The sequence below is a fragment of the Agrobacterium sp. DE0009 genome, from assembly GCF_007680755.1.
GTDB lineage: Bacteria > Pseudomonadota > Alphaproteobacteria > Rhizobiales > Rhizobiaceae > Agrobacterium > Agrobacterium tumefaciens_B.
This window is the reverse complement of the sequence record NZ_VEIU01000001.1, coordinates 167,129-1,074,293: the sequence shown is the minus strand read 5'-3', so window position 1 is coordinate 1,074,293 and position 907,165 is coordinate 167,129. Positions and strand designations below refer to the sequence as shown.

General features: G+C 59.6%; 882 protein-coding genes, 14 tRNA genes, 8 pseudogenes, 3 riboswitches and 1 other annotated feature (1 of these 908 only partly in view). Of the genes and pseudogenes, 492 read left to right on the top strand and 412 right to left on the bottom strand.

The window, feature by feature from the left end; genetic code table 11:
* Positions 1-1,966, top strand: a pseudogene (locus FS804_RS05490) (methyl-accepting chemotaxis protein); it begins 394 nt to the left of the window's first position.
* Positions 1,967-2,195: 229 nt separating this feature from the next.
* On the opposite strand, the gene FS804_RS05485 reads toward FS804_RS05490, so the two are convergent.
* Positions 2,196-3,083, bottom strand: coding sequence for a LysR family transcriptional regulator (locus tag FS804_RS05485; protein WP_144575385.1), 888 nt, complete (start codon positions 3,081-3,083; stop codon positions 2,196-2,198).
* Positions 3,084-3,179: 96 nt separating this feature from the next.
* Between FS804_RS05485 and FS804_RS05480 the strand changes: the two genes are divergently transcribed.
* Positions 3,180-3,722, top strand: a complete 543-nt coding sequence (locus tag FS804_RS05480) for a GNAT family N-acetyltransferase (RefSeq protein ID WP_063951098.1) — start codon at positions 3,180-3,182, stop codon at positions 3,720-3,722.
* 4 nt (positions 3,723-3,726) lie between these two features.
* Here FS804_RS05480 and FS804_RS05475 read toward each other — a convergent pair whose 3' ends face one another.
* The gene (locus tag FS804_RS05475) at positions 3,727-4,071 is read right to left on the bottom strand and encodes a hypothetical protein (RefSeq protein WP_186376662.1); all 345 of its coding nucleotides are present in this window, start codon (positions 4,069-4,071) and stop codon (positions 3,727-3,729) included.
* A gap of 220 nt (positions 4,072-4,291) precedes the next feature.
* Between FS804_RS05475 and FS804_RS05470 the strand changes: the two genes are divergently transcribed.
* From FS804_RS05470 to FS804_RS05440, 7 genes are all read left to right on the top strand, one after another.
* Positions 4,292-4,894 (top strand): superoxide dismutase, encoded by a 603-nt coding sequence (locus FS804_RS05470; protein ID WP_003494380.1) that lies wholly within the window; start codon positions 4,292-4,294, stop codon positions 4,892-4,894.
* Between the two features lie 112 nt (positions 4,895-5,006).
* On the top strand, positions 5,007-5,852 hold the full coding sequence (locus tag FS804_RS05465; RefSeq protein WP_144575380.1) for a metallophosphoesterase: 846 nt from the start codon (positions 5,007-5,009) through the stop codon (positions 5,850-5,852).
* Positions 5,853-6,111: 259 nt separating this feature from the next.
* Positions 6,112-6,546 (top strand): cytochrome c, encoded by a 435-nt coding sequence (locus FS804_RS05460; RefSeq protein WP_063950875.1) that lies wholly within the window; start codon positions 6,112-6,114, stop codon positions 6,544-6,546.
* A gap of 87 nt (positions 6,547-6,633) precedes the next feature.
* The gene (locus FS804_RS05455) at positions 6,634-7,554 is read left to right on the top strand and encodes a cytochrome c (RefSeq protein WP_144575377.1); all 921 of its coding nucleotides are present in this window, start codon (positions 6,634-6,636) and stop codon (positions 7,552-7,554) included.
* A gap of 185 nt (positions 7,555-7,739) precedes the next feature.
* Positions 7,740-7,956: riboswitch (cobalamin riboswitch) on the top strand.
* A 160-nt stretch (positions 7,957-8,116) separates the two neighbouring features.
* Positions 8,117-8,299: a CbtB-domain containing protein gene (locus FS804_RS05450; protein ID WP_063950877.1), complete on the top strand. Its 183-nt coding sequence runs from the start codon at positions 8,117-8,119 to the stop codon at positions 8,297-8,299.
* Between the two features lie 12 nt (positions 8,300-8,311).
* Complete coding sequence (locus FS804_RS05445) at positions 8,312-9,022, top strand: CbtA family protein (RefSeq protein WP_144575375.1); 711 nt, start codon at positions 8,312-8,314, stop codon at positions 9,020-9,022.
* A gap of 4 nt (positions 9,023-9,026) precedes the next feature.
* On the top strand, positions 9,027-9,341 hold the full coding sequence (locus FS804_RS05440; protein WP_144575373.1) for a hypothetical protein: 315 nt from the start codon (positions 9,027-9,029) through the stop codon (positions 9,339-9,341).
* A 177-nt stretch (positions 9,342-9,518) separates the two neighbouring features.
* Here the strand turns inward: FS804_RS05440 and FS804_RS05435 are convergent.
* From FS804_RS05435 to FS804_RS24900, 4 genes and pseudogenes are all read right to left on the bottom strand, one after another.
* Positions 9,519-10,081 (bottom strand): annotated as a pseudogene (locus FS804_RS05435) (type 1 glutamine amidotransferase family protein).
* Between the two features lie 19 nt (positions 10,082-10,100).
* Complete coding sequence (locus FS804_RS05430; RefSeq protein WP_144575370.1) at positions 10,101-10,589, bottom strand: GNAT family N-acetyltransferase; 489 nt, start codon at positions 10,587-10,589, stop codon at positions 10,101-10,103.
* Between the two features lie 203 nt (positions 10,590-10,792).
* The gene (locus tag FS804_RS05425; RefSeq protein ID WP_063950881.1) at positions 10,793-11,206 is read right to left on the bottom strand and encodes a helix-turn-helix domain-containing protein; all 414 of its coding nucleotides are present in this window, start codon (positions 11,204-11,206) and stop codon (positions 10,793-10,795) included.
* 60 nt (positions 11,207-11,266) lie between these two features.
* Positions 11,267-11,614 (bottom strand): hypothetical protein, encoded by a 348-nt coding sequence (locus FS804_RS24900; RefSeq protein WP_186376661.1) that lies wholly within the window; start codon positions 11,612-11,614, stop codon positions 11,267-11,269.
* Positions 11,615-11,743: 129 nt separating this feature from the next.
* Between FS804_RS24900 and dmeR the strand changes: the two genes are divergently transcribed.
* Both dmeR and dmeF read left to right on the top strand, forming a co-directional pair.
* Positions 11,744-12,016, top strand: coding sequence for a Ni(II)/Co(II)-sensing transcriptional repressor DmeR (dmeR, locus tag FS804_RS05415; protein ID WP_063950883.1), 273 nt, complete (start codon positions 11,744-11,746; stop codon positions 12,014-12,016).
* 62 nt (positions 12,017-12,078) lie between these two features.
* Complete coding sequence (gene dmeF / locus FS804_RS05410) at positions 12,079-13,113, top strand: CDF family Co(II)/Ni(II) efflux transporter DmeF (protein WP_144575367.1); 1,035 nt, start codon at positions 12,079-12,081, stop codon at positions 13,111-13,113.
* 10 nt (positions 13,114-13,123) lie between these two features.
* On the opposite strand, the gene FS804_RS05405 is transcribed toward dmeF, so the two are convergent.
* The 5 genes from FS804_RS05405 to FS804_RS05375 form a co-directional block, all read right to left on the bottom strand.
* Entirely contained in the window at positions 13,124-13,411 is a 288-nt protein-coding gene (locus FS804_RS05405; protein WP_144575364.1) for a hypothetical protein, read from the bottom strand.
* A 406-nt stretch (positions 13,412-13,817) separates the two neighbouring features.
* Entirely contained in the window at positions 13,818-14,924 is a 1,107-nt protein-coding gene (locus FS804_RS05395) for a glycine betaine/L-proline ABC transporter ATP-binding protein (protein ID WP_144575361.1), read from the bottom strand.
* Entirely contained in the window at positions 14,917-15,825 is a 909-nt protein-coding gene (locus FS804_RS05390) for a proline/glycine betaine ABC transporter permease (RefSeq protein WP_063950887.1), read from the bottom strand. Before FS804_RS05390 ends, FS804_RS05395 begins: the two co-directional genes overlap by 8 nt.
* 245 nt (positions 15,826-16,070) lie before the next feature.
* A complete protein-coding gene (locus FS804_RS05380; RefSeq protein WP_144575358.1) occupies positions 16,071-17,081 on the bottom strand; it encodes an ABC transporter substrate-binding protein in 1,011 nt (336 codons plus the stop codon).
* Positions 17,082-17,564: 483 nt separating this feature from the next.
* The gene (locus FS804_RS05375; protein ID WP_144575355.1) at positions 17,565-19,664 is read right to left on the bottom strand and encodes a S9 family peptidase; all 2,100 of its coding nucleotides are present in this window, start codon (positions 19,662-19,664) and stop codon (positions 17,565-17,567) included.
* Positions 19,665-19,887: 223 nt separating this feature from the next.
* Here FS804_RS05375 and FS804_RS05370 point away from each other — a divergent pair, with 223 nt between their 5' ends.
* The 3 genes from FS804_RS05370 (at position 19,888) to FS804_RS05360 (ending at position 22,091) form a co-directional block, all read left to right on the top strand.
* The gene (locus FS804_RS05370) at positions 19,888-20,289 is read left to right on the top strand and encodes a DUF930 domain-containing protein (RefSeq protein ID WP_063950891.1); all 402 of its coding nucleotides are present in this window, start codon (positions 19,888-19,890) and stop codon (positions 20,287-20,289) included.
* A gap of 105 nt (positions 20,290-20,394) precedes the next feature.
* Positions 20,395-21,303 (top strand): dihydrodipicolinate synthase family protein, encoded by a 909-nt coding sequence (locus tag FS804_RS05365; RefSeq protein ID WP_144575352.1) that lies wholly within the window; start codon positions 20,395-20,397, stop codon positions 21,301-21,303.
* A 62-nt stretch (positions 21,304-21,365) separates the two neighbouring features.
* On the top strand, positions 21,366-22,091 hold the full coding sequence (locus tag FS804_RS05360; protein ID WP_144575349.1) for a polysaccharide deacetylase family protein: 726 nt from the start codon (positions 21,366-21,368) through the stop codon (positions 22,089-22,091).
* 45 nt (positions 22,092-22,136) lie between these two features.
* Here the strand turns inward: FS804_RS05360 and FS804_RS05355 are convergent, their stop codons facing one another.
* A complete protein-coding gene (locus FS804_RS05355; protein ID WP_063951100.1) occupies positions 22,137-23,117 on the bottom strand; it encodes a sugar-binding transcriptional regulator in 981 nt (326 codons plus the stop codon).
* A 207-nt stretch (positions 23,118-23,324) separates the two neighbouring features.
* Between FS804_RS05355 and tal the strand changes: the two genes are divergently transcribed.
* Complete coding sequence (gene tal / locus FS804_RS05350; protein WP_144575346.1) at positions 23,325-24,290, top strand: transaldolase; 966 nt, start codon at positions 23,325-23,327, stop codon at positions 24,288-24,290.
* Between the two features lie 257 nt (positions 24,291-24,547).
* On the opposite strand, the gene FS804_RS05345 is transcribed toward tal, so the two are convergent.
* The gene (locus FS804_RS05345; RefSeq protein ID WP_144575343.1) at positions 24,548-25,315 is read right to left on the bottom strand and encodes an IclR family transcriptional regulator; all 768 of its coding nucleotides are present in this window, start codon (positions 25,313-25,315) and stop codon (positions 24,548-24,550) included.
* Between the two features lie 189 nt (positions 25,316-25,504).
* Here FS804_RS05345 and FS804_RS05340 point away from each other — a divergent pair, with 189 nt between their 5' ends.
* Positions 25,505-26,236 (top strand): SDR family oxidoreductase, encoded by a 732-nt coding sequence (locus FS804_RS05340; protein ID WP_144575340.1) that lies wholly within the window; start codon positions 25,505-25,507, stop codon positions 26,234-26,236.
* 58 nt (positions 26,237-26,294) lie between these two features.
* Here the strand turns inward: FS804_RS05340 and FS804_RS05335 are convergent, their stop codons facing one another.
* The 5 genes from FS804_RS05335 to FS804_RS05315 all read right to left on the bottom strand — a co-directional run bounded on the left by FS804_RS05335 (position 26,295) and on the right by FS804_RS05315 (position 30,065).
* Positions 26,295-26,468 carry a DUF1328 domain-containing protein gene (locus tag FS804_RS05335; protein ID WP_003499086.1) on the bottom strand — a complete coding sequence of 58 codons (174 nt, stop codon included), beginning with the start codon at positions 26,466-26,468 and terminating at the stop codon, positions 26,295-26,297.
* Between the two features lie 109 nt (positions 26,469-26,577).
* The gene (locus FS804_RS05330) at positions 26,578-27,432 is read right to left on the bottom strand and encodes a metal ABC transporter permease (RefSeq protein ID WP_144575337.1); all 855 of its coding nucleotides are present in this window, start codon (positions 27,430-27,432) and stop codon (positions 26,578-26,580) included.
* Positions 27,429-28,289 (bottom strand): metal ABC transporter permease, encoded by an 861-nt coding sequence (locus FS804_RS05325; protein ID WP_063950898.1) that lies wholly within the window; start codon positions 28,287-28,289, stop codon positions 27,429-27,431. The genes FS804_RS05330 and FS804_RS05325 overlap by 4 nt, the downstream gene beginning before the upstream one ends.
* On the bottom strand, positions 28,270-29,178 hold the full coding sequence (locus tag FS804_RS05320; protein WP_305765042.1) for a manganese/iron ABC transporter ATP-binding protein: 909 nt from the start codon (positions 29,176-29,178) through the stop codon (positions 28,270-28,272). Before FS804_RS05320 ends, FS804_RS05325 begins: the two co-directional genes overlap by 20 nt.
* On the bottom strand, positions 29,175-30,065 hold the full coding sequence (locus tag FS804_RS05315; RefSeq protein ID WP_063951101.1) for a metal ABC transporter substrate-binding protein: 891 nt from the start codon (positions 30,063-30,065) through the stop codon (positions 29,175-29,177). Before FS804_RS05315 ends, FS804_RS05320 begins: the two co-directional genes overlap by 4 nt.
* Positions 30,066-30,349: 284 nt before the next feature.
* On the opposite strand from FS804_RS05315, the gene FS804_RS05310 reads away from it, so the two are divergent.
* Positions 30,350-31,300 (top strand): hypothetical protein, encoded by a 951-nt coding sequence (locus FS804_RS05310; RefSeq protein ID WP_246665849.1) that lies wholly within the window; start codon positions 30,350-30,352, stop codon positions 31,298-31,300.
* 226 nt (positions 31,301-31,526) lie between these two features.
* Here the strand turns inward: FS804_RS05310 and lysS are convergent, their stop codons facing one another.
* The 6 genes from lysS to FS804_RS05270 all read right to left on the bottom strand — a co-directional run bounded on the left by lysS (position 31,527) and on the right by FS804_RS05270 (position 39,037).
* Entirely contained in the window at positions 31,527-33,026 is a 1,500-nt protein-coding gene (gene lysS, locus FS804_RS05300; protein ID WP_144575325.1) for a lysine--tRNA ligase, read from the bottom strand.
* A gap of 249 nt (positions 33,027-33,275) precedes the next feature.
* Positions 33,276-34,733: a glutamate--tRNA ligase gene (gene gltX, locus FS804_RS05290; protein WP_144575321.1), complete on the bottom strand. Its 1,458-nt coding sequence runs from the start codon at positions 34,731-34,733 to the stop codon at positions 33,276-33,278.
* A gap of 212 nt (positions 34,734-34,945) precedes the next feature.
* Positions 34,946-36,718, bottom strand: coding sequence for an SLC13 family permease (locus FS804_RS05285; RefSeq protein WP_063950904.1), 1,773 nt, complete (start codon positions 36,716-36,718; stop codon positions 34,946-34,948).
* A gap of 246 nt (positions 36,719-36,964) precedes the next feature.
* Complete coding sequence (locus FS804_RS05280) at positions 36,965-37,276, bottom strand: GIY-YIG nuclease family protein (protein WP_246665859.1); 312 nt, start codon at positions 37,274-37,276, stop codon at positions 36,965-36,967.
* Positions 37,277-37,429: 153 nt separating this feature from the next.
* Positions 37,430-38,188, bottom strand: coding sequence for a TerC family protein (locus FS804_RS05275; RefSeq protein WP_063950905.1), 759 nt, complete (start codon positions 38,186-38,188; stop codon positions 37,430-37,432).
* Positions 38,189-38,350: 162 nt separating this feature from the next.
* Positions 38,351-39,037 (bottom strand): TetR/AcrR family transcriptional regulator, encoded by a 687-nt coding sequence (locus tag FS804_RS05270; protein ID WP_144575318.1) that lies wholly within the window; start codon positions 39,035-39,037, stop codon positions 38,351-38,353.
* A gap of 159 nt (positions 39,038-39,196) precedes the next feature.
* On the opposite strand from FS804_RS05270, the gene FS804_RS05265 reads away from it, so the two are divergent.
* The 5 genes from FS804_RS05265 to xylA all read left to right on the top strand — a co-directional run bounded on the left by FS804_RS05265 (position 39,197) and on the right by xylA (position 46,356).
* Positions 39,197-40,411, top strand: coding sequence for an HlyD family secretion protein (locus tag FS804_RS05265; RefSeq protein ID WP_063950907.1), 1,215 nt, complete (start codon positions 39,197-39,199; stop codon positions 40,409-40,411).
* Between the two features lie 34 nt (positions 40,412-40,445).
* Entirely contained in the window at positions 40,446-42,029 is a 1,584-nt protein-coding gene (locus FS804_RS05260) for a DHA2 family efflux MFS transporter permease subunit (RefSeq protein ID WP_144575315.1), read from the top strand.
* A gap of 248 nt (positions 42,030-42,277) precedes the next feature.
* Positions 42,278-43,300 carry a LacI family DNA-binding transcriptional regulator gene (locus FS804_RS05255; RefSeq protein ID WP_144575312.1) on the top strand — a complete coding sequence of 341 codons (1,023 nt, stop codon included), beginning with the start codon at positions 42,278-42,280 and terminating at the stop codon, positions 43,298-43,300.
* 47 nt (positions 43,301-43,347) lie between these two features.
* The gene (gene xylB, locus FS804_RS05250) at positions 43,348-44,802 is read left to right on the top strand and encodes a xylulokinase (RefSeq protein WP_144576332.1); all 1,455 of its coding nucleotides are present in this window, start codon (positions 43,348-43,350) and stop codon (positions 44,800-44,802) included.
* 243 nt (positions 44,803-45,045) lie between these two features.
* Positions 45,046-46,356: a xylose isomerase gene (xylA, locus tag FS804_RS05240; protein ID WP_063950911.1), complete on the top strand. Its 1,311-nt coding sequence runs from the start codon at positions 45,046-45,048 to the stop codon at positions 46,354-46,356.
* Between the two features lie 72 nt (positions 46,357-46,428).
* Here the strand turns inward: xylA and FS804_RS05235 are convergent, their stop codons facing one another.
* Complete coding sequence (locus FS804_RS05235) at positions 46,429-46,737, bottom strand: hypothetical protein (RefSeq protein ID WP_144575309.1); 309 nt, start codon at positions 46,735-46,737, stop codon at positions 46,429-46,431.
* Between the two features lie 272 nt (positions 46,738-47,009).
* On the opposite strand from FS804_RS05235, the pseudogene FS804_RS05230 reads away from it, so the two are divergent.
* Both FS804_RS05230 and FS804_RS05225 read left to right on the top strand, forming a co-directional pair.
* Positions 47,010-47,287 (top strand): annotated as a pseudogene (locus FS804_RS05230) (xylose isomerase); the annotation flags it as partial.
* A 153-nt stretch (positions 47,288-47,440) separates the two neighbouring features.
* Entirely contained in the window at positions 47,441-48,526 is a 1,086-nt protein-coding gene (locus FS804_RS05225; protein WP_144575304.1) for a bifunctional transcriptional activator/DNA repair enzyme AdaA, read from the top strand.
* A gap of 87 nt (positions 48,527-48,613) precedes the next feature.
* Here the strand turns inward: FS804_RS05225 and FS804_RS05220 are convergent, their stop codons facing one another.
* The gene (locus FS804_RS05220) at positions 48,614-49,774 is read right to left on the bottom strand and encodes an AI-2E family transporter (RefSeq protein WP_144575301.1); all 1,161 of its coding nucleotides are present in this window, start codon (positions 49,772-49,774) and stop codon (positions 48,614-48,616) included.
* Between the two features lie 87 nt (positions 49,775-49,861).
* Positions 49,862-50,722 carry a VOC family protein gene (locus FS804_RS05215; protein WP_144575298.1) on the bottom strand — a complete coding sequence of 287 codons (861 nt, stop codon included), beginning with the start codon at positions 50,720-50,722 and terminating at the stop codon, positions 49,862-49,864.
* Positions 50,723-50,991: 269 nt separating this feature from the next.
* Here FS804_RS05215 and FS804_RS05205 point away from each other — a divergent pair, with 269 nt between their 5' ends.
* The 4 genes from FS804_RS05205 (at position 50,992) to FS804_RS05190 (ending at position 53,418) form a co-directional block, all read left to right on the top strand.
* Positions 50,992-51,402, top strand: coding sequence for a universal stress protein (locus FS804_RS05205; RefSeq protein ID WP_144575295.1), 411 nt, complete (start codon positions 50,992-50,994; stop codon positions 51,400-51,402).
* A 118-nt stretch (positions 51,403-51,520) separates the two neighbouring features.
* Positions 51,521-51,841 carry a TraR/DksA C4-type zinc finger protein gene (locus FS804_RS05200; RefSeq protein WP_144575292.1) on the top strand — a complete coding sequence of 107 codons (321 nt, stop codon included), beginning with the start codon at positions 51,521-51,523 and terminating at the stop codon, positions 51,839-51,841.
* 310 nt (positions 51,842-52,151) lie between these two features.
* Positions 52,152-52,820 (top strand): hemolysin III family protein, encoded by a 669-nt coding sequence (locus tag FS804_RS05195; protein WP_063950918.1) that lies wholly within the window; start codon positions 52,152-52,154, stop codon positions 52,818-52,820.
* Between the two features lie 100 nt (positions 52,821-52,920).
* A complete protein-coding gene (locus tag FS804_RS05190; RefSeq protein ID WP_144575290.1) occupies positions 52,921-53,418 on the top strand; it encodes a GNAT family N-acetyltransferase in 498 nt (165 codons plus the stop codon).
* 80 nt (positions 53,419-53,498) lie between these two features.
* Here the strand turns inward: FS804_RS05190 and msrB are convergent, their stop codons facing one another.
* The gene (gene msrB, locus FS804_RS05185) at positions 53,499-53,906 is read right to left on the bottom strand and encodes a peptide-methionine (R)-S-oxide reductase MsrB (protein WP_063950920.1); all 408 of its coding nucleotides are present in this window, start codon (positions 53,904-53,906) and stop codon (positions 53,499-53,501) included.
* A gap of 200 nt (positions 53,907-54,106) precedes the next feature.
* Between msrB and FS804_RS05180 the strand changes: the two genes are divergently transcribed.
* From FS804_RS05180 to FS804_RS05135, 10 genes are all read left to right on the top strand, one after another.
* Positions 54,107-56,476 (top strand): putative monovalent cation/H+ antiporter subunit A, encoded by a 2,370-nt coding sequence (locus FS804_RS05180; protein ID WP_144575287.1) that lies wholly within the window; start codon positions 54,107-54,109, stop codon positions 56,474-56,476.
* Positions 56,473-56,892, top strand: coding sequence for a Na(+)/H(+) antiporter subunit B (locus tag FS804_RS05175; protein ID WP_063950922.1), 420 nt, complete (start codon positions 56,473-56,475; stop codon positions 56,890-56,892). Before FS804_RS05180 ends, FS804_RS05175 begins: the two co-directional genes overlap by 4 nt.
* A complete protein-coding gene (locus FS804_RS05170; RefSeq protein WP_063950923.1) occupies positions 56,892-57,269 on the top strand; it encodes a Na+/H+ antiporter subunit C in 378 nt (125 codons plus the stop codon). The genes FS804_RS05175 and FS804_RS05170 overlap by 1 nt, the downstream gene beginning before the upstream one ends.
* Before the next feature lie 19 nt (positions 57,270-57,288).
* Complete coding sequence (locus FS804_RS05165; RefSeq protein ID WP_144575284.1) at positions 57,289-58,869, top strand: Na+/H+ antiporter subunit D; 1,581 nt, start codon at positions 57,289-57,291, stop codon at positions 58,867-58,869.
* The gene (locus tag FS804_RS05160; RefSeq protein ID WP_063950925.1) at positions 58,866-59,348 is read left to right on the top strand and encodes a Na+/H+ antiporter subunit E; all 483 of its coding nucleotides are present in this window, start codon (positions 58,866-58,868) and stop codon (positions 59,346-59,348) included. The genes FS804_RS05165 and FS804_RS05160 overlap by 4 nt, the downstream gene beginning before the upstream one ends.
* Complete coding sequence (locus tag FS804_RS05155) at positions 59,345-59,731, top strand: cation:proton antiporter (RefSeq protein ID WP_063950926.1); 387 nt, start codon at positions 59,345-59,347, stop codon at positions 59,729-59,731. The genes FS804_RS05160 and FS804_RS05155 overlap by 4 nt, the downstream gene beginning before the upstream one ends.
* Positions 59,728-60,060: a monovalent cation/H(+) antiporter subunit G gene (gene mnhG, locus FS804_RS05150; RefSeq protein ID WP_063950927.1), complete on the top strand. Its 333-nt coding sequence runs from the start codon at positions 59,728-59,730 to the stop codon at positions 60,058-60,060. The genes FS804_RS05155 and mnhG overlap by 4 nt, the downstream gene beginning before the upstream one ends.
* A 432-nt stretch (positions 60,061-60,492) precedes the next feature.
* The gene (ros, locus tag FS804_RS05145) at positions 60,493-60,921 is read left to right on the top strand and encodes a MucR family transcriptional regulator Ros (protein WP_063950928.1); all 429 of its coding nucleotides are present in this window, start codon (positions 60,493-60,495) and stop codon (positions 60,919-60,921) included.
* 359 nt (positions 60,922-61,280) lie between these two features.
* A complete protein-coding gene (locus FS804_RS05140; RefSeq protein WP_063950929.1) occupies positions 61,281-61,703 on the top strand; it encodes a helix-turn-helix domain-containing protein in 423 nt (140 codons plus the stop codon).
* Positions 61,696-62,523: a DUF6456 domain-containing protein gene (locus tag FS804_RS05135; protein ID WP_144575281.1), complete on the top strand. Its 828-nt coding sequence runs from the start codon at positions 61,696-61,698 to the stop codon at positions 62,521-62,523. Before FS804_RS05140 ends, FS804_RS05135 begins: the two co-directional genes overlap by 8 nt.
* Before the next feature lie 3 nt (positions 62,524-62,526).
* Here the strand turns inward: FS804_RS05135 and FS804_RS05130 are convergent, their stop codons facing one another.
* Both FS804_RS05130 and FS804_RS05125 read right to left on the bottom strand, forming a co-directional pair.
* A complete protein-coding gene (locus tag FS804_RS05130; RefSeq protein WP_063950931.1) occupies positions 62,527-62,943 on the bottom strand; it encodes a SufE family protein in 417 nt (138 codons plus the stop codon).
* A 187-nt stretch (positions 62,944-63,130) separates the two neighbouring features.
* Positions 63,131-63,556 (bottom strand): DUF5330 domain-containing protein, encoded by a 426-nt coding sequence (locus FS804_RS05125; RefSeq protein WP_144575278.1) that lies wholly within the window; start codon positions 63,554-63,556, stop codon positions 63,131-63,133.
* 487 nt (positions 63,557-64,043) lie between these two features.
* Between FS804_RS05125 and FS804_RS05120 the strand changes: the two genes are divergently transcribed.
* The 3 genes from FS804_RS05120 to FS804_RS05110 all read left to right on the top strand — a co-directional run bounded on the left by FS804_RS05120 (position 64,044) and on the right by FS804_RS05110 (position 66,868).
* Positions 64,044-65,576 (top strand): HAMP domain-containing sensor histidine kinase, encoded by a 1,533-nt coding sequence (locus FS804_RS05120; RefSeq protein WP_063950933.1) that lies wholly within the window; start codon positions 64,044-64,046, stop codon positions 65,574-65,576.
* Positions 65,548-66,450 carry a peptidoglycan-binding domain-containing protein gene (locus tag FS804_RS05115; RefSeq protein ID WP_144575275.1) on the top strand — a complete coding sequence of 301 codons (903 nt, stop codon included), beginning with the start codon at positions 65,548-65,550 and terminating at the stop codon, positions 66,448-66,450. The genes FS804_RS05120 and FS804_RS05115 overlap by 29 nt, the downstream gene beginning before the upstream one ends.
* 64 nt (positions 66,451-66,514) lie before the next feature.
* On the top strand, positions 66,515-66,868 hold the full coding sequence (locus FS804_RS05110; protein WP_144575271.1) for a DUF1491 family protein: 354 nt from the start codon (positions 66,515-66,517) through the stop codon (positions 66,866-66,868).
* 67 nt (positions 66,869-66,935) lie between these two features.
* Here the strand turns inward: FS804_RS05110 and FS804_RS05105 are convergent, their stop codons facing one another.
* On the bottom strand, positions 66,936-67,883 hold the full coding sequence (locus tag FS804_RS05105) for a DUF2336 domain-containing protein (protein WP_186376731.1): 948 nt from the start codon (positions 67,881-67,883) through the stop codon (positions 66,936-66,938).
* 561 nt (positions 67,884-68,444) lie between these two features.
* On the opposite strand from FS804_RS05105, the gene FS804_RS05100 reads away from it, so the two are divergent.
* A complete protein-coding gene (locus FS804_RS05100; RefSeq protein WP_144575265.1) occupies positions 68,445-68,633 on the top strand; it encodes a hypothetical protein in 189 nt (62 codons plus the stop codon).
* A 20-nt stretch (positions 68,634-68,653) separates the two neighbouring features.
* Here the strand turns inward: FS804_RS05100 and FS804_RS05095 are convergent, their stop codons facing one another.
* The 3 genes from FS804_RS05095 to FS804_RS05085 form a co-directional block, all read right to left on the bottom strand.
* A complete protein-coding gene (locus tag FS804_RS05095) occupies positions 68,654-69,202 on the bottom strand; it encodes a hypothetical protein (protein ID WP_063950937.1) in 549 nt (182 codons plus the stop codon).
* Complete coding sequence (locus FS804_RS05090) at positions 69,195-69,782, bottom strand: DUF1214 domain-containing protein (RefSeq protein WP_063950938.1); 588 nt, start codon at positions 69,780-69,782, stop codon at positions 69,195-69,197. Before FS804_RS05090 ends, FS804_RS05095 begins: the two co-directional genes overlap by 8 nt.
* Positions 69,783-69,893: 111 nt before the next feature.
* Positions 69,894-70,502, bottom strand: coding sequence for a LysE/ArgO family amino acid transporter (locus FS804_RS05085; protein WP_063951104.1), 609 nt, complete (start codon positions 70,500-70,502; stop codon positions 69,894-69,896).
* A gap of 131 nt (positions 70,503-70,633) precedes the next feature.
* Between FS804_RS05085 and FS804_RS05080 the strand changes: the two genes are divergently transcribed.
* Complete coding sequence (locus FS804_RS05080; protein ID WP_144575262.1) at positions 70,634-71,533, top strand: LysR family transcriptional regulator ArgP; 900 nt, start codon at positions 70,634-70,636, stop codon at positions 71,531-71,533.
* A gap of 67 nt (positions 71,534-71,600) precedes the next feature.
* On the opposite strand, the gene FS804_RS05075 is transcribed toward FS804_RS05080, so the two are convergent.
* A complete protein-coding gene (locus FS804_RS05075; protein ID WP_144575259.1) occupies positions 71,601-73,790 on the bottom strand; it encodes a transglycosylase domain-containing protein in 2,190 nt (729 codons plus the stop codon).
* 254 nt (positions 73,791-74,044) lie between these two features.
* Here FS804_RS05075 and FS804_RS05070 point away from each other — a divergent pair, with 254 nt between their 5' ends.
* From FS804_RS05070 to FS804_RS05040, 7 genes are all read left to right on the top strand, one after another.
* Complete coding sequence (locus FS804_RS05070) at positions 74,045-74,524, top strand: YcgN family cysteine cluster protein (RefSeq protein WP_144575256.1); 480 nt, start codon at positions 74,045-74,047, stop codon at positions 74,522-74,524.
* A 113-nt stretch (positions 74,525-74,637) separates the two neighbouring features.
* On the top strand, positions 74,638-75,462 hold the full coding sequence (gene blaOXA / locus FS804_RS05065; RefSeq protein WP_063950942.1) for a class D beta-lactamase: 825 nt from the start codon (positions 74,638-74,640) through the stop codon (positions 75,460-75,462).
* A gap of 30 nt (positions 75,463-75,492) precedes the next feature.
* On the top strand, positions 75,493-76,101 hold the full coding sequence (locus tag FS804_RS05060) for a class I SAM-dependent methyltransferase (protein WP_144575253.1): 609 nt from the start codon (positions 75,493-75,495) through the stop codon (positions 76,099-76,101).
* Positions 76,102-76,318: 217 nt separating this feature from the next.
* Positions 76,319-76,447: a hypothetical protein gene (locus FS804_RS25360; RefSeq protein WP_256366751.1), complete on the top strand. Its 129-nt coding sequence runs from the start codon at positions 76,319-76,321 to the stop codon at positions 76,445-76,447.
* Entirely contained in the window at positions 76,444-76,866 is a 423-nt protein-coding gene (gene cueR / locus FS804_RS05055; protein WP_063950944.1) for a Cu(I)-responsive transcriptional regulator, read from the top strand. The genes FS804_RS25360 and cueR (FS804_RS05055) overlap by 4 nt, the downstream gene beginning before the upstream one ends.
* A gap of 52 nt (positions 76,867-76,918) precedes the next feature.
* Positions 76,919-77,119 (top strand): heavy-metal-associated domain-containing protein, encoded by a 201-nt coding sequence (locus FS804_RS05050; RefSeq protein ID WP_063950945.1) that lies wholly within the window; start codon positions 76,919-76,921, stop codon positions 77,117-77,119.
* Between the two features lie 327 nt (positions 77,120-77,446).
* Positions 77,447-77,806, top strand: coding sequence for a type II toxin-antitoxin system RelE/ParE family toxin (locus FS804_RS05040; protein ID WP_144575249.1), 360 nt, complete (start codon positions 77,447-77,449; stop codon positions 77,804-77,806).
* Here the strand turns inward: FS804_RS05040 and FS804_RS05035 are convergent.
* Positions 77,803-78,051, bottom strand: a complete 249-nt coding sequence (locus FS804_RS05035) for a hypothetical protein (protein ID WP_144575246.1) — start codon at positions 78,049-78,051, stop codon at positions 77,803-77,805. The genes FS804_RS05040 and FS804_RS05035 overlap by 4 nt on opposite strands.
* A gap of 172 nt (positions 78,052-78,223) precedes the next feature.
* On the opposite strand from FS804_RS05035, the gene FS804_RS05030 reads away from it, so the two are divergent.
* Entirely contained in the window at positions 78,224-79,612 is a 1,389-nt protein-coding gene (locus FS804_RS05030; protein ID WP_246665858.1) for an MFS transporter, read from the top strand.
* A gap of 29 nt (positions 79,613-79,641) precedes the next feature.
* Here FS804_RS05030 and FS804_RS05025 read toward each other — a convergent pair whose 3' ends face one another.
* Both FS804_RS05025 and FS804_RS05020 read right to left on the bottom strand, forming a co-directional pair.
* Positions 79,642-79,815 (bottom strand): hypothetical protein, encoded by a 174-nt coding sequence (locus tag FS804_RS05025; protein WP_077225035.1) that lies wholly within the window; start codon positions 79,813-79,815, stop codon positions 79,642-79,644.
* Between the two features lie 67 nt (positions 79,816-79,882).
* Complete coding sequence (locus FS804_RS05020; protein WP_144575243.1) at positions 79,883-81,601, bottom strand: glycoside hydrolase family 32 protein; 1,719 nt, start codon at positions 81,599-81,601, stop codon at positions 79,883-79,885.
* Positions 81,602-81,770: 169 nt separating this feature from the next.
* Between FS804_RS05020 and FS804_RS05015 the strand changes: the two genes are divergently transcribed.
* Positions 81,771-83,231 (top strand): YdiU family protein, encoded by a 1,461-nt coding sequence (locus tag FS804_RS05015; RefSeq protein WP_144576330.1) that lies wholly within the window; start codon positions 81,771-81,773, stop codon positions 83,229-83,231.
* Positions 83,232-83,424: 193 nt separating this feature from the next.
* Here FS804_RS05015 and FS804_RS05010 read toward each other — a convergent pair whose 3' ends face one another.
* A complete protein-coding gene (locus FS804_RS05010) occupies positions 83,425-84,525 on the bottom strand; it encodes a saccharopine dehydrogenase family protein (RefSeq protein ID WP_144575240.1) in 1,101 nt (366 codons plus the stop codon).
* A 125-nt stretch (positions 84,526-84,650) separates the two neighbouring features.
* Between FS804_RS05010 and FS804_RS05005 the strand changes: the two genes are divergently transcribed.
* Entirely contained in the window at positions 84,651-85,082 is a 432-nt protein-coding gene (locus FS804_RS05005) for an Lrp/AsnC family transcriptional regulator (RefSeq protein WP_144575237.1), read from the top strand.
* A 128-nt stretch (positions 85,083-85,210) separates the two neighbouring features.
* On the opposite strand, the gene FS804_RS05000 is transcribed toward FS804_RS05005, so the two are convergent.
* Positions 85,211-85,579, bottom strand: a complete 369-nt coding sequence (locus FS804_RS05000; RefSeq protein ID WP_144575234.1) for a helix-turn-helix domain-containing protein — start codon at positions 85,577-85,579, stop codon at positions 85,211-85,213.
* Between the two features lie 140 nt (positions 85,580-85,719).
* Between FS804_RS05000 and FS804_RS04995 the strand changes: the two genes are divergently transcribed.
* A complete protein-coding gene (locus tag FS804_RS04995) occupies positions 85,720-86,559 on the top strand; it encodes an SDR family oxidoreductase (RefSeq protein ID WP_144575231.1) in 840 nt (279 codons plus the stop codon).
* 22 nt (positions 86,560-86,581) lie between these two features.
* On the opposite strand, the gene FS804_RS04990 is transcribed toward FS804_RS04995, so the two are convergent.
* Positions 86,582-88,222 (bottom strand): alpha/beta-hydrolase family protein, encoded by a 1,641-nt coding sequence (locus FS804_RS04990; protein ID WP_186376730.1) that lies wholly within the window; start codon positions 88,220-88,222, stop codon positions 86,582-86,584.
* A gap of 481 nt (positions 88,223-88,703) precedes the next feature.
* Between FS804_RS04990 and FS804_RS04985 the strand changes: the two genes are divergently transcribed.
* The 11 genes and pseudogenes from FS804_RS04985 (at position 88,704) to FS804_RS04935 (ending at position 97,325) form a co-directional block, all read left to right on the top strand.
* Positions 88,704-89,228 carry a hypothetical protein gene (locus tag FS804_RS04985; RefSeq protein ID WP_144575225.1) on the top strand — a complete coding sequence of 175 codons (525 nt, stop codon included), beginning with the start codon at positions 88,704-88,706 and terminating at the stop codon, positions 89,226-89,228.
* A 3-nt stretch (positions 89,229-89,231) separates the two neighbouring features.
* Positions 89,232-90,492, top strand: a pseudogene (locus FS804_RS04980) (DNA-packaging protein).
* A gap of 449 nt (positions 90,493-90,941) precedes the next feature.
* The gene (locus tag FS804_RS04975) at positions 90,942-91,580 is read left to right on the top strand and encodes a hypothetical protein (RefSeq protein ID WP_144575223.1); all 639 of its coding nucleotides are present in this window, start codon (positions 90,942-90,944) and stop codon (positions 91,578-91,580) included.
* A gap of 55 nt (positions 91,581-91,635) precedes the next feature.
* On the top strand, positions 91,636-91,944 hold the full coding sequence (locus tag FS804_RS04970) for a Dabb family protein (RefSeq protein ID WP_063951108.1): 309 nt from the start codon (positions 91,636-91,638) through the stop codon (positions 91,942-91,944).
* Between the two features lie 296 nt (positions 91,945-92,240).
* Positions 92,241-93,407 (top strand): phage portal protein, encoded by a 1,167-nt coding sequence (locus FS804_RS04965; protein ID WP_144575220.1) that lies wholly within the window; start codon positions 92,241-92,243, stop codon positions 93,405-93,407.
* Between the two features lie 197 nt (positions 93,408-93,604).
* Positions 93,605-93,925 (top strand): DUF6107 family protein, encoded by a 321-nt coding sequence (locus FS804_RS04960; protein ID WP_144575217.1) that lies wholly within the window; start codon positions 93,605-93,607, stop codon positions 93,923-93,925.
* A 29-nt stretch (positions 93,926-93,954) separates the two neighbouring features.
* On the top strand, positions 93,955-94,545 hold the full coding sequence (locus FS804_RS04955) for an HK97 family phage prohead protease (protein ID WP_063950957.1): 591 nt from the start codon (positions 93,955-93,957) through the stop codon (positions 94,543-94,545).
* Between the two features lie 31 nt (positions 94,546-94,576).
* Positions 94,577-95,845 (top strand): phage major capsid protein, encoded by a 1,269-nt coding sequence (locus tag FS804_RS04950; protein WP_144575214.1) that lies wholly within the window; start codon positions 94,577-94,579, stop codon positions 95,843-95,845.
* 179 nt (positions 95,846-96,024) lie between these two features.
* Complete coding sequence (locus FS804_RS04945) at positions 96,025-96,594, top strand: head-tail connector protein (RefSeq protein WP_144575211.1); 570 nt, start codon at positions 96,025-96,027, stop codon at positions 96,592-96,594.
* Positions 96,595-96,597: 3 nt separating this feature from the next.
* Entirely contained in the window at positions 96,598-96,933 is a 336-nt protein-coding gene (locus FS804_RS04940) for a phage head closure protein (RefSeq protein WP_144575208.1), read from the top strand.
* The gene (locus FS804_RS04935; protein ID WP_144575205.1) at positions 96,930-97,325 is read left to right on the top strand and encodes a DUF3168 domain-containing protein; all 396 of its coding nucleotides are present in this window, start codon (positions 96,930-96,932) and stop codon (positions 97,323-97,325) included. The genes FS804_RS04940 and FS804_RS04935 overlap by 4 nt, the downstream gene beginning before the upstream one ends.
* A 7-nt stretch (positions 97,326-97,332) precedes the next feature.
* Here FS804_RS04935 and FS804_RS04930 read toward each other — a convergent pair whose 3' ends face one another.
* Complete coding sequence (locus FS804_RS04930) at positions 97,333-98,532, bottom strand: MFS transporter (protein WP_186376660.1); 1,200 nt, start codon at positions 98,530-98,532, stop codon at positions 97,333-97,335.
* Between the two features lie 89 nt (positions 98,533-98,621).
* On the opposite strand from FS804_RS04930, the gene FS804_RS04925 reads away from it, so the two are divergent.
* The 21 genes from FS804_RS04925 (at position 98,622) to FS804_RS04825 (ending at position 121,032) form a co-directional block, all read left to right on the top strand.
* A complete protein-coding gene (locus tag FS804_RS04925) occupies positions 98,622-99,029 on the top strand; it encodes a phage major tail protein, TP901-1 family (RefSeq protein WP_144575202.1) in 408 nt (135 codons plus the stop codon).
* On the top strand, positions 99,029-99,388 hold the full coding sequence (locus FS804_RS04920; protein WP_063950962.1) for a gene transfer agent family protein: 360 nt from the start codon (positions 99,029-99,031) through the stop codon (positions 99,386-99,388). The genes FS804_RS04925 and FS804_RS04920 overlap by 1 nt, the downstream gene beginning before the upstream one ends.
* Positions 99,385-99,594: a rcc01693 family protein gene (locus tag FS804_RS04915; protein WP_063950963.1), complete on the top strand. Its 210-nt coding sequence runs from the start codon at positions 99,385-99,387 to the stop codon at positions 99,592-99,594. The genes FS804_RS04920 and FS804_RS04915 overlap by 4 nt, the downstream gene beginning before the upstream one ends.
* 108 nt (positions 99,595-99,702) lie before the next feature.
* On the top strand, positions 99,703-100,284 hold the full coding sequence (locus FS804_RS04910; protein WP_144575199.1) for a phage tail tape measure protein: 582 nt from the start codon (positions 99,703-99,705) through the stop codon (positions 100,282-100,284).
* Positions 100,285-100,356: 72 nt separating this feature from the next.
* Positions 100,357-100,995 carry a TIGR02217 family protein gene (locus FS804_RS04905; RefSeq protein WP_144575196.1) on the top strand — a complete coding sequence of 213 codons (639 nt, stop codon included), beginning with the start codon at positions 100,357-100,359 and terminating at the stop codon, positions 100,993-100,995.
* Entirely contained in the window at positions 100,992-101,876 is an 885-nt protein-coding gene (locus tag FS804_RS04900; protein ID WP_144575193.1) for a DUF2163 domain-containing protein, read from the top strand. The genes FS804_RS04905 and FS804_RS04900 overlap by 4 nt, the downstream gene beginning before the upstream one ends.
* On the top strand, positions 101,873-102,307 hold the full coding sequence (locus tag FS804_RS04895) for an NlpC/P60 family protein (RefSeq protein ID WP_144575190.1): 435 nt from the start codon (positions 101,873-101,875) through the stop codon (positions 102,305-102,307). The genes FS804_RS04900 and FS804_RS04895 overlap by 4 nt, the downstream gene beginning before the upstream one ends.
* 15 nt (positions 102,308-102,322) lie before the next feature.
* The gene (locus FS804_RS04890) at positions 102,323-106,126 is read left to right on the top strand and encodes a glycoside hydrolase/phage tail family protein (RefSeq protein WP_144575187.1); all 3,804 of its coding nucleotides are present in this window, start codon (positions 102,323-102,325) and stop codon (positions 106,124-106,126) included.
* Positions 106,127-106,160: 34 nt separating this feature from the next.
* Entirely contained in the window at positions 106,161-106,367 is a 207-nt protein-coding gene (locus FS804_RS04885) for a hypothetical protein (RefSeq protein ID WP_063951112.1), read from the top strand.
* A 136-nt stretch (positions 106,368-106,503) separates the two neighbouring features.
* Positions 106,504-106,758, top strand: coding sequence for a hypothetical protein (locus FS804_RS04880; protein ID WP_003497070.1), 255 nt, complete (start codon positions 106,504-106,506; stop codon positions 106,756-106,758).
* Positions 106,759-106,851: 93 nt separating this feature from the next.
* The gene (locus FS804_RS04875) at positions 106,852-107,523 is read left to right on the top strand and encodes a response regulator transcription factor (protein WP_003509815.1); all 672 of its coding nucleotides are present in this window, start codon (positions 106,852-106,854) and stop codon (positions 107,521-107,523) included.
* Complete coding sequence (locus FS804_RS04870; RefSeq protein ID WP_144575184.1) at positions 107,513-108,913, top strand: HAMP domain-containing sensor histidine kinase; 1,401 nt, start codon at positions 107,513-107,515, stop codon at positions 108,911-108,913. Before FS804_RS04875 ends, FS804_RS04870 begins: the two co-directional genes overlap by 11 nt.
* A gap of 104 nt (positions 108,914-109,017) precedes the next feature.
* Positions 109,018-109,446, top strand: coding sequence for a hypothetical protein (locus FS804_RS04865; protein ID WP_063951113.1), 429 nt, complete (start codon positions 109,018-109,020; stop codon positions 109,444-109,446).
* A 184-nt stretch (positions 109,447-109,630) separates the two neighbouring features.
* Positions 109,631-110,785 carry a c-type cytochrome biogenesis protein CcmI gene (ccmI, locus tag FS804_RS04860; RefSeq protein ID WP_186376659.1) on the top strand — a complete coding sequence of 385 codons (1,155 nt, stop codon included), beginning with the start codon at positions 109,631-109,633 and terminating at the stop codon, positions 110,783-110,785.
* Positions 110,782-111,291, top strand: coding sequence for a cytochrome c maturation protein CcmE (gene ccmE, locus FS804_RS04855; RefSeq protein WP_063950971.1), 510 nt, complete (start codon positions 110,782-110,784; stop codon positions 111,289-111,291). The genes ccmI and ccmE overlap by 4 nt, the downstream gene beginning before the upstream one ends.
* Complete coding sequence (locus FS804_RS04850; protein WP_144575178.1) at positions 111,288-113,279, top strand: heme lyase CcmF/NrfE family subunit; 1,992 nt, start codon at positions 111,288-111,290, stop codon at positions 113,277-113,279. Before ccmE ends, FS804_RS04850 begins: the two co-directional genes overlap by 4 nt.
* The gene (locus FS804_RS04845; protein ID WP_144575175.1) at positions 113,276-113,743 is read left to right on the top strand and encodes a cytochrome c-type biogenesis protein; all 468 of its coding nucleotides are present in this window, start codon (positions 113,276-113,278) and stop codon (positions 113,741-113,743) included. The genes FS804_RS04850 and FS804_RS04845 overlap by 4 nt, the downstream gene beginning before the upstream one ends.
* A 153-nt stretch (positions 113,744-113,896) precedes the next feature.
* On the top strand, positions 113,897-115,450 hold the full coding sequence (locus FS804_RS04840; protein ID WP_063950974.1) for a Do family serine endopeptidase: 1,554 nt from the start codon (positions 113,897-113,899) through the stop codon (positions 115,448-115,450).
* A gap of 312 nt (positions 115,451-115,762) precedes the next feature.
* On the top strand, positions 115,763-116,521 hold the full coding sequence (locus FS804_RS04835; RefSeq protein WP_077225043.1) for a response regulator transcription factor: 759 nt from the start codon (positions 115,763-115,765) through the stop codon (positions 116,519-116,521).
* A gap of 9 nt (positions 116,522-116,530) precedes the next feature.
* Positions 116,531-117,940 carry a HAMP domain-containing sensor histidine kinase gene (locus FS804_RS04830; RefSeq protein ID WP_144576328.1) on the top strand — a complete coding sequence of 470 codons (1,410 nt, stop codon included), beginning with the start codon at positions 116,531-116,533 and terminating at the stop codon, positions 117,938-117,940.
* Between the two features lie 122 nt (positions 117,941-118,062).
* A complete protein-coding gene (locus FS804_RS04825; RefSeq protein ID WP_144575172.1) occupies positions 118,063-121,032 on the top strand; it encodes a bifunctional [glutamine synthetase] adenylyltransferase/[glutamine synthetase]-adenylyl-L-tyrosine phosphorylase in 2,970 nt (989 codons plus the stop codon).
* A 191-nt stretch (positions 121,033-121,223) separates the two neighbouring features.
* Here FS804_RS04825 and FS804_RS04815 read toward each other — a convergent pair whose 3' ends face one another.
* From FS804_RS04815 to pepN, 3 genes are all read right to left on the bottom strand, one after another.
* Positions 121,224-123,560 (bottom strand): PAS domain-containing sensor histidine kinase, encoded by a 2,337-nt coding sequence (locus tag FS804_RS04815; RefSeq protein ID WP_144575169.1) that lies wholly within the window; start codon positions 123,558-123,560, stop codon positions 121,224-121,226.
* A gap of 236 nt (positions 123,561-123,796) precedes the next feature.
* Positions 123,797-124,117: a carboxymuconolactone decarboxylase family protein gene (locus FS804_RS04810; RefSeq protein WP_063950980.1), complete on the bottom strand. Its 321-nt coding sequence runs from the start codon at positions 124,115-124,117 to the stop codon at positions 123,797-123,799.
* A gap of 134 nt (positions 124,118-124,251) precedes the next feature.
* The gene (gene pepN / locus FS804_RS04805) at positions 124,252-126,900 is read right to left on the bottom strand and encodes an aminopeptidase N (RefSeq protein WP_144575166.1); all 2,649 of its coding nucleotides are present in this window, start codon (positions 126,898-126,900) and stop codon (positions 124,252-124,254) included.
* Positions 126,901-127,340: 440 nt separating this feature from the next.
* Between pepN and FS804_RS04800 the strand changes: the two genes are divergently transcribed.
* Entirely contained in the window at positions 127,341-128,276 is a 936-nt protein-coding gene (locus FS804_RS04800; protein ID WP_063950982.1) for a DMT family transporter, read from the top strand.
* A 375-nt stretch (positions 128,277-128,651) separates the two neighbouring features.
* Here the strand turns inward: FS804_RS04800 and FS804_RS04795 are convergent, their stop codons facing one another.
* The 3 genes from FS804_RS04795 to FS804_RS04780 all read right to left on the bottom strand — a co-directional run bounded on the left by FS804_RS04795 (position 128,652) and on the right by FS804_RS04780 (position 131,237).
* A complete protein-coding gene (locus FS804_RS04795; protein ID WP_063950983.1) occupies positions 128,652-128,843 on the bottom strand; it encodes a hypothetical protein in 192 nt (63 codons plus the stop codon).
* 152 nt (positions 128,844-128,995) lie between these two features.
* Positions 128,996-129,895 (bottom strand): uracil-DNA glycosylase family protein, encoded by a 900-nt coding sequence (locus FS804_RS04785; RefSeq protein ID WP_144575160.1) that lies wholly within the window; start codon positions 129,893-129,895, stop codon positions 128,996-128,998.
* A gap of 43 nt (positions 129,896-129,938) precedes the next feature.
* Positions 129,939-131,237, bottom strand: coding sequence for an Hsp70 family protein (locus FS804_RS04780; RefSeq protein WP_144575157.1), 1,299 nt, complete (start codon positions 131,235-131,237; stop codon positions 129,939-129,941).
* Positions 131,238-131,650: 413 nt separating this feature from the next.
* Here FS804_RS04780 and FS804_RS04775 point away from each other — a divergent pair, with 413 nt between their 5' ends.
* Positions 131,651-132,628: a GGDEF domain-containing protein gene (locus FS804_RS04775; protein WP_186376658.1), complete on the top strand. Its 978-nt coding sequence runs from the start codon at positions 131,651-131,653 to the stop codon at positions 132,626-132,628.
* 14 nt (positions 132,629-132,642) lie between these two features.
* Here the strand turns inward: FS804_RS04775 and FS804_RS04770 are convergent, their stop codons facing one another.
* Together FS804_RS04770 and FS804_RS04765 are read right to left on the bottom strand one after the other, a co-directional pair.
* A complete protein-coding gene (locus FS804_RS04770; RefSeq protein ID WP_144575153.1) occupies positions 132,643-133,437 on the bottom strand; it encodes an SDR family oxidoreductase in 795 nt (264 codons plus the stop codon).
* 198 nt (positions 133,438-133,635) lie between these two features.
* Complete coding sequence (locus tag FS804_RS04765) at positions 133,636-134,523, bottom strand: DMT family transporter (protein ID WP_144575150.1); 888 nt, start codon at positions 134,521-134,523, stop codon at positions 133,636-133,638.
* A gap of 85 nt (positions 134,524-134,608) precedes the next feature.
* Between FS804_RS04765 and FS804_RS04760 the strand changes: the two genes are divergently transcribed.
* On the top strand, positions 134,609-135,178 hold the full coding sequence (locus FS804_RS04760; RefSeq protein ID WP_246665848.1) for a TetR/AcrR family transcriptional regulator: 570 nt from the start codon (positions 134,609-134,611) through the stop codon (positions 135,176-135,178).
* Positions 135,179-135,253: 75 nt separating this feature from the next.
* Here FS804_RS04760 and FS804_RS04755 read toward each other — a convergent pair whose 3' ends face one another.
* On the bottom strand, positions 135,254-135,862 hold the full coding sequence (locus FS804_RS04755) for a histidine phosphatase family protein (protein ID WP_246665847.1): 609 nt from the start codon (positions 135,860-135,862) through the stop codon (positions 135,254-135,256).
* 396 nt (positions 135,863-136,258) lie between these two features.
* On the opposite strand from FS804_RS04755, the gene FS804_RS04750 reads away from it, so the two are divergent.
* Both FS804_RS04750 and FS804_RS04745 read left to right on the top strand, forming a co-directional pair.
* Positions 136,259-137,923 (top strand): electron transfer flavoprotein-ubiquinone oxidoreductase, encoded by a 1,665-nt coding sequence (locus FS804_RS04750; RefSeq protein ID WP_144575141.1) that lies wholly within the window; start codon positions 136,259-136,261, stop codon positions 137,921-137,923.
* 485 nt (positions 137,924-138,408) lie between these two features.
* Positions 138,409-139,149, top strand: coding sequence for a pentapeptide repeat-containing protein (locus FS804_RS04745; protein WP_063950991.1), 741 nt, complete (start codon positions 138,409-138,411; stop codon positions 139,147-139,149).
* 178 nt (positions 139,150-139,327) lie between these two features.
* Here FS804_RS04745 and FS804_RS04740 read toward each other — a convergent pair whose 3' ends face one another.
* A complete protein-coding gene (locus FS804_RS04740) occupies positions 139,328-140,344 on the bottom strand; it encodes a zinc-binding alcohol dehydrogenase family protein (RefSeq protein ID WP_063950992.1) in 1,017 nt (338 codons plus the stop codon).
* Between the two features lie 104 nt (positions 140,345-140,448).
* On the opposite strand from FS804_RS04740, the gene FS804_RS04735 reads away from it, so the two are divergent.
* Both FS804_RS04735 and FS804_RS04730 read left to right on the top strand, forming a co-directional pair.
* On the top strand, positions 140,449-140,838 hold the full coding sequence (locus tag FS804_RS04735) for a helix-turn-helix domain-containing protein (RefSeq protein ID WP_004440851.1): 390 nt from the start codon (positions 140,449-140,451) through the stop codon (positions 140,836-140,838).
* A 121-nt stretch (positions 140,839-140,959) separates the two neighbouring features.
* Positions 140,960-141,796: an undecaprenyl-diphosphate phosphatase gene (locus tag FS804_RS04730; RefSeq protein WP_063950993.1), complete on the top strand. Its 837-nt coding sequence runs from the start codon at positions 140,960-140,962 to the stop codon at positions 141,794-141,796.
* A 68-nt stretch (positions 141,797-141,864) separates the two neighbouring features.
* Here the strand turns inward: FS804_RS04730 and mgtE (FS804_RS04725) are convergent, their stop codons facing one another.
* Positions 141,865-143,238 carry a magnesium transporter gene (gene mgtE / locus FS804_RS04725; RefSeq protein WP_063950994.1) on the bottom strand — a complete coding sequence of 458 codons (1,374 nt, stop codon included), beginning with the start codon at positions 143,236-143,238 and terminating at the stop codon, positions 141,865-141,867.
* Positions 143,239-143,524: 286 nt separating this feature from the next.
* Positions 143,525-144,769, bottom strand: coding sequence for an MFS transporter (locus tag FS804_RS04720; protein WP_144575138.1), 1,245 nt, complete (start codon positions 144,767-144,769; stop codon positions 143,525-143,527).
* 233 nt (positions 144,770-145,002) lie between these two features.
* Between FS804_RS04720 and FS804_RS04715 the strand changes: the two genes are divergently transcribed.
* From FS804_RS04715 to FS804_RS04705, 3 genes are all read left to right on the top strand, one after another.
* On the top strand, positions 145,003-145,911 hold the full coding sequence (locus tag FS804_RS04715) for a diacylglycerol kinase family protein (protein WP_144575135.1): 909 nt from the start codon (positions 145,003-145,005) through the stop codon (positions 145,909-145,911).
* A 191-nt stretch (positions 145,912-146,102) separates the two neighbouring features.
* Positions 146,103-147,476: an aspartate aminotransferase family protein gene (locus tag FS804_RS04710; protein WP_186376657.1), complete on the top strand. Its 1,374-nt coding sequence runs from the start codon at positions 146,103-146,105 to the stop codon at positions 147,474-147,476.
* Between the two features lie 61 nt (positions 147,477-147,537).
* Entirely contained in the window at positions 147,538-148,008 is a 471-nt protein-coding gene (locus FS804_RS04705; protein ID WP_144575129.1) for an OsmC family protein, read from the top strand.
* Positions 148,009-148,011: 3 nt separating this feature from the next.
* Here the strand turns inward: FS804_RS04705 and FS804_RS04700 are convergent, their stop codons facing one another.
* The 7 genes from FS804_RS04700 to FS804_RS04675 form a co-directional block, all read right to left on the bottom strand.
* Positions 148,012-148,401 carry a PIN domain nuclease gene (locus FS804_RS04700; protein ID WP_144575126.1) on the bottom strand — a complete coding sequence of 130 codons (390 nt, stop codon included), beginning with the start codon at positions 148,399-148,401 and terminating at the stop codon, positions 148,012-148,014.
* Positions 148,398-148,628, bottom strand: coding sequence for a type II toxin-antitoxin system VapB family antitoxin (locus tag FS804_RS04695; protein WP_063950999.1), 231 nt, complete (start codon positions 148,626-148,628; stop codon positions 148,398-148,400). Before FS804_RS04695 ends, FS804_RS04700 begins: the two co-directional genes overlap by 4 nt.
* A 65-nt stretch (positions 148,629-148,693) precedes the next feature.
* Positions 148,694-150,199, bottom strand: coding sequence for an AMP nucleosidase (gene amn / locus FS804_RS04690; RefSeq protein WP_144575124.1), 1,506 nt, complete (start codon positions 150,197-150,199; stop codon positions 148,694-148,696).
* A gap of 100 nt (positions 150,200-150,299) precedes the next feature.
* On the bottom strand, positions 150,300-150,473 hold the full coding sequence (locus FS804_RS24895) for a hypothetical protein (protein ID WP_172801649.1): 174 nt from the start codon (positions 150,471-150,473) through the stop codon (positions 150,300-150,302).
* A gap of 10 nt (positions 150,474-150,483) precedes the next feature.
* Positions 150,484-150,666 (bottom strand): hypothetical protein, encoded by a 183-nt coding sequence (locus FS804_RS04685; RefSeq protein ID WP_063951001.1) that lies wholly within the window; start codon positions 150,664-150,666, stop codon positions 150,484-150,486.
* 153 nt (positions 150,667-150,819) lie between these two features.
* A complete protein-coding gene (locus tag FS804_RS04680) occupies positions 150,820-151,410 on the bottom strand; it encodes an AAA family ATPase (RefSeq protein ID WP_144575121.1) in 591 nt (196 codons plus the stop codon).
* A 155-nt stretch (positions 151,411-151,565) separates the two neighbouring features.
* Complete coding sequence (locus tag FS804_RS04675) at positions 151,566-151,904, bottom strand: DUF2147 domain-containing protein (RefSeq protein WP_063951003.1); 339 nt, start codon at positions 151,902-151,904, stop codon at positions 151,566-151,568.
* Positions 151,905-152,384: 480 nt separating this feature from the next.
* Between FS804_RS04675 and FS804_RS04670 the strand changes: the two genes are divergently transcribed.
* A complete protein-coding gene (locus FS804_RS04670; RefSeq protein WP_063951004.1) occupies positions 152,385-152,648 on the top strand; it encodes a sel1 repeat family protein in 264 nt (87 codons plus the stop codon).
* 437 nt (positions 152,649-153,085) lie between these two features.
* On the opposite strand, the gene FS804_RS04665 is transcribed toward FS804_RS04670, so the two are convergent.
* Together FS804_RS04665 and FS804_RS04660 are read right to left on the bottom strand one after the other, a co-directional pair.
* Positions 153,086-154,198, bottom strand: coding sequence for a pyridoxal phosphate-dependent aminotransferase (locus FS804_RS04665; RefSeq protein ID WP_144575118.1), 1,113 nt, complete (start codon positions 154,196-154,198; stop codon positions 153,086-153,088).
* Positions 154,199-154,353: 155 nt separating this feature from the next.
* The gene (locus tag FS804_RS04660; protein WP_144575115.1) at positions 154,354-154,701 is read right to left on the bottom strand and encodes a hypothetical protein; all 348 of its coding nucleotides are present in this window, start codon (positions 154,699-154,701) and stop codon (positions 154,354-154,356) included.
* A 318-nt stretch (positions 154,702-155,019) separates the two neighbouring features.
* Here FS804_RS04660 and FS804_RS04655 point away from each other — a divergent pair, with 318 nt between their 5' ends.
* Positions 155,020-156,237: an NAD(P)/FAD-dependent oxidoreductase gene (locus tag FS804_RS04655; protein WP_144575112.1), complete on the top strand. Its 1,218-nt coding sequence runs from the start codon at positions 155,020-155,022 to the stop codon at positions 156,235-156,237.
* Positions 156,238-156,244: 7 nt separating this feature from the next.
* Positions 156,245-157,045 (top strand): aldolase/citrate lyase family protein, encoded by an 801-nt coding sequence (locus tag FS804_RS04650; RefSeq protein WP_063951009.1) that lies wholly within the window; start codon positions 156,245-156,247, stop codon positions 157,043-157,045.
* A 1-nt stretch (position 157,046) separates the two neighbouring features.
* Here FS804_RS04650 and FS804_RS24890 read toward each other — a convergent pair whose 3' ends face one another.
* Positions 157,047-157,223, bottom strand: coding sequence for a hypothetical protein (locus FS804_RS24890; protein ID WP_186376656.1), 177 nt, complete (start codon positions 157,221-157,223; stop codon positions 157,047-157,049).
* Positions 157,224-157,313: 90 nt separating this feature from the next.
* Positions 157,314-157,652, bottom strand: a complete 339-nt coding sequence (locus FS804_RS04645) for a hypothetical protein (RefSeq protein ID WP_144575109.1) — start codon at positions 157,650-157,652, stop codon at positions 157,314-157,316.
* Positions 157,653-157,815: 163 nt separating this feature from the next.
* On the opposite strand from FS804_RS04645, the gene FS804_RS04640 reads away from it, so the two are divergent.
* From FS804_RS04640 to FS804_RS04625, 4 genes are all read left to right on the top strand, one after another.
* Positions 157,816-157,906 (top strand) — tRNA-Ser (locus FS804_RS04640).
* A gap of 99 nt (positions 157,907-158,005) precedes the next feature.
* Positions 158,006-158,128: a hypothetical protein gene (locus tag FS804_RS25355; protein ID WP_256366750.1), complete on the top strand. Its 123-nt coding sequence runs from the start codon at positions 158,006-158,008 to the stop codon at positions 158,126-158,128.
* A gap of 536 nt (positions 158,129-158,664) precedes the next feature.
* Positions 158,665-159,798, top strand: a complete 1,134-nt coding sequence (locus FS804_RS04630) for a porin (RefSeq protein WP_144575106.1) — start codon at positions 158,665-158,667, stop codon at positions 159,796-159,798.
* Positions 159,799-160,314: 516 nt separating this feature from the next.
* A complete protein-coding gene (locus FS804_RS04625) occupies positions 160,315-161,400 on the top strand; it encodes a porin (protein WP_144575103.1) in 1,086 nt (361 codons plus the stop codon).
* A 258-nt stretch (positions 161,401-161,658) separates the two neighbouring features.
* Here FS804_RS04625 and FS804_RS04620 read toward each other — a convergent pair whose 3' ends face one another.
* Entirely contained in the window at positions 161,659-163,731 is a 2,073-nt protein-coding gene (locus FS804_RS04620; RefSeq protein ID WP_063951117.1) for a lytic transglycosylase domain-containing protein, read from the bottom strand.
* A 361-nt stretch (positions 163,732-164,092) separates the two neighbouring features.
* Between FS804_RS04620 and dapA the strand changes: the two genes are divergently transcribed.
* Both dapA and smpB read left to right on the top strand, forming a co-directional pair.
* Positions 164,093-164,977, top strand: a complete 885-nt coding sequence (dapA, locus tag FS804_RS04610; RefSeq protein ID WP_144575099.1) for a 4-hydroxy-tetrahydrodipicolinate synthase — start codon at positions 164,093-164,095, stop codon at positions 164,975-164,977.
* A 223-nt stretch (positions 164,978-165,200) separates the two neighbouring features.
* Positions 165,201-165,683, top strand: a complete 483-nt coding sequence (smpB, locus tag FS804_RS04605; protein WP_063951014.1) for an SsrA-binding protein SmpB — start codon at positions 165,201-165,203, stop codon at positions 165,681-165,683.
* Between the two features lie 184 nt (positions 165,684-165,867).
* On the opposite strand, the gene FS804_RS04600 is transcribed toward smpB, so the two are convergent.
* Together FS804_RS04600 and FS804_RS04595 are read right to left on the bottom strand one after the other, a co-directional pair.
* A complete protein-coding gene (locus FS804_RS04600; RefSeq protein ID WP_144575096.1) occupies positions 165,868-167,367 on the bottom strand; it encodes a methyl-accepting chemotaxis protein in 1,500 nt (499 codons plus the stop codon).
* Positions 167,368-167,582: 215 nt separating this feature from the next.
* The gene (locus tag FS804_RS04595; RefSeq protein WP_063951016.1) at positions 167,583-168,152 is read right to left on the bottom strand and encodes an NYN domain-containing protein; all 570 of its coding nucleotides are present in this window, start codon (positions 168,150-168,152) and stop codon (positions 167,583-167,585) included.
* A gap of 393 nt (positions 168,153-168,545) precedes the next feature.
* On the opposite strand from FS804_RS04595, the gene rpoZ reads away from it, so the two are divergent.
* The 11 genes from rpoZ to recO all read left to right on the top strand — a co-directional run bounded on the left by rpoZ (position 168,546) and on the right by recO (position 178,038).
* A complete protein-coding gene (gene rpoZ, locus FS804_RS04590; protein ID WP_063951017.1) occupies positions 168,546-168,935 on the top strand; it encodes a DNA-directed RNA polymerase subunit omega in 390 nt (129 codons plus the stop codon).
* Positions 168,936-169,067: 132 nt separating this feature from the next.
* Positions 169,068-171,302, top strand: coding sequence for a bifunctional (p)ppGpp synthetase/guanosine-3',5'-bis(diphosphate) 3'-pyrophosphohydrolase (locus FS804_RS04585; protein ID WP_063951018.1), 2,235 nt, complete (start codon positions 169,068-169,070; stop codon positions 171,300-171,302).
* Positions 171,303-171,499: 197 nt separating this feature from the next.
* Complete coding sequence (locus FS804_RS04580) at positions 171,500-171,646, top strand: DUF3563 domain-containing protein (RefSeq protein WP_186376655.1); 147 nt, start codon at positions 171,500-171,502, stop codon at positions 171,644-171,646.
* A gap of 441 nt (positions 171,647-172,087) precedes the next feature.
* Entirely contained in the window at positions 172,088-172,666 is a 579-nt protein-coding gene (locus FS804_RS04575; protein WP_144575090.1) for a DUF2062 domain-containing protein, read from the top strand.
* The gene (gene acpS / locus FS804_RS04570) at positions 172,663-173,067 is read left to right on the top strand and encodes a holo-ACP synthase (protein WP_144575087.1); all 405 of its coding nucleotides are present in this window, start codon (positions 172,663-172,665) and stop codon (positions 173,065-173,067) included. Before FS804_RS04575 ends, acpS begins: the two co-directional genes overlap by 4 nt.
* A 206-nt stretch (positions 173,068-173,273) precedes the next feature.
* Positions 173,274-174,020 carry a signal peptidase I gene (gene lepB, locus FS804_RS04565; RefSeq protein WP_006311536.1) on the top strand — a complete coding sequence of 249 codons (747 nt, stop codon included), beginning with the start codon at positions 173,274-173,276 and terminating at the stop codon, positions 174,018-174,020.
* The gene (rnc, locus tag FS804_RS04560; RefSeq protein WP_063951022.1) at positions 174,017-174,730 is read left to right on the top strand and encodes a ribonuclease III; all 714 of its coding nucleotides are present in this window, start codon (positions 174,017-174,019) and stop codon (positions 174,728-174,730) included. The genes lepB and rnc overlap by 4 nt, the downstream gene beginning before the upstream one ends.
* A gap of 82 nt (positions 174,731-174,812) precedes the next feature.
* A complete protein-coding gene (gene era / locus FS804_RS04555; RefSeq protein WP_186376654.1) occupies positions 174,813-175,763 on the top strand; it encodes a GTPase Era in 951 nt (316 codons plus the stop codon).
* A 147-nt stretch (positions 175,764-175,910) separates the two neighbouring features.
* Positions 175,911-176,663, top strand: a complete 753-nt coding sequence (locus FS804_RS04550; protein ID WP_063951024.1) for a Crp/Fnr family transcriptional regulator — start codon at positions 175,911-175,913, stop codon at positions 176,661-176,663.
* A gap of 135 nt (positions 176,664-176,798) precedes the next feature.
* Entirely contained in the window at positions 176,799-177,176 is a 378-nt protein-coding gene (locus FS804_RS04545; RefSeq protein ID WP_144575079.1) for a response regulator, read from the top strand.
* Between the two features lie 67 nt (positions 177,177-177,243).
* Complete coding sequence (recO, locus tag FS804_RS04540) at positions 177,244-178,038, top strand: DNA repair protein RecO (RefSeq protein WP_144575076.1); 795 nt, start codon at positions 177,244-177,246, stop codon at positions 178,036-178,038.
* Positions 178,039-178,137: 99 nt separating this feature from the next.
* Here the strand turns inward: recO and FS804_RS04535 are convergent, their stop codons facing one another.
* Positions 178,138-179,352 carry an MFS transporter gene (locus FS804_RS04535; RefSeq protein ID WP_186376653.1) on the bottom strand — a complete coding sequence of 405 codons (1,215 nt, stop codon included), beginning with the start codon at positions 179,350-179,352 and terminating at the stop codon, positions 178,138-178,140.
* A 165-nt stretch (positions 179,353-179,517) separates the two neighbouring features.
* Between FS804_RS04535 and FS804_RS04530 the strand changes: the two genes are divergently transcribed.
* Positions 179,518-180,252, top strand: coding sequence for a class I SAM-dependent methyltransferase (locus FS804_RS04530; protein ID WP_144575073.1), 735 nt, complete (start codon positions 179,518-179,520; stop codon positions 180,250-180,252).
* A gap of 19 nt (positions 180,253-180,271) precedes the next feature.
* On the opposite strand, the gene FS804_RS04525 is transcribed toward FS804_RS04530, so the two are convergent.
* From FS804_RS04525 to FS804_RS04510, 4 genes are all read right to left on the bottom strand, one after another.
* On the bottom strand, positions 180,272-181,114 hold the full coding sequence (locus tag FS804_RS04525; protein ID WP_144575070.1) for an MOSC domain-containing protein: 843 nt from the start codon (positions 181,112-181,114) through the stop codon (positions 180,272-180,274).
* An 11-nt stretch (positions 181,115-181,125) separates the two neighbouring features.
* Positions 181,126-181,770: an HD domain-containing protein gene (locus tag FS804_RS04520; RefSeq protein ID WP_063951029.1), complete on the bottom strand. Its 645-nt coding sequence runs from the start codon at positions 181,768-181,770 to the stop codon at positions 181,126-181,128.
* Complete coding sequence (locus tag FS804_RS04515; protein WP_186376652.1) at positions 181,767-184,562, bottom strand: DUF2339 domain-containing protein; 2,796 nt, start codon at positions 184,560-184,562, stop codon at positions 181,767-181,769. Before FS804_RS04515 ends, FS804_RS04520 begins: the two co-directional genes overlap by 4 nt.
* Before the next feature lie 247 nt (positions 184,563-184,809).
* Positions 184,810-186,369 (bottom strand): VOC family protein, encoded by a 1,560-nt coding sequence (locus FS804_RS04510; protein ID WP_144575068.1) that lies wholly within the window; start codon positions 186,367-186,369, stop codon positions 184,810-184,812.
* Positions 186,370-186,659: 290 nt separating this feature from the next.
* On the opposite strand from FS804_RS04510, the gene FS804_RS04505 reads away from it, so the two are divergent.
* From FS804_RS04505 to FS804_RS04495, 3 genes are all read left to right on the top strand, one after another.
* Complete coding sequence (locus FS804_RS04505; protein WP_144575065.1) at positions 186,660-187,703, top strand: ABC transporter substrate-binding protein; 1,044 nt, start codon at positions 186,660-186,662, stop codon at positions 187,701-187,703.
* Between the two features lie 209 nt (positions 187,704-187,912).
* Positions 187,913-188,701, top strand: coding sequence for an ABC transporter ATP-binding protein (locus FS804_RS04500; RefSeq protein ID WP_186376651.1), 789 nt, complete (start codon positions 187,913-187,915; stop codon positions 188,699-188,701).
* Complete coding sequence (locus FS804_RS04495) at positions 188,698-189,516, top strand: ABC transporter permease (protein WP_144575062.1); 819 nt, start codon at positions 188,698-188,700, stop codon at positions 189,514-189,516. Before FS804_RS04500 ends, FS804_RS04495 begins: the two co-directional genes overlap by 4 nt.
* 183 nt (positions 189,517-189,699) lie before the next feature.
* Here the strand turns inward: FS804_RS04495 and FS804_RS04490 are convergent, their stop codons facing one another.
* The 9 genes from FS804_RS04490 to FS804_RS04450 form a co-directional block, all read right to left on the bottom strand.
* Positions 189,700-190,374: a metal-binding protein ZinT gene (locus tag FS804_RS04490; protein ID WP_063951035.1), complete on the bottom strand. Its 675-nt coding sequence runs from the start codon at positions 190,372-190,374 to the stop codon at positions 189,700-189,702.
* Between the two features lie 191 nt (positions 190,375-190,565).
* A complete protein-coding gene (locus FS804_RS04485; RefSeq protein ID WP_144575059.1) occupies positions 190,566-191,387 on the bottom strand; it encodes a mechanosensitive ion channel family protein in 822 nt (273 codons plus the stop codon).
* Positions 191,388-191,501: 114 nt separating this feature from the next.
* Positions 191,502-192,017, bottom strand: coding sequence for a tyrosine phosphatase family protein (locus tag FS804_RS04480; protein ID WP_144575056.1), 516 nt, complete (start codon positions 192,015-192,017; stop codon positions 191,502-191,504).
* Entirely contained in the window at positions 192,014-192,637 is a 624-nt protein-coding gene (locus FS804_RS04475; RefSeq protein ID WP_063951038.1) for an HD family hydrolase, read from the bottom strand. The genes FS804_RS04480 and FS804_RS04475 overlap by 4 nt, the downstream gene beginning before the upstream one ends.
* A gap of 2 nt (positions 192,638-192,639) precedes the next feature.
* A complete protein-coding gene (locus FS804_RS04470; RefSeq protein WP_144575054.1) occupies positions 192,640-193,488 on the bottom strand; it encodes a folate-binding protein YgfZ in 849 nt (282 codons plus the stop codon).
* 134 nt (positions 193,489-193,622) lie between these two features.
* Positions 193,623-194,393: a hypothetical protein gene (locus FS804_RS04465; RefSeq protein ID WP_144575051.1), complete on the bottom strand. Its 771-nt coding sequence runs from the start codon at positions 194,391-194,393 to the stop codon at positions 193,623-193,625.
* A gap of 14 nt (positions 194,394-194,407) precedes the next feature.
* On the bottom strand, positions 194,408-194,665 hold the full coding sequence (locus tag FS804_RS04460; protein WP_006314521.1) for a hypothetical protein: 258 nt from the start codon (positions 194,663-194,665) through the stop codon (positions 194,408-194,410).
* Between the two features lie 105 nt (positions 194,666-194,770).
* Complete coding sequence (locus tag FS804_RS04455) at positions 194,771-195,205, bottom strand: TIGR02301 family protein (RefSeq protein WP_144575048.1); 435 nt, start codon at positions 195,203-195,205, stop codon at positions 194,771-194,773.
* A 97-nt stretch (positions 195,206-195,302) separates the two neighbouring features.
* Complete coding sequence (locus FS804_RS04450) at positions 195,303-195,719, bottom strand: NUDIX hydrolase (protein ID WP_144575045.1); 417 nt, start codon at positions 195,717-195,719, stop codon at positions 195,303-195,305.
* A gap of 118 nt (positions 195,720-195,837) precedes the next feature.
* Between FS804_RS04450 and FS804_RS04445 the strand changes: the two genes are divergently transcribed.
* Together FS804_RS04445 and FS804_RS04440 are read left to right on the top strand one after the other, a co-directional pair.
* Positions 195,838-196,161 carry a YnfA family protein gene (locus FS804_RS04445; RefSeq protein ID WP_144575042.1) on the top strand — a complete coding sequence of 108 codons (324 nt, stop codon included), beginning with the start codon at positions 195,838-195,840 and terminating at the stop codon, positions 196,159-196,161.
* A 10-nt stretch (positions 196,162-196,171) separates the two neighbouring features.
* The gene (locus tag FS804_RS04440; RefSeq protein WP_144575040.1) at positions 196,172-196,933 is read left to right on the top strand and encodes an SOS response-associated peptidase; all 762 of its coding nucleotides are present in this window, start codon (positions 196,172-196,174) and stop codon (positions 196,931-196,933) included.
* 208 nt (positions 196,934-197,141) lie between these two features.
* On the opposite strand, the gene FS804_RS04435 is transcribed toward FS804_RS04440, so the two are convergent.
* The 6 genes and pseudogenes from FS804_RS04435 to FS804_RS04415 all read right to left on the bottom strand — a co-directional run bounded on the left by FS804_RS04435 (position 197,142) and on the right by FS804_RS04415 (position 204,906).
* Positions 197,142-198,434, bottom strand: coding sequence for a PleD family two-component system response regulator (locus tag FS804_RS04435; protein ID WP_144575037.1), 1,293 nt, complete (start codon positions 198,432-198,434; stop codon positions 197,142-197,144).
* Positions 198,435-198,807: 373 nt separating this feature from the next.
* Positions 198,808-198,939 (bottom strand): hypothetical protein, encoded by a 132-nt coding sequence (locus FS804_RS25350; protein ID WP_256366749.1) that lies wholly within the window; start codon positions 198,937-198,939, stop codon positions 198,808-198,810.
* A gap of 170 nt (positions 198,940-199,109) precedes the next feature.
* Positions 199,110-199,979 carry a CDP-diacylglycerol--serine O-phosphatidyltransferase gene (pssA, locus tag FS804_RS04430; RefSeq protein WP_063951120.1) on the bottom strand — a complete coding sequence of 290 codons (870 nt, stop codon included), beginning with the start codon at positions 199,977-199,979 and terminating at the stop codon, positions 199,110-199,112.
* A gap of 23 nt (positions 199,980-200,002) precedes the next feature.
* Positions 200,003-200,713, bottom strand: a pseudogene (locus tag FS804_RS04425) (phosphatidylserine decarboxylase); the annotation flags it as partial.
* A 151-nt stretch (positions 200,714-200,864) separates the two neighbouring features.
* The gene (locus FS804_RS04420; RefSeq protein WP_144575031.1) at positions 200,865-202,751 is read right to left on the bottom strand and encodes an ABC transporter ATP-binding protein/permease; all 1,887 of its coding nucleotides are present in this window, start codon (positions 202,749-202,751) and stop codon (positions 200,865-200,867) included.
* A 109-nt stretch (positions 202,752-202,860) separates the two neighbouring features.
* Entirely contained in the window at positions 202,861-204,906 is a 2,046-nt protein-coding gene (locus FS804_RS04415) for a LysM peptidoglycan-binding domain-containing protein (protein WP_144575028.1), read from the bottom strand.
* 156 nt (positions 204,907-205,062) lie between these two features.
* Between FS804_RS04415 and FS804_RS04410 the strand changes: the two genes are divergently transcribed.
* A complete protein-coding gene (locus FS804_RS04410) occupies positions 205,063-205,683 on the top strand; it encodes a TIGR00730 family Rossman fold protein (RefSeq protein ID WP_063951048.1) in 621 nt (206 codons plus the stop codon).
* Positions 205,684-205,870: 187 nt separating this feature from the next.
* A complete protein-coding gene (locus FS804_RS04405; protein ID WP_246665846.1) occupies positions 205,871-206,140 on the top strand; it encodes a hypothetical protein in 270 nt (89 codons plus the stop codon).
* 126 nt (positions 206,141-206,266) lie between these two features.
* On the opposite strand, the gene rarD is transcribed toward FS804_RS04405, so the two are convergent.
* From rarD to alr, 13 genes are all read right to left on the bottom strand, one after another.
* Positions 206,267-207,175, bottom strand: coding sequence for an EamA family transporter RarD (gene rarD, locus FS804_RS04400; protein WP_063951050.1), 909 nt, complete (start codon positions 207,173-207,175; stop codon positions 206,267-206,269).
* A 214-nt stretch (positions 207,176-207,389) separates the two neighbouring features.
* Positions 207,390-208,346, bottom strand: a complete 957-nt coding sequence (gene pip / locus FS804_RS04395) for a prolyl aminopeptidase (protein ID WP_144575025.1) — start codon at positions 208,344-208,346, stop codon at positions 207,390-207,392.
* A gap of 3 nt (positions 208,347-208,349) precedes the next feature.
* Positions 208,350-208,808: a GFA family protein gene (locus FS804_RS04390; RefSeq protein ID WP_144575023.1), complete on the bottom strand. Its 459-nt coding sequence runs from the start codon at positions 208,806-208,808 to the stop codon at positions 208,350-208,352.
* Positions 208,805-209,281: a GFA family protein gene (locus FS804_RS04385; RefSeq protein WP_144575020.1), complete on the bottom strand. Its 477-nt coding sequence runs from the start codon at positions 209,279-209,281 to the stop codon at positions 208,805-208,807. Before FS804_RS04385 ends, FS804_RS04390 begins: the two co-directional genes overlap by 4 nt.
* A complete protein-coding gene (locus FS804_RS04380; protein WP_144575017.1) occupies positions 209,278-209,646 on the bottom strand; it encodes an endonuclease domain-containing protein in 369 nt (122 codons plus the stop codon). Before FS804_RS04380 ends, FS804_RS04385 begins: the two co-directional genes overlap by 4 nt.
* A 259-nt stretch (positions 209,647-209,905) precedes the next feature.
* Positions 209,906-211,291, bottom strand: coding sequence for a cysteine--tRNA ligase (cysS, locus tag FS804_RS04370; protein ID WP_144575014.1), 1,386 nt, complete (start codon positions 211,289-211,291; stop codon positions 209,906-209,908).
* A 211-nt stretch (positions 211,292-211,502) separates the two neighbouring features.
* A complete protein-coding gene (locus FS804_RS04365) occupies positions 211,503-212,243 on the bottom strand; it encodes an SDR family NAD(P)-dependent oxidoreductase (protein WP_144575010.1) in 741 nt (246 codons plus the stop codon).
* Between the two features lie 146 nt (positions 212,244-212,389).
* Positions 212,390-213,898, bottom strand: a complete 1,509-nt coding sequence (gene purF / locus FS804_RS04360; protein WP_006700146.1) for an amidophosphoribosyltransferase — start codon at positions 213,896-213,898, stop codon at positions 212,390-212,392.
* Between the two features lie 138 nt (positions 213,899-214,036).
* Entirely contained in the window at positions 214,037-214,624 is a 588-nt protein-coding gene (locus FS804_RS04355) for a CvpA family protein (RefSeq protein WP_063951056.1), read from the bottom strand.
* Positions 214,625-214,713: 89 nt separating this feature from the next.
* On the bottom strand, positions 214,714-216,120 hold the full coding sequence (radA, locus tag FS804_RS04350; protein WP_063951057.1) for a DNA repair protein RadA: 1,407 nt from the start codon (positions 216,118-216,120) through the stop codon (positions 214,714-214,716).
* Positions 216,121-216,126: 6 nt separating this feature from the next.
* Positions 216,127-216,435: a type II toxin-antitoxin system RelE/ParE family toxin gene (locus FS804_RS04345; protein ID WP_246665845.1), complete on the bottom strand. Its 309-nt coding sequence runs from the start codon at positions 216,433-216,435 to the stop codon at positions 216,127-216,129.
* Positions 216,374-216,685, bottom strand: coding sequence for a type II toxin-antitoxin system ParD family antitoxin (locus tag FS804_RS04340; protein WP_144575003.1), 312 nt, complete (start codon positions 216,683-216,685; stop codon positions 216,374-216,376). Before FS804_RS04340 ends, FS804_RS04345 begins: the two co-directional genes overlap by 62 nt.
* 65 nt (positions 216,686-216,750) lie before the next feature.
* Positions 216,751-217,926 (bottom strand): alanine racemase, encoded by a 1,176-nt coding sequence (gene alr / locus FS804_RS04335; protein WP_144575000.1) that lies wholly within the window; start codon positions 217,924-217,926, stop codon positions 216,751-216,753.
* A gap of 158 nt (positions 217,927-218,084) precedes the next feature.
* Between alr and FS804_RS04330 the strand changes: the two genes are divergently transcribed.
* The 4 genes from FS804_RS04330 (at position 218,085) to FS804_RS04315 (ending at position 221,919) form a co-directional block, all read left to right on the top strand.
* Positions 218,085-218,942: an AraC family transcriptional regulator gene (locus FS804_RS04330; protein WP_186376650.1), complete on the top strand. Its 858-nt coding sequence runs from the start codon at positions 218,085-218,087 to the stop codon at positions 218,940-218,942.
* 95 nt (positions 218,943-219,037) lie between these two features.
* Positions 219,038-219,742 (top strand): AzlC family ABC transporter permease, encoded by a 705-nt coding sequence (locus FS804_RS04325; protein ID WP_144574998.1) that lies wholly within the window; start codon positions 219,038-219,040, stop codon positions 219,740-219,742.
* Entirely contained in the window at positions 219,739-220,041 is a 303-nt protein-coding gene (locus FS804_RS04320) for an AzlD family protein (RefSeq protein ID WP_144574995.1), read from the top strand. The genes FS804_RS04325 and FS804_RS04320 overlap by 4 nt, the downstream gene beginning before the upstream one ends.
* A 183-nt stretch (positions 220,042-220,224) precedes the next feature.
* Positions 220,225-221,919, top strand: coding sequence for an ABC transporter ATP-binding protein (locus FS804_RS04315; protein WP_371417811.1), 1,695 nt, complete (start codon positions 220,225-220,227; stop codon positions 221,917-221,919).
* A gap of 175 nt (positions 221,920-222,094) precedes the next feature.
* Here the strand turns inward: FS804_RS04315 and FS804_RS04310 are convergent, their stop codons facing one another.
* The gene (locus FS804_RS04310) at positions 222,095-223,591 is read right to left on the bottom strand and encodes a replicative DNA helicase (RefSeq protein ID WP_063951065.1); all 1,497 of its coding nucleotides are present in this window, start codon (positions 223,589-223,591) and stop codon (positions 222,095-222,097) included.
* Between the two features lie 311 nt (positions 223,592-223,902).
* On the opposite strand from FS804_RS04310, the gene FS804_RS04305 reads away from it, so the two are divergent.
* Genes FS804_RS04305 through FS804_RS04290 form a run of 3 tightly spaced genes read left to right on the top strand, consistent with a single transcriptional unit; the run spans position 223,903 to position 227,177 of the window.
* Positions 223,903-224,358: a MarR family winged helix-turn-helix transcriptional regulator gene (locus FS804_RS04305; RefSeq protein WP_063951066.1), complete on the top strand. Its 456-nt coding sequence runs from the start codon at positions 223,903-223,905 to the stop codon at positions 224,356-224,358.
* On the top strand, positions 224,355-226,091 hold the full coding sequence (locus tag FS804_RS04295) for an MFS transporter (protein ID WP_186376649.1): 1,737 nt from the start codon (positions 224,355-224,357) through the stop codon (positions 226,089-226,091). The genes FS804_RS04305 and FS804_RS04295 overlap by 4 nt, the downstream gene beginning before the upstream one ends.
* Before the next feature lie 18 nt (positions 226,092-226,109).
* Entirely contained in the window at positions 226,110-227,177 is a 1,068-nt protein-coding gene (locus FS804_RS04290; protein ID WP_063951068.1) for an HlyD family secretion protein, read from the top strand.
* Positions 227,178-227,278: 101 nt separating this feature from the next.
* On the opposite strand, the gene rplI is transcribed toward FS804_RS04290, so the two are convergent.
* From rplI to FS804_RS04260, 5 genes are all read right to left on the bottom strand, one after another.
* Complete coding sequence (gene rplI, locus FS804_RS04285) at positions 227,279-227,854, bottom strand: 50S ribosomal protein L9 (protein ID WP_063951069.1); 576 nt, start codon at positions 227,852-227,854, stop codon at positions 227,279-227,281.
* Positions 227,855-227,868: 14 nt separating this feature from the next.
* Positions 227,869-228,843, bottom strand: a complete 975-nt coding sequence (locus tag FS804_RS04280) for a DUF2232 domain-containing protein (RefSeq protein ID WP_144574989.1) — start codon at positions 228,841-228,843, stop codon at positions 227,869-227,871.
* Between the two features lie 146 nt (positions 228,844-228,989).
* Positions 228,990-229,238, bottom strand: coding sequence for a 30S ribosomal protein S18 (gene rpsR, locus FS804_RS04275; RefSeq protein ID WP_003502063.1), 249 nt, complete (start codon positions 229,236-229,238; stop codon positions 228,990-228,992).
* Positions 229,239-229,251: 13 nt separating this feature from the next.
* Positions 229,252-229,683: a 30S ribosomal protein S6 gene (rpsF, locus tag FS804_RS04270; RefSeq protein ID WP_004441041.1), complete on the bottom strand. Its 432-nt coding sequence runs from the start codon at positions 229,681-229,683 to the stop codon at positions 229,252-229,254.
* 288 nt (positions 229,684-229,971) lie between these two features.
* Complete coding sequence (locus tag FS804_RS04260; RefSeq protein WP_144574986.1) at positions 229,972-231,015, bottom strand: aldo/keto reductase; 1,044 nt, start codon at positions 231,013-231,015, stop codon at positions 229,972-229,974.
* A gap of 224 nt (positions 231,016-231,239) precedes the next feature.
* Between FS804_RS04260 and fabD the strand changes: the two genes are divergently transcribed.
* The 9 genes from fabD (at position 231,240) to FS804_RS04215 (ending at position 238,999) form a co-directional block, all read left to right on the top strand.
* Positions 231,240-232,184 carry an ACP S-malonyltransferase gene (gene fabD, locus FS804_RS04255; protein WP_144574983.1) on the top strand — a complete coding sequence of 315 codons (945 nt, stop codon included), beginning with the start codon at positions 231,240-231,242 and terminating at the stop codon, positions 232,182-232,184.
* Between the two features lie 84 nt (positions 232,185-232,268).
* Complete coding sequence (fabG, locus tag FS804_RS04250) at positions 232,269-233,006, top strand: 3-oxoacyl-[acyl-carrier-protein] reductase (RefSeq protein ID WP_063951072.1); 738 nt, start codon at positions 232,269-232,271, stop codon at positions 233,004-233,006.
* A 347-nt stretch (positions 233,007-233,353) separates the two neighbouring features.
* Positions 233,354-233,590: an acyl carrier protein gene (locus tag FS804_RS04245; RefSeq protein WP_003502080.1), complete on the top strand. Its 237-nt coding sequence runs from the start codon at positions 233,354-233,356 to the stop codon at positions 233,588-233,590.
* 223 nt (positions 233,591-233,813) lie between these two features.
* On the top strand, positions 233,814-235,076 hold the full coding sequence (fabF, locus tag FS804_RS04240) for a beta-ketoacyl-ACP synthase II (RefSeq protein ID WP_144574980.1): 1,263 nt from the start codon (positions 233,814-233,816) through the stop codon (positions 235,074-235,076).
* Positions 235,077-235,399: 323 nt separating this feature from the next.
* Positions 235,400-236,620: an endolytic transglycosylase MltG gene (gene mltG / locus FS804_RS04235; RefSeq protein ID WP_144574977.1), complete on the top strand. Its 1,221-nt coding sequence runs from the start codon at positions 235,400-235,402 to the stop codon at positions 236,618-236,620.
* 67 nt (positions 236,621-236,687) lie between these two features.
* Positions 236,688-237,575: a YicC/YloC family endoribonuclease gene (locus tag FS804_RS04230; RefSeq protein ID WP_063951075.1), complete on the top strand. Its 888-nt coding sequence runs from the start codon at positions 236,688-236,690 to the stop codon at positions 237,573-237,575.
* Positions 237,576-237,579: 4 nt separating this feature from the next.
* A complete protein-coding gene (gmk, locus tag FS804_RS04225; protein ID WP_144574973.1) occupies positions 237,580-238,242 on the top strand; it encodes a guanylate kinase in 663 nt (220 codons plus the stop codon).
* A gap of 125 nt (positions 238,243-238,367) precedes the next feature.
* Positions 238,368-238,601, top strand: a complete 234-nt coding sequence (gene vapB, locus FS804_RS04220) for a type II toxin-antitoxin system VapB family antitoxin (RefSeq protein WP_144574969.1) — start codon at positions 238,368-238,370, stop codon at positions 238,599-238,601.
* Positions 238,601-238,999: a type II toxin-antitoxin system VapC family toxin gene (locus FS804_RS04215; RefSeq protein WP_144574966.1), complete on the top strand. Its 399-nt coding sequence runs from the start codon at positions 238,601-238,603 to the stop codon at positions 238,997-238,999. Before vapB ends, FS804_RS04215 begins: the two co-directional genes overlap by 1 nt.
* Before the next feature lie 14 nt (positions 239,000-239,013).
* Here FS804_RS04215 and rsmA read toward each other — a convergent pair whose 3' ends face one another.
* The 6 genes from rsmA to FS804_RS04185 form a co-directional block, all read right to left on the bottom strand.
* Positions 239,014-239,844, bottom strand: coding sequence for a 16S rRNA (adenine(1518)-N(6)/adenine(1519)-N(6))-dimethyltransferase RsmA (gene rsmA, locus FS804_RS04210; protein ID WP_144574963.1), 831 nt, complete (start codon positions 239,842-239,844; stop codon positions 239,014-239,016).
* Complete coding sequence (gene pdxA / locus FS804_RS04205) at positions 239,844-240,866, bottom strand: 4-hydroxythreonine-4-phosphate dehydrogenase PdxA (RefSeq protein ID WP_144574960.1); 1,023 nt, start codon at positions 240,864-240,866, stop codon at positions 239,844-239,846. Before pdxA ends, rsmA begins: the two co-directional genes overlap by 1 nt.
* 26 nt (positions 240,867-240,892) lie before the next feature.
* The gene (locus FS804_RS04200; RefSeq protein ID WP_063951080.1) at positions 240,893-241,840 is read right to left on the bottom strand and encodes a SurA N-terminal domain-containing protein; all 948 of its coding nucleotides are present in this window, start codon (positions 241,838-241,840) and stop codon (positions 240,893-240,895) included.
* A gap of 293 nt (positions 241,841-242,133) precedes the next feature.
* Positions 242,134-244,515, bottom strand: a complete 2,382-nt coding sequence (locus tag FS804_RS04195) for an LPS-assembly protein LptD (RefSeq protein ID WP_063951081.1) — start codon at positions 244,513-244,515, stop codon at positions 242,134-242,136.
* Positions 244,515-245,603 (bottom strand): LPS export ABC transporter permease LptG, encoded by a 1,089-nt coding sequence (gene lptG / locus FS804_RS04190; protein WP_063951082.1) that lies wholly within the window; start codon positions 245,601-245,603, stop codon positions 244,515-244,517. Before lptG ends, FS804_RS04195 begins: the two co-directional genes overlap by 1 nt.
* Entirely contained in the window at positions 245,600-246,769 is a 1,170-nt protein-coding gene (locus FS804_RS04185) for an LptF/LptG family permease (RefSeq protein WP_063951083.1), read from the bottom strand. The genes lptG and FS804_RS04185 overlap by 4 nt, the downstream gene beginning before the upstream one ends.
* A 298-nt stretch (positions 246,770-247,067) precedes the next feature.
* Here FS804_RS04185 and FS804_RS04180 point away from each other — a divergent pair, with 298 nt between their 5' ends.
* From FS804_RS04180 to FS804_RS04170, 3 genes are all read left to right on the top strand, one after another.
* Positions 247,068-248,561, top strand: coding sequence for a leucyl aminopeptidase (locus FS804_RS04180; RefSeq protein WP_144576320.1), 1,494 nt, complete (start codon positions 247,068-247,070; stop codon positions 248,559-248,561).
* Positions 248,562-248,586: 25 nt separating this feature from the next.
* Complete coding sequence (locus FS804_RS04175) at positions 248,587-249,036, top strand: DNA polymerase III subunit chi (protein WP_144574957.1); 450 nt, start codon at positions 248,587-248,589, stop codon at positions 249,034-249,036.
* A gap of 196 nt (positions 249,037-249,232) precedes the next feature.
* Positions 249,233-250,261 carry a sensor domain-containing diguanylate cyclase gene (locus tag FS804_RS04170; RefSeq protein ID WP_063951125.1) on the top strand — a complete coding sequence of 343 codons (1,029 nt, stop codon included), beginning with the start codon at positions 249,233-249,235 and terminating at the stop codon, positions 250,259-250,261.
* A gap of 31 nt (positions 250,262-250,292) precedes the next feature.
* On the opposite strand, the gene FS804_RS04165 is transcribed toward FS804_RS04170, so the two are convergent.
* A complete protein-coding gene (locus FS804_RS04165) occupies positions 250,293-251,219 on the bottom strand; it encodes a Gfo/Idh/MocA family protein (protein WP_144574954.1) in 927 nt (308 codons plus the stop codon).
* A gap of 299 nt (positions 251,220-251,518) precedes the next feature.
* Here FS804_RS04165 and FS804_RS04160 point away from each other — a divergent pair, with 299 nt between their 5' ends.
* The 3 genes and pseudogenes from FS804_RS04160 to FS804_RS04150 form a co-directional block, all read left to right on the top strand.
* Positions 251,519-252,784: a diguanylate cyclase gene (locus tag FS804_RS04160; protein ID WP_246665843.1), complete on the top strand. Its 1,266-nt coding sequence runs from the start codon at positions 251,519-251,521 to the stop codon at positions 252,782-252,784.
* 52 nt (positions 252,785-252,836) lie between these two features.
* A complete protein-coding gene (locus tag FS804_RS04155; protein ID WP_144574951.1) occupies positions 252,837-254,777 on the top strand; it encodes a GGDEF domain-containing phosphodiesterase in 1,941 nt (646 codons plus the stop codon).
* A gap of 23 nt (positions 254,778-254,800) precedes the next feature.
* Positions 254,801-255,043, top strand: a pseudogene (locus FS804_RS04150) (heme-binding protein); the annotation flags it as partial.
* 270 nt (positions 255,044-255,313) lie between these two features.
* On the opposite strand, the gene FS804_RS04145 reads toward FS804_RS04150, so the two are convergent.
* Both FS804_RS04145 and FS804_RS04140 read right to left on the bottom strand, forming a co-directional pair.
* Positions 255,314-257,197 (bottom strand): ABC-F family ATP-binding cassette domain-containing protein, encoded by a 1,884-nt coding sequence (locus FS804_RS04145; protein WP_144574949.1) that lies wholly within the window; start codon positions 257,195-257,197, stop codon positions 255,314-255,316.
* 69 nt (positions 257,198-257,266) lie between these two features.
* Positions 257,267-258,310, bottom strand: coding sequence for a GGDEF domain-containing protein (locus FS804_RS04140; protein WP_186376648.1), 1,044 nt, complete (start codon positions 258,308-258,310; stop codon positions 257,267-257,269).
* Between the two features lie 258 nt (positions 258,311-258,568).
* Between FS804_RS04140 and FS804_RS04135 the strand changes: the two genes are divergently transcribed.
* On the top strand, positions 258,569-259,264 hold the full coding sequence (locus FS804_RS04135; protein WP_144574946.1) for a glutathione S-transferase family protein: 696 nt from the start codon (positions 258,569-258,571) through the stop codon (positions 259,262-259,264).
* Between the two features lie 103 nt (positions 259,265-259,367).
* Entirely contained in the window at positions 259,368-259,790 is a 423-nt protein-coding gene (gene ndk, locus FS804_RS04130; RefSeq protein WP_003496769.1) for a nucleoside-diphosphate kinase, read from the top strand.
* 122 nt (positions 259,791-259,912) lie between these two features.
* On the opposite strand, the gene FS804_RS04125 is transcribed toward ndk, so the two are convergent.
* Both FS804_RS04125 and FS804_RS04120 read right to left on the bottom strand, forming a co-directional pair.
* Positions 259,913-260,422 (bottom strand): hypothetical protein, encoded by a 510-nt coding sequence (locus FS804_RS04125; protein ID WP_144574943.1) that lies wholly within the window; start codon positions 260,420-260,422, stop codon positions 259,913-259,915.
* Complete coding sequence (locus FS804_RS04120) at positions 260,419-260,967, bottom strand: CGNR zinc finger domain-containing protein (RefSeq protein WP_144576317.1); 549 nt, start codon at positions 260,965-260,967, stop codon at positions 260,419-260,421. The genes FS804_RS04125 and FS804_RS04120 overlap by 4 nt, the downstream gene beginning before the upstream one ends.
* Before the next feature lie 62 nt (positions 260,968-261,029).
* Between FS804_RS04120 and FS804_RS04115 the strand changes: the two genes are divergently transcribed.
* Positions 261,030-261,926 (top strand): branched-chain amino acid ABC transporter permease, encoded by an 897-nt coding sequence (locus FS804_RS04115; protein WP_144574940.1) that lies wholly within the window; start codon positions 261,030-261,032, stop codon positions 261,924-261,926.
* 9 nt (positions 261,927-261,935) lie between these two features.
* Here the strand turns inward: FS804_RS04115 and FS804_RS04110 are convergent, their stop codons facing one another.
* From FS804_RS04110 to FS804_RS04090, 5 genes are all read right to left on the bottom strand, one after another.
* Complete coding sequence (locus FS804_RS04110; RefSeq protein ID WP_144574938.1) at positions 261,936-262,391, bottom strand: molybdenum cofactor biosynthesis protein MoaE; 456 nt, start codon at positions 262,389-262,391, stop codon at positions 261,936-261,938.
* A 4-nt stretch (positions 262,392-262,395) separates the two neighbouring features.
* A complete protein-coding gene (moaD, locus tag FS804_RS04105) occupies positions 262,396-262,650 on the bottom strand; it encodes a molybdopterin converting factor subunit 1 (protein WP_144574935.1) in 255 nt (84 codons plus the stop codon).
* Positions 262,650-263,237 carry a CDP-diacylglycerol--glycerol-3-phosphate 3-phosphatidyltransferase gene (pgsA, locus tag FS804_RS04100; RefSeq protein ID WP_063951399.1) on the bottom strand — a complete coding sequence of 196 codons (588 nt, stop codon included), beginning with the start codon at positions 263,235-263,237 and terminating at the stop codon, positions 262,650-262,652. The genes moaD and pgsA overlap by 1 nt, the downstream gene beginning before the upstream one ends.
* A gap of 104 nt (positions 263,238-263,341) precedes the next feature.
* Positions 263,342-265,387, bottom strand: coding sequence for an excinuclease ABC subunit UvrC (uvrC, locus tag FS804_RS04095; RefSeq protein ID WP_186376647.1), 2,046 nt, complete (start codon positions 265,385-265,387; stop codon positions 263,342-263,344).
* Positions 265,384-266,172, bottom strand: coding sequence for an SDR family oxidoreductase (locus FS804_RS04090; RefSeq protein ID WP_144574932.1), 789 nt, complete (start codon positions 266,170-266,172; stop codon positions 265,384-265,386). Before FS804_RS04090 ends, uvrC begins: the two co-directional genes overlap by 4 nt.
* A gap of 348 nt (positions 266,173-266,520) precedes the next feature.
* On the opposite strand from FS804_RS04090, the gene FS804_RS04085 reads away from it, so the two are divergent.
* A complete protein-coding gene (locus tag FS804_RS04085; RefSeq protein WP_063951381.1) occupies positions 266,521-267,177 on the top strand; it encodes an outer membrane protein in 657 nt (218 codons plus the stop codon).
* A gap of 120 nt (positions 267,178-267,297) precedes the next feature.
* On the opposite strand, the gene FS804_RS04080 is transcribed toward FS804_RS04085, so the two are convergent.
* Together FS804_RS04080 and FS804_RS04075 are read right to left on the bottom strand one after the other, a co-directional pair.
* Positions 267,298-267,894: a glutathione S-transferase gene (locus FS804_RS04080; RefSeq protein ID WP_144574929.1), complete on the bottom strand. Its 597-nt coding sequence runs from the start codon at positions 267,892-267,894 to the stop codon at positions 267,298-267,300.
* 29 nt (positions 267,895-267,923) lie between these two features.
* Positions 267,924-268,682: a ribonuclease gene (locus tag FS804_RS04075; RefSeq protein WP_144574927.1), complete on the bottom strand. Its 759-nt coding sequence runs from the start codon at positions 268,680-268,682 to the stop codon at positions 267,924-267,926.
* Between the two features lie 198 nt (positions 268,683-268,880).
* Here FS804_RS04075 and FS804_RS04070 point away from each other — a divergent pair, with 198 nt between their 5' ends.
* Positions 268,881-269,828 (top strand): lysylphosphatidylglycerol synthase domain-containing protein, encoded by a 948-nt coding sequence (locus FS804_RS04070; RefSeq protein ID WP_063951379.1) that lies wholly within the window; start codon positions 268,881-268,883, stop codon positions 269,826-269,828.
* Positions 269,829-269,832: 4 nt separating this feature from the next.
* Here FS804_RS04070 and FS804_RS04065 read toward each other — a convergent pair whose 3' ends face one another.
* Complete coding sequence (locus FS804_RS04065) at positions 269,833-270,696, bottom strand: 23S rRNA (adenine(2030)-N(6))-methyltransferase RlmJ (protein WP_063951378.1); 864 nt, start codon at positions 270,694-270,696, stop codon at positions 269,833-269,835.
* A 41-nt stretch (positions 270,697-270,737) separates the two neighbouring features.
* Between FS804_RS04065 and FS804_RS04060 the strand changes: the two genes are divergently transcribed.
* From FS804_RS04060 to FS804_RS04050, 3 genes are read left to right on the top strand one after another with little or no spacing between them, the layout of a single operon-like run.
* A complete protein-coding gene (locus FS804_RS04060; protein ID WP_186376646.1) occupies positions 270,738-272,942 on the top strand; it encodes a molybdopterin-dependent oxidoreductase in 2,205 nt (734 codons plus the stop codon).
* A 13-nt stretch (positions 272,943-272,955) separates the two neighbouring features.
* Positions 272,956-273,552 (top strand): NUDIX domain-containing protein, encoded by a 597-nt coding sequence (locus FS804_RS04055; RefSeq protein ID WP_144574924.1) that lies wholly within the window; start codon positions 272,956-272,958, stop codon positions 273,550-273,552.
* 26 nt (positions 273,553-273,578) lie between these two features.
* Positions 273,579-274,199 carry an NUDIX domain-containing protein gene (locus tag FS804_RS04050; protein ID WP_144574921.1) on the top strand — a complete coding sequence of 207 codons (621 nt, stop codon included), beginning with the start codon at positions 273,579-273,581 and terminating at the stop codon, positions 274,197-274,199.
* Here the strand turns inward: FS804_RS04050 and FS804_RS25120 are convergent.
* The 4 genes from FS804_RS25120 to purM form a co-directional block, all read right to left on the bottom strand.
* On the bottom strand, positions 274,196-274,336 hold the full coding sequence (locus tag FS804_RS25120) for a hypothetical protein (protein ID WP_246665842.1): 141 nt from the start codon (positions 274,334-274,336) through the stop codon (positions 274,196-274,198). The genes FS804_RS04050 and FS804_RS25120 overlap by 4 nt on opposite strands.
* A gap of 29 nt (positions 274,337-274,365) precedes the next feature.
* The gene (locus FS804_RS04040) at positions 274,366-275,301 is read right to left on the bottom strand and encodes an omptin family outer membrane protease (RefSeq protein WP_144574920.1); all 936 of its coding nucleotides are present in this window, start codon (positions 275,299-275,301) and stop codon (positions 274,366-274,368) included.
* A 121-nt stretch (positions 275,302-275,422) separates the two neighbouring features.
* The gene (gene purN, locus FS804_RS04035) at positions 275,423-276,097 is read right to left on the bottom strand and encodes a phosphoribosylglycinamide formyltransferase (RefSeq protein ID WP_144574918.1); all 675 of its coding nucleotides are present in this window, start codon (positions 276,095-276,097) and stop codon (positions 275,423-275,425) included.
* On the bottom strand, positions 276,094-277,167 hold the full coding sequence (gene purM / locus FS804_RS04030; RefSeq protein ID WP_063951372.1) for a phosphoribosylformylglycinamidine cyclo-ligase: 1,074 nt from the start codon (positions 277,165-277,167) through the stop codon (positions 276,094-276,096). The genes purN and purM overlap by 4 nt, the downstream gene beginning before the upstream one ends.
* 284 nt (positions 277,168-277,451) lie before the next feature.
* Between purM and FS804_RS04025 the strand changes: the two genes are divergently transcribed.
* The 5 genes from FS804_RS04025 (at position 277,452) to FS804_RS04005 (ending at position 283,742) form a co-directional block, all read left to right on the top strand.
* Positions 277,452-278,609 carry an AI-2E family transporter gene (locus FS804_RS04025; RefSeq protein ID WP_144574916.1) on the top strand — a complete coding sequence of 386 codons (1,158 nt, stop codon included), beginning with the start codon at positions 277,452-277,454 and terminating at the stop codon, positions 278,607-278,609.
* Positions 278,610-278,611: 2 nt separating this feature from the next.
* The gene (hdaA, locus tag FS804_RS04020) at positions 278,612-279,337 is read left to right on the top strand and encodes a DnaA regulatory inactivator HdaA (protein WP_144574913.1); all 726 of its coding nucleotides are present in this window, start codon (positions 278,612-278,614) and stop codon (positions 279,335-279,337) included.
* A 101-nt stretch (positions 279,338-279,438) separates the two neighbouring features.
* The gene (locus FS804_RS04015; RefSeq protein ID WP_063951369.1) at positions 279,439-281,634 is read left to right on the top strand and encodes an RNA degradosome polyphosphate kinase; all 2,196 of its coding nucleotides are present in this window, start codon (positions 279,439-279,441) and stop codon (positions 281,632-281,634) included.
* Positions 281,631-283,154, top strand: coding sequence for an exopolyphosphatase (gene ppx / locus FS804_RS04010; protein ID WP_144574911.1), 1,524 nt, complete (start codon positions 281,631-281,633; stop codon positions 283,152-283,154). Before FS804_RS04015 ends, ppx begins: the two co-directional genes overlap by 4 nt.
* Before the next feature lie 63 nt (positions 283,155-283,217).
* Positions 283,218-283,742 (top strand): hypothetical protein, encoded by a 525-nt coding sequence (locus FS804_RS04005; RefSeq protein ID WP_144574908.1) that lies wholly within the window; start codon positions 283,218-283,220, stop codon positions 283,740-283,742.
* A gap of 43 nt (positions 283,743-283,785) precedes the next feature.
* Here the strand turns inward: FS804_RS04005 and FS804_RS04000 are convergent, their stop codons facing one another.
* The 4 genes from FS804_RS04000 to FS804_RS03985 form a co-directional block, all read right to left on the bottom strand.
* A complete protein-coding gene (locus FS804_RS04000; RefSeq protein WP_144574906.1) occupies positions 283,786-285,144 on the bottom strand; it encodes an esterase-like activity of phytase family protein in 1,359 nt (452 codons plus the stop codon).
* 95 nt (positions 285,145-285,239) lie between these two features.
* Positions 285,240-286,268 (bottom strand): adenylate/guanylate cyclase domain-containing protein, encoded by a 1,029-nt coding sequence (locus tag FS804_RS03995; RefSeq protein WP_063951397.1) that lies wholly within the window; start codon positions 286,266-286,268, stop codon positions 285,240-285,242.
* Positions 286,269-286,560: 292 nt separating this feature from the next.
* Positions 286,561-287,721 (bottom strand): ribonuclease D, encoded by a 1,161-nt coding sequence (rnd, locus tag FS804_RS03990; RefSeq protein ID WP_144574903.1) that lies wholly within the window; start codon positions 287,719-287,721, stop codon positions 286,561-286,563.
* A gap of 82 nt (positions 287,722-287,803) precedes the next feature.
* Entirely contained in the window at positions 287,804-289,075 is a 1,272-nt protein-coding gene (locus FS804_RS03985; protein WP_144574901.1) for an MFS transporter, read from the bottom strand.
* A 191-nt stretch (positions 289,076-289,266) separates the two neighbouring features.
* Between FS804_RS03985 and aspS the strand changes: the two genes are divergently transcribed.
* The 3 genes from aspS (at position 289,267) to FS804_RS03970 (ending at position 293,246) form a co-directional block, all read left to right on the top strand.
* The gene (gene aspS, locus FS804_RS03980) at positions 289,267-291,054 is read left to right on the top strand and encodes an aspartate--tRNA ligase (RefSeq protein ID WP_004441151.1); all 1,788 of its coding nucleotides are present in this window, start codon (positions 289,267-289,269) and stop codon (positions 291,052-291,054) included.
* A gap of 2 nt (positions 291,055-291,056) precedes the next feature.
* On the top strand, positions 291,057-291,533 hold the full coding sequence (locus FS804_RS03975) for an aromatic acid exporter family protein (RefSeq protein WP_144574898.1): 477 nt from the start codon (positions 291,057-291,059) through the stop codon (positions 291,531-291,533).
* 101 nt (positions 291,534-291,634) lie between these two features.
* Positions 291,635-291,690, top strand: a sequence feature (sul1 is cis-regulatory element that is thought to sense ions involved in sulfur or methionine metabolism; They are found in Alphaproteobacteria).
* A 74-nt stretch (positions 291,691-291,764) separates the two neighbouring features.
* Positions 291,765-293,246 (top strand): SulP family inorganic anion transporter, encoded by a 1,482-nt coding sequence (locus tag FS804_RS03970; RefSeq protein ID WP_144574895.1) that lies wholly within the window; start codon positions 291,765-291,767, stop codon positions 293,244-293,246.
* 44 nt (positions 293,247-293,290) lie between these two features.
* Here FS804_RS03970 and FS804_RS03965 read toward each other — a convergent pair whose 3' ends face one another.
* Positions 293,291-294,481 (bottom strand): hypothetical protein, encoded by a 1,191-nt coding sequence (locus FS804_RS03965; protein WP_144574892.1) that lies wholly within the window; start codon positions 294,479-294,481, stop codon positions 293,291-293,293.
* A gap of 229 nt (positions 294,482-294,710) precedes the next feature.
* Between FS804_RS03965 and parC the strand changes: the two genes are divergently transcribed.
* On the top strand, positions 294,711-296,963 hold the full coding sequence (gene parC, locus FS804_RS03960; RefSeq protein ID WP_063951361.1) for a DNA topoisomerase IV subunit A: 2,253 nt from the start codon (positions 294,711-294,713) through the stop codon (positions 296,961-296,963).
* A 3-nt stretch (positions 296,964-296,966) separates the two neighbouring features.
* Here the strand turns inward: parC and FS804_RS03955 are convergent, their stop codons facing one another.
* The 5 genes from FS804_RS03955 to hemB form a co-directional block, all read right to left on the bottom strand.
* Positions 296,967-297,356: a type II toxin-antitoxin system death-on-curing family toxin gene (locus FS804_RS03955; protein ID WP_063951360.1), complete on the bottom strand. Its 390-nt coding sequence runs from the start codon at positions 297,354-297,356 to the stop codon at positions 296,967-296,969.
* The gene (locus FS804_RS03950; protein ID WP_063951359.1) at positions 297,353-297,574 is read right to left on the bottom strand and encodes an AbrB/MazE/SpoVT family DNA-binding domain-containing protein; all 222 of its coding nucleotides are present in this window, start codon (positions 297,572-297,574) and stop codon (positions 297,353-297,355) included. Before FS804_RS03950 ends, FS804_RS03955 begins: the two co-directional genes overlap by 4 nt.
* 75 nt (positions 297,575-297,649) lie before the next feature.
* Entirely contained in the window at positions 297,650-298,408 is a 759-nt protein-coding gene (locus tag FS804_RS03945; RefSeq protein WP_144574889.1) for an arginyltransferase, read from the bottom strand.
* Positions 298,409-298,585: 177 nt separating this feature from the next.
* A complete protein-coding gene (locus FS804_RS03940) occupies positions 298,586-299,044 on the bottom strand; it encodes an RDD family protein (protein WP_144574886.1) in 459 nt (152 codons plus the stop codon).
* A gap of 98 nt (positions 299,045-299,142) precedes the next feature.
* On the bottom strand, positions 299,143-300,156 hold the full coding sequence (gene hemB, locus FS804_RS03935) for a porphobilinogen synthase (protein ID WP_144574883.1): 1,014 nt from the start codon (positions 300,154-300,156) through the stop codon (positions 299,143-299,145).
* 174 nt (positions 300,157-300,330) lie between these two features.
* Between hemB and FS804_RS03930 the strand changes: the two genes are divergently transcribed.
* The 12 genes from FS804_RS03930 to FS804_RS03875 all read left to right on the top strand — a co-directional run bounded on the left by FS804_RS03930 (position 300,331) and on the right by FS804_RS03875 (position 312,891).
* Positions 300,331-300,768: a DUF6163 family protein gene (locus FS804_RS03930; protein WP_063951355.1), complete on the top strand. Its 438-nt coding sequence runs from the start codon at positions 300,331-300,333 to the stop codon at positions 300,766-300,768.
* Positions 300,769-301,002: 234 nt separating this feature from the next.
* Positions 301,003-301,512, top strand: a complete 510-nt coding sequence (gene ldtR, locus FS804_RS03925) for a transcriptional regulator LdtR (protein ID WP_026363448.1) — start codon at positions 301,003-301,005, stop codon at positions 301,510-301,512.
* Positions 301,513-301,888: 376 nt separating this feature from the next.
* Positions 301,889-303,220, top strand: coding sequence for a murein L,D-transpeptidase (locus FS804_RS03920; protein WP_063951299.1), 1,332 nt, complete (start codon positions 301,889-301,891; stop codon positions 303,218-303,220).
* A 390-nt stretch (positions 303,221-303,610) separates the two neighbouring features.
* Positions 303,611-304,900, top strand: a complete 1,290-nt coding sequence (gene glyA, locus FS804_RS03915) for a serine hydroxymethyltransferase (RefSeq protein ID WP_144574880.1) — start codon at positions 303,611-303,613, stop codon at positions 304,898-304,900.
* Positions 304,901-304,912: 12 nt separating this feature from the next.
* Positions 304,913-305,392 (top strand): transcriptional regulator NrdR, encoded by a 480-nt coding sequence (gene nrdR, locus FS804_RS03910; protein WP_063951297.1) that lies wholly within the window; start codon positions 304,913-304,915, stop codon positions 305,390-305,392.
* Positions 305,393-305,394: 2 nt separating this feature from the next.
* Positions 305,395-306,639 (top strand): bifunctional diaminohydroxyphosphoribosylaminopyrimidine deaminase/5-amino-6-(5-phosphoribosylamino)uracil reductase RibD, encoded by a 1,245-nt coding sequence (gene ribD / locus FS804_RS03905; protein WP_144574876.1) that lies wholly within the window; start codon positions 305,395-305,397, stop codon positions 306,637-306,639.
* Positions 306,639-307,250, top strand: a complete 612-nt coding sequence (locus tag FS804_RS03900; protein WP_144574874.1) for a riboflavin synthase — start codon at positions 306,639-306,641, stop codon at positions 307,248-307,250. The genes ribD and FS804_RS03900 overlap by 1 nt, the downstream gene beginning before the upstream one ends.
* A 293-nt stretch (positions 307,251-307,543) precedes the next feature.
* Positions 307,544-308,176: a LysE family translocator gene (locus FS804_RS03895; RefSeq protein ID WP_144574871.1), complete on the top strand. Its 633-nt coding sequence runs from the start codon at positions 307,544-307,546 to the stop codon at positions 308,174-308,176.
* Between the two features lie 130 nt (positions 308,177-308,306).
* The gene (locus FS804_RS03890) at positions 308,307-308,786 is read left to right on the top strand and encodes a 6,7-dimethyl-8-ribityllumazine synthase (protein ID WP_077225130.1); all 480 of its coding nucleotides are present in this window, start codon (positions 308,307-308,309) and stop codon (positions 308,784-308,786) included.
* A 4-nt stretch (positions 308,787-308,790) separates the two neighbouring features.
* Complete coding sequence (gene nusB, locus FS804_RS03885; RefSeq protein WP_013635887.1) at positions 308,791-309,288, top strand: transcription antitermination factor NusB; 498 nt, start codon at positions 308,791-308,793, stop codon at positions 309,286-309,288.
* 21 nt (positions 309,289-309,309) lie between these two features.
* Positions 309,310-310,533, top strand: coding sequence for an MFS transporter (locus FS804_RS03880; RefSeq protein WP_144574868.1), 1,224 nt, complete (start codon positions 309,310-309,312; stop codon positions 310,531-310,533).
* Positions 310,534-310,752: 219 nt separating this feature from the next.
* Positions 310,753-312,891 carry a sodium-translocating pyrophosphatase gene (locus tag FS804_RS03875; protein ID WP_144574866.1) on the top strand — a complete coding sequence of 713 codons (2,139 nt, stop codon included), beginning with the start codon at positions 310,753-310,755 and terminating at the stop codon, positions 312,889-312,891.
* A 74-nt stretch (positions 312,892-312,965) separates the two neighbouring features.
* Here the strand turns inward: FS804_RS03875 and FS804_RS03870 are convergent, their stop codons facing one another.
* Positions 312,966-313,496: an outer membrane protein assembly factor BamE gene (locus FS804_RS03870; RefSeq protein ID WP_063951289.1), complete on the bottom strand. Its 531-nt coding sequence runs from the start codon at positions 313,494-313,496 to the stop codon at positions 312,966-312,968.
* A gap of 271 nt (positions 313,497-313,767) precedes the next feature.
* Here FS804_RS03870 and FS804_RS03865 point away from each other — a divergent pair, with 271 nt between their 5' ends.
* From FS804_RS03865 to FS804_RS03830, 8 genes are all read left to right on the top strand, one after another.
* Entirely contained in the window at positions 313,768-314,307 is a 540-nt protein-coding gene (locus FS804_RS03865) for a ubiquinol-cytochrome C chaperone family protein (RefSeq protein ID WP_063951288.1), read from the top strand.
* Between the two features lie 8 nt (positions 314,308-314,315).
* On the top strand, positions 314,316-314,879 hold the full coding sequence (locus tag FS804_RS03860) for a DUF177 domain-containing protein (protein WP_063951393.1): 564 nt from the start codon (positions 314,316-314,318) through the stop codon (positions 314,877-314,879).
* A 101-nt stretch (positions 314,880-314,980) separates the two neighbouring features.
* Positions 314,981-316,042: a phosphate acyltransferase PlsX gene (gene plsX, locus FS804_RS03855; RefSeq protein WP_144574863.1), complete on the top strand. Its 1,062-nt coding sequence runs from the start codon at positions 314,981-314,983 to the stop codon at positions 316,040-316,042.
* 4 nt (positions 316,043-316,046) lie between these two features.
* Positions 316,047-317,018, top strand: a complete 972-nt coding sequence (locus FS804_RS03850; protein WP_063951286.1) for a beta-ketoacyl-ACP synthase III — start codon at positions 316,047-316,049, stop codon at positions 317,016-317,018.
* Positions 317,019-317,258: 240 nt separating this feature from the next.
* The gene (locus tag FS804_RS03845) at positions 317,259-317,597 is read left to right on the top strand and encodes an integration host factor subunit alpha (protein WP_063951285.1); all 339 of its coding nucleotides are present in this window, start codon (positions 317,259-317,261) and stop codon (positions 317,595-317,597) included.
* Between the two features lie 265 nt (positions 317,598-317,862).
* Positions 317,863-318,396, top strand: coding sequence for a MerR family transcriptional regulator (locus tag FS804_RS03840; RefSeq protein ID WP_003502237.1), 534 nt, complete (start codon positions 317,863-317,865; stop codon positions 318,394-318,396).
* A gap of 163 nt (positions 318,397-318,559) precedes the next feature.
* A complete protein-coding gene (locus FS804_RS03835) occupies positions 318,560-319,291 on the top strand; it encodes a nuclease (RefSeq protein WP_144574860.1) in 732 nt (243 codons plus the stop codon).
* Between the two features lie 133 nt (positions 319,292-319,424).
* Positions 319,425-319,510, top strand: a tRNA-Leu gene (locus FS804_RS03830).
* 71 nt (positions 319,511-319,581) lie between these two features.
* Here the strand turns inward: FS804_RS03830 and FS804_RS03825 are convergent.
* Positions 319,582-320,112, bottom strand: coding sequence for a DUF4142 domain-containing protein (locus FS804_RS03825; RefSeq protein WP_063951283.1), 531 nt, complete (start codon positions 320,110-320,112; stop codon positions 319,582-319,584).
* A gap of 254 nt (positions 320,113-320,366) precedes the next feature.
* Between FS804_RS03825 and FS804_RS03820 the strand changes: the two genes are divergently transcribed.
* The 8 genes and pseudogenes from FS804_RS03820 to FS804_RS03785 all read left to right on the top strand — a co-directional run bounded on the left by FS804_RS03820 (position 320,367) and on the right by FS804_RS03785 (position 329,587).
* Positions 320,367-322,871, top strand: a complete 2,505-nt coding sequence (locus tag FS804_RS03820; RefSeq protein WP_063951282.1) for a heavy metal translocating P-type ATPase — start codon at positions 320,367-320,369, stop codon at positions 322,869-322,871.
* An 11-nt stretch (positions 322,872-322,882) separates the two neighbouring features.
* A pseudogene (locus FS804_RS03815) lies at positions 322,883-323,170 on the top strand (2Fe-2S iron-sulfur cluster-binding protein); the annotation flags it as partial.
* 59 nt (positions 323,171-323,229) lie between these two features.
* Positions 323,230-323,718, top strand: a complete 489-nt coding sequence (gene cueR, locus FS804_RS03810) for a Cu(I)-responsive transcriptional regulator (RefSeq protein ID WP_063951280.1) — start codon at positions 323,230-323,232, stop codon at positions 323,716-323,718.
* A gap of 73 nt (positions 323,719-323,791) precedes the next feature.
* Complete coding sequence (locus FS804_RS03805) at positions 323,792-324,736, top strand: ABC transporter permease (protein WP_063951279.1); 945 nt, start codon at positions 323,792-323,794, stop codon at positions 324,734-324,736.
* Complete coding sequence (locus tag FS804_RS03800) at positions 324,726-325,631, top strand: ABC transporter permease (RefSeq protein WP_144574855.1); 906 nt, start codon at positions 324,726-324,728, stop codon at positions 325,629-325,631. Before FS804_RS03805 ends, FS804_RS03800 begins: the two co-directional genes overlap by 11 nt.
* A gap of 139 nt (positions 325,632-325,770) precedes the next feature.
* The gene (locus FS804_RS03795) at positions 325,771-326,853 is read left to right on the top strand and encodes an ABC transporter ATP-binding protein (RefSeq protein ID WP_144574852.1); all 1,083 of its coding nucleotides are present in this window, start codon (positions 325,771-325,773) and stop codon (positions 326,851-326,853) included.
* A 14-nt stretch (positions 326,854-326,867) separates the two neighbouring features.
* Positions 326,868-327,878: an ABC transporter ATP-binding protein gene (locus FS804_RS03790; protein ID WP_063951276.1), complete on the top strand. Its 1,011-nt coding sequence runs from the start codon at positions 326,868-326,870 to the stop codon at positions 327,876-327,878.
* Between the two features lie 215 nt (positions 327,879-328,093).
* Positions 328,094-329,587, top strand: coding sequence for an ABC transporter substrate-binding protein (locus FS804_RS03785; protein ID WP_144574849.1), 1,494 nt, complete (start codon positions 328,094-328,096; stop codon positions 329,585-329,587).
* Between the two features lie 425 nt (positions 329,588-330,012).
* Here the strand turns inward: FS804_RS03785 and FS804_RS03780 are convergent, their stop codons facing one another.
* Positions 330,013-330,267, bottom strand: a complete 255-nt coding sequence (locus FS804_RS03780; protein ID WP_144574846.1) for a heavy-metal-associated domain-containing protein — start codon at positions 330,265-330,267, stop codon at positions 330,013-330,015.
* Between the two features lie 106 nt (positions 330,268-330,373).
* Positions 330,374-331,831, bottom strand: coding sequence for a TrkH family potassium uptake protein (locus tag FS804_RS03775; protein ID WP_186376645.1), 1,458 nt, complete (start codon positions 331,829-331,831; stop codon positions 330,374-330,376).
* Between the two features lie 80 nt (positions 331,832-331,911).
* Here FS804_RS03775 and ilvA point away from each other — a divergent pair, with 80 nt between their 5' ends.
* The 3 genes from ilvA to FS804_RS03760 all read left to right on the top strand — a co-directional run bounded on the left by ilvA (position 331,912) and on the right by FS804_RS03760 (position 334,952).
* Positions 331,912-333,186, top strand: coding sequence for a threonine ammonia-lyase (gene ilvA, locus FS804_RS03770; protein WP_144574843.1), 1,275 nt, complete (start codon positions 331,912-331,914; stop codon positions 333,184-333,186).
* 74 nt (positions 333,187-333,260) lie between these two features.
* Positions 333,261-333,566, top strand: coding sequence for an HlyU family transcriptional regulator (locus FS804_RS03765; protein WP_144574840.1), 306 nt, complete (start codon positions 333,261-333,263; stop codon positions 333,564-333,566).
* Positions 333,567-333,686: 120 nt separating this feature from the next.
* Positions 333,687-334,952, top strand: coding sequence for a diguanylate cyclase (locus tag FS804_RS03760; protein ID WP_144574837.1), 1,266 nt, complete (start codon positions 333,687-333,689; stop codon positions 334,950-334,952).
* A gap of 27 nt (positions 334,953-334,979) precedes the next feature.
* Here FS804_RS03760 and FS804_RS03755 read toward each other — a convergent pair whose 3' ends face one another.
* Positions 334,980-335,597, bottom strand: coding sequence for an FMN-dependent NADH-azoreductase (locus tag FS804_RS03755; protein WP_144574834.1), 618 nt, complete (start codon positions 335,595-335,597; stop codon positions 334,980-334,982).
* A gap of 150 nt (positions 335,598-335,747) precedes the next feature.
* On the opposite strand from FS804_RS03755, the gene FS804_RS03750 reads away from it, so the two are divergent.
* Positions 335,748-336,716: a LysR family transcriptional regulator gene (locus FS804_RS03750; protein WP_144574832.1), complete on the top strand. Its 969-nt coding sequence runs from the start codon at positions 335,748-335,750 to the stop codon at positions 336,714-336,716.
* Between the two features lie 134 nt (positions 336,717-336,850).
* Here the strand turns inward: FS804_RS03750 and FS804_RS03745 are convergent, their stop codons facing one another.
* The 3 genes from FS804_RS03745 to FS804_RS03735 form a co-directional block, all read right to left on the bottom strand.
* The gene (locus FS804_RS03745) at positions 336,851-338,839 is read right to left on the bottom strand and encodes a bifunctional 2',3'-cyclic-nucleotide 2'-phosphodiesterase/3'-nucleotidase (protein WP_144574828.1); all 1,989 of its coding nucleotides are present in this window, start codon (positions 338,837-338,839) and stop codon (positions 336,851-336,853) included.
* 215 nt (positions 338,840-339,054) lie between these two features.
* Positions 339,055-339,390, bottom strand: a complete 336-nt coding sequence (locus FS804_RS03740; RefSeq protein ID WP_063951267.1) for a PilZ domain-containing protein — start codon at positions 339,388-339,390, stop codon at positions 339,055-339,057.
* Between the two features lie 99 nt (positions 339,391-339,489).
* Entirely contained in the window at positions 339,490-339,957 is a 468-nt protein-coding gene (locus tag FS804_RS03735; protein WP_144574825.1) for a DUF1203 domain-containing protein, read from the bottom strand.
* A gap of 163 nt (positions 339,958-340,120) precedes the next feature.
* Here FS804_RS03735 and FS804_RS03730 point away from each other — a divergent pair, with 163 nt between their 5' ends.
* Positions 340,121-340,999, top strand: a complete 879-nt coding sequence (locus FS804_RS03730; RefSeq protein WP_144574822.1) for a DUF4344 domain-containing metallopeptidase — start codon at positions 340,121-340,123, stop codon at positions 340,997-340,999.
* Between the two features lie 45 nt (positions 341,000-341,044).
* Positions 341,045-341,689: a dihydrofolate reductase family protein gene (locus FS804_RS03725; RefSeq protein ID WP_144574818.1), complete on the top strand. Its 645-nt coding sequence runs from the start codon at positions 341,045-341,047 to the stop codon at positions 341,687-341,689.
* Positions 341,690-341,750: 61 nt separating this feature from the next.
* On the opposite strand, the gene sseA is transcribed toward FS804_RS03725, so the two are convergent.
* From sseA to FS804_RS03705, 4 genes are all read right to left on the bottom strand, one after another.
* Positions 341,751-343,172 carry a 3-mercaptopyruvate sulfurtransferase gene (gene sseA, locus FS804_RS03720; protein ID WP_144574815.1) on the bottom strand — a complete coding sequence of 474 codons (1,422 nt, stop codon included), beginning with the start codon at positions 343,170-343,172 and terminating at the stop codon, positions 341,751-341,753.
* A gap of 16 nt (positions 343,173-343,188) precedes the next feature.
* The gene (locus FS804_RS03715) at positions 343,189-343,926 is read right to left on the bottom strand and encodes an alanyl-tRNA editing protein (protein ID WP_144574812.1); all 738 of its coding nucleotides are present in this window, start codon (positions 343,924-343,926) and stop codon (positions 343,189-343,191) included.
* Between the two features lie 12 nt (positions 343,927-343,938).
* Positions 343,939-344,976 (bottom strand): cysteine synthase A, encoded by a 1,038-nt coding sequence (locus FS804_RS03710; protein ID WP_144574809.1) that lies wholly within the window; start codon positions 344,974-344,976, stop codon positions 343,939-343,941.
* Positions 344,977-345,098: 122 nt separating this feature from the next.
* Positions 345,099-346,538 carry a deoxyribodipyrimidine photo-lyase gene (locus FS804_RS03705; RefSeq protein WP_144574806.1) on the bottom strand — a complete coding sequence of 480 codons (1,440 nt, stop codon included), beginning with the start codon at positions 346,536-346,538 and terminating at the stop codon, positions 345,099-345,101.
* Positions 346,539-346,726: 188 nt separating this feature from the next.
* Between FS804_RS03705 and FS804_RS03700 the strand changes: the two genes are divergently transcribed.
* The 3 genes from FS804_RS03700 (at position 346,727) to FS804_RS03690 (ending at position 348,241) form a co-directional block, all read left to right on the top strand.
* Positions 346,727-346,996, top strand: a complete 270-nt coding sequence (locus FS804_RS03700) for a DUF982 domain-containing protein (protein WP_186376729.1) — start codon at positions 346,727-346,729, stop codon at positions 346,994-346,996.
* Between the two features lie 130 nt (positions 346,997-347,126).
* Positions 347,127-347,684 carry a methylated-DNA--[protein]-cysteine S-methyltransferase gene (locus FS804_RS03695; protein WP_144574800.1) on the top strand — a complete coding sequence of 186 codons (558 nt, stop codon included), beginning with the start codon at positions 347,127-347,129 and terminating at the stop codon, positions 347,682-347,684.
* Between the two features lie 113 nt (positions 347,685-347,797).
* The gene (locus FS804_RS03690; RefSeq protein ID WP_077225126.1) at positions 347,798-348,241 is read left to right on the top strand and encodes a TIGR02594 family protein; all 444 of its coding nucleotides are present in this window, start codon (positions 347,798-347,800) and stop codon (positions 348,239-348,241) included.
* A 59-nt stretch (positions 348,242-348,300) separates the two neighbouring features.
* On the opposite strand, the gene FS804_RS03685 is transcribed toward FS804_RS03690, so the two are convergent.
* Positions 348,301-348,540, bottom strand: coding sequence for a hypothetical protein (locus FS804_RS03685; RefSeq protein ID WP_144574797.1), 240 nt, complete (start codon positions 348,538-348,540; stop codon positions 348,301-348,303).
* 168 nt (positions 348,541-348,708) lie between these two features.
* Between FS804_RS03685 and FS804_RS03680 the strand changes: the two genes are divergently transcribed.
* Positions 348,709-349,098, top strand: coding sequence for a DUF2934 domain-containing protein (locus tag FS804_RS03680; protein ID WP_063951256.1), 390 nt, complete (start codon positions 348,709-348,711; stop codon positions 349,096-349,098).
* Positions 349,099-349,707: 609 nt separating this feature from the next.
* On the opposite strand, the gene FS804_RS03675 is transcribed toward FS804_RS03680, so the two are convergent.
* Positions 349,708-349,782, bottom strand: a tRNA-Asn gene (locus FS804_RS03675).
* Positions 349,783-349,957: 175 nt separating this feature from the next.
* On the opposite strand from FS804_RS03675, the gene FS804_RS03670 reads away from it, so the two are divergent.
* Positions 349,958-350,236: a hypothetical protein gene (locus FS804_RS03670; protein ID WP_144574794.1), complete on the top strand. Its 279-nt coding sequence runs from the start codon at positions 349,958-349,960 to the stop codon at positions 350,234-350,236.
* A 3-nt stretch (positions 350,237-350,239) separates the two neighbouring features.
* Here the strand turns inward: FS804_RS03670 and FS804_RS03665 are convergent, their stop codons facing one another.
* Positions 350,240-350,884: an exopolysaccharide biosynthesis protein gene (locus FS804_RS03665; protein ID WP_144574791.1), complete on the bottom strand. Its 645-nt coding sequence runs from the start codon at positions 350,882-350,884 to the stop codon at positions 350,240-350,242.
* A gap of 516 nt (positions 350,885-351,400) precedes the next feature.
* Here FS804_RS03665 and FS804_RS03660 point away from each other — a divergent pair.
* From FS804_RS03660 to FS804_RS03630, 7 genes are all read left to right on the top strand, one after another.
* Positions 351,401-351,988, top strand: coding sequence for a YqaA family protein (locus FS804_RS03660; RefSeq protein WP_144574787.1), 588 nt, complete (start codon positions 351,401-351,403; stop codon positions 351,986-351,988).
* Between the two features lie 138 nt (positions 351,989-352,126).
* Entirely contained in the window at positions 352,127-352,681 is a 555-nt protein-coding gene (locus tag FS804_RS03655) for a dual specificity protein phosphatase family protein (RefSeq protein WP_186376728.1), read from the top strand.
* Between the two features lie 331 nt (positions 352,682-353,012).
* Positions 353,013-354,125 (top strand): ABC transporter substrate-binding protein, encoded by a 1,113-nt coding sequence (locus FS804_RS03650; RefSeq protein WP_144574781.1) that lies wholly within the window; start codon positions 353,013-353,015, stop codon positions 354,123-354,125.
* Positions 354,126-354,235: 110 nt separating this feature from the next.
* Positions 354,236-355,288 (top strand): iron ABC transporter permease, encoded by a 1,053-nt coding sequence (locus FS804_RS03645; protein WP_144574778.1) that lies wholly within the window; start codon positions 354,236-354,238, stop codon positions 355,286-355,288.
* Positions 355,285-356,106, top strand: a complete 822-nt coding sequence (locus FS804_RS03640) for an ABC transporter ATP-binding protein (protein WP_144574775.1) — start codon at positions 355,285-355,287, stop codon at positions 356,104-356,106. Before FS804_RS03645 ends, FS804_RS03640 begins: the two co-directional genes overlap by 4 nt.
* Positions 356,103-356,558 carry a pseudoazurin gene (locus FS804_RS03635; RefSeq protein WP_063951231.1) on the top strand — a complete coding sequence of 152 codons (456 nt, stop codon included), beginning with the start codon at positions 356,103-356,105 and terminating at the stop codon, positions 356,556-356,558. Before FS804_RS03640 ends, FS804_RS03635 begins: the two co-directional genes overlap by 4 nt.
* An 80-nt stretch (positions 356,559-356,638) precedes the next feature.
* Positions 356,639-357,136, top strand: coding sequence for a ferritin (locus tag FS804_RS03630; protein WP_063951230.1), 498 nt, complete (start codon positions 356,639-356,641; stop codon positions 357,134-357,136).
* Positions 357,137-357,204: 68 nt separating this feature from the next.
* Here the strand turns inward: FS804_RS03630 and FS804_RS03625 are convergent, their stop codons facing one another.
* The 3 genes from FS804_RS03625 to FS804_RS03615 all read right to left on the bottom strand — a co-directional run bounded on the left by FS804_RS03625 (position 357,205) and on the right by FS804_RS03615 (position 358,017).
* Positions 357,205-357,408, bottom strand: coding sequence for a hypothetical protein (locus tag FS804_RS03625; protein ID WP_144574772.1), 204 nt, complete (start codon positions 357,406-357,408; stop codon positions 357,205-357,207).
* A gap of 110 nt (positions 357,409-357,518) precedes the next feature.
* Positions 357,519-357,803: a hypothetical protein gene (locus tag FS804_RS03620; RefSeq protein ID WP_144574769.1), complete on the bottom strand. Its 285-nt coding sequence runs from the start codon at positions 357,801-357,803 to the stop codon at positions 357,519-357,521.
* Positions 357,804-357,940: 137 nt separating this feature from the next.
* Positions 357,941-358,017: transfer RNA gene (locus FS804_RS03615), tRNA-Pro, on the bottom strand.
* A 243-nt stretch (positions 358,018-358,260) separates the two neighbouring features.
* Here FS804_RS03615 and FS804_RS03610 point away from each other — a divergent pair.
* Entirely contained in the window at positions 358,261-358,806 is a 546-nt protein-coding gene (locus FS804_RS03610; RefSeq protein WP_144574766.1) for a DUF1269 domain-containing protein, read from the top strand.
* A 60-nt stretch (positions 358,807-358,866) separates the two neighbouring features.
* Here FS804_RS03610 and FS804_RS03605 read toward each other — a convergent pair whose 3' ends face one another.
* From FS804_RS03605 to uppC, 6 genes are all read right to left on the bottom strand, one after another.
* Positions 358,867-359,508 (bottom strand): hypothetical protein, encoded by a 642-nt coding sequence (locus FS804_RS03605; protein ID WP_144574763.1) that lies wholly within the window; start codon positions 359,506-359,508, stop codon positions 358,867-358,869.
* Positions 359,509-359,679: 171 nt separating this feature from the next.
* Entirely contained in the window at positions 359,680-359,829 is a 150-nt protein-coding gene (locus tag FS804_RS03600) for a hypothetical protein (RefSeq protein WP_003521552.1), read from the bottom strand.
* 79 nt (positions 359,830-359,908) lie between these two features.
* Positions 359,909-361,150 (bottom strand): polysaccharide biosynthesis O-antigen ligase family protein UppF, encoded by a 1,242-nt coding sequence (gene uppF, locus FS804_RS03595; protein ID WP_144574760.1) that lies wholly within the window; start codon positions 361,148-361,150, stop codon positions 359,909-359,911.
* On the bottom strand, positions 361,147-362,700 hold the full coding sequence (gene uppE, locus FS804_RS03590) for a polysaccharide biosynthesis glycosyltransferase UppE (protein ID WP_144574757.1): 1,554 nt from the start codon (positions 362,698-362,700) through the stop codon (positions 361,147-361,149). Before uppE ends, uppF begins: the two co-directional genes overlap by 4 nt.
* Before the next feature lie 213 nt (positions 362,701-362,913).
* Entirely contained in the window at positions 362,914-364,056 is a 1,143-nt protein-coding gene (uppD, locus tag FS804_RS03585) for a polysaccharide biosynthesis type 4 glycosyltransferase UppD (RefSeq protein ID WP_144574754.1), read from the bottom strand.
* Between the two features lie 17 nt (positions 364,057-364,073).
* On the bottom strand, positions 364,074-364,646 hold the full coding sequence (gene uppC, locus FS804_RS03580; protein WP_063951222.1) for a polysaccharide export protein UppC: 573 nt from the start codon (positions 364,644-364,646) through the stop codon (positions 364,074-364,076).
* A gap of 210 nt (positions 364,647-364,856) precedes the next feature.
* Between uppC and uppB the strand changes: the two genes are divergently transcribed.
* The gene (uppB, locus tag FS804_RS03575; RefSeq protein WP_063951221.1) at positions 364,857-367,130 is read left to right on the top strand and encodes a polysaccharide biosynthesis protein UppB; all 2,274 of its coding nucleotides are present in this window, start codon (positions 364,857-364,859) and stop codon (positions 367,128-367,130) included.
* A gap of 7 nt (positions 367,131-367,137) precedes the next feature.
* Here the strand turns inward: uppB and FS804_RS03570 are convergent, their stop codons facing one another.
* Positions 367,138-368,370, bottom strand: coding sequence for a GNAT family N-acetyltransferase (locus tag FS804_RS03570; protein ID WP_144574751.1), 1,233 nt, complete (start codon positions 368,368-368,370; stop codon positions 367,138-367,140).
* Between the two features lie 96 nt (positions 368,371-368,466).
* The gene (locus tag FS804_RS03565; protein ID WP_063951219.1) at positions 368,467-368,679 is read right to left on the bottom strand and encodes a DUF2842 domain-containing protein; all 213 of its coding nucleotides are present in this window, start codon (positions 368,677-368,679) and stop codon (positions 368,467-368,469) included.
* Positions 368,680-368,806: 127 nt separating this feature from the next.
* On the opposite strand from FS804_RS03565, the gene FS804_RS03560 reads away from it, so the two are divergent.
* Complete coding sequence (locus tag FS804_RS03560) at positions 368,807-369,925, top strand: COX15/CtaA family protein (RefSeq protein WP_144574748.1); 1,119 nt, start codon at positions 368,807-368,809, stop codon at positions 369,923-369,925.
* Between the two features lie 6 nt (positions 369,926-369,931).
* Here FS804_RS03560 and FS804_RS03555 read toward each other — a convergent pair whose 3' ends face one another.
* From FS804_RS03555 to FS804_RS03530, 6 genes are all read right to left on the bottom strand, one after another.
* The gene (locus FS804_RS03555; protein WP_144574745.1) at positions 369,932-370,777 is read right to left on the bottom strand and encodes an aminoglycoside phosphotransferase family protein; all 846 of its coding nucleotides are present in this window, start codon (positions 370,775-370,777) and stop codon (positions 369,932-369,934) included.
* A gap of 10 nt (positions 370,778-370,787) precedes the next feature.
* Complete coding sequence (argC, locus tag FS804_RS03550) at positions 370,788-371,720, bottom strand: N-acetyl-gamma-glutamyl-phosphate reductase (protein WP_063951216.1); 933 nt, start codon at positions 371,718-371,720, stop codon at positions 370,788-370,790.
* Positions 371,721-371,790: 70 nt separating this feature from the next.
* Positions 371,791-372,744, bottom strand: a complete 954-nt coding sequence (gene speB / locus FS804_RS03545; protein WP_144574742.1) for an agmatinase — start codon at positions 372,742-372,744, stop codon at positions 371,791-371,793.
* Positions 372,745-372,874: 130 nt separating this feature from the next.
* On the bottom strand, positions 372,875-373,342 hold the full coding sequence (rpsI, locus tag FS804_RS03540; protein ID WP_003521540.1) for a 30S ribosomal protein S9: 468 nt from the start codon (positions 373,340-373,342) through the stop codon (positions 372,875-372,877).
* Positions 373,343-373,344: 2 nt separating this feature from the next.
* On the bottom strand, positions 373,345-373,809 hold the full coding sequence (gene rplM / locus FS804_RS03535; protein ID WP_144574739.1) for a 50S ribosomal protein L13: 465 nt from the start codon (positions 373,807-373,809) through the stop codon (positions 373,345-373,347).
* 251 nt (positions 373,810-374,060) lie between these two features.
* Positions 374,061-374,897 carry an EamA family transporter gene (locus FS804_RS03530; RefSeq protein ID WP_144574736.1) on the bottom strand — a complete coding sequence of 279 codons (837 nt, stop codon included), beginning with the start codon at positions 374,895-374,897 and terminating at the stop codon, positions 374,061-374,063.
* Positions 374,898-375,738: 841 nt separating this feature from the next.
* Between FS804_RS03530 and FS804_RS03525 the strand changes: the two genes are divergently transcribed.
* The 3 genes from FS804_RS03525 (at position 375,739) to FS804_RS03515 (ending at position 377,887) form a co-directional block, all read left to right on the top strand.
* Entirely contained in the window at positions 375,739-376,173 is a 435-nt protein-coding gene (locus tag FS804_RS03525) for a CoA-binding protein (protein ID WP_063951212.1), read from the top strand.
* Between the two features lie 73 nt (positions 376,174-376,246).
* Positions 376,247-377,530, top strand: coding sequence for an O-acetylhomoserine aminocarboxypropyltransferase (locus tag FS804_RS03520; protein ID WP_144574733.1), 1,284 nt, complete (start codon positions 376,247-376,249; stop codon positions 377,528-377,530).
* A gap of 12 nt (positions 377,531-377,542) precedes the next feature.
* Positions 377,543-377,887 carry a cupin domain-containing protein gene (locus FS804_RS03515; RefSeq protein WP_144574730.1) on the top strand — a complete coding sequence of 115 codons (345 nt, stop codon included), beginning with the start codon at positions 377,543-377,545 and terminating at the stop codon, positions 377,885-377,887.
* Positions 377,888-377,894: 7 nt separating this feature from the next.
* On the opposite strand, the gene FS804_RS03510 is transcribed toward FS804_RS03515, so the two are convergent.
* From FS804_RS03510 to FS804_RS03495, 4 genes are all read right to left on the bottom strand, one after another.
* Positions 377,895-378,281 carry a type II toxin-antitoxin system VapC family toxin gene (locus FS804_RS03510; RefSeq protein WP_144574727.1) on the bottom strand — a complete coding sequence of 129 codons (387 nt, stop codon included), beginning with the start codon at positions 378,279-378,281 and terminating at the stop codon, positions 377,895-377,897.
* Positions 378,278-378,526 (bottom strand): hypothetical protein, encoded by a 249-nt coding sequence (locus FS804_RS03505; RefSeq protein WP_144574724.1) that lies wholly within the window; start codon positions 378,524-378,526, stop codon positions 378,278-378,280. Before FS804_RS03505 ends, FS804_RS03510 begins: the two co-directional genes overlap by 4 nt.
* 63 nt (positions 378,527-378,589) lie before the next feature.
* Positions 378,590-379,837 carry a cytochrome P450 gene (locus FS804_RS03500; protein ID WP_144574722.1) on the bottom strand — a complete coding sequence of 416 codons (1,248 nt, stop codon included), beginning with the start codon at positions 379,835-379,837 and terminating at the stop codon, positions 378,590-378,592.
* A 90-nt stretch (positions 379,838-379,927) separates the two neighbouring features.
* A complete protein-coding gene (locus FS804_RS03495; RefSeq protein WP_144574719.1) occupies positions 379,928-381,175 on the bottom strand; it encodes a diguanylate cyclase in 1,248 nt (415 codons plus the stop codon).
* 447 nt (positions 381,176-381,622) lie between these two features.
* Between FS804_RS03495 and clpP the strand changes: the two genes are divergently transcribed.
* The 5 genes from clpP (at position 381,623) to FS804_RS03465 (ending at position 389,685) form a co-directional block, all read left to right on the top strand.
* Positions 381,623-382,255 carry an ATP-dependent Clp endopeptidase proteolytic subunit ClpP gene (gene clpP, locus FS804_RS03490; RefSeq protein WP_003521529.1) on the top strand — a complete coding sequence of 211 codons (633 nt, stop codon included), beginning with the start codon at positions 381,623-381,625 and terminating at the stop codon, positions 382,253-382,255.
* 292 nt (positions 382,256-382,547) lie between these two features.
* Positions 382,548-383,825 (top strand): ATP-dependent Clp protease ATP-binding subunit ClpX, encoded by a 1,278-nt coding sequence (gene clpX / locus FS804_RS03485; protein WP_063951205.1) that lies wholly within the window; start codon positions 382,548-382,550, stop codon positions 383,823-383,825.
* Positions 383,826-384,235: 410 nt separating this feature from the next.
* Positions 384,236-386,653 carry an endopeptidase La gene (lon, locus tag FS804_RS03475; protein WP_004441301.1) on the top strand — a complete coding sequence of 806 codons (2,418 nt, stop codon included), beginning with the start codon at positions 384,236-384,238 and terminating at the stop codon, positions 386,651-386,653.
* Positions 386,654-386,943: 290 nt separating this feature from the next.
* Positions 386,944-387,219: a DNA-binding protein HupB gene (gene hupB, locus FS804_RS03470; RefSeq protein ID WP_003502360.1), complete on the top strand. Its 276-nt coding sequence runs from the start codon at positions 386,944-386,946 to the stop codon at positions 387,217-387,219.
* A gap of 267 nt (positions 387,220-387,486) precedes the next feature.
* Positions 387,487-389,685 (top strand): esterase-like activity of phytase family protein, encoded by a 2,199-nt coding sequence (locus tag FS804_RS03465; RefSeq protein ID WP_144574716.1) that lies wholly within the window; start codon positions 387,487-387,489, stop codon positions 389,683-389,685.
* A 630-nt stretch (positions 389,686-390,315) separates the two neighbouring features.
* Here the strand turns inward: FS804_RS03465 and FS804_RS03460 are convergent.
* Positions 390,316-390,391, bottom strand: a tRNA-Val gene (locus FS804_RS03460).
* Between the two features lie 212 nt (positions 390,392-390,603).
* On the opposite strand from FS804_RS03460, the gene FS804_RS24885 reads away from it, so the two are divergent.
* The 26 genes from FS804_RS24885 to dnaE all read left to right on the top strand — a co-directional run bounded on the left by FS804_RS24885 (position 390,604) and on the right by dnaE (position 418,281).
* On the top strand, positions 390,604-390,750 hold the full coding sequence (locus FS804_RS24885; RefSeq protein ID WP_186376746.1) for a hypothetical protein: 147 nt from the start codon (positions 390,604-390,606) through the stop codon (positions 390,748-390,750).
* Positions 390,751-390,837: 87 nt separating this feature from the next.
* Positions 390,838-390,914, top strand: a tRNA-Asp gene (locus FS804_RS03455).
* A 39-nt stretch (positions 390,915-390,953) separates the two neighbouring features.
* A tRNA-Asp gene (locus tag FS804_RS03450) sits at positions 390,954-391,030 on the top strand.
* A gap of 434 nt (positions 391,031-391,464) precedes the next feature.
* Complete coding sequence (locus FS804_RS03445) at positions 391,465-391,830, top strand: NADH-quinone oxidoreductase subunit A (RefSeq protein WP_144574714.1); 366 nt, start codon at positions 391,465-391,467, stop codon at positions 391,828-391,830.
* The gene (locus FS804_RS03440) at positions 391,821-392,405 is read left to right on the top strand and encodes an NADH-quinone oxidoreductase subunit B family protein (protein ID WP_003521524.1); all 585 of its coding nucleotides are present in this window, start codon (positions 391,821-391,823) and stop codon (positions 392,403-392,405) included. Before FS804_RS03445 ends, FS804_RS03440 begins: the two co-directional genes overlap by 10 nt.
* Before the next feature lie 20 nt (positions 392,406-392,425).
* The gene (locus tag FS804_RS03435) at positions 392,426-393,028 is read left to right on the top strand and encodes an NADH-quinone oxidoreductase subunit C (RefSeq protein WP_063951202.1); all 603 of its coding nucleotides are present in this window, start codon (positions 392,426-392,428) and stop codon (positions 393,026-393,028) included.
* Positions 393,025-393,453 (top strand): GFA family protein, encoded by a 429-nt coding sequence (locus FS804_RS03430; protein ID WP_063951201.1) that lies wholly within the window; start codon positions 393,025-393,027, stop codon positions 393,451-393,453. The genes FS804_RS03435 and FS804_RS03430 overlap by 4 nt, the downstream gene beginning before the upstream one ends.
* Before the next feature lies 1 nt (position 393,454).
* Entirely contained in the window at positions 393,455-394,645 is a 1,191-nt protein-coding gene (locus tag FS804_RS03425) for an NADH-quinone oxidoreductase subunit D (RefSeq protein WP_063951200.1), read from the top strand.
* The gene (locus FS804_RS03420; protein WP_006697991.1) at positions 394,645-394,905 is read left to right on the top strand and encodes a hypothetical protein; all 261 of its coding nucleotides are present in this window, start codon (positions 394,645-394,647) and stop codon (positions 394,903-394,905) included. The genes FS804_RS03425 and FS804_RS03420 overlap by 1 nt, the downstream gene beginning before the upstream one ends.
* 16 nt (positions 394,906-394,921) lie before the next feature.
* The gene (gene nuoE, locus FS804_RS03415) at positions 394,922-395,734 is read left to right on the top strand and encodes an NADH-quinone oxidoreductase subunit NuoE (RefSeq protein WP_063951198.1); all 813 of its coding nucleotides are present in this window, start codon (positions 394,922-394,924) and stop codon (positions 395,732-395,734) included.
* An 11-nt stretch (positions 395,735-395,745) separates the two neighbouring features.
* A complete protein-coding gene (gene nuoF / locus FS804_RS03410) occupies positions 395,746-397,050 on the top strand; it encodes an NADH-quinone oxidoreductase subunit NuoF (protein ID WP_004441321.1) in 1,305 nt (434 codons plus the stop codon).
* Positions 397,051-397,195: 145 nt separating this feature from the next.
* Positions 397,196-399,277, top strand: coding sequence for an NADH-quinone oxidoreductase subunit NuoG (gene nuoG, locus FS804_RS03405; protein WP_144574711.1), 2,082 nt, complete (start codon positions 397,196-397,198; stop codon positions 399,275-399,277).
* A gap of 12 nt (positions 399,278-399,289) precedes the next feature.
* Positions 399,290-400,336: an NADH-quinone oxidoreductase subunit NuoH gene (gene nuoH / locus FS804_RS03400; protein WP_063951196.1), complete on the top strand. Its 1,047-nt coding sequence runs from the start codon at positions 399,290-399,292 to the stop codon at positions 400,334-400,336.
* A 36-nt stretch (positions 400,337-400,372) separates the two neighbouring features.
* A complete protein-coding gene (gene nuoI / locus FS804_RS03395; protein WP_004441327.1) occupies positions 400,373-400,864 on the top strand; it encodes an NADH-quinone oxidoreductase subunit NuoI in 492 nt (163 codons plus the stop codon).
* 136 nt (positions 400,865-401,000) lie between these two features.
* Positions 401,001-401,615: an NADH-quinone oxidoreductase subunit J gene (locus FS804_RS03390; protein WP_063951195.1), complete on the top strand. Its 615-nt coding sequence runs from the start codon at positions 401,001-401,003 to the stop codon at positions 401,613-401,615.
* A 27-nt stretch (positions 401,616-401,642) separates the two neighbouring features.
* Complete coding sequence (gene nuoK, locus FS804_RS03385) at positions 401,643-401,951, top strand: NADH-quinone oxidoreductase subunit NuoK (protein ID WP_138795558.1); 309 nt, start codon at positions 401,643-401,645, stop codon at positions 401,949-401,951.
* Positions 401,952-401,958: 7 nt separating this feature from the next.
* Entirely contained in the window at positions 401,959-403,956 is a 1,998-nt protein-coding gene (nuoL, locus tag FS804_RS03380) for an NADH-quinone oxidoreductase subunit L (protein ID WP_144574708.1), read from the top strand.
* Positions 403,956-405,467: an NADH-quinone oxidoreductase subunit M gene (locus FS804_RS03375; protein ID WP_063951192.1), complete on the top strand. Its 1,512-nt coding sequence runs from the start codon at positions 403,956-403,958 to the stop codon at positions 405,465-405,467. Before nuoL ends, FS804_RS03375 begins: the two co-directional genes overlap by 1 nt.
* Before the next feature lie 18 nt (positions 405,468-405,485).
* Positions 405,486-406,928, top strand: coding sequence for an NADH-quinone oxidoreductase subunit NuoN (nuoN, locus tag FS804_RS03370; RefSeq protein ID WP_144574705.1), 1,443 nt, complete (start codon positions 405,486-405,488; stop codon positions 406,926-406,928).
* 26 nt (positions 406,929-406,954) lie between these two features.
* Positions 406,955-407,695: a biotin--[acetyl-CoA-carboxylase] ligase gene (locus FS804_RS03365; RefSeq protein ID WP_063951191.1), complete on the top strand. Its 741-nt coding sequence runs from the start codon at positions 406,955-406,957 to the stop codon at positions 407,693-407,695.
* Between the two features lie 203 nt (positions 407,696-407,898).
* Complete coding sequence (locus FS804_RS03360; protein ID WP_144574702.1) at positions 407,899-409,566, top strand: ribonuclease J; 1,668 nt, start codon at positions 407,899-407,901, stop codon at positions 409,564-409,566.
* Between the two features lie 310 nt (positions 409,567-409,876).
* The gene (locus FS804_RS03355) at positions 409,877-410,146 is read left to right on the top strand and encodes a DUF1467 family protein (protein ID WP_063951189.1); all 270 of its coding nucleotides are present in this window, start codon (positions 409,877-409,879) and stop codon (positions 410,144-410,146) included.
* Positions 410,147-410,798: 652 nt separating this feature from the next.
* Positions 410,799-412,121: a proline--tRNA ligase gene (gene proS, locus FS804_RS03350; RefSeq protein WP_144574699.1), complete on the top strand. Its 1,323-nt coding sequence runs from the start codon at positions 410,799-410,801 to the stop codon at positions 412,119-412,121.
* Between the two features lie 122 nt (positions 412,122-412,243).
* The gene (locus tag FS804_RS03345; protein WP_144574696.1) at positions 412,244-413,551 is read left to right on the top strand and encodes a lipoprotein-releasing ABC transporter permease subunit; all 1,308 of its coding nucleotides are present in this window, start codon (positions 412,244-412,246) and stop codon (positions 413,549-413,551) included.
* 15 nt (positions 413,552-413,566) lie between these two features.
* The gene (locus FS804_RS03340; RefSeq protein ID WP_063951187.1) at positions 413,567-414,250 is read left to right on the top strand and encodes an ABC transporter ATP-binding protein; all 684 of its coding nucleotides are present in this window, start codon (positions 413,567-413,569) and stop codon (positions 414,248-414,250) included.
* Between the two features lie 530 nt (positions 414,251-414,780).
* Positions 414,781-418,281 (top strand): DNA polymerase III subunit alpha, encoded by a 3,501-nt coding sequence (dnaE, locus tag FS804_RS03330; protein ID WP_144574694.1) that lies wholly within the window; start codon positions 414,781-414,783, stop codon positions 418,279-418,281.
* A gap of 21 nt (positions 418,282-418,302) precedes the next feature.
* Here the strand turns inward: dnaE and FS804_RS03325 are convergent, their stop codons facing one another.
* From FS804_RS03325 to FS804_RS03315, 3 genes are all read right to left on the bottom strand, one after another.
* A complete protein-coding gene (locus tag FS804_RS03325) occupies positions 418,303-419,541 on the bottom strand; it encodes a L,D-transpeptidase family protein (protein ID WP_144574691.1) in 1,239 nt (412 codons plus the stop codon).
* A 155-nt stretch (positions 419,542-419,696) separates the two neighbouring features.
* Positions 419,697-420,980, bottom strand: coding sequence for a DNA polymerase IV (locus FS804_RS03320; RefSeq protein WP_144574687.1), 1,284 nt, complete (start codon positions 420,978-420,980; stop codon positions 419,697-419,699).
* 70 nt (positions 420,981-421,050) lie between these two features.
* On the bottom strand, positions 421,051-421,359 hold the full coding sequence (locus FS804_RS03315) for a DUF3572 domain-containing protein (RefSeq protein WP_144576312.1): 309 nt from the start codon (positions 421,357-421,359) through the stop codon (positions 421,051-421,053).
* Between the two features lie 130 nt (positions 421,360-421,489).
* Here FS804_RS03315 and FS804_RS03310 point away from each other — a divergent pair, with 130 nt between their 5' ends.
* Together FS804_RS03310 and FS804_RS03305 are read left to right on the top strand one after the other, a co-directional pair.
* On the top strand, positions 421,490-421,861 hold the full coding sequence (locus tag FS804_RS03310) for a response regulator (protein ID WP_003496409.1): 372 nt from the start codon (positions 421,490-421,492) through the stop codon (positions 421,859-421,861).
* Positions 421,862-421,879: 18 nt separating this feature from the next.
* The gene (locus tag FS804_RS03305; protein ID WP_063951182.1) at positions 421,880-423,250 is read left to right on the top strand and encodes a PleD family two-component system response regulator; all 1,371 of its coding nucleotides are present in this window, start codon (positions 421,880-421,882) and stop codon (positions 423,248-423,250) included.
* 930 nt (positions 423,251-424,180) lie between these two features.
* On the opposite strand, the gene rpmG is transcribed toward FS804_RS03305, so the two are convergent.
* The 6 genes from rpmG to topA form a co-directional block, all read right to left on the bottom strand.
* Positions 424,181-424,348 carry a 50S ribosomal protein L33 gene (rpmG, locus tag FS804_RS03300; protein WP_003496403.1) on the bottom strand — a complete coding sequence of 56 codons (168 nt, stop codon included), beginning with the start codon at positions 424,346-424,348 and terminating at the stop codon, positions 424,181-424,183.
* Positions 424,349-424,437: 89 nt separating this feature from the next.
* Positions 424,438-425,604 carry an MFS transporter gene (locus tag FS804_RS03295; protein ID WP_172801657.1) on the bottom strand — a complete coding sequence of 389 codons (1,167 nt, stop codon included), beginning with the start codon at positions 425,602-425,604 and terminating at the stop codon, positions 424,438-424,440.
* 17 nt (positions 425,605-425,621) lie between these two features.
* Positions 425,622-426,290 (bottom strand): NUDIX domain-containing protein, encoded by a 669-nt coding sequence (locus tag FS804_RS03290; protein WP_371417808.1) that lies wholly within the window; start codon positions 426,288-426,290, stop codon positions 425,622-425,624.
* A 20-nt stretch (positions 426,291-426,310) separates the two neighbouring features.
* On the bottom strand, positions 426,311-426,754 hold the full coding sequence (locus FS804_RS03285) for a DUF983 domain-containing protein (RefSeq protein WP_063951179.1): 444 nt from the start codon (positions 426,752-426,754) through the stop codon (positions 426,311-426,313).
* Positions 426,755-426,796: 42 nt separating this feature from the next.
* Positions 426,797-429,151, bottom strand: a complete 2,355-nt coding sequence (rnr, locus tag FS804_RS03280; RefSeq protein WP_144574684.1) for a ribonuclease R — start codon at positions 429,149-429,151, stop codon at positions 426,797-426,799.
* Positions 429,148-431,832 carry a type I DNA topoisomerase gene (gene topA, locus FS804_RS03275; RefSeq protein ID WP_144574681.1) on the bottom strand — a complete coding sequence of 895 codons (2,685 nt, stop codon included), beginning with the start codon at positions 431,830-431,832 and terminating at the stop codon, positions 429,148-429,150. The genes rnr and topA overlap by 4 nt, the downstream gene beginning before the upstream one ends.
* 259 nt (positions 431,833-432,091) lie before the next feature.
* Between topA and FS804_RS03270 the strand changes: the two genes are divergently transcribed.
* Positions 432,092-432,325 carry a hypothetical protein gene (locus tag FS804_RS03270; RefSeq protein WP_077225113.1) on the top strand — a complete coding sequence of 78 codons (234 nt, stop codon included), beginning with the start codon at positions 432,092-432,094 and terminating at the stop codon, positions 432,323-432,325.
* Here FS804_RS03270 and dprA read toward each other — a convergent pair.
* The 4 genes from dprA to FS804_RS03250 are packed head-to-tail and all read right to left on the bottom strand — an operon-like array spanning position 432,278 to position 436,335.
* Positions 432,278-433,420 carry a DNA-processing protein DprA gene (gene dprA / locus FS804_RS03265; protein ID WP_063951176.1) on the bottom strand — a complete coding sequence of 381 codons (1,143 nt, stop codon included), beginning with the start codon at positions 433,418-433,420 and terminating at the stop codon, positions 432,278-432,280. The two genes, FS804_RS03270 and dprA, sit on opposite strands and share 48 nt — an antisense overlap.
* A 21-nt stretch (positions 433,421-433,441) precedes the next feature.
* A complete protein-coding gene (gene plsY / locus FS804_RS03260; protein ID WP_186376644.1) occupies positions 433,442-434,059 on the bottom strand; it encodes a glycerol-3-phosphate 1-O-acyltransferase PlsY in 618 nt (205 codons plus the stop codon).
* Between the two features lie 45 nt (positions 434,060-434,104).
* Positions 434,105-435,397: a dihydroorotase gene (locus FS804_RS03255; RefSeq protein ID WP_144574678.1), complete on the bottom strand. Its 1,293-nt coding sequence runs from the start codon at positions 435,395-435,397 to the stop codon at positions 434,105-434,107.
* Complete coding sequence (locus FS804_RS03250; RefSeq protein WP_003502441.1) at positions 435,394-436,335, bottom strand: aspartate carbamoyltransferase catalytic subunit; 942 nt, start codon at positions 436,333-436,335, stop codon at positions 435,394-435,396. The genes FS804_RS03255 and FS804_RS03250 overlap by 4 nt, the downstream gene beginning before the upstream one ends.
* Positions 436,336-436,464: 129 nt before the next feature.
* Here FS804_RS03250 and FS804_RS03245 point away from each other — a divergent pair, with 129 nt between their 5' ends.
* Positions 436,465-438,117 (top strand): acyl-CoA dehydrogenase family protein, encoded by a 1,653-nt coding sequence (locus tag FS804_RS03245; protein ID WP_063951173.1) that lies wholly within the window; start codon positions 436,465-436,467, stop codon positions 438,115-438,117.
* Positions 438,118-438,255: 138 nt separating this feature from the next.
* On the top strand, positions 438,256-438,867 hold the full coding sequence (locus FS804_RS03240; protein WP_144574675.1) for a GNAT family N-acetyltransferase: 612 nt from the start codon (positions 438,256-438,258) through the stop codon (positions 438,865-438,867).
* Position 438,868: 1 nt separating this feature from the next.
* Here FS804_RS03240 and FS804_RS03235 read toward each other — a convergent pair whose 3' ends face one another.
* Both FS804_RS03235 and FS804_RS03230 read right to left on the bottom strand, forming a co-directional pair.
* Positions 438,869-439,231 (bottom strand): hypothetical protein, encoded by a 363-nt coding sequence (locus tag FS804_RS03235; protein WP_246665841.1) that lies wholly within the window; start codon positions 439,229-439,231, stop codon positions 438,869-438,871.
* 59 nt (positions 439,232-439,290) lie between these two features.
* Positions 439,291-439,566: a type II toxin-antitoxin system Phd/YefM family antitoxin gene (locus tag FS804_RS03230; RefSeq protein ID WP_077225109.1), complete on the bottom strand. Its 276-nt coding sequence runs from the start codon at positions 439,564-439,566 to the stop codon at positions 439,291-439,293.
* 188 nt (positions 439,567-439,754) lie between these two features.
* Here FS804_RS03230 and FS804_RS03225 point away from each other — a divergent pair, with 188 nt between their 5' ends.
* The 3 genes from FS804_RS03225 to FS804_RS03220 all read left to right on the top strand — a co-directional run bounded on the left by FS804_RS03225 (position 439,755) and on the right by FS804_RS03220 (position 441,100).
* Complete coding sequence (locus FS804_RS03225; RefSeq protein ID WP_144574669.1) at positions 439,755-440,399, top strand: TetR/AcrR family transcriptional regulator; 645 nt, start codon at positions 439,755-439,757, stop codon at positions 440,397-440,399.
* 246 nt (positions 440,400-440,645) lie between these two features.
* The gene (locus tag FS804_RS24880) at positions 440,646-440,807 is read left to right on the top strand and encodes a hypothetical protein (protein WP_186376745.1); all 162 of its coding nucleotides are present in this window, start codon (positions 440,646-440,648) and stop codon (positions 440,805-440,807) included.
* Complete coding sequence (locus FS804_RS03220; protein WP_144574666.1) at positions 440,804-441,100, top strand: DUF6105 family protein; 297 nt, start codon at positions 440,804-440,806, stop codon at positions 441,098-441,100. The genes FS804_RS24880 and FS804_RS03220 overlap by 4 nt, the downstream gene beginning before the upstream one ends.
* Here FS804_RS03220 and ruvX read toward each other — a convergent pair.
* Positions 441,073-441,552 (bottom strand): Holliday junction resolvase RuvX, encoded by a 480-nt coding sequence (gene ruvX / locus FS804_RS03215; protein WP_144574663.1) that lies wholly within the window; start codon positions 441,550-441,552, stop codon positions 441,073-441,075. The genes FS804_RS03220 and ruvX overlap by 28 nt on opposite strands.
* A 14-nt stretch (positions 441,553-441,566) precedes the next feature.
* On the bottom strand, positions 441,567-441,869 hold the full coding sequence (locus FS804_RS03210) for an alkylphosphonate utilization protein (RefSeq protein WP_144574660.1): 303 nt from the start codon (positions 441,867-441,869) through the stop codon (positions 441,567-441,569).
* Between the two features lie 84 nt (positions 441,870-441,953).
* Between FS804_RS03210 and FS804_RS03205 the strand changes: the two genes are divergently transcribed.
* From FS804_RS03205 to FS804_RS03190, 4 genes are all read left to right on the top strand, one after another.
* On the top strand, positions 441,954-442,658 hold the full coding sequence (locus FS804_RS03205) for a metal-dependent hydrolase (protein WP_144574657.1): 705 nt from the start codon (positions 441,954-441,956) through the stop codon (positions 442,656-442,658).
* 125 nt (positions 442,659-442,783) lie between these two features.
* Positions 442,784-443,071, top strand: coding sequence for an Asp-tRNA(Asn)/Glu-tRNA(Gln) amidotransferase subunit GatC (gene gatC, locus FS804_RS03200; RefSeq protein ID WP_144574652.1), 288 nt, complete (start codon positions 442,784-442,786; stop codon positions 443,069-443,071).
* Positions 443,072-443,124: 53 nt separating this feature from the next.
* On the top strand, positions 443,125-444,606 hold the full coding sequence (gatA, locus tag FS804_RS03195; protein ID WP_144574648.1) for an Asp-tRNA(Asn)/Glu-tRNA(Gln) amidotransferase subunit GatA: 1,482 nt from the start codon (positions 443,125-443,127) through the stop codon (positions 444,604-444,606).
* The gene (locus tag FS804_RS03190; protein WP_371417807.1) at positions 444,597-445,094 is read left to right on the top strand and encodes a GNAT family N-acetyltransferase; all 498 of its coding nucleotides are present in this window, start codon (positions 444,597-444,599) and stop codon (positions 445,092-445,094) included. Before gatA ends, FS804_RS03190 begins: the two co-directional genes overlap by 10 nt.
* Positions 445,095-445,160: 66 nt before the next feature.
* On the opposite strand, the gene FS804_RS03185 is transcribed toward FS804_RS03190, so the two are convergent.
* On the bottom strand, positions 445,161-445,418 hold the full coding sequence (locus FS804_RS03185) for a YjhX family toxin (protein WP_063951161.1): 258 nt from the start codon (positions 445,416-445,418) through the stop codon (positions 445,161-445,163).
* A gap of 273 nt (positions 445,419-445,691) precedes the next feature.
* On the opposite strand from FS804_RS03185, the gene FS804_RS03180 reads away from it, so the two are divergent.
* Positions 445,692-446,201, top strand: a complete 510-nt coding sequence (locus FS804_RS03180) for a GNAT family N-acetyltransferase (protein WP_144574643.1) — start codon at positions 445,692-445,694, stop codon at positions 446,199-446,201.
* On the opposite strand, the gene FS804_RS03175 is transcribed toward FS804_RS03180, so the two are convergent.
* Positions 446,183-446,515 (bottom strand): DUF1294 domain-containing protein, encoded by a 333-nt coding sequence (locus FS804_RS03175; protein WP_144574640.1) that lies wholly within the window; start codon positions 446,513-446,515, stop codon positions 446,183-446,185. The genes FS804_RS03180 and FS804_RS03175 overlap by 19 nt on opposite strands.
* A gap of 151 nt (positions 446,516-446,666) precedes the next feature.
* Between FS804_RS03175 and gatB the strand changes: the two genes are divergently transcribed.
* The 5 genes from gatB to FS804_RS03150 all read left to right on the top strand — a co-directional run bounded on the left by gatB (position 446,667) and on the right by FS804_RS03150 (position 450,498).
* Positions 446,667-448,172: an Asp-tRNA(Asn)/Glu-tRNA(Gln) amidotransferase subunit GatB gene (gatB, locus tag FS804_RS03170; protein ID WP_006698017.1), complete on the top strand. Its 1,506-nt coding sequence runs from the start codon at positions 446,667-446,669 to the stop codon at positions 448,170-448,172.
* 281 nt (positions 448,173-448,453) lie between these two features.
* The gene (locus tag FS804_RS03165) at positions 448,454-448,951 is read left to right on the top strand and encodes a GNAT family N-acetyltransferase (protein ID WP_063951159.1); all 498 of its coding nucleotides are present in this window, start codon (positions 448,454-448,456) and stop codon (positions 448,949-448,951) included.
* On the top strand, positions 448,948-449,421 hold the full coding sequence (locus tag FS804_RS03160; RefSeq protein ID WP_144574637.1) for a GNAT family N-acetyltransferase: 474 nt from the start codon (positions 448,948-448,950) through the stop codon (positions 449,419-449,421). Before FS804_RS03165 ends, FS804_RS03160 begins: the two co-directional genes overlap by 4 nt.
* Positions 449,422-449,530: 109 nt before the next feature.
* Positions 449,531-449,929 carry an NADH:ubiquinone oxidoreductase subunit NDUFA12 gene (locus FS804_RS03155; protein ID WP_144574632.1) on the top strand — a complete coding sequence of 133 codons (399 nt, stop codon included), beginning with the start codon at positions 449,531-449,533 and terminating at the stop codon, positions 449,927-449,929.
* A gap of 131 nt (positions 449,930-450,060) precedes the next feature.
* Entirely contained in the window at positions 450,061-450,498 is a 438-nt protein-coding gene (locus tag FS804_RS03150; protein ID WP_063951157.1) for a DUF2155 domain-containing protein, read from the top strand.
* A 15-nt stretch (positions 450,499-450,513) separates the two neighbouring features.
* Here the strand turns inward: FS804_RS03150 and aat are convergent, their stop codons facing one another.
* The 5 genes from aat to FS804_RS03125 form a co-directional block, all read right to left on the bottom strand.
* Positions 450,514-451,128: a leucyl/phenylalanyl-tRNA--protein transferase gene (gene aat / locus FS804_RS03145; protein ID WP_144574629.1), complete on the bottom strand. Its 615-nt coding sequence runs from the start codon at positions 451,126-451,128 to the stop codon at positions 450,514-450,516.
* 6 nt (positions 451,129-451,134) lie between these two features.
* Positions 451,135-452,481: an acetyl-CoA carboxylase biotin carboxylase subunit gene (gene accC / locus FS804_RS03140; RefSeq protein ID WP_144574626.1), complete on the bottom strand. Its 1,347-nt coding sequence runs from the start codon at positions 452,479-452,481 to the stop codon at positions 451,135-451,137.
* Positions 452,482-452,493: 12 nt separating this feature from the next.
* Positions 452,494-452,982, bottom strand: a complete 489-nt coding sequence (accB, locus tag FS804_RS03135) for an acetyl-CoA carboxylase biotin carboxyl carrier protein (RefSeq protein WP_063951154.1) — start codon at positions 452,980-452,982, stop codon at positions 452,494-452,496.
* A gap of 25 nt (positions 452,983-453,007) precedes the next feature.
* Positions 453,008-453,445 (bottom strand): type II 3-dehydroquinate dehydratase, encoded by a 438-nt coding sequence (aroQ, locus tag FS804_RS03130; protein WP_144574624.1) that lies wholly within the window; start codon positions 453,443-453,445, stop codon positions 453,008-453,010.
* Between the two features lie 126 nt (positions 453,446-453,571).
* The gene (locus tag FS804_RS03125) at positions 453,572-454,339 is read right to left on the bottom strand and encodes a DsbA family protein (protein ID WP_144574621.1); all 768 of its coding nucleotides are present in this window, start codon (positions 454,337-454,339) and stop codon (positions 453,572-453,574) included.
* A 173-nt stretch (positions 454,340-454,512) separates the two neighbouring features.
* Between FS804_RS03125 and FS804_RS03120 the strand changes: the two genes are divergently transcribed.
* Complete coding sequence (locus FS804_RS03120) at positions 454,513-455,670, top strand: pyridoxal phosphate-dependent aminotransferase (RefSeq protein ID WP_063951387.1); 1,158 nt, start codon at positions 454,513-454,515, stop codon at positions 455,668-455,670.
* Between the two features lie 27 nt (positions 455,671-455,697).
* On the opposite strand, the gene FS804_RS03115 is transcribed toward FS804_RS03120, so the two are convergent.
* Positions 455,698-456,381, bottom strand: coding sequence for a helix-turn-helix transcriptional regulator (locus FS804_RS03115; RefSeq protein ID WP_063951151.1), 684 nt, complete (start codon positions 456,379-456,381; stop codon positions 455,698-455,700).
* A 74-nt stretch (positions 456,382-456,455) separates the two neighbouring features.
* Between FS804_RS03115 and FS804_RS03110 the strand changes: the two genes are divergently transcribed.
* The 3 genes from FS804_RS03110 (at position 456,456) to FS804_RS03100 (ending at position 457,970) form a co-directional block, all read left to right on the top strand.
* A complete protein-coding gene (locus FS804_RS03110; RefSeq protein WP_063951150.1) occupies positions 456,456-456,782 on the top strand; it encodes an NIPSNAP family protein in 327 nt (108 codons plus the stop codon).
* Positions 456,779-457,138, top strand: coding sequence for an antibiotic biosynthesis monooxygenase (locus FS804_RS03105; protein ID WP_144574619.1), 360 nt, complete (start codon positions 456,779-456,781; stop codon positions 457,136-457,138). Before FS804_RS03110 ends, FS804_RS03105 begins: the two co-directional genes overlap by 4 nt.
* A gap of 127 nt (positions 457,139-457,265) precedes the next feature.
* Positions 457,266-457,970: an SDR family oxidoreductase gene (locus FS804_RS03100; protein WP_144574617.1), complete on the top strand. Its 705-nt coding sequence runs from the start codon at positions 457,266-457,268 to the stop codon at positions 457,968-457,970.
* A gap of 192 nt (positions 457,971-458,162) precedes the next feature.
* Here FS804_RS03100 and FS804_RS03095 read toward each other — a convergent pair whose 3' ends face one another.
* The gene (locus tag FS804_RS03095; protein ID WP_144574614.1) at positions 458,163-461,057 is read right to left on the bottom strand and encodes a ribonuclease E/G; all 2,895 of its coding nucleotides are present in this window, start codon (positions 461,055-461,057) and stop codon (positions 458,163-458,165) included.
* A gap of 645 nt (positions 461,058-461,702) precedes the next feature.
* Here FS804_RS03095 and FS804_RS03085 point away from each other — a divergent pair.
* The 4 genes from FS804_RS03085 to FS804_RS03070 all read left to right on the top strand — a co-directional run bounded on the left by FS804_RS03085 (position 461,703) and on the right by FS804_RS03070 (position 467,511).
* Positions 461,703-462,962, top strand: coding sequence for an N-acetylmuramoyl-L-alanine amidase (locus FS804_RS03085; protein WP_144574611.1), 1,260 nt, complete (start codon positions 461,703-461,705; stop codon positions 462,960-462,962).
* 325 nt (positions 462,963-463,287) lie between these two features.
* Positions 463,288-465,735, top strand: coding sequence for a penicillin-binding protein 1A (locus tag FS804_RS03080; protein ID WP_144574608.1), 2,448 nt, complete (start codon positions 463,288-463,290; stop codon positions 465,733-465,735).
* Positions 465,736-465,834: 99 nt separating this feature from the next.
* Positions 465,835-466,966, top strand: a protein-coding gene (gene prfB / locus FS804_RS03075) for a peptide chain release factor 2 (protein ID WP_172801652.1) whose coding sequence is annotated in 2 segments (ribosomal slippage) — positions 465,835-465,903 and positions 465,905-466,966 — 1,131 coding nt in all. Because the reading frame shifts where the segments join, the coding sequence is not laid out codon by codon here.
* Positions 466,967-467,040: 74 nt separating this feature from the next.
* Complete coding sequence (locus FS804_RS03070) at positions 467,041-467,511, top strand: cysteine hydrolase family protein (RefSeq protein ID WP_144574602.1); 471 nt, start codon at positions 467,041-467,043, stop codon at positions 467,509-467,511.
* A 25-nt stretch (positions 467,512-467,536) separates the two neighbouring features.
* On the opposite strand, the gene FS804_RS03065 is transcribed toward FS804_RS03070, so the two are convergent.
* Together FS804_RS03065 and FS804_RS03060 are read right to left on the bottom strand one after the other, a co-directional pair.
* Positions 467,537-468,037 carry a hypothetical protein gene (locus tag FS804_RS03065; protein WP_144574599.1) on the bottom strand — a complete coding sequence of 167 codons (501 nt, stop codon included), beginning with the start codon at positions 468,035-468,037 and terminating at the stop codon, positions 467,537-467,539.
* 19 nt (positions 468,038-468,056) lie between these two features.
* Positions 468,057-468,830 (bottom strand): NAD kinase, encoded by a 774-nt coding sequence (locus tag FS804_RS03060; RefSeq protein WP_144574596.1) that lies wholly within the window; start codon positions 468,828-468,830, stop codon positions 468,057-468,059.
* 302 nt (positions 468,831-469,132) lie between these two features.
* Between FS804_RS03060 and FS804_RS03055 the strand changes: the two genes are divergently transcribed.
* Positions 469,133-470,050: a PhzF family phenazine biosynthesis protein gene (locus FS804_RS03055; protein WP_144574593.1), complete on the top strand. Its 918-nt coding sequence runs from the start codon at positions 469,133-469,135 to the stop codon at positions 470,048-470,050.
* 107 nt (positions 470,051-470,157) lie between these two features.
* Here the strand turns inward: FS804_RS03055 and FS804_RS03050 are convergent, their stop codons facing one another.
* Complete coding sequence (locus tag FS804_RS03050) at positions 470,158-476,721, bottom strand: hypothetical protein (protein WP_144574590.1); 6,564 nt, start codon at positions 476,719-476,721, stop codon at positions 470,158-470,160.
* 476 nt (positions 476,722-477,197) lie between these two features.
* Between FS804_RS03050 and FS804_RS03045 the strand changes: the two genes are divergently transcribed.
* Both FS804_RS03045 and FS804_RS03040 read left to right on the top strand, forming a co-directional pair.
* Positions 477,198-477,566 carry an Hpt domain-containing protein gene (locus tag FS804_RS03045; RefSeq protein WP_144574587.1) on the top strand — a complete coding sequence of 123 codons (369 nt, stop codon included), beginning with the start codon at positions 477,198-477,200 and terminating at the stop codon, positions 477,564-477,566.
* A gap of 129 nt (positions 477,567-477,695) precedes the next feature.
* Complete coding sequence (locus FS804_RS03040) at positions 477,696-478,016, top strand: 2Fe-2S iron-sulfur cluster-binding protein (RefSeq protein WP_144574584.1); 321 nt, start codon at positions 477,696-477,698, stop codon at positions 478,014-478,016.
* A gap of 301 nt (positions 478,017-478,317) precedes the next feature.
* Here FS804_RS03040 and FS804_RS03035 read toward each other — a convergent pair whose 3' ends face one another.
* Complete coding sequence (locus FS804_RS03035) at positions 478,318-478,944, bottom strand: DUF922 domain-containing Zn-dependent protease (RefSeq protein WP_144574581.1); 627 nt, start codon at positions 478,942-478,944, stop codon at positions 478,318-478,320.
* Positions 478,945-479,123: 179 nt separating this feature from the next.
* On the opposite strand from FS804_RS03035, the gene folP reads away from it, so the two are divergent.
* The 3 genes from folP to folK all read left to right on the top strand — a co-directional run bounded on the left by folP (position 479,124) and on the right by folK (position 480,873).
* The gene (gene folP, locus FS804_RS03030; RefSeq protein WP_144576309.1) at positions 479,124-479,909 is read left to right on the top strand and encodes a dihydropteroate synthase; all 786 of its coding nucleotides are present in this window, start codon (positions 479,124-479,126) and stop codon (positions 479,907-479,909) included.
* A gap of 78 nt (positions 479,910-479,987) precedes the next feature.
* Complete coding sequence (folB, locus tag FS804_RS03025) at positions 479,988-480,353, top strand: dihydroneopterin aldolase (protein WP_063951134.1); 366 nt, start codon at positions 479,988-479,990, stop codon at positions 480,351-480,353.
* Positions 480,354-480,357: 4 nt separating this feature from the next.
* On the top strand, positions 480,358-480,873 hold the full coding sequence (gene folK, locus FS804_RS03020; RefSeq protein WP_186376727.1) for a 2-amino-4-hydroxy-6-hydroxymethyldihydropteridine diphosphokinase: 516 nt from the start codon (positions 480,358-480,360) through the stop codon (positions 480,871-480,873).
* Between the two features lie 14 nt (positions 480,874-480,887).
* Here the strand turns inward: folK and FS804_RS03015 are convergent, their stop codons facing one another.
* From FS804_RS03015 to FS804_RS03000, 4 genes are all read right to left on the bottom strand, one after another.
* Positions 480,888-481,448: a hypothetical protein gene (locus tag FS804_RS03015; protein WP_063951132.1), complete on the bottom strand. Its 561-nt coding sequence runs from the start codon at positions 481,446-481,448 to the stop codon at positions 480,888-480,890.
* A gap of 129 nt (positions 481,449-481,577) precedes the next feature.
* Positions 481,578-482,657, bottom strand: coding sequence for a YcjF family protein (locus FS804_RS03010; protein WP_144574578.1), 1,080 nt, complete (start codon positions 482,655-482,657; stop codon positions 481,578-481,580).
* A complete protein-coding gene (locus FS804_RS03005; protein ID WP_144574575.1) occupies positions 482,654-484,132 on the bottom strand; it encodes a YcjX family protein in 1,479 nt (492 codons plus the stop codon). The genes FS804_RS03010 and FS804_RS03005 overlap by 4 nt, the downstream gene beginning before the upstream one ends.
* A 128-nt stretch (positions 484,133-484,260) precedes the next feature.
* Positions 484,261-484,770 (bottom strand): histidine phosphatase family protein, encoded by a 510-nt coding sequence (locus tag FS804_RS03000; RefSeq protein WP_144574572.1) that lies wholly within the window; start codon positions 484,768-484,770, stop codon positions 484,261-484,263.
* A gap of 268 nt (positions 484,771-485,038) precedes the next feature.
* Here FS804_RS03000 and dksA point away from each other — a divergent pair, with 268 nt between their 5' ends.
* Positions 485,039-485,458 (top strand): RNA polymerase-binding protein DksA, encoded by a 420-nt coding sequence (gene dksA / locus FS804_RS02995; RefSeq protein ID WP_063951129.1) that lies wholly within the window; start codon positions 485,039-485,041, stop codon positions 485,456-485,458.
* A 104-nt stretch (positions 485,459-485,562) separates the two neighbouring features.
* On the opposite strand, the gene FS804_RS02990 is transcribed toward dksA, so the two are convergent.
* Positions 485,563-486,825: a flagellar biosynthetic protein FliO gene (locus tag FS804_RS02990; RefSeq protein ID WP_144574569.1), complete on the bottom strand. Its 1,263-nt coding sequence runs from the start codon at positions 486,823-486,825 to the stop codon at positions 485,563-485,565.
* 655 nt (positions 486,826-487,480) lie between these two features.
* Between FS804_RS02990 and cckA the strand changes: the two genes are divergently transcribed.
* The 6 genes from cckA to FS804_RS02960 all read left to right on the top strand — a co-directional run bounded on the left by cckA (position 487,481) and on the right by FS804_RS02960 (position 495,507).
* Positions 487,481-490,069, top strand: coding sequence for a cell cycle histidine kinase CckA (gene cckA, locus FS804_RS02985; protein WP_144574566.1), 2,589 nt, complete (start codon positions 487,481-487,483; stop codon positions 490,067-490,069).
* A 281-nt stretch (positions 490,070-490,350) separates the two neighbouring features.
* On the top strand, positions 490,351-490,707 hold the full coding sequence (gene clpS, locus FS804_RS02980) for an ATP-dependent Clp protease adapter ClpS (protein WP_003502541.1): 357 nt from the start codon (positions 490,351-490,353) through the stop codon (positions 490,705-490,707).
* A 10-nt stretch (positions 490,708-490,717) separates the two neighbouring features.
* Entirely contained in the window at positions 490,718-493,225 is a 2,508-nt protein-coding gene (gene clpA, locus FS804_RS02975; protein WP_063949076.1) for an ATP-dependent Clp protease ATP-binding subunit ClpA, read from the top strand.
* A 164-nt stretch (positions 493,226-493,389) separates the two neighbouring features.
* Complete coding sequence (locus FS804_RS02970; RefSeq protein ID WP_063949075.1) at positions 493,390-494,148, top strand: AzlC family ABC transporter permease; 759 nt, start codon at positions 493,390-493,392, stop codon at positions 494,146-494,148.
* A complete protein-coding gene (locus FS804_RS02965) occupies positions 494,145-494,489 on the top strand; it encodes an AzlD domain-containing protein (protein ID WP_186376643.1) in 345 nt (114 codons plus the stop codon). The genes FS804_RS02970 and FS804_RS02965 overlap by 4 nt, the downstream gene beginning before the upstream one ends.
* Positions 494,490-494,556: 67 nt before the next feature.
* Positions 494,557-495,507, top strand: coding sequence for a phosphatase PAP2 family protein (locus FS804_RS02960; RefSeq protein WP_144574563.1), 951 nt, complete (start codon positions 494,557-494,559; stop codon positions 495,505-495,507).
* Here FS804_RS02960 and FS804_RS02955 read toward each other — a convergent pair whose 3' ends face one another.
* On the bottom strand, positions 495,508-496,371 hold the full coding sequence (locus FS804_RS02955) for a LysR substrate-binding domain-containing protein (RefSeq protein WP_144574560.1): 864 nt from the start codon (positions 496,369-496,371) through the stop codon (positions 495,508-495,510).
* A 110-nt stretch (positions 496,372-496,481) separates the two neighbouring features.
* Here FS804_RS02955 and FS804_RS02950 point away from each other — a divergent pair, with 110 nt between their 5' ends.
* On the top strand, positions 496,482-497,330 hold the full coding sequence (locus FS804_RS02950) for a DUF1989 domain-containing protein (RefSeq protein WP_144574557.1): 849 nt from the start codon (positions 496,482-496,484) through the stop codon (positions 497,328-497,330).
* Positions 497,331-497,422: 92 nt separating this feature from the next.
* Here the strand turns inward: FS804_RS02950 and FS804_RS02945 are convergent, their stop codons facing one another.
* The 4 genes from FS804_RS02945 to FS804_RS02930 are packed head-to-tail and all read right to left on the bottom strand — an operon-like array spanning position 497,423 to position 500,274.
* Positions 497,423-497,854 (bottom strand): HIT family protein, encoded by a 432-nt coding sequence (locus FS804_RS02945; protein WP_144574554.1) that lies wholly within the window; start codon positions 497,852-497,854, stop codon positions 497,423-497,425.
* A gap of 22 nt (positions 497,855-497,876) precedes the next feature.
* Positions 497,877-499,070, bottom strand: coding sequence for a GNAT family N-acetyltransferase (locus FS804_RS02940; RefSeq protein WP_144574551.1), 1,194 nt, complete (start codon positions 499,068-499,070; stop codon positions 497,877-497,879).
* Positions 499,067-499,807, bottom strand: coding sequence for a glycerophosphodiester phosphodiesterase (locus FS804_RS02935; protein ID WP_186376642.1), 741 nt, complete (start codon positions 499,805-499,807; stop codon positions 499,067-499,069). The genes FS804_RS02940 and FS804_RS02935 overlap by 4 nt, the downstream gene beginning before the upstream one ends.
* Positions 499,804-500,274: a RidA family protein gene (locus tag FS804_RS02930; protein ID WP_063949068.1), complete on the bottom strand. Its 471-nt coding sequence runs from the start codon at positions 500,272-500,274 to the stop codon at positions 499,804-499,806. The genes FS804_RS02935 and FS804_RS02930 overlap by 4 nt, the downstream gene beginning before the upstream one ends.
* 116 nt (positions 500,275-500,390) lie before the next feature.
* Here FS804_RS02930 and FS804_RS02925 point away from each other — a divergent pair, with 116 nt between their 5' ends.
* From FS804_RS02925 to FS804_RS02835, 19 genes are all read left to right on the top strand, one after another.
* A complete protein-coding gene (locus tag FS804_RS02925) occupies positions 500,391-501,233 on the top strand; it encodes a cell envelope integrity EipB family protein (RefSeq protein ID WP_144574548.1) in 843 nt (280 codons plus the stop codon).
* Positions 501,234-501,425: 192 nt separating this feature from the next.
* Positions 501,426-502,193: a 30S ribosomal protein S2 gene (gene rpsB, locus FS804_RS02920; protein ID WP_063949066.1), complete on the top strand. Its 768-nt coding sequence runs from the start codon at positions 501,426-501,428 to the stop codon at positions 502,191-502,193.
* A gap of 356 nt (positions 502,194-502,549) precedes the next feature.
* Positions 502,550-503,476: a translation elongation factor Ts gene (gene tsf, locus FS804_RS02915; RefSeq protein ID WP_004441554.1), complete on the top strand. Its 927-nt coding sequence runs from the start codon at positions 502,550-502,552 to the stop codon at positions 503,474-503,476.
* A gap of 97 nt (positions 503,477-503,573) precedes the next feature.
* Positions 503,574-504,296 carry a UMP kinase gene (gene pyrH / locus FS804_RS02910; RefSeq protein ID WP_003502561.1) on the top strand — a complete coding sequence of 241 codons (723 nt, stop codon included), beginning with the start codon at positions 503,574-503,576 and terminating at the stop codon, positions 504,294-504,296.
* Positions 504,297-504,358: 62 nt separating this feature from the next.
* Complete coding sequence (gene frr, locus FS804_RS02905; RefSeq protein WP_004441558.1) at positions 504,359-504,916, top strand: ribosome recycling factor; 558 nt, start codon at positions 504,359-504,361, stop codon at positions 504,914-504,916.
* Positions 504,917-504,981: 65 nt separating this feature from the next.
* Positions 504,982-505,725, top strand: a complete 744-nt coding sequence (locus FS804_RS02900) for an isoprenyl transferase (RefSeq protein ID WP_063949143.1) — start codon at positions 504,982-504,984, stop codon at positions 505,723-505,725.
* Positions 505,725-506,558 carry a phosphatidate cytidylyltransferase gene (locus tag FS804_RS02895; RefSeq protein WP_063949064.1) on the top strand — a complete coding sequence of 278 codons (834 nt, stop codon included), beginning with the start codon at positions 505,725-505,727 and terminating at the stop codon, positions 506,556-506,558. The genes FS804_RS02900 and FS804_RS02895 overlap by 1 nt, the downstream gene beginning before the upstream one ends.
* A gap of 49 nt (positions 506,559-506,607) precedes the next feature.
* Positions 506,608-507,729 (top strand): RIP metalloprotease RseP, encoded by a 1,122-nt coding sequence (gene rseP, locus FS804_RS02890; RefSeq protein WP_172801609.1) that lies wholly within the window; start codon positions 506,608-506,610, stop codon positions 507,727-507,729.
* Positions 507,730-507,928: 199 nt separating this feature from the next.
* Positions 507,929-510,253 carry an outer membrane protein assembly factor BamA gene (gene bamA, locus FS804_RS02885; protein WP_063949062.1) on the top strand — a complete coding sequence of 775 codons (2,325 nt, stop codon included), beginning with the start codon at positions 507,929-507,931 and terminating at the stop codon, positions 510,251-510,253.
* A 49-nt stretch (positions 510,254-510,302) separates the two neighbouring features.
* Positions 510,303-511,370, top strand: coding sequence for a UDP-3-O-(3-hydroxymyristoyl)glucosamine N-acyltransferase (lpxD, locus tag FS804_RS02880; RefSeq protein WP_144574545.1), 1,068 nt, complete (start codon positions 510,303-510,305; stop codon positions 511,368-511,370).
* On the top strand, positions 511,363-511,830 hold the full coding sequence (gene fabZ, locus FS804_RS02875; RefSeq protein WP_144574542.1) for a 3-hydroxyacyl-ACP dehydratase FabZ: 468 nt from the start codon (positions 511,363-511,365) through the stop codon (positions 511,828-511,830). Before lpxD ends, fabZ begins: the two co-directional genes overlap by 8 nt.
* Positions 511,827-512,642 (top strand): acyl-ACP--UDP-N-acetylglucosamine O-acyltransferase, encoded by an 816-nt coding sequence (lpxA, locus tag FS804_RS02870; protein WP_063949059.1) that lies wholly within the window; start codon positions 511,827-511,829, stop codon positions 512,640-512,642. Before fabZ ends, lpxA begins: the two co-directional genes overlap by 4 nt.
* A 3-nt stretch (positions 512,643-512,645) precedes the next feature.
* On the top strand, positions 512,646-513,518 hold the full coding sequence (locus tag FS804_RS02865) for an LpxI family protein (protein WP_186376641.1): 873 nt from the start codon (positions 512,646-512,648) through the stop codon (positions 513,516-513,518).
* A gap of 4 nt (positions 513,519-513,522) precedes the next feature.
* Positions 513,523-514,707, top strand: coding sequence for a lipid-A-disaccharide synthase (lpxB, locus tag FS804_RS02860; RefSeq protein ID WP_144574539.1), 1,185 nt, complete (start codon positions 513,523-513,525; stop codon positions 514,705-514,707).
* 176 nt (positions 514,708-514,883) lie between these two features.
* Positions 514,884-515,594, top strand: a complete 711-nt coding sequence (locus tag FS804_RS02855) for a GntR family transcriptional regulator (protein WP_144574536.1) — start codon at positions 514,884-514,886, stop codon at positions 515,592-515,594.
* 6 nt (positions 515,595-515,600) lie between these two features.
* Positions 515,601-516,386: a transporter substrate-binding domain-containing protein gene (locus FS804_RS02850; protein WP_144574533.1), complete on the top strand. Its 786-nt coding sequence runs from the start codon at positions 515,601-515,603 to the stop codon at positions 516,384-516,386.
* A 77-nt stretch (positions 516,387-516,463) separates the two neighbouring features.
* A complete protein-coding gene (locus tag FS804_RS02845; protein ID WP_063949054.1) occupies positions 516,464-517,135 on the top strand; it encodes an amino acid ABC transporter permease in 672 nt (223 codons plus the stop codon).
* Positions 517,132-517,791 carry an amino acid ABC transporter permease gene (locus FS804_RS02840; protein ID WP_144574530.1) on the top strand — a complete coding sequence of 220 codons (660 nt, stop codon included), beginning with the start codon at positions 517,132-517,134 and terminating at the stop codon, positions 517,789-517,791. Before FS804_RS02845 ends, FS804_RS02840 begins: the two co-directional genes overlap by 4 nt.
* Positions 517,769-518,503: an amino acid ABC transporter ATP-binding protein gene (locus FS804_RS02835; RefSeq protein ID WP_144574525.1), complete on the top strand. Its 735-nt coding sequence runs from the start codon at positions 517,769-517,771 to the stop codon at positions 518,501-518,503. Before FS804_RS02840 ends, FS804_RS02835 begins: the two co-directional genes overlap by 23 nt.
* 73 nt (positions 518,504-518,576) lie before the next feature.
* On the opposite strand, the gene gltA is transcribed toward FS804_RS02835, so the two are convergent.
* Complete coding sequence (gene gltA / locus FS804_RS02830; protein WP_063949051.1) at positions 518,577-519,866, bottom strand: citrate synthase; 1,290 nt, start codon at positions 519,864-519,866, stop codon at positions 518,577-518,579.
* Positions 519,867-520,128: 262 nt separating this feature from the next.
* Between gltA and FS804_RS02825 the strand changes: the two genes are divergently transcribed.
* On the top strand, positions 520,129-522,591 hold the full coding sequence (locus FS804_RS02825; protein WP_186376640.1) for a ComEC/Rec2 family competence protein: 2,463 nt from the start codon (positions 520,129-520,131) through the stop codon (positions 522,589-522,591).
* A 19-nt stretch (positions 522,592-522,610) separates the two neighbouring features.
* Here the strand turns inward: FS804_RS02825 and FS804_RS02820 are convergent, their stop codons facing one another.
* The 10 genes from FS804_RS02820 to FS804_RS02775 all read right to left on the bottom strand — a co-directional run bounded on the left by FS804_RS02820 (position 522,611) and on the right by FS804_RS02775 (position 534,537).
* Positions 522,611-523,288 (bottom strand): glutathione S-transferase family protein, encoded by a 678-nt coding sequence (locus FS804_RS02820; RefSeq protein WP_144574521.1) that lies wholly within the window; start codon positions 523,286-523,288, stop codon positions 522,611-522,613.
* Positions 523,289-523,552: 264 nt separating this feature from the next.
* Positions 523,553-524,275, bottom strand: a complete 723-nt coding sequence (gene lexA / locus FS804_RS02815) for a transcriptional repressor LexA (RefSeq protein WP_063949049.1) — start codon at positions 524,273-524,275, stop codon at positions 523,553-523,555.
* Positions 524,276-524,500: 225 nt separating this feature from the next.
* Positions 524,501-525,346, bottom strand: coding sequence for a formyltetrahydrofolate deformylase (purU, locus tag FS804_RS02810; RefSeq protein WP_144574518.1), 846 nt, complete (start codon positions 525,344-525,346; stop codon positions 524,501-524,503).
* A gap of 113 nt (positions 525,347-525,459) precedes the next feature.
* A complete protein-coding gene (locus tag FS804_RS02805) occupies positions 525,460-526,185 on the bottom strand; it encodes an ABC transporter ATP-binding protein (RefSeq protein WP_144574515.1) in 726 nt (241 codons plus the stop codon).
* Complete coding sequence (locus FS804_RS02800; protein ID WP_144574512.1) at positions 526,182-527,954, bottom strand: ATP-binding cassette domain-containing protein; 1,773 nt, start codon at positions 527,952-527,954, stop codon at positions 526,182-526,184. The genes FS804_RS02805 and FS804_RS02800 overlap by 4 nt, the downstream gene beginning before the upstream one ends.
* Before the next feature lies 1 nt (position 527,955).
* Positions 527,956-528,990 carry a branched-chain amino acid ABC transporter permease gene (locus tag FS804_RS02795; RefSeq protein WP_063949045.1) on the bottom strand — a complete coding sequence of 345 codons (1,035 nt, stop codon included), beginning with the start codon at positions 528,988-528,990 and terminating at the stop codon, positions 527,956-527,958.
* Between the two features lie 141 nt (positions 528,991-529,131).
* Positions 529,132-530,280 (bottom strand): ABC transporter substrate-binding protein, encoded by a 1,149-nt coding sequence (locus tag FS804_RS02790; RefSeq protein WP_144574509.1) that lies wholly within the window; start codon positions 530,278-530,280, stop codon positions 529,132-529,134.
* Between the two features lie 66 nt (positions 530,281-530,346).
* The gene (locus FS804_RS02785; RefSeq protein WP_144574506.1) at positions 530,347-531,939 is read right to left on the bottom strand and encodes an acyl-CoA dehydrogenase family protein; all 1,593 of its coding nucleotides are present in this window, start codon (positions 531,937-531,939) and stop codon (positions 530,347-530,349) included.
* Between the two features lie 4 nt (positions 531,940-531,943).
* The gene (locus FS804_RS02780; RefSeq protein WP_144574502.1) at positions 531,944-532,705 is read right to left on the bottom strand and encodes an SDR family oxidoreductase; all 762 of its coding nucleotides are present in this window, start codon (positions 532,703-532,705) and stop codon (positions 531,944-531,946) included.
* Positions 532,702-534,537 carry a feruloyl-CoA synthase gene (locus tag FS804_RS02775; RefSeq protein WP_144574499.1) on the bottom strand — a complete coding sequence of 612 codons (1,836 nt, stop codon included), beginning with the start codon at positions 534,535-534,537 and terminating at the stop codon, positions 532,702-532,704. The genes FS804_RS02780 and FS804_RS02775 overlap by 4 nt, the downstream gene beginning before the upstream one ends.
* A gap of 144 nt (positions 534,538-534,681) precedes the next feature.
* On the opposite strand from FS804_RS02775, the gene FS804_RS02770 reads away from it, so the two are divergent.
* Positions 534,682-535,479, top strand: a complete 798-nt coding sequence (locus FS804_RS02770; protein ID WP_063949040.1) for a crotonase/enoyl-CoA hydratase family protein — start codon at positions 534,682-534,684, stop codon at positions 535,477-535,479.
* Between the two features lie 58 nt (positions 535,480-535,537).
* Here FS804_RS02770 and FS804_RS02765 read toward each other — a convergent pair whose 3' ends face one another.
* Positions 535,538-536,458, bottom strand: coding sequence for a methylenetetrahydrofolate reductase (locus FS804_RS02765; protein ID WP_144574496.1), 921 nt, complete (start codon positions 536,456-536,458; stop codon positions 535,538-535,540).
* Between the two features lie 282 nt (positions 536,459-536,740).
* Between FS804_RS02765 and FS804_RS02760 the strand changes: the two genes are divergently transcribed.
* Together FS804_RS02760 and FS804_RS02755 are read left to right on the top strand one after the other, a co-directional pair.
* The gene (locus FS804_RS02760; RefSeq protein ID WP_144574494.1) at positions 536,741-537,472 is read left to right on the top strand and encodes a GntR family transcriptional regulator; all 732 of its coding nucleotides are present in this window, start codon (positions 536,741-536,743) and stop codon (positions 537,470-537,472) included.
* Positions 537,473-537,627: 155 nt separating this feature from the next.
* Positions 537,628-539,043, top strand: a complete 1,416-nt coding sequence (locus FS804_RS02755; protein ID WP_144574491.1) for an aminomethyltransferase family protein — start codon at positions 537,628-537,630, stop codon at positions 539,041-539,043.
* 310 nt (positions 539,044-539,353) lie between these two features.
* Here the strand turns inward: FS804_RS02755 and FS804_RS02750 are convergent, their stop codons facing one another.
* Together FS804_RS02750 and FS804_RS02745 are read right to left on the bottom strand one after the other, a co-directional pair.
* Positions 539,354-540,229: an amidohydrolase family protein gene (locus FS804_RS02750; RefSeq protein ID WP_144574489.1), complete on the bottom strand. Its 876-nt coding sequence runs from the start codon at positions 540,227-540,229 to the stop codon at positions 539,354-539,356.
* On the bottom strand, positions 540,219-540,698 hold the full coding sequence (locus FS804_RS02745; protein ID WP_063949036.1) for a MarR family winged helix-turn-helix transcriptional regulator: 480 nt from the start codon (positions 540,696-540,698) through the stop codon (positions 540,219-540,221). Before FS804_RS02745 ends, FS804_RS02750 begins: the two co-directional genes overlap by 11 nt.
* 272 nt (positions 540,699-540,970) lie before the next feature.
* Here FS804_RS02745 and FS804_RS02740 point away from each other — a divergent pair, with 272 nt between their 5' ends.
* The 11 genes from FS804_RS02740 to lipA all read left to right on the top strand — a co-directional run bounded on the left by FS804_RS02740 (position 540,971) and on the right by lipA (position 552,347).
* Positions 540,971-541,846 (top strand): VOC family protein, encoded by an 876-nt coding sequence (locus FS804_RS02740; RefSeq protein WP_144574486.1) that lies wholly within the window; start codon positions 540,971-540,973, stop codon positions 541,844-541,846.
* On the top strand, positions 541,846-542,691 hold the full coding sequence (kdsA, locus tag FS804_RS02735) for a 3-deoxy-8-phosphooctulonate synthase (RefSeq protein WP_144574483.1): 846 nt from the start codon (positions 541,846-541,848) through the stop codon (positions 542,689-542,691). The genes FS804_RS02740 and kdsA overlap by 1 nt, the downstream gene beginning before the upstream one ends.
* A gap of 135 nt (positions 542,692-542,826) precedes the next feature.
* A complete protein-coding gene (eno, locus tag FS804_RS02730) occupies positions 542,827-544,101 on the top strand; it encodes a phosphopyruvate hydratase (protein ID WP_004441599.1) in 1,275 nt (424 codons plus the stop codon).
* Positions 544,102-544,429: 328 nt separating this feature from the next.
* Complete coding sequence (locus FS804_RS02725) at positions 544,430-544,747, top strand: septum formation initiator family protein (protein ID WP_004441601.1); 318 nt, start codon at positions 544,430-544,432, stop codon at positions 544,745-544,747.
* Positions 544,748-544,900: 153 nt separating this feature from the next.
* Positions 544,901-545,944: a pyruvate dehydrogenase (acetyl-transferring) E1 component subunit alpha gene (pdhA, locus tag FS804_RS02720; RefSeq protein ID WP_004441604.1), complete on the top strand. Its 1,044-nt coding sequence runs from the start codon at positions 544,901-544,903 to the stop codon at positions 545,942-545,944.
* Between the two features lie 17 nt (positions 545,945-545,961).
* Entirely contained in the window at positions 545,962-547,383 is a 1,422-nt protein-coding gene (locus FS804_RS02715; RefSeq protein WP_144574480.1) for a pyruvate dehydrogenase complex E1 component subunit beta, read from the top strand.
* A gap of 14 nt (positions 547,384-547,397) precedes the next feature.
* Positions 547,398-548,768, top strand: a complete 1,371-nt coding sequence (locus FS804_RS02710) for a pyruvate dehydrogenase complex dihydrolipoamide acetyltransferase (protein WP_144574477.1) — start codon at positions 547,398-547,400, stop codon at positions 548,766-548,768.
* A 12-nt stretch (positions 548,769-548,780) separates the two neighbouring features.
* Positions 548,781-549,425, top strand: coding sequence for an SGNH/GDSL hydrolase family protein (locus FS804_RS02705; protein WP_144574473.1), 645 nt, complete (start codon positions 548,781-548,783; stop codon positions 549,423-549,425).
* A 57-nt stretch (positions 549,426-549,482) separates the two neighbouring features.
* Positions 549,483-550,928, top strand: a complete 1,446-nt coding sequence (gene lpdA, locus FS804_RS02700; protein WP_144574470.1) for a dihydrolipoyl dehydrogenase — start codon at positions 549,483-549,485, stop codon at positions 550,926-550,928.
* A 96-nt stretch (positions 550,929-551,024) separates the two neighbouring features.
* Positions 551,025-551,273, top strand: a complete 249-nt coding sequence (locus tag FS804_RS02695) for a GlsB/YeaQ/YmgE family stress response membrane protein (RefSeq protein WP_063949028.1) — start codon at positions 551,025-551,027, stop codon at positions 551,271-551,273.
* A 102-nt stretch (positions 551,274-551,375) separates the two neighbouring features.
* Positions 551,376-552,347 (top strand): lipoyl synthase, encoded by a 972-nt coding sequence (gene lipA, locus FS804_RS02690; protein WP_144574467.1) that lies wholly within the window; start codon positions 551,376-551,378, stop codon positions 552,345-552,347.
* Positions 552,348-552,529: 182 nt separating this feature from the next.
* Here the strand turns inward: lipA and FS804_RS02685 are convergent, their stop codons facing one another.
* From FS804_RS02685 to FS804_RS24875, 3 genes are all read right to left on the bottom strand, one after another.
* A complete protein-coding gene (locus tag FS804_RS02685; RefSeq protein WP_144574464.1) occupies positions 552,530-553,459 on the bottom strand; it encodes a DMT family transporter in 930 nt (309 codons plus the stop codon).
* A gap of 93 nt (positions 553,460-553,552) precedes the next feature.
* Positions 553,553-554,287, bottom strand: a complete 735-nt coding sequence (locus FS804_RS02680; RefSeq protein ID WP_144574461.1) for an AraC family transcriptional regulator — start codon at positions 554,285-554,287, stop codon at positions 553,553-553,555.
* Between the two features lie 125 nt (positions 554,288-554,412).
* Positions 554,413-554,589, bottom strand: a complete 177-nt coding sequence (locus tag FS804_RS24875; protein WP_172801604.1) for a hypothetical protein — start codon at positions 554,587-554,589, stop codon at positions 554,413-554,415.
* A gap of 238 nt (positions 554,590-554,827) precedes the next feature.
* On the opposite strand from FS804_RS24875, the gene FS804_RS02675 reads away from it, so the two are divergent.
* Both FS804_RS02675 and FS804_RS02670 read left to right on the top strand, forming a co-directional pair.
* The gene (locus FS804_RS02675) at positions 554,828-555,397 is read left to right on the top strand and encodes an AAA family ATPase (RefSeq protein WP_144574458.1); all 570 of its coding nucleotides are present in this window, start codon (positions 554,828-554,830) and stop codon (positions 555,395-555,397) included.
* A 9-nt stretch (positions 555,398-555,406) separates the two neighbouring features.
* A complete protein-coding gene (locus FS804_RS02670; RefSeq protein WP_063949025.1) occupies positions 555,407-555,859 on the top strand; it encodes a type II toxin-antitoxin system RatA family toxin in 453 nt (150 codons plus the stop codon).
* On the opposite strand, the gene FS804_RS02665 is transcribed toward FS804_RS02670, so the two are convergent.
* The gene (locus FS804_RS02665) at positions 555,841-556,350 is read right to left on the bottom strand and encodes a CinA family protein (protein ID WP_144574455.1); all 510 of its coding nucleotides are present in this window, start codon (positions 556,348-556,350) and stop codon (positions 555,841-555,843) included. The two genes, FS804_RS02670 and FS804_RS02665, sit on opposite strands and share 19 nt — an antisense overlap.
* Positions 556,347-557,534: a bifunctional 2-C-methyl-D-erythritol 4-phosphate cytidylyltransferase/2-C-methyl-D-erythritol 2,4-cyclodiphosphate synthase gene (locus FS804_RS02660; RefSeq protein ID WP_144576303.1), complete on the bottom strand. Its 1,188-nt coding sequence runs from the start codon at positions 557,532-557,534 to the stop codon at positions 556,347-556,349. The genes FS804_RS02665 and FS804_RS02660 overlap by 4 nt, the downstream gene beginning before the upstream one ends.
* 275 nt (positions 557,535-557,809) lie before the next feature.
* Between FS804_RS02660 and dusB the strand changes: the two genes are divergently transcribed.
* The 8 genes from dusB (at position 557,810) to hflX (ending at position 568,555) form a co-directional block, all read left to right on the top strand.
* The gene (gene dusB, locus FS804_RS02655; RefSeq protein ID WP_144574452.1) at positions 557,810-558,826 is read left to right on the top strand and encodes a tRNA dihydrouridine synthase DusB; all 1,017 of its coding nucleotides are present in this window, start codon (positions 557,810-557,812) and stop codon (positions 558,824-558,826) included.
* Positions 558,823-559,968: a nitrogen regulation protein NR(II) gene (locus tag FS804_RS02650; protein ID WP_063949021.1), complete on the top strand. Its 1,146-nt coding sequence runs from the start codon at positions 558,823-558,825 to the stop codon at positions 559,966-559,968. Before dusB ends, FS804_RS02650 begins: the two co-directional genes overlap by 4 nt.
* Positions 559,965-561,416, top strand: coding sequence for a nitrogen regulation protein NR(I) (gene ntrC / locus FS804_RS02645; RefSeq protein WP_063949020.1), 1,452 nt, complete (start codon positions 559,965-559,967; stop codon positions 561,414-561,416). The genes FS804_RS02650 and ntrC overlap by 4 nt, the downstream gene beginning before the upstream one ends.
* Positions 561,417-561,563: 147 nt before the next feature.
* The gene (locus FS804_RS02640) at positions 561,564-563,825 is read left to right on the top strand and encodes a PAS domain-containing sensor histidine kinase (protein ID WP_063949019.1); all 2,262 of its coding nucleotides are present in this window, start codon (positions 561,564-561,566) and stop codon (positions 563,823-563,825) included.
* The gene (locus FS804_RS02635) at positions 563,815-565,179 is read left to right on the top strand and encodes a sigma-54 dependent transcriptional regulator (RefSeq protein ID WP_063949018.1); all 1,365 of its coding nucleotides are present in this window, start codon (positions 563,815-563,817) and stop codon (positions 565,177-565,179) included. Before FS804_RS02640 ends, FS804_RS02635 begins: the two co-directional genes overlap by 11 nt.
* A gap of 21 nt (positions 565,180-565,200) precedes the next feature.
* Positions 565,201-566,604: a Trk system potassium transporter TrkA gene (gene trkA, locus FS804_RS02630; RefSeq protein ID WP_256366754.1), complete on the top strand. Its 1,404-nt coding sequence runs from the start codon at positions 565,201-565,203 to the stop codon at positions 566,602-566,604.
* Positions 566,605-566,788: 184 nt separating this feature from the next.
* Positions 566,789-567,031, top strand: a complete 243-nt coding sequence (gene hfq / locus FS804_RS02625) for an RNA chaperone Hfq (RefSeq protein ID WP_003496145.1) — start codon at positions 566,789-566,791, stop codon at positions 567,029-567,031.
* A 102-nt stretch (positions 567,032-567,133) separates the two neighbouring features.
* A complete protein-coding gene (gene hflX, locus FS804_RS02620; protein ID WP_233282472.1) occupies positions 567,134-568,555 on the top strand; it encodes a GTPase HflX in 1,422 nt (473 codons plus the stop codon).
* A gap of 97 nt (positions 568,556-568,652) precedes the next feature.
* Here the strand turns inward: hflX and mazG are convergent, their stop codons facing one another.
* From mazG to FS804_RS24870, 3 genes are read right to left on the bottom strand one after another with little or no spacing between them, the layout of a single operon-like run.
* A complete protein-coding gene (gene mazG, locus FS804_RS02615; RefSeq protein ID WP_144574447.1) occupies positions 568,653-569,498 on the bottom strand; it encodes a nucleoside triphosphate pyrophosphohydrolase in 846 nt (281 codons plus the stop codon).
* A gap of 22 nt (positions 569,499-569,520) precedes the next feature.
* Positions 569,521-570,135 (bottom strand): deaminase, encoded by a 615-nt coding sequence (locus tag FS804_RS02610; protein ID WP_371417804.1) that lies wholly within the window; start codon positions 570,133-570,135, stop codon positions 569,521-569,523.
* Positions 570,132-570,371, bottom strand: coding sequence for a hypothetical protein (locus tag FS804_RS24870; protein WP_186376637.1), 240 nt, complete (start codon positions 570,369-570,371; stop codon positions 570,132-570,134). Before FS804_RS24870 ends, FS804_RS02610 begins: the two co-directional genes overlap by 4 nt.
* Here FS804_RS24870 and cysG point away from each other — a divergent pair.
* The 5 genes from cysG to FS804_RS02585 all read left to right on the top strand — a co-directional run bounded on the left by cysG (position 570,371) and on the right by FS804_RS02585 (position 575,296).
* Positions 570,371-571,834 (top strand): siroheme synthase CysG, encoded by a 1,464-nt coding sequence (gene cysG, locus FS804_RS02605; RefSeq protein WP_144574442.1) that lies wholly within the window; start codon positions 570,371-570,373, stop codon positions 571,832-571,834. The genes FS804_RS24870 and cysG overlap by 1 nt on opposite strands.
* Positions 571,827-572,141 (top strand): DUF2849 domain-containing protein, encoded by a 315-nt coding sequence (locus FS804_RS02600; RefSeq protein WP_063949014.1) that lies wholly within the window; start codon positions 571,827-571,829, stop codon positions 572,139-572,141. The genes cysG and FS804_RS02600 overlap by 8 nt, the downstream gene beginning before the upstream one ends.
* 8 nt (positions 572,142-572,149) lie before the next feature.
* The gene (locus FS804_RS02595) at positions 572,150-573,820 is read left to right on the top strand and encodes a nitrite/sulfite reductase (RefSeq protein ID WP_144574439.1); all 1,671 of its coding nucleotides are present in this window, start codon (positions 572,150-572,152) and stop codon (positions 573,818-573,820) included.
* A gap of 10 nt (positions 573,821-573,830) precedes the next feature.
* Positions 573,831-574,337 (top strand): DUF934 domain-containing protein, encoded by a 507-nt coding sequence (locus tag FS804_RS02590; RefSeq protein WP_144574437.1) that lies wholly within the window; start codon positions 573,831-573,833, stop codon positions 574,335-574,337.
* 146 nt (positions 574,338-574,483) lie between these two features.
* Entirely contained in the window at positions 574,484-575,296 is an 813-nt protein-coding gene (locus FS804_RS02585) for a ferredoxin--NADP reductase (protein ID WP_144574433.1), read from the top strand.
* 51 nt (positions 575,297-575,347) lie between these two features.
* Here the strand turns inward: FS804_RS02585 and FS804_RS02580 are convergent, their stop codons facing one another.
* Positions 575,348-576,646 carry an MFS transporter gene (locus FS804_RS02580; protein WP_144574431.1) on the bottom strand — a complete coding sequence of 433 codons (1,299 nt, stop codon included), beginning with the start codon at positions 576,644-576,646 and terminating at the stop codon, positions 575,348-575,350.
* A 191-nt stretch (positions 576,647-576,837) separates the two neighbouring features.
* Here FS804_RS02580 and FS804_RS02575 point away from each other — a divergent pair, with 191 nt between their 5' ends.
* Positions 576,838-577,341 (top strand): hypothetical protein, encoded by a 504-nt coding sequence (locus FS804_RS02575; protein WP_063949135.1) that lies wholly within the window; start codon positions 576,838-576,840, stop codon positions 577,339-577,341.
* A gap of 24 nt (positions 577,342-577,365) precedes the next feature.
* Here FS804_RS02575 and FS804_RS02570 read toward each other — a convergent pair whose 3' ends face one another.
* The 5 genes from FS804_RS02570 to FS804_RS02550 all read right to left on the bottom strand — a co-directional run bounded on the left by FS804_RS02570 (position 577,366) and on the right by FS804_RS02550 (position 583,301).
* A complete protein-coding gene (locus FS804_RS02570) occupies positions 577,366-578,169 on the bottom strand; it encodes an endonuclease/exonuclease/phosphatase family protein (protein ID WP_144574428.1) in 804 nt (267 codons plus the stop codon).
* Between the two features lie 152 nt (positions 578,170-578,321).
* Positions 578,322-581,186: an aminomethyl-transferring glycine dehydrogenase gene (gene gcvP, locus FS804_RS02565; RefSeq protein WP_144574426.1), complete on the bottom strand. Its 2,865-nt coding sequence runs from the start codon at positions 581,184-581,186 to the stop codon at positions 578,322-578,324.
* Complete coding sequence (gene gcvH / locus FS804_RS02560) at positions 581,186-581,548, bottom strand: glycine cleavage system protein GcvH (protein ID WP_144574422.1); 363 nt, start codon at positions 581,546-581,548, stop codon at positions 581,186-581,188. Before gcvH ends, gcvP begins: the two co-directional genes overlap by 1 nt.
* Before the next feature lie 27 nt (positions 581,549-581,575).
* Positions 581,576-582,715, bottom strand: coding sequence for a glycine cleavage system aminomethyltransferase GcvT (gcvT, locus tag FS804_RS02555; protein ID WP_144574419.1), 1,140 nt, complete (start codon positions 582,713-582,715; stop codon positions 581,576-581,578).
* Between the two features lie 151 nt (positions 582,716-582,866).
* A riboswitch (glycine riboswitch) is annotated at positions 582,867-582,954 on the bottom strand.
* Positions 582,955-583,115: 161 nt separating this feature from the next.
* A complete protein-coding gene (locus tag FS804_RS02550) occupies positions 583,116-583,301 on the bottom strand; it encodes a DUF3008 family protein (RefSeq protein WP_063949006.1) in 186 nt (61 codons plus the stop codon).
* Between the two features lie 172 nt (positions 583,302-583,473).
* Here FS804_RS02550 and FS804_RS02545 point away from each other — a divergent pair, with 172 nt between their 5' ends.
* A complete protein-coding gene (locus tag FS804_RS02545; protein ID WP_077224756.1) occupies positions 583,474-583,851 on the top strand; it encodes a hypothetical protein in 378 nt (125 codons plus the stop codon).
* An 84-nt stretch (positions 583,852-583,935) separates the two neighbouring features.
* Positions 583,936-584,922 (top strand): copper chaperone PCu(A)C, encoded by a 987-nt coding sequence (locus FS804_RS02540; protein ID WP_144574416.1) that lies wholly within the window; start codon positions 583,936-583,938, stop codon positions 584,920-584,922.
* Positions 584,923-584,983: 61 nt separating this feature from the next.
* Here the strand turns inward: FS804_RS02540 and FS804_RS02535 are convergent, their stop codons facing one another.
* Positions 584,984-585,412: a plastocyanin/azurin family copper-binding protein gene (locus FS804_RS02535; RefSeq protein WP_144574412.1), complete on the bottom strand. Its 429-nt coding sequence runs from the start codon at positions 585,410-585,412 to the stop codon at positions 584,984-584,986.
* Between the two features lie 119 nt (positions 585,413-585,531).
* Positions 585,532-585,822 carry a hypothetical protein gene (locus FS804_RS02530; RefSeq protein ID WP_144574409.1) on the bottom strand — a complete coding sequence of 97 codons (291 nt, stop codon included), beginning with the start codon at positions 585,820-585,822 and terminating at the stop codon, positions 585,532-585,534.
* A 198-nt stretch (positions 585,823-586,020) separates the two neighbouring features.
* Between FS804_RS02530 and crcB the strand changes: the two genes are divergently transcribed.
* From crcB to FS804_RS02500, 6 genes are all read left to right on the top strand, one after another.
* Positions 586,021-586,398 carry a fluoride efflux transporter CrcB gene (gene crcB, locus FS804_RS02525; RefSeq protein ID WP_063949001.1) on the top strand — a complete coding sequence of 126 codons (378 nt, stop codon included), beginning with the start codon at positions 586,021-586,023 and terminating at the stop codon, positions 586,396-586,398.
* A 65-nt stretch (positions 586,399-586,463) separates the two neighbouring features.
* The gene (locus tag FS804_RS02520; protein ID WP_063949000.1) at positions 586,464-587,453 is read left to right on the top strand and encodes an RluA family pseudouridine synthase; all 990 of its coding nucleotides are present in this window, start codon (positions 586,464-586,466) and stop codon (positions 587,451-587,453) included.
* A gap of 6 nt (positions 587,454-587,459) precedes the next feature.
* On the top strand, positions 587,460-588,128 hold the full coding sequence (locus tag FS804_RS02515) for an HAD family hydrolase (protein WP_063948999.1): 669 nt from the start codon (positions 587,460-587,462) through the stop codon (positions 588,126-588,128).
* 30 nt (positions 588,129-588,158) lie between these two features.
* Positions 588,159-588,953 carry an ATP12 family chaperone protein gene (locus FS804_RS02510; protein ID WP_144574406.1) on the top strand — a complete coding sequence of 265 codons (795 nt, stop codon included), beginning with the start codon at positions 588,159-588,161 and terminating at the stop codon, positions 588,951-588,953.
* 163 nt (positions 588,954-589,116) lie between these two features.
* Positions 589,117-589,605, top strand: a complete 489-nt coding sequence (locus FS804_RS02505; protein WP_144574403.1) for a hypothetical protein — start codon at positions 589,117-589,119, stop codon at positions 589,603-589,605.
* A 151-nt stretch (positions 589,606-589,756) separates the two neighbouring features.
* Complete coding sequence (locus FS804_RS02500) at positions 589,757-590,146, top strand: RidA family protein (RefSeq protein ID WP_144576302.1); 390 nt, start codon at positions 589,757-589,759, stop codon at positions 590,144-590,146.
* A 56-nt stretch (positions 590,147-590,202) separates the two neighbouring features.
* Here the strand turns inward: FS804_RS02500 and fghA are convergent, their stop codons facing one another.
* Genes fghA through FS804_RS02485 form a run of 3 tightly spaced genes read right to left on the bottom strand, consistent with a single transcriptional unit; the run spans position 590,203 to position 592,207 of the window.
* Positions 590,203-591,036, bottom strand: a complete 834-nt coding sequence (gene fghA / locus FS804_RS02495; RefSeq protein WP_144574400.1) for an S-formylglutathione hydrolase — start codon at positions 591,034-591,036, stop codon at positions 590,203-590,205.
* Positions 591,037-591,066: 30 nt separating this feature from the next.
* Positions 591,067-591,726 carry a DUF1345 domain-containing protein gene (locus FS804_RS02490; RefSeq protein WP_144574396.1) on the bottom strand — a complete coding sequence of 220 codons (660 nt, stop codon included), beginning with the start codon at positions 591,724-591,726 and terminating at the stop codon, positions 591,067-591,069.
* Between the two features lie 25 nt (positions 591,727-591,751).
* Positions 591,752-592,207 carry a YaiI/YqxD family protein gene (locus FS804_RS02485; RefSeq protein WP_063948994.1) on the bottom strand — a complete coding sequence of 152 codons (456 nt, stop codon included), beginning with the start codon at positions 592,205-592,207 and terminating at the stop codon, positions 591,752-591,754.
* 165 nt (positions 592,208-592,372) lie between these two features.
* On the opposite strand from FS804_RS02485, the gene FS804_RS02480 reads away from it, so the two are divergent.
* Positions 592,373-592,825 (top strand): DUF5680 domain-containing protein, encoded by a 453-nt coding sequence (locus FS804_RS02480; protein ID WP_144574392.1) that lies wholly within the window; start codon positions 592,373-592,375, stop codon positions 592,823-592,825.
* Between the two features lie 51 nt (positions 592,826-592,876).
* On the opposite strand, the gene FS804_RS02475 is transcribed toward FS804_RS02480, so the two are convergent.
* The 12 genes and pseudogenes from FS804_RS02475 to FS804_RS02420 all read right to left on the bottom strand — a co-directional run bounded on the left by FS804_RS02475 (position 592,877) and on the right by FS804_RS02420 (position 605,673).
* Positions 592,877-593,533, bottom strand: coding sequence for a peroxiredoxin (locus FS804_RS02475; RefSeq protein ID WP_063948992.1), 657 nt, complete (start codon positions 593,531-593,533; stop codon positions 592,877-592,879).
* Between the two features lie 377 nt (positions 593,534-593,910).
* A complete protein-coding gene (locus FS804_RS02470) occupies positions 593,911-594,366 on the bottom strand; it encodes a Rid family hydrolase (protein ID WP_144574389.1) in 456 nt (151 codons plus the stop codon).
* A 199-nt stretch (positions 594,367-594,565) separates the two neighbouring features.
* Positions 594,566-594,850 (bottom strand): annotated as a pseudogene (locus tag FS804_RS02465) (helix-turn-helix domain-containing protein); the annotation flags it as partial.
* Between the two features lie 127 nt (positions 594,851-594,977).
* Positions 594,978-595,979 (bottom strand): IS30 family transposase, encoded by a 1,002-nt coding sequence (locus FS804_RS02460; protein ID WP_144574386.1) that lies wholly within the window; start codon positions 595,977-595,979, stop codon positions 594,978-594,980.
* Between the two features lie 263 nt (positions 595,980-596,242).
* Entirely contained in the window at positions 596,243-598,024 is a 1,782-nt protein-coding gene (locus FS804_RS02455) for a chloride channel protein (RefSeq protein WP_144574383.1), read from the bottom strand.
* A gap of 21 nt (positions 598,025-598,045) precedes the next feature.
* Positions 598,046-598,876, bottom strand: a complete 831-nt coding sequence (locus tag FS804_RS02450) for an MBL fold metallo-hydrolase (protein ID WP_144574380.1) — start codon at positions 598,874-598,876, stop codon at positions 598,046-598,048.
* Between the two features lie 2 nt (positions 598,877-598,878).
* Positions 598,879-599,661, bottom strand: a complete 783-nt coding sequence (locus FS804_RS02445) for a TatD family hydrolase (protein ID WP_144576301.1) — start codon at positions 599,659-599,661, stop codon at positions 598,879-598,881.
* A gap of 11 nt (positions 599,662-599,672) precedes the next feature.
* Complete coding sequence (metG, locus tag FS804_RS02440; RefSeq protein ID WP_144574376.1) at positions 599,673-601,223, bottom strand: methionine--tRNA ligase; 1,551 nt, start codon at positions 601,221-601,223, stop codon at positions 599,673-599,675.
* A 289-nt stretch (positions 601,224-601,512) separates the two neighbouring features.
* Positions 601,513-602,538: a DNA polymerase III subunit delta' gene (locus tag FS804_RS02435; RefSeq protein WP_144574374.1), complete on the bottom strand. Its 1,026-nt coding sequence runs from the start codon at positions 602,536-602,538 to the stop codon at positions 601,513-601,515.
* Positions 602,531-603,205 (bottom strand): dTMP kinase, encoded by a 675-nt coding sequence (gene tmk, locus FS804_RS02430; protein ID WP_063948987.1) that lies wholly within the window; start codon positions 603,203-603,205, stop codon positions 602,531-602,533. The genes FS804_RS02435 and tmk overlap by 8 nt, the downstream gene beginning before the upstream one ends.
* Before the next feature lie 135 nt (positions 603,206-603,340).
* The gene (locus FS804_RS02425; RefSeq protein ID WP_144574372.1) at positions 603,341-604,513 is read right to left on the bottom strand and encodes a D-alanyl-D-alanine carboxypeptidase family protein; all 1,173 of its coding nucleotides are present in this window, start codon (positions 604,511-604,513) and stop codon (positions 603,341-603,343) included.
* A 71-nt stretch (positions 604,514-604,584) separates the two neighbouring features.
* Complete coding sequence (locus FS804_RS02420) at positions 604,585-605,673, bottom strand: septal ring lytic transglycosylase RlpA family protein (protein WP_144574370.1); 1,089 nt, start codon at positions 605,671-605,673, stop codon at positions 604,585-604,587.
* A 311-nt stretch (positions 605,674-605,984) separates the two neighbouring features.
* On the opposite strand from FS804_RS02420, the gene FS804_RS02415 reads away from it, so the two are divergent.
* On the top strand, positions 605,985-606,323 hold the full coding sequence (locus tag FS804_RS02415) for a hypothetical protein (RefSeq protein ID WP_144574368.1): 339 nt from the start codon (positions 605,985-605,987) through the stop codon (positions 606,321-606,323).
* A 232-nt stretch (positions 606,324-606,555) separates the two neighbouring features.
* On the opposite strand, the gene FS804_RS25435 is transcribed toward FS804_RS02415, so the two are convergent.
* The 4 genes from FS804_RS25435 to FS804_RS02395 all read right to left on the bottom strand — a co-directional run bounded on the left by FS804_RS25435 (position 606,556) and on the right by FS804_RS02395 (position 608,596).
* Positions 606,556-606,786 carry an AlpA family transcriptional regulator gene (locus FS804_RS25435; protein ID WP_022556149.1) on the bottom strand — a complete coding sequence of 77 codons (231 nt, stop codon included), beginning with the start codon at positions 606,784-606,786 and terminating at the stop codon, positions 606,556-606,558.
* 204 nt (positions 606,787-606,990) lie between these two features.
* Complete coding sequence (locus tag FS804_RS02405; RefSeq protein WP_112355450.1) at positions 606,991-607,323, bottom strand: hypothetical protein; 333 nt, start codon at positions 607,321-607,323, stop codon at positions 606,991-606,993.
* A complete protein-coding gene (locus tag FS804_RS02400) occupies positions 607,323-607,847 on the bottom strand; it encodes a 3TM-type holin (protein ID WP_144574366.1) in 525 nt (174 codons plus the stop codon). Before FS804_RS02400 ends, FS804_RS02405 begins: the two co-directional genes overlap by 1 nt.
* Positions 607,844-608,596: a glycoside hydrolase family 108 protein gene (locus FS804_RS02395; protein WP_144574364.1), complete on the bottom strand. Its 753-nt coding sequence runs from the start codon at positions 608,594-608,596 to the stop codon at positions 607,844-607,846. Before FS804_RS02395 ends, FS804_RS02400 begins: the two co-directional genes overlap by 4 nt.
* A gap of 148 nt (positions 608,597-608,744) precedes the next feature.
* Between FS804_RS02395 and FS804_RS02390 the strand changes: the two genes are divergently transcribed.
* From FS804_RS02390 to FS804_RS02325, 14 genes are all read left to right on the top strand, one after another.
* Positions 608,745-609,842, top strand: coding sequence for a N4-gp56 family major capsid protein (locus tag FS804_RS02390; protein ID WP_144574356.1), 1,098 nt, complete (start codon positions 608,745-608,747; stop codon positions 609,840-609,842).
* A 72-nt stretch (positions 609,843-609,914) separates the two neighbouring features.
* The gene (locus FS804_RS02385; protein WP_144574354.1) at positions 609,915-610,376 is read left to right on the top strand and encodes a hypothetical protein; all 462 of its coding nucleotides are present in this window, start codon (positions 609,915-609,917) and stop codon (positions 610,374-610,376) included.
* Between the two features lie 62 nt (positions 610,377-610,438).
* Positions 610,439-610,801: a hypothetical protein gene (locus tag FS804_RS02380; RefSeq protein WP_144574352.1), complete on the top strand. Its 363-nt coding sequence runs from the start codon at positions 610,439-610,441 to the stop codon at positions 610,799-610,801.
* A gap of 3 nt (positions 610,802-610,804) precedes the next feature.
* The gene (locus FS804_RS02375; protein ID WP_144574350.1) at positions 610,805-611,506 is read left to right on the top strand and encodes a DUF6682 family protein; all 702 of its coding nucleotides are present in this window, start codon (positions 610,805-610,807) and stop codon (positions 611,504-611,506) included.
* Positions 611,506-612,132 carry a hypothetical protein gene (locus FS804_RS02370; RefSeq protein WP_144574348.1) on the top strand — a complete coding sequence of 209 codons (627 nt, stop codon included), beginning with the start codon at positions 611,506-611,508 and terminating at the stop codon, positions 612,130-612,132. The genes FS804_RS02375 and FS804_RS02370 overlap by 1 nt, the downstream gene beginning before the upstream one ends.
* Positions 612,132-612,548: a hypothetical protein gene (locus FS804_RS02365; protein WP_144574346.1), complete on the top strand. Its 417-nt coding sequence runs from the start codon at positions 612,132-612,134 to the stop codon at positions 612,546-612,548. The genes FS804_RS02370 and FS804_RS02365 overlap by 1 nt, the downstream gene beginning before the upstream one ends.
* Positions 612,549-613,056: 508 nt before the next feature.
* The gene (locus FS804_RS02360; RefSeq protein ID WP_210244446.1) at positions 613,057-613,335 is read left to right on the top strand and encodes a hypothetical protein; all 279 of its coding nucleotides are present in this window, start codon (positions 613,057-613,059) and stop codon (positions 613,333-613,335) included.
* Positions 613,335-614,408, top strand: coding sequence for a phage tail protein (locus FS804_RS02355; RefSeq protein ID WP_144574345.1), 1,074 nt, complete (start codon positions 613,335-613,337; stop codon positions 614,406-614,408). Before FS804_RS02360 ends, FS804_RS02355 begins: the two co-directional genes overlap by 1 nt.
* An 8-nt stretch (positions 614,409-614,416) precedes the next feature.
* Positions 614,417-615,019: a DUF4376 domain-containing protein gene (locus tag FS804_RS02350; RefSeq protein WP_144574343.1), complete on the top strand. Its 603-nt coding sequence runs from the start codon at positions 614,417-614,419 to the stop codon at positions 615,017-615,019.
* A 9-nt stretch (positions 615,020-615,028) separates the two neighbouring features.
* Complete coding sequence (locus tag FS804_RS02345; RefSeq protein ID WP_144574341.1) at positions 615,029-616,768, top strand: hypothetical protein; 1,740 nt, start codon at positions 615,029-615,031, stop codon at positions 616,766-616,768.
* Positions 616,765-617,010 (top strand): hypothetical protein, encoded by a 246-nt coding sequence (locus FS804_RS02340; RefSeq protein ID WP_144574339.1) that lies wholly within the window; start codon positions 616,765-616,767, stop codon positions 617,008-617,010. Before FS804_RS02345 ends, FS804_RS02340 begins: the two co-directional genes overlap by 4 nt.
* A complete protein-coding gene (locus FS804_RS02335) occupies positions 617,007-617,456 on the top strand; it encodes a GNAT family N-acetyltransferase (protein ID WP_144574337.1) in 450 nt (149 codons plus the stop codon). The genes FS804_RS02340 and FS804_RS02335 overlap by 4 nt, the downstream gene beginning before the upstream one ends.
* A 47-nt stretch (positions 617,457-617,503) precedes the next feature.
* Positions 617,504-618,661: a tail fiber domain-containing protein gene (locus tag FS804_RS02330; protein ID WP_144574335.1), complete on the top strand. Its 1,158-nt coding sequence runs from the start codon at positions 617,504-617,506 to the stop codon at positions 618,659-618,661.
* 4 nt (positions 618,662-618,665) lie between these two features.
* Complete coding sequence (locus tag FS804_RS02325; RefSeq protein ID WP_144574333.1) at positions 618,666-619,979, top strand: hypothetical protein; 1,314 nt, start codon at positions 618,666-618,668, stop codon at positions 619,977-619,979.
* A 3-nt stretch (positions 619,980-619,982) separates the two neighbouring features.
* Here FS804_RS02325 and FS804_RS25080 read toward each other — a convergent pair whose 3' ends face one another.
* Positions 619,983-634,616: a PLxRFG domain-containing protein gene (locus FS804_RS25080; RefSeq protein WP_144574331.1), complete on the bottom strand. Its 14,634-nt coding sequence runs from the start codon at positions 634,614-634,616 to the stop codon at positions 619,983-619,985.
* Positions 634,617-634,716: 100 nt separating this feature from the next.
* Between FS804_RS25080 and FS804_RS02315 the strand changes: the two genes are divergently transcribed.
* The 3 genes from FS804_RS02315 to FS804_RS02305 all read left to right on the top strand — a co-directional run bounded on the left by FS804_RS02315 (position 634,717) and on the right by FS804_RS02305 (position 636,400).
* Entirely contained in the window at positions 634,717-635,502 is a 786-nt protein-coding gene (locus FS804_RS02315) for a hypothetical protein (RefSeq protein ID WP_144574329.1), read from the top strand.
* Positions 635,503-635,633: 131 nt separating this feature from the next.
* Positions 635,634-636,110, top strand: a complete 477-nt coding sequence (locus FS804_RS02310; protein ID WP_144574327.1) for a DUF4145 domain-containing protein — start codon at positions 635,634-635,636, stop codon at positions 636,108-636,110.
* The gene (locus FS804_RS02305; RefSeq protein WP_144574325.1) at positions 636,107-636,400 is read left to right on the top strand and encodes a hypothetical protein; all 294 of its coding nucleotides are present in this window, start codon (positions 636,107-636,109) and stop codon (positions 636,398-636,400) included. The genes FS804_RS02310 and FS804_RS02305 overlap by 4 nt, the downstream gene beginning before the upstream one ends.
* A gap of 131 nt (positions 636,401-636,531) precedes the next feature.
* On the opposite strand, the gene FS804_RS02300 is transcribed toward FS804_RS02305, so the two are convergent.
* From FS804_RS02300 to FS804_RS25430, 19 genes are read right to left on the bottom strand one after another with little or no spacing between them, the layout of a single operon-like run.
* Positions 636,532-636,726 (bottom strand): hypothetical protein, encoded by a 195-nt coding sequence (locus tag FS804_RS02300; RefSeq protein ID WP_046205535.1) that lies wholly within the window; start codon positions 636,724-636,726, stop codon positions 636,532-636,534.
* Positions 636,727-636,734: 8 nt separating this feature from the next.
* Positions 636,735-637,730 carry a hypothetical protein gene (locus tag FS804_RS02295; RefSeq protein WP_144574323.1) on the bottom strand — a complete coding sequence of 332 codons (996 nt, stop codon included), beginning with the start codon at positions 637,728-637,730 and terminating at the stop codon, positions 636,735-636,737.
* Positions 637,731-637,745: 15 nt separating this feature from the next.
* Complete coding sequence (locus FS804_RS02290; RefSeq protein ID WP_144574320.1) at positions 637,746-639,977, bottom strand: hypothetical protein; 2,232 nt, start codon at positions 639,975-639,977, stop codon at positions 637,746-637,748.
* A gap of 1 nt (position 639,978) precedes the next feature.
* Positions 639,979-640,407, bottom strand: coding sequence for a hypothetical protein (locus FS804_RS02285; protein ID WP_144574318.1), 429 nt, complete (start codon positions 640,405-640,407; stop codon positions 639,979-639,981).
* Between the two features lie 18 nt (positions 640,408-640,425).
* A complete protein-coding gene (locus FS804_RS02280; RefSeq protein WP_186376636.1) occupies positions 640,426-641,961 on the bottom strand; it encodes a hypothetical protein in 1,536 nt (511 codons plus the stop codon).
* Between the two features lie 20 nt (positions 641,962-641,981).
* Positions 641,982-642,785: a hypothetical protein gene (locus FS804_RS02275; RefSeq protein WP_144574316.1), complete on the bottom strand. Its 804-nt coding sequence runs from the start codon at positions 642,783-642,785 to the stop codon at positions 641,982-641,984.
* Positions 642,782-643,408, bottom strand: a complete 627-nt coding sequence (locus FS804_RS02270; protein WP_144574314.1) for a DUF1376 domain-containing protein — start codon at positions 643,406-643,408, stop codon at positions 642,782-642,784. Before FS804_RS02270 ends, FS804_RS02275 begins: the two co-directional genes overlap by 4 nt.
* A complete protein-coding gene (locus FS804_RS02265) occupies positions 643,405-644,145 on the bottom strand; it encodes an NERD domain-containing protein (RefSeq protein WP_144574311.1) in 741 nt (246 codons plus the stop codon). Before FS804_RS02265 ends, FS804_RS02270 begins: the two co-directional genes overlap by 4 nt.
* Positions 644,142-644,357, bottom strand: coding sequence for a hypothetical protein (locus FS804_RS02260; RefSeq protein WP_144574309.1), 216 nt, complete (start codon positions 644,355-644,357; stop codon positions 644,142-644,144). Before FS804_RS02260 ends, FS804_RS02265 begins: the two co-directional genes overlap by 4 nt.
* On the bottom strand, positions 644,354-644,704 hold the full coding sequence (locus FS804_RS02255) for a hypothetical protein (RefSeq protein ID WP_246665840.1): 351 nt from the start codon (positions 644,702-644,704) through the stop codon (positions 644,354-644,356). Before FS804_RS02255 ends, FS804_RS02260 begins: the two co-directional genes overlap by 4 nt.
* Positions 644,701-646,566 carry a DNA cytosine methyltransferase gene (locus FS804_RS02250; protein ID WP_144574307.1) on the bottom strand — a complete coding sequence of 622 codons (1,866 nt, stop codon included), beginning with the start codon at positions 646,564-646,566 and terminating at the stop codon, positions 644,701-644,703. The genes FS804_RS02255 and FS804_RS02250 overlap by 4 nt, the downstream gene beginning before the upstream one ends.
* Positions 646,563-647,057, bottom strand: coding sequence for a hypothetical protein (locus FS804_RS02245; protein WP_144574305.1), 495 nt, complete (start codon positions 647,055-647,057; stop codon positions 646,563-646,565). Before FS804_RS02245 ends, FS804_RS02250 begins: the two co-directional genes overlap by 4 nt.
* Positions 647,054-647,641, bottom strand: a complete 588-nt coding sequence (locus tag FS804_RS02240; RefSeq protein ID WP_144574303.1) for a GcrA family cell cycle regulator — start codon at positions 647,639-647,641, stop codon at positions 647,054-647,056. The genes FS804_RS02245 and FS804_RS02240 overlap by 4 nt, the downstream gene beginning before the upstream one ends.
* A 3-nt stretch (positions 647,642-647,644) precedes the next feature.
* Entirely contained in the window at positions 647,645-647,992 is a 348-nt protein-coding gene (locus FS804_RS02235) for a DUF2312 domain-containing protein (protein WP_144576298.1), read from the bottom strand.
* Between the two features lie 29 nt (positions 647,993-648,021).
* Positions 648,022-648,438 (bottom strand): hypothetical protein, encoded by a 417-nt coding sequence (locus FS804_RS02230; RefSeq protein ID WP_144574301.1) that lies wholly within the window; start codon positions 648,436-648,438, stop codon positions 648,022-648,024.
* On the bottom strand, positions 648,416-648,712 hold the full coding sequence (locus FS804_RS02225; protein ID WP_144574299.1) for a hypothetical protein: 297 nt from the start codon (positions 648,710-648,712) through the stop codon (positions 648,416-648,418). Before FS804_RS02225 ends, FS804_RS02230 begins: the two co-directional genes overlap by 23 nt.
* Positions 648,712-649,350, bottom strand: coding sequence for a hypothetical protein (locus FS804_RS02220; protein ID WP_144574297.1), 639 nt, complete (start codon positions 649,348-649,350; stop codon positions 648,712-648,714). Before FS804_RS02220 ends, FS804_RS02225 begins: the two co-directional genes overlap by 1 nt.
* A complete protein-coding gene (locus tag FS804_RS02215) occupies positions 649,347-649,589 on the bottom strand; it encodes a hypothetical protein (protein ID WP_144574295.1) in 243 nt (80 codons plus the stop codon). Before FS804_RS02215 ends, FS804_RS02220 begins: the two co-directional genes overlap by 4 nt.
* Positions 649,586-649,816 carry a YdaS family helix-turn-helix protein gene (locus FS804_RS25430; RefSeq protein WP_144574293.1) on the bottom strand — a complete coding sequence of 77 codons (231 nt, stop codon included), beginning with the start codon at positions 649,814-649,816 and terminating at the stop codon, positions 649,586-649,588. Before FS804_RS25430 ends, FS804_RS02215 begins: the two co-directional genes overlap by 4 nt.
* 83 nt (positions 649,817-649,899) lie before the next feature.
* Between FS804_RS25430 and FS804_RS02205 the strand changes: the two genes are divergently transcribed.
* From FS804_RS02205 to FS804_RS02115, 19 genes are all read left to right on the top strand, one after another.
* Positions 649,900-650,493: an XRE family transcriptional regulator gene (locus FS804_RS02205; protein ID WP_112494166.1), complete on the top strand. Its 594-nt coding sequence runs from the start codon at positions 649,900-649,902 to the stop codon at positions 650,491-650,493.
* On the top strand, positions 650,493-651,230 hold the full coding sequence (locus tag FS804_RS02200; RefSeq protein WP_144574291.1) for a hypothetical protein: 738 nt from the start codon (positions 650,493-650,495) through the stop codon (positions 651,228-651,230). Before FS804_RS02205 ends, FS804_RS02200 begins: the two co-directional genes overlap by 1 nt.
* Before the next feature lie 271 nt (positions 651,231-651,501).
* Positions 651,502-651,810, top strand: a complete 309-nt coding sequence (locus tag FS804_RS02195; RefSeq protein ID WP_144574289.1) for a hypothetical protein — start codon at positions 651,502-651,504, stop codon at positions 651,808-651,810.
* Positions 651,807-652,094: a hypothetical protein gene (locus FS804_RS02190; protein WP_144574287.1), complete on the top strand. Its 288-nt coding sequence runs from the start codon at positions 651,807-651,809 to the stop codon at positions 652,092-652,094. Before FS804_RS02195 ends, FS804_RS02190 begins: the two co-directional genes overlap by 4 nt.
* Before the next feature lies 1 nt (position 652,095).
* Complete coding sequence (locus tag FS804_RS02185; protein ID WP_144574285.1) at positions 652,096-652,677, top strand: hypothetical protein; 582 nt, start codon at positions 652,096-652,098, stop codon at positions 652,675-652,677.
* The gene (locus tag FS804_RS02180; RefSeq protein ID WP_144574283.1) at positions 652,667-652,885 is read left to right on the top strand and encodes a hypothetical protein; all 219 of its coding nucleotides are present in this window, start codon (positions 652,667-652,669) and stop codon (positions 652,883-652,885) included. The genes FS804_RS02185 and FS804_RS02180 overlap by 11 nt, the downstream gene beginning before the upstream one ends.
* A 1-nt stretch (position 652,886) precedes the next feature.
* The gene (locus FS804_RS02175) at positions 652,887-653,303 is read left to right on the top strand and encodes a helix-turn-helix domain-containing protein (protein WP_144574281.1); all 417 of its coding nucleotides are present in this window, start codon (positions 652,887-652,889) and stop codon (positions 653,301-653,303) included.
* Positions 653,304-653,469: 166 nt separating this feature from the next.
* Entirely contained in the window at positions 653,470-654,336 is an 867-nt protein-coding gene (locus FS804_RS02170; protein ID WP_144574279.1) for an SPFH domain-containing protein, read from the top strand.
* Positions 654,337-654,397: 61 nt separating this feature from the next.
* Positions 654,398-654,919 (top strand): hypothetical protein, encoded by a 522-nt coding sequence (locus tag FS804_RS02165; protein WP_144574277.1) that lies wholly within the window; start codon positions 654,398-654,400, stop codon positions 654,917-654,919.
* On the top strand, positions 654,916-655,098 hold the full coding sequence (locus FS804_RS02160; RefSeq protein ID WP_144574274.1) for a hypothetical protein: 183 nt from the start codon (positions 654,916-654,918) through the stop codon (positions 655,096-655,098). Before FS804_RS02165 ends, FS804_RS02160 begins: the two co-directional genes overlap by 4 nt.
* Positions 655,095-655,493, top strand: coding sequence for a hypothetical protein (locus FS804_RS02155; protein WP_144574272.1), 399 nt, complete (start codon positions 655,095-655,097; stop codon positions 655,491-655,493). Before FS804_RS02160 ends, FS804_RS02155 begins: the two co-directional genes overlap by 4 nt.
* The gene (locus FS804_RS02150; protein ID WP_144574270.1) at positions 655,486-656,193 is read left to right on the top strand and encodes a hypothetical protein; all 708 of its coding nucleotides are present in this window, start codon (positions 655,486-655,488) and stop codon (positions 656,191-656,193) included. Before FS804_RS02155 ends, FS804_RS02150 begins: the two co-directional genes overlap by 8 nt.
* Positions 656,190-656,615, top strand: coding sequence for a hypothetical protein (locus FS804_RS02145; RefSeq protein ID WP_144574268.1), 426 nt, complete (start codon positions 656,190-656,192; stop codon positions 656,613-656,615). Before FS804_RS02150 ends, FS804_RS02145 begins: the two co-directional genes overlap by 4 nt.
* A complete protein-coding gene (locus FS804_RS02140; protein ID WP_144574266.1) occupies positions 656,608-657,294 on the top strand; it encodes a hypothetical protein in 687 nt (228 codons plus the stop codon). The genes FS804_RS02145 and FS804_RS02140 overlap by 8 nt, the downstream gene beginning before the upstream one ends.
* A 3-nt stretch (positions 657,295-657,297) precedes the next feature.
* Positions 657,298-657,882, top strand: a complete 585-nt coding sequence (locus FS804_RS02135; RefSeq protein ID WP_144574264.1) for a hypothetical protein — start codon at positions 657,298-657,300, stop codon at positions 657,880-657,882.
* The gene (locus tag FS804_RS02130) at positions 657,879-658,484 is read left to right on the top strand and encodes a hypothetical protein (RefSeq protein WP_144574262.1); all 606 of its coding nucleotides are present in this window, start codon (positions 657,879-657,881) and stop codon (positions 658,482-658,484) included. Before FS804_RS02135 ends, FS804_RS02130 begins: the two co-directional genes overlap by 4 nt.
* Complete coding sequence (locus tag FS804_RS02125) at positions 658,477-659,397, top strand: DUF5131 family protein (protein ID WP_144574260.1); 921 nt, start codon at positions 658,477-658,479, stop codon at positions 659,395-659,397. The genes FS804_RS02130 and FS804_RS02125 overlap by 8 nt, the downstream gene beginning before the upstream one ends.
* Positions 659,394-659,618, top strand: a complete 225-nt coding sequence (locus FS804_RS02120) for a hypothetical protein (protein ID WP_144574258.1) — start codon at positions 659,394-659,396, stop codon at positions 659,616-659,618. Before FS804_RS02125 ends, FS804_RS02120 begins: the two co-directional genes overlap by 4 nt.
* Complete coding sequence (locus FS804_RS02115; protein WP_144574256.1) at positions 659,615-659,938, top strand: hypothetical protein; 324 nt, start codon at positions 659,615-659,617, stop codon at positions 659,936-659,938. Before FS804_RS02120 ends, FS804_RS02115 begins: the two co-directional genes overlap by 4 nt.
* Before the next feature lie 177 nt (positions 659,939-660,115).
* Here FS804_RS02115 and FS804_RS02110 read toward each other — a convergent pair whose 3' ends face one another.
* Positions 660,116-662,296, bottom strand: a complete 2,181-nt coding sequence (locus tag FS804_RS02110; protein ID WP_144574254.1) for a UvrD-helicase domain-containing protein — start codon at positions 662,294-662,296, stop codon at positions 660,116-660,118.
* A gap of 101 nt (positions 662,297-662,397) precedes the next feature.
* A complete protein-coding gene (locus FS804_RS02105) occupies positions 662,398-663,240 on the bottom strand; it encodes a hypothetical protein (RefSeq protein WP_144574252.1) in 843 nt (280 codons plus the stop codon).
* A gap of 411 nt (positions 663,241-663,651) precedes the next feature.
* Between FS804_RS02105 and FS804_RS02100 the strand changes: the two genes are divergently transcribed.
* Positions 663,652-664,734, top strand: coding sequence for a DUF262 domain-containing protein (locus FS804_RS02100; protein WP_144574250.1), 1,083 nt, complete (start codon positions 663,652-663,654; stop codon positions 664,732-664,734).
* Positions 664,721-665,236, top strand: coding sequence for a HEPN domain-containing protein (locus FS804_RS02095; protein ID WP_144574248.1), 516 nt, complete (start codon positions 664,721-664,723; stop codon positions 665,234-665,236). The genes FS804_RS02100 and FS804_RS02095 overlap by 14 nt, the downstream gene beginning before the upstream one ends.
* Positions 665,237-665,267: 31 nt before the next feature.
* Here the strand turns inward: FS804_RS02095 and FS804_RS02090 are convergent, their stop codons facing one another.
* The 5 genes from FS804_RS02090 to FS804_RS25115 all read right to left on the bottom strand — a co-directional run bounded on the left by FS804_RS02090 (position 665,268) and on the right by FS804_RS25115 (position 667,904).
* On the bottom strand, positions 665,268-666,566 hold the full coding sequence (locus FS804_RS02090) for an integrase arm-type DNA-binding domain-containing protein (RefSeq protein ID WP_144574246.1): 1,299 nt from the start codon (positions 666,564-666,566) through the stop codon (positions 665,268-665,270).
* A gap of 167 nt (positions 666,567-666,733) precedes the next feature.
* Positions 666,734-666,823: transfer RNA gene (locus FS804_RS02085), tRNA-Ser, on the bottom strand.
* An 87-nt stretch (positions 666,824-666,910) separates the two neighbouring features.
* On the bottom strand, positions 666,911-667,063 hold the full coding sequence (locus tag FS804_RS02080; RefSeq protein ID WP_186376635.1) for a hypothetical protein: 153 nt from the start codon (positions 667,061-667,063) through the stop codon (positions 666,911-666,913).
* Positions 667,064-667,397: 334 nt separating this feature from the next.
* Positions 667,398-667,625, bottom strand: coding sequence for a hypothetical protein (locus tag FS804_RS02075; RefSeq protein WP_144574242.1), 228 nt, complete (start codon positions 667,623-667,625; stop codon positions 667,398-667,400).
* 15 nt (positions 667,626-667,640) lie between these two features.
* Entirely contained in the window at positions 667,641-667,904 is a 264-nt protein-coding gene (locus FS804_RS25115; protein WP_144574240.1) for a hypothetical protein, read from the bottom strand.
* 183 nt (positions 667,905-668,087) lie between these two features.
* Between FS804_RS25115 and FS804_RS02065 the strand changes: the two genes are divergently transcribed.
* From FS804_RS02065 to FS804_RS02055, 3 genes are all read left to right on the top strand, one after another.
* Positions 668,088-668,771: a hypothetical protein gene (locus FS804_RS02065; RefSeq protein ID WP_371417838.1), complete on the top strand. Its 684-nt coding sequence runs from the start codon at positions 668,088-668,090 to the stop codon at positions 668,769-668,771.
* 213 nt (positions 668,772-668,984) lie between these two features.
* The gene (locus FS804_RS02060; RefSeq protein WP_186376634.1) at positions 668,985-670,403 is read left to right on the top strand and encodes a D-alanyl-D-alanine carboxypeptidase family protein; all 1,419 of its coding nucleotides are present in this window, start codon (positions 668,985-668,987) and stop codon (positions 670,401-670,403) included.
* Positions 670,404-670,486: 83 nt separating this feature from the next.
* On the top strand, positions 670,487-670,747 hold the full coding sequence (locus FS804_RS02055) for a hypothetical protein (RefSeq protein ID WP_003502750.1): 261 nt from the start codon (positions 670,487-670,489) through the stop codon (positions 670,745-670,747).
* 93 nt (positions 670,748-670,840) lie between these two features.
* On the opposite strand, the gene gyrA is transcribed toward FS804_RS02055, so the two are convergent.
* A complete protein-coding gene (gene gyrA, locus FS804_RS02050; protein ID WP_063948980.1) occupies positions 670,841-673,633 on the bottom strand; it encodes a DNA gyrase subunit A in 2,793 nt (930 codons plus the stop codon).
* A gap of 215 nt (positions 673,634-673,848) precedes the next feature.
* Here gyrA and FS804_RS02045 point away from each other — a divergent pair, with 215 nt between their 5' ends.
* Together FS804_RS02045 and FS804_RS02040 are read left to right on the top strand one after the other, a co-directional pair.
* Positions 673,849-674,478, top strand: coding sequence for a MarC family protein (locus FS804_RS02045; RefSeq protein ID WP_063948979.1), 630 nt, complete (start codon positions 673,849-673,851; stop codon positions 674,476-674,478).
* A gap of 129 nt (positions 674,479-674,607) precedes the next feature.
* A complete protein-coding gene (locus FS804_RS02040; protein ID WP_144574234.1) occupies positions 674,608-675,756 on the top strand; it encodes an HPP family protein in 1,149 nt (382 codons plus the stop codon).
* Positions 675,757-675,807: 51 nt separating this feature from the next.
* Here FS804_RS02040 and FS804_RS02035 read toward each other — a convergent pair whose 3' ends face one another.
* Complete coding sequence (locus FS804_RS02035) at positions 675,808-676,065, bottom strand: hypothetical protein (RefSeq protein ID WP_144574232.1); 258 nt, start codon at positions 676,063-676,065, stop codon at positions 675,808-675,810.
* A gap of 39 nt (positions 676,066-676,104) precedes the next feature.
* Positions 676,105-676,683 (bottom strand): single-stranded DNA-binding protein, encoded by a 579-nt coding sequence (locus FS804_RS02030; protein WP_063948977.1) that lies wholly within the window; start codon positions 676,681-676,683, stop codon positions 676,105-676,107.
* A 262-nt stretch (positions 676,684-676,945) separates the two neighbouring features.
* Here FS804_RS02030 and uvrA point away from each other — a divergent pair, with 262 nt between their 5' ends.
* Complete coding sequence (uvrA, locus tag FS804_RS02025) at positions 676,946-679,867, top strand: excinuclease ABC subunit UvrA (protein ID WP_063948976.1); 2,922 nt, start codon at positions 676,946-676,948, stop codon at positions 679,865-679,867.
* A gap of 156 nt (positions 679,868-680,023) precedes the next feature.
* Entirely contained in the window at positions 680,024-680,824 is an 801-nt protein-coding gene (locus FS804_RS02020; protein WP_063948975.1) for a DUF72 domain-containing protein, read from the top strand.
* Positions 680,825-680,830: 6 nt separating this feature from the next.
* Here the strand turns inward: FS804_RS02020 and dusA are convergent, their stop codons facing one another.
* Positions 680,831-681,841, bottom strand: a complete 1,011-nt coding sequence (gene dusA, locus FS804_RS02015) for a tRNA dihydrouridine(20/20a) synthase DusA (protein ID WP_144574230.1) — start codon at positions 681,839-681,841, stop codon at positions 680,831-680,833.
* Positions 681,842-681,979: 138 nt separating this feature from the next.
* On the opposite strand from dusA, the gene FS804_RS02010 reads away from it, so the two are divergent.
* Together FS804_RS02010 and FS804_RS02005 are read left to right on the top strand one after the other, a co-directional pair.
* Positions 681,980-682,669 carry a fumarylacetoacetate hydrolase family protein gene (locus FS804_RS02010; protein ID WP_063948973.1) on the top strand — a complete coding sequence of 230 codons (690 nt, stop codon included), beginning with the start codon at positions 681,980-681,982 and terminating at the stop codon, positions 682,667-682,669.
* 31 nt (positions 682,670-682,700) lie between these two features.
* Positions 682,701-683,234 carry a gamma carbonic anhydrase family protein gene (locus FS804_RS02005; protein ID WP_144574228.1) on the top strand — a complete coding sequence of 178 codons (534 nt, stop codon included), beginning with the start codon at positions 682,701-682,703 and terminating at the stop codon, positions 683,232-683,234.
* A gap of 38 nt (positions 683,235-683,272) precedes the next feature.
* Here the strand turns inward: FS804_RS02005 and zur are convergent, their stop codons facing one another.
* From zur to znuC, 3 genes are read right to left on the bottom strand one after another with little or no spacing between them, the layout of a single operon-like run.
* Positions 683,273-683,686 (bottom strand): zinc uptake transcriptional repressor Zur, encoded by a 414-nt coding sequence (gene zur, locus FS804_RS02000; RefSeq protein WP_063948971.1) that lies wholly within the window; start codon positions 683,684-683,686, stop codon positions 683,273-683,275.
* Entirely contained in the window at positions 683,683-684,501 is an 819-nt protein-coding gene (znuB, locus tag FS804_RS01995; protein WP_144574226.1) for a zinc ABC transporter permease subunit ZnuB, read from the bottom strand. The genes zur and znuB overlap by 4 nt, the downstream gene beginning before the upstream one ends.
* Positions 684,494-685,441 carry a zinc ABC transporter ATP-binding protein ZnuC gene (gene znuC, locus FS804_RS01990; RefSeq protein ID WP_144574224.1) on the bottom strand — a complete coding sequence of 316 codons (948 nt, stop codon included), beginning with the start codon at positions 685,439-685,441 and terminating at the stop codon, positions 684,494-684,496. The genes znuB and znuC overlap by 8 nt, the downstream gene beginning before the upstream one ends.
* Before the next feature lie 104 nt (positions 685,442-685,545).
* Here znuC and znuA point away from each other — a divergent pair, with 104 nt between their 5' ends.
* A complete protein-coding gene (gene znuA / locus FS804_RS01985) occupies positions 685,546-686,538 on the top strand; it encodes a zinc ABC transporter substrate-binding protein ZnuA (RefSeq protein WP_144574222.1) in 993 nt (330 codons plus the stop codon).
* 52 nt (positions 686,539-686,590) lie between these two features.
* Here the strand turns inward: znuA and FS804_RS01980 are convergent, their stop codons facing one another.
* A complete protein-coding gene (locus FS804_RS01980) occupies positions 686,591-687,643 on the bottom strand; it encodes a LacI family transcriptional regulator (RefSeq protein ID WP_144574220.1) in 1,053 nt (350 codons plus the stop codon).
* A 484-nt stretch (positions 687,644-688,127) separates the two neighbouring features.
* Between FS804_RS01980 and FS804_RS01975 the strand changes: the two genes are divergently transcribed.
* The 3 genes from FS804_RS01975 to FS804_RS01965 all read left to right on the top strand — a co-directional run bounded on the left by FS804_RS01975 (position 688,128) and on the right by FS804_RS01965 (position 692,262).
* Positions 688,128-690,611 (top strand): glycoside hydrolase family 2 protein, encoded by a 2,484-nt coding sequence (locus tag FS804_RS01975; protein WP_144574219.1) that lies wholly within the window; start codon positions 688,128-688,130, stop codon positions 690,609-690,611.
* Between the two features lie 103 nt (positions 690,612-690,714).
* Positions 690,715-691,746, top strand: coding sequence for an L-glyceraldehyde 3-phosphate reductase (gene mgrA / locus FS804_RS01970; protein ID WP_063948965.1), 1,032 nt, complete (start codon positions 690,715-690,717; stop codon positions 691,744-691,746).
* A gap of 189 nt (positions 691,747-691,935) precedes the next feature.
* A complete protein-coding gene (locus FS804_RS01965) occupies positions 691,936-692,262 on the top strand; it encodes an RcnB family protein (protein ID WP_063948964.1) in 327 nt (108 codons plus the stop codon).
* A gap of 68 nt (positions 692,263-692,330) precedes the next feature.
* On the opposite strand, the gene gndA is transcribed toward FS804_RS01965, so the two are convergent.
* The 5 genes from gndA to ccoG form a co-directional block, all read right to left on the bottom strand.
* Positions 692,331-693,761 (bottom strand): NADP-dependent phosphogluconate dehydrogenase, encoded by a 1,431-nt coding sequence (gene gndA / locus FS804_RS01960; RefSeq protein WP_063948963.1) that lies wholly within the window; start codon positions 693,759-693,761, stop codon positions 692,331-692,333.
* A gap of 160 nt (positions 693,762-693,921) precedes the next feature.
* The gene (gene ccoS / locus FS804_RS01955; protein ID WP_144574217.1) at positions 693,922-694,083 is read right to left on the bottom strand and encodes a cbb3-type cytochrome oxidase assembly protein CcoS; all 162 of its coding nucleotides are present in this window, start codon (positions 694,081-694,083) and stop codon (positions 693,922-693,924) included.
* The gene (locus FS804_RS01950) at positions 694,080-696,371 is read right to left on the bottom strand and encodes a cation-translocating P-type ATPase (RefSeq protein ID WP_144574215.1); all 2,292 of its coding nucleotides are present in this window, start codon (positions 696,369-696,371) and stop codon (positions 694,080-694,082) included. Before FS804_RS01950 ends, ccoS begins: the two co-directional genes overlap by 4 nt.
* Positions 696,368-696,868 (bottom strand): FixH family protein, encoded by a 501-nt coding sequence (locus tag FS804_RS01945; RefSeq protein WP_063948961.1) that lies wholly within the window; start codon positions 696,866-696,868, stop codon positions 696,368-696,370. Before FS804_RS01945 ends, FS804_RS01950 begins: the two co-directional genes overlap by 4 nt.
* The gene (gene ccoG, locus FS804_RS01940) at positions 696,865-698,448 is read right to left on the bottom strand and encodes a cytochrome c oxidase accessory protein CcoG (RefSeq protein ID WP_144574214.1); all 1,584 of its coding nucleotides are present in this window, start codon (positions 698,446-698,448) and stop codon (positions 696,865-696,867) included. Before ccoG ends, FS804_RS01945 begins: the two co-directional genes overlap by 4 nt.
* Positions 698,449-698,570: 122 nt before the next feature.
* On the opposite strand from ccoG, the gene FS804_RS01935 reads away from it, so the two are divergent.
* From FS804_RS01935 to FS804_RS01925, 3 genes are read left to right on the top strand one after another with little or no spacing between them, the layout of a single operon-like run.
* Positions 698,571-698,975, top strand: coding sequence for a hypothetical protein (locus FS804_RS01935; protein ID WP_063948959.1), 405 nt, complete (start codon positions 698,571-698,573; stop codon positions 698,973-698,975).
* 11 nt (positions 698,976-698,986) lie between these two features.
* A complete protein-coding gene (locus FS804_RS01930) occupies positions 698,987-699,343 on the top strand; it encodes a VOC family protein (protein WP_144574212.1) in 357 nt (118 codons plus the stop codon).
* Positions 699,344-699,359: 16 nt separating this feature from the next.
* Positions 699,360-699,806 (top strand): VOC family protein, encoded by a 447-nt coding sequence (locus tag FS804_RS01925; RefSeq protein WP_063948957.1) that lies wholly within the window; start codon positions 699,360-699,362, stop codon positions 699,804-699,806.
* 53 nt (positions 699,807-699,859) lie between these two features.
* On the opposite strand, the gene ccoP is transcribed toward FS804_RS01925, so the two are convergent.
* The 5 genes from ccoP to cobU form a co-directional block, all read right to left on the bottom strand.
* Positions 699,860-700,723, bottom strand: a complete 864-nt coding sequence (gene ccoP / locus FS804_RS01920; RefSeq protein WP_144574209.1) for a cytochrome-c oxidase, cbb3-type subunit III — start codon at positions 700,721-700,723, stop codon at positions 699,860-699,862.
* Positions 700,724-700,725: 2 nt separating this feature from the next.
* On the bottom strand, positions 700,726-700,878 hold the full coding sequence (locus FS804_RS01915) for a CcoQ/FixQ family Cbb3-type cytochrome c oxidase assembly chaperone (protein WP_004441852.1): 153 nt from the start codon (positions 700,876-700,878) through the stop codon (positions 700,726-700,728).
* A 12-nt stretch (positions 700,879-700,890) separates the two neighbouring features.
* Positions 700,891-701,622 (bottom strand): cytochrome-c oxidase, cbb3-type subunit II, encoded by a 732-nt coding sequence (ccoO, locus tag FS804_RS01910; protein WP_144574207.1) that lies wholly within the window; start codon positions 701,620-701,622, stop codon positions 700,891-700,893.
* 9 nt (positions 701,623-701,631) lie between these two features.
* Positions 701,632-703,254: a cytochrome-c oxidase, cbb3-type subunit I gene (gene ccoN, locus FS804_RS01905; protein ID WP_144574206.1), complete on the bottom strand. Its 1,623-nt coding sequence runs from the start codon at positions 703,252-703,254 to the stop codon at positions 701,632-701,634.
* Positions 703,255-703,474: 220 nt separating this feature from the next.
* The gene (gene cobU / locus FS804_RS01900) at positions 703,475-703,996 is read right to left on the bottom strand and encodes a bifunctional adenosylcobinamide kinase/adenosylcobinamide-phosphate guanylyltransferase (RefSeq protein WP_144574204.1); all 522 of its coding nucleotides are present in this window, start codon (positions 703,994-703,996) and stop codon (positions 703,475-703,477) included.
* 496 nt (positions 703,997-704,492) lie between these two features.
* On the opposite strand from cobU, the gene FS804_RS01895 reads away from it, so the two are divergent.
* Together FS804_RS01895 and FS804_RS01890 are read left to right on the top strand one after the other, a co-directional pair.
* The gene (locus FS804_RS01895; RefSeq protein ID WP_063949128.1) at positions 704,493-705,185 is read left to right on the top strand and encodes a DUF599 domain-containing protein; all 693 of its coding nucleotides are present in this window, start codon (positions 704,493-704,495) and stop codon (positions 705,183-705,185) included.
* 68 nt (positions 705,186-705,253) lie between these two features.
* A complete protein-coding gene (locus FS804_RS01890; protein WP_144574202.1) occupies positions 705,254-706,219 on the top strand; it encodes a heparan-alpha-glucosaminide N-acetyltransferase in 966 nt (321 codons plus the stop codon).
* Positions 706,220-706,362: 143 nt separating this feature from the next.
* Here the strand turns inward: FS804_RS01890 and FS804_RS01885 are convergent, their stop codons facing one another.
* Both FS804_RS01885 and mgtE (FS804_RS01880) read right to left on the bottom strand, forming a co-directional pair.
* Entirely contained in the window at positions 706,363-706,749 is a 387-nt protein-coding gene (locus FS804_RS01885) for a MerR family DNA-binding transcriptional regulator (protein WP_003524989.1), read from the bottom strand.
* 69 nt (positions 706,750-706,818) lie between these two features.
* Positions 706,819-708,246, bottom strand: coding sequence for a magnesium transporter (gene mgtE, locus FS804_RS01880; RefSeq protein WP_144574200.1), 1,428 nt, complete (start codon positions 708,244-708,246; stop codon positions 706,819-706,821).
* Between the two features lie 391 nt (positions 708,247-708,637).
* Between mgtE (FS804_RS01880) and FS804_RS01875 the strand changes: the two genes are divergently transcribed.
* Genes FS804_RS01875 through FS804_RS01865 form a run of 3 tightly spaced genes read left to right on the top strand, consistent with a single transcriptional unit; the run spans position 708,638 to position 711,753 of the window.
* Positions 708,638-710,938 carry an FdhF/YdeP family oxidoreductase gene (locus FS804_RS01875; protein ID WP_144574198.1) on the top strand — a complete coding sequence of 767 codons (2,301 nt, stop codon included), beginning with the start codon at positions 708,638-708,640 and terminating at the stop codon, positions 710,936-710,938.
* Positions 710,938-711,240 carry a hypothetical protein gene (locus FS804_RS01870; RefSeq protein ID WP_144574196.1) on the top strand — a complete coding sequence of 101 codons (303 nt, stop codon included), beginning with the start codon at positions 710,938-710,940 and terminating at the stop codon, positions 711,238-711,240. Before FS804_RS01875 ends, FS804_RS01870 begins: the two co-directional genes overlap by 1 nt.
* 18 nt (positions 711,241-711,258) lie before the next feature.
* Complete coding sequence (locus tag FS804_RS01865) at positions 711,259-711,753, top strand: peptide deformylase (protein ID WP_144574194.1); 495 nt, start codon at positions 711,259-711,261, stop codon at positions 711,751-711,753.
* Between the two features lie 3 nt (positions 711,754-711,756).
* Here FS804_RS01865 and FS804_RS01860 read toward each other — a convergent pair whose 3' ends face one another.
* A complete protein-coding gene (locus tag FS804_RS01860) occupies positions 711,757-712,185 on the bottom strand; it encodes an OsmC family protein (RefSeq protein WP_144574192.1) in 429 nt (142 codons plus the stop codon).
* Between the two features lie 121 nt (positions 712,186-712,306).
* Here FS804_RS01860 and FS804_RS01855 point away from each other — a divergent pair, with 121 nt between their 5' ends.
* On the top strand, positions 712,307-712,474 hold the full coding sequence (locus FS804_RS01855; RefSeq protein ID WP_003502827.1) for a Thivi_2564 family membrane protein: 168 nt from the start codon (positions 712,307-712,309) through the stop codon (positions 712,472-712,474).
* 75 nt (positions 712,475-712,549) lie between these two features.
* Here FS804_RS01855 and FS804_RS01850 read toward each other — a convergent pair whose 3' ends face one another.
* Positions 712,550-712,936: a PAS domain-containing protein gene (locus tag FS804_RS01850; protein WP_063949127.1), complete on the bottom strand. Its 387-nt coding sequence runs from the start codon at positions 712,934-712,936 to the stop codon at positions 712,550-712,552.
* 226 nt (positions 712,937-713,162) lie between these two features.
* On the opposite strand from FS804_RS01850, the gene FS804_RS01845 reads away from it, so the two are divergent.
* A complete protein-coding gene (locus FS804_RS01845) occupies positions 713,163-713,354 on the top strand; it encodes a hypothetical protein (protein ID WP_063948946.1) in 192 nt (63 codons plus the stop codon).
* Between the two features lie 158 nt (positions 713,355-713,512).
* On the opposite strand, the gene FS804_RS01840 is transcribed toward FS804_RS01845, so the two are convergent.
* Positions 713,513-713,597 (bottom strand) — tRNA-Leu (locus tag FS804_RS01840).
* Between the two features lie 189 nt (positions 713,598-713,786).
* On the opposite strand from FS804_RS01840, the gene lipB reads away from it, so the two are divergent.
* Positions 713,787-714,530, top strand: coding sequence for a lipoyl(octanoyl) transferase LipB (gene lipB / locus FS804_RS01835; RefSeq protein WP_144574190.1), 744 nt, complete (start codon positions 713,787-713,789; stop codon positions 714,528-714,530).
* 189 nt (positions 714,531-714,719) lie between these two features.
* Positions 714,720-715,655, top strand: a complete 936-nt coding sequence (locus FS804_RS01830) for a DMT family transporter (RefSeq protein ID WP_186376633.1) — start codon at positions 714,720-714,722, stop codon at positions 715,653-715,655.
* 16 nt (positions 715,656-715,671) lie between these two features.
* Here the strand turns inward: FS804_RS01830 and FS804_RS01825 are convergent, their stop codons facing one another.
* The 5 genes from FS804_RS01825 to yajC all read right to left on the bottom strand — a co-directional run bounded on the left by FS804_RS01825 (position 715,672) and on the right by yajC (position 720,519).
* Complete coding sequence (locus FS804_RS01825) at positions 715,672-716,130, bottom strand: hypothetical protein (RefSeq protein WP_144574188.1); 459 nt, start codon at positions 716,128-716,130, stop codon at positions 715,672-715,674.
* 135 nt (positions 716,131-716,265) lie between these two features.
* Positions 716,266-717,111, bottom strand: a complete 846-nt coding sequence (locus FS804_RS01820; RefSeq protein WP_144574186.1) for a phytoene/squalene synthase family protein — start codon at positions 717,109-717,111, stop codon at positions 716,266-716,268.
* Between the two features lie 23 nt (positions 717,112-717,134).
* Positions 717,135-717,527 carry an Mth938-like domain-containing protein gene (locus FS804_RS01815; RefSeq protein ID WP_144574184.1) on the bottom strand — a complete coding sequence of 131 codons (393 nt, stop codon included), beginning with the start codon at positions 717,525-717,527 and terminating at the stop codon, positions 717,135-717,137.
* Positions 717,527-720,091 carry a protein translocase subunit SecDF gene (gene secDF, locus FS804_RS01810; RefSeq protein WP_144574182.1) on the bottom strand — a complete coding sequence of 855 codons (2,565 nt, stop codon included), beginning with the start codon at positions 720,089-720,091 and terminating at the stop codon, positions 717,527-717,529. Before secDF ends, FS804_RS01815 begins: the two co-directional genes overlap by 1 nt.
* Positions 720,092-720,171: 80 nt before the next feature.
* Complete coding sequence (gene yajC / locus FS804_RS01805; protein ID WP_063948941.1) at positions 720,172-720,519, bottom strand: preprotein translocase subunit YajC; 348 nt, start codon at positions 720,517-720,519, stop codon at positions 720,172-720,174.
* A gap of 207 nt (positions 720,520-720,726) precedes the next feature.
* On the opposite strand from yajC, the gene FS804_RS01800 reads away from it, so the two are divergent.
* Positions 720,727-721,599 (top strand): ATP-binding protein, encoded by an 873-nt coding sequence (locus FS804_RS01800; RefSeq protein WP_144574180.1) that lies wholly within the window; start codon positions 720,727-720,729, stop codon positions 721,597-721,599.
* A gap of 159 nt (positions 721,600-721,758) precedes the next feature.
* A complete protein-coding gene (gene fdhA / locus FS804_RS01795; RefSeq protein WP_063949124.1) occupies positions 721,759-722,949 on the top strand; it encodes a formaldehyde dehydrogenase, glutathione-independent in 1,191 nt (396 codons plus the stop codon).
* A 94-nt stretch (positions 722,950-723,043) separates the two neighbouring features.
* On the opposite strand, the gene FS804_RS01790 is transcribed toward fdhA, so the two are convergent.
* Positions 723,044-723,709, bottom strand: coding sequence for a TetR/AcrR family transcriptional regulator (locus tag FS804_RS01790; protein WP_371417799.1), 666 nt, complete (start codon positions 723,707-723,709; stop codon positions 723,044-723,046).
* 163 nt (positions 723,710-723,872) lie between these two features.
* Here FS804_RS01790 and FS804_RS01785 point away from each other — a divergent pair, with 163 nt between their 5' ends.
* The gene (locus FS804_RS01785) at positions 723,873-725,213 is read left to right on the top strand and encodes a cytochrome P450 (protein WP_063948939.1); all 1,341 of its coding nucleotides are present in this window, start codon (positions 723,873-723,875) and stop codon (positions 725,211-725,213) included.
* 56 nt (positions 725,214-725,269) lie between these two features.
* On the opposite strand, the gene FS804_RS01780 is transcribed toward FS804_RS01785, so the two are convergent.
* The 3 genes from FS804_RS01780 to FS804_RS01770 form a co-directional block, all read right to left on the bottom strand.
* Positions 725,270-725,473 (bottom strand): DUF3126 family protein, encoded by a 204-nt coding sequence (locus FS804_RS01780; RefSeq protein ID WP_063949122.1) that lies wholly within the window; start codon positions 725,471-725,473, stop codon positions 725,270-725,272.
* Positions 725,474-725,593: 120 nt separating this feature from the next.
* Positions 725,594-726,418 carry a serine O-acetyltransferase gene (cysE, locus tag FS804_RS01775; protein ID WP_063948938.1) on the bottom strand — a complete coding sequence of 275 codons (825 nt, stop codon included), beginning with the start codon at positions 726,416-726,418 and terminating at the stop codon, positions 725,594-725,596.
* 200 nt (positions 726,419-726,618) lie between these two features.
* Complete coding sequence (locus FS804_RS01770) at positions 726,619-727,395, bottom strand: alpha/beta fold hydrolase (protein ID WP_063949121.1); 777 nt, start codon at positions 727,393-727,395, stop codon at positions 726,619-726,621.
* A gap of 170 nt (positions 727,396-727,565) precedes the next feature.
* Between FS804_RS01770 and FS804_RS01765 the strand changes: the two genes are divergently transcribed.
* Positions 727,566-727,811 (top strand): zinc-finger domain-containing protein, encoded by a 246-nt coding sequence (locus FS804_RS01765; protein ID WP_035261222.1) that lies wholly within the window; start codon positions 727,566-727,568, stop codon positions 727,809-727,811.
* Positions 727,812-727,840: 29 nt separating this feature from the next.
* The gene (locus FS804_RS01760) at positions 727,841-729,022 is read left to right on the top strand and encodes an FAD-dependent monooxygenase (protein WP_144574178.1); all 1,182 of its coding nucleotides are present in this window, start codon (positions 727,841-727,843) and stop codon (positions 729,020-729,022) included.
* A gap of 15 nt (positions 729,023-729,037) precedes the next feature.
* Here the strand turns inward: FS804_RS01760 and FS804_RS01755 are convergent, their stop codons facing one another.
* On the bottom strand, positions 729,038-730,225 hold the full coding sequence (locus FS804_RS01755) for a cystathionine beta-lyase (protein ID WP_063948936.1): 1,188 nt from the start codon (positions 730,223-730,225) through the stop codon (positions 729,038-729,040).
* 373 nt (positions 730,226-730,598) lie between these two features.
* Here FS804_RS01755 and FS804_RS01750 point away from each other — a divergent pair, with 373 nt between their 5' ends.
* The 6 genes from FS804_RS01750 (at position 730,599) to FS804_RS01725 (ending at position 735,886) form a co-directional block, all read left to right on the top strand.
* On the top strand, positions 730,599-731,621 hold the full coding sequence (locus FS804_RS01750; RefSeq protein WP_063948935.1) for an amino acid ABC transporter substrate-binding protein: 1,023 nt from the start codon (positions 730,599-730,601) through the stop codon (positions 731,619-731,621).
* Between the two features lie 105 nt (positions 731,622-731,726).
* The gene (locus FS804_RS01745) at positions 731,727-732,923 is read left to right on the top strand and encodes an amino acid ABC transporter permease (protein WP_144574176.1); all 1,197 of its coding nucleotides are present in this window, start codon (positions 731,727-731,729) and stop codon (positions 732,921-732,923) included.
* A gap of 2 nt (positions 732,924-732,925) precedes the next feature.
* Positions 732,926-734,083: an amino acid ABC transporter permease gene (locus FS804_RS01740; protein ID WP_063948933.1), complete on the top strand. Its 1,158-nt coding sequence runs from the start codon at positions 732,926-732,928 to the stop codon at positions 734,081-734,083.
* 12 nt (positions 734,084-734,095) lie between these two features.
* On the top strand, positions 734,096-734,869 hold the full coding sequence (locus tag FS804_RS01735; protein ID WP_004441935.1) for an amino acid ABC transporter ATP-binding protein: 774 nt from the start codon (positions 734,096-734,098) through the stop codon (positions 734,867-734,869).
* Positions 734,870-735,299: 430 nt separating this feature from the next.
* Positions 735,300-735,374: transfer RNA gene (locus FS804_RS01730), tRNA-Glu, on the top strand.
* Positions 735,375-735,811: 437 nt separating this feature from the next.
* Positions 735,812-735,886: transfer RNA gene (locus FS804_RS01725), tRNA-Glu, on the top strand.
* A gap of 127 nt (positions 735,887-736,013) precedes the next feature.
* Here the strand turns inward: FS804_RS01725 and recJ are convergent.
* The 5 genes from recJ to FS804_RS01700 form a co-directional block, all read right to left on the bottom strand.
* A complete protein-coding gene (gene recJ, locus FS804_RS01720; protein ID WP_144574174.1) occupies positions 736,014-737,822 on the bottom strand; it encodes a single-stranded-DNA-specific exonuclease RecJ in 1,809 nt (602 codons plus the stop codon).
* 93 nt (positions 737,823-737,915) lie between these two features.
* Positions 737,916-738,137, bottom strand: a complete 222-nt coding sequence (locus FS804_RS01715; protein ID WP_063948931.1) for a hypothetical protein — start codon at positions 738,135-738,137, stop codon at positions 737,916-737,918.
* A 265-nt stretch (positions 738,138-738,402) separates the two neighbouring features.
* Complete coding sequence (locus tag FS804_RS01710) at positions 738,403-739,713, bottom strand: homoserine dehydrogenase (RefSeq protein ID WP_144574172.1); 1,311 nt, start codon at positions 739,711-739,713, stop codon at positions 738,403-738,405.
* 60 nt (positions 739,714-739,773) lie between these two features.
* On the bottom strand, positions 739,774-740,994 hold the full coding sequence (locus FS804_RS01705) for an LL-diaminopimelate aminotransferase (RefSeq protein WP_063948929.1): 1,221 nt from the start codon (positions 740,992-740,994) through the stop codon (positions 739,774-739,776).
* Between the two features lie 286 nt (positions 740,995-741,280).
* Positions 741,281-742,240: a nucleoside hydrolase gene (locus FS804_RS01700; RefSeq protein ID WP_144574170.1), complete on the bottom strand. Its 960-nt coding sequence runs from the start codon at positions 742,238-742,240 to the stop codon at positions 741,281-741,283.
* A gap of 181 nt (positions 742,241-742,421) precedes the next feature.
* On the opposite strand from FS804_RS01700, the gene FS804_RS01695 reads away from it, so the two are divergent.
* The gene (locus tag FS804_RS01695) at positions 742,422-743,225 is read left to right on the top strand and encodes a TSUP family transporter (protein WP_144574168.1); all 804 of its coding nucleotides are present in this window, start codon (positions 742,422-742,424) and stop codon (positions 743,223-743,225) included.
* 53 nt (positions 743,226-743,278) lie between these two features.
* On the opposite strand, the gene FS804_RS01690 is transcribed toward FS804_RS01695, so the two are convergent.
* The 8 genes from FS804_RS01690 to hemN all read right to left on the bottom strand — a co-directional run bounded on the left by FS804_RS01690 (position 743,279) and on the right by hemN (position 751,356).
* Entirely contained in the window at positions 743,279-743,974 is a 696-nt protein-coding gene (locus FS804_RS01690) for a hypothetical protein (protein WP_063948927.1), read from the bottom strand.
* 267 nt (positions 743,975-744,241) lie between these two features.
* Entirely contained in the window at positions 744,242-745,171 is a 930-nt protein-coding gene (locus FS804_RS01685; RefSeq protein ID WP_186376632.1) for a lipid A biosynthesis lauroyl acyltransferase, read from the bottom strand.
* Positions 745,172-745,176: 5 nt separating this feature from the next.
* Positions 745,177-746,205 (bottom strand): zinc-binding dehydrogenase, encoded by a 1,029-nt coding sequence (locus FS804_RS01680; RefSeq protein WP_144574164.1) that lies wholly within the window; start codon positions 746,203-746,205, stop codon positions 745,177-745,179.
* 140 nt (positions 746,206-746,345) lie between these two features.
* Complete coding sequence (locus FS804_RS01675) at positions 746,346-747,626, bottom strand: beta-ketoacyl-ACP synthase (RefSeq protein ID WP_063948924.1); 1,281 nt, start codon at positions 747,624-747,626, stop codon at positions 746,346-746,348.
* Positions 747,627-747,638: 12 nt separating this feature from the next.
* Positions 747,639-748,835 (bottom strand): beta-ketoacyl-ACP synthase, encoded by a 1,197-nt coding sequence (locus FS804_RS01670; protein WP_144574162.1) that lies wholly within the window; start codon positions 748,833-748,835, stop codon positions 747,639-747,641.
* 207 nt (positions 748,836-749,042) lie between these two features.
* Positions 749,043-749,522, bottom strand: a complete 480-nt coding sequence (locus tag FS804_RS01660) for a 3-hydroxyacyl-ACP dehydratase FabZ family protein (RefSeq protein WP_144574160.1) — start codon at positions 749,520-749,522, stop codon at positions 749,043-749,045.
* Between the two features lie 85 nt (positions 749,523-749,607).
* A complete protein-coding gene (locus FS804_RS01655) occupies positions 749,608-749,892 on the bottom strand; it encodes an acyl carrier protein (protein WP_003495848.1) in 285 nt (94 codons plus the stop codon).
* Positions 749,893-750,006: 114 nt separating this feature from the next.
* Positions 750,007-751,356 (bottom strand): oxygen-independent coproporphyrinogen III oxidase, encoded by a 1,350-nt coding sequence (hemN, locus tag FS804_RS01650; protein ID WP_144574158.1) that lies wholly within the window; start codon positions 751,354-751,356, stop codon positions 750,007-750,009.
* A gap of 212 nt (positions 751,357-751,568) precedes the next feature.
* Here hemN and fnrN point away from each other — a divergent pair, with 212 nt between their 5' ends.
* On the top strand, positions 751,569-752,294 hold the full coding sequence (gene fnrN, locus FS804_RS01645) for a transcriptional regulator FnrN (protein WP_063948920.1): 726 nt from the start codon (positions 751,569-751,571) through the stop codon (positions 752,292-752,294).
* Between the two features lie 511 nt (positions 752,295-752,805).
* Here the strand turns inward: fnrN and FS804_RS01640 are convergent.
* Positions 752,806-753,228 (bottom strand): hypothetical protein, encoded by a 423-nt coding sequence (locus tag FS804_RS01640; RefSeq protein WP_236734417.1) that lies wholly within the window; start codon positions 753,226-753,228, stop codon positions 752,806-752,808.
* Between the two features lie 138 nt (positions 753,229-753,366).
* Between FS804_RS01640 and FS804_RS01635 the strand changes: the two genes are divergently transcribed.
* The 6 genes from FS804_RS01635 to FS804_RS01610 all read left to right on the top strand — a co-directional run bounded on the left by FS804_RS01635 (position 753,367) and on the right by FS804_RS01610 (position 759,999).
* Entirely contained in the window at positions 753,367-755,226 is a 1,860-nt protein-coding gene (locus FS804_RS01635; protein ID WP_144574156.1) for an alpha/beta hydrolase, read from the top strand.
* Positions 755,227-755,257: 31 nt separating this feature from the next.
* Positions 755,258-755,977 (top strand): DNA/RNA nuclease SfsA, encoded by a 720-nt coding sequence (gene sfsA, locus FS804_RS01630; protein ID WP_144574154.1) that lies wholly within the window; start codon positions 755,258-755,260, stop codon positions 755,975-755,977.
* 31 nt (positions 755,978-756,008) lie between these two features.
* Positions 756,009-756,842, top strand: coding sequence for a type I methionyl aminopeptidase (gene map, locus FS804_RS01625; RefSeq protein WP_172801608.1), 834 nt, complete (start codon positions 756,009-756,011; stop codon positions 756,840-756,842).
* A 13-nt stretch (positions 756,843-756,855) separates the two neighbouring features.
* Entirely contained in the window at positions 756,856-757,698 is an 843-nt protein-coding gene (radC, locus tag FS804_RS01620; protein ID WP_144574152.1) for a DNA repair protein RadC, read from the top strand.
* A gap of 137 nt (positions 757,699-757,835) precedes the next feature.
* Positions 757,836-758,258 carry a TadE/TadG family type IV pilus assembly protein gene (locus FS804_RS01615; protein ID WP_063948914.1) on the top strand — a complete coding sequence of 141 codons (423 nt, stop codon included), beginning with the start codon at positions 757,836-757,838 and terminating at the stop codon, positions 758,256-758,258.
* 1 nt (position 758,259) lies between these two features.
* Positions 758,260-759,999, top strand: a complete 1,740-nt coding sequence (locus FS804_RS01610) for a TadG family pilus assembly protein (protein WP_144574150.1) — start codon at positions 758,260-758,262, stop codon at positions 759,997-759,999.
* 70 nt (positions 760,000-760,069) lie between these two features.
* On the opposite strand, the gene FS804_RS01605 is transcribed toward FS804_RS01610, so the two are convergent.
* The 4 genes from FS804_RS01605 to rpiA form a co-directional block, all read right to left on the bottom strand.
* Positions 760,070-761,446 carry a class II 3-deoxy-7-phosphoheptulonate synthase gene (locus FS804_RS01605; protein ID WP_063948912.1) on the bottom strand — a complete coding sequence of 459 codons (1,377 nt, stop codon included), beginning with the start codon at positions 761,444-761,446 and terminating at the stop codon, positions 760,070-760,072.
* A 249-nt stretch (positions 761,447-761,695) separates the two neighbouring features.
* A complete protein-coding gene (gene gor / locus FS804_RS01600) occupies positions 761,696-763,084 on the bottom strand; it encodes a glutathione-disulfide reductase (protein ID WP_144574148.1) in 1,389 nt (462 codons plus the stop codon).
* 144 nt (positions 763,085-763,228) lie between these two features.
* Positions 763,229-763,795: a DUF2059 domain-containing protein gene (locus tag FS804_RS01595; protein WP_063948910.1), complete on the bottom strand. Its 567-nt coding sequence runs from the start codon at positions 763,793-763,795 to the stop codon at positions 763,229-763,231.
* A gap of 16 nt (positions 763,796-763,811) precedes the next feature.
* Positions 763,812-764,507, bottom strand: coding sequence for a ribose-5-phosphate isomerase RpiA (gene rpiA / locus FS804_RS01590; RefSeq protein ID WP_144574146.1), 696 nt, complete (start codon positions 764,505-764,507; stop codon positions 763,812-763,814).
* Between the two features lie 188 nt (positions 764,508-764,695).
* On the opposite strand from rpiA, the gene FS804_RS01585 reads away from it, so the two are divergent.
* Entirely contained in the window at positions 764,696-765,397 is a 702-nt protein-coding gene (locus tag FS804_RS01585; RefSeq protein WP_144574144.1) for a phosphoglycolate phosphatase, read from the top strand.
* Between the two features lie 233 nt (positions 765,398-765,630).
* On the opposite strand, the gene FS804_RS01580 is transcribed toward FS804_RS01585, so the two are convergent.
* A complete protein-coding gene (locus FS804_RS01580; protein WP_186376722.1) occupies positions 765,631-767,499 on the bottom strand; it encodes a murein L,D-transpeptidase in 1,869 nt (622 codons plus the stop codon).
* Positions 767,500-768,001: 502 nt separating this feature from the next.
* Here FS804_RS01580 and fumC point away from each other — a divergent pair.
* Positions 768,002-769,393 carry a class II fumarate hydratase gene (fumC, locus tag FS804_RS01575; RefSeq protein ID WP_063948908.1) on the top strand — a complete coding sequence of 464 codons (1,392 nt, stop codon included), beginning with the start codon at positions 768,002-768,004 and terminating at the stop codon, positions 769,391-769,393.
* Between the two features lie 299 nt (positions 769,394-769,692).
* Here fumC and FS804_RS01570 read toward each other — a convergent pair whose 3' ends face one another.
* From FS804_RS01570 to FS804_RS01555, 4 genes are all read right to left on the bottom strand, one after another.
* Positions 769,693-771,321 carry a CTP synthase gene (locus FS804_RS01570; protein ID WP_063949116.1) on the bottom strand — a complete coding sequence of 543 codons (1,629 nt, stop codon included), beginning with the start codon at positions 771,319-771,321 and terminating at the stop codon, positions 769,693-769,695.
* A 259-nt stretch (positions 771,322-771,580) separates the two neighbouring features.
* A complete protein-coding gene (gene secG, locus FS804_RS01565) occupies positions 771,581-772,057 on the bottom strand; it encodes a preprotein translocase subunit SecG (RefSeq protein ID WP_144574141.1) in 477 nt (158 codons plus the stop codon).
* A gap of 115 nt (positions 772,058-772,172) precedes the next feature.
* Positions 772,173-772,943 (bottom strand): triose-phosphate isomerase, encoded by a 771-nt coding sequence (gene tpiA / locus FS804_RS01560; RefSeq protein WP_063948907.1) that lies wholly within the window; start codon positions 772,941-772,943, stop codon positions 772,173-772,175.
* Positions 772,944-773,154: 211 nt separating this feature from the next.
* Positions 773,155-774,036 (bottom strand): alpha/beta fold hydrolase, encoded by an 882-nt coding sequence (locus tag FS804_RS01555; protein ID WP_144574139.1) that lies wholly within the window; start codon positions 774,034-774,036, stop codon positions 773,155-773,157.
* Between the two features lie 224 nt (positions 774,037-774,260).
* On the opposite strand from FS804_RS01555, the gene parE reads away from it, so the two are divergent.
* The 3 genes from parE to FS804_RS01540 all read left to right on the top strand — a co-directional run bounded on the left by parE (position 774,261) and on the right by FS804_RS01540 (position 778,983).
* On the top strand, positions 774,261-776,381 hold the full coding sequence (gene parE / locus FS804_RS01550; RefSeq protein ID WP_144574137.1) for a DNA topoisomerase IV subunit B: 2,121 nt from the start codon (positions 774,261-774,263) through the stop codon (positions 776,379-776,381).
* 64 nt (positions 776,382-776,445) lie between these two features.
* The gene (locus FS804_RS01545) at positions 776,446-777,336 is read left to right on the top strand and encodes an NAD(P)-dependent oxidoreductase (RefSeq protein ID WP_144574135.1); all 891 of its coding nucleotides are present in this window, start codon (positions 776,446-776,448) and stop codon (positions 777,334-777,336) included.
* A 90-nt stretch (positions 777,337-777,426) separates the two neighbouring features.
* Positions 777,427-778,983 (top strand): phospholipase D family protein, encoded by a 1,557-nt coding sequence (locus FS804_RS01540; RefSeq protein WP_144574133.1) that lies wholly within the window; start codon positions 777,427-777,429, stop codon positions 778,981-778,983.
* A 15-nt stretch (positions 778,984-778,998) separates the two neighbouring features.
* Here FS804_RS01540 and FS804_RS01535 read toward each other — a convergent pair whose 3' ends face one another.
* From FS804_RS01535 to FS804_RS01525, 3 genes are all read right to left on the bottom strand, one after another.
* Positions 778,999-779,832, bottom strand: coding sequence for a response regulator (locus FS804_RS01535; RefSeq protein ID WP_063949114.1), 834 nt, complete (start codon positions 779,830-779,832; stop codon positions 778,999-779,001).
* 160 nt (positions 779,833-779,992) lie between these two features.
* Positions 779,993-782,506: an FAD-dependent oxidoreductase gene (locus FS804_RS01530; protein WP_144574131.1), complete on the bottom strand. Its 2,514-nt coding sequence runs from the start codon at positions 782,504-782,506 to the stop codon at positions 779,993-779,995.
* A 162-nt stretch (positions 782,507-782,668) separates the two neighbouring features.
* Complete coding sequence (locus FS804_RS01525) at positions 782,669-785,296, bottom strand: mechanosensitive ion channel family protein (RefSeq protein ID WP_246665839.1); 2,628 nt, start codon at positions 785,294-785,296, stop codon at positions 782,669-782,671.
* Between the two features lie 161 nt (positions 785,297-785,457).
* Between FS804_RS01525 and FS804_RS01520 the strand changes: the two genes are divergently transcribed.
* A complete protein-coding gene (locus FS804_RS01520; protein WP_144574129.1) occupies positions 785,458-785,712 on the top strand; it encodes a GlsB/YeaQ/YmgE family stress response membrane protein in 255 nt (84 codons plus the stop codon).
* 153 nt (positions 785,713-785,865) lie between these two features.
* Positions 785,866-785,941 (top strand) — tRNA-Lys (locus tag FS804_RS01515).
* Positions 785,942-786,071: 130 nt separating this feature from the next.
* Here FS804_RS01515 and FS804_RS01510 read toward each other — a convergent pair.
* Positions 786,072-786,536 carry an energy transducer TonB gene (locus FS804_RS01510; RefSeq protein WP_233282468.1) on the bottom strand — a complete coding sequence of 155 codons (465 nt, stop codon included), beginning with the start codon at positions 786,534-786,536 and terminating at the stop codon, positions 786,072-786,074.
* A 257-nt stretch (positions 786,537-786,793) separates the two neighbouring features.
* On the opposite strand from FS804_RS01510, the gene FS804_RS01505 reads away from it, so the two are divergent.
* The 3 genes from FS804_RS01505 (at position 786,794) to FS804_RS01495 (ending at position 787,945) form a co-directional block, all read left to right on the top strand.
* Positions 786,794-787,045, top strand: coding sequence for a hypothetical protein (locus FS804_RS01505; RefSeq protein WP_063948899.1), 252 nt, complete (start codon positions 786,794-786,796; stop codon positions 787,043-787,045).
* A gap of 218 nt (positions 787,046-787,263) precedes the next feature.
* Positions 787,264-787,494, top strand: coding sequence for a hypothetical protein (locus FS804_RS01500; RefSeq protein WP_063948898.1), 231 nt, complete (start codon positions 787,264-787,266; stop codon positions 787,492-787,494).
* Between the two features lie 262 nt (positions 787,495-787,756).
* Positions 787,757-787,945 carry a hypothetical protein gene (locus FS804_RS01495; RefSeq protein ID WP_063948897.1) on the top strand — a complete coding sequence of 63 codons (189 nt, stop codon included), beginning with the start codon at positions 787,757-787,759 and terminating at the stop codon, positions 787,943-787,945.
* A gap of 119 nt (positions 787,946-788,064) precedes the next feature.
* Here FS804_RS01495 and FS804_RS01490 read toward each other — a convergent pair whose 3' ends face one another.
* On the bottom strand, positions 788,065-788,313 hold the full coding sequence (locus FS804_RS01490; RefSeq protein ID WP_063948896.1) for a hypothetical protein: 249 nt from the start codon (positions 788,311-788,313) through the stop codon (positions 788,065-788,067).
* 151 nt (positions 788,314-788,464) lie between these two features.
* A complete protein-coding gene (locus tag FS804_RS24845; RefSeq protein WP_186376630.1) occupies positions 788,465-788,623 on the bottom strand; it encodes a hypothetical protein in 159 nt (52 codons plus the stop codon).
* 251 nt (positions 788,624-788,874) lie between these two features.
* On the opposite strand from FS804_RS24845, the gene FS804_RS01485 reads away from it, so the two are divergent.
* The gene (locus tag FS804_RS01485; protein ID WP_144574127.1) at positions 788,875-789,312 is read left to right on the top strand and encodes a PACE efflux transporter; all 438 of its coding nucleotides are present in this window, start codon (positions 788,875-788,877) and stop codon (positions 789,310-789,312) included.
* Positions 789,313-789,368: 56 nt separating this feature from the next.
* Here FS804_RS01485 and FS804_RS01480 read toward each other — a convergent pair whose 3' ends face one another.
* From FS804_RS01480 to FS804_RS01465, 4 genes are read right to left on the bottom strand one after another with little or no spacing between them, the layout of a single operon-like run.
* Complete coding sequence (locus tag FS804_RS01480) at positions 789,369-789,974, bottom strand: ABC-type transport auxiliary lipoprotein family protein (protein WP_063948894.1); 606 nt, start codon at positions 789,972-789,974, stop codon at positions 789,369-789,371.
* Positions 789,975-789,989: 15 nt separating this feature from the next.
* Positions 789,990-791,360 (bottom strand): MlaD family protein, encoded by a 1,371-nt coding sequence (locus tag FS804_RS01475; RefSeq protein WP_063948893.1) that lies wholly within the window; start codon positions 791,358-791,360, stop codon positions 789,990-789,992.
* Positions 791,361-791,368: 8 nt separating this feature from the next.
* Complete coding sequence (locus FS804_RS01470) at positions 791,369-792,205, bottom strand: ABC transporter ATP-binding protein (RefSeq protein WP_063948892.1); 837 nt, start codon at positions 792,203-792,205, stop codon at positions 791,369-791,371.
* A 10-nt stretch (positions 792,206-792,215) separates the two neighbouring features.
* The gene (locus tag FS804_RS01465; protein ID WP_063948891.1) at positions 792,216-793,376 is read right to left on the bottom strand and encodes an ABC transporter permease; all 1,161 of its coding nucleotides are present in this window, start codon (positions 793,374-793,376) and stop codon (positions 792,216-792,218) included.
* Between the two features lie 143 nt (positions 793,377-793,519).
* Between FS804_RS01465 and dgcA the strand changes: the two genes are divergently transcribed.
* Complete coding sequence (gene dgcA / locus FS804_RS01460) at positions 793,520-794,503, top strand: N-acetyl-D-Glu racemase DgcA (RefSeq protein WP_144574125.1); 984 nt, start codon at positions 793,520-793,522, stop codon at positions 794,501-794,503.
* A gap of 257 nt (positions 794,504-794,760) precedes the next feature.
* Here the strand turns inward: dgcA and FS804_RS01455 are convergent, their stop codons facing one another.
* Complete coding sequence (locus FS804_RS01455; protein ID WP_186376629.1) at positions 794,761-795,600, bottom strand: UDP-2,3-diacylglucosamine diphosphatase; 840 nt, start codon at positions 795,598-795,600, stop codon at positions 794,761-794,763.
* A gap of 229 nt (positions 795,601-795,829) precedes the next feature.
* Between FS804_RS01455 and FS804_RS01450 the strand changes: the two genes are divergently transcribed.
* Both FS804_RS01450 and FS804_RS01445 read left to right on the top strand, forming a co-directional pair.
* Positions 795,830-798,145, top strand: a complete 2,316-nt coding sequence (locus tag FS804_RS01450) for an NADP-dependent malic enzyme (protein ID WP_144574121.1) — start codon at positions 795,830-795,832, stop codon at positions 798,143-798,145.
* Between the two features lie 135 nt (positions 798,146-798,280).
* Entirely contained in the window at positions 798,281-799,396 is a 1,116-nt protein-coding gene (locus FS804_RS01445) for a DUF2865 domain-containing protein (RefSeq protein WP_186376628.1), read from the top strand.
* Positions 799,397-799,601: 205 nt separating this feature from the next.
* Here FS804_RS01445 and bluB read toward each other — a convergent pair whose 3' ends face one another.
* Together bluB and FS804_RS01435 are read right to left on the bottom strand one after the other, a co-directional pair.
* Positions 799,602-800,318, bottom strand: a complete 717-nt coding sequence (gene bluB, locus FS804_RS01440; RefSeq protein ID WP_144574119.1) for a 5,6-dimethylbenzimidazole synthase — start codon at positions 800,316-800,318, stop codon at positions 799,602-799,604.
* Positions 800,319-800,412: 94 nt separating this feature from the next.
* Positions 800,413-800,596, bottom strand: a riboswitch (cobalamin riboswitch).
* Between the two features lie 126 nt (positions 800,597-800,722).
* Positions 800,723-801,553, bottom strand: a complete 831-nt coding sequence (locus FS804_RS01435) for a TolB family protein (protein ID WP_144574117.1) — start codon at positions 801,551-801,553, stop codon at positions 800,723-800,725.
* 184 nt (positions 801,554-801,737) lie between these two features.
* On the opposite strand from FS804_RS01435, the gene FS804_RS01430 reads away from it, so the two are divergent.
* Positions 801,738-802,115 (top strand): glyoxalase superfamily protein, encoded by a 378-nt coding sequence (locus FS804_RS01430; RefSeq protein WP_063948884.1) that lies wholly within the window; start codon positions 801,738-801,740, stop codon positions 802,113-802,115.
* A 282-nt stretch (positions 802,116-802,397) separates the two neighbouring features.
* On the opposite strand, the gene FS804_RS01425 is transcribed toward FS804_RS01430, so the two are convergent.
* Positions 802,398-804,077 carry an NAD+ synthase gene (locus tag FS804_RS01425; RefSeq protein WP_144574115.1) on the bottom strand — a complete coding sequence of 560 codons (1,680 nt, stop codon included), beginning with the start codon at positions 804,075-804,077 and terminating at the stop codon, positions 802,398-802,400.
* 226 nt (positions 804,078-804,303) lie between these two features.
* Here FS804_RS01425 and FS804_RS01420 point away from each other — a divergent pair, with 226 nt between their 5' ends.
* The 3 genes from FS804_RS01420 to sthA all read left to right on the top strand — a co-directional run bounded on the left by FS804_RS01420 (position 804,304) and on the right by sthA (position 808,914).
* The gene (locus FS804_RS01420; protein WP_186376627.1) at positions 804,304-806,244 is read left to right on the top strand and encodes an LTA synthase family protein; all 1,941 of its coding nucleotides are present in this window, start codon (positions 804,304-804,306) and stop codon (positions 806,242-806,244) included.
* A 110-nt stretch (positions 806,245-806,354) separates the two neighbouring features.
* On the top strand, positions 806,355-806,888 hold the full coding sequence (locus FS804_RS01415; protein ID WP_186376626.1) for a DUF1003 domain-containing protein: 534 nt from the start codon (positions 806,355-806,357) through the stop codon (positions 806,886-806,888).
* 622 nt (positions 806,889-807,510) lie between these two features.
* Positions 807,511-808,914, top strand: a complete 1,404-nt coding sequence (gene sthA / locus FS804_RS01405) for a Si-specific NAD(P)(+) transhydrogenase (protein ID WP_144576290.1) — start codon at positions 807,511-807,513, stop codon at positions 808,912-808,914.
* A gap of 246 nt (positions 808,915-809,160) precedes the next feature.
* Here sthA and FS804_RS01400 read toward each other — a convergent pair whose 3' ends face one another.
* Positions 809,161-809,811, bottom strand: a complete 651-nt coding sequence (locus FS804_RS01400) for a hypothetical protein (RefSeq protein ID WP_144574113.1) — start codon at positions 809,809-809,811, stop codon at positions 809,161-809,163.
* A gap of 436 nt (positions 809,812-810,247) precedes the next feature.
* Here FS804_RS01400 and FS804_RS01395 point away from each other — a divergent pair, with 436 nt between their 5' ends.
* Entirely contained in the window at positions 810,248-811,237 is a 990-nt protein-coding gene (locus FS804_RS01395) for a carbon-nitrogen hydrolase family protein (protein ID WP_144574111.1), read from the top strand.
* Between the two features lie 134 nt (positions 811,238-811,371).
* Here FS804_RS01395 and tig read toward each other — a convergent pair whose 3' ends face one another.
* Positions 811,372-812,850, bottom strand: coding sequence for a trigger factor (tig, locus tag FS804_RS01390; RefSeq protein ID WP_063948879.1), 1,479 nt, complete (start codon positions 812,848-812,850; stop codon positions 811,372-811,374).
* A gap of 227 nt (positions 812,851-813,077) precedes the next feature.
* Positions 813,078-813,160 (bottom strand) — tRNA-Leu (locus FS804_RS01385).
* 606 nt (positions 813,161-813,766) lie between these two features.
* On the opposite strand from FS804_RS01385, the gene FS804_RS01375 reads away from it, so the two are divergent.
* The 9 genes from FS804_RS01375 to FS804_RS01335 all read left to right on the top strand — a co-directional run bounded on the left by FS804_RS01375 (position 813,767) and on the right by FS804_RS01335 (position 823,384).
* Positions 813,767-813,913 (top strand): DUF1127 domain-containing protein, encoded by a 147-nt coding sequence (locus FS804_RS01375; RefSeq protein WP_144574109.1) that lies wholly within the window; start codon positions 813,767-813,769, stop codon positions 813,911-813,913.
* 449 nt (positions 813,914-814,362) lie between these two features.
* Complete coding sequence (locus FS804_RS25425; protein ID WP_003515516.1) at positions 814,363-814,506, top strand: DUF1127 domain-containing protein; 144 nt, start codon at positions 814,363-814,365, stop codon at positions 814,504-814,506.
* Positions 814,507-815,019: 513 nt separating this feature from the next.
* On the top strand, positions 815,020-816,489 hold the full coding sequence (gene trmFO, locus FS804_RS01365; RefSeq protein WP_186376625.1) for a methylenetetrahydrofolate--tRNA-(uracil(54)-C(5))-methyltransferase (FADH(2)-oxidizing) TrmFO: 1,470 nt from the start codon (positions 815,020-815,022) through the stop codon (positions 816,487-816,489).
* A gap of 150 nt (positions 816,490-816,639) precedes the next feature.
* Positions 816,640-817,767, top strand: coding sequence for an S-(hydroxymethyl)glutathione dehydrogenase/class III alcohol dehydrogenase (locus FS804_RS01360; protein WP_144574106.1), 1,128 nt, complete (start codon positions 816,640-816,642; stop codon positions 817,765-817,767).
* A 306-nt stretch (positions 817,768-818,073) separates the two neighbouring features.
* Entirely contained in the window at positions 818,074-818,811 is a 738-nt protein-coding gene (locus FS804_RS01355; protein ID WP_144576289.1) for a hypothetical protein, read from the top strand.
* Positions 818,812-818,909: 98 nt separating this feature from the next.
* A complete protein-coding gene (locus FS804_RS01350) occupies positions 818,910-819,173 on the top strand; it encodes an acyl carrier protein (RefSeq protein WP_063948876.1) in 264 nt (87 codons plus the stop codon).
* Positions 819,170-820,702, top strand: a complete 1,533-nt coding sequence (locus FS804_RS01345; RefSeq protein WP_144574104.1) for an AMP-binding protein — start codon at positions 819,170-819,172, stop codon at positions 820,700-820,702. Before FS804_RS01350 ends, FS804_RS01345 begins: the two co-directional genes overlap by 4 nt.
* Complete coding sequence (locus FS804_RS01340) at positions 820,686-821,969, top strand: type III PLP-dependent enzyme (protein WP_144574102.1); 1,284 nt, start codon at positions 820,686-820,688, stop codon at positions 821,967-821,969. The genes FS804_RS01345 and FS804_RS01340 overlap by 17 nt, the downstream gene beginning before the upstream one ends.
* A gap of 908 nt (positions 821,970-822,877) precedes the next feature.
* Complete coding sequence (locus tag FS804_RS01335) at positions 822,878-823,384, top strand: helix-turn-helix domain-containing protein (RefSeq protein ID WP_186376624.1); 507 nt, start codon at positions 822,878-822,880, stop codon at positions 823,382-823,384.
* A gap of 241 nt (positions 823,385-823,625) precedes the next feature.
* Here the strand turns inward: FS804_RS01335 and FS804_RS01330 are convergent, their stop codons facing one another.
* From FS804_RS01330 to coaD, 6 genes are all read right to left on the bottom strand, one after another.
* Positions 823,626-824,783, bottom strand: coding sequence for an aminodeoxychorismate synthase component I (locus tag FS804_RS01330; protein ID WP_144574098.1), 1,158 nt, complete (start codon positions 824,781-824,783; stop codon positions 823,626-823,628).
* A gap of 36 nt (positions 824,784-824,819) precedes the next feature.
* Entirely contained in the window at positions 824,820-825,950 is a 1,131-nt protein-coding gene (gene tgt, locus FS804_RS01325; RefSeq protein ID WP_144574096.1) for a tRNA guanosine(34) transglycosylase Tgt, read from the bottom strand.
* Complete coding sequence (queA, locus tag FS804_RS01320) at positions 825,950-827,050, bottom strand: tRNA preQ1(34) S-adenosylmethionine ribosyltransferase-isomerase QueA (protein ID WP_144574095.1); 1,101 nt, start codon at positions 827,048-827,050, stop codon at positions 825,950-825,952. The genes tgt and queA overlap by 1 nt, the downstream gene beginning before the upstream one ends.
* Positions 827,051-827,293: 243 nt before the next feature.
* Positions 827,294-827,803: a peptidylprolyl isomerase gene (locus FS804_RS01315; protein WP_063948869.1), complete on the bottom strand. Its 510-nt coding sequence runs from the start codon at positions 827,801-827,803 to the stop codon at positions 827,294-827,296.
* A 36-nt stretch (positions 827,804-827,839) separates the two neighbouring features.
* Positions 827,840-828,409, bottom strand: a complete 570-nt coding sequence (locus FS804_RS01310) for a peptidylprolyl isomerase (protein WP_144574093.1) — start codon at positions 828,407-828,409, stop codon at positions 827,840-827,842.
* 28 nt (positions 828,410-828,437) lie between these two features.
* Complete coding sequence (gene coaD / locus FS804_RS01305) at positions 828,438-828,932, bottom strand: pantetheine-phosphate adenylyltransferase (protein ID WP_144576288.1); 495 nt, start codon at positions 828,930-828,932, stop codon at positions 828,438-828,440.
* Between the two features lie 437 nt (positions 828,933-829,369).
* Here coaD and FS804_RS01295 point away from each other — a divergent pair, with 437 nt between their 5' ends.
* The 8 genes from FS804_RS01295 (at position 829,370) to FS804_RS01260 (ending at position 837,164) form a co-directional block, all read left to right on the top strand.
* Positions 829,370-829,549: a hypothetical protein gene (locus tag FS804_RS01295; RefSeq protein WP_003503030.1), complete on the top strand. Its 180-nt coding sequence runs from the start codon at positions 829,370-829,372 to the stop codon at positions 829,547-829,549.
* Positions 829,550-829,587: 38 nt separating this feature from the next.
* The gene (locus FS804_RS25345) at positions 829,588-829,722 is read left to right on the top strand and encodes a hypothetical protein (RefSeq protein ID WP_256366746.1); all 135 of its coding nucleotides are present in this window, start codon (positions 829,588-829,590) and stop codon (positions 829,720-829,722) included.
* Positions 829,723-830,170: 448 nt separating this feature from the next.
* Positions 830,171-832,063: a peptidylprolyl isomerase gene (locus FS804_RS01285; protein WP_144574091.1), complete on the top strand. Its 1,893-nt coding sequence runs from the start codon at positions 830,171-830,173 to the stop codon at positions 832,061-832,063.
* 15 nt (positions 832,064-832,078) lie between these two features.
* Entirely contained in the window at positions 832,079-833,107 is a 1,029-nt protein-coding gene (trpD, locus tag FS804_RS01280) for an anthranilate phosphoribosyltransferase (protein WP_144574089.1), read from the top strand.
* A gap of 10 nt (positions 833,108-833,117) precedes the next feature.
* The gene (gene trpC, locus FS804_RS01275) at positions 833,118-833,933 is read left to right on the top strand and encodes an indole-3-glycerol phosphate synthase TrpC (RefSeq protein ID WP_144574087.1); all 816 of its coding nucleotides are present in this window, start codon (positions 833,118-833,120) and stop codon (positions 833,931-833,933) included.
* A gap of 5 nt (positions 833,934-833,938) precedes the next feature.
* A complete protein-coding gene (moaC, locus tag FS804_RS01270) occupies positions 833,939-834,430 on the top strand; it encodes a cyclic pyranopterin monophosphate synthase MoaC (RefSeq protein WP_144574085.1) in 492 nt (163 codons plus the stop codon).
* Entirely contained in the window at positions 834,431-835,648 is a 1,218-nt protein-coding gene (gene glp, locus FS804_RS01265) for a gephyrin-like molybdotransferase Glp (RefSeq protein WP_144574083.1), read from the top strand.
* Between the two features lie 445 nt (positions 835,649-836,093).
* Complete coding sequence (locus tag FS804_RS01260; RefSeq protein ID WP_063948861.1) at positions 836,094-837,164, top strand: GGDEF domain-containing protein; 1,071 nt, start codon at positions 836,094-836,096, stop codon at positions 837,162-837,164.
* A 225-nt stretch (positions 837,165-837,389) separates the two neighbouring features.
* On the opposite strand, the gene FS804_RS01255 is transcribed toward FS804_RS01260, so the two are convergent.
* From FS804_RS01255 to FS804_RS01245, 3 genes are all read right to left on the bottom strand, one after another.
* Entirely contained in the window at positions 837,390-837,998 is a 609-nt protein-coding gene (locus FS804_RS01255; RefSeq protein ID WP_144574081.1) for a pyridoxamine 5'-phosphate oxidase family protein, read from the bottom strand.
* 50 nt (positions 837,999-838,048) lie between these two features.
* On the bottom strand, positions 838,049-839,860 hold the full coding sequence (locus FS804_RS01250) for a monovalent cation:proton antiporter-2 (CPA2) family protein (RefSeq protein WP_063948859.1): 1,812 nt from the start codon (positions 839,858-839,860) through the stop codon (positions 838,049-838,051).
* 273 nt (positions 839,861-840,133) lie between these two features.
* Entirely contained in the window at positions 840,134-840,502 is a 369-nt protein-coding gene (locus tag FS804_RS01245; RefSeq protein ID WP_144574079.1) for a gamma-butyrobetaine hydroxylase-like domain-containing protein, read from the bottom strand.
* Positions 840,503-840,631: 129 nt separating this feature from the next.
* Here FS804_RS01245 and moaA point away from each other — a divergent pair, with 129 nt between their 5' ends.
* The 5 genes from moaA (at position 840,632) to mobB (ending at position 845,171) form a co-directional block, all read left to right on the top strand.
* On the top strand, positions 840,632-841,681 hold the full coding sequence (moaA, locus tag FS804_RS01240; protein WP_144574078.1) for a GTP 3',8-cyclase MoaA: 1,050 nt from the start codon (positions 840,632-840,634) through the stop codon (positions 841,679-841,681).
* A 170-nt stretch (positions 841,682-841,851) separates the two neighbouring features.
* Positions 841,852-842,820: a DMT family transporter gene (locus FS804_RS01235; protein WP_063949110.1), complete on the top strand. Its 969-nt coding sequence runs from the start codon at positions 841,852-841,854 to the stop codon at positions 842,818-842,820.
* A gap of 1 nt (position 842,821) precedes the next feature.
* Entirely contained in the window at positions 842,822-844,021 is a 1,200-nt protein-coding gene (locus FS804_RS01230) for a multidrug effflux MFS transporter (RefSeq protein ID WP_144574076.1), read from the top strand.
* Positions 844,018-844,659 (top strand): molybdenum cofactor guanylyltransferase MobA, encoded by a 642-nt coding sequence (gene mobA / locus FS804_RS01225; protein WP_144574074.1) that lies wholly within the window; start codon positions 844,018-844,020, stop codon positions 844,657-844,659. The genes FS804_RS01230 and mobA overlap by 4 nt, the downstream gene beginning before the upstream one ends.
* On the top strand, positions 844,656-845,171 hold the full coding sequence (gene mobB, locus FS804_RS01220; protein ID WP_144574072.1) for a molybdopterin-guanine dinucleotide biosynthesis protein B: 516 nt from the start codon (positions 844,656-844,658) through the stop codon (positions 845,169-845,171). The genes mobA and mobB overlap by 4 nt, the downstream gene beginning before the upstream one ends.
* Before the next feature lie 303 nt (positions 845,172-845,474).
* On the opposite strand, the gene FS804_RS01215 is transcribed toward mobB, so the two are convergent.
* The 13 genes from FS804_RS01215 to FS804_RS01155 form a co-directional block, all read right to left on the bottom strand.
* On the bottom strand, positions 845,475-847,046 hold the full coding sequence (locus FS804_RS01215; protein WP_186376623.1) for a peptidoglycan DD-metalloendopeptidase family protein: 1,572 nt from the start codon (positions 847,044-847,046) through the stop codon (positions 845,475-845,477).
* A 345-nt stretch (positions 847,047-847,391) separates the two neighbouring features.
* Positions 847,392-848,045 (bottom strand): protein-L-isoaspartate(D-aspartate) O-methyltransferase, encoded by a 654-nt coding sequence (locus FS804_RS01210; protein WP_063948852.1) that lies wholly within the window; start codon positions 848,043-848,045, stop codon positions 847,392-847,394.
* Positions 848,042-848,812, bottom strand: coding sequence for a 5'/3'-nucleotidase SurE (surE, locus tag FS804_RS01205; RefSeq protein ID WP_144574068.1), 771 nt, complete (start codon positions 848,810-848,812; stop codon positions 848,042-848,044). The genes FS804_RS01210 and surE overlap by 4 nt, the downstream gene beginning before the upstream one ends.
* A 184-nt stretch (positions 848,813-848,996) precedes the next feature.
* A complete protein-coding gene (serS, locus tag FS804_RS01200) occupies positions 848,997-850,280 on the bottom strand; it encodes a serine--tRNA ligase (RefSeq protein WP_144574066.1) in 1,284 nt (427 codons plus the stop codon).
* A 101-nt stretch (positions 850,281-850,381) separates the two neighbouring features.
* Positions 850,382-851,185 (bottom strand): twin-arginine translocase subunit TatC, encoded by an 804-nt coding sequence (gene tatC / locus FS804_RS01195; RefSeq protein WP_063948849.1) that lies wholly within the window; start codon positions 851,183-851,185, stop codon positions 850,382-850,384.
* Positions 851,182-851,925: a Sec-independent protein translocase protein TatB gene (gene tatB, locus FS804_RS01190; protein ID WP_144574064.1), complete on the bottom strand. Its 744-nt coding sequence runs from the start codon at positions 851,923-851,925 to the stop codon at positions 851,182-851,184. Before tatB ends, tatC begins: the two co-directional genes overlap by 4 nt.
* Positions 851,926-851,981: 56 nt before the next feature.
* Positions 851,982-852,188: a twin-arginine translocase TatA/TatE family subunit gene (locus FS804_RS01185; RefSeq protein ID WP_003515599.1), complete on the bottom strand. Its 207-nt coding sequence runs from the start codon at positions 852,186-852,188 to the stop codon at positions 851,982-851,984.
* Positions 852,189-852,318: 130 nt separating this feature from the next.
* The gene (gene scpB, locus FS804_RS01180; RefSeq protein WP_144574062.1) at positions 852,319-853,053 is read right to left on the bottom strand and encodes an SMC-Scp complex subunit ScpB; all 735 of its coding nucleotides are present in this window, start codon (positions 853,051-853,053) and stop codon (positions 852,319-852,321) included.
* Positions 853,046-853,891 (bottom strand): ScpA family protein, encoded by an 846-nt coding sequence (locus FS804_RS01175; RefSeq protein ID WP_144574060.1) that lies wholly within the window; start codon positions 853,889-853,891, stop codon positions 853,046-853,048. The genes scpB and FS804_RS01175 overlap by 8 nt, the downstream gene beginning before the upstream one ends.
* Positions 853,892-853,946: 55 nt before the next feature.
* On the bottom strand, positions 853,947-854,963 hold the full coding sequence (nagZ, locus tag FS804_RS01170) for a beta-N-acetylhexosaminidase (protein ID WP_144574058.1): 1,017 nt from the start codon (positions 854,961-854,963) through the stop codon (positions 853,947-853,949).
* A gap of 254 nt (positions 854,964-855,217) precedes the next feature.
* Positions 855,218-858,220: an SPOR domain-containing protein gene (locus FS804_RS01165; RefSeq protein ID WP_144574056.1), complete on the bottom strand. Its 3,003-nt coding sequence runs from the start codon at positions 858,218-858,220 to the stop codon at positions 855,218-855,220.
* Positions 858,221-858,286: 66 nt separating this feature from the next.
* The gene (argS, locus tag FS804_RS01160) at positions 858,287-860,044 is read right to left on the bottom strand and encodes an arginine--tRNA ligase (RefSeq protein WP_144574054.1); all 1,758 of its coding nucleotides are present in this window, start codon (positions 860,042-860,044) and stop codon (positions 858,287-858,289) included.
* A 75-nt stretch (positions 860,045-860,119) separates the two neighbouring features.
* Positions 860,120-861,337 (bottom strand): deoxyguanosinetriphosphate triphosphohydrolase, encoded by a 1,218-nt coding sequence (locus tag FS804_RS01155; protein WP_144574052.1) that lies wholly within the window; start codon positions 861,335-861,337, stop codon positions 860,120-860,122.
* Positions 861,338-861,552: 215 nt separating this feature from the next.
* Here FS804_RS01155 and erpA point away from each other — a divergent pair, with 215 nt between their 5' ends.
* Both erpA and xth read left to right on the top strand, forming a co-directional pair.
* On the top strand, positions 861,553-861,885 hold the full coding sequence (gene erpA / locus FS804_RS01150; protein WP_022556278.1) for an iron-sulfur cluster insertion protein ErpA: 333 nt from the start codon (positions 861,553-861,555) through the stop codon (positions 861,883-861,885).
* Positions 861,886-861,981: 96 nt separating this feature from the next.
* Complete coding sequence (gene xth, locus FS804_RS01145; protein ID WP_144574050.1) at positions 861,982-862,779, top strand: exodeoxyribonuclease III; 798 nt, start codon at positions 861,982-861,984, stop codon at positions 862,777-862,779.
* A gap of 41 nt (positions 862,780-862,820) precedes the next feature.
* Here xth and exoR read toward each other — a convergent pair whose 3' ends face one another.
* From exoR to FS804_RS01100, 8 genes are all read right to left on the bottom strand, one after another.
* Positions 862,821-863,615 (bottom strand): exopolysaccharide production regulator ExoR, encoded by a 795-nt coding sequence (gene exoR, locus FS804_RS01140; protein WP_063948840.1) that lies wholly within the window; start codon positions 863,613-863,615, stop codon positions 862,821-862,823.
* Between the two features lie 555 nt (positions 863,616-864,170).
* Positions 864,171-865,463, bottom strand: a complete 1,293-nt coding sequence (locus FS804_RS01130) for an outer membrane protein transport protein (RefSeq protein WP_063948839.1) — start codon at positions 865,461-865,463, stop codon at positions 864,171-864,173.
* Positions 865,464-865,915: 452 nt separating this feature from the next.
* The gene (locus FS804_RS01125; protein WP_144574048.1) at positions 865,916-868,759 is read right to left on the bottom strand and encodes a valine--tRNA ligase; all 2,844 of its coding nucleotides are present in this window, start codon (positions 868,757-868,759) and stop codon (positions 865,916-865,918) included.
* Positions 868,760-868,975: 216 nt separating this feature from the next.
* Positions 868,976-869,965, bottom strand: coding sequence for a cell division protein PopZ (popZ, locus tag FS804_RS01120; RefSeq protein ID WP_144574047.1), 990 nt, complete (start codon positions 869,963-869,965; stop codon positions 868,976-868,978).
* A 384-nt stretch (positions 869,966-870,349) separates the two neighbouring features.
* Positions 870,350-871,021, bottom strand: coding sequence for a protein-L-isoaspartate O-methyltransferase (locus tag FS804_RS01115; protein ID WP_063948836.1), 672 nt, complete (start codon positions 871,019-871,021; stop codon positions 870,350-870,352).
* Between the two features lie 183 nt (positions 871,022-871,204).
* Positions 871,205-871,435, bottom strand: coding sequence for a hypothetical protein (locus FS804_RS01110; RefSeq protein ID WP_246665837.1), 231 nt, complete (start codon positions 871,433-871,435; stop codon positions 871,205-871,207).
* A gap of 57 nt (positions 871,436-871,492) precedes the next feature.
* Positions 871,493-871,566: transfer RNA gene (locus FS804_RS01105), tRNA-Cys, on the bottom strand.
* 241 nt (positions 871,567-871,807) lie between these two features.
* Positions 871,808-871,960, bottom strand: coding sequence for a DUF3309 family protein (locus tag FS804_RS01100; RefSeq protein ID WP_003495626.1), 153 nt, complete (start codon positions 871,958-871,960; stop codon positions 871,808-871,810).
* Positions 871,961-872,606: 646 nt separating this feature from the next.
* Here FS804_RS01100 and FS804_RS01090 point away from each other — a divergent pair.
* Positions 872,607-872,912, top strand: coding sequence for a hypothetical protein (locus FS804_RS01090; RefSeq protein WP_144574044.1), 306 nt, complete (start codon positions 872,607-872,609; stop codon positions 872,910-872,912).
* Positions 872,913-873,006: 94 nt separating this feature from the next.
* On the top strand, positions 873,007-873,252 hold the full coding sequence (locus tag FS804_RS01085) for a DUF982 domain-containing protein (protein WP_144574042.1): 246 nt from the start codon (positions 873,007-873,009) through the stop codon (positions 873,250-873,252).
* Between the two features lie 485 nt (positions 873,253-873,737).
* Here FS804_RS01085 and wrbA read toward each other — a convergent pair whose 3' ends face one another.
* The gene (gene wrbA, locus FS804_RS01075; protein ID WP_063949109.1) at positions 873,738-874,337 is read right to left on the bottom strand and encodes an NAD(P)H:quinone oxidoreductase type IV; all 600 of its coding nucleotides are present in this window, start codon (positions 874,335-874,337) and stop codon (positions 873,738-873,740) included.
* Between the two features lie 279 nt (positions 874,338-874,616).
* Here wrbA and FS804_RS01070 point away from each other — a divergent pair, with 279 nt between their 5' ends.
* The 6 genes from FS804_RS01070 to FS804_RS01040 all read left to right on the top strand — a co-directional run bounded on the left by FS804_RS01070 (position 874,617) and on the right by FS804_RS01040 (position 882,498).
* Positions 874,617-875,408, top strand: coding sequence for a competence/damage-inducible protein A (locus tag FS804_RS01070; protein WP_063948832.1), 792 nt, complete (start codon positions 874,617-874,619; stop codon positions 875,406-875,408).
* Positions 875,409-875,502: 94 nt separating this feature from the next.
* The gene (locus FS804_RS01065; protein WP_144574040.1) at positions 875,503-876,348 is read left to right on the top strand and encodes a universal stress protein; all 846 of its coding nucleotides are present in this window, start codon (positions 875,503-875,505) and stop codon (positions 876,346-876,348) included.
* Positions 876,349-876,638: 290 nt separating this feature from the next.
* Positions 876,639-877,136: a xanthine phosphoribosyltransferase gene (gene gpt / locus FS804_RS01060; RefSeq protein WP_063949108.1), complete on the top strand. Its 498-nt coding sequence runs from the start codon at positions 876,639-876,641 to the stop codon at positions 877,134-877,136.
* Positions 877,137-877,963: 827 nt separating this feature from the next.
* The gene (locus tag FS804_RS01050) at positions 877,964-881,782 is read left to right on the top strand and encodes a vitamin B12-dependent ribonucleotide reductase (protein WP_144574038.1); all 3,819 of its coding nucleotides are present in this window, start codon (positions 877,964-877,966) and stop codon (positions 881,780-881,782) included.
* Between the two features lie 115 nt (positions 881,783-881,897).
* On the top strand, positions 881,898-882,176 hold the full coding sequence (locus tag FS804_RS01045; protein ID WP_144574036.1) for a BrnT family toxin: 279 nt from the start codon (positions 881,898-881,900) through the stop codon (positions 882,174-882,176).
* Positions 882,166-882,498 carry a DNA-binding transcriptional regulator gene (locus FS804_RS01040; protein ID WP_186376622.1) on the top strand — a complete coding sequence of 111 codons (333 nt, stop codon included), beginning with the start codon at positions 882,166-882,168 and terminating at the stop codon, positions 882,496-882,498. Before FS804_RS01045 ends, FS804_RS01040 begins: the two co-directional genes overlap by 11 nt.
* 6 nt (positions 882,499-882,504) lie before the next feature.
* On the opposite strand, the gene FS804_RS01035 is transcribed toward FS804_RS01040, so the two are convergent.
* Positions 882,505-883,830, bottom strand: a complete 1,326-nt coding sequence (locus tag FS804_RS01035) for an Nramp family divalent metal transporter (RefSeq protein ID WP_186376621.1) — start codon at positions 883,828-883,830, stop codon at positions 882,505-882,507.
* Between the two features lie 263 nt (positions 883,831-884,093).
* On the opposite strand from FS804_RS01035, the gene FS804_RS01030 reads away from it, so the two are divergent.
* The gene (locus tag FS804_RS01030) at positions 884,094-884,459 is read left to right on the top strand and encodes a VOC family protein (RefSeq protein WP_144574035.1); all 366 of its coding nucleotides are present in this window, start codon (positions 884,094-884,096) and stop codon (positions 884,457-884,459) included.
* Between the two features lie 126 nt (positions 884,460-884,585).
* Positions 884,586-884,807 (top strand): hypothetical protein, encoded by a 222-nt coding sequence (locus FS804_RS01025; protein WP_063948826.1) that lies wholly within the window; start codon positions 884,586-884,588, stop codon positions 884,805-884,807.
* A gap of 15 nt (positions 884,808-884,822) precedes the next feature.
* Here FS804_RS01025 and FS804_RS01020 read toward each other — a convergent pair whose 3' ends face one another.
* Positions 884,823-886,556 carry an ABC transporter ATP-binding protein gene (locus FS804_RS01020; RefSeq protein WP_144574033.1) on the bottom strand — a complete coding sequence of 578 codons (1,734 nt, stop codon included), beginning with the start codon at positions 886,554-886,556 and terminating at the stop codon, positions 884,823-884,825.
* Between the two features lie 228 nt (positions 886,557-886,784).
* Here FS804_RS01020 and FS804_RS01015 point away from each other — a divergent pair, with 228 nt between their 5' ends.
* Positions 886,785-888,020 (top strand): AI-2E family transporter, encoded by a 1,236-nt coding sequence (locus FS804_RS01015; RefSeq protein ID WP_144574031.1) that lies wholly within the window; start codon positions 886,785-886,787, stop codon positions 888,018-888,020.
* Positions 888,021-888,188: 168 nt separating this feature from the next.
* Here the strand turns inward: FS804_RS01015 and FS804_RS01010 are convergent, their stop codons facing one another.
* A complete protein-coding gene (locus tag FS804_RS01010; protein WP_144574029.1) occupies positions 888,189-888,644 on the bottom strand; it encodes a GNAT family N-acetyltransferase in 456 nt (151 codons plus the stop codon).
* Positions 888,645-888,751: 107 nt separating this feature from the next.
* On the opposite strand from FS804_RS01010, the gene FS804_RS01005 reads away from it, so the two are divergent.
* Positions 888,752-889,159, top strand: coding sequence for a hypothetical protein (locus tag FS804_RS01005; protein WP_063948823.1), 408 nt, complete (start codon positions 888,752-888,754; stop codon positions 889,157-889,159).
* 57 nt (positions 889,160-889,216) lie between these two features.
* Here the strand turns inward: FS804_RS01005 and FS804_RS01000 are convergent, their stop codons facing one another.
* From FS804_RS01000 to FS804_RS00990, 3 genes are all read right to left on the bottom strand, one after another.
* Positions 889,217-890,371: a DUF2336 domain-containing protein gene (locus tag FS804_RS01000; RefSeq protein ID WP_144574027.1), complete on the bottom strand. Its 1,155-nt coding sequence runs from the start codon at positions 890,369-890,371 to the stop codon at positions 889,217-889,219.
* A gap of 109 nt (positions 890,372-890,480) precedes the next feature.
* Positions 890,481-891,092 (bottom strand): flavin reductase family protein, encoded by a 612-nt coding sequence (locus FS804_RS00995; protein WP_144574025.1) that lies wholly within the window; start codon positions 891,090-891,092, stop codon positions 890,481-890,483.
* Entirely contained in the window at positions 891,092-891,673 is a 582-nt protein-coding gene (locus FS804_RS00990) for a nitroreductase (RefSeq protein WP_144574024.1), read from the bottom strand. The genes FS804_RS00995 and FS804_RS00990 overlap by 1 nt, the downstream gene beginning before the upstream one ends.
* A 110-nt stretch (positions 891,674-891,783) precedes the next feature.
* Between FS804_RS00990 and FS804_RS00985 the strand changes: the two genes are divergently transcribed.
* Complete coding sequence (locus FS804_RS00985; RefSeq protein WP_144574022.1) at positions 891,784-892,764, top strand: hypothetical protein; 981 nt, start codon at positions 891,784-891,786, stop codon at positions 892,762-892,764.
* Between the two features lie 253 nt (positions 892,765-893,017).
* Here the strand turns inward: FS804_RS00985 and thrS are convergent, their stop codons facing one another.
* The 4 genes from thrS to FS804_RS00965 all read right to left on the bottom strand — a co-directional run bounded on the left by thrS (position 893,018) and on the right by FS804_RS00965 (position 896,477).
* Positions 893,018-895,021, bottom strand: coding sequence for a threonine--tRNA ligase (thrS, locus tag FS804_RS00980; protein WP_063948818.1), 2,004 nt, complete (start codon positions 895,019-895,021; stop codon positions 893,018-893,020).
* A 125-nt stretch (positions 895,022-895,146) separates the two neighbouring features.
* The gene (locus FS804_RS00975) at positions 895,147-895,671 is read right to left on the bottom strand and encodes a DUF1697 domain-containing protein (RefSeq protein WP_144574020.1); all 525 of its coding nucleotides are present in this window, start codon (positions 895,669-895,671) and stop codon (positions 895,147-895,149) included.
* Positions 895,668-896,027 carry a membrane protein insertion efficiency factor YidD gene (gene yidD, locus FS804_RS00970; RefSeq protein ID WP_144574018.1) on the bottom strand — a complete coding sequence of 120 codons (360 nt, stop codon included), beginning with the start codon at positions 896,025-896,027 and terminating at the stop codon, positions 895,668-895,670. The genes FS804_RS00975 and yidD overlap by 4 nt, the downstream gene beginning before the upstream one ends.
* A gap of 3 nt (positions 896,028-896,030) precedes the next feature.
* Entirely contained in the window at positions 896,031-896,477 is a 447-nt protein-coding gene (locus FS804_RS00965; protein WP_144574016.1) for an iron-sulfur cluster assembly scaffold protein, read from the bottom strand.
* A 282-nt stretch (positions 896,478-896,759) separates the two neighbouring features.
* Here FS804_RS00965 and folE point away from each other — a divergent pair, with 282 nt between their 5' ends.
* The 3 genes from folE (at position 896,760) to FS804_RS00950 (ending at position 898,901) form a co-directional block, all read left to right on the top strand.
* On the top strand, positions 896,760-897,386 hold the full coding sequence (gene folE, locus FS804_RS00960) for a GTP cyclohydrolase I FolE (protein ID WP_063948815.1): 627 nt from the start codon (positions 896,760-896,762) through the stop codon (positions 897,384-897,386).
* A gap of 27 nt (positions 897,387-897,413) precedes the next feature.
* A complete protein-coding gene (gene hisI, locus FS804_RS00955) occupies positions 897,414-897,866 on the top strand; it encodes a phosphoribosyl-AMP cyclohydrolase (protein ID WP_063948814.1) in 453 nt (150 codons plus the stop codon).
* 96 nt (positions 897,867-897,962) lie between these two features.
* A complete protein-coding gene (locus FS804_RS00950; RefSeq protein ID WP_063948813.1) occupies positions 897,963-898,901 on the top strand; it encodes a patatin-like phospholipase family protein in 939 nt (312 codons plus the stop codon).
* A 190-nt stretch (positions 898,902-899,091) separates the two neighbouring features.
* Here FS804_RS00950 and FS804_RS00945 read toward each other — a convergent pair whose 3' ends face one another.
* Both FS804_RS00945 and FS804_RS00940 read right to left on the bottom strand, forming a co-directional pair.
* Positions 899,092-899,526 (bottom strand): CBS domain-containing protein, encoded by a 435-nt coding sequence (locus FS804_RS00945; protein WP_144574015.1) that lies wholly within the window; start codon positions 899,524-899,526, stop codon positions 899,092-899,094.
* A gap of 154 nt (positions 899,527-899,680) precedes the next feature.
* A complete protein-coding gene (locus FS804_RS00940; protein WP_144574013.1) occupies positions 899,681-900,418 on the bottom strand; it encodes a rhomboid family intramembrane serine protease in 738 nt (245 codons plus the stop codon).
* Between the two features lie 354 nt (positions 900,419-900,772).
* On the opposite strand from FS804_RS00940, the gene FS804_RS00935 reads away from it, so the two are divergent.
* The 3 genes from FS804_RS00935 to FS804_RS00925 all read left to right on the top strand — a co-directional run bounded on the left by FS804_RS00935 (position 900,773) and on the right by FS804_RS00925 (position 903,397).
* A complete protein-coding gene (locus FS804_RS00935; RefSeq protein ID WP_063948810.1) occupies positions 900,773-901,330 on the top strand; it encodes a PAS domain-containing protein in 558 nt (185 codons plus the stop codon).
* A 176-nt stretch (positions 901,331-901,506) separates the two neighbouring features.
* On the top strand, positions 901,507-902,124 hold the full coding sequence (locus FS804_RS00930) for a PilZ domain-containing protein (RefSeq protein WP_063948809.1): 618 nt from the start codon (positions 901,507-901,509) through the stop codon (positions 902,122-902,124).
* Between the two features lie 664 nt (positions 902,125-902,788).
* Positions 902,789-903,397 (top strand): transglutaminase-like cysteine peptidase, encoded by a 609-nt coding sequence (locus FS804_RS00925; RefSeq protein ID WP_063948808.1) that lies wholly within the window; start codon positions 902,789-902,791, stop codon positions 903,395-903,397.
* Between the two features lie 81 nt (positions 903,398-903,478).
* Here FS804_RS00925 and FS804_RS00920 read toward each other — a convergent pair whose 3' ends face one another.
* Positions 903,479-903,913: a DUF1489 family protein gene (locus tag FS804_RS00920; protein ID WP_144574011.1), complete on the bottom strand. Its 435-nt coding sequence runs from the start codon at positions 903,911-903,913 to the stop codon at positions 903,479-903,481.
* A 65-nt stretch (positions 903,914-903,978) separates the two neighbouring features.
* Positions 903,979-905,382: an L-serine ammonia-lyase gene (locus tag FS804_RS00915; RefSeq protein WP_063948806.1), complete on the bottom strand. Its 1,404-nt coding sequence runs from the start codon at positions 905,380-905,382 to the stop codon at positions 903,979-903,981.
* Between the two features lie 93 nt (positions 905,383-905,475).
* Between FS804_RS00915 and FS804_RS00910 the strand changes: the two genes are divergently transcribed.
* Together FS804_RS00910 and FS804_RS00905 are read left to right on the top strand one after the other, a co-directional pair.
* Complete coding sequence (locus FS804_RS00910) at positions 905,476-905,766, top strand: hypothetical protein (RefSeq protein WP_172801598.1); 291 nt, start codon at positions 905,476-905,478, stop codon at positions 905,764-905,766.
* Positions 905,767-906,037: 271 nt separating this feature from the next.
* On the top strand, positions 906,038-906,388 hold the full coding sequence (locus tag FS804_RS00905) for a hypothetical protein (RefSeq protein WP_063948805.1): 351 nt from the start codon (positions 906,038-906,040) through the stop codon (positions 906,386-906,388).
* 9 nt (positions 906,389-906,397) lie between these two features.
* On the opposite strand, the gene FS804_RS00900 is transcribed toward FS804_RS00905, so the two are convergent.
* Positions 906,398-907,162, bottom strand: coding sequence for a phosphodiester glycosidase family protein (locus tag FS804_RS00900; protein WP_063948804.1), 765 nt, complete (start codon positions 907,160-907,162; stop codon positions 906,398-906,400).
* Between the last annotated feature and the right edge of the window lie 3 nt (positions 907,163-907,165).

Genomic DNA, 907,165 nt, shown 5'->3' with positions numbered 1-907,165 from the left:
CCAATCTGACCCTGCCGCTCGATCGTCGCGAGAAGGGCATTGACAAGACAGTCCTCGCGCTCGGCACGGAATTGCTCACCGCGAAAGAGCAGGAATCGACGGACCTCGAAGGGCATACCCGGTCTCTCGACGAGACGCTGACCGGCATTATCCAGCTGCGGGCCAATGCCTGGGCAGCCCGCGCGGTTGCAGGCAGCGCCACCGTGATGCTGAACACTGTCGTCGCGGATCAACGATCCCTCACGTCACAGGAAATCCAGCAGCTCGGCAACCTGGATGCCACGGCGCTGTTTGCCTGGAAAATCACCGGCGACCTCATCGCCCATGAATCGACCCCGGCATCGCTCAAGACCGCTTATGCGGCTGCCGAAATGCCTATTTCAAGGGCGATTTCGCCGCTCGCCGGGCCCGCTTCGTCGACGATCTCTCAAACGGACGCACGCCGGCCTTCACCGTCGATACTTGGCGCACCACCGTCACCGAGAATATCGACGTCGTCGCGAAAGTCGCGTCCGACGCCATTGCTCTTCTGGATGCCAATGCCCAGGCAAGAAAGGCCGAAGCCTTTACGAATGCACTCGTTTATCTCGCGGTCTTCTTGGCGACATTTCTGGCCTGCATCGGCGGCCTGATCGTGATCTCCAAGCGGGTCACCCGTCCGATTTCTCGCCTGAGTGAAACGATGATGGGCCTTGCCAGCGGCAATCTCTCCATCGACGTGTCGGGGGCAGGTCGCGGTGACGAAATCGGCGAAATGGCGCGTGCCGTGGAAATCTTCCGCGAGGCCGCGCTGCGTAAACGCGAACTGGAAATGCAGGCCGATGCCAACCGGGAACAGAGCGACCGCGACCGCGTCGCGTTACAGCAACGGGCAGAGGCCGAGGCCGAAGAGCGCCTCAACCAGGCGATCCGCTTGCTGGCAGAAGGCCTGCGCCGCCTGGCGTCCGGCGACATGCTGGCGGAAATCACAACGCCTCTTGCCCCGCAATTCGAGGCGCTGCGGCATGATTTCAATAGCGCCGTGGTTCAGCTGCGGGATGCGCTCACAAGCGTCGGCCACTCCGTCCAGACGGTAAATGGCGGCGCACACGAGGTCTCGTCCGCTTCCGACGATCTTTCCCGTCGCACCGAGCAGCAGGCTGCGTCGCTCGAAGAAACCGCCGCGGCGCTGGAGCAGATCACCGCCAATGTCTCCGCAACCTCCAAACGCGCCAACGAGGCGCGCGAAACCGTGCGAGATGCCCGGGCAAGAGCCGATCTGTCCGGCAGGGTGGTGCGTGACGCGGTCGCGGCCATGGAACGGATCGAGCATTCCTCGAGCCAGATCGGCCAGATCATCGGGGTGATCGATGAAATTGCGTTCCAGACCAACCTTCTGGCGCTGAATGCCGGGGTGGAGGCGGCACGGGCGGGCGATGCAGGCAAGGGCTTTGCGGTCGTTGCACAAGAGGTGCGCGAATTGGCCCAGCGATCCGCCAATGCGGCAAAGGAAATCAAACAGCTCATCCATACATCGGCTGTTGCGGTGGGCGAGGGGGTGAAGCTGGTCGCCGATACCGGCGTCGGCCTCTCCGAAATCGAGCAGCTGGTGCTGTCAGTCAACAGCCATATGGATGCCATCGCGACCGCAGCGCAGGAACAATCCGCGGGCCTTTCCGAGGTCAACACCGCCGTCAACCATATGGATCAGGCCACGCAGCAGAATGCCGCCATGGTTGAGGAAATGAACGCCGCCGGTGCGGGCCTTGCGCAGGAGTGCGCCAATCTCCAGGCACTCTTGGCGCAGTTCCAGCTCGGCCAGCAGGCCTCTGTGTTGCGGGAGACGGCGCGACAGATGCAGCGCGCAGCAAAGCCAGCGCAGGCGCCTGCCACCCAAACCTCCCCGGCTGCGAAGGCCCGCCCGGTTTCCGCTTCGCGCGGTAACGCGGCGCTGGCCGTGAAGGGGGATGACTGGACGGAGTTTTGAGAACGAACCTCGTGGGACTGAATGTGTGGGTGGAGGCTTGGTTATGGGCTCCGTCACCCCCGGACTGGATCCGGGGTCCAGCGCGATCAAGTCCCTGATCGCGAAAGACTCTCTTCACGGCGCAGACGCGCCGTGGCTGGATGCCGGATCAAGTCCGGCATGACGCAGGAGAGAGTACGGGGCCTTCTCGTCAACAAGTCGAGGCCTGCCCTCGCAGCCGGCACGGGCCTCATCCTTTCCGCACATCGGGCAGCGCAGCGGCAAGCGCCCGCAGCGGCGCGGTCATATGTTTGTCGCGGCGCATCGCCAGCGCGATCCGCCGTTCAAGCGGCGGTTCGAGCGAGCGCCATTCGAGCCCGGATGCCGCCTCTTCATGCTCCATCGCCATGCGCGGCACGATGGCAAGGCCAAGGCCCGCACCTGCGAGCTTTTTGATCGCTTCGACGCTGCCCAGTTCCATGGCGGGCTGCACGGTGCGGCCGCTTGCCGAAAACCATTGATCCACCAGCCGGCGCGTATTGCCGCCCTCGTAAAGCAGCAGCGGCCGCGCCGAAAGCGTCTCGGCGTTGAGCGCCGTTGCATCAGAGACGGAGCCTTGCGGGAAAACCGCGACCATCTCATCGAGACGAATCTCGCTGATATCGAGGCTGCGACCGCTCGCGGGCAGGGCCACCACGGCGGCGTCGATCATATTGGCCTCCAGGAGCCGCAGGATATCGTGGGTATTGCCAGTCTGCACCACGATCTCGATACCCGGCATGGCACGCCGGATATCGCCCAGCACCGGCGGCAGCAGATAAATGCAGGCGGTGGCGCCCGTGCCGATGCGCAGGCGCCCGGTGATGCCGCTCCGGTGCGGCGCGACGGTGTCGATGGCATGCGCCACTTCCTCAGCAATCCGCCTTGCATGGATGAGGAAGTCGCGGCCCGCAGCCGTCGGCTGGGCGCGTCTGCCGACCCTTTCGATCAACCGCACGCCCAGCTGTTTCTCGAGCAGCCTGATGTGCAGGCTCACGGCCGGCTGCGTCAGCCCGGCCTTGTCGGCGGCGGCGGAAAAGCTGCCGAGATCGGCCACATCCATGAAACTGCGCAGCTGCCGCAGATCGAGGTCCATCATCAAAGAAAACCTTATCGTTTGTATAAGTCAGATAATCTTTATTTTGACCGCGCCGCAATGCACAATGCCGGCGTAAATGATCCGCAGGACAAGAGAATGACCCCTCCCACCACTTCCAGCCTTCTGATCCGCCCCTGTGAAGAGGCGGATATCCCAGCCATCACTGAAATCTACCGGGATGCAGTCTTGCATGGCCGCGCCAGTTTCGAGATCGATCCGCCAACGGCGGAAACAATGGCGGAGCGCCGCCGTCTTCTGGTCGAGGGCAATTTTCCCTATCTCATCGCCGAGGCGGAAGGCAAAGTGGCTGGATACGCCTATGCCGGCGCTTACCGCGCCCGCCCGGCCTATGGCGCAACAGTCGAGGACTCGGTCTATATCGACCCCTCGATGAAAGGCATGGGTATTGGCCGGAAGCTGCTGGACGCCCTGATCAGCGAGGCAACCGCGCGTGGCTTCCGGCAGATGATCGCCGTCATCGGCGACAGCGCCAATGCGGCATCGGTCGGCGTGCATCGCGCCGCCGGTTTCGAGCTTGTCGGCACGTTCAAATCCATTGGCTGGAAACATGGCCAATGGCTGGACACGGTGCTGATGCAACGTGCGCTGGGCGAAGGCGATACGACGCCGCGCTTCTAAGCAATCAGGGTTTCGTGGAGCCAGGAATCTCCACCTTCAGCGTATCGCCCGCAAGTTCGCTGCCCAGTTCCACGGCCTTGGTTTTCTTGTCATAGACGCAAATATGGCTGACGGTCGCATCCGCTCCCTTCGCCTTGCCGGTGAGAATGGCGAGGCCGTAGTTTTCGCTGCCGAAGGGATCGACCACCGCCTTCGCATCCTCGATCATATCCTTGGCGCCAGCGAGGCAGGCCGTCTGGACCTGCGCTGCGAATTCTTTCCATGCATCGTCAGACGAGGCGGCGGCCGGAAGCGCGAGTGCGCAGAGCGTGGCAACGAGGATAAGGGGGCGGATCAAAGGGCGGGTCATGGAATTTCCTTCCTGCATTGTCGGCAAAACAGAACCGATAGGGTGTAAAACGGTACGCTGCGGTTGTGAAACAAATGTGGTGGCGCCGGTGGCGAGATGAATTTTCTCCTTTGGCGGAACATTTTGATAATTCACCGGTTGCCCAAACAGAGCTTCGCTCCTATGGTCCGCTCACACGGTTTCTAGGAGCGGTAACCCGCTGCAAAAAGGAGTAAAAACCATGGCCTTCGAACTTCCCGAACTCCCCTACGACTACGACGCGCTTGCACCTTACATGTCGCGCGAGACGCTCGAGTTCCACCACGACAAGCACCACAAGGCTTATGTCGACAACGGTAACAAGCTGGCTGCCGAGGCCGGTCTTTCCGACCTGTCGCTCGAAGAAGTCGTGAAGAAGTCCTTTGGCACCAATGCCGGTCTCTTCAACAACGCCGCGCAGCACTACAACCACGTCCATTTCTGGAAGTGGATGAAGAAGGACGGCGGCGGCAACAAGCTTCCGGGCAAGCTCGAGCAGGCGATCGCATCCGATCTCGGCGGTTACGACAAGTTCAAGGCGGATTTCATCGCTGCCGGCACCACGCAGTTCGGCTCCGGCTGGGCATGGCTCTCCGTCAAGAACGGCAAACTCGAAATCTCCAAGACCCCGAACGGCGAAAACCCGCTGGTGCACGGTGCAGAGCCGATCCTCGGCGTCGACGTCTGGGAACACTCCTACTACATCGACTACCGCAACCTGCGTCCGAAGTACCTCGAAGCCTTCGTCGATAACCTCATCAACTGGGACTACGTCCTGGAGCGTTACGAAGCCGCTGCCAAGTAAGGCTTTAACAACGGAATTCCTGAGCACCCGGCCATCGCGCCGGGTGTTCTGCTTTCTGGCCGACCGTGCACTGTCACAAGCCTGTCATCCGCCGGGTTTATCGCGGCGCATCATGACTGAAAAAAGCACGCCTCTCTTCTCCTTCGGCATTGTCGCCGATCCCCAATATGCCGATGTCGATCCGCGTCCCGATATGGGCCGCTATTATCGCGAGAGCCCTGCAAAACTTGCCGCCGCCATCGATGTCTTCAATGCCGAGGACCTCGCCTTCGTGGTGACGCTCGGCGATATCATCGATCGCGACTTTGCGAGTTTTGATGTCATTCTCAGCGTCTATGACAGGCTTCGGCACCCGTCGGTGATGCTACCCGGCAACCACGATTTTTCGGTCGCGCCCGAGCATCTCGGCGCTATCCATGCCCGCCTTGGCATGTCTGCCCCCTGGCATGATTTCGCCATTGGTAATGTCCGCTTCGTGGTTCTCGATGGTAATGAGGTCAGCCTTTTTGCGCCCCCGCCAGGTGATGTACGCCGTGTGCTTGCCGAAGAACGGCTGAAGCGTCTCACGGACGCAGGCGCAATCAATGCGCAGGACTGGAATGCCTCGCTGGGTGACGCGCAGTTCGAATGGCTTCGGTCGGTTCTGCAAAAGGCGGATGCTACAGGCGAAAAGGTCGTCCTTTTCTGCCACTACCCGGTTTTTCCGGAAAACGCCCACAATATGTGGGATGCGCAACGCATTCTCGAGATTCTCGGTGCGCACCCGTCGGCCGTCGCATGGTTCAACGGCCATAATCACGAGGGCAATTACGGCGTGCTCGGCAAGACCCATTTCGTCAATTTCAAGGGCATGGTCGATACACCCGACCGCAATACCTTTGCCATCGCCGATGTGTTTGCCGACCGGATCGCGATTCGCGGATTTGGCCGTGAGGAAGACCGCGTTTTGGCGCTCTGATCGGGGCATCGGCTGTTTGCGTCGCCGGCTTCGGTGACGTTTATCGGCCGCGCCGCCTGCTTCCAGGCGGTTATTCCCATTCAGTCTGCCGTCGGCGTCAGGCCATAGGACCCGGGGTGATGTGCGTCGTCATCCTGCCTAGACTTCTGTTTTCTTGGAAGAATTCACCGCAATGTGACTTCTTTTCGCCATGGGGACAGGGCATCCTCCCGGCGTTGCGTTCAAAGCCCGGCATTCGCCGGCATCAAGGAGAGAGTGTATGAAACTGAAAACCATCACGGCGGCCATGCTGTTCGGCTGTCTTTGCGCCGGAGCGGTCTACGCTGCCGGCGAAGTCGAAAAGCGCGAAGGCATGATGAAGCAGATCGGTGGCGCCATGGGTTCGCTTGCCGCGATCTCCAAGGGCGAGAAGCCCTTTGATGCGGACACCGTCAAGACTGCCGTGACAACCATCAGCACCAATGCCAAGGCTTTCCCTGACCAGTTTCCCGCCGGCACCGAGACCGGCAGCGCGGCAGCGCCCGCCATCTGGGAAAATTTCGATGATTTCAAGGCCAAGGCCGTCAAGCTCGGAACGGACGCCGATGCGGTTCTCGCCAATATGCCCACCGACCAGGCCGGCGTTGCCACGGCCATGAAGACGCTCGGCGCCGATTGCGGCACCTGCCACCAGACCTACCGTCTGAAGAAATAAGCGACGTATCTGGAAACGCCGCTCACAGGCGGCGTTTTCCGGCAGGCAAGGCACCTGGCCAGGTCAGGTGAGATTGGGGAGAGGGGCATGTCCTCCATCTGGACGAAACTCGTCGGTGGTGCCGTGATTGCGGCGATTGCGGGCTACGGCATATTTACCTGGGTTACAGCGCCTGAACGGCAGGCGCCGAGCCATTGGGTTAGCCTGGGCGACCCCGATCTCGCCAACGGCGAAACGCTGTTCTGGGCCGGCGGCTGCGCCAGCTGTCACGCCGCATCCGATGCGAAGGGAGAGGCGCAACTGACGCTTTCGGGCGGACAAGCGCTGCCAAGTCCCTTCGGAACCTTCCATGTTCCAAATATCTCCTCCGATCCGCAGCACGGCATCGGCGCCTGGACGCTGGCGGAGTTCGGCGATGCCATGACGCGCGGCGTCGGCAAGAATGGCGAGCATCTCTATCCGTCCTTCCCCTACGCGTCCTATGCCCGCATGACGCAGAAGGACATCAACGATCTCTTCGGTTACCTGAAAACCCTGCCGGCCAGCCAGAACGATGCGCCGGATCACGAGTTACCGTTCCCCTTCAACATGCGCATCGTGCTGGGCGGCTGGAAGTTCCTTTATTTCGACCCCGCCGCCCCGCCGCGCGTCGAGCTTGCCAACGCCAATGCCGAGCTGCTGCGTGGCCAATATCTGGTGGAAGGACCCGGCCATTGCGGCGAATGCCACACGCCACGCAATGCGCTTGGCGGCTTCCTGGCGGACAAATGGCTGGCGGGCGGCCCCAATCCCGAAGGCGAGGGCCGCATTCCAGACATTACCCCCGGTTCGCAGAGCATCGGCAGTTGGACAAAGGCCGATATTGCCAGCTATCTCGAAACCGGCTTCACCCCGGAATTCGACAGCGTCGGCGGCTCCATGGTCAAGGTCCAGCAGAACATGGCGCATCTGACCGCCGAAGATCGCGATGCGATTGCCGCCTATCTGAAGGCGATCCCGGCGCGGTAATCCTCAGCCGTCATGCCGGGCCAGATCCGGCATCCAGCCACGGCGCGTCTGCACCGTGAGAAGAGTCTCTTGCGATCAAGGACTTGATCGCGCTGGACCCCTGATCTAGTCCGGGGTGACGGAGGTGGAGGCGACGGCGTGCAGTTCGAAATCAGGCCCACCATTGACTCCCGCTCTCGCCCGGCGGATAACAACCTTGTGATGGTTCCTTCCGGGCATTCCGGAAGGTGAAAAGGGAACACGATAGGGAGACATCCTCATTCGTGGCTGCCCCCGCAACTGTGAGCGGAGAGCCTGAAACGAAATGCCACTGGCAAGCCACCTGAGAGGAGGGCGCGCCGGGAAGGTGTTTCAGGTTTTGACCCGTAAGCCAGGAGACCTGCCATTACGGAAATATCCATGCCGGCGGGGTGTCCGGAAGAGCGGAATGTCAGGGTGGCGGGATCAATGCCGCCCTGTGTCAGTCTCGTATCCCCGTGGTGAAGTATATCGCATGCGGTCTTGCGGCTTCTGCCGCCCGGCCGCGTCCAAAGGCGCGGGGTCGCGCCGGAGAGGGGTCACCATGTCCATCAATCAGAATACGGCCAATGCCGCCGCGTCTGCAAAAACAGCGAGCTTCGCGCAATCGCTCACCGCGATCGTGCTTGGCCTGTTCATCGTCGGTTTTGTCGGTTTTTCCCATGTGGAAGCCGTCCACAATGCCGCGCACGACACGCGCCATGCCAACGCCTTCCCCTGCCACTGAGGGGGGAGCGGCATGTCTTTCTTCCGTAACATCGTCTTTACCGCCATTCTCGTCGGCATTGTCGGCGGCTTCGCTGTCTCCGCCATGCAGGCTGTCGGCACCACGCCGCTCATCCTTCAGGCGGAAACCTTTGAAAGCGCTGGTGAAGCGCCGCATAGCCATGATGCGCCTGCACCGGGCGCTGCGGCTCCCGCCCATGAGCACAACGACGAGGCATGGGCTCCGGCCGATGGTTTCGAGCGTAACGCCTACACCGTCGCGGCCAATGTGCTCACCGCCATCGGTTACGCGCTGGTGCTGACCGGCCTGATGTCGCTGCGTGGTACCAATGCCGGTTGGCGCGAAGGCCTTCTCTGGGGCGTTGCCGGCTTTGCCGCCGTCATGCTTGCTCCTATGATCGGCCTGCCGCCGGAATTGCCGGGCAGCCCGGCCGCAGCCCTTGAAGCACGGCAGATCTGGTGGCTTGCAACCGTTGCCGCAACCGCGGGCGGCATTGCGCTGATCGCATTCCGTCGCGAGCCCTGGGCGATTGTTCTGGCGCTGGTGATGATTGTCGCGCCGCATGTGGTGGGTGCGCCGCTGCCGCCGGAAGGCGAGCATGCGCTGGCGCCGCTGCCGCTCGAGCGTCAGTTCATCGTTGCCGCCACCGTCACCAGCTTCGTCTTCTGGGCGCTTCTCGGCACGTTGAGCGCGTTTTTCCTGAAGCGCTTCCAGCAGGCTTGAAACCATGCAGGACGCAGCGGAGTGGAGTGAGGAACTCGATGCGCTGCGTTTTGCCGTTCCCGGTCACGGCGCGCCATGCGCCGTACACCGCCTTGCCTTCAAGGCGGTGCTGGGGCCGAGCCCCGATCGTTATGCGGCGCTTGCCTATTTTCAAGACCACGAAGCTGCTTTTGCCGCTGCGGCAATCTTCAAGATCAAACGCTCAAACTTGCCCGCCGGCCGCAGCCTGCATTTGAACAGCCGCGATATCCGCCGCGCGATTGCCGGCAAGGGACCGGAGTTTGCGGCGCGTGTGTGCCGGGTGCTTGATCGAGAATAGCGCAGGATGATTTGCGAGAGACATCTTCTTCTCGACCGTCATGCCGGACTTGATCCGGCATCCAGCCGACGCGCGTCTGCGCGGCGGGAGAAGTCTTTTCAGCCCAAGGACTTGGGCTGGTTGGATACCGGCTCAGGGCCGGTATGACGGAGGGAGGGCGGAATAACGCTCTGCGGCTCACCCATGCTCCGCCGCAAAAACCTGAAGTTCTGCCTCGGCTTCCGGACCAAAGAGTCCGAGGCTTTTCAGAATTTCCACGGCGAAACTCACCGGCGCGCTGCCGGCGTGATAATGCCGCCGTCACTGACCGCTTTTGGCTGATCGCGATAAAGCGCTTCGCCACGATACGTCGGATAGGCCTTGTGCGATGCCAGCGCATTGCCGGTATGGGCGACATCATCAAGAACGCCCGTGCCGCCGAGCGCACTTGCCGCCGCGCAGATGCCGGCGACCAGCCGGTGCCTGTCGCGAAACCGGTATACCAGCCCGCCAAGATCGGCAGCCGTGCCCTTTTCCCAACTGAGACCGCCGGGGATGACGAGCGCATCGATGTCAACGGGATCGAGCGCGTCATAGGATGTATCCGGCGTCACCTTCAGCCCGCCCATGGACGTTACCGGCCGGCCATCGGGCGTGGCATAAACGATCTCGACGCCGAGATAGCTGCGTGCAGCCGCCGCCAGCAGCGCCGGCTCCCAGTCCGCAAAATCCTCAGCCAACGCAATGGCAATCCGTGTCATGGCCGTCTCCGTGGGTCAATCAGGCGATGGACTGCATGTAACGCATGCCGGTGACCGGCCGCGGCGCGAAATCCATGTTTTGGTAGAAACGATGCGCCGCCACATTGCCTGTTGTGGCGCTGACGGAAAGATAGTCGCAGCCGAGCCGCTTGGCGATATCCCGCGCTCGGGACACCAGATGCTGGCCGGTGCCATGGCCGCGATGGCCATCACGGACGAAGAGGTGATGCAGCTCCAGCCCGCGCCGGCCTTCTTGCGCTCGGTAGAGCGGCAGAAGCAGCGCGTAACCGATCAGCGCACCGTCCGCCTCGGCCACCAGCCCGTGCACCCATGGCAGCGGGCCGAACAGGTCGCGTTCCAGTTTCGCCGGCGTGATCGCCGCCGCATCGCCGTGGTAGGAGGCAAGCAGCGTGATCATCTCGTTGAGCTCGGGCAGATCGGTCTTGCGCGCGCCGCGAATGATGACGACGGGCGGTCTTTCCAGTGTCAGGGAGCTATCTTCGGTCATTTCTCGGTCCTTTGGTCTTATCTGTGCCGTCAGGACGCTTGAAAAACAACAAAGCCGCCTGACGGCGGCTTGTTGACAATATGATCTGTCGAGCCGCCCTTAAAGGAAGGCCCAAAAATACGAGCAGGAGATGGGTGCGCGTTCGTTGATCATGAGACATCAAATGCGCCCGAATCCGTAAACTGTCAAGTCCGGTTTTTCACTCAGTGCTCGCCCTCGCACATGTCGTGGTTGGACAGCGCCCGGATGACGTAGCAATCCTCGATCGAATGGCCGTGGCAATGGGAGACGATGCGTTCCAGTTCGTGTTCCAGCTTCTTCAGGCTGGCGATCTTCTCGCGCACATCCGCAAGATGTTCGGCGGCGATGCGATCCGCGCCGTCGCAGGGCATCTGCCGGTGCTGGCTGAGCGCGATGAGTTCTCGAATGGCATCGATGTTGAGGCCGAGATCGCGCGCGTGGCGGATGAAGGTCAACCTTTCGAGGTCGGATTTCTCGTAGCGGCGCTGGTTGCCCTCCGAGCGATCCGCCTCGCGGATGAGGCCCATCTGCTCGTAATAGCGGATCGTCGGAACCTTGACGCCGGTACGTTTCGACAGTTCACCGATGGACAGCATGATCTTCTCCAAATCTCCAGTCTCTAGAGATATGGCTTTTCCGCCGCCGGTTCAATGGCCTCAAGCGGCTCCTTCGACGCCGAGAGCATGGGCGAGCGCCTTCAGGATCTGCGATTCGAGGCTTGCCATATCCGGCTGGGCGGAAGCGGTCACATCAGCATTGGCGCCAGTTGCGGCGGCAGCGCCGCTGTCCATGTTCCAGAGAGCGGCAGCGAGGCTCGCGGAGGCGCCGGCCAGCGGAGCGACAGCGGTGGCGACATTGCCTGCCACCGAAATGGCGCGATGGGCCGCCCGCGTCAGCTCCTGCAAAGCCTCGGTGGTGGACTGGCTCTCCCGGTTGTGCGCAGGCGCGATGCCGCGGACGGGGGAGGCGAAATTGATGCTGCTGGTTGCTGCGATAGTCGTCATGACTGTGAGTCCCCTAGTTCTGATGGGGCATTTTTAAGCGTCGAAACATTCGCGAAGATTGCGTCCTACGCGTCTTGTGCAAAAAATAATGCCGATATACTATACCCCCCTATAGTATATGAGGTCACCATGTCCCATACCATCCGCAACAAGGACAAGCTGCTTGCCCGCATCCGCCGCCTGAAGGGGCAGATGGAAGCGGTGGAGCGTGCGCTTGATGACGCCAAGCCCTGTGGCGAGGTGCTGCAATTGCTCGCTTCGGTGCGCGGCGCGCTCTCCGGTCTGACAGGGGAGGTGATGCAGGAGCACCTGCATGAGCATGTGGTGCATGCCGAGACCGAAGACGAACGGGCGCGGGCGGCAGAAGAGCTGGCCCAGGTGCTGAAGACCTACATCCGGTAAATCGGCCGACAGCAAATCGAACCGAACATTTAATCGACATCATAGATGCGGGATAAAGCGACATGACGACGACGACATCCGAACACCGTGCCGCGACTGGCCACGACCACGTTTTCCTCGGCCAGAACCACGAGCGCAATGAAAAGCGCGTGTGGATGGTCATCGCGCTGACCACCGCCATGATGGTGGCCGAAATCGTCGCCGGCCACTGGTACGGTTCCATGGCGCTGACGGCCGATGGGTGGCACATGTCGACCCATGCCGGCGCGATGCTGATTTCGGCGCTCGCTTATCTTTATGCCCGGCGCGAAGCGCGTAACCCGCGCTTCACCTTCGGCACCGGCAAGTTCGGCGATCTCGCCGGCTTTGCCAGCGCCATCGTACTGGCGGTCGTGGCGTTGCTGATTGCGGTGGAAAGCGGGATGCGCCTCGTTAATCCGATCGAGATCGATTTCAACCAGGCCATTCTCGTCGCCGCCATCGGCCTTGCCGTCAATCTTTTGAGCGCCGTGCTTTTGAAGGATGATCACCACCACGATCATGGCCATGGTCACGGCCATTCACATGGCTCGCATGCCCATCACGGGCACGGCAGCCACGCCCATCACGATCACGGTTCCCATGCCGGTCACCATGCCGGCCACCATGCCGAGCACGGCGCAAAGGGCGGTCGGGACAACAATCTGCGCGCCGCCTATCTGCATGTGCTGGCAGACGCGCTGACCTCGGTTCTCGCCATCGTCGCGCTGCTTCTTGGCAAGTGGAACGGCTGGTCGTTCCTCGATCCTTTGATGGGTATCGTTGGCGGCTTGGTGATTGCCCGCTGGTCCTGGGGCCTGATCCGCTCGACGGCGACGACGCTGCTCGACGCGCTGCCGGATGCCGAGGATCTGCCGCAGGAAATCCGTGAAACTGTGGAAACGGAAGAAGATCGCATCACGGACCTGCATGTCTGGCAGGTGGGGCCGGGGCATCACGCCGCCATCGTGGCGATCCATTCGCAGGCGCCGAAAGCGCCGGCGTTTTATAAGCAGAAACTTGCCGCCATACATGAACTGTCGCATGTGACGGTGGAAGTGAGCCCGGCAAGGGCCTGATCAGACTCGCTTATTCGGTATATTCCGAGTAAGCGCTACGCACCCATTCGACCTGCGCTTTCGCCTTGTCTTCCGGAGAGGCGGTGGCCGTTTCCTGGAGGGCGGGCGCATTGCCGCTGCCGACCGCCCAGAGCACATTGGCCAGCGACTGCGAGAGAATGGTGCTGGAAACCGTAGGGTTGCCAGGACCGCGATTTACGGCCTGCTCCTCCGGCGCATTCTGCGCGCCGCCGGCTTTTTCGATGTCACGAATGCGACCTTTGTAGTTGTATCCGCCAATACTGCTTTCGATCTGCATGTCAGTGATTCCGCGTTCAAAAGTTAACGAAAAGTTAACGAAAAGTTAACGGTGCGGACTTGCGTGAGCCTTGCGTCTGCTGCGCTGCAGCGACAGGGAAGGGTTGACAGGCGGCGAAGTGGCGCTTCGTTTTTGCCTAATGGAGACGGGCAGGGACCTAATGAAGACGGGCAAGGAGGAGGTTGCCAGCTTTGTCCCTCGCGGCATTGCAGCCCGGTTTAAATTTCTGCCGCCATAAACACCTCGCTCCCGTCATTCCGGCCTGGAGCCAGATTCCAGCCGGCGCGCATCTGCGCGGCAAGAGAGTCCTTTCAGTCCAAGGACTTGGCCTGGCTGGATAACGGCTCAAGGCCGGTATGACGGAAAGAGGAAATCTCGCGGACGCGCCAATCCGTCTGGTGTCGGATTATGCCGTTTCCTTCTCCATCGGCACAACCGTTTCCTGGAGCTTCTCCGGTTCCTCCGCCGTTTCCGCCTTCACCTCCACCTCCTGCGGCGCCGGCGTCACCATGGCGGCCACCAGCGTGTCGAGCCCGATGCTGCCGACCGGTTTGCCGTCCTCGTCCACCACATGAGCCTGCGTCTCGTTGGCTTCAGAGAGATCGCGGGCGATGGTTTCGAGCGTTGCGTTCTCGGGGACCGGCATGCCCTCTGGCTTGCTCTCCAGCGGCTCCATGACCGTGTTTGCCTGCAGCACGCGGCCGCGATTGACGTCGCGCACGAAGTCGGTGACGTAACCATCGGCCGGTGAAAGGATGATGCTCTGGCCGTCGCCCTGCTGCACCACTTCGCCGTCTTTCAGGATGGCAATGTGGTCGCCGAGCCTGAGCGCCTCATCCAGATCATGGGTGATGAACACGACGGTCTTCTTCAACTCCTGTTGCAGATCGAGCAGCATCGTCTGCATATCCACGCGGATCAGCGGGTCGAGAGCCGAATAGGCCTCGTCCATCAGGAGAATATCGGCATCGTTGGCAAGCGCCCGCGCAAGGCCTACACGCTGCTGCATGCCGCCGGAAAGCTGGTTCGGATAATAGTCTTCGTAACCGGCAAGGCCGACACGCTCCAGCCAGTAGCGGCCCTTTTCCTCGCTCTTGCTGCGCGGCACGCTCTGGATATCGAGGCCGTAGACGCTGTTTTCAAGCACGGTGCGATGCGGCAGAAGGCCAAACTTCTGAAACACCATCGCCGTTTTGTGGCGGCGGAATTGCCTGAGCGCCGAGGTGCTCATGCCGCAGATATCCTCGCCGTCATAGAGAACTTCGCCGGCGGTCGGGTCGATCAGCCGGTTGATGTGGCGGATCAGAGTCGACTTGCCGGAGCCTGACAGGCCCATGACGACGGTGATCTTGCCGCCCGGCATGGTGATGTTGATGTTGTTGAGGCCAAGCACGTGATTGTGCCTGTCGTTCAGCTCCACCTTGTCCATGCCTTTACGCACCGCTTCGAGATATTTCTCGGGATGCTTGCCGAAGATCTTGTAAAGATTCCTGATTTCGATGCTTTTAGCCATGGGAGACCTCGCGGTATTTCTGCAGGCGCTTGCCGAAAGCCTGGCTCGCCCGGTCGAACATGATGGCGATGGCGACCAGAGCGAAACCGTTCAGGAAGCCCACCGTGAAGAACTGGTTGTTGATGGCCTGCAGCACGTTCTTGCCGAGCCCGCCGACACCGACCATGGAGGCGACGACGACCATGGCGAGCGCCATCATGATGGTCTGGTTGATGCCGGTCATGATGGTCGGCAGTGCCAGCGGCAGCTGTACGTTGAACAGCTTCTGACCGTTGGAGGAGCCGAAGGCGTCTGCCGCCTCAAGCACTTCCCGGTCCACCAGGCGGATGCCGAGGCTGGTGAGGCGGATGACCGGCGGAATGGCATAGATCACCACTGCGATCAGGCCCGGAACCTTGCCGATGCCAAAAATCACCACCACGGGGATGAGATAAACGAAGCTGGGCAGGGTCTGCATCACGTCGAGCACGGGATTGATGAGACGTTGCAGGCGTTCCGAACGACCCATCAGGATGCCGAGCGGCAGGCCGATGACGATGGCGATCAGGGTGGCGATGGCCACGATGGAGAGCGTCGTCATGGCATCGCGCCAGAGGCCGACGGCGCCGATCATCAGCAGGGAAAGGGCGGTTCCGGCCGTGATCTTGAAGCTGCGCCCGGCCAGATGCACGATGGCGAGAATGACCAGCATGGTGATGATCCACGGGGTCTGGATGAACAGCCGCTCCGAGGAATTGAGGAAGAGCTGCAGCGGATGCACGACGACATCGATCGCATCGCCGTAATTGCGCACGATATCGCGAAAGCCGTCATCGATCGTCTTGCGCGCCACGCGCATGGTGGAGTTGTCGATCGCCGGGAACTTGCAGAGCAGGTCCGGCAGGTAGGTGCAGAGGGCCATTATTGTTGTTTTCCCTTTGGGTTTTGGGGGAGGTGCGTTGGGCGACGGAGGCTGGGCATGCCCCCCTCTGTCCTGCCGGACATCTCCCCCACAAGGGGGGAGATCGACCAGCGGTGAGAGATACGCCCATCACGCACGTCGCGGATTTGTGAGGAGGGTGCGCCCAGCCGATCTCCTCCTTGTGGGGGAGATGCCCGGCAGGGCAGAGGGGGTAAGCGGCTTGCGCCGACTCCCCCATCAATCCATCACATCGAAGCCTTGATCTTCTCCGCTACCTCGGGCGAAACCCACTTCGTCCAGATGTCCTCGTTGTTCTCGAGGAAATACTCGGCCCCATCTTCGTTGGTGCCTTGATTCTCATCCATCCACGCCAGAACCTTGGCAACGGTGTCGTTGTCCCACTGCCGCTTGCGGATGTAGTCGATGGACGGACCGGCCTTTTCGGCAAAATCCTTGGTCACGACCGTGAACACCTCGGCCACCGGATAGGCATTGGGCTTCGGGTCAGCGCAATCGGGCTTGGCGATGCAGTTGTCGTAGGCCTCGCGGTCCAGCGCCACGCCGTCGTCCAGCTTCACCATATCGTATTTGCCGAGAATGGCCGTAGGAGCCCAATAATAGCCGAGCCAACCCTGCTTTTTTTCATAGGCATTGGAAATCGAGCCATCCAGACCGGCCGCGGAGCCCGTATCAACAAGTGCAAAGCCCTTTTCATCAGCCTTGCGGGCCTTGAACAGGTTGGCGGTGGTTGGCTGGCAGCCCCAGCCCGGCGGGCAGCCGAAGACGGCGCCCTTGCTGGCGTCTTCAGGGGCAGGGAACAGGTCGGGATGCTTCAGCGCGTCTTCCACCGTCTTGATGTCAGGATGGTCGTCGGCGAGATATTTCGGGATCCACCAGCCTTCAACGCCGCCATCGCTCAGGATTTTGACTTCCTGAATGAGGTTGCCGTTTTTCACCGCTTCCTCATAGGGAGCGCCCAGCGTGTTCACCCACATTTCGGGCGCCATGTCCGGCTGGCCCTTTTCGTTCATGGAGGTGAAAGTGGGGGTGGTGTCGCCGCTGACGACGTTGACCGTGCAGTCATAGCCGTTCTCCATGATGAACTTGTCGACGTAAGCCGCGACACCGGCGGATGCCCAGTTCATTTCGGCGATGGAGATGTTGCCACAGGTCTCTGCGGCGTTGGCGGAAGATGCTGCACCGGCAGCGATGGTAAAGCCCGTTACGAGAATGGTCGAGGCCAGGAGTTTCTTCATGAGGAGACCTCCAAGTCTGATGCAGTGTTTTCAATTGGCAAAGCGGGAGCACTGCAAAGCCCGGATTGCCAAGGGCGAACTGACATGGCGCGTGGAAATGCCGAAAAATCCGGCGAGAGACTATCCGCAGAACAAGCCGCGAACTTGCCGCAGAAACAGCGGCGGGAAGGCGCATGAATATGTCAACGGCGTGCATAATACGGCGAAAAAGTGATATTGCAACGCGATATGACGCAAGGCAGCCATGCAGGTGATTTACGGAACGATCTTTCGGATTCAATAATACATGCGGTATATTTTATTACTCAGTAAAAGATCGCAATTATTCACCGAAACAAAATAAAAATTCATTCGATATGTGAGTTTTATTTAAATAAGAAACTGATGGGTAATTTTGTGGAAAAAATAATCTGAAATCGTTTTCTATAGGGTATTTTTATGCAAAACGAGGCGGGCGGCAACGCGTGCCGCCCGGAGTGGAGGTCACACGGCGTCCTTGCCGGCCACTTTCAGCGCGAAGGCATATTCGAAGGCGATTTCCTCCAGGCGCTGGAAGCGCCCCGACTTGCCGCCATGGCCGGCCGCCATGTTGGTTTTCAGCAGAATCGGCGCTTCACCCGTTGTTTTTTCGCGCAGCTTCGCCACCCATTTGGTCGGCTCCCAATAGGTGACACGCGGATCGGTGAGGCCGGAAAGCGCCAGGATCGGCGGATAAGGCTTGGCGGCGACATTGTCATAGGGGCTGTAGGCGGCGATCCAGCCATATTCTTCCGCCGATTCCAGCGGATTGCCCCATTCCGGCCATTCCGGCGGCGTCAGCGGCAGCGTGTCGTCCAGCATGGTCGTCAGCACGTCCACGAAGGGAACGGCGGCGATAATGCCGGCGAATTTCTCCGGCGCCATATTGGCGACAGCGCCCATCAGCATGCCGCCGGCAGAACCACCCTCGGCGATGATGCGCTCGTAAGACGTGAAGCCTTCCTGAACGAGATGATCGGCAGCAGCAATGAAGTCTTTAAAGGTGTTCTGCTTGTGCTCCATCTTGCCGGTTTCATACCATTCGAAACCCTTGTCCTTGCCGCCGCGGATATGGGCGATGGCATAGATGAAACCGCGGTCCGCCAGAGACAGCGTCGTGGTGGAGAAGGAAGCGGGAATGGTGATGCCGTAAGCGCCGTAGCCATAGAGCAGGCAGGGAGCGGAACCGTCGAGCGGCACGTCCTTGCGGTAAAGCAGGGAGACCGGCACCAACTCACCGTCATGGGTAGGGGCCATGATGCGGCGGGTGATATAATCATCAGGGTTGTGGCCTGAGGGCACTTCCTGCGTTTTCAAAAGCGTGCGTTCGCGCGTCACCATGTCGTAGTCGAATAGCTGGCTCGGCGTCGTCATCGAGGAATAGGAGAAACGGATGACGTCGGTGTCATATTCCGCCGCGCCATGCAGGCCAAGCGAATAGGCTTCCTCGGCAAAGGCGATGGAATGTTCCTCGCCCGTGCGGCGGTCACGGATGACGATGCGCGGCAGGCCGTCACGGCGCTCCAGCCAGATCAGATGGCGGGCATAGGCATCGACGGAGAGGATCAGCCGGCCCGGCTCATGCGGCACCACCTCTTTCCAGTTTTCCTTGCCCGGCGCGGTGACCGGGGCTTCCACAATGCGGAAATCCTTGGCATCGCCGTCATTGGTCAGGATGAAAAAAACGTCGCCGCCTTCGCACATCGAATATTCGATGCCTTCCTCACGCTCCGCTACGATAGCCGGTTCGGCGGTCAGGTCTTTCGTGGAGAGAATGCGATATTCGCTGGTCTCGTGGTCGTGAATGTCGATGAAGATGAAATCGTCGAGAACGGACGCACCGACGCCCATGAAGAAACCGGGATCCTTTTCCTCATAGACCAGCCGGTCGGCCGATTGCGGCTCACCGATAATATGGTGGAAGACCTTGGACGGGCGGTGGTTCTCGTCCTGCAGCGTATAGAAGAAGCTCTTGCCATCGGGCGCCCACGCGCCGCCGCCGCCGGTATTTTCGACGATATCGGCAAGGTCTTCGCCGCTTTCGAGGTTGCGGATGCGCAGGGTGAAATATTCGGAGCCCTTGTCGTCGTAACCCCAGATGCCATGGCTGTGATCGGACGACTGGTCGAGGCCGGACAGGCGGAAATAATCCTTGCCCTCGGCCTCCTTGTCGCCATTCAGCAGTACATGTTTTTCGCCGCCGCCGCGCGGGGTGCGGAAATAATGTGGCTGTTCGCCGCCGGTCACGAAAAGGGTGCCATAGGCATAGGGTCCGTCATTGACGGGCACCGAGGAATCGTCCTGCTTGATGCGGCCCTTCATCTCCTCGAACAGCTTTTCCTGAAGCGCCTTGGTGTCGCCCATCGCCGCTTCCATATAGGCGTTTTCCGCCTCCAGATGGGCGCGGATGGCCGGGTCGAGAATGGAGGTGTCCTTGAACATGGCCTGCCAGTTATCGGCCCGGAACCAGGCGTAATCGTCGGTGCGGGTGATGCCGTGATGCGTATCCTGAACCGGCCGTTTTTCGGCGGTCGGGGCGGCGGGCAGGTTCTTGAAAATCGGCAAGGGAAACTCGCTTTCCTGTAAATTTCTTGAGCGGTACCAAGATGTAGAGTGCGGTGTGCGGCCGATCAAGTTTCAAAATCTCCACAGGGGAAATGAGGCATTGGCACAATTTCGTCGGCTTTCGATCACATTTTGGCAATATCCCGCAAATCAGCGATGATGGATACAGGCCAGCCAGCCTGCCGCCCACCACAAGAACAAACGAAAAAACTGACAGGACCCCATGCGAAAGCTTCTTCCCGCTGCCCTTTCTGCCTTTTTCCTTGGCTTGCACGCCTTCAACCCCGCGTTTGCGATCGATGCCAGCGTCATGCGCCAGCTGAATGCGCTGGCCCCCGAAGAGCGTCTGGAACAGCGCTGTGATATCGAGGCGATGGAGCGTATCGCGACGGAGCAGAAGGGCATGAAACCCGACAAGGTCATCGCCTACACCTATGGCGATCCCGAGGTCGGCAAGAACTCCATCAAGGCGCCGGGCGCGGCCTTTAGAAGTGCCGGGGAATGGTACAGGTTGAAATACAAGTGCCAGCTGAAAAGCGACAGCCTCTCCATTCAGTCCTTTGATTACCGTGTGGGCGACAAGATCCCCGAAGAACAGTGGAAGAAGTTGTATCTTTATGACTGATCGCGGAATTTTTCGATTTCAGGTCAGCCTTTAACCGGCGCTTTGGTTGCCGCCGTGCCGCCGCCTCTGTAACCCTGACTTCTGATCGAGGTGAGGGACGTAAACATGGTGACGCGATTTAAAGGATTGTCGGCTTTTCCGATCACGCCGGCTGACGAGGCCGGACGGGTCGATGTCGAGGCCTTTTCTGCCCTGATCGAGCGGCTGGATGGGGCAGCGGTCGATTCCGTCGGCATTCTCGGCAGCACCGGCATCTATATGTATCTCACCCGCGAGGAGAGGCGCCGTGCCATCGAAGCGGCCGCCGCCATCCTCAAGGGCAGGCGCACACTGATGGCCGGCGTTGGGGCGTTGCGCACTGATGAAGCCGTAGCGCTGGCAAAGGATGCGCAGGCCGCCGGCGCGGATGCGCTGCTGCTCGCGCCCGTTTCCTACACGCCGCTGACGCAGGAAGAGGCCTATCACCATTTCGCCGCTGTGGCCGGCGCGACGGCCCTGCCGCTTGTCATCTACAACAACCCGACGACCACCCGCTTCACTTTCAGCGACGAACTTCTGGTGCGGCTCGCCTATATTCCGAATATCCGCGCCATCAAGATGCCCCTGCCGGCCGATTCCGATTATGCCGGCGAACTTGCGCGACTGAGGCCCAAACTGTCGGACGATTTCGCCATCGGCTATAGCGGTGACTGGGGCTGCACTGACGCCACGCTCGCCGGAGGTGACACCTGGTACAGTGTTGTAGCCGGCCTGCTGCCGGTTCCGGCCCTGCAATTGATGCGGGCGGCGCAGGCTGGCGATACGGAGGAGGCAAAAAGGCTCGATGCGGCCTTCCAGCCGCTCTGGGCACTGTTCAGGGAATTCGGCAGCATCCGCGTGGTCTATGCAGCCGCCAATATTCTGTCGCTGACGGTGAGCGAACCGCCCCGGCCGATCCTGCCGCTCACGAGCGCGGAACGGCAGCGGGTGGAAGAGGCGCTGGAAGCCCTGTCGGTGCTCGAAACCGCGCCATAATTCGGGCGCTTTGCGGGCGGATTGCCACGGGAATACACTCTGCCACATTGCGGAAGATGAAAATGCTGCGTCGTCTCATTATTGCTGCCCTGTTTGCCTCTGCCGCGCCCGCTGCCTTTGCGGCAAACGGCCTTGTCGAGCCATCGCTGAAAATGTCGCCGCAGCATGATGGCAAGGTGCGGGTGGCGATGACGCTCGATGCCTGCATGGGCAAGACCGATCATCGCATTCTCGATACGCTGGTGCGCGAGCGCATTCCCGCGACGATCTTCGTGACCGCTCGCTGGCTGAAACACAACAGCGAGGCACTCGCGGTGCTGATGGCAAATCCCGACTTGTTCGAGATCGAAAACCACGGCGAAAACCATGTGCCGGCGGTGGATAAACCCGTGTCCATCTATGGCATTGCCGCCGCCGGCTCTGAGGCTGCGGTGATGCAGGAAGTGGAAGGCGGCCGTCAGGCGATCGTCGCCGCCACCGGCATCCAGCCGCAATGGTTCCGGGGTGCGACGGCGAAATATACGGCGTCCTCCATGACAACCATCAACAGGCTTGGCATGCGGGTGGCGGGTTACTCCGTCAATGGCGATGGCGGCTCGCTGCTCGGTGCCGCTGCGACGGCCAAACATATCGCTGCGGCCAAGAATGGCGATGTCATCATCTCCCACATCAACCAGCCCACCCACGAAGCGGGCGAGGGCGTGGTGAAGGGCCTGTTGGCGCTCAAGGCACGCGGTGTGGTTTTCACGCGGCTGGACGACCCGTCCTTCGCGCCGCCGGGAAACTAGGACGGAGCGTCGCGTCCGTATTGTCATCGAACGTGGCGGATGAGCCTATGCAAGCTCCATCAAAGCCCGTGCTGCGGCTTCATCCGTAATCAGCGTATTGCATCCGATGCGCTTGATCGTGGCGCGGATGGCGATGGCACGATGTGCGCCTCCAGAGGCGAGCACAATGTGTTTGGCCTTGCGCAATGTGTCGAGGTCGATCGCCATGGCGTGCTGATTGATCGGGTGATCGACTGAGCGCCCTTCGGCATCGATGAAGTTGAACATGGTGTCACAGACGCAGCCGGCCTCGACAAGCTCACGCAGTGTCTCCTTCGAAATGAAGCCTTCCGACAGGGAGGTGGAGTGCGGGCCGATATCGCCGCAGGAGACGATGGCCAGATCGAGCGTTTCGGCAAGGTTGTAAAGCGTGGCAAGCCCGCATTTTTCGATCAGCGCCCGTTTTGTCTCGACCGAGTCCACCAGCAGCGGTGCAAGGAACATGTAACATTCCGCGCCGAGCGCGCTCGCCAGCCTCCAGGTATAATCGAGCGGGTTGGTCTGGTGCACGGCGACGATGCCGCCCAGTAGCGAGACGACCTTGCAGTTCTCCCGGCGCGGCGGCCGAAAACTGGAGAGCGAAGCTGTCATGGTGCGGCCCCAGCCGACACCGATGGTGGCGTCGTTCGGCACTGTCTCGGACAGGAACTGACCGAGCGCAAGGCCAACCGCTTTCGCGGTGCCCTCGGCGGTCGTTCTGTCAGCGGAAGGAGAGGGGATGATGACAGCCTCGTCCAGCCCGTAGGCCGCCTCGAGCTGACCTGCCAGCGACACGAAATCCTCGATCCCCTCGTTGATCCAGATCTGCACTTCCGAGCGCTTCATGGCCTCGTCCAGAAGCCGGATCACGGTGGAGCGGCTGATGCCGAGCTTTTCGGCGACATCCTTCTGCGTCATGCCCTGATTATAATAAAGCCACGCCGCCCGCAGCCTCAGCGAAGCCGCTTCGGAATAGGTCGTATGGGTGTCTCTTCTCAGTTTCGCCACGGTTTCCGCCAATTTTTACAGGACCTCGAGTATCGCAGGCGTGAAACTTATGTCAATTGCGATGCGCAAATGTCTTGACTTTCGCGCCTGCGGCTTGCGATAGTTGGAGCCGACGAAACCGCGATTTCGGCCTTGGGCGCACCTTCCGGTGCGGGAACGAAATGACGGCTGAGCAAGTTTTCAAGAGATCATGAAGGATCATCAGATATGACATCCAAACTCGAACAACTTCGCGCCATCACTACAGTCGTTGCCGACACCGGCGATATCGAGGCGGTTGCGCGCCTGAAGCCGGTGGATTGCACCACCAACCCGACAATCGTTCTGAAGGCACTCGGCACGCCAGCGTTCGCCGACGCTGTGAAGGAAGCCGTCGCCTGGGGCAAGAAGCAGGGCGGCCAGTCCGACGCCGTTGTTGCCGCCGTGGCAGACCGTCTCGCCATTTCGGTCGGCGCTGCGCTGGCCGGCCTCGTTCCCGGCCGCGTCTCGACGGAAGTCGATGCGGACCTTTCTTTCGATACCAAAGCCTCCATCGCCAAGGCGCACCAGATCATCGCCTCCTACAAGGAGCGCGGTATCGAGCGCGAACGCATCCTCATCAAGCTTGCCTCCACCTGGGAAGGCATCAAGGCCGCTGAGGTTCTGCAGTCCGAAGGCATCGACTGCAACTTGACGCTCCTTTTCTCGCAGGCCCAGGCAATTGCCTGCGCTGAAGCCAAGGTCTTCCTCATTTCGCCCTTCGTCGGCCGTATCCTTGACTGGTACAAGAAATCGACCGGAGAAAACTACACCGCCGAGACCGATCCGGGCGTTGTTTCCGTGCGCAGCATCTACAATTATTACAAGGCGAACGGCATCAGCACCGTCGTCATGGGCGCGTCCTTCCGCAATGTCGGCGAGATCGAAGCCCTTGCCGGTTGCGACCGCCTGACGATCAGCCCGGCGCTGCTGGAAGAACTGGACAAGGACACCGGCAAGCTGGAGCGCAAGCTTTCGGCTGACAACGTCAAGGCCGAGCCACTGCAGTCCCTGGACGAAAAGGCATTCCGCTGGGCGCTGAACGAAGATGCGATGGCTACCGAGAAGCTTTCGGAAGGCATCCGCCTGTTTGCCAAGGACCTGGTAACGCTGCGCGAAATGGTCCGCAAGGAACTGACGGCCGCCGCGGCTTAAGGGGTGGAGCTAAGGCTTCCGGTGGCCCTGCCACACACGTAACGTCATCCTCGGGCTTGTCCCGAGGGTCAATCCATGCTGCGTGAAATCAATCGGTTGCAGATCCTCGGGACAGGCCCGAGGATGACGAAAACGGGAGATCGCCTCCTCGTCTTTGACCTCGGCGGAACATTTTATGCTCCCACCGCGTTTACGAAGCATAAATCTCCAGTCAATTGAAACGCGATCGGATCCCTGCCGGTCGCGTTTTTTTGGGCTCAGGCGCCGCCCGTGACGATTTCCGAAATGCGCGTCGCGGCCTCCCGGATCAGCCCCTCGCAGGCATCGCGTGTCGGTGCCTTGCCGCCGAGCGGGGTGATGTAAGGGCAGGTGATGACGGCAAGGGCGGTACCGTCGAGCGTCAGCACCGGCGCGGAAATGTTGCGCACGCCGGCAGTCTGAAGGCTGTCCATGGATTCTATGCCGTTTCTGCGCACGGTCGCCAGGCGCTCTGCGAGGCCGGCAGGAACGGTGTCGCCGCTGCCGCGCACCTGCTCGGCGATCATGATCTCGCGCTGTGCGTCCGTCTGGAAGGCCAGAAGCACATGGCCGGAGCCGGTGTGGAACAGGCTCATCTGCGCGCCGACGCGCATGGACATGGCCCAATAGGTCGCAGATTCCTGCTGTGCAATGACGACAACACTGCCCCGGTCGTAAACGGCGAGATGACACGCCTGCTCGGCGCTTGCGGAGAAATCGCGCATGACGGGCGCGGCAAATGAAACCAGCCGCCGGATCGGCGCATGGAAATGCGCCAGTCCGAACATTTTGAGCGTCAGCGAAAACCGGTCGCCGTCCAGCCGGTGGACATAGCCCCGGCGCACCAGCCGATCCAGCATGCGATATAGCTCGTTCGGACTCTTGCCGATCGATTTGGCAATTTCGATCTGCGTCAGCCCACCATCGGTGCGGGCCAGAAGTTCGAGAATGTCCAACCCCTTGTCGAGGGCTGGGGCGCGATATCGGTCGCTGTCGTCTTCAGTCATCTGGCCTCGGTGGTGTTTCGCTGTGCGGCAGGAGCACAAATTGGGTTGCCCGATTGGCGCCATACGCGCAAGTTTGCTTGACGCCATATGAATACCGCGTTTACATATGAATTGTCGATCCATATTTGAGATCAATCGAATTCAGCGGTCCATCGTGAAAGGTGGGCGCGCCTTAGCGGGAGGCTATCCATGGTGCAGGATTTTAACGGCCGGACAGTGGTGATCACCGCCGCCGGTCAGGGTATCGGGCGGGCGACGGCGGAGCGCTTCATCTCGCTCGGTGCGCGCGTCATCGCTACCGATATCAATGAGCAGACGCTTTCGACCCTGGAAGGTGCGGAAACCCGGGTTCTGAACGTGCTTGACGGCGACGGCGTCAAGGATTTCGCGGCCGATATCGGCCATGCGGATGTGCTGTTCAACTGCGCGGGCTTCGTTCATGCCGGCACCATCCTTGAATGCGAGGAGAAGGACTGGGATTTCTCCTTCGACCTGAACGCCAAGGCCATGTACCGCACGTGCCGCGCCTTCCTGCCCGGCATGCTGGAAAAGGGCAAAGGCGCCATCGTCAACATGTCCTCGGTCGCTTCAAGCGTGAAGGGCGTGCCGAACCGTTTCGCCTATACGGCTTCCAAGGCTGCCGTCGTGGGTCTCACCAAGGCGATTGCGGCCGATTTCGTCACCAAGGGCATCCGTTGCAACGCGATCTGCCCCGGCACTGTCGATAGCCCTTCGCTGCACGACCGTCTGCGCGCCACCGGCAATTACGAACAGGCGCTGGCCGACTTCATCGCGCGCCAGCCGATGGGCCGCATTGCAACGCCGGAAGAAATCGCAGCGCTCGTCACCTACCTTGCGTCCGACGAGGCAGGTTTCACCACCGGCCAGATCCACGTGATCGATGGCGGCTGGACGGGCTGATAAAGTTATATGGAAGAAAAGCGAGGCGACCGGGGTGAAAACCGGTCGCCTTTTTCATTCACACGACAGCGCTGCCGGCCATCAGTGCAAGCACGAGGAAGACCAGGAAGATCACCACGGCGATGAAGAACAGGATGCGGGCAACGCCCGCCGCCGCAGCGGAAATTCCGGTGAACCCGAACACGCCTGCGATCAAAGAAATGACGAAGAAAATAAGAGCCCATTTCAACATGGCGCTTCCCCTTTTGCAGAATTTTCCCGAGCCAGCCGCCCCGCGACAGGCTCGGTAAAATGACGCGCAAAAGGCGAAAATGTTCCACACGCCCGCAAAAATCGTTCCTTTAGAAGCCCGCCTCGCTGGCCGCGGATGTGCGGCGCGCTTTCAAGGTGGTGCGGATGAAGGTCGCGACGAAGGTGATGCTCATGAAGAGCACGATTGTCGGGGCAGGGGCGCTGTCGATCAGGAAACTCAGCCAGATGCCTGCAAGCGACGAGGCGGCCGCAACGGTAATGGCCACCAGCAGCATGGCGGAAAAACGCCGGGTCAGCAGGAAGGCGATGGCCCCCGGCGCAACGAGCATCGCCACCGATAGAATGATGCCCACCGCCTTCAGCGCGCCGACCACGGTGAGCGACAGAACCATCAGGAGGCCGTAATGGAGCAGGCGCACCGGCAGACCGATGGCTTTGGCATGCTGCGCATCGAAAGCGTTGACCAGCAGATCCTTGCGCAGCACGCCGAGGAACAGCGTCGCAAGCAGCGCGATGACGCCCGTCTCCAGCATGTCCAAGGCCGCAATGCCAAGCATATCGCCGAAGAGGATGTGGTCGAGATGCACATCGCTCTGCACCTTCACATAGAGCACGAGCCCCAGCCCGAACATGCCGGAAAAGACGATGCCAAGCACCGTGTCTTCCTTGATGCGGCTGTTTTCCTTGATGAAACCTGTTCCAAGTGCGCAGATCATGCCAGCAATGAAGGCGCCGATGGAAAGCGGTAGGCCAACGATATAGGCCACCACCACGCCGGGCAGCACGGCGTGGGAAACCGCATCCCCCATCAACGACCAGCCCTTCAGCACCAGAAAGCAGGAAAGCATTGCCATCGGCACCGCGATCATCAGCGTGATGGCGAAGGCATATTGCATGAAGGGCAGCTGGAACGGCAGAATGGCCAGTTCGAGATATTCACTCATGGCGCTTCCTCCAGCGCCTTGCGGGCCTTGGCTTTGGACGCAAGCAGGCCGTGTTTCGGCGCGAAGATGAAGGCGGCGAGGAAGATCGCCGTCTGCAGCACGACAATGACGCCGCCCGTCGCGCCATCGAGGAAATAGCTGAGATAAGCGCCGACGAAGCTGGTGGCCGCGCCGATGACAAGGCTCATCAAGATCAGCCGCTCGAAACGGTCGGTCAGGAGATAGGCCGTCGCGCCCGGCGTCACCACCATGGCGACGACCAGGAAGGCCCCGACCGTCTGCAATGCGGCGACCGTCGAGGCGGCAAGCAGGGTGAAGAAGATTACCTTCAGCACTTCGGGTTTCAGGCCCACGGTGCGGGCATGGTTCTCATCGAAGAAGACCACCATGAAGTCGCGCCATTTCAACGAGAGGACGAGGAGGCTGATGCCGCCGATCAACGCCAGCTGGATGGTGTCTTCGGTGGTGATTGCGAGAATATTGCCGAGCACGATCGTCTGGATATTCACCGAGGTGGGAGACAGCGACACCATGAAGAGGCCAAGTCCGAAGAAGGAGGTGAAGATCAGCCCGATGATCGCGTCTTCCTTCAGCCGCGTTTTCTGGTTCAGAAACAGCATCGACCCGGCCGCAAGCCCACCGGAGAGAAAAGCGCCGAGCGAAAAGGGCAGGCCCAGCATATAGGCGCCCGCGACGCCGGGAACGATGGCGTGGGACAGCGCATCGCCGATCAGCGACCAGCCCTTCAGCATCAGATAGGCGGAGAGAAAACCGCAGACGCCGCCCACCAGCGCGCTGACCCAGATGGCGTTCAGCATGTATCCATAGGTGAAGGGCTCAAGAAGACTGTTTATCATCAGCCTTGTCCTTCGATGCGCGTCGGAATGTTTCCTTCTGGCCGTTCCGGCCATAGATCACGAAGGGCCGCTCGTCATCGGTGATGACTTTGAGACGGCGCGGATCGGCATCGTCATGCAGCTCCGCGCCGCCGAGAATGAAATGTCTCAGGCTGCCGCCGAAGGCATTTTGCAGGTTTTCTTCGGTAAACGTATCCTCCGTCGGGCCGGAAGCAAGGACCGTCCCCTTGACGAAGACGGCGCGGTCGCAGAATTCAGGCACGCTGCCGAGATTATGGGTGGAGACCAGCATGACGCGGCCTTCGTCGCGCAGTGCCTTCAAAAGGGCAACGATCTGCTCTTCCGTCGTCACGTCGACACCGGTGAAGGGCTCATCCAGAAGGATGACCTGGCCTTCCTGCGCCAGCGCGCGGGCGAGAAACACCCGCTTCTTCTGGCCGCCGGAGAGTTCTCCGATCTGTCGTTTTCGATAATCGAGCATGTTGACGCGTTTTAGCGCGTCCTCGACCATCCGGTGGTCGCGTTTCGAGGGGATGCGGAGGAAATTCATGTGGCCGTAACGGCCCATCATCACCACATCCTCGACCAGCACCGGGAAGCTCCAGTCCACCTCTTCCGCCTGCGGCACGTAGGCGACAAGGTTCTTCTTCAGCGCCTCCTTCACCGGCAGGTCGAAAATGGAAACGGATCCGGCCGCCAACGGCACGAAACCCATGATCGCCTTGAAAATCGTGGACTTGCCGGCGCCATTGACGCCGACAAGTGCAGTGATGGTTCCGCGGGGGATGGAGAAACTGGCGTTGCGCAAAGCGGTGTGGCCGTTGCGATAGGTGACTGTCGCATTTTGAACCGTCAGGCCGCCGCCTGTTTTCTTACTGCTCATTCTCATGAAGACAGGCCTTTGGCGATGGTTTCGCTCGTCACGCGCAGCAGGTCGAGATAGGTCGGCACCGGACCATCGGCCTCGCTCAGCGAGTCGACATAGAGGATGCCGCCATAGGCCGCGCCGGTCTCCTTGGCCACCTGCTGGGCGGGATCGGGCGAAACCGTGCTCTCGCTGAATATGACCCTGATATTGTGCGCACGCATGGCGTCGATCACGCCGCGCACCTGTTGTGGTGTGCCCTGACTGTCGGCATTGACCGGCCAGAGGAAGAGTTCCTTCAGACCAAAATCCCGGGCGAGATAGGAGAATGCCCCCTCGCTTGTGACCAACCAGCGCTTGTCTTCAGGCAGGGACGACAGCGCATCGCGGATTGGCTGCACGGTCGCCTTGATCTTGTCCGAATAGGCCTTGGCATTGGCGGCGTAGATATCGGCATGGGCAGGGTCGACTTGTGCAAGACCCTTGCGGATATTCTCTACGTAGATCAGGGCGTTATCGGGCGACATCCAGGCATGGGGATTGGGTTTTCCCTGGTAGGCCCCGCCGCTGATCGCCATCGGTTCCACGCCGTCGCTCACCGTCACATCGGGAACGCCGGAGAGGTTGGCCAGGAACTTCTCAAACCACAATTCCAGATTGAGCCCATTGCGCAGGACCAGGTTCGCCTTGCGGGCCTTGAGAATATCGCGCGGCGTGGGTTGGTAGTTGTGAATTTCGGCGCCCGGCTTGGTGATGCTCTCCACGTCCGCCGCCTCGCCCGCCACATTGCGCGCCATATCGGCGATGATGGTGAAGGTCGTCACGACCACGGGTTTTTCTTCGGCAAGCGCCACGCCCGGGATGAAAAGAGAAAGGGCGAAAACGGCATGCCGGATTTTATGGAAGTTCAAGGAGCTCTCCAGATTTTGTTGCAACTAATTCGCAATACCATCGGCCATAAAGTCATTCTTGTCAACGCTATTGCAAATCATTCGCAATTCAGGAGATTTTGGAAATGTCCGAAAATGACGCGTTTTTGCGCGGGCTGGGCATCGAGGATTAAACTTTTTTCAATGAGAAAGCGGCACTATCGCAAGGCTCGGACAGCGTGGTCCGAAGCTTGTCCTGCGCGTGTTCCTCATCCATCGAGCCACGTTGTGGGGCGAGGGCGCAAAACGGGGTACTTGATGTCAGGATGTTGCGGGTGAAAGCTGTATTCGGACGAATGCGGTTTTCGCGCAAGCTCGTTATGATCGGAGGCGGGATCCTGCTTTTGGCAGGTGCGACCGGTTCTGCTGCCGTTTTCATCGGCAGCGAGCGGCTGCTCGGCCCATCCTATGCCGCCACCAACGGGCTTTCCTGCGACGCGGTCCAGACGGTCAACATCCGCAAGAACGGCGCCCTGTGGGTGCGCAAATTTGTCCGCACCAGCGGTGGAGACGGCAAGGAGCGGTTGAAAACCGCCTTGCGCGTCGCAAAAGCCGTCTATGACAAGCAGAAACCCGATCTCGTTCAGGTATCCGTCCTCGACGCCAACGGGCCGCAATTACGGTCAGAAATGCGCGGCCGGGCGATTGCCGCCCAAGTGGTTTTCATTCCCGATCTGGCGAAAATTCCGGAAGGCGCGGATGCACACCGCTATTCTGCCTATTATTACGATGGTGCGGCCAACGCCAGCGGGCAGTTCTACGGATTGCGCATCGATCTTCCGCTCGAAGACACCGAAGCCATGGCGGCGGGCCTCAGCGATTTCACCGACTGTGCATCGCCCGTCACCGACACTGAAGGCGGCGGTCACGACGGCAAGTCCTCCAAGGGACACGGTGAAGGCAAGGGCCACGGCGAAACCAAGGGCGAGGCGGCTGCCGAACATGGCGCGACCCCAGCCGAGACCGGCCACGGAGAAGCAAGCCCCGAAACCGATCGCGACACGCCATCTCCCGAAGCGCACGGCGAAACCGGCACCGACGAACTCCTGACCTCAACGCCGGAAGCCGATGGCGGCAGCATCTTCAGCCTGAGTTACCTCAAGTCCCTGATCTTCGGCAAAGGCTCGACCACCGCACAGGCGGCGGAGGAGAAGCAGGCGGGCGAGGCGGCGGTGGCAGAGGAAGCTGATGGCGAAAAGGCCAAGACGGGGCATTGACAGGGCTTCGGTTGCGGCGCAGGCGTTCCTGTTTCATGCCGGCGGCATGCTCAGCCGACACTGCCTTGTCATGCTTGCGTCTGTGCAAAGTTTGTCCGGTCTGTATTTCCGGATACGCCGCATGGCATTGAAATCTATGGTGAAGGGTGAATATTCACCCTTCACCACCAACTTCAAGTGATTGCAGCTTGCCCGGAATTCTCAACCGGGCAGCGCTCTTAGTTCCTCAATCCGCCTTGTTGCGGCGGGCCGGGAAGAGGATGACGTCGCGGATCGACGGGGCGTTGGTGAGCAGCATGATCAGGCGGTCGACGCCGATGCCGAGGCCGCCGGCGGGCGGCATGCCCTGGTCGATAGCGTCGAGGAACTCGTCGTCCAGCTGCTTGTCCTTTTCGCCGCGGGCGTGGGCCTGTTCCAGCTGCTTCACCATGCGGCGGCGCTGTTCTTCCGGATCGTTGAGTTCGGAGAAGGCGTTGCCCACTTCCCAGGCGTTGCAATAGCTTTCGAAACGCTCGACGAGGCGCGGTTCGCCCGGCACTTCCTTGGCAAACGGCGAGATGTCCTTCGGAAAATGCGTAACGTGGCTTGGCTGGATCAGCGTGCCTTCCACCTTCTCTTCGAAGATGAAGGCAAGGCATTCGCCCCAGGTCCAGTCCTTCTCGACGGCAAAACCGGCGGCCTTGGCGGCAGCGCGCGCTTCTTCGTCGGTCTTGATGGCGAGGAAGTCGATACCGGTTGCTCCCTTCACCGCATCGGGCATCGGCACGCGCTTGAACGGACCCTTGAAGGAAATCGTCTGGCCTTGGAATTCCACCTCGGTGGTGCCATGCAGCGAGATCGCCAGCGTCTCGAACAGCCGCTCCACGAGACCCATGATGTCCTCGTAATCGGCATAGGCCCAATAGCACTCCATCATGGTGAATTCAGGATTGTGCCGTGTGGAAACGCCTTCGTTGCGGAAGTTGCGGTTGATTTCGAAGACCTTGTCGGAAAGGCCTGATACCAGCGTGCGCTTCAGGAACAGTTCCGGCGCGATGCGCAGATACATGTCCATCTTCAGCGTGTTGTGGAAGGTCTTGAACGGGTCGGCCGTCGCGCCGCCATAGACGGTCTGCAGCATCGGCGTTTCGACTTCGAGGAAACCTTCGGCCTCCATGAAGCGGCGAATGCCGGAGAGGATCTTCGAGCGTTGCAGGAAGCGCAGCTTGGATTCCTCGTTGGAGAGAATGTCGAGGTGACGCTTGCGGTAACGCAGCTCGATGTCGGAGACGCCGTGCCACTTTTCGGGCATTGGCAGCAGCGACTTCGTCAGCATGGTGATTTCTTCGGCATTGATCGTCAACTCGCCGCGCTTGGTGCGGCGCACCTTGCCGGTCACGCCGATGATGTCGCCGATATCGATCATCGGCAGCAGGTTGCGCGCCGCTTCCGGCGTCGTATCCTTGTGCGAGAAAATCTGCACCTTGCCCGAGGCGTCATGGATGTCCATGAACATGCCGGAATTGCGCGAGGAATAAACGCGGCCCGCCACGGTCACCGTATCACCGGTTTCGACGTCGGCTTCGATGTCAGCGTATTTTTCCGCGAGTTCCGCATTGCTCATCGTGCGGTGGAAATGCGCCGGATAGACGTCGCCGATCTGCTCGCGCAGCAGCGCAAGTTTCTGGCGGCGCACTTCTGTCGCGTCGGAGGAAAGGGCGGTGGTTTCGGTCTTGGTGTCGGTCATCGTGTTCGCCTTTAGCGGGCTTGTTCGTTGCGGTTACCCGTGGCGCTCTGGATCACCCCCCTCTGTCCTGCCGGACATCTCCCCCACAAGGGGGGAGATCGACAAGCGGCTGGCACCTTGCCCATGGATCGAGCGGGTTCAGCATCCGATCTCCCCCCTTGAGGGGGAGATGCCCGGCAGGGCAGAGGGGGGTACCCCAAGCATAGGGGTATATTTCAGTGTGCTGCCGTCACCGCCAGCACGTCATCATCAGCTTCCGCTGCCAACCATCGTGGACACGACGGTAATCGCAGCCTTCAGGCGCTGCCGCACGACGGAGCGGCCAAGCAGCGCCATCGAGTCAAACAGCGGCAGCGAGCGCGACGACCCGGACATGGCGACAAAAAGCGGCGGCGTGACGACGCGCAGCTTCTTGCCGGTCCGTTCCGCCACATCGCGCAGCTCGGCCTCGATGGCTTCCACATTCCAGTCAGGCATCTTTTCGAGGTCTGCGGCAACGGTGGTGAGGATCTCGTGGATTTCCTCCGGCTTGCTCTTCAGCCCGGCAAAGGAAGCGGGTGTGAGACCAGCGTCGCTTGCGAGCAGGAAACCGGCAAGGTTCGGCAGCTCACCGAGCTTGGAGACGCGGCTCTGCGCAAGCTTCAGGCCCTCGGTCAGGCGGGAATTCTCCATCGCCCATTCCAGTGTGCGGGCAATGAACTCTTCCGGCGAAAGCTTTTCGCGCAGCCAGCGGCCGTTCAGCCAATCCAGCTTCTGGATATCGAAGATGGCGCCGGCCTTGGAGAGCGCTTCCGGGTCGAACTTTGCGGCGAGCTCGTCCATGGTCAGAAGCTCTTCGCCTTCGGCGATCTGGATGAAGAACAGGCCAAGGAAGTTCATCAGCGCTTCCGGCAGGTAGCCGAGCGCGGAGTAATAAGAGATCGAGGTCGGGTTCTTGCGCTTGGAAAGCTTGGACTTGTCGGCGTTGCGCATCAGCGAAAGATGCATGAACACCGGCTCCTGCCAGCCAAAATAACGGTAAAGCAGGATGTGCTTGGGCACGGACGCCAGCCATTCTTCGCCGCGCGCCACATGGGTGATCTTCATCAGATGGTCGTCGATGACGTTGGCCATGTGATAGGTCGGCATGCCGTCGGCCTTGATCAGCACCTGCATGTCGACGGAATCCCACGGGATCGACACATCGCCATAAACACCGTCATGGAAATCGCACGAGCCTTCGGTCGGGATTTTCATGCGCACGACGTTCGCTTCACCGGCGGCAACCCGGGCGGTCACTTCTTCGGCCTTCAGGTTGAGGCAGTGGCCGTCATATTTCGGCGGCTTGCCGGCGGCGCGCTGGGCTTCACGCATCTGCTCCAGCCGCTCGGGCGTGCAGAAACAGCGGAAGGCATGGCCTTTTTCGAGAAGCTCTTCGGCATAGGGCCAGTACATCGCCTTGCGCTCTGACTGGCGGTAAGGACCGTAAGGACCGCCGACATCGGGGCCTTCCGACCAGGTAAGGCCGGTCCAGCGCAGCGCTTCCAGCACCTTCTGCTCATATTCGAGGGTCGAGCGGGTGGCGTCGGTATCCTCGATGCGCAGGATGAACTCGCCGCCGTGTTTCTTGGCGAAGAGATAGTTGAACAGCGCGATATAGGCGGTGCCGACATGCGGCTCGCCGGTGGGGGAAGGTGCAATGCGGACGCGAACGCCGGAAGTGGTCATGAAATTCACTCGTCGTGGACGTGGCAGTGACATCGGAGCGTTTTACCCAGATATCACGGAGTTTTCGTTTGGATGCGGCAGGACATCATGTCGAAAGGCGAAAAGAAAGCGCCTTTTTCATATTCCCGTTCGGCTTCGGCTTAGGCCATATTCTGCCGCAGGCGTCAAGGAAATATGGAATCTGAGGCCCCGCCGGGCACTAGCGACCGGCCTTAATTGACCGGCCAGACATAGAGCAGCATCGGGATGCTGACGATGACGATCATGATCGACAATGGCAGGCCAAGGCGCGGGTAGTCGCTGAAACGATATCCGCCCGGGCCCATGACCAGCGTATTGCACTGGTGGCCGATGGGGGTGAGGAAATCGCAGCCAGCGCCGATCGCCACCGCCATCAGAAAGGCCTCCGGCCGGAAGCCGAGCGTGGTGGCGAAACCGGCAGCGATGGGGGCCATGACCAGAACCGTGGCGGCATTGTTGAGAAAAGGCGTTACCGCCATGGCGGTGAGCAGGATCATGCCGAGCGCGGCAAAGGGCGGCAGACCCTGCGCCGCATGCCCGAGCCAGCCTGCGATCAACTCGCTGGCGCCGCTGGTGCGTAGACTGTCGCTGACGGGAATGAGGGCGGCGAGCATCACAAGGATCGGCCCATCGACGGATTTATAGACCTCGGTGAGCGGAATGGCGCCGACCACGATCATCAGGAAAGCAGCCGCGAAAAAGGCGACGGAGACCGGGACCAGCCCGCTGCCGGCGGCCAACATGGCGGCGGCAAGCACGATGACCGGCAGAAATGCGCGGCGCTGAACGCCAAGCAGGATTTCCCGTTGCGCCAGCGGCAGCAGCGAAAATTCCTGCAAGACCTGAGGCAGGTTCTTGCGGCCGCCCTGTAGAAGGATGACATCACCGGCCTGCAATGTCAGTTCCGACAGCCGCTGGCTGACGCGCTGGCCGCGCCGGCTGACCGCGATGAGATTGACGCCGCGGGTATAGGAGAGTGCGAGTTCGCGCGCCGAAATGCCGTTCAGAACCGATTCATTGCTGATGACGGCTTCCATCGAAATGAGGTCAGGCGCTTTCTGGCCGTTCTCCATCAGCGGCTTGCCCGAGAGAAGTAGCTTTGCCTGCGATACGATGCGATCGAGCCCCTCCGGGCTGCCTTCGAGCATAACCGTATCGCCCGCCTTCAGCTTCACGTCGGGGAAGGGCGAGATCCGCCTCGGTCCGCGCAGGATGGTGCTGGCAATGACATCGCCATCCGCCTGCTTGAGAAGCTCGCGCAGCGGCCTTTCCGAAAAGGTGCTATCTGCGGGCAGCGTCGCTTCGGCTGTGTAGGCGGATTGGTCGAGAATATCCTCCACCGATGCCTTTTCCCGGTTGCGTACCGGCAGCAACCGGTAACCGAACGTCAGGAAGATGATGCCGATGACGGTCAGGCCGGCCCCGACAGGCGTGAAGTCGAACATTGAGAAGCTTTGCCCCGTCATCTCTTCTCGCAGGCGGGAGACGACGATGTTTGGCGAGGTGCCGATCTGCGTCATCAGCCCGCCGAGAAGCGCGGCAAATGCCATGGGCATCAGATAATAGGAAACGGGGCTGCCGGACTTGCGGGCGAACTGAAAGGCAACCGGCATCATGATGGCGAGGGCGCCGATATTCTTGATGAAGGCCGACATGACGGCAACGACGATCATCAGAAAGGCAAGCTGCAGGCCTTTGGAGTGCATTTCGGGGAAATATTTCTTGATCGTCATGTCGACGATGCCTGAACGCGCCACCGCCGAACTGACCACCAGCGCGCTGCCGACGATGATGACGATATCATCGGAAAAACCTGAAAACGCCTTGTCGAAGGGCACGACGCCGAGTGCAATCGCCACCAGGAGCGCACTGCACGCGACGACGTCGTAACGGAACCTGTCCCAGATGAACGCCACCATCATGCCGGCGATGACGGTAAAGGCGAGAATCTGGTCTGTCGTCATGTTGGCTCATGCTTTCGAAGGTGAGGCGGCGGGGAGAGGCTATATCGGTGAAGATACCGGAGAACGCAACGTAGAGTGATGCGGTTCCTTTGCTGGAACTGAGGGTTCATGCATCCTCCGTCATGCCGGACTCGATCCGGCATCCAGCCGTCGCGCGTCTGCGCGGCGAGAGGAGTTTTTTCAGCCCAAGGACTTGGGCTGACTGGATGCCGGATCAGGTCCGGCATGACGGAGAGGAGGGCGGCGTTAGAGAAGATAATGAGCGATATCGTCCCATTCCGGATTGAGATCTTCAATCAACTTGATCTTCCATGCCCGCGGCCAGTTTTTTATATTCTTTTCTCTAGCAATCGCGTCGGTGACGAGATCGTATGTCTCGAACCAAACGAGAGTCTTAACCCCATAACGGGTTGTGAATCCGGGCGTCAGGTTGTTCTGATGTTCATATAAACGGTGAGAAAGGTCGCTTGTTACGCCAGTATAGAGCGTACCGTTTCTTTTGGATGCAAGAATATAAACATAACCTTGGCGCATGATGAAAGCATGCGCAACGCCCATTGTTTTGACAAGGGGCCAATTTATCTCCGTCATACCGGCCCTGAGCCGGTATCCAGCCGACGCGCGTCTGCGCGGCGTGAAGGGTCTTTCCAGCCCAAGGACTTGGGCTGGCTGGATGCCGGATCAAGTCCGGCATGACGGAGGAGCGTGCGATCAATGCACCGTTTTCGTCCCCGCCTTCTTGCGGCTTCTTGCATTGCGGGCCAGCATATTGAGCAGTTCCACCAACGCCGAAAACGCCATGGCAGCATAGACGTAGCCCTTGGGAACATGGAAGCCCATGCCTTCGGCGATCAGCGTCGTGCCGATCATCATCAGGAAGGCGAGCGCCAGCATGACGATGGTGGGATTGCGCTCGATGAAGTTGGCCAGCGGGGTTGCGGCCAGCAGCATCACTGTCACGGCGACGATGACGGCGACGATCATGATCGGCAGATGCGGTGTCATGCCAACGGCGGTGATGATGCTGTCGACAGAGAAAACGAGGTCGAGCAGCAGAATCTGGCCGATGGCGGCGCCGAAATTCATCGCGGCCGGACCACCCACCATGTCTTCCTTGTGGTCTTCAGGGTCGACATTGTGGTGAATTTCCTTGGTCGCCTTCCAGACGAGGAAGAGACCACCGGCAATCAGGATCATGTCCTTCCAGGAGAAGGGATGGCCAAAGGCTTCGAAGACCGGTGTTGTGAGCTGCACGATCCAGGCGACGGTGCCGAGCAGGCCAAGGCGCATGATGAGCGCGAGACCGATGCCGATCTTGCGGGCTTTTTCGCGCTGTTCGGGCGGCAGCTTGTTGGTGAGGATGGAGATGAAGATCAGGTTGTCGATGCCAAGCACGACCTCCATGACGATCAGCGTGACGAGCGCCACCCAGGCGGCGGGGTCGGACAGGAGAGGGAGAACGGACTCCATCAGGGAAATTTTCCTTTCAGCAACAAGGCCAACCGAATATTCGGTGGGTGGAATTTATAGCGCAATACGCGAGAAACAAGGAGATCGCGTCTCCGATGCGCATAATTTCATCGAAATTTCGCGCAGTCCGCGTATCGGCGCTTGCGCCGTTGCTGAATGATCTCAGGCCTTGTCGGTTCCGTAGGCGGCCATGAATACCCTGATGGCGCTGGCGATCACCCGGTCAAGCTCCTCTTCCGGAACCGGGCCGTCGATTTCGCCGAAGAGGCGCAGCTTGAAAAACGTGCCGGTGGAAAGCTCGATATATTGCCGCGCAGCCAGCTCCACATCATCCACTTTCAGGTGGCCAAGCGCGATGTGGTGCTCGATGAAATCCTGAAGCACGGTACGGACATTGTTGGGCGCGGCGATGAAAAAACGCTGCGCGAGCTTGGGCATGCGGTCGATGACGCCGATAACCGAGCGCATGGCCGGGACCATGTCGGAACAGATCATCTTGTTCGCGAAGGCCTTGCCGAACTGTTTAAGGCCTTCGCGCACCTCCTCGGTGCCGGCCAGGATGTTGCGCATGGACGTTGCGAATTCCTGGCGATGCTGGTCGACGAGGGCCGCGAACAAATCCTCCTTGTTGGAGAAATAGACATAGATCGTGCCCTTGGAAACGCCGGCTTCCCGCGTGATGTCGTTCATGCTGGCCGCATCGAAGCCCTTGAGCTTGAACACGCGCCACGCGCCCGCCAGAATCTGGTCGCGTTTGGCCGGGTCTTCGCCTGCTGCAAAACGCCCGGCGGTGTTGCCCGGACAGACCGTTTCCGTTTGCGTGTCCATATCCCTGTCTTCGCCTGCCATCCCTGCCGCCTCATAGCACCACAACGGCGTAAAAAAATTAACCGAACGTCGAACCAATCGGTTCGATAACACTTGATATGTGTCAGGAAAGAGATTAAGTCAATCGAACCGAACGGTTCAGTTCGAAAAACTTTCTTTAATCTATCACGGTACATTCTCATGTCGGCCCAGAAGAATAGCGCGGTTCGCGCCGTCAACGATGCGGAAGAGGCGGATATCTCCGCCAAGACCGAGACCTCTCCCGCAAAGCCGGCTGAGGCACCGGCTGCGCCACCTGCTCAGACGACGGCTGCGCCGAAGCAGAAGAAGCGCTCGAAGCTTCTTCCCGTCATTGCGATCGCCTTGCTGGCTGGCGCCGGCTGGTACGGTTACAACTGGTGGGTCGATGGCCGCTTTCTGGTCTCGACGGATGATGCCTATATCGAAGGCGATATCGCCGTCATCGCGCCGAAGGTTTCGGGCTATGTCGCCAAGGTGAACGTCATCGAAAACCAGGAAGTCAAGGCGGGTGATCCGCTGGTGACGCTCGATGATGGCGACTATCGCATTGCTCTTGAGCAGGCCGAAGCGCAGATCCGCACCGAGGAACTGTCGCTGAAGCGTATCGACGCCCAGATCATTGGCGGCGAAGCGGCGCTCGAGCAGGCCGTCGCCCAGAAGGGCGCACTGGATGCCGCACTGCGTGGTGCGGAAATCACCCAGAAGCGCGCGAGCGAGCTGCAGGCGAAAGATGTCGGCACGGTCGCCGCGTCCGACAATGCGCAGGTCGCGCTCGATCAGGCGAAGGCGAATGTCGTCGCCGGCGATGCCGCCATCTCCTCCGCCAAGGCCAATGTCGAACTATTGCGCGCCCAGCGTGAGGAAGCCGAGAGCACGATCCGTTCGCTGCAGCTTTCCCGTGACAAGGCCGCCCGTGACCTGTCCTTTACGGTTCTGAAGGCGCCCTATGACGGCGTCATCGGCAATCTGGCGGTGCAGAACGGCGATCTTGTTTCTGTCGGCAAGCGCCTGGCTTCGCTGGTGCCGATGAACGAGCTTTATATCGACGCCAATTTCAAGGAAACGCAGCTTGCCCGCGTCGTGCCCGGTTCGAAGGTGCGCGTGCATGTCGACGCCTTTGACGATGCGACGATTGAAGGCACGGTGCAGTCGATCTCGCCCGGCTCGGGCTCGGTCTTCTCCATGCTGCCGCCGGAAAATGCGACAGGCAACTTCACCAAGGTCATCCAGCGCGTGCCGGTTCGTATCGTCTTCTCCAAGGAAGACCTTGCAAAGCATAATCTGCGCGCCGGCCTCAGCGTCGTTGTCGATGTCGATACCCGCACGGCGCCGGAAGGCACCAGAACGGCGCAAGTTAACCCGGAAGCCAAGTAAGGCGCGTCTCTGACGCACCGTTGAGGGCAAGATCATGGCGGCTACGGTTGTCGGTACGGGCGGGGCGTCCATCCCCGCCGATCCCCCAATGGACAGGCGCAGGCTCATCGCGTTCTTCGCGATGGTCTTCGGCATGTTCATGTCCATTCTCGACATTCAGATCGTCTCCGCCTCGCTTGCGGAAATCCAGGCCGGCCTCGGCGCCGGCTCGGATGAGATCGCCTGGGTGCAGACCTCCTATCTGATCGCCGAAGTGATCATGATCCCGCTGTCGGGCACGCTGGCGCGCATCCTGTCCACGCGCGTGCTGTTCGCCACCTGTGCGGCTGGATTCACCATATCGAGCGCGCTCTGCGCCACCGCCACCAATATCGACCAGATGATCGTGTATCGTGCGATCCAGGGCTTTATCGGCGGCGGCATGATCCCGTCGGTCTTTGCGGCTGCCTTCACCATCTTCCCGCCATCGAAGCGTTCGGTCGTCTCACCAATCATCGGTCTGGTCGCTACGCTTGCACCCACCATCGGCCCGACGGTCGGCGGTTATCTTTCCAATGCCTTTTCCTGGCACTGGCTGTTCCTCGTCAACATCATTCCCGGCATCATCGTCACCATCCTGACCTGGAGCCTGATCGATTTCGACAAGCCGGAAAAGTCGCTCTGGAAGAAGTTCGACTGGTGGGGGCTGATCTCCATGGCGGTCTTCCTCGGCTCGCTGGAATATGTGCTGGAAGAGGGCAACAACAAGGACTGGTTCAACGACGAACACATCGTGCTGGGCTCGGTGGCCATGGCCATCGGTGCTGTCGTGTTTTTCTGGCGCGCCTTCAAGGTGGAATTCCCCGTGGTTGACATCCGCGCCTTTGCGGACCGCAACTTCTCGATCGGCTCGCTCTTCTCCTTCGTCATGGGCATAGGCCTTTATGGCCTGACCTATCTCTACCCGCTCTATCTCGGCCGGGTGAGGGGATATGATGCGCTGATGATCGGCGAGACCATGTTCGTGTCCGGTCTTGCCATGTTCTTCACCGCGCCGATTGCCGGCAAAGTTTCCACAAAGCTCGATCCCCGCGTCATGATGGCCATCGGCTTCATCAGCTTCGGTTGCGGCACCTGGATCATGACGCATGTGACGACGGACTGGGATTTCTATGAGCTGCTGATCCCGCAGATCCTGCGCGGTTTCGGGCTGATGATGTGCATGGTGCCGATCAACAACATCGCGCTCGGCACGCTGCCGCCCGCGCGTATCCGCAATGCGTCCGGCCTGTTCAACCTTACCCGTAACCTCGGCGGCGCCGTCGGCCTTGCCGTCATCAACACCATGCTGTCGCAGCGCACGGATGACCATTATGTGCGGCTGGCCGAACATATCAGCTATTCCAACCCGAAGGCGCTTGAATGGCTGAACAGTGTCGGCGCCAACTATGATTCCTATGGGCTGGATGGTGCCTCCGTCGCGGTCAAGAAAATGGTCGGGATGGTCTCGCAGCAGGCTTGGATATTGGCGTTCGCCGATGTTTTCTTCGCGCTGACGATTTTGTTCGGCAGCCTGATCTTCATGACGATCCTGATCCAGAAACCCAAGGCAGCGCCGCCACCAGACGCGGCGCACTGATAAAATCCCCTCCCATCCACCGCAGAGCTGGGGCCGTTGGAAACAACGGCCCCTTTTTTCTGCCTGTTGGCTTAATGGGGCGAGCGGTTGCCGCGTGTTTCTTCTCCCCCTGGGGGAGAAGAAACACGCGGCAACGCGGGCGAGAGAAAACCGACGGATCGCCGTCTTGCATCGAAATATGAGGTACGTACATCATTTTTCGATTTACGACGGCGGCAAAGCTGGATATGCAAGGGGAGGGAGGAGCCATGAAGCCGACAGTTCACGATATCGCCGAACGGGCGGGCGTCAGCCTTGCCACGATCGATCGGGTGCTGAACATGCGCCCGGGCGTGCATGCGGCCACCCGGGCGAGGGTGGAAGCCGCCATTGCCGAACTGGGTTACGTGCGCGATATCGCAGCCGCCAACCTGGCAAAGAGCCGTAATTATTCGATGGTCTTCATCCTGCCCGGCAATGATAACTCCTTCATGGCGACGCTGCGCGCCGAGGTGCGGGCGGCCGCGAGCCGTTCGCATCTGGAGCGCACGGCAATACGCGTCATAGAGGTCCCGCCATTCAATGCATCGGCGCTGACGGAGGCGCTTGAGGTGGCCCGGCGGGAGAAGCCGTCGGGTGTGGCTTTCGTCGCCACCGATTCTGAAGATGTGGCCGAGGCTGCGGACCGGCTCGCCGATGATGGCATTGCCACGGTGACGCTGGTGTCGGACCTGTCGGGGTCGCGCCGCGACCATTATGCCGGTGTCGATAACGTCGCGGCCGGGCGCACGGCGGCAAGCCTGATGGGGCGTTTCCTTTCAGGGCGCGTCGGCGATGTCGCCGTTGTCGCCGGCTCCATGCTGGTGCGTGACCACCGCGAGCGTCTGGAAGGGTTTCGCACCGTCATCGAAAACGAATTTCCGCAGGTGCGGCTGCTGCCGGTTCTTGAGGGTAGGGATGATCCGCTCACCGTCGAGACGCTGGTGCGCGAGGCGCTTGGCAATGCAACCCTTGCCGGCATTTACAGCCTCGGTGCCGGTAATCGAGGCCTCATCAAGGCGCTTGGCGCCGCCGATGGTGAAAGACCACTTTCCGTCATCGCCCATGAACTCACGGAAAACACTGCCAGTGCGCTGCGGCAGGGGCTGCTGGATGCCGTTCTCAACCAGGATGCCGGCCACGAGGTGCGTAGCGCCATCCGCGTCCTGAAGGCGCGCGCCGATGGCCTGCCCGTTATCGCCGCGCAGGAACGTATCCGTATCGACATCTTCCTCAGGGACAATCTTCCCTGAATAAAACTGCTGAAAGTGGCGCATGGCGCGCCGGAATGGAGAAATATATGTATCTCGGTCTCGATCTTGGCACTTCAGGCGTCAAAGCCCTGCTGATGGACGGCGATCAGAAAATCATCGGCTCGGCCAACGGCTCGCTCGATGTTTCGCGCCCGCATCACGGCTGGTCGGAACAGGACCCTGCCGACTGGATTGCCGCGACAAAAACCGCCGTTGCCGGCCTGAAGCAGAAGTTTCCAAAAGAGCTTGCCGCGGTGAAGGGCATCGGCCTTTCCGGCCAGATGCACGGCGCAACACTTGTCGATGCCGATGGCAAGGTGCTGCGCCCCTGCATCCTGTGGAACGACACGCGTTCCCACGCTGAAGCTGCCGCACTCGACGCCGATCCGCGTTTCCGAAAGATAACCGGCAATATCGTCTTCCCCGGCTTTACCGCGCCGAAGCTTGCCTGGGTGGCGAAGAACGAACCCGAGATCTTCGCGAAAGTGGCCAAGGTGCTGCTGCCGAAGGATTATCTGCGTCTCTGGCTGACCGGCGAATATATCTCGGAAATGTCCGATTCCGCTGGCACCTCCTGGCTTGATACCGGTGCACGCAAATGGTCTTCCGAGCTGCTTGCCGCGACGGGACTCGATGAAAAGCATATGCCGTCTCTGGTGGAAGGCACGGATGAGGCGGGCGTTCTGCGCGCGGAGCTGGCTTCCGAATGGGGGATTTCCGGCCGCGCCGTCGTTGCCGGTGGGGCGGGCGACAATGCGGCCTCCGCCTGCGGCATGGGCACGGTGAAGGAAGGCCACGCCTTCGTCTCGCTCGGCACATCCGGCGTGCTTTTCGCCGCCAATGCCTCCTATCTGCCGAAGCCGGAAAGCGCCGTGCATGCTTTCTGCCACGCGCTGCCAAACACCTGGCACCAGATGGGAGTCATCCTTTCCGCCACCGATGCGCTGAACTGGTACTCGCGCCTCACAGGCCAATCCGCCGCCGATCTGACCGGCGAACTGGGCGAAACGCTGCTTGCCCCGACCGGCGTCACCTTCGCGCCCTATCTTTCCGGCGAGCGCACACCGCACAACGACGCCGCCATCCGCGGCTCCTTCATCGGCCTATCGCATGAAAGCGACCGCAAGGCGCTGACCCAGGCCGTGCTTGAGGGTGTGACCTTCGCGATCAGGGACAATCTCGAAGCACTGAAATCGGCCGGCACCTCAATTTCCCGCGTCACCGCCATCGGCGGCGGCTCGCGCTCGGCCTATTGGCTGGCGTCTATCGCCACCTCCCTCGGCGTGCCCGTCGATATTCCGGCGGAAGGCGATTTCGGCGCCGCCTTCGGTGCTGCCCGCCTTGGCCTGATTGCCGCAACCGGGGCTGATCCGGTGGCGGTGTGCTCGCAGCCGGAAACGGCGCGGACGATTGAGCCTGTGGCTGATCTGGCCGGTGCCTATGAGCAGGCTTACCGGCGGTACCATGCGCTTTATCCGGCTATTCGGGCGCTTTCGCAGTGAGGTGTCGAGGGTGCGGTTTACCCCCCTCTGTCCTGCCGGACATCTCCCCCACAAGGGGGGAGATCGAATTGCTGCGCCGTCCCGGCCATCTCTAACATTGCTGAGGATGCGCCGAAGTTATCGTCTTGCCGATCTCCCTCCTTGTAGGGGAGATGTCCGGCAGGACAGAGGGGGGTAAGCGGCAAACGCTGACCTTAATTTTCAAACACCATTCAAACCCACCCCAAGAGGAGGAACCACCCAATGAGCACAGGCTTCTTCGGCGATATCGCCAAGATCAAATATGAAGGCCCCGATAGCACCAATCCGCTGGCCTTCCGCCATTACAACCCTGACGAAATCGTCGCCGGCAAGCGCATGGAAGATCACTTGCGTTTTGCGGTTGCCTATTGGCACACCTTCACCTGGCCGGGTGGTGACCCCTTCGGTGGCCAGACTTTCGAGCGCCCGTGGTTCGAAGACAGCATGCAGGCCGCGAAACTGAAAGCGGACGTGGCCTTCGAATTTTTCTCGCTGCTCGGTTCGCCGTTCTATTGCTTCCATGATGCCGACGTACGGCCGGAAGGCAAAAACTTCGCCGAAAACACCAGGAACCTCAACGAGATCGTTGATTATTTCGCGCAGAAGCAGGCCGATACCGGCGTGAAGCTGCTATGGGGCACGGCCAACCTCTTCTCCAACCGCCGCTTTATGTCGGGTGCTGCGACCAATCCGGATCCTGACGTCTTCGCCTTCTCCGCCGCAACGGTGAAGACCTGCATGGACGCCACCAAGAAACTCGGCGGCGCGAACTACGTTCTGTGGGGCGGCCGCGAAGGCTACGAAACCCTGCTCAACACCGATCTTTCCCGCGAGCTCGACCAGCTTGGCCGCTTCCTCAATCTGGTGGTGGAATATAAATACAAGATCGGTTTCGAAGGTACGATCCTGATCGAGCCGAAGCCGCAGGAGCCGACCAAGCACCAGTACGACTATGACGTCGCCACCGTTTATGCCTTCCTGCAGAAGAACGGACTCGACAAGGAAGTGAAGGTCAATATCGAGCAGGGCCATGCCATCCTCGCCGGCCATTCCTTTGAGCACGAACTGGCCATGGCCAATGCCTTCGGCATCTTCGGCTCCATCGACATGAACCGCAACGACTACCAGTCCGGTTGGGATACCGACCAGTTCCCCAACAACGTGCCGGAAATGGCGCTCGCCTATTATCATGTTCTTGCTGGCGGCGGCTTCAAGAATGGCGGCACCAACTTCGATTCAAAGCTGCGCCGCCAGTCGCTCGATCCGCAGGACCTGCTGATCGGCCATATCGGCGGCATGGATTGCTGCGCTCGTGGCCTGAAGGCAGCGGCGAAGATGATCGAGGACGGCGCATTGTCGAAGCCGCTCAAGGAGCGCTACGCTAAGTGGGATTCGCCGGAAGCCCAGAAGATGCTGCGCGGCGAGCTGAAGCTCGACGAGATCGCGGCACTGGTCGAGCGCGAGGATATCAATCCCGAGCCGAAATCGGGTCGTCAGGAATATCTCGAAAACGTCGTCAACCGTTACGTTTAAGCATAACGTTCCAAGCTAGTGTGGGGCGGCGGATCTGGCCGCCGCTCCCGTTTTTTCCGTCGCGAAATGTTTCTACCATTTGCAGGTTTTGAGCTTGATCGCGAAGTCCTTTACTTCCTGTACGAAATCTCCTCCGCCTGAGACAATCTCCAGTTCGAAATCGGCGAGTTCTTCTCCGGCGGTTGCCTGTTTCACCACAGCACCCAGATCCGCGAGACCGGCTTTGATCTGATCCGGCGTCAGCGAAAAACCACGCGCGGCCGCATCGGCCCCGATCGCCTCGGCAAGTTCGGCCTCGTTGGTGATATTGGCGAAGCGGGCAAGTGTTGCCGTATCTTTACGGATCTGTGCGTAATAGGCGGCGGCCTGTGTGGTCGTCATGTCTCTGCTCCCGTTGCGATAGAGCGTTTGCGGTGAAGGAAGGTTCAGCGGAAACGCTCTCATTCCATGTTTTCATGAATGCCAGGCGCAAGAGCGTGATGCGCTCCTGCGCCTGGGTTCAGGCAGTCTGCGGCACTGGAGGTTCCGCTGGCCAACTCCATATTCGGCGACAAAAACACTTTGTGACAGGCTGATGAGCTATGCTGGAGCCTCCAGGCGCTATGCATTCAAAGTCATCGTCGTCGGCACCGATGCGGTGGAGACCGTTCTGCCAGTTTTTCGATCCGCAGGACCTGCCCATCGGCATATCGGCGGCATGGATTGTGCGCGCGCTCTCAAGGCAGCGGCGAAGATGATCGAGGACGGCGCGTTGTCGAAGCCGCTCAAGGAGCGCTCCGCCAAGTGGGATTCGCCGGAAGCCCAGAAGATGCTGCGCGGGGAGCTGTAGCTCGATGAGATCGCGGCACTGGTCGAGCGCGAGGATATCAATCCCGAGCCAAAATCCGGTCGCCGGGAATATCTGGAAAACGTCGTCAATCTTCACGTTTGACATCGACAAGAGGGCAGCGTCAGCGCTGCCCTCTTGCGCATCGGCGAAGGGTTACCCGCAGGCGGGCCCTTTACCGGGGGAATGGTTCGACATGTCCACATCCGCGCCCGTTTTTCGGCGGCATGGCGCCAGGATTTGCGCTAGCATTCTTCCATGATGCTGTTCAAACGCCCCAACACCGAAACGCTTTACGCCGCCCTCGTGGCCAAGGACCCCGCCTATGAAGGCGTGGCTTATGTCTGCGTGACGTCCACCAAAATCTTCTGCCGCTTCACCTGCACGGCGCGCAAACCGAAAATCGAGAATTGCCGCTTTCGGGAAACCATCGCCGAATGCCTTGAAGCGGGTTTCCGGCCCTGCAAGCGGTGCAAGCCGATGTTGTCCTACGGCGCGGCCGACGAGACGGTCGCCTCGCTGCTGGCGGCGCTCGAGGAAGACCCGGCGCGGCGTTGGAGAGAGGATGATATCGTGGCGCTCGGCCATGATCCATCGACGGTCCGGCGCGCGTTCAAGCGCCGTTTCGGCATGAGCTTTCTGGAAATCGCCCGCTTGAGGCGGCTTGGCGATGCGGCTGAGAGCATTGCCTCCGGCGAAGCGGTGATTGGTGCGCAGATCGATGCCGGATACGAGTCCGGCAGCGGTTTTCGCGCGGCCATCAACCAGTTCTTCGGGACCTCGCCAGCTGCCATGAAAGGCAAGGGCTTCCTTAAGGGCGCCTGGATCGACACGCCTGTTGGCCCGATGCTCGCCGTTGCCGACGATCACGCCCTGCATCTGCTTGAATTTGCCGACCGGCCGGCACTGCCCGCCGAACTGAAACGGCTGAAGACGCGCACCGGCGCGGATATGGTGCTTGGCCGCACGGCCGTGACCGAAACGATCGAAGCAGAACTTGAGGCATATTTCGCGGGCCGCGCTGCGAATTTCGAAACCCGGCTTGCCGGCCACGGCACGGCTTTCGAGCGCGATGTCTGGCGGAACCTGCGGGCCATTCCAGTGGGCAGGATCGTCAGCTACTCCTCGCTCGCAACATCCATGGAAAGGCCGTCGGCCGTGCGTGCCGTCGCCCGCGCCAACGGCGCAAACCAGATCGCCATCGTCATTCCCTGCCACCGCGTGATCGGCGCCGATGGCAGCCTGACCGGCTATGGCGGCGGGCTGTGGCGCAAGAGGTGGCTGATCGAGCATGAGCGACGCATGGGCGAGCGGCTGGCGCGGGAAATGCCGCTTGCTTCGTGAGCGGGCTGGGTGTTGGCCAAGGGCCGCCCTTTAATACCTGGCGAGGGGGTAAACCACTCGCCAGCGCCGGTAATCGAAAACCAGCATTCAATCCGGCAGGTTCGGCACCACCTTGCGCGACGGGAACAGCTCGCGCGTCACCGTCATGGCAATGAGCGATAGCGGCAGGGCAAGCATTGCGCCGGCTGCGCCCCACATCCACGTCCAGAAGATGATCATGACGAAGACGAGGAAGGGATTGATCTCCATGTTGCGGCCAACGACCGCCGGGAAGGCAAGATTCTCCATCAACAGGTGAACGGTGAAAAAGACGCCCGCTGGCAGCAGTGCAAGGATCATGTTGTCATGGGTGATGATGCCCGCGACGGTGAGCGATATGGTCATCAATGTAATGCCGAGAAAAGGGATAAAGCTCGAAAGAAAGGCAAACAGCCCCCAGAGAAGCGGCATGGCGAGGCCGCCGAAATAGGCGATGACGATCATCGTGACGCCCAGTGCCGCGTAGATGAGGCTAGCCGTCGCAAAATAGGTGCCCAGCACCTTTTCCACCGAGCCGATGATGCGAATGGTTCTCAGCCTTTGATGGCGTGCCGGAAAGGCCATGATGAGAGCCTTGCGCAGGCGCAGGCGGCTGTAGAGAAACATCAGCAGCGCCGCAAGGAAGATGAGGCCCTGAACAATCGCAGGTGTCACGTTTGCGCCAAGCAGGGAGATGATTTCACCGCTCCGCGACAGCAGAGATTCCATCGACATCGAGCCCATGCTGAATGTGGCGGCGGATATATTCAACCAACGAAAATTTTCGACGTAGGGCAGGAAGCGGTCGATGCTGCGCTCGATCAGGGCCGGGCCCTCCGTTGCCAGTTGCGAGATCGGATCGATCAGCGAATTCACTACGAAGAAGATGACGGCCGCGACAAGGCTGGACAGGATGATGGCAACGCCTGCGCCGGGAATGCCGTAGGAGGCCAGTTTTTCGGCCGAGATGCCGAGGATCATGCCAACGACAACAGCCATGACGACGGGCATAAGGATCATCGACAATTCATGAATGACCGCCATGGACATGATCAGGAAAATACCGATGACCGACCAGGCAACAAAAACGTCGAGCGCCTCGCGGCCCAGCGGCTGCTGGCTGCGCGCATCGTCCCGTTGCGACACCGATGCGGGTGTCGCGAGAGGATCAGCGTGGTCTGCGATCAAGGTCGCAGGGCCGGCGTGATCCGGTTTGGCATTCTCATTCATCGGACTATCCCCCAATAAGGCGATTAACGTCCGAGAAATCCGGCGGTTCCGGGGCTGCGCAAATTTCAGCGGCCCCGCTGTCTAGCCTTATGCAGATAGCTTCAGGCCGATGCCCCAGGGGTCTTTCACGACGATCCCGTCGCTTTGCCTTTCCGTGGCAATTTCAAGTCGGTCGAGCGCGGAAATTGCCTGCTCGAGCGCGGCCGGTTCGTTGAATTTCAGCGAGTAGCCGGAAAGGCCGGTCATGTTGTCCTTGCGGGCCACGGCCCCGCGGCTGTTCCAGATATTGGCGGCAACGTGGTGGTGGTAGGCGCCCGACCCGAAGAAACTCGCGCCCGGATAACGCGCCATGATCTTCAGCCCCAGCACATCCTGATAAAACTCATCCGCCTGCGGAATATTGCCGACCTGCAGATGGATGTGGCCGATGGCGGTTCCATCCGCAGCACCCGTGAAGGCCGTCTTCGGCGCGCTGTCGTAAAGTGCCTGAAGGTTGAGGCCGAGTGTCGCCATCTCCACGGTGCCGTCGGGCTGGTAGGTCCATTCGTCAGGGGACCGATCGCGATAGACCTCGATGCCGTTGCCTTCGGGGTCGGCGAGATAGATCGCCTCGCTGACCAGATGATCGGAGGCGCCCTGAAACTGGATATTGTTATGGGCGGCATGCGCCAGCCAGTTGGCGAGATCACTCCGGCTCGGCATCAGGAAGGCGGTGTGGAACAGCCCCGCAGCGTTGCGCGGCGCGCGTTCCGCCGAGGTAGAGGTGGAGAGGGTCAGCAGCGGCTGGCCGCCGACACCAAGCACTTCGCCGCTCGCATTCTTTTCCAGGACCGAGAGTCCGATGATCTTCTGGTAGAAGTCCGAAACACGCGGCAGATCGTGAACGACGAGGTGCGCCTGACCGACATAAGCTGGCCGCGTCAGGGCGAATTGTTTGATTTCACTCATCTTGATCTCCATATTGAATCCGACGCCCCGTCGGGGCGGATCGGTCGCCGAAGGATCGGCCGACGCCGCTTTGCGGCGTTTGTCGAAGGTGAATATGGGCTGCTTTCGTCGTTCAGAAAAGATCGCCTGCAGACGATTGACTGTCCACTATTTGTTGACAATGAAGCTCGTCGGCCTCTTGCGGCTTTGACTTCGATCAAGGCAAAGGCCGCGCTGGCGGGGAATGATGAGCGAGACGGAAATAACGGATCAAGCCACAGGAGACAGCCATGTACAAGAAGATCATCGTACCGGTAGACCTCAGCGCCACTGACAAGGGAGAAAAAATTCTCGAAAAGGCCAAGGCGTTGCTGGACCCGGACGGCGAGATCGTTCTCATCAATGTTGTCGAGGAACTGCCGGGTTACATGGCGATCGATCTGCCTGTGGACCTCATCGAAAATGCCATTAAGGACGCCAAGGCGAAACTCGCCGATCTCAAGGCTAGAAGCGGTTTCAAGGGTAGCCATGAAATCAGAAGCGGTGCGCCCGCGCGCGAAATCATCGCCGCTGCCGAGGAGCACAAGGCTGACCTGATCATCATCGCCTCGCACACGCCTGACTTTACCAACTACTTCATCGGTGCAACGGCCGACCGCGTGGTGCGTCACGCCAAATGCTCGGTGCTGGTGGATCGATAGGCCTGACGATCCAGAGGGGGCGGGCAGGGTTACAGCCCCCAGGCATTTCCAGGAAAAGTAAAATCCGGTTTTCCGTCCGGAAATGCGACAAGCGAGAAGATGGGCTGGAGGAAAGATCATGAATGTCGACAGTTACGAGAAAATCCTGCGGGATCGTCAGCGCGAGCTTTACCGCCGCCTGCATAAGATCGAGGCGGACTTCGAAGAGCCGCGCAATCCCGACGATGACGATCGCGCAACCGAACGCAGCAATGACGAGGTGCTGGACGAGATGGGACAAGCGGGTCAGGACGAGCTGCGCGCCATTGACGCAGCCCTAGACCGCATTGCGAACGGTACCTTCGGCATCTGCGTCAAATGCGGAAGGGAGATTTCGCCGGAACGGCTGAAGGCTGTGCCTTATACGCCGTTCTGCCGGGGATGTGCTGCGGCGCTGTGAGGGGTGAACGACCTTTCCTCCGTCATGCCGGACCTGATCCGGCATCAAGCCGACGCGCGTCTGCGCGGCGAGAAGTTCTTTCAGCCCAAGGACTTGGGCTGGCTGGATACCGGCTCAGGGCCGGTATGACGGTGTGTAGGTACGACAACCTGAAAAACTCATCCTTATCGCTAGGGAACGTCGCCTGCCCCCAACCTCTCCTTTCGCAACAGCCTCGAACGCAATTTGATCGGCGTTAACCGCACGCTGTCTTGTTCCTGTCTAATATTGCCGTCATGCTTCCCTCAAAGCACGCAGACAGGAATGAGAAATGAGCGAGATGTGGCGGTTTGGGCGCCAGTATGATTTTCACGAGATTGTCGCCGATGGCATCGTCCATGGGGTCGGCATCGTCTTTGCGCTGATCGGCGCGACCGCGCTGATCTTCTATGCGATGACATGGGGCAGCATCAGTGCGATTGCCGCCGCGTGGATCTATGGTCTCGGTCTCGTTGCCTGCCTCTCCGTGTCCTTCACCTACAATATCTGGCCTCACTCCAACGTAAAATGGTTCCTGCGCCGCCTCGACCATTCGGCCATCTTCATCCTCATCGCGGCAACCTATACGCCGTTTTTGATGCGCGGCATCCACGATCCCCTGATTGCCGTCATGCTGGGGCTGATCTGGCTTGCCGCCATCTGCGGCATCCTGCTCAAATGCGTATTTCCCGGCCGCTATGACCGTGTCGCGATTGGCCTTTATCTCGCCATGGGCTGGAGCGGCGTCATGGTTGTCGGCCCTCTGTCGTCGCATCTCTCCCCGCTCACGCTGTGGCTGATCGTCGCCGGCGGCGTTATCTATTCGCTCGGTGTCATCTTCCATGTGTGGGAGAAGCTGCGTTTCCAGAACGCCATCTGGCACGCCTTCGTGGTCGCGGCCGCTGCGGTTCATTATGTTGCTGTCGTCACCGCCTTCAGCCTCGTTCCGCTCGCATCCTGACGCGGCGCACTGGACATCGCTCCGTTTCATCGCTTAAGGCTCGTCGCAGGAGCTGCCGCCTTTCCGCGTCCGCTCGTTCAGAACGATGAGGCAAAGCACTATGACCGTGGAACTGCGCGATGCGACCGTTGATGACCTCTGCGGGATCATGGAGATTTACAACGACGCCGTGGTGAATACGACGGCGATCTGGAACGAGGTCGTGGTGGATCTGGACAACCGCAAGGAATGGTTTTCCGCCCGCAGATCACGCGGATTTCCCGTCATCGTCGCCATTCTCGAGGGCAAGGTTGCCGGCTATGCTTCCTATGGCGACTGGCGCGCCTTTGACGGTTATCGCCACACCCGCGAACATTCGGTCTATGTGCATAAGGATGCGCGTGGCCATGGCATTGGCATGCGGCTGATGCGGGCGTTGATCGATCATGCCGCCGGTAACGACGTGCATGTCCTGATCGCCGCCATCGAATCGGAAAACACCGCCTCGATCCGCCTGCATGAAAGTCTGGGCTTCACCGTTGCAGGCCGGTTTTCAGAGGTGGGCACCAAGTTTGGCCGCTGGCTGGATTTGACATGCATGGAACTGAAGCTGGGGTGAACGCCATCTGTGGAACGGGCGATGGCCGCTTGTTTCTTCTCCCCGCCGGTGAGAAGAAACTCGCGGCACGGTCCTGCCACTCAAACCGGCTCGAACACCATCGAATGGCCGTTGATGCAGTAGCGAAGACCTGTGGGTGGCGGGCCGTCGGGGAAGACGTGGCCGAGGTGGCCGCCGCAATTGGCGCAGCGGATTTCCGTGCGCACCATGCCATGGCTCGCATCGCGATGTTCGGTCACGGCACCCGGCTTCACCGGCTCGAAATAGCTCGGCCAGCCGCAACCGGCGTCGAATTTCGTATCGGAGAGGAAAAGCGGCTCGTCGCATGCGGCGCAGCGATAGAGGCCCTTCTGGAATGTATCCCAATAGGGACCGGTGAAGGCGCGCTCCGTGCCGTGTTCGCGCAGGATGCGATATTGTTCCGGCGTCAGCTGCTCACGCCATTCGGCATCGGTCTTGTTCACTTTGGGGGATGTCAGATCGCTCATGGAATGATCCTTTCTGTTCCCGCCTCAAATAATCATCGCTGAGGCGGATTGAAAGGGGAGGCGGGTCATAACGCTTTCGTTATGAAGCGGACGGACCGATTTCGGTTGAGATGCCCGTATCTATGCCTTAACTGAAAAACGAATTTAAGTAGACTGCCGCTTGAGTGGCGCGAGGATGGGGGACATCCCGGGAGATGTGAATGACACCAGATGTCACGCCGCTGACATTCCTGTCGCTGTTTCTGCCGTTCCTGGCAGCGCTTGCCGCGCCTGCACTGGTGAAACGGTTTGGTCATAACGCGGCCTGGATCATCGCCATCGCGCCGGCTTTGGCGTTCCTCCATTTTGCGCGGATGCTGCCGGAGGTCGCAGCTGGTGGCGTGGTGACGGGCGGTTATGCCTGGGTGCCGAGTTTCAATCTCAGCTTCTCCTGGTTCATCGACGGCCTGTCGCTCACCTTTGCGTTGCTGATCACGGGCATCGGCATGCTGGTCGTCCTTTATGCGGGCGGTTACATGAAAGGCCACCCGCAGCAGGGCCGTTTCCTGTCCTTCCTGTTGCTCTTCATGGGGGCAATGCTCGGCGTCGTCGTCTCAGACAGCCTGCTGATGCTCTTCGTTTTCTGGGAGCTCACCTCCATCACATCCTTCCTGCTGATCGGGTTCGATCATGAGCGGGCCGCCTCGCGCCGCGCCGCGCTACAGGCGCTGGTGGTGACCGGCGGCGGTGGTCTGCTGCTGCTTGCCGGGCTGATCTTCATCTGGGACATCAGCGGTATCACGCAATTGTCGATGCTGGTACGCGGCGGCGATGTGCTGCGCGACAGCCCGTTTTATCTGGCGGCTCTGCTTCTGGTTCTCGGCGGCGCCTTTACCAAATCTGCGCAGTTTCCCTTCCATTTCTGGCTGCCCAACGCCATGGAAGCGCCAACGCCTGTCTCGGCCTATCTGCATTCGGCGACCATGGTGAAGGCCGGCGTTTATCTGCTGATGCGCCTCAACCCGGTTCTCGGCGATACGGCCGCCTGGCAGATCCTGCTGCCCTTTTTCGGCGGGCTGACGATGCTCACAGGCGCGCTGCTCGCCGTGCGCCAGACAGACCTGAAGCTGATGCTTGCCTATACCACGGTGTCGTCGCTCGGCCTCCTGGTCATGCTCACGGGCTTCGGGTCTGCTCACGCCATAGAGGCGGCGGTGCTTTATCTTGTCGCGCATTCCCTGTTCAAGGGCGCGCTGTTCATGGTTGCCGGCATTATCGATCACGAGACCGGCACGCGTGACGTGACGAAGCTCGGTGGCCTGCGAAAAGCCATGCCGATCACCTTTGCGGCAGCGCTGGCGGCGGCGATTTCCATGGCTGGCCTGCCCCCTTTCTTCGGCTTCCTCGCCAAGGAGGAGATTTATTATGCGCTGGCTCATGCCAATCCGCGCGCCGTGCTGTTTACCGGGATTGCTCTCATCGGCAACGCGCTGATGTTCGCCGTCGCCTTTGCCGTCGCGCTGAAACCCTTCCTTGGCAAGCCGGTCAAAACCCCGAAACACGCCCATGAAGGCCCGGTTCTGCTGTGGCTCGGCCCGGCGCTCCTGGCGCTGAAGGGGCTGACGATCGCACTGTTTTCCGCCGTTGCGCATTTTTACATCTCCACCCCCATGGCGAGCGCCATTGCGGGCGAGGCGCGGCCGGTGGAAATCTCACTGATCCCGCATATCGGCGTGCCGCTTGGCCTGTCGCTGCTGACCATCGCGCTCGGCATCGTCTTTTATAACAAGCTTTCCACCCTGCGCAGCCTGATGGACCGCAGCTTCAAGGCATTGGGGGCGGGGCCGGACAGAGGCTTTGACGTCTTCATCGAAATGCTGGTGCGGATGTCCTTCCACATCACGCGGCTCATCCAGCCGGGCAGGCTGGAATTTTACGTCACCGCCACCTTCGCCGTTATCGCTGCCGTGCTGCTGGTGCCGCTGTTCCTTTATGACGAACTACCGTCCATGCCAGCCTGGCCGGGTGACATGCAAATCCATGAGCTGACATTCATCGTCATTGCGGTCGCCGGTCTCGTTGCGGTGCTGACGGCGTCGAGCCGGCTCACGGCCATCATCGCGCTCGGCATCCAGGGCTTTGCGGTCGCCGTCATCTTCCTGCTGTTCGGCGCGCCTGATCTGTCATTCACGCAGTTCATGGTCGAGACGTTGTCGGTGGTCATCCTCACGCTGGTGATGACGCGGCTTCGCCTGTCACCGTCAGACCACCGCGGCCTTGGCCAGAAGCTGCTCGATAGCACCATCGCCATTGCCTGCGGAATAGGCTTTGCCCTGTTCCTGATGCGGGCGACGCAGGCGAGCTTCGACAACCGCCTGACGGACTTCTACAACACCTATTCCAAGGTCATTGCCCACGGGGCGAATGTGGTCAACGTCATCATCGTCGACTTCCGCGGCACGGATACGCTCGGTGAAATCGCGGTCGTGATGATAACCGGCCTCGCCATCCTTGCGCTCATCCGCATTCGGCCGACCGCCGCTATCAAAGGTCCAGCGAAATCCGCGAAGAAAAAGGGAGCACGCGCATGAATACGCTTATCCTGCGCACCATTGCCCCCGTTGTTACCAGTCTGATGGTGCTTTTTTCCATCTTTGTGCTGCTGCGCGGCCACAACGAGCCCGGCGGCGGCTTTATCGGCGGTTTGATCGCTGTGTCGGCACTGGCGATTTATGGCATCGCTTACGGCGTTTCGGCGGTTCGCCGGGCGATTGTGTTTCATCCGCTGGCCATTGCCGGGGCAGGGCTGCTGGCTTCGATGCTTTCGGGCCTGGTGTCGATGGCGGCTGGCGTTCCCTTCATGACAGGGCTCTGGATCTATCCGAACCTGTTGGGGGTGGAGATTCCCCTCTCCACCGTCATGTCCTTCGATATTGGCGTCTATCTTGTCGTGGTCGGCGCCATCACATCCATTGCACTTGCGCTGGAAGAAAGGGATAGCGACTGATGGAAGCGGTCTTCTCGATTCTCGTCGGCATCTTCTTTTCGGTGGCGATCTATCTCATGCTGTCGCGTCACAGCATCCGTGTGCTGCTCGGCATCGCCATTCTCGGCAATGCGGTGAACCTGCTGCTGTTCACCGCAGGCCGGTTGACGCGCGAGGTGCCGCCGATCATTCCACCGGGCCTGGACACGCTGCCCGCAGGTGCGGCCAATCCGCTGCCGCAGGCGCTTATCCTCACGGCTATCGTGATTTCCTTTTCCTTCTTCTGTTTTCTCCTGGTGCTGACCTGGCGTGCATTTCAGGAACTGCAGACCGACGATACGGATGAAATGCGCACCGCAGAACCGGCAGGCGAGCCCCTGCCGCCGCTCGGTTATTGAGCGGCGAGGCTGAGACACCATGGCATCCTCCACCACATCGGCAGTTACCGATCTCTCCGCAGCGCTCGTCACGGCACCCGTGCCGCTCGCAGACTGGCTGATCATCCTTCCCATCGCGCTTTGCATCGGTGCGGGCGCGGTGCTGATGATGATGCGCCACGCGATCCGCCATCACGCCACGGTTGCCATCGCGGCGCTCGTCCTGCTGGTCGTGCTCGATGCCGCACTCTTGTGGAAGGTCGCGACTGGAGGCCCCTTTACCATGGTCATGGGTCGGTGGCTGCCACCCTTCGGCATTGCCTTTACCGCTGATCTCACGGGCGCACTTTTGTCGCTTGCCGCCGCCATCGTGGCGCTGGCAGGGGCGATCCATGCCGGTGCGGATATCGACGCCAGCGGCCGGCGCTATGGTTTTTATCCCTTCCTGATGCTGTTGATGGCCGGCGTGACAGGCGCTTTCCTGACCGGCGACATCTTCAACCTCTATGTCTGGTTCGAGGTGCTGCTGATCTCGTCCTTCGGCCTCATCGTGCTCGGTTCGACCCGCGAGCAGATCGACGGCGCGCTGAAATACGCCATTCTGAACCTTATCGGCACCACCTTGTTCCTGATCACGGTCGGTTATCTCTATGCCATCTTCGGCACGCTCAACATGGCCGATATCGCCCAGAAAGCGACACAGCTGCGTGGCGCCGCGCCGCTGATGACGCTTGCGAGCCTCTTCGCGCTCGCCTTTGCCATGAAAGCGGCCGCCTTCCCGGTGAATTTCTGGTTGCCGGCGTCTTACCACACGCCGCGGATTGTCGTTTCCGCGCTTTTCGGCGGCCTGCTCACCAAGGTCGGTATCTATGCCCTGCTGCGGGTCATGGTCATGCTGTTTCCGGTCGAGCGGGAAGAACTCAGCATCGTCATCGCCATCTCCGCCGCACTTACCATGGTGCTCGGCGCGATGGGCGCGCTTGCCCAGAACGATATCCGCCGCATGCTCGGCTATATCGTCATCTCGGGCATCGGCTACATGATGGCCGGCATTGCTATCGGCACGCCATCAGGCGTGTCAGGCGCGATCTTCTACGCGCTGCATTCCATGGTGCTGATGACGGCGCTTTATCTTGCCGCAGGCCACGCCGCCCGGCTTGGCGGCAGCTTTACCCTGACCAATCTCGGCGGCCTCTACCGGCAAGCCCCCTGGTTTTCGGCCTTGGTGCTGGCCCTGTTCTTTGCCGGCTCCGGCCTGCCGCCCTTTACCGGCTTCTGGCCGAAGGCCATCCTGGTCAAGTCCGCCATCGACATCGGCGCATGGTGGCTCGCCGCCGCCATCCTTGTGTCCGGCTTCATCGCGACAATCGCCTTCGGGCGGGTCTTCCTTCTGTGTTTCTGGCGTCCGGCTCCGGCCATTGCCGGCAAGACCTCCGGCCAGCCGCCGGCAGCATCGTCACCGGCCCCTTCTGTCGCGCCGCTGGTGGGGCTAACGCTGCTTGTCGTCATCTTCGGGCTGTTCCCGGAAAGCCTGCTGAATCTCAGCCAGCAGGCGGCCGCAGGCCTCGGTAACCCACAGGCCTATATCCAGTCGGTCTTTTCAGAAGGAGGCAGACCATGAGCCTCTATGTCTCGCTGATGGTGATGTTTGTCGGCGTATGGCTTGCGGTCACCGGCAGCTTCACGCTCGCAAACGCAGCCTTTGCCGTCATCGTTTCGGCCCTGGCGCTTGGCCTCATCCGGCACCAGCTCCCGACGGGGCGTCGCCGGCCGCCGAGGGTGTGGCGGATCTTGTCGCTGACGCTGCTATTCTTCAAGGAACTGGCGCTTTCGGCCTGGAAGGTCGCGGTGCTCGTCACCCGTCCGAAGCTTGACGTGCAGCCCGGAATCTTCGCCTATCCGCTGACGGTGCAGACGGATTTCGAAATCACGCTGCTGGCCAACCTTATCACGCTCACGCCAGGGACGCTCTCCGTTGACGTTTCGCCGGACAGAAAGACGCTTTACGTGCACGCGATCGACTGCAGCGATATCGAAGCGACGAGAAAAGATATTCGCGACGGTTTTGAAAGAAAGATCATGGAGGCGTTTCAGTCATGACGCCGGAACAGCTGGTTTCATTTTCAACTATACTCGCATCGATTGTTCTCTCGGTCGCCTTTTTGCTGACGGTCTACCGTGTCGTCGTCGGGCCGACCTTGCCGGATCGCATCGTTGCGCTCGACATGCTGGTGGGTATCGCCATCGGGTTCATCGCCGTTATCGCCATCCGGACCGGTTTTAACCTCTACGTGGATATTGCCATTGCGCTTGGGCTGGTCGGCTTTCTGGCAACGGTCGCCTTTGCCCGCTTCGTGCTGTCACGCGGGCCGGACGGGCCGCGGCGGCCGAAGGCGGTTCTTGACGGTGAGAGGGCATCCGAAGCTCTTGAGAAGGCGATGGAATCAGGTTCCGGCACAAAAAAAGGAAAGGGCAGACGATGATGGCTTGGATCGTGGCTGGGCTCGTTGTGGCGCTGACGATTACGGGCGCCATCTTCTCGCTGATTGCGGCCATCGGGCTCAATCGCCTGCCGGATGTCTATACGCGCATGCATGCGGCCTCCAAGGCGGGAACGGTCGGGTCGGGCCTGCTGCTTCTGGCCGTCGGCATCCATTCCATGGAAATAGCGACATTGGCGCGGGCGCTCGCGGGCTTCTTTTTCTTCATTCTGACGGCCCCGGTTTCGGCCCACCTTCTCGCAATGGCTGCTCACAAGGCAGGTTATCCGCTCGCGGTAAAATCTGTAGTTGATGACCTCAAGCAGATTTGAAGTTGAAATCCCCCTAAATAAATGGGGGTGCGGATTTTGGATTAATACTTGTGATAGTATTTTATAACCCGTGATTTTTTGTATTGAGATTAGACTGTTTTGAACTGAAAAATTCGTAATAGGAATTTGACTTTTGCTGTTTTGCTGGTATCCAAATTAAGTGTAAAGTTGCTTATCGCGATTTGCATTTTGCCTCGTCATGAACGGCATAGGTATTTTATTAATGCCTAATCTATGGATATCAGGTCCATTGCTGCCCATGTCGCGGGCCATAAGTTGAATCTCGGTTCAATTCGTTTCCGGTTTCGCTCGAAATCTAGGGGTAGGTTTCATGTTGGTATCAACAGGGCGAGGGTGGGGCGCCGGGTAACTTCACATCGCTCGATGCAGCGCTTGCGCGCTTCAGGGGATATATAAACAGGAGATACTTAAATGACGGAAACTGCATACGGTAACGCCCAGGATCTGCTGGTCGAACTGACGGCGGATATTGTGGCTGCCTATGTTAGCAACCACGTCGTTCCGGTAACTGAGCTTCCCGGCCTTATTTCGGATGTTCACACGGCACTCAGCGGAACATCGGCACCGGCATCGGTGGCGGTCAATGTCGAAAAGCAGAAGCCAGCCGTCTCTGTTCGCAAGTCGGTTCAGGACGATCACATCGTCTGTCTGGAATGCGGCGGCTCGTTCAAGTCACTCAAGCGCCATCTGACGACGCATCACAGCATGACGCCGGAAGAATATCGCGAAAAATGGGATCTGGCGACCGACTATCCGATGGTTGCGCCCGCTTACGCGGAAGCCCGCTCGCGGCTCGCCAAGGAAATGGGTCTCGGCCAGCGCCGCAAGGCCAGCCGTTGATTTTACTTCGGGGTCGGCGAGGCTGGTTTTATCCTCGCCGCGGAGTTGGTGGGTAAAAGGCTACCCCCAGCCCGCTGCCGCCACCTTCTCCCCGCGGGGAGAGGGCGGCAAGGCGGATTTGCCCGCTCCAGATGTTTCGTTTGGAAACGTCTTTCCATCCCATGGATAGTCAGCCGGTCGTCAGACCGGCTTTTTTGTTGGTGCGCACGAATTTTTAGAGGAAAAAAATCCTCATTTTCTGCCATCAATCTTTCGAAAATTCAGGCGTTTCAATGGCATAATCCTTCGATTAAAATTTGGACTTCCCCGTACTTGTTCGCAGGTGTATGAATTAATTCCTATTCGTAGAGGAGTTGCATATGCCGTCGGATTCTCACGTTCTGTCTGCCGCCGCGCGGCCTTGCCGGCGGCTTGGTCACCCGCCCTTCCATCCCCGGCCACCGGCGGTCGGCAGGGAGGAGGTTACCCGTCTTTGCCGTCTGGTGCGGCAACTCACCGTCGAGATGGTGCAACTGACGGGCGACCGGACCCTGCCGCGCCGTGACATGAGACGCATGGATTGTCACATCCGCCAGATCGCCATGTATGTCTGCCATGTGCAGCTCGGCATCGCCATGTCCGATATCGGGCCCTGCTTCGGCCGGGACCGGACGACGGTCGGTCATGCCTGCCAGGTGGTCGAGGACCGCCGTGACGAGCCGGCATTCGATGCCTTCGTCGCTACGCTTGAGCGGCTTGCCGCCGGCATTCTCAATGTGTTGAGGGGTGTGCGGGATGAGTGAGCAAAAGCGCATTCACGCGTCGTCTCCCAATCCCCAGGTGCTGCGGCTGCTGCGTTCAATCGCGGCCGGGCCGGCCGAGCTCCTGGAAGAGGGCGGCGAGATCATCCTGCGCCGGGCGCGGGGAGGGCAGGTCAGGGTGCGGTTTGCAGCGGAGGTGGTCCGGCTTGCGGTGTCTTCCGGGCTGGTCGAGCAGCGCGGGAACACGCTCTACGCGGCGCCGCCGCTGACCTCTTATCTGAAGCGGGCGATTGCGAAAGACCGCGACGAGATATTCCAGGAACAGCATCGGGACATGCAGACCGTTGTCGTGGAGGTTGACGATGCGAGACAGAGCGCGCGCCGTAATCTCAACAGCTCGCCGCTCAGCAGCCTTGCCAGGCTGAAAGAGCGGTGCGGCGGCGCCTTTTTCCCGGCGGAGGCGCTGGAGGCCGGCGAGCGACTTGCCGGCGATTTCCACCGGGGGCACCTGAACCCGAAGGTGACGGCGACGTGGGAGCCGAGGGTTGCCAGCCGCACGAAAGGTGAGGCGGGAGGCATCCTCGATATTACCGAGGCGGCAATGGCGGCGAGGGATCGCTTTTCCCGCGCGGCGGATGCGATGGGACCGGAACTGGCGGGCGTCGCCATCGATGTCTGCTGTTTCGAAAAGGGCCTCGAGACGGTGGAACGGGAGCGGCAGTGGCCGGCCCGCTCGGCAAAACTGCTGTTGCGGGCAGCACTTCTGGCGCTCGCCCGCCACTACGCGCCACCCGAGCGTAAAACACGCAGCGGGAGCCACCATTGGGGCGACACGGATTATCGCCCATCGATAACGCGATGAAGCTCAGGCGGCAAGCAGGCGAGCTTCCTCGCGAATACGCTTGATCATGGAGCGAAGGCCATTGGCGCGCTGCGCGGAGAGATGCTCCACAAGTCCGATCTTGTCGAAGACCTCAATGGCATCGAGATTGACGATCTCGGAGGCTTTTTTGCCGGAATAGACGGCGAGCACGATGGCGACGAGCCCGCGCACGATATGTGCATCCGAATCGCCCTCGAAGGTCAGAAGAGGATCCTCCGCGCCGTCACTGTGGCTGACGAGCCAGACCTGGCTTGCACAGCCCTGCACCTTGTTTTCAGCGCTGCGCTTGTCCTCGGGCAGATCGGGGAGCGCTTTTCCCAGTTCGATGACATAACGGTAGCGGTCCTCCCAGTCATCGAGGAAAGCGAAGTCGTCGAGGATCGTTTCAAGAGAGGCCATGGGCACGCCGTATCATCCGTTTTTCAATGTCTTGCCCAGCATATAGGCGAAGTGTCCGCGATTTTGAACCATGAGCGAAAAAAAGCCCACGGAAAACAGGTTTCCGTGGGCAAGTCAGGCAGGCAGTGGACGGACGGATATCTCCGTCTGCCAAAAGGGAGGGGCAGAAAGGCTCAGGGCCGCAATATCAGGGAGCAGGGCGCTTCTGCGGCAGGGGAATGACGGTGCCGGTCTTCAGCGGATCGGGCTTGCCGGGGAATTCGACACTGACAATGGGTGCTGCCGCCAGCGTCTCGGCTTCCGCAGCAACGTCAGCGACGTCAGCAGGTTTGTTACCGGAGGCGAGTTGCTTGTCCAGCAGCTCATAGGCAACCTTGGCGCCTTCCTTTGCGCGCTCGCCGAGCGCGTGGAAGGTTTCGGCGCCCTTGACGCAAACGTCGGGCTTTTCGATGCAGATGGCGCTGACATAACGATAGGCTTCACCGGCTGCCGACACGGCGCTGGGAAGATCAAATGCCGAAGGTTCCTTGGTTGGGTCGTTGTAGCTGCCGAAATAGGACAGCGCCACCAGCACCAGCGAAAACCAGAATGTTCCTTTGATCAGAAACCACATTGTCAGACACCCTGCCAGATGATCTTTGTTTTCTAAAGCCCCGCCCGGTTCCGGGTCATTGGCCTTTGTCCCGTTTGTCGGGCTTGTGAAGACGCTACAGCCGACCGGCGAACAGCCGATTGCAAAAAGCGGCGCAATTTAATTCAAATTGTATCTATTCTCCGCACGCCGGGACACCTGCAACGAATTCATTCGCATTTTAACGGTCCATGTTAAGCATAATTGCGACAGAGGCCGGGCGTTCCAGGGCAAAGCTGGCGCCTGCCCTGCCACAAAAGTTAACATGATGGCAAAAATGAAGCGAAATCCGTCGCTTACCCGTCATTAACCATGATTGGCAAAGCCTCGAATAAATGCTCCGTATTGGGACTGCGGCGCCTTTGAGGGTGCTTTGAGGTCATTCTTTTTATCCATTCCTTAAGCCGCCGCCTTCTATTGTCGGAGCCATTGGAACCGCCTTTTGGATTCGGGTTTGGTATTGCGTAATATGAGAGAAAAAGCGGTCGCACTGGTTGACCATGCAGCGGGCAGGTGGCTTGCGCGTATGGAAGAGGACGCCGAAAGGCGGACTGAGACCGTTGCGCGCCTGCGCTGGCTGATTGCCTTCAGCGCCGTCGGCCTTCTGGTTGTACCAGCCCTTTTCAGCCTGATCGTCAGCCCCGCCATCGCACTGCCGATTGGCGCCGCTCTGGTGCTGGCATTATTTTTGGCCGCTGCTGCAGTGCTCATCGCCTTTTCCCACCAGTCGCGCGGTGCATCCGCCAATGCGACCGCGTCGGCGAACGAGGATCTGATCGCGGCCTCGCAGGTGCCGGGGCTGATGCTGGTCATCGGGGAGACCGGCTTTGTCGAACACGTTTCCGGCCGCGATGTCTCAACCTTCCCGGCCGATCTTCAGGCCAGCAAGGGGCATATCCTCGTCGAATATGTCTATGTCTCTGACCGTATCGACCTGATGCAGGCTTTCGACGCGCTGAGGCAGGGCGAGGACACGGCAACGGCCGAACTCCGCTTCGAGACCGGTGCGAAATCGCGCCAGGCGCAGTTCATGCACGCACGGATCGAGATGACGGCCATTCGCGGCGCGACCGGACGCCTGCGCCGTATCGTCGCCCAGCTGACCGATATCACCGAGATGGAGCGCCTGCGCCGCGATGTCGCCCGCAAGGCGGCCGAGGCGGAATCCGCCAACGACGCCAAGTCGCGTTTCCTAGCCGCCGTCAGCCATGAGCTGCGCACACCGCTCAACGCCGTCCTCGGTTTTTCCGACATCCTCGCCGGCGAATATTTCGGCCGGCTGGAAAACGACCGCCAGCGGGAATATGTCGGACTCATCCGTCAGTCGGGCGCGCATCTTCTCTCCGTCGTCAACACCATGCTCGACATGAGCAAACTGGAAGCCGGCCGCTACGAGCTGATGATGGAAAGCTTCCCGATTGCCGAAACCATCTCCTCCTGCGAAGCCATGCTCGGCCTCCAGGCCAAGGAAAAGGGCCTGACGCTGACGAGCCGCATCCAGCGCGGCATTGGCGAAATCGCTGCCGATCAGCGCGCCATCCGGCAGGTTCTCATCAATCTCGCCGGCAATGCCATAAAATTTACCGATGCGGGTGGTGTTGTGTCGATCGACGCCGCGCGTGAGGGCACGATGCTGAAGCTGACAGTGAGCGACACCGGTATCGGCATTGCCGAAGACAAGATCGAGCTCCTGGGCCAGCCTTTCATGCAGGTTCAGAATGAATATACCCGTCGCTATGAGGGCACGGGTCTGGGATTGTCCCTGGTCAAGGGGCTTGTGGCTCTGCATGGCGGCACGTTCGCCATCGCCAGCAAGCCCGGCGAGGGGACGGTCGTAACGATCACCCTGCCTGCCGACGGTTCAGGCATGGCGGGTGGCGGTGAAAGCGCTGAAGCCGAAAGCATGGTGGAGTTTCCACCCCGCATCCGGCAGCTCGGCGAGATGGCCGCAAGAATGAGAAAGGACGGTGACGATGGCCCCGCGAAAGCGAAAATCGCCTAAGAAAACAGCGGCCCAGCTTGGTGTCGGCATTGTTTCCTTGGTGGTTTCGGCCATCGGGCGCGAAATCCTGCGCCATCCGAAACTGGTCGGCGGCTGCGGTGCCTTTGCGGTCGTTTTCGGCTTTGTCGCCGCCAATGCGCTCTGGTATCAGCCGGGTGTTCATCCGACGCCATTCCTTCGCACGCGCGACGCTGAGAACCCGAACGGCATCGCCGGTTATCGCCCGGCCGAACCGCTCGGCACCCACGGCAATGTCACCACTTTCCGCATTGAGCGGCCAGCGGAGCCTGAGACGGCACCGCAACAGACGGCTGCAGCGACCCCAGCACAACCTGCCGCCGATGCTGCAAAACCGCAGCAGATCGTCGCCGATATCCAGGCCGAGCTGAAGAAGCGCGGGCTTTACGAGGGCGAGGCAGACGGTCGCATGGGCCCAAAGACGGCCGCCGCTATCATGTTCTTCGAAGAAACGCTCGGCATGGAACAGACCGGCGAACCGACGACACGGGTGCTGGCGGCGCTCAGGATCGACGGTGCAACGGTTGCCGCCATCCCGAAGGACCGCCCGGCCGATACCAGCGGCGGCGTCGAAATCGACCCCGTCGCCGCTGCCATCCGCAAGGCGGAAGCGCCGCATCCAAAGGCGGAGCCGATTTCCCTCACCAGCGCGTCCAAGCCTGCAAGCCGTGATCTCATCGCAAAGATCCAGCAGGGCCTGATCAATATCGCCTATGCCGATGTGAAGGTGGACGGCGTGGCCGGCCAGCAGACCCGCAATGCCATCAGGGCGTTTGAGAAGCATTACCGTCTGCCGGAAACCGGTGAGCCCAGCGAGGCCGTGCTGAAGAAGCTGAAGTCGATCGGGGCGCTTTGAAGTTTTGAAGCCAGCCGGGGTGAGCTCCACCCACCTGGCCAGCGCAAAAATCGAAAGCAAACCCATGCGCCTCAAATCCGAAATGTTCGTCTCAGCCCTCATCCGCCGCGTCTTCACGGCCGGTGGATTTGCAGCTGTCGAAAAGAAGGGTGCGGAGGAGGCGGGCGCTATTTTCGTTCGCCAGCGGCTGCGCGATGGCCGCGAGAACCTCTATGGCCCCGCACCGCAGAGTTTCGCCGATGACGAGGAAATCCGTGCCGAGCGGCGTTTCGAAACGCGTCTTTCCGGCGTGGAGGCCGACGAAAGCGCTGCGCTGCTGGAAAAGGAGCGTCGCTTCGACAGCGATCTGTGGGTTGTCGAAATAGAGACCGACGAGATCGGGACGCTGTTGACGCTGGTTGATCAGCCCAGGTCTTAGAGGCAGGCCACGGCCTCGCTTCTGCGGCCACGAAGCCTGTTGTGGCTCCCGCCGCAGGGCAGGCGCATTATCCCCGTGTGCCGGTCTTCTGCGCCGCGGGCGCGTGGGCGTTACGCTCGCGTCCATGCGTATAGCTGTCGGCCCGGCGCCAGCTTTCCAGCCGCTCTTCGCTTTCAATGATGTTCAGGCGGTCAAGCAGCGCTTCGGCACGGCTCATGTCGCCTTCGGCGGCGGAGAGATGCGGATAGAAGCATTGCAGCACGAAGGCCGCCTCGGAAAACTCCATGCCAAGCCCAGTCAGCGTCGTTGCGAGTTGCGCACCGGAAATGTCGAGCATGATGCGCTCAGACAGCCAGTAGCTGGAGGAGAGTGAGTCTGCCAGCGCCACCGCGAATTGCCGGGCGTTGCGCTCGCGCGCGAAGCGCACCAGCAACGCCTCCTGCACCTCGGTCAGGCGGCGCAGGCCGAGCGTGTCGGTCTCCGGGCGGTGGAGGTGGCGGGCCATCTGCTTGATCCGCTGGCGCATGTCTTCCTCGAGCGCGGAAGCGGCGGCAAGCTTGTCCGTTTCGACTTCGGCCGGCGGCTCGGTGGGACCTGTGGCAGCTGCCTGCGTCTCCGTCTCTATCTCCGTCTTTGGCGTCGGCTCTTCTGGCCGCTTCAGATCTTCCGCGTGGCGAAGGCCGACAAGCGCGTCGATAACGGTGGGGGAGAGGTCCTCGCGCCGGACGATGGCGCGCGCATGGGCTGCCCCTTGCGTGCGGGCAACAGTTATCAGCGTATCGTCATCAAGGCATTTGGAGGAAATGAGGAAGGGCGCCGCAAGCGAAATAGGCTGGCAGGCGATGAAGAAAGCGACGGCGGAAGGCACGGCTGGATGCTGGGAAAGCGCGGCGATTGCCTCCCGCTTGGCTTCATCCGTGGAGGCATTGAAAAGCGGCATGAAGAGTTCTGCGAACTGCCGAAGGTCCGTTTTTGACGGATGGGAAATAGTCTCGAAATTCGTCACCGTGGCCATAAGCACCACATCTTTCTTCCTCACGGCTCTTGGCCTCTCAAGTTCTCGAAACCGGTCGGTCAACGCACTACCCAACAAACGCAAACACAATATCGGCTCAAATTAGAGCAAATGCGTTGACGTCCTGTTAACTATGGGGGTCGGCAAGGGGGAATCCGACACTTTCAACAAGGAAATTTTAAATCCTTGATGATGCCGGAAAAGCGATGGAACTTTGCCGCATCGCCCTAGTTTTCAACGGGTGTAGCCCAACGAGAAAGAAATGAGGCTGCAGCAATTAGGGTTAACGAAACATTAACCTCTGTCTGTTTGTAATTTCATGGGCAGTATTAGGATTCCATGTTATTCTAACGGACAGAATAAATACAAAAATGGCATGCGAAGCCTGAATCTGCGCACGATCCCGTTCTAAGACGCTCTCGTAATTTTGGATCGTGCACATACCAGTCTGTGGGCTGGCCTATGCGCAATGTGATGGTGATGACATTCCCGACGCAGGATGAGGCCTGCGCGGTTCCCATGGGCAACATTGACACTCATGTCCCGAAGAGGAGATGAAGCATGGCAGAGATTATTCCAATAGCCGCGGCAAAGCGGAATCTGCGTCCGACAGAGCTTGCGGAGCGGATGATTGGCCCGGCGAAGGTCGTGCTGTTCACCGGCGTTCGATATGAAAAACGCGATACCGAGCCGGCAGGCAAGGTCGTGCGCAACGGCAACGCCACGACGGATACCGCCCTCACGTCGTGATTATCAGCAATGACGCGGGGCTATTTCCACGGTGTCGGCTGGCACTTTGCCTCGCTTAAGAACCGCTCGGCCTCTTCGCCGAAACTCGGCTGCGGCACCATGGTCCGCAACACCACATATCCTTCCGTCTGATCCGATTCCGCCAGAATGGCCTGCGCAAGCGCGGGCGGCTGCGCCTTGCGGATCGCCGCGATCTGAACCGCATCGGCGACAAGAATATCCATTTCGCCACCCGCAGACGTGCGGTCGTTCATGCTGAAGACCTCGTTCGACGCCTTGTCGTAAACCGCAACCGACCAGAAGGGCACCGCACCGATGGCCGTCAGGCGGATCGGCTGTTCTTCGATATTGAAGGTGCAGACCGCGACGCGCATGAAGGGATCGCCGCTGCCAAGGGTCTTTTTCTCCGTCGTCTCCTCCAGCAGGTGAAAGACATGCGGCTTTCCTTCCGCCACGGCGCGCGTATAGGCGTCACGGTTACTGAAATGCGGTATCGCCAGAAGAATGATGACATGCAGCACAGCCGCGCCGACGAGACCGGTGACGATGGCGAGCAGGACCCTAAGCATTGCCACACCCCAGCTTGCGAATTTGCGGCATGGTGATGTCGATCAGTCCGGAACTGCCGGCAATCGGCGTGTCGAGCAGGGTCATCACGAGCTTGAAGGTCTGACCCTGCGGCACCGCCAGCCAATTATAGGTTTGAGCGTCCGCAGCGATGGTGATGTCGATGCCGCCATCGGCGCTGCGCAGCAGCGTGCGGGAGTTCAGCGCGAAGGGCCGCCCGGCATCTTCAGCCAGAACGTTACCCTGCTGATCGGCCGTGTAAATCGTCCAGAAACGCGCGGGCGGCACGGTGCCCGCCAGCCGGTAGCGGCATTCGCCGGTCAGGCGCTGGCCGTCGCTATCCACCGCGGCTGTAAAAGACAAGCCTTCGGCGGTTCCATAAAGCAGCCGGCCGGCATCGGCCCGGTGCGATTTGGCATAAGGATCGGCCTCAATCGTCTGCGCTTCGGGAAACGCATCCCAGGAGCCGATGCGGATCGATCCAAAGCCGGACGTGGCTTCAAGCGCCGCCATCGTCGCGGCAATGCCGCCGCCAAAGGCGATCAGAAGGGCAATGCCAACAAGGAATGGAACTCGAAACACGCTGCTTTCCCATTTTCGAACAGGTCGAGGACTATCACTGATTCCCCGTTTGGAAAATGGCGCCGCTTGTTTAGTCCTCTTGAAAGTGCGGGGCGTCTCCCATTCCGGGCTTCAGGCACCCATGACGAGCTTGAAGGCGATGGCCCACATGGTGACGGCGATCACGCCTTCGAGCGTGCGCCAGGCCGATGGCTTCTCGAAGATCGGCCGCAGCCAGCGCGCGCCGTAACCCAGCGAAAAGAAGAACAGCAGCGAACCGGTGGCGGCACCTGCCGCAAAAGTCTTTTCGAAACCGGGAAACTGCGTGGAAATGGTGCCGAGCAGCACGACGGTATCCAGATAGACATGTGGATTGAGGAAGGTGAGTGCGAGACAAATGGCGAGCGTCTGCCACAGGCTCGTCTCCTGCCGCTCCCTGATGGAAAGCACCTCGGATGAACGTAGCGCCGAATGCAGGCTTTTAGCGCCGTACCAGAGGAGGAAGGCGGCTCCTGCATAGCGCATGACGGGATCGAGCGCCGGCATGATCGCGCTGATCCGCTGAAAACCGAACACACCGACGGTAATCAGCAGTGCATCTGCGATCGCGCAGGTGGCGCAGACGGCAAAGACATGCGAGCGGGCGAGCCCCTGTTTCAGCACGAAGGCATTCTGCGCGCCGATGGCAACGATCAGACTGAGACCCATGGTGAGCCCGGTGAAGAAGATCTGCATGTTCATGCGCATTGCTGCCTTTCGTTGTCACGGCTGAAGCAAGCCATCGCCGCATCCTTCGCTCGCCTGAGACCTTGGATATTCGCGCGGGATGGATTATTCAAATTAAACTATCTCAATCAGGATAAGCAGCGCTAATGTTGGACTATTCTTCCCTGCGCGCCGTTGCGCTTGTCGCCCGGACCGGCAGCTTCGAGAAGGCGGCGCAAGCCATGCACGTCACGCCTTCCGCCGTTTCCCAGCGCATCAAGCAGCTGGAGGAGCGGATGGGCGTGGTGCTGATCGTGCGTGGCAACCCCTGTGTGGCGACGGAAAAGGGCGAATGGCTGTGTCGCCACATGGACCATGTCGGCATGCTGGAGAGCGAGTTGTTCCAACGGCTTCCGGCGCTTGCCGATTCCGGCGTGGCACGCGAGCCCGTCACGCTCAACATTGCCACCAACGCAGACAGCCTCGGTACGTGGTTTCTCGATGCGGTATCGAAATTCACCGGCGGGAGCGACTATCTCGTGAACATTGCGGTGGATGATCAGGATCATACGGTGGAGTGGCTGCGCGCGGGCAGGGTGCTCGCCGCCGTCACCGCCCATGACAAGCCCGTGCAGGGCTGCCGCGTGACGCCGCTCGGCGTTCTGCGCTACCACGCGACAGCCAGCCCCGATTTCATGGCCCGCCATTTCGCCGAGGGCGTGAATTCAGCATCGCTTTCCCGCGCGCCGGGGCTCACTTTCAACCAGAAGGACCGTCTACAGGCGAACTGGATCAGAAAGGTGTTGGGCAAGGACGTCTCTTATCCCACCCATTGGCTGCCTTCGACAGACGGTTTCGTCAAGGCAAGCCTTGCCGGCATGGGCTGGGGCCTCAATCCCGTGCAGCTTGTCGCAGAGCATTTAACGGCGGAGCGGCTGGTCGAGGTCGTCCCCGGCACGCCACTTGATACGCCTCTCTACTGGCAGGTCAACCGGCTTGCGGCCGAGCGGCTGAAAGGACTGACGGATGCGGTCGTGGGGACGGCGAGGGCGGTGTTGGTGGTGTGAGGCGTCGTCCGGCAGGGCAGAGGGGGTGAGCCACAGGCTCCCCCAACGTCTTTACGGCGCCATAACCTCACCGCCGCGTGGCATCGCAGCCTTCATGCGATGAAGCATCCGCCACCTTCTGCGTCGTCACGCTCAGCGCTGTCGCCTCCTTCATCTTCCGTCCGATGGAGCGAATGACGCGCGTGGCTTCGGCTGAAAGCGAGCGAGGGCGCGTGAGCGCCGGCATGGTAGGCGTATTCGTTGAGGCGGCCGCCACTTCGGCAGAGGGCTGCGGGCGGGCGCCCGTCGGCAGCGGGTTCTGGATACCGGGGATGGGGCGCAGCTCCATGCCCTGATGGGCGTAATCCATCAGCCGCTTGAAGGTCATGGCGGGCAGGGCGCCACCGGTCATGTTATTCATCGGGGTGAACTCGTCGTTGCCGAACCAGACGGCGGTCGTGTAATTGCCCGTAAAGCCCACGTACCAGGCATCGCGATAGGCCTGCGAGGTGCCGGTCTTGCCGCCGGAGACGATGCCGTTCTCAAGCGCGCCCCGCCGGGCCGTGCCCATGACCGGGATGGTTACCAGCATCTGGTTCATCTTCGCATTGGCATCTTCTGACAGCACGCGCTTGGCGGGCGGCTCGTTATGGCTGAAATCGTAAAGGACGTTGCCCTCGTAATCCAGGACCTGCTCGATGCCGTGGCGGCGCGACTGCATGCCACCGGCCGGGAACACGGCATAGGCGGTAGCCTGATCGAGAACCGTCACTTCGGACGTGCCGAGCGGAATGGTCTTGTCGCTGCGCAGCGGCGTAGCGACGCCCATTGCTTTTGCGGTATCGACGATGACCTGCGTGCCGAGCACGTCCTTGGCGAGCCGCACCGGCACGGTATTATAGGACTTGGCAAGCGCCATCTGCAGCGTGACCTTGCCGGCATAGGAGCGGCCGTAATTCTGCGGCGACCAGCCACGCCACGTCACCGGCGCATCCGAGATCAGCGTTTCCGGCTTCATGCCCTTTTCCATGGCGGCCGAATAGGTATAGACCTTGAACGAAGAACCCGGCTGGCGCAGCGCCGCCGTGGCGCGGTTGAACTGGCTTTCGCCATAGTCCCGCCCACCGACCATGGCGCGAATGCCGCCGCCATTTTCGATCATCACGATCGCGCCCTGCTTGACGCGGTAACCCTCGCCATATTCGCGGAGCTCCATTTCCATCGCCTGTTCCGCCGCCTGCTGCAGGCCGGTATCGATGGTGGTGCGCACAACGACGGTGTGATCCCTGAACTTTCCCTCGGCGGCCAGACGCTGCACCTCGTCGAAAGCCCAGTCGAGGAAATAATCGGGCGCCTTGACGTCTTCGCGGTCGATGACGGTAGCGGGATTGCGCCGTGCGCCGACCACTTGGCCCTCAGTCATCAGCCCGCTCTGCACGAGGTTGGAAAGAACGGTATTCGCGCGGGCGCGCGCTGCCGGCAGGTTGACGTGCGGCGCATATTTGGCCGGCGCCTTGAACAGGCCCGCAAGGATGGCGGATTCGGCCAGCGTCACGTCGGTCAGGTTCTTGCCAAAGTAAAACTGCGCCGCCGCAGCAGCACCGAAGGTGCCGCCGCCCATGTAGGCGCGGTCGAGATAGAGGGAGAGGATTTCCTTCTTCGACATGTTGGTCTCGAGCCACAGCGCGAGGAAGGCTTCCTTGATCTTGCGCTCCAGCGAGCGCTCATTGGTCAAAAACAGGTTCTTGGCGAGCTGCTGCGTGAGCGTCGAGCCGCCCTGCACCACGCCGCCGGCACGGGCGTTTTCGCTCATGGCGCGGGCAAGGCCGATGAAATCGATACCGAAATGGTCGAAGAAGCGCCGGTCCTCGGTCGCCAGCACCGCCTTGATGAAATGATCCGGCATCTGGTCGATCGGTACGGAATCTTCATGGATGATCCCGCGATGGCCGATGGTGTTGCCATAACGGTCGAGGAAGGTGACGGCGAAATCACCCCTATAACGCCAGTCCTTCTTGGTTTCCTCAAAGGCTGGCATGGCCAGAGCCAGCAGCACGACGGAGCCAGCGGTTCCGAAAGTCAGCGCGTCGCAGGTGAGATTGACAAGGAGCTTCTTCCAGCCGCGGACATGCAGCTTGCGCGAAGCGATGGTGACATCTTCCCAGAAATCAACCAGCCGCGCGCCAGCCGTCCACAGGCCGCTATCGATGAAGCTATCGATCCGGAGCAGGATGTGCCGTTTTTTCCGGCCTTTTTTATCGTCTTTTTCGTCCTGCACCTGGCGATGTTTTCCTGTTCAAGGCAATGCGGCCGTCGGTATTTCTGCGCTTCAACCCATTCCCGACGCAAAACCGTGGCATGGTTATGTCGGAATTGCTTGACGTAGCGGTAGTTCGCGGGCCAATGACCCCTTCGCCGCCTGCCAAAATGCTAAAATATCGTACAAACCAGCCTTTGGCGATACGATATAATGGATTAGGGACTGGTTAAACACACCGGTCCAGCGATCAAAATGAAACGGAAATGTTAACGATGAATGACGGGCCGTTCTGGAAAACCAAAACACTCACGGAGATGACCGGCGAGGAATGGGAAAGCCTGTGCGACGGCTGCGGGCTTTGCTGTCTCAACAAGCTGGAAGACTGGGACACCGGCGAAGTCGTATTCACCTCGGTGCGCTGCGTGCTGCTCGACGGTGAGAGCTGTCGTTGCTCCGATTACGAAAACCGCCGCGCCACCGTGCCTGACTGTATCCAGCTCGACCTGAAGAAGGTTCACGAGATCGGCTGGCTGCCACCCACCTGCGCCTATGCACTGGTGCGCGATGGCAAGGATTTGTACTGGTGGCACTATCTCGTTTCCGGCGACACGGAAACGGTGCATCAGGCGGGCATTTCCGCGCGCGGACGCACCGTCAGCGAGGCCGATGTGGATGTTGACGACTTCGAGGATTATGTGGTCGACTGGCCGCTGACAGTTGGCGAGAAGGCGGCGGAAAAAGAGCGGACGTGATCAAAAACGGCAAATTTCGTCTTGGTCCTATTCCTGCCCCATCGTTTTCCTAAACCGCTTTTCACCATTCCGGCAAATGATCCGCAAAATGCGGACGAGGGACATCAAAACGCATGCGATACCGGCTGCCCGCCATCCTTCTTTCATGCCTTGCCCTTCCGGGCCTTCTCCCGCTCTCCGCTTCCGCCCAGCAGCCGCCGCAGGCGTTCGAGTGCACGCTGGTCACGTCAATCGAGACGGGCGCCATCATCAATCAGCAGGGCGCCTGCGACCAGCGTGTCGCGCCGGCCTCGACCTTTAAGGTGCCGCTGGCGCTGATCGGTTACGATGCCGGCATTCTTCAGGATGAAAAGACGCCCGCCTGGGACTGGAAACCGGGCGTGGAAGCGCGTGCTTCTGACCGTAAGACCGTCGATCCGACGATCTGGGAGCAGGATTCGGTCCTGTGGTATTCCCGCGAAATCACCCGCCGCCTCGGCCCGGAAAAATTCGCCGCCTATGTGAAGCGCCTCGGTTACGGCAATGCCGATGTCTCAGGGGAACCGGGAAAGAATAACGGGCTGACCCATTCCTGGCTCGGCGCATCGCTCACCATTTCTCCGGTTGAACAGGTTGGGTTCCTGCGTCGGCTGCTCGCCGGCAACCTGCCTTTTTCCCGCGATGCGCAGGCAAAGACGCGCGCCATCGTCCCCGTCTTCGACGCGCCGGAGAGCTGGAGCGTGCATGGCAAGACAGGCACCGGATATATCCGCGACGAAAAGGGCAATCCCGACCGCAACCGTCCCTTCGGCTGGTTCGTCGGCTGGGCGGAGCGTGAGGGCCAGCACATCGTCTTTGCAAGACTTCGCGTTTCCGACAAGCCCTCGAACGAGCCGCTCGGCCCCGCAGTGCGTGACGCTTTCCTGCGCGATATTCCGCGGCTGGCGGTGCATCGGTAGCGGAAAAATCATAAAGGGAGGGATGGGGCCGTGTGTGACGCCTCTCGGAACGTCATCAGGCTCTATACCGAACACGGCGCTGATTTCGATAAACAGCGCGATCGCTCTCTTGTCGAAAAAACCTGGCTCGACAGGTTTACCTCGCTTTTGCCCGATGGCGGTTCGATCCTCGACATAGGTTGCGGCTCCGGAGAGCCAATCGCGGGCTACCTCATTTCTAAGGGCTATGATGTCAGCGGGATCGATGCGTCGATGCCGCTGATCGAACTTTGCCGCGGCCGGTTTCCCGCAAATTTCTGGGCGGTGGCCGATATGCGCGAATTGGGCCTCGGGCGGCGGTTCGATGGTCTGATTGCCTGGCACAGCTTTTTCCATCTGAAACCCGACGATCAACGGCGAATGTTTGACGTCTTCCATCTTCACGCCAATGAGCGTACGGCGTTGATGTTTACTGCGGGTCCCGAACATGGCGAAGCATTAGGCACCCTTCGCGGGGAGCCCCTTTATCACGCGAGCCTTTCGCGTGAAGAGTATGAAGGTTTGCTGCGCGCGCATGGTTTCCGCCTTCTCGATCAGGTCAGCAGCGATCCGCAATGCGGCGGGACAACGATTTATCTGGCCAGACGCGTGGTGTCTTAGAGATCATTGCATAGCCGTGACAGATCAAGCATAGGGTCTGCAGACACTCTTTTTGAGGACAGTCCCCATGCGTCCCGTCAGCCGCGCGGCGGCTGCCGTATTCATCGGCCTTTGGTTGGTAGCGGCGCTCGCGATTTTGTTCGCAGCAAAAAAATCCTTCTTCTCTTGACCTTCCCATCATGGGAATCCCTACATAGGGGTTGAAAGGGGATTTCCCATGACCGAGACAGACAATCGTCCTGCCATCGGCAACATCAGTGACAGTATCTTGCCGGGTTTCAACATCAGGCCCGGCGTGCCGACGTGGAAGCGGGAACAGGTTGAGACGAGAGAGGTGACGACATGAATATCGGCCAGGCATCGGAGGCATCGGGCGTTTCCGCCAAGATGATCCGCTACTACGAACAGATCGGGCTGATCACGCCCGCGGCGCGCACCGGCAATAATTACCGCGTCTATGGCACCCAGGATGTGCATAATCTGCGCTTCATCAAGCGGGCGCGAACGCTCGGTTTTTCGCTGGAAGAAACCGAAACGCTGTTGAAACTCTGGCAGGACAAGAGCCGCGAGAGTTCAGCGGTCAAGGATATCGCACTCGGCCATATCGCGGATCTCGAGCAGAAAATCGCCGAGATGAAAAGCATGGTGAAAACGCTCTCCCATCTCGCCCATTGCTGCGGCGGCGATCACCGCCCCGATTGCCCCATCCTTGATGATCTCGCAGGCGCCGACAAGACAGACGGCAAGCTCACCAGTACCCATTGACCGTGAAAAAAGAGCCGGCGCGAAAACTCGACGCCGGTCAAAGGAGAAGATCATGACTGCAACCACCTTCCTCATCCCCGACATGACCTGCGGCCATTGCGAAAAGACCCTGCGTGGCGCGCTTGCCGAAGTGCTTCCCGGCGCGTCGGTTAGCATCGACCTCAACGCTCATAAACTCACCGTAACGGGCGACGCCGCGACCGCGGAAGCGGCTATCCGCGAAGCGGGTTATTCGCCGGAGCGGGAGTTTTGAAGGGGTAGATGTTGGTTGAATCAGCAGAAATGTGCTGCGGAGTAGCATCCACAGCGAAGGGAGTTCGCAATGTCCATCAAGGCCTCCGCGCCTATTTCTAACCAACAGGACATCTTCGCCCGTAAGCTTGTGGAAGAAGGACGATATGCCAGCCTTAGCGCAGCGGTGCAGCGGGACTGGAGTTGGTCCGACAGGAAACAGAACTCAAAGAGGCGGAGCTTGCGGTTCTCCAAGATCTGCTTAATAACCGTAGACAAGGCGGTTTTGTAGCGGTGGAAGAGGGCGAAAAGCGAACCGGTGCGATGATGGCTGACCGAAAGTCGGCTTATGGCCTTTAAGGTCTGGCGCTCAACACAGACCGATGAGGACCTAGGCCTCATTCTCGATCATCTCGTCCAGTCCTACCTCGACCTTGGCGATGAACTGGCGGACGCCTTCGAAAGGGCAATCCAGCGTATCACCGCGATTAAGGGCGACATGAAGCCGCTCGGTACCGCGGCCTTCCAGGGGACGTTGTTGCCCAACGGGTCGCCCGGCATTCGCCGGGTAACAAAACATCAGGCGATATTCTATCTGGATGTTGATGAGCCGAAAGAAATGGTGCGTATTCTGGCTGTGTTCTTCGGCGGACAGGACCATCGACGTTACATGTTGAAACGTCTCGCAGCCCGCCCGCCAGACGCTTAAACCTCGTCGAACGCTCCGCCTTCACGGGACGGATTGCGGTTGATCACCCGTTCCTCGTCATCGTCAGGGAGTGCTTCGTCGCTTTCCTGATAGGCGTCGTCCTCGCTCTCGGCTTCCGCTTCCTCGATGTCGTGTTCGATGGACTGTGGAATTTCGCCCTTGGCGGGCAGGGCGTCGATGTCGAGATCGATCAGATCCTCATTCATCGCATCTTCGGTGCCGGGCAGGATTTTCTTGGGGTCCATGACGGTTTCCTTTCGTCTGTTCAGTGGTCAAACGACTGGCCGGGCGGCAGGTTCCTGCTGCCCGACGATTACTTTCACCTGAGCTGCAAAAGGCGTCTTGACCTCAATCACGCTTGAGGTTCTAGTTTCCCCGCCGTGTCACGGAAGTGGAAAGGATACGGCTTTGTCGAGTGTGGAAATGGCGGAGAAAAACGGCTGGAGTGAATTGCTGAGTGGGGCGAATCTCTCGCTTCTGACCGTCATCTCCTCCGGAATTGGCCTGCACGCCTTTAATCAGTTCGCGGTGGTGACGGCCCTGCCGGTCGCCGTCAAGGAGATTGGTGGCGCCGCCTTCTATAGCTGGGCCTACAGTCTTTATTTCGTCGGATCGGTTGCTGGCGGGGTCACTGCCGTGCTGTTTCGCGAAAGGTTCGGCGCGCGTGGGGTGCTGCTTCTCTGCTGCCTGCTGTTTTCGCTCGGGTCGATTCTCTCGGCCATTGCGTGGGAATTTCTGTGGGTTGTCGTCGGCCGCGCGTTGCAGGGTCTGGCTGATGGATTGATCGTCGCCGTCTGCTACAGCCTCATACCCGCAGGCTTCCGCTCGGGCCTTCTGCCGAAAGTCTTCGCCATCGAGGCGGGAATCTGGGCGGTCGCCTCCTTCGTCGGCCCGCTCACCGGCGGCTATGCCACCGAACATGTCTCGTGGCGCGCGACCTTTCTGCTGTCGGCGCCGCTGATCGTGCTGCTGGTGGCCTATACCACCATCGCGGTTTCGGCCGAGCGCCCGGTTGTGGCGCCGCGTAAACCGCTGGTGCCACTGTTGCTTTGCCTCGCCGGGGCGCTGGCCTTCTCCGCGCCATCCGCGTTTGAGGGTGCAGGCTTGCGGGCGGCCGCGTTGCTCGCCGGGGCGGCACTGCTCTGGGCATCGCTGCGCGCTGGAATTCAACCCTCCGTCGGTCTGTTCCCGAAGGATTCCTTCCGGTTGAAGACGGTGCTCGGCAGCGGCTTCTGGGTGCTGTTCCTGATGTCCTATGCGCATGCACTCGGCAGCGTCTATCTCGCTTACGTCGCCATCAATCTGTGGAATCATGAGCCAACTTTTGCAGGCTTCATCGTGGTGACGATGCCGCTTGCCTGGAGTTTCGTCGCAATGCTGATCGGCAGTCTGCGATCCGCCCGCCTGCGGGAAATCTGCCTGCATTATGGCCCTTATCAGATGGTGCCGGGCTGCATCCTGTTGGGATTGGGGCTTGCATCCGGAAACTGGGGCGAAATGTTGCTTGGCCAGATTTTGATCGGCTCCGCCTTCGGCATGTCGTGGGCGGGCATCAGCCAAGCGGCCATGGAGGCTGCGCCAGAGGAAGAGCGCAAGATGACCGGCGCGCTGCTGCCGACAGTCGCGACCCTCGGTTCGGCAGCCGGCGCCGGCGCAAGTGGCACGGTCGCGGCTGCAAGCAGCCTTGTTGAGAACATCGAGCTGGGCGATGTGACGATTCCGATGATCTATCTTTACGGGATCGGGGTTGTTGTGTCCGTGCTCGCGGTTATGGCCACAAGCGGGCTCAGGGGCGAGCGGCCCTAGGCCGCCGCGCGCCCCTCTGCTTAAGTCTTTTAAGACTGAGTGGTAGCGATGGTAATGGCCACCAGATAGACGACAAATGCCATGATGGCGATCGCGCCAATGATGATGACGATGCCCTTGCCTGCTCGTTTTTTCTCGGTCTTGTTTTCATTGGCTTCGGTGGGAAACAGGATCGGGTCGCTGGTATCGCGAATTTTGGTCATGCCTTCTCTCCTTTCGGCGGAACGGGCGGTTTCAGTCTATCAACCGCCCAGTCCGCCAAAAAGTTCCTCACGGCTTCAGCGCCCAGCTGGTCGCATGCGCGACCGTATCGGGAGCAGCCTTCAGCAATGCCGAACGCACGGGCTCGAATCCCTCGATCCGCTTGGTGCCGACATAGCGCCCGCGATTGGCAAAAACCTCGATGGAGCCGTAATCAAGGAAGATGCGGACGCGGGAAGCCTTGGCGCCCCTGGCGATGTAATGCGGAGAGGGGCCGTTGCGCCCATCCTCATGGCGAATCCACAGCCCGGTTTCATCGGACACGACGCCGAGCTTGACGGTGGGATGGTCCAGTTCCAGTTCGAAGGGCGCACCGGGGGAGGTGAGCTCGAACAGGATTTCCACCGCACCGGTCGTGAAGGGAACGCGTTCGCCATTGGCCAGGCGTGTGCGGTCGAGGATGTGGCTGCGCAGGCTTTCCGCCGCGCCGATGGGCGGGGTCAGAAGCTCGCCATTCGCGTAATGAATCCGGCGCGGCAGCGTCATCGAGGTCGGGAAATCAATCTCGGGATTGGCGTCGGCCCAGTTGGCCAGCCAGCCGATGCCGATGATGCTGTCACCATCCAGAAACGCCTGGAAGGCATAGTTATCCGTGCCGAAGTCAAGTTCCTGGCCGAATTCCTTGGTGAATGTCTTGCCGTCGAACCAGCCCACATCGGCCATGGTCAGGTTCTTGCGGCCGGTTTCCGGATCTTCGGAATGCATCAGACCGTAGACAAGCATCCATCGCGTGGAGCGCGCATTGGCCGGGCCGTCGAGCGGCAACAGGCAGGGGCACTCGATGGCCGTGGTCTTGTAGCGGGTTTCCACCCACAGCTTGCCGACATAGGTCCAGCCGGAAGCGGCGGTGGGATCGAGCGTTTCGTAAAGCAGGATGACGCCGCCGCCGTCGCTCTGGCTGCCAAGCACCATCTTCCAAAGGCCATCCGGACCACGGAACACGTAAGGATCGCGAAAATCCGGCGTCAGCCCCTGTCCGTCCGGGCGGTGGCCCAGGATGACCTCGGCCTGGCCCGCCATGATGAGATCGGAAGATGTCGCCGTCAGCTGGATTTGCTGTTCGGGAACGCGGTCCTGCACCTGCTCGGTGAAAAACACCCGGATGCCTGTCCCTTCGACCAGCGGAATGGTGGAGCCGGAATAGGCGCCGCCGCGCTTGTCCGGCCGCGTTGTCAGATCCTCTGACGGAAACAGGAAGATCGGCAGATGCCGCCAGCGCAGGTAGTCGGACGAGACGGCGTGACCCCAATGCATCGTGTTCCAGCGCAGGCCATGCGAATAATGCTGATAGAAAAGATGCGGTCGTCCCTCGAACCGGCCAAAGCCGTTGGGATCGTTCATCCAGCCGAAGGGTGGGCGGAAATGATAGCTGCCGGGTAGTTCGGGCGCTGCATTATCAGGCTTGGTATGAACCACCGTAATACCCGTCTCCAGCACATCGGACGCGGTGAACCAGTAGATGACCGACACGGCCGTCGTGACGGTATCATAGCTTAGTTCAACGTGGCCGCCGCCGAAGATCTGGTAGATTCGAAATCCGTACTCTTCCGTGTTGACGCTTGAAACTTCAGCAAATTTTCCATTCTGGTTGGAAAAGGAAACCGCCCCCGGCTCGGCCGCTTTTTTCGCCTTCAGCCAGACATGGAAGGTGGCATTGACGGGCAGATCCATGTGAATGGTGCGGATGGCGCTTTCCGGTTCGGCGGTCACGGCTTCAACAACGGTCATTGCTTTTCCTTTCCTTTCGGCATTCTGCGGGTCAAGCATAGCAACGATGATGGCGCGGGAAAGTTCATTGCGCAAAATTCAATGCGGCTATTGGAACGACAGGGCATTTATCGCTCGCATCCAAGGTCTCCCCGCCCCATATAGGGGCAAAGCAGGGAGTTTAACCGTGATGAAATTCGACAATTCCTATGCGCGCCTGCCGGAGCGCTTCAGCGCCGCCGTGCTGCCGACGCCGGTCAAGGCGCCGCGTCTCATCGCCTTCAATCGCGCGCTGGCAGACGAGCTTGATCTTGATGTTGAAGGCCTCGATGACGACAGGCTGGCGGCGATCTTTTCGGGCAATGTCGTGCCGCAGGGGGCTGAGCCGCTGGCGATGGCCTATGCCGGCCACCAGTTCGGCGGTTTCGTGCCGCAACTCGGTGACGGGCGTGCCATCCTGCTCGGCGAGGTGGTCGACAGGAACGGCAAGCGTCGCGACATTCAGCTCAAGGGCTCCGGCCCGACACCATTTTCGCGAAGGGGCGACGGGCGCGCGGCGCTCGGTCCTGTGCTGCGCGAATATATCGTGTCAGAGGCGATGTTTGCGCTGGGCATTCCCGCCACGCGGGCACTGGCGGCAGTCGTGACGGGCGAGAGAGTGCAGCGAGAGGTCGGCCTGCCGGGTGGCGTGTTTACCCGCGTTGCGGCAAGCCACATCCGTGTCGGCACGTTCCAGTTCTTTGCCGCGCGGGAAGACAACGAGGCGATCGGACACCTCGCGGATTACGTCATCGATCGGCATTATCCCGAGGCAAGACTGGCGGATAATCCCTATCTCGCCTTGCTGCAGGGCATTGCGCAGCGGCAATGCGACCTCATCGCCCGCTGGATGATGGTGGGCTTCATCCACGGCGTGATGAACACCGACAATATGGCGGTGTCGGGCGAAACCATCGATTTCGGCCCCTGCGCTTTCCTGGATGAATATCACCCCAACAAGGTCTTTTCCTCCATCGATGCGCAGGGACGTTACGCCTACAACAATCAGCCCGGCATCGCCCAATGGAACATTGCAAGGCTGGCGGAATGCCTGCTGCCGCTGCTCGATCAGGAGGTCGAAAAAGCCGCCGAACTCGCCAATACCGTTCTTGCCGATTTCGCCGCCGCCTTTCCCAAACGCTGGCTTTCCGGCATGCGCGAGAAGCTCGGCCTGACCACCGAGGAAGAGGGCGACATGGATCTGGTGCAGGCTCTGCTTGGGCTGATGCAGGCGTCGGAGGCGGATTATACGCTCACCTTCCGGCGTCTTTCCCATGCGGCTGAAGGCGACGTGGAACCGTTCCGCGGCATGCTCATCGACCTTGCCGGAGCGGACGCGTTCCTCGCGCGCTGGCGCGAAAGAGCTGGCCGTGAGGGGCTTTCGGATCGAGACAGATCGGCGGCAATGCTCTCGGTTAATCCCGCGATCATCCCACGCAACCACCGTATCGAGGAGCTGATCGAGGCTGCGGTGGAAGAGGATGATTTCGAGCCCTTCCACGCCATGCTGAAGGCGATCGCGACACCCTTTGACGAGCGGCCGGACAATACCGTCTACATGCAGCCGCCGATGAGCCACGAGCGGGTGTTCAGGACGTTTTGCGGGACGTAAGCGTAGCGCTGATCCCCCGCGCCGGAGCGAGCGGGTGCCTGTTTCGCCTTCTCCCCGAGGGGGAGAAGGTCGCAGCAGCGGGATGAGAGGCGGACGTTAGCGATAGATCGAGAGGTTGCCCGCTCATCCGACCCTTCGGGCCACCTTCTCCCCGGCGGGGAAAAGAAACCGGCGTCAATGCTGTGCCTTTAAATCACCCAACCTTTGCCAGCGGCTCATGCGCGCCATAATACCGGCCGAACCGGTTGTCGAGGAACTTCGGCAATGCCACTTCCTCCTGTCGCACGAAGCCCTTCTGCGGCAGCGCGCCCTCGGTAAGCAGATCGAGAACCGTGCAGATGCCTGACGCCGTGGTGATCTGGATGGCGCTCATCATCCGGCCGGAAACCGGGCCGGCATAGACCTTGTTGGCATAGGTTTCCTGGAGGAAGCGGCCGTTGCGGGTGCCGCAGACCGTGACGAAGACGATGACCACATCCTGCATGGTGCCGGGCAGCGCGTTCTCGAACAGGTCCTTCAGCACGTCGCGGCGGTTGCGCAGGTTGAGGTCGTTCAAAAGCGCCTTCATGATCGCCACGTGGCCGGGGTAACGGATGGTGCGGTAATTCATCGTCCGCACTTTGCCCTCCAGCGTGGCGCAGAGCGTGCCAAGGCCGCCCGAGGTGTTGAAGGCCTCATAGGTAACGCCATCGAGCGAAAACTCCTCGCGCTCCTCCAGGGCCGGAACGGCGGTGAGGCGACCTTCGACGATGGCTTCGCACGGCTCGATATATTCGTTGATCAGCCCGTCTGTGCTCCAGGTGAGGTTGTAGTTGAGCGCATTGGACGGATATTGCGGCAGGGCGCCGACGCGCATCCTGACGCTATCGAGCTTGTCGAACTTGCCGGCAAGATCGGCAGCGACGATGGAGATGAAGCCGGGGGCGAGGCCGCACTGTGGAATGAGGGCCGTCGCGGAGGTTTCCGCCAACGCCTTGACCTTGCGGGTGGATTCGACGTCCTCGGTCAGATCGAGGTAGTGCGTGCCGACGGCGACGGCCGCCTCGGCGATACCTGTCGTCAGATGAAACGGCGCGGCGGAGAGCACGGCAAACTTGCCTTTCAGCAGCGCTTCAAGCGCGGGCCGGTCCGTGATGTCGACGATCTCCGTATCGACGCGTTCATGAGCAGGCACATTGGCCAGCTGATCGGCCGAGCGATCGGCGACTGTAATGCGATAGTCGCCTGATGCCGCCAGCATCCAGGCGATGGCCGAGCCGATATTACCCGCGCCGATGACGACAATGTTTTTCATGTTTTTGTTCCCCGCAGAAAAAATTCATAGGGCACAATCATATTGCGGCTTCGCTGCGATTCAGAGCTTCAATTTGTGCAGAACGCCCGATATTATTAAGCAGTTAGACGACAGGATTGGTCATTATGGCAATAACGGATAAAGATCGGGCGCTGCTTGCGCTGCTGTCTGAAAACGCCCGCATGCCGGTGGCGGAACTGGCGCGCCGGCTCGGCCTTTCCCGCACCACGGTGCAGGCCCGCATCGAGCGGCTGGAGGCGGAGGGGGTGATCGCGGGTTATGGCCTGCGGCTGTCGGAGACCTATCTCTCCGGGCTGGTGCGCGCCCATGTGTTGATTACCATCGGCCCGAAGGCCCTGCCGTCGGTCACCGCCGCACTTGCCGCGATCAAGGAGGTCATCACGCTGCATTCGGTCAGCGGCACCTTCGACCTGATTGCCATTCTGTCCGCGCCGTCGATCCTGGAGCTCGACCGGCTGATCGACCGCATCGGCGCGCTCGATGGCGTGGAGCGCACGCTGTCTTCGATTATTCTGTCGACGCGGATTTCGCGGTAAGAGCGTTTGAAAGTGTGGAAGATGCGCGAAACCCACTTCCGTCATGACGGATGCGACGGTCTGCAAAACGAAACAATAAAGGAGCTTGCCGCTCCCATGCTTCCGTTGCTACCCGAAAGCGACGCCATCTAGACCACCGCCCTCTCGTCATAAGCCCGCTGCGCCGCCATCACCGCGTCCATATTGCCTTCCGCCCAATGGGCAAGCGCCGCCACGGTATCAGTCAGCGTGCGTCCCAGCGGCGTAAGTGAATATTCGACCGTGACAGGAACCGTCGGAAAGGCCTGCCGGGAAATCAGCCCGTCACGCTCGAGCTTCTTCAGCGTCTGCGACAGGACCTTCTGCGAAATGCCCTTGATCTCGCGTCGTAGCAGGTTGAAGCGAACGGCATCACGCCGCAGCTTGTCGAGGATCAACAGCGCCCACTTGTCGGCGATCCGATCCAGCACCATGCGCGTTGGGCAGCGATCCTCATAGACGTCATAGGTATGTTCCATCTCTACGCTCCGTCGTTCAGGCCAGGAGGGTTTCCGCGAGGAAACCAGCTAACCGAAAAGTGCTCTCTTTTCATGATTTCTCCAACGCAGTATCTGTGTTTTCGAAACATGGTTTCAATTAGATACTAAGGAGATTTGAGATGGCAGGCAAGATACTTGTGATCGGTTCCACCGGCACCATCGGCACACCGCTGGTCAAGGCGCTGGTTGCAAAGGGCGAAAGCGTGAAGGCGGCGTCGCGCAGCGGCAAGCCGGCGGACGGCGCGGAAGGGGTGCGTTTCGATTATACCGACGCATCGACCTATGGGGAGGCATTTGACGGCGTTGACCGCCTGTTCCTGCTTCTTTCCGGCGGGCGTCTGGACGCCATCGATGCGCTGACGCCTGTTGTCGAAGAGGCCGCGCGCCGCAAGGTCAAGATCGTTTTCCTCAGCGTCCTCGGCGTCGACGCGGATGATTCCATTCCCTATCGTCAGATCGAATTGAAAATCATCGCGTCAGGCACGCCTTACGTCATCCTGCGCCCGAACTGGTTCGCCGATAATTTCCACAGCTACTGGAAGGCTGGCATCGACCACGGCCAGATCGCCGTGCCGGCGGGTGAGGGCAAGTCCAGCTTCATCGACGTGCGCGATATCGCCGATAGCGCAGCCGCTGCGCTGACGTCCAATGCCTTTGACGGCAGGGCCTTTAACCTGACCGGGCCAAAAGCCCTGGGCTATGGCGAGGCAGCCGCGCTGATTTCCCAGGCGATCGGCAAACCGGTCTCCTACAGCGCGGTTTCGGATGATGTCTTCATCGGCATTCTCACCGGTGCGGGCGTACCGCAAGATTACGCCGCCTTTCTCGCATCGATCTTCCATCCCGTGCGCGAAGGCTGGACAGCCGTGGTGACCGGCGACGTCGAAACGCTGACCGGCCATCCGCCGCGTTCGCTGGAGACCTACATCGCCGACAATCTGGACCGGCTGAAGGGCTGAGTCGTCACGATGCCCGCCGCGATCAAGCCGGATCGGTGGAGCCGCGGCGGGCCTTGAAGAACATTTTCAGCCGCTGAATGTCCTCGGCGCTCCAGCCTTGCGGCGCCGTCACCTCCGTCCACGCATCGATGTAATGCTCCGGCGCGTAGACATGGCCGTAACCGATCGGTGCCGTCGTCGCCGCCGCGACATCAAGGCCGAGCTGCAGCAGGGTGACGACCGGAAACCAGCGGAACGAGGTGGAGACGTCGGGTCCGTGATGCGCCATCCATTGCGGCCGCCGGTAAAGCGAGGCGGCCTCGAAGAAAGTGATCGGGTCACTCGCATATTGCAGATAGACGATCCGCATCGGCCCCCATGCCGCATCGGGCATATGCGCCGTTGTATATTGATTGGCGAAGCGGATGACGGAGGAATCGCGGAAGCGCGGCAGCCATTCCGGCGTGCCCTTCACCCGGCCGTTTGTGGCCATGCGCCATGTGGGGCTGGAAAACGGCGGACCGCTCCACAAGGCACCCTGGAAGGGATCGGCCAGCACATCATAGAGATCGGAGGACTTCTGCGAGTTGAGCGAACCGAGGCTCAGGCCATGCAGGTACAGTTTCGGTCGCGTTTCCTTGGGCAGGGTCGTCCAGTAACCATAGATGGCTTCGAACAGGGCGCGGGCCGTCTCAACACCGTAATCCGGCTCCGTCAGCAACGCGATCCAGCTGGAGAGATAGGAATATTGCACCGCGACGCTGGCGATATCGCCATCATGCAGATACTCGACCGTGTCGAGCGCTTCCGGATCGATCCACCCGGTGCCGGTCGGAATGACGACGAGAAGCACCTTGCGTTCAAAGCCGCCGACACGCTTCAGTTCCGAAAGCGCAAGAGCCGCCCGTTCCTCGGGCGTCGCGGCCGAGTTCAGCCCCGCATAAACCCTGAGCGGTTCCTTGGCGGCGCGGCCGGTGAAGGCTGCTATGGTCTCGCCCCGAGGACCTTCCGCGACAAACTCGCGGCCACGCCGGCCGAGCGATTCCCACGTCATCAGCGAGGCGTCGCTGCCGGTCTTCAACGGATCGGAAGGGCGCGGCACATCCGGCTCGATCAAGGCGTCGACCTGTTTCAGTGACGAATCCGCAAAGCGCAGCCCGATATCGAAGATCAGCCCATTGAGCAGCATCCATGATACGATGACGGCGGCTGCGATGCCGAGAACATTGGCTAGGCGACGCGGCAGGAAATGCCGGCTGCGTGTGGCAAAGAACCGCCGGATCAGCTGGAACAGCCGGCCCGCGCCGATCAGAACCGCCGCAACCAGTACGGCAAGGCCCCCCGTCCTGGTGGGATGGGCGCTCGGGAGCGGATCAAGCTCCATCACCACGCGGATCGAGTTTTGCCAGTCCTTTGCCTGCCATAAAAACGCAATCGCCGTGATCGCCGCAGCAAGTCCGATCAGAAAGCGAATGCCACGCATATTGTGACGCGAGGGTTCTGGCAGCTCCAGATAAGCCCAGACGGCATGGAGTGCGACCCCGATCAGGTAGCCGATTGCGAAGGAAAAGCCGCAAAGCACGCCCTGCATCACCCAGGTGCGCGGCAGAAGCGACGGGGTGAGAGAGGCGCAGAATAGCAGGGTGCCAAAGACGATGCCGGTTGCCGAAAGGCCTGCAAACAACCGCTTAACCCATTGTTTCACCAACTCAGCATGCCCCTTATGCACCGCGTCCGTGCGCAGTGTAGTATGCGATGGGCATGGGTGCAAATCCCATGCTGAAGGGAAAAAAATCAAAGAAATAGGAAAATAATCCTTTACACCGTAACGGTGGTTTGGTAGTGTTTGGTTACAGTCGGAGATTTGCGGCTGACGGACGGGAGACGATCCAAGAGGTTTTTCCGGTTTGTTGGTGAGGTTCCTTCGCACACCGCGCCATATTGTTGCCTATCCAGCCGCCGTTCGGTTTTGTCCTCCGGGGCCAGAACCCTTCACCTAATTATTCCGGGCTTGACCTGCGATCCAGCCGTCGCGGGGTCTGCCGCGAAAAGACTTTTCGGTCCGATGACTCGGGCTGGCTGAATTCCGGCTCACGGTCGGAATGACGGAAGATGTTCCGTCACACAACCGTCATCACTGCCATTTCCATCTCAGGCTCGATCCCATGACGAATTCTGACACTTGCGACCCGGCTCTCCACCGCGCGTGGCCGGAACGGCCCACCGGTACGGGCGAGGGCATTCCGGACACCGCGCTGGAAACGAAGTCGCGGGCCGATAAGCTGATTGCCGAAGATGCGGCGCGCAACGGTCGTCTGCGAGAGCTGCTGAACGAGCTGACGGACGAGATGCGCGACGAGGTCGGGCTCTACCGCAATCTCCGGCAGGCGGGTGAGGCGGCCTTGCTGGGTGCGCCGGAGGACACGTCGGCCAAGTTAGCGCGGGCCGATGTCAAAGCCGCGACCGACCAGTTGTCGCTCATTGTGCGCACGCTGGAGCGGATCGACGCCTTGCAGCGGGTGCTGGCTGAAGAGCGTGAGGCGCTCGTCATCGAGGACGATGCGGAGGCTGAAGCTTACGAAACGGCGGTCGCGCATTTTCTCAACCGTATCGATGAACTGGCGGAGCAGAAGTGCCGCGCTTGGCAGGAGGCGCTTGTCGCATCGAACGGTCCGGCGGCTGGTGAGTGACGGATGCAGGACCTTTGCGATGAACTCCATCTGCAGACGCAGCTTCGCGCTCTCCAGCGAGACTGGCGTTTTGTCGGTAACCTGCCGCAGCAGCCGCCAAAAGGGGATTGGCGCACATGGCTGCTGATCGGCGGACGTGGTTCCGGCAAGACCCGGGCGGGAGCCGAATGGATACACGCAGTCGCTTCCTCCGGCAGGCAGTCGGAGCTGCGCATCGCGCTTGTGGCGGAAACGCTGGGTGATGCCCGCGAGGTGATGATCGACGGTATCTCCGGCATATGCCGCATCGCCCGCAGGCGTCGTCCGCTTTTTCGAAGTGTCGCGGCGTCGCCTTCTCTGGCCGAATGGCGCGGTGGCGCAGGTGTTTTCCTCGGAAGACCCGGAAAGCCTGCGCGGGCCGCAGTTTCATATGGCCTGGGCGGATGAGCTCGGCAAATGGAAATATCCGCAGGAAACCTGGGACATGCTGCAATTCGGTCTGAGGCTGGGGGAGGCGCCGCGGCAACTCGTCACCACGACCCCCCGGCCCATTCCGCTGCTGAAGGCCCTACTTGCCGATCCGACGGCGCGCGTGGCGAGGATGCCGACCGCGATGAACGCACGCAATCTGTCTCCGGACTTCCTGAAAGCTATCGAGGACCGCTACGGCGGCACCCGGCTGGGGCGGCAGGAAATCGGCGGCGAACTGATCGATGATCGCGAGGGGGCGCTCTGGAAACGGGCCGACCTGGAGGCAATCACCGACGCCGACCACGAGCCTCTCTCGCGTGTGGTGGTCGCGGTCGATCCGCCCTCGGGCGCCGGTGAACATTCCTGCTGCGGCATCGTTGTGGCAGGGCAGGGCATGTCCGGTCGTCTTGTGGTGCTCTCCGACTCCTCCGTGGAAGCCGAAACGCCGGCAGGCTGGGCCCGCGCGGTTGTGGCCGCTTTTCGCCGGCACGAGGCCGACCGGGTGGTGGCGGAAATCAATCAGGGCGGCGAGATGGTGCGCGCCATGCTGCAGAGCATCGATGCACACCTGCCGCTGACGCTGGTGCGCGCAAGCCGGGGCAAATTCGCCCGCGCCGAGCCCGTGGCGGCCCTCTACGAACAGGGCCGCGTGCGTCACGCCGCCCGATTTGAAAAACTGGAAGACCAGATGACCGATTTTACAGCCGATGGCCTCTCGTCGGGTCGCTCCCCAGACCGGCTGGATGCGCTTGTCTGGGCGATGACGGCGCTGACGACGCTGGTAATGAGTGAACCGAAGGTGCGGGGAATGTAACGCTTTCGCTGATGAGCTTATGCGGGCGCAGGCTGAACGAGGTCTGGCGCAGGCTGCCAGTTTCTTCTCCCCGCGAGGGAGAAGAAACGAGGCATCGTCAGTGGCCGAAAATCAGGCGGCTGACGGCTATCACTTCTTGGGCGACTGGGATGGTTTCGGCTGGGAGCCGGTTTCACGCATCTGGCGCCACTCGTTTTCGAGACGGTCATAAACGGTCTGGGGGATTGTCGCTGTCATGGTGGCATTCCTCCTTAGAATAGTTAACGCTGCAGGGCTGCGCGATGAACGGAGTAAGCGCCGTAAGGTTCCGAAATTCAAGGAAATTTTTACCCCTAAACCAGCGCGTGCGGATTAAAATCGATTAAGATTTTTTCAAATCGATTTAGTCCGGACGGTCGTCATCTTGATAATTCCGGCCGCCACGATGCCTCTCATTTTCAGGAGCCTATATGCCATATCACGAGGCACGATTCGTCGCGTCGATACGCCTGTCGGTCTTCGACGGTCGTCTGCTCGGGGAGCAGCTCGCTGGCACGAAAGCGATCGTTTCCGGTTTCGAAAAGCAACTCCCTCAGGGTGACACGCGCTGGCTCGCTTACATGCTGGCGACGGCTTTCCACGAAACGGCGGCGACCATGCAGCCGGTGCGCGAGACCATGGCGGCGAGCGATGCCGAAGCGATTGCGCGGCTCGACCGGGCTTTTGCGGCCGGACGGTTGCCCATGGTACGCAAACCCTATTGGCGCCCGGATGCCGAAGGAAAAAGCTGGCTCGGCCGGGGTTTCGTGCAACTCACCCATCGCCGCAACTATGAGACCATGTCGGCGATAACAGGCGTCGACCTTCTCGACCGGCCGGAACGCGCCATGGCGCTTGACGTGGCGACGGCGATCCTGATCCTGGGCATGGTGCGTGGCAGCTTCACCGGCCGCCGGCTTTCGCATTTCCTGAGCGGGGCCAGCGAAGATTGGGAAGGTGCGCGGGCAATCATCAATGGCAGCGACAGGGCGCGGCTGGTCGCGGGCTATGGCCGTGCATTTCATGCGGCCCTTGTCGCGGCGCGGATTGAACCCGCGCCAGCCAGATGATAACCCCTACCACCGCCAACCGGCCATCGTTGAACTTTGCATGACAGGTGACACCGTGATCCGCCATATCGTCTTCTTCACCGTTCCCGAGGAAAACCGCGATGCCGTGCGCAAGGGCCTCTCCGGCCTCACCGCCATCCCGCATGCGCTGAAGCTGGAAATCGGCGAGAACGTCAAGAAGGACCAATGGGGCAACTCGGTCGATTTCATCGTCTATGGCGAGTTCGAAAACGAGGCGGCGCTTGCGGCGTACAAGGCCGATCCCGCTTACGATCTTTCGACCCGCACGGTAAAGCCGCTGCGCGACACCCGCATTGCCGCCGATTTCGACAGCGACAGGGCGGTGAAAGCGCCGATCCGGTAGGCCGTTACCGCCGCGACGACCGCAAGGCCTGGCGAACGGACTGCGGACAACACCCGAACCCCTTTATTCCGTCATGCCGGACCCGATCCGGCATCCAGCCTGCCCGAGTCTTTGGGCTGAAAGAGGTTCTTCGCCGTGCAGACTCACGTCGGCTCTATTCCGGCTCGAGGCCGGAATGACGGGATCTATGTGTCTTGCGCTGCCGGTCGCTATCTCAATTTGAACCGGACAGTCGTGGATCTGGTCCCGGGTGACGACATAGGCGCACCGTAAGCCATCAACACAAGGACAACCCAATGCGATTTCCCTTCTCCCTGCCGTGGCTGCGCCCGGCGGACGGCAGAGCCGTGCCTGAAAACCGGAAAATGGCTGATGGCTTCATGGCGGTGGCAGTGCAGGGCGGACAGGCTTTCTGGTCCGGCCGGTCTTATGCCGCGCTGTCCCGCGAAGGCTTTATGAAGAACCCGGTCGCCCACCGCGCGGCGCGCATGGTTGCGGAAGCGTCTGCCGCCGTCAGCTGGCTGCTCTATGATGGCGACGACGAACTGGCCGACCATCCACTGCTGGCATTGCTTGCAAAGCCGAGCGGCCATATGAGCGGCCCTGATTTTTTCGAGGCGCTTTACGGTCATCTGCTGCTTGCCGGGAACGCCTATGTCGAACCGCTCGTTATCGGCGGGCGGTTGCGCGAACTGCATCTGCTGCGGCCCGACCGGGTCAGCATCGTCGAGGGGGCGGATGGCTGGCCGGTCGCTTACGAGTACAGGGCCGAGGGACGCACGACCCGGCGTATCGCGGCCGAGCGCGATGGGCTGGGGCTGCTGCATCTCAAGCTGTTTCACCCGCTGGATGACCGGACCGGGTTTGCGCCGCTTGCATCCGCGGGCGCCGCACTCGATCTGCACAATGCCGCAAGCCAGTGGAACAAGCGCCTGCTCGACAACTCCGCCCGGCCCTCGGGTGCGCTGGTCTACCAGCCGAAGGAAGGCGGCAATCTTTCGATGGAGCAATATGACCGGCTGAAGCGGGAGCTGGAGGAGGGTTATCAGGGCGCGATGAATGCCGGCCGGCCGTTGCTTCTGGAAGGCGGGCTGGATTGGAAGGCCATGGGCCTTTCGCCGCGCGACATGGATTTTCTAGAGGCGCGCAACGGTGCTGCGCGCGATATCGCGCTCTCGCTCGGCGTGCCGCCCATGCTGATCGGCATCCCCGGCGACAACACCTACGCCAACTATCAGGAGGCAAACCGCGCCTTTTACCGCTTGACCGTGTTGCCGCTGGTGAACCGTACGGCGGCAAGGCTATGCGGCTGGCTCGCTCCGGTCTTCGGGGCGGGGCTGCGGCTCGAACCGGATCTCGACAAAATTGCCGGACTGGCGGGCGAGCGGGACGCGCTCTGGTCCCGCATCGGAGCCGCATCTTTCCTCAGTGACGAGGAAAAACGCGAAGCGGTCGGCTACTGAAGAGGCAGGGCGCGCTCGCGGAGCGCGTGGCGTCCGCCTTAAAGCGATCTCTGAAGTCGCGGACTCTCTTTATGAGGTTCTCCGCCCAAGCGATTCCGAAGATTCGAAAAATGTCCCGTCGCAGGCGCGCGAACGCCACCTGCGGGCGTCGCCATGCGTGCGCCCGATTTCAACATCCTAGAACGGAATGATTACCCATGTCTGAATTCGCCAACGAGGCCGGCATCTGGGCCGCCCGCATTACCGGCGCCGTCGCGGGTGCCGGCGTATCGCTTGTTTACCTGCTGCCGAAAAGCAGGCGGGAAGCCGCGAGCCGTTTCATTACCGGCGTTTCCTGCGGCATGATCTTCGGCGGGCCGATCGGCCTGTGGATCGTGCAGCAGCTCGACATTGCCGGTGCCCTTACGGGGCGGGAAATCATGGTGGCGGGCTCGGCGGCCGCCAGCATGGGCGCGTGGTGGGGACTTGGCGTCCTGGTGCGTATCGCCGAACGCTACAGCGCCCGTCCGCGCGTCTGACATCAGCGTCCACATCGCAGGAGTTTCCCATGCACGTCTATCGCGGGCCACGCCCCGCCACGCGCAAATTCGCCAGTCTGGAGCTGCGCGGCATCACCAGTGACGGCACCTTTTCCGGTTACGCCAGCGTCTTCGGGGAGGTCGATCTCGGTCAGGACATGATCGAGCGCGGCGCTTTCCGCCGATCCATCGAGGAGCGGGGTGCTGGCGGTATCCGCATGCTTTACCAGCATGATCCGGCCGAGCCCATCGGCGCCTGGCGTACCATCCGCGAGGATGAGCGCGGACTTTATGTCGAGGGCATGCTGGCGCCCGGTGTTGCCCGTGCCCGCGAGGTGCATTCGCTGATGAAGGCCGGCGCGCTGGACGGGCTGTCGATCGGCTTCCGCACAGTCCGTTCCAGTAAAGAGGCGCGCGCTGGCAAGGCGACCAAAGCCGGTGTCCGGCGCATTCTGGAAGCCGATCTCTGGGAAATCTCGGTCGTTACCTTTCCGATGCTGCCGTCTGCGCGCGTCTCCGACGTCAAGCACGCCCGCTTCTTCCGCGACCGTGAGACCGAACTGGTGCGCACCATGCGTCGCGCCGCCCGCTCACTGTTCGACACAAGCTTCAAACGCTGAACCTTCAGGCACCAACCAACAAGGAAACGACATGACAGACCAGACGACGAAACCGGCTCCGATGACCGTCGCGCCGCAGGTGAAGGCCGTGCCCGATACGGTGACCGCGGCATTCGACGACTTCATGGAGGCCTTCGAGGCGTTCCGGGAAACCAATGACCAGCGGCTTGCCGATATCGAGCGCAAGATGGGCGCCGATGTCGTCACCCGTGATAAGCTCGACCGCATCGACAAGGCGCTCGACGATAACCGCAGGATCATGGACGATCTGGCGCTCAAGAAGGCACGCCCCGCGCTTGGACGCAAGGACGTCTTGTCTCACGATGCCGAAGAGCATAAGGCCGCCTTCGAAGCCTATATCAGGCGCGGGGAAGACGGGGGACTGCGCGATCTCGAGGCCAAGGCCTTTTCCGGTTCGGCGGGAGCTGATGGCGGTTTCCTGTTGCCGACTGAAACGGATGGCGAGATCGGCCGGCGCATGACGGCGATTTCGCCGATCCGGGCGCTGGCAACCGTCCGGCAGGTTTCCACCGCCGTTCTGAAAAAACCTTTCTCCGCCAGCGGCCTGGCCAGCGGTTGGGTCGCGGAAACGGCGGCTCGCCCCGAAACGACGACGCCGAAGCTGTCAGAGCTGACCTTTCCGACCATGGAGCTTTACGCCATGCCCGCCGCCACCCAGGCCCTGCTGGACGATGCTGCGGTTGATATCGAGACGTGGATCGCCTCGGAAGTCGATATAGCCTTCGCCGAGCAGGAGGCCTCCGCCTTCATCGCCGGCGATGGCGTCAACAAGCCGAAGGGTTTTCTCTCCTACACGGCCGTTGTCAATGACAGCTGGAGCTGGGGCAATATCGGCTATGTCGCGACCGGCGTTTCCGCCGGCTTTGCGTCGGGAGGACCGATGGATGTGCTCCTCGACGCGGTTTACGGGCTGAAGGCGGGGCACCGCCAGAACGGAAACTTCCTGATGAACCGCAAAACCCAGTCCGCACTGCGCCGCTTCAAGGACACGACAGGCGCGTATCTCTGGCATCCGCCAGCCGCAGCCGGCCAGCCCGCCTCGCTGATGGGCTTTCCGGTCACCGAAGCGGAAGACATGCCGAACGTGGCGGCCAACAGCTTTGCCATCGCCTTCGGTGATTTCCGCGCAGGTTATCTCGTGGTCGACCGCACCGGCGTCCGCATCCTGCGCGATCCCTATTCGGCCAAGCCCTACGTGCTGTTTTACACCACCAAGCGCGTGGGCGGCGGCGTTCAGAATTTCGAGGCGATCAAGCTGGTGAAATTCGGCGTGAACTGAGCCTCGACGGTGCCGCTCGTTTCTTCTCCCCGTGAGGAGAAAATGGCCCGAAGGGCCGGATGAGGGGACAAGCTCTCGGTCTATCACTGCCCTTGCCCTCTCAGCCCGCTGCCGCGACCTTCTCCCCCTCGGGGAGAAGGCGAAAGACGCACCCGCTTGCCCTCTTCATCGGAGACGCCATGACCTATGCCCTCATTCATCCGCCGCAGGCGGAGCCGCTGACGCTTGCCGAAGTAAAGGCGCATCTGCGCCTCGACAGCGGCGAAGAAGATCTGCTGCTTGCCGCGCTGATCCGCACCGCGCGCGAGCATCTGGAGCGGACCACCGGCCTTTGCCTCCTCGCCCAGACATGGCGGCTTTATCTCGATGGCTGGCCGCAAACGGGTGTGATTCTGCTTGGCAAGACACCGGTGCAAACCATCGAAAAGATTCTGGTTTTTGATGGCGCGGGCCAGGCAGAGAACCTGCGTGGCGTCGAGAGATTGCTCGACGGCGCGGCACGTCCGGCACGGCTTTGGCTGCGCGATCCGCCGTCCCCCGGGCGGGTGATGAACGGCATCGAGATCGATTTCATCGCCGGTTACGGCGAGGCGGGGACGGATGTGCCTGACACGCTGAAGCGCGCCATGCTCTCGCATGTTGCACAGATGTTTGCCTTCCGCGGCGCTGTCACGCCGGAAAATCAGCCTGCGGCGGTTCCTGCCGGTTACGAGCGGCTGGTGGCCCCCTTCTGCCGCCTGGGACTTTGAGCCATGAACCTCGTTTTTCTCGACCCCGGCAAGCTGACGGCACGGCTGGAACTGGACGTGCGGACCGAAACGCCGGACGGGCAGGGTGGTGCTGCGGAAAGCTGGAATTTCCTCCTGTCGCTCTGGGCCGCAATCGAACCGGTGTCGGAGACATCGCATGAGCGGGCGTCGGCCGAAGGCGTGACGATCACCCACCGCGTGTGGCTGGTGTATCGTGAAGACATTGCGGCCGGCATGCGTTTTCGCAAGGGCCGTCGCATTCTCGCCATCCGCGCTGTGATGGACCCGGACGAAACGCGCCGCTTCATCGTCTGCCGCTGCGAAGAGGAAAACCGATGAGCGCCGCAAACCCGCTTCTGAGGGCCATCGTCAAGAAGCTCGCGGGCGATGTCGCGCTGACGACCCTCATCCCCGGGGGCATCGTCGACCGGCTTCTGCCGCGTGCAAATCTGCCTTGCATTGTCTTCGACGAACTCGACACCCGCGATTATTCGACCGCGACGGAGAAAGCCGAGGAGCATTTCCTGACGCTGCACATCTGGGGCGATGCCAACGGCCGCAGGGCGTCGGGTGAGATCGCTTCCAGGCTGAAAACCTTGCTGGATGACGCCGCGCTGCCGCTCGTCGGCTTCTCGCTCGTCAATCTCCGGCTGCTGTCCAGCCGCTCGCGCCGGGAGCCGAAGTCACGGAACTTCGTCCTCGAAATGCGCTTCAGGGCGGTAACGGAATGAGCCGCTTTCAAGCCTTTTGTGCCGCCACGGTTTTCCACAGCAGGATCAGCAGCAGCAGGGAACAGATGATCAGGATGGAAGCGATGCCGAGCATTACGGCCACACCGCCGCGGTCCAGCGCCATGGTGAAGATGACAGGCGCAAAGGCGATGGCGAGATTTTGCGGGAGCGAGATCCGCGCAGCCTGAAGTCCGTATTGCTGCGGAGAGAACACCGCAAGCGGCAGTACGGCGCGGCTGACCGTGAGCACACCCGCGCCGAAACCGAACAGGCAGATGAAGCCGGCAAAGGCGGGTATGGCCGGCGAAAAGACGAGCAGGACCAGGAAGGATATCAGGAGAAGACAGAGCCCGATGAGGCAGGTGATGAAGGGATTACCCCTTTTTCCCAGCAGAAAATCGAGCCCGCGCGCAGTAATCGCAAGCACGCTGCGCACCGAGGCCAGCTGGATCGCCAGCGCTTGCGATGCGCCTGAATGCACCAGAAGCAAAGGCAGAAGCGGCGAGAAGCCGAAGGCGGTGAAGGAGCTGAGCGTGATCATCGCCGCCAGAAGCAGGAAGGCGCGCCGCGTATCGACAGGCGAGGCCGGGATTTCGCCAGGATGGAGGCTCTGGCCTGGAGCCGCGCCCTGTCTTTGCGGAAGAACGAAGATGTAAAGCGGCAGCAGCAGGAACAGCTGAAGACAGCCGTAAAAAATCAGCGTGCCCCGCCAGCCGAGATGCTGGTCCGCGAATGCTGTAACGGGCAGGAACACGGCCGCCGAAAGGCCGGTAAAGACCATCAGCAGCGTCAGGGATCGGCTGCTCTCTGCGCCGACGCGCTCGACCACGGCAGTGTGTGCCGCCGTCGTCAGCCCGCAGGTGCCAGCAAGGCCCATCACCGCCCAGCCCAGCAGATAGCTGGTGACGCCGCCTGCAAAAGCAAGCAGTGCAAAGCCGCAGGCAAAAAGAAGCGTGCCGCTGATCAGCACGGGCGCGGCGCCATGGCGCACGAGCATTCGCCCGAGCAGCGGCCCGCAAAGCGCGCTGATGGTCATCATGACTGTCAGTCCGGCAAAGACGACTTCGTTGGGAATGGCGAGTTCGCGTCCTATTCGCGGGCCGAGAATGGCCAGCATGTCGAAGCCGGAACCCCAGCTGACGACCTGCCCGAGCGCCAGCACGCCGATAAGGCGTGTGCGGAACGTCATGGAGGCAAGATCGGACATGGCAGGACCGCACAATGCAAGGGCAAGGAACATTCTTGGTGGCAGGCCCGCAACACCCTGCAACCGCAATCGAAACGGAAGGAAAAAGCATGGTGGCGCAGAAGGGCAAGGATTTTCTGCTGAAATTCAGCAATGCCGGAACATATGTCACTGTTGCCGGGCTGAGAACCCAGCGTCTGGCCTTTAACGCCCAGGCGGTGGACATAACCGATGGGGAAAGCGCCGGGCGCTGGCGCGAGTTGCTGGCGGGTGCCGGGGTGCAGAGAGCTGCGCTGACAGCGTCGGGCATCTTCAAGGATGCGGCGAGCGATGCGCTGGTTCGGGGCGCCTTTTTTACGGGCGCCATTCCCGGCTGGCAGATCCTCATTCCCGATTTCGGCACGATTACCGGGCCGTTCCAGATCGTCGCGCTCGAATATTCCGGGCGTCACGATGGCGAAGTGCAATTCGAGATCGCGCTGGAATCGGCGGGTCTTTTGACATTTGGAGCAGTGTGATGGCTGAGCGTTTGCGTTACGGGCGGGCAAACCGCCACCGCGGCGAGATCGAAGCGCTGATCGACGGCGAAAGGCGCATTTTATGCCTGACGCTCGGGGCGCTTGCCGAGCTTGAAACCGCCTTTGAGGCCGACGACCTGACCGCGCTCGCGCAGCGTTTCGCAAGCGGGCGCATGAAGGCGGCGGATATGATCAGGGTGATCGGCGCAGGCCTTCGTGGTGCAGGCAATGTCTTCTCGGATGAGGACGTCGCCGCCGCCACCGTGGAAGGCGGCGTTTCCGGCCATGCCGCGATCGTCGCCGATCTCCTGACAGCCACATTCGCATACCCGAAAGGTCACCCGTCACCGGACCCTTGATAGCCGCAGCAGGCGAGGCGACACCGCCGCCCTTCCCATGGCAGGCCGTGCTTCATACGGGCTTCCACCTGCTGCGGCTTTCCTCCGAAACCTTTTGGCGCATGACGCCGAGGGAGTTCTTCGCGATGACCGGGGGAAACATGACCCAACGCTGCCCGGACCGCCCGACAATGGAGGCATTGATGCGGCAGTTTCCGGATGGGTGACGGCCCCAGGGCATCTTTCCGGCCGGGTTTTGAAGAACTGAAATAACGGATTTTTGAAAGATGTTTCAGCACCCTGGATTCGTCAGTTGAATCAGAAAGGCAAGCGTCATGACAGGAGAAAGATCGATTGCCGAGAACCGCGACGAGGCCGAGGCTTTGGCTGAGGTCATGGGCGATCTCGAACGGCGGTCCGAGCGGTTCGGGGCGGCCCTGACGACGGCCCTTCAGGCGGCAACGACGGGCGGCAAGGGGCTGGATGATGTGCTGCGCGGCCTTGGCCAGAGGCTTTCCGGAATGGCGCTTTCAGCCGGGCTGAAGCCACTGGAAAGCATGATCGGCAACGCCGTGAGCGGACTGCTGAACGGCGGCGGTTCGTTGTTTGCCTTTGCCGGCGGGGGCGCGCCGGGGCGCAGTATCACGCCCTTTGCCGAGGGTGGCGTGGTCTCCAGTCCAGCGTTCTTTCCGATGGGCGGCGGGCTTGGCCTGATGGGCGAGGCGGGGGCGGAAGCAATCCTGCCGCTGAAGCGTGGCTCCGATGGCGCGCTTGGTGTCGCCGCACCCGCAGGCGGTGGCGGCGCGCAGATCGTCTTCAACGTTACCGCGACGGATGCGGCGAGCTTCCGCAAAAGCGAAGGCCAGATCGCCGCGATGCTGGCGCGCAGCGTCGGACGGGGCCAGCGCGGCCTGTGAGCCGAGCTTCAGCCCATGCCTTCGGCAGCGCCTGATTCCGCAGACGATCAAAAAGAATCCAGGATCAATCACATGGCGGCATTTCATGAAGTGCGGTTTCCGCTGCGGCTTGCGCTCGGTGTGAGCGGTGGGCCGGTGCGGCGGACGGATATCGTCAACCTCTCGAACGGCAGGGAGAACCGTAACCAGCGCTGGAGAAACGCACGGCGCTCCTATGACGCGGGCTCGGGCATTCGCTCCGTCGCCGATCTCTACGACGTCATCGCCTTCTTCGAGGCACGGCGTGGCGAGCTTTACGGTTTTCGCTTCCGCGATCCCGTCGATTTCAAATCCTGCCCGCCCGGCCAGAAACCTGCTGCAACCGACCAGATAATCGGGACAGGCGATGGGGCGACGGCCGGATTTCAGCTGCTGAAGACCTATGCCGATGCGGGCGGTTCCTTCACCCGCAGGATTGAAAAACCGGCAGAAGGTTCCGTGACCGTTTCTGTCGATGGGGTAAAGGCGGGCTCTGACGATGCCGATGTCGACTACACGACGGGTATCGTAACATTTCGGGCGGGGCGGTTGCCGCGCCCCGGCGCAATCATTCGCGCCGGTTTCGAATTCGACGTTCCAGTCCGTTTCGCGATCGATCGCATCGAGGTGAACCTCACCGCTTTCGAGGCAGGTCGCATCCCCTCGATCCCCCTCTTGGAAATCTTGCCATGAAAACCATTCCCGCAGTCCTCGCCGGGCATCTCGGCGCCGATGCGACAACCATTTGCCATTGCTGGAAGGTGACATTGAGAGACGGCGCAGTGATCGGCTTCACCGACCATGATGAGCCGGTCTCCTTTGGCGGCACGGTCTACCTGGCTGCCAGTGGCTTTTCGGCGAGCGACAGCGACAGCGAAACCGGGCTTGGCGCAAGCGCCGGCGAAGTGGCGGGAGGCTTTTCGAGCGACGCCATTGCGCAGGACGATCTCGCCGCCGGCCGCTTCGATGGCGCGACGGTGGAGCTTTTCCTCGTCAACTGGCAGGCGCCGGACCAGCACGTGCTGCTTCATGCGCGCGAGATCGGCGAGGTGACGCGGGCGGGTGGGTCGTTTCGCGCGGAGCTTCGCAGCATCGCCCATCGCCTCGGCCAGCCGCAGGGCAGGGTCTATGGTCGCCGCTGCGATGCCGCGTTGGGAGACAGGCGTTGTCGCGTTGATCTCTCCCGTTTCACCGGCCACGGCAGCGTGGCGGCGGTGCAAACCTCGGGCGCGCTTCTGGCGTCCGGCCTCGACGCCTTTGCGGACGGTTTCTTTGCGCGGGGAAAGCTGCATTTCGCAAGCGGCAGGCTCGCCGGCAAAGCCTTCGATATCGAAGGTCATGAGCGACTCACCGGCGGTGCGCTCCTCTCTTTCTGGCTGCCGCCGGAAACGCTTCCTTTGCCCGGGGATACGTTTTCAATCATCGCAGGCTGCGACAAGAGTTTTGCCGCGTGCCGGGCGAAATTTGCCAATCAACTGAATTTTCGCGGTTTTCCGCACATGCCGGGTGCCGATTTCGCCTATTCCTATGCAAGCGGCGGCCAAATCCATGATGGTGGAGCGCTGATTCCATGAGCGACACAGCCGAGAAAGTGCTGGCGCTGGCCGAAAGCTGGATCGGTACGCCTTACAGGCATCAGGCGTCCCTGAAGGGTGTCGGCTGCGATTGCCTCGGCCTCATCCGCGGCCTCTGGCGCGAGCTCTATGGCGAAGAGCCCGAGTCGCCGCCGCCCTATGCGCCTGACTGGGCCGAACGCGGCGGCGAGGATCGGCTGATGGCGGCGGCGACGCGCCATTTTGGCGCGGTTTCCAGCCTGGACGAGGCAAGGCCCGGGGATGTGCTGCTGTTTCGCTGGCGGGCGGATGCCGCGGCCAAACATCTGGGCATTCTCGCCGACCCGGATCATTTCATCCACACCTACGAACAGGCGGCGGTGGTGCGCTCGGCGCTGGTGCCGGGCTGGCGACGGCGCATCGCCGGAGTTTTCCGTTTTCCCGATTCCTGATTTCGTGAGGCAGGCATGGCGACGATCGTTTTTCAGGCAGCTGGTGCTGCCCTCGGCGGCGTTTTTGGTCCGCTCGGTGCGGTGATTGGCCGTGCGGCCGGGGCGCTCGCCGGCAATGCGGTCGATCGCGCCCTTCTCTCGAACGGCAGGACGGTGACAGGCCCGCGCCTTTCGACGGCGCGCCTTCCCGGTGCGGATGAGGGTGCTGCAGTCAACCGGCTCTACGGCACGGCGCGGATCGGCGGCACGCTGATCTGGGCCACGCGTTTCGAGGAGCAGACGGAGGTTCAAAGGCGCGGCGGCAAGGCGGGCCGCGGCCCGAAAACGGAAACATTCCGCTACTTCGCCAATGTCGCCATCGGTCTTTGCGAAGGCGAAGCGGCAATGGTGCGGCGCGTATGGGCCGATGGTCGGGAACTCGATCTCAGCGCTGTCGAGATGCGTTTCTACCCCGGCAGCGAGACGCAATTGCCCGATCCGCTCATCGAGGCGAAGCAGGGCGCGGGCAACACGCCCGCTTTTCGCGGGCTGGCTTATGTGGTGTTTGAGCGCCTGCCGCTCGACGCCTACGGCAATCGCATTCCGCTGATGCAGTTCGAGGTGGTGCGGCCGGTCGGCAAGCTCGAAAAATCCGTCCGCGCCATCACGGTCATTCCCGGTGCAACGGAGCACGGCTACGCCACGGCGCAGGTCAGCGAGCGCACGGGCGTCGGCCAAAGCCGCATCATGAACCGCAATGGTTTGACCGCAGCGACCGACTGGCAGGCGGCGATCGATGAATTGCAGGCGCTCTGCCCCAATCTCGAAAGCGTGGCGCTGGTAGTCAGCTGGTTTGGCACGGATATGCGCGCGGGCGATTGCCGCATTCTGCCCGGCGTGGAGGTGGCCGCACGCGACGGGGAAACGAACCCATGGTCCGTCGCCGGCGTTTCGCGCGGGGAGGCGCACGTCATCAGCCGCCACGCCGGTGGTCCTGCCTATGGCGGCACCCCGAATGACCAAAGCGTGCTGCAGGCGATCGCCGATCTCAAGGCCCGTGGGCTGCGCGTGTGCCTTTACCCCTTCGTGATGATGGATGTGCCCGCGGGCAACGGATTGCCCGATCCCTACGGCAGGCCTGAACAGGATCCCTACGCCTGGCGCGGGCGCATCACCTGCTTTCCCGCACCGGGACGGCCCGGCTCGCCGGATGGCAGCGCAGCGGCCCGGGCGACGATTACCGCCTTCTGCAATCGCAGCGACGGATATCGCCGCATGATCCTGCATTATGCGGCGCTTGTCGCCCGCGCGGGCGGGGTGGACGCCTTCCTCATCGGCTCGGAGTTGCGCGGACTGACATCGCTTCGGGATGAAAACAACGCCTTTCCCTTCGTCGAGGAACTGGTGCGGCTCGCCGCTGATGCAAGGGCCGTGATGGGCCCAAAGGTGAAGCTCACCTACGCGGCGGACTGGAGCGAATATTTCGGCCACCAGCCGGCGGATGGCTCGGGCGACGTCTTTTTTCATCTCGATGCACTCTGGGCGAGCCCGGATATCGACGCCATCGGCATCGACAATTACATGCCGCTCTCCGACTGGCGTGATGAGGATGCTGCAAGCGGCAATCCCGATGGCATGACCGGCCCGGACGACGCCGCCGCATTCCGGCGCGCCATCACGGCCGGCGAGGGTTATGACTGGTATTATGCCAGCGACGCCGATCGTGCTGCCCGCAGGCGGACGCCGATTTCCGACGGGCTTAAGGGCAAGGCATGGGTATATCGATATAAGGACATCGGCACTTGGTGGCGCAGCCGCCATTTCGAACGGGTGAAGGGTATCGAAAAGCCGACGCCCACGGCATGGGTCCCGGGCTCGAAGCCCATTTGGTTTACCGAGCTCGGTTGCCCGGCAGTGGACAAGAGCGCGACGCGCCCCAATGTCTTTCCTGATCCCAAATCGGCGGAAAACGCTTTTCCCCATTTCTCCCGTAAAAACCGTGCCGACAGCCAGCAGCGGCGGTTTCTGGAAGCCCATCTCGATCACTGGCAAGTGGCCGGCGGGACCATGGTGGACCCCCGCCGCATCTATCTATGGACCTGGGATGCACGACCGTTTCCGGCCTTTCCGCAAAACGGCGCGGCCTGGAGCGATGGGGCAAACTGGCGCACCGGCCACTGGCTGAACGGAAGGTTGGGGACGGCGACGCTGGCCGATACCATCGCCGCGATCCTCACCGATCACGGCTTTTCTGCCTTCGACGTTTCCGCCGTCACCGGAGATCTCACCGGGTACGTGCAGGGCGACGTGACCTCCGCCCGCAACCTGCTTGAGCCTTTGATGGCAGCGTTTCAGGTGGATGCGGCGGAAGAGGGCGCCTTCCTCCGCTTTCGCTCGCGCAACACTGCAGTCATGCCCGTGCGGGAGATCGCCGTTCTCGCGGATGGAGAGGACGAACCGCTCTGGTCGGAAAACCGCGGTCACGACAGCGATTTTGCCGCCGAGGTGGTGCTGACCTCATTCAATCCCACGCTCAATTATGAACAGGCTAGTGTTCGGTCCCGCCGCATCGACAATGCCGGCAGCCGGGTGATGCGGCTCGATCTCGCTGCCGCCTTGCCTGCGGAAACCGCGCAGGCGGCGGCAGAAACCCTGCTGCGAGACAACAGACAGGCGCGCCGCAGCCTGCGTTTTGCCGTGCCGCCCACGGAGATCGGCCTTGAGCCGGGCGATTGCATCCGCCTGCCGGGCGGTGCATTTCCACAAGCGCCTGCCGGGCGCTTTCTCGTCAGCCGCATCGAGGACGGCGCGGTGAGGCAGGTGGAGGCGCGGGCGTTTTCTCCCGCCTTTTCGGTCTTCAGCGGCGGCCCGGAGGAGGAGCGGGGCGGCAATGCGTCGAGCGGCGCGCAAGGTTTCGCGCCGGAAGTGTTGTTCCTCGATCTACCCTATCATGACGGCAGTCTGCCGGAAGATTCAGCGAGGATCGCGGCATTCGCAAAGCCGTGGCGCCCCATCATCGTCTCGGCTTCGCCGGCGACTGAAGGCTATCGGCAGCGCGTCCTGCTTTCGCAACCGGCGACGATCGGCACCCTGTCACAGCCCTTGGCGAGCGGTCCCTCCGGCCGCTTCGACCGGCAGAACAGCATCATCGTGGATTTGTCCTCTGGTGAACTTGCCTCCGTGCCGGAGCTTTCGGTTCTGAACGGCGAGAACCGCCTTGCCATTCGTGCCGCCAATGGCATGTGGGAAATCGTCGCCTTCGCGCGCGCCGATGAAATCGCGCCATCGCGCTGGCGGCTCTCCTCGCTGCTGCGTGGGCTCGGTGGCACGGAAGACGCGATGGTCACCGGGGCTCCAAAAGGCGCGCCGGTGGTGGTTCTGGATGGGGCTGTGCAGCCGCTCGGCCTTGCTGCCGGCGAGCGCGGGAGACGTCTGAACTGGATCGCGGAGGCCGCAGGCATGGCGGGCGCGCCGAGTGGGCCCTTCGCCTTCGAGGGCGGCCTGCGGGCGCTGACGCCGCTTTCGCCGGTCCATCTTGTTGCTGAGAGGCGCCGGGAAGGCGTGCTTGTGCGGTGGAAACGGCGCGGGCGGGTGGAGGCCGATGGTTGGGATGCGAGCGAAATTCCACTGGACGAACCTTCGGAAACCTACCGCATCGAGGTGCTTGACGGAGCAACTGTCCGGCGGGTGGCGGAAGTTTCAGAACCGCTCTGGCTCTACGCCACCGCCGCCGAACTCACAGATTTCCCGGCATTGCGGGATCACATTTCCGTGCGTGTCCGCCAGCTTGGCCGCGCGGTGCCCTGGGGCATGGCGGCGCAGGCCGTCCTGCCGACCTGACATGTGCCTGAAAAACAACGAAAAGGACAAGATTATGGACAGTACCAAAGCATGGTATCAATCCCGCACCATCTGGGGCGCGCTGGTCGCGGTTTTCGCACCGCTCTTCGGCATCGCCGGACTGCATCTGCCAGCGGGGCTGGAAGGCGAGCTTGCCGACGGACTGGTGACGGTCGCGGGCGGAATTGGCGGGCTGATCGCCCTTTACGGCCGGCTTTCGGCAACCAGAACCATCCGCTGACGTTGTCATCCGAAACGCCGTCTCCACCACCTGCCTTGGCGGCGGGGGCGGCATTCATTTGCCATTCAGACGCTTTGCGCTACATATTCGCTCACAATAAGGTTCGAGACGCACCCGGTTTTTGGAAGTTTGTAGAATGGCATCACCTCTCATCATCGCGACGCTTGCAGCCGGGCTTTCCGGTTTCACGGCGCCCGAGGCTGATCTGCAGGGCCATTACATTCTCGCAGCCAGCGACTGTGGCGCAGCCGTTGCCCGCGTCGTGCGCGAAACCGGCGGTCAGCTTCTTTCTGTCTATCCTTCCGGCGATGGTCAGTCCTGTGTCGTCACCGTTCTTGTGCAGGGCAACGGAGAGCGCCCGCGCAAGGTGACGATGCGCGTGCCGATGTAGCTTGCCCGCATCGCCGAAATATCGGAGAACAAGCGAACACACGCAGCATGACCGGCCGCACATCCAGGCCGGGACGGAAGGAAAGGGCGGATAATGCGCATTCTCGTTGTTGAGGACGATGCCAATCTCAATCGTCAACTGACCGATGCCTTGAAAGAGGCCGGTTACGTGGTCGATCAGGCATTCGACGGCGAGGAAGGTCATTATCTGGGCGATACCGAACCCTATGACGCCATCGTTCTCGATATCGGCCTGCCGCAGCTGGATGGCATTACCGTCGTTGAAAAATGGCGGGCGGCCGGCAAAGCCATGCCGGTGCTCATCCTGACTGCCCGCGATCGCTGGAGCGACAAGGTGGCGGGCATCGACGCCGGCGCCGATGACTATGTGACCAAACCGTTCCATGTCGAAGAAGTGCTGGCCCGCGTGCGTGCGCTCATCCGTCGCGCTGCCGGCCATGCCTCCTCGGAGCTGGTCTGCGGCCCGGTGCGGCTCGACACCAAATCCTCCAAGGCGACCGTCAACGGCACGACGCTGAAGCTCACCTCGCACGAGTTCCGTCTGCTGTCCTATCTCATGCATCACATGGGCGAGGTCGTCTCGCGCACGGAGCTGGTGGAGCATATGTACGATCAGGATTTCGACCGCGATTCCAATACGATCGAGGTGTTTGTCGGACGTCTGCGCAAGAAGCTTGGGGTTGATCTGATCGAGACGATCCGTGGTCTCGGTTACCGGATGCAAGCGCCGGCAGATGCGAAGTAATTCTCTCACCGCCCGCGTTCTGCTGCTCGCCTCGCTTTGGTCGGTGCTGGCGCTGGTGGTGATCGCCGTCGTGATCTCGACGCTATATCGGCAGGGGGTGGAGCGCAGCTTTACCGATCTGCTGCGGGCGCAGCTCTACAATGTCATCAATTCCGTCACGATCTCCAACGAGAACACGCTCGCCGGCAGCCCGCAGCTTGGCGATCTTCGTTTTTCGCAGCCTGATACGGGCTGGTACTGGGTCGTGGAGCCGCTTGGCAATTTCCAGACCGCACCGCTGGTGTCTTCGTCGCTCGGCGTTTCCACCCTGCCGGTGCCGAGCATTCTCGATGCACCCTTCGACAACAGGTACGAGCGCTTTTATACCGTGACCGATGAAGCCGGTAATCAGGTGCGGGTGGGGGAAACCGAGGTCGTTCTGGACGGCGAGGGCCGTGCCGCGCGGTTCCGCGTCTCGGGCAATTTTAATGTCGTGGAAGACGATGTTCGCGACTTTTCCAACAGCCTTTATCTGGCGCTGGCCGTCTTTGGTGTCGGCAGCCTCGTCGTGAATGGCCTTGCCATTCTCTACAGTCTGCGGCCGCTCGATCAGGCCCGCGTCGCGCTTGGCAAGATCCGGGGCGGTGAGGCGGAAAGCCTCGAGGGCGAGTTCCCGCGTGAAATCCAGCCGCTTGCCAATGAGGTCAATGCGCTGATCGACAGCAATCGAAGGCTCGTGGAGCGCGCGCGCATGCAGGTCGGCAATCTCGCCCATTCGCTGAAGACGCCGATTGCCGTTCTCCTGAACGAAGCCCGCACGCTCGATCCGCAGCATGGCGATCTCGTGCGCGCTCAGGCGGATGCCATGCAGGCCCAGGTGCAATCCTACCTCTCGCGTGCCCGCATTGCCGCCCAGCGCGGCTCCATTCTTGCCCGCGTGGAGGCCGAACCGGCGCTGGAGAGACTGGTGCGGGTGATGCGCCGCCTCAACCCGGACAAGCAGTTCATTTTGAACATAGACCAGGCCGGTGCGGTGCTCGGCATGGAGCAGCAGGATCTGGAGGAGGTCGTCGGCAATCTTCTGGAGAATGCCGCGCGCTTTGCGCAGACGCGGGTGGTGATCACGCTTGGCGCCGGGACACACCCGTCTTCCGATGCCGAAATCGCCCGTCGCGCCTGGGTGGAACTGACGGTGGAAGACGATGGGCCAGGGCTGGAGCCGGAGCAGATCAGCGAGGCCATGAAGCGCGGCCGCCGCCTTGACGAGAGCCGGCCGGGAACTGGTCTCGGATTGTCGATCGTTTCCGAGGTGGTGTCAGAGTACCATGGCCGCTTCTCGCTGTCGCGGAGCAACATCGGCGGCCTGAAGGCCGACCTGATTTTGCCCGGGCTTTCGAAAGAGCTTGCGTGAGCCGCGAAAAAAGGCAAGAGATTCAATGCCGATATATTGGGTGCGATGCAGTAGAAAGAGGACAGGGTTTGGTTGACGTTTACGATGGCTGCCGTTCCGTGACGATGCGTTCACTGGTCTCACGCCCGGCACTTCTCTCCATCCTGTGTGTCTCGATGCTGAGCGCCTGCACCACCACCGGCACCCGCCCATCCGGCGGTGGCCTGTTCGGTCGGTCAGCGCAACCGTCAACCCCCATTCTTGCCAATCTGCAGGGCGGCATCGTCGGACGAAGCGGCGTTGAGCTTGACCGTGGCGACCAGACGAAAGCGCTTGAAGCGGAGTATAAGGCGCTGGAAACCGCACCGGTCGGCACGCCGGTCTCATGGTCTGGCGATGACGTCAAAGGACAGGTGGTTGCCAATGCGCCCTATCAGGTCGGCAACCAGAACTGCCGCCAATATTCCCACACCTTGACGGTCGATGGACGCGAAATCAAGGCGCGCGGCGCTGCCTGCCGCAATGCCGACGGAAGCTGGTCGCCTCTCACCTAGAGCATTTCCAGCCGAAGCGTGTCGTCAAGTTTGACGTAAATCAAGGTCGCGGGCCTTCGACGGTGAGAAAAAGGGCGCGGCGCGACAGCCGAAACAGCATCTGCGGTGCGGCGTGATGTCTCAAATTCGCGTCATCCTCGCGCTTCATGTTTCCATGTCACGCGCATTCGAGTAATTGAGCCTAATGTTCTGGATTGTCGTTGCGATATTGACGGCGGCTGTTGCCCTCGTCCTGATGTATCCGCTGATGCGGAAAACCGAAGTGTCGCAGACGCGCCGCGACGGTGAGGTTGCCGTTTATCGCGACCAGCTGGCCGAACTCGATCGCGAACGCAAGGCGGGCCTGATCGGCGAAACCGAGGCCGAATACGCCCGCGCCGAAATCGGCCGTCGCCTGTTGGCCGCCGCCGAAGCCGAGGAGAGGCCGGCAAAAGAGGACCGGCCGCGTCGATACAATCTCGCCGCAGGCTTCATCACCGCCCTCCTGCCGGCACTCGGTCTCTGTCTTTACATCTGGAACGGCAGTCCGGAGACGCCGGACATGCCGCTCGAGGCACGTCTCGCAAACCCCGGCAACGACATGAACCTTCTGGTTGCCCGCGCGGAACGGCATCTGGCGCAGAACCCCGAGGATGCCGCCGGATGGGACGTTCTGGCGCCGATCTATTTCAAGATGCAGCGCCTTGGCGACGCCGAGCTTGCTTATCGCAATGCGTTGCGTATTGCCGGACCAAGTGCCGAGCGATTGACGGGCCTTGGCGAAACGCTGGTGGCGGGCAATGACGGTGTCGTCACTGACGCTGCAAGGGACGCCTTTGCAGAGGCCGACCGGCTGAGCCCCGGTAATCCGCGCACCCGTTTTTATCTGGCGCTGGCGCTAGAACAATCGGGCAAGTCTGAGGAGGCTCAGTCGGCCTTTAGGGAACTTGCCGCCGCTGCACCCGCCGGTGCTCCGTGGCTGCCATTGGTGCAGGAACATATCGCCCGTACTGGCGGAAAAGCCGGGACAGGGCCAACTGCCGCCGATGTGGCTGCTGCTAATGACATGGCGCCAGCCGACCGCCAGGCGATGATCGAGGGCATGGTTGCGAGCCTCGATGCCAAGCTGAAGGAGAACCCTGATGATGTTGAAGGGTGGATGCGGCTCATGCGCGCTTATTCCGTGCTGAAGAACCAAGCCAAGGCTGGTGAAGCCTTGCGGGACGGCCTGCAGGCTTTCCCACCGGAGGGCGAAGAGGGCAGGCAGCTTCTGGCGCTGGCAAAGCAACTCGGTGTTTCCGCCGGACCGATCCGCCCCACCGGACAACAGGATGCCGCGCCGCAGGGAGTGACGCAATGACCCGCAAACAGAAACGGCTGGCGATCATCGGCGGCGGCATGAGTTTCATCGTGGCGGCCGTTCTGCTGGTCATGTTCGCTTTCGGGCAGTCCATCGCCTATTTCTACATGCCTGCCGATCTGGAAAAGACGCCAGTCAATCCCGGCACGCGTATTCGTCTTGGCGGTCTGGTGGCCGAAGGCTCCATCAAGCGCGGCGAGGGACGCACGGTCAGTTTCACCGTCACCGATGGCGAGGCGACCGTGCCGGTGAGCTATACCGGCATCCTGCCGGATCTCTTCCGTGAGGGGCAGGGCGTGGTGACGGAGGGCATGTTCGATGCCACCACGCACGGTTTTGTAGCCGACAGCGTTCTGGCCAAGCACGACGAGAATTACATGCCAAAGGAAGTGGCGGACAGGCTGAAGGACAAGGGCCTCTGGCAGCAAGAGGAGGGCGGAAAGCAGCCCGCCGACGCGGTCTCAGGCGCAGCCTCTTCCGCCGACAAGACCGGAGCGACCCGATGATCAACGAGATCGGCCATTACGTCCTTGTTCTGGCGCTTGGCGTCGGGATGATCGTCTCGATCCTGCCCGTCATTGGGGCGCGCCGCAATGATCGTGCCTTGATGGACGTTGCGTCCATCGGCTCCCTCCTGATGTTCCTTTTGGTCGGTCTGTCTTTTGCAGCGCTAACGCGAGCTTATGCGGTCTCGGATTTTTCCGTGCGCAATGTCTGGGAAAATTCGCATTCTCTGATGCCGATGCTCTACAAGTTGACCGGCGTGTGGGGCAACCATGAAGGATCGATGCTGCTGTGGCTGCTCATCCTCGTGTTTTTCAGCGCGCTCGTCGCCACCTTCGGCCGCAACCTGCCGGAAACGCTCAAAGCCAATGTACTTGCGGTGCAGGCCTGGATTTCCGTCGCCTTCCTGTTGTTCATCCTGCTCACCTCCAACCCCTTCCTGCGGCTGGCCCGGGTGCCGGCCGAGGGGCAGGACCTGAACCCGATCCTGCAGGATTTCGGTCTCGCCATCCATCCGCCATTGCTTTATCTCGGTTATGTCGGCTTTTCCGTCTGTTTCTCCTTTGCAGTTGCCGCCCTTCTGGAAGGGCGCATCGATGCGGCCTGGGCTCGCTGGGTGCGGCCTTGGACGCTTGCTGCCTGGACCTTCCTGACGGCCGGTATCTCCATGGGCTCCTACTGGGCTTATTATGAGCTCGGCTGGGGTGGCTGGTGGTTCTGGGATCCGGTAGAAAACGCCTCCTTCATGCCGTGGCTTGCCGGCACGGCGCTCTTGCATTCGGCGCTCGTCATGGAAAAGCGAGAGGCGCTGAAGATCTGGACCGTGCTTCTGGCGATCATGACCTTTTCGCTGTCGCTGCTCGGCACCTTCCTCGTGCGATCCGGCGTGCTGACCTCGGTCCATGCTTTCGCCACCGATCCGAGCCGCGGCATTTTCATTCTCGGCATCCTCACCGTTTTCATCGGCGGCGCGTTCGCGCTTTTTGCCTGGCGGGCGCCGACGCTGAAGGCCGGCGGCCTCTTCGCGCCGATCTCGCGTGAAGGTGCACTTGTCCTCAACAACCTTATCCTGACGGTTTCGACCGCGACTGTGCTGATCGGCACCCTTTATCCACTCATCCTCGAAACCCTGACGGGCGAAAAAATCTCGGTCGGTGCGCCTTTCTTTAACCTGACCTTCGGCTTGCTGATGATCCCGATCCTGATCGTGACGCCATTCGGCCCGATGCTGGCCTGGAAGCGCGGCGATCTTCTCGGCGCTTTCCAGCGGCTTTATGTGGCCGCTGCTATTGCGGCTCTGGCCGGGCTGACGCTGTGGTATATCGAAAATGGCGGTCCGGTGCTTGCAGCCCTCGGTATCGCCGCCGGTTTCTGGCTGATTCTCGGCGCGCTTGCCGATCTGTGGTATCGCGCCAATTTCGGAAAACTCGCTTTCGGGATCGCGTTTCGCCGCCTGAAAGGCCTGCCACGGTCGGCCTTCGGCACGGCGCTGGCGCATATGGGTCTCGGCATCACGGTGCTCGGCATCGTCATCGTCACCACCTATGAGACCGAAACGGTGCTGGAGATGAAACAGGGCATGGTGGCGGAAGCGGGCGGCTACAGCCTGACCTTCGACGGCATCCGCCACGCCGTCGGCCCGAACTTTACCGAAGATCGCGGCCATTTCACCGTGCGCAGGGCGGGTGTCGAGGTGGCCGATGTCTGGTCCTCGAAGCGACTCTATACCGCGCGGCGCATGCCGACGACGGAGGCAGGCATTCTGACCTTCGGCCTCAGCCAGCTCTATGTGTCGCTGGGCGACCCCATGGCGGATGGCGGCATGGTGGTGCGTATCTGGTGGAAGCCCTTCATTCTCTGCATCTGGGGCGGCACGCTTTTCATGATGGCGGGCGGCGTCATCTCGCTCTCCGACCGGCGCTTGAGGGTTGGCGCGCCGACCCGCAAGGCAAAGCCAGTGCCGGCGGCGATGCCGGGAGCGGCGGAATGAGCAGGCTCGTCGTCAGGCTGACTTTTCTTCTGACCGTCCTGTTCGCGGCCGTTTCGCCCGCCAGCGCCTTCAACCCCGACGAGGTCCTGAAGGATCCGGTTCTCGAACAGCGCGCCCGTCATCTTACCTCCCAGCTGCGCTGCATGGTCTGCCAGAACCAGTCCATCGACGACAGCAATGCGGAGCTTGCCAGAGACTTGCGGGTGCTGGTGCGCGAGCGGATCGTCGAAGGTGACAGCGACGAGGCGGTCATCGATTACGTTGTGTCGCGCTACGGCGAGTTCGTGCTTCTGAAGCCGCGCCTCAGCCTGCGCACGATCCTCCTGTGGGGCGCGCCGATCGGCCTCACACTTGCGGGCGTTCTTGCGGTCTTCATCTTTTCCCGCCGCCGGGTCACGCTGGAGCAACCGAAAAAACTCAGCGCTGACGAAGAGGCGAAAATCAGAGATCTCCTTGAAAAATAACCGTTTTTCTTTTTTCAGATCGGTTCTTTTTCAACATTACAGATTTTTCATTCCTCAGACACTTCGCTGTAAGGTGCCGCCTCCTATATCTTCATCATCCACCGCTTCCCCGGTCATACGGGTTCCAGTCTGAATGAAGAAAGAAGGTACACCATGTCTCATTCGCAAAACGGCCATTCCTCGCTGAAGACGGCCCTGAAGGCCACGACCGTTGGCGGTCTTGCTGCGCTGATGCTCTCGACCGGTCTTGCCGCGCCTATCCTGCATTCCTTCGCCGCCCCTGTCGAAGTCACGGCGCCGCAGGTTCCAAGCTTTGCCAATGTGGTCGATGCCGTATCGCCCGCCGTCGTATCGGTTCGCGTGCAGTCGAACGTGCAGCCTGCTTCCGATGACTCCAGCAACTTCTCCTTCAACTTCGGCGGCCGTGGCCTCGACCAGCTGCCGGACGACCATCCGCTGAAGCGCTTCTTCAAGGAATTCGGCGGCCCGAACCAGGATCGCTCGGACCGTGGTCCGAACCGCCACCGTGACGGCAAGGGCCCGCTGCGCCCCGTCGCTCAGGGCTCCGGCTTCTTCATCTCCGAAGACGGTTACGTCGTCACCAACAACCACGTCGTGGATGATGGCTCGGCTTACACCATCGTCATGAATGACGGCACCGAACTCGATGCCAAGCTGGTCGGCCGCGACCCGCGCACCGATCTGGCGCTGCTGAAGGTCGATGTGAACCGCAAGTTCACCTATGTGAAGTTTGCCGATGACAGCAAGATCCGCGTCGGCGACTGGGTCGTCGCCGTCGGCAACCCGTTCGGTCTCGGCGGCACGGTCACCTCGGGCATCATTTCGGCCCGTGGCCGCGATATCGGCTCCGGCCCCTATGACGACTACCTGCAGATCGACGCTGCCGTGAACCGCGGTAACTCGGGTGGCCCGGCCTTCAATCTCAATGGTGAGGTTGTCGGCATCAACACGGCGATCTTCTCGCCGTCGGGTGGCAGCGTCGGCATTGCCTTCGCCATTCCATCGTCCGTCGCCAAGGAAGTGATCGCCGACCTGCAGAAGGACGGCAAGGTCGAGCGTGGTTGGCTCGGCGTGCAGATCCAGCCTGTGAGCAAGGACATTGCCGAATCGCTTGGCCTTTCCGAAGCCAAGGGAGCGCTCGTCGTTTCGCCGCAGTCCGGCTCTCCGGGCGACAAGGCCGGTATCAAGCAGGGCGACATCATCACCGCCGTCAATGGTGAGACGATCAAGGACGCCCGTGACCTCTCGCGCCGCATCGGTGCCATGGCGCCGAACAGCAAGGTCGAGATTTCGCTGTGGCGCAATGGCAAGTCGCAGTCCGTCAACGTTACGCTCGGTGATCTGGCCAGCGATGAAGCCTCCAAGTCTGCACCGAGCCAGGGTGACGACAAGGGCGGCCAGTCCTCCAGCGATAAGGTTCTCTCGAGCCTCGGCCTGACGGTCGCACCCGCTGAAGATGGAAATGGCCTTGCCATCACCGATGTCGATCCCGACAGCGATGCCGCTGCCCGTGGTCTGAAGACGGGTGAGAAGATCACCTCGATCAACAACCAGCAGGTAACCTCCGCCGCCGATATCGAGAAAATCCTCGAGCAGGCCAAGAAGGACGGACGTTCCAAGGCGCTGTTCCAGATCCAGACAGATGACGGCAGCCGCTTCATCGCTCTGGACATCGACCAGGGTTGATAGGCTGAAACTCGATGCCGGTTCTTTCGGGAGCCGGCGTCGCTACGGATCATGTCTCGCTATAGGAACGAGACAAGGAATGTGGAGCGAATGCGCACAGCTTGTTTCTTCTCCCCGCCGGGGAGAAGTCCGCGGTAGCGGGATGAGGGGGCAAGGGTAGAGATATTCGGCAACGTTACCCCCTCATCCGACCCTTCGGGCCACCTTCTCCCCGGCGGGGAGAAGAAACCCAGCCGCACCCGCCCAATCCATAGACGATTGCCCGTCTTGAAGCGCAATGGTGCCAGAAACCAGGTCTTCGGAGGAAACCTCATGGAAAACAAAGTTCAGGAAGTTACTCCCGCATCTGTTTCCGGTTGTACGGAAATGGGCGAGGGCGCTATTGTCCCGCACATGAAGATTCTTGTCATTGAAGACGACCTCGAGGCTGCGGCCTATATGACCAAGGCGTTCCGCGAAGTCGGGATCGTTGCCGATCATGCCAGCGACGGTGAGAGCGGCCTTTTCATGGGCTGCGAGAATGCCTATGACGTGATGGTAATCGACCGCATGTTGCCGCGCCGCGACGGACTTTCCGTCATCAGCGAGCTGCGCCGCCGCGGCATCGAGACGCCGGTGCTGATCCTGTCGGCGCTGGGTCAGGTCGATGACCGCGTGACCGGCCTGCGTGCCGGCGGCGACGATTATCTGCCAAAACCCTATGCCTTTTCCGAACTGCTCGCCCGCATCGAGGTGCTTGGCCGCCGCAAGGGCAAGCCTGAGCAGGACATGATTTATCGCGTTGGCGATCTTGAGCTTGACCGACTGTCCCACGATGTGCGGCGTGGCGGCAAGGAAATCCTGTTGCAGCCGCGCGAGTTCCGCCTGCTCGAATATCTGATGAAGAATGCCGGGCAGGTCGTGACCCGCACCATGCTTCTGGAAAACGTCTGGGATTACCATTTCGACCCGCAGACCAACGTCATCGACGTGCATGTCTCGCGTCTGCGCTCGAAGATCGAAAAAGATTTCGAGAAGCCGCTGCTGAAGACAATTCGCGGTGCGGGTTACATGATGAAGGACGAGGGCTGATTGGCGAAAATGGCCCGCCTCAGAATTTTGTTCAGATCGACGGCAGTGCGCCTTTCGGCGCTCTATATCCTGCTTTTCGCGCTCTGTGCCGCATTTCTGGTCTTTTACGTCACAGCGCTTTCCGAACGCCTGTTGAACCAGCAGACGCGGGATGCCGTGCTGCAGGAAGTCTCCGATGTCCAGCGCGTCTATAATCGTGGCGGCATCAATCCGCTGCTGCGGATGATGGAGCGCCGCGCCCGCCAGCCGGGGGCGAGCCTTTATATCATCGCCGGGCCGAACGGCGAAATCCTCGCTGGCAACGTCGCGTCCGTGCAGCCGGGCGTTTTCGACAAGGAGGGCTGGACGGGTTTCCCCTTCCGCTACGAGCGCTATTCCGAAAGCGGCGACAGCGTGCAGCACCTCGCCACCGCAAATGTCTTCGTGCTTGATAACGGCCTGCGTATCCTGATCGGCCGCGATCTGGGTGAACCGACGAAGTTCCGGGCGCTGGTGCGCAACGCCCTGATGGTGGCTCTTGCGATCATGAGTGGCGGTGCTTTGCTCATCTGGTTCGGCATTGGCCGCAATGCCTTGAAGCGTATCGACCGCATGTCGGCGGCGACGAAGAAGATCATGGCGGGTGATCTATCCCAGCGCCTGCCGGAAGGCCGCTCGGGCGATGAATTCGACCGGCTGTCTGGCTCGCTCAACGCCATGCTCGGCCGCATCGAAAAGCTGAATGAGGGCCTGCGACAGGTCTCCGACAACATCGCCCATGACCTGAAGACCCCGCTGACCCGACTGCGCAACAAGGCGGCGGCAGCCCTGGATGACGCCGACGAGACCAAGCGGCGGGCCGCGCTGGAAGGCATTATCGCTGAATCAGACCAGCTCATCCGCACCTTCAACGCGCTGTTGATGATCTCCCGCGTCGAGGCCGGTTCGATTGCCGCCGAAATGACCGATGTCGACGTGTCAGCGATTGCCGCCGACAGCGCCGAACTTTATGAGCCTGTTGCCGAGGATGCCGGTCTCGTATTGGAAACCCAGATCGAGCACGGGCTCTCCGTAAAAGGAAATCGTGAGCTGATCGGCCAGGCGCTCTCCAACCTCATCGACAACGCCATGAAATATGCCTGCGAGGCCGAGGGCGACAAAAAACTCGTCGTTCGTCTGGCAAGAGAGCCGGAGGCGATCGTGCTTTCCGTTGCCGATAACGGTCCCGGCATCCCCGCCGACAAGCGCGGCGAAGTGCTGAAACGGTTCGTCAGGCTGGATGAAAGCCGCTCCAAGCCGGGCACCGGGCTTGGCCTCTCGCTGGTGGAAGCCGTGATGGAGCTGCACGGCGGATCATTGCTGCTCTCGGACACGGATGCCACCAACACGGCCTGTCCTGGGCTTACTGTCTCCATGAAATTTCCCGTTACGACAGGCTAAAAACACGCCCTGACTTCGGGCATGTTTTTCTGGTCGCAATCCGTGCATCATTTGTTACAACCGTCTGCATGATGGCGGGTTCGGGCACGGATCGCTGCCAGAATGCGGGATGGGAGACTTGCGTGACAAAAGACGAAAGCATTGCCAGAAGTCTGAGCGAGGTTCTGCCGGGCGCGATCCGCCCCTATACGCAGACGGAACTGAAATCCGTTCTTTCGACGCTAAAGGATATCGGCAAGGCAGAGCCGGCGGTCGCCGCGCTGATGGCCGAAGAAGGCCCGTTGAAGGACTTCATTGCCAATGCATTTACTCTTTCTCCCTACTTGCGCGACATGGCAGCGGCGGATGAAGGCCTGCTGTCGCTGGCAACGTCGAAACCGCTTGAGCCGCTGCTGACCGATCTGGTTCGCGAGGCGCGCGACTGCTGGAAGCCGCGGGAAGACGGTGGCACACCGAGCGAAGCCGAGGTGATGTCGCGGTTACGGATCGCCAAGAGGCGCCTGTCTTTTATCGCCGCCCTTGCCGATCTCGCCCGCATCTTCACCGCCCGCGATACGACACGCTGGCTGAGCGACATGGCGGATGCCTCGCTCTCGGCGACCATCGACCACCTGCTGCTGTCGGCTCATGAGAGCGGCAAGCTCAAGCTGAAAAATGTCGCAGCGCCCAGCGAGGGTTCCGGGCTGATCGTGCTCGGCATGGGCAAGCTCGGCGCGCGGGAACTCAACTATTCCTCTGATATCGATGCCGTCGTGTTCTTCGAGCCTTCGGCCGGCATCATGGACGATCCCTATGATGCCACGGAGAATTTCGGCCGCATGATGCGCCGGCTCGTGCGCATCATGCAGGAACGCACCGCCGATGGTTATGTCTTCCGCACCGATCTCAGGCTGCGGCCAGACCCTGGCTCGACGCCGCTCGCCATTCCCGTGGAGGCGGCGCTGCTTTATTACGAGGGCAGGGGCCAGAACTGGGAACGGGCCGCCTATATCAAGGCACGGCCGGTGGCAGGCGATATCAAGGCGGGCGAAAATTTCCTGCGCGAGTTGACTCCCTTCATCTTCCGCAAATATCTCGATTATGCGGCAATTGCCGATATCCACTCCATCAAGCGCCAGATCCACGCCCATAAGGGCCATGGCGCGATTGCGGTGAAGGGCCATAATGTCAAGCTCGGGCGCGGCGGCATCCGTGAGATCGAGTTCTTCGCCCAGACCCAGCAGCTGATCGCCGGCGGCCGCATGCCGCCGCTACGCGTACGCGCGACCGAAGAGGCGCTGGCGGCACTGACCGAGGCAAAATGGATCGACGCCGAAACCCGCGACAGCCTGACGGAAGCCTATTGGTTCCTGCGCGAGGTGGAACACCGCATCCAGATGGTGCGCGACGAGCAGACCCATGTGCTGCCGGACACCGAAGCCGAATTGAAGCGCATCGCCTTCATGCTCGGTTTCGAGGACACCAAGGCTTTTTCGGAGAAGCTTGAAGAGGTGCTGCGGCTGGTGGAGCGGCGTTATTCAGCACTGTTCGAGCAGGAGGTGAAACTGTCTGGCGAGGCTGGCAATCTCGTTTTCACCGGCCAGAAAGATGATCCCGATACGCTGAAAACGCTCTCCACGCTCGGCTTTCAGCGGCCGGAGGATATCTCCCGCGTCATCCGCACCTGGCACAATGGCCGTTACCGGGCGACGCAATCGGTCGAGGCGCGCGAGCGGCTGACGGAGCTGACGCCTGACCTGCTGCGCGCCTTCGGCGAAAGCAAGCGGGCCGACGAGGCGCTGCTGCGCTTCGATAACTTCCTCTCCGGCTTGCCGGCGGGCATTCAGCTCTTCTCGTTGCTCGGCAACAATCCCGCACTCCTGTCGCTGCTGGTGACGATCATGTCGTCGGCCCCGCGTCTGGCCGAAATCATCGCAGCCCGCCCGCATGTCTTCGACGGCATGCTCGACCCGGCTTTGATGAGCGACGTGCCGACACGCGATTATCTCGCCCACCGCATGGGCAATTTCCTCTCCAACGCCCGCCATTACGAGGATATTCTCGACCGGCTGCGCATTTTCGCCGCCGAACAGCGTTTTCTCATCGGCGTCAGGCTGCTGACCGGCGCGATCCGCGGCGAGGTCGCCGCCCGCGCCTTCACCCACCTTGCCGATCTGGTCATCGAGGCGGCGCTGAATGCGGTGCTTTCGGAAATGGAGGCGGCGCATGGGCCTTATCCCGGCGGGCGCGTTGCCGTCATGGGCATGGGCAAGCTCGGCTCCTTCGAGCTGACAGCCGGTTCGGACGTCGATCTCATTCTGCTTTACGATTATGACGACACCGCCCATGAATCGACCGGCGCAAAGCCGCTCGATGTGGTGCGTTATTTCACCCGCGTCACCCAGCGGCTGATTGCCGCCCTGTCAGCGCCGACGGCCGAAGGCGTGCTCTACGAGGTCGACATGCGGCTGCGCCCCTCCGGCAACAAGGGACCAGTGGCGACCCGCATTTCCGCCTTCGAGAAATACCAGCGTGAGGAGGCCTGGACCTGGGAGCATATGGCGCTGTCGCGCGCCCGCCTCGTCTGCGGCGAAGACACACTGATGGAGGATGCACGCCGCATCATTGCCTCCATTCTATCGCGGAAGCGCGATCTGGCGAAGGTTTCCGCCGATGTGCTGGAGATGCGAAACCTCATCGAGCAGGAGAAACCGCCGGAGAACATCTGGGACTTCAAACTCATCAATGGCGGGTTGATCGACCTCGAATTCATCGCCCAATATCTGACGCTTGTGGGCCCGATGAAGGGCCTTGCCGCGCACGAACCCGGCCGCAACACGGCTGAGGCGCTTCAGATGCTCGCCGCGCCCGTCATGGAACCGCAGGCCTTCGAAGACTGCATGGCGGCGATTTCGCTCTACACCGAAATTTCGCAGATCGTGCGGCTGTGTATCGATGGTGCCTTCAACCCAAAGGAAGCACCGGCTGGATTGATCGATCTTGTATGCCGGGCGGGGGATTGCCCTGACATTGCGACGCTCGAGGGCGAGGTGAAGCGGCTGTCGAAGGCGGTGCGGAAGGCGTTTGTGGCGGCGGTGAAGAATGGCGGGTAGGGTTGGTGGGTGCTACACCCCCCTCTGCCCTGCCGGGCATTTCCCCCACAAGGGGGGAGATCGACCAGCGGCAATCGCTCGATAATCTCAAACGTTGTGAATTTCTCGGGGAGCATCCTTCTAGCTGATCTCCCCACCTGTGGGGGAGATGCCCGGCAGGGCAGAGGGGGGTAAACCACACCCACCAAGCTTCAATGCACCGTCCCGCATCGCCCCGCCGCATGCGGAATAATGATCGTCACCACCGTACCCCGCCCCTCACACGAGCGTATCTTCATCGTCCCGCCATGCAGCTTCACCAGCGAACGGGAAATCGCAAGACCAAGCCCCGAGCCTCCCTGGCTCTTGGCATATTGGCTCTGCACCTGTTCAAAGGGCTGGCCGATCTTTTCCAGCGCCTGTGTGGGAATGCCGATGCCGGTATCGGCGATGGTGAGGATCATTGCGGCCTCATGCACGTGGGTGCGCAGCGCAATGCTGCCGCCATTGCCCGTAAATTTCACGGCGTTGGAAAGCAGGTTGAGCATGATCTGCTTCATGGCGCGGCGGTCGCCCTGCATGGTGAGGCCAGCGCAGACCTTCTGCTGCACGGTGATGTTCTTCTGTTCGGCCTGGATGGCCGTCAGCCGCAGGGTTTCCTCGATCAGCGGCGCGAGATCGATTGTCTCGCGGTTGATCCGCATGTGGCCCGCCTCGATCTTCGACATGTCGAGAATATCGTTGATGACATTGAGCAGATGCTTGCCGCTGTCATGGATATCGCGCGCATATTCAGAATATTTCGGAGAACCGACCGGGCCGAACATCTCGTTCAGCAAGATTTCCGAGAAACCGAGGATGGCGTTGAGCGGCGTGCGCAACTCGTGGCTCATATTGGCCAGGAACTCCGATTTCGCCCGGTTTGCTGCCTGGGCGCGCTCTTTTTCGGCAAGGTAGTTGGCGTTGGCGTCGGAAAGCTCGGTTTTCTGGCGCTCCAATTTGTGCTGCGAGGCCGAGAGATCGCCAATGGTAGCCATCAGCCGGCGCTCGGAATCGCGCAGTCGTTCCTGATGGCGCTTGAGAAGCGTGATATCGGTGCCGACAGAGACGAGGCCACCGTCGCGGGTGCGGCGTTCGTTGATCTGCAGCCAGCGATTATCGGCGAGCTGCACTTCCGTTGTGCGGGACAGGCCGGACTGGTCCGCATCGGCAACGCGGCGTTCGACGACAGGGCGGGCGGCGGCGGCATGGACCGTGCTTTTTTCGGTCCCGGCCACAAGCACGCTGTCCGGCAGGCCATAGGCCTTCTGGTAGTGGGTGTTGCACATCACGAGGCGATCGTTCTTGTCCCATAGAACGAAGGCTTCCGAGGTGGATTCGATCGCGTCTGCGAGGCGCTGGTCGGCCTCTGCATAACGCTGGGCGAGACGGTGCTGTTCGGTGACGTCCATGGCGATACCGATGACACGCGGACCGTTATTCGTGCGGATGACCTGCGCACGGGCCCGCAGCCAGACATAATGACCCTTGGAATGGCGCATGCGGAAAATCTGGTCGATCTGGCGCAGGTTGCCGCAGCCGACGGCGCGGGCAAGTTCATAAAGATTGCCGTCTTCGGAATGCATCATGCGGGCTGCGTCTGAAAAGGAGAGCGGCGCTGCCTTTGGCGGCATGCCCAAAATTTCATAAAGCGAACCGGACCAGAACATGCGGCGGCTGGAAAGATCGAAATCCCACAGGCCGCAGCGGCCGCGCGACAGCGCCGTTTCCACCCGCAAGTTGGATTCCGCAAAGATGTCGTCCGCGTCGCGGGCGCGTTTCACCTGCATGTAATAGGCATAAAGCACGACAAGCAGGATCGATGAAATGCCGGCAAAGAGCGTCACGTTCATGGCGATTTCGCTGCGCCAGAAGGAGCGGATCGGCTGCAGCGAGCGCGCCGCGATCACCATCGCGCCGTCATCGCCAAACGGGATCATCGTCGCATAATGCTGCTGGCCATCGATATTGGTCTCGATGGTGCCGGGCGCACCGGGAAAACGCTGTACGATAGCGATCTCCGGCAGCAGGGCAGGCAGCGAGGTGCCGACATACAGCATCGCTTCCTCGCCCGCACCGGCGAAGATGCGGCCGTTGCTGCCCGATAGCAGCACCATCGTGCCATCAGCCAGGCTGCCGGACGGAAGGGCAGCGACAAGGCTCGCTTCGGCACCGGCGCGATCCTGTGCGGCAAAGACCGCGCCCTTGTTGAGAAGCGCTGCCTTGGCGGTGAGTGCCGTCAGCGCCGTGGAGTGGCGAGCGGCCTCTTCCATACGGCCGTATTCTGCCGCAATGCCGAGCATGCGCGAGGCCGCAACGACCACGAGGAAGGCAAGGATAAGAATAGGAATGAGACGCTTCAACAGGGTCTCGACCTGCGGCGCCGGACGGTCGGCGCCATTCATCAAACCGATGAGGTCACTGGAAAGCCTTTCGCCCCAGGCCGCAAGATCAGAAAATTTGGCATACGGCCGCTCATCGCCCGCAGTCGCCCGCCGCACGTTCGTCATTGTCCCGCCTTTAGATATCCCCACTGATTCGAAGCGCCGCCGCTCGAATATGCCTAATGAATCAAATGCGATTCGCCCTGTCCAGAGGCAAAAGTTAAAAGAATTTTAACCCCTTGAACCGACTCCGTATTTTTTCGGGACAATTGGATACCGTTTCTCGCAAGCCGGGTTTCGCGAAGAAAATCAGTGGGCCGGCACCCTGCTATCCGCTGTTGAGGGACAGGATTTGGGCACCGTCAGATCCCATCGAAGGCATCGAGGGCAGGGCCGAGTGCTGCGATGACGCCGTTTCCTGCGGCGGGAAGGCCGGTCAATATGGCGCTGACAATGTCGTCGCGCGTCGCACCGTGGGCCTTGGCCTCCATCACATGAAAACCAATGCCGCTTTCCAGTCGGAGCGCTGCCAGAATGCCAATGTAGATCAGGCTTTGCGTTTTTTCGTCCAGCGTCGACGCAGCGCCCAGAGCCTGCACTGCCTGAAACCAGGCCGCCTTGTGGGCTGGCGCATCGGTCATGAAGCGCTGAAACGAAGCGCTGGTTCTGGACATGTCGGTCATTTCTTTTCCTCTTCATTCAAAGGGTCGACTGCAGCCCCACTGCCTCTGATGATGTCGCTGAACGCAGGACGCCGCCTTGATGGAAATCAAGACGGCGTCATGGAGGAGGTCGCGATAGTGGCTATTCGCGGCAATCAGCCTTGCAGGATACGCCCGACGATGTCGCTTACATCGGTCGAGAGCCCTTTTGCCGCAGCGATGCTCGAAAGTGCGGCTTTCGCATGCTCTGCACGGCCGGGCTCCAGCGAGCGCCAGGAGCGCATGGAGGTGAGGATGCGGGCGGCGAGCTGCGGGTTGCGCTTGTCGATCGCGATGATCTGGTCGGCGAGGAACCGATAGGCTGCGCCATCGGCACGGTGGAAGCCGGTCGGGTTCGAGAAGGCGAGCGTGCCCACCAGCGAACGTACCCGGTTCGGATTGGTCGCAATGAAATGTTTCGACTTCATCAGCGTCTTGATCCGTTCCAGCGCGCCTTCCCCGGGAATGGCAGCCTGCAGCGAGAACCACTTGTCGAGCACCAGCGCATTGTCGGCAAAACGTTTCTCGAAAGCGGCAAGAGCTTCCTGCGTTTCGGCGCTGTCGGGGAAGCGCTGCGTCAGGACACTCAGCGCATAGGCGAGATCGGTCATGTTGCCGGCGCTCGCATAGGCCTTGGCGGCCCGCTCCGGCGTTGCCTCGGCGAAGGCGAGGAAGCTCAAGGCGCCGTTGCGCAGCGACCGGCGGCCCGCGCTCTCGGCGTCTGGGCTGTAGGCTGCATTATCGGCATCACCCTCAGCGAGTCGGCGAAGCGTTTCAAGTCCGGCGGTCGCGATCGCTTTTATCGTTTCGTTGCGCGCCTTGTGGATCGCGTCTGGATCGGTGTTGCCACCAAGTTCGCGGGCAATATCGGTTTCACTTGGCAAGGCAAGCGCCTGTGCCCGGAAGGCGGGTTCCAGCGTGTCGTCGCCGATGATTTCGATGAGCGTCGCAGAGAGAGCCGAATCCGCGCGGACCTCTTCGCCTTTTTGCACGGCCTTCGTGGCAGCAGTGAGCGCCGGCAGGGCAAGGTCGGTCAGCGCCTGGAAACGAGCGAACATGTCCGTCTCATGCCGGGCGATCTGCACCAGATCAGCCGCATTCTGCTCGAAATGCAGATTGATCGGCGCGGAGAAGCTGCGGTTGATCGACAGCACTGGGCGCGAGGAAATACCGGAGAAGGAGAAGGTCTGGTTGCGCTCCGTCAGGTGCAGCACGCCATCGCGATACTCACCGCCTTCCACGGCCTGCGGTTCGGCGATCTGGCCATTGTCGAGGATCAGCGCCAGAGACAGCGGAATGTGGCGCGGCTGCTTCACCGGCTGGCCGGGTGTCGGTGCGGTGGTTTGCTCGAGCGTGAGTTTGAACGTCGATTTGCCAGCGTCATACGCCGAGGAAACCGAGACAAGCGGCGTTCCGGCTTGCGTGTACCACAGCGAAAACTGCGACAGATCGCGGCCGCTGGCGTCAGAAAAGCTCCTGACGAAATCCTCGACCGTGGCCGCTTCACCGTCATGACGCTCGAAATAGAGGTCCATACCCTTCTTGAAGTCGTCAGCGCCGAGGATCGTGGCGATCATGCGGGTGACTTCGGCACCTTTTTCATACACGGTCGTCGTGTAGAAGTTGTTGATTTCGCGGTATGTATCCGGGCGCGGCGGATGCGCCAGCGGGCCGGAATCCTCCGGAAACTGCTCGGATTTCAGGTGGCGCACATCGGCGATGCGCTTGACCGGACGCGAGCGCATGTCGGCGGAAAATTCCTGATCGCGATAGACCGTCAGGCCCTCCTTCAGGCAAAGCTGGAACCAGTCGCGGCAGGTGATGCGGTTGCCCGTCCAGTTGTGGAAATATTCATGCGCGATGATGCGCTCGATATTGGCGTAATCCGCGTCGGAGGCGGTTTCCGGGTCGGCCAGAACGAATTTGTCGTTGAAGACGTTGAGACCCTTGTTTTCCATCGCGCCCATGTTGAAATCCGACACGGCGACGATCATGAAGATATCGAGGTCATATTCGCGGCCGAAGCGGTCTTCGTCCCATTTCATCGAACGCTTCAGCGCGTCCATGGCATAGGCCGCGCGCGGCTCCTTGCCATGCTCGACGTAAATCTTCAGCGCCACATCGCGGCCGGACATGGTGGTGAATGTGTCTTCGACCACGCCGAGATCGCCGGCGACGAGTGCGAAAAGATAGCTGGGCTTCGGATGCGGATCGAACCAGGCCGCGAAGTGACGGCCTTCATCGTAATTGCCGCCGCCGAGGAAATTGCCGTTCGAAAGCAGCAGGGGATTGCCTTCCTTCGCCGCGATGATCGTCACAGTGTAGGGCGCAAGCACATCGGGACGGTCGGGGAAATAGGTGATACGGCGGAAACCTTCCGCCTCGCACTGCGTGCAATAAACGCCATTGGTGCGGTAAAGCCCCATCAGCTGCGTATTGACCTGCGGATTGATGTAATTGGTGACGCAAATCTCGAAGGGGGATTCGGCCGGGAGGTCGCGGATGGTCAGGCTGTCGGGCGTGGCGTCATATAGATCGGCGGGAAGCTCCACCTGATCGAGCAGCAGGCCGGAAAGCGTCAACTCGTCGCCATCGAGAACCAGGGGCGCCTGCCGGTCAGCGCCTTCGCGGCGGTGGAAAATCAGACGGGCTTCGACCTTCGTGTTCTTGGGGTCGAGTTCGAAGGTGAGATCCACCCGCTCCAGAACGAAATCGGTGGGGCGGTAATCTGCCAGGTGAACGATCTGGCCCGTGTCTGTTCGCATGACTATCCCTGAATAACTTGGCGTGGTCTTCCCGGCATCATGTCGTCATAAAGCCCGGATGTAAAATCGGTAGAGTATTCGTCACGTTCATGTGCGCGTCGGAGGACATTCTGTCCCGCCCTGGAAGGCTTTGCCGGCCATGCAGACGATCCTCCCGCCGCCGGACCATGGGACCATCGCAGCAAATGTTGAACGATTGCTGAAATTATATTTTATTTTCTTCAAATTTTAGCGCCCGCGACTTTTGGTCTGTGGCCATCCCGTCAGCCGGGCAAACGAAGCCTCCCCAGATCAACCGAATTCATGGGTAAATAACATTTTTTGCTGTAAAGCCTCGGAAGAATGCTCTAGCCTTGGCGCATCCACTTCTCCTGCGTCGTCCTTTCCCGCATGAAAATTCCCCGATGGCGTGTCTGTGCAGCCGATATGAGTAACTGCCAATGAACGCCGAACCGATGAATCCCTTTCGTGGGATTAGCATGAAGCTGATTTCGGTCGGCTTCTTTCTCGTCATGCAGACCTGTATCAAGGCCGCAGGCGATGTGCCGGCCGGCCAGATCACCTTCTTCCGCTCCGCCTTCGCCATTCTGCCCATCGTCGTTTATCTCGCATGGCTGCACGCGCTGGCAAGCGCGCTGCACACCAACAATCTTCTCGGCCATTTCAAGCGCGGTTTTCTCGGCATTCTTTCCATGGTCTGCGGCTTTTACGGGCTGACCATGTTGCCGCTGCCGGAATTCATCGCCATTGGTTATGCCTCGCCGCTGCTCGCGGTCGTTTTTGCCGCCTTCATCCTGCGCGAAAAAGTGCGCGTTTATCGCTGGAGCGCGGTCTTCGTTGGCATGATGGGCGTGCTGGTCATTCTATGGCCGAAGATGACGCTTTTGAAGGAAGGCGGCTTTGCCGCGGGCGAGGGGCTGGGCGCCATCGCCGTGCTGTGCGGTGCGGCGCTGGGCGGACTGGCGATGATCCAGGTGCGACAGTTGGTGGAAACGGAGAAAACGCCGACCATCGTGCTCTATTTCTCGCTGACTGCCACCCTGCTGTCACTGCTGAGCGTGCCCCTTGGCTGGAGCGCGCTGACGATGACACAGGCCGTGCTGTTGATCACCAGCGGCATCTGCGGCGGCGTTGCGCAAATCTTCCTGACGGAAAGTTACCGCCACGCGGAAGTCTCCGTCATCGCGCCCTTCGAATATAGCTCCATCGTCTTCGGGATCGCCGTCTCCTACATCCTGTTCGGCGACATCCCCACGGCGACCATGCTGATCGGCACCGCGATCGTGATCCTCGCTGGCATCTTCATCATTTTCCGCGAGCATCAACTGGGCCTGGCGAGGCGGGCGGCCCGCAAAGCGTCGACGCCGCAGGGGTGAGGAGCGCTATTGTCGGTGTTTCAGTGCAACCGCTTCCGTCATCCCGGCCTTGAGCCGGGATCCAGCCGACGCGCGTCCGCGCGGCGACAAGAGTTCTTTCAGCCCAAGGACTTGGGCTGGCTGGATGCCGGATCAGGTCCGGCATGACGGATTGGATGACGCGTGGTCGAAGACAAGATCGAGAGTGCCGTTTTTCGTCTCAACCGGCGTTAACGGAGCAAGGACGGCTGGGCGCGCACTACAGCCTTGTGACTCGGTTCAAGACTTCGTCGCAGCCTTTCGAAAAAACCACAAAAGCAAAAGGCGCCTTCCCGAAGAAAGACGCCAGCGCGCAATCATATCTATCGACCGAGCCTAAGCTGGCTTGAGTGCTTCTCAGCGCTCGCGGAAATCCGCAAAGACGGCCGAGGGACGCGTCACGCGGACCTGCTGCATGGCAGCGCGTGCGGTCATCTGTTCGTTTGCGGCAGCGCCGAAACGGTGGTAGCCCTGACTGGAGCGGGCACCGAGGCCTGCCAGGCGGAGCGTTTCAAAGCCGGAATGTACCGGACGGAAGCGAGTGGTCATTGCCTTGGTTCCTTTAACCGAATTCCTCCCAAGACATGGTCGCTATATCGCAGCGCAGCATGGATTCGGCAAGCTGGCCAAATGCGCCGCTGTTATGCGTAATCCGCATGGCTTTCTTCATAAATCATTTACATTGAACAGTAATGAGGCAGTCAGCCTTTGGCCACTTTCGCTTGAAATGCCAATAAATCCTGCCATGCCAATGACTTACTGGCTGGCGCGTTCAGCAGTTCCTGCGGATGCAGGCTGGCGAGCGCCGGCAGAATCAGGTGGCCGGCTGCGACATCACGCCACTGTCCGCGCATGGTATGGATGGTGCCGGTGCCGCCGAAGAAGAAACGTGCGGTGAAGTTGCCGAGAAGCAACAGGTGTTTCGGCTCCGCAAGCGCAATCTGACGCTCGATGAAGGGGCGGCAGATATCCATTTCGGCCTGGGTCGGCGGGCGGTTGCCAGGCGGCCGCCAGGGAACGACGTTGCCGAGCATGATGCTGCTGCGCTCGAAACCGATGGCTGCGAGCATGCGATCCAGCAGCAGGCCGGCCTTGCCGGCGAAAGGCAGGCCCTCGCGGTCGTCATCGGCGTCAGGCATCGGGCCGAGCACCATGATACCGGAGGCGGGATCGCCTTGACTGAAAATCGTATTGCGCGCGCTGTTCTTGAGATTGCAGCCGCTGAAACCCTCGAGCGCGGTTTTTAGCTCCCCAAGCGATCGAGCGCTTTCCGCCGCAAAACGTGCGGCCGCCACGGCCTGCTCGTCCGGCATGGCGACATTCTGCTGAATGGCGGGGGCTGCCGGTGCGCCGCGCGCAGGAGCGCTTCGGCCTGGCGGCTGGCGGTTAGGCGCATCAGCACGGCGATCGGCCGGGCTTTCCACTTGCCGCGCCGATGCGGCCGTATCCTGCCCCGGCATCGACCGGGCAGGGCGGGCGGCGGCAAATTCTGCGAAACGGTCGACCGGGGTCTCTTCCAGCAACCAGTCGACCCCTGCATCTGCATGGAAATGCAGAAGGGCGGCAAGTTCGGCCGGGGAGAGGTCTTGGGCGGCGATCATGGGCGGAAACTACCGCATGTTCCCCGCCCGGGGAACCCGCAAATCACGCTGTCCAGCGCTGAATATCGCCGCTTTCGCCGATCATGGCGAGACCATGGGCAATCGAAAGCAACTCGCCGCGGCTTTCGATCCGGTCGGCATCGAAACGGCGGGTGAAGAGCTCCCGCACCGCCGGCACGAAGGAGGTGCCGCCAGTCAGGAAAACCTTGTCGATCGCATCAGGCGCAACCTGCGTCTTTTCCAGAACCTCGTCGAGCGCTTCTTCGATCTTGCCGAGATCCTCGGCGATCCAGCTGTTGAAATCGCTGCGTTTCACCATCTTGCGTCCGGCCTTGCCGAGTGGTGCAAAGTTGAATTCCGCTTCTTCCGCTGACGACAGCGCCATCTTGGTGGCGGAAATAGCCTGATAGAGCGGGTAGCCCTCGTCATGTTCGACGAGATCGATGAACATTTCCAGCTTTTCCGGTTCCAGCGCCGAGCGCACCAGCGATTTCAGGTCGGTGAACTCCTTCGAGGTCTTGAAGATCGACAGCTGGTTCCAGCGGCCGAAATTCACGTAATAGCCGGAGGGCACGTCCAGCACCTTGTCGAAGCTCTTGAACTTGCTGCCCTTGCCGATCTCAGGCGAGACCAGATTGTCGATCATGCGGAAGTCGAAATGGTCGCCCGCCACACCGACGCCGGAATGGCCGATGGGGGTGGCAGAAAGCTTGCCGGCATGGGTCTCGAAACGGATCAGTGAATAGTCTGTGGTGCCGCCGCCAAAATCCGCCACCAGCACGTTGGCGTCTTTCTTCAGGCTTTGGGCGAAATAATAGGCGGCCGCCACCGGCTCGTAGACATAGTGGATTTCCGGGAAGCCGGCGCGGGTGAGCGCTTCATTGTAACGGGCAAGAGCGAGCGGCTCGTCGGGGTTGCTGCCGGCGAATCGCACCGGCCGGCCGGCGATGACGGTCGACACATTTTCGGGCCATTCGGCCCCGGCATAGGTCTTCAACTTGCGCAGGAAAACCTCCATCAGATCTTCGAAGCTCTGGCGCTTGGCGAAAATCAGCGTGCCCTGAAACAGCGGCGAGGCCGCGAATGTCTTGATCGACTGCAGGAAACGACAGTCGCCGGCGTTGTCGATGAACTGGCGGATGGCGGCATGGCCCGCCTCCACATGCAGGGCGGCCGCACCGAGGCCGGCATCCTTCATGAAGGACAGCGCGGTGCGCATGCTGTCATCCGTGCCCGCGCTGCTGGTGAAGCGCATGGAGTGGCTTGCGCCGCCGTGGTCGGAAAGAGCCATGACCGTGTTGGTCGTGCCGAAATCGAGGCCGAGAGCCCGCTTTTGCGTCATCGCCATATCCTTGTGTCGATAGAAGAACCCGCCCGGCCCTTGGGCGGCCCGGCGTGAAAATAAGGGATGCTCTTGGCATCCCGATGTCAGAGGAGGGCGGTTGATTGCACAGGGCGAACGGAATGACAAGCGTCGGCGGTCTTTTTTCGATCTACACCGCCTCTGTGCGCGGCGGCCGCAAAGTTACGGCAACCCAAGGATCATATGGTAAATGGGTTCACAACTCTATTGTGAAAGTGCAAAGTAGTTGCTTGCTATTGCATTAGGGAAGTTCTGTTATAGCGAGTTCTGTAAAAAGAACAGGCAGCGGGATGAAGCCGTTCTCTATTGGATAGAATATTAATTTACCTTTGGCATGTCCCGCCGGGCATGCTGTCTTTGATTGTCAGTTGTTCGTAGTTTTTGGAAGTTTGATGCCCCACAGGATCGGTCAAAACACCGCGGAGGACGAAGCGGCGGACCATGCCCCTGCCGTTCAGGGCGACATGGGCGTTTTCTTCCGGCAGTTCATGGCCCTCATGGAGGCCTCCCAGCAGGGTTATGCGCTGTTTGACGGCAGTGATGCGTTGCGGTTCGCCAACAGCGCGTTTCGCGTTGCGCTCGGTATCGGGCCGCAGGATTTTCCAAGCTGGGTTGAGCTTATGCGCGCCGGGTTTCGAAACGCGACCGGCACAACCATCGAAACATCGGATTTCGAGCTCTGGCTGCGCTCCGCCAAGACGCGGCGCGGCAAGTTGCCGTTTCGCACCATCGAGACCAGTCTCAAGGATGGGCGCTGGACCTTGACGACCGAAACCACGCTGCCGGGCGGCTGGATGCTGTGCGTGGTCACCGATGTGTCCGAACTCGGCGTCGAGTTGCGCGACCTGCGTCAGGAACGGGACCGGGCCCTGAAATCCGCCTTGAGTGATGAGCTGACCGGCCTCGGCAACCGCCGTTACGCCATGGACACTCTCAACCACCTGCTCGGCCCAAACAAGGCCCAGGCGCTTGCCGTCATCATCATGGACATCGATCACTTCAAGAGTGTCAACGACCGCTTCGGCCATGCCTACGGCGACATGGTGCTGCAAGATTTCGCGGCACGGCTGTCTTCCACCGCCGGCCGGGACGACCTTCTCGGGAGAATCGGTGGCGAAGAGTTTTTGCTGGTACTCAGCGGCTCACGCATGCACAGCGCCGAAACACTGATGCGCCAGCTTCAACTGTCTCTGGCCGATGCCGCGCCGCTGCGCGACATGCCCGATTTTCGCTATAGTTGTTCAGCCGGCATTGCCTATGCCAATCCCGGTGAGCGCGCCAGCGACGTTTTGCGACATGCCGATACGGCACTTTATGAAGCGAAGAACACTGGGCGGAACCGCTACGTGATCTACGGAGCGGCCCGGTGACCGGCCATTGCGGCTCAGCCCCAGTTCGATTTCGCCGCGCCGCCATCCACCCGCAGCATCGTGCCGGTAATGTAGCTCGCGGGAACAGAGCAAAGGAAAGCGCCAGCAGCAGCGAATTCGTCCACCGTGCCCAGACGGCCGGCCGGAATGCTCTTGACGGATGCTTCGCGAATGTCCTCCAGGGTCTTGCCCAAGCGCTTGGCGTTGGCGCCATCCAGCTCATCAATGCGGTCGGTGTGGATGCGGCCGGGCAGCAGGAGGTTGGAGGTGATGCCGAAGCCCGCCACTTCGGAAGACAGCGTCTTGCTCCAGCCGACGAGCGCGCCGCGCAGCGTGTTGGAAAGGGCCAGATTCGGGATCGGCTCGAACACGCCTGAAGAGGCGACGGTGAGGATGCGGCCGAACCCCTGTTCCTTCATCTGCGGCAGCAGCGCGTTGGTGAGCGTGATGACGCGCAGCACCATCGACTGGAAGAAGGTATCGAGCTTGTCCGCCGTCATCTCCTGGGCAAGGCCCGGTGTCGGTCCGCCGGTATTATTGACGAGAATATCGATGCCGCCGAGCTTGTCCTTGACGGCTTGCACCATGGCCTCGACAAAATTGTCATCGCCTAGGTCGCCCCACACCCAGTCGGCCTTGCCCTTGCCGAGCGCATTGATCGCCTTGCAATTTTCCGCCAGCTTTTCACCGCTTCGGCCAACCAGAAGAACGTTGACGCCTTCTTTCGCTAACGCGGTGGCAATGCCAAGCCCAAGGCCGCGAGAGGAAGCGAGAACGAGGGCCCGTTTGCCGGAAATGCCGAGATCCATGGATTTTGTCCTGTCTTGAGAGTGCTGTATCCGCTGGTTATAGAGCATTTCCGCGAAATGTGGACCATCGTCGCCACCTTACTCAGCTTCGCCGTTTCGCTTTCCGTGGCATGGTTCGTCAGGCGGCAGAACCGCCGGCTGACGATCGTGTTCACCACGGATGAGGAGTGGGCGGTTCGAGTGTCCTCACCCGTCAGGCTAAGCGGGAGGGAATTTCAAAGGAGCTGTGGCGGTTCTACGACCTTCTGCCAAATACCAAAAGACAGACATGATCACGATGCCGCCCCCCGTCAGAACCAGCGGCGATATGGCTTCGTTGTAAAAGAGCCAGACCCAAACCGGTCCGAGGATGACATCCAGCATGGAAATTAATCCGGCTTCGCCGGCGTTTATTCGCCGGGACCCTTGCAGCAGGAGTATATAGCCGAGGGCCGTGGTGAAAACGCCGTAAAGCGCACACGCAACGACCTGCGTCGGAGCGGGAAGCTCAAACCGCATCAGCGGCAGCGCGACGCAAAGGCAGATCAGCGCGGCGAGAGCGGTCATCAGAGCGGTATCCATGTCGGGGAAGCGCTTCGCGATGACGATTTGGGTGGCGCATCCTGTGGTCATTACGAAGGCAGCAAAGATGCCTAGCATATCCTGCTGAGATACCGCCGCGCCGACCGAAATCAATACGCCGACGAAAGCCGCGCAGCCGGCAATGGCGAAACGGTAGCTTACCCGATCCCGCAAGGACATAAATGCGATGACGGCCACAATAAAAGGAAGCGTTGCATAGATCGTCATCACGTTGGCGACGGTGGTCCAGCGCAACGACGCGACATAGGTGATCGCAGCGATCGCAGACACCATGCATCCGGCAAGGCCGGGCAAGCCGAATGACGTCAGCGACCGCTGTCTGGTAAGTCTATTCCTAAGCAGAAGAAACGCCCCGAGAGCCAAAAAGGTGAAAGCTGAGCGCCACGCCACCATCGACCACACATCCATATCGGCCATGCGCACGAAAAGCCCTGCTGTGCTCCATAAAACTGCGGAGGCTGCAACAAGATATATGCCACTGGAACGCTCATGTGCTAGACTCATGTCGGCACCACCCCGAGGAGGTAAGTATGTATATCCAGTACTGTAGACGATCGGTCTAGTGATGGGTGTTCAATCTGCGACACGCATGCGTCTCATTTCGGAGGGAATGCGCCAGCTGCTTGCTCATGGTTATGAGGGCGTCGGGATCGGCCCGATCCTGAAGGAAGTGGATGTGCCAAAAGGGTCCTTCTACTACTTCTTTGCAAGCAAGGACGACTTCGTGGTGGCGGTCATCGAGGCCTACGAGCGAAAATACGCGCAGATCAGGGAAAGCCTTTTTGCGGATGCCTCGTTGCGCGCCTTGCAGCGACTAGCGGTATATTTCGAGACGCTGGAACTCGAGCTAAAGCAGGAAGGACCTTATGCAGGCTGCCTCTACGGCGTGATTGCCCAGACGGCTGCCGGCCGCAGCGCTCTGGTCCGGGACGCGCTCGCTATTTCATTCAGTCGGTGGGAGACGAGCATCCGCGACCTGCTTGCGCATGCTCAATATGAAGGCGATATTGCCGACGATGAGGATGTTTCGGACCTCTGCGCTTGTATCATCGAGGCCTATGAAGGCGCGCTCATCCGTGTGAAAGCCACGGGCGATACAGCCGCTTTCACCCGGTTCCGCACTAAGGGCTTACAAAGGCTGATGGCGAACATGCATTAGAGTGGCGGCATCTTGTCTTGAAATAGATGACTGGCCCGCCCTAGCTGAATTCGTGGCAAACTGCACGGCGCTGTCTCACATCGCGTTCGGCACGGCGTCCCGGCATATGCCATCGATGAAGCGAATGGCGCCATCGCCGAGACGATAAATTCCGTCTTGCGGAACGGGGAGCTCCAGCATTTCCCGTTGCGACAGCCCCGCATAGACCCCGCGGATGAGTCGGCCAAACAATCCGTGCGATATGGCTATCGTGGGCCGGTCGATATCGGCAAGCCATGTTCTTGCGCGCCGGCAGGCGTCATCGAAACTCTCGCCGTCAGGCGATCTAAAATACCAATCGAAAGCATCCGAGCCCTCGAGATGGCCGGGATATTCTGCGTCTATTTCGAATTTTGTCATCCCGTCCCAGCAGCCGGTGGTCACCTCCATCAGCAGTGAGTCCTCGATGCCATGGAGCGGCAGCAACCGCTGAACCCTGCTTGCCGTTTCGCGCGTTCTGCCTAGCGGACTTACCCGCAGCCCAAACAAGCGAGTGCCGCTGGAAAGCTCGTCACGAAGAATGCAAGCCACCCGGTCAGCCTGTTCAATCCCATGCCGCGTCAGGGGCGAGTCTTTCTGACCCTGGAATCGACCCAGTGTATTCCAGACGGTCTCGCCATGCCGCAACAGGTAAATAGTCGACACGCGATTCCCCTTTGCGTTGCCACCCGGCCGTGGACAGTCACATGTTTGCTTGCACGGCGCAATCGCCATATCGAGGGTGTGAGCGGCTCCCCTGGCAATTGCGGTGGTTGAATACGCCCCGGACTTCCAAACCCTTGACGATGCAGCGTCTCGTTAATATGCTGGAATGACGTGAACGTAAAAGTAAAATGTATTCGTCAGGTTGTCTGACAATATGGTGGCGCGCGTCCTGATTCGCCGTTATAGACGCTCGACAAAGGCATTTTGCTTTGCGAAGACAGGTGCTGGCTGGTGCAGCGTCGCAGATGGGCTTTCAGTCTGGCGCAGGCGGTGCGGTGCGGCAACGGAAAAGACGATAACAACAGCCGGATGGGACCGGCGATCTGAGAGGACACGATGACGGAAGCGATGGAACTGCCCGAACGCGAAGCGATGGAATTCGACGTAGTGATCGTCGGTGCGGGTCCGGCCGGTCTTGCCGCGGCCATCCGGCTGAAGCAGGTGGAGCCGGAGCTTTCGGTCGTCGTGCTGGAAAAGGGCGCGGAAGTCGGCGCGCACATCCTTTCCGGCGCCGTGGTCGATCCCATCGGCATCGACAGGCTGCTGCCAGGCTGGCGCGAAGAGGCGGGGCACCCCTTCAAGACCGAGGTCAAGGACGACCAGTTCCTGTTTCTCGGACCCGCAGGCTCCATCCGCCTGCCGAACTTCATGATGCCGCCGCTTATGAACAATCACGGCAATTACATCGTCTCGCTCGGCCTCGTCTGTCGATGGCTGGCGGAAAAGGCGGAAGGACTCGGCGTCGAGATCTATCCGGGCTTTGCCGCCACTGAAGTGCTTTATAATGACGAAGGTGCCGTCATCGGTGTCGCCACGGGTGATATGGGCATGGAAAAGAATGGCGAGCCGGGCCCGAACTTCACCCGCGGCATGGAGCTGCATGGCAAATATGTGCTGATCGGCGAGGGCGTGCGCGGTTCGCTCGCCAAGCAGCTGATTTCCAAATTCGACCTGTCCCGGGATCGCGAGCCGCAGAAATTCGGCATCGGCATCAAGGAACTCTGGCAGGTGAAGCCGGAAAAGCACAGACAGGGTCTCGTGCAGCATTCCTTCGGCTGGCCGCTCGGTTTCAAGACCGGCGGCGGTTCCTTCCTCTATCATCTGGAAGATAACCTCGTCGCTGTCGGCTTCGTGGTGCATCTCAATTACAAGAACCCCTATCTTTATCCTTTCGAGGAATTCCAGCGCTTTAAGACGCATCCGGCTATCCGCGATACGTTCGAGGGCGGCAAGCGCATCTCCTATGGCGCGCGCGCCATCACCGAGGGCGGCTATCAGTCGGTGCCCAAGCTCACCTTCCCGGGTGGCGCGCTGATCGGCTGTTCCGCCGGTTTCGTCAACGTTCCGCGCATCAAGGGCAGCCATAATGCGGTTCTGTCGGGCATGCTGGCGGCGGAAAAGATCGCCGCAGCGATTTCCGCCGGCCGCGCCCACGACGAGGTTGCCGAGATCGAGGCCGAATGGCGCGACGGCGACATCGGCAAGGACCTGAAGCGGGTGAGGAACGTCAAGCCGCTCTGGTCGAAGTTCGGCACGGCCATTGGCGTGGCGCTCGGCGGTCTCGATATGTGGACGAACCAGCTTCTCGGCTTCTCCTTCTTCGGCACGCTGAAGCACGGCAAGACGGATGCCCAGAGCCTCGAGCCCGCGTCCAAGCACAAGCCGATCGCCTATCCGAAGCCGGATGGCGTTCTGACCTTCGACCGCCTGTCCTCCGTCTTCCTCTCCTCCACCAACCATGAGGAAGACCAGCCGGTGCATCTTCAGGTGAAGGACATGGAGTTGCAGAAGCGTTCCGAACACGACGTCTATGCCGGCCCCTCGACGCGCTACTGTCCCGCCGGCGTCTATGAGTGGGTGGAGAAGGATGGCGAGGAAGTTTACGTCATCAACGCCCAGAACTGCGTGCACTGCAAGACCTGCGATATCAAGGATCCCAACCAGAACATCAACTGGGTGCCGCCGCAGGGCGGCGAGGGGCCGGTTTACGCCAATATGTGATGGTGTGAACGAGCGAAAAATCGCGCAACGACTGTTTCGGTGATGTCGTTGCGAGGGTGCAGTCGTCATCGAACCGGGCTGTCGCGTCGGCGCTCGACTCTTATCTGGCTTAGGTCGTTTCCGTCATGCCAGCCTTGAGCCGGTATCCAGCCGAAGCGCGTCTGCGCGGCGAGATTTGTCTTTTCAGCCCAAGGACTTGGGCTGGCTGGATGCCGGCTCGGGGCCGGCATGACGGAGGTGGTGGAGCGCGCCACGACTGTCGAGACCTCGATGTCACCCGTGACGCAGCAGCAGCCTCCGCAGCCCTTATCCCCGTCAGTATTTGTGGATTGCTCTTCGATTTCTTACATATAGGATGTTGGGGTGTTGTAGCATCGCCTTGCCCGCGGGTTGCGGGTGGTGAATGCAGGAACGCCTGGAATCTGCGTTTGGTCCTTGGGCAGGCTCGGAAGTGTCTGCGCCGCCCGACGACGGGGAGTGAGAGAATGTCCGGCTTTCAAAGGCTGAAGATCGTGCGAAAGACAGGTTTGGTTGGCAGCGTGGCGGTGCTTGCGCTGGTTGCCTTCACCTTCAGTGGCAGCCCGCTGGCGGCGGCAAGCTGCCGCTCCGATGCGATGGCGGGCATAGACTGGCGTGAGTGCAACAAGCGCCTGCTGATGCTGGGCGGCAGCAATCTCGACTCGGCGATGCTCTACGGCACGGATTTTACCTATACCGATCTGCGCGGTTCATCGCTCAAAGGCACCAATCTGGAAAAGGCCAAGCTGATCCGCACATCCCTTGCCGAAGCGAACCTTCAGGGCGCCAATCTGACCAAGGTTGAAGCCTATCGCAGCGACTTTTCCGCCGCCGATGCCACCAACGCCAAATTCATCAACGCCGAGATGCAGCGTACCAAGTTCGAGAATACCAAGCTCGATGGCACGGATTTCACCAAGGCCGAACTTGGCCGCGCGGATTTCGAAGGGGCCTCACTGAACGGCTCGAAATTCTCCCTGACCAACCTCTCGCGTGCCCGTTTCGAGGGTGCGAAAGTGGGCGGGCCGGTCGATTTTACCAACGCATTCCTGCTGCTGACCCGGATCGAAGGCGTCGATCTCTCCACGGCAACGGGTCTCGAACAAAAGCAGATTGATATCGCCTGCGGTGACGCGAAGACAAAATTGCCGAGCGGGCTGACTGCGCCTGCCTCCTGGCCCTGCGCGGAAGACCCTGACGACGATTGACGCAGTTCGTCTTATCGATTGCAGTTGAACTGCGCCGGCGGTAGGGATGTGATGCCCTTGGCCCGGCCAGGAGGGTATGACCTGGCAAGGGAATCGGCTGGGGCTTCGAAAGAAGCAGAAGGGTTTCTGCCGCCCTCCCAGCACCGAGCCGTTCCGCCCTGATAGGTGCACGGAAAGCCTAAAAGCCCGACAAAACGATCTTGCCCTTTGCCTTGTTGCTTTCGATCAGCGCATGCGCCCTGATCAGATTTTCCGCATTGATGGTTCCGAAAACCTCGGTCAGCGTCGTCTTGATCTTGCCGGCATCGACCAGTTCGGCAACGTGGTTGAGCAGCTTGTGCTGTTCGATCATGTCGGGCGTTTCAAATACGGCGCGGGCGAACATCATTTCCCAGTGGATCGAGATGCATTTGCGCTTGAAGGCCATCACGTCGAAGCCGCCGGCCGGATCGTCGATCAGGGCAAAGCGGCCCTGCGGCGCAATGGTCGCCACGCTGTCGGCCGCATGGATGTCGCTATGCGTCGTGGAGAAAACGAAGCCCGGCGCGCCGAGGCCCAGCGCCTCCACCTGCGGCGCTATCGGTTTGCTGTGGTCGACGACGTGATGCGCGCCTAGCTCCTTGACCCACGCGATCGTTTCCGGTCGCGACGCGGTGGCGATGACGGTGAGGTCCGTCAGCGCCCGGAGAAGCTGGACGGCAATCGAACCGACGCCGCCGGCGCCGCCGATGACCAGAACGGCATTGGCCGCACCTGGAACAGGCTCCTTCACCTGCAGTCGGTCGAACAGGGTTTCATAAGCCGTGATGGCAGTGAGGGGCAGGGCGGCAGCTTCTTCGAAGGTCAGTGATTTCGGCTTTGCACCGACAATGCGCTCGTCGACCAGATGAAATTCGCTGTTGGAGCCGGGACGGTTGATGACACCGGCGTAAAACACTTCGTCACCCGGTTTGAACAGCGAGACCTTGTCGCCAACGGCCTTCACCACGCCGGCCGCATCGAAGCCAAGCACGCGGGTGGCGCCGTTTTCCGGCGACTGGTTGCGACGGACCTTGGTATCGACGGGGTTCACCGAAACCGCTTTCACTTCAACCAGAATATCGTGTCCTTTCGCGTCCGGCTGGGGCAGCTCGATGTCGATCAGAGCATCGCTGGCGGTGATAGGCTGGCTCGTCTTGTAACCGATGGCGCGCATGAACAGTCTCCTTTGCTTGTTTGCGTGCCTCTTACTTGATACATATGAACATCGATCGCAAGAATGCACATTTTGTTATGATACACACAAAAAGGATACTGTAGATGTCGCGACCGCGCGCCAAACTGACGGGCAATTTTCCCGGCTGCCCGGTGGAATCGGCCTTGAGTTTTCTCGATGGCAAATGGAAGGGCGTGATCCTCTATCACCTCATCAATGAGGGCACCCTGCGTTTCAACGAGCTGCGCCGCCATATTCCGAGCGTCACCCAGCGCATGCTGACCAAGCAGCTGCGCGAGCTGGAAGAGGCCGGCCTGATTTCCCGCACCGTTTTCCCCGTCGTGCCGCCGCGCGTGGATTATGCGCTGACGCCGCTTGGCGAGACGATGCGGCCGGTGATTTCGGCGCTGAAAAGCTGGGGCGATGCACACGTCGTCTGTAAAAACGGCGCGAAATACACCCAGCTTCCGCAGGTGGCAGAGAAGGCGGCCTGAAAGAAGTCACGGGTAAAAGCAAGTGCCTGGACGTCATTTTTCATGGTGCGATGCAACACGGATTTGCCCCGATTGATGCATAATGCTGCGATCTCGATTCGCAGCAGGGACATCAAAGCACATGAGCATGGGTTGGATGGAGGCCGGATTTCTCGGTCTTTTGCAAGGACTTACGGAATTTCTTCCGATTTCTTCAAGCGCGCATCTGAGGATCGCCGGGGAGTTCTTGCCCTCCGGCGCCGATCCCGGAGCCGCCTTCACCGCCATTACCCAGATCGGCACGGAAATGGCCGTGCTGGTTTATTTCTGGTCAGACATCATGCGGATCGCCGCCGCCTGGCTGCGGCAGAACCTGCGCCTCGGTCCTTATGACAAGGCTGATGCCCGGCTAGGCTGGCTGATCATCGTCGGTTCTGTACCGATCGTGTTTCTGGGGCTGTTCTTCAAGGATGCGATCGAACATTCGCTGCGCAACCTTTATATCACCGCGGTGATGCTGATCGTCTTCGGTATCGTCCTTGGCGTGGCCGACAGGATCGGGGAGAAGCGTTATAAATTGAACCAGCTGATCTGGCGCGATGGCATCCTCTTCGGATTCGCGCAGGCCATGGCACTTATCCCGGGCGTCTCCCGCTCGGGCGGCACCATCAGCGCCGGCCTGCTTCTGGGCTACACCCGCGAGGCGGCAGCCCGATATTCCTTCCTGCTCGCCGTTCCCGCCGTTTTCGGCTCCGGCTTCTACCAGCTGTTCAAGAGCATCGGCGAGGACAATCCGGTCGGCTGGGGCCAGACCGGGCTTGCGACCCTCATCGCCTTCATCGTCGGTTACGCCGTCATCGTCGTGTTCCTCAAACTGGTCTCGACCAAGAGCTACATGCCCTTCGTCTGGTACCGCGTGGTCATCGGCTTTATCCTGCTCGCGCTATTGGGAACCGGCGTCATCAGCGCCGGCGGCTGAGGGCAGGGGCTTCTCGCATTTCCTCATCGCAAATGAAAAGGCCCGCTGTTTCGAGCGGGCCTTTGTCTTTAGAGCAACGTACCGCTGAGGATAACCAGCGCCACCGAGAAGTAGATGACCAGCCCGCTGACATCCACCAGCGTGGCGACGAAGGGGGCCGAGGCGCTGGCCGGATCGAGCCGCAGGCGCTGCAGGATGAAGGGCAGCATGGAACCGGCGAGCGAACCGAAGGTGACGATGCCGACAAGCGCCGCAAAGACGGTGGCGCCGACGAGCAGCCAGTGTTCGCCGTAGTCGTAGAAACCGGCCTGCTGCCAGATCGTCAGGCGCAGGAAGCCGATGGCGCCGAGGATGCAACCGAGCGTGAGGCCGGTCGGTATTTCCCGCAGCAGCACCCGCCACCAGTCGGAAAGCTTCAATTCGCCAAGCGCCAGCGCCCGGATGATGAGCGAGGTGGCCTGCGAACCGGAGTTGCCGCCCGACGACATGATGAGCGGAATGAACAGCGTCAGCACCACGGCCTTTTCCAGCTCGCCCTCGAAATGCTGCATGGCGCTCGCCGTCAGCATTTCCCCGAGGAACAGGGCTGCGAGCCAGCCGGCGCGCTTGCGGATCATGTCCGGAAAGCCGATCGTCATATAGGGCTTGCCGAGCGCTTCCATACCGCCGAACTTGTGAGCATCTTCCGTGGTGTCGGCGATCATCGTGTCGATCACGTCGTCAACGGTGACGATGCCGAGAATATGCGAGTGGTCGTCAACGACGGGGAGCGCCAGAAGGTCGTGCTTGCGGATGAGCCGGGCCACATCCTCCTGCGACATCAGGGGGCTTGCATAGGCAATGCCTTCCTTCGAGGCGACGGAGAGGATGGAAGCGCCGGGCTCGCCGGTCAGCAGGCGGCGCAGCGTCACGACCGTGGAAAGCGTTCCGTCTTCAGCCAGCACATAGATGGCATAGACCGTTTCACGCGACCGCTCGACGACGCGGATGTGCGAAAGGGTCTGTTCCACCGTCCAGCTGTCGGGAACGCTGACGAATTCCGTGGTCATGATGGAGCCGGCCGTGCGCGGCGGGTAGCCCATCAGGTGCTGGATGGAAAGCGCGGTCGTGCGGTCAAGCCGGGCAAACAGCTTGGCGCGGGGCTCGTCTTCCATGTCCGCCATGACGTCGGCGACGCGGTCGTCGGACATCAGGTTGACGAAACGGGCAGCCTGTTCAAGGGGAATGCCGGCAATGATGGCGGCTGCGTCATGCAGCTCCGGCCGGTCGAGAATGGCGACAGCCTTTGCCTGCGGCATGGCAAGCAGTGCAGCGACGGCTGCATCGGTATCAAGCGTGTTGAGGTGCTCGACACGTTCTGCGATGGTGGTGGAACCGGCATTTCCGCTGCGGAGAAGACGTGCGGCCTTGCTGGCTCTCTGGGAGAGAGTGTGGAAGTTCATGATTGCTCACCTTTCCGTCGATTCGCCGATTACGGCGAACGCGGTGGTGAGCCGACAGGTGTCGGATCAGTTCCCGTTCGCCGCTTTCGGCAAAGGCAATCGACTACTACTGTCGCTAGACATCCAATGATGCTCCGTTGAAATCCGCACGGTTCCGGCTTGCGGTCTGTGCGTAACGCCGTGTTGCGCCTGAAACGAAAAAGAGTCAAGCGAGCCGATTGTGAAATTTCCGTAAGGTTTCGAGCGGGCGTCGGAACGGGGATTTCGACCGGTGAAAAACCGGCCTTCAGCCGGCTTTCGCGCGCCGTTCGACGGTGACCGAAACAAGGAAAACGCCAAGCCCGAGAAGGGAGAGGACCGCACCGACATAACCGGTCGAGGCGTAACCGAAGCCCATGGCGATGACGAGGCCGCCGAGCCAGGCGCCGAGCGCATTGGCAATGTTGAAGGCGGAATGGTTGGAAGCGGCAGCCAGTGTCTGCGCATCCTGCGCCACATCCATCAGTCGCGTCTGCACGGCCGGGCAGGCGGCAAAACCACAGCCGATCAGGAAGACGCAGAGGCAGAGCATGAATGGATTATCCGCCGTCATGCCGAACACGGTCATGACAAGCACGTTGAAGGCGAGCATCCCGCCGATCGTGCCGTTGAGCGAGATATCGGCCAGCCGCGAGCCGACCACATTGCCGACATTCATGCCGATGCCGAACAGCGCCAGCACCATGGAGACGGTGGAAACCGGCATCATCGCGACGTCGGTGGTGGTCTTGGCGATATAGCTGAACACCGAGAACATGCCGCCGAACCCGACGGCAGCGATGGCGAGTGTCAGCCAGACCTGAACACGGCGGAAAGCGCCGAGTTCGCGCCAGACGCTTGCGCCTTCCTCCACTTTGTCGCGCGGCTGGAACAGCCAGAGAAGGGCGACTGTCAGCAGCCCGATGCCGCCGACCAGCATGAAGGCTGCGCGCCAGGACAGGAGCTGGCCAAAGAAGGTTGCAAGCGGGGTGCCCAGCAGCGTGGCAATGGTCAGCCCAAGCATGACGCGGCCAACGGCACGGGCTCGTTTGTGGATCGGCGCCATGGAGGCTGCCACCAGCGCCGCAACGCCGAAATAAGCGCCGTGCGGCAACCCGGTGATGAAGCGCAGGAGGGTGAAGCTCAGGAAATCCGGCGCGACGGCGCTGAGAATATTGCCTGCCGCAAACAGCCCCATCAGACCCAGAAGCAATGCCCGACGCGTCATGCGCGCGGCCAGAACCGCAATGATGGGCGCGCCGATGACGACGCCCAGCGCATAGGCGGTGATAACGTAACCCGCCTGCGGCACCGTCACGCCATAGGTGGTGGCGACGTCAGGAAGTAAGCCCATGATGGCGAATTCGCCCGTGCCGATGCCGAAACCGCCGGCGGCAAGTGCCAGTTCGATGAGCGCGATGGCGAGAGGCGAAAGCGCGACAGCTGGCTCGGTCGCGTAAGCGGCTTCGGTTTCCGCGCCAGGGCGGGCTTCGGACATTGTCGACTGGCTCATGCTGACCTGAGATGGGAGGACCCAACAGAAAAAAGGGCAAGACCGCATGGGAGCGGTCTGCCCTGACTGGAGATGTGCGGTCATGAAAATGACCTTAAGTGACCCCTAACATGAAATGATGCGTTGCGGTAGAGCGATTCTCGGCAAAAGAACATCTTCACGCGATGGTGTTTGGAACCCTATATGATGAGAGACATTTACGCGCGGCTGCATTCCTCAATCGGATTGGAAACATGAAGCTCATTGCAATTTTCAATCGTGACGGCGGCACCTTTCGAACCACTGACATGGATGCCTATTGCAACGACGCGCGCGAGGTCTTTACCCGCGCCGGCCACGAGATCGATTGCCGACTGGTTTCCGGAAAGGATATCGTTGAGGAGATGGAGCGCGCCGCCGAGGAGCCGGGCATAGAGGGCATCATTGCCGGCGGTGGCGACGGCACGATTTCCGCCGCCGCGGCCATCGCCTGGAAAAACGGCATCGCGCTGGGCATCGTGCCCGCCGGCACCATGAACCTTTTCGCCCGCTCGCTGAAGCTGCCGCTCGACATTCGCCAGGTGCTGGACACGCTGGCGCATGGCGAAATTGCCAATGTCGACATCGCCAGCGCCAATGGCCGGCTCTTCGTCCACCAGTTTTCAGCGGGCCTGCACTCACGCATGGTGCGGTATCGCAACAACCTCGCCTTCGCCTCCCGTCTCGGCAAGATCAAGGCAAGCATCCGTGCGGCCGTCAACGTCATTCTCAATCCACCCGTCTTTGAGGTGCAATATACGGTGAACGGCGAAACGCAGCATCGCAAGGTCTCGGCTATTTCTGTTTCCAACAACGAGTTCGGTCAGAATTCGCTCTTGGTGGCGGATAATGTCTCCGGCGGTCACCTCGGTTTCTATCTCACGGACCCGCTTCGCCCCTCCGGCGTCGCAAAACTCGCCTTCGATATCCTGCGCGGCAAGCTTAAGGACAACGCCGCGGTGACCGCCATGACCGTGACGGACGTGGAGCTTCATTTCCCTAAAAAACGCCACGACGTGCGTTGCGTGATCGATGGCGAATTATTGCCGATGGAACGGGATGTGGCGCTGGAGGTCCATGCGGGTGAGCTGAAGGTGCTGGTGGGGCGGGCGTTTTTCGCATAACGCAACCGCCTGTGAATTGGGCGATCGCCGCATGTTTCTTCTCCCCGCCGGGGAGAAGAAGTTCGCCGCAACGTCCAGCCAGGCAACTTGCCCCCTAAAAACCTCCGGCCTTGCCAAATCGGAGCCGCGCGGCCATGTTCGGCGAGCGTGACGGCGCAAGCGCCGTTGCCTTTATGGGAGTGCGATCTGTCATGAATGAAATCTCCACGTCTCTCTCCAACCTCGCCGCCATCGATGCCGCCCATCATCTTCATCCCTTCTCCGACATGGGCAAGCTGAATGCGGCCGGCACTCGCATCATCGAGCGGGCCGAAGGGGTCTTCATCTATGACAGCACCGGCAAGAAATATCTCGACGCCTTTGCCGGCCTGTGGTGCGTGAATATCGGTTACGGACGCCGCGAGATCGCCGATGTCGTGCAGCGTCAGATGAACGAGTTGCCCTATTATAACGCCTTTTTCGGCACCACTACGCCGCCCGCGGCACTCCTGGCGCAGAAGATCGCCTCGCGCGCCGGGCCCCACATAAACCATGTGTTCTTTACCAATTCCGGCTCGGAAGCCACCGACACCTGGTTCCGCATGGCGCGGGTCTACTGGAAGGCGCTTGGCCATCCCGCGAAAACGAAGGTTATCGCAAGACGCAACGGCTATCACGGCTCGACGGTGGCGGGCGCGTCTCTCGGCGGCATGACATGGATGCATGAGCAGGGCAACCTGCCGATCGAAGGCATTGCCCATATCGGCCAGCCCTACTGGTATGCCGAGGGTGGGGATCTCTCCCCGGCCGAATTCGGCCTGAAGGTCGCGCGCGAACTGAACGCCAAAATCGATGAGCTGGGCGAGGAGAATGTTGCGGCTTTTGTGGCTGAGCCCATTCAGGGTGCCGGCGGTGTGATCGTGCCGCCGGAGACCTACTGGCCGGAAATCGCCCGCATCTGCAAGGCACGCAACATCCTCCTCGTCTCCGACGAGGTGATATGCGGCTTCGGGCGTCTCGGCTCATGGTTCGGTTATCAGCATTTTGGCGTCGAGCCGGATCTCGCTCCGGTCGCCAAGGGCCTGTCATCAGGTTATCTGCCGATCGGGGGCGTGATCGTGTCGGACCGGGTCGCGCAGGTGATGTTATCAGAGGTCGGTGACTTCAACCACGGCTTCACCTATTCCGGCCATCCCGTCTGCGCCGCCGCGGCGCTGGAAAATCTCCGCATCATCGAGGCTGAGGGACTGGTGGAGCGGGTGCGTGACGATATCGGCCCCTATTTCTCGCAGGGCTGGAAAAGCCTTGAAGACCACGAAGTGGTGGGCGAGGCTGTCAACGTCGGCCTGATGGGCGGCTTGCAGCTAACGACCGACAAGACGACGCGCACGCGTTTCGCCAAGCCGGACGATATTGGAACCGCCGTGCGCAATCATTGTCTGGCAAATGGCCTCGTCATGCGCGCGACCGGTGACCGCATGCTGGCCTCGCCAGCGCTGACGATCAGCCGTTCAGAAGTCGATCAAATCATCGAAACGCTGCGCAAGGCGCTCGACCATCTGCGCGATACGCGAGAGCATTTCTAGGAAAAGTGGGCAACGGTTTTCCGTTAAAGAATGCGAAAAATGAATCCAAGGGAGGACTAAAATGGCAGGACAGGAACATCATTACACCGTTCAGTTGAAGTGGACCGGCAATCGTGGCAAGGGCACGTCCGGCTATCGCGATTATGAACGCGACTACACCATTTCCGCGTCGGGAAAAGCCGATATTGCGGGCTCCTCCGACCCGGCCTTCCGCGGGGACGCCGCCCGCTGGAACCCCGAAGACCTGCTGGTCGCCTCGCTCTCGGCCTGCCACAAGCTATGGTACCTGCATTTCTGCTCGGTCAACGGCATCATCGTTGAAGACTACGTCGACCATGCCGAAGGCACGCTGATCATGGAAAAGGATGGCGCCGGGCAGTTCAGCGAAGTGGTGCTGAAACCGGTCATCACCATTTCGAAGGGCGATCCCGCCCGGGCGGATGAGTTGCACCATGATGCGCATGACAAATGCTTCATCGCGCGCTCTGTGAATTTTCCGGTGCGGGTGGAGGGCGCGGTGAAGGTGGTTTGAGGCTCAGGCCAGTTGCAGACCGAGATGATCGGCCATCGGCTGAAAGTCTCGGTCGTTTTGCAGCAATTTATGTCCGTGCTCGATACAGTAGGTGCCGATGATGAGGTCAGCCGTTTTACGCACGGTTTTCCCAAGGCCGCGAAGTTTTCGGTAATTGGCCGCAGCTTTAACGGCAAGTTCGGGTGTCAGCATCGGCACGAATCCGAAGCGCTTCAGCCGACTATGTATAGCCGCCGCCAGCTTGTCATTCCGCTCTCCCTGCAAGATTTCGAGAAGAATAATGTCGCCGATAATCACGTCGGTAAGATCGCCTATATCGTCGAGCGTTGTGACTTGAGGCGTGGATTTATTCTGAAACCAGTCGATCCAGACAGATGTATCGACAACGATCATTCTGCGGCATCTTGCGATTTGATATCTTCTGCGCTCCAGCCATTGCGCACGTCTTCCAGATCGCCACTCCAGCCGATGCCTCTCAGTTCCTGCAACGCTTTACGCCGCCCGAGATTTTCCACAAGATCGCGCAGAGCCTTCTCAACCGTCGCCTTTTTCGTCGAGAGACCTGTGATTTCCATCGCCTCGGCGATCAAGGCGTCATCAAGTTCGATGTTGGTACGCATGTTGAAACCCTTGGTGTATCGCTTTTCGAAATAATACACCAAAGGCGCTGCGTTCGATACAGATTTTACTGGAACGCCGTTTCGTAAAAGCTTCTGAGCTTTCGCGAATGCAGCGTTTCCGTCGGCATGGCGGCGAGCTTTTGCACCGCGCGGATGCCGATCTGGAGATGCTGGGCAACCTGCGTGCGGTAGAACTCCGTAGCCATGCCGGGCAGCTTCAATTCGCCATGCAGCGGCTTGTCGGAGACGCAGAGCAGGGTGCCGTAGGGCACGCGGAAGCGGAAGCCGTTGGCGGCGATCGTGGCGGATTCCATATCGAGCGCAATGGCGCGCGACTGCGACAGGCGCTTGACCGGGCCGGCCTGATCGCGAAGCTCCCAGTTGCGGTTGTCGATGGTGGCGACGGTGCCGGTGCGCATGATCCGCTTCAGCTCAAAACCCTCGTAACCCGTCACTTCCGCCACAGCGCCTTCCAGCGCCAGCTGCACTTCGGCGAGAGCCGGGATGGGCACCCAGACCGGCAGGTCGTCGTCGAGAACGTGGTCCTCTCGCACATAGGCATGCGCCAGTACATAATCGCCCAGCCGCTGGCTGTTGCGAAGGCCGGCGCAATGGCCGACCATCAGCCAGGCATGCGGGCGCAGAACGGCGATGTGGTCAGTGATCGTCTTGGCGTTGGAGGGGCCGACCCCGATATTGACGAGCGTAATGCCGGCATGGCCCTTTTTCTTTAGGTGATAGGCGGGCATCTGCGGCAGGCGGGCGAGCACCGCATCCGTCTCCGGTTTGTCGGAGCCGGCATGGGTAATGATGTTGCCCGGCTCCACAAAGGCCGTGTAACCCTCGCCACCGTTCTTCATCATCTGCCGGGCCCAAGCGGCGAATTCGTCGATATAGAACTGGTAGTTGGTGAACAGCACGAAGTTCTGGAAATGGCTGGCGCTGGTGGCCGTATAATGGCTGAGGCGGGCGAGTGAATAATCGATGCGCTGCGCGGTGAAGGGCGCGAGCGGCGCGGGTTCGCCGGGCACCTGATCATATTCGCCATTGGCAATGAGATCGTCGGTATTGTTGAGGTCGGGCGTATCGAAGAGATCGCGCAGCGGCACATCCGACAACGACGATGCCGCCGCCGCCTCGACGTACGCACCTTCGCCAAACGCGAAATGCAATGGAATGGGCGTGGCCGATTCCGACACCGTGACCGGAACGCCGTGGTTCTTGATCAAAAGCCCCAACTGCTCCTTGAGATAATGGCGGAACAGTTCCGGTCGGGTGACGGTCGTCGTGTAGACGCCCGGCGCTGTCACATGACCATAGGACAGGCGCGAATCGACATGCCCAAATGTCGCGGTTTCGATGCTGACTTGCGGATAGCAGGCGCGATATCGGCCGGTGATCGGCGCACCCTTGGCAAGCGCCGTGAATGAATCGATCAGAAACTTCGTATTGCGCTCATAAAGCGCTGCCAAAGCAGCGACGGCCTCTTTCGGATCCGTGAATGTCTTCGGCGCGAAAGGCTCGGGGCTGATGAAGGTGAGGGGCGGAATCGTGGGTTTTTCTATTGTCATGGCCCATTATAGGAGGCCAATTTCGACAGGCAAGCGACAGAAATACGAAGAAACCGAAAAGAAACGGAATATGCAGGCGGCGCAGGCGCCGGCGGAAAATTCAGCCGAGCGCGCCGCGCTGCAGGCTCATCAGCAGAACGAAACCGGCGCCTTTTGAAGCGGGACGGGGATCGGCCTTGTAAGCGGCAAGTCCAGCCACGGGACCCAGAAAGAGCGAGGCCACCAGCGCCAGTCTCAGCGCGGAAAAAAGGCCGTTGGAAAAGTTCTTTGTCATTGGCCGTTCCTCACAGGACGACGGGGCAATTTGCCCCCTGAACCGGGTTTTGCTGGCAGGCAATGGCGGCCCCGGCATTGACCCGCTGGAAACTGCGGTTCGGATTGACGACGAGCGAGGCGAAGGACATGGCGAAGATCGCCATGAGAAACGCAAAGATTGCCAGTCGGCTGATAAGCTTTGTCATGTCCATTCCCCTTCATTCGAGTTCATGGACAAAGTTTTGCCATATCGGGACTGAACGAACCCTGAGGCCGCGGTTCATATGGGGTTCAGGGATGTTAACGGCCGATGGCTGGACAAATTGGTGCCATCATCGAGCGCTGAGCGCGGCAAGCTGCGTCTCTCAGCCCGGAAAAACCAGCGCGGCAAGATGAGCCACGAGGGTCTCGATCGCCTGAGGTTTGCTGACATCGAAAACCGGTACATGCTGGTCCAGCGCCGAGGAAAGCATTTCGGTGTTTTCCCTGATCGATCGCTCCATGAACGCTTTCATGATCTGCCGGTCTCTGGGAGCGGCCTCGTCGTATCGCGCTTCAGCACGCATTCGCTGAAGGAGAAACTCAGTGCCGGCATGAAGGAAAACGCCGGTAACCGGGCCCCCGAGCAGGGGCGCGATGAACTCAGGGCGAAGTGCCGCACCTTCGAGGATCGTCGGTGTGCCCGCGTCTAACCTGCTGTCGATCAACGTGCGGATCATCGGCCAGATGTTCTGGTGATGAACCTTGAGAAACCAGTGAATCGAGTCTGCCGATAGCTGACGGTAAAACTCGTCAACCGCGCTCGGAATGCCGGGCCACGGTCGCCCCGGATGCCGCGCCAGGCTGTCCGTGGAGATTGCCTCCCAACCCAGCCTCTCGCTCAATTGTCCAGCGAGCGTGCTTTTCCCGACATGGGAAGTGCCGGCGATCAGAATGGTCGAAAGTGCAGGGGGCATGCGTCGCTCTCATTGGTGGGGGGCGCCACTATGAAAGAGCACATATATGGCTTCGATGCGGCCGAATGCGGGGGCCTGGGGATCGTTCACCGCATGTCACCGGCGGGTGACGCGGTCCGCGGCGGGAGGACAGGAGCCCGCCCGCCGCCGTGTTATTACAGCCGCGTCCAAGTCTGCGATTTGCAAAGAACCTTCAGCACGCAGCCCTTCATGCTCAGCGAGCTGCCGGAAACGGTGGCGGAGCCGCTATAAGTCTTGTCGTTGGCGGGATCGGTGATTTCACCCGAATAGCTGTTCCCCTTGCCGGAAAGCTTGCCGATCTGCTTGCCGGCATGTTTGCCGGTCTTCACCGTCACGCAAAAGGCGCTGCCGCATGGCCCTATCGCCGCCGTCTCACCGCTGGCCGTTTTCCAGTTGCCTTCGATGGCTTCTGCAGCCGAGGCAAGATTGCTTCCCATCAGCAGGGCAGCGGCAATGATCATCACACGCTTCATAAAGACTCCTCCCGTCACGTCGCGCTGTTCCTTGCCCGCCTCATCCTCCGCGGGCTGGGCGGATAGTATTTGACGTTCACGTAAAAGGAAACAGGAATCTGTCGCTTCGTCCCGGCGTTCGCAGCGGTTTTCGGCAAATGGAAGAGGGCAATTGGATTTCGTTGTTTTGATCGTGGTGAAGAAAAGGTTTAAATCCAATCGTAAATCTTTCGTAAAAATCGCCGCAAAGTCCTTAATTTCCGCAGCCTGTGATATTTAACAAAACCCCAATTTTACCAATCGTTTGCAGTTTGTTTGCGGCCCATTAATCATGCCTTTTAAGCGGCCGTTGAAGGGCTGGTGGCATAGTGAACTCATCAAAAGCGCAGGGAAAACCTGCCGGCCGCAACGACCGAAAAACCGCAAAAGACGGAAGGTCGAAACGGCAGCCTCAACAAGAAGGCATTTGGCGAAACAGGCGAGAAGACAGGGATTAAAACAATGGCACGCTTTGACATCAGCGATATCGAAATGGCTGCCGGTGGCGAAACCCGCGCCGACACTCTTTGCAATCTTGGCCTGGTCTATGCGACCGGCCGAGGCTGCAAGGTCGATCTGGTCGCAGCGCATAAGTGGCTCAACATCGCCGCGATCCGCGGATCGGAAAGAGCCGCTTCCCTGCGTGCGGACCTTGCCCGCAACATGACGAAGGCGGAACTGGCCGAAGCGCTGCGTGCCGCCCGCGACTGGATGACGATGCACTGACTTATCCCTGACACGATTTTCAGATTTCCGGCCGGGTTGCCTCCAGTCCCTGCGGCCGGTGCAAACGAAAGTAAACCCGAAGGGGAACGCGGCGAGGGCTTTGAAAAGAGGCTTTTGCGCTGACACATCAAACCGCGACCGGCAGGAACAAGGCCGGCGCGGTTTTCTTATGTCCGGCTGTCTCCGATGCCGAAAAATGATTCGCGGGCAGGGATTTGCGGGAGGATGTTGAATCGCATTCGCATCCCCCTGTGTTGAGGATGAAACCGCTACGGCAGGCATGACGGGTGCGGTTTTCGAATCGCTTCCTTCTTCCGTCATGCCGGACCTGATCCGGCATCCAGCCACGCCGCGTCTGCGGCGTAAAAGGGACTTTCGCGATCAAGGACTTGATCGCGATGGATTCCGGATCAAGGCCGGAATGACGGCACTCAATATCAGTCCAGCGCCTTCAGAACCTTCGGTAGCGCCTGTTCGAACAGGTCGAGCTTGTCGTCCGGGCCGACGCTGACGCGGATGCAGCGGTTGAGCGGGGCGACGCCCGGCATGCGGATGAAGACGCCGTGGTCCATCAGTCCGTCCACGATGGCGCGGGCAAAGGTGCCGTCGCGGTGGCAATCGATCGTGACGAAATTGGTGGCCGATGGAAGCGGGGAGAGGCCATTATGACGAGCGATCGCGGAAATGCGCTCACGAGCTGCGGCGATTCTGCCAACCACCTCGTGCAGATAGGCCTGATCCTTCAAGGCGGCGAGTGCCCCGGCGACCGAGATACGGGCCATGCCGAAGTGATTGCGGATCTTGTCGAAGGCTTCCACATTGCCGAGCGTACCGATGGCGTAACCGACGCGCGCGCCGGCAAGACCGTAGGCTTTCGAGAAAGTCCGCATGCGCAAAATGTTCGGCTGGCCGATCAGTGCATCGATGGCGGGCACCGCGCTCGCGGGCGCCGTCTCGCAATAGGCCTCATCCAGAATGAGAAGGCAGGTTTCCGGCAGCGCTCGCGCAAAAGCAATCACGTCGCTTGCATCCCACCAGCTGCCCATGGGGTTATCTGGATTGGCGAAATAGACGAGCGGGGCATCTTCCTTATGAACCAGATCGAGAAGCCCGTCGAGGTTCTCGTGATCATCCACATAGGGCGTGGTGACGAGCTTTCCGCCAAAGCCGTTCACGTGATAATTGAAGGTCGGATAGCCGCCGAGTGAGGTTACAACAGGCGTGCCCGGACCGACGATCAAACGGGCGATTTCCCCGAGCAAGCCATCGACCCCGCCGCCGATGGCAATGTTGCCGCGGGCGACGCCGTGGTGAATGGCAAGCGCTTCCTTCAACTCAAAATTTTCAGGATCGCTGTACATCCAGGTGTCGGCTGCGGCATCCCGCATGGCCAACAGCACGGAAGGGGCAGGACCAAAGCCGCTTTCATTGGCGCCGATCCGCGCCTCCACCTTCAAACCCCGGTTCCGCTCGATGGCCTCGGGACCAACGAAAGGGACGGTGGAGGGAAGCGAGGTGGCAAGTGGCGTGAGGCGAGAAAAGGCTGACATTGGCTTCAGAGTTCCGGTACCTGTGTTAAAACCCGGCTCACAATAGGTGCAAAAAAACCGGACGCAAGGCGCGGCCGGTTCCTGAATGGCTGTTTTGGAACAGTTTTTCCCTCCCTGACCCGTGAGAGAAAAATCATTGGAGGCGCATCAGGCGCTCACGCGCTGGTCTCGAAGCTGAGCCGGCGGACGTGGTGGAGAAACTCGGCATCGATCAGCATGTTGAAGCCGATCGTGACCTTTTCCTCCTCACGCCGGATCAATGTGCAGCCGATCTCGTCGCGGATACCGAGGATCTCCAAATAGAAGTTGGTAGGCATCTCCAGATGCGGGCTGACTTCGATTTCCGCGCCGTAGAGGGAGATGGTCCGCACCAGGCAGCGAAGCGTTTCGCTGGCGCTGAGGTGATGCCCGATGAAGGTAATCTTGCCGGGACGGTCAATCTGAAATTTCTCGTACATCTCGTCCTGAGGGACGTTCTGACTGATATCCATATGCAAAGCCATGACAACCTCCCGGATTGCCTCTCTCGTGACAATTTTAACGCCGCTTCCTTGCCAGGGCATGAAGAAAACAGGCGCAATTCTCTTCAGTCTGTCCCGAACTCGACCAGCCTCATCCAGCAAGCCAACTTGGAGATATTAAAAATGCGCCGGGGCCCATCCGGTTGCAGCACGTGTTGATAATGCGCCACGCTTGCACCGGGCTGATCTCGGTCGTGCGCGGTTGACTGTAGCCGTACTTGGCGTTACGCCTCATCCTGCAATATGGCTTCGCGACGGCTCCTTGAAGCGGGTGGTTCGTGATTGTTCGAGGAGTGGACTGTGACGGGAAGGCTGGTAATCGTCGGGGCGGGGCAGGCCGCTTTCGCGCTGGCGTCGAAGCTTCGGGCGCTGAAGGATGAGCGACCGATCACCATCATCGGCTCCGAGGACGCCTATCCCTATCAGCGGCCGCCGCTTTCCAAAAAATACCTTCTGGGCGAGATGAGCTTTGACCGGCTGATGTTCCGGCCGGAAGGATGGTATGCCGAAAATAACGTCGAAATCCGGCTGTCCACGTGGGTGGAAGAGATCGACCGCGCCGGCAGGACAGTGCGCATGCAGGATGGCAGCACGCTTTCCTACGACAGGTTGGTGCTGGCAACCGGCGCATCGCCCCGTCTCTTGCCTGCCAGCATTGGCGGTGATCTGGAAGGCGTCTTGACCGTCCGCGACAAGCGCGATGCCGACCGGCTGATGGAAGAGATGAAGCCGGGCCGCCGGCTGCTGGTGATCGGCGGCGGTTATATCGGTCTCGAAGCGGCTGCCGTCGCCCGCAAACTCGGCCTTGAGGTAACGCTGATCGAGATGGCTGACCGTATTCTCCAGCGCGTCGCGGCCGAGGAGACTGCCGATATCATGCGCGGCATTCACCAGGCGCAGGGCGTATCGATCCGCGAAAAGACCGGCCTCGTGCGCCTTGTCGGCATGGATGGCCGCGTGGCCGCTGCCGAGCTTTCCGACGGTTCGGTGCTTGATGTGGATTTCGTCATCGTCGGCATCGGTGTGACGCCGAACGATCGCCTTGCCCGCGAATCGGGTCTGGATGTCGGCAATGGCATTGTCGTGGACGATTACACCCGCACCTCCGATAGCGCCATCCACGCGGTCGGCGATTGCGCTCTGCTGCCCTGGCGTGGCCAGAACGTGCGTCTCGAATCGGTGCAGAATGCCGTCGACCAGGCCGAGGCCGCCGCCGCTGTTCTGGCCGGCACTGATGCGGCCTATGATCCCAAGCCCTGGTTCTGGTCCGATCAATATGACACGAAGCTGCAAATTGCCGGTTTCAATCTCGGTTACGACGAAACGGTGCTGAGGCAGGGTGCCCGCGAGGGCAGCTGGTCCGTCTGGTACTTCCGCGATGGCCGGTTCGTCGCTGTCGATGCCGTCAACGACGCCAAGGCCTATGTTGCCGGCAAAAAGCTTCTCGATACCGGCGCGGAGCCGGATCGTGCCATCCTGGCGGACCCGTCCGCCGATCTGAAATTGCTGCTCTCCTGAGGAAATCATGCCCGCTGCCGAAAACCGTTTTAAAACCGCGATCCATGCGGGCAAGCCGCAAATCGGCCTCTGGCTCGACATGGGCGAGGCTATTACGGCGGAAATCGCTGGAACGGCGGGGTTCGACTGGCTGGTGATCGATGGTGAACATGGACCGAATGACCTGCGCAGCATCATCGAGCAGTTGCGGGCGCTTGCGACGTCTCCTGCCGAGCCTGTCGTGCGGGTGCCTGTAGGCGAAAGCTGGATGATCAAGCAGCTGCTGGATGCCGGCGCCCGCACGCTCCTCGTGCCGATGGTCGATTCGGCGGAGCAGGCGAGGGGCCTTGTCAGCGCCATGCATTACCCGCCGCGGGGCATTCGCGGCATGGGTGCTGCTGTCGCCCGCGCCTCGGCGTTCAACACCATCACCGATTACGCCGAAACCGCTTCCGACAGCGTGTGCCTGCTGGTGCAGGCCGAAACGCGGGCTGCGATCGACGATCTCGATCATATTCTGGCTGTAGAGGGTGTGGACGGCGTCTTCATCGGTCCGGCTGATCTGGCGGCCGATATGGGCTATCTTGGCCGCTTTGACGAGCCGGAAGTGCAGGAGGTTATCGAGGCGGCGATCACCAAGATCGTCAAGGCAGGCAAGGCCGCCGGCATCCTCACCTTCAATGAGGCCTATAATCGCCGTTACCTCGAGCTTGGCGCATCCTTCGTGGCGGTCGGCGCGGATGTGACGGCGTTTTCAAACACCCTTCGGGCTCTATCGGCCCGCTACAAGGGCGGAGCGACGCCCGCACCCTCCCGATCCGGTTACTGATCTAGTCGTCGTTGCTGGCGTTCAGCTTTTCCGGCGGGATGCCCTGCTCGCCGGAAGCAAGGTAACCACCATTGATCAGAGCGGCACGAATGATGCGCTGGATGGCCTCGTCCCTGTCGATGCCGTGATCCCTGGCATAATCCGACAAGGCGGATTCAATATCGTCTCTGAAATGCATGTTTGCCCCCTAGTTCTCAATCGAAGGTGTCTGAAATGACAAAGGCAAGGCGGGTTGACCGCCTTGCCTTGTCTTTTGTGTTATCAATAATCAGCGCCAGCGATAAAGGCTGCTGGACGTATTCTGCTGCGTGCTTGTGCCGACCGCATAACCGATGGCAAAACCGAGTGCGCCGACGATCGTCAGCAGCGAGGTCGCCGTGCCGGGGTTTTCCTTGACGGCTTCCACGACGTTCTGGCCCTGGGCCTTCACGTTGGATGCCGCCTTGCGAACGCGACCGCGGGCTTCATCCAGAAATTCCGACGCGTCTTCGCTCACGCCTTCGGCGCGGGCGGAAACGGATTTGGAGAGTGAAGCGATCTGCGAGCGGAGCTCGGCAATCTGGTTTTCGATCGTGTCTTCGACAACATTCAGTTTGGTCTGAGCCATTTGAACACCTCTTTTGTTACCGTGGCGAAAACGTATCGGCCTTAAAGAAGTTCCCGAATTGTGCGCAAAGTTTTGCACACGTCGCGGCCGGCTCAAAGGTTTTTCGGGTTCTTGGCGAAAAAGCCTTGCAATCATTTTTTTTACGCAATAATCAGGCCGCACCGGAGAGGTGGCCGAGTGGTCGAAGGCGCTCCCCTGCTAAGGGAGTATACGTCAAAAGCGTATCGTGGGTTCGAATCCCATCCTCTCCGCCATCCTGCATCGCGATCGTTCCGTTTTATCCCATTATATACGGCCGCGAACTTTAGACCGCGAGCTTTGTTTGGCTGCCTTCCAGCGGAAGGAAATACGCCATGCGCATCGTCTTATCCCTGCTCGCCGCCGCCATCCTCATCGCTGTCATTGCCTATACCATGACCGGTAATGGCACAGTCGAGCAGCAGCCATCGCCGCACGCGATCGATCAGGGCGGATAACCCCTTCATGCCTCTCCGGTGCGGGCGCGCGATTCGGACCGAAAGGCTTTTCAAGGCAGACCTGCGGGAATCGCTGCTCAAAATAGTCATACGAATCATCGCGCTGAGATTCGTGCCGCGCTTGAGCGCCCGACGCGGGCCCATCAGATCGCGCCCCTCCTGAGGAGAAAAACGGTACAGGATCCTTGCCTAACCCCGACGCCGCCGGGTGTCTGCTGTTGCCCCGGATATCCGTCAACTTGCCGTTAACCTCGCTAACTAACGGATTCTCAAGCAATTTCTTAACGTATCGTAAACGTGATGACCGCCCTGGTGGCCGTTGTGTGTTGTTTCCGCAACAAGCCGAAATGAAGCATATACGTAAATGCGCTTTATCGGATGTTGGCGATTGCAAGCGGCGAAACGTTTTGTATTTTCACCACCAGAAGCGAGGCGGTGGATCGTTTGGCTTCTAAGAACACGGGAATGGGGCAGGGAATGCTGTCCTTCGGCGAAAGTACCCAGACCCATTTAAAAACTTTGACTGGAGGTCAACCATGAACATCAAGAGCCTTCTCATCGGCTCCGCTGCGGCTCTCGCAGCAGTTTCCGGCGCTCACGCTGCCGACGCTATCGTCGCTGCTGAGCCTGAGCCCCTGGAATACGTTCGCGTTTGCGACGCTTTCGGCACCGGCTTCTTCTACATCCCCGGCACCGAAACCTGCCTGAAGTTCGGCGGTTACGTTCGTTTCCAGACCGACATCAACCGCGGCACGGGCTTTGGCGTTAACACCAACAACCGTACGTCTGACTGGAACTCGTTCACGCGCGCCCAGTTCGAAATCGACACCCGCACGGACACCGAACTCGGCGCTCTGCGTGGCTTCATCGGCTTCCGCGGCAACGCTGACTCGGGTTCTTCCTCGCAGTCTTCCGTATTCGTTGACCAGGCTTTCATCGAACTCGGCGGCCTGAAGGTCGGTAAGTTCTACAGCTGGTGGGACGATGGTCTTTCTGGTGAAGCTGACGTTCTCTCCACGAACGCTCTCTTCAACTCCATCCGTTACACCTACGACGCTGGCTCGTTCTGGGCAGGCGTTTCGGTTGACGAACTGCAGGGCACTGACGGCCAGTTCCGTCGTCTCGTTACTCCGGCAGTTGGTCCTGCCTTCACTGTTCAGGACGAAGTTGACAACAACGTTGGCGTAACCCTCGGCATGGGCGCTAAGCTCGGCGCAGCTTCGCTGCAGCTGATCGGTTCCTACGACACCGACATGGAAGAGGGCGCTGTTCGCCTGATCGCAACTGCTGACCTCGGCCCGGGCACGCTCGGCCTGGCTGGTGTTTGGGCTTCCGGCGCAAACGCTTACTACGCAGAATCTGAGTGGGCAGTTGCTGCTGAATACGCAATCAAGGCAACTGACAAGCTGACCATCACCCCCGGCGGTCAGTACTTCGGTAACGTTGCTGAGCGCGCCGTTATCGGCACGACCACTGCTGGCGTATTCGCTCCGACCGGCATTGCAATCCTCACCAACGACTGGTCCAACCGTGACGCTTGGCAGGCTGGCCTGACCGTTGACTACAAGATCACGCAGGGTCTCTCCACGAAGGTCGCAGTTAACTACTACGACGAAGACGAGCGTTCCTCTTCCTGGAACGGCTTCGTTCGCCTTCAGCGTTCGTTCTAATCTGATCTGACATTGTCAGTGATGGAAAGCCCCGGCAGCAATGCCGGGGTTTTTTTATGAAAATTGTGACGACCGAAAGAGCGCGGTATCTTTGGGGGGAGGAGCGGCGCTCATCCGGCGCCCTGAAACTTCAGTCGTCATTATCCGCGCGGCAGGTCGAAAACATGTCGATTCGATGCCCGCTGGCCATGACCGTCCGGCTTCGCGCCAACAGAAAAGTTTCCGACACCCACCAAAAGCAAAGGGAGCAATTTATCTACATTTTTAAACGGAGCAGCTAAGCCTTTGTAGAATCTATCGAATTAACGAAGTTTTAGGAAATAGCCTTCCTATTTTCGAATTGTATCAATTTCGCAACAAACAAAAACTAAGGACACCTTACTGTCTTCCTTTTGTCACGATTGAGATTGCCCTGAAGTGGCGTTTTGGGTCTAATCGAATCCATAGGCAGCACGCATTGAACATGCGCTTCCCACCCGCTGCTTACGCAATTTGGCGTTTGACTGGAGGTCAATCATGAACATCAAGAGCCTTCTTATCGGCTCCGCTGCAGCTCTCGCAGCAGTATCTGGCGCTCACGCTGCCGACGCTATCGTCGCTGCTGAGCCTGAGCCCCTGGAATATGTTCGCGTTTGCGACGCGTTCGGCACGGGCTTCTTCTACATCCCTGGCACCGAAACCTGCCTGAAGTTCAGCGGTTACGTCCGTTTCCAGACGAGCTTCGGCCGTGATCAGATGGGGACGTCTGACTGGAACTCGTTCACGCGCGCCCAGTTCAACGTTGATACCCGCACCGACACCGAACTCGGCGCTCTGCGTGGTTTCATCGAATTCCGCGCTGATGCAGAAAGCGGCTCTTCGTCTTCTTCCGGCGTTGAAGCTCGTCAGGCATTCATCGAGCTCGGCGGCCTTCGCGTTGGTAAGTTCTACAGCTGGTGGGACGACGATCTCTCTGGCGAGACGGACCTGCTCTCCTCGAACACCCTCTTCAACTCCATTCGTTATACCTACGACACCGGTTCTTTCTGGGCAGGTATCTCGGTTGACGAGCTTCAGGGCACCGACTCGCAGTTCGCGACTGTCACTGGTCCCGCTGTTGGAGGCGTTTTCCCAGTTTCGCAGGAAGTTGACAACAATGTCGGCATCACCGCTGGCATCGGTGGAAAGTTCGGCGCTGCTACGCTTCAGTTGATCGGTTCTTACGATGTCGATCAGGAAGAAGGCGCCATCCGTGCAATGGTATTTGCGGACCTCGGACCTGGCACCCTCGGCCTTGCTGGCGTCTGGGCATCTGGCCCCAACGCCTACTACGCTCTTTCCGAGTGGACGGTTGCTGCAGAATACGCGATTAAGGCAACGGATCGCCTGACCATCACCCCTGCAGTGCAGTACCTCGGCAATGTCGGCGACAAGGTCGCTCTCGGTAGCTCTACCGTCATCGTTTCCAACGACTGGTCTAACCGTGATGCCTGGACCGCTGGCGCAACGATCGACTACAAGATCACCGAAGGTCTGAGCACCAAGATCACCGCGAACTACTACGACGAAGATGGCCAGGACGATCAGGTCACCGGTTTCGTCCGTCTTCAGCGCGACTTCTAATCTAATCTGACTTTGTCAGTGATGGAAACCCCGGCAGAAATGCCGGGGTTTTTCGTTTGATGCCCTTCAGCGATGAGAAGCGCTTTGCACGCAAAAGCCCAAGCTGCGTCGAGCCGATGCTTGACCGTCTCCGGAGATGAGCGTTAGGCGACTAAAGAGCGCTTTCCGATAGAAGTGCGTCGTGTTTTTTGTGGCTTGAGACTGTGTCAACACAGGGAGATCAAGCGGGTCTGCTGATCCGTCTAAATGGGACGTGCTTTATCCCGCCCGCCCATGGCGCAGGTCATCGACGATGTCGGATTGCTGGCCAAGCCTTGTCTTATAGACCTGGTAATTCTCCATCACACGCTGCACATAGTTGCGCGTTTCGGGGAAGGGGATGCGCTCGATCCAGTCGACCACGTCGTCGATCGGCTTCCCGCGCGGGTCGCCGTAGCGGGCGATCCATTCCGGCACGCGCTTCGGACCTGCATTATAGGCTATGAAGGTGAGGATGTAGGATCCGCCGAAGCTGTCGATCTGTTCGCCGAGATAATGGGCGCCGAGCGTGGCGTTGTAGCCGGCATCGCTCGTCAACATGGCGGGGGTGTAGGGCAAGCCGTGGCGGCCGGCCACGCCCTTGGCGGTGCCGGGCAGCAGTTGCAGCAGGCCGCGCGCATTTGCCGGGGAGACGGCAGCAGGGTTGAAGGCGCTTTCCTGGCGCGCAATGGCATAGGCAAGCGCCTTGCCGGAGGCGGCAATATTGGCGCTGGCAGGAATGACGCCCAGCGGATAGGCAAGGGCGGCCGCATCGATGCCGCGGCTGAAGGCGGTCTTGCCGATTTGTAGCGAAACCTGATGATTGCCGTTGCCTTCCGCCCGCGCTGCCAGAATGGCAAGTTCGCCGGGGCTGTCTAGCTGCTCGGCAAGCGAGCGATACAGGCTGTCAGCCCGCCAGGCGTAGCCGGCGGCCTCAAGGCGGTCGATGGCGCGCACGGCTTCGCGGCCGGCAAAGCGTTCCCGGTCGCCGTTGCTTGGGCTTGGATAGGTGACGTTGAGCGTCTTCGTGCCTATCCGCGCCGCAGCCAGCTGGCCATAAAATGTGCCGGGATGAGCCGCCGCTTTGGTGAAGAAGTCCCGCGCATTGCCGGGTCCGCCCGCTTCCGCCGTGCGTCCGAGCCAATAATAGGCGCGTGATGCGGAGAGCGGCCGGTTCGAGGTCTGCAGCAGCGCATTGAAGTGGCGCGAGGCCGCCGCCGGATCGCGCAACGCTCTCAGCGCATACCAACCGGCATGGAACTCCGCATCGGCAATATCGACAGGGGAGGTGGCGGAATGGTTGGCGACAATGCGGTACGCTTCAGCAAAATCACCGAGATCGGCGACGCCACGCGCAATGATACGTCGCTCGTTCCACCATTCACCGGGATTGACGAGTTTTGCCGTGTCCTTCGGTGCCTGGCGTAAAAGCACGGCAGCTTCAGGGTATTTCTGCTGGTTGCGCAGGTTCTCGATGCGCGCGAAGAGATAGGTAGGGTCATTGCGCCAGGAGGTGTCGACTTTGCCCAGCAAGGCCGTGGCATTGGCGGATCGCTGCAGGACGGCGGCCCAGGCGTTGTAGAGCGACTGCGCCTTGCCGAGGTCGCCGAAACGCTTCGCCTGGCTGATCCGGCTGCGATACATCAGATAGTCCATGCGCGCCTTGTGGTCGGCGGGCGTCAGATAGGTCGGAAACGTGGCAAGCACACGGTCTTCCATGTCCTTGTCCATGCCCTCGGTCACCCAAAGCTGGCGGATGAGAGCCTGAGATTCGGAGATTTTGCCAGTCGCAGCAAGCGCCTTGGCAAGCGCCACGCTCCCCTCGGCAGTTTCCGGCCGGCTGTTGCCGAAGGCCGCAAGCACCTGAGAGGCGGGCGGGTCTTCACGGTAGAGCGCTTTTTCGGAATTGGCGCGCAGGGTCGCAGCACCGGGCCAGCCAATAAGGTCTCGCTGGGCCGTGGCAATCTCGGCGGAGGATACATCCCGCTGGCCGGAAACGGCAATTGCCCAGGTCAGGATATGGCGATCAAGACTGCCCAACGGCATGGCGTTCCGGAGCGCAATCGCGCGCGCAGCATCCCGGCTGGAAAGCGCGTCGAGGCCGGCCTTCAACTGGCTGGTGTCATCCGGGCGGTTCAGCCGGGGTATCGCGCCGGTGACCTCGGGGGAGGCGGGCATGAAGGCCGGCACGGTCGGCGCATTCGGCTTGACATAGGGAAGCGGCGCCGTACCTTCCGGCAGCGGTCCGGCCAGTGCGTTCCACACGGTTGCGGCAAGCCCCGCCGCCATCAATCCCCAGACTGTCTTCTTCATGCCGCTCTTCATCGTGTGACGGATCTGTCGACTTTTCTGTGCTATTGCCTCATTGCAGCGGAATTGCCGAATACGGCTGATGTCCCGCATGGGAATCTTGGGATTTCAGGCTTAATGAAATCTTAATTTCCGCCTTGCAATTCAATCAACTTTTATTCACCGGCCCGCGAGCGGCGTCCCTTTTTAGCCGCAGCTATTCGCATGCGCCGGTCGGGGTCGAAAGCCTGTCACACTTCCGACATTTTAGGGCAAAATACGCTGCCTTAGCGCTTGTCGGCGTCAAGGGCTGGCTCTAATGTGAGCCGGTTTTAACCATCGAATGCGGCCGAAGCATGAACCGGCTCGGCGCCAGGAGCTTTGCATGTTCAAGGGATCAATTCCCGCCCTCATTACCCCGTTCACGGACAATGGCGCTGTGGACGAACAGGCATTTGCCGCCCATGTGGAATGGCAGATCGCCGAAGGCAGCAACGGACTTGTGCCTGTTGGCACAACGGGGGAATCTCCAACCCTCTCCCACGACGAGCACAAACGTGTTGTTGAGCTGTGCATTGAGGTAGCGGCGAAACGGGTTCCGGTTATTGCGGGCGCTGGCTCCAACAATACGGACGAGGCAATCGAGCTTGCCCTGCATGCGCAGGAAGCTGGCGCGGATGCGCTGCTGGTGGTGACGCCCTATTACAACAAGCCGACCCAGAAGGGCCTGTTTGCGCATTTCTCGGCCGTCGCCGAAGCGGTGAAGCTGCCGATCGTGATTTACAACATCCCGCCGCGTTCCGTGGTCGATATGTCGCCGGAAACGATGGGCGCGCTGGTCAAGGCGCATAAGAACATCGTCGGCGTGAAGGACGCGACCGGCAAGCTCGACCGCGTCTCCGAGCAGCGCATTTCCTGCGGCAAGGAATTCATCCAGCTTTCTGGCGAGGATGGCACTGCGCTCGGATTTAACGCCCACGGCGGCGTCGGTTGCATTTCGGTCACGGCCAATGTCGCGCCGCGTCTGTGTTCGGAATTCCAGGCGGCGATGCTGGCAGGGGACTATGCCAAGGCGCTTGATTACCAGGATCGCCTGATGCCCCTGCACAAGGCCATCTTCATGGAACCGGGCGTCTGCGGCACGAAATACGCGCTTTCGAAGACCCGCGGCGGCAATCGCCGGGTGCGTTCGCCTCTGATGAGCACGCTGGAACCGGTGACGGAAGCGGCGATCGACGCGGCGCTGAAGCATGCCGGCCTGATGAACTGAGCCGGGTCTGAAAAGCCTGAGGGTGCGCCATGGTCCGCTTCGCAGCAGAAGCCGTCCGGCGCGCCTTTTCTTTTTGCGGCAGGGATACTAGATAGTGCATGTCTCCGAAACGTGGCCACCGGTTTTGGGACAAAGATAGGCTCGAAAACAACAACGACATCTCGAGAACCGCGCCCGGCATTCCGCCCCGGGCGCAATAAGAAAAACAAGGGATTGAAACATCATGGCCCCCAGAGGCAGCCAGCGCGTGGTGAACAAGATCGTTGCGGAAAACCGCAAGGCCCGGTTCAACTACGAAATCGTCGACACCTATGAGGCAGGACTGGTGCTGACCGGCACCGAGGTCAAGTCGCTGCGCGAAGGCAAGGCGAATATTGCCGAATCCTATGCCTCGGACGAGGGCGATGAAATCTGGCTCATCAATTCCCATCTGCCGGAATATCTGCAGGCCAACCGCTTCAACCATGAGCCGCGCCGCCGCCGGAAATTGCTGCTGAACAAGCGCGAGATCAACCGCCTGCGCGCCGGCATCAATCGCGAAGGCATGACGCTGGTGCCCTTGAAGATCTACTTCAACGACAAGGGCCGCGCAAAGCTGGAACTGGCGCTCGCCAAGGGCAAGAAGTTGCACGACAAGCGCGAGACCGAGAAGGAACGCGACTGGAACCGGCAGAAATCGCGGTTGCTGAAGGGTGGGGCGGCCTAAGTCTCGGCCAGTTTGGCAAGGCGTGCCGCCTCTCGCAGCATGCTCCTGCGTCACGCCGGACTTGATCCGGCGTCCAGTTACAGCGCGTCAGCGCTGTGAGAAGAGCCCCTTCAGCCCAAGGACTTGGGCTGGATGGATCCCGGCTCAGGCCGGGATGACCGGGTGAATCCAGTCTTGCACTCGCTCAAGCGGCCCGATAGGCCCGCTCCACATGTGCGCGCGTTGCCGAAACGCTGAACCGGCTGACGAGCGCCGCCAGATTGGCGCTGACATCGCTGAGATTATGCGTCGCCGCATTGGTCTCTTCCACCATGGCGGCATTTTTCTGGGTCAGATTGTCCATGCTGTTGATGGCGGCGTTGATTTCCTGGATGCCGACGGACTGTTCCTGCGCCGCTTTTGTCAGCGACACGATATGTTCCTGAATATGGTCAACCTTGTTGCCGATCGTGTTGAGCGACTCGCCTGTCTTGTTGACGAGCGACACGCCCTGCATCACATCGTCGGAGGATTTGGCGATGAGGGTCTTGATTTCTTTGGCGGCGGTGGCTGAGCGTTGCGCGAGTTCGCGCACCTCCTGTGCAACCACGGCAAATCCCTTGCCGGCCTCACCTGCGCGGGCCGCTTCCACGCCTGCGTTCAACGCCAGGAGGTTGGTCTGGAACGAGATTTCGTCGATCACCGAAATAATCTGGGTAATCTTCTGCGAGGATTCCTCGATCGCGCCCATGGCCTTGACGGCATCGGTTACCACATCTCGCGAGCGTGCAGCCTCAATGGCCGAGCTTTCGACGATGGCCTTTGCTTCTTCGGAGCGCTGCGCGGAAAGCTTGGAGATGGTGGTGATCTGCTCAACGGCTGCGGCGGTTTCCTCCAGTGCGGCCGCCTGCTGCTCCGTGCGCCGTGCCATGTCGTCGGTGGCCGAGGTCAGCTCGCGGGTATTGCCGGAAATCTTGTTGGCCTCGTCGACGATCTGCGAAAACGCCTCGGAAAGATTGCCGGCTGCCGCGTTGAAATTGGCGATCAGCCCTTCAAATTGCGGGGCTGTATTTTCGCTGATATTCGCGGTGAGATCGCCATTGGCCAGCTTGTCGAGGGCGTTGTTCAGCAGTGCCAAGACATGCTCCTGCTCCTTCTTCATCTGCGCCTGCTCAGCCTCGACCTTCTGGCGTTCGGCCGCCAGCACGTCAAGGTAAACGGAGATGGAGTAATCCATGTCGAGCAATGCGGCCTTGATGGTGGCGGACAGGGCATCCTTGACCTTTCGGGCCTTCTTCTCCACGAAAAAGCCTTTGAGCTCGGAGTCGATCACCGCCTTGACGATGCCGTCGAGCATCAGCGCATAACCGCCGATATACCAGCGCGGCTCCAGTCCCAGTCTCGCATGGGTGCGACCAATGGCGGTAACGGCATTGGTGTAATCGTCGTTGAAGGTGCCGGATGCAATTCTTTCCCAGTGCTTCAGCTGCATGCCCTTGGCGTGCTGTACATGCGCGTCGCTGGAAAAGAACTTCGCCGTGTCAGGGACGGAACGAGCTTTCACGTAAAAGCGATCGAGAGAGGCATCAAGCGAGCCGGTGATGACGGCCTTCATGTCGGAGAGGTTTTGCCGCTCGACATGGCCAAGCCCCAGGAAATTCAGTCTTTCATCAAGTTGTCTGTCAACTTTTGCTTGGCCTGTCATGTCTCGTCATCCTGCTGTGGCACCCCAAATCATGTGTTTGGTGCCTTTGCGTGATTTAGACACGTCTAAAATTAACCAAGATATAATTTCAACTGTCGGTAATTGATCTTTGTTAATTCTGAAGGGATTTTTTACCTTGCCGGTCGCGGCTCAAACAAAAACGCGCCCGTTTCTCAACGGACGCGTTTTTATGAAAAGCAGCTTTGAAGCCGGCGTCAGACCGTTTCCGGGCCTTCGGCGTGACGGACCGGGCGCTCGGCCGGGTCGCGGCCGATTTCTGCCTTCAGCGTCATCAGATCGATAAAGTGGTCAGCCTGGCGACGCAGATCGTCGGCTATCATGGCTGGCTGCGTGGCCATGGTCGAAACCACGGATACCTTTCGGCCCTTGCGCTGCAGCGCGTCCACCAGCGTGGTGAAATCGCCGTCGCCGGAGAACAGGACCAGATGGTCGACGGTTTCGGACTGTTCCATCGCATCGACTGCCAATTCGATGTCCATGTTGCCCTTGATCTTGCGGCGACCCAGCGCGTCGGTGAATTCCTTCGCCGGCTTCGTCACGACCTTGTAACCATTATAGTCTAGCCAGTCGATCAGCGGGCGGATCGAGGAATACTCCTGATCCTCGATCAAGGCAGTGTAATAATAGGCGCGCAGAAGATATCCACGCTTTTGAAACGCCTTCAGAAGCTTGCGGTAGTCGATATCGAATCCCAGGCTTTTCGATGCAGCATAAAGATTGGCTCCATCTATAAAGAGCGCAATTTTTTCCCGTGGATCGAACATTCCATTCAATTCCTTTTTTTGGAAAGGCCATTATCTGGCTTTTATATCCGGTCGGTAACGCCAAAAAACATGTCGCATCAACGCGCTTTGCGTGCCGCCGTTGCGTTTTAAGTAAGCTACCTTCCCCCTTATTCCAAGACAATTCTTCTGGACATTCTGTCCAACAGGCGCCAAACATGGGGGATAAGGTGCCAGCAGACGCCAAATACAGGAAAAACTTGAATTCCGCGGCCAATGGCTGTATCGGAGGCTGGAAAGCGTCGTCACAAAAAACCATCGGTGTTTTTTGAACAGGCAGGAGGCGCAGATTCAATAGGTTAGGGCATAGCCGGTGCATCGCTCCATCTGCACGGCGCTCTGATCCACGACATTACGACCCATAAAGGACAGGCAATGGCCCGCGTCACAGTTGAAGATTGCATTGATAAAGTAGACAACCGTTTCGAACTGGTGCTTCTGGCCAGCCATCGTGCACGCCAGATTTCGCAGGGCTCCTCGATCACGATCGACCGCGACAACGACAAGAACCCCGTCGTCGCCCTGCGCGAAATCGCTGACGAGACTTTGTCTCCTGACGATCTGAAGGAAGATCTCATCCACTCGCTGCAGAAGCATGTGGAAGTGGACGAGCCCGAGCCCGATCCGGTCACGCTTGCAGCCGCATCTGCCGACAGCGAAGACGACGACCAGCCGGAAACCGTTACGTTCGACCAGATGTCGGAAGAAGAACTGCTGGCCGGTATCGAAGGCCTTGTGCCGCCGGAAAAAAATGACGATTATTGATCCGGTTTTATGATGCCTTTGGCAGGCGGTGGTTACCGTCTGTCAATAGTTGCCGTCATAATCTGATCCCTATTGATGCAGCATTGTGCGCCGACCCCTAGGTTGGCGCGCTTTCTTTTTGTGGAATATTGCATGATGCGGCAATACGAACTCGTTGAACGGGTTCAAAAATATAAACCGGATGCGAATGAGGCCCTGCTGAACAAGGCCTATGTTTACGCGATGCAGAAACATGGTCAGCAAAAGCGGGCCAATGGCGACCCCTACATCTCGCATCCGCTGGAAGTTGCCGCGATCCTCACTGAGATGCACCTTGACGAGTCCACGATTGCAGTTGCCCTGCTGCACGACACGATCGAGGATACGACCGCCACCCGCGCCGAAATCGACGAGCTTTTCGGTGAGGATATTGGGAGGCTGGTCGAAGGCCTGACCAAGCTCAAGAAGCTCGATCTCGTCACCCGCAAGGCCAAGCAGGCAGAGAACCTGCGCAAGCTGCTGCTTGCCATTTCCGATGACGTTCGTGTTCTCCTGGTCAAGCTGGCCGACCGCCTGCACAATATGCGCACCATGGAATACATGCCGGCGGACAAGCGCAGCCGCATTTCCGAAGAGACGATGGAAATCTATGCGCCGCTCGCCGGCCGCATGGGCATGCAGGACATGCGCGACGAGCTTGAGGACCTGTCCTTTCGCTATCTGAACCCGGAAGCCTACGGGACGGTGACGAAACGGCTGCAGGAACTGGAAACGCGCAACGAAGGCCTGATCAAGAAAATCGAGGACGAGCTGCGCGAACTTCTTGTAGCCAATGGGCTGATCGGTGCTGGCGTCAAGGGCCGGCAGAAGAAGCCGTACTCGGTGTTTCGAAAGATGCAGTCGAAGTCGCTTTCCTTCGAGCAACTGTCCGATGTTTACGGGTTCCGCATCCTCGTTGACGATATACCCTCGTGTTACCGGGCGCTGGGCGTCGTTCACACCCGCTGGCGCGTGGTGCCCGGCCGGTTCAAGGACTACATCTCGACACCGAAGCAGAACGACTATCGCTCTATCCACACCACGATCGTTGGTCCCTCGCGTCAGCGTATCGAGCTGCAGATCCGCACCAAGCGCATGCATGAGATTGCCGAATTCGGCATCGCCGCCCATGCGCTTTACAAGGATGGCGAGAGCGGAGAGGGCGATCTTCTCTCCAAGGAATCGAACGCCTATTCCTGGCTGCGCCACACCATCGAATCGCTGGCCGAAGGCGATAGCCCGGAAGAATTCCTGGAGCACACCAAGCTCGAACTTTTCCAGGATCAGGTCTTCTGCTTTACGCCCAAGGGCAAGCTGATCGCGCTGCCGCGCGGCGCGACCCCGATCGATTTCGCCTATGCGGTTCACACCAATATCGGCGACACCACTGTCGGCGCCAAGATCAACGGCCGGATCATGCCGCTTGTCACCCGGCTCAACAATGGTGACGAAGTCGAAATCATCCGCTCGGGCGTGCAGGTGCCGCCCGCCGCTTGGGAAGAGGTGGTGGTGACGGGCAAGGCCCGTTCGGCCATCCGCCGCGCCACCCGCATGGCGATCCGCAAGCAGTACTCCGGCCTCGGCTATCGTATTCTGGAGCGCACCTTCGAGCGTGCCGGCAAGACCTTCTCGCGCGACGCCCTGAAGCCGGTGCTGCATCGTCTGGCGCAGAAGGATGTCGAAGACGCCATCGCAGCCGTCGGCCGCGGCGAAGTCTCCTCGCTCGATGTGCTGCGTGCGGTCTTCCCGGATTATCAGGATGAGCGCGTGACCGTGAAGATGACCGGCGACGATGGCTGGTTCAACATGCGCAGCGCCTCCGGCATGGTCTTCAAGATTCCCGGCAAGTCGCGCTCGGTGCTGGAAGATGACGGTGCGGCTGAAATGCTGGATGGACCCGATCCATTGCCGATCCGCGGCCTCTCCGGCAATCTCGACGTGCACTTCAGTGCTGCCGGCGCCGTTCCGGGGGACCGCATCGTCGGTATCATGGAAAAAGGCAAGGGCATCACCATCTATCCGATCCAGGCGCCGGCGCTGCAACGCTTCGATGACGAGCCGGAACGCTGGATCGATGTGCGTTGGGACCTTGATGAGGCGAACAAGTCGCGCTTCATGGCGCGGGTGATGATCAATGCGCTCAACGAACCAGGCACGCTCGCCTCGGTCGCGCAGTCGATCGCGACGCTCGACGTCAACATCCGCGGGCTAAACATGGTCCGCATCGGTACTGACTTCTCCGAGCTGGCGCTGGATGTGGAGGTCTGGGATCTCCGGCAGCTGAACCAGCTTCTGTCGCAGTTAAAAGATCTAGACTGCGTGTCAACCGTGACGCGTGCCTTCGATTGAGGCATTTTTGATCCTTCGCAAGAGGCAAAAGGCCGTTGCTATGCGTTAAATGCATGGCAGCGGCCTTTTCCTGTCTCTGGTGGTTAACGCGGGTTTCAACTATCTTCTCCTCAGAAATTGAAGAGACGGAAACGCGGCGAGCCGGTGGATTTACACCGATGAGAAACGCCAGTTCCAAACCGAAAGGACCGAAAATCATGTTTACTCCGCTTCGCAGGATCGCCCGCGCCGTTCGCGGCAAGACCACGCAGGAACGCGAATTCGAATATCTGAGCGCCTCGGTATCGAATGTAGACCTCGAGTTCCGCCAGCGCGAAATCGACCGCGGCCTGTTCCGCCGGTAATGCACTCAGCGCATGGCAGCTACTTGCCATGCGTATAAGACTCGGAGGGGCATGGCAGTTCGCACGCTCGCCCCTGTAATCCTGCAAAACTCTGTGAATGCGCGCTACAGGCGGTTGTCCCACACTGGTTGACCAATACGCCGCAAAAAATCCCGGTTCAGTTCCCCGTCGCAATAGACGAGACTAAATGGGGACTGATATCGAAGGCTCGATATTCACGGTATTCGTGACATTCCGCGTCCCGTCATGCCAGACTTGATCCGGCATCCAGCCAGCCCAAGTCCTTGGGCTGAAAAGAGTATTCTCGCCGCGCAGACGCACGTCGGCTGGATACCGGCTCAAGGCCGGAATGACGGACGCAGAGGATATACCTGCAAAAGAAATCCCTGCGTCGTCTACGATGCTCTTGGCGCGGCCGGGGCGATGAAATAGACTGCCCTGATGCCGTTTCGCCGCCGTGAACCCGTTGGTTTTTCAGAGAAGATTCGCGACCTGTTCTGGCCGCGAACGGGCTTTTCCCGTTCCCTGCGCTATATGAAGCTGCGCCTGCTGAGGCTTTCCGCTTCACCGCATTCGATTGCCGCCGGCGTCGCCATCGGCATTGCCGTTGCCTGGACACCGTTTCTCGGCGTACACATCATCATCGCCATGGCGCTCGGCTTCCTCCTGCGCGTCAACCTCGTGGCCGCCGCGCTCGGCACGACGTTCGCCAATCCACTGACATTTCCGTTCATCTGGGCATCCACCTGGGAGCTCGGTCATGTCATTCTCGGGCGAAAGTCGGCAGAGAGCGCCGGGCATGTGGATTTTGTCGCGCTGTTCAGCCACCTCGAATTCCGGCAGATCTGGACGCCGGTGCTGGAACCCATGACAGTCGGCGCGATACTTCCCGCCGCCATCAGCGCCATTGTGGCCTACGTCGCCGTCCATGGCCTCGTCAGCGGTTTCCAGCGGCGCAAAGTGGAAAATCTCGCGCTGCGCGCCGCCAATAAAAATGCTTCCCTGGAGATGTTGAAATGATCATTGGATTAGGCAGCGACCTGATCGATATCCGCCGCGTCGAAAAATCGATCGAGCGCTTCGGCGAGCGTTTCACCCATCGCTGTTTCACTGATATCGAGCGTGCAAAATCCGATGGCCGGAAGAACCGCGCGGCCTCCTACGCCAAGCGTTTTGCCGCCAAGGAAGCCTGCTCCAAGGCGCTCGGGACCGGGCTTGCCAACGGCGTCTTCTGGAGGGACATGGGCGTTGTCAACCTGCCGGGCGGCAAGCCGACGATGATCCTGACCAACGGGGCAGGGGAAAGGCTGGCCGCGATGCTGCCTGCCGGCCACCGCGCCAGCATCCATCTGACCATCACGGACGACTTTCCTTACGCTCAGGCTTTCGTGATTATCGAGGCGCTTCCCGTGAACGACTGAGGCGTTCCCCCGCCATAACGGCGCTCTATTTGCGGGCGTGTGACAGAACCGCTTCCCTTCGGGCTGGAAAGGTTCTAGAGAAGTCGCAGAAATATGAAAGCGTTGGCGGCCGCGTGACACAGCATCACCCGCCCAAGGCGCGATAAGCAACGGCCCGGGAGCTTCTGAGATCGAAGGAGCCGGGAAACAATCAGGCAGGTCTATAAGTGTCGGAAAAAGCTGAAAAGAAGCAGAACGCCCTCTGGGAGAACGTCAAGGTCATCATTCAGGCGCTGCTGCTGGCCATGGTCATCCGCACCGTGCTGTTTCAGCCCTTCACGATCCCCTCGGGTTCGATGATGCCGACGCTGCTGGTGGGGGACTATCTGTTCGTCAACAAGTTCTCCTACGGCTATTCGAAATATTCGCTGCCTTTTTCGCCCAATCTTTTCTCCGGCCGCATCCTCGAATTCAGCAAGCCGAAGCGCGGCGATGTCGTGGTCTTCCGCCTGCCACCCAATCCTGAAGTGGACTACATCAAGCGCCTGGTCGGCTTACCCGGTGACCGCGTGCAGGTGACGAACGGCGTGCTGTTCATCAATGGCCAGCCGGTGCCGAAGCAGCCCGATGGCACCTTCACGTCCGATTACCGCGCCGATCCCGGCACCAACGTCCCTGTGTTCCGCGAAACGCTCGACAACGGCGTCACCTACGACACGCTTGACCAGTCTCCCGATTCCCGCGGTGACAACACCCGCGAATTCGTGGTCCCTGAAGGCCATTATTTCATGATGGGCGACAACCGCGACAATTCGCTCGACAGCCGTTTCGACGTCGGTTTCGTACCGGAAGAAAACCTGATCGGCCGCGCCAGTGTCATCTTCTTCTCGCTGGGCAACGACACGCCATTCAGCCGCATTTGGGAATGGCCGGCCAACATGCGTTGGGACCGCCTGTTCAAGGTTGTGGGATGAGCAAGACCAAGCCGCTTTCCACGGACGAGATTTCCCGTCTGGAAGCGTTGATCGGATATGAATTTAAGGAAAAGGCCCGGCTGGACCGGGCCCTGACCCATGCCAGTGCCCGCTCTGCCTCTGCCGGGAATTATGAGCGGCTGGAGTTTCTGGGCGATCGCGTTCTCGGTCTCTGTGTTGCCGAACTGCTGTTCTCTCTTTTCCGCAACGCCACCGAGGGCGAATTGTCGGTGCGGCTGAACCAGTTGGTCAGTGCCGAATCCTGCGCGTCGATCGCGGACGAGATGGGCCTTCATAATTTCATCCGCACCGGATCCGATGTCAAAAAACTCACCGGCAAGGCAATGCTCAACGTCCGCGCCGATGTCGTGGAAAGCCTGATCGCGACCATCTATCTGGATGGCGGGCTGGATGCGTCGCGCAAGTTTATCCTGAAATACTGGCAGGGCCGCGCCACAAGCGTGGATGCCGGGCGGCGTGATGCCAAGACCGAACTGCAGGAATGGGCGCACGCAAAGTTTGCGGTTACACCCTCCTACCGGGTTGACGATCGCTCCGGACCGGATCACGATCCCCGCTTTACGGTGACTGTTGAAATTCCCGGCGTGAAGCCGGAAACTGGCGTCGAGCGCTCCAAGCGCGCGGCCGAGCAGGTGGCGGCAACCAGATTGCTGGAACGCGAAGGCGTCTGGCAGAAAAGCCTCACCTGAAACTGAGCGGGCCGGCGACGGCAGCTGACTATCAAGCGCATGGCGAGCCGTCTGGCCGCATGTTGAATACCTCTGACCTTGAATGGATACCATGACCGATCACGAAAACCCCGCCCCGACGGGCGAAGACAATGCCCTTCCGACCCGCTCCGGCTTCGTTGCCCTCATCGGTCCAACCAATGCCGGCAAGTCGACGCTGGTCAACCGGCTGGTGGGCGCTAAGGTCTCGATCGTCAGCCACAAGGTGCAGACGACGCGTGCGGTCATGCGCGGCATCGCCATTCACGACAACGCCCAGATCGTGTTCATGGACACGCCCGGTATCTTCAAACCGCGCCGCCGGCTGGACCGCGCCATGGTCACCTCCGCCTGGGGCGGCGCGAAGGACGCCGATCTCATCCTGCTGCTGATCGACAGCGAACGCGGGCTGAAGGGCGATGCGGAGACCATTCTCGAGGGCTTGAAGGATGTCCCGCAGAAGAAGATCCTCTGTCTCAACAAGATCGATCAGGTGAAGCGCGAAGATCTTCTTAAGCTTGCTGCCGCGGCCAACGAGACGGTTGCCTTCGACCGCACCTTCATGATCTCGGCGACCAACGGCTCGGGCTGTGAAGACCTGATGAACTATCTCGCCACCGAGTTGCCGGAAGGGCCATGGTATTATCCGGAAGATCAGATTTCCGACCTGCCGATGCGCCAGCTCGCCGCCGAAATCACCCGCGAAAAGCTCTTTCTGCGCCTGCATCAGGAGCTGCCCTACGCTTCGCATGTCGAGACGGAGAAGTGGGAAGAGCGCAAGGACGGCTCGGTGCGCATCGAGCAGGTGATCTATGTCGAGCGCGACAGCCAGAAGAAGATCGCGCTTGGCAAGAACGGCGACGCGATCAAGGCTATCTCCACCGCCTCGCGCAAGGAGCTGTCTGAAATTCTCGAGCAGCCGGTTCACCTCTTCCTGTTCGTGAAAGTGCGCGAGAACTGGGGCGACGATCCCGAGCGTTTCCGCGAGATGGGCCTGGAATTCCCGCGCGGCTGATCCGCGTTGCTGCCTCGTTTCGGTCATTGGTGCCGAAGCGGGGCGGAAAGCTTTGAGAATATCTTCATTCCCTGGTGGGAACTGAATATCCCTGGAACGGGTTGTTCCAAAAACAATTGGGCGCAACCTTTTTCATGATGGATATTCATGTCGCCAAAGAGACCGAACGGCATTTCGACCACGCCCTGTCAGCAATGTCCGCTGCGCGACTTGCCGCATTTCCGGGATTTTTCCCCACCGGAGCTCGATTTCGTCTCCCGTTTCAAGACCGGGGAGCTCGCCGTGGAAAGTGGCTCCGTCATCCTGATGGAAGGCTCCCACAGCGCCCATCTTTATACGGTCCTTGAAGGCTGGGCCTTCCGCTACAAGACCCTGGAAGACGGGCGCAGGCAGATCCTCAATTACGTCATGCCGGGTGATCTCGTCGGTCTGCAGGGAACGGTGATGGGCGAGATGGAGCACTCCGTCGAAGCGCTGTCGCCGGTCACGCTTTGCGTCTTCGAGCGTTCGCGGCTCAACAATCTCTTCACCGATCACCCGACACTTGCCTTTGACCTCACATGGATTGCGGCGAGCGAAGAACGCATGCTCGACAACCACCTGCTGAGCATCGGGCGTCGCACCGCCATTGAGCGCGCCGCCTATCTCATCGCCTTCCTGTATCGAAAGGCAAAGGCCGCAAACCTGCTTCCGGGTGAGACCCCCATTCCCGTCACGCAGCAGCATGTCGCCGATACGCTCGGCCTTTCGATCGTGCACACCAACAAGACGCTGAGAAAGCTGGTTGATCGCGATCTCATCCGCTGGACGGACAAAGGCTGCTTGGTGCTGGACGATGCGGGGTTGAGCCACGTTGCCGGCTGGGAAAACGACGAAAAGCGGCCACGCCCCTTCATCTGATTGTTGTACGACATGTCTTTTTTAAATGACGGTCAGGTCGCAATTTGCGACTGCTGAGGCGATCTCTCACGGGAGAATCATTGCTGGAGACTGCGGCGCACGGCCAGGCGGTCTCGTCATTAGGATGAAGAAACTATGGTGCCACAACGGGTTATCATCGTTGAGGATGAATATCTGGTGGCGCTCGATGTTGAAGCGGTTCTCCAGTCCATGGGCGTGGAAACTGTCGTCATCGCGACCACGCTTGCTCAGGCCAAACAGGCAGTCGAAGACATTGGCGCCGATTGCGTGTTGCTCGACGTCAGCCTTTCAGACGGCAAGAGCTATGATTTCGCCCGCAGGCTTGGCAGTCAGGGCATTCCCTTCGGTTTTGTCAGTGGTTACGGCGACACGACCGGTTTTCCGGATGATCTCGTTGAGGCCCCCTTGCTCGGCAAGCCCTTTGGCGAAAACGACGTGATCGATTTTGTCCTCGACCTCGTCAGCGCGCGGGAGAAGGCCGTAAAAGAATAACGTTTCGACGCCAGATCGGGTATGATTGGCTTGAATCAAACCCTTGATCGAAATTCGGACGCGTTTCATGCAGTGGCAGGAAGAGGCAATCATTCTCGGCGTCAAGCGCCATGGCGAGACGAGTGTCATCGCCGAGGTGATGACACCCTCGCGCGGCCGCCATCTGGGCCTCGTCCGCTCCGGCCGCTCCCGTAGCATGCAGCCGGTGCTCCAGGCCGGCAACAGGGTTGATGTGCTCTGGCGCGCCCGCCTTCACGACCATCTGGGTGAATTCCGCATTGAGCCGCTGCAATTGCGCGCAGCACAGCTGATGGAGACGGCAACCGCGGTGTATGGCGTGCAGGCCATGGGGGCGCTCCTGCGGCTTCTGCCCGAGCGCGATCCTCATCCGCATCTTTATCAGGCGCTCGATATCATCCTCGACAATCTGCACGACCCCGTCGATGCCGGCGAACTCTTCGTGCGTTTCGAACTGGCGGTATTGAACGATCTGGGTTTCGGACTTGATCTGACGGAGTGTGCGGCAACGGGCCTGCGGACCGACCTCATCTATGTATCGCCGAAAACCGGCCGGGCTGTTTGCCGCACGGCGGGTGCTCCCTATGCGGAGCGGATGTTGTCGCTTCCGGCTTTCCTGAGCGAAGGCCAGTCAAAGGCTGCCGATCCTGAAAGCCTGGTAGCGGCTTTCCGATTGACGGCGCATTTCCTCAATCGCCATGTCTATGATCCGCGTGGTCTCAACGAAAACGCCGCCCGCGACGGTTTCGTGCAGGCGGCGTTGAAGGCCCTGGAGGGCCGGGCGACGCCAGGTAAGGGCGCTGAGGGCAGGGGTATTACGAGCGCCCTCGATAAGGCTCTCTGACGAGAGCATTTCCAGCCATCCCGTGGTCATCGGGATTCTATCTCTTTGTCTGACGCCCTCCCGATGCAAAACCGTTGACACAGTTTTGCTTCAGGTACTTCAGGCGATTGCTGGCCGGGGGGCCGGGCGCTCCTGGATGGGCCAGTGAACGATGGCGGCAAACACACCCATGCCGACGCCCAGCCACCAGACGATATCGTAGCTTCCGAACCGGTCGTAAAGAAAGCCGCCCAGCCAGACGCCGAGGAATGAGCCGAGTTGATGGGTCAGGAAAACGACGCCGCCCAGCATACCGAGATGACGGGTGCCGAACATGATTGCGACCAGCGCATTCGTCGGTGGCACGGTCGAGAGCCAAAGAATACCCATGAGGGATGCGAACAGAATGACCGAAAGCGGCGATTGCGGCAGCAACAGGAACGCCGTGACCACGACGGAGCGCGCAATATAGATATAGGCCAGCAGATAGGGTTTCGAATATCGCTGGGCGATGACGCCAGCGGCGAGCGAGCCGATGATGTTGAAGAAACCGATCAGCGCCATCGCGATGACGGCATAGCGCGGTTCGATACCGATATCGCCGAGATAGGCAGGAAAGTGGGCGGTGATGAAAGCCACCTGAAAACCGCAGACGAAGAAACCGGTGATGAGCAGCAGATAGCTCTTATGGCCCAGGGCCTCCTTCAGCGCTTCGCCCGCCGTCTGTTGGAACTGCGCCTGCGACTGGCTGCCCGAGGAGGAATTGCCGCGCATGAAAAAGGCGAGCAACGGCACGAGCATCATCATGGCTGCGAGCCAGACGAGACTGTCCGACCAGCCATAGGTGGAGATCAGCCCCTGGCTGATGGGCGCGAACAGAAACATGCCGGCGGATCCGGCTGCCGTGCCGATACCAAAGGCGAAGGAACGTTGCTGCGGCGTGACGTGACGCGCAAAGGCGGAAAGAATGACGCTGAAAGAGCCAGCGGCAATGCCGAGCCCGACCAGCACGCCGCCGCCAAAATGCAACCAGAAGGGTGAGGTGCCGAAGGACATGCAGATGAGGCCCGCCGCATAGAGCACGCCGGAAAGCACGAGCACGCGACCGGTGCCGTATTTGTCGGCGATCGCGCCGAAAAAGGGCTGGCCAAGGCCCCAGAAGAGGTTCTGCAGCGCCATGGCGAGACCGAAGGTGGAGCGATCCCAACCTGTATCGGCAAGCATCGGGAGCTGGAAGAAACCCATGGCCGAACGCGGTCCGAAGGTCATGACGGCGATCAGCGATCCGGCAGTGATAATGAGCCAGGGCATGGTCTGGCGTGTGGCTGGCGACATGAATATTCCCCCAATCGCAGCGCTCAACCCCGAAGAGGCGCATAGCTTGCCGCGGATTCCCTTATGATGGGCCGAATATTATCCTTTGTCAGCCTGCCTCACTAGCAACTTTTCTTGACGGCCATTATTCAGGATATTGATGGGCACGCGGCAGGAGAGGGGACGATGAAGCAGAATATCTATGACGATCCCGTATTTTTCGAGCGCTACAGCGCCATGCCGCGTTCCGTCGAAGGCCTGCGTCAGGCGGGCGAATGGCACGAACTTCGCGCCATGCTGCCTGAGCTGAAAGGCAAATCCGTCCTCGATCTCGGTTGCGGTTTCGGCTGGCATTGCCGCTTTGCCGCAGAGCAGGGCGCCCGTCACGTCGTGGGCGTCGATCTTTCCGAAAACATGCTGCGCCGCGCCGCCGAGATCAATGGCGGCCCCGGTATCGAATACCGCCGCGCCGCGATTGAAGACATCGATTTTCCGCGGGACAGTTTCGATGTCGTGTTGAGCTCGCTCGCCCTCCATTACGTTCGCGATCTCGACCTTGTATTCGCGAAGGTGTTTGCGGTTCTGAAATCCGGCGGGAGTTTCATATTTTCCATCGAACATCCCGTCTTTACGGCGCTGGAAAAGCAGGACTGGTTCTATGACGACAATGGCGAAATCCTGCACTGGCCGCTCGACCACTATCAGGACGTAGGCGTGCGCCACTCCAACTGGATGGCAGATGGCGTCGTCAAATATCATCGCACGGTGTCAGGGATATTGAACGAGCTTTTGGCCGCCGGTTTCGCTTTGAAGCGGCTGGCTGAACCAAAACCTGATCCGGCGCTGATCGCGCAGCGAGAGGAACTGAAGCACGAAGACCGGCGTCCGATCTTCTTGGTCGCCAGCGCGCAGAAGCCTTAGGGCCACGGCGCGCTTCTGCCTAACGCCGCTTGAGCGCCCACCCTTCGGGGCGCTCTTCGATGACCCTGGCGACATTGCCAACAGACAGCCGACCTTCGCCGCGCGGCGTGACGTTCCAGCCGAAGAGCGGGCCGGGCACCCGCCGGTCGGCGGACATGCGGATGCGGCCCATAGCCTTCATGGGCGAGGGCACATCGCGGGAGCCGGTCATCTGGTCCTGCGTGGTCATGATGCAGCGGGCGCAGGGCTTGACGAGATCGAAGCGAATGCCGCCGATCTCGATGGCCGCCCAGCGATCCTCGGCCCATGCTTCGTCCGTCTCGAGCACGATATTGGGCCGGAAACGCTCCATGCCCACGGCCTCCTCGCCATTGCCGCGCATATTGTCGTTCAGCGCGGCAAGCGAGGCGGTGGTGGTCACGAGGATCTGGTAACCATCCGCAAAGGTGACGGGCGTTTCATTGCCCGTCCATTCCAGGCTCGCAATGCGTTTCGAGGCATCATCGAAGAACGCCAGCTTCACCTCGCGTCCGAGCCAGGCCGAAAGCCTATCGTTGGTCTCGTCATCGGCAATATTGGCGCTGACGATCGATTTCCACACCGCCACATCCATGCGCAGGCCGGAGGGTCGCGCGAAAATCTCGCCATCCTTCTCGCGCGCAAGGACCATGCCGTCGTCCTCATGCCGCGCCACCACCGTGGCGATGGCGGGCAATTCACGCTGGGTAATGAAATGGCCCGATGGGTCCACAAGCATGGCCCGACGGTCGCCTGGCAGGCCCTCGGCCGACACGGTGCTGTCCGAGAGGGAAATGCCGCGCGCGCTTTTCAGCGGATAGATGTTGAGTTCGGTCACACGCATCTCGGGTCTCCTCAAATCTCGTCTAGAAACAGGTCCAGCACCTGCTTCAGCCGCTCGTGACGGGCCTTGGCCATTTCGCGGCCGGTCTCTGTGCGAAAACCATCCGCCAGCTTGAATAGCTTGGTCTCGAAGTGGTCGATGGCAAAGGCGCGGTCGTCAAGCGGCCGTTCCTTCGCCAGCGGATCAACTGGATCGTAAAGCGCCGATCCCATGCGCCCGGCAATGTAAAAGCAGCGCGCGGCACCGATCATGCCAATGGCATCCAGCCGGTCGGCATCCTGAAGGATTTTTGCCTCCAGTGTCTGCGGCTCGATATTGGCGGAAAAGCTGTGGGTGATGATGGCGTGCGCGGCGGCGTCGATATCTTTCTGCTGCCAGCCGAGGCCGGCCAGAATGCCTGCCGCTTTTTCGGCCGCCAGCCGCGATGCCTGCGCCCGCAACGGCGAGTTCTTCTCCACCGCCACGCAATCATGCAGCAGCACGCTTGCCGCCAGCACGGTGCCGTCCCCGCCTTCACCGGCATGAATGCGCATGGCGTTGCGGAAGACGCGGTGAATATGGGCAAGATCATGCGAGCCGTCGCCCGCATCGGCGGCATGCGGTATCAGGTCCTGCGCGAGCGCCGCATGGGGCGCGAAAGCCTCCGCCGCGATCATGCCTGCGGCTTCCGGGTGAGGATTTTCTGGTAGAACAGACCGATGCCGATGAGCACCGCGCCGAGCCCGATGAAGGAGAGCGCCCGCAGCACACCTTCGAGGTTGCTCATATCGATCAGGAACGCCTTCGCGACCGAGATCAGCACGAAGGCGGCCGATGCCAGACGCAGGCTGCGCGCATTAAAGCGCGAGCCGAGCACCAGCAGCAGCACCCCGATCAGCAGCCAGACAACCGAATAGCTGTAGGTCTCGCCCTGCATAAAACCCTTCCAGTCGGCAATGTTCTCGCCCTGCCAGAAGCGGCGAACCGAAAGCGTTGCCCAGGCGAAGCCGAGCGCAGCGCCCGCCACCGCCAGCATGCTGACATAGGGCGGCGGACGTTTTCCGCGCGCATAATAGGCAAGGCCGCCATAGGCGAGCGCCGGCAGAAGGTAACCGATCAACAGCAGGTTGAGGAACGGGATGCGGCCGGTATTCTCGCCGGTGAAATAGGGGTTGAGCGTGAAGAAGTGCATGGTCAGCACATTGATGACGGCAATCACGCCGGCAATCATCGAGCCGTAACGGAAGACCGGGCTGGGGCTTTTCAGATCCAGCGTCATCAGCACGCCCGAGAAGCCGATGGTCAGCAGCGTGTAGATCGACTGTTCGCCGAGCGTCGGCACGCTGTTATCGAGCGTCCCGCCATTCATGGCGTGGCGGATAAGGATGGCGACGGCCAGAAGCCCCATGACGCTCGCAATTGCCTGCAGGAAATTCTTGGCACGAACCCCCGGCCAGTCGCGCAGCAGCCATGCCGAGGCGACGGCGAGCAGAGCGGGAATGCCGTAACCCGGCAGCAACGCGTTGAAGACCGGCGTGGTGCCGAGGTTCTGCGGCCCGACGATGGTGGGTTCCCAGGCAATGCGGCCGAGAACGGCAACACTTGCGAGAGCCATGACCCAGGGCAGCACATCCCAGTTGCGGTAGCGGCTTGCCAGCACATAGAGGAAGCCGATGACGGACAGCAGCACGGTCGTCGCGAGCCCTTCGGTCAGCGTGTGCAGGCAAAGCGTAAAAGCGGCGAAGGAGCCGAGCACGAGGATGTTCAGCGGCTTGCGATAGGCCTCGTTGTTCTGCCGGTGCAGCCACTCGGCGCCTGCAAGCAACACCAGTCCAAGGCCGAGGCCATAGGCTGCGTGCAGCCAGTCACGGCCGAGATTGCCATATTCGACGAAGCTCGTCGTGGCGAGCCAGACGGGGAAAAGGGCTGCGATACCGGCCCACAGCTGGGCGAAGTCCGAATCTTCTGCGCCCTTGCGCTTCAGGAAAGAGAAGGCGCACAGGACCAGGACGGCGCCGAGGCCGAGTGCCATGGCGATGTTGGCCGTGTAGGCCACCGACACGGGCGGAAGCGAGATCGCCGTGCCATTGACGAGACCGATAAAATCAAGGCCCTGTCGCGACATCAGCGATACCGCCGTCTGCGCGCCGAGTGCGGCGACGAGTGCAGGCCAGACCGCATAGTGGCGGGCGGCCCCTAGGGCGGCAAGGGCTGCAATGAGGGCGGAAACGACGAAGGCCGGATGGGTGTCGAGGCTGCCCCCGGCAAAGATGAAACTGACAGCCGGCAGGATCACGGCCATGGATATTGTGAGATTGAGGGCGAGCGACGGGCGCAGCAAAAGCCTGATGATACGAACCGCGCGCCTTTCGGGAACTGCCGTTTCGGAGGTTTGCACGGGCGGGTTGTCGAGCAACCTTCCGGGCCAAAGGAAGATCGTCCCGGCCAGCATGGCCAGCAGGGCAAGCGTCGGTGGTTCGGCATTGATCGTGCTGGAAAAGCCGATATAGCCGAGCGCCCAGAGGCCAAGGCCGGCATTGGCAAGCGAGGGAACCACGGTCCAGCGCTGCCGGCGTGCGGCCGCGGCGGTTGCCAGCCATGAGATCGTCAGGAACACGAACAGCGCCCAGATATTGGGTGTTTCGCTGGAGACCAGCGCAGGCGTCAGCATTGAGCCGAGAAGGCCGAGGCCTGCCAGTGCCTGCCCATGCAGCAGCGAAAGGCCGATGGTGGCGAAAGCGACGAGCCCGAGCAGGATGAAGGCCGTTCCCGACCCGATGTAGCCATAAATGCCATAGGCCGCGTAAACCACGCCGAACAGCGTCAAGGCTCCCGCTGCGGTAAGAACGCCGGGGATCATGGCGTTGGAATAGGTGGTGGCAATGCCGGGCATCGCCTTGCGGCGGATGGCCTCACCGGCAAGGCCGAGGAAGAGGCCGAAGATGGCGGCAAGGCTCAGCCGCACGGCGGGGCTGAGCAGCCCTGCCTCGATGGAATATTTCACAAGGAAGATACCGCCGAGCGCCAGCGCCAGCCCGCCGGCCCAGACCGCCCAGCGTGCACCGAGCAGGCTTTCGAAGCTTTCCTTCGCCGCAGGGGTTGAGGCATCTTCCGCAACCGGCAGGGAAACGGTATTGGCGATCGGCTCAGCCTGAGCATCATCGCGCGCCACCTCCTGATCCGCCGCAGCCGCGCTGGCGTCTGAGCGCTCGAAAGTGTCTTCGTCCCGGATGGCTGTCGCTTCCGGCGGCATTTCGCCTTCCGACTGCGCCGTTGGCGCGGCGTTTTCGGTGATTTCCGCGGTCTTCGCCTGCGCCACATCAGCGGACGCCACGCCCGCAGCCATCATCCTCTTGAGGCTGTGAACCTCGCGCTCCAGTGACTTGATGCGGCTTGAATTGCGGATGCTCGCGACCAGCGTGTAGATGAAGGCCGCGATGAGGGCGAGGATAAACAGCGGGATTTCCAAACGGACTCTCCAATTACGAAGCTGTTTTTAAAGCCGTTTTGGGAAATTTATGCAAGGCCCGGTTGATTGAGGCACAAGCGAGCCGCTTGTTTCTTCTCCCCACCGGGGAGAAGATCTCCCGAAGGGGCAGATGAGGGGGTAAGCTCTCGGTCCATCGCTGACCTCGCCCCCTCCCGCTGCCGCGACCTTCTCCCCCGCGGGGAGAGTAACGCAAGGCACAGCCGCTCGGTCCTATGCGCCGCTCAAATCAGGAAGCATCCACCAGCCAGCGCCGCGTCACTTCGATATCGGTGAGCCCGAGGTCGTGCCCGTCCTCGAGCGTCTTCACCTCAACCGTTGCGCCACTTGCCGCAAGTCTGCCCTGCAGCACGTTCGCCCCGTCGCGGTATTTGTCGCGTTCTCCCGCTACAAGCAGGAAGCTGCGACCGGAAAGATCGCTCTGTGGCCATGTTTCGAGAACCGGCATCGGGCGGAAGAGCAGGGCGTCGCCGGCAAATTCGGGATAAAGCGCCGCAAAGGCCGCGTAAAAATTGGCGCCGTTGGAGTGGCCGATAAAGCGCAGTTTGGAGCGGTCGAGTCCGTAGGATTGGATAGCACCCTCGACGAAGGCCGCAAAGGCCTCCGCTTCCGATACGATGTCTTTCTGGTCGAAGCTGAAATCCGGGAAGCGTCGGAACCAGCGGGCGATGTCTTCCTCCGTGCTGCGACCGCGGACGCCTAGAAGTGTCGCCCCCGGTGCCGCGCGGTGCGCAAGCGGCATCAGGCTTGTTTCGCTGCCGCCCGAGCCGTGGAGCAGGATGATCGTGCTGCCATCGGCCTCGTCGGGTGTGTAGAACCGATGGACAAAGGGCAGGTCGCGATAGATGACACGCTCTTCGCCCGGCATTGCGAATTGCGGCAGGGCAACGCGCACATCCGCCTCGTCCTTCATGAAGAGCGGCGGGATGAACAGCTTTTCACCCAGCGTTTCCAGCGGTTCATCCACCGTCATGCCGGGGCCGTCCGTCGCCATCTCAATGAGCGCGCCACCGGGCTCACGGACATAAAGCGAGTGAAAATACTTCCGGTCATGGGCATTGGTGGTGCTGGAATTCAGCGATTTCAGGCCGGTAAGAACCGTATTGAGGTCATCCATGTCTTTCGCGCGGAAAGCAATGTGATCGACCGTGCCAGTGCCCGGTGCGCTGGACCAGAAGCCGGTCGCATCCCGCACATCGATGATGTCGCCGCTGTCGGAGACGAGCCGCCGGATTGCGCCTGCCTGACCCTGCTGCCGGTAACCGAAGTGTTTCTCGAGGAAGGCGACGGTCTCCTCGGGTACTTCGCTAAGCACTGTCGCACCATAAATGCGACGAATGGCGTCCTCGGCGGCGATGTCTTTCGTCACATGCGGCGTTGCGTCGGCGAAGGCATGGGTGCCGACCAGCTTGACGATAATCCCGTCCGGGTCTTTCAGCCGGATGACGGGCGCGCCAAACTCGTCCGCAGGACCTTCCGTGCGAATGCCGAATTTCAGCGCCCGGGTCAGCCAGAACCCGATTGCAGCCGGATCGATCGCCACGGAAATTTCCAGTGTCTGGCCATAACCGACACGTCCCTGGCCGCCATCTTCCCAGACGAGGAATGTCAGGAGGGAGCCCGGCGAGGCAATCTCGTCGCCATAAAGCAGATGAAGCTGCATGGCATCTTCAAAGCCTGCCGTACGCTTGGCGAGCCGAAGACCGAGGAAGCCTGCGTAAAAGTCCACATTTGCCTGCACTTTGCGGGTAATCATGGTGATGTGGTGTATGCCCAGTGCCGAAGTCATATTGCGGTCCCGCCGTTTCGCCTGCTGTTTCTGGCCCTATTTGTCGCAACCTGCCCCTGATCCGCAACCCCGGCAAATGAGAACGCTGTGTTCGCGGTGTGAACGATGTTGTTCTTCCTTCGTTGCATGCGCGATAGGCAGGGTGCTGCGTTTTTAGGTCTGGCCTGCCTGTTTATGCATATAAAATAAGCAGAATAAATTGTGTCTATTTTGTATGCAATTTTGTCTTGCCTTGCCCGTTGGAATTGGGTCTTATGCAACCAACTCAACAAAACCATCAGGGGGAACAAATGAATTTATCGCGCAGGTTGCTGACCAAGGCGTTGGCCATGACCGCGATCGGTGTCACCGCCGGTCTTGCGTTGCCGGTTGCCAAGGCGCGCGCGGAAACACCGGTCAAATTCACGCTCGACTGGAAATTCGAGGGCCCGGCCGCCGGTTTTCTGCTCGCGCTCGACAAGGGCTACTTCAAGGCCGAAGGCCTCGATGTCACCATCGACAGCGGCAATGGCTCGGTAGAGGCCATTCCGCGTGTTGCGACCGGCGCTTATCAGATGGGTTTTGGGGATATCAACTCGGTGATCAAGTTCCTCGACGAGGACCCGAGCCAAAAGGTCAAGGCCGTCTATATGGTCTATGAGCGGCCCACTTTCGCCGTTGTCGGCCGCAAGTCGCTCGGCGTCACCGGCGATCCGAAATCGCTGGAAGGCAAAAAGCTCGGCGCGCCGCCGCCGGATGGCGCCTTTGCGCAATGGCCGGCTTTCAAGCAGGTCGCCGGTCTCGATGACAGCAAGATCAAGATCGAATCGATTGGGTTTCCCGTGCGTGAGCCGATGCTCGCCAAAGGCGACGTCGATGCCGTCTTTGGTTTCGCCTTTTCCGTTATCCTCAATCTCAAGAAGCAGGGCATCGGTGACGATGATATCTCGACCATACTGATGGCCGAGCACGGCTTGAATCTTTATGGCAATGCGGTGCTGGTAAACACTGATTTCGCTGAGAAAAACCCTGAGGCCGTCAAGGGGTTCCTGAAGGCGCTGGCCAAAGGTTTCGCCGATTCCGTCAAGACCCCGGAAGAGGGCGTGGCGGCGGTGTTGAAGCGCAACGAAACGCTCGACAGCGCCATCGAACTCGAACGCCTGAACATGGCCAACAGCATGAACATCAAGACGCCCTACGTTGTGGAAAATGGCATGGGTGGTGTCGATCCGGCGCGCCTTGCCGCCTCGCTGGAGACGCTGAAGGTCTCGATGGGCCTGAAGGGCAACGTCAAGGCGGAACAGGTGTTTGACGCGACCTATCTGCCGGCCAAGGAAGCACGCATGCTGCCCTGATGGACAAAATGAGCGGGTGCCGCAGGTTTCGTCTCCCCGCCGGGGAGAAGTCCGCGGCAGGGGGATGAGGGGGCAAGTTCTCCGTATATCTCTGCGTTTGCCCCCTCATCCGACCCTTCGGGCCACCTTCTCCCCGGCGGGGAGAAGAAACAAACGGCGACGCTTCGGGCGGCCATGGCCCATCATCTAAACTGAAAACGGGAACAGCAATGTCACATCTCGTGGAAATAGACGGCGTTGACATGCGCTATGGCGGGTCGGGCGGAACGCTTGCCGTCTCCGGCTTGAACCTGAAGGTCGCCAAGGGGGAATTTGCCGCCGTGGTTGGCCCGTCCGGGTGCGGCAAGTCGACCCTGATGAAACTAGTAACGGGGCTGCATATTCCGCAGAAGGGCAATGTCGTCGTCGCCGGGCGGCAAGTCACGGAGCCGGTGTCGATCGTCGGCATGGCGTTCCAGAACCCGACCATGCTGCCCTGGCGCACGACGCTTGAGAATATCCTGCTGCCGCTGGAGATCGTGGAAAAACATCGCCATCGCCTGCGCGCCCATAAAGCGGACTATGTCGCGAAGGCCGAGCGCCTGCTCGAAATCGTCGGCCTGAAAGGCTTCGGATCGAAATATCCTTGGCAGCTTTCCGGCGGTATGCAACAGCGCGCCAACCTCTGCCGTGCGCTGATCCACGAACCTGAACTGCTGATGCTGGATGAACCTTTCGGGGCGCTCGATGCCTTCACCCGTGAAGAGCTGTGGTGCGTGATCCGCGATCTGCACGCCGCGCAGCGGGTCACGATCATCCTGGTGACCCATGATCTTCGAGAGGCGACCTTCCTGGCGGACAAGATTTTCGTGATGAGCGCAAGACCCGGTCGCGTGCTTGCCGAACACCGCGTGCCGTTTGCCCGGCCGCGCCAGCTCGATATCATGTACGACAAGGGTTTTAACGACATGGTGCAGGAACTGCATGGTGAAATCGCGCAGGCGAGGGTGGCGGCATGAGCGTGATCGTGGAAAGCCCCGTCGCGGCCGAGCCGCCAAAGCCGCTGATCGCCCGGGTCAACTGGGTGAAGGCGGCGCCCTGGCTTTATACGCTGGCGCTTTTCGTCGTATGGGAACTGCTCGTGCATGCGGTGAAGATGCCGCCCACCATTCTGCCCTCGCCGGTAAGGGTGGGGCAGGCGATCGTGCAATATTGGTCGCCGATCTGGAAGAACTCGCTTCAGACGCTCTATACGACCACGCTGGGCTTTGCCATTGCGGTTGCCGCCGGTCTTGCCATCGGCCTGTTCATCGGCTGGTCAAAAACCATCTATGCCGGGCTTTATCCGCTGATGATCGGCTTCAATGCCATCCCCAAGGTGGCACTGGTTCCCATCCTCGTCATCTGGTTCGGCATCGGCACCGTGCCAGCGGTTCTGACCGCTTTCCTGATCTCCTTCTTCCCGATCGTCGTCAACGTCGCGACCGGCCTTGCCACCATCGAACCCGAAACGGAAGACGTGCTGCGCGCGCTTGGCGCAAAGAAGATGGACATCATGCTGAAAGTGGGCATTCCCCGGTCGATGCCTTACTTTTTCGGCTCGCTGAAAATTGCGATCACGCTTGCCTTCGTTGGGTCGGTCGTGTCGGAAACCGTCGCTTCGAATTACGGCCTCGGCAACATGATGAGTTCGGCGCAAAGCCAGTTCAACGTGCCGCTCGTCTTCGCCGGCCTGCTCATGCTCGCGGTCGAAGGCATCGCCATGTATGCGGTCATGGCCTGGCTGGAGAAGCGCATGACCGGCTGGGCCCATCGCTCGACCATGGGGCAGTGAGCCCTTCTTTTCTCCGCCCGGGAGCAGAGGCCCCGAAGGACTAGATGGGGTTAAAGCCCGCGACAGGGCGAGAGCTCGCACCCCTCAACCCGCTGCCGCGACCTTCTCCCCGTCGGGGAGAAGGCGACAAGCCATAACCGTTTGCGCCATTCACTACGCTGCGGAAACGGAATTTCGCGACGCTTAATGCGCCGCCATTTCTTTCACGATATCCGCACCATCCATCATGAACGGGTAGTAAGTTGGCCAATTGGTGACTTCGTCCAGAAGCGCCTTGCGGTCGTTGCCCCAATAGAGATGGTAATGGCCAGCCTTCGTCGGCTCGATCGTGTGGTCGCTAAACTGAATAAACTGCGGTGCGGCCTCATCGCCGGCGGTTTTCTTGAAGATATAACGAACACCGCGATTGCCCTTCTTGTAGGTCAAAATCTCCTGGCCATCGCTGACATACGTGCCCTTGGTCGGTTTTCCTTCCTTATAGAAAGTAACGCTATCGGGCGTGATGACGATTCGGTTCACATCGGTCTTGTAGCCGATTTCGTAATAGGCGCGGTATTCTGCGGCGGTTTTGTCGCCGTGAGCAGCCTTTTCGGCCATGACGCCGTCCAGCGAGCCGTTGAGCAGATAAGGATAAACCGACTGCCAGTCACCTTCCCAGTCCGTCAGTGGACGGGGCTTGACCTGTGCATCCTCGAAATAGCCCTGGTAAATCTTTTTTTCCGCTTCTGTCATCTGGTGCCCGTGGTCGTGTCCATGGTTGTGGGCTGCGGATTTGTCGCCACCGGCGGCCATCGCGGTTGCTGCCATCAACATGGAAGCCAGTGCGGCGGCGCTGACGCGGGTGAGTGTTTTCTGCATTGTTTGCGGCCCTCTCTATCGGTCATGCAAGTTACGTAATAACATTACATATCGGTCTATAGAGGCGACGCGGAAGGGATGCAAGCCCGAGTTGGTGATGACGGGCGTGAAAAAGCGCGGTGGCCAATTTCGGCTACCGCGCTTTTTGATGTCGAAGGTGCTGTGTCAACCCGGCTTTTACCGGAGGTGCTCTAGGCGGGCTGGGCGCTCACCTCGGCCTTGCGTTCGTCAAATGCCAGCTTCATCGCCTTCGTCACATCGCGCGTCGTTGCGAAGTAGCTGTCACTGCGAACCCAGTAGCGCAATTTCACGGTGGCGCTGTCGGCGCTTACCGAATCAACGAAGGTGACGGGGGCAGGGTCCAGCAGGACGCGGCTTTCCGACCGCACGACATTCATCAGCATATCCTGTGCTTCCGCCAGATCCTGATCGTTCTTCACCGTCAGGCTCAGTTCGTGTCGGCGCGATGGGAAGCGGCTGTAATTGGTGATCGGCACGTTCCAGAGCGTGGAGTTCGGCGCGAGGCGATAGAGCCCGTCGCTTGTCTTGAGCTCTGTCGCAAACAGTCCGATTTCAATGATTGTGCCCGTTACGGTGCTGGTCTCGATATATTCGCCCACCCGAAAGGGGCGTAGCACGAGCAGCATGATGCCAGCCGCGATGTTTTGCAGCGTGCCCTGAAGCGCCAGACCGATCGCCAGACCGGCAGCACCAAGAGCGGCAAGGATGGACGCCGTCTGCACGCCAAATTGGCCGAGCACCATGACGATGACCAGAATGAGCACGACGTAACGAATGGCACCCGCAAAGAAGCCGGCAAGCGTGGCATCGAAACCGCGAATGCGCGACAGACCCTGAAACGCCCAGCGCTGAAGAAAGGTGGCGGCCAGCCAACCGATGATCAAAAGCAGCAACGCGCCGATGACCGAGAAGGAATATTGCACCGCGAGTGCGCTCGCCTGTCGGACGGCCGCCTGCGATGCGACGAAAATATCCGTTGCCTGTTGTTCCATAAAATATCCCGTTATTTTCCGCTGTTCATGTTTGGTAACGACTGGCTCGCGGGTGGGTTCCGCCATAAATGTCTGGATCCCGCCGAAGCCTGGCCTCTTGATTGCCGGAAAACTCTAGCTGAGCGGCAGCACGAAGGGTACGTTACCATCGGCATCCGCGCCACGGCCGATTTTCTTGATGGCCGCCACCAGTCGACCTTCCCGCTGAAGCAGCCGGTCGCCGATGGCGACGATGCGGGCGTTCGGCGTCGCATAAGGCGAGACGGCGCGCAAACGTAGCGCAAGGTCCATGTCGTCCTGATCGGGGTAAAGACTGAGGGCGGCGACAACGGCAGCGGCGGGCGAGCGCGAAACGCCCATCCAGCAATGAATAAGCAGCGGTGCCGACTGGTCCCATTGACGGGCAAAATCGATCAGTTGCAGGACATGAGCGTCATCAGGCGCGATCAGATCAGCAGTGCCCTTGAAGGCGATGTCGTTCATGGCAAGTGTCAGGTGCCGTTCTGCCGCAATGACGGCCGGCCGGTGAAAGCTTTGTTCCTTGGCAATCAGCGTCACCATTTCGCGCGCCTTATGCCTGACCGCCATTTCGGCAATACGTCCGAGTGGGGATACGATTATGGCTGTCATTTGGAACCGTTTGTCTTTGCCGATCGCAGCGCCTCGATCGCTTCGAACCGTTCGACGAACAGCCTTTGCGCTTCGGTCGAGGGAAGTGGCGTGATGTCAAACATATCGCGGGTGATGCCGCGCGGCAGGCCGAAGAATTTTTGCGCCTCGGCGACGGAAAAACCGGCAAGCTCGGTCGCCTCGAAGAAAGCTGCGACTGTATCGGCCTTCTTGATGCGGTCCTTCAGTTCGCGCGGAGCATGCGGCGGCAGGCCGAAACGCAGATGCACCGCCGCTTCCAGCCGTTTTTCCACAGTCTTGTATCCGCCGCCGACCACGGATTTGAACGGCGAGATCATATCACCGATGACGTATTCCGGCGCGTCATGGAGGAGGGCCATCTGCATCTCATCGGGTGTCGCGCCGATGCACATCTTGCAGAAAATCGTCTCGACGATAAGGCAATGCTGGGCGACGGAGAAAGCATGGTCACCACGCGTCTGCCCGTTCCAGCGGGCAACGCGCGCCAGGCCGTGGGCGATATCGGTGATTTCGACATCGAGCGGCGAGGGATCGAGCAGATCGAGCCGGCGACCGGACAGCATCCGCTGCCAGGCGCGTGGGCTTTTGATGGGCGGCACGCTCAGTCCTCCGCCCGCGCCGCCGGATCGACCGCTGGAAAGGAGAGGCCGCTCCACGCCGGCAGCGCCACGTTGACCGGCGTTGTCTCTGCCAAAAGCGGGGTTCCGGATGCTTGCGCATCGGCCACGCGGTCAATCCGCACGATGGCCAGCGCCTTGTTGCCACAGACGGTCCCAAGCGCGCCGACAGGCTTTCCGTCCGCGATAATTTCCGTTCCGGTGGCGGGAAGCGCGTCGGCGGCGGAAACGGTGACGACGCGGCGTCGTGCCGTGCCCCGGTGCTTCATGCGGGAGACGACCTCCTGGCCGACAAAGCAGCCCTTCTTGAAGGAAACGCCGTCATTCACATCCATCAGCACATCATGAGGGAAAGCATCCTGCAGGCTGTAGTCAGCACCGGATTCGGCGATGCCATGGTCAACGCGCAATGCATCGTAAGCCGCAACGTCGCCGGATGCCGATGCACCCGGTACGCGGTGAAGATTGATACCCGCCTTGGCAAAACGACCATCCGCGACACCGGCCTCCGGGGTGGGCTCACCCCAGAAAACGCTCACGCCTTCGGTTGTCTCAGCCTTCAGATCGACCGCTGCGCGCAACTTGTACATGGTGAGGCGGCGCAGCAAAGCGTCCTGCTGGGCAGATTCCGTTTCGAGCAGAAAATCGGGTCCGTCGCGCCAGATCAGGAAATCGAAAAGGATTTTGCCCTGCGGTGTCAGAAGCGCTGCTGCACGGGCCTCGCCTTGTGGCAGCGATTCGACATCGGCCGTGATGAGGTTATTCAAAAATTCCTCGGAGCCAGTGCCGGAAACCCGGATCAGGCGGCGGTCGGCAAGAAAGGCGGAAGGCATGGCGTCACCCTGGTTCGTCGAGACAATGCGTCCTTTGCAAGAGCACATGTGCCCAAGAGCACAGATGCCGATGCCGGACGCTCATTCCGCACAGTTAGGATTTTTGGCCGATAACGGCAAGCACTGCGATGCGATCAATCACCCGCGGTGAAAAACTTCCACTTGCCGTCAGGCGAAATGCCGATGCGATAGAAGCTGTAGTTGCCATATTCCTGCATGTCAGCGAGATCGCCAGCCGTGATGATGCGCAGAAGCTCGACTTTCTCAGGCGCCGTCAGCGTATTCAGCGCTTTCCCGGCAAAATAAGGGAAAACATAGGCTTCGTCGGGCGTACCCGCATCCACATGCGCATAACCGGTCGACAACAGGTCGATGATGATCGCCAGCACCTCCAGGCCATCGGGATCGCCGGAATAGCTCTTCAACGCCGCAATCGGGTCTTCGGCGTCATTGCCGTCGATGCGGAATTCCTTCTGACCGGCGGCGATAAAAGGCCGAAGCTTTTCGATGTCGCCCGAAGACGCCGCATCGATAATCTGCTGGCGCAGCTTGCGAACCGCCTCGGGCGCCTTGGAAATGTCGTGCTCGATCACAACGGACATTTCAGGGCTGTTATCGGCGGGCTTGGAGGTTTGCGGGTTTGTTTGCCCAGCGGATCGGTCGACCAACGGGTCGGGCAGGGGAATGCCGTCCGAATCGCCCTCAACTTCGTCAGGCTCGGCAGGCTGTGTCTGCTGCGGCTGTTCACCACCCTGCTTTTGAGGTTCGCTTTCGTTCTTCTGCGCCGGCTTCAGCTCCGAGAGGGCGTAGGCACTGCGCGGCAGGCCAAGTGGCCCGGCGGTCAGGGAAAGCACGATGAACAGCAGGGCGGAAGAGCGCAACAGGCTCCTGCTCAGGCAAGACATGATAGACCCCGGCTTTACTGTATGATCCGCTGCGGCGAAAATTCGCCCTGGAGCATGCGCTGGCGCAGCGATTCCAGCATTGCCTCAGCGCCCGCCTCACCGTGAATCCGGATGGTTTCACGCATGGCCAGAGCAATCGCGGCATCGGCGATAATCTCCGGCTCGATGCCGTCAGCCATGCCGTCGGCCCATGCCTCGTTCTGGTGTTCCAGAGCGACCTGCATCTTTTCATGCACGATCATATCGTCGATTTCGTTACGGCTTGTCTGCATTTTTCATCCTCGACAGGGCGGGCAAGTCCTTACCACCCTGTTAACAACACTAGCAGCCTTTTATCAAAACGGCACGGGCTGCGGCGAAAAGAGGTTAATAAACCTTTAATTTCCGAACCTGGACGCGATTTCCTGCGCGAGTGTTGCCCCTTCGTTACGGTAGCTCTCTTCTGCCATGATGGCGGCGCGGGTGCAACTGGTGTGGATGGCCGCAAAAGAGCGATATCCACGGTTGAATGCGGCCGTCATACGTTGGCGTCGTTCGGGTTCGCTGGCCGTATCCGCAGCCAGCAGGTCGCTCATCGACTTGCGCCAGTCCTCCGGTCCTGAGGAAGGGCACAGGGTTCGCAAATATTGCACCGCTCCCAATATTTCAGACAGCCGTGCCAGCTTGTCGTCATAGGGCGCAGGCTTGGGCGGCGCTGCCTCCACCGCGGGTGGCGGAGAAACGGCCTTGGAGGGCTGCGCCTGCGCAACCTCTCCTTGCCCGATAACAAGCATGGTCAAGAAAAGGGACAGGAAAATGGTTGGCCGCATCAAAATTCTATTCTGCCCCACACATACTCGTGAACTGTTGGCTCGCGACCATCCGGCGTGCCGATACGCCTAGATAATCGCGATTCTGGTTGGCTGGCAATCACGCAAGCAGCCGCTCCGCACATTCGACGACGCTTTCCGGCGCCGGCAGGAGGCGGATTTCGCCGAGCGTATACCATCCGGCATCGGCCGCGTCATCGCCGACCGTGACCAGCGGATCGGCATCCGTTTCCACGGTAAAGACGGACAGAAAAAAATGGCTCGTCAGCCTGCCTTCACCATCACGCGATGGAAGGTCATAGGTCGCGAAAAGCTGCGGCCGGCGCGCCACGATGCCGGTCTCCTCGTGCAGTTCGCGCAGGGCCGTCTCCGCCGGGGTTTCCCCCTCTTCGGCCCGCCCACCCGGGAAGGCGAACATGTCTTTCGAGGGCGGATTGATGCGCCGCACCAGAAGCAGCCGGTCTCCATTCCTGACAATGGCGGAGGAGGCGGCGCGGGGCTTGATACGAAAGGTCATGAATGGTTTCGCTTGTTTTGGCCGTTTCCGGCCTGTCTATAGTGGCATCATGGCTCGAAAAATCGATTCCGGTATTCGCGCCAATCGTTATAGTCTTGTGCATGCAAAAGACGGTCGAATGAAGGTCTATCTTATCTACGTTCTGGCGGCTCTTGCCGAAATCGCCGGCTGCTTTTCCGTCTGGGTCTGGCTGAAACTCGGCAAGACCGGTTGGATAGTGTTGCCCGGCATGGTGGCGCTGGCCGCTTTCGCTTGGCTTCTGACGCTGGTGCCGACCGAGGCGGCCGGCAGGGCCTATGCCGCCTATGGCGGGATCTACATTGCCGCCTCGCTTTTGTGGTTGTGGGGCGTGGAAGGGCATGCGCCGGACAGGTGGGATATTGCCGGCGGGGCTGTTTGCCTTGCTGGCACCGCCATCATCCTGTTTGGACCAAGAGGCTGAGGACAAAACCATGTGCGGACGTTTTGTACTGGAAGCAACGCCTGAGGAGATCGCCGACTTTCTCGATCTCATCAGCGTCGAAGAATTTCCCGCCCGTTACAACATCGCGCCGACGCAGCCTATCCTGATCGTCATGGAAGGCGAGCGGCAGGAGCGCGGCAGCAACCTGCCCAACCGTCGCGCCGTGCTGGTGCGCTGGGGTTTTCTGCCGGGCTGGGTCAAGGACCCCAAGGATTTTCCGCTGCTGATCAACGCCCGTTCGGAAACGGCGATCGACAAGGCGTCTTTTCGTGCCGCCATGCGCCATCGCCGCGTTCTCGTGCCGGCCACAGGCTTTTACGAATGGCGACGCCCGCTGAAGGAGGAGGGCGGCAAACCCCAGCCCTATTTCATCCGCCCGAAGAAAGGCGGCATCGTCGCCTTCGCCGGCCTCATGGAAACCTGGTCCTCCGCCGATGGTTCGGAGGTCGATACAGGCGCCATCCTAACCACCGCCGCCAATGTGACGATCGGCCGTATTCACGATCGGATGCCCGTGGTCATAGCGCCTGAGGATTTCAGCCGCTGGCTGGACTGCAAGACCCAGGAGCCACGCGACGTCGCGGACCTGATGCGGCCGGTGCAGGAGGATTTTTTCGAGATGATTCCCGTGTCGGACAAGGTCAACAAGGTCGCGAATATCGGGGCGGACCTCCTGCTGCCAGTACCGGAAAGCGTGCCGCTGCCAAAGATCAAGCCGGCAAAGGACGAGGGCCAGATGTCGCTGTTTTGAGGTGTCTCGCGAGGCCAATGACGAGGGCTGAGCGAGCCGCCTCTTTCTTCTCCCCACCGGGGAGAAGATGGCCCGAAGGGTCAGTGAGGGGGCTACGGTAGAGATATGCGGAGAGCTTGCCCCCTGATCCCGCTGCCGAGGACTTCTCCCCGGCGGGGAAAAGAAACAAGTGGCACTTGCTCGGTCCCATAGAAGACTTCAGAGACAATCAGCCGTTCCGCCCGATCTTCTGCAGTCCCTCGGTGATCATCATGTCGGAATAGACGCGGTTGCGGCCATTTGCCTTGGCGAGGTAGAGCAACTGGTCGGCGGCGTTGAGCTGGTTGTCGAAGGGTTCGCCCTTTTCGATCTCCACCACGCCGAGGGAGATGGTCAGCGCCAGGCTGCTGCCGCTCAGTTGCCGGCCGTTCTTTTCCACCTGTTCCCGCAGCTCCTCGCAGAACTGATAAGCGGCATGCGCATCCAGCCCGCGCAGGAACACGGCAAATTCCTCGCCGCCAAGGCGGGCGGGGATGTGCTGTTGCTCGTCGCACATGGTATGCAGAAGTTCGGCCAGCTTTTTCAACGCCCTGTCGCCGGCATCGTGTCCCAGCGTGTCGTTGATCTTCTTGAAGTGGTCGATATCGAGAATGGCGACGGCGCCACATTCGTGAGTTTCATTGATGACCTCCATCAACGCCCGCGTCCGCTCAAAGAAGGAGCGACGGTTTGGCAGCCCGGTGAGGTGGTCGCGTTCTGCCAGCTCGCGCAGCCGCTTCAGCTGCTTCAAGGTCTCGATATTGTTATCGATGCGACATTGCAGTTCTTCGGGCACGAAGGGGCGGTAGACGAAATCAGATGCGCCCGCCTTGAGGAAGCTCGCCGAAAGCAGGCGGTCCGTGGAGGAAGAGATACCGATCACCCGCAAATCCTCGGACGAGCGGCTGTCGCAGATGCGGCGCGTCAGTTCGTAGCCGTCCATGTCGGGCATATGATAATCGGTGATGACGAGCTGGATCGTCGGATCCTGCGCCAGGATTTCCAGCGCCTGCTTGCCCGAGTGGGCCTCGCTGACCCTGAAATTCTGCCGCTCGAGAATTTCGACGAGACCGGAGCGTGCCGCACGCACATCATCGACGACGAGAACCGAAAAGAGCTTGTTGTTCAAAATACGCTGGACGGTTCGCACGACCGCATCGACGGTGCGATGACCGTCCTTGACAATATAATCGATGATTTTCTTTTCGGCGTAGCGCTTGCGCGCCTCGTCGTCCACGGTGGCGGTGAAAACGATCGCCGGCACCTTGCGCCCGGATAGAAGTGCCAGAATTTCCCCCTTGGGCGCGTCGGGCAGATTGAGACCCGTCAGCGCCAGCGTGAAATCATGGGCCTGCATCAGCGCATCGGCCGCCGCCATGCTGTCGCAATGGAAAATCGCGGCTTCCGTTTCCTCCGAAAGCCGCGTCTTCAGCAGCATGGAAAGAGCAACGGAATCTTCAATCAGAAGGATTTTGTCCTGCATGGCCGTCCCCAAGCCCCCCTGGCCTGTCCCCCGGCTTTCCCATCGCCGAATTTCCCTCATCCGCGTCTCCGCGAATTCGAGGCTCGACTTATGTTTATTTGGGAAAATTCGGAATGGAAAAGTTTTTGTATCCCTAATCTACACGCCTGTGCGCGTATAGCCTTCTTGTCGAAGGCGGGTTTTGTACTGCATTTTCCTTGCGTCTTCGTTACAAAATCTGGCCAATTCTATGAATGGCGGTTATCTTCACTACTTTGGAGCGCGAAAAATAAAACGGCGCCCTAAAGGCGCCGCGTCACTGCTGATGATGCGTCAGGATTTATTCGCCGCTGAAAAATCCCGCTGCCTGCCGGCTTCAAAAAAGCAGGTTTTTTCAGGCGGTTTTAGCGGCAGGCTTGCGCTTCAGCATCAGGGCGGCGGCCGCAACGGCCTTCAGCCCGAGCGGGCGGTAGTGGCTTTTGAGGTCCGGCTTCACCTGCGGCTGTGCCTTCGTCTCGTTCGTCATGTCTCTCTCCACGGTTCACGCCAAACGCCTCTGCGATGCGTGTGAGCCATTTCTTTCGCGGCTAATCTTGACGGATTCGAGGCGAAGAAAAACGAAGCCGGCTTTCAAGTCTGCGACATTTTGCGTCACACCCTCCGCCGGCTTGGCTGGAGAGAAATCAACCTTCGGTTTTAAATGCTGCGGTCGAGACCGTTACCACCGTTGGAATCATCATGGCCGTCTTCCTCGATCGTCAGGGTGCCGTAGCGGCGGTGCCAGAGGCGGGCACTGATGGGGATGAAGACCAGGTAGGCAGCAACCGTCAGCACCAGAACCTCCCATGTGAAGCTCATGAGCATCGCGACATAGAGAACGACGACGAGGATCATCGGCAGCACCAGGTCGCGACGGATGCGGCTGGTGCCGGACTTGCCAGACCAGACCGGAAGTCGGCTGATGAGAAGGTAGCCGATCAGCACCGTATAGGCGGCGGCGACGTAAGCGAAAGGCTTGTCCGGCTCGACGCCGAGAAAGCCAAGATAGACCGGGAGAAGCACCAGCATTGCGCCCATAGGCGCCGGCACGCCGACAAAGAACTCATTTTGCCAGGGGGCTTTCACCGGGCGCTCGATCATGACGTTGAAACGTGCCAGGCGCAGGCCGGCGGCAATGACATAGATGAGCGCGGCGATCCAGCCGATGGAACGCGCCTGATCAAGCAGATAAGCGTAAACGACGAGGGCAGGGGCGACGCCGAAATTCACGATATCGGCAAGCGAATCCATCTGCTCGCCGAATTTGGATGTCGCCTTCATCATGCGGGCGACACGGCCGTCGACGCCATCGAGGAAAGCCGCGAGCAGCACCATGCCGACGGCGAGTTCGAAACGCCCCTCGAAAGCAAGGCGCACGCCGCTCAGGCCCGCACAGATCGCCAGAACGGTGATGAGATTGGGAACCAGAAGACGAAAGGGAATTTCGCGCAGTCGCGGGCCACGGCCGCTGTCGCTGCGGCCATCGGCTTTTCCGTTCTGCTGCGTCTCCGAAATCGACGTTTCCATGCGCATGCCCTTCCTGTTTACCCTCAGCCGCGGCGGCTGAGAACCGGACCCTTGGCCGAGCCGAATTCGGCAAGCACGGTTTCACCGGCAATTGCCGTCTGGCCGACCGATACGCGCGGCTCGAAACCAGCGGGAAGGAAGATGTCGAGGCGCGAACCGAAGCGGATAAGGCCGAAACGCTCTCCGGCATCAACTGGTTCATTCGGCTTCACCCAGCACACGATACGGCGGGCGACCATGCCGGCAATCTGCACCACGCCGACCTTGCCATGCGAGGTCTCGATGACCAGACCGTTGCGCTCATTGTCCTCGGACGCCTTGTCGACTTCAGCGTTGAGGAAAAGGCCAGGACGGTAAGCAATATTGACGATGCGACCGCGCACCGGCGAACGGTTCACATGGCAGTTGAACACGTTCATGAACACCGAGATGCGCACCAGCGGTTCCTTGCCGAGTTCCAGTTCCAGCGGCGGAACGACGCTCTGCACGGCAGATACCCGGCCATCGGCAGGGCTGATGACGAGATCGTCATCCTGCGGCGTCACGCGCTCGGGGTCACGGAAGAAGTACGCGCACCAGGCCGTCAGAACGAGGCCGACCCAGAAAAGCGGTTCGGCGATCCAGCCGAGCACCAGCGAAGCGACGAAGAAGGCCGCCACGAAGACATAACCTTCCTTGTGGATCGGTACGATGGTGTTGCGAATGGTGTCGAACAGATTCATGAGATTCCTTGCTCCGGTTTTCCTCTGTCGCCTTTATATGTGATCGTGATACGACACGATCCACACGGCATTGCGACAAATTTTGCCTAGCTGGTTACAGCCAAAAGGGCCGCCCGGCAATGGGCCGGGGGCCATGAGCCCCGGTTACCAGGGGTTATGCGCCTCAATGCGCGTGCTCGCCACGATCGATGACGCCGAGATCGTCGGTTTCGCGCACATGGCGCAGCATCTCCTCCGCCCGGATTGCCTCGCGCTGGCGGCTCCACATCGAGGCATAGAGACCGTTCTGAGCCATCAGTGAGGCGTGTGTGCCCCGTTCGGCGATCAGACCGTCCTTCAGCACGATGATTTCGTCTGCGTGGATGACCGTGGAAAGGCGGTGGGCGATGACGAGCGTCGTCCGGTTCTTCGAGACGATGTCGAGGGCGCTCTGGATTTCCTGCTCGGTATGCGTATCGAGGGCCGACGTCGCCTCATCGAGAATGAGGATCGGCGGCGCTTTGAGGATCGTTCGTGCAATTGCCACGCGCTGCTTTTCGCCGCCGGATAGCTTCAGGCCGCGTTCGCCGACCATCGTCGCGTAACCCTCCGGCAGCTTGCCGATGAAGGCGCTGATCTGCGCCGCATCCGCTGCCGCTTTCAGATCTTCGTCGGTTGCGGAGGGGCGGCCATAGCGGATATTGTAGGCCAGCGTGTCGTTGAACAGCACCGTGTCCTGCGGCACCATGCCGATAACGGAGCGCAGGCTCTTTTGCGTCACGTCGCGAATGTCCTGCCCGTCGACGGTAATGGAGCCTTCCTGAATGTCGTAGAAGCGATAGAGCAGCCGCGAGATCGTGGATTTTCCCGCACCCGAAGGGCCGACGATCGCCACCGTCTTGCCCGCTGGCACGTCGAAAGAGATGCCCTTCAGGATCGGACGCTCCGGGTCATAGGCGAAATGCACGTCACGGAAGGAGATGGCGCCCGGGCCAGCCGCAAGCGGTTTTGCATCCGGACTGTCGGTCACTTCCGCTTCCACCTCCAGGAGATCGAACATCTGCTCGATATCGGTCAGCCCCTGGCGGATTTCGCGGTAGACGAAGCCGATGAAATTGAGCGGCACCGAAAGCTGCAGAAGCAACGCATTGACGAAGACGAAATCGCCGATGGTCTGTTCGCCCCGCTGGACGGCCAGCGCCGACATGACCATCATGATCGTGGAGCCGATGCCGAAGATCACGCCCTGGCCGAAGTTCAGCCAGCCGAGCGACGTCCAGATGGAGATCGCTGATTTTTCGTATCGCTCCATGGCGACATCGAAACGTCGCGCCTCCATCTCCTCATTGCCGAAATATTTGACCGTTTCGAAATTCAGAAGCGAGTCGATCGCCTTGGTATTGGCGTCGGTATCGCTGTCGTTCATGGCGCGGCGGATGCCGATACGCCAGTTGCTGGCCCGCACGGTGAACCAGATATAGGCCCACACCGTGACGACGGTGACGAGCACATAGGAGAAGCCGTAGGAGGCCCAGAAAATGATGGCCGTCAGCAGGAATTCGATGAAGGTCGGCGCGGTGTTGAGGATGGTGAAACGGACGATGGTCTCGATGCCCTTGGTGCCACGCTCGATAATCCGCGACAGCCCGCCGGTCTTGCGTTCCAGATGGAAACGCAGCGAAAGCCGGTGCATGTGAACGAATGTTCTGTAGGCGAGTTGACGCACGGCATGCTGGCCGACGCTGGCAAAAAGCGAATCGCGTAGCTGGTTCAGGCCAATCTGGATCAGCCGCGTCAGATTATAGGCAATGACGAGCGCCACAGCGCCGAGCAGGAAGGCCGGAACCAGTCCCGCCATATCGAGCTTGCCATTCAGTGCATCGGTCGCCCATTTGAAAAAATAGGGAACGGCGATCAGCACCAGCTTGGCAACGACCAGAAATATCGTTGCCCAGATGACCCGCATCTTCAGGTCCCACCGACCCTCGGGCCACATATAGGGCCAAAGATTGATAAGGGTCTGGGTCGGATTGCTGGAATCCGCTGAAATCGTTTTTTTGGTCTTGGCCATCATTCTCTCCGGTCACTGCCGGAAGCCGACAGCAGGACGGCGGCTTTGCTCAAGCCGCCGCGCGTGTCACAGATAGGGTCGTTGCGGGCTTACTGCAACGCGTCAATGGTCAGGAGCCGCTCTTCAGCCGCTTGCGGTGGAGTTCTTCCGCATTCGGCAGCGCCTCTTTCGGCACGCCGAAAATCTGGCCGGGCTCGATCAGGTCAGGGTTTTTGATCTGGTCCTCGTTAGCGAGGTAGATCGTCGTGTAACGCACGCCCTGTCCGTAAACGCGACGGGAAATCTGCCACAGCGTGTCGCCCCGGCGGATGATGACACTGTTCTGGCTCTCGGCGAGCGGTGCCTGTTCGAAGGTCTGCGGGCCGGCAGGTGCCTGCGGAGCAGGAGCAGCGGGCGCGGTAATGTGCAGTTCGGCAAGGCGGCTTGCGAGCGCGGCGATGCCCTTGCCGATGGCTGCGACATCGTTCGGCCATGCCTCGACCGTCGCTTGCACCTGACGCGCCTTGGCCGCGATATCGCCAACAAAGGCCGTGAAGGCAGGCTCGGTTGCAGCGGCCGTGCGGAACTCGGAGAGCGATTTCAGCGCGATCACGACTGCCGAGCGGCCTGCGATCGCCTGATCAAGCGCGGGCGTCGCCTGATCCCGGTATAGATTGGAGAGAATGCCAAAAGCCTTGGCAACATCGTCGCGCAGCTTTTCAAAAGCGGCGCGGTCGCTCGCCGTGCTCTGGTTTTCCGATGGTGCCGCTGATGTCGTGGCCGCTGGCGAGGCGGAGGGAGCCTGCATCGCAACGGTCGCCTGGTCGGTCTGCGGCCGCTCGAAAGGAACGCGCACGCGCACCTTGGCGGTGCCATCCGCATTCAGCTCTTCGACGGTGACGATATGGCTGCCGACAGCCAGCTCCACATTGCCTTCGATCACGAAATGCCCCGACGTTTCTGTCGCGGTCTTGCCGATTTCCGTCTCATCGACGAGCGCGCGGACCGTCGAACCGGCTGGCGCGGAGCCGGCCACGAAAATTTTCGATCCTTCGAATTCGACGGCGGTGACCTGGACGCTCGAGGTCAGCGGTGCAGCAGCAGAAGGTGCACTGCCCGCGACCGGGGCGGTGGCGGCATTTGCGCTGTTCCCGGTCGTCGCTGCCGGCTGCTGTGCGGCCGTCGCCTGTGGCTGGAGTGCCGCCGGGGCAGCGTCCGGCATGGCCAGCACCCGGCTTGCCTCGCCGGGTTTTGAAACCATGGCCAGCAGTTCGCCGGATTTGTTCTGCGGCACGGAGACCGTCGCCACTTCTTCGGACTGCGTGGCCTTGCCGTTTGCGTCCGTGGAGCGCAGCACCAGTTCGTGGTCGCCGGGCGGCAGGGGATTGTCGAAGACGGCAGCGAAATCGCCGCTTCCATCGATCTTCGTCTCGGCGATGACCTTGCCGTTGCTCAAAATCTCGAGTTTACCGCCGGGCTGTGCCTTGCCTGCAATCACGGCCGAGCCATCAGGCTCCACACGCAAGACGTCGAACGTCGGCGCGCCGGTGGTCGCCTGCGCGGCGCTGCTGCCAGCCGGGGTCTGCGCCGGAGCCTGTGTTTGCGTCGGTGCTGAAGGCGCAACCGGCTGAACGGGCCTTGGCGCACCATCGTCTGTGCCCGCGAACACACCGGCCAGGCGGCGCACCTGTGCCGCCGCCGCTGCTGCACTGTCGGGCAGGCCGCGCAGGAACGCCGTTGTGCGTTCGGCCGCAGCGCGGGCGGTGGTAATGAGCCGCGATGTCGTTTCATCCAGCGACTCGGGGATGTCGATATTCGTGAGTTCCTTCAGAGAGGCCTCGACCTTCTTGCGGGCGGCAGCGAAATCAGCATCGGAAGGAACCTTGTTGTCGGCGAAAAGGCCCGAGAGATCCTTGATGGACTGTGTAGCGGAGGCGGCGCGACGACCGACCTTGTCGGCGATGTTGGCCGTTTCCTCTGCTGCGTCGGAGAGGATGTCGCCCGCTTTGTCAGCGCCCATTTCAACGCTGTTCTTTACGGCGTTGCCGGCCTCGTTGATGGCGTCACCGATGGGTTTGCCGTCGTTCGAAATCCGCGGCAGGACGAAAAAGATCATGAGCAGGGAGGCAATTCCCAGCACGATCAGCGCCAGCAAACCGGCTTTGTTACTTTTCATCCTGTGCGCTCCGGCTATTCCAAGCTTTGAACATGAGTTGAGATTGCTAGCGTCTTACCTTGCGACAGACAAGCGGCGTGTGGCCAAAAGGCCATATTTGCAAGGGATTTCCCAAATTTTCTTGACGTGCCGCAGCGCGCATAGTTCCTTCCCTGCATGACGGACAAAAATACAACGATTCGATCCATCTGCGTTTATTGCGGCTCCCAGCCCGGACGTGATCCCGCCCATATGGAAGCAGGCCGCGCGCTTGGGAAAGCCATTGCCGAAAACGGCATTCGCCTCGTCTATGGCGGCGGTACCAAGGGGATCATGGGCGCGGTTGCCAGCGGCGTCCTTTCCAATGGCGGCGAAGTGACCGGCATCATACCGGAATTTCTGGTCGACATGGAGGCAACACGCCATTCTCTCGGACAATTGAACGAGCTTGTCATCACCAAGGACATGCATGAGCGCAAACATATGATGTTCGAGCGCTCGGATGCTTTCGTAACCTTGCCGGGCGGCGTCGGCACGCTGGAAGAGATCGTGGAGATCATGACCTGGGCACAGCTCGGCCGTCACGCCAAGCCAATGGTCTTTGCCAATATCAACGGTTTCTGGAACCCGATGCTGGAACTCGTGCAGCATATGCGCGACCAGGGCTTCATCCATCGCGCGCACCTTCTCAACCCGCTCATCGTCGATGAGGTGAAGGACATCGTGCCCGCCATCATCGACAGGGCGCTGGCGCAGCAGAACCCCGATGGCGATCCTTCGGTGATTTCCCGCCTCTAGAGCGAGCAATCGTTAACGGCCATTTGGGCGGAACGTTACAACTTTAAATGTATATTAATATAGATTTAACGGCGGCCTTTTGCCGCCGGTCGTTTTCGTGGCCCAGCGACTGATCCTGTGTCACCGTCTCCGAGGCGTTGGTTATCGCGGAATTTTGCTCCGCCGCCTCGGGTGGGTGTCATCGGCAATGATTGCTTTTGTAATGCGGCTGAAGAGCCGGACGCATTTCATTATCAAGAGAAACCCGCTGCGGGGTAGGGTGGTCGTGTTCGGTTCGGTCGCCCGCCGCCGGGCGGAGGCTAAGACGCGGCTTGCGCTCGTGATCGCTGTCTTCGTTGCGATTTACGCCGTCGCCGCGGCGCGCCTCGTTCAATATGGGCACCATGATCGATGCGCCGAGGACTGGGGTGAACGGTGGACGCACGGCGGCATCGACAGCCGCCCCGATGACGCGTGAGATCATCGCTCAGACAGCCGGCCTGCTTGGTGTCAAACCCCACTTTGGAGAAGTGGGCGCGCAGCAGCTGCTGGTGGATTACTGAATTAGTCCCCCCGTTATGACGGGGGAAGAGGTCTGAACAGCTTACTTCTTGAGCCGCATCAGGCTTGAGGCGGTGTAGATCGCAAGCGCTGCCCAGATCATCGCAAAGGCGGCCATGCGCACCGTATCAAAGGGTTCCTTGAAGATGAAAATTGCGATGAGGAAGATCATCGTCGGCGCGATATATTGCATGATGCCGATGGTCGATAGCCGCAGCAATTTTGCGCCGTTGCCATAGAGGATAAGCGGGACAGCGGTGATCACGCCGCTCGCCGCCAGAAGCCATGTATCGGCGGAATTGCCGCCCATGAAATGGGCTTGTCCGCTAAAGGCCAGCCAGATCATGACCAGCACGGCCGGGATGGACAGCAGCATGACTTCCAGCAGGAAGCCCTGCGTGGCGCCGATCGGCAAGGTCTTGCGGAAGAAGGCGTAAAAGCCCCATGAAACGGTGAGCGCGATGGAGACCCAGGGCAGGCTGCCCGCATGCCAGGTGAGGATGGCCACGGCTACGGCGACGAGGCCGATGGCGGCGATCTGCGCCGGATAGAGCTTCTCCTTCAGCAGCACTGCGCCGAGGAAGATACTGAACAGCGGATTGATGAAATACCCAAGTGCGGCATCGAGCGCCCGTCCTGCGCCGATTGCCCAGATATAAATGCCCCAGTTCACGCTGATGAGGGCGGCCGTCAGGCTCGCCATGGCCAGCATTTTCGGGTTTCTCAGCGCACTCCGGATCTCCGATGTACGCCCGATTGCGATAAGCACCGCTGCGGCGATCGGCACCGACCAGACGACACGATGAACGATCACCTCGATCGGCGAGATATGCGCAACCGCCTTCATATAGATGGGCAGGAAGCCCCATAGGAGATAGGCTGAAAGCGCGAAAGCAAAACCGCGCGCGCTATCGCCGCCCTCTTGGGCCGGGAGCGTTTTGTCGAGTGCCATGGGAGTACCACCACTTGTTGGGATGCTCCGTTATATCGGATCAAATTGGCGTGAGCCAATTCATTTCCGTGAAGCATTCATGAGAATAACTGCACGAATAAAGGGCGCCTTGCCACGGAAATGAGCTGGATAATGGCTGAGGTCGTGATTCCCGCAGCAGATCCCGAGTGAATCATTCTCTAACCTTTTCGCGCCAAGGCGCTGAAAGGACTGCCTATTTTCCGGCGAACCGGTCATTGGCGCGGATCAGCTGGTCAAGAATGCCCGGCTCGGTCATGGCGTGTCCGGCGGCTTCGATGATATGGAAGTCCGCTTTCGGCCATGCCTTGGCGAGCTGCCAGGCATATTTCAGCGGGCAGGGCATGTCATAACGCCCATGCACGATGACGCCGGGAATATCTTTCAGCCTGCCGGCGTTCCGCAGCAATTGTTCGTCTTCCAGCCAGCCGCCATTGACGAAGAAGTGGTTCTCGATGCGCGCGAAAGCAATCGCATATTTGTCCTCACCGAAATCCGCGACACGGTCTGGATCGGTGACAAGCGCAATGGTCGCACCCTCCCACTGGCTCCAGGCCCTGGCGCATTCGAGCTTCTTCACCTCGTCGGTGCCGGTAAGATAACGGTTATAGGCCTGCATCATCTGGCCGTGTTCGGACTCTGGGATAGGCGCGATGAATTTTTCCCATTGATCCGGGTACATCTCGGAAACGCCGAACTGGTAATACCAGTCCAGCTCAGGCCTAGTGACGGTGTAGATGCCGCGCAGAACGAGTTCGCTGACGCGGTCGGGATGGGTTTCCGCATAGGCAAGCGCCAGCGTCGAGCCCCAGGAGCCGCCGAATACCAGCCATTTCTCGAACCCGCAGAGTTCACGCAGCCGTTCAATATCGGCAACCAGATGCCATGTGGTGTTGGCTTCAAGTTCCGCATGCGGCGTGGAGCGGCCGCAACCGCGCTGGTCGAACAGGATGACATCGTATAGATCCGGATCGAACACCCGGCGATGCGTCGGGTTCACGCCGCCGCCGGGGCCGCCATGCAGAAAAACCGCTGGCTTCGCACCTCGCGTCCCCACTCTTTCCCAATAGATGGTATGGCCGTCGCCGACATCGAGCATGCCGGTTTCGAAAGGTTCGATCTGGGGATAGAGGCCGCGCAGTTCTTCAGTCATGTTTTATCGTTCCTCAGGCGGCCACTCGGCCGTGTCATGATCCGGGTGTTGGTAGGAGGTGATTTCGGCCTCGTCAACGCCCTGTTCGACTGCCAGTTTGGAGAAGAGTTGCTCGATCCACGGCATCCGCTTGTGGACATTGACCTGCACCTGCGGTTCGATCTTTTCAGGATGATCGAAAGCGCCGATGGCGATCTCGACACCGCCAGGATAGTGATAGGTCAGAGGTGTGCCGCACTTGTTGCAGAAACCGCGATGGATTTTCTGCGACGAGCGAAAAAGGGACGGTTGGCCGCGCGTCCAAGTCAGATGTGCCTGATCGGCAGTCACAAGGGCGCCAAAGAAATTTCCGAAATGTTTCTGGCACATGCGGCAGTGGCAGATGGAGGGCCTGCCGAGCTTACCCGCATGGAACCGCACGGCGCCGCACTGGCAGCCCCCGGAAAAACCCGTTTCGCTCATTGTCTGTTCTCCGGTGGCCAGTTTTCGGTGTCGTGGTCGGGGTGCTGATAGGAGACGAGGTTGGCAAGGTAGTCGACTGAGGTCAGGTCGTCTTCCGTCGGAACGGCGGGCAGGGTGTGGATGTCATCCACGAAGGCGACCTTCCGCTCTACGCCCCACTGAATGGTGGGCGGAAATGCCGACGGATCGTCAAAGGCACCGGCCGCAATCGCCATGCCATCCGGCGCTTCATAGGTGAGGGGCGTTCCGCATTCGGAGCAAAATCCGCGCTTGATGACGCTCGAAGACTGAAACCGCTTCGGCTCTCCCCGCGTCCACTCGAATTCCACCTCGCGAACGGAAACCAGCGGCGCATAATAGGCTCCGAACGCCTTCTGGCACATGCGGCAATGGCAGACGGAGCTGTCTTTGAGATCGCCCACGGCACGAAATCGAACCGCGCCGCACTGGCATCCACCCGTATATGTCGTCATATTCGGTCCTCCCTGATTGTCCTGATAATGTGCAGACAGACATTATCTAAGTCGGTGAGGACTTCGTGGTTCCAGAAGCGGAAGATGTTCCAGCCGTCTTTTTCAAGCCGCGCAGTTCTTTCCTGATCGTAGCGTAGTGCTGCATCAGATGTATGTTGAGAACCGTCCACTTCGACGACGAGGCGATGATCCGAACAGGCGAAATCGACGATAAAACCGGCAATCGGCATTTGCCTGCGGAAACTCAAGCCTTCAAGGCGATGGGCTCGAATAGCATTCCAGAGCTTTAGCTCGGCATCCGTCATTACTTTACGCGTTTGCTTCGCATATTTGCGATGCACCGGGTCTACGTCTGCATGCGGCATGATTTGGCTCGCCGTTTAGCTGCTTTGCCTCAGATTGGTTGAGGTAATTCAAAACCGCAAGCGGATTGTGGTGAGCGTCTGGCCCCCCTCTGCCTTGCCGGGCATCTCCCCCACAGGTGGGGAGATCGGCAAGAAGCACGTTCCTTGCCTCATCCGCAACGTTAAAGATGGGCGTGCGATAACCGCGATTGATTTCCCCACCTGTGGGGGAGATGCCCGGCAGGGCAGAGGGGGGTAAACCCCGGCCACCAATGCAAGCCTAGCGCTTCAACTCCCACGTCGTCGTCCGCTCACCCGTTTCCTTATCCTTGCCGTCCTTCAGCTGAACACCCTTTTCCGCAAGCTCATCGCGAACGCGATCAGCTTCCGCAAAGTTCTTCGCCTTCAGCATTTCCAGACGCAATTCCACCAGAGCATTGACCGCCGAAACAATGGCCTCATCCATTTCCGCCTTCTTCGGGAGGACGCCGAGCAGAGCGGCGCTGGCCGCGAAGGCGGGCAGTCTGGATGCATCGGTGTTGGCGGCGTGGGCGAGAGCATGGAGCGCCTGAACAGCGGCGACCGTGTTGAGATCGTCTGCGAGCGCCTCCAGCACGGTTTCATCCGGCGCGGCATCTGACGCTTCTGCCACCGGCCATTTGGCGAGCAGGCGTTCGGCCTCTTCCAGACGCTTCACCGAGAAATCGATCGGCTCGCGATAATGGGTCATCAGCATCGCAAGGCGCAGAACCTCGCCCGGCCATCGTCGTCCGCCAAATTTGTCCGTGTGGAGCAATTCATAGATTGTCACAAAGTTGCCTTCGGACTTCGACATCTTGCGGCCTTCCACCTGCACAAAGCCGTTATGCATCCAAACATTGGCCATGACATGCGTGCCGTGCGCGCAGCGGGACTGGGCGATTTCGTTCTCGTGATGCGGAAAGATGAGGTCGAGCCCGCCGCCGTGAATGTCGAAAACGTCACCGAGGTAGCGGCCGGACATGGCCGAGCATTCGATGTGCCAGCCCGGGCGGCCGCGGCCCCAGGGGCTTTCCCAGCCGGGTTCGTTGTCGGAGGAAAGCTTCCACAGCACGAAATCGCCGGGGTTCTTCTTGTGGGCGTCCACCGCCACGCGCGCGCCCGCCTGCTGCTCGTCCAGCGGACGCTTCGAAAGCTGCCCGTAATCCGCCATGGAGCGAGTGTCGAACAAGACCTCGCCACCGGCCGCATAGGCATGGCCGCGTGCGATCAGCTTCTCGATGATATCGATCATCTGTGCAATATTGTCGGTCGCGCGCGGTTCGACACTTGGTTGAAGGCAGCCCAGCGCCGCGACGTCCTGATGGAACTGGTCGGCCGTCTTTTCCGTCACGGCGTGGATGGCATCGTTGAGCGGCAGATGCGGATAGTCCCGCAGCGCCCGCGCATTGATCTTGTCATCGACGTCGGTGATGTTGCGGGCGTAGGTAACGCGGTTTTCGCCGTAGGCATGGCGCAGCAGCCGGAAGAGAACATCGAACACGATCACGGGGCGCGCATTGCCGATATGGGCAAAGTCATAAACGGTCGGGCCGCAGACATACATGCGCACATTTTCAGGATCGATGGGCGCAAATTCCGCCTTTTCGCGGGTCAGCGTGTTGTGAAGTTTCAGGCGCAAGGACATGCGGCGATTCCCTAAAGGCAGTCAGTTGTGCGGACCGGGCCGTTTGTCTGTAAGACCTTGCGGGAGACGAAAACGAGCCGGCCGGTGGCGAACCAGCAAAATTATTTCAGCAGCAGGTGCAGATCGTCGTTTTCATGACTTGCGTTATGGCGCGGCGGTCATGCGCGGTCAAGCGTTTCTCTCGTCACTTTGGCTGATCCGCTGACCGGCATCACTCCGGCGGACGGTAATCCACGAACCGGTTTTCCCGGACCAGGAAGAGCTTGCCGGTCTCTTTGAGATCGGGCGAAGCAAGCGGCAGGATGGCCGCTGCCACCTCGGAAGGATGCGGCACGGTGGCGGGATCTTCGCCGGGCATGGCCTGGGCGCGCATCGCCGTGCGCGTCGCGCCCGGATTGATGCTGTTGACGCGCAACGCACTCTTTTCCGTTTCCGCGGCCCAGGTGCGGGCGAGCGCTTCAACGGCGGCCTTCGACGTGGAATAGACGCCCCAGAAGGGACGACAGCTATGGGCCACTCCTGAAGACAGGATCAATGCCCTGCCGGCATCCGATTTCATCAGCAGCGGCTCGACCGAGCGGATCAGCCGCCAGGTGGCCGTGACGTTGATGTTCATCACTCTTTCGAAGACCTTCGCCTCGATATGGCCAACCGGCGAGATGACGCCGAGGACACCGGCATTGGCAACGAGGATATCCAGCTTGCCCCAGCGCTCGTAGATATTCGCGCCCAGCGCGTCGATGGCTTTCATGTCGGAGAGATCGAAGGGAACCAGCGTCGCGGTGCCGCCGGCAGCCTTGATGGCGTCGTCCAGCTCCTCAAGGCCGCCCACCGTGCGGGCGCAGGCGATGACATGGGCGCCGGCCTTGGCCAGCTCCAGCGCCGTGAAATAGCCGATGCCGCGTGACGCGCCGGTGACAAGAGCGATGCGCCCCTTGAGATCGATAGTCATGGTCTCCCCCGAAATGATTGCGCCTTCTTCTACGAAGCCGCAGCCGCCCGCTGCAAGCAATTAAATTGTCGCAGCTGGCGTGCCAAATGAAAGGCAAGAAAAAAGCGGCCGCCGGAGACCGGTGGCCGCTTCTTGTATCGCGCTTATCAGCCGTTGCTGGCCAGCATGGAAATCTTGCTGCCCATCGCCTCGCCATTCTTGTCGAGGAGGCGGGTCGGATAATCGCCGGTGAAATAGTGGTCGGTGAACTGCGGCCGCGCCGGATTGCGGTTCTCACCGCCAACGGCCCGGTAAAGTCCGTCGATCGAGAGGAACGCCAGCGAATCGGCGCCGATATATTTCGCCATCGCCTCGACGTCGGCATACTGGTTGGCGAGCAGCTTATCGGCATCAGGCGTGTCGATGCCGTAAAAATCGGGGTGGAAGATCATCGGGCTGGCGACGCGGATATGAACTTCCTTCGCGCCAGCCTCGCGGATCATCTGGACGATCTTGACCGAGGTCGTGCCACGCACGATAGAATCATCCACCAGCACCACGCGCTTGCCTTCGATCATCGCCCGGTTGGCGGAATGCTTGAGCTTGACGCCGAAAGCACGGATCTGCTGGGTGGGCTCGATGAAGGTGCGGCCCACATAATGGTTGCGGATGATGCCGTATTCGAAGGGAATACCGCTTTCCTGCGCAAAACCAAGCGCTGCCGGCGTGCCGCCATCGGGAACCGGGACAACGACGTCGGCTTCGAGCGGGGCTTCCTTGGCAAGGTTCATGCCCATGTTCTTGCGCGTCGTGTAGACGTTGCGTCCGCCAACGACGGAATCGGGGCGGGCGAAATAGACATATTCGAACAGGCAGAGACGCTCCGGCTGCGGTTTCGACGGCTTGCGCGCATCGATGGTGATCGAACCGTCAGGCTGGATCTCGCAGATGATGACTTCGCCGTTTTCAACGTCGCGGACGAATTTCGCGCCGATAATATCGAGAGCGCAGGTCTCCGAGCAGAAGATCGGCTTGCCGTCCAGCTCGCCCATGACCAGCGGGCGGATGCCGATCGGGTCACGCGCGGCAATGAGTTTGGTGCGGGTCATCGCCAGCATCGAATAACCGCCTTCCATCTGCCTGATGGCATCGATGAAACGATCGGCGGTGGATGAGTGGCGGGAGCGCGCGATGAGGTGCAGCACGACTTCGGTATCGGACGTCGACTGACAGATCGCGCCGGTGGCGATGATCTGGCGGCGAAGCGTCAGGCCGTTGGTGAAGTTGCCGTTATGGGCTATGGAAATGCCGCCTTCTTCCAGCTCGGCAAACAGCGGCTGCACGTTGCGCATCGCCACTTCGCCTGTCGTGGAATAACGCGTGTGGCCAATCGCGATGGAGCCGGGCAGACGGGCAAGGGTTGCGGGATCGGTATAATGATCGCCGACGAGGCCCATATGGCGTTCCTGGTGGAAACGCTTGCCGTCGAAGGAGACGATGCCGGCTGCTTCCTGGCCGCGATGCTGCAGCGCATGCAGGCCAAGCGCGGTCAGCGCCGAAGCATCGGCATGGCCAAGAATGCCGAAAACGCCGCATTCTTCATGCAGCGTATCGCCGTCGATCTCTTCCTTGAAAGTGGCCTCAGGAAACTTGGAATGCGAAAGCGGCTCAATCATGCGGCTTGCCCTTGCTCTCTACCGAGAAAAAAGAAAGACCTCGCCGGCGAGTATCTCTCCCGGTCAGTCCGTCTGTGTCGTGCTTGATATTTAGCACAAATAGCGCGCCTTGCATGCATTGCAAGACGCGACACTGTGTCAATTATTCGTTGCCGGTTGATTTGTTGCCGGCACATCTTCCGCAGGCGTCTGCGCTGTCGTCGGCTCCGGCGGCTTGCCAAGGATTCGCGAGCGGATCTGCGGTTCGATATCGTCAGGCAAAACCGCTTCCAGCTTGCCCACCAGCCCGTCGAGGAAAGGCTTGGACTTGGCCTGGGTCACCCATTCCGGCTGCGTCTTCACGTCCACCAGCCAGTTCCAGAAAGCGACCGCGACGACCAGCAGCAAAATCCCGCGCGCTGCGCCGAACAGGAAACCGAGCGTACGGTCCAGTGCGCCGATGCGGCTGTCGATGATGAAATCCGCAATACGCGAGGTAATGAAGGAAATGACGATCAGCGAGACGAGGAAAACCACACCGGCAGAACCGGCAATGGCGATCTTGTCGTCATCGGTATAGTTGCGCGCATAAGGCAGCAGGACCGGATAAAGATAATAGGCAGCGGCGACCGAGCCGCCCCAGCTCGCAATCGACAGGATTTCGCGTGAAAAACCGCGCACCATCGCAAGAAGGGCGGAGAAAAGAACAACGGCGATGACGATGCCGTCGAAAATTGTAATGGGCATATACCAACTCCGGAGGTGCGACGCCTTGTCAGACGCTGCCTTGCCAATTTTGCGATCCTCTTACACCACTGTTTCCCTTGGCGAAAGGATCAATATTCGTCGTCCTCAACCTGTTTGAACCGGTTGCCGGAGCCGGCGATGCGGGCCACGAGGTCCGGAAGGCTTTCAATTTCCGTCCAGCGCCCTTTGCCGCCTTTCGGCAATTCAGCCGAAGCAGAAGGCAGAAGTGCGGCGGAGAAGCCGAGTTTTTCCGCTTCTTTCAAACGCTGGCCCGTATGCGAGACCGGGCGCACCGCACCCGACAGGCTGATTTCGCCGAAATAGACGCAATCGGCGGGCAGGGCAAGACCGGCAAGCGAGGAAACCAGCGCAGACGCAATCGCCATATCGGCGGCCGGTTCGGAAATCCGGTAGCCGCCGGCGACGTTGAGATAGACATCGTGCTGGCCAAGCTTCACCCCGCAATGCGCCTCCAGTACGGCAAGAATCATCGCGAGGCGGGAACTGTCCCAACCGACCACGGCGCGGCGCGGCGTGCCGAGCGAGGTCGCCGCGACCAGCGCCTGGACCTCGACCAGTATGGGGCGGGTGCCTTCGATGCCGGCAAAAACCGCAGCGCCTGGCGATTTTTCGTTGCGTTCCCCTAGAAACAGTTCCGATGGATTGGACACTTCCCTGAGGCCGCGATCCGACATTTCGAAGACGCCGATCTCGTCGGTCGGCCCGAAGCGGTTCTTGACGGTGCGAAGGATACGGTAATGGTGGCCGCGGTCTCCCTCGAAATAAAGCACGGCATCGACCATATGCTCCACCACGCGCGGCCCCGCGATCTGCCCTTCCTTGGTGACGTGGCCGACAAGCACCATGGTCGCACCCGTCTGCTTGGCGAAGCGGATCATCGCCTGCACGCCGGTGCGCACCTGCGTCACCGTGCCGGGAGCGGAATCGGCCGTATCGCTCCACAGGGTCTGGATTGAATCGATGATGACGAGATCGGGCCGCTTGCCCTCGGAGATCGTGGCCAGAATGTCCTCGACATTCGTTTCCGCCGCCAGCAGCACATCGGTGTCAGCAGCGCCGAGACGTTGCGCCCGCAAGCGCACCTGCGCCACCGCCTCTTCGCCCGAGACATAGATGATGCGATGGCCGCGCCGCGAAAGGGCGGCCGCCGCCTGCATGAGGAGCGTCGATTTGCCGATGCCCGGGTCGCCGCCGATCAGAACCGCCGAGCCTCGCACGAAACCGCCGCCGGTCGCCCGGTCGAGCTCGCTGATGCCGGTCGGGATGCGCGGCGCCTCCTCGATTTCACCTGAAAGTGAGGTGAGCGTGACAGGCCGGCCCTTCTTGGGCGCCTTGCCCGGCCCGGAACCGATGCCGCCCATCGGGTCCTCTTCGACGATGGTATTCCATTCGCCGCAGCCTTCGCATTTTCCCGCCCAGCGGTTATGCACCGTGCCACAGTTCTGGCACACGAATTGAGTCTTGGCTTTGGCCATGTTTTGTCAGTTTTCTTCTTGTTTGAAATCGTCGGCGGAAACGTCTTGATGGCCATGCAGCACGCGCAGCACACACATCTTCTTGTCGTCGACGATGAAATAGATGCATCGATCACGATAGGGGAAAGCCCGCAAATTCGGCGCGAAGCTCCGAGGCACACCTGTTATCCCGTATCGCGCGAGCGAGATCATTTTGACGTTGATGTCTTCCAGAAAGCGCCTAGCAGCAACGGGATTGAATCGCGCGATATAATTATGATCGGCGAGAAGATCGTCCAGTGCCCGTGCGGTGACCACCAGACGCCTTCGCTTCATTCTGTTCCCCCGCGAGCTTTATGATATGTGCGGTTAAATCATCCGCCGTGGAAAATTCCATCACCCGGCCGGCTTCCACATCGTCCAGCCCTTCCTGGATCAGTCGCTGAAGCTCTACGAGCTTGCCTTCATTACTGCCGAGCAGGCGCAAACCGGCGGATACCACCGCGTCCGCATCCTTGAAGATACCAGCCGCCACCTGCTCTTCGATGAACTTCTCGTCCTGCTCGCTCAAATGGATTTCGGGCATTTCGATCTCCTTTTGTTCTCTTTTAGCACAGGTCGCGTCGGCTTTCCAAGAGCTAAAGGCGTCTCTCAGTCATCCGCCATCAGATATTGCCGCTCATACCGAAGGCCGAGTCCTGTCAGCATCTCGTAGCCGATCGTTCCCGCCGCGCGAGCGACCTCGTCTACGGGCACGTTTGGACCGAAAAGCTCGATGTAATCGCCAGCGCGAATGGCATTATGGGGCACATCGGTGACGTCGAAAATGGTGAGATCCATCGTCACGCGGCCGGCCACCGGCACCCTGTAGCCGTTGACGACGCCGTAAGCGCCGCCATGGCCCATGTCGCGTAGCGGGATGCCCGAACCGGACAGCGAGCGCTGATAACCATCGGCATAACCGACGGAAGCAATGGCAAGTCTGCTTGCGCGTTTCAGCAGGAAAGTCCCGCCATAACTGACGGTCTGGCCTTCGCCCGCCTCACGAATCTGGATGATGCGTGCCTCGGCCTTGGCGACGGCACGCATGGGATTGGCGACGTCGTTCACCGCTTCGCCGCCATAAAGTGCGATGCCGGGGCGGGTGAGGTCAAAATGATAATCGGGACCGAGAAAGATACCAGCGGAAGCCGAAAGGCTTGATTCAATACCTTCGAAAGCGGCGCTAACCTTTCGGAATGATTCAAGCTGTGCCCTGTTCATCGGCGCCGACGGCGTATCGCCGCAGGCGAGGTGGGACAGCACGAGAACCGGATCGAAGCTTGCCGGACGTGTCACGTCGTCGGCAAGGAAAAGTGCGTCCTCAAGCGGCAGGCCGAGCCGGTTGAAACCGGTGTCCACATGGAGCGCGCAGGGGTGATCGCCACGCTCGGCGACCGTCGCCATCCAGAAGGAGAGCTGCTCCTCGGAGGCGAGAACCGGCACCAGATCATTGTCGAAGACCTGCCGTTCCTGCCCCTGCCAGATGCCCGACAGCACTAAGATGCGTGCCTCCGGCGCATAGGAGCGCAGGGTCGCGCCCTCGGCGACCGTCGCCACGAAGAAATCGCGCGCGCCCGCATGATAAAGGGTCGCACCGCAATCCTCGATGCCAAGCCCGTAAGCATCGGCCTTGACGACAGCCGCGGTCCGCGCCCTGCCGGAGCGCCTTTTCATGTCTCGCCAATTATCGGCGAGAGCACCGAGATCGACGGTGAGCCGCAGTGGCGCGTGCTCGAAGGCGTCTGTTTCGTGTTCGGGGAAGCTGTCTTCGAAGTCGTCTGTCATGCCATGCGTCCGGTTGATCTTGAACGGGTCGGGACCCTACAGCATCGCCGGACAAACCGTTACCGATTTTTGCAAGGCACCAGGCTTTGACCCAAGCTGTGATTAGGTCGATCACTTTTGTTCAAGACGGTCAGCGCTGAATGGTCTAAAATTTGCTCATGCATCATGTTTCGCAGGAACAGGCCCTTGATTTCATGCCCGTCGCCACGACAGAGACCACCCGGTTCTGGCGTGACAGACGTTTTGGCGGCATGGAGTGCCTGAGCGCTACATTTCTAACACACGAATATTCGCCGCACGCGCACGACACGTTTTCGATCGGCGCGATCGAAAGCGGCTCGCAGATTTCCACGATTCAGGGAACCACCGAACACACGGGGCCGGGAAACCTCTACCTCATCAACCCGGATGAGATTCACGACGGTGCCCCGGGTGGGGGCGGTTATCGCTACCGGATGATCTACCCGGATATAGAACTCTTGCGCGACATCATCGAGGATGTGACCGGGAGGACCTTTCACGGTACGCCCTCCTTTCCGAAATTTCTTCCCTATGATCCGCATATGGCAGCGGCCTTTCAGATGGCGCATCGTCGACTGGAAGCCATAACCGGGGCGCTGGAGGCGGACGAGGGCATGTTCTCCGTCCTTGCCGCCATTTTCGGCAGGCATGGCAGCGCCATTATCCTGCCGGTCGAGACGCGTGAGAAAACGGCGGTTTACACCGCGCGCGACTATCTTTCCGACAATTACGAAACCGATATCGGCCTGGAGGAACTCGCTGCCATTGCAGGCCTCAGTCGCGCTCATCTCATCCGCGCCTTTCGCAAGGAATTCCATATCACCCCGCACGCTTTTCTGACGGATATCCGCATCCGACGTGCGCGCCGGCTTTTACGCGCAGGCGAGATGCCAGCGGAGGTGGCAGCAATGTGTGGTTTTGCCGATCAGGCGCACTTTACCCGCCATTTCAAGGCTCGCACCGGCGTAACACCGGGGCAGTTCAGGATGGGATGATATTTTTTCGGGACGCTTCCTCTTGTGACATCACTTTTGTTCAAGACCGAACACCAGCCTCGGCGTAATCCCCTTCGCCTGAAAGGGAGAATGCCATGTCGAAACCGCAAAAACGCGCCGAATTTATCGAAGGGTTGAGGGCCGCCGCACCATTGCTGGTCGCCATGGTGCCGATCGGCGTGGTTTTTGGCGCCGCCGCCATCGGCAAGGGCCTGTCGCCGCTTGAGGCGTCCCTGATGTCGCTTCTTGTCTTTGCCGGCGGCTCACAGTTCGTCGCCATGGATCTGTGGACACATCCGGCAAGCTGGAGTGGACTCGGATTTGCAGCATTGCTGGTCAACCTTCGCCACGCACTGATGAGTGCTTCGATTGCGGGCAAGCTGGATGACTTCAAAGGCTGGAGAAAATACGCGGCCATGCTGGTGCTAACGGATGAATCCTGGGCTCTTGCAGAATTTCGCGTTATCACTGGCAAACTGAGCGCTGCCTTTTTTGCTGGCGCCGCCTTGTCCATCTATCTCGTGTGGAACCTCGCGACAGTGACGGGTGCGTTGCTCGGCTCCGTTGTCGGCGACATGTCGGTCATAGGCCTGGACTTTGCTTTTCCAGCAGTCTTCATCGTGTTGCTGATGGGCTTCTGGAAGGGCAGGGAGACCAGCCTTGTTCTGCTGGCCAGCGCCTCAGCCGCCTACCTCATCCATGCGTTGCTGCCCGGCGCCTGGTATATCGCGGCTGGTGCCGTCGCCGGGCTCGCCGTGGCCGCCTTTGCCCATGGGCAAGAGATGGAACAGCCCGCATGACGCTCGATCCAAACACGTTCATCACCATCCTCGCAATGACGGCGGCAACCGTCGCGACACGCCTCGGCGGTCTGTTGCTGGTCAACCATTTCAAACTGACGCCGCGCCTGAAAAAGGCGCTTGGCGTAGTGCCCCCAGCGGTCCTGATGGCCGTCGTCACGCCCACCGCATTCGCCAGCGGTCCTGCCGAAACCATGGCCTGCGCCATCACCGCTGTCGCCGCTCTACGCCTCAGCCTGCTGCCGGCGGCAGGATTGGGCATCCTCTCGGTGGCGCTGCTGCGCGGAATCGGTTTGTGAGGGAAATGGCGAAAGATGTTGAAAAGATTCGAGGTCCTCAATCGCGCAGACTTCGCGACGACCGCAAGATCTATTATGCCTGAAATACAATCTACAAATCGACCGCCTCAAAGCCCTTGAGGTGTCGATTTTGTATCGCTATGCACCTGCTTGATAGCTTTCAGTCGGCTCAGGCAGGGGAGAGTGACAGTGGGCAAGCAGCATATTGTGATTGGTCCGCTCTCCAGCATTTATGCTGAGGACCTTAGAACCTCGTGGCCATCGATATGTTTGCTGCTTGTTTCGATTCTCATCGGCGCGTCATTGAGTGCAGCTGCGCCCTATATCTTTTCACGCCTCATCGATGATCTCCCTGACGATCCGAAGCAGTGGATGCTGGGCTTTGCGCTTTACGCCATTTTGACAGCGCTGGCTTCGGGCCTCGAGCGCTCGACACAATATCTCACTGTCATCCACGCGGAACGTCTTGAGTTTGTTGCTTCAACCAGCTTCTTTGATCGCATCGTCCACAAACTCCCGTCTTTTTTCAACGATCACAATCCGGTGGAGATACAATCCGCACAGGCGCGCGGCGCTTCGTCAGCCTCCACGCTCATGCAGATCGGTTTGATTTCTTTCATTCCCGGCATGGCGACATTTTTGCTGAGTATCCTACTGATGGGGGCCGTGCTGAGCGCCGATCTGGTGCTGATCGTCGTCGCCTATGGAGTGATATTCGTTGCCCTGACACTCGCATCCAATCGCCTGACAACGCCTTATCTCGAGCAAGCCATGGACGCCGGACAGGATAATGCCGGCTTCGTCGGCAACGCCATTTCCATGATCGAGCCTTTGCGACACACCGGCAGCAACGTCTGGATGAAACGTCGTTTTGCAGAGAGCGCCGGGCTGATCTACCGGAACTGGCGGCTTTATTCGCTCCGTCGGATCGGGTTCGTCTTGACTATTTCCCTCGCGCTGGGAATCCAGATTATCGTCGGTTTCTATCTTCTGCTGCCGCGATCCCAGGCGGGCGCGCTGTCGATCGGCGACATCGTTCTTTTCAACACTCTGTTGTTGCAGCTCAACGTACCATTCGAACTCATCGGACATTCGATCTCCGAGACCGCCCGGGCGCTCGCTCAATTTGGGCCTTATGCGCAGATGTGGCACGCGCCCGACGAAGAGGTGTCGTCCGGGTCAAGCGCGCCTAGGGGTACGATGCGCACACTCAGGCTTGAAGGGGTCGGTTATCGTTACGCCAACGGTCGTGGTGTTGATGGCGTCTCTTTTACCGCCGCACCCGGTCGCTTGACCTTCATCACCGGTGAAACCGGATCGGGCAAATCGACCCTGTTCAAACTGCTGCAGAAGACGATGGCACCGCAGCAAGGCCGCATCACCGTCGACGACGCAGATCTTTCCACCATTTCTCGCGAAGACTGGTTCGCCGCCGCCGGCATCGTGCCCCAGGAGGTTCAGTTACTCAATGATACGCTGCGCAGTAATATTATTCTGGGTCGGGTGCCGGACGAAGAGAGATTGCGCCGCGCGGCCCAGCGCGCTGCCATTCTCACCCGCATCGAAGAAATGCCGGATGGATTCGACACCATCGTTGGTGAGAGAGGCTTGAAACTATCGGGCGGCGAACGCCAGCGTGTGGCGATTGCGCGCGCGCTCTATGCGGAGCCGACGATCCTGCTTCTCGATGAGGCCAGTTCCGCGCTTGACGAGGAGACCGAACGCGAGATCATGGATCAGCTGCGCGTCGTCGACAGCGACGTGACGATAATTGCCATTACGCATCGCCAAAGCAGTATCCGCGAGGCGGATCAGGTGATCGTGTTGCCGGCCGGCCGCGATCCATATACATCCGAGCCCCGCGCCGCGGGCGTTTGAAAAGATTCCAAGCCGCTGCGGCGCGGTTGCCTGACGGTAAAAATGCTTGGCGCACATCCGGAAGGGGCGCGTCGCACACCCTCAATCTGTCTGTTTTATCGAATGCCGCCCGCAAGTCGCCTGGCGACTTCAGTACAAAGACTTACGGCCGGGTCAACCTGAGCCCCATCCCCGTTCAATGCTCTTCATACTGGCTGAAGCTCGGATCGGCGAGGTCGGTGAAGCGGGTGAACTCGGACTGGAAGGCGAGTTTCACCGTGCCGGTCGGTCCGTGGCGCTGCTTGGCGATGATGACGTCGGCTGTGCCTTTGACCTTGTCGAACAGGGCCTCCCATTCGGCATATTTCGGGTCGGAGACATCGCGCGGCTCCATGTTCTTGACGTAATATTCCTCGCGGAACACAAAGAGCACCACGTCGGCGTCCTGCTCGATCGAGCCTGATTCACGCAGGTCGGAGAGCTGCGGGCGCTTGTCTTCGCGGCTTTCCACCGCGCGGGAGAGCTGTGAGAGCGCGATGATCGGAACGTTGAGTTCCTTGCCCAGCGCCTTCAGGCCGGTGGTGATCTGGGTGATTTCCTGCACGCGGTTTTCACCGCTCTTGCCGGAGCCGGTCATCAGCTGAACGTAGTCGACCACGAGAACATCGAGGCCGCGCTGGCGCTTCAGGCGGCGGGCACGGGCGGAAAGCTGGGCAATCGAGATACCACCGGTCTGGTCGATGTAAAGCGGCACCTTCTGCATCATCTGGGAGCAGGCGACGAGCTTTTCGAAGTCGGCCTCGGTAATGTCGCCGCGGCGGATTTTCGAGGATGACACTTCCGTCTGCTCGGAAATGATACGGGTCGCCAGCTGTTCGGACGACATTTCGAGCGAGTAGAAGCCGACAACGCCGCCGTTCTTGGCCTTGTACGAGCCGTCGGGCTGCACTTCCTGCTCGTAAGATGCAGCGATGTTATAGGCGATGTTGGTCGCGAGCGAGGTCTTGCCCATACCGGGACGACCCGCAAGAACGATAAGGTCGGAACGCTGCAACCCGCCCATCCGGGCATCGAGCGAGTGGATGCCGGTGGAGATGCCGGAGAGATTGCCGTCGCGTTCAAAGGCGGCGCCCGCCATATCGATCGCCAGGGCAACGGCGTCGTTGAAGGACTGGAAGCCGCCGTCATAACGGCCGGTTTCCGCCAGCTCGAACAGGCGGCGTTCCGTGTCTTCGATCTGCGCCTGCGGTGGCATGTCGAGCGGCGCGTCATAGGCGATGTTGACGACGTCTTCGCCGATCTGGATCAACGCACGGCGCAACGCGAGATCGTAGATAGCCCGGCCGTAATCTTCCGCGTTGATGATGGAAACGGCTTCCGCTGCAAGACGGGCGAGGTACTGCGCCACCGTCAGGTCGCCGATCTTATCGTCGGCGGGAAGGAAAGTCTTGATGGTTACCGGATTGGCGGTCTTGCCCATGCGGATGATGTCGCCGGCCACCTCGAAGATCTTGCGATGCAGCGGCTCATAGAGGTGCACGGGCTTCAGGAAGTCCGACACGCGGTAATAGGCGTCGTTGTTGACCAGGATGGCGCCCAGCAGCGCCTGCTCCGCTTCAATGTTGTTGGGCGCTTCGCGGTAATGCGGTTCGGCCGGTTGCGCGGGGGTGATCTTTCTCACAGCGTCGTTCATGGTTTGCGCGATCTCCCTTTGCCTTTTCTTACACCTCAGGCTTTGGCTTCCTGGGGCACGGCAGTCAATGATATTGTTGCAACACTCTATGGCAGGCTGACGTCTGCCCCATGGCGCTCGATCACATCTTCACTTGTCCCCAGCAATCCACAGGAGGACGGGACAGGGGGCGGGAAAAATTCCCGGCAACGTGATTCGCTGCCATGAGTTTACCGCATGGCAGACCCGGCATGAAAGAAACTTGAAATTCATCAGGCCTACGAATAAATAGGCAGAAAATAAGTAGTGTGCTAATTATAAGGCTTGCTGAAATGTCCCGCGAGACCGACAAGGAACAGCTTCTGGATGAAGTCTCCGCTTTCACCCGCAAACTGCGTGCGTTCTTCGACGCGCGGGTGGCGGAGAGCGGGCTGACGCTGGCACGGGCGCGCGCGCTCTTTGCGCTCTCGCGGCGCGGACCGCTGACACAGACGGAATTGGCCGAAGAAATGGAAATCGAAACACCGACGCTGGTGCGGGTGCTTGATGGAATGGAGAAGCAGAATCTGATCGAGCGTCGCTCGGACGAAAACGACCGCCGGGCAAAACGCATTCATATGACGGCCGAAGGTGAAAAGACCTCCGAGACTGTACAGGCGATGGCGAAATCGCTGCGTTCGGAAATCGCTGCCGACATTTCATCGCAGGATCTGGCGATGGCACTGGATGTCATGCGCCGCCTGTCGGCAAACCTGCACCAGCTTGCAACGGGGAGGGCGCAGCCATGAGCACCATCGTGTCGCAGAATGATGATGATGATGCGAGGCTCGAAAAAGCGCCCGATCCCGTGATCACGCAGGCTGACCCGGCCGCCATGCGGCAGGAAGACGTTGCGGCTGCGCAGGCCCCACAGCCCGCCCCGGCAGCGCCTGTCCAGCCGGAGCGGCCGCTGTGGCTGCGTCTCTGCTTCATCTTCGCCGGCCTGTGCTTTTTCATCACGCAGGGCCTCGGCATGAACCTCGTCATGGCCAATATCTATCAGCTGCAGGGAGAGTTTTCCGCTACAGTGGCAGAGGTTGCCTGGCTCTCCGCCGCCTATATGGCGCCCTATGCGACCTTTTCCATCGCGCTGTTCAAGGTCAGGGCGCAATATGGCCTGCGGCCCTTTGCGGAACTGTCCATCGTCGCCTTTGTGATCGCCAACTGCCTCAACCTTTTCGTCACGGATTTGCATTCGGCAATCGTCATCCGCTTCATCAGCGGCATGGCCGCGGCACCGATTTCCTCGCTCGGCTTCCTTTATATTCTGGAGGCTTTTCCGCCCGCCCGGAAATTCTCGCTCGGTTTCAGCATCGCGCTGACGGGCACGCTGTTGTCGGCGCCGATCGCGCGCATGGTGTCGCCCTCGCTTCTGGCCATCGACGGCTGGAATGCCCTTTATTCGATGGAAGTAGGTTTTGCGCTGATATCGCTTGCGATGATCTATGTCCTCAAGGTCACGCCGCCGCCCCGCGCGAAGGTTATCGAGCGCATGGATATTCTGAGCTACCTGCTGTTCGCCGGCGGTCTCGGTTGCCTCGCGGTCATGCTGACGCTCGGCCGGTTTTATTGGTGGTTCGAAACCTGGTGGCTTGGCGCATTGCTTGCGACCTCGATTGCGCTTTTGACGCTGATGGCTTTCATCGAACTCCCGCGCAAGAACCCGCTGCTCGACCTGCGCTGGATATTCTCCAGAACCAATCTGCATGCCATTGCAGTTCTGCTGGTCTACAGGGGAATATCGTCGGAACAGTCGTCAACGGCTGTCAGCTTTTACCAGCAGCTCGGCCTTCTCAATGATCAGACAATCACGCTCTACGCGCTGGTGCTGCTGGCCACTGTTCTGGGCGGTGCGGCCTGCGCCTGGCTGATGTTGACGAAATATGTCGATACCGCGCACGTCATCGCGCTGACGTTGATCGCGGCAGGCTCCTTCATGGACAGCCAGTCGAGCAATCTGACCCGCCCGGAGCAGATGTATCTCAGCCAGATGATGATTGCGTTCGGCGCCGCCATGTTCCTGCCGCCTGTCATGGCCAAGGGATTTGGCGCGGCCCTCGCCAGGGGCGCACCCTATCTGGTGAACTTCATCACCATCTTTCTGTTCACGCAAATCACCGGCTCGATGCTGATGACGGGTCTGCTGGGCAGCTTCGTGACGCTGCGGGAGAAATTCCACTCCAACGTCCTGGTGGAGAATATTCTTCTGACCAACCCACTCGTTGCCCAGCGTGTCTCGCAGCTGTCTGGGGCTTACAGCCACGTGATCACTGATCCCGCCCTGCTGAGGGCGGAAGGTCTTGCGCTGCTTGGTCAACAGGTCAGCAGGGAAGCCTATGTGCTTGCCTACAACGATACATTCCTGCTGATATCGGTTGTCTCTGCGCTGGCGCTTGCCTTCCTTTTAATCCATCTTGCCTGGCGACGCATCTGGCCTCTTCTTTCTGGAAATGCCGATGCCGCACCAGCGGCCCAGTCTTGAACATCCAAGAGTGACATCATGCTGAAGAAGTTTTTTACCCCCGTTTCCATCCTTGTGTTGCTCGGCGGCATCGCCGGCGTGGCGCTTGTGCTCTATGCCTGGCGGCTGCCGCCGTTCCTCTCCACCGTCGAAATGACCGACAACGCCTTCGTGCGTGGTTATGTCACCACCATGAGCCCGCAGGTCAGCGGTTATGTCGTGGATGTGCCGGTCAAGGATTATCAGGAAGTCAAGCAGGGCGCACTGCTCGCCAAGATCGACGACCGTATCTACCGCCAGAAGCAGGCGCAGGCGGAAGCAACGCTCGATACGCACAAGGCGGCGCTCGATAATTCCCGTCAGCAGGAAAATGCCGCCAACGCCAATATCCGCTCCAGTGAAGCGGCCGTCGACAGTGCAGAGGCGTCGCTGAAACAGGCGCAGCTTGCTTCCGACCGGCAGGACAACTTGATCAAGAGCGGTGTCGGAACCTCCAGCCTCCAGGAAGAGGCCCATGCCGCGCTGGAAAAGGCGAGGGCCTCGCTATCGCAGGCAAAGGCGGCGCTGGAAGTGTCCCGGCAGGACCTGCAGACGATCATCGTCAACCGTAGCTCGCTGCAGGCCGCTGTCGCGAACGCCGAAGCCGCGGTCGAACTCGCGCGCATCGATCTTGCCAATACCGAAATCCACGCGCCAGTGGACGGCAGGCTGGGCGAAGTTGGAGTCCGCACCGGGCAATATGTCACCGCCGGAACGCAGCTCGTGGCCGTCGTGCCGCATGATGTCTGGGTCATCGCCAATTTCAAGGAAACCCAGCTCGCAGGCATGCAGGTCGGCCAGCCGGTGACGATCTCCGTCGATGCGCTGCATCGCCGTAAGCTGACCGGTCACGTCGAGCGCTTTTCCCCCGCAACGGGTTCGGAATTCGCCGTCATCAAGCCTGACAATGCGACCGGCAATTTCGTCAAGATCGCCCAGCGCCTCGGTGTCCGCATCGCCATAGACGCGGATCAGCCGCTGGCCGCGGAGCTTTCGCCGGGCATGTCCGTGGTGGTGCATGTGGACAAGGCCAAGGCGCCTGATGGGGCGGAGACGGCGGCGAGGTAATCTCGCTCCAGAGTGCCTCTCCGCATACTCTCCACGACCCGACAAACAAAAAACCCCGGATGTCGCCATCCGGGGTTTTCCTTTGACCGTTAGGCCAGATCTTATTCGTCGTCGCCGTCGTTGTCGGCTTCCGGATCGAAGAAGTCTTCCGGACGCAGCGCGTCTTCGTCAACGCCGTAGATGGCGTCAGCGGAGGTGAGGCTTTCGCCCTTGGCCTGACGCTCAGCTTCTTCAGCCGAACGGGCAACGTTCAGCTCGACCTGCAGTTCGACTTCGGCGTGCAGGTGAAGGGTAACGTTGTGCAGACCGATGGTCTTGATCGGCGTGTTCAGCTCAACCTGGTTGCGGCCGATGTTGAAGCCTTCGGCAGCCAGGATTTCAACGACGTCGCGGGCAGCAACGGAACCGTACAGCTGACCGGTTTCGCCAGCCGAACGGACAACGATGAAGGACTTGCCTTCGAGGGCTTCGGCAACCTTCTGGGCTTCCGACTTGCGCTCAAGGTTACGAGCTTCGAGCGTTGCGCGCTCGGTTTCGAAACGGGTCTTGTTGGCAGCGTTGGCGCGCAGCGCCTTGCCCTGCGGCAGCAGGAAGTTACGGGCATAGCCGTCGCGAACCTTGACGGTTTCGCCCATCTGGCCGAGCTTGTTGATGCGTTCGAGAAGAATAACGTCCATCTTCTTGATCCTTTCTAGTTGTTGGTTTCGTTCGTAGTGTCTGTTTTCCGTGCCGGCGTCAGGGAGATCGTGCTGCGCACGTCGCTGAGGCCGAACACGAGAATGATGAACAGCGGAAAGACAAAGACCGCCGAGAGATAAGCGAGGATGAGAACTGGCAGGCGCCAGTCCTTTCCGCGCGCTTTTTTATGCAGCGAGGCGTAACCCGCCATCAGGAAGCCCGCGCCGAAAGTGCCGCAGACGACTGCGCCGACCATGGCCGCGACACCGCCGAAAAACATTGCAAGAATGCCTGCGAGGAAAATGAAGATCGCGTTGCGATGCATGCGCAATGCGGCCGGAATATCCTCGCGCGGGCGCAGACCCTTGCCGAAGGCGCCGACCAGCCGGGTCGCGAAATAATAGGCCGCAAACAGAAGGATGACCCAGAGAGCACCCTGAACGATCGGCAGCGTCAGCACCAGCAGCGATTTCGTCTGGGCGAGCGCCTCGGCATTGGGTTCGAACAGGGGTTCGCGGTTCTGCACCGAAGTCATCATGATATCGACCATGCGGGCGACGAGATCTGGCCCGTAGCCGATCATCCAGCCGAGAATGACAACGGCGACCGAAATCAGAATGCACAGGTGCAGCACGATGCCGGACAGGGGATACCAGGCGAGCAGGTCATCCGGTCCGCCAAGTTCGGAGGCCGGGCGCGCCAGATTGGCCAGATGCGACAGCCAGCCCGCCGGGATCAGCGTAAAGATCGCGATCGTCAGGGCAAAAAGCGGCGACATCACCAGCGCGCCGATAATGGCGGCGGTGAGGATGGCAACGATAGCTGCGCGATTGCCCCAGCCCATGCCCGCAACGAGGATCGGCATGGCGGAACCGGCATAAAGCAGGAAGGAAAAAGACGACTGTGCGGTGGCGCCAAGCGTCAGAAACGCGGCGCATATGCCGGCGAGAACGCCTGCTATCAGCACTGTCTGGTTGAACTTTTGCACTTCGCTGTCCTGCTGAAACTTAAGCAGTTAGAGGATCGCTCCTGAGAGCCTCATCCCCAACATGGGTTTTATGGTATCGATCCGCGCCCAACGCGGAAGGATCTGGAAAAGCGAGGCCGCGCCGAACGCAGCCTCGCTTCAATTCATTACGCTACGACGTAGGGCAGCAGGCCGAGGAAACGGGCGCGCTTGATCGCCTGGGCGAGTTCGCGCTGCTTCTTCTGGGAAACGGCCGTGATGCGGGAAGGAACGATCTTGCCGCGCTCGGAAATGTAGCGCTGCAGGAGACGTACGTCCTTGTAATCGATCTTCGGAGCGTTTGCGCCGGAGAAGGGGCACGTCTTGCGACGGCGGTGGAACGGGCGGCGTGCCTGGGAAGAGGATGCGTCAGCCATTGGTCAATTCTCCTTATGCACGGTCTTCGCGCGGACGGCGCGGACGGTCTTCGCGGGGACCGCGATCTTCACGCGGGCCACGGTCCGGACGGTCGCCATCGCGGCGCGGACGGTCGTCACGATCGCGCTTCTGCATCATAGCGGACGGGCCTTCTTCGTGGGCTTCGACGGCGATGGTCATGTAGCGAAGAACGTCTTCGTTGATGCGCATCTGGCGCTCGACTTCATGGATGGCGGCCGCCGGAGCGTCGATGTCCATGAGAGCGTAGTGAGCCTTGCGGTTCTTCTTGATGCGGTAGGTGAGGGACTTCAGACCCCAGTTCTCGATGCGTCCGACTTTGCCGCCGAACGATTCGATAACGCCCTTGTACTGCTCGACAAGTGCGTCGACCTGCTGGGCAGAAATATCCTGCCGGGCAAGGAAGATGTGTTCGTAAAGAGCCATTTAAGCTTTGCCTTTCTTGCGTTTCGTCCTTCACCCGGCAACGGCGCTAAGCCTCAACGACTGCTCCTGAAAAGGCGTAAGCCTTAAAGCAAGAAAAGCGTTGTTCGAGACGGTCGAGAGCGGAGACACGGGAGGCCGGAAAAACCTTATGGTTCCTGCTGTTCCGTCACCGGAACCAGCCCTCCGTTCAGCCACCAGCCAATTGGACCGGGTGTTGTGAACAGCGCGCTTATACGGATTTTTGCCCGGAATGCAAGGGCGGAGGCGAATAAGCGCGCCGTTTCATCGTCAGATCGGCATCGGATACTGCCGGTGGATCGCTGCGATGGCCTTTAGCACCTCATCCGAAAGCGTCACATCCGCAGCCGCAATATCGGTCTTCAGCTGCTCCATGGTGGTGGCGCCGATGATGACGGAGGCCATGAAGGGGCGCGTCAGGCAGAAGGAGATGGCGAGTTTTGCCGGATCGATGCCATGCTGGGCGGCAAGCTCCAGATAGGCCTTGACCGGGGCTTCCTGATGCGGCTGTAAGCGGCCGCCGAGGTCCTGGTTGATGGTGCCGCGTGAGCCGGCGGGGCGGGCGCCATTCTGGTATTTGCCGGTCAGCAGCCCTGCCGCCAGCGGCGAATAGGCGAGCAGCCCGACATTTTCGTGGTGGGCGACTTCAGCCATGTCGAGATCGAAGCTGCGATAGAGCAGGTTATACTCGTTCTGGATGGTGGCGACGCGCGGCAGGCCCCTGGCGTCTGCGATGTCGATATATTTCTGCGTCCCCCACGCGCTTTCGTTGGAAAGGCCGATGGCGCGGATTTTACCGGCCTTTACCAGTTCGCCGAGCGTTTCGAGTTTCTCGGTGACTTCGGCGATCGTGCGCTTGGTATCCTGACCGGACGCGTCAAAGCTCCATGCGCCACGGAAATGATAGGTGCCGCGATTCGGCCAGTGGATTTGGTAGAGGTCGATATAGTCGGTCTTCAGGCGCTGGAGGCTGGTGTCGACAGCCTCGCGGATCGCGGCGGCATCGATATCGCGACCGCCACGAATGTAATCGCGTCCTGAGCCGGCAACCTTGGTGGCGAGCACGACCTGATCGCGCTTGCCGCTCTTTTCAAACCATGTCCCGATATACTCTTCGGTCCGACCCTGCGTTTCGGCGGAAACGGGCGTGGTGGGGTATAGCTCTGCCGTATCGAAGAAGTTGACGCCGTTTTCGATGGCGTAATCCATCTGCGCATGCGCTTCGGCTTCGGTGTTCTGCGTGCCCCACGTCATGGTGCCGAGGCAGATTTCGGACACGGAAATACCCGTGCGGCCCAATAGTCTCTGTTTCATGGAAATGTCCCGGTGCTTGGCCAGATAGTTTGGAAGGTGGGGTGAAAGTAATGGGGATTTGCCGCAGTGCAAGAAAAAATATGATGAAAAGAAAGGGGAAAACAGCACGACAAAACCCCTGACACCAGGCCGGCAGACAGCCTCAAGCCTTGACTTCGCTGGCGGGAATGTGAATGGAAGTCGACAAGAATAGAGGCAAGGCCAGACAAGAAGGACGACATCCCATGGGTATTGCATTCACATTTCCCGGTCAGGGCAGCCAGGCTGTTGGCATGGGCAAGGAGCTTGCGGATAGCTATCCGGAAGCACGCGCCGTGTTTCAGGAAGTCGACGACGCGCTCGACCAGAAGCTTTCCGACATCATGTGGAACGGCCCGGAAGAGACCCTGACGCTGACGGCCAACGCCCAGCCGGCGCTCATGGCCGTCTCCATGGCGGTCATGCGCGTTCTTGAGGCGCGCGGATTAAAACTGTCCGATACGGTCTCCTATGTCGCGGGCCACTCCCTCGGCGAATATTCGGCGCTCTGCGCCGCCGGCACCTTCTCGGTTGCCGATACCGCCCGTCTGCTTCGCATCCGCGGCAATGCCATGCAGGCTGCCGTTCCGGTGGGTGAGGGCGCAATGGCTGCGATTATCGGGCTTGAGCACGATGCCGTTTCCGCCATTTGCGACGAGGCCGGCATTCTCGGCGTGTGCCAGATCGCCAACGACAATGGCGGCGGCCAGCTGGTTATTTCCGGCAGCAAGGCCGCCGTCGAAAAGGCAGCGGCAATCGCATCCGAGAAGGGCGCCAAACGCGCCATCATGCTGCCGGTTTCCGCGCCCTTCCATTCCGCGCTGATGGCGCCGGCGGCAGACGCGATGCGCGAGGCGCTGGCGAAAGTTGAAAAGCACGATCCTGTCGTGCCTGTCATCGCCAATGTGCGCGCCGCTCCCGTTTCCGATGCCAACGAGATCGCCGGCCTGCTGGTCGAGCAGGTAACGGGCCAGGTGCGCTGGCGCGAGACGGTGGAATGGTTTGCCGCCAACAACGTCACACAGCTTTATGAGATCGGTTCCGGCAAGGTGCTGACGGGCCTTGCCCGCCGCATCGACAAGACGGTGACTGGCGTCGCCGTCAACGGTGCTGCCGATATCGACCAGCTTCTCGCCACGCTTATCAGCTGAGGCGGAACTCCTCCGCGGCAATACTTCTCGGGGCGCAACAACGCTCACCAATTTCAGTCCGAAGCTCTAAAGAAGGAATAGGACATGTTAGATCTCACAGGCCGCAAGGCTCTCGTAACCGGCGCGACCGGCGGCATCGGCGAAGAAATCGCCCGCCTTTTGCACAAACAGGGCGCAACCGTCGGCCTGCACGGCACGCGCGTTGAAAAGCTCGAGGCGCTGGCGGCTGAACTTGGCGATCGCGTCAAGATTTTCCCGGCCAACCTTGCCGATCGCGCTGAAGTCAAGGCGCTCGGCGAAAAGGCCGAAGCCGAGCTGGAAGGCGTCGACATCCTCGTCAACAATGCCGGCATCACCAAGGATGGCCTTTTCGTGCGTATGAGCGACGAGGACTGGGACAATGTCATCGAAGTGAACCTGACGGCGATGTTCCGCCTGACGCGCGAACTGACGCATCCGATGATGCGCCGCCGTTTCGGTCGCATCATCAACATCACTTCCATCGTCGGTGTTACCGGCAATCCCGGCCAGGCGAACTATTGCGCCTCCAAGGCCGGCATGATCGGTTTTTCCAAGTCGCTGGCGCAGGAAATCGCCACCCGCAACGTCACCGTCAACTGCGTGGCGCCGGGCTTCATCGAAAGCGCGATGACCGGCAAGCTGAACGACAAGCAGAAAGACGCGATCATGGGCGCCATTCCCATGAAGCGCATGGGCACCGGCGCCGAAGTTGCATCGGCCGTCCTTTACCTTGCTTCCAACGAGGCGGGCTACATGACCGGCCAGACACTGCACGTCAACGGCGGCATGGCGATGATCTGACGCCCTTGCGGCCGTCATAAATGGATTGCGGCGCTCTTTAAGCACCTTCTATGGTGGCTTGCGCCGCAAGGCCCCGCTGCTGGTTTTCGGGGAAATTGCCTGTCATACGCTGTGCTTAGCGCGTTTTCAGGCTTTTCGACCGATTGAAACCATGTTAAGCGGGCCAAGACTGTGAACAGTCGTCCCGGAGAGACAGGAAGCCGTTGCGGTTTTGCGTGACGATGTCTAGCTTGGACCGGGTTGAACGGGTTTGCCAGCGGTGCCGGATTTGAACGGCGCACGAGGGCTTCTAACAGGGCAGGGTGCCGAGAGGCATTCCCTTCAAAATAAAGGTCGAGGAAACCGACATGAGCGATATCGCAGAACGCGTAAAGAAAATTGTAATTGATCATCTTGGCGTTGACGCCGACAAGGTTGTTGAAGGCGCCAGCTTCATTGACGATCTGGGCGCTGATTCGCTCGACACCGTTGAACTGGTCATGGCTTTCGAAGAAGAATTCGGCGTTGAGATCCCCGACGACGCAGCTGACTCGATCCTGACTGTCGGCGACGCCGTCAAGTTCATCGAAAAGGCCCAGGCCTGATCGACCTTCATCGGGAAGGTGAACTATCTTCCCGTCTTGGCCCGGCATGTCCGGGCCAATGCTTTATGTGCGGGCGAAACACGCCGTTGCGGCGTTGATTTCAGACGCGTGAACCGGCGGGCTTTGATGCCTGCGTTTTCTACGGTTGTTCCGGGGTCTGCGGCCATGGCCTGGCCGGATCGCTGCGGCGACCGATGATTTGGATAAGGGCGGAGCATTGGCGATGAGGCGTGTCGTTATCACCGGTACCGGCATGGTATCTCCTCTTGGATGTGGGACGGAAGTGACCTGGGAGCGGCTTCTTGCCGGCCAGAATGGCGCCCGTCTCGTGACTGAATTCGAAGTTGAAGACCTTCCTGCAAAGATTGCCTGCCGCATTCCGGTGGGCGATGGTTCCAACGGCACCTTCAATGCCGATGACTGGATGGAGCCGAAGGAACAGCGCAAGATCGATCCCTTCATCCTCTACGGCATGGCTGCCGCCGACATGGCGCTTGCCGATGCGGACTGGCATCCTGAAACCGACGAGGACCAGATAGCGACCGGCGTTCTGATCGGCTCCGGCATCGGTGGTCTGGAAGGCATTGTCGAGGCGGGCTATACGCTTCGCGACAAGGGCCCGCGCCGCATTTCACCCTTTTTCATTCCCGGCCGTCTAATCAATCTTGTATCCGGCCAGGTATCCATCCGCCACAAGCTGCGCGGACCGAACCACGCTGTCGTGACGGCCTGCTCGACTGGCGCTCATGCCATTGGCGACGCTGCCCGGCTGATCGCGCTTGGCGATGCCGACGTCATGGTCGCCGGCGGCGCCGAATCGCCGGTTTGCCGTATCGCGCTTGCCGGTTTTGCCGCCTGCAAGGCACTTTCCACCCAGCATAACGACAATCCGGAAAAGGCCTCGCGCCCCTATGACCGCGACCGCGATGGTTTCGTCATGGGTGAGGGTGCTGGCATCGTCGTTCTGGAGGAGCTGGAGCACGCCAAGGCGCGCGGCGCGAAGATTTATGCGGAAGTGGTCGGTTACGGCCTTTCCGGTGACGCCTATCACATCACGGCGCCATCCGAAGACGGCGAAGGCGCCTATCGCTGCATGTCGATGGCGCTGAAGCGGGCGGGCCTGACGCCTGATGATATCGACTACATCAACGCCCACGGCACCTCGACCATGGCTGATACGATCGAGCTTGGTGCGGTCGAGCGCCTTGTCGGCGAATCGGCATCGAAGATCTCCATGTCGTCAACCAAGTCGGCCACCGGCCATCTGCTCGGCGCCGCCGGTGCAATCGAGGCGATCTTCGCAACGCTTGCAATTCGCGACAACGTCGTTCCGCCGACGCTCAACCTCGACAATCCCGATGTTGAGACCAAGATCGACCTGGTGCCGCACAAGGCGCGCAAGCGACAGGTCAATGTGGCGCTCTCGAACTCCTTCGGCTTTGGCGGCACCAACGCCTCCCTCGTGCTGCGCCGTTACGAAGCCTGATTATCGCGGCGGCTGCGCCGCCGCTTTCGCGCCCTCCCACCGGGTGCTGACAGGACCGTTCCTTCCGTTGGAGGAACCTTTTGCGGCCTGCAAAAGCCGTTCCGGTTTTCGGGCCGATATTGTAGTCGTTTACAGGAGGCGGATGGCGGTTATCTCCAACCGCATGCTGCCTCCTCAACAGGCTTTGTCCGAAACGATGATCGCGAAGCCGAGCGATTGGCTTCACGATTTCTACATGTGGTGCAGGAAGACATTCCGAACCTGTTTTTGCCGCATTACCTGCGCAAAAAGCGCTGACAACGCCGAACTGAAAAGGACCGACGGTGAGCGACACGAACCAGAACAGCCAGGGACCATACGGACAGAACGGTTCGGCCGAAGGCAATCGCGGCCCGATCATCCCGAAATCCCCGACGGAAGCCTTGCGGCCGGAAAAAGTGCCCGCGCCGCCCAAGCGCTCGCGCAAGGCCCACGGCCAGCTTGTGATCTTCCTGAACTTCCTGATGACGCTTGCCGTCGCCGTCTGTGTGCTGGCTGTCGTGGCCTTCTATTACATGATCAATGCGTTTCAGGAGCCTGGTCCGCTCGAGACCAACACCCATTTCACCGTGCGCAATGGCGCGGGCCTCATCGAGATCGCCAACAATCTGGAGCGTAACGACATCATCTCCAACGCGCGCGTTTTCCGTCTGATGGCCGGCAGCTATCTGCAGAAGGACCAGACGCTGAAAACCGGCGAATATGAGATCAAGGCCGGCGCATCGATGAAGGATATTCTCCTCCTTCTCGAATCCGGCAAATCGATCCTTTATTCCGTGTCGCTGCCCGAGGGATTGACGGTCAAGCAGATGTTTGCCCGCCTTGCCGCGGACGAGGTTCTGGATGGTGAACTTCCTGCCACCTTGCCGCCGGAAGGCAGCCTGCGCCCGGATACCTACCGCTTCACCCGCGGCACCAAGCGCGAGGAAATCATCAATCAGATGAGTGCTGCGCAGGACAAGCTGATCGACATGATCTGGGATCGGCGCGATCCCGATTTGCCGATCAAGACCGTTGAGGAATTTGTGACGCTTGCCTCGATCGTCGAAAAGGAAACCGGCAAGGATGACGAGCGCGCCCATGTCGCGTCCGTATTCTACAACCGGCTGAAGAAGGGCATGCGCCTGCAATCGGATCCGACCATCATCTACGGCCTGTTCGGTGGTGACGGCAAGCCGGCCGACCGCCCGATCTACCAGTCGGATTTGCAGAAGCAGACGCCGTTCAACACCTATGTTATCAAGGGCCTGCCGCCGTCTCCGATCGCCAATCCGGGCCGGGCAGCGCTTGAGGCGGTCGCCAATCCATGGCGCACCGACGATCTCTATTTCGTTGCCGATGGCACGGGCGGTCACGTGTTTGCCAAGACGCTTGAAGAGCACAACGCCAATGTGCGCCGCTGGCGCAAGATCGAGGCTGAGAAAGCCGCGTCCGGCGCCAGTCCCGATGTTGTCGTTGATGGCCAGCCAGGCGGCGCCGAAGCGGAGAAACCCGCAAACAACTGATAATCATCACCCGGGCCTTGTCACAAACAGGGCCCGGTTTCGTATGGCATGACGGGGGTTAGCAGATATGACATTGCAATCGATGACCGGCTTTGCACGTAGCGAGGGGACGTCTGGCCGTCACCGCTGGGCGTGGGAATTGCGCTCGGTGAATGGCAAGGGACTGGATGTGCGCCTGCGCCTGCCAACCGGTCTTGAAGCACTGGAAACGGCCTTGCGTGAAATCGCAAGCGAGCATCTTTCGCGCGGCAATATTCAGGCAGGGCTGACGCTCGCGATTGCCGAGAACCGGCTGGAGGCCGTGATCAACCGGGATGCGCTCGCCGCCGTTCTGGCGCTCAAGCAGGAGCTTGGCGGTGTCGTTGACGACAAGCCGATGAGTTTCGATACGTTGCTGACGATAAGAGGCCTGGTCGATTTCCGCGAGGCGGAAGACGATGCGGACGCGCAGGCAGCGCGCAATGTGGATGTAGTCAACGGCTTTGCCCTGGCCGTCGAAAAGCTGAAGGAGATGCGGGAGCGGGAAGGCGCTTCGCTGTTCTCAATCCTGTCCGGCCATATCGACCGCATCGAGCAGCTTGCGGACATCATCGAACACGATCCTTCCCGTCAGCCCGAGCAGATCGCAGCACGACTTGCACAGCAGATCGCGCTGATCGGCGACGGCATGCATGGCCTCGACCGTGACCGCCTCCATGCCGAGGCAGCGCTGATCGCCACGAAGGCCGACCTGCGCGAAGAGATCGACCGGCTGCGCTCCCACGTGCAGGCTTCCCGCGAGCTGCTGGAGATCGGCGGCCCCGTCGGCCGCAAGCTCGATTTTCTTGCACAGGAATTTAACCGTGAGTCGAATACAATCTGTTCCAAATCGAACGCCAGTGCGGTAACCGCAGCAGGCATAGAACTGAAAGTGGTCATCGACCAGTTCCGCGAGCAGGTCCAAAATCTGGAGTAAACCCATGGCCCCGGCGAATATTTCTCCCGTTACGATTGCCCGCAGGGGGCTGATGCTGGTGATCTCTTCGCCGTCGGGCGCGGGCAAATCCACGATTGCGCGCAACCTGCTCGAAAAGGACAAAAACATCAGCCTTTCCGTCAGTGTCACGACGCGCGCGCGCCGGCAGAGTGAAATCGAAGGCATCCACTACAATTTCATCTCCAAGCGCGATTTCGAGCGTATGCGCGACAATGAGGAGTTGCTGGAGTGGGCCGAGGTTCACGGCAATTTTTACGGCACGCCGCGCGAGCCGGTGGAAGATGCCATGGCCGCCGGCCGCGACATGCTGTTCGATATCGACTGGCAGGGCGCCGAGCAGTTGCAGGACAAGATGAAGGCAGACGTCGTCTCGATCTTCATCCTGCCGCCGACCATGACCGAACTTCAGTCCCGCCTGCACCGCCGCGCCGAAGACACAGAAGACGTCATCAAGACCCGGCTTCTCAATTCCCGCGCGGAAATCGAGCATTGGCGAGACTATGACTACGTCATCCTCAACGACGATCTGCAGGCGGCTTTCGAGGCCGTCGAAGCCATCGTGAAAGCCGAACGCGTCCGCCGCGACCGCCGCCACGGCATGTTCGATTTCGTACGGTCATTGCTTGAGGAAGAGCCGAAGCTCTGAGAGAAGAATGAGGTTAGACTCTTGGGTTTATCGTCCCCGTGAAGACGATAATCATGACCGAAATCCTTGAACGATAGACAAAATGGGGCTACGTATATCCCATTGGGATATACGAGGGTCGAGGCATGGCCACGTCTACTGTATTTACAAGTAATCGCAGTCAGGCTGTCAGGCTGCCGAAGAACGTCGCTTTTCCAGACGACGTTCATAAGGTGGAAATCCTGAAAGTCGGCCTGACACGTATCATCGTACCCTATGGCAAGCGCTGGGACGACCTTTTTCTGACTGGTCCGCGTGTCACCGAGGATTTTCTGCCCAGTCGTGAAGAGCCGCCGTCGGAAGAGCGAGAAGCCTTCTGATGCTCCGATATATGTTGGACACGAACATCTGTATCTATGTGATGAAGACATACCCGCCTGATCTCCGGGACAAATTCAACAGTTTGGCGGACGAGTTATGTATTTCGAGCATCACGCTTGGCGAACTTTATTATGGTGCGGAGAAGTCGGCCCGGCGGCATGATAATCTGAACGCTGTCGAGAACTTTTGTGCTCGGCTTGAGGTCCTGCCTTTTGCAGAAAAAGCCGCCTCGCATTACGGTCAGATCAGGGCAGAGCTTGCCAGAGCGGGCACCCCCTGTGGGGCTCACGATATGCAGATTGGCGGTCATGCCCGTAGCGAAGGCTTGATTGTGGTGACCAACAACATGCGCAAGTTCGTGCGCATGCCCGGTTTACGGGTTGAAAACTGGGTCTAGTTCGAAGACCTGAATTACAGCGCGTTCGCCAGCGTCACGAATTCCTCCACCGACAGCGTTTCCGCCCGGCGTGTGGGATCAATTCCGGCCTTCTCCAGCAGCGCCTCGCCGCCGAGGCTCTTGACACTCTGGCGCAGCATCTTGCGGCGCTGGCCGAAGGCTGCCTCTGTCACCCTTTCAAGCTTGGCGACGTCGCAGGGCAGGGGCTTTTCTTTCGGTAACAGATGCACAACGGTCGACGTGACCTTGGGTGGGGGGCTGAAGGCCTGTGGCGGGACGTCGAAGGCCATTTCGGCGACGGTGCGCCAGCCGGCGAGGACGCCAAGGCGGCCATAGTGATTGTCGCCTTCTTCAGCGACGATACGCTGGCCCACTTCCTTCTGGAACATCAACGTCATGGATAGCCAGAAGGGTGGCCAATGCTTCGGCAGCAACCAGTTGACCAGCAACTGCGTGCCGACATTATAGGGCAGGTTTGCGATGATGCGCACCGGCTCGCCCGTGGGGAGAAGTCTCTCGAAATCTGTCTTCAGTGCATCACCCTCGATGACCTCGAGACGCCCGGGATAATGGGCTTCGATTTCGGCGAGGGCAGGCAGACAGCGGCTATCGCGCTCGATGGCAATCACCTTCTTTGCACCGAGTGAGAGAATGGCGCGCGTCAGACCGCCAGGGCCGGGACCGACCTCGATGACTGTCACACCGTCGAGTGGACCGGCTGTGCGGGCGATCTTCTGGGTGAGGTTGAGATCGAACAGGAAGTTCTGACCGAGTGACTTCTTCGCGTCGAGGCCATGGCGCTGAATGACATCGCGCAGCGGCGGCAGTCCGTCGATGGCCGCCATTATGCGCCGACCCGGCTGCGGGAAGCGATTTCACCGGCCATCCTCAGTGCCGCGACGAGGCTCGCCTCGCTCGCAATCCCCTGTCCGGCAATGCCGAAGGCAGTGCCATGGTCGGGCGAGGTGCGAATGAACGGCAGGCCGAGCGTGACATTGACCGAATCGTCAAAGCCGAGCGCCTTGGCGGGGATGAGCGCCTGATCGTGATACATGCAGACCGCCACGTCATAACGCTTGCGGGCGGCGTCGTGGAACATGGTGTCGGCGGGCAGGGGGCCGAAGGCGTCGATGCCGTCCTTTCGCAGCCTGATGGTCGCGGGGTGGATGATATCGCGGTCCTCAGTGCCGAGGGCGCCATCTTCGCCCGCATGCGGATTAAGACCGGCGACGGCCAGACGTGGCGCGGCGATCCCGAATTTTTCCCGAAGGTCGGTATCGATAATGCGGCAGGTGGTTACGATCAGTTCCTCCGTCAGCGCTGTCGGCACATCCTTGAGTGGGATATGGATTGTGACAGGCACGACGCGAACCTTGGGCCCCGCGATCATCATGACCGGCGTCACCGCTTTCCCCGTCTGGCGCAGTGCCAGATCGGCCAGAAACTCCGTATGGCCGGGAAATCCGAAACCTGCCTCGTAAAGCACGGATTTCGCAATCGGATTGGTGACGACGGCGGCTGTCCTGCCTTCAATCGTCAGCGAGACGGCGGTTTCGATGGCCTTGATCGTCGCATGGGCTGCACCGACATGCGGCTGCCCTGCCTGTACCTCGAAGCCCACCGGAAGGGGAAGAACGGGGAAGGCGCGCTCAAACACCTCGATGGCATTGTCCGCCTCACAGGTCTCGATATTGATCTCAACGCCGATGAGCGCCGCGCGGCTTGCCACCACATCGGGATCACCGATGAAGACGAAGGGGGGCACGCCGTTCTGCTGCCGTCTCGCCCAGGCGGTAATGGCGATATCGGGACCGATACCGGCTGGATCGCCCTGTGTCAGGGCAAGCGGCAGGGATGCATGTGTCACGGAAAGACCCGGATTTCGTATCAATATCAGGTATTGACGATCTGCGCCTTCTTGCGCAGCTCATCCATATATTTCTTTTCGTTCGGGTTTTCGCCGTCCTTGGCCTTCATCAGGTCTTCGGCCTTGAAGACCATTTCAGCCGCATAATCGTCGGAGACCTGACGCTGCTTGCAGATGGCGAGATATTCGACGCCTTTTTCGGTCACGCGCGTGCCGGTGGTGCCGCCTTCCTTGGCCTTCTCGACCAGCGCCTTCCATTCTTCCGGAAGTTCCGGAGCAAGGATGCGGCCCAGGTCCTTGATGGCGACATCGCGCATCGTTGCGGCAAAGCTTATTGCCTGGTCACAACCGGGATAGCGCTTACGCGATGCTTCAGCTTCGGCCTTACGTTTGCCGGTAATGGCGTTGCGTTTGGCTTCCGGGATGACAAAGATAACCTGCTGCAGGAAGTATTCCGTCGTGACGGGCTTTTCGCCGCGTTCCTTCAGGCGGGTCACCAGATCCTGGTTCGACATCTTGCCGCGTGCGCCATATCGGGCATTCACGAGGCGCGGCCAGCTCATCTGAACGGCGATGAAAGACTTGAAGTGGTCGGCGCCCACACCGGCCTTCGCCAGGATCTGGGTCAGCTGGTCCGGCTTCATCTTGTTGTTGGCGGCAAACCGCGCGAAGGCGGCATCGACATCCTGCGTGCTGACAGACATTTTGACGCGGGCGATTTCTTCGCGCTTCAGCGCTTCGTCAACGAGTTGATCGCGCGCTTTTTCGTTGAGATTGCCGGACTGGCGCTGCAACTTCAGGAAGGCGACGCGCCTTGCAATGTCATCATTGGTGATGGGGGTCTTGTTGACGACGATCTTGACGGTGCTGTCGGCGAAGGCCTGGCCGGCAGAGGGCACAATGGCCATGGGAACGGCGAAAATCGCAAAGGCAAACGCAGCGCCACGCAAAGCCGACTTTCCGAAATTCATCATCTGTTTCTCCCTTGTGTCGGAGAGGGTCCTTGCCCTCTTCCGCCAGTCTGTTCCGTCCGAAGCGGGAGCCGCAGCATCCCGGCATTTCAGAGTTGCACCTGTGCACCCGCACCGCGAATTCGCGACGTATATATCACCGCGATCCGCACCACGGCAATGTCTTGGTACGTTGAAAGAAAAACCTTGAAGGTTTCAAGTTTTGGCGGACAATGGCCTGTTGTTGCGGCGAAACCGTGACTTTACTGGTAAAATGAAAACGGCGGGTCACGATACTGCCTGACCCGCCGTCAATTTCAGTAATTGTTCGGCTTCCAGCCAATATCCATCTCATTCCAGTCCTCGTTGGCCGAGCCGACACTGATGTCGCCCAGCGTGCGGAAGGCCAGACGGGCATTGATCGACCAGTCATTGGCGGCCTGTCGGCTGGAATTGATGTTGCCTTCGTCTGAATAGCTGACGGTCAGGATCGTGCACTCATCCTGATAGGCAATGCCGATCCGGCGCTCAGCGGCAAATTTGCCGTTGATATCATAGTTGATGGCGCCGAACAGAGACCAGTTGTCGTCCATCCGCAGGGAGCCGGATGCCTGAATGATATCGCGGTCTTCGTTATAGCCGTATTTTGGCTGTGCCTTGACCTGCGTATAGCTCAGCCTGCCGTTGATACGGCGATCCGAATAGCTGATGCCCGTTTCCGACCGGTTGATTTCGAAATTGTCCTTGTCGAGCCGCAGGCTTGAGGACAGTGACAGCCCGATCGGTGCGTCGAAAGCGGCCATGGCGACGTAATCCGAACGATCGGATTCGAGGCCGGAATCGGCGCCGACGTTCAACAGATCGTAGGAAGCGAAGGAATTTTCGCCCGCCAGATGGAAGGATTGGCCGGCAATGGCGCGAACACCGTAACCATTGTTGAATGTGCCGTTGTAACGGAAGCCGAGATTGGCGCGCGTGCCGCCTTCGATCCGGTCGAAACCGGAGAACTTGTCGCGTTCAAACAGGTTGGTAGCGTCAAACACGAAGGCCTGCGAATCTTCGTTCGGAAGACGGCCGGCATATTGTTCGTTCGGACGCACGAAAATCTGCGCGATCGGCTCGATCACGTGGCTGCTGTTGAGCGCCGTGAACAGCCAGGGATAACGCACTTCGAGACCACCGGTGACCATGCCGCGCAACGCCGCATCATCATGGATCGTGCCTTCATAGGCGTAGGAGGTGCCACCAGAGGTAAAGCTTGCCGCCGTCATGTCAGTCCACAGCGCATCGCCGCGCGCCGCGAAGATCGGCGTGATCTGCAGGCCGCTATCCATGGTGATGGTGCGCTTCCACTCTGCTTCAGTGGTCCAGCGCGTGTAGGAACCTTCCAGGCCGTTGAAGCGCGGGTAGCCGCCCATCGCGTAGGAATCCTGCGTCGACCGGCTGATGCTCGTGAAGTTGGTCGTCAGCGACAGTTCGCCGCCATAGACCGGATCCGGCAGGAAGTAACGATAATCGACAGCCGGGTGAACGATCGCCTGCTTGCGCTCCTTCAACTCGGAATTATCGGTGTCCTGAACGTTGAAATAGTAACCGCGTGCGTCGAAACTGTTACGCTCGCTGGTTCCACTCAGATAAATCTGGTTGGTCTGGACGTCGTTCTTGTAGCCCTTCAGGCTGTATGTCCGCGAGAAGTTGTTATCGGACTGGACCATCGCGTCCCAGCCGAAGGCCCAGCGCGGATTGATGCTGAAGTCGGCCTTGCTCGCAACCATGCCACGCTGATCGTTCAGCGCGTCGCTGGTGCCGGCGATGAAGGTTTCCGAAGACTGCTGGCTGATGCCGGCAATCGTCAGCGTGTGCATGCCGGTCTCGAAGCGCTGGCGCAGCTCGGCCTGCAGCAGCAGTCCCTGCTTGGTATAGTAGGTCGGCGTGATCGTCACGTCGGAGGTGTCGGAGAGAACCTGGAAATAGGGCACGCCGAAACCGAAGCCGAGCTTGTTCGTCATGCTCATCTGCGGAAACAGGAAACCGGACTTCCGCTTCACCGTGTTGTCCGGAACGGTCAGGAACGGCACATAGGCAATCGAATGGCCGAAGAGCTGCAGGCGGGCCTTTTCCAGCCGCACCGTGTGGGTCTTGCCGTCCTGAATGACGCGCTCGGCCTTCACCTGCCACAGCGGCGCCTTTTCGGGGCGCTGCGCGCAGGGCAGACAGGCGGTGTAGACGCCATTGTTCAGCACCATGACATCGCCTTCGAGACGCTCGGCGCTCTCACCGGCAATGCGGGTGTTGTCCGTGGTCTCGACGCGCAACGCATTGACGAAGCCCTGACCGAAGTCGTCGGTCACGTCCATCTCGTCGGCATAGATCTTGTTGCCGCCCGGCTCGACCAGCTCGATGTTGCCATGGGCAATCACGCGGCCTGTCTGCTGGTTATACTCGACCTGCTGGGCAACCATGCGGTAGCCCGAATATTTCATCTGCACGACGCCCTTCGCGATGACGCGCTGGGAATCACGATTATAGGTCAGTTCATTTGCTGTAAGCAGGAGTTTCGAATCGTCTTGGCTTGCCGACGCGAGCAATCCATCCTGGCCGAAAGCGACCGGGCTGGATGCCAAATACGCGCACACAGCGGCACCTGTCAGAAGGGCCGTCCAAAGCCGCCTGATATTCCCGCGGTCAATTACCGCCACTAGCCGTCCTCCTGATGAAGCAGAATAGTTGCCCCCAATGCCAACGCCACGACGACTGGAACCCAGACCGCGACGGTGGGAGGGACAACGCCACCACTCCCGAATGCCCTTACGAGCACGGTTACTACATAAAGCACGAAGCCGGAAACGATTCCACCCAGAATCACGGAGCGCGACTGGGCGAAGCGGCTGAACTTTAATGAAACGGTCGCGGCGATCAAGGTCATCGCAACCAGAAGCAGGGGCGTCGATAGCAGGAAATGATACTGCGTCTCAAGCGCCTTTGAAGATAGTCCAAAGGACTTTGCGACTTCGATCTTGTGAGAAAGATCAAAGAAAGCAACGGTTTCCGTCTGCGTCATGCGCTCCTGGACGAATTCCTGTCTCAGATTGGTACTGATCTGCATGCTGTCTTGCCGAACTGGCACATGTCCCGCGCGGGTTTCCGAAACCCCGTTAAGAAGCCAGTAACCATCTTCTAATTTAGCGGACTTCGCATCCTTCCGTGAGACGATGTTGCCGTCCTTGTCGAGGTCGATAAGAACCACGTCGAGAAGCAGCGTTCCGTTGTCCTCGAAGCTCTTGGCGCCGATGATCGTATCCTTGCCGCCGCTCGACTGACGCATCCAGGGAATGATCTGCTGTTGTCGCCCGCCGCCCTGCTCGTTGCGCAGCCCGGCTTCCATTGCCAGCGACTTGTTCTGGCCCCAGGCGGCGATCGGGTTAAGAACGAGCACCGAGAGAATGCCGATGAATATGGCGCCAAGCACGAAGGGCAGGATGAATTGCCAGGCGGAAATGCCAGCGGCGCGCGTCACCACCAGTTCGTAACGCCGGTTGAGCGAGATGAGCGTCGTCATGCCGACGAAAAGCGCAATGAAGGGTATCGTCTGCTGCAGGATCAATGGCAGCCGAAGCGCAGTCAGGCCGAGGGCGGCGGGAACGGAATAGCCGGGCAGGCCGGACATGCGACGTGCGGTCTCGCTAAAATCGGCAAGGTAGATGATTGAGGACACGCCAATCACGAACCAGATGGCGGTCACGAGATATCGTTTCAGGAAATACCTGGCGAGCGTATTGAAGATCATGCGTTGCCGCTCCCCGAATTGCGCGCCAGACGGCTGGAGAAGAGGCGGCGCAGACGACCCGTCACGTCGGTTACCACCTTCGGCATTTTCGGTTTGCGGCCGGTAATCAGCACGAAGGCAGCCGCAGCACCGCTAAGGCCGGGGACGGCATAAACCAATGGAATAAACGCCACGCTCTGCTTCACCTGATTGGTAACGTAAAACCCGAGCCAGCGCAGCACGAAGGCCGTCACCAGGGCCGCGACCATCGGATGCATGCGCGCCTCGCGGTGCGAGCGGGCATCGGCGGCAATGACGAGGGAAATCAGCGCGAAGGAAAAGGCGAACATCCAGTCCGACAGGCGTTTGTGCAATTCGCTTCGGAAGGTTTCCGGCGACCGCTTGTAGCTGGCATTATTCTCGTCTGGCGACAGCAGGAAGCCGAGGCTGGCATCGCCAGGGGACAGTGAGGGCTCCGAATCCTGCTTTTCCGACATGGTGGACAGATCGAACGCATAGGACAGGAACTTGACGATCGATACCTTGCCGTCGGGCGTCTTTTGCTGCACTTCGCCGTCGCGCATTGTCAGCGACGTGCCGCTTTCATCGATCATGCCTTCCTTGGCATAATAGATGAGATCGAAATTCGGATCGCGGCGGTCAGCGACGAACAGGCCCTTGAGAATACGACCCTGGCGCTGCGCAATCTGCACGTACAGACCGTCCTGAATGGTGCGGAAGGTCTTCTCCTCGATCACCGAGGAAAGGAGGTCGGCATAAGCGGCTGCGACCATCTGGCGGGCCGAATTGCGGGCAGGCGGCTCGATGAAATTGGTGATGGTGAAGGACAGTGCGCTCAGTACGGCGGCGAGAATGAGAACGGGGCGATACATCACCGAGCGCGGCGCACCGGCCGCATCGATGATCGCCAGCTCGGAATCATTATTCATCGTCGTGAAGATCTGGGTAATGCCGATGACCAGCGCAAAAGGAAGCACCACGGGAATGAGCGTGGGCAGGATCATCGTCGCGAGCGCCATGAAGGAGCCCATCGACTGACCCGTATCGGTCACGAGATTGATTCTCTGGAGAACCTGGATGGTCCAGATGATGGCCAGCACCGGCAACAGCGCGACCAGAAACATCTGCGTTGTCCGCCGCAGGATATAGTTCTCGAGAAGCTTCATTCGGCCCTGTTCGACATTGTTTTTTCGCGCGATCGCTCGCCGAGTTTCCGCTTATCTAATCGCATCGTTTGCAATTGGCTATTCCGGCAGGCTCACAAATATGTCTTGCACGATTATTTTTCCTTCGCCTGTGTCTTTTTGTGGAACAAGCTGTCGGTTTCATGACGTGAATTCCCATTCCACAAAAATGCCTTTCCTTTAACGACTGTGGGGCTTTAAAGAATGCAAGGCTTGCGCCCCCGGCCGAAAAGGCCATGATCGGCGCACCATGAAAATTGACCAGGAAGAGCAGAAAACCATGTCCGCCAAATTCGATATTTCTTTCGCCAACGCCGCCTCACTGGAAAATGCATTGGCCATCGCGTTGCAGGCCTCGGGTGAGGGGCAGGCCGTTGCCGGTGCTTCGCAGGCTGACCCGGCCAGCGTGATCGAAAGGGCAGCGAAGATCGCCGGTTTTTCCGCAAAGGCCATGACGACGCTCGATATTATCGCGCCGCAGGGCTCGAGCGCCGACCGTTTGCTTGTCATCGGTCTTGGCAAACCGGCAAAGCTTGCTGCGCACGACTGGCTGCGCGCTGGCGGCACTGCGGCTGCCCATTTCAAGAAGGCGGAGAAGGTCGTCATCTACCTGGATGCGCCGGGCGTCGAGGTTGGCGGACAGGCGGCTGGCGATTTCGCGCTTGGCCTGATGCTGCGCGCCTATAGCTTCGATGCCTACAAGACCAAGAAGAAGTCGGACGACGAGAAGGCACCGAAAAAGGTCGACGTCATCATCGTCACCGCCGCTCATAAGGAGGCCGAGAAGGCCTCCGCCGCGGCGGAAGCTGTCGCCGGAGGCGTTATTCTCGCGCGCGATCTCGTCAATCTGCCGCCGAACGTTCTCGGACCTGTCGAATTTGCCGAGAAGGCTGAAGAGCTGCGCAAGCTTGGAGTCGAGGTTGAAGTCCTCGGGGAAAAGGAACTGAAAAAGCTTGGTATGAACGCGCTTCTTGGCGTGGCGCAGGGGTCTGCCCGTCCGCCGCGGCTGGCAGTGATGCAGTGGAACGGCGGCTCCAAGAAGGATGAGCCCATCGCCTTCGTCGGCAAGGGCGTCGTTTTCGACACCGGTGGGATTTCGCTGAAGCCCGGCCTCAATATGGAAGATATGAAGGGCGACATGGGTGGTGCTGCGGCCGTTACCGGACTGATGCACACGCTGGCTGCCCGCAAGGCCAAGGCAAACGTGATCGGCGTCATCGGCCTTGTCGAGAACATGCCCGACGGCAACGCCCAGCGCCCCGGCGATATCGTCACCTCCATGTCCGGCCAGACCATCGAGATCATCAATACGGATGCGGAGGGTCGGCTGGTTCTGGCAGACGCGCTCTGGTACACCAAGGAGCGCTTCAACCCGAAATTCATGATCAATCTCGCGACGCTCACGGGCGCCATCACCGTGGCGCTCGGCAACCTGCAGGCCGGCCTGTTCTCCAATGATGACGAATTGGCCAGCCGGCTCGCGCAGGCAGGCGAGGTGACGGCGGAAAAACTGTGGCGCATGCCGCTGCACAAGGATTACGACAAGATCATCGATTCCAAATTCGCCGACATGAAGAACAGCTCGGGCCGCCTGGCGGGCTCCGTCACGGCCGCGCAGTTCCTCAAGCGCTTCGTGGGCGACACGCCATGGGCGCATCTCGACATCGCCGGCACGGCCATGGGCTCACCGCTGACCGAGATCAACCAGTCATGGGGCTCGGGTTACGGTGTACGTCTTTTGAACGAACTCGTTCGCGCCCATTACGAAGATTGAAACGAGCGGAGCGGCACGCCGGGGCATGACGGAAATCCTGTTCTATCACCTGACGGAATCGAAGCTGGAGGACGCGCTGCCGTCTTTGCTCGAGAAATCGCTGGAGCGCGGCTGGAAGGTCGCGGTCCAGACGGTGGATGAGGACCGGCGGGATTTTCTAGACACGCATCTGTGGACCTTTCGGGACGACAGCTTCCTGCCGCACGCCACCGATTCGGCCCCCGGACCGGAGAGCCAGCCGATTCTCCTAACGGCATCAGACGAAAACGCCAATGCAGCGGGCGTCCGCTTTCTCGTCGATGGTGCGGAGCCGCCTACGGTGGAGGCCTATGAGCGCGTCGTCTTCATGTTTGACGGCTATGACGCCTACCAGCTGGAAATGGCGCGAAATCACTGGAAGAGGCTGAAAGCGGAGGGACACGCACTGACCTACTGGCAGCAGTCGCCGGAAGGCCGCTGGCAAAAAAAAGCGTGATCGAATGGCAGGTTGCGGATTTGTAGTTATTGGTTTTATACGCAAATAGACCGGCAACAATTTGCACGTGGCGCCGACCGGCGGTTTTTGCATTATGCCCCGCTGGGAAACCCGCAAGCAGACGGTCATTTCGGATGCGGATCTGTTGATTCTGCTCAAGGCAGGTTCGGCGGATAAACAGCAGAGGACACGAAGTATGGGACAGGCAATTTCACGGCCAGACGGCGAAATGGAGCGTCTGGTTGCTGTGCGGTCGATCATGCCTTTCAAGAATGCCGAAATGCCGGAATTGAAGGTGCTGTCGCAATTGGGGCAGGGGATCTTCGGGGTGTCCCGTGCGGCGATCCATATTGTTGACGAGGACTGGCTTCATATTGCCGAACAGGCGGGAATGGAGCTGTCGGAATGCCCGCGCGACCTGTCGATCTGCACCCGCGTCGTCAGCAGGAAAGATGTGGTGGTTATCGCTGACCTGACGAAGCATCCGGATTTTCGTTTCATGCCCTATGTGAAGGGCGGCCCTGAACTGCGTTCCTATGCCGGTGCGCCGATCGAGCTGGAGCCGGGTCTTGTGGTCGGCTCCTTTTGCCTGGTCGATACCGAGACGCGGGAATTTTCGCAGGCGGAAATCGATAGTCTGAGAGGCTTTGCCCTGCTGGCCGCTGCGCTTCTGCGGCTCCAGAAAGCCAATTTCACGATGAGCCTCGCTGAACGGGAACTGCGTGACGCGGCGATGACCGATCCGCTGACGGGATTTTATAATCGCAAGGCTCTGGATGCGGTTGTCGACAGCCAGCTGGGCCTCGCCCTGCTTGCAAACCAGGCCTTCGGCGTCCTCTATCTTGATCTCGATGGTTTCAAGACCATCAACGACACGCTGGGCCACCCGGCGGGTGATCGTGTGCTGACGGAGGCCGCGGCGCGCATCCGTGACGTGATCCGGGACGAAGATATCGTGGTGCGAATGGGCGGTGATGAATTCGCGATTTTCATACCCCCACCGAGCAGCGCCGCGATGTTGAATGGAGTGGCGGAGCGGCTGCTGGCCGCTTTCCGCAATCCTTTCGATATTGACGGGCAAGAGGTCAGCGCGCGTCTCAGCATCGGCGGTGCACTGGCCCCGCAGGCAGGCACGGACCGCGCCACGCTTCTGCGCAGTGTCGACGAAGCGCTGTATCAGGCCAAAAAATCCGGGCGCGACCGCTTCGTCAGCCGCGCCCTGTGATGCCTGGCATTTCGAGAGACGTTTTCTTTTCTCAGTCGTAGAAAGAATCTACGAATTTGTGACGGCCGAGCAGGAAAGCGTCGGCCACATGAGTCAGCGGCGCAAGATCGACGTCGGAGCGGCCCGCTTTGATGATTTCCGAGAAGCGCTCGTAAAGGGCGGGATATTCCCGCTCCGGCTGCGACAGCTTTTCTTCCCCGTCGATCGAGAGCTTCGCGCCGCCTTCAGACAACACCATCTGCCCGGCTGCGGTTTCCGCGACGATATCCCAGCTCTGCTTGCCGGTCTGGCGCCAGTCGAACTCGGCATGGACGGGGGTTTTCAGGACGTCGGAGAAGTGCAGGTCAGCTGCGATCGGGGCGTCGCGGTTCTCCGGGAATTCGAGCGTTGCCTTGGTGAGGAACAGCGCATGCGGCAGGATGTGCGTGATGATGGAAAGCGCATTGATGCCGGGGTCGAACACGCCGAGACCGCCTGCCTGCCAGATCCATTCCTGGTTCGGGTGCCAGTGGCGAACATCTTCTTTCCAGATGACGTGAACGCTATTGATCTTCGTAGACCCCAGAAACGCCTTTGCGGCCTCGACTGCCGGCGCATAGCGCGAGTGCCAGCTGGCAAATAGCGACAGGCCCTTGGTATCGGCAAGCCGAACGAGGTCCTGTACTTCCGATAAAGTGGCGCCAGGCGGCTTTTCGAGGAAGACGTGCTTGCCGGCATTCAGAGCGGCATGAGCGGCCTCATAGCGATATTGCGGCGGCATGCACAGGGACACGGCTTCGATATCAGCCACAGCCTCGAGCATCGCTTCGATCGTGCCGAAGGAAGCAACCCCCTCGACTGTGCCGTGGCGGCTTGCGGTGCAAATCAATTCGAAATCGGGATTGCCGGAAATGGCCGGAAGGTGCTGGTCGCGAACGATTTTGCCGACGCCGACGATGGCAAGCTTTGTGGCTGACATGGAATGAACCTGTTGCAATGCTGTCTGGGATAAAGTGTGACTTTTTACCGATTTCTAGCAGAAACGATTAAAGGAGCAAGGCGGTCGTCTCACCAGCGCAATCTTTTTCAGTCCTGTAACTTCATAACAAATCTGGTGTGTTGGATTACTGTCCGAATTCGGTATTGGAAAAATAAAGTAGAAAATAAAAATATTGAAGTTATAAGTTGAATTCTTAAGTCAGATTCCAAGATAAAAACCAGCGAATATTAGAAGTTGAGACGTTATTTTAGAATATAATAGAATGTCGTGGAGGGCAGGTGATTTCCGGTTTGTTTAGAGGTGACCGTTCGCCGGGCTTTGCTCAGAAAGTCAACGAAAGCAGCCATCAGTTCAATACATGGGGGCTGATTTTCGGTGCCGTTCTCTATGATCTGTACATTTTCGTCGACATGACACTCGTGCCCGAGATCATCTGGCTTGATTTGATCGTCCGTCTGGTGGTCATCACGCCGGTGTTGTTCCTTTATTTCCCCATTCGGCATTATGCGCTTCAGGCGCGACCGGATGCGGTGGTGCATGAGGTTCTTCATGCCATCGGCTGCATGGTCGTTGTCGGATCCATCATGTTCATCTACGCCAACGCCCGGACCTCGTCGGCGAGCGAATATTACATGGGCATCGTCACCGTCGTCCTCTACATGAACACGATACACCGGCAGCCCTTTCCAGTGGCTTTGCTTGGCACCGCTGGCTGCATGACGGTTTTCATCATTGGCATGGACTATGTCACGGTCACGAGTGAAGTGGCCAAGGTTCCGGCAATCATGTGCTCCATCGGTATCAGCGCCGTCTCGCTGTTTGCGGCCTATCGCATCGAGAAGGTGGAGCGAAGGGATTATCTGGCGTCGCTGCGTGAAAAGACATTGCTGCAGCAGATTCAAACCGCAAACCACGAACTTCAGCGAATCTCCAATACCGACCAGCTGACCGGCATCCGCAACCGGCGCAGCTTCGACGAGGCCGTGCGTGAAATCTCGGGCAGCGACGGGCCGCGCGCACTCATCCTTCTCGATGTCGATTATTTCAAGAATTACAACGATTCGGAGGGGCATGTGGCAGGAGACGACTGTCTGCGCAGGGTCGCCGGAAGGCTGCGCGGCACGCTGCGCAAAGAAGACGGCGACAGACGTTTCATCGCCCGCTACGGCGGCGAGGAATTCGTGGTTCTTCTCGACGATTGCGTCGTCGCAGCTGCAATCAGGATCGCCGAAAGACTGAGACTGGCCGTCATTGATGAGGCCATTCCCCATCCGAGCCGCCCCGACGGCCGCAATGTCGTCACCGTCAGCCTAGGTGTTGCGGTCTCCGAAAGCAGCACGGAACTCATCGACGAGACGCTCAGGCGGGCAGATATGGCGCTCTACGAGGCAAAACGTCGAGGCCGTGACCGCCTGGTGCTTGACCCCGGGCGGAAAGCCGCGATGGCCGGGCCGCCGGAACTGGGCTGCATGAAGCCCCGTGACTCGTCATCGAATGGCAGAGATGTGGGGACGGAATGTGACGTTGGGCGGAGCGGCATTTGACAAGGTTTCGCGATGGAACGCGGTGGCGGGGACAATCAAGGAGGAAGTGCAGATGATGGAAACGATTGTTGCTCAGGCCGCGGCATCCGTTGCGGAATTGCCGTTTCTCCTGCTTCAGGCGGCCGCCGTCGTTGGCATGATTTCGATGCTGATCCTGCTGCGCCGAAACATCGCTCTCGAAGACCCGCGTTATAAAATTTATTACGGCATTGTTTTTGGCGTTGCCGGTTTTCTGCTGACCCTCCTGGTCTCCGAATTCATCAAGTTGCCCTCCAAACCGTACATCCGCTCGGACCTGCTGTTCCTCGCCGGCGTTTTGGGCTCCTGGCAGGGCGGGTTGATCACACTGGTACTGGTTGCGGCCGGCCGTCTCATCATCGGCGGCCCGGTTCTGTTTTTCTCCGCCCTGCAGGATATGGCTGTCGTCTCGACTTGCGGAATTCTGATGTACGGCTGGATGCGCCGCCGCCGCCTGACGGATCTGAAAGCAGGCGATGTCGTCACGGTTTTTGCGGCGCGATTCGTCTGCGTCCTGTTTGCCATCTACCTTTCTTATCTTCTTGGGCTCGTGGATCAGGCGCTGTTCTTCAGTGCGGTCGGCCGTCGCACGCTTGGGGCCGTGGCGGTCGGCCTGCCGATGATTGCATGCCTCTTCATCCTCCTGCGGAGCGAGGCGGGGGCGCGGGAAGAGCAGAAAAAGCGGGAGGCGGCGGCGCGAACCGATCCTCTGACAGGCCTGCCCAACCGGCGCGCCCTGAAAGACCATATTGAAACCATCATGCTGCAGGCGCCGGCGGTTCCGCATGCTCTCGTCCTGATCGAAATCGTCAACATCGCCGATGTCGCCGCCTACGAAGGGGAGGATTGGGGCGATCACTTCTGGCCGCGGCTGGCGCAGGAAATCTGCGGCGGCAACGATGGTCTGCTTTCCAGTGCCGATATGCCCGCCTGTTTCATGTTCGGGGATACGACGCTCGCGATCGTGATGCAGGGCGTTTCGCTGGAGAAATCGGAAAACGCGCGGCTGATAATGCGCCTGCACGACGGGCTGAGTGCGTATTCCCGTGCAGCGGCGGCGGGTCCGGTTCCGCATCTCAAGATCGGTGGGGCCAATCTCGATGTGCTTTCCCAGCGCAACGTCGCCTCCTTCCTCCGCCACTTGAGCCTTGCTCTGGCAGGCAGCGATCATCCCATTCAGATATTTCCTTTTTCGCTGGCTGAAAAAGCGACGCGGGACGAGGATGTGCGGCGGATGTTGGTCGACTGGATCGAAACCGGAAGGCCACCGATTCTCTACCAGCCGAAGTTTGAAATGTGTAATCGCCGCATGATTGGCGCGGAAGCGCTGTTACGCGCCACCGACGGTCGAGGGCAGGCGCTTTCGCCCTATTACGTTCTGGAGATCGCGCAGCGGCACAGGCTGCTTGCGGATTTTGAGTGGGCGACGGTCGAAGCCGTGGTTAGAGACCTCTGCAATCTGCGCGGGCTCGACGAGGATTTTCACCTGTCGGTGAACATTTCCGCTTCATCCTTTGCCTCGGATCGTTTCGCGGATCGTGTCGTGACGCTGTTGAACCGCATGGCGGTGCCGACGCACCGCCTGTCGATCGAAGTGACGGAGATGAGCAAGATACCGACCAATGACGTCGTGCAGCGCAATTTCGACACGCTGGTGGCCGCGGGGGTACGGCTGGCACTGGATGATTTCGGCACGGGTTATGCGGCGCTCACGCTCCTTGCACGGTTTCCCTTCGAAGAGGTCAAGATCGACCACTGGATGACCTCGCGCATGGACCAGGCGCGGTTCAGGGAGGCGATTGCGCTCGCCTTCGAAAGTGCCGAACGCTATGGCGCGAAGCTGGTGACCGAAGGCATCGAAACGGAGGAGCAGAGCAAGCTCTTGATGCAGATGGGTATTCGCTTCGGTCAGGGCTATCTTTATTCTCACGCCGTTCCGTTTGACCGGTTGAAGCCGCTCAGCCAAGTCGCCTAGCACCGTGCTCCGAAATGGCCATGTTCGTTGTGTACAAGCCGGCCAATGAGGGCCTGCTGACCATGGATGACCGGCTCGTCGTCCAGACTGGCGGTCTACCTGTCAAGATCGGCGGTCCTCGTTGGCGGCATCGGCGTCGGCGGTGCACCATCGGGCGCCATCGACACCGAAGCGCCCGCGAAGGTCTGAACGCCATCGGCGCGAAGTCAGCAACGTCGATGGCGCGGCGGCTTCCAGCAAGGCCGCTGGCCGCGCGAGCGATCTGAGACCTTTGTGGTGGGGATCGGCCATCGGTGGCGGGAGAAGTCTTACGGCGACCGGCAGCGCGAAAGCCTGCTTCCCTTTCTTCCGGCCTGAGCCGGAATTCAGGCGGTGCTCGCCTGCGTGGCGGAAAAATTCCTCCAGCCAAAGGATTTATGCTGTCTGGGTGCCGGACTAAACCAGCCATGACGGACGTAAAAATCTGCGTACGACTTCACCGTCGGAATGCTGCAGCCGGGCCAAGTGCGGTCCGGCTCGAAGCTCGGACCCCAGCGTCAGCCCGCCATGGCTTCCTCATATTCGCTGGAAAGCAGCAGCCATTGCTCCTCCGCATCGGAAAGCTTGGCAGCGGCTTCCCCGCGTTCCTTCACTTTCTGCGCGGCCTTCGCAGGCGCCTTTTCGTAAAGGGCAGGGTCCGCCAACTCCTTGTCGAGCGACTGAATCAGTTTCTCAAGCTTTGACGTCAGGGATTCGATTTCGTTGATCTTTTTCTTCAGCGGGGCAAGCTGGGCGCGCTTTTCGGCACTGGCCTTGCGTTGATCTGCCTTCGATGCCTGATCGGCAGCAGCCTCTGTCTTGTCTTCCTTCTTCCTGCCGGAGGAAACCACGAGATCGCGATATTCCTCCATGTCGCCTTCGAAAGTCTTGACCGTACCATCGGCGACCAGCCACAGCCGGTCCACCGTCGCCTCGATCAGGTGGCGGTCGTGCGAGATGAGGATGACGGCGCCGCTATAGTCATTCAGTGCCTCGATCAGCGCGCGGCGGCTGTCGATGTCGAGGTGGTTGGTCGGCTCGTCAAGTATCAGCAGGTTCGGCGCATGAAAGGCCGCAAGCCCCATCAGCAGGCGAGCTTTTTCGCCACCGGACAAGTCCTTTGCCGCCGTCGCCATTTTTTCCGTCGCAAGGCCCATCTGGGCGACACGGGCGCGCACCTGCGCTTCCGGTGCCAGCGGCATCAGCTTGCGCACATGCTCCACCGGCGTTTCATCTGGCACGAGATCGTCCAGCTGATGTTGCGCGAAGAAGCCGATCTTCAGGCCGGGCGCAACGCGAAGGTCGCCCGCCTGCGGGGCGAGCCGGCCGGAAATGAATTTTGCGAAGGTGGATTTACCATTGCCGTTGGAGCCAAGCAGCGCGATGCGGTCGTCATTGTCGATCCTGAGATTGAGCTGCTTCAGGATGGACTTGCCGGGCTCATAACCGACAGCGCCGCCATTGATGGCGACGATGGGAGAGGCGGGCTGCTTTTCGGGTTCGGGAAAGGTGATCGGCTGAACATGATCTTCGATCACGGCGGCCACCGTGCCCATGCGCTCCAGCGCCTTGATGCGGCTCTGCGCCTGCCGGGCCTTGGTGGCCTTGGCGCGAAAACGGTCGATGAAGCTTTGCAGGTGCTTGCGCGCGGCGTCGTTTTTCGCCTTCGCTTTCATCTGCAATTCGTCAGCCTCGGCCTTCTGCCGCTCGAACTGGTCGTAGCCGCCGCGATAGAAGGTCAGCTTCTTCTGGTCCAGATGCACGATCGAATTGACCGCGTTGTTGAGGAGATCGCGATCATGGCTGATGATGATGACGGTGTGCGGATAGCGCCTGATGTAATCTTCCAGCCAGAGCGTGCCTTCGAGATCGAGATAGTTGGTCGGTTCGTCAAGCAGCAAAAGGTCGGGTTCGGCAAACAGCACCGAGGCGAGCGCCACGCGCATGCGCCAGCCGCCGGAAAAGGAGGAAGCCGGGCGAAGCTGCGCCTCATGGTCGAAACCGAGGCCGGCAAGGATACTGGAGGCGCGCGCTTCTGCCGAATGGGCATCGATGTCGACAAGCCGCATCTGAATTTCCGCGATACGGTGCGGATCGGTCGCGGTTTCCGCTTCGGCCAGCAATCTGCTGCGTTCCTTGTCGGCAGAAAGCACGATGGAAATCAGCGATTCCTCCGTTCCCGGTGCTTCCTGCGCCACCTGGCCGATACGCGCCTGTTTGGGGATCGTCACCGAACCGCTTTCCGCCGAAAAGTCGCCGGTAATCACCCGGAACAGGGTGGATTTGCCGGCCCCGTTGCGGCCGACAAGGCCAGCCTTCACACCGGCGGGAAGCGTCACGCTGGCGTGGTCCAGAAGCAGACGCCCGGCAATGCGGGCGGAAAGATCGGTAATCGTAATCATGGCGCCGTTTTGGCCGAACTGACCGGCCAAGGCAAGAGCGCCCGCGCCACATCGCGCGAGATTACGCGATCAATCGCCGAGTTGTTCGAGATAGCTGCGGCGGCTGTGCTGCGCGACGTCGCGGGAGTAGCCGACGACGCAATTTCGTGTGCCGCTGCGGGCCGAAAGCAGCGCCAGTTCCGCATGGCCGAAAAATTCGGCCGGCGTCGTCGTGCCGTCCACGGCGGCCACGCCGATCGAAACCGTCAGATGCTCGCCATCCCCGCCGCTCGTGACGAAGCGTAAGTCCTCCACGCTCTGCCGCAGTCGCTCCGCAATGGCCTCGGCCGTGTTCTGCGGGACGCCGGCAAACAGAAAGGCGAACTCGTCCGCGCCGATGCGGGCAACGAAATCGTCCTTCTTGATGGTCTTGCGGAACAGCGCGGCGAGGCGTCTCAGTGCCTTGTTGCCGGCGGCCGGGCCATATTTGCCGTTGATTTCACGGAAATGATCGATATCCAGCAGAACCAGTGAGGTGGCGGAGGCAGCCTTGTCTTCCGCAAACAGGCCGCGAAGCTTTTCAAGAAAAGCGGCCCGGTTCGGCAGCGCTGTCAGCGCATCGCGCAGGGAGGCCGTCTGCAACTCGGCCCGATGCCTTTCGACGTCGCGGATTTTCACGAGGCCCATGGCGATGAAATGCCGAAGGCTTGTCTGCTCCTCGTGAATATCGCCGAGCAATTCCGCGACACGTTCCGGCACCGGCTGCTTGCCGCCCTGGTCACTGATGCCATGCATGAATGTCTCCGTTCGCTTCAGGCTCGCATCCAGTCGCGCGGAGATTTGTGTCAGCGTATCGAGCGCCTCGCTCGCCATCTGTTCGGCCTCGATCCTTGAAAAGCCAGGCAGATTGTGCCGCTGGCCAATCAGGTCGATCTCATGCTGTTGCGGTGCATTTCCGAGCGCAAGAACGTCCCGGCCCATGGAAGGGTTGTGTCCCGACAAGATCTCATAGATCAGCTCGTAGTTACGCGGCAAAGGCGCGATGTTCATCTTGGTGATGAACTGCGTGATCTTTGTAACGACAAGTGCGCTTCTTGTCTGCTCGCGTTTCTTATCGCCCGCCGATGACGTCACTGACTGCCTCAATACCACTTGATTATTATAAATGGCCGGTAATAACCGATTGTTGAATGGCACGAAGCCTACAAGTGACGGTTTAAAATTGACTGAATCCGAGAAGAACTTTCGATCTCGCGTCATGCATTTTTCACGCTTCGGCGCGGAAGCTTGAGCAAAACGTGTCTTGATCAATCGTATGACAAATCCTGATTTGATTTCGCGCTGCCGCGGTCCTTAATATCGGCGCATCCAGATTCATGAAAAGGGTTGCCCATGACCACGTCCAGAACGCTTTATTCCCTGTGCGGAAGCGATGCATCGCGCCCGTTCTCGCCCCACTGCTGGAAAACGGTGCTATCGCTGGCGCACAAGGGGCTGGATTTCGAGGAGCGTCCTTTGCCCTTCACTGTCATTCCGACTGTCGAGGAGGGGTTTTCCAAAACGGTGCCGATCCTTCGGGACGGTGATCAGCTGGTGAGCGACAGTTTCGAGATCGCCCTCTACCTCGATGAAGCCTATCCGGAACGGCCCTCACTATTTGACGGAGAAGGCGGCAAGGCGATGGCCCGGTTCGTCGAAAGCTGGTCGCAGACGGTGCTGCACCCAGCCATCACCCGTATTGCGGTCCTCGATATCCACAATATGCTGGATGAGCCTGACCGTCATTATTTCCGGGATAGCCGCACCAAGGCGCTCGGCCGTCCGCTCGAAGATGTGGTGGCAAACCGCGAGGCGGAAATTGCCGCCTTTCCCGGTTTGCTGGCGCCGATCCGGCGGATGCTGAGCTTCCAGCCCTTCATCGGTGGCACGTCACCGCTCTTTGCCGATTACATCGTCTTCGGGGCGCTGCAATGGGCGAGGATCACCACCGGCGCCGATCTGTTCGCCGAGAATGACCCGGTGAGGGACTGGTTCGAAGGCTGTCTCGACCTGTATGATGCGAGGGGTCGCAGTGTGACAGCGGCGTGAAATGTCTGGCGTCATCGCCGCAATCTCGTTGATCCCCCTTGTTTTCGGGCCTTTGGGCGGGTAAAGACCGCCCACTTTCTCTGAAGGAAAAGGAAACGGACACATGGCGATTGAACGCACATTTTCGATGATCAAGCCGGACGCAACCAAGCGTAACCTGACGGGCGCGATCACCAAGGTATTTGAAGACAACGGCCTGCGCGTCGTCGCCTCCAAGCGCGTCTGGATGAGCAAGCGCGAAGCCGAAGGCTTCTACGCCGTTCACAAGGAACGCCCCTTCTTCGGCGAACTCGTTGAAGGCATGACCTCCGGCCCGACCATCGTTCAGGTTCTGGAAGGCGAAAACGCCATCCTGAAGAACCGCGAAATCATGGGCGCCACCAACCCGGCCCAGGCCGCTGAAGGCACCATCCGCAAGACCTTCGCGCTCTCCATCGGCGAAAACTCCGTTCACGGCTCCGACGCGCCGGAAACCGCCGCACAGGAAATCGCCTACTGGTTCGCCGAAACCGAAATCGTCGGCTGATTCAAAACCTCAACAGCTTGAATCGCCCTCTCAGGCGATTGGGTGAAGCTGCTGAAAAGACTCAAGGAAACGGGGCCGAAAGGCTCCGTTTTTTTTGAGAGGCGGGAAGGTCACGCCGCTCTCTACGACGCCGGGCACCCCTGAACCGGTCGCATATCCGTCGAACCGTCAGCCTTGAACACCTCCGGATTGGGCGTATAGAGCGGGCCGACCACCAGCGGCTTCGCCGGTAGAGCCGACTGGTCCGTATCGGAGCGGATTGTGGTCTGGATCGTCTGGAGAATGTCACCTTCCGGTGCTTTGATGCGGATGGAGACCTTGTAGGGCCGATCCTGCTTCACGCATTCGACCGGCGGGCTCTGAACGGTGATCCTGTCGTCTGTCGGAAAAATCTTATCGTTTATGATGAGGTCCGGACCGCCACGCGGGTTCTCGAAAGACGCTTCAACCGTGCTGCCATCGCGGATGGGGGCGATGCGCTGCAGCGTTACCAGATAGGTGGCGACAGCCACGCGGTAGTTGAAGACGAACATGCGCCCGGAAAGCTTCGCCACCTCGCGAGGTTCGTCGCGTTGGCAACCCGTAAGGGATAGCAAGGCGACGATCGCCAGCAGGGGCAGGGCAATTTTCATGGCTGCGCCTCTTTCCTGCGATGATAATGCCGGCTGGCCTTCTGCCGGTTGCCGCATACCGCCATGTCACACCAGATCCGGCTTCTGTTCCTGCTGCGGTCCAGAAACAACCAGCCGCAATTGGCGCAGATGCGGAGCCTCTCCCTGATATCGCCGGAAAGCAGCGACAGGGAGGAATGGACGGTAGCGTTGGCAAGACTCTCCTGGGTCGGGAATACTCTCAGTGCCAAGGCGCCGGCGGAGAGAAACCGGGCCAGCTTACCGTCATCGGCCACGCCGGCGACAGACGACCGGAAATGATCGTCGATCGCTTCGCGCAACTCCAGAAAAAGCGGTCGCTCGGTCGCCCCTGGTGAGACGAGGGCGGGAAACCTGTCACGCTCCCCGCCAAGCCGCGTTGCCGCTTCGGCAAAGGCAGCGATCTGCTCCGGCTCAGCAAAGCGGTCTAGCCTCCTTGCCGGGTCGGCACGCAGGATGACGCTGTTGGCGACATCGAGCGCCAGTGCTCCCCCTGCAAAACGATGTTCCGTCCAACTGAATGTCATGACCATAATATAACTACCAAAACAGATTTTAACAGTTATAATCGCCGTTGGGGAGGACGGGCTTGGCTTATTTCCTGCAACAATTGCTGAATGCCGTGCCGATCGCATCCTTGTATGCGGTTCTGGCCTTCGGTTACGCCATTGCCTTTTCCGTCACCAAACGCGCCGACGTCACCTACGGCGCTATCTTTGCCTTCGCCGGGCAGACTTGCCTGCTGTTTGCCGACTTCGGCTGGAACCGTCTGTGGCTGGTTCTGCCGGCAACCTTGGCGCTGGGGGCGGGGGCAGGTCTTTTTGGAGGCTTGTGGGCGGCGGGCTTCATTGGGCGGGCGGTCATGCGACCGCTGGCGAAGGCCTCTCCCAACACGGTAACTGTCGCCTCCGTCGGCGTGCTGATCGCGCTCACGGAAAGTGCTAGACTTGCCGCCGATACAAAACAGTTGTGGCTGCCGCCTTTCTTGTCGCAGCCGGTGCGTTTTTGGAGCGAGGGCGGCTTTGCCGTCACCCTGACACCGATTCAGATGCTGAATACGGCGGTCTTCTGCCTGCTCATTCTCGCTGGCTCGCTTTACCTCAACCGCTCCGCCTTTGGCAGACGATGGAGGGCGATATCGGACGATAGCTTGGCCGCATCGCTCCTCGGGGTGAATGCCGGCAGGGTTTTTCTGCTGTCCTACTGCGCGGCGGGCCTCGTTGCGGCCACAGCCGGTGTGCTCGCGACCTTTTATTACGGCACCATGGATTTCGGAGCGGGCCTCGTCTTCGGTCTGAAAGTCGTGCTGATTTCGGCAGCGGGCGGATATGCGAGCCCGCTCATCTGCGGCCTGGGGGCAGCCGCGGTCGGCTTTGCCGAGACATTCTGGGTCGGTTATGGGCCTGCCGCCTGGCGGGATGCGGCGGTTCTGGCCTTGCTGGTCGGCTGGCTGATCGTCATGCGCAGCAGGGTCGAAGCGCCCTGAGGCTGTCCGTTATCGCCACCTGTCCTTGGCCGTATCGTCTGCAACCTTCGCGGCCACCCAGTCGCCCGCCATACCATCCTTGCCATGTTTCTTTTTCCAGAACGGGGCGGATGTTTTGAGATAGTCCATCACGAAATTCGCGCCGTCGAAGGCGGCCTGTCGATGCGATGAGGCGGCAATGACGAGAACGATGTTTTCACCCGTCGCGATCTTGCCGTGGCGATGGATGGCGGTGAGGCCGAGAAGATCGAAACGCTCCATGGCAAGCATTGCGATGCGGGTGATTTCCGCTTCCGCCATGCCCGGGTAATGTTCGAGTTCCAGCGCCGCGAGCGTGCCGCCATCGTCGCGGCAGAGCCCGGTGAAGGCGACGACCGCGCCGATGCTTCTGTCACGCTCGGTTATCAGGCGGGTTTCCGCCGCAGCGTCGAAATCATCTGTCTGGACGCGGACTGTCGGCTGCATTCCCTCATCCCCCTGTCATGGGCGGAAAAATGCCGATTTCGCGCGCGTCGACGATGCTTTCGTCGTGCTCGACATGTTCCTGATTGACCGCAACGCGGATCACGTTCGGAAACTCGAAAGCGGTCTCATAATTTTCGCCACGCGACGCAAGCCAGGCGATCAGCTCTCCAGCGGTGGTGACGGAAGAGGGAATGTCCAGCTCCTCTTCATCGGTGCCGATCTTCTCGCGAACCCAGGCGAAATAAACGATCCGTGTCATTAGTCTTCGTCCACGATGTGTTTCAGGCCGGCCTTGAAGTAATCATAGCCGGTATACATGGTAAGGGCCGCAGCAAGCCAGAGCAGCGTGATGCCCATTTCCGTCGTGTAGGGCAGCACCTTGTCGCCGGCGGGGCCTGCGAGCAGAAAGGCGATGGCGACCATCTGAATGGTCGTCTTCCACTTGGCGATACGGGTGACGGGTACGCTGACCTTCAGCGCCGCCAGATATTCGCGCAGGCCGGACACGAGAATTTCACGGCAGAGAATGGTAATCGCAGCCCACAACGACCAGCCGGCAATCGTGCCATCCGCCGCCATCAGAAGCAGCACGGAAGCGACCAGCAGCTTGTCGGCGATCGGGTCCAGCATGCGGCCGATATTCGACGTCTGGTTCCAGATACGCGCCAGATAGCCATCGAGAAAATCGGTAAGCGAGGCGATGATGAACAGCCACAGCGCCGTCCAGCGGGCAAAATCCGAGCTCTCCAGTTTTCCTTCGACATAAAAGCAAAGGACGATGACCGGAACGGCGAGAATCCGGCCGTAGGTCAGGAGGTTGGGAATGCTGTATGCGCGCGAAGCCATGGGGAAACCTGTCAGTCTGAGATCAGCTGCCTTGATGCCGCCGCTAGGGCATAGCGTCAACACGTGTTTATGTTTTTTTAGCAGGTCTGCCCCGCCGTTCTGCGTCAATCGCTGCCGCTCTCGTGGAAGTGATTGTAGATTTGCCGCGCCACCGTCTCGGAAATGCCGGTGACAGCCATCAGGTCGTTAAGGCCGGCGCGGGATACCGCCTTTGCCGTGCCGAAATGCTGCAGCAGGGAGCGCTTCCGTCCCGGACCGATTCCCGAAATCTCATCCAGCGGGTTGCGCACCATTTCCTTCTTGCGCCGCGCCCGGTGCGAGCCGATGGCGAAGCGATGGGCCTCGTCACGCATACGCTGGATGAAATAAAGCACGGGGTCACGCGGTGGCAGCGAGAAATCGGCGCGCCCATCCGCAAAGAACCGCTCGCGGCCCGCCTCTCGGTCCACGCCCTTTGCGACGCCGATCGCAGTCACGCAGTCGCGAATGCCGAGTTCGTCGAGAATGGCGCGCACCGCGGTCATCTGGCCTTGACCGCCGTCGATCAGGATCACGTCCGGCCAGGCGGGGAAGGGCATGTCGGCTGCTTCCTCCGGTGTCGGTACGCGTTCGCGATCCGGCCTGCCTTCTTCTTTCAAGAGGCGAGAGAAGCGACGGGTCATCACCTCGCGCATCATGCCGAAGTCGTCACCCGGCGTGATGTCGGTCGATTTGATGTTGAATTTCCGATACTGGTTCTTCACAAAACCTTCCGGCCCCGCCACCACCATGCCGCCCACGGCATTGGTGCCCATGATGTGAGAGTTATCGTAAATCTCGATGCGGCGCGGCACATAGGGAAGGTTGAACGTCTCCGCCATGCCTTTCAGCAGCCGCGCCTGAGACGAGGTTTCCGCCAGCTTGCGGCCGTGCGCCTCGCGCGCATTGGCCAGAACATGGTCGGTAATGTCCTTTTTCTCGCCGCGCTGGGGGACATTGATCGTCACCTTGTGCCCGGCCTTTTCGCCGAGGGCAGCCGCCAGGAGTTCCTGTTCTTCGACCGCCTCCGACAGCAGGATCTGCTTCGGCACCGGTTTGTCATCGTAGAACTGCACCAGAAACGCGTTGAGGATTTCCGAGCCGGGCAGGGAGGGATCGGCCTTCGGAAAATAGGCGCGGTTGCCCCAGTTCTGGCCGGTGCGGAAAAAGAACACCTGAATGCAGGAAATGCCGCCTTCGTGATGAATGGCGAAGACATCCGCTTCTTCGATACCAGCGGGATTGATGCCCTGATGGCTTTGCACGTGCGAAAGGGCAGCCAGGCGGTCGCGATAGATGGCGGCACGCTCGAAATCGAGGTCTTCGGAGGCCTCGTTCATCTGCCGCGCAATCGCGGTCTTGACGCTCTGACTCTTGCCGGACAGGAAATCCTTGGCTTCCTTCACGAGTTCTGCGTAGCCCTCGTCGCTGATCTCATGCGTGCAGGGCCCGGAACAGCGCTTGATCTGGTAGAGAAGACAGGGGCGCGTGCGGGTCTCGAACACGCTGTCCGTACAGGTTCGGATCAGGAAGGCGCGCTGCAGCGAATTGATCGTGCGGCCGACAGCACCGGCCGATGCGAAGGGGCCGAAATAGTCGCCCTTGCGCGCCCGCGCGCCGCGATGCTTGAAGATGGCCGGCGCGCGATTATCCGCGGTGATGAGGATATAGGGAAAGGATTTGTCGTCCCGCAAAAGCACGTTAAAGCGCGGCCGCAAGCGCTTGATCAGATTCGCTTCCAAGAGAAGCGCTTCGGTTTCCGTGCGGGTGGTGACGAATTCCATGTGCGTGGTGAGACGCACCATCTGGGCGATGCGGTTGGAGTGCACGCGGCCCTGCGCATAATTGCCGACGCGCTTCTTCAGTGAACGGGCCTTGCCGACGTAAAGAACGTCGCCCGCATCGTTGAACATGCGATAAACGCCCGGCGAATTCGGCAGGTGTTTGACGAACTCGGCGATGAGGTCCATGCCCTTCAGGCCGGACTCGTTCTTCCAGCCCGCATTCCAGTCCATGCCCACGACGTCGCGCGAAGCCTCCGTCGCGTCAGTCGCGAGAAGGCCTGCATCGTCATCGTCGTCGTCGGTGTCATCGAAGAGAATACCGCCGTCAGGCAGCTTCTTTCCGTTCATTCATTTATCTCCGCCACGTCAGGGGTTTCCCAGCCAAGGTGCTGGCCGCCGTCGAGCGCGATCATTTGTCCGGTGACCGACGGCGTGTCGTAAAGAAAGCGAATCGTCCGGCCGAACTCATCCGGCGCAGGACCACGCTTTAATATAAGGCCGTCGATCTGCGCCTGAAAGTCCTCGGGCGCCTGTCTTTCGTTTTTGAAGGTCGGTCCGGGGCCGATGGCGTTGACCCGCACCCGCGGCGCGAAGCTCTGCGCCATGGTCTGCGTCGCGGTCCAGAGAGCCGATTTCGAAAGCGTATAGGAATAGAATCGCGGGTTGAGCGCAAGCACGCGCTGGTCGATGATATTGACGATCAGCCCGGATTTGTCAGAGGGCAGCTGTTTGACAAAGGCGGCGGCGATGAGGGAAGGGGCCCGCACATGCACCGCAAAATGTGCATCGAAAATTTCGGGATCGGGTGTTTCCGCCGAATCCTTCAGAAAAACCGAGGCATTGTTGACGACGACTCCAATCGGCCCGAGCGCTGAAGCGGCTTTTTCGACAAGCGCCATTGTTGACGCAGATTGTGTCAGGTCTGCCTGAACGGCTGCGGCCCTGCCACCTTTCTGCCTTATTTCGTTAGCGAATTCCTCCGCTTGTGCCATGGACCGGTTGGCATGCACTGCAATCGCGAAGCCATGTGCGGCAAGATCGCTTGCGATTGCACGGCCGAGCCGGCGGGCGGCTCCTGTTATCAAGACTGTCTTTTGTATATTCTCTCTCACGGCCAACCTGCATTTGCTCATATAACCCCTATGTGCGGGATATAGAGCCAAATCGCAAGCTGTTGCGCAGCCTCAAAAGAATTGGGTGATTTTCTATTTGAAATCTAATTTTGGTTTAATTTGAATATAACCAAGTTTAAAGGCGATATATTGTTGATTAGGCTTCTGTTAGGGTTAATAAAACCCTTGTGACATTTAGGCAACGTCTAATTCTAGTCACGTCTCTGCCCCAAACAATTCACATTTTGGCTCTTTGATCTCCGCATTCTCCCATCAAATTCTGTCTCCAGAGGGGCGATTAACCCGACGAATTATGCCGCGTCTGAAAACAATGTTTTGAGTGCAGAGCGGCCCTGAAAGGAGAATAACATGCGCATTTTCGTAGCAACCCTTATGGCCTCGACCATTGCAGCCGCCGGCTTTTCGGCTGCTCACGCCGCTGACGCCGTAAATGAAGTGCCGCAGGCACCGGTTTCCTACGACCAGCCTGCACCGGTCAAGGACTGGTCCGGCGCCTACCTCGGTGGTACCGTCAACTATGACTGGGGCCGTTTCAGCTCCAGCGACAACGGTCGCGATGCCAAGGGCTTCGGCGGCGGTCTGTACGGCGGTTACAACATGCAGAACGGCCAGATCGTTTACGGTGGTGAAGCAGACATCAATCTCGGCGACGAAAAGGGCTCTGCCGGTACGGTTGCTGGCCGCGCCGTCGAAGGCAAGCAGGGCGTCAACGGCTCGGTACGTGCCCGCGTCGGTTACGACATGAACCCGTTCCTGCTCTACGGCACGGCTGGTCTCGCAGTCTCCGACAACAAGGTGCGTGACGCGACCTCGAAGGACAGCGCCACCGCTCTCGGTTATACCGTTGGTGCGGGTGTAGAAGCCATGGTGACCGACAACATCACCGCTCGTCTGGAATATCGTTACAGCGACTACCAGAAGAAGGACTACAGCCTCGACTCCGGCGCGTTCTCGCGTGGTTACGACGATCATTCCGTCAAGGCCGGTATCGGCGTCAAGTTCTGATCCATTTCGGATCGATGAAAGAAAAGCCGGGGTCATGCCCCGGCTTTTTTGTGTCTGTGACTTGCCTCGGTGATCTGCATGGTACGCCCGGCCAAAAACCGGGCGTCCGGCGCGCTCCGATCAGGCAGCGGCCTTCATTTCCGCATAGGCGTCAAAGCGCTTGCCGAAGATTTCCGGCCATGCCGCCAGCGCATCGCGTCCCTCGGCCCACTCGCCGGCAAAACGCAGGTCGAGATAACCGATCATCGCGGCAAGGGCAAAATGGCCGCCATGCAGTTTCTTGCCGGTTTTCGGCAGGTTGGCGTTGAGATGGTCGAGCCCGCGGACGACCTTGCTCCACTGCTTGTCGATCCACGGCTGGTGGATTTTGTCTTCCGGGCGAAAGCGGCGCTCATAGACGATGGCGAGCAGGCAATCCATGATGCCGTCGCACAGCGCCTCCAGAATCTCGGCTTCGGTGCGCTTCTCGTTCTTCTTGGGGTAAAGCTTGCCGCCGGAAAGACGGTCGAGATAATGCATGATCGCGACACTGTCATAGACCGAACCTCCATTGTCCAGCAGCAGAACCGGGATTTTGCCGAGCGGATTATTGTCCATCAGCGTGGCCGGCTCGGCATTGGTGTCGACGCGGACCGTAGTGATGTCGATGTCGAGATGGCGCGCGGCCATGCGCACTTTGGCGGAATAGGGGGAAGCGGGCGAATAAAGCAGTTCCATGGTCGGGTCCTGTGGTTGATATTTGCTCATCAGCGGATGGGGATGATTTCGGTGGTGTTGGCGCGGCATCCCTTGCGGTCAAGCTCCGGGCAATCGCGGAATGTCAAATCCTTGTTGAGGCAGATGCGCACCTCCTCCAGCCGCCCGCCGCCGCAGCTGATCGAGATGCCGCGCTTCGACAGGCCGGGATTGGCGTCCGTGAAGGCGGTTTCGATCGCATCGGCGGAGAGCGTGGCGGCCTCGGCACCGGAGGCGATTCTTTGCGGTAACCGGACGGCGTCGAAGGCCGCTCGCGTTGCCGAGAAATAATCTCGCTGCGACAGGCCGGAGCAGGAGCCATGCTTGCGCCATTGATGGCCGATCAGACCCATGGACGGCATGATATCGAACAGGGTGCGGCCGAGCGCGTCCGGAACCCGGTCCGGTTCGCTGCTTCGGCAGAATTCGGGGTAGCCGTCATCGTTCTGCGGCCAGAGCCCGTGCACGACGAATCCATAACGTCTGTCGCCACCGCACTGCTGCCGATTGCCCGCTCCTTCTGGACTGGCGCAGAATGCAGGAGACCAAGACAACGACAGCACATAAAAATCAAAACCCGTTCCCTGCGGAGCTGGGTTCCTGTCCGGATTTTGCTGGTTTCTATTCTGTTGGGGACCGTCGGCGGGCGGGGGATGAGCCGTCGTTTGCCGGTCGGTCGCGGGTCCCTTTGAGGCGGGTTTTTCCTGCGCGAGCCATAGCGCTGCAAGCGACAGAAGACCCAGGGCGATGAAACCCGCGTAACGTTTCATTCCGTGCATGTTCCCCGGAAAATGGACCAGCTTCCATCGCCCTTGGGCGACGCTCCGGTGTTACATAAATTTGTGAACGAGGCAAACGGGCAAAAAGGTTGAAAGCTTCGCCGCATAACGAATAGAGTCGAGCGAATCTTCCGCTGAAGACGGAGGAGGGGATAAGGCCAGGCTGGAGGAAATAGGCGGCATGACCGCATGAAATTCAAAAAATACATCTGGCCCATTGTTGGTTTCGCGACGATCGGTTTTTCCGCCTGGTTGCTTTTCCACGAGCTGCGTGGCCTGTCGCTGGATGATCTCTGGGACAGCCTGAAAGCCATTCGCATCCGGGATTGGTTTTGCTCGGGCCTTGCAACCCTGCTGGCCTATGCGGCACTTGCCGGTTACGACCGGATCGCGCTGCAGCATCTCGGCCGCAAGGTGAACTGGTTGTTCATTACGCTCACCTCCTTCACCACCTACGCGCTGTCCCACAATGTCGGCGCGTCGGTCTTTTCAGGCGCTGTGGTGCGGTACCGCGCTTATACGTCCAAGGGGCTGAGTGTCGCGGAAGTGGGCGTCCTTGTCGGCCTCTGCTCCTTCACCTTCCTCATCGGCACGATCATGCTGATAGGCCTTGTGCTGCTGTATGAGCCCGACATCACCGAACGCTTCACCGGCATTCTTCCCGTCGAAGCCTCCACGACAACCGGTGTGCTGCTGCTTCTCATCGTCGGCCTTTATGTCCTCGGAAGCCTGCTTCGGCTGAAGCCGCTGAAAATCGGCTCCTTCGTGCTGCCATACCCCGCGCCGACGCTTGTTGCGCAGCAACTGGTCATCGGCCCCATTGAGCTGATCGGCGCGGCGGGCATCATCTATTTCGCCCTGCCGGAGGCAGGAAATCCCGGTTATATGGTCATTCTCGGCATATTTCTGGTGTCGTTCTCGGCGGCGCTCATCTCGCACGCGCCGGGCGGCCTGGGGGTGCTGGAACTGGTCTTCGTCACCGGTCTGCCGGATATGAATCCGGCGGATGTCATCGCCGCACTTCTGGTCTTCCGGCTGTTCTACCTCATCATTCCCTTCATCATGGCCCTGTTCGTGATCCTGTTCTTCGAACGGTCACAGCTTGCGCAGGCGCAGAGGCGGGAAGGGCTGAGATAGATTCTCAATCCTCTGCCGGCTTTTCCTCGCCGCGTAGCCAGAACGCGCGCTGCGATGCGAACCTGTCCTGCGCCAGCGCCGTCTTCAGGTAGGGCAGCAGCACATGCAGCTCTTCCTTCAGCGTATAGGGCGGGTTGACGATGATGAGGCCGGAGCCGCTCAGGCCGTCCAGCCTGTCGCTTCTGACGGAGAGTTCCGCACACAGCATCTTCGGAATCTCGAAGGATTGCAGCCGCTCGTGAAAATCCTTGATCGGCGCGCCTTTCTTCAGCGGATACCACAGGCAATAGGTGCCGGTGGAAAAGCGGCGATAGGCCCTGTTCAAACCATCGGCCAGCCGCTGATATTCGTTCTCCAACTCAAACGGCGGATCAACGAGAACGAGGCCGCGCTTTTCCTTGGGCGGCAGATGCGCGCCGAGCGACAGCCAGCCATCCAACTCGGTGACGCGCACCTGATAATCGCCCTCGAACAGCCGTGCCAGGGCGCGGCTGTCATCCGGGTGCAGTTCCATGGCCGAAAGTCGGTCCTGCGGGCGAAACAGCATGCGTGCAAGTTTCGGCGAGCCGGGATAGAATTTTACGCCGCCTTCGGGATTGAGTTCCTTCACCGCGGCAAGATATGGCTCCAGCAATTCGGCGATAGGCGCGGGCAGATCACCCTCCATCAGCTTGCCGATGCCGGTCTGCCATTCGCCCGTCTTCTGCGCCTCTTCGGAGGTGAGGTCATAGAGGCCAATGCCAGCATGGGTATCCAGCACCCGAAACGCTTTGTCCTTGTTCTGGAGATAACGCACGAGGCGAGCCAAAACGGCATGTTTGAGGACATCCGCGAAATTGCCGGCGTGATAGATGTGGCGGTAGTTCATGGATATGTCTCGCTTGCCGTTTCCCCGGGCGAATGGCCAGGATGAATATTCTTGATGGACGTCACTTCGGCCTTTTTGCCGCATCCTTGATGCAATATACAAAAGACATGAACGTTGCGACCCCGATTTCCGCTGAAAAAGCCGCCCTGAAGACCGAAGTCCGCATCGGACACACGGTCTGCCCGCATGACTGTCCGAGCGCCTGCGCGCTGGAGGTCGATATCAATGCCGATGGCCGCATCAGCCGTGTACGTGGCGCCAATGCCAACACCTACACCGCCGGCGTCATCTGCGCCAAGGTGGCGCGGTATTCCGAGCGCATCTACCACCCCGGCCGTTTGCTGACGCCGAAGCGCCGCAAGGGCGCAAAGGGCGCGGGCGACTGGCAGGAAATTTCCTGGGAAGCGGCGCTGGACGAGGTGGCAGAGGCTTTCGTCAAGGCAGAAGCCCGGCACGGTGCGGAGGCCATCTGGCCCTATTTTTACGCCGGCACGATGGGGCAGGTGCAGCGCGATTCCATCGAGCGCCTGCGCCACGCCAAGAAATATTCCGGGTTTTTCGGCTCGATCTGCACCAACATGGCCTGGACCGGTTATGTGATGGGCACCGGCGCCCTGCGCGGCCCCGATCCGCGCGAGATCGCCAAGGCCGATGTCGTCGTTATCTGGGGCACCAATGCCGTAGCGACCCAGGTCAATGTCATGACCCATGCGGTCAAGGCCCGCAAGGAACGCGGCGCGAAGATCGTCGTTATCGATATCTACGACAATCCGACCATGAAACAGGCGGATATGCGCCTCGTCGTCCGTCCCGGCACGGATGCCGCACTGGCCTGCGCCGTCATGCACATCGCCTTCCGCGACGGTTATGCCGACCGCGATTACATGGCGCGCTTCGCCGACGACCCGGCGGGGCTTGAAGCACATCTGAAGTCGAAGACGCCGCAATGGGCATCTGAGATCACCGGTCTTTCCGTTGATGAGATCGAGGCTTTCGCGCGGCTTGTCGGCACGACGAAGAAGACCTTCTTCCGGCTTGGATATGGTTTCGCACGTCAACGCAACGGCGCGGTCGCCATGCATGCAGCGCTTTCGATCGCCACTGTCCTGGGCTCCTGGCAATATGAAGGCGGCGGCGCATTCCACAACAATGGTGATATCTTCCGGCTCAACAAGGCGGAGCTGATGGGGACAGCCTATGCCGACCCCGAGGTGCGCCAGCTCGACCAGTCGCAGATCGGCCGCGTGCTGACGGGGGACGCCGACGCGCTGCGCCACGGCGGCCCGGTGACGGCGCTTCTCATCCAGAATACCAATCCCGTCAATGTCGCGCCCGAACAGCGGCTGGTGAAGCAGGGTTTCCTGCGCGATGATCTTTTCGTCGCCGTGCATGAGCAGTTCATGACGGAAACGGCCGAGCTTGCCGACATCGTGCTGCCGGCCACCATGTTCCTCGAACATGACGACCTCTACCGCGCCGGCGGCCAGAACCACATTCTGCTGGGGCCCAAACTGGTGGAGCCGCCAAAAACGGTGCGAACCAATCTCTTCGTCATCGAGGAGCTGGCCAAGCGTCTTGGTGTCGATCATATGCCCGGTTTCGGCCTCTCCGCCCGCGAACATGTCGACCGAATGCTTAAAGCCAGCGGCTGGGGCGACTTCGACACGCTGGCCGAAGAGAAATGGATCGATGCGCAGCCGCCCTTCGAGGTGGCGCATTATCTCGAGGGTTTCGGTTACAGCGATGGCAAATTCCGTTTCAGTCCGGATTGGGCAACCGGGCCTTCTCCCAACAAGCCACCGAAGAACATCGGCGTGATGGGGCCGGTGTCGGAGTTTCCGAAATTTCCGGATCAGGTCGACGTCATCGAGGTTGCGGATGCGGACCATCCCTTCCGGCTGGCGACATCGCCGGCGCGCAATTTCCTGAATTCCACCTTCGCGGAAACCAAAACCTCCGTGCAGAAGGAAGGCCGACCGGAATTGATGATTTGTCCTGAAGATGCGGCCATCAACGGCATTTCTGATGGCGATATTGTCAGCATCGGCAACGGGCGCGGCGAGGTCCGGCTTCACGCGAAGATTGTTGAGGGCGCAAGGCCGGGCGTTTTGATTGCCGAGGGACTTTGGCCGAACAGGGCGCATCTGGACGGCGAGGGCATCAATGTGCTGACCGGTGCCGACGCCGTCGCCCCCTATGGCGGCGCGGCTTTTCACGACAACAAGGTGTGGCTGCGCAAGAGCTGACGGAAGATTTTGAATGACGAAGTTCGACAAGGTTAAAATTGAAATTCTGAAAGACGAAACGCTTTCAAAAAACTGGTATCACCTGCGCAACATCACCTACAATTACACCAATTCGCGTGGTGAAACGAAAGTCATCAGGCGCGAAGCCTATGACCGTGGCAATGGTGCGACGATTCTGCTTTTTGATCCTAGACGCCAGACGGTTGTCCTGGTGCGGCAGTTTCGCATGCCGGCCCATGTGAACGGTCATGACGGCTGGCTCCTTGAGGCGCCGGCTGGCCTGCTGGACGACGATAACCCGGCCGAGGCCATCCGCCGCGAGGTGACAGAGGAAACGGGCTATGTCGTGAGGGACGTGCGGTTCCTGTTCAAGTCGTTCATGTCGCCCGGCTCCGTGACCGAGATCATTCATTTCTTCGCCGCGATTGTCGAATCCTCGGATCGTGTCGAAGAGGGTGGCGGTGCGGCCCATGAGGACGAGGATATCGAGGTCGTCGAAATTCCGCTGGACGACGCCATGAAGATGGTCGAGACGGGCGAAATCTGCGACGGCAAGACGATCATGCTGCTGCAATGGGCGGCGTTGAACCGTGCCTCCCTGACAGCCTGAGATTTCATCATCTTTCGGAGACTCCCATGAACGTGTCGCTTTTAAAGTCGCCAGCTGCCGAGACTGACCGAATCCGGCTGGTAGAAAAGGAAACCGTCTGGAAGGGCTTCGTGCATCTGCAGAAGCTCGTTTTCGACCAGCGCATGCCTGACGGCAAGACGATCCGTATCATGAGGGAGGTCCATGATCACGGCATCGCCGCCGCCATTCTCCTTTATGACCAGAAACGCGACAGCGTGGTCATGGTGCGCCAGTTTCGCCCCGCCGCTTTCGTCAATGGTGACCCGAATTTCATGATCGAAGTTCCGGCAGGGCTTCTCGATGGTGATGATGCCGCCGATGCAATCCGCCGTGAGGCAATGGAGGAATCCGGTTACGCCGTCGAAAAAGTTGAATACCTCTTCGACATGTATGCCAGCCCCGGCACGCTGACGGAAAAGGTCAGCCTCTTCGTCGCCCGCATCGATCTCGACATGCAAGCCGGCAGCGGCGGCGGGCTGGAGGATGAAGGCGAGGATATCGAGGTTCTGACCTACGGTCTCGACGAAGCCTTCGGAATGATCGCTTCAGGGGAGATCACGGATTCCAAGACGATCATTCTGCTGCAATGGGCGATGTTGAACCGTCCGGCTTTGAGCAAGCTTTAGACGAAGACCATGTTCTCCAGCTTCGCTGCCGCCGCGAGCGTCTTGTCAAGAGTTGCGAGAGGCGCGTTATGCGTGATCGCAAGCGGGGTGCGGAAGTAAACTTGGTCAAGACGTTGGCCAAGCAGCAAGAAACTCATACTGACTTCATGCAGCTCTCTCTCTCTTGTCAGAACCGTCCCTTCACGCCAGCGCTGACAAAAAGCGACTGCATGTCGCCGCCGCCCGCATTGTCGTAAACCGTACTGCTGCCGCCTCCGAAGGATGTCGCGGTTTTGTCACCCCGACCGAAGCTCGTATATTCGTAAGCGCCGTCCAGATAGATGGAGGCATTTTCTGTCAGGTCATAGGCGATACCTGCCTTTGCTCCGAACATGCCGCCAATATCGAATTTATCGGCGAAGCGGATGGACCGCATCCAATGGTCGTCGGTTGCCTTGGCATACACCATCGCGCCGCCTTCCACTCCGGCGTTCAGCGACCAGTTGCCAAATTTGCGTCCGCCGGTCAGGTTGCCGTAAAATACCGGGATTTGCTGCCGGTAGGTAATCGCCTTTTCACCGTTGCCAAAATCCCCGACGTAATTTCGAAAGCCGCGCCAGCTATAAATGTAACTCCCGCCGTAGGACGACCATTGTACGTCAGTGTAACGAAAACCTATGCCCGCGCTGAGATGTTGCAGCGGGTCTTCCAGGAGAGTGCGGTTGAGTTCGATACTGCCGGTCAGGTAATGATCAAGCCGCGTGTCACCATGCTGTGAACGGTCGCTCCACCCTTCCTTGGATGTGTCTCTGTAATAGGGATAAAGCCAGTCATAGTCGGTCATGTAGCCGTCACCGGAAAAGCCGATGCGCCCTTCGGTCTTGACCCGCCAATCGGGCGCAAGCTCCAGACCGAGCGATCCGCGCAGGGCCATGGCATTCGTTGTTTTCCAATCGAGTTGACTGTTTTTATGACTGCCGTTGTAAAAGGTTTCCGTTGCCTTGATGTTGAGAACGCCTGCATCCAGTGACGCAGTAACATTGCCCGGTTCCGCCAGTGCTGGAGCAACTATGCTGACGGCCAAAGCGACCGAGAGCGGCAGTGAAAATCTTGAAAATGGCATAATCGCTCCTGAATGACCGGAGGGCCTGAAATGGGGGCCTTTGACGCCATTAAAGATGATTATGGTAAATGATCAGTTTATACTGAAAAAATTCGAAGTTTTATCTTTAGAAAAACCGAAATTATGAAAAGGATATCAGGCTGTTATTTGCGGCTTTGATGTCGTTGACCGAATAAATAGTCTTGGCGCCATCCATCCGCAGCTTGCCCTCGGCAAGCAACTTCAAAGTCAGCGGATAAAGCTGGTGCTCCACGGTCAGGATGCGGGCGGCGAGCGTTTCGGCCGTGTCATCGGAAAGCACCGGCACCGCGCCTTGCGCGATGGTTGGGCCTTCATCCATGCCTTCGGTGACGAAGTGCACCGTGCAGCCGGAAATCTTCATGCCGCTGTCGATGGCGCGCTGATGGGTGTGGAGGCCGGGAAAAAGCGGCAGCAGGGAAGGGTGGATATTGATGATGCGGCCCTCATAGGGGGCAATGAAATCCCCTGAGATCAGCCGCATGTAACCCGCGAGACAGATGATATCAGGGGCAATCTCACCAAGCGCCGCGAGAATGGCCGCCTCATGCTCCACCTTGCTGGCATAGGTTCCGCGTTCAAAGACCAGCGTCGGGATACCCATATCCCGTGCCTTCTCCAGGCCGCCGGCAGATGCCTTGTCGGAGATCACGCAGGCGATTTCAGCCGGAAAATCTGCCGCCTGGCAGGCTTTGGCCAGCGACACCATATTGGAGCCGCCGCCGGAGATGAAAACGACGACACGCTTGCGGCTGGATGACAAGGCAGGGCTTATCATAGGCCAAGAGTGCCCTTGTAGATCGTGCCGTGCGCCCCTTCTTCGCGGGCGACCATGCGGCCGAGCGGGAAGACGGTTTCGCCTTCGGCGGTGAGCGCGTTTGTAACCTTTTCCGCATTTTCAGCAGAAACCACGACGATCATGCCGACGCCGCAGTTGAAGGTGCGCAGCATTTCATTGGCTTCGACACCGCCGGTTTTCGCAAGCCAGGAGAAGACGGCCGGAACCTTGATTGCGCCAAGATCGATCTCGGCAGCGAGATGCTTCGGCAGAACGCGTGGAATATTCTCCGGGAAACCGCCGCCGGTAATATGCGCCAGCGCCTTCAGCGCGCCGGTCTCGCGGATCGCCTTCAAAAGCGGCTTTACATAGATGCGGGTCGGTGTGAGCAGGGCTTCGCCCAGCTTCTTGCCATCGGCGAAGGGGGCGGGGGCGTCCCAGTCGAGCCCGGAGATCGATACGATCTTGCGCACCAGCGAGAAGCCGTTGGAGTGGACGCCGGAAGAGGAGAGGCCGAGAATGACATCGCCCTCGGAAATATCGCCGGCTGGCAGCAGCTGACCACGTTCGGCCGCACCCACGGCAAACCCGGCAAGATCGTAATCGCCATCCGAATACATGCCCGGCATCTCAGCGGTCTCACCGCCGATCAGCGCACAACCGGATTCGCGGCAGCCCGCGGCAATCCCGGAAACGATGGCGGCGCCCTGATCGGGGTCGAGCTTGCCGGTCGCGAAGTAATCGAGGAAGAACAGCGGCTCGGCACCCTGCACCACGAGATCGTTCACGCACATGGCGACGAGATCGATACCGACGGTATCGTGATAGTTGGCGTCGATGGCGATCTTCAGCTTGGTGCCCACGCCGTCATTCGCGGCCACCAGAACCGGGTCGGTGAAGCCTGCGGCTTTCAGGTCGAACAGGCCGCCGAAGCCGCCGATTTCGCCGTCTGCACCGGGACGTCGCGTGGAGCGCACCGCCGGTTTGATCTTTTCGACCATCAGGTTGCCGGCGTCGATATCCACACCCGCATCACTATAGGTCAGACCGTTCTTGCCCGACTGGCTCATGGCTCTCGTCTCCGCTGGTTCCTTTGGCGTCGCCATTCGCACGGGACGGGGCCCGATGCAAGGGTTTGAGTGCCAAAAGCTCCTGATTTTAACGGCTTTGGCGTTTGAAAACCCCGGCGTTCAACCGCATTTGCCGCGGTGAGGCAAAGACGGGGCCAGGCATGCGGCATCGGCAGGCTTTGCGGCGCGGTCCACACCTTTGCCGCCGCAGTCTTGACCATATGCCCACGCCCATCCTATCTCCATGATGCTGGATGACGATGCGGCGACAGAAGGATGAATGAATGCAACCCCATGTGAGCGGTACCAATCTTCGCCGACAGGTGTTTTTCTGGATCGGCGTGCTTGTCGTCTTTATCCTTTTTCTCATGGTCTTCAGCTCCATCCTTCTGCCTTTTGTGGCGGGCATGGCGCTTGCCTATTTTCTTGATCCGGTTGCCGACTGGCTGGAGCGGCGCGGCCTCAGCCGATTGATGGCGACCGTTGTTATCCTCGTCTCCTTCGTGCTTTTGTTTGCCCTGTCGCTCATCATCATCATTCCGCTGATTGCCGCCCAGGCGTCGGAATTCATCACGCGCATTCCGCAATATATTTCTTCGCTCCAGCAACTGATCGCCGGTGCCGACACCAATCTTCTGCCGGATTGGGTGAGCAGCCAGATCGACGCGGTAAAGGAGAATTTCTCAAAGCTGCTGACCGAAGGCGCGGGTTTCATCGGAACGCTTCTGACCCAGATCTGGAATTCCGGCAAATCGCTTGTCGATGTGGTGTCCCTGCTGGTCGTGACACCGGTGGTCGCCTTTTATCTGCTGCTCGACTGGGACCGCATGATCGACAAGGTCGACAGCTGGATCCCGCGTGATTATGTGCACACCGTGCGCCAGATCGCCCGCGACATGGACAAGACCATTGCCGGCTTCGTGCGGGGGCAGGGGTCGCTCTGCCTGATCCTTGGCGTCTATTACGCGGTTAGCCTGTCGCTGGTCGGCCTGAATTTTGGCCTGCTGATCGGCCTTTTCTCCGGCCTCATCAGCTTCATTCCCTATATCGGCTCCATGGTCGGCCTCATTCTGGCCGTTGGCGTCGCGCTGGTGCAGTTCTGGCCGGATTATATCTACGTCATCCTGACACTCGCCGTGTTCTTTTCCGGCCAGTTCATCGAGGGCAACATCCTTCAGCCGAAGCTGGTCGGCAGCAGCGTGGGCCTGCATCCGGTCTGGCTCATGTTTGCCCTCTTCGCCTTTGGTGCGCTCTTCGGTTTTGTCGGGCTTCTGGTCGCCGTGCCGGCCGCGGCAGCAGTTGGTGTGCTTGTTCGCTTCGCTCTGTCACGGTATCTTGAGAGCGACCTTTACCACGGGCACGCCGCCAATCTTCCATGGGACGCAAATCCGGCGCTGGAAGAGGCGGAGAAGCCCTCCGGCAAAGCTGACTCTCAGAGCTGACGATGACTGACCCGATCAAAACCGACAACGCCCGGTCGAAGGCCGAGCAGCTGCCGCTCGCATTCTCGCACCAGTCCGCTTCCGGCCGGGATGATCTCCTGGTCTCGGCTTCGCTGGAGGCTGCCGTCAGCCTTGTCGATGAATGGCCCAACTGGCCGTCACCGGTGGTGGTGCTGGCCGGGCCGCCGGGCTCGGGAAAATCGCATCTCGCCAATATCTGGAAAAACATCAGCGAGGCCCGCGACATCCATCCGACAGCCGGAGGCGATGCGGCGCGTGCGGCCGAAACCGGGCCGGTTCTATTCGAGGATGCCGACCGGCGCGGTTTTGACGACACCGAACTGTTTCATGTCATCAACAGCGTGCGCCAGAACGGAACGACGCTTCTGATGACCAGCCGGCAATGGCCCTCCGCGTGGCCGGTGACGCTGCCAGACCTTCGCTCGCGCCTGAAGGCCGTCACGATTGTGGAGACCGGAGAGCCGGATGAGGGGCTTCTGGCGCAGGTGCTGGTAAAACTCTTCGCCGACCGGCAGCTTTACATGGATGACAAACTCATAGGCTACATCGTCAACAGAATGGAGCGTTCGCTCGACACGGCGCAGACGATCGTTGACAGAATAGACCGGCTCGCCCTGGCGCGCGCAACGAGAATTACCCGGCCGCTGGTGGCGGAAGTTCTCAACGCGATGGACAATGCGGCCCCCGGCGAGTTCGACGTCGATTGACTGTCACAGTTCCGTCGTCAAACTGTTATACGGGCAAGAAGGACGATCGCGCGATGCAGCAGGATCACGGGACGGAAATTGGTCAGGGGACGGAACACGGAATGGACGCTATCGCGCAGGAAGACTTCAACAGGGTTCAGCCGACGGAAGGCGAAAGCCTCTGGGACAGCCCGGCGCGTTTCATTAACCGCGAGTTTTCCTGGCTCCAGTTCAACCGGCGCGTCCTCGAAGAAACGCTGAACACCGATCATCCTCTTCTGGAGCGGCTGCGTTTCCTGTCCATCTCTGCGGCCAATCTCGATGAGTTCTTCATGGTCCGCGTCGCCGGTCTTGAAGGCCAGGTGCGCCAGAAAATCACCGTCAAGACGCCTGACGGCAAGACCCCAGCCGAGCAGCTGGAAGACATCCTGAAGGAAATCGACAATCTGCAGATGGAGCAGCAGGCATCGCTTGCCGTTCTGCAGCAATATCTCGCCAAGGAAGAAATCTTCATCGTGCGGCCTGCCGCTTTGTCGGATGCCGACCGCACGTGGCTGGAAACGGAGTTCGAAGACCGGATCTTTCCGGTCCTGACGCCGCTGTCCATAGACCCCGCGCATCCGTTCCCCTTCATTCCCAATCTCGGCTTCTCTATGGGGCTGCAGCTCGATAGCGTAAACGGCCGCGAGCCTATGACCGCGCTTCTGCGCCTGCCGCCTGCGCTGGATCGCTTCGTGCGGCTGCCGGACGACAAGAACGCCATCCGCTACATCACGCTTGAAGATGTGGTCGGCCTGTTCATCCATCGGCTTTATCCGGGCTATACCGTTCGTGGCTTCGGCACCTTCCGCATCATCAGAGACAGCGATATCGAAGTTGAGGAAGAGGCCGAAGATCTGGTCCGCTTTTTCGAGAGCGCGCTGAAGCGGCGTCGCCGCGGCTCGGTGATCCGCATCGAAACTGATAGCGAGATGCCGCAGTCGCTGCGCCAGTTCGTGGTGCATGAGCTTGGCGTGCCGGACAATCGCGTCGCGGTTCTGCCTGGGCTTCTGGCGCTCAACACCATCTCGGAAATCGTGCGCGCTCCCCGCGACGACCTGAAATTCGAGCCCTACAATGCCCGTTTTCCTGAGCGCGTGCGCGAACATGCGGGCGATTGCCTTGCCGCCATCCGCGAAAAGGACATGGTGGTTCACCATCCGTATGAAAGCTTCGACGTGGTGGTGCAGTTCCTCCTGCAGGCGGCGCGCGATCCCGAAGTGCTCGCCATCAAGCAGACGCTTTACCGCACCTCCAATGACAGCCCGATCGTTCGTGCGCTGATCGATGCGGCGGAAGCTGGCAAGTCGGTGACGGCGCTGGTCGAACTCAAGGCGCGTTTCGACGAGGAAGCAAATATCCGTTGGGCGCGCGATCTGGAGCGTGCCGGTGTGCAGGTGGTTTTCGGCTTCATCGAACTCAAGACACACGCCAAGATGTCGATGGTGGTGCGCCGCGAAGACGGCAAGCTCAGAACCTATTGCCACCTCGGTACGGGCAACTACCACCCGATCACGGCCAAGATTTACACCGACCTTTCCTTCTTTACCTGCAATCCGAAGATCGCCCACGACATGGCGAATATCTTCAATTTCATCACGGGTTATGGTGAGCCGGAAGAGGGAATGAAGCTGGCGGTTTCGCCCTACACCCTGCGCCCCCGCATCCTCAAGCATATCCATGAAGAGATCGCGCATGCCAAGAATGGCGCGCCGGCGGCGATCTGGATGAAGATGAATTCGCTGGTCGACCCTGAAATCATCGACGCGCTTTACCTTGCAAGCGCTGCCGGCGTTGAGATCGATCTCGTTGTGCGCGGCATCTGCTGCCTGCGCCCGCAGGTGCCGGGACTGTCGGATAATATCCGCGTCAAATCCATTGTCGGCCGCTTCCTGGAGCACAGCCGCATCTTCTGCTTCGGCAACGGTTTCGGCCTGCCGTCTGACAAGGCGCTGGTCTATATCGGCTCGGCAGACATGATGCCGCGCAACCTGGATCGGCGCGTGGAAACGCTGGTTCCGCTGACCAATCCCACGGTGCATGAGCAGGTTCTTTCACAGATTATGCTGGGCAATCTCATTGACAACCAGCAAAGCTACGAGATACTTGCGGACGGAACGTCGAGGCGCATCGAGGTGCGTAAAGGCGAAGAACCGTTCAACGCGCAGCACTATTTCATGACCAATCCCAGCCTTTCCGGACGTGGTGAAGCCCTGAAATCCAGTGCGCCCAAATTGATTGCCGGGTTGATTTCGTCCCGCAAGAAACAGGCTGAATGACTCGATCAGAAGCACAGGGGCGGCTGACCGGCCTTGCCCCCGTTTCCGTCATAGATATTGGTTCGAACTCCGTTCGTCTCGTCGTATATGAAGGTCTGTCCCGCGCGCCAGCGGTGCTGTTCAACGAAAAGGTCCTGTGCGGCCTCGGCAAGGGGCTGGCGCTGACGGGGCGCATGCATGAGGAAGGCGTCGAGCGCGCGCTGAAGGCGCTGAAACGCTTCCATGCGCTTTCCGAGCAGGCTCAGGCGCAGCAGCTTTATGTGCTGGCGACTGCCGCCGCGCGTGAGGCGGAGAACGGTCCTGATTTCATCCGTGAGGCTGAAGCCATCCTCGGTTGCGAGATCGAGGTCCTGTCGGGTGAGAAGGAAGCGCTTTATTCGGCCTACGGCGTAATCAGCGGTTTTCATGATCCCGATGGCATCGCCGGCGACCTCGGCGGTGGCTCGCTGGAACTCATCGACATCAAGGGCAAGAGCTGCGGCGAGGGCATCACCCTGCCGCTCGGTGGCCTGCGGCTGTCGGAACAGTCTGACGGGTCGCTCGAAAAAGCGGCTGCGATTGCCCGCAAGCATGTGAAGAATTTCACCAAGCTTCTGGCAGCAGGCGAGGGGCGCACCTTTTACGCCGTCGGCGGCACCTGGCGGAACATGGCCAAGCTGCACATGGAAATTTCCGGTTACCCGCTGCATATGATGCAGGGTTACGAGTTGCCGCTGGAAGAGATGCTGAATTTCCTCGAGGAGGTCATCGTCTCCCGCGACAGCAAGGATCCCGCATGGCAGGCGGTGTCCAAGAACCGTCGCTCGCTTCTGCCGTTCGGCGCCATCGCCATGCGCGAAGTCCTAAGGGCGATGAAACCGGCGAAAATCGCTTTTTCCGCACAGGGCGTGCGCGAAGGCTATCTTTATTCGCTGCTCTCCGAAACCGATCAAAATGCGGACCCGCTTCTGGTCGCTGCCGATGAGCTTGCCATTCTGCGCGCCCGTTCGCCCGAACATGCGCGCGAACTGGCGGACTGGAGCGGACGAACCTTCCCGGTCTTCGGGGTCGAGGAGACGGAAGAAGAAAGCCGCTACCGTCAGGCAGCCTGCCTGCTCGCCGATATCAGCTGGCGCGCGCATCCGGACTATCGCGGATTGCAGGCGCTCAATATCATCGCCCATTCATCATTCGTGGCGATCACCCATCCTGGCCGCGCCTACATAGCGCTCGCCAATTATTACCGCTTTGAAGGCCTCAACGACAATGGCGTGACGGAACCGCTGGCCGTGATGGCCGGCGAACGTCTTCAGGAACTTGGCAAGTTGCTGGGCGGCCTGCTGCGGGTGGTTTATCTTTTCTCCGCATCGATGCCGGGTGTCGTCGATCACCTGAAATTCCGCAAGTCCGACAATCCCGATCTCGATCTGGAATTTGTGGTTCCGCATGAATATTGCGATTTCGCCGGCGAGCGGCTGGACGGGCGTTTACAACAACTGGCGAAGCTGACGGGGAAGAGACTGGCCTTCGTGTTCGAGTAAGCCGACACAATACAGCCGTAAATTTATCCGTACTCATCTCAATTTTTGAGGTGATGTATATTTATGAAAATTATCAGGTGGACCGTGCCGATCGTCATCGGCGTGATTGCTCTCTCGGCTTTTTCGGGAACGCGCATGAATAGCATGTCCGAGCGTTGCCAGCGCGGTGATTCTCCGCTGGCCGACATTTCCACATTTGAAACGAATGACATTAAGATAACACTCGAACGCTATAACAGTCACCCACTATTGGCAGAATACAAACGGTTCGTGACGGTGGAGCGCCACAATGGCGAGTCGCTTAGAACCGAAATCGGCTCCGACCCAGGCGGCGGCGAACGGGTGGACGTGTGCGAAACGTCGGATGGCAACATCCTGTTTGAAGATCGATTCATGTCGCATATTTTGTCAGGTGCAGGTGAGGTACGCGAAATCAGCTCTGCATCGGCTTTTCGCATAAACCCGGACGGTTCGCTTGATCAACTGATCAAACCGGACGCCACGCCTCTCTGTGTCCGAACGCTCGGCCGGTTCGATTTCGGTAAAGACGGAGGATATGGCTTTCAAAGAAATGAAGGGCGCATCTAAAGTCGTGGCGGCTGAAAAAGATCCGCCGCCACGACTGTCTGTGTTACATCGCGTCAAGTAGATCCTTGACCTCAAGCAGGACGAATTCGTTGTCGTCAGCCTTGTCCAGGGCGCGGCCGGCCGAGAAGGGCAGGTTGTTGTCATTGCCGACGAGGATATGCGTGGCATCGACGCGGTCGACATTCTCGATGGTGACGAAAGGCATGTCGTAATAACCATTGCCGCCGCCCTGACGCTTCTTGTTGTCAGGGTCGGAGATTTTCAAGAGATCGATGTAGCCGATCTTGCGCGCTGCCTTGCCGACATTGGCGTCATTGAACTCGATCTTGTAGATGCGCTTCACCTTGGAGGGCACGGCAAAGCAGTTTGCTTCCGGCTTCTTCGGGTCGGCGCAGGCCTTGTCGGCGGTGCCGGCGCCATTGTTGCGTTCGATCACGAGTGCGGTGCTGTCATCAAGCATGTTGAAGTCGCCAATGGCTTCGCCACCCTGCGCCAGCGGATAAAGCCAGGTGCGGCCGGTCCATTCCTTCCTGGCGGTGTCGAGTTCGATGATGCGCAGGGCGGTTGCGCCATCTTCGGTCTTCTCCACCTTGCCGTCGGCCATGTAAAGCGGGCCTTCGAGAAGGCCGTAGAGCTTGGAGCCATCCTTGGAGAGCGCCATGCCTTCATAACCGCCAGAGCGTTTCAGGTTGAAGGCCGGCATTTTCTGCGCGGGGTTGCCGGGGAGGGCAAGCGTCGGATGATCCGGAGACTTCACCTCGATGTCGCCTGCCTTGGTGGAGATCACGTCGGTCAGCTTGCCGTCGCGGGTGAATTTCAGGATGTAGGGGCCAAATTCCTCGCCCACCCAGAAACCATCGGCAACCGGCTGAATGGATTCGACGTCGAAATCCGCACCTGTCAGGTAACGCGTGCTGGAGCCTTCGAGAACGATGGGGAAGGGCGCCTTCATGTCAGGGTCTGAGAGGAACACGGTCTCGAGCGCGTCGACCTTGCCGGCGTCCCAGTCGAACTTCAGATGGTGTAGCATCAGCATGGCGTCGCTGGAGTTAAGCTTGGAACCGAAACCGTTGTCGGAAAGGCTCCAGAAGCTGCCGTCGGGCATCGCCTTGATGCCAGAGAAACCCTGCATCGGCTGGCCGTTGAACGGCATGGAAAGGCCGGTCAGACGCACGCCATCCTTGCCCGGCACGGTGCCGAGGCCTTCCGCACGCTTGCGGTCGGCGGTGGTGAACTTGGCAGAGGTCTTGAGATGGTCGGGTGCGTCAGCAGGCGCTGGAATGACGGTGTCTGCCGGCAGGATGGCGTGGGAGACCAGCTTTGCCGGAAATTCCTGTTCGGCGGCATGGGATGCACAAGCGAATGCCAAGATGGCGCAGGACGCAAAAAGAACGTGCTTCATGATGAGACCCCTCTCAATACCTGTTGAAGACAGGCTTGAGGCGATAGGGGTGTCGCATGACAGGCAGGTGATTGGCGTTTGAAGCTTTGATGAAATTATGCGGTGGGAGCCTGATATTGACTGAGCGTGCAGACGCCGAGCGTCTGGCCGCGGCCCTTCACCGCATGTTCGCCGAGATATTCGCTGCGCACGCCCTTGGGAAGGACCAGCTGGTGGGCGAGATCGGCGGAAATCAGCACCGGATGGCCGAGCATCTTGCTCAGCGATTCGAGCCTTGAGGTCGTGTTCACCGTGTCGCCGAAATAGGTGATCTTGTGGTGGTCGACGCCGATTTCCGCCGTGATGACAGGACCGCCATGGATCGCAAAACGCAGGCGCGGCACTTCCCCGAAGCGGGACAGCCACATGTCGCGCTTTTCTTCGATTGTCGCCTGGATATCGAACACGCAGCGCACACAGGCCGCGCGCCTTATCGCCATGTGATAGGGCCAGGTGATGATGGCGGCATCGCCAATGTAATCATCGATAACCCCGCCATGCCTCCTCACCGGTGCGGCATAGCTTGCGAAGATTTCGCCCAGGAATTCCTGCGCTTTCAGGTCCCCGTGGGTCTCTGCAAAGGAGGTGGAGCCGACGAGATCGATGAAGATGAAGACGCGGTCTTCGCTGACCGGGCGGCGATAGCGACCGAGAATGAGATCGATGAAGATATCGCGGCCCAGAAGCTCGCGCACGCGCATGATGAAGACGATGATGCCGCAGACGATGAGCGTGAAGACGAGCGTCTGTACTTCGGCATGCACCGCGCGTTTCCAGGTGCCGGGAAAGATGCCGCTGAGCCAAAGGATGGTGCCGCCAAGTCCAAAGCCGCAAAAGACGAGAATGGCGTAGATGAGAAGCCCGACGGCGATATAGGCGGGCGTGGGTAACGCGCTGACCTGCCGCGACAGGCCGGGCATGATGTAGCCGCGCTCAAAAGCGAGAATCGGGGCGCAGGCGAAGAGTGCATAGGTCGCGCCGATCAAGGCGCCGCCGCCATACTCCAGAAATGCGTAGGCCACGCCGCTGCCCGCCACGGCAACGAACAGCACCACGTAATCCAGAATTGGCAGCAATTTTCTCATGGCGATTCCGATCTCGGAAAGGAAGGTTTGCGCCCTCTCGGGCACAGCTTCTGTTCAGGCCATATGCGACATTAGTGTGGAAAATGCGCCGCAAAAAGTGAGTAATCGGTAAGGTTGCACGCAGGATTGGTGGCGCTGTTGCCCCCTTGCCGCAACGGCATCGAACCCCGCACATGAGAGGCCTCATCGACGGCTCAAGGTCTGCAACAGGCGCGGTTCGGCAAGACGGCTACCGAAGCAATGCGCCGGAGAAAACAGCGCGATGGAGGGCAGGTGGGTCAGGGACGGGCGATTAGGCCCCGTTCGCCGCCACTTCCACTGCCTCGACCTTCTTGCCAGCAAAACGCAGCGCGACTTCGCCGTTGATGAGCTTGAGCGCCACATCGCCGAACAGCTCACGCCGCCAACCGGAAAGCGCCGCAACCGTCGCCTTTTCGCCTTCGGAGGCGATCTTGTCCAGATCGTCGCTATTGGCGATGACCTTTGCAGCGACGCCGTGCTTGTCTGCCGTCAGCTTCAGGAGAACCTTCAACAGCTCCACGGCAGCGCCGGTGCCTTCCGGTGCATGGCTGTGACGCGGCGCCTTGGGCATCTCTTCCTTCGGAAGTGCCAGCGCCGCATTCACTGTCTCGATGATGGCCGTGCCGGAGGCGGAGCGTTCCCAGCCCTTGGGGATGGTGCGAAGCCGCGACAGCGCCTCGGCATCCTTCGGCTGCTGCTGTGCGATTTCGAAGATCGCATCGTCCTTCAGCACGCGCGAACGCGGGACGTTGCGGGAGCGCGCCTCCCGCTCGCGCCAGGCGGCGACAAATTTGAGAATGGCGAGTTCCGTCGGTTTGCGAAGGCGCGATTTCAACCGCAGCCATGCATCGTCAGGGTGCATGTCATAGGTGTCGCGCGATTCCAGAATGTCCATCTCTTCGGTCAGCCACAGCGAGCGGCCTTCACGCTCCAGCTGCGCCTTCAGCGCCAGATAGACGTCGCGCAGATGGGTGACGTCGGCCAATGCATAATCCAGCTGCTTTTCGGTCAGCGGACGACGGCTCCAGTCGGTAAAGCGCGAGGATTTGTCGATCTGCACATTCTTGATCTTCTGCACCAGCTGGTCGTAGGAGATCGAATCGCCGAAACCGCAGACCATGGCGGCGACCTGCGTATCGAAGATCGGATGCGGAATGAGGCCGCCGAGATGGTAGATGATCTCGATATCCTGCCTCGCGGCATGGAAAACCTTCACGACATTTGGATTGGCCATCAGTTCGAACATCGGGGTCAGATCGATGCCCTTGGCCAGCGGATCGACCAGCACCTCGAGCGTCGGGCTCGCCATCTGCACGAGGCAGAGTTCCGGCCAGAAGGTGGTTTCCCGCAAAAATTCGGTGTCGATGGTAATGAATTCCGATTTCGCCAGTTCCGTGCAGGCTTCGGCGAGGGCGGCAGTCGTTTCAATCATTGCAAATGGCCACTCGTGAAAATTATCCGTCTTACTTTCCCTTTGCCGGGCGCATGTCAATACAAAGCCAGCTTTTCAAGGCTCATGGATCGTTTTTCTCGGGCGGATCAGGCTCCAATCCATTTTTTTTGGGTGGCGCGGGTGCTGCGAGCTTCTGGAAATAGGCCGAGGTGCGCAACAGCGAACTGAACCGCCAGTTCCTCTCCTCTACGGGAACGCCTTCACGCACCTGTAGCCGGTATATGGTATAGGCGATGAAAACGATTTGGATCGCCGCGGTATAGCCGAACAGCGCCTTCGGGCCGAAATGATCGATCAGGACGGAGGCGAGAAGCGGTCCGACCGTCGCCCCGACTGACCAGAAGAACAGCAGCCCGGCCGACATCATCGCGTGTTCGCCTTCCCTGGCGTGGTCGTTGCCATGCGCCGAACTCAGCGAATAAAGCGGCAGGGCAAACGCGCCGAAGATGAAGACGCCGATGATGTTGCTCCATTCGTCCGTGCCGGCGAAGAAGGCGAGAAACAGCCCGACGATGACAGAGGCCGCCGTGGTGGCGAGAATGATGATGCGCCGGTCGTAACGGTCGGAATAAACGCCGAGCGGATATTGCAGAACCACACCGCCGATAATGCCCGCACTCATGAAAGTGGCGATGGCAGTGACCGAAAAGCCAATCTGCTCGGCGTAGATCGGCCCGATATTGCGGAAGGCCGCCATGCTGAGACCGACCGCCACGCAACCGACGACGGCAAGCGGGGAAATGCGCCACACGGCAAAAAGGTCGAAGGGGATCTGCTTCGGCGGGGCAGGGTTGGACTTGTCGGCAAGCGAGATCGGCACCAGCGACAGCACGAGTGCTATCGCGATCAGCGAAAACACAACCGGCCCCTCAACACCCATCACGGCTATGACATATTGCGCCAGCGTCACGGAGCCGAGATCGACGAAACGATAGATGGAAAGCGTGCGCGCGCGATTGGAATTCGTCACCTGGGCATTGATCCAGCTTTCGATGGCCGCAAAAAGACAGGCGACGGCGATGCCGACGACGAAACGCATCAACATCCAGAACAGCGGGTGGATGATGAGCGGCATGGCAATCGAAGCGGCCGAGGCGACCGCCGCCATGGTCGCGAATGTTCTGATATGGCCGATCTTGCGCAGTAGTCGCGTCACCGAAATGCAGCCGAGTGCGAATCCGATGCTGTAGGCGGCGCTGATGACGCCGATGGTGCTGGCGGAAAAACCTTCGGAGATGCCGCGCAGGGCAATATAGGTTCCCTGCAGGCCGTTGCCGCCGATCAGGATGCCGGCGGTGATGAGAAGCGGGATGAGAGGTCTGATCTGGCTCATTGCGGGCCGACTCGGTTTGGCGGGCTGAATAAGCACTATCTAAAGCCAAGGCGGGGGAAAGGACAGGCTGAAGGCGACATTGTTGCGCTTTGCCTTGACAAATCGGGCTGGCCATGCGCTTTTCCGGCAAATTTCGACAGTGCCGCCCATCTGGCCTCCAACGGGCCCACGACACGTTCCAGGATAAAAAAATGCATCGTTACCGCAGCCACACCTGTGCCGCTCTCCGCAAGTCCGACGTCGGCGAAACCGTTCGCCTTTCCGGTTGGGTTCACCGCGTGCGAGATCATGGCGGCGTTCTCTTCATCGACCTTCGCGACCATTACGGCATCACCCAGGTGGTTGCCGATCCTGACAGCCCGGCGTTCAAGGTTGCGGAAACCGTGCGCGGCGAATGGGTCATCCGCATCGACGGCCTCGTCAAGGCGCGTTCGGAAGACACCGTCAACAAGGGCATGGCGACCGGCGAGATCGAACTTTACGCCCAGGAGATCGAGGTTCTCGGCGTCGCCAAGGAACTGCCGCTGCCGGTCTTCGGCGAGCCTGACTATCCTGAAGACGTCCGCCTGAAGTACCGCTTCCTCGACCTGCGCCGCGAAACGCTGCACAAGAACATCGTCAAGCGCACGCAGATCATCTCCGCCATGCGCACCGGCATGGCCGATGCCGGCTTTGCCGAATATACGACGCCAATCCTCACGGCCTCCTCGCCGGAAGGCGCGCGCGACTTCCTCGTGCCGTCGCGTATTCATGAGGGCAAGTTCTTCGCGCTGCCGCAGGCGCCGCAGCAGTACAAGCAGCTTCTGATGGTGGCGGGTTTCGACCGCTACTTCCAGATCGCGCCGTGCTTCCGTGATGAAGACCCGCGCGCCGACCGCCTGCCGGGCGAATTCTACCAGCTCGACGTCGAAATGAGCTTCGTGACCCAGGAAGATGTCTGGACCACGATGGAGCCGATGATGACGGCCGTCTTCGAAAAGTTTGCCGAAGGTAAGCCTGTCACCAAAGAGTGGCCGCGCATCCCCTACGACGAGGCGATCCGCAAATACGGCTCCGACAAGCCGGACCTGCGCAATCCGATCGTCATGCAGGCCGTGACCGAGCACTTCGACGGCTCGGGCTTCAAGGTCTTCGCGAATATGATCGCCTCCAACCCCAAGGTTCAGGTCTGGGCAATCCCGGCCAAGACCGGCGGTTCGCGTGCGTTCTGTGACCGCATGAACGCCTGGGCCCAGTCTCAGGGCCAGCCCGGCCTCGGTTACATCTTCTGGAAGGAAGAGGACGGCAAGGTCGGCGGTTCAGGCCCGCTCGCCAAGAACATTGGCGAGGAACGCACCGAGGCGCTGCGCCAGCAGCTCGGCCTCGAGGCAGGGGATGCCTGCTTCTTCGTCGCCGGTGATCCCGCCAAGTTCTACAAGTTTGCAGGTGAGGCACGCACCCGCGCTGCCGACGAGCTGAACCTGATCGACCGCGACCGTTTCGAAATGTGCTGGATCGTCGACTTCCCCTTCTTCGAATACAACGAAGAAGAAAAGAAGATCGATTTCGCCCACAACCCCTTCTCCATGCCGCAGGGTGGTCTGGAAGCGCTGGAAGGGCAGGATCCGCTCTCCATCAAGGCCTTCCAGTATGACGCCGTCTGTAACGGCTTCGAAATCGCCTCCGGTTCGATCCGTAACCAGTCGCCCGAGTTGATGGTCAAGGCTTTCGAGAAGGTTGGGCTGTCGCAGACCGACGTTGAAGAGCGCTTCGGCGGTCTCTACCGTGCCTTCCAGTACGGCGCGCCTCCGCATGGCGGCTGCGCTTTCGGTATCGACCGCGTGGTCATGCTGCTGGTCGGTGCGAAGAACCTGCGCGAAATCACGCTGTTCCCGATGAACCAGCAGGCGCAGGACCTTCTGATGAACGCGCCGTCGCCGGCAACGCCGACGCAGCTCCGCGAACTGGCGCTGCGCGTCGTTCCGTCGAAGAAAGACTGATCGTGTTGAAGACGCTGCTCGACCGTGTTCGCGCAGCCTTCACCCGTGCATTGGCGGCCGCACTTGCGGCCGCTTTTGCGTTCTGGATTGCACGTGAATGGCTTGGCCACAGCCAGCCGGTCTTCGCCGCGATCAGCGCGCTGATCTGTCTCTCTCCCGGCATTCCAAGCCACGTCCGTCAGGGACTAGGGCTGATGGTTGGCGTCACCATCGGTATCCTCGTGGGGGAGGTGGCACTTCTCGTCCCGCACGATTTCGCCGAAATCAGGCTCGCCTCGGCGACCTTCATCGCCATGATCCTCGCCACCACCTTCGGTCTGCCGGCAGTCGTGCCGATCCAGGCGGGGGCCTCGGCCATGCTGGTCCTCCTCATGGGGCCGCAGGTTGCCGGCTTGGTCCGTTTTGTCGACGTGATCGTGGGTGTCGCGACCGGTGTAGCCGTAGCGCTCGTCTTCTTTCGCGAGCGGCTGAAGCTCTAGCGGTCTTGCGCACAGCGGCATGAGGCATACGATCGCAGACATCGAAAGCGGGAACGCAACTTGCGGCCCGCTTTTTTGCTGTTTATAGGTGAATTACTCACCACGGACCCGGTGAAATCCCGGGTGGCTCTTCTGGCCGCCGATCCGCCAGACAACGCAAAGCACCGACATTTCATTTCAATCTACCGGACATGGCTCCGGCCGGTGCGTCATTCTTTGCGAAAAAATCAGATGAACAAATTTCAGACTTACAGACGTGAGTGGTTTTCCAATATTCGCGGCGATCTCCTTTCCGGCATCGTCGTGGCACTCGCCCTCATTCCCGAAGCCATCGGCTTTTCCGTCATCGCCGGGGTCGATCCGAAGGTGGGGTTGTTCGCCTCCTTTGCGATCGCCTGCGTTTCCGCCTTCACCGGCGGCAGACCGGGCATGATCTCGGCGGCAACCGCCGCCACGGCCGTCCTGATGGTCACGCTCGTCAAGGAACACGGGCTGCAATATCTCTTCGCCGCCACCATCCTCATGGGCGTGCTGCAAATTCTGGCGGGCCTTGTAAAACTCGGCCGGGTGATGCGCTTCGTATCGCGTTCGGTCATGACCGGCTTCGTCAATGCGCTGGCGATCCTGATCTTCATGGCGCAATTGCCGGAACTGATCGGCGTCCCGGTCGAAACCTATGTCATGATCGCGGCCGGTCTTGCGATCATCTATCTCTTCCCGCTGGTCACCAAAATCGTGCCTTCGCCGCTGGTCGCCATCATCGTTCTCACCTGTGTCGCCGTCTTCTCCGGCATGGATATCCGCACGGTCGGCGATCTCGGTGAATTGCCCTCCACGCTGCCGATATTCGCCCTGCCACAGGTACCACTGACCTTCGAGACGCTGCACATCATCTTTCCCTATTCCGTGGCGCTCGCCGCCGTCGGTCTGTTGGAATCGCTGCTGACGGCGCAGATCGTCGACGACATGACGGATACGGGCAGCAACAAGAGCCGGGAATGCATCGGGCAGGGAACGAGCAATATCGCCTCCGCCCTCATCGGCGGCATGGGCGGCTGCGCCATGATCGGCCAGTCCGTCATCAATGTCAGTTCGGGCGGTCGTGGCCGCTTGTCTACCTTCGTCGCGGGCGCGTTCCTGCTGTTCCTCATACTGGTGCTGGATGATCTCGTGCGTATCATTCCCATGGCCGCGCTGGTGGCGGTGATGATCATGGTCTCCATCGGCACATTCTCGTGGCGCTCCATCCTCGATCTGCGCCGCAACCCGCCATCCTCCAGCATCGTCATGCTGGTCACGGTCGGCACGGTGCTTGCGACCCACGATCTCGCAAAGGGCGTGCTGGCCGGCGTCCTTCTCTCCGGCGTGTTTTTCGCGGGCAAGGTGTCGAAACTCTTCCATGTCCGGGCGGAGCTTTCGGCCGATGGCCGGGAGCGGATCTATCGCGTCGATGGTCAGATTTTCTTCGCCTCGACGGAAAGCTTCATTGCCGCTTTCGATTTCTCCGAAGAGGTTGAGGCGGTGACAATCGATGTCACGCAGGCGCATCTGTGGGACATTTCCGCGGTCGGCGCTCTGGACAAGGTGGTGCTGAAATTTCGCAAGGCCGGCAGGCGGGTCGAGGTGATCGGCGTCAACGAGGCAAGCGCCCACATGATCGACCGCTTCGCCCTGCACGATAAACAGGATGGCGCCGCCGCGCCGCTGCACTGAGCGCAAAAGAAAAGCCCCGGTGCAATGACCGGGGCTTCCTTGTCTTATTCGTTTGCCGTCACCGTCACGCCGAGCATTTTCGGCAGGGTGTTCGGCGCGCCCATGGCGGCGCCCATGATCATGGGGAACGGCACCGGCTTTTCCGGCGCTGCCGTGATCGAGAAGTTCTTCGGATCGTCGATATAGGTGTTGATCGCCGCCGACACCATGTTCTGCAATTCGGGAACGTTGAGCGAGGCCATCATGATCGGCGCCATGCCCTTGATCGTCTGGGCGAGCTGGTCGCTGGTCATGCCCTGCTGGCTTGCCGCATAGTCAATCGCGCGCTTGGTGATGCTGGCATCTTCAAAGCTGATCTCGGCGTTGACGAAAGAGAGCTGCTGCATCAGGCCGAGCATGGCAAGGCTCGCGGCCTGGTCTGCCTGTTCCTTGTTAGGATTGGCAGCCTGCGCCTTCACCGTTTCCTGCATCGACTTGATGAAGGCGAGCGTATAGCCGGAGAAACCGAATGACATGTTGAGACGGCCGACATCATCGAGGTCGATGGCATATTCCTCGACATCAACAGTGCCGGAAGCCACTTCCCAGCTGCCGCTCATGGTCATGTCGCCGGAAAGCGCCTGCAGCTTCAGCTTCTCGATGGCATCCTTGGTGGCGGGATCGGTGACGTCGCTGAGGTCGGCCTTGAAGCCGGAGGCGTCGAGGTCGAAGCCGATCGAATTCTTGTCGTCGCTGACCGACATCGTCGCGCTGGTTTCCTCGAGCGAGAAGGCCTGCTTGCCGTCGACGGACACGGAAATCGGGCCGCTATGGGCTTCGTCGTAGAACATCAGCGCATCGAGCGTGCCGGTGGTGGCATCAGCGGGGATGACGAGGCCGGACATGTAGATGTCGCTGGCCTTGATCTCGACCTTGTCCTGCTTGTAGTCGATGTTGTCGAAACGGGCGTTCTTGATCTTGTAACCGCCGTTGTTTTCCTCGACGCCATCAAGCGTGATATTGCCAACCGGGATTTTCTTGGCCGGGTCGGCAACGGCGCTGAGGGTCACGTCGTTCAGCGTTACCGTCGAGCCGTTGACGGCAACGGTACCGGCCGCGATCTGACCGCCCTGGGCAGCGTAAGCGGCGTTGATCTTCTTCAGCACGTCGCCACCATCCAGCGCGAAGGCCGGCGCGGATAGGGCGAGAAGCGCGGCGCTCGCAAAAAGAACCTGCCGGGTGGATTTCAATCTCATGATGTTTCTTCCCTCAACGTACGGCTGCAAGCCGTGCCTCAATGCTTATGGTGATACTTATATTCGCTGATATTCAAAGGTCTAGGGTATTTAGATCGATTCCCATGACGGCGGCATTGCGGCATTTGGAGCGCGGTTAACAAAAAACCGAAGGGCAGGGGTGATTTCATCCACAGCCGCGACCCCTGTGTTTCTTGCCCGGAATCGCCATTTCCGCTAGTCAAGCACCATGGGAAAAAATCTTGTACCTCCGTCCGGCGGAGACGATAATATTCATCCGGTCGATTTGAAGGCAGCGCTGGAAGAGCGCTACCTCGCTTACGCCTTGTCCACGATCATGCATCGTGCGCTGCCGGATGTTCGCGACGGCCTGAAGCCGGTCCACCGCCGTATTGTCTATGCCATGAGCGAAATGGGCCTGAGGCCCAATTCCGCCTTCCGCAAATGCGCGAAGATCGTCGGTGAGGTGATGGGTAACTACCACCCCCACGGCGACCAGGCGATCTATGATGCGCTGGCGCGTCTGGCGCAGGATTTCTCTCTGCGTTATCCGCTGGTCGACGGGCAGGGCAACTTCGGTAACATCGACGGTGACAGTCCTGCCGCCATGCGTTACACCGAAAGCAAGATGACGGCGGTGGCCGAGCTTCTGCTCGAGGGTATCGGTGAGGATGCGGTCGATTTCCGCGACACCTACGACGAATCCAATTCCGAGCCGGTTGTTCTGCCCGGCGCGTTTCCGAACCTGCTGGCGAATGGCGCTTCCGGCATCGCTGTCGGCATGGCGACGTCGATCCCGCCGCACAACGCACACGAGCTATGTGACGCGGCGCTGTACCTCATCAAGCATCCCGATGCGCCGGTTGAAAAGCTGGTCGAGTTCATTCCCGGTCCCGACCTGCCGACCGGCGGCGTGATCGTCGAAAGCCGCGAGAATATTCTCGATGCCTACAAGACCGGCCGCGGTGGGTTCCGCGTGCGCGCCAAATGGGAAACGGAAGATCTGGGCCGCGGCGGTTATCAGATCGTCATCACCGAAATTCCGTTCCAGGTGCAGAAATCGCGGTTGATCGAGAAGATCGCCGAATTGCTGATCGCGCGCAAGCTGCCGCTGCTTGAAGATGTCAGAGACGAATCCGCCGAAGATGTGCGTATCGTGCTTGTTCCGAAGAGCCGCACCGTCGATGCGACGTTGTTGATGGAATCGCTCTTCCGTCTCTCCGACCTCGAAAGCCGCCTGCCGCTCAACATGAACGTGCTGTCGCTCGGCAAGGTGCCGAAGGTGATGGCGCTGAACGAGGTGCTGACCGAGTGGCTGGCGCATCGCAAGGACGTGCTGGTCCGCCGTTCCCGCCATCGCCTTGCCGCCATCGACCGCAGGCTGGAGATTCTGGGCGGTCTCCTCATCGCCTATCTCAATCTCGACGAGGTGATCCGCATCATCCGCGAGGAGGATGAGCCGAAACAGGTGATGATGGCGAAATGGTCGCTGACGGACCTGCAGGCTGAATCCATCCTCAATATGCGGCTGCGCAATCTGCGCAAGCTCGAGGAATTCGAAATCCGCAAGGAATTCGACGAACTGACGAATGAGAAGGCCGAGATCGAAGCGCTGATCGCTTCTGATGACAAGCAGTGGCAGACCATCGCCTGGGAAATCGGCGAGGTCAAAAAGAAATACGCGAAGGCAACCGAACTCGGTCGCCGCCGCACGCAGTTTGCGGATGCGCCGGATGCCGATATCGAGGCCATACAGCAGGCGATGATCGAGAAGGAACCGGTCACCATCGTCATTTCGCAGAAGGGCTGGATCCGGGCGCTGAAGGGACATATGTCCGACACCTCATCGCTCACCTTCAAGGAAGGAGACGGCCCGAAACTGGCTTTCCCGGCACAGACCACGGACAAGCTCTTGTTGCTGACGACTGGCGGCAAGGCCTATACGCTCGGCGCAGACAAGCTGCCGGGTGGTCGTGGTCATGGCGAGCCGATCCGCATCATGGTCGATATGGAAAACGATCAGGATATCCTGACCGCCTTCGTGCATGATCCCTCACGCAAGCTGCTGTTGGTCTCCACCGCCGGCAACGGTTTCATCGTCGCAGAAAGCGAAATGGTCGCGAATACCCGCAAGGGCAAGCAGATCATGAACGTATCCATGCCTGACGAAGCCAAGCTCGCGGTTCCCGTTAGCGGCGACCACGTCGCTGTGGTCGGAGAAAACCGCAAGCTCCTTGCATTCCCGCTGGCGCAGGTCCCGGAAATGTCGCGCGGCAAGGGCGTGCGCCTGCAGCGCTACAAGGACGGTGGCGTTGTGGATGTGAAATGTTTCGCGCTCGCCGACGGCCTCAGCTGGTCCGACACGGCCGGGCGTATTTTCACCAAGGTTGGCGAAGAACTGCGCGAATGGCTCGCCGACCGCGCAACAGCGGGCCGCACCGTGCCGAAGGGCTTTCCGCGAAGCGGGAAATTTGGTGGGTAAGAGTTACGGGTATGGGACGATATGATCTTTGAGGAACCGGCTCACGCCATCCTCATCGATCTCTCCAGAAGCTACGGCCATAACGAATTGATAAAGTCGTGCTTCTTCGCTTTGGATCATGAAACCGTTTTCCATCAGGAAGATACCGGCGGTTACAATAGCGATCCGTTTATTGCCGTCGAGAAACGCATGATTTCTCGCCAATCTAAAAAGATAAGCGGCGGCGAGATCACAGATGTCGCCGCTACCATAACCAGACTTATTAATGGGCCTGTTTAAGGCCGAATCCAGCATTCCTTCATCGCGCAGCCCATGCGTGCCACCGAAATTTTCGATCTGCATCTTGTGAAGCTGCTTGACGGTCCTGGCATCAAGGAAAATGACCTCAGTCATTCAGCAAGTTTCTTCAGGGCGACTTTGTATTTGTCCATGAAAACGCGCGCATGTTCCAGCTGCCGTGTGAAGGCCTCGTCTGCAACACGCACCCGCAACTCACCATTAGTTTCATTGAGATCAAGGGTGTCGCCGGCCTTAACGCCCATGCGATCCAAAACTTCCTTTGGGATAATGATGCCTTCGGAGTTACCAATCCGGCGGACCGTCACGTTCATAGCTCGACACTCCATGTTATAACGGCGTTATAACATTGTTGTAACGCCGTTGCAACGGAGTTGCAACACTTGCACTCAAATTGGATCGGGCACATAAATCTCCCACCCGCGCGGCGTCAGATGCTCCTGCGGGTGGTAGCGGGTCTTGTAGCCCATCTTCTCCGAGCCATCGACCCAATAGCCGAGATAGACGTGAGGCAGGCCGAGCGCGCGGGTGCGGGTGATGTGATCGATGATCATGTAGGTCCCAAGCGAGCGCTTTTCGAGTTCCGGGTTGAAGAACGAATAGACCATCGACAGGCCGTCGCTCATCACGTCACTGAGCGCCACGGCCAGCAACTCACCGCGCTTGCTGGAATCGATGCCGGAGCCGGGTTCGCGCACGCGATATTCGATGATGCGGGTGTTCACATGCGTGTCTTCCACCATGATCGCATAATCAAGCGCCGACATGTCGGACATGCCGCCAGACTGGTGCCGATGGTCGAGGTAGCGGCGAAACAGGGCGAACTGTTCGGTGGAGGGTTCGGCCGCATGAACGGTGGCGACGACATCCTTGTTGGCGGCGAGAACGCGTCGCATCGATTTCGTCGGCTGGAACTGCTCGGTGAGGATGCGAACGGAGACGCAGGCGCGGCAGGTCTCACAGGCGGGTCGATAGGCGATGTTCTGCGAGCGCCTGAAACCGCCCTGGGTCAGCAAGTCGTTCATTTCAGCGGCGCGCGGGCCAACAAGATGGGTGAAGACCTTCCGCTCCATCTGGTTCGGCAGATAGGGGCATGTGGCCGGCGCCGTAAGATAGAATTGGGGAGAGGGCGTCGCCTGCGTGTTCATCGAACCGTGATCGCCTCCTGCGTCTGTTATAAAGCGCCCCCGTGACTTCACGGAGATGGCGGCGGCGCTTCAAGCGACATGCATAATGTCACAGAATGGCAAAATGACGGAAAACGTCAACTGCGGGATGAGCTATTCGGCACACGGAAAGCCGGGTTTGCGCGGCTTTCCGCTAAATTAGCGCGTTCTGACGATAACGGTGCCGAGCAGGAAGTCGTGAACAAGGCGTGAGCGCTCCGTAAACAGGCCTGCCAGCAGGATGAACGGCGTCAAAACCGAGTTGATGATCCAGAAAAGCACAATGTGCACCGTGGACATCAGAAAATCGATTCGCTGAGCATCTATGCGCGCCATCGCAATTCCCACGGCGCGCATGCCTGGGGTGGCCTGCGAGGGGCCGCCAAGCGTCATGCCGAAATAAAGCACCGCGACAATGACGAACAGCGCCGGGTAGAGAAAGAAGCCAAGCCCAAGCGTGATGATGCCGAGAAAAAAGACGATCACGGCAGCCGGGATGCACAAGAGGAGAACGATCGCGTAATCGATCAGGAATGCGAAGACCCGCCGGCTCAGGACGCCGCTATAGGCGCGCCAGTCATCCGGTGCGGCATAGGTGGGGTTCTGGTCGAGGCTCATCGGTCGTTTTCTCCTGAGACGGCATGACAGCGCGGCATGAGTGCCGTGTCAGCAGACAATATGGGAAGAAAACGACCGAATACAATAAGCCTCGGCCTTCACCCCTTCGCCAGTTTCCGTGCGGCTTCGATGGCGAAATAGGTAAGAATGCCATCACAGCCCGCACGCTTGAAACAGAGAAGCGTTTCCATCATCACGCGTTCGCCGTCGATCCAGCCATTCATGGCGGCGGCCTTGATCTGGGTATATTCGCCGGAGACCTGATAGGCGAAAGTGGGCAGGCCAAAATTTTCCTTCAGCCGCCAACAGATATCGAGATAGGGCAGGCCGGGTTTGACCATCAGCATATCGGCGCCTTCCTCCACGTCGAGCGCTGCGTCGCGGATCGCCTCCATGCCATTGGCAGGGCTGATGTAATAGCTGTTCTTGTCACCCTTCAGCAGGCCAGCGGTGGAGATCGCCTCGCGATAGGGGCCGTAATAGCCCGACGAGAATTTCGTCGCATAGGCCATGATGCCGACATTCTGGTGCCCGGCCGCATCAAGACCGCGACGAATGGCGCCGATGCGGCCATCCATCATCTCCGATGGGGAGATAATGTCCGAACCGGCTTCCGCCTGAAGGATCGCCGCCCTGACGACCTGATCCACGGTCTCGTCGTTGACGATCTCGTCGCCGCGCAGGATGCCGTCATGGCCATGGCTGGTGAAGGGGTCGAGCGCGACATCGGTGATCATGCCGATATTGGGGACGGCTTTTTTGACCGCAAGCGTCGCCTGATTGATCAGATTGTTTGCTTCGAGCGCGTTGGAGCCGGTCTCGTCGCGCAGCTCCATCTCGATATTCGGGAAGGTGGCGATGGCGGGAATGCCAAGGTCGGCCGCTTCCTTCGCTGCTTCCACCAGCTTATCGACGCTCATGCGGTTGACGCCTGGCATGGCCGGGATCGGCTCAAGAATATTGTTGCCCGGCACGACGAACACCGGCCAGATGAGATCGTCAACGGTCAGGCGGTTTTCCTGCACCAGACGGCGCGTCCAATCCGCTTTGCGATTGCGCCGCATGCGGCGATGGCCGGTGATCTCGTCGACCAGATGCGTTTTGTCCTGCATGTGAGAATGTCCTTCGATCAGATTTCGAAAGCTGCATAGCATGAAGCGCCCGCCATGCGAATGCGACAATCTACCCTGTCTAAACTACCGCTCCGGCGCGGCGGCTTTGACAAGCGTCGCGGCGGGTTTCAATATGGACTGGTCGCACGCCCATCGAGACCGTATCTTCCGGCCATGGAACCTGATTCTCAACCTCTGCCGAAGCGCCCGCTTTCCGAAATCCTGTTTCTGGTCTTCATGAGACTGGTCGCAGTGTCCTGTTTCTGGTTCGGCCTGCAATATTGGGCGATGCTGACAGGCTATTCGCTGGGCGGCCATGGACGTTTCGATATGTTGAATCTTCCCTGGCGTGTGGCGGGCAGTGCGCTCGCGGTCATTTTCCCGGTTGCCGCCCTCGGTCTCTGGCTCGGCGCCTCCTGGGGCGCCGTCATGTGGGTCATGGGGGCAGGGACACAGATCGCCATGTATAAGGTGTGGCCGCATATCTTCGGCGCCAACACGCTGGTGCCTGTGATGCATGGTCTTGTGGCAACCATTTATATACTATTCCTGGTCGCTTTCTGGCTTGATCAGCGCCAGAATGAAGAGCGCGCAAGAATTGATTTACCATAAGAATAAAGCAATTCGGCCGGGTTTCAGGTAGATTTTTTTCTGTAAGTCGTTGATTTATATGAGGCGATATCTACCCGGTCCCGCTTCGCCACAAGTTGGGGCCTGCGGACAAAATGCCGGTAACCATTTGTTAATCGTAGCTTTTAAGTAGAATTTTATGCGCATTGATTAGGTTCTCACTCAAGGCGGGAGACAAACAAACACACCGCCAAACAAAACAGTGAGGCAGTCATGATCAATAGCAAAGTTAAGCCCCAGGCCGTTGTTGCCGATGCACATGAAGATACCATCCGCTCGCTCTACATGGAGTCGCTGCATCTGGTGGAACGCCTCCACCGCCGTCTCCTCGATGTCATCAAGGATGAGTTCGACCGTCAGGGTCGCGATGACGTCAACGCCGTTCAGGCTCTGCTGCTGTTCAACATCGGCAATTCGGAACTGACCGCCGGCGAGCTTCGTTCGCGTGGTTACTACCTCGGCTCGAACGTTTCCTATAACGTCAAGAAGCTGGTCGACCTCGGTCTCATCAACCACCAGCGTTCTCGCGTCGACCGCCGCTCGGTCCGCATCAGCCTGACCGAAAAGGGCCAGGAAATCGCCGAAACGGTCGCCCGCCTTTATGAACGCCACGTTGGCTCCATCGAAAAGGTCGGCGGCATCGGCACCGGCGAGTTCTCTGAAATGAACAAGTTGCTGCAGCGCCTCGATCGCTTCTGGAACGACTCGATCGCTTACCGTCTCTAATTCGCGACGATCCACTCTTCAGGCCGGGGGCATTCGCATGCTCCCGGCTTTCAGGATTCCGGCGGCTGACGTCGTCCGATCGGGGCTGTCAAGCAAGAGCCCGAATCTCTCTCATCGCCCTGTATTTCAGGCGAACACAGCTTCGTGAGAACGGCCCCGTGACACGAATCGGCCATATTGATATGGGAGGCGCAAAGGCATAGGAGCCGGCTGTTTCTCCTGTTGTTGCGGCAAGTGTTCGACTGTAATGCCAGACACCAGCGCCCTGATCATGGCGTATCGAGTATTACCGGCCGGCAGGCGCGTTATACGTGTTTGTTAATCATATTGGTTTAGGCATTGTTCAGAATGCCTGAGAGAGTGGCTGGTAGGTAGAATGACAAAAAAACCCGTTTCCGAATCCGTATCGCGCCGCACGCTGCTGCGTTCGGCCGTTTCCGTTGGTGTTGCTGCACTTGCTGCGCCGGCTCTTGCGCAGAACGCGCTGAACGATCTCATGGGCTCGTCGCGCCGTGGCAACTGGGATGACCAGTTTGATGCCAATACCTCGCGTTCAGCCGTTGGTGTCGTCTCCAACAATCCGGTCCTCGGCCGCGAGGCCCCTGTCTACATGCAGCAGGCGATCATGCAATATCAGCAGATCGTGCAGAATGGCGGTTGGCCGGAAGTGCCGGTATCCCAGCAGCGTCTGCAGATCGGCGTTTCCGATCCCTCCGTTCAGGCGCTGCGCCAGCGTCTGATGGTATCGGGCGACCTGCCGCGCGAAGCCGGCATTTCCAGTGCCTTCGACTCCTATGTCGACGGCGCGCTGAAGCGTTTCCAGGCCCGTCACGGCCTTCCGGCTGATGGCGTCAGCGGCGAATACACCACCAAGGCGCTCAATGTCTCCGCGCAGATCCGCCTGGCGCAGCTGCAGACCAACCTTGTGCGCATCCAGTCGATGTCCGGCGATCTCGGTCAGCGTCATCTGATGGTGAATATTCCGGCCGCCGCCATCGAAGCCGTTGAAAACGAACGCGTCGTGCTGCGCAATACTGCCGTTGTCGGCCGCGCCAGCCGTCCCACGCACGTTATCAATTCCAAGATCTACGAGGTCATTCTCAATCCTTACTGGACCGCGCCGCGCTCGATTGTCGAAAAGGACATTGTGCCGTTGATGCAGAAGGACCCGACCTATCTGGAGCGGAACAACATCCGCCTCATCGACGGCAAGGGACAGGAAGTCTCGCCGACCACGGTCGACTGGTTCGCACCGAAGGCGCCGAACCTGATGTTCCGCCAGGACCCCGGCAAGATCAACGCCATGTCCTCGACGAAGATCAACTTCCACAACCCGAACAACGAATACATGCACGACACGCCGCAGCAGGGCCTGTTCAACAAGCTGATGCGTTTCGAGTCCTCCGGTTGCGTTCGCGTGCAGAACGTGCGCGACCTGACGTCGTGGCTGCTGCGCGACACGCCCGGCTGGTCGCGCCAGGAAATGGAACGCGTCATCGCCTCGCGCGTCAACACGCCGATCAAGCTCGCACAGGAAGTGCCCGTCTACTTCGTCTATATCACCGCATGGTCGGCGAAGGACGGCGTGGTTCAGTTCCGCGACGATATCTACGGCAAGGACGGCAATGCCGAACTGGCGCTGAACACGACGGCGGGCATGGAACAGCCGGCTGGTGCCGTGGACGACGATCTGCTGCCGCGCAACTGATCGGGCTTTGCTGTTAGTTTCTTACCGCGAATGAAGGCCGCGCTTCGCCGGGTGCGGCGTAGCCCTCATACGCCGTCACCCGGACCTGATCCGGGGGGCAGTGCGATCAAGTCCTTGATCGCGAGAGAGCCCTTTCACGGCGCAGACGCGCCGTGGCTGGATGCCGGATCCAGTCCGGCATGACGGGAGGAAAGCTTGTCGTCTTTCCTCACAAGTCTGATCCTCTCCGCTACGTGCGGCTTTTTCTCCTCTCGCCGCTACTTTAAAAAAAACAACTGCCACTTTTCGTCGCGACGTCGCAGTTTGACGGGCAAATCTCGCTGCTCGTATTGCTCTTGTCGGGGCAGGGCGCTAAGACCCCATCGCATTACTGTTTCAGGAGCCTTCATCATGTCGAACACAGATGCTTTCTTCTCCCGCCCGCTTGCCGAAGCCGATCCGGATATTTTCGGCGCGATCGAGAAGGAACTGGGTCGCCAGCGCCACGAGATCGAACTGATTGCCTCGGAAAACATCGTGTCCCGCGCCGTGCTTGAAGCGCAGGGTTCGATCATGACCAACAAATATGCCGAGGGTTATCCGGGCAAGCGTTATTACGGCGGCTGCCAGTTCGTCGACATCGCTGAAGAGCTCGCGATCGAGCGCGCAAAGAAGCTGTTCGGCGTCAACTTCGCCAACGTTCAGCCAAACTCCGGTTCGCAGATGAACCAGGCCGTGTTTCTCGCGCTGCTCCAGCCTGGCGACACCTTCATGGGCCTCGACCTCAACTCGGGCGGTCACCTGACGCATGGTTCCCCGGTCAACATGTCCGGCAAGTGGTTCAACGTCGTGTCCTACGGCGTGCGCGAAGGCGACAACCTGCTCGACATGGACGAAGTGGAACGCAAGGCCAAGGAACATAAGCCGAAGCTCATCCTTGCTGGCGGCACCGCCTATTCCCGTGTCTGGGACTGGAAGCGCTTCCGCGAAATCGCTGATGAAGTCGGCGCTTACCTGATGGTCGATATGGCGCACATCGCCGGTCTCGTCGCCGGTGGCCAGCATCCTTCGCCGTTCCCGCATTGCCATGTTGCGACCACCACCACGCACAAGTCTCTGCGCGGCCCGCGCGGCGGCATGATCCTCACCAACGACGAGGATCTGGCAAAGAAGTTCAACTCCGCCGTTTTCCCCGGCCTGCAGGGCGGCCCGCTGATGCATGTCATCGCCGCCAAGGCCGTCGCCTTCGGTGAGGCCCTTCAGCCTGAATTCAAGGACTATGCCGCACAGGTCGTCAAGAACGCCAAGGCGCTGGCTGAAACCCTGATCGAAGGCGGTCTCGATGTCGTCTCTGGCGGCACCGACAACCACCTGATGCTGGTTGACCTTCGCAAGAAGAACGCGACAGGCAAGCGCGCGGAAGCCGCACTCGGCCGCGCCTACATAACCTGCAACAAGAACGGCATTCCTTTCGACCCGGAAAAGCCCTTCGTTACCTCGGGTGTCCGTCTCGGCACGCCGGCCGGGACGACGCGCGGTTTCAAGGAAGCGGAATTCCGCGAAATCGGCAAGCTGATCGTCGAGGTTCTCGATGGTCTGAAGGTTGCCAATTCGGATGAAGGCAATGCCTCCGTCGAGGCTGCGGTGCGTGAAAAGGTCGTCGGCCTGACGGACCGTTTCCCGATGTATCCCTACATGTAAGGACAGAAGACGATGCGCTGCCCATTCTGCGGTTCCGAAGACACACAGGTCAAGGACTCGCGTCCGGCGGAGGACAACACCTCCATCCGCCGGCGGCGCATCTGCCCGGATTGCGGCGGCCGCTTTACGACCTATGAGCGCGTGCAGCTGCGCGAGCTGATGGTCATCAAGAAAAGCGGCCGCAAGCTTCCCTTCGACCGCGAAAAACTGGTGCGCTCCTTCGAGATCGCGCTGCGCAAGCGACCGGTCGATCGTGACCGGATCGAGCGGGCCGTGTCGGGCATTGCCCGCCGGCTGGAAAGCTCCGGCGAGACGGAAATCCCCTCGGAAGAAATCGGCCTGCAGGTTCTGGAGGCGCTGAAGAGCCTCGATGACGTAGCCTTCGTGCGTTACGCCTCGGTCTATCGCGATTTCAGCCATGCCGAGGATTTCGAGAACGTGATTGCCGAAATCAACGCCAAGATCGCCCGTGATACGGATGGTGGAGTCTAGCCGTGACGAGCCGTGCCGATGACGAAAGGTTCATGGCCCGCGCCATCGAGGTTTCGCTTCGCCACCAGGGCCAGACGCTGACCAACCCCTCAGTCGGTTGTGTTCTCGTCAAGGATGGAAAAATCATCGCCGAAGCCGTGACCGCCATCGGCGGCCGGCCCCATGCCGAACGCCAGGCGCTGGAGCTGGCCGGCGAGGCGGCGCGGGGCGCAACCGCCTATGTCACGCTCGAACCCTGTTCCCACTGGGGCAAAACCCCGCCCTGCGCGAACGCGCTGGTGGAATATGGGGTTGCCCGTGTCGTGGTGGCGGTAGACGATCCGGATGAGCGCGTTTCCGGCCGCGGTTATCAGATATTGCGCGATGCCGGCATTGTCGTGGAAACCGGGCTGCTGCGTGGCGAAGCGCAAAGGGCGCTCGCCGGTTACCTCACAAGACAGCTGAAAAAACGCCCGCATGTGATTCTGAAGCTTGCGGTTTCTGCTGACGGCATGATCGGCAGGCGAGGCGAGGGGCAGGTGGCGATCACCGGTCCCGAGTCTCGCCATGCCGTGCATGAGCTGCGGGCGCGCTGCGACTGCATTCTCGTTGGTATCCGGACGGCGATTGCGGATGATCCGGAACTGACGGTGCGCATTGCCGGTATGGAGAGCCGCTCGCCGGTGCGGATCGTGCTGGATCGGCAGTTTGAGTTGCCGCTGACGTCGAAGCTGGTGCGAAGTGCGCGTGAAGTTCCGGTAGTGGTTGCCGCTTTACCCCCCTCTGCCCTGCCGGGCATCTCCCCCACAAGGGGGGAGATCGATGGAGCGCTGCTCCGCCCTGCATCGACGGCTGAAGAGGTTGCGCCTGAGACGCAATTTGAACGAGCGGACAGCCCCTTGCCGATCTCCCCCCTTGTGGGGGAGATGCCCGGCAGGGCAGTGGGGGGTAACCCCGACCAACGCCGCCAGCTCCTGACCGACGCCGGCGTCCAGATTCTCGAAGCCCCGTCGCTCGAACACCTCCTCCAAACCCTCGCCGAACGCGGCATGTCGGAACTTCTGGTCGAAGGCGGCGCCTTTGCCGCAAAATCATTCCTTGAAGCTGGATTGGTGGATCGTATCATGCTGTTCGAAAGCCCTGTCGTCATCGGCAAGGGCGGCATTGAAACGCCGCTCAGCCGTGCCGATATCACGGGCGACTATGCTCTGATCAGCGAAACCGCTTACGGGCCGGACCGCTGCTTCTGTTATGAAAGGCCGATTTGATGTTTACCGGAATTGTCACCGACGTTGGAACCGTTTCCGAGCTGGAAGCGCTGCCGGAGGGTGTTCGCCTGCGCGTGGCGACCAATTACGATCCGAAGACCATCGATATGGGCGCATCCATTTCCCACGGCGGCGTTTGTCTGACGGTAACGAAGCTGCCGGAAGACGGAAGCAACGAGCGCTGGTACGAGGTTGAGGCCTGGGAAGAAGCGCTGCGCCTCACCACGATTGCGAGTTGGCAGAAGGGCACGCATGTCAATCTCGAGCGCGCGCTCAAGATCGGCGACGAACTCGGCGGCCACATCGTTTCCGGCCATGTGGACGGCAAGGCGGAAATCCTGTCGGTTGAGCCGGAAGGCGAGGCGGTGCGCATCCGCCTGCGCGCGCCGGAACATCTGGCGAAATTCGTGGCGCCCAAGGGCTCCATCGCACTCGATGGCACCTCGCTCACCGTCAACGCCGTCGATGGCACCGATTTCGACGTTCTCCTGATCCGCCACACGCTTACCGTCACCACCTGGGGTGAACGCCAGCCGGGCGATTTCGTCAATTTCGAAGTCGACACCATGGCGCGCTACGCGGCAAGGCTCGCAGAGTTTCCTTCGGCGTGAGCTGAGGAGGCTCGGCGTTTTATTGTGTTCGCGGACTCTTCCTTCTCCCGTCATTCCGGCCTTGAGCCGGAATCCAGCCAGCCCAAGTCCTTGGGCTGAAAGAACACTTCTCGCCGCGCAGACGCGCGTCGGCTGGATGCCGGATCAAGTCCGGCATGACGGAGGAGGAGCCGCGGGTTTGATCCTATTCGGTGTCGGTCGCCGCCACACTTCCGGTCGAACGTGGAAGGTTTTACAGATATCGCTCGGTCGCCTGAAATCGACTGCTGGCCAAATGAGGTAGCGGAACCATCATGCCGTCCTATGAGCTGCTCATAGCCTTTTTCATCACCACTGCCCTGTTTGCCTATATTCCCGGCCCGGCCATGCTTTACGCGGCCGCGCAAACCATGGCGCGTGGCCGGTTTGCCGGGCTGATGGCTGTGCTCGGCATCCATGTTGGCTGCTATTTCCACATCTTCGCGGCTGCCGCCGGCCTTTCCGTGCTGTTTCAGGCGGTGCCGTGGCTTTACCTCGCGGTGAAGCTGTGCGGCGCGCTATATCTGGTCTGGCTCGGTTTCTCGATGGTGCGTAGCAAAATGGAAGGGGAGGCGGTCAATCTGACCGTTGAACCGAAATCGGCACGTCGGGCCTTCGTCGACAGCATCATCGTGGATGTGCTCAACCCGAAGACCGCGCTGTTTTTTCTTGCCTTTCTGCCGCAATTTGTCGATCCGTCGGCCGCTTTTCCCGTCTGGCTGCAGTTCCTGATCCTCGGCATCGCCGTCAATTTCATTTTCTCCTCCGCCGATCTCGTCGGCGTGCTTCTTGCAGGCGCGATGGTCGGGCGTCTGAAACGATCGAGCACCACGCAGGCTCTGGCCCGCCGCGCCGCCGGAACGGTGCTGATGGGGCTCGGCGTCCATCTCGCCTTCCAGAAAACCTGATTCCCGGGGAGCCGCGTCGGGGGCGCAAACCCGGGCCAAATGCCCGGCAGACGCGGCCTCTTGCGCCGCCGACACATGAAATTGCTTGCCAAAAACAGCCAGCCGTGGTTTGACCGCCGCAAAAGCCGGTATGATCCGGCATCAAGCTTTTCAGGAAAATATCATGTCCAAACCCCATCTTCTTATCGTGGAAGCACGTTTTTATGACGATATGGCCGATGCCCTTCTCGAAGGCGCGAAGTTCGCGCTCGATGAAGCCGGCGCCACCTATGACGTCATCACCGTTCCCGGCGCACTCGAAATCCCGGCCGCCATCGCCATGGCGCTTGACGGCGCCGACAATGACGGCACGGAATATGACGGTTTTGTTGCGCTGGGCATGGTCATTCGTGGTGAGACCTATCACTTCGATATCGTCGCCAACGAATCTTCCCGCGCCCTGATGGATCTCGCCGTCAGCGAATCGCTGCCGATCGGCAACGGCATTCTCACCGTCGAGAACGACGAGCAGGCCTGGGCGCGCGTGCGCCGCACCGACAAGGACAAGGGCGGTTTCGCCGCCCGTGCGGCGCTGACCATGATCGAGCTGAAAAAGAAACTGGGTGGCTGAACGCATGTCGGATGTTGAAAACGGCGGTGAACCGCGCCAGCCTTCGGTAAAGCCCGCCAACCAGCGCGGCGCGGCCCGCCTTGCGGCCGTGCAGGCGCTGTACCAGATGGATGTCGGCGGAACCGGCGTTATGGAAGTGGTTGCCGAATATGAGGCACACCGTCTCGGCCAGGAAGTCGATGGCGATACCTATCTTAAGGCAGATCCGTCGTGGTTCCGTTCGATCGTCTCGGGCGTCGTGCGCGACCAGACGAAGATCGACCCGCTGGTGCGCTCCGCCCTTCTGGAAGACTGGCCGCTGTCGCGTCTCGATGCTACCGTGCGCGCCATTCTGCGTGCCGGCGCCTTTGAAATTCTCGAGCGCAAGGACGTACCGGTCGCCGTCATCGTGACCGAATATGTCGAAATCGCCCGTGCTTTCTTCGAGCACGACGAGCCGAAGCTGGTGAATGCGGTTCTGGACCGCATCGCCAAGCAGGTGCGCGGCGAGGCAAAACGCTAAAATACGTGAGATGAGGAAGACATGAGCGCCGTTTCCGTCCCCGGACTTGAAGTTCAACTGGGCGAGGCGAAGCGCAACGTCTTCCTTCTCACCATGGCGCAGGCGATCATGGGATCGGCCGCGCCGATGAGCTTTTCGGTCGGCGCGCTTGCCGGCTATCAGCTGCTTGGCGCTGACAAGTCACTGGCGACTGCGCCCTTGACAGGCTTCAACATCGGCGTCGCGCTCGGCGCGATCTGCGTGGCGGCCGCATCCCGCTTCCTCGGTCGCAAGGCGGGCTTCATGGTCGGTGCGCTGATGTGCTCCATCGGCGGCGGCATTGCCGCGGTCGCTCTCTTTCGCTCCGATTTCTGGCTGTTTGCGCTTGGCCTGCTGTTGATCGGCATTTCCGGCGGCTTTACCCAGAAAATCCGATTTGCCGCCGCCGATGCTTCGCCCTCCTTCTACAAGCCGAAGGCGATCTCCTGGATCCTGGCAGGCGGCATCATCTCCGCCATTGTCGGGCCGCAGCTGGCCATCGTCGGCAAGGACCTTCTGGCTCCGGTCACCTTCGCCGGTGCTTTCATCGCCCTTGTGCCGCTTGGTCTGGTTGCGATCGCCATTCTGGCCTTTCTGAAATTACCCGACCCAAAAACCGCCGCGACGCATGCCGAAGCGGCAAGGCCGCTGTCGGAAATCGTGCGCACCCAGCGTTTCATCACCGGCATGATCTGCGGCATCGGCTCTTACGCGCTGATGACCTTCATGATGACCGGCGCACCGCTCGCCATGGTCGTCGGCTGCGGTTTCCCCACCGAACTCGCCACGCTCGGCATCCAGTGGCATGTGCTTGCCATGTTCGGCCCAAGCTTCTTCACGGGCATGCTGATCTCCAGGTTCGGCGCTGAAAAGATCGTCGCGTCCGGCCTCATCATTCTGATGGCCTGCGCCATCGTCGCGCATATGGGCATCGAATTGTGGAACTTCTGGGCGGCGCTCATCCTGCTTGGCCTTGGCTGGAACTTCGGCTTCATCGGCGCGACCGCCATCATTACGTCCAGCTACCGCCCGCAGGAGGCGGACAAGGTGCAGGGCTTCCACGATATCGTGCTGTTCGGCACGGTAGCGCTGTCGTCCTTTTCATCGGGCAAGGTTTTCACGGCCTGGGGCTGGTCGGTGATGAACCTCGTTATCTGGCCGGTTGCCGGCCTTTGCCTCCTGCTCGTCCTCTCACTTATCCTCACCAAGCAGAAAAAAGCCGCCTGAGTCGCGCGCCGCGCGCTACCCCTTTCAAGTTTCAGGCAAATTTGTGGGCTTGACGCGACACCTTTCGCCAACGCAATCTCGGCACTGAGGACATTTTTCCTTGGGAGGGGAACAAATGCCCAATCGGGGGACTTCGGACACGCCGTCCATCCCCCTCTGCACAAGGTTTCGCCGCGCCGGGGAGGGAGTGAGACCCGGCCTTTTGGGAGGTAAGTGCGCATGACCGTAATACCGATAGTAATTTTATGCGGTGTCCTGTCCGTGGTTTACGCGGCATGGGCCACCAAGAGCGTTCTCGATGCCGATCAGGGCAACGAGCGCATGCGTGAAATAGCAGGTTATATCCGTGAAGGTGCGCAGGCTTATCTCACCCGTCAGTATCTCACCATCGCCATCGTCGGCCTGATCGTCGCCGTTCTGGCGTGGTATCTTCTCTCATCCATGGCCGCCATCGGCTTCATCATTGGCGCGGTTCTGTCCGGGGTTGCCGGTTTTGTCGGCATGCATGTGTCCGTGCGCGCCAATCTTCGCACCGCGCAGGCTGCATCCCACAGCCTTTCCGCTGGTCTCGATATCGCCTTCAAATCGGGCGCCATCACCGGCATGCTGGTGGCTGGCCTGGCGCTGCTGGGCGTCTCCATCTATTATTTCGTCCTGACGTCGGTGATGGGCCACGCGCCCGGCTCGCGAGAAGTGATCGATGCGCTGGTGTCGCTTGGCTTCGGCGCGTCGCTGATCTCCATCTTCGCCCGTCTCGGCGGCGGCATCTTTACCAAGGGCGCCGATGTCGGCGGTGATCTCGTCGGCAAGGTGGAAGCAGGCATTCCCGAGGACGACCCGCGCAACCCCGCGACCATTGCCGACAATGTCGGTGACAACGTCGGGGATTGCGCTGGCATGGCGGCCGATCTTTTCGAGACGTATGCCGTCTCCGTCGTTGCGACCATGGTTCTCGCGGCCATTTTCTTTGCCGGGACGCCGGTGCTTGATAGCGCCATGGTCTATCCGCTGGCGATCTGCGGCGCCTGCATCCTGACGTCGATTGCCGGCACCTTCTTCGTCAAGCTCGGCACTAATAATTCCATCATGGGCGCGCTTTACAAGGGGCTCATCGCCACCGGCGTCTTCTCGGTCGTCGGTCTTGCGGTCGCCACCCATGCGACGATCGGCTGGGGCACGGTCGGGACTGTGGCCGGCATGGAGATAACAGGCACCAACCTCTTCTTCTGCGGGTTGGTGGGCCTCGTCGTGACGGCTCTGATCGTCGTCATTACCGAATATTACACCGGTACCAACAAGCGTCCGGTCAATTCCATCGCACAGGCCTCGGTTACCGGCCACGGCACCAATGTCATCCAGGGCCTTGCCGTCTCTCTGGAGTCGACAGCACTGCCCGCCATCGTCATCGTCGGCGGCATCATCGGCACCTATCAGCTCGGTGGCCTCTTCGGTACCGGCATCGCGGTGACGGCCATGCTCGGCCTCGCCGGTATGATCGTCGCCCTCGACGCCTTCGGCCCCGTCACCGACAACGCGGGCGGTATCGCCGAGATGGCAGGCCTCGATCCCGATGTGCGCAAGGCGACTGATGCGCTGGATGCGGTCGGTAACACCACCAAGGCCGTGACCAAGGGTTATGCCATCGGCTCGGCCGGTCTCGGCGCGCTGGTTCTATTTGCCGCTTATGCCAACGACCTTTCCTTTTTCGCGGCCAATGGCGATACCTATCCCTACTTCAAGGATGTCGGCGAGATTTCCTTCAGCCTCGCCAATCCTTACGTGGTTGCCGGCCTGCTGTTCGGCGGTCTCATTCCCTATCTCTTTGGCGGCATTGCCATGACGGCTGTCGGCAAGGCCGCGGGTTCGATTGTCGAGGAAGTGCGCCGGCAGTTCCGCGAAAAGCCCGGTATCATGGCCGGCACGGAAAAGCCGGACTATGGCAAGGCCGTAGACCTGCTGACGCGTGCGGCAATCAAGGAGATGGTCATCCCTTCGCTGCTGCCGGTTCTGGCGCCCATCGTCGTCTATTTCGGCGTGCTCGCCATTTCCGGTTCCAAGGCATCGGCCTTCGCAGCATTGGGCGCGTCACTGCTTGGTGTCATCATCAACGGCCTGTTCGTGGCGATCTCCATGACCTCGGGCGGCGGCGCCTGGGACAATGCCAAGAAAAGCTTCGAAGATGGCTTCGTCGACAAGGATGGCGTGCGCCACGTTAAGGGATCGGACGCACACAAGGCGTCGGTAACGGGTGATACGGTCGGCGATCCCTACAAGGATACGGCTGGTCCGGCCGTCAATCCTGCAATCAAGATAACGAACATCGTTGCCTTGCTGCTGCTCGCCGTTCTCGCCCACTAAGGCTTGTTAATCCGCCAAATGAAAAGGCCCGGGGAGCGATCCCCGGGCCTTTGAATGTCTCACTCCCGCCACCGTCAGGGAGCGTTGCCGCTTTGGCCGAGAATGCTCTTGGCGATGTTGGCGCCCGACGTGCCGCCCGAGAGCAGCTGCTGGAGGAAGGTGAGGTCCTTGCCGCCCGTCGGCGTGGTGCGCGAAATCGTATCGAAGACCTTGCCGTCCTGCAGCGTGTAGTTGGCCTTGCGCTCGATCACGCCATCCTTGTTGAAATAGATCGCGAGAATGTTCTGCTCGACCAGAGACGGCTTCATGAAGGCGGCACGGCGCACGCGCTTCTGCGAGATGTAATAGAACACCTCGTTGCCGAACGTCGCGGTCGTGGAAGGCGTGCCCATAGTCAGCAGCACCTGCTCGCGGCTCGAACCCTCGGGGATCAGCTGGAGCGACTGCTCGTCCATGACGTAGCCGTTGTGGAAAACATCTGTCGTGCTGGTGCAGGCGGAAAGCAGACCGGATGCGAGCACGATTGCAATGGCGGTCTTGCTCAGAATTTTGCCGTGACTTGCGGATTTCTGCTTGCTCAACTGCTTTTCCCCGACTGCGATCATGAATGGCACCTTCCGGCATTGCGTGGTGCACAGTGTCTGTGCACATGATTGTGTCAATCCGGGGACGGAAAATCCCGATCACCCCCCAAATTCAATGCTTTCCCGGACGTTTGGAGCCCCTCCGGTTCTCTTCGACTGTTTCAGCCCAAAGACGAACGTGACCGCGACAGCATTGCAATTCGTGGATGCTTCGGTAAACCAGCTTTGACGATCATGCAACAAGTGCGATGGGCGGTTAGCGCATTCACCCGTCCCGTTCGGAAAAAAAACGATGATATTCGGGCTTTTCAGACAGAAAAACAACAATCGGGCCATCGTCGACAGGCAATATGCCACGCTGACGGCGGCGGCCCGCACGCCTGGGTTTTACCTCGATCTGGGTGTGCCGGATACGGTCATGGGCCGTTTCGAGATGCTCTCGGCCGTCATGATTCTCTATTTCCGTCGCACCAAATCCTCTGGCGTCAGCGGCCAGGAAATCGCCCAGGAAATCGTCGACGCTTTTTTTCAGGACCTCGATCATTCGATCAGGGAACTTGGGATCGGTGACCAGGGCGTGCCGAAACGCATGAAAAAATTTGCCGGGATGTTTTATGGACGGCTCGAATCCTACGCTTCGGCGCTGGATGCCTCCGACCGCGCTGCTCTTGCCGCAGCGCTCCGGCGCAATATATATCCGCAGGCAGATGACAAGGCGCCGGACATGGAAGGGCTGGCGGGCTGGATGATGCAAGCATCCGATGCCATTGCCGCCCAGTCCGAAGAAACGATAGCAACCGGAAGCCTGACGCTGCCCCTGCCTGGACAATGAGGTTCACGATGAACGCGCGACACCCCGCAAATGACGACCTGCCGTTTTCCTACCCCGTCAAGGTAGGCCATATTTCCGCCAATCCGGTGAGGATTGGTCTGGAAGCCAGCGCCGATGAACTCAAGGCCCTGGCGAAATTCTGGGATGTGGTTTCCGTCGAATATCTGAAGGCAGAGCTGCAGGTATCCCGCTGGAAGAAGGATGGTGTGAAGGTAAAAGGCGAGGTGCACGCGGCGGTCACGCAGTCCTGTGTCGTGACGCTGGAGCCGGTTTCGAGCAAGATCGATGAGACCATCGAGCAGATTTTCGTGCCGGAAGGCTCGAAACTGGCCCGCATGGTCACCAACGAGGAAGGCGAAATCGTGCTCGATCCGGATGGCCCTGATATTCCCGATCAGTTCACAGGCGACAGCATCGATGTCGGCGCCGTCGTTGCCGAATTTGCCGCCCTTGCCATCGATCCCTATCCGCGCAAACCGGATGCGGCGTTTCCCGAAACGGCCGAAAAAGAACCTGAAGAAGAGAAGCGGCCATCGCCCTTTGCCGTGCTGAAAGACTGGAAAAAAGACTGAATGGCCCAGCCGGGCGGAAATAATTTTATTGTAACGAAGGCCGGAAAAGGTATTTTCGCGCAAAATCCGCTTGATTGGCGGCAGTTAAGGATAAGGGACGCGTGATCAGAATTGCAATTGACGTCATGGGTGGCGATTTCGGCCCAGATGTTGCCATCCCCGGCGCTGCCAAGGCGCTGGAGCGGCACAACGATGTAACTTTTCTGCTCTACGGGCAGAAGAGCAAATGCGAGCCCATTCTGGCACAATATCCCGCACTCCGGGAGAAATCGGTCTTCCATGATTGCGAAGTCTCGGTCAGCATGGATGAAAAGCCGAGCCAGGCTTTGCGCCGTGGCCGCTACGTCTCCAGCATGTGGCGCGCGATCGAGGCAGTGAAACTCAATGAAGCCGACGTGGCCGTTTCTGCCGGAAACACAGGTGCGCTGATGGCCATGGCGAAATTCTGTTTGCGCACCATGGCGCGGGTGGAGCGCCCGGCAATCGCCGGCATCTGGCCGACGCTGAAGGGCGAAAGCATCGTGCTCGACATCGGTGCAACGATAGGCGCCGATTCCCAGCAACTTCTCGATTTCGCCCTGATGGGCGGGGCCATGGCCCGCGCGCTGTTCGATATCGACCGTCCGACCGTGGGCCTGCTCAATGTCGGTGTTGAAGAGGTCAAGGGCCAGGAAGAGGTTCGCGAGGCAGGCCGGCTGATCCGCGAGGCCGATCTTGGCACCATCGACTATCGCGGCTTCGTTGAAGGTGACGATATCGGCAAGGGCACGGTGGATGTGGTGGTGACGGAAGGCTTTACCGGCAACATCGCGCTGAAAGCCGCCGAAGGGACCGCACGCCAGATTACCACGCTTCTGCGTGAGGCGATCTCCCGCAGCTTCTTTGCGAAGATCGGGTATATACTGGCAAAAAGCGCCTTCGATGTGCTGAGAGAAAAAATGGACCCGCGAAAGGTCAATGGTGGCGTGTTTCTGGGCCTCAACGGCATCGTCATCAAGAGCCATGGCGGGACGGATGCCGTTGGTTTTGCGTCGGCCGTCGATGTCGGCTACGACATGGTTCATAACGGCCTCACGGCCAAGATTGAGAATGATCTGAAAATTTACCACGCAAGACGGCTTCCGCCCCCGGCGCCCGAAGCTCTCGTGGCTGACGAGGAATAAGGGAATGATCCGCTCTATAGTTCGTGGTTTCGGGGCAGCGCTTCCGAAGCGTGTCATGACCAACAGCGAAATCGAAGGTGTCGTGGAGACATCCGACGAATGGATCGTGCAGCGCACCGGCATCAAGCAGCGCTATATCGCTGGCGATGACGAAACCACGGCGTCGCTCGGCGAGGCAGCAGCGCGTGCGGCGCTCGACAATGCCGGACTCACGCCCGACGATATCGATCTCATCATTTTGGCTACCTCGACGCCGGACAATACGTTTCCGGCGACGGCTGTAAACATCCAGAACCGTCTTGGCATGACCCATGGCTTCGCCTTCGACATGCAGGCCGTCTGCTCAGGCTTTGTCTATGCGGTGTCGACCGCCGATCTCTATATCCGCGGCGGGATGGCCAAGCGCGTCCTGGTGATCGGTTCTGAAACCTTCTCGCGGATCCTCGACTGGAAGGACCGCACCACCTGCGTTCTCTTCGGCGACGGCGCCGGCGCGCTGGTTCTGGAAGCGGGCGAAGGCGAGGGCACCTCTGCCGATCGCGGTATTCTGACGGCGCAGCTGCGGTCCGACGGCTCGCACAAGGAAAAGCTCTATGTCGACGGCGGACCGTCCACGACCGGCACGGTCGGCCATCTGCGCATGGAGGGCCGGGAGGTCTTCAAGCATGCCGTTGGCATGATCACCGACGTCATCGAGCAGGCTTTCGAAGCGACGGGCACGACATCGGATGACCTCGACTGGCTGGTCCCCCACCAGGCCAACAAGCGCATCATCGACGGCTCCGCCAAGAAGCTCAACATCGACCCGGAAAAGGTCGTCATAACCGTCGATCAGCACGGCAATACCTCGGCTGCCTCCATTCCCCTGGCGCTTGCGGTTGCGGCGGGCGACGGACGCATCAAGAAGGGTGATCTCGTCATGCTGGAGGCTATGGGCGGTGGCTTCACCTGGGGCGCCGTCCTGCTGCGCTGGTAGGGCATTTTTCTTCGTTTGAGAGCGCGGCGGCGCGAATTCCGCCGTGTTTTTTGCCCCCGCGCCCCTCACGAAGCGCCAAAGCGGCCCCGCCCTGTTGCAAAACCGTACCGGTCACCTAAGCCCTTGCAGTGATTGCCGAAAGCCTCCAATGAATCTGGAACAATCCCTTGACCGGTCGCCACAAGGGAAATAATCTCGGCGGCTCCTAGAGAAAAATTCAGACACGGTTTGTGGGGAAAAATGGCCGGGAAGACAGTGACACGCGCAGATCTTGCAGAATCTGTGTTTCGTAAAGTCGGGCTGTCCCGCACCGAATCCGCCGAACTGGTCGAAACGATCATCGACGAAATATGCAACGCGATCACCCGTGGCGAGGTTGTAAAGCTATCGTCGTTCGCAACCTTCCAGATCCGGGAAAAGAATGAGCGTATCGGACGCAACCCGAAGACGGGTGAGGAAGTTCCGATTTCGCCGCGTCGGGTGATGACCTTCAAGGCATCGAACGTGCTGAAACAGCGTATTCTGAAGGCTCACACGGCCCGCAAGGCCAAGCAGAAGGGCCAGAAGACCGGGGCTTGAGCAGCCCGGCAGTCCGTCAGGACCTCGTCTTCGGGCGACATTGCAACACAGTTTTACCATTCTTCCTGTGAACACACTTGAAATTCAACGGGCAAGCCGTTGAAATCTGGTCGACTCACATCATAATCAATTTTAGTGATTTGTATTTACCGCAACGGTGTCTGCGCGGGTCTTGGTAGACAGCAATGGTTCCCAGCGGTGACAGGCGTTCTCGTTCAGTGTCCGGCCAGGTGCATGGCGCTCCGGTTTGGATAGGAGTGGAAATTTGGACAAAAGCCCCGACGCGTTCCGGACGATCAGTGAAGTGGCGGACGAGCTGAACCTGCCGCAGCATGTGTTGCGGTTCTGGGAGACGCGCTTTCCGCAGATCAAGCCGATGAAACGGGGTGGGGGCCGCCGTTATTATCGTCCCGACGATATCGATCTGCTCAAGGGCATTCGACACCTTCTTTATGACCATGGCTACACCATCAAGGGTGTACAAAAACTTCTGAAAGCCAACGGCAACCGTTTCGTGGCAGCCATTGCCTCCGGTGATCTCGCGACCATGGAAGCCATCATGGCTGCAAGCGGTGAGAAGGAAGTCGCCGAGCCACGCGTGATCGATACCGATGGTGACGAGGTTGTCGGTCGCCCGAAAGCCAAGCCGAGCGGCCGCTTTTTCGGCTTCGGTGGCGGCAATAGTGATGCTGAAATTTCGGTGGGCAAATCAAGCATCGGCAAGGACGATCAGGCCCTGTTGCAGGAAGCGCTGTTTGATCTCCTCGAATGCAAACGCCTGCTCGATCAGGTGCGTTAACGGTTTTTCCACAGCTGTTTTAATCGTTCCCGCACATCGTCCCTGAAAAAACAAAGAGTTAGGTATTTTCGCGGATAGAGCGAAATGCGAAGCACCGGCTGCTCGCCAACCTTTCGGAAACTCCTTTGGCCGATAATGCGGCTCCGTTGAAAGGAGTCCGATCGTGAGCAACCGAAAATCGACAGCGCGACGCCGCACGGCGAAGAAATCGAGCGGCGGCAGCGTTTGGCCCTGGGTGCTGATGCTGGGCGTGGTCGCCGGCGGCATCCAGGCCTATGAACATCGCGATAGCCTTATGCCGCAACGTCACGTCGCGAAGGCCACGTCATCGTCATCCGCCAGCGCTCCGAAGGTCGCGACCGTGCCCAAGCGCGAGGCGGTCACGCCAGAGAAGGTCGCTTCTATCCGTCCTTCATCGCCCGCCTTACCCGGCAGCGGTCCCGTGCCGCCGCGCGCCATCGCCATGCCATCCGTCTCGCAGCCCACCCAGGTTGCCGCTATCCAGCCTGAACCTCGCCCAGCAATCGAGAAAGTATCGCTTGGCGAAAAGGCGGGCGCCTTCGCATTTTGCGGCCGCTCTGGCCTCAACAACTGCGTCGCGGACGGCAATACCTTCTGGATGAAGGGCGTGAAGATGCAGCTTGCCGGCATTGAGGTGCCGCAGATCGACCGTGCGCGCTGCATGGAAGAGCGTCAGCGCGGCTTCATCGCAAAGGTCAGGCTTCGCGACATGCTGAATGCCGGCGCTTTCGACGTCTCCGCTTCAGGTGATGCGGGCGGGCAGGCGGCAGACCGTAAACGGCTCTCCCGTTCCGGCGTCTCCTTTGCCGATCAACTCGTGCGCGAAGGCCTCGCCCACCCGGCATCTGCAAAAAATCAGTCGTGGTGTGGCTGAGGCCCCGTTGACCGGGACATGCCAGCCTGTGTAGATGAGGCACCATTCACTTGGGTTTAACGCCATATGGTTGCTGCCCGAGTGGAAAATAGTCGCAGCGCCCCTGCATCTAAACGACAGGGGACGCCGCGATGCGGACGTGGCGAAATCGGTAGACGCAGCAGACTTAAAATCTGCCGACCATTGGTCTTGCGGGTTCAAGTCCCGCCGTCCGCACCAGCTCCATTCCTTTGTCAATGCGGGGTGATGGGGCCGGCCAGCGCTATGATGCGGCTGGCCGGGGGTGATGGTCACTTCTTGTCGAGACCCTGAGCCATTTCAAGGTGATGTTGCAGCGCCGGCAGGGTTTTTGCTGCCCAGGCCTTCAGCTCCGCATTGTCCCCGCCTTCAGCATAGCGCTTGAAAAGGTCGACCGCATCCTCATGAGCGTCGACCTGGTCGTCGATATATTCTTCGTTGAATTCGGCGCCATCGAGTTTGGCGAGATCGTCGATTTCTTCCTTGTGATCATCGGTAAGCGCAGTAGCGGGCGTCCCCTTCACCTTGCCTCCAGAAAGAAGAGCTTTCAGTTCCGAGCTGGTTTTTTCGTGTTCCGTAACCATCTGCTGGGCGAAGGCCTTGGTCGCCTCGTCGCCCTTGGTCAGCGCGAGCTTGCTCGATTCGATTTCGAAGAGGTCACTGGCAGAAACCTGCATCACGAAGTCTTCGGTTTTTGGCGCAACGCCGAGCGCGGAATTAATGCCCGTCGTTTCCGTTGCAGATTGCGCCATGGCGGTGCTGGCGGCGAGCGCGAGCGCGAGTGTTAGAATGGTCTTCTTCATCAATCTGCCTCCTGATTGTTAGAGCCAATCCAACCGAGGTGCAGGTGGATTGTTCCTGAAGCGACCCAAAGAAACCGTACATCGAAGCTGTTTTTCCTTTGGATTACCATCATTTGTGTCGGTGAGGGGGGCGGGGAGATACTGCCAAACACGGCATTTGTGCGAAGGCGAAACTTATCGAAAAGAACCTATTGACCTTGCCACGATGGGAAGCCCTATCTTTTTTCCAGTACAGGAAGAAAGGGGTCATACGCATGTCACAAATGGAGATCCGTGCCAGTCACCAGATCGCGATCGACGGCATGACCTGCGCCTCCTGTGTCGGTCGCGTTGAAAAGGCGATTGCCAAGGTGCCCGGCGTTGTGAAGGCCTCGGTCAATCTGGCAACGGAACGGGCCGACATCGCCTTTTCCGGGCCGCCGGATGTGCCCGCCGTTATCGAGGCGGTGCGGCAGGCCGGTTACGGCGTCGATGAAAAAACGATCGAGCTCAATATTGAAGGCATGACCTGCGCCTCCTGCGTGGGACGCGTCGAGAAGGCGTTGAAGGCCGTATCCGGTGTCTCGAGCGCCAGCGTCAACCTCGCGACCGAGCGCGCAACCGTTCGCGTTGCCGGCAACGCCGCATCGCCTGCCCAGCTTGCTGACGCCATCAAAAAGGCCGGTTACAGCGCAAGCGAGATCGTTGCCGACAAGGCGCCCGGTGAGGAGCAGGACAAGCGCGAAGCGGAGCTCCGTCACCTCAAAATCAGCCTTGCCCTAGCGGCGGTTCTCACGCTCCCGGTCTTCGTGCTGGAAATGGGCTCTCATCTGATACCCGTCATCCATGATGTCGTGATGGAAACGATCGGCATGCGGGAAAGCTGGTATCTGCAATTTGTCCTGACGACGCTGGTTCTCTTTGGTCCCGGTCTGCGCTTCTTCAAAAAGGGCATCCCAGCGCTTTTGCGGCTTGCGCCGGATATGAATTCGCTCGTCGTGCTCGGCACGGCCGCCGCCTGGGGATTTTCGGTTGTGGCCACCTTCCTGCCACGAATCCTGCCGAGCGGCACGGCCAATGTCTATTATGAAGCCGCAGCGGTCATCGTTACGCTGATCCTGCTCGGGCGCTTTCTGGAGGCGCGGGCCAAAGGCCGCACCAGCGAAGCAATTAAGCGGCTGGTCGGCCTGCAGGCCAAGTCAGCACGGGTGCTGCGCGATGGCGAAACCGTCGATGTGCCGCTGCAGGACGTGCGCGTGGACGATGTCATCGTCGTTCGCCCAGGCGAAAAGGTGCCGGTCGATGGGTTGGTCCTCAGCGGCTCTTCTTATGTCGATGAGTCGATGATCACGGGCGAGCCGGTCCCTGTCACCAAGACGGCGGGTTCGGAGGTTGTCGGGGGTACGGTCAACCGCAATGGTTCCCTGACCTTGCGCGCCACCAAGGTGGGTGCCGATACGCTGATTGCCCAGATCATCCGCATGGTTGAGGAGGCTCAGGCCGACAAGCTGCCTATCCAGGCGCTGGTGGACAAGGTGACCAGCTGGTTCGTGCCGGCCGTCATGCTTGCCGCACTCGCCACCTTTGCCGTCTGGTTCATCTTCGGCCCCGATCCGGCTTTGACCTTCGCGCTCGTCAACGCGGTTGCGGTTCTCATCATTGCTTGCCCCTGCGCCATGGGTCTTGCCACGCCGACCTCCATCATGGTCGGTACCGGCCGCGCCGCCGAAATGGGCGTGCTGTTTCGCCGTGGCGATGCGCTTCAGACGCTGCGCGACGCCGATGTGATCGCGGTCGACAAGACGGGCACGCTGACGCTCGGCAAGCCGAAACTGGTGCATTTTGCGACGACGCAGGGGTTCGACACGGATGAAGTGCTGCGCCTTGTCGCCTCGCTGGAAAATCACTCCGAACATCCGATTGCGGAAGCGATCGTCGAGGCCGCGAAACATGGCGGGATGGTGCTCGCCAATGCTGAAGCCTTCGAGGCCACGCCAGGTTTCGGTGTCGCGGCGCAGGTGGATGGCCGCAAGGTGGAGGCGGGTGCGGACCGGTTCATGACGAAGCTCGGTTACGATGTCGGCAGTTTCGCAGATGTTGCCGAACGCCTGGGCAGGGAAGGGCAATCGCCTCTTTATGCTGCCGTCGATGGCAGGCTGGCCGCAATTATCGCCGTTGCCGATCCGGTCAAGCAATCGACACCGGAAGCGATTGCAGCGCTGCATGCGCTGGGTCTCAAGGTCGTTATGATCACCGGGGATAACCGCCGCACCGCGGAAGCAATCGCCCGTCGCCTTGGCATTGACGAGGTGGTTGCGGAAGTGCTGCCCGATGGCAAGGTGGAGGCGGTCAAGAAGCTTTCTGCCGGTGGACGACGTGTCGCTTTTGTCGGCGATGGCATCAACGATGCGCCGGCGCTTGCCGCCGCCGATGTTGGTCTGGCCATCGGCACCGGCACGGATGTCGCGATCGAAAGCGCCGATGTGGTGCTGATGTCCGGCGACTTGCGCGGCGTGGCCAATGCAATTGCGCTCTCGAAGGCGACCATCCGCAATATCGGTCAGAATCTCTTCTGGGCCTTCGCTTATAACGCGGCTCTCGTTCCCGTCGCGGCTGGAATATTGTATCCTGTCAACGGCGTTCTGCTGTCGCCTGTCCTTGCCGCCGGAGCCATGGCGCTTTCCAGCGTCTTCGTGCTGACGAATGCCTTGCGCCTGAAAACGTTCCGGGCGCCGCTCACGGACACACCTGCGGGCCTGAAGCTCGCGGCGGCGGAATAGGGAGCAGGCAGATGGCTTTTCCCCATACCATTCACCTGCCGCAGATCGACCGCAGCATTACGGTGGCACAGGGCGAGACCGTACTTCAGGCCGCCCTGGCGGCGGGCGTTGCTTATCCGCACAGCTGTCGCATGGGCCGCTGCGGCGCCTGCAAGTCGAGGCTGATTTCGGGCGAGGTCGAACTTCTCAAGCACACGCCTTTTTCGCTGACGGAGGAAGACAAGGCAAATGGCCTGACGCTTGCATGCCGGGCGATACCATCGAGTGACGTGGTGATCGGCTGGATCGACGGCGCCGACGCGCTCTCCGTCAGTCATGCTGACATCGTTTTAACCTCGGAAAGATAGGAGCAGGATCGATGAATATTGGCACCGCCGCCGCCGCCTCCGGTGTTTCTGCGAAAATGATCAGGCACTATGAGACCATCGGCCTGATCAAATCCGCAAACCGCACGGATTCCGGATACAGGGTCTACACGACCAACGATCTGGAAACGCTGCGCTTCATCCGACGCGGCCGCGATCTCGGCTTTTCCATCGAAAAAATCAGGCAGCTCATGACCCTTTGGCGCGATCCCGGCGGCGCTTCCTGCGACGTCAAACGCATCGTCATGGAGCATGTGGTCGATCTGGAGGCAAAGATGCACACGCTCCGGGAAATGGCCGATACGCTTCGAAACCTCGCCACCTATTGCCCTGATAACGGAGAACCGGAATGCCCGATCATTCAGGATCTGGCCCATTCCGACGACGTTGATTTTGCCCCGGTTGCCGTCGTGCCGAAAAGGTCCGGCATGCTCAAGGGGACCTCCGGTCCGATTATGGAGCTACAGCGCCTCGCGAAATAAGCGGCCGTTTTCCCGGTGAAAAGCCGGTTTGAAGTGCAGTGCAGACACCAATGACGGTGAAGGAGACCAAGCTATGTGGATACGGATATTACAGCGCTTTCTCATTCTGTGCCTGATGCTGGCGATCGTGTCCGTTATCGCGTTTCTCCTGCCCTATATGGCGGGCGGTGATCCGGCCCGCACCATCCTCTTTTCGCGCATGCGGGATACGGCGCTCGATCCGCACGCGGTGGAGGCGCTGCGGGTCAGCCTCGGTCTCGACCGGCCTCTCTACGTGCAGTATTTCGCATGGTTGGGGAATGCATTGCGGGGCGATCTCGGATTTTCCTTCACCAGCAGCCAGCCGGTTGCCGCAGAGTTGATGCGATCGCTCTGGGTTTCGGTCACCCTGGCGTTGACAGCCCTTGCCATTGCGGTTGCGGTTGCGCTCCCGCTCGGCACGCTGGCCGCCATGCGCCCCGGCGGGCGGCTCGACAATTTCGCGACGCTGATGATCCAGACGTTCGTCGCGACGCCGGAATACTGGTTCGCGCCCATGTCGGCGCTGGTCTTTGCGCTCTATCTCGGCTGGTTGCCTTCAGCCGGATGGGACAGCTGGCGCTCGCTGGTGCTGCCGGCGTTGACGCTCACGCTCAGACCGCTCGCCTATTTCACCCAGGTGACGCGTGCCGCCATGGCCGAGGTTCTGCGTGCCCCCTACATCACGGCGGCCCGCAGCCGTGGCCTTGGCATGCATGGCACCGTCATGCGTCACGGCATCCGCAACGGCTCGCTGCCGGTCGTCACCTTTTTTGCATTGTGGCTGGCGGGCCTGCTCGGCGGATCGGTGGTCGTGGAGGTAATCTTCGCCATTCCCGGTATGGGCCGGCTGCTCTACGACGCCGTGGTCAATCGCGACATTCCGATGTTGCAGGGCGGTTTCGTCTGCATCGTGGCGCTTTCCATTCTCATCAACACCCTCGCGGACAGCTTTTATGTCCTGATCAATCCAGCGATACGAGGTCACCATGACCACTAGTCATTTTCCAGCTGCGGCGTCCGCCGCCATGCCGTTGGCCCTGCCCAAACGCTCCTCCAGCCTGTCGCGCTTTACGGATTTCATTCGCCGGCGGCACTGGACCTTTTACGCGGGGGCGGCGATTTTCCTCGCCATCATCGTGCTGCTCATCATCGCGCCGTGGATTTCGCCCTACGATCCCGCAAAGCAGAACCTTCGCCTGCGGTTGAATGCGCCCAGCAGTCTTTACTGGCTCGGAACCGACCATCTCGGCCGCGATGTGCTCAGCCGGCTTTTGATCGGTGGCCGCTTTACGGTGACCATCGCCGCCATCACCGTCATTCTCTCCGTGGCCATCGGCACCTTCGTCGGCATCATCAGTGGCCGCAGCCGCGGTATCGTCGACGAGGTGCTGATGCGCATAGTGGATCTGCTCATCGCGATCCCGGACGTCGTGATCGCGATTTTCCTCGTGGCCATCTTCGGACCCGGCTATGGTACCTTGATCGCCTCGCTGACGATCGTCGGCTGGACGCCTTTTGCGCGGCTGGCGCGGGGGCTGACGCTGTCGATCAATTCCCGCGAATATATCCGCGCGGCGGAGGTGCTTGGCTGCACACGGCGCTTCATCATCTTCCGGCACATCATTCCCAACACCATCTGGCCGATTGCGGCCGTGGCCTTTCTACGCTTCGGCCACAAGCTGATCACGGTGGGTGGCTTGTCATTCCTTGGGCTTGGAGTCCAGCCACCGGCCGCCGACTGGGCGCTGATGCTGGCAGATGCGCAGGCCTATGCCGAGCGGATGCCGGTTCTGGTCATCGCACCGGGTCTTGCCATCTTCCTTGCCGCACTCAGCGTGACCTGGATCGGCCACGGGCTCAATCTGGAAACGAAGAAATCTGACGGTCAATGAAAGCCGCAAACCGGCGACGATCGATTTGATATTCGTCAAGTATGAATGACGCAACAGAACCAAAAGGAGAGTACTATCGCCTGAAGCCGCATGAAATTACGCAAATGCCTCCGATTCAATAAAAATAAGGGGAACTCTTATGAATATCGAAGGACAAACGCTTGCCAACACGGCCATGTCTCCCGAGCGCGCACCGCTTCTGGAGATAGAAGACCTGCACGTTTCCGTGCCGACGCAGAATGGTCGCAAGTTTGTTATTTCGGGCCTGACGCTGACCGTCAACGCCGGCGAAGTCGTCGCGCTTGTCGGCGAATCCGGCTCGGGAAAGAGCATGACGGCACTGTCGCTGATGCGGCTTTTGCCGCAGGGCGCGGAAATCGATTCCGGCCGCATTTCCTTTGCCGGACGCGACATTCTCGCTCTTTCATCTTCTGAACTCGATGCGCTGCGCGGTGCCGATATCAGCATGCTGTTCCAGCAGCCGCAGGCGATGCTGGATCCCACCAGCCGCGTGAGGACGCAGGTGGCCGAGCCACTGTGGGTCCACCGCAAGATGAGCCGGAATGCTGCGCTCAACCGGGTCGTCAGCCTGCTGTCAGACGTCGGCATTCCCGATCCCTCGGCGCGGGCGCAGTGCTTCGCTCACGAGCTTTCCGGCGGTATGGCGCAGCGCGTGATGATTGCGGCCGCATTGTCGGGCAATCCGCAGCTTCTGATCGCCGATGAGCCGACGACGGCGCTTGATGTCACCGTCCAGGCACAAATCCTGCGTCTGCTCGATGACGAGCGGCGCAAGCGCCGGCTGGCAACGTTGCTGATCACCCATGATCTCTCCGTTGTCGCCGCTTTTGCGGATAGGATCGCGGTCATGTATGCCGGCCGCATCGTCGAGGAGGGGCCGACCCAGGCGATCCTCAAGGCGCCACAGCACCCTTACACCAAGGCGCTGATTAGCTGCTCACTGCTGACCACCGACAGCGAGGGGCAACTGCTGACAATCCCGGGTTCCAGCGCGCAGGCGCACGACATGTCCTGCGGTTGCCGGTTTCATCCGCGCTGTGCAATCGCGAACTCGACGGGCATGGGTGGGCGTTGCATGGCGACAGAGCCGGATTTGAATACTCTGCCGGAGGGGCGCAAGGCGCGATGCTGGGCGGTGGGTCACGACCCCGCGGGGCATGATCATTCCGGTCACGACCATCAGAACCACGCAATCTGCTGAGGAGGGCGACGACAATGCTATCGACAGCAATGACACAGACCGCCCCATCGGCGGAAACCATGCCCAAGCCCTTCGTGGTCGCGAAGAACCTTTGCAAATACTACCCGATATCCGGCCTTGGTCACCGGGTGGTGAAATCCGTCGACGATGTCTCCCTGACAATCGGAGAGGGGGAGGTTCTGGGCCTCGTGGGCGAATCCGGATGCGGCAAGAGCACCGTTGCCGGGCTGATCACGCGGCTGACCCACGCGACCAGGGGCGAGGTCAGCATCGGGCAGAACGATATGCTGCACATGAACGGTGAGGCGCTGCGGCGCATGCGTCGGGTCGTGCAACTGGTTTTCCAGGACCCTTATTCCGCGCTCGATCCGCGCATGCGCATCGGCCAGAGTATGGAAGCGCCGCTTGCCCAACATGGCCTCGGCACGCGTGAGGAACGTACGAACCGGGTTTTCCGCATGCTGGAGGAGGTCGGGCTCGACGGCTCCTTTTACGATCGGTATCCGAGCCAATGTTCCGGCGGGCAGCTGCAGCGCGTCGTCATCGGCCGGGCGCTGCTTCTCAATCCGAGCTTCCTTGTCTGCGACGAGCCGACATCGGCACTCGACGCCTCGATGCGGACGCAGATCCTGAACCTTCTGATGGACATGAAGCGTCGTCACGGGCTGACGGTTCTGATGATTTCGCACGATCTGCGTGTGGTGCGATATCTCTGCGATCGTATCGCAGTGATGTATCTCGGCCGCGTCGTTGAAATCGCCGACCGCGAGGAGCTTTTCCGGGCGCCGAAGCACCCCTATACCAAGGCGCTGATTGCGTCGTCCATGCTGGACGAGACAGGGCTTTATGCTCCGGAAATGCTTCTGGACGGCGATCTGCCGAGCCCTCTCAATCCTCCCGACGGCTGCAAATTCCACACCCGCTGTAAATACGCGACAGGGATATGCAGTCAGGCGGAGCCTGTTTTGGAAGGCGTTTCCGGCGAGCATTTCGCCCGCTGTCATCGCTGGCAGGAGCTGGGTTGACGGAAGGCGCAGGTGCAGTTTTCTGGTGATGTAAAAACAGATGAATTGTGCGTTTGCAGATTAATATCGGAATAAAATTCCGAGTATAAAACATAAAATAGAAGTTAATCTGATGGATATTCGCGATGTATCCACAGGATATTTTGCTGTCATGTTATTTTTACTGAAGATGCACGCATTGTGAGCGTTATCACCAAAATAAAAGGGGATCTTCCATGATGAAGTACGCAATTTTGGCGACATGCGCCACTGTGGCCTCGTTCGGGGCACAGACGGCAATGGCCCAAACGATCACCTATGACGATTACACCGGCGTCAAGACCGGCTGGCAGATGGCGTCTGACGATGCCTATCTCGGTTCGCGTGCGGGTTGTTTCGAAAGTCTGGTTCGTGTCGGTTATGACACGACGCTGGAACCTGGCCTTGCGGAATCCTGGACGCAGACCTCGCCCAAAGTCTGGGAATTCAAACTTCGCAAGGGCGTGAAATTCCAGAATGGCGAGCCGCTCAATGCCGCCGCCGCTGTCAATGCGCTCACCAATCTCCTGAAGGCGCCCGTTCCGGCCCGGGCATTTTCGCCCAAACTCATTGCCGCGGTCGAGGCGGGTGGCGACGATATCGTAAAGATTACCACCATCGAGCCGTCTGTGCTGGTCCCGGCGCAGATGGCAAGCCCCGCAACCACTATCCTCGCACCAGCGGCTTACAAGGATGGAAAGGTCGATCCCATTGGAACCTGCACCGGGCCTTTCAAGATCACAAAGGTCGATGCAAACCAATATATGGAGCTGACCGCGAACCATGAGTACTGGAACGGCATGCCGAAGCTTTCAGGCGGCCGTGTGAACTTCATTCCGGATGCCGATACGCGCGCCACCCAGATAAGAAGCGGTGAGGTGCAGATTTCACGCGTGATCCCACCCTGGGCGGTAAAGACCGTTGAAGCGGCGAAGGGCGTCAAGGTCGCACCGATCACGGTGCCCCGGATTACGGAGATGCTGCTCAATAATTCCAAGGCGCCGTTCAAGGATATCAAGGTCCGGCAGGCGATCCGGGCCGCCATCGACACCGCCGGTATTGCCGACAGCATCTATGAGGGTGCGGTAAAACCCGCGACGATGCCCTTCGCGCCGGGAGAGCCTTGGGCGCCCCAGGACGTCAAGCCTGCTTATGACCTGGAACAGGCAAAAGCTCTGTTGAAAGAGGCGGGAATTGCTCCCGGCAGCCTGAAACTGACGCTGTTGGCTTACACTGAAAGAACCGAACTCAAGGACGTTGCTGCCGTCATCCAGGCGCAGCTGCAGGAAATCGGGATCAAGGTCGATGTTCGCGTTGCAGATTACACGGCGATCGAGCCCGATCTTCTGTCCGGCAATTTCGACATGGTGCTTCTGTCGCGCGGTTACGCCACCGATGTTGCCGAACCGATCGGCTTTCTCAATGCTGACTACACCTGCACAGGCGGTTACAATATCTCGCACTATTGCAGCGAGCAAACGGACAAGCTGATCAAATCGGCCTATGCGGTGGCCGAGCCGGAAAAGCGCTACGCCATTTATGCCGAGGCGGCGAATAGGATCTATGACGAAGCGGTCACCGTCTATCTGATCCACGAGACAGCGTTCGACGCTTATTCGGACAAGGTCGAGAACTTCAAACCGCATCCGATCAACTTCTTCATCATGACCAAGGACCTGGCGACGAAGTAAGCCAATCCAGCGGTTCTGACGAAACAGGGCCCGGCTCGCAAGAGCCGGGTTTCGGCTGTTATGGTGACGTCCGCGCCGCAGCTGGGACGCCGGATCAGGTCCGCTGCCGAAGGGTTAATTTCCTGGGCAAGGGTCATAATCGATTTGGAATGACGAGTTGCGCCAAACGCTCCGGCGTCATCCTCGGGCTTGTCCCGAGGATCTGCAACCGATTGATTTTATTCGACGTGATTAGATGCTCGGCACAGGGCCGAGGATGACGCCCAGAGGAATGAATTCTTCATCACCGACGTGGGCAGAGGCATTTGCTGCGGGAGGGGACGACCTCGATGTCGTCCAATGGCCGTCAGCCAACGTACAGCGTTAGGCGGGGCAGGCAGTGTGATCCGGCGGCGGCAGTGGAGCGCCGCCGGAATCTTTTCTGTTCAGGCGCGCGCTTCCGGCGTGTATCCAGCCGCAGTAATGATTTCGGCAATGTGCGCAGCATCGGATGCACCGCCGACGACGACCGTGCGGCTTGCCGGATCGGCATGCACGGCGGCACCGGGAACGGTCTTTTCGATCGCACCCTTGATGACACCGGCGCAATGGCCGCAGGTCATGTCTTCAACGTGAAAGGAAAGGCCTGCGTTGACAGGGGCGGCGGTGGTTTCGTGATTGTGCTGATGGCCATTGCACATAGGCGGTCTCCGTGGTTTGGAAGTCTAACACAACAGAGCCTGGACTATTCCAACGTGGGAAGGTCAAGCGCTTTATTCATGTCATCGCATCATGTGCGTGAACACCTTAACTGCGCCAGAAAATCGGCATCATCAGCACCAGAACCGTCAGGATTTCCAGACGTCCGAGCAGCATCAGCACGGACAGGAGATAAAGCGCGGGATCGCTGATGGTGGAGAAATTGCCTGCCGGACCGATGATCGGACCGATACCGGGGCCGACATTGGCGAGCGAGGTCGCAACCGCCGAGGTGGCAGTCAGAAAATCATAACCCATCAGGCTCATGGCAAGGCTGCCGGCGATCCACAGGGCAATAAAGCAGCTGACAAAGAGGAAGATCGTCCGGATCGTATCCGGATCGACCACCTGCTGGCCGTAACGTACGGAATAGACAGCGTTGGGATAGATCAGTTTTTTGAGGCCGGCCCGCACGACATTGAACATGATGAGGAAACGATAGGCCTTGATGCCGCCCGCGGTCGAACCGGAACAGCCGCCCATGAAGGTTGCGAAAAAGGCAACGACAACAACGAAGGGCCCCCAGAGCGTATAATCGTCGCTGGCAAAACCGCCCGTCGAAAGGATCGAGGTCATGTTGAAAAAGGAATGGCTCAGCGCGTCATCCAGTGGCACGCCATTCCTGAAATGGTGGTAGACACCGACGGCAATCGAGATCGCACAGAGATAACCGAGGAAAACAGCGATCTGCGGGTCGCGCAGCGTTTCCAGCCGACGGCGCACGGCGAGCAGGATCATGACCGAGAAGGGCAGGCTGCCGAAGATCAGGAAGATGGTGGCGATCCAAAGCAGCGCGGTATTGTTGAAATAGGCGAAAGAGGCATCATGGGTGGAAAAGCCACCGGTCGCCACTGTCGACATGGCGTGGTTCAGCGCATCGAAATGCGACATGCCGGCAAAATCGAAGGCTACCGTGCAGGCGATGGTCATGACGATGTAGATCGCCACAAAAGCGCGGGTGAAGCTTGCCAGCCGCGCGAAAGGCCGGTCGTTGCCCGTATCGGACGATTCCATGCGGAAGAAGGTCATGCCGCCGACACGCAGGAGCGGCAGGATGAAGAGGCCGAGCGCCACGATACCGATACCGCCGAGCCAGCAGAGTAGGGATCGCCAGAGAAGAATGCCCTGCGGCGCGTTATCGAGGCCGGATATGGCCGTTGATCCGGTCGTGGTGATGGCGGAGACGGATTCGAACAGCGCCTGGCCGGGGGACAGATCGAGCTGTGACAGGTAAAGCGGAACGGCGCCGACAATCGAAAATACCAGCCAGAGCACGTTGACGAGCAGGAAGCCGAAACGCTTGTTGAAGGAGGCGATCGGCCCACGCGTCGCAAGCGCGCAGGCAAGTGCGAAGCCGCCGCACATGAAACCTGAAAGCGCAAACACCATCCAGTCGTCATTGCCGTAATAAAGATCGGTCAGCGCGGGCAAGAACATGGCCGTCGCAAGGTAAAGCCCGAAGATGGACGCGACATAAATGACGGAGCGCAGGAGATTGCTGTTCAAGAAATGAAACCCAGGGTTCGTGGCCGCGCTGAAATGAATCTTTGTCTCTGACGCCGTCCTATGGCATAGCGGGTGCCATTATGAATTTCAATGGATTGACTATCGTGGACAAGCAGCTTGTGGAAGCAGCGCGGCGGGAAGTGCGGGAAATATTCCCCGAAACCCCGCTGCAGTTGAATGAACATCTCAGCCGTCGGTATGGCGCGTCGATTTGGCTGAAGCGTGAGGATCTGTCCCCGGTTCGTTCCTACAAGATTAGAGGCGCGTTCAACTTTCTGCGCAAGGCCGTCGCAAAAGCCGGAAAAGACAAGATTTTCGTTTGCGCTTCGGCCGGCAACCATGCCCAGGGCTTTGCGTTCGCCTGCCGCCATTTCGGCGTTCACGGCGTTGTTTTCATGCCGGTAACAACACCGCAGCAAAAGATCGAAAAAACCCGCATCTTCGGCGGTGAATTCATCTCGATTCGTCTGGTGGGCGACATTTTTGACCAGTGTTATGCGGCTGCCCGCCAGCACGTGCAGGATAATGACGGCTACATGGTGCCGCCCTTCGACCATGAGGACATCATCGAGGGACAGGCGACTGTCGCGGCCGAAATCATGGATCAGCTGCCCGACGGCACGAAGCCCGATATCGTCGTCATGCCGGTCGGTGGCGGCGGTCTTTCAGCCGGCCTCACCGGTTTCCTGGCCGGGACCGTGGCGAAGGAAAACTTCGTGTTCTGCGAGCCCGAGGGTGCGCCGAGCCTGAAGAAGAGCCTGGAGCGCGGCGAGCCGGTGACGCTGAACAAGGTCGACAACTTTGTTGATGGCGCAGCCGTCGCCCGCATTGGTGACCTGAATTTCAAGGCGCTCAAGGATTTTCCGGCCGATCAGGTCCAGCTCATCCCGGAAAACGCCATCTGTGTGACGATCATCGAGATGCTGAACCTGGAAGGCGTGGTGCTGGAGCCTGCCGGCGCGCTTTCCATCGCCGCGCTGGAAAAGCTTGGCCGCGAGAGGCTGGAAGGCAAGACCGTGATTGCGGTGGTCTCCGGTGGCAATTTCGATTTCGAACGCCTGCCGGATGTGAAGGAACGCGCCATGCGTTACACCGGCGTCAAGAAATACTTCATTCTGCGCCTGCCGCAACGCCCGGGCGCGCTGCGCGACTTCCTCAACCTGCTCGGTCCGGACGATGATATCGCCCGTTTCGAATATCTGAAGAAATCGGCTCGCAACTTCGGCTCGATCCTGATCGGGATCGAAACCAACGCGCAGGAAAACTTCGCCGGGTTGCTGGAGCGCTTTGAAGCGGCCGGTCTCGGTTATGAAGACATCACCGAAAATGACATCCTGTCGAACTTGATCATCTGATCCGGACAGGATGACAGCGAGGGGCGGGCCAATGCCGCCCTTCGCATGTTAGACGAATTGAGGGAGTGAAAGCCATGGCATCGTTTTTTTCAAAAATCCTCTCGGCCTTCGGCTCCGGCCAGCCGTCCTCTGACGGGCCGCAGAAAGTAGCGCAGGCCGAGCCGCATGCCCATGGCGATTACCTGATCTATGCGACGCCGATCAAGGAAGGCGGCCAGTTTCGCTTGGCGGGCCGCATCGAGAAAAAGGCGGGTGATGAGGTGCTGGTGCACGAGTTCGTCCGCGCGGATGTCTTCACCAGCATGGATGACGCGGTGGAGTTCACGATTCGCAAGGCAAAGCTCATCATTGATCAGAATGGCGCTTCGCTCTTCCCCTGAGAATGATGACCTTTTCTCGCTGCGGACATTAAGATTCCGTTGGTTGCTTCAGCCTATCCTAAAACAATGAAGCCGCGTGCCAAGGGCGCCACGCGGCGTTAACAGGTAAGGCATGAGCCGATGCATTGGGCAAATCTCGCCCTCTTTCTAACGGAAGCCGTCGTCTATTTCTCGGTCATGACGGCTTTCCTGCATTATCGGCATATCCTGGGCATCGGTGTCTTTCTCACCGCCCTGGGTGTCATGCATTTCATGGAAACCTATCTGGCGGCCGTCTTTTACGTACAGCTGCCTTTCGGCGTGGCATCTCCCGGCTCCTCCATCCTTTTTGCCGGCAAGCTGATGATGATCCTCATGCTTTACATGCGCGAGGATGCGGCGGTGGTGCGACAGCCGATCTACGGCCTGTTTCTCGGCAACATCCTGACGGTCATCATGGCCCAGCTCATCCGTTTTCACGAGACGGTGGCGATCGTGCCCGGACAGGCCGCCAGCACCGCCTTTCTGGATGAGATGGGCGTGCTGATGGTGTGGGGCACCAGCCTGCTCTATATTGATGCCATCGCCATCATCCTGTTTTACGAAAAGCTGGGCCGGTATCTGCAGCGCCATATCGTCCTGCGTTTCGGCATCTGTGGTGTCGTTATCCTCAGCCTCGATCAGGCGGGCTTTTATGGCGCATTGCGTTTGCTGTTCGACGCGCCGATCGACGTGTTCTATGATGGCTGGAAGGCAAAGATGGCGGCGGTCGCCGTCTATTCCCTGCTTTTTGCGGTCTACCTGTGGCTGACCTCCGCCAAGGGCCGTTTTTTGATACGCCGCAACATCGCGGATGTTTTCAACGATCTCACTTTCCGGGAGCGTTACGAAGAGCTGTTATCCCGCTCCGGACGCGACGTTTTGACGGGCGTTTCAGATCGCGCCCGCATGGAGCTTGATGCGCCCTCCATCGTTCTCGACTGCACGGAGAAGCGCCGACCCGTCAGCGTGATGATTGTTGACATCGACCACTTCAAGACGGTCAACGACAGTTTTGGTCACCTTCAGGGCGACGACATGCTGCGAAACTTCGCGGCTGTGCTGAAGCAGCTGGTTCAGCCCCATGGCCACCTCTATCGTTTTGGCGGCGAAGAATTTGTCGCTCTGCTTCCAGCCATGACACATGAAACGGCCCTCGGCTTTGCCGAAGAGTTGCGCAACGCTGTCCTTGCGGGTCTGCGAAGGCCGGACGGTACGCTCCTGACCGTCAGTATCGGTGTGGCGACGGGCCTCGAAGATGGCCGGCTGTTTCTCGAACTTCTCTCCGAGGCAGATGCGCGTCTGTATGCGGCAAAAAATAACGGCCGGGACCAGGTCCACGGCCGTTACGGAATGTGGGTCGGCTGATATCTTTCGATATCAGCTCCAATTGCCTCAGGCGGCCTGCGCCAGTTCTTCAACCTTGGCTTCAGCGGCGGCAACAGCCTTTTCGACGGCTTCCGGACCGAATGCCAGGCCCTCGACATAGATGACTTCCACATCGGTCATGCCCATGAAGCCGAGAACGGTCTTCAGGTAGGGCACGGCGTGGTTCATCGATACGGCCGGGCCTTCCGAATAAACGCCGGCAGCAGCGAGCACGATGTACACCTTCTTGTCAGTGGCGAGACCGACCGGGCCGGTTTCGGTGTATTTGAAGGTCTGGCCGGCGCGGGCGACGTTGTCGATCCACGACTTCAGGCCGGAATAGATGTTGAAGTTGATGAGGCCGGTGCCGATGACGACGGTGTCGGCCGAGAGAAGCTCGGCAACCAGCTTGTCGGAATAGTCGGCGGCAACCGCTTCTTCAGCCGTGCGCTGGTCCGGTGCCTTGCGGATGGCCGCAGTCTTGACGGTGTCGAGATGCGGGATTGGATCAGCCGCGAGATCGCGGTGGACGAGCGTGTTCGAAGGCGACTTGGCCTTCAGCTTGCCCGCCAGTTCACCGGCGAACTTGTTGGAAACCGACTCGTCGCCGCGTGGGCTGGAAGTGATGAGCAGAATGTTGGACATGGTCTTTTCCTTACTTATGCGGTGAATTCACGGGCGCCTTGGGAGGGCGGGAGAGCACGATGCCCTGCCTTTGCGCCTTATATGAAAAATTAGTGCCATCAAGAAAACTGTGATAATGTGGAAGCGATCTATCGATAAAATGGATGGGACATGGACGCGAACCCGACACTCGATCAATTGCAGGTGTTTTTAACGGTTGCCGAGACCGGTAGTTTTTCTGCGGCTTCGCGGGCGCTTAATCGTGCCCAGTCGGTGGTCAGCTATACGATCGCCAATCTCGAGGCACAGCTGGAGGTCACCCTGTTCGAGCGCAACGGTGTGCGCCAGCCCAAACTGACCGACGAAGGCCGCGCCATGCTGGAGGATGCAAGGCGCATCGTTGCGGGTCTGCAGGAAATGCGCGCCCGCGCCAAGGGGCTGAAACAGGGCCTGGAAGCGGAACTTTCCGTCGCTATCAGCACCATGGTGCCGGCGGAGGCCGTCGTTGCGGTGCTGCGCGATTTTCGCCAACAATTCCCAACCGTGACGCTCAGCCTCAACGTCGGCGAACTGGGCATGGTCATGGAGATGGTCTTATCCCGCAAGGCCGGTATCGGCATCGGTGGGGCGGTTTTGCGCCAGGATGATGAACTCGTGACGGAGAAGGTCGGCCATTCCTTCATGCTGCCGGTGGTTGCGGCCGATCACCAGCTGGCGCAGATCGAACGCCCGCTGGTTCTTGCCGACGTACGCGAGGAAGTTCAGCTCGTGGTCACCGATGCTTCAGGTCTGACCAAGGGGCGGGATTTTAATGTGCTGTCCTACAAGACATGGCGCGTCAGCGACATCGCCACCAAGTACCAGCTCATCAAGGGTGGCCTCGGCTGGGGCGGCCTGCCGGCCTCGCTCGTCCGCAATGACCTCACCAATGGAAGTCTGAAGGCGCTTGAACTTGAGGCCTATGAGCAGGGCGAATATCCACTCTTCACGTTGCGGCGGGTCGATTCGCCTGCCGGGCCCGCTGGCCAGTGGCTCTCCGAAGCGTTCCAGCAGCGCCTGTCGGCGTGCCCGAATCACAAGGATTTCAACGGGATGCTGGCGGCGAGCAAGCAGAGGACTCTGGCTGTCGCTGCGGAGTGATACTGGCTGTAACCACCACCGTTATATCTGGATCGAGAAGAAACAAGCGGCATGTCAGTTCTTTGCCCCAGCGTCCACTTCATGCCTGAAGAAACACTCTCCCGGCAATGTATCGCCGGGAGAGCCGTGTTTCTCTAGAGAACCAGCCGGAACTTCGCGAAACCTTCCGCACCGTCGCCTGCATCCTCGATTTTTGCACCTTTGATCTCCGCCGCATAGTGGCGGCCCTTGGGGCCAGTCTCGAAGATCGCTGTGGTATTGGCGACTGGGGCGAAGGACCAGTTGGCGTCCGCAGACGGGTTGATGGTTCCCTGATCGATAATATACCGCACGATCACGTCGCGGTTGGTATCGGGTGCCACGAAGATGACCTTGTCGGCGGCGATGTCGGGGAACTTGCCACCGCCACCGGCGCGGTAATTGTTGGTGGCTACCACGAATTTCTGTTCGGGATCGATCGGCTTGCCATTGAACTGCAAGTTTACGATGCGGTTGCTGTCGGGATTGACGGCCTTGCCGTCCTTGTCGAATTTCGCCGGTTTGGAAATGTCGATCTGGTAGGTAACACCGTCGATGACATCGAAATTGTAGGACGGGAAGTCGGCATTGAGGAGCGGCGCATCCTTGGCGCCGGCCTCCACCGTGTTGAACATGCCGGCAGACATTTCCAGCCAGTTCTTCACCTGCGCACCGTTGATCAGCACCGCCTGCACCGTGTTCGGATAGAGATAGAGATCGGCGACGTTCTTGATCGCAATGTCACCGGCGGGGACATCGGTGTAGTAATCCGCGCCGCCGCGACCGCCGGACTTGAAGGGGGCTGCTGCGGAAAGTACGGGCAGGTCCTTATATTGCCCTTCCTTCAGCATGTCCTTGATGTACCAGGTCTGGGCGTTGGAAACGATCTGCACGGACGGATCATCGGCCACCAGCGCGAAATAGGAATAGAGCGGTGCAGAGGTTTTACCGACGGGGCGGCGCACATAGGCGAGCGCCGCTTCGTGATCGGCCTTGGCGGCGGCGAGAACCTCCGGCTTGTCGGTATAGTCAGCAACGATCTTGCGGCTGTCGTCGCGATGGTAGATCGGGCGTGCCTCAGAGGTGAAGTCGATGATCTTCCAGCTCTTCCCATCCTTTTCGAGCAGCAGGTCAATGAGACCCATATGTGAGCCCCAGAAGCCGGCCATGACGGCCGGCTTGCCCATCAGCGTGCCCTTCACGGCATCCGCGCCCTCAATGCCGTCCCAGGTCTTCGGTCCGGGGAAAACGAGATGCTGGTGGCCGGTGAAGATGGCGTCGATGCCTTCGACGCCCGCCAGATAAAGCGAGGCGTTTTCCATGCGCTCGGTCTGGCCTTTGCCATCGATGCCGGAATGGGAAAGGGCGATGATGATGTCAGCCCCTTCCTCCTTCATCACGGGCACCCAGGCTTTCGCCGCCTCGACAATGTCACGCGTCTGGGCCTTGCCCTCTAGGTTCTTGGAATCCCACATCATGATCTGCGGCGGCACGAAGCCGATGATGCCGACCTTGACCGGGCTGGTCACGCCGCCGCCATCGCGGATCTGTTTTTCCAGAATGACGTAGGGCTTGAAGAAAAGCTCGTCATTCTTGGGGTCGGACGCCAGCTGGCCCTTGGTGAGGTTGGCGCAGACGTAAGGGAAACCAGCACCCGCCAGCGTGTTCGACATGTAGTCGAGGCCATAGTTGAATTCGTGGTTGCCGAGCGTACCGCAATCATAGCCCAGTACGTTCATGGCGTTGATGACAGGGTGCTTGTCGCCAGCCTTCATGCCCCGCTCATAGGCGATATAGTCGCCGAGCGGGTTGCCCTGCAGGAAGTCGCCATTATCGACCAGCATCGAATTACCGGCCTCGGCGCGGATCTTGTCGATGATCGAGGCGGTACGGGAAAGCCCCATCGTATCGTTCGGCTTGTCGGCGTAATAATCATAGGGAAAGACGTGAACGTGGATATCAGTCGTTTCCATGATGCGCAGATGCGCCTGATTGGACGCTGCACGCGCCGCAAAGGGGTGCAACATTACTAATGCCGACGAGGCTGCAATGCCGCCGAGAAGCGAACGCCGGGTAATGGGGTGGAGAGCGAGAAGCGACGACATGGGAACTCCTTGGGATGAAGCTTGCGCTGTCATGGAAAACGACAGGGTAGAAGCAATCGCCGAGGAGTCCATCACCAAAATGACAGGCTCGTGACAGACGGGGCTTTTTTCAACCTTTTGATAAATTTTTTATGGCCGACATGCGGCCCTGACGTCTCCGGGCCATGGAATGCGCGTTATCATTGCCGCGCATCCCTCTGCGGACGCAGGGCAGATCAGCGCGCCAGCGTCGGTTTCACTTCTTCATGGAAGAAGCGGAAGTATGAGGAAAGCTGCGCCAGCGTGTTGGTGGAAAGCTTAAGCTGAAGGCCAAGGCGGTTCATGTGCTGCCACTGGACGACCCCCTCGATGAAGCCGAGGTCGTCGCTCTGCACCTTGACCCGGCTTCCCTTTGCCGCGGCGAAAGGTCCGTCCAGTTCAAGCGCCATGCCGGTGGCGGAAAGATCAACCACACGGCCTCTTGTCGACTGGCTGAAGTAATGGACGGTGGCAAAAATTCTCGTCTTGCTGCGCGGTGCGCTGCGTGTCGCCATGTTGAGGTTGTTTGCCATGTTGACGCTCAAAATTTATTGTTTCTGACAGAGGCATCCTAGACTTGAAAAGTTTGAAACCGGTTTAGCCGTTAGGTTAAAACTTATCCAATGCTCGGTTTATGCTGTATCAATACGGCACTGATAGCAGTTGTTGCGGGCAGAACGCACATGCACATAGGCGATGTCTTCGCGCTCCAGAAGCTGTCCGGCGCGTGACGCGATCTCTTCGGTGGGGGTCACCGCGCCGGTGCCGTAGACGATGCGGTCGTCTGCCGAATATCCACGGACAATATAGTCAGGGCTGTCTAGCATCGTTGGCAATTCATCACTTTCAGGATAACGCTCGCAGGCTCTTTCATGCAGAAACACAGGTCCCGTCTCGGCATAGGGCTGAGGTGAAGGGAAGGGGCGATAGGCGAGGAGCAGCATGGGCTCGCCCTCATCAATTTGGCCAAGGCAATGGCGGCAGGGAATGCCGCCGGGCGAAATGACCTTCTCCGGCGTGTGGCCATAGGCGTCCGCCGCCCCGGCCCGGAAGGCCTCTGCTTCTTTAGCCGGCATTGCAGTAAAGACGATAGTTGTCATGGCAGGGTCTCCTGAGAGGTGATCGGCGTTGCTTCTTTGCAGCTATGATCCCGAAATGGAGCACTATCCACCCGATTCTTGACAGGTGATGCAACCAGCCCATTGCGTGACTCGTTAGCTTGGGGAATCAGTGGCGCTCCTCGTTCCCGGAAGGTCTGATTTTATGTTCCGTCGTTTTATGGCCGCTGTTCCGCTGGCTCTCATGTCATTGACGGTTCCGACGCAGGCCCAGATGGCGTCCGGGCTCGACGGCCTGTCGGATGATCAGCTACAGCAGGCAGTCAACTTCGTCATCGGCAACGCGATTTTCTCGCTTTACCATGAGGGATCGCGCATGCTGATCTCGGATTTCGGCACGGCGGAGACGGCAAGCGCCCAGGCGCCAGCCGATCAGCTGGCCGGCACGCTTATCCTTCAGGCCAATGAGGAATGGCTCGACACGGCGCTCGTCAACGCCACAGACAGCTGGTATCTCGCGCGTGAGGCGGAAACGCTACCGGAGCACGAAGCTCCGGTGTTTTCCGCGCTGGTGCCGGACCGAAGCCGCGACCGTAACATGGCCTGCCTGATGGTCGGCCGCGACAAGGACGGGTACGGCGATCTGGCCACGATGATGGGGCTTCCCAATACCGAATTCGACAAATGTGTTGCTGCCTATCCGGGTGTAGCCTCGGCCTGGGAGAAATTCCTAGCGTCTCACCGCAGCCAGACACCATCGAAATTTTCCGTCAGCTACGTGCCGCCGCGCGACCCTGACCTCGAGCCTTATGCCATCATGGTCAAGGAATCGAAGGTTCTCGATCTCATCAGCCGCAGTTTCAGCGGTTATGGCCTGAAGGGCGATGTGAAGCTGACGGCGAAGTCCTGCGGCCGCCCCGATGTTTATTGGTCGGCGGAAAAGCGCGAAATCACCTATTGCTACGAGCTTGGCAAATTCCAGGCGGAGCTGATCGCCGATCATCTCATGAACACCGTCACGCAGGACAAGGGCGCCGCCGGCGGACAAATCCCGACGGCGGTCAATCTGGAACGGGAAATCTGAGGCCGATCTGCTGGTAATCTGCCTCTTGAACGGGAGGAGAGTGCCATGCCGAACGTTGTCGTCCGCAATTTCGCCGTCTCACTTGATGGCTATGGCGCAGGACCAGACCAGAGCCTGGAGAATCCGCTGGGTGCGAAAGGCGAAGAGCTGCACCAATGGGCCTTCAAGACCCGTACCTTTCATCGCATGTTCGGCAAGGAGGGTGGATCGACCGGCCTCGACGAGGATTTTACCCAGAAGAGTTTCGCCAATATCGGAGCCTGGATTTTAGGCCGCAACATGTTCGGCCCTGTACGTGGTGCCTGGGCGGATGAAAAGTGGAAAGGCTGGTGGGGCGAGGAACCGCCTTATCATGTTCCGGTCTTCGTATTGACGCATCATGCGCGTCCGTCCTTCGAGATGAAGGGCGGTACGGTCTTTCATTTCGTGACGGAAGGCATCCAGGCAGCGCTCGACAGGGCGCTCACGGCTGCGAATGGAAAGGATGTCCGCATTGGTGGCGGTGTTTCTACCATCCGCCAGTACATGGCCGCAGGCCTCATCGATGAATTGCACCTGGCGCTGGCGCCGGTGTTCCTTGGTCGCGGCGAGTCACTTTTCGAAGGCATGGACTGGGCGTCGCTCGGTTACCGCTGTACCGGTACCGTGGCGGGTGAGGGCGCCACCCATCTGATTGTCGAAAAGGTGTAAGCTTAACGTCGCTCCCCATCCTTGACTGACGACGATGGGGAAGCGTGAAGTTGAAACAAGCTCAATGACGCAGAGAGATTTCCAAAAGCTCGGTATCGGCAAGCGGCTCCACCCATGCCTCATAGGTGCCGACTGGGGAAAAACCCATCATCTGGTAAAGCTGCAGCGCGCGCGGGTGGTCGAGCGTGTTGGTCGTGACCGTCACCCGCTGTGGATTGTCCTGCCAGGCGGCATAAAGCGCCTGTAACAGGAACCACTTGCCCACACCTGCGCCGATAGCCTCCTCGAGCAACCCAAAATAGGACAGCTCTGTCACCTCGTCGCTCGCCTTGTTCAATTCGAAGAAACCGGCCGGTGCGCCGTTCATGTAGAGAACCGTGACGCTGTTTTTCGGGTCGCGCAGGACCGCCGAGAGTTCCGCGTCGCTCATCCGCATGCGCTTTTGCCAGTGCCAACGCTTGCCCACCCGCCAATAGAGGTAGCGATAGAAGTGCAGGGGAATGTTGTTGACCCGCATCAGCGCTGTCTGGATATTGACCGGGATCGGCAGGCTGACCTTTGGCGGCGCCGTCATTTCCAGCTGAGTCACATGTGCCTTGAGCGGTCCGTGCGACAGGGTCGGGATAGCATCGGCCGGACCGGTAACAACCGGCGTATCCTGTAATCCGCCCCATTCCGACCACGAGCCGTCATAAAGCGAATTGTCCTGATGGCCGAGCGATTCCAGTGCGAGCGTTATGACGGCGGCGGTCACGCCCGAGCCGCAGCTGGTCACGACAGGTTTCGTCAGGTCGATCCCGGCATCGGCCACCATCTTGCGAATGGTGGTCAGGTCCTTGAAATGGCCGTTTTCGGAAAAGGCGGTCGCTGGCAGGTTGCGTGCGCCGGGCATATGGCCGGAACGCATGCCGGCGCGCGGCTCCGCCTCGTCGCCGGTAAAGCGTCCGGCACCGCGCGCATCGGCAATCTGCTTTTCGCCGCTATCGACGATGCCGCGCATGGCGCCGAGCGAGGTAACGCGCTTCTCATCGAAGTCCGGCGTAAAGGTTGCGGGCGTGATCTCCGGCGTCCCCGTTTCAAGCGGTCGGCCCTCACGCTTCCAGCCATCAAGACCGCCGTCCAGCACATAGACCTTGGCAACCCCCATCACCCGCAACATCCACCAGACGCGCGGCGCGGAGAAGAAACCGGGGCCATCATAAACGACGATCGTATCGGTGTCGCTCAAGCCCAGTGCGCCGACCTGTTCTGCGAAGAATGTGGGCGAGGGCAGGGAATGCGGCAGGCCGGTCGTGTGATCGGCAATCTTGTCCTGATCGAAAAAAACCGCGCCGGGCAGATGGCCGGCCGCGTATTCTTCCGCGCCGTTGCGCTTATGCGCCGGCAAATACCACGAGGCATCCACGACACGAAAGCCTGATGTGCCAAGCTGTTTTTCCACCCAGTCCGCCGAAACGACGAAACGGCTCTTATCCGTGCTCACGATGTCTCTCCCGATCTCAGGCAGCAGCTTCAGGGGCGCCGAAACGAATGCGGAACCGCCTGTTCTCCTTGCCCTTTTTCTCTATCTTGGCAATGTGGATATCGCCCACTTCCTGCGTTTCGGAAACATGGGTGCCGCCGCAGGGCTGGCTGTCGATGGTTGAATTTTCGCCGATGCAGACGAGGCTGACCCGGCCGAGGCCCATTGGCGGGCGTACATTCTTGGATTTGACGATGCCCGGATTGGCAGCAAGCTCCTCATCGGTGATCCATTGCAGGAAGACGCGATGGTTGGCTTTCACCAGCTCCATCAGCTTTGCAGTCACCTCGTCTTTGTCGATGGTTTCCGACATGTCGAAATCGACACGCGATTCGTCCTCGCCGACTGCTGCTCCCGTGATCGGCCACTGGCAGACGACGGACAGCAGATGGCAGGCCGTGTGCATGCGCATCAGCTTGTAGCGGCGCGGCCAGTCCACATGCAGGGTCAGCTTCTCGCCGATCTGCGGGCAGGGCTGGCCTTCCAGTGGTACATGGATGATGACGCTTTTGTCGGCGCCATGCCTGGTTATCCCAAGTTGGATGCGCGAGCCATCGGCCCGCTCCAGAAAGCCGCTATCGCCGGGCTGGCCGCCGGATGTCGCATAAAAGCAGGTCTGGTCGAGCTCGATGCCGCCATCCTCATGCACCGCCGTGACGATCGCTTCTGCGGTAGCAAGATAAAAATCGTCACGGAACAGGGCATTCACAGGCATTTCGGCATGTCCTCAGGCGGTTTCATAGGGAACCGGTATATCGCTTTTTGTTGCCAGCCACTGCGGAACGGGAAGGCCCTTGGAACGCAGGAATTCCGGGTTGAACAATTTTGACTGGTAGCGATTACCGTAGTCGCACAGTATCGTCACAATGGTATGCCCCGGACCGAGGTCGCGGGCAAGGCGGATTGCGCCGGCAATGTTGATGCCCGACGAACCGCCAAGGCACAGGCCTTCCTTGGTGACGAGATCAAAGAGGATGGGAAGCGCTTCCGCATCGGGAATGCGATAGGAAAAGTCGGGCGTAAAACCTTCCAGATTGGCGGTGATGCGGCCCTGGCCGATGCCTTCGGTGATGGAGGAGCCCTCGGACTTCAGCACGCCATGCTGATAGAATTCATAAAGTGCTGCCCCTTCAGGATCGGCAAGGCCGATCTTGATGTCGGGATTGAAGTCGCGCAGGCCATCCGCCACGCCCGCCAGCGTCCCGCCCGAGCCGACAGCGCAGATGAAGCCATCCACCTTGCCATCGGTCTGGTCCCAGATCTCGGGCGCCGTCGTTTCGATATGAGCCTGACGGTTGGCGATGTTGTCGAACTGGTTGGCCCAGATCGCGCCGTTCTCGTCGGCTGACGCGAGCTGCTTGGCGAGCCGGCCGGACACCTTCACGTAATTGTTCGCATTGGAATAGGGAGCAGCCGGAACTTCGACCAGCTTGGCGCCGAGAAGTTTCAGCGCATCCTTCTTTTCCTGGCTCTGCGTCTCCGGGATGACGATGACCGTCTTGTAGCCCAGCGCATTGGCGACGAGCGACAGGCCGATGCCGGTATTGCCCGCCGTTCCCTCGACGATGGTGCCGCCCGGCCGCAGATGCCCGCGCCTTTCGGCATCTCTTATAATGTAGAGTGCGGCCCGATCCTTGACGGACTGGCCCGGATTCAGGAACTCCGCCTTGCCGAGGATTTCACACCCCGTCGCTTCAGAGGCAGCCTTCAGGCGGATAAGGGGCGTGTTGCCGATAGCACTGAGCGCAGAGGGGTGAATGGTCATGATTGAGCCTTCTTGTCTGAGCGGAAATTAGGTGCCGTTATGTCCCGTTACAACCGCTTCAAGGCAAGAAATTATCTTCCCGGCTTCGCCTTAGCCACGCAAAATTTTCCCGATACCCAGTTTTATGCGCCCTTCTTGATGCGGGAATAGGCGGCGAGGGCTCTTTCCCGGCCTTTCGAGTGGTCGACAATCGGCAGCGGATAGGTCTTGCCAAGTTCAACGCCTGCTTTCTTAAGCACCTCTTTCGGCGCCTCGAACGGCTTATGGATATATTTCGACTCGAGCTTTTCGAGCTCCGGCACGAAGCGGCGGACATACTCCCCGTCGCCATCGAATTTTTCGCCTTGAAGGATGGGATTGAAGACACGGAAGAACGGCGAGGCGTCCGCGCCCGAGCCGGCCACCCATTGCCAGTTCGCGGCGTTGGAGGCGGGGTCGGCATCAACCAGCGTATCGCGAAACCACTTTTCGCCTTTCCGCCAGTCGATCAACAGATGCTTGATGAGAAAGGACGCCACGATCATCCGTACGCGATTGTGCATCACGCCGTGCTTCCACAGTTGCCGCATGCCGGCATCTACGATCGGGTAGCCGGTCATGCCGCGCGTCCAGGCTTTAAAGGACGTTTCATCATCGCGCCAGGCGAAAGCATCGAAACTGTCGTTCCAGTTCTTTTCGCCGAGCTCTGGGAAATGGAACAGCAGATGATAGCAAAATTCCCGCCAGACGATTTCCTTGCGGAAACGGCTGATATCGTTCGACGCGATGTGGCGGGAAAGCCCTTTCGTGGCATGCCAGACCGTGGCAGGGGAAATTTCCCCAAGCGCCAGATGCGGTGAGAGCAGCGACGTGGCATCCTTTGCCGGGAAGTCCCTGCCTTCTTCATAACCCTTCAAGGCGCCATCGACGAAATCATCGAGTTTTTTCCGCGCCGCCTTCTCCCCAGGTGTCCAGACGTCGCCGAAATGTCTGGCCCAGTCTGGTTTGGTCGGCAGAAGCTTCCAGTCGGAAAGCGTCTCCGATTTTGGCCATGCCTTGGGCGCTTTCAGGCTCTTCGGCGCATCCGCCGGCGCGTGCGGCTCATCCCCGCCCTCGATCGCGCGCCAGAAGGGTGTGTAGACGCGGTAAGGCCCGCCGGACTTTGTCTTCAGCCGGGAAGGCTCATGCAGGAGGTGGCCGGAAAAACTACGGACTGTCAGCCCTTCGTCCCGCAGCTTCTGCTTGAGCGCCTTATCCTCGGCGATACCATCCGGATCATATCGTCTGTTCCAGAAGACGGCATCAGCGTCGGTCATTGATATCAATTCGCGAAGCACCGTCTCCGCTTTGCCGCTGGCGAGAAGGAGGTGGCTGCCCTTTTTCTCGAGTGCGCCGCTCAGTTCCGTCAGCGAATGATGCAGCCACCATTCCTGAGCACCGCCGAGTGCTCCGCCTGTTTTTTCATGGATATACAGTGGGATGACGGGCCCGCCGTGCTCTAACGCGGCAAGGACGGCAAGATTGTCGGAAAGGCGCAGATCCTTACGGAACCAGATGATAGCGGCGGCGGTTTTGCTTGACATAGGAGGTCCCGGTTCACTTCCGCTTGAACGAGTGTTGAACCGCTTTGTTCCGCAAATCCGTTACAATGGGAAGATGGGGAACACGGTTTATGGGTGGTTATTTTTTTGACCTTGAAACCGCTTGTGAAGGGAACCAACTGGAGGAGCCGGCGTTTGTCGCGGGTTAATTGAGCATGGAAGTACAATCAATGTTGCTGAACGACGTTAAGTGGGAAAAGCCTGTCACGATCTCTCTTGAAAATGGCGCCCCCCGGATTTTCAATGGCGTTTACGAAGCCTTCGATTTTCTTCAGCACGAATGGCCTCAACGCGGTGACAAGACACATGAACAAGCGCTTCGCCTGTGCCGTGCCTCACTGATGGGCGACGTGGCAGGAGAAATCGCGCGCACCGCTTTTATCGCCGCCAGCAGACAGGCGCGATGCCTCGTCGAAGAGCCGGAGAAAATCGCTTCCTGAGCCGATTTTTAGGATGATAGCGACAGGCCACCCGCTAAATCGGGTGGCCTTTTTGTTGAGCACAGGAAACGGGTTGTTTCACATCCGTAATATGGCATCTTGCGGTCGATAAAGTGCGTAGGCAACGATCATGACCATTCATTGCGGATATATTGTTTTCCCAACTGCGCTTGGCCACTGCGGACTTGCGTGGACGGAACGTGGTATCGCGCGGCTGCAATTGCCCGGATCAAATGCTGATGAAACGGAAAAACGCCTGCAGGCACGTCTGACGTCTGCCTCGATTGCCGTCCCGGAACCGCATACGCGCGACGTCATCGGAATGATTACGCGTTATTTCACCGGCGATGAGGTCGATTTCAGACCGATCGAACTTGATCTGTCAGGACAGGAGCGGTTCTTCCTCGATGTTTACGAAGTCGCGCGGCAGATTGGCTGGGGCGATACGACGACCTATGGCGGCATCGCGAATACGCTTGGGTGCGGCATGGAAAGAGCGCGCGACGTCGGTCAGGCCATGGCGAAAAATCCGGTGCCGCTGATCATCCCCTGTCATCGGGTTCTCGCCGCCGGCGGCAGGCTTGGTGGCTTTTCCGCACCGGGAGGAACCGCTAGCAAATTGCGGATGCTCAATCTCGAAAAAGGCGGCCGCAGCCGCACGGATCAGGCGCAGGGGAACCTGTTTTGAAGCATTGACAGATCAGCACCGATGAATAGGTGTCTGATTCCTGCCCATTTCTCGTCAAATTGTCGCTAAATTATCACAATACACGAGCGCCCACCAACATAAGGGCGAGACGTTTGAGAGTATCCGCGTTAATTCTATCCGTTGCCTTGTCTTTTACAGTCGTGGCATCGGCCTCTGCTGGCATGCTGAACCAGGCAGAAAAATACACCGGACTGCATGAGTCCAAGAACAATAAGAGCCTCAAAAATATTCTGGGCGCAAATCCGCGCAGCACCCCATGGTGCGGACTTTTCCTTCATGCTGTCGCCAGCAAGGCAGGGCGGCAGTCACCCAAGTCCTACGGGTTCGCCAAATCATGGACATCCTTTGGTTATGCCGTTCCGGTCAATCAGGCGAAGCCTGGTGATGTGGTGGTCATCCGCAATGGCCGTGGCTACCACGCTGGAATTCTCAAGAGCATGAGCGGCAAGACAGCCCAGATCCTCGGCGGTAATCAGTCCGGCCGCGTGCAGGTATCGAACTTCAATCGCAAGGCGATCGTCTCAGTCCGCCGATAGGCGGGTGGGAAACTTCGTTGGATAAAGGCGGGCTTTGACCCGCCTTTTCCATTTCTGGCTTAGGGCTGTTCACGCGTGCCGGGAGCTGCCTCGCGCTGGTCATCGTCTTCCAGATCGGTCGCAACGATAAACGCGTCCTCGTGCTGACGTGCTGCCTGTCGGCGGGCCCGCAAATTCATGCTCTCATCCGGATCGATCTCCGTCTCCTTGTCTTTCAGCTCGCTGTCGGTCTCGAAGCGGGCGACCTCTTCATCGCTGATGTCCAGTGGCTCGGTTGCGGGCTTTTGCGGGTTGGTCATGGAGCAATCTCCTGTTGGTTCTGGCTCACAAACGATCCGCGGGGAGGGACGGTTCCCTTTTGCTCGCAAATGCTCGGTCACGACAGGTTGACGCGGAACCAACTCTGGCCTTTCTTGTTGTTGAAGTGGCACAATCAAATCCGGTGCAACGCAACGAGGAGGTCCGTTATGAGCCATGACCGCGAAGCCGCAATCCGTGAAAGAGCACGGGCAATCTGGGAGAGGGAAGGGCGACCGGACGGACACCATGAAAGACACTGGAGCGAAGCCGAACGTGAAGTTTCAGCCTCGGAAACCGGGAAGACGAAAAGCGCTGTGAAAAAGTCGGCGGCGCCAACCGAAAAAGCCGCAGCAAAAAAGGCGCCGGCAAAAAAATCAGCATCCGCTAAAGCCAAGTCCCCTGCGGTGAAGTCACTCGAGAACGAGCAGAAATCTGCGGCCAAGGGCAAAAACGAAGATGATCTGACCGAGAGTCTCGAAGAGACGTTTCCGGCGAGTGACCCGCCGGCGCTCACCAATGCGACCAACGCAACGAAACGGGCATCGAAGAAGAAGTGATCGTTTGACGGCCAGCTTGCGCTGGCCGCGGCGCCCTGACGTCATATTGCGCGAAGTGCAATTGCACTTCGCCTCTCCCACGGTGTTTTGCGAGGATTTGTCCGCCGGCGCGAATAACATCTGGGCTGCGCGACCACGTCTCAGCGGCCTGCTTCGGTCTCCTTCTTCATCCCCGTCTCAACGATTCCTGACGCTCACATAGGCGTGGCATAAAATCGATGCGAAAAATCCCACGAAGACCAGGGCCAAATACCAACGCTGATGTCTCTCCAGCCTCCAGCCTCCAGTTTGAACGGTTGTCGCAACGTCCATGCGGCGACGTTATGCGTTTCAGAATTGACTATAGCAAACCCCGCTTTGAATTTTCCAGCCATGCGCACGAGGCTGAGATAGGCGGAGCTTCATCTCGATGAATCGCGGCTATTGGCACGAAATTTGAAACATCTTCTGACTTCACTCGTTTATCCGCCAGTGGACAGAAACGTCCTCAAAGAAAATCCGGAATAGCAATATTGGAAGTGTTGCGCGAAGCGCCGGAAGCAGGAAAAATTGAGGGCAGATTATGCTAATTTGTTCAGCAGCACGTTACTTTTCTCTCCTTGAGAAAAGTGGCTCCCCGGGCCGGATTCGAACCGGCGACCTGTCGATTAACAGTCGAATGCTCTACCGCTGAGCTACCAGGGAACGTGCGCTGCTTGGCGCGGTGTGAGCGGGGTAATACAAATGCTTTTCCGATTTGCCAAGCGGTTTTTTCAAAAAAAACGCATCGCCCTTGTTTTATCTGTGCAGAGTCCCGATTTTCCGGGCTTCTGGACGACGAAAAAATTATCCACAGGCCAGATGAAAAGGGCAGAATGGAATGAAATTCGGTATCGACCACAAAACGGGTCGCCTCAATGTAGGAAAATGTAGCCTCGCCATGCCGAGGTCACGGGTCGGCAGGATCGTGACAGGTTCGGCTTTGATTGTCGGCGGGGCTTTGGGTTTCCTGCCCGTTCTTGGCTTCTGGATGATACCGCTTGGTCTCGTGGTGCTGTCCCACGATCTGCCGGCAGTTCGGCGGCGGCGTCGGCGTCTTGCGGTTTGGTGGGCCTACCGCCAGAACCGCCGCAGCAACCGCAAGGAGGGCCAGCAGTAGGCTTCAGGCGCCGATGGAGCTGCTGAGGCCCTGGCCGGCCCAGAACGCGGCATAGGCGAGGGCTGCGAAGTAAACGGTGGTCAAGCCGAGAAAAAGGTAACCGCCAAGCACCGTGACACCATCCCTTTGAATCATCCCGGCCGAAAAGAGCAGGATCGCAACGCCCGGCAGGGTGTTGGAGAACGGAATGAAGCCGAGTGGCATCATCAGGAGGACGCCAGCGGTCATCAGCGCAAGGCCGTTGATCCTGTTGGCGATCGCACCTGTCGTCAGCGCCGGAAGGCGCGGCCGGATGAAGCCATCGAGCTTGGAAACGATGCTGACGCCCTTCTGAAGGGCGGGGATAAGCTTTGCGGTTTCCATCTGCCGATCGAGGATCTTTTTCGGCAGCCATGGAAGGCGGTTCAGTGTGATTGCGAGGCTGACAAGGATGATCGCTGCGCCAAACACAGTGCTGACGCCGGGAATCGAAACCGGAATAAGAAAGGGCAGGGACGCGATGGCGCAGATCAGCAACAGGCCCTGTTCGCCGATCGCTTCCATCAGCTCGCGCAACGTGATCGTCTCACCCTTCAGTTTTCCGATCAATTTTTCCAGCGTCGTGCTGAGCTTTTCAGACGTATCAGAGAATGCGAATTCGTTCGTCATACGGCGTCCCGGAAGTTGTTTCAACTCCGGGCTTGATAACATTCATCGGGCCGAGTGCCTATCACCGATAGAAATCAGCCCTTTCACATTTGGTCGAGCGGTTCGGCGCTTTTCAGTGCGAAACCCAGTTGCTGTAGGCGCCCGCAAGCAGAACCACCAGCAAAATCACAAGAATGAACGGATTGATCGATGTAACGAAGTTGACATAGTCCATAATGACTTCCTCCTCTTCCTCCGCGTTTCATTCTACAGCAAAAAGGCGAACCAATCTACCGCAGGGTGAAATTTCGCAATGCAGCAACCAAAATCTGGTATCGTCTCGTAGGAGGCGTCTCCGCGACTTTTTGCGATGCAAAAATAAATCTTCCAACATTTGCCATTCTCCTGCGATGTCTCTAATTCTCTCGTTCGGGTCGGATATTTATCGCCGATGGCAAGCACCTCCGGACCCGGCAAATCACCAGGGCGTGCTTCACCTCCTGGATCAAATCCCAACACGCTTCCCGGGGACATGACATGCTGAAAAACATCTACGCCTGGACGATGGCGCTGGCCGCGCGCAAAACCGCAGTCTGGTGGCTGGCGATCGTCGCCTTCGTGGAAAGCTCCGTCTTCGTCGTCCCGGCAGATGTGCTTTTTCTGCCCATGGTGCTGGCGAAGCCCAGGAAGGCGATGTTTTACGCGCTGGTGGCCACAGTTGCATCCGTACTGGGCGGCATTGCCGGTTGGTTCCTGGGGCATTACGCCTTTGAGAGCCTCGCCCGCCCCATTCTTGAATTTTACGGCAAGCTCGACAGTTTCGAGCATCTGAAGAGCTCGGTGGATTACGAGACGATTGTTCTCCTGTTGGTGACATCGGGGCTCGCGCATCTGCCGCCGATCAAGGTCGTCACCATCCTTTCCGGCGCCGCCAATATCAGCCTTGGCCTGTTCATCCTGTCAGCCGTCGTCACCCGGGGGGCGCGCTTCTTCATCCTTGCCGGCCTGCTGCAACGATACGGGGAATCGGTCCGCCACTTCATCGAAAAACGTCTCGGCGTCATTACGGCGGCGGCCGCCGCCGCGCTCCTGGCTGTCTATGCCGTCTACGTTTTCGTGCGCTGATCCGTAATGCGGGCAATACTCTAACAGTACTGTCGCAGAACTTTCAGCCTGCTGTCAGAATCCATCGGTATCGGTTCCTTGTTCAATCAGGGAAACCGTTCAGTCATGCGGAAATTTTGGAAGTGCTCGTTTTGGGGCATGGGTTTTGTTGTCCTCGCGACAGGCGGTTACCTCTACGCCATCCAGCTCCTTGGCAATTTTCACGAGGTCGTTCCGGGTCAGTTTTTCCGCTCCAATCAGCCGACCGCCGAGCAACTCACGCGCTACACCGAAGATTATGGAATAAAGACCGTGATCAATCTGCGTGGCCCCAACGAAGGTGAAAGCTGGTATCGCGACGAACTGGAAACCTCGAAGAAGCTTGGCTTGAACCATATTGATTTTGGCATGTCGGCCAGCCGCGAGCTCACCATGAGCCAGGTCAATCAGCTCGTCGCAATCATGCGCGACGCGCCAAAACCCATTCTTATCCACTGCAAATCGGGTGCGGACAGAACCGGCCTGGCCACCGCGCTCTACCTCAGCCGGGTTGCCCGGCTGGGTGAAGAGGCGGCAGAAAGCCAGCTGTCCATTCGTTACGGGCATGTCGGCATCCCCTATCTCTCCGCGGCCTATGCCATGGACCGCACCTGGGAGAATGCCGAGGAAATGCCTCTTATCGACGACCTGACAATCGCCTCCAACGAGTTCTAGAGCGCTTTCTAAGGAAACCCCATTACCCGAAATTCCCCGTCATTGTTTTTACAAGGTCTAGACGAACAACGGCCAATTTACTTTTGCCGGGCGTGTCCGAGACCGGGATTCGTCCCGGCCTTGCTCGGAAGAAATATATCGCCGATCCGGCTAAAATGTCCCGGTAGTCTTTTTCCGCGTCCGCGTGTGCATATCTTGCGTCTCCCACGCGACGTGACGCTGCCGGTAGCAATTCACTTTTTATATTAGCGACTTACGCGATTCCGAATTGAAGTTGACTCTATATGTCATCTTTTATAGAGCATCTCTGTTTCAACATTCGGATCCCATCATGACCCACAAAATATTTCTTGCCGGCCTTGCCGCATCTCTATTTTCAGCCTTCTTGATCGTGCCTTCCGCCGAAGCGGCGGAAAAGACCATCACGGATGTCATCGGCCGTCAGGTCAAGGTTGATCTTCCTGCAAAACGTGTCGTTCTTGGCTTCTATTTCGAAGACTACATGGCTGTTGGCGGTGAGAAGGCCTATGATTCCGTCGTTGGGATTTCGCGCGAGGCCTGGGAGGGCTGGGTGCCCGCCAACTGGAAAATGCATCTCGCCCACCGCGCTTCCCTTGCCGATATTGCCGACGTAGGCGAGGTCGAGGCACAGACCTTCTCCGTCGAGAAAGTTCTCAGCCTTAATCCCGATCTCGTGATCCTGGCGGACTGGCAATACAAGGCGCTTGGCCTCGATGCCGACCGTCTGGAAGAAAAGGGCATTCCGGTCGTCGTGGTGGATTACAACGCGCAGACGGTCGAGCGGCATGTCGCCTCCACGCGGCTTTTTGGCGAGCTGACCGGGCAGGAACAGCGCGGCAACGAAATCGCGGAATTCTATTCCGGTTCGCTGAAGGACGTCGCCGATCGCGTTGCGAAGTCCGGCAAACCGAAGCCAAAGGTCTATGTCGAGTTCGGCAATAAGGGCCCGGCCGAATATTCCTTCACCTACGGCAAGAACATGTGGGGCGCCATGTCCACCGCCGCTGGCGGCGACAACATCGCGGCGCCATTCGTCGAATGGTGGGGACCGATCAATCCGGAGCAGGTTCTGGCTTCCAAACCGGACGCGATCTTTATTGCCGGTCGTGAGAACAACAAGAACCCGGCTGCCCTGCCGATGGGGCAGGCGGTGGAGGCCGTGGATGCCCGTGAGAAGCTGAAAGCCTTTGAGACCCGTCAGGGCTGGAGCGAATTGCCGGCCATCAAGAACAGCCATCTTTTCGGCGTCTATCAGGGCGCGTCGCGCACGCTCTCTGATTTCGCGATGGTCCAATACATCGCCAAGCAGCTTTATCCCGAGCAGTTCAAGGACATCGATCCGATCGCAAACTATCTCGGCTATTACAAGAAATACCTGCCTGTGACGCCCGAGGGTACCTTCGCCATCGCCGTCAAGGATTGATCGATCCTTACTGCTGCGTCGAGGGCGCCTGGTCTTCATGCGCAGCCCGGCTATTGCGGACGCCGCGTCGTGGCGTTCGCTCTATACGATCCGTTACAAGCAGGTTCTTCATGACAATTGCCGCCCGTTATGCCGAGGCGATCGGCGCCCATCGGCTGCGCGAACGTCGCCGCTGGCGCGTCGTATCCATTTTTTTCCTCATGGTGGTCGTCAGTCTTGTTCTCGATATCGCCACTGGTCCATCGTTGCTCTCCCCGGCCGAAGTGGTGCGCTCGCTGACGGGTCTTGGCGAAAGGGCTGCGATGACCGATTCCATCGTGCGGGGCCTGCGCCTTCCCATGGCGTTGATGGCGCTTGCCGTTGGAGCAGCACTCGGCGCGGGCGGCGCGCAGATGCAGACATTGCTGAATAACCCGATGGCCAGCCCCTATACGCTCGGAATGGCTGCGGCCGCCGGTTTCGGCGCGGCGCTTGTGCTGGCGCTCGGCGGGCTCGGACTGGATGCCATGATCGCCGTTCCCTTTGGCGCTTTCGTTTTTTCCATGCTGGCGGCGCTCTTCCTCTATCTGCTGGCATCCATGCGCCAGATGAGCGCTGAAACCATCATCCTGGGCGGCATTGCTCTTCTCTTCCTGTTTCAGTCGCTTCTCTCGCTTATCCAGTTCCTGTCGTCGCCGGAATTGTCGCAGCAGATTCTGTTCTGGCTTTTCGGCAGTCTCACCAAGGCGACCTGGCCGACGCTCGCGCTGACGGCATTCGTGACGGCGCTCTGCTGCGCGCTGTTGATGGCCGACTGCTGGAAATTGACGGCGTTGAGAATGGGGGAAATGCGGGCGACAAGCCTTGGCATCAACGTCCGACGGCTGCGCATGAAGGTTCTCGTCATCGTTGCTGTCATGACTGCGACGGCCACGAGTTTTGTCGGCGTCATCGGTTTTGTCGGGCTTGTGGCCCCGCACATTGCCCGCATGACGGTTGGAGAGGACCAGCGCTTCTTCCTGCCCATGTCAGTGCTCAGCGGCGCGCTGATGCTGTCGGCCGCGTCCATTCTCTCGAAGTCCATCATTCCGGGCGCGCTGTTTCCCGTCGGGATCGTCACGGCCATCGTCGGCGTGCCGTTTCTTCTGTGGCTCATCTTCAGTCCGAAGAGGCGTGACCGATGATGGTTCTGGACGGTATCTGCGTCGATCGTGGCGATGTTTCAATCGTGAAAGACCTCTCAGCCCGCCTTGATGCCGGGCGGATCCACGCCGTCATCGGCCCGAACGGAACAGGCAAGACGACCCTGTTGCGGGCGATCTTCGGAGATCTGCCGCTTGCCGCCGGCTCGATCAGCCTTGGAAGTCGTCAACGGATCGCCAGAGCGAGGGCAGGGCGAGGTGCAGGCAACTGGCAGGACAATTTTGCCTATATGCCGCAGGATACAGGGGCGGATATCGCCCTCAGTGTCCTGGAGGTCGTGGCGCTCGGCCGCTTTCAACGACTTTCCCTGCATATCGACGATGAGACACTCGACCTTGCCATGACCCGTCTGCATCAGGCCGGTATTGCTCACCTGGCGGACCGGGACATCGGGACATTAAGCGGCGGACAGCGGCAGATGGTGCTTTTCGCCCAGGTTCTCATGCGTCAGGCGCAGTCGGTGCTGCTGGATGAGCCGGTAAGTGCGCTTGATCTGAAACACCAGGTGGCTTTGCTCGATCTGGTCCGGCGGGAAACCCGAGCCAACGGCTGGGTAACGCTGGTGGTGCTGCACGATCTCAACCTTGCCTGCCAATATGCGGATAACCTCCTCGTCATCGCAAATGGCACGCTCAAGGCCGCAGGCGCACCACGTGACATCGTCACGCCGGCGCTGATTTCAGACACCTACGACGTTGCCGTTGAGGTGCTGCGGGACCGACACGGCAACCCCGTCATTCAGCCTGCGGGCGGTTCGCCGCCAGACCGTTTCGAAACTTCCGAAGGAGTAATTGCATGAGCAGATTTTTATTGACGCTTGCCACGATACTGGCTGTCACTCTTCCTGTTGCAACTGCCGTCGCTGCCGAGCACAGGGTCCTGATGCTCAACTATGGCAAGGAGGGTGGCATGGTTTTCGAGCCTTCCTATGTCAAGGCGGAGCCGGGCGATACGATCACATTCGTGCCTGAGAATTCGAGCCATTACGTCCAGTCCTATGCTGTTCCCGAAGGCGTGACGCCATGGAAAAGCAAGCTAGATGAAGCCTTCAGCGTGACCGTCGATCAGGAAGGCGTCTATCTCTATTATTGCCCGCCGCATTTGATGATGGCGATGATCGGCGTCATCCAGGTCGGCAAACCTGCCAATCTCGAAACGGTCAGGCAGAAAGCCGAGAAGCTCCGGCCCAAACTGGTCATGAAAGCCGAGAGGCTCGACGCGGCGCTCTCACAGGTAACGCCCGCCCAGTAATCCACAAAAATCCAAACGCCCACCCTCGCATGGCCGTCTCGACGGCACGCATTTTTGAACCCCAAACAAAGGAATAAGCCATGGCCAGCAAGCCCATCGAAGCGACGCTGAACGATCTCCTCAACGGCGAATTACGTGCCCACCACGCCTATCTTCAAACGGCCGCATGGGCGGCGGAACGCAACCTCGACGGTTGCTATAAATTTCTGATCGGCCACGCCGCCGAAGAACTCGAGCATATGCATCGCATCTTCACGTTCCTCAACGATCTCGGCGCAAAGGTCACGTTCGCGGAACTACCGGCACCGCAGGTGACTGCAAATGACATCAAGGGTCTTTTCACGATCGTCACCGAACATGAATCCCGCGTCACCGCAGCCATCAACGCTGCCGTCGATCTCGCCCGCGCGGAAAAAGACCACGCGACGACGTCATTCCTGCAATGGTTCGTCGATGAGCAGCATGAGGAAGACAGCCTATGCCGCACGATTCTTGGAAAGATCGAGCTGATCGGCAACGGCCCCAATGCCGACTACCTTATCGACCGGGAAATTGGACATCTGGCAGAGAAGGGCTGATTGCTACCACGGATTTGTCAGCACTTCCTGAGCCACAAGAATGCGGCTCGGGAAGTGCCGATTTAGTTTTACTCCCGCTCCATATCCGGCGTCCACCCGCGCGTATATCCCCTTCCCATCAGGGCGACGGCAAGCGAAAGCTGATCCTGCAGATGTTCGATTTCACCAAGAAGGGCTTCGACAGCCGCCTTTGCATTGCCGTCATGACACTGGATGACGTATCCCGCGATGTCGTCAGGCTGGATGGGGGTGATTTTTTCCGCGTCGGACATGGGTGGCGACCTCTCTTTTGTTCACTAAATGTTCTAATTTTAGCGGAGAGTCAATAAGCCAATATCGGCCATCCCAGGCCGGCGCCGTTGGCGGTAATGAAACAACGATTTCAGAAATCGGCCACGAGCGCGTCTAGTGAACCGGAGGGTTCCTCGCCATCGAGAAAGCTGCGGATGCCATCTTTCTCGCAGGTGGCCAGAAACTCCTCCCACGCGTCCTTGTCGGTCGCGAAGGGCTCGTCCCAGGTGGTGACATCGTCGTGCTCGCTGATCACCTCCAGCGTCCAGTCCTGCTGGGTGCCGGCGGGCCGGTAAATATCGACGAGAACGGTGACCCCATCATCCTCGAACTCGCCCGAGAACTCCGAGTGCTCAATTTTCGGTTTTTTGGCCATTTCCGCACACCTGCTTCTCAAGGCTTGGACAAAGATTAACCCCGGACGGGTCTTTTCACGCGGCGAGGAGCGATGTTGCAGACCGCTGAAACAAATATAGCCAGCTCTGGGGGAACTGGCTATCTATCTGATTTTAATGGTCGGAGCGGCGGGATTCGAACCCACGACCCCTTGACCCCCAGTCAAGTGCGCTACCGGGCTGCGCTACGCTCCGAACCTGAAAGCCGTTTATATAGAAGCCTCTTAGGGCGCAAGCGGAAAATGGCCTTTTCATAAAAAAACAAAAAGAAGGTGTGGACGCCAAGTGAACCCGCGGCAGGCGGGGGCGGACTGGACGAGCTTTGCGGCGAGGAGACAACCGTCAAACCCCGGACATATCCCCGTTCCATCATGGCCGGAACAAGCCGCTCCATCGGGCGTTGAATTGCAGCCGATTTAAAACTCAGGGAGACAAACTATGTCCGAACTCGTCGTTATTGGTTTTGATGGTACGGAAGTCGCCGATCAGGTGCTTCTGAAGCTTGCTGGCCTCAAAAAGGAATATCTGGTCGATCTCGAAGATGCCGTGGTTGTCGTTCGCGATGAGAATGGCAAGGTGCACCTGAAACAGAGCGTCAACCTCACCGCCATCGGAGCAAGTTCCGGCTTTCTGTCCGGCGGCCTCTGGGGCGGCCTCGTTGGGCTGCTCTTCCTCAACCCGCTCGCCGGCTTTGCTATTGGCGGCGCGATTGGCGCGGGCACGGGCGCGCTTGCGGGCTCGCTTACGGATTTCGGGATCGATGATGACTTCATCAAGTCGCTTGGCGAGACCATACCGAACAGTTCTTCCGCCCTGTTCGTGCTGATCCGTAAGGTGCAGGCGGAGAAGGTCCTTGCCGAGTTCGAGGGCCTCCGCGGCCGCGTTATCAAGACATCTCTGTCGCCAGCGCAGGAGGCGGAACTTCAAAAAGCGCTTTCCGGTAACGCGGCCTCGGCCGTCCCTGCCGCAACGCCCGCGATATGACGCTGGCGTAGATCGACGTGCTGCGGCACCTTATGCCGCAGCATCCCTCTTCCCGGCCGCTCAAACGGTCAGGGTGCCATTCTTTGCCTGCGGCCAGGTGAGATAATAATAGCGGCTGCCGACACTGCCGAAAAACGCATTGTCGCCGGAGGCGGCGTCGACATAGGCACCGCTTCCACTTTTGACGTAGGTCGAACCGTCGCGCTGCAGATGGTCCTTTAAAAACGTGCTCCAGCCTTCAGTCGGAATTTCAGTGGTGGGTTTGGACACGGTTTTCGGGTCAGCGCCGACGTCCCAAGCCGCGATTTTCGCGCCTGCGGCGGGATCGGATACCGTCAGCGTTCCCCCTTCCAGTGCCCCCAGCATCGCCTTGGCCTGCGTTGCTTTATCCGGGTCCTTGATAAGGCCTTCCAGCATCGTCTTCAGCGCTGTCATGAAGTCTGACTTGTTGATGTCGCCGGATACGGGTTGTGCCGTTGCGTCGTCGGTCTTGTCTCGGTCCGATGACTGCGCGTATTGCGCAAGCAGCTGGGTGAGGCGGGTATTGGTCGATGACGGGGACGTGTCCAGCCCATAGGAGCCGAGGAGCGTGGCCCGTGCCGGCGAAGTCGTGGCGGCGGCGCTGTCCTCCTGATCCTTGATGGCCTTGAGGGCGAGTCTGGTGGCGGTCAGGCGCGTGGAAAGGTCGACGGAGGAGACCATGGCGCGGATGTGTCCTTGATCGGGCGATACGGATCATGCGTATCGGGCCGGGTCTGCGGGCATCGATCCCGCCTTTCGTCTTCTCTCATAAGAAGACCGGGTGCATCCACGCCGACTTTGACGTGGATTGCACCCGGTCTTAATCGCCGGAGTTTGCGCGACGCTTGTGGCTTAGTTCTCCTGAACGGAGACGCCATTCGGGCCGATGTTCATCTCGATCCCCTTCGGCTTGCTTTCTTCATGCCAGACGTAAATGCCAAGGCCCGCGATGACCACAATAAGGGCGCCGATAATGAGATAGAGATTATTGGTCTGCGTCATAAGATGTCTCCCCGTTGGACATGTCACAATCGCGGGCTAAACGGTTGCAATAGCAGAAGGTTCCGTAAGGGCAGCTGTTTTACGCAGTGTGGGCGCGCCGGCGCAGGTTTTCGCGCTTTTCGAGCGCCATGCACCCCCACAGGATGCCGAGCAACAGGAAGAAATGCCGCCAGTGATCCGTGTCGATGACGGCGCCGATCAACACATGCCCGACGAAAGTAACCCATGAAATGATCAGGAACGGCTGCCAGGGGCGCGGTCTCAGAAGATGGCTGAAGCCGGCGGCAATCGTCCAGCAGATCAGGGTGAGATAAACGACAAAACCGAACCAGCCATGGGTGGTGAGGCTTTTCAGCCATATATTATGTTCGGCGGCGGGAAAGATATCGTCGAATACCATCGGCCCGATCCCGAGCGGATGTTCCATGGCGAGCAGAAAGCCGAGATAGTGGCGGGCGAAACGTCCGAGGTGACCGCCGTCGTAGGACTGCACCGCCGACGCACGGCTGGAGAACAGGTCCGCCACCTGCTTAAACTGCAGAGCAACGATAATAGCGGCAACCATGAGCCCGACGGCGACGAGGAACAGCACAAGTATTTTGAGCCGAAACGCTGCCGTGCGCTCCTTCAGCAGCATGACGAAGACAAGCAGAACGGTGGAAAAGAGAAACAGGCCCCAGGCTGCGCGCGAAAATGAGAGAAAGATGCCGAGCGACAGGATGAGCAGCCCGGCAGCCCGCAGCGGCGCATGCATCGCCTTGCCGGTTAAAAGGCCGTAGATCAGGTATAGCGACGGTGTCACCAGGAAGGGACCGAAGACATTTGGATCCTGAAATGCACCCTTGGCGCGATCATAGAGCGTAAAGACCTCAAAGCCCGGAATGGCATGGAAATATCCGATGATGCCGAGCAGCGACGTAATGAGCGCGGCGGCAAGCCAGGCCCGGAAAATCAGAAGCAGACGCTGGTGCCTGTCTTCCACGATCGCCGCATAAAACACCGAGGTCAGCGCCAGAAACGTCGAAACGGCGAGATAAAGCGGTCCCTCATCCAGATTGGCCATGGTGGTGAGAGACAGATAACCGCCAACGTTGAACGCAAGCAGCAGGCACAGAAGCAGGACGACCGTGCGCGACAGACGAAGGCCCAGCAGGAACCACAGCGCCACCTGTCCCACCATCATCAGCTCATAAGGTGCCGGTTCGGAGATGACGAAGCCGGAAAGGAACACGCCGAATGCGATAAAGAACGAACCGATGAGCCGCATGGTGGCCAACGGTGCGTCAAAATTCGCCGCGTGCTGGTAACCGGTGTGGGTCAATAGGCGTTTTCCGATTTGAGCAGCCTGATCGGCGTGAGAAACAGGATTTTCAGATCCAGAAACAAAGACCAGTTTTCAATGTAGTAGAGATCATACTCGGTGCGGAACTTGATCTTGTCGCCATGGTCGATTTCGCCGCGCCAGCCATTGATCTGCGCCCAGCCGGTCACGCCGGGCTTGACCTTGTGGCGGGCGAAATAGTGCTCCACCACCTCGGTATATTTCAGATCGCCCGTTTGGGCATGGACGGCATGGGGGCGCGGACCGACCAGTGAAAGATCGCCGTAGAGAACGTTGAACAGCTGCGGCAGCTCGTCTATCGATGACTTGCGCAGAAAACGGCCGACCGGCGTGACGCGGGGATCGTTTTTCGTGACGGCCTTTTTGGCGGTGGGATCGCTCAGTTCCGTATACATGGAACGGAACTTCCAGACATTGATCGTCTCGTTGTTGAAGCCGTGTCGTTTCTGTTTGAAAAGCACGGGGCCTTTCGACGTCGCTTTCACGGCAATGCCCGCCGCCAGCATCACCGGCCACAGAAGCGCGATGCCGATCAGGCTGAAAATGATGTCGAACACCCGCTTCGCCACGGAATCCCAATCCCGGATCGGCTTGTCGAACACGTCGAGCATCGGCACGCTGCCGACATGGGAATAGGCGCGCGGACGGAAACGCAGCTTGTTGGCATGGGCGGCAATGCGGATGTCGACCGGCAGCACCCAGAGTTTTCGCAGCAGCTGGAGAATGCGGGCTTCGGCACTCAGCGGCAGCGAGATGATCAGCATGTCCAGTTTGGTGAGGCGGGCAAATTCCACCAGTTCGGCAAAGGTGCCAAGCTTCGGATAACCGGCGACGACATCCGGTGATCTTTCGCTATTGCGGTCGTCGAAAATTCCGCAGATGCGGATATCGTTGTCGGATTGCTGCTCCAGTGAGCGGATGAGGTCTCGAGCAGAATCGCCGCCACCGACAATGACGGCGCGGCGCTCCATGACGCCGTTGCGGCTCCAGTGGCGAATGGCGAAACCGAGAAGCAGACGTCCGGCGAAGATCGCCAGCGCAGCCGTGGCATACCAGAGCGCAAAGGCTTGCCAGGAATGCAGCGAGCCAGGGAAAAACAGAAGGAGGAAACAGGCGACGCCCACGAAGGAGAAACAGACGGCTCCCTGGATGCGGGCGAACATGGACATCGGCGTACGCAGCGTTGGAAGCTGGTAGCAGTCCCCGGCCTGCAGAAGGATGACGCAGAGTGCGGCCCCCAGAACACCGCCGCCAAAGCTCGGCAGAAAGCTTTCAAGACCGCGATCGGCGGCGATGCCGTTGGCGATGGCCGCGATAACCACCAGCATGGTGAATTCCAGAAGACGAAGCTGGCCGATCACCATGTTGGGGGAGTGGCTGCCGCTCCGCAGCTGGTCGGCAATCTGGCGGGCAAGCGGATTGAGGACGACGGTTGCCGAAGCCGGAGACTCCTCGGCCTCCGATCCGGAGATTTTTTCGCGCAACGACGCCAGGTCGAATTGCAGCCTGTCCTTGTCACTCTTGGTCATCGCTTGATCCGCACCCTCCAGCGCATCGGCCTAACGTCGCATTTGATTTTCGACCGGGACGAAACGCAACTTCAAAGTGGCAAAGTACACGCAGACCCTCCGGCGCGGCGCCTTACCGGCAGAAAACTAGCCGAAACATGCTAAGAAACGTTTATGACGGATTTCTGCAATGTGGTGGGAATATACAATCGGAAATCGAGTTTTTTAACTGCTTCAGTTAACCAGCAGATCGCGATAGAGCTTCATCATCTCTTTGGCCATGACGGGGGTTGAGAATTTCGCCTTGAAGCTGTCCGCGTGGGGCATCACGCGTTGCGCCCAGCCGTCATCTTCGGCGTCCCTTGCCATGATCCGCGCCAGCGCGTCCGCATCGCCTGTCGGCACCAGTGCTTCGCTGTTTTCGCCAAGCACCTCGGGGATGCCGCCGACATGCGAGGCAATAACCGTTTTTCCCGCAGCGAGCGCTTCCAGCACAATGTAAGGCATGGCTTCGGCGCGAGAGGGTACGACCACTGTCCGTGCGAGCTCAAAGGCCTGCCGGGCGGGCATGGCGGCATGCATGGAAATCCGTTGCGAAAGCCCGGCCGCATCGATCATCGCGGCGTATTTGTCCCTGTCCGGCCCATCGCCGACAATGACGCCCTTCAGAGGCTTGCCGAGGCTGCGTTCCGTTTTGGCAAACGCCTTGATGAAGATGTCTGGTCCCTTGAGGTCGCGCAGCATGCCGATATAGAGGAAACGGGCAGCGCCTTCACGGGCGGGGACGGCCTCGAATTCGCTCTCCTGCACCCCATTATAGATCATTGCGGTGCGGGTGCGCGGCATGCCCACCTTGGCCTCGTAAGTCGCCTGCTCGAAATGGCATACGAAACAGAGCGCGTCGGTGAAACGCTCCTGAAAGCGCTCCAACCGCAGAAAGAGCTGCCCTTTCACGCTGTTTCGGGCGTAATGCAGGCTACCGCCATGCGGAGAATAAAGGCGGGCTACGCGATACCTGTTCACCCGCAGAAGTGAGCCGATCAGCCGGGCAAGAGCGCCACCCTTGGCGCTATGCCCATGCAGAATGTCCGGCCGCAAACTTTTAATGTGCTTGTAGGAAGTCCAGAGCGCCGGCAGGTCGCCGGGACTGATGGAGCGCCGGATGGGCAGGCGGGTAAGGCCAAGCTCCAGCATCGGCGTGATCTGTGCGAAAAGCCTTTCCTCGTGCGCGCCGCCGGTCGAACTGTCGCAGACGATGCCGACCTTGTGACCCTGCTTGACATGTTCTTCGATGAGATCGCGCACGTGCCGGAATACGCCCCCCACCGGCGAGCGGAAACAGTGAATGATGCGCAGGGGAGGGCCGTCATCCGACACGCTGATCGCTCCGCCCGTCAGAAGAAGCGTTCGCGAACATAGACGGTGTCACCAGCCAGAAGCGGGGCGGTGATACCGATCCGGCCGGTCAGTACCTCGGCATTGATCTTGCGGGTAACATCCACATCGGCCTGGTTGGCGCGGGGGCTGAAGCCGCCTGCAATGGCAATCGCGTTCTGAACCGTCATGCCCGGGACGTAGGAATACTGGCCCGGACGGCCGACTTCGCCCATGACGAAGACGGGGCGATAACGATCGATTTCAATGGTGACATCAGGGTCGCGCAGATAGCCCTGGCGAAGCTTGGCCGCGATGGCGGCTTCGAGTTGCGGGAGCGTCTTGCCGCGGGCGGGAACCTGACCCACGAGAGGAAAGGCGACGTAACCAGCCTGGTCGACCGTATAGGTGTTGGTCAGGCCCGTCTGTTCGAAGACGTTGATGCGCAGCCTGTCGCCGCTATCCATATGATATGGCTGCAGGGCGGCCTCATTGAAGGACCTCGGCGCGGGTTGATACGCCGCACAGCCGGAAAGGGCCGTCAGAACGGCAAGCGTCAGTGCGGTGACATGGCGTGATCCGGCGAGCGGCATCTCATCTGGCTCCGAGTCGATCTTTGACCATTCTTATCGTTCTGTTAGGGTTAATGCGCGGTAAACGCCTCCGGGCAAGTGATGCTAATATTAGCCTTTTGCTGTCTGATCCGCCGGGATTAACGGTTGTGTTACCGGCAGCACTTAAGCTTCGCAGAAATTGACCATCTATATTTAAGGGCCGCGATTTATGTCGGTTACGGAGCGCGCATGAACGGCGATCGCATGGATGACAGGGATGTGGATATCGATCTCGCGCAGCTTGTCGCGGCCATCTGGCGGCGCAAGGGACGGATCGCCGCGATTACGCTTCTGGCCGGCGGCTGCGCATTTGTGATCGCCAGCATGATGGCGCCTGCCTACAAGGGCGAGGCGCGTCTGCTTATCGAATCCCGTGCCGCCTCCTTCGGCGCATCGCAGCAGTCGAATGCCCCGGCTGAACCGGTTCTGGATGAGCTGACCGTTTCGAGCCAGGTGCAAATCCTCCAATCGGTCGATCTCATCAAGCAGGTCGCCAAGGACATGAAGCTTTATGAACTGGATGAGTTCGATCCGGACGCTCATCCGTCGCTGATCTCCCGGATGCTGATCGCCGTTGGCATCAAGAAGGACCCGCTTCAGGTCCTGCCCGAAGAACGGGTCCTGAAGGCGTTCCGTGAAAAACTGCAAGTCTATCAGGTTGAAAGTTCGCGCGTCATCACGGTCGAGTTCTCGTCGGAGGACCCGAAACTCGCCGCTGCAATCCCGAATGAAATGATGAAGGCCTATATCGCGTTGCAAAGCGGCGCGAAGCTTGGCACCAGCACGGAAGCGGCGCGTTGGCTTGAGCCTGAAATCGCCAGTCTCCGCGAAAAAGTGCGGGATGCCGACAGGAAAGTCGCGGATTATCGCGCGTCATCCGACCTCCTGTCGGCGGGGCAGGGCGAGACGCTCGCCACGCGGCAATTGAGTGATATATCAACCGAACTTGGCCGCATCCGCGGTGAGCGTGCCAATGCCGAGGCGCGGGCGGAAGGCGTGCGTAACGCCCTGGCCAGCGGTCGCCCGCTCGATACCTTTCCCGATGTGGTAGGATCTCCGACGATCCAGCGGCTAAAAGAAAACGAAACGACGATCCGCAGCCAGATTTCCGATCTCTCGTCCTCGCTTCTTGAGGGCCACCCGCGCATCCGGGCGCTACGCAACCAGCTTTCCGGCATCGAGCGCCAGATCCAGGAAGAAACCCGCAAGGTACTTGCGAGCCTGGAGAATGAAGCGAACGTATCGCGCCTGCGCGAGCGGCAGCTTGTGCAGCAATTGAATGTGCTGAAGTCGGAAAGCGTGCGCGCCGGCGAACAGCAGGTGGGCCTCAACGACCTGGAGCGCGAAGCGGCCGCACAGAGACAGCTTCTCGAAACCTATCTCGCCCGTTATCGCGAGGCGACGTCGCGCGCCGGTTCGGCAGAGTCGACGCCAGCAGATGCGCGCGTCATCTCGACGGCAGTGGAGCCGCGCGAACCCTATTTCCCGAAGACCGGCGCCATCACCATCGTCGTGACGCTGGCGGCCTTCCTCTTATCATGCATCGTCGTCATGCTGGTGGAGCTGTTTACGGGACGCGCCTTGAAGCCGGTTGGCAGAAGCCAGGTTCCACCCCTATCCGATCCGCCGCCCTCGCGCGCGAGGATTGATGAGGAATTGGCTGCCGATTTGCCCGAAAAGCCGGCTGCCGCAGCGCGGGAAACCACACCGCCGGCCGCGGTAGAGGTGGTCCCGGCTGCGGCGTATAAGTCCGCTATCGCAGAAGCGGCCTCCGCCCCGATGATGCCCGTGGCGGTCGCTCCGGCACCTCACAGGCAAGAACCGGCCGCTGCCACGCCGGCCGCCTCTGAAAACGCGCACGATGATGCCGAGACATCGGAGGATTTCACGATCGATGCCGTCGCGGCTTATCTTGCGACCCGCCTTGCCAAACCGGTTGCGGCCGTTGTGTCTCCGGCCGGTGATAGCGGTTCCACGACAACTGTCATGCTGGCGCGCGCGCTCTCGGAACTCGGTCGCTCGGTCGTTCTCGTCGATATGACGGCGTCTGCCTGTCCCACGCGGCTGATGGCGCCCGAAACCGGACTTCCCGGCGTCATGGACCTTCTCGCCGGCGCTGCCGCCTTCGGCGAAACCATTCATGGCGACCGTCTGTCCGACGCTCATATCGTGCCGCGCGGCAATGCGCAGCCGCGGGAGGCCATGCGCGCGATCGATCGCCTGACGATGATACTCGGCGCGCTCTCGGACGCTTACGATACGGTTCTCGTCGAGTGCGGCGCGGTGCAGATTTCGAGCCTCGGGAAAATGCTGCGCAACCTGCCAGCCGAAATCGTCGTTTCGGTTCCCGGCAAGGACAGCGATCTTCTCGAGCAGACACTGGGTGAACTGGATGCCGCAGGTTATGAAGAGGCACTGCCGATGACCGGCATGCGCAAGCCGGGCCATCGCAGCGCGGCCTGACGCATGCTCAGTCGGTGCCGGCGGCCGTGTCGGTCTTGCGCCATCCTGCGCGAAGACGCTGAATGAGCGTATAGAGGGCAGGGCTCGATTTGATCATGCTCTTCATGCGGGCAATGGCCACGTAACCGGAGGCAGCAACCCGACCTTTCAGCGTTAACGCCAGAAATATGTCGTGCTGCACGGTGAAAACCGGGCACCAGCTGCGCTTATAACGCTGGTCTCCGACACCGAAGTCGAAGAGGGCGGCTTTTTCTCGGCAGGCCCGCTCAATCATCAGCCAGAACAGCAACTCGCCGGGGCTGCACTCGGAGGCTGCCTCATCGATGGAACCGAACTGGCAGATGATGTGATCCTGCTTGCGCGAAAGCCCGGCAATCGCGGCGACGACACCTTCATTTGCGCCATGAAGGCGAATGGCGTGCAGTTCCAGCAGGGCGTTAGTTTCCGCTTCCGGCAAATTGGCCAGATCGTGGAAGAACGCTTTCACCGCCTGGTCGCGGAAAACGTCGGGTATGCCCTGCGAGGCGAAACGCGCCGCTTTTTGACGGAAAAAGGCCTGCAGGATTTCGCATTTTTCCTGCGGTGTTCGCGCGATGATGTGGCTGTAGCCACCCATTTCCTCGGCCCTGCGCCGCTGGATACGGAACTTCTTGCGCCGCCTCTTGGCATTGACCTGCCGAAGTGTAGCTTCGAAACTATCGAAAAGAGGAAGCTGGAAGGCGGGATTCTGGTTTTCGACGGAGGCAAGGTGTGACAGAGGGTTTTTCCTGCCACGCCATATCAGCGGTACATTCTGAAATGCCAGAACATCCGCCTGGCCATGCAGCAGCTTTGGCGCCTCCCGCGCAATGGCGGACGCGATGTCCTCTCCCTCCCGCTCCGCAAAAGAAGCCTCGAAAAGGCCGGTATTGATATTGTTGAAGCGGCCGCCGGGAAAGCCGGCCTTGCGAATGCCGCCTTCCGACACGATTTCGAGCGGCAGCAAAAAAACAGTCTCGCCGCCGCGCCGTCCGCGAAGCGTCAGTAACGGGGTGTTCTGCGTCCGCGCCCAGATGGAGCACCAGCCGAAACTCTGATGAAGCGAATTGAGCGGGTCGCTTTCCAGTCGCTCCCAATCGGAGCGAATGGTGGCGGCATCGCTCACGAGGTCGATCAACAGCCGATCGGAACCGCGCCGCCCATTTGGGACGGCGGTGGGCGCTTGCCTCTCGCTGATGAAGACAGGCCCCTCAGCCGCCATCACTCTCTCCGGTTGTTTCGGTGGGACTATAGCGTCGAGCGGCAAACAATCAGTTTATAATATTGCGACCTGTGGATGTTATGCAGACGCTGCCGCTCAGTCCTGTTTTTTAGGCCCGGCCATCCATTTGATGATGAGCATGGCCGGCAGTATCCACAAAACCCCAGTGAATACGAAATACGCAAGATGCACCCACCACGGCGATTGAGCGAGCGCTGCCGATGCAATGGCCGTCGCCACCACGGCGTAAGCGACGACGAGGCAGATGATGACGATGGTGCCGATAAGCGATCTGAGGCGAGGAGGCATACATTCTTCCGTGATTGAACTGGTCTTGCGACTATAGCGCCGCGACCCCATGCCGCAAACCCTGAGGCCTTGTTTTGTAGTGCCGGTTGGGGCTAATCAACATGACTGTATGATGGAGACCCGAAATATGCGTTCGAACAGCGTAACGTTGGCACATGGTTCTGCGGAAGTGGTGGTGGAGGCTGCCTTGCAGAAACAGGAGAAGGACCGTCGACTGCTGCGGATCTGGCTGCGGGTCGTGCTTTTCACGCTGTTCTGTCTAGTTCTCGTCGGCGGGGCGACGCGGCTCACCGAATCCGGCCTGTCCATCACCGAGTGGAAGCCGATCCACGGCGCCATTCCGCCGCTTTCCGTCGCCGAGTGGGAAGAGGACTTCCAGCTCTACAAGCGTATCCCCCAATATCAGGAAATCAACAAGGGCATGTCGCTTGACGAGTTCAAAACGATCTTCTGGTGGGAGTGGGCGCATCGCCTGCTCGCCCGCACGATCGGCATCATCTTCGCCCTGCCGCTTGCTTACTTCTGGCTGAGCGGCCGCATCGAAAAACGTCTGCGCCTGCCACTCGTCGGTCTTCTTGCCCTTGGCGGCTTTCAAGGTTTTATCGGCTGGTGGATGGTATCATCAGGCCTCGTCAACCGCACCGATGTCTCGCAATATCGTCTCGCCACGCATCTGACGATCGCCTGCCTTATCTTTGCGGGTTGCATGTGGATTCTGCGCGGACTGTCGCACCATTCGCCTGATGCCGCCAATGAAAAGACGGGCAGGGGCTTTGCGGCCTTGTTGACGGTTCTCTGTCTTTTCCAGATTTATCTCGGCGCGCTGGTGGCAGGGCTGAATGCCGGCCTTTCCTACAATACCTGGCCGTTGATGGATGGCTCGCTGGTGCCGGGCGATCTTTTCCTGCAGCAGCCTTGGTGGATCAACCTTTTCGAAAATCCGAAGACGGTTCAGTTCATCCATCGTCTGGGTGCTTACACACTGTTTGCCGCCACGCTGTGGCATATGGCATCAATGGCCCGCGCCTTGCCCGGCACGCCACACGCCCGACGCGCAGTGCTTTTCTTCGTGCTCGTCTCCATTCAGGCCGCGCTGGGCATCACCACGCTTTTGCTGCATGTGGATATCCATGTCGCGCTCGCCCATCAGGGCATGGCGCTGTTCGTGCTGGGCTTTGCGGTCGCCCATTGGCGCGGTTTCATCGGAGAATATCCGGCGCCGGTTTCGGTCGAAGTCAGGGACTGAGGCCGCTCAGAACTGTCGAAGTACGTTTTTGATGGCTGCCGCGACAGCAAGCTCGTTGTCGCGCTCTTCGGCATTGCCGTCTTCATCATGCCAGGCGGCCGAGAGGCAGCCATAAGCGAAGGCATATTGCAGCAACAGTCGTTCATCCCGTTGCAGCGCCTTCGCAAAGATCGCGGCCATGGAGGCGATGCGCGCTTCGCTGCGGGTGAGGTCGAAACGGTCGAGCGGATTGGAGAACATGTTGGCGACATCAAGCGCCGCGTCGCCGATCAGGCCTGCCGGGTCGATGATGACCCAGCCGCGTTTGCTTAGCATGATATTTTCATGGTGTAGATCGCCGTGCAGCGGCCTGATGTTCCGCTGTTTGCCGATAAGCTCCTGCGCAAGCGCGGCCGCCTCGATATAGGGGCTCTCCGCGCTGTCGGAACGATCTTGTTCGGCCTTGCGAAACAGGCTTTCGAAATAGAGCGGCAGCGTCAGTAGGCTGGACGGCGGCGGCTGCTCGGAAGGCTGGTGATATCGGAGCAGGACCTCGGCGGCGATTTCCGTTGCGGCATCGTCGTCGCCGTCCCGGAACAGCACGTCGCGAAGGGTTTCCGTGCCGGCATGTTCCATCAGCAGAATGTCATCGGAGCGGTCGAGCAGTTCGACGCAGCCGACACCGGCGCGCCATTCGATGAAATCCGCGCCGCGAAGGCTGTCCTTCAAGGCTTTTTTCTTCAGAACCTTGGCGACGGCAAGGGAGCCGTTGCTGCGCATAAGCTCGTACACCACCCCTGCCGGCGTATCGGCAATCTGTTTTGCGGCCTCGATATTCCACGAGGCGGGAAAAGATGGGGCGGCATCACTCATGAGAAACTTCTCATGCAGAGAGCATCAGTTCCATGTTCTGCACGGCAGCACCGGATGCGCCTTTGCCGAGATTGTCAAGCAGCGCCACGAGATTGATATGCTCACCGCCCTCGGTACCGAAGACGAAGAGCTTCATCGTGTCCTTACCAGCCAATTCCTCGGCATCGATGCGCGCGAGCCCCTTGCTTTCGGCAAGCGGCACGACGCTGACGATATCCTGTCCCGCATAGTGGGCGGTGAGTGCCGCATGGATCGTTTCGATATCAGTGCCTTCCGCCAAGTCGGCCGGGAACAGCGGCACCTGGACGATCATGCCTTGCGGGAAGCGACCGACAGAGGGCGAAAACAGCGGCGCGCGGTCGAGCTGGCCATGAATCGTCATTTCCGGCACATGCTTGTGCTTGAGCGTCAGGCCATACAGGAAATTGTTGGCGCTGATGGCGTCGTCTCGGCTCTGGTCTTCCATCTGTGCGATCATCTGCTTGCCGCCGCCAGTGTAACCGGAAACCGCGTTGACGCTGACAGGATAACCGTCGGGCAGGAGCCCAGCGGCGCGCAGGGGGCGCAGAAGTGCGATCGCGCCCGTCGGGTAGCAGCCAGGATTGGCGACGAGGCGAGCGGAACGAACCTTTTCGCCCTGATCCTTATCCATTTCGGCAAAGCCATAGGCCCAGTCCTGATGGACGCGATAGGCAGTCGAGGTATCGATGATGCGGACATTATTGTTGCCAGCGACCATAGAGACCGCTTCCCGCGACGCATCGTCGGGCAGGCACAGGATTGAAATGTCGGCATTGTTGAGCATATCCTCGCGCATCGCCGCATTGCGACGTTCGGCTTCCGGAATGGACAGCAGCTCGATATCGCGGCGACCGGCAAGGCGCGTGCGGATCTGCAGACCCGTGGTGCCGTGTTCGCCATCGATAAAGATCTTCGCTGTCATGTCCTTGTCCTGACTTTTCAAAGTGTTGCGAGGGTAATCGGAATCAGTTTGGCAAGCGCCGTTGTCTTTGTCAGCCAGCCTTGGCCAGCCGTTCGGCACGCAGGCCAAGCATATACATTGCAACGGTCGCTCCGGCAATGGCGGTAATATCCGCGTGGTCATAAGCGGGTGCGACCTCCACCACATCAGAGCCGCGAATATCGAGCTGGCCAAGCCCGCGCAAAACGGAGAGAATTTTCGCACTGGTCGGCCCACCAGCCACAGGCGTGCCTGTTCCCGGTGCAAAGGCGGGGTCGAGGCAATCGATATCGAAGGTCAGGTAGGCGGGCAGGCCAGCCGTGTGCTTGACGATAAGCGACGAGATATCGCTCGCCCGCATTTCTTCCACCTCGTAACCGTGGAGAATGCGGATGCCGAAATCTTCCGGGGCGTGAGTGCGGATGCCAATCTGGATGGATCGATCCGCGTCGATCAACCCATCCCGCACGGCGCGCGCCACGAAGGAACCATGATCGATGCGCTTGCCATCGTCAAACCAGGTATCCTGATGCGCGTCGAACTGCACCAACGCCAGGGGCCCGTGCTTGGCGACATGGGCCTTCAGCAACGGCCAGGTAATGAAATGATCGCCGCCGAGCGTCAGCAGATAATCCGTCTTGGAGATGATCCTGCGCGCTTCCTTTTCGATCGTATCGGGCGTTTTCCAGTGGTTGCCGTAGTCGAGCAGGCAGTCGCCATAATCGATGGTCGGCATATGGGCGAAAAGATCGCGCGCGAAGGGATATTGCGGATCATTGTCGAAGATCGCCGAGGCGCGGCGGATCGCTTGCGGCCCGAAACGCGCGCCGGGACGATTGGATGTCGCGGCATCAAACGGGATACCCCACACGGCCGTCGAAACCCCCTTGAGGTTTTTCGTATATCTCCGCCGCATGAAGGACAACACGCCCGCATGGGTGGGGTCGGTAGCGGCCGATGTAAGGCTTGTCGCGGTGAAGGCGTGGTCGATTGTTTTGGATGGCATTGTTCACCCCTTGCGTTTTGCGCCGAGGTTGCTGTCTTCGCGCTCAAAAAACAAGGGAGGAATGCCATGAAAAAAGGCGGAGCCGAAGCCCCGCCTTCCGAAGTTCTGAACGAACCGTTCCGGTAAGCGATTAGCGCTTGGAGAACTGGAACGAACGGCGGGCCTTGGCCTTACCGTACTTCTTACGCTCGACAACGCGGCTGTCGCGGGTCAGGAAGCCGCCCTTCTTCAGAACGGAGCGCAGGCCCGGTTCGAAGTAGGTGAGGGCCTTGGACAAGCCGTGACGAACGGCACCGGCCTGACCGGAGAGACCACCACCGGCAACGGTGGCGATGATGTCGAACTGACCCGTACGGGCAGCGGCGACGATCGGCTGCTGGAGGATCATCTGCAGAACCGGACGTGCGAAATACGTGGTGAAATCGCGGCCGTTGATGATGATCTTGCCAGAACCGGCCTTGACCCATACGCGGGCTACGGCGTTCTTGCGCTTGCCGGTCGCATAGGAGCGGCCGAGGGTGTCAACCTTGCGGACGTGCACGGGAGCCGAAGCTTCCGATGCCGGGGCGAGGTCTTTCAGAGAGGAAAGATCGGCCATTATCAGGCGCTCCTTACGTTCTTCTTGTTGAGCGCGGCAACGTCGAGAACGACCGGCTGCTGTGCTTCGTGCGGGTGGTTGGAACCAGCGTAAACGCGCAGGTTCTTCATCTGACGACGGCCGAGCGGACCGCGCGGGATCATGCGCTCGACGGCCTTTTCAACGACGCGCTCCGGGAAGCGGCCTTCGATGATCTGGCGAGCCGTACGCTCCTTGATGCCACCCGGGTGACCGGTGTGCCAGTAGTACTTCTTGTCGGAATACTTCTTGCCGGTGAGGGCAATCTTTTCCGCGTTGATAACGATAACGTTGTCGCCATCATCAACGTGGGGGGTGTAGGTAGCCTTGTGCTTGCCGCGCAGGCGGGTTGCAACGATGGTGGCGAGGCGACCAACAACGAGGCCTTCGGCGTCGATGATGACCCACTTCTTCTCCACCTCAGCGGGCTTCTGAACGAAAGTAGACATGAATTTCACTTTCTAACGTGGACCCGTCATCCTCTTCAGGAAGAGCATACGGGCGTTTCTTGTTGCTTGGTTTGGTTGCCGTTAAAGACAACCGCAAATGACCCTATTCCGGCTGGAATCCGGTCTGTCGCGCTTATACGGTGCGCGAGCCAAAGCGTCAATATGAACGAATTTGCGGGCCGTAAAAATAAGCAAATGAAATCATATAGTTATTTATGTGGTAATATTTTACCCCACTAAATTGACTTATTTTACCCTAGCCGCATCACCAGAACGCCCGCTGCAATGATGCCGCCTGCGAGATAACGCCAGATGCTCGCGCGCTCCTTGAGGATAACCACGGAGATCATCAGCGCAAAAAGAATGGAGGTCTCTCGGAGCGCCGCGACGACGGCGACGGGCGCCTTCGTCATAGCGTAAAGGGCGAGCCCATAAGAGAGAATGGATCCGAAGCCGCCGATCAGGCCGCGCCACCAGTTGCGTCCGACATGCCGCATGACCGGCCCGACGCCGCGCTGAAAAAAGGCGAAGCCGAACAAAAGTACCGGCGGCAGAAGCGACATCCACAGCGTATAGGAGATGGCGTTGCCAGAGAGCCTTGCGCCAACACCATCCACGAATGTGTAGGAGGCGATTACGAAGGCATTGAGGAGGGCGACGAGGATCGCCTTTCCACCGCCCCGCCGGGCTTCGAAAGCGAGCGTCAGGATGCCCGCGGAGATGATGGCAATGCCAGCGAGGGCGAGGGGACTTAAAACCTCGCTCAGGAACAGGCTGCTCGTCGCCGCAACGATCAAAGGCGCAACACCGCGCATGACGGGATAGACGAGCCCGATGTCACCGATCGTATAGGCGGCGGCCACAAGGCGGAAGTAAGCGAATTGCAGGACGGCGGACGCGACCAGAAAAGGAACGGCGACAGGCGAGGGCAACGGCAGGAACGGCAGAAAGGGCAGCGAACAGGCCGCAGCGCCCGCCGCGATCAGAGATGCATCCAGTGATTTGTCGGTTCCCGATTTAACCAGCGCATTCCATCCGGCATGCAGCATCGCGCCCAGAAGCACCAGAAGAAGAATATCGATTGTCACGGTAAAGACTCGCTTGCGGGCAACTTTTTGCAGCCTACAGCATCAGCCTGAAAACCGGAATCGATTTTAGACCTGGTCCGGACGCTTTGCGGCGCAACCTCAATCGTTGAAGGCAGTCGGCTAACTTCATGGCGACAAATCTTTACGCGCGCAAAAAATATCCTTTCTGCGCGTGATCTCTCCTTGGAATGATTTTGCGTTGGCGCCTTGGCCAATTCCATGGAGAAACTGGCCATCTAGGCGATGGTGAGGAAGCTTTTTCTGAGCCCTGATGACATCGCCGAAGCACGTCAAGCGCGAGAATCTGATTGTATTCCCTTGGAGCTGCCCAAGTCTTTCCGTTGATGTCAGAGTGAAAAGAAATTTCATAATGCGCCAGTTTTATGTCCTATATCGTTACAGGTTTTCGCCACGATCGATTTAGGTCATAACTTTGTGAAAATTAGATATCGCTAATTCAAGTGTGAACGGAATGAAAACAAACAGGAGACGAAGGGCGCTCCGTGTGCACGCTTATGTTGTTTTCGGCGGCCCTCGTCGGGGCTCGTCGTTATATTCAAAAGCTGAGGAATGCAGTCAATTTCATCCGCGTTTTCGCGTTTTATGAAATGGTTTTGCGTTTTGTGGTTCGTGCGCTTGTCCGCCAGAGTCGTGGTTCGAGGATGAATTTCTAAGGAGCAGGATTAAAGCTGCCCGCTAGCCTTTCTAGATGGAAGACGCGGACCTATATCGAAGAGACGTCTTCGACCATGCAGGCTGGCCTAACGCATCAAATAACCAGATGAAAGAGGTGAGCGCGTGCCTGTCAAACCGCGAGACACCTGGAAAGGGAGAAGTTGACATGCAGCATGATCATTACGAGCCCGACTACATCAGGAAAATTCTCACCGACGTCAAAACGATTGCGCTGCTCGGCGCGTCCCCTAACCCGGACCGGCCGAGCCACGGCGTGATGCGCTTTCTGCTGTCAAAGGGTTACCGCGTGTTTCCCGTCAACCCCGGTCAGGCTGGCAAGGAGATATTGGGCCAGAAGGTCTACGCACGGCTCGCCGATATTCCCGAGCCCGTGGATATGGTCGACGTCTTTCGTGCGCCGGAATATCTGTCGGCTATCGTTGAAGAGGCGATAGTACTGCCGGAGCGACCGTCGGTGATATGGGGCCAGCTTTCCGTTCGCGATGACAACGCCGCAGCCAAGGCGGAAGCCTACGGCATGGATGTCGTGATGGACCGGTGCCCCGCAATTGAGTATCCGCGTCTCAATATTACAAGATAGTTAGTACGGATCAGACTTATCATTTGGCGGCAAGGCATTATGATCCCTCCAAAATTCCAACGGAGGAAACATCATGTCGAGCAGCAATCCCGGATTTTCGACGCTGGCCGTCCATGCGGGCGCACAACCTGATCCGACAACCGGCGCACGCGCGACACCGATTTATCAGACCACGGCCTATGCCTTCCGCGATGCGGACCACGCCGCAGCCCTTTTCGGACTAAAAGAGTTCGGCAATATATATACCCGCATTATGAACCCCACACAGGCCGTGCTCGAAGAACGCGTGGCAGCGCTTGAAGGCGGGACGGCGGCGCTTGCCGTCGCTTCCGGTCATGCGGCGCAATTGCTCGTCTTCCACACGCTTCTGCAGCATGGCGACAATTTCGTCGCGGCGCGCCAGCTTTATGGCGGTTCGATCAACCAGTTCGGCCATGCCTTCAAGGGTTTTGACTGGCAGGTGCGCTGGGCAGACGCTGCTGATCCCGCGAGCTTCGAGGCGCAGATTGACGAGCGCACGCGCGCGGTCTTCATCGAGAGCCTTGCCAACCCCGGCGGCACCTTCGTGGATATCGCCGCCATTGCCGAGGTTGCCCACCGCCACGGCCTGCCGCTGATTGTCGATAACACCATGGCGAGCCCCTATCTGCTGCGACCGCTCGAACACGGTGCCGACATCGTGTTGCATTCGCTGACGAAATTCCTCGGCGGCCACGGCAATTCCATGGGCGGTATCATCGTTGACGGCGGCACCTTCGACTGGTCTGCAACGGACCGATATCCGGCGCTGTCGCAGCCGCGGCCGGAATATTCCGGCGTGGTGCTGCACCAGACATTTGGCAATTTCGCCTTCGCCATAGCCTGCCGCGTTCTCGGATTGCGCGACCTCGGCCCGGCCATCTCACCCTTCAATGCTTTCCTCATTCTGACCGGTATCGAAACCCTGCCGCTACGCGTTCAGCGCCACTCCGACAATGCGCTTGCCGTTGCCAAATGGTTGAAAGTACATCCCAAGGTGGGATGGGTGAATTATGCCGGTCTTGAAGATAGCGATAACCACGCTCTTCAGCAGCAATATTCCCCGAAAGGCGCGGGCTCCGTTTTCACCTTTGGTGTTAAGGGCGGCTACGCGGCCGGCAAGGCGCTGGTGGAAGGGCTACAACTCTTCTCCCATCTTGCGAATATCGGCGATACGCGCTCCCTCGTCATCCATCCTGCATCCACGACCCATGCGCAGCTGACGCCCGAACAGCAGACGGCGGCGGGTGCAGGACCGGATGTGGTTCGCCTTTCGATCGGCATTGAGGACGTCAAGGACATCATCGCAGACCTCGAACAGTCGCTGTCGAAAGTCTGAGGACCTGCGGCTATGACAAATCTCGTGCCTTTTGAAGACAGCAGCGTCGAGGTGGAGCACGGTGCGCCTGCGCCTGATAGGCTGCTTTCCGGCGACCCCAAATTCACCACATGGAATCTGGAGGAGGCGCCGGGCGGCATCTACGCCGGCATCTGGCAGTCCACGCCCGGCAAATGGCGGGTGGTCTACGATGAATGGGAGTATTTCAACATTCTCGAGGGCCACTCCATCCTGACCGAAGACGGTGGCACGCCGCGTGAGCTGAGGGCCGGCGACCGCGTCATTCTCCGTCCAGGCTTTACCGGAACCTGGGAGGTGGTGGAAACGACGCGGAAGGATTACGTCATCCGGCTGTGATCGCGATCTACCAGCGTGTCATAACGCCAAGCGACGGAATTTTTTCGTCGATGGATATCAGCGCCATGTTTTCCAAGATCGATTGAGCCGCAAGTATTCGATCGAAAGGGTCGCGGTGGTCGCCTGGCAACATGGCGCTGCGAACCATATGGGCGCTATTTATGGCTAGCTCAAGAAACTGTTCTTGTTCGATCACACCCTCGAAATCGGGAAGTATTACGGAAGCGGTCGGTAGACGACCACGCGCAAACTTTGTAGCAATTTCCCATGCGGATGCAGCGCTGACATAGATCTCATTTGCTGGGTCGCCTATTATTTCGCGGGCATTGGGCGAGAGTCTCTCGTGGTCGCTCAACCACCAAAGCAGAGTATGGGTATCGAGCAGATACTTCATTCCGGCCCAAATGCTTTGAGGTCTTCGTCCGTCAACGGCTCGAAGAATTCAGGGCCTACGACGAGCGCGCCCTTGTACCGACCCGGCAAGCGCGCGCTGTTCTTTGAAGCTACGTGCGCACTGTTTCCCGAAGTTGCCATCGTTTCCAGCTCACGTGACAATTTCTCAATCGCCACCTCCAGTTCCGTCAAAACCGGCTGAGAGGGCAGCGTAATCTCTGTGTTCTTTCTCGATTTCGCGGCCAAAGCATTGCCTCATCATTGTTGGACACAAATACAATAGCGCATCAGGAAGCATAAAAAAACAGTTTACCAGCTGAGATCGAGCCGCTCCAGGCCATGGAAGTGATAGACATCCTTGACCTTGGGCGGCTCTGCGATCTTCAAGCCGGGCAGACGTTTGAAAAGCAGCGGCAGGGCGAGATTGAGCTCCAGCCTCGCCAGCGGCGCGCCGATGCAGAAATGGATGCCGGCGCCGAAGGAGACATTGGCGCCTTCGTTCCGGTCCGGCCGGAACGTCAGCGGGTCGGAGAATTTCAATGGATCGAGATTGGCAGCAGCCAGGATGAGGCTCACCTTGTCGCCACGCTTGAATGTGACGCCGTCGATCTCGACCGGCTCCAGAACCCAGCGCTGGAAGATGTGCACCGGTGCGCAGATGCGCAGGGTTTCTTCCACCGTTCGTTCCGTGGCGACCTCGTCGTTGAACAAGGCCTGCGGCGATATCCCGCTTTCCAGAATGATACGCACGGAATTGCCGATCTGGTGCACGGTCGCTTCGTGGCCCGCGTTGAGCAGGACGATGGTTGTTGATACCAGCTCGTCATCCGTCAGGTACTGGCCCTTGTGCTCCGTATGGATCATGTGGCTCAGAAGGTCGTCCCTGGGTTCCGCCCTTCGCTCAGCAATCACACTGCGCACATAATCCGAAAATTCCTTTGCAGCCCTGTCAGCCAGAAGTTCGTCTTCGGGCGTGCGCTTGAACATGTACATGCCGACATAGGCATGTGACCATTTGAGAAGCTGCGGCCCCATCTCCTCGGGAATGCCGATCATGCGGGCGATCATCGTCACCGGGATGATATCGGCGTAGGAGGAGAGCAGTTCCGTCTCGCCCTTCTTTTCGAAAGCATTGATCAGCCGGTTGGCGAGTTCCTCGATTTCCGGCTTCATCCTGTCGACATGGCGGGAAACGAAGGCGCGGTTGATAAGGGTGCGCAGGCGCGTGTGTTCGGGCGGTTCGAGCTCCAGAAGCGAATGCTGCTCGGCAAGGTCGAAGTTCTTCACATGCTCGAATGGCTGCGGCAGGCCCAGTTCCTCGCGGCTTGCCACATGCAGAATCTGGCGACCGAAACGGCGGTCGCGCAGGAGGGCGCTGACATGGTCGTACCCGGTGAAAAACCATTGCCGCTGCTCTTCCCAGTAGAAGGTGGGACATTGTGCATGGAGCGCGGCATAAACCGGGTTCGGATCGTTGTAGAAGGCCGGATCGCGGGCATCAAGGGAAACGCGGCGGTTGGCGGGATCGATTTGGAGGAAAGGAAATGTCGCTGTCATGCTGATGGTTTAAGCTGACTGCCGGGTTTTGAAAAGGTCGGTCCGACAGCTCGTTGGCGTTCCATGAGGTGTCACCCAACGGTGATAGGGTTACCGGCTGGCAATTGCGGCTATACGGTTGAGCGCCGCGACCTGCCGATCCGCATTGTTATCCATCGGATCTTCGTCGCGATCCGCGGCCGGTACGACGACATTGGCTGAATTCACATGGATGACGGTGCGGTTGCGCCCCGCTTTCTTGGCCGCATAAAGCGCGCGGTCCGCCTCGGTCATCATCTTGTTGAGGTCGGCATCCCTGACGACCGCTTCGGATATGCCAACGCTGGTCGTGACTTCGATCGCCTGACCGCGCGCGGTGATGTTGGAGTGGCGCAGGTTGCTGCGAATGGATTCCGCCAGCGCCACGGTGCTGGAGGAGCTGTCCACCTCGGCGACCAGAGCAAATTCCTCGCCCCCCATTCGAACGAAGAGGCCTCGGTTGCCGATAACGCGCTGCGCAATGGAGCAGAAGTGAACGAGCACGGCGTCACCCGACTGGTGGCCATAGCGGTCGTTGATCTTCTTGAAATGATCGATGTCGAAAAGAGCGAGCGCCACGTAGCGGTCAGAGGCATGGGCGCCCTTTTTGATGCGATCGAATTCCTCAAGCAGGCCGCGCCGGTTGAGAACGCCCGTCAGGTGATCCGTCATGGCGAGACGCTGTAGACGAACCTCCGTGTCCTCCATGATAATCTTGGCGCTGATCATGATGATCGCGGTGAAGCCGAGCATGCCGGAAAACGCAAGCGCCGATGTCAGCGGAATGGCATTGGGGGCAGCAGCATTGGCCGGGATGACAATCGAGGCGACGATAGCGCCGGCGAAAGCCTGCAGGATCAGGATCGTGGCCAGGACCTTTCGGCTGCGCGAGCGGCGCTCACTGCTCGCGAGAAGAATCCCTGCGAGCATGAAATAGCCCGTGGCCGCACTGGCGTGATAAAGCAGAATGCGGGCCACCATATTGTCGCGCACAGCCGGCACGAACATTCCCGCGATCCACAGCAGGGCCGGGATCGCGATCCAGCCGGCGAGCTTGCGTCGCTCCAGCGTGAGGAGGCCGGCAAGCCAGAAACCGAACGCGGCCAGCGCCAACGTATTGCCGACCTGGATGGACAGGAAGCTTGAAATCTCCCCACGCAAAGCGACCATGACGGTGCCGACGCCGGTCACGAGAAAACCGGCCGCGAAATAGAGATTATGCCGACGGGCAGGGCGGTGCAGCCACAGGGTTCCCAAAAGCACGGCAAGGGTAAACGTTTCCGCCGCCCACAGTAGCGTGCTCGTCTTTGCATCCAGCATTGCAAAATCCTATCTGCGCCATCATGCGGCAATAGCGGGCAAGGTCGCACGACGTGCGTCATTCCCGCTGAATTGTTGAGCTGCCATTCCGCCCGGACGGGCCTATTCGCCAATGGGAACCGAAATTCGTTTTTCAGTATCAGCAGCAAATACTAACGAGTTCTTGCCGGTTAGAAGTTATATCTGTGCACGACGGAGAAATTTTTCGTCGTCGCCAGTCTTGGTAAAATTTTGATGGCGCGGAAACAAGTGGCTGCGGTTGGGGCGACCGGGTGCAAAAGCCTGCCGGTGCTGGCCCTCAAGCCCTGTAAACGCTGTTGAGCCGTTAAGGATATGCGGCTTCCTGTCTTGAAGTACGGGGCAGGGACACTCTATGTAGGGAGAACGAAGGTTAGAAGTGATTCCGGAGCGGTTTTCCGCGAAGGGCAGAGTTGACAAAGGACGGACATGAAAAATCCAGTTGATACCGCCATGGCTCTGGTGCCGATGGTCGTTGAGCAGACCAATCGCGGCGAACGCTCCTACGACATATTTTCCCGTCTTCTCAAGGAACGCATCATTTTCCTTACCGGCCCGGTGGAAGACCAGATGGCGTCGCTCGTCTGCGCCCAGCTGCTTTTCCTCGAGGCGGAAAACCCGAAAAAGGAAATTGCGCTCTACATCAATTCGCCAGGTGGCGTCGTGACCGCCGGCATGGCGATCTACGATACGATGCAGTTCATCCGTCCTGCGGTCTCGACGCTCTGCGTCGGCCAGGCCGCATCCATGGGCTCGCTGCTTCTGGCCGCCGGTGAAAAGGGAATGCGTTTCGCAACCCCGAACGCCCGCATCATGGTGCACCAGCCGTCTGGCGGCTTCCAGGGCCAGGCCTCGGATATCGAGCGCCATGCCCGCGACATCATCAAGATGAAGCGCCGTCTGAATGAAGTCTATGTGAAGCACACTGGCCGCACGCTCGAAGAGGTTGAAAAAACCCTTGATCGCGACCATTTCATGGATGCAGACGAGGCGAAGGACTGGGGCGTGATCGACAAGATCCTGACCTCGCGCCAGGAAATCGAAGGCGCCGCCGCGAATTGAGGCGCGCCGCTTTTTGACGTTTGTTTGAAGCCGCAAAAGTAATTTCGGGGCTTTCAACCGCAACAGAAAGCGATATTAGTATATATAAAGGCTATGTTGAGATTTTATGACGTAGCTTTGGTTTTGATGGGGAATTCGTTGCAGCCGGTTGTCAGGTCCTGTATCTGATACGGCTAGTACCCCGTTAAACGAGGCGGATACGGCAATGCACCCCAAGGGCGGTCGTATCTGCGGGCGGTAAGTTGACCGCGATCCGTTTGGCGGACCTGCGGCGTGCTGGAAGGAAAGTGATATGAGCAAAGTCAGCGGCAGCAACGGCGGCGACTCTAAGAATACACTCTATTGTTCATTCTGCGGCAAGAGCCAGCACGAAGTCCGGAAACTCATTGCCGGACCGACGGTGTTCATCTGCGATGAATGCGTCGAATTGTGCATGGACATCATCCGCGAGGAGAACAAGACGTCGATGGTGAAGTCGCGCGAGGGTGTGCCCACCCCGCAGGACATCATCAAGATCCTCGACGAATACGTCATCGGCCAGAAGCAGGCGAAGAAGATCCTGTCCGTGGCCGTTCACAACCACTACAAGCGCCTCGCGCACGCCTCCAAGAATGGCGATGTCGAGCTTGCGAAGTCGAACATCATGCTCGTCGGCCCGACGGGTTGCGGCAAGACCTATCTTGCCCAGACGCTCGCCCGCATCATCGACGTTCCCTTCACCATGGCGGACGCAACGACGCTGACCGAAGCCGGTTATGTCGGCGAGGACGTGGAAAACATCATCCTGAAGCTGTTGCAGGCAGCGGATTACAATGTCGAGCGCGCTCAGCGCGGCATCGTCTATATCGACGAAGTCGACAAGATTTCCCGCAAGTCGGACAACCCTTCCATCACGCGCGACGTGTCGGGCGAGGGCGTTCAGCAGGCGCTTCTGAAGATCATGGAAGGCACGGTCGCTTCCGTTCCGCCGCAGGGTGGACGCAAGCATCCGCAGCAGGAGTTCCTGCAGGTGGATACGACCAACATCCTGTTCATCTGCGGCGGCGCCTTTGCCGGCCTCGACAAGATCATCTCGGCCCGTGGCGAAAAGACCTCGATCGGCTTCGGTGCGACCGTCAAGGCGGAAGACGACCGGCGTGTGGGCGAAGTGCTGCGCGAGCTGGAGCCGGAAGATCTGGTGAAGTTCGGCCTCATTCCGGAATTCATCGGCCGTCTGCCCGTTCTGGCGACGCTGGAAGACCTGGATGAAGATGCGCTGATCCAGATCCTGTCCGAGCCGAAGAACGCTCTGGTCAAGCAGTATCAGCGCCTGTTCGAGATGGAAGATGTGGAACTGACCTTCCACGAGGACGCGCTGCGCGAAATCGCCCGCAAGGCGATCACCCGCAAGACCGGTGCCCGTGGCCTGCGCTCGATCATGGAAAAGATCCTGCTGGACACCATGTTCGAACTGCCGACGCTGGAAGGCGTACGCGAGGTCGTCATTTCCGACGAGGTCGTCAGCGGTGTCGCCCGTCCGCTCTACATCTATGCGGACCGTCAGGAAGAAAAGACCAACGTTTCGGCCTGATGGGCTGATGCAATGTTGGACGAATTTAAAGGCCCGCATCCGTGCGGGCCTTTTCTATTGGAGCGACTTTGCGAAACTTGCGTCTAACTTGATGAAGCCCGATTTTGCGTTTGGAGCGGATTGCGCTTTGCTGATAAAGTCTTACAACTGATTTGCAGCGCGATATGACGGAAATGTGAAATTCGTCGGCGACCCGGTTCCTGACCCTTGAGGATAACCGGAATGTCGGGAGTATGAGCCAGCGCTGAGTTTTGTTGAGTTTCTCGGTCTTGCCGCTGCGTAAGGCTGTCTGTTCCGACGACTTGAAATCGGTGTTTCGAAACTCCACTTTCAGTCTCGAGAAATGAATGTGCCGGATGCCCCAAGCTGTCCGGCAAAGTGTCCCGAAAGGGACCAGGAAAGGAAATGATATGACGAACATCACGTCTGCGGCATCTGGTGGTACCTATCCCGTACTTCCCCTGCGCGACATTGTCGTTTTCCCGCATATGATCGTTCCCCTGTTCGTCGGGCGGGAAAAATCCATCCGTGCGCTCGAGGAAGTCATGGGTTCGGACAAGCAGATCATGCTTGTCACCCAGATCAATGCCAGCGACGACGATCCGGCACCTGAAGCTATCCACAAGGTCGGCACTGTCGCCAATGTGCTTCAACTCCTGAAGCTTCCCGATGGCACCGTGAAGGTGCTGGTGGAAGGCAAGGGCCGCGCCCAGATCGACAGCTACACCGGCCGCGAGGATTTCTACGAAGCCTCGGCGACGCCGTTGCAGGAGCCTGCCGAAGACCCGGTCGAAATCGAGGCGCTCTCGCGTTCGGTCGTTTCGGAATTCGAGAGCTATGTGAAGCTCAACAAGAAGATTTCGCCCGAGGTTGTCGGCGCTGCCGGCCAGATCGACGATTATTCGAAGCTTGCCGACACGGTTGCTTCTCACCTGTCGATCAAGATCACCGAAAAGCAGGAAATGCTGGAAACCGTCAGCGTGAAGCAGCGGCTTGAAAAGGCGCTTGGCTTCATGGAAGGCGAAATTTCCGTGCTTCAGGTCGAAAAGCGCATCCGTTCGCGCGTCAAGCGTCAGATGGAGAAGACCCAGCGCGAATATTACCTGAACGAGCAGATGAAGGCGATCCAGAAGGAACTCGGCGACGGCGAGGACGGCCGTGACGAGATGGCCGAGCTGGAAGAGCGCATCGCCAAGACCAAGCTTTCCAAGGAGGCCAAGGAAAAGGCCGAAGCGGAAATGAAGAAGCTGCGCCAGATGAGCCCGATGTCCGCGGAAGCGACCGTCGTGCGCAACTATCTGGACTGGCTGCTTGGCCTGCCCTGGGGCAAGAAGTCCAAGATCAAGGCCGACCTCAACAACGCCGAGAAGATCCTGGATCAGGATCACTTCGGTCTGGACAAGGTCAAGGAGCGGATCGTCGAGTATCTGGCGGTGCAGGCCCGTGCGACGAAGATCCGTGGCCCGATCCTCTGCCTCGTCGGCCCGCCCGGCGTCGGCAAGACCTCGCTCGCCAAGTCGATCGCCAAGGCGACCGGCCGCGAATATGTGCGCATGGCGCTGGGTGGCGTTCGTGACGAAGCGGAAATCCGCGGTCACCGCCGCACCTATATCGGCTCCATGCCGGGCAAGATCGTTCAGTCGATGAAGAAGGCAAAGAAGGCGAACCCGCTCTTCCTGCTCGACGAAATCGACAAGATGGGCATGGATTTCCGTGGCGATCCGTCGTCGGCGCTGCTCGAGGTTCTCGATCCGGAACAGAACTCCACCTTCATGGATCACTACCTGGAAGTGGAATATGACCTGTCCGACGTGATGTTCGTCACCACGGCGAACACGCTGAACATCCCGGGCCCGCTGATGGACCGTATGGAAGTGATCCGCATCGCCGGTTACACGGAAGACGAAAAGCGCGAAATCGCCAAGCGTCACCTGCTGCCGAAGGCGATCAAGGAACATGCCCTGCGTCCGGAAGAATTCTCGGTCACCGATGATGCCCTGATGGTCGTCATCCAGCAGTACACCCGCGAGGCGGGCGTGCGCAGCTTCGAACGCGAGCTCATGAAGCTGGCGCGCAAGGCTGTCACCGAGATCATCAAGGGCAAGGTCAAGTCCGTGGAAGTCACCGCTGCCAATGTTCCGGATTATCTGGGCGTTCCGCGGTTCCGTCACGGCGAGGCCGAGCGCGAGGATCAGGTCGGTGTCGTCACGGGTCTGGCCTGGACGGAAGTCGGCGGTGAGCTGCTCACCATCGAAGGCGTGATGATGCCGGGCAAGGGCCGTATGACGGTCACCGGCAACCTCAAGGAAGTGATGAAGGAATCCATTTCGGCGGCGGCATCCTATGTCCGCTCGCGCGCTGTGGACTTCGGCATCGAACCGCCGCGTTTCGACAAGAGCGACATCCACGTGCACGTACCGGAAGGGGCAACCCCGAAGGACGGTCCATCGGCCGGTGTCGCCATGGCAACCGCCATCGTCTCCATCATGACCGGCATTCCGGTTTCGAAGGATGTGGCGATGACAGGCGAGATCACGCTTCGTGGTCGCGTTCTGCCGATCGGTGGCCTGAAGGAAAAGCTGCTTGCAGCGCTTCGCGGCGGCATCAAGAAGGTGCTGATTCCGGAAGAAAACGCCAAGGATCTGGCGGAGATTCCGGACAACGTAAAGAACGAGATGGAAATCATTCCGGTATCGCGCATGGGCGAGGTTATCAAGCACGCCCTCATCCGCCAGCCGGAACCCATCGAGTGGGACGGCAGCATCGAAACGCCCGTGATTGCAACGGTCGAAGGTGTTGATGACGGCAGCCAGACCATCGCACATTGAAGGCCCACAGGCACACGAAAGGCGGGAATCGCCTTTCGTGGCGTGTGTCGCATAGATTCAATGTGTTAGCCCTTCCAAGGGGAGTGCGGTGTTTAGCCCCGCGCAAGTGATGCGAATTTGGCACGAATATGTGGAAGGCCGGCAGAAATGTCGGCCTTTTTTGTGAAAAAAACTCCAGACCCCTTGTTTTTCAGGCGATTCCAGCGCTTTTGGGTTGCTGCGCGCGGATACAAACGTATTCTGCGCCGACTTAATTTGAGTCGTTTCAAACCATTGAAAGGGGTGGAAACATGAACAAGAACGAGCTCGTCTCTGCTGTTGCCGAAAAGGCTGGTCTCACGAAGGCAGATGCTGCTTCCGCTGTTGATGCCGTATTCGAAACCGTACAGAGCGAACTGAAGAACGGTGGCGACATCCGTCTCGCCGGCTTCGGCAGCTTCTCCGTCAGCCGTCGTGAAGCCTCCAAGGGCCGCAACCCTTCCACGGGTGCTGAAGTCGATATCCCGGCTCGCAACGTTCCGAAGTTCTCCGCAGGTAAGGGCCTGAAGGACGCCGTCAACTCGTAAGGTTTCCGGAGGGTCGCGACGCCCGCGGCGGGCGAGCGGCTTTTCAGGTCACGAGGATAGATGTTTTGACGCGTTAACGCCATTGTGGCGCGCTTGTGTGGCCTCCATCCGGCCACAAGGGCGCTCCGATAAGCGGAATGGACGCAGAAACAAAAAAAGCCCGGTCTCCAAGGCCGGGCTTTTTGATTCCCGGCGTCGGGTGTCATGCCACTGTCATGTCTTTGACGCAGAAGCCTTGGGGTGTTTCTGGATCCAAGGGGGATTACAATGGCGTTCCGATTTTCTCATATGGCTTTGAGCGCGGCGCTGCTTACGTCCGCTGCCTTCCCGGCGGCGGCCGAGCCGGTCTTTAACCGCATCGCATCGTTTCCCGTTGCGAAGAACCTGCCTGCTGACAAGGACACGAAGTCCGTCACCTCGGCTGAAATCATCACCGCCAGTGAAGACGGCAAGACGCTGATCTATTCGGACAGCCCGCTCGGAGGCATTGGTTTCATCGACATCACCGATGCGAAAGCCCCTAAGGCCGGCGGGGCATTATTGCTGGAAGGTGAGCCGACCTCCGTTGCCGTGGCCGGTCTCAAGGTTCTGGCCGGCGTGAATACCTCGGAAAACCGCGCCAACCCGTCGGGAAAGCTGGTGACGGTCGATATCGCCACCAAGAAGGTCGAAGTAAGCTGCGATCTCGGCGGCCAGCCCGATTCCGTCGCGGTTTCCCCGGACAGGACCTTCGCGGCGATTGCCATCGAAAACGAGCGCGACGAAGAGGTGAACGAGGGCGCGCTGCCGCAGATGCCGCCCGGTTACCTGGTAACGGTTGGCCTGAAAGACGGCGTGGCCGATTGCGCGAGCCTGAAGAAGATCGACGTTACCGGTCTCGCCGAAATTTCGCCTGAGGATCCGGAGCCTGAATTTGTCTCGATCAATGCCAATGGCGAGATTGCGCTGACGCTCCAGGAAAACAACCATATCGTCATTATCGACGGCAAGACAGGCGCGGTGAAGACGCATTTCTCTGCCGGCACCGTCGATCTGGAAGGCATCGACACCAAGACCGATGGTCAACTGAAATTCACGGACAAGCAGGAAGGCCGCAAGCGCGAGCCGGATGCGGTCAAGTGGCTGGACAATGACCGTATCGTCATAGCCAACGAGGGCGACTGGCAGGGCGGTGCACGCGGCTTCACCATTTTCGACAAGACTGGCAAGCTCCGTTACGAAGCCGGCGCTTCGCTCGAGCACGCGGTTGTCGCCATTGGCCACTATCCGGAAAAACGCTCCAAGGCCAAGGGCATTGAGCCGGAAGGCCTCGAAACGGCGACCCTTGATGGTCAGAAGTACTTTTTCGTGCTTGCCGAGCGCGCCTCCATCGCCGCTGTTTACAAGGATACCGGCGCAGAGCCGCAGTTGACGCAGCTCCTGCCTTCGGGCATTTCGCCGGAGGGTGCCGTCGCCATTCCCGCGCGCAACCTTTTCGTCACGGCCAACGAGGCTGATCTGGTCGAGGATGGCGGCGCCCGCTCGCATGTCATGATCTATGAACGTGCCGAAGGCGCGCCGGCCTATCCGCAGCTGGTATCCGCCACCGTCGATGGGGCGCCGATCGGTTGGGGTGCTCTTTCGGGTCTGGTTGGCGATGCCGAAAAGCCTGGCATTCTCTATGCCGTCTCCGACTCAGTCTATGGCAACCAGCCGTCGATCTACACCATCGACGCGACGAAGAAGCCTGCCACCATCAGCAGCGTGCTGCGTGTCAAGCGCGACGGCATTGCCGCGCAGAAACTCGATATCGAAGGCATCGCGCTGGATGGCAAGGGCGGATTCTGGCTGGCCTCGGAAGGCGACAGCGCCAAACTTGTTCCGCACGCGCTCTACAACGTCAACGCCAAGGGTGAGATCAAGGCCGAGATCGCCTTGCCGAAGGAACTGCTCATCGGCGATACCCGCTTCGGTTTCGAAGGCGTGACCATGGTCGGCAAGGGCGATGACGCCACGCTGTGGATGGCCGTGCAGCGCGAATGGGGCACGGACGAGAAGGGCTTCGTGAAGCTCGTCTCCTATAATCCGAAGTCCAAGGAGTGGGGCGCCGTGCGTTATCCGCTCGACAAGACCGAGGCAGGCTGGGTTGGCTTGTCTGAAATCACCGTGCAGGGTGAATATGTCTACATCATCGAGCGCGACAACCAGATCGGCGACAAGGCCAAGATCAAGAAGCTCTACCGCGTCGCGATCGCCGACCTGAAGCCTGGCAAAATCGGTGGCGAGCTGCCGCTTGTCGCCAAGCAGGAAGCCCACGACTTCCTGCCTGACCTCAAGGGCCAGACTAACGGCTATATCGTCGACAAGCTGGAAGGCTTCACCTTCGACAAGGCGGGAACGGCCTATGCCGTGACAGACAATGACGGTGTCGATGATTCCTCAGGCGAGACGCTTTTCTTCAAGGTGGAGATGAAGGCGATCAACTGATTGCCCAATCACCAAGTGCATAAAGAAAAGCCGGGCAGAGCCCGGCTTTTCCGTCTTGTGGGGAACAGCGTCAGAACGATCCGCCTGCCGATGCCGCGCCACGCGTGCCGACAATATCGGGGTGCAGTTTGGGAATCGGAATTTAGATGGTCGTCCGTCGGCGTCCAGCGAGGTGCTGCGGAAGGATCGTAACCGATCATCGCCCCATGGAATTTTTGCTCTTTATACTATCTGGTTTCTCTGAGTCCTGCTGGACCCAGCGGAAAAAAATATAAACAGGCAGCGCAATAAGCGCGAGTGTAACAAACGCGTCGATCGACATGGTTTCATCCATCAGTTCAACCGCTCATCATGAAACGGTGAGCCAAGCATGCCTGAAATCTATTTAAAAAGTCTAAATCTCGTTATTTTTCCGGGTGTTACGGAGTGATACAGAGATCCCGTGAGCCTGTCGGAATGTGGGGCAGGCGTATCACTCTGGGATAGATCACTCGTGCGGAAGCTTCCTCAGAGGCGCGAGGGCATCGAGTTAAGATCGTTGGAAAGCCGGATGGCCTGTGCGTGCAATCAACCGCCCAGCTAAAGCGAAGACGCCGCCACACATGCATATATCTGAACAGATCAGGAAAATGGTGGGCGATGAGAGACTCGAACTCCCGACATCCTCGGTGTAAACGAGGCGCTCTACCAACTGAGCTAATCGCCCTTCGCGTGTCTCGGATCGTGTCCGCCGCGTCGGTGGCCGTGATGTATTCGGATCGGAAAAAAACCGCAAGGGCTTTTGTGAAGTTTTTTCGTTTTTTTTCGCCACGGCTTTTTTCGTCATCGCAGGGCAGGGGAGAAAACCCGGCAACTGCGGGCTTTTTAGGGGAAACATGAAATCCGCGAGGTCCCCGTCGCACTCCGGAAGCCCGCTTGATGATATGGCTGACTGTGGACAAGTTTTTTGTTTTCGTTGGGAAAACCCGGGAAATCACGGCGTTAGCGGCCATCCTCCTTAATGGCGTCACGGTTTTTCCCGATCAAAATGAACAAGCTTATTCTTTTGTCGTGAAACCTGCTTGACACCCCCGCACGAACGCCGTAGTTAGCCGCTCATCGAACAGCCGAGGCTGGTTCGAGCGGCGGGACAAGCTCCTGTCGTCAGGAGTTGCGGGTGTAGCTCAGTCGGTTAGAGTGCCGGCCTGTCACGCCGGAGGTCGCGGGTTCGAGCCCCGTCACTCGCGCCATCCTGTTCCTCGGAAAACGCAGATGAATGTCTGTGGTGCGCGGGTGTAGCTCAGTCGGTTAGAGTGCCGGCCTGTCACGCCGGAGGTCGCGGGTTCGAGCCCCGTCACTCGCGCCATTTCTTTCCTGAAATGCTTCTCCAGATCATGTCGAGCGCGCTCGCCGAAAGCGCGTCAATCGCACCATCCGTTCCACTGGTTTCAGCCTTTTCGGCCATGATTTTTCCTGCGTTTTTAAGTCAAGTTTCGATTCTCGCAAACCGTCACTTCGCCGCTGTTTTGACGTAAAATTCGTGTGACTTTTTTGCGGCTGCGTCGTTCAATCGATTATTATTGTATTTGAGTGGCTTAGGCCGGAATTGTGGCCCAAAATTGCGTCAATTCCGGCAATATTGTTGCCAATGAATGCGGCAGGTGTCTTGAAAAGGTGCCTAAACTCTTGCAGAGAGGGCGCGGCTGCGCTAACCACTTTGGCGTTGCAACATATTGTCCGCTTTTTGAGACTCAAGGTCACAAAGGCAGGCCCGGCACCCGGCCGGGCAAGGAAGAGACCATGACTGAACTCCTCAGTTCCTACATTCCGATCGCAATCTTCATCGGTATCGCTCTCGTCATCGGCCTGGCGCTTCTGATTGCGCCATTTGCTGTTGCCTACAAGGCGCCGGACCCGGAAAAGCTGTCTGCTTTCGAGTGCGGTTTCAACGCCTTCGACGACGCCCGCATGAAGTTCGACATCCGCTTTTATCTGGTTTCGATTCTGTTCATCATCTTTGACCTGGAAGTCGCTTTCCTGTTCCCATGGGCGGTGTCTTTCGGTGAGATGGGCTGGTTCGGTTTCTGGTCGATGATGGTGTTCCTTCTCGTCCTGACCATCGGCTTTATCTATGAGTGGAAGAAGGGAGCGCTGGAATGGGTATGAGCCAGAACAACACCACGCTCGTTGCACCGCAGCCGAAGGGGATCATTGATCCCTCGACCGGCAAGCCGGTTGGCAGCAACGATGCCTACTTCACTGAGATCAATGACGAGCTCGCCGACAAGGGCTTTCTCGTTACCTCTACCGACGAACTGATCACCTGGGCCCGTACCGGTTCGCTGATGTGGATGCAGTTCGGTCTTGCCTGTTGCGCCGTTGAAGGCCTGATGCAGGCCTCAGGCCCGCGTTACGACATGGAGCGCTTTGGCGTTGCCCCGCGCGCCTCACCGCGCCAGTCGGACGTGATGATCGTGGCCGGTACCTTGACGAACAAGATGGCGCCCGCTCTGCGCAAGGTCTATGACCAGATGCCGGAGCCACGTTACGTCATCTCCATGGGTTCCTGCGCCAATGGCGGCGGATATTACCACTATTCCTACGCCGTTGTGCGTGGATGCGACCGCGTCGTCCCGGTGGATATTTACGTTCCGGGCTGTCCCCCCACGGCGGAAGCGCTGCTCTACGGCGTGCTTCTGCTGCAGAAGAAAATCCGCCGTACCGGTACGATCGAGCGCTAAGGGCAAAGGACGATTTTGGAATGAGCGAAGCTCTCAACGATCTTGCTGCTTACGTCAAGGAAGCGCGCGGTTCACTCGTCGTGTCGGCTGATATCGCCTATGGCGAACTGACGCTGAATACGACGCCTGATAACGTGATCGCGCTTTTGACCTTCCTGCGTGATGACGTTCAATGCGGGTTCGTCAATATCATTGATATCTGCGGCGTTGACTGGCCGCAGCGCGAAAAGCGCTTCGATGTCGTCTATCATCTGCTGTCGCCGCGCCAGAACCTGCGCGTGCGCGTCAAGCTGCAGGTGGAAGAAGACGAGGGCGTGCCGTCTGCCACATCCGTTTACATGGGTGCAGAGTGGTTCGAGCGTGAAGCCTGGGACATGTATGGCATTCCTTTCGAGGGCCATAAGGATCTGCGCCGCATCCTCACCGATTACGGCTTTGAAGGCCATCCGCTGCGCAAGGATTTTCCGGTTACCGGCTTTGTGGAAGTGCGTTACGATGACGTTCTGAAACGGGTTCTTTACGAACCGGTCGAACTGAAGCAGGAATTCCGTAACTTCGATTTCCTTTCCCCTTGGGAAGGGACCGAGTACGTTCTTCCCGGCGACGAAAAGGCCAAGCAATGAGCCAGGTCTCCGCGACAGAGCATGGGCAATGTCTTTGCGGCGCCGTCGGCTTTGAAGCCGAAGTGGGCGCCCGCGAATTCGGCGTTTGCCATTGCTCCATGTGCCGCCGCTGGTCGGGCGGTACGTTCATGGCTGTGGAATGCGCTGGCGTGTCCTTCCAGAACGACGAGCATCTCGGCGTCTTTTCGTCCTCGGAATGGGGCGAGCGTTGCTTCTGCACGAACTGCGGCAGCACGCTGATGTGGCGTTCGAAGGACGGCAAGCATTTCGCCGTGTCGCTGCAGGCTTTTGACAACCCGTCCAGTTTCACGTTCGCGTCGCAGATTTTCACGGATGAAAAGCCTTCGAACTATTCATTCGCCGAGACCACGCAGAACATGACCGGCCCCGAATTCATCGCCATGATCACCTCGGCGGAGCACTAGAATGACTGAGCATAACGTCCGCAACTTCACGATCAACTTCGGTCCGGAACATCCGTCCGCGCACGGCGTGCTGCGTCTGGTTCTCGAACTGGACGGTGAAATCGTCGAGCGCGTCGATCCCCATATCGGTCTGCTGCATCGCGGCACCGAAAAGCTGATCGAGACCAAGACCTACCTGCAGGCCGTACCCTATTTCGACCGCCTCGATTACGTCGCGCCGATGAACCAGGAACACGCTTTCGCGCTTGCCGTCGAAAAGCTGCTGGGCCTGGAAATCCCGATGCGCGGCCAGCTGATCCGCGTTCTCTATTCGGAAATCGGCCGCATCCTGTCGCACATCATGAACGTGACCACGCAGGCCATGGACGTGGGCGCGATGACGCCGCCGGTCTGGGGCTTTGAAGAGCGTGAAAAGCTGATGGTGTTTTATGAGCGGGCCTGTGGCGCGCGCATGCACTCGGCCTATTTCCGCCCGGGCGGTGTTCACCAGGACCTGCCGCCGGAACTGGTCGACGACATCGGCAAGTGGTGCGATCCCTTCATCACCGTCCTCGACAATATCGAGGGCCTCCTGACGGATAACCGTATCTACAAGCAGCGTAACGTCGATATCGGCGTCGTCTCGCTTGAGGACGCTTTTGCATGGGGCTTTACGGGCGTCATGGTTCGCGGCTCGGGCGCTGCCTGGGACCTGCGCCGGGCGCAGCCCTATGAGTGCTACTCCGATCTCGAATTCGACATTCCGGTCGGCAAAAACGGCGACTGCTACGATCGTTATCTGATCCGCATGCAGGAAATGCGCGAATCCGTGAAGATCATGAAGCAGTGCGTTGAGCTTCTGTCCGGCAAGCATCGCATCGGCCCGGTCTCCTCGCTCGATGGCAAGGTGGTTCCGCCCAAGCGTGGTGAGATGAAGCGTTCGATGGAAGCGCTGATCCACCACTTCAAGCTCTATACCGAAGGTTACCACGTTCCTGCCGGCGAAGTTTACGCCGCCGTCGAGGCGCCGAAGGGCGAGTTCGGCGTCTATGTGGTTGCCGATGGTTCCAACAAGCCCTACCGCTGCAAGATCCGCGCGCCGGGCTACGCCCATCTTCAGGCGATGGACTTCCTGTGCAAGGGCCATCAGCTTGCCGACGTTACAGCCGTGCTCGGCTCTCTCGACATCGTGTTCGGGGAGGTCGACCGCTGATGCGTTTGCCGCTGGCCATTCCGGCTTTTCTCGCAGCGATGACGGCACCCGTTCTTGCCCAGACGGCAACGGACGAGGGTGCTGTTGCGCTGTCGAGCGGCGGCTCTTCGACCATCAAGCAGCTTCTGTCGTCGGGATACGAGATCAAGGCCTCGGTTCCCAATGGCAGCAAGTTCATCGTGTTCATGCAAAAAGACAAGGCGGCTTATGCCTGCGAATTCGTCACGGTGGCGAGATCGCGGTGTGAGACGTTAAACTGAAAAGGCGTGAGGAAGTATGTCCGTTCGTCGACTAGCCGAAGATCAGTTCCAGCCCGTGGCATTTGCCTTCAATGCGGAAAACACCGCATGGGCTGAGAAGACGATCAAGAAATATCCCGAGGGACGTCAGCAATCTGCCGTTATCCCCCTGCTCATGCGTGCGCAGGAGCAGGACGGCTGGGTTACCCGCGCCGCCATCGAAAAAATCGCAGACATGCTTGATATGGCCTATATCCGTGTCCTGGAAGTGGCGACCTTCTATACGCAGTTCCAGCTGAAGCCTGTCGGCACGCGTGCTCACGTTCAGGTTTGCGGCACCACGCCCTGCATGCTGCGTGGCTCCGAAGCGCTGATGGATGTCTGCCGCAAGAAGATCCACCACGATCCGTTGCACACCAACGAAAGCGGCACGCTTTCCTGGGAAGAAGTGGAATGTCAGGGCGCCTGCGTCAACGCGCCGATGGTCATCATCTTCAAGGATGCCTATGAAGACCTGACGCCGGAGCGTCTGGAAGAGATCATCGACACGTTCGAGGCAGGCAAGGGCGACACCGTCAAGACCGGTCCGCAGATCGACCGTCATCAGTCCGTGCCCGTTGGCGGCCTGACGACGTTGACGGAAGAGATCAAGCCGGATCGTTCCAACCTCGATAAGCCCGCAGAGCCTGCAGCCGACGCCGCCCAGACGCCGCCGTCCAATGCTGCCAAGCCGAAGACCGACGCGCCGGAAACCGATCCGAAGCTGAAGACACCGGCAACGGCGCCGAAGGCTGCCGCTGAAAACGCCAAGGCTGCCGAGACCGAAGACGCCGGCAAGAAGTCGCAGTGAGAGGTTGAACCATGTTGAAAGATCAGGATCGCATCTTTACCAATCTCTACGGCCTCAAGGACAAGTCCCTGAAGGGCGTGCTGGCGCGCGGCCACTGGGATGGCACCAAGCAGATCATCGAAAAGGGCCGGGACTGGATCATCAATGAGATGAAAGCGTCCGGCCTTCGCGGTCGCGGCGGCGCTGGCTTCCCGACGGGTCTCAAGTGGTCGTTCATGCCGAAGGAAAACGACGGCCGCCCGCATTACCTCGTCGTCAATGCCGACGAATCCGAGCCCGGCACCTGCAAGGACCGCGAAATCCTGCGCAACGATCCGCACACTCTGATCGAAGGCTGCGTGATCGCTGGTTTCGCCATGGGTGCGCATACGGCTTACATCTATGTTCGTGGCGAATATATGCGCGAGCGCGAAGCGCTTCAGGCAGCCATCGATGAATGCTACGATGCAGGCCTGCTAGGCGGGAACAACAAGAACGGCTGGGATTTCGACATCTACGTCCATCACGGTGCAGGTGCCTATATCTGCGGCGAAGAGACGGCATTGCTTGAAAGCCTCGAAGGCAAGAAGGGCCAGCCGCGCCTCAAGCCGCCGTTCCCGGCTAATATGGGCCTTTATGGTTGCCCCACGACCGTCAACAACGTTGAGTCCATCGCCGTTGCGCCGACCATTCTGCGTCGCGGCGCGGCCTGGTTCTCGTCGATTGGCCGTCCGAACAACGTCGGCACCAAGCTGTTCATGGTCTCCGGCCATGTTGAGCGTCCCTGCACGTTCGAAGACGCGCTCGGTCTGTCCTTCCGCGAACTGATTGAACACCACTGCGGTGGCATCCGTGGCGGCTGGGACAATCTGCTTGGCGTCATCCCCGGCGGCGCATCCTGCCCCATCGTGCGCGGTGAGGACATGAAGGACGCGATCATGGACTTCGACGGCATGCGCGAAGTGAAGTCTTCCTTCGGCACCGGCGGCATGATCGTCATGGACAAGTCCACCGACGTCATCAAGGCGATTGCCCGCATCGCGGCCTTCTTCAAGCACGAAAGCTGCGGCCAGTGCACGCCATGCCGCGAAGGCACGGGCTGGATGTGGCGCGTGCTGGAGCGTATGGTCAAGGGCAATGCGCAGAAGCGCGAGATCGACATGCTGTTCGAAGTGACGAAACAGATCGAAGGCCACACCATCTGCGCGCTCGGCGATGCTGCCGCATGGCCGGTACAGGCGCTGATCCGCAATTTCCGTCCGGAAATCGAAAAGCGCATCGACCAATATACCTACAGGGCCATGGATGATGGCGCTGTTCTGGAAGCCGCTGAATAAGCGTTGAGGCTTCGGGCGAAGCCGGAGAATTTCCGGTCTCGCGACACCATGAAGCGCCTGGCTGTTAATTGCCGGGTGCGATTAAGGATTTGTTGCGGACCGTGTGAGACACGGGACGAACAGGCAACAGGACGTAAGTAGGACCATGGCAAAGCTCAAGGTTGACGGTAAAGAGATCGAGGTTCCGGATCATTTCACGCTGTTGCAGGCGTGTGAGGAGGCTGGCGCCGAAGTTCCGCGCTTTTGTTTTCATGAGCGCTTGTCGGTCGCGGGTAACTGCCGCATGTGTCTCATCGAGGTGAAGGGCGGACCGCCTAAGCCGGCCGCTTCCTGCGCCATGGGCGTGCGCGATGTTCGCGGCGGCCCGAACGGCGAATTGCCTGAGGTCTTCACCAACACGCCGATGGTCAAGAAGGCCCGCGAAGGCGTGATGGAATTCCTGCTCATCAACCACCCGCTGGATTGCCCGATCTGCGACCAGGGCGGCGAATGCGACCTGCAGGACCAGGCGATGGCCTTCGGTATCGCTGGTTCGCGTTACGCGGAAAACAAACGCGCGGTCGAAGACAAATATATCGGGCCGCTCGTCAAGACGGTCATGAACCGTTGCATCCACTGCACACGCTGCGTCCGTTTCACCACGGAAGTGGCCGGCATTGCCGAACTCGGCCTCATCGGCCGTGGCGAAGATGCCGAAATCACCACCTATCTCGAGCAGGCGATGACATCAGAGCTTCAGGGCAACGTCGTTGATCTCTGCCCGGTCGGCGCGCTCACCTCCAAGCCCTTCGCCTTCACCGCCCGCCCGTGGGAACTGAACAAGACCGAAACCATCGACGTGATGGACGCTCTCGGTTCGGCCATCCGCGTCGATACCCGCGGCCGCGAAGTCATGCGCGTCATGCCGCGTGTCAACGAGGCGATCAACGAAGAGTGGATCTCCGACAAGAGCCGCTTCATCTGGGACGGCCTGAAGACGCAGCGCCTTGACCGGCCTTACGTCCGCAAGGATGGTCGCCTTCAGCCCGCAACCTGGGGCGAAGCATTCGGCGCGATCAAGCAGGCTGTTGCCGCAACGTCCGGCAACAAGATCGGTGCGATCGCCGGCGATTTGTCGTCCGTCGAAGAAATGTTCGCGCTGAAGTCGCTTCTCGCTTCGCTCGGCTCGGCCAATGTGGATTGCCGCCAGGACGGTGCAGCGCTTGACCCGTCGCTCGGCCGCGCCAGCTATCTGTTCAATACCACCATCGAAGGTATCGAACAGGCCGACGCCTTGCTGATCGTTGGTTCCAACCCGCGTTACGAAGCGGCTGTCCTCAACGCCCGCATTCGCAAGCGCTGGCGTCGTGGCGGCTTCCCGATCGGTGTGATCGGCGAAGCCGGTGAGCTGCGTTACAATTACGAATATCTCGGTTCGGGTGCTGAAACGCTCTCCGATCTGGCCAATGGTTCGCACAGCTTCATCGAGAAGCTGAAGTCTGCCAAGAATCCGCTGATCATCGTTGGTCAGGGCGCTTTGTCCCGCGCTGATGGCGCTGCCGTTCTTGCGGCTGCTGCCAAGCTCGCGACCTCGGTCGGCGCTGTCACCGAAGAGTGGAACGGCTTCTCGGTGCTGCACACTGCCGCTGCCCGCGTTGGCGGTCTCGATATCGGCTTCGTGCCGGGCGAGGGCGGTGTTGCCGCAGCCGACATGGTCGCCTCAATGGATGTTCTCTTCCTGCTCGGCGCCGATGAACTCGACCTGTCGAACAAGGGCGCGAAGTTCACCGTCTATATCGGCAGCCATGGCGATCAAGGCGCGATGAATGCCGACGTTATCCTTCCGGGTGCGGCCTATACCGAAAAATCCGGTATATGGGTCAACACCGAAGGCCGTGTGCAGGTTGGCAACCGTGCCGGCTTCGCACCGGGCGAGGCCCGTGAAGACTGGGCGATCCTGCGTGCGCTGTCCGACGTCCTCGGCAAGAAACTGCCCTTCGATTCGCTGTCTGCACTGCGCGGCCAACTCTACGTCGCGCATCCGCATCTGGCGGAAACCGACGAGATCGTTGCCGGCAAGGCTTCCGATATCGAGGCTCTGGCTGCTAAATCCGGCTCGTTCGTGAAGTCGGCGTTTGCTTCGCCGGTAAAAGACTTTTATTTGACGAACCCGATTGCGCGCGCCTCTGCCGTCATGGCCGAGTGCTCCGCATTGGCCCGCAACAATTTCCAGGCTGCGGCAGAGTAAGGGTAGGGGATTATGGAATCGTTTTTCTGGAGCTACGTCTGGCCCGCGCTGATCATGGTCGGCCAGTCCCTGCTGCTTCTTGTCGTTCTTCTGGTGTCGATCGCGTTTCTGCTTCTTGCCGACCGTAAGGTCTGGGCGGCGGTTCAGCTGCGCCGTGGTCCGAACGTCGTTGGTCCGTTTGGTCTGTTCCAGTCCTTCGCCGACCTTCTGAAGTTCATCCTGAAAGAGCCCGTCATTCCAGCCGGCGCGAACAAGGCGGTCTTTCTTCTGGCGCCGCTTGTTGCCGTGACGCTGGCGCTTGCCACCTACGCGGTCATTCCTTTTGCGGATGGCTGGGTTGTCGCCAATATCAATGTCGGCATTCTCTACATCTTCGCGATCTCGTCGCTTGAAGTGTATGGCATCATCATGGGTGGCTGGGCTTCGAACTCGAAATATCCTTTCCTTGGCGCGTTGCGTTCTGCCGCGCAGATGGTGTCTTACGAAGTCTCGATCGGTCTCGTTATCGTCACCGTTCTGCTCTGCGTCGGCTCGCTGAATCTTACGGATATCGTTCTGGCGCAGCGTACCGGCCTCGGCACCATGCTCGGCCTGCCCGCCTCGTTCCTTGACTGGCACTGGCTGTCGCTGTTCCCGATGTTCATCGTGTTCTTCATCTCGGGCCTTGCCGAAACCAACCGTCCTCCCTTCGACCTTCCGGAAGCGGAATCGGAACTGGTTGCCGGTCACATGGTGGAATATGGCTCCACGCCCTACATGATGTTCATGCTCGGTGAATATGCCGCAATCGTGCTGATCTGCTGCCTCACCACCATTCTCTTCCTTGGCGGCTGGCTGCCGATCGTGGATGTATGGTTCCTGAACTGGGTGCCTGGTATCATCTGGTTCGCGCTGAAGGGTTGCATGGTCTTCTTCATGATCGCGCTCACCAAGGCCTTCGTTCCGCGTTACCGTTACGACCAGCTCATGCGCCTTGGCTGGAAGGTTTTCCTGCCGCTGTCGCTCGCCATGGTCGTTATCGTTGCATTCGTATTGAAGCTGACGGGGTGGGCCGGTTGATGTCCAAACTCCTCGCTCAAAGATCTGGAGACTGAGATGGCAAGCCTCTCCCAAGCCGTCAACTCGCTGTTCCTCAAGGAATTCGTCGGCGCGATCTTCCTGACGATGCGTCACTTCTTCAAGCAGAAGGCGACGATCAATTATCCTTTCGAAAAGGGTCCGGTCTCGCCGCGCTTCCGTGGCGAACATGCGCTGCGCCGTTATCCGAACGGGGAAGAACGCTGCATCGCCTGCAAGCTGTGTGAAGCGATCTGTCCTGCTCAGGCGATCACCATCGAAGCCGGCCCGCGTCGCAACGACGGCACGCGCCGCACGGTTCGTTACGATATCGACATGGTGAAGTGCATCTATTGCGGCTTCTGCCAGGAAGCCTGCCCGGTCGATGCCATCGTCGAGGGCCCGAACTTCGAATTCGCGACGGAAACCCGCGAAGAGCTTTATTTCGACAAGCAGAAGCTTCTCGACAATGGCGACCGCTGGGAGCGTGAAATCGCGCGCAACCTCGCACTGGATGCACCTTACCGTTAAGGTGCAACCGTCTTTCCGGGGGCAATCCCGGAGAGCGATGAAAAGTAAAATGCCTGCGCGGTTTTCGCCGGCGGGGACGAAACGGGCGAGGGGGCGTTAAGCCCTCTTCTCCCGATGAGGACAAGAAGGCACCAAGATGGGTCTGCACGCTGTATTCTTTTATATATTCGCTTTCGTCGCCGTGGCGTCTGCGTTCATGGTCATCGCCTCGAAGAACCCCGTTCATTCGGTGCTCTTCCTGATTTTGACCTTTTTCAACGCAGCCGCGCTGTTCCTGCTGACGGGGGCCGAGTTCCTCGCCATGATCCTGCTGGTGGTTTATGTCGGCGCGGTGGCGGTGCTGTTCCTCTTTGTCGTCATGATGCTGGACGTGGATTTCGCCGAACTGCGCTCCGGTGTGCTGCAATATGCTCCTGTTGGCGCACTGATCGGCGTCATCCTGGCGGCGGAACTGATCGTTGTGGTTGGTGGCAGCATGCTGAACCCGATCGCGGCAAAGTCCATCACCATGCCCATCCCGCCTGTGGCCGAACGCACCAATACGGCGGCACTCGGTGACGTGCTCTATACCAATTACGTCTACTTCTTCCAGCTCGCCGGTCTCGTGCTGCTGGTGGCCATGATCGGCGCCATCGTGCTGACGCTGCGTCATCGCACCGACATCAAGCGACAGGACATCTCCACGCAGGTTGGTCGCGACCCGAAGACCGCCGTTACCACGGTCAAGGTCAAGCCGGGCCAGGGCATCTGAAGGCGAACGGATCCAAGGAAAAAGAATATGGAAATCGGTCTTTCCCACTACCTGACGGTCAGCGCCATCCTCTTCACGATCGGCGTCTTCGGCATCTTCCTCAACCGGAAGAACGTCATCGTCATCCTCATGTCGATCGAGCTTATCCTGCTTGCGGTCAACCTTAACATGGTGGCGTTTTCGTCGTTCCTGAACGATATCGTCGGCCAGGTCTTCGCATTGTTCATCCTGACCGTTGCTGCTGCCGAAGCGGCCATTGGTCTTGCAATACTCGTTGTCTTCTACCGCAACCGCGGATCGATCGCCGTCGAAGACGTCAATATGATGAAGGGCTGATAAGGCTATGATCTACAAGGCTATCGTCTTTCTTCCACTGATCGGCTTCCTGATCGCCGGCCTGTTCGGCCGGTCCATCGGCGCCAAGGCTTCGGAATATGTCACCACCGGTCTGATGATCGTGGTCGCCATCCTGTCGTGGATCGTGTTCTTCAACGTCGCGCTTGCCCATGGCGAGCCGGGCGAGGTGATCAAGGTCACCGTGCTGCGCTGGATCCAGTCCGGCGGCATCGATGTCGAATGGGCGTTCCGCATCGATACGCTGACGGCCGTCATGTTCGTCGTCGTCAACACCGTCTCGACCCTCGTGCACCTGTATTCGATCGGATACATGCACCACGATCCGCATCGTCCGCGCTTCTTTGCCTATCTGTCGCTCTTCACCTTCGCCATGCTGATGCTGGTGACCTCGGACAACCTGCTGCAGATGTTCTTCGGCTGGGAAGGCGTGGGTCTGGCGTCCTATCTTCTGATCGGCTTCTGGTTCAAGAAGCCGTCCGCATCGGCTGCCGCCATGAAGGCCTTCATCGTCAACCGCGTCGGTGACTTCGGCTTCATTCTCGGCATTGGTGGCGTGTTCGTGCTGTTCGGCTCGATCAATTTCGAAACGATCTTCGCGGCTGCGGCAACCTATCTGCCGGCCGAAGGCGCTGCCTCGACGGAAACCGTCATCAACCTGTTCGGCATGCATCTGGATAAGGCCAATGCGATGACAGGCGTCTGCCTGCTGCTCTTCATGGGCGCCATGGGTAAGTCGGCGCAGTTCCTGCTGCACACCTGGCTGCCGGACGCGATGGAAGGCCCGACACCGGTGTCTGCCCTCATTCACGCCGCAACCATGGTCACCGCCGGCGTCTTCCTCGTCGCCCGCATGTCGCCGCTGTTCGAACTGTCGCATGATGCGCTCACCGTCGTAACGCTGATCGGCGCGATCACCGCTTTCTTCGCGGCAACCGTCGGCCTCGTACAGAACGACATCAAGCGCGTTATCGCCTATTCGACCTGCTCGCAGCTCGGTTACATGTTCGTGGCGCTTGGCGTCGGTGCTTATGGTGCCGCTGTGTTCCACCTCTTCACGCACGCCTTCTTCAAGGCTCTCCTGTTCTTGTGCGCCGGCTCGGTCATCCATGCCGTCGATGGCGAGCAGGACATGCGTTACATGGGCGGTCTGCGCAAGCATATCCCCATCACCTTCTGGACGATGACTGTCGGCACGCTGGCACTGACCGGCGTCGGTATTCCGGGCACGATGATCGGTTTTGCCGGCTTCTTCTCCAAGGACGTCATCATCGAATCCGCTTATGCCTCGCATTCGGTTCTGTCCGGTTTCGCCTTCACGCTGCTGGTTATCGCCGCGCTGTTCACCAGCTTCTACTCCTGGCGTCTGGCCTTCATGACCTTCTTCGGCAAGCCGCGCGCTTCCGCCGACGTCATGCACCATGTGCATGAATCGCCGATGGTCATGCTGATCCCGCTCTTCATCCTCACCGTTGGTGCGATCTTCGCCGGTGTCGCCTTCGAAGGTTATTTCTTCGGCCACGAATATGCCGAATTCTGGAAGGGCGCTCTCTTTACGCTCCCGGAAAACGAGATCCTCGAAGAGTTCCACCACGTTCCGCTGTGGGTGAAGTGGAGCCCGTTCGTCGCTATGGCGCTTGGTTTCGTGACCGCATGGTACATGTACATCAAGTCGCCGGAGACGCCGAAGCGTCTGGCCGAGACCCATCGTGGTCTCTACCAGTTCCTTCTCAACAAGTGGTATTTCGACGAACTCTATGACTTCCTCTTCGTTCGTTCCGCAAAGGCGCTCGGCCGCTTCCTGTGGAAGAAGGGCGACGTCGCCGTCATCGACCACTATGGACCGAACGGCATTGCAGCGCGTGTGGTTGACGTGACCAACCGCATGGTCCGTCTGCAATCCGGTTACCTCTATCACTATGCCTTTGCGATGCTGATCGGCATCGCGGCGCTTGTCACCTGGATGATGCTCGGGAGTGCCCTCTGATGACCGATTGGCCCATTCTTTCAACGGTCACCTTTCTGCCGCTCGTCGGCGTGGTGCTCCTGCTTCTGACGAATGAGAACGGCCCCTATGGTCGCCGCAACATTCTCAACGTCTCGCTGCTGACGACGGTCTTCACCTTCATCGTGTCGCTGTTCATCTGGATAGGTTTCGACAATTCGAACCCCGGCTTCCAGATGGTCGAGAAGCATCAGTGGTTCGGTAACATCGCCGCCTATCATCTTGGCGTCGACGGCATCTCCATGCTGTTCGTTATCCTCACCACTTTCCTCATGCCGTTCTGCGTGCTGGCAAGCTGGGATTCGATCGAAAAGCGCATCAAGGAATACATGATCGCCTTCCTGCTGCTGGAAGTCGTCATGATCGGCGTTTTCGTGGCGCTGGATACGGTTCTCTTCTACGTCTTCTTCGAAGCGACGCTGATTCCGATGTTCATCATCATCGGTGTCTGGGGCGGCAAGGATCGCGTTTACGCGTCCTACAAGTTCTTCCTCTACACGCTGCTCGGCTCGGTTCTGACCATGCTCGCCATCATGGCCATGTATTGGCAGGCCGGCACGACCGATATGACGGAACTGCTGAAATACGGCTTCCCGGCTGGCATGCAGACCTGGCTGTGGCTTGCTTGTTTCGCCGCCTTCTCGGTCAAAATGCCGATGTGGCCGGTGCACACCTGGCTGCCGGATGCCCACGTTCAGGCCCCGACCGCAGGTTCGGTCATTCTGGCTGGCGTCATGCTGAAGCTCGGCGGTTACGGTTTCATCCGCTTCTCGCTGTCGATGTTCCCCTTAGCGTCGGATTATTTCGCACCCTTCGTCTTCACGCTGTCGGTTCTCGCCATCATCTACACCTCGCTGGTGGCGATGATGCAGGACGACATCAAGAAGCTGATCGCCTATTCCTCCGTTGCTCACATGGGTTACGTCACCATGGGCATCTTCGCCGCCAACGTTCAGGGCGTGCAGGGCGCAATCTTCCAGATGCTGTCGCACGGTATCGTGTCGGGCGCGCTCTTCCTCTGCGTCGGCGTCGTTTACGACCGTCTCCATACCCGCGAAATCGCGGCCTATGGCGGCCTCGTCAACAACATGCCGAAATATGCCGTGGCCTTCATGATCTTCACCATGGCCAATGTCGGTCTGCCCGGCACCTCCGGCTTCATCGGTGAATTCCTCACGCTCATCGGTGTCTTCCGCGCCAACACGCTGGTCGCACTCTTTGCCGCCACCGGCGTCATCCTCTCGGCCGCCTATGCGCTGTGGCTTTACCGCCGCGTGATCTTCGGCGCGCTTGAGAAGGAAAGCCTGAAGAGCCTGCTCGATCTGTCGACCCGCGAGAAGGTCATCCTTTATCCGCTGGTCGTGCTGACGATCTTCTTCGGTGTCTATCCGGCACCGGTGTTCGATGCGACAGCCGCATCGGTCGATCTTCTGGTAAACAACTATTCGGCTGCACTGCAGGCGGCGCAAAATGTTGCGCTCTCTATGAATTGACGACAGGACCCGTTGGACATGACCGCTGAAATCCTTTTTGCCAGTCTGCACATTGCGACGCCCGAGCTGATCCTTGCGGTCGGCGCGCTGGCGCTGCTCATGATTGGCGTCTTCTCGGGCGACAAGTCGACAACGACGGTCACCGGCCTTGCCGTTGCCCTCCTGCTCGTCGTCGGTCTCTGGATCATCTTTACCCCCGCATCGGGCGTGGCTTTCGGCGGTGTCTACATCGCCGATGCCTTCGGTAACTTCATGAAGGTGCTGGCGCTGATCGGCTCCATCACCGCCATGATCCTTGCCGTCGGCCAAGGGCGCTTCGAGCCGATCGGCCGTTTCGAATATCCGGTGCTGCTGGTTCTCGCGACGCTTGGCATCCTGCTGATGATCTCGGCCAATAACCTGATCTCGCTCTACATGGCGCTGGAACTGCAGTCGTTGGCGCTCTACGTCGTCTGCGCCATCAACCGCGAAAGCCTGCGCTCCACGGAAGCCGGCCTGAAGTATTTCGTTCTCGGCGCACTGTCCTCGGGCATGCTGCTTTACGGCATGTCGTTGGTCTACGGTTTCACCGGGAATACCGGCTTTACCGAAATCGCCCAGGTACTGGCCTCGGAAACCCGTTCGCTCGGCCTCGTTTTCGGTCTGGTTTTCGTGCTGGCCGGTCTTGCGTTCAAGATTTCCGCCGTTCCGTTCCACATGTGGACGCCGGACGTTTATGAAGGCGCTCCGACCCCGGTCACGGCCTTCCTCTCGGCCGCGCCGAAGATCGGCGCCATGGCGATCCTCGTTCGCATTGTCATCGAAGCGTTCCAGCCCGTCTTCGCCGACTGGCAGCAGATCGTCGTCTTCATCTCCATCGCGTCCATGCTGCTTGGTTCGTTTGCCGCAATCGGCCAGAAGAACATCAAGCGCCTGATGGCCTATTCCTCCATCGGTCATATGGGTTATGCGCTGGTCGGCCTTGCTGCTGGCACGCAGGCGGGTGTTGCTGGCGTTATCCTGTACATGGCCGTCTACATGGTCATGACTCTTGGCACCTTCGCCTGCATCCTCGCCATGCGCCGCAAGGAAATCGGCAATGTCGAGAATGTCGAAGATCTCGCCGGTCTTTCGTCTTCCAATCCCTTCATGGCGGTTGTGCTGACGATTCTGATGTTCTCGCTCGCTGGCATTCCGCCGCTCGCCGGCTTCTTCGGCAAGTACTACGTGTTCCTCGCCGCCATCGAAGCGAAGCTTTATCCGCTCGCCATCATCGGTGTGATCGGCTCGGTTGTCGGCGCTTACTATTACATCCGCGTCGTCAAGGTCATGTGGTTCGATGAAGCCAAGGACAAGTTCGAGCGTCCGTCGGGCGAATTGAAGGTGGTTTACGCGCTTTCGGCTCTCTTTACCGTCGCCTTCATCGTCTTCGGCGGTGCGCTTGGCAACGCGGTTACTGCTGCGGCAAAGACCTTCTTTTGAGCAGTACACGAAGGCATACGGGCCGGATGTCCATCGATGATATCAGGCACGAGGCGATGTCGGAAACGCCATCGACCAATCTGGAATGTTTCGCCCGGGCACGGGCGGGGGATGGCGGCAACCTGTGGGTTACCGCCGTCCGCCAGACCGGCGGCCGGGGCCGCCGAGGCCGGCCCTGGGTCTCAGAGCCCGGCAATCTCTACGCTTCTCTTCTTCTGATCGATCCCGCGCCGATGGAGCGCATCGGCTCTCTGCCGCTCGCTTTTGCGCTGGCGGTTTATCGCGCCATTCGCGCGGTGCTGCCGCCGGGCGGCGAAGCGCTTGAAATCAAATGGCCGAACGATGTGCTGATCGGCCGCCGCAAGACCTGCGGCATTTTGATGGAAGCGGAGCTTTTGCCTGACGGGCGGCGCGCCATCGTCATCGGCATTGGTATCAATATCGCCCATAAGCCCGACAATCCGCTTTATCCCGTCACGATGCTATCGGAACATGGTGCATCCTGCTCGCCCGAGGAACTGTTCGCCCATCTCTTCCGTGAGACGACCGAGGTTCTGCGCGAATGGGACGAGGGCAGGGGCGTATCCGGCATCATCGCCAGCTGGCGGGCAGCGGCCTGCGGCATTGGCGAACATATCACCGTCAATTTCCCTGATCGTTCGATCGGTGGGCGTTTTGTCGGAATTGATGATAATGGTTATCTGCTGCTGGATGTGGACGAGGGCGCAAGACGCTCCATCGCCGCCGGCGACGTCTTTTTCGGATGAGGCGAACGGTGCGGGAAAAAAATCCGCGCCGAACCCTATCCCAGAGGTTGGAGCTTTCCTGCGGCTCATGAAATGCAGGGCGACAAACCGGCTCCGCATCGGCCCGGTCGATCAGATAGTTCAACAGGTCCGATGCTGATAGCAGCGGCATGGCGCGGCGTGATGCCGTCCGGCGCGCGTTTTGTGAATGGATAAGAAAAACAATGGCTCAACAGGACGAACTGGTTTTTGTGCCGCTTGGCGGCGTGGGTGAAATCGGGATGAATCTGGCGCTTTACGGCTACGGGCCGGCGAGCAAGCGCGAATGGATCATGGTCGATTGCGGGGTGACCTTCGCCGGCTTGGATTTGCCGGGCGTCGATCTGGTCCTGCCCGATATCAGCTATATCGAGGCGCAGAAGAAAAACCTCAAGGGCATCATCATCACCCACGCCCACGAGGACCACTATGGTGCGCTGAACGATCTCTGGCCCGGCCTTAATGTGCCGGTCTATGCCTCGGCCTTCACCGCCGGCATGCTGGAGGCGAAGCGCGCTTATGAAGGCACCCGCGCCGAAATTCCGATCACACCGTTCAAGGCGGGCGACCGCATCAATGTCGGCCCCTTCGAAATTGAAGCCGTTGGCGTCAACCACTCCATTCCCGAGCCGATGTCACTGGTCATCCGCACGCCGCTCGGCAATGTCATCCACACCGGTGACTGGAAGATCGACGAAGCGCCGTCACTTGGGCCGTTGACGGATGAAGCCCGGTTCCGCGCCATCGGTGAAGAGGGCGTTCTGGCACTGATGTGCGACAGCACCAACTCCGTGCGCGACGGCGTGTCGCCTTCCGAGCATGAGGTTTCGGAAGGCCTGCGCCAGATCATCGAAAATGCCGAGGGACGCGTGGCCGTTACCACCTTCTCCTCCAATGTCGGGCGCATCCGCTCGATCGCGCAGGCGGCTGAGGCTGCCGGTCGTGAAGTGCTGCTGCTCGGCTCGTCTCTGAAGCGTGTCGTCAACGTTTCGCAGGATCTCGGCATCATGGGAGGCATCAAGCCGTTCCTCGCTGAAGATGAATTCGGCTATATTCCGCGTGATCGCGTGGTGCTAATCCTGACCGGCTCGCAGGGCGAACCGCGTGCAGCGCTCGCCAAGCTTTCCCGGGATGAGATGCGCAATGTGGCGCTCGCGTCCGGTGATACGGTGGTGTTCTCGTCACGCGCCATCCCAGGCAACGAAAAGGCGATCATTGATATCAAGAACGGTTTGATCGAACAGGGCGTGCACATCGTCACCGACAATGAGGCGCTGGTACACGTCTCTGGCCATCCGCGCCGTAACGAGCTTCTGAAGATGTATGAATGGACAAAGCCGCAGATCGTCGTGCCCGTCCACGGCGAAGCGGCGCATCTGGTGGCGCAGAAGGAACTGGCCGAGCAGGCTGGCATTTCCCAGGTGCCGAAGGTGCGCAACGGCAACGTTCTGCGCCTCGCACCCGGTCCTGCCGAAGTGATCGATGACGTGCCACACGGCCGCGTCTTCAAGGACGGCAATCTCATCGGTGACATGGACGAGATGGGCATCAGCAACCGCCGCAAGCTCTCCTTTGCGGGCCATGTCTCGGTGAATGTCGTTCTGGACAGCCGCTATGACTTCCTCGGCGATCCCGATGTCGTGCCTTTCGGCCTGCCGGAATTCGATGACGAGGATGAGGCGATGGAGGACACGCTTTATGACGCTGTGCTCGGCGCCGTCGAAAGCATTCCGCGCGCCCGCCGCAAAGATCTGGAATTGCTGCGCGAAGCCGTGCGCCGCGCGGTGCGCGCCGCCGCCAACCAGAGTTGGGGCAAGAAGCCGATCGTGACGGTTTTTGTGACGAAGGTGTAAGCCGGGAAGCAGGAGCTTTCGGGCGATAGTATTATCCGCTCTCCGTCACCCCGGATTAGATCCGGGTCCAGCGCGATCAAGTCCTTGATCGCGTAAAGACTCGTCTCACGGCGCAGACGCGCCGTAGCTGGATGCCGGATCAAGTCCGGCATGACGGAGGAAAGGTCCTCCGCCTTCGTGAGCGACCTCACGGTACCTGCTCAAAGCGCGGTTCTGGTCGTCCTTCCGAGGCTTTTTGCGCTTCTTGCAGAGAAGTGATTCCGGTTTGCGGATGAATGCGATACAAGGGCGCATTGTGCAGGAGGATCACATGCCGCTTCTTTCGCTCTTCGCCGTTTATTTCATCGTCTGGTGGACGGTGCTTTTCATCGTCTTGCCGATTGGTCTGCGCACCCAGGACGATGACGGCGACGTGGCGCTGGGCACGGTTGCCAGCGCCCCATCCAGCTTCAGGGGCGGACGGATCGTCTTGTGGACGACCCTCATTTCGGCCGTGATCTGCGGGATCTGGTACGGTGGAAGCTGGTGGTTCGGCGTGAGCCTCGATGACCTGCCGAGAATTATCCCCGTTTTTGATTGAATGTCGCGGCCGCCACGCGGGTCATCTTGGTGCGTGACCTCTCTCTGCTAGCGAATGAGAGTGCCTGTTAAGGAGGCAACTCGGCGCGGATCTCTCGTGCAAAGCGTCACACGGATGTCACATGTATCGTGCACACACCATCCAAGGTGGTGCATCGACGGTCGGCATTCGCGCAAATGAATGAGCTCAAGAGCGAAACTGGGTTCGAAGCAAAAAAAAACAAGGCCTTTCAGCCTTGTTTTCCAGTTTTCGCGTGATCTGTAACCGTTACCGGGGCAGCGAACGAGCGCGCCTAAGATCTAATCCTCCCAAGACTGACCGCGAAATGACAAGAATTTAAACTTCCTGCCTCTTTTGTAAGCTAAAGCTAGCTCAAAGCCCCATGCTTGTCATCTTATTTTTTGCATATTTGTTACAGTCGGCAAAAAATTCCCTGTGGTGCATTATGTCGCACCCAAGCAAGAATAATATTCCGGCCAAAGCGTTTTGACGAGAATTAGCTATCGCGAAAATACCTTGAAATCGCCTTTATCGCTCTTTTCATGGCGGGTTTTCATCCGGGCCGGAAACGGCTATATCCGGCGCCAATATCCCTCTATTCGGGGCGATTCCCGCGCTTCACGCGCGGTCGTCCGCATCAATGGAAGCCGTCATGCGTCTTAGCCGTTATTTCCTGCCCATCCTGAAGGAAAACCCCAAGGAAGCCGAGATTGTGTCTCACCGCCTCATGCTGCGTGCCGGCATGATCCGGCAGCAATCGGCTGGCATCTATTCCTGGCTGCCACTCGGCAAACGCGTGCTCGATAAGGTCAACAAGATCATCCGCGAGGAGCAGAACCGCTCCGGCGCCATCGAGCTCTTGATGCCCACCCTGCAGTCGGCAGAGCTGTGGCAGGAAAGCGGCCGTTATGACGATTACGGCAAGGAAATGCTGCGCATCAAGGACCGCCAGGATCGCCAGATGCTCTATGGCCCCACCAACGAGGAGATGATCACCGACATCTTCCGTTCGTACGTGAAGTCCTACAAGAACCTGCCGCTGAACCTCTACCATATTCAGCTGAAGTTCCGCGACGAGGTGCGTCCTCGCTTCGGCACCATGCGCTCGCGCGAATTCCTGATGAAGGACGCTTATTCCTTCGACCTTACGAAGGAAGACGCGATCCATTCCTACAACAAGATGTTCGTGGCGTACCTGCGCACATTCGAACGGCTTGGTCTGCGCGCCATTCCCATGCGCGCCGATACCGGCCCGATCGGCGGCAATCACAGCCACGAGTTCATCATTCTGGCCGACACCGGCGAATCCGAGGTCTTCTGCCACAAGAGCTTCCTGGACCGCGCCATTCCCGCTGAAAGCACTGACTTCGACGATGTCGAAGCATTGCAGGGCGTGTTCGACGAATGGACGGCTGATTACGCCGCCACCTCTGAAATGCATGACGAAGCCGCCTATGACGCGATTCCTGAGGGCGAACGCCTTTCGGCACGCGGCATTGAGGTCGGCCACATCTTCTATTTTGGCACGAAATATTCCGAGCCGATGGGCGCAAAAGTGCAGGGCAAGGACGGAAAAGAACACCCTGTCCACATGGGTTCCTACGGCATCGGACCGACACGCCTTGTTCCCGCCATCATTGAAGCATCGCATGACGAGGACGGAATCATCTGGCCGGCTTCGGTCGCTCCTTTCGACGTCGTGATCATCAACATGAAGGCTGGAGACGCGGCCTGCGATGCAGCTTGCGAAAAGCTGTATTACCAGCTCTCCAACGCCGGCAAGGATGTTCTCTACGACGATACGGACGACCGTGCGGGCCAGAAATTCGCCACGGCCGATCTGATTGGCGTGCCGCTGCAGATCATCGTCGGCCCGCGTTCGGTCGCGAATGGCGAAGTCGAAGTGAAGGATCGCAAGACCGGCGAGCGGGAAACCGTCACCGTCGAGGCGGCAATGAACAGGGTGCTGGCCTGAGCGCAAGCGCTAGCCGGAGCGGACCAGTTGATGGTCGCTCCGCTTTTGCATCGCCGATGCCAAGGAAATACAGGGCGGGTTTTGGAAAAGCCGGCCTTGCAGTTTGAAATCAGGGAGACGACATGGCACAAGCCGAGGCTGAAAAGGGTGCGGCTGTTTCCGCCGGGGTAAAGACCGCCCGGCCGTTTTCCGCTTTTGAACGGATGGTGGCCTGGCGCTACCTGCGGTCACGGCGCAAGGAAGCCTTCATTTCCGTCATTGCCGGTTTCTCCTTTGTCGGCATTATGCTGGGCGTAGCGACGCTCATCATCGTCATGGCCGTCATGAACGGTTTCCGCACGGAGCTGATCTCCCGCATTCTCGGCATCAACGGCCACATGATCGTGCAGCCGATCGATCAGCCTTTCAATAATTATGACGAGTTGGCGAAGAAGTTCGCCGCCGTTCCCGGCGTCACCATGGCCTTGCCGCTGGTGGAGGGACAGACGCTCGCCTCCGGCCGCGGCGGTGCGGGCTCCGGCGCTCTGGTCCGCGGTGTGCGCCAGGAGGATATCGACAAGGTCAAGGAGGTCGCCACCAACATCAAGACCGGCGATCTCGTTGGCTTCATGGCAGGTGACGGCGTCCTCGTCGGTTCCAGGCTTGCATCGCAATTGGGTGTCACGGCTGGCGACGATATCACCCTCATATCACCGGAAGGTGACGTGACCCCGATGGGGGTTAATCCGCGCGTCAAATCCTACAAGATCTCCGGTGTCTTCGAGATCGGCATGTCCGAATACGACGCCTCGATGATCTATATGCCGCTCTCGGAGGCGCAGCTTTATTTCAACGCTGACGGAGTCGTGCAGTCCATCGAGCTCTATGTCAGCCGCCCGGATGACGTTGACGGCATCCGCCCGCTGGTGGAACAGGCGGCTGAAAGGCAGGTCTACATCACCGACTGGCGGCAGCGGAACCAGACCTTTTTCTCCGCCCTGCAGGTGGAGCGGAACGTGATGTTCATGATCCTGACGCTCATCGTCCTGGTCGCGGCGCTCAACATCATTTCCGGCCTGATCATGCTGGTAAAGGACAAGGGCAGTGATGTCGCCATTCTACGCACCATGGGCGCAAGCTCAGGTGCCGTGATGCGCATCTTTTTCATGACAGGAGCGGCGATCGGCACGGTCGGTACCTTCGCTGGCGTGGCGCTTGGTGTCCTCGTGTGTCTCAATGTCGAATCCATCCGGCAGTTCTTCTCCTGGATTTCGGGCACGGTGCTGTTTGATCCGCAGCTCTATTTCCTCAGCCAGCTTCCGGCCGAAATGGATATTAGTGAGACCATCACGGTCGTCATCATGGCTCTGACGCTCTCTTTCCTGGCAACGATCTTCCCGGCCTGGCGTGCTTCCAAGCTCGATCCGGTTCAGGCCCTGCGTTACGAATAAGGACCGCTTCGCAATATGGCAAAAAAAACAGTGCTGCGGCTTACCGGTGTCGAAAGAACCTATGGTCAGGGCGAGACATCGCTTTCCATCCTGCGCAAGGCGGATTTCCAGTTAAAGAGCGGTGAGATGGTGGCGTTGGTCGCCCCCTCCGGCACCGGAAAATCGACTTTGCTGCATCTCGCCGGGCTTCTCGAACATCCAGACGCCGGCGAAGTTTATATCAACGACGCGCCGTGTAACGGCCTGCCGGATGAGACGCGCACGGCGATCCGCCGCAGTGACATCGGCTTCGTTTATCAGTTCCACCATCTCCTGCCAGAGTTTTCAGCAGTTGAGAACGTGATGATGCCGCAGCTCATTGCTGGCCTCACGCAGGCAGAGGCCCGCAAGCGCGCGAGTGCGTTGCTGGATTACATGCGGGTAGGACACCGCGGAGAACACCGGCCGGCCGAGCTTTCCGGCGGTGAACAGCAGCGTGTCGCCATTGCCCGCGCGGTCGCCAACGCGCCCCTCCTGCTTCTGGCTGATGAACCGACCGGCAATCTCGATCCGGAAACGGCATCCTATGTCTTCGACGCGCTGGAGGCGCTGGTGCGACAGTCGGGCCTCGCCGCACTCATCGCCACCCATAATCACGAGCTTGCCGGCCGTATGGACCGGCGTGTGACGCTCGCCGAAGGAAAGATCGTCGACTTCTGACCCTGACCGGCAGGGCAGCATCTGTCTCTCAGCATTCCGAACGCAATGGCGGACCGTCATCTGGGCGCCGAGACAATGCCATAGCAAACCGCTGGGTTGCTGGCCTGGGTGATGTCGGCGTCGCGATGCAAGGATAAGCGTCCTTACTACATGATTTTTTTTGAACCCGGAGGTTTTGCCCCCTCCGGGTTTTTTGCTTTGGAGTCAGCGACTTGTTTGGCTGCTCGCGGGAACCCGCGGCGATTCTCCTGCATTGGCAAGAGGAACATCGACAGAACCCTGTTGACAAACGAACAGAATGAGAACAAAGTTAGAACATAACGAGTAAGGAGAGACCAATGACTGATTTCATCCGTGACGTTGCCGCTTTCACCTCCATCGCTGTCTTCGTTGCCAGCTTTTCGGTGATCCTCACCGCCCTGTGAAGAAGACACCGGCGCAGAAGCCTGTATGGACACCGCAAGGCGGTGGACATTGAGCGCCGGAAATCGGAAAATCGCCCCCGTGATTCAGAATGACAGGATGATGATATGGGCGATATGGTTGTGCATGGAGAGAGCTCTGGCGACACCGTGAACACTCCCGGTTTCGTCCACCTTCGGGTGCACTCCGCTTATTCCCTTCTTGAGGGGGCTTTGCCGCTCAAGAAAATAATGGCCAAGGCCGTCGCAGACGGTCAACCGGCCATTGCCATCACTGATACCAATAACCTTTTTGTGGCGCTGGAATTTTCCGAAAAGGCCCGCGACGAGGGATTGCAGCCGATCATTGGCTGCCAGCTGTCCATCGACATGCAGGATGCGGCGGATGACCGCCGCAGCCATAATAGCCATCTGCAGAAACTTCCCGCTATCGTCCTCCTCGCCGCCAATGCGGAAGGATACGAGCGTCTGGTCGATCTCGTCAGTCGCGCTTATCTCGACGGCGAGGGCAGTGGTCACGCCGTGCATATAACCCGCGCGTGGCTGGAAGGAGCTTCCAATGCGGGGCTCATTGCACTGACCGGCGCATCCGGCGGGCCAGTTGATATGGCACTGAAGGACGGCCACGCCGCGCAGGCCAGAGAGAGGCTTCTGGCGCTGAAGTCACTCTTCGGTGACGGCCTCTATATCGAGTTGCAGCGCCAGTCGGGTTACGATCGTTCGCACGAGCGGCGCATGATCGGCCTTGCCTATGAGCACGATATTCCGCTGGTTGCGACCAACGAAGCCTTCTTTCCGTCGAAGGCCGATTATGAGGCGCATGATGCGCTGATGGCCGTCGCGCACAATGCTATCGTCTCGGACGACAGCCGCTTCCGGCTGACGCCTGATCACTACCTCAAGAGCCGTGCGGAGATGACGGCGCTGTTTGCCGATCTCCCCGAGGCGCTCGACAACACCGTCGAGATCGCGCTGCGCTGCTCTTACGTACTGAAAAAACGTGGGCCCATCCTGCCGCGTTTCACCGGCGCCAGCGATGATCCGGAGGCGGCCGAGCGCGCCGAGACCGAGGAACTGCGCCGTCAGGCCGTGGAGGGGTTGAATCAGCGCCTTTCTGCCCTCGGCATGGCGCCCGGTTACACGGAACAGGAGTATCGCGACCGCCTCGATTTCGAACTCGGCGTCATCTCGCGCATGAAGTTCCCGGGTTACTTCCTCATCGTTGCAGACTTCATCAAATGGGCGAAACAGCACGATATTCCGGTTGGGCCGGGCCGTGGTTCGGGTGCGGGTTCGCTTGTCGCTTATGCGCTGACGATCACCGACGTCGACCCGTTGCGGTTCTCGCTACTCTTCGAGCGCTTCCTCAATCCCGAACGCGTATCGATGCCCGACTTTGATATCGACTTCTGTCAGGATCGCCGCGAAGAGGTCATACGCTACGTGCAGGCAAAATATGGCCGTGAGCAAGTGGCGCAGATCATCACGTTCGGTTCGCTGCAGGCTCGCGCTGCGCTACGCGATGTCGGCCGCGTGCTGGAAATGCCCTATGGGCAGGTGGACAAGATCTGCAAGCTCGTGCCCAACAATCCGGCCAACCCGACGCCGCTGTCCAAAGCGATTGAGGAAGAGCCACGCCTGCAGGAAGAGGCGGACAAGGAACCGGTGGTCGCCCGCTTGCTGGATATCGCCCAGAAGATCGAAGGGCTTTACCGGCACGCCTCCACCCATGCCGCCGGTATCGTCATTGGTGACCGCCCGCTGTCGAAGCTTGTACCAATGTATCGCGATCCGCGATCCGATATGCCGGTCACGCAGTTCAACATGAAGTGGGTGGAAAGCGCTGGCCTCGTCAAATTCGACTTTCTCGGCCTGAAGACGCTGACGGTCCTGAAAGTCGCCGTCGATTTCGTCGCCAAGCGCGGGATCAAGGTCGATCTTGCGGCAATCCCGCTTGAGGACGTCAAAACCTACGAGATGTTGTCGCGCGGCGAAACCATCGGCGTGTTCCAGGTGGAAAGCGCCGGCATGCGCAAGGCGCTGATCGGCATGCGGCCTGACTGCATCGAGGACATCATCGCGCTGGTGGCGCTCTATCGTCCGGGCCCGATGGAGAACATCCCGGTCTACAACGCGCGCAAGCACGGCGAGGAGGAGCTGGAATCAATCCACCCGACCATCGACCATCTGCTCAAGGAAACGCAGGGCGTTATCGTCTATCAGGAACAGGTGATGCAGATCGCCCAGGTTCTGTCGGGTTATTCGCTTGGGGAAGCCGATCTTCTGCGCCGCGCCATGGGCAAGAAGATCAAGGAGGAAATGGACAAGCAGCGCGAGCGCTTCGTGGACGGTGCGATCAAGAACGGCGTTTCGAAGCCGCAGGCCGACACGATCTTCGATCTTCTCGCGAAATTCGCCAATTACGGCTTCAACAAGAGCCATGCCGCGGCCTACGCCATCGTCTCCTACCAGACCGCCTACATGAAGGCGCATTACCCGGTGGAGTTCCTGGCGGCCTCTATGACGCTCGACATGGCCAACACGGAAAAGCTCAACGATTTCCGTCAGGACGCGGGGCGTCTCGGCATCGAGATCGTCGCACCGTCGGTGCAGACCTCTTTCCGTCAATTCGAGACGGGTGAGAACCGCATCTATTATTCGCTTGCGGCCATCAAGGGTGTGGGCGAGGGCGCGGTAGAGCACATCGTCCAGGTCCGCGGCGACAAGCCATTTACGAGCCTCGAGGATTTCTGCCTGCGCATCGATCCGAAGCAGATCAACCGGCGTGTACTGGAAAGCCTCATCAATGCCGGCGCTTTCGATTGTTTCGGCCGCGACCGTGCAGAATTGATCGGCGGGTTGGACCGGATCATCGGTTATGCGCAGATGGCGCAGAACAACCGCACCATTGGCCAGTCGGACATGTTCGGCTCCGGTGCCGGCAATGGGCCGGAAAAGCTGGTTCTGCCGGCTTTTCAGCCATGGCTCGCCTCGGAAAAGCTGCTGCGCGAATATCAGGTTCTCGGTTTTTACCTGACCGCCCATCCGCTCGATACTTACCGCCCGATTTTGGAGAAGTTGCGAGTGCAGAACTTCGCCGATTTTTCGGCCGCGGTAAAACAGGGCGCGACGGCCGGGCGCCTCGCCGGGACCGTCACCGGCAAGCAGGAGCGCAAAACCCGCACCGGCAACAAGATGGGTATCGTCACCTTCTCGGATGCTTCAGGACAATATGAGGCCGTGCTGTTTTCCGAGGGGCTCGGCCAGTTCCGCGATCTGCTTGAGGTCGGCAAGTCTCTTGTCATCACCGTGCAGGCGGAAGAGCGCCCGGAAGGCATTGGTCTGCGTATTCAGACGGCGCAGTCGCTGGAAGAAAAATCCGTGCAGATGCAGAAGGCGCTGCGTGTCTATGTCCGCGATTCCGGTCCGCTGAAAACGGTGGCGCGCCACCTCAACACCAAGGGTGACGGCTCCGTCTATTTCATCGTCATCAAGGATGAAGGGAGCCGGGAGATCGAGGTGGAGCTGACGGAGAAGTACCGCATCTCACCTGAGATCGCCGCGGCGCTCAGGTCTGCACCGGGAGTGGTCGATGTGGAGCTGGTGTGAGGCACACAGCTCACACAGTGCTCACACTGGCCCTTCTTTTGTGACGGTGATGAAGTCCGTACCGGTCCCTGTCTCCAGCTGGTGACTGATATCGGAGACGGTGATGGAGCTACCGCTCGAAAGCTCCTGCTCGATCCGATTGCGGACATCTGCGGGTATATCGACGCGGCTCAGCACGGCGCTTAACTGATCAAAACCACCGGGGGCTTCGGTCTTCGTGATCCCGAGCCGCTTTTGGGCGGCGGCGGGCAAGTGGTTTTCCAGCGTGACGCCATTCCATTCCGCAGTTCCGGCCGCTCGATCCACGGAGACGGCTTCGAAGAAATGGGTTCCGAGCGCGACTTCTGGGTCCTTGATGTCGATGGCGGCTTCGAATAGCGGCTTGAAATCCTGCCGCACCATGATCTGGCCAGTCGGCGGATGGTCTTCACCGGCGGAGGCGTATAGCGCCGTCACGAAGGCATCGGTCAAAAGCGGGCCGGTTGTTTTGAGACCCTTCCAGCGCTTGAAGCCGTTGATGGCGCTGATTGTCATCTCTCCCGCGTAACCATCCGCCGTGCCGGCGTCGAAGCCGAGACGCGTCAGCACTGTTTGAATATCCATCACCTTTTCCCGCTCCCCACGCCGGGTGATGAGAATGCGCAGCGGCGAGGGGTCTTTCACCTTCGCTGTTGGCTTGAGAGACTGGGTTTTTTCATTAACGGCCACTTCGACTGCGCCCAAGGCCGCATCGAAAGTCGCTGGACGCAACTCGACATCCGAGAGCAGCAGCTTCCCGTCATCGGTATCGTCACGCGGAACAAACAGAGCCGGATGCTGGACGAAGCGCAGCGACACCGGACGGTCGGTGATGATGACATGAACCCCGGTGCGTGTATCACCGAATAGTGACTTGGCGAACTTGGATGGCAACCGCACGCAGCCGTGCGAGGCGGCGTAGTTCGGCACTTTGCCTTCATGCAGTGCAATGCCGGACCAGGTCAGCCGTTGCATGAACGGCATGGGCGCAGCCGAGTAGATATTCGATTCGTGATATTTCCGCTTTTCCAGAATGGAGAAGATGCCGCTCGGCGTCTCATGCCCGGGCTTGCCGGTGGAGACTTTCGAGGTGGCGATGATCTCACCGTTTTCGTAGAGCGCCAGTGATTGATCGCTCTTGGAAACGAGGATCTGCAACGACCGGCTGTCGGCGGCAAGCGCCGGAAACGCAAGAATGCTGGCTGACAGCATGCCAGCCAAGAGACGAAGGCGAAAGGACATGACGCAATACACCACATGCACAAAACTTGCTTCATTCAACCACGGGAAGTTTAATGAAGCTTAAGGACCGGGAGTTTTGGACATCACTAATTTGTGTAAAATCTGAAATATCCACAGCAAGACGTGCGCGGCAGCGTGATGCAACGCTGCAACCGCTATTTGCGGTGTCCAAACGTATAGCCCGTCTCGACGCTGCCCTTGCCGAACTTGTCGCGCAGCTTGTCCATCGCCGCTTCTGCCGCAGCCCGGCGTTCCGCCTGTTTGTCGACGAGATCAGGCGGATCGGCAAGCGCTGCGTCGCGCAGGTCGCTGACGCCAATGCCGATCAGCCGGAATTTCGTGCCGTCGGTTTCTTTTTCGAGCAGCGAGAGACCGGTGCGGAAAATCCGGTCGGCAAGCTGCGTCGGGTCATCCAGTCGGCGATTGCGGGTGCGCAGCCTGAAGTCCGCCGTTTTCATCTTCAGCACCACCGTATGGCCGGAAATACCGCTCTTCTTCAGCCGCCAGGCAACCTTCTCCGAAAGCGAGCGCAGGATTGGGACGAGATCCTCGTGGCGCGAAATGTCGTTGAAAAAAGTGGTTTCCGATGACACGCTTTTGGCCGGATCATTGTCATGCACATGCCGTTCGTCGATGCCGCGGGAGAGCCGGAACAGGCGCTGCCCCATCCCGCCATAACGGCGCATCAGCTCGCTTTCCTCCATTTCCTGCAATTGCGAGATCATGCGAATGCCGTCTGCTTCCAGCGTCGCCGCAAAGGCCTTGCCCACGCCCCAGATCGTCGTGACGGGGCGCGTCGCCAGAAAAGTAAGCGCCTCGGCTTCGCCGATAACGGAAAAGCCGCGTGGCTTTTGCAGGTCGGACGCCACCTTGGCGAGAAATTTGCAATAGGAAAGCCCTGCCGAAACCGTGACCCCGACCTCCTTTTCGACCCTCCGGGCGAATTTCGCCAGAACACGTGCCGGGGGATCGTGATGCAGCTTCTCGGTGCCGGAAAGATCGAGAAAAGCCTCGTCGATGGAGATCGGCTGCACCAGCGGCGTCAACTCCTGCATCATCGCCCGGATTTGCCGCCCGACGCGGCTGTATTTTTCCATATCAGGCTTGATGACGACGGCGTCAGGACAGGCTTCCAGCGCCTTGAACATGGGCATCGCGGAACGTACGCCGTGTATTCGGGCAATATAGCAGGCGGTCGACACCACGCCGCGCTTGCCGCCGCCGATGATCAATGGTTTGTCTGCCAGCTCCGGATTGTCGCGTTTTTCGACGGATGCATAAAACGCGTCGCAGTCGATATGGGCGATACTCAGATCATACAGCTCGGAATGGTAGAGAAGGCGCGGGCTGCCGCATGCGCGGCAACGCCTGACCCCTTCTGGCTGGCCGGCCAGACAGTCACGGCAAAAACCGGGATCATAGTGCTGCGACGTGGACATGAACCGAAAACAAAACCAGAACGTCCCCGACCATACTCCGGCCGTGACAGCGGCTCAAGAGGCCGCCATCTTAATACACGCCTGAATCCAGTCCAGGCCCGGAAAAGTGATGCCAGGCGGCGGCCACCGTTTCGGGTGACGTATTGGTCGCCGCGCAGAATGCCATCAGGTCCGGTTCGTGGCTCATCAGGAAATCGGTGAGACCAGCCAGAAAGCCGGGATCGGTCACTGCCTGGCGCAGCATGTTGGCCTGCAGCCCGCTCAGCGCCAGAAAACGTCCCAGCATATCAGGCTCATTTGCCAGCCAGCCAAGTATGGCGGCGGCTGTTTCTTGCGGATCCTGGGCGGCAGTGCCCTTGTTTTTTGTATCGCGCAGCATTTCTTCCCCGAAGTTACCTTTTTTGAAACCAAATCCCTCTAGCTTTGCGCAACGAATGGACGATGGAATCGGCATCTTGGCAACTTATATGTCTGGATGAAGGTTTCAAAGGGAAACGGGGACTTCTCACATGCCCAAGCAGGTCATGATAGTCGAAGACAACGAGCTGAACATGAAGCTCTTTCGCGACCTGATCGAGGCGTCCGGTTACACGACGATCCAGACGCGTAACGGCATGGAAGCGCTCGATCTCGCCCGCAAGCATCGCCCTGACCTCATCCTCATGGATATTCAGCTTCCGGAAGTCTCCGGGCTGGAAGTGACAAAATGGCTGAAGGAGGACGACGAGCTGCACGTCATCCCGGTTATTGCCGTCACGGCCTTTGCCATGAAGGGTGATGAGGAGCGTATCCGCCAGGGCGGATGTGAGGCCTATGTATCGAAGCCGATTTCCGTTCCGAAATTCATCGAGATCATCAAGACCTATCTGGGCGACGCGTAAGGCGACTGGGGAACGGGAATGACAGCGAGAGTTCTGGTTGTTGACGATATTCCGGCCAATGTGAAGCTTCTGGAAGCCCGTCTTGTGGCGGAATATTTCGACGTTATCACGGCCGAGGATGGATTCAAGGCTCTGGCCATCTGTGACGACGAGCAGGTGGACATCATCCTCCTCGATATCATGATGCCGGGCATGGACGGATTCGAGGTTTGTGAGAAGCTGAAGAGCAATCCGAAGACGGCGCATATCCCCGTTGTGATGGTCACTGCGCTGGATCAGCCCTCGGACCGCGTGCGCGGTCTGAAAGCTGGAGCCGACGATTTCCTGACCAAGCCGGTCAATGACCTGCAGCTTATCGCCCGCGTCAAAAGCCTCGTGCGTCTGAAAGCCGTCAGTGACGAATTGCGGCTGCGCGCCGAGACCGCACGCCAGATCGGCATCGAGGAGATGCTGCGCAGCGATGGCTTGATGCAGACGCCGGGGCGCGTGCTGGTGGCGGATGGCCGCGCCAGCTCGCAGGAGCGGATCGTCCGGGCACTGAAGCCGATCGCCGACGTCGATGCCGTCACGGAGCCACAATCGGCGCTGCTGAAGGCCGCGAGCAATCCATTCGAGCTGGTCATCGTCAATTCCAATTTTGAGGATTACGATCCGCTGCGGCTGTGCTCGCAGCTACGTTCGCTGGAGCGCACCCGCTTCCTGCCATTGCTTCTGGTGGCGGAGCAGGGGGCGGATGACATGGTGGCGCGGGCGCTCGATCTTGGCGTCAATGATTACATCCTCCGGCCGATCGATCCGAATGAACTCGTCGCCCGCACGCTGACGCAGATCAGGCGCAAACGGTACAACGAGCATCTGCGGTTGAACCTTCAGCACACGATGGAGCTCGCCATCGTTGACGCGCTGACCGGGCTCAACAATCGTCGCTATCTCGACAATCACCTGAAGATCCTGTTCGATCGCGCCGCCGTTCGCGGCCGCCCCATCTCCATCTGCATGACGGATATAGACCGCTTCAAGCTGGTCAACGACACCTATGGCCATGATGTCGGTGACGAGGTCCTGCGAGAATTCGCCACCCGCATCCGCAGCACGGTGCGAGGTGCGGATCTCGCCTGCCGATACGGCGGAGAGGAATTCGTCGTCGTCATGCCCGATACGCCAATGGAGCTCGCTGCAAGTGTTGCAGAGCGCCTGCGGTCGATCGTGGAGGACAAGCCTTTTTACGTCCGTTCGATAGACCGGCAGCTGAGTATCACCGCGTCGCTCGGCATCGCGACGAGCAGTGGTGCCTTCGGCACGCCGGACGAAATACTGAAGCAGGCAGACAGGGCGCTTTACGAGGCAAAGCACACCGGACGCAACCGGGTTGTCGCAGCAGCTGCCTGAGCCGGCTACGCGCATGCCGTCATCACTCTTGCGCTATTCTTCGTCATGTCCGACGGAAGCGCGGGCCCGACGGGAGAATGCCGGGGTGTGATGCCGCAAGTCTTTGAGTTCGGATGTATTTTATCATTTCACAATGAAAAGATGTAATGAGTCGATGTAAATATAGTAAAAGTTGAGAAATGCGTTGAATTCTGCCGTTTCACGAACTATAGTGTACCAGATTTGTAAACTTAACCATGTCTACCTGGTCCCGTACTTTAGCCTAAGATTTTGTTGATTTTTATTTTACTTCTGCGCAAACTCATTGTTGAGAATAACAGTTCTTCCCAGCGGTTTATCCGTTTCATGATGATGAATGATGGCGGCTAACCGTCGCGATTTCGCTTGTCAGGGGCTGGTATTGCGTAGTTTGAATGCCCCATGATGCTCAGGTCCGCCGCATCTCCTGAATCGTGGGGTCGGTCGGCTGGCGATGTTCGAATCGGTTCCTCGTGCCGTAATCGCATCGTTGGTCGACCGCCTTGTTTCTGAAAATTGGCCTGTCGTAACGCTGCTCGCCCTCGGGTGCGAGCGGCGTTTTCTTTGCTTTGCTGCAACGCGGGTTTGAGCCTGTTGGCGAACGTGGTCTTCCTGCCCGTCGCGTCGCATTTACCGAACGTGACATCGTTAGCACGCGTCGCGGGAAGGCTGTGACGCCACTTCAGCCCTTGCCTGGTTGCCCGGCCGTGCCTGTTGCAGGCGGGGCCTCTGCATGACGATCGCTGCTTGCGATCGGGCGTCGCGTCCAGGGAGGTTCTGGAAGCGGCTTTTTGCACCTTCTTTCAAACGAGGGAAGGGCGGCGAAGCCGGCGACCTGATCGAATGCCGGGAAGCCACAAACAAAAAACGCGCCCGTGGGGCGCGCTATTTGCCGGAGAACCGATCAAGAAATTACTTGATCTTGGTTTCCTTGAATTCAACGTGCTTGCGTACAACCGGGTCGTACTTCGTCTTCGTCATCTTGTCCGTGAACGTACGGCTGTTCTTGGTGGTGACGTAGAAGGTACCGGTGTCGGCTGTCGACAGCAGCTTGATCTTGATTGTTGTAGCTTTCGCCATGGTCGTCCTGCCTTTAAACAAAAGAGAAGCCGCAGGCTCTTGTGACCTCGGCTAAATCTGGCGCGAAACTACGTATCGCGCCCGAAAAGTCAAGCCTGTTTTGCCCGGAAAACAAAACGGACGATATAAAGCACCACGTAAAGCCCGAAAAATGCGGCCAGAGACCAGGCGAAACCATCGGTGCCGGCGAGGTCCATCGAAATACCGACGGCCTGCGGTCCTGCAATCGTGCCGACGGCATAACAGAAGATGAAGGCAGCGTTGGCGGCAACGAGGTCGGCACCCGTCAGGCGCGAGCCGAGATGGGTCAGTCCAACCGTGTACATGCCGGACACGAGACCACCCCAGAACAGGAGAAGCGCAGCCACGAGCAGCCAGCTGTCAACAAGGAAAGGCAACGCCAGAGTGCCACAGACGCCCGCAAGGGCCATGAGCCCGAGCATGGTGCGCCTGTCCTTCATCCGGTCTGAAAGAAGGCCAATCGGGATCTGGAACACCATGTTGCCTATCCCCATCACGGTAAGCAGGAGTGCCGCCTGTGATTCGTTGAAGCCCTCTCGGGTGGCATAGATCGGAAAGAGCGACAGACCGCCCGCCTGTACCGACCCGAAGACAAAGGCCGCCGCGGATGCCATGGGCACCAGCCAGACATACCGCACGAAATGATGGTTCGGCCGCTCATCGAGCTCCGGGCTTTCGCCTCGGGCCATGAAGATCGGGATGGCTGCCAGAAGAATGATCGCCGCGCCAACGAGGAAGGGCAGGATGCCTTCGCTGCCAACCGCGGAAAACAGCAATGGACCCACCGCAAAACCGACGGCGAGGCCTGTGGCGTAGATGCCGAGAACCATGCCGCGTTTGCGCGGCGGCGCGGACATGTTGATCCAGTATTCCGACAGGATGAAGAGCGTCGTGGTCGCACCGTGGAACACGATTCGCAGTGGAAACCACATCCAGAAGGCGTCGGCGAAATAGAAGCCGAGAGCACTGAGTGCCGAAATGACGACGGCGAACAGCATGGTGCGCGCGACGCCGAAATCATGGGCGATCTTGGTGGTGACCGGCGCCGCCATCATTGCCGCGACGCCCGCCATGGCCGAGTTCACCCCGATCATGGTGGAGGAGATACCGCGCTTCTCAAGGATGATGGAGAGCAGCGGCAGGCCGAGACCAATGGCGACACCCACCGCACTGATGGCGGAGATGGCGGCAATCAATGAGGGCCAGTGAATGGCGTCCGCTTCTTCGCATTTCATATCTGACATGACGGCCTTTATACAAAGTCTCGAATGAAGCGGCCGTGGCGCGTGACATAGAGCCGCGCGGGGCTTTCAAATGGTAGTGAGGGATCACCTATCATGAGTTTTGTGACATCTTCGAGAACCGTGCGCGTAATTTGGGGCATGTTCAGACCGGAAAGGTCTGCCGTGTCAAGCCACTGCACGTTGGCGAGTTCATCGGAATCGCGGGCACCTCTCACATCGAGCTGCAATTTATCCGCGTAACAGCAGAAGAATCGCGTGTCATAGCGCCGCACATTGCCGGGCGGGGTGATGGCGCGGGCCACATATCGGAAATGGGAGAGATCGGGTCCGCCTGCAGCAAAACCCAGGTCCATACCGGTTTCCTCCAAAAGCTCACGCGCAGCCGCAAGTGCTAGCGCTCTGGCGCCGGCGGAGGTCAGAGGCCGGGACGCAGAGAGCGTCAGGCGCTGAAGAACGGCAGGGTGGAGATCGCCGGAAAAGGGAAGCGCATGGTCGCGAGTGTCGCGCTTACCGCCCGGAAAGACATAAGCCCCCGGCATGAAGACGTGAGCCTTGCTCCGTTGGCCCATGAGGACCCTCGGCCTTGGTCCGGCACGATCGAACAGGATGATGGACGCCGCATCGCGCGGCCGCATCGGAGGATGAGCGGCTTTTTTACCCACCGGATGCTGAAGCATCTGCAAGGTCTCTCGCTCGATCAGTGGGAAGAGCCGTCTATCTGCACTTTCGGCTTCCGTCGGTCGAATCCATGCATGCGCAGCGCCCATTGCAGGCCGATGACACCGCCCTTGATGGGTTGCAACGTCAGAAGTGCTGCCAGAATGGTGATCGGCACCCAGATGGCGAAATGCGCCCACATGGGTATATTGAGGACCAGGTCGGTCATCATGAAGCCGCCGACCGCGATGTGGCCGATGATGACGATGGAGATATAGGGTGGAAGGTCGTCCGAGCGGTGATGGTGCATTTCTTCGCCGCAGGACGCGCAGGCATCGACCGGCTTCAGCCATGCGCGAAACAGGCGGCCGCTGCCACAGGCCGGGCAACGGTTGGCCATGCCGCGCATGATGGATCGGCCAAGTGGCCGTTCGGCGCTATCGTCTCCGAAGGTAACGGTCTCCGAGCCCTGATGTGCACTCATCCTTAAGTCCTTCCCGTCCGTTCGGCCGTTGAGGCCGCCTTGTTATCGTCGCCTTCTCGGCGGCCGTGTTCCGGGTTTGGCGGCAGCCCGCGCTGTCCGCCGTCCGGCCTTGTGGAACGAGCGTACGCCCATCGGCATCTTGCGCCCAGGACTCAGCATATCGAATCTGAGCGCACCCGCCAGCGGCACCGCTTCCGCGAGCCTCACCTGCACCGTGTCACCAAGCTGATAACCGAGACCGGTCTTTTCCCCCGTAAGAGCCTGATGGGCTTCGTCGTACAGGAAATAATCGGTTCCGAGCGTAGATATAGGAACAAATCCATCAGCGCCAAACTGCGGAAGCGCGACAAATAGTCCCGCCTTGGTGACACCACCGACCCGACCCTCGAATTCCTCGCCAACCCGCTCGGAAAGATGATGCGCGATCAGCCGGTTGACTGTGTCGCGCTCGGCCGCCATGGCGCGGCGCTCGAAGGTAGAGATTTCCGCAGCGATATCGTCGAGAGTCGCTTCTTCCTGTGGGGTGATGCCGCCTTCACCCAACCCCAGAGAACCCACCAGCGCGCGATGCACGATGAGGTCGGCATAACGCCGGATCGGTGAGGTGAAATGGGCGTATTTCATCAGGTTGAGGCCGAAATGGCCGATATTTTCGGGGCTGTAGATCGCCTGGCTCTGGCTGCGCAGCACCATCTCGTTGACCATGATCTGGTGCGGCGTATCGAGCGCGCGCGCCAGAATGCCGTTGAAGGAATTGGCGCGCATGGCCGCACCCTTGGCCATGGTAATGCCAATCGTCCCGAGAAACTCGCGCAACACCTCCTGCTTGGAAAGCGTGGGCGCATCGTGGACACGGTAGACCAGCGGCTGCTTCTTCTTTTCCAGCGTCTCGGCGGCGGCGACATTCGCCTGGATCATCATTTCTTCGATCAGCTTGTGCGCATCGAGACGTTCGGGAATGACCACCGAGTCGACGGTACCATCGGGACGCAGCTTGATCTTGCGCTCGGGCATGTCGAGTTCCAGCGGCTGGCGCCGGTCACGGCCTCGCTTCATCACCTCATAAGCGTGCCACAGCGGCTTGAGGATCGGCTCCAGCAGCGGTCCGGTCTTGTCGTCGGGCTTGCCATCAATCGCCGCCTGGGCCTGCTGGTAGGAAAGCTTGGCGGCGCTCTTCATCATGATGCGGTGGAAGGTGTGCCCGGCCTTGCGGCCTTCCTTCGAGAAGGTCATTCGCACCGCAAGGGCAGGGCGGTCGACGCCTTCCTTCAGCGAGCAAAGATCGTTGGAGATGCGCTCCGGCAGCATCGGCACGACGCGATCCGGGAAATAGACGGAGTTGCCGCGTTTCAGCGCCTCGCGGTCCAGTGGCGAACCTGGCCGAACATACCAGGAGACATCGGCAATCGCGACGGTAACGATGACACCGTCAGGATTGTCGGGTGACGTGTCCGGCTCGGCATAGACCGCATCGTCATGGTCCTTGGCATCGGCCGGATCGATGGTAATGAGCGGCAGGTCGCGCCAGTCCTCGCGATGGGACATGGTCGCTGCCTTGGCCGCATCCGCTTCGGCAAGAACATTCTGCGGGAATATATGCGGGATGCCGTGGGCGTGGATTGCGATCATCGAGATCGCTTTTTCCGAAGCGACGGAGCCGACGACCGAGAGAACCTTGGCGCGCGTCAGACCGTAGCGGCCGCTGTTGCGCGAGGTTTCAACCTCGATCAGATCGCCATCCTTGGCATCGCCGACGCCATCGGGGTCAATGACCATTTCCTCGCCGCGCCGATCGATCGGCATCAGCCGTCCGCCGCCGCCGGGCGTTTCCTTGAACACGCCAAGCAATGCATTTTGGCGGCGGTCGATCAGCTTGACGACGCGGGCGGTGTAAGCAGGGCCAGTGCTTTCCTTCGAGGGAAAGATTTTCGCAAGAATGCGGTCGCCGAGACCGGCAGCTGGCGCTTTCTTGCCGCGGTCCTGCGAGGACTGGCGGATCAGCACCGCCGGTGCTGCGCCCAGATCCTCGGGCCATTCCGCCGGTCGGCCGATCAGCTCACCGTCCTTGTCGCGGGTCGTGATGTCGAGAACCGTCACGGGGGGCAGGCCACCCGGCCGCGTCAGCGACTTGCGGCTCTTGTGCACCATGCCGTCGATTTCGAGTTCCTTCAGCAGAGCCTTCAGGACAACACGGTTTTCGCCCTTCAGGCCGAAAGCCTTGGCGATTTCCCGCTTGGAGGCCTGTTGCGGATGATCCGCAATGAATTTCAGCAGCACTTCGCGGGAAGGCACCTCGCCGTGGATGATGCCTTCGCCTTCACTCACCCGTTTGCCGCGCCCGGTGCGTCCGAAACCGTCGCTGGCGGAACCCTGTCTCTGACGCGGCGCTTTGCTCACTCTGCTGCCTTCTTGGGTTTGGCCGCTGCCTTCGGCTTGGCGGCCGTCTTGCTCTTTGTTGCCGCCTTGGCCTTGGTCGCCTTCGGCTTGGCCGCGGCGTCACCATCGGCCTTCTTGGCGGTGGTTTTCTTGGCCTTGGCGGGCTTGCCGCCGGTGCCGGTTTTGGCAATGCGCTCGGCGATCAATACCAGCGCCTCGTCCAGCGTCACGGACGCCGGATCCTGCCCCTTGGGAATGGTGGCGTTGACCTTGCCCCAGTTCACATAGGCGCCGTACCGCCCGTCACGAACGGTGATAGCGCCACCATCGGGATGGTCGCCCAGCTCCTTGAGAGCAGCGGGCGTGCCGCTACGGCCGCGTCCCGGTCCCTTGCTCTGCTTTTCAGCAATGACGGTCACGGCGCGGTTGAGGCCGATCGAGAACACGTCCTCGATGCTTTCGAGGTTCGCATAGGAACCGTCATGCAGCAGGAAAGGTCCGTAGCGGCCGAGGCCCGCGGAAATCATCTTGCCGGTTTCCGGGTGCTTGCCGATATCGCGCGGCAGGTTGATGAGCGCCAGCGCCTTCTCGTGGTCGATATCCTCAGGCTTCCAGCCCTTGGGCAGGGAGGAGCGTTTCGCTTCCTTGCCATCGCCGCGCTGGATATAGGGTCCGAAGCGGCCGGAGCGAAGCGTCAGCTCCTCGCCGGTCATGGGATCGGCACCCAGCGCCTTCGGCTCGTTGAGAGCAGCGGCTTCGGCTTCCGCACCATCGGAGGTCAGCTGTCGGGTATAGTTGCACTCAGGGTAGTTCGAGCAACCGACAAAAGCGCCGTATTTGCCAAGCTTCAGTGACAGATTGCCGGTGCCGCAAACCTGACAAATGCGTGGATCGGAACCATCCTCGCGCTTTGGGAAGACCAGCGGTGCCAGAACCTCGTTCAGCGCGTCCAGCACGTTGGTGACGCGCAGTTCCTTGGTATCTTCGATCTGGGCGAAGAAATCCTTCCAGAAATCGCGCAGCACCTGCTTCCAGTCCAGTTCACCGGCGGAGATGCGGTCGAGCTTTTCTTCAAGGGCGGCGGTAAAGTCGTACTCGACGTATTTGGTGAAAAAGCTTTCGAGGAAAGCCGTCACCAGCCGGCCGCGCGAATGCGGCACCAGCTTGCGCTTGTCGATGACGATATATTCGCGGTCGCTCAGCGTCTTCAGCGTCGCCGCATAGGTGGAAGGACGGCCGATGCCGAGTTCTTCCATCTTCTTGATCAGCGACGCTTCCGAATAACGCGGCGGCGGCTCGGTGAAGTGCTGGCTGGCATTGATCTTCTGCTTGGCGAGGTTTTCGCGTTCATTGATCGGCGGCAGACGGCCTTCGTCGTCACCGTCGTCGCTCTGCTCGCCATCTTCCTTCTGGTCCGTATAGGCGGCAATGAAGCCATCGAAACGGATGACGGAGCCAACGGCGCGCAGGCCCGCCTTTTCGCCGCCGTTGCTGGCGAGAATCTCAACCGTCGTGCGCTCGATTTCGGCTGACGCCATCTGGCTCGCAATACCGCGTTTCCAGATCAGCTCGTAAAGACGCAGCTGGTCGGCATCGAGGTAACGCTTCACCTGATCCGGTGTGCGGTTGAAATCGGTCGGGCGGATAGCCTCGTGCGCTTCCTGGGCGTTTTTGGCCTTTGTCGAGTAGAAACGCGCCTTCTCCGGCACGTAACGGTCGCCGAACTGCTCGCCAATAGCCTTGCGGGCGGCATCGATCGCTTCCGGGGCCATCTGCACGCCGTCGGTACGCATATAGGTGATCAGACCGACGGTCTCGCCGCCGATATCGATACCTTCATAAAGCTTCTGCGCCACCTGCATGGTGCGCGAGGCGCCGAAGCCCATGCGCGACGAGGCCGCCTGCTGCAGCGTCGAGGTGGTGAAGGGCGGGCCGGGGTTGCGCTTGACCGGCTTGGCCTCGACGCTGTCGACCAGATACGTCGCGCCTTCGAGCAGCGACTTCAGCCGGTTGGCTTCGTCGCCGGTCTTGATCGCGCGGTTCTGCAATCGCTTGCCATCGGCCGAAACCAGCTTGGCTTCGAACTCGTCACCGCGCGGTGTCTTCAGCAGGGCACTGATATTCCAGTATTCTTCGGATACGAACCGCTCGATTTCGGATTCGCGGTCACAGACCAGGCGCAGCGCCACCGACTGCACACGGCCGGCGGAACGGGCGCCCGGCAGCTTGCGCCACAGAACCGGAGAGAGGTTGAAACCGACGAGATAATCGAGCGCACGGCGGGCGAGATAGGCGTCCACCAGCGGCACGTCGATGTCGCGCGGGTTTGCCATGGCGTCCAGAACCGCCTTTTTGGTGATGGCGTTGAAGACGACGCGCTTCACCGGCTTGTCGCCAAGCACACGCTTCTTCTTCAGGAGATCAAGAACATGCCAGGAAATGGCTTCTCCTTCGCGATCCGGGTCGGTTGCGAGAAAGAGGCCGTCGGAGGATTTTACCGCATCGGCAATATCTTTCATGCGCTTGGCGGACGCGCTATCGACCTCCCAGGACATTTCGAAATCCTGGTCGGGCAGCACCGAGCCGTCCTTGGCAGGAAGGTCTCTGACGTGGCCAAAGGATGCAAGAACCTTATAGCCCGAGCCAAGATACTTATTGATCGTCTTGGCTTTGGCAGGAGATTCTACGACGACGACATTCATATTGTTCTTCTCTGGAACTGGTCCGTTAACGTGGCCCCGGTTGCAGCCTATTGCCGCAATTGGCCTTCTTTATAATTCGACATGGACAGGTAATGCCCGCTGGTCAAGAGGCAAGCCCGATTTTCTCGTTTCGAGATGACTGCAACCTATGGATAATCTATTGTTGTATTGCAATCTTTGGTAAATTGGTTATGATGGGAAACATCATTTGAGAAGACGTATTGCTTCCCGTTTCAGGGTGAATTTTTAGGATAAATATATGGTCCCCAACGCAACAAACAATAATGCCGACAAGGATGGGACCAGAGAGAGCTTGGCTTACATCCGCCAGATGCTGGCTGAGCTACGGCAGGTAGCGCATCGGGAGGGTGCCGACATGCTGTGTTACCTGATCGAGATGGCCTATGTCGAAGTCGGTGATATCCAGAGCGGCCGGCGCAAACTCTCAATCCGCGATGATGAGCGACACGCGCCCCCCGGCATGCCGGTTTAGACGCCCGGCAATATCGAGCTCCAGCAGTACCAGATGAACGGTTGCGGCTGAGAAACCCGTATGTCTGATGATGTCATCCGTTTCAACGGGCGAGGGACCGAGAGCGGCGGCGATGATGCTGCGCTCGTCGTCTCCTGGCGGTGACATTTCCACATCCTGCTCCGGTTCCTCAATCTTGCGGTCATAGGGCAATTGCGGTTCCATCAATGGTCGCAGTGCATCAAGAATATCGGCCGCTCCCGTGGTCAGCATGGCGCCTTCCTTGATCAGCCGGTTCGTCCCTTCGCAGCGCGCGTCGAGCGGGGAGCCGGGAACGGCGAAAACAAGCCGCCCGGCTTCACCTGCAAGCCGCGCCGTAATCAATGAACCCGAACGTTCCGCGGCCTCAACGATGACGACGCCGAGCGAGACGCCCGCGATCAGCCGATTGCGGCGCGGGAAATCCCGCGCGCGAGGCTCCCAGCCAAAGGGCATTTCGCTGATCGTTGCGCCGCCCTGATCGTAGATGTCATCCAAAAGCCCGAAATTTTCCTGCGGGTAGGGGCGGTCGAGACCACCGGCCAGCATCGCCACCGTGCCGGTTGCAAGGCTTGCCCGGTGCGCTGCCGCATCGATACCGCGCGCCAACCCCGATGCGATCGTATAGCCGGCCCGACCACAATCGCGCGCCAGCATTGCCGCAAATTTCGCGCCATTGATGGAGGCGTTGCGTGAGCCGACAATGCCGATGCTGGGCCGGGTTGCTGCGTCTGCCGAGCCCTTCATGGCGATGAGCGGCGGCGCGCCATCCATTTGCCGCAGGGCTGGCGGGTAATCAGGCTCGCCGATGCCAACGAAACGCGCGCCGAAATTCTCGGCAGCCTCAAGCTCCCGTTCCGCCTCCGCCTGGGTGGCGATGCGCGGGCTGCGCGACGAACCGCCACGGCGCGACAGTTCGGGCAGCGCCTCCAGCGCTTTTTCAGCGCTGCCGAAATGATTGATGAGTTCGCGAAAAGTCACGGGACCGATATTGTCGCTGCGGATCAACCGCAACCATGCCACCCGCTGCCGCGCAGAAAGCTCTATGCCCTGCCGTGTCGGTTCCTTATTCGGCATGACATGTCCCCAAGACGAAGCTTAACCCTTCTGTCCGATCCTGCTTTCCGTGCCGGCCATCAGACGCCTGATATTTTCGTGGTGTTTCAGCCAGGAGATCACACTGAGCAGCGTCACAAGAAGCGCCGTCTTCTCAGGACCAAGCACCCAAAGCGCGACAGGGATGATCACCATCGCCACCAGCGCGGAGAGCGACGAATAGCGCGTGATAAAGGCGGTCGCGATCCAGACCAGTGCAAAGGCAAGCATCATCAGGGGGGCGGCGCCGAGAAGCACGCCAATATAGGTCGCCACACCCTTGCCGCCCTTGAAACCGAGCCACACGGGAAAGAGATGGCCGAGAAAGGCAAAAAAACCGGCGACCAGCGACGCTTCGTGACCCCAGAGCGCATTGGCGACCAGCACCGCCGCCGTGCCCTTCAGAGCGTCGAGCAGCAGGGTTGCGGCGGCGAGCTTCTTGTTGCCGGTGCGCAGCACGTTGGTCGCGCCGATATTGCCGGACCCGATCTTGCGCACGTCACCCAGCCCGGCCATGCGGGTCAGAAGGAGGCCGAAGGGAATGGAGCCCAACAGATAGCCGATCAGCGCCGAAAGCGCGAGAAGGGCAGGCGCAGTCTGCCAGTCAGTCAAAGCACTCATCCAATGTCCCCTCTGTCCCGCCTGCCGCGTGATCTCTTGATGATCTTATGCCAAGGAATGAACGGCTTTGCCAGCCACATAAGTGGCGATTGCGCGACCGCTGAATCGGGCATCCTCGAACGGCGTATTCTTGGATTTCGAGACCAGCTGCTCCTTCGCCACAAGCCATGGTTCGTCGAGATCGATCAGCGTGATATCGGCCTTGGCGCCGACTTTGAGTGTCCCTGCATCGAGACCGAAAATCTTGGCCGGGCGGGTGGAGAGCGCATCGATCAGCCGCATCAGCGGAACCTCGCCGCTATGGTGGAGGCGAAGCGCCGCCGCCAGCAGGGTTTCGAGCCCGACAGCGCCGCTCGCCGCATCCGAAAACGGCAGGCGCTTGGTATCGACATCCTGCGGGTCGTGCGAGGAGACGATGATATCGATGGTGCCGTCCTTCAGCGCCTCCACCATGGCCTTGCGGTCGTCTTCGGCGCGCAGCGGCGGGGAGAGCTTGAAGAAAGTGCGGTATTCGCCAATATCGTTTTCATTGAGCGTGAGATGATTGATCGAGATGCCGCAGGTGGCTTTCACACCCCGCTGCCGCGCAATCCGGATCGCCTCCGCCGATTCCGGTACGGAAATCTTGGCGGCGTGATAGATCGCCTGCGTCAGGCCTGCAATGCGCAGATCACGCTCCAGGGGAATGATCTCTGCTTCCTTCGGAACGCCTGACAGTCCGAGCCAGCTTGCGAAAAGCCCCTCATTCATGTCGCCGCCGCCGATATATTTGTCGCGGGTCTCGAGCGCGATGACAGCGCCGAGTTCACGCGCATAGGTCATGGCGCGGCGCAGCACCAGCGTATCGGAAAGCGCCTTGCGACCATTGGTGAAGGCCACCGCACCGGCTTCCTTCAGCATCCCGAATTCGGTCATCTCTTCGCCCCGCAGACCCTTGGTGAGGGCAGCGGCGGGATGCACGTTGACGATAGCCTTGTCACGCGCCGCCTTCTTGACATATTCGACCAGCGCAATGTCGTCGATGACGGGGTCGGTATCCGGCATCACGATAATGCTGGTGACGCCACCTGCCGCTGCAGCGCGGGCGGCGGATTCGATCGTCTCGCGGTGTTCCGCGCCGGGTTCGCCGACAAAAACGCGCGCATCCACCAAACCGGGAACGGCCACCACACCCTTGCAGTCGCGCACCGTCGCATCCTCGGGCGCACCCTGATTATGCGCATCCTTGCCGGCTGCGAGAATGGTGCCGTCCGCACCGATAACGATGCTACCGGTCTCATCCAGATTACGGGAGGGATCAACGATGCGGAGGTTCTTGAGAACGGTCGCGGCACTCATACGCGTTCACCCTGGTTTTGCGAGACAAGCAGGGTTTCCATCACCGCCATGCGCACGGCAACCCCCATTTCCACCTGGCTTTCGATGACACTCTGTGGACCGTCCGCGACTTCGGAAGCGATTTCCACGCCGCGGTTCATCGGGCCGGGGTGCATGACGAGCGCATCTTCCTTCGCCGCCTTCAGCTTTTCGGCGTCGAGACCGTAATAATGGAAATACTCGCGCACCGAAGGTACGAAGGAGCCGGACATGCGCTCACGCTGCAGGCGCAGCATCATCACCACATCGGCGTTCTTCAACCCTTCCTTCATGTCGTGGAAGACTTCCACGCTCATGTCCCGAATGCCGGAGGGAAGAAGTGTCGCAGGGGCGACGACGCGCACGCGCGCGCCCATCTGGTTGAGCAGGATGATGTTGGAGCGGGCAACGCGCGAGTGCAGCACATCACCGCAGATTGCCACCGTGATACCCGAAAGCTCGCCCTTGGCGCGACGAATGGTCAGTGCGTCAAGCAGCGCCTGTGTTGGGTGCTCATGCTGGCCGTCGCCGGCATTGACCACCGAGCAGGCGACCTTTTGCGCTAGAAGCGCTGCCGCACCGGCCGAGGAGTGACGCACGACAAGCACATCCGGGCGCATGGCATTCAGCGTCATCGCCGTATCGATCAGCGTTTCGCCCTTCTTCACCGAGGAATTGCCGACCGACATGTTCATCACGTCAGCTCCGAGGCGTTTTCCGGCAAGTTCGAAGGAAGATTGCGTCCGTGTCGAAGCTTCGAAGAACAGGTTGATCTGCGTCAGCCCTCGAAGCGTCGAGGTCTTTTTCTCGCGCTGGCGGCTGATTTTCACGGCCTCGTCCGCCTTGTCGAGAAGCAGGGTAATATCCTGATGGGAAAGCCCCTTGATGCCGAGAAGATGGCGATGGGGAAAAAAGACCATGGAAATTGTCCTCCGGGTCGCAATAGTCAACGGGTCTATAAAGACAGGTGGCGTTGCGGGCAAGCATGCGATAAGCCGGGTTTTGGCATATACACGCAATAAAGCACGAATCCCGATAGAAGGATGCGAATGACAGGCATGAATCGGACAGAAGAACAGCTCGCCGAACTGAACCAGCCCAGCCTCTGGTCAGGTATCAACGCCTATCGTTCCGATCCGCTGATCGTCGATCTGACCTCCGGCCTGTCGCGTAATCTGAGGGATGAGTACGATCAGCTCGGTCGCTACGTCACCTCGCATGAGGCGCAGGAACTGGCGCGCATGGCGAACCAGGGCGTGCCGCAGCTGCACACCCATGGCCCGCGCGGCGAGCGCTTGGACCAGGTGGAGTTTCACCCGGCCTGGCATGCCCTCATGCGCCGTTCCATGTCCTCAGGTCTGCATTCCAGCGTCTGGGAAAATTCTCCAGATACGCGCGGCAATGAGCACAAGGCCCGCGCCACGAAATTTTATCTGACCTCGCAGCTCGAAGCAGGCCATCTCTGCCCGCTGACCATGACCAGCGCCTCCGTTGCCGCCATCATGGCGTCGCCGCGCGTGCAGAAGGAATGGGCGCCGAAGATCCTGTCGCGCAAATATGATTCCGCGCAGAAGCCGGCCCTGCAGAAAACCGCCGTCACCATCGGCATGGGCATGACGGAAAAGCAGGGCGGCACGGATGTGCGCGCCAACCGCACCACCGCCGAGCGGGTGGGCGAGGGCATCTACCGTCTTTCCGGCCACAAATGGTTCCTTTCCGCGCCAATGAGCGACGGTTTCGTCATGCTTGCCCAGATGGGCGACGGGATGGGCTGTTTCCTCGTGCCACGTTACCTGGAGGACGGTTCGAAGAACGGCCTGCATTTCCAACGCCTGAAGGACAAGCTTGGCAACCGCTCCAACGCGTCAGCCGAAGTCGAGTTTACGGATGCCTTCGGTTATCTGCTTGGCGATCCCGGCAGCGGCATCCGCACCATTCTCGACATGGTGACACTGACGCGGCTCGACTGCGCGCTGGCGTCTGCGGGTATGATGCGCGCCTCGCTTGCCGAAGCCGTGCACTACGCCCGCGGGCGGTCGGTCTTCGGCAAGATGCTGGTCACGCAGCCGATCATGACGCGCGTGCTCGCCGATATGGCGCTCGATGTAGCGGCCGCGACCGCGCTTTCCTTCCGGCTTGCGAGTGCTTTCGATGCCGCCCGCAACAATCCGGCCGAAGCCGCCTATGCCCGGGTCATGACGCCCATCGTCAAATATTGGTGCTGCAAGATTGCGCCGGCGCTCATCTATGAGGCGATGGAGTGCCTTGGCGGCAACGGTTACGTGGAAGAGCGACCGATTGCCCGCCACTATCGCGAAGCGCCCGTTAATGCCATCTGGGAGGGCTCCGGCAACGTCATGGCGCTGGATGTGCTGCGGGTTCTCCAGCGTGGCAAGGACCTGTTCGATCTGGTCTTCCAGACGCTGGAGCGTGATCTCGGCCCTGCCGGCAAGAAGACCACCGACGTGCTGCGCGCCGCGATTGCGCTTGCGGAGCGAGACGAGGGTGCGGCTCGTCTTTTGGTCGAGCAATTTGCGCTTGCGGCCGCTGCCGCCGAGCTTTGCCGCCTCGGCGCCGGCAAGATCGCCGATGCATTCCTTGAAACCCGTCTTGCGGGCGGCTGGCGGCATACTTACGGCATGCTCGATTCCCGTTTTGATCCGACGTATATAATCGATTTATTGTATCCGCCTGCATCGTGATTTTGGGCATGCGGAAAATGATTTTGCAGTCCCGGTGGGAGGGGTCTTTATTTTGAAAATATTTACGGGTTTCCAAAGTGCTCGTTGCTGTCATGACGCCCTTGCGGGTTTGTCGACCACGCGGGAGGGTGGCTGCCAATGCTGACCTTCCGTTCCGCCCGCGCTGAGGATGAAGACGCGCTGTATGCCATAAGTCTTGCGACGGGCGACGCGGGGCAGGACGCGACGTCGCTTTACGCCGACGGGCGCATGGTCGGTCACATCTATTCTGTTCCGTATCTGCATTTGTGGCCCGATGCCGTCTTTGTTGCCGAGGATGAAGAGGGCGTCTGCGGCTACATCGCCGGCGCGCTCGACACGGCGGCCCACGAAGAACGTCTGGAACAGGAATGGTGGCCGCATTTGCGCGCGCTCTACCCCGATCCAGGTGGCGACCAGCAGACATGGGATGCAGATCAACGCCGCGCCCATTTCATCCACCATCCACGCCGCACGCCAGTCTGGCTTACCGATCCGTTCCCCGCTCATATTCACATGAACCTTCTGCCGCGCACGCAGGGCAAAGGCGGCGGCACCCGGCTCCTGTCGCGCTGGCTGGATATGGCCAGACAGAACGACGTCTACGGCATCCACCTCGGCGCCAGCGAGCGCAACCATGCGGGCATGCGCTTCTGGGAAACGCGTGGGTTCAAACGCCTGGACAGCCACGAAACTCCAGGCAGCGTCTGGTTTGGGATGGCTTTAGAGTGATTTAGGTTCTAATGATCCGCGCCGTCCCCGCTGCTAAAAACGGAGCAAACGCGGTGCGAATCTCTTCGAGAAATGTCTCGCTGAAACGGCCTATAGGCTGTTGCTGAGTGTTGAAATGATAAGATCGCTCGATTACGTCGTAGTTGCATTCGCTGACCGTAATCCAGCCACGATCATATGCAGTGAGTCTCGCCCGTCGAAGCTCGAGCTTTGGTATTTCTATTGCCTGCTGCATGGCGTCTTGCGGCGGCTTAGATGAAATGGGCAGCAATAATATATGGGAAAGACCATGCCTGTCCGTGACGGTCAAAATCATGCAGACCGGGCGATCTTTCTCGCCGTGGTCGCGCGTTGGATTTGACACAGACTGCCATCTCCACAAGTATGGGTACGAAACAATATCCCCGCGTGTGAACTTGGACATTATTTTCCCGGTTCGCTGCGGGACTCCCGATAGGCGTCGGAGTCTTCGTCCAACTGGGAGCTGAACATGGCAGCCAATTCGTCAGGCATTTCCCCGGCGGCATAAGATCTCCGAGGATCGTCTCTTCCCAGCATCTTTTCGAAAAGTTCGACGGGCATGACCACCACCGAAGGCCTTCCGTGTCTGGTCAACGTAATAGGCGACTTCTGCGCTTCATCATGGTAGCGACCGAAATGCCGCATGAACTCTGCTGTTGAAATTGATTTTCTTTTCATGAGAGACCTCGAAAATCCATGTTATCCTAGATAATACAGAAAATACAGAAAACTTAAAGAGCGCTGCCGCGGTCTCTTGGTGACTTCATCCACAGGAACCTTAGGCTCCATCCCACCTCCACATTGTCCTTCCCTTCACGCTTTGTTAACCCCTGCGGTCAGGCCTTCGAAACACGGGTAGGGGAATCATGCTGGCGACTGCAGAGGCGATTTCAGCCGACAGACCGGAAAAGCGGATCAAGGATCGCGCTCAGACCAAGAAGGCGATTTTTAATGCGGCGCGGTCGCTGCTTGCCGAAGAGGGGTTTCAGGGTTTCGGCATCAATGCCGTTGCCCGGCGGGCCGGCTGCGACAAGCAACTCATCTATCGCTATTTCGGCGGCCTCGACGGCTTGATCGAGTCAATCGGCGAGGATCTCGGCTCCTGGGTGAAGGATCGCATCCCCGAAGACACGGGCGGGATGTTCCTGCTGACCTATGGCGACCTCATGGAGAAGCTCGCGCTCTATTTCATCGACGCACTGCGCAGCGACCCGCTCGTTTGCAAGATCATCGCCTGGGAAGTGTCTGACGGCTCCCCGCAGGTGCGCCAACTCGCCGAAGCCCGCGCCAAATCGCTTGGGAAATGGCTGGAGCGCATGCGCGGCTCGCTCGCTGCACCGAAGGGCGTGGACACGGCCGCCGTCAACGCCGTGCTGTTTGCCGCCATTCAGCACCTTGTCATTTCCGCGGCCACCAGCGGCCAATTTGCCGGCGTGCCGTTGAAATCGGAGCGTGATTGGGAAAAGATCACGACCGCCGTCAAAAGGCTGGTGCGTGGCGTTTACGGCTGACCATCCTGTGCCGCAGACCGCGCGGATTTGATCAGGCATCATCTTAAGACCTTCTCAACCATGTTTCCATCGCCAGGCAACCGTCCGGCATTCTTTTCCGTTGCTCCATCGACAGCGTTTTCCACATGCCGACCGACCGCCATTAACCATAATGGCAGCTTTTGTTTGCGTCACTGAAGCTGGCGGTCCAGTGTGGGTTAATGAACTGTTAACCATGCGCAATGATTGCGCATAAGGGAGCCGCAAGTGAGCCGCTGGACAGCTTTGAGCGTCATGATGACGTTTTTTGTTATGCTGCCGTTGGATATCGACGTGCCAGCGCTAAACCTCTGCCTCATGGCATTGGCGCGCTGGGCGGTGCTTGCCGGCGTTCCCGATACGGTTGTTGTAAGGGGGCAGGCGGTATGAAGTGGTTTCTGATCCTCTGGGCCGGCCCGGTCGCGCTGTTAGGCAGCTGGTACTGGCTTTCCTATTACGACATGAGCTTCGGTTTCTTCATGCTGACGCGCCAGACCCATGATCTCGTCTTCGAGATTTACGGCAATATCCTCGGTCTTCCACCGGAAAGCCTGCCGCCGCTGGTGGCGCGTGCCATCGCGGTCGATAGCCTGATCGTGTTTGCGATTATCGGTTTCCGTAAGAGAAAGCAGATCGCCGCCTGGTGGCAGGCCCGTCAGTCCGCTGCGCGTGCGAGCGCGTGAAGCCTGTCCAAGGCACCCTGAAGAATGAAGCTAGCCGCCGCCGAATCGATGCGTTCGGCCCGCTTGGCGCGAGACACATCCATTTCCAGCAACGCACGCTCGGCCGCGACAGTCGACAGCCGCTCATCCCAATAAATGAAGGGCAGATCGGTTTTTTCGCTCATGCTGCGCACAAAGGCGCGGGTTGCCTGCACCCTTGGTCCGGATGAACCGTCCATGTTCATGGGAAGGCCGATGATGAAAGCCGCAACTTTTTCCTTTTCCGCAAAAGCCAGCAGGACCTGAGCATCCTGCGTGAATTTCACACGCTTTAATACCGGGCGCGGCGTCGCAAAACGTCGCGACAGATCAGACATGGCAAGCCCTATTGTCTTCGTGCCGAGGTCCAGGCCGGCAACAGCCTGACCGGGTTGAAGCACCTGCGCCAGTTCCTCGATGGTGAGTGTCGCCATATCCTGCGCCGTCCTTACCGCTTGCGGACGAATTCGGTGCGCAGCACCAGTCCCTTGACCGCATCGTGCCTGCAGTCGATCTCTTCGGGATTATCGGTAAGGCGGATCGACTTGATGACGGTTCCCTGTTTGATGACCGTGCTGGTTCCCTTGACCTTGAGATCCTTGATCAGCGTAACAGAATCGCCGTCGGCGAGGACGTTTCCAGCTGCATCGCGCACTTCATTCGCGCGCGCTGCCTCCGCAGCCAGTTCGGAAGCGGGCCGCCATTCGCCGGTCGCTTCGTCGTACACATAATCGTCATTGTCAGCGGCCATTGTCGCCTCTCTTAATTATCGGTAGTGCGGTTGTTCAGGCCGTCCTATGTCATACTATACCGGCAATACAAAGGAGAACTTCCCATGAAAATCACCTGGCTCGGCCATTCCGCCTTCCGCCTTGAAAACGGCAGCGCAAAGATCCTCATCGATCCGTTCTTCACCGGCAATCCCGGTTTCGCCGGGCAGGATGCAAAGTCGGCGGCCGAAGGCATCACCCATATTCTTCTCACCCACGGTCATGGCGACCATGTCGGCGATACCGTGCAGCTTGCCCGCGAAACGGGCGCAACGGTACTCGCCAATGCCGATCTCGCCGCCTGGCTCTCCGCCAAGGGTGTCGCAAAGGTCGACATGGGCAATACCGGCGGCACCGTGCATTTTGATGGCTTTTCCGTCACTTTCACTAACGCGCTGCATTCCTCCGCCCAGATTACCGAAGATGGCGTTTCCCATTCGCTCGGTAATGCCAATGGCCTGATGCTGCATTTCGAGGACGGCCCGGCCGTCTATCACATGGGTGATACCGACATCTTCTCCGACATGAAACTCATCAATGAACTGCACCAGCCGGATATCGGCCTCGTGCCGATCGGCGACCGCTTCACCATGGGTGGGGCCGTGGCGGCGCTTGCCTGCCAGCGCTTCTTCAAGTTCCAGAATGTCATTCCTTGCCATTACGGCTCCTTCCCGATCATCGATCAGACGCCGGACAAGTTTGTGGCCGGCATGGAAGGCGCGGAAGCGCGTGTCCACACGCCGAAGGCGGGCGATACCTTGTCCTTCTGAAGCTCCGTGAGAGCATGTCGTCGCCGCAAAACCGCTCCGCTGTGTGATGCGACATGCTTTCTACCGTTGCGAAGGACGGACATGGTGATTATAGCGGGTAGGAAAATTCTGACCGGAGTAAAACCATGTCCGTCGATCTCGCCACCGTAAAGCGCGTTGCGCGCCTTGCCCGTATCGCTGTCACCGAAGAAGAAGCACAGAATATGCTCGGCCAGCTGAACGGCATACTCGGTTTCGTGGAGCAGCTTTCGGAAGTGAATGTCGACGGCGTCGAGCCGATGACGTCCGTGACGCCGGTCGCGATGAAGAAGCGCGCCGACGAGGTAACCGATGGCAACAAGGCGGATGACATCGTCGCCAATGCGCCCGCGACCGATCGCAATTTCTTCATGGTGCCGAAAGTGGTCGAATAATCGATCCACCTTGCCTCCTGATTTTCCGAGATTTTCGAAAGCCGTTGCCGACCATGACCGACCTGACGAGCCTGACCATTGCCGAAGCCCGCGAGAAGCTGAAGGCGAAAGATTTTTCCGCCCTTGAGCTGACGGACGCCTATCTCTCCGCCATCGACGCCGCCAACGGCGCGCTGAACGCCTATGTCGCGACAACGCGTGAGAAGGCGCGCGAGATGGCGAAAGCCTCCGATGGTCGTATCGCTGCGGGTTCCGCGGGTGAGCTGGAAGGCATTCCGCTCGGCGTGAAGGACCTTTTCGCAACGCGTGATGTTCATACCCAGGCCTGCTCGCACATCCTTGATGGTTTCAAGCCGAAATACGAATCCACCGTTACCCAGAACCTCTGGGACCAAGGCGCCGTTATGCTCGGCAAGCTCAACATGGACGAATTCGCCATGGGCTCGTCCAATGAAAGCTCCTGGTACGGCCCGGCCATCAACCCGTGGCGCGCCAATGGTTCCGAACAGAAGCTGGTGCCCGGCGGCTCCTCGGGCGGTTCGGCCGCAGCCGTTGCCGCGCATCTCTGCGCCGGCGCCACCGCAACCGACACGGGCGGCTCCATCCGCCAGCCGGCAGCCTTCACAGGCACCGTCGGCATCAAGCCCACTTACGGCCGCTGCTCGCGCTTCGGCATCGTCGCTTACGCCTCGTCGCTCGATCAGGCTGGCCCGATTGCCCGCGACGTGCGCGATGCCGCCATCCTCTTGAAGACGATGGCAAGCGTTGACGCCAAGGACACAACTTCTGTCGATCTGCCGGTACCAGATTACGAAAAGGCCATCGGCCAGTCGCTGAAGGGCCTGAAAATTGGTATCCCCCGGGAATACCGCGTTGACGGCATGCCCGATGAAATCGAAAAGCTCTGGGCCAAGGGCGTCGAGTGGCTGCGCGATGCCGGTGCCGAGGTGGTCGACATCTCGCTGCCGCACACCAAATATGCGCTGCCCGCCTATTACATCGTCGCGCCGGCAGAAGCCTCGTCCAACCTTGCCCGTTATGACGGCGTCCGCTACGGCCTGCGTGTTGACGGCAAGGACATTGCCGACATGTATGAAAAGAGCCGCGCCGCCGGTTTCGGCAAGGAAGTGCAGCGTCGCATCATGGTCGGCACCTATGTGTTGTCGGCCGGTTACTACGACGCCTATTACCTGAAGGCGCAGAAGGTCCGCACGCTCATCAAGCGCGACTTCGAAAACGTCTTCCACGAAGGCGTTGACGCGATCCTGGCCCCGATCACCCCGTCTTCCGCCTTCGCTGTCGGCGACGAAGAGCTCGCTTCCGATCCCGTCAAGATGTACCTGCAGGACGTCTTCACCATCACCGTCAACATGGCCGGTCTCCCGGGCCTCTCGGTTCCCGCCGGTCTCGACGGCAAGGGCCTGCCGCTTGGCCTGCAGCTCATCGGCAAGCCTTTCGAGGAAGAAACGCTGTTCAAGACGGCTCATGCCATCGAGCAGGCAGCCGGCAAGTTCACGCCTGCCAAGTGGTGGTAAGCGGTCTCAAGCTTAGGCAAATGAATGAAGCCGATCGCGATGCGGTCGGCTTTGTCGGATTTGCCGCCTGGCGTGCCGGCGAAGCCTTCGACGCCGTCTATCTCGATTCCTGTGTCATCGAGCGGGTGAGGAGCGAATTCGAAAGCTTCGCCAAGTCTCCGACCGGTGACGTCGTTGTGGCCGAAATCGACGGTGATGTTGTCGGCTGGGGCGCTTGCGATGCCAAGCCTCATCACATTTCCGATCTGTGGGTGAACCCAGCCTGGCAGGGAAACGGGATTGGCAAAGCGCTAATCTCCCATTTTCTTGACAGCATGCGGGCCGAAGGCTTGCCGCTCGCCACCATCGATACCCATGCAAACAATCGCAATGCCATTGGTCTATACGAGCGTTGCGGCTTTCAGATCGTCTGGCGCGGCATGGAATGGTCCGACATCATGAAACTCGAACTCGAGAAGGTGAAGCTCGAGCAAAAACTTTTGCCGTAACGTGTTGGCACCTTCGATGCTGCGTGGCGAAATGGCGGGCGACGGCATTGCCGCCGCCCGGTCGGTTTATCGGTTGTCCAGCTCACCCCGTACGAGTTCCAGCCCACGGGACGTGATCCGGTAGGGCTTGCCGCCGCAGGAGGCGATGGCTCTCTTGCGTTTCAGCTTACGGAAGGTGAGGAGATCGAGGCCGCTGAAAATCCAGCCCTCGCGCGTAAAAAGCGAGAGTTTTTCGATTTTGCGGGCATCGTCTCGAACGAGTTCAATTCTGCCGCCCTGGGCGAGCAGGTGAAGAATGCGCTGTTCTGCGCGGGAAATGTCCATTTTTTGGAAGTCCGGTCGGCGTTACGAAGACGCGTGAAAACAAACCCGGGTGCCTAGAGGCAGCCGGCTCGGTTTCATATGGCCCGGCGCGCAAGAAACTTGCGGGCAGGGCCTTTACCGGGACTCCGATTGAGCGAACATAAAAACTCCGTTCTTACCGGTTCTGGATAGCGGGCAGGCCCCATGCGGTCAAGTCAGATGAAAGCAAGCGAAAGCGTGCTGGTCGAATCACACGCGCAATGGTTTAATTTTCTCGGCCAAGGAGGGCGCGGCTTGATCGTCATTCGCAACGCGCATGAGCAGGAAGCGGACGTGCTGGCGGCCATCGGCATCAGGGCATGGCGGCAGGCGACCGCGGCTCTTGGCATCACGCCCACGCTTTACGACAATGCGGCCAGCGCCTTTTCCAACTTCACCCGCTCGTCGTGGCTTGCCATCCGCGTGGCAGAGCTGGGCGGCTCGGTCGCGGGGTGGGCCGCGCGGGAGCATTTTGACGATGCTATTTCCGATTTCTGGATCGATCCGGATTTTCAGCGAAGAGGCGTCGGCAGCCGTCTGCTCGCAGATGTCGAACGACTGATAGAAGACAGGGGCTTCGAGACAATCCGGCTTGAGACACACGCCCAGAATGAACCGGCCGTCGCCTTTTTTCGTCACCACGGATATAGCGTTCGCTGGCTATCTGTTTCCTATGCGCCGAAGCTGGACCGTGAGGTGCAATCGGTGGGTCTTCAGAAACAATTGGCCGAGGTCGAGAGCGGGCTTTACGGACCGGCGTTCTGAGACATGGTTCGTAGAGTGGCGATCAGCCGCATCGGCCAGTCCGGCGTGATGAGGAGCGACGCGACGAGGCCCGCCTGCAATATGACGATCGATGTCAGCTTGCTACGAAATGGCTCCTTGCGTGTTTTATGCCGCAGCAAGCTTTGCGCCGAGATAGCGCCCGCACTGCCGCCTACGAGCGCGAGCAAAAGCAGCGTGCTTTCCCGGATACGCCACCCGCCACGTCTCGCCGCTTCCTTGTCCCACCAGTAGACAAGAAAGACGAAGAGATTGAAGGCGAGATAAGCGAGAAAGCAGAGAGCGATCGTTTGCATGGCGTGATTTGAAACCCATAAGCATAAAAAACGCGTAACCGGCACTCTCGAAAATCGTGAGCCGGGCGTGACGGGGCGCAACATGTCTTGCGCCCACGCTCCATTTGTTCTACCCACCAAGGCCAAAGAACCCGTATATCGTGAGCTTCAGATGACCCTTGTAGACGTGCGCACCCCCGACCCGAAACGCTTCATTCCCGGCGCCACCGGCGATTGGGAAATCGTGATCGGCATGGAGGTGCATGCGCAGGTTCTCTCTAATTCCAAGCTGTTCTCCGGCGCCTCCACCACCTTCGGCAATGCGCCGAATTCCAACGTGTCGCTGGTCGATGCCGCGATGCCCGGCATGCTGCCCGTCATCAATGAGGAATGCGTGAAGCAGGCGGTCCGCACGGGTCTCGGTCTCAAGGCAAAGATCAACAACCGATCGATCTTCGACCGAAAGAACTATTTCTATCCGGATTTGCCGCAGGGCTACCAGATTTCGCAGTTCAAGGATCCGATCGTCGGTGAGGGCACCATCACCATTTCGCTCGGTCCCGACCGCCAGGGCAACTTTGAGGATATCGAAATCGGCATCGAGCGCCTGCATCTGGAACAGGATGCCGGCAAATCGATGCATGACCAGCACCCGACCATGTCTTTCGTGGACCTCAACCGTTCGGGCGTGGCGCTGATGGAAATCGTGTCGAAGCCAGACATGCGCTCGTCGGATGAGGCGAAGGCCTATCTGACCAAGCTGCGCTCCATCGTGCGTTATCTCGGCACCTGTGACGGCAACATGGACGAAGGCTCGATGCGCGCCGACGTCAACGTCTCCGTGCGCCGTCCGGGCGAAGGCTTCGGCACGCGCTGCGAAATCAAGAACGTCAATTCCATCCGCTTCGTCGGTCAGGCGATTGAATATGAGGCGCGTCGCCAGATCGCCATTCTGGAAGATGGCGGCGTCATCGATCAGGAAACCCGCTTGTTCGATCCCGGCAAGGGCGAGACGCGGTCCATGCGCTCCAAGGAAGATGCACATGACTACCGCTACTTCCCCGACCCGGATCTGTTGCCGCTGGAGTTTGACGATGCCTTCGTCGAGGCGCTGAAGGTCGATCTTCCGGAACTGCCTGACGACAAGAAGGCCCGTTTCGTCGCCGATCTCGGTCTCTCGGTCTATGACGCCTCGATTCTGGTCTCAGAAAAGGCGATTGCAGATTATTACGAAGCCGTCGCTGCCGGCCGCGATCCGAAGGCTGCCGCCAACTGGGTCATCAACGACCTGCTCGGCGCGCTGAACAAGTCTGGCAAAGACATCGAGACGACTCCGGTGTCACCCGAACAGCTTGGCGGCATCATCGATCTCATCAAGGCTGAGACCATCTCCGGCAAGATTGCCAAGGATTTGTTCGAGATCGTCTGGAACGAGGGCGGCAATCCGGCTGAGATCGTCGAAGCTCGCGGCATGAAGCAGGTGACCGATACCGGCGCCATCGAAAAGGCCGTCGACGAGATCATCGCCGCCAACCCGGATCAGGTCGAGAAGGTCAAGGCAAAGCCGACACTCGCCGGCTGGTTCGTCGGTCAGGTGATGAAGGCGACGGGCGGCAAAGCCAACCCGCAGGCGGTGCAGGCGCTCGTGAAGGCGAAACTTGGTATTGAGGAAGAGTAAGCGAAGGCTGCTTCCTGCTCGAGTAACGGCAGAGAGGTTCCGTCATCCCGGCCTTGAGCCGGGATCCAGCCAGCCCAAGTCCTTGGGCTGAGAAGACTCTTTTTGGCGCGCAGACGCGCGTCGGCTGGATGCCGGATCAAGTCCGGCATGACGCAAGCCCAGACTATTCGCGATTAAGCCACACAGTGGTACAAGCCGAGGATGACGTCCAGTAAGGGCGACTGACATCACTTCTGCCGGGATCGACGCCCGGCATTTCTGTTTCAAGACGGAGCCAGATCATGTTTTTCATCCGCACAGCCAGCCTGCGTGACATCGAGCCGGTCCGGTCGCTGCTCGCGACGACATGGCACGCCACTTATGACGCGATCTACGGCGCGGAAAAGGTCGATGAGCTGATCGCAGCCTGGCATTCGCCGCAGGCCATGAAAGACCGCGTCGAGAAGAAGGGTGGCGAGTTCCTTGTTGCCGATGACGGCAAGCGGATCGGCGGCATGGCTTACGGCTCCATGTCGACCAAGATGGCGAAGACGGCGCTGTTGCACCAGCTTTACGTTGCGCCCGATCTTCAGCGTCAGGGCGTCGGCCGCGATCTCTTCGCGGAGCTTGAAACCTGCTTTCCCGACGCGGAAATCATGCGGCTGGAGGTTGAGCCTAAAAATACTGTCGCAATCAACTTCTATGAAGGAGTCGGATTTGTCGAGGTGGACCGAATCGAGCGCATGGCGGGTATCGAGGGGTTGCCCGGCATCGTGATGGAAAAGAGCCTGACCCGATGAATGCGACCTTGGAAAATCTGATAATTCGAACGGCCCGTGAAGACGATCTGCCGGCGCTCGCCGCCATTTTTGCCGCTGACGAGATCGGCGGCCACGGCGATACGGCCGACGAATCGGCACAGCCCGATTATCTTGCCGCCTTCCGGGCAATCGAGGCGTCCCCGAGCGAAACGCTTTACGTCGCCGAACTGGATGGCGAGGTGGTCGGCACCTTTCAGACGGCGATCCTCACCAAGCTCGTTGGGCGAGGGGCGAAGTCGATGGTGATCGAGGCGGTGCAGACACGCGCCGATATGCGCGGTCGCGGCATTGGCGCGGTGATGATCAACTATTGTCTTGATGAGGCCCGCCGGCAGGGCCTGAAAGCCGCGCAGCTCACCTCCAACATGGCGCGGCTCGATGCGCATCGCTTCTACGAGCGGCTGGGTTTCGAGAAGCGGCATCTTGGCTTCAGGATGACGCTGAAATAGCGCGGATATATCTCGAAATGCTGGACAATTGGCGTGAGGGGCGGCATAAGCATGTCTTGTGCCGTGCATGGAAAATCGCTGCGGTGCATTCAAGCCCGAGGAACGTAGAATGAAGACTCTCCTGACGCAAATCTTCACCTGGTGGAACGGCCAGACGATCGGAACGCGATTTCACACCTGGCGTTTCGGCAAGAAGGTCGGGCAGGACGAGTTTGGTAACACCTATTACGAAGGCGGCACCACCTCCTGGGGCATGCCGCGCCGCTGGGTGATTTACAACGGTTATGCCGAAGCCTCGGCCATTCCTTCCGGCTGGCACGGCTGGATGCATTACCGCACCGACGTGCCGCCGAGCCAGGAAAGCTACGCTGCACGCGACTGGCAGAAGCCTCACCAGCCGAACCTCACCGGTTCGTCGAAGGCCTATCGCCCTCAAGGGTCGCTGGCCGTTGCCGGCGAGCGCCCGCGCGTGACGGGCGACTACGACGCCTGGACACCCGGCAACTGAGTTATCGCGACGCGCGGTGTTGTGCAAAACGCCGCGCCTACTTCCGGCCTCACCGGTTTTTGCCACATTCCGCCCTTAGGCGTTGATCCGGTCGGCGGTTCGACACAGGCAAATATTTGGAGACATATCGTATGAGGAAATTCACGCGGGATCGTTCTTTGCGTGCGCTGACAGTCTCGCTGTTTGCAGCGGTCTCTGCTGTTCTCCTCGTATCACCCGTCTCCGCCGCCCGTCTGGAAAACCGCGTTGCCGTCTTTTCCGGCATCGACAAGATCACCGGCCGCATCACCTCCTTCGACGTCTATATCGATGAGACCGTGCAGTTCGGCGCGCTTCAGGTCACGCCGAAAGTCTGTTATTCCCGTGATCAGACGGAAACCCAAAAGATCGATGCTTTTGTCGAGGTTGATGAGATCACCCTCGACCGCAAGATCAAGCGGATTTTTACCGGCTGGATGTTCGCTGATAGCCCCGGCCTCAACGCTGTCGAGCACCCGATCTACGACGTGTGGCTGACGGGCTGCAAGCAGGATTCGGACGTTCCCGCTCCCTCAACGGCAAGCAAATAACCTTACGTAAAGTTTTCAGAATCGCAGGCTTGGCCGGTTGACGGCGAGGTCCAGCATTTTCGCATATTCCAGCTTCGGCACGTCGATCGCACCGAATGTCTTCAGATGCTCGGTCGTAAACTGCGTGTCGAGCAGCACGAAACCACTAGCTCTTAACCTTTCCACCAGATGCACGAGGCAAATCTTCGACGCATTGGTGCGGCGGGAAAACATGCTCTCGCCGAAGAAGGCAGCCCCCAGCGAGACACCGTAAAGCCCGCCGACAAGCTCATCGCCTTCCCAGGCCTCGACGCTGTGGGCGTGGCCGATCTGGTGCAGCTCGGTATAGAGTTTGCGGATGGTGGCGTTGATCCAGGTGCTCGGCCTATCCGGCGCTTCGGCAGCACATCCCGCCATGACCGCTTCGAAGGCAGTGTCGAAGCGTATGTCGAACGGCTTCTTTCGCATCGCCTTGGCGAGGCTCTTGGAAACGTGAAAAGCGTTGAGGGGAATAATACCGCGGATTTCCGGCTCGACCCAGAACAGCTCGGGGTCATCGGCCGAGTCGGCCATGGGAAACAGGCCGGCGGCGTAGGCGCGCAGCAGAATGTCGACCGTTATGTCGTTATTTCTGCCGCGCCGCCCAGCCATATCGTCTTAGTGAGACGCGTCACCGGCCAGATATTTTTCCAGCCAGTGAATATCATAATCACCCTTCAGGATATCCTCGTTCTGGAGAAGATCCTGGAAAAGCGGCAGCGTGGTCTTGATGCCGTCGACGACGAACTCGTCGAGCGCCCGACGCAGACGGCGAATGCACTCGTCACGGTCGCGGCCGTGAACGATGAGCTTACCGATCATGCTGTCGTAATAGGGCGGAATCTTGTAGCCCTGATAGGCGCCCGAATCGACGCGCACACCAAGGCCGCCCGGCGTGTGGAAATAGGTCAGCGTGCCCGGAGAGGGAACGAAGGTGCGCGGGTCTTCGGCATTGATACGGCATTCGATGGCGTGGCCATGGAATTCGATATCCGCCTGCGTCACCGACAACCCCTGGCCAGAAGCGACCCTGATCTGTTCCTGCACGAGATCCATGCCGGTAATCGCTTCCGTCACCGGATGCTCCACCTGCAGACGCGTGTTCATTTCGATGAAGTAGAACTCGCCGTTTTCATACAGGAACTCGATGGTGCCGGCGCCGCGATATTTCAGCTTGCGCATGGCGCTCGCGCAAATCTCGCCGATCTTCATGCGCTGTTCGACCGTCAGAGCCGGAGAGTTGGCTTCTTCCAGCACCTTCTGGTGACGGCGCTGCAACGAGCAATCGCGCTCGCCGAGGTGAATGGCGTTGCCTTCACCGTCACCGAAAACCTGCACCTCGATATGGCGCGGCTTGCCGAGGTATTTTTCCATATAGACGGCGTCGTTGCCGAATGCTGCTGCCGCTTCGGAACGGGCAGTCGCAACGGCCTCTTCCAGATCGGCCTCGGTCTTCGCCACCTTCATGCCGCGACCGCCGCCGCCCGCCGTCGCCTTGATGAGAACAGGGAAGCCGATCATGCGCGCGATTTCCAGCGCGTTTTCAGGCTTCACTTCGCCATCGGAACCGGGAACCACGGGAATGCCGAGTTCCTGCGCCGTCTGCTTGGCGGTGATCTTGTCGCCCATGATGCGGATATGTTCGGCGGTCGGTCCAATGAAGGTGATACCGTGCGCGTCGAGAATATCGGCGAACTTGGCGTTTTCCGACAGGAAGCCGTAACCGGGGTGAACCGCGTCCGCACCTGTTATTTCGCAGGCCGCAACGATCTGGTGGATGTTGAGGTAGCTGTCACGCGAAGGCGGCGGGCCGATGCAGACGCTCTCGTCGGCAAGGCGCACATGCATGGCATCCGCGTCGGCCGTGGAGTGTACGGCCACCGTAGGAATGCCAAGCTCCTTGGCGGCGCGCAGAACGCGCAGCGCAATCTCGCCGCGGTTGGCTATGAGGATCTTCGAAACCATGCTGAACCGCCTTTATTCGATGACCACGAGGGCTTCGCCATACTCCACGGGCTGAGCGTCGTTGACGATGATTTCCACGACCTTGCCGGACTTCGGGGCCGGGATCTGGTTCATGGTCTTCATGGCCTCAACGATGAGGATCGTCTGGCCTTCCTTCACAGTCGCACCCACTTCGATGAAGGGGCGGGCGCCGGGGGCGGGCGAGAGATAAACCGTGCCAACCATGGGCGAAGACACGGTGTTGGCCGGGTTGCGTGCCGGTGCTGCGGCGGCTGCCGGCGCAGCAGGGGCCGCGACTGCCGGTGCGGCAGGGGCTGCTGCCGGAGCGGGGGCGTAAGCGGGCGGTGCTGCGGCATAGACCGTCGCTGGGGGAGCGGCGCGGGAAACGCGGATGCGCAGGTCGTCCTGCTCCACTTCGATTTCCGAAAGGTCGGTATCGTTGAGGATATTCGCGAGTTCGCGGATCAGTTCCTTGTCGATACCCTGTTTCTTTTCAGACATGACAAACCCTATTCTTTGTTTCTTTTTATGCCGTGATGTTCTTCAGCGCATGAAGCGCCATGACGTATCCATATGGTCCGAAACCGCAGATCATGCCCTTGGCTGCGGGCGAGATCATCGATTTGTGACGGAATTCTTCCCGTGCATGGATGTTGGAGATATGCACCTCCACGACCGGAGCAGGAATTGCGCGGATGGCATCGTGCAACGCGATCGAGGTGTGGCTGTAAGCGCCGGGATTGATCACAACGCCCGCTGCCCGTTCGCCCGCCTCGTGCAGCCAGTCCACAAGCACACCTTCGTGGTTGGACTGGCGAAACTCCACCGAAAAGCCGAGTTCGGCACCGGCCTTCACACAATCGTTTTCTATGTCTTTCAGCGTTTTGCCACCGTAAATACCCGGTTCCCGTTTTCCCAGCAGATTGAGATTGGGGCCGTTGATGACGATGATGATGTTGCTCATTCGCGTTTCCATAAGAAAATCAGCGACACCTATAGACTGCGCAGCCTTTAAGGAAAAGCCCCTGCAAGCCTTAAAGCGCAGGGGGTGCTCCGTATCTCACAGGCAATGAACGCGGTTTAGTCTGAATCAGGAGCAGGTGGCTTTTCCGCAGCTGCGCATATTGGCAATTTTTTCCTTGAGCGGGTCCGCACCGACAGCGCCGAAGACAGCCTCGTCGCCAACGATGTAGGAGGGCGTTCCAGTAATGCCGAGGTTGTTTGCCAGCTTGTAGGTTTCCTGCACCTGCGCATCATTGGGGTTTTCCGCCATGGACTTGCGGATATCGGCTTCCTTCAGGCCAAGCGAAGTCGCGACTTCCATCGCGCTGTCCTCATTGGCGCGTCCACGACCGCCAAGCAGCGTGCGCTGGAATTCCGGATATTTTGCCGGCGCAAGCAGCTTCACGGCGTTCGACACGCGATGGGCAGCGACGGATTCCGGCCCGAGGATCGGAAATTCCTTCAGCACGACGCGTATTTTTTTGTCGCTCTTCAGGATGTTGTCCATGTCGCCCATGGCGCGTTTGCAGTAGCCGCAATTATAATCGAAGAACTCAACGAGTGTGACGTTGCCATCGGGATTGCCGAGCGCGAGGTCGTATTTCGATTCGAAGATCGCCTTTTTGTTCTCGGCAACGGCTTCCGCAGCCTTGGCGTTGCGCGACGCATATTGCTTGCGTTCAAGCGCGTCCTGAACCTCCAGCATGATTTCAGGGTTCTCGATCAGATACTGCTTGATGAACTCGCCCATTTCCTTCTTCTGCTGCTCATCGAGCGCATGGGCGGGCAGGGAGGCGAATACCGTTGAAAGGGCCGTCACGCTGGCAAGAAGGGTGGAACGGAGAAAATGCGCCATATCGGTCCTCATTCTATGCGGCCGGAGCCTCTTGGAATCTTATGAAGGCAATTACCTTACTTTAAGCCAAATGCCATACGGCAAAAATACTTGTCCGCATTATGGTCTCACGATTGTGAAGATTGTGATTCTGCTGCAAGTCTGCGAAATACGGTTCAGGAAAGAGCATGCCCTTGATTACGATATCGAAGCGGAGCGCAGTCGAACCCTTTCACGCCATGGATATTCTGGCGGAAGCGAACAGGCGCAGGCAGGCGGGACGTCCCGTCATCTCCATGGCGGTCGGCCAGCCGTCCCATCCGGCACCGAAAGCGTCGCTGGCAGCAGCGCAAGACGCGCTGAAACACGGGCGGATCGGTTACACCGACGCGCTCGGCCTGCGCGAGCTGCGTGAAGCGATTGCCGGCCACTACCGTCTGCGCCATCAGGTCGCGATCGATCCGGCGCGCATTGCCGTGACGACAGGCTCATCAGCCGCCTTCAACCTTGCCTTCCTCAGTTTGTTCGACGCTGGCGACTACGTCGCCATCGCAAGGCCTGGTTATCCCGCCTATCGCAATATTCTGAAAGCGCTCGGCCTTAACGTGGTGGAAGTTCCGGTCACGGCAGAAACCGGCTACACGCTGACACCCGCAAGCCTCGAACGGGCGGAAACCCGGGCGGGCTGCAAACTGAAGGGCGTGCTTCTGGCAAGCCCGGCGAACCCGACCGGCACGGTCACCGGACGCGAAGCGTTGAAGCGGCTCGCCAGCTATTGCGACAGCCGCGACATGGCCTTCATTTCAGACGAAATATATCACGGCCTGACCTTTGTCGGAGAAGAGACAAGCGCGGTGGAGATCACCGACAAAGCCGTCATCATCAACTCCTTCTCCAAATATTATTGCATGACCGGCTGGCGCATCGGCTGGATGGTGCTGCCGGAGAATCTGGTTCGCCCTGTCGAATGTCTTGCCCAGAGCCTTTATATTTCGGCACCGGAACTTTCTCAGCTCGCGGCATGTGCCGCCTTTTCGGCCGCGGAGGAGCTTGATGTCTACAGGGAAAGCTATCGCACGAACCGCGATTTCCTGATGGCGCGGCTGCCGGAAATAGGCCTGCCGCTGGCGTCCCCGATGGATGGCGCGTTTTACGCCTATGTCGATACAAGCCGCTTTTCCAATGACAGCATGGATTTTGCCAAGCGCATGCTGGCGGAAATCGACGTGGCTGCGACACCGGGTATGGATTTCGATCCCGAAGAGGGCCACAGGGCGCTACGCATTTCCTATGCGGGTTCGGTATCTGACATTGCAGAGGCGGTGGGACGGATCGCCGGCTGGTTGAAATAAACCCGCAACACCCGCCTCCTCACGCCATCAGGCGGGCGTGCAGCCGAAGGTGCTGACAAAGGCCTTTTCGCCTTCTGCGGTGAAGGTCAGTACGCGACCGTTTCCGCGCCGCAGCCAGTCGCGCTGCTGCATGGCGTCGAGGAGAGAGGCACCCAGCCCGCCGCCGAGATGATGGCGGCGCTCGCTCCAATCAAGGCAATGCAGGCACACTGGCCGGCGTGCCTTTTCGAGTGGCGAAAAATCGATGCCGAAGCTGGAGAAGAAGTCACGCCCTTCGTCCGTCAGGGCCGGGTCATCACTTGAGGTTACCAATCCTCTGGCGGTAATGGCCGCAAGCAGGGCCACGCCGCTTTCCCCGGCCAGATGATCGTAGCAGATGCGCGCTTCCCGCAGCGCCTTGTCCTTCGGTCCGGTGCGGACGCGAACCGCGCCTGTGCGCTGCGCAAGCCCCATCAAGGCTTCCAGCACCTGCGCCACATCTTCGTCAGAGAGACGGAAATAGCGATGACGCCCCTGTTTTTCCGCCTTCAGCAATTGCGCATCTGAGAGCTTGGAAAGGTGCCCGCTGGCGGTTTGCAGCGTCACGCCGGCGGCTTCTGCAAGTTCACTCGCCGTCAGCGCGCGTCCATCCATCAGTGCCGTCAGGATGTTGGCACGGGCGGGGTCGCCTATAAGCGCAGCGACATTGGCGATAAGAGGTCCGTCTTTCATGCTTCGATGGTAGCCGAAGCATTGACGTGTCGCAACAGGGTAAACAGGTGGCGTATAACATCAGGAGAGAAATGATGCTGACGTGTTTCATTCGTTACGAGATCGACCCCTTCAAGGTCGATGCCTTCGACCTCTATGCCCGCAACTGGGGCGAGGCGATCCCGCGTTGCGGGGCCGATCTCATCGGTTATTTTGCGCCAAAGGAAGGATCGAGCACGATTGCCTATGGCGTCTACAATATTGAAAGCCTTGCCGCCTACGAAGCCTACAGGGCGCGGCTTGCTGCTGATCCCGTCGGGCGGGAGAATTACGAGTTCGCGCGCCGGGAACGGTTCATCCGACGCGAGGATCGCCTGTTTCTGCGCCTTGCCTCTGGCCCGCACGGCGGAGGCGGACAATGATCGCCTTCATCTTTGAGGTCTGGCCGGCCGACGGCGAAAAGCAGCACTATTTGGATATAGCAGCAGGCCTGCGCGCCGAGCTAGAAGACATCGATGGCTTCGTGTCAGTCGAACGATTTCAGAGCATCAGTAATCCCGAAAAGATGCTCTCCCTTTCATTTTTTCGGGACGAAACAGCGGTGATGGCCTGGCGCAACCGGCCTTCACACCGCCGGGCGCAGGTGCTCGGACGGTCCGGCACCTTTTCTGATTACCGGCTTCGTATCGCCCATGTGATCCGCGATTATGGTCTGGCGGAGCGACAGGAAGCGCCTGTCGACAGCCGCAAGGCCCATCTGGTGGGGAGTGCGGACTAGGGTTGGCCTTGCACGCATCAGTTTTTCTGCATGCCGCTGCAAGCCATTCTGGTTCGAACTCCTCGTTGAAACCCGTTATAGATGAGCCATGTGGTGCGGGGCACCCCGATCAAACGAGGAGATAGCAATGTCGACAGAAAAAGTGGCTATTGTAACGGCAGGCGGCAGCGGCATGGGTGCTGCCGTGGCGAAACGTCTGGCCGCGGATGGTTACAGGCTTGCGATCCTGTCCTCCTCCGGCAAGGGGGAGGCGCTGGCGAAGGAGCTGGGCGGTATCGGTGTCACAGGCTCCAACCAGTCCAATGACGATCTCCAGCGGCTGACGGATCAGACGCTCGAGAAATTCGGCCGCATCGACGTACTGGTCAATAGTGCAGGGCACGGTCCGAGGGCCGCTATTCTCGACATCACCGACGAGCAATGGCACACCGGTCTCGACGTCTATCTGATGAACGTCATTCGCCCGACGCGGATAATCGCGCCCGTCATGGTGAAGCAGAAGGCGGGCGCGATCGTCAACATCTCGACGGCATGGGCATTCGAACCGAGCAGCATGTTCCCGACCTCCGCCGTCTTCCGCGCGGGCCTCGCTTCCTACACCAAGATCTTTGCCGATACCTATGCGGCCGACAATGTCCGCATGAACAATGTTCTGCCGGGATGGATCGACAGTTTGCCGGCAACGGAGGAGCGCCGCGAATCTGTGCCGATGCAGCGCTACGGCAAGAGCGAGGAAATCGCTGCCACGGTGGCATTTCTCGCATCCGGAGGAGCAGGGTATATTACCGGCCAGAATATCCGGGTTGACGGAGGGCTGACGCGCTCGGTTTAAGCGGCGCAGGCGCGCGTCCGCGAAATTCCGGCTCAAGCCCGGAGTGGCGGAAGAGATGGGCTCTTCTCATCCGCTTGCCGCCTCGTTCCAGGCTGGAAAGCATAGGAGCAGCGGCAACATCACACTCCGCTACCCGCAAAGCAAAACGCCCGCAACGATGTTGCGGGCGTCGTTTATGGAGTTTTTCTTCGCTTAGAAGAAGCCTTTGCGCTGCCACCAGCCGCCCTTGCGCGGCTTCGGCTCATCGCCCTCTGGCGCGGACGACGTGACGACGGGTTCGGAGCTCGAGACATTGTTGCCCCGGTTCGCGCGAACCTTCTCTTCACTTACCGGCGCTTCCGCTTCCGGTGCAACGTCGGCAGAGGCTTCGCCTGCTTCTTCGACGGCGACATCAACGACAGTCGTCTCAACGACCACCGGCTCTACCGTTTCGACAGCTTCGGCCTGGGGCGCTTCTTCGGTTTCCGTCTTGGCCTTGGCCTTGCGGGTGCGGCGCGGCTTTTTCGGCGCGGTCTCGTCAGCAACGACGGCTACATCAGCAACCGTGCCTTCCACGACCTCGGCAGCAGCCGGCTCTTCAGCGACGGCAGCCGCAGTAGCGACCTCTTCGCCTTCAGCTTCATCATCGGCAGACTCAATTCCGTCAAGAGCCTCGTCCTCGGCACGGTTGCGGCGGCCACCCCGCTTGCCGCGACGGCGGCGCTTGCGCTTGCCGTCCTCATCGGAGCCTGCTGCTTCCGCCGTACCGTTCTCGGCATCAGCGCCGGTGTCATCCGCTTCGATACCGTCATCGTCACCCTCGGCATCATCGCCGTCCGCATCACCGGACTGGGCATCGACAGTGCCGTTCTGGTCACCCTGGCCACCCTTGCCACGACGGCGGCGACGACGCTTGCGCTTGCGCTTGCCTTCCTCGCCATTGTCGCCCTGCGGCTGCTGGCGCGGTTGGGCGCTTTCTGACTTGACGATTTCTTCCTCGTCTTCGTCTTCTTCCACTTCAGCGACGAAATCGTCTTCTTCCTCGACGAAGTTCGGCAGCATCTGAATGAGGCTTTCGATCTTCACGGGATTTTCGACGGCATCACCGCGATCGATCGCGAAATGCTGGGCGCCGACGCCGGAGTCGGCGGCAATGATGATCGACACGCCGAAGCGGCCTTCATAATCGACGATCGTGCCACGCTTGTGGTTGAGCAGGTAGAGCGCCGTTTCCGGCGTGCACCGCACGGTGATATTGTGGGTGGTGTTGCGCAGCAGATATTCCTCGACGCCGCGCAGCACATGCAGGGCGATGGAGGATTCCGAGCGAACGTGGCCCGTGCCGCCGCAATGCTGGCAGACCTGCGTGGTCGATTCCAGCACCGAAGCGCGGATGCGCTGGCGAGACATTTCCAGAAGGCCGAAATGCGAGATGCGGCCGACCTGAATACGGGCCCGGTCGTTCTTCAGGCAATCCTTGAGCTTCTTCTCGACAGCGCGATTGTTGCGCTTTTCTTCCATGTCGATGAAGTCGATGACGACAAGACCGGCAAGGTCGCGCAGACGCAGCTGGCGCGCCACTTCTTCTGCCGCTTCCAGGTTGGTCGTCAGCGCGGTTTCTTCGATGGAGTGCTCGCGGGTCGAACGGCCTGAGTTGACGTCGATCGAAACCAGAGCTTCGGTCTGGTTGATGATGAGGTAACCACCGGACTTCAGCGTCACCTGGGGCTGCAGCATGCGGTCGAGCTGCGCTTCGATGCCGGAGCGCGAGAAGATCGGGTGAATGTCGCGATAAGGCTGAACCACCTTGGCATGGCTAGGCATCAGCATCTTCATGAAGTCTTTTGCTTCACGATAGCCTTCTTCGCCGGAAACGATGATCTCGCTGATATCCTTGTTGTAAAGGTCGCGGATCGAACGCTTTATCAGCGAGCCTTCCTCGTAAACGAGGCAGGGAGCGGTGGAATTCAGCGTCAGCGTGCGGACGTTTTCCCACAGACGCATCAGATATTCGAAGTCGCGCTTGATTTCGACACGGGTGCGGTTGGCACCGGCGGTGCGCAGAATGACGCCCATGCCCTGCGGCACTTCCAGATCGCGCGCGATTTCCTTGAGGCGCTTGCGGTCTGTCGGCTGGGTGATCTTGCGGGAAATACCGCCGCCCCGCGCCGTATTCGGCATCAGCACGGAGTAACGGCCAGCCAGCGACAGATAGGTGGTGAGTGCGGCACCCTTGTTGCCGCGTTCTTCCTTGGCGACCTGTACCAGAAGGATCTGGCGGCGCTTGATGACTTCCTGGATGCGATATTGTTTGCGCGGCTTACGGGCAACCCGATCCGGAACCTCTTCCATGGCGTCTTCGGCGCCGACGGATTCGATGACTTCCTTTTCGTGATGATCGTCATCATCGTCGTCATCATCGTCATTGCCGCGGCGAAGGCCTTCGACTTCCTCGGAAATCGTATCGGCATCAACCATGGCGGCCATGTCGCCGCCGGTGCTGCCGTCGTCTTCGGATGACGCTTCAGATGCATCAACCGCTGCAGCCTCTTCTTCGGCGGTCTTCTTCTTGGCGCGGGGGCGGCGGACGCGCTTCTTCGGCTTTTCTTCCTCGGCGGGCGCTTCTTCGGCGACAACCTCGACGGCTGCTTCTTCAGAAACCGTTTCCGCAACCGGGGCTGCTTCTTCGGCTGCCACGGTTTCGGCCACTTCGGGCGCCGAAACGATGCCGACGTCGGGCTGGTCCACCTGCGAAAGGTCGATCATGGGGGCGGCTGGCTCGGGAGCGTCGGCGGATTCGAAATCGTCGCTGCGGCGATGATCCTCGGCTTCTGCTTTCAGCAGTGCCTGTCGGTCAGCGAGCGGGATCTGGTAATAATCCGGGTGGATTTCCGCAAAAGCGAGAAAGCCGTGGCGATTTCCACCGTAGTCCACGAAAGCCGCCTGAAGCGAGGGCTCAACGCGGGTGACCTTGGCAAGATAGATATTGCCGCGGATTTGTTTTTTGTGCTCCGATTCAAAATCGAATTCTTCGATCCGGTTCCCACGGACAACGACTACGCGTGTCTCCTCTTCGTGGGAGGCGTCGATAAGCATTTTGTCTGCCATGTAAGCTGTGCTCCTCGGCGCAGCCTTGTTTTATACGAGAACAGGCCCGCCACACGGACGAGCCTTTCATATGAGTGCAAGGATGTGCCGGAAATGAAGTCTCCACCCGGGCCTCTGTAAACTGGCAGCATCCGGACCGACGGCGAGGCGCTTGGCCTGCTCCTGGTATCCGGTTCATGTGAAAACTGCTGCGACATCATTGGCCAGGCGGAACGACAATAATATATAGACCCCTTGGGGTCCGATGAATTTGCTCTCCTCAGAGCGGCGGTGGCAGTGCCACCGGGTAGGTCTCCGGCCACGGCCGGAATTGATCGAGTTTCAGGATAAATGTAACGACGGCAGATGATTGCCCGATGTGCAGCGCCAGCGTCTTTTTCGATTGGCAGCCGGCGGGCATCTATCCCGTCAACACTTTTAACCCTCACATGCGTTGTATGTTTTCTCTGTCATAATAGCAATAGGCTGGCTAAATATGCCATATTGTTGGTGGAATTTCCGGGTTAACAATTGGTTCACCAACGCCTGCGATTGTGGGGCGCAAACGTGCAAACTATCGTACGGCGTGGTTGAAACGGCTCCGTTCGCGGCGTTTTTCATCGCTGTTTATCCAAAATGACTGAAATACGGAATTTCTCGAGGGCCATGAATTTTACGCGCAGCGCAGCGATATCAGGCGGGGCAGGGTGGCTTGGCGTGCGAATCGCGCGGGCTGCGGCTGTCCTGGCGCTTGGGGTCGCCGCCTCTTTTTCCCTTATCCCGGCAGCGCATGCGGTCGAGCCGCTCGTCGCCCATCAGGCGCGCATCATCGGCGACGAGGCTCGCACGCGTATCGTTCTCGATTTTGCGGAAGAGCCGGAGTTCGACGTTCATTACCTCGATTCGCCGGCACGAATCGTAGTCGACTTTCCGGCGGTCAATTTTAAATTTCCCGTCTCCGATCTCAAGCCAACGGGCCTTTTTTCCGATATCCGCTTTGGCACCATGGGCGAAAACAGCGCCCGCATCGTTCTGACGGCAAAAAAGCCGGTTCAGGTGGCGGTCGCAGAAACGAAGAAGGCAGATGACGGGCAGTCGTTCCGGTTTGTGCTGGACGCGGAAATCACCACCAGGGGCAAGTTCGCGGAACTGGTGAAAGACCAGCAATGGCGCGCGCCTGCGCCGGTGACGACATCGGCGATTACACCCGACGACAAAACCTCGCGTCCAGCGGACTTCGTCATCGCCGTCGATGCGGGCCACGGCGGCATCGATGCCGGCGCCACCGGTGGCACCACGGGTACCGAGGAAAAGGTCATTACCTTGACCTTTGCCAAGGAGCTTGCCGATCGTTTGAACCGGCAACCGGGCATCAAGGCCTTTCTCACGCGCGATTCCGATACCTTTCTCGCTCTGTCCGAACGGGTGACGATCGCCCGGCAGAACAATGCCAATCTCTTCATATCCCTGCATGCCGATACGCTGAAGCAGAAGGGCATCCGCGGCGCGACCGTCTATACATTGTCGGATCGTGCTTCTGACCGGCAGGCGCAGGAACTGGCGGAGCGCGAAAACAAGTCCGACCAGATTGCCGGTGTTGCCGCTTCCTCCGAACCGCCCGAGGTCGCCGACATTCTCCTCGACTTCACCCGCCGCGAGACCCAGGCCTTTTCGGTGACCCTTGCCGAAAACATCGTCTCATCCTTCGAGGGGCAGGTGGGTCTCATCAATAATCCGCATCGCTATGCCGGCTTCATGGTGCTACGCGCCCACGATGTGCCGTCGGTACTGCTGGAACTCGGTTTCCTCTCCAATCCGGAAGACGAAAAGCTGCTTCTCGATGACGCGTGGCGCAAAAAGGTTGCCGATACCTTGGCGACGGCCGTCGGGCGATACCGCGCAAAGGCCATGGCAAACGGTGGCTGACAGGCCGCCGACGGGCCAACCAAAAGTGTGGCTACGCCGCCAGAGACAGCCGAAAAGCTGTTCAATTCTTGACCCTTGGCAACGATTGCGACCGCTGAGCCCTATTTTACTCACATTCCCCGCGTTACTCGGGAAGCGGATTCGGTGGCAATCCGTAAGCTTCGATGCATGATTGCGGGCATTCGGCCCGGTAACATATCAGCGAATGCTGCCGTATCGGCTTGTCATCGAAGGTATGGTGTGCAAAACGGCACGCGATATGCAAGGATGCGCCCGTAAATCGTCGGGCGTTGATGGTTACGATTCGAATTATCGGTAGCTTGGTATGATCAGACTGATTGGATATTTTTTCGGCTTGGCCAGCGTGCTGTTTTTGTGCGCCGCCGTCGTCGGTGCGATTTATTTGCACGGCGTGACGAAGGACCTGCCGGATTACGCAGTTCTGAGCACCTATGAGCCGCCCGTAACAACCCGTGTACACGCCGGCAATGGTGAGCTTATGGCGGAATATGCGCATGAGAAGCGCCTGTTCCTGCCGATCCAGGCGATACCCGACCGCGTGAAGGCAGCCTTCCTGTCCGCTGAAGACAAGAATTTCTACAACCATCCGGGCGTCGATATCTGGGGCCTCGGTCGCGCCATCCTCGTCAATCTCCAGAATGTCGGCTCCGGCCGTCGTCCCGTCGGCGCATCGACGATCACCCAGCAGGTTGCGAAAAACTTTCTTCTGACCAACGACCAGACCATCGACCGCAAGCTCAAGGAAGCCATCCTCTCCTTCCGCATCGAGCAAACCTATTCAAAGGACAAGATCCTCGAGCTTTATCTCAACGAGATCTTTTTCGGCCTGAATTCCTACGGCATCGCCGGGGCGGCGCTGACCTATTTCAACAAATCCGTCACCGAACTGACGATTGCCGAGACGGCATATCTGGCGTCTCTGCCGAAGGGGCCGAACAATTACCATCCGATCCGCCGCGAGAAGGCTGCGCTCGAGCGTCGTGACTGGGTGATCGACCGCATGGCCGAGAATGGTTACATCACTGCCGATGACGCCGCAGACGCCAAGAAGCAGCCGCTCGGTGTCAATCTGCGTCGTGGTGGGGCACATATTTTCGCCTCCGATTATTTCGCAGAGGAAGTTCGCCGCCAGATCGTCGAGAAATATGGCGAGGAAGCGCTGCTTGAAGGCGGTCTTTCCGTCCGCACATCGTTCGATCCGCAAATCCAGCGCGAAGCCCGAAAGGCGCTTCAGGACGGGCTTGTACAGTATGACGAGCGTCGCGGTTTCCGTGGCCCTGTCGAAAAGATCGAAACAGCTGGTGACTGGACGGCGGCATTGGCGAAGGTCAAGGGTCTGCGCGACGTTCCCGAGTGGAAGGTGGCAGTGGTACTCGCTGTTGCTGCCGATGGCGTCGATATCGGCCTTCAGGCCGATCCCGACGCGGAAGATGGCGACAAGCGCACGCGCGGACATATCTCGGCAGAAAACATGCGCTGGGCATTCCGTGATGCAGCCGGCAAGCGCGCGACCGCCAAGTCGCCGGTTGGCGTGCTTTCCGTCGGCGACGTCGTCTATGCGCAGCCGCTCTCCGGCTCCGGCAATGAATATCGCCTGCGCCAGCCGCCGAAAGTGCAGGGCGGCATGGTAGTGATGGATCCGCATACGGGCCGTGTTCTGGCCATGGTCGGCGGATTCTCCTATGCGCAGTCAGAATTCAATCGCTCGACGCAGGCCATGCGTCAGCCCGGCTCCTCTTTCAAACCGTTCATCTACGCAGCCGCGCTCGACAATGGCTATACGCCGGCCTCGGTCATCCTCGACGCCCCGATCGAGGTCGTCTCCGGAAACCAGGTCTGGAAACCGCAGAATTACGGCGGCGGTTCGGCTGGCCCTTCGACCTTGCGTCTCGGTATCGAAAAGTCCCGTAACCTCATGACCGTGCGTCTGGCACAGGACATGGGTATGAACCTCGTGGCGGAATATGCCGAACGCTTCGGCATCTACGACAAGATGCCGCCGCTTCTGTCGATGTCCCTCGGTTCGGGTGAAACCACCGTCATGCGCATGGTCTCGGCCTATTCGGTTCTTGCCAATGGCGGCAAGCAGATCAAGCCGACGCTGATCGACCGCATCCAGGATCGCTACGGCAAGACGATTTTCCGGCACGAAGAGCGTGGATGCGAAGGCTGCAATGCGACGAGCTGGCAAAACCAGGACGAGCCCGTCATCGTCGATAATCGCGAGCAGGTCCTCGACCCGATGACCGCTTACCAGACAACCTCCATGCTGGAAGGCGTGGTGCAGCGCGGCACGGCAGCGGGCAAGATCAAGGTCGATCTGCCGGTTGCCGGCAAAACGGGCACCACCAACGATGAAAAGGACGCCTGGTTCGTCGGTTACACGCCGGACATGGTGGCCGGTCTCTATATCGGCTTTGATTCTCCCGCTCCCCTCGGTCGCGGCGGCACCGGTGGCTCGCTCTCGGCACCGATTTTCGGCGAGTTCATCGCCGATGCGGCCAAGCATCTGCAGCCATCGAAGTTCATCGTTCCCGATGGCATGAAGTTCATTGCCGTCAATCGCAAGACCGGTATGGCGGCAGTAGAGGGCGAACCTGACACCATCATGGAAGCATTCAAGCCCGGCACCGGCCCGGCCGACAGCTTCTCGGTGATCGGCGCGGAGAACTATATGTCGCAGGAAGACATCCTCAAGACGTCGCCGCAGGCGCAGCAGGCCATCACTGGCGGCGGCGGCGGGCTTTATTGAGCTGAAGTTCCGGGATCATCGGGGGGCGCGGGTCTTTACATCCGCGCCCCCCGCATTTATTTGAGCAACGAGTTTTAATGAAGGTGAAGAACCAGCGAAATGCGCAATGAAATCGTGAATGTCGTCGACGAAATCAAGCAGGCCATAAGCCTGCTGAGGAGGCATCTTTGACTGGGACCAGGCGATAAGACGACTGGACTGGTTGAATAACAAGGCAGAGGATCCGACCCTCTGGAACGATGCCGCAGAGGCCCAGAAGCTGATGCGTGAGCGCCAGCAGCTGGATGACAGCATCAATGGCGTCAAGGCGCTGGAGCAGCAGCTCCGGGATAACATCGAGCTGATCGAACTCGGCGAAATGGAAGGCGATGACGAAATCGTCAAGGAAGCCGAAGACGCCCTGAAGGCGCTGAAGAGCGAGGCGAACCGCCGTCAGGTGGAAGCCATGCTATCGGGCGAGGCCGACGGCAATGATACCTATCTCGAAGTGCACTCAGGCGCGGGCGGCACGGAAAGCCAGGATTGGGCGAACATGCTGCTGCGCATGTACACCCGCTGGGCGGATCGTGAAGGATTCAAGGTCGAGGTTCTGGAAGTTCACGATGGTGAAGAAGCCGGCATCAAGTCCGCGACGATCCTCGTCAAGGGTCATAATGCGTTTGGCTGGCTGAAGACGGAATCGGGAGTGCATCGTCTCGTCCGCATTTCTCCCTATGACAGCAATGCGCGCCGCCACACGTCGTTCTCTTCCGTGTGGGTCTACCCAGTCGTTGACGATTCGATCCAGATCGACATCAACGAAAGCGACTGCCGCATCGATACCTATCGTTCGTCAGGCGCGGGCGGCCAGCACGTCAACACCACGGACTCGGCCGTGCGCATCACGCATATTCCGACCGGTATCGCCGTTGCCTGCCAGCAGGAGCGTTCCCAGCACAAGAACCGCGCCAAGGCGTGGGACATGCTGCGCGCCCGCCTTTATGAGGTGGAGCTGCAGAAGCGGGAAGAGGCTGCGAATGCGCAGGCGGCATCCAAGACCGATATCGGCTGGGGCCACCAGATCCGTTCCTACGTTCTGCAGCCCTATCAGCTGGTCAAGGATCTGCGCACCGGCGTCGAAAGCACGGCCCCTGGCAACGTGCTCGACGGTGACCTGAACGAGTTCATGGAAGCCGCACTCGCCCACCGCATCAGCGGCGGCGCGGATGTCGAAGTCTCGGATATCGACTGAGACTGTTGCGGAACATGGAATGAAACATCGCCCCTCGCATCCCATTGCGAGGGGCTTTTCGTTGGAGAACAGGTGTGAAACACGCGCTCTACATCGTTGACGTCCAGCCAAGCTTTCATCCTCCGGCAGCCCTGGTGGCGGAGATTACAGCGCTAGCCGCGACCATGCCCAGCATCGCGACCGTCGAGCGTCATGATGAAAGCGTGACACCCTTCGAGCGTCAGCTCGGCTGGAAACCAGGTGCGGACGACCCGTCGCTTGTCCCCGCCGATCGCATCTTCATCAAACACGGCTATGGCCCGCCGCGGGACGTTATAGAGTACCTGCTGTCGCTGAAACTCGACAGGGTTCTCGTCTGCGGCATCCAGGCGGATACGTGCGTGCTCGCGGCCGGTTTCGCCCTTTTCGATGCGGGGTTGCACCCAACGCTTTTGCCGTGGCTAACGGTCGGCTCCAGCCTCGATCGCAGCGGCAAGCTTGGTGCGAGATTGTGGAAGCATCATTTTGGAGCGGTTCTCGCTGGGCCAGAGGCGCTGCGCGCATGAGCGTGTTCGGCCATATGTCCGAGGATCAGTTGGACGCTTTTTCCACCTTCATCTCACCTAGCTCGTCGATGAGAATCGTCCAGCTCTCTGCCTCCTTGGCCATCGGGTCCGTCTTCAGATAGACGGTGACGAAGAGGCCGGGCGAGGTGGGGGCACCGTTCGAGCTTTCCGGGCGGATATCCGTGACGTAGGACTTCATCTGATTGAACTCGTCGAGTTCGATGTTTTCGAGAAGCTTCGGGCCTTCGGCGGTGAAGACGATACGTTGAAGATAAACCTTTGCCGTCCCATCGGTCTGGCGGATGGCGATGACCTTGTAATAGCCGCGTGTGGGCGAGGCGGGTGGCGGGTGCAATTGCCCGTCGGGACCCTTTACCGGTTCGAGATTCCTGTCCTCCCACAGGCCGCTGCTGACGACGAATATGGCCGAAACGGGCAGCGTATCGATTGCCGCCGTCTGCGCTGATACCGGGAAGGCAGCCGAGGCAAGCAAGAGAGCAGCAAGGAGGTATGTCTTGGTGTGCATGGCAATCGTGGTCACTGGCTTAGTTATTGAACTGTTCGGCTAGAACCCGGTCAGACCATGAACGATCCGGATCAGACAGAATTCTTGCCGTCCTGTCCTGTGATTGTGCAATCCTGACATGACGAACGGATTTCACCTCCGTGTGGTCCGCAACCGCGTTCACAGGCCGTTTGTCGCGCTCCAGCACATGAATATCGACGGTTACCTTATTCGGTAATAGGGCGCCGCGCCAGCGCCGCGGTCGGAAAGCGCTGACCGGGGTGAGCGCCAGAAGCGGCGATTCCAGCGGCAGGATGGGGCCATGGGCGGAAAAATTATAGGCTGTCGACCCTGCCGGGGTTGCCACCATCATGCCGTCGCAGATCAACTCTTCCAGTCTCACCTTGCCGTCCACTTCAACGCGAAGTTTCGCAGCCTGATGCGACTGGCGAAACAGGCTTACCTCATTCATGGCAAGGGCGGTAAATTCGTCGCCATCGGCGTCCGTCGTCGTCATGCGCAGCGGGTGAAAATCATTGCCGCTTGCCACGGCGATACGCTCCAGCAGGCCGTCCACCCGATAGTCATTCATCAGGAAGCCGACGGAGCCGCGGTTCATGCCATAGACGCGCTTGCCGGAATTCATCGTCTCGTTGAGAATTTGCAGCATGAAGCCGTCGCCGCCGAGCGCAACGATAACCTCCGCCTCCTCAAACGGCGTGTCGCCGTAAACGGCCTTCAGCTCCGTCAGCGCCGACTGCGCGTCCTCGGCTGGGGAGGCGACGAAGGAGAGTGAGTAGGTAGAATGCGACATCCGCTTCCCTCGACAGCGGGACAGAACCCGAATGGTCTGCCAGACGCTGCAACCTCTTGAAGCGGCTGGAAACCCAAGAAACCTCAGAGCGAGGTGGAGATCTAGCCGCAAGATGCACCCTTGGTACATGAAGTCTGCTGCCTGCGACAAGGTCTTTCGCTGACGCAACCGTTCGCTGAGCGCCGTACGTGTAGCTCCGGTCCACAGCTTCTTGATTTCTGCCCTTCAACAAGGGTTGCGGTGCGGGGCCGGCTGATGCAGTTTGCGATGGCTAATGACATGGCGAGTGGCAGGAGACGGACGTGGCGCTGAAATACGATATCTACGATGTCTTTACCGAGACGAAGATGGCGGGAAACCCGCTCGCGGTGATGTATGACGCCGATGATCTTTCTCAGGCCACGATGCAGTCGATTGCCCGGGAAATGAACCTCTCCGAAACGGTTTTCATCAATCGCTCCACCAACCCGGCACATGCCGCGTCGCTGCGCATCTTCACGCCGTCAGGCGAGTTGCCCTTCGCCGGCCACCCGACCGTTGGTGCGGCCGTCGCCATCGTCGAGCGTAACCGCAGTAAGAGCGATGACGACATCGATATGGTTTGCGTGCTCGAGGAAAAAGTGGGTCCGGTGCGCTGCGCCGTGAAGATGCGCTCAGGCGCTATCAGCTTTGCGGAATTCGATCTGCCGCGCAAATCCTCCCGCGTTGATCTGCCGCTCGATCACGCAGCGCTTGCCGACGCCTTGGGCGTGAGCGAAGGGCATCTGGGCTTCGAGAACCACGTCCCATCGATCTGGACGGCAGGCGTGCCGTTCCTGCTGGTGCCGATGCACAATATCGCCGCGATCAGGGAGATGGATTTTGACGCCAATCTGTGGCTGCGCACAGCACCGCTGGTCGAAGGCCGGCTGACGGCCGCCTACATCTATTGTCGCGGCGGGGTCAATCATGCGGCAAAGTTCCACGCCCGCATGTTCTCCCCCGAAATGGGAATTGCCGAAGACCCGGCTACCGGCTCGGCCGCCGCCGCCCTCTCTGGCGCGATCCACCATTTCGATGGCCTGACGGATGGCCACTACCCACTGCTGATAGAGCAGGGCGTGGAGATGGAAAGACCATCCCACATCCATCTGCGCATGGACATCAAGGACAACGAAATCGCCCGGGCCCGCATCGGCGGTCACGCGATTCGTGTGGCGTCTGGCACGTTTGAGATTTAACGCCGCCATTCCCTGACATTAGGTTGTTGCAAACAACGAAGCATAGCGACGACAAATGAAAACCCCGGCCTTTCAACCGGGGTTTTCTTGTATCTGCGCTGCTGGTGTCAGTTGAACCGACCCGCGGCATGGGCAAGCATCGTATAGACCTTGCCGGTATCGGAGGTGAGGTAAGACTGGGTGACGGTGCGGTCGCGGTCGGTGCGGGCCACATCGGCGAGCAGCTTCTCGAAATCATTGATGTAGCGGTCCACGGCGGTGCGGAACTCAGCTTCCCGCTCATATTTGCGCTTGATCTCGTCAAACGTCGTCTGCCCCTTCAGCGTGTAGAGACGACGGGTGAAGACGTCGCGCTCGCCACGCTGGTAACGGCGCCACAGTTCCACGGAGGCATCATGGTCGATGGCCCGGGCGATATCGACCGAGAGCGAGTTCAGCGATTCCACCATATGGCGCGGATTACGGGTATCGGCCGCGCGGGTCGGCTGCTGCTCGGCCGTGGCGCGCGGTGTCGAGGCGGCAGGCGTTTCCTGCGATGCGCCACGCAACAGATCGCTGATCCAGCCGCCGCCTTCTTCGCGACGTCCAGCCTGGCTGGGTGCGACCGGCTGCGCCGGAGCGGGTGCCTGACGATTCTCAACTTGCCGGTTTTCGACCTGACGGTTTTCGAGTGGCAGCGTGCCGCGCAGGGCAGGTGCTGGCTGCTGCTGTACCGGGCGCTGCTGTTGAACCGCCGCCGGGGCAGCAGGCTGCGGACGCGACTCAACGCGGCGTTCTGCGGCGGGCTGGGTTGCGGCAATGGCGCGGGCGACAGGTTCGGACACTTCCATCTGATGGGCCGAGCGGCCGACGAGTTGGGAAATATCCTGAAGCGCCTTGATCTGCTCGGAAACGGCGCGGCGCATGGCGGCCGCGCTTTCCTTGGCTTCTTCCGGCAGGTCGAAAGCACCGCGTTTCAATTCCGCGCGTGTTGCATCCAGCTCGCGACGGATATCGTGGCTTGAGCGGCGGATTTCGTCCGTGGCGCCGGCGAAGCGGCTGACAGCTTCCTCGACGGCCTGACGCAACGTTTCTTTGAGGTTGGCCGCCGCGGCATTGGATTTCTCCGACGCACTGCCGAGAAGGTTGTCGACTTCCGAAAGCGAGGATTCGACACCGCCGCGCAGGCGGTTGACCAACTCGTCGGAATATTTCTGCGCATCCGAAAGCGTGCTTTCGATCGAACGGCTCGCATCCTGACCTGCAGCCAGCAGGGCACCGCGCATGGTCTGCGCTGCCGAGCGGGCGCGCTGCTCCGTCTCATCGAGCGAACGGCCGATATCAGAGAAGGACGCCTGCAGATTGTCACGCAGGTTGCCGGCAACGTTCTGCGAGCGCTCCTCGGCTTCGTTGAGCGTGGTTTCAACGACGCCAACGACGTTGCGCATCGCATTTTCGATTTCTTCCGACCGCTTGACGAGACCGACAGAAAGGCTGCGAAGCGCTTCCTGACGTTCTTCCAGCGTGCCGACGAGGCTCGACTGCGCTGCGTTGAGCAGTTCGGATGCCTGGCTCAGCACCTTCGAGTGTTCCTCGAAGCGACCGACGATACCGGCGACCTGGGCCAGCGTCTGGCCGGAAATGTTCGACAGGCGGTCGATCTTCCCTTCGAGCAGGCGGCTGGAACTGGAGACCATGTCGGCGGCCTGCGACGCAGACTCGGAGAAGCGTGTCGCAGAGGCATTCAATGCGGCATCAGCCGAGCCGAATTCCTGTGCGGCGCGCTCGACGGCCGAGTTGAAGTTGGTCGCCGACTGCTCGACGATTTCGGCCATGCTGTTATGGGTCTGCGACAGCATATCGGTGCTCTGGCGGGTGGCCGCGACGAGCTTGTTTGCCGCATCGCTGCCAGCGCGGGCATATTTGTCGATACCCTGTTCGACGGCGTCTGCCATGGCCGTGTGGGTTTCCGACAGCATGTCGGTGCTCTGGCGGGTGGCGGCAACGAGCTTGCTCGCCGCATCCGTTCCGGCAGCTGCGTAATCGCTGATGGCCTGTTCCACCATCCCGACCATGCCGCTGTTGCTCTGGGTCAGAAGCTCGGCACTCTGCTGGGCGGCGGAAACGATCTTCTCTGCGGCCTCACGGCCAATGGTGGCGTATTCATCAACGACCGGCTTCGCTTTCTCTTCGATGAGGCGCGAGAGTTCGGCAGACCGGCTGGCCAGCATCGAGTTGAGTTCGCGGGTGCGATTATCAAGCGCCGAGCGGATCGATTCGCCGCGCGCGTCGAGGGCGGATTCCACCCCGGTCAGCGTCTCCGAGATGACGCCCACCTGCGAGCGAACGACCGCTTCGGCTTCGGCAACCTTGTTGACGATGATGTTGCCGGCTTCCGAGAAGGTCTGGGCGACGGCAGCCGCCTGCCCGGAAAGGCGCGTCTGCGCATCCGAGATGCGGTTGACGATCTCGCCGGACTTTTCTTCGATTGCCTTCGTGAAAGCTTCGTTCTGCGCCTGCACCTGTTCTGCGAATTCCGAACCGGATTTCGAAAGCAGGGCAGAGGAGCGGGCGGCTTCGTCGCCGATGCTCTGGGTGGCGGACGTCACCGCGCCGCGCAGGCTGACGGCGAGATCTGTCGCCTTGCCTTCGATCGTGCGGTTGACGTTTTCGAGGCCGATGGTGAGAGCTCGGTCCATGGTCCCGAGACGCTCGTCGATGCGGGCCGCGCCGGCATCAAATGTCTCGGCAAGACGGCTCGTGCGGCTTTCGAACGTGTCTGCAACCCGTGTGGTCTGTTCGTCCAGAATGCCGGTGATGCGCTCGGCTGCTTCGTCGCTGGTGCGGGCGAAAACGGCTGTCTTGTCTTCAAGCGCTTCAGCAAAGCGGCGGCCAGCGTCGTCGATCGAACTGTTGACGTTGGCAAGGTCGCCGCCGACTCTGGTCTGGAGAGCGTCGAGCGAGGTCTCGATGCGGGCGCCGGTCTCGTCCAGACGGGTGGTGACATTGCCGATCGAGGTCTCGATTCGCGTGGAGAGGGCATCTGTCGCCCCGCCGATCTCGCGTGCGGCTTCGCCGATCTTCACGGCTATATCGCCGGCGCTGTTACGAAGGCGCTCTTCCAGCGTCTGAGCACTACCGTCAATCGCCTTTTGCAGGGTTTCCTGCTGGGTTTCGAGCGACAGTTCGAGCATGCTGGCGCTGGAAGCAACCGTTGTGCCGATCATCATCGCCTGCTCGGAGAGCATGTCGCCCATCTGGGTCGTCGCGGAGTTAAGGGTCGCGGCGATCTCCGCCTGACGCTGCTCGAGCGTCGTGCGGATTTCATCATGTGACTGCGAGAGATTGCTTTCGAGGCGGGTCACACCCGCTTCGACTGTCTGGGCAAAGCGGCTGCTGCCGTCTTCAACGACGCTTTCGATGCGGTTGGCGGCGCCCGATACGCTCTGTTCGATGAGGCCGCTGTTGCGTTCCAGCGAACCGGCGATGCGTTCCGCCTGGGAACCGAGCATGGTTTCGAGCCGCTCATGGCCACTGGCAAGCGCGTTTTCGAGCGTGAAGGCCGTGGCTTCCAGACGCTGACCGACACCGGCAGCGGCGAGCGAAAGTGACGAGGCTCTCGCATCCATGGCCTCGGCGATCCGCTCCTCGACACCCGAAATCGTCATGTCGAGCGCCATGGTGCGGCTGTCAAGCGCCTCCGCAATGCGCTCTTCGGCGCCGGAAACGATGCCCGATAGGGCAGCGGTACGGGTGTCGAGAGCGCTCGCGATGCGGTCTTCAACGCCGGCAACGGCGCTGTTGATGGCGGCGGTGCGGCCATCGAGAATATCGGTGATCTTCTCCTCAACGCCGGAGAAGCTCATGTCGAGCGCCATGGTGCGGCTGTCGAGCACGTCTGTGATCCGCTCTTCCGCACCCGAAACGATGGTCTTCAGCGAGTCCGTACGGCTGTCCAGCGCGCCGGCGATGCGGTTCTCGGCGCTGGCCACCAGATCGCCAAGGGCGGCGGTACGCGTGTCGAGCGCCTGGGCGATTTTTTCTTCTGCGCCGGAGAAGGTCATGTCGAGAGCCATGGTGCGGCTATCGAGCGCGTCGGTGATACGCTCTTCGGCACCGGAAACAACGTTCTTCAGCGAATCCGTGCGGCTGTCGAGCGCGCCGGCAATACGCGTCTCGGCGCTTGCAACCAGATCGCCGAGGGCCGCGGTGCGGGTGTCGAGCGCTTCGGCGATTTTTTCCTCTGCGCCCGAGAAGGTCATGTCGAGCGCCATGGTGCGGCTGTCCAGCGCATCAGCGATGCGTTCTTCAGCGCCCGAGACAACGGCGTTGAGCGCGGCGGTGCGGCCGTCCAGCGTTTCGGCGATACGGTGCTCCGCACCGGCAACGACGTCGCCGAACAGGGCTGTCCGGCTGTCGAGCGCGCCGGCGATTTTTTCTTCGGCGGTTGCCACGATGCCTGTCAGGGCCGACGTCCGGTTATCGAGGGTTTCGGAAAGGCGTTCCTCGACATTGGCGAAGGTCATGTCGAGCGACAGGGTACGGCTGTCCATGGCGTCTGCGATGCGTTCTTCGACGCCGGAAATCGCGCTCGTGAGGGCGGCGGTGCGGCCGTCAAGTGTATCGGCGATGCGGTTTTCCGCGCCGGAGACGACATCGTGCAGCGCCGCGGTGCGGCTTTCCAGCGTGTCTGAGATGCGGTCTTCGATGCCGGAGACAGCGCCCGTGATGGCGGCGGCACGGGTTTCAAGCGTTTCGGCAAGCCGACGCTCAACATCGGCGACAACATTATTGATGGCGGCAGCGCGCTCGTCGAGCATGGCGGCAAGGCGTTCCGCCGTACCGGAGACGGAGCCAGTGATGGCCAACGAACGGCTGGCGAGGGCCTCATCGAAGCGGTCCTGGCTGGCCGAAAGCGCGCCGAACAGGGCATTGCTGCGGTCCGCCAGCACGGCGTCGATCTTCTCATGCGAATTGGCGAAAGCATCGGTAATTTCGGCGGTGCGCTGACCGATTGCCTCGCTGAAAGCCTGTGTGCGGCTTTCGAGCGCGCTTTCCAGCATTTCCTGACCCGTGCCGAGCGCGGTTGCGAGCGCCAATGACTGATCGGTCATGGTGGCGCCGATGCGCTCGAGGCCGGAATTCAGCATCGTATCGAGGGCTTCAGAGCCACCGGCGACGGTTTCATTGATGCGGGCAAGGCTTTCCATAAGCTTGCTGTCGAGGCTGCCGGCGCGCTGATCGAAGGCGCTGGCAAATTGCGACACATGCTCGTCGAATGCGGAATTGACCTGACCGACGGTCGCCTGCAACCGCTCTTCATAGAGGCCCGAGCGAAGATCGAGATCCATGATGGCGTCGTCAGCGGTGCTCTGCAAGCTCTGACGGAAGGAGAGACCTTTTTCTTCAAGCGTGGTGGAGAGCTTGTCGAGAACCGTATCCAGTGAGCCGCCGATGACCTGCTGGCCGCGCTCGATATTGCGGTTGAGCTCCAGCGTGCGCGTCGAGAGCGTCTCGTTAAGCTGGCGGGTGCGTTCTTCAAGAGCGCTGTTGAGGCTCTCGACACCGCTATCCAGCGTCGACGCATGGATTGCGAAACGCTCCAGCAGCACTTCACCGCGCTCGTCGAGCGTCGAGGTGAGGTTATGCAGACGCATGTCGAATTCGTTTGAGATCGTCGAACCGGAAGAATTCAGCGCCTGAAGCAGGTTTTCGGTCTTGGCGGCAATCAGGCTGCCCATCGCTTCGGTCGAGGCGCGCGATTTTTCGAGGAGAGCCGCCGAACGCGTATCGATCATCGAAGCGAAAGCTTCGCCGGTCGTCGCAATCCGCATCGAAAGCTCTTCGCCGACGATGGACAGTTCTTCCTTGATCTGTTCCTGGGCGCCGACAATGGACGAGCGGATGCGCTCGGCATGGTTGACGATCGCGTCGCGTTCGGCGGTCAGCTCCTGCACGAGGCTGCGCACGCGCAGTTCATTGTCCGCATAGCTGCGCTCGAGCGCGTTGACCTCGGAATGAACAAGCGTTTCGAGCTCGGTGGCCCGGGCAATCGTGCGCTCGATGCCGTCATTCATGGCAGAAACTTCGCGGCGCACCGCCTGACCGACGGACATAATGCGGTCGGAGGCAACAGTTTCCGGCTCGGCAAGACGAAGCGCGACTTCCGCCATCGAGCGGGCGGCGTTACGTAGGTCGCGGGCGCGCGCCATCATGATCGCGAAGGCAAAGAACAGCATGACCGGCACAAGTATGCCGACGACGATGGCCATCAGGCCCGGAATTGCTGTGAGATCAGCCAGCGAGCCGATGTTCCAAAGGGCGTTGCCATAAAGAAGGTGGGCGACGCCGAGGCCGCCGAGCGCCCAGATGATTGACATGATCGTGGCGTTGCGAAGCGCGCCGCCGATCGATCCGCCTTCCAGCGATTTCAGGATCATGGCCGGGCTGCGCTTGGATCCGTCATTGGCGGCTTCGAGATTGGGCGAGCGGGGTGTCTGTTCGACAGGCGCGCGTGCGGCCTCGGGAGCAGGGGACGGTCTGCTTGCTTCCTTCACTCTGGCCTCCGGCTGCTTCGGCGCTGCAGGTTTCCGCGTCTCCGGCTTCTCTTCGAAAGCGCCAAGCTGCAGGGCATCTTCCAACGCCTGAAAAGCAGTCTCGTCGACAGAGTCGCTGATCTTGTTATTCGCCATGCGGTTACGCCTCGTTACACTTACGCCCGGCTTCATGCCGTTGACCCACCTGCGATACGCAAGCAGACTGCCGCCATCATGCCAGCGGAACTCGACCCTCAAGAGAGAACAGTCCCGCCATTTACCAAATCCCGACTGCTGGTGACCCAGCTTTCGGGCGAAATTACATCACCATGCCGCAATAACAAAGCTTGAGCTTAAGCCCTGAGAGAACGGCAGTACCGTAGTGACACATTTAGGTGTTCGAAACAATTAATGCGGATTTGCGGCAGGGGCGAAGTGTCGGCTTTTTAACAGTTTTTAAACCGGAGTTTCGCGCTGAACGCCTTGTTTCGCCTAAGTTTAACATAAATTAACCATAGCAGAAGATTTTCGCCAGCGTCACGCCGTAATTTAAGCCGATAGCAGCTGCCACAATGCGTGAATACGACACAGATGTGACACGAAACAGGAAATGGTGAGACAGGATTCCAGCCATGGCAGCGGTCAGTATTGTTTTCGAAGCGCCCGATAATTACGGCAGCATGCCTGCCGCCAGTCAAAAGCCGATCGATTTCGATCATCTTTCCAGACAGACAATGGGCGACAAGGATTTGGAAATCGAGGTGTTGCAGCTCTTCAGCCGCAACGCGCGCGCCGCCCTGCACGAGATGATTGGCGCGGATGACAAGTCGGTTATTGCGACAGCGCACCGGCTGAAGGGTTCGGCTCAGTCGGTCGGCGCATCCGCAGTTTCGGCTGCCGCGACTTCGGTAGAAGAAAAGGGCAATGACACCGCGGCAATCGCGAAACTCGCAGCTGCCATTGTCGAGGCCGAAAATTTCATTTTGAAACTTTGCCGATAAGGCGGTTCTTATACAATTGCCGTTTCGCCCAAGCCGGTCATGCCTGAAGCTCGTGAAGCGGGTTGCCAAGGCGGGCCGGCCTTTCTATGTGTTTAGAACAGTTCTCAGACCAGATTTTGGATTTCCAGCATGACAAAACTCACCATCGTTGCCTTTGACGGCACGCCTCATGAACTCGACGTCAGCAATGGCTCCACCGTCATGGAGAACGCGGTTCGCAACTCCATCCCCGGCATCGATGCGGAATGCGGTGGCGCCTGTGCCTGTGCGACCTGTCATGTCTACGTCGATGACGCCTGGGCCGAGCCTGTCGGCGGGCCGGAACCGATGGAAGAGGATATGCTCGACTTCGCTTTCGACGTTCGGCCGACATCCCGGCTTTCCTGTCAGATCAAGATGAATGACGATCTTGATGGTCTCGTCGTTCACGTTCCCGAGCGCCAGGGCTGAAGCCGTCAAGCGCTGGTTCCCGACAGAAAAAGCCCCGCTCACCTGGTAGCGGGGAGCGGGGCGAGGCGGGTACGCAGCATGCAGGCGAGGGAGGAAACACCTGCGAGCCCTCAAGTGCGTACCGGGAGAACCGGAGGCGGCATGTCCCCGACGCCGCCTGGCTGCAAGGTCCTATACCGTACGAAGAACGTATAATGAGTCTTGGCGCCCGCACCATGGCGAGAATTCACGGGTGAGATAGGACATGACGTAACGTCATGCCCCATCACTCATGATGATAAATGGGACTGCTTGGGGCTGTTCAGCGGCGCGTCTGGCCCTGGGCCAACCGGTTCTTCAGAAGCCGGGTCATGCGGGCATCGAAGTTCTTCGACTCCACCATGTCGAAGCGCATCTGGTCCTTGTCATGCTCGTCCATGACGGTCTGGGTGATCTTGCCGACCATGCCCTGCAGGGTTTCGCAGCTCTTTTGCGGCCGGAGTGATGTCAGTTGCCGTTCAAGAGAGCGGGCATAGGAGCGGGCAATTTCCGCGTGACGCTCCTCGTGGCGCTTGATGTCTGCAAGCAGCGTATCCCATATGAAGGCGAGTTCCGCCGTCGTCCGGCGGCGGTTCTTCCACTGCGGCAGCAGAATGCGCGTGTTCAGGAGCACCTTCGCCGTGCCGACGCTGCAAAGGCCGTTTTTCTCGACATAGGTCAGTTCGCCACCGAATTTGATTTCCGTCGCGCCGGGATGACGTGCACCGGTATTGCGGGTCAGCGGACCGTGTTTGGATAGCTGTTGATCGAGATCGGCCGCCGTCTTGCCGCCGATCGAGAAATAGGAGTAGGTCTTGCGGACGATGGTATCGGAAAAAGCCGTTCCGGGGAGGGAAAGCGCTGCTACGACCGCCATAGCGGCGCAAAGAGCACGTGATGATTTGGTCATGACCCGGCCTTCCGGTTGAACTTGAAAGAGGTTTGCTGCATAGGCGGAGTGGAACTTATAAGAATTGGCATAACACTCCGTTATTCCCGAAAGGCGCGTGTTACGTGATAACAGTCGGCAGCAACGCCTGGCAAGCGGCCCATGGCCGCTCCCTGAAACTTGATGGGCGTGGCCGTATTATGGCCATCGTGAACGCCACCCCTGATTCCTTTTCCGATGGCGGCCGTTATCTCGCCATCGATGCGGCCTTTTCCCATGCGCTGACCTGCGTGGAGGAGGGCGCTGACATCATCGATATCGGCGGCGAATCAACGCGTCCGGGTGCAGCGGCGGTGACGGAAGCCGAAGAGCAGGACCGCGTCCTGCCCGTCATCGAAAAATTGCGTCGCGAGACGGATGCGCTGATCTCCATCGACACGTATCGCGCCTCAACGGCAAGGCTGGCGATCGCAGCGGGCGCGCATATCGTCAACGATGTCTTCGGGCTGCAGAAAGATCCTGACATGGCCGGCGTGGTTGCCGCGTTTCGCGCCGGCGTCTGCATCATGCACACTGGCCGCGACAGGCAGAAGCTTGCCGACGTCATCAAGGATCAGTTCGAATTTCTCGACCGATCGCTTGAGATCGCTGATAATGCCGGCATCAGCCGCGAGGCCGTCGTGCTTGATCCGGGATTTGGCTTCGCCAAGGACGAGGAAGAGAATGTCGCACTGATGGCGCGCTTCGGTGAATTATCGGCGTTCGGGCTGCCGGTTCTGGCCGGCACGTCGCGGAAGCGTTTCATCGGGTCGCTGACGGGCCGGGATTCCGCTGCGGATCGCGATATCGGAACGGCAGCGACAACGGTCGTGCTGAGGCTGGCCGGCGCTGCCGTTTTCCGCGTGCACAATGTCGCCGCGACGCGTGATGCCCTGGCAATTGCCGATGCGGTCCTTGCCAAAACCACTGCAAAGGCCGATGCCTAGTTTAACGAGTGCGGGAATGCCGTCCCCCGAAGATGGGACGATGTTGCTGCAAAACAGTCCTGCCATGGAGGCGATGCGATGAGCCGCTATACCATCATCCTGAAAAACTGTTCCTTTTTCGCCCGTCATGGCCTCCTCGAGCAGGAAGAGGTGCTAGGCCAGCGCTTTTTCGTGGATGCCGAGATGGAAGTCGAAGCGGGCGATGCGCTGGAAACGGACGATATCGAAAACACTGTCGATTACGGCGTGGCTTTCGCCGTCATCGAAAAGATCGTCGTGGGACAGCGCCGTTACCTGATCGAGGCCTTGGCGAACGATATCGCCAAGGCGCTGCGCGCGCGCTACCCGCAGATCGTCTGGCTCAAGATCACCGTGCGTAAACCCTCTGCGCCCGTTCCCGGCATTCTCGATTACGCGCAGGTGAGCGTTGAACATCGTGCCTGAGACGATGACGGTGGCCGCACTGGGTCTTGGCGGCAATATCGGCGATCCAGCCGCCGCGATGGCGAGAGCACTGCGCGAACTCGATGCGCATGCCGATTGCCATTTGCTTGCCGTTTCCGACCTCTACCGTACCCCGCCATGGGGCAAGACGGATCAGGCGGACTTTTTCAACTGCTGCGCTTTGGTCGAGACCGGGTTGACGGCGCCCGCGCTGCTGCAACTCTGTCTCGATATCGAGAGGGGCATGAAGCGGGTGCGGACGGAGCGCTGGGGGCCGCGCACCATCGACATCGACGTGCTCACCTTCGGTAATGAGTCTGTCGTAACGGAAAGCCTTGAAGTGCCGCATCCGCGCATGACCGACCGCGCTTTCGTGCTGCTGCCGCTCGCCGATATCGCGCCTGATCTCAGGGTCAAGGGAAAGCCCGTCAGCGAATGGCTGCAGCAAGCAGATGTCAATGGCATTGTCCGCGCAAACGAAAAACGGGAGTGGTGGACACTCCCGTTTGGCGACAGCTGAGAAGATGATGGCTTTTACGGCTTGATAGAGCCAACGGCGATCTGATCGATATCACGCGCCAGCGTCACGCCGATGACGGGGATCATCTGATCTGCGACCTTGACCGAAATGGTGATATTCATCGAATTGTCGTTCGACACGCGTGCAACCATCGCGCCGTTCAGCTTGGCGCGGTTGATGCCGACGACGACCTTGTCACCGCTCACCTGACCAGAGGTGATGTCGAGCCCCTTGCCGCCAGCGCCATCGAGAAACTTGCCCTCGTAGCTGTTGCCCTTCTGGCTGATGACGGCAGACATGGGCTGGCTGAAAACGCCGACGCGGCAGGTGCCGCCGAGTTTGATGCCGGTCTGCTTGTCGTCGAGTGGCTCGCCCGTCAGGTCGCAGGTGAACTTGGTGCCCTTGTACTTGCCGGCAACGATTTCGCCCGGGCCTTTCCAGACGCCAGCCACCGAGCGAAAGAAGACGTCGTCACGATCGCGCGGTGCGGCATGGACGTCAGACAGACCGAAGCCGCCACTGACGGACAATATGGCGGCAAGTCCGCCCATAAGCGAAAAGAAGCGCGAATACATGATACTTTCCCCGGCGAAGAAGCCTGTTCGATAGGCTTCAATCTAGCGGCGGAATGGTTAATGCTTGGTTTATTTCGAGCTAATTTGCGGATTTGTCCGTAACCTTTTGGGAGATCAAAGGCCCGAAAATCAGGCCTTATCACCGCTTTTTCCGCCGCTTAAATCGGGTGTGAGGTCAGACATGAAATCGCCGATCCCTGGCCGCTTCACTGCCCGGAATGGCAGGGGTCGGCAAAGATCCATGGCGGCAATACCGATTCGTGCCGTCATCAGCCCGTTGATGACGCCTTCACCCAGACGGGCGGAGAGTTTCGAGGCGAGACCATGGCCGAGAACCTGCTGGGCGAGCCCGTCGCCGACGGCAATGGAGCCCGTAACGGCAAGATGCGCAACGACATCGCGAAGCAGCCTCAGCATTCCAAGCGTTCCGGGCCGTCCGCCATAGAGCTCCGCCATGGCGCGGACGAGGCGTGTGACTTCGAACAATACATAAGCAAGATCGACAACCGCTCGCGGGCTGACCGCTGTGACGACGGACACACGTTTGGATGAATTGAGAATAAGGGCGCGTGCCTGACGGTCGAGCGGAACGAGCAATTCCCGTTCGGCAAGTTCGATCAGATGCGGGCCATCGATGACGTCATTTTCCGTGTCCTTCAGTGCTGCACGCCCCTTGGCGGTTTCAGCACGGTGCGAAAGCACAGCATTGAGCCGTGTGACGATGGCGCGGGCGGGCTTGGCGCTTTTCTCAAGGCTGGCTGTCTCGGCATCTGCCTTAAGGGATTGCACCGCATTGAGCCGCATGATGCCAAAGACTTCGCGCCCGACTAGGGCGAGAACCGCAGCAAGCGCAACGAGAAGCGATACCGTCGCCGTATAACCCAGCCAGTCGGACCGCGAAAACAGATTGCGAATAAGCTGATCCGCCCATAGTCCGAAGGCGAGCGAGAAAAGCACCCCGAATGCGCCAAGCGCCACCTTGCCGAAGGAAAAGCGGCTTTTCTTCGGGGTTGCGACCGGAAGCGCGGCGGCGTCGATATCTTCGGGCGCCAGAAACGGATCGTCCTCGTCCCGTGTCAGGGAAACCTCGGCGTCGAAGCTTCGCGGCGAACGTTTTTGCGCAGCGGGCTTGCTCGCCCTGTCCTCTGTCTCGAGCGTGAAAGCAGCCGGGCGGCGTGTCTGCGGATCGTTTTGAGTGGGAGCCTTCATGCGAGCTTGTCTCCGAACAGGAACTGCATGGCGCGGTCGAGCCTGATATGGGGAACGGAAAGCCGGATGCCGCCGCTGCCCGGCTCGTCAATGTTGGGCGGCCGGAAGCGCACGACATTGACGTCCGGCAGCGAGGCCTTGTCTCCATCCCGGTCAATGCTGCGGAACAGCGGTTCCGGATCGTCGGGCAGGTCGCCGGGAAAGATCGCCGTTTTGCGATTGCCGTCGAACGTTTCGCCATTGATGGTTTCGCCGGCCATCGGCGTGCCGACGATGACGGGAAGTTCGTGGCCGTCCTGCCGTACGCTCGCCTCTCTGGTGGCGCGTACGGAGGCGAGCGCCATGACCTCAATGCCGGCGCCGTTCATGCCGATGGTTGTGATGGCCCGGTCTACCAGGCGGCGGGTGAGGCGCTCCAGCCGGTCGTGGCTTTCATGGTGCAGATGGTCGGCCTTGGTGGCTGCAATCAGCACCTTGTCGATACGCCTGCCGATCAGGGAGGAGAGCAGGCTGTTTGTGCCGGGGCGGAAACAGGCAAGCACGTCGCCCAGCGCCCGTTCCAGATCCTGTACGGCTTCCGGGCCGCGATTGACGGCCTGCAACGTGTCGATCAGAACGATCTGCCGGTCGAGGCGGGCGAAATGTTCGCGGAAGAAGGGTTTGACGACGATCGATTTGTAAGCGTCGTAGCGTCGCTCCATCATGGCGCGCAGCGAGCCCTTCGGTGCTTTTTCGTCAGTGAGGCCCGGCAGGGGTGCAAATGTCAGCGCTGGCGATCCCTCGAGATCGCCCGGCATCAGAAAGCGCCCGGGCGGCAGCGTGGAAAGCGATCTTTCGTCGGATTTACAGGCCTTCAAATAGGCTGCGAAACTTTCCGCCAGCCGCCTGGCCGTCATTTCATCGGCAGGTGCATTGATATCCAGCGAGGAAGCGATTGCCAGCCATTCCTGCGCCAGTTCGGCGCGGATGCCACTTTGCGCAAGGGCAACGGTCGCATCGCTGAACTGCTTGTAATCCTGGGAAAGCAGCGGCAGGTCAAGCAGCCATTCGCCGGGGTAATCGACGATATCGATGGACAGCTTTCCGGCGGAAAACCAGCGACCCCAGCCACTGGCGCTCTGATAATCGAGCGTGATCCGCAGTTCCGAGATAGCGCGGGTCGAATCCGGCCACAGCCTGTCACGGACGAGCGCCTGAATGTGATCTTCATATTGAAAGCGCGGGATTGCGTCGTCCGGCTGCGGTTCAAGCCGCACATTCGACACGCGTCCAGAGCGGATGGCCTCGAACAGCGGCAGCCGACCGCCATTCAGGAGATTATGGACGAGGGACGAGATGAAAACCGTCTTTCCCGCGCGCGAAAGGCCGGTGACGCCAAGCCGCAATGTGGGATGGGTGAGGTTGCTTGCACGGTCGGCCAGATTATCGAAAGCGATCAGCGCGCTGTCTGTCAGGGACGTAAAGGAAGGCGACAATGGCAATTTCCTGGCTGTGTTTAACGGTCACGGCTGCAATATAGGGAGGTGCGCCTGCCCAAAAAAGAAGCGTCCCAACCGATTTTCAGCGGGCGGCTGGGTGAAATTCCCGCGACAATCTTTGAAGATTATTTTCCTGGAGCGAGAAAATCGACGAGCCGCCAGCGATCTCTACCGTTCGCAAGGCTGTCATCATGGTCGAGAACTGCAAGACCCGATGTTGGAAAGCCCGAGGGCAGGGCGGCGTGCAGCAGGTCCTCGCCGATCATCGCTTCCAGCGTCGCCTCCATGGTCGGATTGTGGCCCACCAGCATCACTGATCGGGCTTCCGCCTGCGCGGCTATCAGCGACAGATAGGTTTCGCTGCGCGCGTTATACATCTCATCGATGTAGGAAATATCGATGCTCTCATTGAAGGCCCGTTGCCATGCCTGCGTCGTCTGCCGGCAGCGCGTGGCGGTGGAGGAGAGGAGGAGATCGGGGCGGTAATGCCTGTCGGCCGCAAGGTCCGCAATGACCTCCGCCTCGGCAAAACCGGCATCGTTCAATCCCCGGTCGAAATCCCGCTCCCCCGGGGCGGCCCAGGCGGCCTTGGCGTGGCGCAGAAGATAAACGCGGCTCGGGGAAGATGCTGTCAAGGGCGGGACCGGCTTTCGAGTGGCAGGGTGGTGACTGAATGCTACAGGATAGGGTTGCAGGACCGCAAGTCCCCTTTCCTGTTGGTAAGTCGCGCTGAAGTGATTGAAGAAGAGATCGCTTCAATACGAATAAAGGATAAAAATTAGTCATTTAGATGATTTTTGTGTCAGTTTTAAAAATGCCCGAAAACTGATCTGTACACTTGAACCGGCCACTATCATTGGAGTATACACCGCCGCATTGAGATGTTCTTCGAGGAGAATCGCGTTGAGTGAGAAGATCGATCTTAGCAAATATGTGCTCTCGGAAGACGAAGAGTTCATGAATGCCAGCCAGCGCGCCTACTTCCGCGCGAAGCTCATAGCCTGGAAAAACGATATCCTGAGAGAAGCGCGCGAGACGCTCGGACATCTCGCCGAAGAAAGCGCCAACCATCCCGATCTCGCCGATCGGGCCTCTTCCGAGACAGACCGGGCGATCGAGCTTCGCGCCCGTGATCGTCAGCGCAAGCTGATCTCCAAGATCGATGCAGCCCTTCAGCGGATCGAAGACGGCACCTACGGCTACTGTGAGGAAACGGGCGAGCCTATCGGGCTCAAACGTCTGGACGCCCGTCCGATTGCCACGCTTTCCATCGAAGCGCAGGAACGTCACGAGCGCCGCGAAAAGGTTTATCGCGACGAATAAGGCGACGCCTTGTTGCCTTGGTGAATAAGAAGACAGACAAAAGGGCACGGAACTCGCTTCCGTGCCCTTTCTCGTTTCGTGTCTGAGTGATGGACCCGCTTTCGTCACCGGTCGCGCGTGACGGAGAGCTCTCCGAAGATACGCGCCATTTCCTTCTGCATGTCGCCTTCAGCAACCGCACCCGTAACGGGCGCTGGCGCGGGCTGGTTCTTGACCGGCTTCTCCGCGGCGACCGAAGCGGAGGGTTCGTTTTCCGCCTCCTTGCTTTTGGCGATCTCAGCCTCAAGGAAGCTTTCGAAATCGCTGGCGAGCTCGTCGGAAAATTTAGGCTCCGGGCCGCTCGGAGCCACAGCCGGGGTCTCGGGTTTGGGCGGGAAAGGCGCCGGGGATGGCGGTTGGGCAGACTTCAGGTCTGGCAGAACCCGGTCCCGGGCGGCATCGAGGAAATCGGCAGCGATGGACTGATCGACCACCGGTTCACGCGCTGCGAACACGGGTGGGGTGGGTTCAGCTGTCCGTTGATCCAGCTTCGGCTCAATTTTGGGCGAGGCCGCGACTGGCGGCGCGATGGGGGCCGGGGTCGACACAAACGGGTCGACGCGGGAGGGTTCGGTCCTCGCCGCTGGCGTTTCCACGGGGGCGGTTGCCATCGGCAGGATCGCGGCGGTCGGCGCGACGACTGGGATTGGCGGCGGCGTGGGCCGCGGGGCCTCCCGATCTGGGGAGACCTGCTTTACTGGCGGGGCCGGTTGACGCGCTGTCACGGACGGAATTGACTGAGGCTGAAGTTGCGGCTGCGGCTGAGGCGGCGTTGAGGGCCGTGGCGACGCGGGCGCAGGTGTTGCCACGACCGGTGCGGGGCGCGGCGCAGGCGCGGAAGGCGCGATAGGCTCCGGCCGCTGTGTCTGCCTTGCGGGTTCTTCCGGGATCGAGACGGAAGCGGTCGCCGCCTGCTGCGGCAGAGATGCCCGGCGCTCCTGCTGGATAATGGCGTCGCCCTTCTTTGCTTCGCTCTCCTCGCGCGGCAGCGCCTTCAATTCCGGCTCCTGCACATCCCTGACAATCGGAATGGCGCCAATGCCGCTTTCGATCACGATGTCCGTCGGGCCGCCGATCATCACCAGATGTTCGACATTGTCGCGCCGCACCAGAACCAGGCGGCGGCGCGCATCGACGGCCGTTGCATCGAGAACCTGGAGGCGCGGCTGACGGTTGCGGCCGCCCCGGATGAACGGGGCCGAACCGCTGCGGCGGCGAATGAGCCAGAGCACGATCGCCAGAATGAGCAGCGCCACGCCAACACCGACCACGGCGACAATGAGATTGTTTCCATAGGTGCCGATAAAATCATCCATCATGGACATCATCCCTTCAGACTTTTTTCGAGCAATTAATATTGCCGCGGTTCTCATAATGTGAACGTCGAGCAGGAAAAGACGATTTTTTAAGGGAAGATACAAGCTTTCTTCCCGCCGCCCCACAGTTTAGTCAATCCAGCCGAATACCCGCCACGAAAGCGCCACATCCTGGCTTTCAATGCTCAGCGACACCGAAGGTTGCAATTTCAAGCCCAAGGGTCTGCCAATTGTTTGCTGTGTTGCTCCATAATCGATTTTCTAGGCTTTATTCGACACTCGCCCTGGCCTTCGTTCTCGTAGGGCCATCGCCCGTCAGGGCAGAGGACGATAGTGCGCAAACGTCAAAGACGATGAAGCAATTCGTACAGGAAAACCCCTCCTGTATCGATTTCACCGATGGTTGCTCGGTCTGCACTGTCTCGCAGGGAGAAATTTCCTGCTCTGCGCCGCGGATTCAGTGCCAGATCAAGCCGCTCGTGTGTACGAAGCCGTAAATTCACCGGTTTTTCAGGCGGATCAGGTGTTTTCGCTGTGCGTTTTTAAGCCTTTGTGTCCTGGCGGAGCTTTTTGCAGGTCAAGCGAGTTGCTACAAGAAATTCTGCTGCCCGATTCCGTCGAGGAATAAGGCCGACCGAATGACGACCTGCACGACTGCGAGGCCAAGATGACACGGGTGCGCGAGACAAGCGACAACGACCTTCCGCTGGTGGACAGGCGCGCCCGTTCCGGCACGGTGCTGCGTATTCTGCTTCTCGCTGTCGTCCTGATCGCTGCTGCGGCCGCTTTCGTCTATTTCAAGGATTCGCTGGAAAACGAAATCGTGCTCGGCATTCTTGGTGTGCTGGCCATGATGGGCATTTTCTTTCTGGTGTCGTCGATCATCGGCTTCATCGAAGTCATGCCGCAGTCGCAGTCAGATGGCCTTGCGCGCCGGTTCCTCTCCGCCCACCCCGAAGGCACGCTGATCACAGACGCCAAGGGACATATGGTCTACGCCAATGCCACCTATTGCCGGATGAGCGGCACCACCAAGGCAAGCGACATACAGAGCCTCGAGACACTGTTGTCGCGCAGTCGCGAATCGACGGAGGCCCTTTACCGGCTGATCAACGTTCTGCGTGAAGGCCGCGACGGCTACGAAGAGTTCCGGTTGCTGAAGCCGCTGGGGGAGGATTCCAATCAGGGCCCACATTGGTACCGGTTGAAGGGCCGCGTGCTGAAAGATGCGGGCGGCGAGGGGCTGCACGTTTTCCAGATCGCCGACATTACGCCTGAGCGCGAGGATCAGGAGCGCTTTTTCCGCGAGTTGCAGAACGCCATCGATTATCTCGACCACGCACCGGCTGGGTTCTTTTCCGCGGGACGCAAGGGCGAGATCGTTTACCTCAATGCCACGCTCTCGGAATGGCTGGGCATTGATCTTGCACAGTTTTCGCCGGGCTCGATGACGATCTCCGACATCGTGGCCGGCGAAGGCATGGCCCTCATCGAATCCGTTCATCCGCAGGGTGCTGCCAAGCGCACCGAAATTCTCGACCTCGACATGCGTCGCGTCAATGGCCAGAGCATGCCCGCGCGCCTCGTGCATCAGGTCACCGCCAAGGATGGAGCCCCGGGCGAGAGCCGGACGATCGTGCTGATGCGGCCCAAGGGACAGGAGGATACCGAATCCTCGTCCGCCATGCGCTTCACACGCTTTTTCAACAATACACCGATGGCAATCGCCTCACTCGATGGGGAAGGCCGAATCCTGCGCATCAATGCGCCTTTCCTCAAGTTGTTTTCCGGCGTCGTCGGGCGTGACGATATCGACCGCGGCGTCGCGCTTGAAACTGTTCTACATGACAATGAGAAGCCGCGGCTGGAGCAGGCGCTCGCCGAAGCCAAGGATCGCCAGGGCGATATCGCGCCCTTCGATTCCCGCCATCCAAGCGATGAGACGAGGCATTTCCGATTCTACGTCAACGCCGTCATCGATCAGGACGACGAGGCGCCGGAAGAGGTGGCAATCGTCTACGCCATTGAGGTGACTGAGCAGAAGGCGCTCGAAACCCAGATGGCGCAAACGCAGAAGATGAATGCCGTGGGCACGCTGGCGGGCGGCATCGCCCACGACTTCAACAACGTGCTCACCGCGATCCTGCTGTCGTCGGACCATCTGCTGCTGCAGGCGCGTCCGGCTGATCCGAGCTTTGCCGATCTCATGGAGATCAAGCGCAATGCCAACCGCGCCGCCGTGCTGGTACGCCAGCTTCTGGCATTCTCGCGCAAGCAGACCATGCGCCCGGCAATCCTCAACCTGACCGACGTCATCGGCGATTTGCGGATGCTGGTCGACCGTTTGATTTCGGGCACCAATGTCAAGCTGGAGGTCGATTACGGCCGGGATCTGTGGCCGGTGAAGACAGACCTGTCGCAGTTCGAGCAGGTGCTCATCAATCTCTGTGTCAATGCGCGCGACGCCATGCCCGATGGCGGCAAGATCACCATCAGGACGCGCAATGTCGACGCAAAAGAGATCGCTGCGCTCGGCCGTCCCGAATTCCCGGCCGAAGACATGGTGATGGTGGAAGTTGCCGATAACGGCACGGGCATCCCGCCGGAGATCATGGACAAGATTTTCGAACCCTTCTTCACCACCAAGGAAGTGGGCAAGGGCACGGGCCTCGGGTTGTCGATGGTCTATGGCATTGTCAAGCAGTCGGGCGGCTACATCTATCCCGAATCGGAAGTTGGCAAGGGAACGGCCTTCCGCATCTACCTGCCACGCCATGTTGTCGAGGCCGTTCAGGTGAGCGGCCAGCAATTGGGTGAGGCCGCACTCGCGCCTGTCGTGGCGGCGGAACCCGCAAAGGAAGAACCGCTCGACCTCACCGGCAAATCCGCCGTCGTGCTTCTCGTTGAAGACGAGGAGGCGGTGCGGCGCGGCGGCAAGCGCATGTTGGAAACGCGCGGCTACACCGTGCACGAGGCGGGCTCCGGCACAGAGGCGCTGGAGGTGATGGAGGAACTGGAAGGCAAGGTCGATATTGTCGTCTCAGACGTTGTCATGCCGGAAATGGATGGCCCGTCGCTTCTGAGAGAGCTGCGCAAGTCCTACCCGGATCTGAAATTCATCTTCGTATCCGGTTACGCCGAAGATGCTTTTGCCAAAAACCTGCCGGCAGACGCCAAGTTCGGTTTCCTGCCGAAACCCTTCTCGCTGAAGCAACTCGCCATCGCCGTTCGCGAGATGCTGGACGACAAGGAGTAGGGAGCACGGGCGGCGCAGATTCGTCTGTCCTGTCGTCGCTCTACCGCGTCAACCCACTGCAGAAATGCCCCGCCGACACCATGGCTGGGCGTCGTGCCTTGCCCGGGCTGCGCTCTATCCGCACTTTTCATGATGTTTCGCCGCTTCGCAAACGCAATAGTGATTGCACCCTAGCGCAAGGGGCTTAAAATCGCATTTTAACGACCTAGATATGGAGAGGCGAAGTTCTCCCTCCTGGCAATCAGCTGTCGGTTTGAGAACAGTTTGGAGAATGATGAAAGATGATCGCTAAGCCGATCTACATGCAGGGCGAGGGCGAAGGGGAAGACGGGGGCGGTACCAACCGCGGAACGTCTGTTATCACCCGCGTTAAGCCGAAGACAAAAAGACCGAATTTGTACCGTGTTCTTTTACTGAATGACGACTACACTCCCATGGAATTCGTTATTCATATTCTGGAGCGTTTCTTCCAGAAGGATCGCGAAGCGGCAACGCGCATCATGCTGCACGTGCACCAGCACGGCGTCGGCGAATGCGGGGTGTTTACATATGAGGTCGCAGAGACGAAAGTAAGCCAGGTCATGGATTTCGCCCGACAGCACCAGCATCCGCTGCAGTGCGTCATGGAAAAGAAATGAGGATCGCAACGTGCCAACTTTTTCCCCGAGTCTCGAGAAGGCGCTGCACCAGGCACTGACCTTTGCAAATGAGCGTCACCACGAATATGCGACGCTCGAACATCTCCTTCTGGCGCTGATCGACGACGCGGATGCCGCAGCCGTCATGGGCGCCTGCAACGTCGATCTCGATGCGCTTCGCAAGACTGTCAACGATTATGTTGACAATGAACTGACCAACCTTGTCACCGGTTACGACGAGGATTCCAAACCGACATCCGGCTTCCAGCGCGTCATTCAGCGCGCCGTGATCCATGTTCAGTCGTCGGGTCGTGAGGAAGTGACCGGCGCAAACGTGCTTGTGGCAATCTTTGCCGAGCGCGAGAGCCATGCCGCCTATTTCCTGCAGGAGCAGGAAATGACCCGTTACGACGCGGTCAACTACATCTCCCACGGCATTGGCAAGCGCCCCGGCACGTCTCAGACGCGCACGCCGCGCGGCGCCGACGAACCGGAAAGCGAGAACAAGCCGAACCGGAGTAATCCGGAAGAGGACGGATCGTCCGCCAAGAAGCAGCAGGATGCGCTGAAGGCTTATTGCGTCAACCTCAACGAGAAAGCCAAGAACGGCAAGATCGATCCGTTGATCGGTCGTCACGACGAGGTCAACCGCACCATCCAGATCCTCTGCCGCCGCTCCAAGAACAACCCGCTTTATGTGGGTGATCCGGGTGTCGGCAAGACGGCGATTGCCGAGGGCCTGGCCAAGCGTATCGTCGAAGGCAAGGTGCCGGAGGCGCTCGCCAATGACACGATTTTCTCGCTCGACATGGGCACGCTGCTGGCCGGCACCCGTTATCGCGGTGATTTCGAGGAGCGTCTGAAGCAGGTCGTCAAGGAACTCGAGGAGTTTCCGGGCGCGGTTCTGTTTATCGATGAAATCCACACCGTCATCGGCGCGGGCGCGACTTCCGGCGGCGCGATGGATGCGTCTAACCTGCTGAAGCCTGCGCTTTCGTCGGGTGCAATCCGCTGCATCGGCTCGACCACCTATAAGGAATATCGCCAGTTCTTCGAAAAGGACCGCGCGCTCGTGCGTCGCTTCCAGAAGATCGACGTCAACGAGCCGTCGATCGATGATGCGATCGCGATCATGAAGGGCCTGAAGCCCTATTTCGAGGATTACCATCACCTCAGATATTCCAATGAGGCGATCAAGGCTGCAGTCGAGCTGTCGGCGCGTTATATTTCCGACCGCAAGCTGCCGGACAAGGCGATCGACGTGATCGATGAAACCGGTGCGGCACAAATGCTGCTGCCTGTTTCCAAGCGCCGCAAGCTGATCACCGAACGGGAAATCGAAGCGACCATTGCGACGATGGCCCGTATTCCCGCCAAGACGGTCTCCAAGGATGATGAGATGGTTCTCGCCAACCTCGAAAAGGAACTGCGCTCGGTCGTTTACGGGCAGGACATCGCCATCGAGGCATTGGCTACGGCCATCAAGCTGGCCCGTGCGGGCTTGCGCGAACCGAACAAGCCGATCGGCTCCTATGTCTTCTCCGGCCCGACGGGCGTGGGCAAGACGGAAGTGGCCAAACAGCTTGCCGCTTCGCTCGGCGTCGAGATGCTGCGCTTCGACATGTCGGAGTACATGGAGCGTCATACCGTGTCGCGCCTGCTTGGTGCACCTCCCGGCTATGTCGGCTTCGATCAGGGTGGTCTCCTGACCGATGGCGTCGATCAGCATCCGCATTCCGTGGTGCTGCTGGACGAAATCGAAAAGGCGCATCCCGACATCTACAACATTCTGTTGCAGGTGATGGACCACGGCTCGCTGACCGACCATAACGGCAAGAAGATCGACTTCCGCAACGTCATCCTCATCATGACGACGAATGCGGGTGCCTCCGAAATGGCGAAATCCGCTATCGGTTTTGGTTCTTCGCGCCGCACGGGTGAAGATGAAGAGGCGATCAACCGCCTGTTCACGCCGGAGTTCCGCAACCGTCTGGATGCGATCATTCCGTTCTCGCCGCTGCCGACCGCCGTTATCCACAAGGTCGTGCAGAAGTTCGTCATGCAGCTGGAAACCCAGCTCTCCGAGCGCAACGTCACCTTCGATCTGCATGAAGATGCGATCTCCTGGCTGGCGGAGAAGGGTTACGACGAAAAGATGGGCGCTCGCCCGCTGTCTCGCGTGATCCAGGAGAACATCAAGAAGCCGCTCGCCAATGAAATCCTCTTTGGCAAGCTGAAGAAGGGCGGCGTCGTCAGCGTCACCGTCGGCAAGAAGGATGACGGTGCCGATGGCCTCATACTCGAGGTTCTGCCGGAGACCGCACCTGTCAAGCCGCAGCCGGAAGCCGAGCTGAAGGCGGCGAAGTCCCCCGGCAAGGCAAAGTCGAAAACCTCCTCCAAGGCAGCCAAAGCCAAGGAAGAGGCGGATGTTCTCGTAGCCGAAGCCGATAAGTCCGACGACGCCGACAAGCCGCGGCGCAAGACCAATGCGGTACCCAAGGTGCCGAAAAAGAAGTAATCACGGTCTTTGATCGATAAACAGATGCCGGGCGAAAGCCCGGCATTTTTATGCATGAAGTGCGCCGCTCTTTCTGGCATTGAGGGCACAGTTTCATATTTCATCCAGTATGACGTTGCCCGACGCCACGGCGTTTTCAGACGACATGCACGAGTGGGTTTGCAATGCAAAATGCCGACAGTCACACCATCCCATTGCGCGGCTGGTTTTTCAGGGGAATGCGGGGCATTTTCTCGCTGCCTTCGCTTATTCTCATGACATCCTTCGTCGGTTTCAGCGCTTTTGCAATGGAATCGGGCGTGGCCCGCGGCGAGGCCGTCTTCATGACGCTGTTCATCTGGGCGTTGCCCGCCAAGATGATCCTGATCGGCTCCATGGTTGGCGGTGCCAATCTCGCTGCGTGCTTTCTGGCGGTGACTTTGTCATCTGTCCGCATGATGCCGATGGTTGCCTCCATCGTTCCCGAGATGCGCGGCGCCAAGACGCCGACCTGGATCTTGCTGTTTCTCTCCCACTTCGTTGCGATCACAGCCTGGGTCTTCGCGACGCAAAACCTCTCGAAGGTGCCCCGTGAGGGCCGCGCTGCTTGGTTTGCCGGTTTCGGTATCACGCTCACCGTGGTCAACGCGATTATCGTAGGCCTTTGCTACGGTGTCGTCGCCGCGTTTCCGCCGCTGGTTGCTGGTGTCCTGTTCTTCCTGACGCCCGTCTATTTTATCGCGTCCATCTGGGCCTCGGCGCGTCACTCGGTCGTCAAGGTCGCCTTTGTCATCGGCGTTATCGCCGGTCCCGCCTTTGCTGTGATCGCCCCGGAATTCGACATTCTCTATGCCGGCATCGGCGGCGGAACATTGGCCTATGTGATCGACCGTCTCGTTTTCCGTCGCAAGATCAAGCCGACGTCGCCGGAAGGGGAACCATGATGACTGACCATTGGTGGGCACCCTACCTTTTCATCGCCATCGCAGGCTGGCTCGCGACCGATATCTGGCGCTGGCTCGGTGTGCTTGCAGGCAATCGGCTGAAGGAAGATTCCGAGGCGCTTTATTGGGTGAGGGCGGTCGCAACCGCCCTCGTCATGGCGGTCACCGCCAAGCTGATCGTTTTTCCGACGGGAACGCTTGAGTCCTCGCCGATGTGGCTGCGCATCGGTGCGGCAGTACTCGGCTTTATTGCCTTTCTGGCCGCCGGCCAACGCGTCATCGTCGGCGTCGCGGTCCCGATCATGCTGTTGGCAGGTGGTTTGTTCGTGCTTGGATTCTAACGCGCTTATCCGAATATTAAAGCCGTTCCCTTAGCTTGTCGAAAGTTGGAACAGGAACGGTAATTCGATGGGACTCTTTGCGGCAGAGCGTTTTATAGTCGGCTTCATCATCTTATTATTTCTCATTGATACAGCGTTGATTGCAGCCAAAGGTATTCGCGTTGATTATGTCGGGTATCTCGTATGCGTCCTCGCCGGTGCGGGGGTTTTTGTCCTTGGCCAATTCTACCGCATAAGCGCGCGCGATCTGCGTATTGCATCTGCCCTCATTGCAGGCGGATTGTTCATTCTGTTCACGCTCGCCGCCTCGGTTTTCAATTATGCCATCCTCCCACTCTCGTTCCCGGCCATCGATCAGACGCTTATCGGCACGGACGCAATGTTGGGATACAATTGGGCGGGATTCGTCGAGTGGGCTGCGACATATCCATGGATTGGAGGGGCCCTGTTCGCCGTCTACGCGACGTCCCTACCTCAGATTCTGGTAATCATCATTGTCCTCGGGTTCAGCGGTAAGGATCATCAACTGCAGCATTTTCTGCTCACCGGCGTCATGGGAGCATCCGCCAGCATTCTGTTCTGGATGTTTTTCCCTACCTTTGGAGCGCCTGCCTATCAGGATTTGCCAGCTTGGATTGCCCGGACGATACCGATTGCATTGGATATGACATATGCGCGTGAGGTCGCCCGGTTGGCAACGGAGGGCGTCGACTTCATCTCTCCGCGGAACGTCCTTGGCCTGATCAGTTTTCCATCGTTCCACACCTTCATTGCTGCAATGTGCGTCTGGTTTGTACCGCGGCACGCTGTGATGATGGCGGTGATTCTGGTTCTGAATATCTTGATGCTACCGGCCGTTCTGGTGCAGGGCGGACATCACCTTTCAGACATCTTCGGCGGCCTCATCGCCTTCGCGATTATATGTCCCACGTCGGGAAAGTTGCTGGCTTGGTTGTCGGCGCGAGAGCGCAATGGCGCTTTGGAAGCCGCGCCAACAGAGGTTGTTGCGGCGGAGTAGTCACGCTGGGATGTCAAGCGCTTCCGCAACAAGCCAGTCCGCGAGAATTTTTGCCGGCGCAGCCAGATCGTCTGCACGGCGGAGCCAATAATACCTATCCTCGTCGGCAGCTCTATCGAAAAGCACCGTCAGTTCCCCGCTCGCGATTTCGTCGTGGAGAAGGGCGGTTGGACAAAGGCCAATTCCCTGTCCGGCTTTGAGGGCGGTCACAAGCAGATTGAAATCCGCGAAAACGGGACCGGCATTGGAGGGCAGGGGTATGCCGTCGAGAGCAAGCCATGTCTGCCAAGCGGCCTCAGACTCGTCGTGCAGCAATTCCGCTCCCCCCAGGTCGGAAACGGCATTGAAGGGACCAAACCGTGCGACGTAGCTTGGAGCACTTGTGGGCCGGGTTTCCGCGCTGAACAGAGCGACGGCGTTTTTTTGGGGAGCCGGTCCATGAACAATGGTGAGGTCGGGTTCTATCGCGTGCTGGGCTCCAGAATAACTGATCGACACCTGGATGTCTGGAAAAAGTGCCCGGAAGCGCGGTAGCCGCGGGGTCAGAAAATGCGCGACAACGGAGGGCAGGCTCGCGAGGCGAACCGTTTTATAGTCCTGGCCTTGGCGTAGCCGGGCGGCACCAGCCGCGATTTGCCTCAATCCGCTCGAAACCGTCGCGCCGAACTCCTGACCGGCCTGCGTAAGTCTCACGCCCCTGGCATGCCGCTCAAACAGCGCCACGCCAAGCCAGGCCTCCAGATTGCGCACATGTTGGCTGACAGCAGTCGCCGTCATGCCAAGCTCCTGGCCGGCCAGAGAAAAACTCGTTCTTCTGGCCGCGGCTTCGAAAGCGCGGAGGGTGGAAATCGGCGGCAGCTTCATAACGGTCGAGGCTAAGCCAGACTTGGCCTGAGCGCAAGAAAAACCCGCCTTGTCATGTCGCTGTTCCTGACGCAATTTCGTGTCCAACTTTTCATCGCTCAGAGGATTTCATGACCACCCTGCCTGCCGAACCCGCCGACGCCGCCACGCGCCGGGCTGTCCGTCCCGTTGTTGTCTATCCGAACGGCACGCTTGAGGTGCCTGACCTTGCGCGTCTTGCGCAGGCAAAGCAGGGCATGGAAAAGGTGGATGAAGTCATCGTGCCTCCGCGTGACGGCCGCACCTTTACTGTCCCGAGAGGGCATTTTTTTCGCATCGTCAGCGTCGAAGGCCCGCAGGTCGGTGATTTGAACCTGTGGAATGCGAATGATCTCAATGAGCGTTTTTTCAGCGGCAAGACCCGCGCGCTGCATGCCACGCATGTGTCCGTTGGCAACCGGCTGTGGAGCAACCTGCCGTCGCTACGGCCAATGGCGACCACCACCCATGATACGCTGTCCTGGTATGGCTTCGACGAGGATGGTGGCGGTGTGCATGACGTGATCGGCACCCGCTGCGATCCCTATACCAACAAGTTGTTGAGCGGGGGCGATTATCACCATTGCTGCCATTCGAACCTGACGAACGCGCTTGCTTCCGCCAAAGGCCTTTCCTTCCGGCAGGCGGAGCCGCATGTTCATGACGTGTTGAATGTCTTCATGTGCACCGGTTTCACCCGTGATACCCACCAGTATTTCATGAAAGCGAGCCCGGTACGTCCGGGTGACTATCTCGAGTTCTTCGCGGAAATCGACCTCATCGGCGCGCTTTCCGCGTGTCCCGGCGGCGACTGCAGCGCCACGCATTCAAGCGACACGGCGGCCTGTTATCCGCTAAAGGTGGAAATATTCCGGCCGGATATGACGGTGCTTGAAGGCTGGCCCTGGCCGGAGCGAAATGCCTATCGTCCTGTGGAATGAGGAAAAACACCTCTCTCGTCATGCCGGACTAAATCCGACATCCGGCCACGGCGCGTCTGCGCCGTGAAAGAACTGAGGCGTCGCATCACCCGTCACAAAGCAAGCGCCGCCTTTATCTTCTCCGCATGGGCCTTCAGCACCTCCCCATCGGCCATCACGCCGGAATGCGGCTTCAGTTGCTCGCCTTCCTTGCGCGGAATGACATGGAAATGCAGGTGGAACACAGTCTGGCCAGCCGCCGGTTCGTTGAACTGAGCGACGAAGACACCATCTGCATCGAAGGCTTCCTTCGCCGCGAGGGCGAGTTTCTGCACGACGGGAATGGTTCTTGCGAGCACGTCGGGGTCGGCGTCGAGCAGGTTGCGGGAGCCGACCTTGGGTATAACGAGGAGGTGTCCGGGAGCCTGTGGCATCACATCCATGAAGGCCAGGGTATGCTCGTCCTCGTAAAGCTTATGGCTCGGAATCTCGCCACGCAGGATTTTTGCGAAGATATTGTTGTCGTCGTAAGCGCTGGCCGCCATTCTGGTCCCTCCTGATGTCGGACTAAGTGTCCGGTTCCTGTCTTTCGCCCTTGCGGAAGGGCGTGTGCTCATCGAGATAATCGTTGATGTGCTCGACCTCTTCGCGCTCGCGCTGAAGATAATCGGCAATGGCGCGACGCAGGCCCGGATGGGCGATGAAATGCGCCGAGTGGGTGGTGACCGGTACATAACCGCGCGCCAGCTTGTGTTCGCCCTGGGCGCCGGCCTCTACCCGTTTCAATCCCTTCGCGAGTGCAAAATCGATGGCCTGATGGTAACAGACCTCGAAATGCAAGAAGGGGTGGTCCTCGATGCAGCCCCAATGCCGTCCATAGAGCGCGTCCGACCCGATGAAATTGATCGCACCGGCGATGTAACGCCCCTCGCGTTTCGCCATGACAAGCAGCACATCATCAGCCATGCGCTCGCCGATCAGCGAATAAAACTTCCGCGTCAGATAAGGCCTGCCCCATTTGCGGCTGCCGGTATCCATGTAGAAGGCAAAAAATTGGTCCCAGATCTCCTCCGTCAGGTCAGAGCCTGTCAGCCAATCGATCTCGATCCCGTTTTCCAGCGCGGCCCGGCGCTCCTTCTTGAGCCCCTTGCGCTTGCGTGATGATAGCGCATCGAGGAAGTCGTTGTGGTCGCGATAACCGTCATTGATGAAATGGAATTGCTGGTCGGTGCGGTGCAGAAAATCGCTCGGCAAAAGTGCCGAGAGGTCATCCTCTTCCAGAAAGGTGACATGCGCCGAAGAGACGCCGATCTTGTCAGTCACTTGCGCGAGACCGGAAGCGAGGAGCGGTTTGAATCGTCTGGCATCTTGGCCAGTGGCGACCAGCAAGCGTGGGCCCGTCGCCGGCGTGAAGGGCACCGAGCATTGCAGTTTGGGATAATAATGCCCGCCAGCCCGCTCGAAGGCATCCGCCCAGCCGTGATCGAAGACGTATTCGCCCTTGCTGTGGTTTTTCAGATAGGCAGGAACGGCGCCGATGAGGGCCCCTGCCGCGTTTTCCAGCAGCAGATGGTGTCCTAGCCAGCCGGTCTTGGCGGTGGCCGAACCGGAGTCTTCCATGGAAGACAGGAATTCATGCGATATGAAGGGGTTGTAGGCATTTCCTGATGCGTTGCGCGACGTTCCGGAAAGCCGTTTCCAGCTTTCCGGATCGATATCCTCGAAGGATTGCGCAATGCGGATGGAGTAATCTTCTGTCATGCCGTGGCGGACGGTCTCTCTCTTGGGTCGAAACCCTCGAATGTCATCTGGTCCGCATATTTATAGGTCGTCTCGCGCGCATTTTCATCCCTGACCGTCCAGGTAATGACCGGAAGCCCGAGTTTTCTTTGCGCTTCGATGAAGCTGTTGGGCAGGTGACCCCAATGATAGGAGATGAAATCGAGCCCCAGCTGCATGGCCTCGTCATGTTGGAAGAAGTCCTCCGGCTTGTCGCCTTCTGCCGTCAGCCCGAGCGGCCAGGGCGAGCCCGCTGCTTTCAGGTCCTTCAGCAGATGGTGATCGAAGCTCATCAGCGCCACATGGCCGTCATAGCCCTCGAGGTCTTCCAGCACCGCTTCGGCAAAGCCGTCATCGACGCCTTCGCCTTCACGGCCTTTCAGTTCAATAACCAGCGGCACCTTGCCAGCCACCAGAGCCAAAAGCTGCTTGAGGCTCGGAACGCGATCCGTGGTTTGGCCGACGGAGAGCATTGCCAGTTCCGCCGAGGTGCGTTCACGCACATCGCCCTTGATTCCAGTCAGTCTTTCCAGGTCGTGGTCGTGGAAAACCACCGGCACACTGTCGGCCGCCAGCTGAACGTCGCATTCGATCGCAAAACCGGCATCGACGGCGCGGGAGAAGGCGGAAAGCGTATTTTCCCAGACTGCCTTGTTGAGATCGTGGTAACCGCGATGGGCAACGGGCTGGGCCGTCAGCCAGGAGAGTTTCAGCGTCATACGTCGATTTCCACAATGGCGTCGATTTCGACCGAGGCATTGAAGGGCAGGGCGGCCATGCCGACGGCGGCGCGGGCATGTTTACCGGCCTCGCCCAGAACATTGGCGATGAGGTTGGACGCACCATTGATGACGAGATGCTGCTCGACGAACTCAGGCACAGAGGCGACAAAGCCGTTCAGCTTGATGACGCGGCGCACTTTTGAAAGATCGCCATTCAATGCGGCCTTGACCTGTGCGAGAATGTTGACGGCGCAAAGTTCGGCTGCGCGCTGGGCGGCTGGAACGTCGACATCGCGACCAACGAGGCCCGTCACCGCAATCTTGCCCGATTCCATCGGCAGTTGACCCGATACGTAAAGCAGATTGCCGCTGATGGTGAATGGAACGTAGTTTGCAGCTGGTGCTGCGGCGACGGGAAGCGTAAAGCCAAGTTCCTTGAGGCGGCCTTCGATGACTTCGGACATTTTCGTCTCCGGTTTTGTTGTAAATCCTTCAAGAATCCGGCATTCAGAAGATGTTGATCCAAAAGCCGGGCGGTTGCTTGTACAATATGAGCGGCGAGTCCAACAGGAGATATTGCATGTTTGTCAGGACGCTTGGTTTCGTTGCCGCAACAGGGCTGATGACCGGCCTGTCGAACGCCGCCAGCGCCTTGCCCGTCGCAGTTCCGGATCTCATTGCCCATCGCGCCGTCTATGATCTGGAATTGAAGGACGCGTCCGATCGCTCCGGCATCGAGGGCATGACAGGCCGCATGGTATATGAGTTCACGGGTTCGGCCTGCCAGGGTTACAAGACGGATTTCCGTTTCGTCACGCAGATAAACACCGGCGATGCCGTGCGCATGACCGACCAGCAGACCAAAACCTTCGAGGACCTCGCGGCGAAAAAATTCACCTTCGAGACCAAGTCCTACACCGACGACAAGCTGGACAAGGAAGTGCAGGGTGCCGCGACTGACGAAAAAGATGGCGTGAAGGTCGATCTGAAACGTCCGGATGCACGACAGGTCAATCTCGTCGCCAGCGAGTTTCCGACGCAGCACATGTTCCAGGTCATCGAAAATGCCCGTCAGGGAAAACGCATCTTCGAATCGCGCATTTTCGATGGGTCTGACGATGGCGATGAAAGCCTGATCACGTCGACGCTGGTCGGCAAGTCGCAGATGCCGAAGGATGGCGACGTGGACGCCGGCAAGGCAGGCGAATTTGCCAAGACAGCCTACTGGCCTGTTACGATCGCCTATTACAACGACAAGACGGGTACGGACGCTTTGCCGATCTATCGCATGTCGTTCAAGCTCTACGAAAACGGAATCACCCGCGATCTGACGATGGATTACGGTGATTTTGTTCTGACCGGAAAGCTTGCGAAGCTTGATATTCTCAAGCCCGAAACCTGCGAAAACAAGCCCGTGCGCTGAAACAGCGCCATTTGCGCGGTTTTTTCGCATAATCGCTTGCATTTTAACGCGGGCGACTGTATGCGGCACACCATTCCACACGCGAAGCTTGGGATGTTCCGGGAGAAATCCGGTTCGTTCCGCCCGGTGGTATCGATGAAAGTCGGTGCTGTTCGCTTCGCGGGGGTTAAACCGGAAAAGGAGTAACAAGGCATGGCATTGCCCGATTTTTCTATGCGCCAGCTTCTGGAAGCTGGTGTTCACTTCGGCCACCAGACGCACCGCTGGAACCCGAAGATGAAGCCGTACATCTTCGGCGACCGTAACAACATCCACATCATCGACCTGGCTCAGACCGTTCCGATGCTGTCGCGCGCCCTTCAGGTCGTGTCCGACACCGTTGCCCGTGGCGGCCGCGTTCTGTTCGTTGGCACCAAGCGCCAGGCGTCGGAAATCATCGCCGACAGCGCAAAGCGTTCGGCCCAGTACTACGTCAACTCCCGCTGGCTCGGCGGCATGATGACCAACTGGAAGACCATTTCGAACTCGATCCAGCGTCTGCGCAAGGTTGACGAGATCCTGAACTCGGAAGGCTCCGGCTACTCCAAGAAGGAACGCCTGAACCTCGAGCGCGAACGCGAGAAGCTTGAAAAGGCTCTCGGCGGTATCCGCGATATGGGCGGCGTTCCGGACCTGATGTTCATCATCGACACCAACAAGGAAAAGATCGCGATCGAAGAAGCCAAGCGTCTTGGCATCCCGGTCGTTGCTATCATCGACAGCAACTGCGATCCGGACCTCATCGACTACCCGATCCCGGGTAACGACGACGCGTCGCGCGCCATCTCGCTTTACTGCGACCTGATCGCCCGCGCTGCCATCGACGGCATTGCCCGTCAGCAGGGCGCTTCCGGCCGCGACATCGGCGCTTCTGAAGAAGCTCCGATCGAGCCCGCTCTCGAAGACGAGGCTGGCGCCTGATTTAGGCCCTGTCTGGCGGCGATCCGTTTCGCCGTCTCCTCGACCAGGATATGACAAGGCCGTCAAAGACCTTCAATGGGTTGACGGCCTTGTTCGTTTCTAACCGCTCCGCCGTGGTTTTCGGAAACCGCAGGCGTTCGAGGTGGTTGGAACGGCAGGCAGTCTTCATAACGCTGTCACACTAGAGCGGCACCCATCATTTCGATGTTTGGTCACGCCGCAGCACTTGGGAATGCGCATGCCCCTTGCCGGAACCTCAGGGTTTCGAAGGGTGTGCGGCCGGGTACAGTCATCACCCAGAACTTCGGCACGGCAAAATCCGCCGGCTGACCGATCGAACCGATAAGAGGCACACAATGACCGAAATCACAGCCGCAATGGTGAAGGAACTGCGCGAAAAGTCTGGCGCAGGCATGATGGACTGCAAGAAGGCTCTTGCTGAAACCAATGGCGACATGGAAGCGGCGATCGACTGGCTGCGCGCCAAGGGCATCGCAAAGGCCGACAAGAAGTCCGGCCGCACGGCTGCCGAAGGTCTGGTCGGCGTTGCGACCATGGGTCATAAGGCTGTCGTTGTCGAGTTGAACTCGGAAACCGACTTCGTTGCCCGTAACGACGCTTTCCAGGACCTCATCCGCGGCATCGCCCAGGTTGCTCTCTCCACCGATGGCACCGTTGACGCCGTTTCCGCTGCCACCTATCCGGCAACCGGCAAGTCCGTTTCCGACAGCATCAAGGACGCGATCGCGACGATCGGCGAGAACATGACGCTGCGTCGTTCCGCTGCACTTGAAGTGCCGCACGGTGTTGTTGCGACCTACATCCACAACGCTGCCGGCGACGGCATCGGCAAGCTCGGCGTTCTCGTTGCCCTGAAGTCGGAAGGCGACAAGGCAGTTCTCAACTCCATCGGCCGCCAGGTTGCCATGCACATCGCGGCGACCAACCCGCTTGCCATCCGCGCTGAAGAAGTCGACGCCGCGGTTGCAGAGCGCGAGCGCAACGTCTTCATCGAACAGGCCCGCGAATCCGGCAAGCCGGAAGCCATCATCGAAAAGATGGTTGATGGCCGCATGCGCAAGTTCTTCGAAGAAGTCGCCCTCCTGTCGCAGGCTTTCGTCATCAACCCCGACCTGACGGTTGGCGCTGCCGTCAAGGAAGCCGAGAAGGAAGCTGGCGCTTCCATCGAAGTCACCGGCATGGTTCGCCTGCTGCTCGGCGAAGGCGTCGAGAAGGAAGAAAGCGATTTCGCAGCTGAAGTCGCCGCAGTCGCCAAGGGCTGATTATATTTACCCAATCTTGGGAAAACGGGAGGGCATCGCGTGACAACGCGGTGCCCTTCGTGTATCCGCGTTTCGGTTACATTTCCGAGGAGTCATGATGTCTTCCAAGCCGATCTACAAACGCGTTCTTCTCAAGGCTTCCGGCGAAGCCCTCATGGGTGATCAGGGTTTCGGTATCGATGTGGCGGTGGCCGACCGTATTGCCTCCGATATCGCCGAGGCGAGGGCGATGGGCGTTGAGGTTGGTGTGGTCGTCGGCGGCGGTAATATTTTCCGCGGCGTTGCCGTGGCATCCAAGGGGGGCGACCGCGTCACCGGCGACCATATGGGCATGCTGGCAACCGTGATCAATGCACTGGCGCTCGCAACCTCGCTGCGAAAGCTGAGCATCGATACCGTGGTTCTCTCGGCAATCGCCATGCCTGAGATCTGTGAGAGTTTCTCCCAACGTGCTGCCCTCCATCACCTGGCCCAGGGCCGCGTGGTGATCTTTGCCGGCGGCACGGGGAACCCGTTCTTCACCACCGATTCTGCTGCTGCGCTGCGCGCGGCCGAAATGGGCGCCGAGGCGATCTTCAAGGGCACCCAGGTGGATGGCATCTATTCCGCCGATCCGAAGAAGGACCCGACAGCGACCCGTTTCGACGAGCTGACCCACAGCGAAGTGCTCGGCAAGGGGCTCGCCGTCATGGATATCGCCGCGGTGGCGCTTGCCCGCGAAAACCACATCCCGATCATTGTTTTCTCGATCCATGAGAAGGGCGGTTTTGCACAGATATTGACCGGCGGCGGCCGCAAGACCATCGTGCACGACAAGTAATCCAAAACGATGCCGCCCTTGAGGGCGAATACGGCCGCTGGCCGACAAGATGGAGTATCAAGATGAGTGGTGTTGACCTCAACGATATCAAGCGCCGTATGGATGGCGCCATCAATGCATTCAAGAGCGATATCGCGTCGCTGCGCACCGGCCGCGCGTCGGCCAATATCCTGGACCCGGTCACCGTTGATGCCTACGGCTCGCGCGTGCCGCTCAACCAGGTGGCCAACATCACCGTTCCCGAGCCGCGCATGCTCGGCGTCAATATCTGGGACAAGTCGATGGTCAATGCGGTGGACCGCGCCATCCGCGAATCCAACCTCGGCCTCAACCCCATCGTTGACGGCCAGAACCTGCGTATTCCGCTGCCTGAACTCAACGAAGAGCGCCGCAAATCCCTCGTCAAGGTCGCTCACGACTACGCCGAAAAGTCGAAGGTCGCTATTCGCCATGTGCGTCGTGATGGCATGGACGGTCTGAAAAAAGCCGAAAAGGATGGTGACATCGGTCAGGATGAAAGCCGTGGCCAGTCGGAAAAAGTGCAGAAAATGACCGACGACACGATTTCGGAAATTGACCGCTTGCTTGCCGAGAAGGAAAAGGAAATCATGCAGGTCTGATATCGCTTGCGATAGACGTCTGCTTTTTCCGTTTGAATTCCGCGCCGCCCTATTACTGGATCGATATGCCGACGACGACACGTTCCTCCATACCCGAGCACGTCGCCATCATCATGGATGGCAATGGCCGCTGGGCAAAGCAGCGCGGTCTTCCGCGCGTGATGGGGCATCGCCGCGGTGTGGAGGCCGTGCGCGAGACCGTGCGCGCGGCCGGTGATTGCGGCATACGTTATCTCACCCTGTTTGCCTTCTCGTCGGAAAACTGGCGCAGGCCGGAATCCGAAGTCAGTGATCTGATGGGGCTGCTGAAGGCCTTCATCCGGCGCGACCTTGCCGAGCTGCACCGCGAGAATGTGCGCGTGCGGATCATCGGTGACCGGCAGGGGCTGAAGAACGATATCCGCGCGCTTCTGGAAGAGGCGGAGCAGATGACGGCCGAAAATACCAAGCTGACGCTGGTGATCGCCTTCAACTATGGCAGCCGTGACGAGATCGCTCGCGCAACGGCGTCAATCGCGCTTGATGTTGCCGCAGGCAGGCTCGACGCCGCCTCCATCACGCCGGAAATGATTTCGTCCCGGCTCGACACATCGGGGATTCCCGATCCGGACCTGATTATCCGCACCAGTGGCGAAGAGCGTCTGTCCAACTTCCTCCTCTGGCAGGCAGCCTATTCGGAATTCCTCTTCGTGCCGGAATATTGGCCCGACTTCGACCGCCAGCGATTCTTCTCTGCAATTGAGCAATATGCAACGCGTGACCGCCGTTTCGGTGCACTCACCGAGCAGGTTGCCGTGGCAGGTGCCTGATGAGCCGTGAACTCAGGCTCCGGATCGTTTCCGCGATCGTCATGGCCGCGGTCATCCTGGCCGCGACGTGGTATGGCGGCATCCTGTTCCGCATCGTTGCTGGTCTTCTCGCGATTCTCATCTATTACGAGTGGTCGACGATTACCCGGATGTCGGAGAGCAACCCCACCGGCAATGCCTGGGGCTGGTTTTCTGTCGCCGTCATTGCCGGCAATACGATTTTCGGTGAAGCTTCGCTGGACCTGCCGCTCTTATCCGGCTTCACGCTGACAGCGGCGTTGTTTCCGGTGCTGCGCGGCCGGAACTGGTGGCTGGTGGGCGGCATATTTTACGCGGGCCTGAGCGGCATATCGCTGGCAGCAATTCGTGGTGACGAACTGACGGGCCTCGTGTCCATCCTCTTCATCTTTGCGGTTGTCTGGTCGACGGACATTCTTGCTTATTTCGTTGGTCGCGCCATCGGCGGGCCAAAACTCGCGCCTGCCATCTCTCCGGGTAAGACATGGTCGGGCGCGATCGGCGGGGCGGTTGCGGCCATCATCGGCGGTGCATTGGTCTCCATGGCCTATCATGGTCGCATCAGCCTGCTGGTGCTGGGACTGGCGCTGATCCTTTCGATCTTCAGCCAGATTGGCGATCTCTTCGAATCCTTCGTGAAACGACGGTTTCAGGTCAAGGATTCAAGCCATCTCATTCCTGGTCATGGCGGCTTCATGGACCGTGTTGACGGTCTTGTTTTCGCCTGCTTTACGGTATTCCTCATAGCTTTCGTGCATGCGGCGGCAACCGGCGACGTGCCCGGATCGAGCGGCGGGCTGTTGCCGGGCTTCTAGGCGGCGCAAAAGGTCACGATATAAAGGGCAGATTGTCATGAACACAGTAATGGCGGCGACTGGTTTTCTGACCGGCTACATCGTGCCTTTCATCCTGGTCCTGTCCCTGCTCGTTTTTGTTCATGAGATGGGCCATTATCTTGTCGGTCGGTGGTGTGGCATCCGCTCCACCGCATTCTCGGTCGGTTTTGGCCCGGAATTGGTTGGATTTACCGACAAGCGCGGCACGCGCTGGAAGATTTCCGCGATTCCGCTTGGCGGCTACGTCAAATTTTTTGGCGATGAGGATGCCGCGAGCAAGCCTGACAGTTCCGGTCTTTCCCACATGTCGCTGGAGGAGAGGGCGCAGACGCTTTCTGGCGCAAAGCTGTGGAAAAGGGCAGCGACGGTCGCTGCAGGCCCGATCGCGAATTTCATCCTCGCGATTCTCATTTTTGCAGTGCTCTTCGGCATCTATGGTCGGATGATTGCGGATCCGGTCGTTGCGGAAGTTCGTGAAAACAGTGCGGCGGCGGTTGCCGGCGTCAAGGCGGGCGACCGTCTGATCGCCATCGATGGCGAAAAGGTACTGACATTCGAGGATGTTCGCCGTTATGTCGGCATTCGTCCCGGCACGCCGATTACGGTGACTGTGGAGAGGGCAGGCGAGGAACTGACGCTGCCGATGGTTCCGACCCGCACCGAGACGACCGACCAGTTCGGTAACAAGCTCGAAATGGGCATCATCGGCATCGTCACCGACCAGACCAGCGGCAATTTCCGCCACATCGAATATTCGCCGGTCCAGGCGCTCGCCGAGGGTGTGCGTGAAACAGGCCATGTCATCACCGGCACGTTCAACTATATCGGAAACCTCGTCACCGGCCGCATGAATGCCGATCAGCTGGGCGGTCCCGTGCGGGTGGCGCAGGCATCCGGACAGATGGCGACACTCGGAATTTCCGCCGTTATCCAGCTCGCCGCGGTTCTTTCGGTATCGATCGGTCTCCTGAATTTGATGCCCGTCCCGGTTCTGGACGGCGGCCATCTCGTGTTCTACGCCATCGAGGCAATTAGAGGCCGGCCGCTCGGCGCCGGCGCGCAGGAAGTGGCGTTCCGTATCGGAATGATGATGATTTTGGGCCTTATGGTTTTTGCAACATGGAATGATATCAGCAGCTTGATTGGCTGAGGATTGTGTTTTAACGGTTTTGTTAGTCGGTTGTTTACCTTGTTTTTATGCCAAAGTGGCGAATGAGCCACTCTGGAGCACGAAGTAAACAGAATTTAACGTTCACGCTTGCTTGTAGGGGAAAAGCAGGTAAAACGACGCACATGGCCGGAGTCGGGTTCCGCCCGCTGAGGGACAACGTAAAAGGGTAAGAATTGAAATGAAGGCTGGTTCAAGATTTTTGAACGCTGTGTCGGCGGTTGCTCTGTCTGCCGGTGTTTCTTCGGTTGCGGGCCTTGGTGTGCTTGCCTCTGCTGGCGTTGCACAGGCAGCCGTCATCAGCAGAATTGACGTTCGCGGGGCCGAAAGGTCGGGTGCGGATTCGGTTCGTTCCAACATCACCATTGCGCCAGGCAAGAACTTTTCCAATTCGGACATCGATGAGTCGGTGAAGCGTCTTTACGCCACCGGTTACTTCTCGAATGTCGCCATGCGGGTTTCCGGCAGCACGCTGGTCGTGACGGTCAACGAGAACCAGCTTGTCAACCAGGTGGTGTTCAACGGCAACCGCAAGATCAAGGACGACAAGCTCGCCGGCGTCGTGCAGACCCAGCCGATGGGCCCGTTCAATCAGGCCATCGTGACGGCTGACATCGCCCGCATCAAGGACGCCTATGCTGCCATCGGTCGTAGCGATGTCGAAATCACCACGCAGACCGTGTCTGTCGGTCAGGGCCGTGTAAACATTGCTTTCGTCATCAACGAAGGTGAGCGCACGAAGATCGGCCGCATCGATTTCATTGGCAACAATGCCTACAGCGATGGTCGTCTCGCCGCCGTCATCAATACCAAGAAGTCCAACATGCTGTCGTTCCTGACGCGTAAGGACGTCTACAATGAGGACAAGCTGCGCGCCGATGAAGAGGCGCTGCGCCAGTTCTACTACAACCACGGTTATGCCGACTTCCGCGTCGTCTCTTCCGAGGCGGTCCTGGATGAGGCCAAGAACGAATACACCATCTCCATCACGGTTGACGAAGGCAAGAAGTACAACTTCGGCAACGTCGCGGTCGAATCGACCGTTCCGGGCGTCGATGGTTCCGAGCTGCAGGGGCTTGTTGAAACCCGTCAGGGTGGAAGCTACAGCGCCAAGGAAGTTCAGCAGAGCATGGAAGCGATTTCCAAGCGCGTTGCCGGTGAAGGTTATCCTTTCGCCCGTGTTACGCCGCGGGGCGACCGCGACATGTCTGGCAACACCATTGGCGTGACCTATATCGTCGATCAGGGCGAGCGCGCCTACGTCGAGCGTATCGAAATCCGCGGTAACACCCGCACGCGTGACTATGTCATCCGTCGCGAATTCGATATTTCCGAAGGCGATGCGTTCAACCAGACGGTCATTACCGCTGCAAAGCGTCGTCTCGAAGCGCTGGGTTACTTCTCGAAGGTTAATATTTCGACCGCCGGCGGCAGCGCGCCTGACCGCGTCGTGATCGTGGTTGACGTTGAAGATCAGTCGACGGGTTCGTTCGGTATCGGTGCGGGCTACTCGCAGAACGATGGCGTGCTGCTCGAAGCATCTGTCGAAGAAAAGAACTTCCTCGGTCGCGGTCAGTATATCCGCGTCGCCGCTGGTGCTGGTGAAGACGATGCGCGTACGTACTCGCTGTCCTTCACGGAGCCCTATTTCCTCGGCTATCGTCTGGCTGCCGGCTTCGACCTCTTCAAGAACCAGAGCAAGAGCGAAGACTTCTATAACTACGACGAACAGGGTTTTGCACTGCGCGTCACCGCGCCGATCACGGAAGATCTGTCGACGACGTTCAAATACACCTACAAGCAGATCAATTATGACGGTAAGGGCGACTGGCAGAACAGCGCCAATCTCGCAGAACCTTATCAGGCTCTGATCCGCGGTGGTGACTGGACGCAGTCGATCATTTCGAACACCTTGAACTACAACACGCTCGATGACCGCAACATGCCGCGCGAAGGCTGGCAGGCTGCGTTGACGAACGAATTTGCAGGTCTCGGTGGCGACTCCGAATACTACAAGATCTATGCCAAGGCGCGGTACTACCACACGCTGTCCGACGAGTATGACATCATCGGATCGCTCACCGGTCAGGCTGGTCATGTCATGCCGACGAACGACAATCTTCTGGTCTTCGATCAGTTCAAGTTCGGCGGTCGTCAGGTTCGCGGCTTCAAGAACGATGGTATCGGTCCGCGTATCGGTTATGACTCCATCGGCGGCACGACGTACTTTGCGGCTTCTGCTGAAGTGACGGCGCCAATGCCTGGCGTTCCGGAAGACTTCGGCCTGCGTCTCGCCGGCTTCGTCGATGCTGGCACGATGTATGGCAACAAGGTCTCCACATCGCAGACCGTCAAGGACGACAACTCCATCCGCGCATCTGCCGGTATCGGTGTGATGTGGGCGTCGCCTTTCGGTCCGATCCGCGTCGATTACGCCGTTCCTTTCGCGAAGGAAGACTACGACGAGGAACAGCGTTTCCGGTTTGGCATGTCCAACACTTTCTGATATCGGCAGTCCAGAACTGCAAGTTTGAACGTTCTGGAGTTTCCGGCTGATGGAATACAACGCATTTTTTCCGCCCCACGAGGGACTGCGATTGAAAGACATCGCAGACCGTTTTGGGGCGGAACTGTCTGATGAGGCGGCAGGTGAACGGATGATCCGATCCGTTTCGCCCGTCTATCGGGCAAAGCCCGATCAGCTCTGCTATATACTGTCGCGCAAGAATCGCGATGAACTGCAGACCTGCGAAGCAGGCGCCGTCATTTGTGACGCAGCGCTTGTCGATATGCTTCCGTGCAATATCCCCGCGCTGATATCGAAAAATCCGCACACGCTGTTTGCGCAGGTGGGTGCTCTGCTGCATCCTTCGGCGATGCGTCCGGGACCAGTCGCGCGCATGGAAGCCGAAATTTCCCATGCCGCGCATGTCGATCCATCCGCAAAATTGGAAGAAGGCGTCATCGTCGAGGCACTTGCCGTCATTGGAGCGGGTGCCCATATCGGCGCGGGCACGCGCATCGGCCCCGGAGTGATCATCGGGCAGGATGTGCAGATTGGCCGCGATTGCACCATCGCCGGTGGCGCCAGCGTGCTTGCGGCGCTCATCGGCAACAATGTGATTATCCACAACGGCGCCCGTATCGGTCAGGATGGGTTTGGTTACGCTCCCGGTCCGCGTGGCATGCTGAAGATCGTGCAGATTGGCCGTGTCATCATTCAGGACAATGTCGAGATTGGCGCCAATACCACGATCGATCGCGGCACCATGGATGATACGGTCATCGGTGAAGGCACCAAGATCGATAATCAGGTTCAGGTCGGTCATAATGTGCGCATTGGCCGCCATTGCGGCATCGTCAGCAAGGTCGGCATTGCAGGCAGCACTCGCATCGGCGACGGTGTGATGATTGGTGGCGCGGCCGGCATCAACGGCCATATCACCATTGGCGATGGCGCGCAGATCGCCGCGATGAGCGGTGTTGTGGCCGATGTGCCGGCAGGCGCGCGTTACGGCGGAACGCCGGCGCGGCCGATGAAATATTTCCTGCGCGACATGGCCGAGATTCTGGCCCGCGCTGAAGGGCGTGATAAAAAAACAGGAGAGAAAAACAATGACTGAAGAAACGAAGACGACGCTTGGCGCGGCTGACATTCTGGAAGTCATGAAGCTTCTGCCGCATCGTTACCCATTTCTGCTGATCGACAAGATCATCGAAATCGACGGCAACAATTCGGCAATCGGCATCAAGAACGTCACGGTCAATGAACCGCATTTCACCGGTCACTTCCCGGACCGTCCGATCATGCCGGGCGTTTTGATCGTCGAAGCCATGGCCCAGACGGCCGGCGCCATTTGCGCCCGCAGCCAGGGCGAGGGCGGCTATCTGGTCTACTTCATGACGATCGACAATGCGCGTTTCCGCAAGCCAGTGGTTCCCGGCGACCGCCTCGAAATCCACGTCTCCAAGCAGCGTCAGCGCGGCAATGTATTTAAATTCCATTGTGAGGCAAAGGTGGACGGCGCGCTGGTGGCGGAGGCCGATGTGGGCGCCATGATGATCCCCGAGGACCAGCAATGAGCACGATTGCGGCTTCGGCCAGGATTCACCCGAGCGCGGTCGTTGAGGACGGCGCGGTGATCGGTGAAAACGTTGTCATCGGCCCGCTTGCCTATGTCGGTCCGAAGGTGACGCTGCATGACGGTGTGAGGCTGCACAACCATGCCGTGGTGTCCGGTCTGACGGTGATTGGCCGCGATTCGGTCATTCATCCTATGGCGGTTATTGGCGGAACGCCGCAGGCGGTTCGTCATGATGGTTCTGAGACGACGCTGGAGATTGGCGAGCGGTGCATCATGCGCGAAGGCGTGACGATGAACGCCGGAAGCTCCGACGGCAGCAGCAAGACCATCATCGGTGACGACAACCTGTTCCTCGCCAATTCGCATGTGGCGCATGATTGCCGCCTGGGCAGCCACATCATCCTGTCCAACAATGTCATGCTGGCGGGACATGTGACGATTGAAGATCGCGCGATTCTGGGCGGTGGTTGCGCCGTGCACCAGTTCACGCGTATCGGCCGGCAGGCCTTTATCGGCGGGCTCTCCGCTGTCAATTACGACGTGATTCCCTATGGCATGCTGAACGGGAATCCGGGGATTCTTGGTGGCCTGAACGTCGTCGGCATGACACGCGCCGGCATTGAGCGCGCCGACATTCATAAGGTCCGCCGCGTTTACAAGGCCATTTTCGAAGCGGATGGCCCCATCCGCGCCAATGCGGCAGCCATTGACCGTAACGATTATCTGGATTGCCCGCAGGCGCTTGAAGTCATCGATTTCATTGGCGCAGGCACCGATCGCGCGATTTCGTCGCCCAACCGGGGCAAGTGAGCCGTGACAGGCGGCGGGCGTCTTGCCATCGTGGCAGGCAGCGGCCAGTTGCCCCTTTATGTGGCAGCTGCCGCCCGTGAGATGGGGGAAAATCCCTTCATCGTCCGCCTGCGCGACGATTCCCGTTTCGACTGGAGTGGCTTCGATAATGCCGTGATCAGCGTCGGCGATGTCGCGGGACTTGGCCGTCTGCTGAAAGAAAATCGGGTCCACCGCGTGGTGCTGTCGGGCGGCGTTGCCCGGCGTCCCGAATGGCGGGAAATCCGGCCGACGGTCGGCATTCTGCTCAAATTGCCGTCGATCGTGAAAACGCTTCTATCCGGCGGCGACGATGCCGTCCTGCAGATGGTCATCAAGATCATCGGTACGCTCGGTGCAGACGTCATCGGCGCCCATGAGATCGCACCGGGCCTTTTGGCTTCCCTGGGTCCTTTGGCGGCGCAGGAGCCTACCGGGGATGATCTGCGGGATATTCGCAAGGCGGCCGAGGCGGCACTTGCGCTCGGCAAGCTCGATGTGGGGCAGGGTGCGGTCTCCGTTGGTGGCCGCATTGTTGCACTCGAAGGCGTTGAGGGCACCGATGCCATGCTGTCGCGCGTTGCGGACCTGCGCGCCGAAGGCCGAATATCCCCACGCCGCAGAGGCGTGCTCGTAAAACTCTGCAAACCGCAGCAGGATGTGCGCGCCGATCTTCCCACCATCGGCATCGAGACGGTGGAAAATGCACGAAAAGCCGGATTGGCCGGGATCGCCGTCGAGGCCGGACGCGCGCTCGTGCTGGATCGCGAAGCGATGTTGAAAGCAGCCGACGAGGCAGGCATATTCGTCTGCGGTATCGATACGTCACTCGGCGGAGACATGATGGGGAAGGCCTGATCGGATGACGGCAGTGTTGAAAGTGGCAGTCGTTGCCGGTGAGGTGTCTGGCGATCTCCTTGGTGCCGATCTTATCCGGGCGCTCAAGATGCAATATAACGGGCCTGTCGAGCTGGTCGGGGTTGGCGGTGAGGCTCTGGAGGCTCAGGGCCTGGTTTCCCTGTTCGACTACTCCGAGCTTTCCATCATGGGTTTCACCCAGGTTCTGAAAAAGCTGCCGAAGCTGATCGCCCGCATCAACCAGACCGCCGCGGCGATTGCCGCCGCGAAACCGGATGTGCTGCTGATCATTGACAGCCCGGATTTCACGCACCGCGTTGCCAAGAAGGTGCGCAAGCAGCTGCCTGATCTTCCGGTGGTGAATCACGTCTGCCCCAGCGTATGGGCATGGAAGGAATATCGCGCCACGGCGATGCTGTCTTATGTGGATCATGTGCTCGCGCTGCTGCCCTTCGAGCCGGAGGCGATGCGACGTCTTGGCGGGCCGCCAACCACCTTTGTCGGCCATCGCCTGAGCGTCGATTCCGATGTCCTGGCGGTGCGTCAGAAGCGGGCGGGGCGCGCTCTTCCGGAGGCGGGCCAGCCGAAGACCATTCTTCTCCTCCCGGGATCTCGGTCTACGGAGACGACGCGGCTGATGGAGCCGTTTCTGGAGGCGGCGACAGCCTTTGTGAAACGCAATGGCCCGGCGCGTTTCCTGCTGCCGACCGTGCCGCGCCAGGAACAGCGCATCCGCGATATGGCGGCGACATGGCCAGAGGATATCAGGCCGCAGATCGGCGTCGACTCCGCATTTAAATGGAATGCCTTTGCTGAAGCCGATGCGGCCATCGCCGCGTCAGGCACGGTTATCCTGGAATTGGCGCTTGCGGGGGTGCCAACCATTTCGGTCTACAAGACCGACTGGATTTTCACCATGCTGAGCAAGCGGGTGAAGACCTGGACGGGCGCCCTGCCGAATCTGATTGCTGACTACGCCATCGTGCCTGAGTATTTCAACGAGGTCGTCAGGGCTGGGTCCATGCTGCGCTGGGCCGAACGTCTGTCGTCGAATACAATCGAACGGCAGGCGATGCTTGAAGGTTATTCGCTGGTACAACAGCGTTTGCACACCGAGGTCCCACCGGGAGAAACCAGCGCGCGCATCGTTCTTGATGTTTTGAAAAGCAAGACCGGCCGCCAAGCCTGATCCATTCAGGAGCGAATTCCCGCCAGTTAGAATTAGAGCTTGCTACAATGCTAACGATCAAGGCAGATGTGGATACCGCCGTGGCGCATCTGATCACGGGCGCAGCAGTCGAGCGTTCCGCCAAGTCTAAAAACCCTTAGATCCACGTCTGGCACACCTCTTGCATTCAATCTTGTATGCAAGATAGCCATACATCCGAAAGCGCCCAGAGCGCGGTAGAAGACGCCATCATCTCAGGCATTCTTTCGGCGCGCATCCGTCCGGGCACGCGCCTCAGCGAGAACCAGCTCGCCAGCCTCTTCAGCGTCTCGCGCACCCGTATTCGTGAGGCGATGATGCGGCTGGAAACGCGCGGCATCGTCACTGTCAGCCCGCGCCGTGGCTGGTTTGTCGTGGAGCCTTCTGCCGAAGAATCCATCAAAGTCTATGAAGCGCGGCGGGTCATCGAATATGGCCTGTTACGCAATCTTTCGGGCATCAGCGGCGAAGGTCTCAAAATCCTCGCCGATCATCTGGATGAGGAGAAAGCAGCGATCGCCAAGGGCGATCGCCAGCGCCTGACCTGCCTGATGGGCGATTTCCACATTCGCATTGCGGAAATCGCGGGCAATGAGATCATCATCGACGTGCTGCGTGACCTCACGGCCAGAACCATTCTCATCTCCATGCTCTACCAGTCCGATTTCCATGCGCAGCAATCGCATGACGGGCACTGCCGCATTTTCGAGGCGCTGAAGGCGGCTGATTTTCACGCCGCCGCCGAACTCGCCATCCGCCATCTCGATGAGGTTGAAACAGGTCTCGATCTCACCCGCAGGCCGGACCCGCTCTACGAGCTGCGCAATTCCCTTTCACTGCAACCGCTTTCCCCAAGCCCCAAGGAGTAACCTCCCATGTTTTCAAGACGTTCATTGCTTGCCATTGCCGCGATCTCCGCAACGATCGGTTTTGGGCCCGTAGCTTTTGCCGATGCACTCAGTGACATCACCTCCCGTGGCACGATCCGTGTCGCCGTCCCGCAGGACTTTCCGCCCTTCGGCAGCGTCGGCACGGACATGGCGCCCCAGGGCTACGATATCGATGTTGCCAATCTGATCGGCGAGAAGCTCGGCGTAAAGGTCGAACTCGTGCCGGTCACCAGCGCCAACCGCGTTCCCTATCTGCAGACCAACAAGGTCGACCTCGTCATTTCGAGCCTCGGCAAGAACCCGGACCGTGAAAAGGTCATCGACTTCTCCACCGCCTATGCGCCCTTTTATAATGGCGTCTTTGCGCCGGACTCTGTCGCCGTTACCAAGGCGGAAGATTTGGCCGGCAAGACCGTCGGTGTTACCCGCGGCGCTGTCGAGGATCTGGAACTGACCAAGATTGCACCCGCCGATACGACCATCAAGCGCTACGAAGACAACAACGGCACGATCTCCGCTTTCCTTGCCGGCCAGGTTGAAGCAGTCGCCACCGGCAACGTCGTCGCCGCCGCCATTCTCGCGAAGAACACGCCGAAGCGGCCCGAACTGAAGTTCCTGATCAAGAATTCGCCCTGCTTTATCGGCCTCAACAAGGAACAGCCGGCCCTTCTTGAAAAGGTGAACAGCATCATCGCCACCGCAAAGACCAATGGGTCGCTGAACACCATCGCCCAGAAGTGGCTGAAAACCGATCTTCCGAAGGATCTCTGACCAACCGCGACAAAGCTGCGCCGGTCGGGTCGATTCAGCCTGGCGCACGCCTTGTCTTCCCCGAAAGGATACATCGGGTGAAATACACGTTCGATTTTGGATGGCTCCTCGACTATTATCCGCAGATCGCCAAGGGTATCGGCGTCACGCTGGAATTGATCGCCGTCGGCGGCGTTCTTGGCATCGCTCTTGGCATATTCTGCGCCTGGGTGCGTGCGCTCGGGCCAAAGTGGCTGCGGCCGCCGGTCGCGACCTATGTGGAGCTCATTCGCAATACGCCGTTTCTCATACAATTGTTTTTCATCTTTTTCGGCCTGCCATCGCTTGGCCTGCAATTGTCGGAGCTGAGCGCGGCCAATATCGCCATGGTGGTCAATCTTGGCGCCTATAGCTGCGAGATCATACGCGCGGGCATTCAGGCGACGCCCAAGGGCCAGTTCGAGGCCGGGGCAAGCCTTGCCATGACCCGTTTCGAAACCTTCCGGCATGTGGTGCTGGTGCCGTCGTTGCAACGCATCTGGCCGGCGCTTTCCTCGCAGGTGGTGATCGTCATGCTCGGATCGTCGGTCGTCTCGCAGATCGCTGCCGAGGACCTGACCTTCGCGGCCAACTTCATCCAGTCACGTACCTTCCGCGCCTTCGAGGCCTACATGGTTTCCACCGTCATCTATCTCGTGCTCGCCATTCTTCTCCGGCAGGTGCTGGTCATCGGCGGCAACGTCATCTTTCCGCGCAGGAGTGTCCGATGATCGAATTCTCCACCTGGGATATTCTCAGAAACCTGCTGCTCGCCACGCGCTGGACCGTGCTTCTCTCGCTCGTCTCCTTCGTCGGCGGTGGTCTGGTGGCGCTGCTTCTGCTCTTCATGCGCATTTCCCGAAAAAAATCGATGCGGGCCTTCGCTCGTTATTACGTCGAGCTTTTTCAGGGCACACCGCTTCTGATGCAGCTGTTCATCGCCTTTTTTGGCCTCGGCCTGTTCGGCATCGATGTGCCCGCCTGGCTCGCGGCAGGCCTCACTCTGATCCTCTGGGCGGCGGCCTTCCTCACGGAAATCTGGCGCGGCTGCGTCGAATCCGTTGCCAAAGGACAGTGGGAGGCCTCGGCAAGCCTAGCCATGGGGCGTCTGCAGCAGATGCGTTACGTCATCCTGCCCCAGGCCATGCGGGTCGCCATTCCGCCAACCGTCGGTTTCTTCGTGCAGGTCATCAAGGGAACGGCCGTGACCTCGATCATCGGTTTTGTCGAACTGTCCAAGGCGGGCACCGTGGTCACCAACGCCACCTTCCAGCCCTTCACCGTTTATGGTCTCGTCGCCCTCATCTATTTCGCGCTGTGCTGGCCTCTGTCGAAGAGCAGCCAGATCCTGGAAAGGAAGCTCAATGTCGCTCATCGAAATCACTGAAGTCCGTAAAAGCTATGGCAGCAACGAGGTTCTGAAGGGCATCAATCTCGATGTGGAGCCGGGTGAAGTCATCGCCATCATCGGCAAGAGCGGATCAGGAAAGTCGACCCTGCTTCGCTGCATCAACGGGCTGGAGACGATCTCGGCTGGCTCCATATCGGTCGCCGGCGCGCAGCTTCTCGACGATGATCTGCATCTGAAAGCCCTGCGGCTGAAGGTCGGCATGATCTTCCAGCAGTTCAATCTCTTTCCGCACCAGACCGTCGGCGGCAACGTCATGCTGTCTCAGACCGTAGTGAAGAAGACACCCAAACCGGAAGCGGAAGCCGTTGCCCGCAAGATGCTTGAGCGGGTGGGTCTGGCTCATAAATTCGATGCCTATCCCGATGAACTATCAGGCGGTCAGCAGCAGCGCGTCGCCATTGCCCGCGCGCTCGCCATGCAGCCGATCGCCCTGCTATGCGACGAGATCACCTCGGCACTCGATCCCGAGTTGGTCTCGGAGGTGCTGGCGGTGGTGCGTGAACTGGCCAGTGAAGGCATGACGTTGTTGATGGTAACGCATGAAATGAAATTTGCGCGTGACGTCTGCTCCCGCGTCGTCTTCATGCACGAGGGCAGGGTCCATGAAATCGGCCCGCCGGAAGAGGTGTTCTCCAATCCCGCGACCCCTGAACTCAAGCAGTTTCTCGGTGTCGCCGCCCGCCACTGAGAACCATCAGGACGAACAAGTAAAAGGCCGGCGGTGAAAACCTGCCGGCCTTGCTGTTGGTTGGTTTCGCTGCTTAGCGCTTGGAAACCGGAACGTAATCGCGCTTGCCGGCGCCCGTGTAGAGCTGGCGCGGACGACCGATACGCTGCTGCGGATCTTCGATCATTTCGTTCCACTGCGCGATCCAGCCAACGGTGCGGGCAAGGGCGAAGAGAACGGTAAACATGGTCGTGGGGAAGCCGAGCGCCTTCAGCGTGATGCCGGAATAGAAGTCGACATTCGGGTAAAGCTTCTTCTCGACGAAGTAAGGGTCGGAAAGGGCAATCTTTTCCAGTTCCAGCGCGACCTGCATGATCGGATCGTCGGAATTGCCGGTGGCTTCCAGCACCTCATACATCGTCTTCTGCATGATCTTGGCGCGCGGGTCGTAGTTCTTGTAGACGCGGTGGCCAAAGCCCATCAGGCGGAACGGGTCGTTCTTGTCCTTGGCGCGGGCGATATATTCCGGAATACGGTCAACCGTGCCGATTTCGTTGAGCATGTTGAGCGCCGCTTCATTGGCGCCGCCGTGAGCCGGGCCCCAGAGGCAGGCGATGCCAGCCGCGATACAGGCGAACGGGTTGGCGCCCGAAGAACCGGCAAGACGCACCGTGGAGGTGGAGGCGTTCTGCTCGTGATCGGCATGCAGGATGAAAATGCGGTCCATGGCGCGTGCCAGAACCGGATCGACCTTGTAGTCCTCGCACGGTACGGCAAAGCACATGTGCAGGAAGTTGGAGGCGTAATCCAGATCGTTCTTCGGGTAAACGAAGGGCTGGCCGATATGATACTTGTAGGCCATGGCGGCGATCGTCGGCATCTTGGCGATCATGCGTAGGGAAGCGACCATGCGCTGGTGCGGATCGGTGATGTCGGTCGAGTCGTGGTAGAAAGCCGAGAGAGCGCCGACCGTGCCGCACATGACGGCCATCGGATGCGCATCGCGACGGTAGCCGGTGAAAAAGCGGCTCATCTGCTCGTGCACCATGGTGTGGCGCGTGACGCGGGTGTCGAAGTCCTTCTTCTGCGCAGCCGTCGGCAGTTCGCCGTACAGCAGCAGATAGCAGGTTTCCAGGAAGTCGCCCTGTTCGGCCAGCTGCTCGATCGGGAAGCCGCGATGCAGCAGCACGCCCTCGTCACCATCGATATAGGTGATCTTGGATTCGCAGGAGGCTGTCGACGTGAAACCCGGGTCGTAGGTGAAGGAGCCGGTGTTCTTATACAGCGTGGCGATATCGACGACGCTCGGCCCGATCGTGCCTTCCCTGACAGGGAGTTCGACCTGTTTGTCGCCAAGTGTCACTGTAGCGCTTTTTTCCGTCATACTGATCCTCCGAAAACATGCGGGTGGGGGCGTTTGGATGCGCCCCGCGGTTAAGCGTCTACCGATTAGCTATATGATCCTGTCGCAGATGCCAAGCTATCCAAAGGTCAAATTGTGCATTGCGGCAAAGGTGAACGCCTTGCTTTTGGCCTTGTGATTGGCAGCAATTCAATCTCGGTCAACGCAGAGTTAAAGGAAAGCATTGCAATACCGGCAGTCCATCTGCAAACCTGTCTTCAGTGCGGCAGGGGCGCGGCCCAGAATGCTTGGTCAAGGTGAAAAAGAGCATTTCGGATATGTCAAAACGCTGCAGGGAGATACCCCCGGCACGGTGGATATCCTGGCGCCGCTGCGGCGCTCAGGCGCCGCGCCGACCGCTGTTGTGCCGGCCTTGGTTGATGTGGCGGCGCGGAACATTTCCGTTACTCAAAAACTTGCCGCATGGCTGACGGAAGAACGCGCATTCGGTCACGATTTCCTCTTTGTACCCGTCTTCATCGGCTGCGGGGCAATCCTGTGGTTTTCTCTTGGGACCACGCCTTCCTTGCCGCTTCTGATCATCGCGATTTTGGTCGCGGCCCCCTTGGCGCTGCTAACCAGATATCGCCTTGATGCCGGGTCAAGGGTTTGCAGCGTTGTCGCGCTGATGTTGCTCGGCATGCTTTTTGCGGAACTGGAAACCCGCCGCGCCGCGACTGTCCTTCTGGACACGCCGGTGACCACGACGGTTACCGGGAAGGTCGTCCGGCGTGAGGTGGATGCGCGGGGTGACTGGCGATATCTCGTCGAGCTCCACTCCACTGAAGCACCATCACTTACGCGTTCGCCGGGGAGGGTGTCGCTTCTCGCGCGTGGTGGCGGCGAACCCATGCCGATAGGCGCGATCATTCGCGGCAAGGCGCGGCTCTCTCCGCCGTCCGGACCGGCTCTGCCGGGATTGAACGATTTCGCCTTTTCATCCTATTTCCGCGGTATCGGAGCGACAGGCTTCTTTTACCAGCCGCCCCAGCCGTTGGCGATGGCGAACCTTGGGGCTGAGGGTTGGCTGGAGATGGCCGACATGTGGCTCTATCGCCTGCGCGCCGCCATCGCCGAGCGCATTCGCACGACGATCGGAGGCGACGCGGGTGCCTTCGCCGCATCCATCGTCACCGATGAGCGACAGGCCATATCGCCGGAGACAATGGAGGCGTTGCGGGTGTCGGGGCTTGCCCATATCGTCGCCATATCCGGGCTCAACATGGCCCTGGCGTCAGGCATCTTCTTTGTCGGCATGAGGATGGGGTTCAGCCTGTTTCCGGCCTTTGCCCAGCGATGGCCAGTCAAGAAGATATCCGCCTTCGCAGCGCTCGTCATGACGCTATGCTACTATCTGATCTCCGGCTTCGCGGTTTCAGCAGAACGGGCCTGGCTGATGATGTCGATCATGCTGGTCGCGGTGCTGTTTGACCAGCCGTCGCTCAGCCTCAGAAACGTCGCGCTTTCCGCTCTCATTGTTCTCGCGCTCTCGCCCTCCGAAGTGATGGGGCCAAGCTTTCAGATGTCTTTTGCGGCGACAATCGCGCTTGTTTCCGCCTACGCCGCCTGGAGCCGCCGGCGTAGTGGTCGCGAGCGTCTTTATATGGGAAGAAAGCCCAGCTGGATCACGGTCGCGCAGATGGCAGGCGCTGTGATGGCGGGCGTCATCACGACGTCGCTGATTGGCGGGCTTTCGACGGCAATCTATTCCGCCGAACATTTCCAACGTGTCACCACCTATGGACTTTTCGCCAATCTTGCCGCGACGCCGCTGATGTCGCTGATTGTGATGCCCTTCGGTCTGATCGCCATGCTGCTGATGCCGTTCGGGCTCGACGCGCCATTTCTGAAGGTCATGGGCTATGGCATGGCGATGGTCATCGAGGTCGCGGACGAAGTTGCGTCCTGGGGCGGAAGCGCAGCGACCGGACGCCCGCATGGCTGGTTCATCGGTATCGCCTCGGCCGGCTTTCTGCTGCTCACCCTGTTGCGCACCCGCCTGGCGCTCTTGGGCATCCCGCCTCTGCTGCTTGCCTTCGGGCTCTCGGCAACGACATTTCAACGCGATCTGCCGGATCTCCTCGTTCATGAAGATGGCTCGCTGGTGGCGCTTCTTGCCGATGAGAAGGTTTACACCACGAGAACCCGACCCCATGGCTTTATTTATGACCAGTGGCAGAGGGCGCTGCTGCTTGCCAAGACACCGCAGGCGCCGGTTATTCTGCAGCGGGACCGGCCAGAGACGTTTACCAAAAAAGCAAAGCTGTCGCAGGAGGAGTTGCGAGCCGCCGCACGCGAGATGGCGGTTGCGCTGAAAGCGGGAACGCCGGGCGTTTTCACCTGCAAGCGGGGTCGCTGGTGCGTGGCGCAGGCACAGAGCGGCGAATGGATCATCGTGCTGGAGGAAGGGCGTCTGGCTGGAAAGGCATGTGACATCGCCGACGTCGTCATTGTTTCCCAGAGAACCTCGTTTTCACAGTGCCGCTCAGGCGCGCTGCTTCTCAATCGAGACATCTTGCGGCGCATTGGTTCAGTGGAGATCAACTTCGCGTCAGCCAATCAGCCGGGCGTCGTGGAAAAACTGCGCGCTTCGACCGCAGGCATGAACCGGTCTTGGAGCGAACATCGGTATTACGATTGGAAATCTGGTCGCTACGAGCATGAGCTACCGGAAACGATCACGCGTCTGCTGGCGGCGTCGCAATGATTGCCGCCGGCAAATCGTCTCAAGCCTTCGCGCGCAGATCCGCAGTCAACTGACCGATGCTGGCGATTTCGTCTTCATGCGCTGGGTCCCGCCACATTTCTTTCAGGCCTGCCTCATACCATTCGCGCATGGCGGGCAGGGCGAGCAGGCGATCGCAATAGGCCTTTGCTGCGGGGGATAGATCCGCACCATAAGTCTGGAAACGGAATGCCACGGGGCAGAAGAAGGCATCCACTGCCGTGAACTTCTGGCCGGCGAGATAAGGACCACCGAAGGTCGAAAGGCCTTCGCTCCACAAAACATCGATACGCTTGATATCAGCTGCCAGCCCGGCATCACCACGCTTTGGCGTGACACGAATGCCGACCGACATGGGGTAGAGATTGCGCAGCGACGAAAATCCCGCATGCATTTCGCTTGCCGCCGAACGCGACCAGGCTCTGGCCTGCTTGTCGCTTGCCCAGACCCCTTGATGACGCTCGGCGAGATATTCCGCGATCGCCAGCGATTCCCAGACCGTCACACCCTCATCGACGAGGCAGGGGACCTTGCCGGTGGGAGAAAAGGTGGAAAATGAGACGCCTTCGCCAAAGGGAACGAGTTTCTCTTCAAAGGCAATACCGAGCGTGCGCATCAACACCCATGGCCGCAGCGACCAGGAGGAGTAGTTCTTGTTTGCGATATAAAGATCATACATGGCGTGTCTCCTGACTGTGTCGCAGTTTTATACCAGCGACGTTGCGGCGAATATCGCAAAGAATCCATCGCACTCATAAAGCCCGTTGATGGGTGAACGACATCCAGGCCGAATTCGTGTCAAACCCGCCTTGACCCTTTCAAAAGCACCTTCATGCCTTCAAAAGAAAAAAGCGCATCAATCCACCGGAATGACGCGCCATTCATCTTGAAGGCTAGATATGTCTTGCCAATCGATCCGGTTTTATCCAGACCGACGGCGGCATCAATGATAGCGCCGGATAAGCCCCACCAGCTTGCCCTGAATTTTCACCCGATCAGGCCCAAAAATGCGGGTCTCGTAGGCCGGGTTCGCCGCTTCCAGCGCGATGGATGCACCCTTGCGGCGGAACCGCTTCAGCGTGGCTTCTTCATCATCCACCAGCGCCACAACGATATCGCCCGGATTGGCCGTATTTCCATTGCGGATGATGACCGTATCGCCATCGAAGATGCCGGCCTCGATCATCGAATCGCCCTTGACCTCAAGCGCGTAATGTTCGCCTGAGCCTAGCATGTCCACTGGAACGGCCACGTCATGCGTATTGTTCTGAATGGCCGAGATCGGCACACCGGCAGCGATCCGGCCCATGACAGGTACGGTCGCCGCACCTGCAATGTCATTTGCGGGTGCCTTGGGAGCAGGGGGCGGCTCCGGCGTTTTCGGTTTGCCGAGACTGCCTTCGATAACGCTCGGTGAGAAGCCGCGCTGCGGCCTTGCGCCCGGCGTATAGGCCTCCGGAAGCTTGATGACTTCGAGCGCTCGAGCCCTGTTGGGTAGCCGGCGAATAAACCCGCGCTCTTCGAGCGCCGTGATCAGCCGGTGGATGCCGGATTTGGAAGCAAGATCGAGTGCATCCTTCATTTCATCGAAGGAGGGCGGCACGCCGGACTCTTTCATTCGCTCATGAATGAAGAGAAGCAATTCCTGCTGTTTGCGCGTGAGCATGAGGAAAACACCCTTGAGAATCGTCGTTGGAGTCGCGAAACAAATACAGAACGAACACTATATGTTCCATATGTGTTCCGCAATCCCCTAAAATCTGGTTAAGCTTCGCTCGGATTTACATTTTGCAAATTGGAGGTAACCAAAGCTCCAGAAGTCGTTCCCAGGCGGGGCCCCGACGCGTCCCATTTGTTCCGCGTTTCAGGTCAGGGTGTAGATCGGGCTGTGCTATCGCGCGAAAACGACCGTCTTGTTCTTATTGAGAAGCACCCGGTCCTCAAGGTGCCATGAAACCGCCCGGGCCAGCACGCGTCGCTCGATGTCGCGTCCCTTGCGGACCAGCTCATCCGGTGTATCGGCATGGCTGACCGGCTCGACGTCCTGGCAGATGATCGGCCCTTCATCGAGATCGCGGGTGACGTAATGGGCCGTTGCACCGATCATTTTGACGCCCCTCTCATGGGCTTGGTGATAGGGCTTTGCGCCCTTGAAACCCGGCAGGAAGGAGTGGTGAATGTTGATGCAGCGCCCGGATAAGTATTCGGAGAAGTTGTCCGACAGGATCTGCATGTAGCGGGCAAGAACGACGAGGTCGGTGCCCGTTTCTTCGATGATGTCCTTGATGCGCGTTTCCTGTTCGGCCTTGTTGTCTTTTGTCACCGGCAGGTGATGGTACTTTATCCCGCCCATCAGCGTGAGGTTCAGGGCCTCGCGGGGGTGGTTGCCGACGATGCCGACGATCTCGGCATTCAATTCGCCGATGCGGTGGCGATAGAGAAGATCGCCGAGGCAGTGGTCGAAGCGGGAAACGAGCAGCAGCAGCTTGCGCGGCGCACCTGCTGGACGCAGCGTGGCGTCGAGAGCGAAGCGATCGATCTCCTCGGCAAGTCCATTGCGAAAGCCTGCCTCGTCGCCGGCCATGGAGAAGGCGACACGCATGAAAAACATGCCCGTTTCATGGTCGTCGAATTGTTGAGCTTCATAAATATCGCCGCCATGCTGTGCGATGCGGCCCGAGACCGCAGCGACGATTCCGCTTCTGTTGGGGCAGCGCAGCGTCAGGACGTAATTCATCTAAAGCCTCCTGGAAGATGGAGTTGCGGTTGGACTGCTGTCATAGCGGCGCCCACGCGGAGCCACGCCCCGTTTCCACGGGGCCGAGCGTCAGCACGAAGCGGTCGCGGATGTCACTGGATGGCGTGTTCGCCCGGCCCGAGATAACTCGCCATCAGAGCGGGATCGACGGCGAGTTCGGAAGCTGGGCCTGAGCGGCGCACTTCACCAAGTTCGACGAGATAAGCTTCGTCGGCAATTTCGAGCGCGGCGCGGGCATTCTGCTCGACCAACAGGATGGAGACACCGGTTTGACGCAGGTCGGCGACGATACGCAGGATTTCGGCGACAATCAGCGGTGCAAGTCCAAGGCTCGGCTCATCGAGAAGCAGCAGTCTCGGCCGGCTCATCAACGCCCGCGCGAGCGCCAGCATCTGCCTTTCGCCGCCGGACAGTGTTCCGGCGAGCTGCTTGCGGCGTTCGCGAAGGCGCGGGAAGAGTGTGTAAACAGCATCGCGTGTCTCGTCGCGCTCCTGACGGGAACGCAGGAAACCGCCAAGTTCGATATTGTCCTCAACCGTCATCGAGCCGAATAATTCTCGCCTTTCCGGCACGAGGCAAAGGCCGGCGGCAACGCGGCCCTCGATTGTCTCGGGCACCGGCGCGCCGTCGTAAAGAATGGTCCCGCGCGAAGGCACGACACCCATGATGGCGTTCAGCAGCGTGGTTTTGCCCGCTCCGTTCGCCCCGATGACCGTGACGATGCTGCCCGATGTCATGGATAGCGAGATGCCATGCACCACTTCCGCCCGGCCATAGGCAACGTGGATGTCTTTGATGTCGAGTAGATGTCCGCTCACGCTGCCCCCCCAAGATAAGCCGCGATCACGGCCGGATGTTGCCGGATTTCAGCCGGCTTGCCTTCGGCGATCAGGGTACCGAAATCGAGCACGACGATGTGGTCGACCAGCCCCATGACGAAACCCATGTCATGTTCGACAAGCAGGACGCTGACGCCCTCGGTCCGCAGTTTTTTCAGCAGCGTCGCGAGCTCCTGCTTTTCCCCGTGGCGCAGACCGGCCGCCGGTTCGTCGAGCAGCAGCAGGGTTGGGTTGAGGCAAAGCGCGCGGGCGATTTCCAGAATTCGGATCTGCCCGAGAGCGAGGTCGCCGGCGGGGCGGTCGCGATGGGCACCGAGACCGACGCGATCGAGCTGATGCGCGGCTTCCGCAAGCAGAGCTTGCTCCTGTTGTCGCTCCAATCGCAAGAAGCTTCGGAAGACGCCGGCATTGCCGCGCAGATGCGCGCCGAGAGCGACGTTTTCGAGGACCGACATGGTCGGAAGGACCTTGGCGTGCTGAAAGGTTCTGGCGATGCCGCGTTTGGCGATGAGCCGCGGATTGAGGCCCGAAAGCGTCTGTCCCTGATAGGTGACGTCACCGCCCGAAAGGTCGAGGATTCCGGTGATGAGATTGAAAGTCGTGCTCTTGCCGGCGCCGTTCGGACCGATCAGGCCGACGATCTGCCCGGCCTTGATGTCAAAGCTGACATCGTTGACCGCCGTCAGCCCGCCGAATGTCTTGCGCACCCGATCGACCCGGACCAGCGGACTGCCGGTTGCAGGCATGTCCCGCATTTCGAGACCGGGGCCTGCCCGGCGGATGGCGCGAGGCGGCCGGGCCGGCAGGTATTTTTCCAGAAGCGGCCAGAGACCGTCGCGCGAGAGCTGCAGGATCAGCACGAGCAGCACGCCAAACACGATCATTTCTACATTCACCGAGGTGCCGACAAGGCCGGGCAGGACCCGTTGCAGCACCTCTTTCAGCACCAGCACCACGGCTGCGCCGAAGATGGCGCCGACGACCCGTCCCGAACCGCCGACGACGGCCATCAGCATATAGGTGATGCCCATGTCGAGCCCGAAAGGCGTCGGGTTGATCGAGCGCTGCATATGGGCGTAAAGCCAGCCTGACAGCGCTGCTACAACGGCTGCGAAGACGAAAACGGTCAGTTTGGCCTGCTCGATATTCACGCCGAAGGCCTCCGCTGCCTGCGAGCCGCCACGCAGGGCGCGAATGCCGCGCCCGACACGGCTGTCGAGCAGGTTCTGCGCGCCGATCGCCACGGCAATGACGAATATCCAGATCACGTAATAGACCGAGCTGCTGCTCATCAGCGGTTCGTTGCCGATGGACAGCGGTGGAATGCCCGAGATTCCGTCGTACCGGCCGAGGAGCTCGACGCGACCGAAAAGGTAATAGATCGCCAGCCCCCAGGCGATGGTGCCGAGCGGCAGGTAGTGGCCGGAAAGCCTGACCGTCATCAACCCCAGCGGCAGCGCGACGATGACGCCGACGAGGAGCGCCAGTGGCAATGTGAGCCAGGGTGAAAAGCCATAGGCCGTGGTGAGGACCGCTGTCGTATAGGCACCGAAACCGCAGAAGGCCGCCTGGCCGAAAGAAGTCATGCCACCAACGCCGGTCAACAGCACGAGCCCGATGGCAACCAGAGACGCAAGCCCGATATTGTTCGCGAGCGTCACCCAGAATGGCGGGATCGGCATGAGCGGGAAGAGAGCGACGACAAGTAGCGCGGCAATGGCGGGATAAAGATGTCTGCCGAGGGTCATATCACTCTTCCTCATGATGGCTGGCACCGAAGGAAAGCCAGATCAGCACAGGCACGATCAGGCCGAACACGATGATTTCCTTGAAATCGCTGGCGAAGAAGGAGGCGAAAGCCTCGATCAGCCCGACGCCGATCGCGGCAATGGCCGTGACGGGGAAGCTTGCCATGCCGCCGAGAATGGCGGCAACGAAGCCCTTGAGGCCGATCAGGAAGCCCGTATCGTAGAAGATGGTGGTGATTGGACCAATCAGTACACCCGATACCGCCGCGATTGCAGCGGCGAGCACAAAGGCGGTGACACCGGTCAGTTCCGTTCGAACGCCGACGAGGCGTGCTCCGAGCCGGTTGATGGCCGTTGCCTTCAGGGCTTTGCCGAGCAGCGTCTTTTCGAAGAAGAAGTAAAGGCCGACCATCACCAGAATTGTCGCGAGATAGATGAAGATGCTTTGCGCGCTGACGAGCATCGGCCCGAGCGTGAAGCCGGCGTCGCTCAACGGCGCTGCACGCAGGCCCTCCGGGCCGAAAAAGGCAAGCCCGAGCCCCATCAGTGCCAGATGCACGCCAACGGAAGCAATGAGAAGCACGAGCACGGAGGCGTCGGCAAGCGGACGGTAGGCGATACGGTAAACGTAATATCCCATCGGCGCGATGATCGCGATCGTAATGAGCGCGCGCAGGAACGATGGCAGTTGCATGGGCGCCAGAATGGCGACCAGCCCGTAAATGAGGCCCGGCAGCGCAAGGTTGATGGCCATCGCGCGCAGCAGCGCCGAGAGGCGCAGGCCCCGACGCATTCCCCAGAGGTCGAGCAGGAGGGCCACGGCGCCCATGCATAACAGCAGCTTCAGCGTGCCAGGTACGCGCCCGGCATCGAGTAGCGCGAGCGTCAGCGCACCATGGGCGACAAACTCACCTTGTGGAATGAAGATCACCCGGGTGACGGCGAAGACCAGAACGAGGGCAAGCCCCAGCAGCGCGTAGATCGCACCATTGGTGACGCCGTCCTGGATCAGGAATGTGGCAATTGTCGCGTCCAAAATGCACCCTTTGGTTTGGCTCTCGGTAAGGCGTGACGGATATTTTGAATGGCAGGCGATCCGCGGCGGGTATCGCTGACGCCAAGGGCTTGCGGCAGGGCCGGGGAGGCAGGCTCCCCGGTCGATGTTAAGTGCCGGCGATTATTTATCGTCGGGCAGTAGTACGAACTTTCCGTCTTTCGCCGTCAGAAGCACGACGCCGCGCTGGTCGAGGCCATAATGATCGTCTGCCTTGAACTCATAGACACCGTGCGTGGCGTTATAGGGCCCGCTTGTCTCGATGGCATCGCGCAGTGCGACACGGAACTCGGGCGTGCCGGGCTTTGCCTTTTTGAGCGCAACCGGAACGGCTTTCTTCAGGATCACCATCACATCCCAGACATGCGAGCCGAACTGGGTTCGGGCGTTCGCGCCGAACTTGGCTTCGAGAGCCTTGAGATAGGCAAGGCCCTGTTCCTTGGTCGGAGAGCTGTCCGGTTGATCTTCCGCGACCATGACCGGGCCGGAGGAAAACACGGTGTTCTCAACAGCCTTGCCGGCAATCCGCAGGAAATCGAAGGTGACCGCACCCGAGACGACATAGATCTTGCCCTTGAAGCCACGCTCGCGCACGCCGATCTGGGGCAGGGCGGCACCCGTGCCGGATGCGCCGATGAACACGGCATCCGGACGCGCGGCAAGCGACTTCAGCACCTGGCCGGAAACAGAGGTATCGGCGCGGGCATAACGCTCCTCCGCAACCAGTTCGAGACCATAATCCTTGCCCGTGGTCTTCAGCGCATCGACCCACTGCTGGCCGTAGGAATCGGCAAAACCGATAAAGGCGACGCGTTTGATACCGTCCTTCTGCATGCGGGCGAACATGCTCTTCACCAGGACGGTGGAGAACTGCGGCATGACGAAGTTCCATTTCTTTGCGGCCGTCGGCGGAATTGGCGAGAGCGCGAAATGCGGCACTTCCGTCTCGTTCGCCACACCTGCGACAGCAATCGCAGCCGGCGTGAGGGCAGAACCGACGATCACATCCACCTTATCGTCATTGGCGAAGCGGCGCGCGTTGGTGGTGGCAACCGAGGGGTCACCGGCATCGTCAAGCAGGATGACCTTCAGCTTTTCACCGTCGATCTCGGACGGCCATAATTCGATCGATTGCTTGAGCGGTATGCCGAGTGCAGCGCCCGGGCCGGTCGTCGGAATGGTCACGCCAATGGTGATATCGGCGAAAGCCGAGCCGGCCGTCATCGTCAGGGCAACAGCCGTTGCCATCCATGTCATCATACGCTTTTTCATTGTCTCTCCTCCCAATGATCGGACGTTCACGAGCGCCCGGAAATGCATTTCAGTATCTCGTCGACATCAGGCAGCTTCCCCCGCCGTCGAATGTTGCAGTGCTGAAAGGGCTTCGACCCGAACAGCCATCCAGGCGGCGAAAGCATCCCAGGCGGCATTTAGATAGGCGTTGGCCTGCCAGAGGCCCGTCTCAGGCTGATCTACGAGTGCGGCCATGCGCCGGCTCTCGGCCTCGAAAGCTTCAAGCGTAGCCTTCGCCGCTCCTGCTTTTGCCGTCGGACAATCGGCGAGGTCCTCGCGGGCGCGTTCCAGAAAAACCTCGAGGCCCCTTCCGCCATCGCGCCAAAGCCGGCGGGTCAGAAGGTCGATTGCCTGCATGCCAGTGGTGCCTTCGTAAATGGTCATCACGCGCGCATCGCGCAGATATTGCTCCAGCGGCCATTCCCGCGTGTAACCCGCCCCGCCCAAGATCTGTATGGCCTGATTGGCGACGGTAAATCCGGCATCCGCACCAAAATTCTTGACGAGCGGCAACAGCCAGCCCGACAGCGCCCGCAAATCGGCCCGCAAATTCTCATTCTGCTCGAGCCGGGCAAGGTCCATGACGGTGGCAAGTTCGAGTGTTGCGGCCCGCAGCGTTTCCGTGCGCAGCCGCGCCTCTTCGAGCTGGCGGCGTATATCAGGGTGGCGCGCGATCGGGATGGCGGGTTTTGCCGGATCGCCACCCTGGAGACGCTCCTGCGCATAGCTCTCCGCAATGTCGATGGCGGCCGAGGCGAGCCCCAGTCCCTGACAGCCGGTTTGCAGGCGCATCAACTCGATCATGGCAAATAGCTGGGCAAGACCGCGTCCTTCTTCGCCGAGCAAGATGCCGCGTGCAGCTTCAAAACGCAGGGCGCAGGTGGGCGAGCCGTGCAGGCCCATCTTTTCCTCGATGCGGTCCAAGCTGACGCCATTGCGGTGGCCGTCGATTTCATCCGGCACAAGAAACAGGCTGAGGCCGCGTGTCCCGATCTCCTCACCGGTACGGGCAAGCAGACAGTGGCCGATGCGGCCCGCCATGTCGTGATCGCCGAAAGATATCCAGAATTTCGAGCCGGTGATGCGCCACGCACCGTCTCTCAAGACAGCGCGGCTGCGCAGCCGCGCAAGATCAGAACCGGCATCCGGCTCCGAGATGCAGATGGTCGCCGCCCATTCTCCGCGCGCAAGACGCGGAACCCATTCCTTCGCAACGGCATCGTCCGCCACCTCGGCGATCAGATGGCAGGCCGCTCGGGTAGACCCGGAGGCCATCATCAACGCGACACAGGCGCGTTCGAAAAGCGGTGCGCAAGCGGTCTGGATCGATAGCGGCAGGCCTTGGCCACCGAAGCGTTCCGGCACGTCCATGGCGAGCCAGCCATCGGCCCCATGCTGGCTGAAAGCATCACCGAAACCGTCGGGAACAAGAACGCGGCCATCGACGACAGTGCAGCCCTGACGATCGGCCGCTGTGTTCAGCGGCGCAAGAACGGTTTCGGCAAAACGTGCCGCTTCGTGGAGAACGGCCTCGGCGAGAGCATCGTCACAATCGCCGCGAACCGACTGGATACGACGCCAGCCCGGCGTTGCTTTCAGAAGCTCTAATGTGCTTGTGGCCTGCCTTGAAAAACTCATCGTATCACCGCGGCTGCATGCGGATCGCGCCATCCAGCCGGATGACGTCGCCGTTCATGTAATCGTTCTCGATGAGGAACCGGACCGCATCGGCGAATTCGGCGGGATCGCCGAGCCGGGACGGATGGGGTATCTGGCTCGCAAGGCTTTCCTGAACCTCCTGTGGCAAACCCTGGAGCAAGGGCGTCATAAAGATGCCCGGCGCGACGGTGTTGACCCGAATGCGGAAGCGGGCAAGCTCACGCGCCGCGGGCAGGGCCAGCGAAACGATACCGCCTTTTGACGCGGCATAGGCTGCCTGTCCCACCTGACCTTCAAAGGCGGCAACCGAGGCCGTATTGACGATCACGCCGTTGTCTGCGCCGTCGATCGGCTCCGCCTCAGCCATACGGGCGGCTGCAAGGCGCATCATGTTGAAGGTACCGAGCAGGTTGACGCGGATAACCTTTTCGAAACCACCAAGCGGCTGAGGGCCTTCGCGCCCGAGAATGCGGCCGGCCGTGCCGACCCCGGCGCAATTAACGAGAATGCGAAGCCCGCCCTTGGCGGAGGCTGCCGCGTTGACCGCGAGTTGCGCATCGGCATCGCTTGCCACGTCACCCTGAACGGCTGTAGCGCCGATTCCCGTCGCCAGTTTCTGGCCGGCTTCACCATTCCGGTCAAAAATCGTGACCGCAGCCCCGCGGGCCGCGAGCATGCGGGCCACTGCCGCGCCGAGGCCGGATGCCGCACCTGTGACAAGAGCGCCTGCGCCTTCGATTTTCATGCTGCCACCTCCTTGTTGACCGTGATGACCTGGGGCGCATCGCCGTAGAGTGTGTCGACCAGTTCCTTGCGATGCAGAAGGACTGCACGCTGATTGATCGATCCCTTGTCCGTGACCTCACCCTTTTCGAAGCGAAGGGGGTCTTCGATGACCAGAAGGCGCATGACGCGGCTTGCAGAACCGCTTGCCTGTTTCTGATGCGCGGAAAGCTTTGCGGCAATCTGCGCCCTCACAATGGGATGCCGGATGATCTCTGCATCGGACAGCTGGTGTGAGCCCGGAACAAGCTCGCGCAGGGCCGGCATGAAGGGAACCACTAGCGCTCCGAGTTCGCCGCGGTTCTCGCCGGTGATGACAGCATCGCGGATGAGGCCCGAGAACATGTTGACGAATTGAGCGCGCAGCGGCCCGACAGCAACCCAGGTGCCTGTCTGCAGCTTGAAATTCTCGGCAATGCGGCCATCGAAATAAAAGCCCTGGCGAGGATCCTCAGGAACTGCGAACTTCACCGTATCGCCGATGCGATAGAAGCCTTCCTCATCAAAAGCGGCCGCGGTCAGCTCTGCGTTACGCCAGTAACCCGGCGTGATGTTCGGGCCTTTCAGCCTCAGCTCAAATCGATCATCGACCGGCACGAGCTTCATCGTTACGCCTTGCGCGGGGATGCCGATATTGCCTGGCTTCTCCTGCGGTTTGGTGCAGAACAGCGAGAAGGGGGCGGTCTCCGTCGAGCCGAGGCCGGCGCCCATCGGGACCGCATGGCCGACCGTCGCAACCGAAAGCTCGATCAGCGCATCCCAGGTGTGCTGGGCCATCCCCGCGCCGGCATACATCAGCAATTTCAGGTCACGAAAGAAGGTGCGGCACAACGCCTCGTCCTTGCGCATCGCCTGAACCAGCATCTCGTGGCCAGCGGGAACGTTAAAATACCAGGTAGGAGAAACGTCACGCAGATTATCGATGGTCTGGCCGATCAGGGCCGGGCTCGGCTTGCCTCGATCGATATAATAGGTGCCGCCATTATAGATGACGAGGTTGAAAACCTTGTTGCCGGCTGCCGTATGGTTCCACGGCGCCCAGTCAACGACCACGGGCGGTTCATCGCGAAAATAGGCATAACAGTCGGCAATCATCTCCTGATTGGAGCACAGCATCCGCTGTGTCTGAATGACGGCCTTGGGCGAGCCGGTCGTGCCTGACGTGAAAAGGAATTTGGCAACGGTATCAGCGCCAACCGAATCGAAGGCGCGATCCACCGCTTGCGTAGGCACGGTCTCGAGCAACGTGTCGAACCGGAATGTGTTGGGACGATCCTGCGGCAGATTGCTGAGGCCGACGAGCGGCGTGCCGTCACCAAACACCTCTTCCAGGGCGCGCCGGAACGGTGCCGCATCCTCGGCAAATACCATGCCGGGTGTGATCTGCCTGCGGATATCGTGAAGCTTGCCAAGATCGGACGCGGTTGCATAGGCCGGGGTGATCGCTGCCGAGGCAATACCGACATGCTGGGCCGCAAGCACCATCAGCGCATGTTCGATGGAGTTTTCCGAAAGGACCAGAAGCGGCCTTTCGACCGAGAGCTCCTTGTCAAGCAGGAACTGGGCGATACGGCGGACCTTATCGAGGGCCTGCGCATAGCTGACTTCACGCCATGGTTCACGCCCCTGTCGATCCGCCATCCAGGTGCGATCAGGCGTTGTCACCGCCCAGTGAACGAGGCGTTCATTGAGTTTGTGCGGGTAGGGGCCAAGCGGATCGTTCCGCCAGACCATGATCTCGCCGTTCGGCCGCTTCTCCCATGCGACATTGGGCGACCAAAGCTTCACCTTCATCGTCACGACCTCCTCCCAGACGTCATTCACGTGACCGTGCAAATAATCTTTTGTCAAAAAAATGATTACAAGAAAATAATATCCTTGTAAACAAAATGCGGAAAGCTAATTGTGTATTTGCCTTGGACTATTGGAGACGTCGGCATGAACGAAAAAACGACAGACGAATTCGTCACCTATGAACTGCGCGGCGACGTCGCCCTTGTGGGGCTGAACCGGCCGCAAAAACGCAACGCCATCAGCGACCGCTTCGTGGAAGCCATTGCCGGTGCCGCGGCGAGGGCGGAAAGTGAAGCGCGCGCCGCCGTCATCTTCGGGCACGGCGATCATTTCTGCGCCGGTCTCGATCTCGGCGAGCATATTTCCAAGACCCCGATCGAAGGCGTGCGTGGCTCCCGCCGCTGGCATGCCGTCTTCTCGCAGATCGAACACGGCACCATTCCCTGGGTGTCGGCGCTGCATGGCGCCGTGGTCGGCGGCGGACTGGAGCTTGCGGCCTCCACCCATCTGCGCGTTGCCGATGAGAGCGCCTTTTTTGCGCTCCCAGAGGGCCAGCGCGGAATCTTCGTCGGAGGCGGCGGGTCTGTGCGCATCGCCCGGCTGATGGGCGTTGCCCGCATGAGCGACATGATGCTGACCGGCCGTGTTGCCTCGCCGGACGAAGCCGAGCGATGGAACCTCGTACAATATGTGGTGCCGCGCGGTGAGGCGCTCGCCAAGGCGCATCAGCTCGCCACCGCGGCCGCGTCCAATGCGCCGCTGTCGAACTACGCGGTCATCAATGCGCTTCCCCGCATTCAGGACATGGCCAAGGACGACGGCTTGTTCGTAGAATCCTTCATTTCCTCTTTCACGGCAGCCAGCCCCGAAGCCGAGGAGCGTCTGCGAGCCTTCCTTGAAAAGCGTGCCGCGAGGCTGAAAGCGCCGGATGCGACGGCCTGATCCGTCGATAAATGCGGTCACCTCGCAATAGGGCGATGCCGCCTGGGAAAAGGTTTTCTCAGGCGACATTGGCGAAAGCCGCTGATGATGCATGTTTTTTCATCCATTCAGCGGCCGGCGTAATGCCGCCCAGCGGAAAGATATGAACCTGCTCGATCAGGCTATCGGGATGAGCCGCCTTATGGGCAACGAGCCCCGCGATGACATCGGTCGGCTCATAGGGAACGAAAAGCCTCGAAAGATCGAGCGCGCGCTTCTGCAGCACCTTCAGGGACGGCCCGACTCCGCAGGCAATGGCAAATTTTATCAGCGTCTGCAGCTTGGTCGGTCCGGCAACGCCGACATGAATCGGGATCGTGACGCCCATCGCGCGGATCCGCGTCGCCCATTCCGTGACGACATCGGCGTCGAAAGCGAACTGGGTGGTCAAAGCGAGCCGGGCGTCTGTTCGGTCAGCAAAATTCTGCTTCCACAACAGGGCTTGATCGACCCCGCGCGATGAGCCGTCGCGATCAATGTCGCGATTGCCCTCGGGATGACCGGCCAGATGAAGATGCGTGAAGCCCATCTGGTCAAAAAGACCGGTCTCGATCATGTCGATCGAGCTCGAGAAGGCGCCGACCGCTTCTTTCTGGCCGCCGCCGAGCAAGAGCGCCTGCGTCACGCCAGCCTCTCCCCGATAGCGCTTCAGCAAGTCCTCCAGCTCGCTTTTACCTCTGATGCCCCGGGCCGGAATGTGTGGCATCACTGGAAAGCCTTCATCGTTCAGGCGTTTTGCGGTCGATACCATGTCGGCAATCGGCGTGCCCTCTATGTGAGCGATATAGACCCGCGTGCCCTCAGGCAGAATATCCTTGAATTTGGCGATCTTCGCCGCCGTGCGCGGCATGACCTCGATTGACCACCCACGAACGATGTCGCCGGCCGCAACCGCGGGTTCCACCGGAGCCGAATTCTCCCAGACACTTGACCATCCCATCGCTTTCTCCCTTAGCGAGGCTCGATTATGTATACATAATGCTCGGCGTTTCAATCAAAAAGTCGCAAAAAATCTGAAATATTGACATTTTGCTTGGCTTATTTAGTCTCGGTGAATACATCGTTCGAATTTTTCGGGGTATTCCAATCTCTTACGTCGAGCTCACGCTATCCTTGGCTGGTCACAAACCACGGCGAGGATTATATCTCGTAACGGGCGAGTGGCGGTGTATACACTGTGGAACAGGTGCCGCGACGTAATGGCGGCAGGTCGGAGGGTGGTATGAAGGGCGATGCGGCAACACATGGCGGCCGGGCGGTGATCGAACTCAGGGAAAAAATCCTGAGTGGCGAGCTCCCCGGCGGTATGCGGCTCTTTGAGGTGCCGACAGCCGAACTTCTGGATATCTCCCGAACCCCCGTGCGCGAGGCGCTTTCCCGCCTGACGGAGGAGGGGTTGCTCAACCGCCTGCCCGGCGGCGGGTTTGTCGTGCGTCGGTTCGGTTATGCCGATGTCGTGGATGCCATTGAAATTCGCGGCGTCATGGAGGGAACGGCAGCCAGGCTAGCGGCGGAACGCGGCGCTTCAAGGGGGGCGCTCGAGGAGATTGGGCGCACGATACACGAGCTGGATCTGTGCTTTGGCGACCGTGTCGATGACGTCGATTTTGATCGTTACTCCGCGCTCAATCAGGTGTTTCACCATCAGCTTGCGGCGCTCTGCGGCAGCGAGATGATTCGCCGTGAGGTGGAGCGCGCAAGTTCACTGCCGTTCGCGTCACCTTCCGCTTTCCTTCCCGACAAGGCAAATATCGGCGCGTTTCGCCGGTCGCTAAGGGGTGCGCAGGAGCAGCACAAGGCAATCGTGGCGGCCATTGCTGCGCGGGAGGGCGCCCGTGCGGAGGCAGTCGCGCGGGAGCATTCGCGCACGGCGCGCACCAATCTTGAATACATGATCCGCGAAGCGCCGGAATTGATCGCGCAGATGCCTGGTCTGGCGCTGATCAGCGACTAAGCCCCGGAAACCTCAGGAAATATGCTGGCGGCCCCGTTAGGAGCCGCCTTTGTTTTTGCCGATGCGCTCGTAAAACACCAAATTTTCCGCTTGCAATTTATCGATGCCCGGCGTTTCATGTATACATAGACGTGATTGCCAGGGAGGAGATAATGATGGCGAATTCCAGTCTGACCGAGGTTTTGAAGCAATATCCGAACCCGGTTGAAATGCTTCGCAACTCGAAAATCGGTATGTATGTATACCCGGTTGTCGCCGGGGAGTTTAGCAACTGGCGCTCCGAGCAGGCTGCCTGGCGCGATGGCGCGGTCCTGTTTGACCAGTCCCATCATATGGATGAGCTGATCGTCGAAGGCCCCGATGCCGAAAAATTTCTTGCCCATCACGGCATCAACTCTTTCTCGAATTTCGACCTCAATCGCGCGAAGCACTTCGTTCCGGTCACGCCGAACGGGCACGTCATCGGGGACCACATCATTTTCCGTGAACGGCAGGACAAGTTCATCCTCGTCGGCCGTGCACCGACCTCCAGCTGGCTGATGTTCTGCGCGGCCTATGGCAAGTGGAACGTCCGCATCAAGCACGATCCGCGGTCCCCGTCGCGGCCGGAAGGCGAGCGCGTGCTGCGCACCCATTACCGCTATCAGATCCAAGGCCCCGATGCGCCGAAGATCTTCGAGAAATTGAACCGCGGCCCAATACCTGACATCAAGTTCTTCCATGTCGACTGGATCAATATCGGCTCGAAGAAGGTCCAGGCGCTCCGCCACGGCATGTCTGGCGCGCCGGGCCTCGAGGTCTGGGGGCCCTATGAAGACAAGAGCTACATCCTCTCCTGCCTTCTGGAAGCAGCCAAGGAGGCCGGCGTCAATCTCGTGCGTTGCGGCAGCCGCGCCTATTCCACCAACACGCTTGAATCGGGCTGGATCCCGTCGCCACTGCCGGGCATCTACACCGGCGACGGCATGTTGAAGGACTATCGCGACTGGCTGGGCGCCGACAGCTATGAGGCGACGGGCGCGATCGGCGGCAGCTTCGTTTCCGACAATATCGAGGACTATTACGTCAACCCGTTCGAGCTGGGCTACGACTTCTATATCGGCTGGAAAAAGGATGACTTCATCGGAAAGTCGGCTCTGGAGGCCATGAAAGGCAAGACGCAGCGCAAGAAGGTCACCTTCGAGTGGAACGCCGAAGATGTGGTGGATGTCATCGCATCCGCGTTCCGTCCAGGCGAAGACCATTACAAATGGATCGACTTCCCGCAGGCCAACTACGCTTCCACCGGCGCGGATCTTATCTTGAAGGGTGGCAAGCAGGTCGGCATGTCAATGTTCACCGGTTATTCCTACAATGAACGCTGCATGCTTTCGCTTGGCATCGTTGAAAACGATATCAACGTCGGCGACGTTCTCACCCTCGTCTGGGGAGAGCCGAACGGCGGTTCTGGCAAGACCTCGACGGAGCGCCACAAGCAGAAAGAAATCCGTGTCCGCGTCTCGCCGACGCCCTATGCAGCCGAAGCCCGTGACAATTACGCAGACAGCTGGCGCACCAAAAAAGCCTTCTGACAGGGTTGAGGTTGCGCCGTGCAGATGACACGGCGCGACCCCGCGCAGGCCCGGCAAAGGCGCGTCAGTGGGTTTTGCGGCTCTGAGGGACCTGAACAATGCAATGAACTGAGTGGTGTCCAGATTTCACTGGAACCGCGTGAACGAATAAAGAGGCCTGCCGTAAACGGTGGGCCTTTGCCTTTTTGCGACGATTGCCGACCCTTCAGGCGCTCATTCGTGCAAACAAAAGCCCCGAAGGTTGATGTCCAACTTTCGGGGGTCAGTTCATTCAACACCGGGGCCCATGGAATGACAGGTGCCTCTGTTCTCAGAGCTTCAGCAGCCTTTTTGCGTTTTCCTTGAGGATCAGCGGACGAACCTCGTCCTTGATCGGAATATTGGCGAAATCGTTGAGCCAGCGCTCCGGTGTCATCGCCGGCCAGTCCGATCCGAACAGCATCTTATGTTTCAGCAGCGAATTGGCATATTGCACGAGGATCGGCGGAAAATACTTTGGCGACCACCCCGACATGTCGATGTACACATTCGGCTTGTGGGTGGCGACGGAGAGCGCCTCTTCCTGCCACGGGAAGGAGGGGTGCGCGAGAATGATCGGCATGTCGGGGAAATCGACCGCGACGTCATCGAGGTGGATGGGATTTGAGAACTTCAGCCGCATTGCCATGCCGCCGCGCAGGCCAGCGCCAACCCCGGTCTGACCGGTGTGGAAAAGCGTGATTGCACCCTCCTCGGCGATCGCTTCGTAAAGTGGGTACGCCATGCGGTCGTTGGGGTAAAAGCCTTGCATCGTCGGGTGAAACTTGAAACCTTTCACCCCGAACTCACGCACCAGACGCCTCGCTTCGCGGGCGCCGGCCTTGCCCTTGGCGGGGTCGATCGACGCAAAAGGGATCATGATGTCGCTGTTCTCGGCAGCGATCTTCGCCACCTCTTCATTTTCATAGCGGCGAAAACCGGTTTCCCGTTCCGCATCGACCGGAAAAATCACGCAGCCGATTTTGCGCTCGCGATAATAGGCGGCGGTTTCCTGCACCGTGGGCAACATGCCCTTGTGACCGGCGGGGTTCTTGAAATATTTCGCCATGCCGGCCTGAAATTCATCATAACCATCATCGCGCGGGCCGCAGCACGGCTCCTCGGCATGGGTATGCACATCTATGGCGACGAGTTCATCAATATTCACGGCCTGTTTCTCCCAAATTCATGCCTAGAAATTTATGTAGCAGGGCGATGAACTGATCGCGCTCGACCGTGGTCAGGCCCGCGCCGAGCGTTGACTCGTGCGAAAAGAACCACTCGCTTTCCTTGCGCACATGCGCGACGCCTTCCGCGGAAAGCGTCAGTTCGATGGCGCGGCGATCGTCATCGGGAACACGGCGGGTCACCAGGCCCCTGTCTTCGAAAGCACGGATCAGTTTCGTCATATGCGCGCGCTTGATCATCAGCCGCTGGCCGAGCGCTGTCTGACGAATGCCGGGATTGTGCATGATGACGAAAAGCACGGAGAACTCCCCCGGCCGCATGCCCGAATCCCCGAGCGCCGTGAAAAAATCGTCATAGGTCTTGAGCTGGGCGAGGCGGATGAGGAAACCGAGCGCTGTCTCCAGCCGGTCGAGATTGACGTCGGTCATCCTGCGAGGGAGTTGGTCCATGCTATTTCCGTTTCATGCTTTGCGAGGCGTGAACCGCGTCTGTCGAACGGAGCGCGGCCAGCAACATCATACCCTTCACAGGAAGCCACATCAAACCCGGCCAATCCTCTGTAACTCTACGAATGGAATGTTTACAAGTCAACAATTATGGGCGTTTCAGAATTGAAACACCGCGGACACGAGCCTGCGTTTCCAAACTCTGACCGTTTGCCTCTTGATCATCGGCGTGCTTTTGTGGCCGGACCGATTTTGCGTCCGCGGAGGCCGTTCAGTTGAAACCTTATCCTGTCGATCATCTCGTCCTGCCCGTTGCGCATATCGATGTCGCCACGGCGCGACTGTCTAACCTCGGTTTCACGGTGGCGCCTGAGGCGATCCATCCCTTCGGCACGATGAACGCTTGTGTCTTCATCGCAGACGGCACCTATCTGGAGCCGCTTGCAGTTCATGATCCGACTAAATACCGTCAGTCTGTTGCGAAGTCCGATGTATTCACCGGCAGGGATTGCGACTTCCGGGCGCGGCACGGAGAAGGTTTCTCCGCCCTTGTCGCAGCAACGAAAGACGCCCTTGCCGATCATCAGCGGTTTATCTCATCGGACTTATCCGCCGGCGATATTTTCGAATTTTCGCGACCGGTGCAGATGCCAGATGGATCGAGAAGCGAAGCGTCATTTCGATTGGCGTTTGCCGCAAGCGGATCGGCTGCAGATTTTTTCCTGTTCAGCTGCCAGCGTGTCAAAGCCTTGCCGGGTGACCGGTCCGCGCTGGAGCGCCATGCGAACGGCGTCACCGGGCTCGCTGAAATCGTCCTGAGCCCGGGCGCGGATCAGAGGGCAGGGGAGCTGGTCGAGGCGGTGTTCGGCGTTTCATCCACTCTGTCTCCCGAGGGTGACACCATATTTCCGACGGCAAATGCGGCGATCAGAGTGACGGAAAAGCCTGCCTTCGGCGACGCGGCGATAGATGCATCCAGCGAAACCGCGGGCGGTTTGCGCGGAACGGGTATCGTCTTTTCCGTTCGCGATCTTGCCGTGACAGCGGCGGTGCTTGCTGCTAATGGCGTGTCGTCAGCAGAAGTGTGTGGCCGTCTGGTGGTCCCCGCCGCACCCGGTCAAGGTGTTGCCTTCGCCTTCGAGGAAAAATGATGAGCGTTATGAACAATCTCAAAGTCACCGCCGGCGATGGCGCCAGCAAGGTTTCCTTTTCCAATAGCGAGCGCATCTCGCTGATCGCCGGCCCCTGCCAGATGGAGAGCCGCGAGCATGCCTTCATGATCGCCGGGGTTTTGAAAGAACTCTGCGACAAGCTGGGCATCGGCCTTGTTTACAAGTCGTCCTTCGATAAGGCCAACCGCACCTCGCTCTCCGGCAAGCGCGGCATCGGTCTTGATAGCGCTATGGAGATTTTCGCCGATCTCAAGAAGGAATTCGGTTTTCCTGTTCTGACTGATATCCACACTGAGGAACAATGCGCCGTCGTCTCCGACGTGGTGGATGTGCTGCAGATTCCGGCTTTCCTCAGCCGTCAGACCGATCTTCTCGTCGCCGCCGCGAAAACCGGCCGCGTCATCAACGTCAAAAAGGGCCAGTTCCTGGCGCCCTGGGACATGAAGAACGTTCTGGCCAAGCTGAATGAAAGCGGCAATCCGAACGTGCTTCTATGCGAGCGTGGCGCATCCTTCGGCTACAACACGCTGGTGTCCGATATGCGCTCGCTGCCGATCATGGCGTCGCTCGGCGCGCCGGTCGTGTTTGACGCCACCCATTCCGTGCAGCAGCCTGGTGGGCAGGGCGGTTCCACCGGCGGTCAGCGCGAATTTGTCGAGACGCTGTCTCGCGCAGCAGTCGCCGTTGGCGTTGCAGGTCTCTTCATCGAGACCCACGAGGACCCGGACAATGCGCCTTCCGATGGCCCGAACATGGTGCATCTGAAAGACATGCCGAAACTGCTTGAAAAGCTGCTTGCCTTTGACGCTGTGGCTAAAGGCTGAGTGTACGACGCGGCTCGTGCCAATCGATTTTAATGGCGGGCGTCCCGTTTCTGCCGCCCGCCGTCATTGTAATTTCTTCGCCATCGTCTAAGACAGGCGACGGAAAATATCTGTTCCATTCCCAAGGGAGAGACCATGACTGCCATTACCGATATCATCGCGCGCGAAATCCTCGACAGCCGCGGCAACCCGACCGTTGAAGTCGATGTGTACCTCGAAGACGGCTCCATGGGCCGTGCCGCCGTTCCGTCGGGCGCTTCCACCGGCGCGCATGAAGCGGTTGAGCTGCGTGATGGCGGCAAGCGTTATCTCGGTAAGGGCGTGGAAAAGGCTGTTGAAGCCGTCAACACGGAAATCTTCGACGCAATCGGCGGCTTCGACGCTGAAAACCAGATCCAGATCGACCAGATGATGATCGCGCTGGACGGTACGCCGAACAAGTCGCGCATTGGCGCGAACGCCATCCTCGGCGTGTCGCTCGCCATCGCCAAGGCTGCAGCCGAAGCCTCGGGTCTGCCGCTCTACCGTTATGTCGGCGGACCGAACGCGCATCTGCTGCCGGTTCCGATGATGAACATCATCAACGGCGGCGCGCATGCCGACAACCCGATCGACTTCCAGGAATTCATGATCCTGCCGGTTGGCGCGGAAAACATTCGCGAAGCCGTTCGCATGGGTTCGGAAGTGTTCCACACGCTGAAGAAAGAACTGTCTGCGCAGGGCCACAACACCAATGTCGGTGATGAAGGCGGTTTCGCCCCCGGCCTCGAAAGCGCGCCCGCAGCGCTCGATTTCATCATGAAGTCGATCGAAAAGGCCGGTTACCGTCCGGGCGAAGACATGTATGTCGGCCTCGACTGTGCATCGACCGAGTTCTTCAAGAACGGTAAATACGTTCTCGAGGGCGAAGGCCGCACACTGGAATCGGGCGCGATGGCTGAATATCTCGCAGATCTGGTTGCCAAGTACCCGATCATCTCCATCGAAGACGGCATGGCTGAAGACGATTGGGATGGCTGGAAGGCGCTGACCGATCTCATCGGCAACAAGTGCCAGCTGGTCGGCGACGATCTCTTCGTCACCAACTCCGCACGTCTGCGCGACGGCATCAAGATGGGTGTCGCCAACTCCATCCTCGTCAAGGTTAACCAGATCGGCTCGCTTTCCGAGACGCTGGACGCGGTCGAAACCGCCCACAAGGCCGGCTACACCGCCGTCATGTCGCATCGCTCGGGCGAAACGGAAGATTCCACCATCGCCGATCTCGCAGTCGCGACGAACTGCGGTCAGATCAAGACCGGCTCGCTCGCCCGTTCCGACCGGCTCGCAAAGTACAACCAGCTGATCCGCATTGAAGAAATGCTCGGTCCCCAGGCTGCTTACGCCGGCCGTTCGATCCTTCGCGGTTAATTCGCGTTCGGAGTTCATGATATGGCCCGCTGCCTGGCGGGCTCGTTTCAGGGGCGAGCGGTATAGTGCGCACGGACTTGATGCGGGGTCCAGCGCGATCAAGTCTTTGATCGCGAAAGACTCTTCTCACAACGCAGACGCGCTGTGGCTGGATGCCGGATCAAGTCTGGCATGACGAGCGTTCTCTTAACGTCGTTGCCATTACAGCCCGCCTTCCGGCGGGCTTTTTTCATGTCCAATTGCCGCTCATAATTTAAGGTCAACGGATAGTTAAACAATCCGCTCTAGTCTCAGACTCACGTTACGCGTTTTGAGGCATCTCTCCGGCATGTGGACCAGGCATCATAAAAAGAGACGATTCGGTCGGCTGATCGTTCCAGCCATTACCATCGCTTTTCTTTCCTATTTCGGCTATCATTCGATCCATGGCGATTTCGGGCTTCAGGCAACCGAACGGCTGGAGCGGCAGCGTATCACCCGGACGGCGGAGCTTGCAAAGCTGACCCAGGCGCGCGTGGCGCTGGAGCGTCAGGTGGAGCTGTTGAGTGACGGATCGCTCGAACGGGACATGATCGACGAGATTTCCCGGTACCAGCTGAACATGTCCCGAACGGACGAAATCGTCATCATGAACACATATTTCTGATTAACCGAAATTCGGTTAATTCAACATTTTTGATTTATTCACAGCATCTTAGCGTGAATATGTGCCATGCGTTTATAGCATTGCTGCATGGCGCTTTCTTGCATATGGTACGCGCCACTCTATCCATTCAAACGGCAACTCAGGGAGGGATGAATGGCGCCGCGAAAATCAGCGACCGTATCCGGCCGGAAGACAACGGCAAAGTCCGCAACCGAATTCACCGGCAAGAACAGCCCGGACTTCTCGAAGGAAGAAGAGCTTCACGCCTATCGTGAAATGCTGCTGATCCGCCGTTTCGAAGAAAAGGCCGGCCAGCTCTATGGCATGGGCTTCATCGGTGGTTTCTGTCACCTCTACATCGGTCAGGAAGCTGTCGTCGTCGGCATGCAGATGGCGCAGAAGGAAGGTGATCAGGTCATCACCGCCTATCGCGACCACGGTCACATGCTCGCCTGCGGCATGAGCGCCCGTGGCGTCATGGCCGAACTGACCGGCCGCAAGGGCGGCCTGTCGAAAGGCAAGGGCGGCTCCATGCACATGTTCTCGAAAGAGAAGCATTTTTATGGCGGTCACGGCATCGTCGGCGCACAGGTCTCTCTCGGCACCGGCCTCGCATTCGCCAACCGCTATCGCGGTAACGACAACGTCTCCGTAACCTACTTCGGTGACGGCGCGGCGAACCAGGGCCAGGTCTACGAGAGCTTCAACATGGCAGCTCTCTGGAAGTTGCCGATCATCTATATCGTCGAAAACAACCGTTACGCCATGGGCACCTCGACCGCCCGCGCAACCGCACAGTCGAACTATTCGCTGCGCGGCCAGTCCTTCGGCATCCCCGGTATCCAGGTGGATGGCATGGATGTCCGCGCCGTCAAGGCCGCAGCCGATCAGGCGCTGGAACATTGCCGTTCCGGCAAGGGCCCGATCATTCTTGAAATGCTGACCTACCGTTACCGCGGTCACTCCATGTCCGACCCGGCGAAGTACCGTTCCAAGGATGAAGTGCAGAAGATGCGTTCGGAACATGATCCGATCGAGCAGGTGAAGGCACGCCTTCTGGAGCAGGGCTGGGCCAGCGAAGACGAATTGAAGGCCATCGATAAGGATGTCCGTGATATCGTTGCCGACAGCGCCGACTTCGCCCAGAACGACCCCGAGCCGGATGCATCCGAGCTCTACACCGACATTCTGCTCTGATCGGGAAAGGGAAACCCATGCCTGTAGAAATTCTTATGCCCGCCCTTTCCCCGACCATGGAGGAAGGTACGCTTTCCAAATGGCTTAAAAAGGAAGGCGACAAGGTCACCTCCGGCGACGTGATCGCGGAGATCGAAACCGACAAGGCGACCATGGAAGTGGAAGCCGTGGATGAAGGCGTCATCGGCAAACTGCTGATCGATGCCGGCACCGAAGGCGTCAAGGTCAACACCCCGATAGCCGTGCTCATCCAGGAAGGCGAAAGCGCCGACGACATCTCTTCCGCTGCCAAGAAGGAAGAGCCGAAGGCCGAAGCAGCCAACTCGGGTTCTGATGCCGCCGGCGGCAAAACCCGCGAAGCCACCGAAGAGCCGAGCGCTTCCAAGGAAGCCGCGAAGGTTCCGGCAGCACCCAAGATCGACGTCGCCGCCGACCCGGACATTCCAGAGGGCACTGAAATGGTGACGACGACGGTGCGTGAAGCGCTGCGTGACGCCATGGCTGAAGAAATGCGCGCCGATGAAAAAGTCTTCATCATGGGTGAAGAGGTCGCCGAATATCAGGGCGCTTACAAGATTACCCAGGGCCTGCTGCAGGAATTCGGCGAGCGCCGCGTCATCGACACCCCGATCACCGAACACGGCTTTGCCGGCATCGGCGTCGGTGCAGCCATGACCGGCCTGAAGCCGATCGTCGAATTCATGACCTTCAACTTCGCCATGCAGGCGATCGACCAGATCGTCAACTCGGCGGCCAAGACCCTTTACATGTCGGGCGGCCAGATGGGCGCGCCGATGGTGTTCCGTGGTCCTTCGGGTGCTGCTGCCCGCGTTGCGGCCCAGCACTCCCAATGTTACGCCGCATGGTACAGCCATATTCCGGGCCTCAAGGTCGTCATGCCCTATACGGCTGCCGATGCGAAGGGTCTTTTGAAGGCAGCTATCCGCGATCCGAACCCGGTCATCTTCCTCGAGAACGAAATTCTCTATGGCCAGAGCTTCGAAGTGCCGAAGCTCGATGATTTCGTGTTGCCGATCGGCAAGGCGCGCATTCATCGCAAGGGCAAGGATGCAACCATCGTTTCCTTCGGTATCGGCATGACCTATGCGGTCAAGGCTGTTGCGGAACTGGAAAAACTCGGCATCGACGTCGAATTGATCGACCTGCGCACCATCCGTCCGATGGACCTGCCGACCGTTATCGAATCGGTGAAGAAGACCGGCCGTCTCGTTACTGTCGAAGAAGGTTTCCCGCAGTCATCGGTCGGTGACTTCATCTCCAACCAGGTCCAGCGCGCTGCTTTCGATTATCTCGACGCGCCGATCCTAACGATTGCCGGCAAGGACGTTCCGATGCCTTACGCGGCCAATCTGGAGAAGCTGGCGCTTCCGAATGTCGATGAAGTCGTTCAGGCCGTCAAAACCGTCTGCTACAAGTAAGGGGAGGCGTTTCGATGCCTATCAATATCACCATGCCTGCCCTTTCTCCGACGATGGAAGAGGGCAATCTGGCCAAGTGGCTGGTCAAGGAAGGCGACAAGGTCGCTCCCGGTGACGTGATCGCCGAGATCGAGACCGACAAGGCGACCATGGAAGTGGAAGCCGTGGACGAAGGCACCGTTGCCAAGCTGGTCGTGCCGGCTGGAACGGAGGCCGTGAAGGTCAACGCTCTCATCGCAATCCTCGCCGCCGATGGCGAGGATGTGGGCGAGGCGGCAAAGGGCGGCGATGCCGCTCCTGCCAAGGCTGAGGCAAAGGCGGAAGCTCCCAAGCAGGATGCCGTCAAGGCGGAAGCGCCGAAGGAAGAGGCTGCCCCGGCAAAGGCTGAAAAGCCGGTTGCCGACCAGCCTGCTGCTTCGTCTACGCCAGCGCCGGTTTCCAAGTCTGGCGAGCGCATCTTCGCGTCGCCGCTTGCGCGCCGTCTTGCCAAAGAAGCCGGTCTCGACCTGTCGGGCGTTTCCGGTTCCGGCCCGCATGGCCGTATCGTCAAGACCGACGTCGAAAAGGCTGCCGCCTCCGGCGGTGCGAAGGCTGCTCCCGCCGCTGCTGCATCCGCAGGCACACCGGCTCCGGCGCTTGCCAAGGGCCAGTCGGACGAGGCCGTTCTCAAGCTGTTCGAAGAAGGCTCCTACGAGCTTGTGCCGCATGACGGCATGCGCAAGGTCATCGCCAAGCGTCTGGTCGAATCCAAGCAGACGGTTCCGCATTTCTACGTTTCCGTGGATTGCGAACTCGACACGCTTCTGGCGCTGCGGGCCCAGCTCAACGCCGCTGCCCCCGAAAAGGACGGCAAGCCGGCCTACAAGCTGTCGGTCAATGACATGGTCATCAAGGCGCTGGCGCTGGCACTTCGTGACGTGCCTGACGCCAACGTCTCCTGGACGGAAAGCGCCATGGTCAAGCACAAACATTCGGATGTCGGCGTTGCCGTGTCCATTCCCGGTGGCCTGATCACGCCGATCATCCGCAAGGCTGAGCAGAAGTCGCTCTCCACCATCTCCAACGAGATGAAGGACTACGGCAAGCGCGCGAAAGAACGCAAGCTGAAGCCTGAGGAATATCAGGGCGGCACGACCGCCGTGTCCAACATGGGCATGATGGGCGTAAAAAGCTTCTCGGCTGTCATCAACCCGCCACATGCCACCATCCTGGCCGTCGGCGCGGGTGAAGAACGCGCTGTCGTCAAGAATGGCGAGATCAAGATCGCCAATGTCATGACGGTCACGCTCTCCACCGACCACCGCTGTGTCGATGGCGCGCTCGGAGCCGAACTGATCGGCGCCTTCAAGCGCTACATCGAAAACCCGATGGGCATGCTGGTTTGATCGGAGAGTGAGATGGTGAAGTCGGTCCTCTGCTTTGGCGATTCTCTGACCTGGGGATCAAATGCGGAAACGGGTGGCCGGCACAGCCATGACGATCTTTGGCCGAGCGTCTTGCAGAAGGCGCTCGGTTCCGACGTGCATGTGATCCACGAAGGGCTGGGCGGTCGCACTACCGCTTATGACGATAACACCGCCGATTGCGACCGCAACGGCGCGCGGATTCTTCCGACGTTGCTGCACAGCCATGCCCCGCTTGATCTGGTAATTATCATGCTCGGCACCAACGACATGAAGCCATCGATCCATGGATCGGCAATTGTCGCCATGAAGGGTGTCGAACGGCTGGTGAAACTCACGCGCAACCACATCTGGCAGGTCCCGGACTGGGAGGCGCCCGACGTGCTGATCGTCGCCCCGCCGCCGCTGTGCGAGACGGCCAATCCGTTTATGGGCGCGATCTTTCGCGATGCGATCGATGAATCGGCGATGCTGGCCTCCGTTTACCGGGATCTGGCCGACGAGCTCGATTGCGGCTTTTTCGATGCGGGTTCCGTGGCGCGCACGACGCCGGTGGATGGTGTCCATCTCGATGCTGAAAATACGCGGGCCATCGGACGAGGGCTGGAGCCCGTCGTCCGCATGATGCTCGGACTTTAAGAACAATTCCCGGTCGTGGCGCTGCTCGCGACCCGATAGGACAAGGCAGGATTTCCAATGGCTCAATCATATGACGTCATCATCATCGGTTCGGGACCGGGCGGCTACATTGCCGCGATCCGCGCAGCCCAGCTCGGCATGAAGGTTGCCGTCGTGGAGCGTGAGCATCTGGCCGGCATCTGCTCCAACTGGGGCTGCATTCCCACCAAGGCCTTGCTGCGCACCGCCGATGTCATGCACACCGCCACCCACGCCAAGGATTACGGCCTGACGCTGGAAGGGTCGATCAAGCCGGACGTCAAGGCAATCGTGGCGCGCTCGCGCGGCATTGCAGCCCGCATGAACAATGGCGTCGGTTTCCTGTTCAAGAAGAACAAGGTCGATATCATCTGGGGTGAAGCCAAGATCACCAAGCCGGGCGAGATCGTCGTCGGCAAATCCACCAAGCCGGTGGTTCAGCCCCAGGGGCCCGTGCCGAAAAACACGCTGGGCGAGGGCACTTACACTGCCAAGCACATCATCGTCGCAACGGGCGCCCGCCCGCGCGCGCTGCCCGGCATCGAGCCGGATGGCAAGCTGATCTGGACCTATTTCGAGGCGATGAAGCCGGAAGAAATGCCGAAGTCGCTGCTCGTCATGGGCTCTGGCGCCATCGGCATCGAATTCGCCAGCTTCTACCGCACCATGGGCGTCGACGTGACCGTTGTCGAAATCATGAACCAGGTCATGCCGGTCGAAGATGCCGAAATCTCTGCCTTCGCCAAGAAGCAGCTCGAGAAGCAGGGCATGAAGATCCATCTGGAAACCAAGGTTTCCAAGGTGGAGAAGGGCGCGAACTCCATCACCGCGACGCTGGAGAAGAAGGACGGTTCTTCTGAAAAGATTACGGCCGATCGGATGATCTCCGCCGTCGGCGTCGTTGCCAACATCGAGGGCATCGGCCTTGAGACTGCCGGCGTGAAGACCGATCGCGGCTTCATCGTCATCGACGGTTACGGCAAGACCAACGTGCCCGGTATCTACGCCATCGGTGACGTCGCGGGTCCGCCACTGCTCGCCCACAAGGCTGAGCACGAGGCTGTCATCTGCGTCGAAAAGATCGCCGGTCTGCCGAATGTGCATCCCATGGACAAGCTCAAGATTCCGGGCTGCACCTATTGCAATCCTCAGGTCGCTTCTGTCGGTCTCACCGAAGCCAAGGCCAAGGAACAGGGCCGCGACATCCGCGTTGGCCGCTTCTCTTTTGCGGCAAACGGCAAGGCGGTTGCGCTCGGCGAAGACCAGGGTATGGTCAAGACCATCTTCGACAAGAAGACCGGCGAGCTGCTCGGCGCACATATGGTGGGCGCGGAAGTCACCGAACTCATTCAGGGCTTCGTGGTCGCCATGAATCTGGAGACGACCGAAGAAGACCTGATGCACACGATCTTCCCGCATCCGACCATTTCCGAGTCGATGAAGGAAAGCGTGCTCGACGCCTATGGCCGTGTGCTGAACGCATAAGTGCCCCGTGATGCCCGGCATTGTCTAACCATGCCGGGTGTCCCATATGTCTCGATGAAGCCTTAAGGCGGGGCTGTTGTTTCAGGGAGCGTGGGAATGGAAAGTGTAGGCTGGATTGCAGCAATCATCATCGGCGGTCTCGCCGGCTGGCTTGCGGGCAAGCTCATGGATATGCGTTTCGGCATTTTCATGAACATCGTGCTTGGCATTGTCGGTTCGGTGGTGGCCGTTGCGGTGCTGCGAACCTTCGATGTCTTCGTACAGGATAGCAGGCTCGGTTATTTCGTCACCTCGTTTCTCGGCGCAAGCCTGTTGCTGTTCATGGCAAAGCTCGTGCGGCGATGACAAGGCTTCGTGACCGGAAGGGGCTTACGCTTTTTCTGGAATTGTTCTAAAGCATCGCACCAAAGATGTCTGGATCGCCAAGGGCGATGGAAGCAGGTTTTTATGGTCACTATTCTCGACAGGACGTCATCCGACGAAAAGCGTATCCGCCATCCGGAAAAGGCGCACAAGCCCGATACCGAGGTGATGCGCAAGCCCGAATGGATCCGCGTCAAGGCGCCGACCTCGAAGGGTTACCACGAGACACGCGGGCTGGTGCGCAGCCACAAGCTGGTGACCGTGTGCGAGGAAGCCGGCTGTCCAAATATCGGCGAATGCTGGGACAAGAAACACGCGACCTTCATGATCATGGGCGAGATTTGCACCCGTGCCTGCGCCTTCTGCAATGTCGCGACCGGCAAGCCCAATCCGCTCGATATGAACGAGCCTGAGAACGTCGCCAAGGCCGTCAAGCAGATGGGCCTTTCCCACGTCGTCATCACCTCTGTCGACCGTGATGATCTTGCGGATGGCGGCGCTGAACATTTCGAAAAGGTGATCTGGGCGATCCGCGCCGCGTCTCCGACGACGACCATCGAAATCCTGACGCCAGACTTCCTGAAGAAGCCTGGCGCTCTGGAGCGTGTCGTCGCCGCCAAGCCTGATGTCTTCAACCACAATATGGAAACCGTTCCGGGCAATTACCTCACGGTTCGTCCGGGTGCGCGGTACTTCCACTCCGTGCGCCTGTTGCAACGGGTAAAAGAACTCGATCCCACCATGTTCACCAAGTCTGGTATCATGGTTGGCCTCGGTGAAGAGCGCAATGAAGTGCTGCAGCTGATGGATGATCTGCGCAGCGCCGACGTGGACTTCCTGACCATCGGCCAATATCTGCAGCCGACCCGCAAGCACCACAAGGTTGAGGCTTACGTCACGCCTGAGGAATTCAAGTCCTACGAGACGGTGGCCTATACCAAGGGCTTCCTCATGGTCTCTTCCAGCCCGCTGACCCGTTCTTCCCACCATGCCGGTGACGATTTCGAGCGCCTGCGCGCGGCCCGCGAAAAGAAGCTGCTGGTGGCTGCGGAGTAAGCAAGCTCAGGCAGGGCAGTTTCGCGCCCATGGTGCGTCTATCACTCTATCATTCCGCCCCTAAGGCGGAAGTTCGCCGACGCGCGTCGGAGCGGCGGGAAGGCTTTTTGAGCTCATAGACTTGGGCTCGCTGGATAATGGCTGAAGGCCGTTAAGGCGGAAACTGAAGCTATCCTGATCGCTCACGCCATGAGCTTTTCCGCCCGATGCGCGCGCATGCACAGGGCAACGCTCAGCACGACGGCGCAGATTGCGATGGCTTCGATCGATGTCGGCCCGCGCCCCTCCCACAGAAACCCATAGAGCAGCGCAAACAGGGTTTCGAACAGGATCATCTGCCCGACCATGGTCAGCGGGAGCATGCGGCTCATGCGGTTCCAAAAGGCGTTACCGAGGATGGACGCCGTGAAACCCAGCCCGGCGGCGATGGCGGCGAAATGAAGCCAGTCTGCTGCGTCGTGGGTTCCTGACCCAAATGCGAAGGCAGGAATGGCAAGGGCCAGCGCCAGTGCGCCAGTCACAACACCGGTCATCATGTTCCAGTCGTCGGCGCTGACGTCCTTCAGTCTCGAAAGCCAACGCGCGTTCCCGACGGCAAAGGCTGTCCAGGAGGCCAGCGCGCCGAGCGCGCAGATGAGGCCGACGACGCGGGAGATGTCAAAACCACCGTCGCTCTGCATGAGCGATTGCCACGAAATGCCGACAATGCCGATCGCGCCAAATAGTAGCGACGGCCAGAGCCGGCGTAGCGAAACGGCGCCATGGTCGCGACTGCCGATAATGGTCACGGCAACAGGCAGGAAGCCGATGATGATGGAGGTAAAGGCAACGCCGCTCAGTTTAACGGCAGTCGAGATGAAGACGTAGTAGACGATATTGCCGATCATGCTCAGCCAGGCGAGCGCTATCCACTCCTGTTTGCCGAAGCGGGCTGAAACCTGCTTCATGCGCGGCCCGATAATGGCAAGCGAAATCAGCCCGTAGGTCAGGTAGCGCGCCGTTGACAGTTGCAGGGCTGAAAAATCGGGCACGAGTTTGGGGGCGAGAAAGATGCCGCCCCACATAGCCCCTGCCAGCATGCCGTAAAAAACACCGAGACCTGTCCTGTTCATGTCCTGCCACATCCGCATTGCCATCAGCCTGCGGTGTGCCACAGCCGTCACAGGCTGTCTTGACAAAAACTCCTGATGCCTACGGCCGCCGGTTCACTGGATACCGCGGCTGCGACGATAGGCAGCCGGTGTTTCGCCAACGATATGGCGCATCGCGCGGGTCAAAGCCGTCTGGTCTGAAAACCCGGCGCGGAGCGCAATTTCAGCGATTGTAAGGCTCGGGTTTTGCAACAGGGCGCAAACTTTGCGCATGCTAAGCCCGGCCAGCCAGCGGTGAGGCGAAAGCCCAAACTCCTCGATAAACAAGGCATGAAGGCGACTTTCGCTGATCGATACGCAGGTCGCCAATCGATCGATCGTCCATGGAGAGAAAGGTTCTGCTTCCACCAGCGCAGCCAGGCTGTGCAAGCGCGCGCGTATCCCGGTTTTTTCTCCGGCAAGACTGTCGATGAGCATGGGTGCCCAAAGCCCGACGACATCGTCGCGACATCCGTCTAAGCCGATGACCCCGCGCATAAAGTCGATCAAGTGCCGTGTATCCGAGGCAACATGGAGGAATGGATTGTGGGATAGCTTTTCGAGGGCCCGTTCGGAAATCCTATGTTCATCGAGCTCGACCACCAGCGAATGGTTGCCCGGCGTTTCACGTTGCGCATGGGACGTTCCGGAGTGAATGAAAACCCCGCGTTCGCAAGACAGTTCCTCCTGCCGACCAGCGACATCGATCCACAAACGGCCGCGAACCGGGAGAACGATCTGCACGAAGGCGTGTCGCTCGTCGGGCCTTTCCTGCCGGTAACTTCTGATGTGGGCCGATGCGCCTGTCATCACACGATATTCCATGGTGCAAAGAAATGGCCGCCTCGGAAAGCGGCCCTTCAGCATTTGATTATGACATCGCCTTGAAGTTAGTGCCAGCCGCCTTTGTCAGTCGGCCGTCACGCCCCTAACGGTCAGACATCTTCCTTGGCGGTCGACTCGCCGCGCTTGCGCTTGCGCAGAACCGGCTTGTTTTCTCTCGCCTCGCATTTTGCGACGTCGATCAGATAGGCAAGCATGGGCATTTCGTTCATCGATGCCAGTTGTTTGGCGGATTCGAGAAGGTTGATGATACTGGAAAAATCGTCCATCGGCTCACTCAGTGGCTCAAAGCGTTGTTTGTGGGTCTGTACCCAGAGATGAAGAGGCGCGGGAAAATTGGGAGGGCCCGGCACGTTTGCATCCAATGGGTGTAATATTAGTCGCAATTAAATAGCAATCCCAGGCGAGGGGTTGCAATAGTCAATTTTCCGTAACCGCCATGCGCCGCCGTCATGGTACCGGATTGCGCGGCAGTAAATGTCGAACACGCGGATGAGGTCACGCACAATGCCGAACTACCTTCATGCTGTCGAAGAAGCCGCCGGAATCATTGCCAAGGCGCAGCGCATCATGATCGTCGGCTGTTCTGGCGGCGGCAAATCAACGCTTTCGCGCAAGCTTGTCCAGCGTTTCGGCTTTGAATACATCTCGATGGACCGGGAGATTTTCTGGCTTCCCGGGTGGCAAGCCCGCCCTCGGTCCGAACAGCGCCAGATCATAGCCCGCTTCGTTTCCCGCGAACGATGGCTGATGGACGGAAGCAATCCCTCGTCTTTTGATCTGCGTTTGCCCCGAACAGATATCGTCATCTGGGTCCGTATGCCGCGCTGGCTTTGCCTCTGGGGCGCAATCAGTCGAATCATCAAGGGATTTGGCAAAGCCAGACCCGAGATGGCCGACGGTTGCCCGGAAAGGCTCGACGGCGCATTTCTCCGCTACATCTGGAATTTCGAGAGGCGTCACGCACCGATCTTTGAGAGAAACTTCGATCTCTACGGGCCTGATGTGCCGATCTGGCAGGTGAAAAGCAGAAAACAGACGCGTCGCCTCCTTGATCTTCTGCATATCGAGGATTAACTGCCGCTCATGCCCAAGTTTGAAACGCATCGTTTTGTCAAACATTCTCCAGACCGCATGTACGACCTCGTGGCGGATGTGGAGAAATACCCGCAATTCCTGCCCCTATGCGAGGCTCTCACCGTCCGCTCCCGCAAGGAGAGGGATGGCAAGGAGCTACTGGTGGCCGATATGACGGTCGGGTACAAGGCGTTTCGCGAGACCTTTACCACACAGGTTCTGCTGAACCCCGCAGAACGCGCGATCGACGTAAAATATATCGACGGCCCGTTCCGGTACCTCGACAATCGCTGGCGATTCGAGGCGACGGAAAACGGCTCGACGGTGCATTTCTTCATCGATTACGAATTCAAGAACCGGCTGCTCGGCGCGGTCATGGGCTCCATGTTCGACCGCGCCTTCCGTATGTTTGCCGAAGCCTTCGAAGCACGTGCCGATAAGATTTATGCTGACCCGGCCTGATTGATCTCTGTCAGCATTTCAAGCGCGGTTCTGACCGTTGCAAGCCTGACAGCCGTGCGGCCGATGTCGCCGTACCGCATCTCACGGTGAAGGATCGTCCCGCGGCGGGACTGTGCGGCAAGGTGGACCAGACCAACGGGCTTATCGAGGGATCCGCCGCCTGGACCGGCGATACCAGTGACAGCCACCGCGCAATCGGCCCGCGACCGAAACAGTGCGCCGTGGACCATTTGCAGCGCGGTCTCTCGCGACACCGCACCGAAAACCCTCAGTGTTTCGGGAAGCACACCGAGCATGTCCATCTTTGCCTCGTTGGTATAGGTGACGAACCCACGATCAACGACGGCGGAAGAACCGGCAATGTCCGTCAGAGCACCGGCGATCAAGCCGCCCGTGCAGCTTTCCGCCGTCGCTACCATGAAGCCGCTGGCACTGAAGTCCGCGATGATCCGCTGCGCGATGTCCTCAATCTCTGCCGGAAAGAGGCTCATAACGGTCTGCCTCTGTAGACGACCGTGGCCGTAGCGATCGCTGCGATGCCCTCGCGGCGGCCAACGAAGCCGATAGTCTCATTGGTTGTCGCTTTTACCGAGCAGCGCTCCAGCGCGATGCCGAGCATGTCGGAAAGCGCTTCCCGCATGGCCTGCCGATGCGGCCCGATCCGCGGTGCTTCAGCGATCAGTGAGACATCGGCATTCATGATCGTGCCGCCATTGTCCCGCACCACCTTGGCCGCATGTTCGAGGAAAATGCGTGAGGCGGCCCCCTTCCATTGCGGATCGGAGGGCGGGAAGTGATCGCCGATGTCGCCGGCGCCGCAGGTGGCAAGCAGTGCATCCGTCAACGCATGCAGCGCCACGTCGGCATCGGAATGGCCTTTCAGTCTCTGATTATGTTCGATGAAGATGCCGCATAGGGTCACGCCATCTCCGGCCTCCAGCTGGTGCACGTCGTAGCCATTGCCGGTGCGAACGTCCGGCAATCCGAGAGAAAGCTTTTCATCGGCCATGGTAATATCCCGCTTGAGTGTAAGTTTGACATTATCGACCGACCCCTCGGTCAACACCACAGGGATGCCAGCCCACTCGGCAATCGATGCATCGTCGGTGAAGTCCGTTTTGCCGGAAGCAGCAGCGGCGCGATGGGCGGCCAGGATGTCGCGATAAGCGAAACTCTGCGGTGTCTGCGCCGCATAAAGCCCCTGCCGGGACACCGTCTCCACGGCGTGTCCGTCATCGCCCCGTTTTAGCGTGTCCGTAACGGCAAGGGCCGGCAGCACAACGTCCGCTCCGGCCGCGTGCAACGCAACGATGCGGTCCAGCATGTCGGCGTCAACGAAGGGCCGTACGCCGTCGTGGATCATCACATGGGTTGGTTCTTCCGACGCAAGCGCTTCCAGCCCGGCCAGCACCGATTGCTGGCGCGACGCACCGCCCGTGACCACAAGGATACGCGCACCCGCGCTTAGTCGTTGAAGGATCGGCGAAAGAAGTGCTGCGTCGTCGGCATGGCTGACCACAACGATAGGGGAGGTGTCGTTCCAGCTGAGAAATCTCGCCAACGTGTGCTCGATCACGGCCCGACCGCCGATCGAGCGATATTGCTTGGGACCTTCCTCGGGAGAGCCTGCCCTTTCACCGCGTCCGGCGGCGACGATGACGATGCCGAGTTTCATAGTGCGTTCCTGCATTGGTCATATGCTTTGTGCGCAACCCTTAGCGGTTGACAGTCCTGCTCTAGCGTTTCAAAACCCGAATGGCCAGCCCGATAAGACGCACAGTCGCGCCTCGATGTCGCGGGATAGACTGCGATCGTGCTTTAAACCTGCACAAATTGCTGCCGACAGCAAAACAGGCAGGCAGCTGCCCCGCAAATAAAAGGGGCAAGCACCTAAAAGTGCTTGGCAACCGCACAAACACTGTCTAAAAATAATGCAAATAAACCTTCTGCATGAAAGATCATCAATTGCATCTTCCGGAGTTGTCAGAACCGTTCAGCATCGGCTCAGTCACGATACGTAATCGTGCCGTGCTGGCGCCCATGTCGGGCGTGACGGATCTACCGTTCCGGCAGCTTGCCTGGCATTATGGCGCGGGTCTGGTCGTGACCGAAATGGTTGCCAGCCGCGAGCTCGTCGCCAACCGGGGCGAATCCTGGGCGCGTCTGAAAAATGCCGGCATGGTTCCGCACATGGTTCAGCTTGCCGGGCGCGAGGCGCACTACATGGCGGAGGCGGCAAAAATTTCCGCGGACAACGGCGCCGGCATCATCGATATCAACATGGGCTGTCCGGCCAAAAAGGTGACGGGCGGTTATTCCGGCTCGGCGCTGATGCGGGACCCCGATCATGCCCTTACGCTCATCGAGGCAACAGTCAATGCCGTCGACGTCCCCGTGACGCTGAAAATGCGTCTCGGCTGGGACGAAAATTCAATCAATGCGCCCGAGATTGCCCGCCGCGCCGAAGCGGCTGGTGTTCAGCTCATTACCATTCACGGGCGCACTCGCATGCAGTTTTACGAAGGGCGTGCGGACTGGGATGCCATTCGCGCCGTTCGCGAGGTCGTTGCCGTACCGCTGGTAGCCAATGGCGATGTTGAAACGCCTGAAGATGCGCGCGAAATCCTGCGTCGTTCCGGCGCGGATGCGGTCATGGTCGGCCGCGGTGCGCAGGGCCAGCCGTGGCTGCCGGCGGTCCTTGCAGGCCATGCGCCGCCGGATCGCGCCGATATCCCTGCAATCGCCGTCGAACATTACGCGATGATGCTGGAATTTTACGGACGGGAAGCGGGCCTGCGGCATGCGCGCAAACATCTGGGCTGGTATCTCGAGCGATTTGCACCTGACCTCGCCACGCCCGAGAAGGCCGAAATCATGACATCGCGTGACACGGGCGAGGTGGCGGACCGGTTACGCCGCGCCCTTTCCGCAACTACGGGCGATGACGCCCCAAGGAAGGCCGCATGAGCGCTGACAAACACAGCCCGGCAGATACGAACCCACTCGCCATGGCGGTGCTGAACGCGGTTCAGAACCCGGTCATTCTGGTCGATGCCGAAGGTTTCATTGCCTTCGCCAATTGGGAGGCAGAAGCGTTTTTCGGCGCCAGCGCTTCGCACCTTGCGCGCTACCGCGTCTCCACCTTTATTCCCTTCGGCAGCCCGCTCCTGGCGCTCATCGATCAGGTGCGGGAGCGCCGCGCGCCGGTGAACGAGTACCGCGTTGACCTGAGTTCGCCGCGCCTTGGTCAGGACAAGCTGGTGGATCTTTATGTCGCGCCTGTCGTGAGCGAGCCCGGCTCCGTCGTGGTCGTCTTTCAGGAACGGTCGATGGCCGACAAGATCGACCGGCAATTGACGCACCGCGCCGCCGCCCGTTCGGTCACCGGCCTTGCCTCCATGCTTGCGCATGAGATCAAGAACCCCCTGTCCGGCATTCGCGGCGCGGCACAGCTGCTGGAGACATCGGTTGCCGATGAGGATCGGGCGCTGACGCGGCTGATCTGCGATGAAACGGACCGTATCGTCTCTCTGGTCGACCGCATGGAAGTGTTTTCCGACGAGCGGCCGGTGGACCGGATGCCGGTCAACATCCACTCCGTGCTCGACCACGTGAAGGCGATTGCCAAGGCCGGTTTTGCCCGAAACATCAAGATTTCGGAGAACTACGACCCCTCGCTGCCGCCAGTTTATGCCAATCGCGACCAGCTTGTGCAGGTGTTTCTCAATTTGGTGAAGAACGCCGCCGAGGCCGTAGCCAACCAGCCGGATGGCGAGATCGTGCTGACGACCGCCTACCGGCCAGGCATCCGTCTCTCGGTTGCCGGCAGCCGCGAACGCATCTCGCTGCCGCTGGAATTCTGCGTGCATGACAACGGCCCGGGCGTCCCGGCCGATCTGCTGCCGCATCTCTTCGATCCGTTCATCACCACCAAGACCAATGGTTCGGGCCTGGGTCTCGCGCTGGTCGCCAAGCTCATCGGCGCCCATGGCGGCATCGTCGAATGCGACAGCCAGAACCACCGCACGACATTCCGCGTATTGATGCCCGTCTCGCCGGAAGTGGCGCTTGACGACAGCTTGCCGAACCCGACAGGAAATGACAGATGACAGCTACGATCCTCGTCGCCGATGATGATGCCGCGATCCGCACCGTTCTGAACCAGGCGCTGAGCCGCGCCGGTTATGATGTGCGAATCACCTCCAATGCCGCGACGCTCTGGCGCTGGGTGTCGGCAGGCGAGGGCGATCTCGTCGTGACCGATGTCGTGATGCCGGATGAAAACGCCTTCGACCTTCTGCCGCGCATCAAGAAGGCGCGCCCGGACTTACCGGTTCTTGTCATGAGCGCGCAAAACACGTTCATGACGGCGATCAAGGCCTCGGAAAAGGGCGCTTACGACTACCTGCCAAAGCCCTTTGATCTGACGGAGCTGATCGCCATCATCGGCCGTGCCTTGTCTGAGCCGAAGCGCAAGCCGGCAAAACTCGATGACGACATGCAGGACGGGATGCCGCTCGTGGGCCGCTCCGCCGCGATGCAGGAAATCTACCGCGTTCTTGCCCGTCTGATGCAGACCGATCTGACGCTGATGATCACGGGCGAATCCGGTACGGGCAAGGAGTTGGTGGCGCGCGCGCTGCATGACTACGGCAAGCGCCGCAACGGCCCCTTCGTCGCCATCAACATGGCGGCAATACCTAGGGACCTCATCGAATCGGAACTGTTCGGTCACGAAAAGGGTGCATTCACCGGCGCCCAGAACCGCTCCACCGGTCGTTTCGAACAGGCCGAGGGCGGCACGCTGTTCCTCGATGAAATCGGCGATATGCCGATGGATGCCCAGACACGTCTGCTGCGTGTTCTGCAACAGGGCGAATATACGACAGTTGGCGGCCGTACACCGATCCGCACCGACGTCCGCATCGTCGCCGCTACCAACAAGGATCTGAAGCAGTCGATCAATCAGGGCCTTTTCCGCGAAGACCTCTATTATCGCCTGAACGTCGTCCCGCTACGCCTTCCGCCGCTGCGTGACCGCGCCGAAGATATTCCTGATCTGGTGCGCCATTTCATCCAGACAGGCGAGAAGGAAGGGCTGGAGGGCAAGCGTTTCGAGAATGAGGCGCTGGAAGTCATGAAGGCCTATGCCTGGCCCGGAAACGTGCGCGAACTCGAAAACCTGATCCGCCGCCTGATGGCGCTTTATCCGCAGGAAGTCATCACCCGCGAGATCATAGAACAGGAATTGCAGTCGGATGTGCCGGACAGCCCGCTCGACAAGATGGCTGTCCGCACCGGCTCGCTGACGATCTCGCAGGCGGTCGAAGAAAACATGCGCGACTATTTCGCGAGCTTTGGCGATGGCCTGCCGCCGCCCGGCCTCTATGACCGGGTGCTGCGCGAGCTCGAATATCCGCTGATCCTCGCAGCATTGACGGCGACACGCGGCAACCAGATCAAGGCCGCCGATTTGCTTGGCCTCAACCGCAATACGCTGCGCAAAAAAATCCGCGAGCTCGGCGTTTCCGTGTACCGCAGCTCCCGCCCAACCTGACGATGTTGACAAGTCCGTCGTTGTCGTTGCATTTTCGCCACATTGTGTTGCTTGGACAACACTAGGACGCTCAAGATTCGCTAAGCAGCGGATTCGGTCCGACTTTCGTGAATGTGACGCTGGTAGGCCAGCGATTGGGAGTAGTGCATGCGGAAACCCGCCGCCGAAAACGCCGTTGCCGATGAAGCAGCGGGCATGGTGGTTGCCGATCGCCGGATGTCTTTCGCTTTGCCGGGGCTTGTGCTCGCGGGGGTCGCGCTCGTCTGCGCCATCATCACCCTTTTCGTCCTCCTTGGCGTCACACCGATCGCCCCGACCTCGAACGTCGTCATCGCATCGGTCATCATCAATTCGATCTTCGTCATTGGTCTGATCTTCCTGATCGGCCGCGAAATCAATCGGCTGCTCAAGGCCCGGAAAAAGGGAAGGGCGGCCGCACGGCTTCACGTGCGCATTGTCGTCCTTTTCTCCATCGTGGCGATCACGCCCGCCGTCCTCGTCGCCATCTTCGCCAGCCTGACGCTGAATGTCGGTCTCGACCGCTGGTTTTCGCTGCGCACGCAGTCGATCGTCGATTCATCCAGCAACATCGCCCAGGCCTATATGATGGAGAATGCCGGCTATCTTCAGGGCCAGACCCTGTCGATGGCGACCGATCTCGATCGCAATCGTGCGCTGTTTTACCTCGACCGTACCGGCTTTATCGATCTGATGACCCGCCAGGCCAAGGGACGCGGCCTGCTCGGCGCGTTTCTGGTGCAGGAAGACGGTGATGCGGTTGCGCAGGCCGATATCAAGACCGAAAAGCCGCTTCCCGCCATTCCGCATGACGCGCTTGAAAAGGCGGCCGCGGGTCAGCCGACGCTGATACCGCCCGGTATCACCAACCTCGTTGGCGCCATCATCAAGCTCGAAGGCATCAGCGGCACCTTCCTATACACGGTCCGGGCCGTCGACCCTAAGGTCATGGGCGCGATGCGGCTGATGGAGGAGAACCGCGCGGAATACAAGGCCATGGAAGCAGGTCGCGCGCCGCTGCAGATCGCCTTCGCCATTCTCTATCTCGGTTTTGCGCTGATTGTGTTGCTCGCCGCTATCTGGACGGCGATTGCGGTCGCGGACCGGATCGTGCGGCCGATCCGCCTTCTCATCGGCGCCGCGGACAGCGTGGCAACCGGCAACATGCATGTGCTGGTGCCGGTGCGCGCCGTCGATGGCGACGTTGGGCGTCTGTCGCGCACCTTTAATAAAATGGTGTCGGAACTGCGCAGCCAGCAGGAGCAGATCATCGAGGCCAAGGACGATATTGACGATCGCCGCCGCTTCATCGAAGCCGTGCTATCAGGCGTCACCGCCGCCGTCATCGGTGTTGACGAGAACCGCAGGATAACCATCGTCAATCCATCAGGCGAGGAGTTTCTGGCGCAGACATCGGATCAGCTCATTGGCGCACAACTGTCTGATATCGCGCCCGAGATCGAGCAGGTGGTCACCGAGGCCAATACCTGGGCGCGCGGGAACTTCCGAAAGCAGATCAACATTATGCGACGCGGCAAGGAGCGTACCCTGAATGTGCAGGTGACGCGCGAGGATGCCCGCGACAGCCGCGATAGCTACGTCATTACCCTTGACGACATCACCGATCTCGTGATCGCGCAGCGCTCCACCGCATGGTCGGATGTGGCCCGGCGCATCGCGCATGAAATCAAAAATCCGCTGACGCCGATCCAGCTGTCTGCCGAGCGCATCAAACGCCGCTTCGGCAAGCAGATCGATGAAAACGACCGGGCCATCTTCGATCAGTGTACCGATACGATCGTCCGGCAGGTGGGTGACATTGGGCGCATGGTCGATGAATTCTCCGCCTTCGCGCGCATGCCAAAGCCGACGAAGGAAAAATCGGACCTGCGGGCGATTCTGAAGGATGCGGCTTTCCTGCGCGAAATCAGCGCCGCTGACACGAAGTTTTCCACCGAGCTTGGCGATGTCCCGCTGGAGGGGATGTTTGATGCCCGGATGTTGGGTCAGGCCTTCGGCAATCTCATCAAGAATGCGACGGAAGCCATCGAAGCGGTGGAAGGCGAAAAGCGGCCGGGAAAAATCCTGGTGCGCGCGTCGTTCGACGAGGCCAACTCCCGTTTTGTTGCTGATATCATCGACAATGGCCGCGGCCTTCCCGTCGAGAACCGGCATCGCATTCTCGAACCCTATATGACCATGCGCGACAAGGGCACCGGCCTTGGTCTCGCGATCGTCAAGAAAATCATCGAAGAGCATGGCGGGTATCTGGAACTCCATGATGCCCCAGCCGAATTCGACCATGGCCATGGTGCCATGATCCGAGTGCTGCTGCCCTATATCGAGGCGGTCGGCAGCGAAAATAACAAGGAAGCAGCATATGGCGTCTGATATTCTGGTCGTGGATGACGAGGCGGACATTCGCGAAATCGTAGCAGGCATTCTTTCCGATGAGGGCCACGAGACACGAATGGCCTTTGACAGTGACAGCGCGCTCGCCGCCATTTCAGAGCGGGTACCACGCCTGATCTTTCTCGACATCTGGATGCAGGGTTCGAAGCTCGATGGTCTGGCGCTGCTTGACGAAATCAAGAGCCGCCACCCTGAAATCCCGGTCGTGATGATTTCCGGTCACGGCAACATCGAGACAGCCGTTAACGCCATCAAGCGGGGAGCCTTCGACTTCATCGAGAAGCCGTTCAAGGCCGACCGCCTGATCCTGATCGCCGAGCGGGCGCTTGAGAATTCCAAGCTGAAGCGTGAGGTTCAGGAGCTGAAGAAGCGCACCGGCGACGCAGTTGAACTCGTCGGCGCGTCGCTTGCAGTGTCGCAACTACGTCAAACCATCGACCGTGTGGCGCCAACCAACAGCCGCATCATGATCCTGGGTCCGTCCGGTTCCGGCAAGGAACTCGTGGCGCGCATGATTCACAAGAAATCGTCCCGGGCAACCGGTCCTTTCGTGGCGCTGAACGCGGCGACGATCACGCCTGATCGTATGGAGATCGCACTCTTCGGCACGGAGGGGTTGCCGGGCCAGCCGCGCAAGGTGGGCGCTCTGGAAGAAGCCCATCGCGGCGTTCTTTATCTCGATGAAGTCGGCGAAATGCCGCGCGAGACGCAGAACAAGATCCTGCGCGTTCTTGTCGATCAGCAGTTCGAACGTGTCGGCGGCGGCAAGCGGGTGAAGGTGGATGTGCGCATCATTTCCTCGACCGCACATCATCTTGAAAGCCTGATCGCGGAAGGGGCGTTCCGTGAAGACCTCTATCATCGCCTTGCCGTCGTGCCGGTGAAGGTGCCGGCGCTTTCCGAAAGGCGCGAGGATATTCCTTTCCTCGTCGATATGTTCATGCGGCAGATTTCCGAACAGGCGGGCATTCGTCCCCGCAAGATCGGCGACGACGCCATGGCTGTTCTCCAGACGCATGACTGGCCGGGTAACATCCGTCAGCTGCGTAACAATATCGAGCGCCTGATGATTCTCGCCCGCCCTGAAGGCGGTGACGCGCCGATCTCGGCCGACATGCTGCCATCTGACATTGGCGACATGCTGCCCAAGATAGCGGCGCAGGGCGACCAGCACATCATGACCCTGCCGCTGCGCGAAGCCCGCGAGATGTTCGAGCGGGACTATCTTGTGGCCCAGATCAACCGGTTCGGCGGCAATATTTCCCGCACGGCGGAATTTGTCGGCATGGAACGCTCCGCACTGCATCGCAAACTAAAATCTCTCGGCGTATAAGAAAGTCGAGCGCTTCGCCGCATCGGATTATTCTGGCAGAGAGACAGCATGAAAGTCATCATTTGCGGTGCAGGGCAGGTGGGTTACGGCATCGCCGAACAGTTGTCGCGTGAAGATAACGACGTTTCCGTTATCGACACGGCAGCATCGCTCATCACTGCGATCACCGAAACGCTTGATGTGCGCGGCTATGTCGGCCACGGCGCGCATCCGGACATGCTGGCCAAGGCGGGCGCCGATCAGGCCGACATGATCATCGCGGTGACGTTGCATGATGAGATCAACATCGTCGCCTGCGAAGTGGCGCACGCGCTCTTCAGCGTGCCGACCAAGATCGCCCGCATCCGCGACCAGAGTTATCTGAAGCCGGAATATGCCGATCTCTTCAGCCGTGAAAACATGTCCATCGACGTGACGATTTCCCCGGAGGTCGAGGTCGGCAAGATGGTGCTGCGACGCATCGCGTTCCCCGGCGCAACCGACGTCGTGCGCTTTGCGGATGACACCGTTTACATGCTCGCCATCGAGTGCATGGAAGACTGCCCTGTCATCAACACGCCGCTGCAGCAGCTTTCCAGCCTCTTTCCCGACCTCGTCGCTACGGTCGTCGGCATCTACCGCGATGGCATCCTTAAGGTCGCCAATTCGGCGGAACAGTTGCGGGTAGGTGACCTCGCCTATGTAATATGCCAGCGCCAGCACGCCCGTCGCACCTTGAGCCTTTTCGGCCATGACGAACAGGAAGCGCAACGCATCGTGATTGCAGGTGCCGGCAATATCGGCCATTTCGTCGCCAGCAAGATCGAGGAGATGCAGCCGAAGACGCGGGTGAAAATCATTGAGGCAGACCGTGACAGGGCCGTGGCAGCGTCCGAACACCTCAGCCAGACGATTGTCATGCATGGCTCGGCGCTCGACCAGAAAATCCTCCTGCAGGCAGACATCCAGGACGCGGACCTGATCGTCACGCTCACCAACAATGACCAGACCAATATTCTGGCCGCTGTCATGGCAAAGCAGCTTGGCTGCAAGTCGAACCTTGCGCTCCTGAACAGTACGTCGTTCCACGATGTCGCAGATTCGCTTGGTCTCGACGCCTACATCAACCCGCGGGCCGTGACGATTTCGCGCGTACTCCAGCACGTTCGAAAGGGTCGTATCCGTTCGGTCTATGCGGTCCAGCGCGGCTCTGCCGAGGTCATCGAGGCGGAGGCGCTGGAAACCTCGCCGCTTGTGGGACAGGCGTTCCGCGACATCGATATGCCCGAGGGGGTACGCATCGGCGCGATCTATCGCGACGGTATCGTCATACGCCCCGACGGCAGCACCAAGATCAAGGCGAAGGATCGCGTCGTGCTTTTTGCATCCGCCGATGCGGTGCGGGACGTGGAACAACTTTTCCGGGTTTCGATACAATATTTTTGACTGTTCCGAATTGAAAATGCGGGTCAATACTCGTAGCCGTCACACTGTTTTGACCGTTGCGGAACGGAACATGATTTGATACCAGAGTTTGAGGTCGGCCAAGCGGGGGACATGACTCGGCCGGCTTATTATTGATTGATTATTTTCCGGTATCCCTGCCGGCAAAAAAGAAAGAAGCGGCGCCATGGCGGAACGTTCTCAAAACCTTCAGGATCTCTTCCTCAACACCGTTCGTAAGCAGAAGATCTCGCTCACGATTTTCCTCATCAACGGCGTCAAGCTGACGGGCGTTGTGACCTCCTTCGACAATTTCTGCGTGCTTTTGCGCCGTGACGGTCATTCGCAGCTGGTTTACAAGCATGCGATTTCGACCATCATGCCCGGTCAGCCGATGCAGATGTTCGAAAGCGAAGAAGGCGCGGCCTGAAGCCTCCCTCGACGCCTATTCGCTTTAGATTGACCCGAAGCGGGAACATTTCCCGTTTCGCGAGGTTCTTTCCAATGGCCGTTCCCGCGGATGCGGTCGGCCATGAACCCATTAAATAAGGCCGAGCCCATTTCCACACGCGACACCTCGAACGAATCGATCATCCCGGAGCAGGAAAAACGCCGCGACGACATGCGCGCCGTCGTTCTCGTTCCGGTCCTCAAACAGCAGCGTGACAATCGCGATCCGGCCGCACCTGTGGCACCCGGTCGCTCGGTTGAAGCCAAGCTTGAGGAAGCGAAGGGGCTTGCGCTTGCCATCGATCTCGACGTGACACAAGGCCTTATCGTTCCGGTCAACCAGCCACGCCCGGCGACATTGTTCGGAACCGGCAAAATCGAGGAAATCGGTCATCTGCTTGATGAAACCGATTCCGGCCTCGTCATCGTCGATCATCCGCTGACGCCGGTCCAGCAGCGCAACCTCGAAAAACAGTGGAACGCCAAGGTCATCGACCGCACGGGTCTTATCCTTGAAATCTTCGGCCGCCGCGCCTCCACCAAGGAAGGCACGCTGCAGGTCGATCTCGCGCATCTGAACTACCAGAAGGGTCGCCTTGTCAGAAGCTGGACCCACCTTGAGCGCCAGCGCGGCGGCGCAGGCTTCATGGGTGGTCCGGGTGAAACGCAGATCGAAGCCGACCGCCGGCTGCTGCAGGATCGTATCGTCAAGCTCGAAAAAGAGCTCGAGCAGGTGGTTCGCACGCGCCAGCTGCACCGCGCCAAGCGCCGCAAGGTGCCGCATCCGATCGTGGCTCTTGTTGGTTACACCAATGCTGGCAAGTCGACGCTTTTCAATCGCATCACCGGTGCTGGCGTTCTGGCCGAAGACATGCTGTTCGCGACGCTCGACCCGACTCTGCGACGCATGAAGCTGCCGCACGGCCGCACAGTTATCCTGTCGGACACGGTCGGCTTTATCTCTGATCTGCCGACCCACCTCGTTGCGGCCTTCCGTGCCACGCTGGAAGAGGTACTCGAAGCCGATCTGATCCTGCATGTCCGCGACATGTCCGACCCTGACAATGCGGCGCAATCGGCAGACGTGCTGCGTATCCTCAGCGATCTCGGCATCGATGAGAAGGAAGCCGAGCAGCGCATCATCGAAGTCTGGAACAAGGTCGACCGTCTTGATCCGGAAGCGCATGACGCCATCATGCACCGTGCCGAGGGGCGATCGGATATCCGTGCGGTGTCGGCGATAACGGGCGAGGGCGTCGATGCCCTCATGGACGAGATTTCCAAGCGCCTGTCCGGTGTGCTGACGGAGACGACCGTCCTGCTTTCGGTGGAGCAGCTGCCGCTTATTTCCTGGGTCTACAGCAATTCCATCGTCGATAGCCGTGAAGACCATGAGGACGGATCGGTTTCTCTCGATGTGCGCCTATCGGAAGCGCAGGCTGCGGAGCTGGAGCGCAAGCTCGGCAAGACGACCATCAGCGAGCGGGAAGACTGGGAGCGCTGAGCGCTTCGAAAAGGATGCAAGGATGACGTCGGTGCGATTGGCGGGACGCACAGTTCCTCTGGCGGCGCCAGCCGGCGCAGCCGCCGCACCTGCACGATCAGAGTGAAACCGAATCAAGCGAACGCTCGATCCGTTTCGCTGCCTGCCACAGCTCTTCCATTCTATCGAGGCTCGCGTCTTGCAGCGTCTCCCCATTGTCGCTGAGCGATGTCTCGATGTGATTGAAACGTCTGCGGAATTTTGTATTCGTGCCGCGCAGCGCATCTTCCGGATCGGCTTTGACATGCCGGCCGATATTGACGAGGGCAAAGATCAGGTCGCCCAATTCGTCGGAGACCTGTTCCGGCCGTCCCTGCGCCAGCGCCTCGCGCAACTCGGCGATTTCTTCCTCGATCTTGTCGAGGATGGGAGCAGGGTCGGACCAGTCAAAGCCGACACGCGCGGCCTGCTCCTGTAACTTCAAGGCTTCCGTCAGCGCCGGCTGGCTGCGCTGTACGCCGCCAAGAAATCCGGCCTTGAAATCTTCGGTGATGCCACGGCGCACGCGTCGCTCCGCCCGTTCGCGCTTTTCTTCGGCTTTTATCACATCCCATTGCAGCTTCACGCGGTCGGCGGTGTCCGCATCGGAAACAGCAAAAACATGCGGGTGGCGGCGGATCATCTTTGAGGTCACCGCATGCACCACGTCCCCGAAAGCAAACTCGCCCCGTTCCTCGGCGATGCGCGCATGGAACACCACCTGAAGCAGAAGGTCGCCCAGCTCTTCGCAGAGGTCGTCCATATCATTGCGCTCGATTGCGTCGGCCACCTCATAGGCCTCCTCAATCGTATAGGGCTTGATCGTCTCGAAGGTCTGGACGATGTCCCAGGGGCAACCGGTTTCCGGCTGGCGAAGCGCCTCCATGATCTCGATCAGGCGGGAAATATCCTTCGAGGCTTCCATGTGTCTCACACCTTCATGCTTATCAGTTCAGCGGAATATCATTGCCGCTTTTTGAGGACTGGTAGCTGTTCGACAGGTCGTCGTAAGCAGCCTTGATGCGGGCAGTCTGCGCCTTCAGCGTCGTGCGCAGCGGGTCTTCCTCACCCTCCACCAGATCGGCGATGAAAAACGAATTCCAGAAAGCATTGTTTCGGCGATATCCACCCGGCTCCAGCCCGAAGACCTCCTTCAGGATTTTAAGATCATGCGGAATCGCGAAGGCGTCGCGGGAATCCTCATGGCTGAAGAAAGAATAAAAGTTGTCGAATCCGGCCCAGGTGATGGCGGACATGCACATGGTGCAGGGTTCATGCGTCGACAGAAAGATCAGGTCCCTGGTGTTGAGCTTTTCGCCCAACTCGTAGAACCGTTTCAGCGTGTGGACCTCGCCGTGCCAAAGCGGGTTTTCAAGCTCGTTATTGGTCTCGGCGACCACCAGTGAAAGGTCCGATTTGCGCAGGATCGCCGCACCGAAGACCTTGTTTCCAAGGCTGACGCCGCGTGCCGTCAAGGGCAGAATATCGTGTTCGATGACATCGAGAAGGCGGGCGGCGAGTGGCTGGTTGGTCAAGGGTCTGATCCTTCGTTCCGCCTTCATGAAAAGGCGGTGTCTGCTTGGGAGACGTCTGCTGCTTGCTGCTGCTCCTTGTTCGGCGCATCCGCGTTTTTGTCAAGGGATTCCGACTTCCGTGGCACGAGCCAATAGGGCGAAAACGCAACGCCGGTTGGTTTTCCTCCAAAACTGGGGTGTTCGAGAAATAAAAATCCAGCCACCGGAAGGGCTTGAATTTCTGTTTCTTCACCAATGCGCGCCGATGCGGGATATATGTCCAATGCATACAGAACATGATTTCTCCGCTGCTGGCGACCGCCTTTCGACCTTCCCCGCATTTTTCCGGGTTGAGGGACGGCAGGTCGCCGTTTTCGGCAATGGTGACGAGGCTTTCGCAAAGGTCAGACTTCTTTCGAACACCAATGCGCATATCATTGCCTACGCCGACGAACCGGATGACAATTTCGCCCGATATCTCGCTGACAACAGTATCGACCATCGGGCCCTCGCATTTGCCGAAAAGCTGCTCGACGGCGCAACGCTGGTTTTTGCTGCAACCGGTGACGAGCGCCTGGATCGCGACATCGTTGTGGCGGCGCGCGCGCGCAAAATACCCGCCAATGCCGTGGACCAGCCTGAGTTTTGCGATTTCTTCACGCCAGCCCTCGTGACGCGCGCGCCGGTCGCTGTCGCTATCGGGACGGAAGGCGCCGGACCTGTTCTCGCTCAGATGATCCGCGCCCGTGTCGACCAGATGTTGTCTCCGTCGCTCGGCAAACTCGCGCGACTTGCGGTGCACTACCGTGATGCCGCGGAAAACAATGTGCCGAAGGGCGCGTTGCGCCGTAATTTCTGGCGGCGGTTTTTCTCGGGCGCTGTCGCAGATGCGGTGGCGAATGGCGACACGCTTACCGCGCATCAAGCGGTCGAGCAGCTTCTCGATGCGCCGGAAAAGGCGGAGGGACGTGTCTGGCTTGTCGGTGCTGGACCGGGCGCGGAAGATTTGGTGACATTGCGCGCGCAGCGCGTTCTGATGGAAGCCGATGTGATCGTTTATGATGCCCTGGTCCCGCAGGCGATTGTCGATATGGGCCGCCGCGATGCCGAGCGGCTTTCCGTCGGCAAGCGAAAAGGCTGTCACAGCAAGTCGCAGGACGACATCAACCGCCTGCTGGTCCGTCTCGGCAGGCAAGGCATGCGCGTCGTGCGTCTGAAATCCGGCGATCCGCTGGTCTATGGCAGGGCGGGTGAGGAAATGGCGGCGCTTCGCGACGCGGGCATCGCTTATGAGATCGTCCCCGGCATCACATCGGCATTTGCCGCGGCTGCGGACTTTGAGTTGCCTCTGACCTTGCGCGGCGTTGCATCGTCACTCATCTTTACCACAGGCCATGATCTGGCGGGCGACGTTCTGCCGGATTGGGCGCGTCTTGCAGTCTCCGGCGCGACGATCGCCGTCTACATGGGCCGCAGCGTCGCTGCCTCGGTGGCCAAGCGGTTGATGGACGCAGGTCTCGCCGTTGAAACGACTGTTGCCGTCATCGAAAATGCCAGCCGCGCGGACCGCCGCCTGCTGCACGGCACGTTGAACGATCTGCCCGACCTTGAACATCGCGATGAAATGACCGGCCCTGTCATGGTCATTATTGGTGATGCGGTTGCTGGCGCAAATTTTGAGAAGTCCGAATCGCTTGCTCTTTCAGGAGCGCCGGGGGACTTGAAACGGGAGTATGTGAATGGCTGACAAGGTTTTGACCGCCAACCGCCTGAGCGATGGCATCGCTGTCTGGCTGGATGCCAATGGCGAATGGACCGAGAAGCTGCAGGACGCGCTGGTTGCGCGCCATGCCGAAGCCGTTGCTTCGCTCGAGGAGATCGGCAAACGCGACTTTTCTGCCAACAAGGTCGTTGACGTGAACATCATCGATGTTGTCGAGGAGAAGGGACAGCTGTGGCCGACGCGTCTTCGTGAGCGTATTCGCGCCGCTGGCCCGACCATGCACTATGCTGCCGGTTACAAGCCGGCCGATGCAGCCTTTATCGCAGTCTGAGGAAGAATATGTACCGTTACGACGAGTTCGATCACGCATTTGTTGAAGGCCGCGTGGCACAGTTTCGCGATCAGGTCGAGCGCCGCCTTTCCGGCGAGCTGGCCGAGGACGCATTCAAGCCGCTGCGCCTGATGAACGGTGTTTATCTTCAGTTGCATGCTTATATGCTGCGCGTCGCCATCCCATACGGGACGCTGAATTCGAAGCAGATGCGGATGCTGGCCCATATCGCCCGCAAATACGACCGGGGATACGGCCATTTCACCACGCGTCAGAACATCCAGTATAACTGGCCTCGCCTTTCGGACACGCCCGACATTCTGTCCGAGCTCGCAAGCGTCGAAATGCACGCGCTCCAGACATCAGGCAACTGCATTCGCAACGTGACTGCCGATCATTTCGCCGGTGCTGCGGCAGATGAGGTGGCTGACCCGCGGCCCTATGCCGAAATTCTCAGGCAATGGTCCTCCGTACACCCGGAGTTCTCATTCCTGCCGCGCAAGTTCAAGATCGCTGTCACGGGCGCCGAACGCGACCGTGCCGCCATTCAGGTTCACGATATCGGCCTTCACCTGAAAAAGAACGACAAGGGCGAGATCGGTTTTGCCGTTTATGTCGGTGGCGGGCAGGGCCGCACTCCGATGATCGCCAAGAAAATCCGTGATTTCCTGCCGGAAGAGGACCTCCTGTCCTACACCACGGCGATCATGCGCGTTTACAACCTCCACGGCCGCCGCGACAATAAGTATAAGGCGCGCATCAAGATTCTCGTGCATGAGACAGGCGTGGAGGAGCTTTCGCGGCAGGTCGAAGTCGAATTTGCTGAGCTGAAAAACACGGAACTGAAGCTGCCTGATGCCGATATCGCGGCGATCACCGCCTATTTTGCGCCGCCGGCGCTCAAGGACCGGCCCGAGGGCTGGGAAAGCCTGGCGCGCTGGAAGCGTGCTGATGAGGGGTTCGCCCGGTTCGTCGAGCAGAACGTCGCGCCGCACAAGCATCCCGACTACGGCATGGTGACGATTTCGCTGAAGCCGATCGGCGGCATTCCGGGCGATGCAACGGACGAGCAGATGGAATTGGTCGCCGATATTGCCGCCGAATATGCCTTTGATGAAATCCGCATCAGCCATGAGCAGAATATCATCCTGCCGCATGTTGCGCTGGCCGACCTTGAGCCGGTCTATCGCGCGCTTGTGGGTGCAGGGCTCGCAACAGCCAATGCCGGACTCATCACCGATATCATTGCCTGTCCCGGGCTGGACTATTGCGCGCTTGCCAACGCGCGCTCCATTCCGGTGGCGCAGGAAATTTCCACCCGCTTCGGTGCGCCCGAGCGTCAGGCGGAAATCGGCGAGCTGAAGATCAAGATTTCCGGCTGCATCAATGCCTGTGGCCACCACCATGTCGGTCATATCGGCCTCCTGGGTGTGGAGAAAAAGGGTGCGGAGCTCTACCAGATCACGCTTGGCGGATCGGGCGACGAAAACACCTCGATCGGTGAGATCATCGGCCGTGGTTTCGAACCGGAAAAGGTGACAGACGCGGTGGAAACCATCGTCGATACCTATCTGGGCCTGCGCCTTTCGAGGGAAGAGAGCTTCCTCGAAGCCTATCGCCGTGTCGGACCCCAGCCGTTCAAGGACGCGCTCTACGGTTCCGCTGCCGAAGCCGCCTGAGGAGAACTTTATGACGAAAATCTGGAACCGCGACGGCTTCGTGGAAAATGATCCGTGGGTAATCGAAACTGAAGAAGTGAAAGCGACGGCGGACCAGAAGCCGGTGCTGCCGCTTGCCGATTTTCTGGTTCGGGCGGCTGAAAGCAATGACATTGGCCTCGGCGTGCTCATCACGCCTGCCGACGATGTTCTCAAGCTAGCGCCCTATCTCGACCGTCTCGACCTGGTTGCCATCAGCTTTCCCGCCTTCAATGACGGCCGTGGTTTCAGCCACGCTTCGTTGCTGCGCAGTCGCCTCGGTTTTGCAGGCGAGGTGAGGGCGGTTGGCGACGTGCTGATCGATCAGGTGCCGTTGATGCTGCGCACAGGCTTTACCAGCTTTGCAGTCACGAACGGCACGGCGCTTCGCCGTCTGTCCGAAAACCGCCTGCCGGAAATACCGGTCTATTACCAGCCGACGGCCAAGCCTGCTGCGGGTGGTGAGACCTATAGCTGGAGACGCCGTGCGTCTTCATGACACGGCGCCTGGAAATATGAGTATGTGATACATATTTCCTACGGACATGGCAGTATTGATATTCTCATACCTTCAAACCGAGGCGAAAATGGTATAATTGCCCGGTCGGAGAATGTCGCATCGAATAGGAACGGACGGAACCTGAAATGAACGCGCCAGCCAAGACGGAAGATTTCGCGATCAAGATACCTGACGGTGTTTACGCCGAGACGGTTTTGTCGGTTGAGCACTATACCGACCACCTGTTCCGCTTCCGCATGACGCGCCCTGCCGGTTTTCGTTTCCGATCCGGTGAATTTGCCATGATCGGCCTGATGGTTGGCGACAAGCCGATTTATCGCGCCTATTCGATTGCAAGCCCGGCCTGGGATGAGGAACTCGAGTTTTTCTCGATCAAGGTTCCCGATGGTCCGCTGACGTCGCATCTGCAGGCGATCAAGCCGGGTGACACGGTCTTGATGCGCAAGAAGCCCACAGGCACGCTGGTTCTGGATGCGCTGACTCCAGGCAGACGGCTTTACATGTTCTCGACCGGTACGGGCATCGCGCCTTTTGCGAGCCTTATCCGTGATCCGGATACCTACGAGAAGTTCGAAGAAGTCATTCTCACACACACCTGCCGCGATGTTGCTGAACTTAAATACGGCTTCGATCTCGTTGAGGAAATCCGCAACCACGAATTCCTGAACGACATCGTTGGCGACAAGTTGAAGCACTATGCGACCGTTACCCGCGAAGAATACCCGTTCAAGGGCCGCATCACGACGCTGATCGAGAATGGCAAGCTGTTTGCCGATCTCGGCGTACCCGCCCTCGACCCCGCGATTGACCGTGGCATGATCTGCGGGTCGTCCGCCATGCTGAAGGACACCAAGGAACTGCTTGAAAAAGCCGGTCTGACCGAAGGCGCCAATAACAAGCCTGCCGAATTCGTCATCGAACGTGCGTTTGTCGGCTGATCGCAGGCACATCGAAAATTTCAGGAGGCCGTCAGGCCTCTTTTTTGTTTCTTAAGCCTTGTCCGGCTCATGGGACGGGGTATCGTCATTTTGTTTCGGCGCGATGTCGTGGCGATAGACCAGGAAGAGACCAATGGCGATCGCGGCAATGCCGCCACCGACCAAGTGAGACAACGAATAGCCGCCCTTCGTGACCAACCATCCCGCAACGACATTGCTGAATGATGCGCCGACGCCCTGAACCATCATGACGCTGGCGAGACCAACGTTGAAGCGGCCGGTCCCCTTAAGGATCCTTTCCACCGCAACGGGCGTGACGATACCGAGAAGCCCGGCGCCCACACCATCAAGAAACTGCACCGGAAAGATGACCCAGAAATCCGTAAAGGCAGCGGCAAGGACGCCGCGCACGGGCAGGGCGGCAAGCGCAATGAGGAAGACGGTCGAAAGGCCGAAGCGCCGGATCAGCCATGGCGCCATGGCGGCGACGAAGATCATCGCGAACTGCGCGACACCGGTAATGATGGCGGTGGTGCGGAAGGGCGTCTGCAGCTCGATGGCGAAATCCTGCGCAATCAAACGGCCCATCGGTGCGTTGCCGAAGTGGAAGACGAGGAGGATGATGGCAAGGAAGATCAGCCCGCGTTCGTGCAACAACACGTTGATACCGGAAGGGCCGGGTTCGCCCTTGTCCTCGCCAAGGCCGCGCGCCACCTTGTGGTCTATCCGGGCGGGGTCGATCGCGGCCGTTGCGACCAGCGCACCGGCTGCGGTCAACAGCATCAGGCCGATGATGCCGTTCAAACCGAAAAAGGTGACGACGACATAGGTCGCGAAAAGCGAAGCGAAATTGCCGCCATGGTTCCAGAACTCATTTCTTGAAATCTGGTGAGAGAAAAGCCGTTCGCCGACGAGCCCCAGGGTGAGGCCGGCGAGCGCCGGACCGACAACCGCTCCGACGACGGCAGTCATGATTTGCCCCGTCCAGACAATCCACACATCCGGAAAGATCAGCGTAATCAGGGCGCCGATGGTCACCAGAACGACAGGGATTGCGATCAGCGTGCGCTTCCATGTCGTGCCGTCCACCAATGCGCCGCAGAGTGGCGTGGCGAGCAGGCCAACGAGGCCGCCCACGGTAGCGATCAATCCGAGCGACAGGGAAGACCAGCCTTTGGTTGCCAGGAACGCGTCCAGAAACGGTCCAAGACCATCCCGGGCGTCGGCAAGAAAGAAATTGAGCGCGGCGAGCGCAAACAGCGTCTTGTCCGATATTCCGCCGCTCCTTGGCCTATCACCCGAAGGCAGGCCCGACGAAGTCTGCGGAGCGGTAACACCGATGGCCGTCATGATAATCGCTCCGAAGGTATGATGTGTTGAAAGCGTGTTTGGTAAGGTTCGCGTGAAACATCTCTCTTCGGAAATAGTTGCACTTGCAAACAAAAAAATGTCCGTCCACTTCTTTTTTAAAACAAGCATATCCTCAGGAACATTTCCGTTGCTCTGCGAGTTGGCATTCGTCAACAATATGGATGGTTGCCATGAAAGCTTCGCTTGCATTTCTATTGTCGCTGACCGGCATGCTTGCAGTACAACCGGCTTACGCTGACGAAAGCGCATTCCTTTCCTCGCTCAAAGGCACCTGGAAGGGGAAAGGGACGGTTATTACTCGGATCGGTGCGCCCGCCATTAACGTCGACTGCACATTGAACTCCAACGCCCAACGCTCTGCGTTGCAGATGGCCGGAACGTGTCGCGGTCTTCTGGTTGTGAAACGTGCAATCGCCGCCAACCTCACCGCCAGTGGCGCGAGCTATAGCGGAAGCTACACGGGGCCCTCCGGTCGTCCCTCCGCCCTCTCTGGAAACCGGCGTGGCAATGCCATCAATCTCACCGTACGCTGGAACCGCGACATCAACGGCGACCGCGTTGCCGCCATGACAATAGAAAAGGTCGGCGCGAACGGGTTGAGGCTGCGCACGACCGACAAGGACGGCAAGACCGGGAAGACCGTGGTGACGAGTGACATCAGACTGGTTCGGTGATTGGATCTACCCCAGCAACCGCGCTTAGCTGAACTCGAGCAGTAAGGGGCAGTGGTCGGAGACCTCCGGCTCTCTCACCACGTCGAAACGATCGACCGTCACAGCTGGATTGACCAGAAGATAGTCCGCATATCTGTTCGGCTTGGGATACAGCGACGTTCTCGTATCGGTGAACCCTCTACCGGTCACGAGCTCGACCAGATCAAGGTCGCTTAGCACTTCGAACGTCTCGCTGTCAGGAAGCACATTGAAGTCGCCGCAAACGATTATCCGATCGCCTTCTTCCGCAACATTCCTGACGAGCTTAACGAGATTTTTAGCCTGCTCCAGCCGAGCGGGAGTGTCATGTTTTCCGGCGAGATCACGCAGCCCATGCATGTGGGCGATGACGGCAGGCTGACCCGTTGCAAAATCGAAAATCCTGACGGCGTGGCCTGTTCGCGAGCGTGGGTGCTCACCATATCCGTTCGCCGAAAAGGCTCCGTGAACGAAACCCTGCGACTGTGCGACGACCGCGAAGGATCTGCGCACAAAAGTCGCCAGCCCCCATTGGGAATCATACCGCGTATCGCCATCCCAGAGGTCCCCCCGCGCGGCCGGGCAGAATATCGCGACATGGTCGGGCAGGGCGTCCATGACGTCCCGGAAGAAATTTGCCCTTTGCGGCAGCTCGGTGCCATGGTCGCGGTAATTCAACCATTCGCGCTTGGCTTCCGGCGTGTGCACAACCTCTTGCAGGCAAAGAATATCAGGGTCGGATGACGTGATGTAGGGAATGAGCTCATCGTGAAGCTTGCCGCCCCAACCATTCAGGCAAATCAGACGCATTCCCCCTCCGTCCCGGCTCGAATACCCATTCTGTTTAACACGGGCCGAGCCATGATCAACCGCGAGAAAGCTGGAACACCCATGCGAATCCTGAGCGCAAAAAAAGAGGCCCGGATCGCTCCGGGCCTTCGCATGTTGTTTGCACCTATCTCCTATTCGGCCGCTTCAGCATATGCCTCCATCGGCGGGCAGGTGCAGATGAGGTTTCGGTCACCATAGACATTGTCGATGCGGTTGACCGGTGACCAGTATTTGTCGATGCGGAATGCGCCGGGCGGGAAGCAGCCTTTCTCACGGCTGTAGGGACGATCCCACTCGCCAACGAGGTCTTCCACCGTGTGCGGTGCATTCTTCAGCGGATTGTTGGTCTTGTCCGCGCGACCTTCCTCGATGTCGCGGGCTTCCTCACGGATCGCCAGCATCGCATCGCAGAAACGGTCGATTTCCGCCTTGGTTTCAGATTCCGTCGGCTCGATCATCAGCGTGCCGGCAACCGGCCAGCTCATAGTCGGTGCATGGAAACCGCAGTCGATCAGGCGTTTGGCAACATCATCGACGGTCACGCCGCAGCTGTCTGCGAGCGGTCGGGTGTCGATGATGCACTCATGCGCCACACGTCCCGTTTCGGACTTGTAGAGTACGTCGTAAGCGCCCTTCAGCCTCTCGGCGATGTAATTGGCGTTGAGGATCGCGACTTTGGTTGCCTGCGTCAGCCCTTCGCCGCCCATCATCAGGCAGTAGCTCCATGAGATCGGCAGAATGGAGGGCGAACCGAACGGGGCGGCAGACACCGCACCCTCGCGACCATCCGTCGCTGGATGGCCGGGCAGGTAAGGAGCAAGATGAGCCTTGACGCCGATCGGCCCCATGCCAGGACCACCGCCGCCATGCGGAATGCAGAAGGTCTTGTGCAGGTTAAGGTGGGAAACGTCGGAGCCGATATCGCCGGGGCGGGCGAGGCCGACCATGGCGTTCATGTTGGCGCCATCGAGATAGACCTGACCGCCGTGCTCATGGGTGATCTCGCAGATCTCGCGAACCGTTTCCTCGAACACGCCGTGGGTAGACGGATAGGTAATCATGCAGCACGCGAGGTTTTCGGTGTACTGCTTTGCTTTCGCGCGGAAATCATCGATGTCGATGTCACCGTTGTCTCGCACCTTCACTGGCACCACTTTCATGCCGACCATCTGCGCCGAGGCAGGGTTGGTGCCATGCGCGGACGTCGGGATGAGGCAGACATCACGATGAGTATCGCCGTTGGCGAGGTGATAGTTCCGGATCGTCAGAAGACCCGCATATTCGCCCTGCGCGCCGGAATTCGGCTGCATGTTGAAGGCGTCGTAGCCGGTGACCGAGCACAGTTTTTCCGAGAGATCATCGATCATCTCCTTGTAACCGAGCGCCTGATTGGCGGGCGCGAAGGGATGGATGTCGGAAAATTCCGGCCAGGTGATCGGCAGCATTTCAGCCGTGGCGTTCAGTTTCATGGTGCAGGAACCGAGCGGGATCATCGAGCGGTCGAGCGCCAGATCACGGTCCGAAAGACGGCGGATGTAACGGGTCATCTCGCTTTCGGCACGGTTCATATGGAAGATCGGATGCGTCATGTACTCGCTGGTGCGCAGCAGTTCCTTCGGCAACCGATAGTCCGGCGTGAAGTCCGAGATCGAGAAATTACCGCCGAAAGCGCGCCACACGGCTTCCAGCGTCGCCGGGCGCGTGCGCTCGTCAAGGCTCATGCCGATCTTGGTCGCGCCGACCTTGCGCAGGTTCACGCCTTCCGCAACGGCAGAGCGCAGGATGACGCCCTGCATATGGCCGACTTCGACGGTGATCGTGTCGAAGAAAGTCTCCGGCTCAATGGTATAGCCGAGCTTTTCCAAGCCCTTGGCCATCAGAACGGCCTTCTGGTGGGTCTGCTGGGCAATCGCCTTGATGCCCTGCGGACCGTGGAAGACGCCATACATCGAGGCCATGACGGCGAGCAGGACCTGCGCCGTGCAGATGTTCGACGTCGCCTTTTCGCGGCGGATATGCTGCTCGCGGGTCTGTAGCGACAGGCGATAGGCGCGGTTGCCGCGCGCATCGACGGACACGCCGACCAGGCGGCCGGGCATGGAGCGCTTATGCGCATCGTTGACGGCCATGTAAGCCGCGTGCGGTCCACCGTAGCCGACCGGAACGCCAAAACGTTGCGAGGTGCCGATGGCGATGTCAGCGCCCATTTCGCCAGGAGATTTCAGCAGCGTCAGCGCAAGCAGATCGGCGGCGACGGCCGCAATCGCGCCCGTCTGGTGCAGGCGGGAAATCAGGCCGGAGAAATCGCTGACATGGCCGTGGGTGCCCGGGTACTGGAAGATCGCGCCAAAGACGTCGACCGGATCGAGATCGGTGAAGGGGTTGCCGACGATCACCTTCCATCCGAGCGGAGCCGCACGGGTCTCGATAAGCGCAACGGTCTGCGGGTGGCAATTGGCATCAACGAAAAAGGCGTTCGCCTTCGATTTCGCGACGCGCTGGCACATGGCCATGGCTTCGGCGGCAGCAGTGGCTTCATCCAGAAGCGATGCGTTGGCGACGTCGAGGCCGGTCAGATCGCAGACCATGGTCTGGTAGTTCAGCAGCGCCTCAAGCCGGCCCTGGCTGATTTCCGGCTGGTAGGGCGTATAAGCCGTGTACCAAGCCGGGTTTTCCAAAATGTTGCGCTGGATGACCGGCGGCGTGATGGTGCCATAATAGCCCTGGCCGATCAGCGAGGTCAGGACCTGGTTCTTGTTGGCCGTTTCGCGAAGACGGTCCAGCGCCTCGCGTTCGGTCAGCGCAGCACCCCAGGTGAGCGGCACCTTCTGGCGGATGGAGGAGGGAACGGTGGCGTCGATAAGGTCATCAAGGCTCTTATAGCCAACGACCTTCAGCATCTCGGCCATTTCCGAGGGCGACGGCCCGATGTGCCGCCGGTTGGCGAAGTCATAGGGCTGATAATCGGTAAAATGAAACTCGGTGGGCGTCGTCATTACGCGATCAGCTCCTTGTAGGCTGCTTCATCGAGCAGCGTCTCGGCGTCGGCCGGATTGGAGAGCTTCAGCTTGAAGAACCAGCCAGCGCCCTGCGGGTCGGAATTGACCAATGACGGATCATCAACGATCGCCTGGTTGATTTCGACCACTTCTCCATCCAGCGGACAATAAACGTCCGACGCTGCCTTGACGGATTCGACGGTCGCGGCGTCGCCATCCTTGGCAAAGGTTGCGCCCACTTCCGGCAATTCGACAAAAACGAGATCGCCGAGCTGTTCAGCGGCGTGGCTGGTAATGCCAACGGTGGCGACATCGCCTTCAAACTTCAGCCATTCGTGTTCTGCGGTAAATTTCAGCATCGTGTTCTCTCCGGAAATGGGATGAAATTAGCGTTTATAGGTGGGCGTGATGAAGGGCAGGGCAGCGACGGTGACGGGCAGATACTTGCCGCGCACTTCCGCGAAGATCACCGTTCCGGCAGCAGCGTGGGAAACGGGCACATAGCCCTGGGCCACGGGACCTTCGACCGAAGGACCGAAGCCGCCCGACGTTACTTCACCGATTTCAGTCTTGCCGTCTGCATCCGCAAAAAGCTTCGAATGGCCGCGAACCGGCGCCTTGCCTTCGGGCTTCAGACCGACGCGGCGCCGGGATGTGCCGTCTTTGAGCTCGCCGAGAATGCGTTCCGCGCCCGGGAAACCGCCTTCACGCTCGCCGCCGGTGCGGCGCGCCTTCTGGATCGCCCACTCCAGCGAAGCCTCGATGGGCGAGGTGGTCGTGTCGATATCGTTGCCGTAGAGACAAAGACCGGCCTCCAGCCGCAGGCTGTCGCGCGCGCCAAGACCGATAGGTTCGCAATCGGGGTGTTCAAGCAAGGCCTTGGCGATCTCTTCGGCCTTATCTGATGGTACGGAGATTTCAAAGCCATCCTCACCGGAATAACCGGAACGCGAGACGATGCAGGGAACATCGTGCAGCGGCACTTCCTGCACATCCATGAACTTCATGGCGGAAACGCCAGCCCACAATTCGGCCAGCACGGCCTCGGATCGCGGGCCTTGCAGCGCGATCAGGGCGCGGTCTTCCAGCAGCGTGATCTCGCACACCTCGGAAAGATGCGCCTTCATATGGGCGAGATCGGCATCCTTGCAGGCGGCGTTGACGACGACGAAAAGATGATCGCCGCGATTGGTGATCATCAGATCGTCCAGAATGCAGCCGTTTTCGTCTGTGAAGAAGCCATAGCGCTGGCGCCCTTCCTTGAGGCCGAGGATATCGACCGGCACCAGCTTTTCCAGCGCGAGGGCAGCATCCGAATTGTTGCCGGACTTCGCCTTAACGATGACCTGTCCCATGTGAGACACATCGAAGAGACCGGCCGAAGTGCGTGTCTGAAGATGCTCCTTCATCACGCCTGCAGGATATTGGACGGGCATGTCGTAACCGGCGAACGGCACCATGCGGGCGCCCAGCGAAATGTGAAGCGAGTGGAGCGGCGTGGTTTTCAGCGCGGCGGTATCGTCCAAGGACGCCTCCAGGGGTAGCGCGGCTTAACGCGCGGGCTCAGGTCATGGCGCGATGCGCCGGTTCAAGAGCCCCCTCTGTCCTTGTCGCCTGAGATTGTTATCCCTTCGGCGAGCCGTCCTTAGATCAAGGTGGCTTCTCTCCAGAGTTCCGTCGTCAACGTTGGTCCTTTTGCCTGAGAGTTTCCGGGGCGGTTGCTCCTTCGGCACCGCATTAAAGCGGTTTCTCCCAACGGTGATGCGACGCTCATTATCTTCGAAGCCCGCCTATTGGCAAGGACCAAATGACGCATCTGAACAGATTTTTGCTCCATCTGCGCCATCACCATCGGCCGCGCTGCGACTGGCTCTGCTTATGGCGTTCTTTGAGCTCACCTTACAAGCCCGATGTGGAGATGGCTCGCTAGTCGGATTTCTTCGACGGCAACCCCTTGCGTTTCGTCGAAGCGAAATCCTCAAGTTCCTTTTCCGTCATAGACTTCTCCATGCTTTTTGAAGCACCTTTTAAACTGGATTTCTTTGTTTCACCCCGCTTGGCAGAAAGAGCCGCACCGGCGGCTTTCTGCTGGGCTTTCGATTTAGCTGGCATGGCGGATCTCCCTTGAGCACTGGTTAAGCAAAGAAAATGTCGCCTCGAGTTGATTGTTCCCAATCTGCTTCTGTCCCTGCGTCAAAATTCCCCTTTGATATCGTCGGCAAAGCGAGCTATCGCATTGAGCATGGGTGCAGATCGAACAGGACAGCTGAGGGGACAGGGGAAGATGCTTCGCATTTTCTGCGCGATGCTGATGCTGTCGCTCGGTTTTGCCCATAAACCGGCGCTCGCCGTGACGCCCGCGGTCGTTCTCGATGAGAGCTACAGACTGCCGGATGGTACGTTCGCGGAAATTTGCCTCGGCCACGCCGATGGTTTGAACAGTTCCCACAAGAATGATGGCCCACATTCAGGTGATGCCATCCTCTTCTGCGAAGCCTGCCTGCTTGCATCATCAATTCTTCTGCCTGTGCCGCAAACGGATGGCTGGCTGAAGACCGAATTCGCCTGGCTCGACAATCGCCTGTCGGCGGAGTGGCATTTCCATCCTGTCCTGACGGTCCAGAGACAGTCTGCGCGCGGCCCACCAGCGCTGTCCGCCTGATTTTCGTTTTCGGATCATCGCCGCTTCTGCGGCAAGCACGCGGCTGCGTGGACCCGGAGGGGTCGCAGTCGCAGGGACAAGCAAATGAACAACACCAAAATTATCGCCTGCGGCGTCGTCGTCGCATCAATTTCGGCGTCGCAGGCTTTTGCGCACGCCACCTTCGTCGACGGCTCGGCTGAGCAGGATAGCACCGTCGTAGCCGCCCTTCAGGTGCCGCATGGATGCGATGGCGGCCTCGCCACCACCGAGGTTCAGATCAAACTGCCTGAGGGCTTTATTTCCGCCAAGCCGCAGCCCAAGGCAGGCTGGCAGCTGGAGGTCATCAAGGGCGACTATCAGAAGACCTATGCGAACCACGGCAAGGAGATCAAAAGCGGCCCCATTGAAATCCGCTGGAAGGGTGGCGATCTGCCGGATGAGTTCTACGACACCTTCGCCGTGCAGGGTAAGATTTCCGGCATCGAAGCAGGGCAGGACCTGGCGTTCAAAGTGACCCAGCTTTGCGGCGACAAGGGCAAGGTCTCGTGGGATGAGGTCGCAGCCGCTCGTGTTGATCCGCATTCCCTGAAAAGCCCGGCGCCGACCATCAAGGTCACCGCAAAGTCCGATCATGCAGGCGGCCACGACCACGCCGCCATGGCGATGGACACGGATGTCGTGAAGGCGGGTGGCCTCGAAGTGTCTGGGGGCGCGACCAAAGCCATGCTGCCGGGACAGCCGGTGGGTGGCGGTTACGTGACGATCAAGAACACCGGCGATGCCGACGACAGGCTGATCGGCATCGAATCGTCTGCGGCCGGCCGCGCGGAAATCCATGAGATGGCCATGGTCAACGACGTCATGAAAATGCGCAAGCTGGAAGAGGGTATCGTCATTCCCGCAGGAAAAACCGTCGAGCTGACGCCCGGCGGCCTGCATATGATGTTCTTCAACGTCAAAAAACCGTTCGCGGAAGGTGACAAGGTGCCTGTGACCCTTGTCTTTGAAAAGGCCGGAAAGGTTGACGTGGTGTTGGCGACCGGCTCCGCAAAGGGGGGTGACGACAAGGGCGGGCACCAGCACAACTGACAATAAAAAGGGCTGCCGGAACGCTGTAACCATCCGGCAGCCCAAATTTGTTTGGCCATTCTTATTTTGTAACGGTCAGCCTGGCCTGCATGCCTGCTTCGTAGTGACCCTTGATATTGCAGAAGAGAAGGTAACTGCCAGGCGTCAGCTTTGCTTTCAGCTGCCCATCACCACCCGGCTTGAGGTCGGCAACCTCTCCGAGGCTCTTCAACTGTTTTTCATCAACGCGATGTTTGGCGGTGTTGAGCGGAATTTTCTGGTCGGCCGACTTGAGCTTCACGAGGATCATTTCGTGCTCTTCGCTCATCGCATCGTTGTGCACATGGAAAACCGCATCGCCGGCCTTGACGGTGGTCTGGTCAAGCACGAGCGTCATCGGCCCGCCGCCTTCACCACCCTCTGTCACCTTGATTGTCGTGGCTGCGAAAGCGGGTACTGACATTGTCAGAACTGCTGCGAGGGCAGTTGCATAGCGGATCATTGATGTCATGACGGTCCTCCAATTGACGCTGGAGAACTAGGATTTCCAACTGACAGCAACCTGAACGCGTGAAATCGAAATGACATATATCAGGAAAAACATGCAGTCATTAAGGTAAGCTATTGAATTTAAATTGATTTATTTCCATTATTATCGTCATATGCCTGCTGGGCCTGTTCCAGCGTCGCCTGCCGTTCCTGGCGCTGGCTGGCAACCGTCAGAAAATAGAGCGTCAGGGCCGGCGGTTTGATCACCGTCATCAGACCGCGCAATTGAAAATCGTCTCCACTCTCCGCCTTGCGCGCCAAGTCGTGAATGGCTTCTTCCACTTCACTTTTGCGCGGGGCGCGCTGAGACGGTTTTACGGCTTCCAGCGCATAGGCGGCCGTATTGGCAGAAACGGAAAAGACCTGTGTCATGCAACCCCCGGCAATCGCGGCCGACCCTTAAAAAACCAAACATTAGCATCTGCTTCTTGTTGGAAGACTAAACCGGAGGCGGAGAATTTAATCGTATTTTAACGGAAGGGCCGGGCATCGAGGGGTTTCGCATTCTTTCCCCATGATCTAGAAATTGCGCCGGACGAAACGGTCCGCAAATCCGGAGACACGATACCAATGCTCAACATCGCCCTCGTCGCGACAGGCGGCGCAATCGGTTCCGTCTTCCGTTATCTCGTCGGCGTCTGGAGCGTGCGACTGGCCGGGCCGAATTTTCCCTGGGGCACGCTCGCGGTCAACGTTGTGGGTTCGTTCATGATCGGCCTGTTGGTCGAGCTCGTGGCACGACGACTGAACGCTTCAATGGAGATGCGGCTGTTTCTCGTGACCGGTGTCCTTGGCGGGTTCACGACATTTTCGTCCTTTGCGCTTGACGCTGCCTCGCTCCTCGAGCGTGGTGCGACGGGCCTTTCGATCGTTTACGTGCTGGCGAGCCTCATCGTTTCCATCGCCGCGGTTTTCGCCGGGCTGGCCTTGGGCCGCAACTTGTTCTAAAGGCTTGATCCAAACAGCGCGCCGAACAGCGGGCGCGCGATCAAGACAGAGAGACTGGAATTTTCATGGCAGGTATCGAGCATATCAAGGTCGGGGCCGACGAGGCCGGTATGCGCCTCGATCGCTGGTTCAAGATTCATTATCCGGGACTTGGGTTCGGGCAGTTGCAGAAGCTGCTGCGCTCCGGTCAGGTACGTGTGGATGGCGGCCGGGTGAAAACGGATGCACGCGTGCAGCCGGGTCAGATGGTGCGTGTGCCGCCGGTTGATTCCGATCTGAAGGTAAAAAGCGGGCCGATCGGCTCGCGAGATCTCAAACATTCAGAAGATTCCGAACTTCTGGCGCGCATGCTGCTGCACGAAGATGACAAGGTCTTCGTCTTCAACAAGCCGGCCGGCATTGCCGTGCAGGGAGGCTCCGGCGTCAATCGCCATATCGATGGGCTCTTGGAAGCCTGGACAAGCCAGAAAGGCGAGAAGCCGCGTCTGGTGCATCGCCTCGACCGTGACACGTCAGGCGTGCTGGTTGTTGCCCGAACACGCGGCGCAGCACAGAAACTGACCGCCGCCTTCCGAGAGCGCGACACCAAAAAGACCTACTGGGCGCTGGTCAAGGGCGTGCCTCGCAAGCATCAGGACAAGATCTCCACCTGGCTCGTCAAGGAACAGACGATGGATGGCGACCGTATGCGCATCGCCAAACATGGTGAGGATGGCGCCGATCACGCCGTTTCCTATTACCGCGTCATCGATACGGCTGCCCAGAACCTCGCCTGGCTGGAGATGGAGCCCTATACCGGCCGCACGCATCAGCTGCGCGTTCACGCGCTCCATATGGGCCATCCCATCATCGGCGATCCCAAATATTATATCGACGATCCGAACTGGGATTTTCCGGGTGGCATCCAGAAGCGCCTGCATCTCCATGCGCGTCATATCGATATTCCCCATCCGAATGGCGGCCGGCTTCGGGTCAGTGCGCCTTTACCGCCCCATATGGTGCAAACGTGGAACCTGCTCGGTCTCGATGTGGCCGACGGCGACAGGGAAGACTGATATCAGATGAAACTGGTTCTCTTCGATTGCGACGGCACGCTGGTGGACAGCGCCGGTCTCATCCATGCCGTCATGGCTCAAACCTTCGCCGACTTCGGCAAGCCGCGGCCTGATATGTCGCAGACGAAGGCGATCATCGGTCTGACGCTGGATATCGCGATCGCGCGCATGCTGGGCAGGGCCCACGTCGATGACGAAGCGTCAGCCATGGCGCTGCGGTACAAAGAGAACTACCTTCCACTGAAGGAACGGGCCGAAAATCCAACGCCGCTTTTTGAGGGCATTGCACCTTTGATAGAAATGCTGGCGAAACGGGACGACGTGCTGATTGGCGCAGTCACCGGCAAGGGCCGGCGCGGCCTTCTCCAGGTTCTTGAAAGCCACGGCTTTACCGAACACTTCATCGTTTCGCGCACGGCGGATGACTGTCCGTCCAAACCGCACCCGGCCATGGTTATGGAATGCTGCCATGAAACCGGCATGGTTCCGGCCGATACTGTCGTGATCGGCGATGCGATCTACGATATGCAGATGGCGAAAGCCGCGGGCGCAAAGGCGATCGGTGTCTCCTGGGGGTATGCCTCCGTCGACGATCTCTGGAAAGCGGGCGCCGATGCGGTTGTCAGCCACCCGCGTGAAATTCCGGCCTTTGTTCCGGCCGATACTTTCGAATGATCTTCTCTATCCGACTGATGAGGACGTGCCATGCGTGATCTCCTGAACGACCTTACGGAGGGCTTGAGCCATCCCGACCCGATCCTGCGTGCGCAAATTCAGATGCAGAAGCCCCTGCCGAAACGGTTCTACAAGGACGTGACCGTTGGAGAGGCAGAGGAGGGCGGCTTCACCATTCTCCTCGATGGAAAGCCGCTGCGCACCCCTGCCAAAAAAGCCCTCACCGTGCCGACGCGCGCGCTTGCGCAACTGCTGCGCAACGAGTGGGACGCTCAGAAAGACGTCGTCAATCCTGTGGTCATGCCCGTCTCACGACATGTCAACACGGCCATCGACGGTGTCGCCAATGACACGCAGGCGGTTTTCGAAGATATTCTGAGGTTCTCCTCCTCCGATCTCCTCTGCTACCGCGCCGCCGATCCGGAAGCGCTTGTCCAGCGGCAGACGGATCGTTGGGATCCGGTGCTAGACTGGGCCGCCAATGTGCTCGGTGCGCGGTTCATTCTCGTCGAAGGCGTCATGCATCAGGACCAGCCGCGCGAGGCTATTTCAGCTTTTGCCGTGACGCTGAAGAAATACGACACACCGATTGCGCTCGCGGCTCTTCACACCATGACGTCTCTGACCGGCTCCGCCATTCTGGCGCTGGCTGTGGCCGAGGGCCAAGTCTCGCTGGAAGAGGCGTGGGCGCTTGCGCATCTCGATGAAGACTGGACCGCAGAACAATGGGGCGAGGACGAGGAAGCACTGGAGCGCCGCGCTGTCAGGCTCGTTGACATGCGCGCGGCATTCAACGTCCTGGAGTCCCTGAAGGGCGCCGCTTAACGCTTTTCTAACCCTGATCAACGATCATGCGGTTATCTCACACCAAAGTCCCGCTCACCCGACGAAGGGGCCGAAAGGGCACTCTGGACGCGTGAGTTTGTGCATCGTTTCCGTCGAAATTCGTTCTGATTTTCGAGCCGGTGTACGAGGGGAGCCGCTGAAGATGATCACCACGCTGAAGCGCTTTGGCATAGTTTTGCTGGCGTGTTTCACGCTCATGTCTTTCAGGCTGGAACCGGAAGCAACCAATGGCGACCGGCTCCTTTACGATGTGCGGGGCGCCTTTGTCGCCGCACGACCAGATGTCGCGCCGGCGCTGATGCAATCCATCCATGCACAGGTGCAAAATGCGATCAAGACCACGGCACGGGGAGAAATTCGCCCGCGCGTCGTTCTGACCATCCGCCTTGCGTCTGTAACGCGCGCTCCTTTTCTCTTCGGAGAAAGGGCATCAGCCAAGGTCATCGTTCGCGCCGCTGCGGTTGCCACAGGAGAGGTGATCGCGGAAGCGCGATTCACGGCGACCGTCGTCAGTCTCGATGACAGCGCTATAGAGCAGGAGCTCGCTTACGGCGTAGCCGAGCGCGTGATCCGCGAATTCCGGCTAAATCGGCCGGGACCGACGACGCTTGCAACAGCGCTCTTCCCCTGACACCAGTCAGTCTCAGGTGCACGCTCAGATACTTTCGGTCTGTTATTTGACATACGCGATGTATGTTCCTATCTCACATACGTAACGTATGTAAATTTGACCTTGATGGTTTCAAACATCGAGACGTCACGAAGCGGAAAGTGAGATGGAAATGGGTAAACGCGACGCAGTTTTTCCGGCAAGCAGACACGCGCTATATGAGGAGCATGGCTATTCGGCAGCCATCCGCTCGGGCAACCTTTTATTCGTTTCGGGCCAGGTCGGCAGCCGCGCTGATGGAACGGCTGAGCCTGATTTCGAACAGCAGGTTCGCCTGGCTTTCGAGAACCTGAAGGCCACGCTCAATGCCGGCGGTTGCGATTTTGACGACATCGTGGATGTGACGACGTTTCACACCGATCCCGAAAACCAGTTCGGAACGATCATGACCGTGAAGAACGAAATCTTCAGCCAGAAACCTTACCCCAACTGGACCGCAATCGGCGTCAACTGGCTCGCAGGCTTTGACTTTGAGATCAAGGTTATTGCCCGCATACCGTGATGCGGGCAGGGCTGTAACGGCGGCTCATGCGAGTACCGCCGTTACGATCCATATGCCTAGCCAAGCCGCTCCGCATGCCACTTCAGATGATCATCCATGAAGGTGGAGATAAAATAATAGGAATGGTCGTAACGCTCGTGCATGCGCAGCGTCAGGGCAATATCCGTGCTCTTGATTGCCTCTTCAAACAACCAGGGCCGCAAGCCATTTTCAAGGAAACTATCAGCCTTTCCCTGATCGATCAAAAACGCGGGGAAGCGCGCGCCATCTTCGACCAACGCGCAGGCATCATACTGCCGCCAGGCGGCCCTGTCGGCGCCAAGATATTTTTCCAGCGCCGGCTCAGACCAGTCAGCGGAGGAGGGTGCCACGATCGGCGCAAAAGCGGAGCAACTCCTGAAGCGCTCCGGGTTTTTCAGTGCGATGGTCATCGCGCCATGGCCACCCATCGAATGGCCGAAAATGCTCTGCCGGCTCATGTCGGCCCGGAAATGCTGGCCGATCAAGGCCGGCAGTTCTTCCGTGACATAGCTGTACATCTGGTAATGCTCGGACCACGGCTCCTGCGTCGCGTCGAGATAAAAACCCGCGCCCTTGCCCATTTGCCAGTTGGTTAGTTCGTCCGGCACGTCATTGCCACGCGGGCTTGTATCCGGGCAAACGATGATCAGTCCGAGTTCCGACGCCATGCGGCGATATTCACCTTTTTCCATGACGTTGGCGTGGGTGCAGGTAAGGCCTGAGAGGTACCAGACAACGGGGCAGGGCTCGTGGATCGCCTTCGGCGGCACATAAACCGCGAAGGTCATCTCACATTTCAGGGTCTCCGACTGGTGGGAAAATACGCCCTGCATGCCGCCAAAGGCCGTATTTTGCGAGATAATGTTCATGAAGACAGTCCTCTTGAAAAGAAAATTGGTTCAGCCCGCAAGCGAGACGGCGGCATTCACAGCCGCCGCTACCAGAACCGTATTGAAAAAGAAAGAAACGACCGAGTGGAGCAACGTGACCTTGCGCATGGCGGTCGTCGTCACGCCCACATCCGACGTCTGCGCCGTCATGCCGATCACGACGGCGAAATAAAGAAAATCATATCCGCACGGCTCCTTCGTCGACGGAAAATCCATGCCGCCGCGAGGCTGCTTTTTCCCATCCACCGTGGCCGGCCGCCAGTAGAGATGGGCGTAGTGCAGGGCGGTCATGGTATGGATCGTCATCCACCCAAAGATCACCGAAGCGAAAGCAATGAGCAGCGTCCAGACCGTTTCGCCCTTGTGATTCAGCGCCTGAAACAACGAGACAACCGCAACAGCAACGGCCAGCAGCGTGACGGCGATGATGGCAACCGCTGGCAGATCGTCGCTATCGGCGTGGGCCTTCAAATGTTGCGCCGTCAGGCTCGACAGCCGAAAGGCAATCAAGGTGAGATAGGTCAGGAAAAACAGCACCGCCGCAAACTCGATTGCCTCGGACGGAGCGAAAGCCAGCGCGCCGCCGAGGCCAATGGCGCCAGCAAGGAAAGCGATGACGAAGGGTTGATGGCGACGATAGCTGTTGCTTTTCGGACTGGCCGAGGTCATGGGCGGCACCTTTCTGTTGGCACCCTCACTTTTTGACACGGCGGCAGAAACGGTCAAGCGTCTCCAGAAAAGCCGAACGGTCGCGCGGCGAAAAAGCGGCGTTATAGCCTTTGCTTTCGCCGGTTTCGCGCAAATGCGCACCGAGGTCACGCATCGCCGTCGCCATGCCAATATTCGATGGATCGAACACGCGCCCCGTTGGCCCGGTCACCAGCGCGCCCTTGGCAACACAGCGGCCCGCGAGCGGCACATCGGCGGTAATGACAATATCGTTCTCACCAGCATGGTCGGCGATCCAATTATCCGCGGCGTCGAAACCAGCCGACACGATCACATTTTTCACCATCGGGTCGCGCGATGGGCGCAGACCGGAATTGGCAACGAAGGTCACCTCCAGGCCGTGCCGCTCCGCAACCTTGAGAACTTCCGGCTTCACGGGGCAGGCATCGGCATCGACATAGATTTGCGGCTTTTGTGACATGGACACTCTTGATGGATATTTCCCGCCACGCTTCTAAGGCTAAATGCTGCGATTACCAAGCCCGTCAAAGCCGAAATAGCGATGAGGCGTCGCGTGAAAAATCCTTGTCACGAGAGCTAAAGCTGCCTATGTTCACGTTATGTTCCATTCGGGCAGGTTGATCAAATGCTGGAAGAGTTCATCGTGCAGGCCAAGTCCAATACTTATGTCGGTGGCGGCGATCAATCCGCAGCGCCAACGCGTCCGGGGTCGCACGATCTCGGCTACCGCGAAGGCGACTGGCACTATATCGACAGTTATTTCGGAGGAACCGACTTCATCGGTCAGGAGGTCGTCTGGCATCGGGGCGTGCCGGTGTGGGCGATGAGTTATTATGGTCGAATTCTCCGGTCCGATATGATCGACGGAACCACGGCCGGCGAGGTCATACAGCGCTCGCTTTCCACGCTCTATCGGGAGGGCCGGTTTCTCGGCGGCTTCACCCATCCGGTCGACGACCTGACCTATGTCGACACCAATGCTGGAGACTTCAACTCCTTTACCGGCCTCGAACGGATTTACCGCGGACATGTGGAGACATACCGACTTGACTATCATGGCGGGATCATAAAGCCATGAGAGAAAAGCGGATGGAGCGATGGTACTGCCATGCCCCATCCGATTATGAGATCAGCCGGGCTGCTTGGTCTTGCGCAGATAGGGAAGAACGGTGTCGTAGGACCCGAACCGGGCAATTGCATCCTCGTTGGAAACAGCGGCGGTGATGATGACATCCTCACCCTGTTTCCAGTTCGCTGGCGTCGCCACCTGGTGTTTGGACGTCAGCTGGATGGAATCGATCGCGCGAAGAATTTCCTCGAAGTTCCGCCCTGTGGTCATTGGGTAGGTGAGGATCAGCTTGATCTTCTTGTCGGGACCCACGACGAAGACGGAGCGCACGGTGGCGTTATCCGCCGGCGTTCGGCCTTCGGAACTGTCGCCAGCGCCCGCCGGCAACATGTCATAGAGCTTTGCGACCTTCAGATCCTTGTCGCCGATCAGCGGATAGTCGACATTGAAGCCTGTTGCCGTGCGGATATCGTTTTTCCATTTCTCATGGCTCTCGACCGGATCAACCGAGATGCCAATGATCTTGACGCCACGCTTCTCAAATTCCGGCTGCAGTCCGCCCATCGCGCCAAGTTCCGTCGTGCAAACAGGCGTGAAATTCTTCGGATGCGAAAACAGCACCGCCCAGCCGTCACCGATCCAGTCGTGAAAGCTCACCGGACCATGTGTGGTCTCGGCCGTGAAGTCGGGTGCTATATCGTTGATACGCAAGCTCATCTGGTGCTTTCTCCCTGATGCTCGTTCCGAAAAAACCGGAGGTTTTCGAAATCCATGTCTGGCGCAGGAGCTTAGAGTTTTTGCGTCAAATGGCCAGCCTTTTCGTTGGTCACCCGGTAACGTCTGCTTCAGCCTCCGCTGTGACACAGTCTGGTTGGCCAACCCGGCTACCCTGGCCGACGACCAGCCCCGACCGGAGCGGCTGTGCCGGGTTGCAAGGGCGGGGAGGGGCGGGTGATAAGCTCACCTGGCTTTAGCTTCCTCGGTCGTCACGCAAAGAGAGACAATCGAGGAAGTAACCAGGCGGTCGCATGAGGCAAAGACCTGCGCGATTTTTTGCACACCGTGCTTTTCTATCCGAGAATCATCGCAGCTATTTAACGGTCCGCGACCGCCCGGAACGTGATCTCAACGAGCTGTTGGGGAAAGGCGAGGCGCGTAACACCAATAATGTTGCTAGCCAGCTGAGGGAGATCGGAACCGTAAACGCTTTTTCGGATTTCCGCTGCAGGGCCGAATGCTGCGTCGACGTCCAGCACGTAGAGCGTCTCTTCAACAACATCATCGAAGGTCGCGCCAAACTGCTGCAATATGATACGTGCGTTCTCATAAGTTTGGCGAATCTGAGCTGCCATGGTCTCGAACGAAACCGGCTTTCCAATGGCATCGACTTCGGCAGGTGCGACCAAGCTCCCTTGACTATCGTGGCTGAGCTGACCGGAAATATAGATCGTATCCTTGACCTTGACCGCTTGTGCGTAGCCAAATGCTTTTTCCCAGGCAACGCCGTGGTTTGGAGATTCAACGCGTGGTGTGTTTGCTTCGTTCGTCATCGTTGGCTCCATCGAGAAATATCTAGAACTCAAGACTGAACGAGTTTGACTGTGCCGTGAATTGCAATAAATATGACAAATGTATTGTGGTTTTCGCAATAAACAAACTGTTCCTGTTGGCCGCCGCTCTCGGCCGGAAGCTCGCTTCATTCATCCGCATCCGCGAGATTGCGACGCCATGCTCTTCCTGAAGCTTCTAGGCCGCAAGCGTTGGCCCGAAATCAAGGAAGCGGCGTTTACGCACAAGCTACAAAACGTAATCGCGGACGCCGGTGGCGATTAAATTGTTTGACGGGCGACCAATTGCCTTGTGTCTGATCGAGGCAGCGCCGGTAGCCTCTTTACGACAAATCAGTCTCTGAACATGCCCGGCGCAGATTGCCAGTACATGTGCCGCTGCGACAACGGTCATGTGGCCATCAACGACTTTCGACAAAACCTCAATTCGCTGCAAATCGCGCTCGCTCATCGTAATCAATCCCATCTGCAATCTCCCTGAGGTCAATCTGACCCGGGGAGTGTGACATTCCAACTTTGCAGAAACAGGACACTTTAACTTTGCGGTGGAGGAGCTAATCCAACTGCATCATGCCAGCCCGAAGGGTAGGGGATCACGCGCTTCCGTGCAAATTGGCCATGAACACCTCGGCGGGCGTCTTGTAACCCAGGCATTTGCGCGGCTGATTGTTGAGATGTCTCGCAAGTGTGGTCAGGTCGCGTTGTGACACCAACGCCAGATCGGTGTTGCCGGGAAGGAAGCGGCGAAGACGTTTGTTTGCGTTCTCGACCGTGCCTTTCTGCCAGGGTGCACTGGGATCGCAAAACCAGCTGGATGCGCCCATCCCATCCTCCAAAGCCCTGAATCCGGCAAACTCGGTCCCACGGTCAAAGGTGAAGCTTCGACGTGCGAATGCCGGCAAGGGTGAGAATGATCTCATGATCTTGTCCATGATCGGACCGGAATGCCGACTTGGGTTCTTGATCAGCACGAGGTAGCGGCTCTTGCGCTCGACAAGCGAGGTGATGTTTGCCTGGCCGAATGGACGCTCAAAGATCAGAAGATCACCTTCCCAATGACCGAATTCTAGTCTTTGCCCAACGATATCAGGCCTTTCCGAGATCCGATGCGTCGATGGAAACGCACCTCCGCGCGGTTTCCTCGAGCGCAATGGACGACGTTTGCGGCGCGCTTCCGGCAGGTAGTCATAGAGACCTAAGCCGTAATCCTCCTTACTGTAGATGAAGCGATAGATCGTCTCCTTGCACACACGAACCAGGCATACGCCGTCGGAAACCAGGCGGCCGGCAATCTGTTCCGGTGACCAGCGAGCCTTCAATTGACTGATAATTTCCTCGCGCAAATCGGGATGACGTCTGAGCTTTCTCAGCCTGCATCGCCGTTCCCGAGCCAGATCATTGGCAAGCGTGCTGTAGTAGCCATCATAATCCGGCAGTTCACGATCATGGAACGAGTTGCGCCTGATCTCGCGATATATCGTCGAGCGATGACGGCCAAGTAGACGCGCCATCTCGTTGATGGACACTTTGGCTGTCATCAGCTGATGAAGGCGTCGGCGGTCGGCGAGGGTGAGTTGCGTATAGCATCGAGACATGTCGAAATCTCCGAAGTGAAGCCATTGAAATTACTGGCATGTCGCACTTGGAAATAGAATGTACCCGGCCACAAACGCTAATCGCATAAGATAGATTATGGAACTTATGCAGATGGATGGCGCAGTGCGGGTCTCTTTACTCACCACCTCGGACACAGTCTTCACATCATCAACAATCGACGAAATCATCCGTCCATATGCCATATCAATCTCTAAATTGATCTTGAAAATTCAGAGCGATAAAGCAGCTTCCTAATCTGGCGTCACAATTCACCTGAGGCTTCGCGGCGTCTCTGGTCGAGCTCTTCGCTATAGCGCCGCAGCGTATGGCTCTCCGTCAACAGGCCGACGGGTCGGTTTTCGATTTTGTCGTTGACCACCACGAGCGCTTCGCTTTCCGCGGCATCGAAGGCTGCGGCTGCCTGGCGGGCGTTCATGGTTGGTAGCAGCACGTCGTTCTTGTAGTGCAAATAGGTTTCCATGCTGATCTTGCTCGGATCCCGGTCCATTGGATCTGCGTAGATTTCTGGCACGAGCACGATACCGGCGTAACGGCCGTCGTCATGGGTCATGATCACGCGCTGGGTCGAACCGAGCGGAAATTTTTCCTTGAAGGCTGGCAGTCCCATGCTGACATTGGCCTTGCGGATATCGGCGCGCATCATCTTGCCGACCGTCAGGTCACGGATCCAGCCAATGTCATGAGCGCTGCGAATGCTTTCGCCACGCAGGTGAAAGCGCCAGGTGGCGAAGGAGTAACCAAAGGTCGTGCGCACCACAAGCGATGTGGTGATGACGGCCGCAAGAACCAGCGCGGTGATCTGGAAGTCGCCCGTTAGTTCCAGCGCGAGAAATGTCATTGTCAGCGGACCGCCGATGATGGCGGCGGCAAAGGCGCTCATACCGATTACGGCGTAAACGATGGGCGCTGTCGAGCCATAACCGATATAGGGGGCGCAGAGGGCGAAAATCTTGCCGAGCAGCGAGCCCATGAAGAGAGACGCAAAGAACAGACCACCGCGAAAGTTCGAGCCTATCGAAATCGCGCTGGCTGCAGCCTTCAGCAGGAACAAGCCCGCAAGCCCGTAGATCGTCAAGTCGGCATCCATGTTGAGATGCAAGGCCCCATGGCCGCTCGAGAGAACCTGCGGTGAAATCAACGCCAGCCCACCGACAACGATGCCGCCGAGCGTCGGACGCAGCCAGCCAGGAATAGCACTTTTGCGGGCCGTCTCCTCAATGAAGGATACCGCCTGCATGAGCACGATACCGATGGCCGCGCACACAACCCCAAGGAAAATAGCCGGCACATAATCGGCAGGCGTCACGCGGCTGGCGTCAACGATATCGATGGAAAGGCCATGGCCGCCAATCAGGCCGATAACCGTTGTCGCCACCAGCGCTGAAACGATCAGCGGGGCTAGCGTCACGACAGTGTAGGTACCGATGATGAGTTCGATGGCATAAAATGCGCCAGTAAGAGGTGCGTTGAACGCCGCTGCGATGGCGCCTGCGGCGCCGCAGCCGACGAGGATGCGCATGTCCCCTCGCCTCAGTTTCAGCTTGATGCCAATCTTCGATGCGACGCCGCTGGCGATCTGTGTGTAACCCGCCTCAAGCCCGACGGATGCGCCAAAACCGTTGGAAACGATGTTCTGAACGCAGACGATGATGCTGTCGGTGAGCGACAGGCGCCCACCATGCAGCGCATTTGCCTCGATGGGGTCGACCATCGGCTTTTTGCGCGTTTTGGAGAGGATGAAGATGATCAGGCCAAGCAGGACACCGCCCATGATCGGCCCCAGCAGCACGATCTGACCGGAGAGATCGCTGCTGCTCAGACGTTCGACGCCAAAGACCAGCACGTGCAATGCCGTGCTCAAAGCACCGATCAAGGCTACCAAAAGGCCGGCTGCGATGCCGATGAGCACGGCAAGCGCGACAAGGCCAAGTTCGCCGCGCCGGAACATGGCGCGCAGGCGGCTGGCGCGCAGATTGTCGAAGAAGCTCGCCATACTCGGTGCACGGAAAGGCTTGGTCGACATGCTGTTCCTTTTCAGGCGGCGTCAGGCGGCTTCTAAATCGATCTCAATTTCGAAACGCATCTGATCATAAGCCGGTTCAACATGATCAGGCGTTTCATGCATCACCGTCTCATAATCGAGCGGAATATGCATGTGGGTCAAGATCGCCCTTTTGGGTGCCAGTTTTTCGATCCAGCCAAGCGCCTGTTCGAGTGAAAGATGGCTGGGGTGATAGCGATATTGCAGGGCGTCGATGATGAGCACCTCAAGCCCGGCGAGTTTCGGCAGGCTCTCGGCCGGAAAATCGCTGATATCGGTGCAGTAGGCCACATCACCAATGCGGAAACCCAGGGAATGGACGTCGCCATGCTGCTGCATATGTACCTGGAAGGCGATTGGCCCTCCGGCTCCATCAATAACGACTGGCTCGTTGATATCGGCGATCAGATGGGGTCGCGCAATCGGCGGATAATTGCTGCCCGCCGGCGTCTCGAGACAATAGGCAAAACCATCGCGGATGCGCGCCATGGTAACAGGATCGGCATAGATCGGGACGCGGCTTTTCTGGAGCGCGAAATAGATGCGCAGATCGTCAATGCCATGCAGATGGTCCGCATGCGCATGGGTGTAGAGAACGGCATCGATAGCCTCCACCTTCGCGGCGATCATCTGCTCGCGAAAATCCGGGCCGGTATCGATGACAACGGTGGTCTTGCCGCCATCCGGGCTGATCTGCTCCACCATGAAAGCCGCACGCGTGCGTCGGTTCTTCGGGTTGTCAGGGTCGCAGGCCCCCCAGTCGCCGTTAATGCGCGGCACACCGGGTGAGGAGGCGCATCCGAGAACCGTGAAGCGGCGACGGTAGATTGGCACGCCTACACCCTTGTCATCTTGGAAAAGCAGCGGAAAGCGTTTTCGGTGGTGATTTCGGCCATCCTTTCAAAGCAAACGCCATGCACCTCGGCCAGAACTTCCGCGGTGTTGACCACATAGGACGGCTCGTTGCGTTTGCCGCGCCAGCGCTTCGGCGCGAGATAGGGTGCGTCCGTTTCGACAAGCAGGCGATCGAGCGGCACGGTGGCGGCGATATCGCGGATATCCTGCGATTTCGGGAAGGTCAGAATGCCCGAAAAAGACACGTATCCACCCAATTCCACACCGGTTTTTGCGAGTTCGGGACCAGCGGAAAAGCAGTGTAGAATGAAAGGAAATGCACCCTTCCCGCTTTCGGCGCGCAGGATGGCGGCCATGTCGTCATCGGCGCTGCGGCTGTGGATGACAAGCGGCAGCTTCGTTCGTCTCGCCGCCTCTATGTGGCGGAGAAGGCCGGTCTTCTGGTCTTCCGGCTTCTGCGTGTCGTAGAAATAATCCAGACCCGCCTCCCCGATCGCCACGATCTTCTCATGGCTCTCGGCAAGCTGCACCAGCTCGTCGGCGGAGATATCCAGCTCCTCGTCGGCATTGTTCGGATGGGTGCCCACCGAGCAAAAGACGGACGGGTATTTTTCCGTGATCTTCAACAGTTCGGGCAGACGACGCACCCGTGTCGAGATCGTCACCATCTGGCGGACGCCGGAGGCATGGGCGCGCGCGATGATGTCGTCGCGCTCCGCCTCGAAATCGGGAAAATCCAGATGGCAATGGGTATCGATCAGCATCGTGGTGGCCTTCACGCTTCCGGCGCGACGTAACGCGGGAAGACGGGCTTCGGAGCTTCCAGTGGTGTGCCTGGCACCAGACGACCGGCGTCGCCCAACGCCGCGAAGTCGCGCTTGTCGGCGGGCGCCGCAACGAGATCGAGAAGCTTTTCACAGGAACCCGGCATGATGGGCTGTAAGAGAATACCGATCTGGCGTACCACTTCCGCCGTGACGTAAAGCACGGTGCCCATCCGCTCAGGGTCCGTCTTCTTCAGCGCCCACGGTTCCTGCGATGCGAAATAGCGGTCGGTCTCGGAAACGACGGCGATGATGGCGGCCACCGCGCGGTGAATGAGCTGCTTGCCCATCTCCTCACGGCAAATGGCGAGCAGACCGTCTGCAGACGCCAGCATCGCCTTGTCTTCGTCGGTCAAAGGACCGGGCGTCGGGATCTTGCCATCGCAATTCTTGACGATCATCGACAGTGAACGGCTGGCGAGATTGCCGATGCCATTGGCAAGGTCGGCATTGATGCGGGTGGCGATACCCTCTTCGCTGTAACTTCCGTCCTGACCGAAGGAGACTTCGCGCATGAAGAAATAACGGACCTGATCGAGGCCGAAATGGGCAACCAGATTGGCGGGATCGACGACGTTGCCGAGCGATTTCGACATCTTCTCGCCCTTGTTGAGCAGGAAGCCATGCGCATAGACGCGCTTGGGAAGGGGCAGCTTCGCGCTCATCAGGAAGGCCGGCCAGTAGACCGCGTGAAAACGGATGATGTCCTTGCCGATGATATGCACATCGGCCGGCCAATACTTCGCGCGCGGACCGTTCCTGTCTTCGAGGTAACCCGTTGCGGTGATGTAGTTGGTCAGCGCATCGACCCAGACATACATGACGTGCTTCGGATCATTGGGAACCTTGATACCCCAATCGAAGGTGGTGCGGGAAATCGACAGGTCTTTCAGGCCGGATTTCACGAAGGAGGTGATTTCGTTACGGCGTTCTGCCGGACCGATGAAGTCCGGGTTCTCCTCGTAGAGCTTCAGCAACTTGTCCTGGTACTCGGAGAGCTTGAAGAAGTAGCTTTCCTCCTCAACCCATTCCACCGGCGTGCCCTGCGGGCCGTAACGGACGCCATCGGCGCGCACTTCGGTCTCGTCCTCGGCGTAATAGGCCTCGTCACGAACGGAATACCAGCCGGCGTAGCTGTCCTTGTAGATGTCGCCGCTTTCGGCCATCAGGTTCCAGATATTGCGCGAGGTCTCGTGATGACGTTCTTCCGTCGTGCGGATGAAATCGTCGTTGGACGCGTTGAGCAGCTTGCCCATTTCGAGAAACTGATTGGAATTTCGCTCCGCCAGTTCTTCCGGCGAAATGCCTTCCGCACGTGCCGTCTGCTGCATCTTCTGGCCGTGCTCGTCCGTCCCGGTCAGGAAGAACACATCCATTCCATCCAGGCGCTGAAAGCGCGCCATGGCGTCCGTCGCAATCAACTCATAGGCGTGGCCGATATGCGGCTTGCCATTGGGATAGGAGATCGCGGTGGTGATGTAGAATGGTGTTTTGTCTGTCATGACGGTCTATCGACTTTACAGGCTGTTTTTTGGATAGACCGCTCATAAACCATTGTTCGCAGCAGCGAAAGAAAAAGAGTACATTTTGTACGAGGGCTTGCGGACAAAGTAGGGTTTTGGCGGAGGATTGAATCCGCACTCCGTCACCCCGGACGAGATCCGGATCCAGCGCGATCAAGTCCTTGATCGCAAAAGGCTCCTCTCACACGCCAGCGCGCCTTGGCTGGATACCGACGCGAGGCCGTCATGACGGAAGAGGCAATCGTACGTTCAGTGCGATCCCTCGCCTTCAGACACCCCGAATATCTTCCAGAATGGAAAGCACCATTTGCTTCTTGTCGAGATTATAGGCCTGCGCGACGGTGATACGTTCAGCAAGCGCCGAAGACAGCCTTGCATTTTTTTCCGCCGCGGCAATGTCGCCAGCCATTGCGGATGCCCGCGCCCGGGCCATCAGCTCTTCGGTCACATGCTCCATGAAGAAACCAAGGACGATGTCGCCGTCCTTCTGCGCCAGAACCTCTGCCAGCTTGTGCATGCGCTTGCGCGCTGCTGGCCCTTCGGCCGACATGACCTCGGCAAAGGCCTCGACAATGTCGGAGCCGCCGTAATTCATCAGCTTCAGCGCCTGCGCAACGCTGCCCTTCGAGGCCTCAAGCAGGGCGTCGCGTTTTTCGCCCTCAGGAATGATGCCGAGATGATCGAGCGATTGCACCATGGCTTCGTCGGAAAGCGGCAGCAGCCTCAGAGGCATGCAGCGCGATCGGATGGTCGGAAGCAGTTTACCCGGCGCGTGCGACAGCACGAGGAACATGGCCCGCTTCGGCGGCTCTTCCAGTATTTTAAGAATGGCATTGGCGGCATTGCGGTTGAGATCGTCGGCCGGATCGATGATGACGATCCGCCAGTTTCCTGTGCCCGATGTCTGCGAAAAGAAGTGCCCTGCCCGCCGCACCTCATCCACGGTGATCGCGGATTTGACGCGCCCGCTCTTCTCATCGACCGGGCGCGTGAGATGCAGGAGGTTATGCGAGGCGCCGGCAGTAATCTGGCGGCTGACGAGCGACTCCGGATCGGGGTCGGCGAGATAATCCGGCGCCTGGGTCGGATCAGGAGAGCTCAAGACATGATTGGCAAAACGAAAGGCAAGCGTCGCCTTGCCGATACCCTCCGGCCCTTCGATCAGGATCGCGTGGTGGCCCTTGCCGGAACGATAGGATTGCGCAAGAAACGCTTCCGCTTCTTCATGGCCGAAAAGCTTCGTGTTCTGCTGCGGTGCGATGGCGCCGTCGAGAACGCCCGGAACGTCACTCATGCGCCGCGTCCGAAGCGTTTCCGACACGCGCAAGCAATGGCTCAACGAATGACATGACGTCTTCCGTCACCTTGTCTTCCGGCTGATCTGCATTCACGATCCGGCAACGACGCGGTTCGGCAAGCGCAATATCCAGATAGGCCTCGCGCCGCTTCTCGTGGGTGTCGATTTCTTCTTTTTCGAATCTGTCAGGGGCCGCCCCCTCATCCGCGCGCTTTCTGGCACGCGCAAGTCCCTTTTCAGCGGCAATATCGAAGATAAGCGTCAGTTCCGGCAAGACGCCATCAATCGCGATGCGTTGCAGCGTCTCCACGAAGTCGGGCTCCAGATTGCCGGTCGTGCCCTGATAGACACGCGAGGAATCGAGAAAGCGGTCGCAAAGCACGATTTCGCCGCGCGCGAGCGCTGGCCGAATAACCTCTTCGACGTGATCGTTGCGCGCAGCGGCAAACAGGATCGCTTCCATGCGCACACCGAAGGATTCCGCTGCCCCTGAGAGAATGACGTGGCGCACGGCCTCAGCCCCCGCCGAACCGCCCGGCTCACGGGTCACCACGACCTCAAAACCACGGCCGCGAAGCGCCTGTGCAAGGGTGCGAATCTGCGTCGACTTGCCAGCGCCCTCGCCGCCTTCGAAGCTGATGAACAATCCGGTCTTTTCGGCCAATGTCACGTCCTGCGCGGGTTTCCCTGAATTCGAAATGCCTGTTTACAGCATCGAACCGAAATCTGTGAAGCGCTTTTCGGAAAATCCGGTTCCCAAACAATAGCATGGGATAAACGCCGACCAATCGACGGGCTTTCAGAGCCAGAACAGCAGCAGTTCCTTCAGCGCACCCGCCGCATTCTGGGTCAGTGACCCCTTGCCTACCGCCGCCTTTGTGTAAAGCGGAACCTCGCGCAGCAGTCGCTCGCCCGAGAATATCCTGAGCGTACCCGCATTCGCGCCAGCATCGAGAGGCGCATTGAGGGGCCAGCGATAGACGATGCGGCCGGAAATTCTCTCGGGGTTGTTGACCGGTACGAGAACGCTCACATCCTCCTTCGGCGAAAGATCGACGGAAGATGCCGCGCCACCGTAAACGCTGACCGACCCGACAACCTCGTCCTTGCTGAAAAGATGGCGTTTCTCAAACGCGGTCAGGCCCCAATCGACGACGCGGCGGGTTTCTTCCTGCCGCGCCTTGTCGTCTGCGATGCCCGCAAGCGCCAGATACACACGCCGGCCGTCGCGTTCCGCCGAAACCACGGCTGCAAAGCCCTGCCCCTCTGCAAATCCCAGCCCCAGCCCATCAATGCCGCTCCCAGGCGTCAACAGCGTATTCTTGTTGCGCTGGAAAATCCGGTTCCACTCAAAATCAGGCCTGGTGAAAAGCCCGTAACGTTCCGGGTACCTGTCATGGATATGCTGGGCAAGACGCACCATATCCTTGGCCGTCGTCTGGTTGCCGGGGTCTGGCAGCCCCGTCGAGTTTTTAAACGTGCTTTGACCCATGCCAAGTTCGCCTGCCCGCGCCGTCATCCGCTTGGCGAAAGCAGCATCCGACCCTGCCATGCCTTCGGCGACGATGATGCAGCCATCATTGGCGTTCTGGACGATGATCCCCGTTAGAAGATCGTTGATGCTGATCGACGATTTCAGAGCCGCAAACATTGTCGAGGTGCGGGACGGCGCGCCGCCGGTCCGCCACGCATATTCCGAGACAGGATAAACGGTCTCGGCGGTCACCTGCCCCTTGGAAAGCGCATCCATCACCACTTCCACCGTCATCAGCTTGGCGAGCGACGCCGGGGCAAAAGGCTGGTTTTCGTTTTGCGACAGAAGAACGGTGCCGGTTTCGGCATCGATCATATAGGCCTGTTCCGCCTTGGCGATGAAAGGTCCGGTCTGCGCCTGTGCGGCGACTGCGTTCAGCAATGAAAAAGCGGCCGCCGCAATGGCTGACCGATAGGAGCGATAAATGGCCTTGCGCATGAAACCGCCCAATCCTGCCTGCAGCAACCGGCTGCCAGCCGTCAACGCAACAGGCAGCCTCTTTTAATCCGTCAGCGTGCTTTGGCCTGCTGACGCTTTACATGGGCGAGTATCGATTGCTCGTTCAGCGCGCCACGATCGACGAGCACGCTGTCGAACACGCGCGCTGTCTTCGTAACACTAGCCGATTCTTCGGAGTAAGCCGCCGCATATTTGGAGGAAGGCGTGGGCACGCGTAGATAATTGCCGCCCGGTGCTGCCGGCGCACGCATGAAGTTGCCTTCCGGCCGTTCCGCGAGGAAGGGGCCGATTTCCGGCAGAATTGCAAATTGTTCGAAGCTCGGCGCGGGACCATTAACAAGCGGCATGGCCTGAAGCGCCGCATTTTTCTTGGTCCCAACGAGCGCCGTCTGCGTGGACGCGCCGTAATTGGGGTTGGAGGTCGGTGCAGGAACGAAGTTCGGCGAGGCCGAAGCAACCATCACACCCGTTGCGATCTGTCCTTCAGGTGCGACGCCCGGCGAACGCGAACCCTTCGGGATATAGGAGGCCATCAGATACGGCATATCATGACCGTCCAGGGGGGCACGGCCGGCATATTGAACACGCACATTGGCGGTACCCGTGCCCTTCATGTCCAGAAGGTCGGCAGTCTTGCTGGATACGTCGATCAGGCGACCTTCGTGGAACGGGCCACGATCATTGACGCGCACGAGAACAGAGGCGCCATTATCCATATTGGTGATGCGCGCATAGCTCGGCAGGGGAAATGTCGGATGTGCGGCAGAAAGATGTTCTTTGTCGTAAACTTCGCCGTTGGCGGTCAGACGCCCGTGGAACGCGGAGCCATACCAGGAGGCAAGGCCGACCTTGTTGTAACCGGGCTCTTCTTTCGGGAAATAACGGCGACCCTTGACGGTGTAGGCATTGCCCAGCAGCTCGCGTCCGCCACCCTTGGGTATGTTCTTGCCATCGGCAACGCGCGGGCTGGCCTTCACGCCATACTCGGATTCGGAAAAATATTCCTTGCTGCGCTTGGGTTTAGGCTTGGTCTCCGACGTGGTGGAACACGATGCGGTGGCTGCGCAAAGCACGGAAATTGCAAGCCACTTCACGCCCGACCTGGCGTTGATGCCGAGTTTATTGACCGTAGATTTCAAATCGTCTGCCCCACGCTACTATTGGCTCGGAGAACCGCACCCTCACTTGCCTCGATAATTGCCCCTGCCATCGAAGCACCAGTCGCTTAATCTTGTGCATAACGTGGCGAAAATGCGAACGACATCTGCAAATTCGATAAAATTGTAATGAACGTGGTTAATGATTTCTTTCCATTCTGCCCGCCTCTCAAAGCGGATCTTCCGTAAAACGTGTCTCCCTAAGAGAGCCAGAACGGAACAAATTAAAGGCAACCACGTTCTTTCCCCGCACAGAAACAAGCTTTCCGCCGATGTCGGCTGAGGGAGGAAACATGATAAAGCTTATTCAGACAGCAAGTCTTGCGATCGGTGTCTCACTCGTATCCTTCGCCGCGCCGATCACGGCAAGCGCCCAGGACATGGAGCTGCGGATCGGACCCGATGGTGTTCGCCCAGTCATCCGCGACCGTGACCGAGACATGGACCGCCGCGGCCCACCCCGCATGCGCGGCTGCAGCGAGCGCGAGGCCCGCGCCGCCGCCCGCGAAGCAGGTTTGCGCGATCCCGAAGTCGTCCGAGTAACACCGCGTCGCGTCGTCGTTGAAGGCTTCACCCGCCGGGGCCAGGATACGATTACATTCGCGAACGAACGCGGCTGTCCAGAAATCTGATCAGAGCACAATAGTGGAACCCGCCAAAAGGCGGGTTTCTTTTTGCCAGCGACCGATGAAAAAAGCTCACGCGGCGCGGGAAGAAGCGGCCAGACGCTATGAATAGGATTGTCGCTGATGGCAGATGGGGTGTCTGTCACGTTTAGACCCCTACCGCATTGAAATTGGCTTAGAAATTTTTCGGTGATTTCGAAATGTACCCGGTATTATACCCGGGAATAAAATTCAGTTTCTATGACGCCTTTTTCAGCCGGCCAACTGTTTGGCGAGTGTCTTGCCACTGCTTTATGTCCGCGACCGTCCACCGAACGCATCTTTCGCCTAACTGGCGTGGCCTCGGGAAGTCGCCATCGTCCATCCAGCGATAGAGCGTTGATGAACCCACCTTCACCATTGCCAGGACTTCTTTGAGGGACAGGTAGGCGTCGAGAGAGACAAGATTTTCATTGGGTGAGACAGACATAGCGGGCTCCAAACATACAAAACGTGACGGCGAGCTGCCTCGCCGCGTTGGAACTATCCGCAGGAACAATATGGGAACATATGGGGCGCTATGTCAACCCATGGGAACTAAGCTTGGAGAAAAATGAGCCACACGACGAGTATCACCGTCGCGACGGCCACTACCCTGCCCTGCGGCTTTGCCGCTTCCCTTATGTGCCTTACTCTAGGCCTCGTCATGTCGGCGTCTCCCGATCTCCGCGTGACGGAGGCGAAATGCCTTCAGGATAATTTCGACGATGATAACGCCGCCGATACCGGTAATGAAACCTCCGACACTGGCGGACTGTTCCTCCGCAATGCTCATCGCGCCGAAGATGAAGTGAAAGAACTTCATGCCAACCGGGCTGAGAAAGTAGGCGGCAGCGGCACCGACCAAGAACTTTCGAGCGCTGGGAGCCCAGCCGGTCCATTCCATCGCGACAGAGACGGCCGAGCCCGCAATACCTGCGAGCGCGATCTTACCTTCTGCCGAACCCCACCAGTCCCAAAAAGACATCAGCCTTCTTTCTTCACAGCGCGAATGACCGTGTTACCGCCCATGTAGAGGCCGGTATAGATCGTGAAAATTCCAAGGAAGGTGGCGAGGTCCAGTCCGACCTCAATCTGGATGCCGGTCCCGGTTGCCCACAGCAGCGCGTTGAGCAACGGACGGACGATAACGAACCACGCGATGCACACCAGCATGAGCCACATGCCCGCGGGCCGCCACAGCCAGCCGAACGACGTGTCCTTGTTCATTTCGGCCAGCATGAGACGGTTCGCCTCTTTCTGCTGCTCAACTTCGGCAAGGATCAATGTGGGGGCGATGGGTTCGACCTGGCTTACCGCCTCGTCCAGCGTGGACTGCGGAACGGTCGGCAGCTCGTCCACCGTGACGCCAGCCTGTTTTGCAATCGCGTCGATGACTGTGCCGCCGATTTCGCCCGCGACACCGCCCACCTGCTTCTCAAGGATAGTTTTGACCGTGGAAGCGCCTACGCGCAGCGCAGCGCCGATCAGGATAGATGCAAGCGCGCTCATGCTGACACCTCGTTGTAGGCCTGAACACGAGCATCAGCGGCGCGCTTCCTGGCAATGAAGATAACGGTTGCGACGGCACCGGCCGCCACAATGGCGACGAGGATCCAGACGGTTGTTGCGTCCGTCACGGTGGAAGGCTCGACAACGGGCGCGGCGGCTGGCGCTGACGCCGCGGTGGCGCTTGTGGTGGCCGCTTTCTTCGCCGAGCTGGCCTGCTGGGCCGATTTAGCCGCTTCTGTCTTGATCTTCCCGCTAATCTGTGAAGGGGAAAGGCCCATCGCTGCAAGCGCCATGGCAACGCCCCGCGCTTCGATATCAGCGACACGACGCCCCCAGCCCTTGCCGAAGGTTTTCCAGATCGCGAGTGACTGCATGAAGGAAAGGCGAGCGCGGCAGATTTTCTTGACCGTCTCGCTGTGATCATTGCTTCCGGCGGAAGCCAGCAGCCATTTCCGGCCGCGAGAGACGCCAGAGTTTACAGACCCGTCGTGTACAGCAAGGTCAACACCGGGGAATAGCTTGTCAGCTCCGCAGGCAAGCCAGAATTCGCTGCGGTAGAACGCGAGGGCCTGCGCCTTGGTGACGTTGCGCACCGGCGTCCGCTTGACCTTCAGCTTGTCCTGATATTCGTGCCAGCGCTTCTCGGTGATGCCATACATGGTTTTGCCGCCGGGGTCCGCGGGATGGTCGCTCCATCCACCTTCCCACTTAGCCGTGATGGCGTGGCAAATCTCGAATCGGTCAGTCATGGGTGCGCTCCAAAATCAGGGGCCGCACTCATGCGCTAGCGATGTGTTTCAATATCATGGGGGAGTTATTGCAACAATCCGCCAAATCCAGTATTTAGAGAGCAGATGCGCATGAGTGCTGTTTGATCCTGAACCGGAGACATCACTCATGACCAAGACTGTGGTTGCCTTTGGCGATCCGAAAGCGCAGAAAAAGTGGTCTGGCGCGCTCTTCATCGACATCACGAAGAAAAGCTATTTCGACAAGAAGTTCATCGGCACTTCTGACGAATATGCGATCCAGCGTCTGACCGACCTCGAGTCGGAAGCGGGCGACACGATCACCTTCGATTTGTCGGTGCAGCTCCGCAACCGCCCGACCTATGGCGACCAGCGCCTTGAGGGCAAGGAAGAAAGCCTTCGCTTCTTCTCTGACCAGATCAAAATTGACCAGATGCGTCACGGTGTTTCCGCCGGCGGCAAAATGAGCCGCAAGCGTACCGCTCACAACATGCGCCAGGTCGGCAAAAATCGCCTTTCTGACTATTGGGCGAAATTCAACGACCAGATGATCTTCATCTACATGTCCGGCGCACGCGGCATCAACGAAGACTTCATCGAAACGACGGCATGGGCAGGCCACGCCGAAAACCCGATCGAAGCGCCCGACGCCGACCATATCCTTTACGCTGGCGACGCGACGGGTAAGGGATCGCTGGACGCAACGGACATCATGTCCCGCTCGGTTATCGAGCGCGCGCAAACCAAGGCCCGCATGATGTCGGCCAAGGACCCCAAGAACGCCAACATGATGCCGATCATGATCAACGGCGAAGCGCACTACGTCTGCGTCATGAACCCGTACCAGGAGCACGACCTGCGCAACAAGGATCAGGGCGGCTGGCTCGAAATCCAGAAGGCAGCGGCGACCGCCGAAGGCCGCAACAACCCGATCTTCAAGGGCGGCCTCGGCATGATCAACAACACGGTCCTGCACAGCCATGAATGGGCAATCCGCTTCGCCGACTATGGCGCTGGCGCAGACGTCGCCGCTGGCCGTGCCCTGTTCATGGGACGTCAGGGTGGCGTGATCGCTTTCGGTTCGGCTGGCGGCTTCCGCTACACTTGGACCGAAGAAACCAAGGACCATGGCAACGAGCCCGTGGTTGCCTCTGGCGTGATCGCCGGCGTCAAGAAGACCCGCTTCAACAACCGCGACTATGGCGTGATCTCGATCGATACCGCGTCGAAAGACCCCAACGCCTGATGACCTGCCCGGGGCTCGCCCCGGGCTTTTCCAGCTTCGCCACTGCGGCCCGAATTTCAAAGGAACACGCTCATGTCGCTCATTCTGAGCAAATATGCCAAAGGGACCGAACCCCTTTCCTATCCGTCCACGGCTGGCGAAGCTGTTGCCATCCGCTTCTCGCACCAGCTCACCAACCCGCCCGCCGTCGGCGACATCCTCGAGCTGGGCTGCATTCCGTCGAATTGCCGCGTCGCCGACATCATCCTCGACATTGACGATCTCGACAGCAATGCCGCGCCGGCCATGATCGTTGACGTCGGCATCATGAGTAGCGACTTCGGCAAGGAAGACAACGCCCGCACCTGCGGCGCGGAGTTCTTCTCCGGCTCCAACGTGGCGCAGGCCGGCGGCGTCGCCCGACCGACGCTCAAGACCGCATACCGCACCACCGCATCGAACGTGGATCGCGGCATCGGCGTGAAATTCACCACGGCTGCGGCCACCTTCCAAGCCGGTGCGATCGGTCTGACCGTCATCCTAACCAGCGAGTAAGCCCCTCAAGGCTGGCTACGACAAGGGGCTGCCAAGCCCCTTTTTCTTTCAAGGAGTGGACTATGAAGACTGTCATCGAATGCACGCTGGGCGCTACGGAACAGACGATAGGCGGCATCACCTATAGCTTCGACCGCGACGCGCATGGCCGTTTCGTCAATGAGGTGAACAGCGTTCTGCATCGCTCGATCTTCCTCAACGTCCAGCACTACCGCGAGGTCCCTCTCGATCCGCCCCCACCTGATGACGAGCAGGAAATTCCCGCGTTCCTATCCGGCCAGGGCGGCAATGAAGGTGAAGGCGCTGGGTCCGAGAAAACGCCCGATTCCTCTGACGCTGACCAGACCGTCAGCGAAACGGACAAGCAGCCCGAGCAGGCACCCGCAGCCGCTCCCGCCAAAAAGGCCGCCAACAAGAGCAAGTAAGCCATGCCGAAGGCAAGTGAAGTCATGACGCGCGCAAGCGTCCTGCTGTTGGACGAAGACAATGTTCGCTGGCCGCTTTCCGAGCTTGCCGACTGCATCAACGATGCGGTCAAAGCCATCGTCCTAGCCAAGCCCTCGGCATCAGCAAAGACGGCACAGTTTTTCCTCGAGCAAGGCACCTATCAGAAGATCCCTGAAACGCTCGACAACGTCACGCCGCTCCAGCTCCTCGGCGTGAACCGAAACATTATCGACACAGTGAAGAACCTCGGCGGTAGGGCCATTCGCACCGCGGCGCGCGCCATGCTCGATTCACACGAGCCGAACTGGCACAATCCCGCCTATGTCCCTTTTGCCAAGGAAGTGCGCCAGGTCATTTTCGACGAGAATGTGCCGCTGGAGTTCTCCTGCTATCCCGGCAATGACGGCCATGGTGTCGTCGAGATCGCGATTTCGTATCTCCCCCCGAAGGTGGCGCCGACCCCGAACAAGGACGTCGAAAAGCTCGAGGCGTGGGACGTAGAGATCGGCATTCCCGAACCCTACACCGTGCCGTTGATCGATTATGTGCTGTTCAAGGCTTTCTCCAAGGATGACATCGCGGGCGATCCGACCAAGGCGATGACGCACTACCAGACCTTCGCCACCGCCCTTGGCATCAAGGTGCAGGGCGAGGCCGCCTCCAATCCGAACAGGAGGCGGTGATGCGCGACATCGACGACATGCTGCCCTACGTCCTGCCATACGTGCCGAATTGCGCCGACCTGACCGCGTACCGCTGCATCCGCGAGGCTGCGCGCGAGGTTTGCGAGAAAGCCGATATCTGGCGCGAGAAAGACACGATCGAAATCACCGATATCGATGGTGAGTGCCTGAGTACGTTCGGCGATGCCGAGATTAAGAAAATTCAGGCCGCCAAGCTCAATGGCGTCCCCCTCACCCCGCAGTCCGCGGCATGGCTCGACGAAAACCATCCGGGCTGGGACGCCGACAATGAGAACGAAGCACCGGCGCGGTTCATAACTCAGATCGCGCCTGGCAAAATCATGGTCGCGCCCCGCGCCACTGGCACCCTTTCCGTTCGTCTCGTCCTGAAACCTTCGCTGCGCGCCATGACGCTCCCCGATTTCATGCTCGAGAAGTATGCAACGGAAATCGGCAAGGGCGTGGCCGGGTTGGCGCTGATGTTGCCGAACGACGACGGCGGCCCGAATCCTGCCATGGCGACCGCTCTGCTCACAGAATTCAACCAGTTCCTTGATCGTCTGCCCATGATCGCGGCCAAAGGCCAGCAGGGCGCACGCCCGAGAACGAAAGCGAGCTTTTACTGATGCCAGCAAGCACATACGCCGCAAACGCCATCCTCAATCACTTCCTGCGCGGAGTAGCTGCTGTCTCTCCGGCGCGGCTCTATGTTTCGCTACACACCGCCGACCCGGGCAACAATGGAGCGTCGGAGGTGGCTACCGTGGCATGGCCAGCATATACGCGCCTCGACGCGGCGCTGGGAGGCGCTGTGGCGACGGGGTTCACCGCAGCAGCCGGGAAAGCGTGCACCAATGCCAAGGAATTGCTCTACCCGCCGCACAACGGGGTTAATCCGGTCATAGTGACCCATTTTGCGATATGGACTGATCCGATCGCTGGCGAAATGGTGTTTCAAGGAGGTTTGACCGCGCCGAAGACGCTCAATCCGACCGACGAATGCATCATCCATGCCAACGATCTCAACATTGCGGTGACGTGATGGACAGTCGCGGCACGACTAACGGAGCAGAGGTGAACGCCTTCACGATCAATGAAGGCAATTTCCTCGTTTCCCTACCGGGGACGGCACCGACCACAATTGCTCCTACACTCTCTCTCACCCGACGCATCGCAGCACGCTGTTCCGCTATCGCAGCGGTATCGGGTGCGAGTCTTTTGACCGCGCGCAGGCGGGCGGTTGCCGCTTCGATTGCGACTGTGACGAGTTCCGTATCCCTCGTCCGCCGCGCTGCCCCAACGGCTGCTGTAACGGTCGCCGTCAGCGCGGGCACCCGGCTCGTTCGTCGCATTACTGCATTGTCGGCGACCACTATCTCTATCAAGGGCGATGTATATTTGTCATGGCGGTATCTGCGACGCGCCACACCCAACAGGGTCATGACGGTTCAGCCGGTTCGTGCGCTCGTCGTCGCCCCCGAGCTGCGCCGCATCATAGTGCCACGGGACATCTCAGCAATGCGCCCGCCTCGATATAGGGGAGCAATGCCATGACCGATGTGATGGTGAAGAAACCGGCAGACGTGCTCGACTATGACATCGATTTCGCACGGTGGCTGCCCTCTCCGGATCGCCTGTCCGGAGCAGCAACGACGATCGCAAATTCTTCCGCTGCTGTCGATCGCACCGAGTACACCGACACCAACGCAAAGGTTTGGATATCGGGAGGCACGCTGGGCGAAACTGCCAACGTGACGGTGACCGTAACGACACAAGAAGGACGGACCAAACAGTTCGTCTTTAATCTCAAGATCAAGGAGTGCCACTGATGGCCGTTAAACTTGCCAACAACGCGGTATCGACACTTGCGGCCTCCATAACCGATGCGGCCACGGCGCTTTCTGTCCAAGTTGCTGATGCTGGAAAGTTCCCTGTGCTTGATGCTGGCGATTGGCATCCCGCAACGATTATCGACGCGGCTGGAAACATGGAAATAGTCCGAGTTACGGCGCGAGCGGCCAATGCCTTGACAATCGTTAGAGCGCAGGAGGGCACAACCGCCAAGGCGTTCGCGGCGGGCTCGCGGATCGACGTGCGTGTTACAGCGGGCGTTGTCACCAAAGCCGCCCTCGGCCTCGGAAATGCGGACAACACTTCGGACGCTATGAAACCCATCAGCGCACCACAGAAAGCGGCCTTAGACGCACGGGTTACGTGGATCGCCGCTGGTCAGCCTCTTCCCACAGAAAACATCGGGCCAATCTGGCACGAAACCTACAACTCGCTCATGACTTGGCAGTCGTTCTCGGCCAATGGTGCAGCACTCAATGGCTATGCCAGTGTTGATATCGGGAGGCCGGTTCACGACCGTGTTTTGCGAACCGGATACCTCAAAGCGAACGGCGCAGATATCCAAAAGACCGCCTATTCTGCCCTGTTCAATTGGGCGCGGCACAATGGTTTGATTGTCCCGGTCGGCTCGTGGTCCTCCGGCCCGTTCGTGTTTCAGGATAATGGCGACGGCAACTTTCGCATTCCTGACCTGCGGGGTGAATTTTTCCGATCAGCGGATGATGGGCGCGGTGTCGATAGTGGCCGCGCGCATGGTTCTTGGCAGGCGCACATGACCGCGTCGCACTCACACGGCGTGAACGACCCCGGCCACAACCACGGCGTCAACGACCCCGGGCACGTCCACGGCGGCGTACAGAATGGCCAATCAAGTACCGGACGCTCCACCGCTACAGACCAACCGCCCGCCGTTTACTCCTTCGGGAATACTTGGGGAGCGGCGACTGGTATCTGGCTTAGCGGCAGCGGGACAGGCATCAGCATTCAGGCTGCCGGCGGCGTCGAGACGCGCCCGCGTAACACTGCCTTCGTAGCTTGCATCAAGTTTTAGGATTTGCCATGACAGTCGAAACGAACATTCCAACGATCTACAATTTCGATGCCGAAACGGGGGAATTTCTGTTCCCATCGGTTGCAGACCCTGATCCTCTCGTTGAAGATCGTTTCCTTTTTCCCGTAAACTCCACACTGATCCCGCCACCGGCAGAACAGCCCGGTTTCGTGCGGCGCTTCATCGACGGGAATTGGGGCTACTCCTCTGTCAACGACACGGGCACCCCGCCCATTGAGGAACCAGTTGTGACCGTCGCAATGGTAGACGCCGAGCGAGATCTGCGGATTGCCTCTGGGTTCGGCTTCGGCGGCCAAGTCTATCAAACGCGACCGGATGACAGAGAGAATATTGCGGGCGCTGCTACTGCCGCCCTGGCCGCGATTGTGAACGGCGCGCAACCCGGTGACTATCGTTGGCACGGCGGTGACAGCGATTTCGTTTGGATTGCTGCGGATAACACAACGCACCTGCTCGATGCACAATCGACCTTCGCTATGGGGCAAGCTGCAATGGCCCACAAACAAGCTCATATCTTTGCAGCTCGCGTGTTGAAGGACATGACCCCGATCCCGGCGGACTACGCTGCGAACCCAGCCTACTGGCCGTAAGGATTTGCCATGCCGGCCATCAACATTTCAGCTTTCATCGGGGAGCGGCCACTAATTCTCCCGCGGCTTCTACCTGAAACGGCGGCGCAGGAGGCCGTAAACGCGCGCCTCGATGATGGCGGGCTAACTCCGATCCGAAAATCGCTGAAAACTGGCGAAATGGCGGATGCAGGAGCCGTCACGATCTACCGCCACAATGGCGACTGGCTATCATGGCCAGTGATTATCAATGCGGCACCCGGGCCGGTGGCGCAGGAGCGGCTTTACTATACGGGTGACGGCGCACCGAAGATGCGCATTGGAAGCGAGGTTCTCAATCTGGCTATCCCGCGACCGGCCGGCGCGTTGACTGCTGCTATTTCAGGATCTGGAACCGGGGACACCCAAAGCCGAACCTATGTTTACACATTTGTGACGGATTTCGGTGAAGAGACGGCCCCATCCCCAGCATCGGCGATCATCGATTGGAAGCCAGGACAAAACGTCACTCTTTCCGGCTTCTCTATGCCCGTCGCCGGCCGCCACATCACCAAGCAACGCATTTATCGGAGCCAGACAGGCTCGAGTGGCACTTATCTCTATTTCATTGCAGAACGGCCAGCCTCGGCAGCAAATTTCGTGGACAACATCGCCGTGGACGCGTTTCAAGAGGCCCTGCCCTCTGCTGGGTGGGATGAGCCCCCCGCTGGTCTTACCGGCCTGACAGTGATGCCAAATGGTATGATGGCCGCGTTTGTTGGCCGCAGTGTCTATTTCTGCGAGCCGTGGCGCCCACACGTCTGGCCTGAAAGGTACATCTTAAATTGCGATAGCGACGTCGTTGCGTTGGGGTCGATCGGAAGCGTGCTCGTCGTTATGACGAAAGCCAACCCCTATCTCATGACTGGCAGTCACCCCGATTCGATGCAGTCTCAAAAGCTCGAGGCGAATTTCCCATGCATTAATGCCCGGGGCGTCGTCGATCTTGGATTCGCGATTTGCTATCCAACCAACGACGGCTTGATAGCAGTCGGTGGAGACGGGTCTGTTAATCTCGTCACCCGAGAACTGTTCCGCCCCCATGACTGGCTCAAGCTATCTCCAGCAACAGCGATCGGCGCGCAATATTCCGGCGCGTATGCGATGTTCTACGACACGGAAGAAGACGGTCAACGTGAGGCGGGATGCCTGTTTGTGACCGTTGGGGCAACACCCTTTCTAATTCGATCGGCGGAAATAACCGCGGCTTGCTATTTCGATGTGGCTGGCTCGGCATTGTATTTTACTCGACCGGGCGACACCAATATATACAGGTTTGATCCGCCCGACGGCCCGCCGGAAACAATGATTTGGCGTTCCAAGGAATGGTGGCTGCCACGGCCGATGAACTTCGGGGCGGTCCTTGTAGACAAGGGTAGTCTCAGGATTACCGATGACACTGCGGCTATCCAGGCTGAGGTCCAGCGCATCGAAGCCGAAAACGCCTTAATATTTGCGTCTGGTAAGCTCGAATCCGCTTTGAACGACAGCGCTGTCAACGCCTACCCGGTCAACGGAGACGCTTTGCGTACGCTGCCTGAGTACCTGAACGTTTCTGTCGGCGTGTTCGGTGATGGCAAACTTGTCCGCGTCATCAACAAGACGGACGTAGTTGAACGGCTTCCCGCCAAGAGCATGGCGCGGGTCTGGGAAATTGCAGTCTCTTCAAACGTGCCCATCAGCCGGATTGCTGTTGCTTCTTCGGTCGACGAGTTGAGGACCTTGGCATGAATAATGAGCAGCTTGAAAAGCTCGAGGTGTTGGACGGTTCGCGCCGGGGTAATCGGGACAAGGCCGCAGTCAGACTTGAGGATGTGCGCGAGCTGCTTCAGATCGGCAGGAAACTCCGATCAAAGCAGCTCACCGCGGCTCCAACGATGGCGGATTTTAACGCCCTTCAAAAAGACCTTGAGGATATCTCCAATCGCTTGAACGGTGTCGCCACGGCGATCCAGAAACGGCTCATTCGTTGAAAGAGGTCGTTTACAGCCCTACAGACGAGATGCTTACCTGGGCGAGCGACCGCGGCGGCATCAAGTTCCGCGACGACGCCGCGGCGATCGGGCTTCGATCTGATCAGGGACTGCACGGCGTCATCGTCTTCGACAGCTTCACCACGACCGGCTGCTGGGTTTCCGTCGTTTCCGATGGCGGCCGAAAGTGGATCACGCGGGAACTCATCATCAAGGTATTCGCCTACCCATTCATCCAGCTCGGCTATCCCCGCCTCAATTCGTTCGTCTCGGTCAATAATGCCGATGCGATCCGCTTCAACGAGCATTTCGGGTTCCAGCGGGAGGGGATTTTGCGTGAGGCTGGTGAACAGGGTGAGGATTTGATCGTCTACGGCATGCTCCGGCGCGAATGCCGCTGGCTGCCGGAACGCTTCGCTGGAAAAACAGGCAAGCCCGCGCTATAAGAACTCATTGCGCATGAGTGCACTTCCCTGATCGAAGAGGCACATCCATGGGCAAAGGCAGCTCCTCCGCACCGGCTCCCGATCCGCAGATCGGCGCAGCGGCACTTAAACAGGCAGAAACGGGCGAAGCGTGGCTGAGTTTTGCCAGAGATGCATTTGCGATCTCGCAGGACCGTCAGAAAGAACTCGACGATCTCACCAACAAGGTGACGCAGCAACAGCTCGGGCTCGCCACTGATCAGGCGAAGTGGGCGCGGGAGGATCGGGACCGATACAACTCGGTCTATAAGCCGATCGAAGACGATTTCATAAAAGAGGCGACCAACTATGCGACCGAGGAGCGGCAAACCGAGGCAGCAGCCGAGGCGCGCGCCGACGTCCAGACCGCCGCGGCCAATAACCGAGCCGCAACGGAGCGTGCAAACGCCTCCATGGGCGTGACACCGGGCAGCGGGCGCTTTGCCGGGGTGCAGGCAGCATCCGATCTCGGGACGACGCTGGCGGAGGCTGGTGCGGCCAATACGTCGCGGCAGGCTGTCCGCGATAAGGGCCTTGCCCTGAAAGCGGATGTCGCCAACCTCGGCAAAGGTTTGCCGGCACAGGCCGCGGCTGGTGCCGGCGGCAGCGTCGCCGCGAGCGGTACCGCGCTAGGCGGCGCTCAGGGCACAAATAGCCAGGCATTGGCGGCATCGACGATCATGAACGCCGGTTACGGTGGAGCGATGCAGGGATACGCAGGCCAAGCCAGCACGTTGAACCAGCAGTATGGCCTGCAGCTCGAGGGCTGGAAAGCACAACAAGAGCTGAAGGCAAAGAACGCCGCTGGCATCGGCAGCTTCTTGGGCGGCGTTGGCGGACTGATCTTCTCCGATGAAGAGCTGAAGGAAAATAAGGAGGAGATTGGCGAGGGCGAAGCGCTTGATGCCCTCAACTCTATGCCGGTTGAAGAATGGGACTACAAGGAAGGTGTGGCCGATGAAGGCCGCCACGTCGGCACCTATGCGCAGGACTTCCAGCGCGCCACCGGCAAGGGGGACGGCAAGACGATCCCGGTTCAAGACGCCATTGGCATCACCATGAAGGCGGTGCAGGACCTCGATAAGAAGCTCGACGCGACGATCGACGCCATTGGCCTCGGTGGAGTTGAGCCCGCCGCGCGCAAAGCGTCGGTACCATCCGTCAAACGCAAACCCGTAAAGGAGTGATGGCATGCTGGGAATTGGACTTGGCGGATTCATGGAAGGCTTCAACAAGTCGCAGGACATGCTCCAGAAGCGCGACGAGGCGAGACGGAAACAGGTTTTGGCCGACCGTCAGAGCAAGGAATACGACCGCCTCACAGCGCAGCGCGACGCGATCGACAATATCAACGCGGACGCCAAGGCGACTTTCGATGCGCAGGTTTCGGCTGGGACACAGAAGCCGGAGAATTTCGACACGTTCTGGAGCAATTATGCTCTTCCCAAGCTGAAAAACACCTATCTCCTCAACGGTGACATCGAGAGCGCGAACAAAGTTCAGGAATGGGGCGATCAGGAAGACACGAAGAAGGGAGCGAAGCTTTTTGCTGGCGCGCTGGTTAAGGCGCAGACCGGAGACGTTGATGGTGCGCTCTCTGACGTCATGCAGGCTGGAAAACTCAAAGGTTACATCAACAATGGCTACGAAGTCCTTGGACATGAAGCAATATTGGGTCAGGACGGAGCGCAGCAGGGGTATCGTATCAAGCTCAAGACCCCCGATGGCAAGGATATCCAGCAGGATGTTCGGACGCAGGACCTTCCGAAAATCATTGCCACCTTTGGCAACCCTCAGGCCGCATGGGAGAGCCAGGTAGCGGCGCGAGCACAGGCCGATAAGGACAAAAAGGAACTCGAGACGTACGAGCAGAAAAAGAAAATTGACCGCCAATATGGTGTCGGCCCGACCAAAGATCGCGGAGCAGCTATCACCGCTCTCCGCAAGCGGTTCGATGGCGGCCTCGCTGGCGATGAGGCAAAGTTCGACGATCTGCCGCGGGAGCAGCAGGAAAAGCTCATCAACGACGAGCTTGAGCTTGTGCAAGGCCAACCGGGTCTTGGCGGCCAAGGCTCTCCAGCGCCAGCTCCAGCGGAAAAGAAAGTCCTTGTCGACACCAACATCGGCAAGCCGGTATCATCCGGTGGAAAGCCGGTCGCTGCCGAGAAACCGCAGACTACGGCAGCTCCTGCGGCGACGTCCGCCCCATCAGCTGAGAAGCGCATCCCCGGGGTGCCGGAACGCGCCCAGGCGGGCGTTCGTCGTCGGATGGAGGATCTGCAACGCGCGGCAGCTCAAGCCGAAGCACCTGGCATCACTGCGCGGGAATCGGCCGCAGCTCCCGCTGACGTCATCGCGCAAGCCGACGAGGCTATCCGGAGCGGCGCTAAGATTTACGACGTTGCCATGGGATTACAGGAAGCCGGCGTTCCTGAATCGGAATGGCCCGCCTCATTGAAGCAGGCCATTGCCAAACAGCGCGGTGTCGTCGGACTTGGTGACTGACGCCTATCGATAGACCGGATCGGCCAGCCTTTCGCGCAGCGCCGATCCGAGAGCCCTATTCCCGATCAACACACCATCCTCCCGCTTCGCGGCGTTGTTCGTGCGCGTCTTGATTGAGCGCTTGAGCGTTTCGGCCTTGATCGGGAACCCGGCATGCACCTTTACGGCATTGAATGCCTTGATGCCGTCCAGCGCCTCGCTCGCGGCCTCCTTATCGCCCGCCATTGTCGCCATGGCCCATTTGTTTATGAGCCTCTGTCGCTTCTGCTTTACCCGGGTTTCGGCGTTCTTCAGCGCGCTGTTGCGGTCCCATGTCTCAGAGATTTTCGCCGGGGTGAAGCCCATGGCCTGCGCGACGATGTCCGTTGCGTCGATCTGATCCGCTGGCAGGATTTGATCCTTGCCGATCGTCGCAAGCCCATCCTGCGAGTAGCGGTAGGCTTTCATCAGGTCTCGCACCGCCTTAGGCGCCATCATTTCGACGCCGCGGGCGATATCGCCGTCGTCCGTCATCACCTTGAAGCCGGTGTAAAGTTGCTCGCCAAGGCTGACGGTCGCGCCGAGGCTCTGCGAGAGCCAGTATTGGAACTCGGCCTTGCCCTGCAACTCGCGCGTCGGCGACCGGAACCACAAGTCCGGCATACCGATACGAGACGACAGGTCGATACCGAGATAGTGACCGGGCACGCCGTTGAGAACAACGCCGCCCAGCTGGGGCCCGAGGATGTCCACCACGTCCGCCTTGAACTGATCTTCGAACGCCATGGGGTCATCATCATCACCGAACAGTGCGCCGGCGATCATCATGGCCACGCTGAACCCCATCGTGCCGGTGACACCCGCCATAGCGGCCATCATGCCCATGACGCCTGCGAGCTGGTAGCGCGCCTCGCGGCGAGCCTGCGGCGTCTCGCCCTTGAAGGACTGATGGATGTCCCTGATGACGCGATACAGCATGTTGATGTTGTGCTGGCGGAAGACGAGAGCGACTTTTGCAAAGTCGTTCTGCAACACCGCAGGCCGCGAGCTGTTGGAATAGTCGAAATGCGTCTTCCACGTCAGGTCGTGGGCCGTGTCGATCGCTTCCGACATGTTCTGCCCTGCCTCGCGGGCCATGCGGTAGGCCGCGAGTGCCGTTACTTCGCGGTTCCAGACCTCGGCGCGGTGGAACGCCCACGAAATCTTTTCCATGACCTTGGCGCGCAGGGGCGTGTATTCCACGCCCGTCTCTCCGACGCCAGCCAGATCGTGGCTCTGCGTCCGGTCGATCAGGCCGGATTCGTAGAACGCTTCCATTGCTCGCTGTTCATCGCTGGTGAGCCGGTCACTGATGACGGAGCCCTTACCCGCTACGGAATCGGCAGAAGCCTTACCGAGTGCTACAGCTGCCTGCTTGAACCCGCCGAACTTGGCCGCCAGGACTGGTAGGCCCAGCATGACAGTTTGCGTCATATTCACCAATGCTGCACCGGGCGACGCAGCCAGGTACCAGACGAAGGCGGTGCTGGTCATGGTCTGCGCCACCTTGCTGCCGGTCGGGTTCATCACCCAGCCGTGCCGCTTGGAAAGCTCATTCGCCAGCGTCATGGCCTTGGTCTGATCATCCGCTTCCTTCGCCTGATCCACGGTCTTGTTCACCAGCTCCTGCAGCTCAAGGCCGTATTTCAGGCGGGCCATCTGGTGAGCGGCATGGAACATATGCGACGAGAAGACACGCAGCGCGTCCTTGCTGTAACCCGCTGTGCCTTTTCGGTGGATGAACCGCTTGCGGGTAGACAGGTCCGGCATCGACTCGAGGTAACGCTGCCATATCTGATCCATCACGTCGCCACCGATATTGGCGCCGCCTAGGATTTCCTCGATTTCTGCAACGATACGCGGGTCCATGGCCTTTCGCATGTCGCTGCCGGCCTCCATCACGCCCACCTCGATCTTGCCAGCCGGGTATTCGTCCCGTATCTCACGTGCCATGCGATCACGCTCGGCAACGGTCTCATGCTTCGAGAAACTGAGAACGGCTCCGTCAACGTCACGCACCGTCACGAAATAGCGGCCGAAACGACCTAGCGGGAAATATGGTGGCTGCACCCGGCTTGCTTCGAAGGCGACGCGCATCCGCGTCAACCTCGCTTTGGCCGCCCAACGCGATTTCGTGGTCTCGGCCTTGTATGCGCTGGTGGCGTCTTCTTCGGCGTTCTTCTTGTCGAGGCCGGTCAGTCCGACGTCCTTGATGCGCTGCATGGTCCGCTTATACCGGTCCTCGGCGTTTTGCTGCGCGATTTCCTGCGCCTTCCGGACGTTGTCGAGCAGGATATCGTCGAGCTGCTCGGCCTGCTCGCGATAGGCGTCACGGACGTTTTGGAAAAGCTCCCTGCCCTTCGGTGGCAACGCCATGTACCGTTTCCGGAGATGGTCATAGCCTGCCTTCGCGCGGCTCTCTTCATCGACTTGAGAAGGGTCGATCCCCGCCAGCGTGGCGTCGTGCATCAGGTCGGCTAGGACCTGCGCCTTTGCTTTGTCCTTACCGGCAAAGCCCAACCGGGTGTATTTGAGCCACTCCTGCGCCACCGCGTCAGCCTCGGCGTGCTTGGTGCCCCTGAAAGCGTCCATAAGCCGCTTGACGCGCAGATAGTCACCCACCGCGGTCATGTTCGACCGGGCCAGTTCGCTGAAATAGTTCAACGGAATAGTTTTCAGGAGGGCGGGCTGTAAGTCGGTTAGCTTGCCGCTCAGTTCCTCGACGATGCGGGACTGTGTTACTCGCTCGAAGCGTCGGGGCTCGCGCTCGGCCCGGCGCTCTTTTCCCTGATAATTTGGCGAGCCTGCTTCAGATAGCCCTGCCGGTCCGGATCGCGGGCGGGCCACTGGCTCACCGATGCGTGCCAGTCCTTCCACTTCTGCAACGTGTCGAACGTCGCGGGCGGGTCGCCGTGAAATCCCCTGATCGGTGCTGCCTGCTGTGCCATCGCTGATCTGTCCCTTGAGCGCGACCGCCAATTTATCGAGCTTGGCCTCCAAGCCCTCGATGGCGGAAGTATCATACTGTGTGTTGGTGGAAATGTCGATAATCCCGGCCTTTTCGGCCAGAAGCGCCGGGGCGCTGCTATAGGCGGCGTTGCCCGTCTCCACATCGACGGCACCTTGCGCGACCAAAGGCCTGATGAAGGCGTCGACCTGCTCGAGCGCGGCTGCCATGGCGCTGCGCCATGTCGCGACGGTCGCGTTCGGATCGGATGCAGGCCTTGCGATCGCTTCTGCCTCTGGCGTGAGGGCTGCCCTCATCTGCATACCGTTGTTGCCAAAGGCCCATACCGAGTGAAGTCCAGGCATTGCGAGCATGGAGATGTCGGCGACGCTCAGATGCGTGTTGCTCGGGTGATTGTGGAACACCACCATGCGGCGGTCGGGGTTCATCAAAGCGCCGTGCAGCTTGTTGTTGATCCCCGTGGCGTCCTTCTTCTTCGCGGTACCGAATTCGACGACGCTGCCGTCGTCATCCACGGCCATGAGGTATTCGTGGCCGTTCTTGCCGAAACGGGCGATGGTATCCTTCGCCCACTGGAAGATGGCAGTGCTTGCCGGTGCGGCCGGGATGCCGACGGTCTGCAGGTCGTTCGAAAGAGCGACCACGACCGGGTCGGGCCGCTTGTTGGCGATCGGCGCGTCCACCTCGCCCGCTTCGACCTTAACCGCTGGTTTCGCGGCTTTCGGCTGGGGCTTGAGCGCGTCCAGCAGCCGGCGGTGCCGCGCCGAGGTGTCCGCCAGCTCCTGCGCGCCTTCCCATACGCCTATCTGCTTCTGCAGGGCGGGTATCTGCCCCTTGATCTCCCTGATCCGCTCCTTGTCTATTGCAGGCTGGTTAGCCAGGCGCTTCACCGTATTGGCGATGCGCTGCGCAAGGCCTGCGGCATCGACGTCAGACGCATCATCGACCGGAACATAATGTTCGCGGCTGCCCTCAATCGTCACATTGAACGCCCTGCCATAGCCCTGCGGATCAATCCCGATCTTAAAGCCAGCATATTCGCCGATCTGGCCGACACCTTCTTTGTCGATCAGCTCCTTGCGCATCGCGGCAACGATGGCAGCACCGAAATCCTTGCGCTTGTCGAACGCCTCGCCGTTAATGGTACCGGAAAACTCCTCCGGCGCATTCCGCGCCATCTCCGCATCGGCTTCCACCGCCGGCAGAGCGCGCTGGAGGCTTTCTGTTTCGGCCTCGAGCGACCTGATTTTGCCCTTGATGCGGTGCTGCTCTCTGTCATGTTCGACGGACTGGCCCTCGAGCTGGCGGAGTTTTCGGCGCGTGTCCATCTCCTCAAGGATCAGCGGGTTGCCCGACGCCGCCGCCTTCATCTCGGCCGCATTGGCGGCTTCACCGGCAATGTCCTCGATCTCGCGGGTTTTCATATCGCCCTTGCGCATCTGCTGGATGAAGCGAGCCTTGGCCTCGATCGTCTGCCACTGGCGCGCGTCGAGCGTGTTCTTTGTGGCATAACGGAGGATTTCGATCTCAAAACCCTCTGGATCAGCGGCATACAGTTCATTGCCCTGTCTGATACCACGCCCGTCGCGCTGCTCGAGGTCGGACGGCCGCCACGGCGCGTCAAGGTGATGGAGCGCAACGAGGCGGTTCTGAACGTTGGTACCGGCACCCATTTTGGCAGTCGAGCCGAACAGGAAGCGGACGCGGCCGGAACGGACCTTGCCAAACAGCTCCTCTTTCTGCGCCTCGGTGTTGGCGTCATGGATGAACGCGATCTCGTTTTCCGGAATGCCTCGGTCAATGAGTTTCTGTTTCAGGTCATCATAGACGGAGAACGTGCTTTCCGGTGCCAGCAGTTCGTCGGGCGAAAGCTTGTCCAGCGCCTCGATCGCTGCCTCATCGCCGTTATCGGCCTTTTCCATAAGATCACGAAGGCGAGCAGCTTCAGCCGCCTGTGCCTTCTTCGGGGTGGACAGATCGATGAACACGAGCTGGGTGCCCCGCTGATCCGAGGACGCTTTGTAGATCCGCGTCATCTCGTTCGCGGCCCTGTGCACCTTGGATTTGGAGTGATCGGGATAGCTCGGATCGATCAGGCGCATGTCGAGCGCAGCCTTACGCGCGTCCGACATGACCTTGAGCATGTTATCCTTGCCCTTTTCTGCCTTCTTGGGCAGGTTCTCGGCACGCCATACAAGCGAGCCCTGCGGGAATACGAGATTGCCCGCCTCGTCGGCCTGTCCCTCGCCGATGAATGCCGCCTGATCCGGAGAGCGCTCAACGACGACATTGGTGGGCTTGCCGCCTTTGACCTTCGGGAGCGGGAATTTCTTGCCCTGCGCTGCGAGCTGAGCCTTGATGTCGTCATTGGTGATGACGTCGGCAAAGCTACGGTACCGTTGCATAAGTTCGGGCACGTTGACGAACTTCGCGAACCGGCTGTTGAGCTTGTACTGACCTGATGGCGACAGTTCCCAATCCGTCACGACCTCGCCGAACACGCGGGCCCAGGCATCAAAGTGGGACACACCCATGGCCCTCAGCGCCTTCTCGTCGAGATAGCGCTGGACGGTGAACATTTCCGCCATAGTGTTGGAGAGTGGCGTGCCGGTGAGGAATACCAGGTTGTTGCCGCCGGTCTTTTCAAGGACGAAACGTGACTTCATGTAGAGGTCGGCTGCCTTGGCACTTCCGGCCATGTTGCCGAGGCCTGCCACGCGCTGCATCGAGGTCGAATAGGCAAGGTTCTTGAACTCGTGCGCCTCGTCGACATAGAGCGCGTCTACGCCCAGCTCGTCGAACGTGAGCCCGTCATCCTTGCGTCCGGAATCGAGCAGGCGTTCCATCTTGGCCTTGAGATTGTCGCGCCATTTCGTGAGCTGCGCGACGTTCCGGCTCTTTTGCCCGGTTTCGCGACGCACCTCCGCCAGCGATTCCTCAAGATCGTCCATCTGCTGCTGGATGAACTTCGCCTCATAGTTCGGATCAATGCCGATACGGCCGAAAGAGGAATGCGCGACAATCACCGCGTCCCAATCACCGGTGGCGATGCGGGCAAAGAGGCGCTTGCGGCGATCCTTCTCGAAATCCTGTTTCGTCGCTGCCAGCACCTTGGCGCCGGGGTAGAGCCGCACGAAATCAGCGGCCCACTGACCAACGAGATGGTTCGGAACGACAAGCATGGGCTTGCGCGCTTGCCCGGTGCGCCGCTTCTCCATAACCGATGCAATGGCGGCGAAGGTCTTGCCCGCGCCAACGGTATGATCGGCAAGAGCGGTACCGCTCTGCAACGTGCGCCAGATAAAGTTTTTCTGGCTCGGGCGAAGCTCGATGATGTCATCGCCTACCTTGCCCGGGAGAGTAAGGTGCGACCCGTCAAACTGCTGGATCACGTCGGTATTGAACGTGTTGTTATAGAGCCTCGCCAGCTCGTCGCGGCGCTTGTCATCCTGCCAGAGCCACTTGCGCCACTCCGATTTGACGCGTTCAACCTTCTCATTCGCCGCATCCGTTGCCGCCTGATTGACCACGGATTTGCCATCGGTGGTGCGGTCATGGATGGTGATGGTCTGACCATTAAGCGCGGCACTCAATACGGTGTCCACGCCTGCCCTGTCGGTTCCCCACTGCACCTGCGCCGCCGGCGTGACCTGCGGGACGGTGATGGCCCATTTCGCATTGGCAGCGGAATAGAACGCCCGCGGCTTTACCGCACCCTGACCGATGTGGCTGACAAAGTCCTCGACGTGGTTTGCCGGCAGCCATGGCGCACCTGGCTTCACATCGATGTCGATCGCTTCAATGTCGGCCGGGATGACGTCGCGCAGCGCGTTGACGTTGCGCCGAAACTCTGTGTCATGCTCGGCGGCGCGCTCTGCCTCGGCCAACTTCTGTTTGACGTTGCCGGAGAGATACTGATCGGCGGTCTCATACGCCCCTGTCGGCGTCTTGAACACCAGCTGGCCCAACTCATCGACGATCGCGTCCACCGGCTTGCCGTAGAGCTGCGACATGGCCTCGAGGTTGATGCGGCCATAGTCGTTCAGAACCGTGGCAAGCGCGTCCTTGGCGCTGGAGGCGCTGGTCGGGCGGCGATATGGCTGCTGGGTACGACGGGAGAATATTGCGGCCTTCTCAGCCGTTGCCGCACGGGCCTTCTCGCCCGTTTTCTTCGCCATGGCGGCACTCAGGCCCTTATCGAACGACTGCTCGAGCGCGCTGATCTGCGGCCATGTCGGATCGTCACGGAACAGGCGCTTGTTTGCGTCGGAATTGATGGGACCGTGAGACTTTACAAAGCCATCGTAGAGATTGTTCAACCGGTTTCGGAGGTTTTCAATCTGCTGATCGCTTGCCGTTTCGCTGATCTGTGCGCGCCGCAGCTTAGCAAAGGCATCACGGACACGGATCATGCCAGAGACGCGCTCCTTGGCCGTTTCGTTCGGGAACGCAACCGCCTGCGAGGTGGGCTGGCCGATATGGTCCGCGGTACGCAGATGGATTGAGCCATCCGGGGCGGCGAACATGGTGCCAACCTGTACATCATGGACGGTTTCCGGCAAGGTGACAGTTTCTGTCGCCCTCACCGGGCCCGTATCGCCCATGATGTCCTGCGGCAGCTTCTCGATCGCCTTCGCCAATTCCGCCGGCGTGTCCTGTCCGCCTCGAGCGATCAAGGCCGGCTCGTTCGGTCCATACATAGAACCATAGCCACCGAAATCACCCAGCATCATGTCCGGATTGTTCGCGAAATACTTGTTGAGCGGCACCACGTTGCCGTCTTTGCCGCGATAGTCCACGACCTCGAGCCAATCGTTCGACTTCGGCGCGGTGCCGTTTTCGCGGCGCTGCAAGATGACGATGTCGGTCGTGACCTCGGTACCGGCGTTTTTGAGGAACGCATTGTTCGGCAATCGGATCGCGCCGATGAAATCGGCCTTCTGCTGGATCATGTTGCGCGCCGCGGCGGACTGGCCGTCGAGGAAGCGATTGGTAACGACCATCGCCAGCACGCCGCCCGGGCGCAGCGTCTCAATGGCCTTGGCGAAGAAGAAGTTATGGATGGATAGCTTGTTGAGGTGCGTCCGCTCCCGGTCGTAGAGCTTTTCCGAACCGAACGGCGGATTGCCAATCGCCAGATCGAAGTAGGAATCGGGCACGGTCAGCTTCTCGAAGCCGATCGGAGCCTGAATATTGGCGTTGGGGTAAAGGTTCTTGGCAATCGTGCCGGTGATGCGATCCAATTCAACACCGGTGACACGAGACGCAACGCGCAAATCGCCTGGCATCAGGCCAAGGAAGTTTCCCGCTCCAACGGAAGGCTCGAGTATCTGGCCGCCCTTAAAGCCGAGACGCTGCGCAATCGCCCAAGCCGCATCGACGATCTCCGGCGAGGTGTAATGAGCGTTGCGTGTCGAGGATTCGGCAGCGCTATATTCTTCTTTGGTCAGCAGTTCCTTGAGCTGCGCGGCTTCTTTCTCCCAGCCCTTCGTCACGCTGCCGTCTTCACGGGGGAACGCGGCGCGAAGGCCACCCCAGCCCACCCACTTGGCGAGAACCGCCTGTTCGTCGCGCGTGGCAGGCCTGTTCTCCTGCTCGAGCTGCTTCACGACTTCGATTGCGGCCACGTTGGAGCGGAACTTGGCCTTCTGGCCGCCCTCGCCCAAGCCGTCGGCATCGGTAATGATGTAATCTACTGGCCGTTGCTGCGCAGGCACCGCAGCGGATTGGACTTTTTCGCCGGCCGGTGCTACATTGTTTTTGCCGGTCCTTTGGCCCCATCCGGCATCCAAAGGTTTCTGAGAGGCGGTGCCTGGACTAGCGCCTCTACCGGCAAATTCCCCTCCCCACAGTTCGCTGAGCGTCGCATCGCTCTTTGTCGCGCGCTTGTTCCCTGCCTCGAATGCGGTCAGGAGCCAAGTCTTGGCAACGCCGTCAAAATCGAGACGAACGCCGGCCTGCCCCTTTCCGTCACGAAGCTGGATACGCCGAGGCGTCGACAAGTCCTCGTCGACATGCAGCCCGTTTATGAAACCTTGCAGGTCATTCAGCGCTTCGGGATGCCAAGCGATCAGTTTCGCCAAGCCCGCGCCGTTGTGCTGGTTCGTACCGGGCTTACCCCACACCAGATCAATCGGGCCAACTTCGGGATGAGAAAGGGCCGCGATCGCGTCGCCGGACTGACGGCGCTCAAGCTCGAGCGCGGCCTCGCGCCACTTGCCCTCATAGCCGCGGAGGATCGGCCCGAACGGGCCTTCTTCTACCTGATCTCGACGGTTCTCTGTCCGCTGCGCGCCGCGCTCATCAGATCCTGCGACGTCTGGCTCGGTGCCCCGGTCTGCTGGCTGCCTTCCGGTGGCAGCAAGAGATAGTTTTCCCTGACCATCTGCCACGCCTCGTCCGGCTGGAACCCGCTCTGCTCGAGCTGGTCGGCTTCCAGATACGTCTGCTCCGCTGCTGTCTTCAACGCCTCGTCCAGCGTCCCGGCCGCTTTCAGCTCCCTGTACCGGTTCGGAAGAAACTCCTTCCAGTGCTGGCGCCCCAGCTCGATCCAGTTGTTCAGGTTCATTGGTCGCTCCGGTGAAGTTGTTGACGTCGGCCGCTTCGACCTCTGCCGCGCTCGACATGCCGTCGAATGCCGTGGCGCGAGGATCGTACTTCACCCCCATATACCACGATTTGAGGTAAGGGCGCGCCCCTTCGCCAAGGTCCGCCAGCATTGCCGAAGCATATGCAGCGAAGGTGCGCGCGCCTTTCTCGATGTGATAGCCGGCAAGAGTGATACCGGCCTGCAGCAGCTCGGGATCGATGCCGCTGTTCAGCGTATTGCCCGAAAGCTTCTTCCGAAGCAACTCACGGGCTTTCGCCGCAGCGTCATCGGTGAAAATGGTGTTGGCGCTGACAGCAGGCTTGGCCTTGGATGCCTCAGACTTCCGTTTCCCCTGCGCATGTTGTGGCTCGGCCTTGGCCTTAGCTGGTGCTGGTGCCGTTTCCTGTTGTCTCGCCGCGCGGGCTTCTGCATCGCGCTTCATGTCCTCGAGCGAAACGGTAAATTCCTTGCGGATGGCCTCCGCCAGCTCCTTGCCACGAAGCACGATGCGCTTGTTGCCGTCATCCTTCTCGAGCGTGACGGTTACTGTCGGTCCCTTGCGGGTCTCGATCATATACCGATTGCCACCCGCACCGCCCTCACCCCAGCGCTGCTGGATCAGATCGAGCAGCTGCTTGTTGCTGACGTTGGCCTTGACGGCGTCGGCGATGGGTGTGTCGCCGCCATTCACTTGGGCAATGCGGCCAAGCGCATCAGAAATGGCGTCGGCGTCGCTGCCCCAAACATCAGTCCAAGGATGCTCGCTCGGGTCAGGCTCGGTGCCCTTCCCGCTCTGTACAGCTGGCGTGGTGCGGCTGCGCTCCAAAATCTCGAAGCGCTTACCCCGCTGCACGACTTCATGGGTTTTGCCCATGTCATTCTTGGCGATGTAGCCGTCTGCCTTGTCTTGCGACGCAAACCATTTCGGCGCGAAGGGTTCGGCAGTCTTTCCGGATTTCAGCCAGGTCTTGAAGTCGCCGAGCGTGGTCTGGCTGATATCGCCCAGGCCCTTCCAGTCTGCGGTATAGTTTTCGAGATAGGCGGCTCGGGCCTGCGCCTCGTTGTCGAACCCCGCCATGACCTTGTGTTCATCAAAACGACCGCGGGCCGGGTCCTTCTGATCAACAACGAAGATGGGCGAGGAATCGTCGAGCGTCTCGGTACCGGGTCGCACGAACACATCGATATGATCCTTGTCACGGCCAACGGTGCCGCGGATGTAGCCGTAATGGCTCTTCATATCGACCGCCCAAGCCTTGCCCGACGAGAAGACGCCCTTGCGCTGCGAGCCTGCCGGGTTCTCGATCGAGATATCGAGGCCGCCCAGCTTCAACCGGCCCACCTTGTAGTTTCCTGCCTCCTTCTGCGCTGCCGTGGGTTCGGGCAGATCATTCGTCGGGGACGTGGCGGCCTCGTTGGCTGCCGCCTCCGTCGTCGTCACATCCTCACCGGCCAGCGTAGCAACATCGTCCACCGCTGCGCGCTGCGCGTCGCGCACATCCAGCAGCTTCTTCTTGATGCCAGGCGTCATGTTCTGCCAAGCCATGCGCTCGGAGCGTTTCACACCGGCCTGCTCGAGAACGCGCTTTCGGTCCTGTGCCGTCAGATCGACGTCCCACCACGACGCACCGTCGTCGGCAGGCTGCACCAGCGGTTCACCCGCCTCCTTGGCCAATGCCGCCTGTCGCTGTTTCAGAAGCCGGTCATTGACGGCATGCATCTTGACCGGAAGCTTGGACTTGGCCTCCTTAGCCGCACGCTCGGCGCGGTACCGGTAATCATCGGCCATAGACGCCAGATCGGCGATCTTGATGCCGAAGGCATCGGCAAGGCGCTTTCGCTCTGCCGGCAAGACATTGTCGATATCGACCTGAGACGTGCCCCCCAGCCGCTTGGCCATGATCTGCTCGCGTGCAAGGTCATAGAGGGCGGCATGGTTTTCGTCTGGCAACACCACGGTCTTATCGCCGATCTTTCGGCTGTTAGGGCCAGCATCGCCTATTTCGCGCTCAACCGGGGGATTGCGCTCGAGGTCCTGCGCCTCGACCTGCGCGATGGTGAGGCTGCTGACCTTCAGAGCTGTCGTTGGCACCTGAAACGGATTGCCCTTGTCGTCAACAACAAGCGCCTCATTGCCATCGGCCTCATACCGCTCGATGCGAGCCGGGAACCTACCCACTTCGGGGCTATCGACGATGACGCGATGACCCGGCTGTGGCCTCGTCGGCCGCTTGTCGGTCGCTGCCATATCTTCGCTACGCGGTGGCATCTCGGAGGTTGTTTCGCTCGACATCGGCGCAAGCGGCTCGAGCGCGGGATCTGCGGACAGCTCAGGCATGCCGTCGTCAGCCTTTTCGGGGAAACGGTAGTCCCCGACGGGCGGCGCAATCTCGGTTATATTCGCGAGCGGCACCTGAAACATTTCGCCGCTGCTGGAATCGACGATAACGGCTTCATCGCCCTCATATCCCTCAACCGTCCCCATGAACGGCTCGATGCCTTCCGCCTCGACACGCACTGTGGACTTGGCGGCAGGCCGGCCATCGACTGGTGCGCCAGCGTTCGCCGCCTCGGCTCGTTCGGTACCGCGTTGCTGGCCGTGATCAGCAGCTCGGCGCAGCGGTCCGCGGTTGTCAGGTTCTGGTGCGGGCTCGGTTGGCGTCGGTGCAGCGTCGGCATGACCGCCTGCAGGACGGGCCAAGCCGCCAGCACCGCCCATGCCGCCGCCCATGGCGCCACCGGCTGCAATACCAGAAGCCACGGATTCGCCGAGACCTTCGGTCAGCTCCTGATCCGGGTTGACGCGGCGCATGGCTGCGTTCTCGGCGATGGTCTGGCCTGCGCTCTGTGGCGCTTCTTCAAACAGACCTTCGGCCACAGCGCCACGCGCTGCGCCAGTGGCAACGCGACGAGCGACACCCCCCTCAACACCCTCGGCGATGATCTTCGCCAACGCGCGATCGCCCATACCGCCGAACGCGCCGGTTACGACGCCGGCGGTGATGAGCGCCTGTGTCTGCGCGTCACTGCTGACAGCATCGATAGCCTGTTGCTCCGACATGCCGCTCTCGACGAGCTGCTTCACCGCATCGGATTGCACGAGCTGGTCACGCGGTAGTTCGGCAATCTTCTGCCGCACTGAGTTCGCTGCGTCAGCGCCACCCAGCAAGCCTTCGGTTATGCCGCCTGCCAGAGTGGCCGTCTTCGCCGCGGTTGCGGCGGCCACCTCCCTCGATGCGCCACCTGCCAGCGTGGTGACGAACGCTCCACGGGCAATAATGCCGGATGGCAGCATGCTAGCGACGGTGGATGGGCCGCTCTCGGCGATGACGCCGAGATAGCTACGCGGATCAGCCCATGCCGGACCCAGCGTCTTGTTCTCCTCGTCCCACCATTTCTTGTCGCGCGCTGCCTCACCTTCGGGTGAAAGCGTGGCGTTCTCGCGGTCAATGCTCTCCTGCCGCTTCTCCGCAACCGTGGTGCCGCTACCCATCCAACGGTCAATGCCGTCGAGGGCGTCGTTGATGTACGATCCACCCGGGATTTTGTTCAGCAGCAGATTACCAAGATTGTCGAGCGACTGGCTGGTGTTTGCCGCTCCAGCACCCCAACGGCGCACCAAGTCGCCGGCGGTGCCAGATGAACGGTTTTCCGCGTCCCATTGCTGCTGCCATGTGGCGAGCTGGCTTTCTGGAACCTCCTGATATCGCCCTGGGCTTTTAGCCTCGAGGCCTGCCAACTGTCCGGCGACCGCCTCATTGTTCGCGTTCACCTCTCCGGTGATGCGCTGACGCTCCGCCTCGGCCGCGGCCTGCGTTTCTGCCGCGCGCTTGGCCTCGGCCGCATTCGCTGCGTCCTGCTCGAGCGGGTTCACCGTGCCGGAATACATGCCGAACGGATCATTTGCCTTAAAGTTCTCGTCCGCCACGATGCCCTTGGATTTGGCAGGCTGGCCCGGGTTCGCTGCGACATCCTGGAACCATGCCGGGGCTTTGCTGAGATTGCGGTTGGTCCTGTCGTGCATGAACCACGGCGTGCCCTTGCCGGTCTGATCCTTCATATCGACATGCAGCATGTCGGGGCTGCTGGTATAGGTGATGAACCGACGCGCACCACGCGCATAAAGCTCCCTGACGAGCTGGCCGCGCTCGGCCTCGCTCATGCCTTTCATGGAGATATCGGAAGCCGTCCCCGTGGAATGCTCGCCCGGTCCACCAGCCTTGGCGGCCTCGACGCGATGCGACGGTGAGCGATAGCCTGAATTGATCGTGAAATCGCGACCCATCGCCTTCGACGTCTCGGAAAGGATCGAGGCGAACTGTGGAGCGATCTTGTCCTGACCGGCATGAACGAAGTTCAACTTGCCGCCGGTGCCAAGCGGCGCGTCTTCCGGCTCGCGGACGAGACGGGCAAGCCCCTTACCGTTCGGATTAGGAACCTTTGTGCCCTTCCCTTCATCGCCCTGGAGAAGATCGCGGAACTGGCCTTTGGGTCCGTAGAGGCCCAGATCATCCTTTTCGGCGACGAATGCCGTAGCGTCGGGAGCAGCGACCTTCTTCTCGCCCTTCGAATTGTAATAGATATGCTGACCGATGCGCGTCGTTTCAGGCATCGCGCCGGCCCAACTCGGGTTAACTGACGTTGCGTGATAGTGGTCAGCGCCTCCGGTCGGGTCGGGCCCGTCGCTGGTCAGCACATTGCGAAGGATGCCCTCGGCACGAGCGCGCATGGCAGGATCGCGCATCGCCTCAACGGTTTTTGCGCCGGGTGAGGAGTAGCCGGTGAACTGATCCGGCTCGCGCACGACGTCGCCGATGGACTTGCCGCGGATGTTCGAACGATTGCGGATTACATGAGCCACGCCGGCCATGCCATCATCGCCCTCGCCTGCGGCCTCGGCAATGACGGTGTTTACTGTGTCGTCCCAATCGCGCTGAGACATGCCTGCTGGCAATGAGCTGGATGTATCGGTCGTTGGGGAAAGCCCCGGCGCTTCGCCGCCATAGAGGTTGAGGGGGTCATTCCACTCGGAATTGTCGCCGAGACCGATAACGATGGGCATGCGTGGGCTCCTAATCGAGAGCCGCACTCATGCGCGGGCGTGATGTTCTGTTTATAGTTTGATCCGAATCGGATTGGAAGGCGATTTGGGGGGGGCAGGAATGGCCGAAACGAATATATCTCGCAAAGCTCAAGGAGCGGGAAAGAAGTTGCTCGGCTTCGGCCTGTTGACGATCTTATGGCTTGCCGCCTCTGGATACCTGGTCTGGCATAGCAAGGCTTCTATGACTGGATCAGAATGCCTAAGCTCAATACCGTGTCTTGATCCAAATGAATGGGGTGATTTGCTCGCAGGCTTATTTGCGCCGATCGCGTTCCTCTGGCTGGTCGCCACGGTTTGGATTCAGTCTGACGAACTGCGACTACAGCGTGAAGAGCTCGCCCTTACACGCCTTGAAATGGAACACACCAGAGAGGTTTTGAAGGAGCAGGCCGAAGAATCGCGGAAGCAAGCGGAGTTCGTCGGGACACAAACCGACATTCTAAAGCGAAGTCAGATCGACGAGCAGCTGCGCGCGTTTCTGTCAGTCTTTCAGCATTGGGTACTTCACAACTTCAACAAGATGGCGACGGTTGAACAATATCAGGGCCTAGTCCGCACAGACCAAGGCTATCTCACCAGCAGAACACCGGTAGATCCGGTAGGATTTTTCATCGAGGTCTGCGGAAGAATAGATGACGCTCTTGAGGACAAAGAAAATTCCCCAGATAAAAAAATCTGGGGCCTCTTTGCCGAGCAAACCAACCATCAGCGACAACATCTGCCTTCTTACCTGCAGAAAGTTGCATCCTACCAGGGCAGCGTAAGCCCCGCACTCGAGATGGTCATCTCTACAACCAATGTGAGAGTTTTAGGGGACCGCCTGTTTGAAGTAATGAATGCGTAAGATTGTCTCACGACCCCTTTTATGGTGTGACAAAATTCGGTCTGACGGGAGGATCGTGTTGAGGCCGATGAGACGTATCTTTTGGCGCGCGGCGTGATGAAGGCGGTTGTTGGCACCGCATTGGGGGATAGATGAGGGATCATGAGCCTGTATCTGAACTAGCAAAGCTGTTCACTTATACCGATCAAACCCAATATGGCAGAGTCATCGTCCAAACAACCAATTTGGAGCGGATGCTAGAGCGACTGCTCAAGGCTAAAATGGTCAATGGTAATAGCGAATTCCGCGCCAAAATGTTCAGTGGTTACGGACCGCTCGCCACTTTTTCAGCTAAGATCGATATGTGCTATGGCCTAGGTATTCTGGATAGGACGATGATGGAGAAGCTCCATCATATGCGGGCGGTGCGAAACGCGTTTGCTCATAGCGACGACATCATCGACTTCGCTCATCAAAGCTTTAAGTCTAAAGAGAAAATAAAAAATAATCCCCTTGCCGCAAACGAGACTGCATTCTTTGTCGGCGCAGCGGAGATATTCGATTACCTGCTACCGAAGCTCGAAACCGCCGTCCTGGTGCAAGCAATTAAATCGCACGGAAAGAAATGACCGAACCGTACCAGCCCAAATACCAGTGGAAGCGTACACAGATCGACGAGAAAGACCCACCGACAGACTTTGACTGGATCGGCTACGACGGCGATGGCGCTGTGGGCCGGATCAGAAAAGAGTTGCACGGTCCGACGAAGGGCAAATGGCAGTGGGCTGGCTGGTATCCTCGCACATTTAAGGGCAGCCCACCAACGCCGAACACTGGCTGGGTGGAAACAGCCAGACTAGCCACGCAGATGTGCGAAGAGTATTGGGACCGGTGCAAAGAGGTGATGACACCGCGGTGACTGATCGTCCGGCGGCGCTACCATCCGCCGCTGACGTTAGGGTCGAGATAGCACATCAACGAAAATACTGACACGACAATAACGGCCGCAATAACAGGACCATATGGCTTACGCTTCATGGTTTCCCCTCGTTAAAACTGATCCATTGCCGCCTGTCGGCGCGTAAGCGCCAGCAAGCCCTCGTCGTCGCGCTTCTGGATGGTGATCGGCCCCAGCGGCGTCTCGAAGCCGAGGCGCACGCTGCGCCCCGACCGTTCTTCGACGTGGATAGTGCCCACGCCTTCAATTTTCACCGTGTCACCAACCTTGACGACAAGTCTCAGCATCGCCGCTCCTACTCAGCCAGGTAACGTTCGCGCTTCTCGTCGGGAAGCTTTGCAAGTTCCTGCTCGTATTGCTCGACGTCTTTGTTCGCCAGACGATCCAGCCACGCGAACTCACCGTCGTCGGTGTCATCGTTCGAGTCAGCGGCTGGCACGGTGCCAAGCGTCGGTGGAACTTCGCGAGCCGTTCCTGCGGCCTTCGTCTCTGTTTTCTTGTTCTGCGCGCCGGATTTCACGCCATAAGCCTTCGTGACTTGTGCGGTAAGGTTCTCGTGCGCCCGCTCGAGGATCGCCGGGTTAAGCGGGTTCTGCGACTGCACCTGCAGCTTCTTCACCTCGGCTTCCAGCATGGCATGAAGGATGCTGCCCTTTTCGTATTCCGTGTGTTTCGCTAGGAAATCAGGAACGGTGACATCGAAATAGTGCTGCACAGCGTTTGTCTTACCGATCTCCGCGGCCAAGCGCTGTGTTTTCAGCCCCTCGAGCTGCGCGTCAATCTTCCGCAGCTCGGCTCGATATTCCTTGCCGGTAAACTCGCCGTCATCGAATTTATCGGTCAGCTCGTCCTTTTGCTTCTCCAGAGCGTCGATCTGTTCGGGCACCTTCGGGTCAAGGATCCACGACGGGCGCTTGTCGCCCTCGAGCGACTTGGCATCTGCGGCAGTGCCGGCCGCCGCGTTATTGTCAGCACCGCCGGCAGCAGCAGCCGATTCCGCAGCGGCTGCATCGGTCGCTGCTTTGGCGTCTGCATCTTGCTTGGCCTTTGCCGCGGCAGCGGCTGCCGCATCTGCCTCATTGGCACCGGCGACGTCGTCATCGTCTCCGGCGGCATCATCTGGCTTGTCTTTGCCTTCCTCACCCGCTCCCTCGCCTGCCTTATCGTCGGCTGCGGCGGCGGCTTCTTCGCCGTCCTCGAGGCCCTCATCCACGGTGTCATCGTCGAGCAGGCCCTCGCGTTCCTCCTCGGTCAGCATTTCAAGTTCTGCGGCATTTGGCTTGCCTGCCATGATTAATACCTCTCGTCAGCCCAGGCCGATTGCCATGGGGTTCTGTTGCTGTTGGGGTTGCTGCTGTGCCATCTGCGCCTGCTGGGCCTGTGCCGCGGCGGCAACGGTCTCTTCGCCCTCGGTGCGCGAGACGAAGCCGGATTCGTGAAGGATCACATCGGCCACGTCGGCCAGACCCGGCGCCATACCCGCCATGCCCGCTGCCTCGAGTGCTGATCTCTGGCTACCAACGTTGGCGGAGACAGTCCGTGCCTTCATATCGGCGGCCTGCGCTTCGTTCTTTTCCGCTTCTGAGGTCAGCTTGCGGAGCTGGGCCACCATGGTCTGCATGGCGAGCCGCTGCTGCTCGGCGGCGGCCTGTTCCTTGGCCTGATCTTCCGGCGATGGTGCTGTCTCGTCGGCGTCGGGGTCTTTCATGCCGGTGACCTGCCGGATGCGCTTCACGATCTCCTCGCGCTGGGGGATATCCATCGCCTCAACGACAAGGTCCATCAAGACGATCGCTATCTGCGGATTGACCGGGGCAAGCGTGGTGAGAAGCTCAAGCAAGGATTCGACCTGCGCCTGGCGCACCGATGCGCGCCAATCGTCCTCGTCGATGACATAGTCTGCCTTGGTTCGAACGATGCTGTTTTCGGGCAGTCCATCGTTAACCGTGACGTATTCAGGGCTGCCGCGCATGTTTGTGATGCGAAACTGCTTCTCCTCGGACATGAACTGTTCGATGTTAGCCAGTTCTTTCTCGCCTCTGATCTGTTGGGCGAGCCGGTAATTGTCGAAAAGCTTTGCTGTGGCGAGCGCGCCCTGCTCCTGTCGCGCCTGAATCGCGATACCCGACACGGCGTTGGTGCTGCGGCCGAGGTTTTCATCCGTGACGCCGCCGACCTGCTGCACCATCTGGATGTTGCGCGACATCAGCTCGAGGTGCCATTGGCTCAGCTCGCGATCCGCGTTTAGCTCGAGTTGCTTGCCCTGCTTCTTTACGATGATTGCATCAGGGTTAGCGACTTCCTCACGCAATTCTTCGACGTCATCAACCGCCCCTTCGTCCATAATGATTTTGTTCGTCGAGAGGATGTGGAGGGCCTTGGCGGCGCGCTTGTTGATGTCGCTCTGGATATCGCGGATATTGCGGACCAGACCGTAAGGCATGTTGTCCCGGTCGCGGCGCTTATTCCAAATAGGTGTGAACGGGTAACGATTATGCCGGTAAGGCGACGGCGATAACCAAAGCATCCCGGCGGTGGTGAATAGCGCGACATAGATCCGCATCGTCGGGCGCTTCACGACTTCGCCGTCTCCGGCGTCTATCGCCTCTTGGTGACCCGGACTGGCCGGGTCGAACAGATCACCTTTGAAGGTGCCGCCACTGATCTTGTCCGCCGTAACGGGCATCTTGAACCACATTTCGATGATGCGGACGCGGCGGCGGCGATATCCGGTAACGCGATCGGCGATATAAGTGCCGTCGCCCCTTCCTTGGCTTTCATTCTCGGGGCCGTCCATCGGCTCATCGCCGTAGGAATCGATCATCGCGAAATTGTCGCTGTCATCAACGCTGCGCTCGAGCATACCCTTGCGCTTGGGGAACATGGCTTTCGCAACGTCCAGATCAACCCATTTCGTACGGAACACGTATCGGGCGTCCGTCAGGTCCAACTCTACCGCGGTACTGTCCCACAGCATGTAGCGCCACGATTCGTAGCGGCTGAACAGCGGCTCACCCTCATCGTCACCCTGATACCCGTCCTCGATCCAGCCCAACCCGACCTTTGCTGCATCTTCGAAGGCGCGGCTGACGTGGAATTTCGTTTTGTTGACATCAGCCAGGTATTTCAGAAGCTCGGATTTGCGTTGCGCCGGTCTGCTGTCTTCCTTGCGCCGGGGCAAAACCTTGAAATCGGTGCGAGAGCGCTTCTCGGTTCCTATCACCCAATCGACCGTCGTTGCTGTGACGTTGAACACCAATGGAACCTGCCCGCGAGCCTGCAACCTCGCGGCCTGTTCGTCGGTCCATTGGATGTTGTCATAGAAATCGGCGTCCACCGCCATGTCGCGTCGATTTTCAAACTGCCGGTCCAGCTCGAGGGTATAATAGTTCAGCAACTGGTGATGCAGGGCGACATGCTTGGCATTGTCGAGGGAGTTACCTCGCTGCGGTCGGCTCAACGCCGGTGTGTCGGAAGGGATTGGCGAATCGTATCGCTTCTTTCTGACAGAACCGTCATCCGCGGCGAGGTCGAACATTCTATTCCCTTATTTCAGCTTCGAAGGTGCGCCCCGTGTCGGGGTTTCGCATTGTGATCTCGGCCACGGTCTGCTGATCGGGATTTTGGTATGGGGGAATAGACAGGAGGTCGCCGAGATGGTCCTGAATGAACATCGCGAGACGAATGACTGTGCGCTTGTCGTGTGAAGCTAGGCCGAGAGTTTCTGCGACTTGGTGAGCTGTGTGTGCAGCTTGGATAGGGTCGCCGACTTCCTCAGACCAGATCCACGCCTTGTCAACCGTGACAACGCATGGCGTCAGCCTGTCGTCATATTCCCTATCCGCTGGAATAATCACCATACACGGCCGGAATCGCTGTTCCAGCCGTAGCCAAGTGCCAATAGCTATAATGCCGCTGCGGCGTTTAGTCCAGACGCGCTTCGTCAGGTCAAGATCAGGTGTGTTCATGATGGGCCTCGTGGTTAGTTAAAGGGTCATCGGGTCACGCGACCTGCGCCGCGTGCTGGATGAAGACGATGAGGTGGCGTGGTAGCCGCACAGCCGGCGGACCTCTTCGCGGTACTGCGCTTTCTGGCGCAGCGCGTCGGCACCGTGCTGGTGCCCGTTTTTCTTCGGCAGGTCCGACCAGACACCCATGTTGGTGTTCCAAGACTTCCGATAATTATCGAGATGAAGGATGCCCTTGGCGCAGTTCTGCTCGTCGATCAGGTAATTGACGAAATCATCCTTGAGCGCCGGGATGCCGATCGCCATGAGGTCAGGGGTTACAGGCACTATATGAACGTTCCTAAGCCCAAGCCCTTCCAGCATCTCCTTCGGCGTCTCGATAACGACGCGGCCCGGGCGGCGGTGGTCGCCGTCGTGGGGCAAGAAGTGGTGCCCCCAAACGTAGCCAAACTTGTTCATCTCGCCGATGACATAGCTGTAGGCCTCGCTGCTGCACTCGAAGTAATTGATGAAGTGGTCCATCAAGCCCACCGACTGATGAAACCAGATGGCGATATCGTCATTGACGCCAAGGTCCCAAAACGTGTTGACCGGGAGTTCCGGACGCCACGGCACACGGGTGATGCGACCTTGGCTGCGCGCGATGGTCATCTGCTTGGCAAGGATGACGCCCTCGGTGGAGACCTTGAACGCTTCATCGACGGTGGAAGGGTACTCCTGCCACATCATCTCGTCTTCGTCGGAATAGTCGTTCAGACGGGTGGCAACGTACCAGGCGCGCTTCCGGAGAGAGATTGAACGGCCGATTTCGCGCTCCAGCTCGTCGAAATATTTATCGTCCTTCGGAGTGATGACGACGTCGTCGGGGTTATCGAGCTCGTACTCATCGGCGTCCCACCAAGAGGCGAAATGCAGTCTGTACTGCAACCGCGTCAGCTTCTTCTTCGCCTCCGCGTTGGCTTTCGCCTCCATCACCATTTTGTAGTAGTGGCCGTCGCGCCCCTTCGCTGTGCTCTCGATGAACACGATACCTTGTCCGGCAGCGGCCAGAGCACCGGTAACGATCTTGTTGGCTTTCAACGGAGATTCGAAGCAAATGATGCCGAACTCGGAGACGTGCAGCCAGTTCAGCGTGTCACCGCGGGCCGAGGTGGAAACCTGAATCGAGGACCCGTTTGTGAAAATCTTTTCCTCGGTATTGTCGACAACGATGCCGACCTCTTTCCGAATGAAGTCCGGTAGCCGGTTGTACGCAAACTCGACCTTGTTGCGCATGATCTTGATAGCGGTGAACTGATCCTGCGCGATGATGGCGGCACGCTGGTTCGGATTGAACAGGCAGGCGTCGAGGATCAGGAGCTGAATGACGGTGGAAAAGCCGCGCTGGCGCGCCTTCGGCACAATATTCCTGTGCCATATCCGCTTCAGGAATTTCTCCTGCGCCTCGTTGGGCCGGAACAGTACCGTCTGATTGTATTTGTCGAGGATGTAATAGAGGTTGCGTAGACGCCAGTGAGGGTCCTTGAGCTTTTCAAGGAACTGTTCCTCAGTCATGCCACTCAAATGCTCATACATTACGCGTCGTCGCCCTCGCTGCCGTCGTCATCGGAGGGCGTTATTGCGTTCGGAGCGGTCTCGTCGGGGGCATCCTCGACGGGCTGGAGAGTGCTGTTGCCGAGCTGCGCGAAGAAACCAGCTAGCGGGCTGTCTTTCTCCACATCGTGTTTCAGGTTCTTGGTGTCGCGCCAGTCGGTGCCCTTACGGTTCTTGAGCCAGAAGATTGCGGCGGTGGTATCTGGCGGGACATGCTCCATCGTCTCGATGCGCTGCACCACGCCACCGGCAGTGACAATCTTCTCGCTATCGAAGGTGTAGCCCGTGGCGCGGCGGAACAGGCTCTGCTCGACGATGGTGTCCGCCTCGTCCTTGCCAACCTCGAGCGCTTCTGCGAACTCGGGATGCTCGATCTTCCAGCGATGCAAGGTCCGGATGTTGCAGCCCAGGGCGTTGGCGATGTCCATGTCGATCGCGCCGAGTTTGGCCATGGCTTTGGCGATATCGACGAACTTGTCATCCCAAATCGAGGGGCGACCAACGCCACGAGGATCACGGTAAAACGCCTTGTCGAACGCGGGATGCTCCTCGCGCCACCAAGCCATCTCCTCCATGTCGCAGCCCAGCGCTTCCGCGATTTCCTCATCGCTGGCGCCATACTCGACGAGCTTCTTGGCGGTGGCGACAAAGCGCTCGTCCCAAGCTGCGCCGTGCTTGACCTCTGGCGTCACGGCCTCTGCGGGGTTCGGTTTCTTCTTGCGGGTTTTCTTTGGCTTCGGGGCGTCAACGCCACCCTTCACGGCCTTGCGAGGCGGGCGCGTCATCGGCCACCTCCCCGCCTTGCCCTGCTCGCGGCAAGTGCAGCAACGGCACCGGAGCCGGTTCGACGATCAAGGCTGTCGATTAAACGGTTGGGGACGAGCGGGCGATACGGTGGATCGCCAGAGGCCCAACGGTCCAGCACCTCCCTCGAAACCTGCCTATCCTCATCTACTGTAGTGTTATTATTATTCTTATATGGCTCTGGTACTGGTATTACAGCGCATTTGTTGAGCAATTGCTTTACCGCGTCACTGTTTTTATTGATCTTTTCGGACTTCTCGGACGAATTATCTTTGCGTTTCGATCCGTTTTCAGCGCGTTTTCGCGAGATTTTCAGCGCGTTTCCGATTTCCTGTTCGGCCCGGTGATTGCTGATTTTGCCGTCTCTGGTGATGTAAATTTTGCGCAGTTCGATCAGTTCGGCGAGCAACGCGCGAGCCTTCCGGAGAGAGCAATTCCATGCCCCGGCGAGCCAACGTTCGTTGTTGTCGATGGGGCCGCCCTCGTCATAGATCAGGTCAAGAATGGTCGTGTATGCGCCGCGCTGCTCGAGGGTGAGCTTGCGATAGCCCTGTAGGGCGTCGCCGTGATAACGGCGGTGGTAGGGCATGGTACGGCGGCTCATGCTGTCGTTCCTTCAAATGGCAGAGAAAGCGGCTCCTGCGCCGGCTGGGAGGCGGCGGCAGGCTGATCGGGGTAAATGGAGGCATCGGCCTCTGCGAACGCGCGCTGGCGCAGTTGACGGCACACGGCGTGGGTGACTTCCTTGCCGGAGAGGTTCCAAGCCAGGTCGCGGATCATCACGCCGCGTGTCGATCGCTGCGAACACGAGATGAGGTGACGCCGGCACTCGGCTTGCAGCTCTGCGGCCCAAAGCATCTCGAGCATCGACGTGGCGCGGGGGATTCGAGACAGATCCTTGAAGCGATCAAATGACCACGCATCGTCATGGCGGCCATACACCCAATCGCTTTTCTCGGGCTTCGGGTAGCGCCAGACGTTTTTGCGTGTCGCCCATCTGCCCAAAAATAGAGGATGATTAAGCCGGCGCTCCGGCGGATGGTCATCACTCCAATACGCTTCTCGGAAATCGGCGAAATGCTTCTCGTGGGCCGCGACGATGACGAGGTGGGAAACCTCATTGAACGCTTTCCACTGTTCCTCGAGCCGTTTCAGCACGTCCTTGCGGGACTTAATCTCCACCGCCACGATATGCTCGGTACCGATCGCGGCGACGTCGATCCGGTTCGTTCCCTGCCCTGCGACGTTCAGCTCGTGCACGATGCGGGCACCGGGCATTAGCTGGCGGAGGCGGAACACGACGGCGTTGCGGATTTCCTGTTCGTCGAAAGAGCGCGTCATGGCTTGCTCTCCAGATACATCTCGAGCGCGAGCGAAAGGCTTTCCAGCGCGGCGTTATAGCCCTCGCGATAGCCTTCCGGCTTCGTGTCGAACACGTTGTCAGATTTGAAAAGCTCGGGCGTGATGGTCCACTCCTTGGCGCACCACGCGGCGAACTGTTCGATTTCGTTCTGCATCAGATCGGCAACGGCCTGCTGGAGCTTGCTCGTCATGGCTGCCCCCTGCTGACCTGCTGGGCCCACACCACTGCTTCATCGACGCTGTGCAGCGTGACGACGGCGGATCCGCGCCAGGCATCGGCGAAGGCCTGCTGATTGTCGTTCAGCGCAGCGCCGTAGCCTTTGCGTCCTGATTTAAACTCGACGACATGGGTTATGCCGCGATAGCCGACAATCGCATCGGTAGGTTCGTGCAGGAGAAAGACGCTCATGCCGAACGCCTCGAGCGTTTTCACGATTTCGGGCTCGGCAGCGTCCCTCTTGGCGTTTCGGCGCGCCATGGTGACGCGCTTCTTCGGCTTCGTGTTCTTCCTGTAGGTTGATGCTGGGAGGCGTGTCACTCGGCCGCCTCCGCAAATTCCCGCCTCACGTTATGTTCGGCCAGCAGCCGGATCATCTTGGGGGGCACGCTATTGCCGACGAGATGGTATTTCTGCGTCTTGGTCAGCCGTACCTCTTTGCCGTCGAGCGTAATGGTGTCGGGCAGCGAACCCTTCTTGAAACCGTGTGCCGCTGCGCCTTCCTCTGGCTCGAGCATGCGCATCCCGATATCCGTCAGGATATACTCGGCACCTTTCACCTTCACCGTGACGAGGCCGTGCCGCGCCTTCTGCGTCAGTGCACCCAGCGGATCGTCTAGGGTCTGCTCATAACCGCCATTGCCCGAGTAATAGGCTTGGAGGAACCCGAGGACGAGGCCGGCGTGGTTCCCGCCAGCCGTGATCGTGGCGGCGGGGTCCCGGGCGTCGCGACCTTCCTTGTTGGTGCCGCGTAGCGCCAGCATGTGAGCCGCGACCACGCCCTGTTGCGAACCTGACGTCGTGATCGTCGAGGCCGGGTCATCAACGGAGCGAACGTTATCGCCTGCTCTCGGCCCGTCGTTGTGCTGGGCCATGAAAGCGGCGACCAAGGCGCTTTTACCTGATCCACCCGGGGTGAAAACCGGCGCTGGTTCTTCGACGTCTGCACCGATGCTTTCACCGAACTGTCTCTGTAGACTGGCAGCTATTACAGCCGCCTTCGAGCCGCTGGCCACCTGTGTGGCTGCCGGTTCCTCAATGTCTAGAATTCGAGGGCTTTGCCCGACACGCTCTCCATAGCCTGACTGAATCATGGTGGCCGAGACAAGCGCATGATTTGCCCCGCCGGCGGTGAAGGCGTGCGCCGGATCTTCGGCACCGTACATAGGATTTCGCGAATTGCGCATCACGCCGAAATGCGGCACTGCCACACTCAGCTCGCCGCGGTGCGCCGTGGTAATGGTGCGCAGCGGTTCATCGACGGAATGCACCCGGTCATGACCGGAGTGCGTGATTGGTACGATGAATGGCCGTGCCGCATTGATGACGTAGCGCATCACGCCGCGGGCGGTGCGACGCTTCGTTGCGTCGGCCAGTTCCTTGGCGCGGCCAAAGATCGATTTCACGGGCAACAGCCAGTCAATGACCTCATGAACCCCAAGCCACGGTTTCAGACCAAGCTTCTTCGCGATCTTCCGCGGCGCATGGGTCCGCTCGGGCCAGACGATGGGCGAGCCGTCCGCCTGGGCGACACCGAAATACCGGGTGCGAATGGTGTGAATGCCAAAGTCGGCGCAGTTCAGCACCCTGCCGTCATAGCTGTAGCCGAGGCCGTGCATGTGCTTGAGCCACGCTTTCCAGATACGGCCCTTGTGACGCGGGTCCGGAATAAGCCATTGCTGCTCGATTGGAACGCGCTCGCCCTTCGCGGCGACTGTCTTATCCAGCTTCATGACGCGCCCGGTCTTTTCGCAGCGTTTTGCGATCAGCGGGCCCCACGTCTGGATTTCCTTGACGTTCTCGAGCGTGATCGTTTCGGGGCGGACGGTACCGGCCCAGCGGCAGACAACCCACGCCAGAGAGCGCCGACGCTTCGAAACGGGCTTGCCGCCCTTGGCAACGCTGAAATGGGTGCAATCGGGGCTGGCGTGCAGGACGCGGACGCCGCGGCCCTTCGTTGCTTCCTTTGGGCAGACTTCGAACACGTCACAGCGCAGGTGCTTGGTGTGAGGGTGGCGCTTCTGGTGAACCGCGACCGCGATAGGATCGTGATTGATAGCCAGGTGGACGTGGAACCCCGCCTCCTCGAGCCCGTCGCATCCCCCGCCCATGCCGGCGAAAAGAACCACGGTCATTCGATTGTCGAGGTTGAAGAAGTTGGAGGGACGGAACGGAGCGTTCATGCCGCACCGCCTTTCGCCTTGCTGAAATGGGTGCAGCGAGGACTTTCAAAGATCACGGTGGCGCGTCGCGTCTGGTGAAGCTTTGCTACCATTCCGTCGATGTAGCTCACCGCCCAATGCTCGCCGTGCTGGGCGAATATCTCCGAGGCCTGTGCACCGATCCGCGCGAGCAACATCAGCGGGCACCGCAGGAGCCAATCCTGCCGTTCCTCCTTCGTCGCCTTGGCAAGTATCTCGATCAGCGGCATGTCATCCGGCGGTACCGGCACCGGCTGCAATTTGGCAGCAGCGAGGAACGCGTAGAAGCGATCAGCGACGGCTTGCTTCGCCTTCTCCTCTGAGCTCGCTCCGCCGTCCGCAGGGTTCCTCGTCGGGCCAACCCAAACGCGGTACCGGAAATATCGGCCGGTGATGGAGCGAAACACGGCGCCAACATCGATATCGCCACACACGGCAAGGATGCGATGCTGTTCTTCTTTCCAGACGATCATGCCGCCTTCCTCCGCCGGAGTGCGTCACGTTCGGCCCTCGAGCCGATGCCGATCGACATTTTGCGGTGGCAGGGGCAGTACGATTCCTGCTCGTCGGTCACAGCACCGCAGAACAGGGTATTCTCGCGATCGCCTTCAACGGGCCAGCGGCACTGGTTGCGCTCGAGCTGGTGAAGCTTGAGACGCAGCGGCTCGGGCGCGGTCAACGGCTGTTCAAGCACCGGTGGCGTCGCGGCTGGCTTTACCAAGACCGGCTGCGCGAAATGGCCGCCGCTGCGCAAGAGCAGTCCGGACGGTTTCTTTAGTTTGACCGGTTCCTTCACCGGTTTCGGCAGAGAAAGCTTATTCCCACCGGTGGCACCGGACTTCGTTGACCGGTTCGGTGTGCCGGTAAGCGGTACATCAACGAGTTTGGAAGCGTGGCGGTTATAGTGCGAGATGACGGAGCTGCGTGAAATTGTGACGCGGAACTGCTGTGAAAGCGCGTACGCGATCTCTTTCCCGGTCCCCTTGGTCTTGAAGTAGATTGCTTTGATCGCGGCACAACGCTCGTCGGCGTTCAGTTCTTTCCATTCCTGCTGCATGGCTCACTCCATCCCGAGGGCGGCCATGTACGTCTGGAGGATGGTTTCCTCCTCGATACGCTCGTTGGCGTCTTTCTTGCGCAAGCGGATGATGGTGCGGATCGCCTTGGTGTCGTAGCCCCTGCCCTTCGCCTCCCCGATGACGTCCTTGATGTCGTCGGAAATGGCGGACTTCTCCTCCTCGAGTCGCTCAATGCGCTCGATGATGGAACGCAGCTCGGCCGCGGCAACACCTTCGACAGTGGCTTCGCCGGTCTCCTCGCGGGAAAAGGCTTCGGACTGACCCGAGAGTGGCGGGTTATGCGCCTTCCCGATCGCTGCGTTGGTAACGGCGCGTGCCGCGTTCTTCATGTTGCCCTGGGCAAGTTCGCTGGAAATAGTCAACTGTCGGCTCCTTCGAGGCTTTGCAGCGTGTCACGCCGCGCTTCCGCCCGCCGGTTCAGCCGGTGGGCCTTCTGTTTCAGTTCGTTGTCGGAAAGGACCCTGAGCTTGCCGCTACCGCGGCACCGCGGGGTGAAGATCGTGACGACGACGCCGCCGGGCTGGGCGATACGAGCCGCAAAGTGGCGGTTGTCGAACGACGTCAGACCAAACTGTGCCGCAGTGGAAAGCCCCTTGGTCCATATCAGCGCCCTCACCTCGTCGATCGACATGCCGGCAGCACTGGCATGGGCTTGCGCCCTCGCCTTTTCAGTCTCAAATTCTTCCGAAACATCGATGTGCAAAATGCGCTGCACGTACCGCGCGACGGCGTGAAAGCTCACCCGTTCAGGATCATCCGCCGCTCTCGGTTGCATTACCGCTCCCTTTTCTCAGGAGGTCGCGGGCCTTCACCAGAGCGGCCAAATGAAGCCGCTGGGTCGCGATGTCGGCAGCGGGACGAGCGTTTCGCCCCTGCGAGTTGGTATCGATCCACCAAATCTTGCTGCGCGCCATCTTGTCGAGATGATCGATGATGGCCTGATCCGACATGGGTGTCTCGCGCGCCGCGGCCATCTTCTCTCGGATCAGACGTTCTTCGGTGGCTTTAGCCAGGCTATCGACCGACGTTCGTGGCAATCGATAGTTCATCAGGCTACCTCGTCGAACTTGTCGCGCTCGCGCTGGAGCATTTCAATCTGCGCGTCGATCTCGCGGCGACGCTGTTTCTGCACCGCCTCCGACACCCAGCTCGGCGGCCTCTTAATCGACGCGGCGAGCAGCTCGGGACCGAACACTGCGATAAGGATCGAGAAATGCTGCACCGACGGCTGAGAGCGCCGGTGCAGCCAGTTCTCTACGCTGGCCGCGGGAATCCCCGTCTTTGCCTCGACGTGGTACGTCGTGGCGCGGGGGAACTTCTTACGCAGCCAGTCAATCAGGCCAGTCACATCGAACAGAGGTGATGAACCTGTCCCGCAACGTTGCGGGTTTTTCCCTGCGGAAGCGAGACGCCGTGGCGTGACATTGTCAAAGCGTCGGGGGTCCTCTTCGGAGAAACCGAGAACGCCTCGATCGGTGCGAACGAAAGAGGCAGAGGAATGCGTGGGCTGGGCAATCAAGCGAAAGGAGTTGCGGATAGTGATCGCGATCATGGCCAGCCACGAGGGCCGCAGGGATGCGGAATGGCGGGAATGGGGCACCGAAGCGGACGCAATACCTGCCGCTTCGGTGATGCGACGGCCGGGGACATTGGCCGAGGCTGGGATTGGGAATTGGATGATGGTCATATGCGCCCCCGGGACTTGCTGAAACGATTGGGTTCGAAAGGACGGCTCGGCGCATGCGGAACGATGCCTTCGACCGTGACGCGAGCAAGGCCATCCACATCGAGAGGCCCAGCGCGGAATTTGCCGTCCGCGTCGATCGAACAAAGCACAAAGGCGGTTTCGTCCGGGCCGGAGCTGAAATCGCAGCCGATAATCTGGCGCGGATCGTTCGTCGGAAGTAGTGCGGAAGGCGACGTCATGCGGCATCGGCTCCCCGAACCGGGAATAGATCGGGTCGCAGATCGTTACGGGTCACTGCGCCGTCAGTCGCCTGCTCAAAACATACGGCATGTTCGGCGCTTATTTTCTTCGCTCGAGTCAGCAACCACGAGATCTGCTGCTGGGAACAACCTGCCCTCTCGGCAAGCTTTTCCTGGCTGCCTACAACTTCTATGGCGCGTCGAATATGTGGGCGAAAATCTGACATACAAGGAAACTAGTGATTCCGCGTCGCGCCGTCAACTAGTTTCCTTGTGTGTGTTTTTACTAGCGCATTGGTAAACTGACCACATGGCAACAATCGCAGAAAATCTCAGGCGTTTACGCAAAGCGGCAGGGCTGTCTCAGGCAGCATTGGCGGAGAAGGCCGGGGTGAGCCAGCAGCTCGTCTCCCAGCTCGAGAACAACAAAAACTTTTCAACGACCGAATTGCCGGGGCTCGCCTTCGCGCTCGGAGTGCCGGTGCATGAGATAGACAGCGCATACATGCCAGACATGTCCGGCATTCCCACCATCGCCGTTCCTTTGGTGACATGGGTGAGTGCTGGCGGCTTGATGCAGCAAGACGTTGGCGTAGATCGTCTCGCGACGTTGCACTTTACCGACCTCCCCCCGGGCGACTGGATCGCTCTCAGGGTTAGCGGCGAGTCGATGAACAGGATATCGCCTGACGGCAGCACGATCATCGTCAACAGGAGAGACAAGACCCTTGTTTCGAAGAAGTGCTACGTGATTGATGATGGAGAAGGTAACGCGACGTTCAAGCGTTACCGCCCTGATCCAGACCGCTTCGAGCCCGTTTCGACTGAGGATTTCGCAACGCTGTTTCCAGACAACACGCCCACGATAATCGGCCGCGTCTATCGTTCGATCATGGAGCTTTAATGCTGCGCCTTCTGTCAGCCGCATTTCTAGCCTGCACCGTCGTTGGTACGGCTGTTGCGGCTGATTTCCTTGAGAAAACCAGGGCCGATGGCAGCTCCTATGTCTTGCTGCAAGGCAGGATCGACGAGGGTGATACTGAGCGGCTTGAGCAGCTTCTGCTTTCCGGCAAGATCGATTCGAGAACAATAGCGTTCAATTCCCCAGGAGGCTCACTGTGGGAAGGCGTCCTGATGGGACGCATATTGCGCTATCGCGGCTTCTCAACCTACGTGCGTCCTGGCGAAGAGTGCGTTTCCGCCTGTCTCTTTGCGTTCATGGGTGGCGAGCAGCGTTTCGTCTACCCCAAGGGAGAGCTGGGCGGCCACCAATTCTATGGCGGCAACGAACGATCCACCTCTCAGGGTTTTACGCAATTCTCCACTTCGGAGCTTTTCAAGTTCGCCCGCGAAATGGGTGTCTCCAGCGAAGTCATTGAGATATCGTCAAGCACCTCCCCCGATAATATGCACATCTTCACTCCCGACGAGTTGAGACGTTTCAAGCTTTCTGTTCCGCATAAGCAGGTTCCGTTTCAGGACCGAGAAGCCCGCCGGCTCAATATTCGCCCAGCCGAGTACGCCAAGCGGTGGAAAGCTTTCCTGCATTCGGACAGGAGCCGGTGCGATGCGATCGACGATGATATCCAGCGCGGCACCTGCGTATTTCTCATCATGGATGCACACGGCGTTCCTCGCTGAAAAGCAGGCACTGATTCTCATGTCACAATTCAATTTACTATCATCACTAGTTTCCTAGTTGACATAGTAACTAGTTTGCTTGTAGCCTCAACTCCATCGAAGGTTGCTTCGCCGCGACCGGATTAGCCGATGGAGATAGACGAATGCGAAGCCTGCTTGCTTTTGCGGGAGCGATATCGCTTGCCCTGATTTTCCACGCCGATGACGGCATGAGCCGCTGCACCGCGTCTGCCACGACGTGCCACGCCACCTTGAACCGCTGAGGTGTGCGATGAAACTTTGGACCTGCACCAACTGCGGCCTCGTCGAGCGTCTCAACCACTTCTTTCCTGACAGCTGCTCGGCATGCGGTGGCGCCATGATCTGCGACGACGGACGCACCACCAATGCCCGGTACGAACCGGGCGCGGCCGATTGCTTCGATGTGCTGAACGATGCGGCCGAAGGCGATGCCGCGGCCAACGTCATTCTCTGGCAGGAACGTGCCCCGACGTCGCTATACAAGAAGGACATGATTGAGGATCTGCTGTTGCAGAACCGCATGGATATGATGCAGGCGATCTTCGGGAACGCTGCATGAGCCAGTTGCCTCCGTATCGTGACGCGGCCGCCATCGCACTCGACGCCGCGGCAGCGCTTTCAGCGTCCGCCATCATCCAGAAGCTGATCGCCTACAGAGCTTTGCGCTTGCTGTACCCCGACGCGCCACTCTGGAACCTCGCCATTGTCGTCGATTATCCGGCGCGGAACTTCGCTGAGCCGATGGCAGCCCTCTATGAGTTTGCCGGCGCGATCGATGAAATCGATGTCGATCATGCCATCGGTGCCGTGCTCGCTCCTCTCTACGGCGAGAGGGCGAACTGACGTGAGCAAGCATTCCAATTTCCCCCGCAACAAGCACGACATGTATCTGACACCCTATGAGGCCGCCCTGCCGCTGCGCAGGTTCCTCGAGGGAGTGGAGACGTTCGCCGAACCGTGCCGCGCCGATGGTCGGTTGATCCGCTGGCTGGAAAGCTTTGACCTGTCGTGCGTCCACAGCGGCGACATTCAAGACGGCGTTGATGCTCTGACCGACCCGTGGCTGGAGCATGCGCGTCCCGATGTCATCATCACCAACCCGCCGTACACTTGGGAAATCCTCGAGGCGATGATCGAGCGGTTCATGAGGATCGCGCCGACCTGGCTGCTTCTGGAAGCGGACTTCGCGTTCAACCTGCAGAGCGCGAAATTTATGCCGATGTGCACCGACATCGTGCCGATCGGCCGCGTGCGCTGGTTCTCCGAGACGGAACACGACAGCAAGGACAATTTCGCTTGGTTCCGGTTCCACCACCAGCACCGCCGCGGGCCGGTGATGCACATCATGCAGCTGATCGACAAGCGGCGCATCCGCAAGATGACGCGGCCGGAGATTGAATTTCCGGAGTTCGAAAATGCTGCCTGACCTTTCCGCCCCCGTGACGCTGCTCGGCAGCCTGTTTTTTGCGGTCTCGGCTTTCGGGCTGGGCTGGCTGATCGGCCGCGCCCATCGCGCGCTCCAGCGCCGCAACCAACTCAACCACGTCGAGGCGATACGCCAAGGAATGCTGCGCCACGCCGCGGCTGACGATCATCACCACCGCGCCCGCATGGGCCTCACTCAAGGAGATTGAAATGCTCGATACCGCACAGCACGCAAAGAAGCCCAACGCAGTGGACGTCCATGTCGGCGCACTGATCCGTTCGCGCCGTAAGGTCGTGGGCATGAGCCAAGAGAAGCTGGGCGACGCCCTCGGCATCACGTTCCAGCAGGTCCAGAAATACGAAAAGGGCTCAAACCGCGTCGGCGCGAGCCGGTTGCAGCAGATCGCCGACACTCTTGGTGTCAGCCCCGCCTATTTCTTCGAAGATGCTCCGTCTCACGGAGTGTCCAACAACGTCGAAAAAGACGAGGCCATTGCTTTCATGCAGAGCCACGACGGCGTCCGCCTCGCTCGTCTCTGGATGAAAATCGGAGACGGCAAAGCCCGTCGCCAGCTTCTTGGCGTGATCGAACTCGTCGCGGCGCGCGGTTGCTCCGAGGACACTTAATCTACTACCTTCATATCGCTCCGTAACTCATTGAGTTAATTAACGAAGGATACTGAAATGTTTCTCAAAGTCGTGGGGGCGATTGTTGTAGCTCTCATCTTCGGGCTTGGCACCATCAAGGCTGTCCAAATCCTCTCAAATCGCAAAAATCAAAAGGAGGAATAATATGCGGCCATCGCAGATTGTTGGCGCCGTGCTGGCGTTTTTTGTTGTCGTTTTCGCGCTGTCTCTAACGGGCGGTTCATTTTACACCGTAGACGAGGGCGAGCGCTCAGTCGTTGTCAATCAGGGCAAGATCGTTTCGGTTTCTGGACCTGGCTTCCATTGGAAAACGCCCTTCCTCGACGACGTCCATGTGATCAGCGTTCGCACTCAAGCCGTCGAATTTAAGGAAGAGCCGGTTTACACCGCCGACCGGCAGACGGCCAACGTCACTTTTTCGATAAACTATGCGGCTGTGCCGTCCGATATCGAAATCTCGACGCTCTATCGCGAGTTTCAAACCCTTGAGGGCTTCGAGAGCCGCGCGCTTACCAGACAGGCGCGTGAGCAGATCAAGAACGTCTTCGGCACGTTCACGGCGGACACCGCAATCCGCGAAAGAGCGCGGCTAAATACCGAAGTGGCAAAGGCGCTCGCAAATCTCGGCGAGGGCTTGGTGAAGGTGGAAGGCGTAAACATCGAGAATATCAATTTCTCCGATGCGGTCGAGCGTGCGGCGGAAGACCGGGCAAAGGCCGAAATGCTGGTGCAAACCGAAAAGCAGAAGCTTGAGCGCGAGAAAGTGCTGGCACAAATCGCAGTTACGCAAGCCCAGGCGCAGGCCGACAGCCAGCTCGCTACCGCTAAAGCTAATGCGGAAGCGGTTCGCTTGCAGGGCGATGCGGAGGCCTCCGCAATCAAAGCTAAATCCGACGCGTTGGCCCAATCTCCTAACCTCGTCGAACTCACGAAGGCCGAGCGCTGGAACGGCGCTCTACCGCAAACCTTCGTTCCCGGCTCCGCAGTCCCCTTCCTCAACCTAAAAAACTGACCCGCTCTGGTTTCCCCGCCTGCGTTCGGCGGGGTTTCCCGAACAGGTCATGGAGTTTGATATGACGGAAATAGTGAAAATCCCCCCTCGGCCCAAATACCACGATGCCGTCGTGGTCGAACGGGCGGTTGAGAGGTTGTTGAAGCCGGTCCAAGAATGGATAGACCTTCGCGCACAGTTCCAGCCGAAGGATTTGAAATCCCAGCTGACGGATTGCATCGATAACAATGGCTACGGATACGCCAAAGAGCTGGAGGAGCGTTACGGCTGGGAACCTGATAGTGCTCTTGTCGAATGCTTGGACAGGCTGGACATTCACAGCGCGCATCAACATGTGGTTCGCGCGTGGGTCACGCTCTACAACGTAAAAATCCCCTTCAATGTCGGTGATCGTGTCTGCACCCCTTGGCTTCGAGCCGGCACGGTCAAGGATTTCGACCGATCGACGGCGCAGCTCGCCGTACAGAGCGATGAGAACCGCGATGAGGGTAAGGATTACAGAACCCTGATCGACTTCGAAGTCGCTATACCGATCCTCGGCACCATTGGCGAAGCTGCGCCGGCGGAAGGCGGTGCGGCATGAAGGCTTTATTCTTGGCATGCCTCGATGTCATTGCCGTGACCATTGTCCTCGTCCTTGGTTATTTCGTCGCAAAGCTCGCATATCCAGGCTATTTTGCACCCCCAACGATTGCCGACGTTGCCTTTATGATCGCGTTTATTGCCCTGCGCCGCCAGTATAAGAACGGCGGTGCGGCATGACGCACGAGGACCTGAGAAAGCGCTGGGCCGAGGCCAATGAGCGCGTCGAACTGCTGGACAAACAGCGCTACCAGCTCGTCGAACACACCCAGCAGGAATGGCTCGAGGCGCAGACCGAGTTTCAGGCCGTGGTGGAGGAGTGCCTGAACGGCGACGCCTTCTTGTGCGAGGCCTGCGACGCACCGATTTTCCCGGGCGATCAGTACCACGCTGGGATAGAGCCTCGGTGTTTCGAGTGCGCACCCACCTATCAGTCTATGATCGACGAGCCCGAGGGCTTCGTTGATCTCGTTGACGAGAGCCCATCGACGCCGGAGAACCTTCGCGCGGCGTTTGACGCCCATATCGCCGCCGGCGGCAGCCCTGACGACAAGATGGTGGAAGTCTATGACTGACCGCCCCATCCTGTTCAGTCGCGAAATGGTTCGCGCCCTTCTGGCCGGTCGTAAGACGCAGACGCGGCGCATCATTGAGCCATACATCGTCGCTGTCGGCGATAGTCCGCTCCCGAACGATGTGGCCTTTTTCACCGTCGCAGATGCACGGGGCAGAAAAGTTTCGTCGCCTCCTTTCCGTCCCCGCGTTGCGGTCGGCGACCGCTTCTATGTGTGCGAAACCCACTATCGCTACGGCCATTGGGAACCGAAGGGCACGGCAAAGACCAAGCGGGGCAAACAGAAATGGCAGTTCGTCGAGGATTCGTCTGCGGTTCTTTTCGATGCCCCCGAGGTTTTCCGCCGCGGGATGCACAACGAAGATCCTCACACCCCGGCATGGCACAAGCGCACCGCCCGCTTCATGTTCAAGAAGCATTCCCGCCTGACGCTCGAGGTGAAGAACGTCAAGGTCGAGCGTCTGCATGACATCAGCGCCGACGACTCCCGCGCCGAGGGGCTGCAAAAGCTACCGGCAACGGGCAGCTATGTCGTCGAGAAAGGCGACCAGTATTTCGGCCAAGCCTCTCACAATCCCCGGGAGGTGTTCCAGATGCTTTGGGACCGGATCAACGGCGAAGGCGCATGGTCGCAGAACCCGTGGGTCATTGCCTACACCTTCGTCACGATCCACGCGAACATCGACAAGGTGGCGGCATGAGCTATTCCACCTTCGACGACATGCCCCGGCGGAATCGCCGCCTGATCCTGCGCGACGAAGGTATCGCCCGCCGTGCCGGCAAATGGACCAAGTGGGAAACGCTCAGATTTCCCCACGGCACCGTCCATTCGCACGGATGGACCGCCGATATCACCACGGCGCACCGGAACAACGTGTTCAGCGTGCTGGATCGCACCCTGCCCGATGGCACGCGCCACTTGGCTATCACGTCGCTTTCTGGCGTGCGGCCGACGTGGCCTGAAATGCAGCGGATCAAAGACGAGATTGCCGGTCCCGACGCCACCGCAGTCGAGGTCTACCCGCCTCAAGCGGAAATCGTCGATGACGCGGACATGTATCACCTGTGGGTGCTGCCAGCGCCCCTTCCTTTCTCTCTGTTCTCGAGGACGAGCAATGACTGAAACCGCAAACCTGCAGGATTACATTCTGGCGGAAGTGACGCGCAAAACGTCGGAAGAACATATTCGCCAGTTGATCGACAAGAAGATCGACGAGGCGATAAAGGGCGCTGTTGACGACGAGTTCCGCTACGGCGGCAACCTCAAAAAACAGCTCACCACGGCTGTGGGCGCTGCGTTGTCGATCGGCGACAAGATCGATGTTCCGGCCTACGGCGTGATGGTCATGGCACTACTGCGCGAGAAGCTGGACGCAAACATCAACGAGCTGCTCAACGAAAAGCTCGCCTCCGAGATGCAGGAGCTTCTCCAAATCGCACCAAAGGTACTCGCATTCTCAGAGATCATCGCGAAGATGACCGAGCAGGCGAAGGAGCAGTCAGACACCCCGTGGGGTAAAATCTCGGTCTTTATCGAAGAGAGCGATTGGAGCGCTGGTTGTTACCACGTCGGCATCGATCCCGATGGCGATATCCGTAAACGCTACGAATGCGACACACAATTTTATGTGGACGCCGCTGGCAAAATCTCGAGCCTCACCGTCAATAAGCGGGACGTCGGCAAGGTAATTGGAATGGCACCCTATTGGGGCTACCAGAAGATGATCTTTGCTGCTTACGCCTGCGGCTCGAAGCTCATCATGGATGAACTCGATCCCTCCCTCGAATACGGGGAGTATTGAGCCATGGAGCGCGAAAAAGTTTCAGACATCATCATAGAGCGCGCCGTCGAGCTGTGGTGCCGCGCGCTACGCAATCCAAAGTTCAACAATGGCGACAATAGCGAGGCCGGATTTTTCGGCGCGGGCCTTGCTTACATGAACGCTGACACGGCAGCAGGCGAGACAGAGCTGGACAAGGCGATCGAGCGATTCCGCGAGGCTCTCGTCACCAATATGAAGTTCCTTCGCGACCACGACGGACAGCCCACCGGCAAGCCAAACGAATACGGTCGCCCTGGCACCTATTATTTCGATGCGTGCTTAAGCACGGACTATGACCCCGACGAGAACTTGCGGCGGGCCGCAGATCACGCCGGCATTCCGTATAAGCTGTTTTCGTGGAAGTCGAGCGTGAACGTCTACGATCCCACCGCAGTCTGCGCCAAGTTCGGCTATGCGGCACCGGATTTCTATCACTATCCCCTGTCCGGCGGGCGCTGGCTCATCACTCAGCTTCGCGGCAGAGACATGCCGCTGATCATCAAAGCGGTTGAGGAAGGTCGGTTGCCCGAGCTGCACGTCGAAGAACCGACGGAGGTGGCGCGATGAGCGAAGCCGAAATCCAGAGGCTGCGCGACAGCACCATTCGGAAAGCGATAGGCCCCACGATCCTGCTTGGGTCCGGTACCTATTTCGATTTCGACGATCCTGAGAGCTGCGAAATCACCCTCGAGGACATTGCCTATGGCCTCGCCTTTGAGGGGCGCTGCGCAGGGCAGTGCTATAGCCGCATCTTGAACGTGCGGGTGTTTTATTCGGTCGCAGAGCATTGCGTCCGCATGAGCCGCGCCGTGGCGCCAGAACTGGCGATGCAGGCGTTGATGCATGAAGTTGGCGAGGCGGTATGCGGCGATATGACGGCACCGCTCAAATCACTGAACCCGAGCTTCAAGGCTATCGAGAAAAGGTGCGAGGCCGCCATTCTCAAGAAGTTCGGCGTTGAGATGACGCACCCGCTGGAAATCAAAAAAGCTGACGTCCGGATGCTGGCGACCGAGCGGCGGGACCTCCTGCCTTGGCGCGGCGAGCGTTGGAGCAAAGAAGACGAGGCCATCCCATACGATTTCGAGATTGTGCCGTGGGACCCGGCAAGGGCTGGCTTGGAGTTTATGATGCGGTTCGACGAGTTGACGGGGGCCGCCAATGGCTGAAACCTCCGCAATCGAGTGGTGCGACGCCACCGTGAATTTCTGGTGGGGCTGCACGAAGGTCTCGCCCGGGTGTGATCATTGCTACGCCGAGGCATGGAACGCTTTCCGCGGCACCGGCGAATGGGGACCGGGCGCGCCGCGGCGGAAGATTAAGAGCGCTGTTTCGCTACTTCGCTCGCTGAACCGCCGTTCGCCGCTAACCTTTTTCAGCGAGCATGGCCGGTTAATGCGAGTATTCATGCAGTCCATGTCCGATGTCTTCGACAACGAAGTGGACGATGCCTGGCGGCTTGAGCTGTTTCTGGAAGCTAAGGAGGCTCGCTGGGTCAACATCATCATGTTGACCAAGCGCGGCGCGAACGTCGCCAAGATGGTGCCGACGTCGTGGCTCGATCACTGGCCCCGCCACATCGGCCTGATGTTCTCCATTACCAACCAGCGCGAGGCGAACCGGGATATCCCACGCCTGATCGACCTCAAGCAGCGTCTCGGCCTGCCATGGATCGGCTTGAGCATGGAACCACTACTCGGCCGCGTGCGCCTGAAACGCGAATGGCTGGATCATATCGATTGGGTGATTGTCGGCGGCGAGAGCGGCAAGGATGCGCGCCCGATGCATCCAGAGTGGCTCGACGACATCAAAAACGCCTGCACGCTCCGCAGCTACCGGCGCAGGCCTGTCCCGTTCCTGTTCAAGCAGTGGGGCGAGTGGGTGCCTGACGACATGGCGCGCAAGCTCCCGGGCGTCAAGCTAAAGCAGGCCTATCCATGTGTTGATCTGCCCCGCGACGACAACGCTTTCTCCGTGACCAATCTCGGCACCGTCAAAATGGTGCGGGTGGGCAAGAAGGCCGCCGGCCGCGAAATCTACGGCACCGAATATCTCCAGTTTCCGAAGGCGTTGGCAGCATGACCTATCCTCAGTTCGACATGCGATTTTCTGACCGAATTAAATCGAAACGAACCGCCTACCAAAACTTCCTCACTTATCTGGATGAAATCCCTTCGGTGCAGGTGAAAAACCGAGTTGAACGGCATTGCCGTGTACGCTTGGTTAAAATCCGTGGCGACGACGGCGAAGTCTCCGCAACGCAATGTTGGGAAACCTATCAACATTCGGTAGGGCGGCTATGACTGACCGCATCGCCTGCATCAACCCCAATTGCCGCCGTACCGCGGCGCAGGAAAAGCACCCCGGCTCCACGTGGATCATCTGCGGCAAATGCTACCGCGCCATGCCTGACCGGTTCCGCGCGCGGTGGAAGGCACTGAACAAGCGGAGCCGTGGGCTCACGCGAATTAGCGAAAAGACCAAAACGACGACGATGGCGGCGCGTAGACGCCAGTGGCTCCGCATCGATCGATTGTACGACCGCGCTTGGGACCGGCTCGTCGAAGCTATCACCCACTATTTCACCGCCTCCGAGCAGCCAGTGGCCTCGAGGACTTCATGAAGAAGAACAGACTTGTCTTATGCCCAGAAAAAGCAATATTGACCTGTCGAGGTCCGCGTCAATGGCAAGGCAACCCATTTCGTACAGAACCACCCCACAGGTTCGCTCCACGAATTTTCTCAGCACAGTCACCAGCACCATTAATTAGCTGCGACGCAATGCCTCTGTCGCACGCAGCTAAACCATCTTCAACGAATCTGAGGAAAAGGCCAGTTTCAAAGTGGGGCTTGGCCCACGCTCAGTAACGCCAAGTATGGTGACAGCGAAACGCGCTCTGGTTACAGCTACATACAGTCTATTGTGTGCCGCGAAGTCGAGGTAAGCTTTGCTCTCTGTCTGGGTTGTGAGATCCGTCGGCGGAACACGACCCGCATCTATCCCGACAAGCACGACTTCATCGAATTCCAACCCGCCTACATAGTCTGCTAGAGAGATAACAAATTTGTTTTCGACAGCTGCTTTTCTCACAACATCCGCGTCACCTCGACTTTTTATGATTTCAAATTTCCTGTTAGTTTTTTGGGCGTGACCAATGAGTGCATGCATTAATTCGTCAGACAGCGTAATGATCGCCGCCGTCGTCTGAGTGTTTTGCCCCGACCACGTGTTCTCAACAATATTAAACGCTTCCTCTAGCATAAGTTCATCATTGGCGACTGATCTATATTCAGGAAATCTCGAACGCTTCTCTTCCGCAAAGCTCATCTGGCTGTACGAGAGGCTCATCGGATCTTCGAAATTTGAAAAAAGAGTTGCCCCAGAAGACGTAATCGCAAAAGCGAGATTTACGATATCTGGAGAACATCTAAAAATGCCTTTTACTGAGACGGATTGCTCTGCGCTCCGACCGGTCGCATCCGGAATAAGCGAAGTTACGTCGATATCTTCGCCCCAACCACGATCACCAATAGCTTGAGAGCGATCAACCGCATACGAAATCGGAAACATTTGCTCATTACGAGAGAGGTGATGGAATACCGACAGCTCGTTCATGTTGAAGAGGTGCGTTTCATCAACAAAAATTGCATCGTATCCTTCGCGCAAACGCCTGCGGCGCCATATAGGTGCAGAAAGCTGACTTACAGCGCTGATTGCGACGTCATCAGTATCGAATTGTGCCCCGGTGACAAGCTGCTTGCGATAGGATTCAAATATGCGCCACAAGAAAGCTTTGTCGCCTTCAGAATTAGTAGGAAGCCCGTTCTTCACGCGACCAATTTTTTTATAAACATCAAGCTTCTCTGAAGCGCGACCTTTTATTACGAGAGCAATCTCGTGCTGCACTAGATAGTTCTTCACTTCCGGCGCTTCGTTTTGCCAATACGCTAGAAACTCGGGAGACATGAATTTTTCGTAAGTCGAAAACTCTGGCTCAACTTCAGATATAGCCGCTTCCACATATAAAAGTTGTAATTGCTTTGCATCGTAAGCGTCCATGTCAACGAACTCTGTCGAAGCGATCTCATTCTGGAGCAAGTCAGCACAATAACTTTGCAAGGTCTCGACCCGAAGCCGGTTCTTACGCGGTTGGTGCGATATAAAGTCGTCACCTGCCATCGCCTGGACTACCGTGGTAATACTCCGTCGCGTCGCCTCACTGTGCGTAAAGAAAATTGCCTGGACGTCGGCGTCTGTGCTCTCAGCTTCTTTAAGTGCGCGTATTGCTCTAAGTACGAGCGCCAACGTCTTTCCAGTTCCAGCAGGACCTTCGATTCGCACGGGATGATCAAGTGTCCCGAAAATAACCCGTTGTTGGCTCTCTGTTATGAGCTTTAGCCACGTCTCATAGGACTGATGGATATCGACCGTCTTCGCTGTCTTTTCTAAGATTGCATCCACGAACTGGATTTCAGACATATTATTGACGCCGCTGCTGGCAGCCGGTTTCTTCACCGCAAGATTAGCAGGAACTTCTTCGATGAACTTTCTAAATATATTGGTTTGGGATGTCTCGTCGGCACCAGCACCCTCATCCTTACTTATTTTGTATACGAGCAGGTATATTCCAGATTGTCCTCGCTTAGCGAGACGATCGACATCAGGATTCAAATCGATTGCAATCCGCGTGCCATTACGCTGACTCAGCGAAAAAGGAAAAACAACTGCCGTTCTCGCGCTCACAATTCGCTCGTTGGGGGCACGGACCGCCTTGGTCCAATATTTTAACGCGAACCTCAGGGTTCGCTGAACATATTGCAGGACGTCATAGTCCGATTGAACGGTAGATAAGCCACTCTGCACGAGGTCAAAGACCACAAACTTCTTCTCATCAGGATCGTTCCCGAAAACGAACAGGCCATCACCAGCATTTTCGCAGCCCAGATTCAGCGTCGGGGGACTTGCGTCTGCTCCACGCATCAACGATGCCAGACCTTTCCCGGACGGAAAGTCAGCCGACTGAAGGGACCTATCGGAAATTATGTCCGAGATCGAGTCTGCCCGAATAGCGACGTATTTTATCACGCTTGAATCTCCGGTTCCGAGAATGCATTCTTCAGTGCGTCGATACGTCGCTGGCTCAAATCCGCTACTCCAATTCGACCAAACAAATTCATCAGCCGTTGCATAAGAAACTCGATAAATGGGGATCTAAGCAAGCCGATCGGCATTGCATAATCGTCCTCGGTAAGAAAGCGCATACCCGCTGCTCCACTACGCTCCAGTACAGCGAATTCTTTATTGTCGATCCCATCCAAAATTTTACTGGCAACATGTGACGGCACAAACCTAATTTCTCTAAAAAGCGCGACGTGGCCAGAAGGCTCCTTCCCGAACTCGACTTCATCCAGATAATGAAATTCAGCCACCCCGTTCCCAACCAACTCCTTCACCAGACCGTGGTAGAGGCCCAAATTTTCGGAGATAATTGTTCTTGCCTCGGAGGTCGTGTGCGACGCAAGGAAAGCTTCCGCGTCACGCATTTTTTCCCAATGCTCAGAAAATCTCTTAGATCTCGTTTTTCCGTCTTTAGTCTGGTTCGTCTCAAGATGTGCCTTGATAGCGTCATAGGAAATAGTTTCTAATACCGATTCTGCTAATCCCGCTGCCTTAACCAGCTTTCGAAGTTCGCCGTAGCTGTTGGCTGACAAACGAGAGGCGACAATTTCTGCCCCATCTTTCAGTGCCCAATCATGATATTTCACAATCGGAATATAGCTAAAAATAGCTGCTTTCCTATTAGTTACATCACAACGTGCCGTTATAATCAGTCCCCGAACATCACAAGTGGCATAATTCTCAGCAATTGCGCAGGTGAAAATTGTCCCTTGAGTGAGTTCCCGCGGATCAGGACGAACAATCATTAGCTCCTCATATACTATCGGAATGCGCAGCGCGTCGCACGCTCAGGTGGTTCTGTATATTATGAGGTTGTAAATAATTCCTTCTCCCACATTCTGCCGGCGGTTGTTCCTAAATGCGCCGACGTCGCGAGGTGGAAACCTACTCTAGTTCTGGATGCCGTCGCGGCAACATAAGCTGCTAGCGCGCCTTGGGCGAAGGTATAGGTCTATAACCTGCAAAAGAATTGCTACCGTCAACAGTGAAAGCGGTCATGACATTACAGACCTGCGTGCCATTTGCTGACGCGTTGTTCAGTAGGCTTGCCTAGTCGCTATCGGATTCTTGATTGCGCAAACCGACAAGGAATCCGTTTTGCGTTAAACTAGAATCAACGCTAGATTGCCGTCTGGTTTAAGAACGGAGACAACTCAGTGAAACCCGCAATCGAAAATGACGATCTTGATACGGAAGAAGAAGTAGACGAGGTCCCGTTCGTAGAGTTTGATATATCAGTATCACCGTCAGACCCAACACTCGAGCTTCTGTCATCCCAGGTAAATCGCGGCGACATAGTGATCCCCTTTTACCAGCGGCGTTACGTTTGGAAGATTGAGCAGGCCTCGAGGTTGATCGAGTCATTCCTGATGGGCCTCCCAGTTCCCCAAGTATTTCTATACGTAAATGCTGAGGACCAACTCGAAGTTATCGACGGCCAGCAACGTATTATGTCCGTAAAATATTTCTTTGAGGGATTGTTTGGTGAACCTGACAATCAGAGCAAACGCCAAGTGTTTAAGCTTAAAGGCCTCTCCGAACGATCCGAGTACAACGGTAAAACTTTCTCAGAGCTTTCGCCCAAAGATCAACGAAAACTTCGGAACTCGACGCTACGCGCAATCAATATCAAGCAGCTCAAACCGAGCTTGCGTAACGACAGCGTGTTCCACATATTCCAGCGGCTGAATACGGGTGGCACGCAACTCAAGCCCCAAGAAATTCGGAATGCCGTGTACCGTGGAAAGATTGTAGATAGCCTCAAAAAACTTAATGAACTGGCCGGTTGGCAGCAGATCCTTGGCATTAAAAAGCCAGACAAAAATCAGAAAGACATTGAGCTTTTGTTAAGACTATTTGCTCTGTTTCGCGTCTGGGGCGAGTATGAAAAGCCAATGCTTAAGTATCTGAACGACCAGATGGATACTAACAAAGATTTTTCTTCAGATAGGGCAAAAGAGTTTCAAACGAGGTTCCCTGACGTAGTTAAGATTATCAACGCTGCACTATCCAAGCCGTTCAGGCCAAAAAGCGTTATAAATGCGGCGGTACTGGAAGCAGTAATGGTAATATTATTAGAACACCCGGACATAACATCCGCACAACTCAAAGCCAGATATCCAATCCTACTCAAAGACAAGTCCTTTTTGAGTGTAATCAGCGGCGCAACAACCGACACTCTAGTACTTAAAGCGCGCTTGGAGGCTGCGCGGAGAATACTTACTGATGAGCAAAACTGATTTGGATGTACACTTTGACCGTATCGACCAGCTTGTTCAAGAGATGAAGGCATTCGTCCCAAGTGACCTGATAGGGGCAAGTCAATTTCGTGCTGATCTTGCAGGCTTGCTAGTTGTTACTATTGCGGCATCTTATGAGAGTTGCGTCAAAGAGACTCTAATTGCTTACGCGAATCGCCATCACATTGCTTTTGGGACATTCACGCTCAATAACTATAAAAAATTGAACAGTAGAATTTCCATCAGTGATCTGCATCAGTATTCTTCTCTGTTCGACGATAATATAGCTGTCAGATTCAAAAAGATACTCAATGCGCGAAAAACGAAAATCGACCAAAGGATAGGTAAGAACATTGAGTCATGCTACAAACAGATCCTAAGCTGGCGACATGATTTTGCTCATGCTGGAACACGGAATACCACTATCGAGGAAGCCGTAGCGACCCACAGATTGGCAAAAAGAGTACTTTACTCTTTTGACCAAGCATTTAACGGACATTAGGGATTCGACATCTAAACCCAATCGAAGCAATCTAAACTATGACCCTTATTTTTCTTGAACGGGCCGGGTTCGGCCCCTTCTTGTTGATCCTCACAGGCCCGTTTACAAACTCCTCTAGTGACGGCACGCCTTCCAGCACGAGATCAGCATAAATCTGCGCCAGCTCCTTACGGCGCTCAATGTGAAGCGCACGATTGTAAGCCGCTTCCACCCTATCTTTCGGTGTGTGCGCGAGCATCAAATCGATGACATGGCGATCTTGCGGGTACCGTTCGTTCATGATTGACGAGAACGACGCTCGAAAGCCGTGCGGCACATGTTTCTCATAATAATCTGCCCGGTTAAGAAAGTAGCCCATCGCATTTGCAGACATCGGTTGGGTCGGTCGCCGTGGGTTCGGAAAAACGTACTCTCCCCGACCAGTGAGCCGACGCAATAAAGCGATAATCTCCAGCGCCTGCGGTGGTAGCGGGACAAGATGGTCATAAAGATCATCTTGCTTTCGTTCGAGCTTGAGTTTCATGCGTGCCGCAGGGATACGCCAAACTGGATTATCCTCATCCAGATTGGCCCATTCGGACCAAGGCGTGTCCGCGAGAGTGCCAGGTCGCACCGCCGTGATGGCGAGCAGCTTCAGCGCGAGTTTTACATGTGGTCGCCCAGGCGTTTTACAAACATCGGCAAGGAGTTGCCTGATCGCCTCGACAGTGGTCAGCGCAGGCCGCCTCCCCTTATGAAGCGGTACAAGAGCGCTCTGCACTACTGCGGCGGGATCGCTCGTCGCTCGGCCGGTAGAAATGGCGTATACGAATATGGCAGATATCCGCTGGCGATGACGCTTTGCCGTTTCAACAGCTCCGCGTTTCTCGATCAGCCGCAACACTCCGAGGACGGTCGGCGCATCGATCACCGTTATAGGCAGCCCACCAATGTGCGGCAGCACGTCCCGTTTCAGGGTCCGCCAAACCTCGTTGGCGTGAGCTGGTGCCCAAACCGTGCTGGCAAGGTCGAACCACTCTTTTGCGAGGACCGAGAACGTTGCCTCCGCATCAGAGCGCTGAATGACCTTTTCTAGCTTCTTCTGCGCCGACGGGTCCCGTCCAGATTTGAGCAGCAGGCGCGCTTCGTCTCTGGCGCGACGCGCCTCGAGCAAACTCATCTCAGGATAATCGCCGATGACGAGCGTCTTTTCCTTGCCTAGAAATTCATAGCGGTACCGGAAAATTTTGCTGCCGGCCTTCGTCACATAGACGTGTAGGCCATTAGTGTCGGAGAGCTTGTAAGGCTTGCTCTGCGCCTTCGCTTTTCGAATCGCCGTGTCGGTAAGCACGCCCACTCCATCGATACCCGGTTTTCCAATCCTGATACCCGGTTCGGTACCCGGAAATGACCGGGATAGTACGGAACGTTATGGGAACCAGCGGGAATATATGAACTGGAAGGAACGCGGCGCGCAAGGGCCAACGAGAACATATGGGAACATATGCGAAACAAAAATGGCAGATGGGGTGGGATTCGAACCCACGGTACGCTCTCACGCACGCCGGTTTTCAAGACCGGTTCCTTAAACCACTCGGACACCCATCCATCGGTGGTGAGGCTTTATAGCGTTTTGGAAATGGCCGTCAATCCCGCCAAGCAGACGAAGCAGCTCATCTTTTGAAGCACAGACGATCATTGCCCAGGCGTCGTTGCGGGCGGCAGGAGCGAACCGTCGCCCGATGGGATAGACGGAACCTGCTGCGCCGTGTCGAATAAGGTGAGGCTTAACACGATTGCCACAAGCACCAGCAAAAGTGCCACGAAGAAGATACCGGGTTTGTCCATGCGTCTGCTCATGTCACGATATGTTAAAGCCGAATATGTGCAATTCGAGGCAGCACGAAGAATAAATCGAAGTCTGTCAAGTTGTCTTACAGATTGACAGAGTTCATCGTCTGAAAAGATACGAATTGTCCGAAATTTCTTTCGAGGCGTACTGTTTGGGATGGAAGTGACCTATCGCGTCAGCCACATTGTCACTTATATCACGCCATCGCTCCCGGGCATTGCCCAACTTTCCCCGAGCGATCAACCTGCCCCGCTTATCCGCGGGGCTTTTTTCTTTTAAGGCACCTGGAAACAAACGGCTGCCAGAGCCTGCGCATTCGTACATTGCATATCACACGCCGATGCTGGGCCTGCCATGGCCGGCGCCTCCCTCACCCCGCAGGATATCATAAAACAAGTCCAGCAAAGCAGGCGGCAAAGTGTCTGACAACTCAGCGATGATTTCGCCGGCGCGATTGTAGGAATAGATGGCGCACAGCGTCAGAACAAGCAGCAGGATCCAGGGCCAAAGCGGCTTGCGTCTCTGCGGTGCTCCATTGGGTGGTTGCGGTAAACTCATGCCGATACCTTCCGCTCAGGCTTTCACGCGCGGCTCACCCCCGGGCGCATAGGCGGTTTTCTGGAGGAAACGGAATATATTGCCGCACTGCGCGCAACGGATCATGAAATCGGTCGGATCGCCGGAGGGCCGTTCGACACGAAAACCTATCGGCATCTCATCGATGCGAAAATCGACGTCACGGCGGCTCTTATCGTCCGATTCAGAAGCTTCGGCAAAGCCTTGATGTCCGCATTTCGAACATTCGAGCTTCCGGGAATATCTGTCGCGCGCTGCCATGTGCCGTCCTTTGTTCAATGGTTATCAGGTAGCAGCGGCAAAACACCATTTCAATGGCAGCCACGGCAGGTTAAGACCGTCACGGCTATTTCCACACTGTAAACCCTGCCGAAGCGAAAAACGACCGGAAGCCGTTGACCATCACCGATGACCGACCATAAGCGCCCGTTTTCACCTTCCTTCATGTTTCGTGCCGCCCTCGTCGGTGTAAGCCTGCTGGTCACCCTTGCTGCGATGAATGTCGGGATAAAATGGTATGGGGCGCGGATTAGCCAGGCAGGCCACACAACCGAAACCGACGCGGTAGAGATCGTTATCGGCAATGATCGGCTAAGGCTCGCCAAGAATACGCTCCGCGCACCTGCCGAGCGTTTCGGCGGAGAGCGCGACCGCGTCGATCTTTTCCTGACCTGGCCCGATCTGAGGGGGTACGAGCAAGCGAATCGATCCCTGTTTGATGATCCCGCGCAGGCGCCAAGGCTGATATTCATCAAGCTTTCGCGGAGCACCATGTCGGAGGATATGTCGGGTCGTTTCGGGCCGATTTACGCACGGCTGACGGAAGGCGAGCCGGTGCCGCTAAAGCACGGTCTTCTGCTTCACCGGCTGCGCACCGATTCCGGCTACGGTAAGGAGGTCATATTGACGGGCGAACGAAACGGTCAAAGCGCCTATGTGGTGCGCTGCCTCATGCCAGAGCCGCCGCAGCAGCCGACGGGCAGCGATTGCCAGCGCGATATTCGCGTCGGGCAGGACTTGAGCCTCTTCTATCGCTTCTCGTCTCTCCTGTTGCCGCAGTGGGACAAGGTGGATGCGGCCGTGAAAAACTATATCGAGCACCGCCTCGTAAAAGACGGAAATCCATGACACGGCACAGACCGGGCAACATGCGAAAAGTCGCATTTTATGGAAGTCGGATACCTTTCATAAACCACTTGGTAACGCCATACCGATAAAGTTTCGTCTCGGAGCATCGGGCGGGGCGTGTCCGAGCGGAACATAAATATGCGATTGAAGAGTTCAGCAGTGTTGAAAATTCTATCTGGAGCACATTCGCGCAGAGCGGGTGCAACGTCTTTCGTGAGGTTTATTGCGCTAACCCTTGCTGCGGCGTTCATAACCGCAACATCCGTTCAGACTGCGAAGGCCGATCCGAAATATGCGGGCATCGTGATCGACGCCAAGACCGGCAAGGTTCTCTATGGCGAGGATCCGGATGGTCTGCGTTATCCGGCGTCGCTGACCAAGATGATGACGCTTTACCTCACGTTCGAAGCGCTCAGCGCCGGGCGTATCTCCCTTGATTCGAAGGTACCGGTATCGGCCAATGCTGCCAAGGAACCTCCATCCAAGCTCGGCGTGCGGGCCGGCGGCAGCATCACCGTGGAGCAGGCCATCCTCGCACTCGTCACCCGCTCCGCCAACGACATGGCGACCGCGCTTGGCGAATATCTCGGCGGTTCCGAGGATCGTTTTGCCCGGATGATGACCGCAAAGGCCCGTGCACTCGGCATGACCCGCACGACCTATCGCAACGCCAACGGCCTGCCTAATACAGCGCAGATGACGACGGCGCGCGACCAGGCCCGTCTCGGCATCGCTCTTCGCCAGCATTTCCCGCAATATTACGGCTATTTCTCCACCCGTACCTTCAACTTCGGCAAGCAGGTTATCGGCAATCATAACCGCCTCGTCGGAACCGTGAAGGGCGTGGACGGCATCAAGACGGGTTACACCCGCGCAGCCGGCAGCAATCTTGCCACATCCGCACAGCTCGATGGCCGGTCGATTGTGGCTGTTGTGCTTGGTGGACGGTCCAGTGCCGCCCGTGATGCCACGATGCGCAAGCTTGTGGCCACCTATCTGCCGCAGGCATCGCGCGGCGGCAACAGCAACCTCATTGCGCAGACCCGCTCCGCACCGGTCGAAGAGCCTGTTGCAGTTGCAGCAGCCGTTCCTTCCGTGGCCGTTGCTGCAACGGATGCCGGCCTGCCGCATGCGGGCCCGGTTCCGCAGACCCGTTACGAAGAAGCGCCCGTTAGCGCCTTTGCTGGTTCCGCTTCCAACCCGGCCGTCAAGGCCATGGAAGCCGCCACCTGGCAGAAGGGCAAGGACCCGATCGTTCGCGCACCGGCTGCTCCCGACCGCAATCTGATCACCAATTCGACGAAGGTCGACAATATCGTCACCGCATCGACGGCAGCATCTGCTTCCACAGCCCCTTCCGTCTCACCACGGGCAGAGGCGCCCCAGGGTGGCTGGGTGATCCAGATTGGCGCATCGCCGGACGAGAACTCCGCACGCGGCCTGTTGCAGAACGCACAGGAAAAAGGCGGCGCGGCCCTGCGCTCCGCAAAACCCTTCACGGTCGCCTATAGCAAGGACGGCTCCCAGATCTACCGCGCCCGTTTCGGCGGCTTCGACGGCCAGAACGCCGCGGTAAATGCATGTAATGCATTGAAAAAGAAAGGCGTCAGCTGCTGGGCGTCACTCCAGTAACAGACGTTTCCGCAGGCGGTGCTTTATTGTCGAGACATCGCCTGTCTCCTCGAATTGTGTAATGAGTAGCGAGGCTTTCCAAGATGGCAGTCAACGAGAATTATTCGGACATTGCGTCTGGCAACGGGCATGGCAGCCTTTCGGTTCTGCATCCCATTCACGAAGCGGCAATGCGTATCGCCGATCTCGGTCTTAATCGTTCCAAGGCAAAAACGCGCGATCTCGTGGCGCTGCTTCTGTCGCATGGCGCCCGTGCGTGGCGCTCGAACCAGCCGGAAGCAAACATTCACCTTCATGTCGCGAGCCGTTCGGGCCGTGCTCCAGTCCATATCCGGATCCGCTGAGAAAGATCGCGTCTTATCCATACAAAGAAAACCCCGCGGAGCCTGAGCGCCGCGGGGTTTTTCTTGACCGGTTACAGGGGATGGCGAGGCGGCTTACGCCTCGCTCTCCGGTGCCTCAGGTGCATCCGGCGGCGTGTCGGCTAGATCGTCGCCATTACCGGTTTCCACCTCATCGTCGCCCTCGGGCTCGTTGATGCGCTCTACCGAAACCACCTTCTCATCCTTGGCGGTCGAGAAGATCGTCACGCCCTTGGTGGCGCGGCTGGCAATGCGGATGCCGTTGACCGGCACGCGGATCAGCTGACCGCCATCCGAGACCAGCATGATCTGGTCGCCCTCTTCCACCGGGAAGGCGGCAACGAGTTCGCCGATTTCGTTGGTCTTCGCGGTATCGGTGGCGCGGATGCCCTTGCCGCCTCGGCCCGAGGTGCGGAAATCATACGAAGAAGACCGCTTGCCGAAGCCCTTCACGGAAACCGTCAGCACGAATTCTTCACGTGCCTTCAGTTCCTGATAGCGCTCTTCGCTGAGTTCGCCCTCTTCCGTCACGTCCTCGCCAACAAGTGCGATGTCTTCTTCATCGACACCGGCAGCGCGCCGCTCGGCGGCCGAACGCTTGAGGTAGGCCGCACGCTCCCACGGTTCAGCTTCAACGTGCCCAACGATGGTCATGGAGATGATGCGGTCGCCTTCAGCCATGTTGATACCGCGCACGCCAACCGAGTTGCGGCCGGCAAAGACGCGCACATCGTCCACGGGGAAACGGATGCACTGGCCAAGCGCAGTCGTCAGCAACACGTCGTCACGGTCGGTACAGGTTTCGACGGAGAGGATTTCATCGCCCTCCTCGTCCAGCTTCATGGCGATCTTGCCGTTGCGGTTGACCTGTACGAAATCACCGAGCTTGTTACGGCGAACAGTGCCGCGCGTCGTCGAGAACATCACGTCGAGCGTTTCCCAGGTCGTTTCGTCCTCGGGCAACGGCATGATGGTGGTGATGCGCTCGCCAGGTTCCAGTGGCAGCATGTTGATAAGGGCCTTGCCCTTCGACTGCGGTGTGCCGATCGGCAGACGCCAGACCTTTTCCTTGTAGACGATACCACGCGAGGAGAAGAAAAGGACAGGCGTATGGGTATTGGCAACGAACAGACGGTTGACGAAATCCTCGTCGCGCGTTGCCATGCCGGAGCGCCCTTTGCCGCCGCGACGCTGTGCACGATAGGTCGTCAGCGGCACGCGCTTGATGTAACCGAGATGCGAAACGGTGACGACCATGTCTTCGCGGGCGATGAGGTCTTCATCGTCCATATCAGGACCGCCTTCGACGATCTCGGAGCGACGCGGCGTACCGAACTCGTCACGAACGGCGGTCAGCTCATCCTTGACGATCTGCATGATGCGCAGGCGCGATGACAGGATTTCCAGATACTCGCTGATCTCAGCCCCGATCTTGTTCAGCTCGTCGCCGATTTCATCGCGGCCGAGCGCCGTAAGACGTGCGAGGCGCAATTCGAGAATGGCGCGCGCCTGTTCCTCGGAGAGATTGTAAGTCCCGTCTTCGTTGATGCGATGGCGCGGGTCATCGATGAGGCGGATCAGGCTTTCCACATCCTGTGCAGGCCAGCGACGGGTCATCAGTTCTTCTCGGGCCGACGCCGGATCGGGAGCATGGCGGATGACGCGGATGACCTCATCGATATTGGCGACGGAAATCGCCAGACCGACCAACACATGCGCGCGCTCGCGCGCCTTGCGCAGCAGGTATTTCGTGCGACGGCTCACGACGTCTTCGCGGAAGGAGACAAAAGCACGCAACATGTCGAGCAGCGTCATCTGCTCGGGCTTGCCGCCGTTCAGTGCCACCATGTTGCAGCCAAACGAGGTCTGCAGCGGCGTGTAGCGGTAAAGCTGGTTCAGGATGACATCCGCATTGGCGTCGCGCTTGAGTTCGATGACGACGCGGTAACCCTGGCGGTCGGATTCGTCGCGCAGGTCGGAAATGCCCTCGATGCGCTTTTCCTTGACCAGTTCAGCCATTTTTTCGATCATCGACGCCTTGTTCACCTGATAGGGAACTTCGGTGATGATGATCTGCTCGCGGTCGCCACGCATCGGCTCGATCGTGGCGCGGCCACGCATGATGACCGAGCCGCGGCCCGTCTCGTAGGCCGAGCGGATGCCGGAACGGCCCATGATCAGCGCACCGGTCGGAAAATCCGGGCCAGGAATGATCTGCATCAGTTCCGGCAACTCGATCGCAGGATTGTCGATCAGGGCGATACAGCCGTCGATAACTTCGGACAGGTTGTGCGGCGGGATGTTCGTCGCCATACCGACCGCGATGCCGCCTGCCCCGTTGACCAGCAGGTTTGGGAACTTGGCCGGAATGACCACGGGCTCCTGCAGCGTGCCGTCATAGTTGTCGCGGAAATCGACCGTTTCCTTGTCGAGATCATCAAGCAGCGCATGCGCGGCCTTATCGAGACGGCATTCGGTGTAACGTTCGGCCGCCGGCGGATCGCCGTCGATGGAGCCGAAGTTGCCCTGCCCGTCGATCAGCGGCAGGCGCAGCGACCAATCCTGCGCCATACGCGCCAGCGCATCATAAATCGCCGAATTGCCGTGCGGATGGAATTTACCCATCACGTCACCGGTGACGCGAGCGCATTTGACGTATTTCTTGTTCCAGTCGATGCCGAGTTCGGACATGCCGTAAAGGATACGGCGATGAACCGGCTTCAGGCCGTCTCGCACATCGGGAAGCGCGCGGGAAACGATGACGCTCATGGCGTAATCGAGATACGACCGCTGCATTTCCTCCATGATGGAAATCGGTTCAATGCCTGGCGGAAGCTTTCCGCCGCCGGGGGGGCTCTGGTCAGTCAAAACGGATCACATTCTCTGTTAAGAATCGGATGGATTTTTATAGCGGAAACAGGAAGGTTAAGCCAATTTCCCGGCAAGTTTTGAACAGGCTTTTGCGTCATTTGCAAGACAAACGCCGGTTTTCACGATTTCACCGCCCAAATGCGCGGCCGTCCCTTTTAAAGTGCGGGCGAGTTGCGTAGGGTCCGGCATAAAAACAAGACAGCGGGGAAAGAATGGCCAGCAGCGAAACCCTAATCAATGCGCTCACCACACTTCTGGTGACGCTCGATCCGCCGGGCCTCGCTCCCGTTTTCCTGGCGCTTACGACAGGCATGAACCGAAGCCAGCGCAGTCAGGTAGCGTTGCGCGGCTCCATCATCGCTTTCGGCATCCTTGCGGTCTTCGCTGTCTTCGGGCTTGCGATCCTCAACCTGCTTGGCATTTCGCTCGGCTCCTTCCGCATCGCCGGCGGCCTTCTGCTGTTCTGGATCGCCTTCGAGATGATTTTTGAAAAGCGTCAGGAAAGGAAGGAAAAGACGTCCGAAATAGCCATCACCAAGGATCATCTGCATAATCTTGCGGTCTTTCCGCTGGCACTGCCGTTAATCGCCGGACCGGGCGCCATCTCCGCGACGGTGCTGCTTGCGGGCTCGATGAACACGACCTTCGAGATGGTGGTACTCATCCTGATCCTCGCCTTCGCCATGGGCCTCGTTTACGCCGCACTGATCGTGGCGGAACGCATGGACCGGTTTCTCGGCAATACGGGCCGCGCGATCCTCACGCGACTTCTTGGCGTGCTGCTGGCGGCGCTGTCGGTGCAATTCGTGGTCGACGGGATCAAATCCGCCTTTGCGTTCTGATTTGTCGCCCACTGGGATGGGCGCATCATAATTCCCATCGATATCAGGGAGAGAAAAAATCCTGCCTTTAAATCCGGCCGTCGCTTCGTTTAAAGACAGGTAACGTTTCCGGATTCGAAAGTTCTTCTCATGCGTTCAATGCTGCGCCGCCTCATCCCGGATGCCGCACCTGTCAGCAACAGGGAAAGGCTACGCTCTGCAATAGGCGCCTTCGTCGGCATTCTCCTCACCGGCCTTCTGGGAAGTCTCGCCCTGCGTTTCGATCCTACCTTGCCCGCCATGATCGCACCGATGGGCGCGTCTGCCGTGCTTCTGTTCGCGGTGCCCTCGAGCCCGCTGGCGCAGCCCTGGTCGATCCTCTGCGGTAACCTCGTTTCGGCGTTTGTTGGTGTGAGCGTGGCCCTGCTCGTTCCGGATCCATTTCTTGCCAGCGCGCTCGCAATCAGCCTTGCGATCGCTGCCATGATGGCGCTGCGGTGCCTGCATCCGCCAAGCGGTGCCGTCGCTCTCACCGCCGTCCTCGGCGGCCCTGCCGTCCACAGTCTCGGTTATGGTTTCCTGCTCTGGCCCGTTGCCGGAAACTCGCTCATCCTTCTCGCTTTTGCGCTCCTCTACAACAACGCGACCGGCCGCGCCTATCCGCATGGTCTCAAGCTTGGCAAAGCGGCGCACGGCACCACGGATCCCACGCCCATTCAGAAAATCGGCTTTTCCTCAACCGATCTTGATGAGGTGCTGAAAGAATATGACGAGGTCCTCGATATCGACCGCGATGCGCTGGAGACCATCCTGCGCAAGACTGAACTACGCTCCTACCGCCGCCGCGCGCTGCATCTCGATTGTGCGAGCGTCATGTCACGGGATGTCATCGGCGTCGCACCCGATGACAGCCTTCGCCACGCCCAGGGACTGATGCACAGCCACCACTTCAAGGCGCTGCCGGTCACCAACGACAAAGCAGAAATCGTCGGTATCGTCACCCAGACGGACTTCCTGGAAAAGGCCAGCTGGAGAAATGGCCGTCCCGCCATCGGCTTCCTCCAGCGCCTGCGCCTCATCCTGTCAGGCGCAAGTGCGCCGAACGACACGGTCAAGGACATCATGACCTCGCCTGTGAAAACCGTACGGCCGGAAACGCCCATCGAGGAAGCCATCATCCGTTTCGCGGAAGAAGGGTTGCACTATCTGCCCGTGGCGGACGCCCGCGGCAAGATGGTCGGCATCGTGTCGCAATCCGATGTTATGGTCGCGATGTTGGCGGACAAGGTGGCGGCTTAGTTTGGCCTCACCAGGCACTTACGCCGAAAAAGAGACCGACAAAGATGGATGTCAGCGTCTTGCTTTCAGGAGCCGCTGCCACAACGTGCCACCAAAGAACCGTCCCAGCACAACGAAATAGGCTATCATCAGGCCAAAGGCGACAAAAGCAGGCGTACCGTTCAGGGAAAACCCCTCCGGTGTTCGCCCGCCCGCAACGGTTGCGACAAGAAATCCCGCCGCAAAAAACGCCGTCCAGAAATCAAGGAAAAACGCAAGAATAATGCGCCAGGTGGCGGGCTGTTTCGGTTGCACCGTGTCGTCACTCAAGCTCGCCTCCTGTCATGCACATATTCATCCGGCGTCAGATCAAAACGGGATGTCGTCGTCCATATCGTTGGAGAAGCCGCCCGAAGGCTGGCTGCTGCCGCGGGAAGAACCGCCGCGAGAAGAGGACTGCTGGTCGTAACCGCCGCCGTAACCCGAGCCGCCGCCACTGCCGTAATCGTTGCCGCCACCGAAGTCGCCGCCGCCACTGCGGCCGCTGCCTTCGCCGCGACCATCGAGCATGGTCAGCGTCGAGTTGAAGCCCTGAAGAACCACTTCCGTGGAATAACGGTCGTTACCGGTCTGGTCCTGCCATTTGCGGGTCTGCAACTGACCTTCGATGTAGAGCTTTGCGCCCTTCTTGACGTATTGCTCGACGACTTTGCACAGGCCTTCGTTGAACACCACGACCGTGTGCCACTCGGTCTTTTCCTTGCGCTCACCGCTGTTGCGGTCGCGCCAGGTTTCCGACGTAGCAATACGCAGATTGGCGATCGGGCGGCCATCCTGCGTGCGGCGGATTTCGGGATCGGCGCCCACGTTTCCGATCAGAATTACCTTGTTTACGCTACCAGCCATCTCGTCATCCTGTCCGCCGGCCTTCATGACCGGCAATTGCATTTCAAAAAAATCGCCACACAATAGCCGCCACGGCCCGCAAAGGGCACCGCAAGCATGGAACTATCCACAACGAATAATCTTAAGCTGCGGTAGCGGAGATTGTCGCTTGCAATTCGTTCCTTTTTTGTTCTATTGAATCGCAGATTTCGAGTCAAGCTTTCCGAAAAGCTTCGGCCGATTGGGATTAGACCTCGACACATCCGGCTGCGTCACTACATAAGGACACGCCGCCCTCAAGCTTTCTTTTTGTCCGAGCCTTGTCATGAGTGAACTGAAGACGATTTCCATCCGTGGCGCCCGCGAGCATAACCTCAAGGGCATCGATCTGGATTTGCCACGCAACAAGCTGATCGTCATGACCGGCCTCTCCGGCTCGGGCAAGTCGTCGCTTGCTTTCGATACCATCTATGCCGAGGGCCAGCGCCGTTATGTCGAGAGCCTTTCAGCCTATGCGCGCCAGTTCCTGGAGATGATGCAGAAGCCCGACGTGGACCAGATTGACGGTCTGTCACCGGCGATCTCCATCGAGCAGAAGACCACCTCGCGTAACCCGCGCTCGACGGTGGGTACGGTCACCGAGATTTACGACTACATGCGCCTGCTCTTTGCGCGCGTCGGTGTGCCCTATTCGCCCGCGACGGGCCTGCCGATCGAAAGCCAGACGGTCAGCCAGATGGTCGACCGCATCCTCGCTTTCGACGAAGGCACGCGTCTTTATATCCTCGCCCCGATCGTGCGCGGCCGCAAGGGCGAGTACAAGAAGGAACTTGCCGAGCTGATGAAGAAGGGCTTCCAGCGCGTCAAGGTGGACGGCCAGTTCTACGAGATCGCCGACGTTCCAGCCCTCGACAAGAAATACAAGCACGACATCGACGTGGTGGTTGACCGTGCTGTTGTGCGCCCGGATATGGCCGCACGTCTTGCCGACAGTCTTGAGACCTGCTTGAAGCTCGCGGACGGCCTGGCGATCGCCGAATTCGCCGACAAACCGCTGCCTGCAGAAGAAACCGCCGCCGGTGGTTCCGCCAATAAATCTCTCAATGAGACCCACGAGCGCGTGCTGTTTTCGGAAAAATTCGCATGCCCCGTTTCCGGCTTCACCATTCCGGAAATCGAACCGCGGCTGTTTTCCTTCAACAATCCCTTCGGCGCCTGCCCCAGCTGCGATGGCCTCGGCTCGCAGCAGAAGGTGGATGAAAACCTGATCGTGCCGGAGCCAGCCCGCACGCTGCGCGATGGCGCGATTGCACCATGGGCGAAGTCTTCCTCGCCCTATTATAACCAGACGCTGGAAGCACTCGGTAAAGCTTTCGGCTTCAAGCTGTCGAGCAAGTGGTCCGATCTCTCCAGGGAGGCGCAGCACGCCATCCTGCAGGGCACGGATGACAAGATCGAGTTCAATTATCAGGACGGCGCCCGCTCCTACAAGACGGTGAAGAACTTTGAAGGCATCGTGCCTAATCTGGAGCGTCGCTGGAAAGAGACCGACAGCGCCTGGGCGCGTGAGGAAATCGAGCGTTACATGTCGGCAGCCGCCTGCCCGGCCTGCGCCGGATATCGCCTGAAACCGGAAGCGCTCGCCGTCAAGATCAACAAGCTCCATATCGGTGAAGTCACCGAAATGTCGATCCGCACCGCGCGCGACTGGTTCGAGGTGCTACCGGAAAGCCTGAACGCCAAGCAGAATGAAATCGCCGTCCGTATCCTCAAGGAAATCCGCGAGCGCCTGCGCTTCCTTAACGATGTCGGGCTGGATTATCTCAGCCTGTCGCGCAATTCCGGCACGCTCTCTGGCGGCGAGAGCCAGCGCATCCGTCTTGCATCGCAGATCGGCTCAGGCCTCACCGGCGTTCTCTATGTCCTCGACGAGCCCTCGATCGGTCTCCATCAGCGCGACAATGCCCGCTTGCTCGATACGCTCAAACATCTGCGCGATATTGGCAATACGGTGATCGTGGTCGAACATGACGAGGATGCCATTTTGACGGCGGACTATGTGGTCGATATCGGCCCGGCCGCCGGCATCCACGGTGGCCAGGTTATCGCCGAAGGCACGCCGCAGGAGGTGATGGCCAATCCGAAATCACTGACCGGCAAATATCTCTCCGGCGAACTCGGCGTCGCGGTTCCCGCGCAGCGCCGCAAACCCAAGAAGGGCCGCGAGATCAAGGTTGTCGGCGCACGCGGCAATAATCTGAAGAATGTCACTGCTGCGGTGCCTTTGGGTGTCTTTACCGCCGTAACCGGCGTTTCGGGCGGCGGCAAATCCACCTTCCTGATCGAAACGCTCTATAAATCGGCGGCGCGTCGAGTCATGGGTGCGCGCGAAATCCCGGCGGAACATGACCGTATCGATGGTTTCGAATTCATCGACAAGGTGATCGATATCGATCAGTCACCCATTGGCCGGACGCCGCGCTCGAACCCCGCCACCTATACCGGCGCCTTTACGCCGATCCGAGACTGGTTTGCGGGCCTGCCGGAAGCGAAGGCGCGTGGTTACGCACCCGGCCGCTTCTCCTTCAACGTCAAGGGTGGCCGTTGCGAAGCCTGCCAGGGCGACGGTGTCATCAAGATCGAAATGCACTTCCTGCCTGATGTCTATGTCACCTGCGATGTCTGCCACGGCAAGCGCTATAACCGCGAAACGCTTGACGTAACCTTCAAGGGCAAATCCATCGCCGACGTTCTGGATATGACGGTTGAAGAAGGCGTGGAATTCTTCGCCGCCGTGCCGGCCGTCCGCGACAAGCTGCAATCGCTCTTCGATGTTGGTCTTGGTTACATCAAGGTCGGCCAGCAGGCCAATACGCTTTCCGGCGGCGAAGCGCAGCGCGTCAAGCTTGCCAAGGAACTGTCGAAGCGTTCCACGGGCCGCACGCTCTACATACTCGACGAGCCGACGACCGGCCTGCACTTCCACGACGTCAACAAGCTGCTCGAGATGCTGCATGCGCTGGTGGAACAGGGCAATTCCGTGGTCGTGATCGAACACAATCTCGAAGTCATCAAGACGGCCGACTGGATCATCGATATCGGCCCCGAAGGCGGCACGGGCGGCGGTGAAGTGGTGGCAACCGGCACGCCGGAAGACATCGTCAAGGTCGAGCGCTCCTATACCGGTCACTTCCTGAAAGAGCTTCTGGAGAGGCGGCCGGCTGGAAAACAGCAAGCCGCGGAGTAGTTTCGGAGATTAACGACAGGTGTGCCCGGGCGGCGCCCCCGTTATCCTCGCCGTTGAGACGGGGATCCATTGGTCAAGACGCCGCCGTCGCCGCATGCCTGCGAATGAATCGGGTGAACGGCGCGGACGCGGCACGGAATTTGGGAGGAACAACAGATGTCGACGTCAGGGACTATCCGCACCGGTATCGGCGGCTGGACCTTCGAGCCTTGGGAAGGAACTTTCTACCCGGAAAAACTGCCGAAGAAGCGCCAGTTGGAGCACGCAAGCCGGCAGTTGACGGCAATTGAAGTCAACGGCACCTATTACAGCAGCCAGAAGCCGGAGACCTTCGCCAAATGGGCATCCGAGGTGCCGGAGGATTTCGTCTTTTCACTGAAAGCCAGCCGTTACGTCACCAACCGCAAGGTTCTGGCCGAAGCGGGCGAGTCCATGACGAAGTTCCTAACGCAGGGTCTGACGGAACTGGGATCGCATCTCGGCCCGATCCTCTGGCAATTCGCGCCGACGAAGAAATTCGACGCCGACGATTTCGGCGCATTCCTGGCGCTATTGCCGGAAAAGCAGGATGGGATTCGTCTGCGCCACGTCGTGGAGGTGCGCAATGAGACGTTCCAGGTGCCGGAATTCATCGAGCTTCTCGCCAGACACAAGGTCGCGGTCGTCTGCGCCGATCATCACGAGTATCCGATGCTGCCTGACGTCACGGCCGATTTCGTCTATTGCCGCCTACAGAAGGGCGAGGATGATATCAAGACCTGCTATCCGAAAGCCGGGATCAATGACTGGGCAAAACGCGTCAAGACCTACGCGGTAGGCGGCGTTCCTGACGATCTGCCGCTGATAGCGCCCGAGCGGAAGGTCGAAAAGACACCGCGCGACGTCTTCGCGTTCTTCATTACCGGCGGCAAGGTCAATGCGCCCACTGGCGCGCAGGAACTGCAAAAAGCGGTCTGAGCCCTCTCAGCCCGCCAGTTCTTTCATCGGGTTAAAATCGATGGCGGCAAAAGCTGCCTCGATCACCTCAGGCCCGGCTCCCGGTCGGGTGGCGTCGCTGGAGAGGATTTGCCGAAACCGGCGCGCGCCCGGCATGCCCTGAAACAGGCCGACCATGTGGCGGGTGACGTGATTGAGACGTCCACCTGCGGCGATGTAATCAGCAGCGTAAGCCATCATCGCGTCCCGCAGCGCCATCCAGTCATAGGGGTGGGCTTGCCCGCCATAGATGCGGTGATCGACATCGGCAAGGATCGAGGTGTTGTGATAGGCGGCGCGGCCGAGCATCACGCCGTCCATGTATTTCAGGTGCTCGCCCGCCTGATCGAGATCGGCAATGCCGCCATTGATGCCGATGAAGACTCCTGGATTTTCCCGTTTCATGCGATAGACGAGTTCATAGTCGAGCGGCGGAACCTCGCGGTTCTCCTTTGGCGACAGACCCTGTAGCCAGGCTTTCCGGGCATGGACCCACACGGCATCCGCGCCAGCCGCAACCACCCGCGCCAGAAAATCAGGCAACACCCTTTCAGGCTCATGATCGTCAACGCCGATGCGGCATTTGACTGTGACTGGCACCTCAGCGACCGCCTTCATGGCGGAGACACATTTGGCAACGAGGTCGGGCTCGCGCATCAGGCAGGCGCCAAAGGTACCCGATTGCACGCGGTCCGAAGGGCAGCCGACATTGAGATTGATTTCATCGTAACCATAGCCGCTGGCGATCCGCACCGCCTCGGAAAGCTTGACGGGGTCAGACCCGCCGAGCTGCAGGGCCACGGGATGTTCCTGCGGGTGATAACCGAGCAACCGCTCGCGCTGGCCGTGGATAATGGCATCGGCGACGATCATTTCGGTGAACAGCAGGGCGCGCTTCGACAATTGCCGGTGCAGAAACCTGCACCTCGTATCGGTCCAATCGATCATGGGTGCAACGGCAAAGATTTTTTCGCCGCTGGCAAGCGCTTTTCTGTACATGGGTAAACCTCTTTGCGCCGGCTTCTACAACAAAGGACCGTAAAAAGCCAGTTTTGCAGGCGAGGTCATTTTGAACTGGAAATCGCCCCGGAATCGCGGGACAAGACTTGCAGCTTCAAGAGACGACAGGAAATCCCCATGGCCGCCACCGTCATCCCCGCCCCGAAACCCGTTCTGCTGCCAGTCGAAGGCACGCAAGAGCTGTTCCCCGTGCGGCGGGTCTATTGCGTTGGTCGCAATTATGCGGATCACGCCATCGAAATGGGGCATGATCCGTCGCGCGAGCCGCCCTTTTATTTCCAGAAGAACCCGGACAATCTGCTTCCCGCTGGCAATGACTTCCCCTACCCTCCGCTCTCTTCCAATGTCCATTACGAGGTGGAATGTGTCGTGGTTCTGAAGAGCGGCGGCGCGGATATCCCGGCGTCCGAGGCGCTGAACCATGTATGGGGTTATGCCGTCGGCATCGACATGACACGCCGCGACCTTCAGGACGGGCTGAAGAAGATGGGCCGCTCCTGGGAGGGCGCGAAGGCTTTTGAATATTCCGCTCCGATCTCGGCCATCGTTCCGGCAGAAAAAATCGGCCATCCCTCAACCGGCGCGATCTGGCTCGATGTCAACGGAAAACGTAAGCAGACGGGCGATCTCGCGCAGATGATCTGGAAAGTGCCGGAAGTGATTGCCGAGCTTTCCAAGCTGTTCACCCTTGCTGCCGGCGACGTAATCATGACCGGAACGCCAGCTGGCGTCGGCCCGATCGTGCGCGGTGACAGGATCGAGTGCGGCGTCGATGGCGTCGGCACGCTCTCGGTCAAAATTGCCTGATCGACAGGAACCGCAAAGGGAGGACACCGCCATGCCGCTCTACCGCCTGGCCGACCGGGTACCGCAGACCCCTGCCCCGGATCGTTACTGGGTCGCACCCGATGCCAATGTCATCGGCGCCGTCACACTCGGTGAGGATGTCGGCATCTGGTTTGGTGCAACGCTGCGCGGCGATAACGAACCGATCAGCGTCGGGCGCGGCACCAACATCCAGGAAGGTGTGATGGTGCATAGCGACCCCGGCTATGCCGCCACCATCGGCGATATGTGCACCATCGGTCATCACGCCATCGTCCATGGCTGTACCATCGGCGATAATTCGTTGATCGGCATGGGCGCGACGATCCTCAACGGCGCAAAGATTGGCCGCAATTGTCTCGTCGGCGCCAACGCGCTGGTGACCGAAGGCAAGGAGTTTCCGGATAACTCCCTGATCGTCGGCTCACCCGCGCGCGCTATCCGCACGCTGGATGACGACGCCGTGGCGAGCCTTCGTCGTGCGGCTGAAAAATATATCGAAAACTGGAAGCGTTTTTCGAGGGATCTGGCGATCATCGAAAAATGATCGACGGCGGGCAACATGCCCGCCCCTTAGAATTGCCGTTATGCCGCGCAGGCAGCGCAGAGGCCGCGGATTTCAATGGTGGTCTTTTCCGCCTTGAACTTGCTATCCTTCACCCAGCGCTCGAGTCGATGGTCGATCTCGTGATCGTGGAATTCCGTCACCTGCCCGCAGGATTCGCAGATTGCGAAGGCCACCGTTCCATGGTGTTGCGAGCAGCACTCCGCCTGCGTGTGAGTGCAGGCGACAAAAGCGTTGAGGCTTTCCAGCCGGTGGACGAGACCGAACTCCACCAGTTTTTCCAGCGCCCGGTAGACCTGGAGCGGCGCGCGGAAACCGTCATCCCGTAGCTTGTCGAGGATCATGTAGGCGCTGAGCGGCTGTTGCGCATTTGAAAGCGCGTTCATGACCAGCGACTGGTTCTTGGTGAGATTCTGCTGGGTCTGCGCATTCATGGCTTGCCTCCTTCATCCGCGGAGCGGGAAAAACCCGGCGCCGGCAACAGGCTTATAACGAACAGGATCACCGCGGCAACCACGATGGATGGCCCGGATGGCGTGTCATAGGTCAGCGAGCCGAACAGGCCGCCGACAACCGCCACCGCACCGATCAGCGAGGCCACCACCGCCATCACCTCCGGCGTGCTGGAAAAACGCCGCGCTGTCGCGGCCGGAATGATCAGCAGCGAGGTGATGAGCATGATGCCGACAACCTTCATGGCAATCGCGATAACGAGCGCCATCAGCAGCGTGAAGATCAGTTTCGACCGTTCCGGGTTCAGCCCCTCGGCTTCCGCCAGCTCCGTATTAACGGTAGAGGCAAGCAGCGACCGCCACAGGAACACCATGGAGACAATGACAATCAGTCCGCCGCCCCAGATCAGTGCGATATCACTGCGGGTGACGGCGAGAATATCGCCGAACAGGAACGAGACGAGATCGATGCGCACCCAGCTCATGAAGGCGACGATGACAAGACCGATCGCCAAGGCGGAGTGGGACAGGATGCCCAGCAGCGCGTCGGCGGAAAGAGCCTGCCGTCTTTGCAGAAAAATCAAAAGAAGCGACACGGCCGACGCGACCATAAACACACTGACAATGAGGTTGAGCTGCAGCAGCAGAGACAGGGCAACGCCCAGAAGCGCCGAATGGGCCATGGTATCCCCGAAATAGGCCATACGCCGCCAGACGACGAAGCAGCCAAGCGGACCGGCGGTCAACGCAACACCGATGCCGGCGACCATGGCGCGCACGAAAAAATCGTCAAACATGGCGCTCTCCCTGGCGCGAGTTCTCGCGGGCGTCGTCGCCATGTTCATGGCCGCAGCCGCATTCGTCATGGTCATCGTGGTGGTGCCGTTGGTCATGACGATCATGCGCGTGGTCATGATGTGGATCATGCGCGTGATGATGCCCGTCCTCAGGGTGGCAATGGTCCGTCACCGTGCCATCCGCATGTTGCACCCGTCCGTCGGGCAAATGGGTGTGATCATGATGGTGACTGTAGATGGCAAGCCCCTTCGCAGCCGCACCGCCGAAGAGGCGCATATATTCCGGGCTCTGGCTTACCGTCTGTGGCGTGCCACGGCAGCAGACATGGCCGTTGAGGCAGATGACCGTATCGGTTTCCGCCATCACCACATGCAGATCATGCGAGATCAACAGAATTCCGCAATTACTTGAATTTCTGATATTTTTTATCAGATCATAAAGCGCGATCTCGCCGGAGAAATCGACGCCTTGAACGGGTTCGTCAAGAACAAGGAGGTCGGGCTTGCGGGCAATGGCGCGCGCTAGAAGCGCCCGCTGGAACTCCCCACCGGACAGATGCTGCACCTCGGCATTGGCAAGATGCGCGATGCCGGTCGCATTCAGGGCGGCATCGATGTCGCGGGCGGCGAGCGGCCCTGTCAGTGTCATCAGTCGGCGCACTGAAAGCGGCATTGTCCAGTCGACCGAAAGCTTCTGCGGCACATATCCCACTTTAAGACCAGCCTTGCGGGCAACCACCCCCTCGGTTGGTTTGACGACACCGATCGCCATTTTCGCGCTCGTGGATTTGCCGGATCCGTTCGGCCCGATCAGCGTGACGATCTCGCCTTTGCTGACGGAAAACTCCACACCGCGTACCAGCCAGCGGCCGCTGCGCTGCACGCCGGCATTGGCAAGGGAAACCAGAATGTCGTTGCCCATAGAGGCGGAATGAAGCATGGGATTGTCCGTTCGACGATATTGCCTACCGCTATCGCATACGTTATAGAGTTACGCAATAAATGTAATAACATAACTATACTGGTTCAAGTGGAGTGCATCGCATGAAATCGTTCCTGATCCCGCTCATGGCATCCGTGGCCATTGCAGCCGCGGCCTCCGGCGCCACTGCCGCACCCGATGTCGTGGTCTCGATCAAGCCGGTCCACTCCCTCGTTGCAGCCATCATGAAAGGTGTCGGGGAGCCACAGCTGATCGTTGATGGTGCGGCCTCTCCCCATACCTATAATCTGCGGCCGTCCAATGCACGCAAGCTTGAAAAAGCGGATGTGGTCTTCTGGATCGGGCCCGGGCTGGAGGCGTTCCTCGAAAAGCCGCTGGATGCGCTTGCCAGCAAAGCGACCGTGGTGGAACTGGAAGATGCCAAAGGATTGGAGAAATTGCCTTTCCGCGTGGGCGGCCCCTTCGAAGCACATGACGATGGCGACGAAGCCCACGATGCGCACGACGCACACGCCGAAGAAGGCGGCGCGCACGATCATGGGCACGACCATGGTGACGGCCATGAAGATCATGACCACGGCGCGTACGACACGCATCTTTGGCTGGACCCCGCCAATGCCAAGGCCATGGCGCAGGAAATCGAAACCGCGCTGATCGCGGCCGACGCCGGCAATGCCGCGACCTATCAGGCCAATACGAAAAAGCTGATTGATGATCTCGATGCGCTTGACGCCGAACTCAAGGAAACGATTCAGCCGGTGAAGGACAAGCCGTTCATCGTCTTCCACGACGCCTACCAATATTTCGAGCACCGCTACGGCGTAAAAACGGTCGGATCGATCACCGTCAGCCCGGAAACCCTGCCCGGCGCCGACCGTGTGAAGCAGATGCAGGAGAAAGTCCGTCAGCTCGGCGCAACCTGCGTTTTTGCCGAACCGCAATTCGAGCCGAAGCTGATTTCAGTCATCACCGAGGGCACTGCGGCAAAATCAGGAACGCTCGATCCAGAGGCGGCGACGCTGGAGCCTGGCCCCGACCTCTACTTCAAACTGATGCGTGGCATCGCCGCATCACTGAAGGCGTGCCTGTCCTGACAGGCATTCCCGACGCCTCTGGAACAAGTAGGTGAGCGGAGCGCTTCAAGCCCTATGGCTTTGGCGCCATTGAAGACCATTCCGGCCGGGCAACGCTCTGAAGCGTTTCAGGCATCGCGCCATTGATGCGGGCGAGCAGGGCTTTTGCAAGCTCCCTGCCCGCCAGCTTGATGTCTTCATTGACAGTGTGAATCTGCGGCTTGATCCAGTTCAGGAATTCGGCCGACTGTTTGGAGACGATATCAACGTCCTCGCCGATCTTCACACCCGCGGCCTCGAAACCGGCCACCAGGGCGAAGGTGCTGCTTCCGCTGATCGAGACGATACCATCCGGACGGTCGTCGGATAACATCAGCTTCTGGCCAAAGTCGCGGATTTTCTCCAGCGGCGTTTCGCTGGTGATGGCATCGAAAGAGAACTCGGTCAGACCGAAATCCCTGATGGCGCGATTGAAGCCCCTGCGGGCATGGTCATGGAACGAAAAGCGCGATGGCGGAACGATCACCGCTAGCCTTTTGCGGCCGCATTGCGCCAGCCGCTCAACCGCCTCATAGGCGTAGGTCTCGTTGTCGAAATCGTGAAAGGCGTGGTCGATGCCCATATCCGACCGACCATGCGTCACGAATGGCATATTACGCTCGGTCATGAGCCGGACGCGCGGATCGTTCGGCTCGATCTTCGAGATGATCACCCCATCCGCCGAGCCGGTATCAAGGATGTAGCGGATCGGCGCCATGGAATCCTTGGCATGGATGTGGGGTGTGACGACGAGATGATATTGCGTCGAGGAAAGAACCTCTGTGATGCCGAACACCATCTGGCTGGTGAACCCCATCAGCTCTTCATCGACGCTGAGAACAAGGGCGATCACATTGGTCTTCCCCGTGCGCAGGCGCACGCCGGCGCGGTTTGGCTGGTATCCGATCTGGCGGGCGATGAGCCGGACGCGCTCTTTGGTTTCAGCGCCAATGTCGGGCGCATCCTTCAGCGCGCGGGAGACCGTGGTGATGCCGAGACCAGTCATATAGGCGATCGTTTTCAAGGTTGGACGCTCGCCCGTCGTCGCGGATGTATCGTCCCTGCCGGATTTGCCAGTATCGTTCATGTCATGTCGCCGCGCTTTAGAGAACAGTAATCATAGATAGGTTTTGCGCGGTTGCAAAGGCAAAGCTCCGCGCTCGAAGTCTCGCCGAACCCATTGCACCCACCGAACTGTCTAAAACGATGCAGTCATGGGGAAAATTCTCACGTTTCCTGCTCACAGACGGCTTTACATCTGAGGAATGACGAATGCGCTATCTGAGAATCGAGATAAGAAAAATATTTTATCGTATTGATATAAAAACTTATGATGAGAATTTTTTCAAACCCAGAGCCTGAAACTTTGGGCACATTAAGGTGTTTTTGATGCGTTCAGAGGAATGACGGGGCGATTGTTTTACGGTAACGTTACCGATGGGAGGAAATCGCAAAGCCGGATTAACGTTCGGCGACCGAGTTGCGAACAGTTGTTCCCCCAGATTCTGACACAAGCCTGCACCATAATGCCGGCCATTCTTCGTTGAGTTTGATGCAACCAGGGTTCGATCATGTTTTCTTCTTCCTCGCCTGAAACCGTCATCGATCTTGCCGGGCTCTGGCGCCTCACCTCTGCGGAAGGAGATCATTCCGCTGAGCTTTCCGTTCCCGGAGATGTCCACACCGCACTGAAGAACGCAGGCATCATCCCCGACCCCTATCACGGCGCCAACGAAAAGCTCGTGCAATGGGTGGCCGAGAGAGACTGGATGATCGAGCGTACGTTCATTCTCGATGAGGCGGATGCAAGCTGGTATCTGGATATCGAGTACCTGGACACGGTCGCCATCGTCTTCGTCAATGATGTACCCGTGTTGACGGCGGATAATTGCTTCCGCCGCTACAGGCCGGATGTCTCGCGCGCGCTCCGGCCGGGCGAGAACACCATCCGCGTCCATTTCCATTCCAATATCGCCGCCGGCAGAGAGCGGCAGGCGCGGCAACCATTTTACATTCCCTATCATCCGGGAAACTCGCCGATCGCCAATGGGAACATGCTGCGCAAGCCGCAATGCCATTTCGGCTGGGACTGGAACATCGCCATCGCCCCCTTCGGCCTCTACGGCAAAATCCTGCTGAAGCGGCTCGACACGGCACGGGTCGAACATATCGTGACGTCGCAGCATCATGTGGAAGGCGGCGTCGAGTTGCATGTGGCCGTGACACTCTTTGCCGATGGACCGGCGAGCCTGCCAGTCTACCTGTCCCTCAATGACGAAAGGCTGAGGCTTGATTGCGGCGTTGGCGCCGGCGAAACGGTGGTGCGGCACGTCTTCTTTGTCGAGAACCCCGAACTCTGGTGGCCGGCAGGCAGTGGCGAGCAGACGCTCTATAAGCTGACGGTGGAACTTCCCGACGAGACGGCAACCCGCCAGATCGGTTTCAAAACCATCGAGCTTCTGACCGATAAGGATGAGGCCGGCAGCCGCTTCGCCTTCCGTATCAACGGCCGGGAAATCTTCTGCCGCGGCGCCAACTGGATTCCGGCAGATGCGCTCTATTCGCTGACAAGCCGGGAAAAGACCGAAGACCTCCTTTGCTCAGCGGTCGAGGCCAACATGAACATGATCCGTGTCTGGGGCGGCGGGTTCTATGAAGAGGACTGGTTCTACGATCTCTGCGATCGCCTTGGCCTGCTGGTCTGGCAGGACTTCATGTTCGCTTGCAATCTCTATCCCTGCAGCGATGACTTCCTCGATAATGTCGAGCACGAGGTCGATTATCAGGTCAAACGCCTGTCCTCGCACCCCTCCATTGCGCTCTGGTGTGGCGATAACGAGCTGGTGGGAGCGCTGACGTGGTTCGATGAATCCCGAAACAATCGCGACCGCTATCTCGTGGCCTATGACCGTCTGAACCGCACGATCGAAAAAGCTTTGAAGAACGCTGCCCCGGAAGCGCTCTGGTGGCCATCGAGCCCCGCCTCCGGTTACCTCGATTATGGCGATGCCTGGCACGCGGATGGATCAGGTGACATGCATTATTGGTCCGTCTGGCACGAAAACAAGTCGTTCGACAATTACCGCTCGGTCAAGCCGCGCTTTTGCTCCGAGTTCGGTTTCCAGTCCTATACGTCCATGCCTGTCATCCGCACCTATGCGGAAGACAAGGACATGAACATCGCGTCGCCGGTCATCGAGCTTCACCAGAAGAACGCCGGCGGCAATGAGCGGATCGCCGGCACCATGTTTCGCTACTTCCGCTTCCCCAGGGATTTCGAGAACTTCGTGTATCTGAGCCAGGTGCAGCAGGCGCTGGCTATCCGAACGGCCGTGGATTACTGGCGCTCCCTGAAGCCCCATTGCATGGGCACGCTTTACTGGCAGCTCAACGACACCTGGCCGGTCGCCTCATGGTCGAGCCTCAATTACGGCGGCGGCTGGAAGGCGCTGCACTATGCTGCCCGCCGCTTCTTCCAGCCGGTCGCGGTGTCTGCCATTCCCTCCGAAGATGGATGCCGGGTCAGCTTCTCGATGGTCAACGACACGGCGGAAGATGTCGAAATCGACATGAACGTCGTGGCGCTCACTATGGACGGCAACCGCGTGCCGTTGAAGTCCGCCAATGGCACATGCACGAGCGACGAAGCGGCAATACTGACGGATATCGATCTGGAAAGCATTCCCGAAGGTGCCATCCTTGCCTGGAGCTTTATCGCTTCCAACGGCATGACTGGCGAGGGCCACCATGTGCGCGATACCTACAAGGCGCTGGAGCTCCAGCCCGCCGGGCTCGAATTTTCCGTCAGCCCACTGAAAAACGGCCAGTACGAAATCGATGTCACTGCTGCCGGCCTCGCCCTCTTCGTCATGCTGGAGACAGATCAGCCGGGCCGCTACTCCGACAATCTCTTCGACCTCGCCGCCGGCGAAACCCGGCGTATCATCTTCACGCCGAAGGCGGCCGGCGGAGAGCCGCATTTCCGCATTTTCGATCTTCATACCTGCCAATCCTCGCCCAGTCCTGGCATTGAAACCATGCGGCGAAAGGCATAACCATCCCTCTTGGGAATGACAGGTACACCCGCGCCTGTCATCAACAGTCCAAAGGGTTGCCGGCCTCTCCGGCAGCCAGTCATCAGCAAGTGGAGGAAGACCCATGGTTTGGCAACCGGCCGAAAACCGTTACGCGTCCATGAAATACAATCATTGCGGCAAGACCGGCCTGAAGCTGCCGGCGATCTCGCTCGGGCTCTGGCACAATTTCGGCAACGACACGCCGCACCAGACGAAACAGGCCATCTGCCGCCGTGCCTTTGATCTCGGCATTACCCATTTCGATCTCGCCAACAATTACGGCCCGCCGCCCGGCAGCGCCGAAACCGCTTTCGGCGAAATCCTGAGGACGGATTTCCGGGGTTATCGCGACGAGATGATCATCTCCTCCAAGGCCGGTTACAACATGTGGCCCGGTCCCTATGGCGAATGGGGCAGCCGCAAGTATCTGATATCGTCATGCGACCAGAGCCTTAAACGCATGGGGCTGGACTACGTCGATATTTTCTATTCCCACCGTTTCGATCCCGATACTCCGCTTGAGGAAACCTGCGGCGCGCTGGATCAGATCGTACGCTCGGGCAAGGCGCTTTATGTCGGCATCTCCTCCTACAACTCGAAGCGCACCCGTGAGGCCGCAGCGATCCTGAAGGACCTCGGCACGCCCTGCATCATCCACCAGCCGAGCTATTCGATGATCAATCGCTGGATCGAGGAAGACGGTCTCGTCGACACACTGGAAGAACTGGGCATCGGCTCCATCGTCTTCTCGCCGTTGGCTCAGGGCATGCTGACGACGAAATATCTCGGCGGCGTGCCTGATGGCAGCCGCGCTTCGCAGAGCAAGTCGCTGAACCCAGCTTTCCTCAACGAGCGCAATGTCGAGAACATCCGCGCGCTGAACGGCATTGCCGAACGTCGCGGCCAGACGCTGGCGCAGATGGCGATTGCCTGGGTCCTGCGCGGCGGCCGCATTACCTCGGCATTGATCGGTGCGAGCCGTGTCGAACAGGTCGAGGATTGCGTGAAGGCGCTGGATAAACCCGACTTCACGCCGGAAGAACTGGCGGAAATCGACCGTTACGCCAGGGATGCGGATATCAACCTCTGGGCAAAATCCGCCGAGCGGGCCTGATACCATGAGCGGGCCGCCCGACACCGTTGGGCGGTCTAACCTGGAAAAAGGAGACATAAATCTGCATCTGAAAGATTAACGTCTTCACCTAACCATTAACAACCATTACACAATTGTAATCTTAAATTCAGTTTCCGTTCATTCGTTTGTTCGTAAGTTCCTCTCATCGAAACACGAGAGGAAACTTCCATGAAAAAGTTCGTCACCATTCTTCTGGCAGCCACCGTTCTTGCAGCACCGATGGCGCAGGCCCAGAGCCGCCACGATGATCGCCACCGCGGAGTCCAGGTCGAGCGTCACATCACCACCAAGAAGGTCATCGTCAAGAAGCATCGCTGGGATCGCGGCCAGCGCCTGTCCGCCCGTGATCGCCGCCATGTCGTAGACCGCCGCGACTACCGCCGTTACCACCTCGCAGAACCGCGTCGCGACCAGCGCTGGGTGCGCGTCGACAATCAGTTTCTGCTCATCAACGCCGTCAGCGGCCTGATCGTCGGCCTCGCCGCCGCCCGCTAATTCAAGTCTGGCAAAGAAAAGCAAAAGGCCCGCTCGCGCGGGCCTTTTGTCATTATCGTTTCAGCCGATCAGAAGCTGTCTGCACCGCTGCCCCAGGGGCCATGCGGCTTGTCCACACCGTCGGTGCGTTCGAAGCCGTGGGCGCCGAAGAAGTCGCGCTGCGCCTGGATGAGGTTCGCGCTGCCGCGGCCGCGGCGATAGGCGTCGAAATAGCCGAGTGCCGAAGCCAGCGCCGAAACCGGCAAGCCGGAGAGCACGGCGTAGGAAACCACCCTGCGCAGCGGCGCGTCGGTGTCCTTGACGATGGCGGAGAATGCCGGCGTCACGATAAGGTTGGCCACATGCGGATCCTTGGTGAAGGCCGAGGTGATCTCATCGAGGAATTCCGAGCGGATGATGCAGCCGGCGCGCCAGATGCGGGCAATCGTGGGCATCGGCAGGTTCCAGTTGAACTCCTTGGAGGCGGCCGACATGATGGCGAAGCCCTGCGCGTAGGCACCGACCTTGGCGGCCAGAAGCGCGTTTTCCAGATCGGCGATGAAGGCCTTCTTGTCAGCCGGTGCAGGCGCAACGCTCGGCAGGCCAAAAATCTTCTCGGCAGCTTCGCGCTCGTCCTTCTGCGACGACAGGATACGGGCAGCCACGGCCGCCTCGATGGCGGTTGCGGCGACGCCCATGTTCTGGGCTTCGATGACCGACCACTTGCCGGTGCCCTTCTGGCCGGCCTTGTCGAGGATCAGATCGACCATCGGCTTACCGGTGATCGGATCGGCGGCGCGCAGAACCTTCTCGGTGATTTCGATCAGGTAGGAGTTGAGGCGGCCCTTGTTCCATTCGCCAAAGACATCGGCGATTTCGGCGGCACTCATCTTCAGACCGTCACGCAGGATGCCATAGATTTCGGCGATCATCTGCATGTCGGCATATTCGATGCCGTTATGGATCGTCTTGACGAAGTGGCCAGCGCCGTCATTGCCGAGCCATGCCACGCACGGATCGTCATTATACTTGGCGGAGATGGACGTCAGAACCTTCTCGACGCGCTTCCAGCTCTCCTCGGTGCCGCCGACCATGATCGACGGTCCGTGGCGCGCACCTTCTTCACCACCGGAAACGCCCATGCCGATGAAGGTCAAGCCACTATCCTTCAGATTGTCGAAGCGGCGGATCGTATCGCGGAAGTTCGCATTGCCGGCGTCGATCATGATGTCGCCGTTGGCCAGATGCGGCTTCAGGATTTCCATCTGCTGGTCAACAGGGTCGCCCGCCTTGATCATGATGATGATCGGGCGAGGAGGACGAATGGCGGCAACGAATTCCTCGATGGTTTCGCAAGGGATCAGCTGTCCCTGCAATGCCCCGGCTTCAGCGTAGAATTTTTTCGTCGCTTCAGGGGTTCGGTTGAATACGGCGATCTTGTTGCCTTTTTCGGCGATGTTGAGCGCCAGGTTCGAGCCCATGACGCCGAGACCGATCAAACCGATTTCTGCCTGTTCCACGGATGTGCCTCCATCTTGCTTTTAGGTGGTCGTGTTGTGGCACCGTAATCACCAAACGGCAAGGCTGAGGGCGACTGAAACGATTAAATTTTGATGGTGCAAATCAGCTTTGCATATTTGCGAGAGTATGAGCTGTACCGGGATTGTGCTGCACGCCGCTTCAGGACGAAGGCTGAGGGCGGTCGTCACCATCCTCGATTACCCTCCAGGCCGCGCCGTCCATATCCTCGTACTGGCCTGACCTGACCGACCAGAGGAAGGCGAAAAGCCCAAGCGCGCCCAGGAACAGCGCGACCGGAATGAGATAGATGAGCATGTTCATGCCAGTTGCGCTCCCTCACCCGCAAAGTCTGTTTTCACGTCCTCCCGGAGACGGACGGTTTCAGCCGCACCGGCAAGGCGCAACGCATTGGCGACGACGATCAGCGACGATGTCGACATGGCAATCGCCGCGATCATGGGCGTTGCGTAACCAGCGATCGCGATTGGCACGGCGATGATGTTGTAGCCTATGGCCAGCGCAAAGTTCTGCCTGATGAGCCGGCCGGCCTGCTGTGATGTCGCGAGCGCGAAAGGCACGGCGTCGAGGTTCTCCTGCATGAACACGAAATCAGCAGCCTGCCGGCCGATATCGGCGGCAGTGGCAGGCGCCATCGATACGTGGGCGGCAGCAAGCGCCGGCGCATCGTTGATGCCGTCGCCGACCATCAGCACCCGGCGGCCCTCGCCTGCAAGCCGGGCGCAGCGCGCCGCCTTGTCTTTGGGCGAAAGGTCCGCGCGCCAGTTGCCGATGCCCAGCCGCTGCGCCATGGCACTGACGGCGGCGGCCCGGTCTCCCGAAACGATTTCCTGAGTAAAGGCACGGGCCGCCAAGTTGCGCAACGCCGCAGCAGCGCCAGCGCGGGGATTATCCTCGAAGCCGAAGCTCGCCAGATGCCGGCCATCGAGAGACAGCACCACTTCCGACCGCGCATCGCCCTCGTCTATCGACATATCATCCGGGCAGGCGAAACGACGATTGCCGAGCCGGTAGATGCCCGCCTCCGTTTCGGCCTCGACGCCCGACCCTGGAATTTCGCGCACGACATCAAATGCCGGCATGGCACCGCGATAGGCGGCGTGCAGCGCCTTGGAGAGCGGATGGCGCGAATGGGCTGCAAGCCCCGCGGCAATTGCCATGGTCTCAGGCTTCACATTCCTGGTCTCGACCAGTTTGGGCTTGCCCACCGTCAACGTACCGGTTTTGTCGAAAAGCACGGTGTCTATTTCGGCCAAGCGCTCCATGGCGGAACCTTCCTTGACCATGATGCCGTGCCGGAAGAGCCTTCCTGCGGCAACCACCTGTACGACGGGAACGGCAAGGCCGAGCGCGCAAGGGCAGGTGATGATGAGAACCGCGATGGCGATCAGCATTGCCTGTTTCCAGTCGCCGCCAAGGAAACCCCAGCCGAGAAATGTCACCAGCGCGAGAAGATGCACGACGGGCGAATAATAGCTCGCGGCCCGGTCGGCGATGCGACGGTAACGCGCGCGCCCGCCTTCGGCCGCCTCCATCAGGCCGATGACCTCCGACAGGAAAGAGTCTCTGGCAGTGGCCGTCACCCGCGCCACAAGCGAACCGGTGAGATTGAGTGTCCCCGCCTGCAGGCTGTCGCCCGCGGCAACGCGGCGCGGTGCGCTTTCGCCGTTGACGATGGACATGTCGAGGTCGCTGCTGCCGCTTTCAACCACGGCGTCCACCGCCACCCGGTCCCCTGGCGCAATCGAAATCGACATTCCCGGCTGGATATCCGAGAGCGGGCGATATTCTCGTATGCCGCTCTCACCCAGCACGGTCGCACCGCGCGGCGAAAGGCGGGCGAGCCCGGCGATGGCCGAGCGCGCCTTGTCGCGCATGATATGGTCCAGCGTGCGTCCGATCAGCAGGAAGAACAGCAGCGACACGGTCGCATCGAACCACGCATGTTCGCCGTGATGAATCGTTTCCCACAGAGAAACGGCGTAGGACAGCGTGATGGCGAGCGCTATCGGCACATCCATATTGGTGCGGCCATGTTTCAGCGCATTCCACGCCGATTGATAAAAGAAACGACCGCCATAGATCAGCGCCGGTGCGGCAATCATCGCCGAAATCCAGTGGAACATGTCACGCGTCGCTGCATCCGCCCCAGACCAGACGGAGACCGAGAGCAGCATGATGTTGGCGGAGGCAAAGCCGCAAAGCGCCACGGCCCTGATCAGCTGCGAGCGCAAGGCGTCCGAAGCATCCTGCCCACTGGCGAAAAGATGCGTACGATATCCCGTCGCAAGGATGGCGCGCGCAATCTCGGCGGGATCGGTCCTGACGCCATTGATCTCTTCCCTCCAGACGACCGCCACCCGTTTCAATGACAGGTTCACCCGCGCCCGCTCGACTTGCGGCAGGTGGCGAAGCGCGGTCTCGATGGTGGTGATGCAGGCGCCGCAATATACATCCGGCACGCTGAGGTCAGTCTGGCGTAGTCCCTGCCCCAGATCGCGGCTCGCCAGCATCAGCTCTTCCGACGATGGCGGATTGACGGGCTCGCCCAGCTGCAACGACCCTTCCGTTCCCGGTGCGCAACAGCTCATTTGCGCCCCCTGACGACGGCGATCCGCGTACCCTCATGCACGATGATCCGGCCATCCTTGACGGCTGTCACTTCCACGATCCACTGGCCCGGCAGCATGTCGTGGGCGGCCGTGAAGACACCCGTCGAAACCGGGGTGAGTTCCATGTCGAAATTCTGGCTCTCACCCACGGGCCGGCGGAAATGCGCCGTCACCGTATCCGTGTCGACCGGCCCCGTATCGGGATGAAAAACCTCGTAACGCACGGTGTTCTCGTCAACCATGAGCTTGCCCCTGATGCCGGTCGCGGCCCTTGCCTTGGCGGCCTCCGCCTTGGCGTTGAACTGCTGGCTGGCGACATAGGTGTTGGGCACGACAAGCCCGCTCCAGCTGTGGACCGCGTTCCAGGCCATGATCATGTTGACGGTGATGACCGTGCCGAAGAACAACACCATGACGCCGAGCATGTGCCAGCCGGTGAATGTGAAACCGGAGGCGCGTTGATTGTTCACTGTCATTTTTTCACTCCGGGAGCATTAAAAACCGCATCGTATCTGGCCGTTTCGTGGCCAGCCGTATCGCTGACGATAAATTCGAAATTCTCCGCCGTCCGCGAAATATCCTCGCCCGGAAGGGTGACGAAGACCTTGAGTGTTGTCGCCTCGTCCGGTTCCACCGTCACCTCGAAGGCACGGGCGGCATTATCGGCCATGCCATTGATCTTCATCACCGCATTCGGAAGACCACCGATGGTCAGGCTCATTACGCGCGGCTGCGGCACCATGTTGAGAATGCGCACGGTATAGCCGTTGCGGATCGAGCCGTTCGATTCCAGGACATATTGAGGATTGCGGTCATGCAGGACGTTGAGCGCCAGCCGCTCGCGCGTCACCAGCGCAAACAGCATACCGATGCCAACGGCAGCCCAGATAGCCGTATAGAGCAGCGTACGTGGCCGGAAGATGATACGCCAGTTAAAGTGGCGCACACGATTGCTGAAGCTGCCATCCTCCTTGCGCACCTTGTCGGGACGGATCGCGTGCTGGCCATTGCCGGTCGCCAGCGCCATGTTGGATTGATATTCAGCAAGCGTCGCATAAGCGATCAGCCCACGCGGCTTGCCGATCTTGTCCATCACGCCGTCACAGGCATCGATACAGAGGGCGCAGGTGATGCATTCCAGCTGCTGTCCGTCCCTGATGTCGATGCCCATGGGACAGACCGCCACACAGGCATTGCAATCGACGCAGTCGCCAACGCTCTCCCCCGCGGCCGCGGCCTTTTTAGCGTGCCGCGAGCGCGGCTCGCCCCGCCAGTCATTATAGGTGACGACAAGCGAATTCTCATCCAGCATCGCCGCCTGAATACGCGGCCAGGGACACATATAGGTGCAGACCTGCTCCCGCATCAGCCCGCCAAAAACATAGGTGGTGGCGGTCAGGATCGCGACGGTGGTGTAAGCGATCACAGGCGCTTCACCGGTCAGGAACTCTCTCGCCAGAGTCGGCGCATCGGCAAAATAGAAAATCCAGGCACCACCCGTCAGAACGCCGATCACCAGCCAGATCGAATGCTTCAGCACCCGCTTGCGCAATTTGGCAAACGTATAGGACGCCGCATCCAGTTTCATGCGCGCATTTCTGTCGCCCTCGATCGCCCTTTCGACGACCAGAAACAGATCCACCCAGACGGTCTGCGGACAGGTATAACCGCACCAGGCACGCCCGACCGCTGATGTGACGAGGAACAGCCCCAGCCCCGCCATCACCAGCAGGCCCGCCACGAAGAAGAACTCCTGCGGCCAGATCTCGATGAAGAAGAAATAAAAGCGTCGGTTGGCGATATCGATCAACACCGCCTGATCGGGTGCATAGGGTCCACGATCCCAGCGAAGGAACGGCGTCAGATAATAAATGCCAAGCGTGATCAGCATCACCAGCCATTTGAACCGCCGGAACCGGCCCTCGGCGCGCTTGGGGAAAATCTTCTTGCGCGCTTCATAGAGCGGTTTGCGCGTTTTCGCGGAATTGACGGCTTCCGCCTCCAGCCTTTCAACAGGCTGTTGCGGGCGATCCTGTCCGGCGCGATAGATGTTCATGATAGGAGTCCATTTTTATCTCCTTGCTTTCTCCCATCTCCGCGGTGAAACATCCTTGACTTACATCAAGTGAAGACAAAGTGGCGCAGTCAGAGGAACCAGCCCACCCGGGGGAGGACAAGATGCCTGTCATGCAATCGAGAATCATTCATCTGTCTGTCGAAAGACCGTGGGCGGAGGTCTACGACTTCGCCGCCGCTCCGGAACACATGCCCCGCTGGGCTGCCGGACTTGCGGGCGGCCTCAAGCCCGATGGTGAAGACTGGATCGCCGAAGGCGGGCCGCTGGGTGAAGTGCGCGTCAATTTTGCGCCCCGCAACGAATTTGGCGTCATCGACCATGTGGTGACATTGCCCGACGGCCTGAAGGTCTATAACGCGCTCAGGGTCACCCCGAATGGCAGCGGCACGGAAGTCAGCTTCACATTGCTTCGTCTTGAGGGCATGACGGATGAGGACTTCGAGCAGGACGCCAAGGCCGTCACGGCCGATCTGCAAACCCTGAAACAACTGCTCGAAGCGAACTGAGGGAGTGAGTGATGACGGAAAATATCGATGACAGACGGATCGACTATGTCGAATTCAACGTCGTTGACATCGAGCGTAGCAAAGAATTCTACGGCGGCGCGTTCGGTTGGACCTTCAAGGACTACGGTCCGCAATATTGCGAGTTTTCCGACGGCCGCCTGACGGGCGGCTTCACCACCACGGCGCCGGTTTCGGCCAAGGGCGGACCGCTCGTCATTCTCTATGCCGCCGATCTCGAGGATGTGCAGCGGCGTGTCGAAGCCGCCGGCGGCCAGATCAGCGTCGCGATTTTCGCCTTTCCTGGCGGCCGACGTTTTCATTTCACCGATCCGGATGGATACGAACTGGCCGTCTGGTCGAAAAACTGATCGGCAGGAATCCGCCATGACTTTGACAACGCCGCCTTTTTCGTTGATCGGGATCGATCATATCGTCTTCATCGTCGACGACATGGTGCGGGCACTCGATTTTTACCGGAACGTGCTGGGCTGTACTGATGGTTACTCTTACCCTGCTCTCGGGATGGAACAGGTCTGGTGCGGCAATGCCCTGATCGTGCTTTGGGATGTCACGCACCCCGGTGGCACAAAGGCTGCTCCGCCCGTCGCCGGTGGACGTAATGTCGATCACATCTGCATCGCGACCGGTCCTTTGAACCACGATGCGCTTCGCGCCCATCTGGCGAAATTCAACGTCACGATAGAACAGGAAGCCTTTCACGGCGGCGCGCGGGGGATGGGACACTCGTTCTATTTCCGTGATCCCTTCGGCAACAAGATCGAGTTGAAGGGACCCGCCGAATATCCGGATGGACGGGCCGAAAACGCCTGATCCGAACGAAAAAAGGGCGCCACAGCGGCGCCCTTCCTTACATTCCGAGTGCTTCACTCGCCGCCACCCAGCGAGTGAACGAAGATGGCCAGCTGCTTGACCGTCGTGTCGCCAAGACGTTCGCCCCAGGCAGGCATCACCCCGTGTTTCGGCGTGCGTATCTGCGCAACAATCCCCTCTTCGCCATGGGCCTTCAGCCAGATCGCATCGGCAAGATTGGGCGCGCCGAACTCGCGGTTGCCCTTGGCGTCTTCGCCGTGGCACGAGGCACAATTGTCGGCAAAGAGCTGTTTGCCGGGTTCGACAAGCGCCGGATTGGAGGGCGTTCCCGTCAGGCTCACGACATAGGCCGCAACCTCGCGGATTTCATCCGACTTCAGAATATCGCCGAAAGCCGGCATTTCCGACAGACGCGTGTCAGGATCATCGGCAAAACGGATGCCGTGCTTTACCGTCGTATAGATATCGTCGACGCTGCCGCCCCACATCCAGTCGTCATCATTGAGGTTGGGATATCCCTGCCCGCCCTCGGCACCCGAACCGTGGCACTGGATGCAATTGACCTTGAATGCGGCCGCGCCGCCGGAAAGGGCGAATTGCCTCAGTGTCGGGTCTGCCTGGATGTCCGCAAGCGACGAACTGGCGATCTTGTCGACGAAAACGCTCTGCGACTGTTTTGCAGCAGCAAGATCGGCAGCGATCTCGCCGCGGCTGTTCCAGCCGAGGACGCCCTGCGTCGCGCCTGAGATCAGCGGCCATGCCGGATAGGCGATGGTGTAGCCGATAGCCCAGAGGATCGTGAAGTAGAAGGTCCATACCCACCAGCGCGGCATGGGGTTGTTCAGCTCGCGGATACCGTCCCACTCATGGCCGGTGGTTTCAACGCCGCTGATTTTATCGATGTGTTTTTCGGACATGTTCAGTCCTCCCTGAGCGGAATGCTGGCCGCATCGTCCGCGGCCCTTTTCGAGCCGGGGCGAAGCGTGAAGATGACGACGCCGGCAAAGAACAGGGTCATGGCAAGCAGGCCCCAGCTGTCGGCGAAATGGCGCATGGCCGTGTAGGTTTCCATCGTTTCGCCCCCTCACCGATATCCGGCGGCATCGTCATAGGTCGAGAAATCGACCAGCGTGCCGAGCATCTGCAGATAGGCGACCAGCGCATCCATTTCGGTAAGCTTGGCCGGATCGCCATCGAAATCGCCGACCTTCGCCTTCGGGTAACGCGCCAGAAGCTCGCTCGTATCGGCATTCGGATCAGCCTGCGCCTTCATGTCGGCACCCGCCTTTTCGATCATCTCGTCGCTATAGGGAACGCCGACCGCGCGGTTTGCCTTCAGCTCCATGCCGACATCCGTCACCTTCAGTGCCGTCGTCTTAAGGAACGCGTAGGACGGCATGATCGATTCCGGCACCACCGAGCGCGGATCGGCGAGGTGCTGCACATGCCATTCGTTCGAATAGCGATCACCAACGCGCGCAAGGTCTGGCCCTGTGCGCTTGGAACCCCACTGGAACGGATGGTCGTACATGGATTCTGCCGCCAGACTGTAGTGCCCGTAACGCTCCACCTCGTCGCGGAACGGACGGATCATCTGGCTGTGGCAGACGTAACATCCCTCGCGGATGTAGATGTTGCGGCCGGCCAGCTCAAGCGGCGTGTAAGGCCGCATGCCTTCCACCTTCTCGATGGTGTTTTCGAGGTAGAAGAGCGGCGCGATTTCCACGATGCCGCCGATCGAAACGACCAGCAACGAGCCGACCAGAAGCAAGGTGGCGTTACGTTCGATGACGCCGTGTTTGTCGAGTATGGACATCGGCCCCTCCTATTCAGCTGGCTGCAGCGAAGGAGCCGCGGCCTTGCTGGCGCCCTCCTCGCGTTGATGACCGAGGATGGTCATGGTGACGTTGTAGGCCATGATCAGCGCGCCGCTGAGGAACATCAGGCCGCCGAGTGCACGCATCACGTAGTAAGGGAACAGCGCTGCGACCGATTCCGCGAAGGAATAGACGAGGAAGCCCTGGGTATCGTATTCGCGCCACATCAGCGCCTGCTGGATGCCGGCCACCCACATGACGGCGGCGTAGATCACGATGCCGATCGTAGCGAGCCAGAAGTGCCAGTTGACCAGTTGCAGGCTGTAGAGACGCTCCCTGCCCCAAAGTTTTGGCGTCAGGTAATAGATCGCACCGAAGGTGATCATGCCGTTCCAGCCGAGTGCGCCTGAGTGCACATGGCCGATGGTCCAGTCGGTATAATGGCTGAGCGAGTTGACGGCCTTGATCGACATCATCGGGCCTTCGAAGGTGGCCATGCCGTAGAAGGCGACCGCCATTACCATCATACGAACGATGGGGTCTGTACGGATCTTGTCCCATGCACCCGAAAGCGTCATCAGGCCATTGATCATGCCGCCCCATGAGGGCATCCACAACATGATCGAGAACACCATGCCCAGCGTCTGCGCCCAGTCAGGCAGAGCCGTGTAATGCAGGTGGTGCGGGCCGGCCCAGATATACATGAAGATCAGCGCCCAGAAGTGGATGATCGACAGGCGGTAGGAATAGACCGGGCGGTTCACCTGCTTTGGGATGAAATAATACATCATGCCGAGGAAGCCGGCCGTCAGGAAGAAGCCTACGGCGTTATGGCCGTACCACCATTGCGTCAGCGCATCCTGCACGCCCGAAAAAGCCGAGTAGCTCTTGACGCCAAGAAACGAGACGGGAATGGCGAGGTTGTTGACGATATGCAGCATGGCAATCGTCACGATGAAGCTAAGGTAGAACCAGTTGGCGACATAGATATGCGGCTCCCTGCGCTTCAGAATGGTGCCGAGGAATGCCAGGAGATAGGCGACCCAGACGATGGTCAGCCAGATATCGACGTACCACTCCGGCTCCGCATATTCGCGCCCTTGCGTAATGCCGAGCAGATAGCCCGTGGCGGCCATGACGATGAACAGGTTATAGCCCCAGAACACGAACCAGCCGAGATTGCCGCCGAACAGACGCGCACGACAGGTTCTCTGCACGACATAGAAGGAGGTCGCGATCAACGCATTTCCCCCGAAAGCGAAGATCACCGCCGAGGTGTGCAGCGGCCGCATGCGGCCGAAATTAAAATAGGGTGCGATGTTGAGATCGGGGAATGCAAGCTGCAACGCGACGACCACCCCCACCAGAAAGCCGACGACACCCCAGAACACGGTGGCAACCACACCGTATTTCACAACCTCGTCGAAATATTCGGCATTGCGACGGGCGCGCACGGCCGGATCGACAGGCGCAAAGGAGACACGGCGCAAAAGAAGCACCGTGCTGACCAGCAGTGTAAAGAACAGCACCCACATATGGGCGGCGAAAAGACTGTCATGGGCAAAGGCTGCCCCGAGCAACGCGAGAAAGGCCCCGAGGGCCACGATCGCGGTTTCTAACGTGTAATTCATTGTTGGTTTCCCCCAACGTGCAAGCCGACCGACGAAAGGCACGGCATGCGCCTGGGAGAGCGAACGTGTACCTTTGCGTCGGTTGGAGCATTGCCACCGGGAGTGGAACACCACCTTGATCCAGATCAAGAACGCAGGGTATTGCAGCTGCGGCTCTCAGGGTCGAAGGCAGGGTCTGGCAGATCTATAGGGAAGTGCTGCGGCTCGTCTCCGACGGCCATCAGCCCTTCATCTTGAGGGGCAACCCGGCCGCGACGAAATAGACCTCGCCTGCAACGGCAGCCACCCGTTGATGAAGCCTGCCGGCATGATCCCGGAATTCCCGGGCCATTCGATTTTCCGGAACGATGCCGAGCCCGACCTCGTTGGAAACGAGGATCAGCTTTGCCTGCGCTGCCGCAAGGGCAGCTTCGAGATGCACAAAGGCCATCTCGATATCGGCCTGCTCCATCATCAGATTCGTCAGCCATAAGGTCAGGCAATCGATGAGGATGACGTTTTCCGGATCGTCCAGCTTTTGCAAGACGCCGACAATGTCGACCGGAGCTTCATGGGTCGTCCATTCCGCACCGCGCTGTTCCTGGTGGCGGGTGATACGGTCCCGCATCTCGTCGTCCCATGCACGGCCGGTCGCCAGATAGTGCAGCCGTCCGCCAGACTGGCCGGCAAGCTCTTCGGCAAAACGCGACTTGCCGGAGCGCGCGCCGCCAAGAATGAAAACGGAGCGGTTTATATCAGCCATGGGAAACCTGAACGGAGAAAATGGGGGACCGGTGCCAATGTGTTGCCGCAAGCCAGAAAGGAACGGACATGAAGGGAACGATTCGTAGAAAAGGCGTCCCCCGGTTGTTCATGCCGCGCGGTCGCTGATACCGGACCGGAGATGCAAAACCTGCCAGCAGGATGCTGGACATTCAAGCACTGCACTTCCGGATGCCGGCAACACCGGTCCACATAAAAAGCTAGGTGCGAAAGACGGTCCTGTCAATCGGCTGCCATCGACGGCGGAATTCACACGGAACCGGTACGCAAAAACCTGACCCGGAACCGGCAGACCTGTCGTCCGCAACGGGATTGATAATGCGACTTGGTTACCGGACCGTTAGCAAAAACCAGATGATGGGACCGCGATGCCGGTGGAGAAAACCCCGTAGTGGCGAGCGCCGCCATTGCCTTGCCATCGCCTTCAAATCAATATGCTTTCGAAGATTCGCAAACAGCAAGGTGCCCTGCCCGTGATGACCGTCATGGACTACATCTCTATCATCGTTTTCATCCTGCTATGGGCGGTCTACACCCATGTGACGACGGGAACACGGCTGTTTTCACGCGCCAGCCTGAACCAGGCCATGGCTGAGCGGCGGCGAAACTGGATCATGAATTCGCTGAAGCGTGATCTCAAGATGATCGATACGCAGATCATGGCGGGTTTGCAGAACGGAACCGCCTTTTTCGCCTCCACCTCGATTTTCGCCATCGGTGGATGTTTCGCCCTTCTGGGGGCAACCGATCAGGTCGAATCGGTGTTTCGCGACATGCCTTTCGTCCATTATGCGGGGCGCACGGCCTTCGAACTGAAGGTCATCGGACTCACCTGTCTTTTCGGATATTCCTTCTTCAAGTTCGGGTGGTCCTACCGACTGTTCAATTATTGCACGATCCTGTTCGGCGCTATTCCCATGGTCCACGATGTCGGGGCCGACCGCGACGCGGCGGAACGCGCGGCCGAAAATGTCATAAAAATGAACATTATTGCTGCCAAGAACTTCAATGACGGCCTGCGGACCATCTTTCTGTCCATTGGCTATCTCGGCTGGTTCATCAGCCCTTATGTTTTCATCGCGAGCACTGTCATCATCATTGTCGCCTTGCTGCGACGCCAATTCTTCTCCGAGGCACGACGCGCCATCATGGATGAAAACGGGCCTTGAAATAGCCGCACTTCAGGGGCCAAGCCCAGTCTGATACCGGCCTCCCCAAAAGCTGAAAAACGGAAATCATGCAAACAGACGCAGCCACCAACGAACCACGCCGCAAAGGCCGCATCGGCGGGCTGGACACACTGCGCGGCATCGCACTCATTGCGATGGCATCTTATCATTTCACCTGGAATCTCGAATATTTTGGCTATATCGAGCCTGGAACTGCGACGACCGGCCTGTGGAAGCTCTATGCGCGCGGTATCGCCACCTCGTTCCTGTTCCTTGCCGGTTTCAGCCTGTTTCTCGCGCACGAAAGGGGCATAAACTGGCCTTCCTTCGGCAAGAGGTTCGCAATGGTGGCGGGGTCGGCGCTGCTCATTACGATTGCGACTTATGTCGCGTTTCCCGACAGTTTCATTTTCTTCGGCATATTGCATAACATCGCCGCAGCAAGCCTCGTCGGCCTGCTGTTCCTGCGGGCCCCGGCCGCCGTGACGTTACTCGCCGCGGCTGCCGCTTTCATTCTGCCGCAATATGTCCAATCCGAACTGTTCAACGTCAAATGGCTGGCATGGATAGGATTTTCAACCTTTCCGCCGCGCTCCAACGATTATGTGCCGCTGCTGCCGTGGCTTGCGCCCTTTCTTGGCGGTCTTGCCGTCTCCCAGTTCGTCACGCCGCGCGGCTGGCTGGACCGTTTTCGTGAGCCCAGTTCGCCACGCAATATCGTCGCCAGCGCCGGGCGGCATAGCCTCGCCTTCTACCTCATCCACCAGCCGGTGCTGATCGGTATCGTTTACGTCCTGTCCCTCATCGCGCCGCCGCCGCCCGTCGATCAGGTGGAGCTTTACAAATCGAGCTGCGAGAAAAGCTGCGTCGAGCAGGCCAACGGCTTGGAACTCTGCCAGCGTTTCTGCGGCTGCACGCTCGAAAAGATTCAGGCGGAAAGTCTGTTCGACATCATGATGGAAGGCAAACTCAGCCCCGATCAGCAGACGAAGGTCAGCGAGGTAGCGCAACAGTGCACGGTCGAGGCGCAGTAGGGAAAAAGCACTCGACGCCATCCTCGGGCCTGGGCCCGAGGATCCATCGACGTCGCTGCTGGCCCTCGGATCCAGACCGAGGGTGACGAAGGAGAGGTCTTGACTCTAAAAGTGCGCTTCAGCGCGACTGGCAGGGTCCCCGTTCAAGTCCCTACGCCGATCTCGGCAAGACGTGTCAGACAGGCTTCTTCGACATTGTCGAGCTCCGCCAGCGTCTCTTCGATGTCTTTGCGCTTCTGCCGCAATTCGGCGCGCTTTTCATCGACCTTCTTCATCAGCAGCACGAGCTGACCCGACTCGCCCGGCGGCTCTTTATAAACATGGATGATTTCGCGGATTTCGGAGATGGTAAAACCGATACGGCGACCGCGAAGGATTTCCTGAATGAGGCGACGGTCAGCAGCCCTGAAAAGCCGGGTGCGCCCGCGACGCTCCGGGTGAATCAGCCCCTCATCCTCGTAAAATCTTAAGGTACGGGTCGATACACCGAATTCGCGTGTCAGCTCGGTTATGCTATAATACTTGTCCAAGGGCCTATCCGATTCATCACCGGGCGATATTATTTGACCTTAACGTAAAAGTCAATTTTCGCCCGCTCGTTAGCCCGAGATTCCGTACCACCACGTTGCGATGCCGAGGAATGCAAAAAAGCCGACAATATCGGTGACGGCAGTGACAAACACGGCGGACGAGACAGCTGGGTCCGCCCCGCACTTGTCGAGCACAAGCGGGATCAGAATGCCTGCCAGCGCTGCTGCCAGCATGTTCAGACACATGGCTGTGGCGATAATGCCGCCTATATGGATATCCTGGAACCAGATGCCGGCAACGATGCCGATGGCGCAGCCAAACAGCATGCCATTCAAGATGCCCACGCCGGCCTCACGCCTGATGATGCGGGCGGCGTTGTGGATATCGAGGCTTTTGGTGGCAAGCGCGCGGACCGAAACGGTCATGGTCTGGGAACCCGCATTACCGCCCATGCCGGCGACTGCGGGCATAAGGATCGCCAGCGCAACGATCTGCTGGATCGTCGCATCGAAAAGGCTGATGACGGATGCGGAGAGAAAGGCAGTGATGAGGTTGACGGCGAGCCACGGCACACGCGAGCGCGATGTGCTGGCGATCGAGTCCGAGAGTTCTTCATCACCCACGCCGCCAAGGCGCAGCAGGTCTTCTTCGGCCTCTTCCTGAATGACGTCGACCACGTCATCGATGGTAAGAACGCCGACCAGCCGGCCGTTATTGTCCACCACGGCGGCGGAGAGCAAGTCGTACTGCTCGAAAAGCTGCGCCGCCTCTTCCTGGTCCATCTCGGCTGGAATGGAGTGGTTAGTCTCGTGCATGATCGTTTCGATCTTCACCTGACGTTTGGCGCGCAGCACGCGGTCAAGATCGAGCGCCCCGACAAGCTTGAATGTCGGGTCGATCACGAAAATCTGGGAAAAGGATTCCGGCAGCTCCTCCTCTTCCCGCAGGTAATCGATGGTCTGCCCCACCGTCCAGAAGGGCGGTACAGCCACGAACTCGGTCTGCATGCGGCGACCGGCAGAGCTCTCCGGGTAATCCAGCGCGCGCATCAGTCGGACGCGCTCGGTGAACGGCAGTTGTGAGAGGATATCCTCGCGATCTTCGTCGTCGAGGTCCTCGAGAATGTAGACCGCGTCGTCCGAATCGAGCTCGCCGATACCGGCGGCAATCTGCTCGTTCGACATCTGGTCGACGATATCGAGACGGATGCCCTCATCCACCTCGGTCAGCGCCGTCATGTCGAAATCTGAACCCAGCAGCCTGACCAGCGCGTGGCGCTGCTCCGGCAGGATCGATTCGAGCACGTCGCCGAGTTCAGATTCATGCAGCCGCGCGACATTCTTGCGCAAGAACAGCAGGTCTCGATCGGCAATCGCCGCACCAACCATCGTCAGGAAATCGGAACGGACGGAGCCATCCTCGGCGTAGATATCGGAGAGCGCTTCTGTCGGCTTTACATCCTCGGGCGCGACAGGATCGTCGTCACGGTCTGTCATATGGCGTCCCCTCGTACTCAAATGCCGCAGTGCACGGATGCCGAGGCAGAATGGCGTTTAAAAGCATATTGTCAACAACCGGATAGGCGCAAAAACAAAGCTCGCGCCAGCGCGGCAAAACATTCATACGTCAAACCTCTTCCCGCCGTCGAGCGCGCAGTCGCGGCCGACGGCTTATACACAATCCCAGGTATTTACACCGGTTAATTTACGACAACGCCGGCCACCTTTACGTCGTTCCACCGTCTCCTGGAGACCCCGATTTAAGGGCGTGGGTGCATTGCACAATTATGCATTGACACAGCGCCGGGTTGAGCGCTTCTGGACGCGCTTTTGACAAATGGCAAACCGCGCGGCAGGCGCTTCAAGATTGGTCCGGGACAGCAGAATCATGAGCAAGAAGGGTTTCATCGGCAAGGCATCGAATGCTGCAGGCGGTTGGGGTGCTTTGAAAAGTGTAGGCAAACGCCTGCTCGAATCCGGAGCGCCGATTTCCGGCGCACGAACGCTGTTGAAAACCAACCAGCCGGATGGGTTTGACTGCCCAGGCTGCGCCTGGGGTGACCCGGAGCATGGATCGTCTTTCGAGTTCTGCGAAAACGGTGTCAAAGCCGTTTCCTGGGAGGCGACGGAAGCGCGGGTACCCCCGGACTTCTTCGCCAGCCACACCGTGTCGGCGCTGCGCGGCTGGTCGGACTACGATCTGGAAAAGCAGGGCCGCCTCACCCATCCCATGCGCTTTGACCGGGCAAGCGACCGATATCTGCCCGTGTCATGGGAGGAGGCCTTCACCGAAATCGGCGGCATCCTCAAGGGTCTCGACAGCCCGGACCGCGCTGAGTTCTATACGTCAGGCCGCGCCTCCAACGAGGCGGCATTTCTCTATCAATTGATGGTGCGTCTTTACGGGACCAATAATTTTCCCGACTGCTCGAACATGTGTCACGAAGCCAGCGGCGTCGGCCTGAAAGACGCCATCGGTGTCGGCAAGGGCACGGTGCTGCTCGAGGATTTCGAAAAGACAGATGCCATTTTTGTCATCGGCCAAAATCCGGGCACGAACCATCCAAGGATGCTGGGTGACCTGCGGCGCGCAGCCCTTCGCGGCGCCCGCATCGCCGTCTTCAACCCTATCCGGGAAAAGGGGCTGGAGCGCTTTGCCGACCCGCAGGACAAGATCGAGATGATCACCGGCGGCAGCACCAAAATCGCGACCAATTATTATCAGCCGCGCCAGGGGGGCGACATGGCTGCGGTGCGCGGCATGAGCAAGGCGGTCTTTGCTGCCGACGAAGCTGCAAGGGCGGCCGGCAAGCCTGCGATCATCGATTATGCCTTCCTTGCCGAACACACGGCGCAATTTGAAGATTATCGCGCTGCCGTCGAAGCTACGAGCTGGGAGAGCATCCTCGACCAGTCCGGGCTGACGCGCGAGCAGATCGAGGAGGCCGCCTCCATCTACATGGAAGCCGGTTCCGTCATCGCCACCTGGGCCATGGGGGTTACCCAACACCGCCACTCGGTTCTCATCGTGCGAGAAATCGCAAACTTCATGTTGCTGCGCGGCAATGTCGGACGCCCAGGCGCGGGTCTTTGCCCCGTGCGCGGTCACTCCAACGTGCAGGGCGACCGCACGGTCGGCATCGATGAGAAAGCGCCGCCGGCCCTCCTTGACGCGCTTGAGAAGGAACTCGGCGTGCCCATGCCACGTCGGCGGGGCCACAATACCGTCGAGGCCGTCTCGGCAATGCTGGATGGCAAGGCTCAGGCCTTTATCGCGCTCGGTGGAAATTTCATGCGGGCGACCCCTGATAGTCCGCTGATCGTCAAGGCCTTCGAAAATCAGAAGCTCACGGTCAACATCGCCACCAAGCTTAACCATTCACATCTGGTTCCGGGCGAAACCTCATTCATTCTGCCCTGCCTCGGACGGACGGAAATCGACCGCAACTCGTCAGGACGAGCGCAGATCGTCACGGTCGAGGATTCCATGAGTATGGTTCACGGTTCCGGCGGCATCAACTCACCCGCCTCCGAGGCACTCCGGTCGGAAGTCGCCATCATCGCGGGTATTGCCGAGGCGACGCTCGGCAATACGGCAGTCGACTGGAAGGCGCTTGCCGACGACTACGACCTCATTCGCGACATGATCGAGCGGGTCATTCCCGGCTTTGACAACTTCAATGAACGCGTCCGCGTGCCGCGCGGCTTCCACCTGCGTAACGCGGCGGCGGAGCGTGAATGGAACACACCAGCGAACAAGGCCACCTTCTATAGCGGCCCTCTGCCCGAACAGACAGAACATCAAAAGGCGCTCACGCGCGACAATCTCTTTGTGCTGCAGACCCTGCGGAGCCATGATCAATATAACACCACGATCTATGGCATGGATGACCGTTATCGCGGCGTCTACGGCGATCGCCAGGTCCTCTTCATGAACCCGGCTGATATGGAAGCGCTCGGCGCCCATTCGCGCCAGCGCGTCGACGTGATCGGTGAATACGGCGATGGCATGGAGCGAATTGCGCGGAATTTCCGGTTGGTGCCCTATAACATCCCGAAGGGCAGCATTGGCGGATACTATCCGGAACTGAATGTGCTGGTTCCGTTGTCGAGCTATGGCGAAGGCAGTTTCACGCCGACATCGAAATCGGTGCTGGTCTCGGTTCGCCTCCTGTCGGACGCTAAATAATGGATGGACCGCAATCCGCCGCCGCATTCATGGCGGCAGTGGAACGGGTCCAGGAATGCTCGCCACAGCCGCTCTCGGCGACGGGTGCAGCAATCCTTCTGGCGGTTCATCTGAACATTGCCGCGGACAGCCGCAGCATTGCTAGGCAGTTTGGTCTTGCGCATGCGATTGTTCTGCGCGAAATCACGCTCCTGTCGCCGCGTTTCGTGTACGTGACAAAGCGCGACGCGCGAACGCAGCGCAGCTTTCTGGAGACAACGGCGGAAGGACAGGCGCTCGCCGCCTCATCTGCAAGCCTGTGACGTGAACGGAGTACCCCTTTGGCACCAAGGCCTATCCTTGCCTATCCCCATGCGGGCCTGTCCCACATCTGCGCGCCGGTCACGGCGTTTGATGAGCACTTGCAGGCGCTTGTAACGGATTTAGTCGACACGATGCGAGCAGCGCCCGGTGTCGGCATCACCGCCGCCCACATCGGCGCCGAGCAGCGCGTTTTCGTGCTGGAACTGACACCTGGAACGGTGCTCACCTACATCAACGCCGAAATCCTCAGCCGCTCGCCGCAGACCATAAGGCATGTAGAGGGAAGCGTTTCCATGCCGGGCTTTACGGAAGAGGTGGAGCGACCGGCCGAAATCGAGGTGCGGTTTCAGGACATTTCGGGCGCGGAACATCGGCAGGCCGCGACGGGCTTTCACGCCGTCTGCATCCAGCACGAGATCGACCAGCTCGATGGCATTTTTTGGCTGAAACGCCTCTCGAAACTCAAGCGCGACCGGCTCGTGAAGAAATGGGAAAAATCACGAAAAGCCTGATCGTCAGCCCGTTACGGACACTGCGAATTCCGCATCGCCCTTCAGCGTATTGCTGACGGTGCAGATCTCCTCGGCCAGATGAGCAATGGCGTTGCGTTTTTCCGTATCGAGGTCACCGTGGACCTTGATGCCAATGTCGAAACGGATGATGCGATACGGCTCCTCGGCCGATTTTTCGCCTGTGACCTCAACGACAACCCCGTCAAAGCGCTCCAGAAAACCCAGCCGGCTGGCGGCGATCCGGGCGCTCAGCGCAAGACACGCGGCAAGTGATGAATAAAGAAGGTCGATCGGATTGAAGCCGGGCTCGGACACCCCGGTCACGATATCGATGCGGCCGCCCGTGACAGTGGAAACGGACGGGCGGCCTAGCCGCGCCACCTCCGCTCTCGCCTCAACGGGCCGCAACTTTACCTTCCCACCATCCGCCATTCAGCAAGTCCTAATTTAATCGCGCGCAATCGAACATGTGGAACAAAAACCTATCTCGCGCTTTTTATCCGCACAACGGTAGTGAACGTTGAAACCTTTATTTTACAGGGAGCTGGGACATATGGTTACATCTACGCTCGTCAGCATTCTGATCACCTTCCTGGTGATCGTGCTCGTCTTGTGGCTTATCGCGCGCCTGCCGGTCGGCGGTGGAGCGAAACAGATCGCACAGGTGATCGTCATCATCATCGGCATTATTTCGCTGCTGAAATATCTCGCCGTCTTTTGATGTCCCGGTGCATTGCAGACGAAGAAAGGCGGCGAAAGCCGCCTCTTTTTATGGGCTGAATTCAGGAGCTACGTCCTACTGTCGAGGCTCAAAATGAAAGTCCTTTCGCAGCGAAATATCCCTAACGCTGCCAATGCCCAGAAAAGGCGTGTTTTCGGCGTCGAAAATCGCCCTGCCCTTTGCGACGACCCAACGCTTGGAACCATCCGGCAGATTGACCTTGTAGCGCTGGTCGAAAAAAACGCCGGTCGTGATGCTATCGAATATGGCTTTCGCCACCGCATCGCGCATCTCGATGTCGATCCTTTCGAGGATCGCTTCGATCGTCACCCCGCGTGAGGCAACCGGCTCGGCAAAACCGTGACATTCCGCGGTGATCTTATCCATGATCAGCCGGTTGTCGGTAATGCTCCACATGAAATAACCAAGCGCATCGTCTGAATCCGCTTTATCCCCTGGCACGAAAACCCCCAAGCCACGTTCCCCGAGCAAAAGCTAACATTAGACCTCTGATATTCCACCCCTCGCTTTTTAGGGGAGACTGACGATCCATCGGTGCCACACGACCTATCCACCGAATTTACTGAATGACGTCACTGGAGTTCCGGGAGCAAATTGCAGAAACATATCGCAAAGCGATTGCCCCGCTCCTACATAGCGTCATGACGAAGGATCAAAGGAGGTCAAAATGCTACGAACCGCGCTCACTTTCGGACTGCTGACGGCAACCATCGCCCTTGCCGGGTGCCAGACATGGGAAAGCCCCTATCGCGGATCTCAATGGCGAATGGACCAGGTCATGGATGGCGACCCTTACAGGGCCGGCGACGGGAACCACGGCGGCAATGATTCCTACTCCAACGTCGTTATCCGTCGATAAGAGCGGCGAATGTGCAAGAGAGGGGCAGCGTCGAAAAGCGCTGCTCAGCTTACCCTAAGACATCACTCGTCTGACCGACCCGGACTTCAGAGATGACAGGAGGAAACCGAGCCAAGATTTTGGCACAAAAGAAAAAAACCCGCCGAAGCGGGTTTCTTTGGTGCGGTCGAGAAGACTCGAACTTCCACGGGTTGCCCCACAGCGACCTCAACGCTGCGCGTCTACCAATTCCGCCACGACCGCATCGTGGTAGGCGTCGACTTGCGCCGACGGGGGTGCATGTAGCAAAAGGATTTTCGGTGCACAAGAGCGTCGTGACAGTTTTTTGAAATTAAAAATCGCACTGCACCATCCTATATGCAGGAAGCCCGGAAATGCTGGGGTTGCGGCCATGTCGCCATTTTGCGAGAAGGCTGTGGAAAGGACTTTTTCATGCTCACACGCACCGATATCGAGACAAATATGCTGCCGGCTGTCGGTTCGCCCCCGGTTCGCTGGCGAATCTCCGATGGTCTCATCCCTTACGAGAGGGCGATCGCAGAGATGGAGCGTGAGGTTGCCGCGATCGCTAGCGGCGAGGCCGACGAACTCGTCTGGCTTCTTGAACACCCGCCACTCTACACCGCCGGCACCAGCGCTGACGAATCCGACCTCATCGAGCCGAACCGCTTCCCCGTATTTGCGACGGGCCGTGGCGGCGAATATACCTATCATGGCCCGGGGCAACGTGTGGTCTACGTAATGCTCGACCTCAAACGCCGGCGGCAGGACGTCCGCGCTTATGTGGCTGCGCTCGAGGATGTTATCATCCGCACGCTGGACAAGATGAATGTACGCGGCGAACGCCGCGAGGATCGCGTCGGCGTCTGGGTCCGACGCCCCGAAAAACCATTGCTTGCCGATGGTGGCATGGCGGAAGACAAGATCGCAGCGCTTGGCATACGCCTGCGTAAATGGGTGAGCTTTCACGGCCTGTCGATCAACGTCGATCCGGACCTCTCGCATTTCTCCGGAATCGTACCCTGCGGCATCAGCGCCTATGGCGTCACCAGCCTCGTTGATCTTGGATTGCCGGTTACGGTTGGCGATGTCGATGTGTTCCTGCGTGAGGCCTTTGAAGAAGTCTTCGGCCCCGCCACGTCAGATGTGGTGACGGTGCCCGAAACCGTCGTTTAACGACGTCAAGGGCCTAGAAGCCCGAATGGATCAGCGGCGCTGATAAGACGCATGATAAAAAGCAATGTGCGTTATCGTTTCGGCATTGCTATGAAGGGCCTGCCGCGCCGGGAATGCCAGACACTGAATAAACGGGGCGGCTGTCCCGTCCCCTCTGTTCCGGCCCGCCGGCCGAAAGTGCAGCATCACATGACAAGCCACACCGGTTTAAGCGACGTCGCCAAGGGCATGGCCATCATGGCGACCTGCATGCTGGTGCTGCCCATCATGGATGCGATCGCCAAATACATGGCTGTCGTCGGCGGCATGTCGCCGGCGCAGATGACGTTCTACCGCTTCTTTTTCCAGCTGGTCTGCACGCTGCCTTTGTTGCTGGTGGTATCGCCCCGCGCACTGTTCAGCGCCAAACGGCCCTGGATGAACTACCTTCGTGGTGTGCTGCATGCTTCCGCCAGCCTGCTGTTCTTTGCTGCCGTCAAATACATGCCGCTCGCAGATGTTTTTGCGATCTATTTTGTCGAACCCTTCATGCTGACAATGATGTCGGCTCTTTTCCTCGGCGACAAAGTGGGCTGGAAGCGCTGGACCGCGATTGTCGTCGGTTTCGGCGGCGCCATGATCGTCATTCAGCCGAGCTTTGAAATCTTCGGCTGGACTTCGCTCCTGCCTGTCGCCTGCGCTTTCCTCTATACGCTCTATCTCTTCCTGAACCGGGCCATCGGCGATGCGGATAGCCCGCTCGTGATGCAGACCATGTCCGGTATGGCAGGGACCGTCTTCATGGGCGCTGCGCTTCTCATCGGCCACTCGCTCGGTGACACGGACTTTGCCGTCTCGCTGCCGCAGTCCGGCCATGCGCTCGCACTGCTCGTCTTGCTGGGATCGATATCCGGCTACATGCACCTGCTGATCGTCAGGGCCTTCCGGCTGGCGCCGCTCTCTCTGCTCGCGCCATTCCAGTATTTCGAAATCATCTCAGCGACGATTCTCGGTTATGCGCTGTTTTCGGATTTCCCGACGCCATCCAAATGGCTCGGCATTCTCATTATCGTCGCATCCGGCCTGTTCATCATCTGGCGCGAGCGGAAACAAGCTGCCGCGCTAACGCCGCTCGACGCGCAATAGCCGCGTTAGCGCACCTTCAGCTGCCCGAGGGCAGCGGGTCTTCGCCGTGATGGTCCTGCGCCTCGACAAGGCTGCCGAGCAGCCAGAGAGATACCTCAGCCGCCTCCCCCGCCGACTTGAAACGATATGAGCCGCTATATTTGGGCATGTCGAAGAAGGTAACGACAAAACCGTCGCCGCTCTCCAGACTTTCGACCCGGATGCGCTCGGGATCGATCATGACGCAGAAATAGTGGGATCCCATGTTGCGCATGAAGCCGGCCTTGTTGTCGTGCAGCCGCACGAATGCCGCACCGCCATCCACCGTCATATGCAGGCTTCTGATCGCCTCGTTCGGAAAGGCACGGGCGAAATCCATGATCGCCTGCCCCACGTCATGGCTGTTGTCCTCATCCGTGGCCCGTGACATGCGCCAGGCGTAAACGGCAAAGACCGATAGCAGCACGAACACGATAATCCAGATCGCCATATTCATCGGGGCGCTCCCTCACCATCGAAACATCACGATTCGCGAATCGAAACGATGCGAACCCGGCTCAGGTTCATATCGGCCGAGGCTTGTGCGAAGTTTGGTATCCAAATCGTGCACGGCCCCGGGGCCACCCGTGAATCAGAAGCGCTTCAGAAACGACGCCTTTGCCAGCAGCCATTGCCGGCGAAGCTGCGACAGCTGCAGGTCGCCGTCAAAAACGCCGCTCCCCGCCTTCCGTGCCGCGGCGATGACGGGACCGGCGAGCGAAACAGGAAGATAGGCGGCAAAGATGTTTTTCGGGACCCTCGCGCGTCGTGACTTTTCCAGGTGATCGAGCGCATGGGTTGCAAAAATCTCGATGGCGATGCCGATACGCTGCCTGTCTTCGCCTTCAAGGAAGGTCTCGCGGTCCAGCCCGGCCGCAGCCAGCATGTCGGCGGGGATGTAGACCTGCCCGCGACGGCGGTGCAGCGGTGTCAGTAGCAGCATTCCGGCCATGGCCTGTGCGACGCCCGCATGACCGGCCGCCTCCGCACTGGAGGCAGCATCTTCGGCAGAAAGCACCAGGCTAGAGAGCTGGATCAAGGCTGATGCGGTCTCTCCGGCGTAACCTTCCAGCGCATTGCGATCTTCGAACAGGTCGTCATAAAGATCGAAGATACGCGCCTCGATCATATTGGCGAGCACCGGGCGCGGCAGTCGATAGGTCTCGATTGTGGTCAGAAGCGCTGCTGCGACAGGATGAGACTGGCTGTCGCCATGCGGATTGCCTTCGAGCAGATCGCGCCACCATTGCATGCGCACTTCGCCGGGCAACGCCTCGCGCACGGAATCGCGGATACGGGCGATTTCAGCATTGAAAGCATAAAGCGCCGCCAGAGCATTGCGCTTGTCGGCGGGTGACAGAAGGCAGGCGAGATAGCGGTCACGGTCTGTGTCGCGCAACGTCGCAAGGCAAACATCGATATTTTCTGTGGGTGCCATGGTTCCCCGCGCGCGAAACGCCCTCAGCCTTCGACGGCGATCAACGCGGCAGCGACGGCGCGCGATTCCGAAAGCATGATATTATAGGTGCGCACCGCAGCGCCAGTACTCATCGGGTCAATGGAGATGCCGGCCTCCTTGAAGGCGGCGCGCAACTCTTTCGGCAGAACCCGCATGCCGTCCCCCGTGCCGATCAACAGCACTTCGATATCCTGCGCTTCGGCAAAAATTTTCTCGAAGTGGTGAAGAGCGAACTCCGTCGGGTCGGCGGGCTCCCACCCGTAAATGCCCGAAGGCAAGAGGAGAAGAGAGCCGCGATGCGACATATCGGCGAAGCGAAACCCACCATTGCCATAGGCATCGATGGGCGCCCGGCCGGGAAAATGGGCCGGGCGTATTTCAATCCCGCCGGCCATCAGACGGCAGGCTTGCCGCCGATGGCGTTACCGGGCTTTTCGTCCTTCTCGTCTTCCGCGTCCTTGCTATCGGGACGCAGCTTGAAGGCGATCAGCACCGGGGCGGCGATGTAGAGCGACGAGAACACGCCGATACCGACGCCGAACAGCATGGCGAAGGTGAAGGAGCGGATAACCTCGCCGCCGAAGAGGTAGAGCGCCAGAAGCGCCAGAAGGACCGTCAGACCCGTCAGGATCGTACGCGACAGCGTCTGGTTCAGCGACGCATCGATGATCATGGAAAGCGGCATCTTCTTGTACCGCCTCAGGTTTTCACGGATACGGTCATAGATGACGACGGTGTCGTTCAGCGAATAACCGATGATCGTCAGGATCGCCGCGATACTGGTGAGGTTGAACTCTATCCCCAGGAAGACGAACAGTCCGATCGTGAAGACCACGTCATGCACCATCGAGATAACGGCGCCAAGGGCAAACTGCCACTCGAAACGCACCCAGATGTAGATCATGATCGCCGTCATCGCGAGCAGGATGCCGATCGTGGAGGTGTAGGTCAGGTCACCGGAAACCGCCGGACCGACGACTTCCACGCGGCGGAAGTCGTATTTGTCCTCAAGCTCGCCACGCACCATGGTGATGGCGGACTGCTCGGCATTTTCGCCGCCTTCCTGCGCCTGAATACGGATGAGAACATCCTGCGGCGAGCCGAAGTTCTGAGCCTGGATTTCACCGAGGTTCAGCTGGTTCAATCGGTCGCGAATATCGGCAAGATCAGCCTCGCCCTGCTTCGCACGCACTTCGATGACAGAACCGCCCTGGAAGTCGATGCCGAGGTTCAGACCCTTGGTCACGAAGCCGCCGATGCACGCCAGCATGATCGCACCCGTTATCATGAAGACGACACGGCGATACCGCATGAAGGGAATGTCGCGGCCATCGAACATGGCGGTGCGAACGCCCTTGGGCAGGTGCTTTGGACGGCTGCGGCGAACCCAGTATCCGAACATCCACGCCGTCAGCGTATAGGCGGTGAAGACGGTGGTGATGATACCAACGGCAAGCGTGACGGCGAAGCCCTTGACCGGACCGGTGCCCATGTAAAACAGCACACTGGCGACGATCAGCGTCGTCAGGTTGGCGTCGATAATGGTCGCAAAAGCCCGGGTGAAGCCGTTATCCAGTGACTGGATCAGCGGTTTGCCGCTCTTCACCTCCTCGCGTATGCGCTCATAGATAAGAACGTTGGAGTCTACAGCCATGCCGATTGTCAACACGATACCGGCGATACCCGGTAGAGTCAGCGTCGACCCGATCACACTGAGCACGGCCAGCAGCATCACGACGTTGACCACAAGAGCGATATTCGCGAGCAGGCCGAAGAAGCCGTAGAAGACGAACATGAAGATGAGGACGCCGACAGCACCGATGGCACTCGCCGTCAGGCCGGCGGTGATGGAGTCGTTACCGAGGCTCGGGCCGACGGTGCGTTCTTCAACGACGGTCAGCGTCGCCGGCAGCGCGCCGGCGCGCAGCAACACGGCAAGGTCATTGGCGCCCTGCACCGAGAAATTACCGGAGATTTGTCCCGAACCGCCGATGATCGGCTCACGGATGACAGGTGCGGAGATCACCTGATTATCGAGCACGATGGCGAAGGGTTTGCCGACATTCTGCTGCGTCGCCTGCGCAAAGCGCTGAGCGCCGCGGCTGTCGAAGCGGAACGTCACGACGGGTTCGTTGGTTTGCTGGTTGAAGCTTGCCTGCGCGTCGACGAGATTGTCGCCGGATACGAGTGCACGACGCTCGACGAGATAAGGAACCGGCGGATCGTCCTGGGAATAGAGAACTTCCGACGTTGCCGGCGGACGGCCGTTCATGGCTTCCTGTACCGGCATGGAAGTATCGACCATTCGGAAGGAGAGCTTTGCCGTCTGGTTGAGAAGCGACTTCAGGCGCTGCGGGTCCTGAAGGCCGGGCACCTGCACGATGATGCGGTCGGAGCCCTGGCGCTGGATGAGCGGCTCGGTGGTGCCGACTTCGTCAACGCGACGACGCACGACTTCGATGGATTGCGAAACCGCTGATGACAGGCGGTAATCGATGCCCTCATCCGTCAGATTGAGACGCAGCAGATTGTCGCCGCCGTCGTTCATCGTGACTTCGGTGATGGAACCACCGACCAGTGTGCCGGCGGAGACAGGCTGGGTCAGGTCACGCAGCGCGTTCTTGGCAGCTTCAACCTGGGCCGGATCGCTGATGCGAACCTGAATCTGCTGGCCATTGCCGGTCAGCCCGGAATATTTGATGTTGGCATCGCGCAGCTGGGTGCGGACATCGCCGACGATCGTTTCAAGCCGTTCCTTGACGATGTCGGAACGCTCGATCTTGAGCATGATGTGCGAACCGCCCTGAAGGTCGAGACCGAGCGTTACCTTGTTGTCCTTGTACCAGGCAGGCATGCCCTCCAGCTGCTTGTCCGTAAACAGGTTGGGAGAGGCGATGACGACGCTTGCCAGCACAAGCAGCCAGATGAAGACTGTTTTCCATCGGGAAAAATGAAGCATTTCGATCTCGGTCAGGGTTGGGGTCGCGCCTGGCGCAACCCGTCAAAATTCGCAATCGGGCATTCGGTTGTCCGGCAGGATCAGGAAGCGGCTTCCGTCTTGACCACTTCGCCCTTCACGCGCACTTCGGCAATATACGCCCGTGCCGCGCGGATTTTCACGCCATCGGCGATTTCGACTTCCAGTTCACTGTCATCGATGACCTTGGTTACCTTGCCAACGATGCCACCGCCCAGAACGACCTGATCGCCACGACGAATGTTGGTCAACGTCTCCTGACGCTTCTTCATCTGCGCCCGCTGCGGACGGATCAGGAAAAAGTACCAGACCACCATGAGCGGCGCAAACAGGAACAGCATCTCAAGGCCGGAACCGAAGGCCGATGCGCCGCCCGCTGCATCCTGGGCAAAAGCTTGACTAATGAACATATAAAACTCCTCGCAATTGCGGCACGACCTCGCGTGCCGCCCCGGCTTTTCAAGCCGCCGGAATATAGTTGGGAACGCCGGGATTGCAACAGATGCAGGGCCCTCGCCGTACCGATTCCGGACCTCTTAACCTTTATGCGTCCGAAACACCATGCTAGGCCGGTCGCAAATCAGCGTTTTGAACATCAGACAAGCGGAATAAACACCATGATTCGCGAAGAAACGGCTTCCCTGCTCCTTTCAGAACTGCGCCGGCTCACCCTCGCGGTGGAGAGGCTGGCTGGTCCGGCGCCGGCCGTAAATGACTGGAATGCGGCCGATTGTTTCGTTTGGGTACCCACGAACGCATTCCTGCAGCCCGTTCCCCGCCCCAACCGCATCGCGCTGAAGCTCATCCGCGGCGTCGATCACGTTCGCGACATCCTGCATGAAAACACGCTGCGTTTTGCGGAGGGATTTGCGGCCAACAATGTGCTGCTGTGGGGCGCGCGTGGCATGGGCAAGTCTTCGCTTGTGAAGGCCGTTCACGAAGATGTGCGCGCAGCGAGTGGTGTTTCGCTGAAGCTGGTGGAAGTCCACCGCGAGGATATCCATACCCTGCCCATCCTGCTCGATATCCTCAAGGCTTCGGGCCAGCGGGTTATCGTTTTCTGCGACGACCTTTCCTTCGACCATGACGACACTGCCTATAAATCGCTGAAGGCAGCGCTCGATGGCGGTATCGAAGGACGGCCCGACAATGTCCTTTTCTATGCGACCTCCAACCGCCGCCATCTCCTGCCCCGCCATATGATGGAGAACGAGCAGTCCACCGCCATCAATCCTTCGGAAGCAGTCGAGGAAAAAGTCTCTCTGTCCGATCGCTTCGGCCTCTGGCTCGGCTTCCATAAATGCGGCCAGGAAGACTATCTGACGATGATTGACAGCTATGCCGCCCATTTCGATCTGGGTCTCGACCGCGAAACGCTGCATCACGAGGCTCTGGAATGGGCGACGACCCGAGGCGGACGCTCGGGCCGCGTCGCGTGGCAATATATCCAGGACGCCGCCGGTCGCCTTAGGAAGCCTCTCGACAGATAACGCCGCTGCGACGTCTCCCACACGCGGTGTCGTTACGACCACACCGCGTGTCGTATTCCCGAAGGCCACATTTCCCCTCTCATGGTTTGCTGCACCCATGAAGTGACCTGCCCGCGGAGGAGCGGAAAGGCACGGCGTTCAACCATGGAGGAGATGGATATGAGCAGGAACAGAGGCGTCGTCTACATGCGGCCGGGTCAGGTCGAGGTCCGCGACATCGACGACCCGAAGCTTGAGGCGCCGGATGGCCGCCGGATCGAGCACGGCGTCATTCTCAAGGTTATTTCCACCAATATCTGCGGCTCCGACCAGCACATGGTGCGCGGCCGCACCACGGCAATGCCGGGCCTCGTTCTTGGTCACGAAATCACCGGCGAAGTCATCGAGAAGGGCATCGACGTCGAGATGCTGCAGGTTGGCGACATCGTTTCCGTGCCGTTCAACGTGGCCTGCGGCCGTTGCCGCTGCTGCAAGTCGCAGGATACCGGCGTCTGCCTGACGGTGAACCCCTCCCGCGCCGGCGGCGCCTACGGTTATGTGGATATGGGCGGCTGGATCGGTGGCCAGGCGAAATATGTGACGATCCCCTATGCCGACTTCAACCTGCTGAAATTCCCGGATCGCGACAGGGCGATGTCGAAGATCCGCGACCTGACCATGCTCTCGGATATTCTGCCGACCGGCTTCCACGGCGCGGTCAAGGCGGGCGTCGGTGTTGGCTCCACCGTGTATGTTGCCGGTGCAGGCCCGGTCGGTCTTGCTGCGGCCGCTTCCGCCCGCATTCTCGGCGCTGCCGTGGTCATGATCGGCGATTTCAACAAGGATCGTCTTGCCCACGCTGCGAAAGTCGGCTTCGAACCCGTCGATCTCTCTAAGGGCGACCGGCTGGGCGACATGATCGCCGACATCGTCGGCACCAACGAGGTGGACAGCGCCATCGACGCGGTCGGCTTTGAAGCACGCGGCCATGCAGGCGGTGAACAGCCGGCCATCGTTCTCAACCAGATGATGGAAATTACCCGCGCCGCCGGTTCCATCGGCATTCCCGGCCTTTATGTAACGGAGGATCCCGGCGCGGTGGACGATGCCGCCAAGCAGGGCAGCCTGTCGCTACGCTTCGGCCTCGGCTGGGCAAAGGCGCAATCCTTCCACACCGGCCAGACACCGGTGCTGAAATACAATCGCCAGCTCATGCAGGCGATCCTGCACGACCGCTTGCCGATTGCAGACATCGTCAACGCCAAGATCATTGCGCTTGATGATGCCGTTCAGGGGTATGAAAGCTTTGACCAGGGCGCTGCCACCAAGTTTGTGCTTGATCCACATGGCGATCTGCTGAAGGCGGCCTGATGACGTTGCCCGCAAACGGGTGACGGGTAGAAGCGCCCGCGACGGATATCGTCGCGGGCGTCTTATTTTCAGGCCGTTTGACTGTCGAATGAAACTATGGCTCCCCCACCAGCAGGGCTTCCAGCTCGTTTTTCGCGTCCGGGGAGAGATAGGGTCTGAACAGGCTTGAGACCTGCTGCAACCCCCAGTCCAACTGCTGCGGTCCAAACGCGGTAACACCTTCCTGAAGGTTGAGATAGGCCGCCCAATAGGTCGAGACGATCCAGAGATTTGTCAGAACGGCTGGCCTGTCTTCTTGTGGAATTGCGGCCAGACCCGCCTTTTCCATACGCGAGACGATATCGCCAACGGCAAGGCGCATGGTGGCGCTGATCGCTCGCACGGGCTCGACAAGCGCCGGAGCCAAAGAGACGAGGCCGACAAGGTCGCGAAACAGGAAACGATAATCCCATACGAGCGAAAACCAGAGCCGCAGAAAACCGGCATAGGTCGCCGCCGCCTTCTCATTCGCGCTGTCAACATCCGAGACCACAGCCACGGCATCGGCCTCGAACCGCGAGAAGAGCGCAAGGACAAGCGCTTCCTTGGTGCGGAAATGGTAATAGAGATTGCCTTCATTGATGCCGACCGCGCCTGCAATGTCTGCCGTCGTGACGTGATCGGGCCCACGCTCATTGAACAATGCGAGCGCGGCTGTAAGAATCCGTTCGCGCGTTGGTATTGGACGGTCCGTTGATTGCCTGCTGATGTTTTTTTTCACGACTGAAAACTCGACCATTGAAAAATAAGGCGTACACCTTAAATCACTAAAATAAGGTATACACCTTAAAGACCATTTTTGCCGTCATCGCGATATGGAGGGCCGAAACGTGCCTGAGAAAGACCTTCGCCAAAATAAGCCGCAAGCCAGCGAAACCTCTTCTATGTCCAACATCGCCGTTGCTCGCCTAGCACTGTCGCTCATACAAAATCCGTTGAAGGCACTGCCGCCCGAGATTTTCACGGAGCCCGCGGTGTTCAATCGGATTGCGGGCCGGATACGGGTCCATCTTGCGGATCCCGTCCTTGTCCACGAAGCCCTGGTTAAAAATGCCCATTTGCTCTCCAAGGGCGATGATGTGCGTCGAGCTCTGGGCCCGGCTCTTGGGCAAGGTCTGTTAACTGCTGACGGCGATCACTGGAAGTGGCAGCGGCAGTCCGTCGCCGCGGCCTTCCGCCACGACAAACTCCAGCAACTCCTGCCCTCGATGGTGGACGCCGCTCGCCGCACGCAGAAGCGCTGGAACACTGCGCCGGGCAGCCATATCGATATCGCCCATGAAATGATGATGACCACGTTTGACGTCATCGTCGAGACCATGATGTCCGGCGGGCATGACGTCGATATCCACCGCGTCGAACAAAGCATCACCGACTATCTGAAGCCAACGGGCTGGACGATCGCGCTCGCCATGCTGGGTGTGCCGGAGTGGCTGCCGCATCCCGGTCGCCGCAAGGCGCGGTTGGCGGTCGACTATCTCCGCTCGAGCCTCGTGAAGGTAATTATCGAGCGGCGACGACATCCCGGCGACAGGGCGGATCTCGTTTCGATGCTTCTGGAGGCGAAAGACCCTGAGACCGGTCGGATGATGACCGATACGGAAATCGTCGACAATATGCTGACGTTCATCACCGCCGGTCACGAGACGACGGCGCTTGGCCTTGTCTGGACCTTCTACCTTCTGTCGCGACATCCGGAGATCGAAGCGAAGGTGATCGCGGAAATTGACGCCGTCACCGACGGCCAGCCGGTGACGGCAGACCATGTCGCCGGACTCACCTACACGCGGCAGGTATTTTCAGAGGCGATGCGACTTTATCCCCCCGCTCCCATCATTACACGCACGGCATTGCAGGACTTCCGCCTCGGCGAACATGATATTGCGGCCGGAACCGTTCTTTATGTGCCGATATACGCCATCCACAGGCACGCCTCGCTGTGGGAGGAGCCTGACCGCTTCGATCCGTCGCGCTTCGAGCCGGAAAAAGTCAAGCAACGCCACCGCTATGCCTACATGCCCTTCGGCGCCGGTCCGCGCGTTTGCATCGGCAATGCCTTTGCGATGATGGAAGCTGTCGCCATCCTCGCGGTTCTTTTGCAGGGCGCCCACGTCAGGAACAAGACGCCAGCAACGATGGAGCCGCTGATGCGGGTCACCCTGCGGCCAGAAGACCGGCTGATGATGCAAGTCGTGCCAAGACAAAACAAATCGCCCGCGGCGTGAACGACCGCGGGCGACAGGATCAGTGCAAATCTTCATCCGTCACCGGATGGTGACGATCAGAGGTCGACGTCGAGGATCGCCATGGAAAAGTTATAGGAGCGGTCGCCGTCTTCGTCGTCGATGTAGACAACGCCGAGAAACTCTTCGCCCATATACACTTCAGCCGAATCGTCCTTGCGGGGACGTGCTTTGACAATCATCTTTTCGTTGAAGGTGCGCTTGAAATAGGCGTCGAGTTTTTTGAGTTCGTCGGCTTTCACCAGTTTTCTCCTGTGCGGTTCGCGTTGGCCCGCTTTTGGCATGGGACAAAGGCGAAAGTAAAGTGAAAGCGGCACGTCGCCCATGTCTTTCCCATGGACGAGCGCAATATTCACCACCTCTCAGATATCGGCCCCGATGACCTGGTCCATCAGACGCGAGGGTTCGGAACACCCTGCTTCTCCCACCACCCGCGCCGGCACACCGGCAACCGTGGTCTTCGGCGGAACAGGCTTCAGCACGACAGAACCCGCCGCAATGCGCGAGCAATTGCCGATCTCGATATTGCCGAGAATTTTTGCCCCTGCCCCGATCATCACGCCATTTCCGATCTTGGGATGCCGGTCCGCCCCTTCCTTGCCGGTGCCACCCAGCGTCACGCCATGCAAGATGGAGACGTTGTCGCCGATGACGGCGGTTTCACCGACCACAAGGCCGGTAGCGTGATCGAGGAAGATGCCCTTGCCGATGCGCGCGGCCGGGTTGATATCCGTCTGGAAGATGCTGGATGACCGGCTTTGCAGATAAAGGGCCAAATCCCTGCGCCCCTTCTGCAGCAGCCAGTGGGCAAGCCGATGGGTCTGGATCGCCTGAAAACCCTTGAAATAGAGGAGCGGCTCCATGAAGCGCGTGCAGGCCGGGTCACGGTCGTAAACGGCCTGAATGTCGACGCGCAGCACACTGCCCCATTCCGGCCAGTCGTCCAGCATATCCTGGAAGGTCTGGCGCAGAAGCACGGCCTGCATATCGGGATGATCGAGGAGTTCGCAGATACGGTAGATCACACACTCCTCGAGCGAGCGGTGATTGAGGATCGTCGAATAGAGAAAAGCGGAAAGCAGCGGGTCCTGCGCAGCGGCGCTGCGCGCTTCATTGAGCAGGCTGCCCCAGATCGGATCGACTATCGCCAGCTGTTCAGGCTGACGGGCCTCGGTACGTGCGACCATGAATGGTCTCCTCGTTTGCAGTGGTCGTTCTTTATACAGAAAAAGGCGTGCGTTAGAAATGGGATTCGAACGACGACTTTAAAGGCGGCAAGGCGTCAGTTTTTCTTCATGCAGCTTGAAAAACCATTTCTTGCCGGTGCGAACAATCCAGGAACTCCTGACGGAGAGCCAGGCTCACTTCTTCTGCGAGATCACCTGGGTCAAAGCCCGCGATAAAATTCCAAAACCGCGGCCTTGAACACCCGGTCGCCGACGGCCAGCATGTGGTCGCGGCCGGGAATGTCGATCGCGCGTGCGTGCGGCATGACGGCGGCCAGTTCCTGACCGGACCCGGCAATATCGTCCTTCGTTCCGACCGCAATCAGCGTCGGCGCGTCGATCCTTGCCGCCTGCTCGCGCGTGACGAGAACGCGCGACGTCTCGATACAGGCGGCAAGCGCCAGACGGTCGCTTTTCGTCTGGTCGGCGAAGGCGCGGAACATGCGGCCGCGCTCATGGGTCACCACATCGAGAGATGGAGCCAGCAGGGCCTCCGCAATCGGGTCCCAGTCGCCCACGCCTTCCACCATGCCGATGCCGAGGCCACCGAACACAAGGGAGCGAACACGCTCTGGATGCGCCATGGCCAGAAACGCGGAAATACGCGCGCCCATGGAATAGCCAATCACATGGGCTTCCGCGATGCCCAGATGATTGAGCAGCGCCACCGCATCGTCGGCCATGACCGCGGGATAATAAGCCTCGGAATCATGTGGCTTGTCGCTTGCGCCATGGCCGCGATTGTCGATGGCAATCACCCGGTAGCCGGCGTCACCCAGCGTCTTCAGCCAGCCGGGATGCACCCAGTTGACATTGGCGCTGGACGCAAAGCCGTGGATCAGCAGAACCGGGTCACCCACCGGATCACCCTCGTCAAAATAGGCAAGGCGAAGACCGTCATGGGAAAAATCGGAAAACTGCGGCGTGTTGAGATTCATCAAGGACATCCTTTTTGCCGGACCATATGGCAGGAATTAGCAATGTTGAACATGTTTCGCTGACGATTTTTATGGAGATGCAATGCGTTTGAGGCTACATATCCGCAACGAAGAGCCGATGCGAGAAGACGCATTGCGGCTCTATAACGATATTGCATTTGGAGACGAACATGGCCGGCCATTCCATTCCCCACTTCCAGAACGATGGCGGACACCGCATGATCGAGATCGGCGTCAAGGAATTCATGTGCACCGGCGCATCCGTGCCTTACGATCACCCGCATATCTTCATCGATATGGGCGACGACAATGAGAAGGTCTGCTCCTACTGCTCGACCCTTTATCGCTACAATCCGTCGCTGAAGGCCGAGCAGACCAATCCTCCGGGCTGCGTTTTCCACGTGAAGGCCGCCTGACCTTCCCCTCTTCCTGATCGGGGCGCAGCATGCCCATAAAATCCGTAGCCATTGTCGGTGCCGGCATTGCCGGTCTCACCGCTGCCCTTTCTTTTGCCCGGTACGGGATTGTTTGTGACATCATCGAACAGGCCGGTGAACTGACCGAAGTCGGCGCCGGTCTGCAACTGTCCCCCAACGCATCGCGCATCCTGGCTACGCTTGGCGTGTTGCCTGATATCGAGGCCCGCTGGACCGAACCGGTCACCGTCGAACTCGCTTCCGGAAAAACCCTTTCCCCCCTGCTCTCGCTGCCCATGGGTGCCGTGGCGCGCAAACGTTGGGGCGCACCCTATGGCGTGTTGCACCGCTCGACGCTGCAAAGCGCGCTTCTCCAGGCGGTGACACAGAACCCACTCTGTCGCCTGCACCTGGGAAAGCGCATTGAAAACGCCACCTTGGATGTGATTGCCGCAACGACTTTCCGCGACCATGATCTGATCGTCGGTGCGGATGGTGTCTGGTCCGCGGCCCGTTTCGCCGTGCCTTCCGCACCCACCGCCACCTTCTCCGGCAATGTCGCCTGGCGGTTCACTGTTGCCGACAGCGATGTACCATCCGCTATCAACAAGAGCGCCGTCACGGCCTATCTCAGTTCGGGCGGCCATATAGTCGCTTATCCGCTGAAGGAAGTCGGCGGCTTCAACATTGTCGCGATCGCACTTGGCGCGGACCCCGGCGCGACGTGGCGGGCGGAATCGAGCGGGCAGCAGAAAGCGCTGATGCTCGAGCAGTTTCGACGGTTTAGCCCGCAGATCGTCCGCCTGCTCGCCTCGTCTGAGAATCCGACCTTCTGGCCCCTCTATCAGGCTGGCCCCGGCCGCTGGCATAATGGACGTGACACCGTGCTGATCGGCGACGCGGCGCATGCCATGATGCCGTTCGCCGCCCAGGGTGCGGCCATGGCGATAGAGGATGCGTTTGAACTTGCGGGCGCAGTGGCCGGCAGCAATGGCGAAAAGCCCCTGCCTGTGCCGCAGGCCCTTGCCGCCTTCGAGACCTTGCGCCTCCCCCGTATCGAAAAGGCCCGCAAGCGGGCCTCTCTCAATCGTTTTGCCTATCATGCCAAAGGTCCGGTCCGAATTGCCCGGAACCTGGTATTTTCCACCCGTCCCACAGAAGCGTTCCTGAAGGACTTCGACTGGCTCTACGGCTACCGCGCAAAGGGCTGAAGGGCTGGGGCTGGGTCAGACGCCGGCCGCGGCCTTGAACCCGGCCTCCAGATCCATCTTGAGATCGGCGACATCCTCGAGCCCGATCTGCAACCGGATAACCGGGCCACCCGAAGGACCCTTGGCGATGGTCCGATCGACCAGCGAGACGGCGACGGCAAGCGATTCGTAGCCACCCCAGGAATAGCCGAGCCCGAAGAAGGTCAGCGCATCGAGGAAGGCGGCTGCAGCCTGCTTGTGCCTGCCCTCTTCCGCCTTCAAGACGAAGGAGAAGACACCGCTCGCGCCCTTGAAATCACGCTTCCACAGTTCGTGTCCGGGAAAGCTCGGCAAGGCCGGATGCAGTACACGCACGACATCGTCGCGGCTTTCCAGCCATGTGGCAATATCAAGCGCGCTTTTCTGATGATGCGCCAGCCGGATGCCCATAGTGCGGATGCCGCGCAGGATTTGGTACGCGTCGTCAGATGTGACGCAGATGCCGAGATTGGCATTGGCCTGATAAAGCGCCTTCCAGTGCTTTTCATTGGCCGAAACGAAGCCCATCAGAACATCCGAATGACCCGAGGGATATTTGGTGGCGGCATGGATGGAGACATCGACGCCGAAATCCAGGGGCTTGAAATAAAGCGGCGTCGCCCAGGTATTGTCCATCGTCACGACGCAATCATGCCTGTGCGCGATATCGGTGATCAGCCGCACATCCTGAATTTCGAAGGTGTTGGAGCCCGGCGCTTCCAGATGCACCAGCTTCGTGTTCGGGCGGATCAAGGCCTCAATGCCTTCCCCGATCGCCGGATCGTAATATTCCACCTCGACGCCGAGCTTTTTCAGCATCGTGTTGCAGAAACGGCGGGTGGGGAAATAGACGGAATCAACGATCAGGGCATGATCGCCCGCACCGAGATAGGCGAGGAACGGCACGGTGATGGCGGCAAGGCCCGACGGGACGAGAATGGTCCCGGCCGAACCCTCAAGCGCGTTGACCATGTTGCACAGCGCGTCGGTCGTCGGCGTGCCATGCGTGCCATAGGTATATTTCTGGTTTTCGGTCGAAAGCGTCTCGGCATCCGGGAAAAGCACGGTCGAGCCACGCACGATGGGCGGGTTGACGAAACCGAAACAATCGGCGGGATCGTTACCACCATGGGTCAGGCGCGTATTTACACCTGCGGCGGAAAGCAGGTCATTTCTCTTGGTCATTTCAGATCAGCTTTCGAAGGAATATTGACGGGGCGACAATGCGGAGAGCAGGTGGTTAGGTCAAGTCCCGAAGGCGCGCGTCCGGTTCATCAACATATCTTTAAAAAATCAGCATACAATAAGTATACAAAAACCAGGCAAGCGTAAATTTACGCAAAAATATGCTCATATTTTCACCCTTTGCATAGTTACCGACCAAAATTTGGAAAATTCCCTTTTATAGGCACAATTATCGCCCGAACACCTTGACCCTTTCGAAGATTCGAATCTTATAAAGAATGCGGATCGAGGAGATCTCGCTGAAGGGGGAGCTGGGGAAAATAAAGAAGCCGGTCCCCTTCCAATGGATGATAACAAACAAAGGTTGGGAAAAATGAAAAAGGCAATTCTGTCGGCCGCTATCGGCGCAGCAGTTTTGGGAGGAGCCTCGGTCGCTTCGGCGGCAACCCTTCAGGACGTGAAGGCAAAGGGCTTCGTGACCTGCGGCGTGAGCGCTGGCATTCCGGGATTCTCCAATCCCGACGACAAGGGCGAATGGTCGGGTATCGATGTGGACTATTGCCGCGGTATTGCCACTGCGGTTTTCGGTGACCCTTCGAAGGCCAAGTTTGTTGCCCTGTCGAGCAAGGATCGTTTTCCGGCTCTCCAGTCCGGCGAAGTCGATGTTCTGACCCGTAACACCACCTGGACCATCAGCCGCGACACGTCTCTCGGCTTCAACTTCCGTACCGTCAATTACTACGACGGCCAGGGCTTCATCGCCAAGAAGAGCCTCAACGTAAAGTCCGCTCTCGAGCTTTCCGGCGCTGCCGTCTGCGTTCAGACCGGTACGACCACCGAGCTCAACCTCGCCGACTACTTCAAGACCAACAATCTGCAGTACAACCCGGTCGTTTTCGAAAAGGAATCCGACGCGACGTCTGCCTATGATTCCGGTCGTTGCGATGTCTACACCACCGACCAGTCGGGCCTCTATGCAATCCGTCTGAAGCTGAAGAACCCGGAAGAAAACGTCGTTCTGCCTGAGATCATCTCCAAGGAGCCGCTTGGCCCGGCCGTTCGCCAGGGTGACGACCAGTGGTTCGACATCGTCACCTGGGTTCACTACGCGATGGTCAACGCCGAAGAACTGGGCGTCACCTCCAAGAACGTCGATGAGCAGAAGAACAGCGCCAACCCGGACATCAAGCGTTTGCTCGGTACGGAAGAAGGCACCAAGATCGGTACCGATCTCGGCGTTGGCAATGACTGGGCTTACAACATCGTCAAGCTGGTCGGCAATTACGGTGAAGTCTTCGACCGCAACGTCGGCGCCGGCTCTCCGCTCAAGATCGAGCGCGGCCTGAACAGCCTCTGGACCAAGGGCGGCCTGCAATACGCACCGCCGGTCCGTTGATCGGTCCCATCACCGGCTAAACGATAAGGAGGCTGGGCAACACCCGGCCTCCAATTAAAATTTATAAATAAGCTCGCAAAGAGCACATAAAAGGGAAAGGTGCCTATGGCAGGCAACGCGGTCAGTTCGCAACGATCGCGCGCGCAAAGCGCGTCGTCACTTATCTACGATCCACGGATACGCGGCATTTTCTATCAGGTCCTGACAGTCGTCATCCTGACCGCCTTCGTTTGGGTCATCGTGACGAATACGATCCACAATCTTCAACGAGCAAACATTTCATCCGGCTTCGGCTTCCTCAACGGAAGAGCCGGTTTCGATATCGGTCAATCGCTGATCGCTTATACCAGCGACGCGACCTATGGCCGGGCATTGGTCGTTGGCATTCTCAACACGATCCAGGTCGCATTTTTCGGCATCATCGCCGCCTCGATCATCGGTTTCATCGTCGGCATCGCCCGGCTTTCCAATAACTGGCTGATCTCGAAACTCGCGCAGGCCTATGTGGAAATCTTCCGCAACATCCCGCCGCTGCTCGTCATCTTCTTCTGGTACAAGGGCGTCATCTCCGTCCTGCCGCAGGCGCGCGAATCGCTTGAGCTGCCGCTTGGAAGCTACCTCAACAACCGCGGTTTCTTTTTCCCGAAGCCGCTCTGGGGTGACGGCATCTGGCTCGTTCCAGCAGCCCTCCTGGTTGCCATCGTCATCAGCGTTTTCATTTATCGCTGGGCAAAGGCGAGACAGGAGCGCACCGGCCAGCAGTTCCGCACCGGTATCACGCTCACGCTTCTCATCATCGGCCTGCCGCTCGCCACGTTCCTGGCCATCGGTGCGCCGCTGACTTTCGACTATCCGATTGCCGGACGCTTCAACCTTTCCGGTGGCGCCGTCGTCGCGCCTGAATTCATGTCGCTGTTTCTGGCGCTGTCCTTCTACACCGCCTCCTTCATCGCCGAAATCGTTCGCGGCGGCATCAAGGCCGTGGCGAAAGGGCAAACGGAAGCTGCGGATGCACTCGGGCTTCGTTCCAGCACCACGACACGTCTGATCGTCGTGCCGCAGGCGATGCGCATCATCATTCCGCCACTGACAAGTCAGTTCCTCAACCTCACCAAGAACTCGTCGCTTGCTGTCGCCGTCGGCTTCGCCGACATCGTCTCGGTCGGCGGTACGATCCTGAACCAGACGGGTCAGGCGGTTGAAGTCGTTGCCATCTGGCTGGTCATCTATCTCTCGCTATCCCTGTTCACGGCCCTGGTCATGAACTGGTTCAACGCGAAAATGGCTCTGGTGGAGAGATGACGATGACGATCAGCAACCATGCCTTCGTGCGCCAGACCATTGAAGAGGCCCGCCCCGCGCCATCGAGCGCGGTGGGCGTCACCCACTGGCTGCGCACCAAACTCTTCGCCACGCCCAAGGATGCGGTACTCACCGTCCTTGCCATCGCCCTGCTCGTCTATATTTTGCCGCCGATCATCGATTGGCTGTTTATCGACGCGGTATGGACGGGCAGCGACCGTCTCGCCTGCCTCACCGCTTCACAGGGCGGCGCGCTGCCGGATGGACAGTCCGGCGCCTGCTGGGCTTTCGTTTCGGCCAAGCTCGGCCAGTTCGTCTTTGGCCGCTACCCCATCGATGAGCGCTGGCGTCCGATCCTCGTCATGGTGATGTTCACCATCCTGTTGATCCCGATGCTCATTCCGAAGGCACCGTTCAAGCGTCTCAATGCGCTGGCGCTCTTCATCATCCTGCCCTTCATTGCGTTTTTCCTGCTTATCGGCGGCGTCTTTGGCCTGCCGAAGGTGGAAACGCAGCTCTGGGGCGGCCTGATGGTCACGCTCATCCTGTCCTTCTTCGGGATCACGGTGTCGTTGCCCTTCGGCATTCTTCTGGCGCTTGGCAGACGTTCGAACCTGCCGGTCATCAAGATGCTCTGCGTCCTCTTCATCGAGGTCATCAGAGGCATCCCGCTGATCACCGTGCTGTTCTTCGCCAGCATCATGCTGCCGCTGTTCCTGCCCGACGGCTGGACCTTCGACAAGTTCCTGCGCGCGCTGGTCGGCGTGTCGCTGTTCTCCTCCGCCTATATGGCGGAAGTGATCCGCGGCGGCCTGCAGGCCATTCCGAAGGGACAATATGAAGGAGCGGATTCGCTCGGCCTGAACTACTGGCAGAAGACGAGGCTGATCGTACTGCCACAGGCGCTGAAGCTCGTCATTCCGGGCATCGTCAACACCTTCATCGGGCTGTTCAAGGACACGTCGCTGGTCTCGATCATCGGCATGTTCGACCTGCTCGGTATCGTCACACTCAACCAATCGGATGCGAACTGGGCGACCCCCGTTACCGCCATGACGGGCTATATCTTCGCAGGCTTCGTATTCTGGATCTTCTGCTTCGGCATGTCGCGTTATTCGCTGTTCATGGAACGGCACCTCGACACCGGGCATAAACGATAAGGGACGCTCAAAATGGCAGAAACCCAGGCAAAAAAACTGACCGTCTCGGCGACGGACGTCGCAATCGAAATCACCGGCATGAACAAATGGTACGGCGATTTCCACGTGCTGCGTGATATCAACCTGAAGGTCATGAAGGGCGAGCGCATTGTCATCGCCGGTCCTTCCGGGTCGGGCAAGTCGACCATGATCCGCTGCATCAACCGTCTGGAAGAGCACCAGTCGGGCAGCATCGTCGTTGACGGCATCGAACTCACCAACGACCTCAAGAAGATCGACGAAGTCCGTCGCGAAGTCGGCATGGTGTTCCAGCACTTCAACCTCTTCCCGCATCTGACGATCCTTGAGAACTGCACGCTGGCGCCAATCTGGGTTCGCAAGATGCCCAAAAAGGAAGCCGAAGAAGTGGCGATGCACTATCTGAAGCGCGTGAAGATTCCCGAGCAGGCACATAAATATCCGGGCCAGCTCTCCGGCGGTCAGCAGCAGCGTGTGGCGATCGCCCGCTCGCTCTGCATGAAGCCGAAGATCATGCTCTTCGATGAGCCCACTTCGGCGCTCGACCCGGAAATGGTCAAGGAAGTGCTCGACACCATGGTCAGCTTGGCCGAAGACGGCATGACTATGCTGTGCGTCACCCACGAAATGGGCTTTGCCCGCCAGGTCGCAAACCGCGTCATCTTCATGGACCAGGGCCAGATCGTCGAACAGAATTCGCCCGCCGAATTCTTCGACAATCCCCAGCACGAGCGCACCCGGCTGTTCCTCAGCCAGATCCTGCACTGAGATCAGTCACCATCAACACATCATTCAACGGGGCCATTTCGGCCCCGTTTTTTATGACGCCAGACAGTTCTCCGCACCCGACGTCGTCCTCGCCGTCAAGGCGATGATCGACTGACTCCCCGTCAAGAATCCTCGCCTCAAGGGCGAGGATGACAGCCGAGCGGTTCGGCGCAGCTTGTTTTCATTTGCCCCGGCTTCTTACGTCAGCAGCAAAGCGACAATCCGCCGAGTCGTCGTCCCCTGTATTTTTTCCTTTCATCAGAACGGTGAAACGATCAACTTCGCCGTGCTTTAACCATTTGTTACGAAACGGAAATCCTTGTTTTGCAGGGCTTCTGGCCGCCCATGACATTTTTTTGTCAAATCGTGCATTTTTCCGCTTGCGGAGCAACGGGAGCCTGACTATAAGGGCGCCACACCACAAGCGCACGCGCCCTTCGTCTATCGGTTAGGACGTCAGATTTTCATTCTGAAAAGAGGGGTTCGACTCCCCTAGGGCGTGCCACTTGGCTTCATGGTTACCTCCCAAACGACTCCGGCATCGAATAAAATCGCAATATTTCGCGCATGTCATCATTGCTGCGGAACCGATTTGCCATGGGCACGTTAGATGCCTGTCCCCCCGATGGAAGGCAAGCCGGACGAAGTGCCGCCGCGCAATTCACCCGGCTTGCCTTTCCCCTCTCCGAGACCATCAAGAAGTTCAAAGCAAGGGTGAGCGCTGCCAGCCAGGCGTTATCGATATGGACATTGCCCATCCGCACCGCGTCGCGCGCTGCGCGAGATTGAAGCGGTAATTCAAGGATTTGCGCGGGTCCAACCGGGTTTTCCACAGCCCCTTCCGCCCTGCCAAAAAAACACGTCCGTGAGCGCAAAAAATCAAATTTACCGCTTGCGGAGCAACGGGAGCCTGACTATAAGGGCGCCACACCACAAGCGCACGCGCCCTTCGTCTATCGGTTAGGACGTCAGATTTTCATTCTGAAAAGAGGGGTTCGACTCCCCTAGGGCGTGCCACTTGCTTCTCCCAAAAAATCAAAAACATGATCGAATGTCTTGATGCAACGCATTGAGATTGCGTCACGCATTTTTCCTGTCCGCCAGTCGTGTTTTTCGTGGAGTTTTTGGCGAATTCCCAAACGCCTCACGGCGCGAAAGCGGCGTCCAGAACGCGCAGCTGCACGCGCCGCTGGCCCTGCCAGAGATCAGCCCCGACGGTGCCCGCCACGTGGATGTTTCTGCCTCGCGCGTTCAGCAGCATCTGCCCCAGGGGCGCCTCTGCGGCACGGAATGCAATGCCGTCCAGCCGAGAGCCGTCCATGGCCTCCAGCGTGATCTTGACATGCGACGTCCCCACCAAGCGCACATCCCGCAGACGATGTGCCGGCACCGCAAAGATCGGCTGCGAATGGCCGGACCCGTAAGGCCCCGCCTGCTCCAGCTGATCGACAAGCTGCACTGTGGCGCCAGACGCGCCGATGGCGCCGTCGATTTTGAGAACGCTGCTCTCGACCAGCTCATTGACGGTCTTTGCGGCCGCCTCCTCAAAGAATGTCCTGAGCTTGCCCAGATTGGCGCGCTCAACCGTGAGGCCCGCAGCCATGGCGTGCCCGCCCCCCTTGACCAGCAGTCCTGCCTCCACGGCCGCCCGCACCATGCGGCCCATGTCGAAGCCGTTGATCGAGCGGCCCGAGCCGGTGCCCTTGCCGGACGGATCGAAAGCGATGGCGAAAGCCGGGCGGCGGAATCGGTCCTTGAGGCGGGAAGCCAGAAGCCCAACGATGCCGGGATGCCAGTTCTCGCGCGCCGTCACGATGACGCCAGCGCCTGAGCCATCGCCATATTCGAACAGAGCCTCGGCTTCCGCCTCCGCCAGCATCGCCGCTTCCATCGCCTGCCTCTCGCGGTTCAGCTCGTCCAGTCGCTCGGCAATCGCTTCGGCCTGCGAGGGATCATCGATCGTCAGCAGGCGACTGCCAAGCGCCGCATCCCCGATACGGCCGCCGGCATTGATCCGCGGCCCGATGAGGAACCCGAAATGATAGGGCGTGACAGGCCCCCCGAGACCGGCCTTCTTGAAGAGGGCCGCAAGCCCGGCATTGTTCATATGACGGGCGGCAATCAGCCCCTTTACCACATAGGCGCGGTTGAGGCCCTTCAGCGGAACCACATCGCAGACAGTGGCCAGCGCGACGATATCGAGAAGGGACAGCAGGTCGAGCGTGAAGGCCTGTCGATGCCGCCTGTCCTTCAGCATGCGCAGCGTCGCGACCAGCACGAGAAACACCACGCCTGCCGCACACAGATGCCCCTGCCCCGACAGATCGTCTTCCCTGTTGGGATTGACCAGCGCGACCGCAGGCGGCAACTCCGTGCCGACCTGGTGATGGTCGATCACCACCACATCCGTTCCGGCCTCCTTTGCAGCCTGAAGGGATACATGGCTGGTGGAGCCACAGTCCACGGTGACGATGAGCGTCGCTCCATTGGTGGCGAGCTGCTGCATCGCCGCCGGGTTCGGCCCATAGCCTTCGAAAATACGGTCGGGAATATAGATTTCGGGTGTCAGACCGAAATGGGCGAGGAACCGGTACATCAGAGCGGACGACGCAGCACCATCGACGTCATAGTCACCGAAGATCGCAACCTTCTCACCGGTCTCGACAGCGCGCACCAGCCGCTGCGCGGCCTTTTCGCAATCGGTCAGCATATGCGGATCGGGCATCAGCGAGCGTATCGTGGGATCAAGGAACGCCAGCGCGTCATCCACTCCAACCCCGCGCCCCGCCAGAACGCGTGCAATCAGTTCGGGAATACCGTGGACCTGCGACATCGCCAAGGCGCGGTTCTGCCCGGCCTGATCCAGCCGCGACACCCATCGCTGTTCTGTTGCCGACCGCTCCACGCTCAGAAATGCGCGGACCACCGTATCGGCCGGCTCCAACATCGCCATTCCGTCCATTCGTCCTGTGATGCGCCATCGCGCTTTCAGAAGGGGCTAAATGGCGATGACGCGTTTTTCAAGCAAAAACGCGCATGGACCATTTCACAGGGAGAAAATCGAGAAAAACGGGCTGATGATCGACATAGCGCCGATGAGAAGCAGCAACGAAAAAACAGCAAGCGAACTCCAGTTGCGCTCGTATTCGCCTGTGTCGAATTCCATGCTGCGGATATTGTCGTTTGCCCCCTGGGGCCGCGGCCGATGCGCCGTAAGGGCGCGCTCGCGCCTGTTGTCCTTGAACAGGATCAGTGATGTCACGGCCACGCCTCCCTCGCTTGGTGAACATCGTCAACAGTAAAGCCGAATCGCGTCGTATTCCAGCGGGTCCGAAGAGGATCGAATAATTTTTTGGATGTTGCCGGCTCAAAAAAGGAGCGGGATTTCAAGCGCCGAAAAAAATCGAGCCACTCTAAAAGGACGCTCTCTTCCTACTCGAAAACGTCTTTCGTCGTCGTCCTCGGGGCACGCCCGAGGATGACGACGCGCTTGGCAAGAGTGCCGTGCCCCCGTGTGACACGGCTCTAGCGTCTCAGGTCCGCTCAATCCGTATGACCTGGGGCTCGCTGACGAGATATTTCTCGCTCTTGATCGCCTTCACCGCCTTGCGGATCGCATCTTCCATCGTCGCGTGGGTGACGAGGATGATGGTCTGCGGCGCACCTTCGACATGCACGCGCTGGCGCTGCACAATGGATTCCAGCGAGATGTTATTATCCGCCATGCGGGTTGCAATGGAGGCAAAGACGCCTGCCTGATCCTTTACCGTCAGACGGATGAAGTACCCGCCCTCATGGCTCTTCATCTTGGCGCGGCGGTACTCCGTCAGCGACTTGGCCGGACGGCCGAGCACCGGCACCTGCTGGGCGCCCGGACGGCTCTTGGCGATATCGGCGATGTCACCCAGCACGGCAGACGCCGTCGCGTTGCCGCCCGCACCCGGTCCCACCATCAGCAGCTCGCCGAGAATGTCGGATTCGATCGCAACCGCATTGGTGACGCCATCGACCTGGGCAATCACGGAATCAAGCGGCACCATGGTCGGATGCACGCGCTGTTCGATGCCGGACTCCGTCACCTGCGCCACGCCGAGAAGCTTGATGCGGTAACCCAGCTCGGCGGCCGCCTGAATATCCTCGATGGAAATATTGGTTATACCTTCGAGATAGATGTCGTCGGCAGCGATCTTGTTGCCAAAGGCGAGTGTCGTGAGGATGGACAGCTTGTGTGCGGTATCGTTGCCCTCAATATCGAAAGCAGGATCGGCTTCAGCGTAACCCAGCCGCTGCGCTTCCTTCAGGCACGCCTCGAACGACAGACCTTCCTTTTCCATCTTGGTCAGGATGTAATTGCACGTGCCGTTCATGATGCCGTAAATGCGCGACACATGGTTGCCTGTAAGCGATTCACGCAGCGCCTTGATGACGGGGATGCCGCCAGCCACAGCCGCTTCGAAATTGAGCAGCGCGCCCTTGTCTTCAGCGAGGATCGCCAGCTCTACGCCATGCTTGGCCAGCAGCGCCTTATTGGCAGTCACCACGTGGAGACCACGCGCCAGCGCCGCCCGTACGGCATTCTCCGCATGGCCGGAAGCACCGCCGACCAGTTCGACGAAAACATCGATATCGGCTTCGCTCGCCATCTGCTCCGGCGTGTCGAACCAGGTAATACCCGTGAGATCAATGCCGCGATCGCGCGAACGATCGCGCGCGCTCACTGCAATAATCTCAATTGCGCGTCCGCAGGTAATCGCAAGTTCGTTGCTTCTCTGCTGGAGGATGCGCACGAGCGAAGCGCCGACAGTGCCGAGCCCCGCTATGCCGATTCTCAATGAATCTGCCATGGGTATGTTCCTGATTGCTGGTGATGGTGGCGGCCGAGGCCCGGCCGCCTTGGGTTGCCCTTATCTGTGGGCGTTCAGCGAAACGACATTGTGCATCGTTTCGTCTGCGCTCGACAGGAAACGCTTCAGATTGCGCGCGGCCTGACGAATTCGATGCTCGTTTTCAACGAGCGCGAGGCGGACGTAATCATCGCCCATCTCGCCAAAGCCGATGCCGGGAGCAACGGCGATGTCTGCCTTCTCGACAAGAAGCTTGGAGAACTCCAGGCTGCCGAGATGGCGGAACTTTTCCGGGATCTTCGCCCAGGCGAACATGGTCGCAGCCGGTGGCGGAACCTCAAAGCCGGCCTTGCCGAAAGTGTCGACCATGACGTCGCGGCGGCGGCGATAGACATTACGCACCTCGGCGATATCGGAGCCATCACCGTTGAGCGCGTGCGTCGCAGCAACCTGGATCGGCGTGAAAGCGCCGTAGTCGAGGTAAGACTTCACGCGCGTCAACGCCGCGATCAGCCGCTCGTTGCCGACGGCAAAGCCCATGCGCCAGCCGGGCATAGAGAATGTCTTCGACATGGAGGTGAACTCCACCGCAACGTCGATGGCGCCGGGAACTTCCAGAACCGACGGCGGCGGATTGCTTTCGTCGAAATAGATTTCCGAATAGGCAAGATCGGAGAGCACGATGATCTCGTGCTTCTTCGCAAAAGCGATGACGTCCTTATAGAAATCGAGCGATGCGACATGCGCCGTCGGGTTAGACGGATAATTGACGATCAGCGCCAGCGGCTTGGGGATGGAGTGGCGCACCGCTCGCTCCAGGGGGCCAAAGAAGCTCTCATCCGGCTCGACATTCATGGACCGGATAACGCCGCCTGCCATCAGGAAGCCGAAGGCGTGGATCGGATAGGTCGGGTTCGGGCACAGAATGACATCACCGGGTGCCGTGATGGCCTGCGCCATGTTGGCGAAGCCTTCCTTGGAGCCAAGGGTCGCGACGACCTGCGTATCCGGGTTCAGCTTCACACCGAAACGGCGGGCGTAATAGGCAGCCTGGGCGCGGCGAAGGCCGGGAATGCCCTTGGATGAGGAATAACGATGGGTGCGCGGGTCCTGAACGACCTCGCAAAGCTTGTCGACGATCGCCTTCGGGGTCGGAAGATCGGGATTGCCCATGCCGAGATCGATGATATCGGCCCCGCCCGCTCGCGCGCTCGCTTTCAAACGGTTGACCTGTTCGAAGACGTATTGCGGCAGACGCCGGACCTTGTGAAACTCTTCCATCTCTTTCCTCATGGGAATGGACCGGTTCTGCCGGCCCATAACGACGGTTCGTTTTTGCTTTGAAACGCCGCCGACACGAACCGACCCGGCAGGCGTTATTCATTGTAACGCAAAGCACGGGAAAGCCCACAAGGCTTTTCAATGCCCACGCTGCATCGCAGCCACCGTGGCGTCCCTCCGGCAGGGCCATTCAGCCCGGCAACAAAGGATCGCGCACAATGATCAGGAAACCTGCATAACGCCAGATTCTGGCAAAATGCAAGGCAAGCCATGCTCAAGAACGGCGTCAGCCGCGCTCACCCTTCACAATTGCCGACCGGATGACCGAGAGCACGCGCTCCGGCTGGATATCGGTGCAGACAAGCTGGCTCGGATGCCCGTCCCATTCCCCTGGCGGAAAGGCGCGTCCGTCAGGCTTCTGGATCGTCTGGCCATCGGCAAGACCGCCGCAGACGACGCGGATAGGGCCGCTGCGGGTCTCGAAAAGCTCGGGCGCGACAAGATAGACGCAGGCGCAGCTATCATGCACCACCATGCCGTCACCCGTGCGGGTCTTGTAGAAATCGATGTAAAATTGCGACAGGTCGGACAGCAGTTGCACCGGCTTGCCGCCCGTCTCTGCCATCTCTGCCATGAAGGCGCTCGTCATCACGGTTTTCGTCGTGACATCGAGACCAACAACAGCCACGCGCCACGGCGCGGTGAAAACGAGATCGGCCGCTTCCGGATCGCCGTGGATATTGGCCTCGGCCGCCGGTGAAACGTTGCCGTTGATATCGAAAGCACCGCCCATGACGATGACGTCCTTCACCAGCGCGGCGAAATCGGGTTCCTCCCGCAGCGCCAGGGCCAGATTGGTCATGCGGCCAACGGCAATCAGCGTCACCTCGCCGGGGTTGGCTTTCACCGTTTCGATGATGAAGCGATGCGCCGGACGCGGATCGAGCGGCAGATCGATGGTGTCAGGAATATCGATATCGCCAAGGCCGTTTTCGCCATGGATGAAGGTCGGCCAGTGGCCTTCCTTGCGGGCGGGATCGAAGGTTACACCAGCACCCTTGGCAACCGGAGCCGTCATCTGCCATTCCCGCTTGAGGAAGAGCGCATTGCGGGTGGTAATATCGATGGGCGCGTTGCCGAAAACAGTGGTGACGCCGATCAGATCGATATCGGGATGGCGGTGCAGAAAAAGAAGCGCCATCGCATCATCTACACCCGGGTCCGTATCGAATATCACTTTATGCATAATGCCCTCATCCGTCTGTCTCTGGCGCCAGTCGGCCTTGCCGCGTTGCGCCACGGAAACATAACGATAAGCGGCCGCACCGCAATCCCCTGCCAGCCGCCTCAAGCACAGAAAGAGATTGCGCGCTTGGCCTTTCGGTGAAAGAAGAAGCCCTCTTCCTCCGCCTGCCCGGACACATCAAGTGCAAGACATCGCCCTCAACGTTTTCATCGTCCTCTTCTGCGTCGCCGTCTTTGCAGGCTTTATCGATTCCATCGCCGGCGGCGGCGGTCTCATCGTCATTCCGGCCATGCTGATCATGGGAATTGCGCCGCTCGATACGCTCGGCACCAACAAGCTGCAGTCGCAGTTCGGCTCTGCCTCCGCCACGATAGCCTATGCGCGGCGGGGACATGTCAATCTGCGAGAGCAGTTGCCGATGGCCCTGATGGCCATGCTGGGAGGAGCGCTGGGCGCGATCGCTGCCGGCTTCGTGCCCTCGAGCGTCCTGCGCACGATCATGCCGTTCCTGCTGATCGCCATCGCCCTCTACTTCGCCCTGAAACCGCAGATGAGTGACGTCGACAGCCATCGCCGCATCACGCCTTTTATCTTCGGCCTGGTGATCGCGCCGCTGATCGGTTTTTATGATGGGGTTTTCGGCCCGGGCGCTGGCTCGTTTTATATGCTCGCCTTCGTGGCGCTTGCCGGTTTTGGCATGCTGAAAGCCACCGCCCATACGAAGCTCCTGAATTTCGGCTCTAACATCGGCGGCTTCATTGTCTTTGCTATCGGTGGCTCCGTCTTGTGGAAACTGGGCCTTGCCATGGGTGTGGGCCAATTCATCGGCGCACAGGTCGGTTCCCGATTCGCGATGAAGAACGGGGCAAAGATTATCCGGCCGCTACTGGTGGTATCCTGCCTCGCCATGGCGACGAAGCTACTGATCGACGCATCATCCGCATGGTCGATCGCCGCTATATGGGAAACCATATTCCCGAACTAGCCGGAATAGAAAACGGCGCACCTTGCCATTGCCATCAGAGACGTGCGGGGGCTTCACGCCATGGCGCGGCGTCTGCGATCTTCGATTTCGCGGATGACCACCATCGCACCGACGAGTTTATAGGCAGACGAATAGCAGGGCGACATCTCAAGCGACTTCACGATGGTACGACCGTTCTGATCTTCCGCGTAGGTGTATTTCGACGTGTCGCCCTTGAAGCAATTATCGAGTTTCTCTCTGAGGTCGTTCTGGAACCGGTGAACGCCAACAAGCTCGGCGATGTGGCAACCGACGAGCCCCTCCGGTGCATTGCGCTGAAAGGCATCGAGAGAATTGGCGAAGGAGACGCGGTAACCAGGCGTCACGATGACGACAGGCTCGTCCAGATCGTTCAGCATGTCCTCATCGAGGATCAGGTGGCGATGGTGCCACTCCAGCGTGTCTTCATCCTCATCGCCAACGACCTTGGCCTTCGAGGGCATACCCACGTAACGATCGACCAGCGTGCGCAGCAGTTCGGAGTTGCGCTGCACGCAGCCCAGATCTTCCGCCTCATGGTTGAGGAGGTCGATGGCGAAGCGGAACTGTTCCCTGATGTCTTCAGAGTTTTCCGTCTTGCGTCCAACAACCCGTTCAAGGAGCTGTTCAAGCTCGCGCTCCAGCACGGCAATCTTGTCCGCCTCGTTTTTACCAACGGCAGATTGCAGTTCCGTGTAGCGCAGCCAGAACAATTCAATCAAATCTTTCAACCCAACTCTCCCTGAACGGGCAGTGGCTCCAATACGAACCGCGACGAGCCCCTTGCCCCGAGCTATAGCGCCTGCGCGCTTAAAAATGACGTAACGAAAGGCCGCCACGACACGGGACTGTAATAAATTATCACAGCGACGACTATTTGTTCAATTTCGATAATCCATGAACGAGAAATGAGGTTCCGCTGAAATGAAAAAAGATTGAAAACCGCAAAAACTGCGCCGAAACTTGTAAAATCGCAAAATAAAGCGCTTCGAGAACAGTCAGATGCGGTGCTTAACATCCCAGCGGTCGTGATACCACAACCATTGTTCAGGATATTCGCGGACCCAACTTTCAACCTTGTCGTTCAAAAGCTGCGCCGTTGCCTGAATATCGACATTTCCCCTGTCGTCACGCGGAATGTCGACCCGCGGCTCGATCTCCAGCCGGTAGCGATTGCCGGGCAGACGCACGCACCGCGCGGGATAGACATCGCAGTTGAATTGACGCACGAGCTTTGCGAGAAGCGGGTTGGTCCGCACCTCGTGGCCAAAGAACTTGGTTGTCAGACCCTTGCCGAATTTCTGGTCGACAAGAACACCCACGCCACCGCCTTTTTCCAGCTGCCTGGCCAGCGCGAAGGAGGAACCGGCATGCGAGGGCACGAGATTGCCCATACGCTCCTTGCGGAAGTTGAAAACCTTGTCAGCGACGAACGGATTGTTCGGTGGACGAAACAGCACCGTTACATCGAGGCCGAAGGCGGAACCCGCAACCGGCAACAGTTCAAAGTTACCACTATGGGCTGTAAACACGATGAAGGGCCGCGGGTTGTCGCGTAGCTCCATGAAGGTCGGGATGCCCTCAACCTCGATGCGGCCAGGCTCGTTCTTGTCCGGATCGAAATCGAACAGCCGGTCGAGAAACACATATTCCGCCGCGAGCCGGCCCATATTAGCCCAGCTGTCCATCGCGATCTCCAGCCGCTCCTCCTCGGATTTCTCCGGAAAAGCGCGGGCCAGATTGTAAAGCATCAGCTTGTGGCGGCCGGTTTTCGGCCCCACCAAGCGCGCCAGCCGGTCGGCGGCGCGAATACCCGCATCGGCGGGGAAAAGCTTCAGCAGATTGAGAAGGCCAAAGGCGAATGTCGCAATCAGCCACTGCCGGAAGTGGTCCAGTTTCAGGACAATCCGTGTCAGGAATAGCTTCAAGATGCTCAGTCCATCCGCAGCACGATCTTGCCGAAGACCTGGCGCGTCTCCATGCGCTCCAGCGCCCGGTCGATATCGTCGAAGGTGACTTCGGTATCGATGACGGGATGAACGATGCCGCGCGCCATCTTCTGCATGGCATTGGCCATGTTTTCCATGCGGCAGCCGAAGGAGCCGAGCAGCTTCAGCTGCTGCTGGAACAGCATCATCAGGTTGATTTCGGTCGAAACGCCCGAGGTGGAGCCGCAGGTAACGAGGCGGCCGCCGCGCTTCAGCGAGAACATGGAGGCGACGAAGGTGTCCTTGCCGACGTGCTCGAACACCACATCGACGCCCTTCTTTTTTGTCAGCTTGCGCACGACGCCTTCAAAACGGTCGGTCCGGTAGTTGATGACATGATCGGCTCCGAGCGCCTTCGCCCGCTCGATCTTGTCGTCGGATCCGACCGTCGTGATGACGGTGCAGCCCATCTTCTTGGCAAGCTGGATCGCCGCCGTGCCGATGCCGGAACCGCCGGCATGGATGAGAATGGTTTCGCCCGGCTCTAGCTTGGCATTGTCAAAGAGCATGTGCTCGACGGTACCGAACGTCACCGGTGCCAAGGCAGCGGCAACCGCGTCGATGCCAGGCGGTGCCGGCACGAGCTGGCGGGCTGGAATGTTCATCTTTTCCTGCGCGAAACCATCAAGATGGAAACCGTGGACGCCCTGGACATGTTCGCACAGATTGTCGCGGCCTTCGCGGCAGGGCTTGCACAGGCCGCAGGTGCGCGCGCCATAGACCGACACCAACTGACCGGGCAGCACATTCGAAACGCCGGGACCGATCGCCTCGACCACGCCGGAGGCTTCCGCACCGATGGTCAGCGGCATCTTGCGCTTGGCGAAAGCCATGCCGCGCCAGCCCCACACGTCGATATGGTTGAGCGCCACGGCCTTGACGCGCAGCGTCACCTCGCCCGGGCCCGGAGCGTCCGGTTCGGGCAGGTCCACTTTTTCGAGCTTCCGGTCGTCGACGAGTTGAAGAGCGCGCATATATCAGTCCTTCGCCCGAAGGCGTTATCTAAAATCATTCCAGCAAAACTCCGTAGCGGTTTTGTGGCTGGAATGCGAAATCAAAGAAACGGGCGCGTTTCCGCAAGTCATTCGGAAACGCCCCTGTTGTAACGAACCGGTTAAGCCGGTTCCCGCGTCATGACAAGGCTCGCATTCTGTCCGCCGAACCCGAAGGAGTTGGACAGAACCGCGCCGACCTCGGCATCCCGCTTCACATTCGGCACCACATCGAGCGTGATGGTCGGATCGGGATTGTTGTAGTTGATCGTCGGCGGCAGGGTGCCGGTCAGCATGGTCTGCAGCGAGAACACCGCTTCCACAGCACCCGCGGCAGTCAGCGTATGGCCGATCATCGACTTGTTGGACGACAGCGGAATGTTCTTCAGGCCTTCGCCGAAGACGGCCAGCATCGAGCCATATTCCATCTTGTCGTTCTCGGGCGTCGAGGTGCCGTGGGCGTTGATATAGCCGATATCGCTTTCAGCCACGCCCGCATCGGCCAGGGCCGCGCGGATCGTCGCAATCGCCGGTCCGCCATCTGGCGAAGAGCGCGTACGGTGGAAGCTGTCAGCCTTTTCCCCTGCCCCCTTGATGATGCCGAGAACCTTCGCGCCACGAGCGACGGCGGCTTCGAGCGATTCCAGCACCAGCGTTGCGGCCCCTTCGGCGATCACGAAACCATCGCGATCCTTGCTGAACGGCTTGGAAGCCTTTTCCGGCGGGTCGTTCTGGGTCGAAAGCGCCGAGAGAAGCGAGAAGCGGATCAGTGCTTCGGCACTGACGGAACCATCGGTCGCAACCGTCAGCGCCCGCTCGGTCCGGCCCTGACGAATGGCCTCGACACCAAGCTGGATCGCGGTCGCGCCCGATGCACAGGCGGTCGACAGCGTGACCGGCAGGCCGCGGGTACCGAAACGGTCGGAAAGGCGTTCGGAAATCGCGCCGAAGAGGGCTGCTTCCTGGAATGCCGGATCGGGACGCTGACGGAAGGCCGTCAGGAACCGCTCATAGGCGTCACCCGGCTGGGAGGCCGGCGGAGACCGGTCGGCCAGTTCGAAACGGGCGCTCCATTCCGGCTCGATCGGCGGTGCCGCGAGAAACAGCGGGCCGTCGAAGTCACCGGAGATGCCAGCCTGAGCCAGCGCCTCTATGGTGGTTTCGCGGGCAAAGGCATAGGAGCGCTCGACCGAATTCGGAACCGGAATATCGATGAAATCCACCGTCCCGCTGATCCGGGTTGAAAGCCCTTCGGTCGGGAAACGGGTGATCTTGTGGATGCCCGACTTGCCTGACGTCAGCGCCGACCAGTTGTCCTGAAGCCCCTGACCGAGCGAGGTGATGATGCCCATGCCCGTGACGGCGACGATCGGGCGACCGAGATGATCCTTAAAATTGGTCATGGTCTATTCTCCTCACACGTCACGGGACAGAACGGCGACACCTTCGCCACGGACATGGCCAACGGTGGTGACGACAGCCTCGGTCGCCGCCTCGCCCATTGGCTTTTCCGCATTTGCGTCGAAGGTAGGAACCTTGGCACCGCTTTCAAGCGTCAGCGCCGCCAGTGCGAGCCCGAGCGGAAACTGCGCCTCGAGTCCATGACCGGTGACACCACCGAAACCACGAATGGCGGCCTTCGGCAAAGTTTTCTCGAGAATGTGCTTCTCACGGGCCGTGACGTCGTCGAGGCCACTGGCGCCGGAAAATACCACGGTCGCGGCGCTGTCCGTTGCGGGCGCAAGCAGGCGCTCCATGCGCTTTTCCATCTTGCCGTCGTCGCGGCTGCCGCGGTCACCCTCGATGGCGTCGATGCGGGCATAGATGCGCGCGCCGCGCTCACTGGCATGTTTGCGCGATTCAAGAACCAGGAAGGCTCCGAGCGAGCCGGAGATCATGCCGCCGCCTTCATGCCCTTCACGTGACCATAGGGGCTGCCACTCTCCCTGCGCATGCGCGCCGATGGCTTCGAACAGCAGGATCATGTCGGGACGTTCGGCGGAGAAGGCGCCGCCCACGAGAGCGTGGCTCGATTCGCCTGAACGAATGCGATGAAATGCGGTTTCGACGGCGGAAATGCCGGCCGCTTCTTCGCCCATGAAGGTGCGGGACGACCCGGTGACCTTGTGCACGATGGAGATATTGCCGGCCATCAAATTGGAAAGCTGGGCGAGAAACAGCGTCGGGCGCAGTTCGGTCGTCAGCTTTTCATTCAGCAGTTTTTCGCGGTCGTTGCGCTTCAAAGCCTCGTCGACGATCAGCGTGTCGACATTGATGTCGCGCTCGCCGCCGCCCGCAGCAACGATCATATCCATGGTGGCGCAGGCTTCGGCGTTTTCCTTCAGGCCGGCATCATCGAGCGCAAGACCAGCGGCAAAAACGCCGAGACGCTGCCAGTTTTCCATCTGGCGCTGGTCGCCGCGCTTGGCGATCTGGGCCGACCAGTCGATCTCAGGCATCGGATGAACGGGGTACGGCTTGAATTTTTCGGTCTCGACAACCGGCTCCGGCGCGGCGGCTCCAGAAAGAAGCGCCAGATGCGCCTGGCTGCCAACGCCGTGACAGGTCACGATGCCGACCCCTGTTATCACCACATCATTGTCAGATTTCATCGTCTGTCATCCTTTGCAGCCGGCCCCGTGAGGCGGTCACGGCTATCCACAGCGGTTGTGAACAACCACGTCATGCGTTGCGGAATAAAGCGCGCGACGCAGATTGGCAATGGCGAAGGCCCGATCCGTCGTCGCGAACCCACGATTTTCATGCGTCAGAAACGGGCCGACGGGAAAAACGCTCTCCTTGGAAACGATTAAAAAAATTTACTTCTGCGCATCCGCGGCGATCGCCGCCATCAGGCCGACTTCCTCGGCCCGCTTCTTGACGATTGGCCCGAGCGGTATTTCGCTGAAGGGCATAGTGCGCAATTTCAGCTGCGCGTCGCAGACCTTCTTGCCGTCGCTGGTGATCTTGGCCTTGGTCACCGCAAAGCCTGAACCGTCATGCTCCAACACCGCTTCGATATCCAGAATAGCGCTGGGCTCCACGAAAGTGCGCATCTTGGCGCTATCGACCGACATCAGGAACGGCATGGAGGCAAAGTCGGAAAATGCCAGAACCATCATGCCGGAGGCCTGTGCCATGGTCTCGATCAGAAGCACACCCGGAACCAGTGGCATGCCGGGAAAGTGGCCTTCGAAAACAGGGCTGTTTTCAGGTACGACAGACCGCGCTTTCAACGTGCGCGTCGCCATGTCCACGGCTTCAACCTTGTCGATCATCTGAAAATATTCAAGCAGCATCCGTCCGGCCCGTCTCTGGTCGGTTTAACCCGCCATGACGGCGAGCTTTAAAAAGAAATGCCCGCTCGACGCGGGCATTTTCGTCTCAGCCCTTGGCCGCGCGCAATTCGTCGATCTTGGCGCAGAGGTTCTTCAGCACGAAGTATTCTTCCGTGGAAACCTTGCCTTCGTTGACTTCCTGCGTCCACTGCTCGAGTGGAATCTTGATGCCGAATTCCTTGTCGATCGCAAAAACGATATCAAGAAAGTCGAGGCTGTCGATGCCCAGATCGTCGATCGTGTGGCTCTCCGGCGTAATGGTTTCGCGGTCGATTTCGCTGGTTTCGGCGATAATGTCGGCAACCTTGTCGAATGTAGCTGTCACGCCCATAATCCTTATTGTCGTTCGTCTGAATTATTCTGTCTGACGCACCACATAGGCAAGTCGCGCAAAAAAGCCAATGGTTTCGTGACGCAAGTTTGAAATTTGCCCTAAAACTGTTGCCTAAACAGCAACCGAATGCCGGCCCCTTCCATTGCCGAGATAGCTGTCAAAGATTGCCGCGATGTTACGCACGAATGGCTTTCCAGCCTCGGTTACGGCAAAAATACCGGCATCCAGACGCACAATACCGTCCCTGTCGCCAGCAGCAAATTGCTGCGCTTCATCCCTCACGGCTTGGCTCACCTTGCCGAAACGGAGCTGCAAGTCAGAGAGATCGATGGAGAAGTCGCACATCAGCCTCTCGATCACGTGCGAGCGAAGATGATCGTCAGGCGACAGTTCGATCCCCTTGACGGCGGCCAGGCCGCCCTTGCCCACCATGCGCTGATATTCGGCCGTCGCCACCATGTTCTGCACATAGCCCTGCGGCAGGCGGCCGATGGAGGATGCGCCAAGTCCGATCAGCGCATCGGCAGTATCGGTCGTATAGCCCTGGAAATTCCGCCGCAAAGCCCCAGCTTCTGCCGCCTTGCACAGGGTATCGGAAGGCTTGGCGAAATGATCGAGCCCGATCTGGCTGTAACCGGCGCGCTGGAGCATCTCGCCCGCCATGGCCATCTGGCGGTAACGTTCGGCAATGTCAGGCAGGGCATGTTCCGGGATAAGAGACTGGTGTTTCTTCATCCACGGCACATGGGCATAGCCGAAAAGCGCGATACGATCGGGGTCGAGAGATATGATTTGATCGACAGTAGTTTTCAGTGTCTCGCAGGTCTGAAACGGCAATCCATAAAGAATGTCGCAATTGACCGAACGCACGCCCCTCGCCCGCACGGCGTCCACCACGGATTTCGTCTGCTCGAAGGACTGAATCCGATTGATGGTTTTTTGCACTTTGTCATCAAAATCCTGCACGCCGAGGCTCGCCCGCGACATGCCGATGGCGGCAAGCGCGTCATAGCGGCTGTCGTCCAGATCGTTGGGATCCATCTCGACGCTGATTTCTGGTGCGAGCCCGAAAGTGAAGTGACGCCGCAGACAGTCCATCAGGCCCTGCATGTCTTCAGGGTCAAGCATGGTAGGCGAGCCGCCGCCGAAATGCACGGCACCCACCACCGCATCGGGCGAAACAAGCGCGCCGACCGCAGCAATCTCCTGCTTAAGTGCCTCAAGATAAATAGCAATCGGCTCGTATTTCAGCGTGTGCTTGGTATGGCAGGCACAGAACCAGCACAGCCTGTCGCAATAGGGAATATGCAGGTAAAGCGAGAGGCGATTCCTGTGGGTGAGCGCACCGAGCCAGCCGCGATAAACACCATCATCGATTCCCCCATGGAAATGCGGGGCGGTCGGGTAGCTGGTGTAACGCGGAACGGGCCCGGAATATTTGGAAAGAAGCGCGGTACTCATCACCCGATTTGCCTTTTATCAAGAAATTGTCGATTTCCTCTCTTTCAATACCGGCTGCGACAGTTTGCAACTTTGACTTCAATCAAATTGCGCCATAAGTTCTTCCTAAAGTAGACGCGGGGACGACGGCTACAGCGCAAAGCTCTTTATGAAGACCGCGACCGATATCAGCGGTCGCAATCGTCCCGCAAAGCCAGCATTGGAACAGGCTTATGGACACGCTGCAGAAAACCATCCACAATTCGGAAGAGCCCGTCGTTTGCCGCTCCTGCGAGGCGCGCCACGGCGGTCTTTGCAGCACGCTGACACCCCAGCAGCTTTGCGACCTCAACCGCCATTCCAGCCGCAAAAAGCTGGAAGCCGGCAATGAGCTTCTTGGCCAGGGTGAACTGGTCACCTCCTACGGCAACATCCTGAACGGCGTGGTGAAGCTTTCGAAAATGATGTCGGATGGCCGCCAGCAGATCGTCGGCCTGCAATTTGCCCCGGATTTCCTCGGCCGCCCCTTTATGGCGGAAAGCAAGATGACGGCGGAAGCGGCAACCGATGTGGAGATTTGCCTTTTTCCCCGCCGCGTCGTCGACCGCATGGTCTCCGAAGTGCCTGATATGGAACGCAAGCTCCACACCCAGTCGCTGAAGGAGCTGGATGAGGCACGCGACTGGATGCTGACACTGGGGCGCAAATCGGCGCAGGAGAAGGTTGCCAGCTTCCTTTACATGATCGCCACCCATATCGACCCGGAAAACGACGACAAATCCTGCTTCGACCTGCCGCTTTCCCGCGCCGATATAGCCGATTTCCTTGGCCTCACCATCGAAACCGTTAGCCGGCAGATGACCAAGCTGCGTAAGGAAGGCATTATCCGTATCGAGAACAACCGTCACATCACAGTGCCTGATCTCAATGCTCTGAGCGAAGCCGCCGGCAACGACTGACCGTCGCGCCTCTCGATCATCGCCCCTGAGGCGCGGATGTTCCAAAATCGATGTGAGGCGCTCGCGCCTGCGCCGGTGCAAGCGAGAAACCGGCAAGAACCAGCAACGCGGCAATGAATTTCATGATGTTTCACCCTGTGCCCCGCTTTTTCAGCGGTCTGTTTGTTTTGGCTGCATCCTAAGCGGAAAACGCCTCCACCGGCTTAACATCTTCAGTAAGCAGTTGGTTCAAAGGCAGGGTAAAGAATGGGTTATGTTGTCATGCCCGCATGACGCTCAGCCCACAAATGCGATTGTCGGGAGAACTCGGCACCGCCGCGAGTGTCTTCTCCCCGCCGAGGAGAAGGTGGCCCGAAGGGTCGGATGAAAAGAGGGGCACGGTGCAGGATTTCTGAGAGCTTGCCCCCTCTTTCCGCTGCCGCGGACTTCTCCCCGGCGGGGGGAGAAGAGACAAGAGGCAGGAGCTCGCTCCATCTCAAGACTTATATCGCGCAAACCGCGCGACATGATCTCACTGCGACGCAGGCGTCTCGACCGGCTTCTGGTTTTCGGCGAGCGCACGCAGCTCGGCCACCCGGCGCTTATATTCGGCTTCGGAAATCTGGCCGTTGCGGCGTGCGGTGCCGAGACGTGTGAGACTCGTTTCCATCTTGGAGGCCTCGTCGTCGCCCATCTGGCTGCCCGCCGCCGTCAGCGGCTGGGAAAAGGTCGGATAGGTGCCGGTGTCCCGCTTCTGGCTGACCGCCGTGTCACTGACCGGGCGTGGGCCGACGATTTCGGTCGCGGGGCGGCGCATATGGGCGGGTGCGACGATCGGCTCGGGAGCCTTGCAGGCAGCAAGCGCGGACACAAGCATCGCGCCGGAAAGCGAAAGCACAGCGATTCTCGCGGCATTTTCCGCATTTGGTCCGAATGTGCGCATATGCTTGCCCATCGTCATGTTCCGCCTGTAAGGATATCTGCCGATATCGAATTCGACCGCGGTTGGCCTGTTGCGGCCTCCCCTTGCTGGTGGAACTTGTATTCGTTTTCATGCAGAATGTGCAAACACAAATTTGGCGGAGGATGGTGCATGGCAGGTGTTGACGGCGGGGCTGAGAAAAAGGGTGGCGAAACGCCCGGCTTCGACGCCACATCCGCCGAAGCCTACCTGATCCGCGACCCCGAAGCCTTCGCACTCAACATCGCCCGTGCGCTCGAAAACCTCGGCAAGGCCGCCTCCGAATGGCTGGCTCCGCGCGAGCGTGGCGATATCCCCAAGACAACGGCCGATCCCGTGACCGATCTGGTGAAGACGCTGTCAGATGTCGCCGAATATTGGATGGCGGAACCGAAACGGTCGCTCGAGGCGCAGACCCACCTGCTTTCCAGCTATTACGATCTTTGGGCGAAATCGGTCGCGCAATTTTCCGGCGAGGCCGATTCGGCCCCGGACAAGAAGGTCGAAAGCGGTCCTGCACAGCGCAGACACAAGCGTTTCGCCGATGCTGACTGGCAGGCTAATCCCTTCTTCGATTTTCTGCTCAAAGCTTACGAGACGACGGTCGGTTTTGCCGACCGTATGGTGACGGAAGCAGACGGACTGGACGACCATACCCGGACCAAGGCGCAGTTTTACATGCGGCAGGTCACCGAAGCGCTTTCGCCCGCCAATTTTGTCTTCACCAATCCGCAGGTCTTCCGTGAGACGGTCGCCTCCAGCGGCGCGAACCTCGTCAAGGGCATGGCGCAACTGGCGGAGGATGTGGCCGCCGGCAATGGCCACCTGAAGCTGCGCCAGACCGATTACAGCAAATTCGTCATCGGACAGAACATTGCCGTCACGCCAGGCAAGGTCGTGGCGAGAAGCCCGCTCTGCGAAATCATCCATTACGAGCCGACCACCGACAAGGTCTTCAAACGTCCCTTGCTGATCGTGCCGCCCTGGATCAACAAATTCTACATTCTCGATCTCAACCCGCAAAAGTCCTTTGTCGGCTGGTGCCTCGAGCAGGGCCACAGCGTCTTCATGGTCTCCTGGGTGAACCCGGATGCGACCCTCGCGCAAAAGAGCTGGGACGATTACGTCAGCGAGGGCATCGGTTTCGCGCTGGAGACCATCGAGGCGCAGACCGGCGAAAAGGAAATCAACGCCATCGGGTATTGTGTCGGCGGCACGCTTCTGGCCTCGGCGCTGGCGCTTCACGCGCAGGACGGCGAGGAGCGCATTCGCAGCGCCACGCTTCTCGCTGCCCAGACCGATTTCATCCACGCTGGGGATCTCAAGGTTTTTATCGATGAGGGCCAGCTGACGGCGCTGGACAAACATATGCAGGCAGTCGGTTATCTCGACGGCTCGATCATGGCCACCGTTTTCAACATGCTGCGCGCCTCCGATCTTATCTGGCCCTATGTGGTCGATAATTACCTGCGCGGAACGGAACCGATGCCCTTCGACCTGCTCTACTGGAACTCCGATTCGACCCGGGTGACCGCCGCCTGCCACTCATTCTACCTGCGCAATTGTTATCTCGAAAACAATCTGGCCCGCGGGCTGATGCGCGTTGGCGGCAAGCGCATCAATCTCGGCGATATCACAATACCGGTGTACGATCTCGCGACCCGCGACGACCATATAGCGCCTGCGAAATCGGTCTTTGCGGGTGCTGCCCTGTTCGGCGGGCCGGTGGAATTCGTGCTTGGTGCTTCCGGCCACATCGCCGGCGTCGTCAATCCCCCCCAGCTTGAAAAATATGAGTATTGGACCGGCCCGTCACCATCCGGAGACTTCGAAGCCTGGCAGGCCACCGCCACACCACATAGGGGCTCCTGGTGGGTCCACTGGCAGAAATGGATCGAGAGCCAGGACGCCGAGAAGGTAAATGCCCGCAAACCCGGGGATGGCAAGCGCCCGGTGCTCGGCAATGCGCCGGGAATCTACGTCCTGTCCTGACCCCTGCCCTTCACCTGATCCTTCTGGCACGATGTTCTTCACACCCCCGCTCATTCCAGCGACGCTGATTTCCCGCTACAAGCGCTTCCTCTTCGATGCCGTTCTGGAAGACGGCACTGAGATCACCGGCTCCTGCCCCAATACCGGCTCCATGCGCGGGTTGACGACGCCGGGGTCCCGCATCTGGCTATCGCAGCACGACAGTCCCACCCGCAAATATCGCCACATGCTGGAAATGGTCGAGGCCGATGAAACCGTCGTCGGCATCAACACCGGCATGCCAAACCGGCTGGCGGAAGAAGCCATAATCAACGGCCGCATCCCGGAACTTGGGGGTTATTCGACGATCCGGCGCGAACAGAAATACGGCCGCAACTCTCGCATCGATTTCCTGCTATCCGACCCCGGCCGGCCGGACGCCTATGTGGAAGTCAAGAACGTGCATTTCATGCGCGAAAAGGGCCTTGCCGAGTTCCCCGATACCGCGACCAAACGCGGCGCCAAACATCTGGAGGAGTTGGGTGACGCCGCGGAACTTGGTCACCGTGCGGTGATGCTCTATCTCATCCAGCGCGACGATTGCGACCGCATGCGCATCTGCGACGATCTCGATCCAGTCTATGCGCTGGCTTTCGCACGGGCAATGGCGCGCGGTGTGGAAGCCTATGCGGTGAAATGCGCGGTCTCGCCGACACAAATTTCGGTCAGCGGAACGGTTAAGATGGACGAATGGCGTCCAGCTGTTTTATGAACAGGGACGTGAAGAGACAGAAAGCACTATGATGGTCACCTATATCGACGCAGCCTCCGCCCCCCTCAAGAATACGGGCGTCATCCGCCTTTATACGCCTGAGGATTTCGATGGCATGCGCAAGGCGTGCCAGCTGACGGCGCGTTGCCTCGATGAGCTGGCGGCCATCGTCAAGCCGGGTGTGACGACCGACGCCATCGACCGTTTCGTCTTCGAATTCGGCGCTGATCATGGCGCGTTGCCGGCGACGCTCAATTATCGCGGTTATACGAAGTCCGTCTGCACCTCGATCAACCATGTGGTCTGCCACGGCATTCCCGATGAAAAGCCGCTGCGCGAGGGCGATATCGTCAATATCGACGTGACCTACGTGCTGGACGGCTGGCATGGCGATTCGAGCCGCATGTATCCGGTCGGCCAGATCAAGCGCGCCGCCGAACGTCTGATGGAAGTAACTTATGAATGCCTGATGCGCGGGATTGCGGCGGTGAAGCCCGGTGCGCGAACCGGGGCAATCGGCGCCGCGATCCAGGCCTATGCGGAAGCTGAGCGCTGCTCTGTCGTGCGTGATTTCTGCGGCCATGGCGTCGGACGCCTGTTCCACGATACACCGAACATCCTGCATTACGGCCACCCCGAGGAAGGCCCGGAAATTCGCGAGGGCATGATTTTCACCATCGAGCCGATGATCAATCTCGGCAAGCCGCATGTGAAGGTGCTTTCCGATGGCTGGACGGCGGTCACTCGCGACCGGTCGCTTTCCGCGCAATACGAACATGCCGTCGGCGTCACCGCCACCGGCTGTGAAATTTTCACGCTGTCGCCGGGCGGCCTTGATCGTCCGGGCCTGCCGCCACTCGCTTAAGGCCCCACCATCCATGGCAAAACGCCCCGCCCCGCCTTCCGCCGATCTTTCTCCGACGTCAGGCTTCGAGGCGGGCGAAGGCGATCTGTTCGAAGGGGCAGACGAGCGCGGCTTTTTTTCAGAGCCACGCAGTGCGCCGAAAAAGGCAGAGGGGGCCGCAGCCGCTACGGAACACGAAGCGGATGCCGCTCACTATCACGGTCACCGAGACCGGTTGCGGGCGCGCTACCGCGATGGCGGGGATTCAGCGCTGGCCGATTATGAATTGCTGGAGCTTCTGTTGTTCCGGCTGATCCCGAGGCGCGATACAAAACCCATCGCAAAGGCGCTGCTTGCCCGGTTTGGCACTCTCGGCGGCGTGCTCGGTGCGCCGGTGGCCCTGTTGCAGGAGGTAAAGGGCGTGGGTGAGGCCGTCGCCCTCGACCTGAAGCTTGTCGCCTCCGTCTCCCAACGCATGCTGAAAAGCGAAATCCGCAACAAGCAGGTTCTCGGCTCGTGGTCGTCGGTCATCGACTATTGCCATGCCGCCATGGCCTACGAGACGCGGGAACAATTCCGCATTCTCTTCCTCGACAAGCGAAATGTCCTGATTGCCGACGAAGTTCAGGGACAGGGAACCGTGGACCACACGCCGGTCTACCCGCGCGAAATCGTTCGCCGGGCACTTGAACTTTCCTCTACAGCGTTGATTTTAATCCATAATCATCCAAGTGGGGATCCAACCCCTTCGCGTGCGGATATCGAGATGACCAAAACCATCATCGAGACGGCAAAGCCGCTTGGCATCACTGTCCACGACCATATCATCATTGGCAAGGACGGCCATGCCAGCTTCAAGGGTCTCCGACTGATCTGAAGCGGACGCGAATGTTTAACATGTCCTGCAACCCATAAGGGCGGCATCAACACAAAATTAACGCCTATAAATTAGCATTTCCGAAAATAATAAAACAAGGCATCGAACCTTGGTGCCTTTAGGAACGGGGGTGCTTTATGCGTAATGCAGTGCGTTTCCTTCGCGACAGAGCCGGCTCATCTGCCGTCGAGTTCGCCATTGTTGCTCCGATCTTCTTTCTCGTCCTGCTCACCATGATCGCCTACGGTATTTACCTCATGGCGGCCTACTCGGTTCAGCAGATTGCAGCCGACGCGGCTCGAACAGCCGTCGCCGGCCTCAACACGACCGAACGCCAGCAACTGGCCCGCGACTTCGTAACCAAAAGCGACCTCAGCTACGCTTTCATGGACAAGACCCGCTTCACCGTCAATGTCGCCACCGACCCTGCCAATGCGAACCAGTTTACGGTGAAAGTGGAATACGACGCCAGCAACCTGCCGATCTGGAGCCTCTACAGCTACACCCTGCCCGAGCCGGTGATCCGGCGCTTTTCAACCATCCGGATCGGAGGAGCATGACATGCGACATCTTCATTCCCTGCTCCCCCGCTTCCTCAAGGACAAGAGCGGCAATATCGCGATTTCCGCCGGCCTCACCGCACCGCTTTTCATCGGCATCCTGGCGCTGGGTGTCGATTACGGTAACCTCACATTGCAGAAACGGCAATTGCAGCAGACAGCCGATCTCGCGGCCATTTCCGGGGCGGCAAACGCTGCCGATCCGGAAAAAGCAGTCCAGCAATATTTCGCCCTCAATGGCATGGACCTCGGCGTCAAGACGGATAAGGGGCTGCTGACCGCCGAGGGGCTGCAACCCTTCGATCCGCTCAATGAGTTCGCGACCAGCAAGGGCTATGCGGAGGTCATCAAAGGTCACTATGAGCCGGATGCGACCGTGCCGGTGGGCCAGCGTTTCGTCGATAATGCGCTCCCCACCAACGCGATCAAGGTGAACATCGTCGAACAGGGGCAGATATTCTTTGCCTCCGCCTTCACAACGCCGCCGAAGGTCTCCGCAGTCGGCACTGCCTCGTCACAGAAGATCGCCGCGTATTCGGTGGGATCGCGCCTCGCCAGTCTGGATGAGGGCATCCTCAACAGCCTGCTTGGCGGCCTTCTCGGCACGACCGTGTCGCTGAAACTCATGGACTATCAGGCGCTTGTCGCCGCCGATGTCAATGCGCTGAAGATCGTCGAGGCGCTGGCCATCGATCTTAACCTGACCGCCGGCACCTATAAGGACGTTCTGCAGACAGAGATCAGCTACGGCAAATTTCTGGAAGTGCTGACGAAAACCACCGGCCTGCAACCGGCCGTCGTTACCGTCTTGAACACGCTCCAGAAGACCGTCAACAAAAGCAACGTCAAGATCAAGCTCGAGGAAATCCTCAATCTCGGCCCCCTCTCCGACAAGCTGATTGGAACCGGCGAAAACCTGAAAGTCACCGCCGGCGTCTTTGATCTCATCAACGCCGCAGCCGTGGCCGGTAATGGCGGCAAACAGCTTGGCCTCAATCTCAATGCCAATCTGCTCGGGCTCGCCTCCGTCAAGGCAACGCTCGCCATTGGCGAACCGCCCGTTGAAACGCCGTCGCTCGCCGTTGGCGGCCAGGGCACCATCGTGCGCACGGCGCAGACGCGGCTCGCACTCAATGTCGTGGTCGATGGCCTTCAGGCCCTTGCCGGCCTCAAGATCAATCTTCCGCTTTATGTAGAAGTCGCCCATGCCGAAGCACGCCTTGCCGATATCAGATGCACCGGCGGTGGACAGGGGACGGTGGATGTGGAAGTCGTCCCCGGCGTTGCGGAAATCGCGCTCGGCAACGTCGATACCTCGGCCTTTGCCAATTTCGGCAGGGATCCGCGCGTGACGAAAGCGGCGATCGTGGATTCGACGCTGCTCGCCATCAATGGCAGCGCCCTCATCAACGCCACCAACATGACGAAGACAAAACTCACCTTCACCCAGTCGGATATTACGCAAGCCAAGATCAAGAGCGTCTCGACCAAGGATACTGTCACGACGCTTGTCAGTTCGCTTCTGAAGAACCTCAATCTCGATATCAGGCTTCTCTTCATCAATCTTGATCTGGGGGGTCTCGCAGGCGTCCAGTCGGCGCTGGCCAACACGCTGGCGACAGTCACCGCGCCTGTGGACCAGCTGCTCTACAACGTGCTCCTCGTCCTCGGCGTCAAGATCGGTGAAGCCGATGTGCGGGTCACGGATGTCCGCTGCCAGCAGCCCGCGCTGGTGCAATAATCAACACCACGCACGAAAAAGCCGCCGGAGGGTCTCCCGGCGGCTTTTTTTTATACGTTAATCGCCCGGATCAGGCGTTGGCAATTGCCAGACGCTTTTCGTCGCGACCGCTCTTCATGCGCTCGGACAGCAGGAATGCCAGTTCCAGCGCCTGATCAGCGTTGAGGCGCGGATCGCAATGGGTGTGGTAACGGTCGGACAGCGAATCCGCCGTCACGGCGCGCGCGCCACCCGTGCACTCGGTCACGTCCTTGCCGGTCATCTCGATGTGGATGCCGCCCGGATGCGTGCCTTCGGCGCGATGGATCTGGAAGAAGCTTTCGACTTCCGACAGGATGCGCTCGAACGGCCGCGTCTTGTAGTGGTTGAGCGTGATCGTGTTGCCATGCATGGGATCGCAGGACCATACGACCTTGCGGCCTTCCTTTTCCACCGCACGGATGAGCTTCGGCAGGCTGTCTGCCACCTTGTCGTGGCCGAAACGGCAGATCAGGGTCAGACGGCCGGCCTCGTTCGTCGGGTTCAGCGCATCGATCAGCTCGATCAGATTGTCGGGCGTCAGCGAGGGACCACACTTCAGGCCGATCGGGTTCTTGATGCCGCGGAAATATTCGACATGCGCATGGTCGAGCTGACGCGTGCGGTCGCCGATCCAGATCATGTGGCCCGATGTCGCGTACCAGTCGCCGGAGGTGGAATCGATACGGGTCAGCGCCTCTTCGTAACCAAGCAGCAAGGCCTCATGGCTGGTGAAGAAATCCGTCTCGCGCAGGCTCGGATTGCTGTCGGCGCTGATGCCGATCGCCTTCATGAAGTCCATGGTTTCGGAAATGCGGTCGGCCAGCTTGCGGTAACGATCCGCCTGCGGGCTGTCCTTGATGAAGCCGAGCATCCACTGGTGAACGTTTTCGAGGTTGGCGTAACCGCCCATGGCGAAAGCGCGCAGCAGGTTCAGCGTCGCCGCCGACTGGCGGTAGGCGTCAAGCTGACGCTCCGGGCTCGGAATACGCGAGGCTTCGTTGAATTCGATGCCGTTGATGATGTCACCGCGGTAGGACGGCAGCGTCACGCCATCCTGCACTTCCACGTTGGAAGAGCGCGGCTTGGCAAACTGGCCGGCAATCCGTCCCACCTTTACGACTGGCAGCTGTGCACCGTAGGTCAGCACCACGGCCATCTGCAGGAAGGCGCGGAAGAAGTCACGGATATTGTCCGCGCCGTGCTCGAGGAAGCTTTCGGCGCAATCGCCGCCCTGCAGCAGGAAGGCGTTGCCTTCTGCCACATTGGCGAGCTGTTTTTTCAGGCGGCGGGCTTCACCGGCAAAGACCAGCGGCGGATAGGTCGCAAGCGTGGCTTCCGTCGCAGCAAGCGCTGCCGCATCAGGATATTCGGGAACCTGCTGGATCGGTTTCTGCCGCCAGCTGCCGGGGGTCCAATTCTGTGCCATGTTCTTACCCTTCCTTCGACCGCGCAAAGGACGCGCGACCGCCTCGAAAAATTGAGCGGCTTATAGCTCCAAGCACAGGCTTTGCATAGCCGATCTCCGAGAGAACCGGCCCATTCTGCTCTATTTGCGCACTCCGGAGGCATAAAAGTTAATTCAAACGATTTAATGCACCCGTCGCCGCCAGAAAAATACCTTCCCAGACGGCAACGAGCAGAGATAAGTAGCGATTAAATCACAGCTGCATCGGCGTTAGACCCGCTCGCCCTTCACCACTCGGTAGCTCGGCGAATACATCGTCACCAGCTCCTCGGCTGCCGTCGGATGAACAGCCATGGTGCGGTCGAAGTCATCCTTGGTGCAGCCGGCTTTCAGCGTGATACCGAGAAGCTGCGCCATTTCGCCGGCCTCGTGGCCGAGAATATGCACGCCAACCACCTTCCGGTCGCCAGCATTGACGATCAGCTTCATGATCGTCTTTTCCTGGCGGCCCGACAGCGTCGCCTTCATTGGCCGGAACTGTGCGCGATAAACTTCGAGTTCCGGATATTTCCAGGCCGCTTCCTCTTCTGACAGACCGACCGTGCCGATTTCCGGCTGCGAGAATACGGCCGTCGCGATCAACTCATGATCAGGTTTGGTCGGGTTGTTCTTGTATTCCGTCTCGATAAAGCACATGGCCTCGTGGATCGCCACGGGCGTCAGCTGTACCCGATCGGTGACGTCGCCCAGCGCGAAGATACTGGGCACGTTTGTGCGCGAATAGTCATCAACGATGATCGCGCCGCGCGAATCCACTTTCACACCGGCATTTTCAAGCCCGAGGCCCTTGGTGTTCGGATCGCGGCCAAGCGCCAGCATCACCAGACCGACATGCAGGGAATTGCCCTTGTTGGTGCGCGCCACGAAGCCGCCCGCGCCGTCCTTGCTCACTTCTTCGATGACATCTTCCAGAATGATGCGGATGCCCTTGGCTTCCATCGCCTCATGCAGACCCTTGCGCATGTCGTGATCGAAGCGCGACAGGATTTCCTTGCCGCGATAGATCAGCGTCGTTTCGACGCCAAGTCCATGGAAAATATTGGCAAATTCGACGGCGATGTAACCGCCGCCCGCAATCAGGATGGACTTCGGCAACTCTTCGAGATTGAAAGCCTCGTTGGACGAGATCGTCAGCTCGTGGCCGGGAAGCGCCCTGTGCTCGTTCGGCGTGCCGCCGACGGCAATCACGATACGCTCGGCGGTGAAAGTCTGTCCGGTTTTGGTCAGCTTGATGGTATGGGCATCGACCAGCTCGGCACGGCTCTCGAAAATATCGGCCTTGGCGTTTTCCAGTCCCTTGCGATAGAGACCTTCCAGCCGGGCAATTTCCTTGTCCTTCGCAGCGATCAGCTTCTTCCAATCGAAGCTGCGCTCACCCACGCTCCAGCCAAATCCTTCCGAATCCTCGAAATGTTCAGGGAATTGCGAAGCGTAGACGAACAGCTTCTTCGGCACGCAGCCGCGGATGACGCAGGTGCCGCCATATCGGTATTCTTCAGCAATGCCCACGCGCTTGCCGAGGGACGCCGCAACACGGCCGCTGCGCACGCCGCCGGAACCGCCACCGATGACGAAAAGATCGTAGTCATAAGCTGTCATAGTCAAAACCCCTGATCAAAATCGCCACGCTCCATCCTGAGCCAGCGGCGATGCATTCACGCCACATATAGGTGCTGCAACGCACAAAAGAAAAGCCCGGTATGGCAACCGGGCTTTGAATATTTCTGAACCTTGGAAGGCGCCTTACGGCTTGGCAGCCGGAGCGCCGCCCGTGGCATTGTGGTCGGCCGGAAGCGGCTTCAGGTCTGCGCCGGCGACCTTCTGCAGCTCGGTCATGCTGGAGGTGTTGAGGTCGCGGTTGATGCCGGCTGCCCAGATGTCGGCGGCCTTCATCAGTTCGCGGGTGGCGATCGGACCGTCCTTCAACAGCTTCTTGCCAGCTTCGCTGCCGTAGAACGTCGAAATGGCGTTCAGTTCCTCAACCGAGAAAGCGCGTGCGTAGGTCAGTGCGGCTTCACGCTCCAGATCAGCGCGGCGCGGTGCAAGCTCAAGCGCCTTGGCGTCGACGGTCGCGGTGATCGCGTCCTGAACATTGGGCGAAGCCTGAATGAGTTCGGCCTTCAGACGCTCGGCGAGGCCCGGCAGAATGTCGTCAAAACGGTCGGTTACACCAAGGGAGGTGATGGCCTTGCGTGCGGCAGCAATATGCGCTTCGGAAATTTCCTGGGCGCGTGCGGCAGTACCGAACACGATGCCGGAAATAAGGATCGAAGCAGCGGCAGCTTTGCCCAGTCCCGCTAGTTTGATCATGAAAATCTCGCTCCTGTTATACTGCCTGCATCACGCGGGCGCCTTCAGGACCCGCGATAATGGCAAGCGATGCCAAATTAATGAAAAGTCCGTGCTCAACGACACCGGGAATCGTGTGCAGATCGCGTGCTAGCGCTTCTGCATCAGGAATACGGCCAAAAGATGCGTCGAGAATGAGGTGTCCGCCGTCCGTCATGAAGGCGCCGTCGCCGGAAGCGCGAAGCTTCAGATCACCCGACAGGCCGGACCGCGATGCCAGCTTTTCGATGGCGATGCGGGTTGCGACCTGGCCAAACGGATTGATTTCGATCGGCAGGGGAAAGGCACCGAGGGTCTCGACGACCTTGGTCTGATCGGCAATCACGATCATGCGCGCCGAAGCCGCCGCCACGATTTTCTCGCGCAGCAGCGCGCCGCCACCGCCCTTGACGAGCCGCAGGGTATGATCGACCTCATCCGCACCATCAATAGTCAGATCAAGTTCAGGCAATTCATCGAGTGATTTCAAGGGCACACCAAGCTCGACGCACAGGCGCGCGGTGCGCTCTGATGTCGGAACCCCCTCAACCTTGAGGCCGGCAGCAACCTTTTCCGCCAGAAGCCGGACGAATTCCTCGGCCGTCGAACCCGTGCCGATCCCAAGGCGCATTCCGTCCTGCACGTGGGACAGTGCGGCCTCGGCGGCCTTGATCTTCATCTGGCGGGCATCCATGTGCCTGAAACTCCGGTAGCTTTGTTGTCGCCGTGCTGTTTACACGGGTCGAAAGCCAAACGAAAGCCTTTTTCAAGGCAACGAACAGAACGTTGCGATGCGGTTGCAAAGACAGGTGGCTTTGCCTAGGCTTGGCGCGAATGACAGAATGAATAGCTCAGCCCCGCATTCCCCAAGAGGCCGTTTCCGTGACATCCCGCCCGCTCTCCCCGCTCGCCATTTTTGATCTCGACGGTACGCTGGTCGATACCGCCGCCGATCTTGTCTCGAGCCTCAACTTCACAATCGCCGCCGCCGGCCTCGCACCTGTCACCTACGACGACCTTACTCACCTTGTTGGCCAGGGCGCGCGGGTCATGATCAAGCGCGCCTTCGCGCTGCGCGAGGCGGAATTGCCGGAAGCCGAAATCGATCCGCTTTATGATCGCTTTATCGCCCATTACCGCGCTGAAATGCCCGGCGAAAGCCGTCCCTACCCCGGCATCGTCAATGCACTGAATGGGCTCTCGCAGGCCGGCGTCGCTCTTGCTGTCTGCACCAACAAGACCGAAATCCTAGCCGTGCCGCTGCTCGATAAACTCGGCCTTACCCCGTACTTCAAGGCCATAACCTGTGGCGACACGTTCGAATTCCGCAAACCTGATGCGCGCCATATTCTCGGCACCATCGAAAAGGCAGGCGGAGACCCGCAACGCACCGTCATGGTCGGCGACAGCATCAATGATATCCTTGCAGCGAAAAACGCCAAGGTGCCCTCTATCGGGGTTACCTTCGGCTATACGGATGTGCCGATGGTGAAACTCGAGCCGGATGTCGTGATCAGCGATCTTGCGACGCTGACGCCGGAACTGTTCGAGCAGCTAGTCGCAAAGGGTGCCGCGGCGGCCTGAGACAACCCTTTTCGCCACCGTCATGCCGGACTTGATCCGGCATCCAGCCACGGCGCGTCTGCGCAGTGAAATGGGTCTTCGCGCGATCAAAGACTTGATCGCACTGGACCCCGGATCAAGTCCGGGGTGACGGCGTGCGGATGCTGCCGTTTAAACCCGCCATTCTTGTGGCCGACTTGCCATCGAACAAAAAAGCGCCGTTTCCGGCGCTTTTCCTCTCAACACGATGTCGATCAGATCGAGCTGGCCCTTGCCTTCGTCGTCACCGCAAAGGCTTTCTGCACGTAACTGTCGCGATCATACACATCGTCGAAGAACTGCACCTTGCCGTCCTTGTCAGGCCATGCGGTGAAGTAGGACACATAGACCGGGATTTTTACCGGCACCTGAACGGCGCGGTTCTTGCCGGAGGCGATCTGTTCGTTGACCTTGTCGATGGTGGTGCCGAGAACGGCAGCCGCCATACGGCGCGGCTCCACCAGACGGATACAGCCGTGGCTCAGTGCGCGCATGTCGCGGTTGAAGAAGCTCTTGGCCGGCGTGTCATGCATGTAGATGGCATGGGCGTTCGGGAAGAGGATTTTCAGGTCGCCCAGCGCATTGTCGCTGCTCGGCGGCTGGCGCACGGAAACGGCGTTGGTCGAGCCATACCAGTTGACGCTGGAGGACGACACGGCGCGGCCATTCACCTGCACTTCGTAACCCAGCCGGTCGAGATAGGACGGGTCGCGGCGCAGCTTCGGCAGCATTTCGTTGATGATGATCGACTGCGGCACGCCCCAATAGGGATTAAACTCGACGGTCTGAATCTCGTCTTGGAAGAAATAGGTCTGGTTTGCCTTGGAGCCGACCACGACCTTCATGCCGAACTGTTCGACACCATCATTGTGATAATAGGCCATGAAGGCGGGCTGGTTGATGAACACATAACGCTGGCCGAGATCGGCCGGCAGCCAGCGGATCTGCTCCATCGCCACCTGCACCTTGGCGATCTTGGCATCGTTGCTTTCGCCAACCATCGCGCGAACCGTTGCGCGACCGATCACGCCATCGGCCTTCAGGCCGTTTTCGCTCTGGAACGCCTTCACGAGGTCAACGAGATCGGGTGTGTATTCCGGCGTCTGCTGGTACGCGGAGATGATCGCCGCATGCTCTGTCTTGAAGGCAGGCGATGCGCGATGTTCAATGGCCTTAACCACACTCGCCATATCGGCGCTGCTGTTGCCGGGCTTCAGCACCAGGTCGGCGGGAACGCGCACGGCATGGGCAGCATCGCCCTCGCCACGCAGACGCGCAAGCTCTGCCTTCAGCGCCTGATATTCGGCGCTGGAGGGCTCGCGGCTGCGCAGATAGGCGGCCACATCGGGGCTCAGGCCCGCAAGTTTCAGAACGGGAGCGAGGTTCACCGTCTTGCGCTTGAAATCATGGTAGCCGGAAATCCGGTTCGGATCAACGCGACCGCGGGTCGTATCCTGCACATAGGCGAGAACTTTTGCCGAAAGCGCGAGCTCGAACTGCATCTGCGCCCGCTGATAAGCGTCGGAAACAGGCGCCGAGGCCGTCTCCACCGGCGTGCCGTTCGACGTGGCGCCGACGACATTGCTGCTGATGCTTGCAGTCACGTCCTTTGCCGGTGCGGAAATGCTGTAATCGGCAGGATCAAGGCCGCTTTCGCCAACCGTCTCGAGGAAAGCGAGGACGGCATTGGCGCGCTCGGTCAGTTCGCCGCCGGAAACCCACAGCGTCTTGCCGCCGGCGCCGTAATAGGCTTCCAGCGCCTTGGCGATCTCCGGCGTGGCGCTGAACTTCAGGTTGGCAAGGCCTTCGCCGAAATTCGCCGTGTTTACCGCACGGGCCGTATCCGCCTTATAATCATAATAGCGCGGGCCTGAAACGCGCGGCAGAGGCTCAGGGTCGGAAGCATCCGCGCTCTGCGCAGTACCCGATGCAGAACCGGACGGTGAGGTGACGATACCGGCGGGCGGCAACTCGCCGCGGTCACGCGCGATCTTGCCCGGGCCGCCGCGAAGGAGGTCCATCAGGGTCACCGCCCCGGCACTGCCGGGAAGAGCGGTTGAAACGGAAAGACCGAGAGCCAGCACCAGTGCTGCCGATGATTTTCCAGATGTGACTTGCAATTTGATCCTCGTAGCACCCAGCACCACCGGAAAAACGGCGGGCATCAGTTTCATGCATCTCTAGCCGATCAACGGCCCGTTGAAAAGAAAACGCCCAAAGCCCAAAATCGTGCCGAAATGAACCTCATAATACAGCCGAAGCCATAAAAACGTAATTTCCAGAATTGGCGAGAATGGTTAAATTTCTATTTATTTCATTCACTTTGCTTTGACCCGGACGCCACGGAAGCATGCGGCAAAAGCCCGGCTTCTCGGCCTTTTCAGCACGTAGTAAAAATGCCACGCGGGCGCCTTTTTCTTCTTGCCCCACCGGGCGCACGCCAATCGCTGCAAGCCGAAGGGAAATATCTTCCCGCGCCGCATGACAGCGGCTTTCTTTGCTGCCGCGATGATTCTATATATCGGCCGCGCAAGGCGGGCGAAGGCGCCGTTTTGGCGGAGGAACACGAGTAAAAAGGCAAGATTGATGACAGCCACACGGACGGAAACCGATACATTTGGCCCTATTGACGTTCAGGCCGATCGCTACTGGGGCGCGCAGGCGCAGCGCTCGCTCGGCAACTTCAAGATCGGCTGGGAAAAGCAGCCGGCATCGGTCGTTCGCGCGCTCGGCATCGTCAAACAGGCCGCCGCCCGCGCCAACATGGCGCTTGCCGGCCTCGACCCGAAGATCGGCGAAGCCATCATCGCCGCCGCACAGGAAGTCATCGACGGCAAGCTGACCGAGCACTTCCCGCTCGTCGTCTGGCAGACCGGTTCGGGCACCCAGTCCAACATGAACGCCAACGAGGTGATTTCCAACCGCGCAATCGAGATGCTCGGCGGCGAAATGGGCAGCAAGAAGCCGGTTCATCCCAACGACCACGTCAATATGAGCCAGTCCTCGAACGACACTTATCCGACGGCGATGCACATCGCCTGCGTCGAGCAGATCGTTCACCACCTGCTGCCGAGCCTCAGGCACCTGCACAAGGCGCTGGAAGCCAAGGTCAAGCAGTTCGAAAAGATCATCAAGATCGGTCGCACCCACACGCAGGACGCAACGCCGCTGACGCTCGGCCAGGAATTCTCCGGTTACGCCGCTCAGGTGGCCTCCGCCATCGCCAACATCGAAACCACCCTGCCCGCGCTGTCGAAGCTCGCCCAGGGCGGCACGGCCGTCGGCACTGGTCTTAATGCCCCGGTCGGTTTTGCCGAAAAGGTCGCCGAAGAAATCTCTGAGATTACCGGCCTTTCCTTCGTCACCGCGCCGAACAAGTTCGAAGCGCTTGCCTCGCATGATTCCATGGTCTTCTCCCATGGTGCGATCAATGCGGCCGCTGCGGCGCTCTTCAAGATCGCCAACGACATCCGCTTCCTCGGCTCCGGCCCCCGCGCCGGTCTCGGCGAACTCTCGCTGCCGGAAAACGAACCCGGCTCGTCGATCATGCCGGGCAAGGTGAACCCGACCCAGTCGGAAGCACTGACGCAGGTTTGCGCCCACATCTTCGGCAACAATGCAGCGCTTTCATTTGCCGGTTCGCAGGGCCACTTCGAGCTCAACGTCTACAACCCGATGATGGCCTACAACTTCCTGCAGTCGGTCCAGCTTCTGGGCGACGCCGCCGTCTCCTTCACCGACAATTGCGTCGTCGGCATCGAGGCCCGCGAAGACAATATCAAGAAGGGCGTCGAAAACTCTCTGATGCTGGTGACGGCGCTGAACGGCAAGCTCGGCTACGACATCTGCGCCAAGATCGCCAAGACCGCCCACAAGAACGGCACGACGCTGCGCGAAGAAGCCGTTGGTGGCGGATACCTCACCAACGAGGAATTCGACCAGTTTGTACGGCCGGAGAACATGATCGGGCCGAAGTAAGCCTGTTTGAATTTTGGTGGAATGCAAAACGGGCCTTCGGGCCCGTTTTTTTTAGTCAACAGAAGAAAAGCCCATTCAGAACGAATCTCAGGATGATCAGTCGGGGAAGAGTTCTCCGTCATGCCGGACTTGATCCGGCATCCAGCTACGGCGCGTCTGCGCCGTCAAAAAAGTCTTTTACGATTAAAGACTTGATCGTACTGGACCCCGGATCTAGTCCGGATGACGGAGGAAAAGTCTAGCTCTCCCCAAATAAAAAAGGGCCGCTTTCGCGACCCTCTTCGTAAACCTTCAAACCGTCAAACCAGCCGGCTCTGCTCCACCGCCGCTTCGATGAAGCTGGCGAAAAGCGGATGCGGGTCGAGCGGGCGGCTCTTGAGTTCCGGGTGATACTGAACGCCAATGAACCAGGGATGATCAGGATATTCCACCGTTTCCGGAAGCACACCATCCGGAGACATGCCCGAGAAGACCAAGCCGCAGTTTTCCAGCCGGTCCTTGTAGTCCACATTCACCTCGTAGCGGTGACGGTGGCGCTCGGAAATATCCGTGGAGCCGTAAATCTCGGCGATCTTGGTATCTTTCTTCAGCGCCGCCTTGTAGGCGCCGAGGCGCATCGTGCCGCCGAGATCGCCCTTGGAGGAGCGCTTTTCGAGCTCGTTGCCCTTCACCCATTCGGTCATCAGACCAACAACCGGCTCGGCAGTCGGGCCGAATTCGGTGGAGGAGGCATTTTCAATGCCGGCCAGATGACGCGCCGCTTCCACGACCGCCATCTGCATGCCGAAGCAGATGCCGAAATACGGCACGTTCCGCTCACGCGCAAACTGCGCCGCCATGATCTTGCCTTCAGAACCGCGCTCGCCGAAACCACCCGGCACCAGAATGCCGTTGACCTTTTCAAGGTATGGCGTCGGATCTTCCTTTTCGAAGACTTCCGACTCGATCCACTCGAGCTTGACCTTGACGCGGTTGGCAAAGCCGCCGTGATGCAGCGCCTCGATCAGCGACTTATACGCGTCCTTGAGGCCGGTATATTTGCCGACGATCGCAATCGTCACTTCGCCTTCCGGCGTGCGGATACGGTTGCAAACCTCTTCCCACTGTTCCAGACGCGGCTTCGGCGCCGGCTCGATGCCGAAAGCGGCCAGCACTTCCGAATCGAGGCCTTCCTTGTGGTAGGCAATCGGAACGTCGTAGATATTCGCCACATCCAGCGCCTGGATGACGGCGGAAGGACGCACGTTGCAGAACAGCGAAAGCTTGCGGCGTTCCGCTTCAGGGATTTCCCGGTCGGCGCGCACGAGCAAAATGTCGGGGTGGATACCGAGCGCCTGCAGTTCCTTCACGGAATGCTGGGTCGGCTTGGTCTTCAATTCGCCAGCCGCCGGAATGTAGGGCATCAGCGTCAGGTGAAGATAGATCGCGGTTCCGCGCGGCAGGTCGTTGCCGAGCTGACGGATCGCTTCCATGAACGGCATCGCCTCAATGTCACCCACCGTGCCGCCGATCTCGCAGATGACGAAGTCGTAATCGTCATTGCCTTCGATCACGAAATCCTTGATCTCGTTGGTGACATGCGGAATGACCTGAACCGTTGCGCCGAGATAATCGCCGCGCCGTTCCTTGTCGATGATGTTCTTGTAGATGCGACCGGTCGTGATGTTGTCGGTCTTGGTGGCCGAACGCCCGGTAAAGCGTTCATAGTGGCCAAGGTCGAGGTCCGTCTCGGCACCGTCGTCAGTCACGAACACTTCGCCGTGCTGTGTCGGGCTCATGGTGCCGGGATCAACGTTCAGATAGGGGTCGAGTTTGCGAAGCCGCACCCGATAACCACGGGATTGCAGCAAAGCTCCGAGTGCAGCAGCTGCGATGCCCTTACCGAGAGAGGAGACCACGCCGCCTGTGATGAATACATATCGCGCCATGGGATTCACCGGATACCTTTTTACCTCTGATTCCGCCAGCCCAAATTTCATGATGTTGCAAATTCGCTGTTGACGAATTCACAGTTCAACTGGCCGGAATGCGAACAAAAGAAAACCGGCAGGCATTACAGCGCCGCGCGTCATAGACGCGCAAAGGACGCTGTAACGCTTCCAGGTCGGCGCATAGGCCTTTCTTTAAATCATGAATGATTTCAAGGGCTATGCGCTGGCCTGCCGGAGCGTTAAATCAAAACCGGGCTTATTGACCGGTCGGAACTGCGTTCGGATCGGCGGGCTGCGCCGGGGCCGGAGCGGCGGTACCGGAAGCGGCCGGAGCCGGTGTCGTCTGTGCGGGTGCGTTCTGGGCCGGTGCAGCAGCACCGCTATTGGTCGGCACGCCATTTTCAGCCGGAGCCGGGGTTGCCGGTGCCGTGGTCGACGGGCCGAGCGTATCCAGAATGCCGTTACCCTGCCCCTGCGTGGCCGGGATACGATCGAGAATATCGGTCGGGCGCGACTCGTACCGGGTCATGAGACCAAGGCCGAGCGATGTCAGAAAGAACAGCGCGGCGAGGATGCCCGTGGTGCGGGTCAGCGCATTGGCCGTTCCGCGCGCGGACATGAAGCCCGAACCGCCGCCGATGCCGAGGCCGCCGCCTTCGGAACGCTGGATCAGGACCACGCCGACAAGCGCCAGCACGATCATGAGGTGAATTACAATCAAAACGGTCTGCATGACAATCCATTCCATGCCCCGCGCGGAGCACCATAAAGAAGGTTTTGCGGCTCTTTACATGAGGCGAAGGCTTATTCCAAGCCCCTTTCCCGATACTCTTTCAGGAAAGCCTCATTCAGGCCGTCAGTCGCTCATATGCCGCATAGATGGACAGGAAGTCCGACGCTTTCAAGCTCGCCCCACCAATCAGCGCGCCATCGACATTTTCAACGCCCATCAACTCCAGCGCATTGGTCGGCTTTACCGAGCCGCCATAAAGAATGCGCATTGTCTTGCCGGCATCGCCGAAGCGCTTGACGAGCTCGTCGCGCATGAAGGCGTGGGCCTCGCGCACATCTTGCGTGGTGGGGGTAAGACCGGTGCCGATCGCCCAGACGGGTTCATAAGCGATAACGGTATTTTCCGCGGTCGCCTCATCCGGCAGCGAGCCGGCAAGCTGGCGCTTCAGGATATCGAGCGTCTGGCCCGCCTTGCGCTCATCCGCCGTTTCCCCAATGCAGACGATGGCAATGAGATCGGCCGCATGGGCAGCGGATGCCTTTGCGCGTACCAGATGGTCGGTCTCGGCATGGTCGGTGCGGCGCTCGGAGTGGCCAACGATGACATGGGTGCCGAAGCAGTCGGCAATCATCTCAGCGGAGATATCGCCGGTATGGGCGCCGGAGGCATTCTGGTGGCAATCCTGCGCGCCGATCATCAACGGGCTGTCATCACAGAGCGCGGTCGCGACATAAAGCAGTGTGGAAGGCGGGCAGATCAGCGCATCCACCTTTTCGGACAGCGCGCCCTTGACGCCCTCTGCCATGGCCTTGATCTGATCGAGTGAGGCACGCGTGCCGTTCATCTTCCAGTTTCCGGCAACAAGCGGTCGAACATTCGGCGTCATGCGTATCCCATTCCCTTTGTCTAGGAGCGCCGCTTGAGGCACCCCATCCGTCGGCCGAAGCCGGCCCTTGATCAAGACAGAAGCTCTGCCTGAATTTCCCGGATATTCCTTTAGCCGCAGCCGGCGGCAATTGGTACAAAAAAGCGGTCCGAGGGTTAAAGCCAGCGACAAATCCCGGAAAATTTGTCGTTACTGACTTAGAACCGGCCCCCTATCGGCTCAAAATCCAGTTCAAAACCGCCCGCCAGTCGGTCATACGCACCGGGGTGCCGTGACTGCCAGTCTCGTAACGCGTGAACCGCGCGGGCTCCCCAGCCTTCAACAACGTGCGGAAAATCGTCGCTTGTTGATCGGCGGAATAGACCTTGTCGGCGCTGCCGTGGGTAAACCAGACCGGTTTCTTCGCTTTGGCAAAGGCGCTTTTCGGAAAATCGGGATCGACCGCGCCGCCGAGGATCGCCATGCCCTTGAGATTGGCGACGGCTGCCTTGTCGCGGCTGATGCCGTAGCAAATGAAACTGCCCATCGACGCGCAGGTGAGCACGACAGGCTTTCCGCCGGATTTTCTGGCCGCATCGGCAATCAGCGCCGCAACATCGGCAACGCCGTTCTCATCGAAGGAACGAACGCTCGGCACGTAATAGGTGCCGCCATTGGCGACGGCCAGATTTTTCAGCCGGTTGAAATTACCGCCGAACGTATAGTCGTTCATGCCAAGCCGCCGGTCGCCGCCGCGTCCATGGATGAAGATGACGGTGAAGGCCTGCCCGCTGGCCGGTCCGACGCGGCCGACCTCAAGCGCCCTGCCCTCAACGGACACGGTTTCCAGCGCCTGCACCTTCTTCGGCGCCATATCCACATATTGCCGCTTCACCCGACGCTCCGGCACCTCGTCGCGGCCGTTGATGTCACGCATCTCCTGATAGTCGATGACCTCGGACGCGCCGTCGTCACCGGTGGAAAGCACCGTCTGCGCCGAAAACAACTCGTCCTTGAAAGGCCGCAGCGGCCCGTCGGCCGCGGAGACTGCGACGGGCATGGCCGCCACAGTCAGGCTGAAAAGAGTACAAAACGTGAAATGAGCTGTGGACATGCCTTGGCTAACCGTTCATTCGTGGCTGCGAGACTTGCCATCGCAAGGTCCGCAGCGCAATCCTCCTGTTGCGAAACCCTGACACAATCGTGGCATAGGATGCGCCGCGCTCGCCAGTTGGACCCGGTTCAATCGGACGGGAACCGCATTTGGCGTTATGATTGACGCTGATGGCATAATGATTCGCAGGGCGAAATTCTGACACACGCTTTTGAACTTTGGACATGATGGACGACAGCAACGATCTTTTCTCCGGTCTTCCGGCAGCACGAAACAGCGACACGGACACGAACGAGGACTCGGCGAAAACCGCGAAGGCCCCGGCGACCGCTGCTGCCAATGTGAACGTGCAGCCAAAACCCGCAGCCGTTGCCCCCATCGCCTCGTCCGCTCCGCCGCCGCCTGTATCTCCCACCGGTGACGACTACGGCGCCTCTTCCATTCGCGTCCTCGAAGGCCTCGAGCCGGTGCGTATGCGCCCCGGCATGTATATTGGCGGAACGGACGAAAAGGCGCTGCACCATCTCTTTGCCGAAGTCATCGACAACTCCATGGACGAGGCCGTTGCCGGTCACGCCAATTTCATCGAAGTCCATCTCGATGTCGAAGGTTTCCTGACGGTAACGGATAACGGCCGTGGCATCCCGGTGGAGAACCACCCGCAGGTCCCCGGCAAGTCGACGCTCGAAGTCATCATGACCAAGCTGCATGCTGGCGGCAAATTCGACGGCAAGGCTTACGAGACATCGGGCGGCCTGCACGGCGTCGGCGTCTCCGTGGTCAATGCGCTCTCTGACCTGCTCGAAGTCGAAGTCGCGCGGAACCGCAAGCTTTACCGCCAGCGCTTTTCGCGCGGCCTGCCCATCGGGTCGCTGGAAGAGCTGGGCGATGTGCATAACCGCCGCGGCACCCGGGTGCGTTTCCATCCCGATCCACAGATCTTCGGCGATCACGCGAAATTCGAGGCGGCCCGCATATTCCGCATGGCCCGCTCCAAGGCTTACCTCTTCGGCGGCGTCGAAATCCGCTGGAGCTGCGACCCAGGTCTTGTGCCCGCCGGTGGCGAAATCCCTGAAAAGGCCGTCTTCCATTTCCCCGGTGGCCTCAAGGATTATCTTGCCGCCACGCTCGGCAAGGAATTCACCGTCACGCGCGAGATCTTCTCAGGCCGCACCGAAAAGACCGGCGGCCATGGCGCGCTGGAATGGGCAGTCACCTGGTATGGCGGCGACACGCAGATCCACTCCTATTGCAACACCATCCCAACCCCCGAAGGTGGCACGCATGAAGCGGGCCTGCGCATCGCGCTCACCAAAGGCCTGAAGAACTATGCCGACCTGACGCAGAACAAGCGCGCCAAGGACATCACCACCGACGACGTGATGATTTCGGCGGCCGGCATGCTCTCCGTGTTCATCCGTGAGCCGGAATTTGTCGGCCAGACCAAGGACAAGCTCGCCACCGTCGAAGCCCAGCGCATCGTCGAAAACGCCCTGCGCGACCCATTTGACCATTACCTTACCGGCAATCCGGCCGAGGCGGCAAAGCTGCTCGACTGGGTCATCGAGCGCTCGGAAGAGCGCATGCGCCGCCGCAAGGAAAAGGAAGTCAACCGCAAGACCGCCGTGCGGAAGCTGCGCTTGCCGGGCAAACTCGCGGATTGCTCCCAGAACACGGCCGAAGGGGCCGAACTCTTCATCGTCGAGGGTGACTCGGCTGGCGGCTCGGCCAAGCAGGCGCGCAACCGCGCCAATCAGGCCATCCTGCCGCTGCGCGGCAAGATCCTGAACGTCGGCAGCGCCAGCCGCGAAAAACTCTCCGCCAACCAGCAGATCGCCGATCTCATCCAGGCGCTCGGCTGCGGCACCCGCACCAAGTACCGCGAAGAGGACCTGCGGTACGAGCGCATCATCATCATGACCGATGCCGACGTCGACGGCGCCCATATCGCCTCGCTGCTCATCACCTTCTTCTATCAGGAAATGCCGGAACTCATTCGCGGCAACCACCTCTATCTGGCAGTGCCACCACTCTACGTCATCCGCCAGGGCGCCAAGAGCGTCTATGCCCGCGATGACGCGCACCGCGCCGAGCTGATGGAAACCGTCTTCAAGGGCAAAAAGGTCGAAGTCGGCCGCTTCAAAGGCCTCGGCGAAATGATGGCGGCCCAGCTGAAAGAAACGACCATGGATCCAGAAAAGCGCACCCTTCTGCGCGTCGAGATCGATGACGTGGACTTCGAAGGCACCCGCGAAGCTGTCGATAACCTCATGGGCACAAAGGCCGACGCCCGCTTCCGTTTCATTCAGGAACGGGCGGCCTTTGCTGATAATCTGGATATCTGATCCAGAAAGAACCGTAAAAGGCAGCGCCCGGCGCTGTCGTCAGAGGTGATGGGGAGGCGCCATCGTGCGGATCGTGTTGACGGGCAGTTCAGGCCGGGTCGGCCGCGCGATCTTCAGCGCTCTTGCCGGCACGCATGAGGTGATCGGTATCGACCGCTCGCCCTTTTCCACCACTCACTTCGTCGGCGATTTCGCTGACATGGGATTGTTGCGTTCGGCTGTGGCGCGGGCGGATGCGGTGATCCATGCGGCGGCGCTCCACGCGCCGCATGTCGGCATCGTCCCCGACGCGGAGTTCCGGCGCATCAATGTCGAAGGCACCCGTATCTTGGCAGCAGCGGCGGTGGAAGCAGGCGTACAACGGCTGGTCTTTACCAGCACCACCGCGCTCTATGGCGACGCCGTTTCCGCCGAAACCTGCACCTTCATAAACGAAGACACGCCACCCCGGCCAAAGAGCATTTACCACCGCACCAAGCTCGAAGCCGAGCAGGCGCTGGAGGAAATCGCTGGTCCGCATCTCGCCGTACGCGTTCTGCGCATGTCAAGAAGCTTCCCGGAGCCTGCCGATGTGATGGCGGCTTACAGGCTGCATCGCGGCGTCGATATCCGCGATGTGGCCGACGCCCATCTATTGGCACTCACCAATGCGGGCGACGATTTCCAGCGCTATATCATATCGGGGGCAACGCCGTTTGCCGCTTGCGATTGCAACGACCTCGCACGCGACGCAGCCTCGATCCTCCGGCAGCGGATGCCTGCCCTCGCCGACGCTTTTGCACAAAGGGGATGGGCGCTGCCTGCAACCATCGACCGCATCTATTCGCCTCTGCAGGCCAGAAAATCGCTCGGCTGGACCTCCCGTTATGGCTTCGAAGAGGTGCTCGCCCAACTTGCCCGCCGCAGTCTGGAGGTGCTGCCTGTGGGTGCGACTATCAACAGGAAATCCGAATAGCGTACCAAGGCACCGCCACCGTGAACGCTTTCCCCCCTCGCGCGTTTTCACTGCGCCTGATACTCTTCGGGCCGGGAGCGATCAAAACAAGTGACTGCATTTACGGTCTTCATCATCATTCTTCTCGTGCTCATCGGGCCGAGCCTGTTTGTCGTCATCGGCAAACAGCGGGAGAAGGCCATTCCGAAACGCCCCTCTACCGCCCTGCCCGTGGCGGAGGAGGAAACGGCGCTGGACCGGCACTGGCAATCGATCAAGAACGGCTGGAACGAAAAGAACGCTCTCTGCCTCCTGCATTCCAATCTCGATGCCTTTGCGGTGCGCGTGGCCTCGGCGCGGGCCGCGGGGCGCAGCCTCGATCTCATGTATTACATGTGGAATGCCGATCTTACCGGACGGCTGATGATGCGGGAGGTGATTGCCGCCGCCGATCGCGGGGTGCGGGTGCGGCTATTGCTCGATGATCTCGGCGTCTCCATGTCGGATCGCATCTTCCACGCCATCGACAGCCACCCCAACATCGAACTTCGCCTGTTCAACCCGACAAGGGCGCGGGAGAACATTCTCTATCGCGGGGTCGAGCTGGTTCTGCGTTTCCGCAGCGTCAACAGGCGGATGCACAACAAGGCATGGATTGCCGATGGGCGCGCGGTCATCGTTGGCGGCCGTAACATTGGCGACGCCTATTTCGATGCCGCCGAGCGGGCGAATTTCCACGATTTCGACATTCTCGGTTTCGGCGACATTGTTGCCGATGCCACCGAAATCTTCGACGATTACTGGAACAGCGCCGTTGCCCTTCCGGTCCGGTCGCTGCTCGCACGCAGGCCTAACAAACTAGCCAAGTTGCGGCGTGAGCTGGACGCCCTGCCAAAGAGCGAGCCAGCAAAACCCTATCTCGAGCGCGTCGAAAGCCAACATGGCCGCGATCATTTCCTGATGTCAGATCGCCTGCACTGGGTCGAGGCGGCGGATGTGCTGGCCGATCCGCCGGAGAAGGCGGCGGGAAAACGCCGCAAAGGTCACAACTTTCTCATGGAGAGCCTGCTGCCGCTGATGCAGGCCGCGAGCGACAGCCTTCACATCACCTCCCCCTATTTCATTCCCGGCAAACAGGGTGTGGGGATATTTTCGGGCCTCGCCGAAAGCGGCGTGTCGGTCGCCATCCTGACCAATTCGCTGGCAGCGACAGATGTGGCCGCCGTGCATGCCGGTTACGCCCGCTACCGCAAACCGCTTCTCACCGCCGGGGTGCGGCTGCACGAATTGCGTGCGCAAGCGGATCAATCAAACTTTACCCTGCGCGGCTCGGGCCAGGCGAGCCTGCATACCAAGGCCTTCACGCGGGATGGAGAGACCGGTTATATCGGTTCGCTCAATTTCGATCCGCGCTCTGCCTCGCTCAACACGGAAATGGGCGTGGTGTTCAACTCCCCCGCCCTCGTTGCCTGCATGGACGAGATTTTCGCCGATGAAATCCGCCGCACGATGAGTTTTGAACTCGAAATCGACAAGGGCAAACACATCGTCTGGGTCACCGAAGAACAGGGGCAATCAAGGACACTCCGTCGCGAACCCGATGCCGCCATCAGCCGGCGGATCGTCGCCGGCATCATGCGCTTCCTGCCGCTGGAATCCCAGCTTTGAAGACGAGCGTCCGGCTCACGCCGCCGGCCGCACCCCTGCCTTTGCCAGCTGTATCTGCACCAGCGTATCCAGGTTCTGGTTGACGCGGCAATAGAACTCTTCGTCTATGAATGGCCGCAGCATGAAATCATTGCCGCCCGCCTTCAGGAAGCGTGCTGAAAGCAGCCGGTTGGTGGAGGAGGACACGCCAATGATGCGCAGCTCATGCGACCCACGGAAGGTGCGGATGCGCCTCGTCAGCTCGAAGCCGTCAATATCGGGCATGTTGTAGTCGGTCACCACAAGGCCGATATCGGGATTGGCCTTGAGGATATCGAGCGCCTTCGCGCCGCTGTCGGCAAGGCTGACGCGAAAATTATACCGTTTTAGACGGCTTGAAAGCAGCGCCCGCGCGGTTGGACTGTCATCGACAATCAACACGTGATGGCGGTGGTTGGTGAGGAAGCGACAGACGGATTCCGTCAGCATGTCGACGGCGAAAACATTGTCCTTCAGGATGTAATCCACCACATCTTTGGCGATCAGCGTTTCGCGGGTCGCCTCATGGAATGTGCTGGTGAAGACAATGGTCGGGATCGAAAGGTCGATCAGATATTCCAGCGCCTCACCCTTTTCAGCTCCGGGCAGGTTGATGTTGGAAATGGCAAGCGTCACCGGCTCGGATGAATGTTCGTAACAGGCCTGCAACTCTTCGAAAGAGCGACATAGCTCCACGGATACACCGAGCATCTCGTTCAGCCGCCTGCTGACCATCTGCGTGAACACATTGCTGTCTTCCGCCAGCAAAATCCGGCTATTGGTGAAAGGCACGCCCGAATATTGCATGCCCGTTATGCCCAGGAAATTCATTCTGTCCCGACCCCCATCGAAATGCCAGTGGAACATAGCAGGCTCATTTTTCGGAATGATTAATAGCGGCTTCCCTAAAGCACCAGTTGAGCACATGCTTACCTAAACGGAAATACGGCCCGCAAGGGGCCGTATCTCATTTTCAGAAAGGGGCATTTAATCAAGCGCGCAGCAGTGCATTCTCCGTATCGAAGGGGCTCTCTTCCACCACTTCCGCATCGTAGGACGTCCCGAGAATGCGGATCTTCAGCTTTGTGCCGACAGCAGCGTATTCCGGCTTGAGCATGGCGAGCGCGATGGACTTGCCGAGACGCCAGCCGAAGCCACCGCTGGTGGCGCGCCCGGCCAGCGTGCCGTTTTCGTCGAAGATCGCTTCCGAACCGCGTGCATCCACATCCGTGTTGCCGGATACGGTCAGCGTCGAGAAGACCCACTTCACGCCGCCTTCCTTGTAAGCCACCAGCGCATCGCGGCCGATGAAGGATTTTTCCGGCCGCACAAAGCGATCGAGGCCGGATTCATAGGCGTTGTACTCCACCGAAAGCTCGCGGCCCATGTTGCGGTAGGATTTTTCGAGCGACATGGAGACCATGGCGCGGATACCGAAGGGCTTGATGCCGAATTCCGCACCGGCTTCCATCAAACGGTCGAAGATGTAGTTCTGCATCTCGATCGGGTGGTGCAGTTCCCAGCCGAGTTCGCCGACGAAGTTGACGCGCAGCGCGTGCGCCGTCGCCACGCCGACGGAAATCTGCTTGCCGGTAAGCCAGGGGAAGTCCTTGTTTTCAAGGCTGGTGCGCGTCAGCTTCTTCAACAGGTCGCGCGACTTCGGACCGGCCAAAACCAGCACGCCATATTTCTGCGTGATCGGCTGCAGCACGACCGAGCCATCGGTCGGTGCCAGGCGGAACAGCACGTCATGGTCATGCGCTTCCAGACCACCGGCCGAAACCATGTAGAAACGGCCAGGCGCCCACTCGTAAACGGTGAATTCCGCCTTCACGCCGCCGGTTGGCGTCAGCAGATGGGTGAGCGCGATGCGGCCACGCTTCTTTGGAATGGCATTGGCGAGAATGCTGTCGAGCCATGCCCGCGCACCGGGGCCGGAGACCTCCATCTTGGCGAAGGCGGACATATCGAGCACGCCGACATTCTGATGAACGTTCTTCACCTCGTTGCCGACATGTTCGAAATAGTTCGAGCGGCGGAACGACCACTTTTCAACAATGCGGCCATCATCCAGAGCCGGCGCATGGTTGTGACTGGTGATGACATCGGCGCCGACGCCGAGATCTTCCTCACGCAGCGCGTAACCTTCCGGCGCATACCAGTTGGCGCGCTCCCAGCCGTAGACGGAGCCGAACACGCCCCCGAGTTTCTTCAGGCGGTCGTAAACCGGCGTCGTCTTCAGCGGACGGGCGGCGGAGCGTTCTTCATCCGGGTAATGCATGGTGAAGACGTTGGCATAGGCTTCCTCGTTCTTGGCGATGAGGTACCCTTCCGTTGCGTAAGGGCCGAAGCGGCGAGGATCGACACCCATGAGGTCGAGCGTCGGCTCGCCATCGACGATCCATTCGGCCAGCTGCCAGCCGGCGCCACCGGCAGCGGTGATGCCGAAGGAGTGACCTTCGTTGAGCCAGAAATTCTTCAGGCCCGGTGCAGGACCGACGATCGGGTTGCCGTCAGGCGTATAGGCGATCGCGCCATTATAGACCTTCTTGATGCCGACTTCGCCGAAGGCCGGAACACGCACCATGGCGGTTTCGATATGCGGCATCAGGCGGTCCAGTTCTTCCTGGAACAGTTCATACTCACTGTCGTCGGAAGGACCGTCGACATAACAGACCGGCGCGCCGACTTCGTAAGGACCGAGGATCAGGCCGCCTGCCTCTTCGCGCATGTACCAGGCCGAGTCGGATTCGCGCAGAACGCCCATTTCCGGCAGGCCCTGGCGGCGGCGTTCCTGAATGGCCGGATGCGGTTCCGTGACGATATACTGGTGCTCGACCGGGATGACCGGAATATTGATGCCGACCATCTCGCCGGTCTTGCGCGCGAACGAGCCGGTGCAGGAGATGATGTGTTCGGCGATGATCTCGCCCTTGTCCGTCGTCACCTTCCAGTGACCGTCTTCAAGCTGCTCGATGGCGGTGACTGTCGTGTTGCGATAGATGGTGGCGCCGCGATCGCGCGCGCCCTTGGCAAGCGCCTGCGTCAGATCGGCGGGCTGGATGTAACCATCGTCCGGATGCTGGATGGCGCCAAGCAGGCCGTCCGTTTCGCAGAGCGGCCAGATTTCCTTCACCTGCTCCGGCGTCAGCATGTTGACGCGAACGCCGATGGTCTCGGCAATGCCGGCATAATACATATATTCGTCCCAGCGATCCTTGGTGCGGGCGAGACGAATGTTGGAGACCTTGGAGAAACCGACATTCATGCCGGTCTCTTCCTGAAGCTCCTCATAGAACTTCACGGAATATTTGTGGATCTGGCCAACCGAGTAGCTCATGTTGAACAGCGGCAGAAGCCCGGCCGCGTGCCAGGTGGAACCGGAGGTCAGCTCCTTGCGCTCGATGAGCACGCTGTCGCTCCAGCCCTTCTTGGCAAGATGATATAGCGTCGAGACGCCGACAACGCCGCCACCGATCACCACCGCCCGTGCATGTGTCTTCATTTACAGAACCCCTGAAAAGCGCTGGCCTTGCCTTATTCCGCCAGCTTTGGATGGGAGGAATATGAAGCGCTTGCGGGTTGTTCAGCCGCCTGATTGCGACATGGCCATAGGGTGCTGCGACAGGGAAGAAATTGCGACCACAGACGGCGCGCGCCGCCGCGATCATGAACCGCGGCGGGACACCTTGTCGGCTGTTGCTTTTTCGGAAGTGACCGCGTCATCCGTCTTGGCGTCTTTCTTGGCCTCGGTCGCTCCTGCGACAGGTGAGGCCGCCGCCCCCGTATGAGCAACCACCGCCTTGTCACCCTCTTCCGAAAGCAGTGCAGCCAGCATCTGTGGATTGGCGTCGCCCTCCACGTGGATATTGAGGTTGCGCTGCGGGAACGGAATGGCGATGCCTTCGTCGCGGAAGCGTTGGAGGATGGCGATGCGCAACGCGTTTTTCACGGCCAGCCCGTTCGAAAGGTCGGCCAGATGGAAGCGCAGTTCGAAATCGAGGGAGAAATCGCCAAAGCGCAGGAATTCCACATGCGGCTCGGGATTGCGCAGCACTGGCGGCTGCGCCCGCACCAGTTCCAGCAGAATATCCATCACCTTCTGCGGATCGGAATCGTAAGCGACGGAAACCGGTATTTCCGCACGCATGATGCGGTTGCGGTGTGTCCAGTTGCCGACGGAGGAATTGATGAACTCGGAGTTCGGCACGATGATCGATTGCCCACGGAAGGTTTCGATTTCGGTGGCGCGCACCGAAAGGCGTTTGACAGTGCCCTCCGTCGTGCCGGTGACCACCCAGTCCCCCACCTTGAAGGGGCGCTCGACGAGCAGGATAAGGCCCGACACGAAGTTCGACACGATGTTCTGCAGGCCAAAACCGATACCGACCGAAAGAGCGGACGCGACGAGCGCAAGGCTTGAGAGGTTGAGGCCGGCCGAAGACACGCCGAAGATGGCCGCAACAGCGATGCCGAGATAACCAATGCCTGTTTTGACCGAGTTGCGCACCCCGGCATCCACCTGCCCGCGCGCCATGACGTTGCTGTCCAGCCACTTCTGGAACCAGCGGGTGATGATGTAACCAATGGCAAACACCAGAATGCCGCCGAAAATGCCGATGAGCGAGATCGATGCATTGCCGACGGTAATACCGGTCAACAGGCGGTAGGCCCAGCTTTCGATATCGCCCGGCTGGAAACCCCAGGAAAACAGGATCAGCGGTACGCCGAAGGCGAGAGCGACGACATAGATGCCGAGGCCGGCAACAAGGCCGGCCTGATCCAGCGGAACGACACCCAGCCCATAACGCCGGGCGAGATAGCGGCCAGCGAGCGACTCCGCAAACGCGCCCTGCCGTGAAATCGCCTTGCCGGATAGAATGCCGATATACATCGTCGCCAGCACGGCACCCGTCGCGACGATCTGCGTGGCAAGGAAGCGCGCAAGGCCGACATAACCCGTCAGGCAGGCGCCGATCAGGATAAGGCCGCCGACACGCAGGAGAATGACCAGCCAGCGCGGCAGACGCTGATGGCCGGTGTCTGAATCCTGCCCCTCACCGATCACCGGACGCAGGAACGAGACGGTAAGCAGGATGAGACCGATGATGATCGAGGCAACGAAACTTTTGGCGACGGTGACGATCAACGGCGAATAAAGCGTCTCGCTGATCGTGCCGAAGAGATAATCGAGACCGTTGACGAGCGCCATCAGCAGCACCGCCGAAGACAGCGTGTGCGCGCCCTTGTTGGAAACCTTCAGCAATCGCCATTCCGGCTGCGTCGGCGCGAAGATCGCGTAGCTCAGGCGCGAGACGAAATAGACGAAACCGGTAACCGCCATCGCCCCGAACAGGATCGGCGCGATGTCCGACCGCAGCACATTGAAATTATCAAGGAAGAAGGCGGAGGTGACGAGGAACAGAAACAGCGACAGCGACTGCACCATGGTGGACCAGAAAGCAACCGACAGGCGCCTCAAATAGGACGGCTCCCCCGTGAACGCCCGCCGCTCCATACGGCTGCCGAACAGGCGGTAGCCGCCCACCAGGAACAGAAGCGCGGCCATGATCGACAGCGTGACGGCCCCGAACATCGGCAACCGCTTGTAATTCCAGACATAGGTCGCCCAGCTGCTGAAGGCATTGTTGAGGTTGGAGAGCTCCGTCAGGAAGGCGGACGACGCATCGCCGAGCGTCTGCGCGGACACTTCGGTACGCTTGAAAAGCGTTGCGGCAAAAAGAGCCCGCCGGACGGCGGTAATATTGTTGGAAATCTGTGCGGCATTGTTGGCGGTGGCCTCAACCTCACCGGCCACGGCGTTCACCTCCCCCCGCTCCGCCGTCAGCCGGTTGCGCTCTTCCGTCACCATGCTTGATTCCGGCGGCTGTCCTTCGCCCGGGGCGGCACCCAGCGCGTCCAACCGCGTCTTGATCTGATCCAGACGGGCGCGAAGCTTGGCGTTGGTGGCGGCAGCATCGGTGGCAATACCGTCTGCCCGGCCCTTGAGGTCGACAAGCTGCGCATCATCGCGCCCACCGGCCTCCACCTGCCCCGAAATGAAGGAGAGATCCGACTTCCATTTTTCGAGATCGGTTTTTGCCTGCTCGATGGTCGATGGCTGAATGGCACCGGATGCTGCGGGCGTTGCCTCCTGCGCAGAGACAGGCGCAACGCCGAGGGCGCTGAACAGCGCAAACAATGCAACCAAAACGGCCGCCAAAGCGCCGGCCCGCCGACCACGTGCCGACGGCTCGCGGAGCACCCGCCTGTCGCCCATCCATCCGCCAAACATCAACCGCACATCCATGCCTTTCGTCTTACCATGCCGCTTCAGGCTATTTAGCGCCTGCAGCGCGGAAAACCAGCCGCATCGGATGAGGTTTTCCGCCGTTTGCCTTGCTTTCCACCACGGGAATCATCACTTTTCAATATGCAGCAACATGGGAGGAAATCATGGAATCTGCTGGCATCGGCTGGATTGCAGCCATTATCATCGGTGGTGTCGCGGGGTGGCTCGCCGAACAAGTCATGAAAAGCAATATGGGTGTTTTCATGAACATCCTTCTTGGAATCGTCGGCGCCGTCATCGCCAACGCCATCCTTGCGGTGTTTGGAATCGTTTTGATTGGCTGGCTCGGTTATCTCATCGCCGGCTTCATCGGCGCCTGTATCCTCATCGCCATTGGCAGGGCCTTCAGACGCGGCTGAATAAGTGTAGATCCGTAAAACCCCGGATTCCCAGGCTTTTCCAGCGCGGCTGAAATTTTTTCGTCACAAAAATCGGATAAATTTCAATTACGCGCTGGACAAGCCCAAACTTCCCCTTTATACGCCCCCTCACACCGCCACACGGTGCCGGTCGGGTGATTAGCTCAGTTGGTAGAGCAGCTGACTCTTAATCAGCGGGTCGTAGGTTCGAGCCCTACATCACCCACCATTTCCTCCTTAGATATCAAGATGCTGTGATGACATGTTAAGGCGTCGCCTCATCGCGACTTCTCGACACCGCACGTGAATTCCGGTTTGGCCTACGGCACGCATTTGCGTGAGCGGATGTGCAAAGGCAGCTAAAGATTGTTTGTCGATGCCCGCCTGGGCGAACCCAGAAAGCGCGGCTCAATCGGCCGGCCGGCGATGCGACTGCCAAACTCCTCGGTAAAGGGCACCGGCTCCGCTCGTCTCACCGCCTCGATGGCGGAGTCGATGAAAGCTTTCCGTCTTGGACTGTCCTCCTGCGGGCTGACACCAACGACGACGACCTTGTTTCGCACCTGCCCATCCCTGTGCAAAATAAACCGCAATGTGACCACCAGCCCTTCCGCATCCTCCGGCGGTTGCCAGCAGGCGAAAATCGCATCGAACATCTCGTTGATGTTGGAGGCAGGTGTTGGGTCTTTGCAGCCCCGCGACTGCGCAACAGCCTGCATCGGAGTGCCGGCAAGCAATGCAGCGACAAAAAGCAGCATAATAAAGCAAGAAAATCTGATGAAGGGGGAAAATATTTTATCCAAATCGAAACCCTGAAAATACAAATAAGCAATATTAAGAAGTATTATTCATCGTAAATAATTCTTCGAGCATCAGCAACATAATTGCACCTGAGAATTCCATCTCTATTTAAGATCATGATATAAAGCCTGGCTTTATCTGATCCGATCCAAGCGATAGCCCCTTCCCTATCGCTTCAGCCAATTTGCGAAAAAGCGCCGTCCTCGGTCGGAGCGGCAATAAGTTTCATCAATTAGATCGCGACGACGCGCGCTTCCCCAAAGCTGTCTCATTCATCCCTATGATCGGGGTCATGAGACTGCTCATCAACATCTTGCTCTTCATCCTCGGCGCGGTCGGAAGCGGCATATTTGCGTCCCTGATATCGGCCGCCCTTGCCGATTCCGGTCTTCTCGGCTCCTGCTTCGAGGGAAATTGCGGTTATGCCGCGCTTTTCATGGTTCTGCCCGTCACATGGTTCGTGCTTTTCGCGCTGTACGTGATGGCGCTCCTGATCTGGCGGCGCAAGCCGTTCCGTAACCGCAGGCTCTGAAAACGAGTATTGCCACCCAATTGCCACCGGGCGCTCGTTGACAGCAATAAAGACTTGCCGCTAACGTCCGCCTGCTGGGGGATTCGCTGCCAGTGATATGCGGGAAGCCCTTCAAGGCGTCCTGATGTCACCGGGCTCTGAATGTGCATGTTCCGATTTGCGTCTTGCTTCTATGGCAAGGCGCTTGGTGGCGTGCCGGAAAACAGGGAGACCAAAAGATGCGGGCCGCTATCAATTCCCCGTCGCTGTCGATCGACACCATGGACTATCAGGCGGAATGCCAGTTCGCGCTGGAGCCTTCCATTCGGGGGCTCATTGAAAAAGCCGAAGACGCCGGCTGGAACCGCCAGCAGGCTGCCCTCGCCATCGTTGCACTCGCCAGCGAGCATTTGACCGATCTCATGGCCACCGCCGCCGCTCCTGTGGCCGATCAACGCCCCCTCTCCTAAACTCCCCGAAAAGCCTCTCAGGACGTCTCTCCGTCCCCAAGACATCTTCCTTGAAGTTGAAGCTGCAGCACCGGAGTGTCCCCGTCGACACTGCCGGGCCGTCGCGCGGGCAGAGCTGCACCGCACTTATGCATACCTCTACAAGGCGAGGCACGGCTGGGCGCCATAGCAACGGGGCGCCGGCCAATTCACCGGCGCTGCCATAGTGTTGACATAAGCACCCAATAATGAGAACATAAAGTGAACATTATGGAGGTCAGCGATGAACACATCAGACGCAGCCATAGAAAATGCCCTTTCCGTCGTTGCCCGCTCGCGTGACCTGCGGGAGCGCGCGCTCGAACGGCGGCGCGAGTTACAGCGGCGAACGGAAGTCATCATTACCCGGCCGCTTTATGTTCTGAAAAAGAATGACGGGCCGAAACAATTGTCATTGAAGCTGGACAGCTGAGGCGACGGGCGACAGGACGCCTATATCGGCGAAAGACGTCCTCAGGGCGCTGAAACGAAAAGCCCGTGCGGATGTTCATCACGCACGGGATTTCACGTTCTAACGAATGTCATGTTGGTTTACTGCATGCGCTGCATCGCAGCCTCTGGCTCGCCGGTCGCGGCAACCGCTCCCGGCAGGCGGTCGGTTTTTTTCAGGATAACGACCGGCTTTTCTGCCGGGTCGGTCGGCGGAACGATGCTTGCGGTTTTGAATTCACGGTCGACGGCAGGAACGGAAGCATTGATCTTTTCATGACCTGCGCATTCCGCGAGCGCTGCACTGGCTGAAAAACCAAAGACAGCGGCGATTATGAGAACTGATTTCATGTCATTCTCCCTTCGCTTTTATGGCGTCTCCAGTCTATGTGGAGACGAGCCGGATTGAAAATCACACTTTAGAGACATCTAAACTATCATTGATGGTCGGCAGTCGTGCTCATCACTGGCCTTCGACGGCCATTAGGCAAGGTCAACGTCTTTATTTCTTCCGCAAATCCAGCGGGTTTTGGCAAAGCGGCCGGCGAAATATCATGGCCACGTAACTTCCCTTGAGGGATATGAGATTTGGCGTATAGGTTGAAACCGTCGCCACATTGGCGGCCTTTATGGTTCTTCCTTCAGAGGTATTGTGCTGCATTGCGCGCCTCCTTCCGTTAGCGATAACGAAAATGAGCTGCTCTTGTTCCGATCACGCTTTCGTTGGCACAAGGCGGAAATGCGCTTATGTCTTCTGCTCATCGGTTGGAAAGAAACAGGCGGAACGCCCCGGCCCCCGTCGCCCTTGCTTGAAATATCGGCCCCAAGGCTCTATATCAGCGAGCGCGAGGACGACCTCGGCCATATCGGCAACAGCATGCGGGACGGCCCGGTCAAAAACCGGAGAATGCAATGCGCTCCCTGCAAGATCGTATCCGCCACGCCCTCAGCTTCGAAATCATCGGCCTTCTGCTTGTCATCCCGCTTGGCGCACTGCTTTTTGGCATACTCATGGAAGACATCGGCGTCGTCGGGCTTGTCAGCGCCACGCTCGCGACGGTCTGGAACTACGTTTATAATCTCGCCTTCGACCATGCCATGCAGCGCCTGAAGGGCACGACACTGAAAACGCCCACCCTTCGGGTCGCCCATGCGGTGTTGTTCGAGCTAGGCCTGCTGATCGTGCTGATGCCGTTCATCGCCTGGTATCTGAACATCAGCCTCGTCCACGCGCTCGTGATGGATATTTCGTTCGCGCTTTTTTACGTGGTCTATGCGTTCGTCTTCAACTGGAGCTACGACCGCGTCTTCCCCCTGCCGGAATGGAAGTCACAGCAGGACGCCGCCTGAGCGGCGTCTATCCCCGAAATTGGCCTTTAAGCGCCGCTTTTGACGCAGCGCGACGCTTAGAGCGACTTCAGCGTCCAGGCCACGATCTCGCGCGTGGCGGCGGCGAAGGCCTGGTCGAGTGCTTTCACGAAATTGGCGTTGCCGGAGCCGCTGACGCGGGCGCTGGAACGGAACACCTCCTGCGCCCTCACCGTGCCGTTGCGATCATTCAGAAGCTTCACCGAAATTTCGATATTCGCCACGTTGCGAGCGGTATCGATCTCGAAGGCGCGGATATCGCTCACGACCTGGTAGTCGATGGCGAGGCCCTGCCCCGGGCGGCCGACGCCGCCGAGTTTGCCGGTATCCTCGAAGGCTTCCACGAGCTTGGATTGCACCATGCGCGGCAGACGGTCGCTCCATTGGGAGTTGCCGAGATATTGCACCTCGGAGCCGGAGAGACGCACCACGATGTTCTCGCTATCGAGCGCCTTCAGCGCCGTCGGATCGGCAATCAGCAGCTGACGGCTTTTCAGCGACGGCCCCTGCGTCACCGCAGCCGGCGAGACGGAGAGATCGAATGTATCGTTTTTCGGCGCGCCAGCACAACCCGCCATCATCGCGGCGAGCAGCGGTGCAAGAACGAAGGCGCGACGCATCTGGCCGTTCATCGATAGTCTCATTGGCCCATACCCCTCTTAGCGCCTTGTTCTGCCGTCATATTGTTTCACGGTTTCGCCGCCGAAAATCAACCGTTGCGGATCGCGGTCAATGTTGGTGATGGCGTTGTTGAGATTATCGACCGTCTGGCGCGTGCTGCCGATCAGCGCCTGGAAATCTTTCAGGCCCGAGCTGGAGAAGCGCGTCAGATTATCGGCAATCGGGCCGATGCGGGCATTGAGATTGTCGGCCACCGCCTTGAAGGAGGTGAGCGTCTCGCGCGCCTTGGCAAACAGCGAGTTGGCATCATCAGTGCCGAGCATGCCGTCCACCTTGGCAAGAATGCCATCGACGCGGCTGGAGGCAAGGTTCAGCTTGCGGCCCATCTCGGTGAAGTCGGATACCGCCTGGTCGATATCGGCGCGACGGGCGCCAACATCGTCGGCAATCCGCTTGAAGTTTGCGACGGCGTCACGCGCATCGGCCGTTGCCGACGACACGTCATCGACCACGTTGCCCACCTTGGCGGGATCGACGGAGGCAAGAAGCTCATCCGCGCGTTTGACCACCGTCTGTACTTCCGTGCTCGCCGCCTCGAAGTTTTTCGCTGTGCTCTGCACCGTGTCCATGATGCCCTGGATGTCGCTGGAAGCGGACGCGACATCCTTCGTGACCTTGTCGACGTTGGACAGGATGGAATCGATCTTGCCGGCATCCACCGCCTTCACAAGGTCCTCGACCGCGCTGAGCGTGCCGTCGAGGCGCACCGAGACCGACTGGACCGTCGTGGAAAGCGAACTCAGGCTCGCGATGAAATTCTTGATGCCATCGGAATTGGCCGCCAGCGCATCGGAGAATTTCTCGGCATTGCGCACCGTCTGCGTCAGCGGGCCGCGCGCGTCCTGCACGAAACCCTGTAATTCGCCGATCGCGCCATCGGCGCGCTTCAGTATCTTGTCGGCAGTGGCAAGCAGGTTGGTGACGCTCGAAAGATCGGCGGTCAGTTCGGCCGGAACACCGCTTTCGACGGCTTTCTGCAGAATGCGCTCGCCATCCTTGTTGCCGCCGGAAAGCTCGATATAGGCGGCACCCGTCAGGCCCTGAATTTCTAGCACCGCGCGAGTGGACGGGAAAACCGGCGCGTCTGCCTGCACTTCGGTGAAGGCGATGGAATAGGCCGGATCGTCGCGGTCGATAGCAAGCCCGCGCACCGTACCAACGGGAATGCCGTTGAACCGCACCGGCGAACCGACGGACAGGCCGTTAGCCGAGCCCGGAATACGCACGACAAGCTGCGCCGTTGGGCCGCCACGGCCGAATTCCGCCATCCAGTAAACGAAGCCGAATGCGGCGGCGATCACGATCAGCGTGAAAATTCCGACTATGGTGTAGTTCGCCTTGGTTTCCATGCTTCCCGTTACTCCACCGGATTTTCGTGTTTGCCGTCCGGAAGAACGACAGAGCGTGCCCGTTTGCCGCGGAAATAGGACTGCACCCACGGGTCGTCGCAGGCGAACATGTCCTGCAATGTCCCTTCCACCAGCACTTTCTTCTGCCCCAGCACCGCAATGCGGTCGCAGACGGAGAACAGGCTGTCGAGGTCGTGCGTCACCATATAAACGGTCAGGCCAAGCGAATCGCGCAAGCGCGCTATCAGCATATCAAATTCCGCCGCCCCAATGGGATCGAGACCGGATGTCGGCTCATCGAGGAAGACGAGATCGGGATCGAGCGACAAGGCCCGGGCGAGCGCCGCACGCTTGATCATGCCGCCTGAGAGTTCCGACGGGTATTTGTCACCCGCATCGGGCTTCAGGCCGACCATCTCGATCTTGAGATAGGCCAGCTCGTCCATCAGCTTCTTCGGCAGGTCGAGATATTCCCGCATCGGCAGCTGGATGTTTTCCTTCACCGTCAGGCCGGAAAACAGCGCGCCCTGCTGGAACAGCACGCCGAGCCGCTGGTCAAGCATCATGCGGTCGTCTTCGCTGGCCTTGTCGTAATCGGTGCCGAGAATGCGGATCGCACCCGCCTGCCGCGGCAGAAGCCTTAGGATCGCGCGCATCAACACGGATTTGCCGGCACCGGATGGACCGATGAAGCCAAGGATTTCACCGCGATAGACGTCGAGATCGAGATTTTCGAGCACGTTGCGGCCATTGAAGCCGACAGTCACGCCCTCGACGGAAAGCACTGCCTCGCGGCCGTCCTTTGCGGTTTTTGTCTCTTGCGGCTTCTGGTCCAGGGTTTCCAACGCGCCCTCCTTAAAAATCGATGGCTGCGTAGAAGATGGCAAAGAGGCCATCCACCAGAATGACGACGAAGATGGACTTTACCACCGACGAGGTGACGTGTTTGCCGAGCGATTCCGCCGAACCGCCCACCTTCATGCCTTCCACCGCCGCGACGATGCCGATGATCAGCGCCATGAACGGCGCCTTGATCATGCCGGCGGCAATGGTCGATTCCTCCACCGCCCCATGCAGGCGCGACAGGAACACTTCAAATGTGATGCCGGAATAAAGCAGCGTGACAATGGCTGCCCCGAAAAGCGCTGCAAAATTGGCAAGAATGGTCAAAAGCGGCAGCGCAATCGTCAGCGCCACCAGCCGCGGGAAGACGAGCACGCCAACCGGATTGAGACCGATCACCTTCAGCGCGTCGATTTCCTCGCGCATCTTCATCGAGCCGATTTCAGCCGTGATCGCGCTGCCGGAGCGACCGGCGATCATGATCGCGGTCAGGAGAACGCCGATTTCACGCAATTGCAGAATGCCAACGAGATCGACGACGAAGACTTCGGCACCGAAATACCGGAGCTGGAACGCGCCCTGCTGGGCGATGATCGCGCCGATCAGGAAGGACATCAGCATGATGATCGGCACGGCGCGCACGCCCATATGGTCGATCTGGTTGACGATCGCCGCTGGCGAAACGCCGCGTCCGCGCCCGAGCTTCATCTGCGCGCCGCGCACGGCCGAGCCGAGAATATACATCCCCGCGAGGAAATCCGCGCCGTTCTGAACGACGGCCTGGCCGATCGGCGCAAAGATGCGCTCGGCGAGTCCCACCTTCTTGGGGGCCTCACCCTCCATCTCCACCTTTTCAGGCAATTGGGAAATGACCTCTTCAATCTGGTCGTTTCCCGTTACGGTGACGGTGGCCCCCTTCGCCTCAAGATCGCGGCGCAGGCGCTGGATGATCCAGGCGCCGGTGGTGTCGATCGCCTCTACGGACGAGAGATCGATTTCGGCTGCGCTGGAGGACGCGTCCTTCTCGATCTTGTCGAGAATGGGGAAAATGCCGGAGAGATTGCTGTTGCGCCAGGAACCGCTCAGCACAAAACGCGACGCGCCGCCGGAGACGGTATCGTCTGCGGAAATTGCGGCCGGGTTCGCCTGTTGCCGTGTGTCCTGTTCTTGCATAATGCTCCGAGCGAGTGCAGCCGTCACGAGATTCTTAATGGTTTCATAACGGTTTGGCCTTCGGCAAGCCACAGTGACGGCCGACAATTCGCGATAAATTTGGCGTCATGTGTCTTTTGACGCCTATTAGGAAGTGAAAAAACATGCCCCGTTACCTTCAAGCCACAACTGAACGTTTCGCCGTTGCTGGCAGCTTCACCATTTCACGCGGCACCCGCACGCATGCGGATGTCGTAACGTGCACCATCCGGGATGGTTCCTTTACCGGTAAAGGTGAATGTGTGCCCTACCCGCGTTATGGCGAAAGCATTGAGGGCGTCATCGCCGACATCGAGGTTATGGCCGAGCAGATCGCTGGCGGCCTGACACGGCAGGACTTGCAGCAGGCGATGAAACCGGGCGCGGCCCGCAATGCCGTCGATTGCGCATTGTGGGATCTCGAAGCGAAAATGAGCGGCAAGAGCGCCGCCGAGCAGGTTGTCGGACAGGCGGTAAAGCCGCTCGTCACTGCCTACACGATCTCGCTTTCCGATCCCGACACCATGGCCGCGAAGACGGCAGAGAATGCCACCCGCCCGCTGCTGAAGATCAAGACCGGCACAGCCGACGACGAGGCCCGCCTGCGCGCCGTCCGCGCAGCCGCACCCGAGGCGCGTATCATCATCGATGCGAATGAGGGCTGGAACGACGGCAATATCGAATATTATCTGAGGCTTGCAGCGGAACTGAAGATATCGCTGATCGAACAGCCGCTTCCCGCCGGCAAGGACGCGATTCTCGCCCGCATCGACCATCCGGTTTTGATCTGCGCCGACGAAAGCGTGCATTCGACAAAGGACCTCGCCGGCCTGCGCGACCGTTACGATGCCATCAACATCAAGCTCGACAAGACCGGCGGCCTGACGGAAGCGCTTGTCATGAAGGCGGAGGCCGAAAGGCTCGGTTTCACCATCATGGTCGGCTGCATGCTCGGCACCTCGCTCGGCATGGCGCCCGCTGTGCTGGCCGCTCAAGGCGCAGCCTTTGCCGATCTCGACGGGCCGCTGCTGCTGGCTGAGGACCGTGAAGCGGGGCTGGTTTATGAAGGGTCGCTGGTCTATCCGGCACGGCCGGAATTGTGGGGGTAAGCCCCTGAAATTAAATCCTGATGAGCCGCAACGTCTCCCCTTGTTTCTTCTCCCCGCCGGGGAGAAGATGGCCCGAAGGGTCAGATGAGGGGGCAACGGTAGAGGTTTACGGCGAGCTCGCCCCCTCATCCCGCTGCCGCGGACTTCTCCCCGGCGGGGAGAAGAAACAGGTGGCAACCGCTCGCTTCACACGAGCCTGCACTGATCTCACGGAAAACACCGAAGGCCAAGTATTCCTTTAGCCTACAGGCCAAATCTCAAGCCGCGTGCTGGCCGATCAGCCCCGGAATGTTCACCGGCTCCATCTCATCCGATGTCTGCTCGGCAATGACTTCGCTCGTCTGCATCCAGGTGATCAGCTCGAACGTGCCGTCGGCATTTTCGGCAATCGCCGTGCAGCTTTCCACCCAGTCGCCGGTGTTGATGTAGCGGATGCCATCCATGTCTTCCATGACGGCGTGGTGAATGTGGCCGCAGATCACGCCATCGACGTTGTTGCGCCGCGCCTCATCCGCCACCACGCGCTGGAACTCGCCGATAAAGTTGACGGCGTGTTTGACCTGCAGCTTGGCCCAGGCCGAGAACGACCAGTAAGGCAAGCCGATGCGGCGACGCACGGCGGCAAGGGCGATGTTGATGGCGATCGCCGCATCGTAGGCCCAGTCACCGAGATAAGCGAGCAGGCGGGCATTGCGCACCACCACGTCGAACTCGTCGCCATGGATGACCAGATATTTCTTGCCGTCGGCCGCCTCGTGGATCATGCGCTCGGCAACTTCTATGCCGCCGAAATGCATGCCGGGAAACTCCCGCAGGAATTCATCATGGTTTCCGGGAATATAAACGATGCGGGTTCCCTTGCGGGCCTTGCGCAGAAGCTTCTGCACCACGTCGTTGCAGCCCTGTGGCCAGTACCAGCTGCGGCGCAGGCGCCAGCCGTCGACGATGTCGCCGACCATGATGATCGTTTCGGCCTCGTGGTATTTCAGGAAGTCGAGCAGATAATCCGTCTTGGCTGCCTTTGAACCAAGATGAACATCTGAAATGAAAAGCGTTCTGAACTGTCTGGTTTCAATTTGACCGGCCACGGATATCATCCCCCTGTTCGGTTGCGTCCCTGCGGCTTTCTTCCCTCTCAGAACCAGACTCGTGTTTCAGCAACATGACAGCGGCCGTTTTTTGCAGGGAATATGACGAAAGCTTTCACGAAAACGCGAATAAGCCATGGCGGCATTTGCATAAGGTGCGGTCAAATAACGGCTGTACCACGGGTAAGTTTGTTGTATTCAGGGGGCCGAAATAAAACCAGATACGACGGTGGAAGACATGACCTCTCACGATAAGAACAACACGCCCGCCAACACGGCAAAGGCCGACATCGAGGAACAGGCGCTCTTTTTCCACCGCTACCCGCGCCCGGGCAAGCTGGAGATCCAGGCCACCAAGCCGCTCGGCAACCAGCGCGATCTGGCGCTCGCCTATTCGCCGGGTGTCGCCGCCCCCTGCCTTGCCATCCACGAGAACGCCGAAATGGCAGCGGAATACACGGCCCGCGCCAATCTCGTCGCGGTCATCTCGAACGGCACGGCAGTTCTTGGCCTTGGCAATATCGGCCCGCTTGCCTCGAAGCCCGTTATGGAAGGCAAGGCCGTCCTCTTCAAGAAATTCGCCGGCATCGATGTGTTCGATATCGAAATCGATGCGCCCGGCATCAACGACATGGTCTCCACCATCGCGGCGCTGGAACCCACCTTCGGCGGCATCAACCTTGAGGACATTAAGGCGCCGGAATGTTTCGAGGTGGAGCGCCAGCTGCGCGAGAAGATGAACATCCCGGTCTTCCACGATGACCAGCATGGCACCGCGATCATCGTCGCCGCCGCTGTCACCAACGCTCTGGAACTCGCCGGCAAGTCTCTGTCCAGCGTCAAGATCGTGGCGTCAGGCGCCGGTGCGGCGGCCCTTGCCTGCCTCAACCTCCTTGTTGCGATGGGCGCCAAAAAAGAAAACATCTGGGTGCACGACATCGAGGGCCTTGTCTATGACGGCCGCAACACGTTGATGGACGAGTGGAAGGAAGTTTACGCCCAGAAGACCGACAAGCGCGTGCTGGCTGAAACCATTGATGGCGCCGATGTCTTCCTCGGCCTGTCGGCGGCAGGCGTCCTGAAGCCGGAACTGCTGGAGCGCATGGCGGAGAACCCGCTCATCCTCGCGCTTGCCAATCCGAAGCCTGAAATCATGCCGGAAGAGGCGCGTGCCGCCCGCCCGGATGCGATGATCTGCACCGGCCGCTCGGACTTCCCGAACCAGGTCAACAACGTCCTCTGCTTCCCCTATATATTCCGCGGCGCGCTCGATTGCGGCGCAACAACGATCAACGAAGAAATGAAGATGGCCGCCGTGCAGGCCATCGCCGAATTGGCGCGTGAGGAAGTCTCCGAAGTGGCCGCCAAGGCTTACAGCGGCGAAACGCCGATCTTCGGCCCGACCTACCTCATCCCCTCGCCCTTCGATCCGCGCCTTATCCTGCGCATTGCGCCGGCCGTTGCCCGTGCTGCCGCCGCAAGCGGCGTCGCCGCCCGGCCGATCACCGACTTCGAAGCCTATCTCGACCAGCTGAACCGCTTCGTCTGGCGCTCGGGCTTCATCATGAAGCCGGTCTTCAACGCCGCCAAAGCTGCCGAAAAGAAGCGTATCATCTTTGCCGAAGGCGAAGACGAGCGGGTATTGCGCGCCGCCCAGGTGCTGCTGGAAGAGGGCACCGGCATTCCGATCCTCATCGGCCGTCCGCAGATCATCGAAACGCGCCTGAAGCGCTTCGGCCTGCGCATCCGCCCGCATACGGATTTCGCGGTGGTCAACCCGGAAGACGATCCGCGCTACCGCGAATACGTGGATGACTATTTCGCCCTCGTTGGCCGCGCCGGCATCAATCCGGAAGCGGCGCGTACCATCGTGCGTACCAACACGACCGTCATCGGCGCGCTTTCGGTCAAGCGCGGCGAAGCGGATGCGCTGATCTGCGGTCTCGAAGGCCGTTACGACCGCCATCTGCGAGACGTGAACCAGATCATCGGCAAGCAGGACGGCGTGCGCTCCTTCGCGGGCCTCAGCCTGCTCATCACCCAGCAGGGCGCGCTGTTCCTCACCGATACCTTCGTCAACAACGACCCGACATCAGAAGAAGTGGCCGAGATGGCGATCCTTGCGGCGAAGGAAATCCGCCGCTTCGGCATCACGCCAAAGATCGCGCTCGCCAGCCATTCCAACTTCGGCTCGCGCGATTCCGAAAGCGCCCGCAAGATGCGCCGCGCCCTGAAGATCGTGCAGGAGGCAGCGCCCGAACTGGAAGTGGACGGCGAAATGCAGGGCGGCTCGGCCCTGTCGGAAGCACTGCGCAAGCGCGCCATGCCCAACAGCGTGCTGACCGGCGAGGCGAACCTTCTGGTCTTCCCGAACCTCGATGCCGCCAATATCACGCTGGGTGTCACCCGCACCTTGACGGAAGGCCTGCATGTCGGCCCGATCCTGCTCGGCACGGCCCTTCCCGCCCACATCCTGTCGCCCAGCGTCACCTCGCGCGGCGTCGTCAACATGGCGGCCTTTGCCGTGGTGCAGGCCTCTCACCCTTCGGTGTGATGAAGGCGCATTAACGCAGTTTTGAACATGCTGTTGCCGCAATGCGGCAACAGCTTATGTTATCTTCCTGAAACACGGATTTCCTGAAGCATAACACCCCTGCCACCGGCCGGGGACACCAAACGGATCGCACAATTGACCCGGCGCAGCCGCATCATCGGCCTCCTGCTTCCCCTTGTTTTCATCGCTCCTGCCGCCGCTATTGCGGATCAGGTGTGCGATACGCTGTATCAACAGTTGCGCGAACCGCCCCGTGTCATCGGCAACACGGCCGAGGTGCGGCGTTACGCCAATGCGCTTGCCCGCCAGAACATCGTCATCCGCAAGATCAGAAACGACATGCGCAGCTATGGCTGCTCGTCCGGTAGTGTCATTGTGTATGGCAATCCCAATGCCGGGCTTTGCGCCGAGATCGGCGACGCGCTGGTGGATGCCGAGGCCGAGCGCGACGCGATCATCCGCGATCGCGATGATGCCATGGCGGACGCTCGCAACGATGACAGCAACGTCAGGCGCGAGCGCATTCTCGCCGCCCTCGATGCCAATGGCTGCAGCCCCGCAGAGGACATGAACCGCCAAGCATCGCCTGCACCCGATGTGACCCGGTATCCCGATGCCTTCAGGCAGAATGGCGATGAGCCGGGACAGGCGGGCCTTTCGCCTCACCCCAACGCCGCCGCCGAGGGCGGGCTTCGAACGCTCTGCGTGCGCACCTGCGACGGATCGTTCTTCCCGATCGCCTCCAATGCCTCGCCACTTGATTTCCGCGCCCAGGCCGAGCAATGCCAGAAAATGTGCCCGGGAACCGAGACGGAACTCTATTTCCACTCCATGGCGGATCAGGAAACAGCAGACATGGTGTCCGCTGAAACCGGCAAAACCTACAAGGACCTGCCGACCGCCTTCGCCTATCGCAATGCCTCAACGAAAGCGCCCGGCTGCGCCTGCAACATGGCCGCCTATCACCAGGAGATGCAAAAGCAGGAACAGGCGTCCCGGCCGGAAGCCGAAAAGCCCTATTCCAGCATCACCACCATTCCATCGCCGCAAGGTGACAAGAACGGTGATAAATCCCCCGCAGCGGCTCAACAACAGCAGGCGGCCAAGCAACCGGAACAGCCAATCCCGGAACGGGATTACGATCCCAACGATAAAAAAGTCCGCATCATCGGACCCAAATTCCTGCCGGACCAGACCGGCAAGATAGACCTGAAAAACCCGGCGCTGAAAGGCATCCAGCCGCAGCAGTGAAATCTCTTGCGCGCGTGTAATGGGGCGAGCGCGCGACCCTTGTTTCTTCTCCCCGCCGGGGAGAAGGTCGCGGCAGCGGGATGAGGGGGCAAGCTCTCCGAAAATCTCTACCGTTACACCCTCATCCGACCCTTCGGGCCACCTTCTCTCCGGCGGGGAGAAGAAATGCACGGCAATGTCCCGACCTATTCGCAGGCCTCCGTGTCTACACCCCACCCCAACGGTTCCGAAACACAAGCTCTTCCAGCGGCACGCGCTGCCGCCAGCCCTTCACCGCCAGCTCCGGTTCGGTATAAAGCGTATCGACGCGACCGAGGCACAGCCAGGCGACGATCTCGATATGATCGGGGATACCTAGAATGGCCCTGATATCGCTGTCGTGGAAAATGCTGACCCAGCCGACGCCGACGCCTTCGGCGCGGGCGGCGAGCCAGAGGTTCTGGATGGCGCAGACGGTGGAATAGACATCCGTGCGTGGATTATGGGTGCGGCCCAGCACCACCTTGCCACCCCGTTTCGGATCGCAGGTAACGCAGATGCTGAGCGGGGCCTTGCGGATACCCTCAAGCTTCAGGCTGCGGTAGAGCGCCTGCTTCTCGCCCTCAAACATCGCCGCCGCCTCTTCATTGGCGCGGCTGAAGGCCACCCATGCCGCCTGGCGCACGGCGCCGTCGGTGACGAGGGTGAAGTTCCACGGCTGCATGAAACCGACGGAGGGAGCGGCATGCGCCGCTTTCAGGAGGCGCTCGACGAGATCGTCCGGCAGCGGGTCTGGCAGGAACTGGTCGCGCACATCACGCCGCGTCTCGATGGCGCGGTAGATCGCCTCGCGCTCCTCGCTGGAAAACGGGCGGGCGGGTGAAAGCGCATGATCGAAAGGATTGGCGTCGGGTGGCGTCGTGAAGGGCGGTTCGGTCGGCATCGTTTATCCCTAACAATGCGGGCGGGCCGGTGCCGAAACCATGGAAGGTTTGCAGCGACGACTCGCTTTCCATCAACCTGCCGCCGTCCGCGCGGTTCGGTCTATTTTGCCAGGCCGGTCTTCTGACTAGGCTTCATCCGCCCCTTTCGCCTTCCCGAATAACTTCAGTGGCATGAGAAAAAGGGCATCCGCCTCACAGCGTTGGGCACGTTCCGGTCTCTCACCGGATTCCCGATTCTCCCGCTGCAAAGGCGGGCACCTGACGGGTGAAGCTATGGGCAAAATAGCGTGCGAACGCAAGTGTCGCCAAGGCCGCGCGACAATATGACCGTGCTCCCCGCCTCCGTCATTCCGGCCCTGAGCCGGAGTGAAGGGAGGGGGTACACCGCCTCGTCAGAACCGCATCACGCCACCGGAAAGTACCTGACATAAGCGAACTCATCCCCATCCGGCGACCAGTTGGGCGAATTCATCGTGCCCTGCCCGCCGAAAAGCTCGAACAACGTTTCCACATTGCCGCCGTCCATATCCATCAGCCGCACGCGTACATCGAGATCGCGCGGATGGTCGAAAACGTCGCCATCATAGGAAATGAAGACAACCTTGTCTCCCTTCGGAGACGGGTGTGGAAACCAGTCGCCATAGGGGCTGTCGGTGATACGCTCCACAGCTGAGCCATCCACCCGCACCCGCCAGATCTGCATTTGGCCCGTGCGGCTGGAATTGAAATAGATCCACATACCGTCAGGCGAATAGTCCGGGCCGTCATTGCGGCCTTCACCATGGGTAAGGCGTGTTTCAACGCCGCTGTCTATGTCCATGGAATAGATATCGAAAACCTGATCGCGAATGCCGCAATAGGCGAAGCTTTTCCCGTCGGGGGACCAGCCATGCCAATAGGAGGGCAGGTTCTTCGTCATCAGCTGCGGCGCGCCGCCCGCCGAGGACAGAAGATAGATGGCGCTTTTGCCGAATTCCACCTTGTCTGAAATGGCGTAAAGCGAACCGTCGGGCGAAATACCGTGATCGTTGTTGCACTGGATTGCGAAACCCGTATCGACCTTTTGTGGCGACGCGTCACCGGAAAGGGACAGGCGATACAGCAGCCCTTCGCTGTTCAGCAGCAGATATTTCCCATCCGGCGACCAGTTCGGCGCTTCGAACAGCTCAGGCGTCTGCCACACCACCCGCATCTGCCGGGTCCGGATGTTGAAGATTTCGATGGAGCTGCGCATTCTGCCTCCCGGGCTTGTCAATGTTCCGACCGGAACGGCGCAGACATTCCATTTGCATCCGTCGCCGCCGTGGCTATGATCCTAGGGCGGCAGGCACCGTCCTGCAAATTCAAACCGGAAAAAACGCCTGTGCCCCGGCACCGTCCGCGGCCCTCCCCGTTTCTCCCAGATCCGAGGTTCCGCGATGAATACCATCGCCGATCACGGCATCCGCTTCGGCCGGATCGCCGCAATGCTTCCTGTCAAGAATATCGAAAAGGCCCATGATTTTTATGCCGGCGTGCTCGGTTTCGAAAAGACCTTCGAAAACGGCAATCCCGTCGGCTTCATCATCCTGAAACAGGGCAATGCCGAGCTGCACCTGACATTGCAGCCGGCCCACAGGGCAGCCCCTTTCAACGTCGCGCATATGATGGTCAGCGATGTCGATGCGCTGCACACGGTTTGCAAGAAACATGGGCTGCGCATTATCAAGGGCTTGCAGGACAAGGAGTATGGCCTCAGGGCCTTTGTGTTTGAAGACCCTGATGGCAACCGCATCGATGTGGGGCAGGCTATTTAAGGCGAGTGAACGGCGCGGGGTTTTCTCCGCGCCGCTTGCTTAAACGCGAAGGCTTGTTGTGGAACGAGCGCATGCCCCTCGCTTCTTCTCCCCGCCGGGAAGAAGTCCGCGGCAGCGGGATGGGGGGGCAAGCGTCGCGATATAAGGAGAGGCTGCCCCCTCATCCGACCCTTCGGGCCACCTTCTCCCCGGCGGGGAGAAGAAATAGGCCGCGCCGTCTCTCAATGCGCTGACCCAATTCATTCAGCAGGTACCGCGTTAAACGCGCCTTCCCAAAACGCCCTACCGATCCCGGAACCGGTTGGTAATCGGATACCGCCTGTCACGCCCAAAATTCTTCTTGGTGATCTTCACACCCGGCGCTGATTGGCGGCGCTTGTATTCGGCGAGATAAAGCAGATGCTCCACCCGGTGCACGGTCGCGATATCATGGCCGCGCGCCAGGATTTCCTCGACCGACATTTCCTTTTCGACAAGGCATTCCAGAATATCGTCCAGCACCGGATAGGGTGGCAGCGAATCCTGATCGGTCTGGTTCGGACGCAGTTCGGCGGATGGAGCCTTCGCGATGATGTTGGCGGGGATCACTTCGCCGGAAGGGCCGAGCGCGCCCGGCGGTACATGGGCGTTGCGCCAGGCGGAAATGGCGTAGACCTGCATCTTGTAGAGGTCCTTGATGGGGTTGAAGCCGCCATTCATGTCGCCATAAAGCGTGGCGTAACCCACCGACATCTCGGACTTGTTGCCCGTCGTCACGACCATGGATCCGAACTTGTTCGAAACGGCCATCAGGATGGTGCCGCGCGTGCGGCTCTGCAGGTTTTCCTCGGTGATGCCCTCTTCCGTGCCCTCGAAAAGTTCTGACAGCGCCGAGAGAAAGCCTTCCACCGGCTCGACGATCGGCACGATATCGTATCGGCAGCCGAGCGCTTTTGCGCAATCTGCGGCATCCTTCAGCGATTCTTCCGAGGTATAGCGGTATGGCAGCATGATGCAGCGCACCCGCTCCTCACCCAACGCATCGACCGCAAGGGCGGCGCAGATCGCCGAATCGATGCCGCCGGAAAGCCCGAGTACCACGCTCTTGAAGCCGTTCTTGTTGACGTAATCCCGAAAGCCCAGCATGCAGGCGCGGTAATCCGCTTCCTCGCCTTCGGGAATCTTCGAAAACGGCCCGCTTTCGCAGCGCCAGCCATCCGCCGTGCGTTTCCAGTCGGTTACGGCAAGCGTCGCCTCGAACTGGCTCATCTGGAAGGCAAGTGTCTTGTCGGCATTGAAGCCGAAGCTGGCGCCATCAAAAACAAGCTCATCCTGTCCGCCCAGCTGGTTGGCGAAAACCAGCGGCAGCCCGCTTTCGATTACCTGTCGGAGCGCCACCTGATGGCGCACGTCCAGCTTGCCGCGGTAATAGGGCGAACCGTTCGGCACCAGCAGAATTTCCGCCCCGCTTTCGGCGAGCGTCTCGCAGACGCCCATGTCGTTCCAGATTTCCTCGCAGATCGGAATACCGATCCTCACCCCGCGGAAATTATAGGGGCCGGAAATCGACCCTTCGGAGAACACGCGCTTCTCGTCGAATTCGCCGTAATTCGGCAGGTCGATCTTGTCGCGCAGCGCAATGATCTTGCCACCATCCAGAAGCGCCACGGAATTGTGCCGACCGGTCTCGCCCTGTCGCGGAAAGCCGATAACGATACCCGGCCCGCCGTCCGCAGTCTCGGCTGCCAGTTCCTCGACAGCCTTGAGGCACGCCTTCAGGAAAGCCGGCTTCAGCACCAGATCCTCAGGCGGATAGCCTGAAATGAACAGTTCGGTCAGAAGCAGAAGATCGGCACCCTGGGTTGCCGCATCGGCCCTTGCCTCACGCGCCTTGGCGAGATTGCCCGCCACGTCGCCAACAGTGGGATTGAACTGCCCGACGGCAATCCGCAGATGGTTCGCTATATCGTGTCTGTCGCTCATGTCCCTTCAATACCGCGCCCGTGATCGCTCCGCAACGCAGCAATTCCCCCTTCACTCATTCGTACGCTTCTCGACACTGCCGCCCTCACGCGAAGGTTATCGCGCCTATATGCGCATTCCTTAAAGTTCATGTCGCGTTCATCGCGCTTATGTGACAGTTACATGACACTTTTGCGACACCCGATTCACCTCCCCGGATCGGCCGTGTCGCCTGAAATACCGGAGTATGGGTTTGAGACATTCGGCGCCAAAAACAACGGCTTCCGAAAAGGCTGGATTTGTCTTTTCGCCTGCGGGACTTAAGAGCCTTTCGAAGCTTGCGGGCACCGCTTCCACGCTTGTCCATCTGGCGATTGCATCGCTGGTGCTCGTCATTTTGCTCGAATGGATCGCTCGTGGTTCGTTGACGGATATTGGCGCATTCCTCACCTCCTCGGCCCGCCCCGGCATGACGACGGTCGCCGCCGTGCTTGCCCTCCTCGTTTTGCTGGATTCGCTGCTTGGCCGACGTTATCTGTCGCTTATCGTGGTCGCACCGCTTTGCGCCCTTGTGGGGCTGATCTCCGCGCAGAAGCAGACCTACCTTTCCGATCCGCTTTATCCATCAGACCTCTTGTTCGGACGGCAGATTGTCGAGCTTCTGCCTACCATGTTGAAGGCGCAGCCGCTGACAGCGCTGCTGGTGGGTCTCGGCCTTTGCGCCATGATCGCCGCTATTGCCGCCCTTTGGCTGCTGGCGCGCCGCCACTCGCCGGTGCTGCGGTTACGGGAGCGGGCCGTGGGCCTTGCACTGACACTTCCGGTGCTCGCTGGCCTCGCCTCGCTGATGGACTACTCGCATTATTCCTGGGCGCGCGACCGGCTCAACATCATCCCGATGATGTGGGACCAGCAGGAAAACTACCGCCATAACGGCTTCCTGCTGGCCTTCGCCTTCAATATTCCGATGGCCAATGTCTCGGCGCCGGAGGGTTACGGCGAAAACAGCGTCGCCGAACTCAACTCCGAACCGGCATCTTTTGCCGCCAACAAGGGTGATTACCCTGACGTCATCATGCTGATGAGCGAGTCTCTCTGGGATCCAACCCGGCTCGAAAACGTGCATCTCTCGACCGATCCCATGCAAACGATCCGCGCCAAACAGTCGGGCCATGTGTTTTCGCCAGAATTCGGCGGCATGACGGCCAATGTGGAATTCGAGGCGCTGACCGGTTTCTCCAACGCCTTCCTGCCCTATGGCAGCATTCCCTATCAGCAATACATCCGTCGTCCGGTACCCTCGCTCGCCAGCTTCTTCCGTGGCGAAGGTTATTCCGCCATTGCCATGCATCCGTTCCAGGAATGGTTCTGGAACCGAAAGCAGGTCTACAAAAACTTCGGCTTCGAGGAATTCCGCTCGGAAGAGACGCTGCCCGCGATGGAAAAACGCGGCAATTTTGCCTCCGACGACGCGCTGATGGACGAGATCATGAAGACCGCCGACAAGGCGCAGAACCCGCTCTTCCTCTTTGCTGTCACCCTGCAGGGACATGGCCCTTACGAGGCTGACCGTTATGCGGACAATACGATCGGCGTGACGGGCGATCTTTCCGCCTCCGCCTCGCAGGCGCTCGCCACCTATTCTCAAGGCGTGGCCGAAGCCGACGACGCGCTGCTGAAGCTGATGCGCTGGGCAAAGAAACGCGACCGTGAGACCATCATTGTGCTCTTCGGCGATCATCTGCCGCCGCTCGGCCAGACTTTCGTGGAAAGCGGCTACATGCCGGGCATGGTGGCCAGTCGCCGCGCGCCGCTGGAGGTGATGAAGAAAGAACACGAAACGCCGCTGGTCGTCTGGTCCTCGAAGAAGGGCGTGCGCAAGACTATCGGCACCATCAGCCCCGCGCTTCTGCCCTATCACGTGTTGAAGACCGCAGGCTTTTCCGATCCTTTTTACACCGGCACGCTGGGCGAGGTGCAAAAGGCGTTCTCCGTCATCGACCGCCACATGCTGGTGACGACCGACGGTAACGCCCTGCCCGACTGGTCGATTGCGCCCAACGCGGTGCCTGAGGTGGTGCGCGATTATCGTCTGCTGCAATTCGACATGATGTTCGGCCAGCAATTTGGCCGGCAGCGCTTCTTCCCCGGTTTCAACTGGTTGCACGAAGCGACGCCAGCTGTCTGACCGTCTCGGCGGGGACGCCTCAGCCGCATGGTGGTGGAAATCGTTTGAATTCCGCTCCCATGCGGGTTTATCTCGAAAGGCAGAGGCCCCCCTTGAACCGGAGACACACCGTGTCAGACATCTCCGACTATATCACGTCGCATTTCAAACGCTCATCCCGTGATATCGGTGAGGTCGAGCGGCGTATCCTCGAACTCTCACACCAGAAAAAGCTGATTTCGAGCGACACCAACGCGGAATTTTCCGCCGGTGCCAGTTTCGGCGACAGGCTGGCCGACAATATCGCCAAGGTGGGCGGCTCCTGGGGATTTATCCTCGGCTTCTGCTTTTTCCTGGTCTTCTGGGCGCTGATCAACACGATCATCCTGACGACGCGCGCGTTCGATCCCTACCCGTTCATCTTTCTCAACCTGCTTCTGTCCATGCTTGCCGCCATTCAGGCACCGATCATCATGATGTCGCAGAACCGGCAGGCGGCCCGCGACCGCTTCGAGGCCGCAAAGGACTATGAGGTGAACCTGAAGGCCGAGCTCGAAGTCCTTTCCCTGCACGAAAAGATCGATGTGAAAGTGCTGGCCGAACTCGCGGCCCTTCGCCAGGAGATCGCAGCACTTCACCGCCACGTCAGCAAAAACGACGACTGACGCGAAAATTTCTTGCCCGCTTTTCCCCACCCGGTTCAACGCTGTTATCTTCTCACCAGTCCTGCCGGGTGGTCGCCAGACGTGGCGTAAACCGAGGGACGGTTCTGATGGGGACGGTGGCGCGTTCGTGACGACAGGACCATTTCGCAAGGCGCAGTGCACGGCCCTTGCGAGATACGGCATGGTGAAAGACCCGGTTGCGCAACGCATCCTGTCCACACCAACCCAACCGAAGCGCAGCCGGGCAATCGCCCGATGCTCTCTAGCAATCACCCGTCCGGCAGCGCTGGGCGGGATAAAGCTGTTGGGGTTCTGGAACTGGAAAGTGGACCGAAATGCATGAGGTTTCACCCCCTCTGCCCGGCAGCGCAGATGGGGTAAGCCACACGCGCCCTACGACAGATGCGAACGGACACCCCGCTGAAAATCCACACCCAGTTACGAATCCGTCAGATTCTTGCGCTACAGATTGACGCAGTCGTTTGTTGCATTGCACTCTGGCGGGCAAGGTAAACGGGGGAATCACTCCCCATCGTCGACACGGCATCACGACCAATTCGCGACCACGCTTTGCCGGATGCGACATCCGGTAATCCTAATGCAGTCTATTCCGGGGTTTTTCATGCACCAGTTCGATCTCATTGTTGTCGGTAGCGGTCCGGCAGGCAGACGGGCCGCCATTCAGGCCGCCAAGCTCGAAAAGAGGGTTCTGGTCATCGAAAAAGGCAGCCGCGTCGGCGGCGTCTCGGTGCATACCGGCACTATTCCCTCCAAGACCCTGCGTGAAACCGCGCTCAATCTGACAGGCTGGCGCGAGCGCGGATTTTACGGCCGCGCCTACCGCGTCAAGCAGGAGATCGATGCGGAAGACTTGCGCCGCCGCCTGCTCATCACGCTGGATCACGAGGTGGAGGTCCTGGAGCACCAGTTCGCCCGTAACCGCGTGCAGCACATTCGCGGCACGGCAAGCTTCGTTGATGCCAACACCATGAAGGTGGTGAAAAACGATGGCGAGGTTCTGGAGGTCACCGGCACCTCCATTCTGCTGACCATCGGCACCCGGCCCTACCGCCCGCCGCATATCCCCTTTGATGGCAAAGCAGTGCTCGATTCCGACGAGATCCTCGAAATCAAGGAATTGCCGCGCTCCATGATCGTGGTTGGCGCCGGCGTCATCGGTATTGAATATGCCACCATCTTCAGCGCCCTCGATACGCAGGTAACGGTGGTGGAACCGCGCGAAACCATGCTGGAATTCATCGACAAGGAAATCGTCGAGGATTTCGCCTATCAACTGCGCGACCGCAACATGAAGCTGATCTTCGGCCAGAAGGCGGAGAAGGTGGAACGCGACGAAAGCGGCAAATGTCTTGTCTCGCTCGGCAATGGCCGCGTTCTGAAAGCCGAAACCGTCCTCTTCGCCGCCGGCCGTGTCGGCGCCACCGATACGCTCAATCTTTCGGCCTGCGGGCTGGAGGCCGACAGCCGCGGCCGTCTGAAGGTCAACCCCGAAACCTTCCAGACCTCTGTACCCAACATCTATGCCGCCGGGGACATAATCGGTTTCCCGAGCCTCGCCTCCACTTCCATGGAACAGGGCCGCATCGCCGCCCGCCATGCCGTCGGCGCACCCGCCGGCGAACCGCCGCAGTTCTTTCCCTATGGCATCTATGCCGTGCCTGAGATCTCCACCTGCGGTCTGACGGAAGAAGAAGTGATCGAACGCGGCATTCCCTACGAATGCGGCATCGCCCATTTCCGCGAAACCTCGCGTGGCCACATCATGGGTCTCGACAGCGGCCTGTTGAAGATGATCTTCTCTCTGAAAACCCGCCGCCTGCTCGGCGTCCACATCGTCGGAGAAGGCGCCACCGAACTGGTGCATATCGGCCAGGCGGTGCTGAACCTCAAGGGCACGGTGGAGTATTTCGTCGAGAACACGTTCAACTATCCCACACTTGCGGAAGCCTACAAGATTGCCGGGCTGGATGCCTGGAACCGTATGGGTGAGATCAAGAAGGATTGAGGTTGCACGGAGGGCGGCGGTTGAGACGGCGACGTCTTTTCGTCGGCCTTTTGAGAAGCATGGCCCCCACCTCGTCATCCCGGCCTTGAGCCGGTATCCAGCGCGCACAAGTCTTTGATCGCAAAAGAGTCTTCACGGCGCATCCGCGCCGTGGCTGGATGCCGGATCAAGTCGGCATGACGGAGGAAACGCGCTTGTCTTAATCTCGCGGTACCTGCAAACGCGTGCCACCGCCCGCCCGAACCCTCACCACCGAATACTATACCGCGCACTCACCCCCGGCCGGAAATGATCCGCATAACCCTGATCGAGCGTGCCCCGCAGCGTCAGGTGATCACCCAGCTTCTGCTCGACCGCCACGCCACTGCTGAATTCGTTGAAGCTGTTGCGGCTTGCCCCTGTCAGCACGAAGGCGGTGCCGGTTTCCGCGCGGGACAGGCGCAGCGATTGCGACACATCCAGCCCGTTCCATTGTTGCACGGTTCCGTCATACCGCATGGTGACATTGCGGTTCGCCTCTATATCCAGTTCCGGCGTGACGATGCGCTTCTGCTGCGACGTCACGGAAATGCTGCTTGAACCCGTCAGCGCATTGAAGATGACTCCAACATCGCGGGCAAGCGAAACGCCGGGTAACTGTTCGGCCAGCAACGTGACATTACCCCACAGCCGCACCGGCGTATCCACCAGCTGCCCGCCCCTGGACGTGCTCATGCCCATTTCCAGCCCCGCCCGGATCGGCGTATCGACCGGCAGCCTGGCGCCTATGCGCGCCGTGTAGGACAGATCGGAATTCTTGACCGGCTTCCAGATCAACCCGCCTTCCTCGGCATGGGCAGCGGGCACCATGGCAGCGGAAAGAACAACAAAAAGGGCAAAACCCGTTCGGAGCGACATGATTGTCCCCTGGCAAATAAAGGGCGCACCGGGAGAACCCGGAAAGCACGGTAAAAGCGTAAGGCCAATGAGCTGGCAGCGATGAGGCCGCAGAGCGGCGCATAATGCCCGAACGACCGCTTGATACGGCCGAGGCAAATCATGCTTCGCAGGGTGCCAGATGAACGGGAGATGAACAAGAGCAGATGCAGCAAAAAACCGTGCTGCACTGCATTGTGATCGATGACCTTGGCGGCCTGTGTCTGCCCTGCCGCTTGACGAATCGGCTGTTCGAATTTGATAGTATTAGCGCGTGGCCTGCGCCTAACCTCCACGACCTTCCCCAGCAGGGTCTTTTAAGGAGGCAAAGGGACTTCTGTCTCAGGCAACTCTCCTCGGTCCGATCGTTTCGGGCAGGTTGCTGGGGAACTGCGTCCGAGACCTGAAAGGCCTGGCAATGACGCAAAATGGTAATCTGAAACGCCGCGTGAGAGCACGCGCCGCCAAAACCGGCGAATCCTATACCGCTGCTCTTCGGCATATTCGCGCAACACCGGATATTTCCTCTAGTAACGCGATACGGCTAGCGGTCGCCCAGACATCCCTGTGCAACGACCCGCGTGACGTATCCGCCCTGAAGACCTGCGGGAATGAGATACGCAATCTTATGGGCGAGGCTCATAAAGCTGGTGCTCGCATCATACATTTTGGCGAAGGAGCTACATGCTGGCCCCATAAACGGATCATGTCAGAGACTGGTCCACGAGAAATCGGTCCATCCGACTGGACGCGCTTTGAATGGGAAACCTTGCATGAAGAATTGGAAACGATCCGAAAACTGGCGCGCAAGCTGAGGCTTTGGACGATTGTCGGTTCGGTCCATCAGCTTACGCCACCTCATAGGCCTTACAACAGCCTCTATGTCATCTCCGAGCGCGGCAAGCTTGTAACCCGTTACGACGAACGCCTGCTGTCGAACACCAAAATCTCGTTCATGTATTCCCCGGGACGTGTACCGGTGACGTTTGAAATTGATGGCCTCCGTTTCGGTTGCGCGCTTGGCATGGAAGCGCACTACCCGGAGATATTCATGGAATACGAGAGGCTGAACGTCGACTGCGTGTTATTCTCCACCGCAGGCGATGGCCCGTCTAACGGCTCGGCATTTGCCGCCGAGATATTGGGGCATGCCGTAAGCAACACCTATTGGGTCAGCTATTCCACTCTGGCGGCTCACAGCGCAGTTGCTCTCTCGGGAATCGCTGCACCGGATGGCCGATGGGCAGCGCAATGCCCGATGAATGGTTTACCGGCTATCGCCATAGCAGACATTACCATCGATCGTGAAAATCCCGCGCGACCATGGCGGCGAAAAGCCCGGGGCGATCTTTATGCGCCTCATCAGGTGAATAATGATCCCAGAAGCGAGAGCCGGGAGCGATTTTAACAGTCGATGTCGGCCAGCGGCGCTGTTTGGCTCCGCTGTCCACCGCGCAAAGCGGACCCGACGGCATTGCCCAAACAAAAAGGCCGCAGCTTTCGCCACGGCCTTTCCATTCAATCAGCTTGCGCCGAAGAAGATTATTCGGCGTCGCCTTCAGCGGCCTTCTTCTTGGCCGGAGCCTTCTTTTTCGGAGCGGCTTCTTCGCCTTCAGCGGCGTCGTCAGCCTTGGCGGCAGCCTTTTTCTTGGCGGGCGCCTTCTTCTTGGTTTCCGTGGCTTCCTCGCCGTCGTCAGCCAGCAGCTCTTCCTTGGAAACGGTCTTGTCCGTTACCGAGATTTCGGTGAGCAGCTTGTCGATGACCTTTTCTTCGAAGATCGGAGCGCGCAGCGAAGCGGAAGCGCCGGGGGTGTTGCGGAAGAAATCGAGGATTTCCTTCTGCTGGCCCGGGAACTGCTGCAGCTGCTGGAACAGCGCGCGCTGCATTTCTTCTTCGGTCACTTCGACACCGGCCTTTTCGCCGATTTCGGAGAGAACGAGGCCGAGACGAACGCGACGCTCGGCAAGCTTGCGATATTCTTCGCGGGCTTCTTCTTCGGTCGTGTCTTCGTCAGCGAAGGTCTTGCCGGACTGGGCAAGATCGGTGTTGATCTGGCGCCAGATGTTGTCGAACTCGGCATCAACCAGACCAGCCGGCGTGTCGAACTTGTACATGTCGTCGAGCTGGTCGAGGATCTGACGCTTGACCTTCTGGCGGGTCACGTTGCCGTACTGGCTTTCGATCTGGCCCTTGACGATTTCCTTCAGCTTTTCAGCCGATTCGAGACCGAGCTTTTCGGCCAGCTCGTCGTTGATTTCAACCGGAGCAGCGGCAGCAACGTCCTTGACGGTGATGTCGAAGTTGGCTTCCTTGCCGGCGAGGTTCGCAGCCGGGTAATCGGCCGGGAACGTCACGGTGATGGTCTTTTCGTCGCCGGCCTTGACGCCAACCAGCTGGTCTTCGAAGCCGGGGATGAAGCGGCCGGAACCGAGAACCAGTTCGGCATCTTCAGCCGCGCCGCCGTCAAAGGCTTCGCCGTCAACCTTGCCGAGATAGTTCATGGTGACGCGGTCGCCTTCAGCGGCCTTGCCCTTCTTGGTCTCGTAAGTACGAGCGCTTTCAGCGATCTTGAGGATCTGCTCATTGATCTCGTCTTCGGTCACTTCCACGACTTCGCGGGTAACCTTGATGCCGTCATTGGCCTTCAGTTCGATGGCCGGAATGATTTCGTAGGCAACGGTGAATTCGAAATCGGATTCGGCCGACAGGATCTTTTCGGCTTCCTGCTCGTCTTCGGTCATGGAGATCGACGGCTGTGTCGCAGACTTCTCACCGCGGCTGGAAAGAATTTCGGTCGGCTTTTCACGAACCAGCTCGTTGACGAGGTCGGCCATGATGGACTTGCCGTACATCTTCTTCAGGTGGCCAACCGGCACCTTGCCGGGACGGAAACCGTTGATGCGAACCTTGTCCTTGGCGTCGACGAGGCGCTCGTCCAGGCGGGCCTTCATGTCGGCGGCCGGAATAACGACCTTCAGTTCGCGCTTCAGCCCTTCAGCGAGCGTTTCGATAACCTGCATTTTCTCAAACCTTCACATCATGGCGGCGGTGCTCAGACAGCCGTTGGTTTACTTTCGAGCACTGCACTGGAACATGGTTCCCGGCCGTGGCTTTCTTAAATCGTTACACAAGCAGCTGCCGGACACCGTTGCGCCCGCACCTGAAAAGCTAGAGGAACACCCCCAAAGCCCGCGCATCTTCTAAAGATGCACTCTGGCGCAAGCGTGGCACAGCCATGCCTTGCTTGTGGTGCGGGTAGAGAGACTCGAACTCCCACGCCGAAGCGTTGGTACCTAAAACCAATGCGTCTACCAATTCCGCCATACCCGCACGTTGGGCGGCGGTATGTCACAATGTTCAGGAAGGGTCAAGCACGCCGTTCTCCTGCTTTTATTTCCTCCGGGTTTTTCTTGATGCGCCGGGCGAAGATGGCAATGCCGTGCCGCTTCCGATGAACGCCTGCGGCAACGCAAAGCACCGAAGTGACCCCAGGGCGGCGGGCGATTCCATCCGGAAACGACACATAGAAGATTTGGACGCCGCTGCACCTCGGGTGCCCAGCCGAGACGGGACACAATACGGGCCGGAGGGCTGACATTATATATGGCGTCTGCGTGGGGTAATTTTCTGCAGCGTCGCTCCCGACGCAGACGCCTCTTGCGCCGCCAAGTGAGCCCCGCCTGAATCTGCAAGGCGCGATTACCTAACCGCCAACAAACGCCCATAAAATGGTCACAAATGATGCATGAATCGCCGCGATCCGGCCAACATCGCGGCTTGCCCTGCGTTCCGCGCATAGGTGGCATCTTGCTTTGTCTGTTTTTGTTTCGATTAAACCGATTATATTGATGGTCATACAGAGATCAGTTCAGCCCCGGACCATAATCCTCCCAAGACTGGCCGTTGAGACTGAACCGCACGAAGAGGAAGATGAAAATGAACATTGCACGCTCGCTTACCAACTGGCGCAAATACCGTCAGACCGTTACCGAACTTGGCCGCATGAGCGACCGCGAACTGAATGACCTCGGCATCGGCCGTCAGGACATCCGCCGCGTCGCCAAGTCTGCCGTCGGCTTCTAATAATGACGCCTCCGCCGCTTATGCGGCGGATGGCAGATAGACGACCCAAAAGGCCTGAGGCTCCCGCCTCCGGCCTTTTTTCGTTTGGGCCACAGGAAACTGTAGCGCCCGCCGAAGCTTGGGTGACATTGCAAAACTGCATCGGTGCCCAGGCCATCGATCCGGCATCGGGCGACCGCCTCAACCGGCCCTCGATGCGGCAACGCCTTCCTATAACTGCACAACCCCTCATACGCGCCCGAAATGCAGGCATCTCCGCTCATATTTTATTCAGATGCCATCTCAAGCCGCAAATTTAGCCGACATAGTGCACAAATGCATGGCAGTCGCTTAAATTCTGCACTGCACAACATGGCTTCATGTCTATATATAAACCTCAACAGCCGAGAGCACAGAGAAACCGCTGAGCCGGCCGACGAAATCAACAGAGATAGATTGAGGAAACGACCATGAACCCCATCCGCATCGCAAAGAACTGGATCTCCTACCGCCGCACGATCAACGAACTCGGCAGCCTGTCCAACCAGGCGCTCAGCGACATCGGCCTGACACGTTACGACATCCGTAACGTTGCTTCCCGTTCGTTCCGCTAAGGCGTAAACGATCGTCCCGCTGCCCGACCTCCAGGGCGCGACGATTGAGCGACAGGTAAAAGAAAGCGGCGCCTCTGGCGCCGTTTTTGATTCTGGTGTTCCGGCTTGAGTTCGGCCTCCAACATCGCCCAGCGTTGAGGTTCACGAGGTAGGCCACGGCATCGCGGCATGCGTCTTCTCCCCGCCGGGGAGAAGGTGGCCCGAAGGGTCGGATAAGCGGGCAAGCTCTCCGCAAACCACTACCCTCGCCCGCCCATCCCGCTGCCGCGGACTTCTCCCCGGCGGGGAGAAGAAACAAGTGGCGCGCGCTCGCTCCCATAAAACGAGAGCTTCGGGCTTCGGCCTCATCGTAAAGCTCAACTGCCGCCGCCACTGACTACCGAACCAAAAACATTTGGCGGCTCCGGCCATGCATGCTAGTGCATCGGCAACATGCAGCGTCCTTCGGGACCCGTGCTGAACACTCACTCGAATGACAGCCGCCGCACGGGAGCCTCTGCCCCGCGGTCGCCTATGGACATCGACATGCAGGACAAGACCCTTTCTCCCATTCACGTCGTCGGCGGAGGACTGGCCGGCTCGGAAGCCGCATGGCAGATTGCCGAAAGCGGTGTCCCCGTCATTCTGCATGAAATGCGCGGCGTGCGCGGCACGGACGCACATAAGGGCGATACGCTGGCGGAACTGGTCTGTTCCAACTCCTTCCGCTCCGACGACGCGACGGCGAATGCGGTCGGTGTCATTCATGCGGAAATGCGGCTTGCCGGCTCGCTGATCATGGCCTGCGCCGATAGACACCAGGTGCCCGCCGGCGGCGCGCTTGCCGTCGACCGCGACGGGTTTTCCGAAGCCGTGACGAAAAAGCTGGAAGGTCACCCGCTGGTGACGATCATTCGCGAGGAGGTGAACGGCCTGCCGCCGAAGGAATGGGGCAACACCATCATCGCGACCGGTCCCCTCACCTCGCCGGATCTTGCCGCCGCCATCCAGGCCGAGACGGGTGAGGATGCGCTCGCCTTCTTCGACGCCATCGCCCCTATCGTGCATCGCGACAGCATCAACATGGATATCTGCTGGTACCAGTCGCGTTACGACAAGGTCGGTCCCGGTGGCACGGGCAAGGATTACATCAACTGCCCTCTGGATGAGCAGCAATACAATGCCTTCATCGACGCGCTGATTGCGGGTGATACCGTCGGTTTCAAGGAATGGGAAGGCACGCCCTATTTTGATGGCTGCCTGCCGATCGAGATCATGGCCGAGCGGGGTCGTGAGACATTGCGCCACGGGCCGATGAAACCGATGGGCCTGACCAACGCCCATAATCCCACCGTCAAGGCCTATGCCGTGGTGCAGCTGCGTCAGGACAATGCGCTTGGCACGCTCTACAACATGGTGGGTTTTCAGACGAAGCTGAAATACGGCGTTCAGGCGGATGTGTTCCGCATGATCCCGGGTCTTGAAAACGCGGAATTTGCACGCCTCGGCGGCCTGCATCGCAACACCTACATCGATTCCCCCATCCTGCTCGACCGCTCGCTGAGGCTGAAATCCCGGCCGGACCTGCGTTTCGCCGGCCAGATTACCGGCTGCGAAGGTTATGTGGAAAGCGCCTCCGTCGGCCTTCTCGCCGGCCGCTTCGCCGCCGCCGAACAGAAGGGCGAGGCGCCGAGCCTTCCGCCTGCGACCACCGCGCTCGGTTCGCTTCTCAACCACATCACCGGCGGCCATCTCTCCTCCGATGATGAGCCGGGCAAACGCTCTTTCCAGCCGATGAACATCAATTTCGGCCTTTTCCCGGAACTCGCGCCGGGCTCGATCGTCAAACCCGAGGGCGTCAAGCGCTTCCGCGGCAAGGACAAGACGATCATGAAACGCCAGTTGATTGCGGCGCGGGCCTTGAAGGACTGCGCGGCGTGGCTCGGCGTGGAACACATCGCAATGGAAGTCGCAACAGAACAAGAGAGCGACGCAACGCCATAGGCTTGCCTCTTATCTATCAGCCAGAATAAAGGGGCGTGTGTCCGCACACGCCCTTTTTCCATTCCGGGTCACCGGATTTTGCCTTGCCCGGCCAGCCGCGCTCGGGCAAAACCTTTCTACTTTGATATTAAAAGACTGAGGAGATCGAATATGGACGTTCGCGCCGCCGTTGCCATTCAGGCAGGAAAACCGCTAGAGGTCATGACCGTTCAGCTTGAAGGTCCCCGCGCCGGTGAAGTGCTGATCGAGGTTAAGGCCACCGGCATCTGCCACACCGACGATTTCACCCTGTCTGGCGCTGACCCGGAAGGCCTTTTCCCGGCAATCCTCGGCCATGAAGGTGCGGGCATCGTCGTTGATGTCGGCCCCGGCGTCACCTCGGTCAAGAAAGGTGATCATGTCATTCCGCTCTACACGCCGGAATGCCGCGAGTGCTATTCCTGCACCTCGCGCAAGACCAATCTGTGCACCTCCATCCGCGCCACCCAGGGCCAGGGCGTGATGCCTGACGGCACCTCGCGCTTCTCGATCGGCAAGGACAAGATCCACCACTATATGGGCTGCTCGACCTTCTCCAACTACACCGTCCTGCCGGAAATTGCGCTCGCCAAGATCAACCCGGACGCGCCTTTCGACAAGGTCTGCTATATCGGCTGCGGCGTGACGACCGGTATCGGCGCCGTCATCAACACCGCAAAGGTCGAGATCGGCTCCACGGCGATCGTCTTTGGTCTCGGCGGCATCGGCCTCAACGTGCTGCAAGGCCTGCGCCTTGCCGGCGCCGACATGATCATCGGCGTCGATATCAACCCTGACCGCAAGGCCTGGGGCGAAAAGTTCGGCATGACCCACTTCGTCAATCCGAAGGAAGTCGGCGACGATATCGTGCCTTATCTCGTCAACATGACGAAGCGGAACGGCGACCTGATCGGCGGCGCCGATTACACCTTCGACTGCACCGGCAATACCAAGGTCATGCGCCAGGCGCTGGAAGCCTCGCATCGCGGCTGGGGCAAGTCGGTCATCATCGGCGTGGCCGGTGCGGGCCAGGAGATCTCGACACGTCCGTTCCAGCTGGTCACGGGCCGCAACTGGATGGGCACCGCCTTTGGCGGCGCGCGCGGCCGCACGGATGTGCCGAAGATCGTCGACTGGTACATGGAAGGCAAGATCCAGATCGACCCGATGATTACTCACACCATGCCGCTCGAAGACATCAACAAGGGCTTCGACCTGATGCACAACGGTGAAAGCATTCGCGGCGTCGTCGTCTATTGATAGCAGCAGGCGGGCGCGCGGTTTGTAACGGCGCGCCCTCCCTTCATGCACCAGCGTTTCATGCACCAGCCGTTCATGCAAACGTGATTGCCTGCAGCCACTGCGATTAACCGGGCAGTAAATCTATCGTCGTAAGCCGATGTTGCGCGGTAGAGTTGAAAATCTCTCCTGCGCCCACAAAGGACGCCAGACCAGCGGAGAGCGACCCTGAACATCGTACCGATCGACAACGGAAACCGGGTCAGCGCTGTCGCCCTGTTGGCGAAAGGTTTCCCGGCAAAAACCGAAGCCTTCTGGTGCCGCGGCCTGTCGCTCATCAGTGACCATCACGATCGACGCGGCCTTGGCCCGATCGGCCAGTTGCTGATGAAAGGCGATGACGCCGTGGGCGTGCTTCTGACGATCAAAAGCCGCCTGACCGATACCGGCAAAATCGTCGTCAACTTCTCCAGCTGGTATGTGGAGCCATCGTGCCGCTGGTTTGCGCCGCGCATGCTGCAAATGGCCGCCTCCAACGCGGACGACATCTTCACCGATCTCACCCCTTCCGCCGACGCCCACAGGCTCAACGAGCGACTGGGATTTGCGACGGTGAGCGACTGCACGCTTTTTTATCCGCTGCCGATTACGGCGCTTCGCCCGGCAAGCGCAAGGTTGCGCCTGCCTGCCGACATCGGGCCGGAAGCCCTCCCCGCCGAAACACGGGACATGCTGGATGACCATGCCGGTCTAGGCTGCATCGTCGCCGTGATGGAAGCGGAAAACCGCCACTACCCTCTCGTCTTCCTGAAAACAACAACCAAAGGCCTGCCCTCCGCGCGCCTTATCCATTGCGAGGACCGCAAAGTTGCGCAACGGCATCTTCCTGCGATCGCGCGCCATCTCCTTCGCCATGGCCGGCTGGCGCTGACGATGGCGGGCCTCTCAGGCGAAAAAACTGCCGGGCTTTCCGCCTCCAAATCCGCGCCGATACAAGTAAAAGGCGCATGGAACCCACTTTTTATTAACGAAACATACTCAGAATTGGTGTTATTGCCACCTTAAGTAACTCATCGAACCCGTTACCGTGATGCGCTGTTCTGGCCCTTCATCGCAAAAGCCAATCGGCCGCGGCAACGAAAGACCAACGTCGGAGAAGAAGCGTGCAGACAGCAAAAAAGAACGACATAGATGTTGCTGATACCATCTATTCCTACCTCTGCGACCGCTTCCCCGCTCACGCGCCATTTTCATCGGACACGGAACTGCTCGACGGCGGCGTCATCGATTCGCTCGGCTTCCTCGAACTGATGGTCTTCCTCGGCGAAGGCTTCGGCATCATTCTGAATGACGAGCATTTCACGCCTGAGAATCTCGCCACGCCGGGCGATCTCGTCGCCTTCGTCCTCAGGGAACGGAGGAGATGACATCCCCTTTCCTGCTGCACCACCTTCTTGACGCGCGCGCAGCAAGCGAAGACCAAGCTGTCGTCCGCAAGGACCGATCGCTGACCTACCGCGAATTTGCCGCAGTGGCGGCGCGCTGTGCTTCTGCATTGCAGCACGCCGGCCTGCAACGCGGCGACCGGGTCGTCATCTTTCTGCCACGCGGCATCGAGGAATGCTGGTCGATCTTCGGCATCAGCATGGCCTGTGGCGTCTTCGTGCCCGTCAACGCGCTTTTGAAGGCGCAGCAGGTCCGCCACATCATCAGGGATTGCGGCGCAAAGATCGTTATCAGCGACGCCTCGATGATGAACGAGCTGACGGCGGCGCTCACCGAGTTACCCGATGTCACGGTCCTTCCCGCGGAAGAGATTGCCGCCGGCACCGCCGCGCCTGCCGGGCCGTCTGCGGCCATCGGCGAAGACCTTGCCGCCATTCTTTATACCTCCGGCTCCACCGGCTCGCCGAAGGGCGTGATGCTGTCGCACCGCAATCTTCTCGCCGGTACCCGCATCGTGCGCACCTATCTCGACATCACCGGCCGCGACCGTATCCTGTCCCTCCTGCCCTTCAGCTTCGATTACGGTCTGAACCAGTTGCTGACCGCGGTGGAACAGGGGGCGACCACGATCATTTCCAGCTTCCGGCTGGGCGATGAGATCGTCCGCGATCTGCGCGACCATGCCATCACCGGACTTGCCGGCGTGCCCACCATCTGGGCGATCCTGACGAGGGCGGCCGCGTCGCTCGCAAAGACGCCTCTGCCGCATCTGCGCTATATCACCAATTCCGGCGGACGCGTGCCGCAGGAAACGGTCAAGGCGCTGCGCGAAAAACTGCCGGACACGAAAATCTACCTGATGTATGGGCTGACAGAAGCCTTCCGCTCTACTTTCCTGCCGCCTGACGAAATCGACCGGCGCCCGACGTCAATCGGCAAGGCCATTCCCGAATGTGAAATCTTCATCGTCACTGACAAGGGACAGAGGGCAAAACCGGGCGAACCCGGCATTCTCGTTCATCGCGGACCGACCGTTTCGCTCGGTTACTGGAACCGGCCGGAAGACACGGCGAAGGTGTTGCGGCCTCATCCCTTCCTGGCCGCAGAGCTCGGCGGCGAGACCGTGTGTTATTCCGGCGATCTCGCGGTGGAGGACGAGGACGGCTTCTTCAGCTTCGTTGCCCGGGATGACGCAATGATCAAATCGTCAGGTTATCGCATCAGCCCGACCGAAGTCGAAGAGAGCCTGATGTCGACGGGGCTGTTCCAGCAGGTTGCCGTCATCGGCCTGCCCGATCCCTTTGCCGGCGAAAGGGTGCATGCCGTGGCGACCGCCGCCACCCAGACTGTGGACATCCTGGCGGCACTGAAAAAAGCCGCCGAGGTCCTTGCCCCCTTCATGATTCCCCGCGCCATAGAACTCGTCGAGCGGCTGCCGGTCACAGCCAATGGCAAGGTCGATTATCGCGCGCTGGTGCGCGAACGGACGGATAATGGCACCAACGGATAAAAGCCAGAGCCACGGCCCAGCTTTCGCGGCCGCGCAATTCCGTATCAGCGGCAACGATCTCATGATCGGCGGACAGGCGGTAAGGGAGATTGCCGCCAGGACCGGCACACCGTGCTTCCTTTATGACGCCAGCGCCATGCGTCGCGCCTATCGCGATCTTAAAGAAGCACTCGGCGGCTTTGCCGACATTTATTATTCGGTGAAGGCCAACCCCCTGCCTGCCATCATCTCGCTGTTCCGGCAGGAAGGCGCGGGTGCTGAAATCGCCTCCGTCGGAGAATACCGCGCCGCGATCAGGGCCGGTGTCGCACCTGCAAAAATTATCTTCGCCGGTCCCGGCAAAGGCACGGGAGAGCTACGCGACGTGATCGAGGGCGGCATCGGTGAAATCCACATCGAGAGCGCCGAGGAGATCGCCCGGATCGAAGCGATCGGAAAGCCCGTCAAGGCTTCGATCCGCATCAACCCGGTGCCGGATGCCCAGGCCGGCGCCATGCGCATGGGCGGCAAGGCCACCGCCTTTGGTTTCGACGAGGAAGAGCTCGAAAATGTGCTGCAGCTCTTCAGCCACACCCAACATATCGACCTCGTCGGCGTGCATATTTACGGCGGCACGCAGATCCTCGATGCCGACATGCTTGTCTCCCAATGGAGACACGCCATCCTGCTGGCGGCGCGCATGGCCGGCATCCTGGGCAAACCGCTCCAAACCATCGATCTCGGCGGGGGCCTCGGCATCCCCTATTTCGCCGGCGAAACGCCGCTCGACCTCGCAGCTGTCGGCGCTACCATCCCAGACCTCAGGGCGCTCGTTCAATCGTATCCGCTGATTGCAGATGCCCATATCATCGTCGAACCCGGACGCTTCCTCGCAGGCCCGGCCGGCCTCTATGTGACGGAAGTGAACTCGGTAAAGACGTCTCGGGGCACGACTTTCGTGGTCACAAATGGCGGGATGCACCACCACCTCGCCGCGTCGGGCAATCTCGGCCAGATCGTCAAGCGCAACTACCCGATCGTCGCACCGGCCCTGATGCAGGCGGCGTATGAGGAGACGGTAACCATCGTCGGCCCGCTATGCACGCCACTCGATACACTGGCCCGAAACGCCGCCCTGCCGGAGCTGAAGGCCGGCGACCTCATCGCCATCCTGCAATCCGGCGCCTACGGCGCCAGCGCCAGCCCCGTGGGCTTCCTCAGCCATCCGGCCGCGACCGAGGTGCTGGTGGAGGATGGGGCGTTCGAGGCGATTGGGTCCTGCGGTTGAACACCATCCGTTCCGCCCGGCGTTCGACCACATGACTTACTCTACTACAAACCGGAAATTATTAAAATCGACGTCGTGACTATAAAAAACAGGCCCGCAACTATCAGACATGTGGCGACGAATAAATTCGATCTGATATTTCTCATATTTTTATTGGTCTTATATTACGCTTGAAGATTCAGGGAATTTCAGGAACTGCGCGGTTGTCTGCATAATGCAAACCAAAAGCTCGGCCACGTGTGATGATAGACATGGATGCAAATAATACTTAAATACTTATTCTCTGAGATTACCTTATGTAACGTTTGCGTTCTCCAAGTCCTCAAAATGGAGCACGCAACGAATGACTAGAAATCCAAAAAGCAATTGATGTTGTCTTTTATTATTGGTGGTTGATTTGTCCGCTTTTTGGGGAAGCGATCATCTCGGAAAATGTCTCTCGGAAGCGGCCCTCGGTCACCGGACGTGGCAATCCGCACTTGACGACCTGTGCGGCCGGGCGGGCGCAACGGGGTAGTCTTTCTGCCCCTTAAGGGGACACTGCGTCGCTGCCTGCGTTATAGTTTACAGCTTGGTGGGGCCTCCTGTGCGTGCCGCCTGAATAGCGCGTTCACGCTTGATGTTCGGTTCGACGAGTATGCGGAGGCAGTTCGTATTTGCGGCCCAGTGACGCAGCGTAATCCTCGGCAACAAAAGCAGACGCTTGACTGGTTCCATCTCGTCTAGGCGAAGCTTCGCCGTCGCCTTGTCCGCAGTGCGGTCACGGTGCATAATGGTTCCTCGTTGTGAGCGGGGAGGCCCTGTCCGGCCTCCTTTTTCATGGATGATCTGGTCTTTATACAAAGAGCGATAACGCAATTTTTGGCGCATTGCAACGCCAATTTTGGCGTATTCGGATTGGAGTGACTTTGGACGCTGAATCGATCGCTGATCGCGTCTTGCTTGTGCGCAATGAACTCGGGCTTTCGCAGAAAGCTATGGCTGAAAAGCTCGGTATCTCCTACCGGTCTTGGCAGGGCCTTGAGGGTGGGAGGAATGTGCCGAGCGGCGAAACGCTCCTACAGTTTAAAGAAGTTGGGATCAATCCAGGGTGGGTCCTCACAGGCCTTGGACCGAAACTCGTAAACGATTTCCCTAGAGCCGAGGACACCGAAACGGCCGTGATCAATCCTTCAATTTATAAAGCGATCAAAAAGGTGTTGCTGGAGACCAACAGCGCGTTCGGCATCCGTCTCTCTGATGAGGCTCGAGACGATGAGGCGGCGCGCTGGTATAATCAGCTGGTGGCGATGGCGACAGGGAATACTGATGAGGGAAAGCTGCGTTCTTTGATGCCCGCGCTGCAGTATGATATCAATGAGGCGGTGAAGTCCGCGGCCGCCGAACCAGGCTCCGGGAAACGCTCGGCTTCATGATTATAGGAGGGCTAATTCTAACGCTCGGCCACTCGATACGTTTTAAAGTTGTTTTTCTGCAATGCACTTATGGTTGCCAAATACAATTGTTATCCGATTAAAATTTGTATTCTCAATTCAGTATGTTGAACAATAGATTGTATTTAAATCAAATTTCCCAAGAAACTTCTGCAACCGACCGACGGAGCGGCAGATGAGATGTGAAATTTTTTGCTGCATGAATGAGAGAGAACCTTCGCGGTCACTCCCTCAGCAGCCGGTTCCCGACCGCGAATTTGGATTTCAGCAGGCACTCGTCATATTCCGCCTCGCCGACGGAATCGAAGACGATGCCGCCGCCGACGTTGAAGGTGGCGCGGCCGTCATCGAGAAGCGTCATCGTTCGGATCGCCACGGAGAACCGCATCTCACCGCTCGGCGATATCACGCCGATGGCGCCGCAATAGGCGTCGCGTGGGGTGGCTTCCAGGTCCCGCAGAATTTTCATGGCCCACATTTTGGGCGCGCCCGTTACCGAGCCGCAGGGAAACAAGGCGGCGAAGATATCTTCCACCGTCACATCAGGCAGAAGTTTCGCCCTGACGTGGCTGACCATCTGGTGCACGGTCGGATAGGACTCGATATCGAACAGCCGCGGCACGTGAAGGCTGCCGACCTCGGTGATGCGGGAAATATCGTTGCGCAGCAGATCGACAATCATGCGGTTTTCGGCGAGCGTCTTTTCATCCGCAAGCATCGCCGCGATGATCGCCCGGTCCTCTTCCGCATCCGCCCCGCGTGGCGTCGTTCCCTTCATGGGATGGGTTTCGATGAACCCCTGCCCGTCAACCGAGAAAAACAGTTCCGGCGAGCGCGACAGGATGACCGGGCCACCAAGATCGACCAGCGCGCCGTATTTCACCGGCTGCCGTTCGATCAGCGACCAGAAGGCGGTCAGCGGATCGCCGCTCCAGCGGGCATGAACGGGCATGGTAAGATTGCCCTGATAGCAGTCGCCGCGGCGCAGATGGTCGTGCAACTGCTCGAAACGCTGCTGATATTCGGGAAGCGTCCATGCGGGTACCGGATCGGTGAGAAACGCGTCCGCGTCCGGAAGGTCGTCAGGCCGCGCAAAGCGGCCTTCATCCGGCTGCGGGCGGGAGAAGACGCCGAAATTCAGGAACGGCACATTGCGGGGCTCGCTCGCGAAGGCGGCAAGTTTCGGTTCGAACAGGAAACCGGCCTCGTAGGACATATAGCCAGCTAAATATTTTCCGGCGCGCCGCAGCTCTTCCATGCGTTTCAGCGCGGCAAAAAATGCCTCTGGCTCATCTGCGACGATGATTTCCTCCGGCTCGGTGAAGGCTGTCACCGTGCCGGTCGTGTCATCCCGGAAAAGAACGTAAGGCGCGTGTGCCAAGGAAAGTGTCCGAAACAGGAGAAAGGGCGGTAAGGGTCAAACCGGGTCTATATCGCCGCGCGCCCACATTTCGATGGTTTCCGCATAAAAATCGGCGAAACGGCCTTCCTCGATCGACTTGCGGATACCCTGCATCAGCTCCTGATAATAGGCAAGATTGTGCCAGGATAGCAGCATGCCGCCCAGCGCCTCGTTGGCGCGCACGAGGTGGTGCAGATAGGCGCGGGAATAGTCGCGCGAGGCCGGGCAGTTGGACTGCTCGTCCAGCGGGCGCATATCTTCGGCATGGCGGGCATTGCGGATATTGACCTTGCCGCGGCGGGTAAAGGCCAGCCCGTGGCGGCCGGAGCGGGTCGGCATCACGCAATCGAACATGTCGATGCCGCGCGCCACCGATTTCAGGATATCGTCAGGCGTGCCGACGCCCATCAGGTAACGCGGCTTTTCAGTTGGCAGCACCGGTAGGGTGATATCGAGCATGCCCAGCATCACATCCTGCGGCTCGCCGACGGCAAGACCGCCAACGGCGTACCCTTTGAGATCAAGCTGCTTCAACCCTTCGGCGGAACGAATGCGCAGGTCCGGCTGGTCGCCGCCCTGCACGATGCCGAACATGGCCTTGCCAGGCTGCTCGCCAAAGGCGACGCGGCAGCGTTCGGCCCAGCGCAGTGACATCTCCATGGCGCGCTCGATTTCCTTGCGCTCAGCCGGCAGCGCGATGCACTCGTCGAGCTGCATCTGGATGTCGGAATCCAGCAGTCCCTGAATCTCGATCGAGCGTTCCGGAGACATGTGATGCAGCGAACCATCCACATGGCTCTTGAAGGTCACGCCCTTCTCGTCCAGCTTGCGCAGGCCGGACAGCGACATGACCTGAAAACCGCCGCTATCGGTGAGGATCGGGTGCGGCCAGCGGATCAACTCATGCAGACCGCCAAGGCGGGCGACACGCTCCGGACCGGGCCGCAGCATCAAGTGATAGGTATTGCCGAGAATGATATCGGCCCCCAGCTCGCGCACCTGGTCAAGATACATGGCCTTGACGGTGCCGACGGTGCCGACGGGCATGAAGGCGGGCGTGCGGATGACGCCGCGCGGCATGGCGACTTCGCCGAGGCGCGCGCCGCCACTCGTGGCTTTCAGGGAGAAAGTGAATTTGTCGTGCATCAGTTTTTCCGGAACAACAGGCTGGAATCGCCATAGGAATAGAAGCGGTATCCGGTTTCGATCGCGTGCTTATATGCGTCACGCATCGTTTCGAGACCGCAGAAAGCCGAAACGAGCATGAACAGCGTCGATTTCGGCAGGTGGAAATTGGTCATCAGCATATCGACCGCGCGGAAGCGATAACCAGGCGTGATGAAGATGCCGGTCGCGTCGGACCACGGCTGGATGGTGCCATCCTCGGCAGCAGCACTTTCGATGAGGCGCAGCGACGTCGTACCGACGCAGACAATGCGCCCGCCCCGCGCCTTCACCGCATTCAGCCGGTCGGCTGTTTCCTGCGAGACGTGGCCGATTTCGAAATGCATCTTGTGATCGTCGGTATCGTCAGCCTTGACCGGCAGGAAGGTGCCTGCGCCAACGTGAAGCGTCACAAAATGCCGCTCGATACCGGCCTTGTCCAGCGCGGCAAACAGCTCCGGCGTGAAATGCAGGCCGGCGGTCGGTGCAGCAACTGCGCCCTTCTCGCGGGCATAGATGGTCTGGTAGTCGGTCTGGTCCCGCACATCTTCCGGCCGTTTGGCCGCGATATAGGGCGGCAGGGGAATATGGCCGACGGAGGCAATAGCCTCGTCCAGAACGGGGCCGGACACGTCGAACAGCAGCGTTATTTCACCGTCCTCACCCTTTTCCTCGACGGTGGCTTCGAGATGGGCAAGGCCGCAGGCCCCGCTGGAGGAATTAACAACGTCGCGCCCGTAATCGAAACGGATGCGGTCACCCTGCTTGATGCGCTTGCCGGGACGCGCGAAAGCCTTCCAGCGGGACTGATCGGTACGCATGTGCAGCGTGGCGGAAACCGCCGTCTCCGGCGCACCTTCGCGCAGGCGCACGCCTTCCAGTTGGGCGGGAATGACGCGGGTATCGTTGAAGACAAGCGCATCGCCGGGCCGCAGAAAGGACGGCAGGTCGAAAACGCGATGGTCCTCCATGCGATTTTCATTCGGATCGACCACCAGAAGGCGCGCGCTATCGCGCGGGTTCGCCGGGCGAAGGGCGATATTTTCCTCGGGCAGGTCGAAATCGAATAGGTCTACACGCATTGCAAGGGCTCTCGAAAATATCAAAACCCGCCTCGCAGCAAACTGCCGGCGGGTCGTTGTTGGTGAAGGGGCTCCCTCACCTCGACGTCATCCTCGGGCTTGACCCGAGGATCTAACCACGTTGCCGTCGGGGATCGTTAGATCCTCGGGACAAGCCCGAGGATGACGGCGGAGAGGTTTTGACACATCTCAACATTCGAACCGCCCCGCAGTCGCCTGCGGAGCGGTGTGATGCAATATTCCTTAAGCCGCCGAAGCGAGCTTCATCGAAACGATCGAATCGGGATCCTTCACAGGCTCGCCGCGCTTGACCTTGTCGATGGCTTCCATGCCTTCGATGACCTGGCCCCAGACGGTGTACTGCTTGTTGAGCCACGGGGAATCCGTGAAGCAGATGAAGAACTGCGAGTTTGCGGAGTTCGGGTTCTGCGAGCGGGCCATGGAGCAGGTGCCGCGCACATGCGGAATGGCGGAAAATTCAGCCTTCAGGTCTTCCTTTTCAGAACCGCCCATGCCGGCGCGGGCCGGGTTGAAGCTTTCCGAACCCTTCTTGCCGAACTTCACGTCGCCGGTCTGGGCCATGAAGTCTTCGATGACGCGGTGGAAAACGACGCCGTCATAAGCGCCTTCCGAGACGAGTTCCTTGATGCGGGCAACGTGGCCAGGCGCAACTTCCGGAAGCAGCTGGATCACGACCTTGCCGGTCGTCGTTTCCATGATGATGGTGTTTTCCGGATCCTTGATCTCGGCCATGGTCATTCTCCTCTGTTCGGGCTCTATTGCCCTACCTTACTTCTTGCCGACGGTGACCTTGATCATCCGGTCGGGGTTGGAAACTTCGCCGTTGCCGCCGGCGCCGCGCTTGATCTTGTCCACGGCTTCCATGCCGGACACGACCTTGCCGACCACGGTGTACTGGCCGTTCAGGAACGGGCCGTCGGCAAACATGATGAAGAACTGCGAATTGGCGGAATTCGGATCGCTGGAACGGGCCATGCCGACAGTTCCGCGCGTGAAGGGCTTCTTGGAGAATTCTGCCGGAATATCAGGCAGGTCGGAACCGCCGGTTCCGGCGCGCTGGGCGTTGAAGCCCTTCTCCATGTTACCGTACTGGACGTCGCCGGTCTGCGCCATGAAACCGTCGATAACGCGGTGGAAAGCCACATTGTCATAAGCGCCCTTCTTGGCCAGCGCCTCGATCTGCGCCACGTGCTTGGGCGCAACATCGGGCGCAAGCTCGATGACAACAGGGCCGTCCTTCAGCTGGATGGTCAGAAGTTCGGCGGCCGAAGCGATGGTGCTGGCGGCAACCGCACCGGCAAACAGGGCGCCGGCAAAGGCAAATCGAACGAGTTTCATCGGATTGGCTCCAAATGTAAGGCTGAAGTCAGCGCTTCAGCTTGGCGTTAAGGGCTTCAAGCACGGCTTTCGGCACGAAGGCTTCGACATTGCCGCCCATGGCGGCGATCTGCCGGACCAATGTGGCTGTAATGGGTCGCGACGAGGTGCCTGCCGGCAGGAACACGGTCTGAATATCGGGCGCCATCTGGCGGTTCATGCCGGCCATCTGCATCTCATAGTCGAGATCGGTGCCGTCGCGCAGGCCGCGCAGCAGCAGATGCGCCCCGTGCTGGCGGGCCGCATCGACAACCAGATTATCGAAGGAGACGACGTCCATGCGTGCCGCCTCACCGGGCAACTGCTCGGCAAGCGCCTGCTTTATAAGCGCCGCCCGCTCCTCGAAGGTAAACATCGGCGCTTTGCCCGGATGGATGCCGACGGCAACGATGACTTTCGACGCAACGTTCAGCGCCTGGATAAGCACATCCAGATGTCCGTTGGTCATCGGATCGAATGATCCTGGATAAAAGGCAATCGTCATATCGCTCTCAGATGGTGGGCGCGTTTCGATGCTGGGTATCATGTGCCCGCCTTTTGTCATGGAGATCAACGCGGCGCAAGACTTTATCCTCTTCCCACCCCTCCGCTGCGGCCCGGTGAACCCTCGATGAATGCGGCGTTCAGGGCGGTTTCAGAGCTATTTTGTTTAAATGCACAGCATCGGGAAACCGAAACGCCTTTCACCCGTTAAGCATCCGGAGAACTAAAAATGCTGGCCTTTATGATCGTCCTTTCGGTCATCGCGTCATTCGCTGCCGAGTATGTTTTTCTCGAATGAGAGTCCCAGCCAGTTTCCTGAACGCCAGATGAACGAGCCATTCAAGGAAGTTTCACCGGGGCGATGCTAATCGATTTTTACGATTGACGCGGAACATGATCAGACGTGGCGCGTTAACAAGAAACCAAAGGAACAGACAGATGTTTGTAAGAGAAAAACAGTCTACTTCGGCGAAGATCAGCGTCATCAGCACAGCCTGGACAGTACTGGTTATCGCAATGGTAGCAACGACGTTTAGTCTTTATGAGCAGAAGCCTGAAACCCAGGGCCCGGACTACCCGCAGCTGACTGCCCGTTATCAGTACATGAATTATTACTGATAGCGGGGAGAAATCCTCAATCCCTCGGAGACGATATCATGTTTACATTTCTGACGATGCTACTGGCCCTCATCAGCGTAATGTTCGTGACATCAATGATCTCCGTCATCGCGGAAATGCGGCGTGAGGATGAGGAATTCAAGGACGCTGTCCGGCGCGACCGCGCTTTCTAAGCGCGGTAGAGCGGATCAGGCCTATCCAAATGATTCTTTGACGCCGCTTGGCTCGTTCAGGCGGTTTTGTTTTGCCGTCAGGGCGGGCGGACATTTCCAAGGGTCTTGTTATACGCCTCTGTCCTTCCGCCCCTGAGCCGGAATCCAGCCAACGGGCGTTTGCGCGGTGGAAAAACTCTTTTCTGCCCAAGGACTTGGGCTAGCTTGATTCCGGCTCAGGGCCGGAATGACGGGTGAAGAGTTTGACCAGCCTCCTTATCAGCTCCACACTGTCGGTCTGAATATTTCGCTTCCCGTTCATCCCCCAATCACACAACCGTTTTCAAAACCCCGTTTTTCCAAGGGATATTCCCTTCAATTTCCGAATGGATTGATTTAAGGAACCCCAATACGTTGCGGGCCGGACAGCCGGCGACCGCAATGACGTTCCTGTGAGGTTTGCATAACGATGCTCGATTCCCTGAGAAATGCTTCTCGAACCATGGCAGCCAAGCTGCTGCTTCTCCTGCTTGTTGTTTCGTTCGGCGTCTGGGGCGTCTCCGCATCGCTTGTCACCGCCAATTCCCATGCCGTGATGACGGTGGGCGACCAGACGGTGAGCCCGCAGGAATTCCGTCTCGCCTACCAGCGCCAGATTTCCGATCTTAGCCGCCAGTTCGGCACGAGGCTGACGACCGAGCAGGCCAAGGCCTTCGGCATCGACCGCCAGGTGTTCAGCCAGCTTGCCGCCGGTGCATCGCTCGACGAGTTGGCTTCGAAGATGAACCTCGGGCTTTCGGAAGACCGTCTCGCCAAACTCATCGCCGAAGACCCGGCCTTTAAATCCGTCAACGGCCAGTTCGATCGCAACCTGTTTACCGAGCGCCTGCGCAACTCCGGTTTCCGCGAGGATGACTACATCAAGGAGCGCAGCAAGGTCGCCGTGCGCAGCCAGATCGTTGAAGCCGTCTCCGATGGTTTTGCCGCGCCGCAGGTATTGGTTGACGCGCTGAAGCAATATCGCAACGAGCAGCGTACCGTCGATTACGTCATTCTCTCCAATGCCGTCATCCCGCCAGTCAAGGCGCCGGGCGACGACGTGCTCACGCCCTGGTTCGAAACGAACAAGGCAAAGTACCGCGCGCCTGAATTCCGCAAGTTCACCTATGTGAAGCTCGAGCCGTCTGATATCGCCGAGCCGGCATCGGTGACCGATGCGCAGATCGCCGACTACTATAACAGCCACAAGGACAGCTTCCGCACCGCCGGCCGCCGCACGGTGGAGCAACTGACCTTCCCGGACAAGGAAATGGCCGCCGCTGCCGCCGAGCAGATCAGGCTCGGCAACACCACCTACGATCAGGTGGTGAAAGACCAGGGCAAGACGGCATCCGACGTGACGCTTGGCGAGTTCACCAAGGATACCATTCCCGACCAGTCGATTGCCGATGCGGCCTTCGCCATCCAGAAGGATGGCGGCGTATCGCCCGTGGTGGACGGCGCCTTCGGCCCGGTTCTCCTGCGCGTCACCGGCATCAAGCCGGAAACCACCCGTACGCTGGATGAAGCCAAGGACGATATCCGCAAGGATCTCGCTACCGCCGCCGCGGCTGAGGAAGTCACGAACGTGCACGATCGTTACGAAGACCTGCGCGCCGGCGGCTCGTCGCTTTCCGATGCCGCCAAGCAGCTCAACCTGAAGCCCGTCACCATCGACGCCATCGATGCCGCCGGCCTCAATGAAAAGGGCGACGCCGTCGAGGGCCTGCCCTCGCCGCAGCTGGCGCAGGAAGTCTTCAAGACCGAACCCGGCACGGAAGCCCTGCCGATCAATCTCGGCCGTGAAGGATACATCTGGTTCGACGTCGAGCAGATCATCCCTGCCCGCGACCGCACGCTTGCCGAAATTCGCGACGATGTCGTGGCCGATTGGACAGCCGAGCAGCAGCGCACCGCGCTTGCCGCCAAGGCAGACGAGCTGAAGGCCCGCGTTGAAAAGGGCGAGACGCTGGAAGCCGTCGCCGGTGAACTCAGCCTTGCCGTGGAGCAAAAGTCCGGCCTGCGCCGCACCAGCGAAGACGCGATCTTCGGCCGCCAGACCATCGCTGCCGTCTTCGCCGGAGCCGAAGGTCTGGTGGGCACCGCGGCCGATGCCGACGGTTCCAGCCGCATCCTCTTCAAGGTTACGTCCGTGGACACGAGCGCCGCGCCCGACGCGCTTGCCAACGACGACCAGCAGTTCACCGCCATCGCCCGCGCAGCCGGCGACGACATGTTGGACCAGATGGTCAACCGCCTGCAGAATGACTATGGTGTGACGATCAACCAAGCCCTCGCCGATCAGGCGATGGTTGGCTTCTGACACGGGGGGCGAGAAATGGCCGAACTGAAGCCGCTGATCGCCAAGGTCGCGAACGGAGAAAGCCTGAACCGCGAAGACGCGCGCACGGCTTTCGACATTCTGATGTCGGGCGAAGCCACCCCGTCGCAGATCGGCGGTTTCCTGATGGCACTGCGGGTACGTGGCGAAACGGTCGACGAAATCGTCGGCGCCGTTTCTTCCATGCGCGCCCGCATGCTGCCGGTTTCGGCCCCCGCCAATGCCATCGATATCGTCGGAACCGGCGGCGACGGCATCGGCACCTATAATATTTCGACGCTGGCCTCCATCATCGTCGCCGGCACGGGCCTGCCGGTCGCCAAGCATGGCAACCGGGCGCTGAGCTCCAAGTCAGGCACGGCGGATGCGCTCTCCGCGCTCGGCGTCAAGCTCGATATCGGCCCCGATCTCATTGCCCGCTGCATTGCAGAGGCCGGCCTCGGCTTCATGTTCGCGCAGATGCACCATTCGGCCATGCGCCATGTCGGCCCGAGCCGCGTCGAACTCGGCACACGCACCATCTTCAACCTGCTCGGCCCGCTCTCCAACCCGGCGGGCGCAAAGCGGCAATTGCTGGGCGTCTTTTCGCCACGCTGGCTCGTGCCGCTTGCCGAGGTGCTGCGGGACCTGGGTTCTGAAAGCATCTGGGTCGTCCATGGCGACGGCATGGATGAAGTCACCACGACCGGCGTCACCCATGTGGCGGCGCTCGAAGACGGCAAGATCCGCACCTTCGACCTCACCCCAAAAGATTTCGGCGTCGAGCCGGCTCAGATGAACGAGCTGAAGGGCGGCGATGGCATTGCCAATGCGGCGGCGCTGCGCGATGTTCTCTCCGGCAAGCGCAACGCCTATCGCAACGTGTCGCTGTGTAACGCTGCAGCAGCGCTTGTCATCGCCGGCAAGGCCGAGACATTGAGCCAGGCCATGACGATTGCCAGCGACGCGCTCGACAGCGGCGAGGCTGCCGCCGCACTGGAGCGTCTGGTCGCTGTATCCAACGAAGCCAGTTCAGCGCAGGAATGAGAGCGAGATCATGAGCGACATTCTGAAGAAAATCGAGGCTTACAAGCTCGAGGAAATCGCCGCCGCCAAGGCCAAGGTTTCATTGGCCGATCTGAAGGCGATGGCTGCCGACCAGAGCGCGCCGCGCGGCTTCTATAAGGCGCTGAAGGCAAAACAGGCCGAAGGCAAGTTCGGACTGATCGCTGAAATCAAGAAGGCCAGCCCCTCGAAAGGCCTCATCCGCCCCGACTTCGACCCGCCGGCGCTCGCGGCCGCCTATGAAGCCGGTGGCGCTGCCTGTCTCTCTGTTCTGACGGATAAGCCCAGCTTTCAGGGGGCACCGGAATTCCTGACCGCCGCCCGCAATGCCTGTGCCCTGCCCGCGCTGCGCAAGGATTTCATGTTCGACACCTATCAGGTGCACGAAGCCCGCGCCTGGGGCGCGGATTGCATTCTGCTCATCATGGCTTCGCTGTCGGACGGCGAGGCAAAACGCCTCGAGGACGAAGCTTTCGCGCTCGGCATGGATGTGTTGATCGAGGTGCACGATGAGGAGGAAACGGAACGGGCGCTGAAGCTCGATTCGCCGCTTTTCGGCATCAACAACCGTAATCTTCGTACCTTCGAAGTCGGCCTCGAAACCAGCGAAAGACTGGCGGGCCTGGTGCCCGCCGACAAGCTGCTGGTCGGCGAAAGCGGCATCTTCACCTTCGAGGATTGCCAGCGCCTGAAAAAGAGCGGCATCAGCACCTTCCTCGTCGGCGAAAGCCTGATGCGCAAGGACGATGTGACGGCGGCGACCAAGGCGCTGCTGACCGGCCAATCCGGCATTCTGGCAGCGGAATAACCCCGATGAGTGAGGCAAACAGGCTCACCCATATCGATGCGAGCGGCGAGGCGCATATGGTCGATGTCGGCGACAAGGCCGAGACCGTTCGTGTCGCCGTGGCCGAAGGTTTCGTGAAGATGAAGCCGGAGACGCTGGCGCTCATCCGCGACGGCAACGCCAAGAAGGGCGATGTCATCGGCACCGCGCGCCTCGCCGGCATCATGGCCGCCAAGCAGACGGCAAACCTCATCCCGCTCTGCCACCCGCTGATGCTGACCAAGGTTGCGGTGGACATCACCGAAGACGCCGCCCTGCCCGGCCTGCGGGTGGAGGCCATGGTGAAACTGTCTGGCAAGACCGGCGTGGAAATGGAGGCGCTGACCGCCGTCTCCATCGCCTGCCTGACGATCTATGACATGGCCAAAGCCGCCGACAAAGGCATGGAAATCGTCAATATCCGTCTTCTCGAAAAGAGCGGCGGCAAATCCGGTAGTTTTCGCCGACAGGAGAACTGAATGAAGCCGCTGCTGCCGGTAGACGAGGCCGTCAAACGCCTTCTGGATGCAGCGATCCCGATCACGGATAGCGAAGCGCTGCCGCTTGCCGAGTGCGACGGCCGCGTTCTCTCGTCCGATCTTCAGGCGCGTCTCACCCAGCCGCCCTTCGATGCCTCCGCCATGGATGGTTACGCCCTGCGCAGTGTCGATGCGCCCATGATCGGCTCGGTCCTGACGGTTGTCGGCGAGGCGGCTGCCGGTCACGCCTTTTCCGGCGTCGTGGGTAAGGGAGAGGCCGTGCGCATCTTCACCGGCGCCCCGGTGCCTGATGGTGCCGATACCATCCTCATTCAGGAAGATGCCGAAGTGCTGGAACGCGGACAAATCCGCACAACCTTCGAGGTCACCGCCGGAAGACACATCCGCCCGCGCGGACAGGATTTTTCCGAGGGGGAAACGGCGCTGACGGCCGGGCGCGAACTTGGCTTTACCGATCTCACGCTGGCAGCAGCGATGAACCACGCCACCCTCTCCGTCTATCGCAAGCCGCGCATCGCCATTCTCGCCACCGGCGACGAATTGCTTCAACCGGGCAGCGACCCGCAGCCAGCCCAAATTATCGCCTCCAATACTTTCGGCGTCGCAGCCCTTGCCCGGCAGGCCGGGGCCGAGGTGCTCGATCTCGGGATCATCGCCGATGACGAGGCGCTGATCCGCGCCGCCATCGCCAAGGCCGTCGCCGCCAAGGTCGACGTGCTGGTGACGCTGGGCGGCGCTTCCGTTGGCGATCATGATCTGGTGCAGGCGGCGCTGAAGGCGCAGGGCATGCAGCTCGACTTCTGGCGCGTTGCCATGCGGCCCGGAAAACCGCTGATGGTCGGCTCAATCGGTGCCATGCAGGTGTTGGGCCTGCCCGGAAATCCCGTCGCCAGCCTTGTCTGCGGTCTGCTGTTCCTCGAACCGCTCGTCCGCAGCATCGCCCGCCGCGCGCCCCTGCAACGCCTTGCGACAGCGCGCACTGCCACGGCGCTGAAGGTCAATGACCACCGCCAGGACTATTTGCGCGCGCGTGTCACCGCTGGGCAAGATGGGACGCCGGTTGCGGAGGCCTTCACGAAACAGGATTCATCGATGATGAAGATACTGGCGCATTCCGATGCGCTGATCATCCGCCCGCCCAATGCGCCGGCGCTTGCTGAAGGCGCGGAATGCACGATCCTGAGGCTGAAAGTCTGATATTCCGCCGGCACCCATGATGGGAAGCCCGATATTTGCAGCATCGGCACAAAAAACTTCACCGCCGGCGTTGGGCCGCAAATAAAACCGTAGCATTGCTGGATCAATATCCCGTCCCGGAAGGCGGAGCGATGGAGCGCGCAACAGCAAGACGCCTATCTACTGCTCGAATGTCTCCCTGTTGCTGTTTCAAAATAAATCACATGATTCCCCTTATTGGGATTGACAGAATAAATGCGATGCTGGCAACAAGGCACGCAGTAGAGAAAAACGCTTCCCGACCCCATCAGAATTGAAATTACTTATATTTTTCAATTAAATAAGATAAAAAATGGGGAAAATCGATTTTCCTGAGACAAAAATTCATTTTCCATAGATTAAGCTTTCCAAAACGGGCTTCATCATAATAATCATAGTTGATAATTTGGCTCATTGGAGTTTCTTGATGAACACGGCATCCACCCCCAAAACATCGGGGCCCGACATTGCCGGGCAGATTGCCTTTGCGATGCGCAGCATGGGTGTTTCGCCGATCCCGCGCAACTACAGCCTCTTTTATGAAGCCTATATCGGCTCGAACCCCGCCCTCACCAAAGATCTGGCCGCGCTTGGAAACAAGATCGCGCAGGAGGATCTGGACGAGCTCTATTCCCGTTATGGCGAGGGTGGTTCCAACCACGCTGTCGACGATGCCCATGAGAAGCTGCGGCGCGAACTGGAGGCGCTGCTCGGCACGCTGAGGCGCGAACAATCCTCCATGGCGAACTACAACAGGATACTCGGCGAAACCCGCCAGCGGATCGATGACAAGAATGCCGCCAGCAGCAACATCCTGAGAAACGCCATCGCCTTGCTCTCAGAAGCGACCGGCACGAAAATCATCGATGGCGAAAAGACGTTCAACGACGTCAACCGCCACGCCGAGGAGATGCATCAGGTCCGTCTTGAGCTCGACGAATACAAGCGCATCGCCAATACCGACTCGCTGACGCGGCTTTCCAACCGACGCGCCTTCGACGACAAGCTGGCCTCGATCTACGACAGCTCCATCGGCCTGCAATATACGACGCTTGTGCTGCTCGACATCGATCACTTCAAGCGCATCAACGACACGTTCGGCCACCCGGTCGGCGACAAGATCCTCGCCACCGTCGCCTCCGTCATCCGTGCCAATGTGCGCAAGGATGGCTTTGTCGCCAGAAGCGGCGGCGAGGAATTCGCCATCATCATGGACGGCAACACGCCGGAAGAAGTGATGGTCATGTGCGAACGCATTCGCCTCTCACTGGAAAGCACGCCCTTCCGCAATTCGCGATCGGGTGCCGATTACGGCACCGTCACGATCTCCATCGGCTTCGCCTCCGCCGCCCAGGCCACCAACCCGGGCGAGCTGTACGGCCACGCCGATACGGCCCTCTACCACGCCAAGGAAACCGGCCGAAACCGCTCCGTCTTTTACGAAGACGGCATGCAGAAGAATTACACCGGCAAAAACTGGCTGATTTATCGGACGTGAGGATGGTGGTGTGTGCACCACTATCTCCTCCGTCATGCCGGACTTGATCCGGCATCCTGTCACGGCGCGCCTGCGCCATGAAAAAAGCCTCTTGCGGTCAAGGACTTGATCGCGCTGGACCCCGGATCCAGTCCGGGGTGACGGAGTGAGGCGCTCCGTTTTCCCCAATGGCGTAAGCCATGCGAGGATTACCTCAGCGGCCCGACGGTCGGTTGTTACTGCGCCTCACCACATCGTTGCCGCTGCGCGCGCCGCCCATTCGCGGTCATAAGTCTCCTGGTCGAACTCAGCCTTTGCCGCCTTGAGCATGAGACCGGGCGTTGGCAGCGATGCCGGATCAACGAAGTGATCGGGGTTCCACAGCTCGGAGCGCATCAATGCCCGGGCGCACTGGAAATAGACCTCATCGATCGTCACCACGATAACGGTTCGCGGATGTTTGCCGTCCATCTCGAAGCTTTGCAGCAGCGCGGGATCGACGCTGACCACCGCGCGCCCATTGATGCGCATGGTGGTGTTCGAGCCGGGAACAAGAAACATCAGCGCCACCCGCGGGTCGCGCACGATGTTCAGAAGCGAATCGACGCGGTTGTTGCCGCGCCAGTCCGGTAACAGGATGGTTTTGTCATCGGCCACCCGCACCACCCCGCCCTTGTCGCCGCGCGGGGAACAGTCCATGCCCTCAGGTGCCACCGTCGCCAGCGCCAGAAACGGTGACGCTTCGATCATCTGCCGGTACTCGGCTGTCAGGGCACGGGTCACCTTGGCGATCGATGCCTCGCTCGTGCCATCATAGATCGCCTTCAGTTCCTCAACCGTGCGAATGATCGTCATGTCCGCTCCAATCCCTCGAAATCATGCTCCGCCACGGAAAGGCGCAGCTCTTACTCTTCGTCGGCTTCCGCCTTTTCCCGCTCGGCCCGCTCACGCGCGGTGCGCGCCGCCACGAGGTCGGCAGGCTGGGCATTGCCGCGGATAAGCGAGCGCCCTGCATAGATGCCGCCGACGACTTCCATGGCGAAACGCTCCTCGTCGCGGTCGCGGAACTCTTCCACCAGCCGCGCTGCATCTTCCCGCTCCTCGCCCATGGCGCCAAGCACTTCCTCGCTAAAGTTCAGCGCCGATTCCAGCGTCTCGCGAATCTGGTAATCGACCCCTGCCTTGAGCAGATCGATGGCATGACCGCGGTCATAGGCCCGGGCAAGCACGGGTACCAGAGGGAATTCGTGCTTGACGATCTCCGCGATCCGAACAGCCGCTTCCTTGTCATCAACGCAGATGAGCACCGCACGCGCGGTGCTGGCACCAGCCGCATGCAGGATTTCCGCCCGCGAGCCGTCGCCGTAATAGACCTTGAAGCCAAATTCGGCCGCATCGCGCACGAAATCGGCATCCTTGTCGATCAAGGACAGGGTGTAGCCACGCGCCAGAAGCGGCTGGCTGACGATCTGGCCGAAACGCCCGAAACCAATCAGCAAAATGCTGCCTTCGACATTTTCAGGCACGTCGAGATCGTCGGTATTGGGAACCGCCGCCGGCACAAGTCGGTCGTGCAGAATAACCATCAACGGCGTCAGCACCATGGAGATGATGATGGTCGCGGTCAGGATGGCATTGGCCTCCCGGTCGAGAATGCCGGCGCTGACGGCGGCTGAATAAAGGACGAAGGCGAATTCGCCGCCCTGCGCCATCAGCACCGCCCGTTCCAGGCTTTCGCGGCGGGTGGTGCCGAGCGCCCGCGCCACTCCGTAAATCAGGAAAGCCTTGAGCAGCATGTAGGCGACAACGCTGACCAGCACGAGCTGCCAGTTGGACGCGATGACGCCGAGATCGATCGCCATGCCCACACCGAGGAAAAACAGGCCGAGCAAGATGCCACGAAACGGCTCGATATCCGCCTCCAGCTGGTGACGAAACGAGGATTCCGACAGAAGCACGCCGGCCAGAAAAGCGCCCATGGCCATGGAAAGACCGCTGACCTGCATCAGAAGCGCCGATCCCAGCACCACCAGCAGTGCCGCAGCGGTCATCACCTCCCGCGCGCCGGAAGCGGCGAGAAGGCGGAAAAACGGGTTCAGCAGATAACGTCCGGCGAGGATGAGCGCACCCACGGCGGCAAGCGCGATGCCGATCGATGCCCAGCGTTCCGAAGCGGTGACGTGTTCCCCGCCGGACCCGAGGAATGCGACAAGCGCCAGCAGCGGCACGATGGCCAGATCCTCAAACAGCAGGATCGCAATGATACGCTGGCCTTTCAGGCTCGACATGCTGTTTCGTTCCTGCAGCATCTGCATCACGATCGCCGTTGATGTCAGCACGAAGCCGGTCCCAGCGACAAAGGACATGATGACGGGAAAGCCAAGGCTCACACCCACCAGCGTCAACCCGCCCATGCACACCAGCACCTGCAATGCGCCGAGCCCGAAAATATCCTGTCGCATCGACCACAGCCGCGAAGGCTGCATCTCAAGGCCGATGATGAAGAGGAACATCACCACACCGAGTTCGGCAATGTGCAGGATGGCCTGCGAATCGGAAAAGAAACCGAGACCGTAAGGCCCGATCACCAGGCCGGCCGCGAGGTAACCCAGCACCGAGCCGAGGCCGATACGCTTGAAGATCGGCGCGGCCACAACGCCCGCCGCCAAAAGCACGACCACCTGGGCCAGATCATTTCCATTCGCTTCTACAGCCACACGCCACCCCGTTGTATTTGATCAAGACAAGGGTGCTCCCTCGCCCGGGCGATGGCAAAGTACAAACCTTCCTCCGTCATGCCGGACTAGATCCGGCATCCAGCCACGACGCGTCTGCGTCGTGAGAACATGTCTTTTGCGATCAAGGATTTGATCGCGCTGGTCTCCGGATCACTCCGGGGTAACGAAGTGCGGATGGCACTATTTTGGCAAACGCCCCGTTTGCAACATCTTTGTCATCGCCTCACGAGGGCATTTCCCCCCATGTTTTCTCTACCGGTATCGCAGCTCCCTGCTCAAGCCCTTTTCGGCAAGCTCCCGCTCATATTCAGCAAACAGCGTCTGCCCGCTTTCACCCAGTTCCTTGAGATACTTCCATGTATAGATGCCGCTGTCATGGCCGTCATCGAAGGCGATCCGAACCGCGTAATTGCCGGTCGCGACGAGGTTGCGGATGGTGACGTCACGTTTGCCGGGCACCGTGACTTTCTGCCCCGGCCCATGGCCCTGGACTTCCGCCGAGGGTGAGAGAACGCGCAGCATCTCGGCAGAGAGCCGGTAAACGCTCCCATCATCGAAAGAAACGGTCAAATCCCGCCGGTCTTTCGACACAAGCAGCTCGGTCGGCCAGACATCACTCATTTTTCACTTCCGCACGCTCTTTATATGCGCCAGAATTACGGACTTGCCTGACAATAGGCAAGTCACTACATCATTTGGAGAGCAGAGTTCGGGCCTGCGCCCGACACAACGCGCAGTGAGGACGGAGACGTGAATAGTTTCCCCGGTTCGCTTGGAAAAGCGGAAACCCTGACGGAAAAAGCCACCCCCATGGTGGACCCTTTCGGCCGCTCCATCACCTATCTGCGCGTTTCGGTGACGGACCGCTGCGATTTCCGCTGTACCTATTGCATGTCCGAGCACATGACCTTTCTGCCCAAGAAGGATCTTCTGACGCTCGAAGAACTCGACCGGCTCTGTTCCGTCTTCATCGCGCGCGGCGTGCGCAAGCTGCGGCTGACCGGCGGCGAACCGCTGGTCCGCAAGAACATCATGTCGCTTGTCAGAAACCTCGGCCGCCACATCGAGGCCGGCAGGCTGGAAGAGCTGACGCTGACGACGAACGGTTCGCAACTCGCAAAATTCGCCGACGAACTCGCTGATTGCGGCGTGCGCCGCATCAACGTGTCGCTCGATACGCTCGACCGCGAGAAGTTTCGCCACATTACCCGCTGGGGCGATATCGATCGCGTCATGGAAGGGCTCGATGCCGCGCAGGCGGCGGGCATCAAGATCAAGCTCAACGCGGTTGCGCTGAAGGATTTCAACGATGTGGAGATGCCGGAGCTGATGCGCTTCGCCCATGGCCGCGGCATGGACCTGACCGTCATCGAAACCATGCCGATGGGCGAAATCGAGGAAGATCGGACCGATCGTTATCTGCCGCTCTCGCAACTGCGTGCCGATCTCGAAAAGAACTTCACGCTCATCGACAATGATTACCAGACCGGTGGTCCTGCCCGTTATGTCACGGTGAAGGAAACCGGCGGCAGGCTTGGCTTCATCACGCCGATGACGCATAATTTCTGCGAAAGCTGCAACCGCGTCCGCCTCACCTGTACCGGTACGCTTTACATGTGCCTCGGTCAGGATGACGCCGCCGATCTGCGCACGGCGCTGCGCGCCTCCGACAGCGACGCCTATCTTTCCAGCGCCATCGATGAAGCCCTGCTGCGCAAGCCGAAGGGGCATGATTTCATCATAGACCGCACCCACAACCGCCCCGCCGTCGGCCGCCATATGAGCGTTACGGGCGGCTGAGCACTCGCGCGGCGTCTTTCTCGTCTACCCACCCATATAAACGGTTGAATTGCCAGCCATGCCGTGCCACGTCTCTATGCATGGAGGAATGCGTGGTCGTGCCGCGGGGGGCGGCCCACATCGCCCGGCAGGGGCGGCGGGATACCGCGCATGGTCTGGGATCGTTGGGAATGGCATTGACGGACAATTCGCGCGGCGCACTTTTGATGGCGCTCGCAATGGCAAGCTTCACGGCCAACGATGCGCTGACGAAGTCCGTCACCCCCTACATCAACACCGGCCAGATCATGTTCGTTCGGGGCATCATCACCGTGGTGCTGATCTACATCGCCGCCCGCCACTTCGGCGCGCTGCGGCCGCTGAAAACCCTGCTGCGGCCCATCATCATCCTGCGCTGTCTCTGCGAGGTGACAGCCGCCGTGCTTTATCTGACGGCGCTGGGCCTCATCGAATTTTCCAACGCCTCGGCCATCCTGCAGTCCCTTCCGCTGATCGTGACGCTCGGGGCGGCGCTCTTCCTGCGCGAACCCGTCGGCTGGCGGCGCTGGGTGGCCATCATCACCGGCTTTATCGGTGTCCTCGTCATCATCAGGCCAGGCCCGGAAGGGTTTACGTCAGGCGCCCTGCTGGTCGTCGCCTCGCTTGCGGTCACCGCCGCACGTGATCTGCTGACACGGAAAATGTATGCCGACGTACCCTCCCTCGCCATCACCGTCATCACCGCCTTCGTCAACATGGCCGTGGGCGGGCTACTGATCGTGCCTTTCGGCGGATGGCAGCCAATGAACGTCGCGATCGTCTCGCATCTCGCGGCTTCGGCCATTCTCGTGCTGGTTGGTTACCAGGCCATCATCCTGGCGATGCGGACAGGCGAAATCTCCTTTGTCGCACCGTTTCGCTATACCAGCCTGCTCTGGGGTTTCATGATCGGGGTGTTCTTCTTCAATGAAAAGATCGACAGCTACACCGTCGTCGGCGCCGTGATCGTCATCGGTTCGGGCCTTTATACCTTCTATCGCGAAAGCCTGCGCAAGCGCTCGCAGATGGCAAAGCGTTCGGCTGCGACGCCAACGGCGGCGACCACCGTGCGGCCCGCTTCCGTTGCAAAAGCGGCGGTAACGGAAGAGGCGGGAGAATAAAATGAGAACCAGCCGTTTCCTCGACCGGACCACTCCGCCCCATATCATCACGCTTGTTGTCATCGCCGGCGTCGCGGCGCTGTGCATGAACCTGTTCCTGCCGTCGCTTTCGGCCATGGCGGTTCATTTTCAGATCGATTACGCCGTGATGCAGTTTGCCGTGTCGGGTTATCTTGCCGCCACCGCCCTGCTGCAACTGGTGATCGGCCCCCTCTCCGATCTCTTCGGCCGCCGCCCGGTGATGCTCGCCAGCATCGCCACGATGATCGCCGCGACACTGGTCTGCATGCTGGCTCCCAACATTACCGTTTTCATGATCGGCCGCGTGGCGCAGGCCGCCGTCGTCTCCGGTTTCGTGCTCGCCCGCGCCATCGTGCGGGACATGGTGCCGATGGAGCAGGCAGCGTCGATGATCGGCTACGTGACCATGGGCATGTCCGTTGTCCCGATGGTTGGCCCGACGGTCGGCGGGCTGCTGAACGACTTTTCCGGCTGGCAGTCCAGCTTTGCGCTGCTGGCGATTCTTGGCGCAGGCATTCTCGTGCTCGCCTGGTTCGATCTCGGTGAAACCAATCACAGCAGGTCGGCAAGCTTCTCGCAGCAGTTCCATGCCTGGCCGGAGCTTCTGCGCTCGCCCCTCTTCTGGGGGTATGCGCTGACCTCGACCTTCTCGTCAGGCATGTTCTTCTCCTTCCTCGGTGGCGCGCCCTTTGTCGGCAGCGTGCTTTACGGGCTGACGCCGGCCATGCTTGGACTGCAGTTCTTTTTCATGGCCAGCGGTTATATGCTCGGCAATTTCGTCTCCGGTCGTTATGCCAGTGAAATCGGCATCAACAGAATGATGCTCTCGGGCAATGTCATCGGGATTGTCGGTATCGCCGCTGCGATCCTCTTCGTGATCGGAGGAGCGGACAGCCCTTATGCGTTTTTCGTGCCGCTCGCTTTGATTGGCGTGGGAAACGGCGTGACGCTGCCAAGTGCCAATGCCGGCATGGTCAGCGTGCAGCCGCATCTGGCGGGCTCTGCCTCCGGCCTTGGCGGCGCGATGACGATCGGCGGCGGCGCGGCCCTTTCCGTCCTTGCCTCGTCGGTGCTCACGAAAGAAGAAGGAACGTGGCCGCTCCTCATGGTGATGCTGTTAACCGGCCTTGTCGCCCTTTTCACCACCTACATCGTCAGACGGCAGGAACAGCGGCAATGATCGTCCCTCCCCGAACAATTCCCGGTCTCGTGCTGGCGGGCGGCCTTTCGCGCCGCATGGGCAGCAACAAGGCGCTGGCAACGCTCGGCGACGCGCCGTTGCTTTCCCATGTCATCCGTCGCCTGACCCCGCAGGTGAGCGATGTCACCATCAATGCCGCCGTGACGGATAAGGCCAATTGGGCGGAAAGTTTCGGTCTGCCGCTTCTGCCCGATACGCTGAACGGCCATGCCGGGCCGCTCGCTGGCGTTCTGGCCGGTATGCGGCATTTCCGCGATCGCGACACCTTCGGCAGCCATTTCATGACTGCACCCGCCGACAGCCCGTTTTTCCCGGACGATCTGGTCGCACGACTGTGCGAGTATCTGTCGGATGACGTCATTGTCATCGCCTCGTCCGGCGGCCAGCTCCACCCGGTCTTTGCGCTCTGGCCGGTGGCCCTGGGCGACGATCTGGAGGGCTGGTTAAAAAACGATGCAAACCGCCGCATCCGCGCGTTTCTCGCCCGCCATGTCACCATCGGCGTAGCTTTCCCGCCGCTGGAAACGGCCACGGGCAGCCTTGATCCGTTTTTCAACATCAATACCCCGGATGAGCTGGCTCTGGCGCGTCGTCACCTGGAGAACATGGAAACATGAGCGAGCAAAAGGTCTTCGGCATTGCCGGCTGGAAAAATTCGGGCAAGACCGGCCTTGCGGTGCGCATCGTCACGGAACTGACCGCGCGCGGCTACCGCGTCTCGACCATCAAGCACGCCCACCATGATTTCGACATCGACAAGGTCGGCGCCGACAGCTGGCGTCACCGCCAGGCGGGCGCGCACGAGGTCACCATCGTCTCCGGCACCCGTTTCGCCATCATGCACGAATTGCGCGGTGAACCGGAACCCTCCTTCGAGGACATCCTCTCCCGCCTCGCGCCATGCGATCTCGTGCTGATCGAGGGTTATAAATACGAACCCGTGCCGAAGATCGAGGCGCGCCGGCTGGAAGCGGCCAAGACCGAACCGCTTGCGCCGCTCGATCCGCATATCATCGCCATTGCCGCAGATCATCCGGTGACGGACACGGCGCTGCCGGTTTTCGATCTCGACGATACCGGCGCCATTGCCAATTTCATCGAGAGGACGGTTGGGCTGGTGAGGGCATGAACAGGCATTGGAACGGAATGACTTCTTCCTTCCTCGTCCAGGCTCCCTCCCCACTTCCGTCATACCGGCCTTGAGCCGGTATCCAGCCAGCCCAAGTCCTTGGGCTGAGGAGACTCATTCCGCCGCGCAGACGCGCGTCGCCTGGATGCCGGATCGGGTCCGGCATGACGGAGGAGAAAACCGCGAGAAACCAATACTCACTAAGCCCGAGGCACCCATTCCAGCACCTTTTCCGCACCCATCACCCCAAAATGAAAAAGCCGGGCTCATCACCCGGCTTCATCATTCCTTGAGACGCAATACCTATTCAAGGAAAGTGGATGGGTTCACAGGCGTCGCATCCTTGCGAACTTCGAAGTGAACCTGCGGACGCTTGGCGCTGCCGGTCATGCCTGAGGTGGCGATGGTCTGGCCGCGCTGAACCTTCTGGCCGCGCTGGACGTCGAGATTGGCGGCGTTGCCGTAAACCGTGACCTTGCCGTCGTCGTGGCGGACGAGAACCGTGTTGCCGAGCTGTTTCAGGCCGTTGCCCGCATAGATGACGACACCGTTTTCGGCGGCCTTGATCGGCGTGCCCTCGGGAACCGAGATATTGATGCCATCGTTGCGGCTGCCTTCGACATTGTCGCCGAAATTATTGATGACCGCGCCGCGAACAGGCCAGCGATACTTGCCGATGCCGGTGGATTCCGGTGCGACAGATGCCATGTCGGCCTTCTTCTCGATATCGCTGACACTTGCGGTCGCCGGTGTGGCGGGCGCGGAGGCAGCGGGAGCCGCAGCCGGGGCCTTATAGGGCTCTGGCTTCACCGATGCGGTTTCGACAGCCTTGACTGCCGCCGCTTCCTTGGCGGGAACGGAAGCGGTCTTGATGGCATCGGTCGATGCGCCCGGCATGTTGAGCGTCTGGCCGACGCGGATGCTTTCGGTGGAGATGCCGTTGGCGGCCTTGAGAGCGGCAACCGAGACGCCGTTGGCGCGGGCGATCTTGGCGAGGCTGTCGCCCGGCTGAACCTTGTAGCCACCGGTCGGCGGCAGGGGCTTGCCGCCCGGAGGCGTCAGCTTGCCAGCGTCAGCGGATACCTTGTCGCGGGCGGCGGCCTGCGACGGCAGCACGGCGACGTTTCCATCCGGCGCACGCAGCGGTGTCGGCTGGTCGCCGTTGCGGTTGAGCGCGATATCGCCAGCCGCATCCTTGGCGGCGTTGCGGACCTGGCCGAACTTCGGAATGAGGATAGACTGACCGGCCTGCGCGGCGGAAGCGGACTTCAGACCGTTGACACGCAGCAGTTCCTTCTCGGGAACGCCATAGCGGTTGGAAAGCGTGGCGATGCTTTCACCCGGACGCAGGGTCACGGAGGAGGCACCATCCGTATGCCAGCCGTTCTTGTCGGAGCGAACAGTTGCGGTGGTCAGATTGTCAGCGGCGGGTGCAGCAGCCTGCCGTGCGGGCGCGGCCAGAGACGGCGCGGCCTTGGGCTGGGCGGACGGGAAAGGCTGGGCCATGGCTTCGTTGCGGGTCGATGGATCGCGGCTCGCCACGGCTGTCGGCGCAGACAGCTCCGAGCGCTGCACCGGCGATGCCGAGGCGCGGGCCGTGGACGGCTGAACGCCACCATAACCGCCGGATTGCTGCGGATAGGAATTGCCGGCCATGTTCTGGTTGGCATAGCCACCCTGCGGCGCGGCAGAGGCGTAACCGCCATTCATGTCACCCTGCGGAACCGGGGCCTGCCCGTAAGCACCGCCGCCCTGACGGGCAGGAATTGACGCCGTGGTCATCTGATCCGGTCCACTGGAAAAGAGGCCGCTGAACCGCGTTGCATCCGAGCTACAGCCCGTTGCGACGCTTGCCAGCAATGCCGCTGCGAACATTTTTGCGACTGATTTTCCGATTTTAGACGAATGTCTCATACGCATGACTCGATCTACACTGACGCCAACCCGCCGCATCGAGATCGATCCGGCACCAAATTCACTTCTTGCAAGGCCCATTTCCCGAGGTGGGGAAAACCATGCGTCGATGTTTATGATTAAAGCGCGTTAGTGTTACCACGCCGTTAAAACGTTAAGCCGTTTGGCGCTTTTTTGACACTTCGATAACCATGACAAAAACCGGATGCGTCATGATGGAACAATTATGACTATTGAAATCAGAGGGTTGATGAGCTTCATCACATTAGAAGACAAAGATAAATTGCCTTCAAAATTTTTATGCTGTCACAAATGCCGGGCAATATGGGAGCTGAGCGGCAGATAGGGCGCTTCAAACAGCTCTTCCTTCTCGAAGCGGCTGCCGGTCTTGGAAAAGCGCGTCATCACGCAACGATCACCCTCAACGATGATCGGCGCAATCATCATGCCGCCAGAAACGATCTGCTCGGCAAAGAAGCGGGGCATCGTTGTGAAGGCGGCCGTGGAAACGATTCGGTCAAAAGTGCCCTCGCCCACCAAACCATTGCTGCCATCTGCCTGGCGGATGACGACGTTGCGGATGGAAAGGTCGTCAAGACAGTTCTGCGCCTGCTGAACCAGCGTCTTGTAGCGCTCCAGCGAAAAGACCCGCTCGACACGACGGGCAATGATCGCCGTCATGAAGCCGCTGCCAGTGCCGATCTCCAGCACGCGCTGGCCGGGTTTCAGCTGCAGACGGGCGAGGATTTTCACCGCCATGTCGGCCCCTTCCATGAAGGAACCGCAGTCGATCGGGATGGTGCGGCTGGAATAGGCGTCGGCAGCAAATTGCGCAGGCACGAATTTGGAGCGCGGCGTCTGCTCAACCGCCGTCAGCAGGTCGAGATCGGAAATCCCCTCGCCCCGCAAGCGCAGAACGAGAGCTGCAAAACCTTCCTTTTCGACCATGGCAGATTTCAATCGGTGACTCCGAATCCAAGTGCTTGCGCAACCCGATCCTTCACCGTGTAGTCCGTCAGGTCAAGCTTCAGCGGCGTGACCGAAATCTTGCCATGCTTTATCGCGTGGATATCGGTGCCTTCGCGGAAGTTGCCCAGGCGTTCGCCGAAGCGCAGCCAGTAATAAGGAAGACCGCGACCGTCCTGCCGTTCCTCCACCGTCAGGCCGAAATCCAGCTTGCCCTGCCCGGTAACGGAAACGCCCTGCACATCCTTTGGCGCGCAATTGGGGAAATTGAGGTTGAGGAACGTGCCGTCGGGCAGATCGACATTTATCAGCTTGCGAATGAGATCGGGCGCATAAGTCTCCGCCACTTCCCACGGCACAATGCGCCCGTCAGCATGACTGAAGGCCTGGCTCAGCGCAAACGACCGCACGCCCTGCAACGTGCCTTCGATGGCACCGGCAATCGTGCCGGAATAGGTGACATCATCGGCCATATTCGCGCCGGCGTTGACACCCGACAGCACGAGATCGGGTTTTTCCGGCAGAACCTCGCGAATGCCCATGATGACGCAATCGGTCGGCGTGCCGCGCAGCGCGAAATGCTTGTCGGAAACCTTGCGCAGCCGCAGCGGCTCGGACAGCGTCAGGGAGTGAGCAAGCCCGCTCTGGTCTGTCTCCGGCGCAACGATCCAGACGTCGTCGGACAAGGTGCGGGCGATACGCTCCAGCACCGCCAGCCCTTCGGCGTGGATACCGTCGTCGTTTGTCAGCAAAATCCGCATGTTTCTCTCCCGCTGGTCGTTTCTTTCGCGTACTGAGCCTTCCACAACAATCATGCCGGACCTGATCCGGCATCCAGTCGACGCGCGTGTGCGCGACGGGAAGGACTCTTTCAGCCCAAGGACTTGGGCTGGCTGGATACCGGCTCGAGGCCGGTATGACGGCGACGTCTCAACAGACTGGCAATCAAGCCGCCTTCTCGATCCGCGTCAGACCGCCCATATAAGGCAGCAGGACGTCCGGAATTGTGACAGAGCCATCATCGTTCAGGTAATTCTCGAGAACGGCGATCAGGCAGCGGCCGACAGCCGTGCCGGAACCGTTCAGCGTGTGCACGAACTTCGTCGCCTTGTCGTCCTTGCCGCGGTAGCGCGCATTCATGCGGCGCGCCTGGAAATCGCCGCAGACCGAGCAGGACGAGATTTCGCGATAGGTATTCTGGCCCGGCAGCCACACTTCCAGATCATAGGTCTTGCGGGCGCCAAAACCCATGTCACCGGTGCAGAGCGTCATGGTGCGGAAATGCAGGCCGAGACGTTTCAGCACTTCCTCGGCACATGCCGTCATACGCTCATGTTCGGCAACGGCACTTTCCGCGTCGGTGATGGAGACGAGTTCGCATTTCCAGAACTGGTGCTGGCGCAACATGCCGCGCGTATCGCGACCGGCCGAGCCCGCTTCCGAGCGGAAGGACGGTGTGAGCGCGGTGAAACGCAGCGGTAGCTTCTCCTGTTCGAGAATTTCGCCTGACACGAGGTTGGTCAGCGTCACCTCGGCCGTCGGGATCAACCAGCGGCCATCCGTGGTCTTGAACAGGTCTTCGGCAAACTTCGGCAATTGGCCGGTGCCGAACATAGCCTCGTCCCGCACCATCAGCGGCGAAGAAACTTCGGTATAGCCATGTTCCGAGGTGTGCAGGTCGATCATGAACTGGCCGAGCGCCCGCTCCAGCCGCGCGAGCTGGCTGGTGAGGACGGTGAAACGCGAACCTGAAAGCTTGGCGGCCCGCTCGAAATCCATATAACCAAGTGCTTCGCCGATTTCGAAATGCTCCTTGGCTGCATGGTTCCAGCCGGGCTTCTGGCCGACGACGCGGGTCACGACGTTGTCGTGCTCGTCCTTGCCATCAGGCACGTCGTCGAAGGGAATATTGGGCAGGCGCGACAGGGCGTCGTTCAGCTCGGCGGTGACCTGGCGGTCCTCCTCCTCGGCGCGCGGCATCTTGTCCTTGAGGTCGGCGACTTCGGCTTTGAGTTTTTCCGCAAGCTCCATGTTCTTCTGCGCCATGGCGGCGCCGATTTCCTTGGAGGCGGCATTGCGGCGGGACTGCATGTCCTGCAGGGACTGGATGACGGAACGGCGCTTTTCATCCAGCGCGATCAGGCCTGCGGCCGCAGGCTCCGCGCCACGGCGTGCAAGCGCCGCGTCGAAAGCTTCGGGGTTTTCACGTATCCATTTAATGTCGTGCATCGTCGTTCCAGACCGTTGTTGCATCACCGGTGTTTTACAGCAAAACGCCGGGCAGAAGCCCGGCGCGAGGAAATGTCTTGAGCGGCGAGACCGTCGAAAACTCAGGTCTCCTCCAGCTCCGTACTTGCGGATTCCGCAGCACGTTTCCTCTCCACGAGTCGAGCCATATAGATGGAAATCTCGTAGAGAATGATCGCAGGCAGTGCAAGACCGATCTGGGACATCGGGTCCGGCGGGGTCAGCACGGCCGCGACCACAAAGGCCATGACAATCGCAAACTTGCGCTTCTCACGCAGCCAGTCGCTGGTCAGAAGGCCGACGCGCGCCAGAAGCGTGGTGACCACCGGCAGCTGGAACACCAGACCGAAGGACAGCACCAGCGTCATGATGAGGCTCAGATATTCCGACACCTTCGGCATCAGTGAAATCGCGACCTCACCATCTTCCGGCAATTGCTGCATGGCCAGGAAGAACCACATGACCATCGGCGTGAAGAAGAAATAGACGAGCGCCGCACCGATGAGGAACAGGATCGGCGATGCGATGAGGAACGGCAGGAACGCGGCGCGCTCATTCTTGTAGAGGCCTGGCGCCACGAATTTGTAAAGCTGCGACGCGATCACCGGAAAGGAAATCACCATCGCGCCGAACATCGCGACCTTGATCTGCGTGAAGAAGAATTCCTGGGGCGCGGTATAGATCAGCGACGACTTCGTCACATCAAGGCCAGCCCAGAGAACCGCCCACTTATAGGGAATGACAAGCAGGTTGAAGAGATGCTTGGCTACGGCAAAACAGGCGATGAAGGCAACGAAGAACGCACCCAGCGACCAGATCAGTCGCGTGCGCAGTTCCATCAGATGTTCGATAAGCGGCTGCGGCTTGTCCTCGATGTCCCCGCTCATGCTTCGTCCTTCTTGGGCTTTGCAGCCTTGGTTTTCGCCGGCTTTGCCGGCTTGGCATCAGCGACCACGACAGGCTTTTCAGCCACGACCTTCCTGGCGGCCGCTTTTTTAGCGACGGCTTTGACGGTCGGCTTTGCAGCTGAACTTTCCGTGGAGTTGACAGCGACGGGCGCTGACGCCGCGACCGCTTTGGCGCGGCTGGCGCGTTTCGGCTTGGCGGCAACCGCTTCCGCCTCGACGGTCGCAATCGATTTCGCCCGGGCACGCTTCGTCTTTTCCACCGGCACGACCGGTGCCGCAACGGGGGCGGCAGTCACGGGCGGCGTATCCGGTAGCTTCATCTCAGGCTCGGGAACGCTGACGAGCGGTGCAACCGGTTCGCTGGTCGCAGGTGCTGCCGTCGAGGTCGCAGGCGTGGATGACAGGCTGTCAGGTGGCGTTGTCGCCTTCTGAAGATCGGATTTGATCTCGTTGCCGAGCTGGCGAAGCGGGTTCATCGCATCGCGCAGCGAGTTGGTCGGGTTGAGATTGCGGACATCGGAGATGGTCTGGCGCACATCGTCCATGTCGGCCTCTTTGAGGGCCTCATCGAACTGGCTGCGGAACTCCCCTGCCATCTTGCGAAGACCGGCCATGGTCTTGCCGAAGGCGCGGATCATGGGCGGCAAGTCTTTCGGCCCGACAACCACGATCAGCACGACCGCAATCACCAGCAGCTCGCTCCAGCCGATATCAAACATCAATATGCTCCCGAGACCCTAACGCGTGTCAGTCTCAAACCAGACGGCAGTGCCGCTTACTTGATCTCGTCAGCCTTGTGGTCGACGGTCTTTGCGTTGACATCGGCCGGCGGCGGCGTCTGATCTTCGTCAGCCATGCCCTTCTTGAAGCTCTTGATGCCCTTGGCGACATCGCCCATCAGTTCCGGGATCTTGCCGCGTCCGAAAAGGACGAGAACAATCACCAGCACGATGAGCCAATGCCACACACTAAAAGAACCCATAACTGAAACTCCTGAATTTCGCTTTCAGACGATGTAAGACGTTTGAAAGGCTTTTACAAACGACAAATCGCCGGTTCAACAGGGTGTGAGCATAAAGTTTCTGCGTCTTGTCGCCCGTGCGATAACGATCTCAATCGTCGCCGTCGCCACCACCAGGCGCAAGCAGGCCCAGCTCTTCCAGATCAAGTTGCGTTATCGGATCTTCATCCTCGCGCAGCTCGTCGCTCATCATCGGCAGGGGCACGCCGAAATTGGAAGGGATCCGGCCGGAAAGCAGCCCTGCCCCCTTCAGCTCCTCGAGCCCCGGCAGATCGCGCAATTCCTCAAGGCCGAAATGGTCGAGAAACTCAACCGTGGTGCCGATGGTCACGGGTCTGCCTGGCGTTCGCCTACGGCCCCGGAAACGCACCCAGCCCGCCTCCATCAGCACGTCAAGCGTGCCGCGCGAGGTCTGCACACCGCGGATTTCTTCGATCTCGGCACGTGTCACCGGTTGATGATATGCGATAATCGCCAGAACTTCCAGCGCCGCGCGCGAGAGCTTCTTCGGTTCCTTTTCCTCCGTGCGGATGACGAAGGACAAATCGCCCGCTGTGCGGAATGCCCATTGCCCGCCCACCTGCACGAGATTGACACCCCGATCCGCATAAGCGGCTTTCAGGCGCTCAAGAGTGGCAAGGACATCGATCCCCCGCGGCAGGCGCTCCGCTATGAAGCCCACGGAAACCGGCTCGGCAGAGGCAAAAACCAGCGCCTCGGCGATACGCTCGGCCTCCTTCAGCTGACGTTCGGAAAACACCGTGGATTCGGTGGCCACGCCATCAGACACGATCGTCGCCCCGGCAGCCTCATCATGATCAATCATTGTTAGTCCTCTGCGCGTCACCTGCGCGATCATCCCTTGTGCCACGGCGCATATAGATGGGCTGGAACGCCCCCTCCTGCCGGATTTGCAGCGATCCCTCGCGCACCAGTTCCAGCGAAGCGGCAAAGGCGCTGGCGATCGCCGTCACCCGCATGGCGGGATCCGGAACATATTGCAGCAGATACTGATCGAGCACGGTCCACTCCCCGACATCGCCAAGCAGATTGTTGAGAAGCTCGCGCGCTTCCACCAGCGACCAGACCTGCCGTTTTTCAATCGTGACCTGCGTGATCGCCTGTCGTTGCCGCAGATTGGCGTAAGCGCTGAGCAGATCATAGAGGCTGGCCTCGAAGGCCGAGCGGTTGATATGCGGAATATGTTCCGGTGCACCGCGGGCAAAGACATCGCGGCCAAGCTGGGCGCGGTTGACGAGACGTTCCGCCGCCTCGCGCATTGCTTCCAGACGCTTCAGCCGGAAGGCTAGGGTCGCAGCCATCTCCTCGCCCGAGGGACCGTCATCCTTGGATTGCTGCGGGATAAGCAGCTTGGACTTGAGGAAAGCGAGCCACGCGGCCATCACCAGATAGTCTGCCGCCAGCTCGATGCGCACACGCCGCGCGCTTTCCACGAATTGCAGATATTGCTCAGCCAACGCCAGCACGGAAATGCGCGACAGATCGACCTTTTGCGTGCGGGCAAGGTGCAACAGCAGATCGAGCGGGCCTTCGAAACCCGCGACATCGATGACCAGCCCGGCCTCACCCGTCAGCCGCTCCGGCGTCACATCCTGCCAGAGCTTGTCCATCGGTGTGGAATTTCGTGATTTGTCTGCGGCCATCGTTCCATCCGCCGGAACTTCCGGCCTTGATCCCGGGTGAGCGGCCGCCCGACTGTCAGGAAACGGCCCACATGGCGTTAAATTCCGCTCTCAGCGTTGCTTCATCGGACGCGTCGGCGGCGGTGAAGCCAGCCTCCACAGCCCGCACCCGCTCCAGCGTACGGCCGGAAAGAACGGGAACCTCCTTCACGACCTGAAGCATTTCACTCATCACACCGTTGCAATGCAAGACTATATCGCAGCCACCCGCAACAATATTCGCAGCTCTCTCACCCAGCGTTCCCTTTAGCGCATTCATGGAGCTGTCGTCAGACATCAGCAACCCGTCAAAGCCGATGCGGCCGCGGATGATCTCCTCAATCACCTTCGGCGATGTCGTCGCCGGCCGTTCTCTGTCCACCGCGTTGAAAACGAGGTGCGCACTCATGCCCATCAACTCGTTGTTGAGAGCCCGGAACGGTATGAAATCATGCGCATCCAGCTCCTCGACCGGCACGTCGACCACGGGTAGTTCATGATGCGAGTCCACCATGCCGCGACCGTGCCCCGGCATATGTTTCATGACGGGCAGCATGCCGCCCGCCTTCAACCCGTCGGCCGCCGCCTGCCCCATCTCGGCAACCATGATGGGTGAATAACCATAGGCACGGTTACCGATGACGTTGCTCGCACCCTCCACCGGCACATCGAGCACCGGCAGGCAATCGATGTTGATCCCGAATCTCGTAAGATCAAAGGCATGCAGGCGCGACATCAGCCAGGCGGCGCGCAGACCGGCATCGCGATCACGCTCGTAGATTTCACCGAGAATACGGGCGTTCGGATAGGCTTGCAGGATCGGCGGCTTGATGCGCTGTACACGACCACCCTCCTGATCGATCAGGACCGGGGCATCTGGCCGCCCGACCGCCTCGCGCATGGCGGCAACAAGATCGGTGATCTGCTGCGGCTCGCCAATATTGCGCCCGAACAGGATGAAACCCCAGGGTTGCTCATCGCGGTAAAGGGCAATCTCGTCGGCGGTCAGCGAAAGCCCGCTGCATCCGAGGATCATAGCTTTGCAATCGGTCATGGTGTCACGCTTTCAGGGAAAGGAAGGATCGGACGTCGCCAAACTCTCGACCCTTAGGGAGGCGGCAACATGAAACACACGTCACCCCGGACTTGACCCGGGGGCCAGCGCGATCAAATCCTTGATCGCTTAAGGTCCGTTTCACGGCGCGTCTGCGCCGTGGCTGGATGCCCAATAAAGCCCGGCATGACGGAGGTTAGCTGCTCCGCCACTGCGTCAGGCAATCAGCGCCGGGGATTTCCCGGCGCGTCTCTTTACCGCGCCACGAGGCAGCTGCCGCCCGCAGAGCGGAACTTTTCGCAGAGCGCCACGGCTTCGTTCTTGTCGCCGGCCGGGATACGAACACGGTAGAAGGTGCCCTTGCCAGCGATTTCGGCTGCCTTGATGTCGACGCCGCGTCCACCGATGACCGAGCCGAACTTGGCCGACATGTTCTGGTAGGACTTCTGCGCTTCCGCCTGGCTCGGCAGCGAGGCGATCTGGATATAATAACCACCGGCAGACGGCGTGCTGGTGGCGGCAGGTGTTGCGGCTGCCGTCTGCTGCTGTGCGGCCTGCGGCTGTGCAGGCGCGGTCGGGCGGACATTGCCCTGGTTCGTCACCGTCGCCACAACATTTGCAGGCTGCGAGGACGGGCGCGCCGCTGGGAGCGGTGCTGCCGACTTGTTAGCCGAAGCCGGCGTGTTCGCCTGCGGCTGAGCCTGTTCCGGTGCGACCGGAACCCGCGATGCGGCGATGACTGCCGGAGCGCCTTCGCCGGGCTTGGCGGTCTGCGGGGCTGCAAGCTCGTCGACCTTGTCGGCCTTCGGCGGCTGGGCGGCCGGTGCATCGACTTCCTGCGCGACGAGCGTGCCGTCAGGCTTGACGATCATGGTGCGAACCTTGCGCGGCGAAACGCCGGTTGCGGCAGCACCTTCATTCTGGGCAGCCTTTTCTTCCGGCGAAAGCAGGCGCGGATCCTCGGTTTCGCCAACCGGCGTACCGGCGGCTTCCATATCGGCGTCGTTTTCACCTTCCAGCGGCAATTGTTCGGGGATCAGCGTCCGCTGAACCACGTCCACAGGCTGTTCGTTGCTGGAAATCAGCGCCGGTTGCTTCGGATCGGCAGCGCTGCCACCGGCCACGCGGTCATAAACCGCCTTGTCCTGGTTCGGCACGACGCGGCCACCCGGATTTTCCGGCACAACCTTCATCGGATCGTTATCGGCGGAAATGATGACCGGCGCGCCATTGGAGCCAGTGCCGGACGAACCGCCTGACATCAGCGCGTAAACGCCGCCACCGATCAGGACGAGGCCGATTGCAGCCGCAACCGGCATGATCCAGCGGCGACCGCCACCCTCATCCTCATCGCGGTAAGCGGCCTGAGGGTCGACATAGGTGTTTTCAGCTTCACGTGGCGCGTTGCCACGGGAGGCAGCGGCCTCCTGCATAGATCGGCGGAAGTCTTCTTCCAGAGCCCGTTCGAATTCGTCGACCTCTTCCGTCGCCTGAACCGGACGCGCCTGGGCAGCGCCGCGATTTTCCGCATGCTTGTGACGGTCGAGACCGCCGGCAACAGCGGGCGCAAACAGCGTTGCAAGCTCGGTGTCAATGTCGAGGTCTTCCTCATGACGACGGGGCGCAGGCTTCGGCTCAAAAACGCCGACGGGCAATTCCGGCACGTCCATCTCGACGATTGTTTCCGGATGTTCTTCCGTCTCGCCAATCTGCGAGGGATCGAAAGGCAGGCTTTCCAGCGTCTGCGGCGCCACGGGCTGAGGTGCAGCCGGGCGCGCCTGAACCGGTGCGGCAGCAACCGGCGCGGGGGCAACGGCAGCGACAGGCGCGGCAACAGGTGCCGGGCGCGGCTGCGGTGCGGGCTGAACCCTCACCGGCTGCGGCGCCGCGGCCTGGACGGCGACGGGCGCGGCCGGTTGTTCGCGAACGGGCTGCGGTGCAGGCGCGGGTGCAACCTCGGCTTCAGCGATGTCCGAGAGATCGAGGTCAAGATCGAGATCGTCAAGCGCAAGCTCGAAATCATCATCATTGAAGCCCGCGAAATCGAAATCATCGGCAGATACTGCCGGCTCCGCAGCGGCTACCGGTGCTGCCTTGACGGGCGGGGCCGCAACCACGGCAGGCTCAGGCTTGACCACCTGCGCAGCGGGCACAGCCTGTACCAGCGGCGCTTCGCCACGGCCGGGAATCGAATATTTCGCGACGTCGTAAATCAGCTCGTCCATCGGCGAGAGATTTTTTGCGGCAGGCCTCTCGGCCGGCTCGGCCGCTTCAGCAGCCGTGAAGGTGTCTGCCTTAGGCGGCGTGAAGGACGGCGCAGTGTCTGCGGCCTTTACGACCGCCGGCGCGGGCGCTGCAGCTTCCACCTGCGGCTCGATACGGGCTGCGGCAGGCTGCTGCTCGGAACGCGGCCCAACCCGCTTCGGGTCACCAGCCGACACATCCCGGCGCGCGCCAAAATTGGCAAGCGGCAGACGCAGGCTTGAAAACTCCAGCGAGGAACGACCGCCGTGCGATGGCGGGCGAACCGAAATCGGCGCGGGCGCTTCTTCGGCGACGGCTATTTCCACCTCGTCGGCAAGGTCGATTGCCTGCGGCTCCGGCGCATGAGGCTGAACATTGCTGGAGACGTCGGCCGGAAGCTCCGGCATGGCGTGCCATTCCGGCTGCGAGGCCTGCGGCTGTTCCCAGGCAGCCTGTGGCGTAGCCGGCTGATACACCATCGGCTCGGCAGGGCGCGCCTGGCGAGAATGCACATCGAAAACCTCGGCCACAGCACCGGCATCGTCGCGGAAATCCGCACGAATGTCCTGGGTGGTCGTGTCGACATAATTGTGAATATAGGCCTGATCGACCTCCGGGAGCGGCTCCTCCCTCACCTGCGGGGCAGGCGCGGCCGCGGCTTCTGGCTCGGCAATCGGCGCAAGCTCCGGCTCGCGGCGGGCAAACACCTGCTCGACGCGCTGCATGAAATCATTGGGATGAATGCCCGCACGGACATCGTTTGCCGGATCGAGAACGACCGGATCGGCGTGCGGCGCATCATAAACCTCAAACTCCCGAAGCAGCTCGTCCTCAAGATTGAATTCGGGTTCGCGGCGGGTAGCCGGCGAAACAGCGCGTGGCGCAGCGTCGGAACCCGCATGCGAAGGACGATCTTCAAAGCCGACGATCCGCGCCAGCTCTGCCAGAGGATCGTTGTCAGCGAACCCTTCGGACCGGGTGTCCCGGTTATACGCGACATTTTTTTCGACCATTACGTGTTCCACCATCTACGCATTGCAGCTCTTGCCAGCGTATTGTGAGCAAATAATGGTGAGATGTTATCGCATTTCAGCAGGTGCGTCCGCTCCTAAAAGCGTGAGGCCGGACCTCAAAACATTTGCGACAGCATTCACCAGCCCGAGTCTGGCAATGCTTAATTCTCGGTTTTTATCGTTAATAAAACGTAATTCCGGATTGTCTTTGCCCTTGTTCCAGTGTCCGTGGAAGGAACTGGCCAGATCATAGAGGTAAAAAGCAAGCCTGTGCGGCTCGTGTGAAAGGGCCGCAGATTCGATCAGACGCGGATATTCGGCAAGCTTAGCAACCAGCTGCAACTCGTTGATATCGCTAATTAAAGAAACGGACCTTGCCATGTCTTCCGCCGATGGGGACAAGCCCGGAAACGCCTCCTGCGCCTGCCGGAAGATCGACATGCAGCGAGCGTGCGCATATTGCACATAAAATACCGGATTATCCTTCGATTGTTCGGTCACTTTCGCGAAATCGAAGTCCAGCGGCTCGGAATTCTTCCGGTAAAGCATCATGAATCGCACGGGATCGCGACCGACTTCGTCAACGACATCGCGCAGCGTGACGAAGTCGCCGGAGCGTTTCGACATCTTCACCGGCTCGCCGTCACGGAACAGCTTGACGAGCTGGCACAGAAGAACCGTCAGCTTGGACTTGCCCTCAGAGACGGCGCGCGCAACCGCTTCCAGACGCTTGACGTAACCACCATGGTCGGCGCCGAGCACATAGATCATCTCGGAAAAACCGCGATCGAACTTGTTCTTGAAATAGGCGACGTCGGCGGCGAAATAGGTGTAGGAACCATCCGACTTCATCAGCGCACGGTCCATGTCGTCGCCCACCTCGGTGGAGCGAAACAGGGTCTGTTCGCGGTCTTCCCAGTCATCAGGCAATTCGCCCTTCGGCGGCGGCAGCGTGCCCTTGTAGACATGGCCCTTGAAGGTGAGGTCGTTGATCGCCGAGAGGATCGGCCCGCCATTGCCCTCATGCAGCGTGCGCTCCGAGAAGAACACGTCGTGCCGGACGTTGAGAAGCGCCAGATCCTCGCGGATCATCGCCATCATCGCGTCGATGGCCTTGTCCTTGACGATCGGCATCCATTTTTCTTCAGGCATGGTGCGCAGCTTGATGCCATATTCATCCGCGAGCGCCTGTCCAACCGGAACGAGATAGTCACCCGGATAGAGACCGGACGGAATGGTGCCGATATCCTCGCCCAGCGCCTCGCGATAACGCAGGAACACGGAGCGGGCCAGCACATCGATCTGCGAGCCGGCATCGTTGATGTAATATTCCTTGGTCACACCATAACCGGCAAATGACAGCAGGTTCGCCAGCGTGTCGCCCACAACGGCGCCACGGCAATGGCCGACATGCATCGGGCCGGTCGGGTTGGCCGAGACATATTCGACGTTGATCTTCTGGCCGGCACCGATGGTGGAGCGGCCGAAATCGATGCCCTGCCCGATCATGTCGGCGAGAAGGCGCTGCCAGTAACCGACCGAAACCTTGAGATTGATGAAGCCGGGACCGGCGACATTGACGCTATCGACATCGCCATCCGCCTGAAGCGCCGGCACGATGAGTTCGGCCAGCGCCCGCGGATTGGTGCCGAGCGGCTTGGCGAGCACCATTGCTGCATTGGTCGCGACATCGCCGTGGCTGAGATCGCGCGGGGATTCGACGGTAATTCGACTGAAATCGACCTTTTCGCGGTTCTCTTTCACGAGGTCGAGCGTCTCGAGCGCGTTTTTGATCCTGGTATCGAAATCGGCAAAAATGTTCATCGTTCCAACCTGCGCGAAGGGCTTCTGTTCATGTCCGGTATATTAGCCGGTCGGGCTTCGCGATCGCCCGCTGCCCTATCTCAAATCGGGGGTGCGGTCAAACAGACGCTGGTGGGCGCGCAGTGCATAACTGTCGGTCATGCCGGCCAGATAGTCGCCCACATGCCGCGCTTTTGCCGCAACGCTCATGCCGGAAATGCTGTCCACCCAGTAGTGGCTCTGCATTTCCGCCGGCATCTCCATATAACGGTGGAAAAGATCGGTGACGATCTGCGTGGCGCCGGCGCGGATGCGCATGATGTCCGGGTGCCGGTAGATATGGGCAAAGAGCAGCTTCTTGATCTGCCGGTCCGTCTCGGCCATCTCGTGCGAAAAGGTCGCGACAGTAAAATCCGCGGCCCTGATGTCGGCAGACCGCTGCGGCTTCAGCCGGGCAAGATTCTGCTGCGCCACGCCGATCACATCCTCAACCATGTGGGTGATCTGCCGCCGCATGATCTCGTTGGCGAACCGTTCCTTGTCGAGAACAGGATATTTCGCGCGCACCTGCGCCATCAAGCCGCTGAGGAATGGCACCTCCTCCAGCATTTCAAAGGTGAGATAACCGGCACGCAGACCGTCATCGATGTCATGGGTATTATAGGCGATGTCGTCGGCAATCGCCGCCACCTGCGCCTCGAGGCTGGCATAGCTGCCGATCTCGAGATCCTGCAGCTGGCAATATTCGAGGATGGGCAGCGGAACCGGACCTTTTATGCCCTCGCCCTCCGCATTCACCAGCGGGCCATTGTGCTTGACGAGGCCTTCCAGCGTTTCCCAGGTCAGGTTGATGCCGTCATATTCGGCATAACGGCGCTCCAGCTTGGTGACGATGCGCAGCGACTGGGCGTTATGGTCGAAGCCGCCATAGGGCAGCAACACCGCATCCAGCGCGTCTTCGCCGGTATGGCCGAAGGGCGTGTGGCCGAAATCATGCACCAGCGCCACGCCCTCGGCCAGATCCTCATCCAGCTTCAGCGCACGGGCGAGCGCGCGGGCGATCTGCGCCACCTCGATGGTGTGGGTAAGCCGCGTGCGATAATGGTCGCCATCGGGGCTGATGAAGACCTGCGTTTTGTGCTTCAGGCGGCGAAAGGCTGTCGTGTGGACGATCCGGTCACGGTCCCGCTGGAACTCGGAACGCGTCAGGCTTCCCTCTTCGGGAAAAAGACGTCCGCGCGTCGTCCATGGATCCGAGGCGAAGACCGCCCTCTCCCCACTTCCGAACCCCAATGCGCGCTGGTCTATGATCATGCATCCACCTGTTGACTTCTTAAGGCCGCGACGTCCTTTTGGTCCCGGCCATTGACCTTTTCATTCACCCTTCATACCTATCGCAGAGGTCAGCGCAAAGCATCATCGCCGCGCAGACCCCCTTACGCAGGCTATAGACCGTTAATTTGACCGGTTTATAATAGTGGCATCGAGATTATTGCTCTCCGGTTCTTGACCCCGGCAGGAGGAACGACATGGAAAACAGCGACATTACCCTTTCGGAAGCGGCAGCAAAACGAATCGCGCAGATTGTTGCGGCCGACGCCGGCAAACAGGCGCTACGCGTCTCGGTGGAAGGCGGCGGCTGCTCGGGCTTCTCCTACAAGTTCGACCTGGCCGAGAACCCGGCCGATGACGACATCGTGATCGCCCGCGGCGATGCCAAGGTGCTGATCGACAGCCTTTCGGTCGTCTATATGGCCGGCTCGGAAATTGACTTCGTCGACAATCTGCTGGGCCAGTCTTTTCAGATCAAGAACCCCAATGCCGTGGCAAGCTGCGGCTGTGGCACCAGCTTCTCGATCTGACGATATCTATCCACCACATCCTCGCCACCGTTTTTCAAAAACGGTGGCATTCGCTTTTCCATCGGGTAAAAGTAGCCCCACAAAAGGGAAACTCCGATGAAGATTGCCACCTGGAACATCAATGGCGTCAAGGCGCGTATCGAAAACCTCTGCCAGTGGCTGAAGGATTCGTCACCTGACATCGTCTGCCTTCAGGAAATCAAGTCGGTCGACGAGGGATTTCCCCGGCTGGAGATTGAGGCGCTTGGTTATCATATCGAGACCCATGGCCAAAAAGGCTTCAACGGCGTCGCCTTGCTCTCCAAAGTCAAACCCGATGAGGTCAATCGTGGCCTGCCGGGCGACGATGCCGACGAGCAGGCGCGGTTCATCGAAGGCGTGTTTTCCGTCGAAGGGGGCGCGATCCGCGTCTGCTCGCTTTACCTGCCGAACGGCAACCCGCCTGACGATCCGGTCAAATATCCCTACAAGCTTGCCTGGATGGAGCGCCTGCGGCGTTTTGCCGAGGACAGGCTGGCGCTCGAAGAGCCGCTCATTCTCGCCGGAGATTACAACGTAATCCCCGAACCCTTCGATTGCCACGACCCACGCGTGTGGGAAGGCGACGCCTTGTTTCTGCCGAAGACCCGAGAAGCCTTCCGCAAACTCGAAAACCTCGGCCTGACCGACGCCGCGCGCGCGACCACCGATGAAGCAGGACTTTATTCCTTCTGGGATTATCAGGCCGGCGCATGGCCGAAAAACCACGGCATCCGCATCGATCATCTGATGCTGTCAGCGGAAGCGGTCGACAGGCTGGAAACCGTCAGCATTGAAAAACACGTTCGTGGCTGGGAAAAACCGTCCGACCACGTCCCGGTCTGCGGTTATTTCGATTTTAGTTCGGCCAACTGACCGGCTCGCGGCACGCGCAAAAGAACGCCTGATCGACCCGTTCAATCCGGGTCGTTGAACTGCATGTTCTGCGCAAGCGCAATGGCAGCCCGGCGGTCATTCTCGCCGGCGAGCGAAAATGCCTGCTCCTGCAGGTTCTGAATCCAGGTACAATCCGCCGCCGTGCATTTGTCGAGCGCCGCCGTCATGAAGGCGAGCCCCTGCGTCGTCTGGCCTTCCTGGAAGATCAGGTTGCCGAAGATCGACATGGCGCCGGCATGGCCGTGCTTGCGGGCCTGGTTGAGCCACTTCTTGGCCTGCTGCACATCCGCGCGCCCGCCCTCACCGGCGAGGATCATCTCCGCCAGCCGGAACTGCGCTTCCGCTACGCCAAAGGTGGAGGCGACCTGAAAATAAAGCTGCCGCGCCTGCGAAAGGTCCATTTTGACGGGGCTTCCGGGAATACCGTGGCGGTAATAATCGGCCAGAGACAGCAGCGCATTGACGAAAAAGCCGGTGTCTTCCGACCCGGGCTCTACGCCCTGGCTGGCAATTTCGCTGTAAATCTTGAAAGCTTCGAAATCATTCTTGGCGACGCCGTCGCCATAGGCATACATATTGGCAAGCGCCCAGCGCGAACCGGTATGGCCCTTCTCGGCCGCATAACGATAAGCCTCGACGGCTTCGTCCTTGTTGCCGTTCTTGTAGGCCTTGAAGCCGAACTTGAACAGGTCGAAAGGACCAGACTCCTTCGTCACGCCCGCATTGATGTCAAAAGCCAGAACCGGCATTGCGAGCGACGCAAGCAACATGCCCATGAAGAGCGGCTTTAAAACGTTGGCTTCACATTTCAGCATTTCAGCGAACTTCTCTCACTCTTCCCGGCATGACGCCAATCCTTGCGGAATATGAACCCCGCCGGGCCGCGATTTTTCGAACACACTGCGCCTCTCCGGCAGCACTTTCCAGCGCACCACCGGTGGTCATCTGCGGTCATTGCTCCAAATTCTCGTCAAGACAGGTATAGGCATAATTTCCGGCAATATCACGGCATTTCCCCGCTCGCCGACCAGTGTCAAACAAGAAAGCCGGGCCAATTTCCCGTGTTACTTGCTTAAACCCTGAATCCAAACCCGTTTTCACTTTTTGCAACTCCACAGGCCCACATCAAACGCCCGCATGTTCTTTCATTCCCGCGCCTCTAAACATCAGCCAAGCACTCTGTTTGTGGCGGGAAATGGACAGATATGCTCACATTCCAACGCGACCCCACGCTTGCAGAAAAGTGTTGCCAAATCGTCACAAAACTCCCGGGCCAGAAACTTTTATCTGACAGAAATGACAGGTCGCGCATGAAAAAAGGTCCGGTTGGTAAACCGGACCTTTATTTTAGCAACTTACGTTGAAAGCCTTCAGAACTTGACCTTCACGCCGGTCGAGATGGCTGCAACGAGATCGTTGCCGAAGGAGTAACCTGCTTCATCGCCGCAACGTGCGCCAAGCGGACCGCAAGGGGCACCGCCGATGGACGAGCTGCCGGAGGTGAGCAAACCGAGCGCACCGGCAATCTTGAACTCCACGTTCTTGTTGGGCGAATAAACCAGCTGCGTGCCGAGCATCCAGGTGTCGGTCTGCGTGCCGATGACAGTCGAAGTGCCGCGATCCCAGGTCAGGCTGACGGCGCCGCTCCACTGTTCGTTGAACTTGTGGCCAATACCGCCGGAGATCGTCCAGCCGTCACGATAGAAGAGGTCGAGCGTATTGATAGCGCTCGGCGTTCCCGCAACGCAGGTGGGCGAACCGATGGCGCAGAATGGGATCGTCTGGATCTGGCTCCAGTCCGTCCACTTCACCGAACCGAAAGCGAGCCAGCCGGGCGCAATACCCGACTGTACCTTCCACTCGATGCTATCAGGCATGGACACACTGCCGTAGACGGGCGTGATGCGGCCTGAAATCGGATTAAGGCCGATCGGCAGATTGGTCAGATTGACGTTACCCGTCAGATCGACGTCCACGGCGCTGTTGTAAACAAGGCTCGTGCGGAACGCGATTTCAGGAATTTCGTAGGCCACGCCGGCGCGCCAGCCCCAGCCATCGCCTTCCATGTCCAGCTTGCCGATGCCGTTATAGATCGACGTCGGGATGCCATTTGCAGCCAGTGCGATGGGCGAAACGACCTGACGATATTTGTAGCCGCTCAGTTCCTGATAGAAACCGCCGCCAATGATCGAGAAATCGCCCTTGCCCAGATCGAACTTCACGCGGCAAGTCGTTGCGTAATTATGCGACTTTACCTTGGTTTCGATATTATAGCTGGAGCCCTGCCAGATGCCCGGATTGAGATCCGCACCCCACGGCTGGGAATAATCGAACATGCAGTCGCCGAAATCACCGATAGCGGCCTTGGCGCCAACGCGCGTCGTCCAGTAATTTTCGCCATCATCGGCGGTCGTGCTCCAGCTGGATGGCAGCGGGATCGGAACCGGGCTGGTCGGGCTCTTGTTGGGATTGTCCCGTGCATTCTCAACCTTGCGCTGCGGCGCGACGAAGGTTGCGGAACTGTCCAGAACGTAATCGGACGGATCGAACAGCAGATCGATATTATAACCGCCGCGCTCAAGACCGCCGGCCAGTGAAGGCGTTACCGCCGCAATGCTGACTGCGAAACATACCGCGCCGCGAAAAATTGCAGTTTTTGCCATCTCTCTCCCCAATCAAGGCAATGTGATCATCAAAAGAGTGAAGGGCTTTAAGGCAAATGACAATCTTCAGCATAGTGGCACAGTTCTGCGACACCGCCTCATATGTTACGTAAGAATTTCATAAGTAAGCCTTGAATTAGTCATTTTAGGTTATTTTTCTAATCCCTTAGGATAATCCCGTCGCGAAATGAAACAATCGACTACGGATGAACGGAATTGTCGCCAAATAACCACAGTTGAAAGTTTCGCGAAAAAACCCCGTTATGGGACCGTTTTTATTAGCTTATTTCGCTTCCCAGCGATGATTTTCGTGGCCTGCCCTTGAAATTGGCCTGCCATGTACAGGTGACGATTCGACGCTGCGGCGCAATATTCCAGGAGTTGGCAAAACGCAAAGCGCCCCGCTTGATGCGGGGCGCTTGATTTGTCGTGCTTGTCTATGATGGCGAGGATCAACCGGCTTCGCTAACGCGCTTCAGTGCCGTTCGAAGGCTCGTCAGCTGAACGTCCAGCTCCGCCTTTCGCTCACGCTCGGCGGCGACGACATCAGGATCGGCATTGGCCACAAATTTCTCGTTCGAGAGCTTCTTGTCGATGCGTTCCATTTCCGCATCCACCTTGCCAATAGCCTTTTCGAGCCGCGCCTGTTCAGCAGCCAGATCCACCAGGTTGCCGAGCGGCAGGCAGACCGTTGCTTCACCGACGATGATCTGCGCCGAGCCCTTCGGTGCGACGTCGGCAGCGCGGATTTCGTCCGCCCGGGCAAGACGCCGTATGGCGGCGGCATGGCGATCAAGCCGCGCTTCCGTGGATGTGTTCGCGCCCACAACAACGAGAGAGGCGGTTGCGCCGGGCGGCACGTTCATCTCGGCGCGAGCCGAACGAATGCCGGACACGAGGTCGATCAGCCAGTTGATTTCGGCGGCTGCGGCATCGTCGCGGAATTCTGGCTCCGGCCAATCGGTGAGGCACAACAGGTTGTCGCGCTCCACGCCCTCGCCCGCGGTATGGGCCCACAGCTCTTCCGTCATGAAGGGCATGAAGGGATGCAGCAGCTTGTAGATTTCATCAAGCACGTAGGCCGCGCAGGCCTGCGATTCTGCCTTCGCCTGCTCGTCTTCACCGCCGAAGACCGGCTTCAGCAACTCCAGATACCAATCGCAGAACTGGTTCCAGACAAATCGATAGAGAATGCCTGACGCGTCGTTGAAGCGGAAGGCTTCGAGCGCCGCCGTCACGTCGCGCGCCGTATTGGCCAGCTCGGTCAGGATCCAGCGGTTGATGGTCAGCGACGCCGTCTCGGCAATGAAATGCGGATCGCGCTTGACGCCGTTCATTTCGGCAAAGCGCGTGGCATTCCACAGCTTGGTGCCGAAGTTACGATACCCTGCAATACGCGCCGGATCGAGCTTCACGTCGCGACCCTGCGCCGCCATGATGGCCAGCGTGAACCGCAGCGCATCCGCGCCATATTCGTCGATCAGCTCCAGCGGGTCGATGACGTTGCCCTTGGACTTCGACATCTTCTGGCCGTTCTTGTCACGAACCAACGCGTGGATGTAGACCGTGCTGAAGGGCTCGACGGGATTGCCGGCATCGTCCTTCATGAAATGCAGACCCATCTGCATCATCCGCACCACCCAGAACGGGATGATATCGAAACCGGTGACCAACACGTTGGTCGGGTAATAACGCGCCAGTTCCGGCGTCTGCTCGGGCCAGCCGAGCGTCGAGAACGGCCAGAGCGCCGACGAGAACCACGTGTCGAGCACGTCTTCGTCTCGCGTCAGGATTTCGCCGGGAGCGAAGTTCTCAAGCTTCTCCTCAACCCAGGCCTTCCACGGGCCTTCATGCGCAATGTAGTGCTGGATAGCCGCCTGAAGCGCCTCTTCTTCGGTCTTCTCAACGAAGACCTGCCCGTCGGGGCCATACCATGCCGGAATCTGGTGTCCCCACCACAATTGCCGCGAGATGCACCAGGGCTGGATGTTCTCCATCCACTGGAAATAGGTGTTCTCCCAGTTCTTCGGCACAAAATTGGTTCGGCCTTCACGAACCGAGGCGATCGCCGGCTGGGCCAGCGTCTTGTTGTCCACCCACCATTGGTCGGTCAGGCGCGGCTCGATCGGCACGCCGCCACGGTCGCCATGCGGCACCACGTGCTTGTGCGGCTCGATCTTGTCGAGAAGACCGGCTTCCTCGAAGATTTCGACGATGATCTTGCGCGCGGCAAAGCGATCCTGCCCTTCCAGACGGTCCCACGCGCCATGCAACGCTGCGGGATGGCTGAGACCCTCGAGAAAATCCTCGTTCTCCTTGATGGTGATCGTGCCGTCGATATTCATGACGTTGATGGCACGCAGGCCACAACGCTTGCCGACTTCGAAATCGTTGAAATCATGCGCGGGCGTGATTTTGACCGCACCCGTACCGGCGGTCGGATCGGCATAATCGTCGGCAACGATCGGGATCCTACGTCCGACGATCGGCAGGATGACATGCTTGCCGACGATACCCTTGTAACGCTCGTCTTCCGGGTTCACGGCAATGCCGGTATCGCCAAGCATGGTTTCAGGACGGGTCGTCGCCACGACGATGTAATCGCGGGTCTCGAACTCGGTGGGCTTGCCCTTTTCATCGAAAGCGACGGGATATTGATACGTGACGCCCTTTTCCAGCGGGTAACGCAGGTGCCAGAGATTGCCCTTCATCTCGATCTGCTCGACTTCCATGTCGGAAATCGCCGTCAGCAGCTTCGGATCCCAGTTGACGAGGCGCTTGTCCTTGTAGATCAGGCCCTGTTTGTAAAGCGTGACGAAAACTTCGAGAACGGCTTCGGAGAGACCTTCATCCATGGTGAAGCGTTCGCGCGACCAGTCGCAGGACGCGCCGAGACGTTTCAACTGGTTGAAGATGAGGCCGCCTGACTCAGCCTTCCATTCCCAAACCTTTTCCACGAAAGCCTCACGGCCCATATCGCGGCGGCCGGGAAGCTGCTGTTCCATCAGCTTGCGCTCGACGACCATCTGCGTGGCGATGCCGGCATGGTCCATGCCCGGCTGCCACAGCACGTCCTTGCCGCGCATGCGCTCGAAGCGGACCAGAATATCCTGCAGCGTGTTGTTGAGCGCGTGGCCCATATGCAGGGAGCCGGTCACATTCGGCGGCGGAATGACGATGGTGAAGGTTTCCGCACCCGGTTTTGCGTTGGCGCCGGCGCGAAAAGCGTTAGCCTCGTCCCAGGCTTTGGCAATTTTCGGTTCGACGGAGGCGGAATCGTAGGTCTTTTCGAGCATTTCCTGACCTGAATTTTAGAGTTCTTGTGTGGATTTTTTAAATAAGGATGGACGGGAGAGAGTCAACAGAAACCCACCCGCTGGCCGACCATTGAGCGGACCCTCTGATGACTATGACCCCATAACACCTTCATCTTCAACAAAAAAGCCGCCCCGTTGCCGGAGCGGCCGCTGTTTCATCGCATCAGCAGCAATTGCGGATGCGCAGACCGGGATTCAGCGGCGCGAACCGCGCGCCACCCGCTCGATTTCCTCACGCACCAGACGTTCAACAAGCGTCGGCAGATTGTCTTCCAGCCAGTCCTGCAACATCGGGCGCAGCATCTCCGCAGCCATATCTTCGATCGAGCGCCGCTCGACGCCGTCGAAAACCTCCGCCAGTTCGCTGAACGACCGGGCAATCTGCGCACCGGCAGCGGCGGAGATCAGGTTGAGCGACAGGCCGCTATCGCCATGTGTCTCTTCCGGCGCCAGCTCCTCAACGGGTTCGAAAGTCGCCGTCTCGACGACAGGTTCCTGAGCTGACGCGTCTGCCTGCGTCACGGCCGGAGCCGCATCGATGGAGCCGCGCAACGAGAGCTGGTCAAAACGGCTTTCCGGCGACGGCGCGCTTTCGATGGCCGCAGCGGCGGCGCGATCTTCCGAGACGAAGGGGGCAGGCTGTTCAGCCATACCTGCGGCTGCAACAGCCGCCATCAGCGGCCGGACATCCGTCGGACGCTGGGGTGCAGCGCGCTCCGAAGAAGCCGCGGACACTGGCTGCGACGCATTCGAGGGCGCAGAGGCAGGAGACGGTGTCATCTCAACCGCGCCACGTTGCGCCTGTGCAGCAAAAGCCTGCGGGCCCATGGCGGCATTGCGGTCGGCCGCGGCACGCACACGGGCGGCGACATCAGCAAGCGACATGGTCTTTTCCGCGGCGGTTTCCTGCCGTTCGCTTACCGCACTTGCGGAAACCGGCGCAAATTCCGGCGCGGGGCGTGCACCATAAGGCTGATTTGCGGCGGGGGGAACGCGGGCCGGCGGGCTGATGGGCTCGGCAAGGAACGGGCTCTCACTCGCAGCCTCGTCTTCATCATCGTAAACCGGCGGCAAGGGCCCCGAAAACGCGCCGGCAGGTCCGGGTTCGTTGCTCTCTATGATCCGGCGGATAGATGCCAGAATCTCTTCCATGGACGGTTCACGCGCTACGCTTGGCTGGGCCATATCAATCCCCGGTTTCCACATTTTCAAGCACCCGCCACACCCTTGGATACGGCATAAGCGCCTTTGACCTGTTCAATTCGCACACCGCCTCGCGGCAACCGAAATGGTTGTCGCGCCGATGTTCTGAAACATGACGGGCAAAAGTGCCTTGGCGCTCCGCTGTCCCTGTCCCAGGTCTCACGGGGCAGAAATACGCACACCCCGAATCACCTTTAGTGTAAGTCAGCAGCATCAGGAACTAAATCACTGATTCGATGCGTTTCGTGGTGATGCACAGCTTTATCTGGGGCACCGGGGAAGAAGTGCTGCACAGTGGTTCGGACATGAAAAAGCCGGCGCGAAAAATACGCGCCGGCATTAACAAGTCAGCTGATCGTCAGCCGATCAGAAAACGAATTCGGCCGCCTTGGCGAAACCGGGCAGCGGCTTGACCGATGCGTTAAAGAAAGTCGCCGCAGACGTGCTATTGCCATCACGGCGATAGACTGTGGCCTTTGCGGCATTGCCGTATCCGACAACGACGACTAGGCGTCCGCCGTCGCGCAGCTGGTCCGTCAGCGCCGCCGGAACTTCTTCCACCGAGCCATTGAGGAAGATGAGATCGTAGGGCGCTTCGCTCGCATAGCCCTTGGCCAGATCACCCGTGACGACGGCAACATTGTCGTAGCCGAGGGAAGCCAGCGTTTCGGTTGCCTGCGCGGCAAGAGCTTCGTCGCTCTCCAGCGACACGACCGAACCGGCAAGCTGCGACAGGATGGCGGCCGCATAACCGCAACCGCCACCGATCTCCAGCACCACGTCTTCCTTGGAAACAGCGGCAAGCTGCAGAAGTTTCGCCAGCGGCGACGCCTTCATGATGTAACGGGCCGGACGGCCATCCCGGGCGGGACAGATCTGGAGATCTTCGTCCACATAGGCAATCTGGCGCACGCCGGCCGGCACGAACGCCTCGCGCGGCACGCTCAGAAACGCCTTGAGCACCGAGTGCGACGTTACGTCGGTCGTGCGCAGCTGGCTGTCGACCATATTGGCGCGTGCGGTTTCGAAATCCATCATGTCCTTATCGCCTCAATTTCAAGGATAGGGGCCAAAATTGAGCCCAGGCCGGAAGATGCAGCCGGCCGTTAGAACAATCTCATAGTTGGCAGACGCTGCGCTTTCAAGCGCGCTCATCGGCTCCCGTCTCAAAAAGCGCAGACGAATGATGCAAATTTCTCGCAATCGACACAGGATAGGTCGTCAGGAAGCGGGAATGTCAGGCATGATCCACCAGAACAGCTGCACGAGATCGCTCCAGAGCCGCGCCGTCTCTTCGATCATCTCGACCGTCGTTACATAGGCATAAATCGCCATGATACTGACAAAACCCACGAGCAGCCACGGCCAAAGCCTTCTCTTGCCACCCTCGCCCGCGATGTCCCGCTCACCCTGATCCACGTTCACCTCCCGCATGGCCACCGAAGACAGCATGCGCTCGTAACATCCGCGGACCGGAGATACAACAAAACACAGATGTGGGAGTTTTTTTGGAGGCCTCGCCCGGAATTGAACCGGGGTACAAGGATTTGCAGTCCTCTGCGTCACCACTCCGCCACGAGGCCTCACACGCTCATCAATCAAGCGATGGCGGGCATTTAGAACGAATCCATTATGGGCGCAAGAGGGTTCATTCGGAATGTGGTGTTTTTTCGGACCCCAAGATCACACAGCAGGGTCGTTTCCGTTAACCGCCTCAGATTGCGAGGCTTTTTGGTTCAAGGCGTCATTTCGAAAAACAGAGCCCGTATCCGGCGCTTTATGTGCCGGATACGGGCTGCTGCCGATTTTCCGGGGGGCGGGACTTTAAATACGCCCGAGCAGCACGAGGATCAGGACGATCACCAGAACCAGTCCCAGACCGCCCGACGGACCGTAACCGTAATTATGGTATCCCCAGCTCGGCAATGCGCCGATCAGAAACAGAATGAGCAGGATGACAAGGATGGTGCCGAGCATGTGTAACCCTCCACTGTTGGCATGTATCTGCCCGGCTAAATGTCTTGGCGAACAAAAAGTTCCCCTTGCTGCGGTTTCGACGGCGAAATTCTGGTCGACATCCCGTTCTGTTTCAACGAGTTACATCCAGCCGCGTCTATGGTGATCGGAACGATGGCGCTGTACAGGACGCGACCGGAAATACAATTTTTTCGAGGTGATTTCTCAGCCTATATCTATCGGCAGTTGTTGTTCATATTCAACCCAGTCACCCGTTCCAGGAAACCGGCGGGAGACGGAGAGATCTGGCATCGCTGGCAGTGCGCCGGATCTCTCCCGCCCCTTCCCCGCCGGCTCCCAACCGACATGCGAAAACACTAATATGTGAGCAGCCACGCTCGCCTTTCCCTTGCCTTCACGGCTTTGCTGCGGCTAGACCGGGACCGGGAGGGAGAAACGAGAATCACATGTCCGGTTTTGCAAACCTCATCCCGCTTTTCATCTTTGCGCTCTTCATCTACTTTTTCTTTCGCTGGGTCGCCCACGATATTCAGGGGCCGAAGCACAAGTAGCGCCGGAATTCATCTGAGGGCGCGCGTCTTGGGGAACCGCCGTGCCTTCATATCGTTTTTACTGGCGTATTCGGGCACGTATTCGGGAGGACAGGATGAGAACGCTCGCATCATCGGCCACAATAGCCCTTGCACTCTTACTCGCCGGATGCAGCACCGGCGGGCCCGGCGCTTATGTCGGTCCGGCGCCCTATGTGGAGCCCATTCCCGGCAGCATCACCTATCGGGGACAGCCGCGCACAAAGCTGACGAAATCGCCGATCGGAAGCACCTTCAAGCACGAGTTCCGCATCGATGGCAGCACAAGGGCCGTCGAGACCTACCGCATTGCGCCCGATCGCTCGCTGGAGCTTATCGACCGCCGCATCATCCGTGACTGGCTATTCGGGCGCGACGACTGACCGCACCCTCGCCGGCTGAATTGGCCCGCTGACGGCATTGCGCAGGCCAGCCGCTTGGTTTAGAGCCGGGCACGACAACCATTATGGATAGGCGATGAATACGCGCTGGCAGAAACCCGTTCTGATCGCCTTTGAAACGCCGGGCGAGTACACGAGCATCGACACCACACAGGCGGCCTCATGGGCGCTGATCGAGGATTGGCCGATCGAGGATGGCGAGGCGCTCGACAGGGCGCTTCTCGTTTGCGCCGCCGTCGATGCCGGTCGCAAAAAGCCTGAGGATGCCCGCAAGGCCTTCATCGCGGCAGCAGTCGAAGCGGGTCTTGATCTCAAGGCCTGATATTTTCGCGGCGTAGGCCAGTTAGGTGCCGCCATTCTGCCGGTGGCTTGCTCGACCAATCGCAACAGACGGAAGCAATGTCGAACATGAAAAAAGCACTGTTTATATTTCTTCTTTCCTGCCTGGCGATCGGGTTGATCGGCCATCTCGTCGTCGCCTTTGTTGTCACCGGCTAAGGCGCGACGTCGCGACCGTCAGGAACGTCTTAAAAAATCCTGAATTTCGTTCTCCCGTCATGGAACTGCCGCAAGCTCTGATCGTTCTCTTTTCGCCTATCACAAGGAGGATTGATATGCGTGACGGTCTTAACAGTTTTCTTGAAATTTCGATGATCGGCGTCGTGGTCGCGAGTTGCCTTTTGATGGTCAATCTGCCGATCTGAAGCTCCTGATAAATTATCGGACGGCCCGGCTCTAAATACCGCCGGGGCAAGAAAATGCGGCCTTTTGGGCCGCATTTCTTTTTTGCGAGGGTTTGGCTCAGGCTCAGGCAGAAAGCTTGGCGGCAATCTTCGCCACATGGGCTCCCTGGAACCGCGCGCCTTCCAGTTCGATCTCCGAAGGCTGGCGGGACCCGTCCCCATCGGTGATGGTGGAAGCGCCATAAGGCGAACCGCCCTTGATTTCATCGACGCCCATCTGGCCCTGGAATGCATAGGGCAGACCGACAACGGCCATGCCATGGTGCAGGAATGTGGGAATGAAACCGAGAATGGTCGATTCCTGACCGCCGTGCTGGGTGGCTGTCGAGGTAAAGGCCGAGCCGACCTTGCCGACGAGCTTCCCGTTGAACCAAAGGCCGCCGGTCTGGTCCCAGAAGTTGCGCATCTGCGAGGCAACCGTGCCGAAACGTGTGCCGGCACCGACGATGATGGCGTCATATTCGGCCAGTTCATCCACCGTCGCTACGGGTGCAGGTTGATCCATCTTGAAGTGCGAGGACTTGGCGACTTCTTCCGGAACCAGTTCGGGAACGCGCTTTACCACCGCTTCTGCGCCGGTGGACTTCACGCCTTCGGCAACTGCATAGGCCATTTTCTCAATATGGCCGTAGGAGGAATAATAGAGTACCAGAACCTTCGTCATTCTCTGCGTTTCCTTTGCTGGAACTGTTTCCGGCGTACCGGCGACAAGCTTCTTTAAAAACTCGATGATCATCGGCCTTAACCTGTAAAAACCGTATGACAAAAGAGTAGCGGACGGGCCGCTATCTCACCAGCCGGTGATTGGCATACGCACTGTTCACGATCACTGAACACTCCAGGCCATCGTCAAATAATTCCATATTCTGCGTTTCTTTAAAACAGCTTTGCATTCGCGCTGGCGCGGGTCTAACGTCACGTAAAACAGCTCACGAGTGCACCCATGTCCAGTCCCTCCTCCACCTCTTCCGTTGTCACCGCCGCCATGCTCGCCATCGGCGACGAGCTTCTGTCCGGCCGCACCAAGGACAAGAACATCGGCCACCTTGCGGATGTGCTGACCATGTCCGGCATCGACCTCAAGGAAGTGCGCATTGTTGCCGATGAGGAAGATGCGATCGTCGACGCACTCAATGCGCTGCGCAGCCGATACGATTACGTCTTCACATCAGGTGGGATCGGCCCGACCCATGACGACATCACCGCGGATGCGGTTTCTGCGGCGTTTGGCCTGCCCTGCGAACACGATGCCGAGGCATTGCGCCTGCTGGGGGACATGTATCGCGCCCGCGAGATGGAGTTCACCGAGGCGCGCAAGCGCATGGCGCGCATGCCCAGAGGCGCGGCCCATATCGCCAATCCCGTTTCCGTCGCCCCCGGCTTCATCATCGGCAATGTTTATGTCATGGCCGGCGTGCCGCAGGTATTCCAGGCCATGCTCGACAATGTCATGCCGACCCTGCGCACCGGCGCCAAGGTCATGTCGCAGGCGGTGCGCTCGCCCTATGGCGAAGGCGATATCGGCACGCCGCTGACGGCTATCCAGAAGGCCCATCCCGAAACCAGCATCGGTTCCTACCCGAAATATGACGGGCAGCGATTTTCGACCGAAATCGTCGTGCGCGCCCGCGATGCCGGCGTGCTGAAGGCGGCCGCCGATGCCGTGGCGGCCATGATCGAAGCGATCGGCCAGGAGAAGCAACTGGCCGCCAGCAAGGGTGATGCCACCGCCTGAGGCGAACGTGTGCGAGATTGACCAAAATCAAGGTGGCCATCAGCAAAGACGGCCATTCTCCCCACAGCAACGAAATGTCACCGAGGAGAGAAAAATGGGTTACAAAACGATCCTGGCAGTGGTCGACAATGTTTCGAACACGCAGAAGCTCGGCGAATTCGTGGTCGGCCTTGCCGACCAGTTTTCCTCACATGTGATCGGCCTGCACATGGAAACGCTGGCCGCCGTTCCACTCGTCGCACCGATGGAAATCCCCGATCCCGCCACCGTGCAGGCGCTGCAGGATGTGGCGCATAAGGAAACCACCGATGTCGGCACGATTTTTGAGCGCACGCTGTCAGAAAACGGCATCTCGCATGAATGGCGCAGCTTCGTCACATCCGTTGGCTACGCCTCGTCTGCCGCGATTGACAGCGCCCGCTGCGCCGACCTCATCGTCGCCCGCCAGAGCAATTCCTCAGCACTATCAGACAGCCGCACGGATATCGACAGTTTCCTCTACGAAAGCGGTCGTCCCGTTCTCCTCGTTCCGCATGTGCTGACGGTTGCCAAACCGATCAAACGGGTCCTGATCGCCTGGAACGGCTCGCGCGAGGCAACCCGCGCCACCTTCGATGCCCTGCCCTTTCTCAAAGCCGCCGATAGCGTCGAAATCTTCTCCGTCGACCAGGCCGAAAGCGAAACGCTGTCTGCCGGTCTCGCCGGCACCGAACTCGCCGCCACGCTTGCCCGCCACGGCGTCAATGTCACCGTCACCTCGCAGGAAAAGATCGCCGGAATTTCGGCGCAGGCTGCCATCGAGAACCGCCTCTCCGACAACAGCATCGACCTTCTTGTCATGGGCGCCTATGGCCATTCCCGCTGGTGGGAACTGCTGTTTGGCGGCGTCACCCGCACGCTGCTCGATTCCATGACGGCGATGACATTGCTGTCGCGCTGAAAATGGATCGGGTGCGGATAACCCCTCAACATTCGACATGAAGTTGGCGATTGCCGCTTGTTTCTTCTCCCCGCCGGGGAGAAGTCCGCGGCAGCGGATGATGGGGCAAGCCCTCCGCATTTCTCTACCGTTGCCCCCTCATCCGGCCCTTCGGGCCACCTTCTCCCCCGTGGGGAGAAGAACCAAGCCGTAATCTCCCGCACTCACCTTTTTGCGGAACGCTTGCCTTTTTGCCTGTCTTGCCGCTATTAGCCAAAGCCATCGACAATTTTGACCAGATGGTAGACGACATGTCCCTTCCCGATAAAGCCTTTCCCGTTTCCTGGGACCAGTTTCACCGCGACGCCCGTGCGCTCGCCTGGCGTCTTGCCGGCCTCGACAAAGAGTTTCGCGCGATCGTCTGTATCACCCGCGGCGGCCTCGTTCCGGCGGCGATCATTTCCCGTGAACTCAACATCCGCCTGATCGACACCGTCTGCATCGCCACGCGCCATGACTACGTCAACCAGGGCGATACGGTTCTCCTGAAAGGTGTGGCCCCCGAGTTGACGGCCGACGCCGGCGAAGGCGTGCTTGTTGTCGACGACCTCACCGATACCGGCAAAACGGCTCTCGAAGTGCGCGAAATGTTGCCGAAAGCGCATTTTGCCTGCGTTTACGCCAAGCCGAAGGGTGTGCCGACCATCGATACTTTCGTCACCGAAGTGAGCCAGGACACCTGGATCTATTTCCCCTGGGACATGGGCTTCACCTATCAGGAGCCGATCGCCAAGGGATCGCGCGGCTGATTGCCCCCATGGAACCCATTTCTCTTCCGTCATTCCGGCCTTGAGCCGGAATCCAGCCACGGCGCGTCTGCGCCGTGAGAAAGTCGTTCGCGATCAAGGACTTGATCGCGCTGGACCCCGGATCTAGTCCGGGGTGACGGAGTGCGGATGTAACAACCGCGGGAACTTCGCCCCCCAGCAATATCCACGCTTTCGCCGCCCCACCGAGGGCGGTTTTTTGTGGAGAAAGGTTCTTTCTGACAGGTGCGAAAAACACGGAAAAACCGCAGTGTCGCCATTATGCCTCACCCCGGAAATGCGGGGTTTTGCCTTTCCGTTGCGGAAACCAGCCTCGCGCAAGCTTCAAATTTTCCCGCCAAGTCACTGATTTTTCTATTCGCTTTTCCTATCCCCGTTTTCCACAGGCACTCCACACAATATCTTGTGGTTAAAAATGGGTTTCAATCTATGGCTTGACGAATCTGTGTCACGAGAGGAAAGTGACACTTATGTTGCGGCGGCAACGGACCGGAAAGTAACGAGGCCGGTTCTTCTCCATCTTGAGCGCGCGTGTCCAGACGGCGTCCCGGCCATGAGGGGGCGGTTCGCCGATGGCTTTTCTGCGCCGTGTGGAACCGCCAAAAACATCACGCGGGGACTGGCAGCAAGAATGTGTTAATACTATATATAGTAGGCTTGCAGCCATCTTAAACACGAGATACAGGGGTGACATCCAAGGATGAACATCCCTATCAGATCGGCAACAACCGGCTGCGCGAAGGCATCGCACGGCTGGATCGGATTTTTGCGCCCTGCACCGGGCGCCCCAATGGACGAGGACAGAAACCATGCGCATTGAACGCCGCTTCACGAAGCCCGGCCAATCGCCTTACGCGGAGATCGACTTCCGCAAGGCCGTCAGTGAAATCAAGAACCCGGATGGATCCATCGTGTTCCGTCTGGCTGACATCGACGTTCCCGCGCAGTTCAGCCAGGTTGCGACCGACGTTCTGGCGCAGAAATATTTTCGCAAGGCCGGCGTGCCGAAGTTCCTGAAAAAGGTGGAAGAGAACGATGTTCCCTCCTTCCTCTGGCGCTCCGTTGCCGACGAAAAGGCGCTGAAGGACGTTCCGGAAGCCGAGCGCTACGGCTCCGAAACCGATGCACGCCAGGTTTTCGATCGTCTTGCCGGCACCTGGGCCTATTGGGGCTGGAAGGGCAAATATTTTTCATCCGAAGAAGATGCGTCCGCTTTCAAGGATGAGCTTGCCTATATGCTCGCCACCCAGCGTGTTGCCCCCAACTCCCCGCAATGGTTCAACACCGGCCTGCACTGGGCCTATGGCATCGATGGTCCCGGCCAGGGCCACTTCTATGTCGACCCGTTCACCGGCAAGCTGACCAAGTCCAAGTCCGCTTACGAACATCCGCAGCCGCATGCCTGCTTCATCCAGTCCGTTGAGGACGACCTCGTTAATGAAGGCGGCATCATGGACCTGTGGGTGCGTGAAGCGCGCCTGTTCAAATATGGCTCCGGCACCGGCTCCAACTTCTCCTATCTGCGTGGCGAAGGCGAAAAACTCTCCGGCGGCGGCAAATCGTCAGGCCTGATGAGCTTCCTCAAGATCGGCGACCGCGCGGCTGGCGCGATCAAATCCGGCGGCACGACCCGCCGTGCGGCCAAGATGGTCGTCGTCGATGCCGATCACCCGGATATCGAAGCCTATATCGACTGGAAGGTGAACGAGGAGCAGAAGGTTGCCGCTCTCGTCACCGGTTCCAAGATCGTCGCCAAGCACCTGAAGGCGATCATGAAGGCCTGCGTCAACTGCGAAGCTGACAACGGCGATTGCTTCGACCCGGCCAAGAACCCTGCCCTGAAGCGCGAAATACGCGCTGCCAAGAAGGACATGGTACCGGAAAACTACGTCAAGCGCGTCATCCAGTTCGCAGAGCAGGGTTACAAGGACATTCAGTTCAAGACCTATGACACGGACTGGGATTCGGAAGCCTACCTCACGGTATCGGGCCAAAACTCCAACAACTCCGTCTCGCTGAAGGACGATTTCCTGCGCGCTGTCGAGAACGATGGCGACTGGAACCTCACCGCCCGCAAGGACGGCAAGGTCATGAAGACGCTGAAGGCCCGCGACCTCTGGGAAAAGATTTCCCACGCCGCCTGGGCGTCTGCCGATCCGGGTCTGCACTTCAACACAACGATGAACGACTGGCACACCTCGCCGGCGGCCGGCCCCATCCGCGCTTCCAACCCGTGCTCGGAATACATGTTCCTCGACGACACGGCCTGCAACCTCGCCTCGCTGAACCTTCTGCAGTTCAAGGATCAGGCGACGAAGCGCATCGATATCGCCGATTACGAACACGCCGTTCGCCTGTGGACCGTCGTGCTCGAAGTGTCCGTCATGATGGCGCAGTTCCCCTCGCGCCAGATCGCCGAACTCTCCTATGAGTACCGCACGCTCGGCCTCGGTTACGCCAATATCGGCGGCCTCCTGATGTCCTCGGGCATTCCCTATGACAGCGCCGAAGGCCGCGCCATTGCCGGTGCGCTGACTGCCATCATGACCGGCGTGTCCTATGCCACCTCGGCCGAAATGGCCGGCGAGCTTGGCCCCTTCCCGGGCTTTGCGCCGAACCGCGAAAACATGCTGCGCGTCATCCGCAACCACCGCCGCGCCGCCCTTGGCCAGTCGGACGGTTATGAGGGACTGTCGGTCAACCCGGTCGCGCTCGTCCATGGCGACTGCCCGGATCAGGACCTGATCGCCCATGCGACAGCCGCCTGGGACAAGGCGCTGGAACTTGGCGAAAAGCACGGCTACCGCAACGCCCAGACCACCGTTATCGCGCCGACAGGCACGATCGGCCTCGTGATGGATTGCGACACGACCGGCATCGAGCCCGACTTCGCGCTGGTGAAGTTCAAGAAGCTCGCCGGCGGCGGCTACTTCAAGATCATCAACCGCGCCGTTCCGGATGCGCTGCGGTCGCTCGGTTATTCCGAAAGCCAGATCGCCGAGATCGAGGCCTATGCTGTCGGCCATGGCAATCTCAACCAGGCTCCCGGCATCAACCCCTCGACGCTGAAGGCCAAGGGCTTCACCGATGAGAAGATCGAGGCCGTCAATGGCGCGCTGAAGAGCGCCTTCGACATCAAGTTCGTCTTCAACCAGTGGACGCTCGGCGCCGACTTCCTCAAGGAAACCCTGAAGGTTTCCGACGAGCAGCTCTCCGACATGAGCTTCAACCTGCTCGAGCACCTCGGCTTCGGCAAGAAGGACATCGAAGCGGCAAACGTGCACGTCTGCGGTGCGATGACGCTGGAAGGCGCACCGTTCCTGAAGAACGAGCACCTGGCGGTCTTCGATTGCGCCAACCCCTGCGGCAAGATCGGCAAGCGTTATCTCTCGGTCGAATCGCATATCCGCATGATGGCGGCGGCTCAGCCTTTCATCTCGGGTGCGATCTCCAAGACGATCAACATGCCGAACGATGCGACGGTTGAGGATTGCGGCGCAGCCTACATGCTCTCCTGGAAGCTGGCGCTGAAGGCAAACGCCCTTTACCGCGATGGTTCCAAGCTTTCGCAGCCGCTCAACGCCTCGCTGGTGGAAGATGAGGACGACGAAGACTTCGTCGAGGAGCTGATCCAGCAGCCGCTCGCCCAGCAGGCCGTGACGATCACCGAAAAGATCGTTGAACGCGTCGTTGAGCGTGTTTCGCGCGAGCGTGAAAAGCTGCCGAACCGCCGTCAGGGTTACACCCAGAAGGCAACCGTCGGCGGTCACAAGGTCTATCTGCGCACCGGTGAATTCGGTGATGGCCGCATCGGCGAAATCTTCATCGACATGCACAAGGAAGGCGCTGCCTTCCGCGCGATGATGAACAACTTCGCCATCGCCATTTCGCTTGGCCTGCAATATGGCGTGCCGCTGGAAGAATATGTGGAGGCCTTCACCTTCACCAAGTTCGAACCGGCCGGCATGGTGCAGGGCAACGACGCGATCAAGAACGCCACGTCGATCCTCGACTACGTGTTCCGCGAACTCGCCGTCTCCTATCTCGGCCGCCACGATCTCGCCCATGTCGATACGTCGGATTTCTCCAACACGGCGCTCGGCAAGGGTATCCAGGAAGGCAAGACCAACCTCGTTTCCACCGGCTGGACCCGCGGTTACAAGCCGACCATCGTGTCCCGCAATGACGGCGAACGCACCGCTTCCGAGCCCAAGGGTTCGGCAACGGCAGCCCCTGCCCGCGCCTCGGCCAACGTAACGGCTTTCGCCGGCTCCGCCGCCCGCAAGCTGGAACCGACAGTCGCCATCGCAACCTCCGAAATCGTCTCCTTCAAGCGTGACTATGAAGAGCGCGCCAAGGAACTGGCCGAAGAAATCGCCGAAGAGGTGATCGACGAGGTCGTCCAGGAGTCCCAGCAGACCGCAACCGCCCTCTTCTCCGACAAGGCCGCCGCAGACGCTGCCTCGGCCAAGACGGAAGCCAAGAAGGTCGAAAACGAACGCCGCATGCGCTCGATCGCTCAGGGGTATACGGGCAACATGTGCTCGGAATGCCAGAATTTTACGATGGTGCGGAATGGTACGTGCGAGAAGTGCGATACTTGCGGTGCGACGAGCGGTTGCAGCTGAGAATTAGCTTAGACACCACCAAAAATGACTAGTTTTGAGGGCTCTTTCAGATATGAAAGAGCCCTTGTTGTTTTGATATTTTATCCTTTTAACTACTGGAAACCCGTAGTCCACAATGTTATATTTCGAGTGGAACGACCGAAAGGCTTTAACCAATCTCGCCAAGCATGGCGTCAGCTTTGAAACCGCCCGCAAGGTTTTTGACGATCCATTTGCCGTTGATATCGAGGATCGTTCGGCTAATTATGGCGAAGTCCGACGACGTATAGTGGGGGTGGGCAACGGATTGATTCTGACTGTGATCTATACCGAACGCAGCGAATTGATCCGCATCATCTCTGCACGAAAGGCGACACGCGCGGAGCGCAAGGAATATCACGACAATGGCTGGTAAAATCGATCAAACAGACTGGGCCCGCCTTCACGCCATGACCGACGAGGAAGCGCTGGCCAATGCGCTGGCCGACCCTGACAATCCGCCGCTTTCTGCCGAACAACTTGCCGCGGCTCCCAGAATGCCGCGCATCAAGATCATTCGCCGGGCTCTGAAGCTGACGCAGGAGGAGTTTTCCGCGCGTTATCATATTCCGCTTGGCACCCTGCGTGATTGGGAACAGGGACGTAGCGAGCCGGACCAGCCGGCCCGCGCTTATCTCAAGGTCATCGCCGTTGACCCGGAGGGCACGGCCGCCGCGCTTCGTAAAGGCGCGGCTTGACCCGCCTCACCCGATAAAATCCATTAGCAACTTCACATTCAGCGCCGCAATCACCACCGCGATCAGCCACGCGAAGGCCGAGAGCCAGAGCGGTGAGCGCAGCTCGCCCATCTTGGCCTTGTCACCGGTGAACATTACCAGCGGGAAGACGGCGAAGGAGAGTTGCAGGCTTAAGACCACCTGCGTCAGGATCAGCAGTTCGCCCGTGCCGCTCTCGCCATAAAATATCGTCACGCCGGCTGCGGGGATGATGGCGATGGCGCGGGTGATGAGGCGGCGCAGCCATGGGGCGAGCTGCATCTTGAGGAAACCCTCCATCACGATCTGGCCGGCGAGCGTTGCCGTGACGGTGGAATTGATGCCGCAGCATAAAAGCGCCACGCCGAACAACGTCGGCGCAATGGCAAGGCCGAGCAGAGGCGCCAGCAGATTATGCGCCTCGCCGAGTTCGGCGACATTGGTCTGTCCCGCCTTGTAAAAGGTCGCCGCCGCCAGAATGAGGATCGAGGCGTTGATGAGGAGCGCGAACATCAGCGCGACGGTGGAATCGAGGGTCGCGAATTTCAGCGCCTCGCGTTTCTCGGCAATCGTCTCACCGATTTCGCGGGTCTGCACGATGCCCGAATGCAGATAGAGATTATGCGGCATGACGGTCGCGCCGAGAATGCCGAGCGCCAGATAGAGCATGTCAGGATTGGTGACGATTTCGGTCGTCGGCGCAAAACCAAGGATTACCTGACCCCAGTCAGGATCGGCGAGCGCCACCTGAATGGCGAAACACACGGCGATGACGCCAAGCAGCGTGATGACCAGCGCCTCCACCCAGCGGAAACCGAGCCTCTGCAGATAAAGGATCAGGAACACATCGAGCGCGGTCATGAGAACGCCGAGTTCGAGCGGAATGCCGAAGATGAGGTTGAGGCCGATGGCCGTGCCGATGACCTCGGCGATATCGGTGGCGATAATGGCGATTTCGGCCAGCAGCCACAGCAGCATCGCCACCGGTTTCGGATAGGCGTCACGGCAGGCCTGGGCGAGATCGCGGCCGGAGGCAATCGCAAGACGGGCGCAGAGCGATTGCAGCACGATCGCCATGATGTTCGAGACCAGCGCAACCGTCAGCAGCGTATAGCCGAACCTGGAGCCGCCGGCGAGCGACGTCGCCCAGTTTCCGGGATCCATATAACCGACCGCAACGAGATAGCCGGGGCCGAAAAAAGCCATGGCCCGGCGAAACGTGCCGGCATTCGGCTTGATCCGGATCGAGGAGTGAACATCGGACAACGACAGATCGTCGCCGTTTCGTCGCCATCCAAAGACTGGCTTGTCCATATTATGCGCTTTCTGAATGGAAATCTGATTAGTGCAATTGCAAATCATTCGCATAAAGAGGCGCAGGACGCAAGCTGACTTTTGTTGCCGCTTGTGGCGATTTGCGCCCTCTTGCGGCGCTGCGACCGGTCACGCGAGTGCTTGAAAATTGACAATGTGGTGACGCGACACCGCCCGCCGTTGCCTCCCCATGTCAGCCATCGCTAGAAAGATCGGCGCCATCAGAAATTGAAAAGTGCGTCAGTCTATTTGAGGAGAAGCGCATGAATATTGTCGCCCATGTCGAAATCCCCGTGACCGATCTTGATCGGGCGATCCGCTTCTATCGCGCTGTTTTTGATGTACCTTTTGCCGAAATCGCCGCGATCCACGATAGCAGAATGGCCTATTTCCCTTTTGACGAAAACAGCAGCGGCGCCAGTGCCGCGCTCGCCGAAGGCCCGGCCTATGTGCCGACGCGAGATGGAGCGATCGTCTATTTCAGTGTCGCTGATGTGGACGATGTTATTGCCAGAGCCCTTGCCAATGGTAGCGAGCTTCTTTTTCCCAAAACCTTGGTGAATGACGCGATCTTCGTCGCGGAGATTTCCGATAGCGAGGGAAACCGGATCGCCATTCAATCCGCCTGATCGGCCTTACCAAGACAGAATGACCGGACTCACGTCCTTGTCATCACCTGTTCGCCGCCCAAACGGAACAGTCGCGGGAGCGCTGGCGTTGATCTTTCACCGAAACACTTAAATCTGGGGAAGTTCATGCGACAGCACCGGAATAACGACGTGGTGAACCATCCAAGCCGGTGGCCGAACTACATCATGGGGCACAAGAAGCCCCGCGAGTGGCTGATGACGATCAGCGGCGTCCTGCTGCTCTTCGTCGTCGCGGCCGCCGTCGCCATGGGATACCTCGTCAGCAGCCATCCCGGCAAGCCGGAGCCAAACCCCGGCATTGTCGAAGAACAGGCAGCGAAAGGTTAGAGAAGTCCGGGCCGGTCAGCTGAGGCCCGCGAGATGCCCGCTGAACTGTGCCTCGTGCAGGCGGCTATAGTGGCCCTTGGCGGCCAGCAGCTCGGCATGCGCACCTGTCTCGGCAATGCCCGTCTGGTCCACCACCACGATGCGCGACGCGTCACGGATCGTCGCCAGCCGGTGAGCGATGACGAGCGTCGTGCGTCCCCTGGCAAGCTCCGTCAGCGATTGCTGGATGGCCCGTTCGGTTTCGGTGTCGAGCGCCGAGGTCGCCTCGTCCAAAATGAGGATGGGCGGATTCTTCAGGAACATGCGCGCAATGGCGAGGCGCTGCTTCTGCCCACCGGACAATTTGACACCGCGCTCACCGATAACGGTATCGAGCCCGAGCGGCATGGCCTCAATGACGCCGTCCAGCCGCGCGCGCCTCGCGGCATCCATAATCTCGTCGTCTGAAGCGCCAAGCCGGCCATATTCGATGTTCTCGCGGATCGTGCCGCCGAACAGGAACACATCCTGCTGCACGATGCCGATCTGATTGCGCAGCGAGGCGAGCTTCATCTTTCTGATATCGATGCCGTCAATGGTGATCGCGCCACTGGTCACGTCATAAAAACGCGGCAGCAGCGAGCAGAGCGTCGTCTTGCCGGCACCCGAAGGGCCAACGAAAGCCACGGTCTCGCCGGCGCTGATGTTCAGATCGATATTGCTGAGAACCTGCTTGCCTTCGGCATAACCAAAGCCGACATGGCGGTATTCGATATCGCCGCGCAGCAAGGGCGCGTCCACCGCATCGGGCGCATCGACGATATCAGGGGCGGTATCCAAAAGCTCGGTGAAGCGGCGAAAACCGGCGATGCCCTTCGGGTAGGTCTCGATGACAGAATTGATCTTTTCCACCGGCCGGAAAAATACGCCGACCAGAAGCAGGAAGCCGACGAAGCCACCTTCCGTAAGGTCGCCATTCAGCACGAACCATGCGCCGCAGATCATCACGATCATCTGTGTCAGACGCATGCTCATATAGCTCAGCGAGGTGCTGGCCGCCATGATCTTGTAGGCGTCGAGCTTCGTACGGCGGTATTTCTGGTTGTCCTTTTCGAACAGCGCCCTCTCGTGATCCTCATTGGCGAAGGCCTGCACCACCCGCATACCCCCGACATTTTCCTCGATCCGCGCGTTGAAATCGCCCACACGACCATAGAGCGCGCGAAAATTCTGCGTCATGCGGCCGCCATAACGGCTGGTGACCCAGGCCGTGACCGGCACGACGGCGGCGGTGATGAGAGCGAGCGGGACGTTGACCGAGAGCATCAGCAGGAACGCGCCGATGAAGGTCATGATGGCGATGAACAGATCCTCGGGGCCGTGATGCGCCACCTCGCCGATCTCTTCCAGATCCTTGGTGAGCCGACCCACGAGATGACCGGTCTTCTGGTTATCGAAATAGCGGAAAGAGAGCTTTTGCAGGTGATCGAAAGCGAGCCGGCGCATATCGGTCTCGATATTGATGCCGAGCATGTGTCCCCAATAGGTGACTGTCGCCATCAACCCGGTATTCAGCACATAGATAAGCAGAAGCCCGACGGAGGCGGCAAGAATGATCGCCCATTCACCGCCCGGCAGAAGCACATCGACGAAGGCCTTGACCGCCATCGGAAAGCCGAGTTCGAGCACGCCCGAAAGGACCGCGCAGGAAAAATCGAGAATGAACAGGCCGCGATAGGGGCGGTAATAGGCAAAGAAACGGCGAAGCATGGCATGACCTGGAGATCGGGCGCGGCGATCTGACACCGCGAAAAATTCGGAGTTCAATTGTCATATTTCAATGCGCGAGCCAAGGCTGATGCGCTATTTTTACCAAAATCCTTCAATAGCCTACACAATAAACACACAACGGTAATGTGAACGCGTCATATTGCACTTATATGTAGCCGTATGACAAAATGAATGCGCCCCTAGGGGAGACTGGGAGAAAAGCCTGCCGTGAGTAACAGTGACAGCCGTAAGCAGAGTGGCGAACCGAGATGGCTTGGCCCCGCCAGCCCGACGCGGATCGCCCTGATCCCGCCTATCTCGGCGGCGCGCTGGCTTCTGGTTCTCGTTGCGCTGGCCGGCATCTATTTCTTCCACGGCTTCCTGGTTCCTGTTCTCGCTGCCCTCGTCATCGGTTTCGCCAGCTGGCCGGTTTACACCCGCCTGCTGCGGCAGGTTGGCGGCAACACCACCCTCGGCGCCACCATCGCCATTGTCCTCATCATCGCCTTCCTCGTGGTGCCGATCTTCATTGCCGCTTCCTATACGGCAAGTGAAATCCGCGAGTGGTTCGGGTGGGCCGTGCATGTCAACAAGACCGGCGCCCCCGTGCCAGACTGGATCGCCGCCCTTCCCGCCATCGGCCCATGGCTCGGCGAACAGTGGGTGAAATACATCGGCACCCCCGGCGCCATAGGCGAGGTCATCCAGCTCGTCAGCGGCGCCAATATCGGCAACATCTACCGGGCGATCCTCGCCGCCGGCAACGGCGCGTTTCATCTGGTGCTGACGCTGCTCTTCATGCTGATCGCGCTGTTCTTCGTCTACCGCAACGGCGCCGGTTTCACCCGTCAGGTCGATCTTGTGGGCGAGCGCATTCTGCCGACGCGGTGGGAACGGATTTCACGCGTCGTGCCCGCCACCATCAGTTCCACGGTCACCGGGATGACACTGATCGCCATCGGCGAAGGCATCATTCTCGGCATCGCCTACTGGATCGCCGGCGTCCCCTCGCCTGTCACGCTCGGCGTTCTCACCGGCGTCATGGCGCTCATTCCTGGCGGTGCTCCGCTCTCCTTCACGCTGGTGTCGATCTATCTTGTCGCCAGCGGCTCGCCCGCCCACGGGCTGGCCCTTTTCATCTGGGGTTCGGTAGAGCTTTTCATCGTCGACAAGACCATCCGCCCCAAGCTCGTCGGCGGTCCCATCAAGCTGCCCTTCCTGCCCACCTTTTTCGGGCTGGTCGGCGGCGTCAAGACCATGGGTTTCCTCGGTCTTTTCATCGGCCCGGTGCTGATGGCGCTGCTTGTGGCCATCTGGCGAGAATGGGTGCGGGAGGTCGAACTCTCCGCCGCCGTCACCGAACTACCGCCTCCGCCCCCCACGCAGGATGATACGGTCGCAGAGATCGTGTCGCGCGACGATGGCAACGATGAAAAGACGGCGTTCCGAAAAGCCGCTTTCTGACCGGCGACACCGACGTGTGTTGTCTCGCTCGATAGTGTAACGTGATCGCTACGTCATACCGGCCTCGAGCCGATATCCAGCGGACGCGCATGGCGCGCGCGAGACTCGTTTCATCCCAAGGCTTGGACCGGCTGGATGACAGATCGGCATGGATCCAGGCCGCAGGCCCTAAAGCACCTTCTCCATGAACAGGCTGAGCGGATCCGGCTTATAGGGCGCGAAGGCCTCGATCTCGACAAACCCCGCCTTCCGATAAAGACCGATTGCTTCCGGCTGGCTGATGCCGGTTTCAAGCCGAATAGCGGAAAGGCCGCGTTCGACACCGCGGTCGATAAGCGTATCCATGATCAGCTTGCCAATGCGCAGGCCGCGGGCATCGGGATCGACGAACATGCGCTTGACCTCGGCCGTGCCATCGCCAGCCTCCACCAGCGCACCGCAGCCGACCACCCGGCCATCGTGCCGCGCCACGAAAAACGAGACATTTTCTTTTTCCAGCGCGCCAATATCGACCAGATGGTTGCTCTCGGCGGGATAAAGCGATGCCATATAGGTATTGGAAAGATCGATGAGGCGCAGAACCGCATCCTGCCTCGGGGTTTCAAGCTTGATTTCGGTGGCCACTGGTATGCCTGCTTTCTTTCAGAAAACGCGTCTCTCGTCTTAATGTCACTGCAATCGAGATAGATGAGGTTTTAGAGCAATATTCCCGACAGAGGCAACCACGCACCATGAAAACAGCCCTCGTTCTCATGACCTTCCTCGGCTGCGACGACAGCGCCACCGACTGCCATTACCTTGCCACCTCGCAGCAGCGCTGGACAAGCATCGAGCTCTGCGACGCCGTGTCGGAAAAGGAGCTGGAGCGCTTCGCAAATGCGTCCTATCCGGTCGTGGTCGCCGTTTGCCAGACCCCTCCTGAGCAGACCCCGCAGACGGCAGGCGCGCAGCCGCCTGTAGCCGCGCCCCAGGCAGCAGTGGAAGTGACACCGAAGGAAGAAGAAAGCTTGACCAGGCAGGCAATCAGCCGCGTCAGCCGCATCCTGCCTTCCACCGAAGGCATCAAGCACCTCTTGGGCACGCCCGTCAGGATGGTTGAAAACAGCTATTCGTGGATCGCCAAGCGGTTCGACAAGTGATTGAGTCGCGAAGGCAAAGCGTGCCTGTCGTCGCCATAAAGTAATGGGTCCGGCTGTTTACGCCGCCTCGACGGTCAACGCCTCGGCATAATACCGCGCCTTTTGCCTCTCCTCGGTCAGGGTAAGCTTTCCCACGGCATGCAGCAATTCGAACAGTGCTTCGGAGCCGTCGACATCGCGGAAATGGGCGAGCAATTCCGCCGAGACGGAGGCCGGCGCCTCCGGAACCTGAGAGCGGGCCGCACGACGCCACATCATCGTCGCCTCGATGAAGACACCGACGACATCGCCGAACAGGCCGACCGACTGAAATAGCGCCTTCAGCGCATGCGGCCGCCCCGTCGCCAGAATGGCGCGCACCTTGCGGTCATCGAGACCGGACAAATTGACCATCGCCGCCGTAAAAAACTCAAGACGACCTGAACAGACCGCGTGGATCAGCAGCGCCGGCGTCAATTCCAGGCGCTGGCGCAGATGTTCCACCAGCGACGGCAACTCGGACGAAGAAACGTTCGAGGCGATCAGAATGGTGGCGGAATCTTCCGCTTCCCGGAAGAGGCCTTCGGCGCGCTGACGTGCGATCATCGCGTGAACGAGCGACGAGCCGGCAAGCGCTTCGCTGATGCGGCGCACCAGCAGATGGCGCGCATCCGCCGGCAGTTCTTCCCGGCGCAAAAGAAGGTCACGAATATCCGCGTCGCCGCCATGGCGCTCGGCAATGCGCCGTAGTGAAAATGGCGTGATGAAGGCCTGATCGTTTTCAAGCATGATGATGGTTTCGGGCAAATCTCCCACTTCGGCGAGAGCCGCGCAGACACCGCGCGCCAAGCCGGGACGCGCTGCGATGAGCGAGCGCGTAAGACTTTCGCCGCGGGCAGCGATATCAACCAGGTCGGCTTCGCTGAGAGCAGGGGAGCGGGTAATTACCGTGCAGGCGATTTCCGGCTGATCTTCCGCCAGTGAGACGAGAATGGCGCGCGGCGCATCTGGCGCGTCGGCGAGCGCTTCGGCAAGGGCGAGCCTTACCCGAGGCGACGGGTCGTCCAGCAGGTAGGTCATGGTCATATAGGCGGCATCGCGGTTTTCCTGCGCCAGATCGGACTGCAGATAGGTGCGACCGAGCGCATAGGCGGCCTTCGCCCGCTCAGTCGATCCAGCCTTTTCAGACCAGCGAAGAAATGCCTGTACGATCACCGGAGCCTCGAAACACATTCATACAAGGGGTGACGGCATTCGTGCCGCCGCCACGTATAAGTTCTAGGCGCAAATGGTTTACGTTTGGTTCACCATAAACTTTAACCTTGCCGCGACAGGCCTATGGTCACCGCGCCGCCGTGGGCCGCTGCAGTTGGAACACATCTGTGCCGCCATCGCTATAGTCCATGTAGCCCATGCGCGCGACAGGGCGCGCAAGGCCCATATCGATACGGCCATCGCGAATGATCGTCTCATCGATATGAATCCCCATGACCTGGCCGATCACCATCCATGAGTCGGATCGTTCCCCCTCGATATCCGTCAGCTGCTGGATCTGCGTCACGCGGCATTCGAGAGCGGCAAAGGCCTCGCCCACATAGGGTGCGTCCACGACCCGGCCGGCGACGGCCGTCAACCCGGCAAGCTGGAACTCATCGATCTCATAGGCCACAGGCGCGGAAGAGGCATTCATATGATCGATGAGATGCCGGCTGACGAGGTTTGCGGTGAAGACACAAGTCTCCTCCACATTGCGCAGACTGTCTTTGCGGCCGCTGGAGGAAAACATGACGAGCTTTGGCCGGTCCGAGACCGCGTTGAAGAAGGAATAGGGAGACAGATTGATGAAGCCATCCCTGCCCTTCGATCCGATCCAGCCGATCGGCCGCGGTGCGACAATCGCCTTGAAGGGATCATGGGGCAGGCCGTGCTGGTTGGTATCCGTGGTGTAGAACATCACACATCCCCGATCCAGGTGACGACATCGGCAAGGTCCGGCCGGGGACGCTCCACTGGCGGAAATACCGTCGAGCCGATATGGATGTAACCCGCAATTTTTTCGTCCGCGCTGACGCCGGTTTCCGACAGGAAGGCCGGGTCAAACGCAAACCACTCCGTCAGCCAGTTGGCGGCAAAACCGGTGGCATTGGCAGCGAAGATGAGGTTGAGGCAAACGGCGCCCGCAGACATGACCTGCTCCCATTCGGGGATTTTGAAATGCGGCTTGGCGGTGCTGATAACGGCTATCACAACAGGTGCGCGGGTGAAGCGTGTCCGCTCCACGTCCTGCTGCTGAAGGTCGAGTTCGGGATTCTTCTCGAGCGCGATCCTGAGTGCCGTCTCTCCGAGGCGCACACGCTCCTCGCCGCGATACACAACGAAACGCCAGGGAGCGAGCTTGCCATGGTCGGGAACGCGCACGGCAAGGCGCAGCATGTCCTCGATCTGCGTTGTCGAAGGTCCCGGTTCGGCAAGTTGCAGGGCCGGCGTGGAGCGGCGAACCTTGAGGTAATCGAGGAGCTTGATATCGCTGGTCATGATCAAAAACTTTCCATTCTGCTGTCATTGCGAAAACATGGGCCTTGAAATAGCCACGGCATTGGTTTTGAAGTGAGGCGGGAAAATCAAGAAGTCAATCGGTATCGAAAATGTCGGCATTCAAAATCGCGGCACGTCTGGCCATCGCATGCGCCGCGATCAGCGCTTTAGCACAGGTTTCTTTGGCGCAGGACGCCTTCAAGGACTTCAAACAGCTCGGCGGCACGCCAAAAATGCCGAAGCTCAACGCCTTCACAGCCCCTTCCGCCCCCAATGCGCCCGCAAGCACGGCCCGCGATATCGCCATGGAAGCCAAGCTGACCAGCGAAGGCGAAGCGGTACGGGAAGGTCTTTCCTGGCGCGTTTTCAGCCCTATTCCCGGCGCTGACGGCAAGTTGCCGATGCTGGCAAGTTCGGAGGGCGGTTCCGCCGAATTCCACCTCGTCCCGGGCGAATATTTCGTCAACGTCGCCTTCGGCCGCGCCGGCGTCACCAAGAAGCTCAACGTGCCGGCTTCCGGCAACGTGCAGAAACAGGTTCTGGTTCTCGACGCCGGCGGATTCGTGCTGAACGCCGTCGCAGGGTCCGACAAGCAGATCTCCGGCAACCAACTGAAATTCTCCGTCTATTCCTCGGATGCGCGGCCGGATGGCGAACGCGGCCTCGTCATGGCCGATATCAAGCCCAACACGATCGTGCGGCTCAATGCCGGCACCTATCACGTGGTTTCGGAATACGGCAATGTCAACGCGGTGGTGCGCGCCGATATTCAGGTGGAAGCAGGCAAGCTGACCGAAGCGACGCTGCAGCACCAAGCAGCCCAGATTACTCTCAAGCTGGTCTCGGAACCGGGCGGCGAAGCCATTGCCGATACCGCCTGGTCGGTACTGAACGGCGGCGGCGACGTCGTCAACGAAAGCGTGAGCGCCTTTTCGACCATGGTTCTGGCCGAAGGTGAATATACCGCCATTGCCCGCAATAAGGACAAGGTGTACCAGCGCAATTTCAAGGTGACCTCCGGCCGGGATTCGGACGTGGAAGTGCTGATGAAGGATCAGGCGCCGGAAGAGATGTCCGGGGATTTTGAGTAGCCCGGTTGAGCCGGCCGCGACGCCAGCAATAGTTCCGAAACCTTTCATCCGTCATGCCGGGCTAGATCCGGCATCCAGCCACGGCGCGCCTGCGCCGTGAAGAAAGTCTTCCGCGATCAAGGACTTGATCGCGCTGCCCCCGAGATCAAGTCCGGGGTGACGGAGTGTAGATTTTCAGCTCATGCCGCCGATATCACCATCACTTGACGTCCCCCACAAACGAAAACGGCCCCCGAAGGGGCCGTCGTCACTATCACGCAACCTGCTTTTTCGCCGCAAGCTTGCGCTTCACATCCGGCGGTGTTGCTTCATCCACGAGGCTGGTGATCGCCTCTTCCAGCGACATCGATGTCTGGTTCTGCGAACCGAGACGGCGGATGTTGACGGTGCGCTCTTCCGCTTCCTTGCGACCGCAGACGATGATGACAGGAACCTTGGTCACCGAGTGTTCGCGGACCTTGTAGTTGATCTTCTCATTGCGGAAGTCGGTCTCGACCGCCATGCCTGCTTCGCGCAGCGCTTCGGCGACTTCGCGGCCGTAATCATCGGCATCCGAGGTGATCGTGGCGACCACGACCTGCAGCGGGGCGAACCACAGCGGCATGTGACCGGCAAAGTTCTCGATGAGAATGCCGAGGAAACGCTCCATCGAACCGCAGATGGCGCGATGGATCATGACAGGCTGCGTCTTTTCCGAGTTCTGGTCGATATAGAAGGCCCCAAAGCGTTCCGGCAGGTTGAAGTCCACCTGCGTCGTGCCGCATTGCCATTCACGGCCAATGGCGTCCTTCAGCGTATATTCGAACTTCGGCCCGTAGAATGCGCCCTCGCCCGGCAGGATGCCGGTCTTAATGCGGCCTTCGGACTGTTCCTCGATGGTTTTCAGAACGTCCATCATCACGCTTTCGGCGCGATCCCAGAGGTCGTCGGACCCGACACGCTTTTCTGGGCGCGTGGAGAGCTTGACGACGACTTCGCTGAAGCCGAAATCCTCGTAGACCGACAGGATAAGATCGTTGATGCGCAGGCATTCCGCCGCCATCTGCTCTTCCGTGCAGAAGACATGCGCATCATCCTGCGTGAAGCCGCGAACGCGCATCAGGCCGTGCAGAGCACCGGAAGCCTCGTAGCGGTGCACAGTGCCAAATTCCGCAAGACGGACAGGCATTTCCCGGTAGGACTTCAAGCCATGCTTGAAGATTTGCACGTGCCCGGGGCAGTTCATCGGCTTGAGCGCAAAGACGCGCTGATCGGCTTCCTCGTCATCGGGATGGGTAAAGGCATGGGCGGATTTTACCGCGAACATGTTTTCCTGATACCAACCCCAGTGACCGGAAGTTTCCCACAGCGACTTGTCGAGCACCTGCGGCGCGTTGACTTCCTGATAGGTGTTGGCGAGCCGGCGGCGCATATAGGCCGTCAGTGTCTGGAACATGCGCCAGCCCTTGCCATGCCAGAACACAACGCCCGGACCTTCTTCTTGGAAATGGAACAGGTCCATTTCGCGGCCAAGGCGGCGGTGGTCGCGCTTTTCGGCTTCGGCCAGAACATGCAGATACTGGTCCAGCTCTTCCTGAGTCGCCCAGGCGGTGCCGTAGATGCGCGACAGCATCGCATTGTTGCTATCACCGCGCCAATAGGCGCCGGCCACCTTCATCAGCTTGAAGGCCGTACCGATCTGACCCGTCGAAGCCATATGCGGACCACGGCAGAGATCGAACCAGTCGCCCTGGTAATAGATCTTCAGGTCCTGACCTTCCGGGATGGCATCGACCAGCTCGACCTTGTAGTTCTCGCCCTTGGCGGCGAACACTTCCTTGGCCTTTTCGCGCGACCAGATTTCGCGCGTAAACGGCTTGTTGCGGGCAATGATCTCCTTCATGCGCTTTTCGATCTTCGGCAGATCTTCCGGCGTGAAAGGCTCGTTCTTGGCAAAGTCGTAATAAAAACCGTTCTCGATGACCGGGCCGATCGTCACCTGCGTGCCGGGCCAAAGCTCCTGCACGGCCTCGGCCATGACGTGGGCGGCATCGTGGCGGATGAGCTCCAGCGCTCGCTTGTCGTCGCGCGTGACGATCTCGATTTTGCCATCGGTGATGGTCTCGGACAAATCGCGTAGCGTGCCATCGAGCGCAATGGCGACGGCCTTCTTGGCAAGCGATTTGGAAATGGATTCGGCAACCTCGCGGCCGGTCGTGCCGGGGGCGTAGCTGCGGACCGATCCATCGGGAAATGTAAGGGAAATGGCTTCAGACATCGTCTCGTGCTCCTGTCCAGTCCCGCCAACGAATGCGGGTGGTGTTGGAATAAAAATCGCCCGATTTCGCACGGGCACGCAGGCTGATAAAGGCTTTTGCCATTGCAGTCAAAGGCGAAGGCCGCTTAGCGAAGCATTTCCGAAAGGCCGTTGACCGTATTGGCGTTGCGGGTCGTGCCGACACCAAGCCGCTTTGTGGTCAAGACCGGCAGCAGCCGGCTTTCGCTTGGCTTGCCGCGAAAATCGATCCATAAATCGCCGGCGACAACAGCGATCTCTTCCTGCCGGCGATATTTTTGGAGCAGGTCGAGCGCCGTGTCATCCAGCGGCTCCCGCATCACCCGGACGCAGACGTCCGGCGGATTGCCTTGCGGAAACGGATTATTCGCCGCCAAGGTCAGCCAGTCGTCACCTGAACGAACAATAATATCGACATGTTTTCCGAACCGGCTTTCGAAGGCTTGCTCCAGCCTGTCCTCGATCCCGCGAACAAGTGTTGCCTGCGCACGGAAAACCAGATTTCCGGTTGCGACAAGCGTCCTGCAATCAATGAAGCCCAGTTCTGCCGCCAAGGCTTTCAAATCCGCCATGATCAGCCTTTTGCCCTGCCCAAGCACGATGCTGTGTAGCAAAGCGACATATTCGTTCATCGCTTCAGGCTCCAGTAACGCCACGGCATCCACCACCGCCGGCTGTCATCGAGCGCTTCCGGCACCGGGTCGAGACCGCTTTTGCCGCCGGGTCCGCAACGCGCCACGCGAAACAGTGTCATCCAGCCGCCAGCCCAGAGGCCGTGACGGGCGATTGCCTCATAACCATATTCGGAACAGGTCGGGATGTGGCGGCAGGAGTTGCCGATGAAGCCGGACAGGGTCAATTGATAAAGCCGGATGAAACCGACGCCGAAAAGCCGCCCCGGAGTTTTGGCAAAACGGCCCGTCCAGTTGCGGGTTCGGCCGCCTTTTACCGCCGTCTGCGGGTGCCGGCAGTCCGGTTCGCCGCACATCCCCTAACCCGCGACGTTGAGCGCGGGCCGCCCGTCGATCTGGTCCAGCGCATCGACAACGGCCTCAAAGGTCAGCATGGTGGAGGCGTGGCGGGCCTTGAAATCGCGGACAGGGGAAAGCACCCGCATATCCTCGAAGCGGCCGGTAGGGCCCTCGCCGCCCTGTTTCAGCATCGCCAGCATCTCTTCCCGCGCCTTGCGGATTTCCGTGCTGGTAGCGCCGATGACATGATGTGCCATGATGGAGGCGGAGGCCTGACCCAGCGCACAGGCGCGCACCTCGTGCGAAAAATCCGTCACGATGCCGGCTTCGACCTTGAGATAGACCTTAAGCTTAGAGCCGCAGAGACGCGAGTGTTTCTCGGCGCTGGCATCGGCATCTTTGAGAATGCCGATCAGCGGAATGTTCCCGGCGAAGTCCAGAATGCGGTTATTGTAGATGTCGTCCATCGTCAGGTGTCCGGCGCTATCGAAAATGCCCAAAACAGGACAGGTCAGATTTTTCTAACACAGCGTTTGTCGCAGTGAAGCTTTTCTGCCCTTCATTCTCATTATATGCTAACGAGCTTTCTGGACATCAAGCCGTGATCAAATTAACGGCTCCGATACCGAAAAAACAGCATCGGCCTTGCCAAAATGCTATAAAACAACCAGATAGCAGCAACTGCGAACATGAGTTCGCGATGAAAAACGAATTCAGGTGCGGCCTTTACCCGCATCGGGAGAGACAAAATGGATGCGATCGTGAAGAATTTCCCCGGCGCTGGCGCAAAACCCGACGTGGCAGAAGCTCGCCCGAGCCAGGCTGAAGCGGAAGAAGCAGTGCGCGTTCTCTTGCGCTGGGCCGGAGAAAATCCTGCCCGCGAAGGTCTTCTGGACACGCCCAAGCGCGTCGCCAAAGCCTATCGCGAGCTGTTTTCCGGTTATGAGCTGAATGTTCAGGACGTACTCGGCACGACCTTCGAGGAAGTCGGCGGTTATGACGATGTGGTGCTGGTGCGCGACATCCCCTTCTTCTCCCATTGCGAACACCATATGGTGCCGATCGTCGGCAAGGCGCATGTCGCCTATCTTCCGGCCGGGCGCGTGCTTGGTCTGTCGAAGATCGCCCGCGTCGTTGAAATCTTCGGCCGCCGACTGCAGACGCAGGAAAACATGACGGCGCAGATCGCTCGCTCGATCGAAGAAACGCTGAAACCGCGCGGTGTCGCTGTCATGATCGACGCCGAACACATGTGCATGTCCATGCGCGGCGTCAACAAGCAGGGCTCCACGACGCTCACCACCAGCTTCACCGGCACGTTCAAGAACGACCCGGCCGAACAGGTGCGCTTCATGACCATGGTGCGGAACCGCTAAGGGTTCCGCCTTTCCTTCGGGGTAGCAATGTCCATTTCGTTTCCCTCCGCGCCTGCGGACAAGGAAGTTCTCGAAAATGCCGGTCTCTTTTCGCCGAAATTCGATGCTCACGGCCTCGTAACAGCGGTCGTGACCGATGTGCGCGACGGCGAATTGTTGATGGTCGCCCATATGAATGCGCAGGCCCTGGCGCTAACGCTTGAAACAGGCATTGCCCATTATTACAGCCGCTCCCGCGACAAGATCTGGAAGAAGGGCGAAACATCAGGCAACCTGCAGACGGTGAAGGAATTCCGCACCGATTGCGATCAGGACGCCGTTTGGCTGAAGGTCTCCGTCGCCGGCCATGATGCGACCTGCCACACCGGTCGTCGCTCCTGCTTTTACCGGTCGGTTGAACTCGTCGATGGCCAGGCGAAGACCCGCATCCTCGACGATGTCAGGCATTTCGACCCGGCAACCACCTATTCCAGCGAATAAACGACGACCTTCCATCGGTCGCACCGATTTGCTACCAATACAGTGAGTTCCGGGGATTTGGAGCGGAACCTGAAAGGCAGGCAGGGAGTGCGATCAATGTTGGGATGGGGAAATCGTCACAATCCGCTTGCAACGGGAAATCCTGAAGCCACCAGCAACGAACCACCCGTCACCCAGCTTGTCGACAAACATCGGATAGCGCTTGCGCTCGGCGGCGGTGCCGCCCGCGGTTGGGCTCATATTGGCGTCTTACGTGCATTGGACGAGGCTGGCGTCAAGATCGGCATGATCGCGGGTACCTCGATCGGGGCGCTGGTGGGCGGGTGTTATCTCGCCGGGAAGCTCGATGAGCTGGAGGAATTCGCTCGCTCGCTGACAATGCGCCGCATCGCCGGTCTGCTCGATCTGACCATTGGCGGCGGCGGCCTCTTTGGCGGCATGCGCCTGACCAAGCGCATGCAGGAGCATCTGGAAGGCCTGCGCGTCGAAAGTCTCGAGCACCCCTTCATTGCCGTTGCCACGGAGCTGCGCACCGGCCACGAGGTCTGGATCCACCAGGGGGATCTCGTCACCGCCCTGCGCTCCTCCTATGCGCTGCCGGGCATTTTCGAACCGGTGCAATGCAATGGCCGCACGCTGATCGACGGCGCCCTCGTCAATCCCGTGCCGGTTTCCGTCTGCCGTGCCTATGAGCAGGCGCTGGTTGTCGCCGTCAATCTCAACTACGATCTTTTCGGGCGCTCTGCCGTGGTCAAACACGCCGCCTCTCCCCCTGGCGCCGGCACGCCACCGGTTGAAACGGCACCGCGTCCCGGCCTGCCGGGTGTCATGGTACAGGCCTTCAACATCATTCAGGACCGCATCTCGCGCTCGCGTCTGGCAGGTGACCCACCCGACCTGATGCTGCATCCGCGCATCAACGATATCGGCCTCTCGGAATTCCACCGCGCCAGCGAAGCCATCGACAGAGGTTACGAGGAAACACGTTCGCGTATTCCCGAACTTGAGCGCATGCAGCAGGCATTCCGGCGCTAGGTACTGCTAAAGCGCGAAACGGATAGACGAAAAACCAACTGTGGTGAAACCATGTATTGGTCGATTTCCATCCTGCCGCCTGCCGACGAAAATATTGTATCCGACACGAATCGCCTGATCCAGTTTCTCGAAAGACAGTCCCCGGCCCGAGGCTGACGCTTGTTCAGCCAATGCAAGCCGGGACGCAGGATCAGCCAGCAATATAAGCTTTGATCTGTTCGGCCTCGGCTTCAATCTCACCGATCCGCGCCTTAACGACGTCACCGATGGAGATGATGCCGGCAAGGCGGCCATTCTCTTCAACCGGAACATGCCTGAAGCGTCCGCCCGTCATGATTTCCATCAGCTGGTCGGTGGTGGAATTGTGCTGACAGCGCACGACGTTCTTTGTCATGGCGACAGAAACGGACTGCTGCAGGGAAGCCGCGCCCTGGCCTGCCACGGCCTTGACGAGATCGCGTTCGGTGAAGATGCCGAGAACCACACCATCCGCGTCGGTCACGACGACAGAGCCGATCTTGTGCGCATGCAGCGTGCCCGCCGCCTCGCCGATGCTGACATCCGGACCGACAGTCACGACGTCCCGACCTTTGCGGTCGAGTAGCTCCTTCACGAATGTTGCCATGCCTTCCTCCTCTTTGCAGCGATTGGCAGTGCCGCAGTCTCCCCCGGCGGTTGCAAATCATGCAGTATGGTGCGCTGAGGCCCGTGCGAATGCAATCCCGGATGGGACGCGCATCAGCAAATTTGCGCCGCCTCCGACAAGGAGCGTGATCGGCCTAGCGAACCGGTCGATCAAAAAGGCCGAAGAACAGAAAGCCAAGCAGAAAGCCGAACACGTGGGCATCCCAGGCGATCTGGCCGCCCACATCGCCAAACAGCGGTACGCCGACGGCAATCAGAACATTGCCGAAGAGCCACATCAGCGTGAAGATCAGCACCGTCCGGTTCTGGAGCGCCCCCAAGATACTCTGCCGCGGCATGAGATGGCCGAAGGACGCGCTATAGCCACCGCGGGCGGGGAACGCAAAGCGGCAGGCCGCCCCCATCAGTGCGGAAACCACGCCAGACGCACCGATCAGCACCGTCGCGTCACCCCAGTTCAGCGCCGCATGTCCAAAAGCGGAAACGGCGGCGGAAATGCCCCATAACAGCACGAAACGCACTGTTCCGATCCGGCGCAGGACGGGCGCTCCGAAAGCCATCAGCCATAATCCATTGAAGAGAATGTGCTCGATGCCGCCATGCAGGAAAGAATAGGTGACAGGCGTCCAGAGCCATTCCAGCCCCTGCTGCGAAAAAGGCACAGCGTAACGCAGCGGGATAAAGCCAAAGGTGAAGACGAACCAGCCATTGCCTTCCTCCGACAGCAGATAGGCAGGAACCACATAAGCGATGATCAGCGCGGCCAGAATGCCGACCAACAGCGACGGCAGGTTAAAGACGGGAGCGTTCGCGTCATCTTTCGGTTGCGGCGTTCCCGAAACCGGCGGCTGTTCGCCGTCCTCGTAGGACATGATCCCATCCCTGTCTTGGTCGAATGTTGTGTTCCCCGAGCAATATAGGAAGCTCGAACGAAAAAAAAGCCGTCCCGCGTTTCACTTGCGCGACGCCCGTGCCGCAAGCGGAAAAGGGCGCCGGGCAGGAAGCGGTCCGGCTTGCGTGCGCCGAACCTGACCGGCGGCCCCGCGTGAAATTGTGCTGACGGAGCTTTCCCCGACATGCCCGAGCCGATGCCACGGCTATCGCGGGTATTCAATATCAACCCTTTGTTAACCTTAACGGATCCGCCTGGCACGAAAATCGCTACTCCTCCGGATGCAGACGTTCGGATGGACATGATGTCCCAGAAGCGAACATGGAGAAATGCTATGAAGAGCATGGCCGGACTGGACATATATGCCTACTGGGATGACCTGCGCGGTAAGCGCTCAGCCCCTCGCCGCGAGGACATAGACCCCACAAAACTGAAACATCACCTTGGCGATCTTTTCATTCTGACCGACAAGGGAGAGAATACGCCCTATTTCCGCCTCGCCGGCACGCGTCTGTGCGACCTGTTTGGCCGGGAATTGCGGGACCGTCCTTTTTCTGAACTGTGGAATGAGGCCAATGCCGTTTTCCCCTGCCGCGTTGCGCGCGGTATCCTGCAACACCAGTTGCCGGTGATTTTCGACGTCGAAGCCGAAGACGAGCACGGTGCCGCGCCGCTGGCGTATGAAATGCTCCTTTTGCCGCTGCTGACAGAGATCGACACCGCTCCAAGGCTACTCGGTGCCCTCCTGGCTGAAAGACCACGGGTGAATTTCGCGACGCCGATCCGATACCTCTCCATGAAAAGCAGCAGGCTCTTGCGCCTGGACGTGGCGCCCAAAGACCGAACGTCCAGCACCAGCGCGACGGCCGCTCCTTTCGAAGGACGGCTGTGACACAATTCGAGCATGGCGGCGACATCAAACAATGTGCGCCGCCATGGAGAACAATAAAGCAGGTCAATACTGCCTTCATTGCCGTAAATGGAAAAATTGTAGATATCAGGCAATACAGTCTGTTAACTGGCACGCGTTAGAAAGAGGCATCATCATTCATTACAATTGCGATGCCCATGTTTTCGTCCCGCTCGGTCAACACCGCCCAAATTCAGCCCCCGGTTGAGGAAGCTCCGCTTGACGATGCGGTCCGTGTGTCTTTCACCGGCCGCCTCATGTTGCCCGACCACGAAGAATATGATTGCACCGCCACCGAGATGACCTCCGAAAAGGCGCAGTTCACTTGCTCGGGCATTGCCCGGCGCGGCGACCGCGTGATCGCCTATCTTCAACATATCGGCCGTATTGAAGGCACGGTGAGTTCCCTTACCGCTTCCGGCTTCCTCATCTCCATCAACGCCCCGGAGCGCAAGCGGGAAAAGCTCGCAGCCCAGCTCGCCTGGATCGCCAAGCGCCAATTGCTCGGACTGCCGGAAGACCGCCGCCATGACCGCCTGACGCCACGCAATGCAAGGGCACAGCTCGTTCTGGAAGACGGCAAACTCGTCGCCTGCCGGCTTATCGACCTTTCCCTTTCCGGCGCCGCCATAGAGATTGAAAACCGGCCGCCGCTCGGTACCCGCGTGCAGCTTGGCAAGAACATGAGCGGCAAAATCGTGCGTCACTTCATGGAAGGTGTCGCTGTTGAATTCGACAGGGTGCAGTCGCCCGACGCGCTGATCGAGTTTCTCTAAGCGTATAAAAGACGACAGTCTTCCCGCACCAGAAACGCGTAGCGTTTTATCGCGGGTGCTCGCCTGACATCATCGCCAAACCCGGACGATCCCTGCACCGCAAGACGCACCCCCTTGCTGAGCCACCCCGATTGCAGCCTCATTGGCGCATCTGGCTCTCGAGCGCTTTAGACATTACCGCTCACGAAGGTGTCCGAGCCGCACGAAGTGGCGCGCTTCTCACGACCCATCCCGTCGCCCAACGCGGATCCTTCGCGGTCTGAAGGGCATCCAAATGCCCTCCGCACATCTTTTTCCGTAAAAAATGCGAATTTTCTTGAATTTTTTTTGCCCGAATTTCGCGCTTGTTTCAGCATGGGACAACCATCCCATAACGGGAATTCGCACTCCCGTTACACGGAGCGGGGCCAGTCGCGTGTTGCCGCCAGAACCATCCGGACCTAAAAATCGCTGTTTATTCAGCGCGCTAAATGGCTACCAAAAACCTAAGGTCATGATGCGTAAAATTGTAATAAAATTTGCCTCGAATAAGCGTAAAAACTGACTCAAATACAATTCAAAACAACGGCTAATTTGCTGAAATTTAAGCTCAAATTGCGCCACGCAAATTTCCGGCGGGTCAAAATATAGCTGCGAATGTCTCCTCACCACGGGGAGACAAGCAATGAACAAGAACCACCGTTTCGTATTCGCCCTGATCGCATTCGTCGTCAGCGCCGTCGCACATCAGGCAAGCGCATCGCCCGCCGCCGGCATGCGCGTCATCGGCAAGGCCAATCCGCCAATCGGCCATTACGAATTCTGCCAGACCTATCAGAGCGAGTGCCAGCCGACTTCGCTCGATACCGGGCCGATGAAGCTGAACGAAGAGCGCTGGAAGACGATGCTCGACGTCAACTACACCGTCAACACCACCATCACGCCGATGACGGACATGGAAATCTATGGTGTCGAAGAGCGCTGGGCCTATCCGACCACAGTCGGCGATTGCGAAGATTTCGTTCTTCTGAAGCGCAAGATGCTCATGAACAAGGGCTTCTCCGCGTCCAACCTGCTGATAACGGTCGTTCTGCAGCCGAATGGCGAAGGCCACGCCGTTCTGACCGTGCGCACGGATCGCGGTGACTTCATTCTCGACAACATGCGCAACAAGGTCATGAACTGGTCTGAGACCGAATACACCTACCTGAAGCGTCAGGACAGCGCCAACCCCGGTCGCTGGGTGAAGATTCAGGATGGCCGCGCCACCACGGCGGTCGGCGGGATCAACTGACCGCCGTAACCGTCCCGTCTCCCCAGAATCACAAAGCCGGCCTGTGCGAAGGGCCGGCTTTTTCTTTTTGCTCCGACACCGTTAGAGCAGCCCAAGCTCGGCCAGTTCACGCCGGAGATCGGAAGGCATGTCTTCACCGCCCGTGCCACCGCCGAGATCACGCGGCGCTTCGTTGTCCTGAAGGTAGCGCCAGCCCTGAAACGGCCGCTTGGGTGCCGGCGACGTTTCAATGACCTCCGGGCCAAGAACGAGGTCGCAGCGGGAAATACCGTCCTCCCCCTTGAAGGAGCGGATATCGAGAAGCTTCTGCCGGGCCTGCACCTGTCCCTTGATGACCCAGTAGAGCGAACCGCCTTCAAGCAGTTCCTCGACCCGTTTCGGGATCATCCGGGTGGTGTGGACACTGTGCGGCTCGAGGCCAGCGGCAATGGCTGTCAGCGAACGGTGCGCGACCCATTCCCTCAAGTCCTGGATGGAATCCGCACCGACGCACAATTTGATGAGATGTAGAGGCATGCCCCTATCAATGCCTTTTTGCGGCGGGCGTCAAGCATCCGTAGAACACCTGCCGCCCAGCACACTCAGCACTCCACAACGTTGACGGCGAGGCCGCCGGTGGAGGTTTCCTTGTATTTCTCGCTCATGTCGTTGCCGGTCTGACGCATGGTTTCGATGCAGGCATCGAGCGGCACGAAATGCTGGCCGTCGCCCTTCAGCGCCAGCGACGCAGCGGTCACCGCCTTGACGGCGCCGAGCGCATTGCGCTCGATGCAGGGCACCTGAACGAGGCCCGCAATCGGATCGCAGGTCATGCCGAGATGATGTTCGAGCGCGATTTCCGCAGCATTCTCCACCTGTTCGGGTGAGCCCCCCATGACCGCGGCCAGACCCGCAGCCGCCATGGCAGCCGCCGAACCGACTTCGCCCTGACAGCCGACTTCGGCTCCCGAGATCGAAGCATTGTGCTTGATGATGCCGCCGATCGCGGCCGCCGTCAGCAGGAAGTCGCGCACGTCGTCAACCGTCGCATCCTCGTGGAAATGCCGGAAGTAACGCACGGTCGCGGGAACCACACCGGCCGCGCCATTGGTGGGCGCGGTAACGACGCGGCCGCCGGCGGCGTTTTCTTCGTTGACCGCCATAGCGTAGACGCTGAGCCAGTCATTGGCCATGACCGGGTTCAACCGGTTGCTGCGCCATTCCGCATTCAGCTTTTCGTAGATGGAGCGGGCGCGGCGGCGAACCTTAAGGCCGCCCGGCATGATGCCATCCACTTTCAGGCCGCGTTCGATGCAGCCGTTCATGGCGTCCCAGATCTGGTCGAGACGCGCGTTCAGTTCCTCGCGGGAAACGACCGTTTCCTCGTTCGCCCGCTTCATCTGGGCGATGGTGCGGCCGGAACGGGCCGCCATCTCGAGCATTTCCCGCGCCGTCCCGAACGGATAGGGTACACGTGGGCCATTATCGATGGTCTTGCCGCGCTGCTTGATCGCCTCCAGCTCCGTATCCGTGACGACGAAACCGCCGCCGACGGAATAATAGATTCGCTTCAAGAGCAGCCGGCCCTGATTGTCGAAGGCGGAGAAGGTCATGCCGTTGGCATGGCCGGGCAACGGATTCTTTTTGTCGAACACCAGATCTTCGGCCGGGCGGAAAACGTAAGAGGGATGGCCGGGCGGCGTCACCGTGCCCGCCTTCTCGACGCCCTCGATGATCGCATCCATCGCGTCGGGATCGACGAGATCGGGCTGCTCACCCGTGAGGCCCAGAACGACGGCACGCCCCGTGCCGTGGCCAATACCCGTATAGGCAAGCGAGCCGTGCAGGCTGACCTTCAGCTGCGCCACGGCAGCACCCGAAGGACGTGGCCACTCGTCACTGAGGATAAGCGCCAAGAAACGGTTGGCGGCCGTCATTGGCCCCATCGTATGCGAACTGGACGGACCGATGCCGATCTTGAAAACGTCGAAGACCGAAAGAAACATGAAATATACCCTGCGTCATGGATTCCACCGCATCATATCCAAAGCTGAAACGGATCGCCACAAAAGAGCGGCACCGGCTTTTGCAGCTGCGACATGAAGGTCCTGAAACGAAAACAGCACGGTTTCCAGAGGAAAACCGCGCCGTTTCAAAAACCCGTCATTCAGGAGAGATGCTTATGGGCTGCCAAAAATGTACGTCAATGCGAGAAAAGCGGCAAAGCCTGCAAGTGCGCGCAAGGTGACGCCCCAGCAGGATTTCTGAGCGGTTTCTTCCATGATTACTCCAGCTATTCACTCTCCGGGGGATCTTCAAGACCCGGCCCGTTGGAGCAAGCATTTATTAAAATCCCGCGCGGAACGCAAATGCAAAAAGCGGCTAAATGAAGGCGTTTTTGACGGTCTGCCATTCGCGCGGCGCATAGGTATGTGAAAAAACAAGGCCTTACAGGACTGTCCCAAAGATGGACGTTTGTCGGTGTCGCCGCAATTTAGGCTAAAGTGTAACCGTTATTTAAAGCTTTTCCACAAACCCCTGTTGAAGAGCAGCCTGTGCGGCACGCAGCGGTCGAATTTTGACCGGCCACGCGTACGCTGTCTTGAAAGGCCACAGCCCCTGCTCTATCGACGATGCCAACATCAACGAGGCGAGTCTTTCATGCAGCAGGCTTCTTCCTTTCCCGACAGAGATACGGTCGCGTCAAAACTGACGGCGCTCACAAGTGAGGACAAGGCGTGGGTTTTGTTACTGATGGAAAATGCGGTGCAGGACGAGAATTTGCTGGCCGGCATCAATCTCTACCTCGACCAGCAGGCCAATGCGCGCTTCCTCAACAGCCTTAAACTTGAAGCCGCAGGCGAATGGCTCGGCAGCAATGCCCCCGCCCGCCTGCAAATCCGTTTGGCGGAAACGGCCAAGGCCAGCCAGCATCCTGCCTATCTTTCTTTCCGAAAGGGGCTGACGGCATCGGCCGGGCTTGAAAAAGCCTATCCCAAGGCGCCGATCTGACGTTTCCGGTCAGTCCGGCACGCGGTCGACCACGGCGATGATCGGCCCCATCGGGAACAGCTGATCCCGCCGGTTCATGGCAGGGATATCGACACTGGAGATAGTGCCGTCGAGATAAAGCGCATTTGGCGCATCCAGCACATCCCGAAACAGCGTGCCGAAATCGTAAAAACGGACGGTGTTTTCGGAAATGGCGAAATGCACCATGCCATTGCGGGAGACACCGACGCCATTGCGCCGTTTCAGACTATCGCTATCGGGCAGGAAACGCGGGTGAAGCTTGCCGTCGATGACAAGCATCGGCCCGGACTGGGTGGCGAAATCGGGCTTGGGATCGGCCGCCAGATAGGCTTGCGTTTCCAGGACGCCGGCGGCCGCACCCTTTAAATAAAACACGCCGTTGGGAAGCAGATGGAAATTTCCCCAGCCGCCGCCGCTAATGATGCGCGACCGCTCCATGCCGTTTTCGATGAAAAGCCCGACGGGGGAATAGTCGGAGTGATACATGCCGCCATTCATGGCGAAAATGCTGAACATATGCTGTCGCCACAGGGCCGACGACAGATCGGCGAAGCTGCGATATCCCTGCCCGGAGACAGGGTCGCGGTCATAGATGCGGATGGTGCTTTTTGCCGGATCGAAACTGCAAACGATATAGCGTCCGCCGGCATGATCGATGGTCTTGCAAAAATCCGCCTGCCCGGCTGCCTGCGCCGAAAACGGTAATAACAACGGTAGCAGCACCTGCGCCAGTTTCTTCATCGAATACATCATGAC

What these genes read in the sequence shown, in the direction of transcription:
- FS804_RS05485 (WP_144575385.1), bottom strand. Translation starts at nt 3,083, where the DNA reads ATGATGGACCTCGATCTGCGGCAGCTGCGCAGTTTCATGGATGTGGCC.
- FS804_RS05480 (WP_063951098.1), top strand. Translation starts at nt 3,180, where the DNA reads ATGACCCCTCCCACCACTTCCAGCCTTCTGATCCGCCCCTGTGAAGAG.
- FS804_RS05475 (WP_186376662.1), bottom strand. Translation starts at nt 4,071, where the DNA reads ATGACCCGCCCTTTGATCCGCCCCCTTATCCTCGTTGCCACGCTCTGC.
- FS804_RS05470 (WP_003494380.1), top strand. Translation starts at nt 4,292, where the DNA reads ATGGCCTTCGAACTTCCCGAACTCCCCTACGACTACGACGCGCTTGCA.
- FS804_RS05465 (WP_144575380.1), top strand. Translation starts at nt 5,007, where the DNA reads ATGACTGAAAAAAGCACGCCTCTCTTCTCCTTCGGCATTGTCGCCGAT.
- FS804_RS05460 (WP_063950875.1), top strand. Translation starts at nt 6,112, where the DNA reads ATGAAACTGAAAACCATCACGGCGGCCATGCTGTTCGGCTGTCTTTGC.
- FS804_RS05455 (WP_144575377.1), top strand. Translation starts at nt 6,634, where the DNA reads ATGTCCTCCATCTGGACGAAACTCGTCGGTGGTGCCGTGATTGCGGCG.
- FS804_RS05450 (WP_063950877.1), top strand. Translation starts at nt 8,117, where the DNA reads ATGTCCATCAATCAGAATACGGCCAATGCCGCCGCGTCTGCAAAAACA.
- FS804_RS05445 (WP_144575375.1), top strand. Translation starts at nt 8,312, where the DNA reads ATGTCTTTCTTCCGTAACATCGTCTTTACCGCCATTCTCGTCGGCATT.
- FS804_RS05440 (WP_144575373.1), top strand. Translation starts at nt 9,027, where the DNA reads ATGCAGGACGCAGCGGAGTGGAGTGAGGAACTCGATGCGCTGCGTTTT.
- FS804_RS05430 (WP_144575370.1), bottom strand. Translation starts at nt 10,589, where the DNA reads ATGACCGAAGATAGCTCCCTGACACTGGAAAGACCGCCCGTCGTCATC.
- FS804_RS05425 (WP_063950881.1), bottom strand. Translation starts at nt 11,206, where the DNA reads ATGCTGTCCATCGGTGAACTGTCGAAACGTACCGGCGTCAAGGTTCCG.
- FS804_RS24900 (WP_186376661.1), bottom strand. Translation starts at nt 11,614, where the DNA reads ATGACGACTATCGCAGCAACCAGCAGCATCAATTTCGCCTCCCCCGTC.
- dmeR (WP_063950883.1), top strand. Translation starts at nt 11,744, where the DNA reads ATGTCCCATACCATCCGCAACAAGGACAAGCTGCTTGCCCGCATCCGC.
- dmeF (WP_144575367.1), top strand. Translation starts at nt 12,079, where the DNA reads ATGACGACGACGACATCCGAACACCGTGCCGCGACTGGCCACGACCAC.
- FS804_RS05405 (WP_144575364.1), bottom strand. Translation starts at nt 13,411, where the DNA reads ATGCAGATCGAAAGCAGTATTGGCGGATACAACTACAAAGGTCGCATT.
- FS804_RS05395 (WP_144575361.1), bottom strand. Translation starts at nt 14,924, where the DNA reads ATGGCTAAAAGCATCGAAATCAGGAATCTTTACAAGATCTTCGGCAAG.
- FS804_RS05390 (WP_063950887.1), bottom strand. Translation starts at nt 15,825, where the DNA reads ATGGCCCTCTGCACCTACCTGCCGGACCTGCTCTGCAAGTTCCCGGCG.
- FS804_RS05380 (WP_144575358.1), bottom strand. Translation starts at nt 17,081, where the DNA reads ATGAAGAAACTCCTGGCCTCGACCATTCTCGTAACGGGCTTTACCATC.
- FS804_RS05370 (WP_063950891.1), top strand. Translation starts at nt 19,888, where the DNA reads ATGCGAAAGCTTCTTCCCGCTGCCCTTTCTGCCTTTTTCCTTGGCTTG.
- FS804_RS05365 (WP_144575352.1), top strand. Translation starts at nt 20,395, where the DNA reads ATGGTGACGCGATTTAAAGGATTGTCGGCTTTTCCGATCACGCCGGCT.
- FS804_RS05360 (WP_144575349.1), top strand. Translation starts at nt 21,366, where the DNA reads ATGCTGCGTCGTCTCATTATTGCTGCCCTGTTTGCCTCTGCCGCGCCC.
- tal (WP_144575346.1), top strand. Translation starts at nt 23,325, where the DNA reads ATGACATCCAAACTCGAACAACTTCGCGCCATCACTACAGTCGTTGCC.
- FS804_RS05345 (WP_144575343.1), bottom strand. Translation starts at nt 25,315, where the DNA reads ATGACTGAAGACGACAGCGACCGATATCGCGCCCCAGCCCTCGACAAG.
- FS804_RS05340 (WP_144575340.1), top strand. Translation starts at nt 25,505, where the DNA reads ATGGTGCAGGATTTTAACGGCCGGACAGTGGTGATCACCGCCGCCGGT.
- FS804_RS05335 (WP_003499086.1), bottom strand. Translation starts at nt 26,468, where the DNA reads ATGTTGAAATGGGCTCTTATTTTCTTCGTCATTTCTTTGATCGCAGGC.
- FS804_RS05330 (WP_144575337.1), bottom strand. Translation starts at nt 27,432, where the DNA reads ATGAGTGAATATCTCGAACTGGCCATTCTGCCGTTCCAGCTGCCCTTC.
- FS804_RS05325 (WP_063950898.1), bottom strand. Translation starts at nt 28,289, where the DNA reads ATGATAAACAGTCTTCTTGAGCCCTTCACCTATGGATACATGCTGAAC.
- FS804_RS05320 (WP_305765042.1), bottom strand. Translation starts at nt 29,178, where the DNA reads ATGAGAATGAGCAGTAAGAAAACAGGCGGCGGCCTGACGGTTCAAAAT.
- FS804_RS05310 (WP_246665849.1), top strand. Translation starts at nt 30,350, where the DNA reads ATGTTGCGGGTGAAAGCTGTATTCGGACGAATGCGGTTTTCGCGCAAG.
- lysS (WP_144575325.1), bottom strand. Translation starts at nt 33,026, where the DNA reads ATGACCGACACCAAGACCGAAACCACCGCCCTTTCCTCCGACGCGACA.
- gltX (WP_144575321.1), bottom strand. Translation starts at nt 34,733, where the DNA reads ATGACCACTTCCGGCGTTCGCGTCCGCATTGCACCTTCCCCCACCGGC.
- FS804_RS05285 (WP_063950904.1), bottom strand. Translation starts at nt 36,718, where the DNA reads ATGACGACAGACCAGATTCTCGCCTTTACCGTCATCGCCGGCATGATG.
- FS804_RS05280 (WP_246665859.1), bottom strand. Translation starts at nt 37,276, where the DNA reads ATGGGCGTTGCGCATGCTTTCATCATGCGCCAAGGTTATGTTTATATT.
- FS804_RS05275 (WP_063950905.1), bottom strand. Translation starts at nt 38,188, where the DNA reads ATGGAGTCCGTTCTCCCTCTCCTGTCCGACCCCGCCGCCTGGGTGGCG.
- FS804_RS05270 (WP_144575318.1), bottom strand. Translation starts at nt 39,037, where the DNA reads ATGGCAGGCGAAGACAGGGATATGGACACGCAAACGGAAACGGTCTGT.
- FS804_RS05265 (WP_063950907.1), top strand. Translation starts at nt 39,197, where the DNA reads ATGTCGGCCCAGAAGAATAGCGCGGTTCGCGCCGTCAACGATGCGGAA.
- FS804_RS05260 (WP_144575315.1), top strand. Translation starts at nt 40,446, where the DNA reads ATGGCGGCTACGGTTGTCGGTACGGGCGGGGCGTCCATCCCCGCCGAT.
- FS804_RS05255 (WP_144575312.1), top strand. Translation starts at nt 42,278, where the DNA reads ATGAAGCCGACAGTTCACGATATCGCCGAACGGGCGGGCGTCAGCCTT.
- xylB (WP_144576332.1), top strand. Translation starts at nt 43,348, where the DNA reads ATGTATCTCGGTCTCGATCTTGGCACTTCAGGCGTCAAAGCCCTGCTG.
- xylA (WP_063950911.1), top strand. Translation starts at nt 45,046, where the DNA reads ATGAGCACAGGCTTCTTCGGCGATATCGCCAAGATCAAATATGAAGGC.
- FS804_RS05235 (WP_144575309.1), bottom strand. Translation starts at nt 46,737, where the DNA reads ATGACGACCACACAGGCCGCCGCCTATTACGCACAGATCCGTAAAGAT.
- FS804_RS05225 (WP_144575304.1), top strand. Translation starts at nt 47,441, where the DNA reads ATGATGCTGTTCAAACGCCCCAACACCGAAACGCTTTACGCCGCCCTC.
- FS804_RS05220 (WP_144575301.1), bottom strand. Translation starts at nt 49,774, where the DNA reads ATGAATGAGAATGCCAAACCGGATCACGCCGGCCCTGCGACCTTGATC.
- FS804_RS05215 (WP_144575298.1), bottom strand. Translation starts at nt 50,722, where the DNA reads ATGAGTGAAATCAAACAATTCGCCCTGACGCGGCCAGCTTATGTCGGT.
- FS804_RS05205 (WP_144575295.1), top strand. Translation starts at nt 50,992, where the DNA reads ATGTACAAGAAGATCATCGTACCGGTAGACCTCAGCGCCACTGACAAG.
- FS804_RS05200 (WP_144575292.1), top strand. Translation starts at nt 51,521, where the DNA reads ATGAATGTCGACAGTTACGAGAAAATCCTGCGGGATCGTCAGCGCGAG.
- FS804_RS05195 (WP_063950918.1), top strand. Translation starts at nt 52,152, where the DNA reads ATGAGCGAGATGTGGCGGTTTGGGCGCCAGTATGATTTTCACGAGATT.
- FS804_RS05190 (WP_144575290.1), top strand. Translation starts at nt 52,921, where the DNA reads ATGACCGTGGAACTGCGCGATGCGACCGTTGATGACCTCTGCGGGATC.
- msrB (WP_063950920.1), bottom strand. Translation starts at nt 53,906, where the DNA reads ATGAGCGATCTGACATCCCCCAAAGTGAACAAGACCGATGCCGAATGG.
- FS804_RS05180 (WP_144575287.1), top strand. Translation starts at nt 54,107, where the DNA reads ATGACACCAGATGTCACGCCGCTGACATTCCTGTCGCTGTTTCTGCCG.
- FS804_RS05175 (WP_063950922.1), top strand. Translation starts at nt 56,473, where the DNA reads ATGAATACGCTTATCCTGCGCACCATTGCCCCCGTTGTTACCAGTCTG.
- FS804_RS05170 (WP_063950923.1), top strand. Translation starts at nt 56,892, where the DNA reads ATGGAAGCGGTCTTCTCGATTCTCGTCGGCATCTTCTTTTCGGTGGCG.
- FS804_RS05165 (WP_144575284.1), top strand. Translation starts at nt 57,289, where the DNA reads ATGGCATCCTCCACCACATCGGCAGTTACCGATCTCTCCGCAGCGCTC.
- FS804_RS05160 (WP_063950925.1), top strand. Translation starts at nt 58,866, where the DNA reads ATGAGCCTCTATGTCTCGCTGATGGTGATGTTTGTCGGCGTATGGCTT.
- FS804_RS05155 (WP_063950926.1), top strand. Translation starts at nt 59,345, where the DNA reads ATGACGCCGGAACAGCTGGTTTCATTTTCAACTATACTCGCATCGATT.
- mnhG (WP_063950927.1), top strand. Translation starts at nt 59,728, where the DNA reads ATGATGGCTTGGATCGTGGCTGGGCTCGTTGTGGCGCTGACGATTACG.
- ros (WP_063950928.1), top strand. Translation starts at nt 60,493, where the DNA reads ATGACGGAAACTGCATACGGTAACGCCCAGGATCTGCTGGTCGAACTG.
- FS804_RS05140 (WP_063950929.1), top strand. Translation starts at nt 61,281, where the DNA reads ATGCCGTCGGATTCTCACGTTCTGTCTGCCGCCGCGCGGCCTTGCCGG.
- FS804_RS05135 (WP_144575281.1), top strand. Translation starts at nt 61,696, where the DNA reads ATGAGTGAGCAAAAGCGCATTCACGCGTCGTCTCCCAATCCCCAGGTG.
- FS804_RS05130 (WP_063950931.1), bottom strand. Translation starts at nt 62,943, where the DNA reads ATGGCCTCTCTTGAAACGATCCTCGACGACTTCGCTTTCCTCGATGAC.
- FS804_RS05125 (WP_144575278.1), bottom strand. Translation starts at nt 63,556, where the DNA reads ATGTGGTTTCTGATCAAAGGAACATTCTGGTTTTCGCTGGTGCTGGTG.
- FS804_RS05120 (WP_063950933.1), top strand. Translation starts at nt 64,044, where the DNA reads ATGAGAGAAAAAGCGGTCGCACTGGTTGACCATGCAGCGGGCAGGTGG.
- FS804_RS05115 (WP_144575275.1), top strand. Translation starts at nt 65,548, where the DNA reads ATGGCCCCGCGAAAGCGAAAATCGCCTAAGAAAACAGCGGCCCAGCTT.
- FS804_RS05110 (WP_144575271.1), top strand. Translation starts at nt 66,515, where the DNA reads ATGCGCCTCAAATCCGAAATGTTCGTCTCAGCCCTCATCCGCCGCGTC.
- FS804_RS05105 (WP_186376731.1), bottom strand. Translation starts at nt 67,883, where the DNA reads ATGGCCACGGTGACGAATTTCGAGACTATTTCCCATCCGTCAAAAACG.
- FS804_RS05100 (WP_144575265.1), top strand. Translation starts at nt 68,445, where the DNA reads ATGGCAGAGATTATTCCAATAGCCGCGGCAAAGCGGAATCTGCGTCCG.
- FS804_RS05095 (WP_063950937.1), bottom strand. Translation starts at nt 69,202, where the DNA reads ATGCTTAGGGTCCTGCTCGCCATCGTCACCGGTCTCGTCGGCGCGGCT.
- FS804_RS05085 (WP_063951104.1), bottom strand. Translation starts at nt 70,502, where the DNA reads ATGAACATGCAGATCTTCTTCACCGGGCTCACCATGGGTCTCAGTCTG.
- FS804_RS05080 (WP_144575262.1), top strand. Translation starts at nt 70,634, where the DNA reads ATGTTGGACTATTCTTCCCTGCGCGCCGTTGCGCTTGTCGCCCGGACC.
- FS804_RS05070 (WP_144575256.1), top strand. Translation starts at nt 74,045, where the DNA reads ATGAATGACGGGCCGTTCTGGAAAACCAAAACACTCACGGAGATGACC.
- blaOXA (WP_063950942.1), top strand. Translation starts at nt 74,638, where the DNA reads ATGCGATACCGGCTGCCCGCCATCCTTCTTTCATGCCTTGCCCTTCCG.
- FS804_RS25360 (WP_256366751.1), top strand. Translation starts at nt 76,319, where the DNA reads ATGACCGAGACAGACAATCGTCCTGCCATCGGCAACATCAGTGACAGT.
- cueR (WP_063950944.1), top strand. Translation starts at nt 76,444, where the DNA reads ATGAATATCGGCCAGGCATCGGAGGCATCGGGCGTTTCCGCCAAGATG.
- FS804_RS05050 (WP_063950945.1), top strand. Translation starts at nt 76,919, where the DNA reads ATGACTGCAACCACCTTCCTCATCCCCGACATGACCTGCGGCCATTGC.
- FS804_RS05040 (WP_144575249.1), top strand. Translation starts at nt 77,447, where the DNA reads ATGGCCTTTAAGGTCTGGCGCTCAACACAGACCGATGAGGACCTAGGC.
- FS804_RS05035 (WP_144575246.1), bottom strand. Translation starts at nt 78,051, where the DNA reads ATGGACCCCAAGAAAATCCTGCCCGGCACCGAAGATGCGATGAATGAG.
- FS804_RS05025 (WP_077225035.1), bottom strand. Translation starts at nt 79,815, where the DNA reads ATGACCAAAATTCGCGATACCAGCGACCCGATCCTGTTTCCCACCGAA.
- FS804_RS05020 (WP_144575243.1), bottom strand. Translation starts at nt 81,601, where the DNA reads ATGACCGTTGTTGAAGCCGTGACCGCCGAACCGGAAAGCGCCATCCGC.
- FS804_RS05015 (WP_144576330.1), top strand. Translation starts at nt 81,771, where the DNA reads ATGAAATTCGACAATTCCTATGCGCGCCTGCCGGAGCGCTTCAGCGCC.
- FS804_RS05010 (WP_144575240.1), bottom strand. Translation starts at nt 84,525, where the DNA reads ATGAAAAACATTGTCGTCATCGGCGCGGGTAATATCGGCTCGGCCATC.
- FS804_RS05005 (WP_144575237.1), top strand. Translation starts at nt 84,651, where the DNA reads ATGGCAATAACGGATAAAGATCGGGCGCTGCTTGCGCTGCTGTCTGAA.
- FS804_RS05000 (WP_144575234.1), bottom strand. Translation starts at nt 85,579, where the DNA reads ATGGAACATACCTATGACGTCTATGAGGATCGCTGCCCAACGCGCATG.
- FS804_RS04995 (WP_144575231.1), top strand. Translation starts at nt 85,720, where the DNA reads ATGGCAGGCAAGATACTTGTGATCGGTTCCACCGGCACCATCGGCACA.
- FS804_RS04985 (WP_144575225.1), top strand. Translation starts at nt 88,704, where the DNA reads ATGACGAATTCTGACACTTGCGACCCGGCTCTCCACCGCGCGTGGCCG.
- FS804_RS04975 (WP_144575223.1), top strand. Translation starts at nt 90,942, where the DNA reads ATGCCATATCACGAGGCACGATTCGTCGCGTCGATACGCCTGTCGGTC.
- FS804_RS04965 (WP_144575220.1), top strand. Translation starts at nt 92,241, where the DNA reads ATGCGATTTCCCTTCTCCCTGCCGTGGCTGCGCCCGGCGGACGGCAGA.
- FS804_RS04960 (WP_144575217.1), top strand. Translation starts at nt 93,605, where the DNA reads ATGTCTGAATTCGCCAACGAGGCCGGCATCTGGGCCGCCCGCATTACC.
- FS804_RS04955 (WP_063950957.1), top strand. Translation starts at nt 93,955, where the DNA reads ATGCACGTCTATCGCGGGCCACGCCCCGCCACGCGCAAATTCGCCAGT.
- FS804_RS04950 (WP_144575214.1), top strand. Translation starts at nt 94,577, where the DNA reads ATGACAGACCAGACGACGAAACCGGCTCCGATGACCGTCGCGCCGCAG.
- FS804_RS04945 (WP_144575211.1), top strand. Translation starts at nt 96,025, where the DNA reads ATGACCTATGCCCTCATTCATCCGCCGCAGGCGGAGCCGCTGACGCTT.
- FS804_RS04940 (WP_144575208.1), top strand. Translation starts at nt 96,598, where the DNA reads ATGAACCTCGTTTTTCTCGACCCCGGCAAGCTGACGGCACGGCTGGAA.
- FS804_RS04935 (WP_144575205.1), top strand. Translation starts at nt 96,930, where the DNA reads ATGAGCGCCGCAAACCCGCTTCTGAGGGCCATCGTCAAGAAGCTCGCG.
- FS804_RS04930 (WP_186376660.1), bottom strand. Translation starts at nt 98,532, where the DNA reads ATGTCCGATCTTGCCTCCATGACGTTCCGCACACGCCTTATCGGCGTG.
- FS804_RS04925 (WP_144575202.1), top strand. Translation starts at nt 98,622, where the DNA reads ATGGTGGCGCAGAAGGGCAAGGATTTTCTGCTGAAATTCAGCAATGCC.
- FS804_RS04920 (WP_063950962.1), top strand. Translation starts at nt 99,029, where the DNA reads ATGGCTGAGCGTTTGCGTTACGGGCGGGCAAACCGCCACCGCGGCGAG.
- FS804_RS04910 (WP_144575199.1), top strand. Translation starts at nt 99,703, where the DNA reads ATGACAGGAGAAAGATCGATTGCCGAGAACCGCGACGAGGCCGAGGCT.
- FS804_RS04905 (WP_144575196.1), top strand. Translation starts at nt 100,357, where the DNA reads ATGGCGGCATTTCATGAAGTGCGGTTTCCGCTGCGGCTTGCGCTCGGT.
- FS804_RS04900 (WP_144575193.1), top strand. Translation starts at nt 100,992, where the DNA reads ATGAAAACCATTCCCGCAGTCCTCGCCGGGCATCTCGGCGCCGATGCG.
- FS804_RS04895 (WP_144575190.1), top strand. Translation starts at nt 101,873, where the DNA reads ATGAGCGACACAGCCGAGAAAGTGCTGGCGCTGGCCGAAAGCTGGATC.
- FS804_RS04890 (WP_144575187.1), top strand. Translation starts at nt 102,323, where the DNA reads ATGGCGACGATCGTTTTTCAGGCAGCTGGTGCTGCCCTCGGCGGCGTT.
- FS804_RS04885 (WP_063951112.1), top strand. Translation starts at nt 106,161, where the DNA reads ATGGACAGTACCAAAGCATGGTATCAATCCCGCACCATCTGGGGCGCG.
- FS804_RS04880 (WP_003497070.1), top strand. Translation starts at nt 106,504, where the DNA reads ATGGCATCACCTCTCATCATCGCGACGCTTGCAGCCGGGCTTTCCGGT.
- FS804_RS04875 (WP_003509815.1), top strand. Translation starts at nt 106,852, where the DNA reads ATGCGCATTCTCGTTGTTGAGGACGATGCCAATCTCAATCGTCAACTG.
- FS804_RS04870 (WP_144575184.1), top strand. Translation starts at nt 107,513, where the DNA reads ATGCGAAGTAATTCTCTCACCGCCCGCGTTCTGCTGCTCGCCTCGCTT.
- FS804_RS04865 (WP_063951113.1), top strand. Translation starts at nt 109,018, where the DNA reads ATGCGTTCACTGGTCTCACGCCCGGCACTTCTCTCCATCCTGTGTGTC.
- ccmI (WP_186376659.1), top strand. Translation starts at nt 109,631, where the DNA reads ATGTTCTGGATTGTCGTTGCGATATTGACGGCGGCTGTTGCCCTCGTC.
- ccmE (WP_063950971.1), top strand. Translation starts at nt 110,782, where the DNA reads ATGACCCGCAAACAGAAACGGCTGGCGATCATCGGCGGCGGCATGAGT.
- FS804_RS04850 (WP_144575178.1), top strand. Translation starts at nt 111,288, where the DNA reads ATGATCAACGAGATCGGCCATTACGTCCTTGTTCTGGCGCTTGGCGTC.
- FS804_RS04845 (WP_144575175.1), top strand. Translation starts at nt 113,276, where the DNA reads ATGAGCAGGCTCGTCGTCAGGCTGACTTTTCTTCTGACCGTCCTGTTC.
- FS804_RS04840 (WP_063950974.1), top strand. Translation starts at nt 113,897, where the DNA reads ATGTCTCATTCGCAAAACGGCCATTCCTCGCTGAAGACGGCCCTGAAG.
- FS804_RS04835 (WP_077225043.1), top strand. Translation starts at nt 115,763, where the DNA reads ATGGAAAACAAAGTTCAGGAAGTTACTCCCGCATCTGTTTCCGGTTGT.
- FS804_RS04830 (WP_144576328.1), top strand. Translation starts at nt 116,531, where the DNA reads ATGGCCCGCCTCAGAATTTTGTTCAGATCGACGGCAGTGCGCCTTTCG.
- FS804_RS04815 (WP_144575169.1), bottom strand. Translation starts at nt 123,560, where the DNA reads ATGACGAACGTGCGGCGGGCGACTGCGGGCGATGAGCGGCCGTATGCC.
- FS804_RS04810 (WP_063950980.1), bottom strand. Translation starts at nt 124,117, where the DNA reads ATGACCGACATGTCCAGAACCAGCGCTTCGTTTCAGCGCTTCATGACC.
- pepN (WP_144575166.1), bottom strand. Translation starts at nt 126,900, where the DNA reads ATGCGAACAGACACGGGCCAGATCGTTCACCTGGCAGATTACCGCCCC.
- FS804_RS04800 (WP_063950982.1), top strand. Translation starts at nt 127,341, where the DNA reads ATGAACGCCGAACCGATGAATCCCTTTCGTGGGATTAGCATGAAGCTG.
- FS804_RS04795 (WP_063950983.1), bottom strand. Translation starts at nt 128,843, where the DNA reads ATGACCACTCGCTTCCGTCCGGTACATTCCGGCTTTGAAACGCTCCGC.
- FS804_RS04785 (WP_144575160.1), bottom strand. Translation starts at nt 129,895, where the DNA reads ATGATCGCCGCCCAAGACCTCTCCCCGGCCGAACTTGCCGCCCTTCTG.
- FS804_RS04780 (WP_144575157.1), bottom strand. Translation starts at nt 131,237, where the DNA reads ATGACGCAAAAGCGGGCTCTCGGCCTCGATTTCGGCACGACCAACACG.
- FS804_RS04775 (WP_186376658.1), top strand. Translation starts at nt 131,651, where the DNA reads ATGCCCCACAGGATCGGTCAAAACACCGCGGAGGACGAAGCGGCGGAC.
- FS804_RS04770 (WP_144575153.1), bottom strand. Translation starts at nt 133,437, where the DNA reads ATGGATCTCGGCATTTCCGGCAAACGGGCCCTCGTTCTCGCTTCCTCT.
- FS804_RS04765 (WP_144575150.1), bottom strand. Translation starts at nt 134,523, where the DNA reads ATGAGTCTAGCACATGAGCGTTCCAGTGGCATATATCTTGTTGCAGCC.
- FS804_RS04760 (WP_246665848.1), top strand. Translation starts at nt 134,609, where the DNA reads ATGCGTCTCATTTCGGAGGGAATGCGCCAGCTGCTTGCTCATGGTTAT.
- FS804_RS04750 (WP_144575141.1), top strand. Translation starts at nt 136,259, where the DNA reads ATGACGGAAGCGATGGAACTGCCCGAACGCGAAGCGATGGAATTCGAC.
- FS804_RS04745 (WP_063950991.1), top strand. Translation starts at nt 138,409, where the DNA reads ATGTCCGGCTTTCAAAGGCTGAAGATCGTGCGAAAGACAGGTTTGGTT.
- FS804_RS04740 (WP_063950992.1), bottom strand. Translation starts at nt 140,344, where the DNA reads ATGCGCGCCATCGGTTACAAGACGAGCCAGCCTATCACCGCCAGCGAT.
- FS804_RS04735 (WP_004440851.1), top strand. Translation starts at nt 140,449, where the DNA reads ATGTCGCGACCGCGCGCCAAACTGACGGGCAATTTTCCCGGCTGCCCG.
- FS804_RS04730 (WP_063950993.1), top strand. Translation starts at nt 140,960, where the DNA reads ATGAGCATGGGTTGGATGGAGGCCGGATTTCTCGGTCTTTTGCAAGGA.
- mgtE (WP_063950994.1), bottom strand. Translation starts at nt 143,238, where the DNA reads ATGAACTTCCACACTCTCTCCCAGAGAGCCAGCAAGGCCGCACGTCTT.
- FS804_RS04720 (WP_144575138.1), bottom strand. Translation starts at nt 144,769, where the DNA reads ATGAGCCAGTCGACAATGTCCGAAGCCCGCCCTGGCGCGGAAACCGAA.
- FS804_RS04715 (WP_144575135.1), top strand. Translation starts at nt 145,003, where the DNA reads ATGAAGCTCATTGCAATTTTCAATCGTGACGGCGGCACCTTTCGAACC.
- FS804_RS04710 (WP_186376657.1), top strand. Translation starts at nt 146,103, where the DNA reads ATGAATGAAATCTCCACGTCTCTCTCCAACCTCGCCGCCATCGATGCC.
- FS804_RS04705 (WP_144575129.1), top strand. Translation starts at nt 147,538, where the DNA reads ATGGCAGGACAGGAACATCATTACACCGTTCAGTTGAAGTGGACCGGC.
- FS804_RS04700 (WP_144575126.1), bottom strand. Translation starts at nt 148,401, where the DNA reads ATGATCGTTGTCGATACATCTGTCTGGATCGACTGGTTTCAGAATAAA.
- FS804_RS04695 (WP_063950999.1), bottom strand. Translation starts at nt 148,628, where the DNA reads ATGCGTACCAACATCGAACTTGATGACGCCTTGATCGCCGAGGCGATG.
- amn (WP_144575124.1), bottom strand. Translation starts at nt 150,199, where the DNA reads ATGACAATAGAAAAACCCACGATTCCGCCCCTCACCTTCATCAGCCCC.
- FS804_RS24895 (WP_172801649.1), bottom strand. Translation starts at nt 150,473, where the DNA reads ATGACAAAGAACTTTTCCAACGGCCTTTTTTCCGCGCTGAGACTGGCG.
- FS804_RS04685 (WP_063951001.1), bottom strand. Translation starts at nt 150,666, where the DNA reads ATGGACATGACAAAGCTTATCAGCCGACTGGCAATCTTTGCGTTTCTC.
- FS804_RS04680 (WP_144575121.1), bottom strand. Translation starts at nt 151,410, where the DNA reads ATGCCCCCTGCACTTTCGACCATTCTGATCGCCGGCACTTCCCATGTC.
- FS804_RS04675 (WP_063951003.1), bottom strand. Translation starts at nt 151,904, where the DNA reads ATGAAGCGTGTGATGATCATTGCCGCTGCCCTGCTGATGGGAAGCAAT.
- FS804_RS04670 (WP_063951004.1), top strand. Translation starts at nt 152,385, where the DNA reads ATGGCACGCTTTGACATCAGCGATATCGAAATGGCTGCCGGTGGCGAA.
- FS804_RS04665 (WP_144575118.1), bottom strand. Translation starts at nt 154,198, where the DNA reads ATGTCAGCCTTTTCTCGCCTCACGCCACTTGCCACCTCGCTTCCCTCC.
- FS804_RS04660 (WP_144575115.1), bottom strand. Translation starts at nt 154,701, where the DNA reads ATGGCTTTGCATATGGATATCAGTCAGAACGTCCCTCAGGACGAGATG.
- FS804_RS04650 (WP_063951009.1), top strand. Translation starts at nt 156,245, where the DNA reads ATGCCCGCTGCCGAAAACCGTTTTAAAACCGCGATCCATGCGGGCAAG.
- FS804_RS24890 (WP_186376656.1), bottom strand. Translation starts at nt 157,223, where the DNA reads ATGCATTTCAGAGACGATATTGAATCCGCCTTGTCGGATTATGCCAGG.
- FS804_RS04645 (WP_144575109.1), bottom strand. Translation starts at nt 157,652, where the DNA reads ATGGCTCAGACCAAACTGAATGTTGTCGAAGACACGATCGAAAACCAG.
- FS804_RS25355 (WP_256366750.1), top strand. Translation starts at nt 158,006, where the DNA reads ATGCGCATCGTCTTATCCCTGCTCGCCGCCGCCATCCTCATCGCTGTC.
- FS804_RS04630 (WP_144575106.1), top strand. Translation starts at nt 158,665, where the DNA reads ATGAACATCAAGAGCCTTCTCATCGGCTCCGCTGCGGCTCTCGCAGCA.
- FS804_RS04625 (WP_144575103.1), top strand. Translation starts at nt 160,315, where the DNA reads ATGAACATCAAGAGCCTTCTTATCGGCTCCGCTGCAGCTCTCGCAGCA.
- FS804_RS04620 (WP_063951117.1), bottom strand. Translation starts at nt 163,731, where the DNA reads ATGAAGAAGACAGTCTGGGGATTGATGGCGGCGGGGCTTGCCGCAACC.
- dapA (WP_144575099.1), top strand. Translation starts at nt 164,093, where the DNA reads ATGTTCAAGGGATCAATTCCCGCCCTCATTACCCCGTTCACGGACAAT.
- smpB (WP_063951014.1), top strand. Translation starts at nt 165,201, where the DNA reads ATGGCCCCCAGAGGCAGCCAGCGCGTGGTGAACAAGATCGTTGCGGAA.
- FS804_RS04600 (WP_144575096.1), bottom strand. Translation starts at nt 167,367, where the DNA reads ATGACAGGCCAAGCAAAAGTTGACAGACAACTTGATGAAAGACTGAAT.
- FS804_RS04595 (WP_063951016.1), bottom strand. Translation starts at nt 168,152, where the DNA reads ATGTTCGATCCACGGGAAAAAATTGCGCTCTTTATAGATGGAGCCAAT.
- rpoZ (WP_063951017.1), top strand. Translation starts at nt 168,546, where the DNA reads ATGGCCCGCGTCACAGTTGAAGATTGCATTGATAAAGTAGACAACCGT.
- FS804_RS04585 (WP_063951018.1), top strand. Translation starts at nt 169,068, where the DNA reads ATGATGCGGCAATACGAACTCGTTGAACGGGTTCAAAAATATAAACCG.
- FS804_RS04580 (WP_186376655.1), top strand. Translation starts at nt 171,500, where the DNA reads ATGTTTACTCCGCTTCGCAGGATCGCCCGCGCCGTTCGCGGCAAGACC.
- FS804_RS04575 (WP_144575090.1), top strand. Translation starts at nt 172,088, where the DNA reads ATGCCGTTTCGCCGCCGTGAACCCGTTGGTTTTTCAGAGAAGATTCGC.
- acpS (WP_144575087.1), top strand. Translation starts at nt 172,663, where the DNA reads ATGATCATTGGATTAGGCAGCGACCTGATCGATATCCGCCGCGTCGAA.
- rnc (WP_063951022.1), top strand. Translation starts at nt 174,017, where the DNA reads ATGAGCAAGACCAAGCCGCTTTCCACGGACGAGATTTCCCGTCTGGAA.
- era (WP_186376654.1), top strand. Translation starts at nt 174,813, where the DNA reads ATGGATACCATGACCGATCACGAAAACCCCGCCCCGACGGGCGAAGAC.
- FS804_RS04550 (WP_063951024.1), top strand. Translation starts at nt 175,911, where the DNA reads ATGTCGCCAAAGAGACCGAACGGCATTTCGACCACGCCCTGTCAGCAA.
- FS804_RS04545 (WP_144575079.1), top strand. Translation starts at nt 176,799, where the DNA reads ATGGTGCCACAACGGGTTATCATCGTTGAGGATGAATATCTGGTGGCG.
- recO (WP_144575076.1), top strand. Translation starts at nt 177,244, where the DNA reads ATGCAGTGGCAGGAAGAGGCAATCATTCTCGGCGTCAAGCGCCATGGC.
- FS804_RS04535 (WP_186376653.1), bottom strand. Translation starts at nt 179,352, where the DNA reads ATGTCGCCAGCCACACGCCAGACCATGCCCTGGCTCATTATCACTGCC.
- FS804_RS04530 (WP_144575073.1), top strand. Translation starts at nt 179,518, where the DNA reads ATGAAGCAGAATATCTATGACGATCCCGTATTTTTCGAGCGCTACAGC.
- FS804_RS04525 (WP_144575070.1), bottom strand. Translation starts at nt 181,114, where the DNA reads ATGCGTGTGACCGAACTCAACATCTATCCGCTGAAAAGCGCGCGCGGC.
- FS804_RS04520 (WP_063951029.1), bottom strand. Translation starts at nt 181,770, where the DNA reads ATGATCGCGGCGGAGGCTTTCGCGCCCCATGCGGCGCTCGCGCAGGAC.
- FS804_RS04510 (WP_144575068.1), bottom strand. Translation starts at nt 186,369, where the DNA reads ATGACTTCGGCACTGGGCATACACCACATCACCATGATTACCCGCAAA.
- FS804_RS04505 (WP_144575065.1), top strand. Translation starts at nt 186,660, where the DNA reads ATGAATTTATCGCGCAGGTTGCTGACCAAGGCGTTGGCCATGACCGCG.
- FS804_RS04500 (WP_186376651.1), top strand. Translation starts at nt 187,913, where the DNA reads ATGTCACATCTCGTGGAAATAGACGGCGTTGACATGCGCTATGGCGGG.
- FS804_RS04495 (WP_144575062.1), top strand. Translation starts at nt 188,698, where the DNA reads ATGAGCGTGATCGTGGAAAGCCCCGTCGCGGCCGAGCCGCCAAAGCCG.
- FS804_RS04490 (WP_063951035.1), bottom strand. Translation starts at nt 190,374, where the DNA reads ATGCAGAAAACACTCACCCGCGTCAGCGCCGCCGCACTGGCTTCCATG.
- FS804_RS04485 (WP_144575059.1), bottom strand. Translation starts at nt 191,387, where the DNA reads ATGGAACAACAGGCAACGGATATTTTCGTCGCATCGCAGGCGGCCGTC.
- FS804_RS04480 (WP_144575056.1), bottom strand. Translation starts at nt 192,017, where the DNA reads ATGACAGCCATAATCGTATCCCCACTCGGACGTATTGCCGAAATGGCG.
- FS804_RS04470 (WP_144575054.1), bottom strand. Translation starts at nt 193,488, where the DNA reads ATGCCTTCCGCCTTTCTTGCCGACCGCCGCCTGATCCGGGTTTCCGGC.
- FS804_RS04465 (WP_144575051.1), bottom strand. Translation starts at nt 194,393, where the DNA reads ATGTCTTGCCTGAGCAGGAGCCTGTTGCGCTCTTCCGCCCTGCTGTTC.
- FS804_RS04460 (WP_006314521.1), bottom strand. Translation starts at nt 194,665, where the DNA reads ATGCAGACAAGCCGTAACGAAATCGACGATATGATCGTGCATGAAAAG.
- FS804_RS04450 (WP_144575045.1), bottom strand. Translation starts at nt 195,719, where the DNA reads ATGACCTTTCGTATCAAGCCCCGCGCCGCCTCCTCCGCCATTGTCAGG.
- FS804_RS04445 (WP_144575042.1), top strand. Translation starts at nt 195,838, where the DNA reads ATGAAGGTCTATCTTATCTACGTTCTGGCGGCTCTTGCCGAAATCGCC.
- FS804_RS04440 (WP_144575040.1), top strand. Translation starts at nt 196,172, where the DNA reads ATGTGCGGACGTTTTGTACTGGAAGCAACGCCTGAGGAGATCGCCGAC.
- FS804_RS04435 (WP_144575037.1), bottom strand. Translation starts at nt 198,434, where the DNA reads ATGCAGGACAAAATCCTTCTGATTGAAGATTCCGTTGCTCTTTCCATG.
- FS804_RS25350 (WP_256366749.1), bottom strand. Translation starts at nt 198,939, where the DNA reads ATGACGAACGAGACGAAGGCACAGCCGCAGGTGAAGCCGGACCTCAAA.
- pssA (WP_063951120.1), bottom strand. Translation starts at nt 199,979, where the DNA reads ATGGAAACGTCGATTTCGGAGACGCAGCAGAACGGAAAAGCCGATGGC.
- FS804_RS04420 (WP_144575031.1), bottom strand. Translation starts at nt 202,751, where the DNA reads ATGGCCAAGACCAAAAAAACGATTTCAGCGGATTCCAGCAATCCGACC.
- FS804_RS04415 (WP_144575028.1), bottom strand. Translation starts at nt 204,906, where the DNA reads ATGAAAAGTAACAAAGCCGGTTTGCTGGCGCTGATCGTGCTGGGAATT.
- FS804_RS04410 (WP_063951048.1), top strand. Translation starts at nt 205,063, where the DNA reads ATGACGGACAAAAATACAACGATTCGATCCATCTGCGTTTATTGCGGC.
- FS804_RS04405 (WP_246665846.1), top strand. Translation starts at nt 205,871, where the DNA reads ATGATTGCTTTTGTAATGCGGCTGAAGAGCCGGACGCATTTCATTATC.
- rarD (WP_063951050.1), bottom strand. Translation starts at nt 207,175, where the DNA reads ATGGCACTCGACAAAACGCTCCCGGCCCAAGAGGGCGGCGATAGCGCG.
- pip (WP_144575025.1), bottom strand. Translation starts at nt 208,346, where the DNA reads ATGACTGAAGAACTGCGCGGCCTCTATCCCCAGATCGAACCTTTCGAA.
- FS804_RS04390 (WP_144575023.1), bottom strand. Translation starts at nt 208,808, where the DNA reads ATGAGCGAAACGGGTTTTTCCGGGGGCTGCCAGTGCGGCGCCGTGCGG.
- FS804_RS04385 (WP_144575020.1), bottom strand. Translation starts at nt 209,281, where the DNA reads ATGACGACATATACGGGTGGATGCCAGTGCGGCGCGGTTCGATTTCGT.
- FS804_RS04380 (WP_144575017.1), bottom strand. Translation starts at nt 209,646, where the DNA reads ATGCCGCATGCAGACGTAGACCCGGTGCATCGCAAATATGCGAAGCAA.
- cysS (WP_144575014.1), bottom strand. Translation starts at nt 211,291, where the DNA reads ATGTCCTTGCGCCTGAAACTTCACAACACGCTGACCCGCGAAAAGGCG.
- FS804_RS04365 (WP_144575010.1), bottom strand. Translation starts at nt 212,243, where the DNA reads ATGACTATCGATCTCAAGGGGCGCATCGCTCTTGTCACCGGCGCGTCA.
- purF (WP_006700146.1), bottom strand. Translation starts at nt 213,898, where the DNA reads ATGATTGAGCCGCTTTCGCATTCCAAGTTTCCTGAGGCCACTTTCAAG.
- FS804_RS04355 (WP_063951056.1), bottom strand. Translation starts at nt 214,624, where the DNA reads ATGCCCATTACAATTTTCGACGGCATCGTCATCGCCGTTGTTCTTTTC.
- radA (WP_063951057.1), bottom strand. Translation starts at nt 216,120, where the DNA reads ATGGCCAAAGCCAAGACTCAATTCGTGTGCCAGAACTGTGGCACGGTG.
- FS804_RS04345 (WP_246665845.1), bottom strand. Translation starts at nt 216,435, where the DNA reads ATGAAGCGAAGGCGTCTGGTGGTCACCGCACGGGCACTGGACGATCTT.
- FS804_RS04340 (WP_144575003.1), bottom strand. Translation starts at nt 216,685, where the DNA reads ATGCCCGAAATCCATTTGAGCGAGCAGGACGAGAAGTTCATCGAAGAG.
- alr (WP_144575000.1), bottom strand. Translation starts at nt 217,926, where the DNA reads ATGACAGACGACTTCGAAGACAGCTTCCCCGAACACGAAACAGACGCC.
- FS804_RS04330 (WP_186376650.1), top strand. Translation starts at nt 218,085, where the DNA reads ATGCATCATGTTTCGCAGGAACAGGCCCTTGATTTCATGCCCGTCGCC.
- FS804_RS04325 (WP_144574998.1), top strand. Translation starts at nt 219,038, where the DNA reads ATGTCGAAACCGCAAAAACGCGCCGAATTTATCGAAGGGTTGAGGGCC.
- FS804_RS04320 (WP_144574995.1), top strand. Translation starts at nt 219,739, where the DNA reads ATGACGCTCGATCCAAACACGTTCATCACCATCCTCGCAATGACGGCG.
- FS804_RS04310 (WP_063951065.1), bottom strand. Translation starts at nt 223,591, where the DNA reads ATGAACGACGCTGTGAGAAAGATCACCCCCGCGCAACCGGCCGAACCG.
- FS804_RS04305 (WP_063951066.1), top strand. Translation starts at nt 223,903, where the DNA reads ATGTCCCGCGAGACCGACAAGGAACAGCTTCTGGATGAAGTCTCCGCT.
- FS804_RS04295 (WP_186376649.1), top strand. Translation starts at nt 224,355, where the DNA reads ATGAGCACCATCGTGTCGCAGAATGATGATGATGATGCGAGGCTCGAA.
- FS804_RS04290 (WP_063951068.1), top strand. Translation starts at nt 226,110, where the DNA reads ATGCTGAAGAAGTTTTTTACCCCCGTTTCCATCCTTGTGTTGCTCGGC.
- rplI (WP_063951069.1), bottom strand. Translation starts at nt 227,854, where the DNA reads ATGGACGTTATTCTTCTCGAACGCATCAACAAGCTCGGCCAGATGGGC.
- rpsR (WP_003502063.1), bottom strand. Translation starts at nt 229,238, where the DNA reads ATGGCTGACGCATCCTCTTCCCAGGCACGCCGCCCGTTCCACCGCCGT.
- rpsF (WP_004441041.1), bottom strand. Translation starts at nt 229,683, where the DNA reads ATGGCTCTTTACGAACACATCTTCCTTGCCCGGCAGGATATTTCTGCC.
- FS804_RS04260 (WP_144574986.1), bottom strand. Translation starts at nt 231,015, where the DNA reads ATGAAACAGAGACTATTGGGCCGCACGGGTATTTCCGTGTCCGAAATC.
- fabD (WP_144574983.1), top strand. Translation starts at nt 231,240, where the DNA reads ATGGGTATTGCATTCACATTTCCCGGTCAGGGCAGCCAGGCTGTTGGC.
- fabG (WP_063951072.1), top strand. Translation starts at nt 232,269, where the DNA reads ATGTTAGATCTCACAGGCCGCAAGGCTCTCGTAACCGGCGCGACCGGC.
- FS804_RS04245 (WP_003502080.1), top strand. Translation starts at nt 233,354, where the DNA reads ATGAGCGATATCGCAGAACGCGTAAAGAAAATTGTAATTGATCATCTT.
- fabF (WP_144574980.1), top strand. Translation starts at nt 233,814, where the DNA reads ATGAGGCGTGTCGTTATCACCGGTACCGGCATGGTATCTCCTCTTGGA.
- FS804_RS04230 (WP_063951075.1), top strand. Translation starts at nt 236,688, where the DNA reads ATGACATTGCAATCGATGACCGGCTTTGCACGTAGCGAGGGGACGTCT.
- gmk (WP_144574973.1), top strand. Translation starts at nt 237,580, where the DNA reads ATGGCCCCGGCGAATATTTCTCCCGTTACGATTGCCCGCAGGGGGCTG.
- vapB (WP_144574969.1), top strand. Translation starts at nt 238,368, where the DNA reads ATGGCCACGTCTACTGTATTTACAAGTAATCGCAGTCAGGCTGTCAGG.
- FS804_RS04215 (WP_144574966.1), top strand. Translation starts at nt 238,601, where the DNA reads ATGCTCCGATATATGTTGGACACGAACATCTGTATCTATGTGATGAAG.
- rsmA (WP_144574963.1), bottom strand. Translation starts at nt 239,844, where the DNA reads ATGGCGGCCATCGACGGACTGCCGCCGCTGCGCGATGTCATTCAGCGC.
- FS804_RS04200 (WP_063951080.1), bottom strand. Translation starts at nt 241,840, where the DNA reads ATGATGAATTTCGGAAAGTCGGCTTTGCGTGGCGCTGCGTTTGCCTTT.
- lptG (WP_063951082.1), bottom strand. Translation starts at nt 245,603, where the DNA reads ATGATCTTCAATACGCTCGCCAGGTATTTCCTGAAACGATATCTCGTG.
- FS804_RS04185 (WP_063951083.1), bottom strand. Translation starts at nt 246,769, where the DNA reads ATGAAGCTTCTCGAGAACTATATCCTGCGGCGGACAACGCAGATGTTT.
- FS804_RS04180 (WP_144576320.1), top strand. Translation starts at nt 247,068, where the DNA reads ATGTCCGCCAAATTCGATATTTCTTTCGCCAACGCCGCCTCACTGGAA.
- FS804_RS04175 (WP_144574957.1), top strand. Translation starts at nt 248,587, where the DNA reads ATGACGGAAATCCTGTTCTATCACCTGACGGAATCGAAGCTGGAGGAC.
- FS804_RS04170 (WP_063951125.1), top strand. Translation starts at nt 249,233, where the DNA reads ATGGGACAGGCAATTTCACGGCCAGACGGCGAAATGGAGCGTCTGGTT.
- FS804_RS04165 (WP_144574954.1), bottom strand. Translation starts at nt 251,219, where the DNA reads ATGTCAGCCACAAAGCTTGCCATCGTCGGCGTCGGCAAAATCGTTCGC.
- FS804_RS04155 (WP_144574951.1), top strand. Translation starts at nt 252,837, where the DNA reads ATGATGGAAACGATTGTTGCTCAGGCCGCGGCATCCGTTGCGGAATTG.
- FS804_RS04145 (WP_144574949.1), bottom strand. Translation starts at nt 257,197, where the DNA reads ATGATTACGATTACCGATCTTTCCGCCCGCATTGCCGGGCGTCTGCTT.
- FS804_RS04135 (WP_144574946.1), top strand. Translation starts at nt 258,569, where the DNA reads ATGACCACGTCCAGAACGCTTTATTCCCTGTGCGGAAGCGATGCATCG.
- ndk (WP_003496769.1), top strand. Translation starts at nt 259,368, where the DNA reads ATGGCGATTGAACGCACATTTTCGATGATCAAGCCGGACGCAACCAAG.
- FS804_RS04125 (WP_144574943.1), bottom strand. Translation starts at nt 260,422, where the DNA reads ATGAAAATTGCCCTGCCCCTGCTGGCGATCGTCGCCTTGCTATCCCTT.
- FS804_RS04120 (WP_144576317.1), bottom strand. Translation starts at nt 260,967, where the DNA reads ATGACATTCAGTTGGACGGAACATCGTTTTGCAGGGGGAGCACTGGCG.
- FS804_RS04110 (WP_144574938.1), bottom strand. Translation starts at nt 262,391, where the DNA reads ATGCAGCCGACAGTCCGCGTCCAGACAGATGATTTCGACGCTGCGGCG.
- moaD (WP_144574935.1), bottom strand. Translation starts at nt 262,650, where the DNA reads ATGACACGGATCGTTTATTTCGCCTGGGTTCGCGAGAAGATCGGCACC.
- pgsA (WP_063951399.1), bottom strand. Translation starts at nt 263,237, where the DNA reads ATGGCTTCGCGCGCATACAGCATTCCCAACCTCCTGACCTACGGCCGG.
- uvrC (WP_186376647.1), bottom strand. Translation starts at nt 265,387, where the DNA reads ATGAACGGAAAGAAGCTGCCTGACGGCGGTATTCTCTTCGATGACACC.
- FS804_RS04090 (WP_144574932.1), bottom strand. Translation starts at nt 266,172, where the DNA reads ATGAGCAAATGCAGGTTGGCCGTGAGAGAGAATATACAAAAGACAGTC.
- FS804_RS04085 (WP_063951381.1), top strand. Translation starts at nt 266,521, where the DNA reads ATGCGCATTTTCGTAGCAACCCTTATGGCCTCGACCATTGCAGCCGCC.
- FS804_RS04080 (WP_144574929.1), bottom strand. Translation starts at nt 267,894, where the DNA reads ATGGAACTGCTTTATTCGCCCGCTTCCCCCTATTCCGCCAAAGTGCGC.
- FS804_RS04075 (WP_144574927.1), bottom strand. Translation starts at nt 268,682, where the DNA reads ATGAAACGTTACGCGGGTTTCATCGCCCTGGGTCTTCTGTCGCTTGCA.
- FS804_RS04070 (WP_063951379.1), top strand. Translation starts at nt 268,881, where the DNA reads ATGAAATTCAAAAAATACATCTGGCCCATTGTTGGTTTCGCGACGATC.
- FS804_RS04065 (WP_063951378.1), bottom strand. Translation starts at nt 270,696, where the DNA reads ATGAACTACCGCCACATCTATCACGCCGGCAATTTCGCGGATGTCCTC.
- FS804_RS04060 (WP_186376646.1), top strand. Translation starts at nt 270,738, where the DNA reads ATGAATATTCTTGATGGACGTCACTTCGGCCTTTTTGCCGCATCCTTG.
- FS804_RS04055 (WP_144574924.1), top strand. Translation starts at nt 272,956, where the DNA reads ATGACGAAGTTCGACAAGGTTAAAATTGAAATTCTGAAAGACGAAACG.
- FS804_RS04050 (WP_144574921.1), top strand. Translation starts at nt 273,579, where the DNA reads ATGAACGTGTCGCTTTTAAAGTCGCCAGCTGCCGAGACTGACCGAATC.
- FS804_RS25120 (WP_246665842.1), bottom strand. Translation starts at nt 274,336, where the DNA reads ATGAGTTTCTTGCTGCTTGGCCAACGTCTTGACCAAGTTTACTTCCGC.
- FS804_RS04040 (WP_144574920.1), bottom strand. Translation starts at nt 275,301, where the DNA reads ATGCCATTTTCAAGATTTTCACTGCCGCTCTCGGTCGCTTTGGCCGTC.
- purN (WP_144574918.1), bottom strand. Translation starts at nt 276,097, where the DNA reads ATGATAAGCCCTGCCTTGTCATCCAGCCGCAAGCGTGTCGTCGTTTTC.
- purM (WP_063951372.1), bottom strand. Translation starts at nt 277,167, where the DNA reads ATGAGCCAGTCGGGCAAGAACGGTCTGACCTATAGTGATGCGGGTGTG.
- FS804_RS04025 (WP_144574916.1), top strand. Translation starts at nt 277,452, where the DNA reads ATGCAACCCCATGTGAGCGGTACCAATCTTCGCCGACAGGTGTTTTTC.
- hdaA (WP_144574913.1), top strand. Translation starts at nt 278,612, where the DNA reads ATGACTGACCCGATCAAAACCGACAACGCCCGGTCGAAGGCCGAGCAG.
- FS804_RS04015 (WP_063951369.1), top strand. Translation starts at nt 279,439, where the DNA reads ATGGACGCTATCGCGCAGGAAGACTTCAACAGGGTTCAGCCGACGGAA.
- ppx (WP_144574911.1), top strand. Translation starts at nt 281,631, where the DNA reads ATGACTCGATCAGAAGCACAGGGGCGGCTGACCGGCCTTGCCCCCGTT.
- FS804_RS04005 (WP_144574908.1), top strand. Translation starts at nt 283,218, where the DNA reads ATGAAAATTATCAGGTGGACCGTGCCGATCGTCATCGGCGTGATTGCT.
- FS804_RS04000 (WP_144574906.1), bottom strand. Translation starts at nt 285,144, where the DNA reads ATGAAGCACGTTCTTTTTGCGTCCTGCGCCATCTTGGCATTCGCTTGT.
- FS804_RS03995 (WP_063951397.1), bottom strand. Translation starts at nt 286,268, where the DNA reads ATGAGAAAATTGCTGCCAATTCTGGATTACGTGGTGCTGTTCGTTGCC.
- rnd (WP_144574903.1), bottom strand. Translation starts at nt 287,721, where the DNA reads ATGATTGAAACGACTGCCGCCCTCGCCGAAGCCTGCACGGAACTGGCG.
- FS804_RS03985 (WP_144574901.1), bottom strand. Translation starts at nt 289,075, where the DNA reads ATGAGCCAGATCAGACCTCTCATCCCGCTTCTCATCACCGCCGGCATC.
- aspS (WP_004441151.1), top strand. Translation starts at nt 289,267, where the DNA reads ATGCATCGTTACCGCAGCCACACCTGTGCCGCTCTCCGCAAGTCCGAC.
- FS804_RS03970 (WP_144574895.1), top strand. Translation starts at nt 291,765, where the DNA reads ATGAACAAATTTCAGACTTACAGACGTGAGTGGTTTTCCAATATTCGC.
- FS804_RS03965 (WP_144574892.1), bottom strand. Translation starts at nt 294,481, where the DNA reads ATGAGATTGAAATCCACCCGGCAGGTTCTTTTTGCGAGCGCCGCGCTT.
- parC (WP_063951361.1), top strand. Translation starts at nt 294,711, where the DNA reads ATGGGAAAAAATCTTGTACCTCCGTCCGGCGGAGACGATAATATTCAT.
- FS804_RS03955 (WP_063951360.1), bottom strand. Translation starts at nt 297,356, where the DNA reads ATGACTGAGGTCATTTTCCTTGATGCCAGGACCGTCAAGCAGCTTCAC.
- FS804_RS03950 (WP_063951359.1), bottom strand. Translation starts at nt 297,574, where the DNA reads ATGAACGTGACGGTCCGCCGGATTGGTAACTCCGAAGGCATCATTATC.
- FS804_RS03945 (WP_144574889.1), bottom strand. Translation starts at nt 298,408, where the DNA reads ATGAACACGCAGGCGACGCCCTCTCCCCAATTCTATCTTACGGCGCCG.
- FS804_RS03940 (WP_144574886.1), bottom strand. Translation starts at nt 299,044, where the DNA reads ATGAGCCTCGACCAGAACCCCACCTATGCCGCACCGGATGACTGGCGC.
- hemB (WP_144574883.1), bottom strand. Translation starts at nt 300,156, where the DNA reads ATGCAGGACAAAACGCATCTGGTCGACGAGATCACCGGCCATCGCCGC.
- FS804_RS03930 (WP_063951355.1), top strand. Translation starts at nt 300,331, where the DNA reads ATGGAACCTGATTCTCAACCTCTGCCGAAGCGCCCGCTTTCCGAAATC.
- FS804_RS03920 (WP_063951299.1), top strand. Translation starts at nt 301,889, where the DNA reads ATGACAAAAAAACCCGTTTCCGAATCCGTATCGCGCCGCACGCTGCTG.
- glyA (WP_144574880.1), top strand. Translation starts at nt 303,611, where the DNA reads ATGTCGAACACAGATGCTTTCTTCTCCCGCCCGCTTGCCGAAGCCGAT.
- nrdR (WP_063951297.1), top strand. Translation starts at nt 304,913, where the DNA reads ATGCGCTGCCCATTCTGCGGTTCCGAAGACACACAGGTCAAGGACTCG.
- FS804_RS03900 (WP_144574874.1), top strand. Translation starts at nt 306,639, where the DNA reads ATGTTTACCGGAATTGTCACCGACGTTGGAACCGTTTCCGAGCTGGAA.
- FS804_RS03895 (WP_144574871.1), top strand. Translation starts at nt 307,544, where the DNA reads ATGCCGTCCTATGAGCTGCTCATAGCCTTTTTCATCACCACTGCCCTG.
- FS804_RS03890 (WP_077225130.1), top strand. Translation starts at nt 308,307, where the DNA reads ATGATCCGGCATCAAGCTTTTCAGGAAAATATCATGTCCAAACCCCAT.
- nusB (WP_013635887.1), top strand. Translation starts at nt 308,791, where the DNA reads ATGTCGGATGTTGAAAACGGCGGTGAACCGCGCCAGCCTTCGGTAAAG.
- FS804_RS03880 (WP_144574868.1), top strand. Translation starts at nt 309,310, where the DNA reads ATGAGCGCCGTTTCCGTCCCCGGACTTGAAGTTCAACTGGGCGAGGCG.
- FS804_RS03875 (WP_144574866.1), top strand. Translation starts at nt 310,753, where the DNA reads ATGACCGTAATACCGATAGTAATTTTATGCGGTGTCCTGTCCGTGGTT.
- FS804_RS03870 (WP_063951289.1), bottom strand. Translation starts at nt 313,496, where the DNA reads ATGATCGCAGTCGGGGAAAAGCAGTTGAGCAAGCAGAAATCCGCAAGT.
- FS804_RS03865 (WP_063951288.1), top strand. Translation starts at nt 313,768, where the DNA reads ATGATATTCGGGCTTTTCAGACAGAAAAACAACAATCGGGCCATCGTC.
- FS804_RS03860 (WP_063951393.1), top strand. Translation starts at nt 314,316, where the DNA reads ATGAACGCGCGACACCCCGCAAATGACGACCTGCCGTTTTCCTACCCC.
- FS804_RS03850 (WP_063951286.1), top strand. Translation starts at nt 316,047, where the DNA reads ATGATCCGCTCTATAGTTCGTGGTTTCGGGGCAGCGCTTCCGAAGCGT.
- FS804_RS03845 (WP_063951285.1), top strand. Translation starts at nt 317,259, where the DNA reads ATGGCCGGGAAGACAGTGACACGCGCAGATCTTGCAGAATCTGTGTTT.
- FS804_RS03825 (WP_063951283.1), bottom strand. Translation starts at nt 320,112, where the DNA reads ATGAAGAAGACCATTCTAACACTCGCGCTCGCGCTCGCCGCCAGCACC.
- FS804_RS03820 (WP_063951282.1), top strand. Translation starts at nt 320,367, where the DNA reads ATGTCACAAATGGAGATCCGTGCCAGTCACCAGATCGCGATCGACGGC.
- cueR (WP_063951280.1), top strand. Translation starts at nt 323,230, where the DNA reads ATGAATATTGGCACCGCCGCCGCCGCCTCCGGTGTTTCTGCGAAAATG.
- FS804_RS03805 (WP_063951279.1), top strand. Translation starts at nt 323,792, where the DNA reads ATGTGGATACGGATATTACAGCGCTTTCTCATTCTGTGCCTGATGCTG.
- FS804_RS03800 (WP_144574855.1), top strand. Translation starts at nt 324,726, where the DNA reads ATGACCACTAGTCATTTTCCAGCTGCGGCGTCCGCCGCCATGCCGTTG.
- FS804_RS03795 (WP_144574852.1), top strand. Translation starts at nt 325,771, where the DNA reads ATGAATATCGAAGGACAAACGCTTGCCAACACGGCCATGTCTCCCGAG.
- FS804_RS03790 (WP_063951276.1), top strand. Translation starts at nt 326,868, where the DNA reads ATGCTATCGACAGCAATGACACAGACCGCCCCATCGGCGGAAACCATG.
- FS804_RS03785 (WP_144574849.1), top strand. Translation starts at nt 328,094, where the DNA reads ATGATGAAGTACGCAATTTTGGCGACATGCGCCACTGTGGCCTCGTTC.
- FS804_RS03780 (WP_144574846.1), bottom strand. Translation starts at nt 330,267, where the DNA reads ATGTGCAATGGCCATCAGCACAATCACGAAACCACCGCCGCCCCTGTC.
- ilvA (WP_144574843.1), top strand. Translation starts at nt 331,912, where the DNA reads ATGAATTTCAATGGATTGACTATCGTGGACAAGCAGCTTGTGGAAGCA.
- FS804_RS03765 (WP_144574840.1), top strand. Translation starts at nt 333,261, where the DNA reads ATGGCATCGTTTTTTTCAAAAATCCTCTCGGCCTTCGGCTCCGGCCAG.
- FS804_RS03760 (WP_144574837.1), top strand. Translation starts at nt 333,687, where the DNA reads ATGCATTGGGCAAATCTCGCCCTCTTTCTAACGGAAGCCGTCGTCTAT.
- FS804_RS03755 (WP_144574834.1), bottom strand. Translation starts at nt 335,597, where the DNA reads ATGTCCAACATTCTGCTCATCACTTCCAGCCCACGCGGCGACGAGTCG.
- FS804_RS03750 (WP_144574832.1), top strand. Translation starts at nt 335,748, where the DNA reads ATGGACGCGAACCCGACACTCGATCAATTGCAGGTGTTTTTAACGGTT.
- FS804_RS03745 (WP_144574828.1), bottom strand. Translation starts at nt 338,839, where the DNA reads ATGTCGTCGCTTCTCGCTCTCCACCCCATTACCCGGCGTTCGCTTCTC.
- FS804_RS03740 (WP_063951267.1), bottom strand. Translation starts at nt 339,390, where the DNA reads ATGGCAAACAACCTCAACATGGCGACACGCAGCGCACCGCGCAGCAAG.
- FS804_RS03735 (WP_144574825.1), bottom strand. Translation starts at nt 339,957, where the DNA reads ATGACAACTATCGTCTTTACTGCAATGCCGGCTAAAGAAGCAGAGGCC.
- FS804_RS03730 (WP_144574822.1), top strand. Translation starts at nt 340,121, where the DNA reads ATGTTCCGTCGTTTTATGGCCGCTGTTCCGCTGGCTCTCATGTCATTG.
- FS804_RS03725 (WP_144574818.1), top strand. Translation starts at nt 341,045, where the DNA reads ATGCCGAACGTTGTCGTCCGCAATTTCGCCGTCTCACTTGATGGCTAT.
- FS804_RS03715 (WP_144574812.1), bottom strand. Translation starts at nt 343,926, where the DNA reads ATGCCTGTGAATGCCCTGTTCCGTGACGATTTTTATCTTGCTACCGCA.
- FS804_RS03710 (WP_144574809.1), bottom strand. Translation starts at nt 344,976, where the DNA reads ATGACCATTCACCCCTCTGCGCTCAGTGCTATCGGCAACACGCCCCTT.
- FS804_RS03705 (WP_144574806.1), bottom strand. Translation starts at nt 346,538, where the DNA reads ATGTCAAGCAAAACCGCCGCCGCTATCATCTGGTTCCGTAAGGATCTG.
- FS804_RS03700 (WP_186376729.1), top strand. Translation starts at nt 346,727, where the DNA reads ATGTTGCTGAACGACGTTAAGTGGGAAAAGCCTGTCACGATCTCTCTT.
- FS804_RS03695 (WP_144574800.1), top strand. Translation starts at nt 347,127, where the DNA reads ATGACCATTCATTGCGGATATATTGTTTTCCCAACTGCGCTTGGCCAC.
- FS804_RS03685 (WP_144574797.1), bottom strand. Translation starts at nt 348,540, where the DNA reads ATGACCAACCCGCAAAAGCCCGCAACCGAGCCACTGGACATCAGCGAT.
- FS804_RS03680 (WP_063951256.1), top strand. Translation starts at nt 348,709, where the DNA reads ATGAGCCATGACCGCGAAGCCGCAATCCGTGAAAGAGCACGGGCAATC.
- FS804_RS03670 (WP_144574794.1), top strand. Translation starts at nt 349,958, where the DNA reads ATGAAATTCGGTATCGACCACAAAACGGGTCGCCTCAATGTAGGAAAA.
- FS804_RS03665 (WP_144574791.1), bottom strand. Translation starts at nt 350,884, where the DNA reads ATGACGAACGAATTCGCATTCTCTGATACGTCTGAAAAGCTCAGCACG.
- FS804_RS03660 (WP_144574787.1), top strand. Translation starts at nt 351,401, where the DNA reads ATGCTGAAAAACATCTACGCCTGGACGATGGCGCTGGCCGCGCGCAAA.
- FS804_RS03655 (WP_186376728.1), top strand. Translation starts at nt 352,127, where the DNA reads ATGGGTTTTGTTGTCCTCGCGACAGGCGGTTACCTCTACGCCATCCAG.
- FS804_RS03650 (WP_144574781.1), top strand. Translation starts at nt 353,013, where the DNA reads ATGACCCACAAAATATTTCTTGCCGGCCTTGCCGCATCTCTATTTTCA.
- FS804_RS03645 (WP_144574778.1), top strand. Translation starts at nt 354,236, where the DNA reads ATGACAATTGCCGCCCGTTATGCCGAGGCGATCGGCGCCCATCGGCTG.
- FS804_RS03640 (WP_144574775.1), top strand. Translation starts at nt 355,285, where the DNA reads ATGATGGTTCTGGACGGTATCTGCGTCGATCGTGGCGATGTTTCAATC.
- FS804_RS03635 (WP_063951231.1), top strand. Translation starts at nt 356,103, where the DNA reads ATGAGCAGATTTTTATTGACGCTTGCCACGATACTGGCTGTCACTCTT.
- FS804_RS03630 (WP_063951230.1), top strand. Translation starts at nt 356,639, where the DNA reads ATGGCCAGCAAGCCCATCGAAGCGACGCTGAACGATCTCCTCAACGGC.
- FS804_RS03625 (WP_144574772.1), bottom strand. Translation starts at nt 357,408, where the DNA reads ATGTCCGACGCGGAAAAAATCACCCCCATCCAGCCTGACGACATCGCG.
- FS804_RS03620 (WP_144574769.1), bottom strand. Translation starts at nt 357,803, where the DNA reads ATGGCCAAAAAACCGAAAATTGAGCACTCGGAGTTCTCGGGCGAGTTC.
- FS804_RS03610 (WP_144574766.1), top strand. Translation starts at nt 358,261, where the DNA reads ATGTCCGAACTCGTCGTTATTGGTTTTGATGGTACGGAAGTCGCCGAT.
- FS804_RS03605 (WP_144574763.1), bottom strand. Translation starts at nt 359,508, where the DNA reads ATGGTCTCCTCCGTCGACCTTTCCACGCGCCTGACCGCCACCAGACTC.
- FS804_RS03600 (WP_003521552.1), bottom strand. Translation starts at nt 359,829, where the DNA reads ATGACGCAGACCAATAATCTCTATCTCATTATCGGCGCCCTTATTGTG.
- uppE (WP_144574757.1), bottom strand. Translation starts at nt 362,700, where the DNA reads ATGACCAAGAGTGACAAGGACAGGCTGCAATTCGACCTGGCGTCGTTG.
- uppC (WP_063951222.1), bottom strand. Translation starts at nt 364,646, where the DNA reads ATGCCGCTCGCCGGATCACGCCATGTCACCGCACTGACGCTTGCCGTT.
- uppB (WP_063951221.1), top strand. Translation starts at nt 364,857, where the DNA reads ATGAACGGCGATCGCATGGATGACAGGGATGTGGATATCGATCTCGCG.
- FS804_RS03570 (WP_144574751.1), bottom strand. Translation starts at nt 368,370, where the DNA reads ATGGCGGCTGAGGGGCCTGTCTTCATCAGCGAGAGGCAAGCGCCCACC.
- FS804_RS03565 (WP_063951219.1), bottom strand. Translation starts at nt 368,679, where the DNA reads ATGCCTCCTCGCCTCAGATCGCTTATCGGCACCATCGTCATCATCTGC.
- FS804_RS03560 (WP_144574748.1), top strand. Translation starts at nt 368,807, where the DNA reads ATGCGTTCGAACAGCGTAACGTTGGCACATGGTTCTGCGGAAGTGGTG.
- FS804_RS03555 (WP_144574745.1), bottom strand. Translation starts at nt 370,777, where the DNA reads ATGAGTGATGCCGCCCCATCTTTTCCCGCCTCGTGGAATATCGAGGCC.
- argC (WP_063951216.1), bottom strand. Translation starts at nt 371,720, where the DNA reads ATGACAGCGAAGATCTTTATCGATGGCGAACACGGCACCACGGGTCTG.
- speB (WP_144574742.1), bottom strand. Translation starts at nt 372,744, where the DNA reads ATGCCATCCAAAACAATCGACCACGCCTTCACCGCGACAAGCCTTACA.
- rpsI (WP_003521540.1), bottom strand. Translation starts at nt 373,342, where the DNA reads ATGGCCGATCTTTCCTCTCTGAAAGACCTCGCCCCGGCATCGGAAGCT.
- rplM (WP_144574739.1), bottom strand. Translation starts at nt 373,809, where the DNA reads ATGTCTACTTTCGTTCAGAAGCCCGCTGAGGTGGAGAAGAAGTGGGTC.
- FS804_RS03525 (WP_063951212.1), top strand. Translation starts at nt 375,739, where the DNA reads ATGCAGCATGATCATTACGAGCCCGACTACATCAGGAAAATTCTCACC.
- FS804_RS03520 (WP_144574733.1), top strand. Translation starts at nt 376,247, where the DNA reads ATGTCGAGCAGCAATCCCGGATTTTCGACGCTGGCCGTCCATGCGGGC.
- FS804_RS03515 (WP_144574730.1), top strand. Translation starts at nt 377,543, where the DNA reads ATGACAAATCTCGTGCCTTTTGAAGACAGCAGCGTCGAGGTGGAGCAC.
- FS804_RS03510 (WP_144574727.1), bottom strand. Translation starts at nt 378,281, where the DNA reads ATGAAGTATCTGCTCGATACCCATACTCTGCTTTGGTGGTTGAGCGAC.
- FS804_RS03500 (WP_144574722.1), bottom strand. Translation starts at nt 379,837, where the DNA reads ATGACAGCGACATTTCCTTTCCTCCAAATCGATCCCGCCAACCGCCGC.
- FS804_RS03495 (WP_144574719.1), bottom strand. Translation starts at nt 381,175, where the DNA reads ATGCTGGATGCAAAGACGAGCACGCTACTGTGGGCGGCGGAAACGTTT.
- clpP (WP_003521529.1), top strand. Translation starts at nt 381,623, where the DNA reads ATGAAAAATCCAGTTGATACCGCCATGGCTCTGGTGCCGATGGTCGTT.
- clpX (WP_063951205.1), top strand. Translation starts at nt 382,548, where the DNA reads ATGAGCAAAGTCAGCGGCAGCAACGGCGGCGACTCTAAGAATACACTC.
- lon (WP_004441301.1), top strand. Translation starts at nt 384,236, where the DNA reads ATGACGAACATCACGTCTGCGGCATCTGGTGGTACCTATCCCGTACTT.
- hupB (WP_003502360.1), top strand. Translation starts at nt 386,944, where the DNA reads ATGAACAAGAACGAGCTCGTCTCTGCTGTTGCCGAAAAGGCTGGTCTC.
- FS804_RS03465 (WP_144574716.1), top strand. Translation starts at nt 387,487, where the DNA reads ATGGCGTTCCGATTTTCTCATATGGCTTTGAGCGCGGCGCTGCTTACG.
- FS804_RS24885 (WP_186376746.1), top strand. Translation starts at nt 390,604, where the DNA reads ATGATATGGCTGACTGTGGACAAGTTTTTTGTTTTCGTTGGGAAAACC.
- FS804_RS03445 (WP_144574714.1), top strand. Translation starts at nt 391,465, where the DNA reads ATGACTGAACTCCTCAGTTCCTACATTCCGATCGCAATCTTCATCGGT.
- FS804_RS03440 (WP_003521524.1), top strand. Translation starts at nt 391,821, where the DNA reads ATGGGTATGAGCCAGAACAACACCACGCTCGTTGCACCGCAGCCGAAG.
- FS804_RS03435 (WP_063951202.1), top strand. Translation starts at nt 392,426, where the DNA reads ATGAGCGAAGCTCTCAACGATCTTGCTGCTTACGTCAAGGAAGCGCGC.
- FS804_RS03430 (WP_063951201.1), top strand. Translation starts at nt 393,025, where the DNA reads ATGAGCCAGGTCTCCGCGACAGAGCATGGGCAATGTCTTTGCGGCGCC.
- FS804_RS03425 (WP_063951200.1), top strand. Translation starts at nt 393,455, where the DNA reads ATGACTGAGCATAACGTCCGCAACTTCACGATCAACTTCGGTCCGGAA.
- FS804_RS03420 (WP_006697991.1), top strand. Translation starts at nt 394,645, where the DNA reads ATGCGTTTGCCGCTGGCCATTCCGGCTTTTCTCGCAGCGATGACGGCA.
- nuoE (WP_063951198.1), top strand. Translation starts at nt 394,922, where the DNA reads ATGTCCGTTCGTCGACTAGCCGAAGATCAGTTCCAGCCCGTGGCATTT.
- nuoF (WP_004441321.1), top strand. Translation starts at nt 395,746, where the DNA reads ATGTTGAAAGATCAGGATCGCATCTTTACCAATCTCTACGGCCTCAAG.
- nuoG (WP_144574711.1), top strand. Translation starts at nt 397,196, where the DNA reads ATGGCAAAGCTCAAGGTTGACGGTAAAGAGATCGAGGTTCCGGATCAT.
- nuoH (WP_063951196.1), top strand. Translation starts at nt 399,290, where the DNA reads ATGGAATCGTTTTTCTGGAGCTACGTCTGGCCCGCGCTGATCATGGTC.
- nuoI (WP_004441327.1), top strand. Translation starts at nt 400,373, where the DNA reads ATGGCAAGCCTCTCCCAAGCCGTCAACTCGCTGTTCCTCAAGGAATTC.
- FS804_RS03390 (WP_063951195.1), top strand. Translation starts at nt 401,001, where the DNA reads ATGGGTCTGCACGCTGTATTCTTTTATATATTCGCTTTCGTCGCCGTG.
- nuoK (WP_138795558.1), top strand. Translation starts at nt 401,643, where the DNA reads ATGGAAATCGGTCTTTCCCACTACCTGACGGTCAGCGCCATCCTCTTC.
- nuoL (WP_144574708.1), top strand. Translation starts at nt 401,959, where the DNA reads ATGATCTACAAGGCTATCGTCTTTCTTCCACTGATCGGCTTCCTGATC.
- FS804_RS03375 (WP_063951192.1), top strand. Translation starts at nt 403,956, where the DNA reads ATGACCGATTGGCCCATTCTTTCAACGGTCACCTTTCTGCCGCTCGTC.
- nuoN (WP_144574705.1), top strand. Translation starts at nt 405,486, where the DNA reads ATGACCGCTGAAATCCTTTTTGCCAGTCTGCACATTGCGACGCCCGAG.
- FS804_RS03365 (WP_063951191.1), top strand. Translation starts at nt 406,955, where the DNA reads ATGTCCATCGATGATATCAGGCACGAGGCGATGTCGGAAACGCCATCG.
- FS804_RS03360 (WP_144574702.1), top strand. Translation starts at nt 407,899, where the DNA reads ATGGCTCAACAGGACGAACTGGTTTTTGTGCCGCTTGGCGGCGTGGGT.
- FS804_RS03355 (WP_063951189.1), top strand. Translation starts at nt 409,877, where the DNA reads ATGCCGCTTCTTTCGCTCTTCGCCGTTTATTTCATCGTCTGGTGGACG.
- proS (WP_144574699.1), top strand. Translation starts at nt 410,799, where the DNA reads ATGCGTCTTAGCCGTTATTTCCTGCCCATCCTGAAGGAAAACCCCAAG.
- FS804_RS03345 (WP_144574696.1), top strand. Translation starts at nt 412,244, where the DNA reads ATGGCACAAGCCGAGGCTGAAAAGGGTGCGGCTGTTTCCGCCGGGGTA.
- FS804_RS03340 (WP_063951187.1), top strand. Translation starts at nt 413,567, where the DNA reads ATGGCAAAAAAAACAGTGCTGCGGCTTACCGGTGTCGAAAGAACCTAT.
- dnaE (WP_144574694.1), top strand. Translation starts at nt 414,781, where the DNA reads ATGGGCGATATGGTTGTGCATGGAGAGAGCTCTGGCGACACCGTGAAC.
- FS804_RS03325 (WP_144574691.1), bottom strand. Translation starts at nt 419,541, where the DNA reads ATGTCCTTTCGCCTTCGTCTCTTGGCTGGCATGCTGTCAGCCAGCATT.
- FS804_RS03320 (WP_144574687.1), bottom strand. Translation starts at nt 420,980, where the DNA reads ATGTCCACGTCGCAGCACTATGATCCCGGTTTTTGCCGTGACTGTCTG.
- FS804_RS03315 (WP_144576312.1), bottom strand. Translation starts at nt 421,359, where the DNA reads ATGCTGCGCGATACAAAAAACAAGGGCACTGCCGCCCAGGATCCGCAA.
- FS804_RS03310 (WP_003496409.1), top strand. Translation starts at nt 421,490, where the DNA reads ATGCCCAAGCAGGTCATGATAGTCGAAGACAACGAGCTGAACATGAAG.
- FS804_RS03305 (WP_063951182.1), top strand. Translation starts at nt 421,880, where the DNA reads ATGACAGCGAGAGTTCTGGTTGTTGACGATATTCCGGCCAATGTGAAG.
- rpmG (WP_003496403.1), bottom strand. Translation starts at nt 424,348, where the DNA reads ATGGCGAAAGCTACAACAATCAAGATCAAGCTGCTGTCGACAGCCGAC.
- FS804_RS03295 (WP_172801657.1), bottom strand. Translation starts at nt 425,604, where the DNA reads ATGAAATGCGAAGAAGCGGACGCCATTCACTGGCCCTCATTGATTGCC.
- FS804_RS03290 (WP_371417808.1), bottom strand. Translation starts at nt 426,290, where the DNA reads ATGCTTCAGCATCCGGTGGGTAAAAAAGCCGCTCATCCTCCGATGCGG.
- FS804_RS03285 (WP_063951179.1), bottom strand. Translation starts at nt 426,754, where the DNA reads ATGAGTGCACATCAGGGCTCGGAGACCGTTACCTTCGGAGACGATAGC.
- topA (WP_144574681.1), bottom strand. Translation starts at nt 431,832, where the DNA reads ATGAATGTCGTCGTCGTAGAATCTCCTGCCAAAGCCAAGACGATCAAT.
- FS804_RS03270 (WP_077225113.1), top strand. Translation starts at nt 432,092, where the DNA reads ATGGTCCCCAACGCAACAAACAATAATGCCGACAAGGATGGGACCAGA.
- dprA (WP_063951176.1), bottom strand. Translation starts at nt 433,420, where the DNA reads ATGCCGAATAAGGAACCGACACGGCAGGGCATAGAGCTTTCTGCGCGG.
- plsY (WP_186376644.1), bottom strand. Translation starts at nt 434,059, where the DNA reads ATGAGTGCTTTGACTGACTGGCAGACTGCGCCTGCCCTTCTCGCGCTT.
- FS804_RS03255 (WP_144574678.1), bottom strand. Translation starts at nt 435,397, where the DNA reads ATGAGTGCCGCGACCGTTCTCAAGAACCTCCGCATCGTTGATCCCTCC.
- FS804_RS03250 (WP_003502441.1), bottom strand. Translation starts at nt 436,335, where the DNA reads ATGGTCTTTTTTCCCCATCGCCATCTTCTCGGCATCAAGGGGCTTTCC.
- FS804_RS03245 (WP_063951173.1), top strand. Translation starts at nt 436,465, where the DNA reads ATGACAGGCATGAATCGGACAGAAGAACAGCTCGCCGAACTGAACCAG.
- FS804_RS03240 (WP_144574675.1), top strand. Translation starts at nt 438,256, where the DNA reads ATGCTGACCTTCCGTTCCGCCCGCGCTGAGGATGAAGACGCGCTGTAT.
- FS804_RS03230 (WP_077225109.1), bottom strand. Translation starts at nt 439,566, where the DNA reads ATGAAAAGAAAATCAATTTCAACAGCAGAGTTCATGCGGCATTTCGGT.
- FS804_RS03225 (WP_144574669.1), top strand. Translation starts at nt 439,755, where the DNA reads ATGCTGGCGACTGCAGAGGCGATTTCAGCCGACAGACCGGAAAAGCGG.
- FS804_RS03220 (WP_144574666.1), top strand. Translation starts at nt 440,804, where the DNA reads ATGAAGTGGTTTCTGATCCTCTGGGCCGGCCCGGTCGCGCTGTTAGGC.
- ruvX (WP_144574663.1), bottom strand. Translation starts at nt 441,552, where the DNA reads ATGGCGACACTCACCATCGAGGAACTGGCGCAGGTGCTTCAACCCGGT.
- FS804_RS03210 (WP_144574660.1), bottom strand. Translation starts at nt 441,869, where the DNA reads ATGGCCGCTGACAATGACGATTATGTGTACGACGAAGCGACCGGCGAA.
- FS804_RS03205 (WP_144574657.1), top strand. Translation starts at nt 441,954, where the DNA reads ATGAAAATCACCTGGCTCGGCCATTCCGCCTTCCGCCTTGAAAACGGC.
- gatC (WP_144574652.1), top strand. Translation starts at nt 442,784, where the DNA reads ATGTCCGTCGATCTCGCCACCGTAAAGCGCGTTGCGCGCCTTGCCCGT.
- gatA (WP_144574648.1), top strand. Translation starts at nt 443,125, where the DNA reads ATGACCGACCTGACGAGCCTGACCATTGCCGAAGCCCGCGAGAAGCTG.
- FS804_RS03185 (WP_063951161.1), bottom strand. Translation starts at nt 445,418, where the DNA reads ATGGACATTTCCCGCGCAGAACAGCGCATTCTTCACCTGCTCGCCCAG.
- FS804_RS03175 (WP_144574640.1), bottom strand. Translation starts at nt 446,515, where the DNA reads ATGCAAACGATCGCTCTCTGCTTTCTCGCTTATCTCGCCTTCAATCTC.
- gatB (WP_006698017.1), top strand. Translation starts at nt 446,667, where the DNA reads ATGACCCTTGTAGACGTGCGCACCCCCGACCCGAAACGCTTCATTCCC.
- FS804_RS03165 (WP_063951159.1), top strand. Translation starts at nt 448,454, where the DNA reads ATGTTTTTCATCCGCACAGCCAGCCTGCGTGACATCGAGCCGGTCCGG.
- FS804_RS03160 (WP_144574637.1), top strand. Translation starts at nt 448,948, where the DNA reads ATGAATGCGACCTTGGAAAATCTGATAATTCGAACGGCCCGTGAAGAC.
- FS804_RS03155 (WP_144574632.1), top strand. Translation starts at nt 449,531, where the DNA reads ATGAAGACTCTCCTGACGCAAATCTTCACCTGGTGGAACGGCCAGACG.
- FS804_RS03150 (WP_063951157.1), top strand. Translation starts at nt 450,061, where the DNA reads ATGAGGAAATTCACGCGGGATCGTTCTTTGCGTGCGCTGACAGTCTCG.
- aat (WP_144574629.1), bottom strand. Translation starts at nt 451,128, where the DNA reads ATGGCTGGGCGGCGCGGCAGAAATAACGACATAACGGTCGACATTCTG.
- accC (WP_144574626.1), bottom strand. Translation starts at nt 452,481, where the DNA reads ATGGTTTCGAAGATCCTCATAGCCAACCGCGGCGAGATTGCGCTGCGC.
- accB (WP_063951154.1), bottom strand. Translation starts at nt 452,982, where the DNA reads ATGTCTGAAAAGAAACAGGGTATCGACAAGGAACTGATCCGCGAACTC.
- aroQ (WP_144574624.1), bottom strand. Translation starts at nt 453,445, where the DNA reads ATGAGCAACATCATCATCGTCATCAACGGCCCCAATCTCAATCTGCTG.
- FS804_RS03125 (WP_144574621.1), bottom strand. Translation starts at nt 454,339, where the DNA reads ATGGCGCATTTTCTCCGTTCCACCCTTCTTGCCAGCGTGACGGCCCTT.
- FS804_RS03115 (WP_063951151.1), bottom strand. Translation starts at nt 456,381, where the DNA reads ATGAAAGACGGACCTCTTATCGCCAATGTCGCTGCGCTTATAGGCGAC.
- FS804_RS03110 (WP_063951150.1), top strand. Translation starts at nt 456,456, where the DNA reads ATGCTGACGTGTTTCATTCGTTACGAGATCGACCCCTTCAAGGTCGAT.
- FS804_RS03105 (WP_144574619.1), top strand. Translation starts at nt 456,779, where the DNA reads ATGATCGCCTTCATCTTTGAGGTCTGGCCGGCCGACGGCGAAAAGCAG.
- FS804_RS03100 (WP_144574617.1), top strand. Translation starts at nt 457,266, where the DNA reads ATGTCGACAGAAAAAGTGGCTATTGTAACGGCAGGCGGCAGCGGCATG.
- FS804_RS03095 (WP_144574614.1), bottom strand. Translation starts at nt 461,057, where the DNA reads ATGGCAGACAAAATGCTTATCGACGCCTCCCACGAAGAGGAGACACGC.
- FS804_RS03085 (WP_144574611.1), top strand. Translation starts at nt 461,703, where the DNA reads ATGAATTTTACGCGCAGCGCAGCGATATCAGGCGGGGCAGGGTGGCTT.
- FS804_RS03080 (WP_144574608.1), top strand. Translation starts at nt 463,288, where the DNA reads ATGATCAGACTGATTGGATATTTTTTCGGCTTGGCCAGCGTGCTGTTT.
- FS804_RS03065 (WP_144574599.1), bottom strand. Translation starts at nt 468,037, where the DNA reads ATGCACACCAAGACATACCTCCTTGCTGCTCTCTTGCTTGCCTCGGCT.
- FS804_RS03060 (WP_144574596.1), bottom strand. Translation starts at nt 468,830, where the DNA reads ATGTCGCATTCTACCTACTCACTCTCCTTCGTCGCCTCCCCAGCCGAG.
- FS804_RS03050 (WP_144574590.1), bottom strand. Translation starts at nt 476,721, where the DNA reads ATGGCGAATAACAAGATCAGCGACTCTGTCGACGAGACTGCTTTTCAG.
- FS804_RS03045 (WP_144574587.1), top strand. Translation starts at nt 477,198, where the DNA reads ATGGCAGCGGTCAGTATTGTTTTCGAAGCGCCCGATAATTACGGCAGC.
- FS804_RS03040 (WP_144574584.1), top strand. Translation starts at nt 477,696, where the DNA reads ATGACAAAACTCACCATCGTTGCCTTTGACGGCACGCCTCATGAACTC.
- FS804_RS03035 (WP_144574581.1), bottom strand. Translation starts at nt 478,944, where the DNA reads ATGACCAAATCATCACGTGCTCTTTGCGCCGCTATGGCGGTCGTAGCA.
- folP (WP_144576309.1), top strand. Translation starts at nt 479,124, where the DNA reads ATGGCCATCGTGAACGCCACCCCTGATTCCTTTTCCGATGGCGGCCGT.
- folB (WP_063951134.1), top strand. Translation starts at nt 479,988, where the DNA reads ATGAGCCGCTATACCATCATCCTGAAAAACTGTTCCTTTTTCGCCCGT.
- folK (WP_186376727.1), top strand. Translation starts at nt 480,358, where the DNA reads ATGACGGTGGCCGCACTGGGTCTTGGCGGCAATATCGGCGATCCAGCC.
- FS804_RS03015 (WP_063951132.1), bottom strand. Translation starts at nt 481,448, where the DNA reads ATGTATTCGCGCTTCTTTTCGCTTATGGGCGGACTTGCCGCCATATTG.
- FS804_RS03010 (WP_144574578.1), bottom strand. Translation starts at nt 482,657, where the DNA reads ATGAAGGCTCCCACTCAAAACGATCCGCAGACACGCCGCCCGGCTGCT.
- FS804_RS02990 (WP_144574569.1), bottom strand. Translation starts at nt 486,825, where the DNA reads ATGATGTCCATGATGGATGATTTTATCGGCACCTATGGAAACAATCTC.
- cckA (WP_144574566.1), top strand. Translation starts at nt 487,481, where the DNA reads ATGACACGGGTGCGCGAGACAAGCGACAACGACCTTCCGCTGGTGGAC.
- clpS (WP_003502541.1), top strand. Translation starts at nt 490,351, where the DNA reads ATGATCGCTAAGCCGATCTACATGCAGGGCGAGGGCGAAGGGGAAGAC.
- FS804_RS02970 (WP_063949075.1), top strand. Translation starts at nt 493,390, where the DNA reads ATGCAAAATGCCGACAGTCACACCATCCCATTGCGCGGCTGGTTTTTC.
- FS804_RS02965 (WP_186376643.1), top strand. Translation starts at nt 494,145, where the DNA reads ATGATGACTGACCATTGGTGGGCACCCTACCTTTTCATCGCCATCGCA.
- FS804_RS02960 (WP_144574563.1), top strand. Translation starts at nt 494,557, where the DNA reads ATGGGACTCTTTGCGGCAGAGCGTTTTATAGTCGGCTTCATCATCTTA.
- FS804_RS02955 (WP_144574560.1), bottom strand. Translation starts at nt 496,371, where the DNA reads ATGAAGCTGCCGCCGATTTCCACCCTCCGCGCTTTCGAAGCCGCGGCC.
- FS804_RS02950 (WP_144574557.1), top strand. Translation starts at nt 496,482, where the DNA reads ATGACCACCCTGCCTGCCGAACCCGCCGACGCCGCCACGCGCCGGGCT.
- FS804_RS02945 (WP_144574554.1), bottom strand. Translation starts at nt 497,854, where the DNA reads ATGGCGGCCAGCGCTTACGACGACAACAATATCTTCGCAAAAATCCTG.
- FS804_RS02940 (WP_144574551.1), bottom strand. Translation starts at nt 499,070, where the DNA reads ATGACAGAAGATTACTCCATCCGCATTGCGCAATCCTTCGAGGATATC.
- FS804_RS02935 (WP_186376642.1), bottom strand. Translation starts at nt 499,807, where the DNA reads ATGACGCTGAAACTCTCCTGGCTGACGGCCCAGCCCGTTGCCCATCGC.
- FS804_RS02930 (WP_063949068.1), bottom strand. Translation starts at nt 500,274, where the DNA reads ATGTCCGAAGTCATCGAAGGCCGCCTCAAGGAACTTGGCTTTACGCTT.
- FS804_RS02925 (WP_144574548.1), top strand. Translation starts at nt 500,391, where the DNA reads ATGTTTGTCAGGACGCTTGGTTTCGTTGCCGCAACAGGGCTGATGACC.
- rpsB (WP_063949066.1), top strand. Translation starts at nt 501,426, where the DNA reads ATGGCATTGCCCGATTTTTCTATGCGCCAGCTTCTGGAAGCTGGTGTT.
- tsf (WP_004441554.1), top strand. Translation starts at nt 502,550, where the DNA reads ATGACCGAAATCACAGCCGCAATGGTGAAGGAACTGCGCGAAAAGTCT.
- pyrH (WP_003502561.1), top strand. Translation starts at nt 503,574, where the DNA reads ATGTCTTCCAAGCCGATCTACAAACGCGTTCTTCTCAAGGCTTCCGGC.
- frr (WP_004441558.1), top strand. Translation starts at nt 504,359, where the DNA reads ATGAGTGGTGTTGACCTCAACGATATCAAGCGCCGTATGGATGGCGCC.
- FS804_RS02900 (WP_063949143.1), top strand. Translation starts at nt 504,982, where the DNA reads ATGCCGACGACGACACGTTCCTCCATACCCGAGCACGTCGCCATCATC.
- FS804_RS02895 (WP_063949064.1), top strand. Translation starts at nt 505,725, where the DNA reads ATGAGCCGTGAACTCAGGCTCCGGATCGTTTCCGCGATCGTCATGGCC.
- rseP (WP_172801609.1), top strand. Translation starts at nt 506,608, where the DNA reads ATGGCGGCGACTGGTTTTCTGACCGGCTACATCGTGCCTTTCATCCTG.
- bamA (WP_063949062.1), top strand. Translation starts at nt 507,929, where the DNA reads ATGAAGGCTGGTTCAAGATTTTTGAACGCTGTGTCGGCGGTTGCTCTG.
- lpxD (WP_144574545.1), top strand. Translation starts at nt 510,303, where the DNA reads ATGGAATACAACGCATTTTTTCCGCCCCACGAGGGACTGCGATTGAAA.
- fabZ (WP_144574542.1), top strand. Translation starts at nt 511,363, where the DNA reads ATGACTGAAGAAACGAAGACGACGCTTGGCGCGGCTGACATTCTGGAA.
- lpxA (WP_063949059.1), top strand. Translation starts at nt 511,827, where the DNA reads ATGAGCACGATTGCGGCTTCGGCCAGGATTCACCCGAGCGCGGTCGTT.
- lpxB (WP_144574539.1), top strand. Translation starts at nt 513,523, where the DNA reads ATGACGGCAGTGTTGAAAGTGGCAGTCGTTGCCGGTGAGGTGTCTGGC.
- FS804_RS02855 (WP_144574536.1), top strand. Translation starts at nt 514,884, where the DNA reads ATGCAAGATAGCCATACATCCGAAAGCGCCCAGAGCGCGGTAGAAGAC.
- FS804_RS02850 (WP_144574533.1), top strand. Translation starts at nt 515,601, where the DNA reads ATGTTTTCAAGACGTTCATTGCTTGCCATTGCCGCGATCTCCGCAACG.
- FS804_RS02840 (WP_144574530.1), top strand. Translation starts at nt 517,132, where the DNA reads ATGATCGAATTCTCCACCTGGGATATTCTCAGAAACCTGCTGCTCGCC.
- FS804_RS02835 (WP_144574525.1), top strand. Translation starts at nt 517,769, where the DNA reads ATGTCGCTCATCGAAATCACTGAAGTCCGTAAAAGCTATGGCAGCAAC.
- gltA (WP_063949051.1), bottom strand. Translation starts at nt 519,866, where the DNA reads ATGACGGAAAAAAGCGCTACAGTGACACTTGGCGACAAACAGGTCGAA.
- FS804_RS02825 (WP_186376640.1), top strand. Translation starts at nt 520,129, where the DNA reads ATGCTTGGTCAAGGTGAAAAAGAGCATTTCGGATATGTCAAAACGCTG.
- FS804_RS02820 (WP_144574521.1), bottom strand. Translation starts at nt 523,288, where the DNA reads ATGTATGATCTTTATATCGCAAACAAGAACTACTCCTCCTGGTCGCTG.
- lexA (WP_063949049.1), bottom strand. Translation starts at nt 524,275, where the DNA reads ATGCTCACGCGCAAACAGCAGGAATTGCTTCTCTTCATTCATGAGCGA.
- purU (WP_144574518.1), bottom strand. Translation starts at nt 525,346, where the DNA reads ATGAATTACGTCCTGACGCTGCGCTGCCCCAACAGAAGCGGAATCGTC.
- FS804_RS02800 (WP_144574512.1), bottom strand. Translation starts at nt 527,954, where the DNA reads ATGACCCTCGGCAGACATCTTTATCCCGCCATTGCCGCGCTACTTGTC.
- FS804_RS02790 (WP_144574509.1), bottom strand. Translation starts at nt 530,280, where the DNA reads ATGAAAAAGCGTATGATGACATGGATGGCAACGGCTGTTGCCCTGACG.
- FS804_RS02785 (WP_144574506.1), bottom strand. Translation starts at nt 531,939, where the DNA reads ATGAGTTTTTCAAGGCAGGCCACAAGCACATTAGAGCTTCTGAAAGCA.
- FS804_RS02780 (WP_144574502.1), bottom strand. Translation starts at nt 532,705, where the DNA reads ATGAAAATCGAAGGCGCAGGCGCTCTTGTCACAGGTGCGGCATCCGGC.
- FS804_RS02775 (WP_144574499.1), bottom strand. Translation starts at nt 534,537, where the DNA reads ATGAAGGTGAAGCTTTGGTCGCCCAATGTCGCATGGGAGAAGCGGCCG.
- FS804_RS02770 (WP_063949040.1), top strand. Translation starts at nt 534,682, where the DNA reads ATGAACGAAAAAACGACAGACGAATTCGTCACCTATGAACTGCGCGGC.
- FS804_RS02765 (WP_144574496.1), bottom strand. Translation starts at nt 536,458, where the DNA reads ATGGGATGGTCAAGTGTCTGGGAGAATTCGGCTCCGGTGGAACCCGCG.
- FS804_RS02760 (WP_144574494.1), top strand. Translation starts at nt 536,741, where the DNA reads ATGAAGGGCGATGCGGCAACACATGGCGGCCGGGCGGTGATCGAACTC.
- FS804_RS02755 (WP_144574491.1), top strand. Translation starts at nt 537,628, where the DNA reads ATGGCGAATTCCAGTCTGACCGAGGTTTTGAAGCAATATCCGAACCCG.
- FS804_RS02745 (WP_063949036.1), bottom strand. Translation starts at nt 540,698, where the DNA reads ATGGACCAACTCCCTCGCAGGATGACCGACGTCAATCTCGACCGGCTG.
- kdsA (WP_144574483.1), top strand. Translation starts at nt 541,846, where the DNA reads ATGAGCGTTATGAACAATCTCAAAGTCACCGCCGGCGATGGCGCCAGC.
- eno (WP_004441599.1), top strand. Translation starts at nt 542,827, where the DNA reads ATGACTGCCATTACCGATATCATCGCGCGCGAAATCCTCGACAGCCGC.
- FS804_RS02725 (WP_004441601.1), top strand. Translation starts at nt 544,430, where the DNA reads ATGTGGACCAGGCATCATAAAAAGAGACGATTCGGTCGGCTGATCGTT.
- pdhA (WP_004441604.1), top strand. Translation starts at nt 544,901, where the DNA reads ATGGCGCCGCGAAAATCAGCGACCGTATCCGGCCGGAAGACAACGGCA.
- FS804_RS02715 (WP_144574480.1), top strand. Translation starts at nt 545,962, where the DNA reads ATGCCTGTAGAAATTCTTATGCCCGCCCTTTCCCCGACCATGGAGGAA.
- FS804_RS02710 (WP_144574477.1), top strand. Translation starts at nt 547,398, where the DNA reads ATGCCTATCAATATCACCATGCCTGCCCTTTCTCCGACGATGGAAGAG.
- FS804_RS02705 (WP_144574473.1), top strand. Translation starts at nt 548,781, where the DNA reads ATGGTGAAGTCGGTCCTCTGCTTTGGCGATTCTCTGACCTGGGGATCA.
- lpdA (WP_144574470.1), top strand. Translation starts at nt 549,483, where the DNA reads ATGGCTCAATCATATGACGTCATCATCATCGGTTCGGGACCGGGCGGC.
- FS804_RS02695 (WP_063949028.1), top strand. Translation starts at nt 551,025, where the DNA reads ATGGAAAGTGTAGGCTGGATTGCAGCAATCATCATCGGCGGTCTCGCC.
- lipA (WP_144574467.1), top strand. Translation starts at nt 551,376, where the DNA reads ATGGTCACTATTCTCGACAGGACGTCATCCGACGAAAAGCGTATCCGC.
- FS804_RS02685 (WP_144574464.1), bottom strand. Translation starts at nt 553,459, where the DNA reads ATGAACAGGACAGGTCTCGGTGTTTTTTACGGCATGCTGGCAGGGGCT.
- FS804_RS02680 (WP_144574461.1), bottom strand. Translation starts at nt 554,287, where the DNA reads ATGACAGGCGCATCGGCCCACATCAGAAGTTACCGGCAGGAAAGGCCC.
- FS804_RS24875 (WP_172801604.1), bottom strand. Translation starts at nt 554,589, where the DNA reads ATGGACGATTTTTCCAGTATCATCAACCTTCTCGAATCCGCCAAACAA.
- FS804_RS02675 (WP_144574458.1), top strand. Translation starts at nt 554,828, where the DNA reads ATGCCGAACTACCTTCATGCTGTCGAAGAAGCCGCCGGAATCATTGCC.
- FS804_RS02670 (WP_063949025.1), top strand. Translation starts at nt 555,407, where the DNA reads ATGCCCAAGTTTGAAACGCATCGTTTTGTCAAACATTCTCCAGACCGC.
- FS804_RS02665 (WP_144574455.1), bottom strand. Translation starts at nt 556,350, where the DNA reads ATGAGCCTCTTTCCGGCAGAGATTGAGGACATCGCGCAGCGGATCATC.
- FS804_RS02660 (WP_144576303.1), bottom strand. Translation starts at nt 557,534, where the DNA reads ATGAAACTCGGCATCGTCATCGTCGCCGCCGGACGCGGTGAAAGGGCA.
- dusB (WP_144574452.1), top strand. Translation starts at nt 557,810, where the DNA reads ATGAAAGATCATCAATTGCATCTTCCGGAGTTGTCAGAACCGTTCAGC.
- FS804_RS02650 (WP_063949021.1), top strand. Translation starts at nt 558,823, where the DNA reads ATGAGCGCTGACAAACACAGCCCGGCAGATACGAACCCACTCGCCATG.
- ntrC (WP_063949020.1), top strand. Translation starts at nt 559,965, where the DNA reads ATGACAGCTACGATCCTCGTCGCCGATGATGATGCCGCGATCCGCACC.
- FS804_RS02640 (WP_063949019.1), top strand. Translation starts at nt 561,564, where the DNA reads ATGCGGAAACCCGCCGCCGAAAACGCCGTTGCCGATGAAGCAGCGGGC.
- FS804_RS02635 (WP_063949018.1), top strand. Translation starts at nt 563,815, where the DNA reads ATGGCGTCTGATATTCTGGTCGTGGATGACGAGGCGGACATTCGCGAA.
- hfq (WP_003496145.1), top strand. Translation starts at nt 566,789, where the DNA reads ATGGCGGAACGTTCTCAAAACCTTCAGGATCTCTTCCTCAACACCGTT.
- hflX (WP_233282472.1), top strand. Translation starts at nt 567,134, where the DNA reads ATGAACCCATTAAATAAGGCCGAGCCCATTTCCACACGCGACACCTCG.
- mazG (WP_144574447.1), bottom strand. Translation starts at nt 569,498, where the DNA reads ATGGAAGCCTCGAAGGATATTTCCCGCCTGATCGAGATCATGGAGGCG.
- FS804_RS02610 (WP_371417804.1), bottom strand. Translation starts at nt 570,135, where the DNA reads ATGAAGGCGGAACGAAGGATCAGACCCTTGACCAACCAGCCACTCGCC.
- cysG (WP_144574442.1), top strand. Translation starts at nt 570,371, where the DNA reads ATGCATACAGAACATGATTTCTCCGCTGCTGGCGACCGCCTTTCGACC.
- FS804_RS02600 (WP_063949014.1), top strand. Translation starts at nt 571,827, where the DNA reads ATGGCTGACAAGGTTTTGACCGCCAACCGCCTGAGCGATGGCATCGCT.
- FS804_RS02595 (WP_144574439.1), top strand. Translation starts at nt 572,150, where the DNA reads ATGTACCGTTACGACGAGTTCGATCACGCATTTGTTGAAGGCCGCGTG.
- FS804_RS02590 (WP_144574437.1), top strand. Translation starts at nt 573,831, where the DNA reads ATGACGAAAATCTGGAACCGCGACGGCTTCGTGGAAAATGATCCGTGG.
- FS804_RS02585 (WP_144574433.1), top strand. Translation starts at nt 574,484, where the DNA reads ATGAACGCGCCAGCCAAGACGGAAGATTTCGCGATCAAGATACCTGAC.
- FS804_RS02580 (WP_144574431.1), bottom strand. Translation starts at nt 576,646, where the DNA reads ATGACGGCCATCGGTGTTACCGCTCCGCAGACTTCGTCGGGCCTGCCT.
- FS804_RS02575 (WP_063949135.1), top strand. Translation starts at nt 576,838, where the DNA reads ATGAAAGCTTCGCTTGCATTTCTATTGTCGCTGACCGGCATGCTTGCA.
- FS804_RS02570 (WP_144574428.1), bottom strand. Translation starts at nt 578,169, where the DNA reads ATGCGTCTGATTTGCCTGAATGGTTGGGGCGGCAAGCTTCACGATGAG.
- gcvP (WP_144574426.1), bottom strand. Translation starts at nt 581,186, where the DNA reads ATGACGACGCCCACCGAGTTTCATTTTACCGATTATCAGCCCTATGAC.
- gcvH (WP_144574422.1), bottom strand. Translation starts at nt 581,548, where the DNA reads ATGCTGAAATTTACCGCAGAACACGAATGGCTGAAGTTTGAAGGCGAT.
- FS804_RS02550 (WP_063949006.1), bottom strand. Translation starts at nt 583,301, where the DNA reads ATGCCAGCTAAATCGAAAGCCCAGCAGAAAGCCGCCGGTGCGGCTCTT.
- FS804_RS02545 (WP_077224756.1), top strand. Translation starts at nt 583,474, where the DNA reads ATGCTTCGCATTTTCTGCGCGATGCTGATGCTGTCGCTCGGTTTTGCC.
- FS804_RS02540 (WP_144574416.1), top strand. Translation starts at nt 583,936, where the DNA reads ATGAACAACACCAAAATTATCGCCTGCGGCGTCGTCGTCGCATCAATT.
- FS804_RS02535 (WP_144574412.1), bottom strand. Translation starts at nt 585,412, where the DNA reads ATGACATCAATGATCCGCTATGCAACTGCCCTCGCAGCAGTTCTGACA.
- FS804_RS02530 (WP_144574409.1), bottom strand. Translation starts at nt 585,822, where the DNA reads ATGACACAGGTCTTTTCCGTTTCTGCCAATACGGCCGCCTATGCGCTG.
- crcB (WP_063949001.1), top strand. Translation starts at nt 586,021, where the DNA reads ATGCTCAACATCGCCCTCGTCGCGACAGGCGGCGCAATCGGTTCCGTC.
- FS804_RS02520 (WP_063949000.1), top strand. Translation starts at nt 586,464, where the DNA reads ATGGCAGGTATCGAGCATATCAAGGTCGGGGCCGACGAGGCCGGTATG.
- FS804_RS02515 (WP_063948999.1), top strand. Translation starts at nt 587,460, where the DNA reads ATGAAACTGGTTCTCTTCGATTGCGACGGCACGCTGGTGGACAGCGCC.
- FS804_RS02510 (WP_144574406.1), top strand. Translation starts at nt 588,159, where the DNA reads ATGCGTGATCTCCTGAACGACCTTACGGAGGGCTTGAGCCATCCCGAC.
- FS804_RS02505 (WP_144574403.1), top strand. Translation starts at nt 589,117, where the DNA reads ATGATCACCACGCTGAAGCGCTTTGGCATAGTTTTGCTGGCGTGTTTC.
- FS804_RS02500 (WP_144576302.1), top strand. Translation starts at nt 589,757, where the DNA reads ATGGGTAAACGCGACGCAGTTTTTCCGGCAAGCAGACACGCGCTATAT.
- fghA (WP_144574400.1), bottom strand. Translation starts at nt 591,036, where the DNA reads ATGAACATTATCTCGCAAAATACGGCCTTTGGCGGCATGCAGGGCGTA.
- FS804_RS02490 (WP_144574396.1), bottom strand. Translation starts at nt 591,726, where the DNA reads ATGACCTCGGCCAGTCCGAAAAGCAACAGCTATCGTCGCCATCAACCC.
- FS804_RS02485 (WP_063948994.1), bottom strand. Translation starts at nt 592,207, where the DNA reads ATGTCACAAAAGCCGCAAATCTATGTCGATGCCGATGCCTGCCCCGTG.
- FS804_RS02480 (WP_144574392.1), top strand. Translation starts at nt 592,373, where the DNA reads ATGCTGGAAGAGTTCATCGTGCAGGCCAAGTCCAATACTTATGTCGGT.
- FS804_RS02475 (WP_063948992.1), bottom strand. Translation starts at nt 593,533, where the DNA reads ATGAGCTTGCGTATCAACGATATAGCACCCGACTTCACGGCCGAGACC.
- FS804_RS02470 (WP_144574389.1), bottom strand. Translation starts at nt 594,366, where the DNA reads ATGACGAACGAAGCAAACACACCACGCGTTGAATCTCCAAACCACGGC.
- FS804_RS02460 (WP_144574386.1), bottom strand. Translation starts at nt 595,979, where the DNA reads ATGTCTCGATGCTATACGCAACTCACCCTCGCCGACCGCCGACGCCTT.
- FS804_RS02455 (WP_144574383.1), bottom strand. Translation starts at nt 598,024, where the DNA reads ATGTCGACCAAGCCTTTCCGTGCACCGAGTATGGCGAGCTTCTTCGAC.
- FS804_RS02445 (WP_144576301.1), bottom strand. Translation starts at nt 599,661, where the DNA reads ATGCTGATCGATACCCATTGCCATCTGGATTTTCCCGATTTCGAGGCG.
- metG (WP_144574376.1), bottom strand. Translation starts at nt 601,223, where the DNA reads ATGACAGACAAAACACCATTCTACATCACCACCGCGATCTCCTATCCC.
- FS804_RS02435 (WP_144574374.1), bottom strand. Translation starts at nt 602,538, where the DNA reads ATGAGTGACGTTCCGGGCGTTCTCGACGGCGCCATCGCACCGCAGCAG.
- FS804_RS02425 (WP_144574372.1), bottom strand. Translation starts at nt 604,513, where the DNA reads ATGCGCAAGGCCATTTATCGCTCCTATCGGTCAGCCATTGCGGCGGCC.
- FS804_RS02415 (WP_144574368.1), top strand. Translation starts at nt 605,985, where the DNA reads ATGATAAAGCTTATTCAGACAGCAAGTCTTGCGATCGGTGTCTCACTC.
- FS804_RS25435 (WP_022556149.1), bottom strand. Translation starts at nt 606,786, where the DNA reads ATGTCTGTCTCACCCAATGAAAATCTTGTCTCTCTCGACGCCTACCTG.
- FS804_RS02405 (WP_112355450.1), bottom strand. Translation starts at nt 607,323, where the DNA reads ATGTCTTTTTGGGACTGGTGGGGTTCGGCAGAAGGTAAGATCGCGCTC.
- FS804_RS02400 (WP_144574366.1), bottom strand. Translation starts at nt 607,847, where the DNA reads ATGAGCGCGCTTGCATCTATCCTGATCGGCGCTGCGCTGCGCGTAGGC.
- FS804_RS02395 (WP_144574364.1), bottom strand. Translation starts at nt 608,596, where the DNA reads ATGACTGACCGATTCGAGATTTGCCACGCCATCACGGCTAAGTGGGAA.
- FS804_RS02390 (WP_144574356.1), top strand. Translation starts at nt 608,745, where the DNA reads ATGACCAAGACTGTGGTTGCCTTTGGCGATCCGAAAGCGCAGAAAAAG.
- FS804_RS02385 (WP_144574354.1), top strand. Translation starts at nt 609,915, where the DNA reads ATGTCGCTCATTCTGAGCAAATATGCCAAAGGGACCGAACCCCTTTCC.
- FS804_RS02380 (WP_144574352.1), top strand. Translation starts at nt 610,439, where the DNA reads ATGAAGACTGTCATCGAATGCACGCTGGGCGCTACGGAACAGACGATA.
- FS804_RS02375 (WP_144574350.1), top strand. Translation starts at nt 610,805, where the DNA reads ATGCCGAAGGCAAGTGAAGTCATGACGCGCGCAAGCGTCCTGCTGTTG.
- FS804_RS02370 (WP_144574348.1), top strand. Translation starts at nt 611,506, where the DNA reads ATGCGCGACATCGACGACATGCTGCCCTACGTCCTGCCATACGTGCCG.
- FS804_RS02365 (WP_144574346.1), top strand. Translation starts at nt 612,132, where the DNA reads ATGCCAGCAAGCACATACGCCGCAAACGCCATCCTCAATCACTTCCTG.
- FS804_RS02360 (WP_210244446.1), top strand. Translation starts at nt 613,057, where the DNA reads ATGACCGATGTGATGGTGAAGAAACCGGCAGACGTGCTCGACTATGAC.
- FS804_RS02355 (WP_144574345.1), top strand. Translation starts at nt 613,335, where the DNA reads ATGGCCGTTAAACTTGCCAACAACGCGGTATCGACACTTGCGGCCTCC.
- FS804_RS02350 (WP_144574343.1), top strand. Translation starts at nt 614,417, where the DNA reads ATGACAGTCGAAACGAACATTCCAACGATCTACAATTTCGATGCCGAA.
- FS804_RS02345 (WP_144574341.1), top strand. Translation starts at nt 615,029, where the DNA reads ATGCCGGCCATCAACATTTCAGCTTTCATCGGGGAGCGGCCACTAATT.
- FS804_RS02340 (WP_144574339.1), top strand. Translation starts at nt 616,765, where the DNA reads ATGAATAATGAGCAGCTTGAAAAGCTCGAGGTGTTGGACGGTTCGCGC.
- FS804_RS02330 (WP_144574335.1), top strand. Translation starts at nt 617,504, where the DNA reads ATGGGCAAAGGCAGCTCCTCCGCACCGGCTCCCGATCCGCAGATCGGC.
- FS804_RS02325 (WP_144574333.1), top strand. Translation starts at nt 618,666, where the DNA reads ATGCTGGGAATTGGACTTGGCGGATTCATGGAAGGCTTCAACAAGTCG.
- FS804_RS25080 (WP_144574331.1), bottom strand. Translation starts at nt 634,616, where the DNA reads ATGCCCATCGTTATCGGTCTCGGCGACAATTCCGAGTGGAATGACCCC.
- FS804_RS02315 (WP_144574329.1), top strand. Translation starts at nt 634,717, where the DNA reads ATGGCCGAAACGAATATATCTCGCAAAGCTCAAGGAGCGGGAAAGAAG.
- FS804_RS02310 (WP_144574327.1), top strand. Translation starts at nt 635,634, where the DNA reads ATGAGGGATCATGAGCCTGTATCTGAACTAGCAAAGCTGTTCACTTAT.
- FS804_RS02305 (WP_144574325.1), top strand. Translation starts at nt 636,107, where the DNA reads ATGACCGAACCGTACCAGCCCAAATACCAGTGGAAGCGTACACAGATC.
- FS804_RS02300 (WP_046205535.1), bottom strand. Translation starts at nt 636,726, where the DNA reads ATGCTGAGACTTGTCGTCAAGGTTGGTGACACGGTGAAAATTGAAGGC.
- FS804_RS02295 (WP_144574323.1), bottom strand. Translation starts at nt 637,730, where the DNA reads ATGGCAGGCAAGCCAAATGCCGCAGAACTTGAAATGCTGACCGAGGAG.
- FS804_RS02290 (WP_144574320.1), bottom strand. Translation starts at nt 639,977, where the DNA reads ATGTTCGACCTCGCCGCGGATGACGGTTCTGTCAGAAAGAAGCGATAC.
- FS804_RS02285 (WP_144574318.1), bottom strand. Translation starts at nt 640,407, where the DNA reads ATGAACACACCTGATCTTGACCTGACGAAGCGCGTCTGGACTAAACGC.
- FS804_RS02280 (WP_186376636.1), bottom strand. Translation starts at nt 641,961, where the DNA reads ATGACTGAGGAACAGTTCCTTGAAAAGCTCAAGGACCCTCACTGGCGT.
- FS804_RS02275 (WP_144574316.1), bottom strand. Translation starts at nt 642,785, where the DNA reads ATGACGCGCCCGCCTCGCAAGGCCGTGAAGGGTGGCGTTGACGCCCCG.
- FS804_RS02270 (WP_144574314.1), bottom strand. Translation starts at nt 643,408, where the DNA reads ATGAGCCGCCGTACCATGCCCTACCACCGCCGTTATCACGGCGACGCC.
- FS804_RS02265 (WP_144574311.1), bottom strand. Translation starts at nt 644,145, where the DNA reads ATGACGCGCTCTTTCGACGAACAGGAAATCCGCAACGCCGTCGTGTTC.
- FS804_RS02260 (WP_144574309.1), bottom strand. Translation starts at nt 644,357, where the DNA reads ATGACGAGCAAGCTCCAGCAGGCCGTTGCCGATCTGATGCAGAACGAA.
- FS804_RS02250 (WP_144574307.1), bottom strand. Translation starts at nt 646,566, where the DNA reads ATGAACGCTCCGTTCCGTCCCTCCAACTTCTTCAACCTCGACAATCGA.
- FS804_RS02245 (WP_144574305.1), bottom strand. Translation starts at nt 647,057, where the DNA reads ATGATCGTCTGGAAAGAAGAACAGCATCGCATCCTTGCCGTGTGTGGC.
- FS804_RS02240 (WP_144574303.1), bottom strand. Translation starts at nt 647,641, where the DNA reads ATGCAGCAGGAATGGAAAGAACTGAACGCCGACGAGCGTTGTGCCGCG.
- FS804_RS02235 (WP_144576298.1), bottom strand. Translation starts at nt 647,992, where the DNA reads ATGAAGAACGCGGCACGCGCCGTTACCAACGCAGCGATCGGGAAGGCG.
- FS804_RS02230 (WP_144574301.1), bottom strand. Translation starts at nt 648,438, where the DNA reads ATGCAACCGAGAGCGGCGGATGATCCTGAACGGGTGAGCTTTCACGCC.
- FS804_RS02225 (WP_144574299.1), bottom strand. Translation starts at nt 648,712, where the DNA reads ATGAACTATCGATTGCCACGAACGTCGGTCGATAGCCTGGCTAAAGCC.
- FS804_RS02220 (WP_144574297.1), bottom strand. Translation starts at nt 649,350, where the DNA reads ATGACCATCATCCAATTCCCAATCCCAGCCTCGGCCAATGTCCCCGGC.
- FS804_RS02215 (WP_144574295.1), bottom strand. Translation starts at nt 649,589, where the DNA reads ATGACGTCGCCTTCCGCACTACTTCCGACGAACGATCCGCGCCAGATT.
- FS804_RS25430 (WP_144574293.1), bottom strand. Translation starts at nt 649,816, where the DNA reads ATGTCAGATTTTCGCCCACATATTCGACGCGCCATAGAAGTTGTAGGC.
- FS804_RS02205 (WP_112494166.1), top strand. Translation starts at nt 649,900, where the DNA reads ATGGCAACAATCGCAGAAAATCTCAGGCGTTTACGCAAAGCGGCAGGG.
- FS804_RS02200 (WP_144574291.1), top strand. Translation starts at nt 650,493, where the DNA reads ATGCTGCGCCTTCTGTCAGCCGCATTTCTAGCCTGCACCGTCGTTGGT.
- FS804_RS02195 (WP_144574289.1), top strand. Translation starts at nt 651,502, where the DNA reads ATGAAACTTTGGACCTGCACCAACTGCGGCCTCGTCGAGCGTCTCAAC.
- FS804_RS02190 (WP_144574287.1), top strand. Translation starts at nt 651,807, where the DNA reads ATGAGCCAGTTGCCTCCGTATCGTGACGCGGCCGCCATCGCACTCGAC.
- FS804_RS02180 (WP_144574283.1), top strand. Translation starts at nt 652,667, where the DNA reads ATGCTGCCTGACCTTTCCGCCCCCGTGACGCTGCTCGGCAGCCTGTTT.
- FS804_RS02175 (WP_144574281.1), top strand. Translation starts at nt 652,887, where the DNA reads ATGCTCGATACCGCACAGCACGCAAAGAAGCCCAACGCAGTGGACGTC.
- FS804_RS02170 (WP_144574279.1), top strand. Translation starts at nt 653,470, where the DNA reads ATGCGGCCATCGCAGATTGTTGGCGCCGTGCTGGCGTTTTTTGTTGTC.
- FS804_RS02165 (WP_144574277.1), top strand. Translation starts at nt 654,398, where the DNA reads ATGACGGAAATAGTGAAAATCCCCCCTCGGCCCAAATACCACGATGCC.
- FS804_RS02160 (WP_144574274.1), top strand. Translation starts at nt 654,916, where the DNA reads ATGAAGGCTTTATTCTTGGCATGCCTCGATGTCATTGCCGTGACCATT.
- FS804_RS02155 (WP_144574272.1), top strand. Translation starts at nt 655,095, where the DNA reads ATGACGCACGAGGACCTGAGAAAGCGCTGGGCCGAGGCCAATGAGCGC.
- FS804_RS02150 (WP_144574270.1), top strand. Translation starts at nt 655,486, where the DNA reads ATGACTGACCGCCCCATCCTGTTCAGTCGCGAAATGGTTCGCGCCCTT.
- FS804_RS02145 (WP_144574268.1), top strand. Translation starts at nt 656,190, where the DNA reads ATGAGCTATTCCACCTTCGACGACATGCCCCGGCGGAATCGCCGCCTG.
- FS804_RS02140 (WP_144574266.1), top strand. Translation starts at nt 656,608, where the DNA reads ATGACTGAAACCGCAAACCTGCAGGATTACATTCTGGCGGAAGTGACG.
- FS804_RS02135 (WP_144574264.1), top strand. Translation starts at nt 657,298, where the DNA reads ATGGAGCGCGAAAAAGTTTCAGACATCATCATAGAGCGCGCCGTCGAG.
- FS804_RS02130 (WP_144574262.1), top strand. Translation starts at nt 657,879, where the DNA reads ATGAGCGAAGCCGAAATCCAGAGGCTGCGCGACAGCACCATTCGGAAA.
- FS804_RS02125 (WP_144574260.1), top strand. Translation starts at nt 658,477, where the DNA reads ATGGCTGAAACCTCCGCAATCGAGTGGTGCGACGCCACCGTGAATTTC.
- FS804_RS02120 (WP_144574258.1), top strand. Translation starts at nt 659,394, where the DNA reads ATGACCTATCCTCAGTTCGACATGCGATTTTCTGACCGAATTAAATCG.
- FS804_RS02115 (WP_144574256.1), top strand. Translation starts at nt 659,615, where the DNA reads ATGACTGACCGCATCGCCTGCATCAACCCCAATTGCCGCCGTACCGCG.
- FS804_RS02110 (WP_144574254.1), bottom strand. Translation starts at nt 662,296, where the DNA reads ATGCGTGGAGCAGACGCAAGTCCCCCGACGCTGAATCTGGGCTGCGAA.
- FS804_RS02105 (WP_144574252.1), bottom strand. Translation starts at nt 663,240, where the DNA reads ATGATTGTTCGTCCTGATCCGCGGGAACTCACTCAAGGGACAATTTTC.
- FS804_RS02095 (WP_144574248.1), top strand. Translation starts at nt 664,721, where the DNA reads ATGAGCAAAACTGATTTGGATGTACACTTTGACCGTATCGACCAGCTT.
- FS804_RS02080 (WP_186376635.1), bottom strand. Translation starts at nt 667,063, where the DNA reads ATGGACAAACCCGGTATCTTCTTCGTGGCACTTTTGCTGGTGCTTGTG.
- FS804_RS02075 (WP_144574242.1), bottom strand. Translation starts at nt 667,625, where the DNA reads ATGAGTTTACCGCAACCACCCAATGGAGCACCGCAGAGACGCAAGCCG.
- FS804_RS25115 (WP_144574240.1), bottom strand. Translation starts at nt 667,904, where the DNA reads ATGGCAGCGCGCGACAGATATTCCCGGAAGCTCGAATGTTCGAAATGC.
- FS804_RS02065 (WP_371417838.1), top strand. Translation starts at nt 668,088, where the DNA reads ATGTTTCGTGCCGCCCTCGTCGGTGTAAGCCTGCTGGTCACCCTTGCT.
- FS804_RS02055 (WP_003502750.1), top strand. Translation starts at nt 670,487, where the DNA reads ATGGCAGTCAACGAGAATTATTCGGACATTGCGTCTGGCAACGGGCAT.
- FS804_RS02045 (WP_063948979.1), top strand. Translation starts at nt 673,849, where the DNA reads ATGGCCAGCAGCGAAACCCTAATCAATGCGCTCACCACACTTCTGGTG.
- FS804_RS02040 (WP_144574234.1), top strand. Translation starts at nt 674,608, where the DNA reads ATGCGTTCAATGCTGCGCCGCCTCATCCCGGATGCCGCACCTGTCAGC.
- FS804_RS02030 (WP_063948977.1), bottom strand. Translation starts at nt 676,683, where the DNA reads ATGCAATTGCCGGTCATGAAGGCCGGCGGACAGGATGACGAGATGGCT.
- uvrA (WP_063948976.1), top strand. Translation starts at nt 676,946, where the DNA reads ATGAGTGAACTGAAGACGATTTCCATCCGTGGCGCCCGCGAGCATAAC.
- FS804_RS02020 (WP_063948975.1), top strand. Translation starts at nt 680,024, where the DNA reads ATGTCGACGTCAGGGACTATCCGCACCGGTATCGGCGGCTGGACCTTC.
- dusA (WP_144574230.1), bottom strand. Translation starts at nt 681,841, where the DNA reads ATGTACAGAAAAGCGCTTGCCAGCGGCGAAAAAATCTTTGCCGTTGCA.
- FS804_RS02010 (WP_063948973.1), top strand. Translation starts at nt 681,980, where the DNA reads ATGGCCGCCACCGTCATCCCCGCCCCGAAACCCGTTCTGCTGCCAGTC.
- FS804_RS02005 (WP_144574228.1), top strand. Translation starts at nt 682,701, where the DNA reads ATGCCGCTCTACCGCCTGGCCGACCGGGTACCGCAGACCCCTGCCCCG.
- zur (WP_063948971.1), bottom strand. Translation starts at nt 683,686, where the DNA reads ATGAATGCGCAGACCCAGCAGAATCTCACCAAGAACCAGTCGCTGGTC.
- znuB (WP_144574226.1), bottom strand. Translation starts at nt 684,501, where the DNA reads ATGTTTGACGATTTTTTCGTGCGCGCCATGGTCGCCGGCATCGGTGTT.
- znuC (WP_144574224.1), bottom strand. Translation starts at nt 685,441, where the DNA reads ATGCTTCATTCCGCCTCTATGGGCAACGACATTCTGGTTTCCCTTGCC.
- znuA (WP_144574222.1), top strand. Translation starts at nt 685,546, where the DNA reads ATGAAATCGTTCCTGATCCCGCTCATGGCATCCGTGGCCATTGCAGCC.
- FS804_RS01980 (WP_144574220.1), bottom strand. Translation starts at nt 687,643, where the DNA reads ATGAACGATACTGGCAAATCCGGCAGGGACGATACATCCGCGACGACG.
- FS804_RS01975 (WP_144574219.1), top strand. Translation starts at nt 688,128, where the DNA reads ATGTTTTCTTCTTCCTCGCCTGAAACCGTCATCGATCTTGCCGGGCTC.
- mgrA (WP_063948965.1), top strand. Translation starts at nt 690,715, where the DNA reads ATGGTTTGGCAACCGGCCGAAAACCGTTACGCGTCCATGAAATACAAT.
- FS804_RS01965 (WP_063948964.1), top strand. Translation starts at nt 691,936, where the DNA reads ATGAAAAAGTTCGTCACCATTCTTCTGGCAGCCACCGTTCTTGCAGCA.
- ccoS (WP_144574217.1), bottom strand. Translation starts at nt 694,083, where the DNA reads ATGAACATGCTCATCTATCTCATTCCGGTCGCGCTGTTCCTGGGCGCG.
- FS804_RS01950 (WP_144574215.1), bottom strand. Translation starts at nt 696,371, where the DNA reads ATGAGCTGTTGCGCACCGGGAACGGAAGGGTCGTTGCAGCTGGGCGAG.
- FS804_RS01945 (WP_063948961.1), bottom strand. Translation starts at nt 696,868, where the DNA reads ATGACAGTGAACAATCAACGCGCCTCCGGTTTCACATTCACCGGCTGG.
- ccoG (WP_144574214.1), bottom strand. Translation starts at nt 698,448, where the DNA reads ATGAACATCTATCGCGCCGGACAGGATCGCCCGCAACAGCCTGTTGAA.
- FS804_RS01935 (WP_063948959.1), top strand. Translation starts at nt 698,571, where the DNA reads ATGCCTGTCATGCAATCGAGAATCATTCATCTGTCTGTCGAAAGACCG.
- FS804_RS01930 (WP_144574212.1), top strand. Translation starts at nt 698,987, where the DNA reads ATGACGGAAAATATCGATGACAGACGGATCGACTATGTCGAATTCAAC.
- FS804_RS01925 (WP_063948957.1), top strand. Translation starts at nt 699,360, where the DNA reads ATGACTTTGACAACGCCGCCTTTTTCGTTGATCGGGATCGATCATATC.
- ccoP (WP_144574209.1), bottom strand. Translation starts at nt 700,723, where the DNA reads ATGTCCGAAAAACACATCGATAAAATCAGCGGCGTTGAAACCACCGGC.
- FS804_RS01915 (WP_004441852.1), bottom strand. Translation starts at nt 700,878, where the DNA reads ATGGAAACCTACACGGCCATGCGCCATTTCGCCGACAGCTGGGGCCTG.
- ccoO (WP_144574207.1), bottom strand. Translation starts at nt 701,622, where the DNA reads ATGTCCATACTCGACAAACACGGCGTCATCGAACGTAACGCCACCTTG.
- ccoN (WP_144574206.1), bottom strand. Translation starts at nt 703,254, where the DNA reads ATGAATTACACGTTAGAAACCGCGATCGTGGCCCTCGGGGCCTTTCTC.
- cobU (WP_144574204.1), bottom strand. Translation starts at nt 703,996, where the DNA reads ATGGCTGATATAAACCGCTCCGTTTTCATTCTTGGCGGCGCGCGCTCC.
- FS804_RS01895 (WP_063949128.1), top strand. Translation starts at nt 704,493, where the DNA reads ATGACCGTCATGGACTACATCTCTATCATCGTTTTCATCCTGCTATGG.
- FS804_RS01890 (WP_144574202.1), top strand. Translation starts at nt 705,254, where the DNA reads ATGCAAACAGACGCAGCCACCAACGAACCACGCCGCAAAGGCCGCATC.
- mgtE (WP_144574200.1), bottom strand. Translation starts at nt 708,246, where the DNA reads ATGACAGACCGTGACGACGATCCTGTCGCGCCCGAGGATGTAAAGCCG.
- FS804_RS01875 (WP_144574198.1), top strand. Translation starts at nt 708,638, where the DNA reads ATGAGCAAGAAGGGTTTCATCGGCAAGGCATCGAATGCTGCAGGCGGT.
- FS804_RS01870 (WP_144574196.1), top strand. Translation starts at nt 710,938, where the DNA reads ATGGATGGACCGCAATCCGCCGCCGCATTCATGGCGGCAGTGGAACGG.
- FS804_RS01860 (WP_144574192.1), bottom strand. Translation starts at nt 712,185, where the DNA reads ATGGCGGATGGTGGGAAGGTAAAGTTGCGGCCCGTTGAGGCGAGAGCG.
- FS804_RS01855 (WP_003502827.1), top strand. Translation starts at nt 712,307, where the DNA reads ATGGTTACATCTACGCTCGTCAGCATTCTGATCACCTTCCTGGTGATC.
- FS804_RS01845 (WP_063948946.1), top strand. Translation starts at nt 713,163, where the DNA reads ATGCTACGAACCGCGCTCACTTTCGGACTGCTGACGGCAACCATCGCC.
- lipB (WP_144574190.1), top strand. Translation starts at nt 713,787, where the DNA reads ATGCTCACACGCACCGATATCGAGACAAATATGCTGCCGGCTGTCGGT.
- FS804_RS01830 (WP_186376633.1), top strand. Translation starts at nt 714,720, where the DNA reads ATGACAAGCCACACCGGTTTAAGCGACGTCGCCAAGGGCATGGCCATC.
- FS804_RS01825 (WP_144574188.1), bottom strand. Translation starts at nt 716,130, where the DNA reads ATGAATATGGCGATCTGGATTATCGTGTTCGTGCTGCTATCGGTCTTT.
- FS804_RS01820 (WP_144574186.1), bottom strand. Translation starts at nt 717,111, where the DNA reads ATGGCACCCACAGAAAATATCGATGTTTGCCTTGCGACGTTGCGCGAC.
- FS804_RS01815 (WP_144574184.1), bottom strand. Translation starts at nt 717,527, where the DNA reads ATGGCCGGCGGGATTGAAATACGCCCGGCCCATTTTCCCGGCCGGGCG.
- secDF (WP_144574182.1), bottom strand. Translation starts at nt 720,091, where the DNA reads ATGCTTCATTTTTCCCGATGGAAAACAGTCTTCATCTGGCTGCTTGTG.
- yajC (WP_063948941.1), bottom strand. Translation starts at nt 720,519, where the DNA reads ATGTTCATTAGTCAAGCTTTTGCCCAGGATGCAGCGGGCGGCGCATCG.
- FS804_RS01800 (WP_144574180.1), top strand. Translation starts at nt 720,727, where the DNA reads ATGATTCGCGAAGAAACGGCTTCCCTGCTCCTTTCAGAACTGCGCCGG.
- fdhA (WP_063949124.1), top strand. Translation starts at nt 721,759, where the DNA reads ATGAGCAGGAACAGAGGCGTCGTCTACATGCGGCCGGGTCAGGTCGAG.
- FS804_RS01785 (WP_063948939.1), top strand. Translation starts at nt 723,873, where the DNA reads ATGTCCAACATCGCCGTTGCTCGCCTAGCACTGTCGCTCATACAAAAT.
- cysE (WP_063948938.1), bottom strand. Translation starts at nt 726,418, where the DNA reads ATGGTCGCACGTACCGAGGCCCGTCAGCCTGAACAGCTGGCGATAGTC.
- FS804_RS01770 (WP_063949121.1), bottom strand. Translation starts at nt 727,395, where the DNA reads ATGAATCTCAACACGCCGCAGTTTTCCGATTTTTCCCATGACGGTCTT.
- FS804_RS01765 (WP_035261222.1), top strand. Translation starts at nt 727,566, where the DNA reads ATGGCCGGCCATTCCATTCCCCACTTCCAGAACGATGGCGGACACCGC.
- FS804_RS01760 (WP_144574178.1), top strand. Translation starts at nt 727,841, where the DNA reads ATGCCCATAAAATCCGTAGCCATTGTCGGTGCCGGCATTGCCGGTCTC.
- FS804_RS01755 (WP_063948936.1), bottom strand. Translation starts at nt 730,225, where the DNA reads ATGACCAAGAGAAATGACCTGCTTTCCGCCGCAGGTGTAAATACGCGC.
- FS804_RS01750 (WP_063948935.1), top strand. Translation starts at nt 730,599, where the DNA reads ATGAAAAAGGCAATTCTGTCGGCCGCTATCGGCGCAGCAGTTTTGGGA.
- FS804_RS01745 (WP_144574176.1), top strand. Translation starts at nt 731,727, where the DNA reads ATGGCAGGCAACGCGGTCAGTTCGCAACGATCGCGCGCGCAAAGCGCG.
- FS804_RS01740 (WP_063948933.1), top strand. Translation starts at nt 732,926, where the DNA reads ATGACGATCAGCAACCATGCCTTCGTGCGCCAGACCATTGAAGAGGCC.
- FS804_RS01735 (WP_004441935.1), top strand. Translation starts at nt 734,096, where the DNA reads ATGGCAGAAACCCAGGCAAAAAAACTGACCGTCTCGGCGACGGACGTC.
- recJ (WP_144574174.1), bottom strand. Translation starts at nt 737,822, where the DNA reads ATGGCGATGTTGGAGCCGGCCGATACGGTGGTCCGCGCATTTCTGAGC.
- FS804_RS01710 (WP_144574172.1), bottom strand. Translation starts at nt 739,713, where the DNA reads ATGGCAGATTCATTGAGAATCGGCATAGCGGGGCTCGGCACTGTCGGC.
- FS804_RS01705 (WP_063948929.1), bottom strand. Translation starts at nt 740,994, where the DNA reads ATGGAAGAGTTTCACAAGGTCCGGCGTCTGCCGCAATACGTCTTCGAA.
- FS804_RS01700 (WP_144574170.1), bottom strand. Translation starts at nt 742,240, where the DNA reads ATGCATAAAGTGATATTCGATACGGACCCGGGTGTAGATGATGCGATG.
- FS804_RS01680 (WP_144574164.1), bottom strand. Translation starts at nt 746,205, where the DNA reads ATGCGCGCTCTTCAACTCGTCGACGACCGGAAGCTCGAAAAAGTGGAC.
- FS804_RS01675 (WP_063948924.1), bottom strand. Translation starts at nt 747,626, where the DNA reads ATGACCAATTTTAAGGATCATCTCGGTCGCCCGATCGTCGCCGTCACG.
- FS804_RS01670 (WP_144574162.1), bottom strand. Translation starts at nt 748,835, where the DNA reads ATGAAATCTGACAATGATGTGGTGATAACAGGGGTCGGCATCGTGACC.
- FS804_RS01660 (WP_144574160.1), bottom strand. Translation starts at nt 749,522, where the DNA reads ATGCTGCTTGAATATTTTCAGATGATCGACAAGGTTGAAGCCGTGGAC.
- FS804_RS01655 (WP_003495848.1), bottom strand. Translation starts at nt 749,892, where the DNA reads ATGGGCGTGACAGCTACATTCGACAAGGTTGCCGACATTATCGCCGAA.
- hemN (WP_144574158.1), bottom strand. Translation starts at nt 751,356, where the DNA reads ATGAGTACCGCGCTTCTTTCCAAATATTCCGGGCCCGTTCCGCGTTAC.
- fnrN (WP_063948920.1), top strand. Translation starts at nt 751,569, where the DNA reads ATGGACACGCTGCAGAAAACCATCCACAATTCGGAAGAGCCCGTCGTT.
- FS804_RS01640 (WP_236734417.1), bottom strand. Translation starts at nt 753,228, where the DNA reads ATGGGCAAGCATATGCGCACATTCGGACCAAATGCGGAAAATGCCGCG.
- FS804_RS01635 (WP_144574156.1), top strand. Translation starts at nt 753,367, where the DNA reads ATGGCAGGTGTTGACGGCGGGGCTGAGAAAAAGGGTGGCGAAACGCCC.
- sfsA (WP_144574154.1), top strand. Translation starts at nt 755,258, where the DNA reads ATGTTCTTCACACCCCCGCTCATTCCAGCGACGCTGATTTCCCGCTAC.
- map (WP_172801608.1), top strand. Translation starts at nt 756,009, where the DNA reads ATGGTCACCTATATCGACGCAGCCTCCGCCCCCCTCAAGAATACGGGC.
- radC (WP_144574152.1), top strand. Translation starts at nt 756,856, where the DNA reads ATGGCAAAACGCCCCGCCCCGCCTTCCGCCGATCTTTCTCCGACGTCA.
- FS804_RS01615 (WP_063948914.1), top strand. Translation starts at nt 757,836, where the DNA reads ATGCGTAATGCAGTGCGTTTCCTTCGCGACAGAGCCGGCTCATCTGCC.
- FS804_RS01610 (WP_144574150.1), top strand. Translation starts at nt 758,260, where the DNA reads ATGCGACATCTTCATTCCCTGCTCCCCCGCTTCCTCAAGGACAAGAGC.
- FS804_RS01605 (WP_063948912.1), bottom strand. Translation starts at nt 761,446, where the DNA reads ATGGCACAGAATTGGACCCCCGGCAGCTGGCGGCAGAAACCGATCCAG.
- gor (WP_144574148.1), bottom strand. Translation starts at nt 763,084, where the DNA reads ATGACAGCTTATGACTACGATCTTTTCGTCATCGGTGGCGGTTCCGGC.
- FS804_RS01595 (WP_063948910.1), bottom strand. Translation starts at nt 763,795, where the DNA reads ATGATCAAACTAGCGGGACTGGGCAAAGCTGCCGCTGCTTCGATCCTT.
- rpiA (WP_144574146.1), bottom strand. Translation starts at nt 764,507, where the DNA reads ATGGATGCCCGCCAGATGAAGATCAAGGCCGCCGAGGCCGCACTGTCC.
- fumC (WP_063948908.1), top strand. Translation starts at nt 768,002, where the DNA reads ATGACAGCCACACGGACGGAAACCGATACATTTGGCCCTATTGACGTT.
- FS804_RS01570 (WP_063949116.1), bottom strand. Translation starts at nt 771,321, where the DNA reads ATGGCGCGATATGTATTCATCACAGGCGGCGTGGTCTCCTCTCTCGGT.
- secG (WP_144574141.1), bottom strand. Translation starts at nt 772,057, where the DNA reads ATGCAGACCGTTTTGATTGTAATTCACCTCATGATCGTGCTGGCGCTT.
- tpiA (WP_063948907.1), bottom strand. Translation starts at nt 772,943, where the DNA reads ATGACGCCGAATGTTCGACCGCTTGTTGCCGGAAACTGGAAGATGAAC.
- FS804_RS01555 (WP_144574139.1), bottom strand. Translation starts at nt 774,036, where the DNA reads ATGTCCACAGCTCATTTCACGTTTTGTACTCTTTTCAGCCTGACTGTG.
- parE (WP_144574137.1), top strand. Translation starts at nt 774,261, where the DNA reads ATGATGGACGACAGCAACGATCTTTTCTCCGGTCTTCCGGCAGCACGA.
- FS804_RS01535 (WP_063949114.1), bottom strand. Translation starts at nt 779,832, where the DNA reads ATGAATTTCCTGGGCATAACGGGCATGCAATATTCGGGCGTGCCTTTC.
- FS804_RS01530 (WP_144574131.1), bottom strand. Translation starts at nt 782,506, where the DNA reads ATGAAGACACATGCACGGGCGGTGGTGATCGGTGGCGGCGTTGTCGGC.
- FS804_RS01525 (WP_246665839.1), bottom strand. Translation starts at nt 785,296, where the DNA reads ATGTTTGGCGGATGGATGGGCGACAGGCGGGTGCTCCGCGAGCCGTCG.
- FS804_RS01520 (WP_144574129.1), top strand. Translation starts at nt 785,458, where the DNA reads ATGGAATCTGCTGGCATCGGCTGGATTGCAGCCATTATCATCGGTGGT.
- FS804_RS01505 (WP_063948899.1), top strand. Translation starts at nt 786,794, where the DNA reads ATGATCGGGGTCATGAGACTGCTCATCAACATCTTGCTCTTCATCCTC.
- FS804_RS01500 (WP_063948898.1), top strand. Translation starts at nt 787,264, where the DNA reads ATGCGGGCCGCTATCAATTCCCCGTCGCTGTCGATCGACACCATGGAC.
- FS804_RS01495 (WP_063948897.1), top strand. Translation starts at nt 787,757, where the DNA reads ATGAACACATCAGACGCAGCCATAGAAAATGCCCTTTCCGTCGTTGCC.
- FS804_RS01490 (WP_063948896.1), bottom strand. Translation starts at nt 788,313, where the DNA reads ATGAAATCAGTTCTCATAATCGCCGCTGTCTTTGGTTTTTCAGCCAGT.
- FS804_RS24845 (WP_186376630.1), bottom strand. Translation starts at nt 788,623, where the DNA reads ATGCAGCACAATACCTCTGAAGGAAGAACCATAAAGGCCGCCAATGTG.
- FS804_RS01485 (WP_144574127.1), top strand. Translation starts at nt 788,875, where the DNA reads ATGCGCTCCCTGCAAGATCGTATCCGCCACGCCCTCAGCTTCGAAATC.
- FS804_RS01480 (WP_063948894.1), bottom strand. Translation starts at nt 789,974, where the DNA reads ATGAGACTATCGATGAACGGCCAGATGCGTCGCGCCTTCGTTCTTGCA.
- FS804_RS01475 (WP_063948893.1), bottom strand. Translation starts at nt 791,360, where the DNA reads ATGGAAACCAAGGCGAACTACACCATAGTCGGAATTTTCACGCTGATC.
- FS804_RS01465 (WP_063948891.1), bottom strand. Translation starts at nt 793,376, where the DNA reads ATGCAAGAACAGGACACACGGCAACAGGCGAACCCGGCCGCAATTTCC.
- dgcA (WP_144574125.1), top strand. Translation starts at nt 793,520, where the DNA reads ATGCCCCGTTACCTTCAAGCCACAACTGAACGTTTCGCCGTTGCTGGC.
- FS804_RS01455 (WP_186376629.1), bottom strand. Translation starts at nt 795,600, where the DNA reads ATGATATCCGTGGCCGGTCAAATTGAAACCAGACAGTTCAGAACGCTT.
- FS804_RS01450 (WP_144574121.1), top strand. Translation starts at nt 795,830, where the DNA reads ATGACCTCTCACGATAAGAACAACACGCCCGCCAACACGGCAAAGGCC.
- bluB (WP_144574119.1), bottom strand. Translation starts at nt 800,318, where the DNA reads ATGCCGACCGAACCGCCCTTCACGACGCCACCCGACGCCAATCCTTTC.
- FS804_RS01435 (WP_144574117.1), bottom strand. Translation starts at nt 801,553, where the DNA reads ATGCGCAGCTCCATCGAAATCTTCAACATCCGGACCCGGCAGATGCGG.
- FS804_RS01430 (WP_063948884.1), top strand. Translation starts at nt 801,738, where the DNA reads ATGAATACCATCGCCGATCACGGCATCCGCTTCGGCCGGATCGCCGCA.
- FS804_RS01425 (WP_144574115.1), bottom strand. Translation starts at nt 804,077, where the DNA reads ATGAGCGACAGACACGATATAGCGAACCATCTGCGGATTGCCGTCGGG.
- FS804_RS01420 (WP_186376627.1), top strand. Translation starts at nt 804,304, where the DNA reads ATGGGTTTGAGACATTCGGCGCCAAAAACAACGGCTTCCGAAAAGGCT.
- sthA (WP_144576290.1), top strand. Translation starts at nt 807,511, where the DNA reads ATGCACCAGTTCGATCTCATTGTTGTCGGTAGCGGTCCGGCAGGCAGA.
- FS804_RS01400 (WP_144574113.1), bottom strand. Translation starts at nt 809,811, where the DNA reads ATGTCGCTCCGAACGGGTTTTGCCCTTTTTGTTGTTCTTTCCGCTGCC.
- FS804_RS01395 (WP_144574111.1), top strand. Translation starts at nt 810,248, where the DNA reads ATGACGCAAAATGGTAATCTGAAACGCCGCGTGAGAGCACGCGCCGCC.
- tig (WP_063948879.1), bottom strand. Translation starts at nt 812,850, where the DNA reads ATGCAGGTTATCGAAACGCTCGCTGAAGGGCTGAAGCGCGAACTGAAG.
- FS804_RS01375 (WP_144574109.1), top strand. Translation starts at nt 813,767, where the DNA reads ATGAACATTGCACGCTCGCTTACCAACTGGCGCAAATACCGTCAGACC.
- FS804_RS25425 (WP_003515516.1), top strand. Translation starts at nt 814,363, where the DNA reads ATGAACCCCATCCGCATCGCAAAGAACTGGATCTCCTACCGCCGCACG.
- trmFO (WP_186376625.1), top strand. Translation starts at nt 815,020, where the DNA reads ATGGACATCGACATGCAGGACAAGACCCTTTCTCCCATTCACGTCGTC.
- FS804_RS01360 (WP_144574106.1), top strand. Translation starts at nt 816,640, where the DNA reads ATGGACGTTCGCGCCGCCGTTGCCATTCAGGCAGGAAAACCGCTAGAG.
- FS804_RS01345 (WP_144574104.1), top strand. Translation starts at nt 819,170, where the DNA reads ATGACATCCCCTTTCCTGCTGCACCACCTTCTTGACGCGCGCGCAGCA.
- FS804_RS01340 (WP_144574102.1), top strand. Translation starts at nt 820,686, where the DNA reads ATGGCACCAACGGATAAAAGCCAGAGCCACGGCCCAGCTTTCGCGGCC.
- tgt (WP_144574096.1), bottom strand. Translation starts at nt 825,950, where the DNA reads ATGCACGACAAATTCACTTTCTCCCTGAAAGCCACGAGTGGCGGCGCG.
- queA (WP_144574095.1), bottom strand. Translation starts at nt 827,050, where the DNA reads ATGCGTGTAGACCTATTCGATTTCGACCTGCCCGAGGAAAATATCGCC.
- FS804_RS01315 (WP_063948869.1), bottom strand. Translation starts at nt 827,803, where the DNA reads ATGGCCGAGATCAAGGATCCGGAAAACACCATCATCATGGAAACGACG.
- FS804_RS01310 (WP_144574093.1), bottom strand. Translation starts at nt 828,409, where the DNA reads ATGAAACTCGTTCGATTTGCCTTTGCCGGCGCCCTGTTTGCCGGTGCG.
- coaD (WP_144576288.1), bottom strand. Translation starts at nt 828,932, where the DNA reads ATGACGATTGCCTTTTATCCAGGATCATTCGATCCGATGACCAACGGA.
- FS804_RS01295 (WP_003503030.1), top strand. Translation starts at nt 829,370, where the DNA reads ATGTTTGTAAGAGAAAAACAGTCTACTTCGGCGAAGATCAGCGTCATC.
- FS804_RS25345 (WP_256366746.1), top strand. Translation starts at nt 829,588, where the DNA reads ATGTTTACATTTCTGACGATGCTACTGGCCCTCATCAGCGTAATGTTC.
- FS804_RS01285 (WP_144574091.1), top strand. Translation starts at nt 830,171, where the DNA reads ATGCTCGATTCCCTGAGAAATGCTTCTCGAACCATGGCAGCCAAGCTG.
- trpD (WP_144574089.1), top strand. Translation starts at nt 832,079, where the DNA reads ATGGCCGAACTGAAGCCGCTGATCGCCAAGGTCGCGAACGGAGAAAGC.
- trpC (WP_144574087.1), top strand. Translation starts at nt 833,118, where the DNA reads ATGAGCGACATTCTGAAGAAAATCGAGGCTTACAAGCTCGAGGAAATC.
- moaC (WP_144574085.1), top strand. Translation starts at nt 833,939, where the DNA reads ATGAGTGAGGCAAACAGGCTCACCCATATCGATGCGAGCGGCGAGGCG.
- glp (WP_144574083.1), top strand. Translation starts at nt 834,431, where the DNA reads ATGAAGCCGCTGCTGCCGGTAGACGAGGCCGTCAAACGCCTTCTGGAT.
- FS804_RS01260 (WP_063948861.1), top strand. Translation starts at nt 836,094, where the DNA reads ATGAACACGGCATCCACCCCCAAAACATCGGGGCCCGACATTGCCGGG.
- FS804_RS01255 (WP_144574081.1), bottom strand. Translation starts at nt 837,998, where the DNA reads ATGACGATCATTCGCACGGTTGAGGAACTGAAGGCGATCTATGATGGC.
- FS804_RS01245 (WP_144574079.1), bottom strand. Translation starts at nt 840,502, where the DNA reads ATGAGTGATGTCTGGCCGACCGAGCTGCTTGTGTCGAAAGACCGGCGG.
- FS804_RS01235 (WP_063949110.1), top strand. Translation starts at nt 841,852, where the DNA reads ATGGCATTGACGGACAATTCGCGCGGCGCACTTTTGATGGCGCTCGCA.
- FS804_RS01230 (WP_144574076.1), top strand. Translation starts at nt 842,822, where the DNA reads ATGAGAACCAGCCGTTTCCTCGACCGGACCACTCCGCCCCATATCATC.
- mobA (WP_144574074.1), top strand. Translation starts at nt 844,018, where the DNA reads ATGATCGTCCCTCCCCGAACAATTCCCGGTCTCGTGCTGGCGGGCGGC.
- mobB (WP_144574072.1), top strand. Translation starts at nt 844,656, where the DNA reads ATGAGCGAGCAAAAGGTCTTCGGCATTGCCGGCTGGAAAAATTCGGGC.
- FS804_RS01215 (WP_186376623.1), bottom strand. Translation starts at nt 847,046, where the DNA reads ATGTTCGCAGCGGCATTGCTGGCAAGCGTCGCAACGGGCTGTAGCTCG.
- surE (WP_144574068.1), bottom strand. Translation starts at nt 848,812, where the DNA reads ATGCGGATTTTGCTGACAAACGACGACGGTATCCACGCCGAAGGGCTG.
- serS (WP_144574066.1), bottom strand. Translation starts at nt 850,280, where the DNA reads ATGCACGACATTAAATGGATACGTGAAAACCCCGAAGCTTTCGACGCG.
- tatC (WP_063948849.1), bottom strand. Translation starts at nt 851,185, where the DNA reads ATGAGCGGGGACATCGAGGACAAGCCGCAGCCGCTTATCGAACATCTG.
- tatB (WP_144574064.1), bottom strand. Translation starts at nt 851,925, where the DNA reads ATGTTTGATATCGGCTGGAGCGAGCTGCTGGTGATTGCGGTCGTGCTG.
- FS804_RS01185 (WP_003515599.1), bottom strand. Translation starts at nt 852,188, where the DNA reads ATGGGTTCTTTTAGTGTGTGGCATTGGCTCATCGTGCTGGTGATTGTT.
- scpB (WP_144574062.1), bottom strand. Translation starts at nt 853,053, where the DNA reads ATGATTGATCATGATGAGGCTGCCGGGGCGACGATCGTGTCTGATGGC.
- FS804_RS01175 (WP_144574060.1), bottom strand. Translation starts at nt 853,891, where the DNA reads ATGGCCGCAGACAAATCACGAAATTCCACACCGATGGACAAGCTCTGG.
- nagZ (WP_144574058.1), bottom strand. Translation starts at nt 854,963, where the DNA reads ATGACCGATTGCAAAGCTATGATCCTCGGATGCAGCGGGCTTTCGCTG.
- FS804_RS01165 (WP_144574056.1), bottom strand. Translation starts at nt 858,220, where the DNA reads ATGGTCGAAAAAAATGTCGCGTATAACCGGGACACCCGGTCCGAAGGG.
- argS (WP_144574054.1), bottom strand. Translation starts at nt 860,044, where the DNA reads ATGAACATTTTTGCCGATTTCGATACCAGGATCAAAAACGCGCTCGAG.
- FS804_RS01155 (WP_144574052.1), bottom strand. Translation starts at nt 861,337, where the DNA reads ATGATCATAGACCAGCGCGCATTGGGGTTCGGAAGTGGGGAGAGGGCG.
- erpA (WP_022556278.1), top strand. Translation starts at nt 861,553, where the DNA reads ATGGAAAACAGCGACATTACCCTTTCGGAAGCGGCAGCAAAACGAATC.
- xth (WP_144574050.1), top strand. Translation starts at nt 861,982, where the DNA reads ATGAAGATTGCCACCTGGAACATCAATGGCGTCAAGGCGCGTATCGAA.
- exoR (WP_063948840.1), bottom strand. Translation starts at nt 863,615, where the DNA reads ATGCTGAAATGTGAAGCCAACGTTTTAAAGCCGCTCTTCATGGGCATG.
- FS804_RS01130 (WP_063948839.1), bottom strand. Translation starts at nt 865,463, where the DNA reads ATGGCAAAAACTGCAATTTTTCGCGGCGCGGTATGTTTCGCAGTCAGC.
- FS804_RS01125 (WP_144574048.1), bottom strand. Translation starts at nt 868,759, where the DNA reads ATGCTCGAAAAGACCTACGATTCCGCCTCCGTCGAACCGAAAATTGCC.
- popZ (WP_144574047.1), bottom strand. Translation starts at nt 869,965, where the DNA reads ATGGCCCAGCCAAGCGTAGCGCGTGAACCGTCCATGGAAGAGATTCTG.
- FS804_RS01115 (WP_063948836.1), bottom strand. Translation starts at nt 871,021, where the DNA reads ATGATGGATTTCGAAACCGCACGCGCCAATATGGTCGACAGCCAGCTG.
- FS804_RS01110 (WP_246665837.1), bottom strand. Translation starts at nt 871,435, where the DNA reads ATGCTGTCTTCGGTGGCCATGCGGGAGGTGAACGTGGATCAGGGTGAG.
- FS804_RS01100 (WP_003495626.1), bottom strand. Translation starts at nt 871,960, where the DNA reads ATGCTCGGCACCATCCTTGTCATCCTGCTCATTCTGTTTCTGATCGGC.
- FS804_RS01090 (WP_144574044.1), top strand. Translation starts at nt 872,607, where the DNA reads ATGAGAACGCTCGCATCATCGGCCACAATAGCCCTTGCACTCTTACTC.
- FS804_RS01085 (WP_144574042.1), top strand. Translation starts at nt 873,007, where the DNA reads ATGAATACGCGCTGGCAGAAACCCGTTCTGATCGCCTTTGAAACGCCG.
- wrbA (WP_063949109.1), bottom strand. Translation starts at nt 874,337, where the DNA reads ATGACGAAGGTTCTGGTACTCTATTATTCCTCCTACGGCCATATTGAG.
- FS804_RS01070 (WP_063948832.1), top strand. Translation starts at nt 874,617, where the DNA reads ATGTCCAGTCCCTCCTCCACCTCTTCCGTTGTCACCGCCGCCATGCTC.
- FS804_RS01065 (WP_144574040.1), top strand. Translation starts at nt 875,503, where the DNA reads ATGGGTTACAAAACGATCCTGGCAGTGGTCGACAATGTTTCGAACACG.
- gpt (WP_063949108.1), top strand. Translation starts at nt 876,639, where the DNA reads ATGTCCCTTCCCGATAAAGCCTTTCCCGTTTCCTGGGACCAGTTTCAC.
- FS804_RS01050 (WP_144574038.1), top strand. Translation starts at nt 877,964, where the DNA reads ATGCGCATTGAACGCCGCTTCACGAAGCCCGGCCAATCGCCTTACGCG.
- FS804_RS01045 (WP_144574036.1), top strand. Translation starts at nt 881,898, where the DNA reads ATGTTATATTTCGAGTGGAACGACCGAAAGGCTTTAACCAATCTCGCC.
- FS804_RS01040 (WP_186376622.1), top strand. Translation starts at nt 882,166, where the DNA reads ATGGCTGGTAAAATCGATCAAACAGACTGGGCCCGCCTTCACGCCATG.
- FS804_RS01035 (WP_186376621.1), bottom strand. Translation starts at nt 883,830, where the DNA reads ATGGACAAGCCAGTCTTTGGATGGCGACGAAACGGCGACGATCTGTCG.
- FS804_RS01030 (WP_144574035.1), top strand. Translation starts at nt 884,094, where the DNA reads ATGAATATTGTCGCCCATGTCGAAATCCCCGTGACCGATCTTGATCGG.
- FS804_RS01025 (WP_063948826.1), top strand. Translation starts at nt 884,586, where the DNA reads ATGCGACAGCACCGGAATAACGACGTGGTGAACCATCCAAGCCGGTGG.
- FS804_RS01020 (WP_144574033.1), bottom strand. Translation starts at nt 886,556, where the DNA reads ATGCTTCGCCGTTTCTTTGCCTATTACCGCCCCTATCGCGGCCTGTTC.
- FS804_RS01005 (WP_063948823.1), top strand. Translation starts at nt 888,752, where the DNA reads ATGAAAACAGCCCTCGTTCTCATGACCTTCCTCGGCTGCGACGACAGC.
- FS804_RS01000 (WP_144574027.1), bottom strand. Translation starts at nt 890,371, where the DNA reads ATGTGTTTCGAGGCTCCGGTGATCGTACAGGCATTTCTTCGCTGGTCT.
- FS804_RS00995 (WP_144574025.1), bottom strand. Translation starts at nt 891,092, where the DNA reads ATGTTCTACACCACGGATACCAACCAGCACGGCCTGCCCCATGATCCC.
- FS804_RS00990 (WP_144574024.1), bottom strand. Translation starts at nt 891,673, where the DNA reads ATGACCAGCGATATCAAGCTCCTCGATTACCTCAAGGTTCGCCGCTCC.
- FS804_RS00985 (WP_144574022.1), top strand. Translation starts at nt 891,784, where the DNA reads ATGTCGGCATTCAAAATCGCGGCACGTCTGGCCATCGCATGCGCCGCG.
- thrS (WP_063948818.1), bottom strand. Translation starts at nt 895,021, where the DNA reads ATGTCTGAAGCCATTTCCCTTACATTTCCCGATGGATCGGTCCGCAGC.
- FS804_RS00975 (WP_144574020.1), bottom strand. Translation starts at nt 895,671, where the DNA reads ATGAACGAATATGTCGCTTTGCTACACAGCATCGTGCTTGGGCAGGGC.
- yidD (WP_144574018.1), bottom strand. Translation starts at nt 896,027, where the DNA reads ATGTGCGGCGAACCGGACTGCCGGCACCCGCAGACGGCGGTAAAAGGC.
- FS804_RS00965 (WP_144574016.1), bottom strand. Translation starts at nt 896,477, where the DNA reads ATGGACGACATCTACAATAACCGCATTCTGGACTTCGCCGGGAACATT.
- folE (WP_063948815.1), top strand. Translation starts at nt 896,760, where the DNA reads ATGGATGCGATCGTGAAGAATTTCCCCGGCGCTGGCGCAAAACCCGAC.
- hisI (WP_063948814.1), top strand. Translation starts at nt 897,414, where the DNA reads ATGTCCATTTCGTTTCCCTCCGCGCCTGCGGACAAGGAAGTTCTCGAA.
- FS804_RS00950 (WP_063948813.1), top strand. Translation starts at nt 897,963, where the DNA reads ATGTTGGGATGGGGAAATCGTCACAATCCGCTTGCAACGGGAAATCCT.
- FS804_RS00945 (WP_144574015.1), bottom strand. Translation starts at nt 899,526, where the DNA reads ATGGCAACATTCGTGAAGGAGCTACTCGACCGCAAAGGTCGGGACGTC.
- FS804_RS00940 (WP_144574013.1), bottom strand. Translation starts at nt 900,418, where the DNA reads ATGTCCTACGAGGACGGCGAACAGCCGCCGGTTTCGGGAACGCCGCAA.
- FS804_RS00935 (WP_063948810.1), top strand. Translation starts at nt 900,773, where the DNA reads ATGAAGAGCATGGCCGGACTGGACATATATGCCTACTGGGATGACCTG.
- FS804_RS00930 (WP_063948809.1), top strand. Translation starts at nt 901,507, where the DNA reads ATGTTTTCGTCCCGCTCGGTCAACACCGCCCAAATTCAGCCCCCGGTT.
- FS804_RS00925 (WP_063948808.1), top strand. Translation starts at nt 902,789, where the DNA reads ATGAACAAGAACCACCGTTTCGTATTCGCCCTGATCGCATTCGTCGTC.
- FS804_RS00920 (WP_144574011.1), bottom strand. Translation starts at nt 903,913, where the DNA reads ATGCCTCTACATCTCATCAAATTGTGCGTCGGTGCGGATTCCATCCAG.
- FS804_RS00915 (WP_063948806.1), bottom strand. Translation starts at nt 905,382, where the DNA reads ATGTTTCTTTCGGTCTTCGACGTTTTCAAGATCGGCATCGGTCCGTCC.
- FS804_RS00910 (WP_172801598.1), top strand. Translation starts at nt 905,476, where the DNA reads ATGAAGGTCCTGAAACGAAAACAGCACGGTTTCCAGAGGAAAACCGCG.
- FS804_RS00905 (WP_063948805.1), top strand. Translation starts at nt 906,038, where the DNA reads ATGCAGCAGGCTTCTTCCTTTCCCGACAGAGATACGGTCGCGTCAAAA.
- FS804_RS00900 (WP_063948804.1), bottom strand. Translation starts at nt 907,162, where the DNA reads ATGATGTATTCGATGAAGAAACTGGCGCAGGTGCTGCTACCGTTGTTA.